Source organism: Bacillus sp. FSL K6-3149 (assembly GCF_038630515.1).
GTDB lineage: Bacteria > Bacillota > Bacilli > Bacillales > Bacillaceae > Bacillus > Bacillus pumilus.
The window spans coordinates 287,710-1,210,455 of record NZ_CP152034.1 but is presented as its reverse complement, the minus strand read 5'-3'; the positions used below and the strand labels follow the sequence as shown (position 1 = coordinate 1,210,455).

General features: G+C 41.9%; 912 protein-coding genes, 28 tRNA genes, 15 rRNA genes, 1 other RNA gene, 8 pseudogenes, 5 riboswitches and 5 other annotated features (2 of these 974 cut by a window edge). Of the genes and pseudogenes, 520 read left to right on the top strand and 444 right to left on the bottom strand.

The window, feature by feature from the left end:
• On the bottom strand, positions 1-1,356 hold the 5' portion of the coding sequence (locus MHB83_RS06390; RefSeq protein WP_342496733.1) for a S8 family serine peptidase. It extends 1,314 nt beyond the left edge of the window; 1,356 of the gene's 2,670 nt are visible here — the first part of the coding sequence; its start codon is at positions 1,354-1,356; its stop codon lies beyond the left edge, outside the window.
• A 179-nt stretch (positions 1,357-1,535) separates the two neighbouring features.
• Between MHB83_RS06390 and MHB83_RS06385 the strand changes: the two genes are divergently transcribed.
• The 6 genes from MHB83_RS06385 to MHB83_RS06360 are packed head-to-tail and all read left to right on the top strand — an operon-like array spanning position 1,536 to position 9,088.
• Complete coding sequence (locus MHB83_RS06385) at positions 1,536-2,057, top strand: PTS sugar transporter subunit IIA (RefSeq protein WP_223251400.1); 522 nt, start codon at positions 1,536-1,538, stop codon at positions 2,055-2,057.
• Positions 2,054-2,383: a fructose PTS transporter subunit IIB gene (locus MHB83_RS06380; RefSeq protein ID WP_099726180.1), complete on the top strand. Its 330-nt coding sequence runs from the start codon at positions 2,054-2,056 to the stop codon at positions 2,381-2,383. The genes MHB83_RS06385 and MHB83_RS06380 overlap by 4 nt, the downstream gene beginning before the upstream one ends.
• 36 nt (positions 2,384-2,419) lie before the next feature.
• Positions 2,420-3,538, top strand: coding sequence for a PTS fructose transporter subunit IIC (locus MHB83_RS06375; RefSeq protein ID WP_003217114.1), 1,119 nt, complete (start codon positions 2,420-2,422; stop codon positions 3,536-3,538).
• Positions 3,539-3,566: 28 nt separating this feature from the next.
• Positions 3,567-6,230 (top strand): mannosylglycerate hydrolase, encoded by a 2,664-nt coding sequence (gene mngB, locus MHB83_RS06370; protein ID WP_342496732.1) that lies wholly within the window; start codon positions 3,567-3,569, stop codon positions 6,228-6,230.
• Positions 6,231-6,287: 57 nt separating this feature from the next.
• Positions 6,288-7,172: an ROK family protein gene (locus tag MHB83_RS06365; RefSeq protein ID WP_284905826.1), complete on the top strand. Its 885-nt coding sequence runs from the start codon at positions 6,288-6,290 to the stop codon at positions 7,170-7,172.
• Positions 7,169-9,088 (top strand): BglG family transcription antiterminator, encoded by a 1,920-nt coding sequence (locus MHB83_RS06360; RefSeq protein ID WP_342496731.1) that lies wholly within the window; start codon positions 7,169-7,171, stop codon positions 9,086-9,088. Before MHB83_RS06365 ends, MHB83_RS06360 begins: the two co-directional genes overlap by 4 nt.
• Positions 9,089-9,146: 58 nt before the next feature.
• Here MHB83_RS06360 and arr read toward each other — a convergent pair whose 3' ends face one another.
• Positions 9,147-9,563 carry an NAD(+)--rifampin ADP-ribosyltransferase gene (arr, locus tag MHB83_RS06355; RefSeq protein ID WP_050943360.1) on the bottom strand — a complete coding sequence of 139 codons (417 nt, stop codon included), beginning with the start codon at positions 9,561-9,563 and terminating at the stop codon, positions 9,147-9,149.
• 432 nt (positions 9,564-9,995) lie between these two features.
• On the opposite strand from arr, the gene MHB83_RS06350 reads away from it, so the two are divergent.
• Entirely contained in the window at positions 9,996-10,316 is a 321-nt protein-coding gene (locus MHB83_RS06350) for a hypothetical protein (protein WP_223251399.1), read from the top strand.
• A 7-nt stretch (positions 10,317-10,323) separates the two neighbouring features.
• On the opposite strand, the gene MHB83_RS06345 is transcribed toward MHB83_RS06350, so the two are convergent.
• The 4 genes from MHB83_RS06345 to MHB83_RS06330 form a co-directional block, all read right to left on the bottom strand.
• Positions 10,324-11,061: a hypothetical protein gene (locus MHB83_RS06345; RefSeq protein WP_342496730.1), complete on the bottom strand. Its 738-nt coding sequence runs from the start codon at positions 11,059-11,061 to the stop codon at positions 10,324-10,326.
• Between the two features lie 592 nt (positions 11,062-11,653).
• A complete protein-coding gene (locus tag MHB83_RS06340) occupies positions 11,654-13,075 on the bottom strand; it encodes a glycoside hydrolase family 1 protein (RefSeq protein WP_212046260.1) in 1,422 nt (473 codons plus the stop codon).
• A 19-nt stretch (positions 13,076-13,094) separates the two neighbouring features.
• Positions 13,095-14,954 carry a beta-glucoside-specific PTS transporter subunit IIABC gene (locus MHB83_RS06335; RefSeq protein ID WP_342496729.1) on the bottom strand — a complete coding sequence of 620 codons (1,860 nt, stop codon included), beginning with the start codon at positions 14,952-14,954 and terminating at the stop codon, positions 13,095-13,097.
• 235 nt (positions 14,955-15,189) lie between these two features.
• The gene (locus MHB83_RS06330) at positions 15,190-16,026 is read right to left on the bottom strand and encodes a PRD domain-containing protein (protein WP_003217030.1); all 837 of its coding nucleotides are present in this window, start codon (positions 16,024-16,026) and stop codon (positions 15,190-15,192) included.
• A gap of 185 nt (positions 16,027-16,211) precedes the next feature.
• On the opposite strand from MHB83_RS06330, the gene MHB83_RS06325 reads away from it, so the two are divergent.
• A complete protein-coding gene (locus MHB83_RS06325) occupies positions 16,212-16,412 on the top strand; it encodes a hypothetical protein (protein ID WP_050943366.1) in 201 nt (66 codons plus the stop codon).
• Positions 16,413-16,446: 34 nt separating this feature from the next.
• On the opposite strand, the gene MHB83_RS06320 is transcribed toward MHB83_RS06325, so the two are convergent.
• On the bottom strand, positions 16,447-18,066 hold the full coding sequence (locus MHB83_RS06320; RefSeq protein ID WP_137055178.1) for an APC family permease: 1,620 nt from the start codon (positions 18,064-18,066) through the stop codon (positions 16,447-16,449).
• 343 nt (positions 18,067-18,409) lie between these two features.
• The gene (locus MHB83_RS06315; protein WP_342496728.1) at positions 18,410-19,378 is read right to left on the bottom strand and encodes a rhodanese-related sulfurtransferase; all 969 of its coding nucleotides are present in this window, start codon (positions 19,376-19,378) and stop codon (positions 18,410-18,412) included.
• Between the two features lie 189 nt (positions 19,379-19,567).
• Between MHB83_RS06315 and MHB83_RS06310 the strand changes: the two genes are divergently transcribed.
• Complete coding sequence (locus MHB83_RS06310; protein ID WP_342496835.1) at positions 19,568-20,641, top strand: iron-containing alcohol dehydrogenase family protein; 1,074 nt, start codon at positions 19,568-19,570, stop codon at positions 20,639-20,641.
• Positions 20,642-20,689: 48 nt separating this feature from the next.
• Here MHB83_RS06310 and MHB83_RS06305 read toward each other — a convergent pair whose 3' ends face one another.
• The 5 genes from MHB83_RS06305 to MHB83_RS06285 form a co-directional block, all read right to left on the bottom strand.
• Complete coding sequence (locus MHB83_RS06305; RefSeq protein ID WP_342496727.1) at positions 20,690-21,517, bottom strand: aldo/keto reductase; 828 nt, start codon at positions 21,515-21,517, stop codon at positions 20,690-20,692.
• Between the two features lie 81 nt (positions 21,518-21,598).
• On the bottom strand, positions 21,599-22,015 hold the full coding sequence (locus MHB83_RS06300; RefSeq protein WP_342496726.1) for a DUF5301 domain-containing protein: 417 nt from the start codon (positions 22,013-22,015) through the stop codon (positions 21,599-21,601).
• A gap of 29 nt (positions 22,016-22,044) precedes the next feature.
• Positions 22,045-22,506 carry a DUF523 domain-containing protein gene (locus MHB83_RS06295; protein WP_342496725.1) on the bottom strand — a complete coding sequence of 154 codons (462 nt, stop codon included), beginning with the start codon at positions 22,504-22,506 and terminating at the stop codon, positions 22,045-22,047.
• Entirely contained in the window at positions 22,503-22,748 is a 246-nt protein-coding gene (locus tag MHB83_RS06290) for a hypothetical protein (RefSeq protein WP_113768627.1), read from the bottom strand. The genes MHB83_RS06295 and MHB83_RS06290 overlap by 4 nt, the downstream gene beginning before the upstream one ends.
• Positions 22,749-22,859: 111 nt before the next feature.
• Positions 22,860-23,318, bottom strand: coding sequence for a MarR family transcriptional regulator (locus MHB83_RS06285; RefSeq protein ID WP_050943378.1), 459 nt, complete (start codon positions 23,316-23,318; stop codon positions 22,860-22,862).
• Between the two features lie 215 nt (positions 23,319-23,533).
• Here MHB83_RS06285 and MHB83_RS06280 point away from each other — a divergent pair, with 215 nt between their 5' ends.
• Complete coding sequence (locus MHB83_RS06280) at positions 23,534-24,301, top strand: GNAT family N-acetyltransferase (RefSeq protein WP_310025822.1); 768 nt, start codon at positions 23,534-23,536, stop codon at positions 24,299-24,301.
• 239 nt (positions 24,302-24,540) lie between these two features.
• On the opposite strand, the gene MHB83_RS06275 is transcribed toward MHB83_RS06280, so the two are convergent.
• The gene (locus MHB83_RS06275) at positions 24,541-25,713 is read right to left on the bottom strand and encodes an MFS transporter (protein WP_003217034.1); all 1,173 of its coding nucleotides are present in this window, start codon (positions 25,711-25,713) and stop codon (positions 24,541-24,543) included.
• A gap of 76 nt (positions 25,714-25,789) precedes the next feature.
• Positions 25,790-25,889, bottom strand: a riboswitch (purine riboswitch).
• A gap of 395 nt (positions 25,890-26,284) precedes the next feature.
• Between MHB83_RS06275 and proS the strand changes: the two genes are divergently transcribed.
• From proS to MHB83_RS06250, 5 genes and pseudogenes are all read left to right on the top strand, one after another.
• Positions 26,285-27,718: a proline--tRNA ligase gene (proS, locus tag MHB83_RS06270; protein WP_342496724.1), complete on the top strand. Its 1,434-nt coding sequence runs from the start codon at positions 26,285-26,287 to the stop codon at positions 27,716-27,718.
• A 139-nt stretch (positions 27,719-27,857) separates the two neighbouring features.
• A pseudogene (locus MHB83_RS06265) lies at positions 27,858-28,385 on the top strand (transposase); the annotation flags it as partial.
• Between the two features lie 152 nt (positions 28,386-28,537).
• The gene (locus tag MHB83_RS06260; RefSeq protein WP_342496723.1) at positions 28,538-29,704 is read left to right on the top strand and encodes a Rap family tetratricopeptide repeat protein; all 1,167 of its coding nucleotides are present in this window, start codon (positions 28,538-28,540) and stop codon (positions 29,702-29,704) included.
• Positions 29,691-29,837 (top strand): hypothetical protein, encoded by a 147-nt coding sequence (locus MHB83_RS06255; protein ID WP_170965961.1) that lies wholly within the window; start codon positions 29,691-29,693, stop codon positions 29,835-29,837. The genes MHB83_RS06260 and MHB83_RS06255 overlap by 14 nt, the downstream gene beginning before the upstream one ends.
• 144 nt (positions 29,838-29,981) lie before the next feature.
• A complete protein-coding gene (locus MHB83_RS06250) occupies positions 29,982-30,248 on the top strand; it encodes a YesK family protein (protein WP_144523908.1) in 267 nt (88 codons plus the stop codon).
• 35 nt (positions 30,249-30,283) lie between these two features.
• Here the strand turns inward: MHB83_RS06250 and MHB83_RS06245 are convergent, their stop codons facing one another.
• The 3 genes from MHB83_RS06245 to MHB83_RS06235 all read right to left on the bottom strand — a co-directional run bounded on the left by MHB83_RS06245 (position 30,284) and on the right by MHB83_RS06235 (position 32,583).
• Positions 30,284-30,532 (bottom strand): DUF2651 family protein, encoded by a 249-nt coding sequence (locus MHB83_RS06245; RefSeq protein WP_232532130.1) that lies wholly within the window; start codon positions 30,530-30,532, stop codon positions 30,284-30,286.
• Positions 30,533-30,577: 45 nt separating this feature from the next.
• Positions 30,578-31,696, bottom strand: coding sequence for a hypothetical protein (locus tag MHB83_RS06240; protein WP_212046264.1), 1,119 nt, complete (start codon positions 31,694-31,696; stop codon positions 30,578-30,580).
• 65 nt (positions 31,697-31,761) lie between these two features.
• Positions 31,762-32,583: a septation ring formation regulator EzrA gene (locus tag MHB83_RS06235; RefSeq protein WP_212046265.1), complete on the bottom strand. Its 822-nt coding sequence runs from the start codon at positions 32,581-32,583 to the stop codon at positions 31,762-31,764.
• Positions 32,584-32,881: 298 nt separating this feature from the next.
• Between MHB83_RS06235 and MHB83_RS06230 the strand changes: the two genes are divergently transcribed.
• The gene (locus tag MHB83_RS06230) at positions 32,882-33,619 is read left to right on the top strand and encodes an AAA family ATPase (RefSeq protein ID WP_136945101.1); all 738 of its coding nucleotides are present in this window, start codon (positions 32,882-32,884) and stop codon (positions 33,617-33,619) included.
• Positions 33,620-33,701: 82 nt separating this feature from the next.
• On the opposite strand, the gene MHB83_RS06225 is transcribed toward MHB83_RS06230, so the two are convergent.
• Positions 33,702-33,992 carry a DUF5839 family protein gene (locus MHB83_RS06225; protein ID WP_034620732.1) on the bottom strand — a complete coding sequence of 97 codons (291 nt, stop codon included), beginning with the start codon at positions 33,990-33,992 and terminating at the stop codon, positions 33,702-33,704.
• 517 nt (positions 33,993-34,509) lie between these two features.
• Positions 34,510-34,849 (bottom strand): annotated as a pseudogene (locus tag MHB83_RS06220) (NucA/NucB deoxyribonuclease domain-containing protein); the annotation flags it as partial.
• 113 nt (positions 34,850-34,962) lie between these two features.
• Here MHB83_RS06220 and MHB83_RS06215 point away from each other — a divergent pair.
• Entirely contained in the window at positions 34,963-35,139 is a 177-nt protein-coding gene (locus tag MHB83_RS06215; RefSeq protein WP_003216908.1) for a hypothetical protein, read from the top strand.
• A 30-nt stretch (positions 35,140-35,169) separates the two neighbouring features.
• Here the strand turns inward: MHB83_RS06215 and MHB83_RS06210 are convergent, their stop codons facing one another.
• The 7 genes from MHB83_RS06210 to MHB83_RS06180 all read right to left on the bottom strand — a co-directional run bounded on the left by MHB83_RS06210 (position 35,170) and on the right by MHB83_RS06180 (position 39,253).
• Positions 35,170-35,946, bottom strand: a complete 777-nt coding sequence (locus tag MHB83_RS06210; protein ID WP_342496722.1) for a sulfite exporter TauE/SafE family protein — start codon at positions 35,944-35,946, stop codon at positions 35,170-35,172.
• Between the two features lie 58 nt (positions 35,947-36,004).
• Positions 36,005-36,235: a sulfurtransferase TusA family protein gene (locus MHB83_RS06205; protein ID WP_044139185.1), complete on the bottom strand. Its 231-nt coding sequence runs from the start codon at positions 36,233-36,235 to the stop codon at positions 36,005-36,007.
• Between the two features lie 33 nt (positions 36,236-36,268).
• On the bottom strand, positions 36,269-37,396 hold the full coding sequence (locus tag MHB83_RS06200; RefSeq protein WP_212046266.1) for an MBL fold metallo-hydrolase: 1,128 nt from the start codon (positions 37,394-37,396) through the stop codon (positions 36,269-36,271).
• A gap of 14 nt (positions 37,397-37,410) precedes the next feature.
• Complete coding sequence (locus MHB83_RS06195; protein ID WP_253621905.1) at positions 37,411-37,971, bottom strand: sulfurtransferase TusA family protein; 561 nt, start codon at positions 37,969-37,971, stop codon at positions 37,411-37,413.
• A 47-nt stretch (positions 37,972-38,018) separates the two neighbouring features.
• The gene (locus MHB83_RS06190; RefSeq protein ID WP_050943388.1) at positions 38,019-38,372 is read right to left on the bottom strand and encodes a rhodanese-like domain-containing protein; all 354 of its coding nucleotides are present in this window, start codon (positions 38,370-38,372) and stop codon (positions 38,019-38,021) included.
• 14 nt (positions 38,373-38,386) lie between these two features.
• A complete protein-coding gene (locus MHB83_RS06185; RefSeq protein WP_012008766.1) occupies positions 38,387-38,869 on the bottom strand; it encodes a DsrE/DsrF/DrsH-like family protein in 483 nt (160 codons plus the stop codon).
• A 123-nt stretch (positions 38,870-38,992) separates the two neighbouring features.
• Positions 38,993-39,253 carry a metal-sensitive transcriptional regulator gene (locus MHB83_RS06180; RefSeq protein ID WP_003217059.1) on the bottom strand — a complete coding sequence of 87 codons (261 nt, stop codon included), beginning with the start codon at positions 39,251-39,253 and terminating at the stop codon, positions 38,993-38,995.
• Positions 39,254-39,444: 191 nt separating this feature from the next.
• Between MHB83_RS06180 and MHB83_RS06175 the strand changes: the two genes are divergently transcribed.
• Positions 39,445-39,951, top strand: coding sequence for a hypothetical protein (locus tag MHB83_RS06175; RefSeq protein WP_253621906.1), 507 nt, complete (start codon positions 39,445-39,447; stop codon positions 39,949-39,951).
• Positions 39,952-40,092: 141 nt separating this feature from the next.
• Here the strand turns inward: MHB83_RS06175 and MHB83_RS06170 are convergent, their stop codons facing one another.
• Positions 40,093-40,302, bottom strand: a complete 210-nt coding sequence (locus tag MHB83_RS06170; protein WP_050943391.1) for a hypothetical protein — start codon at positions 40,300-40,302, stop codon at positions 40,093-40,095.
• A gap of 452 nt (positions 40,303-40,754) precedes the next feature.
• Between MHB83_RS06170 and MHB83_RS06165 the strand changes: the two are divergent.
• The 5 genes and pseudogenes from MHB83_RS06165 to MHB83_RS06145 form a co-directional block, all read left to right on the top strand.
• Positions 40,755-41,198: pseudogene (locus tag MHB83_RS06165) on the top strand (thioredoxin domain-containing protein); the annotation flags it as partial.
• A gap of 132 nt (positions 41,199-41,330) precedes the next feature.
• Positions 41,331-42,818 carry a thioredoxin domain-containing protein gene (locus MHB83_RS06160; RefSeq protein ID WP_342496834.1) on the top strand — a complete coding sequence of 496 codons (1,488 nt, stop codon included), beginning with the start codon at positions 41,331-41,333 and terminating at the stop codon, positions 42,816-42,818.
• 152 nt (positions 42,819-42,970) lie between these two features.
• Positions 42,971-43,741 carry a SurA N-terminal domain-containing protein gene (locus MHB83_RS06155; RefSeq protein ID WP_061406581.1) on the top strand — a complete coding sequence of 257 codons (771 nt, stop codon included), beginning with the start codon at positions 42,971-42,973 and terminating at the stop codon, positions 43,739-43,741.
• A gap of 225 nt (positions 43,742-43,966) precedes the next feature.
• Entirely contained in the window at positions 43,967-45,301 is a 1,335-nt protein-coding gene (gene glpT, locus MHB83_RS06150; protein WP_050943401.1) for a glycerol-3-phosphate transporter, read from the top strand.
• 92 nt (positions 45,302-45,393) lie between these two features.
• The gene (locus MHB83_RS06145; RefSeq protein ID WP_106032883.1) at positions 45,394-46,275 is read left to right on the top strand and encodes a glycerophosphodiester phosphodiesterase; all 882 of its coding nucleotides are present in this window, start codon (positions 45,394-45,396) and stop codon (positions 46,273-46,275) included.
• Positions 46,276-46,314: 39 nt separating this feature from the next.
• Here MHB83_RS06145 and MHB83_RS06140 read toward each other — a convergent pair whose 3' ends face one another.
• From MHB83_RS06140 to MHB83_RS06090, 11 genes are all read right to left on the bottom strand, one after another.
• A complete protein-coding gene (locus MHB83_RS06140) occupies positions 46,315-47,703 on the bottom strand; it encodes an amino acid permease (RefSeq protein WP_050943405.1) in 1,389 nt (462 codons plus the stop codon).
• A gap of 218 nt (positions 47,704-47,921) precedes the next feature.
• Positions 47,922-48,680, bottom strand: coding sequence for a DUF4097 family beta strand repeat-containing protein (locus MHB83_RS06135; RefSeq protein WP_253621907.1), 759 nt, complete (start codon positions 48,678-48,680; stop codon positions 47,922-47,924).
• Between the two features lie 24 nt (positions 48,681-48,704).
• Entirely contained in the window at positions 48,705-49,388 is a 684-nt protein-coding gene (locus MHB83_RS06130) for a bacitracin ABC transporter permease (RefSeq protein WP_342496721.1), read from the bottom strand.
• Positions 49,389-49,438: 50 nt separating this feature from the next.
• Positions 49,439-50,071 (bottom strand): TetR/AcrR family transcriptional regulator, encoded by a 633-nt coding sequence (locus tag MHB83_RS06125; RefSeq protein ID WP_340866657.1) that lies wholly within the window; start codon positions 50,069-50,071, stop codon positions 49,439-49,441.
• A gap of 183 nt (positions 50,072-50,254) precedes the next feature.
• The gene (locus MHB83_RS06120) at positions 50,255-51,202 is read right to left on the bottom strand and encodes an alpha/beta hydrolase (protein WP_342496720.1); all 948 of its coding nucleotides are present in this window, start codon (positions 51,200-51,202) and stop codon (positions 50,255-50,257) included.
• A 55-nt stretch (positions 51,203-51,257) separates the two neighbouring features.
• Positions 51,258-51,557, bottom strand: a complete 300-nt coding sequence (locus MHB83_RS06115) for a hypothetical protein (RefSeq protein ID WP_253621910.1) — start codon at positions 51,555-51,557, stop codon at positions 51,258-51,260.
• Complete coding sequence (locus tag MHB83_RS06110) at positions 51,554-51,769, bottom strand: helix-turn-helix transcriptional regulator (RefSeq protein ID WP_012008754.1); 216 nt, start codon at positions 51,767-51,769, stop codon at positions 51,554-51,556. Before MHB83_RS06110 ends, MHB83_RS06115 begins: the two co-directional genes overlap by 4 nt.
• A gap of 187 nt (positions 51,770-51,956) precedes the next feature.
• Positions 51,957-52,562 carry an ABC-2 transporter permease gene (locus MHB83_RS06105; RefSeq protein WP_050943417.1) on the bottom strand — a complete coding sequence of 202 codons (606 nt, stop codon included), beginning with the start codon at positions 52,560-52,562 and terminating at the stop codon, positions 51,957-51,959.
• Entirely contained in the window at positions 52,546-53,421 is an 876-nt protein-coding gene (locus tag MHB83_RS06100) for an ABC transporter ATP-binding protein (RefSeq protein ID WP_310027002.1), read from the bottom strand. The genes MHB83_RS06105 and MHB83_RS06100 overlap by 17 nt, the downstream gene beginning before the upstream one ends.
• Before the next feature lie 5 nt (positions 53,422-53,426).
• Entirely contained in the window at positions 53,427-53,798 is a 372-nt protein-coding gene (locus tag MHB83_RS06095; protein ID WP_137055149.1) for a GntR family transcriptional regulator, read from the bottom strand.
• 163 nt (positions 53,799-53,961) lie between these two features.
• Positions 53,962-55,089, bottom strand: a complete 1,128-nt coding sequence (locus MHB83_RS06090) for a DUF418 domain-containing protein (protein WP_065097724.1) — start codon at positions 55,087-55,089, stop codon at positions 53,962-53,964.
• A gap of 382 nt (positions 55,090-55,471) precedes the next feature.
• On the opposite strand from MHB83_RS06090, the gene MHB83_RS06085 reads away from it, so the two are divergent.
• The 5 genes from MHB83_RS06085 to MHB83_RS06065 are packed head-to-tail and all read left to right on the top strand — an operon-like array spanning position 55,472 to position 56,375.
• The gene (locus tag MHB83_RS06085) at positions 55,472-55,621 is read left to right on the top strand and encodes an aureocin A53 family class IId bacteriocin (RefSeq protein ID WP_035390638.1); all 150 of its coding nucleotides are present in this window, start codon (positions 55,472-55,474) and stop codon (positions 55,619-55,621) included.
• A 42-nt stretch (positions 55,622-55,663) separates the two neighbouring features.
• The gene (locus MHB83_RS06080; RefSeq protein WP_253621912.1) at positions 55,664-55,822 is read left to right on the top strand and encodes an aureocin A53 family class IId bacteriocin; all 159 of its coding nucleotides are present in this window, start codon (positions 55,664-55,666) and stop codon (positions 55,820-55,822) included.
• Between the two features lie 35 nt (positions 55,823-55,857).
• On the top strand, positions 55,858-56,007 hold the full coding sequence (locus MHB83_RS06075) for an aureocin A53 family class IId bacteriocin (RefSeq protein WP_035390638.1): 150 nt from the start codon (positions 55,858-55,860) through the stop codon (positions 56,005-56,007).
• 43 nt (positions 56,008-56,050) lie between these two features.
• Positions 56,051-56,200 (top strand): aureocin A53 family class IId bacteriocin, encoded by a 150-nt coding sequence (locus MHB83_RS06070; protein WP_253621913.1) that lies wholly within the window; start codon positions 56,051-56,053, stop codon positions 56,198-56,200.
• A 25-nt stretch (positions 56,201-56,225) separates the two neighbouring features.
• Entirely contained in the window at positions 56,226-56,375 is a 150-nt protein-coding gene (locus tag MHB83_RS06065) for an aureocin A53 family class IId bacteriocin (protein ID WP_017358895.1), read from the top strand.
• A 102-nt stretch (positions 56,376-56,477) separates the two neighbouring features.
• Here the strand turns inward: MHB83_RS06065 and MHB83_RS06060 are convergent, their stop codons facing one another.
• Both MHB83_RS06060 and MHB83_RS06055 read right to left on the bottom strand, forming a co-directional pair.
• Positions 56,478-56,771, bottom strand: a complete 294-nt coding sequence (locus tag MHB83_RS06060) for a hypothetical protein (protein ID WP_106071705.1) — start codon at positions 56,769-56,771, stop codon at positions 56,478-56,480.
• The gene (locus MHB83_RS06055) at positions 56,772-57,068 is read right to left on the bottom strand and encodes a DUF2089 family protein (RefSeq protein WP_253621914.1); all 297 of its coding nucleotides are present in this window, start codon (positions 57,066-57,068) and stop codon (positions 56,772-56,774) included.
• Positions 57,069-57,258: 190 nt separating this feature from the next.
• Here MHB83_RS06055 and MHB83_RS06050 point away from each other — a divergent pair, with 190 nt between their 5' ends.
• The 5 genes from MHB83_RS06050 to MHB83_RS06030 all read left to right on the top strand — a co-directional run bounded on the left by MHB83_RS06050 (position 57,259) and on the right by MHB83_RS06030 (position 61,421).
• The gene (locus tag MHB83_RS06050) at positions 57,259-57,687 is read left to right on the top strand and encodes a DUF4064 domain-containing protein (protein WP_253621915.1); all 429 of its coding nucleotides are present in this window, start codon (positions 57,259-57,261) and stop codon (positions 57,685-57,687) included.
• A 13-nt stretch (positions 57,688-57,700) separates the two neighbouring features.
• Positions 57,701-58,390 (top strand): ABC transporter permease subunit, encoded by a 690-nt coding sequence (locus tag MHB83_RS06045; RefSeq protein WP_050826862.1) that lies wholly within the window; start codon positions 57,701-57,703, stop codon positions 58,388-58,390.
• Positions 58,390-59,310, top strand: coding sequence for an ABC transporter ATP-binding protein (locus tag MHB83_RS06040; RefSeq protein WP_106071703.1), 921 nt, complete (start codon positions 58,390-58,392; stop codon positions 59,308-59,310). The genes MHB83_RS06045 and MHB83_RS06040 overlap by 1 nt, the downstream gene beginning before the upstream one ends.
• A 68-nt stretch (positions 59,311-59,378) precedes the next feature.
• A complete protein-coding gene (locus tag MHB83_RS06035; RefSeq protein WP_106071702.1) occupies positions 59,379-59,900 on the top strand; it encodes a PH domain-containing protein in 522 nt (173 codons plus the stop codon).
• Entirely contained in the window at positions 59,901-61,421 is a 1,521-nt protein-coding gene (locus MHB83_RS06030; RefSeq protein ID WP_253621916.1) for a PH domain-containing protein, read from the top strand. It abuts the gene before it with no gap.
• A gap of 65 nt (positions 61,422-61,486) precedes the next feature.
• Here the strand turns inward: MHB83_RS06030 and MHB83_RS06025 are convergent, their stop codons facing one another.
• The 19 genes from MHB83_RS06025 to MHB83_RS05935 all read right to left on the bottom strand — a co-directional run bounded on the left by MHB83_RS06025 (position 61,487) and on the right by MHB83_RS05935 (position 74,122).
• Positions 61,487-61,681, bottom strand: coding sequence for a hypothetical protein (locus MHB83_RS06025; protein WP_253621917.1), 195 nt, complete (start codon positions 61,679-61,681; stop codon positions 61,487-61,489).
• A gap of 71 nt (positions 61,682-61,752) precedes the next feature.
• On the bottom strand, positions 61,753-62,145 hold the full coding sequence (locus MHB83_RS06020) for a RidA family protein (RefSeq protein WP_342496719.1): 393 nt from the start codon (positions 62,143-62,145) through the stop codon (positions 61,753-61,755).
• 115 nt (positions 62,146-62,260) lie between these two features.
• Positions 62,261-63,025 carry an ABC transporter permease subunit gene (locus MHB83_RS06015; RefSeq protein WP_342496718.1) on the bottom strand — a complete coding sequence of 255 codons (765 nt, stop codon included), beginning with the start codon at positions 63,023-63,025 and terminating at the stop codon, positions 62,261-62,263.
• Positions 63,022-63,939 (bottom strand): ABC transporter ATP-binding protein, encoded by a 918-nt coding sequence (locus MHB83_RS06010; protein ID WP_335365068.1) that lies wholly within the window; start codon positions 63,937-63,939, stop codon positions 63,022-63,024. The genes MHB83_RS06015 and MHB83_RS06010 overlap by 4 nt, the downstream gene beginning before the upstream one ends.
• Before the next feature lie 14 nt (positions 63,940-63,953).
• On the bottom strand, positions 63,954-64,145 hold the full coding sequence (locus MHB83_RS06005; RefSeq protein ID WP_003217265.1) for a PLD nuclease N-terminal domain-containing protein: 192 nt from the start codon (positions 64,143-64,145) through the stop codon (positions 63,954-63,956).
• 164 nt (positions 64,146-64,309) lie between these two features.
• Positions 64,310-64,666 carry a DUF2200 domain-containing protein gene (locus MHB83_RS06000; protein WP_268459827.1) on the bottom strand — a complete coding sequence of 119 codons (357 nt, stop codon included), beginning with the start codon at positions 64,664-64,666 and terminating at the stop codon, positions 64,310-64,312.
• Positions 64,653-65,012, bottom strand: a complete 360-nt coding sequence (locus tag MHB83_RS05995) for a hypothetical protein (RefSeq protein ID WP_050943441.1) — start codon at positions 65,010-65,012, stop codon at positions 64,653-64,655. The genes MHB83_RS06000 and MHB83_RS05995 overlap by 14 nt, the downstream gene beginning before the upstream one ends.
• A gap of 63 nt (positions 65,013-65,075) precedes the next feature.
• Entirely contained in the window at positions 65,076-66,878 is a 1,803-nt protein-coding gene (gene glmS, locus MHB83_RS05990; protein ID WP_008360582.1) for a glutamine--fructose-6-phosphate transaminase (isomerizing), read from the bottom strand.
• Between the two features lie 573 nt (positions 66,879-67,451).
• Complete coding sequence (gene glmM, locus MHB83_RS05985; RefSeq protein ID WP_044139154.1) at positions 67,452-68,798, bottom strand: phosphoglucosamine mutase; 1,347 nt, start codon at positions 68,796-68,798, stop codon at positions 67,452-67,454.
• A 25-nt stretch (positions 68,799-68,823) separates the two neighbouring features.
• Positions 68,824-70,233 (bottom strand): YbbR-like domain-containing protein, encoded by a 1,410-nt coding sequence (locus MHB83_RS05980; protein WP_342496717.1) that lies wholly within the window; start codon positions 70,231-70,233, stop codon positions 68,824-68,826.
• A complete protein-coding gene (gene cdaA, locus MHB83_RS05975) occupies positions 70,226-71,047 on the bottom strand; it encodes a diadenylate cyclase CdaA (RefSeq protein ID WP_003217057.1) in 822 nt (273 codons plus the stop codon). Before cdaA ends, MHB83_RS05980 begins: the two co-directional genes overlap by 8 nt.
• A 216-nt stretch (positions 71,048-71,263) precedes the next feature.
• Positions 71,264-71,890, bottom strand: coding sequence for an anti-sigma-W factor RsiW (gene rsiW, locus MHB83_RS05970; protein WP_034664492.1), 627 nt, complete (start codon positions 71,888-71,890; stop codon positions 71,264-71,266).
• A gap of 14 nt (positions 71,891-71,904) precedes the next feature.
• Complete coding sequence (sigW, locus tag MHB83_RS05965; RefSeq protein WP_034664426.1) at positions 71,905-72,468, bottom strand: RNA polymerase sigma factor SigW; 564 nt, start codon at positions 72,466-72,468, stop codon at positions 71,905-71,907.
• A gap of 183 nt (positions 72,469-72,651) precedes the next feature.
• On the bottom strand, positions 72,652-73,563 hold the full coding sequence (rocF, locus tag MHB83_RS05960) for an arginase (RefSeq protein WP_050943445.1): 912 nt from the start codon (positions 73,561-73,563) through the stop codon (positions 72,652-72,654).
• Positions 73,564-73,699: 136 nt separating this feature from the next.
• A tRNA-Gln gene (locus MHB83_RS05955) sits at positions 73,700-73,771 on the bottom strand.
• A 4-nt stretch (positions 73,772-73,775) separates the two neighbouring features.
• A tRNA-Tyr gene (locus MHB83_RS05950) sits at positions 73,776-73,860 on the bottom strand.
• Between the two features lie 28 nt (positions 73,861-73,888).
• A tRNA-Thr gene (locus MHB83_RS05945) sits at positions 73,889-73,961 on the bottom strand.
• A 3-nt stretch (positions 73,962-73,964) separates the two neighbouring features.
• Positions 73,965-74,040, bottom strand: a tRNA-Val gene (locus MHB83_RS05940).
• A gap of 7 nt (positions 74,041-74,047) precedes the next feature.
• A tRNA-Glu gene (locus MHB83_RS05935) sits at positions 74,048-74,122 on the bottom strand.
• A 221-nt stretch (positions 74,123-74,343) separates the two neighbouring features.
• On the opposite strand from MHB83_RS05935, the gene murQ reads away from it, so the two are divergent.
• From murQ to MHB83_RS05905, 6 genes are read left to right on the top strand one after another with little or no spacing between them, the layout of a single operon-like run.
• A complete protein-coding gene (gene murQ / locus MHB83_RS05930) occupies positions 74,344-75,255 on the top strand; it encodes an N-acetylmuramic acid 6-phosphate etherase (protein WP_342496716.1) in 912 nt (303 codons plus the stop codon).
• Positions 75,256-75,269: 14 nt separating this feature from the next.
• Positions 75,270-76,139 (top strand): MurR/RpiR family transcriptional regulator, encoded by an 870-nt coding sequence (locus tag MHB83_RS05925; protein ID WP_050943449.1) that lies wholly within the window; start codon positions 75,270-75,272, stop codon positions 76,137-76,139.
• Positions 76,136-77,509, top strand: a complete 1,374-nt coding sequence (locus MHB83_RS05920; protein ID WP_058015147.1) for a PTS transporter subunit EIIC — start codon at positions 76,136-76,138, stop codon at positions 77,507-77,509. Before MHB83_RS05925 ends, MHB83_RS05920 begins: the two co-directional genes overlap by 4 nt.
• A 19-nt stretch (positions 77,510-77,528) precedes the next feature.
• Positions 77,529-78,884: a penicillin binding protein PBP4B gene (gene pbp4b, locus MHB83_RS05915; RefSeq protein ID WP_342496715.1), complete on the top strand. Its 1,356-nt coding sequence runs from the start codon at positions 77,529-77,531 to the stop codon at positions 78,882-78,884.
• A 13-nt stretch (positions 78,885-78,897) separates the two neighbouring features.
• Positions 78,898-80,817 (top strand): glycoside hydrolase family 3 protein, encoded by a 1,920-nt coding sequence (locus MHB83_RS05910; RefSeq protein ID WP_342496714.1) that lies wholly within the window; start codon positions 78,898-78,900, stop codon positions 80,815-80,817.
• An 11-nt stretch (positions 80,818-80,828) separates the two neighbouring features.
• Positions 80,829-82,076: a DUF1343 domain-containing protein gene (locus MHB83_RS05905; protein WP_342496713.1), complete on the top strand. Its 1,248-nt coding sequence runs from the start codon at positions 80,829-80,831 to the stop codon at positions 82,074-82,076.
• 39 nt (positions 82,077-82,115) lie between these two features.
• Here the strand turns inward: MHB83_RS05905 and MHB83_RS05900 are convergent, their stop codons facing one another.
• From MHB83_RS05900 to MHB83_RS05885, 4 genes are read right to left on the bottom strand one after another with little or no spacing between them, the layout of a single operon-like run.
• Entirely contained in the window at positions 82,116-83,081 is a 966-nt protein-coding gene (locus MHB83_RS05900) for a bile acid:sodium symporter family protein (protein ID WP_050943457.1), read from the bottom strand.
• A 60-nt stretch (positions 83,082-83,141) separates the two neighbouring features.
• Complete coding sequence (locus tag MHB83_RS05895) at positions 83,142-83,333, bottom strand: hypothetical protein (RefSeq protein WP_212046754.1); 192 nt, start codon at positions 83,331-83,333, stop codon at positions 83,142-83,144.
• 37 nt (positions 83,334-83,370) lie between these two features.
• Positions 83,371-84,336, bottom strand: a complete 966-nt coding sequence (gene hag, locus MHB83_RS05890) for a flagellin Hag (protein WP_212046753.1) — start codon at positions 84,334-84,336, stop codon at positions 83,371-83,373.
• Between the two features lie 6 nt (positions 84,337-84,342).
• A complete protein-coding gene (locus tag MHB83_RS05885; RefSeq protein ID WP_212046752.1) occupies positions 84,343-84,510 on the bottom strand; it encodes a hypothetical protein in 168 nt (55 codons plus the stop codon).
• A gap of 212 nt (positions 84,511-84,722) precedes the next feature.
• Between MHB83_RS05885 and MHB83_RS05880 the strand changes: the two genes are divergently transcribed.
• Complete coding sequence (locus tag MHB83_RS05880; RefSeq protein ID WP_267875493.1) at positions 84,723-84,845, top strand: hypothetical protein; 123 nt, start codon at positions 84,723-84,725, stop codon at positions 84,843-84,845.
• A gap of 531 nt (positions 84,846-85,376) precedes the next feature.
• On the opposite strand, the gene MHB83_RS05875 is transcribed toward MHB83_RS05880, so the two are convergent.
• From MHB83_RS05875 to MHB83_RS05855, 5 genes are all read right to left on the bottom strand, one after another.
• Positions 85,377-85,449 (bottom strand) — tRNA-Thr (locus MHB83_RS05875).
• 1 nt (position 85,450) lies between these two features.
• Positions 85,451-85,525 (bottom strand) — tRNA-Asn (locus MHB83_RS05870).
• Positions 85,526-85,567: 42 nt separating this feature from the next.
• Positions 85,568-85,683: ribosomal RNA gene (gene rrf, locus MHB83_RS05865) — 5S ribosomal RNA — on the bottom strand.
• A gap of 61 nt (positions 85,684-85,744) precedes the next feature.
• Positions 85,745-88,675: ribosomal RNA gene (locus MHB83_RS05860) — 23S ribosomal RNA — on the bottom strand.
• 182 nt (positions 88,676-88,857) lie between these two features.
• A 16S ribosomal RNA gene (locus MHB83_RS05855) occupies positions 88,858-90,406 on the bottom strand.
• Together the 16S, 23S and 5S rRNA genes with 2 tRNA genes alongside form the textbook arrangement of a ribosomal RNA operon.
• A gap of 377 nt (positions 90,407-90,783) precedes the next feature.
• On the opposite strand from MHB83_RS05855, the gene pdaB reads away from it, so the two are divergent.
• Positions 90,784-91,548 (top strand): polysaccharide deacetylase family sporulation protein PdaB, encoded by a 765-nt coding sequence (gene pdaB / locus MHB83_RS05850; protein ID WP_050945808.1) that lies wholly within the window; start codon positions 90,784-90,786, stop codon positions 91,546-91,548.
• Here pdaB and kbaA read toward each other — a convergent pair.
• Positions 91,541-92,143: a KinB-signaling pathway activation protein gene (gene kbaA, locus MHB83_RS05845; protein WP_003217204.1), complete on the bottom strand. Its 603-nt coding sequence runs from the start codon at positions 92,141-92,143 to the stop codon at positions 91,541-91,543. The two genes, pdaB and kbaA, sit on opposite strands and share 8 nt — an antisense overlap.
• 90 nt (positions 92,144-92,233) lie before the next feature.
• On the opposite strand from kbaA, the gene gerD reads away from it, so the two are divergent.
• Positions 92,234-92,818 carry a spore germination lipoprotein GerD gene (gene gerD, locus MHB83_RS05840; protein WP_003217144.1) on the top strand — a complete coding sequence of 195 codons (585 nt, stop codon included), beginning with the start codon at positions 92,234-92,236 and terminating at the stop codon, positions 92,816-92,818.
• A gap of 38 nt (positions 92,819-92,856) precedes the next feature.
• Here the strand turns inward: gerD and MHB83_RS05835 are convergent, their stop codons facing one another.
• The 3 genes from MHB83_RS05835 to MHB83_RS05825 form a co-directional block, all read right to left on the bottom strand.
• Positions 92,857-93,915, bottom strand: a complete 1,059-nt coding sequence (locus MHB83_RS05835; protein WP_003217013.1) for an Mrp/NBP35 family ATP-binding protein — start codon at positions 93,913-93,915, stop codon at positions 92,857-92,859.
• Positions 93,916-94,018: 103 nt separating this feature from the next.
• On the bottom strand, positions 94,019-94,732 hold the full coding sequence (gene cwlD, locus MHB83_RS05830) for an N-acetylmuramoyl-L-alanine amidase CwlD (protein WP_017359175.1): 714 nt from the start codon (positions 94,730-94,732) through the stop codon (positions 94,019-94,021).
• Between the two features lie 58 nt (positions 94,733-94,790).
• Positions 94,791-95,234, bottom strand: a complete 444-nt coding sequence (locus tag MHB83_RS05825; RefSeq protein WP_050945810.1) for a YbaK family protein — start codon at positions 95,232-95,234, stop codon at positions 94,791-94,793.
• A 146-nt stretch (positions 95,235-95,380) separates the two neighbouring features.
• On the opposite strand from MHB83_RS05825, the gene MHB83_RS05820 reads away from it, so the two are divergent.
• Positions 95,381-95,950 (top strand): DUF4825 domain-containing protein, encoded by a 570-nt coding sequence (locus MHB83_RS05820; RefSeq protein WP_226804573.1) that lies wholly within the window; start codon positions 95,381-95,383, stop codon positions 95,948-95,950.
• Between the two features lie 40 nt (positions 95,951-95,990).
• Here MHB83_RS05820 and MHB83_RS05815 read toward each other — a convergent pair whose 3' ends face one another.
• The 135 genes and pseudogenes from MHB83_RS05815 to metG all read right to left on the bottom strand — a co-directional run bounded on the left by MHB83_RS05815 (position 95,991) and on the right by metG (position 209,175).
• Positions 95,991-96,989 (bottom strand): serine hydrolase, encoded by a 999-nt coding sequence (locus MHB83_RS05815; protein WP_342496712.1) that lies wholly within the window; start codon positions 96,987-96,989, stop codon positions 95,991-95,993.
• Positions 96,990-97,098: 109 nt separating this feature from the next.
• On the bottom strand, positions 97,099-97,572 hold the full coding sequence (locus MHB83_RS05810; RefSeq protein WP_253621926.1) for a GNAT family N-acetyltransferase: 474 nt from the start codon (positions 97,570-97,572) through the stop codon (positions 97,099-97,101).
• Between the two features lie 20 nt (positions 97,573-97,592).
• Positions 97,593-98,339 (bottom strand): amidohydrolase family protein, encoded by a 747-nt coding sequence (locus tag MHB83_RS05805; RefSeq protein ID WP_253621927.1) that lies wholly within the window; start codon positions 98,337-98,339, stop codon positions 97,593-97,595.
• Between the two features lie 98 nt (positions 98,340-98,437).
• Entirely contained in the window at positions 98,438-98,953 is a 516-nt protein-coding gene (locus MHB83_RS05800; protein WP_253621928.1) for a GNAT family protein, read from the bottom strand.
• Between the two features lie 189 nt (positions 98,954-99,142).
• Positions 99,143-99,535, bottom strand: coding sequence for a 30S ribosomal protein S9 (gene rpsI / locus MHB83_RS05795; protein ID WP_003217273.1), 393 nt, complete (start codon positions 99,533-99,535; stop codon positions 99,143-99,145).
• Positions 99,536-99,555: 20 nt separating this feature from the next.
• Positions 99,556-99,993 (bottom strand): 50S ribosomal protein L13, encoded by a 438-nt coding sequence (gene rplM, locus MHB83_RS05790; RefSeq protein WP_003217042.1) that lies wholly within the window; start codon positions 99,991-99,993, stop codon positions 99,556-99,558.
• 166 nt (positions 99,994-100,159) lie between these two features.
• Complete coding sequence (gene truA, locus MHB83_RS05785; RefSeq protein WP_342496711.1) at positions 100,160-100,903, bottom strand: tRNA pseudouridine(38-40) synthase TruA; 744 nt, start codon at positions 100,901-100,903, stop codon at positions 100,160-100,162.
• 11 nt (positions 100,904-100,914) lie between these two features.
• On the bottom strand, positions 100,915-101,712 hold the full coding sequence (locus MHB83_RS05780) for an energy-coupling factor transporter transmembrane protein EcfT (protein WP_044139647.1): 798 nt from the start codon (positions 101,710-101,712) through the stop codon (positions 100,915-100,917).
• Complete coding sequence (locus tag MHB83_RS05775; protein WP_003216922.1) at positions 101,709-102,578, bottom strand: energy-coupling factor ABC transporter ATP-binding protein; 870 nt, start codon at positions 102,576-102,578, stop codon at positions 101,709-101,711. The genes MHB83_RS05780 and MHB83_RS05775 overlap by 4 nt, the downstream gene beginning before the upstream one ends.
• Complete coding sequence (locus MHB83_RS05770) at positions 102,554-103,396, bottom strand: energy-coupling factor ABC transporter ATP-binding protein (protein ID WP_050945818.1); 843 nt, start codon at positions 103,394-103,396, stop codon at positions 102,554-102,556. Before MHB83_RS05770 ends, MHB83_RS05775 begins: the two co-directional genes overlap by 25 nt.
• 124 nt (positions 103,397-103,520) lie before the next feature.
• Positions 103,521-103,883 carry a 50S ribosomal protein L17 gene (rplQ, locus tag MHB83_RS05765; RefSeq protein ID WP_003216944.1) on the bottom strand — a complete coding sequence of 121 codons (363 nt, stop codon included), beginning with the start codon at positions 103,881-103,883 and terminating at the stop codon, positions 103,521-103,523.
• Positions 103,884-103,959: 76 nt separating this feature from the next.
• Complete coding sequence (locus tag MHB83_RS05760) at positions 103,960-104,904, bottom strand: DNA-directed RNA polymerase subunit alpha (protein ID WP_003217009.1); 945 nt, start codon at positions 104,902-104,904, stop codon at positions 103,960-103,962.
• Positions 104,905-105,079: 175 nt separating this feature from the next.
• On the bottom strand, positions 105,080-105,475 hold the full coding sequence (gene rpsK, locus MHB83_RS05755) for a 30S ribosomal protein S11 (RefSeq protein WP_003217231.1): 396 nt from the start codon (positions 105,473-105,475) through the stop codon (positions 105,080-105,082).
• A 20-nt stretch (positions 105,476-105,495) separates the two neighbouring features.
• Entirely contained in the window at positions 105,496-105,861 is a 366-nt protein-coding gene (rpsM, locus tag MHB83_RS05750; protein WP_003217023.1) for a 30S ribosomal protein S13, read from the bottom strand.
• A gap of 21 nt (positions 105,862-105,882) precedes the next feature.
• Positions 105,883-105,996: a 50S ribosomal protein L36 gene (gene rpmJ, locus MHB83_RS05745; protein WP_003156543.1), complete on the bottom strand. Its 114-nt coding sequence runs from the start codon at positions 105,994-105,996 to the stop codon at positions 105,883-105,885.
• Positions 105,997-106,027: 31 nt separating this feature from the next.
• Positions 106,028-106,246, bottom strand: a complete 219-nt coding sequence (infA, locus tag MHB83_RS05740) for a translation initiation factor IF-1 (RefSeq protein WP_003217190.1) — start codon at positions 106,244-106,246, stop codon at positions 106,028-106,030.
• Positions 106,224-106,531 (bottom strand): annotated as a pseudogene (locus MHB83_RS05735) (RNA-binding protein). The gene infA and the pseudogene MHB83_RS05735 overlap by 23 nt, the downstream one beginning before the upstream one ends.
• 27 nt (positions 106,532-106,558) lie before the next feature.
• Entirely contained in the window at positions 106,559-107,305 is a 747-nt protein-coding gene (gene map / locus MHB83_RS05730; protein ID WP_003217210.1) for a type I methionyl aminopeptidase, read from the bottom strand.
• On the bottom strand, positions 107,302-107,955 hold the full coding sequence (locus MHB83_RS05725) for an adenylate kinase (RefSeq protein WP_253621931.1): 654 nt from the start codon (positions 107,953-107,955) through the stop codon (positions 107,302-107,304). The genes map and MHB83_RS05725 overlap by 4 nt, the downstream gene beginning before the upstream one ends.
• A 55-nt stretch (positions 107,956-108,010) precedes the next feature.
• Positions 108,011-109,303: a preprotein translocase subunit SecY gene (secY, locus tag MHB83_RS05720; protein ID WP_012008710.1), complete on the bottom strand. Its 1,293-nt coding sequence runs from the start codon at positions 109,301-109,303 to the stop codon at positions 108,011-108,013.
• Between the two features lies 1 nt (position 109,304).
• On the bottom strand, positions 109,305-109,745 hold the full coding sequence (gene rplO / locus MHB83_RS05715; protein ID WP_003216888.1) for a 50S ribosomal protein L15: 441 nt from the start codon (positions 109,743-109,745) through the stop codon (positions 109,305-109,307).
• Between the two features lie 30 nt (positions 109,746-109,775).
• The gene (gene rpmD, locus MHB83_RS05710; RefSeq protein WP_003217067.1) at positions 109,776-109,958 is read right to left on the bottom strand and encodes a 50S ribosomal protein L30; all 183 of its coding nucleotides are present in this window, start codon (positions 109,956-109,958) and stop codon (positions 109,776-109,778) included.
• Between the two features lie 13 nt (positions 109,959-109,971).
• Positions 109,972-110,472 (bottom strand): 30S ribosomal protein S5, encoded by a 501-nt coding sequence (gene rpsE, locus MHB83_RS05705; protein WP_003217179.1) that lies wholly within the window; start codon positions 110,470-110,472, stop codon positions 109,972-109,974.
• Positions 110,473-110,496: 24 nt separating this feature from the next.
• Entirely contained in the window at positions 110,497-110,859 is a 363-nt protein-coding gene (rplR, locus tag MHB83_RS05700; protein WP_003216951.1) for a 50S ribosomal protein L18, read from the bottom strand.
• A 32-nt stretch (positions 110,860-110,891) separates the two neighbouring features.
• A complete protein-coding gene (rplF, locus tag MHB83_RS05695) occupies positions 110,892-111,428 on the bottom strand; it encodes a 50S ribosomal protein L6 (protein WP_003217186.1) in 537 nt (178 codons plus the stop codon).
• Between the two features lie 31 nt (positions 111,429-111,459).
• Positions 111,460-111,858 carry a 30S ribosomal protein S8 gene (gene rpsH / locus MHB83_RS05690; RefSeq protein ID WP_003217040.1) on the bottom strand — a complete coding sequence of 133 codons (399 nt, stop codon included), beginning with the start codon at positions 111,856-111,858 and terminating at the stop codon, positions 111,460-111,462.
• A 31-nt stretch (positions 111,859-111,889) separates the two neighbouring features.
• Positions 111,890-112,075: a 30S ribosomal protein S14 gene (gene rpsN / locus MHB83_RS05685; protein ID WP_008356542.1), complete on the bottom strand. Its 186-nt coding sequence runs from the start codon at positions 112,073-112,075 to the stop codon at positions 111,890-111,892.
• 22 nt (positions 112,076-112,097) lie between these two features.
• A complete protein-coding gene (gene rplE / locus MHB83_RS05680) occupies positions 112,098-112,637 on the bottom strand; it encodes a 50S ribosomal protein L5 (RefSeq protein WP_003217159.1) in 540 nt (179 codons plus the stop codon).
• Positions 112,638-112,662: 25 nt separating this feature from the next.
• Positions 112,663-112,974 (bottom strand): 50S ribosomal protein L24, encoded by a 312-nt coding sequence (rplX, locus tag MHB83_RS05675; protein ID WP_003217151.1) that lies wholly within the window; start codon positions 112,972-112,974, stop codon positions 112,663-112,665.
• Positions 112,975-113,009: 35 nt separating this feature from the next.
• On the bottom strand, positions 113,010-113,378 hold the full coding sequence (gene rplN, locus MHB83_RS05670) for a 50S ribosomal protein L14 (protein WP_003216882.1): 369 nt from the start codon (positions 113,376-113,378) through the stop codon (positions 113,010-113,012).
• 39 nt (positions 113,379-113,417) lie between these two features.
• Entirely contained in the window at positions 113,418-113,681 is a 264-nt protein-coding gene (gene rpsQ, locus MHB83_RS05665) for a 30S ribosomal protein S17 (protein WP_003216906.1), read from the bottom strand.
• A gap of 25 nt (positions 113,682-113,706) precedes the next feature.
• Positions 113,707-113,907 carry a 50S ribosomal protein L29 gene (rpmC, locus tag MHB83_RS05660; protein ID WP_003217155.1) on the bottom strand — a complete coding sequence of 67 codons (201 nt, stop codon included), beginning with the start codon at positions 113,905-113,907 and terminating at the stop codon, positions 113,707-113,709.
• Positions 113,897-114,331 carry a 50S ribosomal protein L16 gene (gene rplP / locus MHB83_RS05655; RefSeq protein WP_003217039.1) on the bottom strand — a complete coding sequence of 145 codons (435 nt, stop codon included), beginning with the start codon at positions 114,329-114,331 and terminating at the stop codon, positions 113,897-113,899. Before rplP ends, rpmC begins: the two co-directional genes overlap by 11 nt.
• A 1-nt stretch (position 114,332) precedes the next feature.
• Positions 114,333-114,989: a 30S ribosomal protein S3 gene (gene rpsC, locus MHB83_RS05650; protein ID WP_003217241.1), complete on the bottom strand. Its 657-nt coding sequence runs from the start codon at positions 114,987-114,989 to the stop codon at positions 114,333-114,335.
• Between the two features lie 3 nt (positions 114,990-114,992).
• Positions 114,993-115,334 carry a 50S ribosomal protein L22 gene (rplV, locus tag MHB83_RS05645; RefSeq protein WP_007496316.1) on the bottom strand — a complete coding sequence of 114 codons (342 nt, stop codon included), beginning with the start codon at positions 115,332-115,334 and terminating at the stop codon, positions 114,993-114,995.
• Between the two features lie 17 nt (positions 115,335-115,351).
• Entirely contained in the window at positions 115,352-115,630 is a 279-nt protein-coding gene (rpsS, locus tag MHB83_RS05640; RefSeq protein ID WP_003216920.1) for a 30S ribosomal protein S19, read from the bottom strand.
• 57 nt (positions 115,631-115,687) lie between these two features.
• Entirely contained in the window at positions 115,688-116,521 is an 834-nt protein-coding gene (rplB, locus tag MHB83_RS05635; RefSeq protein ID WP_003217065.1) for a 50S ribosomal protein L2, read from the bottom strand.
• Between the two features lie 28 nt (positions 116,522-116,549).
• Positions 116,550-116,837: a 50S ribosomal protein L23 gene (gene rplW, locus MHB83_RS05630; RefSeq protein ID WP_003217016.1), complete on the bottom strand. Its 288-nt coding sequence runs from the start codon at positions 116,835-116,837 to the stop codon at positions 116,550-116,552.
• Positions 116,837-117,460, bottom strand: coding sequence for a 50S ribosomal protein L4 (rplD, locus tag MHB83_RS05625; RefSeq protein ID WP_003217216.1), 624 nt, complete (start codon positions 117,458-117,460; stop codon positions 116,837-116,839). The genes rplW and rplD overlap by 1 nt, the downstream gene beginning before the upstream one ends.
• A 27-nt stretch (positions 117,461-117,487) precedes the next feature.
• Entirely contained in the window at positions 117,488-118,117 is a 630-nt protein-coding gene (gene rplC / locus MHB83_RS05620; protein ID WP_003217069.1) for a 50S ribosomal protein L3, read from the bottom strand.
• Positions 118,118-118,154: 37 nt separating this feature from the next.
• A complete protein-coding gene (gene rpsJ / locus MHB83_RS05615) occupies positions 118,155-118,463 on the bottom strand; it encodes a 30S ribosomal protein S10 (RefSeq protein WP_003156464.1) in 309 nt (102 codons plus the stop codon).
• A gap of 218 nt (positions 118,464-118,681) precedes the next feature.
• The gene (locus MHB83_RS05610; RefSeq protein WP_253621932.1) at positions 118,682-119,641 is read right to left on the bottom strand and encodes an alpha/beta hydrolase; all 960 of its coding nucleotides are present in this window, start codon (positions 119,639-119,641) and stop codon (positions 118,682-118,684) included.
• Between the two features lie 109 nt (positions 119,642-119,750).
• Entirely contained in the window at positions 119,751-120,941 is a 1,191-nt protein-coding gene (gene tuf / locus MHB83_RS05605) for an elongation factor Tu (protein ID WP_003217109.1), read from the bottom strand.
• Positions 120,942-121,059: 118 nt separating this feature from the next.
• Positions 121,060-123,138 carry an elongation factor G gene (gene fusA / locus MHB83_RS05600; RefSeq protein WP_050945820.1) on the bottom strand — a complete coding sequence of 693 codons (2,079 nt, stop codon included), beginning with the start codon at positions 123,136-123,138 and terminating at the stop codon, positions 121,060-121,062.
• A 54-nt stretch (positions 123,139-123,192) separates the two neighbouring features.
• A complete protein-coding gene (gene rpsG, locus MHB83_RS05595; RefSeq protein WP_003216884.1) occupies positions 123,193-123,663 on the bottom strand; it encodes a 30S ribosomal protein S7 in 471 nt (156 codons plus the stop codon).
• A gap of 120 nt (positions 123,664-123,783) precedes the next feature.
• Entirely contained in the window at positions 123,784-124,203 is a 420-nt protein-coding gene (rpsL, locus tag MHB83_RS05590; protein ID WP_003216962.1) for a 30S ribosomal protein S12, read from the bottom strand.
• 112 nt (positions 124,204-124,315) lie between these two features.
• On the bottom strand, positions 124,316-124,564 hold the full coding sequence (locus tag MHB83_RS05585) for a 50S ribosomal protein L7ae-like protein (RefSeq protein ID WP_003216985.1): 249 nt from the start codon (positions 124,562-124,564) through the stop codon (positions 124,316-124,318).
• A 145-nt stretch (positions 124,565-124,709) separates the two neighbouring features.
• Complete coding sequence (rpoC, locus tag MHB83_RS05580) at positions 124,710-128,309, bottom strand: DNA-directed RNA polymerase subunit beta' (protein WP_050945821.1); 3,600 nt, start codon at positions 128,307-128,309, stop codon at positions 124,710-124,712.
• 61 nt (positions 128,310-128,370) lie between these two features.
• Positions 128,371-131,952, bottom strand: coding sequence for a DNA-directed RNA polymerase subunit beta (gene rpoB, locus MHB83_RS05575; protein ID WP_003217223.1), 3,582 nt, complete (start codon positions 131,950-131,952; stop codon positions 128,371-128,373).
• 255 nt (positions 131,953-132,207) lie between these two features.
• The gene (locus tag MHB83_RS05570) at positions 132,208-132,813 is read right to left on the bottom strand and encodes a class I SAM-dependent methyltransferase (protein ID WP_034620762.1); all 606 of its coding nucleotides are present in this window, start codon (positions 132,811-132,813) and stop codon (positions 132,208-132,210) included.
• Positions 132,814-132,909: 96 nt separating this feature from the next.
• A complete protein-coding gene (gene rplL, locus MHB83_RS05565; protein WP_003216952.1) occupies positions 132,910-133,275 on the bottom strand; it encodes a 50S ribosomal protein L7/L12 in 366 nt (121 codons plus the stop codon).
• Positions 133,276-133,316: 41 nt separating this feature from the next.
• Positions 133,317-133,817: a 50S ribosomal protein L10 gene (gene rplJ / locus MHB83_RS05560; RefSeq protein WP_003217048.1), complete on the bottom strand. Its 501-nt coding sequence runs from the start codon at positions 133,815-133,817 to the stop codon at positions 133,317-133,319.
• Positions 133,818-133,886: 69 nt separating this feature from the next.
• Positions 133,887-134,027, bottom strand: a sequence feature (ribosomal protein L10 leader region).
• A 48-nt stretch (positions 134,028-134,075) separates the two neighbouring features.
• Entirely contained in the window at positions 134,076-134,774 is a 699-nt protein-coding gene (rplA, locus tag MHB83_RS05555; protein ID WP_003217271.1) for a 50S ribosomal protein L1, read from the bottom strand.
• A gap of 99 nt (positions 134,775-134,873) precedes the next feature.
• Positions 134,874-135,299 (bottom strand): 50S ribosomal protein L11, encoded by a 426-nt coding sequence (rplK, locus tag MHB83_RS05550; RefSeq protein ID WP_003216956.1) that lies wholly within the window; start codon positions 135,297-135,299, stop codon positions 134,874-134,876.
• 171 nt (positions 135,300-135,470) lie between these two features.
• On the bottom strand, positions 135,471-136,004 hold the full coding sequence (gene nusG / locus MHB83_RS05545; protein WP_003217197.1) for a transcription termination/antitermination protein NusG: 534 nt from the start codon (positions 136,002-136,004) through the stop codon (positions 135,471-135,473).
• A gap of 170 nt (positions 136,005-136,174) precedes the next feature.
• On the bottom strand, positions 136,175-136,351 hold the full coding sequence (gene secE / locus MHB83_RS05540) for a preprotein translocase subunit SecE (RefSeq protein WP_003216942.1): 177 nt from the start codon (positions 136,349-136,351) through the stop codon (positions 136,175-136,177).
• Between the two features lie 35 nt (positions 136,352-136,386).
• A complete protein-coding gene (gene rpmG, locus MHB83_RS05535) occupies positions 136,387-136,536 on the bottom strand; it encodes a 50S ribosomal protein L33 (protein WP_012008694.1) in 150 nt (49 codons plus the stop codon).
• A 76-nt stretch (positions 136,537-136,612) separates the two neighbouring features.
• Complete coding sequence (sigH, locus tag MHB83_RS05530; RefSeq protein ID WP_003217132.1) at positions 136,613-137,269, bottom strand: RNA polymerase sporulation sigma factor SigH; 657 nt, start codon at positions 137,267-137,269, stop codon at positions 136,613-136,615.
• Between the two features lie 63 nt (positions 137,270-137,332).
• A complete protein-coding gene (gene rae1, locus MHB83_RS05525) occupies positions 137,333-137,845 on the bottom strand; it encodes a ribosome-dependent mRNA decay endonuclease Rae1/YacP (RefSeq protein ID WP_003216949.1) in 513 nt (170 codons plus the stop codon).
• Between the two features lie 2 nt (positions 137,846-137,847).
• Positions 137,848-138,597: a 23S rRNA (guanosine(2251)-2'-O)-methyltransferase RlmB gene (rlmB, locus tag MHB83_RS05520; RefSeq protein WP_003217141.1), complete on the bottom strand. Its 750-nt coding sequence runs from the start codon at positions 138,595-138,597 to the stop codon at positions 137,848-137,850.
• Positions 138,581-139,012, bottom strand: a complete 432-nt coding sequence (locus MHB83_RS05515) for a Mini-ribonuclease 3 (RefSeq protein WP_226804564.1) — start codon at positions 139,010-139,012, stop codon at positions 138,581-138,583. Before MHB83_RS05515 ends, rlmB begins: the two co-directional genes overlap by 17 nt.
• Before the next feature lie 3 nt (positions 139,013-139,015).
• A complete protein-coding gene (gene cysS / locus MHB83_RS05510; protein ID WP_003217177.1) occupies positions 139,016-140,416 on the bottom strand; it encodes a cysteine--tRNA ligase in 1,401 nt (466 codons plus the stop codon).
• Positions 140,413-141,066 carry a serine O-acetyltransferase gene (cysE, locus tag MHB83_RS05505; RefSeq protein ID WP_012008691.1) on the bottom strand — a complete coding sequence of 218 codons (654 nt, stop codon included), beginning with the start codon at positions 141,064-141,066 and terminating at the stop codon, positions 140,413-140,415. The genes cysS and cysE overlap by 4 nt, the downstream gene beginning before the upstream one ends.
• Positions 141,067-141,147: 81 nt before the next feature.
• Positions 141,148-141,379 (bottom strand) — a binding site (T-box leader).
• Positions 141,379-142,830, bottom strand: coding sequence for a glutamate--tRNA ligase (gene gltX / locus MHB83_RS05500; RefSeq protein WP_003217162.1), 1,452 nt, complete (start codon positions 142,828-142,830; stop codon positions 141,379-141,381). Its footprint overlaps the feature before it by 1 nt.
• 94 nt (positions 142,831-142,924) lie before the next feature.
• A complete protein-coding gene (ispF, locus tag MHB83_RS05495) occupies positions 142,925-143,401 on the bottom strand; it encodes a 2-C-methyl-D-erythritol 2,4-cyclodiphosphate synthase (RefSeq protein WP_003216928.1) in 477 nt (158 codons plus the stop codon).
• A 3-nt stretch (positions 143,402-143,404) separates the two neighbouring features.
• The gene (ispD, locus tag MHB83_RS05490; protein WP_003217158.1) at positions 143,405-144,094 is read right to left on the bottom strand and encodes a 2-C-methyl-D-erythritol 4-phosphate cytidylyltransferase; all 690 of its coding nucleotides are present in this window, start codon (positions 144,092-144,094) and stop codon (positions 143,405-143,407) included.
• A 13-nt stretch (positions 144,095-144,107) separates the two neighbouring features.
• Complete coding sequence (locus MHB83_RS05485) at positions 144,108-145,208, bottom strand: PIN/TRAM domain-containing protein (RefSeq protein WP_003217214.1); 1,101 nt, start codon at positions 145,206-145,208, stop codon at positions 144,108-144,110.
• 153 nt (positions 145,209-145,361) lie between these two features.
• Positions 145,362-146,441: a DNA integrity scanning diadenylate cyclase DisA gene (gene disA, locus MHB83_RS05480; RefSeq protein ID WP_284906141.1), complete on the bottom strand. Its 1,080-nt coding sequence runs from the start codon at positions 146,439-146,441 to the stop codon at positions 145,362-145,364.
• Between the two features lie 2 nt (positions 146,442-146,443).
• Positions 146,444-147,823 carry a DNA repair protein RadA gene (radA, locus tag MHB83_RS05475; RefSeq protein ID WP_034620767.1) on the bottom strand — a complete coding sequence of 460 codons (1,380 nt, stop codon included), beginning with the start codon at positions 147,821-147,823 and terminating at the stop codon, positions 146,444-146,446.
• Between the two features lie 92 nt (positions 147,824-147,915).
• Positions 147,916-150,351, bottom strand: coding sequence for an ATP-dependent protease ATP-binding subunit ClpC (gene clpC / locus MHB83_RS05470; RefSeq protein WP_003216969.1), 2,436 nt, complete (start codon positions 150,349-150,351; stop codon positions 147,916-147,918).
• Positions 150,348-151,439: a protein arginine kinase gene (locus MHB83_RS05465; RefSeq protein ID WP_003217181.1), complete on the bottom strand. Its 1,092-nt coding sequence runs from the start codon at positions 151,437-151,439 to the stop codon at positions 150,348-150,350. Before MHB83_RS05465 ends, clpC begins: the two co-directional genes overlap by 4 nt.
• Before the next feature lie 4 nt (positions 151,440-151,443).
• Positions 151,444-152,001, bottom strand: coding sequence for a UvrB/UvrC motif-containing protein (locus MHB83_RS05460; protein WP_342496710.1), 558 nt, complete (start codon positions 151,999-152,001; stop codon positions 151,444-151,446).
• A 14-nt stretch (positions 152,002-152,015) separates the two neighbouring features.
• The gene (locus tag MHB83_RS05455) at positions 152,016-152,480 is read right to left on the bottom strand and encodes a CtsR family transcriptional regulator (RefSeq protein ID WP_003217184.1); all 465 of its coding nucleotides are present in this window, start codon (positions 152,478-152,480) and stop codon (positions 152,016-152,018) included.
• Between the two features lie 177 nt (positions 152,481-152,657).
• Positions 152,658-152,773: ribosomal RNA gene (gene rrf / locus MHB83_RS05450) — 5S ribosomal RNA — on the bottom strand.
• Positions 152,774-152,834: 61 nt separating this feature from the next.
• A 23S ribosomal RNA gene (locus MHB83_RS05445) occupies positions 152,835-155,765 on the bottom strand.
• Positions 155,766-155,947: 182 nt separating this feature from the next.
• Positions 155,948-157,496, bottom strand: a 16S ribosomal RNA gene (locus MHB83_RS05440).
• A gap of 127 nt (positions 157,497-157,623) precedes the next feature.
• Positions 157,624-157,699 (bottom strand) — tRNA-Ala (locus MHB83_RS05435).
• A gap of 8 nt (positions 157,700-157,707) precedes the next feature.
• A tRNA-Pro gene (locus MHB83_RS05430) sits at positions 157,708-157,784 on the bottom strand.
• A 7-nt stretch (positions 157,785-157,791) separates the two neighbouring features.
• Positions 157,792-157,868, bottom strand: a tRNA-Arg gene (locus tag MHB83_RS05425).
• Positions 157,869-157,879: 11 nt separating this feature from the next.
• Positions 157,880-157,965 (bottom strand) — tRNA-Leu (locus MHB83_RS05420).
• A 12-nt stretch (positions 157,966-157,977) separates the two neighbouring features.
• Positions 157,978-158,049 (bottom strand) — tRNA-Gly (locus tag MHB83_RS05415).
• Positions 158,050-158,079: 30 nt separating this feature from the next.
• Positions 158,080-158,162: transfer RNA gene (locus MHB83_RS05410), tRNA-Leu, on the bottom strand.
• Between the two features lie 8 nt (positions 158,163-158,170).
• Positions 158,171-158,246 (bottom strand) — tRNA-Lys (locus MHB83_RS05405).
• A 37-nt stretch (positions 158,247-158,283) separates the two neighbouring features.
• Positions 158,284-158,359: transfer RNA gene (locus tag MHB83_RS05400), tRNA-Thr, on the bottom strand.
• 33 nt (positions 158,360-158,392) lie between these two features.
• Positions 158,393-158,468: transfer RNA gene (locus MHB83_RS05395), tRNA-Val, on the bottom strand.
• Positions 158,469-159,260: 792 nt separating this feature from the next.
• A 5S ribosomal RNA gene (gene rrf / locus MHB83_RS05390) occupies positions 159,261-159,376 on the bottom strand.
• A gap of 61 nt (positions 159,377-159,437) precedes the next feature.
• Positions 159,438-162,368, bottom strand: a 23S ribosomal RNA gene (locus MHB83_RS05385).
• A gap of 182 nt (positions 162,369-162,550) precedes the next feature.
• Positions 162,551-164,099 (bottom strand): 16S ribosomal RNA (locus MHB83_RS05380).
• A gap of 344 nt (positions 164,100-164,443) precedes the next feature.
• On the bottom strand, positions 164,444-165,943 hold the full coding sequence (gene lysS, locus MHB83_RS05375) for a lysine--tRNA ligase (RefSeq protein ID WP_342496709.1): 1,500 nt from the start codon (positions 165,941-165,943) through the stop codon (positions 164,444-164,446).
• Positions 165,944-166,033: 90 nt separating this feature from the next.
• Positions 166,034-167,035, bottom strand: coding sequence for a tRNA dihydrouridine synthase DusB (dusB, locus tag MHB83_RS05370; RefSeq protein WP_003217922.1), 1,002 nt, complete (start codon positions 167,033-167,035; stop codon positions 166,034-166,036).
• The gene (locus tag MHB83_RS05365) at positions 167,028-167,261 is read right to left on the bottom strand and encodes a helix-turn-helix transcriptional regulator (protein ID WP_342468262.1); all 234 of its coding nucleotides are present in this window, start codon (positions 167,259-167,261) and stop codon (positions 167,028-167,030) included. Before MHB83_RS05365 ends, dusB begins: the two co-directional genes overlap by 8 nt.
• Positions 167,213-167,716: a 2-amino-4-hydroxy-6-hydroxymethyldihydropteridine diphosphokinase gene (folK, locus tag MHB83_RS05360; protein WP_342468261.1), complete on the bottom strand. Its 504-nt coding sequence runs from the start codon at positions 167,714-167,716 to the stop codon at positions 167,213-167,215. Before folK ends, MHB83_RS05365 begins: the two co-directional genes overlap by 49 nt.
• On the bottom strand, positions 167,713-168,075 hold the full coding sequence (folB, locus tag MHB83_RS05355) for a dihydroneopterin aldolase (protein ID WP_342496833.1): 363 nt from the start codon (positions 168,073-168,075) through the stop codon (positions 167,713-167,715). Before folB ends, folK begins: the two co-directional genes overlap by 4 nt.
• Entirely contained in the window at positions 168,068-168,925 is an 858-nt protein-coding gene (gene folP / locus MHB83_RS05350) for a dihydropteroate synthase (RefSeq protein WP_050945785.1), read from the bottom strand. Before folP ends, folB begins: the two co-directional genes overlap by 8 nt.
• A gap of 9 nt (positions 168,926-168,934) precedes the next feature.
• On the bottom strand, positions 168,935-169,783 hold the full coding sequence (gene pabC / locus MHB83_RS05345) for an aminodeoxychorismate lyase (RefSeq protein ID WP_251191522.1): 849 nt from the start codon (positions 169,781-169,783) through the stop codon (positions 168,935-168,937).
• The gene (gene pabA / locus MHB83_RS05340) at positions 169,780-170,373 is read right to left on the bottom strand and encodes an aminodeoxychorismate/anthranilate synthase component II (protein ID WP_340988664.1); all 594 of its coding nucleotides are present in this window, start codon (positions 170,371-170,373) and stop codon (positions 169,780-169,782) included. The genes pabC and pabA overlap by 4 nt, the downstream gene beginning before the upstream one ends.
• A 13-nt stretch (positions 170,374-170,386) precedes the next feature.
• Positions 170,387-171,805: an anthranilate synthase component I family protein gene (locus tag MHB83_RS05335; protein ID WP_050945807.1), complete on the bottom strand. Its 1,419-nt coding sequence runs from the start codon at positions 171,803-171,805 to the stop codon at positions 170,387-170,389.
• 124 nt (positions 171,806-171,929) lie between these two features.
• Positions 171,930-172,853, bottom strand: a complete 924-nt coding sequence (gene cysK / locus MHB83_RS05330; RefSeq protein WP_340865339.1) for a cysteine synthase A — start codon at positions 172,851-172,853, stop codon at positions 171,930-171,932.
• Between the two features lie 77 nt (positions 172,854-172,930).
• Positions 172,931-173,833, bottom strand: coding sequence for a peptidyl-prolyl cis-trans isomerase (locus MHB83_RS05325; protein ID WP_223251241.1), 903 nt, complete (start codon positions 173,831-173,833; stop codon positions 172,931-172,933).
• Positions 173,834-173,885: 52 nt separating this feature from the next.
• On the bottom strand, positions 173,886-174,761 hold the full coding sequence (gene hslO / locus MHB83_RS05320; RefSeq protein ID WP_003217983.1) for an Hsp33 family molecular chaperone HslO: 876 nt from the start codon (positions 174,759-174,761) through the stop codon (positions 173,886-173,888).
• Between the two features lie 15 nt (positions 174,762-174,776).
• A complete protein-coding gene (locus MHB83_RS05315) occupies positions 174,777-175,553 on the bottom strand; it encodes a type III pantothenate kinase (RefSeq protein ID WP_050945788.1) in 777 nt (258 codons plus the stop codon).
• Positions 175,554-175,715: 162 nt separating this feature from the next.
• Positions 175,716-177,620: an ATP-dependent zinc metalloprotease FtsH gene (ftsH, locus tag MHB83_RS05310; RefSeq protein WP_034620893.1), complete on the bottom strand. Its 1,905-nt coding sequence runs from the start codon at positions 177,618-177,620 to the stop codon at positions 175,716-175,718.
• 95 nt (positions 177,621-177,715) lie between these two features.
• Positions 177,716-178,255: a hypoxanthine phosphoribosyltransferase gene (gene hpt / locus MHB83_RS05305; RefSeq protein WP_003217950.1), complete on the bottom strand. Its 540-nt coding sequence runs from the start codon at positions 178,253-178,255 to the stop codon at positions 177,716-177,718.
• A gap of 15 nt (positions 178,256-178,270) precedes the next feature.
• The gene (gene tilS / locus MHB83_RS05300) at positions 178,271-179,674 is read right to left on the bottom strand and encodes a tRNA lysidine(34) synthetase TilS (RefSeq protein ID WP_137055651.1); all 1,404 of its coding nucleotides are present in this window, start codon (positions 179,672-179,674) and stop codon (positions 178,271-178,273) included.
• A gap of 96 nt (positions 179,675-179,770) precedes the next feature.
• Positions 179,771-180,775, bottom strand: a complete 1,005-nt coding sequence (locus tag MHB83_RS05295) for a protein kinase family protein (RefSeq protein ID WP_342496708.1) — start codon at positions 180,773-180,775, stop codon at positions 179,771-179,773.
• Entirely contained in the window at positions 180,759-181,493 is a 735-nt protein-coding gene (locus tag MHB83_RS05290; protein ID WP_003217969.1) for a VWA domain-containing protein, read from the bottom strand. Before MHB83_RS05290 ends, MHB83_RS05295 begins: the two co-directional genes overlap by 17 nt.
• 77 nt (positions 181,494-181,570) lie before the next feature.
• Entirely contained in the window at positions 181,571-184,054 is a 2,484-nt protein-coding gene (gene spoIIE, locus MHB83_RS05285; RefSeq protein ID WP_003217965.1) for a stage II sporulation protein E, read from the bottom strand.
• 204 nt (positions 184,055-184,258) lie between these two features.
• Positions 184,259-184,330 (bottom strand) — tRNA-Glu (locus tag MHB83_RS05280).
• Positions 184,331-184,356: 26 nt separating this feature from the next.
• A tRNA-Met gene (locus tag MHB83_RS05275) sits at positions 184,357-184,430 on the bottom strand.
• Positions 184,431-184,607: 177 nt separating this feature from the next.
• Positions 184,608-185,006 carry a S1 domain-containing RNA-binding protein gene (locus MHB83_RS05270; RefSeq protein ID WP_003217901.1) on the bottom strand — a complete coding sequence of 133 codons (399 nt, stop codon included), beginning with the start codon at positions 185,004-185,006 and terminating at the stop codon, positions 184,608-184,610.
• Positions 185,007-185,088: 82 nt separating this feature from the next.
• Positions 185,089-185,463, bottom strand: a complete 375-nt coding sequence (locus MHB83_RS05265) for a septum formation initiator family protein (protein WP_003217952.1) — start codon at positions 185,461-185,463, stop codon at positions 185,089-185,091.
• An 18-nt stretch (positions 185,464-185,481) separates the two neighbouring features.
• Positions 185,482-186,120 (bottom strand): spore cortex biosynthesis protein YabQ, encoded by a 639-nt coding sequence (gene yabQ / locus MHB83_RS05260; protein ID WP_342496707.1) that lies wholly within the window; start codon positions 186,118-186,120, stop codon positions 185,482-185,484.
• Positions 186,117-186,425, bottom strand: a complete 309-nt coding sequence (gene yabP, locus MHB83_RS05255) for a sporulation protein YabP (protein ID WP_003217974.1) — start codon at positions 186,423-186,425, stop codon at positions 186,117-186,119. The genes yabQ and yabP overlap by 4 nt, the downstream gene beginning before the upstream one ends.
• 74 nt (positions 186,426-186,499) lie before the next feature.
• Positions 186,500-186,760 carry an RNA-binding S4 domain-containing protein gene (locus MHB83_RS05250; protein WP_003217975.1) on the bottom strand — a complete coding sequence of 87 codons (261 nt, stop codon included), beginning with the start codon at positions 186,758-186,760 and terminating at the stop codon, positions 186,500-186,502.
• Positions 186,757-188,241, bottom strand: coding sequence for a nucleoside triphosphate pyrophosphohydrolase (mazG, locus tag MHB83_RS05245; protein WP_137055648.1), 1,485 nt, complete (start codon positions 188,239-188,241; stop codon positions 186,757-186,759). The genes MHB83_RS05250 and mazG overlap by 4 nt, the downstream gene beginning before the upstream one ends.
• A complete protein-coding gene (locus MHB83_RS05240; RefSeq protein ID WP_137055647.1) occupies positions 188,231-189,835 on the bottom strand; it encodes a polysaccharide biosynthesis protein in 1,605 nt (534 codons plus the stop codon). The genes mazG and MHB83_RS05240 overlap by 11 nt, the downstream gene beginning before the upstream one ends.
• Before the next feature lie 193 nt (positions 189,836-190,028).
• A complete protein-coding gene (gene spoVT, locus MHB83_RS05235; protein ID WP_003217990.1) occupies positions 190,029-190,565 on the bottom strand; it encodes a stage V sporulation protein T in 537 nt (178 codons plus the stop codon).
• Between the two features lie 139 nt (positions 190,566-190,704).
• Positions 190,705-194,238, bottom strand: a complete 3,534-nt coding sequence (mfd, locus tag MHB83_RS05230; protein ID WP_327840484.1) for a transcription-repair coupling factor — start codon at positions 194,236-194,238, stop codon at positions 190,705-190,707.
• Positions 194,239-194,305: 67 nt separating this feature from the next.
• A complete protein-coding gene (locus MHB83_RS05225) occupies positions 194,306-194,536 on the bottom strand; it encodes an anti-sigma-F factor Fin family protein (RefSeq protein WP_003217967.1) in 231 nt (76 codons plus the stop codon).
• A 55-nt stretch (positions 194,537-194,591) separates the two neighbouring features.
• Positions 194,592-195,158 carry an aminoacyl-tRNA hydrolase gene (gene pth, locus MHB83_RS05220; RefSeq protein ID WP_322000614.1) on the bottom strand — a complete coding sequence of 189 codons (567 nt, stop codon included), beginning with the start codon at positions 195,156-195,158 and terminating at the stop codon, positions 194,592-194,594.
• 139 nt (positions 195,159-195,297) lie between these two features.
• On the bottom strand, positions 195,298-195,924 hold the full coding sequence (locus MHB83_RS05215) for a 50S ribosomal protein L25/general stress protein Ctc (protein ID WP_003217956.1): 627 nt from the start codon (positions 195,922-195,924) through the stop codon (positions 195,298-195,300).
• Positions 195,925-196,061: 137 nt separating this feature from the next.
• Positions 196,062-197,015, bottom strand: coding sequence for a ribose-phosphate diphosphokinase (locus MHB83_RS05210; RefSeq protein ID WP_003217907.1), 954 nt, complete (start codon positions 197,013-197,015; stop codon positions 196,062-196,064).
• 22 nt (positions 197,016-197,037) lie between these two features.
• Positions 197,038-198,408 carry a bifunctional UDP-N-acetylglucosamine diphosphorylase/glucosamine-1-phosphate N-acetyltransferase GlmU gene (gene glmU, locus MHB83_RS05205; protein ID WP_003217924.1) on the bottom strand — a complete coding sequence of 457 codons (1,371 nt, stop codon included), beginning with the start codon at positions 198,406-198,408 and terminating at the stop codon, positions 197,038-197,040.
• Positions 198,409-198,606: 198 nt separating this feature from the next.
• Positions 198,607-198,903 carry a septation regulator SpoVG gene (spoVG, locus tag MHB83_RS05200; protein WP_034324487.1) on the bottom strand — a complete coding sequence of 99 codons (297 nt, stop codon included), beginning with the start codon at positions 198,901-198,903 and terminating at the stop codon, positions 198,607-198,609.
• A gap of 225 nt (positions 198,904-199,128) precedes the next feature.
• A complete protein-coding gene (gene ridA, locus MHB83_RS05195) occupies positions 199,129-199,506 on the bottom strand; it encodes a 2-iminobutanoate/2-iminopropanoate deaminase (RefSeq protein ID WP_003217959.1) in 378 nt (125 codons plus the stop codon).
• Between the two features lie 37 nt (positions 199,507-199,543).
• Positions 199,544-200,377: a pur operon repressor gene (gene purR / locus MHB83_RS05190; protein ID WP_003217919.1), complete on the bottom strand. Its 834-nt coding sequence runs from the start codon at positions 200,375-200,377 to the stop codon at positions 199,544-199,546.
• A 55-nt stretch (positions 200,378-200,432) separates the two neighbouring features.
• Complete coding sequence (gene ispE / locus MHB83_RS05185) at positions 200,433-201,302, bottom strand: 4-(cytidine 5'-diphospho)-2-C-methyl-D-erythritol kinase (protein WP_034620899.1); 870 nt, start codon at positions 201,300-201,302, stop codon at positions 200,433-200,435.
• A gap of 146 nt (positions 201,303-201,448) precedes the next feature.
• Positions 201,449-201,634 (bottom strand): small, acid-soluble spore protein, alpha/beta type, encoded by a 186-nt coding sequence (locus tag MHB83_RS05180; protein ID WP_012008653.1) that lies wholly within the window; start codon positions 201,632-201,634, stop codon positions 201,449-201,451.
• Positions 201,635-201,797: 163 nt separating this feature from the next.
• Complete coding sequence (locus MHB83_RS05175; protein WP_003217979.1) at positions 201,798-202,055, bottom strand: Veg family protein; 258 nt, start codon at positions 202,053-202,055, stop codon at positions 201,798-201,800.
• Positions 202,056-202,268: 213 nt separating this feature from the next.
• Positions 202,269-203,153, bottom strand: a complete 885-nt coding sequence (gene yabG, locus MHB83_RS05170; RefSeq protein WP_034620903.1) for a sporulation peptidase YabG — start codon at positions 203,151-203,153, stop codon at positions 202,269-202,271.
• A 133-nt stretch (positions 203,154-203,286) separates the two neighbouring features.
• Positions 203,287-204,165, bottom strand: coding sequence for a 16S rRNA (adenine(1518)-N(6)/adenine(1519)-N(6))-dimethyltransferase RsmA (gene rsmA, locus MHB83_RS05165; RefSeq protein WP_251191533.1), 879 nt, complete (start codon positions 204,163-204,165; stop codon positions 203,287-203,289).
• On the bottom strand, positions 204,158-204,718 hold the full coding sequence (gene rnmV / locus MHB83_RS05160) for a ribonuclease M5 (RefSeq protein WP_012008650.1): 561 nt from the start codon (positions 204,716-204,718) through the stop codon (positions 204,158-204,160). Before rnmV ends, rsmA begins: the two co-directional genes overlap by 8 nt.
• 160 nt (positions 204,719-204,878) lie before the next feature.
• Positions 204,879-206,081, bottom strand: coding sequence for a G5 and 3D domain-containing protein (locus tag MHB83_RS05155; protein WP_050945796.1), 1,203 nt, complete (start codon positions 206,079-206,081; stop codon positions 204,879-204,881).
• Between the two features lie 244 nt (positions 206,082-206,325).
• Complete coding sequence (locus MHB83_RS05150) at positions 206,326-207,093, bottom strand: TatD family hydrolase (RefSeq protein ID WP_050945797.1); 768 nt, start codon at positions 207,091-207,093, stop codon at positions 206,326-206,328.
• A gap of 81 nt (positions 207,094-207,174) precedes the next feature.
• Positions 207,175-209,175 (bottom strand): methionine--tRNA ligase, encoded by a 2,001-nt coding sequence (gene metG, locus MHB83_RS05145; RefSeq protein WP_340901033.1) that lies wholly within the window; start codon positions 209,173-209,175, stop codon positions 207,175-207,177.
• Positions 209,176-209,693: 518 nt separating this feature from the next.
• Between metG and MHB83_RS05140 the strand changes: the two genes are divergently transcribed.
• Positions 209,694-209,984, top strand: coding sequence for an AbrB/MazE/SpoVT family DNA-binding domain-containing protein (locus MHB83_RS05140; protein ID WP_087975202.1), 291 nt, complete (start codon positions 209,694-209,696; stop codon positions 209,982-209,984).
• A 45-nt stretch (positions 209,985-210,029) separates the two neighbouring features.
• Here the strand turns inward: MHB83_RS05140 and rsmI are convergent, their stop codons facing one another.
• The 25 genes from rsmI to tadA all read right to left on the bottom strand — a co-directional run bounded on the left by rsmI (position 210,030) and on the right by tadA (position 229,021).
• A complete protein-coding gene (gene rsmI / locus MHB83_RS05135) occupies positions 210,030-210,908 on the bottom strand; it encodes a 16S rRNA (cytidine(1402)-2'-O)-methyltransferase (protein WP_003217903.1) in 879 nt (292 codons plus the stop codon).
• The gene (locus tag MHB83_RS05130) at positions 210,886-211,182 is read right to left on the bottom strand and encodes a GIY-YIG nuclease family protein (RefSeq protein WP_003217970.1); all 297 of its coding nucleotides are present in this window, start codon (positions 211,180-211,182) and stop codon (positions 210,886-210,888) included. Before MHB83_RS05130 ends, rsmI begins: the two co-directional genes overlap by 23 nt.
• Positions 211,169-211,912, bottom strand: a complete 744-nt coding sequence (locus MHB83_RS05125) for a tRNA1(Val) (adenine(37)-N6)-methyltransferase (RefSeq protein WP_044140390.1) — start codon at positions 211,910-211,912, stop codon at positions 211,169-211,171. The genes MHB83_RS05130 and MHB83_RS05125 overlap by 14 nt, the downstream gene beginning before the upstream one ends.
• A gap of 55 nt (positions 211,913-211,967) precedes the next feature.
• Positions 211,968-212,321, bottom strand: coding sequence for a DNA replication initiation control protein YabA (yabA, locus tag MHB83_RS05120; protein ID WP_003217957.1), 354 nt, complete (start codon positions 212,319-212,321; stop codon positions 211,968-211,970).
• A 14-nt stretch (positions 212,322-212,335) separates the two neighbouring features.
• Positions 212,336-213,163, bottom strand: a complete 828-nt coding sequence (locus MHB83_RS05115; protein ID WP_003217932.1) for a stage 0 sporulation family protein — start codon at positions 213,161-213,163, stop codon at positions 212,336-212,338.
• 2 nt (positions 213,164-213,165) lie between these two features.
• Positions 213,166-214,155 carry a DNA polymerase III subunit delta' gene (gene holB / locus MHB83_RS05110; protein WP_342496706.1) on the bottom strand — a complete coding sequence of 330 codons (990 nt, stop codon included), beginning with the start codon at positions 214,153-214,155 and terminating at the stop codon, positions 213,166-213,168.
• Between the two features lie 11 nt (positions 214,156-214,166).
• Positions 214,167-214,607 (bottom strand): DUF327 family protein, encoded by a 441-nt coding sequence (locus MHB83_RS05105; protein WP_044140388.1) that lies wholly within the window; start codon positions 214,605-214,607, stop codon positions 214,167-214,169.
• Positions 214,608-214,619: 12 nt separating this feature from the next.
• Positions 214,620-214,949: a cyclic-di-AMP receptor gene (locus MHB83_RS05100; RefSeq protein WP_012008640.1), complete on the bottom strand. Its 330-nt coding sequence runs from the start codon at positions 214,947-214,949 to the stop codon at positions 214,620-214,622.
• Between the two features lie 79 nt (positions 214,950-215,028).
• Positions 215,029-215,667, bottom strand: coding sequence for a dTMP kinase (tmk, locus tag MHB83_RS05095; RefSeq protein WP_342496705.1), 639 nt, complete (start codon positions 215,665-215,667; stop codon positions 215,029-215,031).
• Positions 215,664-217,073 carry an aminotransferase class I/II-fold pyridoxal phosphate-dependent enzyme gene (locus MHB83_RS05090; RefSeq protein WP_342496704.1) on the bottom strand — a complete coding sequence of 470 codons (1,410 nt, stop codon included), beginning with the start codon at positions 217,071-217,073 and terminating at the stop codon, positions 215,664-215,666. Before MHB83_RS05090 ends, tmk begins: the two co-directional genes overlap by 4 nt.
• Before the next feature lie 77 nt (positions 217,074-217,150).
• The gene (locus MHB83_RS05085; RefSeq protein ID WP_226804556.1) at positions 217,151-218,209 is read right to left on the bottom strand and encodes a toxic anion resistance protein; all 1,059 of its coding nucleotides are present in this window, start codon (positions 218,207-218,209) and stop codon (positions 217,151-217,153) included.
• Between the two features lie 19 nt (positions 218,210-218,228).
• Positions 218,229-218,843: a 5-bromo-4-chloroindolyl phosphate hydrolysis family protein gene (locus MHB83_RS05080; protein WP_342496703.1), complete on the bottom strand. Its 615-nt coding sequence runs from the start codon at positions 218,841-218,843 to the stop codon at positions 218,229-218,231.
• Positions 218,844-218,971: 128 nt separating this feature from the next.
• Positions 218,972-219,163, bottom strand: a complete 192-nt coding sequence (locus MHB83_RS05075) for a sigma factor G inhibitor Gin (protein ID WP_003217973.1) — start codon at positions 219,161-219,163, stop codon at positions 218,972-218,974.
• 171 nt (positions 219,164-219,334) lie between these two features.
• Positions 219,335-219,450 (bottom strand): 5S ribosomal RNA (rrf, locus tag MHB83_RS05070).
• Positions 219,451-219,511: 61 nt separating this feature from the next.
• Positions 219,512-222,442 (bottom strand): 23S ribosomal RNA (locus MHB83_RS05065).
• A gap of 98 nt (positions 222,443-222,540) precedes the next feature.
• Positions 222,541-222,616: transfer RNA gene (locus MHB83_RS05060), tRNA-Ala, on the bottom strand.
• Between the two features lie 14 nt (positions 222,617-222,630).
• Positions 222,631-222,707: transfer RNA gene (locus tag MHB83_RS05055), tRNA-Ile, on the bottom strand.
• A gap of 95 nt (positions 222,708-222,802) precedes the next feature.
• Positions 222,803-224,351 (bottom strand): 16S ribosomal RNA (locus MHB83_RS05050).
• 276 nt (positions 224,352-224,627) lie between these two features.
• Positions 224,628-224,891, bottom strand: a complete 264-nt coding sequence (locus MHB83_RS05045) for a pro-sigmaK processing inhibitor BofA family protein (protein WP_003218084.1) — start codon at positions 224,889-224,891, stop codon at positions 224,628-224,630.
• Positions 224,892-224,957: 66 nt separating this feature from the next.
• Complete coding sequence (locus tag MHB83_RS05040) at positions 224,958-225,182, bottom strand: YaaL family protein (RefSeq protein WP_003218088.1); 225 nt, start codon at positions 225,180-225,182, stop codon at positions 224,958-224,960.
• Between the two features lie 18 nt (positions 225,183-225,200).
• Positions 225,201-225,797: a recombination protein RecR gene (gene recR, locus MHB83_RS05035; protein WP_050945828.1), complete on the bottom strand. Its 597-nt coding sequence runs from the start codon at positions 225,795-225,797 to the stop codon at positions 225,201-225,203.
• Between the two features lie 15 nt (positions 225,798-225,812).
• Entirely contained in the window at positions 225,813-226,136 is a 324-nt protein-coding gene (locus MHB83_RS05030; protein ID WP_008342011.1) for a YbaB/EbfC family nucleoid-associated protein, read from the bottom strand.
• A gap of 26 nt (positions 226,137-226,162) precedes the next feature.
• A complete protein-coding gene (gene dnaX / locus MHB83_RS05025) occupies positions 226,163-227,875 on the bottom strand; it encodes a DNA polymerase III subunit gamma/tau (protein ID WP_342496702.1) in 1,713 nt (570 codons plus the stop codon).
• Between the two features lie 328 nt (positions 227,876-228,203).
• Positions 228,204-228,468, bottom strand: an RNA gene (gene ffs, locus MHB83_RS05020) — signal recognition particle sRNA large type.
• A 76-nt stretch (positions 228,469-228,544) separates the two neighbouring features.
• Complete coding sequence (gene tadA, locus MHB83_RS05015; protein ID WP_003218102.1) at positions 228,545-229,021, bottom strand: tRNA adenosine(34) deaminase TadA; 477 nt, start codon at positions 229,019-229,021, stop codon at positions 228,545-228,547.
• A 79-nt stretch (positions 229,022-229,100) separates the two neighbouring features.
• Between tadA and MHB83_RS05010 the strand changes: the two genes are divergently transcribed.
• The 4 genes from MHB83_RS05010 (at position 229,101) to MHB83_RS04995 (ending at position 232,361) form a co-directional block, all read left to right on the top strand.
• Positions 229,101-229,655 carry an isochorismatase family cysteine hydrolase gene (locus MHB83_RS05010; RefSeq protein WP_003218117.1) on the top strand — a complete coding sequence of 185 codons (555 nt, stop codon included), beginning with the start codon at positions 229,101-229,103 and terminating at the stop codon, positions 229,653-229,655.
• Positions 229,656-229,754: 99 nt separating this feature from the next.
• Positions 229,755-231,002 (top strand): glycoside hydrolase family 18 protein, encoded by a 1,248-nt coding sequence (locus MHB83_RS05005; RefSeq protein WP_229200378.1) that lies wholly within the window; start codon positions 229,755-229,757, stop codon positions 231,000-231,002.
• A gap of 79 nt (positions 231,003-231,081) precedes the next feature.
• A complete protein-coding gene (locus MHB83_RS05000) occupies positions 231,082-231,705 on the top strand; it encodes a deoxynucleoside kinase (RefSeq protein WP_003218080.1) in 624 nt (207 codons plus the stop codon).
• Positions 231,702-232,361 (top strand): deoxynucleoside kinase, encoded by a 660-nt coding sequence (locus tag MHB83_RS04995; RefSeq protein ID WP_012009062.1) that lies wholly within the window; start codon positions 231,702-231,704, stop codon positions 232,359-232,361. The genes MHB83_RS05000 and MHB83_RS04995 overlap by 4 nt, the downstream gene beginning before the upstream one ends.
• Positions 232,362-232,450: 89 nt before the next feature.
• On the opposite strand, the gene MHB83_RS04990 is transcribed toward MHB83_RS04995, so the two are convergent.
• From MHB83_RS04990 to pdxS, 5 genes are all read right to left on the bottom strand, one after another.
• Positions 232,451-232,543: transfer RNA gene (locus MHB83_RS04990), tRNA-Ser, on the bottom strand.
• 129 nt (positions 232,544-232,672) lie between these two features.
• On the bottom strand, positions 232,673-233,503 hold the full coding sequence (locus MHB83_RS04985; RefSeq protein ID WP_342496701.1) for a methyl-accepting chemotaxis protein: 831 nt from the start codon (positions 233,501-233,503) through the stop codon (positions 232,673-232,675).
• 102 nt (positions 233,504-233,605) lie between these two features.
• A complete protein-coding gene (gene serS / locus MHB83_RS04980; RefSeq protein ID WP_065097774.1) occupies positions 233,606-234,880 on the bottom strand; it encodes a serine--tRNA ligase in 1,275 nt (424 codons plus the stop codon).
• A 49-nt stretch (positions 234,881-234,929) separates the two neighbouring features.
• Positions 234,930-235,146 (bottom strand) — a binding site (T-box leader).
• Between the two features lie 53 nt (positions 235,147-235,199).
• Positions 235,200-235,790, bottom strand: coding sequence for a pyridoxal 5'-phosphate synthase glutaminase subunit PdxT (pdxT, locus tag MHB83_RS04975; protein WP_335356115.1), 591 nt, complete (start codon positions 235,788-235,790; stop codon positions 235,200-235,202).
• A 20-nt stretch (positions 235,791-235,810) separates the two neighbouring features.
• On the bottom strand, positions 235,811-236,695 hold the full coding sequence (gene pdxS / locus MHB83_RS04970; RefSeq protein WP_003218112.1) for a pyridoxal 5'-phosphate synthase lyase subunit PdxS: 885 nt from the start codon (positions 236,693-236,695) through the stop codon (positions 235,811-235,813).
• 245 nt (positions 236,696-236,940) lie between these two features.
• On the opposite strand from pdxS, the gene MHB83_RS04965 reads away from it, so the two are divergent.
• Positions 236,941-238,419, top strand: coding sequence for a PLP-dependent aminotransferase family protein (locus MHB83_RS04965; protein ID WP_212046733.1), 1,479 nt, complete (start codon positions 236,941-236,943; stop codon positions 238,417-238,419).
• Between the two features lie 41 nt (positions 238,420-238,460).
• Here MHB83_RS04965 and MHB83_RS04960 read toward each other — a convergent pair whose 3' ends face one another.
• Together MHB83_RS04960 and guaB are read right to left on the bottom strand one after the other, a co-directional pair.
• The gene (locus MHB83_RS04960) at positions 238,461-239,786 is read right to left on the bottom strand and encodes a D-alanyl-D-alanine carboxypeptidase family protein (RefSeq protein ID WP_003218098.1); all 1,326 of its coding nucleotides are present in this window, start codon (positions 239,784-239,786) and stop codon (positions 238,461-238,463) included.
• 160 nt (positions 239,787-239,946) lie between these two features.
• The gene (gene guaB, locus MHB83_RS04955) at positions 239,947-241,413 is read right to left on the bottom strand and encodes an IMP dehydrogenase (RefSeq protein WP_003218109.1); all 1,467 of its coding nucleotides are present in this window, start codon (positions 241,411-241,413) and stop codon (positions 239,947-239,949) included.
• A 121-nt stretch (positions 241,414-241,534) separates the two neighbouring features.
• Between guaB and MHB83_RS04950 the strand changes: the two genes are divergently transcribed.
• On the top strand, positions 241,535-242,503 hold the full coding sequence (locus MHB83_RS04950; RefSeq protein ID WP_310027163.1) for a YaaC family protein: 969 nt from the start codon (positions 241,535-241,537) through the stop codon (positions 242,501-242,503).
• A gap of 11 nt (positions 242,504-242,514) precedes the next feature.
• Here the strand turns inward: MHB83_RS04950 and rrf (MHB83_RS04945) are convergent.
• The 12 genes from rrf (MHB83_RS04945) to dnaA all read right to left on the bottom strand — a co-directional run bounded on the left by rrf (MHB83_RS04945) (position 242,515) and on the right by dnaA (position 257,036).
• A 5S ribosomal RNA gene (rrf, locus tag MHB83_RS04945) occupies positions 242,515-242,630 on the bottom strand.
• 61 nt (positions 242,631-242,691) lie between these two features.
• A 23S ribosomal RNA gene (locus MHB83_RS04940) occupies positions 242,692-245,622 on the bottom strand.
• 98 nt (positions 245,623-245,720) lie between these two features.
• A tRNA-Ala gene (locus MHB83_RS04935) sits at positions 245,721-245,796 on the bottom strand.
• A 14-nt stretch (positions 245,797-245,810) separates the two neighbouring features.
• Positions 245,811-245,887, bottom strand: a tRNA-Ile gene (locus tag MHB83_RS04930).
• Positions 245,888-245,982: 95 nt separating this feature from the next.
• A 16S ribosomal RNA gene (locus tag MHB83_RS04925) occupies positions 245,983-247,531 on the bottom strand.
• A gap of 366 nt (positions 247,532-247,897) precedes the next feature.
• Positions 247,898-250,399 (bottom strand): DNA gyrase subunit A, encoded by a 2,502-nt coding sequence (gyrA, locus tag MHB83_RS04920; RefSeq protein WP_003214767.1) that lies wholly within the window; start codon positions 250,397-250,399, stop codon positions 247,898-247,900.
• 232 nt (positions 250,400-250,631) lie between these two features.
• Positions 250,632-252,548, bottom strand: a complete 1,917-nt coding sequence (gene gyrB, locus MHB83_RS04915) for a DNA topoisomerase (ATP-hydrolyzing) subunit B (protein WP_284907719.1) — start codon at positions 252,546-252,548, stop codon at positions 250,632-250,634.
• A gap of 57 nt (positions 252,549-252,605) precedes the next feature.
• A complete protein-coding gene (locus MHB83_RS04910) occupies positions 252,606-252,851 on the bottom strand; it encodes an extracellular matrix/biofilm biosynthesis regulator RemA family protein (RefSeq protein ID WP_003214686.1) in 246 nt (81 codons plus the stop codon).
• A gap of 17 nt (positions 252,852-252,868) precedes the next feature.
• The gene (gene recF / locus MHB83_RS04905) at positions 252,869-253,981 is read right to left on the bottom strand and encodes a DNA replication/repair protein RecF (RefSeq protein WP_003215341.1); all 1,113 of its coding nucleotides are present in this window, start codon (positions 253,979-253,981) and stop codon (positions 252,869-252,871) included.
• A 16-nt stretch (positions 253,982-253,997) separates the two neighbouring features.
• Positions 253,998-254,213, bottom strand: coding sequence for a S4 domain-containing protein YaaA (gene yaaA, locus MHB83_RS04900; protein ID WP_003215257.1), 216 nt, complete (start codon positions 254,211-254,213; stop codon positions 253,998-254,000).
• 149 nt (positions 254,214-254,362) lie between these two features.
• The gene (dnaN, locus tag MHB83_RS04895; RefSeq protein ID WP_106033057.1) at positions 254,363-255,499 is read right to left on the bottom strand and encodes a DNA polymerase III subunit beta; all 1,137 of its coding nucleotides are present in this window, start codon (positions 255,497-255,499) and stop codon (positions 254,363-254,365) included.
• Positions 255,500-255,695: 196 nt separating this feature from the next.
• On the bottom strand, positions 255,696-257,036 hold the full coding sequence (gene dnaA, locus MHB83_RS04890) for a chromosomal replication initiator protein DnaA (RefSeq protein WP_003214781.1): 1,341 nt from the start codon (positions 257,034-257,036) through the stop codon (positions 255,696-255,698).
• A 619-nt stretch (positions 257,037-257,655) separates the two neighbouring features.
• Between dnaA and rpmH the strand changes: the two genes are divergently transcribed.
• The 11 genes from rpmH to MHB83_RS04835 all read left to right on the top strand — a co-directional run bounded on the left by rpmH (position 257,656) and on the right by MHB83_RS04835 (position 267,978).
• Entirely contained in the window at positions 257,656-257,790 is a 135-nt protein-coding gene (gene rpmH, locus MHB83_RS04885) for a 50S ribosomal protein L34 (RefSeq protein WP_008360908.1), read from the top strand.
• Between the two features lie 78 nt (positions 257,791-257,868).
• Positions 257,869-258,228, top strand: coding sequence for a ribonuclease P protein component (gene rnpA / locus MHB83_RS04880; RefSeq protein ID WP_003214983.1), 360 nt, complete (start codon positions 257,869-257,871; stop codon positions 258,226-258,228).
• A gap of 158 nt (positions 258,229-258,386) precedes the next feature.
• The gene (spoIIIJ, locus tag MHB83_RS04875) at positions 258,387-259,169 is read left to right on the top strand and encodes a YidC family membrane integrase SpoIIIJ (protein ID WP_095117972.1); all 783 of its coding nucleotides are present in this window, start codon (positions 258,387-258,389) and stop codon (positions 259,167-259,169) included.
• Positions 259,166-259,789: an RNA-binding cell elongation regulator Jag/EloR gene (gene jag, locus MHB83_RS04870; RefSeq protein WP_003215074.1), complete on the top strand. Its 624-nt coding sequence runs from the start codon at positions 259,166-259,168 to the stop codon at positions 259,787-259,789. Before spoIIIJ ends, jag begins: the two co-directional genes overlap by 4 nt.
• A 403-nt stretch (positions 259,790-260,192) precedes the next feature.
• The gene (gene mnmE, locus MHB83_RS04865; RefSeq protein ID WP_003214852.1) at positions 260,193-261,572 is read left to right on the top strand and encodes a tRNA uridine-5-carboxymethylaminomethyl(34) synthesis GTPase MnmE; all 1,380 of its coding nucleotides are present in this window, start codon (positions 260,193-260,195) and stop codon (positions 261,570-261,572) included.
• A 17-nt stretch (positions 261,573-261,589) separates the two neighbouring features.
• Positions 261,590-263,476, top strand: a complete 1,887-nt coding sequence (gene mnmG, locus MHB83_RS04860) for a tRNA uridine-5-carboxymethylaminomethyl(34) synthesis enzyme MnmG (RefSeq protein ID WP_003215396.1) — start codon at positions 261,590-261,592, stop codon at positions 263,474-263,476.
• A gap of 13 nt (positions 263,477-263,489) precedes the next feature.
• The gene (gene rsmG / locus MHB83_RS04855; RefSeq protein WP_003215161.1) at positions 263,490-264,209 is read left to right on the top strand and encodes a 16S rRNA (guanine(527)-N(7))-methyltransferase RsmG; all 720 of its coding nucleotides are present in this window, start codon (positions 263,490-263,492) and stop codon (positions 264,207-264,209) included.
• Between the two features lie 105 nt (positions 264,210-264,314).
• Positions 264,315-265,190: a nucleoid occlusion protein gene (noc, locus tag MHB83_RS04850; protein WP_003214896.1), complete on the top strand. Its 876-nt coding sequence runs from the start codon at positions 264,315-264,317 to the stop codon at positions 265,188-265,190.
• A 118-nt stretch (positions 265,191-265,308) separates the two neighbouring features.
• Positions 265,309-266,133 (top strand): orthopoxovirus pf05708 family protein, encoded by an 825-nt coding sequence (locus MHB83_RS04845; protein WP_268459991.1) that lies wholly within the window; start codon positions 265,309-265,311, stop codon positions 266,131-266,133.
• A 236-nt stretch (positions 266,134-266,369) separates the two neighbouring features.
• A complete protein-coding gene (gene soj / locus MHB83_RS04840; RefSeq protein ID WP_034620351.1) occupies positions 266,370-267,131 on the top strand; it encodes a sporulation initiation inhibitor protein Soj in 762 nt (253 codons plus the stop codon).
• Entirely contained in the window at positions 267,124-267,978 is an 855-nt protein-coding gene (locus tag MHB83_RS04835) for a ParB/RepB/Spo0J family partition protein (RefSeq protein WP_050944673.1), read from the top strand. The genes soj and MHB83_RS04835 overlap by 8 nt, the downstream gene beginning before the upstream one ends.
• Before the next feature lie 25 nt (positions 267,979-268,003).
• On the opposite strand, the gene yyaC is transcribed toward MHB83_RS04835, so the two are convergent.
• On the bottom strand, positions 268,004-268,630 hold the full coding sequence (gene yyaC, locus MHB83_RS04830; protein WP_003215235.1) for a spore protease YyaC: 627 nt from the start codon (positions 268,628-268,630) through the stop codon (positions 268,004-268,006).
• Positions 268,631-268,702: 72 nt separating this feature from the next.
• Here yyaC and MHB83_RS04825 point away from each other — a divergent pair, with 72 nt between their 5' ends.
• Complete coding sequence (locus MHB83_RS04825; RefSeq protein WP_003214632.1) at positions 268,703-269,758, top strand: hypothetical protein; 1,056 nt, start codon at positions 268,703-268,705, stop codon at positions 269,756-269,758.
• Positions 269,759-269,783: 25 nt separating this feature from the next.
• Here MHB83_RS04825 and MHB83_RS04820 read toward each other — a convergent pair whose 3' ends face one another.
• Both MHB83_RS04820 and MHB83_RS04815 read right to left on the bottom strand, forming a co-directional pair.
• Entirely contained in the window at positions 269,784-270,194 is a 411-nt protein-coding gene (locus MHB83_RS04820) for a hypothetical protein (protein ID WP_003215287.1), read from the bottom strand.
• A gap of 15 nt (positions 270,195-270,209) precedes the next feature.
• On the bottom strand, positions 270,210-271,529 hold the full coding sequence (locus MHB83_RS04815) for a hydrolase (RefSeq protein ID WP_050944672.1): 1,320 nt from the start codon (positions 271,527-271,529) through the stop codon (positions 270,210-270,212).
• 294 nt (positions 271,530-271,823) lie between these two features.
• Here MHB83_RS04815 and MHB83_RS04810 point away from each other — a divergent pair, with 294 nt between their 5' ends.
• From MHB83_RS04810 to wrbA, 10 genes are all read left to right on the top strand, one after another.
• A complete protein-coding gene (locus MHB83_RS04810) occupies positions 271,824-272,030 on the top strand; it encodes a DUF951 domain-containing protein (protein ID WP_012011910.1) in 207 nt (68 codons plus the stop codon).
• A 216-nt stretch (positions 272,031-272,246) separates the two neighbouring features.
• Complete coding sequence (gene ychF, locus MHB83_RS04805; RefSeq protein ID WP_003214682.1) at positions 272,247-273,347, top strand: redox-regulated ATPase YchF; 1,101 nt, start codon at positions 272,247-272,249, stop codon at positions 273,345-273,347.
• Positions 273,348-273,455: 108 nt separating this feature from the next.
• On the top strand, positions 273,456-273,743 hold the full coding sequence (gene rpsF / locus MHB83_RS04800) for a 30S ribosomal protein S6 (RefSeq protein ID WP_003215073.1): 288 nt from the start codon (positions 273,456-273,458) through the stop codon (positions 273,741-273,743).
• 36 nt (positions 273,744-273,779) lie between these two features.
• The gene (ssbA, locus tag MHB83_RS04795) at positions 273,780-274,325 is read left to right on the top strand and encodes a single-stranded DNA-binding protein SsbA (protein WP_003215157.1); all 546 of its coding nucleotides are present in this window, start codon (positions 273,780-273,782) and stop codon (positions 274,323-274,325) included.
• Between the two features lie 40 nt (positions 274,326-274,365).
• Entirely contained in the window at positions 274,366-274,605 is a 240-nt protein-coding gene (gene rpsR, locus MHB83_RS04790; protein ID WP_008347556.1) for a 30S ribosomal protein S18, read from the top strand.
• Between the two features lie 211 nt (positions 274,606-274,816).
• Entirely contained in the window at positions 274,817-275,782 is a 966-nt protein-coding gene (locus MHB83_RS04785; protein WP_342496700.1) for an ABC transporter ATP-binding protein, read from the top strand.
• Positions 275,775-277,292, top strand: coding sequence for an osmoprotectant update ABC transporter permease/substrate-binding subunit OpuFB (gene opuFB, locus MHB83_RS04780; protein ID WP_212046505.1), 1,518 nt, complete (start codon positions 275,775-275,777; stop codon positions 277,290-277,292). The genes MHB83_RS04785 and opuFB overlap by 8 nt, the downstream gene beginning before the upstream one ends.
• 192 nt (positions 277,293-277,484) lie before the next feature.
• Entirely contained in the window at positions 277,485-278,456 is a 972-nt protein-coding gene (locus tag MHB83_RS04775) for a ring-cleaving dioxygenase (protein WP_342496699.1), read from the top strand.
• The gene (locus MHB83_RS04770) at positions 278,453-279,061 is read left to right on the top strand and encodes an alpha/beta hydrolase (protein ID WP_034620304.1); all 609 of its coding nucleotides are present in this window, start codon (positions 278,453-278,455) and stop codon (positions 279,059-279,061) included. Before MHB83_RS04775 ends, MHB83_RS04770 begins: the two co-directional genes overlap by 4 nt.
• Positions 279,062-279,079: 18 nt before the next feature.
• Positions 279,080-279,748, top strand: a complete 669-nt coding sequence (gene wrbA / locus MHB83_RS04765) for an NAD(P)H:quinone oxidoreductase (protein WP_034620302.1) — start codon at positions 279,080-279,082, stop codon at positions 279,746-279,748.
• Positions 279,749-279,796: 48 nt separating this feature from the next.
• Here wrbA and katX read toward each other — a convergent pair whose 3' ends face one another.
• A complete protein-coding gene (gene katX / locus MHB83_RS04760) occupies positions 279,797-281,386 on the bottom strand; it encodes a catalase KatX (RefSeq protein WP_050944668.1) in 1,590 nt (529 codons plus the stop codon).
• Between the two features lie 104 nt (positions 281,387-281,490).
• Here katX and MHB83_RS04755 point away from each other — a divergent pair, with 104 nt between their 5' ends.
• The 3 genes from MHB83_RS04755 (at position 281,491) to MHB83_RS04745 (ending at position 283,648) form a co-directional block, all read left to right on the top strand.
• On the top strand, positions 281,491-282,147 hold the full coding sequence (locus MHB83_RS04755) for a hypothetical protein (protein ID WP_342496698.1): 657 nt from the start codon (positions 281,491-281,493) through the stop codon (positions 282,145-282,147).
• Between the two features lie 148 nt (positions 282,148-282,295).
• Positions 282,296-282,790 carry an RNA polymerase sigma factor gene (locus tag MHB83_RS04750; RefSeq protein ID WP_050944666.1) on the top strand — a complete coding sequence of 165 codons (495 nt, stop codon included), beginning with the start codon at positions 282,296-282,298 and terminating at the stop codon, positions 282,788-282,790.
• The gene (locus MHB83_RS04745; protein ID WP_342496697.1) at positions 282,791-283,648 is read left to right on the top strand and encodes a DUF3298 domain-containing protein; all 858 of its coding nucleotides are present in this window, start codon (positions 282,791-282,793) and stop codon (positions 283,646-283,648) included.
• Between the two features lie 44 nt (positions 283,649-283,692).
• Here MHB83_RS04745 and MHB83_RS04740 read toward each other — a convergent pair whose 3' ends face one another.
• A complete protein-coding gene (locus MHB83_RS04740) occupies positions 283,693-284,622 on the bottom strand; it encodes a manganese-dependent inorganic pyrophosphatase (protein ID WP_335355789.1) in 930 nt (309 codons plus the stop codon).
• Between the two features lie 302 nt (positions 284,623-284,924).
• On the opposite strand from MHB83_RS04740, the gene MHB83_RS04735 reads away from it, so the two are divergent.
• From MHB83_RS04735 to rplI, 3 genes are read left to right on the top strand one after another with little or no spacing between them, the layout of a single operon-like run.
• A complete protein-coding gene (locus tag MHB83_RS04735; protein WP_342496696.1) occupies positions 284,925-285,863 on the top strand; it encodes a YybS family protein in 939 nt (312 codons plus the stop codon).
• 30 nt (positions 285,864-285,893) lie between these two features.
• Complete coding sequence (locus tag MHB83_RS04730) at positions 285,894-287,873, top strand: DHH family phosphoesterase (protein WP_003214961.1); 1,980 nt, start codon at positions 285,894-285,896, stop codon at positions 287,871-287,873.
• Positions 287,870-288,319: a 50S ribosomal protein L9 gene (gene rplI / locus MHB83_RS04725; protein ID WP_251190546.1), complete on the top strand. Its 450-nt coding sequence runs from the start codon at positions 287,870-287,872 to the stop codon at positions 288,317-288,319. The genes MHB83_RS04730 and rplI overlap by 4 nt, the downstream gene beginning before the upstream one ends.
• A gap of 40 nt (positions 288,320-288,359) precedes the next feature.
• Here the strand turns inward: rplI and MHB83_RS04720 are convergent, their stop codons facing one another.
• The 13 genes from MHB83_RS04720 to MHB83_RS04660 all read right to left on the bottom strand — a co-directional run bounded on the left by MHB83_RS04720 (position 288,360) and on the right by MHB83_RS04660 (position 307,730).
• The gene (locus tag MHB83_RS04720; RefSeq protein ID WP_003214688.1) at positions 288,360-289,574 is read right to left on the bottom strand and encodes an MFS transporter; all 1,215 of its coding nucleotides are present in this window, start codon (positions 289,572-289,574) and stop codon (positions 288,360-288,362) included.
• Positions 289,575-289,596: 22 nt separating this feature from the next.
• On the bottom strand, positions 289,597-289,764 hold the full coding sequence (locus MHB83_RS04715) for a YycC family protein (RefSeq protein ID WP_342496695.1): 168 nt from the start codon (positions 289,762-289,764) through the stop codon (positions 289,597-289,599).
• A gap of 50 nt (positions 289,765-289,814) precedes the next feature.
• Complete coding sequence (locus MHB83_RS04710; protein WP_342496694.1) at positions 289,815-290,549, bottom strand: alpha/beta hydrolase-fold protein; 735 nt, start codon at positions 290,547-290,549, stop codon at positions 289,815-289,817.
• Between the two features lie 78 nt (positions 290,550-290,627).
• Entirely contained in the window at positions 290,628-291,593 is a 966-nt protein-coding gene (locus MHB83_RS04705) for an ABC transporter substrate-binding protein (protein WP_003215121.1), read from the bottom strand.
• A gap of 98 nt (positions 291,594-291,691) precedes the next feature.
• Positions 291,692-293,314: a helix-turn-helix domain-containing protein gene (locus MHB83_RS04700; protein ID WP_342496693.1), complete on the bottom strand. Its 1,623-nt coding sequence runs from the start codon at positions 293,312-293,314 to the stop codon at positions 291,692-291,694.
• 124 nt (positions 293,315-293,438) lie between these two features.
• A complete protein-coding gene (locus tag MHB83_RS04695) occupies positions 293,439-293,666 on the bottom strand; it encodes an MbtH family protein (protein ID WP_003215360.1) in 228 nt (75 codons plus the stop codon).
• Between the two features lie 20 nt (positions 293,667-293,686).
• Positions 293,687-300,835 (bottom strand): amino acid adenylation domain-containing protein, encoded by a 7,149-nt coding sequence (locus tag MHB83_RS04690; RefSeq protein ID WP_342496692.1) that lies wholly within the window; start codon positions 300,833-300,835, stop codon positions 293,687-293,689.
• A gap of 15 nt (positions 300,836-300,850) precedes the next feature.
• The gene (locus MHB83_RS04685) at positions 300,851-301,759 is read right to left on the bottom strand and encodes an isochorismatase family protein (protein ID WP_342496691.1); all 909 of its coding nucleotides are present in this window, start codon (positions 301,757-301,759) and stop codon (positions 300,851-300,853) included.
• 19 nt (positions 301,760-301,778) lie between these two features.
• Positions 301,779-303,398 (bottom strand): (2,3-dihydroxybenzoyl)adenylate synthase, encoded by a 1,620-nt coding sequence (locus MHB83_RS04680; protein ID WP_342496690.1) that lies wholly within the window; start codon positions 303,396-303,398, stop codon positions 301,779-301,781.
• Between the two features lie 24 nt (positions 303,399-303,422).
• A complete protein-coding gene (gene dhbC, locus MHB83_RS04675; protein WP_322000082.1) occupies positions 303,423-304,604 on the bottom strand; it encodes an isochorismate synthase DhbC in 1,182 nt (393 codons plus the stop codon).
• Positions 304,605-304,630: 26 nt separating this feature from the next.
• Positions 304,631-305,416, bottom strand: a complete 786-nt coding sequence (locus MHB83_RS04670; protein WP_212046517.1) for a 2,3-dihydro-2,3-dihydroxybenzoate dehydrogenase — start codon at positions 305,414-305,416, stop codon at positions 304,631-304,633.
• A 7-nt stretch (positions 305,417-305,423) separates the two neighbouring features.
• A complete protein-coding gene (locus MHB83_RS04665; RefSeq protein WP_342496689.1) occupies positions 305,424-306,305 on the bottom strand; it encodes an alpha/beta hydrolase-fold protein in 882 nt (293 codons plus the stop codon).
• A 567-nt stretch (positions 306,306-306,872) separates the two neighbouring features.
• Positions 306,873-307,730 carry a hypothetical protein gene (locus MHB83_RS04660; RefSeq protein WP_251190555.1) on the bottom strand — a complete coding sequence of 286 codons (858 nt, stop codon included), beginning with the start codon at positions 307,728-307,730 and terminating at the stop codon, positions 306,873-306,875.
• Positions 307,731-307,839: 109 nt separating this feature from the next.
• Here MHB83_RS04660 and MHB83_RS04655 point away from each other — a divergent pair, with 109 nt between their 5' ends.
• From MHB83_RS04655 to MHB83_RS04645, 3 genes are all read left to right on the top strand, one after another.
• Positions 307,840-308,796 carry a DUF4885 family protein gene (locus MHB83_RS04655; RefSeq protein ID WP_050944654.1) on the top strand — a complete coding sequence of 319 codons (957 nt, stop codon included), beginning with the start codon at positions 307,840-307,842 and terminating at the stop codon, positions 308,794-308,796.
• Positions 308,797-309,016: 220 nt separating this feature from the next.
• Complete coding sequence (dnaB, locus tag MHB83_RS04650; RefSeq protein WP_003214779.1) at positions 309,017-310,381, top strand: replicative DNA helicase; 1,365 nt, start codon at positions 309,017-309,019, stop codon at positions 310,379-310,381.
• 129 nt (positions 310,382-310,510) lie between these two features.
• Positions 310,511-310,924, top strand: coding sequence for a VOC family protein (locus MHB83_RS04645; protein ID WP_003214623.1), 414 nt, complete (start codon positions 310,511-310,513; stop codon positions 310,922-310,924).
• A 32-nt stretch (positions 310,925-310,956) separates the two neighbouring features.
• Here the strand turns inward: MHB83_RS04645 and MHB83_RS04640 are convergent, their stop codons facing one another.
• Entirely contained in the window at positions 310,957-312,162 is a 1,206-nt protein-coding gene (locus MHB83_RS04640) for a cytochrome P450 (RefSeq protein WP_342496688.1), read from the bottom strand.
• 106 nt (positions 312,163-312,268) lie between these two features.
• Here MHB83_RS04640 and MHB83_RS04635 point away from each other — a divergent pair, with 106 nt between their 5' ends.
• The 4 genes from MHB83_RS04635 (at position 312,269) to MHB83_RS04620 (ending at position 315,881) form a co-directional block, all read left to right on the top strand.
• Complete coding sequence (locus MHB83_RS04635) at positions 312,269-312,880, top strand: TetR/AcrR family transcriptional regulator (RefSeq protein ID WP_226804532.1); 612 nt, start codon at positions 312,269-312,271, stop codon at positions 312,878-312,880.
• Positions 312,881-313,096: 216 nt separating this feature from the next.
• The gene (locus MHB83_RS04630) at positions 313,097-314,386 is read left to right on the top strand and encodes an adenylosuccinate synthase (protein WP_050944651.1); all 1,290 of its coding nucleotides are present in this window, start codon (positions 313,097-313,099) and stop codon (positions 314,384-314,386) included.
• A 136-nt stretch (positions 314,387-314,522) separates the two neighbouring features.
• A complete protein-coding gene (locus tag MHB83_RS04625; RefSeq protein WP_342496687.1) occupies positions 314,523-315,656 on the top strand; it encodes a DUF418 domain-containing protein in 1,134 nt (377 codons plus the stop codon).
• A gap of 15 nt (positions 315,657-315,671) precedes the next feature.
• Entirely contained in the window at positions 315,672-315,881 is a 210-nt protein-coding gene (locus tag MHB83_RS04620) for a hypothetical protein (protein ID WP_050944649.1), read from the top strand.
• A gap of 29 nt (positions 315,882-315,910) precedes the next feature.
• On the opposite strand, the gene MHB83_RS04615 is transcribed toward MHB83_RS04620, so the two are convergent.
• Entirely contained in the window at positions 315,911-316,435 is a 525-nt protein-coding gene (locus MHB83_RS04615; RefSeq protein WP_012011881.1) for a peroxiredoxin family protein, read from the bottom strand.
• Positions 316,436-316,778: 343 nt separating this feature from the next.
• On the opposite strand from MHB83_RS04615, the gene MHB83_RS04610 reads away from it, so the two are divergent.
• The 11 genes from MHB83_RS04610 to MHB83_RS04560 all read left to right on the top strand — a co-directional run bounded on the left by MHB83_RS04610 (position 316,779) and on the right by MHB83_RS04560 (position 324,917).
• Positions 316,779-316,854, top strand: a tRNA-Lys gene (locus MHB83_RS04610).
• Positions 316,855-316,860: 6 nt separating this feature from the next.
• A tRNA-Glu gene (locus tag MHB83_RS04605) sits at positions 316,861-316,932 on the top strand.
• 81 nt (positions 316,933-317,013) lie between these two features.
• Positions 317,014-317,090 (top strand) — tRNA-Asp (locus tag MHB83_RS04600).
• Positions 317,091-317,117: 27 nt separating this feature from the next.
• Positions 317,118-317,190 (top strand) — tRNA-Phe (locus MHB83_RS04595).
• A gap of 348 nt (positions 317,191-317,538) precedes the next feature.
• Positions 317,539-318,246 (top strand): response regulator YycF, encoded by a 708-nt coding sequence (yycF, locus tag MHB83_RS04590; RefSeq protein ID WP_003215017.1) that lies wholly within the window; start codon positions 317,539-317,541, stop codon positions 318,244-318,246.
• A 7-nt stretch (positions 318,247-318,253) separates the two neighbouring features.
• A complete protein-coding gene (gene walK / locus MHB83_RS04585; RefSeq protein WP_137054106.1) occupies positions 318,254-320,092 on the top strand; it encodes a cell wall metabolism sensor histidine kinase WalK in 1,839 nt (612 codons plus the stop codon).
• Entirely contained in the window at positions 320,082-321,461 is a 1,380-nt protein-coding gene (gene yycH / locus MHB83_RS04580; protein ID WP_284907576.1) for a two-component system activity regulator YycH, read from the top strand. Before walK ends, yycH begins: the two co-directional genes overlap by 11 nt.
• Complete coding sequence (gene yycI, locus MHB83_RS04575; RefSeq protein WP_137054108.1) at positions 321,448-322,311, top strand: two-component system regulatory protein YycI; 864 nt, start codon at positions 321,448-321,450, stop codon at positions 322,309-322,311. The genes yycH and yycI overlap by 14 nt, the downstream gene beginning before the upstream one ends.
• A gap of 6 nt (positions 322,312-322,317) precedes the next feature.
• The gene (locus MHB83_RS04570; RefSeq protein WP_342496686.1) at positions 322,318-323,112 is read left to right on the top strand and encodes an MBL fold metallo-hydrolase; all 795 of its coding nucleotides are present in this window, start codon (positions 322,318-322,320) and stop codon (positions 323,110-323,112) included.
• An 81-nt stretch (positions 323,113-323,193) separates the two neighbouring features.
• Entirely contained in the window at positions 323,194-324,381 is a 1,188-nt protein-coding gene (locus MHB83_RS04565) for a S1C family serine protease (RefSeq protein WP_309217771.1), read from the top strand.
• A 68-nt stretch (positions 324,382-324,449) separates the two neighbouring features.
• Complete coding sequence (locus MHB83_RS04560) at positions 324,450-324,917, top strand: GNAT family N-acetyltransferase (protein WP_226804528.1); 468 nt, start codon at positions 324,450-324,452, stop codon at positions 324,915-324,917.
• A 36-nt stretch (positions 324,918-324,953) separates the two neighbouring features.
• On the opposite strand, the gene MHB83_RS04555 is transcribed toward MHB83_RS04560, so the two are convergent.
• Complete coding sequence (locus MHB83_RS04555) at positions 324,954-325,835, bottom strand: ABC transporter ATP-binding protein (protein WP_342496685.1); 882 nt, start codon at positions 325,833-325,835, stop codon at positions 324,954-324,956.
• A complete protein-coding gene (locus tag MHB83_RS04550; protein WP_003215033.1) occupies positions 325,836-326,522 on the bottom strand; it encodes an ABC transporter permease subunit in 687 nt (228 codons plus the stop codon). It abuts the gene before it with no gap.
• 192 nt (positions 326,523-326,714) lie between these two features.
• Positions 326,715-326,985 (top strand) — a binding site (T-box leader).
• 110 nt (positions 326,986-327,095) lie between these two features.
• Here MHB83_RS04550 and MHB83_RS04545 point away from each other — a divergent pair.
• The 10 genes from MHB83_RS04545 (at position 327,096) to MHB83_RS04500 (ending at position 336,118) form a co-directional block, all read left to right on the top strand.
• Positions 327,096-327,956: an S-adenosyl-l-methionine hydroxide adenosyltransferase family protein gene (locus tag MHB83_RS04545; protein WP_137054112.1), complete on the top strand. Its 861-nt coding sequence runs from the start codon at positions 327,096-327,098 to the stop codon at positions 327,954-327,956.
• Between the two features lie 14 nt (positions 327,957-327,970).
• Complete coding sequence (locus MHB83_RS04540; RefSeq protein WP_041508071.1) at positions 327,971-328,528, top strand: ECF-type riboflavin transporter substrate-binding protein; 558 nt, start codon at positions 327,971-327,973, stop codon at positions 328,526-328,528.
• A 19-nt stretch (positions 328,529-328,547) separates the two neighbouring features.
• Positions 328,548-330,263, top strand: coding sequence for an ABC transporter ATP-binding protein (locus MHB83_RS04535; RefSeq protein WP_310026471.1), 1,716 nt, complete (start codon positions 328,548-328,550; stop codon positions 330,261-330,263).
• Entirely contained in the window at positions 330,254-331,084 is an 831-nt protein-coding gene (locus MHB83_RS04530) for an energy-coupling factor transporter transmembrane component T (protein WP_310026468.1), read from the top strand. Before MHB83_RS04535 ends, MHB83_RS04530 begins: the two co-directional genes overlap by 10 nt.
• A gap of 161 nt (positions 331,085-331,245) precedes the next feature.
• Positions 331,246-331,416: a CxxH/CxxC protein gene (locus MHB83_RS04525; RefSeq protein ID WP_008360116.1), complete on the top strand. Its 171-nt coding sequence runs from the start codon at positions 331,246-331,248 to the stop codon at positions 331,414-331,416.
• A gap of 80 nt (positions 331,417-331,496) precedes the next feature.
• Positions 331,497-331,976 carry a 23S rRNA (pseudouridine(1915)-N(3))-methyltransferase RlmH gene (rlmH, locus tag MHB83_RS04520; RefSeq protein ID WP_342496684.1) on the top strand — a complete coding sequence of 160 codons (480 nt, stop codon included), beginning with the start codon at positions 331,497-331,499 and terminating at the stop codon, positions 331,974-331,976.
• Positions 331,977-332,111: 135 nt separating this feature from the next.
• The gene (locus MHB83_RS04515; protein ID WP_342496683.1) at positions 332,112-333,314 is read left to right on the top strand and encodes an FRG domain-containing protein; all 1,203 of its coding nucleotides are present in this window, start codon (positions 332,112-332,114) and stop codon (positions 333,312-333,314) included.
• Between the two features lie 13 nt (positions 333,315-333,327).
• On the top strand, positions 333,328-334,500 hold the full coding sequence (locus MHB83_RS04510; protein ID WP_342496682.1) for a DUF262 domain-containing protein: 1,173 nt from the start codon (positions 333,328-333,330) through the stop codon (positions 334,498-334,500).
• A 338-nt stretch (positions 334,501-334,838) separates the two neighbouring features.
• Positions 334,839-335,303 carry a hypothetical protein gene (locus MHB83_RS04505; protein WP_342496681.1) on the top strand — a complete coding sequence of 155 codons (465 nt, stop codon included), beginning with the start codon at positions 334,839-334,841 and terminating at the stop codon, positions 335,301-335,303.
• Positions 335,304-335,443: 140 nt separating this feature from the next.
• Positions 335,444-336,118 (top strand): 3'-5' exonuclease, encoded by a 675-nt coding sequence (locus tag MHB83_RS04500; RefSeq protein ID WP_342496680.1) that lies wholly within the window; start codon positions 335,444-335,446, stop codon positions 336,116-336,118.
• A gap of 108 nt (positions 336,119-336,226) precedes the next feature.
• Here the strand turns inward: MHB83_RS04500 and MHB83_RS04495 are convergent, their stop codons facing one another.
• Both MHB83_RS04495 and MHB83_RS04490 read right to left on the bottom strand, forming a co-directional pair.
• On the bottom strand, positions 336,227-336,385 hold the full coding sequence (locus tag MHB83_RS04495) for a hypothetical protein (protein ID WP_034620347.1): 159 nt from the start codon (positions 336,383-336,385) through the stop codon (positions 336,227-336,229).
• 51 nt (positions 336,386-336,436) lie between these two features.
• Positions 336,437-336,982 (bottom strand): Pathogenicity island protein, encoded by a 546-nt coding sequence (locus MHB83_RS04490; protein WP_342496679.1) that lies wholly within the window; start codon positions 336,980-336,982, stop codon positions 336,437-336,439.
• 547 nt (positions 336,983-337,529) lie between these two features.
• Between MHB83_RS04490 and MHB83_RS04485 the strand changes: the two genes are divergently transcribed.
• Both MHB83_RS04485 and MHB83_RS04480 read left to right on the top strand, forming a co-directional pair.
• Positions 337,530-339,359 carry a hypothetical protein gene (locus MHB83_RS04485; RefSeq protein WP_342496678.1) on the top strand — a complete coding sequence of 610 codons (1,830 nt, stop codon included), beginning with the start codon at positions 337,530-337,532 and terminating at the stop codon, positions 339,357-339,359.
• A 59-nt stretch (positions 339,360-339,418) separates the two neighbouring features.
• Positions 339,419-340,267 (top strand): MBL fold metallo-hydrolase, encoded by an 849-nt coding sequence (locus MHB83_RS04480; protein WP_310026455.1) that lies wholly within the window; start codon positions 339,419-339,421, stop codon positions 340,265-340,267.
• Between the two features lie 63 nt (positions 340,268-340,330).
• Here the strand turns inward: MHB83_RS04480 and MHB83_RS04475 are convergent, their stop codons facing one another.
• A complete protein-coding gene (locus MHB83_RS04475; protein ID WP_335356268.1) occupies positions 340,331-340,573 on the bottom strand; it encodes a hypothetical protein in 243 nt (80 codons plus the stop codon).
• A gap of 14 nt (positions 340,574-340,587) precedes the next feature.
• A complete protein-coding gene (locus MHB83_RS04470; RefSeq protein ID WP_170965958.1) occupies positions 340,588-340,764 on the bottom strand; it encodes a hypothetical protein in 177 nt (58 codons plus the stop codon).
• A 149-nt stretch (positions 340,765-340,913) separates the two neighbouring features.
• Here MHB83_RS04470 and MHB83_RS04465 point away from each other — a divergent pair, with 149 nt between their 5' ends.
• The gene (locus MHB83_RS04465) at positions 340,914-341,420 is read left to right on the top strand and encodes an LURP-one-related family protein (protein WP_335356269.1); all 507 of its coding nucleotides are present in this window, start codon (positions 340,914-340,916) and stop codon (positions 341,418-341,420) included.
• Between the two features lie 88 nt (positions 341,421-341,508).
• Here the strand turns inward: MHB83_RS04465 and MHB83_RS04460 are convergent, their stop codons facing one another.
• Together MHB83_RS04460 and MHB83_RS04455 are read right to left on the bottom strand one after the other, a co-directional pair.
• A complete protein-coding gene (locus MHB83_RS04460) occupies positions 341,509-341,814 on the bottom strand; it encodes a nucleotide pyrophosphohydrolase (RefSeq protein WP_335356270.1) in 306 nt (101 codons plus the stop codon).
• On the bottom strand, positions 341,807-343,453 hold the full coding sequence (locus tag MHB83_RS04455) for a DUF2075 domain-containing protein (protein WP_335356271.1): 1,647 nt from the start codon (positions 343,451-343,453) through the stop codon (positions 341,807-341,809). The genes MHB83_RS04460 and MHB83_RS04455 overlap by 8 nt, the downstream gene beginning before the upstream one ends.
• Positions 343,454-343,594: 141 nt before the next feature.
• Between MHB83_RS04455 and MHB83_RS04450 the strand changes: the two genes are divergently transcribed.
• Positions 343,595-344,467, top strand: coding sequence for a LysR family transcriptional regulator (locus MHB83_RS04450; protein WP_335356272.1), 873 nt, complete (start codon positions 343,595-343,597; stop codon positions 344,465-344,467).
• A 40-nt stretch (positions 344,468-344,507) separates the two neighbouring features.
• On the opposite strand, the gene MHB83_RS04445 is transcribed toward MHB83_RS04450, so the two are convergent.
• Positions 344,508-345,404, bottom strand: a complete 897-nt coding sequence (locus MHB83_RS04445) for a PhzF family phenazine biosynthesis protein (protein WP_342496677.1) — start codon at positions 345,402-345,404, stop codon at positions 344,508-344,510.
• A gap of 200 nt (positions 345,405-345,604) precedes the next feature.
• Between MHB83_RS04445 and MHB83_RS04440 the strand changes: the two genes are divergently transcribed.
• On the top strand, positions 345,605-346,168 hold the full coding sequence (locus MHB83_RS04440) for an Imm64 family immunity protein (RefSeq protein ID WP_342496676.1): 564 nt from the start codon (positions 345,605-345,607) through the stop codon (positions 346,166-346,168).
• Positions 346,169-346,214: 46 nt separating this feature from the next.
• Here the strand turns inward: MHB83_RS04440 and MHB83_RS04435 are convergent, their stop codons facing one another.
• Entirely contained in the window at positions 346,215-346,925 is a 711-nt protein-coding gene (locus tag MHB83_RS04435; RefSeq protein ID WP_050944627.1) for a GntR family transcriptional regulator, read from the bottom strand.
• Between the two features lie 154 nt (positions 346,926-347,079).
• On the opposite strand from MHB83_RS04435, the gene MHB83_RS04430 reads away from it, so the two are divergent.
• The 3 genes from MHB83_RS04430 (at position 347,080) to MHB83_RS04420 (ending at position 351,559) form a co-directional block, all read left to right on the top strand.
• Positions 347,080-348,978, top strand: a complete 1,899-nt coding sequence (locus MHB83_RS04430; protein WP_342496675.1) for a beta-glucoside-specific PTS transporter subunit IIABC — start codon at positions 347,080-347,082, stop codon at positions 348,976-348,978.
• A 9-nt stretch (positions 348,979-348,987) separates the two neighbouring features.
• Positions 348,988-350,427: a 6-phospho-beta-glucosidase BglA gene (gene bglA, locus MHB83_RS04425; RefSeq protein ID WP_342496832.1), complete on the top strand. Its 1,440-nt coding sequence runs from the start codon at positions 348,988-348,990 to the stop codon at positions 350,425-350,427.
• 151 nt (positions 350,428-350,578) lie between these two features.
• A complete protein-coding gene (locus MHB83_RS04420; RefSeq protein ID WP_340990493.1) occupies positions 350,579-351,559 on the top strand; it encodes a restriction endonuclease in 981 nt (326 codons plus the stop codon).
• A gap of 4 nt (positions 351,560-351,563) precedes the next feature.
• Here MHB83_RS04420 and MHB83_RS04415 read toward each other — a convergent pair whose 3' ends face one another.
• A complete protein-coding gene (locus tag MHB83_RS04415) occupies positions 351,564-351,725 on the bottom strand; it encodes a hypothetical protein (protein ID WP_342496674.1) in 162 nt (53 codons plus the stop codon).
• Positions 351,726-351,866: 141 nt separating this feature from the next.
• Here MHB83_RS04415 and MHB83_RS04410 point away from each other — a divergent pair, with 141 nt between their 5' ends.
• The 6 genes from MHB83_RS04410 to MHB83_RS04385 all read left to right on the top strand — a co-directional run bounded on the left by MHB83_RS04410 (position 351,867) and on the right by MHB83_RS04385 (position 357,889).
• The gene (locus MHB83_RS04410; RefSeq protein ID WP_212046698.1) at positions 351,867-353,102 is read left to right on the top strand and encodes a TerD family protein; all 1,236 of its coding nucleotides are present in this window, start codon (positions 351,867-351,869) and stop codon (positions 353,100-353,102) included.
• Between the two features lie 204 nt (positions 353,103-353,306).
• On the top strand, positions 353,307-354,989 hold the full coding sequence (locus MHB83_RS04405; protein WP_342496673.1) for a T7SS effector LXG polymorphic toxin: 1,683 nt from the start codon (positions 353,307-353,309) through the stop codon (positions 354,987-354,989).
• Positions 354,990-355,008: 19 nt separating this feature from the next.
• Positions 355,009-355,335: a hypothetical protein gene (locus MHB83_RS04400; protein ID WP_003215251.1), complete on the top strand. Its 327-nt coding sequence runs from the start codon at positions 355,009-355,011 to the stop codon at positions 355,333-355,335.
• A gap of 123 nt (positions 355,336-355,458) precedes the next feature.
• Positions 355,459-355,752, top strand: a complete 294-nt coding sequence (locus tag MHB83_RS04395; protein ID WP_342496672.1) for a tRNA-Val4 — start codon at positions 355,459-355,461, stop codon at positions 355,750-355,752.
• A gap of 201 nt (positions 355,753-355,953) precedes the next feature.
• Positions 355,954-356,367 (top strand): hypothetical protein, encoded by a 414-nt coding sequence (locus MHB83_RS04390; protein ID WP_342496671.1) that lies wholly within the window; start codon positions 355,954-355,956, stop codon positions 356,365-356,367.
• A 328-nt stretch (positions 356,368-356,695) separates the two neighbouring features.
• On the top strand, positions 356,696-357,889 hold the full coding sequence (locus tag MHB83_RS04385) for an MFS transporter (protein WP_137054129.1): 1,194 nt from the start codon (positions 356,696-356,698) through the stop codon (positions 357,887-357,889).
• A 210-nt stretch (positions 357,890-358,099) separates the two neighbouring features.
• On the opposite strand, the gene MHB83_RS04380 is transcribed toward MHB83_RS04385, so the two are convergent.
• The 3 genes from MHB83_RS04380 to MHB83_RS04370 all read right to left on the bottom strand — a co-directional run bounded on the left by MHB83_RS04380 (position 358,100) and on the right by MHB83_RS04370 (position 361,661).
• A complete protein-coding gene (locus MHB83_RS04380; RefSeq protein WP_284907552.1) occupies positions 358,100-359,002 on the bottom strand; it encodes a quinate/shikimate dehydrogenase in 903 nt (300 codons plus the stop codon).
• An 18-nt stretch (positions 359,003-359,020) separates the two neighbouring features.
• Positions 359,021-360,202 carry an MFS transporter gene (locus MHB83_RS04375; protein WP_044139103.1) on the bottom strand — a complete coding sequence of 394 codons (1,182 nt, stop codon included), beginning with the start codon at positions 360,200-360,202 and terminating at the stop codon, positions 359,021-359,023.
• Between the two features lie 439 nt (positions 360,203-360,641).
• A complete protein-coding gene (locus tag MHB83_RS04370) occupies positions 360,642-361,661 on the bottom strand; it encodes a LacI family DNA-binding transcriptional regulator (RefSeq protein ID WP_342496670.1) in 1,020 nt (339 codons plus the stop codon).
• 264 nt (positions 361,662-361,925) lie between these two features.
• Positions 361,926-362,005, top strand: a riboswitch (glycine riboswitch).
• A 162-nt stretch (positions 362,006-362,167) separates the two neighbouring features.
• Here MHB83_RS04370 and MHB83_RS04365 point away from each other — a divergent pair.
• Complete coding sequence (locus MHB83_RS04365; RefSeq protein ID WP_050944619.1) at positions 362,168-363,514, top strand: amino acid permease; 1,347 nt, start codon at positions 362,168-362,170, stop codon at positions 363,512-363,514.
• Positions 363,515-363,560: 46 nt separating this feature from the next.
• Here the strand turns inward: MHB83_RS04365 and MHB83_RS04360 are convergent, their stop codons facing one another.
• Positions 363,561-364,241: a DUF3169 family protein gene (locus MHB83_RS04360; protein WP_342496669.1), complete on the bottom strand. Its 681-nt coding sequence runs from the start codon at positions 364,239-364,241 to the stop codon at positions 363,561-363,563.
• Complete coding sequence (locus MHB83_RS04355) at positions 364,238-364,444, bottom strand: helix-turn-helix transcriptional regulator (RefSeq protein ID WP_342496668.1); 207 nt, start codon at positions 364,442-364,444, stop codon at positions 364,238-364,240. The genes MHB83_RS04360 and MHB83_RS04355 overlap by 4 nt, the downstream gene beginning before the upstream one ends.
• A 171-nt stretch (positions 364,445-364,615) precedes the next feature.
• Between MHB83_RS04355 and MHB83_RS04350 the strand changes: the two genes are divergently transcribed.
• Positions 364,616-365,239 carry a CoA pyrophosphatase gene (locus tag MHB83_RS04350; protein WP_342496667.1) on the top strand — a complete coding sequence of 208 codons (624 nt, stop codon included), beginning with the start codon at positions 364,616-364,618 and terminating at the stop codon, positions 365,237-365,239.
• An 11-nt stretch (positions 365,240-365,250) separates the two neighbouring features.
• Here the strand turns inward: MHB83_RS04350 and MHB83_RS04345 are convergent, their stop codons facing one another.
• The gene (locus tag MHB83_RS04345) at positions 365,251-365,733 is read right to left on the bottom strand and encodes a DUF4188 domain-containing protein (RefSeq protein WP_003215117.1); all 483 of its coding nucleotides are present in this window, start codon (positions 365,731-365,733) and stop codon (positions 365,251-365,253) included.
• A gap of 4 nt (positions 365,734-365,737) precedes the next feature.
• Positions 365,738-366,289, bottom strand: coding sequence for a PadR family transcriptional regulator (locus MHB83_RS04340; protein WP_342496666.1), 552 nt, complete (start codon positions 366,287-366,289; stop codon positions 365,738-365,740).
• 175 nt (positions 366,290-366,464) lie between these two features.
• On the opposite strand from MHB83_RS04340, the gene MHB83_RS04335 reads away from it, so the two are divergent.
• The 4 genes from MHB83_RS04335 (at position 366,465) to MHB83_RS04320 (ending at position 371,897) form a co-directional block, all read left to right on the top strand.
• Positions 366,465-367,343 carry a hypothetical protein gene (locus MHB83_RS04335; RefSeq protein WP_050944616.1) on the top strand — a complete coding sequence of 293 codons (879 nt, stop codon included), beginning with the start codon at positions 366,465-366,467 and terminating at the stop codon, positions 367,341-367,343.
• A 344-nt stretch (positions 367,344-367,687) separates the two neighbouring features.
• Entirely contained in the window at positions 367,688-369,547 is a 1,860-nt protein-coding gene (locus MHB83_RS04330) for a beta-glucoside-specific PTS transporter subunit IIABC (protein ID WP_212045754.1), read from the top strand.
• Positions 369,548-369,551: 4 nt separating this feature from the next.
• Positions 369,552-371,018 (top strand): glycoside hydrolase family 1 protein, encoded by a 1,467-nt coding sequence (locus MHB83_RS04325; protein WP_342496665.1) that lies wholly within the window; start codon positions 369,552-369,554, stop codon positions 371,016-371,018.
• 30 nt (positions 371,019-371,048) lie between these two features.
• Positions 371,049-371,897, top strand: a complete 849-nt coding sequence (locus MHB83_RS04320; RefSeq protein WP_003215356.1) for a PRD domain-containing protein — start codon at positions 371,049-371,051, stop codon at positions 371,895-371,897.
• Positions 371,898-371,998: 101 nt separating this feature from the next.
• Here the strand turns inward: MHB83_RS04320 and MHB83_RS04315 are convergent, their stop codons facing one another.
• The 5 genes from MHB83_RS04315 to MHB83_RS04295 all read right to left on the bottom strand — a co-directional run bounded on the left by MHB83_RS04315 (position 371,999) and on the right by MHB83_RS04295 (position 378,894).
• Positions 371,999-373,177: a Rap family tetratricopeptide repeat protein gene (locus MHB83_RS04315; protein WP_226804505.1), complete on the bottom strand. Its 1,179-nt coding sequence runs from the start codon at positions 373,175-373,177 to the stop codon at positions 371,999-372,001.
• A gap of 641 nt (positions 373,178-373,818) precedes the next feature.
• Positions 373,819-374,583, bottom strand: a complete 765-nt coding sequence (locus tag MHB83_RS04310) for an ABC transporter ATP-binding protein (protein WP_342496664.1) — start codon at positions 374,581-374,583, stop codon at positions 373,819-373,821.
• Between the two features lie 13 nt (positions 374,584-374,596).
• Positions 374,597-376,924 carry an ABC transporter permease gene (locus tag MHB83_RS04305; protein ID WP_309216108.1) on the bottom strand — a complete coding sequence of 776 codons (2,328 nt, stop codon included), beginning with the start codon at positions 376,922-376,924 and terminating at the stop codon, positions 374,597-374,599.
• Positions 376,921-378,174: an MFS transporter gene (locus MHB83_RS04300; RefSeq protein ID WP_342496663.1), complete on the bottom strand. Its 1,254-nt coding sequence runs from the start codon at positions 378,172-378,174 to the stop codon at positions 376,921-376,923. Before MHB83_RS04300 ends, MHB83_RS04305 begins: the two co-directional genes overlap by 4 nt.
• Positions 378,175-378,243: 69 nt before the next feature.
• The gene (locus MHB83_RS04295; RefSeq protein WP_050944607.1) at positions 378,244-378,894 is read right to left on the bottom strand and encodes a TetR/AcrR family transcriptional regulator; all 651 of its coding nucleotides are present in this window, start codon (positions 378,892-378,894) and stop codon (positions 378,244-378,246) included.
• Between the two features lie 161 nt (positions 378,895-379,055).
• On the opposite strand from MHB83_RS04295, the gene MHB83_RS04290 reads away from it, so the two are divergent.
• The 7 genes from MHB83_RS04290 (at position 379,056) to MHB83_RS04260 (ending at position 385,814) form a co-directional block, all read left to right on the top strand.
• Positions 379,056-380,168 carry a sugar diacid recognition domain-containing protein gene (locus tag MHB83_RS04290; protein ID WP_342496662.1) on the top strand — a complete coding sequence of 371 codons (1,113 nt, stop codon included), beginning with the start codon at positions 379,056-379,058 and terminating at the stop codon, positions 380,166-380,168.
• A gap of 117 nt (positions 380,169-380,285) precedes the next feature.
• Positions 380,286-381,557: a GntP family permease gene (locus MHB83_RS04285; RefSeq protein ID WP_106032022.1), complete on the top strand. Its 1,272-nt coding sequence runs from the start codon at positions 380,286-380,288 to the stop codon at positions 381,555-381,557.
• Positions 381,558-381,588: 31 nt separating this feature from the next.
• The gene (locus MHB83_RS04280) at positions 381,589-382,728 is read left to right on the top strand and encodes a glycerate kinase (protein ID WP_106035762.1); all 1,140 of its coding nucleotides are present in this window, start codon (positions 381,589-381,591) and stop codon (positions 382,726-382,728) included.
• Positions 382,729-382,820: 92 nt separating this feature from the next.
• Positions 382,821-383,159 carry a zinc ribbon domain-containing protein YjdM gene (locus tag MHB83_RS04275; RefSeq protein ID WP_003215145.1) on the top strand — a complete coding sequence of 113 codons (339 nt, stop codon included), beginning with the start codon at positions 382,821-382,823 and terminating at the stop codon, positions 383,157-383,159.
• 325 nt (positions 383,160-383,484) lie between these two features.
• The gene (locus MHB83_RS04270) at positions 383,485-384,414 is read left to right on the top strand and encodes an ABC transporter ATP-binding protein (protein ID WP_080984767.1); all 930 of its coding nucleotides are present in this window, start codon (positions 383,485-383,487) and stop codon (positions 384,412-384,414) included.
• A complete protein-coding gene (locus MHB83_RS04265; RefSeq protein WP_253621992.1) occupies positions 384,411-385,361 on the top strand; it encodes an ABC transporter permease subunit in 951 nt (316 codons plus the stop codon). The genes MHB83_RS04270 and MHB83_RS04265 overlap by 4 nt, the downstream gene beginning before the upstream one ends.
• Positions 385,362-385,385: 24 nt before the next feature.
• A complete protein-coding gene (locus tag MHB83_RS04260; protein ID WP_253621993.1) occupies positions 385,386-385,814 on the top strand; it encodes a DUF4064 domain-containing protein in 429 nt (142 codons plus the stop codon).
• A 40-nt stretch (positions 385,815-385,854) separates the two neighbouring features.
• Here the strand turns inward: MHB83_RS04260 and MHB83_RS04255 are convergent, their stop codons facing one another.
• The 7 genes from MHB83_RS04255 to MHB83_RS04225 form a co-directional block, all read right to left on the bottom strand.
• Positions 385,855-387,183, bottom strand: a complete 1,329-nt coding sequence (locus MHB83_RS04255) for a citrate:proton symporter (RefSeq protein ID WP_058013273.1) — start codon at positions 387,181-387,183, stop codon at positions 385,855-385,857.
• 296 nt (positions 387,184-387,479) lie between these two features.
• Complete coding sequence (locus MHB83_RS04250) at positions 387,480-389,546, bottom strand: beta-galactosidase (RefSeq protein ID WP_342496661.1); 2,067 nt, start codon at positions 389,544-389,546, stop codon at positions 387,480-387,482.
• Positions 389,547-389,569: 23 nt separating this feature from the next.
• Entirely contained in the window at positions 389,570-390,778 is a 1,209-nt protein-coding gene (locus MHB83_RS04245; protein ID WP_137054148.1) for a glycosyl hydrolase 53 family protein, read from the bottom strand.
• An 11-nt stretch (positions 390,779-390,789) separates the two neighbouring features.
• The gene (locus MHB83_RS04240; protein ID WP_003215217.1) at positions 390,790-391,632 is read right to left on the bottom strand and encodes an ABC transporter permease subunit; all 843 of its coding nucleotides are present in this window, start codon (positions 391,630-391,632) and stop codon (positions 390,790-390,792) included.
• A gap of 1 nt (position 391,633) precedes the next feature.
• Positions 391,634-392,905, bottom strand: a complete 1,272-nt coding sequence (locus MHB83_RS04235; protein ID WP_050944718.1) for a sugar ABC transporter permease — start codon at positions 392,903-392,905, stop codon at positions 391,634-391,636.
• 105 nt (positions 392,906-393,010) lie between these two features.
• Positions 393,011-394,276, bottom strand: a complete 1,266-nt coding sequence (locus MHB83_RS04230) for an extracellular solute-binding protein (RefSeq protein WP_327839451.1) — start codon at positions 394,274-394,276, stop codon at positions 393,011-393,013.
• A 172-nt stretch (positions 394,277-394,448) separates the two neighbouring features.
• A complete protein-coding gene (locus MHB83_RS04225; protein WP_309216102.1) occupies positions 394,449-395,444 on the bottom strand; it encodes a LacI family DNA-binding transcriptional regulator in 996 nt (331 codons plus the stop codon).
• 172 nt (positions 395,445-395,616) lie between these two features.
• Between MHB83_RS04225 and MHB83_RS04220 the strand changes: the two genes are divergently transcribed.
• On the top strand, positions 395,617-396,516 hold the full coding sequence (locus MHB83_RS04220; protein ID WP_003214942.1) for a LysR family transcriptional regulator: 900 nt from the start codon (positions 395,617-395,619) through the stop codon (positions 396,514-396,516).
• A 222-nt stretch (positions 396,517-396,738) separates the two neighbouring features.
• Here MHB83_RS04220 and MHB83_RS04215 read toward each other — a convergent pair whose 3' ends face one another.
• The 3 genes from MHB83_RS04215 to MHB83_RS04205 all read right to left on the bottom strand — a co-directional run bounded on the left by MHB83_RS04215 (position 396,739) and on the right by MHB83_RS04205 (position 400,405).
• On the bottom strand, positions 396,739-398,415 hold the full coding sequence (locus MHB83_RS04215) for a hypothetical protein (RefSeq protein ID WP_342496660.1): 1,677 nt from the start codon (positions 398,413-398,415) through the stop codon (positions 396,739-396,741).
• Between the two features lie 82 nt (positions 398,416-398,497).
• Positions 398,498-398,908, bottom strand: coding sequence for a hypothetical protein (locus MHB83_RS04210; protein ID WP_327839452.1), 411 nt, complete (start codon positions 398,906-398,908; stop codon positions 398,498-398,500).
• A 12-nt stretch (positions 398,909-398,920) separates the two neighbouring features.
• Positions 398,921-400,405: a lipase gene (locus MHB83_RS04205; protein WP_342496659.1), complete on the bottom strand. Its 1,485-nt coding sequence runs from the start codon at positions 400,403-400,405 to the stop codon at positions 398,921-398,923.
• Positions 400,406-400,534: 129 nt separating this feature from the next.
• Between MHB83_RS04205 and MHB83_RS04200 the strand changes: the two genes are divergently transcribed.
• From MHB83_RS04200 to MHB83_RS04170, 7 genes are all read left to right on the top strand, one after another.
• Complete coding sequence (locus MHB83_RS04200) at positions 400,535-401,041, top strand: DUF1433 domain-containing protein (protein WP_137054154.1); 507 nt, start codon at positions 400,535-400,537, stop codon at positions 401,039-401,041.
• A 58-nt stretch (positions 401,042-401,099) separates the two neighbouring features.
• Positions 401,100-401,585: a DUF1433 domain-containing protein gene (locus tag MHB83_RS04195; protein ID WP_137054155.1), complete on the top strand. Its 486-nt coding sequence runs from the start codon at positions 401,100-401,102 to the stop codon at positions 401,583-401,585.
• A 98-nt stretch (positions 401,586-401,683) separates the two neighbouring features.
• Positions 401,684-402,619: a nucleoside hydrolase gene (locus MHB83_RS04190; protein ID WP_342496658.1), complete on the top strand. Its 936-nt coding sequence runs from the start codon at positions 401,684-401,686 to the stop codon at positions 402,617-402,619.
• A 92-nt stretch (positions 402,620-402,711) separates the two neighbouring features.
• Complete coding sequence (locus tag MHB83_RS04185) at positions 402,712-403,569, top strand: MurR/RpiR family transcriptional regulator (RefSeq protein ID WP_044140358.1); 858 nt, start codon at positions 402,712-402,714, stop codon at positions 403,567-403,569.
• Between the two features lie 185 nt (positions 403,570-403,754).
• A complete protein-coding gene (gntK, locus tag MHB83_RS04180; RefSeq protein ID WP_342496657.1) occupies positions 403,755-405,299 on the top strand; it encodes a gluconokinase in 1,545 nt (514 codons plus the stop codon).
• A 24-nt stretch (positions 405,300-405,323) separates the two neighbouring features.
• On the top strand, positions 405,324-406,652 hold the full coding sequence (locus tag MHB83_RS04175; protein ID WP_050944591.1) for a GntP family permease: 1,329 nt from the start codon (positions 405,324-405,326) through the stop codon (positions 406,650-406,652).
• Between the two features lie 80 nt (positions 406,653-406,732).
• Positions 406,733-407,839, top strand: a complete 1,107-nt coding sequence (locus tag MHB83_RS04170; protein ID WP_342496656.1) for a DNA alkylation repair protein — start codon at positions 406,733-406,735, stop codon at positions 407,837-407,839.
• A gap of 31 nt (positions 407,840-407,870) precedes the next feature.
• On the opposite strand, the gene MHB83_RS04165 is transcribed toward MHB83_RS04170, so the two are convergent.
• A complete protein-coding gene (locus MHB83_RS04165; protein ID WP_050944589.1) occupies positions 407,871-409,208 on the bottom strand; it encodes an amino acid permease in 1,338 nt (445 codons plus the stop codon).
• Positions 409,209-409,527: 319 nt separating this feature from the next.
• On the opposite strand from MHB83_RS04165, the gene MHB83_RS04160 reads away from it, so the two are divergent.
• A complete protein-coding gene (locus MHB83_RS04160; protein ID WP_137054160.1) occupies positions 409,528-411,042 on the top strand; it encodes a PAS domain-containing protein in 1,515 nt (504 codons plus the stop codon).
• 42 nt (positions 411,043-411,084) lie between these two features.
• Here the strand turns inward: MHB83_RS04160 and MHB83_RS04155 are convergent, their stop codons facing one another.
• Complete coding sequence (locus MHB83_RS04155; protein ID WP_268459358.1) at positions 411,085-412,068, bottom strand: Gfo/Idh/MocA family oxidoreductase; 984 nt, start codon at positions 412,066-412,068, stop codon at positions 411,085-411,087.
• Between the two features lie 144 nt (positions 412,069-412,212).
• Positions 412,213-412,572 carry a MerR family transcriptional regulator gene (locus MHB83_RS04150; RefSeq protein WP_003215283.1) on the bottom strand — a complete coding sequence of 120 codons (360 nt, stop codon included), beginning with the start codon at positions 412,570-412,572 and terminating at the stop codon, positions 412,213-412,215.
• A gap of 308 nt (positions 412,573-412,880) precedes the next feature.
• Here MHB83_RS04150 and yidA point away from each other — a divergent pair, with 308 nt between their 5' ends.
• Positions 412,881-413,693: a sugar-phosphatase gene (yidA, locus tag MHB83_RS04145; RefSeq protein ID WP_251190609.1), complete on the top strand. Its 813-nt coding sequence runs from the start codon at positions 412,881-412,883 to the stop codon at positions 413,691-413,693.
• A 36-nt stretch (positions 413,694-413,729) separates the two neighbouring features.
• On the opposite strand, the gene MHB83_RS04140 is transcribed toward yidA, so the two are convergent.
• Positions 413,730-414,737, bottom strand: a complete 1,008-nt coding sequence (locus tag MHB83_RS04140; RefSeq protein WP_106029426.1) for a helix-turn-helix transcriptional regulator — start codon at positions 414,735-414,737, stop codon at positions 413,730-413,732.
• 129 nt (positions 414,738-414,866) lie between these two features.
• Here MHB83_RS04140 and MHB83_RS04135 point away from each other — a divergent pair, with 129 nt between their 5' ends.
• The gene (locus tag MHB83_RS04135) at positions 414,867-415,574 is read left to right on the top strand and encodes a class I SAM-dependent methyltransferase (protein WP_226804474.1); all 708 of its coding nucleotides are present in this window, start codon (positions 414,867-414,869) and stop codon (positions 415,572-415,574) included.
• Positions 415,571-416,668, top strand: coding sequence for a saccharopine dehydrogenase NADP-binding domain-containing protein (locus tag MHB83_RS04130; protein ID WP_226804472.1), 1,098 nt, complete (start codon positions 415,571-415,573; stop codon positions 416,666-416,668). Before MHB83_RS04135 ends, MHB83_RS04130 begins: the two co-directional genes overlap by 4 nt.
• A 29-nt stretch (positions 416,669-416,697) precedes the next feature.
• On the opposite strand, the gene MHB83_RS04125 is transcribed toward MHB83_RS04130, so the two are convergent.
• On the bottom strand, positions 416,698-418,518 hold the full coding sequence (locus tag MHB83_RS04125; protein ID WP_226804470.1) for an acyltransferase family protein: 1,821 nt from the start codon (positions 418,516-418,518) through the stop codon (positions 416,698-416,700).
• 223 nt (positions 418,519-418,741) lie between these two features.
• Here MHB83_RS04125 and MHB83_RS04120 point away from each other — a divergent pair, with 223 nt between their 5' ends.
• The 14 genes from MHB83_RS04120 to MHB83_RS04055 all read left to right on the top strand — a co-directional run bounded on the left by MHB83_RS04120 (position 418,742) and on the right by MHB83_RS04055 (position 431,375).
• On the top strand, positions 418,742-419,605 hold the full coding sequence (locus MHB83_RS04120; RefSeq protein ID WP_342496655.1) for a S8 family peptidase: 864 nt from the start codon (positions 418,742-418,744) through the stop codon (positions 419,603-419,605).
• 56 nt (positions 419,606-419,661) lie between these two features.
• A complete protein-coding gene (locus tag MHB83_RS04115; RefSeq protein ID WP_342496654.1) occupies positions 419,662-420,453 on the top strand; it encodes an SAR2788 family putative toxin in 792 nt (263 codons plus the stop codon).
• Between the two features lie 25 nt (positions 420,454-420,478).
• The gene (locus MHB83_RS04110; RefSeq protein ID WP_282059745.1) at positions 420,479-420,940 is read left to right on the top strand and encodes a stage III sporulation protein AH; all 462 of its coding nucleotides are present in this window, start codon (positions 420,479-420,481) and stop codon (positions 420,938-420,940) included.
• A gap of 117 nt (positions 420,941-421,057) precedes the next feature.
• A complete protein-coding gene (locus MHB83_RS04105) occupies positions 421,058-421,933 on the top strand; it encodes an aldose 1-epimerase family protein (protein WP_342496653.1) in 876 nt (291 codons plus the stop codon).
• Positions 421,934-421,993: 60 nt separating this feature from the next.
• Positions 421,994-422,938: a sugar-binding transcriptional regulator gene (locus MHB83_RS04100; protein ID WP_003214694.1), complete on the top strand. Its 945-nt coding sequence runs from the start codon at positions 421,994-421,996 to the stop codon at positions 422,936-422,938.
• An 83-nt stretch (positions 422,939-423,021) separates the two neighbouring features.
• Positions 423,022-423,693, top strand: a complete 672-nt coding sequence (deoC, locus tag MHB83_RS04095) for a deoxyribose-phosphate aldolase (protein WP_003215179.1) — start codon at positions 423,022-423,024, stop codon at positions 423,691-423,693.
• 166 nt (positions 423,694-423,859) lie between these two features.
• Positions 423,860-425,041, top strand: coding sequence for a NupC/NupG family nucleoside CNT transporter (locus tag MHB83_RS04090; protein ID WP_106032035.1), 1,182 nt, complete (start codon positions 423,860-423,862; stop codon positions 425,039-425,041).
• A 25-nt stretch (positions 425,042-425,066) separates the two neighbouring features.
• On the top strand, positions 425,067-426,368 hold the full coding sequence (locus MHB83_RS04085; RefSeq protein ID WP_106035751.1) for a pyrimidine-nucleoside phosphorylase: 1,302 nt from the start codon (positions 425,067-425,069) through the stop codon (positions 426,366-426,368).
• 181 nt (positions 426,369-426,549) lie between these two features.
• Positions 426,550-426,993, top strand: a complete 444-nt coding sequence (locus tag MHB83_RS04080; RefSeq protein WP_003215380.1) for a MarR family transcriptional regulator — start codon at positions 426,550-426,552, stop codon at positions 426,991-426,993.
• 14 nt (positions 426,994-427,007) lie between these two features.
• On the top strand, positions 427,008-427,646 hold the full coding sequence (locus tag MHB83_RS04075) for a nitroreductase family protein (protein WP_003214802.1): 639 nt from the start codon (positions 427,008-427,010) through the stop codon (positions 427,644-427,646).
• A 25-nt stretch (positions 427,647-427,671) separates the two neighbouring features.
• Positions 427,672-427,965, top strand: coding sequence for a putative quinol monooxygenase (locus tag MHB83_RS04070; protein ID WP_003214755.1), 294 nt, complete (start codon positions 427,672-427,674; stop codon positions 427,963-427,965).
• Between the two features lie 189 nt (positions 427,966-428,154).
• Positions 428,155-430,536 carry an immune inhibitor A domain-containing protein gene (locus MHB83_RS04065; RefSeq protein ID WP_268459088.1) on the top strand — a complete coding sequence of 794 codons (2,382 nt, stop codon included), beginning with the start codon at positions 428,155-428,157 and terminating at the stop codon, positions 430,534-430,536.
• 207 nt (positions 430,537-430,743) lie between these two features.
• Complete coding sequence (locus MHB83_RS04060) at positions 430,744-430,998, top strand: ORF6C domain-containing protein (protein ID WP_012011773.1); 255 nt, start codon at positions 430,744-430,746, stop codon at positions 430,996-430,998.
• Between the two features lie 5 nt (positions 430,999-431,003).
• On the top strand, positions 431,004-431,375 hold the full coding sequence (locus MHB83_RS04055; protein ID WP_050944576.1) for a DUF1304 domain-containing protein: 372 nt from the start codon (positions 431,004-431,006) through the stop codon (positions 431,373-431,375).
• Between the two features lie 34 nt (positions 431,376-431,409).
• Here the strand turns inward: MHB83_RS04055 and MHB83_RS04050 are convergent, their stop codons facing one another.
• Positions 431,410-431,574, bottom strand: coding sequence for a hypothetical protein (locus tag MHB83_RS04050; RefSeq protein WP_003214630.1), 165 nt, complete (start codon positions 431,572-431,574; stop codon positions 431,410-431,412).
• Positions 431,575-431,827: 253 nt separating this feature from the next.
• Between MHB83_RS04050 and MHB83_RS04045 the strand changes: the two genes are divergently transcribed.
• The 11 genes from MHB83_RS04045 (at position 431,828) to MHB83_RS03995 (ending at position 444,240) form a co-directional block, all read left to right on the top strand.
• Positions 431,828-432,484 (top strand): type 1 glutamine amidotransferase domain-containing protein, encoded by a 657-nt coding sequence (locus MHB83_RS04045; protein ID WP_003215149.1) that lies wholly within the window; start codon positions 431,828-431,830, stop codon positions 432,482-432,484.
• A 141-nt stretch (positions 432,485-432,625) separates the two neighbouring features.
• Complete coding sequence (locus MHB83_RS04040; RefSeq protein ID WP_253622008.1) at positions 432,626-433,753, top strand: hypothetical protein; 1,128 nt, start codon at positions 432,626-432,628, stop codon at positions 433,751-433,753.
• A 56-nt stretch (positions 433,754-433,809) separates the two neighbouring features.
• A riboswitch (TPP riboswitch) is annotated at positions 433,810-433,913 on the top strand.
• 87 nt (positions 433,914-434,000) lie between these two features.
• Positions 434,001-434,687 (top strand): thiaminase II, encoded by a 687-nt coding sequence (gene tenA, locus MHB83_RS04035; RefSeq protein ID WP_212045725.1) that lies wholly within the window; start codon positions 434,001-434,003, stop codon positions 434,685-434,687.
• The gene (locus tag MHB83_RS04030; RefSeq protein ID WP_050944573.1) at positions 434,684-435,283 is read left to right on the top strand and encodes an ECF transporter S component; all 600 of its coding nucleotides are present in this window, start codon (positions 434,684-434,686) and stop codon (positions 435,281-435,283) included. The genes tenA and MHB83_RS04030 overlap by 4 nt, the downstream gene beginning before the upstream one ends.
• Positions 435,258-436,856 (top strand): energy-coupling factor transporter ATPase, encoded by a 1,599-nt coding sequence (locus MHB83_RS04025; protein ID WP_342496652.1) that lies wholly within the window; start codon positions 435,258-435,260, stop codon positions 436,854-436,856. The genes MHB83_RS04030 and MHB83_RS04025 overlap by 26 nt, the downstream gene beginning before the upstream one ends.
• Positions 436,846-437,580, top strand: coding sequence for an energy-coupling factor transporter transmembrane component T (locus MHB83_RS04020; protein ID WP_253622011.1), 735 nt, complete (start codon positions 436,846-436,848; stop codon positions 437,578-437,580). Before MHB83_RS04025 ends, MHB83_RS04020 begins: the two co-directional genes overlap by 11 nt.
• 149 nt (positions 437,581-437,729) lie before the next feature.
• The gene (locus MHB83_RS04015) at positions 437,730-438,569 is read left to right on the top strand and encodes a methyl-accepting chemotaxis protein (RefSeq protein ID WP_106032041.1); all 840 of its coding nucleotides are present in this window, start codon (positions 437,730-437,732) and stop codon (positions 438,567-438,569) included.
• A gap of 172 nt (positions 438,570-438,741) precedes the next feature.
• Complete coding sequence (locus MHB83_RS04010; RefSeq protein ID WP_003215325.1) at positions 438,742-439,557, top strand: YwqG family protein; 816 nt, start codon at positions 438,742-438,744, stop codon at positions 439,555-439,557.
• A 224-nt stretch (positions 439,558-439,781) separates the two neighbouring features.
• Positions 439,782-440,615: a PRD domain-containing protein gene (locus MHB83_RS04005; RefSeq protein WP_058013317.1), complete on the top strand. Its 834-nt coding sequence runs from the start codon at positions 439,782-439,784 to the stop codon at positions 440,613-440,615.
• Between the two features lie 327 nt (positions 440,616-440,942).
• Entirely contained in the window at positions 440,943-442,850 is a 1,908-nt protein-coding gene (locus MHB83_RS04000) for a beta-glucoside-specific PTS transporter subunit IIABC (protein ID WP_106029439.1), read from the top strand.
• Positions 442,822-444,240, top strand: coding sequence for a glycoside hydrolase family 1 protein (locus MHB83_RS03995; protein WP_342496651.1), 1,419 nt, complete (start codon positions 442,822-442,824; stop codon positions 444,238-444,240). The genes MHB83_RS04000 and MHB83_RS03995 overlap by 29 nt, the downstream gene beginning before the upstream one ends.
• Before the next feature lie 54 nt (positions 444,241-444,294).
• Here the strand turns inward: MHB83_RS03995 and MHB83_RS03990 are convergent, their stop codons facing one another.
• The 5 genes from MHB83_RS03990 to MHB83_RS03970 form a co-directional block, all read right to left on the bottom strand.
• Positions 444,295-445,419, bottom strand: a complete 1,125-nt coding sequence (locus MHB83_RS03990; protein ID WP_253622014.1) for a 5-methyltetrahydropteroyltriglutamate--homocysteine S-methyltransferase — start codon at positions 445,417-445,419, stop codon at positions 444,295-444,297.
• A gap of 87 nt (positions 445,420-445,506) precedes the next feature.
• Positions 445,507-445,619: riboswitch (SAM riboswitch) on the bottom strand.
• Positions 445,620-445,700: 81 nt separating this feature from the next.
• The gene (locus MHB83_RS03985; RefSeq protein ID WP_144532035.1) at positions 445,701-447,020 is read right to left on the bottom strand and encodes a gluconate:H+ symporter; all 1,320 of its coding nucleotides are present in this window, start codon (positions 447,018-447,020) and stop codon (positions 445,701-445,703) included.
• A 51-nt stretch (positions 447,021-447,071) separates the two neighbouring features.
• Positions 447,072-448,493, bottom strand: coding sequence for a four-carbon acid sugar kinase family protein (locus MHB83_RS03980; protein WP_340901087.1), 1,422 nt, complete (start codon positions 448,491-448,493; stop codon positions 447,072-447,074).
• A gap of 7 nt (positions 448,494-448,500) precedes the next feature.
• A complete protein-coding gene (gene garR, locus MHB83_RS03975) occupies positions 448,501-449,394 on the bottom strand; it encodes a 2-hydroxy-3-oxopropionate reductase (protein WP_340901088.1) in 894 nt (297 codons plus the stop codon).
• 198 nt (positions 449,395-449,592) lie between these two features.
• Entirely contained in the window at positions 449,593-450,450 is an 858-nt protein-coding gene (locus MHB83_RS03970; protein WP_170965960.1) for a MurR/RpiR family transcriptional regulator, read from the bottom strand.
• Positions 450,451-450,611: 161 nt separating this feature from the next.
• Here MHB83_RS03970 and MHB83_RS03965 point away from each other — a divergent pair, with 161 nt between their 5' ends.
• The gene (locus MHB83_RS03965; RefSeq protein WP_050944564.1) at positions 450,612-451,289 is read left to right on the top strand and encodes a DUF3298 and DUF4163 domain-containing protein; all 678 of its coding nucleotides are present in this window, start codon (positions 450,612-450,614) and stop codon (positions 451,287-451,289) included.
• A gap of 80 nt (positions 451,290-451,369) precedes the next feature.
• Here the strand turns inward: MHB83_RS03965 and MHB83_RS03960 are convergent, their stop codons facing one another.
• Together MHB83_RS03960 and pepT are read right to left on the bottom strand one after the other, a co-directional pair.
• Entirely contained in the window at positions 451,370-451,549 is a 180-nt protein-coding gene (locus MHB83_RS03960; protein ID WP_003215411.1) for a hypothetical protein, read from the bottom strand.
• A gap of 288 nt (positions 451,550-451,837) precedes the next feature.
• Complete coding sequence (pepT, locus tag MHB83_RS03955; protein WP_050944563.1) at positions 451,838-453,070, bottom strand: peptidase T; 1,233 nt, start codon at positions 453,068-453,070, stop codon at positions 451,838-451,840.
• A gap of 226 nt (positions 453,071-453,296) precedes the next feature.
• On the opposite strand from pepT, the gene MHB83_RS03950 reads away from it, so the two are divergent.
• The 5 genes from MHB83_RS03950 (at position 453,297) to MHB83_RS03930 (ending at position 456,707) form a co-directional block, all read left to right on the top strand.
• On the top strand, positions 453,297-453,620 hold the full coding sequence (locus tag MHB83_RS03950) for a WXG100 family type VII secretion target (protein WP_034321782.1): 324 nt from the start codon (positions 453,297-453,299) through the stop codon (positions 453,618-453,620).
• Positions 453,621-453,624: 4 nt separating this feature from the next.
• Positions 453,625-454,821 (top strand): glycine zipper domain-containing protein, encoded by a 1,197-nt coding sequence (locus MHB83_RS03945; protein ID WP_050944562.1) that lies wholly within the window; start codon positions 453,625-453,627, stop codon positions 454,819-454,821.
• Between the two features lie 12 nt (positions 454,822-454,833).
• Complete coding sequence (locus MHB83_RS03940) at positions 454,834-455,592, top strand: hypothetical protein (protein ID WP_003215103.1); 759 nt, start codon at positions 454,834-454,836, stop codon at positions 455,590-455,592.
• Positions 455,593-455,613: 21 nt separating this feature from the next.
• Positions 455,614-456,141, top strand: a complete 528-nt coding sequence (locus tag MHB83_RS03935; RefSeq protein WP_050944560.1) for a YfjD family protein — start codon at positions 455,614-455,616, stop codon at positions 456,139-456,141.
• Positions 456,142-456,239: 98 nt separating this feature from the next.
• A complete protein-coding gene (locus MHB83_RS03930) occupies positions 456,240-456,707 on the top strand; it encodes a helix-turn-helix transcriptional regulator (protein WP_003214797.1) in 468 nt (155 codons plus the stop codon).
• A gap of 57 nt (positions 456,708-456,764) precedes the next feature.
• Here MHB83_RS03930 and MHB83_RS03925 read toward each other — a convergent pair whose 3' ends face one another.
• A complete protein-coding gene (locus MHB83_RS03925) occupies positions 456,765-457,112 on the bottom strand; it encodes a helix-turn-helix transcriptional regulator (RefSeq protein WP_003214932.1) in 348 nt (115 codons plus the stop codon).
• Between the two features lie 207 nt (positions 457,113-457,319).
• On the opposite strand from MHB83_RS03925, the gene MHB83_RS03920 reads away from it, so the two are divergent.
• The 6 genes from MHB83_RS03920 (at position 457,320) to MHB83_RS03895 (ending at position 463,045) form a co-directional block, all read left to right on the top strand.
• The gene (locus MHB83_RS03920; protein WP_003215391.1) at positions 457,320-458,309 is read left to right on the top strand and encodes an asparaginase; all 990 of its coding nucleotides are present in this window, start codon (positions 457,320-457,322) and stop codon (positions 458,307-458,309) included.
• A gap of 28 nt (positions 458,310-458,337) precedes the next feature.
• Complete coding sequence (gene aspA, locus MHB83_RS03915) at positions 458,338-459,759, top strand: aspartate ammonia-lyase (protein ID WP_050944559.1); 1,422 nt, start codon at positions 458,338-458,340, stop codon at positions 459,757-459,759.
• Between the two features lie 143 nt (positions 459,760-459,902).
• Positions 459,903-461,309: a Na+/H+ antiporter NhaC gene (gene nhaC, locus MHB83_RS03910; protein ID WP_044140314.1), complete on the top strand. Its 1,407-nt coding sequence runs from the start codon at positions 459,903-459,905 to the stop codon at positions 461,307-461,309.
• Positions 461,310-461,606: 297 nt separating this feature from the next.
• Positions 461,607-462,032 (top strand): DUF5082 family protein, encoded by a 426-nt coding sequence (locus MHB83_RS03905; protein WP_050944558.1) that lies wholly within the window; start codon positions 461,607-461,609, stop codon positions 462,030-462,032.
• Positions 462,033-462,074: 42 nt separating this feature from the next.
• Positions 462,075-462,338, top strand: coding sequence for a YwqI/YxiC family protein (locus MHB83_RS03900; protein WP_050944557.1), 264 nt, complete (start codon positions 462,075-462,077; stop codon positions 462,336-462,338).
• Between the two features lie 281 nt (positions 462,339-462,619).
• Positions 462,620-463,045, top strand: a complete 426-nt coding sequence (locus MHB83_RS03895; RefSeq protein WP_050944556.1) for a DUF5082 family protein — start codon at positions 462,620-462,622, stop codon at positions 463,043-463,045.
• A gap of 45 nt (positions 463,046-463,090) precedes the next feature.
• On the opposite strand, the gene MHB83_RS03890 is transcribed toward MHB83_RS03895, so the two are convergent.
• Positions 463,091-463,303: a hypothetical protein gene (locus tag MHB83_RS03890; protein WP_223251185.1), complete on the bottom strand. Its 213-nt coding sequence runs from the start codon at positions 463,301-463,303 to the stop codon at positions 463,091-463,093.
• Between the two features lie 136 nt (positions 463,304-463,439).
• On the opposite strand from MHB83_RS03890, the gene MHB83_RS03885 reads away from it, so the two are divergent.
• The 7 genes from MHB83_RS03885 (at position 463,440) to MHB83_RS03855 (ending at position 470,720) form a co-directional block, all read left to right on the top strand.
• Positions 463,440-465,398, top strand: a complete 1,959-nt coding sequence (locus tag MHB83_RS03885; RefSeq protein ID WP_342496650.1) for a BglG family transcription antiterminator — start codon at positions 463,440-463,442, stop codon at positions 465,396-465,398.
• Positions 465,399-465,487: 89 nt separating this feature from the next.
• Positions 465,488-466,798, top strand: a complete 1,311-nt coding sequence (locus tag MHB83_RS03880; RefSeq protein ID WP_050944554.1) for a PTS transporter subunit EIIC — start codon at positions 465,488-465,490, stop codon at positions 466,796-466,798.
• Between the two features lie 175 nt (positions 466,799-466,973).
• Positions 466,974-468,407: a glycoside hydrolase family 1 protein gene (locus MHB83_RS03875; RefSeq protein ID WP_342496649.1), complete on the top strand. Its 1,434-nt coding sequence runs from the start codon at positions 466,974-466,976 to the stop codon at positions 468,405-468,407.
• A 12-nt stretch (positions 468,408-468,419) separates the two neighbouring features.
• Positions 468,420-468,743 (top strand): PTS sugar transporter subunit IIB, encoded by a 324-nt coding sequence (locus tag MHB83_RS03870; RefSeq protein ID WP_050944552.1) that lies wholly within the window; start codon positions 468,420-468,422, stop codon positions 468,741-468,743.
• 19 nt (positions 468,744-468,762) lie between these two features.
• On the top strand, positions 468,763-469,092 hold the full coding sequence (locus tag MHB83_RS03865) for a PTS lactose/cellobiose transporter subunit IIA (RefSeq protein ID WP_024423898.1): 330 nt from the start codon (positions 468,763-468,765) through the stop codon (positions 469,090-469,092).
• Between the two features lie 65 nt (positions 469,093-469,157).
• Positions 469,158-470,012 carry a polysaccharide deacetylase family protein gene (locus MHB83_RS03860; RefSeq protein WP_342496648.1) on the top strand — a complete coding sequence of 285 codons (855 nt, stop codon included), beginning with the start codon at positions 469,158-469,160 and terminating at the stop codon, positions 470,010-470,012.
• 339 nt (positions 470,013-470,351) lie between these two features.
• Positions 470,352-470,720 carry a glyoxalase gene (locus MHB83_RS03855; RefSeq protein WP_137054507.1) on the top strand — a complete coding sequence of 123 codons (369 nt, stop codon included), beginning with the start codon at positions 470,352-470,354 and terminating at the stop codon, positions 470,718-470,720.
• Positions 470,721-470,783: 63 nt separating this feature from the next.
• Here MHB83_RS03855 and ribD read toward each other — a convergent pair whose 3' ends face one another.
• Genes ribD through MHB83_RS03840 form a run of 3 tightly spaced genes read right to left on the bottom strand, consistent with a single transcriptional unit; the run spans position 470,784 to position 473,494 of the window.
• The gene (gene ribD, locus MHB83_RS03850) at positions 470,784-471,875 is read right to left on the bottom strand and encodes a bifunctional diaminohydroxyphosphoribosylaminopyrimidine deaminase/5-amino-6-(5-phosphoribosylamino)uracil reductase RibD (RefSeq protein ID WP_268459120.1); all 1,092 of its coding nucleotides are present in this window, start codon (positions 471,873-471,875) and stop codon (positions 470,784-470,786) included.
• Positions 471,862-472,623 carry a GTP cyclohydrolase II gene (locus tag MHB83_RS03845; protein WP_321999980.1) on the bottom strand — a complete coding sequence of 254 codons (762 nt, stop codon included), beginning with the start codon at positions 472,621-472,623 and terminating at the stop codon, positions 471,862-471,864. Before MHB83_RS03845 ends, ribD begins: the two co-directional genes overlap by 14 nt.
• Complete coding sequence (locus MHB83_RS03840) at positions 472,601-473,494, bottom strand: VOC family protein (protein ID WP_137054188.1); 894 nt, start codon at positions 473,492-473,494, stop codon at positions 472,601-472,603. The genes MHB83_RS03845 and MHB83_RS03840 overlap by 23 nt, the downstream gene beginning before the upstream one ends.
• A gap of 178 nt (positions 473,495-473,672) precedes the next feature.
• Between MHB83_RS03840 and MHB83_RS03835 the strand changes: the two genes are divergently transcribed.
• The 15 genes from MHB83_RS03835 to cydC all read left to right on the top strand — a co-directional run bounded on the left by MHB83_RS03835 (position 473,673) and on the right by cydC (position 490,162).
• The gene (locus MHB83_RS03835; protein ID WP_050944548.1) at positions 473,673-474,005 is read left to right on the top strand and encodes a helix-turn-helix domain-containing protein; all 333 of its coding nucleotides are present in this window, start codon (positions 473,673-473,675) and stop codon (positions 474,003-474,005) included.
• A gap of 370 nt (positions 474,006-474,375) precedes the next feature.
• Positions 474,376-474,834 (top strand): NEAT domain-containing protein, encoded by a 459-nt coding sequence (locus tag MHB83_RS03830; RefSeq protein ID WP_034620280.1) that lies wholly within the window; start codon positions 474,376-474,378, stop codon positions 474,832-474,834.
• A 20-nt stretch (positions 474,835-474,854) separates the two neighbouring features.
• On the top strand, positions 474,855-475,508 hold the full coding sequence (gene isdC, locus MHB83_RS03825) for a heme uptake protein IsdC (RefSeq protein WP_034620342.1): 654 nt from the start codon (positions 474,855-474,857) through the stop codon (positions 475,506-475,508).
• An 18-nt stretch (positions 475,509-475,526) separates the two neighbouring features.
• Entirely contained in the window at positions 475,527-477,344 is a 1,818-nt protein-coding gene (locus MHB83_RS03820; protein ID WP_050944546.1) for an NEAT domain-containing protein, read from the top strand.
• A gap of 75 nt (positions 477,345-477,419) precedes the next feature.
• A complete protein-coding gene (gene isdE, locus MHB83_RS03815; protein WP_003214804.1) occupies positions 477,420-478,307 on the top strand; it encodes a heme ABC transporter substrate-binding protein IsdE in 888 nt (295 codons plus the stop codon).
• Between the two features lie 33 nt (positions 478,308-478,340).
• Positions 478,341-479,327, top strand: coding sequence for an iron ABC transporter permease (locus MHB83_RS03810; protein ID WP_044140297.1), 987 nt, complete (start codon positions 478,341-478,343; stop codon positions 479,325-479,327).
• Positions 479,314-480,084 carry an ABC transporter ATP-binding protein gene (locus MHB83_RS03805; RefSeq protein ID WP_226804437.1) on the top strand — a complete coding sequence of 257 codons (771 nt, stop codon included), beginning with the start codon at positions 479,314-479,316 and terminating at the stop codon, positions 480,082-480,084. Before MHB83_RS03810 ends, MHB83_RS03805 begins: the two co-directional genes overlap by 14 nt.
• 26 nt (positions 480,085-480,110) lie before the next feature.
• Entirely contained in the window at positions 480,111-480,863 is a 753-nt protein-coding gene (gene srtB, locus MHB83_RS03800) for a class B sortase (RefSeq protein ID WP_226804436.1), read from the top strand.
• 18 nt (positions 480,864-480,881) lie between these two features.
• Entirely contained in the window at positions 480,882-481,820 is a 939-nt protein-coding gene (locus tag MHB83_RS03795; protein WP_310026279.1) for an ABC transporter substrate-binding protein, read from the top strand.
• Positions 481,817-482,830 (top strand): iron ABC transporter permease, encoded by a 1,014-nt coding sequence (locus MHB83_RS03790; protein WP_050944543.1) that lies wholly within the window; start codon positions 481,817-481,819, stop codon positions 482,828-482,830. The genes MHB83_RS03795 and MHB83_RS03790 overlap by 4 nt, the downstream gene beginning before the upstream one ends.
• A gap of 1 nt (position 482,831) precedes the next feature.
• Entirely contained in the window at positions 482,832-483,953 is a 1,122-nt protein-coding gene (isdG, locus tag MHB83_RS03785; protein ID WP_212045709.1) for a heme oxygenase, read from the top strand.
• A 331-nt stretch (positions 483,954-484,284) separates the two neighbouring features.
• Positions 484,285-485,700, top strand: a complete 1,416-nt coding sequence (locus MHB83_RS03780) for a cytochrome ubiquinol oxidase subunit I (protein ID WP_003214979.1) — start codon at positions 484,285-484,287, stop codon at positions 485,698-485,700.
• Positions 485,687-486,703: a cytochrome d ubiquinol oxidase subunit II gene (gene cydB, locus MHB83_RS03775; protein ID WP_044140290.1), complete on the top strand. Its 1,017-nt coding sequence runs from the start codon at positions 485,687-485,689 to the stop codon at positions 486,701-486,703. The genes MHB83_RS03780 and cydB overlap by 14 nt, the downstream gene beginning before the upstream one ends.
• Entirely contained in the window at positions 486,703-488,439 is a 1,737-nt protein-coding gene (gene cydD / locus MHB83_RS03770) for a thiol reductant ABC exporter subunit CydD (protein ID WP_342496647.1), read from the top strand. The genes cydB and cydD overlap by 1 nt, the downstream gene beginning before the upstream one ends.
• The gene (cydC, locus tag MHB83_RS03765) at positions 488,429-490,162 is read left to right on the top strand and encodes a thiol reductant ABC exporter subunit CydC (protein ID WP_342496646.1); all 1,734 of its coding nucleotides are present in this window, start codon (positions 488,429-488,431) and stop codon (positions 490,160-490,162) included. Before cydD ends, cydC begins: the two co-directional genes overlap by 11 nt.
• Before the next feature lie 57 nt (positions 490,163-490,219).
• Here the strand turns inward: cydC and MHB83_RS03760 are convergent, their stop codons facing one another.
• On the bottom strand, positions 490,220-491,257 hold the full coding sequence (locus tag MHB83_RS03760) for a pectate lyase (RefSeq protein ID WP_226804433.1): 1,038 nt from the start codon (positions 491,255-491,257) through the stop codon (positions 490,220-490,222).
• Between the two features lie 474 nt (positions 491,258-491,731).
• Here MHB83_RS03760 and sigY point away from each other — a divergent pair, with 474 nt between their 5' ends.
• The 13 genes from sigY (at position 491,732) to MHB83_RS03695 (ending at position 503,025) form a co-directional block, all read left to right on the top strand.
• A complete protein-coding gene (gene sigY, locus MHB83_RS03755) occupies positions 491,732-492,265 on the top strand; it encodes an RNA polymerase sigma factor SigY (protein ID WP_003214662.1) in 534 nt (177 codons plus the stop codon).
• Positions 492,262-492,573, top strand: a complete 312-nt coding sequence (locus tag MHB83_RS03750; protein WP_106029460.1) for a YxlC family protein — start codon at positions 492,262-492,264, stop codon at positions 492,571-492,573. Before sigY ends, MHB83_RS03750 begins: the two co-directional genes overlap by 4 nt.
• On the top strand, positions 492,570-492,782 hold the full coding sequence (locus tag MHB83_RS03745; RefSeq protein WP_268459130.1) for a transcriptional regulator: 213 nt from the start codon (positions 492,570-492,572) through the stop codon (positions 492,780-492,782). Before MHB83_RS03750 ends, MHB83_RS03745 begins: the two co-directional genes overlap by 4 nt.
• A gap of 312 nt (positions 492,783-493,094) precedes the next feature.
• Entirely contained in the window at positions 493,095-494,465 is a 1,371-nt protein-coding gene (gdhA, locus tag MHB83_RS03740) for an NADP-specific glutamate dehydrogenase (RefSeq protein ID WP_284907497.1), read from the top strand.
• 83 nt (positions 494,466-494,548) lie between these two features.
• The gene (locus MHB83_RS03735; protein WP_003214702.1) at positions 494,549-494,662 is read left to right on the top strand and encodes a hypothetical protein; all 114 of its coding nucleotides are present in this window, start codon (positions 494,549-494,551) and stop codon (positions 494,660-494,662) included.
• Between the two features lie 125 nt (positions 494,663-494,787).
• Entirely contained in the window at positions 494,788-496,170 is a 1,383-nt protein-coding gene (locus MHB83_RS03730; protein ID WP_284907496.1) for a copper amine oxidase, read from the top strand.
• Positions 496,171-496,243: 73 nt separating this feature from the next.
• Positions 496,244-496,858, top strand: coding sequence for a sortase (locus MHB83_RS03725; protein ID WP_335355900.1), 615 nt, complete (start codon positions 496,244-496,246; stop codon positions 496,856-496,858).
• A 236-nt stretch (positions 496,859-497,094) separates the two neighbouring features.
• Entirely contained in the window at positions 497,095-499,038 is a 1,944-nt protein-coding gene (locus MHB83_RS03720) for a BglG family transcription antiterminator (protein WP_335355899.1), read from the top strand.
• A gap of 122 nt (positions 499,039-499,160) precedes the next feature.
• Entirely contained in the window at positions 499,161-499,466 is a 306-nt protein-coding gene (locus MHB83_RS03715) for a PTS sugar transporter subunit IIB (protein WP_003214824.1), read from the top strand.
• Positions 499,467-499,480: 14 nt separating this feature from the next.
• Positions 499,481-500,830 (top strand): PTS cellobiose transporter subunit IIC, encoded by a 1,350-nt coding sequence (gene celB, locus MHB83_RS03710; RefSeq protein WP_003214998.1) that lies wholly within the window; start codon positions 499,481-499,483, stop codon positions 500,828-500,830.
• A gap of 26 nt (positions 500,831-500,856) precedes the next feature.
• Positions 500,857-501,183 (top strand): PTS lactose/cellobiose transporter subunit IIA, encoded by a 327-nt coding sequence (locus tag MHB83_RS03705; protein WP_003215078.1) that lies wholly within the window; start codon positions 500,857-500,859, stop codon positions 501,181-501,183.
• Entirely contained in the window at positions 501,180-502,508 is a 1,329-nt protein-coding gene (locus MHB83_RS03700) for a 6-phospho-beta-glucosidase (protein WP_342496645.1), read from the top strand. Before MHB83_RS03705 ends, MHB83_RS03700 begins: the two co-directional genes overlap by 4 nt.
• 118 nt (positions 502,509-502,626) lie before the next feature.
• Complete coding sequence (locus MHB83_RS03695; protein ID WP_050944532.1) at positions 502,627-503,025, top strand: hypothetical protein; 399 nt, start codon at positions 502,627-502,629, stop codon at positions 503,023-503,025.
• A 314-nt stretch (positions 503,026-503,339) separates the two neighbouring features.
• On the opposite strand, the gene MHB83_RS03690 is transcribed toward MHB83_RS03695, so the two are convergent.
• Entirely contained in the window at positions 503,340-504,431 is a 1,092-nt protein-coding gene (locus MHB83_RS03690) for a branched-chain amino acid aminotransferase (RefSeq protein ID WP_003215056.1), read from the bottom strand.
• A gap of 368 nt (positions 504,432-504,799) precedes the next feature.
• On the opposite strand from MHB83_RS03690, the gene MHB83_RS03685 reads away from it, so the two are divergent.
• The 5 genes from MHB83_RS03685 (at position 504,800) to MHB83_RS03665 (ending at position 511,043) form a co-directional block, all read left to right on the top strand.
• Positions 504,800-506,227 (top strand): right-handed parallel beta-helix repeat-containing protein, encoded by a 1,428-nt coding sequence (locus tag MHB83_RS03685; RefSeq protein WP_268459135.1) that lies wholly within the window; start codon positions 504,800-504,802, stop codon positions 506,225-506,227.
• A gap of 116 nt (positions 506,228-506,343) precedes the next feature.
• Positions 506,344-506,453: riboswitch (SAM riboswitch) on the top strand.
• Between the two features lie 168 nt (positions 506,454-506,621).
• Positions 506,622-507,740 carry a sugar ABC transporter substrate-binding protein gene (locus tag MHB83_RS03680; RefSeq protein WP_226804420.1) on the top strand — a complete coding sequence of 373 codons (1,119 nt, stop codon included), beginning with the start codon at positions 506,622-506,624 and terminating at the stop codon, positions 507,738-507,740.
• Between the two features lie 69 nt (positions 507,741-507,809).
• Entirely contained in the window at positions 507,810-509,306 is a 1,497-nt protein-coding gene (locus MHB83_RS03675; protein WP_342496644.1) for a sugar ABC transporter ATP-binding protein, read from the top strand.
• Positions 509,303-510,316 carry an ABC transporter permease gene (locus MHB83_RS03670; RefSeq protein ID WP_342496643.1) on the top strand — a complete coding sequence of 338 codons (1,014 nt, stop codon included), beginning with the start codon at positions 509,303-509,305 and terminating at the stop codon, positions 510,314-510,316. Before MHB83_RS03675 ends, MHB83_RS03670 begins: the two co-directional genes overlap by 4 nt.
• Positions 510,317-510,410: 94 nt before the next feature.
• Positions 510,411-511,043 (top strand): GTP pyrophosphokinase family protein, encoded by a 633-nt coding sequence (locus MHB83_RS03665; protein ID WP_268484048.1) that lies wholly within the window; start codon positions 510,411-510,413, stop codon positions 511,041-511,043.
• Between the two features lie 48 nt (positions 511,044-511,091).
• Here MHB83_RS03665 and MHB83_RS03660 read toward each other — a convergent pair whose 3' ends face one another.
• Positions 511,092-511,232 (bottom strand): hypothetical protein, encoded by a 141-nt coding sequence (locus MHB83_RS03660; RefSeq protein WP_169901775.1) that lies wholly within the window; start codon positions 511,230-511,232, stop codon positions 511,092-511,094.
• A 19-nt stretch (positions 511,233-511,251) separates the two neighbouring features.
• The gene (locus MHB83_RS03655) at positions 511,252-512,337 is read right to left on the bottom strand and encodes a Rap family tetratricopeptide repeat protein (protein ID WP_106032064.1); all 1,086 of its coding nucleotides are present in this window, start codon (positions 512,335-512,337) and stop codon (positions 511,252-511,254) included.
• Between the two features lie 525 nt (positions 512,338-512,862).
• Here MHB83_RS03655 and MHB83_RS03650 point away from each other — a divergent pair.
• From MHB83_RS03650 to MHB83_RS03640, 3 genes are all read left to right on the top strand, one after another.
• Entirely contained in the window at positions 512,863-513,627 is a 765-nt protein-coding gene (locus MHB83_RS03650; protein ID WP_034620276.1) for a transporter substrate-binding domain-containing protein, read from the top strand.
• 69 nt (positions 513,628-513,696) lie between these two features.
• Positions 513,697-514,341, top strand: a complete 645-nt coding sequence (locus MHB83_RS03645) for an amino acid ABC transporter permease (protein WP_003215015.1) — start codon at positions 513,697-513,699, stop codon at positions 514,339-514,341.
• Positions 514,338-515,066: an amino acid ABC transporter ATP-binding protein gene (locus MHB83_RS03640; RefSeq protein WP_342496642.1), complete on the top strand. Its 729-nt coding sequence runs from the start codon at positions 514,338-514,340 to the stop codon at positions 515,064-515,066. The genes MHB83_RS03645 and MHB83_RS03640 overlap by 4 nt, the downstream gene beginning before the upstream one ends.
• Before the next feature lie 83 nt (positions 515,067-515,149).
• On the opposite strand, the gene MHB83_RS03635 is transcribed toward MHB83_RS03640, so the two are convergent.
• Entirely contained in the window at positions 515,150-515,533 is a 384-nt protein-coding gene (locus tag MHB83_RS03635; protein ID WP_003214664.1) for a VOC family protein, read from the bottom strand.
• A gap of 118 nt (positions 515,534-515,651) precedes the next feature.
• Here MHB83_RS03635 and MHB83_RS03630 point away from each other — a divergent pair, with 118 nt between their 5' ends.
• On the top strand, positions 515,652-516,833 hold the full coding sequence (locus MHB83_RS03630; protein ID WP_342496641.1) for a class I SAM-dependent rRNA methyltransferase: 1,182 nt from the start codon (positions 515,652-515,654) through the stop codon (positions 516,831-516,833).
• Between the two features lie 37 nt (positions 516,834-516,870).
• On the opposite strand, the gene MHB83_RS03625 is transcribed toward MHB83_RS03630, so the two are convergent.
• Together MHB83_RS03625 and MHB83_RS03620 are read right to left on the bottom strand one after the other, a co-directional pair.
• Positions 516,871-517,551, bottom strand: a complete 681-nt coding sequence (locus MHB83_RS03625) for a CidB/LrgB family autolysis modulator (protein ID WP_050944523.1) — start codon at positions 517,549-517,551, stop codon at positions 516,871-516,873.
• Positions 517,545-517,886 carry a CidA/LrgA family holin-like protein gene (locus MHB83_RS03620; RefSeq protein WP_034620340.1) on the bottom strand — a complete coding sequence of 114 codons (342 nt, stop codon included), beginning with the start codon at positions 517,884-517,886 and terminating at the stop codon, positions 517,545-517,547. The genes MHB83_RS03625 and MHB83_RS03620 overlap by 7 nt, the downstream gene beginning before the upstream one ends.
• A 207-nt stretch (positions 517,887-518,093) precedes the next feature.
• Between MHB83_RS03620 and MHB83_RS03615 the strand changes: the two genes are divergently transcribed.
• From MHB83_RS03615 to MHB83_RS03600, 4 genes are all read left to right on the top strand, one after another.
• On the top strand, positions 518,094-518,981 hold the full coding sequence (locus MHB83_RS03615) for a LysR family transcriptional regulator (protein WP_003214744.1): 888 nt from the start codon (positions 518,094-518,096) through the stop codon (positions 518,979-518,981).
• Positions 518,982-518,998: 17 nt separating this feature from the next.
• The gene (gene thiM, locus MHB83_RS03610; RefSeq protein WP_342496640.1) at positions 518,999-519,823 is read left to right on the top strand and encodes a hydroxyethylthiazole kinase; all 825 of its coding nucleotides are present in this window, start codon (positions 518,999-519,001) and stop codon (positions 519,821-519,823) included.
• On the top strand, positions 519,810-520,478 hold the full coding sequence (gene thiE / locus MHB83_RS03605; protein ID WP_212045693.1) for a thiamine phosphate synthase: 669 nt from the start codon (positions 519,810-519,812) through the stop codon (positions 520,476-520,478). Before thiM ends, thiE begins: the two co-directional genes overlap by 14 nt.
• A gap of 134 nt (positions 520,479-520,612) precedes the next feature.
• A complete protein-coding gene (locus tag MHB83_RS03600) occupies positions 520,613-520,987 on the top strand; it encodes a nuclear transport factor 2 family protein (RefSeq protein WP_060597556.1) in 375 nt (124 codons plus the stop codon).
• A gap of 29 nt (positions 520,988-521,016) precedes the next feature.
• Here MHB83_RS03600 and MHB83_RS03595 read toward each other — a convergent pair whose 3' ends face one another.
• The 6 genes from MHB83_RS03595 to MHB83_RS03570 form a co-directional block, all read right to left on the bottom strand.
• Positions 521,017-521,355, bottom strand: a complete 339-nt coding sequence (locus MHB83_RS03595) for a DUF4288 domain-containing protein (protein WP_251190642.1) — start codon at positions 521,353-521,355, stop codon at positions 521,017-521,019.
• 346 nt (positions 521,356-521,701) lie between these two features.
• The gene (locus tag MHB83_RS03590) at positions 521,702-523,243 is read right to left on the bottom strand and encodes a cation acetate symporter (RefSeq protein ID WP_003214799.1); all 1,542 of its coding nucleotides are present in this window, start codon (positions 523,241-523,243) and stop codon (positions 521,702-521,704) included.
• The gene (locus MHB83_RS03585) at positions 523,240-523,554 is read right to left on the bottom strand and encodes a DUF485 domain-containing protein (protein ID WP_003215154.1); all 315 of its coding nucleotides are present in this window, start codon (positions 523,552-523,554) and stop codon (positions 523,240-523,242) included. Before MHB83_RS03585 ends, MHB83_RS03590 begins: the two co-directional genes overlap by 4 nt.
• Before the next feature lie 107 nt (positions 523,555-523,661).
• On the bottom strand, positions 523,662-524,330 hold the full coding sequence (locus tag MHB83_RS03580; RefSeq protein WP_106029470.1) for a glycosyltransferase family protein: 669 nt from the start codon (positions 524,328-524,330) through the stop codon (positions 523,662-523,664).
• Positions 524,323-525,012: a class I SAM-dependent methyltransferase gene (locus MHB83_RS03575; protein ID WP_050944517.1), complete on the bottom strand. Its 690-nt coding sequence runs from the start codon at positions 525,010-525,012 to the stop codon at positions 524,323-524,325. The genes MHB83_RS03580 and MHB83_RS03575 overlap by 8 nt, the downstream gene beginning before the upstream one ends.
• 298 nt (positions 525,013-525,310) lie before the next feature.
• Entirely contained in the window at positions 525,311-525,451 is a 141-nt protein-coding gene (locus MHB83_RS03570) for an anti-repressor SinI family protein (RefSeq protein WP_003215413.1), read from the bottom strand.
• A 455-nt stretch (positions 525,452-525,906) separates the two neighbouring features.
• Here MHB83_RS03570 and MHB83_RS03565 point away from each other — a divergent pair, with 455 nt between their 5' ends.
• Positions 525,907-526,290, top strand: coding sequence for a GtrA family protein (locus MHB83_RS03565; RefSeq protein ID WP_034620336.1), 384 nt, complete (start codon positions 525,907-525,909; stop codon positions 526,288-526,290).
• Positions 526,291-526,317: 27 nt separating this feature from the next.
• A complete protein-coding gene (locus tag MHB83_RS03560) occupies positions 526,318-526,575 on the top strand; it encodes a hypothetical protein (RefSeq protein ID WP_003215318.1) in 258 nt (85 codons plus the stop codon).
• A gap of 35 nt (positions 526,576-526,610) precedes the next feature.
• Here the strand turns inward: MHB83_RS03560 and MHB83_RS03555 are convergent, their stop codons facing one another.
• Positions 526,611-527,456: an AraC family transcriptional regulator gene (locus MHB83_RS03555; RefSeq protein WP_003214606.1), complete on the bottom strand. Its 846-nt coding sequence runs from the start codon at positions 527,454-527,456 to the stop codon at positions 526,611-526,613.
• Positions 527,457-527,632: 176 nt separating this feature from the next.
• Between MHB83_RS03555 and MHB83_RS03550 the strand changes: the two genes are divergently transcribed.
• The 8 genes from MHB83_RS03550 to qoxD all read left to right on the top strand — a co-directional run bounded on the left by MHB83_RS03550 (position 527,633) and on the right by qoxD (position 536,909).
• Positions 527,633-528,817 carry a galactokinase gene (locus MHB83_RS03550; protein ID WP_137054213.1) on the top strand — a complete coding sequence of 395 codons (1,185 nt, stop codon included), beginning with the start codon at positions 527,633-527,635 and terminating at the stop codon, positions 528,815-528,817.
• On the top strand, positions 528,817-529,809 hold the full coding sequence (gene galE / locus MHB83_RS03545) for a UDP-glucose 4-epimerase GalE (RefSeq protein WP_106032070.1): 993 nt from the start codon (positions 528,817-528,819) through the stop codon (positions 529,807-529,809). Before MHB83_RS03550 ends, galE begins: the two co-directional genes overlap by 1 nt.
• A 34-nt stretch (positions 529,810-529,843) precedes the next feature.
• Positions 529,844-531,364 (top strand): UDP-glucose--hexose-1-phosphate uridylyltransferase, encoded by a 1,521-nt coding sequence (gene galT, locus MHB83_RS03540; protein WP_050944515.1) that lies wholly within the window; start codon positions 529,844-529,846, stop codon positions 531,362-531,364.
• A gap of 4 nt (positions 531,365-531,368) precedes the next feature.
• Entirely contained in the window at positions 531,369-532,451 is a 1,083-nt protein-coding gene (locus MHB83_RS03535) for an aminopeptidase P family N-terminal domain-containing protein (RefSeq protein ID WP_050944514.1), read from the top strand.
• A gap of 516 nt (positions 532,452-532,967) precedes the next feature.
• Entirely contained in the window at positions 532,968-533,924 is a 957-nt protein-coding gene (qoxA, locus tag MHB83_RS03530) for a cytochrome aa3 quinol oxidase subunit II (RefSeq protein ID WP_095117964.1), read from the top strand.
• 27 nt (positions 533,925-533,951) lie between these two features.
• Positions 533,952-535,910, top strand: a complete 1,959-nt coding sequence (gene qoxB, locus MHB83_RS03525) for a cytochrome aa3 quinol oxidase subunit I (protein ID WP_003215069.1) — start codon at positions 533,952-533,954, stop codon at positions 535,908-535,910.
• Positions 535,910-536,527, top strand: a complete 618-nt coding sequence (gene qoxC, locus MHB83_RS03520; protein WP_003214975.1) for a cytochrome aa3 quinol oxidase subunit III — start codon at positions 535,910-535,912, stop codon at positions 536,525-536,527. Before qoxB ends, qoxC begins: the two co-directional genes overlap by 1 nt.
• 1 nt (position 536,528) lies before the next feature.
• Positions 536,529-536,909 (top strand): cytochrome aa3 quinol oxidase subunit IV, encoded by a 381-nt coding sequence (qoxD, locus tag MHB83_RS03515; RefSeq protein ID WP_003215204.1) that lies wholly within the window; start codon positions 536,529-536,531, stop codon positions 536,907-536,909.
• A 77-nt stretch (positions 536,910-536,986) separates the two neighbouring features.
• On the opposite strand, the gene MHB83_RS03510 is transcribed toward qoxD, so the two are convergent.
• Positions 536,987-537,253: a spore morphogenesis/germination protein YwcE gene (locus MHB83_RS03510; protein WP_003215279.1), complete on the bottom strand. Its 267-nt coding sequence runs from the start codon at positions 537,251-537,253 to the stop codon at positions 536,987-536,989.
• A gap of 476 nt (positions 537,254-537,729) precedes the next feature.
• Between MHB83_RS03510 and MHB83_RS03505 the strand changes: the two genes are divergently transcribed.
• The 3 genes from MHB83_RS03505 to MHB83_RS03495 all read left to right on the top strand — a co-directional run bounded on the left by MHB83_RS03505 (position 537,730) and on the right by MHB83_RS03495 (position 540,859).
• Positions 537,730-538,941: an FtsW/RodA/SpoVE family cell cycle protein gene (locus MHB83_RS03505; protein ID WP_003214578.1), complete on the top strand. Its 1,212-nt coding sequence runs from the start codon at positions 537,730-537,732 to the stop codon at positions 538,939-538,941.
• A 110-nt stretch (positions 538,942-539,051) separates the two neighbouring features.
• Positions 539,052-539,801 (top strand): oxygen-insensitive NADPH nitroreductase, encoded by a 750-nt coding sequence (gene nfsA, locus MHB83_RS03500; protein ID WP_226804398.1) that lies wholly within the window; start codon positions 539,052-539,054, stop codon positions 539,799-539,801.
• Positions 539,802-539,857: 56 nt separating this feature from the next.
• Positions 539,858-540,859, top strand: coding sequence for an LLM class flavin-dependent oxidoreductase (locus MHB83_RS03495; protein ID WP_342496639.1), 1,002 nt, complete (start codon positions 539,858-539,860; stop codon positions 540,857-540,859).
• 323 nt (positions 540,860-541,182) lie between these two features.
• Here the strand turns inward: MHB83_RS03495 and MHB83_RS03490 are convergent, their stop codons facing one another.
• The gene (locus MHB83_RS03490; protein ID WP_342496638.1) at positions 541,183-543,609 is read right to left on the bottom strand and encodes a S8 family serine peptidase; all 2,427 of its coding nucleotides are present in this window, start codon (positions 543,607-543,609) and stop codon (positions 541,183-541,185) included.
• A gap of 500 nt (positions 543,610-544,109) precedes the next feature.
• On the opposite strand from MHB83_RS03490, the gene MHB83_RS03485 reads away from it, so the two are divergent.
• The 4 genes from MHB83_RS03485 to MHB83_RS03470 all read left to right on the top strand — a co-directional run bounded on the left by MHB83_RS03485 (position 544,110) and on the right by MHB83_RS03470 (position 548,393).
• On the top strand, positions 544,110-544,388 hold the full coding sequence (locus MHB83_RS03485) for a hypothetical protein (RefSeq protein WP_310026249.1): 279 nt from the start codon (positions 544,110-544,112) through the stop codon (positions 544,386-544,388).
• A 52-nt stretch (positions 544,389-544,440) separates the two neighbouring features.
• The gene (locus tag MHB83_RS03480; protein ID WP_050944508.1) at positions 544,441-545,274 is read left to right on the top strand and encodes a PRD domain-containing protein; all 834 of its coding nucleotides are present in this window, start codon (positions 544,441-544,443) and stop codon (positions 545,272-545,274) included.
• Positions 545,275-545,527: 253 nt separating this feature from the next.
• Positions 545,528-546,916: a sucrose-specific PTS transporter subunit IIBC gene (locus tag MHB83_RS03475; RefSeq protein WP_212045684.1), complete on the top strand. Its 1,389-nt coding sequence runs from the start codon at positions 545,528-545,530 to the stop codon at positions 546,914-546,916.
• Positions 546,917-546,935: 19 nt separating this feature from the next.
• Positions 546,936-548,393: a sucrose-6-phosphate hydrolase gene (locus MHB83_RS03470; protein WP_342496637.1), complete on the top strand. Its 1,458-nt coding sequence runs from the start codon at positions 546,936-546,938 to the stop codon at positions 548,391-548,393.
• A 552-nt stretch (positions 548,394-548,945) separates the two neighbouring features.
• On the opposite strand, the gene MHB83_RS03465 is transcribed toward MHB83_RS03470, so the two are convergent.
• Positions 548,946-549,482: a helix-turn-helix domain-containing protein gene (locus MHB83_RS03465; protein WP_251190654.1), complete on the bottom strand. Its 537-nt coding sequence runs from the start codon at positions 549,480-549,482 to the stop codon at positions 548,946-548,948.
• 124 nt (positions 549,483-549,606) lie between these two features.
• On the opposite strand from MHB83_RS03465, the gene MHB83_RS03460 reads away from it, so the two are divergent.
• The 3 genes from MHB83_RS03460 to MHB83_RS03450 all read left to right on the top strand — a co-directional run bounded on the left by MHB83_RS03460 (position 549,607) and on the right by MHB83_RS03450 (position 550,980).
• On the top strand, positions 549,607-550,140 hold the full coding sequence (locus tag MHB83_RS03460) for a dihydrofolate reductase family protein (protein ID WP_212045682.1): 534 nt from the start codon (positions 549,607-549,609) through the stop codon (positions 550,138-550,140).
• Between the two features lie 205 nt (positions 550,141-550,345).
• Entirely contained in the window at positions 550,346-550,630 is a 285-nt protein-coding gene (locus tag MHB83_RS03455; protein WP_249118181.1) for a hypothetical protein, read from the top strand.
• 131 nt (positions 550,631-550,761) lie between these two features.
• Positions 550,762-550,980, top strand: coding sequence for a hypothetical protein (locus tag MHB83_RS03450; RefSeq protein WP_249118180.1), 219 nt, complete (start codon positions 550,762-550,764; stop codon positions 550,978-550,980).
• 691 nt (positions 550,981-551,671) lie between these two features.
• Here MHB83_RS03450 and MHB83_RS03445 read toward each other — a convergent pair.
• The 3 genes and pseudogenes from MHB83_RS03445 to MHB83_RS03435 form a co-directional block, all read right to left on the bottom strand.
• Positions 551,672-552,304: a type 1 glutamine amidotransferase family protein gene (locus MHB83_RS03445; protein ID WP_212045681.1), complete on the bottom strand. Its 633-nt coding sequence runs from the start codon at positions 552,302-552,304 to the stop codon at positions 551,672-551,674.
• Between the two features lie 74 nt (positions 552,305-552,378).
• Entirely contained in the window at positions 552,379-553,341 is a 963-nt protein-coding gene (locus MHB83_RS03440; protein ID WP_212045680.1) for a WYL domain-containing protein, read from the bottom strand.
• Between the two features lie 64 nt (positions 553,342-553,405).
• Positions 553,406-553,519, bottom strand: a pseudogene (locus MHB83_RS03435) (helix-turn-helix domain-containing protein); the annotation flags it as partial.
• A 383-nt stretch (positions 553,520-553,902) separates the two neighbouring features.
• Between MHB83_RS03435 and MHB83_RS03430 the strand changes: the two are divergent.
• Positions 553,903-554,157 (top strand): hypothetical protein, encoded by a 255-nt coding sequence (locus MHB83_RS03430; protein WP_008359596.1) that lies wholly within the window; start codon positions 553,903-553,905, stop codon positions 554,155-554,157.
• Between the two features lie 154 nt (positions 554,158-554,311).
• Positions 554,312-555,385 carry a chitobiase/beta-hexosaminidase C-terminal domain-containing protein gene (locus MHB83_RS03425; RefSeq protein ID WP_342496636.1) on the top strand — a complete coding sequence of 358 codons (1,074 nt, stop codon included), beginning with the start codon at positions 554,312-554,314 and terminating at the stop codon, positions 555,383-555,385.
• A gap of 48 nt (positions 555,386-555,433) precedes the next feature.
• Here MHB83_RS03425 and MHB83_RS03420 read toward each other — a convergent pair whose 3' ends face one another.
• Complete coding sequence (locus MHB83_RS03420; protein WP_044140232.1) at positions 555,434-556,243, bottom strand: bifunctional hydroxymethylpyrimidine kinase/phosphomethylpyrimidine kinase; 810 nt, start codon at positions 556,241-556,243, stop codon at positions 555,434-555,436.
• Positions 556,244-556,368: 125 nt separating this feature from the next.
• Positions 556,369-556,674 carry a general stress protein gene (locus MHB83_RS03415; protein WP_342496635.1) on the bottom strand — a complete coding sequence of 102 codons (306 nt, stop codon included), beginning with the start codon at positions 556,672-556,674 and terminating at the stop codon, positions 556,369-556,371.
• A 128-nt stretch (positions 556,675-556,802) separates the two neighbouring features.
• Between MHB83_RS03415 and MHB83_RS03410 the strand changes: the two genes are divergently transcribed.
• The gene (locus MHB83_RS03410; protein ID WP_003214726.1) at positions 556,803-557,630 is read left to right on the top strand and encodes a glycosyltransferase family 2 protein; all 828 of its coding nucleotides are present in this window, start codon (positions 556,803-556,805) and stop codon (positions 557,628-557,630) included.
• The gene (locus MHB83_RS03405) at positions 557,627-558,307 is read left to right on the top strand and encodes a uracil-DNA glycosylase (RefSeq protein WP_050944499.1); all 681 of its coding nucleotides are present in this window, start codon (positions 557,627-557,629) and stop codon (positions 558,305-558,307) included. Before MHB83_RS03410 ends, MHB83_RS03405 begins: the two co-directional genes overlap by 4 nt.
• Positions 558,308-558,340: 33 nt before the next feature.
• Here the strand turns inward: MHB83_RS03405 and MHB83_RS03400 are convergent, their stop codons facing one another.
• Positions 558,341-559,699, bottom strand: a complete 1,359-nt coding sequence (locus tag MHB83_RS03400) for an aldehyde dehydrogenase (RefSeq protein WP_226804380.1) — start codon at positions 559,697-559,699, stop codon at positions 558,341-558,343.
• 170 nt (positions 559,700-559,869) lie between these two features.
• Here MHB83_RS03400 and MHB83_RS03395 point away from each other — a divergent pair, with 170 nt between their 5' ends.
• The 3 genes from MHB83_RS03395 (at position 559,870) to MHB83_RS03385 (ending at position 561,985) form a co-directional block, all read left to right on the top strand.
• Positions 559,870-560,202, top strand: a complete 333-nt coding sequence (locus tag MHB83_RS03395) for a YwdI family protein (RefSeq protein WP_137054229.1) — start codon at positions 559,870-559,872, stop codon at positions 560,200-560,202.
• A gap of 33 nt (positions 560,203-560,235) precedes the next feature.
• A complete protein-coding gene (locus MHB83_RS03390; RefSeq protein WP_003214905.1) occupies positions 560,236-561,543 on the top strand; it encodes a purine/pyrimidine permease in 1,308 nt (435 codons plus the stop codon).
• A 70-nt stretch (positions 561,544-561,613) separates the two neighbouring features.
• Positions 561,614-561,985, top strand: coding sequence for a DUF423 domain-containing protein (locus MHB83_RS03385; protein WP_003215282.1), 372 nt, complete (start codon positions 561,614-561,616; stop codon positions 561,983-561,985).
• A 41-nt stretch (positions 561,986-562,026) separates the two neighbouring features.
• On the opposite strand, the gene MHB83_RS03380 is transcribed toward MHB83_RS03385, so the two are convergent.
• The 3 genes from MHB83_RS03380 to MHB83_RS03370 form a co-directional block, all read right to left on the bottom strand.
• The gene (locus tag MHB83_RS03380; protein ID WP_137054230.1) at positions 562,027-562,644 is read right to left on the bottom strand and encodes a cupin domain-containing protein; all 618 of its coding nucleotides are present in this window, start codon (positions 562,642-562,644) and stop codon (positions 562,027-562,029) included.
• A 132-nt stretch (positions 562,645-562,776) separates the two neighbouring features.
• Positions 562,777-563,319 carry a spore coat protein GerQ gene (gene gerQ / locus MHB83_RS03375; protein WP_003215192.1) on the bottom strand — a complete coding sequence of 181 codons (543 nt, stop codon included), beginning with the start codon at positions 563,317-563,319 and terminating at the stop codon, positions 562,777-562,779.
• 185 nt (positions 563,320-563,504) lie between these two features.
• Positions 563,505-564,170 carry a YIP1 family protein gene (locus tag MHB83_RS03370; RefSeq protein ID WP_223251281.1) on the bottom strand — a complete coding sequence of 222 codons (666 nt, stop codon included), beginning with the start codon at positions 564,168-564,170 and terminating at the stop codon, positions 563,505-563,507.
• Positions 564,171-564,354: 184 nt separating this feature from the next.
• Here MHB83_RS03370 and MHB83_RS03365 point away from each other — a divergent pair, with 184 nt between their 5' ends.
• The 12 genes from MHB83_RS03365 to MHB83_RS03310 all read left to right on the top strand — a co-directional run bounded on the left by MHB83_RS03365 (position 564,355) and on the right by MHB83_RS03310 (position 575,402).
• Positions 564,355-565,125: a glycosyltransferase family 2 protein gene (locus tag MHB83_RS03365; RefSeq protein WP_050944711.1), complete on the top strand. Its 771-nt coding sequence runs from the start codon at positions 564,355-564,357 to the stop codon at positions 565,123-565,125.
• A gap of 6 nt (positions 565,126-565,131) precedes the next feature.
• A complete protein-coding gene (locus MHB83_RS03360) occupies positions 565,132-566,544 on the top strand; it encodes a spore coat protein (protein ID WP_003214910.1) in 1,413 nt (470 codons plus the stop codon).
• A 21-nt stretch (positions 566,545-566,565) separates the two neighbouring features.
• Positions 566,566-567,744: a DegT/DnrJ/EryC1/StrS family aminotransferase gene (locus tag MHB83_RS03355; RefSeq protein ID WP_113387471.1), complete on the top strand. Its 1,179-nt coding sequence runs from the start codon at positions 566,566-566,568 to the stop codon at positions 567,742-567,744.
• Positions 567,741-568,616, top strand: coding sequence for a GNAT family N-acetyltransferase (locus MHB83_RS03350; RefSeq protein WP_226804377.1), 876 nt, complete (start codon positions 567,741-567,743; stop codon positions 568,614-568,616). The genes MHB83_RS03355 and MHB83_RS03350 overlap by 4 nt, the downstream gene beginning before the upstream one ends.
• Before the next feature lies 1 nt (position 568,617).
• Positions 568,618-569,742 (top strand): N-acetylneuraminate synthase family protein, encoded by a 1,125-nt coding sequence (locus tag MHB83_RS03345; RefSeq protein WP_106029493.1) that lies wholly within the window; start codon positions 568,618-568,620, stop codon positions 569,740-569,742.
• Positions 569,732-570,472, top strand: coding sequence for a glycosyltransferase family protein (locus tag MHB83_RS03340; protein ID WP_226804375.1), 741 nt, complete (start codon positions 569,732-569,734; stop codon positions 570,470-570,472). Before MHB83_RS03345 ends, MHB83_RS03340 begins: the two co-directional genes overlap by 11 nt.
• The gene (locus MHB83_RS03335; protein WP_226804368.1) at positions 570,469-571,497 is read left to right on the top strand and encodes a glycosyltransferase; all 1,029 of its coding nucleotides are present in this window, start codon (positions 570,469-570,471) and stop codon (positions 571,495-571,497) included. The genes MHB83_RS03340 and MHB83_RS03335 overlap by 4 nt, the downstream gene beginning before the upstream one ends.
• 2 nt (positions 571,498-571,499) lie before the next feature.
• Positions 571,500-572,240, top strand: a complete 741-nt coding sequence (locus MHB83_RS03330; protein WP_050944489.1) for a sugar phosphate nucleotidyltransferase — start codon at positions 571,500-571,502, stop codon at positions 572,238-572,240.
• On the top strand, positions 572,237-573,202 hold the full coding sequence (rfbB, locus tag MHB83_RS03325) for a dTDP-glucose 4,6-dehydratase (protein ID WP_106032080.1): 966 nt from the start codon (positions 572,237-572,239) through the stop codon (positions 573,200-573,202). The genes MHB83_RS03330 and rfbB overlap by 4 nt, the downstream gene beginning before the upstream one ends.
• Before the next feature lie 3 nt (positions 573,203-573,205).
• Positions 573,206-574,060, top strand: coding sequence for a dTDP-4-dehydrorhamnose reductase (gene rfbD, locus MHB83_RS03320; protein WP_003214612.1), 855 nt, complete (start codon positions 573,206-573,208; stop codon positions 574,058-574,060).
• The gene (locus MHB83_RS03315) at positions 574,053-574,508 is read left to right on the top strand and encodes a dTDP-4-dehydrorhamnose 3,5-epimerase family protein (RefSeq protein WP_003215275.1); all 456 of its coding nucleotides are present in this window, start codon (positions 574,053-574,055) and stop codon (positions 574,506-574,508) included. Before rfbD ends, MHB83_RS03315 begins: the two co-directional genes overlap by 8 nt.
• A 102-nt stretch (positions 574,509-574,610) precedes the next feature.
• The gene (locus tag MHB83_RS03310) at positions 574,611-575,402 is read left to right on the top strand and encodes an SDR family oxidoreductase (RefSeq protein ID WP_324617522.1); all 792 of its coding nucleotides are present in this window, start codon (positions 574,611-574,613) and stop codon (positions 575,400-575,402) included.
• A gap of 14 nt (positions 575,403-575,416) precedes the next feature.
• Here MHB83_RS03310 and MHB83_RS03305 read toward each other — a convergent pair whose 3' ends face one another.
• From MHB83_RS03305 to MHB83_RS03280, 6 genes are all read right to left on the bottom strand, one after another.
• Positions 575,417-576,610, bottom strand: a complete 1,194-nt coding sequence (locus tag MHB83_RS03305) for an aminotransferase class I/II-fold pyridoxal phosphate-dependent enzyme (RefSeq protein ID WP_226804364.1) — start codon at positions 576,608-576,610, stop codon at positions 575,417-575,419.
• 18 nt (positions 576,611-576,628) lie between these two features.
• Entirely contained in the window at positions 576,629-578,050 is a 1,422-nt protein-coding gene (locus MHB83_RS03300) for an ATP-grasp domain-containing protein (RefSeq protein WP_226804362.1), read from the bottom strand.
• 15 nt (positions 578,051-578,065) lie between these two features.
• Positions 578,066-578,827 carry a glucose 1-dehydrogenase gene (locus tag MHB83_RS03295; RefSeq protein ID WP_226804360.1) on the bottom strand — a complete coding sequence of 254 codons (762 nt, stop codon included), beginning with the start codon at positions 578,825-578,827 and terminating at the stop codon, positions 578,066-578,068.
• Positions 578,824-579,531, bottom strand: coding sequence for a cupin domain-containing protein (locus MHB83_RS03290; protein ID WP_226804358.1), 708 nt, complete (start codon positions 579,529-579,531; stop codon positions 578,824-578,826). The genes MHB83_RS03295 and MHB83_RS03290 overlap by 4 nt, the downstream gene beginning before the upstream one ends.
• A gap of 1 nt (position 579,532) precedes the next feature.
• A complete protein-coding gene (locus MHB83_RS03285) occupies positions 579,533-580,135 on the bottom strand; it encodes a hypothetical protein (protein WP_003215386.1) in 603 nt (200 codons plus the stop codon).
• A 149-nt stretch (positions 580,136-580,284) separates the two neighbouring features.
• Positions 580,285-581,517, bottom strand: coding sequence for an MFS transporter (locus MHB83_RS03280; RefSeq protein WP_050944482.1), 1,233 nt, complete (start codon positions 581,515-581,517; stop codon positions 580,285-580,287).
• Positions 581,518-581,662: 145 nt separating this feature from the next.
• Here MHB83_RS03280 and MHB83_RS03275 point away from each other — a divergent pair, with 145 nt between their 5' ends.
• The 8 genes from MHB83_RS03275 (at position 581,663) to MHB83_RS03240 (ending at position 588,898) form a co-directional block, all read left to right on the top strand.
• Positions 581,663-582,142, top strand: a complete 480-nt coding sequence (locus MHB83_RS03275) for an Lrp/AsnC family transcriptional regulator (protein ID WP_226804356.1) — start codon at positions 581,663-581,665, stop codon at positions 582,140-582,142.
• A 752-nt stretch (positions 582,143-582,894) separates the two neighbouring features.
• A complete protein-coding gene (locus tag MHB83_RS03270) occupies positions 582,895-583,863 on the top strand; it encodes an alpha/beta hydrolase family protein (RefSeq protein ID WP_226804352.1) in 969 nt (322 codons plus the stop codon).
• Between the two features lie 4 nt (positions 583,864-583,867).
• Positions 583,868-585,229, top strand: coding sequence for a HAMP domain-containing sensor histidine kinase (locus MHB83_RS03265; RefSeq protein WP_268453518.1), 1,362 nt, complete (start codon positions 583,868-583,870; stop codon positions 585,227-585,229).
• Between the two features lie 13 nt (positions 585,230-585,242).
• Positions 585,243-585,800 carry a response regulator transcription factor gene (locus MHB83_RS03260; protein ID WP_229200331.1) on the top strand — a complete coding sequence of 186 codons (558 nt, stop codon included), beginning with the start codon at positions 585,243-585,245 and terminating at the stop codon, positions 585,798-585,800.
• A gap of 653 nt (positions 585,801-586,453) precedes the next feature.
• Positions 586,454-586,594, top strand: a complete 141-nt coding sequence (locus MHB83_RS03255; protein WP_229200327.1) for a helix-turn-helix transcriptional regulator — start codon at positions 586,454-586,456, stop codon at positions 586,592-586,594.
• A 38-nt stretch (positions 586,595-586,632) separates the two neighbouring features.
• Entirely contained in the window at positions 586,633-586,911 is a 279-nt protein-coding gene (locus tag MHB83_RS03250; protein ID WP_226804342.1) for a hypothetical protein, read from the top strand.
• Positions 586,912-587,318: 407 nt separating this feature from the next.
• A complete protein-coding gene (locus MHB83_RS03245) occupies positions 587,319-587,525 on the top strand; it encodes a hypothetical protein (RefSeq protein WP_226804340.1) in 207 nt (68 codons plus the stop codon).
• Between the two features lie 725 nt (positions 587,526-588,250).
• A complete protein-coding gene (locus MHB83_RS03240; RefSeq protein ID WP_321999887.1) occupies positions 588,251-588,898 on the top strand; it encodes a restriction endonuclease in 648 nt (215 codons plus the stop codon).
• Positions 588,899-588,987: 89 nt separating this feature from the next.
• Here the strand turns inward: MHB83_RS03240 and MHB83_RS03235 are convergent.
• Positions 588,988-589,161: pseudogene (locus tag MHB83_RS03235) on the bottom strand (MFS transporter); the annotation flags it as partial.
• A gap of 66 nt (positions 589,162-589,227) precedes the next feature.
• On the bottom strand, positions 589,228-589,998 hold the full coding sequence (hemQ, locus tag MHB83_RS03230) for a hydrogen peroxide-dependent heme synthase (RefSeq protein WP_003215092.1): 771 nt from the start codon (positions 589,996-589,998) through the stop codon (positions 589,228-589,230).
• A 240-nt stretch (positions 589,999-590,238) separates the two neighbouring features.
• Between hemQ and pta the strand changes: the two genes are divergently transcribed.
• The 18 genes and pseudogenes from pta to MHB83_RS03140 all read left to right on the top strand — a co-directional run bounded on the left by pta (position 590,239) and on the right by MHB83_RS03140 (position 604,899).
• Complete coding sequence (gene pta / locus MHB83_RS03225) at positions 590,239-591,210, top strand: phosphate acetyltransferase (protein WP_003215086.1); 972 nt, start codon at positions 590,239-590,241, stop codon at positions 591,208-591,210.
• Between the two features lie 133 nt (positions 591,211-591,343).
• On the top strand, positions 591,344-592,195 hold the full coding sequence (locus tag MHB83_RS03220; RefSeq protein ID WP_113767832.1) for a MurR/RpiR family transcriptional regulator: 852 nt from the start codon (positions 591,344-591,346) through the stop codon (positions 592,193-592,195).
• A 143-nt stretch (positions 592,196-592,338) separates the two neighbouring features.
• Entirely contained in the window at positions 592,339-593,010 is a 672-nt protein-coding gene (locus MHB83_RS03215) for an RraA family protein (RefSeq protein ID WP_342496634.1), read from the top strand.
• Between the two features lie 11 nt (positions 593,011-593,021).
• Positions 593,022-593,897: a prephenate dehydrogenase/arogenate dehydrogenase family protein gene (locus MHB83_RS03210; RefSeq protein ID WP_050944478.1), complete on the top strand. Its 876-nt coding sequence runs from the start codon at positions 593,022-593,024 to the stop codon at positions 593,895-593,897.
• Positions 593,898-593,942: 45 nt separating this feature from the next.
• Positions 593,943-595,277 carry a TRAP transporter large permease subunit gene (locus MHB83_RS03205; protein WP_003214816.1) on the top strand — a complete coding sequence of 445 codons (1,335 nt, stop codon included), beginning with the start codon at positions 593,943-593,945 and terminating at the stop codon, positions 595,275-595,277.
• Positions 595,278-595,290: 13 nt separating this feature from the next.
• Entirely contained in the window at positions 595,291-595,557 is a 267-nt protein-coding gene (locus tag MHB83_RS03200; RefSeq protein WP_003215032.1) for a hypothetical protein, read from the top strand.
• Positions 595,558-595,732: 175 nt separating this feature from the next.
• The gene (locus MHB83_RS03195; protein WP_058013432.1) at positions 595,733-596,143 is read left to right on the top strand and encodes a DUF5082 family protein; all 411 of its coding nucleotides are present in this window, start codon (positions 595,733-595,735) and stop codon (positions 596,141-596,143) included.
• Positions 596,136-596,414, top strand: a complete 279-nt coding sequence (locus MHB83_RS03190) for a YwqI/YxiC family protein (protein ID WP_342496633.1) — start codon at positions 596,136-596,138, stop codon at positions 596,412-596,414. Before MHB83_RS03195 ends, MHB83_RS03190 begins: the two co-directional genes overlap by 8 nt.
• An 11-nt stretch (positions 596,415-596,425) precedes the next feature.
• Complete coding sequence (locus MHB83_RS03185; RefSeq protein ID WP_342496632.1) at positions 596,426-597,949, top strand: T7SS effector LXG polymorphic toxin; 1,524 nt, start codon at positions 596,426-596,428, stop codon at positions 597,947-597,949.
• A 15-nt stretch (positions 597,950-597,964) separates the two neighbouring features.
• Positions 597,965-598,291: a hypothetical protein gene (locus MHB83_RS03180; protein WP_342496631.1), complete on the top strand. Its 327-nt coding sequence runs from the start codon at positions 597,965-597,967 to the stop codon at positions 598,289-598,291.
• A gap of 244 nt (positions 598,292-598,535) precedes the next feature.
• On the top strand, positions 598,536-598,931 hold the full coding sequence (locus MHB83_RS03175; RefSeq protein ID WP_342496630.1) for a hypothetical protein: 396 nt from the start codon (positions 598,536-598,538) through the stop codon (positions 598,929-598,931).
• A 117-nt stretch (positions 598,932-599,048) separates the two neighbouring features.
• Positions 599,049-599,741, top strand: a pseudogene (locus MHB83_RS03170) (pre-toxin TG domain-containing protein); the annotation flags it as partial.
• A complete protein-coding gene (locus MHB83_RS03165) occupies positions 599,741-600,184 on the top strand; it encodes an SMI1/KNR4 family protein (RefSeq protein WP_050944474.1) in 444 nt (147 codons plus the stop codon). The pseudogene MHB83_RS03170 and the gene MHB83_RS03165, both read left to right, overlap by 1 nt.
• Before the next feature lie 162 nt (positions 600,185-600,346).
• Positions 600,347-600,739, top strand: a complete 393-nt coding sequence (locus MHB83_RS03160) for an SMI1/KNR4 family protein (protein WP_309216055.1) — start codon at positions 600,347-600,349, stop codon at positions 600,737-600,739.
• A gap of 167 nt (positions 600,740-600,906) precedes the next feature.
• Positions 600,907-601,752, top strand: a complete 846-nt coding sequence (locus MHB83_RS03155; protein ID WP_251190676.1) for a lipoate--protein ligase family protein — start codon at positions 600,907-600,909, stop codon at positions 601,750-601,752.
• 28 nt (positions 601,753-601,780) lie between these two features.
• Entirely contained in the window at positions 601,781-602,266 is a 486-nt protein-coding gene (locus tag MHB83_RS03150) for a tetratricopeptide repeat protein (protein ID WP_342496629.1), read from the top strand.
• A gap of 126 nt (positions 602,267-602,392) precedes the next feature.
• Positions 602,393-604,669, top strand: a complete 2,277-nt coding sequence (locus tag MHB83_RS03145; protein WP_268492351.1) for a glycosyltransferase — start codon at positions 602,393-602,395, stop codon at positions 604,667-604,669.
• A complete protein-coding gene (locus MHB83_RS03140; protein ID WP_284907448.1) occupies positions 604,666-604,899 on the top strand; it encodes a DUF5970 family protein in 234 nt (77 codons plus the stop codon). The genes MHB83_RS03145 and MHB83_RS03140 overlap by 4 nt, the downstream gene beginning before the upstream one ends.
• A gap of 34 nt (positions 604,900-604,933) precedes the next feature.
• Here the strand turns inward: MHB83_RS03140 and MHB83_RS03135 are convergent, their stop codons facing one another.
• Positions 604,934-605,734, bottom strand: a complete 801-nt coding sequence (locus MHB83_RS03135; RefSeq protein WP_106032093.1) for an RsfA family transcriptional regulator — start codon at positions 605,732-605,734, stop codon at positions 604,934-604,936.
• A 238-nt stretch (positions 605,735-605,972) separates the two neighbouring features.
• Here MHB83_RS03135 and MHB83_RS03130 point away from each other — a divergent pair, with 238 nt between their 5' ends.
• From MHB83_RS03130 to MHB83_RS03120, 3 genes are all read left to right on the top strand, one after another.
• Positions 605,973-606,194, top strand: a complete 222-nt coding sequence (locus tag MHB83_RS03130; protein WP_003215259.1) for a DUF1450 domain-containing protein — start codon at positions 605,973-605,975, stop codon at positions 606,192-606,194.
• A gap of 170 nt (positions 606,195-606,364) precedes the next feature.
• Positions 606,365-607,666: an HD domain-containing protein gene (locus MHB83_RS03125; protein WP_007497716.1), complete on the top strand. Its 1,302-nt coding sequence runs from the start codon at positions 606,365-606,367 to the stop codon at positions 607,664-607,666.
• Between the two features lie 30 nt (positions 607,667-607,696).
• Positions 607,697-608,197 carry a YwgA family protein gene (locus tag MHB83_RS03120; RefSeq protein WP_050944468.1) on the top strand — a complete coding sequence of 167 codons (501 nt, stop codon included), beginning with the start codon at positions 607,697-607,699 and terminating at the stop codon, positions 608,195-608,197.
• Between the two features lie 92 nt (positions 608,198-608,289).
• Here MHB83_RS03120 and MHB83_RS03115 read toward each other — a convergent pair whose 3' ends face one another.
• Genes MHB83_RS03115 through ssuE form a run of 8 tightly spaced genes read right to left on the bottom strand, consistent with a single transcriptional unit; the run spans position 608,290 to position 613,796 of the window.
• The gene (locus MHB83_RS03115; protein WP_003215167.1) at positions 608,290-609,033 is read right to left on the bottom strand and encodes an amino acid ABC transporter ATP-binding protein; all 744 of its coding nucleotides are present in this window, start codon (positions 609,031-609,033) and stop codon (positions 608,290-608,292) included.
• A complete protein-coding gene (locus MHB83_RS03110; RefSeq protein WP_342496628.1) occupies positions 609,030-609,740 on the bottom strand; it encodes an ABC transporter permease subunit in 711 nt (236 codons plus the stop codon). The genes MHB83_RS03115 and MHB83_RS03110 overlap by 4 nt, the downstream gene beginning before the upstream one ends.
• 16 nt (positions 609,741-609,756) lie before the next feature.
• The gene (locus MHB83_RS03105; protein WP_003215163.1) at positions 609,757-610,599 is read right to left on the bottom strand and encodes a transporter substrate-binding domain-containing protein; all 843 of its coding nucleotides are present in this window, start codon (positions 610,597-610,599) and stop codon (positions 609,757-609,759) included.
• A 17-nt stretch (positions 610,600-610,616) separates the two neighbouring features.
• Positions 610,617-611,378 carry an amino acid ABC transporter permease gene (locus MHB83_RS03100; protein ID WP_003215084.1) on the bottom strand — a complete coding sequence of 254 codons (762 nt, stop codon included), beginning with the start codon at positions 611,376-611,378 and terminating at the stop codon, positions 610,617-610,619.
• A gap of 13 nt (positions 611,379-611,391) precedes the next feature.
• Positions 611,392-611,955: a GNAT family N-acetyltransferase gene (locus MHB83_RS03095; protein ID WP_268459162.1), complete on the bottom strand. Its 564-nt coding sequence runs from the start codon at positions 611,953-611,955 to the stop codon at positions 611,392-611,394.
• 26 nt (positions 611,956-611,981) lie between these two features.
• Positions 611,982-612,236: a glutaredoxin family protein gene (locus MHB83_RS03090; protein ID WP_003215313.1), complete on the bottom strand. Its 255-nt coding sequence runs from the start codon at positions 612,234-612,236 to the stop codon at positions 611,982-611,984.
• On the bottom strand, positions 612,236-613,261 hold the full coding sequence (locus MHB83_RS03085) for an LLM class flavin-dependent oxidoreductase (RefSeq protein ID WP_003215315.1): 1,026 nt from the start codon (positions 613,259-613,261) through the stop codon (positions 612,236-612,238). Before MHB83_RS03085 ends, MHB83_RS03090 begins: the two co-directional genes overlap by 1 nt.
• Positions 613,245-613,796: an NADPH-dependent FMN reductase gene (gene ssuE, locus MHB83_RS03080; protein ID WP_310025708.1), complete on the bottom strand. Its 552-nt coding sequence runs from the start codon at positions 613,794-613,796 to the stop codon at positions 613,245-613,247. The genes MHB83_RS03085 and ssuE overlap by 17 nt, the downstream gene beginning before the upstream one ends.
• Positions 613,797-613,946: 150 nt before the next feature.
• On the opposite strand from ssuE, the gene MHB83_RS03075 reads away from it, so the two are divergent.
• Positions 613,947-614,831, top strand: a complete 885-nt coding sequence (locus MHB83_RS03075; RefSeq protein ID WP_268459164.1) for a LysR family transcriptional regulator — start codon at positions 613,947-613,949, stop codon at positions 614,829-614,831.
• Between the two features lie 38 nt (positions 614,832-614,869).
• Here the strand turns inward: MHB83_RS03075 and MHB83_RS03070 are convergent, their stop codons facing one another.
• Positions 614,870-616,198, bottom strand: a complete 1,329-nt coding sequence (locus MHB83_RS03070; RefSeq protein ID WP_050944465.1) for an LLM class flavin-dependent oxidoreductase — start codon at positions 616,196-616,198, stop codon at positions 614,870-614,872.
• 373 nt (positions 616,199-616,571) lie between these two features.
• Here MHB83_RS03070 and MHB83_RS03065 point away from each other — a divergent pair, with 373 nt between their 5' ends.
• Positions 616,572-617,390, top strand: a complete 819-nt coding sequence (locus tag MHB83_RS03065) for a zinc-dependent metalloprotease (RefSeq protein ID WP_342496627.1) — start codon at positions 616,572-616,574, stop codon at positions 617,388-617,390.
• 49 nt (positions 617,391-617,439) lie between these two features.
• On the opposite strand, the gene MHB83_RS03060 is transcribed toward MHB83_RS03065, so the two are convergent.
• Entirely contained in the window at positions 617,440-617,625 is a 186-nt protein-coding gene (locus tag MHB83_RS03060; RefSeq protein ID WP_050944463.1) for a 2-hydroxymuconate tautomerase, read from the bottom strand.
• Positions 617,626-617,738: 113 nt separating this feature from the next.
• Between MHB83_RS03060 and MHB83_RS03055 the strand changes: the two genes are divergently transcribed.
• Positions 617,739-618,395: a site-2 protease family protein gene (locus MHB83_RS03055; RefSeq protein WP_223251196.1), complete on the top strand. Its 657-nt coding sequence runs from the start codon at positions 617,739-617,741 to the stop codon at positions 618,393-618,395.
• Between the two features lie 12 nt (positions 618,396-618,407).
• Positions 618,408-618,926, top strand: a complete 519-nt coding sequence (locus tag MHB83_RS03050) for a YwhD family protein (protein WP_050944462.1) — start codon at positions 618,408-618,410, stop codon at positions 618,924-618,926.
• Positions 618,927-619,051: 125 nt separating this feature from the next.
• On the opposite strand, the gene MHB83_RS03045 is transcribed toward MHB83_RS03050, so the two are convergent.
• The gene (locus MHB83_RS03045; RefSeq protein WP_137054258.1) at positions 619,052-621,121 is read right to left on the bottom strand and encodes a transglycosylase domain-containing protein; all 2,070 of its coding nucleotides are present in this window, start codon (positions 621,119-621,121) and stop codon (positions 619,052-619,054) included.
• A gap of 224 nt (positions 621,122-621,345) precedes the next feature.
• Here MHB83_RS03045 and speE point away from each other — a divergent pair, with 224 nt between their 5' ends.
• The 5 genes from speE to argS all read left to right on the top strand — a co-directional run bounded on the left by speE (position 621,346) and on the right by argS (position 625,760).
• A complete protein-coding gene (gene speE, locus MHB83_RS03040; protein WP_003214614.1) occupies positions 621,346-622,176 on the top strand; it encodes a spermidine synthase in 831 nt (276 codons plus the stop codon).
• Between the two features lie 69 nt (positions 622,177-622,245).
• Positions 622,246-623,118 carry an agmatinase gene (speB, locus tag MHB83_RS03035; protein WP_003214818.1) on the top strand — a complete coding sequence of 291 codons (873 nt, stop codon included), beginning with the start codon at positions 622,246-622,248 and terminating at the stop codon, positions 623,116-623,118.
• Positions 623,119-623,147: 29 nt separating this feature from the next.
• Positions 623,148-623,543 (top strand): hypothetical protein, encoded by a 396-nt coding sequence (locus MHB83_RS03030; protein WP_342496626.1) that lies wholly within the window; start codon positions 623,148-623,150, stop codon positions 623,541-623,543.
• Positions 623,544-623,667: 124 nt separating this feature from the next.
• Positions 623,668-624,090 (top strand): DUF1934 family protein, encoded by a 423-nt coding sequence (locus MHB83_RS03025; RefSeq protein ID WP_003215400.1) that lies wholly within the window; start codon positions 623,668-623,670, stop codon positions 624,088-624,090.
• Complete coding sequence (gene argS / locus MHB83_RS03020; protein WP_050944459.1) at positions 624,087-625,760, top strand: arginine--tRNA ligase; 1,674 nt, start codon at positions 624,087-624,089, stop codon at positions 625,758-625,760. Before MHB83_RS03025 ends, argS begins: the two co-directional genes overlap by 4 nt.
• A 413-nt stretch (positions 625,761-626,173) precedes the next feature.
• On the opposite strand, the gene MHB83_RS03015 is transcribed toward argS, so the two are convergent.
• Positions 626,174-627,145 carry a S66 peptidase family protein gene (locus tag MHB83_RS03015; RefSeq protein ID WP_342496625.1) on the bottom strand — a complete coding sequence of 324 codons (972 nt, stop codon included), beginning with the start codon at positions 627,143-627,145 and terminating at the stop codon, positions 626,174-626,176.
• A gap of 152 nt (positions 627,146-627,297) precedes the next feature.
• Between MHB83_RS03015 and cls (MHB83_RS03010) the strand changes: the two genes are divergently transcribed.
• From cls (MHB83_RS03010) to MHB83_RS03000, 3 genes are all read left to right on the top strand, one after another.
• Positions 627,298-628,800, top strand: coding sequence for a cardiolipin synthase (gene cls / locus MHB83_RS03010; RefSeq protein WP_050944457.1), 1,503 nt, complete (start codon positions 627,298-627,300; stop codon positions 628,798-628,800).
• Positions 628,801-628,905: 105 nt separating this feature from the next.
• On the top strand, positions 628,906-630,621 hold the full coding sequence (locus tag MHB83_RS03005; protein ID WP_050944708.1) for an ABC transporter ATP-binding protein: 1,716 nt from the start codon (positions 628,906-628,908) through the stop codon (positions 630,619-630,621).
• A 78-nt stretch (positions 630,622-630,699) separates the two neighbouring features.
• Positions 630,700-631,698 (top strand): S66 peptidase family protein, encoded by a 999-nt coding sequence (locus MHB83_RS03000; RefSeq protein ID WP_342496624.1) that lies wholly within the window; start codon positions 630,700-630,702, stop codon positions 631,696-631,698.
• 29 nt (positions 631,699-631,727) lie between these two features.
• Here the strand turns inward: MHB83_RS03000 and MHB83_RS02995 are convergent, their stop codons facing one another.
• The 3 genes from MHB83_RS02995 to cls (MHB83_RS02985) form a co-directional block, all read right to left on the bottom strand.
• Positions 631,728-631,982, bottom strand: coding sequence for a hypothetical protein (locus MHB83_RS02995; RefSeq protein WP_003215306.1), 255 nt, complete (start codon positions 631,980-631,982; stop codon positions 631,728-631,730).
• A 73-nt stretch (positions 631,983-632,055) separates the two neighbouring features.
• A complete protein-coding gene (gene uvsE, locus MHB83_RS02990) occupies positions 632,056-633,018 on the bottom strand; it encodes a UV DNA damage repair endonuclease UvsE (protein ID WP_137054265.1) in 963 nt (320 codons plus the stop codon).
• A gap of 12 nt (positions 633,019-633,030) precedes the next feature.
• On the bottom strand, positions 633,031-634,227 hold the full coding sequence (gene cls / locus MHB83_RS02985; RefSeq protein WP_342496623.1) for a cardiolipin synthase: 1,197 nt from the start codon (positions 634,225-634,227) through the stop codon (positions 633,031-633,033).
• Positions 634,228-634,370: 143 nt separating this feature from the next.
• Between cls (MHB83_RS02985) and MHB83_RS02980 the strand changes: the two genes are divergently transcribed.
• From MHB83_RS02980 to pyrG, 8 genes are all read left to right on the top strand, one after another.
• Positions 634,371-636,482 (top strand): heterodisulfide reductase-related iron-sulfur binding cluster, encoded by a 2,112-nt coding sequence (locus tag MHB83_RS02980; protein WP_268459168.1) that lies wholly within the window; start codon positions 634,371-634,373, stop codon positions 636,480-636,482.
• A 102-nt stretch (positions 636,483-636,584) separates the two neighbouring features.
• The gene (locus MHB83_RS02975; protein ID WP_342496622.1) at positions 636,585-637,760 is read left to right on the top strand and encodes an acetyl-CoA C-acetyltransferase; all 1,176 of its coding nucleotides are present in this window, start codon (positions 636,585-636,587) and stop codon (positions 637,758-637,760) included.
• Between the two features lie 19 nt (positions 637,761-637,779).
• Positions 637,780-638,643, top strand: a complete 864-nt coding sequence (locus MHB83_RS02970) for a 3-hydroxybutyryl-CoA dehydrogenase (RefSeq protein ID WP_342496621.1) — start codon at positions 637,780-637,782, stop codon at positions 638,641-638,643.
• A gap of 11 nt (positions 638,644-638,654) precedes the next feature.
• On the top strand, positions 638,655-639,767 hold the full coding sequence (locus tag MHB83_RS02965; protein WP_137054270.1) for an acyl-CoA dehydrogenase family protein: 1,113 nt from the start codon (positions 638,655-638,657) through the stop codon (positions 639,765-639,767).
• Positions 639,768-639,783: 16 nt separating this feature from the next.
• Entirely contained in the window at positions 639,784-640,926 is a 1,143-nt protein-coding gene (locus MHB83_RS02960) for an acyl-CoA dehydrogenase (RefSeq protein ID WP_342496620.1), read from the top strand.
• Between the two features lie 145 nt (positions 640,927-641,071).
• A complete protein-coding gene (locus MHB83_RS02955) occupies positions 641,072-641,269 on the top strand; it encodes a hypothetical protein (RefSeq protein ID WP_050944448.1) in 198 nt (65 codons plus the stop codon).
• A gap of 237 nt (positions 641,270-641,506) precedes the next feature.
• The gene (rpoE, locus tag MHB83_RS02950; RefSeq protein ID WP_003214586.1) at positions 641,507-642,046 is read left to right on the top strand and encodes a DNA-directed RNA polymerase subunit delta; all 540 of its coding nucleotides are present in this window, start codon (positions 641,507-641,509) and stop codon (positions 642,044-642,046) included.
• 238 nt (positions 642,047-642,284) lie between these two features.
• On the top strand, positions 642,285-643,892 hold the full coding sequence (gene pyrG, locus MHB83_RS02945) for a CTP synthase (glutamine hydrolyzing) (RefSeq protein WP_003215143.1): 1,608 nt from the start codon (positions 642,285-642,287) through the stop codon (positions 643,890-643,892).
• Between the two features lie 42 nt (positions 643,893-643,934).
• Here the strand turns inward: pyrG and MHB83_RS02940 are convergent, their stop codons facing one another.
• The gene (locus MHB83_RS02940; RefSeq protein WP_342496619.1) at positions 643,935-644,465 is read right to left on the bottom strand and encodes a DUF2529 domain-containing protein; all 531 of its coding nucleotides are present in this window, start codon (positions 644,463-644,465) and stop codon (positions 643,935-643,937) included.
• Between the two features lie 180 nt (positions 644,466-644,645).
• Between MHB83_RS02940 and MHB83_RS02935 the strand changes: the two genes are divergently transcribed.
• The 10 genes from MHB83_RS02935 (at position 644,646) to MHB83_RS02890 (ending at position 655,036) form a co-directional block, all read left to right on the top strand.
• Complete coding sequence (locus MHB83_RS02935; RefSeq protein ID WP_003214681.1) at positions 644,646-645,020, top strand: response regulator; 375 nt, start codon at positions 644,646-644,648, stop codon at positions 645,018-645,020.
• Between the two features lie 178 nt (positions 645,021-645,198).
• Positions 645,199-646,056, top strand: a complete 858-nt coding sequence (locus MHB83_RS02930) for a class II fructose-bisphosphate aldolase (protein WP_003214879.1) — start codon at positions 645,199-645,201, stop codon at positions 646,054-646,056.
• Positions 646,057-646,168: 112 nt separating this feature from the next.
• Entirely contained in the window at positions 646,169-646,807 is a 639-nt protein-coding gene (gene fsa, locus MHB83_RS02925; protein WP_003215343.1) for a fructose-6-phosphate aldolase, read from the top strand.
• Between the two features lie 247 nt (positions 646,808-647,054).
• Complete coding sequence (locus tag MHB83_RS02920) at positions 647,055-648,344, top strand: UDP-N-acetylglucosamine 1-carboxyvinyltransferase (RefSeq protein WP_003214820.1); 1,290 nt, start codon at positions 647,055-647,057, stop codon at positions 648,342-648,344.
• Between the two features lie 32 nt (positions 648,345-648,376).
• On the top strand, positions 648,377-649,342 hold the full coding sequence (gene glpX / locus MHB83_RS02915; RefSeq protein WP_003214904.1) for a class II fructose-bisphosphatase: 966 nt from the start codon (positions 648,377-648,379) through the stop codon (positions 649,340-649,342).
• 364 nt (positions 649,343-649,706) lie between these two features.
• Positions 649,707-650,990 carry a transcription termination factor Rho gene (gene rho / locus MHB83_RS02910; protein WP_003215202.1) on the top strand — a complete coding sequence of 428 codons (1,284 nt, stop codon included), beginning with the start codon at positions 649,707-649,709 and terminating at the stop codon, positions 650,988-650,990.
• Between the two features lie 130 nt (positions 650,991-651,120).
• The gene (gene rpmE / locus MHB83_RS02905) at positions 651,121-651,321 is read left to right on the top strand and encodes a 50S ribosomal protein L31 (protein ID WP_003215407.1); all 201 of its coding nucleotides are present in this window, start codon (positions 651,121-651,123) and stop codon (positions 651,319-651,321) included.
• Positions 651,322-651,408: 87 nt separating this feature from the next.
• Complete coding sequence (locus MHB83_RS02900; RefSeq protein ID WP_003214626.1) at positions 651,409-652,011, top strand: thymidine kinase; 603 nt, start codon at positions 651,409-651,411, stop codon at positions 652,009-652,011.
• Positions 652,012-652,290: 279 nt separating this feature from the next.
• Positions 652,291-653,991, top strand: coding sequence for an oxaloacetate-decarboxylating malate dehydrogenase (gene malS, locus MHB83_RS02895; RefSeq protein WP_003215037.1), 1,701 nt, complete (start codon positions 652,291-652,293; stop codon positions 653,989-653,991).
• 88 nt (positions 653,992-654,079) lie between these two features.
• Positions 654,080-655,036 (top strand): AEC family transporter, encoded by a 957-nt coding sequence (locus tag MHB83_RS02890; RefSeq protein WP_003214757.1) that lies wholly within the window; start codon positions 654,080-654,082, stop codon positions 655,034-655,036.
• 35 nt (positions 655,037-655,071) lie between these two features.
• Here MHB83_RS02890 and racA read toward each other — a convergent pair whose 3' ends face one another.
• Entirely contained in the window at positions 655,072-655,620 is a 549-nt protein-coding gene (racA, locus tag MHB83_RS02885; RefSeq protein ID WP_342496618.1) for a chromosome-anchoring protein RacA, read from the bottom strand.
• Between the two features lie 210 nt (positions 655,621-655,830).
• Between racA and prfA the strand changes: the two genes are divergently transcribed.
• The 21 genes from prfA to MHB83_RS02780 all read left to right on the top strand — a co-directional run bounded on the left by prfA (position 655,831) and on the right by MHB83_RS02780 (position 672,785).
• A complete protein-coding gene (gene prfA, locus MHB83_RS02880) occupies positions 655,831-656,898 on the top strand; it encodes a peptide chain release factor 1 (protein ID WP_050944445.1) in 1,068 nt (355 codons plus the stop codon).
• Complete coding sequence (prmC, locus tag MHB83_RS02875; protein ID WP_342496617.1) at positions 656,888-657,772, top strand: peptide chain release factor N(5)-glutamine methyltransferase; 885 nt, start codon at positions 656,888-656,890, stop codon at positions 657,770-657,772. The genes prfA and prmC overlap by 11 nt, the downstream gene beginning before the upstream one ends.
• A 142-nt stretch (positions 657,773-657,914) precedes the next feature.
• The gene (locus tag MHB83_RS02870; protein WP_003214608.1) at positions 657,915-658,394 is read left to right on the top strand and encodes a hypothetical protein; all 480 of its coding nucleotides are present in this window, start codon (positions 657,915-657,917) and stop codon (positions 658,392-658,394) included.
• A 118-nt stretch (positions 658,395-658,512) separates the two neighbouring features.
• Positions 658,513-659,169, top strand: coding sequence for a stage II sporulation protein R (gene spoIIR / locus MHB83_RS02865; RefSeq protein WP_342496616.1), 657 nt, complete (start codon positions 658,513-658,515; stop codon positions 659,167-659,169).
• A gap of 63 nt (positions 659,170-659,232) precedes the next feature.
• Positions 659,233-659,676 (top strand): hypothetical protein, encoded by a 444-nt coding sequence (locus MHB83_RS02860; protein WP_003215151.1) that lies wholly within the window; start codon positions 659,233-659,235, stop codon positions 659,674-659,676.
• 161 nt (positions 659,677-659,837) lie between these two features.
• Complete coding sequence (locus tag MHB83_RS02855; protein WP_342496615.1) at positions 659,838-660,890, top strand: L-threonylcarbamoyladenylate synthase; 1,053 nt, start codon at positions 659,838-659,840, stop codon at positions 660,888-660,890.
• A 60-nt stretch (positions 660,891-660,950) separates the two neighbouring features.
• Positions 660,951-661,505, top strand: a complete 555-nt coding sequence (locus tag MHB83_RS02850; RefSeq protein ID WP_137054279.1) for a manganese efflux pump MntP family protein — start codon at positions 660,951-660,953, stop codon at positions 661,503-661,505.
• Between the two features lie 63 nt (positions 661,506-661,568).
• On the top strand, positions 661,569-662,027 hold the full coding sequence (locus MHB83_RS02845) for a low molecular weight protein arginine phosphatase (protein ID WP_284907427.1): 459 nt from the start codon (positions 661,569-661,571) through the stop codon (positions 662,025-662,027).
• A gap of 140 nt (positions 662,028-662,167) precedes the next feature.
• On the top strand, positions 662,168-662,617 hold the full coding sequence (gene rpiB, locus MHB83_RS02840) for a ribose 5-phosphate isomerase B (protein WP_003214714.1): 450 nt from the start codon (positions 662,168-662,170) through the stop codon (positions 662,615-662,617).
• A gap of 12 nt (positions 662,618-662,629) precedes the next feature.
• Complete coding sequence (locus tag MHB83_RS02835) at positions 662,630-663,169, top strand: TIGR01440 family protein (RefSeq protein WP_310025654.1); 540 nt, start codon at positions 662,630-662,632, stop codon at positions 663,167-663,169.
• A 177-nt stretch (positions 663,170-663,346) separates the two neighbouring features.
• Positions 663,347-664,594, top strand: a complete 1,248-nt coding sequence (gene glyA, locus MHB83_RS02830; protein ID WP_050944707.1) for a serine hydroxymethyltransferase — start codon at positions 663,347-663,349, stop codon at positions 664,592-664,594.
• Positions 664,595-664,742: 148 nt separating this feature from the next.
• Positions 664,743-665,372 carry a uracil phosphoribosyltransferase gene (gene upp, locus MHB83_RS02825; protein ID WP_003214553.1) on the top strand — a complete coding sequence of 210 codons (630 nt, stop codon included), beginning with the start codon at positions 664,743-664,745 and terminating at the stop codon, positions 665,370-665,372.
• Between the two features lie 496 nt (positions 665,373-665,868).
• Positions 665,869-666,252: an ATP synthase subunit I gene (locus MHB83_RS02820; protein ID WP_003215321.1), complete on the top strand. Its 384-nt coding sequence runs from the start codon at positions 665,869-665,871 to the stop codon at positions 666,250-666,252.
• A 7-nt stretch (positions 666,253-666,259) separates the two neighbouring features.
• Entirely contained in the window at positions 666,260-666,994 is a 735-nt protein-coding gene (atpB, locus tag MHB83_RS02815; protein ID WP_003215198.1) for a F0F1 ATP synthase subunit A, read from the top strand.
• A gap of 48 nt (positions 666,995-667,042) precedes the next feature.
• Positions 667,043-667,255 (top strand): F0F1 ATP synthase subunit C, encoded by a 213-nt coding sequence (gene atpE, locus MHB83_RS02810; RefSeq protein ID WP_003214968.1) that lies wholly within the window; start codon positions 667,043-667,045, stop codon positions 667,253-667,255.
• Between the two features lie 120 nt (positions 667,256-667,375).
• The gene (atpF, locus tag MHB83_RS02805; protein ID WP_003214532.1) at positions 667,376-667,897 is read left to right on the top strand and encodes a F0F1 ATP synthase subunit B; all 522 of its coding nucleotides are present in this window, start codon (positions 667,376-667,378) and stop codon (positions 667,895-667,897) included.
• Positions 667,894-668,439, top strand: coding sequence for a F0F1 ATP synthase subunit delta (locus tag MHB83_RS02800; protein ID WP_012011549.1), 546 nt, complete (start codon positions 667,894-667,896; stop codon positions 668,437-668,439). The genes atpF and MHB83_RS02800 overlap by 4 nt, the downstream gene beginning before the upstream one ends.
• A gap of 16 nt (positions 668,440-668,455) precedes the next feature.
• Positions 668,456-669,964, top strand: a complete 1,509-nt coding sequence (atpA, locus tag MHB83_RS02795) for a F0F1 ATP synthase subunit alpha (protein WP_003214775.1) — start codon at positions 668,456-668,458, stop codon at positions 669,962-669,964.
• 88 nt (positions 669,965-670,052) lie between these two features.
• Entirely contained in the window at positions 670,053-670,919 is an 867-nt protein-coding gene (locus MHB83_RS02790) for a F0F1 ATP synthase subunit gamma (RefSeq protein WP_342496614.1), read from the top strand.
• A 24-nt stretch (positions 670,920-670,943) separates the two neighbouring features.
• Positions 670,944-672,365, top strand: coding sequence for a F0F1 ATP synthase subunit beta (gene atpD / locus MHB83_RS02785; protein ID WP_034660283.1), 1,422 nt, complete (start codon positions 670,944-670,946; stop codon positions 672,363-672,365).
• A 24-nt stretch (positions 672,366-672,389) separates the two neighbouring features.
• On the top strand, positions 672,390-672,785 hold the full coding sequence (locus tag MHB83_RS02780; RefSeq protein ID WP_050944437.1) for a F0F1 ATP synthase subunit epsilon: 396 nt from the start codon (positions 672,390-672,392) through the stop codon (positions 672,783-672,785).
• Positions 672,786-672,827: 42 nt separating this feature from the next.
• On the opposite strand, the gene MHB83_RS02775 is transcribed toward MHB83_RS02780, so the two are convergent.
• A complete protein-coding gene (locus MHB83_RS02775) occupies positions 672,828-673,301 on the bottom strand; it encodes a hypothetical protein (protein ID WP_212045630.1) in 474 nt (157 codons plus the stop codon).
• Positions 673,302-673,471: 170 nt separating this feature from the next.
• Here MHB83_RS02775 and MHB83_RS02770 point away from each other — a divergent pair, with 170 nt between their 5' ends.
• The 6 genes from MHB83_RS02770 (at position 673,472) to MHB83_RS02745 (ending at position 678,971) form a co-directional block, all read left to right on the top strand.
• Positions 673,472-673,702 carry a DUF1146 family protein gene (locus MHB83_RS02770; RefSeq protein WP_335365245.1) on the top strand — a complete coding sequence of 77 codons (231 nt, stop codon included), beginning with the start codon at positions 673,472-673,474 and terminating at the stop codon, positions 673,700-673,702.
• 128 nt (positions 673,703-673,830) lie between these two features.
• Complete coding sequence (locus tag MHB83_RS02765) at positions 673,831-674,565, top strand: YwmB family TATA-box binding protein (protein ID WP_212045629.1); 735 nt, start codon at positions 673,831-673,833, stop codon at positions 674,563-674,565.
• A 32-nt stretch (positions 674,566-674,597) separates the two neighbouring features.
• On the top strand, positions 674,598-675,905 hold the full coding sequence (gene murA, locus MHB83_RS02760; protein WP_003214862.1) for a UDP-N-acetylglucosamine 1-carboxyvinyltransferase: 1,308 nt from the start codon (positions 674,598-674,600) through the stop codon (positions 675,903-675,905).
• A 255-nt stretch (positions 675,906-676,160) separates the two neighbouring features.
• On the top strand, positions 676,161-677,186 hold the full coding sequence (spoIID, locus tag MHB83_RS02755; protein WP_212045628.1) for a stage II sporulation protein D: 1,026 nt from the start codon (positions 676,161-676,163) through the stop codon (positions 677,184-677,186).
• A 326-nt stretch (positions 677,187-677,512) separates the two neighbouring features.
• Positions 677,513-678,211 (top strand): VWA domain-containing protein, encoded by a 699-nt coding sequence (locus tag MHB83_RS02750; RefSeq protein WP_080984771.1) that lies wholly within the window; start codon positions 677,513-677,515, stop codon positions 678,209-678,211.
• An 82-nt stretch (positions 678,212-678,293) separates the two neighbouring features.
• On the top strand, positions 678,294-678,971 hold the full coding sequence (locus MHB83_RS02745; RefSeq protein WP_106029541.1) for a VWA domain-containing protein: 678 nt from the start codon (positions 678,294-678,296) through the stop codon (positions 678,969-678,971).
• Positions 678,972-679,023: 52 nt separating this feature from the next.
• On the opposite strand, the gene MHB83_RS02740 is transcribed toward MHB83_RS02745, so the two are convergent.
• The gene (locus MHB83_RS02740) at positions 679,024-681,372 is read right to left on the bottom strand and encodes an FdhF/YdeP family oxidoreductase (RefSeq protein WP_050944434.1); all 2,349 of its coding nucleotides are present in this window, start codon (positions 681,370-681,372) and stop codon (positions 679,024-679,026) included.
• A gap of 82 nt (positions 681,373-681,454) precedes the next feature.
• The gene (locus MHB83_RS02735) at positions 681,455-682,720 is read right to left on the bottom strand and encodes an OFA family MFS transporter (RefSeq protein WP_342496613.1); all 1,266 of its coding nucleotides are present in this window, start codon (positions 682,718-682,720) and stop codon (positions 681,455-681,457) included.
• A 134-nt stretch (positions 682,721-682,854) separates the two neighbouring features.
• Here MHB83_RS02735 and fdhD point away from each other — a divergent pair, with 134 nt between their 5' ends.
• Together fdhD and moaA are read left to right on the top strand one after the other, a co-directional pair.
• Positions 682,855-683,643, top strand: a complete 789-nt coding sequence (gene fdhD / locus MHB83_RS02730) for a formate dehydrogenase accessory sulfurtransferase FdhD (RefSeq protein ID WP_137054285.1) — start codon at positions 682,855-682,857, stop codon at positions 683,641-683,643.
• A 10-nt stretch (positions 683,644-683,653) separates the two neighbouring features.
• Positions 683,654-684,661 carry a GTP 3',8-cyclase MoaA gene (gene moaA, locus MHB83_RS02725; RefSeq protein WP_268492421.1) on the top strand — a complete coding sequence of 336 codons (1,008 nt, stop codon included), beginning with the start codon at positions 683,654-683,656 and terminating at the stop codon, positions 684,659-684,661.
• A gap of 253 nt (positions 684,662-684,914) precedes the next feature.
• On the opposite strand, the gene rpsN (MHB83_RS02720) is transcribed toward moaA, so the two are convergent.
• The 4 genes from rpsN (MHB83_RS02720) to MHB83_RS02705 all read right to left on the bottom strand — a co-directional run bounded on the left by rpsN (MHB83_RS02720) (position 684,915) and on the right by MHB83_RS02705 (position 687,195).
• On the bottom strand, positions 684,915-685,184 hold the full coding sequence (rpsN, locus tag MHB83_RS02720; protein ID WP_003215208.1) for a 30S ribosomal protein S14: 270 nt from the start codon (positions 685,182-685,184) through the stop codon (positions 684,915-684,917).
• 22 nt (positions 685,185-685,206) lie between these two features.
• Entirely contained in the window at positions 685,207-686,397 is a 1,191-nt protein-coding gene (locus MHB83_RS02715) for a GTP-binding protein (protein WP_335355945.1), read from the bottom strand.
• 81 nt (positions 686,398-686,478) lie between these two features.
• Positions 686,479-686,628, bottom strand: coding sequence for a 50S ribosomal protein L33 (gene rpmG, locus MHB83_RS02710; protein WP_003214771.1), 150 nt, complete (start codon positions 686,626-686,628; stop codon positions 686,479-686,481).
• A 144-nt stretch (positions 686,629-686,772) separates the two neighbouring features.
• A complete protein-coding gene (locus MHB83_RS02705; RefSeq protein ID WP_050944429.1) occupies positions 686,773-687,195 on the bottom strand; it encodes a DUF5362 family protein in 423 nt (140 codons plus the stop codon).
• Between the two features lie 299 nt (positions 687,196-687,494).
• On the opposite strand from MHB83_RS02705, the gene MHB83_RS02700 reads away from it, so the two are divergent.
• Together MHB83_RS02700 and MHB83_RS02695 are read left to right on the top strand one after the other, a co-directional pair.
• Entirely contained in the window at positions 687,495-687,689 is a 195-nt protein-coding gene (locus MHB83_RS02700; protein WP_003215165.1) for a hypothetical protein, read from the top strand.
• 33 nt (positions 687,690-687,722) lie between these two features.
• The gene (locus tag MHB83_RS02695) at positions 687,723-688,127 is read left to right on the top strand and encodes a hypothetical protein (protein WP_137054288.1); all 405 of its coding nucleotides are present in this window, start codon (positions 687,723-687,725) and stop codon (positions 688,125-688,127) included.
• Between the two features lie 45 nt (positions 688,128-688,172).
• On the opposite strand, the gene MHB83_RS02690 is transcribed toward MHB83_RS02695, so the two are convergent.
• A complete protein-coding gene (locus MHB83_RS02690; protein WP_137054289.1) occupies positions 688,173-688,682 on the bottom strand; it encodes a hypothetical protein in 510 nt (169 codons plus the stop codon).
• 98 nt (positions 688,683-688,780) lie between these two features.
• Between MHB83_RS02690 and MHB83_RS02685 the strand changes: the two genes are divergently transcribed.
• The 3 genes from MHB83_RS02685 to MHB83_RS02675 are packed head-to-tail and all read left to right on the top strand — an operon-like array spanning position 688,781 to position 691,666.
• Positions 688,781-690,580: an ABC transporter ATP-binding protein gene (locus tag MHB83_RS02685; RefSeq protein ID WP_106032123.1), complete on the top strand. Its 1,800-nt coding sequence runs from the start codon at positions 688,781-688,783 to the stop codon at positions 690,578-690,580.
• 1 nt (position 690,581) lies between these two features.
• Positions 690,582-691,139, top strand: coding sequence for a MauE/DoxX family redox-associated membrane protein (locus tag MHB83_RS02680; RefSeq protein WP_050944425.1), 558 nt, complete (start codon positions 690,582-690,584; stop codon positions 691,137-691,139).
• On the top strand, positions 691,136-691,666 hold the full coding sequence (locus tag MHB83_RS02675) for a thioredoxin fold domain-containing protein (protein WP_106029548.1): 531 nt from the start codon (positions 691,136-691,138) through the stop codon (positions 691,664-691,666). The genes MHB83_RS02680 and MHB83_RS02675 overlap by 4 nt, the downstream gene beginning before the upstream one ends.
• A gap of 234 nt (positions 691,667-691,900) precedes the next feature.
• Here MHB83_RS02675 and MHB83_RS02670 read toward each other — a convergent pair whose 3' ends face one another.
• Positions 691,901-692,410 carry a GNAT family N-acetyltransferase gene (locus MHB83_RS02670; protein ID WP_034620260.1) on the bottom strand — a complete coding sequence of 170 codons (510 nt, stop codon included), beginning with the start codon at positions 692,408-692,410 and terminating at the stop codon, positions 691,901-691,903.
• Positions 692,411-692,526: 116 nt separating this feature from the next.
• On the opposite strand from MHB83_RS02670, the gene MHB83_RS02665 reads away from it, so the two are divergent.
• Positions 692,527-693,423, top strand: a complete 897-nt coding sequence (locus tag MHB83_RS02665) for a peptidoglycan DD-metalloendopeptidase family protein (protein ID WP_003214850.1) — start codon at positions 692,527-692,529, stop codon at positions 693,421-693,423.
• An 80-nt stretch (positions 693,424-693,503) separates the two neighbouring features.
• On the opposite strand, the gene MHB83_RS02660 is transcribed toward MHB83_RS02665, so the two are convergent.
• The 5 genes from MHB83_RS02660 to MHB83_RS02640 all read right to left on the bottom strand — a co-directional run bounded on the left by MHB83_RS02660 (position 693,504) and on the right by MHB83_RS02640 (position 697,628).
• Positions 693,504-693,851 carry a P-II family nitrogen regulator gene (locus MHB83_RS02660; RefSeq protein WP_003214763.1) on the bottom strand — a complete coding sequence of 116 codons (348 nt, stop codon included), beginning with the start codon at positions 693,849-693,851 and terminating at the stop codon, positions 693,504-693,506.
• A gap of 18 nt (positions 693,852-693,869) precedes the next feature.
• Positions 693,870-695,078 (bottom strand): ammonium transporter, encoded by a 1,209-nt coding sequence (locus MHB83_RS02655; RefSeq protein WP_003215412.1) that lies wholly within the window; start codon positions 695,076-695,078, stop codon positions 693,870-693,872.
• A 193-nt stretch (positions 695,079-695,271) separates the two neighbouring features.
• On the bottom strand, positions 695,272-696,012 hold the full coding sequence (locus MHB83_RS02650; protein WP_342496612.1) for an amino acid ABC transporter ATP-binding protein: 741 nt from the start codon (positions 696,010-696,012) through the stop codon (positions 695,272-695,274).
• 10 nt (positions 696,013-696,022) lie between these two features.
• Complete coding sequence (locus MHB83_RS02645; RefSeq protein WP_078061638.1) at positions 696,023-696,700, bottom strand: amino acid ABC transporter permease; 678 nt, start codon at positions 696,698-696,700, stop codon at positions 696,023-696,025.
• A gap of 40 nt (positions 696,701-696,740) precedes the next feature.
• Positions 696,741-697,628 carry a transporter substrate-binding domain-containing protein gene (locus MHB83_RS02640; protein WP_284907413.1) on the bottom strand — a complete coding sequence of 296 codons (888 nt, stop codon included), beginning with the start codon at positions 697,626-697,628 and terminating at the stop codon, positions 696,741-696,743.
• Between the two features lie 168 nt (positions 697,629-697,796).
• On the opposite strand from MHB83_RS02640, the gene MHB83_RS02635 reads away from it, so the two are divergent.
• Positions 697,797-699,185, top strand: coding sequence for an MFS transporter (locus MHB83_RS02635; protein WP_342496611.1), 1,389 nt, complete (start codon positions 697,797-697,799; stop codon positions 699,183-699,185).
• A gap of 37 nt (positions 699,186-699,222) precedes the next feature.
• On the opposite strand, the gene MHB83_RS02630 is transcribed toward MHB83_RS02635, so the two are convergent.
• The 3 genes from MHB83_RS02630 to MHB83_RS02620 form a co-directional block, all read right to left on the bottom strand.
• The gene (locus tag MHB83_RS02630; protein WP_309216024.1) at positions 699,223-699,822 is read right to left on the bottom strand and encodes an undecaprenyl-diphosphatase; all 600 of its coding nucleotides are present in this window, start codon (positions 699,820-699,822) and stop codon (positions 699,223-699,225) included.
• A 104-nt stretch (positions 699,823-699,926) separates the two neighbouring features.
• Positions 699,927-701,114, bottom strand: a complete 1,188-nt coding sequence (locus MHB83_RS02625; protein ID WP_253622083.1) for an MFS transporter — start codon at positions 701,112-701,114, stop codon at positions 699,927-699,929.
• A 15-nt stretch (positions 701,115-701,129) separates the two neighbouring features.
• Positions 701,130-701,543, bottom strand: coding sequence for a MarR family transcriptional regulator (locus MHB83_RS02620; protein ID WP_003214738.1), 414 nt, complete (start codon positions 701,541-701,543; stop codon positions 701,130-701,132).
• Between the two features lie 338 nt (positions 701,544-701,881).
• Here MHB83_RS02620 and spoIIID point away from each other — a divergent pair, with 338 nt between their 5' ends.
• The 4 genes from spoIIID (at position 701,882) to MHB83_RS02600 (ending at position 705,159) form a co-directional block, all read left to right on the top strand.
• Positions 701,882-702,160 carry a sporulation transcriptional regulator SpoIIID gene (gene spoIIID, locus MHB83_RS02615; RefSeq protein ID WP_008343327.1) on the top strand — a complete coding sequence of 93 codons (279 nt, stop codon included), beginning with the start codon at positions 701,882-701,884 and terminating at the stop codon, positions 702,158-702,160.
• A gap of 184 nt (positions 702,161-702,344) precedes the next feature.
• Entirely contained in the window at positions 702,345-703,346 is a 1,002-nt protein-coding gene (gene mbl / locus MHB83_RS02610) for a cell shape-determining protein Mbl (RefSeq protein ID WP_012011515.1), read from the top strand.
• Positions 703,347-703,470: 124 nt separating this feature from the next.
• Complete coding sequence (locus MHB83_RS02605; protein ID WP_339160596.1) at positions 703,471-704,310, top strand: flagellar hook-basal body protein; 840 nt, start codon at positions 703,471-703,473, stop codon at positions 704,308-704,310.
• 30 nt (positions 704,311-704,340) lie between these two features.
• Positions 704,341-705,159 carry a flagellar hook-basal body protein gene (locus tag MHB83_RS02600; RefSeq protein WP_003215031.1) on the top strand — a complete coding sequence of 273 codons (819 nt, stop codon included), beginning with the start codon at positions 704,341-704,343 and terminating at the stop codon, positions 705,157-705,159.
• Positions 705,160-705,173: 14 nt separating this feature from the next.
• Here the strand turns inward: MHB83_RS02600 and MHB83_RS02595 are convergent, their stop codons facing one another.
• Positions 705,174-706,229, bottom strand: a complete 1,056-nt coding sequence (locus MHB83_RS02595) for a tetratricopeptide repeat protein (protein WP_050944418.1) — start codon at positions 706,227-706,229, stop codon at positions 705,174-705,176.
• 218 nt (positions 706,230-706,447) lie between these two features.
• Here MHB83_RS02595 and fabZ point away from each other — a divergent pair, with 218 nt between their 5' ends.
• Both fabZ and mscL read left to right on the top strand, forming a co-directional pair.
• Positions 706,448-706,882: a 3-hydroxyacyl-ACP dehydratase FabZ gene (fabZ, locus tag MHB83_RS02590; protein WP_034620258.1), complete on the top strand. Its 435-nt coding sequence runs from the start codon at positions 706,448-706,450 to the stop codon at positions 706,880-706,882.
• Between the two features lie 125 nt (positions 706,883-707,007).
• Positions 707,008-707,403, top strand: coding sequence for a large conductance mechanosensitive channel protein MscL (gene mscL / locus MHB83_RS02585; RefSeq protein ID WP_342496610.1), 396 nt, complete (start codon positions 707,008-707,010; stop codon positions 707,401-707,403).
• A gap of 189 nt (positions 707,404-707,592) precedes the next feature.
• Here the strand turns inward: mscL and MHB83_RS02580 are convergent, their stop codons facing one another.
• A complete protein-coding gene (locus MHB83_RS02580; protein WP_003215215.1) occupies positions 707,593-708,003 on the bottom strand; it encodes a YwpF-like family protein in 411 nt (136 codons plus the stop codon).
• Between the two features lie 117 nt (positions 708,004-708,120).
• Here MHB83_RS02580 and MHB83_RS02575 point away from each other — a divergent pair, with 117 nt between their 5' ends.
• The 3 genes from MHB83_RS02575 to MHB83_RS02565 all read left to right on the top strand — a co-directional run bounded on the left by MHB83_RS02575 (position 708,121) and on the right by MHB83_RS02565 (position 710,651).
• Entirely contained in the window at positions 708,121-708,477 is a 357-nt protein-coding gene (locus MHB83_RS02575; RefSeq protein ID WP_050944417.1) for a hypothetical protein, read from the top strand.
• A gap of 371 nt (positions 708,478-708,848) precedes the next feature.
• On the top strand, positions 708,849-709,709 hold the full coding sequence (locus tag MHB83_RS02570; RefSeq protein WP_212045774.1) for a Cof-type HAD-IIB family hydrolase: 861 nt from the start codon (positions 708,849-708,851) through the stop codon (positions 709,707-709,709).
• A 153-nt stretch (positions 709,710-709,862) separates the two neighbouring features.
• Positions 709,863-710,651 (top strand): STAS domain-containing protein, encoded by a 789-nt coding sequence (locus tag MHB83_RS02565; protein ID WP_003214597.1) that lies wholly within the window; start codon positions 709,863-709,865, stop codon positions 710,649-710,651.
• Positions 710,652-710,721: 70 nt separating this feature from the next.
• Here the strand turns inward: MHB83_RS02565 and MHB83_RS02560 are convergent, their stop codons facing one another.
• Together MHB83_RS02560 and MHB83_RS02555 are read right to left on the bottom strand one after the other, a co-directional pair.
• On the bottom strand, positions 710,722-713,499 hold the full coding sequence (locus MHB83_RS02560) for a DEAD/DEAH box helicase (protein ID WP_253622084.1): 2,778 nt from the start codon (positions 713,497-713,499) through the stop codon (positions 710,722-710,724).
• Positions 713,486-715,093 carry an SWIM zinc finger family protein gene (locus MHB83_RS02555; protein WP_226804244.1) on the bottom strand — a complete coding sequence of 536 codons (1,608 nt, stop codon included), beginning with the start codon at positions 715,091-715,093 and terminating at the stop codon, positions 713,486-713,488. Before MHB83_RS02555 ends, MHB83_RS02560 begins: the two co-directional genes overlap by 14 nt.
• 186 nt (positions 715,094-715,279) lie before the next feature.
• On the opposite strand from MHB83_RS02555, the gene MHB83_RS02550 reads away from it, so the two are divergent.
• Both MHB83_RS02550 and MHB83_RS02545 read left to right on the top strand, forming a co-directional pair.
• A complete protein-coding gene (locus MHB83_RS02550) occupies positions 715,280-715,423 on the top strand; it encodes a hypothetical protein (RefSeq protein ID WP_003214884.1) in 144 nt (47 codons plus the stop codon).
• A gap of 116 nt (positions 715,424-715,539) precedes the next feature.
• Entirely contained in the window at positions 715,540-716,859 is a 1,320-nt protein-coding gene (locus tag MHB83_RS02545; protein ID WP_342496609.1) for a UDP-glucose/GDP-mannose dehydrogenase family protein, read from the top strand.
• 239 nt (positions 716,860-717,098) lie between these two features.
• Here the strand turns inward: MHB83_RS02545 and MHB83_RS02540 are convergent, their stop codons facing one another.
• From MHB83_RS02540 to alsS, 5 genes are all read right to left on the bottom strand, one after another.
• Complete coding sequence (locus tag MHB83_RS02540; protein ID WP_034620321.1) at positions 717,099-717,632, bottom strand: chromate transporter; 534 nt, start codon at positions 717,630-717,632, stop codon at positions 717,099-717,101.
• Positions 717,632-718,222, bottom strand: a complete 591-nt coding sequence (locus MHB83_RS02535; protein WP_034620255.1) for a chromate transporter — start codon at positions 718,220-718,222, stop codon at positions 717,632-717,634. The genes MHB83_RS02540 and MHB83_RS02535 overlap by 1 nt, the downstream gene beginning before the upstream one ends.
• Positions 718,223-718,229: 7 nt before the next feature.
• Positions 718,230-718,706, bottom strand: a complete 477-nt coding sequence (locus MHB83_RS02530) for an Lrp/AsnC family transcriptional regulator (protein ID WP_003214832.1) — start codon at positions 718,704-718,706, stop codon at positions 718,230-718,232.
• Between the two features lie 153 nt (positions 718,707-718,859).
• Positions 718,860-719,630, bottom strand: a complete 771-nt coding sequence (budA, locus tag MHB83_RS02525) for an acetolactate decarboxylase (RefSeq protein ID WP_106030112.1) — start codon at positions 719,628-719,630, stop codon at positions 718,860-718,862.
• A gap of 38 nt (positions 719,631-719,668) precedes the next feature.
• Positions 719,669-721,366, bottom strand: coding sequence for an acetolactate synthase AlsS (alsS, locus tag MHB83_RS02520; protein ID WP_342496608.1), 1,698 nt, complete (start codon positions 721,364-721,366; stop codon positions 719,669-719,671).
• Positions 721,367-721,516: 150 nt separating this feature from the next.
• Between alsS and alsR the strand changes: the two genes are divergently transcribed.
• Together alsR and MHB83_RS02510 are read left to right on the top strand one after the other, a co-directional pair.
• Positions 721,517-722,413, top strand: a complete 897-nt coding sequence (gene alsR / locus MHB83_RS02515; RefSeq protein ID WP_065097893.1) for an acetoin biosynthesis transcriptional regulator AlsR — start codon at positions 721,517-721,519, stop codon at positions 722,411-722,413.
• Positions 722,414-722,463: 50 nt separating this feature from the next.
• Positions 722,464-723,081 carry a flavin reductase family protein gene (locus tag MHB83_RS02510; RefSeq protein WP_342496831.1) on the top strand — a complete coding sequence of 206 codons (618 nt, stop codon included), beginning with the start codon at positions 722,464-722,466 and terminating at the stop codon, positions 723,079-723,081.
• Between the two features lie 37 nt (positions 723,082-723,118).
• Here the strand turns inward: MHB83_RS02510 and rbsB are convergent, their stop codons facing one another.
• The 9 genes from rbsB to MHB83_RS02465 form a co-directional block, all read right to left on the bottom strand.
• A complete protein-coding gene (gene rbsB / locus MHB83_RS02505; protein ID WP_217016045.1) occupies positions 723,119-724,036 on the bottom strand; it encodes a ribose ABC transporter substrate-binding protein RbsB in 918 nt (305 codons plus the stop codon).
• A 13-nt stretch (positions 724,037-724,049) separates the two neighbouring features.
• Positions 724,050-725,003: a ribose ABC transporter permease RbsC gene (gene rbsC / locus MHB83_RS02500; protein ID WP_003215300.1), complete on the bottom strand. Its 954-nt coding sequence runs from the start codon at positions 725,001-725,003 to the stop codon at positions 724,050-724,052.
• A 1-nt stretch (position 725,004) separates the two neighbouring features.
• The gene (locus MHB83_RS02495) at positions 725,005-726,486 is read right to left on the bottom strand and encodes a sugar ABC transporter ATP-binding protein (RefSeq protein ID WP_050944406.1); all 1,482 of its coding nucleotides are present in this window, start codon (positions 726,484-726,486) and stop codon (positions 725,005-725,007) included.
• A gap of 15 nt (positions 726,487-726,501) precedes the next feature.
• Positions 726,502-726,894: a D-ribose pyranase gene (gene rbsD, locus MHB83_RS02490; protein WP_251190719.1), complete on the bottom strand. Its 393-nt coding sequence runs from the start codon at positions 726,892-726,894 to the stop codon at positions 726,502-726,504.
• On the bottom strand, positions 726,891-727,769 hold the full coding sequence (rbsK, locus tag MHB83_RS02485) for a ribokinase (protein WP_050944404.1): 879 nt from the start codon (positions 727,767-727,769) through the stop codon (positions 726,891-726,893). Before rbsK ends, rbsD begins: the two co-directional genes overlap by 4 nt.
• Complete coding sequence (locus MHB83_RS02480) at positions 727,766-728,752, bottom strand: LacI family DNA-binding transcriptional regulator (RefSeq protein WP_003215185.1); 987 nt, start codon at positions 728,750-728,752, stop codon at positions 727,766-727,768. Before MHB83_RS02480 ends, rbsK begins: the two co-directional genes overlap by 4 nt.
• 117 nt (positions 728,753-728,869) lie before the next feature.
• Positions 728,870-730,012, bottom strand: coding sequence for a Ger(x)C family spore germination protein (locus tag MHB83_RS02475; RefSeq protein WP_050944402.1), 1,143 nt, complete (start codon positions 730,010-730,012; stop codon positions 728,870-728,872).
• Positions 730,002-731,099: a GerAB/ArcD/ProY family transporter gene (locus tag MHB83_RS02470; protein ID WP_050944400.1), complete on the bottom strand. Its 1,098-nt coding sequence runs from the start codon at positions 731,097-731,099 to the stop codon at positions 730,002-730,004. The genes MHB83_RS02475 and MHB83_RS02470 overlap by 11 nt, the downstream gene beginning before the upstream one ends.
• On the bottom strand, positions 731,089-732,570 hold the full coding sequence (locus tag MHB83_RS02465) for a spore germination protein (protein WP_050944398.1): 1,482 nt from the start codon (positions 732,568-732,570) through the stop codon (positions 731,089-731,091). Before MHB83_RS02465 ends, MHB83_RS02470 begins: the two co-directional genes overlap by 11 nt.
• A 746-nt stretch (positions 732,571-733,316) precedes the next feature.
• Here MHB83_RS02465 and pgsB point away from each other — a divergent pair.
• The 5 genes from pgsB (at position 733,317) to MHB83_RS02440 (ending at position 737,645) form a co-directional block, all read left to right on the top strand.
• On the top strand, positions 733,317-734,498 hold the full coding sequence (gene pgsB, locus MHB83_RS02460; RefSeq protein WP_012011489.1) for a poly-gamma-glutamate synthase PgsB: 1,182 nt from the start codon (positions 733,317-733,319) through the stop codon (positions 734,496-734,498).
• Between the two features lie 15 nt (positions 734,499-734,513).
• Entirely contained in the window at positions 734,514-734,963 is a 450-nt protein-coding gene (gene pgsC / locus MHB83_RS02455; RefSeq protein ID WP_003213696.1) for a poly-gamma-glutamate biosynthesis protein PgsC, read from the top strand.
• Between the two features lie 18 nt (positions 734,964-734,981).
• Positions 734,982-736,148, top strand: coding sequence for a CapA family protein (locus MHB83_RS02450; RefSeq protein ID WP_342496607.1), 1,167 nt, complete (start codon positions 734,982-734,984; stop codon positions 736,146-736,148).
• Positions 736,145-736,315 (top strand): hypothetical protein, encoded by a 171-nt coding sequence (locus MHB83_RS02445; RefSeq protein ID WP_003213661.1) that lies wholly within the window; start codon positions 736,145-736,147, stop codon positions 736,313-736,315. Before MHB83_RS02450 ends, MHB83_RS02445 begins: the two co-directional genes overlap by 4 nt.
• A gap of 106 nt (positions 736,316-736,421) precedes the next feature.
• Positions 736,422-737,645: an NlpC/P60 family protein gene (locus MHB83_RS02440; protein ID WP_342496606.1), complete on the top strand. Its 1,224-nt coding sequence runs from the start codon at positions 736,422-736,424 to the stop codon at positions 737,643-737,645.
• A 56-nt stretch (positions 737,646-737,701) separates the two neighbouring features.
• On the opposite strand, the gene MHB83_RS02435 is transcribed toward MHB83_RS02440, so the two are convergent.
• On the bottom strand, positions 737,702-738,583 hold the full coding sequence (locus MHB83_RS02435; protein WP_342496605.1) for a Cof-type HAD-IIB family hydrolase: 882 nt from the start codon (positions 738,581-738,583) through the stop codon (positions 737,702-737,704).
• Positions 738,584-738,781: 198 nt separating this feature from the next.
• The gene (locus MHB83_RS02430; RefSeq protein WP_003212964.1) at positions 738,782-739,747 is read right to left on the bottom strand and encodes an LCP family protein; all 966 of its coding nucleotides are present in this window, start codon (positions 739,745-739,747) and stop codon (positions 738,782-738,784) included.
• Positions 739,748-740,019: 272 nt separating this feature from the next.
• On the opposite strand from MHB83_RS02430, the gene MHB83_RS02425 reads away from it, so the two are divergent.
• Together MHB83_RS02425 and MHB83_RS02420 are read left to right on the top strand one after the other, a co-directional pair.
• Positions 740,020-741,384: a sugar porter family MFS transporter gene (locus MHB83_RS02425; protein ID WP_342496604.1), complete on the top strand. Its 1,365-nt coding sequence runs from the start codon at positions 740,020-740,022 to the stop codon at positions 741,382-741,384.
• 137 nt (positions 741,385-741,521) lie between these two features.
• The gene (locus MHB83_RS02420) at positions 741,522-742,919 is read left to right on the top strand and encodes a bifunctional glycosyltransferase family 2 protein/class I SAM-dependent methyltransferase (RefSeq protein ID WP_050944392.1); all 1,398 of its coding nucleotides are present in this window, start codon (positions 741,522-741,524) and stop codon (positions 742,917-742,919) included.
• A gap of 13 nt (positions 742,920-742,932) precedes the next feature.
• Here MHB83_RS02420 and MHB83_RS02415 read toward each other — a convergent pair whose 3' ends face one another.
• The 5 genes from MHB83_RS02415 to kduI form a co-directional block, all read right to left on the bottom strand.
• Entirely contained in the window at positions 742,933-744,078 is a 1,146-nt protein-coding gene (locus MHB83_RS02415) for a Ger(x)C family spore germination protein (RefSeq protein ID WP_310025576.1), read from the bottom strand.
• Entirely contained in the window at positions 744,075-745,175 is a 1,101-nt protein-coding gene (locus MHB83_RS02410; protein ID WP_050944387.1) for a GerAB/ArcD/ProY family transporter, read from the bottom strand. The genes MHB83_RS02415 and MHB83_RS02410 overlap by 4 nt, the downstream gene beginning before the upstream one ends.
• 3 nt (positions 745,176-745,178) lie before the next feature.
• Positions 745,179-746,645 carry a spore germination protein gene (locus tag MHB83_RS02405; protein WP_212045609.1) on the bottom strand — a complete coding sequence of 489 codons (1,467 nt, stop codon included), beginning with the start codon at positions 746,643-746,645 and terminating at the stop codon, positions 745,179-745,181.
• A 105-nt stretch (positions 746,646-746,750) separates the two neighbouring features.
• Entirely contained in the window at positions 746,751-747,524 is a 774-nt protein-coding gene (gene kduD, locus MHB83_RS02400; protein ID WP_342496603.1) for a 2-dehydro-3-deoxy-D-gluconate 5-dehydrogenase KduD, read from the bottom strand.
• Positions 747,525-747,528: 4 nt separating this feature from the next.
• Positions 747,529-748,356 (bottom strand): 5-dehydro-4-deoxy-D-glucuronate isomerase, encoded by an 828-nt coding sequence (gene kduI, locus MHB83_RS02395; protein WP_342496602.1) that lies wholly within the window; start codon positions 748,354-748,356, stop codon positions 747,529-747,531.
• 262 nt (positions 748,357-748,618) lie between these two features.
• Here kduI and MHB83_RS02390 point away from each other — a divergent pair, with 262 nt between their 5' ends.
• The 12 genes from MHB83_RS02390 (at position 748,619) to MHB83_RS02335 (ending at position 762,859) form a co-directional block, all read left to right on the top strand.
• A complete protein-coding gene (locus tag MHB83_RS02390) occupies positions 748,619-749,629 on the top strand; it encodes a LacI family DNA-binding transcriptional regulator (protein WP_342496601.1) in 1,011 nt (336 codons plus the stop codon).
• Positions 749,630-749,748: 119 nt separating this feature from the next.
• Complete coding sequence (locus MHB83_RS02385) at positions 749,749-750,729, top strand: sugar kinase (protein ID WP_342496830.1); 981 nt, start codon at positions 749,749-749,751, stop codon at positions 750,727-750,729.
• Entirely contained in the window at positions 750,701-751,300 is a 600-nt protein-coding gene (locus tag MHB83_RS02380) for a bifunctional 4-hydroxy-2-oxoglutarate aldolase/2-dehydro-3-deoxy-phosphogluconate aldolase (RefSeq protein WP_342496600.1), read from the top strand. The genes MHB83_RS02385 and MHB83_RS02380 overlap by 29 nt, the downstream gene beginning before the upstream one ends.
• 118 nt (positions 751,301-751,418) lie before the next feature.
• The gene (locus tag MHB83_RS02375; protein WP_050944379.1) at positions 751,419-751,874 is read left to right on the top strand and encodes a GNAT family N-acetyltransferase; all 456 of its coding nucleotides are present in this window, start codon (positions 751,419-751,421) and stop codon (positions 751,872-751,874) included.
• Positions 751,875-751,941: 67 nt separating this feature from the next.
• Positions 751,942-752,943 (top strand): sugar-binding protein, encoded by a 1,002-nt coding sequence (locus MHB83_RS02370; protein WP_342496599.1) that lies wholly within the window; start codon positions 751,942-751,944, stop codon positions 752,941-752,943.
• Positions 752,940-754,382: a histidine kinase gene (locus MHB83_RS02365; protein WP_342496598.1), complete on the top strand. Its 1,443-nt coding sequence runs from the start codon at positions 752,940-752,942 to the stop codon at positions 754,380-754,382. The genes MHB83_RS02370 and MHB83_RS02365 overlap by 4 nt, the downstream gene beginning before the upstream one ends.
• Positions 754,376-755,794, top strand: a complete 1,419-nt coding sequence (locus tag MHB83_RS02360; protein WP_212045603.1) for a response regulator — start codon at positions 754,376-754,378, stop codon at positions 755,792-755,794. The genes MHB83_RS02365 and MHB83_RS02360 overlap by 7 nt, the downstream gene beginning before the upstream one ends.
• A gap of 102 nt (positions 755,795-755,896) precedes the next feature.
• Positions 755,897-757,162: an ABC transporter substrate-binding protein gene (locus MHB83_RS02355; protein WP_137054322.1), complete on the top strand. Its 1,266-nt coding sequence runs from the start codon at positions 755,897-755,899 to the stop codon at positions 757,160-757,162.
• A gap of 55 nt (positions 757,163-757,217) precedes the next feature.
• Positions 757,218-758,189 carry a sugar ABC transporter permease gene (locus MHB83_RS02350; RefSeq protein WP_342496597.1) on the top strand — a complete coding sequence of 324 codons (972 nt, stop codon included), beginning with the start codon at positions 757,218-757,220 and terminating at the stop codon, positions 758,187-758,189.
• A complete protein-coding gene (locus tag MHB83_RS02345; RefSeq protein ID WP_050944374.1) occupies positions 758,186-759,007 on the top strand; it encodes a carbohydrate ABC transporter permease in 822 nt (273 codons plus the stop codon). Before MHB83_RS02350 ends, MHB83_RS02345 begins: the two co-directional genes overlap by 4 nt.
• 146 nt (positions 759,008-759,153) lie before the next feature.
• Entirely contained in the window at positions 759,154-760,104 is a 951-nt protein-coding gene (manA, locus tag MHB83_RS02340) for a mannose-6-phosphate isomerase, class I (protein WP_003212875.1), read from the top strand.
• A 124-nt stretch (positions 760,105-760,228) separates the two neighbouring features.
• Positions 760,229-762,859 carry a glucosaminidase domain-containing protein gene (locus MHB83_RS02335; protein WP_342496596.1) on the top strand — a complete coding sequence of 877 codons (2,631 nt, stop codon included), beginning with the start codon at positions 760,229-760,231 and terminating at the stop codon, positions 762,857-762,859.
• 17 nt (positions 762,860-762,876) lie between these two features.
• Here the strand turns inward: MHB83_RS02335 and MHB83_RS02330 are convergent, their stop codons facing one another.
• Both MHB83_RS02330 and MHB83_RS02325 read right to left on the bottom strand, forming a co-directional pair.
• Positions 762,877-764,064: a CDP-glycerol glycerophosphotransferase family protein gene (locus MHB83_RS02330; protein WP_342496595.1), complete on the bottom strand. Its 1,188-nt coding sequence runs from the start codon at positions 764,062-764,064 to the stop codon at positions 762,877-762,879.
• 11 nt (positions 764,065-764,075) lie between these two features.
• On the bottom strand, positions 764,076-764,846 hold the full coding sequence (locus tag MHB83_RS02325; RefSeq protein WP_044140062.1) for a WecB/TagA/CpsF family glycosyltransferase: 771 nt from the start codon (positions 764,844-764,846) through the stop codon (positions 764,076-764,078).
• 371 nt (positions 764,847-765,217) lie between these two features.
• On the opposite strand from MHB83_RS02325, the gene tagD reads away from it, so the two are divergent.
• The 6 genes from tagD (at position 765,218) to tagH (ending at position 774,652) form a co-directional block, all read left to right on the top strand.
• Positions 765,218-765,607, top strand: a complete 390-nt coding sequence (gene tagD, locus MHB83_RS02320) for a glycerol-3-phosphate cytidylyltransferase (RefSeq protein WP_008343212.1) — start codon at positions 765,218-765,220, stop codon at positions 765,605-765,607.
• Positions 765,608-765,703: 96 nt separating this feature from the next.
• The gene (locus MHB83_RS02315) at positions 765,704-767,170 is read left to right on the top strand and encodes an alpha-glucosyltransferase N-terminal domain-containing protein (RefSeq protein WP_335365223.1); all 1,467 of its coding nucleotides are present in this window, start codon (positions 765,704-765,706) and stop codon (positions 767,168-767,170) included.
• 48 nt (positions 767,171-767,218) lie between these two features.
• A complete protein-coding gene (locus MHB83_RS02310; protein ID WP_342496594.1) occupies positions 767,219-769,480 on the top strand; it encodes a CDP-glycerol glycerophosphotransferase family protein in 2,262 nt (753 codons plus the stop codon).
• 181 nt (positions 769,481-769,661) lie between these two features.
• Positions 769,662-772,028 carry a CDP-glycerol glycerophosphotransferase family protein gene (locus MHB83_RS02305; RefSeq protein ID WP_212045595.1) on the top strand — a complete coding sequence of 789 codons (2,367 nt, stop codon included), beginning with the start codon at positions 769,662-769,664 and terminating at the stop codon, positions 772,026-772,028.
• Positions 772,029-772,200: 172 nt separating this feature from the next.
• Positions 772,201-773,028 (top strand): ABC transporter permease, encoded by an 828-nt coding sequence (locus tag MHB83_RS02300; RefSeq protein ID WP_003213689.1) that lies wholly within the window; start codon positions 772,201-772,203, stop codon positions 773,026-773,028.
• Between the two features lie 19 nt (positions 773,029-773,047).
• Positions 773,048-774,652: a teichoic acids export ABC transporter ATP-binding subunit TagH gene (gene tagH, locus MHB83_RS02295; RefSeq protein WP_342496593.1), complete on the top strand. Its 1,605-nt coding sequence runs from the start codon at positions 773,048-773,050 to the stop codon at positions 774,650-774,652.
• 26 nt (positions 774,653-774,678) lie between these two features.
• On the opposite strand, the gene galU is transcribed toward tagH, so the two are convergent.
• Positions 774,679-775,560, bottom strand: a complete 882-nt coding sequence (galU, locus tag MHB83_RS02290) for a UTP--glucose-1-phosphate uridylyltransferase GalU (protein ID WP_034318540.1) — start codon at positions 775,558-775,560, stop codon at positions 774,679-774,681.
• A gap of 269 nt (positions 775,561-775,829) precedes the next feature.
• On the opposite strand from galU, the gene wecB reads away from it, so the two are divergent.
• On the top strand, positions 775,830-776,969 hold the full coding sequence (gene wecB, locus MHB83_RS02285) for a UDP-N-acetylglucosamine 2-epimerase (non-hydrolyzing) (protein ID WP_342496592.1): 1,140 nt from the start codon (positions 775,830-775,832) through the stop codon (positions 776,967-776,969).
• Positions 776,970-777,053: 84 nt separating this feature from the next.
• Here the strand turns inward: wecB and MHB83_RS02280 are convergent, their stop codons facing one another.
• Entirely contained in the window at positions 777,054-777,974 is a 921-nt protein-coding gene (locus MHB83_RS02280; RefSeq protein ID WP_050944362.1) for a LytR family transcriptional regulator, read from the bottom strand.
• 182 nt (positions 777,975-778,156) lie between these two features.
• Between MHB83_RS02280 and MHB83_RS02275 the strand changes: the two genes are divergently transcribed.
• From MHB83_RS02275 to MHB83_RS02210, 14 genes are all read left to right on the top strand, one after another.
• Entirely contained in the window at positions 778,157-778,480 is a 324-nt protein-coding gene (locus MHB83_RS02275; protein ID WP_003212891.1) for a hypothetical protein, read from the top strand.
• Positions 778,481-778,504: 24 nt separating this feature from the next.
• On the top strand, positions 778,505-780,613 hold the full coding sequence (locus MHB83_RS02270) for a SpoIID/LytB domain-containing protein (RefSeq protein ID WP_050944361.1): 2,109 nt from the start codon (positions 778,505-778,507) through the stop codon (positions 780,611-780,613).
• A 23-nt stretch (positions 780,614-780,636) separates the two neighbouring features.
• On the top strand, positions 780,637-782,127 hold the full coding sequence (locus tag MHB83_RS02265; RefSeq protein ID WP_044140362.1) for an N-acetylmuramoyl-L-alanine amidase: 1,491 nt from the start codon (positions 780,637-780,639) through the stop codon (positions 782,125-782,127).
• A 231-nt stretch (positions 782,128-782,358) separates the two neighbouring features.
• The gene (locus tag MHB83_RS02260; protein ID WP_170965966.1) at positions 782,359-782,937 is read left to right on the top strand and encodes a hypothetical protein; all 579 of its coding nucleotides are present in this window, start codon (positions 782,359-782,361) and stop codon (positions 782,935-782,937) included.
• 198 nt (positions 782,938-783,135) lie between these two features.
• Entirely contained in the window at positions 783,136-783,795 is a 660-nt protein-coding gene (locus tag MHB83_RS02255; RefSeq protein ID WP_044140051.1) for an exopolysaccharide biosynthesis polyprenyl glycosylphosphotransferase, read from the top strand.
• Between the two features lie 18 nt (positions 783,796-783,813).
• The gene (locus tag MHB83_RS02250) at positions 783,814-785,265 is read left to right on the top strand and encodes an MOP flippase family protein (RefSeq protein WP_137054330.1); all 1,452 of its coding nucleotides are present in this window, start codon (positions 783,814-783,816) and stop codon (positions 785,263-785,265) included.
• Positions 785,262-786,446, top strand: coding sequence for a glycosyltransferase (locus MHB83_RS02245; RefSeq protein WP_342496591.1), 1,185 nt, complete (start codon positions 785,262-785,264; stop codon positions 786,444-786,446). Before MHB83_RS02250 ends, MHB83_RS02245 begins: the two co-directional genes overlap by 4 nt.
• 79 nt (positions 786,447-786,525) lie before the next feature.
• On the top strand, positions 786,526-787,863 hold the full coding sequence (locus MHB83_RS02240; RefSeq protein ID WP_342496590.1) for a UDP-glucose/GDP-mannose dehydrogenase family protein: 1,338 nt from the start codon (positions 786,526-786,528) through the stop codon (positions 787,861-787,863).
• 14 nt (positions 787,864-787,877) lie between these two features.
• On the top strand, positions 787,878-788,807 hold the full coding sequence (locus MHB83_RS02235; RefSeq protein WP_106035662.1) for an NAD-dependent epimerase/dehydratase family protein: 930 nt from the start codon (positions 787,878-787,880) through the stop codon (positions 788,805-788,807).
• 39 nt (positions 788,808-788,846) lie between these two features.
• A complete protein-coding gene (locus MHB83_RS02230; RefSeq protein WP_342496589.1) occupies positions 788,847-790,304 on the top strand; it encodes an O-antigen ligase family protein in 1,458 nt (485 codons plus the stop codon).
• A 72-nt stretch (positions 790,305-790,376) separates the two neighbouring features.
• On the top strand, positions 790,377-791,054 hold the full coding sequence (locus MHB83_RS02225; protein WP_342496588.1) for a hypothetical protein: 678 nt from the start codon (positions 790,377-790,379) through the stop codon (positions 791,052-791,054).
• 24 nt (positions 791,055-791,078) lie between these two features.
• Positions 791,079-791,834: a glycosyltransferase family 2 protein gene (locus tag MHB83_RS02220; RefSeq protein WP_050944347.1), complete on the top strand. Its 756-nt coding sequence runs from the start codon at positions 791,079-791,081 to the stop codon at positions 791,832-791,834.
• 25 nt (positions 791,835-791,859) lie between these two features.
• Positions 791,860-793,050: a glycosyltransferase gene (locus MHB83_RS02215; RefSeq protein ID WP_226805380.1), complete on the top strand. Its 1,191-nt coding sequence runs from the start codon at positions 791,860-791,862 to the stop codon at positions 793,048-793,050.
• A gap of 134 nt (positions 793,051-793,184) precedes the next feature.
• Entirely contained in the window at positions 793,185-794,252 is a 1,068-nt protein-coding gene (locus MHB83_RS02210; RefSeq protein ID WP_003212692.1) for an MraY family glycosyltransferase, read from the top strand.
• Between the two features lie 34 nt (positions 794,253-794,286).
• Here the strand turns inward: MHB83_RS02210 and MHB83_RS02205 are convergent, their stop codons facing one another.
• Both MHB83_RS02205 and MHB83_RS02200 read right to left on the bottom strand, forming a co-directional pair.
• The gene (locus MHB83_RS02205) at positions 794,287-795,339 is read right to left on the bottom strand and encodes an LCP family protein (RefSeq protein ID WP_339160560.1); all 1,053 of its coding nucleotides are present in this window, start codon (positions 795,337-795,339) and stop codon (positions 794,287-794,289) included.
• Complete coding sequence (locus MHB83_RS02200) at positions 795,324-795,992, bottom strand: YigZ family protein (protein ID WP_003212936.1); 669 nt, start codon at positions 795,990-795,992, stop codon at positions 795,324-795,326. The genes MHB83_RS02205 and MHB83_RS02200 overlap by 16 nt, the downstream gene beginning before the upstream one ends.
• Positions 795,993-796,213: 221 nt before the next feature.
• Between MHB83_RS02200 and MHB83_RS02195 the strand changes: the two genes are divergently transcribed.
• From MHB83_RS02195 to MHB83_RS02080, 24 genes are all read left to right on the top strand, one after another.
• Entirely contained in the window at positions 796,214-797,389 is a 1,176-nt protein-coding gene (locus MHB83_RS02195; protein ID WP_003213166.1) for a sensor histidine kinase, read from the top strand.
• A 64-nt stretch (positions 797,390-797,453) separates the two neighbouring features.
• Positions 797,454-798,143: a two-component system response regulator DegU gene (degU, locus tag MHB83_RS02190; RefSeq protein WP_008348273.1), complete on the top strand. Its 690-nt coding sequence runs from the start codon at positions 797,454-797,456 to the stop codon at positions 798,141-798,143.
• A 217-nt stretch (positions 798,144-798,360) separates the two neighbouring features.
• Positions 798,361-799,203: a DegV family protein gene (locus MHB83_RS02185; protein ID WP_226804196.1), complete on the top strand. Its 843-nt coding sequence runs from the start codon at positions 798,361-798,363 to the stop codon at positions 799,201-799,203.
• 371 nt (positions 799,204-799,574) lie between these two features.
• Positions 799,575-800,702, top strand: a complete 1,128-nt coding sequence (locus tag MHB83_RS02180; protein WP_277551598.1) for a DEAD/DEAH box helicase — start codon at positions 799,575-799,577, stop codon at positions 800,700-800,702.
• A gap of 66 nt (positions 800,703-800,768) precedes the next feature.
• The gene (locus MHB83_RS02175) at positions 800,769-801,062 is read left to right on the top strand and encodes a late competence development ComFB family protein (RefSeq protein ID WP_106066158.1); all 294 of its coding nucleotides are present in this window, start codon (positions 800,769-800,771) and stop codon (positions 801,060-801,062) included.
• Positions 801,063-801,238: 176 nt separating this feature from the next.
• Entirely contained in the window at positions 801,239-801,745 is a 507-nt protein-coding gene (locus tag MHB83_RS02170; protein WP_050782676.1) for a phosphoribosyltransferase family protein, read from the top strand.
• Between the two features lie 56 nt (positions 801,746-801,801).
• Positions 801,802-802,221, top strand: coding sequence for a TIGR03826 family flagellar region protein (locus MHB83_RS02165; RefSeq protein WP_003212865.1), 420 nt, complete (start codon positions 801,802-801,804; stop codon positions 802,219-802,221).
• 79 nt (positions 802,222-802,300) lie between these two features.
• Positions 802,301-802,564 (top strand): flagellar biosynthesis anti-sigma factor FlgM, encoded by a 264-nt coding sequence (gene flgM, locus MHB83_RS02160; RefSeq protein ID WP_003213252.1) that lies wholly within the window; start codon positions 802,301-802,303, stop codon positions 802,562-802,564.
• Positions 802,565-802,582: 18 nt separating this feature from the next.
• Positions 802,583-803,065: a flagellar protein FlgN gene (locus tag MHB83_RS02155; protein ID WP_050944342.1), complete on the top strand. Its 483-nt coding sequence runs from the start codon at positions 802,583-802,585 to the stop codon at positions 803,063-803,065.
• A gap of 15 nt (positions 803,066-803,080) precedes the next feature.
• Complete coding sequence (gene flgK / locus MHB83_RS02150; RefSeq protein WP_253622115.1) at positions 803,081-804,601, top strand: flagellar hook-associated protein FlgK; 1,521 nt, start codon at positions 803,081-803,083, stop codon at positions 804,599-804,601.
• Positions 804,602-804,610: 9 nt separating this feature from the next.
• Entirely contained in the window at positions 804,611-805,522 is a 912-nt protein-coding gene (flgL, locus tag MHB83_RS02145) for a flagellar hook-associated protein FlgL (RefSeq protein ID WP_137054345.1), read from the top strand.
• Between the two features lie 48 nt (positions 805,523-805,570).
• Positions 805,571-806,149 (top strand): DUF6470 family protein, encoded by a 579-nt coding sequence (locus MHB83_RS02140; RefSeq protein ID WP_003213106.1) that lies wholly within the window; start codon positions 805,571-805,573, stop codon positions 806,147-806,149.
• A 28-nt stretch (positions 806,150-806,177) separates the two neighbouring features.
• Positions 806,178-806,612 carry a flagellar assembly protein FliW gene (fliW, locus tag MHB83_RS02135; protein ID WP_044139341.1) on the top strand — a complete coding sequence of 145 codons (435 nt, stop codon included), beginning with the start codon at positions 806,178-806,180 and terminating at the stop codon, positions 806,610-806,612.
• Positions 806,606-806,830, top strand: coding sequence for a carbon storage regulator CsrA (gene csrA, locus MHB83_RS02130; protein ID WP_003212955.1), 225 nt, complete (start codon positions 806,606-806,608; stop codon positions 806,828-806,830). The genes fliW and csrA overlap by 7 nt, the downstream gene beginning before the upstream one ends.
• A gap of 153 nt (positions 806,831-806,983) precedes the next feature.
• Positions 806,984-807,325: a flagellar protein FlaG gene (gene flaG, locus MHB83_RS02125; protein ID WP_342496587.1), complete on the top strand. Its 342-nt coding sequence runs from the start codon at positions 806,984-806,986 to the stop codon at positions 807,323-807,325.
• A gap of 20 nt (positions 807,326-807,345) precedes the next feature.
• Entirely contained in the window at positions 807,346-808,860 is a 1,515-nt protein-coding gene (locus tag MHB83_RS02120) for a flagellar hook-associated protein 2 (protein WP_342496586.1), read from the top strand.
• Positions 808,861-808,877: 17 nt separating this feature from the next.
• Complete coding sequence (gene fliS / locus MHB83_RS02115) at positions 808,878-809,282, top strand: flagellar export chaperone FliS (RefSeq protein WP_003212886.1); 405 nt, start codon at positions 808,878-808,880, stop codon at positions 809,280-809,282.
• On the top strand, positions 809,279-809,620 hold the full coding sequence (fliT, locus tag MHB83_RS02110) for a flagella biosynthesis regulatory protein FliT (RefSeq protein WP_003212921.1): 342 nt from the start codon (positions 809,279-809,281) through the stop codon (positions 809,618-809,620). The genes fliS and fliT overlap by 4 nt, the downstream gene beginning before the upstream one ends.
• 13 nt (positions 809,621-809,633) lie before the next feature.
• Positions 809,634-810,014, top strand: coding sequence for a hypothetical protein (locus tag MHB83_RS02105; protein WP_003213093.1), 381 nt, complete (start codon positions 809,634-809,636; stop codon positions 810,012-810,014).
• A gap of 32 nt (positions 810,015-810,046) precedes the next feature.
• On the top strand, positions 810,047-811,732 hold the full coding sequence (locus MHB83_RS02100; protein ID WP_253622117.1) for a methyl-accepting chemotaxis protein: 1,686 nt from the start codon (positions 810,047-810,049) through the stop codon (positions 811,730-811,732).
• 189 nt (positions 811,733-811,921) lie between these two features.
• The gene (gene raiA, locus MHB83_RS02095; RefSeq protein ID WP_003213481.1) at positions 811,922-812,485 is read left to right on the top strand and encodes a ribosome-associated translation inhibitor RaiA; all 564 of its coding nucleotides are present in this window, start codon (positions 811,922-811,924) and stop codon (positions 812,483-812,485) included.
• A 186-nt stretch (positions 812,486-812,671) separates the two neighbouring features.
• A complete protein-coding gene (gene secA, locus MHB83_RS02090) occupies positions 812,672-815,197 on the top strand; it encodes a preprotein translocase subunit SecA (RefSeq protein WP_012011417.1) in 2,526 nt (841 codons plus the stop codon).
• Between the two features lie 64 nt (positions 815,198-815,261).
• A protein-coding gene (gene prfB / locus MHB83_RS02085; protein ID WP_106030063.1) for a peptide chain release factor 2 occupies positions 815,262-816,363 on the top strand; the annotation gives its coding sequence in 2 pieces (ribosomal slippage) (positions 815,262-815,333 and positions 815,335-816,363; 1,101 coding nt in all).
• A gap of 124 nt (positions 816,364-816,487) precedes the next feature.
• Positions 816,488-818,281 (top strand): M3 family oligoendopeptidase, encoded by a 1,794-nt coding sequence (locus MHB83_RS02080; RefSeq protein ID WP_050944333.1) that lies wholly within the window; start codon positions 816,488-816,490, stop codon positions 818,279-818,281.
• 58 nt (positions 818,282-818,339) lie between these two features.
• Here the strand turns inward: MHB83_RS02080 and MHB83_RS02075 are convergent, their stop codons facing one another.
• On the bottom strand, positions 818,340-819,095 hold the full coding sequence (locus tag MHB83_RS02075) for an alpha/beta family hydrolase (protein ID WP_050944330.1): 756 nt from the start codon (positions 819,093-819,095) through the stop codon (positions 818,340-818,342).
• A gap of 189 nt (positions 819,096-819,284) precedes the next feature.
• Here MHB83_RS02075 and MHB83_RS02070 point away from each other — a divergent pair, with 189 nt between their 5' ends.
• The 5 genes from MHB83_RS02070 (at position 819,285) to MHB83_RS02050 (ending at position 823,845) form a co-directional block, all read left to right on the top strand.
• Positions 819,285-820,133, top strand: coding sequence for a YitT family protein (locus MHB83_RS02070; protein ID WP_003212797.1), 849 nt, complete (start codon positions 819,285-819,287; stop codon positions 820,131-820,133).
• 48 nt (positions 820,134-820,181) lie between these two features.
• On the top strand, positions 820,182-820,517 hold the full coding sequence (cccB, locus tag MHB83_RS02065; protein ID WP_003212771.1) for a cytochrome c551: 336 nt from the start codon (positions 820,182-820,184) through the stop codon (positions 820,515-820,517).
• Between the two features lie 381 nt (positions 820,518-820,898).
• A complete protein-coding gene (gene ftsE / locus MHB83_RS02060; protein ID WP_003213646.1) occupies positions 820,899-821,585 on the top strand; it encodes a cell division ATP-binding protein FtsE in 687 nt (228 codons plus the stop codon).
• A complete protein-coding gene (gene ftsX, locus MHB83_RS02055; RefSeq protein ID WP_034620145.1) occupies positions 821,578-822,468 on the top strand; it encodes a permease-like cell division protein FtsX in 891 nt (296 codons plus the stop codon). Before ftsE ends, ftsX begins: the two co-directional genes overlap by 8 nt.
• A 111-nt stretch (positions 822,469-822,579) precedes the next feature.
• On the top strand, positions 822,580-823,845 hold the full coding sequence (locus MHB83_RS02050) for a M23 family metallopeptidase (protein ID WP_050944327.1): 1,266 nt from the start codon (positions 822,580-822,582) through the stop codon (positions 823,843-823,845).
• 50 nt (positions 823,846-823,895) lie between these two features.
• On the opposite strand, the gene MHB83_RS02045 is transcribed toward MHB83_RS02050, so the two are convergent.
• Positions 823,896-824,636: a sulfite exporter TauE/SafE family protein gene (locus tag MHB83_RS02045; RefSeq protein WP_003213751.1), complete on the bottom strand. Its 741-nt coding sequence runs from the start codon at positions 824,634-824,636 to the stop codon at positions 823,896-823,898.
• A 153-nt stretch (positions 824,637-824,789) separates the two neighbouring features.
• Between MHB83_RS02045 and MHB83_RS02040 the strand changes: the two genes are divergently transcribed.
• The 3 genes from MHB83_RS02040 (at position 824,790) to MHB83_RS02030 (ending at position 828,192) form a co-directional block, all read left to right on the top strand.
• Positions 824,790-826,238, top strand: a complete 1,449-nt coding sequence (locus MHB83_RS02040; protein ID WP_050944323.1) for a S41 family peptidase — start codon at positions 824,790-824,792, stop codon at positions 826,236-826,238.
• A 344-nt stretch (positions 826,239-826,582) separates the two neighbouring features.
• On the top strand, positions 826,583-826,936 hold the full coding sequence (locus tag MHB83_RS02035) for a swarming motility protein SwrAA (RefSeq protein WP_007500014.1): 354 nt from the start codon (positions 826,583-826,585) through the stop codon (positions 826,934-826,936).
• 68 nt (positions 826,937-827,004) lie between these two features.
• On the top strand, positions 827,005-828,192 hold the full coding sequence (locus tag MHB83_RS02030) for a PDZ domain-containing protein (protein WP_050944320.1): 1,188 nt from the start codon (positions 827,005-827,007) through the stop codon (positions 828,190-828,192).
• A gap of 10 nt (positions 828,193-828,202) precedes the next feature.
• Here MHB83_RS02030 and MHB83_RS02025 read toward each other — a convergent pair whose 3' ends face one another.
• On the bottom strand, positions 828,203-828,568 hold the full coding sequence (locus MHB83_RS02025) for a winged helix-turn-helix transcriptional regulator (protein ID WP_050944318.1): 366 nt from the start codon (positions 828,566-828,568) through the stop codon (positions 828,203-828,205).
• A 229-nt stretch (positions 828,569-828,797) separates the two neighbouring features.
• Here MHB83_RS02025 and MHB83_RS02020 point away from each other — a divergent pair, with 229 nt between their 5' ends.
• On the top strand, positions 828,798-829,472 hold the full coding sequence (locus tag MHB83_RS02020) for an NAD(P)H-dependent oxidoreductase (RefSeq protein WP_340901185.1): 675 nt from the start codon (positions 828,798-828,800) through the stop codon (positions 829,470-829,472).
• Between the two features lie 90 nt (positions 829,473-829,562).
• Positions 829,563-829,787: a binding site (T-box leader), on the top strand.
• A 75-nt stretch (positions 829,788-829,862) separates the two neighbouring features.
• Positions 829,863-831,212, top strand: a complete 1,350-nt coding sequence (locus MHB83_RS02015) for an amino acid permease (protein WP_050944314.1) — start codon at positions 829,863-829,865, stop codon at positions 831,210-831,212.
• A gap of 211 nt (positions 831,213-831,423) precedes the next feature.
• On the opposite strand, the gene MHB83_RS02010 is transcribed toward MHB83_RS02015, so the two are convergent.
• From MHB83_RS02010 to MHB83_RS01985, 6 genes are all read right to left on the bottom strand, one after another.
• Entirely contained in the window at positions 831,424-832,839 is a 1,416-nt protein-coding gene (locus tag MHB83_RS02010) for an ATP-binding protein (RefSeq protein ID WP_050944312.1), read from the bottom strand.
• On the bottom strand, positions 832,836-833,522 hold the full coding sequence (locus MHB83_RS02005) for a response regulator transcription factor (protein WP_342496585.1): 687 nt from the start codon (positions 833,520-833,522) through the stop codon (positions 832,836-832,838). The genes MHB83_RS02010 and MHB83_RS02005 overlap by 4 nt, the downstream gene beginning before the upstream one ends.
• On the bottom strand, positions 833,519-834,502 hold the full coding sequence (locus tag MHB83_RS02000) for a hypothetical protein (protein ID WP_050944309.1): 984 nt from the start codon (positions 834,500-834,502) through the stop codon (positions 833,519-833,521). Before MHB83_RS02000 ends, MHB83_RS02005 begins: the two co-directional genes overlap by 4 nt.
• A 276-nt stretch (positions 834,503-834,778) precedes the next feature.
• Positions 834,779-836,113 carry an MFS transporter gene (locus tag MHB83_RS01995; RefSeq protein ID WP_050944306.1) on the bottom strand — a complete coding sequence of 445 codons (1,335 nt, stop codon included), beginning with the start codon at positions 836,111-836,113 and terminating at the stop codon, positions 834,779-834,781.
• A gap of 40 nt (positions 836,114-836,153) precedes the next feature.
• Complete coding sequence (locus MHB83_RS01990) at positions 836,154-836,726, bottom strand: TetR/AcrR family transcriptional regulator (protein WP_050944304.1); 573 nt, start codon at positions 836,724-836,726, stop codon at positions 836,154-836,156.
• Between the two features lie 90 nt (positions 836,727-836,816).
• Entirely contained in the window at positions 836,817-839,348 is a 2,532-nt protein-coding gene (locus tag MHB83_RS01985) for a PEP/pyruvate-binding domain-containing protein (protein ID WP_137054354.1), read from the bottom strand.
• Between the two features lie 284 nt (positions 839,349-839,632).
• Between MHB83_RS01985 and MHB83_RS01980 the strand changes: the two genes are divergently transcribed.
• The 3 genes from MHB83_RS01980 to uvrA all read left to right on the top strand — a co-directional run bounded on the left by MHB83_RS01980 (position 839,633) and on the right by uvrA (position 845,042).
• Complete coding sequence (locus MHB83_RS01980) at positions 839,633-839,878, top strand: CsbA family protein (protein WP_003212837.1); 246 nt, start codon at positions 839,633-839,635, stop codon at positions 839,876-839,878.
• 294 nt (positions 839,879-840,172) lie between these two features.
• A complete protein-coding gene (gene uvrB / locus MHB83_RS01975; protein WP_050944300.1) occupies positions 840,173-842,158 on the top strand; it encodes an excinuclease ABC subunit UvrB in 1,986 nt (661 codons plus the stop codon).
• A gap of 7 nt (positions 842,159-842,165) precedes the next feature.
• Positions 842,166-845,042, top strand: a complete 2,877-nt coding sequence (gene uvrA, locus MHB83_RS01970) for an excinuclease ABC subunit UvrA (protein WP_050944298.1) — start codon at positions 842,166-842,168, stop codon at positions 845,040-845,042.
• Between the two features lie 29 nt (positions 845,043-845,071).
• Here uvrA and MHB83_RS01965 read toward each other — a convergent pair whose 3' ends face one another.
• On the bottom strand, positions 845,072-845,302 hold the full coding sequence (locus tag MHB83_RS01965; RefSeq protein WP_003213489.1) for a hypothetical protein: 231 nt from the start codon (positions 845,300-845,302) through the stop codon (positions 845,072-845,074).
• A 197-nt stretch (positions 845,303-845,499) separates the two neighbouring features.
• Between MHB83_RS01965 and MHB83_RS01960 the strand changes: the two genes are divergently transcribed.
• From MHB83_RS01960 to MHB83_RS01940, 5 genes are all read left to right on the top strand, one after another.
• Positions 845,500-845,835 carry a hypothetical protein gene (locus MHB83_RS01960; protein WP_012011387.1) on the top strand — a complete coding sequence of 112 codons (336 nt, stop codon included), beginning with the start codon at positions 845,500-845,502 and terminating at the stop codon, positions 845,833-845,835.
• 12 nt (positions 845,836-845,847) lie between these two features.
• Positions 845,848-846,939 (top strand): DUF4097 domain-containing protein, encoded by a 1,092-nt coding sequence (locus MHB83_RS01955; protein ID WP_340901190.1) that lies wholly within the window; start codon positions 845,848-845,850, stop codon positions 846,937-846,939.
• Positions 846,940-846,945: 6 nt separating this feature from the next.
• The gene (locus MHB83_RS01950; RefSeq protein ID WP_003213763.1) at positions 846,946-847,140 is read left to right on the top strand and encodes a PspC domain-containing protein; all 195 of its coding nucleotides are present in this window, start codon (positions 846,946-846,948) and stop codon (positions 847,138-847,140) included.
• Complete coding sequence (locus MHB83_RS01945) at positions 847,141-847,527, top strand: phage holin family protein (protein ID WP_003213568.1); 387 nt, start codon at positions 847,141-847,143, stop codon at positions 847,525-847,527. It begins immediately after the preceding gene.
• Positions 847,528-847,622: 95 nt separating this feature from the next.
• On the top strand, positions 847,623-851,480 hold the full coding sequence (locus tag MHB83_RS01940; RefSeq protein WP_050944295.1) for a metallophosphoesterase: 3,858 nt from the start codon (positions 847,623-847,625) through the stop codon (positions 851,478-851,480).
• Between the two features lie 29 nt (positions 851,481-851,509).
• Here MHB83_RS01940 and MHB83_RS01935 read toward each other — a convergent pair whose 3' ends face one another.
• Genes MHB83_RS01935 through nagA form a run of 3 tightly spaced genes read right to left on the bottom strand, consistent with a single transcriptional unit; the run spans position 851,510 to position 854,175 of the window.
• Complete coding sequence (locus tag MHB83_RS01935; RefSeq protein ID WP_050944292.1) at positions 851,510-852,235, bottom strand: GntR family transcriptional regulator; 726 nt, start codon at positions 852,233-852,235, stop codon at positions 851,510-851,512.
• 24 nt (positions 852,236-852,259) lie between these two features.
• On the bottom strand, positions 852,260-852,985 hold the full coding sequence (nagB, locus tag MHB83_RS01930; RefSeq protein ID WP_310025454.1) for a glucosamine-6-phosphate deaminase: 726 nt from the start codon (positions 852,983-852,985) through the stop codon (positions 852,260-852,262).
• Positions 852,985-854,175 (bottom strand): N-acetylglucosamine-6-phosphate deacetylase, encoded by a 1,191-nt coding sequence (nagA, locus tag MHB83_RS01925; RefSeq protein ID WP_050944289.1) that lies wholly within the window; start codon positions 854,173-854,175, stop codon positions 852,985-852,987. Before nagA ends, nagB begins: the two co-directional genes overlap by 1 nt.
• A 177-nt stretch (positions 854,176-854,352) precedes the next feature.
• Between nagA and hprK the strand changes: the two genes are divergently transcribed.
• From hprK to MHB83_RS01890, 7 genes are all read left to right on the top strand, one after another.
• Positions 854,353-855,285, top strand: coding sequence for an HPr(Ser) kinase/phosphatase (hprK, locus tag MHB83_RS01920; RefSeq protein WP_003212943.1), 933 nt, complete (start codon positions 854,353-854,355; stop codon positions 855,283-855,285).
• Between the two features lie 11 nt (positions 855,286-855,296).
• A complete protein-coding gene (lgt, locus tag MHB83_RS01915) occupies positions 855,297-856,121 on the top strand; it encodes a prolipoprotein diacylglyceryl transferase (protein WP_003213250.1) in 825 nt (274 codons plus the stop codon).
• Between the two features lie 19 nt (positions 856,122-856,140).
• Entirely contained in the window at positions 856,141-857,085 is a 945-nt protein-coding gene (locus tag MHB83_RS01910; RefSeq protein WP_003213258.1) for a nucleoside recognition domain-containing protein, read from the top strand.
• Complete coding sequence (gene ppaX, locus MHB83_RS01905) at positions 857,082-857,732, top strand: pyrophosphatase PpaX (protein WP_050944282.1); 651 nt, start codon at positions 857,082-857,084, stop codon at positions 857,730-857,732. The genes MHB83_RS01910 and ppaX overlap by 4 nt, the downstream gene beginning before the upstream one ends.
• Position 857,733: 1 nt before the next feature.
• The gene (locus MHB83_RS01900; RefSeq protein ID WP_003213425.1) at positions 857,734-858,252 is read left to right on the top strand and encodes an acyltransferase; all 519 of its coding nucleotides are present in this window, start codon (positions 857,734-857,736) and stop codon (positions 858,250-858,252) included.
• Between the two features lie 69 nt (positions 858,253-858,321).
• On the top strand, positions 858,322-858,750 hold the full coding sequence (locus MHB83_RS01895) for an Rrf2 family transcriptional regulator (protein ID WP_003213266.1): 429 nt from the start codon (positions 858,322-858,324) through the stop codon (positions 858,748-858,750).
• Between the two features lie 86 nt (positions 858,751-858,836).
• The gene (locus MHB83_RS01890) at positions 858,837-859,478 is read left to right on the top strand and encodes an NAD(P)-dependent oxidoreductase (RefSeq protein WP_342496584.1); all 642 of its coding nucleotides are present in this window, start codon (positions 858,837-858,839) and stop codon (positions 859,476-859,478) included.
• Between the two features lie 215 nt (positions 859,479-859,693).
• Here the strand turns inward: MHB83_RS01890 and MHB83_RS01885 are convergent, their stop codons facing one another.
• On the bottom strand, positions 859,694-860,488 hold the full coding sequence (locus MHB83_RS01885; protein ID WP_137054360.1) for a C39 family peptidase: 795 nt from the start codon (positions 860,486-860,488) through the stop codon (positions 859,694-859,696).
• Positions 860,489-860,721: 233 nt separating this feature from the next.
• On the opposite strand from MHB83_RS01885, the gene MHB83_RS01880 reads away from it, so the two are divergent.
• From MHB83_RS01880 to MHB83_RS01800, 17 genes are all read left to right on the top strand, one after another.
• Positions 860,722-861,897: an ATP phosphoribosyltransferase regulatory subunit gene (locus MHB83_RS01880; RefSeq protein ID WP_340901198.1), complete on the top strand. Its 1,176-nt coding sequence runs from the start codon at positions 860,722-860,724 to the stop codon at positions 861,895-861,897.
• Entirely contained in the window at positions 861,890-862,531 is a 642-nt protein-coding gene (gene hisG, locus MHB83_RS01875) for an ATP phosphoribosyltransferase (protein ID WP_003213329.1), read from the top strand. The genes MHB83_RS01880 and hisG overlap by 8 nt, the downstream gene beginning before the upstream one ends.
• Positions 862,528-863,817 carry a histidinol dehydrogenase gene (hisD, locus tag MHB83_RS01870; RefSeq protein ID WP_340901200.1) on the top strand — a complete coding sequence of 430 codons (1,290 nt, stop codon included), beginning with the start codon at positions 862,528-862,530 and terminating at the stop codon, positions 863,815-863,817. Before hisG ends, hisD begins: the two co-directional genes overlap by 4 nt.
• Positions 863,814-864,398, top strand: coding sequence for an imidazoleglycerol-phosphate dehydratase HisB (hisB, locus tag MHB83_RS01865; RefSeq protein ID WP_113387401.1), 585 nt, complete (start codon positions 863,814-863,816; stop codon positions 864,396-864,398). The genes hisD and hisB overlap by 4 nt, the downstream gene beginning before the upstream one ends.
• A complete protein-coding gene (gene hisH, locus MHB83_RS01860; protein ID WP_342496583.1) occupies positions 864,398-865,036 on the top strand; it encodes an imidazole glycerol phosphate synthase subunit HisH in 639 nt (212 codons plus the stop codon). The genes hisB and hisH overlap by 1 nt, the downstream gene beginning before the upstream one ends.
• Entirely contained in the window at positions 865,033-865,770 is a 738-nt protein-coding gene (gene hisA, locus MHB83_RS01855; protein ID WP_050944269.1) for a 1-(5-phosphoribosyl)-5-[(5-phosphoribosylamino)methylideneamino]imidazole-4-carboxamide isomerase, read from the top strand. The genes hisH and hisA overlap by 4 nt, the downstream gene beginning before the upstream one ends.
• Positions 865,767-866,525, top strand: coding sequence for an imidazole glycerol phosphate synthase subunit HisF (gene hisF, locus MHB83_RS01850; RefSeq protein ID WP_050944267.1), 759 nt, complete (start codon positions 865,767-865,769; stop codon positions 866,523-866,525). The genes hisA and hisF overlap by 4 nt, the downstream gene beginning before the upstream one ends.
• Positions 866,522-867,151, top strand: a complete 630-nt coding sequence (hisIE, locus tag MHB83_RS01845; RefSeq protein WP_137054364.1) for a bifunctional phosphoribosyl-AMP cyclohydrolase/phosphoribosyl-ATP diphosphatase HisIE — start codon at positions 866,522-866,524, stop codon at positions 867,149-867,151. The genes hisF and hisIE overlap by 4 nt, the downstream gene beginning before the upstream one ends.
• Before the next feature lie 131 nt (positions 867,152-867,282).
• Positions 867,283-868,740: a tetratricopeptide repeat protein gene (locus MHB83_RS01840; protein ID WP_050944263.1), complete on the top strand. Its 1,458-nt coding sequence runs from the start codon at positions 867,283-867,285 to the stop codon at positions 868,738-868,740.
• A 363-nt stretch (positions 868,741-869,103) separates the two neighbouring features.
• Positions 869,104-870,492: a C40 family peptidase gene (locus MHB83_RS01835; RefSeq protein WP_106029364.1), complete on the top strand. Its 1,389-nt coding sequence runs from the start codon at positions 869,104-869,106 to the stop codon at positions 870,490-870,492.
• A 233-nt stretch (positions 870,493-870,725) separates the two neighbouring features.
• Positions 870,726-871,676, top strand: a complete 951-nt coding sequence (trxB, locus tag MHB83_RS01830; protein ID WP_251190784.1) for a thioredoxin-disulfide reductase — start codon at positions 870,726-870,728, stop codon at positions 871,674-871,676.
• A 357-nt stretch (positions 871,677-872,033) separates the two neighbouring features.
• The gene (locus MHB83_RS01825; RefSeq protein ID WP_003213484.1) at positions 872,034-872,498 is read left to right on the top strand and encodes an 8-oxo-dGTP diphosphatase; all 465 of its coding nucleotides are present in this window, start codon (positions 872,034-872,036) and stop codon (positions 872,496-872,498) included.
• A gap of 39 nt (positions 872,499-872,537) precedes the next feature.
• Entirely contained in the window at positions 872,538-873,425 is an 888-nt protein-coding gene (gene rapZ, locus MHB83_RS01820) for an RNase adapter RapZ (protein ID WP_050944694.1), read from the top strand.
• Entirely contained in the window at positions 873,426-874,385 is a 960-nt protein-coding gene (locus tag MHB83_RS01815; RefSeq protein WP_342496582.1) for a YvcK family protein, read from the top strand.
• A 17-nt stretch (positions 874,386-874,402) separates the two neighbouring features.
• Positions 874,403-875,353, top strand: a complete 951-nt coding sequence (whiA, locus tag MHB83_RS01810; protein WP_003213321.1) for a DNA-binding protein WhiA — start codon at positions 874,403-874,405, stop codon at positions 875,351-875,353.
• A gap of 26 nt (positions 875,354-875,379) precedes the next feature.
• Entirely contained in the window at positions 875,380-875,637 is a 258-nt protein-coding gene (locus tag MHB83_RS01805; RefSeq protein WP_003212821.1) for an HPr family phosphocarrier protein, read from the top strand.
• 39 nt (positions 875,638-875,676) lie between these two features.
• Positions 875,677-876,420: an arylamine N-acetyltransferase gene (locus tag MHB83_RS01800; protein ID WP_342496581.1), complete on the top strand. Its 744-nt coding sequence runs from the start codon at positions 875,677-875,679 to the stop codon at positions 876,418-876,420.
• Positions 876,421-876,470: 50 nt separating this feature from the next.
• Here the strand turns inward: MHB83_RS01800 and MHB83_RS01795 are convergent.
• Both MHB83_RS01795 and MHB83_RS01790 read right to left on the bottom strand, forming a co-directional pair.
• A pseudogene (locus MHB83_RS01795) lies at positions 876,471-876,809 on the bottom strand (ribonuclease); the annotation flags it as partial.
• A 334-nt stretch (positions 876,810-877,143) separates the two neighbouring features.
• Positions 877,144-878,121 carry a D-glycerate dehydrogenase gene (locus MHB83_RS01790; RefSeq protein WP_342496580.1) on the bottom strand — a complete coding sequence of 326 codons (978 nt, stop codon included), beginning with the start codon at positions 878,119-878,121 and terminating at the stop codon, positions 877,144-877,146.
• A gap of 553 nt (positions 878,122-878,674) precedes the next feature.
• On the opposite strand from MHB83_RS01790, the gene MHB83_RS01785 reads away from it, so the two are divergent.
• Positions 878,675-879,256: a carbonic anhydrase gene (locus MHB83_RS01785; protein ID WP_003213318.1), complete on the top strand. Its 582-nt coding sequence runs from the start codon at positions 878,675-878,677 to the stop codon at positions 879,254-879,256.
• 37 nt (positions 879,257-879,293) lie between these two features.
• Positions 879,294-880,916, top strand: coding sequence for a SulP family inorganic anion transporter (locus tag MHB83_RS01780; RefSeq protein WP_310025426.1), 1,623 nt, complete (start codon positions 879,294-879,296; stop codon positions 880,914-880,916).
• A 28-nt stretch (positions 880,917-880,944) separates the two neighbouring features.
• On the opposite strand, the gene MHB83_RS01775 is transcribed toward MHB83_RS01780, so the two are convergent.
• Complete coding sequence (locus MHB83_RS01775) at positions 880,945-881,274, bottom strand: MazG-like family protein (RefSeq protein WP_342496579.1); 330 nt, start codon at positions 881,272-881,274, stop codon at positions 880,945-880,947.
• 136 nt (positions 881,275-881,410) lie between these two features.
• Between MHB83_RS01775 and MHB83_RS01770 the strand changes: the two genes are divergently transcribed.
• Positions 881,411-881,989 (top strand): TIGR00730 family Rossman fold protein, encoded by a 579-nt coding sequence (locus MHB83_RS01770; RefSeq protein WP_034620142.1) that lies wholly within the window; start codon positions 881,411-881,413, stop codon positions 881,987-881,989.
• A gap of 59 nt (positions 881,990-882,048) precedes the next feature.
• Here the strand turns inward: MHB83_RS01770 and clpP are convergent, their stop codons facing one another.
• A complete protein-coding gene (gene clpP, locus MHB83_RS01765; protein ID WP_024719872.1) occupies positions 882,049-882,645 on the bottom strand; it encodes an ATP-dependent Clp endopeptidase proteolytic subunit ClpP in 597 nt (198 codons plus the stop codon).
• 228 nt (positions 882,646-882,873) lie between these two features.
• Between clpP and MHB83_RS01760 the strand changes: the two genes are divergently transcribed.
• The 5 genes from MHB83_RS01760 to abc-f all read left to right on the top strand — a co-directional run bounded on the left by MHB83_RS01760 (position 882,874) and on the right by abc-f (position 887,639).
• The gene (locus MHB83_RS01760) at positions 882,874-883,179 is read left to right on the top strand and encodes a TM2 domain-containing protein (RefSeq protein WP_050944247.1); all 306 of its coding nucleotides are present in this window, start codon (positions 882,874-882,876) and stop codon (positions 883,177-883,179) included.
• 118 nt (positions 883,180-883,297) lie between these two features.
• Positions 883,298-883,373: transfer RNA gene (locus tag MHB83_RS01755), tRNA-Arg, on the top strand.
• Between the two features lie 316 nt (positions 883,374-883,689).
• Positions 883,690-884,154, top strand: coding sequence for a DinB family protein (locus MHB83_RS01750; RefSeq protein WP_137054370.1), 465 nt, complete (start codon positions 883,690-883,692; stop codon positions 884,152-884,154).
• 264 nt (positions 884,155-884,418) lie between these two features.
• Positions 884,419-885,588 (top strand): macrolide family glycosyltransferase, encoded by a 1,170-nt coding sequence (locus MHB83_RS01745; RefSeq protein ID WP_212045564.1) that lies wholly within the window; start codon positions 884,419-884,421, stop codon positions 885,586-885,588.
• A gap of 491 nt (positions 885,589-886,079) precedes the next feature.
• A complete protein-coding gene (abc-f, locus tag MHB83_RS01740) occupies positions 886,080-887,639 on the top strand; it encodes an ABC-F type ribosomal protection protein (RefSeq protein ID WP_342496829.1) in 1,560 nt (519 codons plus the stop codon).
• Between the two features lie 15 nt (positions 887,640-887,654).
• Here abc-f and MHB83_RS01735 read toward each other — a convergent pair whose 3' ends face one another.
• The gene (locus tag MHB83_RS01735) at positions 887,655-889,064 is read right to left on the bottom strand and encodes a polysaccharide deacetylase family protein (protein WP_342496578.1); all 1,410 of its coding nucleotides are present in this window, start codon (positions 889,062-889,064) and stop codon (positions 887,655-887,657) included.
• 321 nt (positions 889,065-889,385) lie between these two features.
• Here MHB83_RS01735 and MHB83_RS01730 point away from each other — a divergent pair, with 321 nt between their 5' ends.
• From MHB83_RS01730 to MHB83_RS01715, 4 genes are all read left to right on the top strand, one after another.
• Positions 889,386-890,414 (top strand): iron ABC transporter permease, encoded by a 1,029-nt coding sequence (locus tag MHB83_RS01730; RefSeq protein WP_170965969.1) that lies wholly within the window; start codon positions 889,386-889,388, stop codon positions 890,412-890,414.
• Positions 890,411-891,412: an iron ABC transporter permease gene (locus MHB83_RS01725; RefSeq protein ID WP_342496577.1), complete on the top strand. Its 1,002-nt coding sequence runs from the start codon at positions 890,411-890,413 to the stop codon at positions 891,410-891,412. Before MHB83_RS01730 ends, MHB83_RS01725 begins: the two co-directional genes overlap by 4 nt.
• 17 nt (positions 891,413-891,429) lie before the next feature.
• On the top strand, positions 891,430-892,335 hold the full coding sequence (locus MHB83_RS01720) for an iron-hydroxamate ABC transporter substrate-binding protein (protein ID WP_342496828.1): 906 nt from the start codon (positions 891,430-891,432) through the stop codon (positions 892,333-892,335).
• 139 nt (positions 892,336-892,474) lie between these two features.
• Positions 892,475-892,699, top strand: a complete 225-nt coding sequence (locus MHB83_RS01715; RefSeq protein WP_003212682.1) for a phage holin — start codon at positions 892,475-892,477, stop codon at positions 892,697-892,699.
• An 88-nt stretch (positions 892,700-892,787) separates the two neighbouring features.
• On the opposite strand, the gene MHB83_RS01710 is transcribed toward MHB83_RS01715, so the two are convergent.
• Positions 892,788-893,258: a helix-turn-helix domain-containing protein gene (locus tag MHB83_RS01710; RefSeq protein WP_050944236.1), complete on the bottom strand. Its 471-nt coding sequence runs from the start codon at positions 893,256-893,258 to the stop codon at positions 892,788-892,790.
• 251 nt (positions 893,259-893,509) lie between these two features.
• Between MHB83_RS01710 and MHB83_RS01705 the strand changes: the two genes are divergently transcribed.
• From MHB83_RS01705 to MHB83_RS01615, 19 genes are all read left to right on the top strand, one after another.
• Positions 893,510-894,241 (top strand): Wzz/FepE/Etk N-terminal domain-containing protein, encoded by a 732-nt coding sequence (locus tag MHB83_RS01705; RefSeq protein WP_003213148.1) that lies wholly within the window; start codon positions 893,510-893,512, stop codon positions 894,239-894,241.
• A complete protein-coding gene (locus MHB83_RS01700) occupies positions 894,231-894,914 on the top strand; it encodes a CpsD/CapB family tyrosine-protein kinase (protein ID WP_342496576.1) in 684 nt (227 codons plus the stop codon). Before MHB83_RS01705 ends, MHB83_RS01700 begins: the two co-directional genes overlap by 11 nt.
• A 165-nt stretch (positions 894,915-895,079) precedes the next feature.
• On the top strand, positions 895,080-896,954 hold the full coding sequence (locus tag MHB83_RS01695) for a nucleoside-diphosphate sugar epimerase/dehydratase (RefSeq protein WP_050944234.1): 1,875 nt from the start codon (positions 895,080-895,082) through the stop codon (positions 896,952-896,954).
• The gene (locus MHB83_RS01690) at positions 896,920-898,059 is read left to right on the top strand and encodes a glycosyltransferase family 4 protein (RefSeq protein ID WP_253622227.1); all 1,140 of its coding nucleotides are present in this window, start codon (positions 896,920-896,922) and stop codon (positions 898,057-898,059) included. The genes MHB83_RS01695 and MHB83_RS01690 overlap by 35 nt, the downstream gene beginning before the upstream one ends.
• A 2-nt stretch (positions 898,060-898,061) precedes the next feature.
• On the top strand, positions 898,062-898,901 hold the full coding sequence (locus MHB83_RS01685) for a glycosyltransferase (protein WP_342496575.1): 840 nt from the start codon (positions 898,062-898,064) through the stop codon (positions 898,899-898,901).
• Positions 898,894-900,024, top strand: a complete 1,131-nt coding sequence (locus MHB83_RS01680; RefSeq protein WP_310425655.1) for a glycosyltransferase family 1 protein — start codon at positions 898,894-898,896, stop codon at positions 900,022-900,024. Before MHB83_RS01685 ends, MHB83_RS01680 begins: the two co-directional genes overlap by 8 nt.
• Positions 900,025-900,038: 14 nt before the next feature.
• Positions 900,039-901,142, top strand: coding sequence for an EpsG family protein (locus MHB83_RS01675; protein WP_003213102.1), 1,104 nt, complete (start codon positions 900,039-900,041; stop codon positions 901,140-901,142).
• Positions 901,143-901,169: 27 nt separating this feature from the next.
• Positions 901,170-902,192 carry a glycosyltransferase family 2 protein gene (locus MHB83_RS01670; protein ID WP_342496574.1) on the top strand — a complete coding sequence of 341 codons (1,023 nt, stop codon included), beginning with the start codon at positions 901,170-901,172 and terminating at the stop codon, positions 902,190-902,192.
• 5 nt (positions 902,193-902,197) lie between these two features.
• Complete coding sequence (locus MHB83_RS01665; protein WP_340901221.1) at positions 902,198-903,226, top strand: polysaccharide pyruvyl transferase family protein; 1,029 nt, start codon at positions 902,198-902,200, stop codon at positions 903,224-903,226.
• A 28-nt stretch (positions 903,227-903,254) separates the two neighbouring features.
• Complete coding sequence (locus tag MHB83_RS01660; protein WP_342496573.1) at positions 903,255-904,769, top strand: MATE family efflux transporter; 1,515 nt, start codon at positions 903,255-903,257, stop codon at positions 904,767-904,769.
• Positions 904,770-904,789: 20 nt separating this feature from the next.
• Complete coding sequence (locus MHB83_RS01655) at positions 904,790-905,383, top strand: sugar transferase (RefSeq protein WP_277551681.1); 594 nt, start codon at positions 904,790-904,792, stop codon at positions 905,381-905,383.
• The gene (locus tag MHB83_RS01650) at positions 905,346-906,032 is read left to right on the top strand and encodes an acetyltransferase (protein ID WP_340866535.1); all 687 of its coding nucleotides are present in this window, start codon (positions 905,346-905,348) and stop codon (positions 906,030-906,032) included. Before MHB83_RS01655 ends, MHB83_RS01650 begins: the two co-directional genes overlap by 38 nt.
• A complete protein-coding gene (locus tag MHB83_RS01645; protein ID WP_137054513.1) occupies positions 906,032-907,210 on the top strand; it encodes an aminotransferase class I/II-fold pyridoxal phosphate-dependent enzyme in 1,179 nt (392 codons plus the stop codon). Before MHB83_RS01650 ends, MHB83_RS01645 begins: the two co-directional genes overlap by 1 nt.
• 149 nt (positions 907,211-907,359) lie before the next feature.
• Positions 907,360-908,982: a nickel ABC transporter substrate-binding protein gene (gene nikA, locus MHB83_RS01640; RefSeq protein ID WP_050944217.1), complete on the top strand. Its 1,623-nt coding sequence runs from the start codon at positions 907,360-907,362 to the stop codon at positions 908,980-908,982.
• Positions 908,983-909,000: 18 nt separating this feature from the next.
• Positions 909,001-909,945 (top strand): nickel ABC transporter permease subunit NikB, encoded by a 945-nt coding sequence (gene nikB / locus MHB83_RS01635; protein WP_342496572.1) that lies wholly within the window; start codon positions 909,001-909,003, stop codon positions 909,943-909,945.
• Positions 909,942-910,775 (top strand): nickel ABC transporter permease subunit NikC, encoded by an 834-nt coding sequence (gene nikC, locus MHB83_RS01630; protein WP_003213255.1) that lies wholly within the window; start codon positions 909,942-909,944, stop codon positions 910,773-910,775. Before nikB ends, nikC begins: the two co-directional genes overlap by 4 nt.
• A gap of 4 nt (positions 910,776-910,779) precedes the next feature.
• The gene (locus MHB83_RS01625) at positions 910,780-911,595 is read left to right on the top strand and encodes an ABC transporter ATP-binding protein (protein ID WP_199852785.1); all 816 of its coding nucleotides are present in this window, start codon (positions 910,780-910,782) and stop codon (positions 911,593-911,595) included.
• A gap of 13 nt (positions 911,596-911,608) precedes the next feature.
• Positions 911,609-912,424, top strand: a complete 816-nt coding sequence (locus tag MHB83_RS01620) for an ATP-binding cassette domain-containing protein (RefSeq protein ID WP_327839796.1) — start codon at positions 911,609-911,611, stop codon at positions 912,422-912,424.
• A gap of 61 nt (positions 912,425-912,485) precedes the next feature.
• Complete coding sequence (locus MHB83_RS01615) at positions 912,486-913,811, top strand: MATE family efflux transporter (protein WP_251190803.1); 1,326 nt, start codon at positions 912,486-912,488, stop codon at positions 913,809-913,811.
• 20 nt (positions 913,812-913,831) lie between these two features.
• Here the strand turns inward: MHB83_RS01615 and yvfG are convergent, their stop codons facing one another.
• Positions 913,832-914,047: a protein YvfG gene (gene yvfG, locus MHB83_RS01610; RefSeq protein WP_003213121.1), complete on the bottom strand. Its 216-nt coding sequence runs from the start codon at positions 914,045-914,047 to the stop codon at positions 913,832-913,834.
• 70 nt (positions 914,048-914,117) lie between these two features.
• Here yvfG and rpoN point away from each other — a divergent pair, with 70 nt between their 5' ends.
• Positions 914,118-915,416 (top strand): RNA polymerase factor sigma-54, encoded by a 1,299-nt coding sequence (gene rpoN / locus MHB83_RS01605; protein WP_342496571.1) that lies wholly within the window; start codon positions 914,118-914,120, stop codon positions 915,414-915,416.
• Positions 915,417-915,586: 170 nt separating this feature from the next.
• The gene (locus tag MHB83_RS01600) at positions 915,587-916,324 is read left to right on the top strand and encodes a FadR/GntR family transcriptional regulator (protein WP_342496570.1); all 738 of its coding nucleotides are present in this window, start codon (positions 915,587-915,589) and stop codon (positions 916,322-916,324) included.
• 27 nt (positions 916,325-916,351) lie between these two features.
• Here the strand turns inward: MHB83_RS01600 and MHB83_RS01595 are convergent, their stop codons facing one another.
• Positions 916,352-917,794, bottom strand: coding sequence for a sigma 54-interacting transcriptional regulator (locus MHB83_RS01595; RefSeq protein ID WP_342496569.1), 1,443 nt, complete (start codon positions 917,792-917,794; stop codon positions 916,352-916,354).
• A 208-nt stretch (positions 917,795-918,002) separates the two neighbouring features.
• On the opposite strand from MHB83_RS01595, the gene MHB83_RS01590 reads away from it, so the two are divergent.
• The 4 genes from MHB83_RS01590 to gap all read left to right on the top strand — a co-directional run.
• Positions 918,003-919,199, top strand: a complete 1,197-nt coding sequence (locus MHB83_RS01590) for an ornithine--oxo-acid transaminase (RefSeq protein WP_137054387.1) — start codon at positions 918,003-918,005, stop codon at positions 919,197-919,199.
• Positions 919,200-919,305: 106 nt separating this feature from the next.
• Entirely contained in the window at positions 919,306-920,721 is a 1,416-nt protein-coding gene (locus MHB83_RS01585) for an amino acid permease (RefSeq protein ID WP_342496568.1), read from the top strand.
• A gap of 314 nt (positions 920,722-921,035) precedes the next feature.
• Positions 921,036-922,073: a sugar-binding transcriptional regulator gene (locus tag MHB83_RS01580; protein WP_003212739.1), complete on the top strand. Its 1,038-nt coding sequence runs from the start codon at positions 921,036-921,038 to the stop codon at positions 922,071-922,073.
• 31 nt (positions 922,074-922,104) lie between these two features.
• Positions 922,105-922,746 carry the 5' portion of a type I glyceraldehyde-3-phosphate dehydrogenase gene (gene gap / locus MHB83_RS01575; RefSeq protein ID WP_003212811.1) on the top strand. Its footprint extends 366 nt past the window's final position, so only the first 642 of its 1,008 coding nucleotides appear in the window; it begins with the start codon at positions 922,105-922,107; its stop codon lies off the right edge, out of view.

Sequence of the window (922,746 nt, the reverse complement as noted above, 5' to 3'; positions counted from 1 at the left end):
AATTAATGTTTGCTTCATTTTGCTTGTGCCAATCAGTGTATTCATTTGTTCAAATTTGACGTCAGCGCCTTTTTTCCCGCTGTTTTGCGCACTGTTTTTCAGCGGCCACTGGTAACCATACTGCGCGTCGCTGCTTAGCGCGCGATAGGTTTGAACAGGCTCTGCAAATTCAACATTCGGCATGCTGGAAAGCTTTCTTGCCGTGCTTTTGATGACCGCTTTGCCTGCTTTTAGTGTCTTTCCAGCTGATTCTTGCCCTGCTGGCACATCATAGACATACATTCCTTTAAATAAAGGACTGACTGACTGTGATGTCACACGGTTTTCTTGGATGCCATAGCTTTTCATCTTCTTTTTCGCAGATTGAAGTGTTTGGCCATCCTTTAATTTAAAAATGATCTTATTCGTTTTAACCTTCTCTTCTTTTACAAGCTTTTGTTTCTCTAATACATAACCGATCGATTTTCCTTCAAGCTGATCGATTCCAATGTTTTGACTCACTGCTTCTAATTCCTTATTTAAATAGGCAGGACTTGCTTCTTTGAGCATATTAAAAAGGGAACGGATCGCCTGTTGTTCTTTCTCTGTCACAATATGACCGCTAAATGCACCATTTTTCTCTACGTCATTTAGCAGTGACTTTAATGTCAGCAGATGATTGTATACCTTTTGCTGCTCATTTTTTTGTTTGATGAGCTTCGATTTGAGAAATGGCTTTGTTTTTTGGAGCACACGGCTCAGCTTCTGACCATTTGGTGTTTCATTAAAACGTTTATCTTCGATTGTACGAATCGATTGGAGAATTTCTCGCCCGTACTTTTTCTCAATAATAATGATGACAGGCTCATCGTCTTCAGGGAAAACGGGTTCAGAGGGCGGAAGGTTAGCTCCTTTATACCCGATTGTATAAGCCGCATCCTCTTCCTCATCACGGCTGTCTTCCTCCGACCCTAAATAGAGCACTTTGACAAAGTAAGGACCTGACCATGCATGAGGGAAGTCGATCTCTGTCTCTCCACTTGCAGTGTCCACACGATATCTCGAATAAGTGTCATCCTTCATCGCTCTGTCTTTACTTGGATAGACCGATACGGATAATACTTGTTTACTTTTCACAGAAATTTTCATATGTGTATGTTTTGCCACCTCTTGTGCTGATGGCGTGATTTGGTACCATGACTCTTCCATTTCATTCTGTAATGTCCCTGAGATGACTTCACCATTTTTTAACCCAATGGCTTCATTGACATTTGTTCCTTTACTGGCAGCTGCTGCCTCGTATCCAGGTAATGCCGCCATACAGAGAATGATGGCCATGAGTACGATCACACATGATTTGACCTGCTTTTTGAACATGAAAAGACCCCCTTATCTTTTGTAATACCTTGGAAGAATATCACAGAAATGCATTTAGTAGAATCTGTTTTTTACATAATTAAACTCGTTTTAAGCTAGGATTTGAGATATACAGACAGCAAGACGAATAGCTTCATAAACTTTTTGCCATTTCAAACGGAAAATGATGCTATTTAACCATGTCGAAAAGTACATTACAATCAACTTGTAAGCGCTTAACAAACAAGAGAGAAGGGATCAGCTTGTTCCAAAAAGATCATGTTTTCACACAAGTAGACGGACGATCAAAGAATGAGATTTTACAATACATTGCCGAGAAAGCTGAAGACCTTCAGATTACAAACGATCAGGCGGGGTTATTATCAGATTTGTTGACTCGCGAAGACGAAGTCTCAACAGGACTTCAGCAAGGCTTCGCCATTCCTCATACAAAAAGCTCCGCTGTTCAAACGGCTTCACTTCTTTTTTTAGAGCTAGAACAACCGATTGAATGGGGCAGCTTTGACGATTTGCCCACAAGCTATTTATTTACACTGCTCGTTCCATTAGAAGAAGCAAATATCACACACCTGAAATTACTGTCAGGCATTGCGACAAGCCTCATGGAGCCGGCTTTCATCGAAAAGATACAACCAGGTCAAACCGCTGACTATTATTACGAAGTCATTGAACAACAATTGAAAGAGGGGATTACACAATGAAAATTGTCGGTGTCACTTCATGTCCAGCAGGGTTAGCTCATACACCAATGGCAGCAAAGGCGTTAGAGAATGCGGGTAAACAGCTCGGTCACGAGATCAAAATCGAGCAGCAAGGAATTATGGGACAGGTAAATGGCATTACCGCAGAGGAAGCAAGACAGGCAGACCTTTGTATCATTGCCTCCAATCAGCATATCAACGATGCGGAACGTTTTTCAGGCATTCCCACAGTACGTGTCGAGATCGGACGCGCCTTAAAAAATGCCGAGCAAATCATCACAAAAGCTGTAGCACTTGTTGAAAAGAAAAAATCTGAATCTCAATAAACGTGAGCAATGCCATATAGAAAGGAGCAAAGCAAAATGAAAGCAAAATTAAAAGTCATTGAAGGCCATCTCATGACCGGTATTTCTTATATTCTTCCTGTAATCATCGGTGCCTCCCTTATCGTTGGTTTAGCAAAACTAGTCGGATTAGGATTTGGTGTTTCAGATTTAAACGCCTATAAGGATGCTGGTGGCATACTGCACGGCGCCTATTTAATGGAGCAGGTTGGTTGGACAGGGATTGGCTTAATGAACGTCCTGCTCGCTGGATTTATCGCCTATTCGATTGCGGATAAATCAGGGCTTTCGGCCGGTTTCATCGGTGGTGCCCTTGCCAGCTCAACGAATGCTGGATTTATCGGTGCCGTTATTGCAGGCTTCTTCGCAGGATATGTCGCTCTTTTTGTGAAACGAAAAATTCAAATTAAAGGCTCCGCAGCCGGACTTGTTCCTCTGCTCATCTTACCGCTCATTACCGTTGGCTTAACTGGACTTCTCATGTCCGTTCTGCTGGGCGGGCCATTAGGTGCTTTGAACACAGCATTAATTGAATGGATCAAAGGCATGGTCGCTGACGGGACAAGCACACTCGCACTCGCTCTCATTCTAGGTGCGATGATTGGCTTTGACCTTGGCGGACCAGTGAATAAATCTGCTTGGATGGCAGGTAACGCGCTCTTCCTATCAGGCGTCTACCTCCCTGCCATTCTCGTCAATATTGCGATTGTCATTCCGCCGCTTGGATACGGGCTTGCGACATTGATTCGAAAACGCAATTTCTCTCCAACCTTTAGAGAAGCAGGACGTGGCGGCCTTGTCATGGGCATTATCGGTATTACGGAAGGGGCGATCCCTTTTACCCTCGTCAATCCATTGAAATTGATTCCGCTCAATGTTGTCGCATGTGCTGCTGGAAGCGGGGTTGCTGCATTATTAGGTGTCCATGACATCATGCCGCCAATTGGCGGGCTATACGGCTTCTTCTCAGTCGGAAACTGGTGGGCTTATTTAATTGGAGCTCTCACTGGCGCACTCGTCATCGGTATTGGCGCCAACCTGCTTGTCAATTTCTCTGAGAAAAAAGAACCAAAAACGCCGGAACATGATCAGAAGCAGAAAGAAGAAGACGATTTTGACCTTGTGCTAGAAGGATAATTTGAACAAAGAAAGGTGTCGTTACTCAATGACTGTTAATGTACATGTGATTCCACATACTCACTGGGACCGGGAATGGTATTTCACCACCTCCCGCTCCCGTATCTACTTAATGAAAAGCGTAATGGACATTTTAGACACTCTTGAAACAGATGAAAGGTTCCATTACTTCATGCTCGATGCCCAAGCATCCTTACTGGATGATTACCTCAAATGGCGTCCAGAGGATGAGAATCGAATCAAAAAGCTCGTCACAGCCAAACGTCTCATCATCGGCCCGTGGTATACCCAAACCGACCAGCTCGTCATTTCAGGTGAATCCATTGTACGGAACCTGCAATATGGAATTGAACGCTGTCAGCAGTTCGGTCATGTGATGAAAGTCGGTTATGTCCCTGATTCCTTTGGTCAATCCGCACAAATGCCTCAAATTTACCGCGGCTTCGGCATTGTGGATACAGCTTTTTGGCGCGGCGTTTCAGACCATATGACGAATCACACTGAATTCAATTGGCAAGGGGCTGACGGCAGTGAAGTCTTTGCGGTGAACCTGCCATTTGGCTACTACTACGGTGGAAATATTCCCGAAAAAGATGAGGACTTACAAGCCTTTTTATCTGAAAAAATCGGTGCGCTGCAAGCAAAGGCAACCACAAAGAATGTCTATTTCCCAAATGGATTTGACCAGGCACCGATCCGCAAAAACCTGCCTGACTTATTAGAAAAAGCCAATGAACTGGACGAGCACCACTATCAAATCAGCAGTTTAGAAGATTACATTGCAGCAGTGAAAAAAGAGCGGACGTCTTTTGAAACTTTAAAAGGAGAGCTCATTCATGCGAAGCATATGCGGATTCACAAATCTATTTTTTCAACACGAGCTGATTTAAAAATCTTAAACAATCAAATTGAAAACTATCTCGTCAATGTGATGGAGCCTATCCTCACGATTAGCTATTCACTCGGACACGACTATCCGCATGATACGGTTCGTGATATTTGGTACCTCATGTTTGAAAATGCAGCACATGACAGCATTGGCGGCTGTAATAGTGATACGACGAATCAAGATGTCTTCTTCCGCTACAAGCAGGCAAAGGAAATTGCTGAGAACCTTGTGGACTTACACATGCGCCTCATCGCCATTCGACTGCAAACAGAGCAAGAAATCACGTTTACTTTATTTAATACACTGCCTTCAAAGCGTTCTGAAGTTATTGAAGTTGAAACCTTTATCACAGAACGTCCTTTTACACTAAAAGATGCCAATGGAAAAACGCTTCACTACACAGTAAAAAGCAAAACTGATGTCACAGATTATGTGCTGGCACAGCAAATTTCTCTTAACCCAAGTAAAGATGTGTACATGCCAAAACAAGTATGGAAAGCCGTTTTACTGATCGAAGCCACCAGCTTACCATCCGTTGGTTATACACAAGTCAGCATGGTTTTCGATGAATCAAGCGAATCTGCATGGGAACAAACAGAAGGACACGCGATTGAAAATACGTATTACCGCATTGCGGCAAATGACAACGGATCGCTGGACATCACAGATAAACAAACAGGCCGGACATTCTCTGAGCAAATGATCTTTGAAGACAACGGAGACGATGGGGATTCCTACAACTATTCACCGCCGCGTGAGGATCTGTATGTGTCATCCAAGGATCTTTCTTCGGCAGACATCACAGTATCTAAAAGCGGCTTGCAAGAAGAGCTCACCGTCCAGCTTACTCTTACTGTCCCTTATGACTTAGAAGAGCGCTCTCAGCAATCAGTCACGACTTCACTCCCGATTACAGCGAAGGTAGCATTAAATAAAGATGAGCCTGTCATCCGTTTTCATGTCGATGTCGATAATCATGCGTTAGACCATCGTCTGCGTGTCCTCTTTGATACAGGCATCGCATCAAAGGTATCACTGAGCGATCAGCAGTTTGGAACCATCGAACGCCCGACAGAGCTCACGCAAGAGCTTGAATGGTGGAGCAATGAGCATTGGGAAGAAAAACCGATCACCATTGAACCGATGCAATCCTTTACTGCACTTCGTGATGAAGCATATGGTGTCGCTCTATTGACGGACTGCGTGAGAGAATACCAGATCACAGGAGAAGGCTACACAACGATTGCGTATACGCTTTTCCGCTGTTTCGGAAAAATGGGGAAAGAAAATCTTCTTTACCGTCCTGGACGCGCATCTGGTGAAAAAATTGTTGAGACACCTGACGCTCAGCTACAAGGTGCACTGTCGTTCTCATTTGGCATGCACTATAGCAAGGATGCTGTCAGCGAGGGGCACTTAGCGCAGCTTGCCAAGCGGTATACAACCCCAGTTCAATGCTACGAACGGGCAGACTTTTTAAACGGTCGTTTAATTTTCTCTTTCCGAGATGAAAAAGAAGACTTACAATCTACTTATAGCCTGCTTGACATTGAGACAGACGGAGCCATTCTAAGCGCTCTGAAAAAAGAAGAGCATGGAACAGGCATTGTCATCCGTCTCTTCAATCCATTTTTAACGCGTCAAACAGCCGCTTCAATCAATAGTTCATCTCTACAGCACGGAGAAACAGCGAATTTAGGCGAAACACCTGAAGGACATATACTCAAAGCACAACATGGATCATTACACATTGAACCGCTCACACCTTGTCAGGTACAAACCTACATTGTAAAGAAAAAATGAACATGTAGGGGCGGGGTCCATTTGGATTCCGCCCCTCTTTAATGGAGGGCATTGATCATGCGAATTGGAGGCATTGAAGCAGGCGGAACAAAATTTGTCTGCGGCTACGGAACAACAGATGGAACGATTGAACACACGACTTCCTTTGCAACAGGTAATCCAGATGAAACATGCCGGCAAGTAATCGATTACTTTACAAAGCATCCTGTCGATGCCATTGGCATTGGGGCATTCGGGCCTGTCGATGTAAAAGAACAAAGCCCAAGCTATGGGACGATTTTAGAGACACCCAAAACAGCCTGGCGTCAATTCCCTTTCCTTTCTACTTTAAAACAAGCCCTTGGACTCCCGATGAAGCTTGATACAGATGTGAACTGTGCAGCACTCGGGGAAGCCCGCTTTTCGGTTGAAGCAGAAAAGCCTGCTTCTTTGGTCTATATCACTGTTGGAACCGGAATAGGCGGCGGTGCCTATATTGAACACCGCCTCATTCACGGGTTGCTGCATCCAGAAATGGGTCATATCACAGTGCAGCGGCACCCTCATGATTCCTACGGTGGCTGCTGCCCTATACACCATGACTGTTTAGAGGGACTGGCATCAGGACCTGCCATAGAAGGGCGCTATCATACACTGGCACAAATACTGCCAGAGGATCATCCTGCCTGGTCACTTCATGCCTACTATCTCGGACAGATGACCGCCAATTTATTACTCACCCTTTCGCCAGAGCGCATCATTCTCGGTGGAGGTGTGATGAAACAGCCCGCTATGCTGCCGCTCATTCTTGATGAAACAGAAAAGCGGCTTCATGGGTATTTACAACTGCCAAAGCCTTTAAATGAAATTATCACAAAGCCATCCTTTGATGGATTATCTGGTTTAATGGGCGCCATCGCTCTTGGTACTGATGCCTTACAGGCGCAAGGAGCCGCGCAATGATGATGACGGCAGATCCTCGAACCTATCAGCTGATTCAGCAGCTATTTGAAACGAAGGGGTTCGTGAAGCTGGAGGAGCTCACTGCCTCTTTTCGCTTATCTGACCGCTCCATCCGTCATTTAATCAAAGAAGCAAATGAGCAATTAAAGGAAGCTGGAGCCAAGATTAAAACGATCCGCGGAAAGGGATACACCCTATTAACGAGTGACCAAGATGCCTTCCTGCTTTGGCTTCATCAACAAAAGCTTCCTGCCCGCTCTCTCGTCCCCGTCATGCCAGAAGAGCGTGTACGATTTATCATGAGGAAGCTATTGCTTCAACAGGATTACTTAAAAATTGACCAGCTGGCTGAAGAACTGTTCATCAGCCGCATGACGGTCAGCAGTGATTTGAAAAAAGGACGAGAGCTGTTAGCCCGTTACGGTATGACCCTTGTGTCAAAGCCTGGATTTGGCTTAAAAATTGAGGGAGACGAATTGCAAAAAAGAACATGCTATGCAGACTTACTCCTTGAAGAAGAGCCTGCACTTTCTCATATCACCGAGCGGGAGCAGCTCCATTTTCCCGATATTTCTCTTGAAACCATTCGATCTATTGTCCTGACGAACCTGCATCAAGAGTCATTGCTCATTAAAGACATTGCCTTAAAAAACTTAGTCATTCACTTAGCAATTGCGATTCAGCAAACACGAAAAAACCAGCGGATACCCGCCAGTACCACTCGTACACAACGATCACCCGTCTTGATGAGAATTGCCCAAAAGATCATACAGCAGGTGAGTGACACCTTTCATGTCACCTTATCAGAGGATGAAACAGATTACTTAGTCATGCATCTATTGGCAAATCAAACGTGGAAAGAAGCCGCCCAGCATCAGACGACAGTGGAAGTTCAGCAGGCGGTTGCGGTCTTTCTACAGCACATTGAGAAAATGAGCGGTCACCACTTTGCAGATGACAACATCCTGCAGCAAGACTTGATGCTTCATATGAAGCCATTATTAAATCGAATCCAATATGGCGTATCCTTACAAAATCCGCTGTTGCATGAAATCAAAGCGTCCTATCCATACCCGTTTGATTTAGCTGTCAGCGGACTGAATGCCTTACAGCTGGTGCGGACGCCAAATGAAGACGAGGCGGCATATGTTGCCCTGCATATCGCTGCTTCATTTGAAAGAAGTCAGCTCGATACCTCGCAAAAAAAGAAAGTCATTATCGTGTGCGGGTCTGGACTAGGGACGGCAAGACTGCTTGAAATTAAATTGAAGGCAGCCTTTCAGCACGAACTGGACATCGTCGAGCTTTATTCCTATCAGGATTATCTCATGAGCACCACCCTTCCCTGTGACGTCATCATTACAACCGTCCCGCTCGCATCAAAGGGAAAACCAGTGATACAGGTTAGCGCCTTTTTTGAACAACATGATGTACAGCGGGTGAATGAGGTCATTCATTTATTAAATGGACACGGGACTCCCTCGCAAGAACTGATGGCGTTTTTTCAAGAACGATTAACCTTATTGAACGCTGACCTATCCAGTAAGGACGAGGTATTAGACACACTATGCAGCCATTTAGAAACGTATCAGCTAGTATCGTCATCTTTTCGGTCCTCGGTGCTTGAACGGGAGCAAATGTCGTCTACCTACCTTGGAAAAGGGATTGCCATGCCGCACCCGCTCATCACAAATGAAGGCACATCCTGCGTAGCCATCGCACACTTAAAACAGCCGATTGACTGGCAGGGAAACCAAGTATCACTTGTCTTTTTATTAGCCATTCATAAAGATGACGCAGCTTGCATGAATCAATTCTTTGAACAAGCCGTTGATTTACTGGATAATCCAAACCGCATTCACGCTCTGAATCAATCAAAAACATTCGATGAGCTGATGAATGCGTTGTTTCAATAAGATCAAACAAAAGGCCGCCCAGCTGTTGATGAGGCGGCCTTCGTGTGATTGAGAATCATCAATCGTATATGACATTTTTCCCTTCTTCACTTAATTTCTTTAAAGAGCTCAGCATATGATCGATTTCTTCATCGGAATGTCTTTCCCATGAACCTAATTCTGCGACGATTTTCAAAGGGGATTTCGACCGATAAGAACGTGTTGGGTTACCCGGAAATTTTTTGTCAGTCAAATTCGGATCATTTTCAAACTCGCCTAACGGTTCTACAACATAAATTCTCTCTTTCGCATCAGATCTTGCTAACTCAGCACCCCACTTGGCTGCGTTTAATGTTCCGGTGAAATAGATATGGTTTGATTTTTGATCCTGATAATTCGATAAATACTGCGGTTCAAGCAGATCTCCAATCTTCAATTCCGCTTTCGTCCCATGAAAAAATGGACCAGGGTCTAAAACCTGCTCATTGTCATTCATACAGCCACGCCCCTTATCGTTTTTGACTTGCGTATAACAGTATACGGCCTGATCTGGGTAGAAAACAGTCTATAAATGAGATGACATTCGGGGTATAATGATAGTAGAGAGTAAGATGGGATTTGTAACCTCCAGAAAGTTAAAAAACAGCAAGAATACATACAAAGCAGTCTTATTAAAAGAGATAAAAAGCTATTAGAAGCCATAAGAGAAACAAGAAACTAAAAAATTAATTGCGACAACGGAGCAGAAGGAAAAAAGGGCAAAAAAATGTTGGTGACAGTTTTGGAAATAGCGTATTGATGCCTAGGAAGAATCTCTGAGCAGGATTGAAGAAGATGAGGATAAAGTAGCCAATGAGACGTTTGATGTTATAGCTGGTTGGCGTGTTGGCACATAATCAATTAAATTTTTCAGGAAGGGTGTAATGAGATGATGAAAGATAGAGATAAGATTTGTCATATATATGCTCAAAAAAGTTGGCATATGGATTCTTATATTATTGGTAATCGTGAGGGTTTAATAGAATTAAAGAGTGCTATTGACCAAGCATTGAAAAGTAATGTTGGTCAAGCTGAATTGTTTCCATCAGATTTAGAGGATTATACAACTTACGTTGCTTTAGTTGATGATAAAGAAGAGTTGGATTCACTTATTATGCCTTACATTGATGAGGATAATGATGATGAAAACTTGATACATCCAGTTGATATAGTTACAAGTCTTGAAGAGAAAAAAACCCCTGAAAATTAGGGGTTTTTTAGTGTAATATTGTTTCTCCTGGACTTGCTTTGTATTTCTTTGGTACTGATGCTCTGAGCGCATGGTGTATTTTATCTTTTGGAGCTACATGGAAATGCCAATACCAAGTTGAGGTTTTTGGTATTAAAGGGATTTTTCCATTGTCTACAGCAAATACTCTTGTTGTTTTTTTCTTTCCTTTGTGTAGGACGACAACTAAACTTCTAAGTTGTCCTTTATCATTTCTTACATCCCATTTAATTTTGTAATTTTTACCGAATCCTTTTATTCGATTTTTTAGATATTTAAGTGCAGTTCTTGCGCCTTTTGATCTGATAGCCATTAAAGCAACTCTTCCTACGGTCATTGCGATAGGTATGAAGAATATTGGTAGTGCTTGTGTTGTGATTTCACTCTGATTACTTTTGGAGTCAAGTTGTTTCATTCGGTTTTCTATAGCTAAAAATTCTTCATTGTTGAAATATTGATCGATCACTTTATTTTGTTCTGTCTCTGACATGTTTTCGAATTCTTTTTCTGTAAATGGAAGGTTTTCTATGTATTCCCCCATTTTCATTTCAAGTTCGTCTAATTCTTTGGTAGTTTGTTCATTTTGTAGAACTGTTGGTGTTACTAACGCTTCTAATTCTTGTGAATTGATAGAGTGTGTTTTTGCTGATGCTTCTGATGAAAATGGAGACCATATTGATATGACAAGAGCTAGGGTAATTAGGATTAAGAGTGTTTTTTTGAACATTTTGTTTATATTCCTCCTTTTGTATTAAATTCCAAAATTAAGGTTATCAAATCAAAATGAGTCTATCAATGTATTTAAGATAGATTTAAGAAAATTACTTTTTTGGTTGCGGTGTCCGCAATCATTTTTTTATTTTTTAGAACTTCGTTTTAATGAAAATTTCTGTGGTAGACAAATGACACAAGCCGAAATGCATATGTTCCTAAACAATGGTGCACGATATTCCCACCACAATCTAAAGAAGCCCAAACTAAAAATATCGTCACTACAATAGCAAAAAAACTTGCTGTTCAGGCTCTTCACAAGTCAGGCACATATTTAGAAAAACCCTTTATTGAAAGTAATAGACAAGAAATATGCAAAGAAAGCTAAATCAGGTTTTTACAAAGTAGCGCAATTTTTATACAGGCAGGCCTTCCACCTGATGTAGCATTCGAAACAGCAAAATTTCTTTGGATTATAAAAGAAAGTAGTTTATTAGGCTGTTAAAATCAGGCTATCTTTTTAAAACAATTCGAACAATATAATCTTGCCAATAGAGTGAACGAAAAAAAGCCAACCACCCGCATAAGGTGATTGGCTTTTTTATTTGTTACTCCCCGATCTTCTCTCCATTTTGCTGAATTAATGTTTCATACCAGTAAGAGCTCTTTTTACGAATTCTCTTCAGGTCTTTTAGGTCAAATTCATCGCGGTTCACGTAGATGAATCCGTAGCGCTTGGAGCATCCTTGGTGTGTGCTGATTAAATCGATTGCAGACCACGGGCAGTATCCGAAGACCTCGACGCCGTCTGTGATCGCCCATTTGATTTGTTCGATATGTTTTTCTAAATAATCAATTCGATAATCATCTTGAATCGATCCATCTTCTTCTAACTTGTCGAAAGCACCCAATCCGTTTTCCGTGATAATAAGAGGCAGCTGATAACGGTCGTAAATCTCACGCATCGTTGATCGGAAGCCGACAGGGTCAATCTCCCAGCCAAACGCATTTTTACTTAGGAACGGGTTGTTGCCGCCTTTGTATACGCCATCTTCACCAGATTTCAAATGCTGGTCTCCGCCGCGCGCAAATTCATCCTTGCCATCTCCTTTACTCGCTTCAACCGTTTGAGATGTGTAGTAGTTAAAGGCAATGAAGTCCGGCTTCGCACTTTTCAAAATATCCATATCTCCCTCTTCAATCACAGGAAGAATGTCTTTTTCTTTCATATACGCCCAAGCAAGGTTGTTATAACGGCCGAAGACTGCCATATCAAGATACAGCCAGTTGCGGATCGCATTGTAATTCGCCGCAGCAAGCACATCCTCAGGCTTTGGAGATGCCGGATAAATGAGCGCAATGTTTGGCGCTGGTCCAATTTTCGCTTCAGGCAACATTTGATGACAAAGCGTCATGGCTTTCGCCTGAGCGACGAGCATATGATGGTTCTGCTGATACAGTTCTTTTTTCGGATTTTCTAAATTTGGATCAAGTGTACCGAGCGCTGATCCATGTAAGATCATCATGTTTTGTTCATTAATGGTCAGCCAATAGTTTACCTTCTCACCATACTCCTGAAATAGAACCTCTGCATACCGTTCAAACGCATCTACTGTCGCACGATTTGACCAACCGCCTTTTACTTGAAGTGCATGAGGCAGATCAAAATGATACATCGTCACGATTGGTTCAATATCATAGCGGCGCAATTCATCGATGAGAGAATGATAGAATTCAATCCCCTTTTGATTGATCTCCCCATCTCCATTTGGAATGATCCGTGTCCATGCAATAGAGAAACGATAAGCCTTCAAACCCATTTCTGCAAACATCTTCACATCCTCTTTATAGCGGTGATAGTGATCGCTTGCGACTTTAAAATCTGTTGTTCCTTCAGGGTAACTTGCTCTCATATCAATGACAGATGGCCCTTTGCCATCCTCGTTCCACGCACCTTCTACTTGATAGGCGGATGTAGATCCGCCCCAGAAAAAGTCCTTTGGAAATGGTGCTAGTGTTGAATATCTCATAGTTTCTTCCTCCTCTTGATTAAACGAGATGTAAAAATGATTGTCCTGGTGTGATTTGTTTTTCTTCTGTTTCTATGATATCGCTAAACTCACCTGAATTGGTAATAATCACTGGTGTTGTGACGGACAGGCCGGAAGCTTGGATGGCTTCAATATCAAACTCCGCAAGCAATTCGCCCTCAGTGATGGTTTGCCCCTGTACGACCTTCGGGGTAAAATGCTGACCGCCTAATTGTACGGTATCCAGTCCAATGTGAATGAGCACTTCTGCTCCGCTTTCAGAAGTAAGACCGTACGCATGACCTGTTGGGAACACCGTTGTCACGACTCCTGATACTGGTGCAAACAGCTTGCCTTCTGATGGAATGATGGCTGCGCCCTTTCCTAGTGCACCAGATGAGAATGCCTTATCATGTACTTCCTCCAGCTTGATTACCTCACCCTTTAAAGGACTTTTCACATGAGCTGCTTTGACCCCATGTTCGTTTTCCATTGTTGGTGCGGCAACCGGTGCTGGGGTTTCATCTTCATCTACTGGATCCTTAAATCCAATCAAATAAGTCAAGACGATGGATAGAACAAATGAGACCGAGATTCCGATGATGAACCCTGTAAACCCTTGTCCGTAGAAAATCGGAAGTGTCAGTAAACTTGGAAGCCCTGACGCAATCGCAATACTTTGTGAATAACCAATGATCGCACCGCCGACTCCAGCAGAGATAACGGCTGCAATAAATGGTTTTTTCAAACGAAGCGTGACCCCGTATACAGCTGGCTCTGTGATCCCAAACACGGCAGAAACCGCTGTCGATCCAGCCAATGATTTCAGCTTTTTATTCTTTGTTTTCAGCATAACACCGATGGAAGCACCGGCTTGTGAAAATACAGCTGGCGCAGTCGCCGGCTTGATATGATCTTTTCCGTGGACGGCAATATTATTTAAAATGACTGGCACTAGACCCCAGTGGATACCGAAGATCACAAGAACCTGCCATGCCATCGCAATTAAAGCACCTGCAAGTGTAGGACTAAAGGAGAATACTTTCAGCAAGACAGCGGCAATGCCGTTCCCTGCATACACACCAAATGGTCCGAATACAATGAGTGTCAGCGGAACAACCGTGACAAGTAAAATCAGTGGAGTAATAAAGTTTTTGACACTTTCATGAATGACTTTGTTAAAGAAACGTTCGATATATCCCATGACAAACACTGCCAAAATGATTGGAATAACCGTTGATGTATAAGACATTAAGACGACTGGAATACCGAAGAAGGTCACATCTCCGCCGCCTTTTGACAATTCTTGAATGGTTGGGTAAATGAGTGCACCAGCAATCGTCACAGCGACAAATGGATTTGCTTTAAACTTCCTCGCCGAAGTGAATGCGAGCAGTAATGGCAGGAAGTAGAACAAGCTGTCCGACGCAGCAAATAAAATTTGATACGACGTATCTTCAGGTGATAACCATTTTGCATTGATACAGATACCTAATAGACCTTTTAAAATACCAGCACCTGCCATGACACCGAGAAGTGGTGTAAAAATACCAGAGACAATGTCGACAAATTTTCCGAAAAGGCTCGTGCTCTCTCCACCTGATTTTTCAGATGAAGAAGTGGAATCCTCTAATAGATTTGTAAACTCCCCAATCTCTCGATAAACCTCTGGTACAGTATTTCCAATGACTACTTGAAATTGGCCGCCGCTTTCCATAACGGTCACAACGCCATTTAATTTTTCAATGGCTGCTTTGTCTGCTTTTGATCGGTCATTTAATGTGAAGCGAAGTCTTGTAGCGCAATGGACCAGTGAATGAACGTTTTTCTCTGTGCCAATGTGTTTGATAATGTCTTCTGCTAATTGACGATAACTCATACAAAAACCCCCTTTTTTTCAAAAAAATACGTTTTTGGGCAAAATAAAAACCTAAACGGGCACCAAAAATAGTCGCAACTTGCTATTGCGCTTTTTCAGTGAACGTTTAGGTTTTGCCTGCCGAACAGTCACAATCCTCTAAGACGATCATTGTGAAACCGTATTCTTTTATGTTTATGAGCAAATAGTACCACTCAGCTTTTCTCATGTCAACGCTTTCTTTTGAAAACTACCTTTATTTTTCTCGTTTGATCAATCGATTCAAATGAATGGATAGATACAGCATCTCCTCTGATGTGAGATCTCGGTGATAGGTTTGATAGACGTATTCTGCGATTTTCTTTGCACATTCGTATGCCTTCGGATATTTTACCTTGATCAGCTGATACAAATCCTGATCTTCGCTGACAAGCATTGTTTCGTTTATCAGACGCTGGACGAAAAAGCGTAAATGTGTGAGAAAACGATAAAAGTTGAGTGAGTCTTCATCAAATTCCATATTGAGATGATATTTCACAATGGTGAGGATGGCGTTTACTTCTTTTGTAATATTGACCGTTGTATTCATGTCCTCATTGAGCTCTGCATTAATGATATGCATGGCAATAAAGCCTGCTTCATCCTCAGGCAGTTCAATATGAAGACGCTCTCTAATCATCTCAAGACAGTCCTTTGCCACAAGAAATTCATCTTTGTATAAGCGTTTAATCTCCCAAATGAGCGAATTTTCAATGAGATGATTTTTCTTCAGTCGTTCGATGGCGTAATGAATATGGTCTGCGAGCGATACATGCAGACTTTCGTTTAATCTTCGGTTCAGCTTTGTATGTGCATATTGAATCATTTCTTCGGTTACCTTGACCACATCATACGGAACCTCCAGAAGCAGCATTTTCATTCGCTCATGAACGGAATGATCCTCTAGGCGGAAAACTTTATCGATTAACGATTCGTCTACCGGATCCCCGGGCCGCCGCTGGAAGGCGATACCTCTTCCCATGACGACGATTTCTTTTCCTTGTTCATCTATCACACTAATGACATTATTGTTTAGAACTTTTTGTATCTGCAACCCCAAACACCTCCGTCTATGAACCACAATCTTCACTCAAAATATGCTCTCATCTTAACACAACTGTCAAATCACTTGGTGTTTTTATCTGACTTTTGCAATAGATTTCACCATAATTCTACCCCGTCATAGCTGGTCTGATCCTTCAATTGCCTGCATACAATACTCCAAGGAGGTGACCTTCAGTGAAGGCTTTTTTCTGGTCTGCATCATTTTTATTCGTGCTTCTATTCACACTCGTCTTTCTAGGAATCGTGTTTTTGCTTAGTGGACAAGGTATGAATCTGCTTTGGAAGTATGTGCTCATCTCATTTGTCACAGCAGCCGTTTTGCGCGGTGTCACCACTTGGCTGAGGCAGCACGTGATGCATCATTTATCAAAATAAAACGGCTGCCCATGATATTCAGGCAGCCGTTCCTTTATTCTTTGGATGATGCGGCTTCTTGCGAAGAAGTACGCAGCTCATCATTGATTTTTTTCGCATCCTCTAGAAATTCTGTTTCAAATCCACTTTTGAGTGCCCACATATAAAATAGCAGAGCAACCACTGTAATAAGAGCCATGTCCCAGCCATAATGAATGACGTTATAGCCGCCGAATTTGTCACTGCCCAGACAGGAAATCGTCATCATCACAAGCAAGTACACGACCATCCAAGCACCCGCCTTGAAGTTGCGGCTGAAGCCTTTCCATTTCGCTTTTGCTTGATAGTAAAAATAGATCGGAAGACCGATGAGAATAATGAACAGCACCTGACCTGTTAACGGCCATCTCGCCCAATACAGCGTCAATGACGCAAAGACAAAGCCGAGAGGAGCAATGATGCTGAGTCCTTTTATTCGCAGCGGACGATATAAATCTGTCCCTGTCTTTCTCAGTGTCATGACAGTTACTGGGCCTGTCAGATAAGAAATAAGTGTCGCAACAGAAATGATTTCCGCAAGTACACCCCAGCCTCTAAATAAAAACAGAAAGATAAACGATACGGCTAAGTTAAAAAACATCGCTGGACGAGGCACGCCATAAATAGGGTGCAGACGACCAAGTACACTTGGCATGTATTTGTTTTTTTCCATTCCATAAATCATACGGGATGTCGTCGCCGTATACGTAATCCCTGTACCAGAAGGTGATACAAACGCATCTGCATATAAAATCAGAACCAGCCAGTTAATCCCAAGCGCAATGGCAAGGTCGGCAAATGGCGAATTAAAATTCAAATGACCCCATCCATTCACAATCATGGACGGATCGACAGCACCGATAAAGGCGATTTGTAAAAGCACATAAATCACAGTCGCAATCAAAATAGATCCAACAATAGCAATCGGAATGGATCTGCCTGGATTTTTCGCCTCACCCGCCATATTAATCGGGCTTTGGAAGCCATTGAAGGCAAACACAATTCCTGATGTCGCAACAGCTGTCAGCACACTCGCCCAGCCGTTAGGAGCAATACTTGTTCCAGAAGTAAAATTCTCACTATGAAAACCTACGAATAAGAGCGCACCAATTGTTAATCCTGGAATGACAATTTTAAACACGGTAATGAATGTATTCGCTTTTGAAAATAACCCAACGGTCCAATAATTGAGCAGAAAGTAAATCACAAGAAGCACACTGGCGACCATGAGCCCTTCTGTCGTCAACACCCCTTTTGTGACCAAATGGGTTGTCCACTTTGCCCATTCCCAAGGCCATGAGCTCATATACTGGACAGAAGCCACCGCCTCAACCGGAATGACGGAGACAATGGCGATCCAGTTTGCCCAAGCGGCAATAAACCCGATAAAAGAGCCGTGTGAATATTGCGTATATTTCACCATTCCGCCTGCCTCTGGAAACATTGATCCGAGTTCACTATAAGACAAAGCGATAAATAAAATCACGACCATCCCAATCAACCAGGATAAAATAGCAGCAGGGCCGGCAATTTGAGCGGCACGCCAAGCACCGAATAGCCAACCTGAACCAATGATTGAGCCAAGACCTACCATCATTAAAGCGAAAGTTCCCATTCTACGATGTAAATGATTCATGTTCATAACACCTTTCGATTAAATTACAAAGCATGTGCCTAAGTAAGCACCTTTCTTTCATTGCAGCTCACTTTTCATTCAATTAACAAATATTTCTTCAACTAAATCTTTACCCTTGTTCATTTTTTCGCCTGTTTTATTATCTCTCAATTCTCCATTTTCTGAAATAGTCGAACATGCTTATTTCTTAAGAAAGCGCTTTTTCAATGATTCAATCTATTAGACTGAATAACTACCTTTACCCTTATTTTGAAAAAAACAAAACAAAAAAGAAAGAGGAAATGAATCCCTCTTCCTTCTGAGCCCTATCATGAATAAAAAAAAGGATAAAGGGGGGTTCCCTCTATCCTTGTGAGATCGCTTGTTCTTGTTCAATCACAGCTAGTCTTTCTTGCACTTCTTCTTCAGACAGATTGTGCTGTTTCACATAAAGGTTACGTTCACTTGTACGACATTCATGGCTGCAGCTGCGCATATATTTATGCTCGCTTTCTTCTGTTGCAATCATTTTGCGGTTACATGCAGGATTTGCACAGTTCACATAACGCTCGCAAGGCTCACCAGTGAAGAAATCTTTTCCGACAACCACATGCTCTGTTTGATTCACAGGCACTGTTAAGCGAGTATCAAACACATAGCATTGACCATCCCAAAGCTTCCCTTGAACTTCTGGATCTTTTCCATACGAGACTATTCCGCCGTCAAGCTGAGAGACATCTTCAAAGCCTTCACGCTTTAACCAGCCTGAGAATTTCTCACAGCGTACGCCGCCTGTGCAATACGTCAGGATTTTTTTCCCTTCAAGAATCTCTTTATTGTCACGAATCCACTCCGGTAATTCGCGGAATGTCTCAATATCAGGACGAACTGCCCCTCTAAAGTGGCCGACATCAAACTCGTAATCATTACGTGCATCTATCACAACGGTATCAGGTGATTGCATTTGCTCGTAAAATTCAACCGGGCTAAGATGCTTACCTGTTAATTCTAACGGGTTCACATCATCTTCAAGGCTCAGATTCACTAGTTCATTTCGATGGCGGACGTGCATTTTTTTAAAAGCATGACCGTCTGCTTCGTCAATTTTGATCGGCATAGACGCAAAGCGCGGATCTTCCTTTAATGCTTGCATGTACTTGTCCGTTTGCTCAATGGTACCAGAAACCGTTCCGTTTATGCCTTCTGCTGAGATAAGGATACGACCTAACAAACCAAGCTCCTTACAGAATGCTAGATGCTCTGCTGTAAACGTCTCTGGGTCCTCGATGGGGACATATTGATAGTAAAGTAAGACACGATATTGTTTTTCCATATATATAAACACCTCTTAAATTTAATCAAAACATACCGTTCTTTATCATACAGGAAATACATACCTAAAGGCAATGACAGCGGCTCAATTCCATAAAACGGAAGGGTCTTTATTCTCATATTTGACAGAACTTTCTGTAAAATGAGATGATTTATCAAATATGATGTTGTAAAGGAGCAGAACGCAATGATACAGCCAGAAGATATCGTCAGAAGCGGTCCAAACCAATTTATTTCTCAAAAAGGCATTTATCATGAACTCGATTCACTTGTTTCTCCATCCTTCCGGTCACCCGCTGTCGTGACGGGATATGATTCATTTCATGCTTTTTCACAGTACACAAAGCTTCCGTCTCATTGGCCTGTTGTCCAGCACAAAGGATACAGTTCACCCAATGCAATTACCCGAATTGCAGAAGAACTGCACGGGGCAGATGTGATCATTGGGATCGGAGGCGGCACGATTTTAGACACCGCCAAGTCAGTAGCAGAGGCTCTTCAAATTGAAGTGATCATGGTTCCAACCATCCCGGGGACATGTGCTGCATCTACACCGCTTAGCGTCATTTATGATGACAAGGGGAATTTCATGAGAGTCGATTACCATAAACGGTCCAGCTACCTCACGCTCATTGATCATACATTTTTGCTCTCTTCTCCTCTTTCCTACCTTCAAAGTGGGATTGGAGATACGCTGGCCAAATGGTATGAAGCGGAAGCCATTATTCGAAATGCAAAGGATTCCTTGCCGCTCATGGTGCATGCAGCACTAAAACAGGCGGTATACGTGAGGGATATTCTTGTTTCCCATAGCGAAGAAGCTGTCCACAGTTTGCAAACGGGTCAACTTTCGCAATCATTTGCAGATGTAACGGATACCATTATTACATTAGCTGGCACGGTCGGCGGCTACGGAGGACGCTACGGAAGAATGGCAGGAGCCCACGCCATCCATAACGGATTGACGTTTATTGAGGAAACGCACCATATGTTACATGGTCAAAAAGTGGCATACGGCATTCTTGTTCAGCTTGCTACAGAAAATCGAATGGGCGAAGTAGAAGAATTACTTGAGCTTTATGAAACACTCGGATTACCTAGAAATATGCGTGAGCTTGGCATCACAGCTCAGCTAGAAGAAGCCGCAAAAACAGTGGCAAGCCATGCTGCACGTATAGATGAAACTTTTTGCTTGATTGGAGACTATTCCAAAGAGCAAATGGTCGACGCCATTCAAGTCATTGAAACCGTATCAGCCTCGTAAAATCGTTCAATAAAAAGCACAGGCATGCCACCTGTGCTTTTCTTTCGATTAAAAATCAAAGTTATCTGGATCTGGACCTGTGCGCTCATCTTCATTAAGCTGATCGATGACACCCATCTCATGTGCGGACAGCTCGAAATCGAAGACTTGTGTGTTTTCGATGATTCGGCTCTTCGTCACAGATTTTGGAATGGTGATAATGCCATGCTGCAAGTCCCAGCGAAGAATGACTTGAGCCACGGATTTGTCATGTTTTTTCGCAATATCCTGAAGAACAGGATGGTTCAGCAGCTTCCCGCTGCCTAATGGTGACCACGCTTCTACATGAATCCCTTTCTCCTTGCAGTAGTCTCGTAAAGGCTCCTGCGTCAGCTTTGGATGCAGCTCGATTTGATTGACCATTGGCACAACTTCTGCTTCTTCTAATAGATCATCTAGATGGTGCTGATGGAAGTTACACACACCGATGGCTCGAACGCGTCCATCCTTATACAGCTTCTCTAGTGCTTTCCAAGTTTCTTTATATTTGCCTTCAACTGGCCAATGAATTAAATAAAGGTCTAATACATCTAGCCCTAGCTTGTTCATACTTGTTTCAAAGGCTTCAAGTGTTGATTCATAGCCTTGATCACGATTCCACACCTTTGTCGTAATAAACAGATCATCGCGAGAGATGCCTGATTGCTGAATGGCTTTGCCTACCCCTTCTTCATTTTGATAGGCTGCTGCTGTATCGATGCTGCTGTAGCCCGCTTCAAGAGCGTCTGTGACTGCATTTACAGCCTCATCCCCATCTTTTACTTGCCATACACCGAAGCCTAGCTTCGGCATTTTTACTCCGTTTGCTAATGTGACTGTATCTGTTAATCCACTCATCAAACAAACCTCCGCTTCATTTTTGCTTACCAAGCACTATACCCGAATTTTCTATTGATCATGCATGAATTTTCGCTTGTGTTATTTGATATATTGTCCTATATCGACTTGATTGGCGTCAACGATTTGGTATTCGCTTGTTTGATCTTTCTTTTTAGAAAAATCATATGTCTCTAAAAAGCTTTGGTCATAAAAAGTCAGACCATAAGTTTCCTGTTCATTCTCGTACACTCTGATCCAATAAGATTCTTTTGAAGCTTTTTTAGCTTCGTTCATTTTCTTTAATTTCACATCTGAAAGTTCCTTCAACAGCTTTTGAATGTCTTCTTTTTTCTTCAAAACAGCACGTTCATTATCATGCTCAATTTGTATGGATGTCACTTTGTTTCGATCAATCGAGACCACATCATCAAAAGAGTATGTTTTGGCATTGATCATAAAATAAATACCCATTCCGATTAAAATAACGACAACTACACCAATGATCCACTTTTTCAACCTAACTCCTCCTTCTATTCACGCCACGCCTATTGAAACACCGAAGTCCAATCATCCTCCTCAGAGAACACTTGAATCCCGTGCTGTTTTAGCAAAGCGGACGTCACACCATCTCCCGCTTTTGTCTTACCGTTAAACTCTCCCTGGTAAATCATCCGGCTCCCGCAAGAAGGGCTGTACTCTTTTAGCACAACCGCTGTTGCTTTCAGTGACTGAACCTGTTCCAGTGTCGCTTTCGCACCTTTTACATACATCTCTGTGACATCAGTTCCATGAACATCGACAACAGAAGCCTGCCCTCGTAATACATCATGTCCATCTCCGCCAATGATTTCTGCCGGAGGTCTTGGCGTAGAAAAGCCGCCAAGCAGTTCAGGACAAACTGTCACAGCCTTTCCTTCCTGCACAAGCTCTTCGATTCGCTGATCTAATCGATGGCTACCATTATACCGGACCTTCAACCCAGCAAGACAAGCGCTGACCACAATCACGTCTGTTCCTCATTTTTATGGATTGAACGTTTTTTACTGACTTTAAAATAAATACATACAGGCAGATAGAAGATCGTGTACCCTAAAAAGGGCAGAGCACAATACAAAGCAGCAGCCCAAATCGACCCTTCAACTCCTGTGATACCAAAAAAGTAAACAAATAATAGCAAGCTGACAAACAATCCCACGAACGGCATGATGGTTGCGGACTTTTTAAAATTTTCCATCATTTCTTTCCCCAAAGAAGCTCCCTCCCTTTTAACATGATCACGAATAACGTCAATATATGTTAATTTTACCATATAAAAAACCGAAATCATCTCATTTTCTACGATGGTTTCGGTTTTTTTAATCTATATTTTTTCTTTCCATGCCTTCAAAAAGCGCTCAATCACTTGTAATTCATCTTCATGAAACTGCTGGAGAAATTCTAAGTAGGACGCGACAGCTTTCTCATGTAATTCATCATGCAGTGCCGCCAATTGCGTGCCTTTCTCTGTCAATGAATAGTAGACAGATTTTTTATCCCCTTGCCGGTGGCAATAGCCCACCATGCCTTTATCAATTAGTTTTTTCACAGCCTTTGTAATAGCGGGCTTTGATAGTTTCAGTTGTTGAGAAAGAAATGTATTATTTGATTCGTTTGGATTGGCTTGAATCATCGATAAAATGTGAAGCTGTGTGAGTGTCCAATCTTGCTTGAGTGTATCAGTCGTGGTAATCAGTGGATCTGTTGGATCATTCCTTCTCTTTTCTCTATGAATAATCAGATCTTGAATCGCTTTTAATACAATCTGCTCTTTAGTCTCCATCTGAACCTCCACTCTTAACTGGTTAATAAAATGGTACTAATAATTAAGATAGGAGTCAAAAGAAATGTCAGTGTGATAAAAATAATAGGCCATCAGACCTGAAAATGGTATATGTACTTTTCTACTAGATGATCTATGATGTCACAGCTCCTCTTTCTTTTATTTGCTATAATTCATAGGGATGACATCCAATTTTTGATGAAAAAGGTGAGCTAATGAAAACCGAACAACACATCGCCATTCGCCAATTAGAAGAAAAGATCCACCTGTTTTCTTCAGCTGTGGACGGAACCTTCCTCGCAACGGACGATTTCGTACTATCCAATACTCACATATCGACAGACACATTCAATTTGCTATTACCGACATCAGCGCAAATTAAAGATCCGCAAAAAGTGAAAGCAACCATCGAATACTTGCAGTCACAGAAACTATTATTTAGCACATGGGTGGATCACCGCTTGCTTCATCCTGATTGGACTGATTTACTAAAGGAATATCAGCTTGAAGAGGTTGAACGCAATACCATCATGATGCTTGAACAGACAGAAGGCATTGACCCAGCTACATCTTCACCACTTACAATCAAAGAAGTACTTGATGACCAGACACTGCTTGATTACAAAAATATCTTTATCGAGCTATTCAAAGAGTCACCGGAGGCTATCGCCTTAGAGAACTATTTCCAGCGTTTTTCGCTTGAAGCTATACAATCACGCGCTCGCATGTTCGTCGGATATGCAGACCACAAACCGGTCACAACAGGCTTATTACTCGAAGCAACCGATAGCTACGGTATTTATGATGTCATCACAAGGGCAGATCACCGCGGAAAGGGACTTGGCAGTGACATGTTTCATTACCTTCTGACCCAGACAGACAACAAACAGAAGCGCGTCCTGTTACAAGCATCGGCGGACGGCAAAAATATTTACCAACGTGCCGGCTTTCAACCAATTGGCGAAATGGTTGTTTTTGAATAGAGTAAAATAGAACATAAAAAAAGCTGCCTATCATAGGCAGCTACAGATTGTTGACAAAGGGCTAAAATGATTTTTATTTTAGCCCTTTGTCTTCTTTTCAGCGTGATAGAAAACCTTTGAAGTCTAGGAAGGACGAGTACTGGCGCGGAGCGAATTTGACATTCGTGAGCACCAGCACGCAGGACTGACAACGAATGCGAGGGTTTGTCTACACGCTGAAGCTGCCTATCATTAGGCAGCTATTCAGCACGATGCTGACGATCCATATAAAGTGGTGGTCTCTTCAACGAAATCACCGCACAGCTAAAGGCAATCAGTACAAACACTGCACCGAACTTCGCCAGATCAACAGATGAACCGGTCATCGTAAATAGGACACCGCCAACCGCTGATCCAATTGAGATACCAATTTGCAAGGCCGATGTATTTAAGCTTTGCTGAATATCAGACGTCACAGGATCTGTTTGAATCAAATAGCTCTGCAAGGCAGGCGTTAATGCCCAGCTAAGAGCTCCCCATAGGACAACCATGATCATAAAGAGGACAAACACACCCGCTGTATAAGGAATGATAAACAACACAACCGCAAACGCAATTGTCACCAGCAAAATGGCTTTCCCTGAACCCAGCTTGTCACTAAGCCAACCGCCTAACCCATTCCCGCCAATAGATGCAAGCCCGAAGACCAAATAACAAATACTAATCCAGAACGGGGTCATATGCAGAACTTCCATTAGAAACGGAGTGAAATAAGAATAAAGCATATAATGACCTGCAAGCATAAACAAACTGATCAAGTGTGCACTAAAAATTTTCGGATGCCCTAAAGCACGAATTTGCTCTCTAAGAGGTGTCACTTTTTCAACAGGCATTTTCTCTAATAGGAAATAAATTAGCACCATCGATATCGCTGATAAAATACTGATTCCTAAAAACATCACTCTCCAGCCAAAGCTCTCTGTAATAAAAATACCGATCGGTACACCGAGAACAAGTGAAGAACTAATCCCAATAAAAATCAGACCTAATGCCTTCGCACGATGCGCTGGCTCCACCAACTTAGCAGTGATCGTCAATGACAACACCACCACTAGCGCTGTACTCATTGCGATCAATACCCTAGAGATCATGACAAGAGCAAAGGTCGAACTAAAATATGTGAATACATTCCCTATTGTAAACACCAATAACGCGATTAAATAAAGACGCTTTCGTTCAATTTTAGCTGTGGCAGTCAGCAGCACAGGTGCTGAAATGGCATACACAATGGCAAATACGGTGATAAGCTGCCCAGCTGTCGCAAGCGATACATTCAAATCCTCTGCAAGGCTTGGCAAAATGCCTCCGACCACAAGCTCAACTAATCCAACCGCAAAAGTAGAAACGGCTAATAAATATACTCTCCAGTTCATGTCTAACATCCCTTCTCTATATCATCGCTTTCACTTTTGATACAGGGTGAAGACAAACAAAAAACCCTGATTACAAAAAAGGAAAGCACACTTTTGTAATCAGGATTTATCGGATCCTGGTAGAAACCCTCAAACCATATTATTGAGGTTATACAAGTCTATTTTTTCTTCAAATATAGTAGCATATGCTTACATAACTGGCAAGCTATAAAAATAGGAAATGACTGCAAATTCACGATCAAACAAAGCACTCAGAACAGCATGAAAAGAAACCCCAGTACAACTTGCTTTCTCCTGCATTTACAGGTAAACTGATGAAAAATCAACGAACATTGATCAACGTAGATCTGGAATAGTAGCTTGAATTGACCTTTAACAGAGAGGGAACGGTGCTGAGAAGTTCCTACTGACATCTTCAAGTGAACCTGCCGATTTAGTTCTGTTTCATACAGCGGTTCATACCGTTATCATGATCGAGTGTAAAGCTGTGCTTTAAATTAGGGTGGTACCACCAGGAATGGTCCCTAACTTAAAGCACAGCTTTTTTGCATTTTAAAAGGAGGAATATGCAATGTCAAAGAAACAATTTGTTGAAAAAATCACAAGCATGGAAGACGACTTTGCCCAGTGGTATACAGATGTTGTCACAAAGGCACGCCTCGTCGATTATTCAAGCGTCAGAGGCAGTATGATCATTCAGCCATACGGCTTTAAAATCTGGGAGAATATTCGCGACGAACTTGACCGCCAAATCAAAGAAACAGGGCATGAGAATGTGTATATGCCGCTCTTTATCCCAGAAAGTCTGCTGCAGCAGGAAAAAGACCATATCGAAGGCTTCGCTCCTGAAGTGGCGTGGGTCACACATGGCGGTGAATCCGAATTACAGGAAAGGCTCTGCGTCAGACCGACCTCTGAAGTACTGTTCGCTGAGCATTACAAAAACATCATTCATTCCTACCGTGATTTACCGAAGCTTTATAACCAATGGGCGAATGTCGTCCGCTGGGAAAAGACCACACGTCCATTCCTTAGAACGCTTGAATTCCTATGGCAGGAAGGACACACATGCCATGAGACGGAGCAAGAAGCGATTGAGGAGACAGAAAGAATGCTTCACATCTACGCTTCTCTTTGCGAAGAGCTCCTTGCCATTCCTGTCATTAAAGGGAGAAAAACAGAGAAGGAAAAATTCGCTGGTGCCCGCTTCACCTATACAGTTGAAAGCCTGATGCATGATGGAAAAGCGCTGCAAACGGCCACTTCTCACTTCTTCGGAAACGGATTTGCCAAAGCATTTGGCATTGAATTCTTAAACCGCGAAGGAAAGCTAGAGCATGTCCAGCAAACCTCTTGGGGCTTCACCACAAGAATCATCGGTGCCATGATCATGGTGCACGGCGATGACAGAGGACTCGTCCTTCCGCCAAACATTGCGCCAACCCAAGTGCGGATCGTGCCAATCGCCTCTCATAAAGAAGGTGTACTCGATCATGCCTACGAGTTGAAAGAACGACTCACCCGCATCGCACGTGCTGACATTGATGCAAGCGATAAACAGCCAGGCTGGAAATTCAACGAATGTGAAATGCAGGGCATTCCTCTACGTGTCGAAGTGGGACCAAAGGACATCGAAAAAGGACAGGTGATGCTCGCAAGACGAGACACTGGTGAAAAGCAAGCTGTCACATTAGATGCACTTGAACAAACCATCACATCCACGCTTGAAGATATTCAACGGACGATGTACGAAAAGGCGAAAGAACGATTACATGAAAAAACATCAAAAGCTCACACCATCGAAGACATTGAGTACATTCTTTCAGAAGAAAACCGATTGATTAAAGCCATGTGGTGCGGTGACGAAGCCTGTGAGAACGACATTAAAGAAAGAACAGGGGCGACCTCACGCTGTATCCCATTTGAACAGGAATCTGTCTCTGATACATGTGTCTGCTGCGGAAAGCCAGCATCTGATATGGTTTTCTGGGCAAAAGCTTATTGAGAATAGAAACGAAAGAGAAGCATCCCTCACGATGCTCAGGCTGTCGAGAAAATCTCGACAGCTTTATTTTTTCCCTTAAAGTTTCCATTCCCCCGTTTTATAATAGAGAAAAGCATACTAAAGGAAGGTGTTTTTTCTCATGTTCCACACTAGAAATTCTTCTCAGCACGAAGCCGAATTTGTATTGCTAGATCAACTGGTCGAAGAGGATCACCTGCTTCGTAAAATTGATCAGTACATTGATTTTTCATTTATCGTAGATAAAGTAAAACCGTATTATAGCGAGAATAAAGGTCGTCCTTCTCTTGATCCACTTATTTTGTTCAAAATGATGTTTATCGGATACCTGTACGGTATCCGTTCTGAAAGACAACTTGAAAAAGAAATTTACTATAACATGGCGTATAGATGGTTTTTAGGTTTAAACATCAATGACCCCGTTCCACATCACTCGACCATTAGTTGGAATCGTCGTACTCGATTTAAAGATACAACGATTTTTCAAGATATTTTTGACGAGATTGTGCTTCAAGCCATCAATCACGATATGATTGGAGGGCGCGTCCTTTTTACTGATTCAACCCATCTTAAAGCGAATGCAAATAAACATAAATATACAAGAAAAACGATCGAACAAGATACTCAGAACTATATGAAAGAATTAGATGTTGAATCACTCATTTTCCTCTTAAAGTAGGCTTGATTTTGCGGTATACCGAAAATTTACATATAGAGCGCATATGTTCGATTTTAGAATAGTTAGACATGTTAAAATATTGTATATAAATGGTTTTATAGGAATTTGAAGGGGGAATATATATGGGTGCTTCTATCACTTATGACGAAGTGGCGATCAAACTGAATGAATGGTATTCAACCATCAAAAAAGATCAAATAACTGATGCAGAATTTTTAAAAGCAGATGTTCAACGACTCTTTGACAGTATGGAAGAAAATCAAACCGTATTATTATATTTTAGTCTGCTGGATTTTCGACATGACTTAATGCTAAGTTACCTCAAACCTAAGTTATCTAGCCGAGAATTAGATGAATATATGGTTCAGATCAATGAGCAGAAACATAAGATTGATCAATCACTTCATGAAGACAAAGATCAAATTGAAAAGATGTTAGATTTTTATTTTTGGTTTTTTAAAGGAATGCACGAATTTAGGAAAAAGCAATTTGACGAGGCGATCAGTTCTTATAAATCTGCTGAAAAAGTTCTCCTGGATATTGAAGACCCTACTGAAAAGGCTGAATTTTACTACAAATTATCAGAAGTGTACTACCACATAGATCAGTATCAAATTTCTGTCATGTATGCACATAAAGCATTGAGTCTATTTACAGAGCAACCATTAATGCAAGAAAAAATAGCCTGGTGTTATTCAGTCATCGCTGGAAATTATCTGTCTAAACTAGAATACGCTGATGCACTTACTTACTTTGAAAAATCCCATTCTTTTGCACAGCAGACGAAAAACGAATACCTTATATCCTCTACGATCTTTAACTTAGGCAAGTGTTATTTCCACTTAGAAAAATATACAGATGCCCTGTCCCACTTTGATACTTCTTGTGAACTTTTTGAAAAGAATGAAACATCACATGTTCCAAAAGCCTATTTTAACAAGCTATACACCCTCTTGAAATTAGGACAGGTTGTTCCAGCAGCCGAAACATATGAGAAAGGAGTCTCGGCAGCCCAACAACTGAATGACAAAATTTATGAAGAAGAAATGAAATTTTTATATTGCCTTTATTTTCAATCTAAGACACCAAATGCGATCACAGAGTTAAAACGTTGTCTTGACAATATACAAAGCAAAAATCTTTACGAAGATGTGTACCAACTAGCTTTTGAAGCTGCGCAATACTATAATAAAAGTAGGCAGTTGGAAATTGCTGTCGTTTTTTATGAAAGAGCACTTGAAGCAAAGTCGTTAATTCAAGGAGGGGAATTGTTAAATGTTGAAGAGTAGAATTTTTGTTCCCATCATGCTTGTAACTGTAGCATTAGCGTTACCAATTTTTCATTCTGCTGCTGTCTCACATGAAGTGGCTGACAAAGTGATTACATCGAGTGTAGGGAAAGAAGCTGGAAATACAATATAAGATCAAAGAAACGGTTCTGTGACATCCATTGTCATAGAACCGTTTTTTTAACTAACTGCTTTTGTAAACAACTTAAATCAGTGGTACGATACTGAAAAACATATAATTATTCATTAGGGTTCTTCTTTCAAGGGGGCAAGACAAATGTCTTTCTGGCTACTCACAACCATCCTTACAGTTATTATACTAGGTGTTTCTTTAATCTTTAAAAAAAAGAAGTCATCTTTCCAGTATGGATTTCCATCAGTTTTAATGCTGGTAAGTATCATCTTATTGCTCATAAGCTTTTTTGTGGGAGGATGGGAAGGTTTAGGGTTAGGAGCGATCAGCGTTTCTTTGCTGATTGCGTCAGTTATCGCTTTAATTATTACAAGCATTTTGAGTTATTTTAGTGGTATGAAACAAAAATAAAGCTCATGTTCGGGAACACAAGCTTTGACTGGTTATTATGCTCTTTTATAGCGATAATACATATATCGAATGATTTTTGTGATGACAGTGGTACACATGCATAAAAAGGTCATAGCCACTACCCAATACATATTCGACAGGTCGAATCCAGTATAGGCAAATATGAAGATGGTTGAAGTTATAAATGTGATAATTAGCACCACATGAATCTTCTTAAAGATTAAATACCCAATAATCCCCCAAACTAAATACAACAACGGCAATGTGAATAACACAAGACCCATGGGTTGAAGATAATGTAAGTTAATTTACTCCACTCTCCTCTACAGTTATCTTATAACTTCCATGCTGGTCATTTCCCAGTCTCTATCAGATTTTAGGGATATCTCCTTAGAGTCTTTGCTTTCAATATTATATTCAATAATTCTGCCAATAACTCCATCCTTATCTCTATCAAACATTCTTACCAATGCATAAATCTTGCCGTCTAAAATCTTGACCTCTTCTAAACGTTCGTCATCTGATTTAAAATTAAGTGGAATTTTTTCAGAAGATATCTCTTTGAGCTCTCTGTTGAAAGTCTTGACTTCTCCTTCATAGGAGACTATCGTGACTCTATCATTGTCTATATTTGTCTTGTAGATAGTGAATCTATCATCCATGACAATCTTTCTTTTCGTATCGAGAGTTTTCTTGTCGAGTACAACCAACATAGAATTTTTCTTACTATCAACATTATCGTTTACAGCAACCAACAATTCCTTATCGCTCAATGACTTCAAAGAATCATTGTTGTCAGGGAAGAAAACTGAGTCCATGTCTATCTCTTTTCGTTTTTCTTTATGATTTTTGGGGTCTATCGAGGAGGCTATAACGCTATCATTATTATTATTAATAATGGCATAAATTCTCCCATCTTCAAATACTGCCGAGGTCAACGACCCTTCAAGTTCAACCTGCTTCTTATTGTTGTCATCTTCATTCCAGTATACTAATTCTCCTACTAAGCCATCCTCTGTAAAGCCAACGTTAATGTCGTGTAGAACATACCCATTAGAGTAGTTAATAAAGAATGCACCCTCGTCTTCTGTAGATTTTGAAAGTGATTTTGTTTGTATATGTTTTACCTTTCCATTATTCTTATCTATCGATACATGATAATTAGACCTATTAGATGAGAAGTACATATTATTATCACTCTGAGTAGACGAAGTGAATCCCACGCAGTCTTTTAATGACACGCTTGATAGCTTACTCCCTGTATCGTTATAGTTTACTATCTCGCATCCCCTATCCATCGTCTTTGAATGAATTACAGCAAATTTACTATCTTTCATATTGCTCAGCTCTCCCTTAGAAGAGTCTCCCACAGCCTCTTCTTTCTTTGAACATGCTGTACATATTAATGCTATGGCACAAGCTGATAAAAAAAACTTAAAGTATTTCATTCAATCATCTCCTTTTAATCTTAAACAAGCAAAGCAATCGAGGGAATTCCCCGACTGCTTTCAACTTACTTTTTTTTATGATAAAAAATCTTCGTGTTGTTAGAGTTTACTAATTCCATTGGGGACACGACTAAATCGTTTTTATAATGGTCAATATCGTGACCTTGATTTTTCCAAGCTCTCCAAGCTAATTGAGAGCAATAGAATTTTTTTGTAGTTTTCTTGTCAAGCCAGTTCAAATTGTATGGCTTCTTTTGATTAGCTTGTTTTTCTGCATACTTAGCTGCATTTACATATTTGGTATTATTAGACTTCTTCACCCACAGCCCATATACCTTTTTTCTATTTCCCCAAGTATTATTATAGAATCTAACTCCATGCTGTTTAATAGGACTCCAAGCTTTGTGCCAAGATTCTACGGTATTTGTCTTAGTTCTCGACACAACAGCCGCATGTCCAAAGCCAATCGCCGAACTACCTGAGTCCAAGTCGTAGCTAACCAACACATCTCCTTTAGTTCCTAATGCCTTGGACTTTTTTGCATTGACGTTCATCTTATCTTTCTCTTCATTGTACTTAGGTAGATACTCGTCGATCACTCCATCTTTGATGTATTGATCGATATCTTTCTGCGACTCTTCGAATATAGCTTCTGCTTTTGCTTCCGTAGATACAGAGTCATACTCCTTTTTGCTCATCTCATAAAGCTCATTAATCTGTTCAGAGGTCATTCCCTCTGCTTTCATTTCTTCTATTTCTTGCTTGGCTCTTTCATTGTTCATAGAAGGGTATACCTCTTTCGCTTGCGCATTTCCCTCCAATCCAAACCCAGTGAATAATACAGATGCTGACAACAAGGATGTGACAATAACGTTTCGTTTTTTCATATTATTACCTCCAATTCCTTTTTTAGCGTGGTCCACATTTACCATAATAATGGTTAATATGGATCATGTAAACATTACTAGAATTTTAAGGATATTTTAATATCTGATCAATTGACATGTTAAATTTGAGTGAATTTTTACATTAAAAAAGAGACTACTCGTAATAGTCTCCCTTTGAACATAAAGGACGCTTTTTCTTGTCTTGATACCGAAATGTATGAGAAATTAAACATATATCCATTAATCACTGTGATTTCATTGACGATTACATAATTTGAAAAGTAAGAGGTGAATAATTATAACTTTACAAAAAATAACTTTTCTTAAAGATAAAGTGGCGTCCTATAATGAATATCCTTTTTGTGTTCCGGTAATAAAAAATTTAGATGAAATCAAAATCACAAACAATGTAACATTTTTTGTTGGTGAAAACGGATCAGGAAAGTCAACTTTACTAGAGTCTATTGCAGATAGTTGTGGTTTTAATATAAATGGTGGTGGCAGAAATAATTTGTATACTAATAATATAGATGAGACTACACTAGGTTCCTATTTGCGTTTATCTTGGCAACCTAAATTAACAAACGGTTTCTTTTTAAGAGCTGAATCTTTCTATAACTTCGCTGCATATTTAGATACTTTAAATCAAGAAAGCGGTGAAGATGTTTATGCTCCTTACGGAGGTACACCACTGCATAAGCAGTCTCATGGAGAATCCTTTTTATCTTTGTTTAATAATCGTTTTAACGGAAAAAGTGCTCTTTATTTACTTGATGAACCAGAATCTCCACTTTCTCCAGCAAGGCAGTTAGGATTATTGAAGATTATTCATGACCTTTCTACAAAGAGTAACTCTCAATTTATAATAGCTACCCACTCTCCAATTTTGTTAGGATATCCGGAAGCAACCATTTTAAATTTTGATGGAAAGAAAATAGAGGAAATACGCTATGAAATGACTGAGCATTATCAAATTACCAAATATTTTTTAGAAAACCGTACAGCTATGTTAGACCATTTGTTAAATGAAGATTGAATTTTTCAATTATTGCTTTAATTATTACCAGCCTTTTAAGAAATAAACCCCATTCTTAAAATGAGAATGGGGTTTATTTCTATTATACTCGCACTGATGTTGCAGGCTGTTCATCCCTTTTATCTACTCGATCCAGCATCTTGATGACTCGCTTGTAATAGCGCCCCGTTTCCTCTAGCTCTTCCCTTGAAACGTCAATTACTAGGACAGGTTTCTTTTTGTCTTGAGATTCAACCAAGACAATGTCACCTTGTTGTATCTGTCCTCTTAGTCTTTTGGGAATATGCCACTTGAAAGGCCTTGGTTTAACCTTCAATTCACCGTTCCTTCTCCAACAATGGAACGCTGTAATTGTATTTTTTTCATTGGTCATGTACACACACTCCCTCTGCGCTTTTACACTAAGGATAATAGAAATTCACACGCGAAACAAACAAGAATTACGCAAGTAGTTATAAATTTCAATTAATGTTACTATGTTGCAAATGTTAGTCGACATTAAATGATTGCCCAATTGGCTTTAGGAGGGATTTGTTATTTGTGGGCATTGAGATTCTCATTGTGATCTGTATTTCAAGTTCCACGATCGAAAAGAGATTACAAAACATTGAGAAACATAACGACATCATCATAGAACTTTTAAAAGCAAATGAGCAATAGAAAATATTCAAAATAAAAAAGCAGGCTAGCTCTCCCTGCTTCTTTTTCGTTCCTCATTTGCTTTAATTAACATTAAAGCGGATACCCCTAGAATGAGTAATCCTATTTCTTACAGATTGATTACTACCTCTACAAACAAATGATTCACCTCATTTCTTTTTTTTTGTGTTACCTATTGTTGCAAAGTCATATTCTACATACGCTTTGGCTTGATTCAAAGTTTCATAACCCTAATCAACAACAAACAATACGGCCGTTCCATCTTCGTATTCACTTAGTTGATGAGATACCCAAGATCCCGCACCTCGATTATCTGCTGGAGATATGTATTCTATATCGGCTCCTGCGCCGCCTTCTTCACACATTGCCATAGGGAACTCGTCTCGGTCATATCCTCTTTTTGTTGGTATGTTTTTCAGTGATTCTTCTCTATTTTCATCGGCACCTTCTCTATCAATCGTGCAGACATCTGAAGCTCCCTTCTTTATAGCATTTTTTTATGTGTCGTGCTGTTTCTGGATACTTATCAGCCGGAAACTTCAATTTCACATCATACTGAGCATCCTTCACGGTGCTTCTTTTTTGTTAAAAAGACCCAAACACCCATTGACCTCACCAGCACGATCCCCTATAATTCATATTAATATAATAGGTTTTTAAGACTTTAACTGGAGTGGTGATATATGAAGCGCTGGCCCTCACTGTTTGCCGAACGCTGCCCTAAATGTAAAACAGCATTAGAAGTCTCTAAGTCCAATGCCCTGCAAGGCAAAGTCGTGAAAACATGCCCCAACCTTCATTATCAAAAAGAGTTTCACCCAGCCCTTGAAACATATATCGAGCACGATGATGTCAAATAAAAAAGACCAACACGTTTGCTGGTCATTTCTTTATAATAAATCCAGCCAAATTTTGACCGCTGTCGCTGTAATCATCACAGCAAGTACCCATTGCAAGTAGACGGCATTGATTTTCTGACCGACCTTAGCACCAATCGGAGCGGCTATTAAACTTGCCAGCATCAGCACAACCGCAGGAAGAAGCATGACTTGACCCGTCAATATCTTTCCAGTCGATGCGCCTATCGCAGATAGAAACGTAATCGCAAGTGAGGACGCAATCGTCATCCGGACAGGAATTTTTAAAATAGACAGCATCACCGGTACCAATATAAATGCTCCACCCGCGCCTAGCACCCCGGAAACACTGCCAATCACAAAGGCTATACCTGCCGCAAGTCCTTTATGAAAAGTGACTTCTCCCTCTGCATCTGCACGCTGTCCCTTTTTTGGAATAAGCATGAGGACCACAGCCACAATTGCAAGCAATCCATAGACGAGATTCATCCCATTCTCTGGCATAAAGTGAGAGACATAACTGCCTAATAAGCTGCCCGCCAATATACTGCTCCCCATATATAAAATCAAAGTCCGATGTAAAAATCCGCTTTTACGATAGGCCAATACCCCACCTAGCGTCGAAAAAAGCACTTGGATGGCGCCAATCCCTGATACCTCGTGTGCCGATAGTGCCATCACACCGACCAGTGGCGGGATATATAGCAGCATAGGATAGTTGATCACAGATCCCCCGACCCCCACCATTCCTGATAAGAAGGAACCAATACATCCGATGATAAAAAGTGTAATCAAAAATGCAAAATCCACGCTGGTCTCCTCCTTTGCAAAAGGAAAAGGGGATCTTCAGCAGATACCCCTACATCCTTTAGGACCCTTTTCTCACCCAGAACTTCAGCACATGTCCTTCTTCCGTCTGCGTGATCAATTCATGTCCGCTTGACTTCGCCCATGCTGCTAAGTCAGCTTTAGCCCCTTTATCTGTTGCATGTATTTCTAACACTTGACCCTCCGTCAAGTCATTCATTTTTTTCTTCGTCCGAATAATCGGCATTGGGCATGCAAGCCCTGTGACGTCTAATATTTGATCTGATGTCATTTGATTGTTCCTCTCTTCTTATTTTATTGGACATTACCGAATCGCACAACGGTTTGGACCAATTTCCATTTCACGCTGCGCTTCATCATCTGGACTCAGCTTCCCCATATTGGTTTGACGAATGTCTTGATAGGCGTTTGGCTGTGCAGGCAGATTCTTCGTGACCATTTGTCTAAATACGTCATCATCTTCAATATTCAGTCCATGATTTTCTTCAAATAGAACGCCTAGCTCCTTCCAAACGCTTCCGTCTTCATTGACTTCATCCATGATCATAAAATGCGCTGGTAGCACAATCAATTCTTTCGAAAGTGCTCCATATCGGTCATAAAGTGTTTCTCTCAAATCACCTACCCAGTCCTCCGCCATTCCAGCGAGGTCAGGTCTTCCAATCGAATCAACGAACAAAATATCACCTGAAAGAAGATATTGATGATCCACGATAAAGGATGTTGACCCAATCGTATGCCCCGGTGAGTAAAGGGGATGAATGTCAATGGTAGCCGCTCCAATCGTTATGCGCTGCCCTTCTTCAAGTCGGTGATACTCAAAGATCACTTCTTCTGCATCTTTTGGCGGCAGCCAGTAGCTAGCACCAGTCTGTTCAGCCAGTTTCTTCCCGCCAGAAATATGATCTGCATGAAGATGAGTATCCAACACTTGGGTTATAGAGACATGATGTTTTTTAGCAAAACGGGTATAGACATCCGTCATTCTAGCTGCATCTACAATTGCGGCTTCTCCATTCGACATGATCATATAAGACAAACATCCCTTGCCCATTCGCACAAATTGATACAGCTCTCCACCGCCGCTTAAATCACCGATCTTCACTGGCTCTAGATGCTCACTCCACGCCTTCATACCGCCTTCTAAATAATGGACCGTTCTGCCCGCCTCTGACAGCATCTCCGCGATCATAATAGAGGAGCCTTCCTTGGCACAAACCACCAACACTTCACGATCATGAGGAATGTCATGCAAAATGCCCTCTACTCCTTCAAGGAGATCAAAATAAGGCACATTCATATGAACGATTGCTTCCCCTTCGATCTTCCAATCCTGAACATCCGCTTGATTTCGCACATCTAGCAAAAAGAGCGGTTCCTTGCTCACGATCTTTTTTGTTAACTGCTCTGCGTTCATCGCTGTTACCGTCATGTTTCATTCAGCTCCTATTTTTCAATCGCTCCTGTCCAGCTATTCATGCCTGGCACGATATTCATCAATTGATGAAATCCTTGTTCTTTTAACTTTTGCGCAGCTAATTCACTTCTTCTGCCTGAATGACAGATCAGGTAAATGTCCGTCTCCCGGCTCAATTCCTCCGCACGTTGTTCAACCTCACCAAGAGGAATATGAACAGCTCCTGGAATATGCCCCGCCTCGTATTCATCCAGCTCTCGCACATCTAAAATAAACAAAGATGGATCTTCTTTTACCTTCTGTTGAAACATATTCAAAGACATTTCCGAAATCATGGACTTCCCTTCTTTCTCTTGTTCTCCGCCCTTACGAATCAAATGATGAAGCACCTGACCTTCTACTTTTGTTCCTAAAAATTCGTGACCGGCACTTTTTGACCATGCCGCTAGATCCGCTGATGATCCTTTATCAGTAGCCTGCACTTCAAGTACGTCTCCTGGTAAGAGCTCATTCATTTGTTTTTTTGTTTTCACAATCGGCATCGGGCATGCCAGTCCTTTTGCATCTAAAATGACAGTTGGTTGCTGCATGTCATGTCCTCCTTCATATAGGGGTGGGGGTATATTTTGTTGCGCATTTAATACCAAGCATTCATGCCACCCTTGATGTTTGTAATCTGAGTAAATCCTTGCTTCTTCAATATTTTCGCTGCCTGCATACTTCTCATCCCGCTTTGACATATCACATAAACCTCTTCATTTTTCTCAAGCTGAGAAGCTCGATTCTTCAAATGAGGCAACGGAATGTTTTGAAAGCCTTTGATATGATTTGTTTGAAATTCACTAGGAGAGCGCACATCAATGAGCTGTTGACCTCTGCTTTTCAGCTTCTTTTTCATATGAGCTGCATCCATTTGCTTCACACCTCGAACCGGCAGAAAGCGGCTCACGAGTAATCCAATTACGATGATGAGTAAAATCGTCTGCACCATCCTGCTTCACCTCACTAGATAAATAAATTCACACGTCCAATTTCAGCCTCTGCTAAATATGCCGCTACACCAGCATATTGAATGTCATCTAATAATTCTTTCTCCTGTAATCCTAAAAGATCCATCGTCATTGTACATGCCACGAGGTTAATATCCTGCTCCTTCGCCATCTCAATGAGCTGCGGCAAGGTCATGGCATTGTGCTTTTTGATCACATGCTTAATCATTTTCGGTCCCATTCCCGCAAAATTCATCTTGGAAATCCCCATGCGATCAGCCCCGCGCGGCATCATCTTGCCGAACATTTTTTCTAAAAATCCTTTTTTCATCGGTACCATCTCATCCTTACGCAAGGCATTCAGTCCCCAAAACGTATGGAAAATGGTCACCTCATGATCATAAGCTGCTGCACCATTGGCAATAATGTAAGCTGCCATCGCTTTATCATAATCTCCACTGAATAACACAATCGTCGTGCGTTTTTTCTGTTCTTCCATTCTGCTCCTCCTTCAACAATTACCTATGGGGGTATATAAAAATAAAAAATATATACATATACCAGTAAGGGTATATTACATCAAGTAAAAAAATCCGTCAACCTCCAAAGGCTGAGGAATTTCTTACCGGCTTTTCACCAATAGCTCAACTGCCTCTTTCACAAGACCTTCCGTATCTTTGCCTTGTTCAAGACTTTCACGAACACATTGCTCAAGGTTTGTACTCACAATCACACCCATTGCCCGATCAATGGCATTACGTGATGCAGACAGCTGCGTGACCACCTCGCGGCAATCCTTGCCTTGCTCCATCATCGCAAGAACCCCTTTAATCTGCCCTTCAATCCGGCGAAGACGATTCTTCATCTGCTGATTATACTCCATGAATAAGGACTCCTTTCTATTCTTTCTATGACAGATAGTATACCCTAAGAGGTATTTAGTCAAACGACTTGCCCTTCTTTTTATAGGGAAAGGATAGATCGTATGTGAAAAGAATTGCACATTCCCCCAATTATTGATAAAAAGAAGTAATCATTGAACGAGAAATTAGTTGAAGAAAAGAGGATACACATATGACTTTACATCACTATATTGGTGCTCATAAAGAGCTGCCGCTCGGTACCTTTGGTCAAAAGTCTACCTATAAACGACTCTCTGAACTCAATATCAGGACGTTTGATAAAAAACAAATAAAGCCAAAAACTTATCAAAAAGAAGATCCTTTGATAGAAGTATTCGAAACAGAAGAGGATTTCGAAGGCATTCACATTGATTATTTAGATCCTGTCTATGAAATGGTAAGAAACAAATTCACGCATCCTTTTGTTTATGAATTGGACATCATTCATTCTCTTCGTGCACTTTTTCAATTCATTGAAAAAGAGCTGTCAACAGGAGAAACCATCGAAATCTATTCTTGTCTAAATGAACTCGAAACGAAAGAAAAGGATGATCAATTGGATGTAGAAATTGACCTAAGCAAAAAACGGTTTGGAAAACACATCAATTTTAAAGGGATCGATGAACTGATTGATATGTTTGAATTAGAAAACCTACAATATGTACTGGTGAAGAAGTAGAGGAGAATTGACAAGTTACATCAAAATGCTGTGTTATTAGAGATTGTAGAAGCGTAACCTTGGTTAAGCAAAGATCATTTGAAGTTATTAATAGAAAAGCGAATATAATTGTAACAGGTAGTTGAAGGAACCAAAATCCCCTCAATTACCTCTTTGCAGATCATCGTAAACTTTTTCAAAAATCTCTATTGGTATTGAATACTTCGTTGTTTTATCATTACGGTAATTAACCACTATATCAATGTGATGTTGCTTTTTTTCAAATTCAATAATTGAATTCTCCCATCTATCTCGAACGGATATGACACAATTACCGTTTTTCTTTTCCTTTTTCTGATAAACATAGTCCATTTTATCTCTCCATTCTTATTATTTAGTATTAGATAGGTGAATTGACGTCACGTTTTAAATCAGTGATACCCAAGAAACATGAAGATAAAGAAGCTAAATGTGGTGAGTAAGTTTAAAAACGTATAAAGATAATTTCTACTATAAATACTTAATATAATACCAACTGGACCTAATAGATAATTCAATAACCATAATCCACTTCCATATCCAAATATCAAATTTGGGCTCCATAGTAGAACACCTATTACAAAGCATAGAAGTGATAACCGTCTCATTATTTTTTTAGACATTAGAACTCCTTCGAATTTTAAAATTGTAGGATGTTTATTCAGTTTCCAAATATAAAAATAACCTATATTTTAACAAAATGATACACTTAAATAATGACTTAGTCTCTACTCCTTAAGAAATTTAAGATGAAATTAAACTAATGATGAAAAAGCAGGTGACCCATGCCAAACAACCAAGCACCCAACCCACTCATCACTGAAAAATCACCATACCTCCTTCAGCACGCCCACAACCCAGTTCACTGGTACCCGTGGGGGCAAGAAGCATTCAACAAAGCCAAGCGTGAAAATAAACCAGTGCTTGTCAGCATCGGTTATGCCACTTGTCACTGGTGCCATGTCATGGCACACGAAAGCTTCGAAGATCAGCAAGTTGCTGACATCTTAAATGAGCATTTCATTTCAATCAAAGTCGATCGTGAGGAGCGTCCAGATATCGACTCGATGTATATGTCTGTTTGTCAGATGATGACGGGGCAAGGCGGCTGGCCGCTCAACGTGTTTGTCACGCCTGATCAAAAGCCTTTTTATGCGGGGACGTACTTTCCAAAGAGAAGTGCTTACGGGCGTCCTGGCTTCATCGAGGCACTGACACAATTGCTGGATGCGTACCATAACGATCGCGATCATATCGAATCATTGGCAGAGAAGGCGACAAATAATCTGCGGATCAAAGCAGCAGGGCAGACGGAAAATACGCTCACCCAAGAGGCGATCCACAAAGCCTATTATCAGCTCATGAGCAGCTTTGATACGCTGCACGGCGGATTCGGCTCTGCGCCAAAATTTCCTGCACCTCATATGCTTTCATTCTTGATGCGCTATTATGAATGGACTGGGCAGGAGAATGCGCTATATGCAGTCACGAAAACGTTAGATGGAATGGCAAATGGCGGTATATACGACCATGTCGGTTCAGGCTTTTCTCGTTATTCAACAGACGAAAAATGGCTTGTGCCTCATTTTGAAAAAATGCTGTATGATAACGCCTTGCTGATGGAAGCCTACACAGAAGCGTATCAGCTCACTCAACAACCTGAATATAAAAAGCTTGTCCACCGCCTGATCCACTTTATCAAGCGAGATATGATGAATCCGGGCGGCTCCTTTTATTCAGCGATAGATGCAGATTCTGAGGGGAAAGAAGGACAATATTACGTTTGGTCAAAAGATGAGATCATGACTCATTTAGGCGAGGATCTCGGCGCATTATTCTGCGCTGTCTATCACATCACAGAAGAGGGGAACTTTGAAGGGGCGAACATCCCTCATACCATTTCAACCTCTTTTGATGACATTAAAGCCTCTTTTTCGATTGATGACCATACGCTACAGTCTAAGCTGCAAGAAGCCCGGCACATTTTACAATCTGTCAGACAGCAGCGACCTGCACCGCTTGTCGATGACAAGGTGCTCACATCATGGAATGCACTGATGGCCTCTGCGCTCGCCAAAGCAGGAAGGGTATTTGGTGCAGAGGAAGCGATCGGTATGGCGAAACAGGCGATGTCTTTTCTAGAAACACACCTCGTCCAACATGAGCGGCTCATGGTCCGCTATAGAGAAGGAGACGTAAAGCATCTCGGCTTTATCGAGGATTATGCGCATATGCTAAAAGCGTATATGTCTTTATACGAAGCGACCTTTGAATTAGAATGGCTGGAAAAAGCGACAGCCATTGCCGAGAACATGTTTGAGCTGTTTTGGGATAAGGAAAAAGGGGGCTTTTTCTTCTCAGGATCAGATGCGGAAGCGCTCATCGTTCGAGAAAAAGAAGTATACGACGGCGCCATGCCTTCTGGCAACAGCACCGCACTCAAGCAGCTTCTCATGCTAAGCAGACTGACCGGACGTCAGGACTGGCTGGACACATTAGAGCAAATGTTCAAAGCCTTTTATGTCGATGTCTCTTCCTATCCAAGCGGGCACACAGCGTTTCTGCAAGGGCTCCTCGGTCAATATGCAACGAAAAGAGAAATCATCATTCTCGGGAAAAACGGCGACCCTCAAAAAGAACAGCTTTTACAGGCGCTTCAAAAACGATTCATGCCCTTTGATATCATATTGACTGCCGAAACAGGGGAGGAATTAGCAAAACTCGCGCCCTTTACAAAAGATTACAAAACGATCGATGGCAAAACCACCGTGTATATTTGTGAAAACTACAGCTGCCGCCAGCCAATCACCAATATCGACGAAGCGATGGAACAATTATTCCGCGATTGAGTCTGTCATAAGATGACTATGAGAAGACAAAATGAGGACAAACAGATAAAAAACATGTCAATCCGCTAACAAATTGTCTGTACGGTTTTATTTTTCCTAAAAAACGGTTAGAATGCGCACTAGATGTTCTCATACCGAAGGGAGAGAAAATGATGAAAAAGGTATCATACACACTCATCGCTTGTTTGTTATCTGTTGGGCTTGCAGCCTGCTCGTCAAACGATGCCAAACAAGATAAGCAAAACGACTCAGCTAAAAACAAGGAAACAACACAGGCTGACCAAAAAGAACAGCAAAAGCAAATGGAAGAGATGCAAAAGAAATTAGACGCACAAAAAATCGATGATCAAAAGGTCGTTGCGACCGTCAACCAAGACAAAATCACAGGTAATGAATATAATAGCGCTCTATCAACCATTCAAGGACAGCTTCAGCAATCTGGGCAAGACCCAACATCTAAAGAAGGCGCAAAAGCAGTTAAGAAACAAACCATTGATGCGCTCGTAGGTCAAGAGCTTATCCTGCAAGATGCTGAGAAGAAAGGCATCAAAGCCTCTGACAAGCAGGTAGATAAACAGCTAAAAGAAGAAAAGAAACAATTCAAAGACAACGCTCAATTTGAAGAAGCCCTTAAGAAAAGCGGACTCACAATGGATCAGCTGAAAAGTGACATTGCCGACAGCATCAAATACAGCCAGTATGTCGACAAAGAAATCAAATCAGCCTCCGTCTCTGAAAAGGATGTTAAAGCGTACTATGATCAATACGCAGATGAAATGAAAAAACAAAAGCAAAAAGCACCAGAGTACAAAGAGGTTAAATCACAAATTAAAAAACAGCTAGAATCCCAAGAAAAGCAGAAAGAAGTACAAAAAGAAATTGAAAAACTAAAGAAATCTGCGAAAATTAATGTGTCTCTGTAACAGCTAAGAAAAATCCGCCATTGTGCGGATTTTTTTTCGTTACTTGATGAACTATTTTTCCAAAATAATGACAAAAGCCTCATCATAAACGTCTCTTCCATCCGATATGATGGGAGTACAAAAGAAAGCGTTATCAATTCTTTTGTCTCTTAAAAAGTACAAGATCAAACGCTGATCTCGTACTTTTGCTTCAGTCAATCGGACAACGACAAGAGGAGGATCTTTATGTTCAAATGGTTTAAACCCGCTCCGCATATCGACAGGCTCGATGATGCCAAGACAGATGAGACGTATAAGCGGCTGCGGCTGCAAGTCTTTTTAGGCATCTTTATCGGGTATGCGGGCTACTATTTGCTACGAAAAAATTTCGCTTTTGCTATTCCTTATCTACAGGAAGAAGGGTTCACGAAAAGTGAATTAGGCTTTGTACTCGCAGCTGTCTCTATCGCCTATGGCTTTAGTAAATTCATCATGGGGATGATCTCAGACCGCTGTAACCCAAGATACTTTTTAGCCACCGGACTCTTTCTATCAGCCCTTATCAATATCCTATTTGTCTCATTTCCATGGGTGACGTCAAGTGTATGGATCATGTTCTTATTCATGTTTTTAAACGGCTGGTTCCAGGGCATGGGATGGCCGCCATGCGGACGGACGATGGCGCATTGGTTTTCGGTTAGTGAACGTGGAACGAAAATGTCCATTTGGAACGTCGCTCACAATATTGGCGGGGGAATTCTTGCACCGCTCATCACCTTAGGGATCGTGCTGTTTGCGACGTGGAAAAGTATCTTTTTCTTCCCTGCCATCATTGCTATTATCGTCTCCTTCGTGATCATTCTTCTCGTCCGGGATACCCCGCAATCCGCTGGTCTTCCGCCAATTGAGGAATATCGCAATGACTATCCGGCACAGCAGTATGAAGATCAAGAAAAAGAATTAACAGTGAAAGAGATTTTATTTAAGTATGTACTCAACAATAAATTCCTTTGGTATATCGCCATTGCCAACGTCTTTGTGTACTTCGTCCGTTACGGTGTCGTGGACTGGGCGCCGACCTACTTAACAGAAGCAAAGGGCTTTTCACCAGAGCATTCGCGCTGGTCATATTTTCTTTATGAATATGCAGGCATTCCTGGCACATTATTGTGCGGCTGGATCAGTGACCGCTTCTTTAGAAGTCGCCGTGCACCAGCAGGCGTCCTCTTTATGGCTGGGGTGTTAATTGCGGTGCTTGTTTACTGGTTAAACCCTGCTGGCAATCCAATGGTCGATAACATCGCCCTCATCAGCATCGGCTTTTTAATTTACGGACCTGTCATGCTCATTGGACTTCAAGCCATTGACCTCGCTCCGAAAAAAGCGGCTGGCACTGCGGCTGGACTCACAGGCTTCTTCGGCTATATTGGCGGCTCTGCCTTCGCCAATGCGATGATGGGCGTCGTCGTGGATCATTACGACTGGACAGGAGGCTTCATTTTATTGGTTGGTTCTTGTGTGCTTGCGATTGTCTTCCTAGCGATGACATGGAATACAGGGAAGCGCGTAGAGCAAGCTTAATGAAAATCATATAAAAGATTCATATCCACCCAACATGCCCTTTACATCTATTTCTTATGATGAAGACAGTTACCGTTAAAGGAGGATAAAATATGAAGAAAAGTAGATTACTTGCTTTCGTGTTGCTCTCTTTTGCTTTACTGTCTATTGCGTGGGTGCCGGCCACCGTATCGGCACATGAACATCTTTTATCTCCAGATCGTATTCTAACCGTTGCACATCGCGGAGCATCAGGGTATGCACCAGAGCATACCCTGGCTTCTTACAAACTCGCCACAAAGATGAATGCGGATTACCTCGAACTCGACCTTCAAATGACAAAGGATGGACATCTCATCGTCATGCACGATGAAACCGTTGACCGCACCACAAACGGAACAGGCTGGGTCAAAGACCTCACACTTGCCGAAATCAAACAGCTTGATGCCGGTACTTGGTTTAATGAAGTCAATCCCGACAGACAAAATGCCAACTATATCGGACAGCGAGTCCTCACATTAGATGAAGTGCTGCGCTATTTCGGCAAACGAGAAAATTATTATATTGAAACAAAAAAACCAGACATCTATCCGCAAATGGAAGAAAAGCTATTAGCGACCCTAAAAAAACATCACCTCCTCGGGAAACACACAAGAAAAGGGCAGGTCATTATCCAATCCTTTAGTCAAGACAGCCTGCTAAAGCTACAGACATTAGCTCCACGCCTTCCAAAAGTACAGCTTTTAGACAGAACCCAAATGACGTCCATCACAGATGATCAGCTCGATTTCATCAAATCTTATGCAGTGGGTGTCGGACCGAATTTCAGAGCATTGACACTTGAAAACGTACAACAGGTCAGAAGCCACGGACTCCTCCTCCACCCATATACGGTCAACAATGAAGCCGACATGACCCGTTTACTGCAATACGGCGTCACCGGTCTTTTCACCAACTTTCCAGATGTCTTTAACCGTGTAAAAGCTTCACTCTAAACAAAAAAAGCCTTGCGGTCCATCCCGCAAGGCCTTTGATTATTTTACCGTTTGATCAGAAGAAGCTGTTTCGATCGGCTTCCGTTTCCCGATCCCAAAGACATAAAAGCTAAGCGCTACTACAATTAAGAACCCAATTGCCACAATCAGAGAAATACGCGTATCCTGATTAATGAGCATAAATACAAGCACCATTAGTAAGAAACCGATTGTAAGATAATTAGAAAACGGCGCTAGCGGCATTTTGAATGGATGCTGATCAAGCGCAGATCCTTTCGCCTTTCTAAAGCCGATATGACTAATCAAAATCACAAACCATGGCACCATACCAGGAAGTACACTCGCACTATACACATAGACGAAAATGTTTGGTGGCGCAACATAATTGAGGACAACTCCTACCGCTAGACCAATCAGCACAGCGAATGTCCCAAAATACGGCACACCATTCTTCGAAATTTTGGTGAAGAAAGCAGGCGCCTGCCCATTCACACCTAATGTATAAAGCATACGTCCCGCACTGAAAATCCCACTATTACAGCCGGACATCGCTGCTGTAATGACGACAAAGTTAATAATACCAGCGGCTGCTGTAATCCCAACTTTCGCAAACGTCGCCACAAATGGACTGCCAAGGGTATTCAGCTGATCCCAAGGATACACTGTCACAATGACAAAGATCGCACCGATATAGAAAATCAAAATACGCCAGATGATACTTTTGATGGCATTGGTCAGCGTCTTTTCTGGATTTTGTGCTTCACCTGCTGTAATCCCAATCAGCTCTACACCCTGATAGGCAGCAATGACGAGCGACAACGCAAACAAGAATCCGGTAAATCCACCTGTAAAGAACCCGCCGTGCGCCCACAGATTAGACAAGCCAATAGGCGTCCCGCCATTTCCAAATCCAAAGAAAATAATGCCTAGACCTGCAATGATCATTAAAATAATCGTCACAATCTTGATCATTGCAAACCAAAATTCGAACTCACCGAACGATTTAACCGAAATCAAGTTGGCCGCTCCCAAAATAATCATCGCAATTAATCCTGGAATCCACGCTGGAAGGTCTGGAAACCAATATTTCATATAAGCGCCTACGGCAATAATTTCCGACATCCCAACAATGACCCACTGGAACCAGTTACTCCAAGCTGTCATATACCCCGCAAGCGGATGAATATATTGATGACCAAATGTAGCAAATGAACCTGTACTCGGTTCAACGTACAACATTTCTCCCATCGCACGCATAATAAAAAAGATAAAGATACCACATACTGCGTACGCGAGAAGAACCGATGGACCTGTCCATTGAATGGCCTTGGCTGACCCCATAAATAAGCCAACACCGATCGTGCCGCCAAGTGCGATCATTTGAATATGGCGGGCACTTAACCCTCTCTTTAATTCCTTTTGAGCCACTTTTCTTCCCCCTCATCAACAAACAACATAAAAAATAAAAATCAGAATGTTCATTCTGATTGAGAAACATCAATCTTTCGATGTATATTATCATAATAAATCTACCCTTAAAAAACAATTGTTTTTTTGAGAGAAACACTATTATCAAAATATTCCGACATAAAGAGATGCTCAAATTGTTTTATATTGATATATTGAATCAAGGGATGAAAGTCATTTCAAAGCTGATGACGTAATAAAAACTGACCGCCTCTTATATCAACCTCAAAGGATCGCAGTCCATTTTTATGCACCATTTTGTCCTTCTCTCGATGACAAGAAAAGTCATTCCGGAAAGCACCGGATCTTTTCTTTACATAACAAGTAAACCCATCATTTTCCGGTATCGTCACTTTAACATTTGCTCCAGTTGATGTAGATTTAAGTGAATTTAGCATGTTTGTAGAATGAATCTGCATCCTTCTACCTGTTACATGCAGATCAACGTCAGAAAAGGCACCCAACAACTCAACTTTTGACGATGTTGCGTGCAGTAATAATCTTTTTGCGGTCAGTTGCCGACTAGAAATAAGCCCACCTACTGTCTCTAAATGGAGATGCTTGATTTCACCTGATAGCATTGCTTTTCCAGACGTTAAATGACAAGAGGCATTTTCCACCTTCAATCTCTCTGCCTGAAGATTTGCTCCTTTACAACGAATGGAAATGGACTGTAATTGTTGTTTAGGGAGAAAAATAGCGACATCAGTTTTATAAAGTTGAAGCCCAAAGCTGAGTATTTTTTTTCTTCTATCTTGAATGAACAGTCGTCCATCTTTTACCTGATGATGCATCAAATAACGCTTTGGAAACACTTGATTGGTCGTTTGACGAATGATGAGATAAGGATGATCATGGTGTTGAATACACACCTCTCCGAGCAGCCAATCCAATGATAATTCTACGACCGATTCTTCAATTTGAATCGTATGCTCCATATGTCTCCCTCCTTGTATACTCGCTTATCTCGCTTGAAACCGGGTCATGCGGCCCCATAACTCCAAGATCACAATGAGGACCGCTATCATCATGACTCCTGACAAAATGACATTCATTTGATCATTTCCATAAACAGCGATTAATACGTTTCCTAAAACAGCACATAGAACAATCGCAGTCAGTATGGTCATGAAAGTAGACCTTTTCATTACCCCCACTCTCATCGCAATCATGCCAATACCATTGATACAGCAAGTAAACACTAGGTACGTTTTGATCACAGTGAGCATCACATCCGCTGTCAGCGCATCTTGAACAATAGGGAAGAATGTTTCAGTGACACTAAACACAACAAATGACGGAATGATACTACACAGCATGACAATTGTAGAAAAGCAAAGCATCCAAACCATTCTCGAAAGGAGGGATGACTTCATACTTAATGAATGAGATTCATGTTCTTTCAATGCAGTCACTATTACTCGACAATACATCATGGCTGTGACGATCGAAAAAAAGATCATCCATACTATACTGGTCAACAAATAAATATTCGGATATTGCTGAAAACCTATTTCCTGTTCAACCTGTGCAACAAACGCGACAAAATAAATAAACACCAGCAGTACAATACTGATAATCATACTAGCTTGAATATAATGTTTCATATGACTTTTTCTTAGCTCAAGTTTTACGAAGTGAAGCATAAGGGATCCTCCTATGAAATGAATTTTGCTTTTGACTCTTTTCTGGCCATTTAGGTTCCAGGCTGATCATATCCACCAATCCCAGCATAATGCGCTGTGACCTTTTGAATAAATAGATCACTCACCACATCCACTCCGAGACCTTTCATCATCTGTTGTAAAAACAGTAAACGCTGACTAGTTTCCTGCTCATCACGAGCAAATAACGTTGGGTTCAGCCATATATTCACGAGAAGCATAAACACTTCTGCCACTTCACCAGGAAATGCAGTTGTCATCGAACCATCATCAATTCCTTCAAGAATCAGCTGTTTGATTTTAAGCGCATCCTGATTGACTCCTGCCTTCATCCCTTCAACCACAAATTGCGGGTTTTTGATCTGGTCAACCAAGATCCCATCAATCGAATGAGATTTTGGATCTGCCACTAGCTGCTCTAAAATACGCTGCAGCTTCTCTTTTGCATGCGCTGCTTCTGTATGCTTAATCAGATCTTCAAGCTTCTCAGTCGCATGACGAAATTGCCTCTCCATCACGGCACGTAATATTTCTTCCTTCGATTTGAAATGATGATAAATAGCCCCTTTAGACATGTTCAATTCATGAATAATATCCTGCAAACTCGTCTTTTCGAATCCTTTTTCCTGAAACAGCTTCGTCGACACATCTAAAATTTGCTGGATTGTCTTTTCTGGATATTTATTTCTGGCCAAATAAAACGCCTCCTTTTACATACCGACCGTTGGTATGTATTTTAATCTACTTCATGATAAACTGTCAATATAGGTTCTTTATATAAAAAAAGACCGCTCACACGGTCTCTTTTTTTAACTTGGGTCACTAGATGATGCCGGGATGGTATATTACTAACGATGACTCTCGTTGTTAGATAGAAACTCTCTAAAATCAGCTGCAATTTCCTTTGATTTCGTATGATGCAAATAATGGCCGCCTTTGAAAGTAACTACTTTTCCGTGATCTATATTTTTCAGTAGATCTTCATGCATTGGTTTCCAGCTTGGTGTTTCTTTCTCCGTTTGATCCGCTAGATAGAAAACAACGGGGAGATTCTTAGGGAAATGTAATCGTTGAGCATTTTTAAAATTGTTTCTAAAGTTATCTGCCTCACTAGCTTGGCTTTCATCCATGAAATTTCGGAAGGTCAGCATTTTAATTTGAGCTTTCGTTTGATCATCTACTTTAGGCATCACCAATTGATCTGGATTCATTTTCACTATCAATCTGTAAAAGCCGGATTGATGAAGCAGCTGTAAGCTGGAGACTGGCAATTCATCTGCATCCTCCTGCTTAGGAAAACTACTATCAATTCCAACAAAAGCTTGGACTTCTTTCTCATATTGATTCACATATTCTAATCCATAAATGCCAGAGATCGAATGACCCATCAACGTATATTTATTAATGTGGAGCTTTTGCAAACATTCATGAATCTCATCCACAATGTTTTGACTTGTCCGTACTTTATCTGTATCGTCACTTAAACCATATCCAAATGGTTCAATCACTACGACTCTATAATAAGGTGATAATTCATCTACTAGCGGCTTAAAATCTAGCACTGGCGAAGCAGTTCCATAGCCTGGCAGAAGTACAATCGTTTCTTTCCCATCGCCTTGAATGAGCACATTCATTTGCTTCCCATCCACCATGACCTTTTGACCATAAGCTTCTATTTTCCCCTTCTCCCGTTCATTACTAATGAGGTTTACAAAATAAACAGTAGCTAGAAAAACAACCACGACCGTGATAATGGTGACTATGGAGATCAGCATGATTCTCAATATTTTTTTCATTGGTTTTCTCTTCCCTTCATGATGAAGAACTCTAGCTTACATCCATCGATGAAAATTAATATTTTCTTTCACAATAGATGATGCCGATTGTATTTGCGCAAACACTTGATACATACATAAAAGTAATCGCTATATAAAACCACTCTGTTGGAGATGAGAATTGATGGACCAAAGATTGAACGACAGCAACCAATATATATGCTAAAGCCACACCTATAATGGAAAAACTTCCTGCTTTCGCTAAAATAAATTGACCTCGTTCATCATGTTTATATTCACGGTTTTTCTTAAATTGAAAGACCGTGCTTAAAATAGAAAGGATAATCAAAGAATAAAGAATGATCGTCGTTATCATTGTTGTTCCTCCTTGTCGACCTCTTGAAATACGTCATACAAATCAACTTCAAATGTCCTAGCAATTTGAAAGGCTAATTTTAAAGACAAAGAATATTTACCATTTTCAATCGCTGCCACAGTTTGACGAGTCACACCTAACTTCTCTGCCAAATCCTTTTGTGTCCAGTCTCTTTCTGCCCGTAATACCTTAATTCTATTTTTAATTTCCATTTCAAATTCCTTTCTTAAAGGATGATTTATTTAACAATATGTTAAAAATAATTAACATTATGTTAATTAACAATAACCTCTTTTCTTCTGTATGTCAATTTCACCGGATGCAAAAAAAAAGAATCATCCATTTTGAAAGGCCTACCTCAAAATGAATGATTCTCTATAAATGATGTGATCATCTGATTTAAAACACTTTCCTCTGGTAAATCGCAGTAGAAAGCCCCCAAGACAGCAAGTAGATGAGCATAATCAGCACAGTTGACCCCGTATATACAATCGGGATCGATAAATTCATGATAAAATCAGTGATCCCACTGAATTGCTCTGCTAAATAGAGAAAAACAGGCGGTCCCATAGTAGATAATAGGATAAAGCCAATGAGCACTACCGTTGTGATATAACCAGGCTTTAAGATATAAAATAATGGAAACGTACACGCCGCAAACAATAAAAACAACCCGCTGCCAAGAGCAATATCCGTTATCGAAAACAGCTTCCCAAAACTAAAGAAAGCAGCACTTGTCAGCCCGATCGCAATGACCATATAAAAAACGGCACCAAGATAACGGGCTGCAATAATTTCATTCCGTGTATAAGGCAAAGAATTTAAGAGAATATTCGTTTCTGCCATTTCATCATAAGCATATGTGTTAAATGGAATGAAGACACTAGCGACTAGAAACGTTAATACTGGATGGACATCCATGAAAATAAAAAACAAGATAAACGGAATAAAAATAAGTAACTGCTTCTTTTGCAAAATCACATCACGCTTAATTAAATGAAACATGCGCAACCCCGCCTTTCAAATAAAACATGATATCCTCAAGCGACGCCGGTTCAATCACAACAGCATCCCCAAAAATAAGTTTCACCTCATCAATCCGATCTGTTAATGCTTCAAATCCGGCTGCCGTACGCTGCATATGGATAAACGCCTTTTCTGTGTCTCGATCCAACAAATCCAGGCTCCCCTTCACAAGCGCATAATTCTCCGCTACCTCATGAATCGACTGTTGAAAGACCAATCTTCCATTTTGTATAAACGCTATATAATCCGCGATGCGATCTAAATCAGTCGTCATATGCGTCGAGAAAAAAATCGTTCGATTTCCATCAATCAGCAATTCTTGTAACGTGCCGAGCAGCTCTCTTCTAAAGACCGGATCCAACCCAGCAGTTGGTTCATCCATGATAATCAGCTCTGCATGATGCGACAGCGCAATCGCAAGTGACGCCTTCATTTGCATCCCTTTTGAAAATGTTTTGATCGCTTTATTCAGCGGTAGACCAAACTGTTCAATATATTGATAAAAAAGCTGGTCATCCCAGCGTTTATAGGCAGGTGCCACAATTCGTTTAATGTCTTTTAAATTCAATCCTGGGAAAAAAACGTTAGCATCGTAAACAAAGCCGATTCGTTCCTTAATCTCTTTTTCATGGGTGCGATAATCTAAACCGAAAATTTTAACCTCACCCGAATCTGGTTTTAACAAATTCATAATCATTTTAATCGTCGTCGACTTACCAGCGCCATTTTCTCCAATAAACCCAGTAACAAAGCCTTTTTTGACCTGTAAATCAAGATTCTGAACAGAAAAGTCCTTGAATCGTTTTGATACTCCTTTAAATTCAATCACATGCTCCACTCATCTCACTCCTCATACAAGAACTTTAATAACTGCTGCAATTCATCAAAAGATAAGCCTAATTCCTTGCCGTTTGTGACAACCGCTCCAAGCTGTTCCTCAATCACCTTCAATTTTTTCTCTCTCATGACCTCTAGGTTTTGCTCCGCAACAAATGATCCCTTACCGACAATCGAATAAATAAATCCTGCCTTCTCTAACTCTTCATATGCTCGCTTTGTTGTAATGACGCTGATTTGTAAATCCTTCGCCAGCTTTCGAATAGACGGCAGCGCCGCGCCTTCCGCCAACTCACTCGTTAAAATCATCGATTTGATTTGATTCGTAATTTGCTCATAGATGGGCTCCTTAGAGTGGTTTGAAATCGTAATTTGCATATAAAAACCTCTTTTTTTCTGTACTGGTGTTTGGAATGAAATATTGTATATACACTATATATACATTATATACACACTAGGAGAATAATCAACCATTTTTTGATTGCAATTCAACTAAAAAAACCGCACAGCTCTTCAGCTATGCGGCCTTCCCCCAAAACATTTATCTCCAATACACCCATTTTCCCATCATCCACTCCACCGGACCTCTTCTCCATTTTTTCAAATAGAGATAGCTGATGAACAGCTGTGCTGTATAAAGTCCGACAGCCAGCAGCAGTCCAAACATTGACCCCATCTGTCCAAATAGACCAAGTCCATAAGAATAGAAAATCGTTGTACAAATGATAGACTGCGCCAAATAATTTGATAGGGACAAACGGCCAAGCCCTGCAAGCAAACGTTTGAGGCCTTCGGCTGCCTTCGAATAGTAAAAAACAATAAACGCTTGAATATACCCGATCGCCAGCACATATCCACCGAGAACCATAACGAATTCACTCCAAGGCGCATCAATGAACGTCGCACATTTTAGTGCAAGGCCGACGACAATGACCCAGACCCAGCCTTTGCGATAAGCCATCCCTCGATCTTCTTCCGTGAGATGTCCTCGTTTACCAATCACCATACCTAGCAATGCAAACGGCCCCACTGTCATCGTACCGAAAAGAAACCCTAGTATCGGCATAAGCGTAATGCTCACGATCGCCAAAATAATGGTCACAATCATCATATCGTCTTCAACCGTAATCCGGCTGAGCAAAATATCAGCATAATCACCCTTCGCATACACATCGGTTAATAATTCATCAGTCCCATGAACAAGTTTCATCATGTATGGCGAAACGACTAATGACAATGCACCTAACACACCCGACCAAATCAGCATTGTTTTGATCCGGCTGCTCATAAACATCATCAAGAAAAGCATACAAGCTCCATAATAAAGAAGAATGTCACCATTCCAAATAAAGATGTAATGCAGCATTCCAAGCACAATCAGACCAAAACCACGGCGGACGACAATGGCATTCGTATTTAGTCCCTTAGCTTTCGTAGATTCAATCAGCTTGATAAAAGAATACCCAAACAAAAAGGAGAAAATCGGATAAAACGACCCCTGGAACAAAATTTCCGTTACATAAACGCCAAATTCCTGCCCCCAAAAGCTCGAATCAAACATTTTCTCAAAATCATAATCATATTGAAAATTAAGCATATTCACGATCAAAATACCTAATAAACTAAAACCACGTAAACTATCAATCAACTCAACCCTAGATCCCTTCAACACGACAGCTCCTTCGGACAAGATAAATACAACCATACAATATAATAACTCATATATGTAAAAAAAGTTATATAATCCTCAAAAGTTATAAACTACCTAAAGTTATCCTTAACATTAATTATTCACTGGAGATAAGTTAGACTAGTGAAATAAACATACTCTTAAAAGTTAACTTAATTTATACATCATTTAACCAATATACTTCCCTTTCACAAAACAAAGACTTATTTACTATATGGAGATGTGATTCAATAAAAAACCAAAAAAATATAGTTCATTATCTTCAATTTAATGTAAAATATGAAAAAATATGAAAATATTGTTGTATTTAGTCTTATTTTGATTTAATATTTAATACATAAATTAGCAGGAGGTGAAAAGAATGGTAGCTTTCTTAAGACTTGTTGCTCAGCTTGGTACTAAAGCAGCTAAATGGGCTTGGGACAACAAATCAACTGTTATCAACTGGATCAAGAACGGTGCAACGTTCCAATGGATCAGTGATAAAATTGACAGCATCATCAACGGCTAATTCTGAGATTATCTTTTAAAGTAGTTTGGTGGAGGTGAAATAATGATAGGTTTTTTACAACTTGTTGCTGAACTTACTGGTAAAAAAGCTCTTTGGGCTTGGGCTAATAAAGGAATGGTAATTGAATGGATGAATCAAGGTTTTTCTTTCAAATGGATTGAAAGACAAATTGCCCTAGCAATAGCAGGAAAATTAAAATGAATTTGTGCTTCTAATCGAATTTGGGGGGTGAAATAATGGTAGCTTTCTTAAGACTTGTTGCTCAGCTTGGTACTAAAGCTGCTAAATGGGCTTGGGACAACAAATCAACTGTTATCAACTGGATCAAGAACGGTGCAACGTTCCAATGGATCAGTGATAAAATTGACAGCATCATCAACGGCTAATTCTGAGATTATCTTTCAAAGTAGTTTGGTGGAGGTGAAAAGAATGGCAACTTTCTTACAACTTGTTTCTAAACTTACAGCTAAACAGGCGATTTGGGCTTGGGCTAACAAAAAAAAGGTACTTGAATGGATAGGACAAGGCTTTTCTTTTAAATGGATTTCAAACCAAATTATCCGAGCTTTAGCAGGCTAAACGAATTCAGGAGGTGAAATAAATAATGGTAGCTTTCTTAAGACTTGTTGCTCAACTTGGTACTAAAGCTGCTAAATGGGCTTGGGCTAACAAATCAACTGTTATCAACTGGATCAAGAACGGTGCAACGTTCCAATGGATCAGCGATAAAATTGACAGCATCATCAATGGCTAGTTGTTCGTTAGCCCAATAGGGATAGTGTAAACACTCTATCCCTATTGTTTTATTATAGCCAAAAATCAAACATTTAAAACCTAAAAATCATAATTTTTGTGATTATTTTTTTATAGTGATGTCTTGTGTTTTCATCTTTTCAATTTCTTTGACCCTTTTTTTGTGGAGCATTCTACGACCGCGGTTCCACTCTTCAATTAAAAGAGCTAATCCAACTAGCGCGATAATAAGAAAACCTATGTTATTACTTACTTTATTTTCGAAATAAAACCATGACATTCCAGCGATAAAGACGATCGGGATTAAAGCTCCCCAAATAAGGTTGTTTCTTGTTGAAAGGAAATACTGAACTGCAAAAACGACAACTACTAAAATAAAATACATTAATTCATTCATTTAATCTCCATCCCTTTCTGCTTTATATTTTTCAATAATGTTTTTGGCAACTTCTAAACTAATTTTTTCCTCAATCGCGAGTTTCTTTACATATTTAACTAGAGTTTCTTGCTCTAGAGTTTCATTTAATCTAATCAATTGAATGATTCTGTCTAATCGGGTTCTAACTGTTGGATAAGAAACATCATAATCTTTTGCCATTTGTTTTAATGAACCTGAACTAAGTATAAATTTTCTTATAAATTCTCTGTCCTCAGAATCTACAGATAAAATCCATGTTGGAATATCTTGCTCCATATATCAGCCACCCCGCTTTTTTATTATTATAACACAGAAAGAATAAATGTAACCAAAAAATGAATAAAAAAATGAATAATGTTTATTTTTTCTAAACTTTTTTAAAATTTATGTGGAAAAACCTATCCAAAATATGTTATTGTAAGTTTAGGTTATTTAACCAATAAATTGTATTTTGTGGAGGTTAAGCATGAAACGTACTTTAGAAAAGACTTTTACTATTATAGGTGTTATTTTATTCACAGCCTTACTTTTTGGGAGCTTTATGTTTTATGAAGGAACAAAAAATAACAATGATACTAACAAACTAATCCAAGACTTTATCGATGAAGAAAACGTACAAGATATCACACCGGAACAAGTAATTAACATCCTTGCCAATGGTTCTTTATATATGATCGCAATAACGATATTGAGCATACTAGCAGGAATTTTTTCATTAATATTATTAAAAAACAGAGCACGCTCTGCCGGTATTCTATTAATAACTACCTCTATTTTAGGCTCCTTATTAACAATCTTTTTAGGCATACTTGGCGGCATTGCGTATCTAATTGCTGGAATTACTATAATTGTGAAAGATAAAAAAGCAAGAAACGGGACAGATCAGTCATTCTAAAAGAGGTGAAACTATGTTTGCAATTGGTTTGAATGAATTCAAAGCACTGTTTAAAAGTATACGCTCTATCCTAATTATTATTGTCCTAATTGGAATTACAACCGGTACGGCAAAAATCCTTAGCCAATTTAGTGACCAATTAAAATCTTTAGGTCTAGGTGATAATGCATATGTGGGTGGATTAATGGTATTACTTTTCATTGCTGCCCCACTATTTGTCACCAGTCTAGCCCATAATGTAATCAATAAAGAGGTATACTCTCGTACTGTTCGATTTTTAGTGACGAAAACATCTAGAAATAACATATTATTAGGAAAGTTTTTAGGTAATCTTCTTTTTTGGATTGTATGTTTAACTATTTCCTTAATATTAATTATCCCGTTTTCAAACACTTTTTATTTTCTAGAATTAATACAATGTATTGTGTTTATTTCTTACTTCTTAGGGTTAACTCTATTACTATCCACTATCATTTCAAACCCTTCTATTACAATGTTTCTAGGTATTACATTGTCGATTATTTTACCTGTTATCGGTATGATTAGCATTGGATCAAATAATATTATCATTAAAATGATTAGTTATATCACACCCTATTATTATTTCACTCAAGAGCAGACTGCTTTTACATATATAGTCATCCTTTTCCCAATTTTATTTTTAATCGTAAGTTTAATGCTTTTTAGAAAGAGGGATTTATAGTGTATGCACTCAAAACGACCAATCTAACAAAGAGATATGGAAATAAAATTGTTGTTGATAAAATGAACTTATCAATCGATAAAGGCACAATATTTGGTTTTCTAGGGAAGAACGGTGCCGGCAAATCAACATTTATAAATATGATTACAGGTATAATTGAACCAACTGAAGGACTTTATGAAGTATTGGGCTATAAAAAGAATCAACAAAAATCAATCTGGGGTAAAATAGGGGTTCTCCCTGACTATTCTACATTCTATGAAAACATGACCGCACTAGATCATTTGAAATACTTTAGTCAAATATTGAAATTAGATTTAAAACAAGAAGATTTAATTGAACTTCTAGATAAAGTTGAGTTAAAAGATGCAGCTAAGTTAAAGACTAAAAATTTTTCATTTGGAATGAAAAAAAAACTAGGGATCGCCCAAGCATTATTAAATAAACCTGATTTAATTTTTTTAGATGAACCGACTTCAGGGGTTGATGCAAATTCAGTATTAAATATCCATTCTATTATTAAAGAAATCGCCACAAACGGTACTACCGTATTTCTAACCTCACACAATTTAGATGAAGTTGAGAAATTATGTGATGAAGTTGCTATTATGAACAAAGGTGTCATTCAAATTAAAGGAAGTATGAAAGAGTTAAGAACAGCATACAAAAAGAATATGACCGTTTATATAAAGCATAGTGTTGCTTCAATTGCACAGATTGAGTCATTAACAGTAGACCTTAAGAGTATTTCTATAAAAAGTGAAATCAGTGAACTATCATCCCAAATAACCATTGAAGATGAATCATCTATACCATTAATCAACAAGCTTTTTATTTCTAAAAACATTGATGTATTTAGAATAGAAGTCGATGAGCCATCATTAGAAGAAATATTTCTTAATATTGGAGATAATAATTAAGAATCCTATAAAAAGTAGATTTAGTATCCAAGTGGTACTAAATCTACAAAGGATAAGGAGGATTATATTTGTATCAATTGAAGGAGCCCTCAAAAAAAATTTCTAAAGATGCGATTAAGGTTTGGCGGATAGTTGACTTTATAAATTTTATTATATCAATTAGCGTTTTAGCTGTCCTTTTAGTTCTACACAACTATTATAGTTGGTCAGAATGGATTGTTTGGCTTATTTATAGCCTCATGGGTATTTTAATTATATCAGCCATTGTAGAACTCATGTTAGTCCCTATTTACAAACAAAAAACTTGGCGTTATGAAATAGATATAAATATGATTCAATTAAAGCATGGAGGAATTTTCAGAAGGAAACACCTAATAATTCCTATGAATAAAGTATATTTTGTAGATACTTATCAGGGTCCCTTATTAAAAAAATATGAATTATCTTCTATTAAGATTGGTACGATTGGCTATGTACATGAAATACCTTGCATTCCAGAAAAAGAAGCTTCAGATATTCGTGATTATATAGCGCATATTACTGATAATCAAACCAAAAAGAATGAGATTAGAAAGGAAAGCTCTCTATAAATGGAAACTAATAGTCGCCTAAAAAGATTACATCCATTATGGATGCTATTTGAATTATTAAAATCGATTAAAGGTTTCATCTTCTTCTGTATTTTTTTATCAGTATTATTCGGTTTTTCTTCCATATCAATATTCTCTAAATTAGGTTTTTTAATTATTGTTATTTTTGTAATTTACAAGGTCATTACTATATTATTAGAGTGGAAACATTTTGGTTATGACCTAAGCGAAGAGGAGTTATATTTAGAAAAGGGTAGGTTCATTACTGTAAAAAGACATTTTCCAATTAACAGTATTCAAGGTGTGAATCAAACATCTACTTTTTTCCATCGTTTTTTTGACCTTACCTCTTTGTTAATTGATGTAGGATCAAGCAATAATGACCACGTAGTAAAATTACATATGATTACAACTTCAGAAGCTTTGAGCATAAAAAAGCACCTTACGGAAAAAGGCAGTATCAATGCTAATGTAGAAAGTGAATTTGAAGAACCTATACAACAAAGTGCTCAGAAACTTCATTATGAAATCCAAATGAAGGAGATATTTATTGCTTCCCTTACATCTTTAAGATTACTTTTCTTTCTACTTCTTCTCTATTCTGCTTACTCAGAAATCAATCAATTTTTGTCTTTAGAAAAGTATATAGATAGTTTGATTTCATTTGTAAAATCCTCTCCAATGACAATTATTCTGAGTGTTTTTTTACTTATTATGTTGTCTATTCTATATGGAATTTTAAAGACATACTTGCAATATGGAGGATTTAAATTATCTTCGGACAAAACTAGACTGTACATCGAAAAAGGTAAATTGAATATTACTGACTTCTCTATCCCAAAAGAAAAGATTGAAGCGTTATACTTCACTAGCAGTTTTATACAAAAATTACTTTCTATTGTGAAAGTAAAAATCATCAGTTCGACTGAAGTTAATGACGAAAATGTAAAATCACCAAATATATTATTTCCTTTTATAAATAAAAATTTGGCAAATAAATTAATTTCAGATATCTTTCCTAGCATTAGACTAGAGACCAATATGAAGAGAATACCATTGTATTCTATCATACCTAAATTATTTAGATCAGTCATATTTTGGTGTTTAACGCCAGCTCTTCTTTTATTTTTCAGAAATGACTTATGGTATATTTCAATATTCATAAGTGTTGTATTTTTACTCATTCAATTGTTTAGCAGTTTGTACAGCTCCTACAGTTGTAATGATCATTATTTGCAAATAAAAAAAGGCGGCCTTACAGATAGACTTCTCATAACACACAAATATAATATAGAAAGATTAATAATCTCAGAGACACTTATCCAAAGGAAATTAGGGTTGGCTTCAATTAAAATAGTTAACAGAGCAAAACCAACAAAAACAACTATCATGCATGATTTACCAAAAGAAATAGCCGAAAATTATTATGATTGGTATTCAAAAGGAATAGCAGAACAAACTTCTATCAACATACCTAATGATCATTCATTGGATCTATTTACTGTTCAGAAACCAACATAATTTAAATCTAATTCAGGCACTGACTTAAGTTGAAACTTTGATTACGTAAAAAAGGGCTAAACATTTTAGCCCTTACCTTTTTCTTCCTTCCATAGCACACGCTTCACATAAAACAAAATCCCCAATCCAAACAAAATCAATGGCAACTCCCAGTCGGCAGAAATTGGCAGCCATTTCAGCATCATGAGAATTAGCAAAACAGCTCCAACACCTGCATAAAAGACCACACTTTTTTTCAATTTTTGATTTGATTGAAACAAAAAACCACCTCTTTTTTAAAACTCTATTATACAATTTTTAGCATATTCAATCGATATAAACAATCCTTTCATCAATCCATATCACAGCACGCCCACGCATCCACCTCTACCTTTAAAGCTGGGGATGCCAAAGCCACTACATAAATCATCGTCATACAAGGCAAATGATCCCCTAAAAACTGACCCATGATTCGTTTTCTACTCTCGGCATCAAATTCGCCTACTAAATAAAACACAAGCTTCGTTATATCTTCTACTTTCATATCTGCCGCTTCTACATTTCGTTTTACATTCTCTAACGCTAGTTCGAGCTGTTCCAATGGGCTCTCTGGAATTGTTCCATCCACCTCCATCCCTACTTGACCTGATAGGGTTAACCACCGCTGTGGTCCTGTTGTTTCTATTTGATGAGTATATGGTGCAACTGGCGGGTGAATGGTCTCAGGATTACGTGATGTTCTCATTGATAAAAACCCCTTTTCTGAAAATACAGTAAATTTTTATCATCATATCAAACTTTCAACGGTATTCAGATTTTTATGCTCATAGTAAACCTGAAGAAACAATCGCAACCGCCTGCTATAATTCTTGTTTTCTAAAAAGAAACCATCCGATGAGAAAAAAGAAACCAATCAATACCGATACACCTAGAAAACTTGTAAGTGCCTGATCCGAATAAGTCCCTCTATGAATCATCTCCTCGGCCGCACTTGTCACGCCTTTAGGCGCAAACTTCCCTAATGTATCCTCATAAAATGAAGGAACGGTAAATAGAATAAGGTTGATCAAAAGCGATACACCGCCAGCTGTGACGGAACGCGTAAAGAATGCCGAAGCACAAATGGTCGACACGACAATCAGCAATAAATTGGGATAATAAAGAAGTGTTCCTTTTACGACATTGACCCAATCCAGATGCCCAAATTGGATGTCCACATAATAAACGGAAGCAAGCACTGCCACTACCAAACTAAACAAAGTTAAACAAGCATAGGCACATATTTTTGAGACATAATAACTCATTCGACTGATCGGTTTCACCATAATCATCGCCGTCACCCCAGAGGCACGCTCTCCAGCAATCGTCCCCATCACGATCATAATGAGAATAAAAACGCCAAGCGAATCAAATTTACTCAATGCACTGGCTAAAGCCTCACCAGCGCTAGGCTCTGGTATATAAAATGTGGATCCTTCAGGTAGATTCGCTGATTTCGACAAAAGATCCGGCAGCATTTTGAGCGTAATAGGCTGTGTAATCATTAAAATCGTAAAAATGATCGGTACAAATAAGATTTTATAACTAGTGAATAACTCCCTAAATTCCTTTTTCAACATCATCATGCCGTCACAACCTTCATGAAAATATCTTCAAGCGTCAGCTTAGATAGTCGATATTGGAGAAGAACACCGCCAGTTTCAGTGATGAGCCCCGGCAGCTCCTTCAATGCTGTTTGCTGATCTTTGACTCGCACCTGATAAGCGTTTCCTATCTCCATGCATTCCTCCACCCAATCCCGTTCTTTTAACAAAGCCACTAGTTTCGTATTCTGTTGTTCTAATTGAAATTCAATCACTGGCTGAATATAGTCTTCTTTGATTTGTTTCATCGAAGAGGACATCTCAATTTCGCCGCTGTTGATCATGATAATATGATCCGCCACACGTTCAATATCATCTAAAATATGGGTCGACATAAAGATCAGCATCTCTTGTTTCAGACGCTCAATCAAAGTCAGGACATCTTTCCTTCCCATTGGATCAAGTGCAGACACAGGCTCATCTAGAATAAGAACCTTCGGGCTGTTGATGAGCGCTTGTGCAATGGCGAGCCTTTGCTTCATCCCTCCGCTATAGCTGCCAATGGCACGATCCTTCGCCTCATATATGCGGCAAAGCTTCAACAGCTCCTCTGTTTTGGAGCGAATGATGTTTTTCTCTAATTGAAATAACCCGCCAACCCAATGCATCCACTCCTGCCCCGTCATATCCTGATAAAATGCAGGCTGTTGCGGACAATAGCCAATCACATGACTAATGTCATCCATGTCCTTTGTCACATCCATACCCGCCACCTTCACAACTCCAGACGTAGGACGAGCAAGCCCCGTCAAAATCCGAATCGTCGTTGTCTTCCCCGCTCCATTGGCTCCTAAAAAGCCGACACATCCAACCTCCCCAACAGAAAACGAAACATTTTTTAAAACTTCATTCGGGCCATACGATTTCGTCAGCCCATGACACTCCAGCATATTCAACCGAATTCCCCCTTTTAAGATTGTTTACGGCCAAAAATGAAATACGCAATAGGACCGGCACTCGCCACAAACACAATCACCAAAGCCCAAACCCACTTCACTTCTCCCCTGATTCTCGATGGATCTCTTTTCAGCAAATCAAACAAACCAATCACCATTAAAATCGCTTGCAGCAAAATGAGAGGTAAAATCATCTTCATGTCCATCACGCCACTCCCTTTTCAAACGCCAATTTGTTTTGATATCACTTCTTATGACGACATCAAGAGGGAATTCGTTCAAATGGATTTTATTTTTATTGGTCGAATGGTCTATAAATATAAAAAAGCCCAGTGAAGGCACCTTCACTGGGCTTACGTGTTATAGATGTTTATGATGAACCTCGCAAAATCTTTTCCATCTTCTTTCCTTTCGCTAATTCATCAATTAGCTTATCCAGATAACGAATGTTTTTCATGGTTTCTTCCTCAATATCCTCCACCCGAACACCACAGATGACCCCTTTGATTAAACTGCGGGAATGATGCAGCTCAGGAGCCTCAGAAAAAAAGGTTTCAACGTCTATCTGTTTGTTCAACTGTTCCTGTAACTCTTCTGGACTGTACCCTGTTAACCAACAAATAATCGTATCGACTTCAGCCTTCGTTTTTCCCTTTCTTTCCACCTTTGCGATATAGAGAGGATAGACTTTTGCGAAGCTCATTGTATAGATTTTAGGTTTGTTCATGTGTTTTTCTCTCTTTCTTTGTTAAATATTCAACCTGTATTGCCTTCTCTACGTGCCGCTCTCTTAGTATGCCTATTCCCTTTTTATTACCCGCATCTTTTTTGAAAGACCTATATTTATGAAATTGAACGAAACAGAATCCTAGAAATACACAAATCGGTCCTTCGACGGTAGCAGGACCACCAATCAACAAATAAGAGCTAATAAACAATGCGATATAAACGATGAAGAAAAAAGCAATTCCCCATTTTTCCTTTTTTAAATATTTACTCATAATGACTCCGCTCCCTTGAAGATGTACGATCTTATCGAATCTATCTTTCATTTTAATTAGTTCTTTAGACACAAAAATACCCCTTTAGACAATTATATCTAAAGGGGTATCAAAAATCCGAGATTTTATTTAAACCTACTCCACCGTCACACTCTTCGCAAGGTTACGTGGTTTATCCACATCACACCCGCGGTGAAGTGCTGCGTAGTAAGCGATTAGCTGTAATGGAACAACAGATGCAAGTGGTGCAAGTGCTGGGTGTACAGCTGGAAGGACGAAACGGTCGCCTTCGTCTTCTAAGCCTTTTAGTGAGATGACACATGGGTTTGCGCCGCGTGCAACGACTTCTTTGACGTTACCGCGAATGCTGAGGTTCACGTGCTCTTGCGTTGCAAGGGCAATGACTGGTGTGCCTTCTTCAATTAAAGCAATTGTGCCGTGTTTGAGTTCTCCGCCAGCAAAGCCTTCTGCTTGGATGTAAGAGATCTCTTTTAGTTTGAGTGAACCTTCAAGGCACACATAGTAATCAAGTCCTCTTCCGATAAAGAATGCGTTACGTGTCACTGTGAAGAAGTCACGAGCGATTTGTTCCATTTCATCCTTTTGATCGACAAGGGCTTCCATTGCGTTTGCTACAATCCCAAGCTCTTTCACAAGATCAAAGTCAAGAGATTGACCATTTAATTCAGCTGCAACAGATGCAAGGATCGCAAGAACAGCGATTTGCGCTGTGTAAGCTTTTGTTGAAGCCACTGCGATTTCTGGTCCTGCATGAAGAAGCAATGTGAAATCCGCTTCACGAGAAAGCGTAGATCCTGGTACGTTTGTGATTGTTAATGCTTTATGACCAAGCTCTTTGACTTGAACAAGTACAGCACGGCTGTCCGCAGTCTCCCCAGATTGAGAAAGGAAGATGAACAACGGTTTTTTCGATAGAAGCGGCATGTTGTAAGAGAATTCACTTGCTACATGGACTTCTACAGGTACTTTTGCCCAGTCTTCAATATATTGTTTACCAACAAGTCCTGCATGGTAGCTCGTTCCACAAGCCACAATGTAAATGCGGTCTGCTTCTGCTACTGCGCTTGCGATATCGCCAGCGACTGACAGCTTACCGTTTTCGTCTTGATATTCTTGGATGATTTTGCGCATGACAAGCGGCTGCTCATCCGTTTCTTTTAACATGTAGTGAGGATATGTGCCTTTCTCGATGTCGCTTGCATCTAGCTCAGCGATATAAGAAGGACGTGTCATGATATCACCGTCAAGGTTTTTGATGATCACCTCGTCTTTTGTGACAATGACCATTTCTTTATCCATTAATTCCGCATATTCGTTTGTTACTTGAAGCATCGCCATTGCGTCAGAAGCGACAACGTTGAAATCTTCTCCGAAACCAACCAATAATGGGCTTTTGTTTTTCGCCACATAGATTGTTTCTTTGTTTTCGTTATCGAAAAGGGCAATTGCGTAAGAGCCTTTTAGTTGAAGAAGCGTTTGACGGAAAGCTTCCTCTGTATCAAGACCTCTGTTCACAAATTGTTCGATGACTTGAACAACAACCTCTGTATCTGTGTCGCTTTTTAGTGTGACGTCTTGTAAATATTCACGTGTCAATTGTACATAGTTCTCGATGACACCGTTATGAACAAGCGTAAAACGGCCAGAAGCACTTTGATGCGGATGCGCGTTTAGATGGCTTGGTACACCGTGTGTTGCCCAGCGTGTATGTCCGATTCCAGCTGAAGATGCTACGTTTGCATCAACAACTTCACGAAGCTCAGCGATACGTCCTTTTTCTTTGAACACATGCACGCCTTCTTCGTTTGCCACAGCGATACCTGCAGAGTCATACCCACGGTACTCAAGCTTCTCTAAACCTTTTAATAAGATTTCCTTCGCATCATTCTGACCAATATAACCTACGATTCCACACATAAATATTCTTCCTCCCGTTAATGTGAAAGGGACAAAGAAAGCCTACTACAATAGAAGGGACATTTCTTCGTCCCTCTCTACATGTTTAATTTGGGAGATCATGTGTATTCCCTTTGTACAAAGAGTCACCTCTTTGCTTTAAAGAAACACTTACGGCTGTGATCTCTTTTTTGATCAGCCGGGAGGCATCCGCCGAAAATTCGATAACCTCCATCCTCGTCAACTAAGCATCTTTCGTCCGATCGCTTAGTTCGGGCGCTATAATTATAAGAGAGTTTCTGAACATCTACCCTGCCTTTCCTGATAGAATAAAAATCCAGTAACACAAGGATGATTGTACTATAAGGTCTGACCTCCGTCAATCACAATTTAGCGGGTGATCCCTTTCAAGAAAGTAAGACCTCCATACACTATATGCGATGAGGCTTGTCACGTTCTACCTTTGATGTGCTCTCCTATGTATGAAGACAACAGTTAATTGCCCTCGCGTATAAGATTCGTACAAATCCATCCATTTATGACGTTTATTCGAAAAAAAAGCAAACCGCTGCTAGCGATTTGCTTTGATATCTATTACTCAATACCCATTTCTTCCTTCACAACAGCCGTAATTCGAGTCACATATTCATCACATAGCTCTTTTGTTTTCGCCTCTGCCATGACACGTACAAGCGGCTCTGTTCCAGATGGACGAACAAGAATACGGCCGTCACCGTTCATCTCTTTTTCAACCTCTTGAATCACTGCTTTTACCTTTTCATTTTCTTCTACTTTATATTTATCAGACACTTTCACATTCACTAGTAGCTGCGGGAATTTCTCCATTTCAGCCGCAAGCTCTGACAATGTTTTTCCTGTTGCTTTGAGTGTGTTGACAAGCATGATTGCAGAAAGCATGCCATCACCTGTCGTATTGTAATCAAGGAAAATCAAGTGGCCTGATTGCTCACCGCCGACATTATACCCATCCTTTTTCATCGCTTCAACCACATAGCGGTCACCAACAGCGGTTTGGATGCTCTTAATGCCTTGTTTCTCAAGCGCTTTATAGAAACCTAGGTTACTCATGACCGTAGACACGACCGTGTCATCCTTTAATCGACCTTCGCCCTTCAAATAACGTGCACATATGTACATAATTTGATCGCCGTCTACAATATCACCTTTTTCATCGACAGCAATCAGACGGTCACCGTCACCATCAAACGCAAGACCAATATCTGCACCCTTCTCCTTCATAAAAGCAGAAAGCGCCTCTGGATGAGTTGAGCCTACACCATCATTGATATTCAATCCGTTTGGTGATGTTCCCATTGTGGACACATCCGCATCTAAATCCGCAAATAAATGTGTCGCTAGAGAAGAGGTTGCACCATGTGCACAGTCAAGCGCCACGTGAATACCTGTGAAATCCTCGTCTGCTGTCTGCTTCAAGAATTGCAAGTATTTCTGACCGCCTTCAAAGTAGTCATTTACTGTTCCAAGATCCGCTCCAACTGGGCGTGGCAATTGATCGACCGGCTGATCCATCAGCTGCTCAATTTCATTCTCCTGTTCATCAGACAGCTTAAAGCCGTCACCGCCAAAGAATTTAATTCCGTTATCTTGAACTGGGTTGTGAGAAGCAGAAATCATGACACCCGCTTCTGCGTCCATTGCTTTCGTTAAATAAGACACTCCAGGTGTTGAGATCACACCCAGACGCATTACTTCAGCCCCAATTGAAAGTAAGCCTGCAACGAGCGCTCCTTCTAACATATGACCGGATACACGTGTGTCTCGCCCAACGAGTACCTTTGGACGTTCTTTATCCTTCGTGAGCACATAGCCGCCAAATCTCCCAATTTTAAATGCGAGCTCTGGCGTTAATTCGCTATTCGCCACACCCCTTACACCATCAGTTCCAAAGTACTTGCCCATGTTTCAATCGCTCCTTTTTTACCATTCAAGAGGACGCTTCGTCCTCTTTTTTATCTTCTTTGATCCGCTGTCTTTGACTTGATTCTTTCTTTGCTTTATCTTGCGTGGATTCTTCTTTGCTTTTCTCTTCCTGATCATCGTCATCAGAAGATGGCTTCTTCTGATCATTTGTAGACGCTGGCTGATCTTCTGTCTCAGTAGAAGTCAATTTCACTTTGACCTTTGATCTCGATAATGTCCACGTCACATTTTGAGGACCGTTCACTTGAATTGTGACCTCATGTGTTCCTTCGTTCAAGTCCCCGACATTGATATAGGCTTCAACATCTGAAGCCTTTAGTTTATCAATCGCACTCTTTGATCCCTTTGCTGTTAACGTAAGCCGTCCAGAAGATGGGCTCACAAAATCAGAGGTGAGATCCTTGCTCAGACCTACGACAGAAATTGGTACATTATCGATCTTTTTTTCTTGAGCTGTAGCAACCTTCACTTTGATCTTCACCGTTTCGGGTGATACCTTTTTCACACCATCTGGCAGGGGAATATCGACATCAATCTCCGTATCATCTTTGATCTTGCTTAGGTCCAGCTTGACGCCATCAATAAAATCAAGCGAATCCAGCACTTTTTGAGAGCCGTACACTGTGACCTCACTCGGGCTTGTCTCAATACTTGAGATACTGATCCCATCCGGCAAACTGCCAGTCCGCTCTATTTTAAACGGAACCTTTTTGCTTGGACTTGAGATGGGAACTGTAATATTCACAACAGACGGACTCAATTCGACTGGCAGCTCATTCCCACTGCTATCATACACAGTGAGCTTCGCTTCCTTTTCAATTTGCTGATCGACATCCTCTAGGTTCACAAATGCTTTAATGACAGAAATTTTGTCGATCACGTCTTTTGAACCTGTGACTGTGACTTTTTTCGGATTCACAATAGGCTGTTCAGGTGAATAGCCGTCTTTGATTTTATTTTGATTATAAAATTCGGTTTCAACAGGAAATTCTGCTGTTGTTTTTTCTTGTATCGTCACCGTCGTCACAGATGGGTTGATCGATAGCGTGAGTCCCTTTGATACATCTCTTGCCTTCAGCTCCACTTTATGAGTACCTGTGGATAAATTCTGCATATCTGCATATATTTCAAAGTTCTTTGTTTGTCTTGCTGTTTTCACAGCACTCGTTGACCCTTTAATCGTCACATTGACTGTTTGCGGCACACCAGTGACGACGTACTTCTCGTCATCATAATACGCTTTAACAGGAATATCGGTTAAGGTCGCTTCATCTGTCGTCGATGTTGGGAAAAAGGATTCACCGATTTTTTTCGGCGTGGGCGCTTGCGCTGAATTGACTGCACCATACAGCAATAAAGCGAAGACCAATGCAAAAAGCTTTACGGCCCAGCGATTATTCAAAATCTTATCCATTTTTCTTGCCCCTCCAATACCATTTGGTCGAGGAAGCATCTTTGCTGTTCTTACTAAATTCAGCAATCAGCATTTCTTCAAGCGCTTCTTCTGTCAATTCTCGGTGGAGATCACCATTTCTCGCGACAGAAATGCCGCCTGTCTCCTCAGAAACGATGACGGTCAAGCTGTCTGTCACTTCGCTAATTCCGACTGCCGCCCGGTGACGCGTCCCTAGTTCCTTAGAGATAAAAGGACTTTCTGACAGCGGTAAATAACAAGCCGCAGCTGCAATCTCATCACGCTTCATAATGACAGCACCGTCATGAAGCGGTGTATTTGGAATGAAAATATTAATGAGCAGCTCTGAACTCACCTTTGCATTCAAAGGAATTCCAGTCTCTATGTAATCATTCATCCCAGTATCACGCTCAATTGTCAGCAGCGCGCCGATTCTGCGTTTTGCCATATAGTTAATTGCTTTTGTAATTGCCTCGATCGTTTTCTGCTGCTGTTCCTCTACAGGTGTCCCGCTTCTTGAGAAGAAACGGCCGCGCCCAAGCTGCTCAAGCGCTCTCCTTAGCTCTGGCTGAAAAATAATAATGATCGCAAGGAATCCCCACGTAATCGCTTGATCCATCAGCCATTGAAGTGTGTTAAGACCGAGATACGCACTTCCCATCCTGACGAGAACAATGACCACAATTCCCTTTAAAAGCTGAACCGCTTTTGTTCCGCGGATGACCATCATTAATTTATATATCACATACCAAACAACGAGAATATCAACAGCATTACCGAGGTACTGCAAAATAGGAATATCCCCTAAAGCCATTTCCTCGTCCTCCAGAATTTTCAGTTATTCTTCGTTTGATGCATTTTTGATAAAAAAAGAGCCTATGTGTAAATACATAGCGTGGCTATTATATCACATTTTGTTTCAGCAAGGAAAACAGTTGCCATATATGGCTGGCCTGCTAGCTCGCATACATTCTGACCTATAATATAGAAAAAGAGCAGCTCCTAAAGAGACTGCTCTCGACCCGTATAATTACTTTTGCTCCTCTGGTCCAATGACCCGCATCACATTTTGTGCTGTAGATTTCATTTTGTACCAAATCCAATCAAACACTTCATTAATTTCATTAATTTGACCAGTGACTTGTCCGGCAGAAGCAGTCAGCTGTTCCCCATTGACGACGGTGACATTTCCATCAACCTTGCCTTCTACAATCAACTTGCCATTTTTGACAGTGACATCACCTTTTACGGTTTCCCCTTTAGGTACGGTCACTGTATCATTTACAACGACGAGATTCGGCTGCTTCGACACACTGAAATTATGATCCGTATTCCAGCTTGTAAACAGACTGCCTCCCATCAAAATGAGAAAGAGGGCAGCGGCCACCATCAGCGGATGAGCTTTGATCCATCTTTGAACCGACACACGCTTTTTTTCCTTTGGAAGACCTGCCATCACCTTTGCAGTGAAATCAGTCGGTGCTTCTATATGAGATGTACTCTGCACAAGCGCGATGGATTTCTCAATTTGTTGAAAATGAGTACGGCACTCCTCACACGATTGCAGATGGCTTTTTAATTCTTTTTCGTCTTGGGGCTCAATGTCCCCGTCTAAATACTGATGCATAAGCAGGACGATTTTTTCCTGACAGCTCATCAAAATCACCTCACTCAAAGGTCTCTCAACTGTTTCCGGAGAGCCTCTCTACCCCTGTGTATTCTCGTTTTCACCGTACCAACAGGTATATTTAGAATCTCACTAATTTCTTTTAACGAGAGTTCATCAATATACTTTAATACGATGACCGAACGATATTTATCGGGTAATCTTAGAATTTTTTGCTGAATGGTACTCGATAATTCAAGAGACACCACCTCTTCCTCTGGCAAAATGCCATCAGCAGCAATTTGAGAATACATATTCAATCCTTCTGTTCCTGCCACCTCTGCATCTAAATAATAATCCGGCTTTTTTTTGCGAATACGATCGATGGTCAGGTTGGTTGCAATGCGGTACAGCCACGTAGAAAACTTACGATTCACATCAAAGCTTTCAATATTCACATAGGCACGAATAAACGCCTCCTGTGCAATATCCTCTGCTTCGTGTGCATTCCCAAGCATACGGTAGCACAGCTGATAAATTTTGTCTTTATACAGGTCTACGATGTCTGCAAATGCGTTCTGGTCGCCTTTTTTCACTTGCTTAATTCTCTTTTTAATCATTGTGTCCATAGTATATTCAACCTCTGCCTTCACCGGTCTTTATGTATACGAACCTCTTTCCAAAAGGTTTCATTCTCCTCTAAAAAATAGTGTAACAAATTTTTGACAGCGTGTTACGCATATCCACTGGTAAAAACCTTAATATATCCTTAAATTTTCCGAAAATAAAAAAGAACGGGAACAAATCCCGCTCTACAATAGTTTTTCGCCCATTAACGATCCAATTAATGCAACAGCTGCTTCGGCTGTTTTATTTTTTTCATCCAAAACCGGGTTCACCTCAACAAATTCAGCTGAAGTCAAAATACCGGCTTCTTCTAAAAGCTCCATAGCAAGATGACTCTCCCGGTAGCTAATGCCGCCTGCCACAGGAGTTCCTACACCAGGACACTCGGCTGGATCTAATCCATCTAAATCAAGAGACAGGTGGACACCATCTGTTCTTTCCTTTAAATATGCAATCGCTTCCTCCATCACCCTTGTCATCCCTAAACGATCTATTTCATGCATCGTATACACTTTAATGCCTTTATCTCTAATCAACGCCCGCTCTCCTTCATCTAAGGATCGAGCACCAATTAAAACAACATTCTCAGGCTTCAATTTTGGAGAATAGCCGCCAATATTCGTTAAATCCGCATGGCCAAGGCCAAGACTGACTGCAAGCGGCATACCATGTATATTTCCAGAAGGAGAGGTTTCCTCTGTATTTAAATCACCGTGTGCATCATACCAAATGACACCTAAGTTTTCATAGTGCTTCGATACCCCCGCAAGTGTGCCAATGGCAATGCTGTGATCACCGCCTAAAATGAGCGGGAATGAGCCTGATTGCACAATACTGTCAACCTTCTCAGCCAGCAGCTGATTCGCACCAGCATTCTCCGTTAAATTCTTTAGCTTTTCACTTGTATATAAACCTTTTTCATCATCTCTTTGTTCAACCGGGATATCCCCGAGATCCTCCACATCAAATGAAAGCGATTCCAATTTTTCTTTTACGCCTGCACACCGAATCGCACTTGGTCCCATATCGACACCCCTTCTCATTTGACCCAAATCCATCGGAACCCCGACAAGCGTGACCTTCTTTTGATCTCCCATATGTACATCCCCTTTCCGTTCATGCTTATATTTTACTTTCTCGGTGCCTTCTGACTCAACTCAACAATATTTTGAATAGTTATACATTCCGCCTGCCAACATAAAAAAAGACACCTTTTTGAAAAAGGTGTCTTAACTGGGCTAGCTGGATTCGAACCAACGCATGACGGAGTCAAAGTCCGTTGCCTTACCGCTTGGCTATAGCCCAAGAATGGTGGAGGGGGGCGGATTCGAACCGCCGAACCCGGAGGGAGCGGATTTACAGTCCGCCGCGTTTAGCCACTTCGCTACCCCTCCACATATGAAATTGATAAAGAAAAAACAGTGCCGGCAAGAGGACTTGAACCCCCAACCTACTGATTACAAGTCAGTTGCTCTACCAGTTGAGCTACACCGGCATATGGTGGAGGATGACGGGCTCGAACCGCCGACCCTCTGCTTGTAAGGCAGATGCTCTCCCAGCTGAGCTAATCCTCCACATCAATGGTGACCCGTACGGGATTCGAACCCGTGTTACCGCCGTGAAAGGGCGGTGTCTTAACCGCTTGACCAACGGGCCAATTTGTCAAGTTTGACTGTTTCCGTGAAGCTGACAAAAGTTATTATATACAGGTTGTCCCCCTTTTGTAAAGGGGATTTTTATTTTTTTTATTTTCTAACTATTTACCTTTGATTAGCACCACTTTTTCACTGAAATATAATTTCAGTATTTAAATATAATGTTGAAATTTCATATCATACTGAATATACTGAAAATGAAGAAATAAGGAGGAATGTCGCATGCAGCTATCTCAATTGCGTTCTTTGACAACAGAATCAAGAAATCCTAACACAATGGGAATATCACAAGCAGATCCACTCGAAATGCTCCAGATGATTAATGAAGAAGATATGAAGGTCGCTCAAGCAGTGAACCGTGTCCTACCACATGTCAAAACAGCAAGTGACTTCGCCTATGAATCCATCTCAAATGGGGGCAGACTCGTTTATTTAGGAGCCGGGACAAGCGGCAGACTTGGCGTGATGGATGCTGTCGAATGTCCCCCTACCTATAGCGTCTCACCTGATGTGATTGTCGGCATCATGGCAGGCGGAGACTCTGCTTTTTCACATGCTGCCGAAGATGTGGAAGACAGTGAAGAAGCCGGCAAACAGGATTTAGTACACATTCGCCTGACATCAAAAGATACAGTCGTCGGTATCGCCGCCAGCGGTAGGACACCCTACATCATCGGCGCTTTAAACTACGCTAAATCCATCGGCGCAAAAACAGTAGCCCTCAGCTGTAATGAACAAGCAAAAATTAGCGAACTGGCAGACTGCGCCATTGAAGTCATTGTAGGACCTGAAGCCATCACCGGGTCAACACGAATGAAAGCCGCATCCGCTCATAAAATGATTTTAAATATGCTTTCCACCTCTGTCATGATCAGACAAGGAAAAGTATATGAAAACCTGATGGTTGATGTAAAAGTCAGCAATCATAAATTAAAAGAACGCGCCATCACCATCATTCAACATGTGACAAACGCTCCCTACGAACAAGCCGTGAAAACGCTTGAAGCGGCAGACTTAGAAGTCAAAACTGCCATCGTCATGCTCCAAACAAACACAGATAAGAAAACAGCCAAGGATTTGCTCAACAAAACGAATGGTCATATCGACAAAGCCATCTCACACCATCAATCCTAAAGGAGGCAGAGCTCATGTCAGCAGGTGGACTCACCCTACTACACACAATGAAAGCAAAGCTCCCCCAATCTGAAAAAATCATTGCAGACTATATCCTTGCCCATCCTGACAAAGTCATTAAAAGCACAGTACATGAGATCAGTCAGGCAGCCGGTGCAAGCAGCTCTGCAGTCATCCGCCTTTGTAAATCTCTCGGTCTAGATGGCTATCACGATTTAAAAATGCGAATCGCTGGAGACTTGATGCATAACGATAAACAAGGCTACCGTGATATCGAACAAGATGAACCAATTCAGTCCATTATTCAAAAAACAGCAGGAAACTCGATTCAATCGATTAAGGATACTGCTTCTATTTTAAATGCAGATGCGTTAGAAAAGGCTGTTCAATTACTGCTGCATGCAAACCAAATCCATTTTATCGGCGTCGGTGCATCTGGCATCGTCGCAGCGGATGCCCAACAGAAATTTCTCAGAATCAATTATGCAGCGACTGCCTTCACTGACATGCACATCGCATCAACGGTTATCGCAAATGCAGGAAAGAATGACATCGTGTTCGGTATATCCTTTTCAGGAGAAACGTTAGACATCATTCAAGCCCTTCAGCTCGCAAAAGACAATCAAGTCAAAACCATTGCCTTGACGCATCCAGGTCAAACAAGCGTTTCTGCCTTATGTGACGTTCACCTATCGACGTCCGGTTCCAATGAAGCACCTTTTCGCAGTGCAGCCACTTCCTCTAGAATGGCACAGCTCTACTTAATTGATGTCTTGTTCCTCAGCTTAGCTTCCCGTCAATATGAAGAGACAGCGCAATATATTGATAAAACAAGACATGCCATCCGCTCCATGAAACGAAAAACAAAGGGGGATTCAACATGAGTCATCAAACGAAATATCAGCAGTTGGCGAAAGACATTCTTTCTCTCTGTGGTGGTTCTGAAAACATTTCTTCCCATACACATTGTATGACGCGTCTCCGAATTACACCGATTGACAATGAACAAGTTCAGATCAATGCAATCAAAGAACTCGATGGCGTCATTGGAGTCGTCGAGGCAGAAACGCTGCAAATTATCTTAGGTACTGGTGTCGTCAACCAAGTATCAAGTGCATTTGAACAACTGCTAAATGCCTCTGGCTCCTATGATTTAAACAACGAAGCACAAAAAAACAAGCAAGCCATTTCACAAAAGAACCGCACACCGTTCAAGCTGTTCTTGCGACGAATTGCCAGCATTTTCATTCCTATCATTCCAGCACTCGTTGCATCAGGTCTTATTACAGGGATTACAAAAGCAATCGTGCAAGCGGGCTGGCTTGATGAAAAATCTCAAGCGGCGATCATTTTAACCGTTATTGGTTCAGGCTTGTTCGCATATCTCGGTATATTAGTCGGAACAAATGCCGCAAAGGAGTTTGGGGGCTCTCCTGCATTAGGCGCATTAGCTGGAATCCTCATTATTAACCCAGCCTCCGCAGACATTATGCTATTTGGCACAAATATTCTACCGGGCAGAGGCGGACTTATCGGTGTTCTTCTAGCCGCCATCTTTATGGCACTTGTGGAAACAAGAATCAGACGCTTCGTCCCGCAATCACTTGATATCATCGTCACACCAACCATCACACTACTTATTACAGGCATTTTTACGTACGTTGTCTTCATGCCAGTCGGCGGATTTATATCGGATGCCATTACCTCAGGATTAACTTATCTATTAAATATGGGCGGAATCTTCGCTGGATTTGTTCTTGGTGCGACCTTCCTTCCACTTGTTGTAACAGGACTTCACCAAGGACTGACACCGATTCATATGGAACTCATCAATTCCATAGGAGATGACCCGCTTTTGCCGATTCTTGCTATGGGCGGTGCAGGACAGGTAGGTGCCGCATTCGCCATTTATATGAAAACAAAAAAGAAAAAACTCAAAAGAGCTATCGCCGGTGGACTTCCTTCAGGGATGCTCGGCATTGGTGAACCACTCATTTTCGGTGTCACACTCCCACTAGGACGACCATTTCTCACCGCTTGTCTTGGCGCTGGAATCGGCGGAGCATTTCAAGCCTACTTCCAAATTGCAACGAAGGCGATTGGTGTATCAGGTCTCCCATTAACCTTTATTGTTCACACACATCAAATGCTTCTTTACTTAATCGGACTCTTCATTGCATATGTCGCTGGATTTATTTTCACCTACTTATTTGGTTTTCATGATGATATGGCTGTTGAATTTGAGGAAAAATAAGCAATAGGAGGTCTAACTCTTGAAGAAATACTTTCTCTTTATGACAAGTCTGCTCATGCTCCTTGGATTACCAGCACAAACATTTGCAACTAGCTCCCATCCTGTATCGTCTTTGTCTAAAACAGCACCTGAAGAATACCCCGTCTTAAAAAAGGCAAAACGACCGGAACAAGTTGGTTTTTCTTCTAGGCAGCTTAGGAAGGTTGATCACATGATTCAAAACGATATCAAAGCAGGATTTCCAGGAGCCGCACTCATCATTATCAAAGACGGAAAAATCGTCCACCAAAAAGCCTATGGCTACAGGCAAAAATACGAAGGCACAACGGAACTCAAATCCTATAAGAAAATGAAAAAGAATACTCTGTTCGACTTAGCATCCAATACCAAAATGTATGCGACCAACTATGCCCTGCAAAAGCTTGTCTACGAGAAAAAACTGAATGTGAATGAAAAAATACAAGCCATCCTGCCAGATTTTAAAGATGAACCAGATGCAAAGGTAACCGGCAAAGATCAGCTCCGTGTAAAAGATCTTCTGACCCATTCTGCCGGACTCCCTTCCAGTGTTTTATTTTATAGCAAAGAAGCAGCCGGCACCTTTTTCTCTCAAGATAGAAAGACAACGATGAAATGGCTGCCGAAGGTGCCTCTGCAATACAAACCAGGCACCCAGCACATTTATAGTGACATTGATTACATGCTGTTAGGCATGATCATTGAGAAAAAAACAGGCATGCCTCTTGATCAATATGTAGAGTCAACAATCTATCGGCCGCTAGGTCTCAAGCACACAATGTTCAATCCACTGCAAAAAGGATTCAAACCGAAGCATTTTGCAGCAACCGAACGTTTAGGTAATTCGCGAGATGGTGTCATTGATTTTGAAAACATTCGCAGATACACCCTGCTAGGCGAAGTCCATGATGAAAAAGCATTCTACTCAATGGCAGGTATCTCTGGTCATGCTGGACTTTTCTCTAACATATCAGACATGGCCGTGCTGCTCCAGCTCATGCTGAACAAAGGAGGCTATGGAAAAACAACCATCTTTGATCAAGCTTCTATCAATCTCTTTACAGCCTCTTCTGATACAAACCCAACATACGGGCTAGGCTGGCGAAAAAACGGTCATACTGACATGGAATGGATGTTTGGAAAATATGCAAGTAACGAAGCCTATGGACATACTGGCTGGACCGGAACGATGACATTGATTGATCCAAAACATAATCTAGGTATCGTCTTGCTGACAAATAAGAAACATTCGCCTGTCGTTTCACCTGAAACCAACCCAAATCAATTTGAAGGTGACCTTTTCCCAACTGGCACTTATGGAAGCATCATGACCGCCATCTACGAATCTTTTAAGTAAAAGGAGGAATTCGATGTTAAAAGCACTTTTCCCCGCTGCTTTGGTTTTAGCTCTGCTAACCTCTTCCATTCCAACGGAAAAGGTTAGCTCTGCCCCTCTTTCAACCGCAAAACAAATGGTACAAAACATGTCTTTGGATGAAAAGATAGGTCAAATGCTTATGCCAGACTTTCGTAATTGGCAAACAAAAGATGAATCCGCACCTACAGGCTTAACAAAGATGAATAAAGAAGTATCCCATCTTGTAGAAAAATATCATCTAGGCGGTGTCATCTTATTTGCGGAGAATGTCGTTGATACGAAACAAACCGTCAAACTCACCCATGAATTTCAAAAAGCATCACCAAAGATTCCATTACTCATTTCAATTGATCAAGAAGGTGGAATCGTCACAAGATTACAAAAGGGAACACATTTCCCAGGAAATATGTCGATTGGTGCCTCTAGAAGCACGAAAAATGCATACGACACAGGGAAAATCATCGGTAAGGAATTAAACGCACTAGGGATCAATACAAACTTCTCTCCTGTGCTAGATGTGAATAATAACCCAAACAACCCCGTCATTGGTGTCCGTTCCTTTAGCTCTGACCCTGCCCTTGTCACAAGGCTTGGCCTTCAAACCATGAGGGGACTTCAAAAGGAGAAGACGATTTCGACACTCAAGCATTTCCCGGGACATGGTGATACAGCCGTCGATAGTCACTACGGCTTGCCGCTCGTAGAACATGATCTAGATCGTTTAAAAAAAGTTGAACTCTATCCATTTCAACAAGCCATCAACGCTGGTGCGGATATGGTCATGACCGCTCATGTTCAATTTCCCGCCATTGATGATACAACATATAAAAGCAAAAAAGATGGCGAGGACATTATGGTTCCAGCAACCTTATCGAAAAAAGTCATCACACACTTATTAAAAGAAGAGATGGGCTTTCAAGGTGTTGTCGTAACAGACGCCCTAAATATGAAAGCGATTGCAGATAACTTCGGACAGGAAGAAGCCGTAGTGATGGCCATTAAGGCTGGCGTCGACATCGCCCTCATGCCAGCACCAGTCACCTCTCTTAAAACTGAGAAAAACCTTGAGAATGTGTTCAATGCTGTAAAACAGGCAATTGTAAAGAAAGAAATTCCGATGTCTCAAATCAACGAATCTGTTGAAAAAATTCTTCAATTGAAGATCAAACGAGGCATCATTTCTTCCAAAAAACCTATCACCCTTGAGAAAAAAATCAAAAAAGCCACTCAAGTCGTTGGGAAAAAATCGCACCGGAAAGCAGAACAAAAAATGGCGCGTGAAGGGATCACCCTGCTTAAAAACAACGATAAGACCCTACCCTTCAAGCCTAAAAAGAATGATAAAATCTTGGTCATGGCACCTTACGAAGATCAAACAAAAGCCATGTCTGTCACAATTGACTCTCTGATCAAACAAAAAAAGATCAAACCTGTACGTATCCAATCATATGCTTTTGCGGATAAGACCTTCAACAAAGAAACAGCCAGACTCATACAAGATGCTGACTATGTGATTACCGGCTCATACGTTGTCCAAAATGATCCAGCTGTGAATGATGGTGTGATTGATGACAATGTACAGGACCCGAAAAAATGGGCTACTGCTTTCCCGCGTGCTGTCATGAAAGAAGCTGCAGCACAAAACAAAAAAATGGTCATCATGAGCCTAAGAAACCCTTACGATGCTGCAAATTTTGAGGAGGCGGATGCCTTACTAGCTGTTTACGGTTTTAAAGGCTACTCAAACGGACAATTCAACCAGCCAAATATTCCTGCTGGGTTAGAAGTCATATTTGGCACTGCATCACCTAAAGGCAAACTACCTGTAGATATCCCATCTGTCACTCATCCAAATCAAACCCTATATCCATTCGGCTATGGACTCAACTTGAAAGGGAAACAGATCAAATAGGAGGGATTCTCTTGAAAAAAACAGCAAGCTTCATACTCGCAAGCATTCTCATTATGAGCACATTGACCGCCGCCTCCCCCGCAAGCCAAGAACGAACAGATACAAAAGGAAAAAAGGCAGCAGTCAAAACAGGGATTGAAACACTACTCTCAGGCAACCTTTCATGGTTAAAAGGGAAAAGGGTCGGCCTCATTACGAACCCAACTGGTATTGATGCAAATATGAAAAGCAGTGTCGATCTCCTATTTGAGCATCCAAATATTAAGCTTACTGCTCTATATGGACCTGAACATGGTGTGCGCGGCGATGCACAAGCAGGAGAAGGCGTCGAATCCTATACCGATGAAAAAACAGGTCTTCCTGTTTACTCACTCTATGGAAAAACAAGAAAACCAACGCCTGACATGCTCAAAAATGTAGATGTCTTGCTGTTTGATATCCAAGATGTTGGCACTCGTTATTACACCTATATTTACACGATGGCCTATGCGATGGAGGCCGCTAAAGAAAACAACATTCCCTTTGTTGTCCTAGACCGTCCAAACCCTATTGGCGGACTAAAAGTAGAAGGCCCTGTATTAGAACCTGAGCACGCTTCATTTGTAGGGCTCTATCCAATACCATTAAGACATGGGATGACCACTGGTGAACTAGCAACATTCTTTAACAAAGAGTTTCATATCAATGCTGATGTCACAGTCATCAAAATGAAAAATTGGAAGCGTTCCATGACGTTTGATGACACGAAGCTGCCGTTCGTCCTTCCTTCACCTAACATGCCGACAGTGGATAGTACCTTTGTATATCCCGCCACAGGATTAATTGAAGGCACAAATGTCTCTGAAGGCAGAGGAACAACAAAACCGTTCGAGCTCATTGGCGCTCCGTATATCAATAGCAATGAGCTAGCAGATCATCTAAATCAATTAAAACTAAAGGGTGTGAAATTTAGACCCGTATCATTCACCCCCACTTTTTCTAAACATGCAGGGAAGCTATCACACGGTGTGCAGCTATACGTCACAGACCGCTCTTCATTCGAAGCGGTAAAAACAGGGTTATCCATCATCAAAGCCATACATGATTTATATCCAAAAGACTTTGAGTTCCTTCAAACAGGCAGCTTTGATAAACTCATCGGGAATGGTTGGATCAAAGAAGAAATCAATCAAGGTACTTCTGTCAAACACATCATGAAGCGCTATCATCACGACCTCAAATCGTTCGAAAAGAAACGGAAGAAATATCTCATCTATTAATTCGCAAAAAGACCTCCATCTCATAGGATGGAGGTCTTTTCATGATAAAGATTTAGTCACAGCAGGTGCCTTCAGCTCAAATCGATTGAGTAAAAAACCAAACAAGGCAGCAAGTACTTGCTGAAACAGCATGCCAATCACAACAGGGACAGCAACAGCAGGCGGGAAAAAGCTAATAGCAAGCACAGCCCCAGCACTAATATTTCTCATGCCGCCTGTATACACAATGGCCACAATTTCCCCTTGAGTACATTTCATCACCTTTCCAATCAACCACGCAAAAGCATACCCACTCATCGCAATGAAAAAGACAGTCGCTGCTTTGCTAAAAAATGCAGCATCCAGTTCACGCAAATATGGGGCGACAACAGAACTGTTAATCGATACGACAACAAACAAGCCTAATTTTGAAAAAGGAGCCAGGGTCTGACTCATTGTTTTCGTCACCGATGGCTTTGCATACTGACGAACGAGCATCCCTAAAATAGAGGGCAGCACCACCATACCGAACAGCCCTTTCATGATCGCCACCATGTCCATATGGACCTGTGTACCGACGAAAAGTGACAAGCTTACTGGCACAATCAATGGCGAAAGCAATGTATCAATTAAAATGATAGATAGCGTTAACCCGACATTCCCTTTATACATCGCCGCCCATATTAAACTAGACACACCTGTTGGAATCACCATCGCAAGAGTCAAACCGGTGATCGTCATAGAATCGCCCGCAAATATCAAATGCCCCGCTGACCAAGCATAAAGAGGCATCAGCACATGCAAAATCATAAACGATAAAATCAAAGGCAATGGGTGCATTACCGTATGCTTTAAAGCCGAAAAAGTAGAAGACAAACTCCCTGCAAAGGTCATAACAGCAAATACCCATGGCACCAAAAACGTAAAATCCTTTAAATAGGCCGCCAATAAAACACCGAATAACACACTAATAGGCGTAATAAGCGGCATCATCCGGCCGAGCACTTGGTTCAAACGCACAAGCATGCCGGCCACCTCCATCCTTCACTTTCTACCCTTTCTATTGTAACAAACAGAAAGAACTTATTAAGAACTATTCACCTGTTTCACAAGATTTCGACTTTGTATATCCATTCCAACTACGTCTACTTGTACGCCAGCTGCTTGAAACTTTTCCTTTACACGTTCTATCGCTGGAGATCTTTCCCTGATGAACACTTGGATGAAGCGTCTTTTAGAACGATCAATAAAATGAAACATCGAACTGAATAAAGACAAACAAAAAAAACCCCTATATAAAGGGGCTTTTGGTTTATTAACGTAATAATTGAAGTACGTTTTGTGGCTGTTGATTCGCTTGTGCAAGCATAGCTTGAGAAGCTTGAGAAAGAATGTTGTTCTTAGTGAATTCACTCATTTCTTTAGCCATGTCAACGTCACGAATACGAGACTCAGCAGCCGTTAAGTTTTCAGCAGATGCACCCAAGTTGTTAATAGTGTGCTCTAGACGGTTTTGTACTGCACCAAGTTTTCCACGTTGAGCAGATACTTGGTTAATAGCTGCATCAACAATACTTAGTTGAGTATCAAAACCAACATCAGTAGCATCTGCTGCATTATCAGCAAACTTTCTTACATCGATGTCTTTAATAGCTTGATTCGCTACAATCCCATTAGCATCTTTAACTCCCAATGCATCTGTACTCATTTTATCAATATGAACTGAAATTTGTTGAGTTGCGTTAGCACCGATTTGGAACACTAAAGCATTACCACTTGCTGGGACTGCAGGTGTACCGTTATCATCTGGATCATCTGGATCTCCCGGAATTGCCGGTGTTCCTGGGGTTCCTTTAAACGTACCATCTAATAATTTTTTACCATTGAACTCTGTACGATTTGAGATACCATCTACTTCTTCTTGTAAAGCTTCAATTTCATCTTGGATAGATTGAAGGTCAGACTCTTTATCCTGCGTACCAGTGTTTCCAGCTTGAACCACTAGTTCACGTACACGTTGAAGGATCGAGTGAGTTTCAGTCAATGCACCCTCAGCTGTTTGGATAAGAGAGATACCGTCCTGTGCGTTTTTAGATGCCATTTCTAATCCGCGGATTTGTCCACGCATTTTCTCAGAGATTGCAAGACCAGCTGCGTCATCTCCTGCTCGGTTGATTTTGAGACCAGAAGAAAGCTTCTCCATGTTCTTTTGGCTCGCACCGTTGTTTGCAGACAAACGGTTTAATGTGTTAAGTGCTGCGATATTGTGGTTAATTCTCATTTCTTATTACCTCCATGTAATTTTTTTCGAGAGCTTATCTGTTAAGTCCATTTGGATGAGAAGCTCTTCCTTAGAATTTCCGATTTCTAAGGCATGTGTATAGTAGTAACGCAGAGCACCTTTTGGCTCTCTAACTTTACTACCATATGTAACACCAGTTATGGCAATAATCATGAAATCTCCTTCTTTTAATGCTCACCATAACAATGAGTATTGTGTTACCTACTATAGACAGACCTACCATATATTTTAGTTTGTGGAAATTGTTAATTTCACAAATTCGACACATTTAACAAGCATATAAGGATGATAAAATTTAACCAACTGCGTTTTATGGCATATTAAGTAAAATGAAAATAATATATTACGAAAACAGGAGGAGAAACATGATTAGTGTAAAACCGTGTGGAAACAACACTTTTTCGTATACACTAGAATCACTCGATAAAGTAACAGAGAAAAGAAAAAGGATTTTAAGAGAAGGATTCACTTCAAAAGAAGAACAATGAAAGTTGCGAAAGCAAAAGAATTGCAGCTCCACGGATTTTCAAACGATGAAAAATAAACATCAAAAAAGCCCCTATTCTCTATGGTCAGGGGCTTTACTTTTTTCATTTTTTCAATGCTTTTTGAAGAGCTGCTTTTGTTTTCGATCCGTTCCATCTCTTATGTGGCACAACGTTGGCCAATGAAATGCCTTGCTCTGTCATCAGCTGGACGAATTAGCATTGTGCGTTCTCTCAACTACCTTTTCAAATTTAAATACATGGTGGGAGCGATTCGTAAAAAGGCACAATATAAGAAAATTCATTTGCATGATATGCATCATACTCATGCTAATATGCTATTAAATCAAATCGGCAAAATGCCTGGGTTTAATATCAAATCTGTCTCTCAGCGTTTAGGTCATGCGGAAGCTATAACAAACTTATTGCAAATTCGATAATTGGCCCCTAATTTGTCCTCAAGCAATTAAAAAAGGACATAAAAAAAAGCCTTCTCATCATCGAGAAACCTTGTCAGATCAACATTTAGAGGAAAGCTTCCAAGCGGGCTCGAACCGCTGACCTCTTCCTTACCATGGAAGTGCTCTACCTACTGAGCTATGGAAGCATGGCTCCGCAGGTAGGACTCGAACCTACGACCGATCGGTTAACAGCCGATAGCTCTACCACTGAGCTACTGCGGAATGATAAAGTAACTTCTTCCATTGGAAGGATATAAACAAAAAGCTTGGCGGCGTCCTACTCTCACAGGGGGAGACCCCCAACTACCATCGGCGCTGAAGAGCTTAACTTCCGTGTTCGGTATGGGAACGGGTGTGACCTCTTCGCTATCGCCACCAAACCTGATGGAGAGAATGTTCTCTCAAAACTAGATAACAATGTTCAAACTTCACATTAGAATATAGGTTAAGTCCTCGATCTATTAGTATCTGTCAGCTCCACGTGTCACCACGCTTCCACCTCAGACCTATCAACCTGATCATCTTTCAGGGATCTTACTTCCTTGCGGAATGGGAAATCTCATCTTGAGGGGGGCTTCATGCTTAGATGCTTTCAGCACTTATCCCGTCCGCACATAGCTACCCAGCGATGCCCTTGGCAGAACAACTGGTACACCAGCGGTGCGTCCATCCCGGTCCTCTCGTACTAAGGACAGCTCCTCTCAAATTTCCTGCGCCCGCGACGGATAGGGACCGAACTGTCTCACGACGTTCTGAACCCAGCTCGCGTACCGCTTTAATGGGCGAACAGCCCAACCCTTGGGACCGACTACAGCCCCAGGATGCGATGAGCCGACATCGAGGTGCCAAACCTCCCCGTCGATGTGGACTCTTGGGGGAGATAAGCCTGTTATCCCCGGGGTAGCTTTTATCCGTTGAGCGATGGCCCTTCCATGCGGAACCACCGGATCACTAAGCCCGACTTTCGTCCCTGCTCGACTTGTAGGTCTCGCAGTCAAGCTCCCTTGTGCCTTTACACTCTGCGAATGATTTCCAACCATTCTGAGGGAACCTTTGGGCGCCTCCGTTACATTTTAGGAGGCGACCGCCCCAGTCAAACTGCCCACCTGACACTGTCTCCCTGCCCGATAAGGGCAGCGGGTTAGAAGGTCAATACAGCCAGGGTAGTATCCCACCGATGCCTCCACCGAAGCTAGCGCTCCGGTTTCCAAGGCTCCTACCTATCCTGTACAAGCTGTACCAACATTCAATATCAGGCTGCAGTAAAGCTCCACGGGGTCTTTCCGTCCTGTCGCGGGTAACCTGCATCTTCACAGGTACTATAATTTCACCGAGTCTCTCGTTGAGACAGTGCCCAGATCGTTGCGCCTTTCGTGCGGGTCGGAACTTACCCGACAAGGAATTTCGCTACCTTAGGACCGTTATAGTTACGGCCGCCGTTTACTGGGGCTTCAATTCGCACCTTCGCTTACGCTAAGCGCTCCTCTTAACCTTCCAGCACCGGGCAGGCGTCAGCCCCTATACTTCGCCTTACGGCTTCGCAGAGACCTGTGTTTTTGCTAAACAGTCGCCTGGGCCTATTCACTGCGGCTTCTCGGGGCTTTAACACCCTAAGAAGCACCCCTTCTCCCGAAGTTACGGGGTCATTTTGCCGAGTTCCTTAACGAGAGTTCTCTCGATCACCTTAGGATTCTCTCCTCGCCTACCTGTGTCGGTTTGCGGTACGGGCACCTCTCACCTCGCTAGAGGCTTTTCTTGGCAGTGTGGAATCAGGAACTTCGCTACTAAATTTCGCTCGCCATCACAGCTCAGCCTTCACGGGAAACGGATTTGCCTATTTCCCAGCCTAACTGCTTGGACGCGGATATCCAATACCGCGCTTACCCTATCCTCCTGCGTCCCCCCATTGCTCAAATGGTGAGGAGGTGGTACAGGAATATCAACCTGTTGTCCATCGCCTACGCCTTTCGGCCTCGGCTTAGGTCCCGACTAACCCTGAGCGGACGAGCCTTCCTCAGGAAACCTTAGGCATTCGGTGGACGGGATTCTCACCCGTCTTTCGCTACTCATACCGGCATTCTCACTTCTAAGCGCTCCACCAGTCCTTCCGGTCTGACTTCACAGCACTTAGAACGCTCTCCTACCACTGTTCGTAAGAACAGTCCGCAGCTTCGGTGATACGTTTAGCCCCGGTACATTTTCGGCGCAGAGTCACTCGACCAGTGAGCTATTACGCACTCTTTAAATGGTGGCTGCTTCTAAGCCAACATCCTGGTTGTCTAAGCAACTCCACATCCTTTTCCACTTAACGTATACTTTGGGACCTTAGCTGGCGGTCTGGGCTGTTTCCCTTTCGACTACGGATCTTATCACTCGCAGTCTGACTCCCAAGGATAAGTCATCGGCATTCGGAGTTTGACTGAATTCGGTAACCCGGTAGGGGCCCCTAGTCCAATCAGTGCTCTACCTCCGAGACTCTTACCTTGAGGCTAGCCCTAAAGCTATTTCGGAGAGAACCAGCTATCTCCAGGTTCGATTGGCATTTCACCCCTACCCACACCTCATCCCCGCACTTTTCAACGTGCGTGGGTTCGGGCCTCCATTCAGTGTTACCTGAACTTCACCCTGGACATGGGTAGATCACCTGGTTTCGGGTCTACGACCACGTACTCATGCGCCCTATTCAGACTCGCTTTCGCTGCGGCTCCGCATCTTCTGCTTAACCTTGCACGGGATCGTAACTCGCCGGTTCATTCTACAAAAGGCACGCCATCACCCTTTAACGGGCTCTGACTACTTGTAGGCACACGGTTTCAGGATCTATTTCACTCCCCTTCCGGGGTGCTTTTCACCTTTCCCTCACGGTACTGGTTCACTATCGGTCACTAGGGAGTATTTAGCCTTGGGAGATGGTCCTCCCGGATTCCGACGGAATTTCACGTGTTCCGCCGTACTCAGGATCCACTCTGGAGAGAACAACATTTCAGTTACAGGGCTGTTACCTTCTTTGGCGGGCCTTTCCAGACCTCTTCGCTTATATCGTTCCTTTGTAACTCCGTATAGAGTGTCCTACAACCCCAAGAGGCAAGCCTCTTGGTTTGGGCTGTTCCCGTTTCGCTCGCCGCTACTCAGGGAATCGCATTTGCTTTCTCTTCCTCCGGGTACTTAGATGTTTCAGTTCCCCGGGTATGCCTTCTCATACTCTATGTATTCAAGTATGGATACTACTCCATTACGAGCAGTGGGTTTCCCCATTCGGAAATCTCCGGATCAAAGCTTGCTTACAGCTCCCCGAAGCATATCGGTGTTCGTCCCGTCCTTCATCGGCTCCTAGTGCCAAGGCATCCACCGTGCGCCCTTTCTAACTTAACCATTTCTTACTTTAGAAAGAATCACTATGTGTGATGAACTTTGCATTGCATTCAATGTGAATGTATTACTTATTGTTATCTAGTTTTCAAAGAACAATCCTGTCTCGCTAGAGACATGTCTTGAAGGAATGATCCTTCAAAACTAAACAAGACGAAAACGCACGCTGCTCCATATATCCTTAGAAAGGAGGTGATCCAGCCGCACCTTCCGATACGGCTACCTTGTTACGACTTCACCCCAATCATCTGCCCCACCTTCGGCGGCTGGCTCCATAAAGGTTACCTCACCGACTTCGGGTGTTGCAAACTCTCGTGGTGTGACGGGCGGTGTGTACAAGGCCCGGGAACGTATTCACCGCGGCATGCTGATCCGCGATTACTAGCGATTCCAGCTTCACGCAGTCGAGTTGCAGACTGCGATCCGAACTGAGAACAGATTTATGGGATTGGCTAAACCTTGCGGTCTCGCAGCCCTTTGTTCTGTCCATTGTAGCACGTGTGTAGCCCAGGTCATAAGGGGCATGATGATTTGACGTCATCCCCACCTTCCTCCGGTTTGTCACCGGCAGTCACCTTAGAGTGCCCAACTAAATGCTGGCAACTAAGATCAAGGGTTGCGCTCGTTGCGGGACTTAACCCAACATCTCACGACACGAGCTGACGACAACCATGCACCACCTGTCACTCTGTCCCCGAAGGGAAAGCCCTATCTCTAGGGTTGTCAGAGGATGTCAAGACCTGGTAAGGTTCTTCGCGTTGCTTCGAATTAAACCACATGCTCCACCGCTTGTGCGGGCCCCCGTCAATTCCTTTGAGTTTCAGTCTTGCGACCGTACTCCCCAGGCGGAGTGCTTAATGCGTTAGCTGCAGCACTAAGGGGCGGAAACCCCCTAACACTTAGCACTCATCGTTTACGGCGTGGACTACCAGGGTATCTAATCCTGTTCGCTCCCCACGCTTTCGCTCCTCAGCGTCAGTTACAGACCAGAGAGTCGCCTTCGCCACTGGTGTTCCTCCACATCTCTACGCATTTCACCGCTACACGTGGAATTCCACTCTCCTCTTCTGCACTCAAGTTTCCCAGTTTCCAATGACCCTCCCCGGTTGAGCCGGGGGCTTTCACATCAGACTTAAGAAACCGCCTGCGAGCCCTTTACGCCCAATAATTCCGGACAACGCTTGCCACCTACGTATTACCGCGGCTGCTGGCACGTAGTTAGCCGTGGCTTTCTGGTTAGGTACCGTCAAGGTGCGAGCAGTTACTCTCGCACTTGTTCTTCCCTAACAACAGAGCTTTACGATCCGAAAACCTTCATCACTCACGCGGCGTTGCTCCGTCAGACTTTCGTCCATTGCGGAAGATTCCCTACTGCTGCCTCCCGTAGGAGTCTGGGCCGTGTCTCAGTCCCAGTGTGGCCGATCACCCTCTCAGGTCGGCTACGCATCGTCGCCTTGGTGAGCCATTACCCCACCAACTAGCTAATGCGCCGCGGGTCCATCTGTAAGTGACAGCCGAAACCGTCTTTCATCCTTGAACCATGCGGTTCAAGGAACTATCCGGTATTAGCTCCGGTTTCCCGGAGTTATCCCAGTCTTACAGGCAGGTTACCCACGTGTTACTCACCCGTCCGCCGCTAACATCCGGGAGCAAGCTCCCTTCTGTCCGCTCGACTTGCATGTATTAGGCACGCCGCCAGCGTTCGTCCTGAGCCAGGATCAAACTCTCCGAAAAAGTACAAAACCGAAGTTTTGTTTTTCGTCAGCGTTTGACTGACTACCTATGATATAACATAGGATTTTTTATAAAAACTCGAATTAACAGGTACGTTTTGTCTTGTTTAGTTTTCAAAGATCATCTTCGCCGTTCTTAGCGGCTTTAATAATATAACATTTCGCTTCATCTTATGTCAACAACTTTTTTCAAGTTTATTTCCCGAAGCGTTTTGTGTTTGTCACAGTGTGTCAGCGACGAATAATAATATATCACGAAAACTTTCTATTGGTCAACGCCTTTTCAAAACTTTTTTTGAAATAGTTTTATCGTGCATCTCAAACCCTTGTCCTGCATACAATCAAGTAACAATCTCGGACAAGGCAGGAGTGTTTGAATTGAGTCGATTATATGTGTTGCCTATTAAACGGCTGAAGCAAATTGTCATTATTCTTGTAGCAGCCCTTGCAGCTGCAACCTTTTTTTATGTACAAAAGGCACCGCCGCTGTCGGTATTTAAAACAGAACACGGACCCCGAGCCATTTATAAAGGCGAGACTTCCTCAAAACATGTCTCCCTTACTTTTAATATCGGCTGGGGAGATGAGAAGGCAGTTCCTATTTTAAATGTCCTTCGAGAGTACGATATAAAGAACGCTACTTTCTTTCTGTCTGCTTCTTGGGCTGAGCGTCATCCTGATATCGTCAAACAAATTAGAGAGGACGGTCACCAAATCGGCAGCCTTGGCTATGCTTATAAAAATTATAGCCAGCTTGAAGATAGTGAAATCAAGCAAGATCTTGTCCGGGCACAAAATTCATTTCAAAAGCTTGGACTAGATGACATTCAACTATTAAGACCGCCAACTGGGCAATTTAACGAAAAAGCTTTAAAAATTGCCACACAGTACGGTTATACCGTTGTCCATTACAGCGTCAATTCACAGGATTGGCTGAATCCAGGCGTCGATCAGATTGTTCAGAATGTAAATGATCGAATGAAAAGCGGAGACATTGTTCTCCTCCATGCCTCAGATTCAGCAACCCAAACCGCTCAAGCCTTACCAGCTATTTTGAAACAAATCAAAGAAAAGAATTTAAAGAATGTGACGGTTGGCGAACTGATCTCCAATACCAAAACAAGGTCATCGGAAGTTAAGTAGCTTTTGCCTTTGAAAACCGCGGCATAGCTAATAACTGAAACGCATTACAGCCTAATAGCGGGAATAGCATTAAATACAGCCAGTCCTCTTCATTGACTCTGAGCGCTGGGAACCATTCTAGCGACGTGATGACGACCATGAGAAACATTGCGGAAACAAATGTTTTCTTAGAGGACTGCTGCTGTTTAAAGTACGCCACGATCAATGCGAACACACCGATAAAGACAGGCAGCCATAGGTATGGAAGAAATGATTCATTCTCCCCGAAAAACAAAAATCGCAAGTAAGCTAAATCAAACAGCACAAAGATCACCAGAAACAGCTGAATGGTATTCCATAAAGAATGTGACCGGAATATCTCTAGCGCAAACCGGTGCACCGTCAAAAAGACAACAAACCCCATCTGACTAATGACACTAAAAATCATCCCCACACCAATGAACCAAAATAACACAGATGCGATTTCTAGTATTTCAAACGATATAAAAAGCTTCTGATATTTCCCCCACTCCAGCGCAAAGCCTACCACGCTTGTAATGACCGCTCCAACAGCTAGCACAGAGAAGAAAAAACGAACTAAATCCCGACTTTTCATTGAATTGACCCAACCCCTATTTTTGTTATGTATAAATTCACGTGAAACATTCATATTAAAAGTAAGACATGTAACGAAAGGAGCCACAGTATGTCAAAAGGCATCTTGCGTATAATGAGCTGTTTTCTCCTTTTATCTCTAACAGCTTGTGCTCCCAAAACCCAATCCTCATCTAATATGGACTATGACGAAACAAAGAAAATGGTCGTCGATATATTGAAGACAGATGACGGTAAAAAGGCCATTCAACAGTTATTAAATGACGAGGCAATGAATGAAGCTTTGGTAATGGATGAACAAACTGTGAAAAAAACGATAGAGAAAACACTGACTTCTGATAAAGGCAAAGAGTTCTGGAAGAAGGTCTTTGAGGATTCTAAATTTGCCGAGACTTTCGCAAAATCCATGCAGCAACAGCATGAAAAGATGTTAAAACAGTTAATGAAGGACCCTGACTATCAGCAATTGATGATGGATATTCTCAAGGATCCTGAAATGGAAAAGAAATACGGTGAACTGGTGAAAAGCAAAGAGTTCAGAAAGCACTTAGAAAAAGTTATTACGGAAACATTAAGCAGTCCTCTTTATAAGAAGAAATTCGAAGATGAGCTTAAAAAAGCAGCATCTGAAAGCAGTGATTCCGGATCAAAAGGCAGCGAAGAAAGCGGCAGTTAAACATCACCCGAGTGGACATACATCCACTCGGGCTTTCATTATGCTTTTACTGCTAATTGTTCAATGACTTTATTCGCAATGTGTTGATACACTTCTCCTGTCGGATGACTCGCATCATAGACGGATGGAGCAAAATCCTCTTCATTCCAATCAGGCTGTCTTAAAGGAATTTGGCCAAGGACCGATACACGCAGTTCTTCTGCCAGCTTGTCCCCGCCCCCTTTTCCAAAGACATGTTCTTTCTCACCTGTTTTTTTGCTTTCATAATAGCTCATATTCTCAACGACCCCTAGCACTTCGTGATCTGTTTGCAGTGCCATTGCGCCTGCTCTAGCAGCAACGAAGGCAGCTGTAGGATGCGGTGTTGTGACAATGATTTCTTTACAGCTTGGAAGCATTGTATGAATATCAAGCGCCACATCTCCCGTTCCAGGCGGAAGGTCTAATAGTAAGTAATCTAATTCTCCCCACTCGACTTCGTGGAAGAAGTTATTTAGCATTTTACCAAGCATCGGTCCTCTCCATATGACCGGTGCATTTTCTTCAACAAAAAAGCCCATTGAAATCACTTTGACACCAAAGCGTTCCACAGGAATAATTTTTTCCCCTTTAACCGTTGGTCTGACGGTGATTCCCATCATATCCGGTACACTAAAGCCATAAATATCTGCATCAATCAGTCCGACTTTTTTCCCTAGACGAGCCAGCGCTACAGCAAGGTTAACAGACACGGTGGATTTCCCAACGCCGCCCTTTCCGCTCGCTATCGCTAAGAACTCAGGCGGATTTTTAGAATTGAGCAGGTTTTCTTCCTCATCTTGTGAAGGCATAAACCTTTCAAGTGTTTCCTGAGGCAGTTCTTCAAAACGAAGTCCTACTGTGTTAGCACCCTCTGCTTTCAAGGCTTGTACGATGTCTTGCTGCAGCTTCATCTGCTCAGCAGTACCCGTTTTGGCAATGGCCACCTTTAAGCTCACATGTTCTTTTTCAGGCTTTAGGCTGATTTCCTTGATGGCATCCAGCTCACCAAGCGGTATATGAAGGAAAGGTTCGTCCATCTTCCCAACTAGTTTTCTCACATCATCTTGTCCGATCATAGCAGAACCTCACCCTTTATTGAATTCGTTTACAATCCAAGTATATCATACATATCCTTACAATGTCTGTCCTGTTTGCCTGCGTTCAAAAGGAAAAAGCCCCTTATTCAGGCGGCTCTTTTTGCTCTGTTAAATATCTTAAAATGCCTTTATAAATGGAGGCGGCTATTTGATCTTGATATTTAGGTGTTGCCAGCTGACCGGCCTCTTTCGGATTGGAGAGAAACCCAATCTCCACAAGAGCTCCTGGCTTTGTCACATTTTGCATTAAATAAATGCCATTGATCCGCTTCGCCTTTCGATCTGTGTTTTCAAGATTATTGCGTAATTCATCTTGTATGAACTTCGCTGCCTTTTCATTCTCTTCATACTTTCCGTAAAAAAACGTCTGCGCGCCGCTCCATTTGTTCGATGGGATCGCATTTAAATGAATACTTAAATAGAGATCCGCTTCAGACTCATTGATGACTTTTACGCGGTTTCTTAAATCTTCCGCTTTCTTCCGGGCATATCCCTTTGTGTTCTTTGATGATAAATCAGAATCATCCTCGCGGGTCATGAGAACAAGCGCTCCCTGCTCCTGCAAATAGTCACGTATCTTCATGGATACATCCAGTGCAATCTCTTTTTCAAGCAGCTCTCCTCCTACAGCCCCGCCATCTGGACCGCCATGACCCGGATCTAAATAGATGATCTTGCCGCTCAGAGGCAAGTTCCACGATTTCCACGAATCATCATTTAGAAATTGAAACCTGAATAAGAATAAGAGGACAATAAACCCGATTAAAAACCCTGTCCATTTCAGCTTTCTTTTCATCCCTGTCCCTCCCATACACCATTATTTTATAGATATGGGACAAGGACTGGAAATATGCTTAATGCAGCCGAAGCTTATGCCTTTTTTCTGATTCCCGAAAGCCTTCCTGCCACCACATGCTTAAAAAATCCTTCGCAAATGGATACAGACACGACATCTTCCGCTCCATTCGGAACATATTTCCCCACGATTGCAAACACCCCGCTAGCTCCTCAACCAGCTCATCTTCTTCATGAACTGACCGCTTCTTTATATCATCGAACGATTCACCGTACTTGCTCGACTCACCGTATCTCCCACCTGCTAAAAAAGCTTCAATGGCGAAATCGATGCAGCCATCACTCATAATCCCAGCTGGATCATCTGCAAATGGGAACAGCTTCTTCGTGAATTTCTCGGAAGCGACCGTCACCTGTTGAAGAGACAATGTACGCAACAGCTTCTTTTCAAGCGTGACATCTCGTTTTGTTTTCAATTGATAAAATGAAAGAACCTCTGCCATGGACTGAACTCCTTTTTTCTTTGTATTGTTCGTTGGTTTGAACAAAACATGCAGTTCAGTAAATGGAAATCAATGAGCTAATGGATTGGAAAATTGTGATAAGATGAACACTTATATATAGAAAGAATGGAAAAGGGGCAAAATTCATGAAGAAGTGGATGTATATCCTACTGCTACTAACAGTCGTCTTATCTGGATGCAGCAGTCACGCGACCGAGCAGAAGAGCGATATAAAAGGAATAGAAGACATATCATTAAAACAGCTTTCTAAGCACAAAAATTCTTATATTGGAGACAACGGAGCAATTGGCGCTATTTTATCAGATCTTCCAGGTAACGTGATTCGTGAGTATGAAATCGTAGATGAAAAAGAGCTAAAAGTGACATATGGCGTGAAAGAAAATGCCAATGATACAGAAGAACAATTTGATACATTTTGGTTTGACAAGAAGGATACCATTGAAAAAAACTACTTATATAACGCATTGGCACTTTTTATTCTTATCGATAATGCTGAGCAAGTGACACTCAAGATGAACTCTAACGACAAACAATCCGTCACGTTTAAAAGACAAGAGCTAGAAAAAAAGCTGCCTCACTCATTTAAAGAGTATCAAGACGATGTAGCGCTTTGGCAGAAGGAACTGGTTGTTGGAGTTGTGAAGTCAAAAGAGAAACGCCAAGATGTATACAAAACGTTTCCCATGAAGAAATAATAAAAACAGAGGAGTGTTACCCTCTGTTTTTTTTTAATAATTATGTAGTCAAAGCCTGCACCAATCGTTGTCGGAAGTTTTGATCCACTGCTGCAGTAAGCATAAATTCATTGAATACTTCCTCAATCCAGTGAGAATTGTTCGCTTTCGGATCATTGATAAAAAGAGAGATGGATATAGAGGATGTATCTGTTCTTCGATATAAAGCAGCTGTGAAAACAAACAATGTTGCTCCGCTTTTATACCAAAGATATTGATCTGTTTCCGCCTTGAATGTTTCTCCCAGCACAATTTGGCTAAAAAGACGCTTTTCTTCTGTTGTTAACAGCTCATCCTGTAGACGTTTCATAAAATGTGCATATTGATTAGTTGTAGACCTTGTCATTTTTTGCGTCAGTAATGATTGAATACGCAAGCTTAACAAGTCTTTTTTCATCAATTTTTCTTCTAACGCCTTTTTATGCTCTAGGTCATTTTTCATGATATTAAAAATCTCAATCATCAGAGATTTGTATTGTCCATCAGTTACATCGCTCATTTGCTTGAATGCATCCCGCTCATGATCAGATATATAGGCTTGCCACAACAGCTTGGGTGTCAGTGGCATGACTTCACCATGTTCTGTAAGGTCCGCTTGTTTCATTCGATCATTGATCTTATCTAAGCCGAGGCGGTCAATCAAATAATCAGTACAAGCATTCGAACTGACTTGCATCATCCCTTTGGCAACATCTAATAAAGTTGCATGCTCAGAAAAATCGTTGATCTCCAGCCAGTATGTATGAGCACCACCGTCTGTTCTATCAATATAAAACCGCTCTATATCAGACAATGCCACTTTTTCATCTAGCTTGATGTCACCGCCAGAGACGGTTTTAACAAAATGAAACAAAACCATTAATTTCATCGTACTTGCAAGTGGTGTTTTTTGATCACCATTCCAATCTAATACCACATCTTCATTTTCAATAATTGTCACTGATACGTCCTTTTTGTTTTTCGTGACAAATGTCAAAAGATCTTCCTTTGTTTTATTCAAATGTTTCTCCTTTCCCAACCACTATAGATTCTCATCTTCAATATAACAAATATTTGAAATAAAGGCACAAAAAACAAAGGATTGTGAATACCTTTGCTTCTCTGTGTGTTTATTGACGATGAACTTGCAGCTTCATCCCATCATGCGTAGCTTCAAAGCCCAACTTTTCGTAAAAACGGCGTGCATCTGGTCTCTGTTTGTCTGTTGTTAGCTGAACGATATGACACCCGCGGTCGATGGCGCGTTGAATCGCCCATTTTATGAGCAGCGTGCCAATTCCTTTCCCTCTATGAGACGAGGCCGTACGAACTCCTTCTATTGAAGCTCTCCATCCTCCTTGATGTGTAAGAAATGGCGTCATGGTCAATTGGAGAACACCTACAGCTTCTTCCTGATCACACGCAACAATGAGTTCAATATTTGGATCAGCATCTATTGAATGAAAGGCTTCGATATAGCTTTCTAACAATGGTTGCGTGTAACGCTCTCTTTTTTGACCTAACATATCATCCGCGAGCATGAAGACGATTTTATCGAGATCATCCAGCTTGGCTTCTCTGAACGTCAGTTGACTTAACCCCATTGAACACACCTCCTATGAAATTATTGACCAAAATACCATTGATGTGCGTTCTTATATAAGATATGATCAGCTGCTTTTTCATCAAAGAGCTGCTGAATCAACCCAACATCACCGTATTCAAATGGACGCTTCGCCCTTGTGGATGGAAGGTCTGTACCAAACATCAGTGCATCAGGATTCGTTTGATAAATGGATGTCAATGCATGTTCAACGTTTAAATCGACTCGTCCAAAACCAGTTGCTTTTACCCGAACTCCTTTATCAACCAGCTTGAGCAAATGCGGCAAGCCTTCTTCTGATAAGCCTAAATGATCAATCGAAACGGCCGGCAGCTGTTCAAGCGTAGATGAGATGTCAGGGAGATGCTTAGCGTCTATGTAGAGCTCACTATGCCAGCCCGCCAGCTCATACACCCTTCTCGCAAAATAATCGAGATTCGAAATATCCTCCGAACCGCCCCGCTTCACATTAAAACGTAATGCCTTTACCCCATGTTGATCCAAATGAACAATTTCATCATCAGTTGCTGTAGAAGGTAATTGAGTCACACCGCAAAAAGCTGAGCCCAGTTCATCCAGCGCTTTCAACAAATAGCCTTGATCAAAGCCTTGAAATGACCCTGAGACGATGGCTCCACCTACAATCCCCAGATCAGCCGTCTCTCTCCTATAATCATTCACCACATAACTAGAGGGTGTATACCCTTGGTTTTCTTGAATGGGAAAATCAAAATCAATGATATGAAAATGTGCATCAAAGATCCTCATGCTTGGCGCCCCTCTTCTGCTTATTTGATCTGATTATATCAATAGCGAAAGCCAAGGGATATTTGGAATGACGAATTACTTCATATCATGAAAACTTATCAAGTTTTCCATTCCTCACTTAAGATGGCATAGTAAAACTCATCCCACCACTCATTTCCTTGTGGGATACATTTTTCAAAATATCCTTCTCTTCTCATCCCTATTTTCTCCATCACTCTCCACGATGGCACATTTTCAGGCTGACAAGTGGCAATGATCCGATGTAAATTCATTGTGTGAAAGCCATGATGCAGTACAGCATAGGCTACTTCAGATGCATAGCTTTTGTTTTGATATACAGGATTGAAGACCCAGCCAATTTCATACGTGTGATCACCAAAGTAAGGATGAAATGCGATATGCCCGATGCATGTATGATCTTCTTTTAATAGGACAGCGACATACTTAGCATCTTCATGACGATTATTTTTGACAAATTCCTTCGCATCTTCTTTAGAAAATACATCTTCCGGAATATACTTCATCACTACCGGATCAGATGTATATGCATAGACATCCTGCCAATCATCATCAGCAAATGGACGAATGAGACATCTTTCTGTCGTTAGATTCATAGGACAACCTCCATCTTTTTTAACAAAAAACTTCTATACTCATATTTTATACGTATTCAAGAGGAAGAGACCAGTCATGATCTATCACATAAAAAGCACAAAAAAAAGCACCAGCACGAAGCTGATGCTTTTTTTATAAGGTTTGTTTGTAACAAACCTTTGTAAAACGTCCATACAATATAAAATTGATTAACGTTTTGAGAACTGAGGTGCGCGACGTGCGCCTTTAAGACCGTATTTCTTACGCTCTTTCATACGAGGGTCACGAGTAAGAAGTCCAGCACGTTTAAGTGATGTACGGTACTCAGGATCTACTTCTAGAAGAGCACGAGAGATACCGTGACGAATTGCTCCAGCTTGACCAGAGAATCCACCACCGTGAACAGTTACAAGAACATCGTAGCTGTTAGCTGTTTCTGTGATGTTCAAAGGCTGTTTCACGTCTTCGATTAAAGCAGCGAATGGAATGTATTCAGTGATTTCACGATTATTAACGACGATACGGCCTTCACCTGGAACTAAGCGAACGCGCGCTACAGAACTTTTACGACGACCTGTACCGTAATATTGAACCTGTGCCAAATTGTTAACCTCCCTTATAATTAACCGCGAAGTTCGTAAACTTCAGGTTGTTGTGCTTGATGTGGATGCTCAGAACCACGGTACACATTTAATTTTTTGAACATTTGACGGCCTAATGGACCCTTTGGAAGCATACCTTTGATAGCAAGCTCCAACATTTTTTCAGGGTAGTTTGTACGCATCTCAAGAGCAGTTCTTTGTTTCAAACCACCTGGGTGCATTGTGTGACGGTAGTAAATTTTGTCCGTCAATTTCTTACCTGTTAGTTCGATTTTCTCAGCATTGATGATGATGACGTGATCACCTGTATCAACGTGTGGTGTATAAGTTGGTTTGTGCTTACCGCGCAAAAGTGATGCTACTTCAGTAGAAAGACGACCTAGAGTCTTGCCTGCCGCATCAACAACTAGCCATTTGCGCTCAATTGTGCTTGCGTTCGCCATTGGTGTTGTACGCATGAGTTTCCCTCCTAAATAAATCAATGATTTTTCCTTGAATCAAATGCTACGTTCTATTTCAAAACACAAGATAAGTCTTCCGGGGCTTATTTGTGGGGTTGAAATACATACCATATGATATCTTATAACTTTCTGCTTCCTGTGTCAAGAACATGTTACACCTGGTTTAGTTGTCATAGAAAACTTCCCATAAATACAGTCCGTGACTAGGCGCAGTCTTGCCTGCCGCTTCGCGATTTCGGGCGGCAAGCATGGTTTTTATCTCATCAGGGTGGAATTTACCAGATCCGATTTCAAGTAACGTTCCAGCGATAATTCGCACCATGTTGTATAAAAAGCCATTTCCTCTCACACGCATTTCAAGCCCGTCTGAGACGTTTTTCCACTCAAGGGTGTAAATCTCCCTCACCTTGTCCTGAACCTCTGTATTGGCCGCACAAAAGCTTGTGAAATCGTGTGTGCCAATGAGGCGCCCAGCGGCTTCTCTCATTTTGTCTGCATCCAGCCGGTAAGGAAAGTGGCAGGCATACTGTCTCGTGAACACATTTTGGTGCGTTTCCGTTGAGACCTTATAACGGTACTCCTTCGAAACGACACTAAAACGTGCATGAAACGACTCATCCACTTCCTCAGCCTTTAGAACCCGGATGTCATCCGGCAAGAGACTGTTGAGGGCAAAAGGCCATCTTTCCATCGGAATCGAGAGCGGCGTGTCGAAATGGATGACCTGCCCCTTCGCATGGACGCCACTGTCCGTCCGGCCAGAAGCCACAATCGGAATCAGTTCATCCTGTTTATGCATTCTTGCAAGAGCCGACTCGATCTCCGTCTGAACAGTTCGCTGCCCAGGCTGCACCTGATAGCCTTTAAAATGTGTTCCATCGTAGGATACGGTACATTTGACCTTCATCTAGGAATCACCTAATTTCTCAGAAGCACAAGGAGTGCTGTTAACAGGATGAATAGGAGCAGTGTGAACGTGTCTTTCATGCCCCAGACAAGCTGACGGTATTTCGTCCGCCCTTCTCCTCCGCGGTAGCCTCTCGCTTCCATAGCGGTCGCCAGTTCCTCTGCACGCTTAAACGCACTGACAAAAAGCGGGACAAGTAAAGGAACGATGGCTTTCATGCGATCTTTAAGAGGTCCGCTTGTAAAATCAACACCTCTTGCCATTTGTGCCTTCATGATTTTGTCTGTCTCTTCTAGTAAAGTTGGAATGAACCGAAGAGAGATGGACATCATGAGAGCAAGCTCATGAACGGGCAGTTTGATTTTACGGAATGGGTGAAGCAGCTTTTCCATACCGTCTGTCACTTCTATAGGCGTTGTGGTTAACGTCAGAAGTGTCGTCATCATGATGAGATAGACAAAACGGAGAGAAATGAAAATCCCCTGCTTTAGACCTTCTTCATAAATATTTAAAAAACCAAAGTGAAATAGCAAGGCGCCATCCTTTGTCATGAAGATATGCAGTATGAAGGTAAACAGGACAATCCATAGGATCGGCTTCATTCCTTTGAGAATAAAGTATAGCGGCACCTGAGAAACCATCACCACAAGGAGGGTAAAGACACCTAAAAGCCCGTAAGTGATGTAATTATTAGCAAAAAAGACAATAAAGACAAAAAAGAAAATTGATAACAGCTTTGTCCTTGGATCAAGACGATGGACAAAGGATGAACCTGGCACATATTTGCCGATAATCATACTATCCATCATGATGTCGTGTCCTCCTGATAAAGAGCTGTTAAGGCTTCTGCCATTTCATCCATGGTCAGAAGCGGCCTTGGAAACGTAATGCCCAGCTTTTTTTCTACAGTCTGCTGGAATTTAATCGTTTCTGGGAGGTCGAGACCAAACGAAGACATGTCTGTACGATTGGCAAACAATTCTCTCGGCGTACCTGTCGCCTTCACCGTTCCTTTATGCATCACAATCATTTGATCCGCATAATGAGCGGCGTCCTCCATACTGTGTGTAACCAGAATCGTGGTGAGGTTTGCCTTTTGATGAAGCTCATAGAACATGTCCATGATTTCCTTCCGTCCGCGTGGATCTAACCCTGCAGTCGGCTCATCCAGCACAAGCACTTCTGGCTCCATCGCTAGAACACCTGCAATCGCCACACGTCTCATTTGACCGCCGCTTAGTTCAAAGGGAGATCGAGATAATAGCGATTCAGGAAGACCAACTAGCTTCAGCATTTCCTTCGCCTTTGCTTCTGCCTTTTCCTGAGGAACACCGAAATTCATCGGACCAAAGCAGATATCCTTAAGGATCGTTTCTTCAAAGAGCTGATGCTCAGGAAACTGAAACACGATGCCTACTTTTTTCCGAAGTGACTTTAAATCTTTCTGCTTTTTATTGGCTTGTAAGATGGTATCCCCAAGCGCAATGCTCCCCTTCGTTGGTTTGAGCAAGCCATTTAAATGCTGCAGCAACGTGGACTTGCCAGAGCCCGTATGACCAATGACAGCGACATAGCTGCCCTCTTGGATGGAAGCATTGACATCATACAAAGCGAGACGCTCAAACGGCGTTTTCATTTGATAACGATGCTCTAATTCTTTGATCGTAATGTCCATAGCTCTTTCACCAATCCTTCTTGTGTCAAATGGGCATTTGCAAGCGGTACACCTTGCTGCTTCAATTGTTTGCTCAACCGATAGGAGAATGGCAGATCAAGTCCAATTTGAACTAGCTCTTCGTCTAGTTCAAATACTTCCTCTGGGGTTCCCTCGGCAAATTTTTTCCCGCCATTCATGACAATGACCCGGTCTGCCTTGGCGGCCTCGTCTAAATCATGTGTGATGGAAATGACTGTGACCGTTCCTTGTTCCTTCAATAGTCTAACAGTCTCTAACACTTCTTCACGGCCAATCGGATCAAGCATCGATGTTGCTTCATCCAAGATCATGATGTCAGGGCTTGCGGCAAGTACACCTGCAATGGCGACTCTCTGCTTTTGCCCGCCTGATAGATGGTGCGGCTCTTGATCAAGAAACTCCTGCATATTGACCTGTTTGACAGCCCAATCTACACGTTCTATCATCAATTCCCGCTCAACCCCGTTATTTTCTAAACCAAAAGCCACATCATCACGAACCGTTGAGCCAACGAATTGGTTATCTGGGTTTTGAAAGACCATTCCGACCTTTTTGCGAATATCCCAGACACTCTCTTCTTTCAGCTCAATCTCTCCAACCTTGACCGTTCCAGCATCCGGTAAAATGAGCCCATTCAGTACACGGGCAAGAGTGGATTTACCTGAACCGTTATGACCAACAATGGCGAGCCATTCATTTTGATTCACATGCAATGACACTTGATCTAAAGCGGGCTTGTCCGCATCCTTGTGATAACGAAATACAATGTCCTTTACGTCAATTAATGTCTTCCCCATCTCTACCGGACCTCCTCTCAGCTCAACCTCTTCTTTGCTTCTTGCTAAAAAGCCGTAGTATCTAAAAAAGGGCATAGATCCAGTTATGAACTGTCCCGCCCTTTCTTAGATACACGCTATGTGATTAAACTAATTCAATGACAGCCATTGGTGCGCCATCGCCGCGACGAGGTCCAAGCTTCATGATACGAGTGTATCCACCTTGGCGATCTTCGTAGCGAGTTGCAACGTCAGCGAATAATTTTTGAAGTGCATCTTGGTTTGTTTCAGCGTTAGCTACTTCATTACGAATGTAAGCTGCAGCTTGACGGCGAGCATGAAGATCTCCGCGTTTGCCAAGAGTGATCATTTTTTCAACTACAGAGCGAAGTTCTTTCGCACGTGTTTCAGTTGTTTCGATGCGTTCGTTGATGATCAAATCAGTCGTTAGGTCACGAAGCATTGCTTTACGTTGTGCACTAGTGCGTCCTAGCTTTCTGTATGCCATGTGATGTCCCCTCCTTAGTTAGAGAATGCTGTATGAATAAAAAACACACGAAAATCCTAGTTCACAATGAAACTAGTCAATCGTCTTTACGAAGACCCAGTCCAAGTTCTTCTAGTTTCGCTTTCACTTCTTCAAGAGATTTACGTCCAAGGTTACGAACTTTCATCATATCCTCTTCTGTCTTGTTAGCAAGCTCTTGAACAGTATTAATACCCGCACGCTTCAAACAGTTGTAAGAACGAACAGAAAGATCAAGCTCTTCAATTGTCATTTCAAGCACTTTTTCTTTTTGGTCTTCTTCTTTCTCAACCATAATCTCAGCATGCTGAGCTTCGTCAGTTAACCCAACGAAAATATTCAGGTGTTCAGTTAAAATCTTAGAACCTAGAGCGATCGCTTCTTTCGGTCCTGTGCTTCCATCAGTCCATACATCTAGTGTTAATTTATCATAGTTTGTGATTTGCCCAACACGGGTGTTCTCCACTTGATAAGTCACACGAGAGACAGGTGTATAGATTGAGTCGATCGGAATCACACCGATTGGCTGATCGTCTCTTTTGTTTGCATCAGCAGGATTATACCCGCGACCTCTTTGTGCAGTTAAGCGAACACGGAAGCTCGCATTCTTGCCAAGAGTTGCGATGTGGAGATCTGGATTTAAGATTTCAATATCGCTGTCGTGTGTAATATCAGCAGCTGTTACAGTACCTTCATCTTGTACATCAATTTCAAGCGTCTTCTCTTCTTCAGAGTAGATTTTGAGTGCAAGCTTTTTAATGTTTAAGATAATCGTTGTAACATCTTCAACCACGCCTTCGATCGTTGAGAATTCGTGTAAGACACCATCTATCTGGATCGATGTTACAGCTGCACCAGGAAGTGAGGATAAAAGGATACGACGAAGGGAGTTCCCTAAAGTGGTACCATATCCACGCTCAAGTGGCTCTACGACAAACTTGCCATACTTGGCATCGTCGCTGATTTCAACCGTTTCGATTTTTGGTTTTTCAATTTCGATCATCTAATAAAACCCTCCTTCAAAACGTCGAAACCTCGAATAGAATCATATGAGATTCCATCCGAAATTCCTCATTGTTTAGTCCCGTATGTGCTCAGGCAACGAGTCGTGTATTCGTCTCATAAATAACTGTATCATAACCCATTATTGACAGGGACACAAAATCTATACAAACAAATTACACGCGGCGACGTTTTGGTGGACGGCATCCGTTATGAGGAACTGGAGTTACGTCTCTGATTGCAGTAACTTCAAGACCTGCAGCTTGAAGTGCACGAATTGCAGCTTCACGACCAGAACCAGGACCTTTAACAGTTACTTCAAGTGTTTTAAGACCATGTTCGATAGAACCTTTAGCAGCAGTTTCAGCAGCCATTTGTGCAGCGAAAGGAGTAGATTTACGAGAACCTCTGAATCCTAATGCACCAGCACTTGACCAAGAAATTGCGTTTCCATGAACATCAGTAATCGTTACAATCGTGTTGTTGAAAGTGGAACGAATATGAGCGATTCCAGCTTCAATATTCTTTTTCACGCGACGTTTACGCGTATTTTGTTTACGAGCAGCAGCCATTCTTTAACTACCTCCTTTACTTATTTTTTCTTGTTAGCTACAGTACGACGCGGACCTTTACGAGTACGCGCGTTGTTTTTTGTGTTTTGTCCACGAACAGGAAGTCCTCTACGATGACGGATTCCGCGGTAGCTTCCGATTTCAATTAGACGCTTAATGTTAAGTGAAACTTCACGACGAAGGTCACCTTCTACTTTAAGTTTGTCAATGATATCACGGATTTTACCAAGTTCGTCTTCAGTTAGATCGCGAACGCGAGTGTCTTCAGAAACACCTGCTTCTTTAAGGACTTGTTGCGCAGTCGTACGACCAATTCCAAAAACATATGTTAAAGAAATGACAACACGTTTATCACGTGGAATATCTACACCAGCAATACGAGCCATGATTTGGGCACCTCCTTGTTATTAGCCTTGTTTTTGTTTATGTTTTGGGTTTTCACAGATCACCATTACTTTTCCTTTTCTGCGAATAACTTTACATTTTTCACAGATAGGTTTAACAGATGGTCTCACTTTCATGTGTTTCCAACCTCCTTCTTCCGGAGTTGCTTTATTTGTAACGGTACGTAATTCTACCACGAGTTAAGTCATATGGAGATAATTCTACCGTAACTTTGTCTCCAGGTAAAATGCGAATGAAGTGCATACGGATTTTTCCTGATACATGAGCCAAAACTGTATGACCATTCTCTAGTTCAACTTTGAACATTGCATTTGGCAAAGTTTCTGCTACAGTACCTTCCACTTCAATTACATCGTCTTTCGCCATTCAAGTGTTCTCCCTTCTTCAAATCAGTAACTTGCTCTCTGACAAATGTCCAAATGAGTTTATCTCAATTGTCCATCTATCACCCGACCTGTTTTGAATATACTGTTCTGAACTTCCGGAGATACGCAACCATAAAAGGTTATATGATTGATATTTTTTCTTAGGAGAATGAAATTTACGCTTTTCTCCGTCTGCGATTAGTACATGGCAGCCACCGAACATGCCGATGACACCTGTATACTGATCTTGTTCTTTCCTTTGGACTATACAGACAACCTGCCCGATTTGGGCCTGAAAGGCTTCAGTGAAGACCTAAATCTTAGTCAGTATATCAAAACCTGTATCTGTAATCGCAATCGTATGCTCAAAGTGAGCACACTTTTTCCCATCAACCGTTACAACCGTCCAGTTATCAGCCAATGTTTTCACATATCGGCTGCCTGCGTTCACCATCGGTTCGATGGCCAACACCATTCCAGGTTTTAGCCGCGGGCCTTTGTTGGGCGGACCATAATGAGGAATTTGAGGGTCCTCATGAAGATCCTGTCCGACCCCATGTCCAACATATTCTCTAACAACTGAGAAATTCTCGTTTTCTACATACGTTTGTATGGCATGGGAAATGTTCGACAGACGTTCACCTGGCTTTGCTTCCTGTAAGCCTTTATATAGAGATTCCTCTGTGACTTCCAGTAGTTTGCGGTCTTCATCACTGATTACCCCAACTGGATAAGTCCAAGCAGAGTCACCATGATAGCCATTTAACTTTGCGCCAATATCGATACTAATGATGTCACCATCACGTAAAACCCGTTTACCAGGAATACCGTGAACGAGTTCTTCATTCACCGAAACGCAAATGCTCCCGCGAAAACCATTATACCCTTTAAAAGATGGGATTGCACCCTGCTTTGTAATAAAACGTTCGGCAATTTGATCCAATTCTTTTGTCGAAATACCTGGTTTTATGTGTTTCTTCAGCTCTTCATGAGTCAGTGCGACAATGCGTCCAGCTTCTCTCATAATCTCAAGCTCGCGAGGAGTTTTACAGATAATCATTTATTTAATCCCCCAAGCAGGCCCTTGATATCTGCATATACATCATTAATGTGTTTTGCACCATCAATGTTTGCAAGATATCCTTTTTCTGAATAGAAGTTCAGTAAAGGTTCAGTCTGCTTTAAGTTTACTTCAAGTCTAGTCGAAACGGTTTCTGCATTATCATCTGCACGTTGATAAAGCTCGCCTCCACACTTATCGCAAACATTTTCTTTCGCAGGTGGATTGAATACTAAATGATAGGTTGCTCCGCAATTTTTGCAAATTCTTCGGCCAGTCAGACGCTCCATCAATGCATCTTTATCGACTTTAATATTAATGACATAATCAATCGTTCTGCCAAGGTCCTTTAGAATGTCTTCTAAAGCTTCAGCCTGAGCGACTGTTCGCGGAAATCCGTCCAGAAGAAAACCTTGTTCACAATCATTTTTGCCAAGTCTTTCTCTAACAATACCGATTGTGACCTCATCAGGAACAAGCTCTCCTTTATCGATAAAGGATTTTGCTTCGAGCCCAAGTTGTGTCTCCTCTTTCATAGCAGCGCGGAACATATCTCCTGTTGAGATATGAGGGATCCCATAATCATCAACAATTCGTTCTGCCTGAGTGCCTTTACCAGCACCCGGAAGCCCCATTAAGACTAAGTTCATTTCGGATTTCCCCTTCCTTACTTAGAGAGGTTGGGCAGGAGCCCAGCCCTCTGTTTTATTTCATAAATCCACGGTAGTTTCGTTTCACTAATTGGCTTTCAAGCTGTTTCATTGTTTCAAGTGCAACACCTACAACAATGAGAAGACTTGTGCCGCCAATTTGTGCAGCGGAAGGTAATCCAGCGAATTGAATGAAAAAGATAGGAAGTATTGAAATCACGGCTAAGAAAATGGCGCCCACAAACGTGAGTCGGTACAAAATGCTCGTAATTCTATCTTGAGTCATTTTCCCTGGACGAACTCCCGGGATATAGCCACCCTGCTTTTGCAGATTTTCAGCCATTTGTTCAGGATTCACTTGGACAAAGGCATAAAAATATGTGAAAGCAACAATCAGTGCTACATAAATCGTCATACCGATTGGCTTAGTATAGTCAAAGTTGTTGGTTATCCAAGTTGTCACATTATTGGTTCCGAAGAACGATGCGACCGTCTGCGGAGTAATAATGAAAGAAACGGCAAAGATGACTGGAATCACCCCTGCTGGATTCACTTTCAATGGAAGATGCGTTGCTTGACTAGCAGACATTTGTGCACGGCCAGTTCCTTTTGAATATTGAATCGCAATCTTTCTCACTGCCATTTGAATGTAAATAACACCAATAACAATGACAAGAATAGCAATGACAATAAGGGCAATTTTCAGGATTTGCATGAACAACTGTCCATCTCCACCTACAAACTGCTGAGCGTACACTTGTTTTAATGTTTGAGGGATACCTGCGATGATACCGGCAAAGATAATAATCGAAATACCGTTACCAACACCGTGAGCAGTAATCTGCTCTCCCAGCCACATTAAAAATGCTGTTCCCGCAGTGAGTACGACCGCAATTAAGAGGTACGTTGAAACACCTGGGTTTTCAATCAGCATGCCTCCTGCCATATTGTTGAATCCATATGACATTCCTAACGCCTGGATAAAACCTAGAACAATTGTAAAATACCTTGTGAATTGTGCTAATTTTCGGCGGCCAACCTCTCCTTGCTTTGACCACTCAGTGAACTTCGGAACAACATCCATCTGCAAGAGCTGAATGATGATCGAAGCGGTGATATACGGCATAATCCCCATTGCAAGAATGGAGAATTGGAAAAGTGCCCCGCCCCCAAACGTGTTGAGGATCCCGAAAACACTCATTTGATCCTGTGCCTGGAGAACTTCGGCGTTCACATTAGGCACAGGGATGAAAGCACCTATACGAAAGACGATTAACATTAAAAGAGTGAATATAATCTTATTCCGTATATCTTTCACGCGCATAAAATTGGAGATTGTCTTAAACAAGTTAGATCACCTCGGCTGTACCGCCAGCAGCTTCAATAGCTTCTTTCGCAGAAGCAGAGAATTTATTGGCTTTTACAGTTAATTTTTTTTCTAATTTACCGTTGCCAAGAATTTTTACTCCTGCTTTTAACTTGCTTATTGCACCAGTCTCTAGAAGAAGTTCAGGAGTTACTTCCGTTCCTTCGTCAAAACTGTTTAATCTGTCTAAGTTGATTACCGCGTAATCTTTACGGTTGATGTTTGTAAAACCACGTTTTGGAAGACGTTGGAATAAAGGCATCTGACCACCTTCGAAACCAGGGCGTACACCGCCGCCAGAACGAGCGTTTTGACCTTTATGACCTTTACCAGAAGTTTTACCGTTACCTGATCCAATACCACGACCAACACGGTTGCGTACTTTACGTGAACCTTCTGAAGGCTTCAATTCATGAAGTTTCATTTGGGCACCTCCTTATCGATTAAAAATGTTTTATTGTTCTTTAACAGAAACTAAATGAGACACCTTGTTAATCATGCCGCGGATCGCTGCATTGTCTTCATGTACGACTGTTTGGTTTGTTTTCTTAAGACCAAGAGTACGAACAGTGACACGCTGATCTTCTGGGCGACCGATTACACTGCGTTTGAGGGTAATTTCTAATTTATTTGCCATTAATGTTCCCTCCTTATCCTAACAGGTCTTCTACAGATTTTCCACGAAGCTTCGCAACGTCTTCAGCACGTTTAAGTTCACTTAAACCCTGAAGTGTTGCGCGGATCATGTTGATCGGTGTATTAGAACCTAGAGATTTAGAAAGGATATCAGCTAGACCAGCAAGCTCAAGAACCGCACGCACTGGGCCTCCAGCGATAACTCCTGTACCTTCTGAAGCAGGCTTCAATAGAACGTTTCCTGCACCGAATCGACCGATGATTTCATGTGGAATTGTAGTTCCAACCATTGGTACTTCAATTAAATTCTTTTTCGCATCTTCAACAGCTTTGCGGATCGCTTCTGGTACTTCTTGTGCTTTACCAGTACCGAAACCTACATGACCGTTTTTGTCACCGACAACAACTAAAGCTGCAAAACGGAAACGACGTCCACCTTTAACAACTTTCGCTACGCGGTTAACCGTAACTAAGCGTTCTTCTAACTCTAATTTGCTTTGGTCAATACGACTCATTCGGATGTGTCCCTCCTTCTTTTATTAAAATTTAAGTCCAGCCTCACGAGCAGCTTCAGCTAGAGCTTTTACACGTCCATGATATAAGTATCCTCCGCGGTCAAATACCACGTTAGAGATTCCTTTTTCAACAGCACGTTTTGCAACAAGTTCGCCAACTTTAGTAGCAGCTGCAGCGTCAGAACTATTCTCGATCTTTAACTCTTTATCAAGAGTAGAAGCACTTACAAGTGTTACACCGTTAACATCATCAATTACTTGAGCGTAGATGTTCTTGTTAGAACGGAAAACGTTAAGGCGAGGTCTTTCAGCAGTACCTGAAAGTTTCGCACGAACACGAGCGTGTCTTTTAAGACGAGTAGCGTTTTTGCTAGTTTTCGTAATCATCCGAGTCACTCCTTTCTTCACATTAAGCGATCTTACTTACCAGTTTTTCCTTCTTTACGGCGAACGAATTCACCTTCGTAACGAATTCCTTTACCTTTGTAAGGCTCTGGAGAACGGACAGCGCGGATGTTAGAAGCTAGAGCTCCCACACGCTCTTTATCGATACCTTTAATGACTACTTTCGTTTGAGATGGAACTTCGACTTCAACTCCAGCCTCAGGAACGATTTCAACTGGATGAGAGTATCCAACGTTAAGAACAAGTTTGTTTCCAGATTTAGCTGCACGGTAACCGACACCGATAAGTTCTAAACCTCTTTCGAAACCTTTAGATACACCTTCAACCATGTTTGCAATTAAGCTACGTGTTGTACCATGTAATGCACGGTGTTCTTTATGATCAGACGGACGGCTTACAGTTAAGACGCTGTCCTCAATTTTAATTTCCATATCAGGGTGAAATGTACGAGTTAGTTCACCTTTTGGTCCCTTTACTGTCACTGTGTTATCGTTGTTTGTCACAGTAACTCCTGAAGGGATCTCGATTAGTTTTTTACCTATACGAGACATACCAAGCACCTCCATTCATCTTAAACTTTTTTTACCATACGTAAGCAAGTACTTCTCCACCAGCTTGTTTAGCACGGGCTTCTTTGTCCGATAAAACACCTTGTGATGTAGAAATAATTGCGATTCCAAGTCCGTTAAGTACACGTGGTACTTCATTTGATTTCGCATATACACGTAAACCAGGTTTACTGATTCTTTTAAGACCAGTGATAACACGTTCGTTGTTTTGGCCATATTTAAGGAACATACGGATAATTCCTTGTTTGCTGTCTTCTACATATTCAACGTCACGGATAAAACCTTCACGCTTTAAGATTTCAGCAATTTCTCTTTTGATTTTTGAAGCCGGTACTTCTAGCTTCTCATGACGTACCATGTTCGCATTGCGAATACGAGTCAGCAAATCTGCAATCGGATCTGTCATAACCATTATTTAATAACCTCCTTCCCATTTATGGGGATTACCAGCTGGCTTTTTTAACGCCAGGAATTTGTCCTTTATATGCAAGTTCGCGGAAACAAATACGGCAAAGTTTAAACTTGCGAATTACTGAATGTGGACGTCCACAACGTTCGCAGCGCGTATACTCTTGAACTTTAAACTTTTGTTTGCGTTGTTGTTTCGCAATCATAGACTTTTTAGCCACGATTTCGCCTCCCTTTCATTGATTATTTCTGGAACGGCATACCTACTTGAGTTAATAACTCACGTGCTTCTTCGTCCGTATTGGCAGTCGTAACGATAACGATATCCATACCGCGGACTTTTGTTACTTTATCGTAATCAATTTCTGGGAAGATTAACTGTTCTTTAATACCAAGCGTGTAGTTTCCACGACCGTCGAAAGATTTCTTAGAAATCCCGCGGAAGTCACGTACACGTGGTAAAGATACAGAAATAAGTTTATCAAGGAAATCGTACATGCGCTCTCCGCGAAGTGTTACTTTCGCACCGATTGGCATTCCTTCACGTAGACGGAATCCAGCAATAGATTTCTTCGCACGAGTAACGACAGGTTTTTGACCAGCGATAAACGTTAATTCTTCAACAGCAGTATCGATTGCTTTAGCGTTTTGAACGGCGTCACCAACACCCATGTTGATCACGATTTTTTCGATTTTTGGCACTTGCATTACTGATTTGTATTCAAACTTAGAAACTAATGCAGGTGTAATTTCTTTTACATACTTTTCTTTAAGGCGGTTCATGAGAAAGACCTCCCTTCCTTATTTACTATTTATCTAGAACTTGCCCAGATTTTTTCGCTACACGGACTTTCTTTCCGTCCTCAACTTTATACCCAACACGTGTCACTTCACCCGTTTTAGGATCAAGCGGCATTACGTTTGATACGTGGATCGGCGCTTCTTGTTCAGAAATTCCGCCCTGAGGGTTAGCTTGGGTTGGTTTAGAGTGTTTTTTCACAAGGTTAATACCTTCTACTAAAACACGGTCATTCTTAGGGAAAGCAGCAAGGATGACTCCTTGTTTACCTTTATCTTTACCAGAGATAACCACTACTTTATCGCCCTTTTTAACATGCATTTAATCGCACCTCCTTGAGTCGCGGATTGTATTCATTAAAGTACTTCTGGTGCTAGAGAAACAATTTTCATATAGTTGTTTTCACGAAGTTCACGTGCTACTGGTCCGAAGATACGAGTTCCACGTGGGCTCTTGTCGTCACGGATAATGACACATGCATTTTCATCGAAGCTGATGTAAGATCCATCGTTTCTGCGAGCTCCGCTCTTTGTACGAACGATAACTGCTTTCACAACTTCACCTTTTTTGACAACGCCTCCTGGTGTTGCTTGTTTAACCGTACAAACAATGACATCACCGATGTTAGCCGTCTTACGTCCAGAGCCACCAAGAACTTTAATCGTTAGTACTTCGCGTGCGCCAGAGTTGTCAGCTACTTTTAAACGAGTCTCCTGTTGAATCATTAATGTTACCTCCTTTCGGAAAAAGAAATCCGAACTTTATTAGATAATAACGGCTTCTTCGACAACTTCAACTAGACGAAAGCGTTTAGTCGCAGATAAAGGACGAGTTTCCATGACCTTTACGATGTCTCCGATTTTTGCTTGGTTGTTTTCATCATGTGCTTTGAACTTTTTAGAGTATCTTACACGTTTGCCATAAAGTGAATGCTTTTTGTATGTTTCAACTACAACAGTGATGGTTTTATCCATTTTGTCAGAAACAACACGACCTTGATACACTTTACGTTGGTTACGTTCGCTCATGTTTGCGGGGCCTCCCCTCTAATTATTATTTATTAGCAGCGATTTCTCTTTGACGAATCACAGTTTTCATGCGTGCGATTGATTTACGCACTTCACGAATGCGAGCAGTGTTTTCAAGCTGCCCAGTCGCTAATTGGAAACGAAGATTGAAAAGTTCTTCTTTAAGAGACTTTACTTTTTGTTCAATTTCAGCAGTGGTAAGGTCACGAATTTCATTAGCTTTCATTTGATTCACCACCAATTTCTTCACGTTTTACGAACTTCGTTTTAATTGGCAATTTGTGAGATGCAAGACGAAGAGCTTCACGAGCAACTTCTTCAGACACACCAGAAATTTCAAATAAAACTTTGCCTGGTTTTACTACAGCCACCCATCCTTCTGGAGCACCTTTACCGGAACCCATGCGGACCTCTAGAGGTTTAGCTGTGTATGGCTTAGAAGGGAAAATTTTAATCCAAACTTTACCGCCACGTTTCATGTAACGAGTCATAGCAATACGAGCAGCTTCGATTTGACGGTTCGTGATCCAAGAAGCTTCTTGAGCTTGGATACCGTACTCACCGAAATGTACTTCAGTACCACCTTTTGCACGTCCACGCATTTTTCCACGATGTTCTCTGCGATACTTCACGCGTTTTGGCAATAACATATTATTTTCCTCCTTCCGCAGTATTCTTCTTAGTTGGAAGGACTTCTCCACGATAGATCCATACTTTTACGCCAAGCTTACCATAAGTAGTGTCAGCTTCAGCAGTAGCATAGTCGATGTCAGCACGAAGTGTGTGCAACGGAACAGTACCTTCACTGTAATATTCAGAACGAGCAATATCTGCACCGCCAAGACGACCAGAAACCATTGTTTTGATTCCTTGTGCTCCAGCACGCATTGTGCGTTGGATTGTTTGTTTTTGTGCACGACGGAATGAAATACGATTTTCAAGTTGACGAGCGATGTTTTCAGCAACTAGCTGAGCATCAAGATCTGCTCTTTTGATTTCAAGGATGTTGATGTGTACACGTTTGCCAGTTAGGCTGTTAAGAGCTTTACGAAGTGCTTCAACTTCAGATCCGCCTTTACCAATTACCATACCTGGTTTAGCCGTGTGGATTGTGATATTTACGCGGTTTGCAGCACGTTCGATTTCTACTTTAGAAACAGACGCGTCAGACAAACGCTTGCTGATGAATTCACGGATTTTCAAGTCTTCATGTAAGAAGTCAGCGTAATCTTTTCCTGCGAACCATTTAGATTCCCAATCACGAATGACGCCAATACGAAGACCTACTGGATTTACCTTTTGACCCACGGATTATCCCTCCTTCTTTTCTGATACAACGATTGTAATGTGGCTAGTACGTTTGTTAATTGCGCTCGCACGACCCATAGCACGTGGACGGAATCTCTTAAGTGTTGGACCTTCGTCAACGAATGCTTGAGTAATCACTAGGCTGTTAGCGTCCAACTCGTAGTTGTGCTCAGCGTTTGCGATAGCAGATTTTAATACTTTTTCAATAATTGGTGAAGCAGCCTTAGGTGTAAGGTTTAAGATAGAAACTGCTTCTCCTACTTGCTTACCTCGGATCAGGTCCATTACTAGACGTGCTTTACGAGGAGCAATACGGACTGTTCTTGCGACAGCTTTAGCTTGCATTTAAAAGCCTCCTCTCATTAGCGTCTTGTTTTTTTATCGTCACTAGCATGACCTTTGTAAGTACGGCTTGGTGCGAATTCGCCCAATTTGTGACCTACCATATCTTCAGAAATGAAAACAGGTACATGTTTGCGTCCGTCATAGACAGCGATTGTGTGACCGATGAATTGTGGGAAAATTGTAGAACGACGAGACCAAGTTTTTACGACTTGCTTTTTGTCAGTTTCATTCAATTTCTCGACTTTAGCCATCAAATGATCATCAACAAATGGTCCTTTTTTTAAGCTGCGAGCCATTGTGGAACCTCCCTTCGTGATTGAACTACGGTCCTAAATGAACCGTAGACAACCCCGTTACTTGTTTTTACGACGACGTACAATGAATTTATCAGACTTGTTGGTTTTCTTACGAGTCTTGAATCCAAGAGTCGGTTTGCCCCATGGAGACATTGGTGATTTACGTCCGATTGGAGCACGTCCTTCACCACCACCGTGTGGGTGATCGTTAGGGTTCATTACAGAACCACGAACTGTTGGGCGTACGCCTTTCCAGCGTGAACGTCCAGCTTTACCGATGTTAATTAATTCGTGTTGCTCGTTTCCAACTTGACCGATAGTCGCACGGCAAGCAGAAAGAATCATACGAACTTCTCCTGAGTTCAAACGTACAAGAACGTATTTACCTTCTTTACCAAGAACTTGAGCAGAAGTACCAGCAGAACGAACTAATTGTCCACCTTTACCTGGTTTTAATTCAATGTTATGCACAACTGTACCAACTGGGATGTTGATAAGTGGAAGAGCATTACCTGGTTTGATGTCAGATTCTGGTCCAGAAGTAACTTCAGTACCAACTTGGATTCCTTTCGGAGCAAGAATGTAACGTTTCTCACCATCTGCATAGTTTACAAGAGCGATGTTCGCTGAACGGTTTGGATCATACTCGATTGTAGCAACGCGTCCAGGTATACCGTCTTTATCACGTTTAAAGTCGATGATACGGTATTGACGTTTATGACCGCCACCTTGATGACGAACAGTCATTCTACCTTGGTTGTTACGTCCGCCTTTTCTGTGAAGCGGCGCAAGCAACGATTTTTCTGGTTTGTCAGTCGTGATTTCAGCAAAATCTGAAGTAGTCATGCCACGACGACCATTACTGGTTGGTTTATACTTTTTAATCGCCATTTTGAATTTCCCTCCTTCTTTTTAAGATTTACGCTTCAAAAATTTCGATTTCTTTGCTGTCAGCTGTTAATTTCACGATCGCTTTTCTGCGACGGCTAGTCATACCAGTGTAGCGTCCAACGCGTTTAGATTTCCCTTTGTAATTTTGAACGTTGACTTTCTCAACTTTCACTCCAAAGATTTCTTCAACAGCGTCTTTCACTTCTGTTTTGTTAGCTCTGACATCAACTTCGAACGTGTACTTCTTCTCTGTCATTAGATCAGCAGAACGTTCAGTAATGATAGGGCGCTTTAGAACATCACGAGGATCTTTCATTATGCAAGTCCCTCCTCTACTTTTTCAACCGCTGCTTTAGTGATCAGAAGTTTCTCGTGGTTGACAACGTCAAGAACGTTGATACCGTTAGCTTCAACAACTGTTACTCCAGGGATGTTACGAGCAGATAAAGCAACTGTTTCGTTTGCATCCGCAGTGACGATCAACGCTTTCTTCTCGACAGATAATCCTTTAAGGATGCCTGCGAATTCTTTCGTTTTCACTGCATCAAGAGTCAGATCTTCAAGAACGATGATGTTGTTGTCGATTACTTTAGAAGACAATACTGACTTGATAGCCAAGCGGCGAACTTTTTTAGGTAATTTATAAGAATAGCTGCGTGGTGTTGGACCGAATACGATACCGCCTCCGCGCCATTGTGGTGAACGGATAGAACCTTGACGAGCACGACCAGTACCCTTCTGTCTCCAAGGCTTACGACCTCCGCCACGTACTTCAGAACGAGTTTTTACTTTGTGAGTTCCTTGACGTAAGGAAGCTCTTTGCATAAGAATAGCATCGAATACTACGCTTTCGTTTGGCTCGATTCCAAACACAGAAGCGTTTAATTCGATTTCACCGTTAGTAGAACCGTTTTGGTTAAATAATGCTACTTTTGGCATGACTTGTTTCCTCCTTTCCTAAGAGAGTTATTTAGATTTAACTGCACTCTTTACAGTTACTAGAGATTTTTTAGCTCCTGGTACATTTCCTTTGATCAATAGAAGATTGCGTTCTGCATCAACTTTAACGATCTCAAGGTTTTGGACAGTGATTTGCTCTCCGCCCATACGACCTGGAAGAAGTTTACCTTTGAATACTCGGTTTGGATCAACAGGTCCCATTGAACCAGGACGACGGTGGTAACGTGAACCGTGAGTCATTGGTCCGCGTGATTGTCCGTGGCGCTTGATAGCCCCTTGGAATCCTTTACCTTTTGATGTTCCTGTTACATCTACGATATCTCCATTTGCGAAAATATCAACTTTGACTTCCTGACCAACTTCATACGCATCTAACTCCGCACCGCGTAATTCTTTTACGAAGCGCTTAGGAGCAGTTTCCGCTTTAGCAACGTGGCCCTTCTCTGGTTTGTTAGAAAGCTTTTCACGTTTGTCGTCAAAACCGATTTGGATTGCTTCATAGCCATCCGTGTCAGCAGTCTTCTTTTGAAGAACAACGTTAGCAGCAGCCTCAACAACAGTTACAGGGATAAGATCACCGTTTTCTGCGAATACTTGCGTCATACCAATTTTTCTACCTAAGATTCCTTTGGTCATTAGTCACACCTCCTATAATATGTGTTTTCTATTTGAATTAAAGTTTGATTTCGATATCTACACCAGATGGTAAATCTAAACGCATAAGTGCATCAACTGTTTGTGGAGTTGGATTCACGATGTCGATTAGACGTTTGTGAGTACGCATCTCAAATTGCTCACGAGAATCTTTGTACTTATGCACCGCACGAAGGATTGTGTAAACTGATTTTTCAGTTGGAAGCGGAATTGGACCAGATACACTAGCACCAGAACGCTTAGCCGTTTCAACAATCTTCTCAGCAGATTGATCAAGAATTCTATGATCATATGCTTTTAAACGAATACGAATTTTTTGTTTTGCCATTATTTTCCCTCCTTTTCGCCTACTTACGTTAGACAGTTCTCCGTGAGAAAAACCTGATCACCTTGCCATGGCAAAGCGGCCGGGTGTGTCAGCAACCTCTCACTTCATCGCAGTCAAAGACCAACATGCACTATTGTACCAAATTGGCCTGCGTGTTGCAATAATAAATCGGATAAATTTATGATTTGCACACTTTTCATATTATACAGGGGTTCAGCCTATAAATCAAGCTTTCCCTGAAGATGATGTACAGCCGTCTTTTTTATGGTACGAATAAATTCTTCTGGCTCTTCTAGATGCGGGGAATGTGCAGATTCTTTAAAGGTGAACCATTCTTTGACTGGTGCTGTTAATTGCTCAACATAAGGTTTTGATACAGCAGCTGGTGTAATCATGTCATATTCACCAATGATAAAGTAACAAGGTATTAATATAGTAGAAACTCGGTATTCAATGCTCTCATTCATCAATTCATCCCATAGCATGTCCTGACTAAGCTTCTGTCCTTTAAGGAAATTCCACTTATCTTTGAGCTGATATTCCTTACTAAAAAGAAACCCGCGTAGCATTTGAATCAGCGGCTTCCACCTATGTGTGAGACCTACGCTTCCGAGCTCTTTATATAGAGAGAACAGAGCATGAGCTGATATTTGTTTCCACGGAGGAGGCGTCAGTAATCGCAGGCACCAAGTAAACAACCGATTTCGTTCGCATTTCTCCAAAAGAAGCTTGTATGACACAATATCTTCTTTTATTACATCTACTACCTGACTAATTCCATAATAAGCGTGATATAGATCTGGGCGCTTATGTACTGCTTGTATGGCGATTAATGACCCCCATGAATATCCGGCGATGTACAATTTTGATTGACCTAGATATGAAAGGACTTTCTCTGTCAGTTCAATCGTATCTTCAATAAATTGCTGAATGGTCATGGAAGTATTGGGGAGGTTCTTTTGATAGGAAAGTCCCGCACCTCGCTGATCCCAATGAACCACTGTAAAATCTTGATTAAGTTCCTCATGAAATGAGTCGATATAGCTGATTTGAGCGGAGCCGGGCCCACCGTGTAAAAATAATAGAACAGGCTTCGCTTCACTTGTGTGATCTTCTTTGATCATAATCCATTGGTCAACCCCGCCGATTAACCATTTCTTCAAATATGTCTTCGCCATTCCAGTGATCCTCTCGGTTCCATTTAGATTCTATAGCTTATAGTAGCCGTTCTGATCTGGAAAAGCAAAAAAAGAGACCCTTTTGCAAGGAGTCTCTTTTAAATGTTTATTACTTAATGATATTTGAAACGACGCCAGAACCTACAGTACGTCCACCCTCACGGATAGAGAAACGAGTTCCTTCTTCGATAGCGATAGTAGAGATAAGTTCAACTTCCATCTCAGTGTTATCGCCAGGCATAACCATTTCAGTACCTTCTGGAAGATGTACGATACCAGTTACGTCAGTTGTACGGAAGTAGAACTGCGGACGGTAGTTAGCGAAGAATGGAGTATGACGTCCACCCTCTTCTTTAGAAAGTACATAAACTTCAGCTTTGAAACGGCTATGTGGAGTGATTGTACCTGGTTTAGCAAGTACTTGACCACGTTGGATATCTTCACGAGATACACCACGAAGTAGTGCACCGATGTTGTCACCAGCTTCAGCATAGTCAAGAAGTTTACGGAACATTTCAACACCTGTAACAGTTGTTTTACCATTGTCTTCTTGAAGACCGATGATTTCAACTTCGTCACCGACTTTAACTTGTCCACGCTCAACACGACCAGTAGCAACAGTTCCACGACCAGTGATTGAGAATACATCCTCAACTGGCATCATGAATGGCTTCTCAATGTCACGTTCTGGAGTTGGGATGTACTCATCAACCGCATCCATAAGTTCAAAGATTTTTGCTTCGTAATCAGCATCTCCTTCAAGAGCTTTAAGAGCAGAACCTTTGATAACTGGAACATCATCACCAGGGAAGTCATAGTCAGAAAGAAGGTCACGAACTTCCATTTCAACAAGTTCAAGTAACTCTTCATCGTCAACCATGTCACATTTGTTAAGGAATACTACGATGTATGGTACACCTACGTTACGAGAAAGTAGGATGTGCTCACGTGTTTGTGGCATTGGACCATCAGCAGCAGATACTACTAAGATCGCGCCGTCCATTTGAGCAGCACCAGTGATCATGTTTTTAACGTAGTCAGCGTGTCCTGGGCAGTCTACGTGTGCATAGTGACGAGTGTCTGTTTCATACTCGACGTGTGAAGTTGAGATTGTGATTCCACGCTCGCGCTCTTCTGGAGCACCATCGATTTGGTCATATCCCATAGCTGATCCTTTACCAGACTTCTTATGAAGAACTGTTGAGATAGCAGCAGTTAGAGTTGTTTTACCATGGTCAACGTGTCCAATTGTACCAATGTTAGCATGCGATTTGGAACGGTCGAATTTTTCTTTAGCCATTCTAAAAATCCTCCTTAAAGGTTCATTGTATTTGGTATAGAGTGATAGAAAGTGAAGAGTTACCTCTCACTTTCTGATCTTCAATAGTAGTTATACTTTAGTTTAAAGGCAAAATCAATTATTCACCTTTATTTTTTTTGATGATTTCTTCACTGATGCTCTTAGGCACTTCTTCGTAGTGATCCATGTGCATAGTGAAAGTACCGCGTCCTTGTGTGTTAGAACGGAGTGAAGTTGCATATCCGAACATTTCAGAAAGTGGAACCATTGCGCGAACAACTTGAGCGTTACCGCGAGCTTCCATACCTTCTACACGTCCACGACGAGATGTGATATCACCCATGATGTCTCCCATGTATTCTTCAGGGATAACGACTTCCACTTTCATCATTGGCTCAAGTAGAACTGGGTTACATTTGCTGACAGCATTTTTCAACGCCATAGATGCAGCAATTTTAAACGCCATTTCGTTCGAGTCAACATCGTGGTATGATCCATCAAATAATTTAGCTTTGATGTCGATTAATGGGAATCCAGCTAATACACCATTTTCAAGTGAATCTTCAAGACCTGCTTGAATAGCTGGAATGTATTCACGAGGAACAACCCCACCGACGATTGCATTTTGGAATTCGAAGCCTGCGCCTTCTTCGTTTGGTTCGAATTCGATCCAAACGTGTCCGAACTGACCACGTCCACCAGACTGACGTACGAATTTACCTTCAACTTTTGCACCAGAACGGAATGTTTCACGGTACGCAACTTGAGGAGCACCTACGTTAGCTTCAACCTTGAACTCACGCTTCATACGGTCAACAATGATATCAAGGTGAAGCTCACCCATACCAGAGATGATCGTTTGACCAGTTTCAGGGTTTGTTTGTGTACGGAATGTTGGATCCTCTTCAGCTAGTTTAGCTAAAGCGATACCCATTTTATCTTGATCAGCTTTTGATTTAGGCTCGATTGCTACATCGATAACTGGCTCTGGGAATTCCATAGACTCAAGGATAACAGTATCTTTCTCGTCACAAAGAGTGTCACCAGTAGATGTATCTTTAAGACCAACAGCTGCTGCGATATCCCCTGCATATACAGTAGAGATTTCTTCACGGCTGTTTGCGTGCATTTGAAGGATACGTCCAACACGCTCACGCTTGTTCTTAGAAGAGTTCTTCACGTATGAACCTGAAGCAAGTGTTCCAGAGTATACGCGGAAGAAAGTAAGTTTCCCAACATAAGGGTCAGTCATAACTTTAAATGCAAGAGCTGCGAATGGTGCGTCATCAGTAGACTCACGAACAACCTCTTCATTTGAATCTGGCAGGATACCTTTGATTGCAGCAACATCAGTTGGTGCAGGAAGGTAATCAAGCACAGCATCAAGTACAAGCTGAACACCTTTGTTTTTGAAAGCAGATCCAACAAGAACTGGGTAGAATTCAACATTCAACGTTCCTTTACGGATTGCAGCTTTCAATTCAGGAATTGTAATTTCTTCACCCTCAAGGTATTTTTCCATAAGCTCTTCATCAAGCTCAGCGACAGCTTCAATAAGGCTGTTGCGAAGCTCTTCAGCTTTGTCTTTATACTCAGCAGGGATTTCTTGTGCATCAGAGCGAGTTCCAAGGTCATCTTCGTAGAAGTATGCTACGTTATCTACAAGGTCGATGATTCCTTCGAATTGATCTTCAGCGCCGATCGGCAATTGAATTGCATGAGCGTTCGCTTGAAGACGATCTCTTAATGTGCCTACAGAGTAAAGGAAGTCCGCACCGGTTTTATCCATTTTGTTAACGAATACGATACGAGGTACTCCGTAAGTTGTTGCTTGGCGCCAAACTGTTTCAGTTTGTGGCTCTACACCTGATTGTGCATCAAGAACTGCTACCGCACCATCAAGTACACGTAAAGAACGTTCAACTTCAACAGTGAAGTCTACGTGTCCTGGTGTATCGATGATGTTTACACGGTAACCTTTCCATTGTGCTGTAGTAGCAGCAGAAGTGATTGTAATACCACGTTCTTGCTCCTGCTCCATCCAGTCCATTTGGGAAGCTCCTTCGTGAGTTTCACCAATTTTATGGATACGACCAGTGTAGTATAAGATACGCTCAGTCGTTGTCGTTTTACCAGCATCGATGTGAGCCATGATACCAATATTACGAGTTTTGTCTAAGGAGAACTCTCTTGCCATTGGGTAATTTCTCCTTCCTTATTAGGGAATAGTTTTTTTAGTTTGGTATAAATCCTACCAGCGGTAGTGAGCGAATGCTTTGTTCGCTTCTGCCATTTTGTGTGTATCTTCACGTTTCTTAACAGCAGCACCAGTGTTGTTAGCTGCGTCAAGGATTTCGTTAGCAAGACGCTCTTCCATCGTTTTTTCTCCACGAAGACGAGCGTAGTTTACTAACCAGCGAAGACCTAAAGTAGTACGACGGTCTGGGCGAACTTCTACAGGAACTTGGTAGTTAGCTCCACCTACACGACGTGCTTTAACTTCAAGAACTGGCATGATGTTTTTCAAGGCTTGTTCGAAAACCTCCATCGCTTCATTACCAGTACGTTCTTTGATGATATCAAATGACTTGTAGAGAATTGTTTGTGACTTTCCTCTTTTACCGTCGATCATCATTTTGTTGATCAAACGAGATACAAGTTTAGAATTGTAAATTGGATCTGGCAATACGTCTCTTTTTGCTACAGGACCTTTACGTGGCATCTGATAGCCTCCCTTCTCATTTAAAAGGATTTCTATCTGTCTCTCATCTCAATATCATTGTCAGTTGCCTGACTCCACTGATCTGATATCAACTTCTAAAAACCCTTATGTTTGTTTGTATTATTTACTTTGTTTAGGGCGTTTTGTTCCGTATTTAGAACGTCCTTGCATACGACCGTCAACTCCGGCAGTATCAAGCGCACCACGAACGATGTGGTAACGTACACCCGGTAAGTCTTTTACACGTCCGCCACGGATAAGTACTACACTGTGCTCTTGTAGATTATGACCGATACCAGGAATGTAAGCTGTTACCTCAATCAGGTTAGACAAACGTACACGAGCATATTTACGTAGTGCTGAGTTTGGTTTTTTCGGTGTCATTGTGCCGACACGAGTACAAACCCCGCGCTTCTGTGGAGATGTTACGTTAGTGTGCTCTTTTTTGAAACTGTTGTATCCTTTGTTAAGTGCAGGAGACTTTGAGTTTTCAACTTTACTCACGCGTCCTTTGCGTATTAGCTGATTAATTGTAGGCATGTTGTTATTCCTCCCTTCGTTGCTTTTTTTATAACCCACATACCCAGGTGGTTCATTAAAAGGCAAAAAACAATGCTTTTGCATTTACACATGCAAAAACAAAACAAGTACGCTATAACATAATGGCAACAGCTGCTGCCCCAACTTCAATTCCGCAGGCTTTGCCGAGCTTTTTCATGGAATCTACCACTAAAATGTCTACACCCTTCTCTTGCGCTAGTTTTGTTACACTAGCTGTTAAAGCAGGATCAGCATCTTTCGCTACGACGATTTCCTTTACTGAATCTCGTTTCAGAGCTTTTACTGTTTGCTTCGTACCAATAATAATGGATTGAGCCTGTGATACTTTATCATAAGACATCGAATATCCTCCAAAGTAACAGGTTTTATTTTGAGCACCTTGGTTATATTATCATCATGGCAGAAGGATGTCAATATCATATGACAGATTATCTTGACATCCTTCACCATTTTTTGATGATTTTATAGGAATCTCACGAGAAAGATTACTCTACAGGCACCATATCGTCAGACGGTTGCACTTGTGAAACCGGCTTAACTTTACGGTAGTTTGGCATTCCTGTTCCAGCTGGAACAAGTTTACCGATGATAACATTCTCTTTCAAGCCAAGCAGTTCATCACGTTTTCCTTTGATCGCCGCATCTGTTAGGACACGAGTCGTTTCTTGGAAGGATGCTGCAGACAAGAATGAGTCTGTTTCAAGCGATGCTTTTGTAATACCAAGAAGAACTGGGCGGCCTGTTGCAGGGCGCTTGCCTTCGAATAGTACTTTTTTGTTCGCTTCAGTGAATTGATGTACATCAAGAAGTGTGCCTGGTAATACATCTGTATCCCCTGCATCAGCGACACGCACTTTACGAAGCATTTGGCGAACCATTACCTCAACGTGCTTATCTCCGATTTCTACCCCTTGCATACGGTATACTTTTTGTACTTCATGAAGCAGATATTCTTGAACAGCTGTCATGTCAGTCACTTTAAGAAGTTCTTTCGGATCGATCGAACCTTCTGTCAGTACTTGACCACGAGTAACTTTGTCACCTTCAACAACTTTCAGACGTGCATTGTAAGGAGCTGTGTAAGAGCGAGTTTCAACGTCGCCTTGAACCACAATTTCCTGCTGCTTGTCACGAACATCGTTAATTTCAGCAACGACACCATCAATTTCAGAAATCGTCGCTTGCCCTTTCGGATTACGCGCTTCAAATAGCTCTTGGATACGAGGTAAACCTTGTGTGATATCGTCTCCTGCTACCCCACCGGTGTGGAACGTACGCATTGTAAGCTGTGTTCCTGGCTCACCGATTGATTGAGCAGCGATGATTCCAACTGCTTCACCGACTTCAACGTCAGTACCAGTTGCAAGGTTACGGCCGTAGCATCGTTTACATACACCATGAGGCGTGTTACATGTAAATGCAGAACGGATCCATACTTCCTCAATTCCTGCTTCAACTACTTCAAGTGCTTTATCTTCATCAATTAGTTCGTTTTCGCCAACAATGACTTCGCCCGTTTCAGGATGAACAATTGGTTTTCTTGCAAAACGTCCAATTAGACGTTCTTCAAGTTTCTCAATAATTTCATTTCCTTCTCTAATGGACTTTGCCAAGATACCACGGTCTGTACCGCAATCTGTTTCACGGATGATAACATCCTGTGCAACGTCGACGAGACGACGCGTGAGGTAACCTGAGTCAGCTGTTTTAAGGGCTGTATCGGCAAGACCTTTACGCGCTCCGTGAGTGGAAATAAAGTATTCCAATACGGTTAAACCTTCACGGAAACTAGATTTGATCGGAAGTTCAATGATACGTCCAGCCGGGTTGGCCATCAGACCACGCATACCAGCCAGCTGAGTGAAGTTAGATGCGTTACCACGCGCCCCAGAGTCACTCATCATGTAGATTGGGTTGACTTCATCAAGGGACTTCATCAGTTTACCTTGGATGACATCTTTAGAAGAACTCCAGATCGAAATGACTCTCTCGTAACGCTCTTCTTCAGTAATCAAACCACGTCTGAATTGCTTCATGACGTTATCTACTTTTGCTTGCGCTTCTTCGAGGATCTTCTGTTTATCATCTAATACGACGATATCAGACACCCCAACCGTAATACCCGCTTTAGTAGAGTATTTGAAACCAAGATTTTTCATGCGGTCAAGCATTTTAGATGTCTCAGTGATATGGAATCTCTTAAAGATTTCCGCAATGATTTTACCTAAAATACCTTTTTTGAACGGCGCATTGATTTCTTGTTTCTCAATCGCAGCTTTGACATCTTCACCTTTTTCAAGGAAGAAGCGGTCAGGCGTTTTTTCTTCAATATTGCTCTTTGTCGGCTCATTCATGTAAGGGAATGATTCCGGTAAGATTTCGTTAAAGATTAGTTTTCCAACTGTTGTAATCAACAATTTAGAACGCTGTTCATCAGTGAATGTCACATTCTTCAACGAGTTAGCTGCAACAGCTACACGTGTATGAAGATGCACATACCCATTTTGATAAGCTAGAAGGGCTTCGTTCGTATCTTTGAAGATCATACCTTCTCCGATAGCACCTTTACGCTCAAGTGTAAGGTAGTAGTTACCAAGCACCATATCCTGAGATGGCGTAACAACAGGTTTTCCATCTTTCGGGTTCAAAATGTTTTGAGCAGCAAGCATTAAGATACGAGCTTCAGCTTGAGCCTCAGCAGATAATGGTACGTGAACCGCCATTTGGTCACCGTCAAAGTCAGCGTTGTAGGCTGTACATACAAGTGGATGCAGACGAATTGCGCGTCCTTCCACAAGTGTAGGTTCAAACGCTTGAATACCAAGTCTGTGAAGAGTCGGTGCACGGTTTAGTAAGACTGGGTGCTCACGAATCACTGATTCTAAAACATCCCATACTTCCGGCTGCACGCGCTCAATTTTACGCTTCGCACTCTTGATGTTGTGAGCTAAACCTTTTTCAACAAGCTCCTTCATCACGAATGGTTTGAATAATTCAAGAGCCATTTCTTTCGGAAGTCCACACTGATACATTTTCAAATGTGGTCCTACGACGATAACGGAACGTCCAGAATAGTCAACACGTTTACCAAGCAAGTTTTGACGGAAACGTCCTTGTTTCCCTTTCAGCATATGAGAAAGAGATTTCAATGGTCTGTTTCCTGGTCCTGTTACTGGTCGGCCTCTACGTCCATTATCAATCAAGGCATCGACAGCTTCTTGAAGCATACGCTTCTCGTTCTGAACGATGATGCTTGGCGCGCCAAGATCTAATAAACGTTTCAGACGATTGTTACGGTTGATGACACGACGATAAAGGTCGTTTAAGTCAGAAGTAGCAAAACGTCCACCATCAAGCTGAACCATTGGACGTAATTCTGGTGGAATAACCGGAAGTACATCAAGAATCATCCATGATGGTTTGTTTCCTGAGTTACGGAAGGCTTCTAGCACTTCAAGGCGTTTAATCGCACGAGTACGACGCTGTCCTTGAGCAGTTTTCAGCTCTTCTTTCAGTGCATCTACTTCTTTTACAAGATCGATATCTTGAAGAAGTTTATTGATTGCTTCTGCACCCATAGCTGCTTGGAATGTATTACCGTATTTATCTAAATAAGCACGGAATTCCTTCTCAGAAAGAAGTTGTTTCTTCTCAAGCGGTGTGTTGCCAGGATCTGTCACGACGTATGAAGCGAAGTAAATCACTTCTTCTAACGCACGTGGTGACATATCAAGAACAAGACCCATACGGCTTGGGATACCTTTGAAATACCAAATGTGGGAAACTGGGGCAGCCAGTTCGATATGCCCCATTCTCTCACGACGGACTTTTGCCCGTGTTACTTCTACACCACAACGGTCACATACAACACCCTTATAACGAACGCGTTTATACTTTCCACAATGACATTCCCAGTCTTTTTGCGGTCCGAAGATACGTTCACAAAAGAGACCATCTTTTTCAGGTTTCAGTGTACGATAGTTAATCGTTTCAGGCTTTTTCACTTCACCAAAAGACCAAGAACGGATTTTATCAGGTGATGCGAGACCGATGTTCATATACTCAAAATTGTTCACATCTAGCAAGGGGCCTACCTCCCTTTTAATCTTCGGGTTATACCCTAGTCACTTGCTCTAATCGTTTCTGCTATTCTTTTGTGACTGCGTCACGTTCAAGATCGACAGGTGCGAGGTCTGCAGCATCTTCGTCATTAGATAACGCTAATCCGTCTGCTTTCTTCGTTTCCTCATCGTCTTCTAAATCTCTCATTTCTATCTCTTCTTCATCGCCAGATAGGATTTTGACATCCATACCTAAACTTTGAAGTTCTTTAATTAACACTTTGAATGATTCAGGGACACCTGGTTCAGGGACGTTATCCCCTTTGACGATGGCTTCGTATGTTTTCACACGACCCACAACGTCATCCGATTTAACTGTTAAGATCTCTTGAAGTGTGTATGCTGCACCGTAAGCTTCAAGTGCCCATACTTCCATCTCTCCGAAACGCTGACCACCAAACTGTGCTTTACCGCCAAGTGGCTGCTGCGTAACAAGTGAGTATGGTCCAGTTGAACGAGCGTGAAGTTTGTCGTCAACCATGTGAGCCAGTTTGATCATGTACATGATTCCGACTGATACACGGTTATCGAATGGTTCACCAGTTCGACCGTCATAAAGGACTGTTTTCGCATCACGGGACATACCTGCTTCTTCAAGCGTTTCCCAAACATCTTCCTCACGCGCACCATCAAATACTGGTGACGCAATGTGGATGCCAAGGTAACGTGCAGCCATACCCATATGAAGCTCAAGTACCTGACCGATGTTCATACGAGATGGTACCCCTAGAGGGTTTAACATGATATCAATCGGTGTTCCATCTGGAAGATACGGCATATCTTCTTCTGGAAGGATTTTAGAGATAACCCCTTTGTTACCATGTCGTCCAGCCATTTTGTCACCTTCAGAAATTTTACGCTTCTGAACGATGTATACGCGGACTAATTGGTTAACACCTGGAGGTAATTCATCTCCATCTTCACGGTTAAAGACTTTGACATCGTGGATAATTCCGCCGCCGCCGTGTGGAACACGTAGAGATGTATCACGTACTTCACGAGCCTTTTCACCGAAGATTGCATGTAATAGACGTTCTTCAGCTGTTAGTTCTGTTACACCTTTAGGCGTTACTTTCCCTACAAGAAGGTCTCCGTCTTTTACTTCTGCACCGATACGGATGATTCCACGCTCGTCAAGGTTGCGTAAAGCATCTTCCCCAACGTTTGGAATATCACGAGTGATTTCTTCCGGTCCAAGCTTTGTATCACGAGCTTCTGATTCATATTCTTCAATATGAATAGACGTGTAGACGTCATCTTTTACAAGGCGCTCACTCATGATGATCGCATCCTCGTAGTTATAACCGTCCCAAGTCATGAAGCCGACCATGACGTTACGTCCTAGAGCCAATTCACCTTTTTCCATTGAAGGACCGTCTGCAAGGATTTCTCCTTTTACGACTTCATCTCCAACACTTACGATTGGACGCTGGTTGTAGCAAGTCCCTTGGTTAGAGCGGACAAATTTCAGCAAGCTGTATTTGTCTAGGTTTCCTTTGACTTGTTGTCCGTCGACATCTTCATAGCGGCGAACCCAAATATTTTTTGCTTCAACACGTTCTACAACACCTGGGTAACGGCAGATGACAGCAGCACCAGAGTCTTTACCCGATACATACTCCATACCTGTACCAACAATCGGTGATTCCGGCTGCATCAAAGGCACAGCCTGACGTTGCATGTTTGCTCCCATTAGAGCACGGTTAGAGTCATCGTTTTCTAGGAATGGGATACATGCTGTCGCTGCAGAAACAACCTGCTTTGGCGAAACGTCCATGTAGTCAACGCGATTTCGAGGAACAACGGTGTTTTCTCCTCTGAAACGAGCAATGATATTATCATCGATAAACGAACCATCTTCACCTAATATAGCGTTCGCTTGTGCTACTACGTAGTTATCCTCTTCATCCGCAGTTAAGTAATCGATTCTTGGTGTCACTTTACCTGTTTCAGGATCAACCCGGCGGTAAGGTGTTTCAATAAAGCCGAAACGATTCACTTTTGCAAATGAAGATAGAGAGTTGATCAAACCAATGTTTGGACCCTCTGGTGTTTCAATCGGACACATACGACCATAGTGAGAGTAGTGAACGTCACGAACTTCCATTCCTGCACGCTCACGTGTCAAACCACCAGGCCCAAGCGCTGACAGACGACGTTTGTGCGTCAATTCAGCAAGCGGGTTTGTTTGATCCATGAACTGAGAAAGCTGAGAGCTACCAAAGAACTCTTTGATAGAAGCGATCACAGGACGGATGTTGATCAGTTGCTGAGGTGTGATCGTGTTTGTGTCTTGGATCGACATTCTTTCACGAACAACACGCTCCATTCTGCTTAAACCAATACGGAATTGGTTTTGCAGAAGCTCACCTACAGAACGCAGGCGACGGTTACCAAGGTGATCGATATCATCTGTGTCACCTACACCATGAAGAAGGTTGAAGAAGTAACTGATCGATGCAATGATGTCAGAAGGCGTGATGTTTTTCACAGCTTCCTCTACGTATGCATTCCCGATCACGTTGATCACTTGCTCGCCTTCTTGATCAGACGGTGCATAAATCTTAATAGATTGAAGTTCTACTTCATCTTCTACTACGCCACCATTTGGATAAAGCTTTCTAAATCCGATGCCGTTTTCTAAGTATGGAAGAACTTTATCAAGAACTCTTCTGTCTAAAATTTGACCTTTTTCTGCTAGAATTTCACCTGTTTCAGGGTCAACTAACGTTTCAGCCAATTTTTGATTGAACAGTCTATTTTTAATATGAAGCTTTTTATTAATCTTGTAGCGTCCAACATTTGCTAGGTCATATCTCTTCGGATCGAAGAAGCGAGAGTCTAGCAGGCTTTTCGCATTTTCAACAGTTGGCGGCTCTCCAGGACGGAGGCGCTCGTAGATTTCGAGAAGTGCTTTATCCGCATTCTCTGTATTGTCTTTTTCCAGCGTGTTGCGTAAGTATTCATTCTCGCCAATGAGGTCAAGAATCTCTTGATCAGAGCTGAAGCCGAGAGCACGCAAAAGAACCGTAACCGGCAACTTACGTGTGCGATCGATGCGTACATAGACTACATCCTTCGCATCAGTTTCGTATTCTAACCATGCGCCACGGTTTGGAATGACAGTCGCAGTAAAACCTTTTTTACCGTTTTTGTCTACTTTACCACTGAAATATACACTTGGAGAACGTACTAACTGAGAAACGATTACACGTTCCGCACCGTTAATGATAAAAGTACCTGTGTCTGTCATGATTGGGAAATCACCCATGAACACATCTTGGTCTTTTACTTCTCCAGTTTCTTTGTTAATTAAACGAACTTTTACTCTTAGTGGAGCAGAGTAAGTTACATCACGTTCTTTTGATTCTGCTACAGGATACTTAGGATCCCCTAGGCTGTAATCAATGAATTCAAGAGAAAGGTTACCAGTAAAATCCTCAATTGGGGATATATCTTGAAACATCTCTCTAAGACCCTCATCAAGAAACCACTGATAAGAAGAGGTTTGAATTTCAATGAGATTTGGTAATTCTAACACTTCGCTTATGCGTGCGTAGCTTCTGCGCTGGCGGTGTCGTCCATACTGAACTAGTTGACCTGTCAACTGATTCACCCCTCAAATCATGCGTATTATATGTGTAAAAAGTATTTCAGCCTTTCAAATGTCAGTAAAGAAATACTTTTACAAGACAAAAGAAAAAAGGGTTTCTAAAATAAGAAAACCACATCCAAAAACAAATACCGATTTTATTAGTTTTCCCAAATATGCATAATTTATACAAAACAGTTGTTTTTTAAGCCTATTAAGCAAAATATACACATTGGCATTTTATAATGTTAACACAGCTAGGAAACTGCGTCAAACTTTTTTAGCTTTGATAATATAGTAGCCCTTTTTTTTCAATACAACTTCGACTTCTCCAAAGAGCTGTTCTAATTTCTCAATCGCAGATGGTCCGCCCTGCTTTTTCTGAATAACCACCCACAACTCACCTTCCGGCAATAAATGATCAGCACTTTTTTCAAAGATCGCATGTACAACTTTCTTCCCTGCCCGTATTGGGGGATTGGTCAGTATAGAGGCAAAAGCAGCTGATGAATGAACATTCGAGAACAAATCACTTTGATAGATGCGGACATTATCAACGCGATTATGTTTAGCGTTTTCCTTTGAAAGTTCGACTGCTCTTTCGTTCACATCAATCATATGAATGGTGCGGCTCGTCATTTCGTTTGCTAACGATAAGCCAATCGGTCCATAACCGCAACCGACATCTAAGATATCGCCATCCACATCAGGTTCTTCAAAAGCTTCAATTAAAAGCCTTGAACCAAAGTCGACTTCTTTCTTAGAAAACACTCCACTGTCACTTGTAAAAGTAAAGGTACGGTTTCTCAAGGTGAAGTCCCATGTCTGTTTATTGCTTTTCACTGATGGCTTTTCCGTATAATAGTGGTCACTCATGGTGAATGGACCTCCTCTGGATTCAATCATTTCAGGAGAATAGAAAAGAAAAAGCCCGCCAGTAAAAGCGAGCTTTCCCAAAAGATTAGGCGAAGATTACTTAACTTCTACAGAAGCGCCAACTTCTTCAAGCTTAGCTTTAAGTTCTTCAGCTTCTTCTTTAGCAATACCTTCTTTAAGTGGTTTTGGAGTGTTGTCAACAAGTTCTTTAGCTTCTTTCAAGCCAAGACCAGTGATTTCACGAACCACTTTGATAACTTTGATTTTTTGGTCTCCAGCACCAGCAAGTACTAGATCAAAATCAGTTTTCTCTTCAGCAGCGGCACCACCAGCTGCAGCTACAGCTACAGGAGCAGCAGCAGTTACGCCAAATTCTTCTTCGATTGCTTTTACTAAGTCGTTTAACTCAAGTACAGTTGCTTCTTTAACTGAAGCAATGATTTCTTCGATATTTAAAGCCATTTGTAATTCCTCCATTTTAAGTTTTTTACGTTAAGTACGCATTAAGCGCCTTGTTCTTCTTTTTGATCTGCAACTGCTTTAGTAGCAAGAGCAAGGTTACGAACTGGAGCTTGAAGAACGCTAAGCAACATAGATAGTAAGCCTTCGCGAGACGGAAGTTCCGCAAGAGCCTTCACTTCTTCTACAGTCGCTACGTTTCCTTCGATGACACCAGCTTTGATTTCTAAAGCTTCGTGGCTTTTCGCAAATTCGTTGATGATTTTCGCAGGTGCGATAACATCTTCGTTACTGAATGCGATAGCGTTTGGACCTGTTAAGAAATCGTTTAAACCTGTTAGTTCAACTTGTTCAACTGCACGGCGAGTCAAAGTGTTTTTGTAAACTTTGAATTCTACGCCAGCGTCACGAAGCTGTTTACGAAGTTCAGTCACTTCAGAAACTGAAAGACCGCGGTAATCTACAATTACAGTAGACATACTGTCTTTAAATTTAGAAGTAATTTCATCAACGACAACTTTTTTTGTATCGATTGCATTGCTCATGGTTACACCTCCTGTACATTGTTTGTGTAACACTTATACCGATCAGGCCATCACGTTCCTAACGAACGGTTCTCCATATAAAAAGCCTCCATTAAGACATGGAGGCTGTATATACAAGCATACGTTAACGTAAGACTGTGACATATACACCTCGGCGGGTTAATTAAGCCATAAGGCCCCTGCTGTCTACGGTATAAATGGACATATTCTATTTTACAACATTTTGATATTATCAAAATGATTGTGATAAGTCAAGATTTATTTTGCAGAGAAAGAAGATGGATCCACTTTCACGCCAGGGCCCATAGTAGATGTAACAGAAACGTTTTTCACGTATACACCTTTAGCCGCTGCAGGTTTTGCTTTAAGGATTGTGTCATAGATTGTTGCAAAGTTCTCAACAAGCTTTTCGTCCTCGAAAGAAACCTTTCCGATTGGCGCGTGGATGTTACCAGCTTTATCAACGCGGTATTCTACTTTACCAGCTTTGATTTCATTGATTGCTTTTTCTACTTCAAATGTAACAGTTCCTGTTTTAGGGTTTGGCATAAGACCTTTTGGTCCAAGTACACGACCGATCTTACCAACTTCACCCATCATGTCAGGTGTTGCAACGATTACATCGAAATCGAACCAGCCTTGTTGGATTTTAGTGATGTAATCAGAATCTCCAACGTAGTCTGCTCCAGCAGCTTCTGCTTCTTTTGCTTTTTCGCCTTTAGCGAACACAAGAACGCGTTGAGTTTTACCAGTTCCGTTAGGAAGTACAACTGCACCGCGGATTTGTTGGTCGTTTTTACGAGGGTCTACGCCCAAACGAAAAGCAACTTCTACAGTCGCATCAAATTTCGCTGTATTTGCTTTTTTTGTAAGAGAAACAGCTTCAGCTACATCATACGCTTTAGTACGTTCGATTAGCTTAGCAGCTTCTACATACTTTTTACCTTTTTTAGCCATTATAAAAATCCTCCTTATGTGGTTTTAGCGGAATAACCTCCCACGAATAAGGGTTGCGAACTTGTCAAAACCAAACTCGCAACCCAACAAGACAATAAATTAATCTTCGATGACAATACCCATACTGCGTGCAGTACCTTCAACCATGCGCATAGCTGATTCAACGCTAGCAGCGTTTAAGTCAGGCATTTTTGTTTCCGCGATTTCGCGTACTTTATCACGCTTAACAGTTGCCACTTTATTACGGTTAGGTTCACCAGAACCAGACTCAATACCAGCTGCTTTTTTAAGTAAAACTGCAGCAGGTGGAGTTTTAGTAATAAATGTAAATGAACGGTCTTCAAAAACCGAAATTTCAACAGGAATGATAAGACCAGCTTGGTCAGCTGTACGAGCATTAAACTCCTTACAGAATCCCATGATATTAACACCGGCTTGACCTAGTGCAGGTCCAACTGGTGGAGCTGGGTTAGCTTTTCCAGCAGGAATTTGCAATTTAACAACTTTAACTACTTTTTTAGCCACGAGACACACCTCCTTAAAGTCCGTGATGTGGTAATAGGGGAATCCCCCTCCCACTCAACAACTTCATTCTTTATATGAATGACGAAATAACTAGCTAGCGATCTTGAGCGAACTCAAGACGTACCTTTGCTATATTACCACTTCTATACACTCATTTCAAGCTCTTTTGAATTACAATTTATCGATCTGCGTGAACTCAAGTTCCACGGGTGTTTCTCTACCAAACATATTAACGAATACTTTGACTTTGCTTTTATCGTAATCAATCTCTTCGATAGAGCCTGTGAAGTTCGCAAATGGTCCGTCGATGACCTTGACCGTTTCTTTCAATTCAAAGTCGATTTCTGTTTTGCGTTCTTCAAGACCCATTCTCTTCAGAATGGTTTCAGCTTCGCCTGGCAAAAGCGCTGTCGGCTTTGAGCCTGATCCAGCTGATCCAACGAATCCTGTGACACCTGGTGTATTACGAACAACATACCAAGAGTCGTCAGTCATCACGATTTCCACTAGGACATAGCCAGGGAATACTTTCTTTTTGACAACTTTTTTCTTACCATTTTTAATATCTGTTTCTTCTTCTTCTGGTACAACAACGCGGAAGATCTTATCTTGCATGCCCATTGATTCAACACGCTTTTCCAAGTTCGCTTTTACTTTGTTTTCATAGCCAGAGTACGTATGCACAACATACCAATTCTTTTCCATTTCGTTCAGGACTATTTAGTCCTTCCCTCCCCACATTTCGTAATGTCTATTTGACGAATCTCGAGTACCGGTAAATATTTTCAAGCAATTGAAAAAACCCGTAAAACGGGTTTTTTGGCAAGTCATATTATGATCTATTATAGCACGTTCAGCAGACCATTATTCAAGTATTAATGAATTAATTCGATTAATTGTGAGATTCCTATATCAAGAAAAGAGAAAAAGATTGCAAAGAATACGACTGTTAAAATAACAGTGATTGTGTAACGAATCATTTCGTTTTTCTTTGGCCAGCTGACCTTCTTCATTTCTTTCCCGACACTTTTTAAGAAACTGATAATACGCATTGTAAAAGACCTCCACAGATTAAAGAACGCAAATCTTACTTCGTTTCTAAATGTGTTTTATGTGAATTACAAGTCTTGCAATATTTCTTAACTTCTAATCTTTCAGCTGCTGAAGCATCACTTTTCATTGTCGTATAATTGCGGCTTCCGCAGTCTTTACAGGCTAGAGTAATCTTTTTCCTCATATTTACACCTATTTTCTCGACATCATTTCCTTAGTACCTTATCACAGTGTCGAAAAAGCTGTCAATATAGGTTTGATTAGAGACTAATCTCGCGAAGCTCTAAATATTTCTCTAATTTTCTCTTTACTCTTTGGAGTGCGTTATCAATTGATTTCACATGACGGTTTAAATCTTCAGAAATCTCTTGATAGGATCTGCCATCAAGGTAAAGCACAAGAACCTTTCTTTCCAGCTCGCTTAGTAGTTCACCCATCTTCATTTCGATATCATCAAATTCTTCTTTGCTAATGATTAAATCTTCTGGGTTAAGCGCTTTAGCACCGGAAATGACGTCCAATAATGTTCTGTCTGATTCTTCATCATATATTGGCTTATCTAATGATACATAGGAATTTAACGGGATATGTTTTTGGCGAGTAGCTGTTTTAATTGCGGTGATAATTTGGCGGGTAATACATAATTCTGCAAAAGCCTTAAATGAAGTAAGCTTGTCCTCTCTGAAATCGCGGATAGACTTATAAAGTCCGATCATCCCCTCTTGAACAATGTCCTCTCGATCCGCTCCAATCAAGAAATAAGATCTTGCTTTTGCACGTACAAAATTGCGGTATTTCGTTATTAAGTAATCTAGCGCATCACTATCTCCGACATGAACCCTTTCAATGACTTGTTCATCTTCCAACTGGCAAAATTGCTCTCTGATGGATTTATCCTTGCTGTTGTTTAGATTCACTTCGATCCCCCCGACCGCACCTAGATAGAAATATTATACATTAATGGTTGAAATATCGTCAAGCTATTCTAGATTCCCACGCCGCCATTTTTCAAACGTTTTCAATACATCTTCTGACAATTCAATCTTGGATGCTGGTTTATCAGAAGTAATCTTTTTGACTCTCGTTTCAATCTTTCGTTCGATCACTTCAATCTCTCTTAAAAGCTCTCGAGCCGACTTTCGAAGAGCTCCTTGTCCAAAGATTGCCCATTGTTCTGTAAAGTCTGAGGTCGCCACATGAATCTGCGTCCGAATATTATTCAAATCCTGGGCAAGCTTTTCAATCCGCTCATCAGCTGTTTCATTCTCTCTCGTAAAGATGACCTCTACTCGGTGATTGATCCGCTTTTTTTCGATTCCTTTGACCATATGGGCATCGAATACGACAATGACTCGATACCCTGTGTATGCTTGATATTCTGCTAAATTTTGAATCAGTATGTCTCTGGCTTCTTCAAAGCTGTTTTCCTTTAAGTGCTGCAGCCGTGGCCAAGCACCTATCATGTTGTATCCATCGACTAAGAGGATGTCCATCTCTATTCTCCTAACGGATAACGTTTTCGATACACTTCATACATCAATAGACTAGCGGCAACTGACGCGTTTAACGAAGTGACCTTTCCGGCCATAGGCAACTTAATCAGAAAATCACACTTTTCTTTGATCAATCGGCCAATCCCTTTTCCTTCACTGCCAATCACGAGAGCAAGCGGCATCGTGCCATCAAATTGTCTGTAATCCTGTTTGGCAGACGCATCTGTTCCCGCAACCCAGATTCCCCTTTCTTTCATCTCATCAAGAGCTCTTGAAAGATTGGTGACTTTGGCAACAGGAATATGTTCAATTGCCCCAGTGGATGCTTTGGCAACGGTTGTCGTTAAGCCGACCGCTCTCCTTTTCGGAATCACAATCCCGTGTGCACCTACAGCATCTGCTGTACGCATAATGGAACCTAAATTATGCGGGTCTTCAATTTCATCTAAGATAAGAAAAAATGGCTGTTCATTCCGCTGTTCAGCGATTTGATATAGATCGTCCAATTCTGCATATTCATATGCTGCTACTTGTGCAACGATTCCCTGGTGCTGACCTGTTACCATTTGATCAAGCTTTTTCCTCGGAACATACTGAATGGTGATATTTTGTTTTTTTGCGAGTTCAATGACCTGCTGGGCTTGTCCTTTTACAGTGTTTTCTGCCATCCAGAGCTTGTATAACTCCCGATCTGACTTCAGTGTTTCAATCACTGCATTTTTCCCAATCACATAATCATGTTGCTGACTCATTTGGCTTCCTCCCTGACGTTCCGATTTCAATCGCCTGACTAATCAGCTCTTCTAAGCGTTCGTCCTGCTTTTCAATAAATAAATAACCCATGAGCGCTTCAAACGCCGTACTATAACGATACGTTTGAACGTCTGTGTTTTTAGGCACTGTGCCTGATTTTGCATTTCTTCCTCTTTTCAGCACCGCTTCTTCTGCTTCAGTGAAAAAGCCTTGCTGCTGAAGCGTAAATAAAATAGCTGCCTGAGATTTAGCTGAAACAATTTTGCTTGCTCGTTTGTGCAGCTCATTTGGTTTTGTCGCCCCCGTTTGGAGGAGGTGATGCCTCACATAGACTTCAAAAATGGCATCACCCATATAAGCAAGCGCAAGTCCGTTCAACTGTTTACCGTCTTTCAGCTTTTCAAAATTCAACATGACCTATTCTCCTCTTTTCCAGCGAGTACCTTGAGGAGTGTCCTCCAATACAATATTCATGCTCTTTAACTGGTCACGAATTTGATCAGATAGCGCAAAATCACGATTTCTTCTAGCCTCATTGCGTTTTTCAATTAACGCTTCTACTTCTTCATCGAGCGTATGCTTTTCTTCTAATGAAAAGCCAAGAACAGACGTGATTTCTTGGAACAAGCCGATAAATGCCTTGATCACTTCCTCCGAAGTATGATCATTTTCCATATAATAATTCGCCTGTTTTGCAAGTTCGAATAAAACAGAGATCGCATTTGCCGTATTGAAGTCATCATTCATTTCAGAAATAAATGTCGCTCGCTGCTCTTCAACCTTCGCCAGCCATTCAGCATTGTCTTCTGTGATATTCGTGCTGCTCTCGAGGCGATGATGTAAATTAGCATACGACGTTTTAAGCCGGTTAAACGCACTCTTTGTACTCTCTAGCAAATCCATTGAATAGTTAATTGGATGACGGTAGTGAACCGACAACATAAAGAAGCGAAGCACGTCAGGATCTTGTTCTTTCACAATGTCATGCACAAGCACAAAGTTGCCTAGTGATTTTGACATTTTTTCATTCTCAATATTAATATATCCGTTATGCATCCAATACTTTGCAAAAGGTTTGCCTGTCAAAGCCTCAGATTGAGCGATTTCATTTTCATGGTGAGGGAAGGTTAAATCCTGTCCGCCAGCATGAATATCGATCGTATCACCTAAATATTTTTTAACCATGGCCGAGCATTCGATGTGCCAGCCTGGTCGTCCTTCGCCCCACGGGCTATCCCATGAGATTTCTTGATCCTTTGCAGCCTTCCATAAAGCAAAGTCCAGCGCATCTCGTTTCTTCTCACCTACACGAATACGGGCACCTGTCTTCAGTTCATCAATCGACTGGTGAGAAAGCTTTCCGTAGCCTTCAAATGAGCGTGTGCTGTAATACACGTCGCCATCCGCTTCATAGGCGTAGCCCTTTTCAATCAATGTCGCAATAAATGCAATGATATCATCCATATTTTCCGTCACTCGCGGGTGAAGGTCAGCTTTTTTGCAACCTAGTGCACTGACGTCTTCAAAGTAGGCTTGAATAAAGCGGTCAGCAATCGTCGGGACATCTTCCCCGAGTTCATTGGCTGCTTTGATGAGCTTATCATCCACATCTGTAAAGTTTGAGACAAAGTTCACATCATAGCCGCTGTATTCTAAATACTTACGTACAGTGTCATAAACAATAGCAGGCCTTGCATTCCCGATATGAATGTAGTTATAAACGGTTGGTCCGCACACATACATCTTGACCTTTCCTGGCTCAAGCGGGACGAATTCTTCCTTCTTACGTGTCAATGTATTATAAATATTGATTGTCATGATTGTTCTTCCTTTCTGCTCAATGAAGCCAGCTCACCTTTTAGCTTTTCCATTTCTCGTTCCAATTCTTTGAAACGATCGGAAATTGGATCTGGCAAATCTTGATGATTGAGATCACGATTGATTTTCTTACCATTTTGAACGACGACTCGCCCAGGTATACCGACAACAGTAGAATGGTCGGGTACGTCCTTTAACACGACCGACCCCGCTCCAATCTTGGCTCCTTTTCCGACTGTAATGGAACCAAGCACCTTTGCACCTGTCGCAATGAGCGCATCGTCTAAAATGGTCGGGTGCCGCTTTCCCTTTTCTTTCCCTGTTCCCCCTAATGTCACGCCTTGGAAAACAGTGACGTTGTCTCCAATTTCACATGTTTCCCCAATCACCACTCCCATACCGTGGTCAATGAAGAAGCGCCTGCCAATGGTTGCCGCAGGGTGAATTTCAACCCCTGTGAAAAACCGGCTGACCTGAGAAATGATCCGCGCAAGAAAGTACAGCTTCCGCTTATAAAATGCATGCGCGATACGATGAGCCCAAATCGCATGAAGCCCTGAATAGGTTAGCACTACTTCAATATAGCTTCTAGCAGCAGGATCTTGATCAAACACAGTATCAATATCTTCTTTCAGCATTTTGAAAAACACATGCTCCCCCCGTTCTTCCCCATCAATCTCTCTTCGGACTTGCTCTCTTTTTTGGACAAATAAAAAACGCCTCTGCCATATGACAGAGACGTTTTGAAAACGCGGTTCCACTCTGTTTAGAAAGCCCTCATTTCGCAGCCTTCTCAACTTAATCCCATAACGGAGGGTACCGCCCTTGCATACTAACGTACTCGTGTTCCTCAAGGGTCTTGAGGGTGCATTTCCAACGTCTGCCCATAAGTCTCTTTCAGCCGGTGAAGACTCTTTCTGTGATGGACGAAAACATTGTACTTCTCCCTCGCAACGATTTCCTTATATTTGTTTAATGCGGTTTAATACCGTTTCTTTACCTAGTAGTTCAATACTTTGCGGAAGTTCTGGGCCATGCGTTTGTCCTGTGACAGCCACACGAATTGGCATGAATAGTTTCTTGCCTTTATGCCCTGTTTCTTTTTGTACCGCTTTAATAGCAGCCTTGATTTCATCAGGTGTGAAAGATTCAAGTCGTTCAAGCTGACCAGCAAAAGATGCCATGACTTCTGGTACTTGCTCCTCTGCTAGAACTTCCTTTGCCTCTTGATTATACTCAATTTGCTCCTTAAAGAACAACTCTGTTAACTCAACAATTTCTGCTCCATAGCTTAATTGTTCGTGATACAGAGCAATCAGCTTGCGTACCCACGTGTTTTCTTCGTCTGACAGCTGCTCGCTTACCTTGCCTGCCTTTTGAAGATGCGGAAGCGTTAACGCAACAACCTGATCAAGATCAAGTGCCTTCACGTATTGGTTATTCACCCATTTTAGTTTATGCATATCGAATAGAGCTGGTGACTTAGAAAGTCGGTTTACATCGAAAATGTCGATGAATTGCTCTTTTGTAAACAGTTCTTCTTCGCCCACTGGAGACCATCCAAGTAGTGCAATGAAGTTGAATAGGGCTTCTGGTAAATAGCCCAAGTTTTTATATTGCTCGATGAATTGAATAATGGATTCATCACGCTTGCTTAATTTCTTGCGGTTCTCGTTCACAATCAGCGTCATATGTCCGAATAGCGGAACATCCCAGCCGAATGCATTGAAGATCATGATTTGTTTAGGCGTATTCGAAATGTGATCCTCTCCGCGGAGAATGTGAGTCATTTTCATCAAATAATCATCCACTGCTACAGCGAAGTTATAAGTTGGCGTACCATCTTTCTTCACAATGACAAAGTCACCGATGCCGTCTGTCTCAAATGAAATATCGCCTTTGACCATGTCGTCAAATTTGATAATTTCTCCTTTTGGCACTCGGAAGCGGATGCTTGGCTCTCTTCCTTCAGCAATCAGCTTGTCCTCTTCTTCTTTTGATAAATGACTGCATTTACCAGAATATCGAGGCATTTCACTGCGGGCGATTTGTGCTTCACGCTCTTCCTCTAGCTCTTCAGCCGTACAATAGCACTTATACGCCAAGTCCTTCTCTAGCAGCTCATCATAATACTTTTTATAAATATCATTACGCTCTGATTGTCTGTAAGGGCCGTAGCCGCCATCTTTATCAATGCTCTCATCCCAATCAATACCGAGCCATTGCAGGTGGCGAAGCTGGCTTTCTTCTCCGCCCTCTACATTGCGCTTTTGATCCGTATCTTCGATTCGAATAATAAATTTGCCGCCTTGACTGCGTGCGAACAAATAGTTGAAAAGAGCCGTTCTAGCATTCCCAATATGTAAATGACCAGTTGGACTCGGTGCATAACGAACACGCACTTCATTTCCCATGAGTTTAACTTCCTTTCATCTGCATCATGTTGTCTGACACCAATTTTTTATAAACGTATTTTATCATCAAATCCCATTCTCATCAAAATGAGTTTTACTTTTTCTGAAGAAGAACAGTTGCCTGAGAGGCAATTCCTTCGCCTCTTCCTGTAAATCCGAGTTTCTCTGTCGTTGTTGCTTTCACATTCACCTGTGTGACATCTGCCTCAAGCGCTTCTGCAATCTTCTCACACATCGGTTGAATGTAAGGTGCCATTTTGGGCTTTTGCGCCATGATGGTGCAATCAATATTCACAAGTGTGTAGCCTTTTTCCTTTACTAGTGCCCACACATGTTGCAGTAATTTAAAAGAATCCGCATCCTTAAACTCAGGATCTGTGTCTGGGAAATGTCTGCCGATATCTCCTTCAGCAATCGCACCTAGGCAGGCATCTGCCACTGTGTGAAGCAGTACATCAGCGTCTGAATGCCCAAGCAGCCCCTTTTCATAAGGGATGGTGACCCCGCCAATAATCAAAGGTCTTCCCTCTGTTAATTGATGTACATCAAAGCCTTGTCCTATTCTCAACATGATCTAGTACCCTCTTTCCGCATCCATAATTGCCTTGGCAACCAATAAATCATCCGGTGTCGTCAGCTTAATATTGGTGTAATCTCCTTGGACAATATACACGTTTTCACCATGTAATTGTTCCACAAGACTGGCGTCGTCTGTTCCAAGGAAACCGGTCCGCTCTGCATATTCATGCGCCTCTTTTAAAATAGAATGACGAAAAGCTTGTGGGGTCTGGACTGCCCACAAGCTCTGACGTTCAATGGTTTGTTCCACTTTGCCTTCTTGAACGCGTTTGATTGTGTCTTTCACTGGTACCGCTACAACTGCGGAGCCTTTTTCAATCGCTGCTTTAACGAGCAAGTCAATCTGTGTATGCTTAATAAAAGGCCTTGCCCCATCATGAACAAGCACGATGTCCGCATCTTTCACAGCCTTTAATCCTTCGTATACACTTTGCTGACGTTCTTCGCCGCCAGTGACAAGTGAAACAGGCGTTTGAAAAGCGTGTACCTTGAGTAGCCTTTCAAAGTCTTGACGCTCCTCTTCATTGATCGCTAGGATCATGCGTTTGCATTGAGCATGAGCGTCAAACACCTTTAGTGTATGAATAATAACCGGCATTCTTTTCAGCTCAATAAAAAGCTTATTGCGGCCGGCCTTCATTCGTTTCCCCTGCCCCGCAGCCGGAATAACTACTTCATAATACATGTTCGTTCTCCCTTTAGAGCGCCTTCTCCAGAAGTTTTGGCTTCGCAAAAATCATTCTTCCAGCAGCAGTCTGCAGCACACTTGTGACGAGCACATCGATGTCTTTTCCAATGTAATTGCGTCCTTCTTCGACCACAATCATCGTACCGTCATCTAAGTACGCAACACCTTGGTTATGCTCTTTCCCATCTTTAATGACCTGTACCTTCATTTCTTCCCCAGGCAGCACAACCGGTTTCACCGCATTGGCTAGATCATTGATGTTTAACACTGCTACTTTTTGAAGTTCGCATACTTTATTTAAATTAAAATCATTTGTCACAACAACACCTGAAGTTAATTTAGCGAGCTTCACAAGCTTGCTATCAACCTCTTGAATGTCTTCAAAGTCACCTTCGTAAATTTCAACTTTGATATCTAATTCTTTTTGAATACGATTTAAAATATCAAGACCTCTTCGGCCTCTATTTCTCTTTAATACATCAGAAGAGTCTGCAATATGCTGTAATTCCTCGAGCACAAATTGAGGAATGACCATGACGCCTTCTAAGAATCCAGTTTGACAAATATCTGCGATTCTTCCATCAATGATAACACTTGTGTCTAAAATTTTCAGCTTTTTATCTTCTATTTCAGGTTCATCATCGGCTGCTCCTTTTTTCTTGGTGACCTTTGCAGATCGGGAGAACAGCCCCATCATTTCATCCTTCTTCTTAAAGCCTACCTGAAATCCAAGGTATCCTAAAAAGAAAGCCAGGAAAATCGGAATAATGGTACCAAAAATATGATATGGGATATTGTTTAGCGGGATCACGTTTACAATAAGATATGCTAGAATAAGTCCAAATACTAATCCGAAACTTCCAGAAATAAGATCAGGAAGAGGCGCCTTTAATAGAGAATCCTCGATCCATTTCACCCAATTAACCACATAGCCTGTGCACCATTTGCCGATGATAAAGAACACAGCGGCTCCTATTAGTGCTGAAGAGTAAGCATTTGTTATGAAAGGTATGTCCTTTACATTTAACAGCAGAAATAACTCTGGAATGATAAAAATCCCTACAACTGCACCAAAAATGATAAAAAACGCCTGAACGATTCTTTTTAACATACCTTCACCTCCTTTATTTTTCATCTGTCAATCCACCCTCACCTGACATTGATATATGTTTAAGTTTCCTATCATAATCAATAGAAAACAAAAGCATCATTAATATACCCATATTCATCCATTTTTAACCGTATTTAAGAAAAATTTCTCTTCTTACAGCTGCCGGTCGATATAATGTTTTTCTTGCAGCCTTTTTAATCCTTTTTTTATCTTTTTCGCTCTTACTTCTCCAATTCCTTCTACTTCATCCAAATCTTGTACATCCGCTTCCATAATTCGATCTAACACACCGAACGCTTCAACCACGTTTTCGACGATTGGCATAGGCAGTCTAGGGATTTTGTGAAGCAGTCTGTAGCCTCTTGTGTACACATATTCGTCAATATTTGTAGAAGCTGGATAGCCAAGTAACTTGTACAGAATGGAGTCATCTAAAAGCTCAAAGCTCGACATATCTTGGAGCTGTTTAAGCAGAACATATGGATCTTTAATCTTTTCTTTCACATAATCTTTAATAAATAAAGCCGCTTCCTGCTCCATATCTGTAATCAATTCATTGACTTGCAGACGGATCAAATGCCCTTCTGTTCCGAGCTCTTTGATATACATATTGATTTCATTTTTGATTCTGAGCACCATCTCGTAACGATGGAGCACGGATAATACATCACCAAAGGTCACAAGCTCTTCAAATTCTAGGGCGCTTAGCGTAGAAATGGCGTGATCTAAAATGGTTTTATATTTCTCAAGTGTTTGTATCGCTTGGTTGGCCTTCGTTAAAATAAAGCCAATATCTTTCAGCGTATAACGACGATTCCCTTGGTATAAGGTAATGACGTTCCTCCGTTCAGATATCGCAATGATTAAGCAGCCTGTCTGCTTCGCTACACGTTCAGCTGTACGGTGCCTCATGCCTGTTTCCGATGAATGGATCGTTGCATCTGGCATGAGCTGTGTATTCGCATACAAGATTTTTTGACCAGAATCGCTTAAAATAATGGCCCCGTCCATCTTAGCCAATTCATATAAATGTGCTGGAGAGAAGGCAGAGTTAATATGAAACCCTCCATCTACAACACTCTTTACTTTGTCGTTATAACCAACAACAATAAGCCCGCCAGTATTTGCCCTCAGGACATTTTCAATCCCAGCCCGAAGAGGTGTCCCTGGTGCCACAAACTGTACGATATCTAAGAGATCGAGTTCTTTCGCTCCTTTTTTCTCTTTTTCCATTTCTATGATCCCCCTAGTGAAATTCGAAGTGCCTCCGCTACATTTTCTACACCGACTAACTCAATCCCTCTCGGCTTTTTCCATCCATCTATATTCGCCTGAGGAATAAACATTCGCTTAAATCCAAGTTTCGCAGCTTCCTGCACACGCTGTTCAATTCTTGATACTCTTCTGACTTCTCCCGTCAGACCGACCTCTCCTATAAAACAATCCGCTTGATGCGGCGCTGCGTCTTTAAAGCTTGATGCAATACTGACCGCAATGGCCAAGTCAATCGCCGGTTCGTCAAGCTTCACACCGCCTGCGACCTTTAAATACGCATCCTGGTTTTGCAGCAGCAGTCCGACACGTTTTTCTAAAACCGCCATGAGCAGTGACACTCGATTATGATCAAGACCAGTGGCCATTCTGCGCGGATTCCCAAAGCTTGTCGGTGAAATTAATGCTTGTATCTCGACAAGAACAGGTCTTGTTCCTTCCATTGAGGCAACAACACACGAACCAGATACACCTGCCGAACGTTCTTCTAAGAAAATTTCGGATGGGTTTAATACTTCCGTGAGCCCTTCCTCTCTCATTTCAAAAATCCCTAGTTCATTCGTTGAACCAAATCGATTTTTCACCGCACGCAAGATACGAAACGTATGATGACGCTCGCCTTCAAAATAAAGAACCGTGTCCACCATATGCTCTAAAAGGCGTGGACCTGCGATCGAGCCTTCTTTGGTCACGTGACCAACGATAAATATTGGAATCCCATTTGTCTTGGCAATTTTCATCAGCTGTGCTGTACATTCTCTCACTTGAGATACAGACCCAGGAGCTGACGTAATATCACTTTGATAAACGGTTTGAATCGAATCCACCACGACAAAAGCGGGTTTCATCTCTTGTATAGCAGACGTTATATACTCCATATCGGTTTCAGCCAAAACATGTAAAGAGGTGCTTTTTATGCCAAGGCGGTCCGCTCTTAGCTTCGTTTGTTTAATGGACTCCTCACCAGATATGTATAATACATTCTGATTTTTGTCTGAGAGCTGTGCTGATACTTGTAATAATAATGTGGACTTCCCAATCCCAGGATCTCCGCCAATGAGAACAAGAGAGCCTTTGACAATTCCACTTCCTAATACTCGGTTAAATTCTTCTAAATTCGTTTTGATTCGGGGTTCATCAGATGTTTCAATTGCAGATATAGGTGAAGGTTTTTGAATGGTTTGAACAGAATGATTAAAAGCACTTCGACGGTTTGCCGGCTCTTTGCGAACGACCTCTTCTGTCATACTGTTCCACGTGCCGCAGCCTGGACATTTCCCCATCCATTTGGCTGACTCATAACCGCACGATTGGCATATAAATTTTGATTTTGTCTTAGCCATAGATTGAAGAATACAACTCCTTATACTGGTCAGAAATAAGTAAAGGGAGGCATACACCTGACTGGTATGCCTCACACTTTTTTCTTACTATATTAGTTCGTAGCAGCCGTCGTTTTTACGACAATTTCTCCATCTTCCACATCTAATACGATTTGTTGACCTTTTTCAATATTACCCTTCAGAAGCTCCTCAGAAAGTCGATCTTCCACATGCTTTTGAATCGCTCTTCTTAACGGACGCGCACCGTACTCAAGGTCTACACCTTCGTCGGCAATCTTCGCTTTTGCTGCTTCTGTCAATTCGATTGAAAGGTCTTGTTCTTTTAATCGTTTCGTCAATTGATCAGACATGAGAGACACGATCTCTTTTAGATGTTTCTTTTCAAGAGAATGGAAGACAATGATTTCATCAATACGGTTGATGAATTCTGGTCTAAACGCACGTTTCAACTCGCCCATCACTTTGCCTTTCATATCCTTGTAATTTTGACCTTCATCCTGCACATTAAAGCCAACATATTTATTTCGCTTCAGTTCACTAGCTCCAACGTTGGATGTCATGATTAAAATCGTGTTTCTAAAGTCAACAGTACGCCCTTTAGAATCAGTCAGACGACCATCCTCTAACACTTGCAGTAAGATGTTGAATACATCTGGATGCGCCTTTTCAATCTCATCTAAAAGCACAACAGAATAAGGTTTTCTTCTCACTTTTTCAGTCAGTTGTCCGCCTTCTTCATAGCCAACATAGCCTGGAGGTGACCCAACAAGTCTAGATGTAGAGTGTTTTTCCATGTATTCAGACATATCGATACGAATCATCGCTTCTTCATCACCGAAAATAGACTCTGCGAGTGCTCTTGCAAGCTCCGTTTTACCAACTCCTGTTGGGCCTAAGAAGATAAATGAGCCGATTGGACGTTTTGGATCTTTTAAGCCAGCACGCGCACGTCTCACAGCTTTTGCTACAGCGACAACCGCTTCATCCTGCCCAATTACACGAGAATGGAGTAATTGTTCCATATTTAGAAGCTTATCTGTTTCGGTTTGGGCAATTTTTGAAACAGGCACTCCCGTCCAGCTAGAGACAACCATTGCGATATCATCCACTGATACCTCTGAATTCTCCTGACCTTGCTTTTCTTTCCAAGATTTCTTTGTGACTTCTACTTTTTCACGCAAACGCTGCTCTGTATCGCGAAGAGAAGCTGCTTTTTCAAATTCCTGACTTTGAACAGCCGCATCCTTTTCCTTGCGTACTTCATCTAGCTTTTGCTCTAGTTCTTTTAGGTTAGGCGGTGTTGTGAAAGAACGTAAGCGGACTTTCGACCCTGCCTCATCAATTAAATCAATCGCCTTATCTGGAAGGAAACGATCAGATATATAACGGTCAGATAACTTCACCGCCGCCTCAATCGCTTCATCTGTAATGGACACACGGTGATGTGCCTCATAACGATCTCGAAGTCCTCTTAAAATTTGAATACTTTCATCAACAGATGGCTGATCTACTTGAATTGGCTGGAAACGTCGTTCAAGCGCAGCATCCTTTTCAATATATTTACGGTACTCATCTAACGTTGTCGCCCCAATACATTGAAGCTCTCCACGTGCTAAGGATGGTTTGAGAATATTAGATGCGTCAATCGCACCCTCTGCTCCACCAGCACCAATCAATGTATGAAGCTCATCAATGAAGAGAATGATATTTCCTGCCTGACGAATTTCGTCCATGACTTTTTTCAAGCGATCCTCAAATTCACCACGATATTTCGTTCCCGCTACAACAGTTCCCATATCAAGCGTCATCACTCGTTTATCGCGCAGGATTTCAGGCACTTCATTATGAATAATTTGCTGTGCCAGACCTTCAGCAATGGCTGTTTTACCAACACCAGGCTCACCAATCAGCACAGGGTTATTCTTTGTTCTTCTGCTTAAAACCTCGATGACACGCTGAATTTCTTTGCTTCGTCCAATGACAGGGTCCAAGCTATCTTCTTTCGCAATCGCTGTTAAATCTCTTGCCAAGCTATCTAATGTTGGTGTATTTGCATTGCTGTTAGAGCCAGCGGCAGATGCACCTGTTTCATTGCTGCCAAGCAGCTGCAGGACTTGCTGACGTGCTTTATTTAAGCTCACTCCGAGGTTATTTAACACGCGGGCAGCTACACCCTCTCCCTCGCGAATAAGACCTAATAGAATATGTTCTGTCCCTACATAGGAATGACCTAGCTTTCTTGCTTCATCCATTGAAAGCTCAGTGACCTTCTTCGCTCTAGGCGTATAATGAGGAATAGCTTGAGACACCTCTTGCCCTCTTCCAATCAAGCTTTCGACTTCTTTTTGGATTTTATCTGAAACAAGGCCCAGTGCTTCTAACGCTTTTGCGGCGATGCCCTCACCCTCACGAACTAGACCAAGTAAAATGTGTTCAGTACCAATGTTCTTATGGCCTAGGCGAATGGCTTCTTCTTGTGCAAGTGCTAATACCTTTTGAGCTCTTTCAGTGAATCTTCCAAACATCATATCGTTTCATCCTCCTGTCCATTCCTATGCATTTCTAAACGCAGCCTTTCTCTAATAATCGCTGCTCGTTTTATATCTCGTTCATTTGGCTCCAGAGCTCCTCCTGAATATTGTTGAAGAAAGCCAGGCTGTGTCAAAATCATGAGTTCATTCAGTATATTACTTGAAAGCCCCTTAATGATACCTAAATCAATTCCAAGGCGCACATCTGACAAACACTTTGCTGTTTCCTTTGATTCAATCATACGACAATTGGACAAAATCCCTAACGAACGATACACTCTGTCCTCAAGTTCAATTTTAGATGTTTGATATAACGCTTTTCGTGCAGATCGCTCTTGTTCAATGAGCTGAGCGGTCACACTATTTAAATCATCTACAATGTCTTCTTCTGATTGACCAAGTGTCATTTGATTTGAAATTTGAAAGATGTTCCCTATTGCTTCGCTGCCTTCACCATAAATTCCTCTGACTACAAGACCTAATTGATTAATCGCCGGAATAATCCGATTCATTTGTCTTGTGAGGGCTAAAGCTGGTAAATGCATCATGACCGAAGCCCTAATACCTGTACCTACATTGGTTGGACAGCTAGTTAAGTATCCTCGCTTTTCAGAAAACGCATAATCCACTTGCTCTTCAATCCAGTCATCTATCTGGTTAGCCGCTTTCAGTGCATTGGCTAGTTGGAATCCTGGGAATAAGCATTGGATCCGAATATGGTCTTCTTCATTCAGCATCACACTGATTTCTTCATTTTCAGAAAGCAAACAACCGCCAAATCTTGATTCTGCTAAGTTTGGGCTAATCAAATGCTTTTCAACAAGTACCCTCTTTGCTAAAGGCTGTGTTTCATTCATTCGAATTAGAACAAAGTTTCCGATGTCCTTCACTTCCTGGCTAGCAAACTTTTGCTCGAATTGCTGGAGAACAGCTTCAGCCTCTTCCTGAGAAAACTGAGTTGGGAAACGAACATGCTCTAGATTGCGCGCTAGCCTGATTCGACTGCTTAGAACAATGTCACTTTCTGGTCCTTTTTGTTTCATCCATTGACTTAAAGCGTCTTGAATAAAATGCTGGAGCGACATGTTGTTAATCTCCCTCCCTCTGCTGAGATTGCTCATGCTCTAAAGCACGAATTTGATCTCGAACTTCCGCTGCTTTTTCAAACTCTTCTTGTTCAATTAACTGCTTTAGCTCTTGCTGCATCAACTCAAGTTTCCGGCGCACATGAAGACTGCCGGCAATCCGTTTAGGCACTTTTCCATGATGGACTGTATTTCCACTATGGACTTTCCGTAAAACAGGGTTTAGATACTGATCAAATGAACGATAGCATTCTGCACAGCCAAAACGGCCTGTTTTTCTGAATTGTTGAAAGGTTAAGCCACATTTAGGACATTGATCCACTTCTCTCGCTTCTTGAAAAATGGATGATCCCTTATTCGTACTTGTGGTAAAGCTAGGATCAATATTCAGTAAGCCTGATAATAGGTTGTGAATCGAGAAACCTTGGTTTCCACTCATAGCATATGAATCACTGTTTTCTTTTGCACATTGTTCACATATGTGCATTTCCTGTTTTTCTCCATTTATAACTTTCGTAAAGTGAAAAGTGGCTGGTCTCTCATTGCATTCTTGACAAATCAATCTTTTCACCCGCTTTACTTTAATTTCAAAGCATTTAACATCGCTTTCATCATCCGAGCCCGTAATTCATCCCGTTCAGGTAAATCAATGTGCAAAACAGAACGGTCCATGACACTGATCATCATCTTTGCTTCTCTTTCAGATAAAATGTTATTTTCGACAAGACGCATGATGATATGATCAGAGGCAGCCTGTGATAAACGATGATATATTTGGGAAATAATATTGTTCAATAAGTCGACTTCATCATTCATTTTGACTTTAATGATGCGGATATAGCCACCGCCGCCACGCTTACTTTCAACGATATAGCCTCTCTCGCTCGTAAAGCGTGTATTGATAACATAGTTAATTTGTGAAGGTACGCATTGAAACTTATCTGCAATTTCATTGCGCTTAATTTCTAATATTTCTCGACCATTCTGATCCAAGACTTCTTTCAAATACTGCTCGATGATATCAGAAATATTTTGTGCCACTCCGCCTCCTCCTCCATTGACTTTGACTATATTTGACTTTAATCTTACTATAAATTTTTTCGGTCGATTTTTCAAGATAATCGCTCAACTAAGAATATTATTTCCACATTTATATGGTGTCAAACCTCTCAAAAACACAAAAAAGACCAGTTCCGTATGGAACTGATCCTTATACAAGCTTGGCGACGTCCTACTCTCACAGGGGGAGACCCCCAACTACCATCGGCGCTGAAGAGCTTAACTTCCGTGTTCGGTATGGGAACGGGTGTGACCTCTTCGCTATCGCCACCAAACCTGATGGAGAGAATGTTCTCTCAAAACTAGATAACAATGTTCAAACTTCACATTAGAATATAGGTTAAGTCCTCGATCTATTAGTATCTGTCAGCTCCACGTGTCACCACGCTTCCACCTCAGACCTATCAACCTGATCATCTTTCAGGGATCTTACTTCCTTGCGGAATGGGAAATCTCATCTTGAGGGGGGCTTCATGCTTAGATGCTTTCAGCACTTATCCCGTCCGCACATAGCTACCCAGCGATGCCCTTGGCAGAACAACTGGTACACCAGCGGTGCGTCCATCCCGGTCCTCTCGTACTAAGGACAGCTCCTCTCAAATTTCCTGCGCCCGCGACGGATAGGGACCGAACTGTCTCACGACGTTCTGAACCCAGCTCGCGTACCGCTTTAATGGGCGAACAGCCCAACCCTTGGGACCGACTACAGCCCCAGGATGCGATGAGCCGACATCGAGGTGCCAAACCTCCCCGTCGATGTGGACTCTTGGGGGAGATAAGCCTGTTATCCCCGGGGTAGCTTTTATCCGTTGAGCGATGGCCCTTCCATGCGGAACCACCGGATCACTAAGCCCGACTTTCGTCCCTGCTCGACTTGTAGGTCTCGCAGTCAAGCTCCCTTGTGCCTTTACACTCTGCGAATGATTTCCAACCATTCTGAGGGAACCTTTGGGCGCCTCCGTTACATTTTAGGAGGCGACCGCCCCAGTCAAACTGCCCACCTGACACTGTCTCCCTGCCCGATAAGGGCAGCGGGTTAGAAGGTCAATACAGCCAGGGTAGTATCCCACCGATGCCTCCACCGAAGCTAGCGCTCCGGTTTCCAAGGCTCCTACCTATCCTGTACAAGCTGTACCAACATTCAATATCAGGCTGCAGTAAAGCTCCACGGGGTCTTTCCGTCCTGTCGCGGGTAACCTGCATCTTCACAGGTACTATAATTTCACCGAGTCTCTCGTTGAGACAGTGCCCAGATCGTTGCGCCTTTCGTGCGGGTCGGAACTTACCCGACAAGGAATTTCGCTACCTTAGGACCGTTATAGTTACGGCCGCCGTTTACTGGGGCTTCAATTCGCACCTTCGCTTACGCTAAGCGCTCCTCTTAACCTTCCAGCACCGGGCAGGCGTCAGCCCCTATACTTCGCCTTACGGCTTCGCAGAGACCTGTGTTTTTGCTAAACAGTCGCCTGGGCCTATTCACTGCGGCTTCTCGGGGCTTTAACACCCTAAGAAGCACCCCTTCTCCCGAAGTTACGGGGTCATTTTGCCGAGTTCCTTAACGAGAGTTCTCTCGATCACCTTAGGATTCTCTCCTCGCCTACCTGTGTCGGTTTGCGGTACGGGCACCTCTCACCTCGCTAGAGGCTTTTCTTGGCAGTGTGGAATCAGGAACTTCGCTACTAAATTTCGCTCGCCATCACAGCTCAGCCTTCACGGGAAACGGATTTGCCTATTTCCCAGCCTAACTGCTTGGACGCGGATATCCAATACCGCGCTTACCCTATCCTCCTGCGTCCCCCCATTGCTCAAATGGTGAGGAGGTGGTACAGGAATATCAACCTGTTGTCCATCGCCTACGCCTTTCGGCCTCGGCTTAGGTCCCGACTAACCCTGAGCGGACGAGCCTTCCTCAGGAAACCTTAGGCATTCGGTGGACGGGATTCTCACCCGTCTTTCGCTACTCATACCGGCATTCTCACTTCTAAGCGCTCCACCAGTCCTTCCGGTCTGACTTCACAGCACTTAGAACGCTCTCCTACCACTGTTCGTAAGAACAGTCCGCAGCTTCGGTGATACGTTTAGCCCCGGTACATTTTCGGCGCAGAGTCACTCGACCAGTGAGCTATTACGCACTCTTTAAATGGTGGCTGCTTCTAAGCCAACATCCTGGTTGTCTAAGCAACTCCACATCCTTTTCCACTTAACGTATACTTTGGGACCTTAGCTGGCGGTCTGGGCTGTTTCCCTTTCGACTACGGATCTTATCACTCGCAGTCTGACTCCCAAGGATAAGTCATCGGCATTCGGAGTTTGACTGAATTCGGTAACCCGGTAGGGGCCCCTAGTCCAATCAGTGCTCTACCTCCGAGACTCTTACCTTGAGGCTAGCCCTAAAGCTATTTCGGAGAGAACCAGCTATCTCCAGGTTCGATTGGCATTTCACCCCTACCCACACCTCATCCCCGCACTTTTCAACGTGCGTGGGTTCGGGCCTCCATTCAGTGTTACCTGAACTTCACCCTGGACATGGGTAGATCACCTGGTTTCGGGTCTACGACCACGTACTCATGCGCCCTATTCAGACTCGCTTTCGCTGCGGCTCCGCATCTTCTGCTTAACCTTGCACGGGATCGTAACTCGCCGGTTCATTCTACAAAAGGCACGCCATCACCCTTTAACGGGCTCTGACTACTTGTAGGCACACGGTTTCAGGATCTATTTCACTCCCCTTCCGGGGTGCTTTTCACCTTTCCCTCACGGTACTGGTTCACTATCGGTCACTAGGGAGTATTTAGCCTTGGGAGATGGTCCTCCCGGATTCCGACGGAATTTCACGTGTTCCGCCGTACTCAGGATCCACTCTGGAGAGAACAACATTTCAGTTACAGGGCTGTTACCTTCTTTGGCGGGCCTTTCCAGACCTCTTCGCTTATATCGTTCCTTTGTAACTCCGTATAGAGTGTCCTACAACCCCAAGAGGCAAGCCTCTTGGTTTGGGCTGTTCCCGTTTCGCTCGCCGCTACTCAGGGAATCGCATTTGCTTTCTCTTCCTCCGGGTACTTAGATGTTTCAGTTCCCCGGGTATGCCTTCTCATACTCTATGTATTCAAGTATGGATACTACTCCATTACGAGCAGTGGGTTTCCCCATTCGGAAATCTCCGGATCAAAGCTTGCTTACAGCTCCCCGAAGCATATCGGTGTTCGTCCCGTCCTTCATCGGCTCCTAGTGCCAAGGCATCCACCGTGCGCCCTTTCTAACTTAACCATTTCTTACTTTAGAAAGAATCACTATGTGTGATGAACTTTGCATTGCATTCAATGTGAATGTATTACTTATTGTTATCTAGTTTTCAAAGAACAATCCTGTCTCGCTAGAGACATGTCTTGAAGGAATGATCCTTCAAAACTAAACAAGACGAAAACGCACGCTGCTCCATATATCCTTAGAAAGGAGGTGATCCAGCCGCACCTTCCGATACGGCTACCTTGTTACGACTTCACCCCAATCATCTGCCCCACCTTCGGCGGCTGGCTCCATAAAGGTTACCTCACCGACTTCGGGTGTTGCAAACTCTCGTGGTGTGACGGGCGGTGTGTACAAGGCCCGGGAACGTATTCACCGCGGCATGCTGATCCGCGATTACTAGCGATTCCAGCTTCACGCAGTCGAGTTGCAGACTGCGATCCGAACTGAGAACAGATTTATGGGATTGGCTAAACCTTGCGGTCTCGCAGCCCTTTGTTCTGTCCATTGTAGCACGTGTGTAGCCCAGGTCATAAGGGGCATGATGATTTGACGTCATCCCCACCTTCCTCCGGTTTGTCACCGGCAGTCACCTTAGAGTGCCCAACTAAATGCTGGCAACTAAGATCAAGGGTTGCGCTCGTTGCGGGACTTAACCCAACATCTCACGACACGAGCTGACGACAACCATGCACCACCTGTCACTCTGTCCCCGAAGGGAAAGCCCTATCTCTAGGGTTGTCAGAGGATGTCAAGACCTGGTAAGGTTCTTCGCGTTGCTTCGAATTAAACCACATGCTCCACCGCTTGTGCGGGCCCCCGTCAATTCCTTTGAGTTTCAGTCTTGCGACCGTACTCCCCAGGCGGAGTGCTTAATGCGTTAGCTGCAGCACTAAGGGGCGGAAACCCCCTAACACTTAGCACTCATCGTTTACGGCGTGGACTACCAGGGTATCTAATCCTGTTCGCTCCCCACGCTTTCGCTCCTCAGCGTCAGTTACAGACCAGAGAGTCGCCTTCGCCACTGGTGTTCCTCCACATCTCTACGCATTTCACCGCTACACGTGGAATTCCACTCTCCTCTTCTGCACTCAAGTTTCCCAGTTTCCAATGACCCTCCCCGGTTGAGCCGGGGGCTTTCACATCAGACTTAAGAAACCGCCTGCGAGCCCTTTACGCCCAATAATTCCGGACAACGCTTGCCACCTACGTATTACCGCGGCTGCTGGCACGTAGTTAGCCGTGGCTTTCTGGTTAGGTACCGTCAAGGTGCGAGCAGTTACTCTCGCACTTGTTCTTCCCTAACAACAGAGCTTTACGATCCGAAAACCTTCATCACTCACGCGGCGTTGCTCCGTCAGACTTTCGTCCATTGCGGAAGATTCCCTACTGCTGCCTCCCGTAGGAGTCTGGGCCGTGTCTCAGTCCCAGTGTGGCCGATCACCCTCTCAGGTCGGCTACGCATCGTCGCCTTGGTGAGCCATTACCCCACCAACTAGCTAATGCGCCGCGGGTCCATCTGTAAGTGACAGCCGAAACCGTCTTTCATCCTTGAACCATGCGGTTCAAGGAACTATCCGGTATTAGCTCCGGTTTCCCGGAGTTATCCCAGTCTTACAGGCAGGTTACCCACGTGTTACTCACCCGTCCGCCGCTAACATCTGGGAGCAAGCTCCCTTCTGTTCGCTCGACTTGCATGTATTAGGCACGCCGCCAGCGTTCGTCCTGAGCCAGGATCAAACTCTCCGAAAAAGTACAAAACCGAAGTTTTGTTTTTCGTCAGCGTTTGACTGACTACCTATGATATAACATAGGATTTTTTTATAAAAACTCGAATTAACAGGTACGTTTTGTCTTGTTTAGTTTTCAAAGATCATATTGGTGGAGCCTAGCGGGATCGAACCGCTGACCTCCTGCGTGCAAGGCAGGCGCTCTCCCAGCTGAGCTAAGGCCCCATAAAAGATGGTCGGGAAGACAGGATTCGAACCTGCGACCCCTTGGTCCCAAACCAAGTGCTCTACCAAGCTGAGCTACTTCCCGATCTTAATGGCGCGCCCGAGAGGAGTCGAACCCCTAACCTTTTGATCCGTAGTCAAACGCTCTATCCAATTGAGCTACGGGCGCTTATTGTATAATGCCGAGGGCCGGACTTGAACCGGCACGGTAGTCACCTACCGCAGGATTTTAAGTCCTGTGTGTCTGCCAATTCCACCACCCCGGCGTGGATGGTATAAGCGGAAGACGGGATTCGAACCCGCGACCCCCACCTTGGCAAGGTGGTGTTCTACCACTGAACTACTTCCGCATTACAGGATTTCTTTATTTTATTTGGCAATGCGGGTGAAGGGACTTGAACCCCCACGTCATAAAGACACTAGATCCTAAGTCTAGCGCGTCTGCCAATTCCGCCACACCCGCATGAAACATGGTGAGCCATGAAGGACTCGAACCTTCGACCCTCTGATTAAAAGTCAGATGCTCTACCAACTGAGCTAATGGCTCGCTTTAAAAGCGACTTGTCTATCTTACCATATGAAACTGGTGCCGGCAAGAGGACTTGAACCCCCAACCTACTGATTACAAGTCAGTTGCTCTACCAGTTGAGCTACACCGGCTTTATCTATCCTAACATTATGTAAGAATAAATATGGTGGAGGATGACGGGCTCGAACCGCCGACCCTCTGCTTGTAAGGCAGATGCTCTCCCAGCTGAGCTAATCCTCCATATTGTGTTGTCATTTCGAATGTCTCTCGATCCGACAAGTAGTATTATATAACGATAAGATATTGTTTGTAAAGACTTTTTTAAAATAATTTTTGAATTTATTTTAACGTTGTTTTTTTCATCTTTTCGTTAAGGCACCTAAAGAAGTTTACCACTTGTCTCATCATTTTAAAAGTCTTTTTTTCATTTTTTTATGTTTTTTTGTTAAAAAGCGCTATAATAAAGCTTTATTGGTGTGAAATGACCCTTTTCATGCTTTTTATATGCTTGTTTTCTTCAATATATCTTCTCATACAAATCATCTAGAGAAGGGATTCTTTTATTATTTTATTTTTCTGAGAAATCATTTTCATGCAAAAATATCCGTAAATGATGCTGTTCTTTACCATCTTCAATATTAAAGTGTTACTTGGTTAACAAGTTAGTTATTGATTCTTTCTTGTCCTTACTTAGAGCGGGCGAAAAAATTGACTGAAGGTGCTATATGTTCTTTGGCAATACTCAGTTATCTAGTGTGTCTCTAAACAGCCCTCTGTATCTGGTTGCCAAAGAAAATTCTTATTGGCTGCTTTCTATGCTTTTGATCTTCATCCTAAACAAATTGAACGACCGATCCACACAACAGCTGCGTTGTTCAATGAGAATACATGAAAGTGAGACGAACAGAAAAATTAATTGATCGATGAGGCTTACTACATCATCACTTCTCACTTTACAAAGTGATTTAATAGAAGTAATTTTTTCAAAAACACAAAAAAGACCAGTTCCGTATGGAACTGATCCTTATACAAGCTTGGCGGCGTCCTACTCTCACAGGGGGAGACCCCCAACTACCATCGGCGCTGAAGAGCTTAACTTCCGTGTTCGGTATGGGAACGGGTGTGACCTCTTCGCTATCGCCACCAAACCTGATGGAGAGAATGTTCTCTCAAAACTAGATAACAATGTTCAAACTTCACATTAGAATATAGGTTAAGTCCTCGATCTATTAGTATCTGTCAGCTCCACGTGTCACCACGCTTCCACCTCAGACCTATCAACCTGATCATCTTTCAGGGATCTTACTTCCTTGCGGAATGGGAAATCTCATCTTGAGGGGGGCTTCATGCTTAGATGCTTTCAGCACTTATCCCGTCCGCACATAGCTACCCAGCGATGCCCTTGGCAGAACAACTGGTACACCAGCGGTGCGTCCATCCCGGTCCTCTCGTACTAAGGACAGCTCCTCTCAAATTTCCTGCGCCCGCGACGGATAGGGACCGAACTGTCTCACGACGTTCTGAACCCAGCTCGCGTACCGCTTTAATGGGCGAACAGCCCAACCCTTGGGACCGACTACAGCCCCAGGATGCGATGAGCCGACATCGAGGTGCCAAACCTCCCCGTCGATGTGGACTCTTGGGGGAGATAAGCCTGTTATCCCCGGGGTAGCTTTTATCCGTTGAGCGATGGCCCTTCCATGCGGAACCACCGGATCACTAAGCCCGACTTTCGTCCCTGCTCGACTTGTAGGTCTCGCAGTCAAGCTCCCTTGTGCCTTTACACTCTGCGAATGATTTCCAACCATTCTGAGGGAACCTTTGGGCGCCTCCGTTACATTTTAGGAGGCGACCGCCCCAGTCAAACTGCCCACCTGACACTGTCTCCCTGCCCGATAAGGGCAGCGGGTTAGAAGGTCAATACAGCCAGGGTAGTATCCCACCGATGCCTCCACCGAAGCTAGCGCTCCGGTTTCCAAGGCTCCTACCTATCCTGTACAAGCTGTACCAACATTCAATATCAGGCTGCAGTAAAGCTCCACGGGGTCTTTCCGTCCTGTCGCGGGTAACCTGCATCTTCACAGGTACTATAATTTCACCGAGTCTCTCGTTGAGACAGTGCCCAGATCGTTGCGCCTTTCGTGCGGGTCGGAACTTACCCGACAAGGAATTTCGCTACCTTAGGACCGTTATAGTTACGGCCGCCGTTTACTGGGGCTTCAATTCGCACCTTCGCTTACGCTAAGCGCTCCTCTTAACCTTCCAGCACCGGGCAGGCGTCAGCCCCTATACTTCGCCTTACGGCTTCGCAGAGACCTGTGTTTTTGCTAAACAGTCGCCTGGGCCTATTCACTGCGGCTTCTCGGGGCTTTAACACCCTAAGAAGCACCCCTTCTCCCGAAGTTACGGGGTCATTTTGCCGAGTTCCTTAACGAGAGTTCTCTCGATCACCTTAGGATTCTCTCCTCGCCTACCTGTGTCGGTTTGCGGTACGGGCACCTCTCACCTCGCTAGAGGCTTTTCTTGGCAGTGTGGAATCAGGAACTTCGCTACTAAATTTCGCTCGCCATCACAGCTCAGCCTTTATGGGAAACGGATTTGCCTATTTCCCAGCCTAACTGCTTGGACGCGGATATCCAATACCGCGCTTACCCTATCCTCCTGCGTCCCCCCATTGCTCAAATGGTGAGGAGGTGGTACAGGAATATCAACCTGTTGTCCATCGCCTACGCCTTTCGGCCTCGGCTTAGGTCCCGACTAACCCTGAGCGGACGAGCCTTCCTCAGGAAACCTTAGGCATTCGGTGGACGGGATTCTCACCCGTCTTTCGCTACTCATACCGGCATTCTCACTTCTAAGCGCTCCACCAGTCCTTCCGGTCTGACTTCACAGCACTTAGAACGCTCTCCTACCACTGTTCGTAAGAACAGTCCGCAGCTTCGGTGATACGTTTAGCCCCGGTACATTTTCGGCGCAGAGTCACTCGACCAGTGAGCTATTACGCACTCTTTAAATGGTGGCTGCTTCTAAGCCAACATCCTGGTTGTCTAAGCAACTCCACATCCTTTTCCACTTAACGTATACTTTGGGACCTTAGCTGGCGGTCTGGGCTGTTTCCCTTTCGACTACGGATCTTATCACTCGCAGTCTGACTCCCAAGGATAAGTCATCGGCATTCGGAGTTTGACTGAATTCGGTAACCCGGTAGGGGCCCCTAGTCCAATCAGTGCTCTACCTCCGAGACTCTTACCTTGAGGCTAGCCCTAAAGCTATTTCGGAGAGAACCAGCTATCTCCAGGTTCGATTGGCATTTCACCCCTACCCACACCTCATCCCCGCACTTTTCAACGTGCGTGGGTTCGGGCCTCCATTCAGTGTTACCTGAACTTCACCCTGGACATGGGTAGATCACCTGGTTTCGGGTCTACGACCACGTACTCATGCGCCCTATTCAGACTCGCTTTCGCTGCGGCTCCGCATCTTCTGCTTAACCTTGCACGGGATCGTAACTCGCCGGTTCATTCTACAAAAGGCACGCCATCACCCTTTAACGGGCTCTGACTACTTGTAGGCACACGGTTTCAGGATCTATTTCACTCCCCTTCCGGGGTGCTTTTCACCTTTCCCTCACGGTACTGGTTCACTATCGGTCACTAGGGAGTATTTAGCCTTGGGAGATGGTCCTCCCGGATTCCGACGGAATTTCACGTGTTCCGCCGTACTCAGGATCCACTCTGGAGAGAACAACATTTCAGTTACAGGGCTGTTACCTTCTTTGGCGGGCCTTTCCAGACCTCTTCGCTTATATCGTTCCTTTGTAACTCCGTATAGAGTGTCCTACAACCCCAAGAGGCAAGCCTCTTGGTTTGGGCTGTTCCCGTTTCGCTCGCCGCTACTCAGGGAATCGCATTTGCTTTCTCTTCCTCCGGGTACTTAGATGTTTCAGTTCCCCGGGTATGCCTTCTCATACTCTATGTATTCAAGTATGGATACTACTCCATTACGAGCAGTGGGTTTCCCCATTCGGAAATCTCCGGATCAAAGCTTGCTTACAGCTCCCCGAAGCATATCGGTGTTCGTCCCGTCCTTCATCGGCTCCTAGTGCCAAGGCATCCACCGTGCGCCCTTTCTAACTTAACCATTTCTTACTTTAGAAAGAATCACTATGTGTGATGAACTTTGCATTGCATTCAATGTGAATGTATTACTTATTGTTATCTAGTTTTCAAAGAACAATCCTGTCTCGCTAGAGACATGTCTTGAAGGAATGATCCTTCAAAACTAAACAAGACGAAAACGCACGCTGCTCCATATATCCTTAGAAAGGAGGTGATCCAGCCGCACCTTCCGATACGGCTACCTTGTTACGACTTCACCCCAATCATCTGCCCCACCTTCGGCGGCTGGCTCCATAAAGGTTACCTCACCGACTTCGGGTGTTGCAAACTCTCGTGGTGTGACGGGCGGTGTGTACAAGGCCCGGGAACGTATTCACCGCGGCATGCTGATCCGCGATTACTAGCGATTCCAGCTTCACGCAGTCGAGTTGCAGACTGCGATCCGAACTGAGAACAGATTTATGGGATTGGCTAAACCTTGCGGTCTCGCAGCCCTTTGTTCTGTCCATTGTAGCACGTGTGTAGCCCAGGTCATAAGGGGCATGATGATTTGACGTCATCCCCACCTTCCTCCGGTTTGTCACCGGCAGTCACCTTAGAGTGCCCAACTAAATGCTGGCAACTAAGATCAAGGGTTGCGCTCGTTGCGGGACTTAACCCAACATCTCACGACACGAGCTGACGACAACCATGCACCACCTGTCACTCTGTCCCCGAAGGGAAAGCCCTATCTCTAGGGTTGTCAGAGGATGTCAAGACCTGGTAAGGTTCTTCGCGTTGCTTCGAATTAAACCACATGCTCCACCGCTTGTGCGGGCCCCCGTCAATTCCTTTGAGTTTCAGTCTTGCGACCGTACTCCCCAGGCGGAGTGCTTAATGCGTTAGCTGCAGCACTAAGGGGCGGAAACCCCCTAACACTTAGCACTCATCGTTTACGGCGTGGACTACCAGGGTATCTAATCCTGTTCGCTCCCCACGCTTTCGCTCCTCAGCGTCAGTTACAGACCAGAGAGTCGCCTTCGCCACTGGTGTTCCTCCACATCTCTACGCATTTCACCGCTACACGTGGAATTCCACTCTCCTCTTCTGCACTCAAGTTTCCCAGTTTCCAATGACCCTCCCCGGTTGAGCCGGGGGCTTTCACATCAGACTTAAGAAACCGCCTGCGAGCCCTTTACGCCCAATAATTCCGGACAACGCTTGCCACCTACGTATTACCGCGGCTGCTGGCACGTAGTTAGCCGTGGCTTTCTGGTTAGGTACCGTCAAGGTGCGAGCAGTTACTCTCGCACTTGTTCTTCCCTAACAACAGAGCTTTACGATCCGAAAACCTTCATCACTCACGCGGCGTTGCTCCGTCAGACTTTCGTCCATTGCGGAAGATTCCCTACTGCTGCCTCCCGTAGGAGTCTGGGCCGTGTCTCAGTCCCAGTGTGGCCGATCACCCTCTCAGGTCGGCTACGCATCGTCGCCTTGGTGAGCCATTACCCCACCAACTAGCTAATGCGCCGCGGGTCCATCTGTAAGTGACAGCCGAAACCGTCTTTCATCCTTGAACCATGCGGTTCAAGGAACTATCCGGTATTAGCTCCGGTTTCCCGGAGTTATCCCAGTCTTACAGGCAGGTTACCCACGTGTTACTCACCCGTCCGCCGCTAACATCTGGGAGCAAGCTCCCTTCTGTCCGCTCGACTTGCATGTATTAGGCACGCCGCCAGCGTTCGTCCTGAGCCAGGATCAAACTCTCCGAAAAAGTACAAAACCGAAGTTTTGTTTTTCGTCAGTGTTTGACTGACTACCTATGATATAACATAGGATTTTTTTATAAAAACTCGAATTAACAGGTACGTTTTGTCTTGTTTAGTTTTCAAAGATCATATTCGTTATCGCTCGTAAGCGACTTTAATATCTTATCATTTCGTATTGGTTAAAGTCAAGAAGTTTTTTCAATTTCTTTTTTTAACCTCGTTGCTGTTTTGCGGCAACGAATAATAATATACCACCTTGATTCTTTCCTTGCAATAGTTTTTTTAAAAAAAGTTTCATTTTATGAAAAATAAAAAGCGCCATAGTTAAAATGGCGCTTTAATTGATGTATTAGCGGTTTCTCATTTGTGGGAAAAGCAGTACATCTCTGATTGATGGAGAATTTGTTAATAGCATGATTAACCGGTCGATACCGATTCCTAGTCCGCCTGTTGGAGGCATACCATATTCTAATGCTTCAACAAAATCGTCATCCATTAGATGCGCTTCGTCATTTCCTTCTTCACGTTCTTTTAATTGAGCTTCGAATCGTTCTCTTTGATCGATTGGATCGTTTAGCTCTGTGAATGCATTAGCATGTTCACGGCGTACGATAAATAGCTCAAAGCGATCAGTGAAGCGAGGATCTTCAGGATTTTTCTTAGCTAATGGAGAAATCTCCACTGGGTGTCCGTAAATAAAGGTAGGCTGCACCAATGTTTCCTCAACTTTTTGCTCGAAGAACTCATTGATGATATGACCTACTGTCATGTTTTTCGTAATTTCAATTCCGTGATCAGCTGCATGCTGTTTCGCTTCTTCTATAGACATCTCCTGCCAGAAGTCTACACCAGTTGCTTCTTTGACCGCTTCAACCATATGGAGTCTTTTCCATTCAGGCTTGAGATCAATTTCATCTTCTCCATATTGAATCGTGGTTGTCCCTAGTACCTCTTCGGCAATATGAGCAATCAGGTTTTCAGTTAGGTTCATGATGTCTTTGTAATCTGCGTAAGCTTCGTACAGCTCGATCATAGTGAATTCTGGGTTATGACGAGTTGATACACCTTCGTTACGGAATACACGGCCAATCTCGTATACTTTCTCTAGGCCACCGACAATGAGGCGTTTTAAGTGCAATTCAATCGCAATACGCATATAGAGCGGCATATCCAGTGCATTATGATGAGTAATGAAAGGACGTGCTGATGCACCACCAGGGATGCTGTGCATAGTTGGTGTTTCAACTTCTAGGTATCCTTTAGAATCTAAGTATCTTCTCATAGATTGAATGATCTTGCTTCGCATGATGAACGTCTGCTTACTTTCTGGATTTACAATCAGGTCAAGGTAACGCTGACGATAACGTTGTTCAACATCTTTAAGTCCATGATATTTATCAGGAAGTGGGCGAAGTGCTTTTGTGAGAACCTCAAAGCTAGTCGCTTTAATAGAAAGTTCTCCTACATTCGTTTTAAATACCACTCCTGTTACACCGATAATATCACCTAGGTCTGAGCTTTTGAATAATTCGTAAGCTTCTTCTCCTACACTATCTTTACGAACGTAGATTTGAATTTGTCCTTCTAAGTCTTGTATATGCGCAAAGCCAGCTTTCCCTTTTCCACGCTTTGTCATCATACGTCCAGCGATTGTCACTGGGGCAGACTTTTCTTCTAAGTCTTCTTTAGAAAACTCATCGTATTCTGCAATAATTTGTGCAGATTGATGAGAACGGTCATATCGTTCACCGAATGGATCGATACCCTCTTCTCTCATTTTATTCATTTTGTCACGTCTGACCTGGAATTGGTCATTTAATTCTTCGTTATTAAGCCCTTCATTACTCATTTATATCACTCCAATAATGTATTTTGCAGAGAAAAGCAGAAAAACTGCCAGTACATGCACTAGCAGTGAGCTACAAAAAGAAAGATAGTCTTATCCTACTTTTATACTTTGAAGCTCTTTTGCCTCGGCTTCGATCGTAAAGTCATCAAGAACTTGTACAAGCTCCGCTCTCGTTTCACTTTGATTGATTTGATTTCTCACGTCCGCATTGCCTCGGACACCTTTTAAGTACCATGCTGCGTGCTTTCTCATTTCTCTGACAGCCACATGCTCGCCTTTTAGATCAATGAGTCTGTCTAAGTGAAGCTTGCACACTGACATCTTCTCACGTACATTTGGCTCTTCTTTCAGTTCACCCGTTTCTAAATAATGAACCGTTCGATAGATCATCCACGGGTTTCCTAGTGCGGCTCTTCCGATCATGACAGCATCTACACCCGTTTCATCAAGCATACGTTTTGCATCTTGAGGGGTTTTAACATCTCCATTGCCGATGACAGGAATGGAAACAGATTGTTTGACCTCTTTTATAATATCCCAATTCGCTGTTCCTTCGTACATCTGCACACGTGTCCGCCCGTGAAGCGCAACCGCTTGTCCACCTGCTCGTTCAACAGCACGGGCATTGTCGATAGCGAAGATATGATCTTCGTCCCAGCCCATTCTCATTTTCACCGTAACAGGTTTATCTACAGCATCTACAACAGCAGAGACCATTTCATAAATCTTGTTTGGATCAAGCAGCCATTTCGCTCCTGCATCACATTTCGTAATCTTCGGTACAGGACAGCCCATGTTGATATCAATAATGTCCGCTGTGGTATTCTGGTCTACAAACTTTGCTGCTTCAACGAGAGTGTCTTTTTCACCTCCAAATATCTGAAGGCTCAAAGGCTTTTCCCGTTCATCAATGTATAGCATACCCATTGTTCTTGCATTGTTGATCAGGATCGCCTTGTCACTGATCATTTCAGCGCAGACTAAACCTGCTCCAAACTCTTTCACTGTCAGTCTGAAGGCAGAGTTGCACACACCAGCCATAGGTGCGAGCACCACTTTGTTTTTAATGTCGATATCTCCGATTTTAAACATCACTTCCCCTCCTTCCTTCTTCAAGAATTGGTGAAAGTTCTTCCACCGTTATATTTAAAGCATCTGCTATTTGATCAACCAATTGGTTTGTTGGTAATCGATTGCCTCGCTCAATTTCTCCTAAGACAGAGACAGAGATGCCCAGTCTTTTCGCGAACCCTTCCTGAGTATACCCTTTTAGCTTTCGGTATGCACGAATTCTTCTACCCCACATATCTTTTTCCATATGCTTACACCTTCTTGGTCTGTTACGGCATTTATTTGTACTTTGCCGATTTCTGGGCAAATCTCACTCATCGGAACGAGAACGAATAAACGTTCGTACATTCTAGGATGTGGCACTACAAGCTGTTCTGTTTCAATATTTTCACGATTATAAAGTAAAATGTCAAGGTCAGCCGTTCGCGGTCCCCATCTCACTTCTCTTGTTCTGCCTAACTCTTGCTCGATTTTCTGAGTAAGTGTCAGTAGTTCATGCGGACGAAGCGAGGTGGAAATTTTCACAGCCATATTTAAAAAGTCATCTTGGTTTTCGTAACCTACAGGTGTTGTTTCATATATAGATGAGATTGATTCTACTTGAACCTCTGGATGTTCGTGCAGTTTTTTGACGGCTTCTTTTAAATAGGTTTCCTTTTTCCCTATGTTCGAACCTAAAGCGATGTATGCGGTATTGTTCATGCGCGCGATCTCGTCATTTCAATGGCAACGGACTGATAGTGTCCTGGAATTGGCGGATCTGGTTTGATCACCTTCACTGTACATTCCTGAACTGTCGGGAAGACCTTTAACACTTGGCTCGCAATTCTTTCTGTCAGTGTTTCAACGAGGTTGACTGATTCACCCTCTACAATGCTTTTGCAGATATGGTAAAGCTCTGCATAATTGATCGTCTCATTGAGGTCATCCGTTTGTCCGGCTTTACTTAAATCAAGTGAAGCTGTTAAATCCACACGGAACCGCTGTCCTAATTTATTTTCTTCTGCAAATACGCCATGGTAGCCGTAAAATTCCATTCCATTTACATATACTTTATCGATGATAAGCGCCTCCTTTATTCAACATGGCATCCATCATTTTTGCCATTCTTGCGATTTCTTTTACATCATGTACACGAACCATCGCACTGCCTTTTTGAATCCCAAGGCAGACCGTAGCCCCCGTTCCTTCAGTACGTTCTTCCGGTGGCAGGTCTAAGACAGCTCCGATGAATCGCTTTCGAGATGTAGCTAAGAGCAGTGGATACCCAAGGTGACAAAAATGTTCGAGCTCATTCATCACTATCAGGTTGTCCTCTTTATTTTTCGCAAACCCTACACCTGGGTCTAATATGATCATGTCATCACGGACACCTGCTTGTTTCGCAATTTGAACACTTTCTTTCAAATCTGCGATCATATCTGAAATTAGATGTGTATAGTTTCGCTCTGGCCGATTGTGCATTAAAATAATCGGCACATTGTGCTTCGCTGCCACATGCGCCATTTGAGGATCTGCCTTCGCTCCCCATACATCATTGATGATGGAAGCTCCGGCTTTCACTGCTTCATCTGCCACATGGGCTTTATACGTATCAATGGAAATCGGTACATCCAATTCTTTTGTGATCTTTTCAATGACGGGAATGACTCTTGAAAGCTCCTCTTGTTCTGAGACAAACGCCGCTCCAGGACGAGTCGATTCTCCGCCTATATCAATGATATGTGCCCCGTCCTCTATCAGCTGCGCTGCATGAGCCAGCGCTTTATCCACTTGATTAAACTTTCCTCCATCTGAAAAAGAGTCAGGTGTGACATTTAAAATGCCCATGACCAATGTCTTTTCTTCATAACTAAGGGTGTGGTGCTTGGCTTGTATGATTTTAGGCTGTTTTATCACTTGTTGTGTCATTGTGTCCACCTACTCTTTATGTTCTAGACGTTCTTTAGTATATTGTGTTCTCAATTTCGTTGAGATGATCCGGCTGTTTTGGTGCAAGGAGATTTCCCCTATACTTCCGAAAGGCACAATCCCTTGAACAGAATTGGTCATCCATGCCTCATCAGCTGATAGCAAATGGGAGACCGGGTATCGCCCTACTTTTAGCGACGCCTCCATCGCTTGGAGTGTTTCGATACAATATCGACGAGTGACCCCATTTAAAATGCCTGTATCAAGTGACGGTGTATAAATCACATCGCCTTTTCGCCAAAATACATTGGAGGTAATGCCTTCTGCCACATCATTTTCTTTTGTTAAAAAGATGCCTTCTAACGACGGATCATTCCCCACTTCTCTTTTAGCCAGCAGGTTGTTCATATAATGATGAGACTTGAGGCGCCTTGAACCTTCCGGCGTATTTCTTCTCGTTTGAAGAATGACTCCCTGCTTCTCATCTAAAATAGATTCGGGCCGGAATGGAGAGATCATGACAAACACGACAGGCTCTTCATAAGGATCTGCAGAAAATCCATTGCCTCTGCCTGCAGAAACATTGAAGCGAATTCTCGCATGACCACCGGCTATTTCGTTTTTATTTAGTAAGGTATGAATGATGTCGAGTACAAATGGTTTCTCTATTGTGGATTCGATGCAAAGGTCACGCAATGATTGATTGAGCCTTTCAAGGTGCCAATCTAACAGAAAGACTTGTCCTGCCAGGCTGGTAAATGTTTCGAATACACCGATGCCATATAGAAAACCATGATCAAAAGGAGAAAGAGTCGCGTCTTTCTCCTCTATATACTGACCGTTCAGATAAATGATCATGCGTTTACTTCATGCCCCTTTTTACGATAGGTTTCAATGAAATTTTTCAGCATTTCTTTTCCGAAGGACGTCATAATCGATTCAGGATGAAACTGTACACTTTCAATTGGTAGCTCTTTATGGCGAATGGCCATGAGCTCGCCTTCCTTTGTACTGGCTGTTGCGTCAAAGCACTCCGGCAGCGTCTCGTTTTTGACAATTAACGAATGATATCTCGTTGCGACGAGCGGATTTTGGAGTCCAGTGAAGACACCTTTTCCGTCATGTTCAATCTCTGACGTTTTACCATGCATTAAGCGCTCAGCACGAACGACATCCCCTCCAAAGACTTGCGCAATGGATTGATGCCCCAGGCACACACCGAAGATCGGAATACTTCCCGCAAAGTGCTTGATTGCCTCCATACTAATTCCCGCTTCATCAGGACTGCATGGCCCTGGAGAAATCATGAGAAAATCTGGCTGAAGCTTTTCAATTTCTTGAATGGTTACTTGATCATTCCGTTTCACAATCAATTCTTCTCCAAGCTCACCTAAATACTGGACCAGGTTGTACGTAAATGAATCATAATTATCAATCATTAATATCATGCTCTGCTCACCTCTAACTCAAAATAGTCTCTTCTTTGCTCAACTGTAATGCTTTTTTTACTGCATAGGCTTTTTTAATCGATTCTTTGTATTCGTGCTTTGGTACAGAATCGATGACGATCCCAGCACCCGATTGCATAAAGGCTTTGCCTTCAGTGCAGTACGCCGTACGAATGACGATGTTAAAGTGCATATCTTGATTGAATCCAAACCAGCCTATAGATCCAGTATAAAGCCCACGCCTTGTCGGCTCAAGCTCTTCTATGATTTCCATTGTTCTCACCTTTGGAGCACCTGTAATTGTGCCGCCTGGGAATACAGCTCTCATGACATCTACTGCATCACAATCATCACGCAATTCCCCTTGTACGTTGGATACAATGTGCATCACGTGTGAATATTTCTCAATCGCCATAAATTCGTTCACTCTTACTGAGCCATAAGTGGACACGCGTCCAAGGTCATTCCGCTCAAGATCCACGAGCATCACATGCTCCGCGCGTTCTTTTTCATTTTCAATGAGCTCTTTTGCCAGCGCTTGATCCTCAGCATCGTCTTTGCCTCTTGATCTTGTACCCGCAATCGGTCTTGTTTCTAATTGAGTCCCCTTTTTCTTAATCAGCAGCTCTGGAGATCCACAAACAATTTGGAAATCAGGCGTGTGCAGATAAGACATATAAGGAGATGGATTGACTTGACGTAACGTTTTGTATAAATCATAAGGGTGGGTGTGGAGCTGTTCATCTTGTCTGATGGATAAATTCACTTGGAACACATCACCGCTTGCGATATATTGCTTAATCTTCTCTACTGCTTCTCCAAAGGTTTCTTCGGTAAAAGGTGCTGCTGGTACAAATTCTGCAGAAGGTTCATAAACAGGTGATTGCGCTGATTCTTTTGCAGAGCTTGTCCACTTTTGCTTCAAATCTTCAAGTCTTTGATGAGTGACACTCACAGATTCCGCTCCCTCTGTGTGAGTGATCAGCCACAGCACGTTTTCTTCATGATCAAAGACCGCAACATCATTAAACACGAGAAAATAAAGGTCAGGTGTTTTCAGGTCATCAATGGACAGCATCTTAAAATGCTCGATATATCTAGCATAATCATAGCTTAAAAATCCAATCGCCCCACCTTGAAAATCAGGGTATTCCTCATTCGTTTCGGTTCGAAGGGTTTGGAACCAATCCGTAAACGCTCTAAATGGATCGCCTTCTTTGAACAGCACCTCATCTTGATAATGGATGGTTGTCATCCCGTCTTTTCCCTTCGCTTTAGCGATTGGGTGAATGCCAGCAATGCTGTATGAACCACCACGAGCACTTTCAAGAAGAACATGGTGTGTTTCGCCAGCAGTTAATTGTTCGTATCTTTTCAAGAATGCATCTTTCGTAAAAGGAATTTTGATGCCCATCGGCCTGCGTTGTGTCATGTTATCATCCTTTTTCATTTTCATTAATCTTATTGTAATGCAATCCAATTTATTTAGAAAATAGTATTTGCTTTCCATCTACAGATTTCATAAAAAAACCCCAGCAAATGCTGGGGTAATTGGTTTAATCGAATTGATAAAGAGGTGTGCTGAGGTAACGCTCCCCATTACTTGGGATAATTGCGAGAACCTTTTTCCCTTTACCAAGCTTCTTCGCTGTTTGAAGTGCTGCGTAAATAGCTGCTCCTGAAGAAATACCGCCAAGGATTCCTTCCTCTTTCGCTGCTTTTCTTGCAAGCTCAAATGCATCTTCGTTTTTCACTTGGATAATGCCATCATATACTTCCGTGTTCAAGATGGAAGGGATAAAACCTGCCCCAATCCCTTGGATTTTATGTGGGCCTGGCTTTCCTCCTGATAGTACAGGAGAATCTGTCGGCTCTACCGCATAAAGCTGAATCGACGGGATGGCTTCTTTGAGGACTTCACCAGCACCCGTAATTGTGCCGCCCGTACCAACACCTGCAATAAATGCATCAAGCTCGCCGTCAAACTGTTCAAGAATTTCTTTTCCTGTAGTACGACGGTGAATCTCCGCATTGGCTTCGTTGTTAAATTGCTGAGGCATGAAGTAACCGTGCTCTTCTGCCAATTCTTCTGCCTTTTTGATGGCACCTTTCATTCCTTCTGCACCTGGTGTTAATACAAGCTCTGCACCATAAGCGCGTAAAAGGTTGCGGCGCTCCTGACTCATTGTGTCTGGCATCACTAGAATTGCGTTAATTCCTTTAGCTGCCGCTACCATTGCAAGACCGATCCCTGTGTTTCCGCTTGTTGGTTCGATGAGCGTGTCGCCGGCTTTTAAAGTACCTTTCGCTTCAGCATCTTCGATCATCGCTAACGCAATACGATCTTTTACACTGCTGCCCGGGTTCATATATTCAAGTTTCAAGTAGACTTCCGCACTGTCTTCATCTACTAAACGGTTTAATTTAACGACTGGTGTATTTCCTATTAGTTCAAAAACTGAATTTGCAATACGAGCCATCACTAACACCTCTATCTCCGAGTAATTTTATTGTATTAATATTAAATTATCAATTTCGAAAAATTTTGTCAATGCTTTTAGTCCTGCTCGCCATCGTAAAACCATGTGACTTTTGCTTCTTTCCACAGGGTTTTGACATTCGCCTTTTCACCTAGATCTTCCATGGCAATCTGCCTTTTGATCTGATTTTTGACTTCTTCATACGAGAAGGAGCGGCCATCTAATTTTTCTTTCAGTTGAATAATGGCATACCCGTTTTTGGTCTCGATCGGTTCTTTTGTCCATTGATCTGGCTGAAGCTTTTGAGCTTCCTGTATGTATAGGGCTGGGATACTTTCTTGTTCTTCTGTGACAAACCCAAGATCTCCGCCATATGGAGAGGTGTAGCGGTCAATGGAGCGTTCAGCTGCCACCGCTTCGAAGCTAGATCCGCCTTTTAGATCCTTCAATACATTTTCAGCTTCGCCCTTTGTCTTCACGACGATATGACGAATACGGTATGAATCATCATATTGATATAAGTCCTTGTTTTTTTCATAAAAGGATTTCGCTTCTTTTTCGGAAACGACAGCATCTCTCGTTAAAAGCTGCTCTAATAATATTTGATAACGAATCTGTTCTGTCCAGTCCTTTTCACTCGTATGTCCATCTTCGTAGAAATTATTTGATACCGCTTTAAGCATCAACAATTCACGATTGATTTCTTTTGAGGACACCTCAAGCTTGTTTTCTTTCGCAAGCTGATCGACCACCTTCTGATTAATCATTTGCTCAAGTGTTGCCTTTCCATAGCGGTCTTCCATCTTCTTTAACCATTCTTGACGTGTCACCTTCTCTTTTCCAATCGACGCAATTTCTTCACCGCTCTTCCCGTTTGAAGAAGCCTGTGACATTTGCGACTTTGTTAATACATATGCAATGACAACGGCATTGATCATAAGCAACACGAGAATAAATGTCCATACCACTCTTGCTTTCAGTCTCATCTTTCGTCTCCTTTCCATTCTAAAAAGAAAACCCGCTGCTTAGAGCTTAGCGGGTTATTTCTTCACGTAGCTCTTCTAGCTCTTCTTTTGTAAATACATACGTTTCGTTACAAAAATGGCATTGAGCTTCTGCTTGTCCGTCTTGTTCAATCATGTCTTCAATTTCGGCTTTTCCTAGGCTGATAATGCCATTAGAAAAACGTTCTTTTGAGCAGTTACAAGAGAATTCGACAGGTACAGTTTCTAAAATTTGAGGTTTTTCTCCGAGTACTTCTTCTAAGATTTCTTCTGGTGTCATCCCTTTTTCAATGAGTTTAGAAATGGGTTCAATGGTTGAGAGCCGCTTTTCTAATCTTTCAATGACAGCATCTTCTGTTCCAGGCAGCAATTGAATGATGAAACCGCCTGCTGCAAGGATCGAGTTATCTGGATTGACCAAAACCCCTACACCAACAGAGGAAGGCACTTGCTCAGAAGAGACAAGGTAATAAGTGAAGTCATCTCCAATTTCACCTGAAACGATCTCCGTTTGTCCTGTAAAGTGATCTTTCAGCCCGATATCTTTAACAACACTTAACGTTCCAGATGTCCCGACTGCACGTCTAACATCCAGCTTGCCATGTTCATTTAAGTCAAAATGGACTTGTGGGTTTGAGACATATCCGCGCACCTGGCCCTTTGCGTTTCCATCAGCAATGATGGCACCGATTGGTCCACCGCCTTCAATTTTGACCGTTAACTTATTTTCACCTTTCAGCATAGCACCCATCATGACTGTAGCTGTCATTGTTCTGCCAATCGCTGCTGATGCTGTTGGCCATGTATGGTGTCTTCTTTGTGCTTCGTTGATTGTATCTGTTGTGTTTGCAGCATATGCTCGGACTTTTCCGTCATATGCTAACGCTTTAACTAAGTAGTCCATTCGATTTTAAACCTCCTATAGTACACCGACACGATTACGTTCATAAATGAGTTGAAGTCCTTTTAATGTTAAGAACGGATCAACAATATCAATGCAGTCTGATTCATTTCCAATCAATGTGGACAAACCACCTGTTGCAATGACTTTCGGTGTTTGTTTCGCTTGCTGCTTCATCCGTTTCACTATTCCCTCGACTTGCCCAACATATCCATAAAGGATGCCGGATTGCATCGCACTGATGGTGTTTTTTCCAACAATGTGATCTGGACGGACAATTTCAATTCTCGGCAGCTTCGCCGCTCTTGTATATAAAGCCTCTGTTGAGATGGTAATACCAGGTGCTATTGCCCCACCCATGTATTGTTTTTGTTCATTGATAAAGCAGTAGGTTGTCGCTGTGCCAAAGTCTACGACAATGAGAGGTGCTCCATATAGATGAATCGCCGCTACTGCATTCACAATTCGATCAGCCCCGACTTCCTTTGGATTGTCACACATAATGTTTAATCCAGTCTTCATTCCAGGCCCTACAATTTGGGGAGTTATGTGAAAGTACTTCTCGCACATTCTTTCTAATGCAAACATCATTGGCGGGACAACAGACGAGATGATAATTCCTTCTATTTGGTCAAACATCAGCCCGACATAATCAAATAAAGACCTGATGGCCATACCAAATTCATCTTCTGTTTTATGACGGCTTGTTTCAATTCGCCAATGGTAGTTTAGATCGCCATTATGATAAACACCTAAAACGGTATTTGTGTTCCCTACATCTATCACGAGTAACAACTTCATCACCACTTTGAATAGTTTCTCAAAAAGAGCATTTTTCGACTTTCTATCATACCATACACGAATTGAGTTCCATTTGTAAACAATTCGAAACCGATCCATTCAGGAATCGAAATAAAAAAAGCTGCCGATGATCCCGGCAGCTTTCACAGAAGGAGATTAGATCTCCTCATCTTCTTCTTTTTTCTTGATGTTCACTTTCACATCATCGTTTTTCTCTTCGTCATCTGCGTATACACGCTCTGGAAGCTTTCCAGTTTCGTAAAGAGATTTAATTTGCTCAGCATCTAATGTTTCAACTTCTAGAAGAGCTTGTGCGATGATTTCTAGCTTATCTTTATTCTCAGTGAGAATTTGTTTCGCACGTTCGTAGCTGTCCTTGATGAAACGCTGAATTTCTTGGTCAATTTCGTAAGCGATCGCTTCACTATAATTAGGCTCGTTGTTAAAGTCACGGCCAAGGAATACTTGACCTCCTTGTGCTTGACCGAATTGAAGTGGACCAAGTTTATCAGACATACCGAACTCTGTAACCATTTTTCTTGCAATGCCAGTTGCACGCTGGAAGTCGTTGTGAGCACCTGTACTTACTTCACCAAACGTAATTTCCTCTGCAACACGACCGCCGAGCAAGCCGACAATTTTATCAAGAAGCTCTGGCTTCGTTTGGAAATAACGGTCTTCTCTTGGAAGCATGACCGCATATCCGCCTGCCTGACCACGAGGAACGATCGTTACTTTATGCACCATGTCCGCTTCGTCTAGGATAAGACCAATGACGGTATGACCTGCTTCATGGTAAGCCACGATATTACGTTCTTTCTTTGAAATGACACGGCTTTTCTTCGCCGGCCCAGCGATGACACGGTCAGTCGCTTCGTCGATATCACGCATATCAATTTTCTTTTTGTTATGACGGGCAGCAACAAGTGCTGCTTCGTTTAGTAAGTTCTCAAGATCTGCTCCAGAGAACCCAGGTGTTCTGCTTGCAATGGCTTTCAAATTCACTGTATCATCAAGCGGTTTGTTTTTCGCATGAACCTTCAGCACTTCTTCACGGCCAATGACATCTGGGCGGTCAACCGTAATTTGACGGTCAAAACGTCCCGGACGCAGCAATGCAGGATCTAGGATATCTGCACGGTTCGTTGCAGCGATGATAATAATACCTTCGTTCGCACTAAAACCATCCATTTCAACAAGAAGCTGGTTAAGCGTTTGTTCACGCTCGTCATGACCACCGCCAAGACCGGCTCCACGCTGACGACCCACTGCATCAATCTCATCAATAAAGATTAAGCATGGTGCATTCTTTTTCGCATTTTCGAATAAATCACGTACACGTGATGCACCGACACCGACGAACATCTCGACGAAGTCAGAACCACTGATGCTGAAGAAAGGAACGCCTGCTTCTCCTGCAGATGCTCTCGCAAGCAATGTTTTACCTGTACCTGGAGGTCCTACTAGTAAAACCCCTTTAGGAATTCTTGCGCCAAGCTCTGCGAATTTACGTGGGTCCTTCAGGAATTCTACCACTTCTACAAGCTCTTGCTTTTCTTCATCTGCACCGGCAACATCTTTAAATTTCACACGTTTCTTCTCTTCTGTGTAAAGCTTCGCCTTACTCTTACCAAAGTTCATAACACGGCTTCCACCGCCCTGAGCTTGGTTCAGTAAGAAGAAGAACAGGATAAAGATGATGATGAACGGAATGATGGTTGTCAGAACTTGCAGCCATCCATTTGTTTCAGGTGCTGGTTCTACTTTTACATCTGTATTCTTTAGTGCACTGTAAATCTGGTCAACACCTTGACCATCTGGAACATGGGTAATGAAGTATTCATCTTTCTTCGCGCCATCTAATTGACCACGAATTTCATAAACCCCTCTTACAGGCTGAATGGAGATACTCTCCACTTTTCCCGCACTTAGATTTTGCGAAAATTTGCTGTAAGACATGTTCTCAGGCTTTTGATTAGGGGATCCTAACCAACTGACTACCCCTATCACAAGTAATAAAATAAGTATATAAAAAATCGTATTACGAAAAACCCGATTCATTCCTTACCTCCTCCCACAGTAAGCACAACTATGTTCAATAGTATCATAGAAAATCATTCCAATACAACCAATAACCTCATGTATACGTATGCTGATTAGCCTTCGTAAACAGATGGTTTTAACACTCCAATATACGGGAGGTTTCGGTAACGTTCAGCGAAATCCAATCCATAGCCGACAACAAATGCATCTGGCACTTCAAATCCAACATAATCTGCTTTGATGTCTGCTTTACGACCGCTTGGTTTATCAAGCAATGTCACAATTTTTATGGAGTTTGCTTTACGGTATCGGAAAAGCTCTACCAGATAGCTCAAAGTTAACCCACTGTCGATGATATCTTCCATAATTAAAATATCTCTTCCTTCAACAGAAGTATCTAGATCTTTTATGATCTTTACTTCTCCTGAAGATACGGTAGATTTTCCGTAGCTAGATACATCCATAAAATCAAGTTCTAAATATGTATCAATGTGTTTGATCAGGTCTGCCATAAATGGAAGAGCCCCTTTCAAAACACCAATAGCCAGGGGAAATTTACCATCATAATCGCTGGTTAATGTTGCACCCAGTTCCTTCACTTTTTGCTGGATCTCTTCTTCTGAGATCAAAACCTTTTCAATATCTTGTTTCATGCTTTTGCTTGCCCCCTACAAATTTTCATGCTGTCTATATTGTAATACAATGAGATCGCTGTTTGTCATATCAATTTCTTCAAAAACGGATTTTTTCAGACCTGGGATCCAGATGATTTGATGATCCGAGTCAGTGACGATCGGCCAGCTGTCTCTTTCTGCAAGAGGCACTTTTTTATCAATAAATATATCCTTCACCTTTTTTGATCCATTCATCCCTTTAAGTTTCATTCGATCACCATTTTTTCGTGAGCGAATGATCAAAGGGAAACGAACTTGATCTTTTTGAAGCAAGAAAAAATGGTTTCCGTTCCGTGCATCCTTCGGAACATGATTTGATACCACGATAGACTGCCCATTTGGAAGGAAAAGCTTCTCTCCAAGCTCACCCTTTAAGTGAAGAGCATAAGACTGGTCTAGTACAAGCGATCGTTCAAAGGTAAACATACAGTAATCATAAGACTTGACAGCTTGTAAACCTTTTGGCAAATCTAATGATCCAGACGGTTGTTCGGTATGAGATAACCAGTCCAAAGTCCCTAGAATATGCTGGTTTGAAAACGCTGATTGAGTGTTTTCATAAAGATAGTTTAATATTAGTTGAATGCCTCTTCTTTGTAAAGGCAAAGGCAGGTCAAGCAAAGGCTTCGTTTTGATCTTAATTTGCTTAGGCGATTGATTCGTTATCACTTGGTTCATTTGTTCCTTTGTTAATGCCTGCAAATATTGCTCATCTTCAGTCAGCATGTCACTTACAAACTGAAAGCTTTCATGTACATGAGGTGCCTCTTCTTTTAACACGGGAAGAATGTGTCTTCTTATCCGGTTTCTCAAGTAGTCATCTGTGTGATTGCTTTGATCAATGACATAGGGAATATGTTCTTTTTCACAAGCGGTCAGCACGTCAGCCTTGGAATATCCAATGAGCGGCCGAATCAGCCATCCATCTTGATAAGGACGTTTTGCTTGGATACCTGCGAGTCCTATTCCAACAGTCCCTCTCACAAGCCTCATCATCATTGTTTCTACTTGGTCGTCTCCATGATGTGCAAGCGCTAAAAATTGAGCGTTGTATTGCTCCATCAATTGACGAAAGAAAGCATATCTGCACTCTCTTGCAGCTGCCTGTTTGTTTAAGTGGTTTTCTTTTGCATATTGGGCAACTTGTATGCGGGCCGATTTAAAAGGAATTCCTTGCTCCTTGCAGTATGCCTCAACAAATGCCAAATCAGCAAAGGATTCTTCTCCTCTGAACATGTGATCTACATGGGCTGCAATCAGCTGAAAGGAACCTTTTCGACGTTTGTTTAGTTCGTGCAGTAAAAGCATGGAATCTGGTCCGCCAGAAACCCCGACAATGACTGTCGTATTTTCAAGGTAAACATCATGTTTTTTCAAAAATGATTCAATTCTATTCACAACTTCCTCCTCACAAAGAGCAGGTAATTTAAAGATATACATATCCTATCACTTTCAGTAGCTCCAAGCAAAGATGAAGCCTGCTTTTTTACAGGTCTATAGCAGGAACAAAACTACATATGCACAGTAAAGAGCAAGTACACTGCACACGATAAGAACAGTTTCAAAAAGCCCGCCTGATTTTTTGCGTACTGGTGTTCTTTTTGCTGCTGCAACTCTCGATCGTGAAGTCACCTGTTGATTTTGTTGAACAGCGGGCTTTTGCCCGTTTTTTTGCTGCTTCTTTTGACTCGCTTTTCTTGAAGCGATCAGCTGTCCTTCTTTCAGCATTGCACTCTTCATAGCCGCCGCTGATTGATATTTACCTTGTAGAGCAGCCTTTAACACCCGCTCATAACGCTTTAATAAAGGATGTCCTTCAATGGCTCTGTAAAGCTGCTTTTCCGGTTCTACTCCTTTTTTGAATTCTTTCTTATACGCACAGTTCACCATCACCATACTTAAGGCAAACAGATCATAAGATGGCTCTGCCTTTCTTGTGCCGAATCCCCAATAGCCTCGATCAAAAAACTCGGTATACTCCTTGATTGCCCTGCCTGCTTTTGTCGTTCCCCCTACATCAATGCACCGGATCGCGGCCGGGGGACCTGACACGATGAGATTATCTGGCTTCAAGTCACCAAAAATCCAGCCTTCTTGATGTAAATGAGCCAGGTTAGATAAAAGTTGAACCATTAAAACAACGATCCACTCATCACCTTTTTGTTTTACAAATTCAAGTAGTAATGGGCCTCTGACATACTCCATCACATAAAAGGAACGCTTTTGAAGCATGCCGGGATAAATCGCATCATCCATATCATAAAAAGAAGGCCCCATGGTTTTCACAGGAGCCTTAGAAAAGGATTTTAACACATTGACTTCAGATGCAATGAGCATACTGTCATCACTCACTTTAAGGGCTACTTGACCATTTGGCGATTCGGCTAGATAGACAATACCGTTCGCCCCTTTTCCTAGCTCTTTTACTATGCGGTAATGATGGTGATGCCATTTCCCATGAATCACCGTGCCTAACGGAATGTTAGAAGCCGAATTCATCATGCTCTTCCTTTGCTTCAAGCAGCCCTTTACGTGAACGAACTGATTTGAAATGCTGGAGTGCTTCTCGAAGCGCTGGTCCAGTTGGAGTAATTCCTCCCGTGGTCAGTTTCGGGAAAATAGATGACAGTGAATCGAATCGAGGCGTCCAATTCAACACAATTTCAGCATCTGAGTTTTTCCCGGGAAATATACACATTCCAAACTGATTTTCACCAATTCTTGAATTTAAACTAATGGAGAGGTCAATGAGTGCTTCTTTAACGGTCGGCAGCTTCGGTTTCATACTTGCACTTGTATCAACAAGCACAAGTACTTGAAGGTGAACCGTCTCTCCTAACTCATCGACTACTTCCATCACTTCCCCGCGCTTATCAGGCGGAAGCTCTTCAATTTCAGTGTCCTTACCAAGGATTTGCTGCAATTCTTTATTCACAACACCTTGCAAGGTTTGTGTCATCGCTTTTTTTGTAACCATTTGTACCGTTTGAGATAACTGCTGGACGTAGACAACTTGATGAATGCCTCCGCCTGCTAGAGCAATCCCCTCAACTTCTTTCATTGCTTCATGATCGTGTCTGTTTTCCTCCATAATGCCAATGACATTGACTGTAATCCCTTGTTCCTTTGCCAATGAGGCAATCGCAAGTGGATCTTCCCCGTGATTTGAGCAGCCATCTGTAATCAATAAGATTTGGTTTACGTGACCTTTTCGCATCTTCATTCCTCCTGGGATCGTAACTGAATGCTTTATATCCCCATCATCGCCAGAAGAAATTCATATTATACGATATTTCAAGAAATCTCTTGTTTCTCAAGATAGAATGTACCAGTCGGAATGGATGCCCATTTAGGCGTATTGTGATCAAGCCTGATGACAACAACCGTCATATCGTCATCAATTTGACCCGATCTTGTTCGAATGACCTCTTCCATTAATAAATCAGCAATCTCTTGCGGATCTTCTGTTTTAAAGCTTTTCATTTTGCGTTTCACCCAGAGATCATGATTTTCAATATGCTTTGGTCCTTCGAAAATGCCATCACTCATCATAATCAGCAGATCTCCTGCCTTCATCTGTTCACTCACAACCTCCACTTCAAATTCATCAATAATCCCGATCGGTAAGTTGCTCGCTTGTACTTTCATCACCTGATCACCCCGTTTAATAAAGCTGGGTGTTGAACCGATCTTAAGGAATTTACAGCTCGCATCCTGTAAATCAATAATGGACAAATCTAACGTTGAATAGATTTCATCTGTCGTTCGTAAAGATAAAATACTATTAATGGTTTTGATCGCCACTTTTTCATTGATACCTGATGCTAATATTTTTTCTAACAGCTTAATCGTTTCATTGCTTTCAAAATGAGCCCTTGCTCCATTGCCCATTCCATCACTAATAGCCGCGGCATATTTGCCCGCACCCAGCTCCATCATGCTGTAGCTGTCTCCAGACACTAATCCTCCGCCTTTTGCTGCATGCGCTACGCCTGTAGCCACTCGATATGATTTTGCAGAGCCAAATACAACGTGGCAATAGCCTGTTGGGTGCTCTGCACACTGCTCTGCTTTGACTAAAATCTGTTCTTCTAAAATATCTGAGAGCATAGGGGCGATGATTTTTTCACATTCACCATGGCCCTGGCAATATGGGATTCTCATTTCAATATCGACATTCCCCTGCTCCAAGCTATAAATTTCTACTTGCTGAATTTCAATTCCAAAGTGCTGAAGTGCTTCTATCATCTGCTCTTCTTGAATAAAATGCTGTTCTCTTTCCCGTTTTATTTCCCGGGAAAAATCCTCCATCACTTGTGAGACACCCATCAGCTGTTCAGCTACCAGTCGTCTGCTGTCTTGGACTTTTTTCTTCAGAGTCTGGTTGGCTTTATAGTAAGCGATCTCCTCTTCAATCAATTCCTCGACATGTTTTGATTTTGAGCAGTGCTGGCTAAATTTCTTCTTCAATTTCCGGTTTTGCTCGTAGGTTTTTTCATCAGATTCATGCATAACTTGTTTCATCAGTTCATAGGTTGTATCAAAGTTCTGCACCCAGCATTTATTTTTCTTATAGCACGTTTGACAGGATCGTTCTGTGATCGTACTTAAAAAAAGATCTACATCCTCTTCCTGTTTCTTTTCTTCAGGAATGGAATCGTAAAATGTCGCAAAACTCTCAGACAGCGCATGAAATACGTTAGAAAATTGGTCTACCTTTTTTGCTGTCACATCTCGTACTTTCCGGGCGTATTGCTGCTGTTCCTGTACATGCTCTACCGTACCAGGAATATATTTCGCTACCTTAGAGGTCACTGATTGTGGCGTGAGCAAGAAGAGCGCAACCGCAATCAATGATTCATATAGCGTGGTTATGAGTCCTGCTGATCCTTCTCCGTACAAGGAAATAAGTAAGGAACCTACAATTAAGCCAATGGCTGCGCCTGCTTTCTTCCCCTCTTTCAGCAATCCCCCTAATAAACCTGAAAAGGCAAGAAGACTCATCTGATAAAGGTTTCCGATGTTAGCGAGACCGAGAATTAACCCAGTCACGACACCCACTGTACAACCAATACTCGCTCCTCCAATAAAGGCAAAGCTCAGCACTACATATCGTGACAAAATATGCTCTGCCTGCATTCCTTGAAATGTGATGCCTGCCAGACCTGTTAAAACTGAGGCAATCAAAATCATAAAGCAAATAATTTCTTCAACCTTTAAGGAGTGTTTGATTTTCCTGACTGTAAAAATCGGCAGGCTTTGAAGGAAAATCAGTGTCAAAATGAAGGCAAGTCCTGCTTCGACACCCGCCATGACGTAATCGTAGCTTTGCACAGCACCTTGCTCTAGGTAAACAAACGCTCCTCTGGTGATCAGCATTGACAGCACAATGACAACCGGCAATGTTTTCACTGGGTCTTTGATGATGAAAGAAACCACCTTGGACATAAGAAGGAATACGATCAGCGACGCAAACACAAACAATGCATTTTGAGGTGATATCGTCATGGCTCCAGCAAGTAAAGCGAGACAAGCAAGCATGGACTTATCTCTTTTGATAAGTAGCATCGAGCCAAAGAAAGGCAGAGCAAACGGCATAATTTCAGATAATATAAAGGCTCGTCCTAATAAAAAACCAAGAACGACATAAATAAACCCTTTATAGAAAAAAAGAGAATGCGTATGATGAAGAAACAGGTTTTTCATCTTTTTTAACCCTGCACTGATTCTTTCAAACCCCGCTCCTGTTAAATCAGTTCTTCTTTCTAGTTTTTCCATCTTTTCATCCCCCACCTGATATTCGTTGCTTGTCATTATAGCGAAGGTGAAAAAGAAATTTTGTCAAAAGAAGTTGTCGTTTCCATAAAACGTTCGACGCTTTATTCGTCAAAAAGGCATACTTTCATGAAAGTCGATGTCTTTCATCAGAATTTTACGAAGACACAAAAAAACAGCTTTCCTAAAGAAAGCTGTTTTCGAAGATGACCCGTACGGGATTCGAACCCGTGTTACCGCCGTGAAAGGGCGGTGTCTTAACCGCTTGACCAACGGGCCTTGCTTTTATGTTCTAATAAAAAGGATAGCGGCGGAGGGGATCGAACCCCCGACCTCACGGGTATGAACCGTACGCTCTAGCCAGCTGAGCTACACCGCCATAATAAAAATGCGCTAAGAAGCACAAGATCTATAATACAAAGGAATCGCTTGTCCGTCAATAGGAAGTTTTAAATTAAATGACGAAATCTCAAAAAATGTCGTATGGATCAAGAAAAAAAGCACCTGCGGACAGCAGGTGCTTTGTTGTGAAAGATATATAGAAAGCAGCAACAAGTTAACCTCTTCTTGCTCCGCGTCCCCCACGTTTTGATTCCGTGTTACGTTTTAAAGATGTTAAGCGGTCTTCACTATCTTTTAAGAATTTGTTCATTTTTTGCTCAAACGATTCCTTCGGACGGAAATCATTTCTGCTCGGTCTTGATTGTTGTTGTTGAGGACGATCTTTTGCTTTTTTAATGGACAAGCCGATTTTACCGTCTTTTTCAACGTTAATCACTTTCACTTCAACTTGTTCACCGACTTTTAAATGCTCATTAATATCTTTTACATAGTTATCGGCTACCTCACTGATATGAACGAGACCAGTTGAACCGCCTGGCAACTCCACAAAAGCTCCAAAATTTGTAATGCCCGTAACTTTCCCTTGTAACTTGCTGCCAACTTCAATCGACATAAAAAAAGTGCTCCTCCTTAGACTTATAAAAAAATCTCATTTGTTCAATTATACATAAACTGAATTTTAAGTGTCAACAAGGCTAATCGCTCTTATTGCCCACATCAAAGATTTTTTCGCCTTTTTTGGACATATAATAGTCTCGTCGTGCCAGTTCGAGTACGTATTCCTTGCTTTTCAGCTTTTTAATTTCATCAGAAATATCTTCCTGCTTTGTTTGTAATTGCTTTAATTCTTTTTCGAGCGCAACCTTCTTCTCTTCTTTTTCCTTTAATGAGGACGATTGCGACCAGAGGGCACTTGTCACCAAGACAGCAAACATGAGCACGATCACACCAAACACGGTAAGCCTTCTAAGGAGTCCACGGCGTTTGCGTTTTAAGCGTTGTGCTTGCTGTTCCATTTGTTTTTGGTAATCATTTTGAATTTGTGCGATATTTCTTTTTCTCTTGTTCAAGGTTGAAGGCCTCCTCTCTTACTTTGTCCAGAATTGTTTCCATTTCGTTTTGATGGTACCAGATAATTTCTTGGTCCCTTGTAAAATTCCTGCTCCTTTAGAGAAAAACAATCTCATTGATGTTCGCCATTTTTCGGGAATCCGATGAATAATGGTCACATTAAGTAACCAGATGAGCGGATAACAAACAATGGACAGCACCTTCCACACGAGCCGAAACGTAAAACGAACAAGACGTAAGAGCGAGTGGAACAAGAACAGTATAACACTTATGACCATTGTGACAATCCAACGGATCGGCTGGAAGACGATCGACATGACCAGCCTTTTAAGGATGAGAACGGTTTGATAAATACACATCGTGATAAAGTTGAGAATGTTCATATACAGCTGTTTCATCAATGCCTGATACATCGAGAAACCTAGTGCAACGGCTAGAAAGATATAAAGCCTGAATTCTCCCTCATTTGTCAGCAGCAGAACATAAAAGAATAAGAGACCCTGTACCAGCCAAAAAAGGAGATCGTGTATAATCAAAAGCCATTTTGCTGTCTTTTCCCGATTCACAAACAGCTTGTACGTATCAAGCGATGCGCCCAGCCAGATGCCCATCGCTACCATCGAAAGCATCGTATAAAACTGGACTGTCAGCGTCATTTAAACAGCTTGCTAAAAAATCCTTTAGCTTTCTCCCCGTGCTGCTCATCTACATAAATTAAGTCAAAGACACGTCCTTTAATCGACACAACGCCTTTTTCGACGTCTAGGTTTTTCATTTGCAGATTTTCTCCACGGATAGCGAGAATCCCCATGACCGTCTCAAGCAGAAATTCTTCATTATCAAAGCTTTCCACCTGTTTGACGCCGGTAATATCTAAATGCTTTCTGTTTCGCATTGTGATATTGTGTTCCGCTTCTGATGACAGCTTCGTGCCTTGAGGTTGATTATAATATTGATTCATTTATACATCCCCCATATCTCATACTTGCATTGTTACTGCATTGTATGTGACAGGAGGATCATTTAGAACAAGCCCTATTCTGCTGTTTTTTCTTCTTTTAGCACAGTATACATGCCAGCGGCTTCTTCTTTTTTCGTTGTGTCCTTTAACTCGTTGACTTGAACCGTCACTAGTTTTTGACCAAAACGGATTTTAAGCTCGTCTCCTTCTTTCACATCAGAGCTGGCTTTCGCCTGTGTGCCGTTAATCGAAATTCTGCCTTGATCAGCGACTTCTTTTGCCAATGTTCTTCTTTTGATTAAACGGGACACTTTTAAAAATTTATCTAGTCTCATGTATGCTCACCTCTTTCTATACGTTTGGCATCGTTCCATAGATCGTCCATTTCCTCTAGCGTTAAGTCCTCTAATGAACGTCCCATGTCCTTTGCTTTTTGTTCGATATGCTGAAAGCGACGCATGAATTTTGTGTTGGCGGAAGCGAGCGCCGTTTCAGGCTCTAGCTGATAGAACCTTCCAATGTTGACGAGAACAAACAAAAGATCTCCAAATTCATCTTTCATCTGCTTCGTTGCACTTTCGTCCGGCTTCTCTGCCACTTCAACGAGAAATTCCTGCTTTTCTTCTTCGTATTTGTTCCAAATATCTTTCACATCTGTCCAATCAAAGCCTACTTTGGCGGCTTTCTTTTGGAGCTTATATGCCTTTGTTAGTGCTGGAAGCGTCGCCGGGATGGATTGCAACATAGAGGCTGCCCGCTCCGGCTTCTCCTGCTGCTTGATTTTTTCCCAGTTGACGACCACTTCTTCTGCTTCAGAAACATTTGTGTCGCCAAACACATGGGGATGTCTACGAATCATTTTTTCTGTGACATGCTGGATGACGTCATCAATTGAGAAAAAGCCGTCATCTTCACCAATTTGAGCATGAAGTAACACCTGCAGCATCACATCTCCGAGCTCTTCCACCATATGGTCTGGATCATCTTCATCTATCGCTTCAAGCAGTTCATAGCATTCTTCAATTAAATAGGGTTTAAGTGACTCATTGGTTTGTTGTTGATCCCATGGACAGCCGCCCGGACCTCTTAATGTACGGATGACGTCACGGAAGGTGTCAAATTGTTGGTAAAGCAGCTTTTCATCTTGAATCGGAGGCACATAAACACTCGTTAAGTTATTTATCGACACATCTCGATCAAGTTCAAATAAAGGAACGGCAGTAATCTGTTCCAGGCTGCTTCCAGCCGCAGTCACAATATAGACTTCATAATCGTCTGGAAGCTTTTCCATCAGCGTGAGTTTCACATTCGAAGCGGTGAGCTGATCATATACCTGACAAATGAGGACATGCTGGGTCAATTTCAGATCGTCCGCTCTCATATCTCCTGCATCAACGAATTGGAATCCCTCGATGGGGTCGATCTGCAGGGAGTTAAACATCGCATCCAAAAAGCTTTGTCCACCAGCAACGGACACCTCAATCCCGCGCTCTTGCTGCTGAGAAACTAATAGCTGGACGGTCTTTTCAGCGACAAATGGGTGACCTGGTACTGCGTACACAATCTCCTTTTCCGCAGCCTCTGTAAATAAAATTTCCGTGATTTCCTGATAGACCGAATCAAACTGATCGTGCTTTTCATAAATCTCATCAAAAAAGGTCAGCGATGGAACCTCCTGCATCAACTCTGCGGTAAGCGGGTGGTCCTGCGTTCTCATAAATACTTCTTTCGCCTGCTTCAGCTGCTTGTATACACCGAGCGTCAGCTGATCCATGTCGCCTGCCCCAAGACCGACGACGGTAATCTTACCTGCCATTTTGATTCCCTCTCATCTGTTTAAAATATAAAATCTTTTCTCCTAATGGAATGAGTCTCCATTCCTCGTCCGTAAATACTTCTAGCTTAAGAATACTATATAAAAAGGCGAAACCACCAATAAAAACTGACGTCAGGCTCTTTAAAACGGAAAAAGGACGTTTTTCAAAGGGAATGACCCAAGAAAACAGTGCCTGATACCCTATTAAGACAATGGCCATGAAAGCGGCCGATAAAAGAATTTTCACTGGAAACAGCTCTCTCAACGAAATCCATCCTTTATGCCTCAAATAAACGGCATTGAGCAGAGCGGCAGCGAGAAAACCGCACACGGTTGACCATGCGGCACCGTAGATGCCAAATAGCGGCACAAGTGCAAGCGTGAGTATCCATTTCACTAGCACACTGAGAAGCACCACAACAGCCGGATACACAGTATGCCCAAGCCCTTGAAGTAAAGCTGCTTGCGTAATCGCAATCGATGTAAATGCGATGGAAATACAGAATATTTGCAGCGCATTGGTACCTAAATCATTACGAAAAAGCATGGTATTGACTGGCGAAAGAATACAAATCAGCCCAACTGCGGAACCAATCCCTAAAATTGACGTGGTTTTAAACGATGTACGTACTTTTTGCCTGATCGCTTCATGCTCTCCATTCCTCCTGGCAGCAGATAAAAATGGCACAAGAGAGGTCCCGATGCTAATGGCAAACACTGTCCCTAGCTGTAAAAACGGCTGCCCTCGGTCATACACACCTTTTGCCGCCTTTGCCGCGGCTTCACTCAGTCCCTCACTGCGCAGCAACGCATACAGATGAAAGGCATCAATCATTTGCATCCATAAAATGAGCAATCCGCTGACACAAATCGTGAATGTATACAGCACCAAACTCTTCAAAACATCCTTTTTCCGAAGTGTCGCCCGCTTGACTGTCATAGGTGCAGAAGACTGTTTTCGGTAAGTCAGCCAAAGGAAAAGAAGCAGTATAAGCGAGGCCGCGCTTCCCGCTATGGAGGAGAAGACTGCACCCGCCCCTGTTTCATAAAGCGAATAGCCGTGCCTGACGAAATAGAAGGATAAAACAAGCAGGACGCCTACCCTGATGAGCTGCTCAACCAATTGAGAAACAGCCGTTGGAAGCATCATACCGTCACTCTGAAAAACGCCTCTCAGCATCACGGTAAGCGGCAGAAATAAAAACACGAAAGCACTCATTTGGATGAGCAGGATTAATTGACTGTCCGCCATAAGGCTCGCAATACTGCCTGCTCCTATGTAAAGACAAAGAAATAAGACCAGGCTCAGTAAAGTGATATAGACCAAGGATACCCTTGTAATAATTCGTCGATTCTCTTCCCCATGCTCACTCAAAAGCTTGGACACCATGACAGGAAACCCTGTGGTGCCGAGCATGATCGCAATACCGAGGAAGGGGTACACTTGCTGATAAATATAAAACCCTGTGTCTCCTACGATGTTCTGGAACGGAACACGATAAACGGCACTTAGTACCTTTGATAACAAGCCTGCGATGGTCAAAATCACCGCACCCTGGAAAAGCCAATGCGGCTGATTCACAGCATTTTTCATGGATGACTCCTTTAAAAATAGATCTACAGTTAAACGCACTCATTATATCATACGTGAATGAAAAGCCGTTTCTTTCTAAGGAGTAGACGGCACATTTCTCGTTTTGTTTCATTCCATATAAAAAACGCCGACAAAATCAAATGATTTCATCGGCATTCTTTCGTTTCATCAAAATGATATAGAATTATTAGACCTAGTGTTCCATTTGACGGGCTAGGAAGCCAGCTGCTGTTTCTGCGGCTTTATGTTCCACTTCCCCCATTGAACGCTCTTTAGAAAATAAGACGACGGCGCCAATCGGATCTCCGTTTGCAACAATAGGTGCAATGGTATAAGCAGATACGTCATCATCAATACCATCGACAAGTTGAATTTCTTTTTTGCTTTCTTCTAATACAGAATTGCGCTGGTCCATTGTTCGTTCAAGTAAATCACTGATGGATTTGTTTAAGTACTCTTTTTTCGAACTGCCGGATACAGCAATATACGTATCTCGATCACAAATCAGGATGGAATGACCCAAACTGTCGAATAATGCATCAGCATATTCCTTCGCAAAGTCTCCTAGCTCACTAATCGGCGAATACTTCTTCAAAATGACTTCTCCATCGCGGTCGACGAAAATCTCAAGCGGATCTCCTTCCCGGATGCGCAATGTTCTGCGAATCTCCTTCGGAATAACCACTCTACCTAGATCATCGATGCGGCGTACAATTCCAGTTGCTTTCATTCACTGCTGCCTCTCTTTCGTTTGATGATGTGTTGGGTGAATGGAGCAAAAGCGTCCACTTTATGCAACATTCACCACTTGACCCTGAGATTAGTATCCGTCACATCAACCGTAATATACACGAGAGACAAACAAATTTTTATGAAGATGGAATGGTTTCTTTTTTCACATCTTGAAGACCCCGAAGCATATTCAGAACGATTTCAAGCCATTCCCCTGTCTTCTTGCCTTTCGTTTGGACAGAAATAATTAGCTTGCTGCCTTCCATTCCTAAGCCAATATCACGGCCATATTTACTGCCGAGGGCAAATAATTTTTGACCGTCGATTTCACTGCTTGCTTGCTCTTCAAGGGTGAGCCTGACAATGCCTTTCTCCATCTTGATCAGTTCGACACGTTCCTGCACTGCGTATACTTTCATCGTCGCAATCGTGAACAAGTCCGCCACTTCTTGCGGATATTCACCGAATCGGTCGATCATCTCATCTTGAAGCTCTTTTCGCTCTTCAATTGATCCAATCGCTCTGAACTGTTTATACATCTCGATCTTTTGCTTCCCATCCGAAATGTAAGTGTCCGGGATGTAAGCATCGATTTGCAGATCGATTTCCGGTTCGAATTTATCTTGAGCCGTTGTATCGCCTCTTCTTTCCTCAATGGCTTCTTTCAGCATTTGAGAATAGAGGTCGAATCCAACAGAATCAATGAATCCATGCTGCTGTGCACCAAGTAAATTTCCTGCTCCTCGAATCGTTAAATCACGCATCGCAATTTTAAATCCTGATCCGAGCTCTGTGAATTCTTTAATAGCTTGAAGTCTCTTCTCTGCTACTTCAGAAAGAACTTTATCTTTTCGATACGTGAAATAAGCATATGCGACCCGATTCGAGCGTCCTACTCGTCCTCTTAGCTGGTACAGCTGAGAAAGCCCCATTTTATCCGCATCGTGGACGATGAGCGTGTTCACATTTGGAATGTCGACTCCCGTTTCAATGATGGTGGTACTGACCAATACATCTGATTCACCTTCAAGGAAATTGATCATCACTGATTCCAGCTCGTTCTCACTCATTTTCCCATGTGCATAGCTGACTTTCGCATCTGGAACTAACATAGAGATTTCATCTGCTTTTCGTTCAATATCCTCGACACGGTTGTACAAGAAGTACACTTGACCACCGCGTGCTAGTTCTCGCTCAATCGCTTCTCTGACTAAAGCGCCATTGTACTCGACCACATAGGTTTGAACAGGGAAACGGTTTTCAGGCGGTGTTTCAATAACCGATAAATCCCGTACGCCAAGCATAGACATATGCAGCGTACGCGGAATTGGCGTAGCCGTTAATGTCAGTACATCGATATTGGCTTTCATCTGTTTAATTTTCTCTTTATGGGTCACACCAAAACGCTGCTCTTCATCAATAATCAACAAACCTAAGTCTTTATAGACAATATCTTTAGAAAGCAAACGGTGTGTACCAATAACCATATCAATCGTTCCATTTTTCAAACCTTTTAACGTTTCGGTTGTTTCTTTTCTTGTACGGAAACGGCTCAGCTGAGCAATTTTGACCGGATAGTCTTGGAATCGGTCCATAATCGTGTCAAAATGCTGCTGCGCTAAGATGGTTGTCGGCACGAGTAGAGCAACTTGCTTCCCGTCAGCAATCGCTTTGAAGGCGGCTCGAATCGCCACTTCTGTTTTTCCGTATCCCACATCTCCACAAAGCAGGCGGTCCATTGGACGCTCCCGCTCCATGTCTTGTTTGATTTCATGAATCGAACGGATTTGATCATCTGTTTCCTGGTAAGGGAACGCTGATTCAAACTGGTGCTGCATCTCATGATCAGGCGAGAAGGCATACCCTTTGCTTGCCTCACGCTCTGCGTACAGCTTAATGAGATCATCTGCGATGTCCTGTACAGAGGACTCTACTTTTTTCTTCACACGTTTCCAATCGCTGCCGCCTAGTTTGTACAGCTTTGGTTCTTTACCTTCTGATCCAACATATTTCTGTACCTGATCAATTTGTTCAACCGGTACATAAAGCTTGTCGCTTCCTTGATAATGAATATTTAAATAATCTTTATGAATGCCGCCGATTTCAAGCGTTTCAATTCCTAAATACTTACCGATCCCGTGGTTAATGTGCACCACGTAATCGCCGACTTGAAGCTCTGAATAGCTCTTAATTCGCTCTGCATTGGTCAGCTTTTGCTTACGCGCCTGCTTCTTCACACGTTTCTTGAAGAGCTCGCCTTCTGTGATCACGGCAATTTTCGATAACGGCAGTTCAAAGCCTGTTTGCAGCTCACCTTGTAAAATATACACCTGCCCGCTTACAAGCTCTGCGTCCGGCTTGGCAAGAGCGGCTTCAATGTCATAATCATGTAAGACAGAAGACAGTTTGTCTGTCCGCTCTTCATCCGCACCTAAGAAGACAACTGTATATTGTTGTTTTTTGTAGCGTTCAATTTCACTTGCAAGCACATTCATCTGACCGTGGAAATTCTGCATTTGCTTACTAGATACATTGACGATATTTTGCGGATTTGTCTGCTGGACATGTCTCAGGAACAAGGAGTAGTACAGAATCGACCGCGATTGCTGATTGATCAGTTGTTGGAACGGGAAAGAAAGGGATAAATCATGAAGAATATTGCCTTCTTCAAGCAGGCTAATTGTCCAATCGGCTTCTTCCTGCTCAAGCTGTTCTTCCATCTCCTGAATCCTGCTAATTTCATCTAAAATAATAATCGTATCCTGTGAAGTGTAATCTAGCAAACTAGCAGGTTTTTCATAGAAATAGGACAGGTACTTCGTCATTTCCTGTGTCACGATACCTTCTAGCAGCTTCTCTCGATCAGCAGAAATATGTTGATGCAACAATTCTTTTTGCTGGTCCGAGTTGAATTTCTTTAAGCTCTTCGCAAGTCCTTGATCAAGCTGTTCAATGGCTCTCACTCGTTCAGGCCCTCTCACAATCAGCTCTTTTGCGGGACCGATTTTAATTTCTTGAAGTGTTTCTAATGAACGCTGTGTATCCGAGTGGAATGTTCGAATTGAGTCTACTTCTGTATCAAACAGCTCAATACGAATTGGATGATCTTCCGTTAACGAATAAATATCTATGATTCCTCCGCGCACACTAAAATCTCCGGGCGCAGCAACCATTGACGTCCGGTCATAACCGATTTGTACAAGCTGTTTTGAAAACGCCTCCAAATCAATTTCTTCACCAAGCTTTAAATGGATCTGACTCTCCTTCCAGAGCTCAACTGGCGGAAGCATTCGACGCACCGCAGCAGCCGGGGTGACGATAATGGGGTTTTCTCCATTCGCCAGCCGGTTCAGAACATCTAGACGCTGTGCTCTGAGCTCAGGGCTTGCAACGGCAATTTCTGAAGCAATGAGTTCATTCACAGGATAAAGAAGGACCGAGCGATCTGACATCACACTGGCAAGATCATCTGTTACCTTCTGCGCTTGATACAAGTTGTGAGTCACAATAAACATTGGCCGCTTAAGTTCGTCTGATATAGCGGCTGTAAATAAAGATCTGACGGAGCCTGATAGTCCGGCGAGCAGCTGTTCTTTTAACCCTTCCTTTAGCCCATTAAAAATGGACTGAAAATCATCACTTTGTTTGATAAATGATTGTATATTTTTCATTTGGCTCCTCCTCCCTGCTTGTTTAAAACAGAAAAACGCTTTGGTCTATTATCTACACCAAAGCTTTTTATTGAATAAAGGTATGATACTGATGGTAATCAGGATTTCTTTCGAGCGCCTCTTGGCAATCCTCACAAATGGTTTGTACATGTAAATCACCATTTTCCCTATAAGAAATCATATCGTTTCTTTCCTCATTTGTTAAGTGATGAAATCCAAGTGCTTCACTTTGAACAGCGGATTCATCTAGACTGCCAACCTTTACACCACAGTGCCGGCAGTAATAATGCAAAGCCATACGTGATCCTCCCATGCTGAGATTTTATGATCAGTATGTGCTTTGCTTATCATTCTTATACCTTTTTGTTAAAATCATTCATCACTTCTAAAAATGGCTTAGTTAAAGCCGCCTCACAAGCTTCAACAGACGCCTGAATGGCTGATGCAATGTCAGGCTGCTCCTCTTCTGAAAAGCGTCCTAGCACGTAATCGACGACCTTCATGCCATTTTGAGGGCGTCCAATGCCAATACGGAATCGATCAAACTCAGGTGACCCTAAATGCTGAATCAACGATTTGATTCCATTATGCCCGCCAGCACTTCCTTTTGTACGCAAACGAATCCGGCCAGTTGGCAAATCAAGATCATCATAGATGACTTTCAAATGTTCAAGAGGAATATCATAGTAATCCATTAGCGGACGCACGCATTCTCCTGATAAGTTCATATATGTAAGCGGCTTTACAAGTAGAACCTTTTGCCCTGAAACAAACCCTGTTCCAAACAGTCCATTGAATTTTGATTGATTTAAAGGGATGTCCCATTTTTCCGATAATTCATCTATTGTCATAAACCCGACATTATGTCTTGTTTTTTCATATTCTTTTCCTGGATTACCCAATCCAATGAATGCAAGCATGAAACCAATAACCTCCTTTGTCACAAAGCACACGCCTAAAAAATGAGCCAATAGGATTGCCTCATGTAAAACGTATGAATTCCTTTCATTCTAGCACAAAAGACGCAACCGCGGGAGGGTTACGTCTCTAAATGACCAGTTATTCTCCATCGTTATCCTTTTCTTTAATGGCCTCAGGTTCTTTTGGTTCCTCTGCGCTATCTGGTTCAGGAACCTCTGATTGCTGAGGCGGTAAAATGGATGCCACGACTTCTTCTGGATCGTTATTCACTTGATATGATGACTGAACAGACAAATCAGCGACTGTTAGGACATCATTCACTTCTAAGTTTGTAATATCTGCTTCTATATGCTGAGGGATATCTTTTGGTTTCGCTGTAATGGATAGTTCAAATAGTGGCTGCTGAAGCACACCGCCATCTTTAACTCCTTTAGATTCGCCAATCAGTTGAACAGGTACATCCGCTTCAATTTCACGCTGTAAATCGACCACTTGGAAATCTGCATGGACAAGCTCATTTTTCAGCGGGTCTGTTTGTAATTCTGTGACCATCACAGATTTTGTTTCACCATTCACGTCTAGTGTGATGATTGTATTCTTCCCTTCATCACGTAAGGTCTTTAATAAATCGATGCTGTCTAGTGAAACAGCCAGGTTGTCTGTATTTTTTCCGTATATGACACCAGGAACGTGTCCTGAATGACGGATTTTTTGCAGTGTGGAACGTTTGAAATCAGTTCTTTTATTTGCTTTTAAAGTTGCCATATTCAGCACCATCCTATTTCATTTTTGTCACTACTCTCATAATTACCCATAACCGAATCATTTTAAACCTATTTGCTGTGAATGATGATAGCAAAAAGACCCTAAGCGGGTGCCTAGGGCCTTTTTTAATCAGAAAATTAGCTGAAAAGGTAGCTCACAGATTCTTCTTCATGTACACGGATGATGGCTTCTGCAAGCAAAGGCCCAACTGAAAGTGGAATGAATTTTCCAACTTTCTTGTCATCTGTTAAGTGAATACTGTTTGTCACAACTAATTCTTTAATTTTAGAATTTGTGATACGTTCTACTGCTGGTCCAGACAATACTGGGTGAGTACAGCAAGCATAGACTTCAGCCGCTCCATTTTCCACAAGTGCATTTGCAGCAAGTGTAATGGTACCAGCTGTATCAATGATATCATCGATGAGAATCGCCGTTTTGCCTTCAATGTTACCAATGATGTTCATCACTTCAGCAACGTTTGGCTTTGGACGACGTTTGTCGATAATTGCGATTGGTGCTTTCAGGCGATCTGCCATTTTACGCGCACGTGTTACACCACCGTGGTCAGGAGATACAACGACGATATCATTCAAGTTTTTCTGTTCGAAATAGTTTGTTAAGATTGGCACAGCCATTAAGTTATCGATTGGAATATCAAAGAAACCTTGGATTTGCGGCGCATGAAGATCAAGTGCAATGACACGTGTAGCACCCGCTGTTTCAAGTAAGTTCGCAAATAGCTTCGCAGTGATTGGCTCACGAGGTTTTGCCTTACGATCTTGACGTGCATATCCGTAATAAGGGATCACAATATTGACCGTTTTCGCAGAAGCGCGTTTTAGTGCATCTACCATAATGAGCAGCTCCATAATGTGCTCATTCACTGGCGCACTAGTGGATTGAATGACATAACAATCACAGCCGCGGATACTTTCTTCAATATTGATTTGGACTTCACCGTCACTAAAGCGTTTAACAGAGCTCTTTCCTACATCAACTCCGATACGATCGGCAATTTCTTTCGCAAGTTCAGGGTTTGAATTCAAAGAGAATATCTTTAAATTCGCATCAGCATAACGATTAGACATGGTAAACCTCCGGGTATTTGGATTATTTTTTATGAATATTTTTCACATAATCTTCTTTATTGACTTGTCTTGCTCTAGCAATAGACAATGCATCCTGCGGTACATCTTCTGTAACCGTTGAACCAGCTGCAACATATGCCCCTTTTCCGACAGTGACTGGTGCCACGAGATTAGAATTACAGCCAATAAAAGCGCCATCTTCAATCTTCGTTAAGAATTTGTTCTTCCCATCATAGTTGACTGTAATAGATCCACAGCCAAGGTTTACATCAGTTCCGACCTCTGCATCTCCAATATAGCTTAGATGAGATGCTTTGCTGCGGTCACCGAAAACCGTTTTCTTGATTTCGACAAAATTCCCGATTTTCACTTCATCGCCAATTTTCGACAACGGGCGAATATGAGCAAACGGCCCAATTGTCACATCGACTCCAACCTCACTATCGCAGACGACAGATTGCTTAATCACTGTGCGGTCTCCGATGATGCTGTCAACAATTTCAGTGTTTGGCCCAATAGTGGCGTCTGCACCGATTTTCACATTCCCTTTGATGACCGTCCCAGGATAAATCATTGTATCTTCACCGATCACTGCATCAGGTGAAATATACGTGTTCTCAGGATCAATCAAGGTCACACCATTCTTCATATGCTGATGATTAATACGTCGCTTCATGAATTGCTCTGCTTGTGATAGAGCGATACGATCATTGACTCCAAGTGTTTCTTCAAAATGCGGTGTTTGATATGCTGCAACCGTTTGTCCTTCATTCTTTAAAATTTCAATGACATCTGGCAAATAGTATTCGCCCTGTGCATTTTCATTCGACACTTGCTCAATCACACGGAAGAGATCTTCATTTGAAAAACAATAAGTCCCTGTATTAATTTCATTCACTTGACGTTCCGCATCATTCGCATCTTTATGCTCCACAATTTTCACGACAGCACCGGTTTCGTCACGAATAATACGACCATAACCTGTCGGGTCATCCGCATGTGCTGTTAAAATAGTGACTTTCGCTTGATGTTTTTGATGCTCGCTCAACATAGCTTCCATTGTTTCCGCTGTCAATAATGGCGTATCACCACAAATGACAATGGTTGTTCCCTTTTCCTGCGCAAGGAACGACTTTGCTTGCTTGACGGCATGTGCTGTTCCCAGCTGTTCTTCTTGAAGTGCATACTCACTTCTGTCTCCAAGCTGCTCTTTGACGTTCTCTGCTCCATGACCGACAATCGTCACTAGCTTGGCTAAAGAAAGCTTTAACGCTTCATCTGCCACATGCTCGACCATTGGCTTTCCGCAAACTGGATGAAGTACTTTGTATAGCTTTGACTTCATTCTCGTTCCTTTTCCCGCTGCTAAAATCACTGCGAACCGCTTATCCATTGATTGGCCTCCAATATCCCTATTATCCATAGAAAAATATATCCTAAATAAGGACTGATTTCAAGGATACATGAGGAAGTACAATATTTTTCTAACGGATGAAACATATAAGACACATGAGGAAAAACGCAAAAAAGACAGCATTTAAAAGAAAACATCCATTTTCTCTTAAAGCTGCCTTTTTAGGTTAACGTATCATTAAGAAGCTCCAGCTTCTTCATATTCAATTGTCTCTTCCTCTTCGCCTAAGCGATGATATTCATTTAATACAGCATCTTGGATTTTTCCCCGAGTACCTGAATTAATTGGATGTGCAATGTCGCGAAACTCTCCATCAGGCGTGCGTTTGCTAGGCATTGCAACAAACAAGCCATTGTTTCCATCAATCACACGAATATCATGAACAACAAATTCGTGGTCCAGCGTGATGGATGCAATCGCCCTCATGCGACCATCGGTATTCACGCGGCGTAATCTTACGTCAGTAACTTCCACAGTAGTTCACCACCTTTTCCCAATATAAAAGCATTACTTAGGTATTCAACGATTGTGGTGATTCTCCTGCTCTTTTTTTAAACTTTTTTTGAAATATCGGGATATTTATACATTTTTTGTCATATTCGTGACGACGCTTACATTCTCTGCGCGAAAAAAAGACATCATGATGATGTCTTTTCCTGCATATGATGAAACCAAACGGCTTTCGTTACGATTGCCTGTTTACTTTACTAATGCAATCACTTCAATTTCTACGAGTGCATCCTTAGGAAGTCTTGCCACTTCCACACAAGAACGAGCTGGCTTATGTGTATGGAAATACTCACCATACACTTCATTTACTTCTGCGAATTGTTCCATATCCTTGATAAAAACTGTTGCTTTCACGACTGTTTCAAAGGAAGCACCTGCTGCTTCAAGTACGGCCTTAAGATTACGGAACACTTGATGAGTTTGTTCTTTAATATCTCCATTTACAAAGTCTCCAGCTGCCGTTAATGGAATCTGCCCGGAGCTGTAAAACATGTTATTGACAATAATCCCTTGAGAGTAAGGTCCAATGGCTGCTGGTGCATGTTTGGTTTGAACAACTTTTGTCATATCAATCTCTCCCATTCAACTACATGTTTATCAATGCTTAAGCTTTCGAATGAAAAAACTCGTGGAAATTGCCTTCATTGATCTCAATGATCTTCTGCTTCATATCAATGGTTGAAAGCTTTAAAAGCGATACATACTCATCAACGAGACGTTCATCTACGCCTTCATCTTCTAAAAGAACACCGATCCCTGCAACATTTGCATTAAATTCCTCAAGCAAATTCACCATGCCGTTAATGGTTCCGCCAGCTTTCATAAAGTCATCAATGATCAGGACATTGGATCCTTTATCTAAGCTCCGCTTTGCAAGTGACATGGTTTGAATTCGATTAGACGAACCTGACGCGTAGTTAATACTTACAGTTGATCCCTCAGTTACTTTATTATCTTTTCTAACGATCACAACCGGCACATTTAAATAACCCGCAACAGAATAGGCAATAGGAATACCCTTTGTCGCAACAGTCATGACGACATCAATCGCACGATCTGCAAAGATGGTCGCAAATAGCTTACCGATTTTCGCAAGGATTGAAGGATTCCCTAAAACATCGGTTAAATATAAATAACCGCCAGGAAGTACACGTTCAGGAGTCGATAGAGCTTCTCCGATATCGTTTACCACGTCGTCTGCTTCTTTTAGGTGAATCTTTGGAATATATTTCACTCCGCCAGCAGCACCAGGTACAGTAAGCAATGTGCCTATTCCCTGCTGTTCGAAGGTCTGTTTGATAATCGTTAAGTCTTCACTAATGGAGGACTTCGCAGATTGATATCTTTCTGCAAAAAAAGTTAACGGTACTAGTACGTGCGGGTGGGCTAACAAATAATTTGTTAAGTCCACCAATCTGCCGCTTCGACGAAACTTCATGAACTTACCCCCAGAACCCGAATAATTTATGATAAATATAACTTAATATACGGATTTAATCAAGGGCATTTTGTTCGCCGATCATGCGGACAGCGTATACTTGATCACAAAATCCTCTCAGTCCGTTATATATTCTTTGTACCTTCGATTCATATTGAATCAAGCCAAATACTGTAGGGCCGCTTCCACTCATTAAAACAGCGTCAGCACCGAAACGCTTCATCTGTCTTTTGATCATATCTACTTCTGGATACATCTTTAATGTCACAGACTCTAGAACATTTCCGAGTGAGCCGCACATCTCTTTATAATCTTTCGCTTCAATCGCTTCAATCATACGCTTTACATTCGGGTGTTCTACTTTGCTTGCGTCATATTGTCTATAGACTTCAGCTGTAGATACCCCAATCACCGGCTTCGCTAAAATCACCCAGCAATGCGGCGGTGTCGCAATATGCTGCAGCTTTTCTCCACGTCCTGTCGCTAGTGCTGTTCCTCCGTGTACACAAAAGGACACATCTGAGCCGATCTCCGCTCCAAGCTCAGCTAGTTCATCTAACGTGAGGTTCAGCTTCCACAAACGATTTAAGCCGCGAAGTGCTGCTGCTGCATCACTGCTGCCTCCAGCTAACCCTGCTGCGACTGGAATTGTTTTTGTGATGACAATGGATACACCTTTTTGAATACCGAACCTTGTTTTAAGTAATTTAGCCGCCTGATAAGCCAAATTACGCTGGTCATCTGGCACGAATCGATTATGAGATGATACACGGATTTCATCCTTGTCCAGCTCCGTCAGCTCAAGTCGATCTGCAAGGTCTATTGTTGTCATCACCATCTCCACTTCGTGATATCCATCCGGTCTTTTTCCATGAACATCAAGTGAGAGATTAATTTTCGCCGGTGCTTTTTCTAAAATACGCAAACATTTCACCTACTTCTCCATCTAAACATAAGTATCAATATTGTATCACATTTGATGGATCTGATGAATATAGGCTTTTACGCTGAGCACACTGACTTTTTCATCAAAAAAAGCCAGAGACACCCGAGGTATCCCTGACCGTTTTTCTATCGTTGATTCTCATCCTGAGCCATGTGCTGTTGAGCTAATTCAATGGCACGTTTGACCATATTACCTGCGTCACGCGCACGAATCTCTCCCCAGCCTCCATTTTTGACGGTATCATAAAATCCAAGATCCTTCGCCAGCTCGTATTTGAACTCATCTGACATAATGCCTCGGCGTCTACCCAAACGAAACAGCCCCTTTAGTCGAGAATTCGAATCAGTGCCACCGCTTGTGTGGCTTTCTTATTTTGTATCGAATCCTTTCTTTTACCCCTTTCAAAAAATGGACAGACTCCCATTCAGAAAAAAAGGCAAAACAAAAAGCAGTAAACAAAAAGTTCACTGCCCATTAATAGGCGACTGAGCTAGCGGTATCATCGAACGTTAATTCGACCGTCTCAGTCAGTATATCTGCATAACTATAAGAAACTCTTTCAAACGAATTCTCATCTTGATCTAATTGAATCACAAATACAGAAGGGTACGTTTCAGCTAAAATGCCCGAACGCTCAATTGTTTTACGGCGGCCCCCGTTAGCCTTTAACGTCAAACGTTTACCTAAGTTACCATCAAGCGATCTTTTGATGTCGGACAAAGTCTTCGCCATTGCATCCACCTCACTGAGATAATTATACAACAACGGCCCGTTTTTGTCAAATAAAAATTAAATTATATCAACGAACACGAGCCATTGTCAACAAAATAATTTTGACAAACTTCTACCTTTTCTCCTCCCTATTTTTCTCAATTTCCGGTGAATTATGTATCCTTTTGCAATTTCTTTTTGAACATAAAAAAAACCAGACTGAAATCAGTCGGGTTATGTCGATTCATGATCTCTTTTATATGGCATACCTACCCTTAGAACACCCTTCGTCTCGATGCCTCCGAGCCCTTTTTCTCTTGTTAATGTATTTCGGAGCACATCCCACACGTTGATTCGATCTACAAATGGAGTGAAGCTGATCTTCGCAACGATATAGACGGGGTCGAGCGCATGGATATTCACACGCGAAGGCGAGCTCGCAAAATTGGCACCTGCTTGGATCAATGATTCGAAATGAGATTGACAGGCACCAGCAAAGATCACAAGCTGATCTAAATGAGGGATTTTCCGTCTGGCTTTTTGAACCGTTTCAACGAAATGCCGAGAATGACGATATGCACTGATATCATGTACGCCGCCCTTTTGCTTGGAATACGCATCATGTCCTGTGATAACCAATATATCTGGCCGATATTGATCAATTAACGAGTCAATCATGCTTGGCATTTTCTTCTCATGGCAATGCACCCCATACACAGGTACACCAATTCGTTCATATACATCTAAGCATTTCTTTAAGTATGAAGCATCTCCATCTAAATGAAGGACCTTTCCAGGCATGTGAAAATACTGCTCCTGATGCTGATATTGTCCAGAAGTATAATACTCTTGTTTTTCCCGCAGCAGCTGATAATCCTGTCTTAGTAAATCGAGCGATTCATTGATTTTTCTTTCGTCATTTTTCTCTCTAGTCAGCTGTTCCTCTTTTTGAACCTTGACGAGATCTGACAACTTGGCATCAGCAATCAGCCTCACTTCATTCCCATGCAATATGGCGGTGGCTTCGTGCTGATCGGTCTCATCAATTCGAATAATTCGAAACAAAATATCCATTTGATAGGATGCCCTTGTCACCATATCTCCTATTTGAAATTGCATGCTTTTCACTCCACAATCAGGCTCATATCCTGTTGGTATCGTCTTGCGCTAAATATGTTCGTCTTTCATGGTGCTGTTCTTTCTAGCCTATGCCCGAACAAACGAAGTGGTGAAAAACAAAAGAAAAAAGCCCTTAAGACAGGGCTTTTTGTAAAACATTCGCCAAACGGGCAAATTCCTCAATGGATAATGACTCGCCGCGGCGCTTTCCATCAATGTCTGCTGTTTGAAGTGCTTCTTCAATGATCGCTTTATGTTGCTTTCCATCAGGTAAGTTGTTCATGAGATTATTCATCAATGTTTTTCGGCGCTGACCAAAGCTCGCACGGATCAATTGAAAGAAAAACTCATCATTTTCTACTGAGACAGCAGGCGTTTCACGAACGGTCAGCTTGATCACAGCCGAATCGACATTTGGCTGTGGAACGAAAACCGTTTTAGGCACAACCATCACCGTTTTCGCTTCCGTATAGTATTGAACTGCGATAGACAGCGAATTGTATTCCTTTGATGAAGGGACAGCGGCCATACGATCTGCTACTTCTTTTTGCAGCATGACTACAATCCCTTTCAATGGAAGGTTTTCTTCAAGCAGCTTCATAATAATCGGTGTCGTCACGTAATATGGAAGGTTGGCGACAACCATCACTTCTTTACAGTCAGCAAAATTTTCCTCGATGACCTTTCCCACATCTGCCTTTAATACGTCTTGATGAATGATCGTAACATTATCATATGGAGAAAGTGTATCGTTTAAAATGGGCAATAACCGCTGATCGATTTCAAACGCGGTGACTTTCTTTGCACGCTTAGCGAGCTGCTCGGTCAATGCACCGATACCAGGCCCAATCTCAATCACGCCGGTCTCATCCGTCACCTCTGCGTGATCGACAATACGATCGAGTATATTTGTATCAATTAAAAAGTTCTGCCCTAAGCTCTTTTTAAAAGAGAAACCGTATTTCTTCAGTATTTCCTTCGTTCTGATGGGTGTCGCTATATCTTTATTCATCGGCTTCCTCCTGCATGACGGTCTTTAAGGCCGCAATAAAATCATGTTTGGTTATTTGGAACATGTGAAGGCGCTTATGCAGCTGCTTCGCATTGGTATATCCTATATTTAATAGCACACCTAGTCGTTCTCGGCGGCGTTTCGATGATTCGCCTCCGATTAGGCCTGCGTCAAATAAGTCATCTAATGTAATGTCACTTTCCGTTACTTCCATTTCCTCATGGACATGGGCAAGGCATTCCCGAATACTGTCCAAGGAAGCATGCTCGACACCAATTCCTTTGTCCCGCTTCGCCTTCGCAAGATGTTTTGGCAAAAATGCGTGCTTACAGCCAGGAACCGCTTCTGCGATGGTTTTCCGGATCTTCTCCCCAGGGAAATCAGGATCAGTTAAAATAATGACCCCTCTCGTCTCCTGAGCAAGACGCACTTGTTGAATAACTGTATCGCCAATGGCTGATCCGTTTGTTTCGATCGTATCTGCATCAACTGCCATCTTCACTCTCGCAGTGTCGTCACGACCTTCCACCACAATGATTTCTTTGATTTTCATGTATTCCTCCGCTTGCAAAAACAATAAACAATTTTTGGTTAAAAAATGAAACCTTTCTTGCTGTTTTTGCGTCTAATTAATTAGAAAACAGTGCTTCTATTATAACCAAAAAAACAGAGGGTGCGCAAAGCCCTCTGTTCATATAAATGATTTGATGTGTTTATTTGAGTACTCTAATTTTCACTCGTTTATTTCCCCATTGATAAGCTGCCGACTTATTTGGGACGAACACATCAATTTTATTCCCTTTTATAGCAGATCCAGTGTCTGATGCAACGGCATATCCATAGCCTTCCACATACACTTTAGAGCCTAGCGGAATGACACTCGGATCAACTGCTATGACCTTTGCACCTGGATTTGATTTTAAATTATAGCCAGTTGACGTTCTGCCCGTACATCCAGCACAGCTCGCTGTATAGGCTGTCGACGTCACATAAAATTCTTTTCCTGACGATTCATTGCTTCTTGAAACGGCAGGTGTCGCTTTAGGCTCTTTTTGGGACTCTTGTGTACCAATGGCCACTAAACGATCCTTGCTATCTTTTTCAGTCACTTCTTTAATCAATTCTTTAGACACCACTTTGCCGTTTTCTTTCACAATGGCATAGTGCTTCTTCAATTTACCTTCTTCACCTTTTTTAAGCACCTTCTCTTTTCCTTTTTCAAGAGAACGATCCTTTTTATGTTTGGTATCAAAAGCAATTTTCTCTTCCACTACATCGGTGACTTTTTCCACCCGAGTGATCTGGATATCTGCGCTTTTATTAGAAATGTGACTATGTAACGCAGGTTTGATCTTATCGTGCTTCTTGAGCTTCAGCTCTTGTTGCTTTAAAAAGTCAGCGACCGTAGTCGAAGTGGTCCACACTTTTTTCTCTTTTCCTCCATCATTTACGCTGACCTGGAAGGCCTGCTGAACCACAAGATCCATATCCTTTTTAATCTTGTTATTCTTTCCTGGAGTTACTTGATCGTGCTTCCCAATATCTATCTTCTCATTCTTCAATAATGCTCCAACCGTCTGATCTGTTGTCCATATCGTTTTCTCTTTCCCATCTAGGGTCAGATGAACCGGTATAGCCGCATCATACACAATGTTCATGTTGTCTTCAATCTTTGTATTTAGACTTGGAGAGATATGATCCTCCGCCTTGGTCTTTATTCCAAGGTCTGAAAACAGCTGTGCTACTGTCTCTTCATGTGTACGAATTGTCTTCTCTTTACCATTGATTGAAATGGTAATAGACTGCTTAGTGAGCTCATGCGCACCGTAAGCCGTCCCAGTTCCAGCTAAAAGCAAGCAAACAACTAGTAATAAAACCTTGCCTTTTCCTAGCTTAACAGAAAACAGATTTTTCATTTTTTGTACGATGAAAAACGCCTCCTTCTCCTCGGAGAGATTATATAGAGTATCTCAAAACCTGTCAACCCTTCCACCCACTGTACAAAAATGCTCGATTGTAACCCTATTATGGGAGATTAATGGAAGGAAGGGAAGAAAGACTTATCGACAACTTATCCTATGAAGACGCGTAAACGTGTAGAACATTTTCGTTATGTTTCACAAATGGACAAGCTTAAACAAGGATTGACATCATATACTGTCAGTTTATACCGAAAACTTTTTTCGCATTTTTTGTGGTCAATTCAGCAAGCTCTTCAAAGCTTATTTCTCGTAACTCCGCAATTTGTTCTGCGATATATTTCACATAACTTGGCTCGTTGCGTTTTCCTCTAAATGGCGCTGGCGTTAAGTATGGGCAGTCTGTTTCAATTAAAAGTCGGTCACTTGGTATGTCTTTGACAACTTCCTTCGGTTTTTTGGCATTTTTAAATGTCACGGGTCCACCGAATGAAATATAAAAGTTCATATCCATACACGCTTTTGCGATTTCTAGGCTGCCAGTAAAGCAATGCATAATCCCTCCAACTTCAGCCGCTCCCTCTTCCTTTAAGATCGTCACGACATCTTCCGTTGCGTCACGATTATGAATAATGATCGGAAGATTCACTTCCTTCGCAAGAGCAATTTGACGTCTAAAGACTTCTTTTTGCACATCTTTTGGCGACTTGTCCCAATAGTAATCGAGACCCATTTCTCCAATTGCAACGACTTTTTCATGTTGAGATAATTCTTTGATCCACAGCAAATCTTCATCTGTCATATCGATGGCGTCGACTGGGTGCCAGCCAATGGCTGCATAGATGAAATCATACTCTTCAATTAATTCCATTGCTCTCGTAATTGTCGGGCGGTCAAACCCTACCACTACGATTTTTTCGACTTTTTCACTCTTCGCTCTTTCGATCACCTGCTCTAAGTCTTCATTATATTGTTCCGCATTTAAGTGGGCATGTGTATCAAATAACATCGTTGATTGCTCCTTTCGACAATTCTTCTAAAAAACAAAAGGTGTTCGACGAAATGTTACACGTGGAACACCTTTGTTGATTTATAAAATTTTTGTTCCATTTGCTAGAGATTGATCCACTTCAAGAACCTGCAATTTCCCGCTAGTTTCTCCAGTTAAAATCATTCCCTGGGAAATTTCCCCTCTGAGTTTAACTGGTGTGAGATTTGCTACACAGACGAGCTTCTTCCCTACTAATTCCTCAGGTTGATAATGCTTGGCTATCCCCGAAACAATTTGTCTCTTTTCAAATCCAAAATCAAGCTGCAGCTTTAAGAGACGATCTGCTTTTTTCACTGGGGCTGCTTCCAGTACCTGTGCGACTCGAAGATCAACTTTTGAGAAATCATCAAAAGCAATTTCTGCTCCTAGCTCAGGTAATTCTGTTTCTTCTATTTCTACTTTCTTTTCTTCTACCTTTGGTGCACTTCCCTGCATTTTCTCTTTAATATATGCTACTTCTTCTTCAACCTCTAAACGCGGGAACAAAGGTTCGCCTTTTTGTACCGTCGCTTGTTGAATCGCACCGAAAGATAGAATGCTATCCCAGCTTTTAAGCTTCTCTTCTTCAATGCCAAGCTGGAAGAAAATTTTCTCAGGTGTTTTCGTTAGGAAAGGCGTTAAGAGCACTGCTGTGATGCGGAGTGATTCTGCTAAATGATACATGACAGAATGCAGCTCTTTTCGTTTTGTTTCATCCTTTGCCAGCACCCAAGGAGCTGTCTGGTCAATATATTTATTGGTTCTGCTGATTAATGTCCAAACATTTGAAAGAGCCACAGAGAATTCAAGGTTTTCCATCGCTTCTTCATAGGCTTTGACTGTTTGCTCAGCTACTGCTTTAAGCTCCTCATCAAACTCATTAACTGGACCCTTATAGCTGCTTAATGTACCGTCAAAATATTTTTGAACCATCGCAACTGTACGGTTAAGCAAGTTACCTAAGTCATTGGCAAGGTCATAGTTTACACGTTCCACGAATCCTTCTGGTGTAAACACACCATCCGCACCAAATGGTACTTCACGAAGGAGGTAATAACGAAGGGCATCAAGACCGTAGCGATCTATTAATGTGACCGGATCTACTACGTTCCCTTTTGATTTAGACATCTTACCATCTTTCATCAACAGCCAGCCGTGTGCGAAAATTTGTTTCGGCAGCGGCAGATCGAGTGCCATCAGCATAATTGGCCAATAAATCGTATGAAAACGAACAATTTCTTTCCCTACGAGGTGCACGTTGGCAGGCCAATATTTTTTATATTTTTCATCCTGATCAGTACCGTAACCAATCGCAGTTAAATAGTTGAACAACGCATCAATCCATACATAGATGACGTGCTTTGGATTGTTTGGAACTTTAATTCCCCAGTCAAAGGTTGTTCTTGATACAGCTAGATCCTCTAAACCTGGTTTGATGAAGTTATTGATCATTTCATTCTTTCTTGATTCAGGCTGAATGAACGTTGGATTCTTTTCGTAATAGTCTAGTAAACGATCCGCATACTTACTCATACGGAAGAAATATGATTCCTCTTTAATTAATTCGACAGGATGTCCGCTGTCAGGGCTTTTCCCGCCAGTGACTTCTCCTTTTTCATTCCGCTCAACATCCACAAGCTGTGTTTCCGTATAGAATGTCTCATCAGGAATACTGTACCAGCCTTCATATTGGTCTAAATAAATATCGCCTTGATCAAGCAGCTTTTGAAATACTTGCTCAATGATTTTCGTATGTCTTTTTTCTGTTGTACGGATGAAATCATCATTGGAAATGTCGAGTTTCTTCCATAGTGATTGAATGTCTGCTACGACAGGATCTAAATACTCGATCGGTGTGATGTTTTGTTCTTCAGCTTTTTGCTGAATTTTTTGTCCGTGCTCATCTGTACCCGTTAAATACATCACATCATAGCCTTGAAGACGTTTATAACGAGCCATAGCATCCCCTGCTACTGTCGTATAAGCATGTCCAATATGTAATTTTCCGCTCGGATAGTAAATAGGTGTTGTCAGATAGAACGTTTTTTTCTTTTCCGGCATGTTGGAACCTCCTGCGTGTATAAATGTCAAAAACTCCCGCCCAATGGACGAGAGCGGTTATCATCATTACATGAAAATGTGTTAGATCCATTTATTAAATTTTGCACTTGTGCTTTCTCTATGATACCATCTTAGCCTTTAAGATCAAGCATATATACATAGAACAAGATGAAATGATCGAAAAAGATGAGTTTTTCGAAAAAAACGACAAACCTGTCGACATTTTGTCGAATATTGTCGTATGAAATCTATCTCCAGATTTACAATTGTCTAATTTAGGGCAAAAGTCTTGTTAATCTGAACTCGTCATTTCTCATATTTTCATAGAAAAAAGCCGCAAAATCCTTATAAATCAGTAGTTTCAAGGTCTTTTGACTTTAAGAGTCATATTTTACAAACAATAGTAAACAAAATGATTGACGATTTATGGAAACCTTGTTATGCTATGAATGTAAGGAATTTGTCGAATAATGACGAAGATAATATTATATTAAGAATAAGAACTCTTTGGGAGGAGAATGAAGATGAAATCTACAGGTATTGTACGTAAAGTTGACGAATTAGGGCGCGTGGTGATTCCAATCGAACTTCGCCGTACTCTAGGAATCGCTGAAAAAGACGCTTTGGAAATTTATGTTGATGATGAAAAAATTATCCTAAAAAAATATAAACCAAACATGACTTGCCAAGTTACAGGTGAAGTATCAGACGATAACCTTAAACTTGCTAATGGTAAATTAGTTCTTAGCCGTGAAGGTGCAGAGCAAATCATTAACGAAATCCAAAACCAACTTCAATCACAAAAATAAGTTTGATATAAAAAAGGTTCTTGCACCGTTTGCAAGAACCTTTCTTTATTGTTCAATATGATAGGCATCGTATATGGTGCGCTTTGGTACACCGCGTTCGACGGCTGTACGTTTAATCGCTTCCTTCGACGTTAATCCTTCCTCTATGTAATGGATTACGTGTTCCTTTTCAGATAAGGACTTCCACCAGGCTTCTTCATTTAGCTCTTCTTCATCTTGATCGTTACCTTGTACGACTAGACAGAATTCACCTCGGATTTGATTCTCTACCGCCCATGTCAGCACAGACTCTAAATCTCCACGAATAAACTCTTCAAATTTTTTCGTTAGTTCTCTCGTAATGGCGATATTCCGGTTGCCCCACACTTCCTTCATCAAAGTCAGCGTTTCTTTTAACCGATGAGGCGCTTCATAGAAAATGATTGTTTCTTGACGCTTCTTCAAAGCTTCGAGCTGTTTTTTCTTTTCCTTTTTTTGTCGGTCAAGAAATCCATAAAAGAAAAATGGCTGTGGCGTGATCCCTGAGGCAATGAGTGCTGTAAGTGCAGCATTTGCTCCAGGTAACGGAACGACATAACCGCCGATATTCGTAAAGTCACGGACCACTTCAGCACCTGGATCAGAGATCGTCGGTAAACCAGCATCGCTCACGAGTGCGATGTTTTTTCCTTCTTTTAACCATTCGATCAACTTGTGGCCGCTACTGTCTTTGTTATGCTCATGATAACTCGTTAATGGCGTATCAATTTCATAGACATGACAAAGTTTTTTCGTTTGTCTTGTATCCTCTGCGGCAATATAGTCTACATCTTTTAATGTTTGTATGGCTCGAAACGTCATATCTTCTAAATTGCCAATTGGGGTTGGGACGAGATATAGAATGCCCATATCTGATTGACCATCAAAGCTTTTCTGTGTTTTCATGTGCCGCCTCCTTTTCAATACGCATTTCTTCTATATAAAGATCTTTCTTTTTCCGTGTCCACGTTTTGAAACGATATTCTTGCTGCATGGCTTCTCTTTTGGTTGCAAAACATTCATGATAATACAGCTCAACTGGCCGTCTTGCTCTTGTATACTTTGCTCCCTTTCCACTATTGTGAGTCGTCAGTCTTTTTTGTAAATCATTTGTATAACCTGCATATAGGCTGCCGTCTGCACATTTCAATACATAGAAATAATGATTATGCTTCTCCATACAGTATCGTCCTGATTTCCTCAGTATACTCTTGATCATCTCCATAAACAAAAAGAGGCGGGAGAATTTTCAGATCTGGTTTTCCATCTTTTATCCCCTCTACTAAGATGGTATTGGCTTCTTTCCCCTGTTTGGGATAAACAAATTGAATTCGTTTTGGCTCAATTCGGTACTTCTTCATCAATTCCACAATCTCAAGCAGCCGTCCCGGCCGATGAACCATCGCCAGTTTCCCTCCTTGCTTCAGCAGCGTGGAAGAAACGCGAATGACATCTTCTAATGTACAATGAATTTCATGCCGAGCAATGGCCAAGTATTCATTCTCATTGATTTCTTCTTTAGAAGGTGTCTTAAAATATGGTGGATTACATGTGATGACATCTACTTTGTGATTGCCGTAGCGTGCTGGCATATCATTCAGATCGCCATGAATCAGTTCTATCTGCTTTTCAAGTTGATTATACGCCACACTTCTTTTTGCCATATCAAACAGCCGCTCTTGAATTTCGACCCCAGTAATGGAAGCCTTAGATCGAGTCGAAAGCAGCAATGGCACAATGCCATTTCCCGTGCAAAGATCAATGATCTCTCCTTTTTGGATGGGCACATACGCAAATTTTGCTAATAACACTGCGTCCAATGAAAAGGCGAAAACCGTTTTACTTTGAATAATTTTCATATCTTCGGCGAGCAAATAATCTAATCGTTCATCTTCTCTTAACGAAACCATGATGTATCCTTTCTTTTCCTGTGAAAAAGGCTTCCGATTCAGCGGAAGCCTTTTCTCATTTTTTATTTAAAAATGACAGACAGAACAAACAGTCTCCCTCTTTACGTATGCTTCCATAATGTACATTGCAAATATGGAAGCCCTCCTGATATAACCGAGCCAGATTATCATGACCTTCTCCTATATCAGAATGACCTGGTTTCTGAGCAGAATCATTCTCTGTCTCAGACGATTTGTCCCGATCGGACTGATCCAGACGTTCACGCAAGTGCTGATTCTCCATCTGCAGCTGATGATTTTCTTCAATCACTTCACCGATATGATTTTTCAAATCACCTAACTGGCGATAAAGAGAACCAATTTGTTCTTCTAAATTGATCACCGTATCAAATAGTTCCTTTTTATCCAAGGTGGCACACCTCGTTACTCAGTTGTTTGTGCAGATACAACGCCTTCTTGTAATAATTCTTCCCAAGTATATTCTACCACTTTTTCTTGCCCGGTTAATTCAACTTGCAAAATTCGTTCTAAAATGTTGAGCCCTACTACCTTTGCAGAGCCACTAGATGTTTGAATCGTTTCACCGATATCCGGCAATTGTTCTTTCGCTGTTTCATACTCATCATTCTCATATTTCAAGCAACACATCAAACGACCGCAAAGCCCTGAAATTTTTGTGGGATTTAGCGACAGGTTTTGATCTTTTGCCATCTTAATGGATACTGGTTCAAAGTCTCCTAAGAATGTCGAACAGCAAAGCATTCGCCCGCAAGGTCCTATGCCACCCAGCATTTTTGCCTCGTCTCTTACACCAATCTGGCGAAGTTCAATTCTCGTTTTGAAGATCGATGCAAGATCCTTCACTAGCTCACGGAAATCTACTCTGCCATCCGCTGTGAAGTAGAAAATGACCTTGTTTCGGTCAAATGTAAATTCAACATCAACCAGCTTCATTTCAAGACCGTGTTCACTTACCTTCTGAAGACATGTATCAAAGGCTGTCATCGCTGCTTCTTTGTTTTCCTCAACGATGAGTCGGTCTCGTTCGTCTGCTACACGAATCACCTTACGCAGAGGAAGAACGACATCGTGTTCATCTACTTTTTTATTAGCGATGACCACTTGTCCGTACTCAACTCCTCTGACCGTCTCTACAATGACACAACTATCATTTTCTATATGAAATCCATTAGGATCGAAATAATAGATTTTGCCCGCTTTTTTAAAGCGAACACCAATTACGTTGTACAAGCTTATCCCTCCTGCAACATCAACACCAATTGCTCCATCAGCCCTTGGGCATTCACGTTGGATTGAAGTCTCTTTTTCGCTTCTAATACAGCAAGGATCTGGTTCGTCACCATCTGCTGTGTGGAATGCAGCGCGTGCTGCTTCATTGTCTGGAATAAGTCTTGATAAATGACTTTATCTTCATTTCCTATTTGAATCGACAATACATCACGATATATAAATAAAAGCATATCCAGACCTGTTTCTTGAAGGTCTTTCTCTTTGAAAAAAGGCATCCATTGATCCTGTATATAAAAAAATGCATGTTCTTTTCGCTGGTGTAAGACTTCATACAATTTTATCACTTTCGCTCTAGACTCTGCAAACTGATCATTTCGACTTAATTCGAGTGCTTCTGCTAAATTGTTGGTTAAATTCGACAAAAGCCTTGCAAGATGCTGAGATACGCCTTCTTGTAATAGCTGCTGCTCCAAGGATTGTGGCTGCAGCGGCTGAAAGCTGAGCATCTGACATCTTGAAATAATCGTATCCAACATTTTATGCGATTGCTCAGTGATTAAAATTGCCATCGTTTCCCGGTTAGGCTCCTCTAGGAACTTTAATAAACTGTTCGCGGCATTAACCGTCATTTTGTCCGCATGAAGAATGATATACATTTTTCGGTGAGATTCCACACCTGCTTTTGTAAATTCCTCTTGCAATGCCTGTACTTGCGCTTTCTTAATTGATTGACCATCAGGCTGCACGAGATGTAAATCGGGATGGTTACCTGACTCAATCCTCTTGCAGTTTTGACAGGATTCACACGGTTTCACTCCTGATTCCAAGCAAAAAAAGCTCTTTGCCAAAAGCATTGCAGCATCCTGCTTACCGGTCCCCTTTTTTCCTTCAAATAAGTAAGCATGCGCAAGTCGGTCTTTATCAATACTATTAAAAATCAGCCGCATGACGCGCGGCTGCAACTCATTCATGTCATCCCAGCTAATTGCCATGTTATCACTCTCTATGTGTAAAGGTTAATCAATAAACCTTTTATTTCTCCAATACGTTCAAGCAAATCAATAGATGGCTTCTCTTGGTCCATCATATCCTCTGTTAATTCAATCAGCTTTTCATCTAATGCTTTGACTAAAGCGAGTGTACGCGTGTTGCCATAAATGTCAAAGCTTCTTGATGTTTCTATATTTAACCCATTATCGACTGTCTCTTTCACAAAGCGCTTCACAAGACCTTTAAACCTAGCCAAGTCCTTTAAGTTTCGTGACTTTGTCAGCTTTTTACCGAACACTTCGATATCACTCAGCATAACCGTCAGCTGCTCTAAGCGCATTTTTCCGCTTTGCGTCTCCATCGATGCTTTAAAAGAGGCAGATGTCTGGCTTCCTTTCATGCCTTGGAGTTCACGCTTTTCTAAAAGCAGCCGCATATCTTGATTAATTTTCACAGCAACCCATCCTTAGAATTGATGAAATTGTTCAACTGGCAGAATAAAGACAGTAGCTCCACCAACTTCAACCTCAACAGGGTATGGTACATATGAATCTGCGTTACCACCCATTGGAGATACAGGTGCAATCATTTGATCACGTTTACGGCAATTTTCTTTTATAAGCTGTAACGCTTTATCCACTCGGACATCATCACAACCAATGATAAAAGTCGTATTCCCAGACTTTAAAAACCCACCAGTTGAAGCTAATTTTGTCACGCCGAATTGATGTTCAGTCAATATTTTCAACAACTTGCTGCTATCTTGGTCCTGTACAACGGCAACAATTAATTTCATTTGATTGGCCTCCTTTGTTTTAGGCACAGGTGACATGCCGATGTCTTCCTCTATATTATAACAACGATTGGGAATGAGGTCATTTTTGATTTTTCTTTAATGTGTCCTGAATCACTCGAAGTACTTCTTCATAGACATCTTGCATCGGCTGAGAAGCATCCACTACATGGAATCGTTCTGGTGATTGCGCAATAAGTAGTTCATAGCCTTCTCTGACCAACTGGTGGAACTTCAGCGTCTCCATGTCTAATCGATTCTTTTCTCTTCCTTGATTGGCGTGAATTCGCTTTAGCCCTTCCTCAGGTGTAATGGAAAAGTAAATCGTCATTTGCGGCATCGTGCCATCAATAGCAAAGTCGTTAATTGATCTGACTTGGTCAATTCCAAGCCCTCTCGCATAGCCTTGATAAGCAAGAGAGCTATCAACAAAACGATCACACAAGACTGTCTCTCCACGCTGCAATGCCGGTTCTACCTTTTCAGCCAAATGCTGCCTTCTTGCTGCTGCATACAGCAATGCCTCTGTTTTCGCATCCATTTTTGTATTTTTTTCATTTAAAATGACTTCACGGATCTGCTCAGCAATGTCAATCCCACCCGGCTCGCGTGTCGCCATCACTGCATATCCTTGACGTTCCATTTCTTCGTACACTTTTCGTATCACTGTCGTTTTTCCGGCACCCTCTGGCCCTTCAAACGTAATAAACATACCACTCATAGTGTCTCCTCTTCTATATAAACATATAATTTTCTCTGATGAATGACCTGACTTGCTTGAATATGAACCTCGTGACCAAGCAAACGGCTTAACGCCTCAATTTGTTCTTTTTCAATACGCTCTCCCTTAATCATCAAAGGAATTCCAGGTGGATAGGGAATAATGGATTCTGCACTCATCCGGCCTGCTGCATGTTCAAATGGGACAGCCTCTATGTCTTGATTTTGTACATCAGTCTCAATAGATATCGTCTCATTTTGGATATGTTTTTTTCCTTTGAGCAATGAATCACTTTGCTTAAGAGCCTGCTCGATCCGCTTGAAAGGAACGTTCTGCCTCTGTTCTAAGCTAAGTACAAGTAAAACCTGATGTTCGTCCGCAAGCTCTGGATGAACATCCACTGATTCAAGCACCTGCTTTAGTTCGTAACCAGTCAGTCCTTTTGTTGATCGAATGACGCATTTTAAAGGATCGGAATGTAGCGAGTCAGGTTCAACCACTTCAAGATGGGTCAGACGGTTGAACTGATCTTTCAGCTCTGTCAGTTCTTTCATGATTACATCCAATGTCCCTTTTCCTTTGATCTCCTCGACATAAGCTCTTGCTACATCTAATGAGGCCATAATTGGATAAGAAGGCGAACTACTTTGAAGCATCGTGAGCAAGGTTTTCAAACGCTTCGCATCGATTCGGTCCCCTTGAAGATGAAGATAGGAACCCATCGTCATTGCCGGAAGGGTTTTATGTGCTGATTGTACCACCACGTCCGCTCCATAGGAAAGAGCAGATGGAGGAAAGGCACCGCCTAATACAAAATGCGCACCATGTGCCTCATCAACCAAAACAACCATACCTGCTTCATGACACATGTGAATCAGCTTTGATAAATCAGCTGCGTGTCCGTAGTAGTTCGGATAAGTCAAAACGATTGCCCGGCAATGAGGATGTTTTGCTATGGCTTTTCTCACTGTATCATCCGTCACATGTGTTGGAACGTGCAAGTGTGCGTCTATCTCAGCGTCTATCAAAATAGGCGTTGCCCCTGCAAGCTCGATCGCATGAAAGACAGACTTATGGCAATTACGCTGGACAAAAATCTCGTCTCCCGTGCGGCATGCTGTCATCACCATCGCCAAATTTCCGACTGTTGTGCCATTCACAAGGAAGAAGCTTTGACCTGAACCATATAGCTTAGTCAATAAATGTTCTGCCTCTTGGATGACCCCAGTCGGGTGATGAAGATCATCTAGGCCTTCAAGCTCCGTCACATCCAATTGAAGGATTGAAGCATAGTGAGACCGTGCCTCATCAAAAAAGACATCTCCATTGTGATGTCCTGGAACGTGAAAAGAATAAGGCTTCTTTTCCGCATGCTGTGCTAATGCTGTATATAAAGGTGTTCTCAAACAAATCGACCCTTTTCACTTTAACGATATCTTAAGTCTATTATAACGTTCAAACAAGTGAACCGAAAGATGGTTTCTCATTCCTTTATTGGATTCGCCAACTGCTGCTCTGCCTCATACATTCTGCTTTTCAATTGAGCTCGCTCTTGGCTTCCATGCTCTTTCACCTGTAATGTTTCCTGTAATGTTTCAGCTAATTGACGTTGAACCTTTTTCAACGTATCTATAGGGGCTAAAGATGCCTCTTCAAGAATCTGCCCCTGCTGTTTCGATACATTTTCATATGTTTTTTGGATTCGGTTCTCAAGAGCTGAATTGGCCCGCTGCTGAATATGTGTTAATGCAATCGACATTTGGTTGATCCATAGAGGAATAGATGCTGAAACAGTTGATTGAATGTGATTGGCCAATGTATGATTCGTATGCTGGATCATCCGAATTTGAGCATTACATTGCAATGCAATTTGCCGGCTTAACAGCAAATCATACTTTCGTTCCTTTAGTCTCTCCACATACTCTTCTTCATTGACTTCTTGACTCATCAATTGCTCCTCTAACGTCCGTTCAACAGAAAGTTGCGTTTCTGAAAGAGGCTGCTGCTCTAACGTTGTCATTTTCGCTTCAACTGCGGCAACCTGCATCGTCATCTCTTGAAAATATGTTTGATTTTCTTCAAATAAACGCTCTAATAATATATGATCCGAGATTAATACACCTCTTGCATAACGAAGCCTTGCGGACAATCTCTCGATCTGTGATTTTGCATGTTGAAATCGTGATATGATCTCCTGAATAGATCGCTTATCCCGTTGAAACCATTTCAAAAAAAAGCCCTCTTTCTTTGGCACTAAATCCTCAGGCTCCACTACTTGCAGCTGCTGCAAAAAGGCTTCAAGCACGTCTCCTATTTGATCGATATCTTTTTTCTCAACATATTTCATCATCTGTTGTGATTGTTCCAATAGTCGTTCCTGCACACGTGTACCATAGAAAAGGAGCTTTTGCGGATTTTCAGGGATCTGCTGAGCTCGCTGCACAGCTTCTTTTTTCTCTTCATCAGATAAGGTATCAAACACCCGAAACTGAAGATCTATATTGGAGGCAGGTGATGTTGTGGCGCGATCTTCCGGTTTCATCGCGTTTGACTCCTTTCATCTATTTCTTCATCATTTTATCAGCTACTTCAAGCTCAATATGAAGAGCCTCTATATCTCTTCCTAACACTTGCTGCAAATCATTCGTCAATTGCTTTTGCAGCTCTGTCAATGTCACTCGGGTTTGGCTCAATGTCATTTCCAGATCATGACTACGATTAGGCTGATTATACAAGAGTGCATATTTCTCAGTTAGTTCAACGACAGAATCCAAGCTTTCAAAATAAAAACGCTGTGCATCATAAAATCGATTAGGCTCTTTTTTTGTTATTGTATAGATTCGTCGTGCAAGCCGAAAAACTTCATAATTATGTTTGATCGTTTGTACGTTTTTCACAGCAAATAAAGCTTTTTTTAAACGCACAAGCTTTTGTCCTGCTTCTTTTAAATGCTGTTTGATATATACATAATCACTACGAGACAGTCCATGTTTCTTTAAAAACAATTGGAAAGCAGTCCATCTGCTCCCCACAAACATCACGCCCCACCCAATCATCGCATACAGTATCGATAATCCAACATGATGATGGAAAACCCCTATACTGACGGTTAAAATCACAAGCGAAAAAAAAGTAGAGAGGATGGCCCATATAAATGTATAAAAGATTGATTTCATGTTCATCGACTCCTATGAATAATCAGGCTCTCTGTTTATCTTATTATGAATTACGGATGATGTCCAAACTAAGTTCCAAAAAACAAGCCCAATCCTTCATAGCTCATAAAAAAAGACCATCTAGTGGTCTATGAATACAAAGGCGGCGTATGAAGATTTTTAAGCTTTCTCACATAATCGGAATAGCTAGGATCCGAGGTCGATGTAGAAATTAACTTTCGCTCACAGTCGCGGCACAAAAACTGATGATATAAATAAATTCCCTTTGTCTTTTTCTCTTCACAAATCAAACAAATCGCTTCTCGCTCTTTTTTGCTCATTGTGACACCTCCACTTATAGCTTCAGTATGCCCTAGCGCTTTCAATTGTATACAAAATTAAGAATGTTTCAGATGGTAGTTTAGTATATGTATCCATGTCAGATCGGGTGTTTGTTCCTTTTCTTAAAAAACAAAAAAGACCAGTTCCGTATGGAACTGATCCTTATACAAGCTTGGCGGCGTCCTACTCTCACAGGGGGAGACCCCCAACTACCATCGGCGCTGAAGAGCTTAACTTCCGTGTTCGGTATGGGAACGGGTGTGACCTCTTCGCTATCGCCACCAAACCTGATGGAGAGAATGTTCTCTCAAAACTAGATAACAATGTTCAAACTTCACATTAGAATATAGGTTAAGTCCTCGATCTATTAGTATCTGTCAGCTCCACGTGTCACCACGCTTCCACCTCAGACCTATCAACCTGATCATCTTTCAGGGATCTTACTTCCTTGCGGAATGGGAAATCTCATCTTGAGGGGGGCTTCATGCTTAGATGCTTTCAGCACTTATCCCGTCCGCACATAGCTACCCAGCGATGCCCTTGGCAGAACAACTGGTACACCAGCGGTGCGTCCATCCCGGTCCTCTCGTACTAAGGACAGCTCCTCTCAAATTTCCTGCGCCCGCGACGGATAGGGACCGAACTGTCTCACGACGTTCTGAACCCAGCTCGCGTACCGCTTTAATGGGCGAACAGCCCAACCCTTGGGACCGACTACAGCCCCAGGATGCGATGAGCCGACATCGAGGTGCCAAACCTCCCCGTCGATGTGGACTCTTGGGGGAGATAAGCCTGTTATCCCCGGGGTAGCTTTTATCCGTTGAGCGATGGCCCTTCCATGCGGAACCACCGGATCACTAAGCCCGACTTTCGTCCCTGCTCGACTTGTAGGTCTCGCAGTCAAGCTCCCTTGTGCCTTTACACTCTGCGAATGATTTCCAACCATTCTGAGGGAACCTTTGGGCGCCTCCGTTACATTTTAGGAGGCGACCGCCCCAGTCAAACTGCCCACCTGACACTGTCTCCCTGCCCGATAAGGGCAGCGGGTTAGAAGGTCAATACAGCCAGGGTAGTATCCCACCGATGCCTCCACCGAAGCTAGCGCTCCGGTTTCCAAGGCTCCTACCTATCCTGTACAAGCTGTACCAACATTCAATATCAGGCTGCAGTAAAGCTCCACGGGGTCTTTCCGTCCTGTCGCGGGTAACCTGCATCTTCACAGGTACTATAATTTCACCGAGTCTCTCGTTGAGACAGTGCCCAGATCGTTGCGCCTTTCGTGCGGGTCGGAACTTACCCGACAAGGAATTTCGCTACCTTAGGACCGTTATAGTTACGGCCGCCGTTTACTGGGGCTTCAATTCGCACCTTCGCTTACGCTAAGCGCTCCTCTTAACCTTCCAGCACCGGGCAGGCGTCAGCCCCTATACTTCGCCTTACGGCTTCGCAGAGACCTGTGTTTTTGCTAAACAGTCGCCTGGGCCTATTCACTGCGGCTTCTCGGGGCTTTAACACCCTAAGAAGCACCCCTTCTCCCGAAGTTACGGGGTCATTTTGCCGAGTTCCTTAACGAGAGTTCTCTCGATCACCTTAGGATTCTCTCCTCGCCTACCTGTGTCGGTTTGCGGTACGGGCACCTCTCACCTCGCTAGAGGCTTTTCTTGGCAGTGTGGAATCAGGAACTTCGCTACTAAATTTCGCTCGCCATCACAGCTCAGCCTTTACGGGAAACGGATTTGCCTATTTCCCAGCCTAACTGCTTGGACGCGGATATCCAATACCGCGCTTACCCTATCCTCCTGCGTCCCCCCATTGCTCAAATGGTGAGGAGGTGGTACAGGAATATCAACCTGTTGTCCATCGCCTACGCCTTTCGGCCTCGGCTTAGGTCCCGACTAACCCTGAGCGGACGAGCCTTCCTCAGGAAACCTTAGGCATTCGGTGGACGGGATTCTCACCCGTCTTTCGCTACTCATACCGGCATTCTCACTTCTAAGCGCTCCACCAGTCCTTCCGGTCTGACTTCACAGCACTTAGAACGCTCTCCTACCACTGTTCGTAAGAACAGTCCGCAGCTTCGGTGATACGTTTAGCCCCGGTACATTTTCGGCGCAGAGTCACTCGACCAGTGAGCTATTACGCACTCTTTAAATGGTGGCTGCTTCTAAGCCAACATCCTGGTTGTCTAAGCAACTCCACATCCTTTTCCACTTAACGTATACTTTGGGACCTTAGCTGGCGGTCTGGGCTGTTTCCCTTTCGACTACGGATCTTATCACTCGCAGTCTGACTCCCAAGGATAAGTCATCGGCATTCGGAGTTTGACTGAATTCGGTAACCCGGTAGGGGCCCCTAGTCCAATCAGTGCTCTACCTCCGAGACTCTTACCTTGAGGCTAGCCCTAAAGCTATTTCGGAGAGAACCAGCTATCTCCAGGTTCGATTGGCATTTCACCCCTACCCACACCTCATCCCCGCACTTTTCAACGTGCGTGGGTTCGGGCCTCCATTCAGTGTTACCTGAACTTCACCCTGGACATGGGTAGATCACCTGGTTTCGGGTCTACGACCACGTACTCATGCGCCCTATTCAGACTCGCTTTCGCTGCGGCTCCGCATCTTCTGCTTAACCTTGCACGGGATCGTAACTCGCCGGTTCATTCTACAAAAGGCACGCCATCACCCTTTAACGGGCTCTGACTACTTGTAGGCACACGGTTTCAGGATCTATTTCACTCCCCTTCCGGGGTGCTTTTCACCTTTCCCTCACGGTACTGGTTCACTATCGGTCACTAGGGAGTATTTAGCCTTGGGAGATGGTCCTCCCGGATTCCGACGGAATTTCACGTGTTCCGCCGTACTCAGGATCCACTCTGGAGAGAACAACATTTCAGTTACAGGGCTGTTACCTTCTTTGGCGGGCCTTTCCAGACCTCTTCGCTTATATCGTTCCTTTGTAACTCCGTATAGAGTGTCCTACAACCCCAAGAGGCAAGCCTCTTGGTTTGGGCTGTTCCCGTTTCGCTCGCCGCTACTCAGGGAATCGCATTTGCTTTCTCTTCCTCCGGGTACTTAGATGTTTCAGTTCCCCGGGTATGCCTTCTCATACTCTATGTATTCAAGTATGGATACTACTCCATTACGAGCAGTGGGTTTCCCCATTCGGAAATCTCCGGATCAAAGCTTGCTTACAGCTCCCCGAAGCATATCGGTGTTCGTCCCGTCCTTCATCGGCTCCTAGTGCCAAGGCATCCACCGTGCGCCCTTTCTAACTTAACCATTTCTTACTTTAGAAAGAATCACTATGTGTGATGAACTTTGCATTGCATTCAATGTGAATGTATTACTTATTGTTATCTAGTTTTCAAAGAACACGTTGGTGGAGCCTAGCGGGATCGAACCGCTGACCTCCTGCGTGCAAGGCAGGCGCTCTCCCAGCTGAGCTAAGGCCCCGATTTAATAGAAGATGGTGGGCCTGAGTGGACTCGAACCACCGACCTCACGCTTATCAGGCGTGCGCTCTAACCAGCTGAGCTACAGGCCCATCTTTCATATCGAAGATATGATGTTGTAGGATCTTTTGCAAGTTCCTTCAAAACTAAACAAGACGAAAACGCACACTGCTCCATATATCCTTAGAAAGGAGGTGATCCAGCCGCACCTTCCGATACGGCTACCTTGTTACGACTTCACCCCAATCATCTGCCCCACCTTCGGCGGCTGGCTCCATAAAGGTTACCTCACCGACTTCGGGTGTTGCAAACTCTCGTGGTGTGACGGGCGGTGTGTACAAGGCCCGGGAACGTATTCACCGCGGCATGCTGATCCGCGATTACTAGCGATTCCAGCTTCACGCAGTCGAGTTGCAGACTGCGATCCGAACTGAGAACAGATTTATGGGATTGGCTAAACCTTGCGGTCTCGCAGCCCTTTGTTCTGTCCATTGTAGCACGTGTGTAGCCCAGGTCATAAGGGGCATGATGATTTGACGTCATCCCCACCTTCCTCCGGTTTGTCACCGGCAGTCACCTTAGAGTGCCCAACTAAATGCTGGCAACTAAGATCAAGGGTTGCGCTCGTTGCGGGACTTAACCCAACATCTCACGACACGAGCTGACGACAACCATGCACCACCTGTCACTCTGTCCCCGAAGGGAAAGCCCTATCTCTAGGGTTGTCAGAGGATGTCAAGACCTGGTAAGGTTCTTCGCGTTGCTTCGAATTAAACCACATGCTCCACCGCTTGTGCGGGCCCCCGTCAATTCCTTTGAGTTTCAGTCTTGCGACCGTACTCCCCAGGCGGAGTGCTTAATGCGTTAGCTGCAGCACTAAGGGGCGGAAACCCCCTAACACTTAGCACTCATCGTTTACGGCGTGGACTACCAGGGTATCTAATCCTGTTCGCTCCCCACGCTTTCGCTCCTCAGCGTCAGTTACAGACCAGAGAGTCGCCTTCGCCACTGGTGTTCCTCCACATCTCTACGCATTTCACCGCTACACGTGGAATTCCACTCTCCTCTTCTGCACTCAAGTTTCCCAGTTTCCAATGACCCTCCCCGGTTGAGCCGGGGGCTTTCACATCAGACTTAAGAAACCGCCTGCGAGCCCTTTACGCCCAATAATTCCGGACAACGCTTGCCACCTACGTATTACCGCGGCTGCTGGCACGTAGTTAGCCGTGGCTTTCTGGTTAGGTACCGTCAAGGTGCGAGCAGTTACTCTCGCACTTGTTCTTCCCTAACAACAGAGCTTTACGATCCGAAAACCTTCATCACTCACGCGGCGTTGCTCCGTCAGACTTTCGTCCATTGCGGAAGATTCCCTACTGCTGCCTCCCGTAGGAGTCTGGGCCGTGTCTCAGTCCCAGTGTGGCCGATCACCCTCTCAGGTCGGCTACGCATCGTCGCCTTGGTGAGCCATTACCCCACCAACTAGCTAATGCGCCGCGGGTCCATCTGTAAGTGACAGCCGAAACCGTCTTTCATCCTTGAACCATGCGGTTCAAGGAACTATCCGGTATTAGCTCCGGTTTCCCGGAGTTATCCCAGTCTTACAGGCAGGTTACCCACGTGTTACTCACCCGTCCGCCGCTAACATCTGGGAGCAAGCTCCCTTCTGTTCGCTCGACTTGCATGTATTAGGCACGCCGCCAGCGTTCGTCCTGAGCCAGGATCAAACTCTCCGAAAAAGTACAAAACCGAAGTTTTGTTTTTCGTCAGCGTTTGACTGACTACCTATGATATAACATAGGATTTTTTTATAAAAACTCGAATTAACAGGTACGTTTTGTCTTGTTTAGTTTTCAAAGAACTTGTTTACCGCTTCAGAAGCGACTAGAACATCATACCATATTTAAATTGTTGATGTCAACAACTTTTTTGTTATCATGTTATTTCGTTTCTTCGTCATCAGCGACGTATATTAATTTACCACCATAAGGGATCAAAGTCAACAATATTTCTCATTAAATAATAAATTTTTCAATTACGACTAAAGCTGCTACGCCTGGGATGCCCAATAGACCACTGATTCCACTTGTTACAGGGTTAATAGAGACATGTAATCCTAGACTCTCACCAAATAGATTGAGGCAAAATAAAAAAAGAGCACCTGCCACAAACTTTATTCCGATCAGCCCTAACCATTTGATGGGGTTCGCTTGAACACCTGACATAAACAACAATAATACAGCAAGCAAAATTGACCCGATCACAATAACAGGTTCCATAATCCTCTCATCTCCTCTTCATATGAATAGTACAAGCATATGAGAGGACTATGTAAAATAGACCTGCTATCTCCAGTTGTTTAAACGTAAATTCCTCTTTTTCGCTTCTCTTAGATAGAAAAAGTACTTCGCTTGAGCAAGCTTTAATTCGAATAGAATGTCCGGTGAAGGCTCAACGCTATTTGCGACAAGCTTTTTTTGTCTGTTCCATTCTTCCTTTTGCTTAAAAAGCTGTTGAATTAATTTCTCATCGAATTCTTTTCGAATTGATTTTCTGCGAAGAAAACCCATGTACCGTACTTCTCCTTCCTACATCTCACGTCTGCCCTCTAGAGCTTTAGACAGTGTGACTTCATCCGCATACTCTAAGTCTCCACCTACTGGTAGTCCGTGAGCAATACGAGAGAGTTTAATTCCTGATGGTTTCAACAATCTAGAGATATACATGGCTGTAGCCTCTCCTTCAATGTTTGGATTCGTTGCAAGGATTACCTCTGTCACTTGATCGTCTTGCAATCTTTTTAACAGGTCAGGAATTTTAATGTCCTCTGGGCCAATGCCATCCATTGGCGAAATGGCACCATGAAGCACATGATATAAGCCGTTGTATTCTTTCATCTTTTCCATTGCGATCACATCTTTTGGATCTTGTACTACACAGATAACAGATTGATCTCTTCTTGTATCTTCACAAATATAGCAAGGATCTTGATCTGTGATATGGCCGCATACCGAGCAATTAGTTAAATTACGCTTTGCGTTAACAAGCGCCTTCGCGAAATCTAGTACGACATCTTCCTGCATACTAAGAACAAAAAAAGCCAGACGGACCGCGGTTTTCGGTCCGATTCCTGGCAATTTCATAAAGCTGTCTATCAGCTTTGATATTGGTTCAGGATATTGCATCTTCAGTTATTCCTCCTAGAATAAACCTGGCATGTTCATTCCTTTTGTGAATTGACCCATTGTTTCATTTGTTAACTCATCAACTTTTTTCAATGCATCGTTTGTCGCTGCAAGTACAAGATCTTGAAGCATATCGATATCTTCTGGATCAACAACTTCTTCATTGATTGCTACATCAACAACTTCTTTTTGTCCATTTACTTTTACAGTGACCATACCGCCACCTGCTGTACCTTCAAGGACTTTTTCTGCAAGCTCTTCTTGAGCCTTAGCCATATCCTTTTGCATTTTTTGCATTTGTTTCATCATTTTTTGCATATTTCCCATTCCACCGCGCATATGAACACCACTCTCTTTCATTTTTATTAATCTTTAATTTCTATTAAATCGGTTCCTACTAACTTCTTTGCTTCTGCAATCAATGGATCCTCTTCAGCAGAAGTCCCCTGACCATCTGCCTGTTCATCCGGCTGATGATCTCTTAAAAATTCTTCTCTTATTTTACCCCATTGAGCGTCAGGAACGCCAACTAATTCCACTCTTTTCCCTAACATAGACTCTAATAGCTGCTCAAGGTTGGTTCGAACACCACTTTTATCTTCAGCAACCATTTTACAGTGTATTTCAAACTTGAATTTTAAAACAAAGGCATGAGTAGCAGCAGCAACTGGTTCACTATCCGTTAATAGTGCAGCGTGAGACACCTTATTCTGCTGTTTCAAGTGGGCAAGGAGTTCTCCCCACTTACCTTTAATTTTTTCTAACTCTGGACGTTTTGCCTCTTTTAGAATTTCGTGAATTCGACCGACAGGTGCACGGTATCCATTTTTGTTACTTGTTTGTGGTCGAGGTGCTTCCTTTTTTTCTTGAGGATGATGAGAATGAGACATTGGCACACCCTCAGCTCTTATCCTAGATAGCTCCTGTTCCAACCTGTCTATTTTATCCGTTAGCGTCGTTAAATCAGCGTTAGCATGAGCTTGTGGTATTCCAGCCGTTGACTGACATAGCTTGACAACAGCTACCTCAAAGAAAATCCTTGGATGATTCGTCCATTTCATTTCTTGGTGACTTTTATTCAGCACTTCAATTGTTTCATATAGAAATTGAGGTGTCACACGATCCGAAAGCGTCACGAAATTTTCATCGACCTTTACCTTTTCAAGGACCCCTTCCAGATCTGGTGCTGTTTTATAAAGCAGCATATCTCTAAAGTAAAAAATCATGTCCTCTATTAATTTAGCAGCATCTTTCCCCTGCTGAAGTAATTCATTTAAGGTATCTAACGCCACGGCAATATTTTGATCAAAAATTGATTCGGCTAGCTGACTAATGAATTGCTGAGAAACAGCTCCTGTAATGAGCAGCGCATCATCAATTGTCAGTTGCTCACCACTAAATGAAATTGCTTGATCTAAGAGGCTTAGTGCATCACGCATACCACCATCAGCTGCACTAGCGATAATCTCGAGCGAGCCCTCTTGGACATTTAGGCTTTCTGCATCTACAATTTTCTGCATTCTTCCAACAATATCTTTTGTCGTGATTCGTTTAAAATCAAATCTCTGACAACGAGATATGATGGTAAGAGGAATCTTATGAGGCTCTGTGGTAGCCAAAATAAAGATACAATGAGCGGGCGGCTCCTCTAACGTTTTAAGGAGGGCATTAAACGCCCCGATAGAGAGCATATGTACTTCATCTATAATATAAACCTTATATGTAACCGCCGAAGGAGCAAATTTCACTTTATCACGTATATCACGGATTTCATCTACTCCGTTGTTTGAGGCAGCATCTATTTCGATCACATCTGAAATCGAGCCGTTTGTAATCCCTTTACAGGCATCACATTCATTACAAGGTTCACTCACAGGTGACTTTTCACAGTTCACTGCCTTCGCAAAGATTTTAGCAGCGCTTGTTTTACCTGTTCCTCTAGGACCTGAAAATAAGTAAGCATGAGAAAACTTCTTCTGCAAAAGGGCATTTTGCAACGTTTTTGTGATGTCTTCTTGTCCAACAACATCCTCAAAAACTTGAGGTCTGAACACTCGATACAAAGCTTGATAACTCACAAATACGCCCTCCTCCATTTATCATCTTTTTTATTATACATGATGCACCGATCAATTCAAAAGCACACCTTTATTTTCTAATAAACGAAAATGATGATTTCAACTATAGTTTTTCTACTTCTATGAACCCAAAACCTGTTTTCTAGATTTTCGAATTGATCTGCCACACCACGAGGAACACTAGTTCCCGCTGCGATTAATAAAAAACAAAAAAACTCTAAAAAGATTTTTTGGCTATTTGTATAAACAAAGCAGCTGAACTATTCTTTAAACAGCAACAAAAAACTCACCTAGATTAACTAGATGAGTTACATTTAATATTGATTTACCGTGCACCTTCTGTCGATTCGCTACCCCAAGCGTTACTTAAACAGTTAGCTCGGCCCAGGCAACCCTGCGGCACATGAGAGGTTTCACTTAATGCTGCTTCCTTCCGGACCTGACATGGTTCATGAATTCCCATTGCGCAGGACCCAGACGTCAACACCACTTATTTAAGGCAGACCTTGAAGTAAACGAACCTTGAGAAGGGATTCGGCCTCGCTAGAGCGGATTGCGAGTACAGGGCACCGCTACCTCCCCGCTTAGCACGGCAAAATGAATATTAAATTGTTAGTGACGCAGACATAAGTATACCTTCTTATAGCCGAAATTGCAAACGACATCCATTCATTTACTTTTGGCTTGTTTCTTTCGCTGACGGAGATTTCGGAAGAACTGACTTAACAGCTCACCACACTCATTTTCAAGTACACCACCAATGACTTCAGACTGATGATTGAACCGTTCATCATCCAGTAAATTCATTAAAGTACCTGCACATCCACCTTTTGGATCGTATGCACCAAAAACGACCTTTTTCACTCTAGAAAGGACAATCGCTCCCGCACACATAGGACATGGTTCAAGCGTCACATAAAGTACAGCATCCTCTAAACGCCAGCTTCCAGTCGTTTTACACGCTTCATCAATGGCAAGTAATTCTGCATGTGCAATTGAACGCTGCTCTGTTTCCCTTAAATTATGAGCTCGGCTCACAATTTGGTCATCAACAACGATGATGGCGCCGATTGGTACTTCTCCTATTTGTTCTGCTTTTAAGGCTTCAGAAATAGCTTCTTGCATAAACTGTTCATCTCTCGTCATAGCACGGCTCTCTTTTCATGTTTTTTAAAAGGATATTGAGGTTAACATATTAGCACAATCTTTTAAAGGGGGTCTTACTTTGTCAAAGCACCAAAAGGCACTGCTTATTATCGACATGATTAATAATTTTGATTTTGAAATGGGACATGTGCTCGCTGATAAAACAGAGCAAATGACCAATAAGATTTTAGCTCTTAAAGATCATGCTTTCAAGGAAAATTGGCCGATCATCTATATCAACGACCACTATGGTCTCTGGAAGGCTGATATTCAAGCTGTGATGGAAACATGCAAAAATGAAAGAAGCGCCCCTATTTTAGAGAAAATGGCACCATCTAAAGATGATTACTTCTTAATTAAACCGAAGCATTCTGCCTTCTATGGAACTGCATTAGAGACACTCTTAAATGAATTAGGTGTACAAGACATCATTTTGACCGGAATTGCAGGAAACATTTGCGTTCTGTTCACTGCAAATGACGCATACATGCGAGAATACAACTTAATTGTACCTGAAGATTGTATCGCATCAAATGACGACAGAGACAACGAATATGCTTTAACGATGATGGAGAACGTTCTACTAGCAAAAATCACCACTGCTAAAGAGATCACGAATGAAAATCAAACATGATTTATCCATAACCCTCATAAATTGTTAGCAATAACAAAGGGGGCGTTGACTATTCAGATTTATGTTGTCAAAAGAGGAGATACTTTAAACGAAATTGCCATGCGTTTTAAAACAACAGTCAATGAAATCATCCGTACCAACGATATTGAAACACCAAATCAACTCGTCATTGGACAAACAATTGTCATTCCAATTAGAGGTCAATTTTATGAGGTCAAACAAAATGACACACTTTATCAAATTGGAAGACGATTTCGAATTTCAGTGGAAGAGTTGGCACGTGTGAATAGAATACGGCCTGAAGCGATACTTCCTATTCGCTTCTTGCTCTATATTCCTCAAAGACCGAAAAGGAACATTAACTCGAATGCTTACATTGAACCACGGGGAAATCAAGTCAGTGAAAACTTAAAACAAGCAGCTAGAGAGGCCTCTCCATATTTAACGCATTTAGGCGCCTTTAGTTTTCAAGCGCAAAGAGATGGAACACTGAAAGAACCACCGATAGATCAGCTACCTCAAATAGCCGCTCAGAGCAGAACCGTTTTATCCATGGTGGTGACTAACCTAGAGAATGATAAATTCAGTGATGAACTTGGGCAAATTCTTTTGAATAACCAATCTGTCAAAGCCACATTTTTAAATGAAATCGTTCGTGTTGCAAAAAAGTATCAATTAAAAGAAATCCATTTTGATTTTGAATATTTACGTCCCGCTGATAAAGATGCCTACATTCAATTTTTAAGAGAGGCAACAACCCGCTTCCATCAAGAAGGATGGACAATATCTGTTGCACTTGCCCCTAAAACAAGTAGTCAGCAAAAGGGAAAATGGTATGAAGCTCATGACTATGAAGCCATTGGGAAGATCGTCGATCATGTTGTATTAATGACCTACGAATGGGGATACAGCGGCGGCCCTGCGCAAGCAGTCTCTCCCATTGGACCTGTCCGCCAAGTCATTGAATATGCACTGACCGTTATTCCAGCAAATAAAATTGTTATGGGCCAGAACTTATACGGCTATGATTGGACGCTTCCTTACGTTCAAGGCGGCCCTATTGCTAAAGCTGTCAGTCCCCAACAAGCGATTGCAATTGCTAGAAATAATAATGCCTCCATTCTATATGACGAAACAGCACAAGCACCTTATTTTCGTTATACAGATGCCAATAATAAAGAGCATGAGGTATGGTTCGAAGACGCTAGATCAATTCAAGCAAAGTTCAACCTCATCAAAGAGTTAAACTTGAACGGAATTGCTTATTGGAAATTAGGTCTATCCTTCCCTCAAAATTGGCTCTTATTATCAGATCAATTCAATATTGAAAAAAGAACGACATCGTAATCCGTTCGCTCTATCTCTCGGCAGGGGTATGGTACAATATACATTGGTTTGACAACTTTATAGATAGAGGAGAACGCCTATGTATCCTGCCCCTTTTATTGCAGTGGAAGGCCCAATTGGAGCCGGAAAAACAACTTTGGCTACAATGCTTGCGAAGGAATTTCAATTTCCTTTAGTAAAAGAGATTGTAGAAGAAAATCCATTCTTAGATAAATTTTATGAAGATATGGAACAATGGAGCTTTCAGCTTGAGATGTTCTTTTTATGCAATCGGTTCAAACAATTAGAATCTATTCAAGAAAACTATGTGAATCAACAGCAGCCGATTGTCACTGATTATCATGTCTATAAAAATATGATATTTGCAGAAAGAACATTATCAAAAAAGCACATGGACAAATATAGAAAGATCTATCACCTACTAACAGATGATCTTCCTAAACCAAATGCCATCATCTATATAAAAGCCAGCCTTCCTACCTTACTTGAAAGAATACAGATGAGAGGACGCTCTTTTGAAGAAGACATTGAACCGGCTTATTTAAAAACACTCATTGAAGATTATGAGCTGGCCATTGAACATTTAAAACAGACTGACCCAGGGCTTCCTATCATTACAATTGAAGGAGATCATACAGACTTCGTTTCCTCACAGCAAGATTACCAGCAAATTGTACAGAACATAAAGGAGCAAGTGCTATGAACAATATCGAAATACCAAAGGATGCAGTGATCACAATCGCCGGGACTGTTGGTGTCGGAAAATCAACTATGACTAAAACAATAGCGGACAAGCTAGGCTTTCAAACCTCTCTTGAAAAAGTAGATGATAACCCATATTTAGAGCCCTTTTATTCAGATTTCCAAAGATGGAGCTTCCATTTACAGGTCTATTTCCTAGCTGAGCGTTTTAAGGAGCAAAAGCGGATTTTTGAATCTGGTGGAGGGTATGTGCAAGATCGTTCAATTTATGAGGACACTGGCATTTTCGCAAAAATGCATGCGGACAAAGGTACGATGTCTGAAGTAGATTATGAAACGTATACAAGTCTATTCGAGGCGATGGTGATGACACCTTACTTCCCTCACCCTGATGTTCTCATCTATTTGCACGGGGATTTAAATCACATTTTACATCGTATTGAGGAACGCGGCAGAGAGATGGAAACTCAAACGGATCGAGCCTATTGGGAAGAAATGTATACTCGATACACGGAATGGATTGAACAATTCGATTTATGCCCAGTGATTAAAATTAACATTGAAGATTACGACTTACTTCATGATGAAAGCTCACTTGATCCCATTCTTCATGAAATTGCTTCTGTTATTCAAAAAAATCGCTCTAAAACAAAATAAAAAAAACCGCTGCATTTCGCGAATGCAGCGGTTTGACAATTCCAATTTTTATGCTTGCGTTTCAATTCAACTAAGGTAAAAAATCAATATGGCGGAGGAAGAGGGATTCGAACCCCCGCGGGCTTTGACACCCCTGTCGGTTTTCAAGACCGATCCCTTCAGCCGGACTTGGGTATTCCTCCGTATCGACAAGAATTAATATACCATATCGTTTTATTTCAAGTCAACATCTTTCCGAAAAAAATTTCAATAAGTTATTTTGGTATGAGAATCTGCCCATAAAAAAGCAGCCATCGACGGCTGCTCTTGATCTATTTTGTATCCTGTCTAATCTCTTCAATAAAATGATTCATCTCTTCTTTAAACTCATTTAATGATTCAATAATTTTCGTAAAGTCTGTCACTTGTTTTGCTTGTTCATTTGTTGAACTGCTGATTTGTGAGATGTTTTCAGACAAAGTGCCAATGCTGCCTTGGATCTCTTTTAAGAAGGTATTAATGGTTTCAGCCGCTTCCTTTGAGCCATCTGATAATTTACGAACTTCATCAGCTACGACAGCAAACCCTTTTCCATTCTCTCCTGCTCTTGCTGCTTCAATTGCAGCATTTAGGCCTAGCAAGTTTGTTTGTCTAGCAATCCCGCCAATGGTTTTGACGACTTCTTCAATATTTGCAGATTTCTCTTCCGCTCTTCCTGCCTGTTCGCTTATTTCTAAACTTGTGGCAGCCAGCTCTTGTGAATGCGCAGCAATTTGCTCAATTCCACTTTGAAGTTCTTTCGCTACATCATTGATATGCTCCATGTAACCACTTAATTTCTTTTCACGATGATGTGAAAATGCCACTAAAAAAGAGCCAATTACTTTTCTATTTTCATCAAAAATCGGGTAACCTTTTACTGCAATTTCATAACCATATAAAGACTCTGGTAAATGACCGTCATATTCTTGTCCTCTTAATGTCGTCGCCACGTTTTGGTCTTCTGGGTTCAATGGGTCCCCAACCTTCATGCCAAAATCTATTGTTTTAGACGGATAGTAACAAAGCACCTTCTCTGTATCAGTGATGCCGAAAAGGATACTTTCATCTAGAACTTTTCTAATTAATTGAGCCATTTCAACATAATAGTCAAGCCTATTCAAGGTTATTCCTTCTTTCCTAGAAGCTTTTAGTATTTCTATCGGCTAAATTTAGGAAAACTGTAGGACTTTTGGGAAAAAGAAATAAGATGCCATAACGGCATCTTATTTCATGACTTCTTTATTTCCCATATAAGGACGCAGTACTTCAGGAATAATCACAGTACCGTCCTCTTGTTGATAGTTTTCTAAAATGGCCGCCACGGTTCTTCCTACTGCTAAACCAGATCCATTTAATGTGTGCACATGCTCTGGCTTGGCTTTAGGCTCTGGACGGAATCGAATGTTTGCACGTCTTGCTTGGAATGCTTCAAAGTTACTGCAAGAAGAAATTTCACGATACGTATCTTGGCTCGGAATCCATACTTCGATGTCGTATTTCTTCGCAGCCGTGAATCCTAAATCTCCCGTACACATGCTCATGACACGGTATGGCAGGTTTAATAACTGAAGGACTTTTTCTGCTTGATTTGTTAGTTTCTCTAATTCTTCATAAGAATCTTCAGGTCTTACAAATTTCACAAGCTCTACCTTATTAAATTGATGCTGACGGATGAGTCCGCGTGTATCTCTGCCGGCAGATCCAGCCTCTGATCTAAAGCAAGCACTGAACGCTGCATAATTGATTGGCAGCTGTTCCCCTTCAATTATTTCATCACGGTGCATGTTAGTAATAGGTACTTCAGCTGTTGGAATGAGGAAATAATCTTCTTCACGGATTTTAAAAGCATCCTCTTCGAATTTTGGAAGCTGCCCAGTTCCTGTCATGCTCGCTCTATTGACCATGTAAGGTGGAAGCACTTCAGTAAAACCAAACTCATCTACGTGCAAATCGAGCATAAAGTTATATAGTGCGCGCTCTAAGCGTGCGCCAAGCCCTTTATAAAAAACGAAACGGCTTCCTGTGACTTTTCCTGCACGTTCAAAATCGAGAATGTTTAGTTCATCCGCTACGTCCCAATGTGGCTTTGGCTCAAATGAGAATGCCGGCTGTTCGCCCCATTTTCTCACTTCCACGTTGTCATCTTCTGTTTCCCCAACTGGTACAGTGTCATGAGGGATATTCGGAATAGAGAATAGGATGTGCTGCAAGCTTTCTTCTACTGTTCGTAGCTCATCATCCAGCTTCTTAATCTCATCTCCTACCTCACGCATTTCTTGAATAATGTGATCGGCGTCTTTCTTTTCTCTTTTTAGAACAGCCACTTGCTGTGATACTTCATTTCTTCGGCTCTTTAATTCTTCTGTTTTTCCGATTAGTTCTCTTCTTTTTTGATCCAGCTCACCAAACTTATCAAAATCCGCTAAATCTTCGCCTCGGTGTGCTAATTTTTCTTTAATTTGATCAAAGTCCGTGCGCAGTTGTTTAATATCCAGCATGTATAACACTCCTTTTTTTATCGAAAAATAAAAAGAGCCCTCATCCCATGAAAGGGACGAGAGCTCTCGCGTTGCCACCCTGATTGAAAACATGCAGAAGCATGCTTTCCTCTTTCCTCTGTAACGGTATCACCGTAAATGCTTACTTCACGTGTTTCAGCATTTCGCTCAAGGATGGATTCAGACTGCATCTTTCACCGATTCGCACCAACCATCGGCTCTCTGAGAAAGAGGGGCTTCTTACTATTTCCCGTCAACGCTTTTTCGATCTTTGATTGTGATTTTAATGTACTATAAGTTTTATCTCTTTTCAACCGTTTTATACAGCGAGCTTCGTTTTATAGGACTTCACCATTTCAACAAACAGCTGTGTTAACCGGTGGTCGTCTGTCAGCTCTGGATGAAAAGAACAGCCTAAGATATTGTTTTCCTTCGCCATCACAATCCTGCCATCATATTCAGCCACGATGTCTACGCTCTCATCTGCGCTGATGATATGAGGCGCACGGATGAACACTCCTGTAAACGGCGCATCCAGTCCTTTTACTTCTAAATCTGCTTCAAAGCTGTCTACCTGTCTGCCAAATGAATTCCGTGCAACAGATACATTTAACAGTCCAAGATGAGCATCGTCTCGATCTTCTATATGCTTTGCCAGCATAATCAAACCGGCACATGTTCCGAAAATCGGTTTCCCTTCTGCAGCGAACGCTTTGATCGGTTCAATGAATTGGTACGTATCCATGAGTCTTCTCATCGTCGTGCTTTCTCCACCAGGGATAATAAGACCGTCCACAGATGCTAGCTCTTCTGCTCGTTTGATGATCTTCCCTTCTGCAGCGCAAGCTTCAATCGATTGAATATGCTCTCTCACGGCTCCTTGAAGCCCTAGTACACCAATTGTTAGCATGTTCGTTTGCGCTCCCTTAATTACCAGCCACGCTCTTGCATACGCTCTTCTGGCAGTAGATTTGAGATTTCAATTCCTTTCATGGCTGTTCCAAGCTCTTTTGAAAGCTCTGCAATGAGACGGTAATCTGTGAAGTGAGTCGTTGCTTCAACAATTGCTTTTGCAAATTTCGCTGGATTGTCTGATTTAAAAATACCCGATCCAACAAATACACCGTCTGCTCCAAGCTGCATCATTAACGCAGCATCTGCTGGTGTCGCAACGCCTCCCGCTGCAAAGTTAACAACAGGGAGCTTGCCATCTTTTTTGATTTGAAGCAATAATTCATACGGTGCTCCTAGGTTCTTCGCTTCTGTCATCAGTTCATCTTCATTCATTGATGCTACTTTACGAATCTGAGCATTGACCTTTCTCATATGACGGACAGCTTCTACAATGTTGCCTGTTCCAGGCTCCCCTTTTGTACGAAGCATAGAAGCGCCTTCTGCGATACGACGGGTTGCTTCACCTAAATCACGGCAACCACAGACAAAAGGTACTGTGTATTCATTTTTATTTAAATGGAATTCCTCATCTGCGGGCGTCAGCACTTCACTCTCATCGATATAATCAACACCAAGTGCTTCAAGAACACGAGCCTCGACGATATGGCCGATACGTGCTTTTGCCATGACTGGAATCGTTACTGCATTTTGTACTTCTTCTACGATTCTTGGGTCTGCCATACGGGCAACACCGCCGGCTGCACGGATATCAGCTGGTACTCGTTCTAGTGCCATAACTGCCACCGCACCTGCTTCTTCTGCGATCTTCGCCTGTTCAGCATTGACGACATCCATAATGACGCCACCCTTTTGCATTTCTGCCATTCCACGTTTCACTCGTTCAGTTCCCTTATTGCTCACAATAGTTTCCTCCCATTTGTCAATTCGATTGATTTACCCCTTTATCATACAAGCGAGACAGTATAACAATAAAGAGAATAGTATAACAATTCAATCAGCCGAAAAAATAGCTTAAACCCTTGTATATAAACGATTACCTGCTAAAAATATGTCATTCTTTCTTTGAAGTGTCATTTACATGCTATAATGCAACTATAACAATTCAAATTCATGTATAACAATTTTGCACTCAATGGAGGTTTCTCATGCATATTGATATCCATCGACATTCTGATACATCGCTTTCAAATCAGATTTACTTTTCAATCATTGATCATATCCAATCGGGTTTGCTTCAACAGGGAGATAAGCTGCCAACTGTACGTGATTTGGCAAAGCAGTTGAATGTGAGTCTTGTCACGGCAGCAAAGGCATACACTCGGCTGAAGGACGACGGATATTTAACGACTGTGCAAGGAAAAGGAACGTTTGTGGATGAGCTTCAAAAGCAGTCAGAGATTCCGATTCCGTCATCTACCTCTTTTGATTGGCAGTTATCCATTCCGGATTATTTACCACGATCTCAATTTGCTCAGTATCACTATGTCGAAGAAGCGATCAACCTTTCTTCCTCTATGATCGATCCAGGGCTTTTGCCGAACCGTTATTTAGAAAAAGAAATGCAGCATGTCCTAGCCAGACATCCTCAAATCATGTCAAAGTATGGGGAAATTCAAGGGGATCTTCAGCTGCGGCAGGTCATTCAGTCTTTTTTAGAAAAGCTGGATGTGCCTTCAACTCCTGAGAATATCCTAGTAACTAGTGGTTCTCAGCAAGGGCTTGATCTGGTCGCACGTGCGTTTATCGGTCCTGATGATGTAGTTGTCATGGAAGCACCGACCTATCCAGGCGCCATTGATGTCTTTATGGGGAGAGGGGCAAGAATTATTACAGTCCCGGTTGATCATGAAGGAATGAACATGAAGCAGCTTCAAAGCATTTGTGATAAATATAAACCAAAGCTCATCTACACGATTCCTACTTTTCACAGTCCAACAGGCGCCAGTATGTCAATGAAACGCAGAAAACAACTTCTCTTACTGGCTCAAAGTATTGATTGTCTGATTGTAGAGGATGATCCTTATCGTGAGCTATATTTCGAAAAGAAGCCGCCTGCACCTATCAAAAGTCTGGATCATGATGGACACGTCATTTATTTACGAGGTTTAAGTAAAACACTTGCTCCAGGATGCAGAATTGGGATTATCACTGCTTCAGGCTCGATATTTAATCGTTTATTAGCTGCAAAGGCCAATAATGATTTAGGCAGCCCTCTTCTCACACAAAAAGCCATTCTGCCATTTCTGACTTCAAAGAAAATGATTGATCATACGAAAAAGCTGAGAACCGCCTTGAAGGTGAGACGTGATTTAATGATAGATGTGTTAACGAAGCACGCACCAAAAGATGTGACGTGGCAAATTCCTCAGGGTGGGCTCAATTTGTGGCTTAGCTTTCCTTCCTGGGTTGATACACGTGCACTGCTGCATGAGGCACGTAAACAGCAAATCACCTTTCTGCCTGGCTCTGTGTGCTATCCTGGAGAGCCGAAACAAAACTATATCCGCCTCAGCTTTTCTTATGTGAATGAAAAGGCACTGACCGAGGGAGTGGAAAAGTTATGTGGTATTTTTCAGCAAGCCTTGTCCACTCCTCAAAATCACAAACAATCGCTTTTCTTTTAACGATAAAAAAACTGCTCTCATGCATAGAGAGCAGTTTTTTATTAGAACCAACCTTTTACTGTGTCAACGATTCCGCCCCAAATGCCAGCGAAGAATCCACCTACACCACGCATTGCAAGGATGAACCAGTTTGCTTTTTCATCGCCTGTTTTCGTTATAAGCTCAACACCTGATTGATCTTTATTCAAATAGCCGTAATCCTTCTCATCACCAGAATAAGAAGTCGTCAGCATGCCTACCTTCGTTCCTTTTTTAATAGGAGCTTCGAGTTTTGTTTTCTCGATATTTACTTTTGCTTTAAAGCTCTTTTCGTCGCCATTTTTGACCGGCACAGAGAAAGCTTCTTTCGTAACGACAGGTACTTCTTTGTCTTTGCCTTTGTCGACTTCGATGTTTTCATGTCCTTTGATCTGTTGACCTTTTTTGTACATTTCTTTCATCGTGAAGTTTTTAAACGCATAATCGAACAGTTTTTTCGCCACGTCAAAACGTGCTGTATGAAGATTACCTTTTGCATTCAAGATCACTGCGATGACACGCATGTCACCTTGTTTAGCGGTACCTGTGAAGCTAGAACCAGCTGAATCTGTAGAACCTGTTTTCAGACCGTCTACACCTTTATATTCCTTCACAAGTCCTTTAAGCATGAAGTTCCAGTTAGGCATGTCCATTTCATCGTCTGTGCCTTCTCTGAACTTTGTTTTCGCAATACTTGATGTTTCAAGAATTTCTGGGTGGTCTTTGATGAGATGCTGTGCAAGCAATGCCATATCTTTCGCAGATACTTCACTTTCTTCATCAGGACCTGTACCTTTTGGCTGTTTGCCATGTAAGTCTTTATTTTCTAGTCCAGTTGCATTCACGAATTTGTAGTTTGTTAAACCTAATTCTTTTGCTTTTGCGTTCATTTTTTCAACGAACTTCGATTCTGATCCAGCAATCACTTCTGCTAAGCCAATTGCTGCTGCATTTGCCGAATAAATAGCCGTTGCTTGATAAAGTTCTTTCACTGTATACGAGCCATCTTTTCTCAAAGGAACGTTTGATAAACTGCGGTCCTGAGAAATTTCGTATACATAATCATCTGGCGTATACGTTTGATCCCATTTCACTTTGCCTTCAGCAATCGCTTCTAGTAAAAGATACTCTGTCATCATCTTTGCCATACTTGCAATAGGTAATCTTTGCTCTGCGTTTTTACTATAAAGGATCTTACCTGTAGAAGCTTCAATTAGGATCGCTGCTTTCGCATTCACATTGAATGGATCTTCAGCTGCTTTTGCTTTGGACATTGGTGTAAATGCTGTCACAATCAATGCCAGTGCAAGGATAGAGACCATAAGCTGTTTCAATATCTTGCTGTTCAATCGTCATACCTCCGTTATCATCTTTTTTCGACATATTTCATATATATTTAATCCACAAGGGCTTATTTCAACACAACAGTATAAATTTTATCACAATAAAGACAAAAAAAATAGACAGAGTCATAGACCCTGTCAAATGTAATTTAACTGTCACAATTTATCAAGAAATTGTGTAGTTTGGTGATTCTTTTGTAATTTGTACATCATGTGGATGACTCTCACGAAGTCCTGCACCAGTCATGCGAATGAACTGTGCATCTTCTCTAAGAGAGCGTAAGTCCTGTGTTCCACAATAGCCCATACCAGAACGGATACCGCCAACGAGTTGATACACTGTATCAACGACTGGTCCTTTGTATGGTGTACGGCCTTCAATACCTTCTGGAACGAATTTTTTATTATCTTCTTGGAAGTAACGATCTTTACTTCCTTTTTCCATTGCAGCGACTGAACCCATACCGCGATAAACTTTGAAGCGTCTACCTTGGAAAATTTCTGTGTCTCCTGGGCTTTCAGATGTACCAGCTAGAAGGCTTCCAAGCATTACAGCATGTCCACCAGATGCTAGAGCTTTTACGATATCACCTGAATATTTAATTCCACCATCTGCAATAATAGCTTTACCATGTTTTCTTGCTTCTGTTGCACAGTCATAGATCGCTGTGATTTGTGGTACACCAACGCCTGCAACAACACGTGTTGTACAAATAGATCCTGGTCCGATACCGACTTTCACAATATCGGCTCCTGCTTCAAACAATGCTTTTGTTGCTTCGGCTGTTGCCACATTACCAGCAATGATATTAAGAGAAGGATACGTTTCACGGATTTTCGATACAGTGTTTAGAACACCTTGTGAATGACCATGTGCCGTATCAATGACAACGACATCCACATTGGCTTCGACTAATTTTCTCACACGAGTCATTGTATCGCCAGTGACACCAACAGCGGCACCAACAATTAAACGACCATGTGCATCTTTAGAGGAGTTAGGGAATTCGATCACTTTTTCAATATCTTTGATGGTGATGAGACCTTTTAACGTTCCTTCGTCATCTAAAAGAGGTAATTTTTCAATTTTGTATTGCTGTAGGATTTTTTCAGCTTCTTCTAACGTCGTACCGACAGAAGCTGTCACAAGTTCCTCTTTTGTCATCACATCGCTAATCTTCATTGAATAATCCGAAATAAATCGAAGGTCACGGTTCGTAATAATACCGACAAGCTTTTGATCTTCTATGTTATTTACAATCGGTACACCTGAAATACGGTATTTACCCATTAAGTGCTCTGCATCAAAGACTTGATGCTCAGGTGTTAAGAAGAATGGATTTGTAATAACGCCGCGCTCTGAACGTTTTACTTTATCCACTTGCTCTGCTTGTTGCTCAATAGACATGTTCTTATGAATGATACCAAGACCACCTTGACGTGCCATTGCAATCGCCATTTGTGATTCAGTCACCGTGTCCATTCCTGCACTGATAATTGGAATGTTTAGTTTTAATGTGCTTGTTAACTCAACTGATAGATCGACATCTCGCGGAAGTACTTCAGACTTAGCTGGAACAAGCAAAACATCGTCAAACGTCAAACCTTCTTTTGAAAATTTACTTTCCCACATTAGTAAATCCCCCTCTTTTCGGCAAAATATTATATGTAGATTATCAACTAGCAAACAGCATGTCAAGGAAGCAACAAACAGTTGCAATTTTTAGAAAATATAAAGAGAGTTGAGGAAGAAGATGAAAAGTTCAGGATGGAAGGATTTAAAACGTTTTTACTCACTCGAAACTTCCCAAAAGTTTCTATATCAACAATATGAGAAACGGAACATTCAAGATGCAAACCAGCAAGCCTATAAAAACTGTGAACGGTTTATTTATTTTTTAAAGCATGGCCATACGTTCTATGAACAGGCAGCTAACGCTCCACTCGAACTGAAGCCCATTTTATTGTTTTATGGAATGGCTCAGTTACTAAAGGCCTGTTTACTGACAGTTGATCCTCACTATCCTTCTCAAACCTCTGTTTTGGCCCATGGTGTAACATCGAGAAAGAGAAAGAAGCAGCACTACCGTTTTAGTGAAGATGAGGTGAAAATTCAACGAAATGGACTATGCATGCATGTGTTAAAGCATCTATTTCATTTAAATGGACTTGAAGATGAGCGATTTACGATGATTCATCTCCTCTCAAAGATACCGGAAATGAGTCATATTCTAGATTTTCAAAAGCAGCCCTCAGCATTAGTGAAAGTGGAAAAGGCCAATGGGATGATGATTCAAGATCATATTCCATTGCTTTATAACATGTCTGCTGAACGCTTTATTGAATACTTTGAGTTTCATACAAGTTGGAAACTCAGACAGAGAGAAGCGAAAAAGCTGACGTTTGATGTATCTCTAGAAGAAAACCCAGCGCTCGCTACTCATCTTCATTATGATTTAGAAATGGATCAATGGTATATTCCGTCAACGCGTGATTCCTTTTTAGGGATTCCTGAGATCATCAGTCATTACTTATTAATGTATAACCTCAGTATGATTGCCCGCTACGAAACTGAATGGTGGTACGAGCTGCTGTCTCAATACATTAGTGATGATTACGTCATGATTGAACGCTACATGGAGATTGCCGAAGAGAAGTTCCCAGCTTATATCATGATGCTATTAGAAGAAAAAACAAAAAAGACCAGTTCCGTATGGAACTGATCCTTATACAAGCTTGGCGGCGTCCTACTCTCACAGGGGGAGACCCCCAACTACCATCGGCGCTGAAGAGCTTAACTTCCGTGTTCGGTATGGGAACGGGTGTGACCTCTTCGCTATCGCCACCAAACCTGATGGAGAGAATGTTCTCTCAAAACTAGATAACAATGTTCAAGCTTCACATTAGAATATAGGTTAAGTCCTCGATCTATTAGTATCTGTCAGCTCCACGTGTCACCACGCTTCCACCTCAGACCTATCAACCTGATCATCTTTCAGGGATCTTACTTCCTTGCGGAATGGGAAATCTCATCTTGAGGGGGGCTTCATGCTTAGATGCTTTCAGCACTTATCCCGTCCGCACATAGCTACCCAGCGATGCCCTTGGCAGAACAACTGGTACACCAGCGGTGCGTCCATCCCGGTCCTCTCGTACTAAGGACAGCTCCTCTCAAATTTCCTGCGCCCGCGACGGATAGGGACCGAACTGTCTCACGACGTTCTGAACCCAGCTCGCGTACCGCTTTAATGGGCGAACAGCCCAACCCTTGGGACCGACTACAGCCCCAGGATGCGATGAGCCGACATCGAGGTGCCAAACCTCCCCGTCGATGTGGACTCTTGGGGGAGATAAGCCTGTTATCCCCGGGGTAGCTTTTATCCGTTGAGCGATGGCCCTTCCATGCGGAACCACCGGATCACTAAGCCCGACTTTCGTCCCTGCTCGACTTGTAGGTCTCGCAGTCAAGCTCCCTTGTGCCTTTACACTCTGCGAATGATTTCCAACCATTCTGAGGGAACCTTTGGGCGCCTCCGTTACATTTTAGGAGGCGACCGCCCCAGTCAAACTGCCCACCTGACACTGTCTCCCTGCCCGATAAGGGCAGCGGGTTAGAAGGTCAATACAGCCAGGGTAGTATCCCACCGATGCCTCCACCGAAGCTAGCGCTCCGGTTTCCAAGGCTCCTACCTATCCTGTACAAGCTGTACCAACATTCAATATCAGGCTGCAGTAAAGCTCCACGGGGTCTTTCCGTCCTGTCGCGGGTAACCTGCATCTTCACAGGTACTATAATTTCACCGAGTCTCTCGTTGAGACAGTGCCCAGATCGTTGCGCCTTTCGTGCGGGTCGGAACTTACCCGACAAGGAATTTCGCTACCTTAGGACCGTTATAGTTACGGCCGCCGTTTACTGGGGCTTCAATTCGCACCTTCGCTTACGCTAAGCGCTCCTCTTAACCTTCCAGCACCGGGCAGGCGTCAGCCCCTATACTTCGCCTTACGGCTTCGCAGAGACCTGTGTTTTTGCTAAACAGTCGCCTGGGCCTATTCACTGCGGCTTCTCGGGGCTTTAACACCCTAAGAAGCACCCCTTCTCCCGAAGTTACGGGGTCATTTTGCCGAGTTCCTTAACGAGAGTTCTCTCGATCACCTTAGGATTCTCTCCTCGCCTACCTGTGTCGGTTTGCGGTACGGGCACCTCTCACCTCGCTAGAGGCTTTTCTTGGCAGTGTGGAATCAGGAACTTCGCTACTAAATTTCGCTCGCCATCACAGCTCAGCCTTTACGGGAAACGGATTTGCCTATTTCCCAGCCTAACTGCTTGGACGCGGATATCCAATACCGCGCTTACCCTATCCTCCTGCGTCCCCCCATTGCTCAAATGGTGAGGAGGTGGTACAGGAATATCAACCTGTTGTCCATCGCCTACGCCTTTCGGCCTCGGCTTAGGTCCCGACTAACCCTGAGCGGACGAGCCTTCCTCAGGAAACCTTAGGCATTCGGTGGACGGGATTCTCACCCGTCTTTCGCTACTCATACCGGCATTCTCACTTCTAAGCGCTCCACCAGTCCTTCCGGTCTGACTTCACAGCACTTAGAACGCTCTCCTACCACTGTTCGTAAGAACAGTCCGCAGCTTCGGTGATACGTTTAGCCCCGGTACATTTTCGGCGCAGAGTCACTCGACCAGTGAGCTATTACGCACTCTTTAAATGGTGGCTGCTTCTAAGCCAACATCCTGGTTGTCTAAGCAACTCCACATCCTTTTCCACTTAACGTATACTTTGGGACCTTAGCTGGCGGTCTGGGCTGTTTCCCTTTCGACTACGGATCTTATCACTCGCAGTCTGACTCCCAAGGATAAGTCATCGGCATTCGGAGTTTGACTGAATTCGGTAACCCGGTAGGGGCCCCTAGTCCAATCAGTGCTCTACCTCCGAGACTCTTACCTTGAGGCTAGCCCTAAAGCTATTTCGGAGAGAACCAGCTATCTCCAGGTTCGATTGGCATTTCACCCCTACCCACACCTCATCCCCGCACTTTTCAACGTGCGTGGGTTCGGGCCTCCATTCAGTGTTACCTGAACTTCACCCTGGACATGGGTAGATCACCTGGTTTCGGGTCTACGACCACGTACTCATGCGCCCTATTCAGACTCGCTTTCGCTGCGGCTCCGCATCTTCTGCTTAACCTTGCACGGGATCGTAACTCGCCGGTTCATTCTACAAAAGGCACGCCATCACCCTTTAACGGGCTCTGACTACTTGTAGGCACACGGTTTCAGGATCTATTTCACTCCCCTTCCGGGGTGCTTTTCACCTTTCCCTCACGGTACTGGTTCACTATCGGTCACTAGGGAGTATTTAGCCTTGGGAGATGGTCCTCCCGGATTCCGACGGAATTTCACGTGTTCCGCCGTACTCAGGATCCACTCTGGAGAGAACAACATTTCAGTTACAGGGCTGTTACCTTCTTTGGCGGGCCTTTCCAGACCTCTTCGCTTATATCGTTCCTTTGTAACTCCGTATAGAGTGTCCTACAACCCCAAGAGGCAAGCCTCTTGGTTTGGGCTGTTCCCGTTTCGCTCGCCGCTACTCAGGGAATCGCATTTGCTTTCTCTTCCTCCGGGTACTTAGATGTTTCAGTTCCCCGGGTATGCCTTCTCATACTCTATGTATTCAAGTATGGATACTACTCCATTACGAGCAGTGGGTTTCCCCATTCGGAAATCTCCGGATCAAAGCTTGCTTACAGCTCCCCGAAGCATATCGGTGTTCGTCCCGTCCTTCATCGGCTCCTAGTGCCAAGGCATCCACCGTGCGCCCTTTCTAACTTAACCATTTCTTACTTTAGAAAGAATCACTATGTGTGATGAACTTTGCATTGCATTCAATGTGAATGTATTACTTATTGTTATCTAGTTTTCAAAGAACACGTTGGTGGAGCCTAGCGGGATCGAACCGCTGACCTCCTGCGTGCAAGGCAGGCGCTCTCCCAGCTGAGCTAAGGCCCCGATTTAATAGAAGATGGTGGGCCTGAGTGGACTCGAACCACCGACCTCACGCTTATCAGGCGTGCGCTCTAACCAGCTGAGCTACAGGCCCATCTTTCATATCGAAGATATGATGTTGTAGGATCTTTTGCAAGTTCCTTCAAAACTAAACAAGACGAAAACGCACACTGCTCCATATATCCTTAGAAAGGAGGTGATCCAGCCGCACCTTCCGATACGGCTACCTTGTTACGACTTCACCCCAATCATCTGCCCCACCTTCGGCGGCTGGCTCCATAAAGGTTACCTCACCGACTTCGGGTGTTGCAAACTCTCGTGGTGTGACGGGCGGTGTGTACAAGGCCCGGGAACGTATTCACCGCGGCATGCTGATCCGCGATTACTAGCGATTCCAGCTTCACGCAGTCGAGTTGCAGACTGCGATCCGAACTGAGAACAGATTTATGGGATTGGCTAAACCTTGCGGTCTCGCAGCCCTTTGTTCTGTCCATTGTAGCACGTGTGTAGCCCAGGTCATAAGGGGCATGATGATTTGACGTCATCCCCACCTTCCTCCGGTTTGTCACCGGCAGTCACCTTAGAGTGCCCAACTAAATGCTGGCAACTAAGATCAAGGGTTGCGCTCGTTGCGGGACTTAACCCAACATCTCACGACACGAGCTGACGACAACCATGCACCACCTGTCACTCTGTCCCCGAAGGGAAAGCCCTATCTCTAGGGTTGTCAGAGGATGTCAAGACCTGGTAAGGTTCTTCGCGTTGCTTCGAATTAAACCACATGCTCCACCGCTTGTGCGGGCCCCCGTCAATTCCTTTGAGTTTCAGTCTTGCGACCGTACTCCCCAGGCGGAGTGCTTAATGCGTTAGCTGCAGCACTAAGGGGCGGAAACCCCCTAACACTTAGCACTCATCGTTTACGGCGTGGACTACCAGGGTATCTAATCCTGTTCGCTCCCCACGCTTTCGCTCCTCAGCGTCAGTTACAGACCAGAGAGTCGCCTTCGCCACTGGTGTTCCTCCACATCTCTACGCATTTCACCGCTACACGTGGAATTCCACTCTCCTCTTCTGCACTCAAGTTTCCCAGTTTCCAATGACCCTCCCCGGTTGAGCCGGGGGCTTTCACATCAGACTTAAGAAACCGCCTGCGAGCCCTTTACGCCCAATAATTCCGGACAACGCTTGCCACCTACGTATTACCGCGGCTGCTGGCACGTAGTTAGCCGTGGCTTTCTGGTTAGGTACCGTCAAGGTGCGAGCAGTTACTCTCGCACTTGTTCTTCCCTAACAACAGAGCTTTACGATCCGAAAACCTTCATCACTCACGCGGCGTTGCTCCGTCAGACTTTCGTCCATTGCGGAAGATTCCCTACTGCTGCCTCCCGTAGGAGTCTGGGCCGTGTCTCAGTCCCAGTGTGGCCGATCACCCTCTCAGGTCGGCTACGCATCGTCGCCTTGGTGAGCCATTACCCCACCAACTAGCTAATGCGCCGCGGGTCCATCTGTAAGTGACAGCCGAAACCGTCTTTCATCCTTGAACCATGCGGTTCAAGGAACTATCCGGTATTAGCTCCGGTTTCCCGGAGTTATCCCAGTCTTACAGGCAGGTTACCCACGTGTTACTCACCCGTCCGCCGCTAACATCTGGGAGCAAGCTCCCTTCTGTTCGCTCGACTTGCATGTATTAGGCACGCCGCCAGCGTTCGTCCTGAGCCAGGATCAAACTCTCCGAAAAAGTACAAAACCGAAGTTTTGTTTTTCGTCAGCGTTTGACTGACTACCTATGATATAACATAGGATTTTTTTATAAAAACTCGAATTAACAGGTACGTTTTGTCTTGTTTAGTTTTCAAAGAACTTGTGTGTCACTCTCTTAAAGCGACCACTTAAATATATCATATATCTCTATCAACAGTCAACATTTTTCTTAAAAAACATTTTGTTTTTCTAAGAAGTTTTTACTGGGGAATGAGATAAAAAATAGAGCCTCTTTTTGCTCCTTTGAAAGATTAACACATATCTATGAAAAAAGCATTATAAATTTCAAAAAAAGTGATGTTTTTTCAAAAAAAATAAAGCCGGTGAAAAACCGGCTTTATTTTTACTCAGATTGCTCTTGATCTGACTCTATATTCTCTACGTTCTCTTCATTATCTTCATCGTCTTCTTGTGATTGTTCAACTAATGCCACTGTTGCGACATGTTCCTCATCACCAAGACGGATTAGGCGGACACCTTGAGTGACACGGCCTGTTGTCGAAATGTCTGAAACGGCCATACGAATGATGACACCGCTCCCTGTAATAATCATCAAGTCTTCTTCAGCTTCAGCATTGGTCGCCTTCACTGTGACAAGCGGACCATTGTTGTCAGTGATCTTACATGTTTTAAGACCTTTACCGCCTCGAGTTTGAACACGGTATTCTTTTTCAGGCGTTAATTTACCATAACCTCTTTCGGTTACGATCAATACGTTTGCATCTGGCTCAAGGATTTCCATTCCAACGACGATGTCATCCTCAGAAAGTGTAATCCCTTTGACCCCAGCTGCCGTACGTCCCATTTCACGAACATCTGTCTCGGCGAAACGAATCAGCATCCCCTTTTTCGTTCCAATGATGATTTGTTTTTCTCCATTGGTTAAACGAACAGCCATCAGTTCATCTTCGTCACGAAGGCTAAGTGCAATAAGACCGTTGTTTCGAATGTTAGCGAACTGAGACAATGTCGTCCGTTTTGATACACCGTGTCTTGTTGTAAAGAAGAGGTACGAATTTTCATCAAATTCGCTTACTGGAATAATGGCGTTAATCCATTCTCCCTTTTCTACTTCAAGAAGGTTAATGATCGGAATCCCTTTCGCTGTCCGTCCGAATTCAGGAATCTCATACCCTTTCGCACGATAAACCTTCCCTTTATTAGAGAAGAAAAGAATCGTATCGTGGGTCGATGTTGAAATCAACTGTTCAACGAAATCATCTTCGTTGGTTCCCATTCCTTGGACACCTTTACCGCCTCTTTTTTGACTGCGGTATGTTGATGCAGGGAGACGCTTGATATAACCATTATGCGTCAGCGTAATCACGATGTTCTCAACAGGAATCAAATCTTCGTCTTCAATTGTTTCAATACCCGCTGTCACAATTTCAGTACGGCGCGTATCATTGAAGCGTTCTTTAATTTCTATTAATTCTTCTCTAATGATTTCAAGTACTTTCTCATTGTCTGCTAAAATGGCTTTTAATTCAGCAATCAAATCAACAAGTCCTTTATATTCATCTTCTATCTTTTCTCGTTCTAGACCAGTCAAACGCTGAAGTCGCATATCAAGAATGGCCTGTGCCTGTTTTTCAGACAAGCTATAGTTCTCCATCAAACCATTTCTCGCAATTTCTGCAGTTTGAGAGCCTCTAATTAAAGCAATGACTTCATCTAAGTGATCAAGTGCAATTCTCAGACCTTCTAAAATGTGTGCTCTTGCTTCTGCTTTACGTAGCTCATACGCTGTTCTTCTGCGAATGATCACTTTTTGATGCTCTAGATAGTACTCTAGACATTGTTTGAGGGACAAGACTTTCGGCTGTCCATCAACAAGTGCTAATAAGTTGATACCAAAAGACGTTTGAAGTGTCGTTTGTTTATAAAGATTGTTTAATAGAACATGAACGTTTGCATCTCTACGCAGTTCAATGACAATACGCATACCATTACGATCTGATTCATCGCGCAAATCTGTAATGCCATCAATCTTTTTATCACGCACAAGATCAGCAATTTTTTCAATTAAACGGGCTTTGTTGACTTGGTAAGGAATCTCATTGATAACAATGCGCTGTTTACCACTAGATGTTTCCTCAATATCCGATTTTGCTCTTAATGTAATAGAGCCGCGCCCTGTCTCATACGCCTTCCGAATACCACTTCGGCCAATGATTTGACCTGCTGTTGGGAAATCTGGACCTGGGATGATATCCATAAGTTCCTGTGTGGTCATTTCAGGGTTTTGACTGATAGCCAATACCCCATCAATCACTTCACCTAATTGGTGTGGCGGAATATTGGTCGCCATTCCTACAGCAATTCCTGTCGCTCCGTTGACCAATAAGTTCGGGAATCTTGCAGGCATCACCATTGGCTCTCTTTCACTGCCGTCATAGTTATCCTGATAATCAATGGTATCCTTAGTGATATCACGGAGGATTTCCATAGAAATCTTCGATAGACGTGCCTCGGTGTAACGCATCGCCGCTGCTCCGTCTCCATCGACTGAACCAAAGTTTCCATGACCATCTACTAACATATAACGATAGTTGAAGTCTTGCGCCATACGAACCATCGCTTCGTATACAGCACTGTCACCATGAGGGTGATACTTACCGATAACTTCCCCGACGATACGTGCAGATTTCTTAAATGGTTTATCACTTGTCATACCTAGGTCATTCATCGCATACAAAATTCTTCGATGCACGGGCTTTAATCCGTCACGCACATCTGGTAATGCACGCGACACAATCACACTCATTGCATAATCTAAAAAAGACGTACGCATTTCCTGACTAATATTCACTTCGCGTACATTTGGTGTATGTTGTTCACTCACTATAAGAACCTCCCTTTACGTATCACATGAAATAAATTATGTGGGAGTAAAATATGTATTTATCTTCACAAGACTATTCTCCATTATATCAATAATCTCGTCTTTATACACATTTATTTACTAGAAAATCAGCGAAAACACGGAAAAACAGGACATTGGTTACACGCCCCTATTTCTTGAAAAACAACCTTATTCCAAACAAGAAATAAGGTTGTTCTCAGTAGGGATCTATCTAAATATCGAGGTTTTTCACGTATTGCGCATTTTCTTCGATAAAGTTTCTTCTCGGCTCTACTTTATCTCCCATGAGCATTTCAAATGTCTCATCAGCATCGATCGCATCCTCAAGTGTGACTTGAAGAAGTGTTCTCGCATCAGGGTCCATTGTTGTTTCCCAAAGCTGAGTTGCGTTCATTTCTCCAAGACCTTTATAGCGCTGAAGTCCAGGTTTTGGTGTTTGAGGCAATGTCTTTAGCAGATCATCTAGCTGTTTATCGTTATACACATACTCAACACGTTTACCTTGCTGCACTTTAAATAAAGGTGGCTGCGCAATATACACATAACCGTTTTCAATGATTTCACGCATGTAGCGATAGAAGAATGTTAAAAGCAGCGTTCGAATGTGCGCTCCATCGACATCCGCATCTGTCATGATCACAACTTTGTGATAGCGAGCTTTCTCTAAATTAAAGTCTTCTCCGATTCCAGTCCCTAACGCTGTAATCATTGACCGAACCTCGTTGTTCGATAGAATTTTATCTAGTCGCGCTTTTTCTACGTTTAGGATCTTCCCTCTTAACGGTAAGATTGCTTGGAAGTGACGATCACGACCTTGCTTAGCAGATCCACCCGCAGAATCTCCCTCTACGATATAAAGTTCAGAGATGGAAGGGTCTTTAGAAGAACAATCCGCCAGTTTCCCCGGTAAGCTGGAGACTTCCAGTGCACTTTTACGTCTTGTCAGCTCACGTGCCTTTTTGGCAGCCATTCTTGCACGAGCTGCCATCACGCCTTTCTCCACAATTTTCTTTGCAGCATCAGGGTTCTCTAAGAGGAATTTCTCAAGTGCTTCAGAGAAAAGGGAGTCGGTAATGGTTCTTGCTTCTGAGTTACCGAGCTTTGTCTTCGTTTGTCCTTCGAATTGAGGATCTGGATGTTTGATGGAGATAATGGCTGTTAAGCCTTCTCGCACATCTTCACCGCTCAAATTCGAGTCTCCATCTTTGAATACGCCATTTTTACGAGCATAATCATTGATGACACGTGTCAGACCTGTTTTAAAGCCTGCTTCGTGTGTTCCGCCTTCATACGTGTTGATATTGTTGGCGAAGGAATAGATGTTGCTTGTATAGGAATCGTTATATTGTAATGCCACTTCAACCGTGATTCCATCTTTTTCACCTTCGATGTAAACGGGTTCTTCATGAACGACTTCTTTTGAGCGATTTAAATGTTCTACATAGCTCTTAATACCGCCTTCATAGCAGTATTCATTTCGTCGTTCTTTCCCCTCGCGTAAATCTTCAATAACGATGTTGACACCTTTTGTTAAGAAAGCTAACTCACGTACCCGGTTGGCAAGTGTGTCGTAATCAAATTCAATGGTTTCAGTAAAAATTTCTGTATCTGGCACAAAATGAGTGGTTGTCCCTGTAACATCTGTTTCACCAATGATCTCTAAATCTCCAACTGGAACACCACGTTTGAATTGTTGATAATGAATTTTCCCATCACGATATACGGTCACGTCTAAGGTCGTAGATAACGCATTAACAACAGATGCCCCTACGCCATGCAGACCGCCAGATACTTTATAACCGCTGCCGTCAAATTTACCGCCAGCGTGAAGAACAGTCATAATAACCTCTACAGCAGGACGTCCCATTTTCTCATGAATCCCAACAGGAATTCCGCGGCCATTATCTTTCACTGTAATGCTATTATCCTTTTCAATTTGCACCGTAATATCTGTGCAATATCCAGCTAAAGCCTCATCAATACTGTTGTCGACAATTTCCCATACAAGATGGTGAAGTCCTTTTGCACTGGTTGACCCAATGTACATTCCTGGACGTTTTCTAACAGCTTCTAGTCCTTCAAGCACCTGTATCTGATTTTCATCATAACTATTATGTTGCTGTTCCATTGCCACGTACATTCACCTACACTTTTCTTAAACGATATATTTATATGAATTGAGCTTTTAGACTTCAATTTCAATCACAAATGAAGCACGTTTTTTGAGCGTGCTTGAGGAAAGAGGAGAGTAATAAACAGATTTAGTTGTGACGACGATGGATTTGGGTGTCCCTTGTGATAACGAAATGATTTGTCCTTCTTGTTTTAGGAGAAACTCTTCCACAACAGAAGACGACCTCATTTTGTAATCAACAATTGCGACAATCTCTCGTGTAGAAACAACACAATCATCACCTAAATGAATATACAAGACCCACACCTCATTTATCAGTCAATTACTTTTCCACTGGCTACTCTGAAAATTTCCGCTTCTTTCAAGGTGGCGTGATCGATGCCTTCAACACTTGTTGTGGTGACGAAGGTCTGTACACGTCCCTGAATGGTATGGAGCAAATGAGACTGTCTGTAATCATCAAGTTCAGATAAAACATCATCGAGTAGAAGAATGGGATATTCTCCGATCTCTTCGTGTATCAAGTCGATTTCTGCCAGCTTTAGTGAAAGAGCTGTTGTTCTTTGCTGCCCTTGAGAGCCATATGTCTGAACATCCCGACCATTCACAAAGAAAAGAAGGTCATCTCTGTGAGGTCCCCACAGCGTCACTCCTCGGTCTATTTCTCTGTCTCTTAGTTTCTGAAACGATTCTTCATAGCTATTCTTTATTTTCGACAAGTCTGACGCTTCTGATACCTCTATCGCCGTGTGGTATTGGAGCGTGAGTGTTTCTAGCTCTCTAGAAATGCCAAAATGCAACGGCTGCGCCCATTTCTCGAGCTGTTTCGTAAAAGTCAGTCGTCTTTTGACAACTTTCGCTGCCGCATCAATCAACTGCTCTGTTAAAACCTCCAGCATCGCTTGATCCTTTTGCTTTCTTGTCTGCAATTGTTTCAAGTAATGATTCCGCTGAGAGAGAATTTTTTGATAGAGCGATAAATCATGCAAGTAGACAGCAGAAACTTGTCCAATCTCCATATCGAGAAATCTTCTGCGGATTTGCGGGCTGCCCTTCACAAGACTTAAGTCCTCTGGTGCAAACATGATGGTGTTTAACGCACCAACATAATGACTGAGCTTCTGTTGTTCAATGTGATTGACCTTGCCCTTTTTCCCTTTTTTTGAGATCACGAGCTGCATTGGGAGTGGACCATTTTTTTTGATGACTCTACCTTCTATTTTAGCATAGTCTTGGTCCCATCGGATAAGTTCTTTATCATTTGACGTACGATGCGACTTTGCCATCGACAATACATAGATCGCTTCCATCAAGTTCGTTTTACCTTGGGCATTCTCACCGATCATGACATTCACCTTGTTGTCGAATTGAAGCTCGGTGTGTTCATAGTTTCGGTATGAAGTTAACGCCAGACTTTGAATGTACATGTATTGTCACCCGTTTCTAATTCACAACTTGAAATGTGCCATAACCTTCTATCTCGACAACATCTCCTGGGTATAGTTTGCGTCCCCGTCTATTATCTGGCTCTTGATTAATGAACACCTCATGTTCACTTAAAAACCATTTCGCCATTCCGCCAGATTGGATGACTTCGGCTAATTTCAAAAACTGCCCTAATGTAATCATTTCTTTCTCAATGGTTATAAGATTAGGCATTGTATCGACCTCTTTCAATATCACTAATATCTAATTGTACTAAAAAACAAGACAAGAAGGAAAGGGGGAAAGCGAACTGGGATGAAAGAAAGCATGGTAAACGAGAAGAAAAGCTGCTGTGCACTCTCACAGCAGCTATTTTAGTTGAATTAATATGTTCTGACTGGAAGAATCAACTGCAAGATTGAATCATCATTTGGCGTGCGCAACAGGAAAGGTCTCATGGCACCAGTGAAGCTTACATGAATTTCAGTTCCCTCTAATACTTTTAACGCATCCAGCATATATTTTGGACTGAAGGAGATTTTAAGGTCCTCCCCTTTAATGTCATCTGCTTGAACCGTTTCGACTACTTTACCGATCTCAGGTGAATTAGAAGAAATCTCAAGGCTTTGTTCAGGATCAGCTGACAGCTTTACGACGTTATTGCGTCCTTCTCTTGCCAAAAGTGATGCACGATCAATGGCTTGAAGGAATTCCTTCGTGTTGACCACGACATCCGTTTTACTTTCCTGCGGGATCAGGCGAGCTGTATCTGGATAATTACCATCCAGCAATCTTGAGAAGAACAACACGTTTTGTGCTTTAAAGAGAACTTGAGTTTCTGTAATTACGATGCTCACAAGATCTTGTCCATCATCAAGGATTCTACTTAGCTCTGTTAAACTTTTCCCTGGAATCACGACATTGTATGAGCTTTCCTCGTCAATATCCAACTTCGCTTTTCTTAAAGCAAGACGGTGGCTATCCGTCGCTGTGCATATTAATTCACCTTTTTCTACCCTCCAGTTTACACCTGTCAAGATAGGTCGTGTTTCTGAGGTGGACACTGCAAAAACAGTTTGACGAATTAAGTTTTTAAGCAGGTCTGTCGGAATTTGAAATGCATGATGCTCTTCGATTTGCGGAAGATGCGGATATTCCTCAGCATCTAAGCCGTTTAAGTTAAATTCCGCTGAACCAGAACGGATGATGGTGAGGTGATTTTGTTCTACTTCAATTTCGACAGTAGTCATTGGCAGTTTCTTCACAATTTCACTAAAGAAGCGGGCCTGAAGCACAATACTCCCTGGACGATCAATCGTGATCACTTCTAAATCTCCATCTCTTTGAGAAATAAAGGATTCAATTGAGATATCAGAGTCGCTTCCTGTGAGAGAAACCCCCTCATCAGATGCAACAATTTTTATCCCTGTCAAAATAGGTATCGTTGTTCTAGAGGATACGGCCTTTAATACATCTTGGACACTTTCGACAAGACGATCTTTTTGAATCGTGAATTTCATAGTGGTCCTCCTAAATTTTCTTAATGACATGTATATATATTTTATTAATAAAAATCGTAGAAGTAATAGTAGGGCTTGTGAATATGTGGATAAGTCGGTAATAAGAAAGGAAAGACAGCCTATCCACATGTGGACAGACTGTGTATGACTATGCTCTAGTTATTCACATTTTCCCGTACTTATTATATCAGCTAGGTTATTTTAATTGTTCTTTGATTTCTTTCACATGCTGCTGAAGCTGTTCATCTTCAACGATTAATTTCGAAATCTTCTCATGAGCATGAATGACAGTCGTATGATCACGACCTCCAAATTCTTCTCCTATTTTAGGCAGAGAGGAATCGGTCATTTCTCTAGAGAGATACATGGCAATTTGTCTTGGATAAGCAACTGACTTCGTACGTTTCTTCGCTTTGAAATCCTCTAAGCGAATATTAAATTGCTGCCCTACAATTCTTTGAATATCTTTAATTGTAATGATCCTTGGCTTCGATGAAGGAATGATGTCCTTTAGCGCCTCAGCTGCTAGATCCGCATTGATATCTTTATTAATTAAAGAAGAATAAGCAACGACACGAATCAAAGCACCTTCCAGTTCACGAATGTTGCTGTCGATTTGATTGGCAATATAAAGCATGACTTCATTCGGAATGTCTAATCCCTCTGCTTTTGCCTTTTTTCGTAAAATCGCAATACGCGTTTCTAAATCTGGCGGGGTAATGTCTGTGATTAAGCCCCATTCGAATCGAGAGCGTAATCTGTCTTCAAGTGTCGGAATTTCTTTCGGCGGCCGATCACTAGAAATGACGATTTGCTTACTTTCTTCGTGAAGTGTGTTGAATGTATGGAAAAATTCTTCTTGTGTTTGTTCTTTTCCTGCTAAAAATTGAATATCATCTATCAAAAGCACATCGACATTCCGATAGCGATTACGGAAATCGACAGCTTTGTTGTCTCGGATTGAGTTGATAAATTCATTTGTAAATTTTTCAGATGATAGATAGACCACTTTGGCTGATGGATTATGGTCGATGACATAATGACCAATCGCATGCATCAAGTGAGTCTTTCCTAAACCAACGCCCCCATAAATAAAGAGCGGATTATATGCTTTTGCTGGTGCTTCCGCAACTGCAAGTGAAGCGGCATGCGCAAATCGGTTGCCTGAACCAATAACAAAAGTATCAAATGTATATTTTGGATTCAGCATATTTTGTGGAATATCGACGGGATCTTCTTTAGACATTTTTTTAATTGGAGACTTTGGCATAGCTTCCACTTCATCCTGATTTTGAGGAATAATAAATTTAATACTGAGCTCTTCACCTGTCAGTTCGTAGATGGTATCAGCAATTAAGTGAAGATATCTTGATTCCAGCCAGTCTCTAGCAAATTCATTTGGTGCAGTAATTGTAAGCGTATCGCCTTGAAGAGAATGGGCTTTTGTCGATTTCATCCATGTCTCAAAACTGGGCTTGCTCAACTTTGTCTCTATTTTTTGAAGTGCTTTATTCCACAGATCCAAAATATTTTCCATAAGGCTTCTCCCCCCTCCTTTTCTTTTTAAAATGACCAGTATCAAACTGTTATAGAACACGAAAAAGAGCAAATGGTCATCACCATTCGTGCACATACATTGTTGAAAACAAATAATATAGTAGAAAAACGTCTTTTCGACAAATTACACAGCCTGTGGATAAACAATTCAACAACCTGTGTAATATCTTTCCACAGCTTATCCACAGATTGTGGATAACGCAAATAGGTCAGATAAGTAATTAAGAGTTAAAACACAAATATAATATCAAAATAAACGAGATGGTGCAATGGGTGTCACAAACTTATCCACACACTTTACATCCTGTTGAAAAATAATTATCCACATCGGTTATTTGTGTGAAAAAAATGTCGATAATGGATGTGGATAGTCTAAATATGCCGGAAAAATATCCACACCCTTGTTTTGGAGGCTTTTTAGGAGGAAAAAAGAATAAAATGTTGGAAACTGAAAAAGAAGGTTTCTTCGTTTGATAAATTATGTTATGCTTATAAGGTTGATAATAAGAGTTTTATCATTGATATTGACAATCGATGGGTTACACAAATATAATGAGTTAGACTGTCTTAAACAGCTATTCCTCAGGGAGGTGTCATAAATGAAAAGAACGTTTCAACCAAATAACCGTAAGCGTAGTAAAGTTCATGGCTTCCGCAGCCGTATGAGTTCTAAAAACGGACGTCTAGTTTTAAAGCGACGCCGCAGCAAAGGTAGAAAAAAATTATCAGCTTAGGCCACTGAATAATGTCAGTGGTCTTTTTTACATAAAATCGTAATTGAACTGTCAGTTTTTATCGGAGTGGAAGAAAACATGAAGAAGCGAAACAGGCTAAAAAAAAATGAAGAGTTTCAAAAGGTGTTCAAAAAAGGTCAATCAATGGCGAACCGCCAATTCGTTATTTACCAGCTGGATCAACCAAATCAAGATGAACTGCGTTTAGGATTGTCTGTCAGTAAGAAGATTGGTAATGCAGTGATGAGAAATCGTATTAAACGACTGATCCGCCAGGTGTTTTTAGAGGAAGGTCATAAGTTAAAGCAAGAAAAAGACTACATTGTCATTGCAAGAAAACCAGCAAGTGAATTGACCTTTGAAGAAACAAAAAAGTCTCTCCAACATTTATTTAGAAAATCCGCTGTTTATCAACAACAACCGAAAAAGTCTTCGTAATAGAAACTTTCGTTGAATCAATTTTTAAAAGCGCTTCCTTCATCTAGTGAATTAAAATGAAACCACCACTTTGTAATGAAAAAATGTTACCATACTGATTAGGTGAGTCACTTTCGTAATCAATTCCAACTTAAATAAAGTTTGAAGTAATGGGAGGAATCTTGTTGAAAAGGCGATTATTACTAATATTTAGCTTGATTGGCGCATTGGTTCTATTGGCAGGATGTACACAGATTAATGAACCAATCACATCAGATAGTAAGGGATTCTGGAACTCATATATTGTTTACCCGCTATCTCAATTAATCACGTACATGGCAAATTTGACTGGTGAAAACTACGGGGTTGCGATCATTATTGTGACACTGTTAATCCGTTTGCTCATTTTACCATTAATGATTAAGCAGTTAAGAAGTACAAAAGCAATGCAAGCATTGCAGCCTGAATTGAAAAAACTTCGTGAAAAATATAGCTCTAAAGATCAAAAAACTCAGCAGCAGCTTCAGCAGGAAACAATGGCCCTTTTCCAAAAGAATGGCGTCAATCCATTGGCTGGCTGTTTCCCAATTTTAATTCAGATGCCAATCCTAATCGGTTTTTATCATGCGATTATGAGAACAGCAGAAATTAAAAAGCATACATTCTTATGGTTTGACTTAGGCAGTCCAGATCCATTGTTCCTATTACCGATCATTGCGGGGGTAGCTACTTTCATTCAGCAAAAACTGATGATGGCTGGAAATCCTTCGGACAACCCTCAAATGGCGATCATGCTGTGGGTTATGCCGATTATGATCATTGTATTTGCTATTAGTTTCCCAGCAGCACTTTCATTGTACTGGGTTGTAGGTAACATTTTCATGATCATCCAAACATTAGTGATTAAAACTCCTCAAGTAAAATTAGATACAAAAGAAAAAGCTGGCGGGAATAAAAAATGAAGGAAATAACTGCTGTCGGTCGCACAATCGAAGAAGCAGTAGATTCCGGACTTAAACAAATGCAGCTTCTAAAAGAAGAAGTAGATATCACAATAGTTGATGAAGGAAATAAAGGGTTCTTAGGATTATTTGGCAAAAGACAAGCTGTAGTCAAATTGATAGAAAAGAGAAATGCTCTTAAATTAGCTACACAGTATTTAGATAATATTGTTAAATCAATTGATCCTAAAGCGAAGATTGTTTCCAAACAGGAACCGAAAAAGATTTCTTTCCACATTGATGGAGATAAAACGTCATTAATGATTGGAAAAAGAGGTCAAACTTTGTACTCTTTAGAAACCTTGGTACAGTTAGTGTTTAATCGCTATTCTGATCAGTATCATCATATTACCATTGATATTGGAGATTATAGGAAGAAGCGACAAGAAGCACTTGAACAATATGCCGTCAAGACAGCAAACAAAGTTTTAAAAACGAAGAGAAAGGTTCATTTAGAACCAATGCCTTCGAACGAACGAAAAGTAATTCATGATACGATCGCTGCTTTTTCTAAAGAACTAGCAACGGCATCGGAAGATACAGGCAGCAAGCGTCATGTTGTGGTGCTGTATAAAAAATAACAGAAAGGCTAGAATTCAGCAAAGCTGGATTTTAGTCTTTTTTTATTGAAAAATTGTGTTTCTATAGAAGAATCATCCTTTATTTCTAAAAAGTTAGGGTGTAATTTGAGTGGAAAATGCTATTTTCACAAGTAAACAAAGGCATCGGGGCGTTTAAATTTATTGGGTTTCGGTGTAAGATGTGAAGATGAGTTGAGAACGTCGTTATTCACATGTGGATAAGTTAAGTGTTAAAATAGATAGGATGCCAAGCTGTGGATAATTAGATGGAGGATACTTTCACTTCGCTTTCATTTATGGTATCTTTAAATTTTGGATTAAGCGTTTTTGATATAGAGATGGATAACGTCCATTTAATAGATAAAAGACTGTCTATTAAAGTAGAGAAAGAGGTGATTGAGCGATGGATACAATTGCAGCCATTTCGACACCGATGGGTGAAGGAGCAATTGCGATTATTCGTTTAAGTGGGCCTGAGGCGGTACAGATCGCTGATCGGATGTATAAAGGGCCTAAGGAGAAAAAACTTGTATCAGTGGATTCTCATACCATTCATTATGGTCATATCGTGGATGCAAGGACTGATCAAGTAATAGAAGAGGTCATGGTGTCAGTACTTCGAGCGCCAAAAACATTTACGAGAGAAGACGTTATTGAGATTAACTGCCATGGTGGAATTGTAACGGTCAATAAAGTATTGCAGCTTGCTTTAAGAGAAGGAGCAAGATTAGCGGAGCCAGGTGAGTTCACAAAGCGTGCTTTCTTAAATGGAAGAATAGATCTATCGCAAGCAGAGGCTGTCATGGATTTGATTCGGGCAAAGACAGATCGTGCGATGAATGTAGCAATTACTCAAATGGAGGGACGTCTCTCCGGTTTGGTTCAGCGACTGCGCGGCGAGATCCTAGAAACACTGGCGCATATTGAAGTCAATATTGACTACCCAGAGTATGACGATGTTGAAGAAATGACACATCGCGTTTTAGTGGAAAAAGCGACATCGGTCAAAAAAGAAATTGAGTCGCTGCTCTCGACTTCTCAACAGGGGAAAATCCTTCGAGAGGGCTTATCCACTGTAATTATAGGAAGGCCGAATGTTGGTAAGTCTTCCTTGCTGAATAGTCTTGTACAGGAAACAAAGGCGATTGTCACAGATATTCCTGGAACTACGAGAGATGTCATTGAGGAATATGTGAATGTAAGAGGTGTACCTCTCCGTCTAGTCGATACTGCGGGTATACGTGAGACTGAGGACATTGTTGAGCGTATAGGGGTTGAACGATCTAGACAGGTCTTAAAAGAAGCTGACCTGATTTTACTTGTGCTCAATTATAGCGAAGAATTATCAGAAGAAGATATTAAGCTTTTTGAGGCTGTCTCAGGTATGGATATCATCGTAATTGTGAATAAGACAGACCTTGAGCCTAAGCTTGATGTAGAAAAGGTCAAGCAGTTAGCGAAGGATCGTCCGGTGGTCACTACATCATTATTACAAGAAAAGGGCATTGATGAGCTAGAAATGGCGATTCAATCACTGTTCTTCACTGGATCAATTGAAAGTGGAGATTTAACGTATGTAAGTAATACAAGGCATATTGCCTTACTTCAGGCAGCAAAACAGTCAATTGAGGATGCTCTTGAAGGAATTGCAATGGACGTACCGATCGACATTGTTCAAATAGATTTAACACGCTGCTGGGAGCAGCTCGGTGAAATTATAGGAGATGCTGTTCATGAAAGCTTGATTGATCAGTTATTCTCTCAATTCTGTTTAGGAAAGTAAAGGGAGGAACATAAGAAATGGGTTATGAAGCTGGCAATTATGACGTCATCGTCGTGGGTGCCGGTCATGCTGGGGTTGAGGCTGCTCTTGCTTCTGCAAGACAGGGCGCCAAAACACTTGTATTGACTATCAACCTCGATATGGTTGCTTTTATGCCATGTAATCCGTCCGTAGGCGGTCCTGCAAAAGGGATTGTCGTTAGAGAAATTGATGCACTGGGCGGAGAAATGGCACGAAATATAGATAAGACGCATATCCAAATGCGCATGCTGAATACGGGGAAAGGACCTGCTGTCCGTGCGTTAAGAGCGCAAGCAGATAAGTTCCAATATCAGCATGAAATGAAAAAAACAATGGAAAATGAACCGAACCTGACAATGCTTCAAGGGATGGTGGATCATTTAATTGTAGAAGATGATGAATGTAAAGGTGTCGTTACCCAAACAGGAGCAAACTATCGTGCGAAGTCTGTTGTATTAACGACTGGGACTTTCTTAAAAGGCCGCATTATTTTAGGGGATCTATCTTATTCAAGTGGTCCAAATAACCAGCAGCCATCCATCAAATTATCGGATCACCTAGCAGAGTTAGGATTCGATTTGGTTCGCTTTAAAACAGGAACACCTCCTCGAGTGAATAGTCACTCGATTGACTATAGTAAAACAGAAATTCAACCAGGTGATGACGTTCCGCGGGCGTTTTCCTATGAAACGGTTGAATATATTACAGATCAACTGCCATGCTGGTTAACTTATACGAGTTTAGAAACACATCAAATTATTGATGAGAATCTTCACCGTTCTCCAATGTATTCAGGTATGATTAAAGGAACTGGTCCTAGATACTGCCCTTCCATTGAAGATAAAGTGGTTCGTTTCAATGACAAACCAAGACATCAAATTTTCTTAGAGCCAGAAGGTCGTAATACGCAGGAAGTGTATGTTCAAGGATTATCTACAAGTCTTCCAGAGGATGTACAGCAGCGCATGCTTTCCACCATCCCAGGGCTCGAAAATGTACAAATGATGAGAGCGGGTTATGCCATTGAGTATGATGCAATTGTGCCTACTCAGTTGTGGCCTACACTTGAGACGAAGAAAATTTCTGGATTATATACAGCCGGCCAAATTAATGGTACGTCAGGCTATGAGGAAGCAGCAGGTCAAGGGATTATGGCAGGTATTAATGCAGGAAGAAAAGCATTGGGTAAAGAAGAAGTCATTTTAAGCCGATCTGATGCATATATCGGTGTTCTCATTGATGACCTTGTCACAAAGGGAACAAATGAACCTTACCGTCTTTTGACATCCCGTGCAGAGTATCGTTTGCTTCTTCGTCATGACAATGCGGATTTAAGATTAACTGAACTTGGCTATCATATTGGATTAATTTCTCAAGAAAGATTCCAGGCATACCAGCAGAAAAAAGAAGCCATTGAAGCAGAGAAAAAACGTTTATATTCTGTCATCATTAAACCCACAGCAGAGACACAAGAATTTATTCGTTCACTTGGTGGAAGTGAGCTGAAGGACGGTATTCGTGCAAGTGATTTGATGAAGCGTCCAGAAATGAACTATGAATCTGTTGTGACGTTAGCTCCTGCTGAAACACAGCTTCCTTCTGATGTGTGTGAGCAGGTAGAGATTCAAATTAAATACGAAGGTTATATTGAAAAGTCACTCCAACAAGTTGAAAAGCTGAAAAAGATGGAGAACAAAAAGATTCCTGATCGTATTGATTATGATGCCATCAAAGGGATTGCAACTGAAGCGAAACAAAAGCTGAAAGAAGTCCGACCGCTTTCTGTTGCACAGGCTTCTCGTATTTCAGGCGTTAACCCTGCTGATATTTCTATCCTTTTAGTATATTTAGAGCAGGGACGTATTGCGAAGATAGCAGAATAGAAAGGATGTCGGCATGAACATTGAACAATTTACAGCAGCACTAGAGGAGAAAGGGATGACCCTTTCTCCTGTGCAGCTTGAACAATTTGAAACTTACTTCCGCATGCTTGTAGAATGGAACGAGAAAATGAATTTGACGTCCATTACTGAAAAGGAAGAAGTGTATTTAAAGCATTTTTATGATTCAATTTCCGCATCATTTTTCATTGATTTTCACAAAGTAACGACGATTTGCGATATAGGAGCTGGTGCTGGTTTCCCAAGCATTCCTCTTAAAATTTGCTTCCCTCATCTACATGTGACCATTGTTGATTCTCTTCAGAAACGAATTACGTTTCTCAATGAGTTAGCAAAAGGGTTAAACTTACAAGATACTACTTTTTATCATGATCGTGCGGAGACGTTTGGACAACGTAAGGAAAAGCGTGAAAGCTATGATCTTGTCACTGCTAGAGCGGTTGCGCGTTTATCCGTCTTGAGCGAACTATGTCTGCCCCTTGTAAAAAAGGAAGGATTGTTTGTGGCATTAAAAGCATCTGCTGCTGATGAAGAAATGCAAGCAGGGAAGAAAGCCGTTACTGTCCTCGGAGGAGAGGTTGTTGAAAAGCATTCCTTTGTTCTTCCTTTAGAAGAAAGCGAACGGAACATCATTGTCATTGAAAAGAAAAAGCAAACACCAAAAAAATATCCTAGAAAACCAGGAACACCTAATAAATCACCAATAGAAGGTTGATCATGTAAAAGGTCGGTTTTTCTTCAATATTTAAGATTTTACAGAAGGAAAAAACATGAGAAAATAGAATTATAAAAAGGTAGTTTTTAAAGGTGGTGTAGGTTCATGAAGCATTCACTCTCACGCTTCTTCGGGCTTGGTGACAAAGAACATCCTGAGCGTGAAACCGAAATAGAGGCAGAGATTGCTGAGCATGATACATTAAAGGAAGAGATACAGGAGCTCCCGGTCGACACAATTATGCCAAACCGTTTTCAGCCACGCACCATTTTTTCAGAAGAAAAGATACATGAGCTGGCCACGACGATTCATACCCATGGCATTATCCAACCTATTGTTGTCAGACCGACAGAAGAAGAAGGAAAATATGAACTGATCGCCGGCGAAAGACGTTGGAGAGCGGTACAGACTCTTCACTGGGAGAAAATCCCCGCTATTATAAAAGATTTTACTGATACGGAAACGGCGTCTGTGGCATTGATTGAAAATTTGCAAAGAGAAGAGCTGTCTGCTATTGAAGAGGCTCATGCCTATGCACGTCTTTTAGAGCTTCATGATTTAACACAGGAAGCGCTTGCTCAGCGTCTAGGTAAGGGACAATCAACTGTTGCAAACAAATTAAGACTTTTAAAGTTGCCTGAAGAGGTACAACAGGCCATCCTAGAGAAAAAAATCTCTGAAAGGCATGCACGTTCACTTGTACCCCTAAAGCTTCCAGAATTACAAATCGCGCTATTGCAGGAAATCATCGAAAAACAGCTGAATGTAAAACAGACTGAAGAGCGTGTAGTGAAAATGCTTGAACAAAAAACAGATCGTAAACCGAAGCCAAAACGTAAGGCGTTTAGTCGTGATACACGAATTGCGATGAATACCATTCGTCAGTCTCTCCATATGGTAGAAGACAGCGGGCTTAAAATAAATACCGAGGAAGAAGAATTTGAGGAATATATCCAATTAACAATTCGGATTCCTAAATAGAAAAAAGCTGATGAGAGCCACTCGTCAGCTTTTTTTATTGGTTCTACTTTATATTTACTTATTATTCACAAATTGGTAAAATATGATTTTCATAGAGGAAAGGAGGTGACATGACTCGATGAAAATGAAAAAGACGAATTTTGTTATTATTTGTTATTTACTATTTTCTTTTTCTCTTTTTACAAATGAAACAACCACATTTGCTGTGAATTCGCCAACGGTTCCTGCAGAAGAAAGTCCGCTGACCAAAAAAGAACTGAACGTCCTGAAGAAACAAGGTGTTGTTTCGAAGGAGATCACTTTAGATCAATTAAATCATGAGCATGAGTCTCAGGACGACACAATTGACCTGATTTCAGCTGGCGATCATTTGAAGGCTTATGGCTTACAACAAAACAAGCAGGATGAGTTTGTGACGGATGAAAAGCCGCACACCATCAAGCGCCTTTTAGGAAAGCCGTATCCTGGTACCGATATTTTGCCTAAAAAAGGGGATATATTGGTGACAAACACTGATGCTTTGAAGGGCATCGTTGGACATGCAGGTATCGTCATTAATGAGAAGAGCTTTGCTTCTATTCCAGGGTTTCGACAGCATCCTCAGCTTGATTCCATTCTTAACTGGTTTCGCTATAATGCCAATACAAAGGTCATTCGTATTAATCAAGAGAAAACAGCAGACCTAGCTGGGGAATGGGCGCGCGATTATGTGAAAGCTCATCCAAAGGCTCGATACTCCATCACCATGTCTATTCAATCACTGGACCCGACTTATTGTTCAAAGATTGTGTGGCAGGCCTATGCCAAAACAGGCGATGCTGTAGGACATGCGACATTTACCATTAAGACCCCCTATGGATTCTTAAAAAAGAGAAGCTATAAAACGGTGACCCCTAAGATTATTGTGAACGAAGGCCGTACAATTGGTGGATTACATTTTTGACAAGTGCCCCTCACTTATGATGGAAGTGAGGGTTTTTTATGCATATCTTTTTCTTCAAAAAGATATATTGATATATTTTTTACTACGTTTAAGTTCGTCTTTTTATGTACGAAAATAGACATTTGCTGACGAATATATAATGGAGAAACAAAAAAAGCAAACGTTTCATACTTTTTTTGATAGAATAGGAAGTATGAATGAATGAGAAACTTGTTAAGTTGAAAGTGGGTGACATCGTGGGAAAAATCATAGCGATTACCAACCAGAAGGGCGGCGTTGGGAAGACGACAACTTCTGTTAATTTGAGTGCGTGTTTAGCATACATAGGTAAACGAGTGTTGTTAGTTGATATTGATCCGCAGGGCAATGCCACGAGTGGTATTGGGATTGAGAAGGCCGACGTAGAGAAGTGCGTGTACGATATTTTAGTTGATGATGCAGATGTTCTTGATGTGATTAAGACGACAGAGGTCGAAAATCTTGATGTCATTCCTGCGACAATACAGCTTGCAGGGGCTGAAATAGAGCTTGTGCCTACGATTTCACGTGAAGTGAGATTGAAGAGAGCACTTGAATCTGTTAAGCAAAATTATGATTATATGATTATTGACTGCCCGCCATCACTCGGATTACTGACGATTAATGCGTTAACAGCATCCGATTCCGTTTTAATCCCGGTACAGTGCGAATATTATGCGCTTGAAGGATTGAGCCAGTTGTTAAACACCGTTCGTCTCGTGCAGAAACATTTAAATACGGATCTCGCCATTGAAGGTGTCCTGCTGACAATGCTTGATGCACGAACAAATCTTGGGATTCAAGTCATCGAAGAAGTGAAGAAATACTTCAGAGATAAAGTCTATCAGACCGTGATTCCGCGAAATGTAAGACTGAGTGAAGCGCCTAGTCATGGGAAACCGATTATCTTGTATGATCCACGTTCAAGAGGTGCAGATGTCTATTTAGACTTAGCAAAGGAAGTGGATGCGAATGGCTAAAGGTCTTGGAAAGGGTATTAATGCACTATTTAACACTGTAGACTCAAATGAAGAAACGGTTGAAGAAATCAAAATAAAGGATTTGCGTCCAAACCCGTATCAGCCAAGGAAAACGTTTGATGAAGATGCATTGTCTGATCTCAAAGAATCCATTCAGCAGCACGGTGTTTTACAGCCAATCATTGTCCGTAAATCGATTAAAGGATATGACATTGTAGCAGGTGAACGTCGTTTCCGTGCAGCACAACAAGCTGGTCTGACAACGATTCCTGCGATCGTCAGAGAATTTTCAGAAACGCTGATGAGAGAGATTGCCCTTTTAGAAAATCTGCAACGCGAGGATTTAACTCCATTAGAAGAAGCGGAAGCCTATGCTTCCTTACTAGATCACTTAAGTGTGACGCAAGAGGAATTAGCGAAGCGATTAGGGAAGAGCAGACCGCATATTGCGAACCATCTCCGTCTTTTGACTTTACCGGATGAAGTACAAAAGCTGATTGCAGATGGAAAGTTATCGATGGGTCATGGAAGAACATTGCTTAGCTTGAAAAACAAAAATAAGCTGGCGCCATTGGTAAAGAAAATTGTGGACGAGGGGTTAAACGTCCGTCAGGTTGAGAAACTTGTTCAGCAATTAAACGAAAATGTTCCACGTGAAACAAAGAAAAAAGAAGCACCAAAGGATCGAGTTTTGAAAGAAAGAGAGTCTTTCTTACAAAACTACTTTGGCACTTCAGTGTCGATCAAGAAACAGAAGAAAAAAGGAAAAATAGAGATTGAATTTCTCTCCAACGAAGATTTAGAAAGAATTCTCGAATTGCTTTCTACGAGAGAATCATCAGAGTGACCATCTTGATACGAGATGGTCTTTTTTATATTCTCCCAGTGATATTTTGAATAGGAGCGAAGAGAGAACGGCTTTTTTCTCTTGTCCAATCCATTTGATCAATATGAGATAGACTTTCAGAAAGTGTATTGGCCATAGACATGACAAGATGAAGGCGTGTGTTTTGGAGAACGAAGTATTCCATAAAGCCGCTCACATTGACGATCCCATTAATATGAATATCTCCTACCTCTGGCAGTTCCTTTTGTACACCTGCTCCAGGCTTTAACGGTCCATCTCCAATTTGGAAGGAGCCTACACTTTTCACTCTTCCTAAACAGGCATCAATCGCTACAATAAACGGATGTTTATGAGCTTGTTCAATTTCGGCGAGCTTTTCTTTTAAATTGACCGCATGAACTGGGTCAGAGAGCGTGCCATATACATGAAGCTTTTTCAAATCAAGACCTGAAAGCTTTGTACCAACAAGTGGACCTAGAGAGTCGCCAGTTGAGCGGTCTGTTCCAATACAAACGATGGCAACGGGTCTTTTTCCTGCTTTCTGAAGATGCGAGAATAAAATACTTTTAAGCTGTTGAATGGCGTTTGTATCCGTATGGGACACGTATTCTTTCACCCTATTTCTAAAAAAAAGACCGTTCTTGCTATTCATAGGTCTCACTTCCTTGTCATAGTAGTTAGTAACAGTATACGGAAACAAGCTTAATTCTATACCTATGAGGTGATGATTGTGTGGAAGGCTGGTTCAAGGTGGACGCTTTTAATTTTAGGAAGCTTAATAGGAGCGGGGTATGCTTCCGGCCAAGAAATTTGGCAGTTTTTTGGCATTGATAGTGGACTAGCCATTCTACTGTTTACATTGATGTTTATGCTGTCTACCTATGTGGTGTTGAAAATCAGTTATGAGGTACGTGCCGATCACTTTGTGCCAGTGCTAGAGCGGCTTGTCGGTCCATGGCTGGCTAAAGTGTATGATGTTTTAATTGTCCTTTATTTATTCACGACAACGACAGTCATGATTGCCGGTGGCGGGGTGACACTCGAGATGTATCATGTGCCATTTTGGATTGGCATCGGTGCATTTTGTCTGTTTTCATTTATGATTTTTTTCTGGGATGTGAAAGGGCTTTTATCTGTGAATGCTTTCATTATACCAATTTTGGTGGCGGGGCTCATCTATGCATTTGTTTTTTATTATATGAACCATGATCATATGTGGCGGATTGATTTTGGGCAGCAGTACAATTGGCCTGCCAGCATTGTCTTTGCTTCTTTGAATATATTATCTGTAGTCGCAGTGCTGTCTTCGGTTGGAAAAGAAATGAAGGGGCTTGGCGAGGCAAAAGTGGCGAGTATATTAAGCGGCCTGATTTTTGGGGTCATCTCGTACGTGTATAACGAAATACTGGTTGATATTTCTGGGAGCCTATCAGCAGAAGGCATTCCTTTGTTTACAGTATTAGAAGGAGCGCCGACATCATTGTTTGTGTTTATGACGGTTGTCCTTTGTCTAGCTATTTATACGACGACAGCGGCAGGTTTATTTGGTTTATCCAGCCGAATGCTCTCTTTTGTACCATTGCCTCGCTGGCTGGTTGTGCTCGTGATGCTTCTGTTGATGGCGCCTTTAACATCTCTTGGGTTTGCCGATTTAATTGCTTTCTTGTATCCGATATACAGCTTGCTGAATCTTTATTTGCTTGTCTGTTTAATGCTATATCCGATTTTAAGTAAAAAGATATTTTCTCGCCCTAAAAATTATATTGATAAAATAAAATAAGCACCTCTCTTTGTCAGAGCTGTGCTTATTTTATCCGAATAGAGTCAATGGCGTCTTTGATATCATCATAGACTGGCATTTGCTTGAGACGCTGAAGGCGTTCCTCTAATTCTGAAATGGCTTGTCCCTTTAAATGCTGGGAGATGTGTTGCTTGACAATGGTCGTCTGGTTGATCATGTCTTCGGTTTTAGACAATTGATACTCCAAGTGCACGCGAGTGTTTGCTAATTCGTCATGCAGTCGCATTTTGAGCAGCCGTTTTAGATCTTTTCGCTGTCCTTCTCTTCGTAGGGCCTGAATTGCGGCTATTTCTTCTGGGGACTGCGTTTGCGTTTGTGGTGCCGATTGATTTTCAAATACAGACATGGATCGGCGGGTACTCACATTTTGCAAGAAACGCTGGGCGTCACTAGGAGGTTTATTTTGATTGATCATGCGGCGACTCCTTTCTTAATGAATACCCATTTGCATCGCAAGGCGCCTATCTGCCTTGGCGTAATCATCACCCATTGTGTACATATGTCTTGAAAGGGAAGAAAGTTCTTGTTCGTAATCTCTCAAGGTGTACAGGGCATTCAGTTGTTTTTCGTGTGAATAAAAGGAGGAATGATGTTGTTCCATCCTCACTTCTTCTACCAGTGCTTCCACATCACTTGAACTTAATAAATCATAGTGGCCAAAGCCGACGAGTCCTTTGAGCTCTTGTTTTACATGTTGGACGGCGTCTTTTACACTTTCATCGATCCCATCGATTTTATCAAATATAGTGTGTACTTCATGTTCAATCACACTTTGGAGATCGTAGGATGAATTTTTCAGTAAATGGGATTTTATGATAATTTCTAGACCACTTTGTGCATATGCACGTCCAGAATGGATTTCTTGCAACAGCAAGGCTGTAAAACTTGTATTATGATCAAGCTGTTCATCTAAAATCCGGGCAGATCCATCTTTGTGGAATGAATACCCATTTCCTTTTAAACTCCCAGAAATAAGAGCTAAAAAGGCATTTGTATCAAAGGATTCGTTCCATTCTATATTCATAGACGCAAAAGCTGATTTTAAAAAGGTGTCAATTTCTCTTTGTTTATATTTAACGGATTCTTGGGCGTCGCCTTGCTGCCTTGGCGGTACGGTGTACTTCACTTGACCAACTCCATGATCATGGCGATTGAGTAAACCTACATAATGACTAGGTTGAATATATTCAGTCAAGATCCGTTTATATTGACCTTGCTGCGCTTTCTGCTGAATCGAAGGCGCCAAACTGCTCCATATATTTGGGCTATCAAAGGTGACGGCTTTTTTGACAGCGGGCTGTTCTGTCGCAACATAAGCACAAACAGCACCGGCAAGGGCTTGTCCAGTGAGATAGATACCTGCATTGGGATGCTTCTGGCTGACTTGCTCTATGTATTCCTTCCCTTTAAAAAAGACATGATCTTGATTGCTATCAAGGGACTTCCTTTCAATGGGATAGGCATAATCCGTTTTGAGCAATGACTGTGCCGCGGTGTGTACATCTTGTGGCGAGGTCACCGGCATTTGCTTTGGCATCGGACAGTGAAAAGCGACGATGAACTCGTCTGATTGTTCAGGCTGCATCGTTAAACCATATAATTGATGATCGACCTTGAGAAAATCATGGACAGTGAGCGTTTGCTGACCTATTTCTATCGTATGGTGCTGCTGGTAATTGTCTATGTTTCCAGCATGATCGGATATGATTTTATATTCTTTATCAGTTAATCTATCCTTTCGATTGACCATCGTACCTGCTCCCTCACATAACATTTATGCAGATATCATAAATCAAAAAATATGGAAAAACCACAGCGTTCTACCAATAAAAACCTTTTGACCTACGGTGTTTGTGACAATATTGAAAAAAAGCGGAGTTTAAGTAACTATTGGTCACAAATAAAATGATCTAAAAGAAGGGTTTTTTCTATAAAAAAGAATAGGATGAACGATTGAAAGAGGGTCTTTGCTTTGTGCATTGCTCTTCATCGCCGTTTTTTTGTACAATAGATTCAATGAAGTGAGCAAGAGAGGTGAAAGCTGATGGCAGACAAAGCGTTTGGGTTACATGACGTCGTTGAAATGAAAAAGCCCCATCCATGTGGTGTCAATCGGTGGAAAGTGATTCGGTTGGGCATGGATATTCGCATTAAATGTGAAGGCTGCGGGCATAGCGTCATGATCCCAAGAAGAGACTTTGAAAGAAAAATGAAGAAAATTCTCGTCAAGCATGAGGAGCCAACTGCTTAAGTAGGCCTCATGCTTTTTTAATGAAATTCTTCTTTTGTATAGAAGAATTAGATGCAAATTCCTGTTTTGAAGGATTGATTTATTCTTTTTGGCAATGTTTCTTCTATTGATAATGCATAACGGTTAACTTGTCTTTTCATGTAAACCTACTTATAATTGCTCTAGGTTCATATTACGCAGTATAACGAGCACGTTTGATATAGAGGAGATGAAAGAATGGCTTTAACAGCTGGTATTGTTGGCTTACCTAACGTCGGGAAGTCAACGCTATTTAATGCAATTACACAGGCTGGAGCGGAGTCTGCTAACTATCCGTTTTGTACCATTGATCCAAACGTCGGAATTGTAGAAGTTCCAGACGAACGTTTGCAAAAACTAACAGAATTGGTGCAGCCGAAAAAGACAGTTCCGACTGCTTTTGAATTCACTGATATTGCTGGTATTGTCAAAGGGGCTTCAAAAGGTGAAGGTTTAGGGAATAAATTCCTTTCTCACATTCGTCAAGTAGATGCGATCTGTCACGTGGTGAGAGCTTTTGCAGATGATAACATCACACACGTATCAGGTAAGGTTGACCCTGTGTCAGATATCGAAACCATTAATTTAGAGTTGATTTTGGCTGATTTAGAAACAGTTGAAAAACGTTTGGCTCGTGTGAGTAAGCTTGCAAAACAAAAGGATAAGGAAGCGGTAGCTGAATTTGATATTTTGTCGAAGCTAATGAACGCATTTGAAGCTGGGAAATCGGCAAGATCTGTAGAATTTACAGATGAGCAGCAAAAGCTTGTGAAACAGCTTCATTTACTCACATCTAAACCAGTTCTTTATGTAGCAAATGTGAGTGAGGATGAAGTAGCAGATCATGACGGCAACGAATATGTGCAGCAAATCCGTGAGTTTGCTTCTAGTGAAAATGCTGAAGTCATCGTCGTATGTGCGAAGATCGAGTCTGAAATTGCAGAGCTTGAAGGAGAAGAGAAGCAGATGTTCCTTGAAGAGCTTGGCATCAAAGAGTCAGGTCTAGATCAGCTGATTCAAGCATCTTATTCACTTCTTGGTTTAGCTACTTATTTCACAGCAGGTGAGCAGGAAGTACGCGCTTGGACGTTTAAAAAGGGAATGAAGGCACCGGAATGTGCTGGAATCATTCATACGGACTTTGAACGTGGGTTTATTCGTGCTGAAACGGTTGCATATGAAGATTTACTTGCTGGTGGAAGCATGTCTGCTGCAAAAGAGGCTGGAAAAGTCCGTCTAGAAGGTAAAGAATATGTAGTGAAAGATGGAGACGTCATTCATTTCCGTTTTAATGTATAGGTTCTTGTCATAGGCCAAGTAATTTGTTATAATATACAATTGTGAGTAATATAATTTATTGCTCCTTGCCCGTATAGGGCCGCTTAGACCAAAAGGAGGTGCAATCAGATGAGAAAGTACGAAGTTATGTACATCATCCGCCCAACAGTTGACGATGAGGCTAAAAAAGCAGTTATCGAGCGTTTCAATAACGTGTTAACTTCAAACGGTGCGGAGATCACTGGAACAAAGGATTGGGGTAAACGTCGTCTTGCATACGAAATCAACGATTTCCGTGAAGGCTTCTACCAAATCGTAAACGTTCAATCTGACGCTGCAGCAGTTCAAGAATTTGACCGCTTAGCTAAGATCAGTGACGATATCATTCGCCACATTGTTGTTAAAGAAGAAGTATAAATCATTGAAATATATATTTAAAGGTGGTCTTTCAATATGCTAAACCGTGTTGTATTGGTCGGAAGACTAACAAAAGACCCTGAGCTTCGCTACACGCCTAATGGTGCGGCTGTAGCCACGTTTACTCTAGCTGTGAATCGTACGTTTACGAATCAATCTGGAGAGCGTGAAGCCGATTTCATTAACTGTGTTACTTGGAGAAGACAAGCCGAGAACGTGGCTAATTTCTTGAAAAAAGGAAGTCTTGCCGGTGTAGACGGTCGTTTGCAGACAAGAAACTATGAAAATCAGCAAGGACAGCGTGTCTTCGTGACAGAAGTTCAAGCTGAAAGTGTTCAATTTCTTGAGCCTAAGAGCGGCGGTGCTGGTTCAGGTGGATACAGCGGCGGTGGCAATAGCGGAGGCCAGTATTATGGCGGTAGCCAAAACGATCAGAATCCATTTGGAAATGAACCAAGTCAAAATCCATATGGCAATCAAAGCAACCAACAAAATCGTAATCAGGGAAATAGCTTCAATGATGACCCATTTGCGAATGATGGTAAACCGATTGACATCTCCGATGATGATTTGCCATTCTAATTGATCTGAAAAATTGACTAAAGGAAAGGTGTGAAAACAAATGGCAGGTGGACGCAGAGGCGGTCGTGCGAAACGTCGTAAGGTATGTTTCTTTACTTCTAACGGTATCACGCACATCGATTACAAAGATGTTGATCTTCTTAGAAAGTTTGTTTCTGAGCGTGGTAAAATTTTACCTCGTCGTGTAACAGGAACTAGCGCTAAGTATCAACGTAAATTGACATTAGCGATTAAAAAATCACGTCAAATGGCATTACTTCCATACGTTACTGGTGAGTAAGTCGTTGACTTAAAAGCGGAGAGCCTCGAGCTCTTCGCTTTTTTTATTGTCTCACGAAGAATCTCATCCGAACTGACTAGAGCTGTTTTTGGCGGGCATCTTAGGGGAAGTATGTAAAAGAGAGTAAAAGTGACAGTTTGTTCTATACAAATATGGGGTCGATCTGTCATATTGGTAGTCTAGAAAATAATTGCAGTCAGGGCGTGGGAAGATGATTGAATTTAGGAAGGTATCGATGCAATTTTCAGATGAGCGTTATGCCGTTGAATCCGTTGATTTAGAGATTCAAAAGGGTGAGTTTTTTGTATTCATTGGACCTAGTGGAAGCGGGAAAACGACGACATTGAAAATGATCAATCGTCTCATTTCTTCTACAGAAGGTGAGATTTACATAAAGGGTCAAAAAATAAATGATTATGATCTGTATGAGCTGCGCTGGGATATTGGGTATGTTCTGCAGCAAATTGCTCTTTTTCCTCATATGACCATTGAAGAAAATATCGCTGTAGTACCAGAGCTCAAACAATGGAGCCGGTATGAGATCAATAAGCGAGTGGATGAATTGATGCAGATGGTTAGGCTTGATCCAGCTATGTATCGACATCGGAAGCCGTCAGAGCTATCTGGTGGACAGCAGCAGCGTGTCGGTGTGGCACGCGCACTTGCAGCTGATCCTGAGATTGTCCTAATGGATGAACCCTTTAGTGCGTTAGATCCATTAACAAGGGAGAAATTGCAGGATGATCTGCTTGATTTGCAGCGCCGTATTCAAAAGACCATTGTTTTCGTGACGCATGATATGCAGGAGGCGATGAGGCTTGGTGATCGAATTTGTATCATGAAGGAAGGGAAAGTGGTGCAGATTGGTCGTCCAGAGGAATTGGTTCAACACTCAGTCAATGCTTTTGTTCGGGAGTTTGTCTCAGGTGCTGCTCGCCATGTAGGACAACAAGCGTTTGAGCTAGAGGCCATGGCTAGACCAATGCCTCATGAGTCTCTTTTAGGCTATGAAGCGATCACAGCACATGCCACGCTGGATGAGGTCTTATCCCAATTGGCAAAGCATGAGGAATTGGCTGTGGAAAAGGATGGGGAGCGAATTGGACTAGTGAATCGTCAAGCGGTGATTCAGTTTTTAGCTGATTCTCCTAGAGAGAGGGGCGAGTCACATGAATGATTGGATCAGTGTGTTATTGGATCGAAAAGAACAATTGGGACACGCCTTGCTTGAGCATATTCAAATTTCGTTTATTGCTTTATTTTTAGCCATTTTGATTGCCATTCCCTTAGGTATCTATTTAACGAGGGTGCCAAAGCTTGCAGAATGGGTGATTGGGGTGACGGCGGTCTTGCAAACAATCCCGTCGCTTGCGCTGCTTGGCTTGCTGATTCCTCTCGTTGGGATTGGGCAAGTGCCTGCGATTATTGCGCTTGTCGTTTATGCCCTACTCCCTATTTTAAGAAATACATATACAGGTATTCAGGAGGTCGATCCTTCCCTGAGGGAAGCGGCGCTTGCCATGGGAATGAATCATCGTAAACGGTTATTAAAGGTGGAACTGCCTCTGGCCATGCCAGTTATCATGGCAGGTATCCGAACCGGGATGGTTCTCATTGTGGGAACTGCCACTCTTGCCGCACTGATCGGAGCTGGGGGATTAGGAAGTCTTATTTTGCTGGGGATTGACCGAAATGATATGTCACTCATTGTCATTGGCGCTATACCAGCAGCCTTACTCGCACTCTTATTTGATGTGGTGCTGCGTACGTTTGAGAAAATTTCTTTTAAAAAGACTGTGATTTCTGTGACGGTTTTTGCTGTGATTGCAGGAGCTATTGTCGCGGGCCCAGCACTTTTTCAACAAGAAAAAAAAGAAATCACCATCGGTGGAAAGCTAGGATCAGAGCCTGAAATTCTGATCTCGATGTATAAGCTTTTAATTGAACAGGATACGGATATTCAAGTCAATCTTAAGCCTGGTCTTGGCAAGACGTCTTTTGTTTTTCAAGCTTTACGTTCTGGTGATATTGACATTTATCCTGAGTTTACGGGTACTGCAATTTCTGAGTTCCTTAAACAAACAGCGAAAAGCACAGATAAAGAAAAAGTGTATGAGCAAGCGCGGCGCGGTTTGGAATCATCCTTTCAGCTCCGCCTTCTTGAGCCGATGGCTTACAACAATACGTATGCTTTAGCCGTGCCTCAGTCGCTAGCTGATCAATATGATGTATCCAATATTTCTGATCTAGCTAAAATCAAGAATCGCATAAAGGCTGGATTCACCTTAGAATTTTCTGATCGACAGGACGGGTATCGAGGTATTCAAAAGACCTATCAATTTTCCTTTGATGATGTAGTGACGATGGAACCGAAGCTTCGGTATCGAGCGATTCAAAAAGGAGATATCAATTTAGTCGATGCCTATTCGACAGACAGTGAATTGAGGCAATACAAATTAAAGGTGCTTGATGATGATCAGCATGTTTTCCCGCCATATCAAGGAGCACCGCTGTTAAGGCAGGAGACATTAACGGAGTACCCTGAGATTGAGGCTTCTCTCAATAAGCTTGGTGGTCAAATCACAGACGATGAGATGAGAGAAATGAATTATGAAGTGAATGTGAAAGGTAAGGATGCATTTCAGGTAGCGAAAGCCTATTTAAAAAAGAAAAAATTACTGCGATAATCATGGAAGAGCAGGTCTGTTATGTAAAAGCAGACCTGCTTTTTTAAAAGGAAAAACAAAAATCGTTGACTTTTATTTAAAAACATCATATCCTTAATTCGAGATAAATATATTTTTTTGGTTTAATATCTCGAATTCGAGATAATATAAAGACGTCAGTAAAGACATAATGAAATAGAGGCTTGTTACTTCATGATTAGGAGGTCATTAGAAGTGAAGAAAACAGAAGGAATTCACCATATCACAGCAATTGTAGGACATCCTCAGGAGAACGTTGATTTTTATGCAGGTGTTTTAGGACTTCGTCTCGTGAAGAAGACCGTGAATTTTGATGATCCAGGTACTTACCATTTATATTTTGGAAATGAAGGAGGATCTCCGGGAACGATTATCACGTTTTTCCCTTGGCCAGGTGCTCAAAAGGGACAAATTGGCGCAGGTCAAGTGGGCGTGACGACATATGTCGTACCGCCAGGCGCTTTCTCTTTCTGGAAGGAACGTCTTGAGCAATTTGATATTTCTTATGAAATGGTTGAACGCTTTGGTGAAGCCTTTCTCTCACTTGAAGATCCACACGGCTTGTTGATTGAGCTTGTAGAGCGTGCGGAAGGGAAACAAAATGAGTGGACATTTAACGGAGTCACACCAGATGTCGCGATCAAAGGATTTGGCGGAGCTGTTTTGTTAACATCACAGCCTGAGCAAACGATGCAGCTACTAGAACAAACAATGGGTTTTGAACGAGTTGGAGCAGAAGAGGACTATGTGAGATTCCGTTCGTTTGGTGAGATAGGCAATGTCATTGATGTGAACAAGACACCTGTTGCACGCGGACGTATGGGTGTTGGAGTGGTGCATCATATTGCATGGAGAGCGACAGATGATCAGGATCAATTAGATTGGCAAAGACATATTGCACAAAGCGGGTATCAAGTGACACCTGTGCAAGATCGAAATTACTTCAATGCCATTTATTTTAGAGAGCTTGGCGGCATATTATTTGAAATTGCGACTGATCCTCCAGGGTTTGCACACGACGAATCAGTGGAAACAATGGGTGAAGCATTGAAACTGCCACCGCAATATGAGGCGCAGCGCAGTCAGATTGAACAAATTGTACTGCCTATTGAGGTAAGAGAAATCAAAGGGAAAGGAGATTTATGATGAAACATCTTTTTCGAAAAGGAAAGAATGAACAAAGACCTGTTTTGTTATTACTGCATGGTACTGGCGGGACGGAAGAAGATTTATTGCCGCTTGCCGATTTAGTAGATGCTGACGCATCCGTTCTTAGTGTGAGAGGGAATGTGTTGGAAAACGGTATGCCGCGCTTTTTCAGACGTTTAGCAGAGGGTGTTTTCGATGAGCAGGATTTAATTGAGCGGACAGAGGAACTTTATACATTTATCGGAGAAGCAGCAGATGAATATGGGTTCGATCGTCACAATGTCGTCGCTCTTGGATATTCCAATGGGGCGAACATTGCAGGAAGTCTTTTATTCCATTACGAGGATGCGTTAAAAGGAGCGATCCTGCATCATCCAATGGTTCCAAGACGCGGAGTTTCATTGCCTTCATTGGCGGGGAAACAAGTCTTTATCGCAGCTGGTGAAAATGACCCAATGTGCCGTCCAGAGGAATCACAGGAGCTTGAGCAATTGCTGCAAGGCGCAGGCGCTTCGGTCACACTACATTGGGAAAATCGCGGACATCAGCTAACGAGAGAAGAAGTCGATGCTGCGGCATTATGGTATCGTCGTCAATTTTAATGAAGGTAGGGAATATAGATGGGATTTTTACAGAAGCTTTTTGGGCAAACCAAACAAAAGGAGATGGAACAAATGGAAAACGTAAAATTAGCAATTATTTATTATAGTTCAACAGGTACAAACTATCAGATGGCAAAATGGGCAGAGGCTGGAGCGAAAGAAGCTGGCGCTGAAGTGAAAGTATTAAAGGTTGCTGAATTGGCACCAGAAGCAGTTGTAGCATCAAATCCAGCATGGAAAGCACATTTAGACGAAACAAAGGATGTCCCAGAGGTTCAATTAAGTGATTTAGAGTGGGCAGATGCCATCATCTTTAGCATGCCAACACGTTTTGGTAACCTACCGGCTCAAATGAAGCAATTCTTAGACACAACTGGTGGCTTATGGTTCCAAGGGAAATTGGCAAACAAAGCAGTGAGTGCGATGACCTCTGCACAAAACCCAAATGGCGGGCAGGAGCAGACCATTCTCAGTCTTTACACAACGATGTTCCACTGGGGAGCGATTATTGCCGCTCCTGGATACACAGATGACTCATTATACGGTGCAGGGGGCAACCCTTACGGCGTGAGTGTCACTGTTGACCAAAATGGAAAGATCCAAGAGGACGCAGAAGCTGCTGCAAAACATCAAGCAAAACGTACAGTCAATGTAGCAGAATGGATCAAAAAAGGTCAAAACGCTTAATCAATGAATACAAAAAGAATGCAGCCCAGGCGCTGCATTCTTTTTTATTTAATAAGGATCTGATGGTGTGCTGTTGTTGATCGCTTCGTCTACAGCTTGTGCGGCGCCTGTAGATCCTATAGGTCCGCTTGGTTGCTCTTGTTTAAAAGCTTTTAATCCGTCAGCAACACGCTTTCCGTAATCAGGGTCAGCCTTTGTAAAGTTTTCGATCATTTGCTCTTGAATGTCTGTTTGACAGGTCGCAAGGGTGTTGACTAAGTTCTTAATCAATTCTTCACGTTCCCAATCATTGAAGCGGCGATACGTTTCTCCGGCTTGTCCGAAGTTGTTCGGGCGGTCAATGGCTTCCCGTTTGACGTCACCCTCTACAAAAGGCGTATGATCCTCTCCAGCCTGCTTTGCTTCTTTTAATCCGCCGAGGATCGATGGTTCATAATTCACATGAGGATTTTGTCCTTTGCCTTGATCGACCTGGTATTCCATTTGCCCATCTCTTTGATTCGTGGCGACATGCTTTTTCGGTGCATTGATCGGCAGCTGTAAATAGTTCGGTCCCACACGATATCGCTGCGTATCAGAGTAAGAGAAGGTGCGCCCTTGAAGCAACTTATCATCTGAGAAATCCAAACCGTCTACGAGAACGCCAGTCCCAAAGGCAACCTGCTCAACTTCTGCGAAATAATTTTCTGGATTTTTATTTAATACCATCCGTCCGATCGGTTTCCATGGATAGTCATCCTTGTACCAAAGCTTTGTCGGATCAAGCGGATCAAAATCGAGGTGAGGGTGGGCATCATCTTCCATGATCTGCGCATAGACCTCCCATTCAGGATGATCTCCTTGCTCAATGGCTTCATATAAATCCTGTGTGGCATGATTAAAGTTTTCACCTTGTATCGCTTGAGCCTGTTCTTGCGTCAGGTTGCGAATCCCTTGCTTCGGTTCAAAGTGATATTTGACCAGCACTGCTTTTCCTTCATGGTTCACCCATTTGTACGCATGGACACCTGAGCCTTGCATGTGGCGATAGGTTGCTGGGATGCCCCAAGGTGAGAAGAGAAATGTCACCATATGCGTCGCTTCAGGAGATTGCGAAACGAAATCAAAAATACGCTCGCCGTCCTGCCGATTGGTGACAGGATCAGGCTTAAAGGCATGAACCAAATCTGGAAACTTCAAAGCATCTCGGATAAAGAAAATTTTCAGGTTGTTTCCAACGAGGTCCCAGTTGCCTTCTTCTGTATAAAATTTAATCGCAAACCCTCTCGGATCGCGCAACGTTTCTGGCGAATGACCGCCGTGAATGACAGAAGAAAAACGGACGAAAACAGGTGTCTTTTTCCCTTTTTCCTGAAATAACTTTGCTCTTGTATAAGTAGAAATAGGTTCATCACCGAATGTGCCATAGGCTTCAAAATAACCGTGAGCTCCGGCCCCGCGCGCATGGACGACACGTTCAGGAATACGTTCGCGATCAAAATGACTGATTTTCTCTAGGAAATCGTAGTTTTCAAGCGTAGTGGGTCCTCTATTCCCAACGGTTCTCATATTTTGATTGTCTGTTACGGGATGACCTTGACGATTTGTTAAAGTGTCTTCTGACTCTGAAGATGGTTTAGGGTGTTGATCTTCTTTCAATTAAATCCCTCCTTCAATATCTCCCTAACAATATGGTCATCTTTCTCCCTATTTCATACAAGGATTGATATAATGATTGAAAACTTTCACGAGGAGCGAACCTGATGATTCGATTACACTGCCTTCATGCCCATCCGTCTAATCAGTCCTATATAGAAGAGGTGTTTGGTGATACCGATGTTGAGCTGCATCACACGGTCGATTCATCATTTATAGAACGTGCTACACAAGATCCCGATTTTAATCCTCACAAGCAGCAAACCTATGCCATCAACAAATTGATGAAAGAAGATGAAGCCGACATCATTCTGCTCACGTGTACACAATACATTGCCGCCTTGGGTGATCAGCAGTATCTCTTTAAGCAACCGATTGTTCCGATTGATGAACCGTTATTTGAACTGATTTGTCAGAGAAAAGGGCCTCTTCAACTTGTGTTTTCAAACCCGGATACAGTGGATGGGACAATGGAGCGGCTTGAATCATATGCAAAAGAGCACGGCAAACAGATTGATGCAGGGGTTATGGTGATGGAGGATATCTTTCACCTTTGCCTAAACGGTGACATGCATGCTTATGAGGAGCAAATTAAAAAACAGCTCAGAAGATGTATGAAAAAAAGTGGAGACATTTGCGTGATGCAGCTATCGATGGTTTATGCGGCACAGCAGATGGAAAAGGAGACAGGCATTCCGATCATTCATCCGCTTTCCCCACTTAAACAGTTTGTCCATCAAACAATATCCGCTTTGAAGGAGTGAACCTGTCTGGTTCGCTCTTTTTGTATAGAAACGGAAATGGGATGACATGTTAAAAAATAATCGAGCGCAAACTATTTTCAAAAGGTGCGCGTCTATCCATTGTAAGAAATAACCGATGCGCATTTAAGATAAAGGAGCTCTTTGTAAAATGAAGAAACGAAAAATAGAGGATCAATTTGCTGATTACGTAATGGAGCATAAACACAGTTTTTATCGATTGTCCTATAGTTATGTCAAAAACCCAGAAGATGCGATGGATGTCGTTCAAGAGGCGATTCATAAAGCACTCAAATCTGTTCACCGATTAGAGGATGCGACCAAGATGCATAGCTGGTTTTATAAAATCGTGGTGAATGCTGCCCTTGACTTTTTACGAAAGAAGAAGCGGGTGCAGGTGACAGACGATGACACGCTTGAATTCTTATCACAGGGTGAATCAGATGTATATGAAGATCAAGATGTCAGACGAGCCATAGAGGATTTGCCCGACATGTACCGGGTCATCATTATCTTGAGATTCTTTGAAGATTTAAAACTAGAGGACATCGCCCACATTCTCGAAGAAAACGAAAACACCATCAAAACAAGATTATATAAGGCGTTGCGGCTTTTAAAAGTAGAATTATCGCAGGAGGAAATATAAATGGATAAGCATTTGGAACAGTTAAAAGAGGAATATTTAGAAATCCCTATTCCGCCGGAATATGATGCTATGGTTGAACGGACATTAAAACGAAAAAACAAAAAACCTCATTTTCAGCAATGGACGATCGGACTTGTTGCTGCGGCTGCTCTATTTGTCACGACTGTGAATGTCAGTCCACAGGCGGCAAGAGCGATTTCGGAAATACCTGTCATTGGCGAGCTGGTGAAAGTCGTGACATTCACAGAATTTAAAAAGAGCGATCAAGGAACGAATATTGACCTTAAAACACCACACGTTTCAGGGCTTGGGGACGGAAAATTACAAGACAGCCTGAATCAAAAATATTTAGCTGAAAATAAAAAGCTGTATCAAGATTTTGAGAAGGAAACAAAGGGTTATAAAAATGGTCATTTAAGTGTAGAGAGCGGATATGAAGTGAGAACAAACAATGATCAAATTCTTTCACTAGGTCGATACAAGGTGACGACTCAAGCATCTGCGGCAGAGGAAATGACGTATGATACGGTGGATAAGAAAAATCGTGTACTCATTACATTACCAAGCTTGTTTAAAGATGACCGTTATATTGATGTGATTAGTGAAAATATTAAAGACCAAATGAAGAAACAGATGAAAGAGGATTCAAATAAGATTTATTGGATTACCAAGCAAGATACGGTTGATCCGTTTAAGAAGATTCAGCCAGATCAAAGCTTCTATATCAATTCAAAAGGCAAACTGGTGATTTCTTTTAATGAATATGATGTGGCGCCTGGTTACATGGGTGTAGTGGAATTTACGATTCCAACAAGTGTGTTAAAGGATGTCCTTGTAAGTGATATGTACATTCATTAAAAGAAGAAACAAGACTGCTGAACATGTCAGCAGTCTTGTTGTGTTTATGAAGAAAGTGCGTCTGTCAGTGCAGGTACGACTTGTTTCTTTCTTGATACAACACCTTTTAGTAAAGCGGTGTTGTTTTCAAGTGTGACGTTAAATGCTTTTTCTACTTTTGCAGCTTCGGCACCGAGTGCAAGTGCAAGAGAGTCATTTTCTAGGATGTCTGTGATCACTAGAACGAATAGATCAAGATCTTTCGCTGCGATGACTTCATTGATTTTCGCTTCAATATCAGCCTGTCTTGCTGTAACTTCTGCGATATCTACTGTATTGACTTGCGCAATTTCCACTTTGCTATTGCCTAGTGCGAATTCTTTTGCATCAATTGTAATTAGTTCTTGAACCGTTTTTTGGCTTAGGTCAGCGCCAGCTTTTAGCATGTCTAGGCCGTAAACTTCTGGATCTACCCCTGCAATTTCAGCTAGCTCATGCGCAGCATCAATGTCTTGTTGTGTGCATGTTGGTGATTTGAATAGCAAGGAATCAGAAATGATTGCAGATAAAAGCAAACCAGCGATTTCTTTTTCAATCTTCACGTGGTTCTCTTTGTACATTTTGTTTAAGATTGTTGCTGTACAGCCAACAGGCTCAGCACGATAGTATAGAGGTTCACTTGTTTCAAAGTTGGCAATACGGTGATGGTCAATGACCTCAGTCACTTGTACTTGATCAATATCGCTTACACTTTGTTGGAATTCGTTATGATCGACAAGAATGACTTGCTTTGTTTCGTTTGCAGCCGTTTCAATGAAACGAGGTGCTTCTTGTTTAAAGAAATCTAATGCGTATTGTGTTTCTCCATTGATTTCTCCAAGTCTGACCGCTTCTGCTTCGACGCCGATTTTGTTTTTTAGATCAGCGTAAGCGATAGCAGAGCAAATCGTGTCTGTGTCAGGGTTTTTGTGTCCGAATACGAGTGTTTTTCCCATGTGAATTCTCCTTCTTACATTTATTGATGATGCTTCTATTCTAACAGCTTTTGACCTTGAATTCAGGGTTTATAGCTAAGAATAATCTAAAAAATTGTAACATGCTGTTTGAAAAGTTGCATGTACGAATCGATATCAGTGTTCCACGTGAAACGCTCCTAAGATAGCCTGCATTTTACTTGAGATTTACCGCTATGGTAAAATAAAGGTTGGGGTAAGACATGGTTTAGCTTACATCGTACGTATACATAGAAGGACACATTGAGCAAGATATAGTAAAAGGATTGGATAGAGGTGAAGGTGTGAAACAAACAAAAGCGTTAGTAGAGGGCGCTATCATGATCAGTATTTTCTCTGTCATGACGCTGTTTTATTTGTATGTGCCGCTATTATCCATTATTTTCTTTCTAGCTGCTCCGATTCCGATCATCCTCTATACAATCAGGCACGGCTTGAAAAAAGGAATTGCTGCTGGCGCTATTGGGATAGTGATCAGCTTTTTAATTGGATCTATTAATGGACTCATGACGGCGCCAATTCTGATTGCTGTCGGATTAGGCATGGGTGTTTTCTACAGCAGACGGCAGCCTGGGAATGCCATCATTACAGGTGCGCTGATCTATTTATTTAGTTTTCTTATCTCCTTTGTTGTCAGTGTTCAGCTTTTTCAAGTCGATATCATGGGTATCGCGAAAGAGTCGATTGAGCAAATGATTCCGATGTTAGAGAGTGTCTTAAAGCAATCCGGCGCTTCTGAGCAGGACATTGCGAAGCAGCTGAAGCAGTTCAGAGAGATGCAGGATGCTGCATTGAGTGCTTTACCTGTCGCGCTGTTGATGTTAGTTACGCTGACGGCGTTCGTGAACCACTGGTTTGTGAAGCCTCTGATCAAACGGTTTGTCAAAGACATGCCAGCCTTGAAGAAATTTAAGGATATGCGGCTGCCAAAAAGCATGGTATGGTATTATTTACTCACACTGCTTTTGATGCTGATTCAGACGGAAAAAGGCAGCTTTTTATCGCTCGTTCAAACGAGTGCGTTTCAAATTTTATTTATACTGGTGCTTATTCAGGGATTTTCTTTTATCTTCTATTATTGCCACGAAAAAAGCATCTCAAAAGCGGTGCCCATTTTCGCTATCGTGTTAGGGGTTCTCTATCCGCCAGTCAGTGTGATTGTGCGTATTATAGGGATTGCTGACATAGGCTTTGATTTAAGAGAAAAAGTAAAAAACAAATAATTCACTCTGAATGTTGAGGAGTTGATATCAGTGCCAAGCTTCTATAGAAAACCTGTCATCAAGTATCCGATCATCGCTTTGATTTTCCTTGCGGTGGTCACAGTCCTCCTCAACCTTTATTATAATTGGATCATAGGAGCGGTTGGTCTTTTAGTCCTTGCAGGTGTGCTCTACTTCTTAAAGTGGGCAGATACGCAAGTGCAAAAAGAGATTGATTCATATATTTCAACATTATCCTATCGAGTCAAAAAGGTTGGAGAAGAAGCATTAATGGAAATGCCAATTGGTATTATGCTGTTTAATGACCAGTATTATATCGAATGGACAAATCCATTTCTCGCTTCGTGTTTTCATGAAAGCACGCTTGTCGGCAGATCCTTGTATGATACATTCGAGTCCATTGTGCCTCTTATTAAACAAGAGGTCGAGACAGAAAATGTGACGCTGAATGACCGGAAATTCAAAGTCATTATTAAACGGTCAGAGCGCCTTTTATATTTCTTTGATGTCACAGAACAGGTACAAATTGAAAGACAGTACGAAAATGAACGAACGGTGTTATCTTATATCTTTTTAGACAATTACGATGATGTCACGCAGGGCCTTGACGATCAGGTGCGAAGCACCATTAATAGTGAAGTGACGTCTCTGTTAAACAATTGGGCACAGGAATATGGCATTTTCCTGAAGCGAATTTCGTCCGAACGATTTATGGCGGTTCTAAATGAGAGCATTTTAGCAGAGCTGGAAGCGTCGAAATTCTCTATTCTAGACGAGGTCCGTGAGAAAACAGGAGCGCATAGTGCGACGCTTACCTTGAGTATCGGGATCGGTGCATCCGTACCTTCTTTAAAAGAGCTTGGGGCACTTGCGCAGTCGAGTCTTGATCTTGCCCTCGGACGAGGCGGGGATCAGGTAGCCATTAAGCAGCCGAATGGAAAAGTAAAATTCTACGGCGGAAAAACGAATCCAATGGAGAAACGGACACGTGTACGCGCACGAGTCATTTCTCATGCTTTAAAAGAAATTGTTTCTGAAAGCGGAAATGTCATGATCATGGGGCATAAGTTCCCAGACATGGACTCAATCGGTGCATCCATTGGGATTTTAAAGGTCGCCCAGGCTAATGGGAAAGAAGGCTATATTGTCATTGATGCCAACCAGATTGGGGACAGTGTTCAACGTTTGATTAGTGAAATTAAGAATTATGAAGATCTTTGGTCACGTTTTATCACCCCAGAGGAAGCCATGGAGCTTGCGAAGGATGACACGCTGCTTGTGGTCGTGGATACACATAAACCGTCTCTCGTCATGGAAGAACGACTACTCAATAAAATTGAAAATATCGTGGTCATTGACCATCATAGACGCGGCGAGGAGTTTATCCGTGACCCATTACTTGTCTATATGGAGCCGTATGCTTCATCCACAGCAGAGCTTGTGACAGAGCTTTTAGAGTATCAGCCGAAGAAATTGCGCATTAACATGATTGAAGCTACTGCGCTTCTCGCAGGGATCATCGTTGATACGAAGAGTTTCTCGCTGAGAACGGGATCAAGAACGTTTGATGCAGCATCTTATCTTCGTGCGAAGGGGGCAGATCCTGTCCTTGTGCAAAAATTCCTAAAAGAGACCGTCGATCATTACATCAAACGGGCAAAGCTCATTCAGCATACAGATCTGTATCAAAATCAGGTGGCGATTGCTTCATTACCGTCAGACAGCTCGGAGTATTATGATCAAATCACGATTGCCCAGACGGCAGATTCCCTGTTGTCAATGAGTGAGGTAGAAGCGTCATTTGCTGTCGCTAGACGAGATGACAACACGGTGTGTATTAGTGCGAGATCATTAGGAGATATCAACGTCCAAATTATCATGGAAGCGTTAGATGGCGGCGGTCATTTAACTAACGCTGCCACCCAAATGTATGGTATAACCATTGAAGAAGCGGTAGAGCAGTTAAAAGCTGCCATTGATGAATATTTCGAAGGAGGGGTTCAAAGATGAAAGTCATCTTTCTAAAAGACGTAAAAGGCAAAGGGAAAAAAGGCGAAGTCAAGAATGTAGCTGACGGATACGCTCACAACTTTCTCATCAAACAAGGGTTAGCAGTTGAAGCAAACCCAACGAACCTAAGCGCATTGGAAGGGCAGAAGAACAAAGAGAAAAAGAATGCCATCCAAGAGCTTGAACAAGCGAAACAATTAAAAGAAACACTTGAGACGCTAACAGTGGAACTAACAGCAAAATCAGGTGAAGGCGGCCGTCTGTTTGGATCTATTACAAGCAAACAAATCGCTGATAAATTGCAAAAAGATCATCAAATCAAAGTCGATAAGCGCAAAATCGAGCTGAATGACGCCATCCGTGCATTAGGTTACACAAATGTACCGGTGAAGCTTCATCCAGAGGTACAAGCAACATTAAAGGTACACGTGACAGAACAAGCATAAACCGAAAAGAACCCGTCTCATGAGGAGGCGGGTTCTTTTTTTATGATGGATCTGAAATATAGACGCTTCGTCCGGCTCGCATACCGGAGATAAACATGAAAAATAGGATGATGATAAAGATGATAATGGATGGCGTCCATGTATGTGTGAGATCAAAAAGGATACCGATCATGAAAGGACCAACGGCGGCTAATAAATAACCGAGAGACTGCGCCATTCCGGAAAGGGCAGCGGCTTGCTCCATATTGGTCGTCCGTAATCCGATAAAAGTGAGCGCCAGACTGATGCTGGCACCTTGTCCAATGCCGATCAATAAAACAGAGATCACAAGAATAGGCGTCGATCCTCCGAGAAGAAGCCCAATCATGCCAAGTAAATACACAAGGACAAGGCCCAAGACAAGCGGTCTTTGTGTTTTTAATTTTTCCGCGAAAACAGGCGTTAAAAAGGTGGATGGCAGCCCAGCAAACTGCATAATGGACAGCATCCAGCCGGCTGTCGACAGGTTCATTCCATGTGATGTTAAAATATCAGGAAACCAGGCGATGCTGCTATAAAAAAGGAATGACTGCAAGCCCATAAAAAAGGTCACCTGCCATGCGACACGCGAACGCCATATCGGCTGCTCTGTGAGCGAAATGCTTTTGACGGCCGCTGTGTTCTGATGAAGAAGCTGCGGCGCCCAGACCATCATCGCGAGAAGTGCAAGGCCAGCCCATACGAGGAATGAAGTATTCCAGCCACCAGGCATTGCATGGCTGAGCGGAACACTGACACCTGATGCAAGTGCCGCAAAGACGGACATCGAAGTCGTATACACGCTCGTCATCAAACCAGCATGTGCAGGAAATTTATGCTTCACAAGCCCCGGTAAAAGCACATTACATATCGCAATCCCGACACCGACAAGCGCGGTTCCCACCATTAAGAAGGTGATCGAGCCAAACGAGCGAATCACAATCCCAAATAGAAGGACAGCAAGCCCAAGCCAAAGGGTTCGTTCATTGCCAAGACGCTTTCCGATTTTAGGTGCAATTGGAGAAAGCAATGCGAATGAGAGCAGTGGTAAAGTGGTGAGAAAACCCGCAAGTCCATTTGAAAGCTGCAAATCGGAACGAATGGCGCCGATGAGAGGGCCGACGGACGTAATGGCAGGCCGCAGGTTAAATGCAATGAGTAAAATCCCAGCAATCAGCAGGATGGTTTGTCCCTTGCTGCGGGGATGTAATGTTGATTGTTCTAGTTGTTGTTCCATGAATGTAAACTCCTTTATTTCTTTAAGAAGAACGATCTTTCTTCTGTTCAAGTTCTGCTAGTTTAGCGATTAAGATATGCTGCGGCATATGCATGATTTGTTCAATGGTACATTGAGTGATGCCGCAAGTTTTTGTGCTGTATCGGCTGAGATTTGTAAAGGTCTCATACGCAAATCCCTCCTCTTTCAATCTATAGGTTCCAATATATCATATCGGCTTTGTGCCTTGCAGATAAAAAATTAGAGTTCTCTTTGATAAAACCACTTTAGGGCTGATAAGAAATTTTTTTGAAATTGTTTCAGATGATGGCCCTCCCCTTGTTCGATGTGATAGTGCAGCTGCCATTCCTGCATCCCTTTCTGTAATAAAAGATCATGTAGTTGTTTATTGAATAAAGGCATATGCTGTTGAGCAGATGTTTTGCCTTTACCTTCTTCACTGCTCACAGACAAATAAATAAGGTGATCCACATACTGAATGCTTTGTTGTTTAGCAAACGGCAGAAAATCTTGATACCAAAATGACCCAGAGATAGATGCGATGTTTTTAAAAAGAGCAGGGTACATCAATAAAGTATAAATTGCAAATAGCCCACCTAATGAAGCACCTATGTGACTATGTTCATGACAGGTCTGTTTGACTGGATATTTTCTTTTGATATATGGGAGCAAGTCATTCGCTAAAAATGACATATACGTCTGTGCCTCGCCTTTAAAGTCAGGAAACCCAGAGTGCAGTGATGACGCCTTCCATGGTGTATACTCGTCAAGTCGATTGAAGGGGTGTATGCCGACAATGATGATTGGAGAGATGGTTTTGGCTTCGATCAGTCTTTCGATCTCTAGCAGGTGTGTTCTAAACAAAGAAGAGCCATCTTGTACAAAGACAGCTGGAACATTAATAGAGGTGTCCTGTGGAACGTAAATATCAAGCTGACGCCCGTTAAACTCGTCATATAGAAACGTTCCGTTCATATGTATTCACTCCTCAAGATTCTCAAATAAGCTGAAAAGAAGACATAGGGCTAAACATTAACCCTTTGTCTTCTTTTTTTAGTTGTTTTTCTCTAACCATTTGACGGCCTTATCAAGGAAGGTTGTTTTGCTTAGTGCAGTTCCTCCTTGAAGCATAGGATCAACGACATTTTCATTGATGTGCCCATTTTTCACAGCTTTTAGGCTTGTCCAAATTTTATTTTCCTCTAAGTCCTTTAATGCGTTAGGTTTCGATGAGTTTTCCTCTTTAGAGAACTGAACGAAAATATAGTCAGGATTGAGTTCGCCTAGGCGCTCCAATGAAATCAATGCTTGTGCTTTGGCTTTTTTGATATCACTTGGTGCTGTAAATCCTAAGTCCCCATATAAGGTAGAGTTGAAGTATACGTCTTCAGGGTACACGTACAGGTCGCCTTGTCTAATGCGTAAAATGACAGCTGTTTTGTTGCTGCTTTTGTCTTTCAGGGTTTCTTTCGCTTGTTTGAGGTCTTTCTGATAATCAGAAATGATGTTTTTCGCTTCTTCACTTTTTCCAGTAAGTGTACCGAGCAATAAAAGATTGCTTTCCCAGTCAGAAGAGACATGGGATACTGGGATCGTTGTTTGGACTTTATCCAATTTTTTAATTGTTGCAGGTGGAAACTTTGTTGATCCGAGTATCACGTCTGGTTTTAGTTTTAAGATTTTTTCTAGATTCGGTTCCGTTTTTTCACCGATGCCTTCTGTTTTCGCTGTGATGTCTTTAAATAATTCAGGGAATGTGCCGCCTACTGTAGAAGCACCAATAGGCTCGATATTAAGTAATTTGGCATCTTCCATTGATTCTAGGCTTCCAGCAATGACAATTCGTTTCACTGGCGTTTTGAGTTTGTACGTTTGATCTAAGTAATTGATGTTTGTTTCTGCTATTTCAGCTGACTTGCTTTTGGTTGTGTTTGAAGCAGGTTTATTTTCTGCAGCACCACAGGCAGCTGTAGTGATCGTCATGATACAAAGGATAAGCAATGCTAACCATTTTTTCATTTGTTTTCTCCTTTAACTGATAATTGTTCTCAATTAAAGATTGTATTAGGCTTTTGTCCTTTTATCCATAGACAATTCTCTTTCAAATGATGGACTTTTTACGGAAAAAAAGATAAAAGGTCCTGAATGACTCGTTTATGACTGGCTGCTGTGTATTCACGCCAAGGGTCAGATGCTAGTGGATAGACTGCTTGTTGCGTCACAGCTTTGAGATTTTGCCAATCTTCCTGTTGCTTTAATTTTTGATAAAAAGCAAGGGTTTTTGGCTCCTTATGCAAGTAGAGGAAGATGGCGTCTGGATCTAGCTGTTGTATGGAGCGAATGGTGATTTTCTTTTCTATTAGCTGTCCATCATTCTGAAAAGCTGGCAGAAGACCAATATCATGAAAAATCACTTCTGACATGGTGCGATTTACAGACAAGTAGAGTTGATCTTGAAAGATACGAAGAGGCAGGACGGTTTTTGGTGGATGATCAAAAAGGCATGTCTTTTTCGCCTGAATGACGAGCTCCTCATAATGAATCAACCATTCTTCTGCTTCCTTCGCTTCGTTTAGGAACATAGCTGTTTGTCTGAATTGAGTGCGCCAATCCAAATGGGTGAATGGAACAAAGTGAACAGGACAGATGGTTTTCAACACTTGTTTTTCTTCCTCTGTCACATGATCATTGGCAATGATCAGCTCAGGTTTTGTTTCCTTTAATTGCTGTAAATTGGCTTCAGCGTGCTCATTGATCCGATGTGCACTCAGATGAATCGGGATTTCTTCTGCATGATGCTCAAAATCATGTGCTGTCCATTTAGGGTGAAGAGGGGCAGCATACGGGATGATATGAATGGGTGTGAGCTGACCGAGTATGGAATGGCCATAGGCTGCAATTTTCCGCTGACGGCTTTTCATATAAGTAGAAGGGGTCATGCCCGTTTTTTTCTTAAAGATGCGGCTAAAGTAATAGGGATCTTGATAGCCGATTTCCAGTGCAATGTCTTTGAGCTTTGCGTTGCCTTTTGCCATTAGCTGTTTGGCTCTAGCCATCCTTTTCTTGGTGATATAATCAGTGACACTCACATTAAAATGCTTTTTAAATAGCTCACTGTAATGATTGGCGCTGATACCAGCCATTTGAGATAGACTTGTAAGGCTGAGGGGTTCTTCGGAATGTTGATCAATATATTGTTTTGTTTTGAAAAGGGCATGTGTCGTGTCACAAATATCTTCATTATGCAGTGTGAAAAGCTGCAGGATGAGCTGTTGAAAAAGGGATTGGCTTCTAAAAAAGCTAACGGATTCATGTCTTTTCCATTCCTCTGTCATTTCGGACAGTAAAGAATGAATTTGTTCAATTGAGCTAATATCGATAAATTGCCATACATTCAGTAAAGACCGGGCATGTTCAGTTGATACTTCTTCTATGTGTTGACCTTGCGGCGTGTACATTTGAAAGCGAAGCAGATAGAGCTCGTGTTTTTGATAAGGCTTTGTTTTTAACATAAATGTCTCATCAGACAGAATTGTATAGAGCGTTAGATTTTTCAATCGCCATTTTTGATCGTTCAGCGTGAGTAAGCCGCTGCTGCTTATGCTAACGAGGAGGCAAAATGTATCTGATAATTGCTGCTCCTTATGCGGAAGCTCTGCATTCTTTATTTTTTCAGCAAATGTCAATCGATAGATGAATTGTTCGGCATTTGCCATTGTACGTAATTGATTGTTTCCCATAAAACCACCTGATCTCTTATTTGTTGATAAACATTCTCAATTAAATTGTAGCAGAAAGAGCTGGAAAGATGGTGATGTTTATTCTGTCAAAAAAGCACCCTGATTCAGATCAGGGCGCGATGATTTAGTCTGTTTTTCCATGTGCTAGCGCAGGTTCTTTTGTTAAGCTTAATGGTCGTAAGTCCTGCCAGTGTGTCTGGATATAATCGATGCAGGCATTTCTAGTGTCTTCACCAAAGACCTTTTCCCACCCATCTGGCACTGGTGCAAATGATGGCCAAAGTGAATGCTGTCCTTGTTCATTGACAAGCACAAGAAATACACCGTCTTCACGATCAAAGGGATTTGTCATTTGTCATCTCTCCTTTATTCTTAGTGCTTTTGTTTGACCCGATGCAGAGCGTTGTCTAAGATGACACCAATTTCTGCTAGGGGTTTAGGCTGGCACATGTCTTTGTGCCGGCAATGAATGTCGTGCTGTTCAATGGTTCCGTTGATATAAGGTGCCCATGCTTCGGGATCAATTGGTGTAAACCAATCTGGGATAATGGTAGATCTAAAGAATAAAATGTCCCCATGATAAGTTTTTGGCTGATATTCTCCGAGCAATCGAACTGAATTGACATAGGTTTCCTTTAGATTTCTAATGGCATCTTCACTTAAGCTTGCTAGTGCACTGCCGTCTTTCTTCAAGATGTCGACAGCACTTTTCATCGTGAGCGGTTCACCTGTTAAGGTATCTGGATCATAACCCCCGAGTGCAAGAAGAGCGATTAGTGCTTCTTCTTCATCGGGTGCTTCTTTAAGCGGTAAGAAATGGTTTGGATAGGCATCTAGCATCGCAACGAGAGCAATTTCTTCACCTTGCTGCTGGAGTTGTGTAGCCATTGCCTGTACAACGTTTCCGCCTAGTGACCAGCCAAGAAGATGATAAGGGCCTTTTGGCTGAATCGTTTGGATGTGCTTGATGTAATCCGCAGCCATATCATCTAGTGTGTGCGGGTAGTCATCTTTTCTTGCGATTCCTCTTGCCTGTAATCCATAAATAGGAATGTCTTTCTCTAATGTATTCAAGAGACCTGCATAGCACCAGCTAAGACCACCAGCTGGGTGAACACAGAAGAGAGGATATCTTTCTCCATTTGTTCGTAGCGGCAGCAGGATTTCTAGTGCGTTTTCATCGCTTCCTGTTTCTAGTTTCTCTGCCAAACTTGCAACATTTGGTGCTTCAAACAACGTTCCGATGCTTAGTTTGACACCAAGTGCATCACGAATGCGGCTGATTAAACGAACCGCAAGTAATGAGTGCCCGCCCATATCAAAAAAGCGATCGTCAATGCTGATTTTTGGCAAATCAAGCACCTCTTCAAAGAGGTGGCATAGAACTTCCTCTTTCGGGTTTCTTGGGCCGCGGCCATCCGTTTGCTGTATATGCAATTGAGGTGCCGGTAGTGATTTTTGATCAAGCTTCCCGTTTGCTGTAAGTGGCATCGTATCAATCTGTACATAAGCCGCAGGCACCATGTAATCAGGAAGACTGGCTGCCGCAAAATGGCGAAGGGTCTCTGTATCGAAACGGTCTTCTTCAGTTGTGACGATGTATGCGACTAAGCGTTTGTCACCAGGCTGATCCTCTCGCATAATGACTGCAACTTGTGCAACTGCATCGTGGCGTGATAGAACGGCTTCGATTTCTCCAAGTTCAATTCTAAACCCGCGTATTTTAATTTGATGATCAGCTCTGCCAATGTAATCAAGTGCCCCTTCTTCTGTCCAGCGAGCGAGGTCGCCAGTTCGATACATCCTTGTGCCAGGTGCTCCATAAGGATCGGCAGGGAATCGATCTGATGTCAGGTCAGGCCTGCCTAGATAACCTCTAGCCAAACCAGCTCCAGCTACATACATTTCACCTGTCGTCCCAGGTGGAACAGGCTGTAGGTATTCATCAAGTACGTACACGTGTAAATCAGGAATCGGTTTGCCTATTAAGCTGCTGGATTTCTTTGCGATCATGTCTCGATTGAGTACATTGTACGTAACGTGTACGGTGGTTTCTGTAATGCCGTACATGTTAATTAGCTTTGGCTTGCAGTCTGAGTGACGGCTGTACCAATCTTCTAATCTGCTAAGCTCTAATGCTTCACCGCCAAAGATGACATAGCGGAGTGATAATGCTTGACCAAGTGTTTGTTGTTCCTTGTCTATCTGAATGAGCTGATAGAAGGCAGAAGGTGTTTGATTAAGCACAGTCACACCTTCATCGACTAGAAGCTGCAGCATCTCTTCTGGAGAACGAGAGATGGTATGAGGAACAATGACAAGCCGACCGCCATATAAAAGGGGACCCCATATTTCCCAAACTGAAAAGTCAAAGGCATACGAATGGAACATTGTCCAAACATCCTCTTCATCGAAATGGAACCAATGTTCAGTAGATGTCAGAAGACGGATGACATTTTGGTGTGGGATGACCACTCCTTTTGGTTTCCCTGTAGATCCGGATGTATAAATAATATAGGCCGGATGCAGAGGAGATAGCGGCTCAATTCTGTCTATATCAGCCGGATTGTGATTTGGCGTAATCTGTAATTGATCATTTGTTTCTTTTTCGTCTAACAAAATCAAATCGCAATCAGCAGGGAGATGCAATGCAGCTGCTTTTGTTGTGATGCTGCAAACTGGTTTGGCATCTTGTATCATGTATGCCAGCCTGTCTGCTGGATAATCAGGATCAAGCGGAACATAGGCTGCGCCTGCTTTATGAACGGCTAATAGGCTGACGAGCATATCGATTGATCTAGGCAGGGCAAGTGCAACGAACTGTTCTGGTCCAACGCCTCTTTCTATTAATAAATGAGCAAGACGATTGGCTTTGTTGTTTAACTCTTCATAAGTAAGCTGCCACTTGCCATCCGTTACTGCCACTCGATCAGGATATTGCTGCACCGTTTTTTCAAATAAGGTCGGGAGACGAAGTGCTTGGTCTAACTGAGCGAATGTCTTTTTGTCAGGTAGAAATGTTTGCCGCTCTTTATCTGATAAAATGTTCACTTGACCAATCGGCAGATGTGGGCGCTCAGCTATCTCTGTTAAAAAGCGCTTCATTCTGGCAGCGATTGCTTGAATGGTACTTTGTTTAAATACATCTGTGCTGAATTCAAACAATCCTGTTAATCCTGCTGCTGACCCAGTTTCAGTTCTTTGTTCTGTTAATTCGATGGTCAGATCAAATTTAGCTGATCCTACTGGTTTCACGTAGAGGTCTGAGTCAAGTTGTGTCAGCTTCATTTCCGCCTTCGGTGTATTTTGGAAGGCAAGCATGACCTGGAACAATGGATTGCGTGATCTGGAGCGGTTTGGATTTAGAATTTCCACTAGCCGTTCAAATGGCAGATCCTGATGCTCATAGGCTGCTAAGTCAACGTCTCGCACTCGCTTCAATAGCTCACTAAAGGTTGGATTACCAGCTGTATTTGTACGTAATACTAGTGTATTCACAAACAATCCCACAATGTCGTCAAGTGCATCGTCATTCCGCCCAGCAATTGGACTGCCAATAGGGATATCTGTTCCCGCTCCAAGACGTGTCAGTAATGCTGCAAGTGATGCTTGAAGCACCATGAACAAGCTCACCTGATGCTGCTTTGCAAGTTCAAGGAGCAGCTGGTGTAAAGCGGGCTCAATCGTAAAGTCGATCGTAGCACCGTTGAAGCTTCCTTCCTGTGGACGCGGGTAGTCATAGGGAAGCTCCAGTTCTTCAGGCAGGTCATGTAAGGCACCTGTCCAATAGGTAAGCTGCTTGGCAAATAGACTATCCGTCTCTTTTTCACTGCCCAACAGCTTCTGCTGCCAAATAGCATAGTCAGCATATTGAACAGGTTCGGCTGGCAAGGAGATTGATTTTCCTTGTATACGGGCTTCGTAAGCAGCAGCTAAGTCTCGTGTCAATGGTGCAAGTGACCAGCCGTCACCAGCGATATGATGCAGCAATAGAAGCAGCACGGATCGATTTGCATCAAGTATGAATAATTCAGCTCGAAGTGCAGGTTCTTCTTCAATCTTAAAGCTATAGCGAATGGCTTCGTTTAACTGATTATCAATTTGTTGATCACTTGAAGCTGTGACGTGGAGTTCAGGCTGAACACTTTTCGGGTGTAAAATAACCTGTCTTGGCATGCCGTTCTTATTTGGAAAGATGGTTCTAATGGTTTCATGTTTTTCAGTGATATCTGCTAAAGCACCACTGAGAGCTTTTTGATCTAATGTACCTGTCAGCTGAATGACAAGTGGAATATTATAAGTTGGACTTGGACCTTCAAGGCAATGAAGGAACCAGAGCCGTTTTTGGGCAAAGGATAATGGAATTTCATCTGGCTTTTTTTCTACCTGAAGCGGCGGCCGAATGTCCTTTGCTTTGTCTAAGTGCTGTGCAAGTTCAGCGACTCGAGGTGATTCAAAAATGGTGCTCATGCTTAGGTCTGCACCGAATGTATCGCGTATACGTCTAAGCAGACGAGCGGCAAGTAAAGAATGTCCGCCTAAATCAAAGAAACTATCATCTATGCCAATTTGAGATACGCCAAGGGTTTCTGCAAATAAACTACATAACATGTCTTCTTGGGGTGTTCTAGGTGTACGCTCAGAACTAACTAAAGACATATTTGGCACTGGCAATGCTTTGCGGTCGATTTTGCCGTTTGGTGTAAGTGGAAGTTCCGGCAAAAAGACAACAGCAGAAGGCACCATGTAGTCTGGAAGTAACGCAGCCACAAACTGCCTAAGCTCTGAAGGGTGAAGAGAAGAGTCGTCTGTCAGCACAACATACGCACAAAGCAGCTGTTGTCCAGGTTGATCCTCCCGAACGATAACGGATGTATGCTTTATGGCTGGGTGCTGCATAATAACTGTTTCAATTTCACCTAGTTCAATACGGAAGCCGCGAATTTTAATTTGATGATCAGCACGGCTAATATAATCAATCGAGCCATTCTCACGCCACCTGGCTAAATCACCCGTGCGATACATTCTCGTGCCTTTTGTGCCGAATGGATCAGCGACAAATCGTTCAGCCGTTAAGTCATATCGTCCAAGATATCCTCTGGATACTCCTTCACCTGCAATATAAAGTTCACCGATTGATCCTGCTGGGACTGGGTTTAGTCCTTCATCTAAAATGTAAATGCTCGTATTCCAAATGGGTTTGCCAATCGCCGGTCCACTATTCTCTCGATGTGCTGTGACATTTTCCATGGTAGACCAAATCGTCGTTTCTGTAGGTCCGTACAAATTGGTAATGTCGCATTGAAGAGATTGTAATGTGTGCAAAAGGGAGGCAGGGAGTGCTTCTCCTCCAACAAGAACACGCATACCTGTTATCACGTCAGGGTAATCATCTGCTAACGCATGCCACAACGTTGGTGTTGCCTGCATGATTGTGACATGATGAGAACGAATCATGTCTGAAAGCTTTGCTGGTTCTTGTATCGTTTCTTTTTTTGCCAATAATATAGCGGCACCATGTAAAAGCGGGAGGAACATTTCTAGCCCGGAAATATCAAAGGCAATGGTCGTTACCGCTAAAAGCTGGTCCCCTTGATCTAATAAAAATGAATCTTGCATGGACAATATAAAGTTGATCACATTTCGTTTTGTTACAACAACACCCTTTGGTTTGCCTGTCGATCCTGACGTGTAGAGGATGTAAGCCGGGTGATGCGGGGAGCCTTCGCTCCAAGTCGGATTGAGATGCGGGCTGCCTGCTATCTCCTGATGAACAATTGAATCATCCAGTTGAACGATGTGCGGATGCTCCAAACCGTCTGCTGTCTCTTTGACTGTGAGCAAGCACGCCGGTTTGGCATCTTCTAGCATATAGTCGACACGATCGTTAGGGTAATCAGGGTCTAGTGGCAGATATGCGGCTCCTGTCTTGATAACGGCTAATAGACTTACGACCATATCGATGGAACGAGGCAGAGCAATTGCGACAAATTGTTCTGGTCCAATGCCGCGCTTTTTCAAATAATGAGCCAATTGATTTGCCCGCTGATTCAACTCTTCGTAGGTCAAAGTGATTTCTTCAAACTGTAATGCTTTTGCTTGTGGTGTTTTGCTGACTTGTTTTTCAAATAGTTCCCGTAAAGATTCTTTTGGTAATTCTCGTTTTGTATCATTCCAGTGCTTGAGAATGTTCTCTTTTTCTTCAGACAAAAGAAGGTTGAATTGACTGATCGTCTGATCTTGCTCTAGTCCGGTTATTTCCTCCAGCAATTGAAGAAAACGCTGCTGATGAGCGTCAACTGTTTGCTCTTTGTAAACGGCAGGGTTTGCATCAAAGTCGATTTGAAATCCGTTCCCATCTGCGCGGTCGTATATGTTGATCGATATATCATCTACGGGTCCTGCTGAAAGATTATGTGCTTGACCAATGCTCTGATCGAACTTGAGATCATAATCAAATGGCATGATATTGATCTGCGGGCCGAATAATCGTTGATTTCTTCCGATGAGTTTAAAGTCTCTCCGCATGTCTTCATGACGATATCTTTGATGAGGACGAATGGCTTTCAGTTCATCAGATACTTGGCGAACAAGTGCTGAGAGCGTCATTTCTGGTTTGCATGTTAAACGAAGCGGTACCAGGTTCATGACCATTCCGGGTGTTTGCAAGGCGCACGATCCAAGGCGCATCATAACAGGTAATCCTAAAACAATATCATGTGCACCAGTCATACGATGCATATATAGAGCGGATGCCGCAAGAATCATTTCATGCCACGTACCACCGAAAAATTGAGCATTTTTTTTCATTTTGCTTACCTTTTCGGCATCGAAGCTAGCCGTTTTGCGGATAAAATGATCCGACGTTCTTGGGGCAAGCTCAGCAAGGCTGACAATTTCAGGTTGATCAGCAAAGCGATTTTTCCAAAAAACTCGATCATCTTCATACCGATTGGACTGTTGATAGGTGATCTCCTCTTGGACTACGTCAAGTAAGGCTCCAAATGTTTGAGGAGGCACAGGTGTCCCTTTCGATAGGGCTGAATAGACCTCAGCAACACGACGTGCAATGAGCGAAAAGGCGAATCCATCAATGGCAATGTGATGAATGCGCTGATACCAGATAAAACGGTCGTCAGCAAGTTGAAAAAGTACTTCACGGAATAATACATCTTTCTCTAAAGAGACTGGTGTTGCAAGGTCTGTCTTCATCCATGCTATAGCCGCATCAAGCGGCTGTTTTTCATTTTGTAAATTGATAGATTGAAATGGAATCTCTTTCTTAGATATCAACCATTGCTTTGGACCGTCAGTATCCTCAACGAAGCGCATATACAAGGAATCTGCTTCTAAGACAGTCTTTCTAATGGCTGCTTCAAAGTGTACGGGATCAATAGGACCTTTAATATCTATATACTCAGCTGTATTGAAAATAGGGTTAGATGGATCAAGCTGCTGCGCATACCAAATGCCTGATTGGGCACCGGTTAGTGGGAATGAATCGACTGACTGGATCGACAAGGGTCTATACCTCCTTTACAAGTAATCGATATTTGGGATAGATGGCTGTTTTTCTGGGAAGAGAAGAGTCCGCCAAGACGTGAGCGTTGGATTAGCTGCAAGCTCAACGAAATTGACTGTCGCTCCTTGCTGTCTCCATTTTTCCGCTAGACTCATCATTCTAATAGAATCAAGTCCAAGATAGACGAGATTCTCGTCAAACGGTATTTCATTCGGCTCGATTTGGATATACTCAGCTACTTGGTGAACGATAGCATCAAAGGATAGATCATCACCGTCTGCTTCCTGTCCTGTTAAACGACGAATGATTTGGCTTGTCGTTGTGGTTACCGCACAGCGTTCAGCTGCATAGGTCATTGCCATTTTGTGATGCTTAAGTGAAAAGTCAGCGACGGCATCGGCGACAAAAAAGGTTTCAATATCAAGCATGAATGCTTCTGCGGCTGTCAGCATACAGCCAATATGTGCATATACGCCAGTAATGATCAGTTGATCACGCCCGCCTTCGTGAAGAATATCTAAAAAATTGGATTTTTTGAATGCGCTATAACGCCATTTTGTCAGCATTGTATCTGCTTCAGATGGAGCAAGCTGATCAATGATTTTTGTCAATGCTTCATCATCACCAAGTCCAGGCCCCCAAAAATCTGTTAATAAGGCACGATCCTTCGGGTCTTGGTCACCAGGTTGAGCTGTATAGACGACAGGAATGCCAAGTTCTTTGCATGTATCACGTAATTGTTCAATATGCTGCACTAACTCTGTGATCGGTGAAGTATCTTGTTGAAATGCATTTAAAAAATATTGCTGCATGTCATGTATTAGCAGGACAGCGCGTTTCGGATCAGGGATCCAGTTCACTTTATTTTCGGGTAAATCTTGTATGCTTGGCATTGGATACGCAGGAATAGTAGGGATTGCCATGGTTTTCACTCCTCTTTTTTTATACGTTGGCAGTATGGATTGAAGCTAATTCTCTTAATGCTTTTTTACTGACTTTGCCTACACCTGTTTGTGGGAACGCCTCGATCCATTCAATGCGGTCGGGAATTTTATAGGCAGCGAGCCCGCGTTCTCTTAGAAATGACTTTAAGGCGTGTGGTGCTGGCTTGTTGTTTCCTTTCGCAATAACAAAGGCACATGAGCGTTCGCCAAGAAACGGATCTGGCATGGACACCATGGCGGCATCATGAATGTCAGGATGCGCAAGTAAATGATTTTCAACTTCTTCAGCGGCAACCTTTTCGCCGCCACGATTGATTTGATCCTTGTCTCTGCCTTCTACTACCACATTTCCTTCTTTTGTTAATCGCACGATGTCACCTGTTCTGTAAAAGCCATCGGCTGTAAATGCTTTCTTGTTTTGTTCATCGGCTTTATAGTAGCCGCGAATCGTATAAGGTCCTCTTGTTAAAAGGTGTCCAGCCACTTCATTCGGGACGGGCTTGTCCTCATCATCTACCACTAGTACCTCATCATATTCAGACATCGGGCGTCCTTGTGTGTGAATAATGACATGTTCAGGATCATTCAATCTGGTATAGTTGACCAGACCTTCTGCCATGCCAAAAACTTGCTGTAACTTACACCCAAGGGCAGGCATCACTCGTTTTGCTGCCTCGGCGCTTAATTTAGCACCACCGACTTGTAAAACCTCAAGACTCGATAAGTCATCTGATCGATGTGGAGCGGCTTCTAGCCAGATCAATGCAATAGGCGGAACGACTGCGGTAATTGTTGCCCGTTCTTTTTCAATGAGTGGAAAGACGACATCAGGACTTGATCCCGGTGCAAGAACGACTCTTCCACTTGCGTATAACGTCCCAAGGACTCCAGGCGAGCTTAATGGATAGTTGTGCGCAACTGGAAGTGTAGCTAAATACACACTATCTTTTGTGAGCTCGCACACCTCATTGCTTTTCCAAAGACTATACATATAGTCATCATGTGTACGAGGTATGAGCTTAGAAAGGCCTGTGCTGCCTCCTGATAACTGAAGAAATGCAATATCACTTGCCTCTACATGAATTTGAGGATCAAGTGCTGGGTCCTTGCGCAGATCATCCAAGTCAAGGAATTCCTCAGCCTTCCCTGCAACAATGACATGAGGTAATGAGGGAAGCTTTTCTTTCACTTGACGTGCGAGTGATCGATAATCAAAGCCATCATGGATATCTGGTATGACATATGCATCTGCTTCGGCAAACTCAATAAAATAAGTGATTTCGCTGCTTCTATGAGATGGCAGTGAGAAGACGGGTAAAGCACCGATTCGAAATAAAGCGAAAATGACTTCAAAAAAAGCAGGAATGTTAGGAAGCTGCACGACAACTCGACTGCCCTTTTGAATTCCAAGCTGGTGGAAACCGGCGGCAAGACTGCTGACGCGCTCATCAAGTTCTTGGTAGCTCATGTGCGTATCAGCGTATGTAATCGCAGTTTTATTCCTTAACGATACGGCGCGTTCACGAAGCATACCGCCAAAGGTTTCTCCACGCCAACAGCCGTTTTCACGGTAGCGTTTTGCAAATTCTTCTGGCCATGTAGGTGGTTGAACAAACATGTTTTTGTCATCTCCTATGTATTTTTATAGCTGGTGGATGCCCATCGCACGAAGCATCGTGTTAAATTTTGCAGATGTTTCGGCTAGCTCTTCTTCTGCCTTAGATCCTTTGACCACTCCTGCACCAGCAAAGAGGCGAAGGGATTGATCCTCAGCTTCTGCACAACGAATGGTGACAATCCAATCACCATCACCATTTGCATCTGCCCAGCCGATCATTCCTGTGAAAAATCCTCGATCGAAGGGTTCAATTGCTTGGATTGCTTCACGTGCATCTGCTGTAGGTGTTCCGCATACTGCGGGTGTTGGATGAAGGCTCAGCGCTAAATCAATTGAGGATACACTGGAATCTGCTAATTCACCTTTTACGACAGTAGATAAATGCCACATCGTTTCTGTTTGTATGACGGATGGTGATACAGGCACATCTAACTTACGACAGTAAGGAGCAAGCGCTTTAGTGACAGCGTCGACAACCACTGCATGCTCGTGTAAATCCTTCGCTGAAGTAAGGAGTTCATCGTGACGGCGCTGGTCTTCTACTGGATCTGAACTACGCGGCCGAGAACCAGCGAGCGGATTGGAAATCACAGATGAACCCGTTTTTGAAAGAAGCAGCTCAGGACTTGCCCCAAGAAGTGTGCGCTTTTGGGGAGATTTCGGATCAGCTACATTTGCAGCAAACGTATAGCCAGTCGTATTGTGACGAGCCAGCCGTTCGAGTATTGCTTTCGTATGAATGTCTTGATTTGATTTGAGATGGAGAGATCGAGAAATGACGATTTTGCTAAGCTCTCCTTTTTCAATTTTAGCTAACCCTTCGTTCACACCATTCATGTAGACTTCAGGAGAAGGGACAGGTGTCACCTCATAGGATGGCGATGTCACTTCCGATTCCTCATCACCTTGATGAAATTCGAGTGGATCACTAAACTGTACATGGATTGGCACATTTAAACGAACGGGTTGCGCCGGATCAAACGGAACAGCACCAGCAATAATTGGTGATTGAATACCAGCTTGTTTGGCAGTGTCAAATACGTGCGCTACCCTTGTGGAGAGTTCATTGAGCTGATTGGTTTCAATATGCTGGAAAATCCCTTCTGCAAGTATTGTACGTTTAGGGGAAGCAAGGAAAAAAGCGCCTGGCTGATAGTCTTGAATCAACTGTACTTTTTCTTCTGACGGGAATAATGAATGTTTCATGAAAAGGCCTCCTTTTTGATGAAATGCTAGATTCCGAGTGTTGCGCCACCATCAATCGTGAGATTCTGCATCGTAATATGACTGGATTGTTCAGATGCAAAGAAGATGACTGCATCAGCGATGTTTTGAGGATCAGCGATTTTTTGTAAAGGAATACCGGTTTTATACGTCTCTAATGACCCTTTGATCACATGGTCTGCGCCTTGTTCATCAGACCATAAAGCCCATTGCATAGGTGTTGCGGTAGAGCCAGGAGAGACAACATTGCATCTGATTCCATAGTCTGCCAGCTCTAATCCAAGCGTTTTTGTAAAGGAAGTAGCTGCTGCCTTTGAAGCGGCATAGGCAGCCATATTCATTCTAGGAATGGCACCTGCGTTAGAGCTGACGGTCACAATGACCCCTGCTGATCTTTTCATCATGTATTTGGAGACAGCTTGTGATACATAAAAGACACCATGTGTGTTGACTGCGAAGGTTTGTTGCCAGTCATCTGCACTAAGCTGGTCAATAGAACTGATTCGAAGAATGCCTGCTACATTGACTAGTAAATAAATGGGTCCAAGCTGTTTTTCAATTTGATTGATCATGTGCTGAACAGATGCTTGATCGGTAATGTCACCTGGATAGGCAAAGGCACGTAAGCCTTCATCATTCATTTGATGGACGGTGCTTTGAAGCTGATCCTCATTTGCGTCAACTGCTGCAATGATCGCACCTTCGTCGGCTAGTCTTTTTGCGACTGCTTGTCCGATACCTTGCCCTGCGCCTGTGACAAGGGCAATCTTTTGAGATAGACCACTATGTTTCATACGTTCACTACCTTTCTTTCATGTCTGTGGTTGTTAAAAGATCATCATGATAGAGCGCAAAACGAAAAGCGTAATTCATCAGCACCGGTAAAACGGACGTATGTCCTTCTTCAGGGAACTCGTGATAGGCCGTATGTAAGCCATATGAGGATAAAGGCAGCATACGATTTGCTAGTGACTTTGCATGAGCATTCATTTGACATGGATGATGTTTTTCTAACTCACCTACACCTACAAGCAGCCTGACATTCATAGGCACCTGACGTATGCGGTTGGTGAATTGGTGTTCTTTTTCTAGAAATAAATTTTTGTTCCAGTGGATAGAAGGACTGCCTGCAATATATGTCTGATAAGCATCAGGGTGCTCAAATAGTGTGTGTAATACAAAAAGACCGCCAAGAGAATGCCCAAACAGTGTTTGACGACTTAAATTGATCGGAAAGCGTTGCTCGATATAAGGCTTCACAGTCTTTTCTAAAAAAGAAAAGAAAGCAGAGGCCCCACCATATGTATGGATGGAGAAGTCTTTTCTTTTGCCCCCGATGGAAGCGTCAGGGCTGGTAAGAGTGAGATCATAATGCCTGAGCGGATGATAGGGCACTTCTGTCTGATAGCCAATTCCAACAATGATGGCAGGTACAACACCTGTTTTTTCAGGTCTTCTTGACTGTAAACGAATGGCTTCGACCATTGTGCCAAAAAGTGAATTCCCATCAAGCACGTACATGACTGGAAAACCAGCCGCTGGAGGAGTAGTATTCGGTTTAAATATAAAAAGTCTGTATGGGTGTGCTGTGATATCTAGTTGCTCCGTCCCGGGTATAAAAAAAGGACGGCTTTCTCCGAAAAAAGAATCCTCAGTACCCATTCCTTCAGGGCGTTTGGACATATGTGACAAATCTCCTTCCTCAAATTCGACTCTCATACGATGATAAAAGCAGGCTTGTAGCTATTGGATGAGTGTAGTACTTGAAGAATGGCTTCTCCAAATGAAAATGATTCTCAACTATCCACAAGCAAAACAAATGATAATGGTTATCAATTATGAAGTCAAATGTTCATCAAGTTGTGTACTTGATTTTTTTATTATAATATTCAGAAAATAAAGGACTAACTCACTAACAAATGATTTGAAATAGGGAATATCGGACCTTGTCATTTAAAAATAGGAGAAATGTCAAAAGACCTTGACTGCCTCGGAATTTTTACCATTTTCTTCTGTTTGATACAGGAATAAATATGGGCTTTTCTTCTTGAAATGATTTTGAGGAAAAATAAGTCTATAGACTCATTTGTATTTTTAGGGACATTGAGGAGGATTTTGCGAAAAGTAGGTGATCTCATATCTCAAAACTGATTCAATAGTATGCACAGCTTTTTTAAGAGTGGCGAATGATAACAATTAAAAAAAGTAAGGGATGTACCCTTACTTTTTAATTCTGTAAACACCATTCAATTAGAATCCATCTGTGACATCATATTCGTAACGGATATCGGCTTTGACATTGCTCATAGTAGATCTCGCTGTAGCCTTTGCGTTGTACTTAAAGCTCCATTTTTGCGCGACTTTTAATTGATCTTCAAGAGAAATACGGTAAGAACCACTTGTTGCAGATGAAAAAATGGATTCGTTCCAAATCTTGTTTTCATCAGCCATCAGCTTGTGAGTAACATTTCCTTGGTTAGGTGATTGTGTACTTGTTGTTGAAATCGATTTAACGATTGCATTTATAGGGATAGAAGAATTGCTCGTTAAATCCATTGTAATGATAGAAGAATCAACTCCTAAAAAATTCAAAGAAGTGTTCCCCATGTTGGTAGCGGCTCCCGTAAAATTGAATGTTCCATTTCCAGATTTGATGCGATCTTGAATGGAGACAGTAAAATACATATTCCCCGTATATGTACCACGGGTCACTTTCACAAAATAAGTTTCTGAAGTAGAAGTAACGTCACCAGTATTTGCGAATATAAAGGGTGTTACTGAATCGGGATTAATTACTCTTGATCCTGGCTTAGAACTCTTCGAATTATACACCTCGATTTTCATCCCTGTATATTGCTTATCATATGAACTTCGCACATAAACCCTTTCACCCTTATTGATCGTGAACTGATAATACGCTTCATTTTCACCTTCAGGTAAGATTGTCGTATCTGGACGACTATATTTCCAATATCCCATTGAGCTTGCTGTGTTAGGACTGTTATTCCCCGTAATTGCTGCTTCTGCTGAATTAGGTGCAAAAAAACTAGTAACAAGCACTAATACCAATGCAGGTAATAAAAAACGTTTGAAGATAGTATTTGTCATATTTTAACCCTCCTTGTAATAATTACTATATCGGATCAAAACTAACAAAATTTAACTGAATTGCCGATATATTTAATAATCACTAATTTTTTTAAAAAGGAGAATCAAAATGAATATTAATACGTCATACATGGCAGGTGCTTCAAACAATCAGAACCGAATAGACTATAAGGGTCAATCAGCTATCAAAAGTACAAATGATGTAATGACCGAAGCTGATAGACGAATGAAAATATTAGATGAAAAATACGAAAAAATAAATGAACAAAATAAACGTTTCGAAAATCCCCATGGCCATATACACGATAAGTATCGAAATCCACGCTCTCCTTATTTCAGGAGTGATCTAACTAAAGTAGAAAGAGAAGCTGCATATACGATGGAGATTGGCTGGGCTAATTCTGGAAAAGGAGGTCAATATGACTTTAATGACGCTATCTTCCGTAACGAAAAACGGTACGATCCCACCCAAGAAAGCGTAGAAAAGAAAATATTCAATCGACAAAAGGTCAACGAACAATTGCAAGATTTATTCTCTAAAAACGGTATAACCATTCCTAAAAACACAAATTTAACTTTTACCATTGACCCAAATCATTTCAAATTAGTGGTGAGTGGATCAACAGATGAATCGCTGACCAAACAAATAGAAGACCTATTAAATACAAGCAACAATACAAGAGAATTGTTTTTCCATATTATGAAAAGTAGAAATGATGATTCTACTCAATTCACGCCTGATTCTCTTGCAAAGTTCCATCTTGTGAATCAAATCAAAACGGTCACAGGCTACAATTTAAAGGATTTAAGCATTGTAAATGGTCAATTTGTAACGGATAAAGGGACGAATATTTTTGATATATACAAAGAAGATCTCCTGAAAAACCCATACACAGCAGAACATGCACGAATTGCCGCTTCACATTACGGAGCACAGCTGTTTGATCTAGCGAAAAACGGGTTTGATTCTATTCCCGATTTGGTGTTATCAATTGGTTATCAAAACGGGTCTTTACATGACATTGGGCAAAAAGAAAATTATGGAGTGAAGAAAACGATCGATTAACAACATGTGAACGGTAACAGATACAAATTCCATTAGCGGCAATGAAGGACTCTATAACAATTGATGTTACAGGGTCTTTTCTATTGAGATGCGTTGGTTGGCTGTTCAACGAAACATCCTCATGGTAATTTTGACTATAGTCGATGTTTTTCACTTTTTTATTGATGAAAATGTTAAAATGATGAGTAGCGTATTTTTTTATGAAAGGACGGTGCTTGGCATGACGGAACTTCTCGATGACCGGCTGCCGCCGCAAAATATAGAAGCCGAGCAGGCCGTATTAGGTGCTGTTTTTTTAGAACCATCTGCGCTCACGCTCGCTTCTGAGGTATTAATTCCAGAGGATTTCTATAGAATGTCGCATCAAAAGATTTACAATGCGATGCTTGTACTTGGTGATAGAGGGGAACCGGTCGATCTTGTTACGGTGACTTCTGAACTGGCCAATACAGATTTACTAGAAGAGGTAGGCGGGATTTCGTATTTAACCGATATTGCGAATTCTGTCCCAACTGCCGCAAACATTGAATACTATGCAAAAATTGTAGAAGAGAAATCAATTTTAAGACGTCTGATCCGCACGGCGACAACCATTGCACAGGATGGGTACACGCGTGAGGATGAAGTAGAGGATCTGTTGAGTGATGCTGAAAAGACCATTATGGAAGTGGCGCAGCGTAAAAACTCAGGAGCCTTCCAAAACATTAAGGACGTGCTTGTTCAGACATATGATAATATTGAACAGCTTCATAACCGAAAAGGCGATATCACAGGGATTCCAACAGGTTTCTCCGAGCTTGACCGGATGACAGCTGGATTCCAGCGAAATGACTTAATTATTGTAGCGGCTCGTCCATCAGTAGGGAAAACAGCCTTCGCATTGAACATCGCACAAAATGTTGCGACCAAAACGGACGAAAGTGTCGCCATCTTTAGTTTAGAGATGGGGGCTGAGCAGCTCGTCATGCGTATGCTTTGTGCAGAGGGGAATATCAATGCACAGAACCTAAGAACCGGTAATCTGACAGAAGAGGACTGGGGCAAGCTGACAATGGCGATGGGCTCGCTATCAAATAGTGGGATTTTCATAGATGATACGCCTGGAATCAGAGTAAGTGAAATTCGTTCGAAATGCCGCCGCTTGAAGCAAGAAAACGGTCTTGGCATGATCCTGATTGACTACTTACAGCTCATTCAAGGGAGCGGACGATCAAGCGATAACCGTCAGCAAGAGGTTTCTGAAATCTCTAGGGCATTAAAATCACTGGCAAGGGAGCTTGAAGTTCCAGTTATTGCTTTGTCTCAGCTTTCACGTGGAGTAGAGCAGCGTCAGGACAAACGTCCGATGATGTCTGATATTCGTGAATCAGGAAGTATTGAGCAGGATGCCGATATCGTGGCATTCCTTTATCGTGATGATTACTACGACAAAGAATCAGAGAATAAGAACATTATTGAAATCATTATTGCCAAACAACGTAACGGTCCAGTTGGTACAGTATCACTGGCGTTCGTCAAAGAATATAACAAATTCGTCAACCTGGAAAGAAGATTTGACGATGCGGGTGTTCCGCCCGGTGCTTAAAGCCCAGCTCAAGAAGCTGGGCTTTTTTTGATGGATCTACATCGAAAGAATGATTGAAAAACGGTCGAAATGAGGAGGAGAGAAAGACAGAGAAATCGTATACTAAAAGGAGAAAAGGAGTGATGACTGATGAAATTTCAACAGTTCGAAGCCGCTCAATTACGCATCGCACGCCCAACCGTCAACATGGAAGAGGTTGTGTCCTTTTATGAAGAAGGCTTAGGGCTCAAACGAATAGGCTCGTTTGATCAGCATGAAGGATATGACGGCGTCATGCTGGGACTTCCTCATCAGCATGTTCATTTAGAAATCACGAAGCATGAAGAAGAAGAAAGTCTGCCCTCCCCGCATCCAGAACAGCTTCTTGTGTTCTATATTCCAAATGCTGAGGAATTTCAGCAAATGAAAGAGAGGTTGATCTCATTTGGCGGACGGCAAGTCACCTCTACAAATCCATATTGGGAACGGGGAGGAGCAACCATTGAAGACCCAGATGGGTATCGCATTGTGCTCATGAACACAGATGGAATCACCCCCGTTTAAAAAAAGACTCCCATGCCCGGGAGTCTTTTCTGTTATGAACGAGGCGTGACGCGCAGTTTCAGCTCTTTCAGTCCATACATGCTGCTGCTTGTCATCGGAACGTAAGAAAGGAGCTCTAACGCCTCATATCGTTCGATTAAAGTCTTTATAGCTGTACATGCTTCAAGACGTGCTAGTGGTGCGCCAAGACAGAAATGGATGCCGTGCCCGAAACCAATATGAGGATTAGGGTGGCGGTGTATATCGTATTCGTGTGCGTTTGAAAATTGACGCTCATCTCGGTTGGCGGAAGCAAGAAACACAATCACATTGTCTCCCTTTTTCAACACTTCTCCTCCAAGCTCTGTATCTTTTGTGACATAACGGACGATCGTAGGAGCCGGTGCACGAAAACGGACGGCCTCCTCCACCGCGCGTGGGATGAGTTCAGGTGATTGGGCGAGCGCTTCATAGGCACCCGGCTGTTCTAACAAGCTGAAAATCATATTGGAGATCAAGTTGGTGGTTGTTTCGTTGCCGGCTAAAAGGAGAAGATTACAGAATGGTATTAGTTCATCCGCTGACAGTTTTTCTCCATTCTCCTCCGCTTGAATGATGAGGGAAATCAAATCATCACCGAGATTGTGACGTTTCTTTTCAATGGTGTCTGCAAAAAACGCCATCATGTCAGCTTCTCCTTTGTCACGTGTTTTCTGCCATTCAGCTACATCCTCCTCATTTTCACTTTTAGGCATGCTGACGAGAATATCTGACCATTCTTTAAAAGATTGTTTATGCTCTGATGGCACACCTAAAAGCTCTGCAATGACAATGACAGGAAGCGGATAAGAAATGTCTTGCACTAGGTCAATCTCTTTTTTTTCTTCAAGTTGTGCCATGAGTTCATCCATTAATTCATGAATACGAGGCTCCCACAATTTCATGACTCGAGGGGTAAAGGCTTTGCTGACAATGGAGCGGATACGAGTGTGATTGGGAGGGTCCATCATCACCATTGTTTTCATCAGTGAATGCTTCCGCTGGTTTTTAGGAGGCTGACTCGAAAAGCTATCTTTATCGATTGTCACACGCTTTGCTTCCTCGTAGGTGAATACACTCCACGTTCGGCTGGCTTCGTCAAAATGAACAGGTGATGTCTGGCGCATGTTGGCATACCAATCAAATGGGTGATACGGGTCCTGCTTGTTCTTTCCTCTTAATAACGTTTTTTGCACGGCACTTGGGGTTGTTGTTTCCATGATCATCACTCCTTATAGGTTGTCAGATGCTTCCTTTTTTTCAATGTGTTAGATTAAAGTTAATTCATCAGCCTGGAGGATTCAACCAACAGAAAAGCGAAATCTGTTGAAGAAAATAGGAAGGGGAGAGCGGCTTGTGGCGGACTGCTACAGAGGGGATAAGCGCGCAACGGAATCAAAGCAGCAATTAAGAAAAGCATTATTTCAGTTATTAAGCGAGAAAGAATGGGGGAAGATTTCTGTACAGGATTTGACGAAAGTGGCGGGCATCCACCGCACGACCTTTTATCAGCATTATGAGGATAAATTTGATCTTGCCCAGCAGGTGATGGATGAGATGTTTGATGTGATGAAATGTGCCATTTTTGGGCCTGTACAAGAAGGTAATTTGGAAAAAGAGCATGCGGCATATGTGTATATTTTTCGATTTTATCAGCATTTGCAAGAACACGAAGAGGAGTATCAAATTCTCTTGAAGCGAGGACGAGAGCTCAATATTCATGGAACGGTTCGTGCTTTTTTTGAAGAAAGCTTTTCTTTGGGGGTAAAGGGGGTTGCGGGCTCAAAGCCTGATCCGCATCTCGTTCCTATCGACATGCAGAAGCAATTCGTCATTTCGGCTTACGTTGGAACAGCTGAATGGTGGCTGAGGACAGGGAGACCGTACTCACCTGATTTTATGGCAAGCTCTATGATTCATTTAATTGAAAATCAATAGAAAGTAAGAATAATCAAAATTGTTGTTTTTACTCAAAATCTCCCTTTTTAAGCGCTGAAGAAGTGATTAAAGCGCTTTTTCTCATATTTAAAACGAACAAAATTTGATTTCGAGATATTAATGTTCGGATTTCGCGTTGACTTTTTCGTTTTGCATTGATAAAATAAATGTGTTTGAAAGAGATAACGTTTTGAAAGGTTAACGGAGGTGCACGATATGTCTTCAGTAGTCGTAGTAGGTACGCAGTGGGGTGACGAAGGGAAAGGGAAAATTACCGATTTCCTTTCAGAAAATGCAGAGGTGATTGCCCGTTATCAAGGGGGAAACAATGCAGGTCACACGATCAAATTTGATGGAGTGACTTACAAGCTACACCTCATTCCGTCCGGTATTTTTTATAAAGAAAAAACTTGTGTCATCGGTAATGGAATGGTGGTTGATCCTAAAGCGTTGGTCACTGAGCTTGCGTATCTTCACGAACGGAATGTGAGTACAGATAACCTCAGAATCAGCAATAGAGCCCATGTGATTTTGCCTTACCATTTAAAATTGGACGAGGTAGAAGAAGAGCGGAAAGGGGCTAACAAGATCGGTACGACGAAAAAAGGAATCGGACCAGCTTATATGGACAAAGCAGCTCGTATCGGTATCCGTGTCGCAGATCTATTAGATCGTGAAGTATTTGAAGAGAAGCTTGCACGTAATCTAGAAGAGAAAAATCGTCTTTTAGAGAAAATGTACGACGCAGAAGGCTTCAAGATTGAAGATATTTTAGACGAGTATTATGACTATGGTCAGCAAGTGAAAAAATATGTCGTGGACACATCTGTTGTCTTGAATGACGCACTAGATGAAGGCCGCCGCGTGCTATTTGAAGGAGCACAAGGTGTGATGCTTGATATCGATCAAGGGACATATCCATTTGTTACGTCATCTAATCCAGTGGCTGGAGGAGTGACGATTGGTTCTGGTGTAGGACCAACGAAAATTCAACATGTGGTCGGCGTGTCAAAAGCGTACACAACACGTGTTGGAGATGGCCCATTCCCGACAGAACTCCATGATGACATTGGCGATCAAATCCGTGAGGTTGGCCGTGAATACGGTACAACAACTGGACGCCCGCGCCGTGTTGGCTGGTTTGACAGTGTGGTTGTCCGACATGCTCGCCGTGTGAGCGGGATTACAGATCTATCTCTTAACTCAATTGATGTATTGACAGGGATTGAAACATTGAAAATCTGTGTCGCTTATAAATTGAACGGAGAAATCACAGAAGAATTCCCAGCAAGTCTAAAAGAATTAGCGAAATGTGAGCCTGTCTACGAAGAAATGCCAGGATGGACAGAGGATATTACAGGCGTGAAGAATTTAAGCGAACTGCCTGAAAATGCCCGTCATTATTTAGAGCGTATTTCACAATTAACAGGTATTCCACTTTCCATTTTCTCAGTCGGACCAGATCGTTCACAAACGAACGTTGTCCGCAGCGTGTACCGTCCATAATCATAGACTGATCAGACACCAGTAAAATTGCACATTTTACTGGTGTCTTTTTGTTTAAAAATTTCTTAATTTCAGTAGAACAAGCTTCCGATCATTACCAAAATATGATAACTGTATAGGGGGAAGGAGCGTTCTAGTGAAAGAAAGAATAAGATTATTAGATATTTTAAGAGGTTTCGCCATATTAGGCACATTGGGAACGAACGTCTGGTTTTTTGCCTATGCAGGGGATATCTTTGCGACAGATCAGATTGCAGATGAATATGAGAATGGTAGTTTTCTAGAAAGCCTTGTTTCCATGTTCGTCTATGGGAAAATGCTCTCGCTGCTTACTATCATGTTCGGTGTAGGGCTAGAACTCAAATACCAGCAGGCCAAAAGAAAAAACACGCCTTGGCCGGGTACATATTTATGGATTCTTTTATTTTTATTTATCGAAGGCTTTGTCCATTTTGCACTTGTGATGGAATATGATGTGCTCATGAGTTACGCTGTCACCGGTTTGCTTGTGGCATTTATTGTGCGAGGAGGGAGCAAGCGTATCAAAAGAGGCATGCTCTTCTCTGGAGTCATTCATCTGCTTGTTCTGTCCTGTCTGATGGTGTTCGCCCTCTCTGAAATGGAAACAGCATCGTATGATCAAAGCAGTGAACCGGCGCTGGAAGAGCAGCTACCAGAGACATGGATCTCACAGGTTCAAGAACGATTACAACACTTTTTCATGTACCGGGGGGAAGCGATCTTTATCATTCCAATGAACACATTTCTGTTTTTATTAGGTGTGCGGATGATGAGAGCCGGTGTTTTTTATGCAAACGAACGCGGGCAATCTCTACGGAAAAGATTATTCCGAATCGGTCTGTGGGTGGGTTTGCCGCTGAATGCACTTGTCTTCGTTCCGAACGAACTAGTGGAATTCGTTGTGCGCTATGCGTTTTCGCCATTCCTCTCTCTTTTCTATATCGCTGTCATTGCGAAGCTCCTAGCTCACACGGAGTCATGGTTCATGTGGAATTGGTTTGAATATGTAGGGAAAATGGCACTCAGCTGTTACATCCTGCAAAATGTCATCTGCTCGGTTCTTTTTTATAGCTGGGGATTGGGTCTTGGCGGGCAAATCAACGCCCCTCTTATCGTATTGGCATGGCTGCTCATTTCTCTTCTGCAAATCGCCATATCAGCATGTTGTCTAAAGGTTTGGAGAATTGGTCCAATGGAATATATTCGTTCGCAGGCACTTCGCCGGGTGATGAAGAAGAAAGCAGCATAAAGGGGAATTATTATAATGTTTTTCAAAAAAAGTACGAAAAAAGAACAAGCGAATGCACATAAAGCAGCAGGGCCGGCATTTATCTTTTATCTTCTCGCATTAGGAGGACATTCGCTGTACTCTTATTTCCAGGGTGATAAACCACCCGTCACTTTTGTGATTCTCATGTCGGGTCTTCTTGTGTTTTTCGTCGCAGACTGGATATATCATAAAAGGAATTCATAAAAGAAGCCCTCGTCATGAGGGCTTCTTTCTTATTTCACGCTTTTATATTGGCCTTTTAAGTTTTTGCGGATGTACTGAATGATTTTGCGCAGTTCGTTGGCATGCGGTCTGCCAAACGGACTTGTTTGTCTTTGCTGATAGAGGACTTGGCCCTTTTCGTTTAATAAGAAATAGGCAGGTTCCCCGTGCACTCCGTGATCTTCATAAGGAGCATCTTCTCCGTGATAGTGGACTTCATATGCTTTTAATGAAGTGAGGTCCTTGTCAGACATGATTGGGAAGGATAGTCCTTCTTTATCGGCAAATTCCTTCAAGTCATCAGAATGATCCGTTGAAATCGCCATTAAGTGGATATCCTTGTCTTGAAAGTATGACTGCTGCTGTTCGAGCTCTTTCAATTCTTCTACACATACTGGGCACCATGAGCCTCTAAAGAAGACGATGAGGTGCCAGCTTTGATGCTCCTCTAAATGTTTGTGAAAATCAATATGTTCGCCCTGAATGGTTGGAAGTGAAAAATTGGGCATTTTATCTCCTAATTTGAATGAACTCATACTGCTTCCTCCTTTTTCAATCACAATGTCACTTGTTTCATGTATAACCAATTCCAGGAGGTCTAAAACGTTTCTATGTGCTTGAATAGGTAGTGATCATGAAAAGAGGCAGCAAAAATGAAGGCGGTTGCAAGTAGAAGGGATTTGGCAGGAGATTTCAAATCCGACACTTTTTTTAAAAAAAATGTCGAAAAACGTATTGCCATATGTAATTACTCTATGATATTATAAATCTCGTTGTTGCAAAGGTCTCTGAAACTTGTTAGGATGCGATGTTCCAGCTTTTTTAAAGCGATTGGTTTGACGCAATACAACTTCTTCAGAATTACTTTTCACAAACCGAGAGCCATTAGCTCAGTTGGTAGAGCATCTGACTTTTAATCAGAGGGTCGAAGGTTCGAGTCCTTCATGGCTCACCATGTATTGGCCCGTTGGTCAAGCGGTTAAGACACCGCCCTTTCACGGCGGTAACACGGGTTCGAATCCCGTACGGGTCATTGATTTACTTTAGCGTTAAGCTAATTTTTCCTCACTTGCTTGGAAGAGCACCACGATTGCTTTTTCGGGCAAGTTACTGAGGTCCGGTAGTTCAGTTGGTTAGAATGCCTGCCTGTCACGCAGGAGGTCGCGGGTTCGAGTCCCGTCCGGACCGCCATTTATACTTATTCATCTTTTTGATGATGGCTCGGTAGCTCAGTTGGTAGAGCAACGGACTGAAAATCCGTGTGTCGGCGGTTCGATTCCGTCCCGAGCCACTTCCAAACGCATCTGCAATCGCAGGTGCGTTTTTCTTATGAAAAGAAGGCATAAAAAGGGAGAAGCCGGACCTAGGTAGGGCCCGGCTCCATAAGAAGAAGACGTTACATCTATATAGACGATCAGTGACTGGAAAAGTTTCAATAAAAAAGGAAAAAAACCATCATTTTTTTGAGTATCGTCTTCCTATCCAACGATTGCTAGAAAAGAAAGCCGTTATTATTTTTATCTTTGCCACGTAAAACGTTATAATAGACAGTGAACCTTTTTTGCTCAAATGAAAAAGGTCTGATGAGACATGCAAAAATGGAATGACATAGATGCTAAAAATGCAGGAGGAAATCACAATGGAAAAAAAGATTCTTGTCGTAGATGATGAAAAACCGATTGCTGATATATTGGAGTTTAACTTAAGAAAAGAGGGCTATGAGGTTCATTGTGCATATGACGGCAATGAAGCCCTTGAAATGGTAGAAGAAATCAAACCGGACATTATTCTGCTCGACATTATGCTACCGAACAAAGATGGCGTTGAGGTATGCCGTGAAGTGAGAAAGAAATATGACATGCCGATTATCATGCTGACAGCAAAAGACTCTGAAATTGATAAAGTCATCGGTCTTGAGCTTGGCGCAGATGATTATGTGACGAAGCCATTTAGCACGCGAGAACTGCTTGCCCGTGTGAAAGCGAATTTGAGAAGACAAATTGCTACGCCGCAGACAGAGGAAGAATCTGAATCAAATGATATTGAAATTGGATCACTTGTCATTTATCCAGATGCGTATGTGGTGTCTAAGCGCGAGGAAACGATTGAATTGACGCACCGTGAGTTCGAATTGCTTCATTACTTAGCGAAACATATCGGACAGGTTATGACACGTGAGCACTTGCTGCAAACCGTATGGGGCTACGATTACTTCGGGGATGTCCGTACAGTAGACGTCACCGTCCGCCGTCTTCGTGAGAAAATTGAAGACAACCCTAGCCACCCGAGCTGGATCGTGACAAGACGAGGCGTCGGCTACTATTTAAGAAACCCAGAGCAGGACTAAGATTCTTATGAATAAAGTAGGTTTTTTTCGCTCGATTCACTTTAAATTGACCTTAATTTACGTGCTGCTGATCATTGTCGCCATGCAGATCATTGGCGTGTACTTTGTGAAGCAGCTAGAGCAGTCCTTAATTAATTCATATGATAATTCCTTGAATCAGCGAATCTACTCGTTATCGTATTACCTAGAACAAGATTCATCGAAAAGCAAGGCAGAATTAAAAGAGGATGCTCAAAAGATATTAAACGACTTTAACAACAAAGATGAGTCTAATGAAATTTCTGAAGTCAGCTATATCGACGAAAGCAGAGAGGTGATTGCCTCTGTGAATAACGGCAGTCAGGAGATTGCCGGCAAGAAAATCACAGATCAAATCATTAGCCGGATTTTCGCAGTAGGCAAAGACTATGAAAAGAAATTCTATGACCCAGAATCCAATAAACGGGTGCGTATTTCTGCGACAGCCGTGAAAAATGAAAACCAAGAAACTGTCGGTGTGATTTATGTTGTGTCTTCGATGGAGAGCGTGTTTAACCAAATGCGAACCATTAACACCATTTTGGCAACTGGCACACTAATCGCACTTGGGACGACCGCACTACTTGGGATCTTCATCTTTAGAACAATCACTCATCCTATTTCGGATATGAGGAAGCAAGCGATCGAGCTCGCCAAAGGGAACTTTTCCAGAAAGGTTCGAAAGTATGGACATGATGAGATTGGCCAGCTTGCGACGACCTTTAACCATCTGACGAGAGAGCTGGAGGAAGCGCAGCTGATGACGGAGGGTGAGCGGAAAAAGCTTTCTTCGGTCATTGCCTATATGACGGATGGCGTCATCGCAACGAATCAAAACGGTGCGATTATTCTATTAAACAGCCCAGCATTAGAGCTGTTAAATGTTTCACGTGAAACAGCTCTAGAGATGCCGATTACGTCCTTACTGGGCCTCGAGGACACGCATACCTTTGAAGATTTAGTCGAAAATCAAGATTCCATGCTGATAGAAATCGAACGCGAAGATCAGCTGTCTGTTTTGCGTGTAAATTTCTCAGTGATTCAGAAAGAGCACGGGAAGATTGATGGTTTAATTGCGGTCATTTACGACGTCACAGAGCAGGAGAAAATTGATGCAGAACGCCGTGAATTCGTCGCAAACGTATCACATGAACTGCGCACACCGCTGACGACGATGCGAAGCTATCTTGAGGCACTGGCTGAAGGCGCAATTGGTGATAAAGAGCTTGCGCCAAGGTTCCTCAGTGTCACGCAAAATGAAACAGAGCGTATGATCCGTCTTGTTAATGACCTGCTGCAGCTGTCTAAGTTCGATAGCAAGGATTATCAATTCAACCGTGAGTGGACGAATTTTATCAGGTTTATCTCATTGGTCATTGATCGTTTTGAAATGACGAAAGAGCAGCATGTCGATTTTATCCGCAATCTTCCGCAGCGTGAAATATATGTGGAAATCGATCAAGATAAAATCACACAGGTGCTCGATAATATCATTTCCAATGCCATGAAATACTCGCCAGAGGGTGGACATATCATGTTTACCGTTGATTTGGATGAGGAGAATGGTCTTGTATTATTCAGTGTCAAAGATGAAGGGATTGGTATTCCGAAGAAGGATATGGATAAAATCTTTGAACGTTTTTATCGAGTGGATAAGGCGAGAACAAGAAAACTTGGCGGAACCGGCCTAGGCCTTGCGATTGCAAAAGAAATGGTTCAGGCTCATGGCGGAGATATTTGGGCTGACAGCATTGAAGGAAAAGGAACAACGGTGACCTTTACCCTTCCGTACAATGAAGAACAAGAGGATGATTGGGATGAAGCGTGAGACCTTTAAAACCATAATATTGACAATCCTAATTGCGATCAGTCTTGTGTTTACGTGGAATATTTGGATGTTCCAGCCCGTCATGCAGGACCAGGCAGATGCCGGCACTCAGGTCGTGGAAACGAAGAAGATATCAAGCGATGAGCCTAGAAGCCTCATTGATGTCGTGAAGCCGCGCGAGATGTTCATCCATTCAAATGGGGAGCATTTGAAAGTGGATCAAAAGGAACTCTTTCAAAACTTCTGGAATGATGTGAGCCTTTGGGATGTGAAAGAGATTTCGGATGTGTCAGATCAATATTCGGAGCAGAAATTTAAGAATTTCTTCTATGGAAGCGGAGGACAGGGGAAGACATTGGATCTTGTGTTCAATGACCCAATTCCGATTGATATTTTCCAAGCGTTGTTTAAATGGCCGAACAAGTCCATTGAATACAACTCGTTTGACCGGATGATTGTGCCGTTCTCGCAGCAGGACAAGGCCAATAAGAAAGTTTATTTGGTTTCATACAGCAAGGAAACGGTGCTTGAGCTGACAATAGAGTCCGCTAACTATCGAAATCTCATGGACAGTATCGCAGCTGCTCAAAATGAGATGCCGCACTATGATCTCTATACATTCTCAGCGAATTCGAAACGAGATTTCCTCCTTCCGAGAAAGCAAAAGCAGCTTGAAGCGAAAATGTTCTTTATCGAAACGATTAAGACAAGTAAATTCAAGGACGCTTTGTTTACGGATCCAAGTCTAGTCGGCGAGGAGTCTAATTTAAACCGGACGGTGTACACAGATGGCACAAGTCGTCTTGAAGCCAATCAAAAAGACCACCGCATCCAATATCAGCATCGCAATATCAACAGCAGCACCGTTTTCCAAACGGGAGATTTGATCAAGCGAAGTGTGAAGTATTTCAATGATACGGGGAGCTTTACCGATGACTATCAATACTTTGGCATCAATAGCAACCAACAGCTTTCCTTTAATATGTTTATGGATGGCCTGCCGATCGTCAACAGTACAAAGCATCCATTTGGGATGACCTCTCTTGAAGTACAGTGGGCGAATGACGACATCTTGAATTACAAGCGTCCAAACTATATTCTAGGCAACAAAGCGAGTCAGAGTGAACAAGTCAAGCTGATGAACGGGACAGAGCTGAAGGACTTAATCGTCAAGCAGACGAAATATGATGATCTGGAGAAAATTGAGCAAATTTTCCCGGCCTATCAAGCTGCTTCCACCGCATCAGATCAAGATCAAGCGATGTTTGTCTGGCTGGAGCCAGTATGGTGCATGAAATACAACGGCAAAACCGTGATTCTATCGCATGATTTGTTGACAGAGGGGAGCGAGAATCATGGAGTGGAATAAGACCAAAACGATCTTTATCCTAGCCTTTCTCGTTCTCGATATCTTTCTAGGTTTTCAATACTTTGAAAAACGATCAACCGATCATTTTGCGATTATCGAAAAAACGGATACGCTGGAAGAAATGAAGGCAGACGGGATCAAATATGGCAATCTATCAGATGAAGCGAAGATTGGCTACCGCATTACAGCTGAAAAGAAGCAATATACGAAAAAGGATGTCGACGAATTAGCTGATCAAAAGGCGAAAAGCACATTCCCGAAAACAGACAAAGATGATCCGGTCACGCTGCTTGAAATGACCTTCACTAAACCAGTGGCCTTGCCGAAAAAAGATATGAAAACAGCGGCGGCAAACCTTGTGAACCAGCGTTTGCTGGATGGGAAGAACTATAAGCTGTGGAGTATTGATGAAGAGACAGGGAAGATCGTCTTTTTCCAAACGTATAAAGGGAAATACATCTTCCAAGAGGGCCTTGATGACTCCGAAACCATCGGAAAAATCACCCTAGATCTAAATGATAAAAACGAGGTCGTATCGTATCAGCAGTCGATGGTGACATCGATTAATGAAGTGAGAAAAGAAACCCTTGTGCCAGCGCTTGAAACCGTGAAGGACTTATATACGCAAAACATGCTGAGCCAAAACACGACCGTGAAAAAGGTAGAGCTGGGCTACTATACGCAATACCCAGGTGCAAGCACGCAGGTCATGGTGCCTGTATGGCGAGTCGAGCTTGAAGGCGTATCAACTGGTTCAAAGAAAAAGACAGAGGAAGAATATTTGATCAATGCCATTGATGGCTCAACACTTGATCATATAGAGAAAGATGACAAATCTTCAATGGAGTGAGAGAACATGAGCTTGCAGTTCAGTGTACTAGCGAGCGGCAGTACGGGGAACGCTTTTTATTTAGAAACAGACGAGCATGCCTTTTTAGTGGATGCTGGGTTAAGCGGCAAACAGATGGTCGAGCTGCTTGGTCAAATCGATCGCAAGCCTGAAGACTTGGACGGCATTTTTGTGACACACGAGCACTCAGATCATATTAAAGGGCTCGGTGTCATGGCAAGAAAGTACAAGCTCCCTGTCTATGCAAATGCGAAAACATGGAAGGCGATGGAGACTCATATTGGGAAGATTGACGCAGAGCAAAAATTCCATTTTGATATGGAAACCGTCCAATCCTTTGGCGGTCTCGATGTTGAGTCCTTTGGCGTCTCACATGATGCGGCCGAGCCCATGTTTTACGTGTTCCATTATGGCGGGCGCAAACTTGCTCTAATGACGGATACAGGCTATGTCAGTGATCGTATGAAAGGCATCATTCAGTCAGCTAATACATTTGTATTTGAGAGCAATCATGATGTTGGTATGCTGCAAATGGGCCGATACCCGTGGAGCATTAAGCGTAGAATTCTGAGCGATGTCGGACATGTTTCAAATGAAGATGCGGCTCTTGCGATGACAGATGTCATTGGAGATGCCACCTCACGCATTTACTTGGCTCATTTGAGTCAGGACAACAACATGAAGGATTTAGCCCGTATGGCGGTCCAGCAGACGCTTGAAATGAAAGGCTTTGTTGTCGGGGATGGCTTTGATTTATATGATACGGACCCGAAAAAAGCAACCCCGCTTTGCGCCGTATGATTTTTACAATCGTATGATTAAGATAAGAGCTTCTTACCAACACTATATACATCATCTATTCACTGAAAGGAAGGAAACATAGTGGATTATCGCGATGTAGAGTGGAAGCCGAGACGAAGCAGAAAAGGATATTTCCTATCTGGTCTGATCGGTGTATTGGTAGGAGCTTTTTTAATGGGATTCTTTTTCCCCTATGTAACAGGACAGAGCGGCAGTCCCTTTGGGTGGCAGCAGAACGGAGATGGGCAAGCAGCACAGGGCCCTTTAAAGACCGTCAATGTGAACGTCAATGATGCCGTCACAAAAGTCGTATCTCATATGTCGGATACGGTTGTAGGCGTCATTAATATCCAAAAGTCGAGCTTTTGGGAAGAAGGCGGAGAGGCAGGCAGCGGGTCAGGTGTGATTTATAAGAAAAAGGGTGACACCTTTTATATTGTGACCAACCATCACGTCATCAAAGGTGCCAACCAGCTTGAAGTGAGTCTTCAGGATGGGACAAGAATTGGCGCCAATCTTGTCGGAAGCGATCAGCTCATGGATTTAGCAGTTCTCACCGTCAAAAGTGATAAGATCAAGCAAACCGCAGCCTTTGGCAATTCAGATCATGTGAAACCCGGTGAGCCAGTTATCGCCATTGGAAATCCATTAGGGCTTGAATTCGCAGGCTCTGTCACACAAGGTGTCATTTCGGGAACGGAACGTGCGATTCCTGTGGACTCGAATGGAGACGGACAGGCAGATTGGAATGCGGAGGTACTGCAAACAGATGCCGCCATCAATCCAGGTAACAGCGGTGGAGCCTTGATCAATATGGACGGAAAAGTGATCGGCATCAACTCAATGAAGATTGCAGAATCAGAGGTAGAAGGCATCGGGCTTTCTATCCCGGCGAATCTCGTCATCCCTGTCATAGAGGATTTAGAACGTTACGGAGAAGTGAAGCGTCCGTATCTAGGTGTTGGCATGAAATCTTTAGCAGATATTGCGAGCTATCACTGGGAGGAAACGTTGAAGCTGCCATCTAACGTCACATCAGGAGTTGTCGTGATGAGTGTCGAGTCTTTGTCTCCAGCAGGAAAAGCGGGGCTCAAAGAGCTGGATGTTGTCACCTCCTTTGATGGCAAGAGTGTACAGAATATCGTAGACCTTCGTAAGTATTTATATCAAAAGAAAGTCGGCGACAAAGTAAAGGTGCAGTTTTACCGAAGTGGAAAGAAAAAATCAGTAGAAATCAAACTTTCTCAAACCGACCGATTCGGCGGATAACCAGTTCCTTGATGGGACTGGTTTTTTTTGCATGCTCATCATATGATGGAGGAAAGGGGGCGGTATGATTGGTTACACTACAACCAATGACACAAGCGGATTACGATGCATTGATGGAGAAGTCCATTCAGCGGTACGCAGAAGAAAAGGTACTCGCAGGGACATGGGAAAAGGAAGAATCACTTGCGAACGCCGAAGAACAATTTGGTCGGCTCCTTCCTGAAGGTCTACAGACAGAGCATCATGAGCTATGGAATCTCTTGAATGGGGAAGAAGCGATTGGCTGGGTTTGGCTTTGTTATGACCCCAATCACCCGCAGAAGGAAGGATTCATTTATAACTTTTTCTTATTCGAAGCTTTTCGAGGGAAAGGCTTTGCAAAGCAGGCCATTGCTGCATTAGAGGAGCAGGCAAAGTCATTAGGCGTGCAGAAACTCTCGCTTCATGTCTTTGCTCATAATCAAATTGCCCGTTCACTGTATGAGAAGACGGGATTTGAAGAAACCGGAATCTATATGAGTAAACCTTTATCATAAAGAAGAAGCACCGTGCGGATCGCATGCGGTGCTTTTTTATGAGGAACTCATGGCATCCTGAGCCGTAACTCTGTATAAATCAACTTTGCATTTCACGAAAGCGCGGATGATCGATGGGACTTGGGCTTCTGAACGAATCAACAATGAGGTCTCGTCATCACTGATCACAAGATCTGTTCCAACAGTTTGTAAGTACTGCGTGAGAACAGGCTTCACCTCATCATCAATCCACGCATGCTTGAAGGTTGCACGTATGTTTGAGGATGTGATGGTTTTCTCTTGAGGATGTGTATGGGGGGACACTAATTTTCCTTCAGAAATAAAAGCAGTTTTTGTACAAATACTATTTGTGAACCTTGGGTGGTCAGCCGTTAATAAGACGGTTTTCCCTTCATGTTTTAACGTGTCAATGACCTGCTGGATGTGCAAGATTGAATCTGCGTCAATATCAGCAAAAGGCTCGTCGAGTAAAATAAATTCGGGGCGATGGGCGATAGCCTGCGCCATGCCGAGCCGTTTCTTCATACCAGGTGTGAACGAACCGACCTTTTCCTGATGATAGCGATCTAAGCCGACAAATTCGAGCAGTTCTTCATAATCACTCGTTTTCTGGCGCGTCCCGGTGATTTTTGATAAGTAGGCAATATGTTCAAGTGCCGTAAGCCCTTCATATAAATCCGTATATTCAGGCAGAACACCGATATGCTGCCTCACCTTTTTTAATGAAGGCATATCCATCATCGTGAACGTCCCAGAGGTTTGCCGGGAAATTCCCGTAATGATATTGAAAAACGTCGTCTTACCAGAACCCTTCTGTCCAATGAGTCCGAAAATATCACCTTGATTGACATCAAGGGTAATGTGATCTATCGCGACTTTTGTCCGATATTTTTTTGTGAGTTCTTTTGTATGTAGCATTTAGACATCCCTCCTTTGAAATAGGAGTGCTGTTCCAATGAGTAAGATAACGGTCAATGCTGTATTCAAGAGTATATAGGTCAGCGGCTCACTCAAGCGCACATAATAATAAGGCGTCATATATTGGAACCAATGAATCAATCGTTCTGAAGAAAGAACAGATATCATACTGACGATTGGGAAAAGAAAGGAAAACAACATCCCAACAAACATTGATTTCTGTGGGGTTGGAAAGAGCATGGACAAAAATAAAGCACATGAGATACCGACACTGATAAAGGTTAAGATTTTTAACGCATCAGAGAACAGGAAACGATGTGAAATCACCATATTCAGTACGTATGTCGTCATGATACAGCTAAGCCAAAACAGCATCAGTCCAAGATATTTCCCGATAATAATGTTCAAACGAGTGGTTTTACTGACGAGAAAACGAATGGTTTTCAAATGAATTTCTCGGCTTAAAATATCGTGAGACAATAAGAAAATAAGGAAGAAACCAAATAACGACATCACCAGTTCATTCCCAATGGAATAAGGATCCTTTGCCTCCCATTTGTCCTGATGAGCAGCAATAAACGGTAGAGTTGAAACAAAAGTAGATAAAATGAAAATAATAACAATTGTTAAAATGGATTTTGTGCTTTTGAAGAGCTGCTTAAACTCATTCATACAGATGGTCCACACACGCTGTACCTCCCTTCATCTTTATTATACCGCTAGAAAGGAAAGACACCATATCTTGCTCTTTAACATTTGTTTAAATTTTATAAAAAGAAGACTCTTTCAACACCAGTTGACTCATTTTTGAAAATGTTCAGAAAAATATCTTGATTTATCAAAAAACATCATGTATGATAGCTTTAATTCAAGATAGTTAAACAGGCAATGACGAGAGAAAGTACAATCATCAATTTTTCCACAGAGAGCTTCGGCAGCTGAAAAGAAGCAAAAATAATGATTCGAAAAATGGTCTCTGAGCCTCGTGCTGAACATATCTATGATATTAGTAGGACACGACGAGAGTTGGTACTCGTTATCAAAACCACAGTATATGAGCCAGATTGGAGCTTTGTACTTGTAGAGGCTGTTTAGCGCGAGCAAACAGTAAATAAAGGTGGTACCACGAGACAAATACCTCGTCCTTATGATTCAAAGATAAGGATGGGGTATTTTTTATTGTCCACTTTTTTCATACAAATGTTCAAATGTTCCACGTGAAACACCACATCCATTTTTTCAAATGAAAGGGAGATTGACATGAGTGAACATGCATTGGTTTTACAATCAGATTTCGGTATTGATGATGGAGCAGTCAGCGCTATGTACGGAGTGGCAAATACGGTCAGCAGCAGCATCCGCCTTTTTGATCTAACACACAATATTCCGCAGTATGACATTTGGGAGGCATCTTACCGCCTGCTCCAAACCGTCACATACTGGCCGGAAGAGACGGTATTCGTATCCGTCGTTGACCCAGGCGTAGGGTCAGAAAGAAAGAGTCTTGTCGTCAAAACCACAAGCTCGCACTACATCATTACCCCAGATAACGGGACACTCACGCACGTCGCGCAGGATATTGGCATAGCGGAAGCCCGTTATTTAGATGAAACCATTAACCGGCTGCCGAAGTCGGGAAAATCACATACATTCCACGGGAGAGATATTTACGCGTATACAGGGGCGAGAATCGCTTCAGGTGTGATTTCTTTTGAAGAGGTTGGGCCAAAGGCGGATATTGATGATATTATTCACCTTCCAGTCGTACAGGCTTATGCGAAAGAAGAGGTCATCACAGGAACGATTGATATTTTAGATGTGAGGTTCGGAAACCTTTGGACAAACATTCATCATACGCTATTTGAGCAGCTTTCAATCAATTATGGGGATGCAATAGAAGTTACCATTGCCAACGGGCCAAAAAATGTGTATAAAAATATCATGACCTATGGACGATCTTTTGCCGATTTAAAGGTAGGCGAACCACTCGTATATGTCAATTCACTCGATCATTTAGGCGTGGCGATCAATCAAGGGTCATTTGCAAAGGCTTATAACATCGGAACAGGCACAGGCTGGCGCCTTTCGATTCGCAAAGCTCCGCGCATTATATACGAATAAGAGGAGGATACATCATGGCAGGTAAACAACTTTCAACGAAAACTGTCGTTGCCATCGGAATTGGCGCAGCCGTCTTTGTGATTTTAGGACGCTTCGTCTCCATTCCAACTGGGATTCCGAATACACAAATTGAGACATCGTATGCATTCCTTGCATTAATGGCCGTGCTATTTGGTCCTGTTGCAGGCGCACTGATTGGGTTTATTGGTCATCTTATTAAAGATGCCACCACATTTGGCCCTTGGTGGAGCTGGATTATCGTTTCAGGTGTTGTTGGGTTATTGATTGGCTTGATTTCGAACCGTTTAAAAGTAGAAGAGGGCGACTTTGGCTGGAAAAAAATCACGCTCTTCAATGCCGTACAAGCAGGCGCACAGGCATTGGGCTGGTTTGTCATTGCCCCGGTACTCGACATTGTGATCTATGCAGAACCTGCGAACAAAGTATTTGTTCAAGGCATCGTGGCGGGAATCTCAAACATCATCACAGTCGGTGTACTAGGAACCATCATCATTGCAGCTTATGCAAAAACGAGAAGCAAAAGCGGCAGTCTATCGAAAGAAACATCATGAAGCAAGGTGGAACACATAAATGAAGAAACCGATGATTCAATTCGAACATTTCGGATTCCAATATCGCAGTCAGGCAGAGCCGACATTGAAAGATATCAACCTGACCATCTATGAAGGCGAAAAAGTCCTCATCGCAGGCCCGTCTGGATCGGGAAAAAGCACACTAGCCCATTGCATCAATGGGCTAGTTCCTGCGTCTTATAAAGGTTCTATGGAAGGAAGTCTTCACATCGGCGGGAAAAATGCAGAAAAAGAAAACATTTTCTCTCTTTCACAGCTCGTCGGAACGGTGCTGCAGGACCCTGATGGACAATTTATCGGGCTGACCGTTGGAGAAGATATCGCGTTTACACTTGAAAATGATCAAGTCACACGCGAAGAAATGAAAACACGTGTCGAGGAAGCAGCAAGATTAACAGAGGTAGACGGCAAGCTGGCATCGTCCGTGCATGAGCTCTCAGGCGGTCAAAAACAACGTGTCGCCATCGCAGGCGTACTTGTCAACGATGTCGACATTTTGCTGTTTGACGAACCACTTGCAAGCCTTGACCCCGCAACAGGTAAAGAAGTGATCGATCTCATTGATCGACTACAAAAACAAACGAAAAAAACCGTCGTGATGGTCGAGCACCGATTAGAGGACGTCCTCTTCCGCCATGTGGACCGCATCATCGTCGTCAATGACGGCACGATAGCAGCGGATATGACACCAGATGAATTGCTTGCCTCAAATGTATTAGAAGCGGCGTATTTACGTGAGCCTTTATATGTAAAAGCTATGAAATATGCAGGCATTCCGGTTGCACCGGGAGATCAGATCGCTGATTTACAGCGTCTCACCTTAGACGACGAGGCAAAAGAGAAAATCGAGCAATGGATGGAAGCATCTGAGCCGTCAGTAGAGCAGATTGCAGCACAGGATTTACTAGAAGTGCGCGAGCTGAGCTTTGACTATCCAACAAGACCAAATACGCTGAGCAACATCTCTTTTACCGTCAAAAAAGGAGAAATGATCAGCATCGCAGGAGCCAATGGCGCAGGCAAGACGACATTATCTAAGGTGCTCTGTGCATTTGAAAAGCCAACGAAAGGGTCAATTCTTTTAAATGGCGATGACATCACAGGAGATACGATCAAACAGCGCTCCGAACGAATCGGCGTCGTCATGCAAAACCCAAATCAAATGATTTCAAAACAAATGATCTTTGATGAGGTGGCACTCGGTCTCGTTTTAAGAGGGGTAAAGGAAGACGAGATCAAGGAACGGGTGGAGCGGGTCCTGAAAGTGTGCGGACTGTATCCATTTCGGAATTGGCCGGTCTCAGCCCTCAGCTTTGGACAGAAAAAACGTGTCACCATCGCGTCTATTCTTGTTTTAGAGCCAGAAATCCTTATCCTAGACGAACCAACCGCAGGACAGGACTTTAAACATTACACAGAGATGATGACGTTTTTAGAGCAATTAAATCAGCAGGGCGTCACGATTTTGATGATCACCCATGATATGCATTTGATGCTTGAATATACGACAAGAACTATTGTCATTTCTGATGGAGAAAAAATCGCAGATGATACACCTGCTAAAGTGCTGACAGATCAGCTGCTTGTCCAAAAGGCGAGCTTAAAGGAAACGTCGCTGTATGAACTGGCACTGAAAGCAGACTGGCCAAATCCAAATGAGCTCGTGGATCGCTTCATTGAGGTGGACAGAAAGGAGCGAATGACATGGCTGTAGACATGCTGTCCTATATCGACCGCCCGTCGCCGATTCATCGGCTGACAGGGGCAACCAAACTCATTTGCTTTATCCTCTGGTCATCCGCAGCGATGCTCACGTATGATACAGGTGTATTAGTGTTTATGCTAGTTGCCAGTATCGTGTTCTTTCAGCTATCAAACGTGCGATTTCGTGATATCTCCTTCGTGGTGATTGTCCTGGCGATTTTCCTTGTCATCAACAACATCGCCATTTATATCTTTGCGCCGCAGCAAGGTGTCGCCATCTACGGAGCAAAGCACGAGCTATTTCACATTGCAGGCTGGTACAACGTCACACTTGAACAGCTTTTCTATCAGTTGAACATTACACTGAAATACGTGACCGTAATGCCAGCAGCGCTTTTGTTTATCGTGACAACAAATCCAAGTGAATTCGCCTCATCGCTCAGCCGAATCGGGGTTAGCTACCGAATTTCTTATGCTGTAGCGATTGCTCTGCGCTATATTCCAGATATTCAGCGTGATTTTCGAACGATTGCAATTTCTCAGCAAGCAAGAGGCATTGATTTATCGAAGAATGAAAAACTGGGAAAACGGATTAAAAATGCGCTGTCGATTGTGATGCCGCTGATATTTTCTAGCCTAGAGCGAATTGAAACGATCAGCAATGCGATGGAGCTGCGTGGGTTTGGAAAGCATAAAAAACGCACATGGTTTACGGCGAAAGATTTTCAAAAAGCAGATTATGTGGCGTTATTGTTTGTTGGCGTGGTGCTTCTCGTGTCGCTTGTGATTACATTTGTTAGAGGAACGAGATTTTATAATCCATTTTTATAGGAAGAAGCCTTCACAGGAGTGGAGGCTTTTTTATTTGGTTTGTGGATAAAAGGTGTGGAAAATGGTAAAAGACTATTAACATGTGAATAAATCGGTTATATTGAACAATGAACGAAACACTTGTGAATAACGAGACAACATATTGGAGGAATTAGAAACTTATGAACAAATCACTTTATGCTTGTGCAGAACATATAGAAACCGTACTAGACATGTACATAGATGATCACGAAACGCCGCCAGAATTCAGAAAAATCGAACATACACACAGTTTATCCACAACCTGTGAATTGTGCGATGAACCTGCAATATATATAGTGGGGAACGAATGATCGGACACAAAATACACAAATTTTATCCACAATTGTTGATAACTTATATGAATAACTTGTTCTTAAGGTGGGGATGACCTGTGAATATATCAATTATCACAGTAGGAAAATTAAAAGAGAAATATTTAAAGCAAGGCATAGCCGAATACACAAAACGATTACAGGCCTATGCGAAACTCGAGATCATTGAGCTCGCAGACGAAAAAGCACCCGAACACCTCAGCGAGCAAGACATGAAAATCATCAAAGACAAAGAAGGCGAACGCATCCTAAGCAAAATCAACCCAGACGCCCACGTCATCGCCCTCGCCATCGAAGGAAAAATGAAAACTTCCGAAGAATTAGCCGATACAATAGATAAGCTGGCAACATACGGAAAAAGCAAAGTATGTTTCGTCATAGGCGGATCCCTTGGCCTAAGCGACGCCGTCATACAGCGCGCAAATGAGAAACTGTCGTTTTCGAAAATGACGTTCCCGCATCAGTTGATGAGGTTGGTGTTGGTGGAGCAGGTTTATCGGGCGTTTCGGATTGTTCGGGGGGAGCCTTATCATAAGTAGGTGGGGTTTTTCAGTTTCTAAGTAAACAAAAGATAAGTCTGTTTACTTTTTTTTATATTAAATAGATAATGAATATATTGGTAAAACATTACTAAAAGGTATTATAGAGTCCGTAATTGAATAGGGGGAATCAATATGATTCTTAAAGAAATAATAGAAGAAGTTAATAAGGATATTGATATTCAGGATATAGACTTAGAAAAGACAGAATTTAAACAGTTCAAAGACATGTTTATTAGAGAAAAAATAAAATATAAAGAAATCTCTAATATAAGCGATCAGGAAATAGAGGATTTTCTAAAAGAAGAATTTCCCCATCCAGATAACCATAGTAAATGGTTCGATGTGATTAAGTTAATCAAATTAGATTTTTCTGTAGACATTATTGACCATAGTAATGAAAAAGAGCAAATTGTACAAGATGAATTAAAAATAAAGAAAGTATTCTCTAAATTGATTGAGCCTGATTCAATTACATTTCAGGATAGGAAGGTTATTATCGAATATGTATATGAAGGTGATAGCAAACTAAAGAATGAAATGGAAAAAATTGAATTATGGGAAAAGGAACACGTTATAGAAACTGTATCAAAAAAAAATAATATTCCACCAGAGAACTGTGTATTAATTAACAGTGTTTCTTCATACATAGATTTCATTACATCTTTCGAAAATTTAAATTACGTCTCGAGAGGACAAAAAGATTGTAGCTATACTTTATTACCCTCATTGCATAGAATGCATAAAGATAGTTTCAAAAGTCATTCTTCAAAGTATGAATCTTTTTTTAAACAAAAAGTTGCATTTTATGATAATACAATTGAAAAAAAAGATGAAGAAGAGATTCGGGCTTATGCACAACATTTTGGGTTACCTACCAATTACCTAGATTTCACAGAGGCACATCTCATTTCTTTATTATTTGCGGTAGAAGAGTTTGATTACTTAGAAAACCATTCAATAGTATATTTCATTGATGCACTTTCCTATAATAGAGAAGTAATTAAAGATGATATTAAATTGGTTGATTTCTCAGATAAAGAATTAAAGTCTACTAAAGAGAGAACATACTCAGATAAGTCTTATTTTATAAGGGTGGGGAACTCTAATGAAAGAATACATTTTCAAAAAGGGTGCTTTTTGAAGGTGGAGCCTAATGATTCATTAGATTCCATGTTAAACAACTATACTAAAGTTGCAATAATAGATAAAGAATCTAAGCAAAAGATATTATCTGAATTATTTAATTTAGGTATTACTTTTGAGAATATCTATCCTGATAAGGATAATATGGTAAAGACTATTAAGTTTATAAAACTTTTAAATGATGAAGATTAGGTAGGTGTATTTTATGAAAATTAATTCAAGAATTGAGTATCAAAGACCCTTAATCTCTGTTCAAGATTTAGTTAATTTTATAGATAAAGGTGAAAAATATATAAAAAACGGTTTTGATAATCTAACAGATGAGGAACAAATGGAAGTATTGCATGGAATAGTTTTAAGTCCTGATTATCAAAGAGAATATAGATCTTCTCCGACTGAAGAGGCTTCAATAATTGAATCTATAATATTAGGAATACCAATTCCTGAAATATTTTTAGTGAGAACTAGTAATAGAGGAATACAACTAAGGCATGTAATGGATGGCCAACATCGACTTACTGCTATTTATAGGTATGTTAAAGACAAATTCCCATTGAAGCACTTAGAAATACTAGGAGATAAAGAGGATTTTACCAACTGTAGGTTTTCCGAACTTTCTAGGGAAAACAAGATAAAAATCTTAGGTAGTCACTTATCAATATTGGAATTCTACCCTTTTGAAGATGACAAAATAGAAATTGAATTATTTAAGAGATATAACAGAAATACTAAACCACTAGAAAAACATGAAATTGCTATGGCAACATATTATTCAAGTACAAGTCAGTTTATTACTAACTTTTTGAATAAACATATGGATAACAAAGAGAAAGATATTTCAAGTGATAGAATAATCAAAATATATAATGTTACAAAAGATAGAAAAGATAAGCAAAAAAACCACCAAGAACTTTGTATCTTGTTGAGTATATTAACAGATGGACCAGACTTGTCTGCTAAAGATGGGGTTGAAATTGCAACTAACTTTTTACAAGGTAAAGCAGCCCAGTTTAAAAATAATGAAAATGAGAATCTAGAGGTATTAAAACAGAAATTTGAGGAATTTAATTTGTTGATGCTTAAAATCTCAGAAAAAGTAGAATATCCATTCTCGAGCAGTATATATAAACTTACTGAAAAGCGTATGTCTAAATACCATGTAGGTATATCAATGGTCCTAGCTACAATATCTTACTATTTTGATATTAATATTGAAAGTCCAGTATTAATAGACGAAATACAACAAATAATTAAAGCAAGCCCGTTAGGTGATGTGGAGTACAATGCCTCTAGTACAAATACAAAAAATTTGGTCAATTATTTATTTGAAAAGAATGATATAAGAAAATGGGATTTTGAATCCTTGAAGCTAAAATGAAATGAAAACCTCATATAGATCTATCTCGTTGAGCCTTATCATAAGTAGGTAGATTTTTTTGACATATAAAAGTAAAAGGGTAGGTAATAGCAAATTAATGCTATTACCTACCCTTTTTTTATTCTAATTGTTTTTAACTTTTTAACATTTAATTCATATAAACAGCAAATTTATTATGAAAAAACTACAAAAACATCTTCGTATAATACATTTGGATTATGAATTTTAAGCTTATTTTAATATAAATATAGACATATAGCGCCGATATAATGCGGGTGAATGAAATCTAGTGTTTATTTTATGGAGGTATTTGGATTTAAAAAGGAAATTTTATTATTTTGGCCCCGTTTTCAGAGGCAAAAGAAACATTCAATATTGAAGGACAAAAAGATTTCCAAGTAATGAGTTTTGAAAATTTGGGGTCACAAGACAATATAGAAAGAGATGAAAACGATAACGATGAAATTGTTGAGGATTTAACCGAAGAAGAAATTATTAATGAAATGGCAGAACAGCTTAAATTTTTATATACAAAAGCTGCTACTGTAAATAAACAAGGTGAAATAATAAAAGTGGATATTGACAAAGTAGAAGCAGAATACGGTTCACCTGAGCCAAATAATCAAGAAGCAATGATAGCTAGTGATTTTCTGACATCCGATCATAAAAAAACACTAAATTTAAATAATATACAAATATTAAATTTTCATCACTGGATTAAAAAAGATCATGGTATTTCAGAACTTGAAATAGATGATTACATTGAAAAAATAGAAAATGATGCTTTAACTCCTGTAAAGTAAGATGCCATTTTAATTGATGAAGGGCAGGACTTTGAAGGGAGCTGGCTGCATCTCATCAGCTTATGCTTAGATCAAGAGATGCAATCTTTACTTTTAGTAGAAGATAGAGCGCAAGATATTATCGGAAAAGTAGAAGCTATGTGAAAGATACGGGCCTTGATTTTAGAGGTAGATCTAGAATCTTAAATATAAATTATCGTAATACGTCACAAATTGTGGATTTTGGATGGAAATTTTACGATAGCCATAGAGCTTTAGATCTTAAATTAAAACAAGAACAGGCAGAGACAATCGAAATCATCCCTCCAAAAAAGACGAAACGTAAAGGGCCAGAGGTAGAGCTTTTAAGATGTAATACCTTTAAAGAAGAAATAGAGGAGATTACTAAACAAATAGTGGATCAACATAATGAAAAGAACATACCTTACTCTGAAATGGCTATTTTATATCGTATAAAGGGATATAATAACCATTATATATCAGCGATTCAATCTGAATTTCAAACAAAGAATATTCCTTACAATTGGATAACTGAAAATGGTGCAACCAAACATAAGTTCAATCCAGAGGAAGAGACAGTCAAAATTTGTTCTCTCGATAGTAGTAAAGGTCTTGACTTCCACTCAGTTTTTATTGTGAAAGCTGATCTAATGCCATTAAAGTATGAAGAGGATCAAGAAAAAGAAGTGTCTTTAATGTATATAGGAATGACTCGTGCTAAAGAGTATTTATCAATATCTTATTCAGGTGTTTCATCGTTTACTAAGTATTTTGAAGATGTAAAGGATAAAGAGCCGATATTAGACTATAAATAAAATTCGAAGCTTATTAAGAGATTTTTGTTTATTGAAGTGGTGTGTCTAGGAGTTTTTAAATATGAGGAGATGAATTTATTCATCTCCTCTAGCACATCCCATAAGTTCCTATTGTTTCTCTTTTACCAGCTTAATAATAAGAAAGAAAAGAATGAATAAGATAAAATAATTCATTGGATTTTTAAATATGCTCATCTCTAGTGAAATCTGTAATAGAATCCAGAGAAAAAAAATGATTAGTATAGATGGAATGATGATTTTATACACCATGATCACCTTCCCTTTAGGATAAAAAGAGAGTACCCTTTTTGCAATTCATTAAAAACAAGATGCAGCAGCTCCTGTCATTGCTCCGCCTACAGTACCAGTGATTGCACCAACTGCACCAGCGCCTACAGTTCCGATACCAGGTATCGTGACAGTTCCTACAGCAGCGCCAGCAAGACCAAGTGTACCACCTCCGGTTACTGCCCCACCACTAGTACCTAGAATACATTTTCCAACAGATTGAGTACTGATTTTTCCGCTCGTTTTTTCACTCACAACTTTAATTAAAATTCCATTTTTAATTTTTTCATAATGCAAATTAACAGGATGATCGTTTTTATCGGTCGATGTTTTAGGAAGAACTTGTTTTTCATCCGTTATTTGATCTTCCAATATCGCATTTCCTTTAGAATCGATATGAACATCAGCATGATCGAACGTCATCTTTAATTCACTATCATTAAGGTTTTCCACTTTATATGTGGCTTGTGACTTTGTGGCATTTGCATCTTTAGGTGAAACTGGTAGAGCCACGGCACTCAACATAAATAGAGAGGCTACCAATTTGATTAACGTGCTTTTTAATTTAATATTCATCACTTATCATCCTCCTTTGGATGCCATACTAACATAGCTATACACGCTGTTAAATGATGAAAAGATAAAATAAGTAAATAATAATGTTTTAAATGAAATTTAATGATGACTTTTTTCTTATTTTTTAAGTTGTATCTGTATTTTTATATTTAGAGGTTTCGATCTGATAAATCAGTTGTGATTACTTTTATCGTAGCACAAATAGTAAGCGCTGCTTTGGCATTTAAAGATGTCGCCAGTAAAAACTTAAAATAAAAATATTAACCTATTCAGGGTTCAAAAATCTTTAAATAGATATTTAAGCGATTCTTGAATTGATAATTGATTGGTAGTATGTCAATGAGTTATATCATAAATTAAAAGCTTATTTTTATTCAGAATAATAACTAGGAAAGGTAAGGGAAATTTATTTTTTATAAGTTTATTATTTAAAGATTTTCTTTATTAAATATCGTATTATATAAAATGAAAGCAAATATTAAAAACATAGTAATAATAACATTCACTGATCATAATCTTAGCCATAAATTACTTTAAGGAGAATTCCATGAGTTTTAAAGCTGACTTTAAACATGAAATACGTAACGTAATAAAAGATGTAGAAAAAGAAATAAATAAAACATGGAAAATTGAATATAAAGGGCATTCTATAGAAATTACAAACCAAATAAAAGAAGAGCAACTAATCATTGATGGTGTGACAGTTGATAAAAAACAACGAAAAAGTTTATTGACTCATATGATCCCTTATTCAAAATTGTCAGGGATATTGGAGCTTCAAGATGGTACAAAACACAAAGTGTCCGTTAAACTTGGTGGGTATGTACGATTTCGTTGTATGGTGAAGGTAGATCATGAAACGGTTTTAGATGAATCAATGAAGATAGACTTTCTCCCATGGGATCATAAAGAGAAAATCGTTCCCTTTATTCAACGACAAATTCAAGCACATCATAAAATAGTAGATGATCGTTTACCTGATGAAGATTATTTATTTGACGAAAATGAACCACGATTGGCTCCCGGTTTATCTGATTATTATGTAGATGAACGACCTGCTCCTTTTTATGTGAAGAAATTATTGAAGCTTTTTGAAAAACAACTAAATCATCCTACAAACGAAACTAGAAAGAAAACATATGAAAAAATCATTTCTAACAATATGGCGAGCCGCAGCAGTGAGTTAATTGAACGATTTCAGCAAACACAATGGGATGAGTCTCTTGTACAGCAAGAAGCGTTATGGCTTCTTGAACATGCAGCGCATCGGGAGGTTGTCAAATTTGCAGTCATGATACTGGGATGTACGAACTGCGAAAAATACAAAGAGCTTTTATTCACAATAGGTATGCATGAAGAATTTACTTCTTATGTCGCATTTGCATTGAAGAATGGCACAATTCAAGGAAACGAACATGTTTGGCGTCTTGCAAAGTCCGTCGATGGATGGGGGAAGATTTCGGCTGTTGAGCAATTGGAAGCCTCGACGCCAGAAATAAAACGATGGCTACTAACAAAGGGCTGCGAAAATACAATCATGAATGAATACTTAGGCTATACTTGTGCTCTTAATGGTGATCTGGAATCAGCTTTATCCGAAGATGAAATTTCCAAAGAATTATATGATGGAGCGAGTCTCATCATTCAAGCATTATTAGAAGATGAGGTTTCTATCTACGGAATCGATGAGTATCCAAATGCAAGCTCAGTTCTCTGCCGTTTTATTCACCATGCTCATAAGCACTGCCAAACAATTGAGGACTTTTATCCAATTTTGAAAATAAATGAGTTTTTAAATGATGATCAAGAGATTTGGGAAGACCGATTGAATGATTCATGGAAACAGGAAGAATATGAGGCTATCCAGGAAGCGGTTCAACCGTTTATCAATGACAGTAGATGGCCAAAGCTTGCAATTGATACGTTACAACAGTGTTTTAGCCCTCAAGCACTTAAAATCGCTCTCTTTTATCGTTTAGATGTGATTGAACATCTATTTGCTTTACTTGAGAAAGATCCGGCAAATAGTGAAATATACTTTGCTGTGATGGACACAAATCATCACCAGCATATTAGAGAGCTTTGCACATTTGCAGAAACACATTTATCGTTATTAAACCTCTCCGATGATGAAGTGGCTTGTCTACAATATATTGTGCAAGATTTATATGAACACGAAGGTGTAGGATTGTCATTGATTCAAGCTGCACTTAGATCAGATGATGGAAATTTACAGTATCATGCTTTAAGTGTATTAAAAGAATGGTCTCCTTCGTATTCTCAGCAAGCGGCCACAAGAGAATTGATTGAACATATTGCTGTGAAGACAAAGGATAAAGAAGATCGAAAGTTAGCCAAATACTTATTAAAGAAATAGGATTCGGTTTACCTTCGCACTACGAGAATAAAATCTGAATATTAGAAAGCAGGCACACCATGCACACAATCAAAAAAATAGGCCAAACCTTCTCCTACATCACACCAATATCACGAACCGACCGTCCCATCCTAGGCATGGTCGAAGGCAATAACAAAACATTAATGATCGATGCTGGTAACTCAAAAGATCATGCGAACTATTTCATCCAAAGAAATTTAAAGCATGAGAACGCCACGCCTGATATGGTTGTCCTCACGCATTGGCATTGGGATCATATTTTTGGACTGCCTGCGCTGCCTGATACGGTTTCAATTGCTTCTGCAAAAACCAGAAAGGAAATGGAGAAGCTTCTTCCGTTTTCTTGGTCAGATGAGGCGATTGATGAGCGGGTGAGGGAAGGAACGGAGATTGAGTTTTGCGCGAAGGCGATAAAAGAAGAATATAAGAATCATCGAGAAATTCAGGTGGTTTTACCGGAAGTCACGTTTGACCGTCGGATGGAAATTGATCTTGGCGGGGTCACGTGTATCGTGCAACATGTTGGGGGCGATCATGCCGCAGATTCAGTGATCGTGTATGTGAAAGAAGAGAAAATCCTGTTTCTTGCTGATTGCATTTATCCGAAAATGTATGCCGAAAAAGTACATTATACGATGAAGGAAACATTGCGTCTTTTAGATGAGTTAGAAGCTTTTGATGCAGATACGTATATTCCATCGCATCAAAGACCGTGGACAAAAGAGGAGTTTCGTCAGGAAGCGGACAAGCTTCGGATGATTGCGAAATACACTGATCTTTATGGTGGAGATCGGCAGAGAATCGTGAGTGAATATCAAGCACATTTGAACAGAGAACTGACAGAAGATGAAGTAGAAACCATTGCTTACTTTGTAAATGGTTATTAAATACTAACTAAATAAAAAAGTCTCATTTGAGTGATTTCCCTCAAACGAGACTTTTTTTAATTTCTACGGCAAACCTACAACATCTTCTGCATCACAAACTGTGACAGACATGTTTTTTGCATTAATCATAATGACACAATCCCAAGTCGGCTTCATTTGCAGTTCATTATTCTCATCAATACGGATAATTCCTTTAAATTCAACGGTCTGTTCTAGAAAAACCATTTTCTTTTCTGTATCATCTTTGACTGCTGTTAAATGTTCAGGGTAGTGAACTTTCCAGTCAAAAAAAGTAGTTTTTTTCATAAATCCTCCTGTTTTTACTCGTATAAATCTCCGAACACTTCTTCTGTTTGCCGGATTGTTAGAGTTTTGTTGGTTGGATCAATTGTAATGACACAATCCCAAGTAGGTTTGATTTGTAGCTCGTTGTTTTCATCTATCCAGATCACAGCGTTTAATTCAATGGTCCAATCAAAAAACGTGATTTTTTTCATGAGTTCCCCTCTCAATTTTGTTTATATTTCCATTATAACTTGCATGAGTTCTGACATGTTATTTGATCATTCTATTTTTTGGTATAATTAGATGTAATTAAAGAATGGATAAAAGACTGATAAATGTTTAAATTTAATCGGAGGTACGTATGAAGCAACTATATATGAAGCAGAAAGTATTTAGTCTGAGCGGCAGGTTTACGGTAAAGGATCAGCAGGAGAACGATGTGTATGTAGTCGAGGGCAGCTTTATGAAGGTGCCGAAGACGTTCACCATTCTGAATACAGAACGAGAAGAAATTGCTGTGATTACGAAGAAAATGTTTAGCTTTTTACCGAAGTTTTTAGTAGAAGTTGGTGGTCAAGAGGTATTGACGATCAAAAAAGAGTTTACGTTCTTTAAAGCAAAATATTCAATTGATGCTGCGGGTGCAGAAGTGCAGGGTAACTGGTGGGATATGAATTTCCAAGTGCTGCAAAACGGCGAAGTGATCGGCCAGGTGAAGAAGGAATGGTTTACATGGGGAGATAGTTATAAGGTCGATATTTTGAAAGAAGAGATGGAGCCTGTGATGATTGCACTCGTTGTTGCGATTGATTGTGTGAAGGCTGATGAAGCAGCGTCTAGGTCTTCGTCGTCGACAACGACAAATTAGATAAATATGTTCTTAAAGCATAATGAAATGAAGAAGAGTGGTAGGACATTACTCTTCTTCATTAATCAGTAGAACAAATCATGTTTCTTTACTTTTCAATGGGGTACTTCTCTGCATTTTTTATTAATTTTTCTTCAATTATTTCTTTCACATTTAGATGAAGATCTGAACAAAGCATAAGAGAATATATTAAGATATCTGCTATTTCCTCTTTGATATTTTTTTCGTTCGCCTCAAGAGCTTCTTCATTACTTTTCCATTGGAAGTCTTCGAGCAGTTCAGCTGCTTCTATCGAAATTGAGATGGCCAAGTCTTTTGGATTATGATATTGTCTCCAGTTTCGATCATCTCTAAATTGGTTAATCGAATGTATTAAATCTTTGATTTCAGTCATATTTGCCTCCCTCATTTATTTCTTGTAATTTCCTTCTCAATTTTTCATCTATTGCATAAATGTAAAGACCATGGATGCCTCTTTTCATCAGAACGTTAATTGAGTTTAGTATAATCTTTTCTTTTGCCTGTTTGATTTCCTCTGCTGACATGTCACTTCTTGATGTGAATGCACCTGTATCTTTATAATTTGACGTGTCAATAAGAAGTTCATCCTTTTCTTCATCATAGCTGATAGAAGGGCCAAGTATGACGCCGACATAATTTAAATCAAATCCTTGAACCGTATAGATTGAGCCCACTTCTCTAACTGAATCTGCATGTTCAGCCCATGTCCATTTATCATTTGTAAAATTCCAGGGCATATTGATACCGTCTTCATCTACGATATAGGCAGCTCCATCTTTTTTATGTAAAAAGTCAAAGGTAGATACAATGCGGGATAGGCCTACTTCATTATCTTTTTCTTGAATGGCAGTTTTAAATTGATGAGGATTCTCAAAAATTTTGAGTTCGAAAGATTCCTGTTTTTTAGGCAGAGTTAATAATCGTTTTGAGACAAACTGGTCAATCCATTTCAACGTATCAGTATCAGCATGCATACGCATCTGTTCTGTAAGTTTCACAGTCTTGGCATGGTATCTGTTTGTTATTTCCTCGAGTAATTTTTCATTCCAGTAGCTTTTAATTTTGAGTACCTGCTTTGGATCAAAAATGACAATGGTGATTTTACTTCGTTTGATAATCTCCTCTAGTTGGTTTTGGTAATGGAAGTTATTGTATTTATCATCTTTTGTTAATAAAAGGTGGGCTTCATCAATTAACACGATATCAGCCATATCACCTGACTTTGTCATCTGATTGATAAACGAGGTTGGTCTCATGATTTGTTTCTTCTTCAGATTTGGCAGACTCTTGGCGATGTTTTGATATGTTTTAAGCATCTCTGCATGATTTACAAGTAAATAATTGTTCTTTTTGTTTAAGACAGATTCCATATCATTTGATAAATCTTGAATTGTATTAAAGAGGGAACTCAGTAAAACACTTTTCCCAGTTCCTGCATCACCTTCTATCGAAATAACATGATGCCCTGACTGTTTGATATGCTCTTTACAAAAAGACAAAATTTCATTCTTAATTTCTACTTGTTGGGATGACAATTCCTTATAAGGAGAAAGCTTATAAATGTCTCTATTTCTTAATGTTTCAATTGAGTTAGTGACGATTTTTTCTTGTTGAAGCTGCTTCCACACCTCTTCAAAGACATCTTCATTGTAAAAGTCTTTCTGATAATAATGGTGCATCTCCCTCGATCGTGTTTGGCTAACATTTTTTAATTGAAAACGATTTTCTGCAATAAAGTAGTTTATGAGATTTGTCTCAATATTATAAGAGGCAGATTGATGAAAGCGTTCATGTCCGATCAGAATGGTTTTGGTTAGTTTATTCTTGTTCTGGTCTTTCAAATGATCTTTCAAACGTCTGCTAGCTTGAACTGACTGACCAATATAAGCAGATGGTTTCTTCTTTTCATCATAAAGAATATAGACAATAGGTTGATTATGAAATACGGTTGTTCGTAAAGAAAGAATTTGATCTGTCATAAAATCGCGTTTTTCAATAATAAGTTCACTCATTTAGCAAGCCCCTGTAGTCTTTTTGCCTATTATCGTATCATAAATTTAGCAAAATATCTCAGTGGTTATAGGTAAATATTGAATCTTGAGATAAATTAGACATGTTGAGTTATTTTTCGATTTACAATATGAAGATACGAGGTGACCAAACTGATCACATTCCAATACAAAGTATTTCTAACAGTCGTTGAATGCGGTAGTTTTACAAAAGCCGGGGAGAAGCTTGGACTAACGCAGTCTGGAGTCAGTCATAATATTGCGAAGCTTGAGTCAGAGTTAGGGGTTGTGCTGCTTCGGCGGAATCGAAACGGGCTGGCGTTAACGGACGCAGGTGAGCGGGTGATGCCGCATATTCGGCAAATCATTCATCATGCGTCATTGCTTGAACAGGAGGCGGCGTTGATTCAAGGGATGGAAGTGGGGAGTATCAAGATCGGAACGTTCTCTAGTTTTTCTTCAAAAATGCTTCCGCAGCTGATTCACCGTTTTACCAAAGTGTATCCCAATATCCAAGTAGAGTTATATGAAGGTGGTTATGAGGAGATTGAGGATAGGATTGCGTCTGGTACGGTTGATGTTGGTTTTTTAACGCAGCCATCGAGAGAATTCGAAACCGTTCCGCTTTTTCAAGATGAATTGGTGGTGCTCATGCAAGAGGAGCATCGCTTCAATACGAAGAAAGTGATAGAAGTTGACTCGTTACATGATGAATCATTCATTATGCCAAAAGCGGGCTGTGATCTGCTCATTAAGAAATTATTAAAAGAAAGAGGCGTGAAGCCTCAAGTTTTGTTTGAAATTGGAGACAACAATACGCTCATTTCTATGGTTCAAGAAGGGCTCGGAGTGACCATCATTCCGACATTAATTTTGCCGCCGCAGATGTCTCATACGAAAGTGATTCCACTTGAGACAAGCGTCTATCGTGAGATCAACTTGGCGTTCAAATCATTCAAAGCAGCATCCCCATCGGCCAAAAGATGGATCGAAGTGGTCAAAGATCATTTCAAGTAAAATCAGCTTGAACGAAATGCCTCCCATTCAAGCTGATGGTTTATAAGGTCAACACACCGCGAATAGTGATAACCGCCGCGCCTGCCACTTTGATCTCAGGCTTTGATTCATTCGGAATGACCGTGATACGAAGGATGCCAGGCCTGCCGATGGCATCCCCTTGGGCAATGTTCAGATGAGTGATTTCTTGCTGAGAAATGATACCCTCTAAATAAAGATAGCCAGCCAATGCTCCATTTGCTGCCCCTGTCACCGGATCTTCGGGTATACCGATCCCAGGTGCAAAATCCCTCGTGTAAAGATCAACTTCTTTTGTGGTATGAAATGTATAAAGGTGAGTCGTCGTGATATTCTGTTCTTTATTCATTTTCCCTAATGCCGCTAAGTTCGGTGCCGCTTGATCAATGTCTTGCTGGTGCTTCATCGGAACGAGAAGATGCCAGTTTCCGGTGTTTGCTAATTTGATAGGATAAGATGGATCAATGCGGTCACTGCTGACACCAAGCATGTCACTAAGCTCTTCTAAATCAATCATAAAATCTCGCGTTTTCGGCGTCACCTGCGTCATTTCCACATCGATGACTTTGCCATTTTCTTCGTGCCATACAACAGGAACATTGCCAATCTTCGTTTCTAACACGACCCCTGTTTTCTCTTTTGCCAGCCCAAGCTCCGTCGCCAAAAGCCAAGTCAATCCAACAGTCGCATGCCCGCAGAAATTAACCTCTTCCGTCGGTGTAAAGTATTTGACGCGATAATCGGCTTCCTTATCATGGGCAGGCAGCAAGAAGACAGATTCCGGTAAATTCAACTCCTTGGCGATATTCTGCATCTCATCCTCCGTTAAAAGATCACCATCCAACACGACCCCAGCAGCATTTCCTCCAAATTTCTCAGTTGTAAATGCATCGACGTGGTACACTCTAATGTCTCTCATATAATGAATCCTCCTGTACATTCTTGTTACGTTTATCATAAGTTTGTTCAATGCATTCGTAAAATGAATCTTTTTGATACTTTAAATCGGAGGTGTTCATGTAAGGGGATGAGTTTTCTCAGAATACAGGTTTGAGTAAAGTATAATGAAAGAAAAAATAAAGCGAGGGATGCATGATAGCTATGGGTGGATACATCAATATGGGAATCGTTTTTTATGAGGCCATTCATTTACCAAATACTTTTCGCCAATTGTCTGATTATCTAGCTCAAAAAGAAATGTCTATTACCAAAGTAAAGTTTAGTCAGGATCCTGATGGCGAAATGTGGATTGAACACAGAATAAAAGAAAATACCATCAAAGACGATGTCTTTGATGGTTATTATATGGAGTTTGTATTGTCGGGATCGAAGCTAAATGATATGACCATCAACATACAAAAAGAAACAGGTTATGTAGGGTTTGTTATCTCTTTAAAGTGGACAGAGGTTGTTTCTCATGATTTCATTCATCTTCAGCAGGAGATCATACGCTGTCTTGTGGACCTTTATCATACGCTGACGTTTGAATATGCTTTCATTGGACATGAAATTGAAGTAGAGATTCATCCAGATGAGTTCGAAAAGTGCCTGCAAGAACAGCATGCTTTTCCGGTTGCTCTAATTGGCAAAAGAGATCATATAGACATTTATTATGGTGATGTGGCGATTGACGGCATTTCTTCTCAAGAAAGAAGGAGGGAATGTGTAAAGATTGAAAGGTAAATCGTAAGAAAGCCTCCTGATTGTCTCAGGAGGCTTTTTCCATCCATCACCCATAATAATTATTCGCCTGAATAAAAAATTGGGATTGCATGTAGTTATATGTGATTTTCGAGAAATCGAAAGGCTGGCCGTTTGTGAGATGAAAGACGGTTTCGACGCGGAGAGCGGGATCGTCTTGTTTGAGGCCGAGGTGTTTTGCTTCGGTTTCATTCAGTTTGCCCACTTGTAAGTACATATCGGAAAAGCCGACTTTGAGCCCAAGGCCTTCACTGATGAATTTAAAAACAGAATCGGCGGCAATTTCTGTGTTGAGATAGGGAATGATGGTTTTTCTGTAATAGGATTCTTCTAGACATAAGGTTTGTCCATTGATGTAACGGATGCGTTTGAGGTAAAAAACATCCTCATCTTGTTCAATATTCAAATTAAGCGCTGCTTCTTCAGGCGGTTTGATGGTGTCTAGCATTAAAACCTCTGAAGTCAGTTGAAATTCCTCTAAATCTTTTTTAAACCCTTGATTGGATAAAAGGCTGATGTAGCCCTTGCGTCTGTGTCTTCGAACAAAGATGCCGCTGCCCCTCACTTGATAGATAATTCCTTTTCTTTCGAGTAGGTCTAATGATTTGATAATGGTGCTTTTGCTCACAGCAAATTGGCTCATGAGGGTTTCAAGTACAGGAAGCTTGTCCCCTTGCTGCAGCTCATGGGTGACAATATATTTTTCAATATCGCTCGCAATTTGTTGATACTTTAACATAGCCATTCCTCTTTGTTTTCACGATTTATTGTCTTTGATTATAGCACATACCGATTTTTCTTTGATATGTTAATTGAAATGATATATGTATTGATAAATTGTACCGGTATAATTATAATGTACATATACTAGTGGTGATAAAGGGGGGGTTTATATGTCAAAAGTGAGGGATTATCAAAAGCTTGCAGAAGACATCTTAGAGGCAGTTGGCGGAGAAGAAAATGTGGTGAGTGCCGCAAGATGCGCCACGCGGCTGCGTTTGGTACTAAAACGTTCAAATCCTAAGGCCAAGGAAGCTGTCAACGCGATGCCCGGCGTTATTACCGTGGTGGAAAACGGCGGTCAATTTCAGGTCGTCATCGGCCAGCATGTTGGTGAGGTATACGAGCATTTTGCAAGCCTCGTTCAGCTTGAAACGTCGAGTGATGACCAGCCTAATGAAAACAAAGGAACGATACTGAACCGTGTCATCGCGACCATGTCAGCTGTGTTTGCGCCTTTTGTGTATATTTTGGCCGCAGCTGGTATTTTGCAAGGTGCCCTTATCCTCATTAATCTGTTATTTCCAAGCTTTTCGAAAACGGGAACGTATGAAGTCTTTAGCTTTATTTCCTGGGCGCCGTTTACGTTTTTGCCAATCTTTATTGCCATCACAGCAGCCAAGCATTTTAAAACGAATATGTATATCGCCGTAGCGTGTACAGCAGCGCTTGTTAGTCCGGCTTGGACAGAAATTGCTGGACGTGTAGCTTCAGGTGAAGGCGTTACCTTTTTAGGGATTGCGTTATCTGAAACTGTTTATACGTCATCCGTTTTGCCTCCGCTGTTCTTAGTGTGGATTCTTTCATATGTAGAGAGATTTTTAAACAAACGGATTCACGAGGTTGTCAAACCGTTATTTGTGCCATTTCTCTGTATGGTCGTCATGGTTCCGTTAACCATTCTAATAATTGGTCCACTGTCAACAGCAGGTGCAAATGGGATTGCAAACGGATACAATATCTTGGCAGAAAATGTACCAGCTTTAGCAGGCGCCATTATCGGTGGATTCTGGCAAGTGCTTGTCATTTTCGGCGTTCACTGGGGCATCACGCCAATGGTGCTCGCCAACTTTGAACAGTACGGAAGGGATTCCTTCCAGGCATATCAAACCATCGCTGTTATCGCTCAGGTCGGCGCAGTGTTAGGGGTTATTTTAAAAGCAAGAAACCGCGAAACTCGGAAAGTCGGAGTGTCAGCTGGAATCACGGGACTCTTCGGAATCACCGAGCCAGCGATTTACGGTGTTACCTTACGTTTTAAAAAGCCGTTTATTTTCGGATGTATTTCTGGAGCAGCCGGTGCCATCGTTGCCAGCTTCTTCACACCTTATTACTTTGCGTATGCAGGTTTGCCTGGTCCACTGACAATTGTGAACGGAATTAGTGCAGATTATCCAACATCGATCATCGGTATCTTAATTGGTGTTGCAATTGCGCTGATTTTACCAGTTGTGCTCATTCAAATGTTTGGTTATGGGGAAGATACAGTAGAACAGACGGCTGGTGCAACACCTGTCAAAGATCAAGATGAAGAAAATAAGAATGCTTCGTTGAACAATGAAGAAACAATCACTGCACCACTTGCTGGAAAAGTACTCGCATTATCTGAAGTACCGGATGCCGTATTTAGCTCTGGGGCGATGGGCAAAGGGTTTGCGATTGAACCGACAGATAATAAGCTGTATGCACCGTTTGACGGCAGCGTCGTCATGCTTGCACCAACAAAGCATGCCATTGGACTTCGTTCAGAATTTGGTGTGGAGTTACTTGTTCACGTAGGAATTGATACTGTTTCTCTAGATGGCTCAGCGTTTACACTCAAGATCAAAGAAGGTGACAAGGTGAAGAAGGGTGACTTGTTGATGACATTTGATCAAGAAGCCATTGAAAGCAAAGGATTAAAAACAGTCACACCGGTCATCATCACCAATACACAAGCGTACGAAGATGTGATCGTAGAAGAACTATCGACATGTCAGCCAACGGACGTCATGATCACAATTGTGAAATAGGAGGAATATATAATGACATTACCAAAAGATTTTCTATGGGGCGGAGCATTAGCTGCACATCAATTCGAAGGTGGATGGAATGAAGCAGGAAAAGGCCCAAGTGTTGTGGATGTAATGACAGCTGGTGCCCACGGAGTACCGAGACAAATTACGGAGTCGATAGAAGACAGCAAATTTTATCCGAATCATGAAGCAATCGATTTCTACCATCGTTACAAGGAAGATATCGCGATGTTTGCCGAAATGGGGTTAAAATGCTTGCGTACATCGATCGGCTGGAGCCGAATTTTCCCAAAGGGAGATGAAGCGGAACCGAATGAAGCTGGTTTACAATTCTATGATGATGTATTTGATGAACTGCTCAAGCATGGCATCGAGCCTGTGATTACACTGTCTCACTTTGAGATGCCGCTTCATTTGGCAAGAGAATACGGCGGATTCAGAAGCCGAAAAGTCGCTGAATACTTCGCGAAATTCGCTGAAGTGTGCTTCAATCGTTACAAGGACAAAGTCACATACTGGATGACATTTAATGAAATCAATAACAAAATGGATGTCAACAACCCGCTGTTCCTATGGACAAACTCAGGGGTATCAGTCAAAGAAGGCGAAAATGCCAAAGAAATCATGTATCAAGCAGGACATCATGAGTTACTAGCAAGTGCATGGGCAGTAGCAAAAGGCAAAGAAATCAATCCTGCTTTTCAAATTGGTGCAATGGTATCTCACGTACCAATCTATCCGTATTCCTCAAATCCAGAGGATGTCATGCTTGCTGAAGAATATATGAGACAACGCTATTTCTTCCCAGATGTACAAGTTCGGGGCTACTATCCGAGCTATGCACTGAAAGAATTCGAACGCGAAGGCTATCATATTCCGTTTGAAGAAGGCGATGAAGAAAGCTTAAGAAAAGGAAAAGTAGATTATCTTGGTTTTAGCTACTACATGTCGACAACAGTTAAAAGTGATGCAGTGTCTGATAACGACGGAGACATTGTCAACGGAGCCCTTCCACATGGTGTAGACAATCCTTATATCACATCAAGTGACTGGGGCTGGTCCATTGACCCGACTGGCTTAAGATATACGTTGAATCGTTTTTACGATCGTTATCAAATCCCGCTCTTCATCGTTGAAAATGGGTTTGGTGCTATAGATCAAGTGGAGGAAGACGGTTCCATTCATGACCCAGAACGAATTCAATATCTCGCTTCTCATATTGAAGCACTGAAAAAAGCCATCGAATACGACGGTGTTGACCTGATTGGCTACACACCGTGGGGTATCATTGACATCGTGTCATTCACAACAGGTGAAATGAAAAAACGCTACGGCATGATCTACGTTGACCGCGACAACGAAGGCAACGGCTCAATGAAGCGCCTTAAAAAAGATTCGTTTACTTGGTACCAAAACGTCATTGCCACGAATGGTGAAGAAGTATAATAAAGGAAAAAATAGAAGCCCGGGTGAGCGTGGTATATGCTTGTTCGGGTTTTTGCACTCTTTCGGAAAAATTGGTGTGTATATCCTTTTGTTCACTAGATATAAGTCTTATAATTTAGTAAGAAAGAAGAGTGAAATGGGGAGATTGTAAATGACGAAATGGTGGATGGTTCGTGCAGGTGACCAGAATGATTTAATTCCGATGTGGGAAGAGAAAGGGTTAGCATCAATCGGTTGGCCGAAATTAGGTAATCCAAAACAATATCAAACAAAGCAAGAGATGAATGCCCGAGCTGATGTCATCTTCGCCGAGAGCAAACCTTTTACAAGAAGAAGCTGGGTTAGTCAGGTATGGAGGTTTAGTAGAGAAATTCAAAATGGAGATCGAATTATTACATACATAAAAGAAAGCCGTGAATATCGAGTTGGTACGGTGACTGCTCCACATTTTTTTGATGAAGCAGCAGGGGATAAAATGTATCCAAATCATATTCAAGTCAACTGGGAACCAATCGCAGTGAAACGAGATTCTCTCAGTCAATCAGCTAAAAACAGCCTCGGTTCTATATCAACTGTTTTTCGTGTAGATGATTGGGGGAAAGAAATTGAACACCTACTTAAAAACCCTACTTCTATACCAACATCCGAAGATGAAACCGAAGAAGATGAAATTATTGAAGATTTAGTCAGCAAAGCAACTGTGATGATTGCAGATAAGGTGGATAAATTGGATCCGTGGAAGATGCAAGACTTAGTCGGGGGCTTACTGCAAGCTATGTCATACAATGTTCGTGTGAGTCCAAAAGGTCCTGACGGCGGTGTAGATGTATTAGCTTATAAAGATGCATTTGGATTTGAAAAGCCTATTATTAAAGTACAAGTCAAGCATCGAAAAAATTCAGCCAGTGCACCAGAAGTGCAGCAATTATTAGGAGCCAACCCCATGAATGCAAATAGTTTATTTGTTTCTACTGGCGGATTTACCTCTCATGCAAAAGCTATTGCGAAGCATAATGAAGTTCATCTATTGGACTTAGAAGAACTCGTCAATCTTATTGTACATTGGTATGAGGATATGCCAACAGAGACAAGATCTTTATTACCTTTGAAAAAAATGTATGTGCCTGAGTGATTTTTTATTGTTTAAGTTTTATTAATGCCTGAATACAAAGAAAAAAGAGGGTTATGGCGATAAAATAGTTCATTGAGTTGTGAAAGATCTTAATGTTCAAGGATATTTGAAGAAGGATCCAAAGGCCGAACATCACCATAATAGCAGGAATGATTCTTTTATACACATTGTTTCGAGAGTGGTTTGTTTTTAGGTATCGCAGCAGAGGTTGAAAAGAGATAAAGATATGAATAGGTTTCATTACATGATTTGGTATAATTGATCTATAAAAACGTTAAATGGTAGATGAAGAATAGGAGTTGTTGTAATGAATCATACTTTGCAAATGGGAGCCAATACCGTACTAAACTCTCCAAAGGGACAGGTATCCATCAGCTATGAAGTGTCATCTGAAATTGATATTTCTTTAACGGCGTTTCTTTTAACAGATTCGGATCAGGTTGAAGGAGATCATGGCATTATTTTCTACAATCAACCAGAGAGTGCTTCGGGTGCAGCGGCACTTTTACCAGCAGAGGTATCAGGTCAATTGAAAAGGCATCAATTGAATTTTGATATGAGCAAAGTGCCTGCTGGAATCACAAAGATGGCTATTACATTAACAGAAGATCAAGGAACGGGCTTTTCTCAAGTGAAGCATTTGCAAGCAGAAATTCGAACAGGTGACGAGGTGTTTTATCTAACACCAGTAAACTTTACAAATGAAAAGGGCATTGTCGTGGTAGAGCTGTATATAAGAAATGGTGATACGAAAGCACGATCAATCTGGCGAGGTTTCGATTCTGGACTGGAAGGGCTATGCAAGCTTTATGGTGTGGAGGTTGAACCTGATGAACAGGATATTTCTACACCTCAATTGGCTCCTGAAAAACAATCAATTGATGGCCCTGCTCAAACGAAGACAATGACTAAAGAGAAAGTTGTTGCACCTATCAGTTTAGAAAAAGTTCAAGGTAAAATTAGTCTAGACAAAGGTCATAAACCGATCATAATAGAGAAAACGCCTGAGATCACAGCGACAGTATCTTGGGAGTCCGGCACCGATTATGATATTTATGCATTGGTCTACACAAAGTCAGGAAAGCAAGTAGATGTGGCTATGTTTGGGGCGAAAGGAATTTCTGCTCTCAAAAGTTACGGCAACGGAGCTGTTGAGCATATGGGAGATGTCGGTAGAGACCATGAATCAATGAAAACAGAAGTTATTAAACTACGGTTAAATGATGATATCCTTGCTGTCGTTCCGGTTGTTTATTCTGCTCAATCAAACGGGACAGGTTCTTTTTATAGATATAGAGTATCTATGAGTATCGATAATCATCAAGGAACGTCTGTGACGATTCATTCCAAACATGCCAATGACAATGATCGTATTTATTCTTGTGTGCCAGGTATGCTTCAAAATACAAATGATGGTGTGATCATCCGCCCACTTGAGCTTTATAGCAAACCAAACTCTGAGCGGAGACCTAAATTAAAAATGAAGTCTTCTAATGAAATTGAGGTATTGATGGATAAAGGACCTGTCAATGATTATAAATAAAACGGATGTATGGCTAGACAGAGCAAAGTGCTTTGTTTAGCTTATTTTATTTAGCCCTTTAAATAGAGAGTCTATTCCGTTTTTTATGTCAATTAACCTATTTTTCCGTTTTGGTGGACACGGTAAAATAGACTTTATGATCAATAATGGAGGGAGTGACTTCTTCTGGGCAAGATACTTGATGCAAAAGCACTAACAAGTGCCATGGATGCAAGGGCAAAACACTACCAGGAACTCCGTGAACAAATGGTAGATTTAAAAAAGGCACTTCAAGGCGTGGCTAACCTCGGTGATGATTTCACTGGAAAAGGTGCCGATAACATTAAAAGCTTTTATAAAGAACTGGCTGGAAATGTAGATATGTTTATCAGCTTCATTGATAAGCAAAAAGCCTTTCATGAAGGTGTTTCTGGGACACTTGATGATACGAGTTTTGGCGGCGAAACCTTCGTAGAAGAACACTTTTTAGACAACGCTGTACATATGGGCATCAAAAATGCCAAAAGCATTGTGAAGGATCAAAAAAAGGCGCTTAAAACGATTTTTCAAGACATCGACGACCTCATTTCTCTAGAAGTATTTGATAGTCAAACCTTTGATGAAAAAATTGCAGATGCGGAAGACGAGCGAAAAAAGACGATCAAAGACCTAAGAGAGCTTGATCAAAATTTAAAAGATGAATATGCTTTGTCAGAAACGGAGCAGCAAGCTACAATGGCATTGTATACGGAAATGATGAATGCCACAAATGACGGAAAAGCCATTTCGCCTATGAATTTTGACAAGAAAGCGTATCAAAATAGTGAAATCTACAAGGCAAAAAGCGATATTGAGAAGCAAACTTCTGAATATCTGAAAATCAAAAAAGAACAAGAAGAGGCCCGTGAGATTGCAAAGGAACAGGAAGCACTCGCCAACCGCCCTTGGTATGAAAAAGCACTCGATTATGGCGGAAATATCGTCAATGAATTGACAGGTGTGAACGATGCAAAACGTGCCGCAACAGGTGTTGACCCGATCACAGGTGAAGAGCTCACCGCAGGACAGCGCGTCGCCGCAGGCGGCATGGCAGCAGCAGGTTATATCCCAATCGTCGGATGGGCAGGTCGTATTTTCAAAGGTGGAAAAGCCGTCTATAAAACAACTCAAGCCACATCAGCCGCAGTCAGAGCAGTCGACATTTACAAGACATCGCAAAAATCCTTTGACGCCTTAAAAACATCTCAAAAAGGCTTATTTGGTCTTACCGCCACAAATGGCTTCAGCGAAGCGATTACAGGGCGTGATATGTTTGGGAATAAGATCTCGAAAGAACAGCAGGAAGCAAGTATGAACGCGGCTCTTGGAATCCTTTTGCCGTTTAGTAAAAAGAGCATCAATGGTAGTCTGAGGATCGGAGAACAAAAAGTTGCTGAGAAAATAATAGCAGAAAGAACCAAAGGATTAGATTTAAGGAAGCACCCTATACAAAGAAAGCAGTTAAGCACTAAGAAGATGAAAGAGCTGAAAGACAAATTTGAGAATAGGACGATTACGAAATTAGAATATGAAAATTATAAATGGAATAAAAAGTTTGCCAAACATAGAAACACTGGTGTGAATGAGTTTTGGTATCAGGAACGTCAAAGAATTTTGAATAAAGAGGATCCAACCAGAAACTGGGATAAGCAGCAATTAAATGATATTCTAAATGGTAAGAAGCCTAAAGTAGATGGAAAAACTGTGCAAGGTCACCATTCTTACAGTGCATCACAATATCCACATTTAGCGAACAAAGGCGAAATTATATATCCAGCTACACCAAATGAACATTTTAATGGTTGGCATGGAGGTAATTGGAAGAATAGTCTACCTGGAGAAAGAATTAAACCTATTGACGATTTCTAATCTATGGAGGAGAAACTAAATGCCTAAAATGAAAATGCGAATAGAGAAAGATGATGATCAAATCAAATATATCTCGATTCTAAGAAAACATACAGATAAAAGTATTTCTGAAATAAAAGAAGCAATAAATAAAAATGATTTTATTTTATCTTATAATTTATTAGATATTGATGAATTGAAAGAGATGAAAAACATTATAAGTTTACTAGAAAAAGCTGGAGCTAAAATGCATATTTATGAAGATAGCCGAGAGGTTAGTGTTGAATTTTTAGATAATCTTATTGAATCTTATTTAGATACAGAAAGGTATCTAGAAGAAGTGGATGAGCAAATAAATGAAGATTAATTTTTGTGGCTTTGAAACAGATGACAAGTTGGACTGTATAAATTAGTCACTATAAACCCTTCATATGAATTTAAGGAAGATCAATTTGGTGACTGACATATGAATTTAAGGAAGATCAATTTGGTGACTGACTTAGCAATAATACTCCCAGAAGAAATAAGTATTTTCTCAGATTTTATCCAAGATATTTCAACAGAAGAAGTGGATGAGTATATAGAATATATTCAAAATGTTATAGATGGAGTTTATGAAAACTTTGAAATTACATTGAATGCTACCAGTGCAAGTATCAAAAGAGAAGAGACAATCGTTGAACATCATTATAGAATTGAAGAACCTCATGAAAATAAAATTGAAACAAAAGAATTCATAAGGCTGTTGTTAATTTGGAAAGAGAAAATACCAGAAATATCCTAAGATTAAATATCATATTGCCGATTAGAATAATGATTCAGGCACTTGATTAGTCCTTTAGGCTACAAGTGCTTTTGTTTAATTAGAGATCTTAAGATGTTTGAATACAAAAAGTAAGGTAACCCTAAAATGGTGATATCTATGAATAACAACAGAAACTCAAAAATCGAAACCTTAAAAAGAAAAAGCAGAAGAAAGCACTTAATGAACGAATTAAGCTATATGACACTTCCAGAAAACGCATTTTTAGATATCGAAGAAAATCAATTGTTTTGTCAAAAGGTTTTTACTTTCCTTCAATCAAGAGAAGAGAAAGTTCAAATACATGGAAACCACTACCGAGAGCATATTGAGAATTCTGAACAAATGTTAAAGGAAATGGTTAAAAAGGTAAAAATAACACCTACACAAGGCAGAATACTATTTTTTCGAGATCATGAAATTGAAGCCCTTTTAGTGAATGTGGGTGAAGTGTTTAGTCATTTAAACCAGCTTCTTGAGCAGACCAAATTTTCAACTGGATATGGTGATTTTCTTTTAGTCGCAGAGGATTTTCGTTTTGGTTTATGCATAGAGCGAACGGAATATTATTATGAGCTAAGTATTTGGGGGGTATAATAATTAACGATGAATAGAATTGACACATCTTTTAGGGAGTGGAATGAGCCACTCTTTTTTTCTAACGATGGAGTCATACGCTTGATCGATGATTTTCTCTCAAATTTAAGCAATTCACTATCATTACCTTTCACATTCATATAAAATAAGAGCAGTGAAAAATTGAAGAAATGCTTGATACATGAAGGGCATGTAAGCGGTGAGCTGCATGACATGATGAGATGTATGAACGTGAAGGCTGCAAAGCTGTTCTTCCTCACATATGAGTTCTTATAAGCGTAACCATTATTTATCACTTCATTGCGATGGTGTTGAGGGGTGTGTCAGGATGAGGAATCCGTATGTGAGAACGGCTTCTAGTCTTTATATCAATTATTTTTTATTAGGGATGGTCAATATTATATTGGCTTCCAATATGCCATTTTTAATCAAACAGTTAAATACCAATAGTGCAGGAATTAGTTATATGATTTCGGCGCTTGGCATTGGCAGGGTACTCACGTATGGTTTATCGGGCGTGCTGTCAGATCGTTTTGGGCGAAAGCCGGTCATTTTGGTTTCGGGTGTGCTGATGGCGGTGTTCCTCATCGGAATTCCGTTGTCTCCAAATTACCAAATCGCGTTTGCGTTTGCGATTTTGGCAGGGGTCGCGAATTCAGCGATGGATGCAGGGACGTATCCTGCATTAATGGAGGCTTTTCCGCAAAACTCGGGATCTGCGAATGTGATGGTGAAGGCCTTTATATCCATTGGGGCAACCATCTTGCCATTGGCGATTTTCTTTTTAGCAGAGCATGATTTGTTTTATGGAATAGCATTTTTTGTTCCTGCTCTGATCTATCTTGTGAATGTCTTGATGCTGTGGACCTTGCCATTTCCGAATCATCGCAAGGTGGAGCAAGTCCAGGTAACGGAGCATGACGGACTTCCGCGCTTCTCGACAGAGCCTACATTTTGGAGAGAAGGGATCGCACTCATTGTGATCAGCTTTACGTCAAATGGGCTATATGCGTTGCCGCAAATTTGGCTTCCCACTTACGGTGAGGCCATATTGGGGATGACATCGGGCAGTGCTGTGAAACTGCTCAGTTACTATAGCATGGGCGGGCTGCTGTCTGTCGTGATGCTCGCATTTCTGTTGCGCCGTTTTGTCCGTCCGGTCACTGTGCTGCTGATCTATCCAATCATTACGCTTGTTTCCATTTGTGTGCTCTTGGTCGTGAAATCCCCAGTCATCGGAACCGTCAATGCTTTTGTATTAGGATTTTCAACAGCAGGAGTTTTTCAGCTGACGTTAACTGTGATGGCTGAATTCTTCTGGAAAAACAAAGGGACGATGACAGGAATTATCTCCACAGCGGGCGGTGTGTCGGCTATCGTCATTCCGGTCGTAACAGGTTTAATTCAGAGTCACTTGTCCATTTTACAAATCTTTATGTTCGATGCAGTGGTGGCTGTTGGGGCCATTATCGGCGCACTGTATATCCTGTATCGATACCGCCAAATCATGGTACATGATTAAAAAAAAGACGACCTCCGCTGGAAGTCGTCTCAGCGTGTAGACAAACCCTCGCATTCTTTGTCAGGGCTGTGCTCCTGTGCTCGCCCTTCCTAGACTGCAAAGGTTTTCTATCACGCTGAAAAGAAGACAAAGGGCTAAAATGAAGATCATTTTAGCCCTTTGTCAATAATTTAAGACGACCTCCGCTTAGGAAGTCGTCTTTCTTTTGTATTAGAAACGGTCGTTTTCAAAAAGAATCTGTTTCACTTGATCAACTGGCATATCTTCACCAGTAAAGAGTTTGTAAGCAAGTGCACCTTGCCATAGCATCATGCCAAGACCGTTAATGGTTTTGGCGCCAGCTTCCTGTGCTTGAGCAAGGAGCTTTGTTTTTTGCGGATTGTATACGACATCTGTCACGATTAAATCTTCACGCAGAACATCAAGCGTATCATCGATGATGCTGAGCTGATCTAGTGGTTTCATGCCAAGGCTTGTCCCGTTTGCTAAGATTGCACTTTCTGCTACTTCACGGCGGAACGCGTCTTTGTCTTCAAGTGGGAAAATGTTCGCTTTGACACCAAATGATTTCATTTCTTTGTTGATGTACGTCACATTTTCTTCAGCTTGAACAAAATATTGATCATTACGAGCAAAAATACTAATTTCACGAATACCAGATTGTGCAAGCTGAATCGCAATCGGAGTAGCGGCACCGCCTGAGCCAACGAGTGTGACCTTTTGTCCAGCTAATTCAACGCCATGCTCAATCAAGTTTCTCACGTAGCCAAGACCATCTGTGTTGTAGCCAATCAGCTTGCCATCCTTGTTCACAACGGTGTTGCTTGCACGTGTGTATCTTGCAGAATCGTCTAGTTCATCTAAGTAATCCAATACTTTCATTTTGTTCGGCATAGAGACGTTAAATCCAGCAGCACCCATTGCTTTCATACCGTATACGGCTGCTTCTAGTTCATCATTCCCTACTTCAAATGCGAGGTAAGCATAGTTGATCCCTGTTAGTGTATAGCCAAGGTTATGCATCCGTGGTGAAAGGCTGTGCCCGATTGGTGTAGCAAGAAGACCGACTAATTTTGTTTTCCCATCAATATTTCGTTCATGTATGTTTGTCATGATTGACATCTCCTTTAATTATCTAAATAATTTTTTCATGCGTCCAAGAACAAAGACCGCTAGCAATACGCTCATAACCGCAATGATCATATCGAAAAATAACGTCATTTTAATATCGTACGTGCTGACCAACCCACTTGTAATGAGCGGCACGAGAATAAACGCGGAGCTTGCCGCAATGTTGACGTAGGATGAAGCCGTTGCTTTGTTTGTCGGGAATAGTTTCATCATGATACTCATCGCCAGCTGGAAGATTCCCGCTGTAAATAGCCCTAAGAAAAAGGTGCTGACAATCACAATGCTGTATGTTTCGATTTGAAATAATGAAAGCATCGCAAGGAATGCTCCAATTGGATAAATAATTGCAACCATAATAGGTGAAATGAATTTATCTAAGACGATCGACAGCAAGAGAACAGACACCAGTGCACCGATACTAAAATAAGATAGAAGCTGTGTGGCTTGTTCTGTGCCAAGTCCGATTAATTTTAACCCGAGCTGCGGAAGCCATGTCTGCCATACGACAAACAATGCAGTCGACGTGAACCCCATGAGCACAACAGCTAAGCCTTCACCAAGCATTTTAGGTTCTTCCTTCATTTGTTCCTGTACTGGAAGGTCATCCTGTGAAGAGACTTGCTTATGGTTCGGGAACGGCATAAAGATTAAGTAAATCCCAACAAGTAAATAAAGAAGCCCTAGTCCAAAGAACGCCCAGCCCCAGAAGATGTCATGTGCAATAAGGAATGCCAGGATAAATGGAAGAACAGTCGCTCCAATTGAAACGGACGCCTTCACTAAAACAGAAGCTGAACTTGCCTTTTTAGGAAACGATTCTGTCAAAGCAGGATATGTTCCCGAATCAAGTAACGAGTTTGCAATCCCAGCAGAAATCGCAAAGATAAATGCTAGTGTATAACTCGTTGTCGTTGGAATACCGATTAAGAATAATAAGTAAAGAAAGTTTCCTGTAATAATGACAGGCTTACGTCCCCAGCGGTCGGCTAACCGGCCTGAGAAAAAGAGAGCAACCAGTTTACCAATTCCGATCGCCGATACAAGCAAGCTGATTTTCGGAATATCCACATGGTAGCGTTCAGATAAGCTGTCCATGTTGGAAGCTACAATAATATTGATCATGCCGAGCATGAAGTAGTTTAAATACATGCCAACAGACGATTTAATATAAGGATTTTTCATGTTCCCACTCCTATATTTGAAACCCTTTAGGGTCAAATTCTTTGTACACCCTTTGTTATTTCCTTAAAAGTAAATAATATGATGCCCATCACAACACCCCTTGTGTAGTTGATGAAAAAAATAATGAATATTCATCTGTTTTTCAATTAAGTACATCGTTCTACTGAAATATAAAAAATAATGACAGTCTTAATAAGAAAGTGGATCTTCATGATTTGATCAGAATCAGAAATGATCAATTTAACTGTTGTTGAATGAAAAATAACGAGCTGACGAGATAGGTATAACGATATACTAAAAGAAGCAACGAGATAAATATACTCCTGCGTTTTAAATGTGTCAAGTTTATGACTTTGTGATTTAAAAAAAGAAAAATGAAATAAAGAAATGGTTGACTTGATCAATAAAAAAAGAGAATTGCTGCACGCAATTCTCCCTTTCATGATGATGAGGTTTCTCTAATATGAAGTTGAGGTTTTAAGATCACTCGCTGCAGCTCTTCATCCTGCTCGTTCATTTTTTGATATAAAAGGTTCGCTGCTTTTACCCCGATGGATCGTGGGAATGAGGAGACAGTGGTGAGCGGCGGGTGATATAGCTCCGCTTCAGGGATGTTATCGAATCCAACCACATCGATATCTTCACCAGGCTTAATGTCCCGTGCTGCCAGTTCCTGAATGACCCCAAATGCGACTAAGTCACTAAAGCAAAAAATAGCAGTAGGAGGCTCGGGCTGGTTGATGACTTGGGTAAGGGCTTCCTTCCCGCCTTCACGAGTAGGTACCATATCGATAATAAGAGATTCATCAATTGTCAGGTTTGCCTCATCATGTGCTCTTTTGAAACCTTTCATGCGTTCAATCCAAGTCGATGAGGACTTGATGCCGCCTAAAAAGGCAATACGTCGATGTCCTTTTTGAAGAAGGTGATGTACCGCCATCCAAGTGCCTTGTTCATAATCAGCGCCGACATAGTCACAATGCACATCCGCTAATTCACGGTTTGCCAGTACTTTTGGGGTGCGAATTTGATTTAACTGTTTGACCGTCCGAGTAGAGCTTTTCGAAGCTAGGTTTAAAATAATCCCACCAACTCGATGCTCTACCATTGTGGAAATGAGCCGCTCCTGTTTATCGACACTGTCAAAGGTCGTACCAAGTAAAACAGTATAGCCCAGTGATTCAAGCGTGGTTTGCACGCCAATTAAAAACTCAGAAATAAAGGTGTTAGAAATATCCGTGACAATCACACCAACGATATTTGAGCTTTTTGACCGCATGTTGGCAGCAACGCGGTCGTATACGTATCCTAAGTCCTCCATGGATTGCAGTACTTTTTTTCGAGTGGCTTCAGAGATTCTAGGATTATTTCGAACAACAAGTGATGCCGTTGAAGTCGAAACACCGGCATGCTTGGCGACTTCCTGTAATGTGACACGCTGTTTGTTCATTTTTTTCATTTGTTTTCACCAACTTCCATGGATTTCCTAACTTTGTTCTTGATCAAGAGGGATTTCTCCAGCAAACGAGCCGAACATCTTTTGATTTATTATACATGAATCAAGAGGGATTGATGAAGTGAAGTTATATGGCTACCACCGTCAATCATAAAAGATTTCCATTGACAGCTTTCTTTTAGAGGCGTAAAATATGAAATTATTCAGAAATAGCAACATTTTAATTAAATAACGAAGGCTATGAATGCTGTGGGTCACACTATGGCAGGAGCAGCTTCTGGAGAGACCGCATGAATGTGCGGCGCCGAAGGGTTCACAATCTCAGGCAAAAGGACAGAAGAGTACGAAATATTGTATTTGTAATGCATGGATGACGCCGTGTATTGCTTTTCGCTATTTTGCTATTCTTTTATGACCGAGAGATTGGAGCGCATCCAATCTCTTTTTTTATGGACTTTTTGAGAGTTCATTATTTCAGTATAAGATCGTGTCGTAGGAGGGCGTTAGCATTGGAACAACAAGAATTGAAACGAGATTTATCAAACCGCCATGTTCAGTTGATTGCAATTGGCGGAACCATTGGAACTGGGCTATTTTTAGGCTCTGGAAAGGCCATTCAATTGGCAGGTCCATCGATCATTTTTGCTTATTTAATTGTCGGGATGGCGATCTTTTTTGTCATGAGGGCACTTGGTGAATTGCTCTTATCGAAGACAGGCTATCAGTCATTAACCGATATTGCAGAGGACTACCTTGGTCCGTGGGCATCCTTTGTGACAGGGTGGACGTATTGGTTTTGCTGGATTATGACCGCGATGGCGGATGTTATTGCTGTCGGAGTGTATGTGCAGTATTGGTTTGATATCCCGCAATGGATTCCTGCCATCATTTGTTTGTTAATTTTACTAGGATTTAATTTATTAACGGTGAAGCTTTTCGGAGAAATGGAATTTTGGTTCGCACTCATTAAAGTGATTACGATTCTATTATTGATCGGCGTTGGAATTGTCCTTTTAATCATTGGTTTTCAAACAGATACAGGGCCTGTGACGGTAACAAATCTTTGGTCACACGGCGGATTATTCCCTCATGGTGTCACAGGCTTCTTACTGTCATTCCAAATGGTCATCTTTGCGTATGTGGGAGTGGAACTGGTCGGTGTGTCCGCAGCAGAAACAGCCAATCCGCAAAAAAACATCCCGTCTGCGATTAATAAAATTCCATTAAGAATTCTATTTTTCTATGTGGGCGCCATTTTTGTCTTACTATGTATCAACCCATGGACTGAGCTCAGTGCATCAGAAAGTCCTTTTGTAAAAACCTTTGGGCTGATTGGAATTCCAGTAGCAGCGGGACTCATTAATTTTGTTGTCTTGACGTCTGCGGCTTCGGCTTGTAATAGCGGTATGTTCTCGACGAGCCGAATTTTGTATAATCTCAGTCATCAAAAACAGGGCCCATCTTCCTTTGGACGTCTGAATAAGCACGCTGTTCCAAGTAATGCACTATTCGTTTCAACAATTGTGGTATCGGTCGGTGCTCTCTTAAGCAAGCTAATTCCGGAACAAGCCTTTGGTATTGTCACAACCATCAGTGCCATTTGTTTCATTTGGGTATGGAGTATTATTTTAATTTGCCATTTGAAATATAAAAAAACAAAGCCTGAACTGCATGCAGCATCTACCTTTAAAGCACCGTTCACACCTTTTGTAAACATTTGTGTTCTTGTCCTTTTTGCTGCCATTCTTGTGATCATGCTGTTTGCGGATGCAACACGCCCGGCGCTCTTGTTAACACCGGTTTGGTTTGGTTTCTTATTATTGATTTATGCACGAAAGAAACGCCGTGCGTCATAATGGACGGAAAAGCACAGCCTTTGCATTGGGCTGCGCTTTTGTTCATTTAACGATTTCTAATCCTGAACATATAATTTGCATTCAAAATGATTAAAACAAGTCCAATCACGATGATTGAGAAGAGTTGAGAGTGATTGGCTCCAAGGGAATACACAATCAGAATAAACATGGCACTGGTCAATAAGATGTTCATCATTTGATACGTGTGAAACAGTCCGCCAAGCATCACATGCTTTTCACCTTCGTCAGAAATAGCGAGCAGCTTTTTACTATAATCTTTGTCAGACGGGCTTGGGAGATTGCGATTAGGGTAGACAAGTTGTAGAACGGATATCGCTACATAAGAACTGATAATGGTGACGATAAATAAAGCAACATTGACGAGAATCAGCCAAATAGGCTGTTCGGTAACGATAGCCATACCGGTGGCAATTATGGACAAAATGGTACTCACCGTATTGGATAAAGTCGAATCAGTAAAGGTGCGATACTGTTTTGCTTCGAGTTCATCCTCTTCATCTCCAGATACCGAAAGAGATACTCTTTTCTTCATACGTGAAATCCCTGAAAAACAATAAACAATCAATACAATCGTCAATCCACTGATGACAAGTGTCGCTTCGAATGCAATATCAAGAAGTGTCATTTCAAATTCGGCAGCCAGCAGACAGTAAGCGCTGAGAAAGCCAAGGAGAGCACCTGAGAGAAGTTTGTATACAGTTTTCATGATAGTTCATCCTCCTCGAATAGAAAAATACGTTCAATGGGTTCCTGAAAAATTCGTGAAAGCTTAACAGCGAGCAAGAGAGACGGCATTAATTCATCGCGTTCCATTAAGCTGATGGTCTGACGAGAAACCTTTGCACGCTTGGCAAGCTCAGTTTGGTTCAAATCATCACGTGCACGAAGCTCTTTTAGCCGATTTTTCATTCTGTCACCTCAATTTTGATCTGAATCTTTCTTTGATTGTAAAACATGTTATTCAAATTGACAAGTAAAGTTGTCAATTTGATAAAAATAATTGTCAGATAAGATCATCTTTCTTCAAAAGGTAAACCATGATACGCTAAAAGAAAGAGAAACAGAAAATAGGTGATGCCCGTGTTCATTGACCAATTAAAAAATGACTTACATCAATCTCAACCGTTATTTATTGGAGAAGAAACAGCGTTCAAAGCTGCAGTCCTTGTCCCTTTGGTGCAAGTAAACGGAGAATGGCATATTTTATTTGAGGTGCGATCGCTCATCATGAGAAAACAGCCGGGAGATATTAGCTTCCCAGGTGGCAAACTCGACGGCAGCGAAACAGCACAGGAAGCTGCATTGCGAGAAACACATGAAGAGCTGGGCATTCCGCCAGAATCGGTGGAGATTCTTGGACAGCTTAGTCCTTACATTGCGTCTCCATCCTTCGTGGTCTACCCATATGTCGGGATCATTGATGAACAAAAAGTGAAACACTCCTTCAATCAAGAAGAAGTAGAAGAGACTTTTACTGTGCCTCTATCATGGCTAAGTCAATATGAGCCGTACCTACATCATGTATCCGTTCAGCCAACACCTGCTGAGGATTTCCCTTATGAAAAAATCATGAATGGTGAGAAGTACCGCTGGGGAAGCCGTTCGGTAGAGGAATGGTTTTATGATTATGAAAACTACACCATTTGGGGATTAACAGCCCGCATATTAAAGCATTTTGTGACCGTTGCAAAAAGAAATTCCTAGAGATTCGCTCTCTAGGAATTTGTTGTTTTCAACCGTTCTTTCGCTGTTTGTTTTCCTTTACCAATTGGAATAGGCGCTCTCGCTTGGCTCAGTCCATAGGAAGGCATATTCACATAGACAGATTCATACGAGCCGGCTTGAATTTGATAGGTTTCATGATAAATACCCACTGCGTCATTGTTCTGAGCCCTCTGATGGAAGTTCTTCCAAGCCGCCAAATGTTTTTCCATCTTCGCATAAGCCAGAAGGTCATCTGTTGATTTCCAATATTGGATCATCGCTGTCGTACGTAAGCCAAAGTAATTCTCTGTCCCGAGGAAACCAAGCTCATCTTGATGGGTATACAGCTCTTTGATCATGCCAGGCATCGCCATGAACACAGGCATCCATTGATGAACCGCCCAGCGTTTGTTGATCCGCATGCCGATAATAAACACAACAATCGAGTCAGAATTCTCTGTTGTAAATCTGCCAGCACGTATGTCTTTTTTCATTCATTTACCCTTCCTTCTTCATCAAGTGGGATGTTTCCGCGCACCAATCAATTCCTGCTTGAGCCACTCTTTTTCCGTAATCTAAAGTAAACAGCCAATACTTCGCATCTGCTTCATCTGGATAAAGCTCTTGAATGTTTTCTTCAATCGAAACATAGGTCTCATAACGGATACGAAGCTGCCTTTCATAATCCTGTAGCAGTACCAGCTTTTTCTCAATCGAAAGATATTGACCGAAGAATAACTTTAATAACACTTCATTTCGTTCCGTTGGTAACTGATCGAGAGGCTTTGCCAGCCACTCTCTTAACGTCTCCAGCCCTTTTTCAGTCAAATGATATTCCCGCTTGTCGGAGCGACCTGACGTAGAAGCAGGTGAAACCTCAGCAAGGCCTTCCTCGACTATTAACTTTAAAGCTGGATAAATTTGTCCATAACTAATTTTCCAAAAATGATGCAAGCTCTTATCAATTAATTGCTTCACTTCATACCCAGACTTACAATCTGTCGTTAAAATACCTAAAATCGCATACGTCGTATCATTGTATTTTTTCATATCAGCACACCTATCTAAAAGATATATCATTTAGATATATAATAATTGATATTCAGTGGAAAATACAAGCAGGTTTTAAAATTTTCTAAAGGAGGTGAAGAGATAACAGATTTTGTTCATTGTGTTTTGACATGATAATGGAGAAAAAATACACATGTTAACAGAGGAGGTACGTATGAGCAAATTGAAAATGTGGATCGTGTCTATCCTAACAGTGCTAGTCATTGGTGGAGGCAGCTGGACAGCATATCAAGCAATTGCACAAAAAAACTCATTGAACCATTCCTATGCATTTGCGTATAAAACGAAAGATAGAATGAGCTGGTTTAAGGTATCTGAGAGTAAAGGGAAAGTAACGGGGCATTTGAATGAAAAGTATGTAGAAGAAGTGAGATGGGATCCGCATATCTATAAAAAACAATTTGTCTTATCCGGCAGTTCAAAAGAAAACGGGTATGAATTCAAAGTCACACAAGGTAAAGAAACGATCGTATACGAAGTTCATTTTTCAGGAAAAGACCTTTCAGTGAAAAAACAAGGCGAAAAGAAAAGCACGATTTATAAGGCAATCAATCAAAAAAAGCTAGATAAATATCATAAAGATATTCAAAAACGATATGATTATCTATTCGATACCGCGGAAAATAGGTTTTATGATAGTATGAGAAACTTCAAGGAGAAAGTGGCGAAGATCTATGGTTTTCTCTATACGGCAAAGGACAAACAACTATTTTTACAGGTGAAAACGATGCATATTGAGCTTGGATGGACCGGCTCCCTTCTAATAACAACTGTTCCTGAAAAAGAGTGTAAGCCTTATAAAGAAATGAGATTAGAAGTTTCGGGTGAGACGGATGGAAGAAATTTTTTTATGGGCTATGAGCCCTCAATTGAAGATGGAATCATTCAAGGTTCCACTGATCGAGATGTAAAATCAATCAAACTTCCATTTAAAATGACAGGCGGTACCGTAGAGTTAAAAGCGGTCACGAAAAAGGAATATCAAAAACAAGCGAATGCTTTCAAAAAGCAGGCGGAAGAAAGAAAAAAATAGATGGTGGAAACCAGATGAGTAAACTTATCTGGTTTTTTATCATGGAGATAGTTCTTATTGATGATAAAAGGATATCGATGTATAAACAAGCGAGAAAGGTTGTTTTAATTAAATTAAAGAAAATCAATTTAGGTATATAGACCTTAATAAATTTTAAAAAAATAAATGTTGACGCTTTCATATAATCGATATATACTAAAAACAAATCCAATATAAATAAATTAGACATGTGACTGGTCATGCAGGCAGGATCTAAAAACGATGAGTTTCTTTAATTTGTCGTTTTAGGTCCTTTTTTTATTGCCAAAATATAGGTCTCATGTATGAGAAAAGGGGGAGAAACAATGGATTACACACAGGTTGCCAAAGATGTTTTAAAGCATGTTGGTGGTAAAGAAAACATTGCGCATCTTGAGCACTGTTCCACAAGACTTCGCTTCACACTAATTGATCAGAAAAAAGCAGATGTACCAGCACTAGAAAAAACACCAGGTGTCATAGCTGTCAGAATGTCAGGACAATGCCAAGTGGTGATTGGGAATGACGTGATTGAAGTGTATCAAGAGGTAACAAGACTAATGGGCAGCAGCTCATCGGGGCAAGTCGTGCCATCTAATCAGCCAAAAGAAAAAAGAAAAATAGGCACAGTTCTGTTAGATTTCATTGTCGGTGTCTTCCAGCCGCTTGTTCCAGCTATCGCAGGCGGAGGGATTTTAAAATCATTTCTTCTCCTTTTCTCTCTATTAGGCTGGATGGATGCAAAGGGTCAAACCTATCAAATATTGAACATGGTAGGGGACGCACCTCTTTACTTCCTGCCTTTACTAGTCGCTGTAACGACGGCGAATAAACTAAAGGTAAACCCATTGGTCGCATTATCAGCAGTCGGTGCGCTTCTTCTTCCGAACATGACGGCTATGCTTACTGAAGGTGCGCAATTGCTGTCATTCGACGTAAAAAATATAGCTTATGCGTATCAAGTGTTCCCAGCAATCCTTTCTGTATTGCTGTACGCTCAAATGGAAAAATTCTTTACACGATTTTCACCAAAACCAATTCGGATTTTCTTTGTTCCAATGATGTCATTAGTCATTACTGTACCAGTTACATTACTTCTATTAGGACCGATTGGTTTTACAGCAGGACAAGGTTTTTCATCCATCATTCTTGCAATGTTTAATACAGTAGGATGGGTAGCTGTCGCGATTTTAGCAGCAGTCCTTCCATTCATGGTCGCATCAGGTATGCACAAAGCGATGGTCCCTTATGCAGTCACAACGATGGGTACCCTTGGGAAAGAAGCACTTTATTTGCCAGCATCACTTGCGCATAATATTGCGGAAAGTGGAGCGTGTTTCGCTGTAGCACTACGCACAAAAGACAAGGTACTCAGATCAACAGCCATTTCGGCAGGGATTTCAGCATTTTTTGGTATCACAGAGCCTGCTTTGTATGGTGTGACACTTCAAAATAAGCGAGTCCTTGGAAGTGTCATGATTGGTTCGTTTGTTGGCGGGATCTTCATTGGATTAGTTGGTATACAAGCCTTTGTACTTGTTGGCCCTGGATTAGCAAGTATGTCGATGTTTATATCAGATGAGCTCCCACGAAATCTAATGTTTGCAGTCATTGGAGCAGTCATTTCCTTTATTGTCGCCTTTATCGCTGCTTTTGTATTAGGTAAGGATAAAACAGTAGAAGAAAAGACAAATGATCAAGCGGCATTTGCTGAACAAATTGGAGCAGGTGAAACATTCAAAAGTCCTGTGATTGGTCAAATGATCTCTCTATCTGAAGTAAAAGATGATATTTTCTCTTCAAAGGTCATGGGAGACGGAATTGCCATTGTCCCTTCAGAAGGAGCGCTTTACGCACCAGTAGATGGTGAGGTGACCATGCTGTTCGAAACAAATCATGCACTTGGTATGAAAACGGACCAAGGGGTTGAAGTACTATTCCACATTGGCATTGATACCGTTCAACTGCAAGGACAGTATTTTCATCCAAAAGTGCAGGCAGGAGAACGTGTTCAAGCAGGAGATTTACTGATTGAATTTGATGTAGAAAAAATCATAGCTGCAGGTTATGATCCAGTTACACTTGCTGTCATCACAAATACAGATCAATATGATATAAAGGTACAGCCATTACAAGAGGTCAATCGTCAAGATACATTGATGGTTGTCACACAATTAGGAGGCTAAACATATGACAACAATTAAAGGTTTTCCAAAAGGGTTTTTATGGGGCGGCGCAATTGCCGCCAACCAGGCAGAAGGCGCTTGGAATATAGATGGAAAGGGACCATCAGTTGCAGATATTGCAATGTATCGTTCCAATTTAAGTGTAGAAGATTATGAAGGACATCTTGCTGTGACTTCTGAAAATATAGATCGTGCAATAAAAGACCCAGACGATAAAAAGTACCCTAAACGAAGAGGGGTTGATTTCTATCACCACTATAAAGAGGATTTGGCTCTATTTGCTGAAATGGGCTTTAAAACACTTCGCATTTCTATTGCGTGGAGTCGGATCTTCCCTACTGGAGAAGAAGCTGAACCAAATGAAAAAGGGCTGCAATTCTATGATCGTGTATTTGCCGAAATGAAAAAACTCAATATAGAACCGATTGTGACACTCTCTCATTATGAAATTCCTTTAGCCCTTAGTGTGAAATATAACGGCTGGGTGGAAAGAAAAGTGGTCGATCTCTTTGTGAAGTTCGCCAATGTTTGTTTCGAACGTTATCAACATGATGTGAAATATTGGCTCACCTTTAATGAAATTGATAGTATTCACCGCCACTCATTTATTACAGCAGGAATTATTCCTGATCGTTGCCCAGAAGGTAAAGTAGAAGAGACGGTGTATCAAGCGCTCCATCATCAATTTGTTGCATCTGCTCTTGTAACAGCTGATTGCCATCGTATTATCCCAGGCAGTCAGGTTGGATGTATGCTGACAAAATTGACAACGTATCCGCATACGTGTCACCCGAATGATGTGGAACAAGCCTTAAAACAAAACTTAGAAAACTATTTCTATGCAGATGTTCAGGTGTTTGGCGAATATCCGGCACTGATTACACGGATGCTTGAGAGAAAAAATATTCATATTCAAATGGAAGCAGATGATCTCAACATTCTAAAAGAAAACACAGTCGATTTCATCTCATTTAGCTACTATATGTCTTTAACTGAATCAGCTCAAGAAGGGTTAGAACAGACAGAAGGAAATACGATTCGAGGAGTCAAAAACCCTTATCTGCCTTCAACTGACTGGGGCTGGCAAATTGATCCGGTTGGTCTGAAAATTTCTTTAATCGAACTGTATGATCGCTATCAAAAACCTCTTATCATTGTCGAAAATGGAATGGGTGCAAAGGATAAAGTTGAAAGTGATGGCTCTATCCATGACGACTATCGGATTAACTATTTTAAAGAGCATTTCCGTCAGATGAGAGAAGCGATTGAAGAGGGCGTCGATCTCTTTGGATATACGAGTTGGGGCTCCATTGATATTATTAGTGCAGGTACATCACAAATGTCAAAACGCTATGGCTTTATTCACGTAGATCAAGATGATGATGGGAACGGAACATTAAAACGATCTCGAAAAGACTCATTTTATTGGTACCAAAAAGTCATTGAGACAAATGGTGAAGCGCTTGATTGAACACCACAATCATGAAAATAGGTGATGACGATGTTTAAAATCAAAAAAGTTTTAAACTCGAGTGTGGTCCTGGCTGAAGATCAGAACCAACAGGAGATGGTTTTGTTTGGCCGTGGGATTGGCTATGGACAGAAACCGGGTCAAATGATAGAAGAGAAAAAAGCGGACCAAGTCTTTATGTCAGTCGATAACATGAGAGCAAAAGAATTTCTTCAATTGTTAGATTCTATGCCTCAAGAGTTTATCGATTTAACTCAGCGCATCGTCCAATATGCAGAAAAACGGTTAAATTCAAATCTAAATTCAGGCGTTTATTTTACCTTAATGGATCATTTGAATTTTGCTGTTGAACGACATAAAAAGAATATTAATATTACGAATCGCGTGTACTGGGAAATCAAAAATTACTATACTGAAGAATTTGAAGTAGGGAAGTACGCTCTTGAGTTAGTAAATGATACATTGGGCATACAATTACCAAAAGAAGAAGCTGCCAATATCGCCTTTCACCTAATCAATGCATTAGGTGAAGAATCCGATTCAAAAGATAGCATGAAATATGCCAAAATGATCGGGAGCATTGTCAATCTTGTGCGCTATACATTGAATATGAAAATGGACCAAGATAATATTCATTACAGTCGGTTCATTACACATGTGAAATTCTTTGTAGAGAGGTTTTATGCAAATAAATTACTGTCGGATCAAGAAAATGAGTTGTTTGAACAAATTGCACACTTGTATCCTCAGGCGATGGATGTTGCTTTTAAAATCAAAGATTATATTAAACAGGTGCATAGTATCGTCATTCCTAATGATGAGCTTACTTATCTTGCGGTACATATACACCGCCTCATATCTTATCAGCAATTAAAATAATGGTGGAACCACTTGCCTTGTGATCAGGCAAGTGGTTCTTTGCTGTGATCAATTTTTAATATTAAGTTCCGATAGGTCGTTCTGTTGTGCCAGGATTCGTCTCATTTAACGAATTGAAAGACACTGTTTGTCCGAAAACAACGATGGTTAAAGCAAGGATCAATAAACTCATTTTTTTCATTAGAATTCCTCCATTCAAATATAGGATGGTTCATGTGATAGGCTTCCTTCAAAAAGAGATAGGCTTGATGAATGGCACCTAAATCTTCAAAGTGTTTTGCAGCTAGTGCACTTAATTCACAGGCACCTTCAGCATCCTTTAATTCTTTTAGAATGCTGATTTCCTCGAAACAGGCTTGAGCTTTTTGAGACATATCCTCAGTAAAATATAGATGGTAAAGCAAATTCATTTTTGCTGTATAGATGGGGCATTTCTCTGATTCGTGTTTTTGGTTGACCAATTCGAAGTAATAGAGAGCTTGTGTTCTTTCATCAATAGAGAGCAGCTCTTTGACTAACATAAACATGGTGTGATGGAAATAGCACGATGAGAGGTAGTTTTCATCACTTAGAGCCTTTTCTAGAGCATCGATACATTTTTTCGATTCTCCAGCTTCGGCATACAGAATACTGATATTATGAAAAAGCTGTGAAGTTAGAAAATGATCATTTAGATTGTCAGCGATGTGTAATGCTTTTTTGTAGTAGTTTTCTGCTCTTGTGAAGTCGCCAATATCCATATAGTTAGCAGCGGCGATGACAATGGCTGTCGCTAATCTTCTTTCATATCCTTCATGACTTTTGAAAATATCTATAGCATTCTGAATATAGTGAAGAGAAATTAGGCTTTGACGAAGTAGCATATATAAGTTTGCGATTTTCGTATGGAATTCAGCTACTTCTATTTCATCCGGAATGTTTTGCAGTTTTTTCTCGGCAATTTTAAACAGTCCAATGGCTGATGCATAGTCTCTGTTATATGAAGCGTAAAGGGCTTTGTATAGGTAAAAATAGTATTCAATTAAGTCGTTTGTTTTAGAGGGGCAATCTAACTCTGTCTGTTCATTCAGTTTTTTACCTCTTCGTTCATATATCATGAGTTTATACTTGCCTTCTAGCAATGAATAATAAGTCAATACCTCCTGATTCTCTTCCATTTCTTGAAGCAATTGCTTTAATTCTGTGTACATTGCGTTAGCACTTTGTACATCATGTTTGCGAATCGCAATTCGCCAATCATTTAAACGGTTCCCCACCTGTTCAGCAGAAATGATAGCCATGAAATTTCACCTCTTTAAGATCCTTTCACCTGTTTCACTAAAAAACGATATCACAATTTTTGGAAGAATATAATCATTTCTGTGAGGTGATTGCCAAGAGGTAATAAAAAGGACCTATGGTCATGTGATGTACGAAATTGTAATGGTGATTGAATGTTTATACAAATGATTAAAATCTTTTTTTAATCGTCTAAAAAAGAAATATATACAATGGATTTTATGATTATGATCAAAAATATCACTGGTATATTACAAATAAAGAGATTTTAGTTAATCGCTGGGTAAGTTGGAAGGTCGATCTATTAAAGAAAATCAGTTATGATGATGCTAGATCAAATTTGGAATAGAAACGGATAGAAGCAGACAAAAATTAGTCTGTTGGAAAGGATGTTGATATGAAAAAAAGATTTAAAAACTTAAATTGGCAAATCACAGTGATTATGGCGACGCTGTTACTTGTTTTAGTGACTCTGTATATGTCAAAGAGATACTTTTATAGCAAAGAAATCGAATTGCTGACAGAATCTTGTCAACAAGTAGGCGGCAAAATCATACTAGAGACTAATAGTTTGTCTATGGATTATTCATTTGAGTGCCAGGAAAAGTAAAACAGGCAGAAAGGCTGCCTGTTTTATTCCAACTTAAAACCCTAAATCTTGAAGCCATTGATTTAATCTGGTCTCCCGTTTCTCGGCAGTTGACTCATCATCATATCTCCCTAAATGTAAGCTAGCCGTTATTTCTCCGTCATTCATAAACATGATTCTTTCAGAACGAAGAGCAACCTTTGGGTCATGTGTGACAAGCAGTAGTGTCGCTCCTTCAGAATGGATTTTAGAAAATATATTCATCACTTCCTTCGTTGCATGGGAGTTAAGAGCACCTGTTGGTTCATCAGCGAAAAGAATGTCTGGTTCATTCATAAGTGCTCGACAGATAGAGGCTCTTTGAAGCTGACCTCCTGATACTTCTGACAAATATCTATCTGCTAAATGATCAATATTAAGTTTCTCCATTAAATATCTAGCTCGCTCATTCACTTCTTTTCTTGGCTTTTTCTTTGTTAAGTAAGCTGCAGCAATGATGTTATCAAATAGAGTAAGATTTTTTAGTAAGTGGCTGTGTTGAAAGACAAATCCCATATCTGTTAAACGCAGAGCAGTTAACTGTTTATCTGTCATTTCTGATAATAAACTGCCTTTATATTTGATCTCTCCTGTTGAGGCTGATTCTATCCCGCTAAGCTGATAAAGCAAGGAGGTTTTCCCGCATCCGGAAGGTCCCATAATGGTCACAAATTCCCCAGGATTTATCGATAAATAGATATCTTTAAGAATGATTTGTTTCTGTCCTTTTAAAGAATCAATTTGCAAAGACAATCGCTTTGTTTCAATCAAGTGTTCCATGTGAAACATCTCCTTATGAAAGTGTATGACGTGTAGTTTGACTAGTAAAAAACGTCTTCAATAACGAAGCAGTTAAAGCTAAGCTGACAATCAATAGTGTGATTGGGTACACAACTGACACCCATTGTGGTGCCAGCCACTGGAGGCTTGATGCCCCTAAGGATGCGCCACCTACACTCATTAAAGCTGGTCCAATCGTGTGGACAGCGATCGTGCCAATAAATGTGCCCAAAAAGATAACGACGATAAAACTTGTGATATATTGTACTGTTACATCTTTTTTAGAAAATCCAATCGTTCGTAATAAATGGTTTCGGCTTGAATCTTTTGCTTTTAACATGTGCAGAAACATGAATAACATCAAACTGGCGGTTCCAAAAGCAGCTAATGTAGAAAAAAATGCAACGACTTTTACTAAAGATGCTGTGCTGCCGATTGTTTGATGAACGTATTCTTTCATATCTGTCACTTTTGCAGGAGATATCTCTTTTTCAAATACTGTCTTTTTCTTCGCAATTTCTACTCCTTGGTTTAGTTGGATTTGAATAGTTTTCCAAAGAGTTGTTTGAGGAAATGGTTGTGATATTGCTTTTGCTGTTTTCCCGCCGTTGGTGACATCCTGATAAATGCCAGTCACAGTTTTTTGAATTTCCTGCCCGTTTGTTACGAGAGTAATTTTTTCTCCAACCTTTTTCTGAAGTGAATCTGAGCTGAGCACTGATAAGGCAATTTCTTTATTCTTTAAAGGCTGTCGCCCTTGTAAATAGGTGAGAGGAAATGCTGAGAGATTACCTGTTTCTAAATAGAGTGTTTCTAATGAATTCTCCTTTGATTTTGCCTGAAGAGAAGTTGTTTCATATATGGCTAATGCATGAATATCTCGATCTTCACGGATCATTGATTCTATTTTATTAGTATTTTCCTCTAGATGATTTCCTTGTCGTATATCAATTCGAAGGTCACTTTGACCAGAGCCAAGATATGTGATGAAATCCGGCGATTGTAAGGTGTACCATAGCTGAATAGGCAGCAGCATCAAAAATGTACAAAGGGCCATAATACAAGTAATCGTTGTGTACAACTTCTTTCGTGATAACAGATCTTTTAAACCAAGCCAAATATTGACTGATATGAACCTGTTTTTCTTGAGATGCAAGGGTATTTGTTTTTTATCATTCGTTGAAATGACGCTACCTTGAAGTGCTTGAGCGGCTGATACTCGACCAAACTTTCTTAGGACAGTATAGCTGCAAGAAATGATGATCATTGCCATCACAATAGAAACACAAAGCGGGATGAACCAATAAGTAAAAGAAGGCTGATTCCCCATGTATCGCTGAATATTGGCTGTAAACATATCACCAAATATAAGAGTTAACCCATATCCTGCTATACACCCTATACCAGCAAGGAAGGCATACTTTCCAACGTATAATTGCTTGATTTTTGTTAAAGGAATCCCAAGCACCTTCAATATTCCAATTTCACGTTCGTCCTCTTCTATAGAAGCCGTCATAGCAAGATGAAGAGAGAGAAGAGCTATACCGATGAGCAGCATGCAAACAAGTAGGAGAATGGCAATCACCATTCCATCTGTCAATGCGTTCAGCATACGCAGCAAAGGTAATGTGACAGCTGGACCTTGTTGTGGAAGCTGTGATGACTGGTAGATTGCTTGAAAGGCATCTGCCTGCGCGGCATCATGCAGTAAAAATTCAATTAAATATTCCTTTTTATGAAACACTTGATTCATTGCGTCCCAATCCTTGTGATGAAGAAGGAATCTTTTCGAACTAACAAGACTGGGGTTCATTTGTGCATCTCGCAAGAATGCTTTAATACGGAAAGAGAATTGATTAGACCCTTTCCCAATCAGTAACGTTTCTCCTATTTTGAGATGATATCTTTGCTGAAAATAGATAGGGACAGCCACTTCACCTTTACTGACAGTGAGCTTTTCATTTTGTTCATTTAAAAGAAAATCAAAATAACGATTTTGTTTCACAAATAAATGATCCATCACACCTGCTTTGGCGGGTTCGTTTCCGAATTTGATATTTGCATGTTCAATTGGAATCATTGGGACGATTTGATGTGCTTTTACCATGGACTGCTTGCTTGAAAATGCCTCAATATCTTTTTCCTTTAGGCTGCCGTCATGCATTTGGACAAAGTCTGGTGCCTTGGCTGAATGGAGCAGATTAGAAATGGAACCATTCAGTTGTACTGTCATTTGAGCGGCACTTGTTGCTAGAAATGATGTCATCATAATGCATATGGTTAAACCGATGGAAATGAGACGGTGGCGGGTTAAGTCCTTCTTTATAAACGTCAGTCTCATGAGGCTGATTCTCCTTCATGTTGCAGCATATTTTTTGTTAAATAGGCAAGGGCAAACATGAAAGTACTGACTATTAGTACTGTCACATACATGTTTGCTGAAAACGTATTGAACAAGAATCCATACATCAATTGACCAAGCGGAGCAGCACATTGAGAAACCATTGTCAGATTGGCCATCACTTTTCCTAATTGACTATTTGGCGTTTTCTTTTGAACATGTGAAATCACAACGATTGAAATCATTGTAAGAAGCATAGCAATCGGAAGACATCCTGCTAGAAAGAGAAAATAAGCTGGATAAGTGCCAAATTGAAGAGCTGTGTTGGATGTAGAGAATGCGACAGGTAGCAAGATGATCGCGATGACGATCAGCCAGCGATATAAAGTAGGGATGCGCCAATGCTTTGCTACAAGTCCAACTAGCAGAGCTCCTGCGATGACAGCGAACTCAATCAAGCCCATGCCTACACCATACATGGTGTCACTGCTTTTCATTGTGACCCTTAAAATGATTGGACCACCTACGATAAAAAAGGGCGTGAGGATGAAATTTAACATTGCAGCAAGCAACATGGCTCTTTTTAAAAATGGCTGACTGCCAATATAGGAAAATCCCTGTTTCATATCTTTTACAAGCACTTTGCCCATAGTTTCCGTTAGGGGGCTAGGTGAGAAGGATATGTTTAACCGTAAAAGCATGCATGCTGATAGAAAAAACACGATGGCACTGGCACCTATAATGGATTGACTTCCAATCAGTCCGTACAGAACCCCGCCGATAATAGGAGCGAGAACACCTGAAAGTGCCTGCACGCCATTGACGATCCCGTTTGCTTGTTCTAATTGTTCCTGTTTTACTAACTGTGGAATGCTCGACATCACAGCGGGAGCATAGAACGTACTCATCACACCAAGAAGCACCATGACCGCTCCGATCATAAAGAGTGAATCATTGCCTGAGAATAACCAAAAATAAAAAGCCAGAATCATGATGCCGGTGAGAACATCAAATAAAATCATCAAGTTCCTTCTGTTAAACCGGTCAGCGATTGCGCCTGCTAAGGGGGAAAGAAGGAGCGGGACATTGGATAAAGCGAACAGTAAGGCATATAAGTCAACACGCTGAGTCATATCCAGCACGTGTAAAGATAGAACAAACCGAATTAAGGAAGACCCAAAAACGGAAATAATCTGTCCAAGCACGAGGTAAATAAAGTGGGATGAACCTCTTTTAGATAATAAAGCCATGGGTATCACTCTCCTTCTAGACCGACCGTCAGTCTATAGTGTATGCAGGATTGGTATTGAAGTGACCAATCACTGATTATGTTCATCAAGTTCTCCAGATAAACGTTTCAGAAGAAAGGAGAAGCTCCCCTTTTCTGCATGTAATGAGGATTCGAGGATATCGATAAAAGCTAGCGCGCGCTGCATACTCTCTTCGGCTGTCCATTGAAAAAGGCCCTCATCAAATATGACCTGTGCAGAAGCAAGAAGGAATTCCACCGTTTCTTGCGGGTACTTTGTTTTGAATGTCCCTTCTTCCACCCCTTGCTGAATGACATCAGCTAAAACGGGTGATAGTTCTTTAATCGCTTTGATTAAGCTTTTTTGGTGCATCTCTGCATTAGAAGGCTGATGGAATTGTTCAATCATGCCCTGTTTATTGCTTCCTTGCTGAGGCGATTGCGCCATGATAATGCGAAATAGTTTGTCGACGACTGGAAGGTCTGGCTCAGCCGCAATACGCTTCGCCACGATGATATCTGCTTTGATAATCCTGTCAATAATGGCATCCATCACTTCTTCTTTGGATGAAAAGTAATAATAAAAAGTGCCTTTTGCAATGCCAACAGCTTTCAGAATGTCGATAATCGTTGTTTGCTGATAGCCTTTGGTAGAAAAAAGCTCTTCGGCTGCGTTTAAGATGTCATTTTTACGTTCTTCAGGATGTTTAACTGTTCTCATAAAGCCATCCTTTCTTTTGACTAGACTGTCGGTCGGTCTCTTGATTTGATTAAACCCTTTTCAATGTATCTTTGTCAATGCCTCATTTTTAAACACTTTGCATTTATTGTGCAATGACACTATGATACATTGAATGAAAATACCTTCAGGAGAGATGCCTCATGAAATTTTTAACCACTGAATTGGCACAAGAAATGGTTGAGCGTACGATGCGTATTTTAGATAAAAATATCAATGTGATGAATGCGGATGGTGTCATCATTGGTTCTGGTGAACGAAACAGGATTGGTCAGAAACATGATGGTGCACGACTTGTTCTGACAAGCGGGGACAGTGTGGAAATTGACCACGAGGCGTCCTTACACTTAGAAGGAGTGAGACCAGGAATCAATTTGCCTATTTGCTTTCGTGAACAAGTAGTTGGTGTGATTGGCATTACTGGTGAGCCAGAGGACATTCGGCATCATGCCGAGCTGGTGAAAATGGCGGCTGAGCTGGTGTTAGAGCAGTCTTTTCTGCTTGAACGAGTTCAGTGGCGGCAGCGAATAGAGAGTGAAATTGTCAATCAGTTAATTTCTGATTCGGACGTTGGTGATCATCAGCTAAAGAACCGAGCTGCATGGCTGGGAATGGATTTAGATAAACGCCGAATGGCCATCATTTTTCAGCCAGTTCCATCCTCAGAAGACGCTGTGCATAAAATGATTCATGCGATTCAATACAATAAGAATGTGGATGATTTGCTTGGCATGACCTTTCGTCATGAATTGGTTCTTTTAAGGCAGCCGATTTCTGATCATTTTTTAAAGCATGTGGTTGGGCAGCTGCAAAGAACAATGGAAAAAGCAGTAGGAGGCCAGGTGCTGGTGGGGATAGGGACTGTCGCCGCCGACATAAGCCAGCTGTCATTGTCCTTTGAGCACGCAAGAGATTCCTTGAGGTTGGGGAAGGCTCTTGATCCGAAGGAAAGTATTTATTTTTTTGAATCTTATCAGCTGGAAAGGCTATTGATTACTGCAGGAGCTGTTGAAGAAAACAGTAGTTGGGTTGACTTTTACAAGCCAATAATACAAGAAGCGGAGCTTGCCCACACATTAAGAATTTACATTAAAGAAGGCGGTGATTTACAAAGAATTGTTGATCGTTTATTTATTCACAGGAATACATTGCGATATCGTTTAGATAAAATACAAGCTTTGACTGGAAAAGATCCCCGTCATGTGAAACAGTTGATGGAGCTTTATATGGCGCAGTTGATGAGTCAACTATCTTAATTGTGCATATGCACAATTGAATAAAGGAATAAATGAAAAAATTTCATCTAGATTCACAACCCGATCCCAGTTAGTAAACGCTTACAATTAAAGAAAGACATTTTGGGGGGATCAAAAATGAGTGGAGATGTGACAGTAAGTACACTAGGAGCCATGACGGCACTTGTGGTTGCGATTGTTCTTATTCTAAAAAAAGTATCACCTGCATATGGCATGCTGGCAGGTGCTTTCATAGGCGGCTTGGTAGGCGGTGTAGATATTGTTCAGACCGTCAACGTCATGATGGAAGGCGCTAAGGATATGATTCCAGCTGTCCTCAGAATTATGGCGGCAGGTGTCTTGGCTGGCGTTTTAATTGAGTCGGGTGCAGCTTTATCTATCGCCGAGGCGATTGTGAAGAAGCTTGGAGAGGCGAGGGCGTTATTAGCACTTGCACTGGCAACCATGATTTTAACAACAGTGGGTGTTTTTGTAGATGTAGCTGTTATCACGGTAGCGCCTATCGCACTTGCCATTGCCAAACGGGCAAAGCTGTCAAAAACGGGGATTTTACTCGCCATGATTGGAGGCGGGAAGGCAGGGAATATCATGTCACCGAATCCAAATGCCATTGCCGCTTCTGATGCTTTTGGTGTACCGCTTACTTCAATGATGGCTGCGGGTGTCATTCCGGCTGTGTTTGGATTGGCTGTTACATATGTGTTAGCTAAAAAGCTTGCAAAAAAAGGGACACCTGTTCTTGAAGAGGAAACCGCGTTAAGCAAAGTTGAAGTGCCAGCTTTTTTTCAAGCACTTGCGGGTCCGCTTGTCACCATTTTATTGTTGGCTTTAAGACCGCTTTTTCAAATCAATATAGACCCAATGATCGCCTTACCGATCGGAGGCATTATAGGCGCTCTTTTCATGAAAAAAGGGAAGTTTCTCAATGATTATGCGATGTCGGGGCTTCATAAAATGTCGGGTGTAGCGATTATGTTATTAGGGACAGGCACACTAGCAGGAATTGTATCAAATTCTTCCTTAAAAGATGTGTTTATTCAAGCACTCGATGCTTCGGGATTACCACCGTATTTACTTGCACCAGCTTCAGGGATATTTATGTCAGCCGCCACTGCTTCGACAACAGCAGGAACGGCGGTAGCGAGTGGCGTATTTAGCGGTACACTCATTGGGCTTGGTGTATCGGCTCTTTCAGGAGCAGCCATGATTCATGCTGGTGCAACTGTGCTTGATCATATGCCGCATGGGAGCTTTTTTCATGCAACAGCAGGAAGTGTTCAAATGGACATCAAAGAGCGGTTGAAACTCATGCCTTTTGAATCGTTAATTGGTTTGACATTAACTGTCGTATCGACCATTATTTTCGGCGTTTTTCAGTTGTTTGGCTGATGACATTTGATAAGAAACGAGGGGCTTTAGGATGAAAATTGTGATTGCACCAGATTCATTTAAAGAAAGTTTATCTGCATATGAGGTAGCATGTGCCATCGAACGAGGATTTCATGCGATTTTGCCAGACGCTGAATATATTAAACTTCCCATGGCAGATGGAGGAGAGGGAACTGTTCAATCACTAGTTGATGCGACCGGCGGGTACATGATCAATCAAGTAGTCACAGGCCCGCTTGGTGACCCTGTCGATGCCTTTTTTGGCATGTTAGGAGACGGTGAGACGGCCGTTATAGAGATGGCCGCAGCCTCTGGGTTACACCTTGTTCCGCAAGAAAAACGCAATCCGTTATTTACGACATCGAAAGGAACTGGGGAATTAATGATTGCGGCACTAGATCAAGGAGCAAAGCATGTCATCATTGGGCTTGGCGGAAGTGCAACAAATGATGGCGGCGTTGGGATGATGCAAGGATTAGGTGCGGCTTTTCTTGATCAAGCAGGACAGGAGCTATCGCCAGGCGGTGGAGCCCTTCATCAACTAGCTTCTATTGATCTATCTGGACTTGACCCAAGACTGCAATCCGTTCGGCTGGAGGCAGCCTGTGATGTGGATAATCCTTTAACAGGTAAGAGAGGAGCGTCTGTCGTATTTGGTCCTCAAAAAGGTGCAGATGAAGAAATGGTTCAAGTGTTAGACAAGAATTTAGCTCATTTTGCTCACATAGCAGAAAAGCAGTTTACTGTATCCTTTGAAGATGCAGCGGGGGCAGGAGCGGCAGGAGGGCTTGGTGCGAGTTTATTAGGCTTTTTACACGCCGATTTGCAAAGAGGAATTGACATTGTGCTGAAGGCTGTTCAGTTTGATGATGTCATCAAGGAGGCAGACCTAGTCATTACTGGGGAAGGCCGAATTGACCAGCAGACCATTTATGGAAAAACCCCAATCGGTGTAGCCAAAGCAGCAAAGCAGTATCACCTGCCTGTGATTGGTATCGCGGGCTCCCTCTCAAAAGACAGTGCTGTCGTACATGAGCATGGCATTGATGCACTTTTTAGTATCGTTCCAGGTGTAACTTCTCTTTCTGAGGCAATGAGAGATGGGGCTATTCATGTAGAAAGAACCGCTCGAAATATTGCGGCTGCTATATCAATTGGAAGAAATAAGTAAACGATGAAAAATGTTTCCTTTTCTATCACATTATTTCTATAGAAATGTGGTAAAATTGTATGAAATGCTATAGAAAGTTGGAGGAAACACAAATGTCTAATCTACCAAATTGTCCTTCATGCAGTTCAACGTATACTTATGAGGATGGCAGTCTGCTGGTTTGTCCTGAATGTGCGCATGAATGGTCACTTGAACAAGAACAAGCGGCAGAGGAGCAGCTTGTGGTCAAAGATGCGAATGGAAATCTATTAAGTGATGGGGATACGGTCACTGTCATTAAAGATTTAAAAGTAAAAGGCTCTTCTTCCGTTTTAAAAATAGGAACGAAGGTCAAAGGCATTCGTTTAGTGGAAGGCGATCATAACATTGATTGTAAAATTCCTAGCTTTGGGGCAATGAAGTTAAAATCAGAGTTTGTGAAAAAGGTATAATAACGAAAGGAGGCTGTCAGTAGAGGCCTCTTTTTCATTTCTTTATTTATAGGTGAAAGGAATAATCTTAAAAAAAATTCCATACATATATACCTGTTGAAAAAGGTTCATTTTAAAAAAATCAAGCCTCTTTTCACATAAAAGATTGTTGTTTTCTTAACCCTACCTTAAAAAAGGCAGAGGATTCTCTAAATTTTGCCTAATCCCCTTCACAACTTTTGGGCATTGCTGTACCATATGGAAGTGTTCTTCTATTTTTAACGGATCATGGTGTTTATCAGGAAATAGATGATAGATGATACTTAGACAAAGAAGGAGAGGTAACGTGACGAACGTTTTAGAACTGCATAATGTATCTAGGCATATTCACGGGAAAAAGATCGTTCAAGACTTGAGCTTTTCTGTCCAAGCGGGCGAAGTCTTTGGCTTCTTAGGACCAAACGGCGCAGGGAAAACAACAACCATTCGTATGATGGTCGGTCTTTCTCCAATTACATCTGGTGACATTCTGATTAATGGCCATAGTATTCAATCCTCATATCAGCATGCCATCCAAGATGTTGGTGCCATTATTGAAAACCCAGAAATGTATAATCATTTAACAGCCAGACAAAATCTTGTTCACTTTGCCAGAATGAATGGGAAAGTGGATGAAGGGCGAATTGATGAGCTGCTAGAGCTGGTCAGCTTACAGCACGTGAAACATAAGCGTGTCCGAACGTTTTCATTAGGCATGAAGCAGCGTTTAGGCATTGCGCAAGCACTTATACATAGACCAAAACTACTGATATTAGATGAGCCGACCAATGGACTTGATCCAGAGGGAATTCGCATGATACGAGATTACTTGAGAAGGCTTGCAAAGGAAGAAGGGCTAGCTGTCATTGTTTCAAGTCACCTCATGTCAGAAATGGAACTGATGTGTGATCGTTTTGCGATTATCCAAAAAGGAAAGCTGATTGCGATTGAGGATCAGCGTGCAGAGACGAATCAAGACGATTTGGTCAATTACCGAATGAAGGTCGCATCTGGTGAGCTGGCAGAAGCGCAGAAGCTCATCGGCGCATTTGAGGAAGGCACGACTGTAAGAGAAGAGGAGCAGTATTTATTCTTCTCCTTGCCAGAAGAGAAAATGCCGGAATTGATTCGTCATTTGAGCGGCGCGTCCATTCATTTGTACGAAATCAAAATAGAAAAACAAACCTTAGAAGATAAGTTCTTAAGCTTAACAGGTAAAAAGGAGGCAGACGTATGATACGCCTCATTCAAAACGAGTGGATGAAGATCAGTTATCGTGTTGGAACTTGGATTATGGTTGGACTTCTTGTTTTAGGTATGATTGCCACACTGATCTTTGCAGTGAAAACAAATGACAAAGATCAAGCTTCGGGTGATTGGAAAACCGAGCTGAGAATGGACAATAAAGAAAAGAAACAAAAATTGAAAGAGAATGATTTAGGATTTTATAAGAGATCCCTAGAAAAGGATATAGCAATTAATGAGTATCGCATCAAACATGATTTGCCTCCTGCGGATCAATTTGGTAAAAATGCATGGGCTTATGTGAAGATCAATGCTGATTTGCTTCAGCTGGTCGGTGTATTCGTGATTATCATTGCAGCCACGATTGTCTCGGCTGAATATAAGCATGGTACAATTAAATTATTGTTAATTCGTCCACCATCAAGAATGAAGATTCTCTTATCTAAATACTTTACCGTTCAACTTTACTCACTATTTCTTATCGCGGTTCTATTTGTCCTATCATTTATCTTAGGTGCGATATTCTTTGGATTAAATCATGATTATGTGTATTTGTCCTATCAAAATGGTGAAGTCATTGAACGATCTCAGCTTGCAAATATGGTTTCGTATTATTTGGCACATTGTGCTATGTTTGTTGTACTAGGGACACTTTCTTTTGCCATCTCAACGGTATTTAGAAGTGAGGCCATTTCTATTGCGATCAGTGTGTTAGCCTATATTGTTGGAGCATCCATCACAAGTATTTTGATGTTCTTCTTTGATTGGGCGAAATACTTATTGTTTGCAAACGATCCTGCACAATATTTTGCAGACACACCTACTTTTATCGAAGACATGTCTCTAGGATTCTCATTAACAGTCCTAGTGATCTATTGGGCTATTTTCTTAGCCATTGCCTTAATTGTCTTCCAAAAACGAGAAGTAAAAACAGGTTAATTTAAATTTTTAGGAGGTTTACACATGATTAGTCGTAAAGGTGAAAAAATTATGGGGATTATTAGTATTGTCCTCAATGCCATTGGTGTTGGATTTGGAGCATTAATCCTCTCGGTAGGTCCATCATTTTATAATGAAATTAATGAAGTGTTACAAGAGGAAGGCGAAACATTACCGATTGAAACGCTTCAAGCTTCAGTTAATGCATTTGGTACGCAGTTTATGGTCGTTTCTGGAATTGCAGCAGTGCTATCGATTGTCGCTGTGATTCTTTTGAAAACAGACCGCCGTGCCGTGATTTCAGGTGTTCTTTTCTTGGTGTCTGCTGTGACTCTTTTAATTGGAACAATCGGTCTTGCATTCGCTCCAATGGTTCTATTGTTTATCATTGGATTAATGTCTCTTATTAGAAAGCCGAATACAGACATTCACACGAGTGAATATCCTTCATAAAGAAAAAGACATGCGTCGCTGTGCGCATGTCTTTTTTTATTTAAATAATGCCTATCAGTTTGGCAACGATCAGTAGAACAATACTGAATCCCCACATCCAAAAGAATGAGTAGCGAATATGTTTTCCCATATCGACTCCTGCAAGACCGATCGCAAGCCAAACGGCTGGAGCGAGTGGACTGACAAAGGTTCCTATGATGTTTCCGATCATCATGGCATACGCCGCGGAAGTGCCCGTCACACCAACCTCAGATGTGATGGATTCGACAATTGGCAGAAGTGCATAATAATAAGCGTCTGTACTTGTCAGCATATCCAGTGGTACCCCAAACATCCCGACAATGATATGTAAAAATGGAAGTAGGAAAGCAGGTAGAATTTGAATGCTGTCCACAGCGATAGCTTTTAGCATTCCCGTTCCTTCGAGAATGCCTAGAAACGAACCTGCGGAGAAAATAACAGCGGCCATCATGAGTGCACTAGGTGCATGCGCCTTGATTCTCTCCATTTGTACATCCACTTTCGGATAGTTAATTAATAGTGCGAGAGAAAGACCAATCATAAACATATAACTAGCCGGAATCACGTTGAGCACAAGAAGGACAACTACGGCTATAAACAGAATGAAATTCACCCAAATCAAGTGATAACGTTTTAAAGCGGCATCACCTGTCTCGCTAATGGATTGAATAGCCCGGTCCCAATCTGCGCCTTCTAATTGAACAGCAGCGATTTCATTTGCGGCGATTTTGACGCGAATGCGTTTTTCTTCTCTTTTTCCTAAAATAAATGCCATCCCTAATACGAGAACGACCCCAATGAGCTGAATGGGGATGAGCGGCACCCAAAGTTCGGATGGGTCCATGTTCAACACACTTGCTGCCCGTCCTGTGGGGCCAGCCCACGGCACCATATTCGTTAAGCCGGCACTCGTCCCGATCAGTAGCAGCAATAAGTACGGACTCATATGTAATTTTTTATAAAGTGGAAGCAGTGCAGGTACAGTTAATAAAAATGTAGTCGCTCCTGCTCCGTCTAAATGAGCGATGACTCCTATTAGAGCTGTCCCCATCGCAACCGTGACTACATTTCCCCTAGTCAGTTTAATCAGCGTTTTTATTACAGGTTCAAAGAACCCTGTATCTTGTAAAATGCCAAAAAATAAAATGGCGAAAATGAACATGGTCGCCACTGGCAGTACTTTGATAATCCCTTCTTCAAAAAATGTTTGAATGTCATTAATCCCAAATCCTGCGATGAATGCCCCGATTAAAGGCACCATGACCATGGCAACAATTGGACTTGCTTTCCCCCAAATCAGCAATACAACAATCGTTAAAATAATCAACAATCCAACAAACGTTAACATAAGTCCCTCCCCCTACAATAAACCGTTTACATTTTCTTGCTCTTTTTATGACAATGCAGTCCCATATCTGCATTGAAAAAAAGGGTATCAAAAATATGAGTATTAGGCAACCGCTTTCATACCTATAAAATGGTGAAAAAGGATGGTCGAACCAGTATTGGCGCAGGATGAAACATGTCAAAAAATTTAGATAAAATATAAAGATTCAAGTTTATATATAAAATACATAAATTTATATAGGTATTTAGATTTATTAAAATGAAAGAAGCGTCCAATGAGTAGACGCCTCTTTCAATCTATTTTTTCAAAATAATGTACTCGTAAGGATCAAGGTGAAGCTCTTGAGGCACATGTTGCCCTGTCAGCATATTTTGATAGCTCTCTTTTGAATCTAGTGAAAGGAGCTGCTGCTTTTCCGTAAAATTCATCATAAACACATAGTCCTGCGACCCATCTGTTCGTTTTTGTACACTGACTCCCTCTGGAATCACCGCTGATAGGACGGGTTGTATCTTCATTTCTGCGATGAGTTCCCCGTAAAACTCATCATAAAAAATCTCCTCATTTTCGGAAGCCATATAGTATGCTTTTCCATCTCCAAAAGGATGGACAGTCAGGGCTGGCTGTCCTTCGTAGCAGCCGTTCTCAAAATGTCCTAACACAGAGGCCGTTTCAGGATGAATGGATTCGCAATATTGCCCGACATGGTAGGTGCGTCCATTTCCTGTGGTCATTAATACATGTTCATCTGGCATCAATGTGTTGATTTCCTCAGCCCAAATGCCAAGTACATGGCGGAGAGGACCGGGGAAACCGCCGAGGAAACAGAGGTCGTTTTCATCGACCATGCCGCTCCAGTACGTTGCCACAAAAATGCCGCCCTCTTTGACAAATGCTTCGATCTTTTCTGCCACGCCTGGTTTGATCATGTAGAGCATTGGACCAACGAGCACACGATAGGATGAGAAATCCTTTTCCATGCCGACAATGTCAACAGGAATGCCTTTTTTCCAAAAGCTTCGATAGTGAGTTTGACAAGCCTCTACATAGCGTTTGTTTGTATTATTTAAGCCTTGTGCATCATCAATGGCCCAGTGGTTTTCCCAATCGTATATGATGGCGACTTCTGGTTGAACGGATGTCCCCGCGATGGGTTGCAGCTGCTCCAGCTGTTTCCCTAGATCAGCGACCTCTTGAAACACTCGCGTATGTTCATGTCCGGAATGATCGACTACCGCGCCATGGAATTTCTCAGAGGCACCTCGACCCTGTCTCCACTGGAAATAAAGCACTGAGTCTGATCCGTGGGCAATCGCCTGCATAGCAGACAGATGAGCCATTCCTTGATGTTTGACTTTATTCACATCATGCCAATTCACGAGGCTAGGCGTGCTTTCCATCACGAGAAATGGCTGACCGTCCTTTAATGAACGATATAAGTCGTGAACGAAGGCAACGTTTGACGCTAATTCAGCGGTTGTTTCCCTGCCGCTATGCCATGCTGGATAGCTATCCCATGAAATTACGTCGACCTCTTTTGCAAATTGATGATAATCCAGTCCAAGAAATGGGCGCATATGCGGGTAGTCGCCCATAAAGTTGGTGGTCACTGGAATATGGGGCGTCAATTCCCGAAGCGGTTCAATTTCATTTTGATAAAAATTGATCGTTTGCGCTGTGACAAAGCGTTTCCAGTCTAGGTTCATCCCGTGAATCATGTGCTCCCCGTGCGGTGCAGGTGACTCGATTTGTGACCAATCACTATACGTGTGGCTCCAAAACCCCGTCCACCATGCTTGGTTTAAAGCTTCAAGGTCATGATTGTACTTGTCTTTCAAAAAGTCTCGAAATGCTTCCTGGCAGAGATCACAATGACATTCGCCGCCGTACTCATTCGAAATGTGCCACATGATCAGTGCTGGGTGATCCTTGTAGCGTTCAGCGAGCAAACGATTGAGTGTATTCGTTTTTTCTCGATAAACCGGTGAGGTGAAGCAATGATTATGGCGAAGTCCATGTAAGTTACGCTGACGGTTCGCTTCGACGCGCAATACCTCTGGATATGCTTGCGAGAGCCATGCAGGTCGTGCCCCGCTTGGCGTTGCAAGAATGGCGTGTGCCCCCTGTGCTGCCAAGCGGTCCATGATGTCATCCAGCCATGTAAAATCATATTGACCTTCTTTTGGCTCTAGCTTACTCCATGCGAAAATGTTGATGGAGAATGTTTGACAGTGTGCAAGCTTCATTAATCGAAAATCTTCGTCAATGATCTCCGGCATATGAAGCCATTGATCTGGATTATAATCGCCACCATGCAAAAAGCCTTTCACATTGGGGTGAACGAGTGGGTAACGCTTTCCCATTTTGTCACGTCCTATCCTTTTAATTACGGTGTCATTTGTTTAAATACGTCTAGAGAAGGCAGTGCTTTTCCGTTGAAATCAAACATCGCTTGATTTTCCCAAGCATTTCCGGCCGTACCTGTTGTTTGGATATAAGCCAGCCCATATTGACTTGACCACGGAGCACCTTTCGCTGGAATCCAAAGCGGCTCCCAATAAAAGAAACCTTTCCCGCGATTGTTTTTCACTTGTGAAATTTTTTCTGATAGATCTCGTATAAAAGATGCCTGGCCTTGAGGTGAAGCTGGGTAGCCGGCAGTATTGACTGAATCTTGGTTAAATGAGTTTTCTAGGTTGTCGCCATTTGCTGTTGTAAAACCGTAGGCGGTTTCTACCACGATGACGTCTTTGTTATAGCGGACGCTAATATCATTCATATTGTTAGTAAGACCGCTAAATCCGCCGTCCCAATACGGGTAATAAGATAGACCGATCGTATCGAATGAGACGCCTCGTTTGTTGATTTCATCAAACCACCAGCGGGAGGCGCCATTGTCCCCACCATGGGCAAGGTGAAGCATAATTTTGATATTTGAATCGACAGAGCGGACTGCATTTGTGCCAGCCTTTAGCAAAGCGGCGAGCCGGTCAAATTCACCGCCGCCTTCACCCCAGCTTTTGCCGTTCGGCCACAGCATGCCTGAGTTCAATTCGTTTCCGACCTGTACCATGTTCGGCAGTGCATTTTGGGCTCTCATCGCTTTGAGTACATCCCCTGTGTAAGTGCCAACCGCTTTTACTAAATCGTTTTGTGAAAGAGATGCCCATGCTTTCGGTTTGAACTGTTTACCAGGATCAGTCCAGAAATCACTGTAGTGAAAATCAAGCAGCACTTTCATATTTTGTGCTTTTGCGCGTTTCGATAAAGCGATGGCTGTATTGAGATCATTTGTCCCGCCATTATAGGCACGGCCTTGATTGTCGTATGGGTGGTTCCACAGTCTAATACGCACATAGTTGACGCCTTTTTCCTTTAATAGCTTGAGCGGGTCCACCTGTTTTCCATTTTGGTCGAAGTATCTGCCGCCGCTTCTCTCCACTTCCGCAAGCATGGAGATATCGGCTCCTTTAATGAAATCACCTTGCAGTCCATTGATCGGCTGAACGGAAATTGCATCCGCTTTTGCTTCAGGTAAAATCCCTAATCCCATCAAAAAGAAAACGACAACCGTGACGAGCATCCATTTCTTCATCAAATCTCCCCTTATCCTTTTGTCCCGCCTTGTGTGAGGCCGGACACAAATTGTTTTTGTAACACAAGAAACAATAAAGCGACTGGAATCGCAATGAGTAAAGCCCCGGCTGCAAAGGTCGTGTAGCTGGCCCCCATTTTGTCTGACACAAGATTGTACAGACCGATCGGGAGTGTATACATTTCGGGTGAGCGGACAATGACACTGGAGATGATGAAATCACCCAGTGGTCCTGTAAATGAGTTGATGGCGACAACCGCCAAAATAGGTTTAGCAAGCGGCATAATAATTTGGATGAAAATTCGAAAATGCCCTGCGCCGTCCATTCTGGCTGATTCATCAAGATCCTTCGGAATCGCATCAAGATAGCCTTTCATTAAATACGTATTCATCGGAATTTGTCCGCCTGCATAAATCAAAATCAGTGCAAGATGGCTGTTAATCAGCCCAAGCATTTGAGCCAAAACGAAAATCGCAATCAGCGCTGAAAATTGAGGAATCATTTGCAGCAGTAAAAAGAGCATCAGCCCATTTTTCCGTCCTTTGAAACGGAATCTAGAGAAGGCATAGCCTGTAAAGCTAACAAGAATCAGCGTTAACAGCATTGTGGCAATACTGATCTTCATGGAGTTCCAATACCATTTTGCATAAAGTGCTCCCGGGCCAAAGAAGAGCTCGGTAAAGTGACTGAACGTTGGATTCTTCGGAAACATACTTGTGCTCATAAGGCTGTTTCCAGGATTAAAGGAAGCACCGATCGTCCAAAGCAGTGGATATAGAATACAAATGGAGGCAATGAAAAGGATAAAATAAGTAATGCTCAGGCGAATGAGCTTGTTTTGTTTTGATCCCATATCACATCATGTCCTCCTCTTTGAATGAATTCGTTCTCTTAAACTGCCAGAGTGCAATGGCGATGACAAAGATTGAAAGTAAAATCGTGACAGCCGCAGCGAGTGCATATTGAGAGGACTGCATCGTGAGTTTATAAATCCAAGACACCAAGATGTCCGTTCCCCCAGCGGTTGACCCCGCAACAGGCGGTCCCCCGCCATTAAATAAGTAGATGATATTAAAGTTGTTAAAATTAAACGTATATTGTGTGATGAGGATGGGTGCAATGGAATAGAGAACAAGCGGTAACGTGATGGACCGGAATTTCTGAAAAAAATTGGCTCCATCAATGGTCGCAGCCTCATATAAATCCTCGGGAATCGCCTGCAAAACGCCTGTTGTCATAATGAAAACGAAAGGAAATCCAAGCCAAGTCTGCATCGCAATGAGGGCAATTTTGCTCCAAAATGGATCTGTTAGCCATGGTTTTGGATCAATCCCTATCGATGCAAAAAGTGTATTGTTAATGGCCCCAAATGTATCATTGAACAGTCCAGCAAACACCAAAATGGTCACAAAGCCCGGAACAGCCCAAGGGAGAATCAAAATGGTTCTAAAAAACCGTTTTCCCTTTAAATCCTTCTGATTGAGCAGAACCGCTAAAAAGATGCCGAGGGCACATTGAAGGGTCGACGCGGCCAAAGTCCATACGACGGTCCAGCCAAGTACATCAATGAAGGTGTCTCTCCAAATATCAATGGAAAAGATATTTTGAAAGTTCTTGATTCCTACCCAGTCGATCAGATTGGCAGGAGGCGAGTGATATAAATCATAGTTCGTAAAGGCAAGCGCAAAGCTGAACATAATAGGAAAGACAACAGAAAATAGAAGTAAAAAGAAAGCAGGAGTGCTCATTAAGTAAGGGAAGCCTTGATCGATGAGCTGATGATATTGAGCACGGATGGAATGAAGTGGTACCCCTTGATCCCGTTTCTTTCCATTCATAAAAGCATCACGCATCATGAGTACATAAAAGCCGATACCAAAACCAGCTGTTAACAGCGCAATAATCCCCTTTGCTAAAAGAAAAACAGAGTTGTCACGAGGCAGCATTGTCCCAAGAGTGAACAGTCCCCAGAAGCCAATATTGAATAAATCATAAAATACAATCAAAAAAGCGGCGCCGAACAGGAAAAAGAGTGCCCCTTTGCCGTACTGTTTGTTGTATATCTGCCCCATCCCGGGTATAAAGGAGAACATTAGCGCCCGTCTCCGGTGTGTCTTTGATTCCATTATGTGTGTGCGGTCTAGTTCAAGGTTACCCGTCACGTCTAACACCTACTTCATATAAAATTAGATCAACTACGGGCAGTTTGATAGACTACCCGCATTTGATGGTTATTTGGAGTGATTTGCTTTAATTTGAGAGTCGATTTGATTGACCGCATCATCAAGTGCCTTTTTCACATCTGTACGACCAGTTGCAATGAGACCTAATGCACTATCAATCGGCTTCCACACCTCTTCCATTTCAGGATTGTTCGGTGTCAGTGTGGCGTATTTCGTTTGTTTAGAAACAGCATCCGCATTTGCGTTTTCCGTAATGATTGGATCTTTCATCAGTTTTTTCACTGGTGGAATTTCCTCTGTTAATTCAAAGCGCTTCTTTGAATTTTTTTCGTTCGTGATAAATTCAACAAATTTCTCAGCAAGTTCTTTATTTTTAGAATAAGAGGAGACGTTGTAGCTTTTTACACCTAAAAATGAGCTCATATGTTTTCCGTTAGGGAGTGTTGGCAGCTCGGCCACACCATAGTCAATACCCGCCTCTTTATATGGACCAAATGACCAAGGACCAGAAATGACGGCTGCTGCTTTTTTCTCTGTAAATAAGGAGTTGAGGACATTGATTCCTTGTTCACCAATGATGCCTTTCGGGAAAAGTCCTTCGCTAAAGAATTTTTGAATGTATTCTCCGCCTTGGATGGCGCCATCGTTGTTCAAACCAATGTCATTGACATCATAAGAGCCATCATTTTTCTGCTTGAAAATATAGCCTCCAGATCCGCCTAAAACACTTTGTGCATAGTAAATTTCATCCCATTTCGCAACAAAACCGTACTTTCCGTCTTTTGTCAGCTTTTTCGAAAGATCATACCAGCCATCAAGTGTCGTTGGTGCCTTTTTGACAAGATCTTTGTTATAAAAAAGGACAGTGGTTTCAACGGATTTTGGCAGACCATACAGTTTTCCATCTACCGTTTGTGATTGAATCGATTCGTCTGTGAAGGAGTTGATCACTTTTTGATCTGGCTTGATTTCTTGTAATAGCCCCTCAGTGACAGCTGATCCAATTTGATTGTGAGGCATCGTGATGACGTCTGGACCTGTCCCAGCTGCTCCATCTAGACGGAGAGCTTCGATTTGGTCGGCATAAGCTTTTTCGACCACTTTGATTTTCACATCATGTTGTTTTTCGAATTCTTTTACAGCGTCTTGAATCCCCTCAGTTTTTTTGACATCCTCCCACACTAGTAAGGTCTTTGTACCTGTAGATGCTGGCTGTGTTCCGCTTGAATTGTCATCTCCCGGTCCGCAAGCTGAAAGCAGAAGCACAGCAGTCCCAACGACTGCTGATAATGTCGCCCATTTTCCCTTTTTCATTAGTAATCCCCTCTCGTTCTTTTTTCACAGATGATAAGAAAACGCTTTCTTAATGTGAGAATATCAACTTGAGTAAAAAAAGTAAACATATTTTATTAAATTTATTAAGTAAAATTTTTTACTGATATAGAGAGAAAAGAAGCCCTCCACATTGGATGGGGCTTCCAGTTGTTTAGATTGTACTTTTTCGAAAGACAGGTTCTGAGGCAATCAGCACAGTTTTCGGTAATGTTCTGCCGTCTACAAGTCTTTCTAACAGTAAATCAACTGCTGTTTCACAAAGTAAAGACGTGTGGATATGATACGTGGTGAGCGGTGGTGACACATATTGAGACACATGAATATCGTTGATACTAAAGACGCTCACGCGGTTCGGCAGAGAAAATCCGCGCTCGTTTAATGCTTGTAAGCAGCCGATGGCAAGAGGATCACTAGCGACACAAAAAGCGGAAGGCAGGTCATCACCAAGCTCATCAATCGCCTTCATCATCAGCGCATAACCTTCATCTACTGAGAAATGGTGACCGACATAGACAAATCGTTCATCAAGGACATTGTGAGCCATCATATATTCACGGAAAGTCGTTTCTCGAATATCTGGAATATGCATATTCGTATTCAGATCTAGGTCTGTGCCGCCAATGAATCCAATGGATGTGTGTTCTTTTTCAATAAAAGAATCGATGATCTTTTCAACAATTCGTTTCAGGTTTGGCTTTACAGAATCAATACGGTCTTCATCTGGTGACGTATCAATAAAAACGATATGCTGGGTGATCTCATATAATTGGTCAAGCTCTGACGTTTTAAATCGGCCGATGGCAATGATCCCTTCTGTAGAAGGATCAATGGAGTGAAGCCCATCAGATGGATTGTAAGCGGTGACATTTAAACTCCGAGTATTCGTAAGTTCCTCGATGCCCAGACGGATGGATTTAAAATAAATATCTTCAAGCTCTTCCTTTTCGGTCATCCAATAGAGAAAGGCGATTTTTTTTAATGAATGTTTGAATGTTTTCTTTTGATAGGACAAAGCTTCAGCGGCGGCGTATACTTTCTCGCGTGTTTGATCCGTGACAGATAGGTTGGGATCTTGGTTCAATACGCGAGATACAGTCGCAATGGATAATCCAGCTTTTTCAGCAATGTCCTTTATTTTAGCTGCCAAATCAGCACCTCCTATAGAAAATATCTCCTTCTAGTATAGAGTCTTTAAAAAAATTAGTAAATATTTTTATTAAATTGTTTTCAGTTAAGCGCTTCTTTACGCACTGGGAAGGAATTAGTAAGATATATATATGAAAGGTTTTGGATTAAGATTTCTGATAGGAGAGGGACCGATGTATTACGATGCACTGAAGACATTTGTGACAGTTGTGGAAGAGAAAAACTTTACAAAGGCAGCCCAAAAGCTGCGGATTTCTCAACCAAGTGTCAGTCTTCATATTAAGAACTTGGAGCAGGAATTCCAGACCGTTCTGCTGAATCGTTCGCCAAAGCAATTAACTGTTACACCAACTGGGGATATGCTGTACCATCGATCAAAACAAATCATTCGTTTATATGAACAGGCGAAGCAGGATATTTATGAGCATCATCATCTGGCAAGAGGTAAGCTGACAATCGGGGCGAGTTTTACCATTGGAGAGTACGTGCTGCCGCAAATATTGGCAGAGTTTCATCAGCTCTATCCGCATGTGGACATTGAGGTGGTCATTGATAACACAGAGGCGATCGCCAGTCATGTCCGCTTATTCCATGTCGACATCGGTTTGATCGAAGGACAGACGAATGACAAAGAACTGACAGTAGAAACCTTTCTAGAAGACGAGCTCTATATCGTCGCGCCATTAGATCACCCCTTTGCTAAGAAAAAGGATGTCACGATTGATCAATTGCAAAACGAAACATGGATCACGAGAGAAGAGGGATCAGGTACCGGAGAATACTTACAGCACGTCCTGAAATCAAATGGACTGAAAGCACGGACATTTGTGACGTTTAGCAGCAATCAAGCGATTAAAGAGGCTGTGATTCATGGAATGGGGCTTTCTGTTTTATCTAAATATGTCCTCCAACGAGGCAGCATTGGCGGTGAATTGGCTGTCATTTCTGTGAGGGGAATGGATTTCAAACGTAAATTCTCCTATGTCGAGTCACCCATGACAGGGGGAAATAAAAATAAGGAATTGCTTGTTGAATTGTTAAGGAAAGAGAGAAAAGACGCTTCTCCTCAGTAGGAGAAGCATCTCAGCGTGTAGACAAACCCTCGCATTCGGTGTCAGGTCTTCGCTCCGGTGCTCACGAATGTCCAATTCGCTCCGCTCCGGTACTCGCCCTTCCTAGACTGCAAAGGTTTTCTATCACGCTGAAAAGAAGACAAAGGGCTAAAATCAAGATCATTTTAGCCCTTTGTCAATAATCTGAAAAGACGCTTCTCCTCAGTAGGAGAAGCATCTTTTTTATAACCCTTTAATGTTGATCTCATCAACTGGAAGGAAGATTTCACCCGTATCTGTGTATTTCATGGTGACCTGATCGCCTTCTTTTAAATAAATGACGAGAGGTTCTTTTTCAGATGACATGGTGTAGCTTTTCCCATCGTCTAGCAGGAAGGTAACGGTTGTATAATCACCGGTCTTTTCTTTGTAGACTCGTTTGACTTTCCCTGTCGTTTCTTTCTTTTCCTGCTTAGAGGAACTGTTAACGGTACCGCCGCCTTTTTGCAGAGCTGTCTTATAGGCTCTCAGTGCTTCGTTTGGTGTAGAAGCGTATGCAGCGATTTCAGGATTGGCTGCAGACACGATAAAGTAGTTTTGCAGGAATCCATTTGAATCGAGAACCGGCGTGAGCCAGCTGGCTTCTCCATAGAAATTATACAGAATCGGCATGCGACCTTTCCATTTCTTCTCGATGAAACGTTTCTCGATAATTTGCAGAGCGCCTTGAGAATCCATGTAGGACGCTTCAAGATTTCCGGTATAATAAGTCGCTTTTCCTGTTCGGGCATTTGTCAGGGCATATCCAAGCATCGAATCAACGCCCTCTTTCGGACTTGTGAAATCTGTGAAGTAGTACATATCTCCTTTTGAATCAAACACTGGACTCACATTGGCTTCTGTTCCTTCATCTGAAGGCAGCTTCACATCTGATTTTCCAAACATACTGTTCCAGAACCCGTGAATATAGTTTCCGAAATAACTGTTTTGCAGACTGACCGCTTCTGGTGAAACAGCACCATCAATAAAAGCAGGTACTTGATCTAGAGCATATTTCTTCGTTGCACCTGTTTTGGCATCAACAACGACCACACCGGAAGCTTTAAAGCCGTTACGGGCAGAGATAAAATCGCCATACGTGCGAATGTAATAAGGCTTTCCGTCATCATTGATTTCCAGCTGTGTGTCGCCGTAGAAAATCAAATCAGGGTATTGAAGGCGAATATGCCGCTCAATTTCTTTGTTGAAATAAGAGGAAGGTGTGTAAACCATCTCTGTTTTCACAAACTTTGGATTGGCAGATGAGTCGGTCGCACTTAATGTAAAGTAACCCGGCGTACTCCCTGAACGAATCCATTTAAAGAAATCCGAGAATTCCACTGGGGCGATGTACACATACTCACCGTTGACCTTCTGGATTTGCAGGCTGCCAAGCTCATAGTAACTTGTGTTTGGAACCTGTCCGAACGATTTCTTCATTTTGTTCCGAGCAAATTGAGGCGGTACACTTGCAGGTGTTTCCGTCTCATCAAACGCTTTGATTTCCACTTTTTGTTCCATTTTGGAGACATCAAATTTCTCATTCGCATTGAATAGAAAAGCTGTCGCCATATAAACGCCGAGCAGTAATAAAATAAGAAACAGCACGCCTTTGATCTTACGCTCCAGCCCAACTGATAAAAAGGCGCCTGCTGCTGTCACAACAAGTCCAATCAACCATAGGGATGAAGGGTTACGATCCAAATTGGTCATATAATAGAAAACAAAAATACCGACCATGAACAGTAAAGCAAGGCCTGCAATCCACATAAGCGGAACCTGCTGTTCTGTTCCTTTCTTTCTAACGATCAACTTGAGTGGTGTGAGCAAGAGGGTCAAGACAAGACCGATCACAACCGAAAATAACAAAATATATCCCACAAACAGATCTCCTTTCAAATCAATCACTCTTTTAGTATATACGAGTGAGATGGGGAAAAGATTCATAAGACGGAAGGTTCATCTAAATGCCAATCGAGTCGATGGCGGATTGCACATCTTCTTTCAGTTCGTAAAACTTGAGTCTTTGCTCGATTTTCTCTGTTAAGGCGTCAATGGCTTGTCCTGACATATGCGTATGGATGCGCTTTTGATGTTTATACACTTTGTTCTGAAGTTCAACAATTAGATCTAAAATTTTTCCCGCTTCTTGGCGGTCTTCTGCAAATTCATGTTGAAGCTGATGCCGGATGGCTCTGATTAGCGCTGTTTTCTGTTCTTCTTTGATCTTTGCTTTCAAAGCAGCCAGCTCTGCTGGTGTCATGTCTTCAGTGTGAAAGTTTGTTTGAGAAAAGACGGAGCTTGATGTATGCGTATCTGTCATTCGTTGCAAAAAACGGTCTGCATCTGTTGGTTGTTTCTTTGAAAATTCCATTCCTCGTTCTCCTTAAGAAATGCCCATATTCTTTGCCAGGGCTGTATCTGCATCATGGTATTCTTTTCCTAGCTGGCTCATATCATCTGATATTGAGTCCAGCCACCTTTTTATATTCATCGCGCTATCAATCGCTGTATCATACTCTTTGACGGAATAGAACTCATTCTCAAGTCCCTCTGTTTTTAAGTGGCGAATTACAGCATCCACATCTGATGCCGTCAGCTGGTCATAGGAACCAAAGCCAACAATCTGTTTGTATCTCGAGCGTACCCGTTCCACAGATTGATCCACTTTGTCATCGAGTTTCTCGATTTTGCGAATGATTTGCTGCATATGGTGCTCGGCATATGTCGAGAATTTACGACCTGTGTTCATGAGAACATGGGACTTGATTAAAATCGCCACCACACTTTGCGGGTGAACATTCGACTGACTCAATTGATGTAACATGGCGGCAGTGAGAGAAGGGTTTTTTCTCAACATATCATCAATGGTTTCAACGGAGCCATCTGATGAAAAGGCATACCGATCTAAGCCATGGCTGCCGGCGAGGGCTTCAAGGAATAAATTCGCATCCAGTGAAGGATTCACACTCATTGCCCGATTGAGGAGATCTTTCATGAATTGGACGGCTTTGGAGGAATCCTCGGAGTAATCGACGCCTTCAGGTAAAGCGGCATCATACATCACTTTCACACGACCGATTTCTGTCGTATGTCGATTTAAAAGAGAAAGCCCGTCATTGAGATTGATATATTCTGTTAATCTACTGCGGTAATCACCTTTTAATGCTTTGGCTTGGAGGCCATCCGATAGATTGGGGTAAATATTCGGATTCTCAAAGGTGACCCCGCCTTTAATAAAATCATTTTTAACAAGAACATAGGACGCATTCGATCCGCCAAGTGAATGCCCTGTCACATACATCTTGGCATTTGGCATTTTCTTATGTATTTCTTTCGCATAACGATCCGCTTGAACCATTTGATTCTCTGCACCATGTTCAAAGGGAATATTCTTAATCAAATACTTTGTATCTGATATCAGCCAATCTTGCACAATCTCATTTGTATAGGTCGTTGTCCCTGTCGCCACCTTCGTCGTGACTTCCTTTGACGTCTGTGACTGACGAAAAGGAGGCAGCTTCGTCAAAATGGTAGAAAGAAGATCATCTGACTCTTTTTTTCCATGTTTTTTAATGGTATCTTTATATTGGCCAGCGCCAATCGGTTCTGACCCGCGGTAGGCGATGACTGCGTTTTTGATTTTGGTGAGGTCTTTGCCTTTACCGGATCGAATAAAGTCATCTTTTGATACCAGAGTTAGTGAGTTAAGCCCTTTTCCTGTTTCTTTATAGTCAACGACATACATTTTTCTACCATTGCTAATTTCTATCTCTTTATAGTTCTTATAATTTTTAATAGCATAAGATTTTGATGATATTTCTTTATAGTCTTCGTCAGTAAGCTTAAATCCAGTTGACTTTGTGGTCAATATTAACACTCCTGTAATATTTATCTTTGGTAATTATATTATAGAGTGGTATAAATAGCTATTATAAATCCATAGCTTATTATACAAAAAACAGCTGTATTATATCAATAAAAGGTGGATATTGTATAAATGAAAAATGTAATTAGAATTATATGTATTCTAGTTCTCATCATAGTTATCTCTGTGATTTTAATTATTGTACAATTTGATAAAAGAAAAGGATCAAACGAAGTGGGGGGTGAAAATAGCGTGGAAGAAAGAGTAAAGAGTGATCAAGAATTAGCAGAAGAGTTTGCAGAGAAGATGAAACCCAAGATTGAAGAACACTTACAGAAAAGAGATGTTCATCATTTTATCAAAACCATAACATTTGAAAAAGATGTGACCATCAACCCTATGGGAGATATTACGATTGATGGATATGTAAATGATGAACCGGAGAAGTACGGATTCTCAGCTTCTTTACAATATAGAGCTAAAAAAATAGGCTCAATGAGTTTTGACTCTGATTTATCCGACCGCTTCATAGATTGGGAAGAATATAAAGATGAGCCGGAAATAAAAGAAAATTACCTTAAAAGTTTCACCAAGAAGGAACGTGAACAGTATCTGAAAGACATTGGAGAAAAAGAGTAAAACAGGTATTTACGTGCCTTTTTTATGTTTCATTCATAAAAAGGTGGAAGTGCTAGATATGAAAAATACAATAAAACTTGTATCTGTATTGATTGTGATCATCTTTTTCTCAGTAACTTCATTAATCGTTGAGCATAATAAGCTAAGTCAATCGAATGATGCGGTGCAAGAGAAAAGCGATCAAGAAAAAGCAGAAGAGTATGCAGAGAAGATGAAATCCAAAATAGAAGAACGATTACAAAATAAAGATATCCATCATTTTATAGAGAAAATAACATTCAAAAAAAAGGTAGTCATAAGTCCAATGGGATATGTAACAGTTGATGGTTATATAAATGATGAGCCTGAAAAATTTTATTTCTCAGCATCATTAATGCATAAATCTAAGGAAATTGGTTCAATGAGCTATTCTCCAGAGTTGTCTTATCGATTTAAAGACTGGGATAAATATAAAGATGAGCCTGAAATAAAGGAAAACTATCTTAAGAGGCTCTCTGAAAAAGAACGCGAACAGTATCTCAAAGACATCGGAAAAAAAGAGTAATTACAAGTGTTCAACTTCTGATTATCTTCAAATCGTTGAAAAAGGTATATGCTATCATTCCCCTAACAACACTTTCAAATAAGGGAGAGATTTCAATCATGGCAAATAAAAAGAAATTGATCTTGGACGTAGATACTGGAATTGATGATGCGATTGGGATTTTGCTGGCAGTGAAAAGTCAGCAGTTTGATATCTTGGGGATTACGACGGTGTGTGGGAATGTGTCTGTCGATGCGGCTACATTGAATACGTGTAAAGTGCTTGAGCTGGTTGAGGCAGATGATATTCCTGTCATCAAAGGTGCAGCAACCCCTCTTTTAAGAGCGCCCCATTATGAACATCGGGTTCACGGAGAGGATGGGATTGGCGGTGCTTTAAAGGATGCTCAGCCTAAGAAGAAAGCAGATGCTGGTTTTGCGCCTGATTTTATCATCGACCGGGTGATGCAGTATTCGAAGCAGGTTACGCTTGTGTTGACAGGACCTTTAACGAATTTAGCTCTTGCAGTGAAAAAGTGCCCTGAGCTGATTCATCACGTGAAAGAAGTCATTTTTATGGGTGGTGTCGTGCAGGGACAGGGGAACGTCACTCCGGTAGCGGAATTTAATACATATGCAGACCCAGAAGCGGCAAAGTTAGTGCTGGATGCAGGGTTCCCTTCATTGACTCAAGTGGGTTTAGATGTCACGAGACAGGTCTTGCTTACGGATGAAAGAATTGATGCGATTCAGAATGAAACGTTGGCCCATTATATTAGAGAGAGTACAAGCATTTACCGTCAGCGCTATTTTGAGCGCAATGGTGTGTGGGCGTGTGCCATGCATGATCCGCTTGCTGTCAGTCTTGCCATTGACAAGCAGCTCGTGAGCACACAGGCTTTTCATGTGGACGTCGAGACGAAGAGTGAGTTTTGTGATGGACAGATGATCTGTGATTTTCAGCATCAATGGGAGAAAGAGCGCAACGTTCAAGTGTGTACGGATGTAAATGCTGACGCTTTCTTTGATTTATTGATCAAAACAATGAACGCTTAAAAAAGAAGTCTGTGCAAACAGGCTTCTTTTTTATAAGATGGGAACATGAGGAAATGTATGCGTTCACATGAATAAGGGAGGAGTGAAGTCAATTGGCTTCTGTTAGTTTAAGTAGTATTGAAAAAATACGAGCAGCAAGCAGGGGATTGCCGCCAAAGCTGAAAGCAATTGCAGAGCATATTACGAGTGAGCCCCGCGACATCATCCATTTATCTATTGTCGAGCTTGCGAAAAAAACTGCAAGCTCAGAGGCAACGATTTTTCGTCTTTGTAAAAGGCTTGGATTTGAGGGCTTTCAAGATTTGAAGATTGCTATTGCCCAGGAAATAGACCAAACAAAGCCTAATTATGTAGATGAAGAAATGAGTCTTGATGATGATATGGCTATTTTTATGCAAAAGGTTTTTCAGACGAATATATCCGCTTTAAAGGATAGCTTTCAATTGTTGAATCCAGAGGATGTAGAAAAAGCCATACAAATCATTCATGAAGCAAAACGCTTAGAGTTTTATGGAAGTGGTGGATCTGGGCTCATTGCGACAGACGCTTTTCATAAATTTATGAGGACAGGCATCAACTGTATTGTTCACACAGATTCTCACTTTCAAGCGATGTCTGCTGGTCTTCTTGATCAGCACAGTACAGTGATCGGTATATCTCATTCTGGACGAAATAAAGATTTGCTCGATGCGATGAAAACAGCAAAGAGTAAAGGAGCTAAAACCATCGGTATTACAAGCTATCAGCGCTCACCATTGAGTCAGCTTGCAGATGTCACGTTGTATACTGCGACACAAGAAACGGCTTTTCGAACAGAAGCGATGTCCGCAAGACTTGCGCAGCTGACGGTCATTGACGTTCTATATTTTGCACTTGCTCACTTAAGGCAGCAGGAAACAATAACAAATTTAAAGCAAATGCGAGAAACCATTTCACAAAAAAGGGTGTAATGATTCCAAAAATAAATTTTTCTGATAATGAAAAATGCTGATGTGGTAACGATTGTGAGCTTTTTATTGAAAATAATTTTCTTTTCGGTCGTTGAATGTCGAAAAAATTATTTTTATAATGGGATCTAACAGGCAATTCAAAAACTACATATGTGACTTCAAATCAATGATTGGGCGTGATACAGATGAAGGGGAACCAGGCGGTAATTGGTTTGGATATTGGAACAACAAGTACAAAGGCGGTTCTGTTTGGACCTCAGGGGAAGGTATTAGCGAAGCATTCAGTTCCTTATGAGCTCATTCAGCCCCAGCCAGCATGGGTTGAGCAGGACCCTGAGAAGATATTAGAAGCCGTCATTGCGAGTGTAAGAGGTGCATTGACGGAAGCAGCATTTGATGAAGAAAATCTTATAGGCATCGGGATCAGTACAGCGATGCATTCCTTAATTGTGATGGATCAGGATGGAAAGACGCTAACGAACAGTATCATTTGGGCAGATAACAGAAGTGCAGAACAAGCGAAACGAATTAAATCAGATATGGATGGATTCCACATTTATAAAAGGACAGGTACTCCGATCCATCCAATGTCACCGCTTTCAAAAATACGTTGGATGAAAGAAATGGCACCGAATGTCTTCAAGAAGGCAGCAAAATTTATTTCGATCAAAGAATATATTCTTTATCATTTTTTCGGTCAGTATGTCGTTGATTATTCAATCGCTTCAGCAACGGGACTGTTCCAATTGGAAACGCTTCGATGGGATGAGAAGGCGCTTCGTATTGCTGGAATTGAAGCCTGTCAACTATCTGAACTTGTCCCAACGACATATCAACTGAAAGGACTTCAGCCAGAGATTGCACTGCGCATGGGCATTAAAGAAGATACACCATTTGTCATTGGTGCGAATGATGGCGTTCTAGCGAATTTAGGTGTGGGCGCGATTGGCAAAGGAGAGGTGGCTGTTACGATTGGGACAAGCGGTGCTGTCCGTACGGTTGTAGACAAACCAATTACAGATGAGCAATCAAGAACGTTCTGCTATGCCCTGACAGATAAGCATTGGGTTGTAGGAGGACCGACCAATAATGGCGGGATCATGCTGAGATGGCTGAAGGATGAATTCGGGTCATCAGAGGTGGAGGTAGCAAAGCGTCTAGGTGTGGACCCTTACGATCTGATGATGGACATCGCGGAAAAGGTTCCAGCTGGTTCTGAGGGTCTGCTGTTTCTGCCATTTTTATCAGGTGAGCGGGCACCTTATTGGAATCCAAATGCGAGAGGCACCTTCTTTGGAATCGGTCTTCAGCATAAGCGGGAGCATTTTATTAGAGCTGTGTTAGAAGGCGTCATTATGAGTGTTTTCTCGATCGGTGTTGCCTTAAGAGATTTAACCGGTTCAGCAAAGGATGTCAGAGCTTCGGGCGGATTTGCACGATCTCCGCTGTGGCGGCAAATTTTAGCGGATACGATGGGTAGAGAAGTGCTTGTTCCAGAAAGCTACGAGGCGTCAGCACTGGGGGCGGCTGTCCTTGCACTTTATAGTTTAGGTCATATGGAAGAGATAGAAGAGGTTCAAGAGTGGATTCGAATCTCTGCTCGTCATGAACCTAATATGAAGAACAATGAAACTTACATAGAGCTGTTTTATTTATATGAGCGCCTCTACGACAAACTGAAGGATGAATTTGATGTCATTAGTGCGCTGCAATTAAAACAAAATCGTTAAACATCAGGGAAAAGGTGGGAGAACATGCTTTTATTCATCGTGATTGCGGCGATTGTCCTTTTACTCATTCTCATTACAGTCGTTAAGTTGAATCCATTTGTGAGCTTAATTATTACTTCGATGCTAGTGGGCTTTGCGACGGGGATGGATTTGCAGGAAATCATTCAATCGATTAAAACGGGATTAGGCAATACGTTATCATTGCTGGCCATTGTTCTAGCGCTTGGTACCATGCTTGGGAAAATGATGGCTGAATCAGGGGGAGCAGAGCGAATAGCTCAAACTTTAATCGGTCGGTTTGGGACGAAGAATGTGCATTGGGCAATGATGTTTGTTGCTTTTATCGTGGGGATACCTGTCTTTTTCCAGGTCGGTTTCGTTCTTCTCATTCCTTTACTTTTTACAATTGCCATTGAAACAGGCATCTCGCTCGTGACCATTGGGATCTCGTTAATCGCTGGCTTGTCTGTCGTGCATGGGCTAGTCCCGCCTCATCCAGCGGCAATGGCAGCCGTTGGCATCTATCATGCCAACGTGGGGAAAACCATTTTCTTCTCTATTATTGTGGGATTGCCGACAGCGATTATTGCTGGCCCGCTGTACGGTAAGTGGATTGGAAAACGGATACATAAACCCGTTCCGGAGATGCTGAGAAAGCAATTCACTGAACGAAATGAAGATCGAAGGCTCCCCGGCTTTGCGAATACGATGTTTACCATATTGGTGCCAGTGATTCTGATGCTTCTTGCCACATTGGCGGACATTATCTTACCAGAGGACAATATGTGGTTCCAGATATTCAAGTACATCGGAGATCCAATAACAGCACTGCTGATTGCAACAGTTTATTCATTTTTCAGTCTTGGCTTTATGCAAGGAATGAGCCGTGACCGGGTGCTTTCCTTTAGTAATGAGTGCTTAGGTCCGATCGCTTCCATCTTGCTTGTCATTGGAGCAGGAGGAGCTTTCAATAATGTGCTCATTGATTCAGGTGTCGGTGATTATATTGCAGATTTAGCCAAACACTCGCCGATTTCACCGATTTTGCTTAGCTGGCTGATTGCTGCAGTGATTCGTGTGGCAACAGGATCTGCGACGGTATCCATGATGACGGCAGCAGGTATTGTAGCACCAATTGCTGCAACTATGCCTGATGTGAGCAGGGAGCTGCTTGTGTTAGCAACAGGAGCAGGTTCATTAATTTTATCTCACGTCAATGACTCTGGTTTTTGGCTGATCAAGGAGTATTTTGGTATGACCATTAAAGAGACGTTTTTGACATGGACGGCTATGGAGACGATCATTTCCGTTAGTGCCATTGCATTTATTATGATCATTAATATGTTTATATAGCGAACAACAGCCTAGTTCTTTGGAATTGGGCTCTTTTTAATACCACTTTCTTCAGATTGGGGTAAAATAATGATATTGAAATGTGGGAGGTGGACACGATCGAACCATTAAAACATGTGTACAATGAATTATTTATCCAAGAATTAGCGGAGAAACTTACGCAGGCTTCAACTGTATTTGATGCTGAGCCATTCCAGCGGCTCGTATTTCAAGAGGATTGGCAGCAGCTTGAGTTAAAAGGACGGATGAGACGAGTCACTGAATCGATGCATGCCTGTCTACCAGAGGATTATGAGGAGGCAATTGAGGTACTGCGTCAGGCAGCCCCGCATTTTTCAGGACTTAGTGCGCTCGTATTTCCAGACTACGTCGAGACGTACGGCCTTGCACACTGGGACCTCTCGATCAAGGCGCTCGAATTCTTCACACCCTTTTCCACTTCTGAATTTGCCGTTCGGCCATTTCTGATTCAAGATCAGGACAAAATGCTGGCGCAAATGCTCGTATGGTCTCAGGATCAAGAAGAGCATTTACGGAGGCTGGCTAGTGAAGGCTGCAGACCGCGTCTGCCATGGGGCTTATCTGTCCCTTCGCTTAAAAAGAATCTTTCGGTCACGCTGCCCATTTTGGAAAACTTGAAGGAAGACCCGTCGCGGTATGTGCAAAAAAGTGTAGCGAATCATTTAAATGATATCTCTGCAATTCAGCCAGATCTGATGAAACAGACAGTTCAAAACTGGTATGGAACCAACAAACATACGAACTGGATTGTTAAACATGCATCCCGTACTTTACTCAAAAAAGGAGATCCAGATATTATGGCGTTGTTTGGCTATGGGGACGATCCATCCGTTCAGGTAACGGATTTGAAGATCATACAAAACCCTATTCGGATCGGTGAGAAAATGACATTTCATTTTACCCTACAAGCCGATAAGCCGCTAAAGCTGCGTGTAGAGTATGCCATAGACTACGTCAAAGCTCGGGGGACTCGCAATCAAAAGGTATTTAAAATCACAGAGTTTGAAACAGACGCAACGTTACATAGAGAATTCGTCAGGTCACAGTCTTTTCAAAATATGACGACAAGAAAACATTATGAGGGGACTCATACTTTATCGATTATCATTAACGGTATCCCAAAAGCGTCGGTTGATTTTGAAGTGAAAGAAGACAGTAGTTCATGAAAAAACCCGCCTCATTGGCGGGTTTTAGCGTTTAAGCCTTCTTTTTCATTAAGAATGAAGCGATGATGGCTGCGACTAAGAAACCGATGCTGATAATCGAGCTAGGCAAGTTTTCTTGTCTGAATAGAAACATCACAAAACTCACACTTAGTACAAGACCTGCAAATAAAGTCAAATACGGAAACAGCCACACCTTAAAATAAGGCTCCTGTGGATATTTCGGGCGAAGTTTCAGATGTGCCATGCAAATGCTAATCCAAATGAGTGAAACAGCAAAACCAGGAATAGCTAGCATATAACTGAAAATTTGCTCTGGGTATAAGTAAGCAAAGAATGTCCCGATGAGAAGAAACAGAACGGTCACCCATAAACTCAAAATGGGTACGCCTCTTTTGTTGACCTGTGCCAGTTTTTTCGGACCGCCATCTGATTTAGAGAGAGAATGCATCATTCTCGTCGTGCCATAAATGCCAGAATTGGCCGCCGATAGAACGGCTGTAATCAATACGAAATTAATGAAGTGAGAGGCGCCTTGCATACCGGCTGCTGAAAAGACTTGAACAAATGGGCTGTTATTTGGATCAATTTGATTCCAAGGAATGAGTCCACAGATGATCAAAATCGGCAAAGTGTAAAATAAGATAATACGCCACATCATACTTTTAACAACACCAGGCAAGACCTTTTCGGCATCCTTTGTTTCTGTAATAGTCAGCCCGATCAATTCAGAGCCCCCGTAAGAGAAAATAACAACTAATAAAGAGGCAAAGATCGCACCCCATCCGTTCGGGACGAAGTTTTGATAGTTGGTGAGTGCAGATGTGCTTTGTTCGTTCGGAATGATCCCAAATAATAGGGCTGCACCAAGAATAATAAACACAATAATAACGAAAATCTTCATTCCAGCGAACCAAAACTCAATTTCACCAAAGTATTTTACATTATTTAAGTTAATTCCGATGACTAAGAGAGAGCAGAGTAAACATAGTGACCATAGCGGCACGTTCGGTAACCAGTATTGAAGCAGGCTGCCTGCCGCAATAATCTCGATGACACACACAGTGAGCCACATGAAACAGTAAACCCAGCCGACGACAAATGAAAAACGTTGACCAAGCGCAATCTGTATCAGGTCGCGAAGGTTATTTCCTGGATAGACAATCGCCATTTCAGCTAAGGCTGCCATCACGATGAGCAATAATAATCCGGCAAATACATAGGAAAAGATGACCCCAGGACCTGCTAAACCGATTGTATCGGCACTTCCTTTAAAGATTCCTGTACCAATGACCCCGCCCAATGCAATCATGCGAATGTGACGCGGTGATAAAAGCTTTTTTAATTCTTGTTGTTCCTGATTCGCGCTCATGACGTTCTCCTTTTTTAAAAATGCTTATGTTCCATTTTCTTTTTTCGGGACGTCAGTGTCAATATAAAAAAAGAGATTTTTCAGACAAAAAAGTCGGTTGATTCTATCAAATGAGCCGTTTTCTTCCATAAGTCCTTTCTATGACCCATCCCCAAAATCTGAAACTTCGTGAAAAAATGAACATTTGCCTTCATTCTGACATAAACAATTTTCAGTTTTTGTCGATATATCAACTGTATTACTAAAGTCCTAATAAAGAATTGTTTATAACTGTAAAATATTTCAAAAAAGTATGAAGAAATGAAAGGAGTTATGAAAGATGTTTATGAGAAAAGCAAATGATTCATCGTCGGGAACCCTTTTAAATGAGAGCAGTCGATTAGTAGAACGAATTGAGAAGGGAGACCTTTCAGCAAGAATAGATACTGCTGCATTCTCTTCAAGTCAAACGATTGAAGCAGTAGCCCAAATAAATGAAGCTTTGCAAAAGATGCAGGAAGTTAATGAAGATATTCAAATGCGGATGAATCTAGTGACAAAAGCCATTCAAGTTGGTTTATGGGATATGGTCGTGATCGCTGGAGATCCGGTCAATCCAAAAAATGAATTCACATGGACGGATGATTTCCGCAAAATGATCGGCTTTCAAAACGAGCACGATTTTCCGAACGTTTTAGACAGCTGGGCATCTCGAATTCATCCGGATGAACAAGAATATACCTTAAATGCATTCTCTTCGCATTTATCGGATCATTCGGGACGTACACCATATGATATCGAATATCGCTTGAAGTTGAAAAACGGAGATTATCGCTGGTTCAAAGCAACTGGCACGACCATTCGTGATCGAAATGGTGTCCCTCTTCGTGTGGCGGGAGCTCTTTTTGATATTCATGATCAGAAATTAAAAGAAGAAGAACTGCAAGCATTCGTGACGAGATATGATTTGATCAACCGTGCGCTTGTGGAAGCTCCTTGGGACATGGTCGTAGAGGCCGGCGATCCAGTCAATCCATACAATGAGTTCTGGTGGTCCCCGCAGTTCAGAAAAACGCTTGGTTTTACAGACGAAAAGGATTTCCCGAACGTATTAAGCAGCTGGAGCGACCGCCTGCATCCTGAGGATCAAGAAAAAGCTCTACAAGCTTTTGCAGATCATTTAAATGATCACTCTGGACGCACACCATTTGATATTGATTACAGATTGCAGAGTAAAAATGGCGAGTATCGCTGGTATCATGCTGGTGGTGAAACCATTCGGGATGAAAAAGGTGTACCTCTTCGTGTGGCAGGAACCATTCGTGACATCACGTTAGAAAAAAACAAAGAGAAAACAGCCGATGAAATGGCTTCACAAGTAGAACAGCTTTCAAGTTCAATCAGCGAAATGGTATCAGGCATTAGCTCTGTGACAAATCAAGCGCAGGAGCTGGCTGTTGCACAAGAACAGTCAACATCTGCTGCCCATCTAGCAAAAAATAGTGCAGATGAGACGAAAAATATTTCTGACTTGATTAAAGAAGTAGCGAACCAAACGAACCTGCTTGGTCTAAATGCTGCGATTGAAGCGGCCAGAGCTGGTGAGCAGGGACGAGGATTCTCGGTCGTTGCAGATGAAGTGCGTAAGCTGGCGCTTCATAGTGCCAATGCAACGGAGAATATCGAATCTAGCTTGACGGAAATGAAAACGCAAATTGATGAAATTCTTGAAAATATCTCGAATATGACAGCTCTTACGCAAACACAGGCTGCTTTAACAGAGCAAGTAAATGCTGCAGTCGATGAAGTGAATCACATGTCTCAGCGTCTTGTGGCGTATTCAAAGAGTATTTAATTGTCAGAAACCGCCCTCTCGTGTAGAAGGCGGTTTTTATCATTAAAATTGATCTGCTGGGAAAACAATACCTGCATCATTTCTTGCAGCATCAAGGACCTTCATCACAGAAAGACTCTCATCAAGCCATGCATAGCACTGTTCATGATTATTTGTTTCAATGATGTGCTGAAAAGCCTCTGCTTCATAAAACAGGCGGTTTGAATTTGTTTGTGCATTAAGTGAGATCACCTGGTCATTCACATGAAGCAGCACTTCCTCACAGCCATTCGCCCCATTTTTCACATGAATGAAGCCCTTTTCTCCTTGAATCAATGCAAAATTCATGCTGCTTGTATCCTTACTGCCGACACTTGTCGCAATGAAATCATTGTAGGTGAAAGTCAAAACACCAGATGTATCGATGCCATTGGGATGACGGTTTGCCTGGTAGCGGACCTGCTCCGGTGATCCGAAGAGATTCATGATGAAATGGACATTATAGATATTAATATCCATCAACGCTCCTCCTGAGAATTCAGGGTTAAAGACATTTGGCGTTTCGCCGGCTAGCAGCTGATTGTATTTGCTTGAATATTGACTATAGTTGCATTGAACCAGTTTGATTTTACCTAATTGATGAAGGTGTTTTTTGATTAAATGATAGTTTGGCATATGAACGGTCGTAATGGCTTCAAATAGGAGAAGCTGCTTTTCCTTTGCTAGTGCGATTAAGGCTTCCAGCTCTTTGACATTAGAGGTGAAAGGCTTTTCGCAAATCACATGTTTTCCGTTTCTTAATGCAGCCGTGGCATGCTCGCTATGTAATCGATTCGGTGACGCAATATAAACAGCGTCAATGTTTGGATCTTCTAGCATAGCCGTTAAATCCGTATAAGTCGTTTTTACACCAAATTGGTCTGCGAGCTTCTTTGCCGTTGCTTCCTTTCTTGAATAGACGGCGTGACAAGAAGCGCCATCAAGCTGTTCAATCGCTTGCAAGAAGCTTTCCACAATCACACCTGTTCCAATGGTTGCAATGTTCATTCTATTCAAAACCCCTTCCACTCGTTTGATATCAAGTAAAGCTGTCTCTAGTATAACTGATGTTTGAATCGTACGCGCACTTGAGACCTGGGCGTAGAGGGGCGCCAGTGGCAAACACTGGCACATCTTTGGCAACCCTTACAATTAGCTGATGTTCGCTAATGTTTGTTTTGTTAATAATTGAATGGCAGCTTTCCTCTTCTTTAACTCTTGAATGGAGTGTTGAATATCCTCAACTTTTTGTTCGAGCAGCTGTTCAGCTTCTGTCTTTGATTGTTTTTCAAATAGCGATTTAATAATTTCACGAATTTCTTTGAGTGAGAAATCTAGCTTTCTTGCTTCTGTGATAAAGGATAGCATGAGTACATATTTTTTATCATATAAACGATAGCCGTTATGTGCTCTCTTTGGTTCGGGGAGCACACCCTCATTTTCATAAAAACGAATGGTTTCAATATGCACACCAGACATTTTTGACAATTTACCTCTAGTAAACGTAAGCATTCCCTGCACCTCCTTTCTTTGCTATCCATCATACAATTAGATTTGTTAGTTTCAAAATGTTCAGTGGTGAACATTTGTTTTATTTTCCTCATTTGAAAAGGGCAGAAACTCTATTTAAAGCAGGATGAATAGAATGCGATATAATAGAGAAGACATATGACAATTTTGTTAAAGTGAGAACAAGTAGACAGCGTGATGAAAAAACGATAGGCTAAAATAGGTAAATAGTAATGATATAACCTGTCATCATATAGATGATGGCTCAAAATAGTGCAGCACGTTTTTTGCTGAGAAAAGGGGACCAGTGAATGTATAAATTAGTTGCAATTGATATGGATGGTACGTTATTAAATGATCAACATATGGTGCCGGATGAGGTGTTTGAAGCCATTCAACGGGCGAAAGCAGAGGGCGTTAAAATTGTGTTATGTACAGGACGGCCTATTGGCGGAGTGAATCGCTATTTAGATGATCTTCAGCTCAATCAAGAGGGAGATTATGTGATTGCCTATAATGGGGCGCTCGTCCAAAACAGTCACACAAATGAAGTGGTGTCAGAACTGACGTTATCCTATGAGGATTTAACTTCTTTATATAAGCTGAGCCGTGAGCTCGATACACCGATGCATTATTTCGATTCCGCTCATTTGTACACACCGAATCGTGATATTAGTGAGTACACAGTACTTGAATCTTATTTAACAAAGCTGCCGCTTAAATATTTACCTGTTGAAGAGGCAGATCCTTCAATGAGACTTCCGAAGATGATGTATATTGATCAGCCAGAACGGTTGGAAAAGACGATACAAGCCATTCCATCTGAAGTAAAAGACAAGTACATGATGGTGAAAAGTACAGATTTCTTCCTTGAAATCCTGCATCCTGAAGTCAGCAAAGGGAATGCCGTGAAGCTCCTAGCGAAAGAGCTGGGGATTGCTCGTGAAGAGGTCATGGCCATTGGTGACAATGGGAACGACGTATCGATGCTGGAATTTGCGGGCTGTGGTGTTGCCATGGGAAATGCCATTGATGATGTCAAAGCAGTAGCGGATGTTGTGACAAAGTCCAATAATGAAGCCGGTGTTGCACATGTCCTGCATGAGTTAGTTTTAGGGAAATAAACGAAAAAGCGGTCTACCAGTGAGGTAGCCGCTTTTTTATATGTGAGAGAAAAAGTAAACAAGCATCCGCCTGCTGCTCAAATTTGTCTTTTGCAGCATCGCCTTCACATGATCATGGACGGTATGGGTTGAAATAAATAAAGTGCTGGCAATTTCCTTTGTAGACTGTCCTTTTAATAAGCAGTCGAGGACGTTCATCTCTCTTTCTGTCAGCTTGTACGTTTTTGCCGCATAAGGAAGAATATCATTGGTTTGGGCTCTCTTGATGTGAATCATGACAGCCTCTTCCTGACCGGCTGCCTGCGCTAATCGAAATGCTTGAAGCGAGAGGAACAGCCCCGTAGGCAATCTCGTCATGCTTGCCGCTGTTTGGTCGATGCCACCGTATAAAAGTTTTGCCCCTAATGCTCTAAACGGGCGCGGCATAACCGCCCTGTCATGGATTTGTTCAAAGACTTGAAACGTCTGAAGCCAATGAAGACCCGTCTCATTTCCATAAAGAAGGTTGTAATCGTGCGAGAGAATGAGGAAGCCCTGCTGCTCCGCCGCCGCGTCCTCTTCGGTATCTCTTTTCCTGAAAAGTTCATCTCTCAGCTTGGCTGCGAGTCTAGGCGTTTGTTCGATGACCGCTCGAATATCTTGTTCTTGAAAAGGTTCCTTGTTCTTTAGACGATAGAGGCTGGCAATGCCCCAGCATTCTCCTTGAATCACAAGAGCTGCCCGCAATTCATCAGACCATCCTTTAGGTAACAAAATGTCTTGGTAGCGCTCACTGCTAAGGTATTCTCCGCTTTGGACTAGGCTCGCAGCATGAACGGGACCTTTGGCTAGAGACTCATGCTGATGTACGTCCTTTTTTAAGAACTCATTTTGAAACAGCTGGTCATGAATGTCTTCAATCGGTTCATCTGTGAAGGAACCTGTCGAGAGGAGAGTGGCTGGATCAATGGTCGTGATACAGGCGGCATCAAAATCAAGGACGGTAGCAAGCTCGTCCCGAATGTGTTGTCTCAGCTGCTGAAAATGAGTGGCTGGATTGGTCACATGATCTCCTCCTCAAAAATCCCCACTTTTAGGGATCGTGTTTTCTGGTGTCTCTTTTTACAATAAAGAGGTCATACCGTTAGTGTACAGGAAACGATGTAAAGCGGAAAGGAACTGGAGGAGAAGGACATGAAAGGAAACCAGCATTGGCACGATCCCGTTGCTGAGTCATATGCAGCGACGATTGCTCATAAAGTACCCGGCTATCAGCTATTGCATGAGTTGACAATAGACGTATTAGAAACTGAATTAAAGGGAGCGGCTCCCCGCATCCTGACTGTTGGAGCGGGTGGGGGCGAAGAGATCATCAATATGCTTCAAAGAAAAGAAGGCTGGCTCATCACAGGGGTCGATCCGTCACCTTCTATGCTGGACATGGCGAAACAGCGAGTTGCACAGCTTGAGATGGAGGCGCGTGTCACATGGCATGAGGCCTCATTAGATAAGGTTTCAGCTGAACCTGTTTACGATGCAGCGGTGAGCTTGCTTGTCATTCATTTTATAGAAAAGCGCCAGCTCTTTTTAGAAGAGATTGCCCGCAGGCTTCAACCAGATGCGCCGTTTATGTTGGCATTTATACAGGGAGAGATGAAGTCCCAAGCATTTCAACAGGAGCTTCACATGCTTTCTCTTTTCATGCAGCGGCAAGGTCTAGAAAAAGAAGTGTTTACGTCCTTTAAAGACAGGCTGGGAAGCGCGACACACCCTGTTCCCGAGGAAGAGATAAAAGAGCATTTAATCAAAGCAGGATTTGAAGACATCAGACCTTATTTTCAGGCAGGAATGATTAAGGGGCTTGTTTGCAAGCGAGGTCGTAGAGAGGCGGATAAGAAATGAGATCACAGGTGATGGTGATAGGCGGCTATGGACATGTTGGACAGCAAATATGTCTTGAGCTAAGCGAAGTGTATCCCGGACAAATTGTAGCGGCAGGCAGAAGCTATGAGAAAGCTGAGAAATTTTCACGCCAGACAAAAGGGAAAGTTCTTCCCTATCAACTAGATGTCAGTGAGCCGTTATTTTCGGACTGGGTGGATCAAACAAAACTGGTGATCATGTGCCTTGATCAAGAAGACCCGTCATTTGCTGAAACAGTTCTGCGGTCAGGCATTGATTATATAGATATTTCTGCGAAAGGGGCGTACATGGAACAGATGGCAAAGCTGGATCACCAGCACACCAGTGCAACGGCTTTACTCAGCGTCGGGCTTGCGCCTGGCCTTACGAATTTATTGGCAGCGAAAGCAGCATCTATGCTCTCATCAGTGAATCAAATAGATATAGGGATTATGCTTGGATTGGGTGATCAGCATGGAAAAGCCGCCATTGAATGGACGCTTGACAATGTCCATACTGACTATGTGGTTACTGAGCATCATCAGCGTAAAAGAGTCAAAAGCTTTACTGGAGGCAAGCGTATAGATTTTGGTGTGAAACTTGGAAAGCGGCAAGCCTATCAGTTCCCCTTCTCTGATCAGCAGACATTGCCTTTGACGCTCAGCGTGCCTTCTGTGACAACAAGGCTATGTTTTGATTCTCGCGCGGCAACGCGGGCATTTGCTGTCACAAGGAGCCTTGGAATGACGTCCCTTCTCACTGTGCCGAAAATCAAGGAACGAGCCATTTCTATGATTCAATCTGCTCAAATGGGAACAGATCAATATGCAGTGAAAGTGGAGGCGACAGGAATGGAGAGGAACAAGATTCATCACGTAGCACTTGGAATAAAAGGGCATGATGAGTCTCAAGCAACAGCTCAAGTCGCCTCTGCTGCGGCACTGCATTTATTGGGCAGGCGGTTTCAGACAGGTGTGTTTCATATCGAACAATTATTTTCATTAGCGTATGAGAATGGTGATTTTGCGTTGGTGGATCAAAAAACGAAGGAAAAGCGTGTGTTAGCGCTGAAAGCCAGCCTTTTAACGGCATAAAAAGAAGACTAGCAGGATGCTAGTCTTTTTTATGACGATGACACATCTCCTTTTTTCTTGATGCTAGCTGTAATGAGCTGTGTCAATGTATCAGAGCCTTTTGTTGAAAGGTGAACACCATCAGGCTGAAAATAAGAAGGCTGTCCAGTAGCGGCTGAATGCCAATCGACCAGGGTCACATTGGAATGTTGATCGGCCACTCGCTGAATGACTGCATTCACATCGCTTTCCCAAGACCTTGGGACTCTCGTGTTCACAAGGAAAATGTGCGCCTTTGAAAATTGCTGAATGAATGCTGTCAATGTGCCCTCAGTAAAATAGCCATTTGTGCCAAGCTCAATGATAACAGCGGCATCAGATTGATTAAATGAAGCATACTGAGGAGCGATGCTGACGGCTTCGTTCATTTGTCTGCCAACCTTTGCATCGATGGTGATTTGTGCATATGTCTTTTCAAGATTCGGCGCTATGTCCAGCATGACGGAATCACCAATAGCAAGAATTTGGTGAAACTGCTTCTGATCTGCTGCTTTCTTCTCGTGTTTTTCTTTCTTTTTTTTCGTTTTCGATTCCGTAGAGTCTCCTGCTTTTTTCGGTGCCGTCTTAATTTGTGTCACTTCCTTGGCATGTGGAGACGTATGGGACGAACTGGACATGCCAATGGTAAATAAGATTAAAAGAGCTGCAGTGATTCCAAGGAACACTTTATGAGACGTAGACCATTGTTTGAATCCCTTTTTCCAAATAGACCAAGAGGCAAAATATTGTGTGAAGCCAAGCCGGCGAATCGGCTGTTCGATGAAGCGGTAAGAGGCCTCTGCGATAAGTAAAATGGCAATGATCTGCAATGCGACACGCCCCATAGAAGGCTGTCCAATTTCAATGACAGGGGTGGTCAGCACGATGATGGGATAATGCCACAGGTAAATACCATAAGAACGCTTTCCAATCCAGACGAGCGGCTGATAGGAGAGCCATTTTCCCAATAGGCTTGCAGGGTGGCAGATGCACGCAATTAAAATCGCTGCATTAAGACAGAATAAAAGCATGCCGCCTTGATAGAGAAAGCCGTCAAATTCGTCCACTGCATAAACACATAGAAGAAAAACCGCAAACGAACCAAAACCAGCGATATGTAAAATACGTCTGCCAACAGGAAGGAGCTTTTTGCTGGACAGTCTTTGCATGGGCCATACAAATGCTAGGCTGCACCCAATCAGAAGCGCAAATGCACGAGTATCTGTTCCATAATAAACCCTGCTTGGGTCCGTATCGGGTGAATAAAGGATTGCCATCCATAAGGCGGAGACAAGTGCAAGGCCAAAGGTGATCATTGGCAGATGGGATCTATTTTTCACCCATTTTAGCCCAGCAATCAATAGTACCGGCCAAATGATATAAAATTGCTCTTCTATCGCCAAAGACCACAAATTTTTCAGTGGAGATACAGCGTTGAAGCTATCAAAATAAGACAGCTGATGGAAAATGTACCACCAGTTACTGACATAAAAAAAGGACGATAAGGCATCGCCACGAATGGACAATAGTGCATTCGAACCCGCAATTGCACACCAGCTGACGGTTAAGAAAATCATCACGTAAGCAGCTGGAAGGAGCCTTCTGATTCGGCCCATCCAAAATGGTAAAAGCTCTTGATAACCCAAATCCTGCTTATGTAACAAGATCGTTGTAATCAAGTAACCAGAAATCACAAAAAACAAATCAACGCCAAGAAACCCGCCGCTCGCAGGCCCAATATGTAAGTGATAAGCAATGACCGCCAATACAGCAACGGCTCTTAGCCCATCTAGTCCTAATATATAACGTAAACGATTCTCCTTGCTGCTCATGAAAATGAATCCCCCATCAATTGTAAAAAAACCTGTATTTAATAAAGTTTACTCATATATTGTATATATAATAGACGTCAACGCATAATATTTAGTTTGAATTTATTCAATAAATTTTTATTGTAAACCAAAATATTAATATATAACATATTTGGTTTTATATTGACTCAAAACCATAATATAGAATAATATATGAAAAAAGGAGTGGTGATGAATCAATAGTTTGATAAAGAGATTTTTGGTAATATTAATAGTTCTTTTAATTTATTTTAAGTGCTTTGAATTGCACTCAAAAAATTTAAACTACACTAATAATATTCATCAACAGATTCCATGGAGCATAAAGTTAACAAAAAAATATGTGGAAAATAATAGAGGAGGAGAAAGTGTAAGAATAGCAATAATTGATAGTGGGATAGATGGGACACACCCTGATTTGGTAGATAAAGTTAAAAAAGGACTTAACACAATTGGTACAGGAGGAGAACAAGAGGACAGTTTAGGACACGGAACTGCTGTAGCTGGAATAATCACAGCTAATGATAATGAAATTGGACTTGTGGGTATAACGCAGAATGTAGAGTTATATCCTGTTAAAATTCTAGATTCAAAAGGCAAGGGTTCAATAAAAAATTTTGTCAAAGCTGTTCAATGGTGTATTGATAATAAAATTGATGTTATCAATGCTAGTTTTGGATTAATGAAAGATGATCCATCTGTTAAGAAGATTATAGACAAAGCAATACAAAGAAACATAATTATAGTAGCTGCTGTTGGTAATAAGTATGGAAGGAAAATGGATTACCCAGCTGCTTATGAGAATGTTTTTTCTGTAACCGCTGTGGATAAGCATAAGAAGGTAGCTGAATTTTCATCTAAAGGAAATTACAATTTTGCTGCTCCTGGTGTAGATATACCAGTTCTAAGGCCTCATAACAACTATGCGATTGAAAGTGGCACCTCTTTAGCGAGTGCTCATATTACAGGTGTAGTAAGCTTAATTTTACAGTACCGGGAACGTTTTAATATTAATTCTGAAGAAAGTTTAAACCAACAAATATATAAAATCTTAAAAAAATGGTATTGATGATTATTTGAATAAAATTGTTTTTTAAAACAAGAAACTCGGAGGTTTAGTTTAGGATGAATAAAATAAGTAAGTTATTCTCAATTGTTATATGTCTATCGCTGGTTATAACTTTGTTTTTCCAATTTCCGAATAAAACAGAGGCTGTTACCACAAAAGATTTTCATGTTTTAGAAGATAGTAATGAAAAATATATAATTTCACAGGAGCAAGACGGAGTAACTGGTATTCTAACTCTAAATAAAGAAACAACAGAAATCAGTTATCAAACTGAAGAAATTAGTAGTGAAGGTGAAAAGGTTTCAAAGGATTATGAAGTTGACTTGCAAACACTTTTAAATGATAATTTAGATGTTACGTTTAAAGATACAAAAGATGATAAGAAATATGAAGTGAATTCTGAAGATATTCAAGCATCTTTTGCATTTGTTATTCCTATTGGTATTGTTATTGGGGCAGTTCTACTAGAACATTTAATAGCTTTGGGACTTGCAGTAACAGTATTAGGTGTTACCTATATTGCTTATTCTGAATTTATAAAAAGGAAAGACAATAAACATAATCACTTTATTGCTTATCGAGACAAAGATAAACCTCATTTATTTATTGGAAAAGGTATAAGTCGTGCAAACGCTGTAAAAAGATTAGCTCAGAAAAAAGATACTTGGTCTACTTCCAAAAACAATGCACAATCTATTGCTAAAGCAGCCAGTCCGATTGGAAAAGTAATAGGTGCAGAAATTGACAAAAAAGGTAAAAATAAACATTATCACTATCATCCAGTTTATAAATTTAAAGGTAAATATGTAAGAACTGGAGCACATGCTTTTTTTGGTGCCCCTAGATAAGAAATCTTGATAGAGGAGGTTTTCGATGATTGTTCTTAATCGTCAACCAAGAAAGAAGGAATATAATGAGCTCATCGATTTATGTTGTAAAGTATGTGATGAGTTCCAATTAGTTTTTAGAAAAGATTTTGCTGATTTTGATGATTATCGTGAAATTCTAGATAAACTTTCACCATCTCTTAAAGAAATGAAGGAAGAGTCTGAATGGGCTACCACGATTCTAGGAGATGGTCAAACAGCATATGTTTATTATTATTATGCCAATGAACACACAAAAAATTTGTTAAAAGAACTTTCGAACTCTCTATACGGGTGGGTTCACCCTAATTTACTGGAGGATTTATCATTCTTCAAAAATGGGAAAGAGTGGATGGTTTCAAGCTCACATGAAGAGGAGAGCTATATTTTCCCTGAAAACGAAGAAGAAATTGAGAGTTTAAAACAAATCAAAGGTCTTAAATGGACTATACAAGAAGATGATGAATAAGTAATTTTAACGGCTTTTCCCTAGAAGGGAGAAGTCTTTTTTATTCTAAATAACTCTTTTATACTCAAAACCAAAATCCCTGTCATAATAAAAGAAGATGGAAAGGGGATGTGTGAAATGAGAACAATTGAAAATGATCAGTTATTGATTCAGATCAATGAGAGGGGTGCCGAGGTCAGAGAGGTGCTTCATAAGGAAAGTGGACGTCAATATATGTGGTCTGGCGATCCTGCATACTGGGGCAGGGTGTCGCCTGTCTTATTCCCGATTGTTGGACGATTAAAGAATGACCAATACAAGATAGATGATCAAACCTATGAGCTCACGCAGCATGGATTCTTGCGTGATGTTGATTTTGATTTACATGAAGAAACGAAACATACAGTGACCTTTCAATATGAATCAAAAGGCCGCCACATCGAGCAGTATCCCTATGAATTTACCGCCCGTATTCGATACGAGCTGTCGGAAAATGGTCTGATGATTTCCTGGGAAATTGATAATGTCGGAGATGACACGATGTATTTCTCCATCGGAGGTCACCCCGCATTTCAAGTTCCGCTAATTGAAGGAGAGCGCACAGCAGATTATTCCCTGACATTGACGCCTTCTACTGAGCATCTTCCTGTCCAATATGAACTAAAAAATTCACTTGTCAGGGAGAAAGAAAAAAGCATTCAGCTTAAACCAATTCAGCTTCGACCAGAGCTTTTTCAGCATGATGCGATGATCTTTAGTCATATCAATCGAGTGTCATTGGTGTCTCAGGCAGGTCACGGGGTTGAGGTTGATCTCACTGGTTTTCCGTTCGTTGGTATTTGGTCACCTTATAATCAAGAAACGAGCACAATGGCTCCTTTTGTTTGTATTGAGCCTTGGTACGGTATTGCCGATGTTGAAGGGACGAATGGGCAGTACAAGGAAAAGTTCGGTATTCAAACTTTAGAGAAGAATGAGACCTTCCAAGCCGCCTATACGATTTTTTTCAAATGAACATTTGTGCATGATAAGTTGAACAATTTGTTATGATAGAAGAAAAAAGGAGGCGTACGAATGGATCGGGAGAAACAACAACTGAGTATTGAAGCGGCAAGGCTGTATTATTTATCGGATTACAGCCAGCAGGAAATTGCCAAACAGCTCGACCTGTCGAGACCAACTGTATCTCGGCTGCTTCAATATGCGAAGGAGAAGGGGTACGTCCAGATAACGGTAATGGACCCGTTTGAAGACTTGAATGAGCTGTCTTCATTGCTCAAGGAAAAATATGACCTGCTCGAAGCTCATGTGGTGTTTTCGCCCAAAGATGATTATCCAACGATCACTGAATACTTGAGCCAATTTGGTGCTGAGTACTTGCAAAACACAGTAAAAGACGGTGATATCGTTGGTGTGAGCTGGGGAACCACCATGTATCAAATTGCTCAAAAGATGCAACCTAAACAGGTCAAAGGTGTAGAGGTTGTCCAGCTGAAGGGTGGGATTAGCCACTCCCATGTGAATACATATTCTGCGGAAACCATCCAGCTGTTTGCCGAGGCCTTTCAAACAGCACCGCGCTATTTACCGCTTCCTGTTGTATTTGATAGTGCTGCCGTCAAGGAGATGGTTGAACAGGACAGACATATTCAGCGTATCATTGAAATGGGCAAACAGGCGAATATTGCTGTGTTCACTGTTGGAACGGTAAGAGATGAAGCCCTTTTGTTTAGACTTGGTTACTTCCGCGAAGAAGAAAAAGCACTGCTCAAAGCATCCAGTGTTGGGGACATCTGTTCGCGCTTTTATGATCAAGAAGGACGCATTTGCAGTGAAGCGATTAACAACCGTACGATTGGCGTGGAGCTTGATGATTTAAGAACAAAAGAACGCTCTATTCTTGTTGCTGGTGGACATCGCAAGGTTGCTTCTATCCACGGTGCACTAAGAGGAAAATATGCGAACGTATTGATGATTGATCAGCATACAGCAAAGGCTCTTTTAAATGTCACAAAATAGATGAACAAAATTTCATAACTATGTTTACAAATGTTCATCGGTCATATATGATGAAAGTATCATAATTAAAAGGAAGTGTAAGCATGACGATAGCAAATCTTATTGATCATACAGCACTAAAACCAGATACATCGAAAGCTGCAATCATGCAGTTACTTGAAGAAGCAAAGACTCATCAGTTCGCATCTGTTTGTGTGAATCCAACATGGGTGTCTCTTGCGGCGAAAGAACTAGCAGGAACAGGCGTTGATATTTGTACAGTCATCGGTTTCCCGCTAGGTGCAAACACAACAGCAGTAAAAGCATTCGAAACAAAGGATGCAATTGAGAACGGTGCAACCGAAGTGGACATGGTCATCAATATCGCGGCATTGAAAGACGGCGAATATGATGCAGTTGAGCAAGATATTCGTGCAGTTGTAGACGCAGCAAAAGGGAAGGCACTTGTGAAAGTCATTATTGAAGCGTGCTTACTCACAGATGAAGAGAAAGTCAAAGCTTGTGAGCTTTCAGTGAAAGCTGGCGCTGATTTTGTGAAAACATCGACTGGATTTAGTACAGGCGGTGCAACTGCTGAGGACATCGCATTAATGCGTAAAACAGTAGGACCTGACATCGGTGTGAAAGCATCAGGCGGCGTGAGAACAAAAGAAGATGTTGAGGCAATGCTAGCTGCAGGCGCTACCCGAATTGGTGCGAGTGCAGGCGTTTCTATTATCAAAGGGGATCAATCAGCTCCTTCGAAAGACTATTAATTCATACGATCCTATGGTAGGATAACATTCGTGACTCATAAATGATGAAAAAGTCATATGCGGAAGGATCTCACTTCTGGGAATTTCTTCCGCACTTTGTTTGCGAAATAGGGTTTGTTCCATACAAGCGCATTAATGTAAACGAATTCATTCGAGGAGGAAAAACATGAAATACGTGATTGGTATCATCGGTTTGCTGGTGATTCTCGCCATTGCATGGCTGGCTAGTAACGGCAAAAAACGAGTAAAATTCCGTCCAGTAATTGTCATGATTGTACTGCAATTTATTTTAGGTTATATTCTGCTCAATACAGGTGTTGGAAACTTTCTAGTCGGGGGCTTTGCAAGGGGATTCCAAATGCTTCTAGGCTATGCCGGTGAAGGAATCAACTTCGTATTTGGCGGATTAATGAATGATAAGGCGTCAACTTTCTTCATCAATGTCTTACTGCCGATCGTCTTTATTTCGGCATTGATCGGTATCCTGCAGCATTGGCGTATCCTCCCGCTTATCGTACGCGGAATCGGGTATTTGCTTAGTAAAGTAAATGGAATGGGGAAACTAGAATCCTACAACGCAGTAGCGTCTGCGATTTTAGGTCAATCAGAAGTCTTTATTTCCATTAAGAAACAGCTCGGATTATTACCTCAACAACGTCTTTATACATTGTGTGCATCTGCGATGTCAACTGTATCGATGTCCATTGTCGGTGCATACATGCAAATGATTAAACCAGAGTATGTTGTAACAGCACTCGTGCTGAACCTATTTGGTGGGTTTATTATTGCGTCTATCATCAATCCTTATGAAGTGGCTAAGGACGAAGACATGATTGAAATTGTAGAAGAAGAAAAGCAATCCTTCTTTGAAATGCTTGGCGAATATATTATGGATGGTTTCAAAGTAGCGATTGTTGTCGCCGCGATGTTGATTGGATTCGTTGCATTAATTGCGATGATTAATGGAATCTTTACAGCTGTCATCGGTGTTTCTTTCCAAGATGTACTTGGTTATGTATTTGCCCCATTTGCTTTTATTGTTGGTGTACCTTGGAGCGAAGCAGTACAAGCAGGAAGCATTATGGCAACGAAAATGGTTTCCAACGAATTTGTGGCAATGCAAATCCTGTCCGGTGATGCTTTCCATTTCACTGCTCGTACAGAAGCGATCATTTCTGTATTCCTTGTATCATTTGCGAACTTCTCTTCTATCGGTATCATTGCTGGAGCAGTCAAAGGCTTAAACGAAAAACAAGGGAACGTTGTCGCACGCTTTGGATTAAAGCTTCTATTTGGTGCAACACTTGTCAGCTTCTTAACAGCAGGCGTTGTCGGTTTGATTTACTAATTTAAGAAAAGGAATGGTGAAAACAATGAGAATGGTAGATATCATTGCGAAAAAACGTGACGGAAAAGAATTATCTTCAGAGGAAATTTCTTTCTTTGTCAAAGAGTATACGGACGGAACAATTCCTGACTACCAAGCAAGTGCCTTGGCTATGGCGATTTTCTTCCAAGATATGACGGATCAAGAACGTGCTGACTTAACGCTCGCTATGGCGAACTCGGGGGACACGATTGACCTCTCTGCCATTGAAGGTATTAAAGTAGACAAGCACTCAACAGGCGGTGTAGGCGATACAACAACGCTTGTACTTGCTCCTCTTGTGGCTGCACTTGATGTACCTGTTGCGAAAATGTCTGGCCGCGGCCTTGGACATACAGGCGGTACAGTGGACAAGCTTGAAGCGGTAAAAGGCTTCCATGTAGAAATTACAAAAGACGAATTCATCGAGCTTGTGAACCGTCATAAAGTAGCGGTCATTGGTCAATCAGGCAACCTGACACCAGCGGATAAAAAGCTTTATGCCCTTCGTGATGTGACAGGAACCGTTAACTCCATCCCGCTCATTGCAAGCTCTATTATGAGTAAGAAAATTGCTGCTGGCGCAGATGCGATCGTACTAGATGTGAAAACAGGTGCAGGTGCTTTCATGAAAACACCTGAAGACTCTGAGAAGCTTGCAAAAGCCATGGTCCGCATCGGAAACAACGTTGGCAGACAAACGATGGCTGTCATCTCTGATATGTCTCAGCCGCTAGGATTAGCGATTGGAAATTCCCTTGAAGTGAAAGAAGCGATTGATACGCTTAAAGGCGAAGGCCCTGAAGACTTAAACGAGCTTGTGCTCACTTTAGGAAGTCAAATGGTCGTTCTTGCGAAAAAAGCAGAAACGCTTGATGAAGCAAGAGAAAAGCTAATTGAAGTCATGAAAAACGGCAAAGCACTTGAGAAATTCAAGGAATTCTTAGAAAATCAAGGTGGGGACGGCTCGATTGTAGATCAGCCGGAAAAACTGCCGCAAGCCCCTTACCAAATCGACGTTCCTGCAAAGGAATCAGGTGTGGTTGCTGAAATCGTCGCAGACGAGATCGGTGTTGCAGCGATGATTCTTGGAGCAGGACGTGCGACAAAAGAGGACGAGATCGACCTATCTGTCGGCATCATGCTGAACAAAAAAGTCGGCGATCGTGTTGAAAAAGGAGATTCACTCGTGACACTTCATGCAAATCGTGAAGATGTTGCGAATGTCGTGGAGAAAATTTATGACAACATCCGCATCGCAGATCATGCTGATGCACCAACTCTCATTCACACTGTGATCACAGAATAAAGAAAAAAGGACAAAAGTGCTTCGCCGCTTTTGTCCTTTTTTTGTTCATTTCTTTTTCTATTGAGATAAAAAATTTCACTTTATGAAACAAACCTCTTGCATTCATTAAATAATGGGTGTATATTAATTGACGAGTCAATGATTGATATATCAACTAATTGATCTGAATAGAAAAGAGGGGATGGCATTGACTGCATTTTGCTCTGAAGAAGCAGAGGTATTATACCGTTTGCAGTGTGTGAACCGTATGATGGGCGTGAAGTTCGAAGCATGCACGGGCATCAGCCAATCAAGACTAGAGTTGCTATCACTGTTATTCCAAGCAGACGAAATCAGCCAGTCAGATTTGCAGAAAAAAGTAAATATTGATAGTGCGGCTGTGACGCGTCACTTAAAACAGTTAGAAGCAAAAGGAATGGTCACGCGCAGAAGAAAGCCAGAAGATAATCGAGTCACACTTGTTCGTCTGACAGAAGAAGGCAGAACAAGAATCGAAGCTTCTAAAAAAGAAAAAGAACGATTTATCTCAGAAATGCTTGAAAACGTAAGTGACGAAGAACGAAAGCTTCTCACTGATGTGCTCAGCCGAATACAACAAAACATCGAAAAGATTCAAACAACCTAAAGGAGTGTTTCAACATGGCTACAACATTAAAAACTAACGATTTTATGGAAATTTTGAAAGGACGCCGTTCTATTCGTAACTATGACCCAGCTGTGAAAATCAGCAAAGAAGAAATGGCAGAGATTCTAGAAGAAGCAACAACTGCACCATCATCAGTGAATGCACAGCCTTGGCGCTTCATGGTCATTGACAGCCCAGAAGGAAAAGAAAAGCTTGCACCACTTGCAAAATTCAACCAAACTCAAGTGTCAACATCAGCAGCTGTCATTGCAGTATTTGCAGATATGAAAAGCAATGAATACTTAGATGAAATTTATTCAAAAGCAGTAGAGCATGGCTACATGCCGCAAGAAGTGAAAGAAAGACAAATTGCTGCACTAACTGCACACTTTGAGGTACTTCCAGAGCAAGTGAATCGCGAAACAATCTTAATTGACGGTGGAATTGTGTCTATGCAGCTTATGCTTGCAGCACGTGCACACGGCTATGATACAAATCCAATTGGCGGATTTGATAAAGAAGTCATCGCTGAAACATTTGGCTGGGATAAAGAACGTTATGTACCAGTGATGCTGTTATCAATTGGGAAAGCTGCTGACGAAGGTTATGCTTCTTACCGCTTACCGATTGAACGCATTACAGAGTGGAAATAATATCTTTTAAAAAGGAGACGATTAGATGATTATTATTCATGCAGGGATGACCATTCATCCAGAAAAAGAAAACGTATTTCTAGAAGAAATCAATGCATTAATGAAAGCTTCACAAGCCGAAGAAGGCAATGTATCCTACAAGCTGTTCAAGGATACAGATAAGGAACATACCTTCTTAATGGTAGAAGTGTGGAAAGATGACGCTGCGGTTCAGAGCCATAATGCGAGTGCACATTTCCAAGCTTTCGTAGCGAAGGCAAAAGAATTCTTAGCCGCTCCACTTGACGTTGTTGCCTTTCAAGGCCAGCAACTTTCATAGTAAAACAACAAACACCCTAGGCGTTTATCGTCTAGGGTTCTTTTATTTTCGACACCTTGTTCCACCCATTTCATTCCCGTATTGTGCATTTTCCACAAAGTTTCTGAAAATAAAATGTTTTTCGACTTAAGTATATTGGAATATGCTAGAATGAGATATTATTTATTACCAAATTAGGGAGGAACCAAAATGAAAAAAGGGAAATGGACTAGCATAGCACTAACGGCTGTCCTCGGTTTAGGCACATTGACAGCTTTCAGCACCCCACTATCTGCCCACACTACAGAAAAGTCAACATCCTCAGACGGCGGTCATTATTCAGGTATTCCATTCGATGCAAGTGTTGTGAATGAAGACCGTCTCATCAAAGCCTTGAAAAAACAAGGAAAGATCAAAAAGAATGCCAATGAAGCAGAAACCCAAAAAGCATTAAAGAAATATCTAAAGAAAAAAGAAGAATCTGCTATGAAACAAGGTGCAAGCACCTTAACAGAAGAGCCTGAATTTCTGAAAGAATACAAACAAAAGGTACATAACAAATTAGCCAAAAAGAAAAAGTTAAAGAAGCATAATGGAAAAGAAAGCAATCATGTAAAACCGGTCAAAAAGGAAAAGTATAAAGGCGAAGTTCGCAATGATAAGGTATTGGTTTTATTAGTAGATTTTAAAGATTATAAGCATAATAGTATTAAAAAAGAAGAGACTGATATGTACTATGACAAGTACGATCAGCAGCACTATCAAGACATGCTTTTCGGAAAAAATGGCTACATCGGTCCAGATGGGAAACGAAAAGTATCCATGAAGCAATATTATGAGAAACAGTCTGGCGGCAGTTACACGATCAGTGGAACGGTGGCTGGCTGGTATACAGCGAAGCATGAAGCAGCCTATTATGGCGGGAACGTACCTGATGAATCAGGCAGTGACGGCAGACCGCGTGAATTGGTGAAAGAAGCACTCGAAGCAGCAGCAAAGGACCCGAACATTGATCTCGGTGAATATGATCAATGGGACCGCTATGATATGGATGGCGACGGCGTTTATAACGAACCAGACGGCATCATTGACCATCTGATGGTCGTTCATGCTGGCGTAGGTGAAGAAGCTGGCGGCGGACAGCTTGGCTCTGATGCGATTTGGTCGCACCGCTGGTCACTTGGTGATGTATTTGAAATTCCAAACACTGAATCTGAAGTTGGACAAGGTGGGAAATTAGGCGCGTTAGATTACACCATTGAGCCTGAAGATGGCGCGGCAGGCGTATTCACACATGAATTCGGACATGATCTTGGTCTTCCTGATGAGTACGATACACAGTACACAGGAGGAGGCGAGCCCGTTTCCTACTGGTCGATCATGTCAAGCGGAAGCTGGGCAGGTAAAGTCCCTGGAACGGAACCAACAGGCTTTAGTCCATATGCGAAAGAAATGCTTCAAAACTTGCATGGCGGTAACTGGCTTACTGGACAAACCATCGATGGTAAAACATTAAAGAAAAGCAAAACAGTGCTGATTGATGAAGCAGCAACAAAAGGAACGAACCATGATGCGGTTCGGGTAGATTTACCAGATAAAGAGATTGTTGTCACAAAACCTGCTCAAGGACAAAATTCGTACTTCAGCGGAACGGGTGACAATTTAAATGCGACCATGACGACAACAGGTATCGATTTGTCGAAAGGGAGCAAAGCAGAGCTGACATTTAAAGCATGGTACGATATCGAAGAAGATTATGATTATGCGTATGTAGAAGTTCGTGAAACAGGAACTGATCAGTGGAAGACCATTGCTGGTAACATCACGAACGATCGAAATGAAGCTGGAGCGAACGAAGGCAATGGAATTGACGGAAAATCAGACGGATGGGTAGATGCAGCATTTGATCTTTCTGCTTATGCAGGGAAGAAAATTGACCTGCAATTCCGCTATACAACCGATGCAGGCTATTCACTGCCAGGCTTATTTGTAGATGATTTAAACATCACTGCAGATGGGACGAAAGTGTGGTCAGATGATGCCGAGGGCACATCTACTTTCACCTTTAACGGATTCTCGAAATCGAATGGAAAACAATATGCAGCTCAATACTATTTACTAGAGTGGCGCTCATATGCTGACGTCGATAAAGGGTTAAAGCATATCAAACGAGGGGCAAGCCTCATGAGCTATAATAACGGTTTGGTCGTGTGGTATGTCGATCAATCCTACAGTGATAACTGGGTAGGAAAACACCCAGGGAACGGTTTCCTTGGGGTAGTAGATGCAGATCAGCAAGTATTGAAGTGGAGTGACGGCTCCATTGCAGCCACAGGTTTCCAAGTACATGATGCAGCATTTTCTTTGAATCCAAGTACGAAGCTCAATATTGATTATACAGCGACAACTGGCTTAACATTGGTAGATCGCTATATTCGCCCGACTCGTACATTTAGTGATAAAAAGAATTATGTGAATCCAAATAATCCAGATGCAGGGCGTGACGTCCCAACATACGGTCTATCCTTTAAAGTTGTTGGACAAAGTAAGGATCGTTCTGTTGGAAAGGTATTAATTTCTAAAAGTAACTAAATAGAAAGCCGGATTCTACCATTGAATCCGGCTTTTTGATATGATAATAAACTGTTTTTGATGAAAAAGGCGGCTTTTTGGTCGAATGTCTGTTCTTTTTTATTTTGATATCCGAATGAAATCATTATATAATAGAGACTGGAAGGTTTTTCTTTCATACATGGTTCTTTTTAGCTGTTAAAACAAAGGAAAGGATGAGCGTTACCAATGAGTTGTGTCACTGCTAAGCAATTAAAGGTGATTAGAGGGACGATGCAGACTTTTTGCAGCCATTTGGAGTATGATGGTCACGGTAAGCTTCATATCAATACCATCATGGCTTTTATTAAAAAGGAGTTTGGTGTGAGGAAAATGAAAGACATTCCACAAAGCCGCTTTACTGAAGCGCTTGAATTAATACAAGACTTTGATTTATACACGGATAAAATAGAGATTCGTGATCGTCTATCAGAAAGGAATTAACTAAATTGAATATTTTGGCAATAATACTAGTAGGAATTGTCGCATTAGAACACCTTGTCATTATGTTATTAGAAATGTTTTTTATGGAATCAAAGATGGCAAAGAGATCCTTTAAGCTGCCAGAACACTTGCAAAAGGATCCAAATGTCAAAGTGATGTTTGCCAATCAGGGGCTTTATAACGGGTTTTTAGCTGCAGGACTGATTTGGGGGCTCATTCTCGGATCGAATACTGTTGGATATATGATTCAGCTATTTTTCATTATTTGTGTGATCATCGCTGCGGTATTTGGCGGTGTGACCTCTAATAAATCAATCATCGTCAAGCAAGGAGTACCAGCGCTTCTTGCATTAATTGCGCTTATCCTGGCAATTTAACCATAAATAAAGTCGCCCGAGTAAAGGGCGGCTTTTATCTTTTTCGAAGACCCATTAGACGAATAATGGATGTCAGACATAGCGCAACGGCAACAGCCAAAATAATTTTTCCATACATGACCCCTGTTAAGTTCATCAAAAAGACGGCCAATATGATACAGAGCGTGATGATGATCATCACAATCGAATAGGTTTTCATCTCTTTTCCACTCCTTTAAAAGTCCCCTCACATCCGTGAGGTCTATCCATCTTACCTCATATGATATCACTCAATGACAATTTTACATGAAATTCCCTACCAATAGAATGTGACATATTGATTAGATTAATGACATGCCATATTTTTCAGAAAATCGGGTATACCATAAAGAGTTGCACCGAAGTTCGATTGCTTGATATTTAATTGTGCAAAATGTAAAATGAAAACATGATAAATCGAAAGGATGATCAAGATGAGTAAGAAAGTGTTATTAGTATCGACAAGCAGTTCAGAAATGAACGGACATCCAACAGGCTTATGGCTAGAAGAGTTGGCAGAGCCATTTCATATTTTTAAAGAAAATGAACTAGACGTTCAAATTGTCTCTATTCAAGGTGGAACTGTCCCTATTGATAAAAATTCAATTCCAGAAGGTGTTCCAGCGCAATATGAAGATGTATATGAATTACTTCAAGACACAAAGGCGCTTACAGATGTGAACCCAGCTGATTATGATGGCATCTTCTTTGCGGGAGGACACGGCCCAATGATCGATTTTGCGTCTAATCAACTGGTAGCCGATGCAATCTTAGCTATTTCAAACAAAAATGGTGCAGTCGGAGCTGTTTGTCACGGCGTTTCAGCATTCATTGACGTGAAGGATCAAGATGGCAAATCATTTATCGAAGGTAAAAAAATCACAGGCTTCACAAACGAAGAAGAGGAAGCTGTTCAGCTGACATCAAAAGTTCCATTTTTATTGGAAACAAAACTTCGTGAGCAAGGGGCAGCGTTTGAAAAAGGAGATGCCTTTGCACCATACGCTGTAGTTGACGGACAAATCATTACTGGACAAAATCCAGGTTCTAGTGCAGAAACAGCACGCCTGTTTGTTAAAACCATTTCATAAAGTGATCAAAAAACCAGTCGTAGCAAATACGGCTGGTTTTTTGTCATAAAGATTTCCTAAAAAAGACCATAACAATGAATGAAATAATGGTAAAATATTCACAGGGCAAAAAACCCAATTGAGGAAAAAGGGGATGTTCCTGTGAGAGCATTATATGGAAAAATCACTGCAGCTTTATTATCCATTCTACTCGTCACAACAGGTTTATTTTCACCAGTATTAAAAGCAGAAGAAGCACCGAAATCAGATGGGAAATTGTCACCACTGACGGAAAAAGCCATTCAGCAAGTGCAAGACTCGTTTTTGAAACAGGATGAAGGAACCGCTATCCAAAAGAAGCAGCTAAAAAAATCTTTTAAAGTAGATAAGAAAAATGGAATCAGTATCAAACGAAAAGCCGCTAAAGATGGTAAGATGCGTACATCTTCCGTTCGCTCCATTGATGGACTAGCCATCAACCAATCGGTTGTCTTATCAGAGGATGACCCAGTCGATTTATGGTTGTTAAGTACGACTTCACCTCAGGCACTCATCAGCCGAATTACCTCTTCAAATCCCGATTATTTCGTACAATTATTTGTTGTTGATTATGAAACTGGACAAGCCTATCCGACGGACCTGATTCAGCCGGCAGGCAGTCTCCTTGGTTTGACCAATTTACCAGCAGGTGATTACGCATTCGGTATCACAAGCGGCGGAGATTTCGGAGACTCTTACACGTTACAAGTGAATGCAAAAAACCCACCCAATTTCACAGGGGCTGTTTCCCTCTCTTCCACCCTGCAATACTTTGTAGCTGAGTATGCGAATGGGGATGTTTTCGCTAATGGTACAAAGGTGTATAACAAACAATCTAAGACCGCCGATTATAAATGGGAGCGTGTATTTTATTTTTCATATGACGGAAAATATGATCAGAGAACCCATTCTGTTGAAAGTGTGAAAGTGAAAAGTATTTCTGCACCAGTATCGTACTCTGCTCCTTATGCGAGTTCATCTGAGGCTATTCTCGTCTACTTAGATGTGGAGACGTTATTTATGTATCATGAATCATCGTTTGCTAGCGGGCAATACTACCATAGTAGCTTTGTTGATACACTTGGAAAGACAACGCCAAGGCGTTTAGATATTGATGATATGACAAATTACGGCGATCATATTTTAGCTGTTGATTTGAAAACGGGAAAACCAATTGATTTCTTCAGTGTCCTTAATTTTTACTATGCTGCAGGGATCGAAAAGCTGCCTACGATCAGAACGTTGAATTAAGAAAGGCGGTTGACAGCAAATCTCTACATGTGTAGAGTAAAGATAATTAAATGACAAAAGTCCACTAGGGGAGTCATGTATGACTGAGACAAGAGAAAATCTTGGACCCTTTGAACCTGATCTAGTTTGTACTAGCGGAGGGAAGTGGAGCTGGACCTCGTCTTATTCATGATTGAATCGATAAGAAGGCCGCTCCATTTGGGGTGGCTTTTTCATTTATTCAACTGAAGAAGAGGAGGCTTTTTTTATGACGTTTTCAGCGCAATTAAGAGAAGAAACAGAACCATTATTTGAAGCCATTTATCAGCATCCGTTTGTCAGAGGGCTGGCAGCAGGAAAGCTGGAAAAGGAACAGATCATTCATTACGTCAAACAAGATGCAGAATATTTACATGCTTTTATTAAAATTTATGCAGCGGCTCTTAGCAGATGTACAGACAAAGGAGATATTGCCTTTTTCCATCAGCAGATTGCGTTTGTACTAGATAGTGAGACACACCCTCATCAAAATCTTTGCCGAGTGGCAGGTGTATCATATGATGAGCTCCAAGGTGCCCCGCTTGCTCCGAGTGCTCATCACTATATTCATCATATGCTGCAAGTTGCCAAGGAAGGCACGCTTGGAGAAATCATCGCTGTCCTGCTTCCATGCCCTTGGACATATTGGGAAATCGGCAAACGAATGCTCGCAGATGTGCAGCCTGACCCTTCACATCCGTTTTATGAGTGGATCACGTTTTATGGAGGGTTAACCGACTCTATTACAGTAGAGCTTTGCAAGCGGGTCGATCAGCTGGCGGAAGCAGCAAGTGAGAAGGAAAAGGAAAAAATGAAACAGCACTTTATCCTAAGCTGTCAGCTTGAGTACAAGTTTTGGGATATGGCGTTTACGGTGGAAGATTGGCCAGTTCCATTGGAGGTGCATTCATCATGACATGGAAGATGAAAGAAGTTGTCCTTGCTGTCATTTTATCCGTTGCATGTGGTGTCATCTATTTAGGGTGGTCCACACTTTACTTACCCATTACAGCACTTGTTGGCCCAGCAGGAGGCAACATCATGTTTGGCATTTGGGTGATTGCCAGTCCAATCGTCGCGTATATCATCCAAAAGCCGGGAGCTGCCCTGATTGCAGAAACAGCCGCTGCCGCAGTGGAATTACTAACAGGCAGCCACTTCGGTCTTGCAGCCCTGCTGATTGGTGTATGCCAAGGGCTTGGGGCAGAAATCGCCTTTGCTCTTTTTGGTTATAAACGATATCGCATGTGGACACTGATGCTGTCAGGTGCCTTTGCAGCTGTTGGAGCAATGGCTTACAGCCTCGTTGCGAATGGCTTTGGTTATTACACGCCTCAAGTTTTACTCATCACACTGATGACTCAAATCATCAGCGGAATGATACTGGGCGGATGTTTAGCAAAAGTAGTGGTGGACGCATTATCTAAAACTGGTGTATTGAATCAATATGCCATCATGAAAGAAAAACGAAACAAAGGTGAACAGCATGGATTCATTTCTCGCGTGCAATAATCTCACTGTCCGTTTTTATGAACAGCCTCAGCCCGTGTTGCATCAAATCTCTCTTTCCATTCAAAAAGGAGAAAAGGTGCTTATTTTAGGACCAAGCGGCAGCGGTAAATCCACGCTCATCTCCGTTCTGGCTGGCATCATTCCAGAACATTTAGAAGCGGACATGCAGGGCGAAGTGATATTGCAAAGACATACAGGCGTCATGTTTCAGGACCCTGATTCCCAGTTTTGTATGCATCGCGTCAATGAAGAAATTGCCTTTAGCTTAGAGAACCGTTCTGTCCCTCGTGACGAGATGGATGGCATCATTCAGCAGCTCATGCAAAAAGTCCAACTTGATGTCGATCCGAATACAGACATCCACACATTATCTGGCGGCATGAAGCAGCGATTGGCGCTTGCTTGTTTACTAGCGTTAGAGCCAGATGTGCTGTTCTTTGATGAACCGACCGCACAGCTTGATCCAGCAGGAAGAATGGAGATATTTCAGCTTCTACAGCAGCTTGCAGCTGATCAGCGACAAACCATGATTTTTGTAGAGCATGTGCTAGATGGTGTCATTGAATGGATGGACCGGGTGATTTTATTAGACGATCAAGGCAGCATCTTAGCAGATGGGTCTCCAAAAGATGTATTGACGACATATGAAAAAGAAATGAAAGAGGCAGGAATTTGGAGACCGAAATTATTTCCCGAGAAATGGTCTACGATCCTTCAAGATCCATTTCATCCAATGAGTCACAAGCTTATGCAAACCTTTGAAGCAAGAAAGAAGCAGAATGAAAAAGTGCTGTCGACTAAGCGGGAGACCATCATTCGTTCAGAAGATCTTCAATTAAGCTACGGGAAAAAGAGGATTATGAGTGATCTTCAGCTTGATATCAAAGCAGGGGATTGGGTGGCGATCATTGGGGAAAATGGAAGCGGGAAAAGCACATGTCTTAAACATTTGGTTCGTTTAGAGCCAACGAAAAAAGGCCATATTTTTTTAAAAGAGACACTCCTTAAAAAGTGGTCAGACCGAGAACTATATGAAAAGGCAGGCTTTGTGTTTCAAAATCCGGAGCTTCAATTCATACAAGATACAGTGTTCGATGAAATTGCATTTGGTGGAAGGCAGCGTAATTGGCAAGAATCCGTTGTGCAAGAAAAAACAGTTCAGCTATTGAAAGAGTTCGGTTTAGAAAAGCATGCAAAAGCTCATCCTTTCACTTTAAGCCTAGGTCAAAAAAGAAGATTGAGTGTGGCTACAATGCTCCTTTTTGATCAGGATGTCCTATTGTTAGACGAGCCGACTTTCGGGCAGGATGAAAGAACAGCGAAGGAATTAATCAGGCGCTTGAAAGATCGTCAACGCCAAGGCACCACTATTTTAATGGTCACACATGATATGGACCTTGTCGATGAGTGTGCCAATCAAGTGCTTCTTTTTCATCAAGGAAAGCATGTGTATGATGGCACGCCTTATGATTTGTTTTCAAATCAGGAACTTGTCAATGCTTATCAGCTGAGAGCCCCGCTGCATTATCGCTATGTGGCTGAAAGAAAGGACGTGCTGACGATTGCAAAGTAATCATTCCTTTCTTTCCACTGTGAATCCAGTCATCAAACTACTCGCTCATCTACTTGCGATGTGTTGTCTCATGGCGATATCTGACCCTAAAACAACCTTCATCATCTGGCTGTTTGCACTTTGTGTTGGACTTGTCTTAGGCGGATGGAATTTGAAGTATCTTTTCACAAGACTTGTCCCTTATCTGCTCTTTTTTATTCTCGTGTTCTGGATGATGGCGGCCTTTGGCAAGGGGGATCATACTGTTTGGAAATGGGCATGGTTTCATATGACAGAGGAGAGTTTAAGAAATGGACTCACCATCGCTCTCAGAATGCTTGGCTTTGTGACATTCGGTCTCCTGTTTACGTCCACAACAGATTTGACAGCATTTATGATGAGCCTCATTCATCAGTGCAAAATGTCGCCAAAATGGGCGTATGGAATGCTTGCTGGCTTCCGGTTTATTCCGTTATTTCAAAGTGAATTAAAGCAAATGAAGGCGGCACATAAAATCAGAGGCTATAAGCAAAAAAACAGCTGGAAAGCCTTTATGCGTTATGCACTTCCACTTTTTACACAGGGCGTACGAAAATCAGAACGTTTGGCCATTGCGATGGAAGCAAGAGGCTTCACAGGTGAGAGGGAGCGGACGTATTATCATGTCATCAGCACTTCATGGATCGACTATATGTATCTTTTGCTCATCGTTATCAGTGTCTTGATATGCATGTCCTTTTTTTAAAAACCCCCACATTCTCTTGATAGAATGTGGGCTTTTTATATGTCTTAGGTCATTTGATTGATATTAGTACACATTACAGGCTGTAATAGATCTTATAACGAACCGATAAAGAGGATGTACTGAGAAAAAGAGAGGATGAACGTGAGCGAATGTCACAGAAAATTGATAACATAATAGACGCTTTACCAATCATTGGACTAGCTATGAGAGAGCAACTAACCTTTTCTGTTTTAGGGAAAGAGAAGGTTCTTTATTATCAGCAACATGGAAACATTGACCTAGGGTTTAAAGCTGGAGATATCGTAGCTCCAGGATTCGAAAACTTTTCTATGTTGAAAAATGGGAGAGAGCCATCGTTTATCCAAATTCCGAAAGAAGTATACGGGATTCCAATGGATATTGTAGCCGTTCCAATTAAAGATGAAGCGGGTCAAGTAGTCGCTGCTTTCTGCGTGGCCTATGATCAGACCAATCAACAACGATTAGATGACATCATGACAGAGAGCAACCAAGCTTCCGAAAAACTAGTCGCAATGGTACAGCAAGTTGCTGCACATTCAGAGGAACTACAAGCGACAAGTGAACAAATTCTACAAAACACGAAAACCACTGTAGAAAATTCCTCTAAAATCAATCAAGTGTCCAATCTTATCAAAGGTATCTCTGATCAAACGAACTTACTTGGACTCAACGCATCAATTGAAGCTGCAAGAGTAGGTGAAGCAGGAGCAGGCTTCGGAGTGGTCGCAACGGAAGTGAGAAAGCTGTCAACTCACGCCAAACAAGCGACGACTGATATTGAAACAGCGCTAAAAGATGTACAGGGATCGATTAAAGGAATGGAAGAAGAAATAGCACAAATTGTCGCTTCTTCTGAGCATCAAGCAGAGCTTGTAGGCACGTTCACAAAAATTATTGAAGGTCTTCATGAAACAAATGAAACGATGAAATCACTCGCAGAAGACTTAGTGAATTATCAAGTGAAATAAAAAATAGATCGACCACAACCTCCAGATCAATCGGAGGTTTTTTTCGTTTTAAGGTAAGGAACTTGTTAGGATATTGACCGATTGATCGCTGACAGGCAGTGTACACTTCTGTATGATAGAAAAAGAGATACTACCCTGGTCAGTAGACCTATTCATAAGGAGGAAGACCATCGTGACACAATCAGCGAAGCTGCAAGAAATCATAGCACCTTACCGTAAAATGTTAGATCAAACGGAACAGCCAACGATTCAACTAAAGATGAAACAAGGAAAAACAGGACCATACGACAGCAAAATTGCAGGTGATCCTTACTTCCCTAAAAACGATGAATATCCAGTTGATGGTGAAGGACACCCTATGAAGCTTTTGGCACAAATTAATTTTGGCCAGCTGCCGAAGCTGAAGGATTATCCAGAAACAGGACTTCTGCAAATTTTTATTTCTGTGCATGATGATCTTTATGGGATGAATATTGACCAAAAAACAGAGCAAAAAGATTTTCGGATCAAATTTATTGAGGAACCTTTCTTGGCAGAAGAAGAGTTGTTGACTGATTTTTCTTTTGTGAAAATTCCTGATGATTTTTATTTTCCTGTAACGAAGGAAGGCGCCATTACAGGTGAACGATCAAGTGAAACGATTAGTGTAGAAGATTTCCGCTTTGAGAAAATCACAGGTAAGCGAAGCTGGGACCTATTCGAAGATATAGAAGGTATTGATGGAGATGAAGCAGATGCCTTGTTAGATGAATTTTATGAGACAGAGAGTGGCTTTGGTCACAAATTGGGTGGATATCCAGGCTTTACACAAGAGGACCCGCGTACCTACGAAGACCAGGAACATACCGTTCTGTTATTACAAATCGACTCAGATGATGAAGTGGACATGTTGTGGGGAGATTGCGGAATCGCCAACTTTTTTATCAAACCAGAAGACCTCAAACGAAAAAATTTCGAGAATGTCGTCTATAATTGGGATTGCTCCTAATTTTGTAAAAAACACTCTTTATAGAGTGTTTTTGTGTATGTTTTTAGACTTTTTTGCCCCTATTTCGTCATTTTTGAGAGGTAATATGTCATTCTTTCTAGTTGACCGTATCAAAAAAAAATGTAAAATCATCTTAAAGTCCTCTTTTTTGAAAATAATAATAACATGACATATCAATCAACAATGAGATGCTCGAAAAAGCGGAATGTACTGGGGGGTATCAATTGATCATTTCGAAAGTAATCAATAATAATGTGGTCAGTGCGTATGATGACGAGCAGCATGAGCTGGTCATTATGGGCAGAGGGATCGCTTTTCAAAAGAAAAGTGGAGACCCGATTGACGAAGAACGTATTGAGAAAGTATTTTCCATTCAAAATAAAGATATATCAGAAAAATTCAAAACCCTGCTTTATGATATTCCAATCGAGTATATGCAAGTGTGTGAGGCGATTATTGATCATGCGAGAACAACCCTTAATAAAAATTTGAATGACAGCATCTATGTGACACTGACAGATCATATCACCTTTGCTATTGAACGTCATCAAAAAGGAATGGACATCAAAAATGCCCTGCTCTGGGAAATTAAGCGGTTGTATAAAGATGAGTTTATGTGTGGTGTAGAAGCGATTCGGATTATTCAGGACAAGCTCAACATTCATCTTCCTGAGGATGAAGCCGGTTTTATTGCGATGCACATTGTCAATGCAGAGCTCAATGAAGAAATGCCGAACGTGATTCAAATTACCAAACTCATTCAAGATATTTTAAATATCGTCAAGTATCACTTTCAAATTGATTTAGACGAGGAATCATTAAACTATTTCCGTTTTGTCACGCATTTGAAGTTTTTTGGACAGCGTCTGTTTAACGAAACACAAATGGAAAATCAAAATGAATTCCTGTATGAGGTCGTAAAAGAGAAAAACACTGCAGCTTTCCAATGTGCTGAGAAAATTAACGATTATGTTCAAAAAGAACACAACCGAAGTCTCATAGAAGATGAGATGCTATATTTAACTTTGCATATCGACAGAGTGATAAAAAGAAAATAAATTTAAAAAGAAAGCGTTGACATCATAAAATTAACATGATACTTTATAACTATAAACAACATAACCCACAATCTTTTAGGATTGTTACTGGTCAAGCAGGCAAAACCTAAATCATTGTCCCTATCTTTGATAAGGCGTGATTTAGGTTTTTTTATATCCAAAGACTTATAAAAATTAAATAACGATCAATCGCTATGAAGGATTGTTACTGGTTAAGCAGGCAAAACCTAAATATCGATTAATGTCTGAATCGCTATTTTTCGGACATTAATGGATGTTTAGGTTTTTTCTATATCATGATTTAATCAACGATTGGAGGGTAATACAATGAACCACAAACAAACAGCAAAAGAGGTTCTAGAGCTTGTCGGCGGTGAAAAGAATGTTAAGCAAGTCACGCATTGTATGACAAGACTTCGCTTCAACTTATACGATGAAGGCAAAGCGGATAAGGAGAAGCTGCAATCAACAGACGGCGTCATGGGTGTGAATCAAAGCGGAGGTCAATATCATGTTATTATTGGCAATGATGTTTCAAATGTCTATCAAGCGATGATTGCTGACTCAGGCCTGTCAACAGATGTAAAGTCAGGCGGTACAGAAGAAGCATCAAAACAAAATGTGATATCTAAGCTTTTCGATTTTATCTCTGGTGTCTTCACACCGATTCTTCCAGCCATTGCTGGTGCCGGTATGATCAAAGGGATCTTGGCACTCATGCTTACGTTCCAGTGGATATCGGATAAAAGCAGCACATATGCAATTTTAACAGCTATCGGCGACGGAGCCTTTTACTTCTTACCGATTCTGCTTGCTGTAAGCGTAGCCAAAAAAATTGGCACAAATCAGTATATCGCCGCTGCCATTGCAGCCGCCGCACTGCACCCGCAGTTAACGGCTTTACTAGGCGCAGGAAATACAGAATTTCTAGGGCTACCAGTGGTTGCCGTTGTGTACTCTTCATCGGTCATTCCGATTCTACTCACCATCTGGCTCGGCTCATATGTTGAAAGATTCGCGGAAAAATATAGCCCAAAATCATTAAAGATCATCCTTGTTCCAACGGTCACACTTCTTGTTGTAGTACCAATTATGCTTATTGCAGTAGGACCGCTTGGTGGGATTATCGGAAATGGCCTTTCAGGTGGAATTGATTTATTGTTCAAACATGCAGGTATTTTGGCCGGACTCTTGATCGGCGGCTTCATGTCACCATTGATCATTACGGGCATGCACTATGCACTACTTCCAATTATGATCAACAACATTACGTTAAACGGTTTTGACTTCATTCTTCCAATGATGTTTGTAGCAAATATGGCACAAGCAGGCGCAGCATTCGGTGTCTTCTTAAGATCAAAAAACAAAACATTCAAATCATTGGCGATGTCTACAAGTATCACTGCATTAATGGGTATTACTGAACCTGCTATGTATGGTGTGAACATGCGATTGAAAAAACCGTTCCTTGCAGCCCTCATTGGTGCAGCAGCAGGCGGCGTGTTCATGTCAATCTTTAAAGTAAAATCATATGTGATATCTGGATCAGCAGGTCTCCCGGGTCTCCCGACATTCATTGGCCCAACATTTGTCTACTCTATCATCGGCTTAGTAATCGCCTTTGTCGCAGCAACGATCATGACACTTGTTCTAGGATTCAAAGATGTACCAGTGAAAGATGATACAAAAGCAGACAAACCAGAAGAAAAGAAAGACACAGCAGCACTTCAAAATGAAGTGGTACAAAGCCCGCTTGAAGGTCAATTAAAGCCGCTAAATCAAGTAAATGATGCAACATTCTCTAATGAAATCATGGGTAAAGGTACAGCTATTGTCCCAGCAGTTGGACGTGTAGTAGCACCATTCAACGGCAAGGTTGAAACCATTTTTCAAACGAAACATGCCATTGGCTTAAAGAGTGACCAAGGCACTGAGCTTCTCATTCATGTTGGAATTGATACGGTGAAGCTCGGCGGAAAACATTTCACAAGTCATGTAGAGTCAGGCGATCTTGTTCAAGCAGGAGATGTGCTCGTTGAATTTGATATCGAGGGCATTCAGCAAGAAGGCTATGATGTCACCACACCAATTATTGTGACTAACACAAACGATTTTGCACAAGTTGATGCGAAAACAGAAGGCACGATTTCAGTACAAGAGACACTGCTCACAGTCAGTGTAGAAGAAAATGAGGAGGGCATTCAACATGAACAAGTTAGAAAAAACATTTCCTAAAGGTTTCTTATGGGGCGGCGCTGTTGCGGGCAACCAAATTGAAGGTGCTTATAATAAAGATGGAAAAGGCTTATCGACAGCTGATGTATCACCGCACGGTATTATGCATCCATTCGATGAATCAATGAAAGACTTGAACTTATATCATGATGCGATTGACTTCTACCATCGCTATAAAGAAGATATTGCACTCTTTGCAGAAATGGGATTCAAATGCTTCAGACTATCCATTTCTTGGCCACGTATTTTCCCAAATGGCGACGATGCTGAACCAAATGAAGCAGGCCTTGCTTTTTATGACAGAGTATTTGATGAACTGCATAAGCATGGAATTGAACCAGTTGTCACGATTTCTCATTATGAAATGCCGCTTGCACTTGTGAAAAACTACGGCGGTTGGAGAAACCGTAAGCTTGTCGATCTTTATGAAACATACGCGAAAACGTTGTTTACTCGCTATAAAGACAAAGTGAAATATTGGATGACCTTTAATGAAATCAACGTCGTGTTACATGCGCCTTTCACTGGTGGCGGACTTGTATTTGAAGAGGGCGAAGACGAGAAAAGCATTCAATATCAAGCAGCGCATCACCAATTTGTTGCAAGTGCTTTAGCTGTCAAAGCAGGACACGAAATCATTCCTGATGCGAAAATCGGCTGTATGATCGCAGCGATGACAACTTATCCGTACAGCTCAAGACCAGAAGATATGTTTGCAGCGATTGATCAAGATCGTAAAACATTGTTCTTCTCAGATGTACAGGCAAGAGGCTACTACCCAGGTTACATGAAACGATACTTCCGCGAAAATGGAATTCATATTGAGATCCAAGATGGTGATGAAGACATCCTAAGAAACCATACAGTGGACTATATTGGCTTCAGCTATTATATGAGCTTTGTGACAAGTACAGATCCAGAGGTTCTTGGACAAGTGACTGGTGGTAACCTATTTGAAGGCGTGAAAAACCCTTATCTAGAAGCAAGTGATTGGGGCTGGCAAATTGATCCAAAAGGACTTCGTACAACACTAAACCAACTATATGACCGTTACCAAAAACCATTGTTTATCGTAGAAAATGGATTGGGAGCTGTCGATCAAGTAGAAGAAGACGGTTCCATTAAAGACGATTACCGAATTGATTACCTCAGAAGCCATTTGCTAGAGGCGAGAGAAGCCATTGCAGACGGAGTAGACTTGATGGGTTATACAAGCTGGGGCCCAATTGACCTTGTCAGCGCATCAACAGCTGAAATGAAAAAACGCTACGGCTTCATTTATGTCGACCGTGATAACGAAGGAAAAGGTACATTAGATAGAAAGAAAAAGAAAAGCTTCGATTGGTATAAACAAGTGATTGCGACAAATGGTAATCATTTAGATGCATAAAAGAAAAAAGACAAACCGTTCATACTGCGGTTTGTCTTTTTTTTGTCAAGGGGACTATGAAGTCCACACTTGATCTGCAATCTCAATCACATGACGAAGCTTTTCCCATTGCTGCTCTTCTGTTAACAAATTGCCTTCCTCCGTTGAGGCGAACCCGCATTGCGGACTCAAGCAAATCTGGTTAATGTCAACGTATTGAGCTGCTTCCTTGATTCGTTTTTTAATCTGTTCAGCAGGCTCAAGCTCACCATATTTTGAAGTGACAAGCCCTAGTACGATTTGGAGGTTTGGGTTCTTCACATAGCGAAGGGGTTCAAAACCGCCAGAACGATCGTCGTCGAATTCTAAAAAGAGACCATCCAGATCTAAGCCGTCAAAAATCGTTTCTGCCGCTGCTTCATAACCGCCTTCAGCTGCCCATGTCGATTTAAAGTTACCACGGCAAATGTGCATAGTGATCACCAAATCCTCTGGACGATCGGCAACTGCTTCATTGATTGTTTTCGCAAATGACTCACGCAGTTCATCTTCTTCTCGGCCAAAGGCTTTGATTTGTTCATGCCCTTTTTCAGAAAAGAACACGGCCCATGCTGTATCATCCAGCTGCAAGTAGCGGCAGCCTGCATCATAAAAAGCACGGATGGCTTTCTTATACGCCTGTGCCACATCATGGTGGAATGCCTCTAGGCTGTCGTATACTCCTTCTTCAAGCTTTCCACGGAAAAAGAGCATATTCGGACTTGGAATCGTCATTTTAGCCGTATGATCCCCAGCGATGCTGTGAAGGAATCGATAATCCTCCAGCATTGGATGATCTGTAAAATCAATCTTGCCCGTTACCTTGATGCCCCGTGCTTTTGTCGTCGTATTGTGGAATTGAATACCTTGATCTGCTTCAAATCCTTCGACCCCATCGAGCCCCTCAAGAAAGTCAAAATGCCACCAAGCACGTCTGAATTCGCCATCTGTGACAACCTCTAATCCAATTTCCTTTTGCTTCTCAACAATACGAGTGATTTCTTCATTTTCAATTTGTCGGAGCTGCTCTGCTGTCAGTGTGCCGTCTGCTTTTTGCTTGCGTGCTTCCTTGATACGTTCTGAACGAAGTAAACTGCCTACTTGATCTGCGCGAAATGGCGGTTTCGTTGTTTTCTTTCCAATGCTTTGTACTTGTGTCATGCTGAATCCCTTCTTTCTACAGGTTAAAAATCAAATAAAAAAGCTCTTCCTTGGATAAGGAAGAGCATCATATACTGAGAGAACTCTGCCTTATCTTCAAACAAGCATCTGCTTGCTTAAGGAATTAGCACCATTCTGTTCCGAGGAACAGCGGTTGCCGGGTTTCACAGGGCCAGTCCCTCCACCACTCTTAATAAGGTTACCTTTTGATTCAATTTTCTTAATAAACATAATTATTCAACTTTTCCGAGTGAAAGTCAATGGTTTTTACAGTTAATTTTCTACATGAACAAATCAGCGACGAGAACACCCGCTAGTCCGACAAGTGAAAGAACGGTCACCATCAATGTCCATGTTTTAAAGGTTTGGGCCATGGACAGGTTAAAGTATTCTTTGTAAATCCAGAAACCCGCATCATTCACGTGAGAGAACGTAATACTGCCAGCACCTGTTGCGATCACCATTAATTCTGGGCTCACACCTGTCAATCCAATCAAAGGAGCAGAAATGCCAGCCGCTGTGAGACCGGCGACGGTGGCTGATCCTAAAGATATACGAAGGACCGCAGCAATCAACCAAGTGAGAAGCAGTGGAGAAAGCGTGCTTCCTTGCATGATTCCTGCAATGTATTGATCAACCCCGCTATCAATGAGCACCTGTTTAAAGGCGCCGCCACCTGCAATAATTAATAAAATCATGGCAATAGAACCGATAGAATCTGTGATCGACTTCATCACATCCTGCATGCTCTTGCCTCTGCCAAGTCCAAACGTGTAGATAGCAAGAAGCACGGAGATTAACAGTGCAATCGCCGGTTCACCTAAAAACTCAGCGGTTGGCAGTAATGGGGAGGACGGGAAGAAAATTTCTAAAACTGCTCTGAATGTCATGAGCAATACAGGCAAAACAGCGGTGAAAATGCTAATGCCGAAGCTTGGCATTTCTTCTTCTGTAAATTCCTTTGGATTAAATAAGTTCTTTGGAATATGTGCGTGCAACTGATCTTTTTTAAATAGTTTCGTAAAGAGAAGTCCACCTACTAAAACAGCAGGAATCGCTAAAATAATCCCAACTAATAAGGTTTGTCCCATGTTTGCTTGAAAGACATTTGCAATGGCAGTCGGCCCTGGGTGAGGAGGGAGGAAGCCATGTGTGGTGATGAGTGCAGCGACGAGCGGCATACCCACATAAAGCACAGGTAGTCTTGCAGCTTGTGCGATCGTAAAGACTAGTGGAATTAAGATAATGAATCCGGTTTCATAAAATAGAGCAATTCCGATCACAAATCCAGTCAGCATCGTTGCCCATTGAATTTTTCCAATACCGAATCGGTCAATGAGTGTCATCGCAATACGCTGAGCTCCGCCAGAATCAGCCATCAATTTACCAAGCATCGCCCCAAAACCGAGAACAAGTGCGAGGTGACCGAGCGTACTGCCGAGTCCTTTTTCGACGGAAGCAATCGCTTCAAGTGGTGACATTCCTTCTAAAACAGCAACAATTAAAGAAACAATAATCAAAGATATGAAAGCGTTTAACTTAAAGACAACCATGAGTAAAAGCAATAATAAAACGCCAAGTCCGATAAACACTAACGACATGATCTTTCCTCCTTTGTGGTGCATAAGGGGGCGCGAAAACACCCCCTATGCTTATCCTTCTAGTATGTCTACAGCTTCTTTTAACGTATCCCTTGAACCAACATTTCCCGGGAAAATCACATAAGACATGAAAGGGAATTTACTATCTTCGCCTGTTTGCCAAACGGGAATGCCTGGTCTGATCTGCCCTGCCACAGTTGCGCGTTTCACGTGAAGTCCTCTAGTTCCAATATCGCTGGAGGTAATGCCACCTTTGGCAATGAGATACTTAGGGCGAATTGTGAGACGCTGGACAATGCTTGTCACAGCATCACTAATTTTTACAGAGAGCTTTAATTCTTCCTCCTGACGATCATCCCCAAGATCAAGCCGTTCTCTTCTTGTATAAACCGCCACAGATTGACCAGATGCTAATAATGCCTCGGTTTGCTGAATCACGCGGTCAATTTCTTGATGAAATAGTTCAGGCTCCAGCACGAGATGTGTATTAAACTCAATAAAAGCTACCTCTTTATTCTGTTGAAGCGCTTTTAATTGATCTGTTGTCTTCTTCACATGAGAACCAATCATAATGAGACCACCGTGCGGGCTTTGTTCTTGTATCAAGTCATGTCTTGTTAATAAGGCACGATCCCCTATACCGCCAAGAACTTTTGTAAGTGCCGCCGCACTTCTGAACATGAGTTGCTTTCCTGCTTGAATGGCCTCAATGAGAGCAGTGACAAACACTTTGACATCGTCATAGTCCACAGCGTTTACAACCACCTTTTTAAAATCGGTCACACTCATGAGCTGTTTTTTTATTTGATCAATTCGTAAAGCCCGTAGATCATCTAACGAAATGTAGGTGGTGTTCTCTTTTGTGAACGAACCGTCTGACTTTTCTTCAATCCATTCTCCGAGATGAGATGACTGAAAGCCGAATGTGCGATCTCGTGCAAATTCTGTTTCACCAGCAGGAATTAATTCGTGTCCTTCTTGGACGTAATGAATATTGTTGATCGTCAAGCGTCCACCTTCTTGGAAAAAAGGAAGAAGGATTTCTCCATCGAATTGGCGTGAGCTTTGTTGTTCAATTGTGGTTTTGAGTACTTCAGTTTCCAGCGGAAAGTGTCCACGAAGAGTGGAATCTCCTCGGCTGACAATGATGAAATTCTGATCAACCCGTTCCGCTACCTTCACAATTGTTGAAGCGATTGTTTCGTGCACAGCAGTCGTTTTCTTCTCTGTCATGCTGCGAGAATTGGTCAAAATAAAGAACATGCGGCTGTCTTCAAGAAAACCGGCTTCGATGCTTTCTTCTGACCAATCGGTGAAAACAGAGACGCCATGTACGGTTTGAATCCCTGTTGGATCATCATCTAATACAATGACTTTATGATGAAAGCTGTTCAGTGCTTGTTCGTATGCTGATTGAATGATCTTTGCATCCGCTTTCGGAATGGCATTCAGTATGTCAGTGCTTTTCTTCATGACCATCTCATCCTTTCTTCACTTCGACATGAGCCATTTTTTCGTAATATTGAACGATGCCGCCATGGTCAAGCCCAGATTTTCCGTCCGCTTTGAGGGCGTGGAAGATTTCAAGCAGCTGGCTAGAAAGCGGGAGAGGAACGCCGATATCATGAGCAGTTTCCATCACATTGGTTAAATCCTTTAAGTTGATGTCGATACGTCCGCCTGGTTCAAAGTTTCGTTCTAAGATGAGAGGGACCTTTGCATCGAGAACGGCACTTCCTGCCAGCCCGCCGCGAATGGCTTCATACATTTTGTCAATGGCAATGCCCGATTTAGCGGCAAGAACGAGCGCCTCGGACATAGCGGCAATATTTAAGTTGACGATGATTTGATTGGCGAGCTTCGCTGTTGTTCCGCTTCCATTTGTGCCAACTAATACGACCTCTGTGCCCATCGCAAGCAGGACATCCTTCACTTGCTCAAAGATGACTTCTTCGCCGCCAGCCATGATGGCAAGTGTTCCGTCTATTGCCTTCGGTTCTCCGCCGCTGACAGGTGCGTCGATAAATTCCACCTGATGCTGTTTTGTAAGAGCAGCTAAAGCTCTAGAAGTAACAGGGGAAATTGAGCTCATATCTACGACAACAGTGCCAGGTTTAGCTGTAGTTAAAATGCCATGATCACCTGCAACAACTGCCTCTACATGCTCTCCTTTAGGAAGCATTGTGATGATGATATCGCTTTCAGAAGCGGCATCAGCTGCTGAAACAGCACCTTTTGCTCCGGCTTCTTGTAACGCTCGAATCGCTTCCTCATTTAGATCGAAAACAGTCACAGTATGACCGGCTTTTAATAGGTTGAGTGCCATAGGCTTTCCCATAATACCTAATCCAATGAATCCAATTTTCTTTGTCACATTGAACGCCTCCTATATAGAAAACCCTTATAAAAAGCGCTTTCTTTTTCTTTTGTTAGTATATATACTATCTTTTTGTTTTAATAGTAGGAAATAAACTATTGTTCATTTAATGTACATGACGTGATAGGAACGTGTCAACGGAAAATATGAGAAAAGTCACAAAAAAAGACCGGAATCAGCTCCGGCCTTTTGCGTTCATGTTTTATTTTTAGCTACGGCTAATCGAGATTGTTTCACGTTTTCAATGGCATCTGATCCTAGTGCTAAAACAGCGGCGACGTATAGTACATCAATGATTACAAGCTGGTTAATACGGGAGATCATAGAGTCAGATCGATAGGTTGTCTCCCTGGAAGAACTGAGCAGATGAAAGTCAGATCGCTTTGCGAGCTCTGATTTCGGATAGCTGGTGATAGAGGCAACCTTTGCTCCCTTTTCTTTAGCAAATTGCACGGCATCAAGAATTTCTCTACTCTCTCCTGAATGGGAGATCGCAACGATAAAATCGTGTTCCGTGGCGTGAGTAGCAATCATGTTCATCATATGCGGATCACTGCATAGACTCACTTCAAAACCAAGCTGGAGGAACTTATGATAAGCATCCCCAGCAATAAAGCTGGATGCACCGGCTCCAAAGAAGACGGTTTTATGTGCCTGCTTCATTTGTTCAATGAATTGTGTGACGGCTTGGTCTTCTAATATATGCTTCATATCTTGAATAGAGTTTGTTGTTAACTCTATGACCTTATGTTTAATGTCAGCTACACTATCGGATGCCTCGATCTCACCGTATATGGATTGAGGCGTATTGGTTGCAATATCCTGTGCGACATGGACACGAAACACTTGGTACGATTCATAGCCAATTTTTCGTAGAAACCGAAAGATCGTCGTTTCACTAGTATTGCATTCAGCAGCGAGTGCACTAATGGAATGAAGCACAACTTTCTGAGGATTTTCTAAAATGTAATTGGCAATCTTTTTTTGGGTCGGAGACAAACTATGAAACGTCGTCCGAATGTGACTAAAAATATTCTCTTCTATGATAAACACCACACTTCATCTAGCATTCTACATTAAGCATACAGGAACTTATGAAAACGGTAAACAAACCCGAAGTGGGAAAAGAAAGAATAAAATGTAAATACTGCTTTTTTTGGTTCTTTTGTCATGGTATACTCAATTGGTAATAGACAAAAATGGGGGTTTTTACTATGACAATGAAAAAAGGCCTAACGATCAGTCTGATCATTTTTTCACTGATTGTTTCGTTGTTTGCGCCAGTTGGATCTGCGGATGCCAAACAAGCAAAAAAAGCAAAAGTAAGCACACACTATTATAAAAAGAAAAAAACATTCAAATATGCACAGGTGAAAAACCTAAGCAAGGCGCATATGAAAACCATCAATCGTGATTTAAAAGAAGACATCGCGTTCTCTTATTCTACGTACTTGTTCTTAAAGGACGAAGCGAAAAAGGAAGGCTTTGGGAAGATCACTTACGAGAGATCGTTTAAAACGAAATTTAACAATGGGAAGAAGCTCAGTATCTTAAACTATGATTACATGAATGATGGTGGAATGCATGGGGATACGATGGTTTCCAGCATGAACTATGTGTTGACAAAGAAAAAGACAAAGCAGCTGTTCTTGACAGACGTTGTGAAAACGAAGAAAAAGCGTACGAAAGTGAGAGATTATGTCTATAACTATACAAAGAAACATAAAAGTAAATTCTATGCGAACCTGAAAAAAAGAGACATTGAAATCAACTACAACACGCAGTATTACTTCACGAAAAAGGGAATTGCTGTTGTCTTCCAGCCATATGAAATTTCACCTTACTATGTAGGAATTCCTGTGATTCAAGTTCCTGCGAAGGTGTATAAATAAAAGGAAAAACGACCAATGAATCTGGTCGTTTTTTTTATGTACTCACACAAAAGAGCCCCATATGAGGCTCTTTTTCAGATTTATACTTGTTTAGGTGCATCGTTTAGTGGGTGACGGCGTTTTCCGTTGTAGTGGCGGCGCATACGAAAGATTTCAAACTCCGAAAGCTCTGCGCTTTTTCGTTTTGGTGTGCGGTTATCTTTTTTGAAAGAGAATAGTAAGTAGCAGCAAAGTGAAGCGATAATCAATAAAATCATCATATGACATTCCTCCAATTCATCCTATTCTTTAAGTGTAGACAGGGTGAGTGATGTTTATAACTGAAAATATGCAGCAGAATCGGTTTAGTTCTTAAGGTTTAGGCGATCTGCTAATTTAGGTCTAAAATACTGGTTGTTTTTAACTATTATATTTCCAGTTATTGCACTCGTCAAGAAGAATTTTTCTGGGGTTGTCTCTATTAGTACGAATAAATGTCATAAAAGTTTCAGAAAATTGTAAACTTTTATTAAAAAACCGTTCCCGAACAGGAACGGTTGTAAACATATTTATGCTTTTTCTTCAAATAGACGGGCGATTTCAACGATGACTTCTGTTGCTTTCACCATGTTCTCGACAGAAATAAATTCATATTTACCGTGGAAGTTTTCCCCGCCAGTAAAGATGTTTGGCGTTGGAAGACCTTTATATGAAAGCTGGGAGCCATCTGTACCGCCGCGGATCGGTTCGATTACAGGTGTCACTGAGCGGTTTTCCATTGCTTCATGGGCAATATCCACAATATGTTTCACCGGCTCAATTTTTTCTCTCATATTATAATATTGATCTTGAATTTTGAGATTGATGCTGTTTTCTCCGTAAATGGCTTTTAAGTCATTTGCTATTTTTTCAAATAGTGCTTTGCGTTCGTTAAATTTGTCTTTATCAAAATCACGAATAATATATTGCAGCTCTGCTTCTTCGACTTCTCCTACAAACTTCGTGAGATGGAAAAATCCCTCGTAGCCTTCTGTGTATTCCGGAGATTCATCAGAAGGAAGCTTGTTATGGAAGAGCATCCCAATCTTCGCAGCGCTGACCATTTTGTCTTTTGCTGTCCCAGGGTGGACGTTGTTTCCTTTAATGGATACTTTCGCACCTGCTGCGTTGAAGCTTTCATATTGCAGCTCCCCGAGCGGTCCTCCGTCAATTGTATACGCATAGGAAGCGCCAAAGGCATCAACATCAAATTTGTGCGGCCCTCTGCCAATCTCTTCATCGGGTGTAAAGGCGACGCGAATTTTTCCATGCTTGATTTCTGGATTTTCAATTAAGTAATGCATGGCGGTCATAATTTCTGCGATACCAGCTTTGTTATCTGCACCAAGCAAGGTTGTGCCATCTGTTGTGATCAGCGTATGTCCTTGATACTTTTGTAAATTTGGAAACTGTGATGGTGATAAAACGATATGTAGTTCTTCATTTAAGGTGATGTCGCCGCCTTGATAGTTTTCATGAAGCTGCGGTTTCACATTCTTGCCGGTGAAGTCAGTAGCTGTGTCGATGTGAGCCAGGAAGCCAATGGTCGGCACGTCTTTGTCTGTGTTAGATGGGATCGTTCCCATGACATAGCCGTTTTCATCCATTGTCACTTCTTGAATCCCGATGGATTTCATTTCTTCAACTAGTTGTCTCGCTAAGTTCAACTGTCCTTCAGTCGATGGGCAACTTTCCTTATCTGCATCCGACTGCGTATCTACCTTCACATAACTTGTGAAACGCTGAATCATTTCCTCTTTCATGTATACGTCACTCCTTTTGTAGAATACGTTCATTTTATCATGTCTTGAATGCGCTTCATAACAAGAAAGGCTTTCTCTGGCAATTAGAGAGGAAAAAGACCTACTTTCATTTGGTGATGTGTTGAATGGTTCTTTAGGGTGATTTTTTTGGGTGTCTTTTTATTTATAATGAGGACATATAAAATCATCCATTTGTACGTTAAATTGGGAGAAAGGGGTGCGAAAGTTGGATTCTAGTCAAACGCTGGCACTCGCTCAAAAGTTTCAGGAAGCAGCTGATGAGATTCGGCAGTCAAAGCAGCTGCTGGAGAATCGGCTCAAGGCAGTAGGATCAGGCTGGCAGGGAGAAGCAAGGAATAAATTTGATCAAAGCTTTGAGGAAACAACGGCACGCTATGATCAATTCGAAAAGGACTTGCTTGAAACAAGTCAGGAACTGCGCGATGCAGCGGTCAAAATCGAGGAACGGAAAGCTGAAATAGCCAGAATGGAAGAGCTTGAGCGAAAGAGACGAGAAGAACGGAGAGAAAGAAACCGAGAAGGGAGATGATGTGATGGCACGTGACATAGTGGTTGATCCAGATCAGCTGACAGGGCTTGCGAATGATGTTGTAGGCGAACTTTCTGCCATTGAAACGAAGCACCGCGATTTACATAGTGAACTGGATGGTCTCATTTTAGGCTGTGATCCTCGGTATAGTAGCTGTTTTTCAGGCGTCGGGGATGCATGGGGAGCAGGACAAGCATTGATCAGTAAATTGAGCAGTGATGATATTACGATTCGTCATGCAAAAGATAAAATGGTCGAAGCAGATGATATTTTACGGAAATTGTACAGTATCTATGATCAATATGGTACACTCACGAGCTTAGCTGGTATTGTGATGATGCAGGCGAAATACTACGGGCTTGGGATGACGACTTTCATTAAAGACAATGGCCGTTATGCAGCGCAGCATTCAAAGCTGCTGCTTGATCTGACCAGCCGGGTAGAAGGAACGAGATTTGACCGGCTAGCAAGGATTTGGCTGAGTAATAAAGAATTATTAAAACGATCAAACTGGTCGATGGCTGATTTGGTCCATAAGAAATTCACAAAATTTTATCCTGACGATACAGTTGCATTCACGAATAGTGTCCGTGACTTTACAAAAGGAAGTATCAATTGGAAGGACACGGCTGCGATCAAGTCTGTTTTGAAAAATGGATCAAGATTCGCGAAAGGAAATGCCATCATTGCAACGGTTGTCACTGGCGCAACGGAAACGGTCGGCTGTGGTTTGAAAATTGCTGAGAACTATGCAGAATTCGGTGATCAGCCAGAAGTCCTGAAGCGTGAAAATGCGAAGGCTGTTGGAAATGCAGTGAACAATACGGTCTTTATCGCTGGCGGGTCTGTCGCAGGTGCCGTTGTCGGAGGAGCTCTTGGAAGCTTTGCAGGACCGATTGGAACTGTCGTTGGAGGAGCCATTGGTTCCGCAGTCGGTGGATTTATAGGAGAAAAAGTTGCCAAGCTGACATCAGGCTTTGCTGAGCAGGTTGCAGTGAAATTAAAGGACCCAATTCATGCAGTCGTGGATAAAGGGAAACAAGCATTCGAGCTGGCGGGTAAAGGTGTGAAAGCAGTCAATGACACCATTGATCAGGCAAATCAGGTGATACATAAAGGGATAGAAAAAACAAAAGAAACCGCAGATTCGCTCATAAAAGGTGCAGGCGATTTCTTTAAGGGTGCATTTTCTTTTGGATAAGGAGAGATCAAGTTGGATCAGCTAAGTCTAAGTATTGAGGAACTCATCTTTAGTTTTTACAGTGAAGGCTATTTTGAACAGGGCATGTCCTTAAAGGAAGCCTATTATCCTGATGTAGAGGACGAGCGCCTAGGGTTTTTATTTGAAATTGCATGCCGCTCTTTGCTCGCAAAAGGTGTACTTGAATTTCGAAACAGACAATATCGTTATAAAGCGGAATACCGTCATTTCATCCAGGCGATGAATGATGCATCTCACACCGTCAAGGCATCTCGATTTGGGGATGAAGATGAAGAAGTCAGTACCTCCTTTCACACGACACAGATGGGCGTATATGCACACCATACACTTTATGATCAACAAGTCCATCAGATTCAAAAACTGAAAGATGACCAGCAGGCAGAGGAGCAAGTGACTGCCTTTTTCAATATACAGATGAGTGATCACCCTGCACCTGTCGTCACCCTGCAAGCAGAGGAATTTGAAAAGCTATTAGAGCAAGCAAGTGAGGCGAAGAATGAGTGGCCCTCCTTCCTTCATCGAGCAGAGAACGAAGAACTCGTGCAGGCATTTGTTTCTGATGTACAGAAGAGAAAAGGAAAGATGGACTCCCTCATGAAGGTCGTCTACGACAAAAATAATACGCCTGATGTGGAATCCATGTTATTTGTCATTCCAGGTGAGAAACAGTCGTGGCTTGTGTCGGGAATAAAAGAAAGTGAATTTCGCGTGGAGACGGCTCATAGAGACGGATTACGTTCTATATTCTAATGGAGAAAAGGAGAATGACGCTTGAATCCAAGTGAAGTAATAGAAGTGAGAAGCAGGGCCTTTTTAAGGGTATGGGCATTCTTAGCAACGGGCGGCTTCGGTATCATTGGTATTTGGTTGTTTTCAGAAGCTCTTACATTTGAATCGAATTATACATTGTTTTTATTTTTAGGCGGACTATTAGGCATTGTCTATGGCTTGATCTCTTTTTTGATGATTCTGCCGGCTTTTACGAAGAGGGGAAATGTGATTTTTCGCATTCAGCGCGGAAAAAATGGTGCTGTACTGTATCGAGAGCGGACGATCCCTTTTCATGACATTCAATCCATTGATATGCGCAGGCATCGGTACAGTGTAAGGGGATTTCTCTTCATGGATGTGCTCATTCGGAAAATGGATGGGAAATTGATCAAGATTCCAGCGTACAGTATTTTAGATGAAGAAGTATTCGAGCAAACCGTCAAACAAGAGATCTATCCATATTTAAATCAGGCAGCCCAAGAGAATTGGAGACAGCAGCATGGTCAGGTCGAAGAGCAGATCAATTAGATAGTATTTGCCAATATTCTAAAGGATGAGGCGCCACTTTTTCGAAGAAATCGTGTATGATGTCAGTAAAGACTGAACACTCGGAGAGGTGATGAGAGATGGATAAAGAGATGGTAATCGACCTCGTCACAGAACAAATGACACGGATTCGAAAAGAAAAGAATTATACGCAGGACCGCATGGCTGAGGTACTTGGTTTATCGAAACGGCATTTGCATCAGGTTGAAAAAAATAGGCTGCGCCTCAACTGGACGCAAACGGCGGCCGTATGTGCATTATTCAGAGATAGTGACATTTTAAAAGGGACACTAGGGGATGATCCGCTTGAGATTCTGGAAGTCGTGGCACATGATGAATTGCATCTATCGGTGGAACGGACAATCGGCGGAAAGGTTTGGTGGCGGACTTCTATCAAAAAAGGTACATTTCGTCTTCAGCAAAATGTGCTCAGTCAGCATTACCGCATCTTAGATGATGAGAATTATCGCTATTATAGTTCATTTAATAAAGAAGAAGCGAAGCGGCGGTTAGAGGAATTAAGTCAGCTGTCTTCTCCTTATTCTTAAGCAGCTGAAAAAGGAAAGAGAGGCACCCGATTAATAGGGGCCTCTCTTTTCTGTTTTTTATACTTTTAGGGTGTTTTTCGCCCGAATAAAGGCAACAAGCTGTTTGATTTCTTCATCATTTAGGGGAACGCCGTCTACAAGAATGGTTCCTTCTTTTGCTTCCGTCAGTTCAATTTTGATGTCAGAGATTTTACGTTGTATCTCTGGCTCGTCCGTTCTACCAAGTAAAAAATCAATGGACGTATCATACAAATCAGCCAGGCGCTTCACTGCTTCAAGCGAAGGTCGTCGGTACCCAGATTCGTAACCGGCATAGGTGCTTTTGGCGATACCTAGGCGATCTGCCGTATGCTGGAGAGACCATTTTTTCTTTTTTCTAAGAGTGGTTAAACGATCGAGTATCATTACATGAACGCTCCTTTATATACAACAACAGTATATCATATTTTGTGATAGAATGTACGCGTTATGCGTAATAATTTCTTGATTAATTCGCGTTATGTGACTATAATGGCAATGAAGGTACGCGTAAAGCGTATATTATAGAATAGCACAAGCTAGCTTATAATATGTGTGACAAACGAAGTAATTTTACTGAAAGAGGTGGACCTGTTGAAGAAATTATTGCTTTTAACCACTGGTGGGACGATTGCATCTGTAGAGAGTGAAAATGGTTTGGCTCCAGGTGTTAAAGCTGAGGACCTTTTAAGCTATTTAAACGAAATTAATGCAGAGTACACAATGGACACAAAGTCCCTAATGAGTATAGATAGTACAAATATGCAGCCTGAATACTGGGTGGATATCGCAACAGCCATTTATGAAAATTATGATCAATATGACGGCTTTGTCGTCACGCATGGAACCGATACAATGGCCTATACATCAGCAGCACTATCTTATATGCTGCAAAATCCGGATAAGCCAATTGTCATTACAGGCTCACAAATCCCGATTACGTTCAAGAAAACAGATGCGAAGAAAAACATCACCGATGCGATTCGCTTTGCATGTGACGGCGTAGGCGGCGTGTATGTTGTCTTTGATGGCAGAGTCATTCAAGGGACACGCGCAATCAAACTAAGAACGAAAAGCTATGATGCATTTGAAAGTATTAACTATCCATATATTGCATCGATTGAAAACCATCAAATTGAATACAATAGCAAAGTAAAAAGATCGTCAATGAAACCGCTTAAATTAGATGCATCCTTAAACACTGACGTTTGTCTCTTGAAATTGCACCCAGGTCTAAAGCCTGAGTTCTTAGATGCAATCAAAGGTGTATACAAAGGAGTCGTCATCGAAAGCTACGGCAGTGGCGGAATTCCTTTCGAAGGAAGAAACCTTTTAGAGAAAATCAACGAATTGCTCGAAGAAGGCATTTCTGTTGTCATCACAACTCAGTGTCTTGAAGAAGGAGAAGACATGAGCGTGTACGAAGTAGGACGTAAAATCAATCAAGAACTAGTGGCACGTTCACGAAACATGAACACAGAGGCCATCGTGCCGAAACTCATGTGGGCACTAGGTAAAACAACAGACCCAAGAGAAGTGAAAAAGATTATGGAAACGCCAATCGCAGAAGATTTAGTGATTTAACTATTCTATAGAAAGCAGGTCATATCAGATGGTTCAAGCAACTTATCGCTATGAGAAGGATTTTCTTGGAGAAAAAGAAATTCCGGCAGACGTGTATTATGGGGTTCAAACCCTTCGTGCAAAAGAAAACTTCCCGATAACTGGATATCGTATGCACGAGGAACTGATTAGAGCCTTTGCCATCGTGAAAAAAGCAGCTGCTCAAGCCAATATGGAAGTTGGACGTTTATATGAAGGAATTGGAAATGCCATCGTACAAGCCTCTGATGAAGTCATTGAAGGCAAGCTGCATGAGTACTTTATTGTAGACCCAATTCAAGGCGGCGCAGGAACGTCGATGAATATGAATGCCAATGAAGTGATTGGAAACAGAGCGCTAGAAATCATGGGACATCAAAAGGGTGAATACATCCATTTAAGCCCAAACACACATGTAAACATGTCACAATCAACGAATGACTCGTTTCCAACATCTATCCATATTGCTGTATTGAAGCAGTTAGACATTCTGCTTGAGACAATGCAAACGATGCAGGACGTATTCAAAAAGAAAGCGAAAGAATTTGATCATGTGATCAAAATGGGACGTACGCACCTACAGGATGCTGTTCCAATTCGTTTAGGACAGGAATTTGAGGCTTACAGCCGCGTGCTCAGCCGTGATATTAAGCGGATCAACCAATCAAAGCAGCATTTATATGAAGTCAATATGGGTGCAACAGCTGTTGGGACAGGCCTAAATGCAGATCCTCGTTATATTGAGATCGTCGTGAAGAAGCTAGCCGATATTTCTGGTCTTCCGCTTGTAGGCGCAGAGCATCTTGTGGATGCAACGCAAAATACAGATGCTTACACAGAAGTGTCTGCTGCATTAAAAGTATGCATGATGAACATGTCTAAGATTGCCAATGACCTTCGCCTAATGGCTTCTGGTCCGCGTGCAGGTCTTGCTGAAATTGCATTGCCAGCTCGTCAGCCAGGATCATCCATTATGCCTGGGAAAGTCAATCCAGTCATGGCAGAGCTCATTAACCAAATCGCATTCCAGGTCATTGGGAATGACCACACCATCTGTCTTGCCTCTGAAGCAGGTCAGCTTGAGTTAAATGTGATGGAGCCTGTTTTGGTCTTTAACTTGCTTCAATCTATTAGTATAATGAATAACGGATTCCGTTCATTCACAGATCATTGCTTAGTGGACATTGAAGCAAATGAAATACGTTTGAAAGAATATGTCGAAAAAAGTGCAGGCGTGATCACTGCTGTGAACCCTCACTTAGGCTATGAAGCCGCGGCTAGAATCGCTAGGGAAGCCATTTTAACAGGACAATCGATCAGAGATCTTTGCTTGCAAAATGATGTGTTAACAGAAGAAGAACTTGATATTATTTTGAATCCATTCGAGATGACAAAGCCTGGCATTGCGGGTGCAGAGCTCCTAGAGCGATAATAATATCAAAAATTTTATTTTATTAATATGTAGAATTGCCTGTGAAATAGAGAAAAACAGGCAATTCACTTTCTTTCGAATTGACACACTTTTTTCACAATATTTTGAAAACGCTTAACGCACGCACAAAGGGAGGAAACACAATGAAATCACCACGTCTGCCGTCTATTTTAGAAGTCGTGTTTGTACTTGGCTTGTTTTTAGCAATTGTTTTATCTTTTACTCTTTATTTCAAATTGGATATTCAACTGGCATTGTTTATCTCATGGTTTATGGTCATTGCTTTAGGTATTCGATTAGGACATTCATACAAAGACCTTCAAAACGCCATTACAAAAGGGATATCGAATGGTTTAGAGGCTGTTTTGATTTTAATTGCAGTAGGTGCACTTGTTGGAACATGGATTGCCGGCGGAGTGGTACCAACATTAATTTATTACGGACTGGAATTTATTCATCCTAATATTTTCTTACTAGCTACGCTGATCATCTGTTCCATTATGTCTGTTGCTACAGGTACATCATGGGGGACAGTTGGAACTGCAGGTATTGCCATGATTGCAATTGGTGAAGGATTGGGAATTCCATTACCTATCGTGGCTGGAGCCGTTTTATCTGGAGCCTATTTTGGTGATAAGTTATCTCCTTTATCTGATAGTACGGTGCTCGCTTCCTCACTTTCAAAAGTGGACGTGCTCGCACATGTTAGAGCGATGATGGTCTTATCCATTCCTGCCTTTGTTATTACAGCCATTATGTTTACAATCACCGGATTTATGTATGGCGGAAAAAATATTGATCAAGGCAAAGTAGAGTTTTTGAAACAAGCACTGCAGGACACATTCACCATTAATATTTGGATGATTATTCCGGCGTTGATTGTTGTACTATTACTTGTCTTGAAAAAACCTTCAATGCCTGTTATTGCTATTGGTGCACTTCTTGGCGCTGTCTGGGCAATGGCATTCCAGGGAATGAATCCAGCCGATGCACTTGGTACAGCTTATAATGGTTTCTCTATTAATTCAGATGTTGATTTCTTAAATACGCTGTTAAATCGTGGCGGTATTGTCAATATGTTAGGATCTCTAGTGGTGATTATTCTCGGACTTGGTTTCGGTGGAGTACTTGAATACTTGGGCGTATTAAAAGTCATCGTCGCTACATTCGAGAAGAAATTGCATAATGCAGGTAATGTGACTCTATCAACACTTGTTGTTGCATTCTTCGCCAATATCTTTGGCTGTGCGATGTATGTATCATTAATTCTTACACCGAAAATTATGGAAAAGAGCTATGATAAATTAAAGTTAGACAGACGAGTTTTATCCAGAAACTCAGAGGTCGGTGGTACGCTGACGTCAGGAATGGTTCCTTGGTCAGATAACGGGATTTACATGGCGGGAATTCTAGGCGTATCGACATTCTCTTATTTACCATTTATGTGGTTGAGCTTTGTTGCCATTGCTCTTGCTATTATTTACGGATACACAGGGAAATTCATCTGGTACGTTAAGAATCCACAAGAATCAGAAGAATCAGCTTCATAAGCCGTTTACAAAAGCCGCTCCTCAACCGGGCGGCTTTTGTTTGTCCTAGGTCTGTATAACTATATGTGACATATAGCCAAGAATCAGGAATTAAGACCCCTTATAAAAGAGGTCTTAAGGGGTAATGTGAAGCAGAATGAAAGCATATTTATCCCATAAAAAAGGCACAAATACCTATTCAAACATGAGTCTTTGAACCTTATAATAACAATATTGGAAAAAGTGCTATTCACCTTACGCTCGTTTAGAGGATCTCTAAGCAGCGTTTTTATTTTTTGTCAGGAGGAGGAACCCATAATGAGCTTATCGGATATGCTGTCTGCCCTAAACGGTGGCATTACAAGTAAAAAAGCAGAAATCGAAGAGAAAATCGCTCGACTGAAAAAGGCGAAAAGTAAGGTCGAACGTGAACAAGATGCGGCAGAGACAGACCTGAAGCAAATCAAGCAGCCAAAGCTTGGGACCTCTTGGAAAGGTGAGCGAAGCCAGGATTTCAAATCAGAGCGGAATGAAGCACATGATGCGCTGCAAACGATTGTGAACGACAAGTATCCACGCTACGTGAGCCGCATCGAATTCAAAATCAGTACGTTAGAAGCCGAACAAGCTGCGTTATCCTTTGCCAGTTCCTTAGCAGGAGACGCCGCACGTCTTGCTGAAAAAGGAGAAGACGCAGTAGAGGACGCCAAACGCTTGATCTCAAAAGCATGGAGCAGCTTATAAGCTACCTTACCTTCATGCTGAACAAATCTGGAGGATATCACGATGGGACAAATTAAGTTAAACTACCAAACAGTTATGGATCAACTAGATGAAGTCTCCCAAGCAGTCGAAGCATTAACGATCAAAAAAGCAGCAGATAAAGCAGGTGAAAACAGCCTTGAATTTGTGACCAAGTGGACGGCGCGCGAAGCAGAGGTGAACGAAATGGTTTCAAGTTTTAAAGAAGCCTTAATCAAAAATGTTCAGGACACGCGCTCTAATGTGAAAACCTTAAAAGAACAGGACGAAGCGATTGCGGCAAAATAATGGCAATCATTTTTCTAATGGGTTTCATGGGATGATACGAAATATAGTTCTAAGGGACCATATATAATTCGGGAAGTACGACCTTGTGTTATTCCGATTTTCTTCCAAACACGTCACTAAAAGGACACCTTTTCCCTATTTAAGACTGAGGCTTTTCACCTTATACTATACTTAATGAAAGCAAAACGATAGAAATGTCAGGTTTGGAAAAATCAAGTGAGTCGATCGTTTCCAAGGCTCTGATCTGTGCTTTCGTATGAGGTCCGATAGAGGTGGATGACATGAGTTTATCCGAGATGCTACACCATCTGCATATGGGAATTGAAAACAGACGTGCAGAATTTGATGACATGATCTCTCGGTTAAAGACAGCCAAAAGCAATATTCGAACAGAACAAGATCTTGCGCAGTCAGACATAAAGGAAATTAAGAAACCTGCTCTAGATTCGTCATGGAAAGGTGAGAGAGGAACCGACTTTCATCGCCATCGAAAAGATGCCTATCATGTCATGCATGACATCGTGAACAATGAGTATGAAAAATATATCGCCGAGATTGATCAAAAAATATTGCACTTTGAATTAAAAAAAATGGAGCTGGCTGTTGCCAGTAACTTTGCCGGAAGAGCCCAGGACGTGATGGAAAAGGGTGAGGAGTTTGCACTCGATGTTAAACATCTGATTGAACGGGGCTGGAAGGCTCTTTAAAATAATAAAAACAGCCATCTCATCAGCGAGCGGCTGTTTTTCTGTTTAGTCACATCCACCACCACTATCCCCGGAATCTCCCCCGCAGGAGGCATCAGAAGCGTGATGAGTATAAGAATCAGTATAGGTACTTGTTGTTGAACTGTGATGTGAAGAACGCTTCGCAGACGTACGTTGATCCTTTGATGTGAATAAATGGGCGATGATTGCTCCTAAAGAAGCCAATATCATAATAACAACAAACATAAAAGAACCCATGATGCATCCCTCCTCTTGTTTCCTATTCATACGAATGAGCCATATCGTGGTTCCCGATTTGAAAGAAAAACTGGGCAAAGAGTTCTACTTTCGTTTATGATGATAGGCAAAAGTAAATGCCAAGGGAGGAGAGCCTATGCTATCTCTACGTCAGGAGGAGCTGCTGAAACGACTGATGCAAGCGGAACAGGAACTGACTAGTGAAGAAATTGCCCGCATGATTGGCGTCACATCAAGAACGATCCGAACAGATATGAAAGCGCTTAAATCTATTTTGGATGAACATGGAGCCGTACTTCATATCAAACGCGGGGCAGGGTATACATTGACCGTAGAGGATTATGGGTCTTTTCGTACATTTTTGAAAAAGTCGTTGGGAGAAAGAAACGAAAAAAAGGAGCAGACCATTCCCAATCAGCCTGAGGACCGTGTAGCCTATCTATTGAAAAGGCTGCTTCTGTCAGAAGACTATATTAAGTTAGACGCGCTCGCAGACGAATTATTTGTGAGTGAATCGACAGTGAAAAATGATTTGAAAGCGGTCAGACATTTGTTTTCATTACATGGCCTTTCTGTGTCACATCGTCCTAAATATGGGCTGCGGCTGACAGGGGATGAAATGAAATTAAGATATTGTATGGCTGAGCATGTGTTTCAGCAAGCGCATGCGAACCCTGCGCTGTTACCTGAAGAAACGTATCAATTGATTCAGGATATCGTGCGTTCACGTACAAAAGTAAGCGGACTTCATCTGTCAGAAATCGGTTTAAGTAATTTAGTCACCCACATCGCCATTGCATGCAAACGAATTGAAGAGAAAAAACTGGTCATGATGCCAGAAACGGAATTAAAAGAGATTCAAGTGCAGCCTGTTTTCCAAGTAGCTCAACAAATGGCAGAGGATATTCGGCATGTCCTAGCGATTGATTTTCCATTATCTGAAATGGCGTATATTGCGATTCACTTGATGGGAGCGAAAATGATGGCATACGGAGATACCGGTCATACGCTATGTCATCTTCTAGACGAAGATCACTTTCGCTTCATCCACCAACTGCTTGCTTATGTAGAGGAGCACATGTCACTTGATATTCAATTTGATAAAGAGTTAATCGTTGGATTAAGTCTTCATTTACGTTCCGCTATTCATCGTTTTAGGTACGGTATGAACATTCGTAACCCTTATTTAACGGACATTAAAAGGTATTATCCCATTGCATTTGAAGCTGGCGTCTATATGGGTAGGTGGCTGAGAGAAAAAGAGGGAATTGAGATTCATGAGGATGAGATTGGGTATTTGGCGCTTCATATCGGTGCTGCAATCGAGCGGACAAAATCACAGCATGTGAGAAAGAGATGCCTGATTGTATGTGCGACGGGTGTCGCCAGCAGTCAGCTCCTTCTTCATAAACTGACAGCGGCTTTTAGCGGAGGGCTAGAGATCGCTGGCACTGCAAGTGTTGGAGAAATTCCTTCGTTTGATTTGAGAAGCATTGATTTTATTATTAGTACCATTCCGCTTCAGAACACGTTGCCGGTACCAGTGATTGATGTACATACCATTCTAAGTGACGATGATATTGTGCGGCTGAAACGGTTTGTTCAGGGCGCGCAGGATACAGGGGTTTTGCGGTATGTGAGTCCGGCGCTGACATTTTTTCAGCAAGACCTTCAATCAAGGGAAGAGGTACTGCAATTTTTCGTAAACGTGCTCAAGGAACAGGATCGCATCCCGGAAGAGTTTGAACAATTATTGCTGGAAAGAGAGCAAGTGTCACCGACATCGTTCGGTCATTTGGTTGCGATTCCTCATCCGATGAAGCCGGCAACAGATGACACGTTTTGTGCGATCTGTACGTTGAAAAAACCGGTGCTGTGGGGTGAAAATCGGGTACAAGTCGTTTGTTTGTTAAGTATCCAGAAGACGTATCAAAAAGAATTGCAATCACTTTATCAATTTCTTGTACGGCTGACAGAGTGCAAGGAAGTGGTGGAGCAACTCATCAAGGCCGCTTCATTTGAGGAACTGACGGCGGCGCTTCAAGTATTGGAGCATCCGAATGAAAAAACGGGACACCCATTTCCGCATCTGTGAGGAAAAAGATTAGATGTTAATGAAAGCGCTTTTAAAATAACATCAAAAAGGAGGATGATCACGAGTTTTTGCAAAGGGGGAGACAGATCATGAGCTTCAAGGAGAAAGCGGCAGACGTCATGGGGAATGTGGCTTATCGCATCACGAATCAGAAGTATATTATGGCGATTAAACAGGCATTTGTCACACTGATGCCAATCATCATTACAGGGGCTTTTGCTGTATTGGTGGCAAATATGATCATGAGCCCGGAAACAGGGCTTGCTCATTTTGAGATGTTCAGATTTTTAGCGGAGCTTCAGCCAATTATGAAGGCAATCAATTATGCCACGCTGAACTTTTTAACGATTGGGGCTGTGTTCCTCATCGGGATAGAGCTTGGGAAAATCAACGGGCACAAGTCCCTGTTCCCAGGGCTGATGGCATTGATTTCATTTATATCTGTTATTCCAACGACACTTCTACTTGAAGTGGATGGATCGATGCGTGAGGTTGTAGATGTACTGGCAAGGCAATTTTCCGATCCAAAAAGCTTATTTTTAGGGATGATCATTGCGATCGTATCTGTGGAAATTTTTTGTAAGCTGACCAAGGTGAAATGGCTGCAAATCAAGATGCCAGATTCTGTTCCATCGAATGTGGCAACATCTTTTTCATCACTTTTTCCTTCGATCATTACGATTACGATCATTAGTTCCTTCGGCTTTGCATTTCACCGTTTGACAGGCATTTATTTGCATGAAGCAGTGTATAACGTGGTGCAACGCCCGCTAGAAAGTGTTGTACAGGGTCTACCGGGGATTTTAACGTTGATGTTTGTGGCGCAATTCTTCTGGGTGATCGGCATCCATGGCAACCAGATGATCAAACCGATCCGGGAGCCGCTCTTATTAGGATCAATTGCAGTGAATATGACAGCATTTCAAGAAGGAAAAGAGATTCCGAATATCATCACGATGCCATTTTGGGATGTGTATATGAGCATCGGTGGTTCAGGTGTGACCATTGGGCTTTTGATTGCGATTTTTATTGCTGGAAGAAGGGAAGAGATGCGAAGTATTGCCAAGCTCTCATCTGGTCCGGGTCTCTTCAACATCAATGAACCCGTTATTTTTGGCTTACCTGTCATGTTAAACCCTGTGATGGCAATTCCATTTATCGTCACACCACTTGTGACAGGAACGATTGGTTACATTGCGACAGCTACAGGGTTTGCTGGAAAAGCCGTCGTGATGGTGCCGTGGACGACACCACCGATTGTGAATGCATGGCTGTCCACCGCTGGCAGCATGGGGGCTGTCATCACACAGCTCATCTGTATTGTGGTCGCAGTCTTCATCTATTTGCCATTTGTCCTCTTGTCTAACCGCAAACCAGAAGCGGCACCAGATTCAGAATAAAAGGGGAGGCATGAATGAATATGCAATGTAGGTGGTTATGATCCCATTTCACTTGACCGTAAATATACGAAAAAAGGGCAGGAAGTCTCGATATGGGGGCGATTGTGAAGGCTATGTATTTGCAAGGAATTTGGGAAGGACTTCACGTTCAAACGAGGAAAGGGAAGGTGGCGACATGAACAGAATCGAGATTCCAAGAGATTTTATCCTAGGTGCTGCGGCCTCTGCTTGGCAAACGGAGGGGTGGAAGGGAAAGCAAGCGCATCAGGACTCGTACATCGACTTATGGTATAAGAACGGGTATCACGTGTGGCACGAAGGATATGGCCCGGCTGGTGCGACGAACTTTTACGAGCGCTATCCAGAAGATGTAGCCCTTATGAAAGAAATCGGTCTGACTCATTATAGGACATCGATCAATTGGTCGAGGTTTCTCATCGATTACGAGAAGGGGATTGTGGATGAAGCATATGCCCGTTACATTGATGATTTGATCAATGAATTAATCGCAGCAGGTGTAGAGCCGATGTTTTGCTTAGAGCATTATGAGCTTCCAGCCGTGCTGCTTGAAAAGTACGACGGATGGTCATCAAAGCATGTCGTCGAGCTGTTTGTTCTCTATGCGGAAAAGGTGTTTGAGCGATATGGAGACAGGGTCAAGCATTGGTTTAGCTTTAATGAACCGATTGTTGTCCAAACACGCGTGTACCTAGATGCTATACGTTATCCCTTTGAGCAAAATACGAAGAAATGGATGCAGTGGAACTATCATAAAGCGCTGGCAACAGCAAAAGTAGTGAAGCTGTTTCGGGAGATGGGATTGAAGGAATCAACAGGTGCAAAAATTGGGGTGATTCTCAATCCAGAAGTGACGTATGCAAGATCCTCTGCTCCGCATGATCAAGAAGCGGCACGGATATATGATTTGTTTTTCAATCGAATGTTCTTAGATCCCTCCATCAAAGGAGAGTATCCAGAAGAACTGCTTGATGTGTTAAAAAAGCATGAGATTCTTTTCGATGCGACAGAGGAAGAGCTTCAGGTCATCAAGAATCATACGGTTGAAGTCGTTGGGCTCAACTTATACTATCCGCATCGTGTCAAAGCACCGAGTAAGGCGTGGAATGAGATGACACCATTTCACCCGTCTTATTATTACGATATGTTTGAGCTTCCAGGAAGAAAAATGAATCCATTCAGAGGATGGGAAATTTACCCGGACATTGTCTATGATATGGGCATGAGAATTAAAGAAGAATACGGAAATATTGAGTGGTTTGTGGCCGAAAACGGCATGGGCGTAGAAAAGGAAGAACGGTTTAAAAAAGAAGACGGTATCATTGATGACCAGTATCGCATTTCATTTATCAGCCAGCATTTGAAACGGGCACTTCAAGCGAAAGCAGAAGGCTCAAATTGCACGGGATATATGCTGTGGGCTTTTACGGATAATGTATCGCCGATGAATGCCTTTAAAAATCGCTACGGATTAGTCGAAATCCAGCTGGAAAATGAACGGAATCGTCAGTTGAAGGCATCAGCGTATTGGTACCAGACATTAATTAAAACAAGGGAACTGAAGATCCAAACAGAAGTCAACTATCGATAGGAGTGTTGGGATATGAAACGAATCATTCTCGCTTGTGCCGCAGGAATGTCGACATCCATTGTAGTGTCCAAAATGAAGGCAGCCGCAGAAGCGAAGGGGCTGGATTATGAGATATACGCCATACCTGAAGGGGCTATTGCGGATGAATTAGAAGAGCATGGAGAAGATGTGCAGGTGATTTTACTTGGACCGCAAGTAAGCTTTATGAAAAAGGCAGCAGAAAAAACAGCGGCACCTTACCAAATACCTGTTGATGTCATCAATGTGAGATTATACGGAACAGCGAACGGAGAAAAAATACTAGAGCATGCTCTGAAACTAGCAAATGAATCTTAAGTAATTGGAGGAGAAGCAGATGACGGTATTAGAGGAAATGCAGGGAGCAGCCTTTCAAATCATTGCTCATGCAGGCGAGGCAAGAAGTCATTATGTTGAAGCGATTCGTCTAGCAAGAGCTGATGATTTTGAAAAAGCACAGCAGTTGATTGAAAAAGGGGAGGAAGCGTTTCGAAGCATCCACAACCTGCACTTGTCGCTGATCCAAAAAGAGGCGGCAGGTGAGCAGCTTCCCTTTTCTTTACTGCTGATACATGCAGAAGATCAAATGCTCACAACAGAGACCATTCATCTGCTTGCCATCGAAATGATTGAAATGTGTAAAAAAATGAACACCCTGTCAAAATAGATATCAGGTAGTAACCAATTTCTGTTATAATCATTCGATAGATAGAGAGAAAGCAGGATTGGTGAATGAAAAAAACATGTATGTTGATTGCGGTTGGTCTTGTGGCGCTGCTCATTTCGGGTTGTATGGGAACGAAGGAGCAAACGGAAGGAAACCAGCAAGTAGTCAAAGAGGAAAAGGGTCAATTACAAGCAAAAGAAACAAAACAGATTCAGCAGAAAAAAGAGGCAGAGATAGATACACAAAACTGGATTAAGCAAAAGGAACCAGTAGAGCTTCCGATTTTGATGTATCACAGCATCTCCAGCGGTAACTCGCTTCGTGTACCAAAGAGCGAGTTTGCGGCTCATATGAAATGGCTGAAGGACAACGACTATGTCACGCTGTCGCCAGAAGAAGCGTACCGCGTCTTCACAACAAATACGAAGCCAAGTGAAAAGTGTGTCCTTATTACATTCGATGATGGATATACCGATAACTATACAAAGGCATTTCCGATTTTAAAGCAGTATGGAATGAAGGCAACGATTTTCATGATTGAGCAATCCATTGGCCGTCCGAACCACTTAACGGATGAACAAATGGATGAAATGATAGCAAATGGGCTATCAATTGAGAGTCATACCATTCATCATTTAGAGCTCAATCGTTTATCAAAGAAGCAGCAGAAAGAGGAATTAAAAGGGTCAAAGGCTTTCTTTGATCAACGTTTTTCTCAGCGTACGAGAATGGTCAGCTATCCTGTCGGGCGCTATAACGAAGACACGCTAAAGCTGGCGAAGCAAGCCGGTTATCAAATGGCTGTCACCACTGAACCAGGACATGCGAAGAAGGAACAGGGGATGATGTCCTTGCACCGTGTTCGCGTGTCACCGGGACTTTCACCCGAAAGCTTTGGCAGGCTGGTAGAAGGGAATTAACGATAAATGTTTCACATGAAACAATTTACGACAAGTTTCACCAAAATGAATCACTACACATGATATGTCTTGGTTTCAAATGTCATTACAAGAGACACTTAGATGGACAGAACTTTCATTACAATGGGAGTTCTGTTTTTGAAAAAAATTTTGCACTGTCATTTAGATGAAATCAATCAAACTCTACATCGTATGAAACACCTCACGGAAAGACTCCAAGTATCAAGCCCACCAATGAAGCAAAGAACAAAAATACCCAAGCAAATTTGCTCAGTATCACAAAAACTTAAGAAACACTTCATAGAAAAACCAATTGAGAAAAGAAAGGAAGAGAGGATTATGTCAAATTTTGTTGGAATCGATCATGTTCAATTAGCTGCCCCAAAAGGTAGTGAAGAGAAAGCACGTTTGTTTTTTGGCGGAATTTTAGGAATGGAGGAAATACCCAAGCCTAGTAATCTAGCTAAACGTGGAGGTGTCTGGTTTCAATGCGGTCATCATCAGCTTCACATTGGAATACAGGATCATTTCCAAGCTGCAAAGAAAGCCCATCCAGCTTTTCTTGTAAAGTGTCTATCGGAATTAAAAAAGGCATTATTGAATCACCACATTAGCATCAGAGAAGATGAGCCATTGGAAGGAGCCATCCGGTTCTATGTAGAAGATCCCTTTGGGAATCGAATTGAATTTTTAGAGAGAACAGACTAAAAAAACTAGATTTTTAAAAACAAGGCGGCTGTTGAGGAGATCTAAACAGCCGCCTTGTTTTTGTTATTGATAAACGGGATAGCCCGTTATTTTAATATCTTTCCCAAGTGTTTCTACTGAGAGCTGATCCAGTTCAATGGCATCACTCATGAGACGTATGCCTTCCCCTCCGAAAAAGGAAGGAGACAGCCTTCCGCCAATGAGTTTAGGTGCCATATAAATGACCAATTTATCTACAAGCTGCTGTTCTAAAAATGAAGCATTGATCTGGCCGCCGCCTTCAATCATGAGGGAGGAGACATTTCTTTCTCCCAGCATTTGAAGTACTTCTTGCAGGGGCACCCGCGTCTCGCTGTCTGTTACAAAGACGCTGACGCCGGCTGCTTCTAAAGCGGCTCGTTTTTCCTCATCGGCTTGCTTTGTTGTAAAGATCCATGTTGGTGCCATCTGATCAGTGACGATCTTTGCTGTCAACGGTGTTGATAGCTTAGAGTCTAAAACAATTCGAACCGGATGATGCCCATTTGGAATCCGTGCAGTTAGTGAAGGATCGTCATGAATAACAGTTTGAGCACCGACCAAAATCGCATCATTGATGCTGCGGATATGATGAGCATCATAACGGGATGTCTCAGATGTAATCCATTTGCTGTCAGACGTAGCAGACGCAATTTTTCCGTCTAAGGTAATACCTGCCTTGAGCGTCACGAAAGGTGTTTTTTTCGTAATAAAATGATTAAACACTTCATTCATGAGAATGGATTCCTGCTCAAGTACGCCTGTAATCACTTGGATGCCAGCATCTTGTAAAATGGCGATTCCGCGGCCAGCGACAAGCGGGTTCGGGTCAAGTGCTGCCACGACAACGGTTTCGACGCCTGCTTTCACAAGTGCCTCCGCACAAGGACCTGTACGGCCATGGTGGGAACAAGGCTCGAGGGTCACATAAATAGTGGCTCCTTTTGCCTTGTCTCCAGCCATTTTAAGTGCATGAATTTCAGCATGTGGTTCACCGGCTTTCATATGAGCACCGACTCCAACAATTTCATTATCGCGCACAATCACAGCCCCGACGAGCGGGTTCGGTGATGTCTGGCCTTTCATTGCCCGTGCATTTTCTAGGGCTAGATTCATATATCGCTCATGATGTGGCAATCGTACGCACCTCTTGCTCCGCCTTCATGTGACCTGAGCGGTTGATTTTTGTCTGCAAGTATTTTTCATTAAACTCTGAGACATCACCCCAAAGCGGAATACGTCCAGAAAGAGATAAACCTGCATGGCTGATGGCATCTGTCTTTTTCGGATTATTGGTAATGAGTCTGACTGGCTTTGTACGAAGTGTTTGAAGAACCGCGATGGCTTCTTCATATTGACGCGTGTCATCTTCAAAGCCGAGTGCTTCGTTCGCTTCTACTGTATCGTAGCCGTTTTCTTGAAGGATATAAGCCATGGCTTTCGTGAAAAGTCCAATACCTCGGCCTTCATGGTTGGCTAAATAAAACAGGGCACCTGCACCATTGTCCTCAATCATTCGCATGGACTGCTTCAATTGGAATCCGCAGTCGCAGCGCTTGCTTCCGAAAATATCACCAGTGTGACAAATGGAATGCATGCGGATAAGAGCTTCGTCAGCGTGCTCGAAATCTCCATACACTAGCACGCTTGACTGCTGATGATCGGCAAGCTGGCGGGACGAGAGGCTTTCAATTAAAGCTTCATCTGACAATGGCTCTAACCCGTCGTCTTTTAACCATGAATACCAGTTGAACATCACCGTTCTGCCGTCTAAATTCACTGGCAATTTAATGGGTCCAGTGATATATATATACCCGTCTTCTTGCTGTACTCGTTTGATTTTATCTTTGAAAATGGCTGTTTTAAGATCTGTGTGTTTGTCCATATTCTGCACCTTCTTTTTTGTCTGTTTCTTCAATCTGTAAACGAACGAGAACGCCAAATGGATCAACAAATTCGTTACTTTTCCCTATTGTTTTCACTTGAGTGCCTGCTTTTGTTAGGCGCTCAACGACGGACTGTCTGTCTGCTTCTTGTGGGAATACGAGTGTATAGCTTCTAATTCCTGAAAAACGTGGATCAATGGCTCCTTTTCGTCCGCGTCCCCATGCATTAAAGGCAAGGTGATGGTGGTACACACCAGCGGCGATAAATACGCTTGCTGGTGGAGCCATTCGGATATGAAAACCGAGCGTATTGACATAAAAGGAATCAGCTTCTTCTGGGTTCAGATGGAAATGTAAGTGTCCCATTACTGTGCCAGCCGGAAGTCCTTTCCACGTCGTATCAGCGGCTTCTTGCAGGAGACCATCTCCATCAAGAGGTGCATTTCCGCCACCTTTCAGTTCTCCATGCTCACCTACCCAAACGTCCTCAGGGCGATCAGCATATATTTCTACGCCAATGCCGTCAGGGTCACTTAAATAAATGGCTTCACTGAAAAAGTGATCGCTTGCTCCAATTAAAGGATAGCCTTTTTTGATCACATGTGCCAGCCATGTGCCCAGGTTTTTTCTGGTAGGTAATAAAACAGCAAAATGATAAAGTCCTGGCTCATGATCAGGTTTCTCCTTGAGCTGTGCATCTTCTTTTAACAAAAGGATTGGTTCCTTTGCATTGCTTCCAAGAGTGACGGTGGATTCCGTCTGTTCTAATAAAGTAAAACCTAAAATGTCTGTATAAAAAGGCAAAGAACGCTCAAAGCTGGACACATGTAATTCTGTTACACCTAATCTTACCTGCTCTATTGTATTCAAAGCTCGGTCATCTCCTTCATGTTATATGCATCTGCATGTTCAATGGTTTATTGAAAATCTATAAAAATGAATACCTTGTTACTTAAAGTAACTAAACTATATAATAGTTAGTAACTTATTTCAAGTAATTAATTATGTTATAATGAAAAAAAGAGAGAAAAGCGGGAGGGAGTAAGGTATGGCTCAAGTAGATGGCTGCCCAATCACAGATGCCATGGAGATTCTAGGCAAGAAGTGGGTCATTCTCATCATCAATCAGCTTCTGACAGGCCCTAAGCGTTTCTGTCAGCTTGAAAATGAAATGAACATCAGCGGCAGATTATTATCTGAAAGGCTGAAGGATTTAGAGGCTGAAGGACTCGTTGAGAAGAACGTATACCCTGACATTCCAGTACGGATTGAATACGAATTAACAGCGCAAGGGAAGAAAATAGAGCCGATTATTCGTGAAATGTATGCTTGGTCTTTAGAACGTAAAAATAGCAAAAAAGGGGAACATGTTCCTTCCTAATCGATTTCGATCAGTCTGTCTGATCGAAATTTTTTTGTGCGATTTTCCAGAAATCTAAGTCAATAGTATGAAAAATGATGTTGACAATAAATTCACTCATCATATAAGATCAAGAAGAAGAGGGTTCTTTTCCCTGTAATGGAATGGAGGTCATGCCATGGTATCATGAATGGGACAGATTGCCTAAAACACGTGTCAAACCATCATTTAGAAACAGACATCTTTGGCTTTTAGGAAGCAAAGATTTATTTTTTCAACTCAATTGATAATGATTATCATAATCATCTATAAGTGTGATCAAGCGCTTATGAAGGTTATTTTTTTTATTATCCGTTGAGAATAATTATCAATATCATTTAGGAGGGTTCACATGAAAGCCATTCGTTCAACATCACACGTATTATTGTTCTTTAGCTTTGTTCTATTATTTGCTCTAGCCCCGATTAGCTCAGCCTCAGCAGCAGGCTTAGCAGATGGTCAACATTCAGCACAATATGTGGTATGGAAGGCAGATAGCGATTCGACTTCAACAGCGAATACGTATTTTGAAAAACCAGCCAAGCTTGTCGTGAAGGATGGAAAAATCAAAGCACAAGTCACGTTAACGAATAGTTCTTGGATCACTAGCTTTAAAACACTTGAACAAGGTGTCTACAAAGATGCGAAGGTGATCAGTACAAACACAGCTGCGAATAAGAGAACAGTAGAATTCAACGTGAACAGCCTGACAGAAGTCGTACCAGCAAAAGTGAGCGTGACTGTACCGGTCATCGGATATACAGGTAATTACGACATCCGTATCAAGTTTGATGCAGCATCTGTTCAGTAAAAAGGGAGGAAATTCGCTTGATGAAAAAAATGATGAGGCTATCAGTCTTCATGACCGCTTTATTATTGGCACTCATGCTGCCTTTTTCAAACGCACAGGCTGCCACGTTAAAGGATGGTACATACTCCGTCAACTATACTGTGCTCAAGGCTGAAGGAAATGCGGTCTCTATGGCAAATGACTACTGGCTGAAGCCAGCAAAAGTGATTGCAAAAAATGGGAAGCTGACAGTACAAATGACCATTAAAAATAGCAGCTGGGTGACGGAATTTAAAGTTCCGGGAAATGGCGGCTATGTTGATACAACGGTTCTCTCAACCAATAAAAAAGCCAACACAAGGATTGTTCAGTTCCAAGCTCAGAGCTTGTCTAAACCAATCAAATCAAAAATTCATGTCACTGTAAAATCTGCTGATTATGATCATGATTATACCATTCAGCTGAAATTTGATGAGAGCAGCATGAAATCACTTTCGTCTAACAGCACAAACAAATCAGCGGGTGAAGCAGAAAAGCAGCAGCCATCAAAAGAATCAACGAAAACATCTGATTCATCCACGACAAAACAAGAAGAGAATCCTCAAACTGGTGATACAAACCAGACAGGGTGGCTCCTTGTGCTTGCTCTATGCTCAGGCGGATTTTTAGCAAGAAAGTGGATCATTAAGCATTAAGGAAGGAAGTGTCACCATTTGAAACGTCTTTTTCATCTAAAGGCAGCCATTCTGCTCGTTTTATTCAGTTTATTGACTGCATTTCAGATTCCTCAAGGAACGGCTCAAGCTGCATCATTTGTTGATGGTGAATACACGGTCGGATTCACTGTTTTAAAAAATGGCAGCACAGAAGCGTCCATGATGGATACGTATACAGAAAAGCCAGCTAAGCTGATTGTGGAAAATGGTAAGACGACTGCCTATGTCACACTGAAGCAAAGCAAAGAGATTACAGATTTCAAGGTCGAACAAAATGGCGCTCTTGTCACCACTGAAACCGTCAGTGAGGATGCAACTGCCAATACACGTGTGATCAAGTTTGATGTTGCCGACTTATCAGCCAAATTAAACGGCTGGGTGAAAATTTATTGGGATTTAGGCGGCTTTATTTATGACGAAGCATATGACGTACAGCTTGCATTCGATCAAAGCAGCCTAACGCTCGTTACACCTGCAAAGCCAGACGATAACGAAACAAAACCAGATGACCAAAATGGCACAAAGCCAGACGATAACGAAACAAAGCCGGATGACCAAAATGGCACAAAGCCAGACGATAACGAAACAAAGCCGGATGATCAAAATGGCACAAAGCCAGACGATCAGCAGACAACACCAGACAATAACAATGGTACAAAGCCAGTAGATTCTGCGCAAAATCAACTGAAAGATGGCGAGTACCGCATCAATTACAGTGTGCTCAAAGGGGATGAGGACGAGGCATCTCGGATGAACCAATACTTCTCACATCCTGCATCCTTATCCGTCAAAAACGGAAAGCAAACCATTTCCTTTACGGTGAAGGACAATACGTCTGTTGCTTCTTTGAAAATAGAGAAAAACGGCTCTTATCAAGAAGTGAAGACCGTCAGCACAGATCAAGCAAAGAACACAAGAGTGGTGTCATTTGATGTCGCTGATTTGAAAAAAGCGGTCAAAGGAAAAGTTCACATTGTAGTAGCGGCCGCCCACTATGACCAAACTTACGATATTCGTTTTCAATTCGATGCAAAGAGTATCGCGCCACTTAAAGGCGGACAGGTAGAGGAAGAAACACCTGCTGCACCAGAAACACCAAAACCAAACACACCATCACCAGAAACAAATAACGGCGGAGCTCCTCAAGAGACGGCTCAGCTTAAAGATGGTGTATACAAGCTTCCTTTCTCAATGAAGAAAGCAGACAAGGATGAGCTTTCTCGTATGAACGATTACGTCGTGAGCCCTGCGACATTGGTTGTGAAAAATGGCCGCCATTTCGTTTCATATACAGTGAAGAATAGCTCAGCTATCACGTCCTTCCAAGTAGGAACAGGTGGCAAGTTTGAAGAGACGCTTGTTGCAAAAACAGATCAAAAATCAGATACACGAGTGATTCAATACGAAGCCAAAAGCTTAAGCACGGCTCAGGCAGCACGCGTGAAAATTGATATTCCAGCTGCGAATTATCATGAGCAGTACGATGTCAAACTTATCTATGACACAAAAGGAATTGCTCTTGGTGAAGGAAGCGGGATTCGATCGATCATCGGAGACGATGAGAGTATCGGCTTTGTCAAAAATCCAAATGATCGCGATTCTCAATCAAATCAACCAAATCAACTTGAGAATTTAGCGCCAGAGGAAACAGGTGCAGAGCAGCTGACATTTACTCCATCAGATGACCAAACCAAGTCTGAGACTGGACAGCTGAATCCAAAAACAGGAGATACCTCTCTTCTTTGGGTGTATATTCTTTTATTCGGCGGGTCATTATTCGTACTCGTCAGAAAGTATCAAACAAGAACAAGATAGATGGTTTAGTTGAAGTGAGATGCGCCGAGATCATCGACGCATCCACTCTCTTTTTTCGAAAGGGGGCTTCTGTTTTTGAAGCATCGAATGTTATGTACCTTGATCGCTGCCCTTAGTGTGTGCGTGATCTTATCGGGCTGCTCGCAGTCAGCTGAAAGCTCAGCAAAAGGCAAAAAAAACGCAGATTCAAATGCGCGCATTGTGGCAACGACTGTAGCTGCTGTGGAGATCATGGATGCCTTAGAGATCGATCTTGTTGGGGTGCCAACAAGCCAAAAATCCTTGCCAGCTCGTTATAAAGGACTGCCAGAAGTCGGCAATCCAATGAGCCCAGATATGGAAATCATCCAATCACTTCAACCGACAGATGTCCTGTCCGTTACAACCCTTCAATATGATTTAGAGACACCCTTTCAACAAGCAGGTGTCCCTGCCACATACTTAAATCTCGAGAGCATGGCTAACATGGAGAAGGCGATTACGAAGCTTGGAGCTCAGTATGACAGAAAGAAACAAGCCGAGCGCATTGTGTCTGACTTTGAGCAAAAAAAGAAAGACATACAAGAGAAGACGAAGGGAAAACGAAAGCCATCCGTTCTGATTTTGCTTGGTGTACCAGGCAGTTATTTGGTGGCGACAGAGCATTCATATATTGGTGATCTTGTGCGTATCGCAGGCGGAGAGAACATTGTCAAAGGCGAGAAGATGGAGTATTTGGCTTCCAATACGGAGTATTTACAAAAAGCCAATCCAGATATCATCCTCCGGGCCGCACATGGGATGCCAGATGAAGTCGTCCGCATGTTTGATCAAGAATTTAAAACAAATGACATTTGGAAGCATTTTCATGCAGTCAAGCAAGACCGGGTGTATGACCTCGAAGAAAGCTTATTCGGGACAACGGGCAATTTAAAGGCAGCAGAAGCACTAGATGAACTAACGCGTATGCTGTATCCGTCATAAGCGGCGAATTTGAATGATAAAAGGACGTTTAAGATGAAAAAAACAGGGATTTTATTTCTGACAGTCAGTGTCTTACTGGTGTGCGTGTTTATTTATTCCGCCATTACGGGGAGCATTCATGTCACCCCGATTGAATTATTGGAAGGGCTCATCACCGGTCAACATGCACAGGTAGAAATCATTAAAGATCTCAGAATTCCTCGCATGCTCATTGCAATGTTTACAGGGGCTGCTTTATCTGTCTCCGGTGTACTGCTGCAGTCGGTCATGAGGAATCCATTAGCTGATGCCGGCGTCATTGGGATTTCATCAGGAGCCAGCTTCTTTTCTTTAATGGCCATAACAGCACTTCCTCAATTTTATTTCTACTCTCCTTTATTTTCGGTGTTAGGTGGAGCCATTGCGTGTTTCCTCGTGTATGTTCTGTCTTGGAAGGGTGGATTAAGCCCCATCCGCATGATTTTGGTTGGGATCGCCATCAATGCCATGTTTACTGGAATGGCTGAAGCATTTGTGACCATTTGCAGTTATTTCAATATCACGATCAATCAGTCAGGACAGTCGAATCTCACGATGAAAACGTGGGGGGATGTCCGTTTAATCGGAGTCTATGGCGTCGTCGGCCTTGTCGTAGCCCTTTTCTTTAGCAGATGGTGTAACCTCTTGGCTCTTCAGGACAAGACAGCGAAAAATTTAGGATTGCGTGTGACCAGAATGCGCCTTTTGATTTCCATCACAGCTGTATTGCTTGCGGCGGTGACAGCAGCGGTAGCGGGCGTGATTGCCTTTGTCGGTTTGCTTATCCCGCACATTTCAAGAAGACTTGTCGGGTCTGATCACCGGGTACTCATTCCATTTTCTGCGTTAAGCGGGGCTTTGCTGATTCTGACGGCTGATACGCTCGGCAGGACGCTTGTCGCGCCAAATGAAATTCCTGCTTCTACGATCATGGCCGTGATTGGCGGGCCATTTCTGATCTTTTTACTAAGAAGGGGGGACCGTCTCCATGGACATTCGTGAGGTGTCATTCTCATATGACCAGCAGAAGGACATCGTTCAATCGGTCACAACACGCATTGAAAAGGGGAAAATCACAACCATTATCGGTCCGAATGGCTCAGGGAAATCTACACTGCTTTCATTGATGGCGAATAACCATGCGCCAAACAAAGGGCAAATTCACTTAGACGGCCAAGCACTGAATGCATTTAAGCCAAAGGAGCTGGCAAAAAAGCTGGCTGTCGTCCATCAGCAAAATGAAGCGCCGCTTGATTTAACGATCGAGAGGGTCGTGGCATTCGGCAGAACGCCGTACCAGACGATGCGCGGAGGAGACAAGGAAGAGGATGAGAGAGCGATAGAGTGGGCGCTTTCCAGTACAAAGCTAACGGAAAAACGAAAGGTGCCGCTCGCCTCACTGTCAGGCGGTGAGCGGCAGCGAGTATGGATTGCGATGGCACTTGCGCAAAAAACGTCGATCCTTTTCTTAGATGAACCGACAACCTATTTGGATATCTATTATCAATTTGACATTCTTGAGCTTATCCGTGAGCTCAATGTCGTACATGGACTAACAATCGTTATGGTGCTACACGACATGAATCAGGCTGTCCGCTACAGCGATGTCATCATTGCGATGAAGAATGGCCGGATTATGAGTGAAGGACAGCCAAATGATGTGTTAACAGAAGAAAATGTGCGGCACATTTATGATGTGTCCGTCACGATTAAACAGGATGCAGAAACAGGGATGTATATCGTGCCTGTTGGTATATAAGCTGTGCAAAAAGCAGGTGAGACAGTGTGAAAAGAGGAAAACGGGTCTGGCAGCGGATGCTGACGATCGTCTGTTTAGGTGTATTCATTTATAGCGGGTCGGCCATTGGCTTAGAGCTGTTCGGCTATTATCAAAATCGTCAGGTGCTTGCAAAGGCTCAGACGATGTATGGACATGAGCAAGGAATGAATGAAAGCCGGGAGCCGGGAACCATTCGTACGTCATTTGATGAACTGCGGAAGGTAAACGATGACATTGTCGGCTGGATCAATATGAAGGACACGATGATTCAGTACCCAATTGTCCAATCTCGCGATAATGCGTTCTACTTAACCCGTAATTACTTAAAAAACGACACCCGGGCAGGCAGTATTTTTATGGATTATCGCAATGACGTCTTGCATGAAAGCCCGAATACTGTGGTGTACGGACATCGGATGAGGGATGGGTCCATGTTCGCTGGACTCACAAACTATTTAAAAAAGGATTTCTTCGATGAGCATCGGACATTTCAGTACGATACGCTGTATCAAAGCTATGAGGCGGAGATTTTTGCCGTGTATGAAACAACGGTGGACTTTGATTATATACAAACCGATTTTCAAGATCTTGGCGAATATGCGCACTACTTGCAATCTGTGCGAAAAAAATCAATCTACCAAACGAAGATAGACGTGTCCACAGATGACCTCATTCTCACTCTATCGACCTGTGATCATGTACTTGCACCGAAAAACGGGCGTCTCGTGGTACAGGCAAAGCTAAAGAAAGTTTACTAGAAAAGGAGAGACAGACGGTTGAAATTTTCACATGTGATCTTCGTGGGACTTGTCTTGATGCTTCTCCTCAGCGGATGCAGTCAGGCAGCACCTGTAGAGAAAGGGAGCGGTCAAGGTGCGCTGAAGATAAAGGACTTTGCCGGCAGAACGCTGTCGTTTGAGGACTCCCCTCAGCGTATTGTCTCATTATCGACTGGAGACATGAGCATCCTATATGCCTTAGGCGGTGAGGTGGTCGGTCGTCCGGCCGCCGAATTACCAGAGAGCTTACAACAGGCTACATCAGTCCAAACAATTGGTACCACACATCAATTTGATGTAGAGCTCATCACAAGCTTAAAGCCCGATGTTGTACTTGGGAATGAACAATTAAACAGCAAGGACATCTCTACAATAGAAGGAATTGGTTCACAGCTTCTTTTGACAAGTGCCAATTCAGTAAAGGACATCCAGCGACAAATTACGTTATTCGGAGATTTGCTAGGGAAGCAGCAAAAGGCAAAAGAGCTTAACAAGCAAATCGATCAGCGGAAAAAGCAGGTCAAACAGCCTCAGAAAAAAGTGAAGACACTCGTTGTATACGGGGCACCTGGCACATATATGGCGGCACTTCCTCAATCCTTAAGCGGAGATTTACTGCACATCGCTGGAGGGACGAACATTGCTGAGAATGAACCAGCACTCGAGAAATTCCCTCAATACGCTCAAATCAATGCAGAAAAGGTCATCGAAGCTGATCCTGATCTTATCCTGCTTATGACCCACAGCAATCCTGAAGATGTGAAAGCGGGCTTTATGAGTGAAATGAAACAGAATGCCGCATGGCACGATGTATCAGCCGTCAAACATGGACACGTCGAGATTCTGCCTAGTGATCTATTTGGGACGAATCCAGGCGCAGACGTGATGAGAGCGATTGATGAGCTAGAGAAAAGATTGAAGCGATTGTCATCATGAAAATGAATGCAGAATTAGATTTTCAAAAAAGACAGTCGAGGCGAAGATGGCTGATACCCGGACTATTCATCTCGTTAGTTGTAGGCGCATGCCTAGGGCTTGCATTAGGTTCTGTTCAATTATCACTGCAAGATTTACTCGCTGCTTTGACGGGATCAGGTCAGCCTGTCCATGAGAAAATTGTGATGGATTTACGCCTACCGCGCGTTCTCATCGGTTTCATCGTTGGGGCCTGTCTTGCAGCATCAGGGGCGATTTTACAAGGAGTCGTCCGAAATCCACTCGCTGACCCTGGCATCATCGGTGTGACGGCTGGCGGCGGATTGGCTGCTGTGCTTAGCATGATTGTGTTTCCGCAATTCACGTATTTGCTGCCAGCGGCTGCTTTCCTTGGCGCTTTATTAGCGGCACTTGTGGTGTATATGCTCTCATTTGATCAAGGGGTTTCACCGCTGAAGCTGATTTTGGCGGGAGTGGCAGTCAATGCCCTGCTTGGGGCGGTGATGAATGGGTTTATGGTGCTTTATAGTGAGCGTGTGCAGGCTGTTCTGCCCTTTTTATCAGGAGGATTAAATGGACGGAGCTGGCATCATCTAACCTTCGTGTCGCCATATGCGCTTGCTGGGTTGTGCCTTTGTTTTTTTGCCATCAAGCCGGCAAATCTTCTTTTGCTTGGCGATGAATCGGCTCAGCTGCTCGGTCTCAGAGTAGAGCGCACCCGGTTTTTCTTAATTGCACTGGCGGCACTTTTAGCTGGTGCAGCAGTAAGTGTGAGCGGCTTAATTGGATTTGTCGGACTAGTCGTTCCTCATTTTATCCGTCTTTTAATTGGAGATGACTACCGGTATCTGCTGCCAATCTCGATGCTGGGCGGAGGCGTGCTTGTGGTTTTTGCAGATACAGCCGCAAGGGTATGGTTTACGCCAGTTGAACTGCCTGTCGGTATCCTGCTTGCCTGCATCGGTGCACCTTTCTTCCTCTATTTATTAAAAAAGAAAGGGAGGGGTTAAGTTGGATGTGATCGCTATGGATGACGTGAGTCTCAGTCAAGGAGGCTTTCAGCTGTCATCAATTTCAGCAGCTGTTCCTAAAGGAAGCGTGACAGGAATTATTGGACCGAATGGATCAGGGAAGTCGACTTTTATTAAAGCAGCCGCACGTCTTACGTCAATCGAAAGCGGCACGATATACATTCACGATATACCGCAAAAAGAGATGACGGCTCAGGAGATTGCAAAGGAAATCGCCGTTCTCATGCAGACGAGAACAGCCATTCCATCTATGACCGTACGGGAGCTGGTCGCACTTGGACGCAGTCCGCATCGTTCGATCTGGAAAAAAAGCTCGAAGACAGATCAAGAAGCGATTGAGTGGGCGCTTGATGTGACCAATAGCCGGATCAATGAAAATAGAATGCTGCATACATTGTCTGGTGGAGAAAGGCAAAAAGCGTATATTGCGATGGCGCTCGCTCAGAAGACAGAGACGATTATTCTGGATGAGCCGACAACTTACTTAGATATTGCGCATCAGCTTGATTTACTAGAGCTGCTCAAACAGCTGAATAAGACGCATGGAATCACCATTTTAATGGTTCTTCACGACCTGCAGCAGGCAGCAAAATATTGTGACCGCCTTATTGCGATGAAACGTGGTCAGATTTATCAAATAGGGACACCAAAAGAAGTATTAACAGAAAGCTTTTTCAAAGAGGTCTTTGGGATTCAGGCTGAAGTTCACTTAGACGGTGAGCACCCGCTTATTATTCCAATCGCTTCGATCCAACAACAAAAGGGAGATGAACAAAACATGATCATTGTCAACAACCAGGTAAGAGTAGAAAAAGGCAGTGCCGACCACCTCGTCAAGCGTTTTAACAAGCAGGGACAAGTAGAATTCATGGAAGGATTTTTAGGCATGGAAGTATGGGTCACACAGCAGACAACCGATTACGATGAAGTGACCATTCATACACGCTGGAATCGAAAAGAAGACTTTGTGAATTGGACAAAATCTCAGGCATTTGGTGATGCGCATGCTCATGGAAAAGCGAAACCTGAAGGTCTATTAAAAAACAAAATTACGTACTATGAAGTGCAAGTCACTAGACCAGCTTTACAGAAAAAAGCCTAAAAAAGAAACACAGCGCTGCAACTCACGTGCAGCGCTATTTTTTTACGTTTTTTTACTTTCTGTCACATATCTTTGACAAAGTATTCAAACAACTGACACAATACCTCCCAATTTTTAGGTAAAATTTACTTTATTTTTGAAGCGTATGGGTGTAAAGTACAGGTATAAATAACTAACCGAATGAAAAGCAAGAGTAAAATTTCACCGAGTAAACCATTTCAAACAGGCTATTGTTTGTGAACCATTGAACAAATAGTGAACATTTTGTGAAATGGTGAGCATAGACATTTCGAATCATTCGGCATGTGAAAGTAAGGGAGGATGTAAGGCTGTGAGTGAGCTGTTTTTAGCAAGATTTCAATTTGCTTCAACGACATTATTTCATTTTATTTTTGTTCCTATGTCAATAGGTTTGGTGTTTATCGTTGCATTGATGCAGACCCTTTATGTCGTCAAGAAAAAAGAGATTTATAAAAAGATGGCGAAGTTTTGGGGTCATCTATTCTTACTCAATTTTGCAGTAGGTGTGGTGACAGGGATTCTCCAGGAATTCCAGTTTGGGATGAACTGGTCAGATTATTCAAGGTTTGTCGGTGATGTATTTGGTGCACCGCTTGCCATTGAAGCACTGCTCGCCTTTTTCCTTGAATCTACATTTATTGGACTTTGGATATTCGGCTGGGATCGTCTGCCGAAGAAGATTCATTTATTGTGTATTTGGCTTGTTTCCCTTGGTACGATCTTTTCGGCGTTTTGGATTTTACTCGCCAACTCATTTATGCAAGAGCCAGTTGGATTTGTCATTAAAAATGGCCGTGCAGAAATGAATGACTTTGGCGCTCTTGTAACGAACCCGCAGCTTTGGGTTGAATTCCCGCACGTTCTGTTTGGTGCGCTGGCTACAGGTGCATTCTTTATTGCAGGAGTTAGTGCCTATAAAATGATCAAAAAACAAGAAATCGCCTTTTTCAAAAAATCATTCCAGATTGCCATGGTTCTCGCTTTAATTTCTGGTTTAGGTGTGGCATTCTCTGGACATGATCAAGCGAAGCACTTAATGGAATCACAGCCAATGAAGATGGCAGCAAGTGAAGCCCTTTGGAAGGATAGTGGAGATCCAGCGGCTTGGACACTATTTGCCAATATTGATACAGATAAAAAAGAAAACTCTGCGGAGATCAATATTCCGTTTGCTTTAAGTTACTTGGCTTATTCGAAGTTTAGTGGAGATGTGCCAGGCATGCTGACCCTTCAAAAAGAATATGAAGCAAAGTTTGGTCCTGGAGACTACATTCCGCCAGTAAAAACAACCTTCTGGAGTTTTAGAATCATGGTTGGTGCCGGCATGCTGATGATTTTTGCCAGTATGATTGGCTTGTACTTGAGCTTTAGAAAGAAACTCGAAACGAACAAATGGTTTTTACGCTTCATGGTAGGGATGATTGCATTCCCGTTTATTGCGAACTCAGCTGGCTGGATCATGACTGAAATTGGGCGTCAGCCGTGGACGGTCTTTGGTATGATGACGACGGCTCAATCGATTTCGCCAAACGTATCGTATGGCATGCTGTTATTCTCAGTCATTAGCTTTACGACGATGTATCTGATTCTTGCCATCTTGCTTGCCTACCTATTCATTCGAGAAATTAAAAAGGGTGCACATTCGGAAGAGGATACAGATCAAAAGGATGAAACGGACCTGTCTACAGATCCATTTGATGGAGGCGCATATCATGGCATATCTTAACGAGATTTGGTTTATTCTTGTCGCAGTATTGTTTGTTGGATTTTTCTTCTTAGAAGGATTTGATTTTGGTGTTGGGATGTCCATGCAGCTGCTTGGAAAGGATGCGCACGAACGCCGCATTTTAATTAACACGATTGGTCCTTTCTGGGATGCGAATGAGGTCTGGCTGATTACAGCTGGGGGCGCTATTTTCGCTGCTTTCCCTAACTGGTATGCCACGATGTTCAGTGGATACTATATACCGTTTGCGGTTCTCCTCTTAGCACTCATCGGGCGCGGAGTCGCCTTTGAATTCCGAGGAAAGGTTGAGAAAGCCTCTTGGATCAAAGCATGGGACTGGGTCATCTTCTTTGGCAGTCTGCTGCCGCCGTTTTTACTTGGTGTGCTATTCACAAGTATTTTACGCGGGATGCCAATTGATCAAGACATGAACATGTACGCTGGTTTTACGGATTTTGTGAATCTTTATTCAGTGATTGGCGGGTTAGCTGTGACGGTTCTTTGCCTTCTGCACGGATTGATTTTCGTCACACTTCGTACAGAGGGTGATTTAAGAGATCGTGCGAGAAAGCTTGGCAAGCGTGTCCTGCTGATTGCTCTGCCAGTTCTTGTCCTATTTGTTGGTGTATCTATCATGGAAACAGACATTTATACGGTACGCCCGATCATCACCATTCCGTTAACTGTCCTCATTGTGGTTTGTTACGTAGCGGCGCTATTCTTTATGAAAAAAGAACGTGATGGCTGGACATTCCTATTCACAGGTGCGGGCATCATGGTGACAGTGACGATGCTGTTCACTGCATTGTTCCCGCGCGTCATGATTAGCTCAATCAACCATACGTTTGATCTGACCATTCAAAACGCTGCATCTGGATCTTATTCACTGACGGTGATGACGATTGTTGCCATTTCTTTGCTGCCCTTTGTGCTTGGGTATCAAATTTGGAGCTATTACGTCTTCCGTAAACGTGTAAGCGGTAAGGAGCCAATGACCTACTAATGGATAAACGTTTGCTTCAATTAAAAGGAATGAGAGGGCTTCTTGCCCTCTTAGGTATTGTGTCACTCATCCAAGGAGCAAGTATTATTTTCCAAGCACAGTGGCTGGCACATGCCATTACTACGCTGTTTGACGGGAAAAGCCTTTCGCAGGCAACGCCTTATGTCCTGCTGTTTCTTGCTGCCTTTCTGGTGCGGCACGGTCTCACCTTGATTCGGGAGAAGGTCATGTTTACCTACTCTTCCCGAATTGGAGCAGACGTCAGAAAACAGCTGTTAGACCAACTCTTTCGTTTAGGTCCAGCTTTCACAAAGAAAAAGGGTACAGGAAAGCTTGTCACATTAGCGATGGAGGGGATTGCTCAATATCGTCAGTATTTACAGCTATTTTTACCGAAGATGGTGAACATGGCTGTGATACCGGCAATGGTCCTCATCTATGTTTGGACATTAGACGAAACATCTGCCGTCATTTTAATCGTGACGCTGCCGATTTTAATTATCTTTATGATTTTGCTAGGTCTTGTCGCTCAGCGTAAAGCGGCCAAACAATGGAGATCGTATGAGAAATTATCCAATCATTTTACTGATTCTCTCCGCGGCCTTGAAACGCTTCGTTATTTAGGCATTAGCAAAAAACATTCCCGCAATATCGGGGAAGTGTCAAAGCGATATCGAAAGGCGACCATGAGCACGCTGAAGGTCGCATTTCTTTCATCATTTGCGCTTGATTTCTTTTCCATGCTGTCGATTGCAACCGTCGCTGTCTTTCTTGGCTTGCGATTAATTGAAGGAGAGCTTCTGTTATTGCCGGCTTTGACGGCGCTCATGCTGGCACCGGAATATTTCCTGCCAGTACGTGAAGTGGGCAATGATTATCATGCCACGCTAAATGGAAAAGAAGCGAATGAGGCGATGCAGGTTATTTTAGAAGAAAAGGGCTTCCGCGCGCAGGAAACACAATCAGTGCAGTTGAACGAGTGGAATGAACAGTCTGCGCTCACCCTGCAAGATGTGAATGTCCAGCATGACGAACATGCCCCTTATTCGATTCAGGATGTAGATCTCACTGTGAAAGGGAAGAAAAAAATCGGAATCATTGGTGCCAGTGGTTCAGGGAAATCGACATTAACCGATGTGCTCGGCGGCTTTGTTGAACCGACCTCAGGTCAAATCACACTAAACGGCCAGCCGCTTGTTCATTTACAGATGAAGGAATGGCAAAAAGAAGTCGTCTATATGCCGCAGCACCCTTATTTATTTCACATGACATTAAGAGAAAACATTCGTTTTTATGAACCGCATACAACAGATGAAGAAGTGGAAAGAGCTGCCAGTGAAGCTGGCTTATCTCAGCTCGTGGCGCAGCTGCCAAATGGTCTTGATGAGGTCATTGGAGAACAGGGAAGAGGGCTAAGCGGCGGACAGGCACAAAGAATTGCGCTTGCGCGAACGGTGCTGGGCAAGCGGTCCATTATGCTGTTAGATGAACCAACGGCACATCTCGATATTGAGACAGAGTATGAATTGAAGAAAACAATGCTTCCGCTGTTTGAAGATAAACTTGTGTTCTTAGCGACACATAGGCTTCATTGGATGCCAGACATGGATGAGATCATTGTCATGGATCAAGGAACGATTGCGGAAATGGGTACACATGAATCATTGATGCAAAGAAAAGGCGTGTATTATCAATTGGTACAGGAGCAAATGGGGGCGGTCACACATGGTAAGTAAAGGCTGGTTTATACCTTATATCAAGGAGAATCAAAAGCTGTTTGCGCTAGTTTTATTTCTAGGGGCAATTGCAGTATTCTCTGCTTCTATGCTGATGTATACGTCAGGATTTCTCATTTCAAAAGCTGCCACAAGACCTGAGAATATACTTATGGTCTACGTCCCAATTGTAGCTGTCCGTACCTTTGGTATTTCACGCTCAGCTGCCCGCTATGCAGAAAGATTGGCGAGCCACCAGCTCATTTTGACCATGATTGAAAAAATGCGTGTCCGCCTATATGACATGGCTGAACGAAGTGCGAAACAGACAAAGCTGGGTACAGGTGAAATGCTGGGGCTCTTGTCAGATGATGTTGAGAGACTGCAGGATGCCTATTTAAAAACCATCTTTCCATCTATCGGTGCGCTGCTTTTATATGCCGCATCGATTGGGGCACTTGGCCTATTCTCGTGGCCTTTTGCTGGCTTGATGCTGCTTTATATGGCACTTCTCGTATTTGTTTTCCCATACGTCACAGTGCTAGTGAACCGGGCGAGACAAATTCAAATGAAAAAAGGCAGAAATGAACTGTACAGCCATTTAACAGATGCCGTCATGGGCGTGAGTGACTGGTTGTTTAGCGGTAGGCAGAAAGATTTTGTTGATGAATATGAACAGAAAGAAGCGCAGCTGTTAGCGCTTGAAGCAGCTAAGCATCGATTTATCCGTCTGCGCCAGTTTTTTGCACAGCTTATCATTGGAGGAGCTGTTGTGCTTGTCGTGTATTGGAGTGGTTCCGTTGTTCAGTCAGGCTCGATGTCACACACCCTGATTGCAGCCTTCGTGCTTGTGCTATTTCCGTTAACAGAAGCCTTTCTTCCACTCTCAGATGCAGCTGGTGATATTCCAGTCTATCAGCATGCTGTCAGCAGATTACATCATTATGAAAAGCTTTCGTATGAAGGAGAATCTGATCGCAAGATAGTGGATCAGTCAGCTGTTTCTCAAGATGAAGCTGTTTCTTTTGATCAAGTGTCCTTTGGGTATGATTTGCACCAACACGTGCTAAAGCATCTGTCATTTTCATTGAAGCAAGGAGAATCGCTTGCTCTCTTGGGAAAAAGTGGTGCAGGAAAATCGACTATTTTGAAATTGTTAGAAGGAGCTGTCGTGCCAAATCAAGGAGCTGTCAGTATCCAGGGGAAACCGGTCGAAAGCATTCGAGAGAACGTGTCCACCTATGTGTCAGTACTCAATCAACAGCCGTATTTATTCGATACCTCTGTTTTAAACAATATTCGCTTAGGCTCTCCTAATGCGACAGAGGAGCAAGTAAAAGAAGCAGCGAGACAAGTGCAGCTGCACGATACCATCGAATCTTTGCCAGAGGGCTATCACACCGGTGTGCAGGAGACAGGAATTCGTTTCTCAGGTGGAGAAAGACAACGGATGGCGTTAGCCCGGATTTTGCTGCAAAACACCCCGATTGTTGTATTAGATGAGCCCACCGTCGGACTTGACCCACGCACAGAGCGTGAGCTGCTTGAAACCATTTTCCATGTGTTAAAAGGGAAAACGGTCATTTGGATTACCCATCATCTCACTGGCTGTGAGGCATGTGACCGCATTATGTTTATTGAAGATGGACAAATTGAGATGCAGGGGGAGCATCAGAATTTACTGAAAGAAAACCTGCGCTATCAAAAATTGTATGAGATGGATCGTCCGTTTTCTACAATATAAATAGATGAAATGACAAGAACGTTCGGACAGAGATTTCTGCCCGAACGTTTTGTGGTTTTAAGGATTTACCTTTCCAACACCAGCATTTGATACAACTTCTGATTTGACATTGTTCACGTTAAGCAAGGAGTAGTTATAAGGAGGGTTGTACGTACCTGTAGAAGACGTTGGCAGACTGCCTGTGCTGTTAATAAATGAGTTGTTGATGACATGCCATGTACCGACTTGACGGCTGTCCCAGCTGCCGATCGCATTTTTTGTATTTTCAAATACGTTGTGCTCAATTCTCATTTTTGCGCCCATACGAGAGTTAATTGCAGTTGTCAGGATGCCTTTGTAATAGTTGTTATAGACATGTCCTTCCCCAAAGCGCATAGATGGTACACGAGAATTCAGGTTTTCGAAACGGTTGTTGTGGAATGTGATTTTTCGGTTGTAGTTGTCGTTATCAGAGCTGCCCATGAGCATCGTTTTCCAGCTATCATGAACATAGTTCCAAGAGAAGGTAATATAGTCGGAGTCATTTTTCACATCAAATAACCCATCATAATCATCTTTACCAGAGTTTAATGTATTGTACAGTTCATTATGATCGACCCATACGTTTTTAGAAGCGCCTTCGATTCCGATGGCATCCTTGTCACCGATTTTGCTGTGATGGATTTTCAGGTTGCGGATGATGATGTTATTGGCACGCCATACTTTAATGCCAATTCCATTAAATTCACCTTTTGTGCCTTTGCCGACGATTGAGACATTGTTTGTATCTTTCACATCGATTTTATTGGCAGATGTATTAGAAGGGGTAATCGTCCCGTCGACAACAATTTTTAATTTTTCGTTTGTTCCTTTACTTTTGAGGGCAGCCAATAGTTCATTTCCAGTTTTGACTGTGACGGTTTTACCGCCTTCACCGCCTGTTGTACCGCCATTTAATGTGGAGAATCCTTGTTGATTAAAATTGGCCATAATAGAAGGGCTTTCGGGATACTTTACTGCCGCCTTTGCCTCCCCATTAGGTGCAAATAATGAAGTCACGAGACCAACCGCTAACACACCAGCTAACATTGGAACTTTTTTCTTCAAAGTCAACATCTCCATTCATTTTTGTTTTAATGTAAACGTTTCCAAAAATAAGCTGCAATTCAACTGATCCTCCTTTCTTCGCCAGTATCGCCTTTTTCGGAATGTAGGAAGAGCATAGCATGCAAAAAGGTATCATCGGCTAAGAATTGGCGCTGTGTATTCCATGATTTTCTAGAAAACTAAGGCCATGATTATTTTATTTTCGTCTAAATGAGACAAGGATCATTGACAATAGGTATTGGGATGACCTAGTGATTATGGGGGAGAGCATCTCCGCTTGATAGAAAATCAGAACGCATCATTTTGTTAGAGTCGAAAGAATGTCATAATCATTACATAAGAAAAAACTGGATATTTAACGCTTCAATTACTGGATCAACAGGGAGAAAAGCAGACAAGCTAAAAAAATAAAATCTATTTTGAACGATATCGTCATACGTGTCGTCTCATGAATAAGAGAAGAAAAAGGAAGGAGGGGTGTGTTTGGAGCAGACAGAAGAGACATTATTGATTCAGCGGGCAAAGCAGGGGGATGATGCTGCATTTACAGCTCTTTATCGCCATCATTATTCCTTTCTTTACCGTTATATAATGAAGCTCACCCTTCAACAAGAGCTTGCAGAAGAAATCATGCAAGAAACGATGCTGAAAGCGTACATGAAACTCTCTTCTTTTAGAGGAGATTCCTTATTTTCAACATGGCTCATATCCATTGCATCTAGACAATTTTTGGATCATCAGAAGAAAAGAAAACGTGAACAATTGAGGGAAGGAAAGGCGAATCAAGAGACGATACGCCGTTTTAAATGGGAGATTCAGCAAAAGGGACATACATGGCATGAGATGTGGGATGCTCTTAACGAATTGAAGGCTCAGGAGAGAGCACCGATTATTTTGCACTATTATTATGGCTTTACTTATCCAGAGATTGCTTCAATGCTCGGGATGAGAGAAGGTACTGTGAAGTCGAGGGTTCATCATGGATTAAAGAAAATTCGAAAGGAGTGGTCTCAATGAAGGAAGATCAGTTCACCGAACGTTTAAAGGAAGAGTTACAGCAACTAGATGATCAAATCGAAGTGAAAGAGCCAAGTGAACAGGCTGTCATGATGATGCTGAAGCAGGCGAAGGAACAAGAGAAAAGGCGTTTTAAACAAGAAGTACTGGCGTACGTTCTCATCAGTCTGACCATTCTCACACTATTTGTCGCTGCCATCACCCATTTGCCTATCATCTTCATTCTTCTTCAAGTAGTGAGTGTGCCGCTCTGCGTCATTGTCGGCATCAAGGAATATCAACATAGTAAAGGAGGGTCTTCCTTATGAGTCAGTCGGAGATGATCATCTTATTGTGCGCATTGCCGTTACTATTTGCGCAGGGCCTTCTTTTATTTATGGATGCCAAAAAAAGAGGACGTTATAAGTGGTTTTGGGGCATTGTCGGTTTAATTAACTTCCCATCGTCTTCTATTTTATATTGGTTTTGTGTCGTGTACCCTGATCGAAAAAAAGAGAAGGAGATCCGAAAAGATTGAGCAGAGGTCTATAAAACTTTAGGCCTTTTTTCTTGTTGAAGATCAACTAGAAATCATTCATGGTTCATCTAATTGTCAAAGAGTGCGGGATATATAACGTCTAAATCATGATTTCTAGCTCAATAGTCATTCTGTAAGGGATACTTTCTAAAAACGATTGCGGCGGCTGCTTGATCCATCTCAAATCGGCATCATTTTCATCTGTTATCAGTATTGATCAGTTTTTACAAATGGTGTTAAATTAATCTCAATATGCGTTAGAAAATCTAACAGGATAAATGTGTGAAGATATACAAAGGAGGCAGATGAGACATGTTGACCTTAGATCGAGCAGCACAAACAGCACAAAGCTACATCGACCGTGTGTTAGAAGAGGTGGAAAAACGAAATCCTGGTGAGGAGGAATTTCAGCAAGCCGTAAGAGAAATTCTCGAATCACTCGTTCCCGTTTTTGCAAAGCATCCAGAGTATGAAAAACAAGGCATTTTAGAACGACTCATCGAGCCTGAACGGCTTGTGGTATTTCGCGTACCATGGGTAGATGATGAGGGGAAAGTACAAGTTAATCGGGGATTTAGGGTTCAATTCAACAGTGCCATCGGTCCTTATAAAGGAGGCATTCGTTTCCACCCATCTGTCAATGCAAGCATTATTAAGTTTTTAGGATTTGAACAAATCTTTAAAAACGCACTGACTGGTATGCCGATCGGTGGAGGAAAAGGTGGATCAGATTTTGATCCTAAAGGGAAATCGGATGGAGAAATCATGCGTTTCGTTCAAAGCTTTATGAGTGAGCTCAGCCGATATATTGGACCTGATCAAGATGTGCCAGCAGGTGATATTGGCGTAGGGGCACGCGAAATTGGCTATATGTTTGGGCAGTACAAGAAAATGCGTGGTGCTTATGAAGCAGGTGTGCTCACAGGGAAAAGCCCTGGATTTGGAGGCAGCTTAGCGAGAAAAGAAGCGACAGGCTATGGATTGGTGTACTTTATGGAAGAAATGTTAAAAGCACATGGACTTCAATTTGAAGGACGTTCAGTTGTCGTGTCCGGCTCAGGGAATGTGTCTATTTATGCGATGGAAAAGGTCATAGAGCTAGGTGGTAAGGTCGTTGCGTGCAGTGATTCAAGCGGAGCGATTTATGATCCACAAGGCATTTCACTTGAAACAGTGAAGCAGCTGAAGGAAATAAGCAATCAACGGATTGGGGCATACATAGACATTCACCCGCATGCTGAATTGATTGAAGATTGCGAACAAATTTGGTCTGTTCCTTGTGACATTGCGCTTCCATGTGCAACGCAAAATGAAATATCTGAGATGCAGGCACAGCAGCTCGTGGAAAATGGTGTCATTGCGGTAGGAGAAGGAGCGAATATGCCTTCTACTCTAAAGGCAGTCAAAGTTTTTGAACAGAATGATATTCTATTCGCGCCGGCAAAAGCGGCGAATGCAGGCGGGGTAGGTGTCTCAGCGCTGGAAATGGCGCAAAATAGTGCAAGAATGTCTTGGACATTTGAGGAAGTAGATGATCAGCTGAAACAAATGATGCAGACGATTTATCGTCAGTGTACAGAGACAGCGGACGAATATGGACACTCTGGAAACTTAATAGTAGGAGCAAATATTGCAGGATTTCGCAAAGTGGCAGATGCGATGATCGCACAAGGCGTGATTTAACTCCTGCTCTCCCGCACCTGTTTATTTCATGACAAGATGGGGAATCTTCCTTGTAAGAATGACAATAAGGAGGCGCGGGAGAAATGAAAAAATGGTTGAAACAAATTTTTAAATGGGCACCTGTGATTTATCCAGTGGTGAGAAAAATATATAAAGAGCGGAAAGCATCTAAACGTCGTAACGTATCAGCCGGATAATCCGGCTTTTTTTATGCAAGCATGACCGATTGTGCGCTAAACAAAAAAAGATGATAGATTTGAATGATCCATTTCATGCTTCTTTCCGTTAAGTACATAACAAACGGAAAGAGGAGGAAAAACAGATGAACATGAAAAAAGCGATTTTAACCATTCCGCTTAGCGCAGCATTACTATTTCCGGCAGCCCATAGCGCAAGTGCACACGAAGGACATATGCATGGAGAGGCAAAGAAGACATCTTCGTCACAAGAGGTGTCAAACAAAGCAACCGATCTTCGAGCAGCACTAGACCAGTTATTTTCGGAGCATGCCTACTTAGCAGTCATCACAATGCAAAAGGGAATTGACGGCAGCAAAGATTTTAAACAAGCAGCGGCAGCGCTAAATGACAACACAAATGACTTATCGGAAGCCATCGCTTCTGTGTACGGAAAAAAAGCAGGGAAACAATTCAAAGACATTTGGTCAAGCCATATCGGCTACTTTGTGGATTATGTACAAGCAACCGCAAAGAAAGATGAGGCAGGTAAAAAGAAAGCTGTCAAGCAGCTTGATCAATATCGAGTCAAACAAGCCGACATGCTCGATCAAGCAACAGGCGGGAGATTGAAAGCAAGTGAGCTTGAAGAAGGCTTGAAGATGCATGTGAACGAATTATTAAAAGCGTTTGACAGCTACACAGAAAAGGATTTTGATACGACCTATGAGACTGTTAGAAAATCCATTCATCATATGTTTGAAGTAGGCAAAGGCGTATCGTGGGCGATCACAGATCAATTTCCTGGGAAATTTGATCATAAATCTGTCGATACACCAGCCGCAGATCTTCGTGAAGATTTAAACTACTTGTTCTCAGAGCATTTGGCACTTGCGGTCGTTGCCATGCAAAAAGGAAATGATGGTAGCAAGGACTTTGATCAAGCAGCAGCAGCTTTGAACGAGAATACAAATGATTTATCTAATGCGATTGCATCTGTTTATGGTAAGGATGCAGGAAAACAATTCAAATCCATTTGGTCAAGCCATATTGGTTACTTAGTTGATTATGTCAAAGCGGATGCGTCAGGAGACAAAGAAGCGAAAGAAAAAGCTGTGAAAAACTTGGATGCATATCGGATGAAGCAAGCGAAATTTCTAGATCAAGCGACAGATGGCCGTTTAAAGGCGGCGGATTTAGAAGCTGGCTTAAAAATGCATATTGATGAGCTGATCAAAACATATACGTCTTACCATAATGGCGAATATGATCAGCTTTATCCAACAGTGAGAGAAGCATACGGTCATATGTTCATGGTCGGTCAAGATGTCGCAGCAGCGATTGTTGATCAGCATCCTGAACTGTTCAAATCTAACATGCCTAACGAAATGCCGAAAACAGGTATGGGAGGCACAGCCGGTCCTTTAGGTATGTCATATGAAGCATTTGCGGGATTAATCGCAAGCTTGATCCTAGCAGGCGGTGCAATGGGTGCGTTCTTCCTAATTCGTCGTAAGACATCAAATTAAGCTTATATCAAAACAAAAGGGGGGGAACGTGCACAATCGTGCCGTTCCTTTCTTTCAAAGGAGGCAGACTGACTTGAAAAGATGGCTGTTTGGTCTTCTGATGCTTCTTGTCATCACGGGCTGTGCATCAAAATCGATGGATGATTCGTCATCCGCTAAAACAACCTCATCTCCTGAAAAAATGACAACAAACCAAGCCACAAAACAGTCTCATTCAAAAGCCATGTTAAAAGACGAACCGTCCGGTATTGTCCCGGCTGAAATTGCGATTCCGGCGATTGATGTCAAAGCAAAAATAGAGAAAACCACTTTATCAAAGGATGGCAGTATGGGGGTTCCAAAAAATACGGACAACACAGCTTGGTTTAAGGATGGTCCAAAGCCAGGAGATAAAGGAAATGCCGTTATGAATGGTCATGTTGATCATAAGTGGGGACCTTCTGTTTTTTATCGATTGAAGGAGCTGAAAAAGGGAAACAAGGTAATCGTGACATCCATATCAGGTAAAAAGCGAACCTTTGAAGTCGTCAAAGTGCAAAGCTATCCGCGTGAAGAAAAACCAAATGCGTTTTTCGGGTATGCTTTTACACGGAATCTCAATTTAATCACGTGTACAGGGACATTTGATCATGCAGCAGGGACTCATGAAAAAAGATTGGTTGTCTTTACGCAGCTGATTTCTTCATAAAAGGCGATGATACGGAGGTGTATCGCCTTTTTTTCATGGTTTCCCCAACGGTCCTGCCAAAAGATTCATAGGTCATTGGATAGGGTTTGTTGTATAAATAGGGGCGTTTGTCATATAAATGAGATGGCAATTTTTATTTCTTTTCAGTAGAATATGAGTAATGAAGAGAACTGCAAGCGTATACACCTTGTCCAGACAAGGCAGATTCTCCACCCTTACATAAGGAGGCCGATCTGATGCTGAGTAAAAGACTGGCGCACATCTTAAGTCAGCTCATGGCAGCGGAGACCCCGCTCACAAGCGCTGCGCTTTCTGTCAGTTTACAAGTAACAAGCCGCACCATTCGTACAGACATCAAGGAACTGAACGACTGTCTTGCTCCTTATCAAGCGGCTGTAACAGCTGTTCGAGGAGCTGGTTATGAGCTGTTGATCAACGATGAGAATGCCTTTCGCCGTTTTATGAAAGAGGAGGTCGAACAGGAAGAGCCGCTGGCTGTTCTGCCAGAGGAGCGCGTTCGGTTTATTTTAAAAAAGCTGCTTCTCGCAGAATCTTATGTGAAACTGGAAGACTTACAGCAGCTGCTGTTTATTAGTAAATCGACGATGAGTAACGATATGAAATGGGTTAAACGCAAGCTTGAGCCCTTTGATCTGAAGCTGGAAGCGAAGCCGAATAAAGGCTGCCGGATCAAAGGATCGGAGATGAAAATTCGTTATTGTATGTCAGAATATTTATTCAGTGAACGCCGATCCTGCCAAACGATGCTGAACACGGCAGTCACCATTTTGCCAAAACATGAACTGGAATTGATTCAGAAAACAATCATTGATTATATCAATGAAGAACGAATGAATCTATCAGACATTTGCATGAATAATTTAATCGTTCATGTCGCGATTGCCTGCAAACGAATTAGACACGGAAACTATGTATCTGTTTTGCCAGAGGAAATCAATGAGATTCCACGGGCAAAGGAATACGAGGTGGCTAAAAAAATGGTGGAATGCCTTGAAGGACTGCTGGAAGTCTCTTTTCCACAAGAAGAGATCGTCTATATCGCCATTCATTTATTAGGAACAGCCAAAATGGTGCAGTCCTTTTCATCGAGCGCTCAAAAACAAATTGTGGATGATGACACGAGCCGTCTTGTCCAGCTGATGCTCCAAGCCATTGATCAAAAGCTGCAGCTTGATTTAGCCGGTGATGCGGAATTAATGATTGGGCTGAGTCTGCACTTAAAGCCAGCCATGACCCGGTGTAAATATGGGATGAACTTAAGAAATCCAATGCTTGATGAAATAAAGGCGGGGTATCCACTTGCCTTTGAAGCAGGAATTATCGCCAGCAGGGTCCTTGAAGAAGAGGAGGGGCTGAGTATTCATGAGAATGAAATCGGATATATGGCGCTTCATTTTGGTGCGGCTTTAGAACGGAGAAAGATGGAGATTCCACCGAAGCGATGTCTCATCGTCTGTGCGTCTGGTGCAGGAAGTGCAAGACTGCTTCAAGATCGTCTGCGGTCACAATTTGGGTCGAAGCTGACCATTTTAGGAACAGCAGAGCTTTATTCGCTTCCGCATGTCTCTTTACATGCCATGGATTTGATTATTACAACGGTCCCGATTCAGATGGATTTACCGATTCCAGTCATACAAGTGAACACCATTTTGGGAGGCGGCGACTTTTTAAAAATTGAAGAAGCCCTGACGAGTGAAACAAGGGTGACATTGGCCTCTCAATATATGAAAAAGGAATTGGTCTTTACAAAACGCGCCTTTCAAACAAAGGAAGAGGTCATCACTTTTCTCACGAAACAAGTTATCGATATGGGATTAGCACCAGCAGAACTTACACCTTCTGTGATGGAAAGAGAAGAGGCTGCACCGACATCCTTCGGGCATTATACAGCCATTCCGCACCCTATGACGCCGCTGACAGAAGAGACATTTTGGGCGATCTGTTCATTAGAAAAACCGATCATATGGGGAGAGAAAAAAGTTCAATTTGTTTGCTTGCTTTGTGTCGAAAAAGAGAATGCCAAAGATTTAAAAGGGATGTATCGTCTGCTGGGCGAGCTTGTGCACAATGTGAAATTCATTCAGCATCTCATCGCCTGTGATACATTTGAAGACATGCTCGATATCATGTATAAAAAGGCCCCTTCGTACAAGAGCTAACAATGTGATCTTAACTTTTTCCGCTTCCTAAAGGAAAAAGTATAGGTGTTTATGAAAGCGTTTTCATAATATGATGAATGTGTAAAGAAAAGCTACACACTTTCAAAAGGGGGCGTTTACACATGAACATCTTATTGGTTTGTGCAGCAGGTATGTCAACAAGCTTACTAGTCACAAAAATGGAGAAAAGCGCACAAGAACAAGGAAAAGACTATCGTATTTGGGCAGTATCTGGAGATTCAGCAAAAAATCATATTGATCAAGCCGATGTGCTTTTATTAGGACCACAGGTTCGATATTTATTACCACAAATGAAAAAGCTCGGAGAAGAAAAAGGGATTCCAGTCGACGTCATCAATACCGTGCATTACGGCGTATGTAATGGGGCTGAGGTTTTAAAATCTGCTGAACAGTTAGTGAACGGATAAAGGGGGCGGAAGGGATGAATGGATTCAACCGATTTCTAGAAGAGAAGGTCATGCCGTTTGCAGGGAAGATTGCCGCTCAAAGACATTTACAAGCATTGCGTGACGGAATTGTTTTAACCATGCCTCTCATTATTGTCGGTTCACTGTTTCTCATTTTAGCCAACCTTCCGATCCCAGGATACAGCGATTTTATGGCAAGTATCTTCGGAGCAGAATGGGCCACGAAACTATCCTATCCTGTTAATGCGACCTTTGACATTATGGCACTTGTTGCAACCTTCGGGATTGCCTACAGGCTTGCTGAAAAGTATGCAGTGGATGCCCTATCATCTGGTGCGATCGCTGTTGCAGCTTTCCTTTTGGCAACACCATATCAAGTTCCTTTCACACCTGAAGGCTCAACAGAAGCCATCTTAGTAGGTGGGGGAATTCCAGTTACATTGATGGGCAGTAAAGGGTTATTCGTTGCCATGATTATTGCCATGCTTTCAACTGAAATTTACCGATTCATTGTCCAGCGGAATATCGTCATTAGGATGCCTGATGGTGTACCGCCAGCAGTGAGTAAATCGTTTATCGCACTTATTCCAGGTTTTGTGGTCATCACGCTGATCTGGGTCGCTAGACTTTTGATTGAGATGACACCATTTGAGAGTATTCATAATATCATCACGGTCTTAATTGGCACACCGCTTTCCATTCTTGGTGGAAGCTTAGGCGGAAGTATTGTCGCCATTGGTGTGCAAATGCTCCTCTGGGCATGTGGTATTCACGGAGCAACCATTGTCGGCGGCGTCATGGGCCCAATTTGGCTCGGTGCGATGGATGAGAACCGTCTCGCATTCCAAGCAGGAGAAGTGCTGCCAAATATCTTCACAGCGCAGTTCTTTGAAATCTTCATCAATGTCGGCGGTAGCGGTGCAACGCTTGCCTTGGTGCTGACGATGATCTTACGTGCCAGAAGTAAACAAATGAAACAGCTTGGCCGACTTGCCATTGGGCCAGCCATCTTTAACATCAACGAACCGATCATCTTTGGAATGCCGATTGTTATGAATCCAATGCTTCTGATTCCGTTTATCCTTACGCCTATCATGATGATCATCACGACATATATCGGAATGAGCACAGGGCTTGTCGCAAAACCGGCGGGGATTGCGGTCCCATGGACGATGCCGCCTATCATTTCAGGCTATCTCGCCACAGGAGGCAAAATCTCAGGTGCTGTCATGCAGCTGATTAACCTAGCGTTGTCATTCGCTTTATACTACCCATTCTTTAGAATGTGGGATAAGCAGAAATTAAAAGAAGAAAGTGAACTAGAAACAAATGCAACAACTGATGAAAATGTCGTCAGCATGTAATAGAGGAAACAAGGGGGATGCGGCCGATGGAAATGGAACAAATTGTGTTTCAACTCATCTTACACGGCGGGAATGGCAGAAGCTCTGCGATGGAGGCCATTACATGTGCAAAGCAAGGGAATTTTGATGAGGCGAAGCAAAAATTGCAGGAAGCACAAGACGCGTTAAATGAGGCGCATCACGCACAGACAGAGCTGATCCAAGGAGAAATTAGAGGAGAAAAGACCGATATTAGCCTCTTAATGATCCATGCACAGGATCATCTCATGAACGCAATGACCGTCAAGGAACTTGCGGCGGAAATCATCGAGCTCCATGAAAAAATGAAGCAACTCGGAGGTGTCAATTCATGAAAGATAGAATCAAAATTGTCACAATAGGCGGAGGATCAAGCTATACGCCTGAGCTTGTCGAAGGATTTATCAAACGATATCATGAATTGCCTATAAAGGAATTATGGCTCGTGGATATTGAAGCGGGTCAGGAAAAGTTAAACATCGTGGGTGCTCTCGCGAAACGCATGGTCGAAAAAGCCGGTCTGCCGATTGAGGTACACCTGACGCTTGACCGCCGGGAAGCCCTGAAGGACGCAGATTTCGTGACAACACAATTTCGTGTAGGACTGCTGGAAGCACGGGCTAAGGATGAGAGAATCCCACTTAAATATGGCGTCATCGGTCAGGAAACGAACGGACCAGGCGGCTTATTTAAAGGCCTTCGAACCATCCCAGTCATTCTAGATATCGTGAAGGATATGGAAGAGCTTTGTCCAGATGCATGGCTTGTGAACTTTACAAATCCGGCGGGCATGGTCACAGAAGCTGTGCTACGCTACACAAATCTAAAAAAAGTAGTCGGTCTATGTAATGTCCCAATTGGGATAAAAATGGGGATTGCCAAGGCGCTTGATGTGGAAGTTGAACGGATCGAGGTACAGTTTGCCGGTCTCAATCACATGGTCTATGGATTAGACGTGTATTTAGACGGGGTCAGCATTATGGATCAAGTACTCGATGAATTAGGAAACCCGAATAGTCAGTGGTCTATGAAGAACATTGAAGCGAAAAACTGGGAACCTTCTTTTGTAAAAGGATTAGGAGTGATCCCATGTCCGTATCATCGCTATTACTATAAAACAAAAGATATGCTGGAAGAAGAGCAAAAAGCGGCCCAAGAAAAAGGAACAAGAGCAGAGGTAGTCCAGCAGGTCGAGCACGAATTATTTGAGCTCTATAAAGATCCTGATTTATCGATTAAACCACCACAGCTCGAAAAAAGAGGCGGGGCATATTACAGTGATGCGGCATGTAACTTAATCAGCTCCATCTATAATGATAAGCATGACATCCAACCAGTCAATACAGTGAACAGAGGGGCGATTGCCAGCATTCCGGCTGATTCAGCGGTTGAAGTGAACTGTATCATTACGAAGGACGGACCAAAACCAATCGCGACGGGTGATCTGCCTGTAGCTGTGAGAGGGCTCGTTCAACAAATCAAATCATTCGAGCGTGTGGCAGCAGAAGCGGCAGTCACAGGAGATTACGAGACGGCTCTTGTGGCAATGACGATCAATCCGCTTGTCCCTTCTGACGAAATTGCAAAGCAGATTTTAGATGAAATGCTCGAAGCACATCGTGAATATTTACCGCAATTCTTCAAATCAGTCAAAGCGTAAAACAAAATGGCCCCTTTATGGGGTCGTTTTTTTATCATGGCCCCATATGGAAATTCAAGAAAGAAGTGTATGATATAAAAAACAGCATGTATGGCTTCAAAGAAAGGACGGTTTGAGTATGGTTGCAATTGGTTTAATGCTTTACGGCTTTATCGTTCAACCTCTGTTGAGTTATGGCACAGTGGTCTTGTTTTTGTATGGCATCATCGCTTCTTTTATTGGTCTTATTCGTCATAGACAGTATGTATGGATTTATGTTCTTCGCCTACTCGTTTGTTTTACCATTCCAGCAACCAACCTGTTGATGTATTTCGCAACAATTGGTGGAGATGAAAGAGACTTTGATTTTCAGCCGATGCCGTTTGTTTATTATCTTGTCTTTATCATAGAAATCATCATCGTTTTTTTACCAGAGATCTTTCTACTAATCGAAAGAAAGCGGAGCATCAAAGGGAAACAGTGGATATATATAGGGGCGATTGTGGGTGTATCGGTCTTGTTTTGGTGCACGATTTGATGGGAAGGCTGACTGGACATCTAAGTCTATTTCCCCTTCTTGTTGCGTAACCTTTTTCGTCTAACCTTTACAAAAGTAATAGAAAGAGCAAGGATAGAAATTCCGAGAAACTTAAATAGAAACCGGGTGTGGAACGGTGAATCGTCGAAGCCTGTAGCGATGATGATCGATCCGATGCAAATACCAAAGAACGCTAGTAGATAAGTAAAAAACATACCATCACTCCTCAATGTGTTATTACCATTATAAGGTATATCAGAGAGGTAAATAAACAAAAAAAGAACCCTTCATGATTGAAAGGTTCTTTTACATGCTTAAGCTTGTTTGACGACCGAATCGACTTCTACTGTCCAGCCGAAGATATCTGGTTGTGTTCCTTTTTGAATACCCGTAATGGCTTCATACAATTTCTTCGATACTTCACCTGTTTGACCATCTTGAATCACATATGGCTGATCGTGATAAATTAATTCCCCGACAGGAGAGATGACGGCCGCTGTTCCAGTTCCAAAGATTTCTTCAAGCTCGCCTGATTGATGTGCTTCAATTAACTCATCAATCGAAATTTTACGCTCTGTCACTGGAATTCCCCAGTGTTTTAATAGCTCAAGTACAGAGTTACGTGTGATTCCTTCTAAAATGCTGCCGTTCAATTCAGGCGTCACGATTTCTCCATTGATTTTAAAGAAGATATTCATACTCCCGACTTCTTCAATGTACTTTTTCTCGACCCCATCAAGCCAAAGAACTTGTGAAAAACCTTTCGTTTCAGCAACTTGCTGTGCCTTGAGGCTTGAGGCGTAGTTTCCAGCTGTTTTGGCATTTCCTGTTCCGCCTTTAACGGCACGGACAAATTCGTTTTCAACGGCAATTTTGACAGGATGGATGCCTTCTTTATAGTAAGACCCCACTGGAGATAGGATAATGAGCAGCTTATATGTGCTTGACGGCGCAACGCCTAAATACGGCTCAGTGGAAATAATGAATGGACGGATATACAAGGAAGTGCCCTCTGCATCAGGTACCCAATCCTTATCAATGCGAATGAGTTCATTTAAGCCCTCTAAAACCGTTTCTGTATCAATTTGTGGGATGCACAGGCGGTCATTGGATCTGTTTAAGCGTTCCATGTTCTTTTCCGGACGGAATAAGAGAATTTTCTGATCCTCAGAAACATAAGCCTTCAAGCCTTCAAAAACAGATTGCCCATAATGGTAGACCATCGAAGCTGGGTCCATTGGAATGGCCTGATAAGGGATAATTCTTGGATCATACCAGCCTTGATCAATGGAATAATCCATCACAAACATGTGATCTGTGAAGATTTTTCCGAATTCAAGTTGATCAGATTGAGGTTTTGGTTTTTTTGTTGAACTAAGTTCAACGCGGATGGGTTGTTTTGGCATCGTAAATCTCCTTGCTGTTTGATTATTTGAAAATTCTAATAATATGAAATAATTATGATTCTATTCTATACCTTCACAAAATATTAGCAATAGGTTTTCTGGAATTCAGACAAGAAAAATCTGTTAAAGCGCTTTCCTTCTCTCTGCCGTCAGTCTGCCTCATGTCACCCCTTTTTAATAAAGAAATAAAATCCAAATACATTATTAACTGATTAATCTGACAATTTAAAAGCGGATAAATTACCTGTAAGATATTCTTTCAACCATACACCTTTTGACTAGTACATTGCAAGGGGCATTGTCATATTTTAATCCTCTTTTTTTTAACCGATAAAGAAAGAAGGGAAGTGAAAGGAGCAAACAACAAGATGAAACGAGCGATACCAAGCATTTTACTCATTTTATTCATGACCGTGATCAGCTTCGGCTGTCAAGCGATGACAGAGGAGGCTGGCGCCAAGCAGGGAACTGCCTATTACGTGGCGACAAACGGGAACGACAAAAGCCCAGGAACGAAGCAAAAACCTTTTCGCACGCTGAAAAAAGCGGCAAGTATGGCGAGAGCTGGTGCAATCATTTACGTGAGAGGCGGCACATACAAAGAGAAATTGATTGTCCGCCATTCAGGGACAAAGAAAGCACCTGTTATCTTTCAAGCTTACGGAAAAGAAAAACCTGTCATTAGCGGGGCCTCACTCAAAGGAAATCAAGCAGATGGCGGTCTTGTCTCGATCGATGAAAAAAGTTACATTACCCTCAAAGGTCTGACGGTGGGACATCTCAAGACGAATAAGGAAGATCTGACCCCAGTCGGTATTTTCATCAAAGGAAGCGGGAAAGGCGTCAAACTTCTCAACAACCGAGTGTATGACATTCAGACGACACACAAAAATGGGAATGCGCACGGTATTGCGGTCTATGGAACAAAAGCTCCTGCAGCCATTGAAGACATTGAAATCAAAGGAAACACTGTTGAAAAATTAAAACTGGGCTTCAGTGAAGCGCTTGTGCTCAATGGGAACGTCAAAAAGTTCCGTGTGACACATAACACCGTCCGCCACACTGATAATATAGGCATTGATTTAATTGGTTTTGAGAACGTAGCACCTTCTAAAAAGTACGATCAAGTCAGAAATGGTGTCGTATCTAGAAACAAAGTGTATGAGATTACGAGTGTAGGAAATCCAGCCTATGGCAAAGACATCTCCGCTGGCGGAATTTATGTGGATGGCGGGAAGGACATTGTGATTGATCATAACATCACACATCACAATGACCTAGGGATTGAAGTCACAAGTGAACATAAAGGAAAAATGGCAGATCGCATTCGCATCGAACACAATCAAGTGTATTTGAACCGTTATACAGGCATTTCAATTGGCGGCTATGATAAGAAGCGAGGCGGAACAACAAATACGACGATCTCACATAATATTTTATACAAAAATGACACAGCCGGCTTAGAAGGCGGTCAATTGTTGATGCAATATCAAGCTGTGAACAATCGAATCACGAGCAATATCATGACAGCGAGTGCCTCGCATTACTTAGTCGTGAATCTTTATGGAGTAAATCAAAAGAATATCTTCCAGAAGAACGTATATGACGACCGCAAAGGTGCAAAAGCATCACAGTGGGTATGGCGCGGGAAATGGATGGAAGGCTACAAAACGTATCTCTCTAAAAGCGGTCAAGATAAAGGATCAGCACATCTCAATCCACAATTTATGAATGAGAAAAAATATGATTTTCGCCTGAAGAAGTCATCACCTGCTAAGAAAATCATCGGAAATTAAGCAAGTTTGAATCGCAAACTCATTGTTTTAAATTTTCAAAAAAATCATTGACATTGATGTGACATCACATTAAAGTAAAGAAGACATTTCAACGAAAACAAAATTTCATAACGGATCTCTTATCAAGAGAGGCAGAGGGACTGGCCCTATGACGCCCGGCAACCGTTTCTACTATAGAAATTGGTGCTAATTCCTGCAAAGCTGTTACAGCTTTGACAGATAAGAGAGGAAGAATCCCGATACATGTTTCATGCAACGGTGATCAAGCCTCTCTTTCCAAGAGAGGCTTTTTTTCGTCTCTTTTTCAAATGAAAGAACAGTTTACTGGCGTTTTCCCACATTTTTACCTAGTTTTCCGATGTGAAAAATAAAAACAACTTGAGGAGGAACAGCAATGAAGCGTAAGTATTTTACATCTTGTCTTATATTTTTAACGGTATTGACCGTCCTATTAACAGGCTGCGGCACTGGATCAAGTGCAGGCTCAAAGACAAATGCGAACGAAAAGGTCTCCTTTGACAATGTACCGAAGCGATTTGCAAAGGGACAGGGAGCAAAAATTAAAGTCATTCGTAAAATTGGAGGAGATGATCATACAGCGCAGTTTTTAGCTGGGACGAAGGCAGAAGGTGAAGCGCTTGGCTTTACGGTAGATGTCTACACCGCAAATGGAGATACAGCGAAGTTCCATGACGCGATCTCTCAGGCGCTGGAAGAAAATTATGATGGCTTTATCATCTCTCATGGGGACGACGAGGCGACCGTCGCTGACGTGAAAAAGATCACAGCGAAGGGTATTCCAGTCGTAGCGTTCGATTCAAATCCTAAGCTGAAGGACATCAAAGGAGTCACAGTGACGTCTCAAGATGACGAACAATTAGCGAAAAAATCACTAGACGCACTCGTGTCTGACTTTAAAGGAACAGCAAATATTGCGTACCTCTGGGTAGATGGATTCCCGCCAATGGTGAGACGGAACAAGGTCTATCAAGAAACGCTCAAACAACATGCAGGGATCAAGGAACTTGACCGCTTTGGTATTGCCTCCTCTGATACGTCTGTTCAAACACAAAATGCAGTGGCAGCGATGCTGAATAAATATCCAAAGGGCAAACTTGACGCTATTTTTGCTACGTGGGATGCCTTTGCCATTGGCGCAGCAAGAGCGCTAAAGGAAGCAGGAAGAACAGAAGTGAAGATTTATGGGATTGATGTGTCAAATGCGGATCTTCAAGAAATGACAGCAAAAGACAGTCCATGGAAGTACACAGCAGCGGTTGATCCGAAGCTCATTGGCGCAGTTGACGTGAGAATTCTTGCGAAGAAAATAGCGGGTGAGAAAACCCCGTCTTCCTATGATCTTGAGGCCTCTCTCATCTCACAAAAACAGCTTCAACAATCAGGAAAGGCCATCAATATGGTCAATCTTGCAGACGAAGTGAAGGGGTTCGGTTCATCGACTGCTTTTGAAGAAGATTGGATGAAGACCTTGAAGAAGCATTATACAAAATAAACGCCGTGCACTCTCTTCTATAGAGGGTGTTTCGTTTTTCAGATGATGATCATGAGAAGGAGGACATCTATGACTTCGCCGCTAGTTTGTATGAAACATATTTCGATTGAATTCCCAGGAGTAAAAGCGTTAGATCAAGTGAATTTCACATTAAAAAAAGGGACAGTTCATGCACTGATTGGAGCGAATGGTGCTGGGAAGTCCACGTTAATGAAAGTTCTTTCTGGCGCTCATTCGCACTATGAAGGAAGCATCCAAATCAATGGTCAGGCGGCATCGATTCAAACCCCAAAGGATGCGGCCTCATATGGTGTGCAGACGGTTCATCAAGAAGTGGATACAGCTCTCGTTCCCTACTTAAGTGTTGGTGAGAATATGATGATGCATCAGATTGAGAAAAAAACATTTGTCGACTGGAAAGAGCTGCACCGTAAGGCAGCTCAACGATTAAAAGAACTGGACATCGACATCTCCACAAAACGCCTTGTAAGTGATCTGACCCTTGCGGAAAAACAGATGGTGCTCATCGCCAAAGCCGTTTCAATCAAATGTAGCATTTTAATTTTAGATGAACCAACAGCCCCGCTAAGTCATACAGAAACAAACAAATTATTTTCAATGATTGACCGGCTGAAACAGAATGGAACGGGTATTGTGTTTATCTCTCATCGCATGCCTGAAATTTTCACCATTTGTGATGAACTGACAGTGATGCGAAATGGAACCGATGTCGCAGCTCACCTTGTTCAAAATACAAATCCGCAGCAGATCATTGAAGAAATGCTAGGTGCGCCATTAGAGGAGCAATTCCCGCTCCGTACACCGTTGAAGGATGCACCTATTGCCCTTGAAGTGAAGCAGCTAAACGACCAGCATAAATTACGCAATATTCATCTTCATGTGAAAAAGGGTGAAATTCTCGGAATTGCGGGACTTGTCGGTGCTGGAAAAACGGAATTGTGTAAAGCCCTTTTCGGCGCCTCAGAAAAAACGACAGGGACTGTGAAGCTTCATGGTCAAACCGTTCGCATCACATCGCCTCATCAAGCGGTGAGAGCTGGAATGGCCCTTGTGCCAGAAGAACGGAGAAAGGAAGGGATTCTGACAGAAGAGAGCGTGGGGTGGAACTTAACGGCCGCAAGTCTTCGTTCATTCTCAAGCGTGTTCAGTTTTTTACATCGTTCGAAGGAAAAGCGGAAAGCAGACGAAATCGTCAAACGACTAGGTGTCAAAACGCCATCTCTTGAAGCGAAGGTGAAGCATCTATCCGGTGGAAATCAACAGAAGATTGCCATCGGAAAATGGCTGCTGGCTGAAGCGGATGTCTATCTCTTTGATGAACCAACTAAAGGTGTTGACGTTGGAGCGAAAAAAGATATTTTCACGCTGATTGCAGAGCTTGCCGCCCGCGGGAAATCTGTGATTTATGCGTTAAGTGAGCTGTCGGAGATTGCAGGGATCGCTGACCGAGTCTATGTGCTGTATGATGGCAGCATTGCCCGGGAAATGACTGCCCCAACGACTGAGGAAGAGCTTTTATATCATTCAACAGGAGGACAATCATGAGTGAACAACAAATTCCAGCCCCTGTGCAGCAAACGAAAAAACAGCGGCCATCCTTTCATTTATTTGATTTCTTTTATCGATATGGCACGATCTTAACCATTGCTGTATTGATTGTGGTATTTGCGGCAGCGAATCCAGCGTTTTTGCAATCAGGGAATATTATCAATATTTTACGGTCTATCTCCATTGTGACCATTATTGCGGTGGGCCTTACCATCTCCTTGGCAGTCAACGGCTTTGATTTATCGGTCGGATCAGTCGCAACGTTATCGAATGCAATTGTGATTTCTATGTTTGTGTGGTTTTCGCAAAACCCGCTGTTTGCGATCCTCTCTGCGCTAGCGGCTGCCATTATTGTTGGTTTACTCAATGCCTTGATGATTGTCAAAATGAAAATTCCAGATATGCTCATGACATTAGCCATGATGTTTATTATTCAAGGGCTGGCTCAGACGTATACGAAAGGGGCGACCATTTCTGAAAACATGGTGCTGCCTGATGGTACATTCTCAACGGGTACAATCCCTGCCTTTTTCAGCAAAATCGGACAGGTGCCATATATCATTCTCTTAATGGCAGTGATTGTGCTATTTGCACATGTTTTCATGACCTACACAAAGCACGGACGATATATGTACATCATTGGAGGGAATAAGGAAGCGGCTCGATTGTCCGGTATTCATGTGAATAAATATAAAATCGCGGCATATCTGCTTTCGGCTTTATTTGCAGCAATCGGCGGTATTGTGCTGGCATCAAGGGTAATGACAGCGGAAATAAATGCGGGCACACCATATTTAATGGATGGCGTAGCGGCAGCTTTTATCGGTTTTTCCGTCATGGGAGCAGGAAAACCAAATGCATTTGGTACTTTTATTGGGGCTGTGCTCATCGGTATTTTGCAAAATGGACTTGTGATGATGTCTGTCCCTTATTACGCGATGGATATTGTGAAAGGCTCTGTACTCGCGCTTGTGCTGGCGTTGACGTATTACAAACAGCGAGGCTGACGACGTATTTTTTAAAACCTTTCGAGTCCCGTCTCCGTCTAGTAAACGGAAAGCGGTGCTGCCGCCGTTTCCCAAAAGGAGATGACAAAAAGAAATGAATATGTCAGCAACTCATGTAGAAGATTTGAAAAACGTCATGGAAGACTGGAAAAATGAATTATTAGTATATAAATTTGCATTAGATGAAATGGATACGAAGTTTTCAATCATAAGCCAAGAATATAATTTAATCCATGGCCACAATCCAATAGAGCATACAAAATCACGGATCAAATCCTTTGAAAGCATTGTAAATAAATTAGCAAGAAAAGGATGCGACATCACAACACAATGTGCCAAGGAGTATATTCATGATATCGCAGGTGTCCGTATCATCTGCTCCTTTATTCAAGATATCTATAATATTATGGATGTATTGAGGCAAAGAGAGGATCTAAAAATCCTTGAAGTGAAGGATTACATTCAATATCCAAAACCAAATGGCTACAGAAGTCTGCATTTAATTGTGGAAATCCCTGTGTACTTAACGAATCGTGTGGAGCATGTGAAGGTTGAGATTCAGGTGCGGACCATAGCGATGGATTTTTGGGCGAGCCTTGAACATAAAATCTATTATAAACTGCAAAACGATGTCCCTCATCAGCTAACCGATGAATTAAAGGAAGCGGCAGATATCGCCCATTACTTAGATGAAAAAATGCAAAATATTAAACGAGAAATCGATTAACGTATAAAAAAGAGTAGCTGTGATATTCACAGCTACTCTTTTTCTTGTTTAAGGATTGGTGCCGCGGTCTCTCTTTTGAATGATATCTTGAGATTGTGCAGATTGGCTCTCTTTTTGGATAGAAGCGCCAATAGAAACACCTGTTATCAAGAGTGTCAAAATCGCAGTTGTGATAAGCCATTTTTTCATCATATATCACTCCATATTCTTAACAAGTTTTTAAGGACAACGCCTTGTTCCAGAAATAAGTGGATTCTTCATGAAGTCCAATATCTGTTAAGTAAGCAGCTGCATCCTGACAGATGGCTTCAAGATCGACAAGAAAATTCATAGATTCTAATTGATCACAATAAGACTTGATTTGCTCTATCATGTTGTCTTGCTGAAGCATAAGTGTTTCTAAAATAGATAATTTAAGAGAAATGTTTCGTTGTTTTAAATTTTCTGCTTTTTGAAGTGAAAGCTGCACATAATAGTGGAACAAACCAGGCTTTTTCAGCTTGAATAGTGCTTTTGTGTAGGCATACATGGCAAGTAAGTAGCCGCCTGGAGAAGACGTTTCAAATGTCTCGATCAATAAAGCCTTTTCTAGGAGCGGCACAGCTTCACTGTATTCGTTTCTAAGACTTTTAATAAAAGCTGCATTGCAATACGCGTGACCAAGTAAATCTGGGTCTTCCATTTGTTCTAGTGAATGAATCACTTCTTCAAATAATGACTCTGCCTCATCATATTTTGATTGATCAGCATAATTCAAAGCGAGCATCATTTGACAGCTGATTGATTTTTTCACATAACATGGATCTGCGTCATAAATAGATGAAGCCATTTTCAAGTGGTGTATGGAGAGGAGCGTGGATCTTATATTATAGTAAAGACACCCTGTTTTATAATGAAATTCTGCTTTTTCAATGTCATCGTGGACGAGATCTAATTTATCCTCTGCCAATTTTAAAAGGTGAAATGCCGTATCCTGATTGCCTCTGCGCATTTCATACATCCCTTTAAAGAAATAGAAATAGTAGCTGAGCATGTCATCTGTACGGATTGCATTTTCATCAACAAAAAGACTGTGATCCAGCGAAGCTGTATCTTCAATGAGATCCTTAAAACGGTACTCTAGCAATTGATAGTAAAGTAGGACATCTTGATTCTCTTCCATGCGATCAAACGCTTGAAGAATCTCTTCTTTTAGCTGGATCGCACCTTGTATTTCTCTTTTTTTCATCATGACATACCAGTCATTTAACATATTCGCTACATCAACGGACGACAAAACACCTGTTTCTGCCAATTTATATCCTCCTTTCTTCATCTATCCATCTCGTTCGATTCCCGCTCATCTGAATTCACTTTCCATATTCAGTATCTTCTTATATTTTAAGCGCTCTCTCGCAATTTGTAAAACATGTTTTTTGATGTAAATTCAACCAGTTGTGAAAGAAATAGGGATCATGTGCCTTTTGTATACGCTTACATATTTTTAGGTAAAAAGAGGGTTTTAGAGAAGATATATTACGATATCAATAGAGAGAAGAAGATCATTCAAGTGTCTGTTTTTGTATGTTAGAAAAAACGGCGGTTTTCAAGGTGTTATCTCGTTTTTTGTGAGATTATCTCACATTATGATTGTGAATCGCTCTTCTTTTAGAATAAAATGAGTTATTCGCAAAAAAGTAAAATTTAAAGAGACTATTGATCTAGAATTGTATGGATCTTTGGTATTGATAAAAAACATCACACACTATAGCTTTAGCGTGGTATAGTATTATTGGTATTGCGAATATTTAGATAAAACTGACAATAGGGGGCGTGTTTTATGAAAAAATCGATGTTACTGATCATGGGACTCATAGTTGTGCTCGTCATGGCAGCCTGTGGATCAAAATCGGACAGCGGTTCGGGAGAAGGCAAAGGCACATATAAAATTGGGATAGATGTAACATATCCGCCATTTGAATTTGAAAAGGGTGGTAAAACTGAAGGAATCGACGTTGATCTGATTAACGCCATCGCGAAAGACCAAGACTTCAAAGTGAAACTTGAAGCGATGGACTTCTCAGGCATTATCCCGGCAATGCAGGCAGGTCAGCTTGATGTAGGGATGGGCGGAATGAGCATTACAGATGAGCGTAAGAAGAAGGTAGATTTCTCAGATCCGTACTTCGACGCTGGATTGACAGTTGTTGTGAAAAAGGACAGTAGCATCAAATCAATTGATGATTTAAAGGGGAAAAAGCTAGCTGTTAAAAATGGGACGACGGGTGCAAAATTTGCATCAGATAACGCAGATAAATATGGGTATGAAGTGGTTCAATTTAATGACAGCCCATCGATGTTCCAAGAAGTTTCAAACGGAAATGCAGATGCCTTAATTGAGGATTATCCTGTCATTACGTATGCAATCGCACAACAAGATTTAAAATTGAAAACAGTTGGAGACCGATTGAATGGAGACCAGTATGGTATCTCTGTGATGAAGGGGAAAAACCAAGACCTATTGAAAAAGATCAATAAAGGTCTAGAGAACCTAAAGAAAAACGGTGAATATGACAAAATTATTGATAAATATTTGAAGTCATAATACAAGCGAGGCGCGCTCCGAGCGCGCTTTCTTTATGATGCGTCGTATGTGAATTAGGGAGGGAGAAACATGGACACGATTATTAATGCATTTCCGTATTTAATGGATGGTTTGCAAACCACTTTATATATCTTTGTTGTTGCCATCATTTTAGGATTTATCATCGGTTTAATAGTGGCATTATTCCGTCTGTCACCTTTTAAAATCTTAAATTTCATCGCACTTGTCTTTGTCAATGCCATCCGAGGCACACCATTTATCGTACAGCTATTCTTCATTTACTTTGGTTTGAATACACTTGAATTCATATCGCTTGATCGAGTGCCGGCAGGGATTATTACAGTAGCGATTAATGCAGGAGCTTATTTCTCAGAAATTATTCGTGCTGGGATTCAGTCCATTGATAAAGGACAAACAGAAGCTGCGCGTTCCTTAGGTTTTACAGGGGGACAAAACATGCGCTTTATCGTCCTTCCACAGGCATTTCGCCGCATGCTTCCAGCAATTACAAACCAAGCCATCATCAGCTTGAAGGACACGTCTCTCTTATCAATTATCGGAATTGCCGATATTATGCAGCGGGGACAAGTACAGGCATCGGCAACATTTGATCCTTTGAATGTCTGGCTCATTGTCGGTATCATTTATTTCGTGATCATTTATTTACTTTCTCTACTGGCTAGCTACGCAGAAAGGAGATTTGATATCAAATGAGTATGATTACGGTGAAGAATTTAAAGAAATCCTTTGGCGATCACGAAGTGTTAAAGGATATTAATGCAGTCATCGAAGAAAAGGAAGTAGTGTGTGTGATTGGTCCTTCTGGATCAGGCAAAAGCACGTTTCTAAGATGTCTCAATAAATTAGAAGGTATTACGGCTGGTGAAGTCGTTGTCCACGGACATACGATTACAGATCCAAAAGTGAATATCAATAAAGTACGACAAGAAGTGGGGATGGTGTTTCAGCACTTTAATTTATTTCCTCATAAAACCGTTTTAGAAAACATCACGATCGCACCGATGAAGGTAAAAGGTACCGACAAGAAGGCGGCAGTCGATAAAGCGATGGACCTGCTTGAAAAGGTCGGCTTAAAAGACAAAGCCAAAAGCTACCCTAACCAATTATCTGGTGGACAAAAACAGCGTGTCGCCATCGCAAGAGCCTTGGCAATGGACCCGAAAGTGTTATTATTCGATGAACCGACATCTGCTCTTGACCCTGAAGTCGTCGGGGATGTATTAGCAGTTATGAAACAATTAGCCGTCGAAGGCATGACAATGATTGTGGTCACACATGAAATGGGCTTTGCGAGAGAGGTAGGAGACCGCGTGATCTTTATGGATGGCGGATATATTGTCGAAGAAGACAAACCGGAGGCTCTCTTTGGAAATCCGCAGCATGAGCGTACAAAATCATTTCTTAGTAAGGTGTTATAAAAAAAGAGTAAGGGCATATGGATGCTCTTACTCTTTTTCTTTTACGGAGCCTAAAGGGAACTGGTCCCATTTCCTAGGAAATATTAGCGCTGGAAGAATTCGATCCATTCTTGGTCTGGCCCTCTGAAAAAGAAGTAGCAGTATCCATTTGGTAGCGTCGTAATTTCTTCATCAATTAATTCGATTTGCAGCTTTTGAATACGATTGAATTCAGCATGAATATTGTCAGTTGTAAAGGCAAGATGGTGAACCTTTCCTTCAGATGGCAGATCGCTGCTGTACCCTTGGATGAGCTCAATTTCCGTTTCTGCCTCATCTTTAAAGCCGAGAAATGCAAGCTCAATGATTCCGTTTGTATGAGTGATGCGATCCTTTAATTTCATGCCCACGACTTTTTCATAAAAATCAATGGACGTATCAATATTTGAAACCATAATACCTGTATGATCTAATCGTAATGTCGTCAAAAAAAGAACCTCCTCTATGGTGTGTTGATATTTTTCTCCTCATCTTATCATAATAGAAGTAACGTATACATTCATATGATAGGATAGAGAGAGTCAATTTAGGATAAGGATGACACGAATGAAAAAAATCTCATTAAAACAAACATTTGCAGAACAAGTGAAAAAGGGATACCCGCTCATTTCTAAAGATGCTGTATCGCATGTAAACGGTATGAAAGAAGGCGAGCTGATTGAATGGGTGGATGAGCGAGGCACCTTTTTAGGAAAAGGATATTATGGTGTGCAAAATAAAGGGATCGGCTGGGTACTCACCTTTGATGCCAACGAAAAAATAGACCATGCCTTTTTTGTCTCCAAGCTTGAGCAGGCAGCAAAAAGCAGAACGCATTTATTTCATGATGCACTGACGACTGCTTTTCGTGTGTTCAACGGAGAGGGAGATGGCATTGGTGGGTTCACGATTGATCATTATGACGGCTTCTATCTCATCCAGTGGTATAGCGAAGGAGTTTATACATTCAAGGCGGAAGTATTGGCTGCACTTGAGCATGTATATCCAGACTATAAAGGCATTTATGAAAAGAAACGATTTGATACGTCGGGACAGTATATAGAAGATGATGATTTTGTAAAAGGGGAGAAAGGTCAATTTCCTCTCATCGTGAAAGAAAATGGCATGAACGTAGCGGTTTACTTAAATGATGGTGCGATGACAGGCATTTTTCTTGATCAACGTCATGTGAGAAAAGCAATTCGAGATCGCTATGCAAAAGGAAAGACCGTGCTTAATACATTTTCTTACACAGGTGCTTTCTCCGTGGCAGCAGCGCTTGGCGGAGCGAGCCGGACGACAAGTGTAGATGTCGCAAACCGCAGTTTGAAAAAAACATCTGAACAGTTTGAAGTCAACGATATAGTTATGGACGGGCAGGATATTAAAGTCATGGACGTCTTTAAGTACTTTCCGTTTGCTGCGAAAAAAGGATGGACCTATGATCTTGTCATCTTAGATCCGCCATCCTTTGCACGCACGAAAAAGCACACATTCAGTGCGGCGAAGGATTATAAGAAGCTATTAAAAGAAGCTATCCAAATCACAGCTGAGAACGGCGTCATTGTGGCATCAACGAATAGCAGTGCATTTGGTATGAAGAAATTCAAAGGATTTATTGCGCAGGCCTTTAAAGAATCAGGACAAACCTATCGTATCCTTGAAGAATATACACTTCCTGAGGATTTCCGTACGACGAAGAATTATCCAGAAGGAAATTATTTAAAGGTTGTCTTCATACAAGCATAAGAAAAAAGCCATTTTCCGATAAAGGAAATGGCTTTTTTTATAAGGCAAACGACATGAGGAGAGGTGCTGCACATAATGTAATGATGGCTGAAAGAATCATCGACACACTTGAGATCGTCCCTGAGACGGAGCTCATTTCAAATGCCTTCGATGTTCCTGCCCCGTGTGCACCAGTACCAAGCAGGACGCCCATGGCAATGTCATTATCAATACGGAAATAACGAATGATCATTGGACCGATGATTGACCCAAACAGTGCGGTTAAAATGACGAATACTGCCGTAACGGACGGCATCCCGCCAATCATTTCTGACACACTCATCGCCACTGGTGTTGTGACCGACCTTGGAACAAGACTTTCAATAAGGCCTGTATCCAAATGAAACAACTTCGCGATAAATGCCGTAGATAGAATCGCAATGACAGAACCGCAAGCCACATTCAAAATAATTTCCACTGCATGCTTCTTCAGAATGTGAAAATACTTATATAAAGGAATGGCAAAAGCAACAGTCGCAGGCTGAAGCATATTCGTGAGCCATTTCCCGCCTTGATTGTATGCATCGTAAGGAATGTTGACGATTAACAGAAAGACGACAAGGACAAGCGGTGTCACAAGTAATGGTGAGACATAGACCTTCGGATGCCGTTTATACACCGCTTTTGATCCGAGATATAAAAGAACCGTTAAGATCAGAAATAGTGCGCCAACTAACATAGCTTTTTCCGCTCCTTTCTTTTCGCAATCATTTGCGTCATGATACCAGTCGAGAGCATGACGACAAAGGTACTCAGTAAGACGACAAGGACAATACTTGTACCAGATTGAGAAATCAATGTTCCATAATCAATGACACCAACGGCTGATGGGATAAAGAATAGCAGCAGTTCTCCGAGCAGCCATACGGCACCAAGTTCAATCCATTTTAATTGAATGATTTTAAAATGAAGTAATAAGAAAATGACCAGAATGCCTAAAATCGTACCCGGTATTCTTAAATGCAAAAAGGCCGCGAGCACATTCATCAATTTCGCAAAAACAAACAAAGCCATAATCTGAAGGACAGCAATCAGCGGCGTTTTGAGCAATTTCACTTTCTGTTCACTCCTTTTTCTATATAAATTGTTCACTGTTTCACAAAAACATGACAACGTTCCAATTGATTAGCTTACTTTAAAGTGTACAGCACGTTCAGTTATAGGTAAAATACATATATCGAATAATTAGTATTCCTTTTGTCTATAGGAAGGGTGAGTCATGTGGACATTAGACATTTAACATATTTCTTAGAAGTGGCGAGGTTAAAAAGCTTCACAAAAGCATCACAATCTCTTTATGTGTCGCAGCCTACCATTTCCAAGATGGTCAAAAATCTCGAGGATGAGCTGGGGGTGCAGTTGTTTTATCGGAATGGCCGGCAGGTTGAAATGACAGATGCTGGACAAACGATGTATACCCAGGCGAGTGAAATCACACAATCATTTCAAAATTTAACGAGCGAGCTAAATGATCTAATGAATGTCAAAAAAGGGCATATTCGCATCGGGCTGCCACCGATGATTGGATCGAGTTTTTTCCCGAATGTCATGGGAGAATTTCGTCAGCAGTATCCTGATGTCACATTTCAACTTGTGGAGCACGGCTCTATTAAAGTAGAGGAAGGGGTCGAAGATGGTTCGTTAGATATTGGTGTCATTGTTCTGCCTGCAAATGATAAAATCTTTCATACGTACACCATTATTAAAGAGGACATGAAGCTCGTGACGCATCCATCACATCCGATGGCAGGTCGAGATAAGGTTGATTTAGCTGATTTAAAGGAAGAGTCCTTTATTTTCTTTCGAGAAGACTTTGTTCTGCATAGCCGGATATTGAATGAATGTATGAATGCGGGCTTCCGGCCCAATGTCATTTATGAAACGTCTCAATGGGATTTCATTAGTGAGATGGTAGCCGAGAACTTGGGAATTGGCCTTCTGCCTGAGCGGATCTGCCGTGATCTTGATCCTGAAAAGGTGAAAGTCATTTCCTTAAATACGTCGATCCCATGGCATTTAGGAGTCATTTGGCGAAAGGATCGCTATTTGTCGTTTGCGGCAAGAGAATGGTTAAAGCATACGAAATCCTATGTATGGGGAGCAGAGTAAAAGGGAGGACGATACAGATGAAAACAAGCATCGCATCTCATTTATTGGAAAAGGTTCGAGCGGAAAATCCACTTGTTCATAATATCACCAATCAAGTCGTGACGAACTTTACAGCAAATGGTCTGCTTGCTTTAGGCGCTTCGCCAGTCATGGCAAATGCCAAAGAAGAAGTGGCTGAAATGGCGCAATTAGCCGATGCGCTTGTGCTGAACATTGGCACACTGACCAAGGAGACGGTGGAGGCCATGATTATGGCTGGACAATCTGCCAATAAAAAGGGGATACCTGTTCTATTAGATCCTGTCGGCGTTGGTGCGACGGCGTTTCGAATGAAAGCGGCAAAACAGCTGTTAGAGCAAGTGAACATGACCGTTGTCAGAGGGAACGCTGCAGAAATTGCTCATTTACTTGAAGTGGATGGCTGGGAGTCAAAAGGCGTGGATGCGAAAGCAGCGAACGGAGATGTATCGGCACTAGTCAAACAAGCAGCGAGGACACTTCAGACAGTTGTGGTGATCACAGGGGAAGTCGATGTAGTTTCAAATGGAGAGGACGTGTTGTCTATTCATAATGGACATGAATGGCTCACCAAGGTGACGGGAACCGGCTGTTTACTGACGTCTGTCATCGGGGCATTTTGTGCAGTAGGTGAAAGGCCGCTTCACGCGTCGGCAACTGCTCTATTATTTTATGGTGTCGCAGCTGAAAAGGCAGCTCAGTACACCCAGAATAAAGGGCCAGGTACGTTTCAAATGGAATTGCTCAATGCACTCTCACACACAACTGGCGATGATGTGTTGTCGATAGGGAAAATAGGGGGAATGTCACATGACAAAGGCTGATCAACAGCAAATCAAACAGCAATTATCGGTTTATTTTATTATGGGAACAGTGAATACAAGCCGGCAACCGCATGATGTTTTGAAAGAGGCGATTCAAGGCGGAATCACCATGTTTCAATTTCGAGAAAAGGGCGAGGGAGCCTTGCAAGGAGAAGAGAAGAAACAATTGGCTCGCCAACTTCAAGTACTTTGCCAAGAAGCGAATGTTCCTTTTATTGTAAATGATGATGTGCAGCTAGCGATAGATCTTGATGCAGATGGCGTACATGTTGGCCAGGAAGACACAAACGCAAAAGATGTCAGACAAAGGATTGGGAATAAAATATTAGGCGTGTCAACGCATAACCTAGATGAAGTGAAACAAGCCATGAAGGACGGCGCAGATTATGTCGGCATGGGTCCAGTTTATCCAACAGAAACGAAAAAGGATACACGCAGTGTCCAGGGAGTATCATTGATCACTGAAGTGCGTCATCATGGTCTTCATATTCCGATTGTTGGCATCGGGGGTATCACATATGGCAATGCAGCACCAGTCATACAAGCAGGGGCAGATGGTATTAGCATCATCAGCGCCATTAGCCAGAGCGCTGATCCTAAAAAAGCAGCAGAAGAATTGAAAGCACTTGTTGCATCAGAAAAAGTATCACTTTAATCTGGAGGAGACATGGATTGACTCAATTCATGTCTTTTCTGATTTCGGGGAAAATAGACAGGTGAGAAACAATTGTGTACAATCAAATTGTTCGATTATTGTCGAAATGACAGGTAAATAAAGGAGAATGAACAATGGAAGTGCTCGATACGTATTTTCGCCGCTACGATGAAGCTGGAAAAGGGCAGGAGCAAATGGATGAATTGCTCGCATTGTTTTCTGACGATGTCATGATTGTCTTAAATGGTGCAGAGAAGCCTGGGATCCAAGCGTTTACACAGTTTTTAAACACATTTTTCCACGTGCATGAAGACATCAAGCATATGTGGGATGGATGGAAAAAAAGAGAAGACGGAAAGTATGAAACCAACTGGGCCGTTTGTGGAAAACTTTCGGATGGCCGTGTTTATACAGCAGAAGGAATTGATATTGCAGAACTGGACGACAAAGGAAAAATCGTTTATTTAGAAAACGTTCCGAAAAATCCAGAGTTATTTCAGCGCTATTAAATAAAAAGCCGGCTCATCAGCTGGCTTTTTTATTTGTCTAAAGAATATGCCTCAATGGCTTCTTTCGCCGATGTTTCTTTATCAAAAATAAGGTGGCGGCTGTACACCTCACTTAAATGCAGTGGTTCTTGATCTAAGTCATCTACAAGCTCAAAGACATCTAATATGGCTGCTAATTTTATGGTCGTTTGTCCGCCTTCAGCATTATCAAAGGTTTCTTCTGGAAAGCTTTTTTGGATGATATCCTTTACTTTACAATGGTTTTTTGCTCGCACCAAAATGATTCGTTCTTCAAATATTTTATCGGGCATACTGCTTGGTGATGAGATGGATTCGAATAATAACTTGGCAGCATATATTTGACGCATAAGTAATGTCACTTCTTTCTTGCAGTTTTTTTTGTTCAAATGAGAGTTTCTCAACATGTGAAATGATTTCCAGTATGTGTATAAAATGATAACATATGAATGATGTTGTGTAGGAGGATGTTTGAACACACATAAAAAGGAGGTGATAGGGATGAAAAGTGTGATTGATAATAGAGGGGAAGAGCATGAAATTTTGTTGATCCTCGTCACATGCTGCTCTTTGATCACACGTAGAAGGTTTGCCAGATTAGAGAAGTATAAAAATAAGTTAAAAGGTCAATTTATACCTTACTGAAACTTGTTTTTGAGAAGAACACAAAAAGCCGGCTCATCAGCCGGCTCTTCCTTATGAATCAGTATCCATATGCATCCCTGTATGTGCCTTTACTTGTATTTCCGTAAAGGTGTCTTCATCTGCTTTTTCAGAGGAGAAGATCGTGCCTAAGTAAGCGGCAAGGAATCCAAGCGGGATCGAGATAATTCCAGGGTTCGACAGCGGGATGAGTGGGTCTCCTGTAAAGATGGCTGCTCCCGATGGGTCCCAGACGCTTGGGCTGAGCGAGACGATAATCAGTGCGCTCAGCAGTCCTACTAAGCTCCCTGCAATGGCACCCGTAGAATTAAATCGTTTCCAAAAAACAGTGAAGATAATCAATGGTAAATTTGCACTTGCTGCCACTGCGAAGGCAAGTGACACAAGGAAAGCAACGTTTAACGATTGGGCAAATAATGCGAGAATGATAGAAAGAATGGCCACACCGATGGAAGCAAAGCGTGCCGCTTTTACCTGTTCCCGTTCACTCGCTTTCCCTTTGCGGATGATCTGACTATAAAAGTCATGCGCAAAGGCAGACGCGGCGGATAGGACGAGACCAGTTACGACCGCCAAAATGGTCGCAAAGGCAATAGCGGAAACAAAGGCAAATAGCAAATCTCCTCCAAGGGCTTGGGCGAGCAGTGGAGCGGCCATATTTCCTGCTGCATCTGCTGCTGTGATCGCTTCTGTTCCAACAAAGGCAGCAGCACCGAAGCCAAGGAAAACTGTCATTAAATAAAAAATACCGATGATCCACGTAGCGGATAGAACAGATTTACGCGCAGAAATGGCATCCTTCACCGTATAAAACCGGATCAAAATGTGCGGCAAACCTGCTGTCCCAAGCACTAGAGCAAGGTTCAAAGACAGGGTCTCTAAAGGCACATCATATTTATTTCCCGGGTGAAGAAATGCCCCACCGAGCGGGGTCGCTGTTTTCATCTCCTCAAACATCTTCAGCAGGCTAAAATCAAACTTTGCAAATACAAGCAGTGAAATAATCAGTGTCCCAAGCATGAGAAGTACAGCCTTTGTAATCTGTACCCAGCTGGTTGCGATCATGCCACCAAACACGACATAAATGGTCATCAAGACACCGACGATCAGTACCGCAATCCAGTAATCAATGCCAAGAAGCAGCTTGATTAATGCACCTGCCCCAACAAGCTGTGCAATCATATAAAAAGTAGAGACTGTGATTGTGTTAAACGCAGCAACTCCTCGAATGGCAGGACGCTTAAATCGTGCAGCAATCATATCGGCCATCGTATATTTTCCTAGATTTCGAAGCGGTTCGGCCACAACGTAAAGAACGACAAGATACGCCACTAGAAAGCCAATGCTATAGAAAAAGCCGTCAAATCCATTTAAAGCGATCATTCCAGCGATCCCTAAAAATGAAGCGGCAGACATATAGTCCCCGGCGATGGCAAGGCCGTTCTGAAACCCAGTCAGACCTCCGCCTGCTGTGTAAAAATCGCTCGCATTGCTCGTTTTTTTCGCAGCAAAATACGTGATGACCAATGTGAGCCCTACGATCGCTATGAATAAAATAAAAGCGGTCATGCTCATTCGTCATCACCTCTTGATTCAATTTTTAAAGCGCTTACATATTTGTCGAACTGAGCTGCTTTCCTCGCATAAAGTCCACATAATACCCAGGTCATCACAAATTGTGTGAGGGCGAATAACCACGCCCATGAGATCGCGCCAATTGCCGGCGTGTTCAAAAAGGTGAAGTAGGATGTAGCAACCGGAAGTGAAAAGTAAAAGAGAAAAAAGAAAATCGTCATCGGTACGATAAATCTGCGTTTTTCCTCGAGAAGTTTTCGAAAATCCTCTGAAGCGGCAACCTTCTTATAATGAACTTTTTTGTCTGCCATTGTTTCCTCCTTTGTACGAATTAGGGACAAGGTACTCCAATGCATATGAGACGATCTGGCTGTTTATGACAGTATATCATAAAAAAGGCACCCGAAAAGGGTGCTTTCTATCGATAATTTGCAAGAAATGTTTGTCTCGCTTTTTCATATGCTTCCGCATCAAAATGATCTCCGCATTTGTGGATGCACCAAGGCTCTTCTTGTTTCGCAATGCCAACCTCATAGCCCTGTTGCATGAATTCAAAGGATTGCGAAACATCATAAAAATGAAAGCCATCAAAGAGGTCCTCACGCCACTTCACATCATATTGCGTCGCCATGAAAAGACCATCAATCGCCGAAGCGTTCATATAATCTTGCGTTTCTGCCTGTTGACGACCACTTTCAAACGAAAGCAGCTGATAGGTGTCGTGACGATATTCAATGACTTTCCCCCTGCAATCAGAACTTTCCCACCAGATCCCATTGTCAGGCACGCTTTCTGCACCTATGACCCCAATCATCCCAAGTGATGGATGCTGTAAAAAAAGCGGGATCAACTCAAGCAGCATATGCTGTTTGACAATCAAGGTATCTTGATGAAGATAAATTTTAAACTGAGCTGGATGAGTGATGGCTTCATTATAAGCAGAGGTCATACTAGATGCATGTCTAATCGGCAAAACCTCCACATGATATCCATGGGGAGCAGGAAGTGAAGCGAGCTGCCGAAAGCAAGCCTGAAACATAGACTCATCATTTACACATAAAACAAACAGGATGGTGGGGTTACTCATGAAGCTGAACCGCCTCAACCACATACTGATAGGCGGTAGCGGCCTCATGAAAATCTGAACGAATGCCATGCTTCATGAGTAATTCATGTAAATCACTCATTACGCTCGCGTAGGTAGGATGCTGTACGCGAATGGTTTCGAGTTCGCGAATACGAAAGCCTGCTGAATGAAACAGTGCATGAATTTCATGAAGAGTGAAGAAACGTAAATGAGTTTGATCCATTAATCCTGCATCTGTATAAGTGAATCTGCCGGCTAATAATTCTAAAACGGTTGATATGTGACCGATATTTGGAATGGATGACAGGATGGCTCCTTCTTTTTTAAGGAAAGGTTTGACCTTCTTTAAAACGGCCCACGGGTCCAATAAATGTTCAAGGACATCTCCAAATATAATGCAGTCAAATTGTTCCTGTTCGTAAGGGAGCGTCATCTGTTCAATATTTCCGCATAGCACATGATCTAGCTCTTGCTCAGCCTCTTTTGCTGCATTCTCAAACGATTCAATTCCATAAATGGTCCGGCCCTTTTGTTTCAGGACTTTTCCAAGCTTGCCTGTGCCGCATCCGATATCCAATAAAGACGTCCATTCCTCACGAATACGGCTGACAATGACCGGGTTCACGCCATGATAATACTGATCCTTTTTTTGGTGATAATAGGAAAGGGAATCTGAACTCACGCTCTACCCACCTTTCTGCTTTCTCATTGTTTTCATGCTTAATATATGGGTGGGGAGCTTGGTTTTATAACGAGAGAAGAACAATTTTTATGAATGGTGGCTAAAAAGGGATCATATAAAGAACGGGAAACGGACTGTCCTCCTAATATAGAAAGACAGAACCCCATGAGTGGAAGGGATTGGTATGAAGGGGTGTTCTACTGTAGCGTATCGTCATGAAAGGATTTTTAAAAGGTCAATTGACAAGTCAGAACTTTTAGCCAAAGCAGTCTGAAAGACAAAGGATAACGGCGTTGATTTACGGTTTGTTTATCATCTTCTGATCACCGTTGGATGTTAAAAAAGCTTGTATTTCTTCGATGGCTAGTCCAATTTTTTTCGCTTCCTGAATCAAATAAACCCACTCTTCGTCAACTCTTCTTTTCACTTGCGTATCCATAATATCCTCCAGTTCAATAAGACATATTCATCTGCAACCAATGACTTGAACAAACCGTCTAGTAACTGTACGGGTGGATGAAAACAGCGCAAAATAGATTTTGTCGAAAAATGATGACATTTAACCTATTTTGTAAAATCTATCACCTACCACGTTCCTAAAAAAATGACTAAAAAACCCATAAATATTGATTTCTTACTTCTAATAATAAACAATTGTAAAGTCAGTTAAAAGATTATAAATTAAAATAATGAAAAAGACCTAAAACATTTGGCTTATATAAACCAATTAGGTGACATATGCCATCGAGTAGAACAAATTTCATCTGTGCAGGACGTACATATTGTTCGTTTGGGAAGTTCTTCTCAAGATGGTATTCTAAAAGAAACAGAAACCACCAAGAAGGAATGAAGAAAGACATGTATAGCCTTTTTCAAAAGTATCAAGAAGTTGTCATGTATCTTGTGATGGGTGTGTGTACAACCATCGTCAACATTGTCAGCTTCTACTTATTCGTTGAGATGTTTTCCATGGATTATAAAACAGCTACAGTTGTTTCATGGGTATTTGCTGTTCTCTTTGCTTATATCACCAATAAGAAGTATGTCTTCAAGCAAAAAGCCCGTGATACGAAAAGCCTTATGCGTGAGCTTTCTTCATTTTTTAGTGTTCGTCTCATGTCTCTAGGTGTAGATCTAGGGCTGATGATTTTATTTGTGACCCAAATGGCGCTCAATGAAACTGTCGCAAAAATTCTTGTCAACTTTGTGATTGTGGTCGTGAATTATGTCGCCAGTAAATGGTTCGTCTTCAAGAAAACAAAAGAAGATGCGATTTAACACATGAAAAAAGATAGGTGATATGAAATGAGCAGCAGGCCAGACGAATTATATGATGTCATATATCAGCAAACAGAAAAGCAGCATGAACAAGTGCTGAGGCTAGTCAAAGAAATGACCGCACATCCAGAAGCGTTTTCGGAACAAGAAAAGGAAAAGATCAACCGAATGGACATTGCGCTTCAAACAGCAACGGACATTTTGGAAAACTTAATGACACCTGACACGCAAATGACCATTGTTTTAAGACAAGGGAGAATTCATGTTGACCTGACGAAAGCGTAAAAGAAGCAGCCAATTGTGAAAGCGGCTGCTTTTTATTATGCATCGCTTGTTTCCCGCAGTTGCTTTGGAGACATGCCGATTTTCTTTCGAAAGACTTTATTCAAGTAATTCGCATTTCTGTAGCCGCACTGTATGGCGATTTCTTCAATCGAGTATTTTGTTGTTTTCAGTAACGTTTCCGCCTTTTCTAACCGAATATTGGTTAGATAGTGAATAGGTGTGAAGCCAGTGGCCTTTTTGAATTCCCTCGTAAAATGACTTTTGGATAAACGTGCCGCAGCTGCCATATCGTCCGGGCCAATTTCCTCGTGAAAATGATGGCTGGCAAACAATGCCGCTTGAACGATAGGCTCGGGCCATTTCTCCATTTGTCCCTCAAGCTTTGGCAAATATGAATACAGTTCCATGACAAATTGATAAGCAAGGCTAGACCCCTCAAATGGATTGGTAATCCGTCTTTCACTGGCTTCATCATAAATGGTCTTGAGCAGGCGGATCGGTCTGGAATTCGGATGAAAACGCATGACCTGCTTTCCTTGGTCAATAAATTGGTCAAAGCAAAGATCGCAGGCTTCCCCGTAAAGCGTTAAATAAAGAAATTCCCAATGCTCACTGTCTTCTGGAAAATAATATTGGTAGGCACTTGGGCTTTTCACGAGAAAGGCCTGACCCGGCAATACTTTGAAACGTTTCTCTCCGATTTCAATCATGCCATGTCCAGACAGTGTGAGCTGAAAGATGCACTTGCCCTGATCCTTCCGCTCCACGCCATTCCAGCTATATAACGAAGAAGATTGAACTTCCCAGCCAACAGACCAGATTTGTGCTGGCAATGTCACATCAGAATGGTGAAAACGAAATGCAAATGCTTCTTTCTTCAAATTGGAAACCCTCCTTCACAGCAAAAAACAACCTTTTTCTATTTAGAATCATGTTACACCTCATATCACATCGTACCATTCACAGCAAAAAAAGGGTATTTTTTAACGATTTTTTTACCATTGAACTGATGCTGCTGGGACAACTAAAATAAAAAGTATCAGAAGAGAAAAGGGGAATGGATATGATCGATACGTTACGCGCGGCATTTCACCAGCAATTTGGAGATAGAGAAGAACTTCGCTACTTTTTTGCCCCAGGAAGAGTGAACTTGATTGGTGAACATACAGATTACAATGGAGGACATGTATTTCCATGCGCGCTTACTCTAGGGACATATGCTGCTTGTGCGAAGCGGTCAGATGGCCGCGTGAGAATGTATTCCTTGAACTTTGATCGCGATGGTGTGAAAGAATTCAATCTTTTTGAAATCGCTTACGTAGAATCGGACGGCTGGGCAAATTATCCGAAGGGTGTGTTCAAACAGTTTATAGAAGCAGGAATGAAGATAGAAGAAGGCTTTGACATTGTGTACAGTGGCAATATTCCAAATGGTGCAGGCCTGTCTTCCTCTGCCTCCATTGAGCTTGTTACCGCTGTTCTCATCAATGAATGGCATTCATTCAGCGTTTCAAATGTCCAACTTGCCCTCCTTTCACAGCGTGCAGAGAATGAATTTATTGGTGTCAATTGCGGGATCATGGATCAGTTTTCGATTGCCCTTGGAAAAGAAGATCACGCCATTTTGCTCAATTGTGACACCCTTGCCTTTGAATATAGTCCGTTTCGGCAAGAGGGACTTGCGCTTGTCATCGCCAATACAAACAAAAAACGGACACTGGCTGATTCCAAATACAATGAGCGCCGGGCAGAGTGTCAATCCGCTTTAAATGATCTTCAGAAAGAAAACGACATTGCCCACTTATGTGAGCTCACTGCGGATGAATTTGCGAGGGTTGCCCACTTGATTGAAGATGACGTCTGCCGCAAACGAGCAAGACATGTCGTGACGGAAAACGAGCGGACGATGAAAGCAGTAAATTTTCTGAAAGATGATAAAATGGAAGAACTAGGTGGGCTCATGAAGGCTTCTCATCTTTCTTTAAAGAATGATTATGAAGTAACAGGACTTGAACTAGATGCACTGGCTGAAGCAGCTTGGCGGCACCCGGGGACGATTGGCTCCCGTATGACAGGTGCAGGCTTTGGCGGATGTACGATCAGCATCGTGAAAGAAGAGCTGCTAGATTCATTTATAGAAGAAACTGGTGCGATATATCAAGAGAAAACAGGGATTCAAGCCTCTTTTTACACAGCTGGAATTGGAGGCGGCGCAAGAGAACTCACAAAGGGGGAAGTGTGATGACAATTTTAGTTTGTGGAGGAGCAGGGTACATAGGCAGTCATGCGGTGGCGGCTCTTTTAGCGAAAGGCGAACGAGTAGTGGTAGTGGATAATTTGCAGACAGGCCACAAAGAAGCTGTTTTGGAAGGAGCTGTCTTAGAGGAGGGTGATTTACGAGATCACGCCTTTTTAAGACAGGTGTTCAAAAGGCATCAAATAGAAGCGGTCATGCACTTTGCGGCAGATTCACTTGTTGGGGAGAGTGTAACAGACCCGCTTAAGTACTATAACAACAACGTCGGCGGAGCAACTGCTTTACTACAAGTCATGAATGAATTTGATGTGAAACACATCGTCTTTTCTTCCACTGCTGCTGCATACGGTGAACCGAAGCGGGTGCCGATCGATGAAACGGATGAAACGAACCCAACAAATCCATATGGAGAAACGAAACTAGCCATTGAAAAAATGCTGAAGTGGTCTGAGCAAGCGTATGGAATAGAATACGTGGTACTTCGCTACTTTAATGTAGCTGGTGCCCATACAGAAGGACTTGTCGGAGAGGATCATCAGCCTGAGACGCATCTCATTCCAATTATTCTGCAAGTTGCTTTAGGAAAACGGGATCAAATCATGATTTACGGTGATGATTATGAGACAGAGGATGGCACGTGTATTAGAGATTACATTCATGTGATGGATTTAGTAGAGGCACACATCTTAGCTGTTGACCGGCTGCGTGCTGGAAAAGGCAGTGCGACCTACAATTTAGGGAATGGAACAGGGTTCTCTGTGAAGCAGGTCGTAGAAGCCGTCAGAAAAGTCACCGGGCATGCCATCCCTGCACAAGTGGCAAAAAGGCGCGCGGGAGATCCAGCAAAGCTGATTGCTTCTTCTGAAAAAGCACTGCAAGAATTGGGATGGACACCTCAATATGCTGACCTTCACACGATCATTCAGAGTGCGTGGGATTGGTTTCAGAAGCATCCAGATGGCTACCAAAGTGAATAAAACGTAAAGGCAGGCAAGAGAGGGGACAGAGGGAATGGCGATTGATATTTTTGAAAAGCTGGAACAGCTGATTCAATACGGGATGAATAAAGAGCTGATAACATCACTAGATATCGAATATACGAGAAATCGACTGCTTGAGGTGCTCAGACTCGATGAAGCGGAAGCAAGAACAGTCTCAGGAGAAGAAGACCTTGAAGACATCTTAATGCCGATGCTCGATTGGGCAGTAGAAACAGAACTTATTCCTGAGGGGACGGATACGTATCGTGATTTACTAGATGCGAAAATCATGGGCTGCTTGGTGGCACCTCCAAGTGTCATCTATGCGAAGTTTGAGGAAAAACGTCAGCAGGGAGGACCGAAGGCAGCTACGAGCTGGTTCTATGAGATGCAGCAGCATGCACACTACATTCATACAGGCAGGATCGCCAAAAATGTACAGTGGTTTACACGAACAGAAGATGGTGTGCTAGAGATCACCATTAATCTATCGAAGCCGGAAAAGGACCCCAAAGCCATCGCTGAAGCCAAGAAGCTCAGCCAAAAGCAATATCCTCTTTGTCTCCTTTGTAAAGAAAACGTTGGGTTCGAGGGACGGATTAACCATCCAGCGAGACAGAATCATCGGATTATTCCTGTGTCACTCTCAGGTGAATCGTGGTTTCTGCAATTTTCACCTTATGTGTATTACAACGAGCACTGTATAGTGTTCAAAGGCAAACATGAGCCAATGAGCATCACCAAAAAGACCTTTGAACGACTGCTTTCCTTCATATCTATATACCCGCACTATTTCATCGGGTCGAACGCCGACCTTCCGATTGTCGGAGGCAGTATATTAAGTCATGACCATTTTCAGGGCGGTGCACATGAATTTCCGATGGCAAAAGCAGAGATGGAAGAGGTCTTTTCTCTCAATGCCTTTCCAGGTGTGCGAGCTGGTATTGTGAAATGGCCGATGTCTGTGATCCGCCTTCGAAGCAGTGAGCGGCAGTCGCTCGCAGACGCAGCAGACTTTATCTTACATGAGTGGAAACTGTATTCAGATGAAGAGGTGGGGGTCATCGCTCATACAGGAGAGACACCTCACAACACCATTACACCTATTGCGAGGCGCCACGGGGATGACTATGAATTAGATTTAGTGCTTCGTAATAACCGTACAAACAAGCAGCACCCGGACGGCATTTTCCATCCGCACGAAGAAGTCCACCATATTAAAAAAGAGAATATCGGATTAATTGAAGTCATGGGCCTTGCTGTGCTTCCTGGTAGATTAGCAGAGGAAATAAGCCAATTAAAAGAGGCTTTGCTATCCGAAAATCCACTTGAAGAAATCAAAGCCCGTCCTGCTATCATGAAGCACGAGGCTTGGGCGAAGCGGCTGCTTGAAGAGAATTCTTTTACAGAGAACAATACCGAAACCATTTTACAAAAAGAAATTGGCTTTATTTTTTCTCGAATTCTCTCGCAGGCAGGTGTGTTTAAAAGAACTGAGCAAGGGAAAATAGCTTTTAACCGTTTCATTCAAACACTTCAAACAGGCAGGTGATTAGATGATTGAACAAGTAAGAGAACTAATGGAAGAAAAGCAGCTTGAGGGTGTTTTGATTCAAAAGCGAAATAACTTCTCCTGGCTGACAGGCGGAAGAAGGAATCATATTGTGTTAAATACGCCAGAGGGCGTGTGCCAGCTGCTCGTCTTAAAAGACGACCTCGTTCTCATTGTGAATCAAATGGAAGAAAAGCGGATCATTGAAGAGGAAATGGCGTACGTCGATCATCCGTTTCAAGTGGTCACAATGGATTGGTATGAGGATGAGACCCCATACATTCAAGAACTCACAAAAGGTAAACGAATTGGGACGGACATTCAAATGGATGGATTCGAATGGATCGAACCGGATTTGTCGAATATTCGCTCGATCCTAACTGCCTCACAGCTCAGACAATATGAAACGCTCTGTCATGAAACAGCGGTCATTGTAGAAAGTGTCTGTCAAGAAATCGTTCCAGGGCAGACCGAGCACGAGATTGCTTCGCTTGTTGCTCAAAGAGCCATTGCGCAAGGGATGACGATAGAAGTCCTGCTTGTGGCCACGGATGACCGGATCCATCAATACCGTCACCCGATTCCAACAGATAAAGCTCTTCAAAAGCACGCGCTTGTTGTTCTCTGCGCGGAGCGGCACGGGCTCGTTGCAAATGTTACAAGGTCTGTTTACTTTGGTCAGCTTCCGAAGGAGCTTGAAGAGAACAAAGAGCGGCTAGCACGAATTGACACGGTCATGAATGCCGCCACACGTCCTGGGGAAACATTAGGAGATGTTCTGAAAGCAGGTATTGCTCAGTACGAAAAAGAGGGCTTCCCTGATAGCTGGAAAAAGCTTCATCAAGGGGGGAAGACGGGATTTGTATCTAGGGAAATCATTGCTGTTCCCTCATCGAAGGAAGAAATTAAGCTTCATCAAGTGTTTACATGGAACCCTTCATTGCCTGGACTGAAATCAGAGGATACGATTGTTGTAGAAAAAGAGGGCAACCGCTTTTTAACGTATACAGGCAAGTGGACGTACATGGACATTGAACATGAAGGGAAGATCTATAGACGACCTGACATCTTAGTGAGAGATGAATAAATGCAGAGTACCGGCGCTGAGCCGGTTTTTTGTTGGAAGTCTTTAGCGAGATTCCACTAATTCAGCATCATTACCAATTCTTACAGCGTATACACAGAGGATCGATACTTTCTTTTCTTGTGAACTTGCGTTAAAATGAGTAAGGTTTTTGTTAAATGTGGGGATACCTATTTTGAAATTGTTTACCTAGATAAAATTTCATTAAGTTAAATTGAAATTTGACCAAACTTTTTTATTGTGGTAAACCTAAATTTGACAAAGTTCTTGATTGTTTGTCCTTTGCCTTCAACTCTCAACTTTTCAAAATCCTAGAAATTTATTGTGTGTGCAATAATATAAATTTATGTCGAATTTATGACATTTTAATAGAAATCTGTTGAAAAATAAATGAACTTTTGAAAAAAGGGAAGCTAACTCTAACAGATTTTGATAGCATTACAAAGGGAAGAAAAGTTTTCGAAGGCAGATGGCTTTTCACAATTATTCAGCAATATATACATTATCTAAGGAAGGATGGTGATCTTCTTGTTCAGAGCCATTAAACCTATGCTTTTATTAGCGATGCTCGTGAGTGTTTTTTTATTAGGAGGTTGCAGCAATATCGCTGTTTTAGATCCTAAAGGACCTGTCGCAGCACAACAAAAAGACTTAATCCTTTTATCCATCGGATTCATGCTCTTTATCGTTGGTGCGGTATTTGTACTGTTTACCATCATTTTGGTAAAATACCGTGAGCGTAAGGACGTTGGAAACGCCTCTTATAATCCAGAACTACACGGGAATACGCTTCTAGAAGTTATCTGGACAGTGATCCCAATATTAATCGTTGCTGCCCTTTCAGTTCCAACTGTAAAAACAATTTACTCTTTGGAAGAGGCACCTCAAGCAACAAGCCATAAAGATCCTCTTGTCGTTTATGCTACAGCTGTTGATTGGAAATGGATCTTTAGCTATCCAGAGGAAAATATTGAGACAGTGAACTACTTAAACATTCCAAAAGATCAGCCGGTTTTATTCAAAATCACTTCTGCTGATACAATGGCATCACTATGGATTCCTCAGCTAGGCGGGGAGAAGTATGCGATGGCTGGAATGGAGATGGAACAATATCTTCAAGCTGATCAAGTTGGCACATATGAAGGAAGAAACGCCAACTTCACAGGCGAGGGCTTTGCTCAGCAAAAATTCAAAGTCAATGCGATGAAGCAGTCTGACTATGATAAATGGGTAAGCAAAACGAAAAAAGAAGCACCAAAGTTAACGAAGAAAACGTATGACTACTTGATGCTTCCTGATGCTGCAGATGTGCAGACATTCTCATCAACACATTTATCCTTTGCGAAGCATGGAGAGGATTCTGAATACGCACTCCAAGCACGCAAACGTTTAGGTTACCAATCAGTTTCTCCGCATTCCAAAACAGATCCTTTCGAGAATGTGAAGAACTATAAAAGAAAACTAGATAATGAATAAACTGACTAAGGAAAGGAGGAGGCCGTTATGCATTTGAAATGGGATGAGTTTTTTGTAACTGGAGACCCATTAATTCTTGGTGCGCAAATTTCTATCGCTCTTACTTCCATTGCTATCGTGTTTGTTTTAACCTACTTTAAAAAGTGGAAATGGCTCTGGAAAGAATGGCTAACATCAGTTGATCATAAAAAGCTTGGGATCATGTATATCCTTGCTGCTGTGATTATGTTCTTCCGCGGTGGGGTAGACGGACTGATGATGCGCGCACAGCTGGCGCTTCCTAATAATACTTTTTTAGATTCCAACCACTATAATGAAATTTTCACAACGCATGGTACGATCATGATTCTATTCATGGCGATGCCATTTTTAATTGGTTTAATCAACGTCGTTGTACCTCTTCAAATTGGTGCACGTGACGTTGCATTCCCTTATTTGAACAACCTGAGCTTCTGGACATTTATGGTCGGAGCGATGCTGTTCAACATTTCCTTCGTCATTGGAGGATCACCAAGTGCAGGCTGGACGAGTTACATGCCGCTCGCCGGAAATGATTTCTCACCAGGACCTGGACAGAACTATTACTTGCTCGGGCTCCAAATTGCAGGTATTGGTACACTTATGACTGGTATTAACTTCATGGTGACCATTTTAAAAATGCGTACAAAAGGTATGACGCTTATGCGTATGCCAATGTTTACATGGACAACATTGATCACGTCTGTCATCATCGTATTCGCATTCCCTGTACTAACAGTTGCTTTAGCACTTATGACATTTGATCGTTTATTCGGTTCTGCATTCTTTACACTCGAAGCAGGCGGTATGCCAATGCTTTGGGCGAACCTTTTCTGGATTTGGGGACATCCTGAGGTATATATCGTGATCCTGCCGGCTTTCGGTATTTTCTCAGAAATCTTTGCGACGTTCTCAAGAAAACAGTTGTTTGGTTACAAAGCGATGGTTGTATCGATTGTGGCAATCTCTGTTCTTAGTTTCCTTGTGTGGGTTCACCACTTCTTTACAATGGGGAACAGTGCAGCGGTTAACTCATTCTTCTCGATTACAACAATGGCAATTTCTGTACCAACAGGTGTGAAAATCTTTAACTGGCTCTTTACGATGTATCGAGGCCGTATCAGCTTTACATCACCAATGCTTTGGGCACTTGGTTTCATCCCGAACTTCGTTATCGGTGGTGTCACTGGGGTTATGCTTGCGATGGCAGCTGCGGATTACCAGTACCATAACACGTACTTCCTTGTATCCCACTTCCACTATGTATTAATCGCAGGTACTGTGTTTGCTTGTTTTGCTGGTCTTGTTTTCTGGTATCCAAAAATGTTTGGTTACAAGTTAAACGAAAGAATCGGCAAATGGTTCTTCTGGGTATTCATGATCGGATTTAACATCTGTTTCTTCCCGCAGTACTTCTTAGGACTGCAAGGAATGCCAAGACGTATTTATACGTATGGACCAGAAGATGGCTGGACTGCACTAAACTTTATCTCAACAATTGGTGCATTTATGATGGGTGTCGGATTCATCATCCTTTGCTACAACATTTACTACAGCTGGAGACACGCGAAGCGTGAAGTGTCTGGAGACAGCTGGGGAGAAGGACGTACTCTTGACTGGGCGACATCTTCTGCAATTCCGCCGCATTATAACTTTGCAGCACTTCCAGAAGTGACAACACCAGATGCATTCCATCACTGGAAGCAAAACAATGTAGACGTTCATCCTGAAAAAGAATTCAAGAAAATTCACATGCCGCACAATTCAGGCAGACCACTTATCATGTCTGCATTCTTCGGACTTGGTGCATTCGGTCTTGTATTTGAATGGTACTGGATTGGCGTTATTGGCTTAATCGGTGTATTTGCAACGATGATTTTACGTTCATTCGAATACGACGATGGCTACTATATTCCTGTTGAAGAAGTGATTGAAACAGAGAAAAAGAATAAGGAGGCGCAGAAGTAATGGGACATAATGATAGCAGCTATGCAAATGCACCGCTTGAATATCAGTCTGAAACAGGACGTTTAAACATCCTTGGTTTCTGGATATTCCTTGGCGCGGAAATCGTGTTATTCTCAACACTTTTTGCGACCTACTTTGTTCTTCATGGCAGAACAGCTGGCGGCGTTTTACCAGCTGAGCTGTTTGATATGAAGCTTGTATTGATCATGACATTCCTGCTATTGGTTAGTTCATTTACATGTGGGATTGCCGTTCATGAAATGCGCCGTGGAAGTACAAAAGGGGTTGTCATTTGGACGATTCTGACACTGCTTCTAGGTGCAGGCTTCGTTGGCTTTGAGATTTTCGAGTTCTTCCATTATGTACATGAGGGCGCGAGCATTCATACAAGTGCGTATTGGTCTGCATTCTTTGTACTCTTAGGAACTCACGGACTACACGTATCCATCGGTATCTTCTGGATTACCGGGGTCTTGTTCCAAATTAAAAAACGTGGATTAACTCCACAAACAGCATCGAAGATTTTTATCTCAAGTCTATACTGGCATTTCCTTGATGTAGTATGGATTTTCATCTTCACAGCTGTTTACTTGATCGGATTAGGGGGGCTTTTGTGATATGGCTGGAAAAACAAATTCCTCAGCAGAGCACGAACACTTCCCTTGGAAACACGTAGTTGGCTTCATCCTATCCATCGTGCTAACCATCTTAGCATTCTGGATTGCCATTGGAGCTGAAATTGGCAGTTCTGCAAAACTTTGGATTATCTTTGGTTTTGCCTTCATTCAAGCGTTCTTGCAGCTATTCATGTTTATGCACATGACAGAAAGCGAGAACGGAACTGTTCAAGTCGGAAATACATTGTTTGGTCTGTTTTGTGCGATTATCTTCGTTATCGGATCTGTTTGGATCTTTGCGGCTCACTACAGCCACGGAGAGAACAGCAAAGACGGTTATTCACCTTCTGCGCCAAAGCAATCGGAGCATTCAGAGAAATAATAAAAAACCACTCATCTCTCAAAGGTGAGTGGTTTTTATCATGATGTTGATAACGTCTCCAATAAGTGGTGCGTTATTTATCGTGTGCTACTGAATCTTTTGCGAATGAATGGAAGTCCATAAATGAGGAACGCTGCAATATGTGCCAAAATGACGTTAATGGCAAAGAATGCGATCATGAAGGTATGTCCTGCTGGAGATAAACTGCTTGTCATGTAAAGACCGAAGAAAATCCACATAATCATAATGGGTGGAATTGAAGCTAGCGCAATTTTTCTGTTTTCAAGCCATAAAAACAGGGGTGTAGCCGTTGCAATACATAGGTACGCAAAGAACATATCCATCGTATCCAACTCCTTTGTAAGTTGATGTTCAATTCAAATGAGAGGTCAGGATGCAATTGTGTCTGTTTTTAGGAGATATTGTGAACATTTTGTTACAAGTATTATACCACAATTGACTTTGAAGTAAACTCAATAATTGGAAAATGGGCCTTATTCCGTAGAAAGTAGCTTTTTCCTTTTCTCTCCATAAAACTTATGCTGACTTGATAATTGCTTGTCATATCGCCACATAGGTCATTGAATTTTCCCCTTAATATCTGTAAAATAATCTTTTTAAAGGACTCGTGATCGGTTGAATGGAAAGAGTATAGAGGAATTTTTTCCTATTATTAGGATGAAAAGTATTTCATTTTTTGAAAAATGATTGGAACCTTTCGGATGTATCTTCCGTCATATTTAAGGTGAGTTGCTTTTGTGAAAATTTCAATCTAATATAAATAAGGGCTTTTATGTTTTGTAATAAGGGTGGTTAGTTCATGAACAAGCAGAATACATCTCCGTACTATCAAGGGGATTTAATTTTTATATTTTTAGCCTTCTTTGCCATCAGTGTCATTGCGATTTATGCTGCGGGTCAATTTGGGCAGTATGGATCTAATGCATGGACCAGACAGATTATTTATTACATGGTCGGAGTTATATGTATCGTAGCCATAAATTACTTTGATTTGGAGCAATTAGAGAAGCTAAGTCTCTATATTTTTATAGGCGGCATCCTGTTGTTACTCTTTCTGAAAGTCGCTCCTGCACAAATCGGAGGTCATGATTTTGCTCCAATTAAAAATGGTGCAAAAAGCTGGTTTGTGATACCGGGGGTTGGAACACTTCAGCCCTCAGAGTTCATGAAAATTGGTTTGATTATGATGCTCGCATCTGTTATTGGCAAGTCAAGCCCTAGAGGAAAACGGACATTAGAAGATGATATCTTCCTTCTATTAAAAATTGCCGGGGTGGCAGCTGTTCCAGTTGGACTGATTTTCTTACAGGATGCAGGTACGGCAGCTGTCTGTATGTTTATTGTCGTTGTGATGGTGTTTTTATCAGGGGTCAATTGGAAGCTGATTTCTCTCATCGGTTCCGTTGTTGTGCTTTTAGTTGCCGCTGTGTTAGCCGTGATCATCCTTTTCCCTGATGTTGCGAAAACAATTGGTATTCAGCAGTATCAGATTAACCGGATTACCGCTTGGCTACCTGATAGTTCAACGTCAACCAACCAAGCGCAGACTCAGGATGCCTCGGGGTCTGATAAATATCAAGTAGACCAGGCTATCATGGCTATTGGTGCTGGACAGATTTTTGGGAATGGGGTTAAAAACTTAAAGGTCTATGTCCCAGAAGCACAAACAGATATGATTTTCTCCATTATAGGAGAAGCCTTTGGCTTTATCGGCTGTGCGTTTGTTGTGATCATGTTCTTCTTCTTGATCTACCGGCTTGTCGTGCTGATTGACCGTATCCATCCTTATAGCCGATTCGCGTCATTCTTCTGTGTGGGATATACAGCACTTATTGTGATCCATACGTTCCAGAACATTGGGATGAACATAGGCGTGATGCCTGTAACAGGAATTCCGCTCCTATTTATCAGCTTCGGAGGAAGCTCTGTTTTATCTGTTCTCATTGGATTCGGGATTGCTTATAATGCAAGTGTTCAATTAACGAAATACCAAAGTTATTTATTTAAATAAAACGGGTAAGGGCAGTCTAAGCATAGACTGTCTTTTTTCATTCGAGTTTTAATTTTTGAAAAGCCATATGGCTTTGCCTTATGATAGTAGAAGTGAAGGAGGTCTTCGAATTGAACAAAACGATAGAAACGATATTAAATCATCGGTCCATCCGTTCGTTTACAGACGAGCGTTTGTCCGAAGAAGAGGTGCTGACACTTATTAAAAGTGCACAGGCTGCTTCGACATCAAGCTATGTACAGGCGTATAGTATTATTGGGGTGACAGATCAGGAGAAGAAGGCCAAGCTTGCTGAACTGGCTGGGAATCAGCCATACGTTGAGAAGAATGGGCATTTCTTTGTCTTCTGTGCAGACTTGAAACGCCATGATGATATTGCAAAAAAAGCAGGTAAGAATCATCAGGAGGCGCTTGAGAATACAGAAGCCTTTCTCATTAGCGTCATTGATACAGCGCTCGCTGCGCAAAATATGAGTATAGCCGCAGAATCAATGGGACTTGGGATCTGCTATATAGGCGGTCTGCGTAATCAACTGAGAGAAGTCTCTGATTTGCTTGAAACGCCATCATATGTGCTGCCGTTATTTGGTCTGGTTGTCGGACATCCAGCGAATCAATCGTCACAAAAGGAACGACTGCCAGTTGAACTCATTTATCATGAAAATTCATATCAGCAAGATGAAGCGCATGTGGATCGTTATTTAAAAGAATACGATGATCGTATTTCATCATATTATGAAGAACGGACAAACGGAGAGAGAACCGATACTTGGTCTAAGCAGATGCTTCGCGGCTTTAGTCAGCCAAAGCGTGCCTTCCTTGGGGAATTTGTGAAAGAGAAGGGCTTTAATCGAAAATAAATAAGAAATCCCCCTTTCGATTGAGAGAGGGGGATTTCTGTAAGAGGTGCAGTAAGATGAAATTAAGTATACTGGATCAATCTCCTTTGATTGGAGATGCAACACCTGCTGAAGCCTTAAAGCAAACGGTTGAATTGGCAAAGCAGGCAGAGAAGTGGGGCTATCACCGTTTTTGGGTATCAGAGCATCACTTTTCAAACCGGCTTGCAGGATCGAGCCCAGAGGTGCTTCTCGGTCATCTATCAGCCGTTACGTCACATATACGTATTGGCTCAGGCGGTGTGATGCTGCCCCACTACAGTGCCTATAAAGTAGCAGAGAACTTCAGGGTTCTTGAAGCACTCGCTCCTGGCAGAATTGATCTTGGGATTGGACGTGCTCCTGGTGGTATGCCCATTTCCTCCATAGCTCTTCATCATGGTGAACGAAAACGTCTAGGTGATCAATATCCTGAGCAGGTAGAAGAGCTGAAGGTCTATTTACACGACCTAGCAGATGAATTTTATCCACTGCCTCATTTAACCGCTTCTCCGAAGGTAGAGACTGCACCAGAGGTATGGATGCTTGGTTCCTCTGGAGGAAGTGCAAAACTTGCGGCGAAAGCAGGTGCAGGCTATACGTTTGCTCTATTTATCAATGGCGAAGGCGGAGAAGATTCTGTGGAGCAATATATCAACCGGTTCGAACCTTCAGCATTCGGTGATGAGCCGCGCGTTAGTCTGGCGGTCTTCGTTTTATGTGCTGAAACAGAGGAACAGGCAGAAAAACTGGCAGTCAGCTTAGATTTATCCTTACTTGCCAATGAACAGGGGCAAAACCTCGGGGGCTTTCCTTCATATGAAGAGGCACAGACTTATTCCTATAGTCCGTATGAACAAAAACGAGTGGCTGCCAATCGTCAAAGGATGGTGGTTGGGACGCCATCTTCTGTGAAAAAGCAGCTGACGGCACTAACGAAGGCTTATCGTACAAATGAAGTGATCGCCGTGACCATCACTCACCGCATGCAAGACCGGCTCACATCTTATCGTTTATTAAAGGAAGCCTTTGATGCATAACGTATGTATGTCTGTTTACCGTCCACGCAGCCGGTAGATAGGGAAGAGGAGCATCATGATGAAAATAAACGAGGCTGTCACCAGCAAACTAAGCGGGTAAATGAAGGACACATAGACCGTCAGCTCGCATGCTTGATGAAAAGGACGAGGATGGTTCGCATATTAAAGGGTGAAAAAATACACCAAGGTGATCGTTAGAAAAAAAGCAATAAAAAAAGAAACGATCCATAGCAATATCAACATCAATCTCTCTTTCCTCCATATATGATCGAAAAGCCTTGATGAGCGATCCACTCATACAAGGCTTTTCTTGTGATTCACATTTATTCAGGATAAATATCGAAAGGTTCCTTCGTTTGAACCGTGTCGGATTTCCCTTTCAAACTTGCATACGCAAGCATTGTATACTCACCAGATTCGAGCTTTTGACCTTGATTAATTGTGCCATTCCATTTTACGCGGTGTTCTCCTTTATCAACATGTTGATAAACACCTGCTTCACCTAAATATTCTCCATCTGTCGAGTAGACGAGGAATGCAAGGTTTTCAGCTCCGCCAGGCAGATAGCTGCTAATGACATAGCTTCCAGCACGGTTATCCGGCTCTACAGAAACCGAAGTGACGCGAGGATAATCAGGCTCTTTTACAATCAATAAAGTCGGAATTTCTGTGACCTTTCTGCCATTTTCGCGAAGGGTAATGCTACCTTGGTACGTTCCTTTTTTCGTTTTACCGTATTTCACTTGTACCGCGGAAGTAAAGGACCCAGTGGAATTCCCTTTGACAGTGATTTTTTTCGTTCCGTTTGTGCTGATGCCGCTGCCATCGAATTTGTAATCAATGGTATACGTTTTCGGTGCTTTTGAAAGGTTTTCTACCTTGAATTTCTTTGTTTTGATTTGAACGCCTTTTTCTTTCAAGAAAGTGCCGTAAGAATAACTCGCATCAGAAACGATAGATGACGCTTGGAGTGATTCAATGATTCGAACACTGCCTGTCCCTTGTGTGTTGTGAGGGAATGGGCTGCCGTTTGCGTCAAATAGTTTTTCTGCTGTATTCATGAGTAATGCTTTGATTTGTTCTGTTGAGTAAGATGGTTTTGCTTGCTTCATGATCGCTGCAACCCCTGCCACATGCGGTGAAGCCATGCTTGTCCCTTGCTTTGAGCCATATCCATAAGGCTGAGAAGGATCATGCGTTGGGATTGTACTCACAATGCTGACGCCTGGCGCTGATAAATCAGGTTTAATCATCCACGTATCCACAACTGGTCCACGAGAGGAGAAGTCAGCGACTTGCTCACTAAGTTCTTTGACAAATTGAATGGAGAAAGTCGTTGTATTGTTTCCAGCCTCAATGGCTTTGACAAGCGCCGTTCCTTCAGCTTTTGAAAGCTTAATCGTAGGAAGAGCAAGACCTGGTACATCGACTGGAATTTCTCCATCGGTGTTGTTATACATCACAACGCCGATTGCACCAGCAGCTTTTGCATTGTCGACTTTATCAACAAAGGCAATGGCTCCTCGTTCGATCACGGCAACCTTTCCTTTCACATCGATGTCTTCAAATGCTTTTTCGTCACCGATACCTGCATGGACGAGTGTGACTTGTTTTTGGTCAAGTGCTTTTAAATCACTCTCTTGGTAGTAGCCCATCACTTTTGCAGTAGAATAGTTCGGGAATTTCACATTGTAAAGGCTGTACGGAAGCTGAGTTGCTCCGACAGATATTGCATCTCTTGACGTGCCGGGAGATCCGACTGTCCAGCTGTTCGGACCGCTGTTTCCATTTGATGTGACAGCGACAACGCCTTCAGACATGGCCCAATCGAGTGCGATGCTTGTAGCATAATCAGGATTATTCACACTATTTCCGAGAGAGAGGTTCATGACATCTGCTCCATCAGTAACAGCACGGTCGATGCCTGCAAGGACGTTTTCAGTCGTCCCAGAACCGCCTGGTCCAAGTACACGGTACGCAAGAAGTGAGGCATCCTTTGCGACACCTTTAATTTGTCCATTGGCAGCAATTGTTCCTGCGACGTGTGTGCCATGGTCTGTCGATTCACCTCTAGGGTCTCCTTTAGGTGTCTCTTGCGGAGAATAATCATTATCAACAAAATCATAGCCTTTGTATAAACCGAAGTTTCCTTTTAAATCAGGGTGGGTATAGTCTACACCAGTATCAATAACAGCGACTTTTACCCCTTTTCCAGAATAGCCGGCATCCCAAGCTTTTGTTGCACCGATAAATGGAGCGCTTTTATCCATAAGAGGGGAAACATCTTCATTTGGAAGCTGGATGCTTTCTTTTTTCACTTCATCTGTTTGATATGTAACATCCGGATAAACGGCTTTTACTCCGTCAACTGCGAGCAGCTTCGGAATTTCGTTTGCAGGAAGTTTCATCGAGAAACCAGAGAAGACTTTTTCGTATTCTTGACGAACACTCGCTTTATCAATTTCTTTGAGTGCTTCATTTTTTACTTTTGTTCGAGATTTTTTGAGGGAGGCCTTTGTTTGAGCTTTGCCTTCTTGCTTTGCTTCAACTAAGGATTTTTCCTTTAATTCAACAATGACAGTGGTGTGTTTTCTAGAATTGACATTGATTTCACCGAAGATTTCTGCTTTTTCTAGTTCCACCTGTTTGTTTGATGGAGCGGCACTAGCCTGTTGACCTGTAAAGAATGTGGATAAAATAAAAATAGTGGAGAACAATAGAGCAGAAGAACGAGAGATGACCTTTTTCATTAATTTTCCCCTTTCTAGCTGTGTTTTTAGGGAGATAGCCTTTCTTTTTGTGGATAAATAGGAAAGATTCACTGCCCGTTATTAAGTATTCAATACGATGAAAACAATTCCTTTACTAAAATGGTCTTATTTTACATAGTTATAAAGAACTATTTTGTTTATAAAGTCTCACTTATACACAAACTCCTGTTGATAACTCAATTATTTAGATATATATATGGAAAACAAAAAAATCTCATACACAAAATCTAGTAATGGGGTGTTGATATGTGGATAAACCCTGTTGATAAGGTGTGCTTATCTTTTGGATATAGTGTGTATAAAATTTTTATTCAAACATCCTCGTACATGATGATCTTCTGCACTTTTCAACAAAACTTCTGAAAACTAGTTTGTTTTTTCACCCAGATTGTGACAAACCTCTCTTTTTTCTCGGGATATGATAGGAGCAGTTGTTTTGCTAGAACTGCTAGATTCTAAGAAAAGCGGAGGGATGTTCGGTGAGGAAATTCAGAAACTGGTTGAGTGTATGGTTTGGTTTCATGATGAATGTGCTTGTGAATCCTGGTGTGATGATGAAGCAGCAACGTTTTCAGGCGGCTGCGGTGGATGATCGTTTCTTTCAAGTCGTGGACGAGAGAGAGCTAGAGAAGCTGGCAGAAGAAAAGAACAAGAAGCGCAGGTCAGAGAAACCGTTTAAGCAAAGTCTGATGATGCTTGATGAGAAGACGACGAGAGAGGCGCGTGCTGGTCCACTCTTACCTTTACATGGGAGATGAAACAGGGTAAAATCCCACATAAGAAACGTTATCTAGTGGGAGAGGATACCCCTTGAAGATATATAAGATATTGAATAACAATGCGGTGATTGTAAAGGAGGGTGATCAGGAGAAAATTGTGATGGGGCCCGGAATTGCTTTTCAGAAGGGGAAAAATGACGTCATTCCCGTTCAAAAAATAGAGAAAATCTTTGTTGTGCGTGAAGAAAATGAGAAATTCAAACAAATTCTTGCGACATTGCCCGAAGCGCATATTGAGGTGGCAGAGCATATCATCAGTTATGCAGAGGGTGAACTGATGATGCCGCTTAGTGATCATATCCACATATCACTGACTGACCATTTATCCTTTGCCATTGAGCGCATTCAAAAGGGCATTGTGCTATATAATAAATTGCTTGGTGAGATCAAAGTCTTATATAAGCAGGAATATGAAATTGGAAAGTATGCCATTCGTTATGTAAAGGATCGGCTTGGGGTTGAACTGCCGGACGATGAGGCAGGGTATGTGGCACTCCATATTCATACGGCCAAAATGAATACGGAGTCTATGAAAAAAACCGTGAAATATACAACGATGATCAAAGAAATGATCGAGCATATAGAAAGCTATTTTCAGCATTCAATTGATGAGGATAGTATTTCCTATCAGCGACTTGTGACACATTTGAGGTATGCATTAGGCAGGTTGGAATCAAATGAGGCATTTCAAATCATGGACGATGACATGCTGAGTTTTATCCAAACAAAGTATGATTTGGCTTACCAGTGTGCACGTGGACTCGCTGAATTGTTAAAAAATGAATATGAACTTCATCTCCCTGAATCGGAGATCGGCTACATCACGCTGCATGTCCAGCGTCTGCAGGATGCCGAATTGGTTTAGTGGTTGTGCCTGCATGCAGGCTTTTTTTTATGCACACTACTTTAAATAGTGTATATGGGTCAATAGATTCGAAAAAAGAGGTTGACGCACGTGACGCTCTTATACTATGATGAAAGCGTAATCAAAACTTGATATCGCGGGATTGTGACTGTCAGGCAGGCAAGACCTAAAATTTGCGTAACGAGGGGACGTGTATGTCCTTTTATCGTTAGTGAATTTTAGGTCTTTTTTGTTTTAAAAAGGAGGAGACAACATGGATTATCAAAAAACAGCCAAAGAATTAACAGAACTATTAGGCGGCAAGAAAAATGTCATCAGTGCCACGCATTGTGCAACAAGACTCAGATTGGTGATGAAAGATGAGGAACTGATTGACAAAGATGCCATTGAGGAACTTGAAGGGGTAAAGGGGGCTTTCTCAAGCTCGGGGCAATTCCAAATCATTTTTGGAACGGGAGCGGTCAACAAAGTATATGAACCATTTGCTCGTGAGACCGGCCTTGAGACAGACGACGAGAAAGAAAAACCTGTCAGCCATGATGAAGCAGTGAAACAAAAAATGAATCCACTTGCACGTTTTGCAAAGACGTTGTCAAATATTTTTGTACCGATCATTCCAGCCATTGTTGCAAGCGGTTTATTAATGGGGCTTTTAGGCATGATGAAAGCCTTCAAATGGGCTGACCCAAGCTCCGCGATCTTCCAAATGCTTGATATGTTCTCAAGTGCAGCCTTTATCATTTTACCGATTTTAATTGGTGTCAGTGCAGCGAAAGAGTTTGGTGGAAATCCGTATTTAGGAGCCGTTATTGGGGGGATTATGATTCACCCGAACCTGCTCAACCCGTGGGGACTGACGGATGCGAAACCAGAGTATATGCATTTATTCAATTTTGATATTGCTCTTCTTGGTTACCAAGGAACAGTCATTCCAGTGTTATTGACTGTGTACATCATGTGCCTTGTTGAAAAGTATTTAAGAAAAGTGGTTCCGAACAGTATTGATTTACTTGTGACCCCATTTGTGACGGTGATTGTGACTGGATTTGTGACGTTTATTGCTGTTGGACCGCTTGGAAGAATGCTCGGTACAGGAATTTCGAATGCACTGACATTTATTTATGATCACGCAGGGTTCTTAGCAGGACTTATTTTCGGAGGAGCCTACTCTCTCATTGTGCTCACAGGGGTTCATCATAGCTTCCATGCGATTGAAGCAGGACTGCTGAATGATATTGGGCGGAACTATTTGCTGCCAATTTGGGCGATGTCCAACGTAGCGCAAGGCGGGGCAGGCTTGGCAGTCTTTTTCTTAGCGAAACGCGCGAAAACAAAAGAAATTGCACTTCCTGCAGCCTTCTCAGCTTTCCTAGGGATTACCGAGCCTGTTATATTCGGTGTCAACCTCCGCTATCGTAAACCGTTTATTGCCGCGATGATCGGAGGCGCATTAGGCGGGGCATTTGTTGTCTTCACAAAGGTAGCCGCCAACGCCTATGGTTTAACGGGGATTCCGATGATTGCAATTGCAGCGCCATTCGGTGTGCAAAATGTGGTGAATTATGTGATTGGTATGTTAATCGCTGTTGCTGTTTCATTTACTCTCACCATCATCTTTAAAGTAAAAGAAGTCGAAAAATAATCAAGGAGTGGTCACAGTCATGACAACAACTGACGCAGTACTTCGTCAAAAGGTAGCAGAACGTATTCGAAACTACGAGCATTTGGTGAAAAAAGATGTGTACCGCCAGCATTTTCATTTAATGCCGCCAGTAGGTCTTTTAAATGACCCGAATGGGTTGATTCAGTGGAAAGGCGTTTACCACGTTTTTTATCAGTGGCAGCCATTCGAAACGGGTCACGGCGCAAAATTTTGGGGCCATTACACATCGACAGATCTAGTAAATTGGCAGCACGAGGAAGCCGCCCTTGCGCCAAGTGATTGGTTTGATCAAAACGGCTGTTATTCTGGCAGTGCAGTCATTGACGATGGACATATGTATGTGATGTACACTGGCAACGTTCGCGATGAACAAGGGAACCGCGAGACGTATCAATGTTTAGCTGTTTCAGAGGATGGCATTCATTTTCAGAAAAAAGGAGTCGTGGCGACGCTGCCAGATGGATTCACCGCCCATTTTCGTGATCCGAAAGTATGGAAGCGAAATGGCCAGTGGTACATGGTTCTAGGTGCACAAAGCCTGAACCTGAAAGGGAATCTCGTCTTGTTTACCTCTGATACTTTAGATAATTGGACGTTTCAAGGCATCATTGCAGGCAGTGGGAAAAATGGATTAGAGGATTTCGGCTATATGTGGGAATGTCCAGATCTATTTGAATTAGATGGCCGGGATGTATTGATTGTGTCGCCGCAGGGGCTCAAGCCGGATGGCTTAAAATATCATAATACACATCAATCAGGCTATTTTGTTGGGAGATTGGATGACCATACTTATCAATATACGCACGGAGCATTTGAGGAGCTGGACCGAGGCTTTGACTTCTATGCGCAGCAAACCTTTCTAGACGAATCAGGCAGACGCCTTCTAATCGGATGGATGGGAGTGCCTGATCAAGGAGAAGAGCATCACCCAACGATTTCGTATCAATGGATACACTGCCTCACCATTCCGAGAGAGCTGCGTTTAGATGATGACGGACATCTGATTCAAAAGCCAGTCACTGAGCTTCAGGCGATGAGAACCAACGAACAAGAGCATATTTTCCATATCAAACGCTCCGTTCAATCGATTCCTGTAGATGATATTACGAGCACAGAGTTATTCATTGATCAAATTGATACACAAAAAGGGTTTGAATGCTGTATTCGAGCGGCAGCCCGTATCATTTATGATAAAGATGAGGGCAAACTGACACTAGAGCGAGATCGATTTGAAGATCGATCAAAAGAAGTTCGAGAAGTAGCAATAGAGGAATTACACGATCTTCACATCTTTATCGATGCATCGTCGATTGAGATTTTTGTAAACGGAGGCCGGGAAGTATTGACTGCTCGTTACTTTCCTTCCCCGGGAAATAAATCAATCTCGATCAGTGGTAGAAATGAAACAAATCTTAAACTAAAAACATGGCATTTACAAAGAGAAGCAGGTCGTTGATCTGCTCAACAAGTAGGGAAACGTCTACGTCTTCTACAACGATGATCAGTATGATGTGAAATTGAATTTTCCAGTTGATAAGTACCAAGAAACAGCGCAATGCTATAAATAAGGGAACTCTTCAGCCGCCTTCACGATTGATAGAAAAGGTGCCGATCAAGGATAAGGAATGTCAAACAAGAAAAAAGAGATGAATCATGAGTTTGTATAGGTAGAAATCTACCTGTATGAAATATCACTACTAAAGCTAAAGAAGAGCGAAAAAGAAGCAGGAAGGGATAGCCTGCTTCTTTTTGTTTTGAGAAGAGACAAAGTAATTATTAAGAATCTCAATCTATAGGCAACATTTGAATCAATTTGAACCACGATAGATGATAGTTGAATACAATTGTTCTTAGTTTGGACTAAGTATCCCCGAACTGTCCCCTAAAAAAGACTGATAACACATATCAGTCTTTTTTTCGCTTTTTATTATGATTTCTTTTTCAACTAAACATCTTTTGGTTTCCGAAAACACATTTTGATTCTTTCAGGTCTAAAATGTTACGTATTTTACTGAAATAAATCTTTTAAGATTAACTTGTGATATAAGGAATCTAGTTCTTTGGGCGTTAATCTCTTAGTTAGTGATTTATTCCAGTTGTCTAAAAAATTGATATTAGACAGAATATATTTACTAAGAAAAGAAGGTTCAAAACTAGTAGGGAGCATTTCTTCGAAATAATACTCCATTTCTATTACAAGTAATTTTGATAGATATTCAGTTAAAAAAAGGTTGAACGGTTCATCATTTACATGATTACTGATCAGCTTTCTTGCTTTAGAAAATTTATAAAAAGCGTCAGCTGTTTGAAAAGGTTGATGTATTCTATCATGAATATTAATTTCAGTAAATTTGCTCCATAAAATGGAAGCTCCAAATTCTAATAGATTGTATTTATCATGAAAAAGTCTATAGAAAGTTGAACGATGAATCCCTGATTGTTCGCATATTGTATTTATAGGAATTTTAGAAAATGTCCATTCTTCATTTGTAAGGAGTGAATAAAATTGTTCCCATATATATTTCTTTTGATTAACTGCTTTCATCATAATCTCCCAAGAGTCATAATTAAAAAAGTTCTATTTTGAGACAAAATCTATTTTTGTATCTTTTTCTTCTTCACTTAACAGTATAATATAAAATTATGCTTAATAAAAGGAGGAGAATAAAATGACGAGAAAAGTAATACTTTACATTGCTACAAGTATTGATGGATATATCGCAGATTCTGCTGGAGGAATTGAATGGTTATCATTAGATGAAACTTCGGGATTAGAAAAAGATGAAACCTATAATAAATTTTACAAGGAGATAGATACTGTTATCATGGGAAGAACAACTTATGATCAAGTAGTAAATGAACTATCTCCAAACTTTTATCCATACGAGAATAAAGTTAATTACGTGTTAACTAATAGAGATGGTGACGATAGAGCGAACGTAAATTTCTCAAGTGAGAATGTAGTTGATCTTGTAGAGAGAGCGAAAAATGAAAATGGAAAAGCTATCTGGATTGTTGGCGGAAATAGTGTAATAATGCCGTTAGTTGAAAAGAATTTGATTGATGAATATCGTATTGCTACAGTTCCTGTTATACTTGGGAAAGGAATTCCATTATTTAATACATTTAATAAATCAATTTTTTTAAAACTGAAAGAGTCATATAGTATTAATAGTATTTGTTATCACACATTTACAAAGTAGAGAAAACTTAGCAGATGATTCAAGTAAAGGAACGCTGATTGAACTGTCTGGTTTGGCGAAAAACTAAATTCAGAAATTAAACTAAACCATACAAAAAGAATCCGTGTCGGTGGCGAAGCCAAACCGATGCGGATTCCTTTTTTAGTATGTGTTAACCCCATGTTCTAACAGGGGGCTAACAAGTAACAGGAAACTGTCTCAACTATTGACAGATCAACGTTCTTATTGTCACATTCCAGTAGGAAATGGTCAACATAAGAAATTGACAAAATCATTTGATAAAAAAAGTGAAGCAAAGCGTTGGGCTTTAGAAAATGAATTAGAAAAAGGAAATGGGAAACAATTAGCTGAGCGTTCTACCACTTTTGCTGTGTACTTTGAAAATTGGATTTATATTATCAAAAAAAATGATGTCAAAGAAACTACTTTTCAAATTACCAACGTACTTCGTCAAGTATTGTTAAACGACTTTTTGGTGACATTCAGTTAAAAGATTTGAATGACATCGTAGTTCAACGTAAAATCGACGAGTATGCTAAAACACATTCCCGTAAGACAGCACATGAAGTTCTCTTAAAAATCAAAACGGCTCTACGTGATGCGTATGCTAGAGGTTACCTAGTGAGTGATTTTGCTAGTTTGGTAAAAACTCGTGATGAGGAATTACCTAAGCGTAATAAAGCCCTATCAATTACCGATTTTAAAACATTACGCAGATACATTCTAGAAAATACCGATGACGAGTTTAATGTGTTGGTATTGCTTGCTTTAGAAACTGGATTGCGGCGTTGTGAACTTTTAGGTATTCGGCCAGAAGATGTATATGAGTACGGCATATAGGTTAGACGTTCCATATGTCCAACTTCTGATGACACTTCTTTAAAAATTAAAAATTCTAAACGTGATGTGCCCATCAATAAAGAAGTCTATCAAATACTCAAAAAACTCCCCATTAAAGCAGGTGGCTTTTATTTTGATTCTGACGGATTCCATCAATCAGCTAAATTACTCAAAAAGTTAGATATTCTCAAAACGACGTTTCATGGATTACGTGATACCCATGCATCATTTCTATTCTCTCAAGATAGCGATATTGCCTATGTATCAAAACGCTAAAGTCATATCAATATTCAGACAACGCAGAACTATTATCTTGAATTGATGCCAGAAAAAAGCACCAGCAAGATGCTGATGCTTTAAACCTTTTAAATTTTTTGTCAAATTGATATTTTGAACCAACTTGAACCAAAAAACTCTTGTAAACGTTGATACAACAAGGAGTTGATTAACGTTTTGCGCAGTGAGTAAACCTCTATTTTCCTGAAAAGCGCAGAGGAAGTGCTTGTACATGACCAATGAAAGAAATACAATTACAGCGTTCCATTGTTGGGCTGCTAAGACCCCTTTATCAAGGAACGATCTCCTCTAATTTCAATAGAGTGAATAGCTTGTTAAAGTAGGATGTTAGAGCATGTGATGTTTCATTCTTTTTATTTGAATTAACATAAACCTGCTAAGTTGATTTTTTAGCTCAGCTATTTATTGAATTCATTAACTTGAAGAAGTATTCAGGTTGATGAGTCTTATTTAGGTTATACCATGAATGTAATGTATCTGGTGCAAATACATCTAATTTTTTCAATACTTCCATCGCAAATTCCAGAGGGGCTATTCCTGAGGCAGTAACTAAATTCGCATCAGATATTGCAGATCCCGCCTCATAGAACTTTTCCCCTTTATAGTTAGGACATACCATTTTAGTGTATTCTAAATTATTACTTGTATGCTTTCTAGTATCTAAGTATCCCATGTTCGCAAGAGCCTCAGTGGCACCACAAATTGCAGCAACAATAGTGTCATTCTTTAAAGCCTTGCCAACTAATTCTAAGGTGGGTTGATGAATTTCTTCATTCCAAGTAGTCCCTCCTGGTAAAATTAAAAGATCTTTACTCTCAAGAATACATTCATCGAGGGAAATATCTGGTTTTATGCTCAGTCCTCCCATAGTAGTAATCATTTCTTTATTAGCTCCTACTGTCATTACTTTTAAAGGTGCTAAACCTTTTTTGAAATATCTTCCTGAGTTTAGTTCAGCAATTAAATATCCATATTCCCAGTCCGACATTGTGTTAAATACATATAGAAATACTTTTTTTGTTTGCATCCAATAACACTCCAATCACAAGTGATATAGCTATTATAAAATAACTTCCCTGACAGTTAACGTCAGGGAAGTTATCATACTTGGTGAAATTTTATTAATTCCGACAGAACTTCAATAAGTCTTTTTTTAAGACTTATTGGCTCAATAACTTTAATAGATTTATTGTACGGTAAAAGTAAATAAGGTACATATGTATGTATCATGTCTTTTTCAAGAAGAAAAACTGCTTGATTTGAAGTCCGTTCTTGTAAATAATGTCCTAAAAACCAATGTTGGCAAATATCAGCCAATACACTTTTATCCCCATTAATAACCAATGAAATAATTTCTTCCTTATCTTCTATAGTTGGAAGGAGGTTTTTTATAAAAAAGTCACGTGCTGAAAAATTTTCTGGTCTGTTAAAATGATTTTCAGTTAGCATAAGACTTTCAATTCGATCTACTCTAAAACTGCGGATATCATTTCTTAGATGACAAAATCCAATCACATACCACTTATTATTCCAATAGATAATTCTGTACGGATCAATCAATCTATAATTTAATTGCTTTTCTCCAATTTTCTGGTAAAGAATTTTTACTGAATGCCTGTGCGCTAAGGCCTGCTCCAACTCTTTCAAAGAAGATTCCATAGAGAAAGAACTTACTCGACTTATTACTTCAAGACTAGTTACATGTTGGTTTATCTTTGATTCCTGCTCTTGATTTGAGTATTTACTTAGTTTTGAAATGGCCCTATTTAAGGCTTCACCTCCGTAATATCCGGCTTCTTCTGCAAAAACAGCAGCGTGAAATAGTGAAGTTTGTTCCTCAGAATCAAAAAAAAGAGGAGCCTCAATGAAATTGTTCATTAAAGTGTATCCACCGTTATGTCCTGGTTCTGAAATTATAGGTACGCCACTTGTTGAAATTGTATCAATATAACGATACACAGTCCTTATATTAATTTCTAACTTTTCTGAAATTTGTTTCGCAGTAATTTTCTCACCTGAATGAAGCATCCATAGAATTGCTAACATATTGTCAATTTTAGGCATGTGATTTCACCTCTATATGAAATTTATTTTCTGTTATACATTTCTGATTTTTTAGTATAACTCATCAACTGTTCCTTTCCGATAGCTTTCTATACAATGATGCCCTAGACATTGTGATTTCACAAATTTGATTTACAGTGTGATCTCACTCTTTATAAAGCTTTACTGCTTAATCCATTCTTACATCATATTTCTCCTTAGGATGGGAGCATATCACTAGGAGAATACCTAATTCTAAAAAATGGTTGCGTTCGATTCTCTAAGACCATTAAACCTTTCTTAACGTTGTTAAAACTGTGGAGTTAATTATACTTTTTCTTATAGTTGATTGTAGAAAAACATGGGTGTCTCTACAATCTGAGCTGATCATTGATCTGCTTTTTCTAGTTAAATCAACCTGTATCTTATAGCCTATAACGTGTATATACAAGGTTGGCTGGAAGCGGTTTGATGACGTTTTACATATAGGATATCAAGTGGCATTATGGTATCATTTTAAAATATATACAGCTGAGGCTGACGTTTATCCAAATGCGGTAGGACAAAAAAGGGGTTGTTTATTTGAATTCAAAACAGCAGCCGACGACTAGAAAACGCTTGGAGACAATGGCAGATCATGTTGAAGATAAACGTGAAGAATATAAAGAATTGCTCATTCAAGTCCAATCTATTCTCGGTGAACCTTCTCTAGAGCAGGAAGAATTAAAAGAGAAGCTGTCAGATACGTATAAACAAATGAAAGAATATGCCTTATTTGTTGAATCCATTGAAGCCTTTATTCGAAAAATGGCGAAAGAATCTGATCAGCAAAAGTAGGTATTCATTTATGGATAAAAGAGTGTACTTGCGTGCGAGTGCACTCTTTTATTTCGGTCAGATGATTCAGAAATTAAAATGAAAGCGTTGACATTTCTATTGTCATGATAAATAATAAATAAAAATTCATCTGAGCATGTACAGGAGGAACGATATGAACCATACAACCAAGAAATGCCTGATCACCTTTATCATTGTCCTATTTTCTATGAGTTTTCTTTTTCCTTCCGTTTCTTCTGCCCGAAATCATACGTCGTATTTTGCATCAACTGCTTCAGTCCCATCTGGTCAATATTATCGTTCACAAGAGGTAGCTCTGCATTCTCACGTTCAAAAAGCTTCTCTTTATTACACAACAGATGGCAGCCAGCCGACAACCCAAAGTCAGTTATACAAAAAGCCCATTCATATAGAAACTGATACGACTTTAAAAGTAAGCGCTTACAAGAGAAACCACCGCCTTTCCACGTCTACGTACAATTATCGCTTTGTCACACGAGAGGACATTGCATCATCTTTTTTATCTTTCGAATACCAAGGAATGCCTTATCGGCTGTATATTCCAAAAAACCGTAAGAGGGGTAAAGCCTATCCTCTAGTCCTGTTCTTACATGGAGGCGGGGAGAGGGGAACAGACAATCAAAAGCAGTTACTTGCGAATGATGGTGCAGTTTTATGGGCTTCCCCTGAACTCCAAAAGAAACATCCTTCGTACGTACTAGCACCTCAGGCGCGAAATGCTGTCGATGGAGGATTTGCATTAACAAGAAATTTGCAAAATGAAATCGATCTGACAAACGTGTTTCAATTTTCACCAGATTTACACAAAGCTTATGATGTCCTTCAGCATGTGTTAACTTCTTATCAGATTGATCAGAAAAGAATTTATGCGACGGGTTTATCACAAGGTGGATTTGGGACGTACCAGTTGAACATCACATATCCTCGTTTGTTTGCAGCGATGATTCCTATTGCGGGGGGTGCAGATCCAAGCAAGGCAGGAATTTTAGCGCACAAGCCGATATGGGCATTTCATGCAGAAGATGATTCCATTATCCCTATCAGCTATGCGAGAAATACAATTCAAGCTATTCAAAAAGCTGGTGGCCAGCCGCTTTATACGGAGTACGCAAGCAAGTATGGATATGACCATGCATCATGGACGCCTGCTTATGAGACACCAGGCTTAACAGATTGGCTGTTTGCACAGAGACGCAGCTTTCGATAAACAAAACCCGATTCACCTTCTAACAAGGCGAATCGGGTTTTTTCTGTTTTATTTGTCAAAACGATGAGCAGAATGCTTTGTTGGTCCGATGTATTCATTTAGCTGGAAAGAGCCTTTGATGGCAGCTGTGATGAATTCTTTTGCTGCATAAATGGCTTCTTTCACGTCTGAGCCGTTTGCCAGTTCAGCTGTGACTGCTGCTGAGAATGTGCAGCCTGCACCGTGTGTGTATTCTGTGTCGATCTTCTCTGTTTCAAGTCGTTCGAAGGTTTGTCCATCATAAAGCAAATCGATCGCTTTATCTGGGCTTAGCTTACCGCCTCCAGTGATGACCACATACTTGGCACCAAGTTCGTGAATGCGTTTTGCTGCTTCTTCCATTTGTTCGATCGTTTTGATCTCGCCGATTCCGCTTAATTGACCTGCTTCGAAAAGGTTAGGCGTGATGACTGTTGCCAGTGGCGTAAGCTTTTCGCGCAGTGCTTCCGCGTGCTCTGGATAAAGGACTTCGTTCGCACCCTTACAAACCATAACAGGATCAATGACGACATTTTTTAGGTCGTATGTTTTGATGGTGTCAGCCGCAAGTTCGATCACGTCGACTGTTGGGAGCATACCCGTTTTCAGCGCATCTACCCCAATACCTTCTACAATGGTAGAGAGCTGCGCACGAATCGTCGCCGTATCAATTGGAAACACCTGATGATCCCAATGGTTATGAGGGTCCATTGCAACGACAACGGTTAAAGCTGTCATCCCGTAGACGTTTTTTTCTTGAAACGTTTTTAAATCTGCTTGGATACCTGCACCGCCGCTTGAATCCGAGCCTGCGATGGTGAGTGCTTTATTCATAGACATAGTTGCTGAACCTCCAATGTGATGTGTAACAGTTACTGTTCTATCCTTATTATAATCAGCTTTTCCATTTATCACAATGAAACGACATAAAAAAGCGTTCTACCCTAGGAAGAACGCCTTACCCCTTACCTTTTAAAAATCACTAATTTCCCCTTTTTCAGTTCGTCTAAAAGAGTTAAAGCCAATTCCTGATCGGCGCCAACTGACATCATTTTGGCCATGAGCTCGTCATCCCGAGTGCGGATGACATTGGCAATTTGATCTAAAATCCCTTGATCGACCGCTGTCATGCTTTTGGCATTCGTATGCTCTGTGACGGTATCAGAGCGTTCTGGATCGTATGCAAAAACAAAAATATCATCCTTTGCTGAGCGTATTTGTTCAATGGTCTGCTTCGCTTCTTTGCTATTTTCTACTATGAAATATTCCATCGTGATCACTCCTTTCCATCGAAAATTCCCATTTTCCCGTCACATCAAACCGCCTTTTATATCATGAGAAGAACGTCATTTTATGTTTTAATGGAAAAAGACGAATCTATTAAAGGAGTTAGCTGAATATGAAGATTTCCTTATTAATTGTGACACATAACCGGCTCAGCGCACTGTGTGAGCTGCTTGAATCTATTACGAGACAAACCGTACAGCCTTTTGAAATTGTGGTTGTGAATGATGCAGGAGAGCGCGTCGAGATCATTCAGGAACTCTACCCCGAACTTCCGATCCGCTTGATCCATTTAGATGAGAACGTCCAGCATGTGAATGCTAGAAACGTGGGGGTGCGGGAGCTGACTGGCGATGTGATCATGCTGAGTGACGACGATGATTACTTTACACCTTGTCATATTGAACGTATGAGTAAGGCGCTGGAGGACGCCGATTTTGTCTTTTCTGATGCAGAAATTGTGTCATTTGAAGAAAAAGGCGCGACCCGCTTCCCGGTGTCAAGACGTTTGTTTGCGTATACAGCTGCTATTGAGGATATGCGTGTCTTTTCTACATATGTTCCTTCCGGCAGTATGTATAAACGCTGTATACACGATGAGATTGGCTATTTTGATCCAGCGATGCATCATTATTGGGACTGGGACTTCTTTTTGCGTGTATCACAGCATGCCCGGATCAAACGAGTGCCAGCTGCCAGCGTGATCTATGCGTTTTTTGACGGCGGAGGGAATCAGTCTAGTGATCTTGGTGAGACAAGGAAGAACTACTTAGATGATCTAAGTGAAAAGCATGGGCTGGGTGACCTTCCGACAGCGAACTTTGCTGTCTTATTAGAAGAACCAGCAATGAAAAAACGAGAATCAGAGAGTGAGATTGTGTGGGATGGAAAACCGATGATCTCCAGACTAACGCAGCAGACACAAGGAGGAGAACCCCAATGAAGCCATTTTTAAATGATAGCTGGTGGGCTGTGATGAAAAGTGAATTTGAACAGCCATATTATCAAGAATTACGTGAATGGATGAAGGAAGAATATCGCACGCAGACCGTTTTTCCGAAACCAGATGACGTTTATCGTGCCCTTCATTTGACGTCATATGAAGAGGTCAAAGTGGTGATTTTGGGACAAGACCCTTATCATGGTCCAGGTCAGGCACATGGATTAAGCTTTTCTGTTCAGCCTGGTGTGAAGCATCCGCCATCATTGAGAAATATTTTTCAGGAGCTAAAGGATGATCTTGGCTGTCCTGTTCCAAATCACGGCTCACTTGTGAGCTGGGCAGAGCAAGGTGTGCTGCTCTTAAACACTGTGCTAACCGTGAGAAAGGGCGAGGCGAACTCGCATAAAGGCAAGGGCTGGGAACGTGTGACAGACCGCGTGATTGATGTGCTGAATGAACGTGATCAGCCCGTCGTTTTTGTGCTGTGGGGAAGACATGCTCAAAATAAGAAAGAACGCATTGATCAAAACAAGCATTACATCATTGAGTCACCTCATCCAAGTCCTTTTTCTGCAAGAAACGGCTTTTTTGGCAGTCGTCCGTTTTCAAAGGTAAACGCGTATTTAAAGCAAATGGGGATTGAAGAAATCAACTGGTGTATCCAAGATATTGAGTAAAAAGAGGACGAGGGGAGAGACCCTTCGTCCTGTTTATTTTAAAAATTTACGAACCAAGTCGAGTCCGTTTTTCGCATTTGGATAACGGAAGGAAAAATCGAAGCGATTGGTTTGGCGCAGGACGCTTTTTTCATGCGTAAACGTAAAGAAGCTTTCTTTCCCGTGATATCGTCCCATGCCGCTTTCACCCACGCCTCCGAATGGCAGGTAAGGAGTAGCGACATGCATGAGCGTGTCATTGATACATCCTCCGCCAAATGAGAGATGGTCTAGAATATAGGCTTCTGTTTCTTTACTTGTTGTAAATAAGTAAAGCGCAAGCGGCTTCGGTCTTGTTTTGATCATATGAGCTGCCTCGTGCAGAGAATCGAAGGTCATGACAGGCAGAATCGGTCCGAAAATTTCCTCCTGCATGACAGGATCTTCCCATGTGATGTGGTCTAATATGGTTGGTGCAATTTTGAGCTCGTCTTCGTTGCGCTGTCCACCTGTAACGATCGTTCCATTTGAGAGAAATTGTGAGAGCCTGTCAAAATGACGCTGGCTGACATTTTTCCCAAAGTGCGGATGTGTTTCCGGTTGTTCGCCATAAAAGTCACGGATACAGGCTGTCATTTCCCGCAAAAGATCGTCTTTAATGGATTCATGAACAAGCAAATAGTCTGGTGCAATACACGTTTGGCCAGCATTGGTAAATTTGCCGAACGTGATTCGCTTTGCCGCTAATTTGATATCTGCATCAGGCGTGACGATGCAAGGGCTTTTTCCGCCAAGCTCAAGTGTGACAGGGGTCAAATGCTTTGCGGCGGCTTCCATGACGACTTTGCCAACTGCCACACTTCCTGTAAAGAAGATATAATCAAAGGGCAATTTCAACAGCTCAGTACTCACATCTACACCGCCTTCTACGACAGCTGCATGGTCTTCTTGAAATACAGGTTCGACCATTGCACTGATTACTTCTGAAACTTGCGGCGTCAGCTCAGACGGTTTTAAAATAACGGCATTACCCGCAGCAATGGCACCAACTAATGGAGAAAGGGCCAATTGGAAAGGATAGTTCCAAGGGGCAATGATGAGCACACTGCCATAAGGTTCCTTCATAATCATGCTTTTCGACCCGATATGAGTGAGAGGCGTTCGCACGCGTGTTGGCTTTGCCCATTTGTGGAGGTGCTTGATGGTATGATTGATTTCCTCATACACCATCCCGATCTCTGTTGTGTAGGCCTCCTGTTCGGATTTATGTAAATCATGGGCCAAGGCTTGTAAAATATCCTTCTCATGCTGTTTGATGGCTGCTTTTAAGTCTTTAAGAAGACGGATGCGTTCTTCCACCGGCGGCTTTTGAAAGACTTTTTGTTTCTGAAAAAGAGTAGTGAGTTTGTCCATTATTCAATCCTTTCATAAACGATGTTGTTTCCTTTATTATGTGTGAAGGGCTATGTCGGGTCAAATAAGAGAGGCGGGAGCAGACTGCTTTGAAAAAATGAACCCATTTCGTTTGTTCATTTGGTAAAATAATGTTGAAAAGAGACTTTTTTAGATTGGAGGGTCTACCCTTGAATATTCATATATCAAGCCTGCTTCAAAAAATGGAGGAAGCGGTTCAAAAGGCGAAACAAAGTGAAAATGATGAAGAGGTGAAACGCCAAGTGGCGGCGATTTCTTCACTATGTGATGTCATTCTCGATGCACCATCACAGGTGCAAATGCCGCAAACGCCGGTTATCTCGCCACCTTCTTCGATACAGACACCGCCCGCGCCGCCCGTATCCTCAGATCAAGCCATGCTTGAGAAACTGATGGGTGCGAGTGGTGCGAAGAAATTTCAGCATCAAGAAGAGGGGCAAAAAGAGAAGGATGGGAACGGCGACTCTATCTTTGATTTTTAATGGTCTTGTCACGACAAAGGGAAGGTGATCGGTTTGAAACTATTTTTGGGCGCCATTCAGTGGATGGCATTTTTTATCGCAGCTTCTATTGCTGTACCAATTGCGATTGCACAAGCATTTGAATTGAACCAAGTGCAGTCAGCGGAGCTGATTCAAAGTACTTTCTTTTCACTTGGTCTTGTGGCGATGGTGCAATGTTTATGCGGCCATATGCTGCCGATCAATGAAAGTCCAGCGGGGCTTTGGTGGGGTGTGTATACCCTTTATGCAGGTATGACAGGAACCATCTTTGCGACGTATCCTGAAACTCTGCAAGCACTACAAGGGGCTTTAATTTTTAGTGCCGCTTTCTTTTTTATTTTTAGTTTATTTAAAATCATTAATTGGCTCGCGTCTTTATTTACGCCAGTCGTCACAGGCATTTACTTGCTATTATTAGTTGTCCAGTTAAGTCAGCCGATCATGAAAGGGCTGATGGGCATCGGCTATCGGGGAAATCAGGTGGATGGGCTTGTCTTTTGCTTATCAATCTTCATTATTATCCTGACCTTCATGATCAGCCGCTCAAAATGGCATTACTTAAGACAGTTTTCTGTGTTGTTTGCCCTTGCAGGAGGCTGGTTGTTATTCGCTCTACTCGGGTTGGCAAAGCCGGTTCGAATTCCAGAAAAAATCATCGAGTTTCCGAAGCTTTTCCCATTCGGCATGCCAGTCTTTGACAGTGGATTGCTTGTCACGTCCTTTTTCATTACGATATTACTCATTGTGAACATGCTGGCAAGTATTCGAATTGTGGAAAGTTCAGTGAAGGCATTTGGTGAACTGCGTGAGCGGAAGAGAGCTCGTCCGGCTGGTTTTGTCGCAGCATTTGGTCACTTACTGAGCGGATTGATCGGAGCGATTGCGCCTGTACCTATTTCCGGGGCAGCAGGATTTATCCAGACAACGAAAATTCCATCGAGAAAGCCATTTTTCATAGGAAGTCTGCTCATTGTACTCATTAGTTTATTCCCGCTGCTCATGAGCTTTTTCTCCGCATTGCCATCACCTGTGGGGCTTGCTGTAAACTTTGTGGTGTTCTCCTCGATGATTGGAATTGCGATGTCTGAGTTTGATCAGTATGAGAAAGAAGAAATTCCGCGGATTCGCTTTGTCCTAGGGATTGCCGTTTTAGCAGGTGTAGGGGCGATGTTTGTACCGCAGGAAGCCTTGAAAGGCATGCATCCTGTGCTCATTTCATTATTAAGCAATGGACTTGTTCTAGGTACACTCATTGCGATCGCGGTCGATCAAGTTCTGTTACGAAAGAAAAAGAAATCCGACAATCTCGTGTCAACGTAAAGGGAAAGTTGAATATCGTCTGTCACCCGCGCTATGATAAATATAATTGACGAGATAAGGAGAATGACGAATGAAACTATTTTTCATTTTAGGTGCGATTAATGCGATGCTAGCTGTTGGACTCGGAGCCTTCGGCGCGCACGGTCTTGAAGGGAAAATCCCGGAAAAGTATATAGAGATTTGGAACAAAGGGGTTCAATATCAGATGTTCCATGCGATTGGACTATTTATTGTCGCCTTTCTTGCAGATAAGCTGTCAGGTGTTTCTCTAGTCCCAACCGCTGGCTGGGTGATGCTTGCAGGTATCCTTTTCTTCTCAGGAAGCCTTTATGTCCTAGCATTGACTCAGGTGAAGATTCTAGGTGCCATTACCCCAATTGGCGGAGTGGCGTTTATTGCTTCTTGGATCATGCTTGTCATTGCAGCAGCAAAAAATTTATAAGCTAAAAAACCGATGCTCTGAGAGGGGCATCGGTTTTTTTCTTAATTCCAGTAAGGGGCGTAGTTTGGCGGTGCTTGATAATAAGGGATGTAGTGAGACGGAGGGACAGGGTTCGTTTGTGCTTCCTCTTCTCTGTGGCAAAATGGTCCGATAAACGCACTTGGCTTCACAGGCTGAGTCGCCTGTTTCCACTGTGTTTCGTTCATACAATACGTATGTGCCATGATGTGAGCAGGGGTGAGGGTGAGAAGGTCTGAGCCTAGGATCACTTCTGGCGTAGATGCGTTAAAAATGGCTAACAAATGAGTTCTGTCTTGAAGGGCAACTTCGTAGTGCCACCAGCCTTGAGGTACGTTTGCCACCTGTCCTGGGGCGATGGTATAGGTGTGCAGTTTTTTTGTAAAAGGATTCAGCATCGAGACGGCAGCAGAACCGGCTATACAATAAACAAGCTCTGCGGCATTTTGATGATAATGAGGCTCTACGACTTTGCTTTTACTCAAATATATATCCAGCAGAGATACTTGATCCAACGAATTTAATTGTTTTTTTCCTAAAACGTTAATCAGGTTATGCTGATCGTATTTCACAAGGGGGCTTTGATTCAGATCGTATGAATATTTAACATTTGGTGATGTATAATCCAGCTCAACAGTCATTGATGTCACCTCTAGGCGTTTGATAAAAACTACTAGGCATCTTATGACGAGCGCCCTAGAGGTGTGACAAAAACCTAATCAAAAGAAAAAAGCAAGGGCGCCTGCTCCTTGCTTTTGCGATATGTGCGTTATCTACCTCGGAGAATACGTGGACATGGAGTATGGATAGTCGTATTGAATTTCCCCATCAAACGTAATGTAATCAAGATAGATCGTTAATAGTAAGTATCGTGTTCCTGTCTTGTTGTCACTAATGATAATGTGGTCACGTCCTGCAGCTTCAATGACGCCTCTGAAAATCTTCGAGTTCCATTCCTTACTTGCCTCAAACGTCATATAAATCGTGGCTACCTTGCCGCGGTTCAATCGTAAAATATTTTCAATATAGGACTGCTCGATTGGCAGCTGACCAGTGACATTCTGCTGATAAATCGGTCCAGAAGGAATTTGATAAGGCTGCCCGCCGCTCTGCGTGCCCTGCCCCCCTGGTGAAGAACCAGTAGACGGCATTGGTGAAAATCCCTGCTGCATTTGTCCTTGCATTTGACCCTGCGTTTGGGGAGGGACTGAATAACCCATCTGCTGCGCAGGATACGGATTTGCTCCATATTGTTGCTGGCGAAAATCTTGACCTTCGAAACCCGAACCTTGCCCAAATTGATTTTTCAATTTCATAACGTTCCTCCTCTTTCCTCATGGTGTTCTAAACAGAAGGCGCTTGAGCACCTGTTGTTTCCATAGCATTCTTTCTCTCTTTCACACTATGAGACAGGAGGGGAGAATATGTACATTGAACGAAAAAAAGGAACTGTGGTGCAGTTCCTTAGGCGCGGGCAAACCCTCGCATTCTTTGTCAGGCCTTACATCATCCAATTTACAGCGCGCTGGACACCAAATAAAAGAGTAATGATAAGAAAACATGCCGCAAGCGGTGTGATCACGATGAGGAAGGCTTGCCATAATTTCAGCTTCATCACAGCGACAATGCCTAAAACAGTCATTCCAAATATCCACGTCTTTGCATAAGCATCAATCAGTGTCAAAAGATCGAGATAATACCATACCTCAAAATGCTGATCTAAATAGGGTGAGATTTTGACAAACGTATACGGACCAAGCATTCCAATCGTGCAAATCCAACTGAGTGCAAATAAAGCGGAAGGGAAAAAGGTCGTCAGCGTGAAGGCTTTGAGTACATCTCGATATGCCGTTTGACTGCCGAAAAAAAGACGCCCTAACCACTTTAGGATGAGTACACCGAAAAATAGACCGAGATTGCCTGCGAGAATACCATATCCCGCACCTTGTAACAAAATAAAAGGAAATGGAATATGATTGCCCATATACTCGCTAAAATACCCTTCGTAGACCCAGCCTGTACCAGCGATACTTGCAAGGAGCATCATCAGCCAAATGGGAATATAGGAATGTTGATATGAGCGAATAATCGTTTTTGTTGCGACAAAAATTTTGAAAAATCGAAAAAAACCTTTTACTTCCTCTTGTTGGGAGTGATCATTCTTCATAGCTTCCAATGTTCTTTACTCCTTTAATACACATAAATGATTACTTATATTACCAAAAAGTTCGCGTTTTTCAAAGATAGATCATTAAAAAAATACAATTTTATAAAAAATAGGTCACTCTACAGTCTCTTTAAGAGGAGACACATATGATAAACATAGTTTGAAAGAGACCGAGGTGAAAACTTTGACAAAAGTAACTGTCATTATGACGAGCTACAACAAGGCGGCTTACGTCGGCAGATCGATTGAAGCGGTTTTGCAGCAGACGCTGTCAGACTTTGAACTATTTATCATGGACGATGGTTCAAATGAAAAAACCCTTGACGCGATTGAGCCCTTTCGCAAAGATCCCCGTGTTCATTTTATCCAAAGCGGTGTCAAATCGCTGGAGGAGAGAACAGCGAAAACCCGATACGCCGTCCTCATTAATCAAGCTTTAGAACTAGCAAAGGGCGAGTATATTTCCTATGCCACAGATGACAATGTCTATGCCCCGGACCGTTTAGAAAAGCTCACACATTATCTAGATGCTCGACCAGGTGAAGATATTGTCTATTCTGCATCGAAAGTAATCTATTTAAATAGCAATAAAGAGCCAGTAAAGGAAACGATTCGACCTGCGCAAACGGTGCAATGGAATGCACCTTGTGCCATAGATCATTGCTCGGTCGTTCATCGTGCTTCTATTTTAACAAAAATTCATGCTGAATTTGGGTCTTACTGGGACGAGAGTCCGCATTTTTATCGAATAGGGGATGCCCGGTTCTTTTTTCGATTAAATCATTTTTATCCGTTCTATCCCTATGATGAAGTGTTAGATACAAATTACATCACAGAACAGTCGATTCACTATCAATTGGCGGAAGAAGAGAAAAGTGCCTTTATTCAAGCACTTCCTGAGCAGTCTACCTGCTGGGAGCTCCGCCATATATTAAAACAAAGACATGGGAGGTGACCTAAAGTGTCGCACTATATTCATCATTATTGGCAGGTGTATTTTGAGTATGTAAATCTCATGAAGGATTTGTCCTATCAACAAATTCCTCTTGGGTTGATCAGTAATTTCTATCAATATATCAGTCCTGAAGTGAGGGAACGTATGGAGGATGAAGCATTCGGCCATGAATTGACAACCGATTGTCCATTGCCGGAAGAGATTCAGCCATTTTTTGATCAACATAAGCAGCAGATCAAGCGTATTGCTTATCGTCCGGCGAATGGAAAGGTCTTGCTTCACTTTGAACATCTGCGTTTTACTGAACAAAATTACACGCGGTTCCATCCGAGTCAAACGGTGGTGCTTGCTCGCTGGAAGAAGGCAGACTATTTTGGTTTACCGGTCATCAGCAAGCCGGAATTAGCGGGAGAGGTTAATAAAGAAGCCCATGCTGAATATATTGAGAAAGCAAATGCTCTCCTTAAACCTTACGCAAAGCACCCCGTCTTTGGCAATGTCTTTTTTAGAGAAAAGCTTCGGAAGGACATTGTGCAATTTATTGATGTGATTGACCAGACAGAAGTGCTATTTCAGATGGAGCCAATTGCAGCCATTATTGTGGGGACAACGGAGGATGCTTACAGCCGCGTACTTGCACTGCAAACTGTGAAACGCCAGCTCACGAGTATCTGTCTTCAGCACGGCGCACTGATGGGAGACGAAGCCTTTTTGCCGATTTTCACGACGTGTCACGGGGTGTTTGGAAAGTATGAAAAAGACTGGTATGTACACAAAGGCTGTCAGCCGGAACAGGTGGAGATCACAGGTCATCCGAGGTTTGACTTGGTGAAGGATCGAACGCCGCTTCAACAGGAAATGGTCTTTCGAAAATTGAACTTTAATCCTGCCAAAAAGACCGTGCTTGTGGCAACGCAGCCGTTTTCAGAAGCCTTCTATGGTGATGTGCTTAAAACGATTGCAAAACGGAAAGACATTCAGTTGATCATGAAGCCGCATCCGTGGGAAATTGCCCGAAACCGATTAAATGAGTATGTGTCCATTGAACGAGCAGGAAATCATGTGAGATTGATTAAAAAAGAAATCGACTTGTATGACCTATTGCCTTATATGGATATGGTCATTACGCTCACATCAACCGTCGGCCTTGAAGCGATGCTGTTTGAAAAGAGTGTGCTGATCGGGAAAATGACAGAAGGCAGAAGATACCCTTATTACGAGTCGCTTGGCAGCTATCATATGGAAAACCCTGTTGAACTGGCTGAGAAAGCCATTCGTATTTTGTCGGATGATCAAGAAATGAAGCTGGCAAAGAGGCAAGGAGCTGAGTTCATTAAACAACATTATCCGCATGCGCGATCGACCGATGTTCTGCTTTCTCTGCTTCAAACAAAAACAGGTGTGGATTTTCAGAGATGAGGATAGGGGTGTGCAAGCGATATGGAAAAAAAGAGAGAACAATTTCTTCCTTATGCCCTGCCGTTGATTGAGCAGGAAGAAATTGACGAAGTCATTGGAACATTAAAATCCGGCTGGCTGTCAACCGGACCAAAAGTCAGACAGTTTGAAGAAGAGTTCCGGCAGCTGACCGGTGCAAAACATGCGATCGCTGTCAATTCATGTACAGCTGCTTTATTTTTAGCCTTAAAAGCAAGAGGGATTGGGAATGGGGATGAGGTGATTACAACGCCTCTGACATTCTGCGCAACAGCCAATACGATCATTCATACAGGGGCAGCTCCTGTATTTGTCGATATTGACCCTGCGACACTCAACCTCGATGCAGAGAAACTAGAAGCGGCGATTACACCACACACAAAAGCGATTGTCCCTGTTCATTTTGCTGGTCAATCGTGCGATATGGAACGGATTTTAGCCATTGCCAAAAAGTACGATTTATTTGTGCTTGAGGATGCCGCTCATGCTCTTTACACAACGTACCACGGTCAGCCCGTTGGTTCGATTGGTGATGCGACTGCCTTTAGTTTTTATGCGACGAAAAATATAGCGACCGGAGAAGGCGGCATGCTGACGACGAATGATGATGCACTTGCCGCTCGGATCAGAAGACTAGCACTCCATGGGATGAGCAAGGGAGCATGGAATCGTTATGGAGAAAAAGGAACGTGGTACTACGAGGTCGAGGAACCTGGCTATAAAATGAACATGTTTGATGTGCAGGCATCGTTAGGGCTTGTTCAGCTAAGCCGTTTAGATGATATGCAGGCACGGAGAGAACAAATTGCGAAAGCATACAATCAAGCATTTCAAAAGGAAGCAGGGCTGATCCTGCCGCCAGTCCATCATGAGGGAAGACATGCATGGCATTTATATGTACTGCAAGTGGACCCGAAAGAAGCATTCATCACACGCAATGAGCTGATTGATCAGCTGCAAAAGGACTATAAAATCGGCACGAGTGTTCACTTTATCCCTGTTCATTTGCATCCATACTATCAACAAACCTATCACTATTCACCAGAGGATTTCCCTGAGTCACTCGCGTACTACAAGCGGACTCTCTCACTGCCTCTTTATCCAAGTATGACAGATGAAGATGTGCAGGATGTCATCACTGCGGTGCTGTCTATTTTAAAAGAACAGAAGGCATCTTCATGAAGGCCGTTCATGCAATAGACGATCAGGTGCTGTCCGCTTGGATTGAGAAATACGGTCAACAAATTGAACAAATGAAAGGCTTCAAACAGTTTGGTCTTGTCAGTGGCGCCCAGCTGAAAGCAGTGCTGTTATACGACTGGTCAAAATGGGAAAGCGGCATATTTGATCAGCATATTTTTCATGTGAAGTTTGCGGAAGCTGAGTCAGCATCTGCTTTTCAGGAATTGATGGAGCGCTTCATCAATTGGATGAGAACAGAAAAATGCGATTTTTTCTTTTTACGTCTTGAAGCGGCGGATGTTGAAAAAACCCGCATCGTCCAAAGGCTGTCACATGTGTACTATGTGGGCGGTCTCACTCGTCTTGAAGCGCCACCTGTTCACATGGAAATGCCATCAACAGGTGAAGATGTGGTCATCAGTCTGCCGGATGAAAAGGAATACGATGAGGCGGTGTCACTCGCTTATCAGGCATTTGTCAAAAGCCGGTATGCCCTCGATCCATTTTTAGACCAGAATGTCGTCCAGCATTTCTATCAAGAGTGGATGAGAAATAATGTGCTCGGACGTGCAGATATCAATATCGTAGCAAAGGTGAACGATGAAGTCGTGGGCTTGATACAAGGGATGACCAAGGGCGATGAGCTGGCGCTTGAGCTGTTTGCGATTAGACCGGATGTACAAGGAAAAGGGATCGGGAAAAAGCTGTTTATTGAGATGATGAAGGTCTCTTATGAGAGAGGGCATCGTTTTATTTCTGCCGGAACACAGCTGCATAACACAACCGCCATTCAGCTGTATGAAAAGATGGGATTTAGAACAACAAATGCCTTCTTGTATTACCATGTATGGCCGAAAAAAGGAGAGAGATAAGATGGCGCATTTCTACATTGGAGATCGCAAAGTGGGGGATGGCGCGCCTGTCTTTATCATTGCAGAGGCAGGCATTAACCATGATGGAAAGCTGGATCAGGCGCTTGCTTTAATTGATGTGGCAAAAGAAGCAGGTGCCGATGCAGTGAAGTTTCAAATGTTCCAAGCTGATCGGATGTATCAAAAGGAACCGGGTTTATACGAAACAGCCAAGGGAGAAGAGGTGTCCATTTTTTCCTTAGTCGAACAAATGGAGCTGCCGCCAGAATGGCTGCCGGTGTTATTAACCCGCTGTGAGGAAAAAGGACTAATATTTTTAAGCACAGTGTGTGACGAAGAATCTGCGGATTTATTAAATCAAACCGATCCACCAGCTTTCAAACTGGCATCCTATGAAATCAATCATTTGCCTCTTTTGCGTCACACAGCTTCTTTTCAAAAGCCCATCATTTTCTCAACAGCCGGGGCCACTATTGCAGATGTTCATGAAGCATATGAGGCGGTTACAAGCGTGCAAAACGATCAGGTCGCCATCATGCATTGCGTCGCAAAGTATCCAGCACCTAGAGCTTACACGAATCTTCGTGTGCTCCAAACCTTAGCCGCCGCTTTTCCTGAGGCAGTCATCGGCTTTTCCGATCATAGTGAGCATCCTACTGAAGCCCCTGTTGCTGCTGTGAAGCTTGGGGCAGCCATGATTGAAAAGCATTTTACGATAGATAAGACGCTGCCTGGCGCCGATCATTCCTTTGCACTCGATCCCGGAGAATTAAAGGAAATGGTCCAGCATATTCGAGCGGCAGAAAAGGACCGAAATCAATCAGAAACAGACGCTCATTCTGTGTCAGAGGAGCTCCTTGGCAGTTCTTTTAAAACGACAACAGCCATTGAAGGGCAGATTCGTGAATTTGCGTATCGAGGGATTTTTACGACAAAAGGGATTGCAAAGGGCGAGACTTTGACTGAAGAAAATCTAGCCGTATTACGTCCAGGACAAAAAAGCCAAGGTCTGCATCCGCGGTACATGGAGATTTTACTTGGCGTCAAGGCTGTCAGAGACATTCCAGCCCATACAGGGGTTTCGTGGAAAGATGTGCTCATGCAGGAGTCTACAAATGATCAATGATGTGCTCTTTGTCATACAGGCTAGAATGGGCTCAACAAGACTGCCAAAAAAGGTGATGAAGCCGATCGGAGATATGGCATTGATCGATTTCATCGTTGAACGGGTAAAGCAATCAGATCATTACAATCACAAAACGCAGAACCTCATGATCGCCACAACAGTCGAAGCAGAAGATGATCTATTGGCTCATTATTGTTTATCAAAGGGCTATAAGGTATTTCGTGGCAGTGAGATGGATGTATTGCAGCGATTCGCAAAGATAGCTCAACATTTTGAACCACAAACCATTGTACGTTTAACGGGAGATAATCCATTTATAGATCCGGCGCTTTTGTCGAAAATGCTTGAAGAACATAGACGGAAGAAGGCTGATTATACGTATACGACTGGAACGCCACTCGGTATTTCCGGGGAAATGATCAACGCAACTATTTTATGTGAAATCGACAATTTTCCCCTTACGCAGCCGGAGCGTGAGCATGTCACGCTGTATATCCGAAAGCACCCTGAGCAATTTCAACTGCAATTATTCACACCGCCCAAAGAACTCGCATATCCTGCTTATCGATTCACGATTGATACAGAAGAAGATTATGTATTTGCTACCCGTTTACTTGAGAAAGCCGGTGGATCTATTACTGTGCCTACGGCTGAGCTTATCGTCATTTGTGAACAAGACCCTAATATTGTTCGGTTGAATCAATTTGTGAGACAGAAGGATGCTGAATGAATAAAAAAATCATGATTGTTGTGTACGGTGGTTTTTTAAGAGGAATGGGGCATGTCGTTAGAATGAAACGGCTGGCAAAGGAACTGATTCAAGAAGGAAACGACTTATATTTCTATACAAATGACCAGATTTGTGTAGAAATGCTCTCGCATCCAGCATGGCACGTTCATTTGGTGCAGGAATCAAACGTATTCCTTCAAATGGAGCAGGACATAAAAGAGCTAAATCCTAATCTTCTGCTAATCGATGTCCTTGATTGTGACCTTCAGTTCCTTCGATCGATCAAAGCGTCCTCCAGAAATGCAAAACTGGTCTTATTTGAAGAAGAAAGAACAGAAGCTTGCCAGCTTGCTGATGCTGTCGTAAACGGCATTTATGGTGGACTGGATGAAAAGCATCTGCAAGTAAATGGAACGGACTATTTTTATGGAACACCATATTTATTGTTAGATCACGAGATCAGCAAATTAAAAGACACATATGAGGTTCGCAAAGAATGTAAGAAGGTGGTGATCAGCCTTGGAGGCAGTGATCCAAGCGGATTATTAACAAAGGCTGTATCAGCACTTCTCGAAGCCTGCCATTTACACATTCTAGCGGTTACAGGAAAAGCCTCTCGCATCGAAGAAGAAATCGAGGCTGCACATATTCAATTCATTCGTCATACGGATCAATTACCTGCCCGTCTTGCAGAAGCCGATCTAGCGATTGTTGCTGGCGGGATGACGTTATATGAGGCCGTTTGTATCGGAGTGCCCAGCATTGTCCTTTCGCAAGTAGACCACCAAGCAGTAACAGCCACTCGTTTTGCACAAAAGGGAGCCTGTCACCATCTTGGATTAGGTAGCCTTGTGGACGAAAAGGATATATGGCGTGCTACTCGCAGACTATCCGGCAGCTACTTTCTCCGCAGGAGCATCCATCTCAATGGACGGTCACTCATTGATGGAAAAGGAACCGAACGAGTGAAAAACATTCTTATACACCTCATGAATCATCACCAAAAAGAACATAAGGATGTGTAGATGTGAAGGGAGTTATTTTAGCAGGAGGAAAGGGATCACGACTGGCACCTTTAACAAAGATTTTCAATAAGCATTTATTGCCGGTTGGCCCATATCCGATGATTTATTGGTCATTGTTCAAATTGAAAGAAGCGGGAATATTGGATGTAATGGTCATATCACAAGCAGAACAAATCCCGCTGTTTCAAAAGCTACTTGAAGGCGATCAGGAACTAGGGATGAACATTGTGTATCAGGTCCAGCCTGAAGCTTCTGGAATTTCGGACGGCTTATCCTACGCAAAGCCCTTTGTAGAAGGGGAAAAGTTTGTGCTAATGCTTGGTGATAATGTATTTGAGGATTCGCTAACCCCTTTTGTTGAAGCTTTTCAGCAGCAAGAAAGCGGAGCGAAGGTTCTGTTGAAAGAAGTGGCAGATCCAAAGCGGTTTGGTATTGCAGAAATTGATGCCACCCACCACCGAATTTTATCAATTGAGGAAAAACCGGAGCATCCGCGTTCATCCTACTGCGTCACGGGTATCTATTTTTATGATCAAGAAGTCTTTCAATATATTGAGAAAATCTCGCCGTCAGATCGAGGCGAATTAGAGATTACAGATGTAAACAATCTCTATATCTCAAATAGCCAGCTGACCTATGATATGTTAAAAGGGTGGTGGATTGATGCAGGAACACATGAATCTCTCCACCAAGCATCGACGAAAATGTTTGAAACGATGAAGAAAAAAGAGGGATACGAATGACGAAGTCTTATTTAATTACAGGCGGAGCTGGATTTATTGGACTGAATTTTGTGAAGCTGTTGCTTCAGGAAACAGATGTCCGGCTCACTGTTTTTGACAAGTTAACATATGCCAGTCATCCAGAGGAGATGGAGGAATTATTAAAGCTGTCTCATTTTCGTTTTATTCAAGGGGATATCGCTCTTCAACATGAGCTAGATCAAGCGTTTGATGAAGTCTATGATGCCATCATTCATTTTGCAGCGGAATCCCATGTTGATCGCAGTATTGAATCGGCAGAGCCTTTTATTCAAACAAATGTCCTCGGTACCTATCGTATGCTTGAAGCGGTCTTAAAAGGAAAGGCGAAAAAACTTATTCATATTTCAACAGACGAAGTATATGGAGATTTAGAGCCAGATGATCCTGCTTTCACAGAACAAACACCACTTTCACCGAATAATCCTTATTCAGCAAGCAAGGCAAGCTCAGACCTGCTTGTAAAATCTTATATCCACACTCACCAATTACCCGCAATGATCACAAGATGTAGCAACAACTATGGACCGCATCAGCATGAAGAGAAATTAATACCGACGATTATTAGAAAAGCAATCAATGGAGAAAAGATCCCGATTTATGGGGACGGCCAGCAGATTCGCGATTGGCTGTATGTAGAGGATCATGCGAGAGCTGTAAAGCAGGTCCTTGAAAACGGAACAGCTGGGCAAGTGTACAATATTGGCGGCGGCAACGAGAAAACGAATCTCGATTTGACCAAAACCATTCTGACGCAGCTCGGGATCAGTCATGACCGTATTGCGTTTGTTGAAGACCGTAAAGGACATGACAGACGGTATGCGATTGACGCCAGTAAGCTAAAACGGGAGCTTGGCTGGACGCAGGAGACATCATTTGAAGCAGGTATTGAAAAAACGATCAATTGGTATCATGCCAAATATGATCAGAGCGAAGAAGGGTGACGGATGAAAGTTTTAATCACCGGTGCAGGCGGGCAACTAGGGAAAGAATTGAGCAGACAGCTCAAGGAGAAAGACATCACCGTCATTGCCTTAACGAGGAGCATGCTCAATATCGCAGACCAGCAAGCAGTCAGACACGCGATGAGACACTTTCGCCCTAATATTGTTGTCAGTGCAGCAGCATATACCTCTGTAGATCAGTGTGAAACAGAAACGGAAAAGGCGTATCTTGTTAATGGCATTGGCGCCTACTATACAGCGCTGGAGGCTAAGAACATAGGGGCTGATGTGCTACATGTCAGTACAGATTATGTGTTTGACGGGCAAGCAGACACGCCTTACCAAGTCGATGCACAGCCAGATCCTCACACCATTTATGGAAAAAGTAAAAAGCTTGGTGAGGAATTGCTTCATCTAGTATCAGACGAAGTGAAAATTATCCGTACATCGTGGCTATACGGACATGAGGGACATAATTTTGTGAATACCATCCTTCGGCTCGCAGAAACAAAGGATCATTTGCGCATCGTGAATGACCAAATAGGCTCACCTACTTATACAAAAGATGTCGCAGAGGCCATCATTCATTTATTTGATCAACAGGCAGGAATTTATCATGTCAGTAACCGAGAAAGCTGTTCCTGGTTTGACTTTGCGTCAGAAATTGTGACAAAAAGCGGCCTGTCTACGACCATTGAGCCAATTTCCACAGAAGAGTACGGCTTCCAAACACCTCGTCCAGCCTATTCTGTGTTAGACCTTCAAGCGATTGAAGCCACAGGCTGGAAGCCGAGACATTGGAAGGATGCGCTTCACGAATTTTTGCAGAAAGAAGGGAGATGGCATCAGCATGATTGATGGTGTACAAACGAAAAAACTCATGAAACATTGTGATGATCGCGGCTTTTTTGCAGAGCTCATTCGAGATGATGAGCCCATGCTGCAACGTTTTGGGCAGGCATCGTGGTCGAAAAGCTTTCCAGGTGTGATCAAAGCCTTTCATTATCATGAAAAGCAAGATGACGTTTGGTTTTTCCCAGCAGGTCATGCTCAGGTCGTTTTATACGATTTGCGTGAGGACTCTCCTACAAAGGGTCAAACCGATGTGTATTATATGGGGGAAGACAATCCAATGCTCCTCCTCATCCCAAAGGGTGTCGCACATGGCTACCGGGTACTAGGCGAGACGCCGCTGCAAATTGTCTATTTCACGACAGAATCCTATGACCCGAAAAACCCAGATGAAAAGAGAATCGCTTGGAATGACGAGACAATCGGATTTGATTGGGAAACGACATTTAAATAAAGAACAAAGGCCTTTCGCAGGAGAAAGGTCTTTTTTTGTTGAAATACATTCTATAAGTGTCATTTTATGTATTTTTCTAAGTTAAGCAGAAAAGGGATGTGGATGAGTTTGTCTAAAAGAATTGCATTTGTAACAGGGGCAAGTACAGGGATTGGAAAGGCAATCGCCATAAAGCTTGCCGCCCAGGACCATGTAAAGGTCATCATCAATTCTAGAAATCAATCCTTACTAGAAGATGCGCGGCAGCATATTGAGCGTATGGCAGAAACAAAGGAGCCAGTGTCTCTTTTCTGTGGTGATATGTCGCATGAAGGAGTGCGAGCTGAGGCCTTTTCGGCAATAGATCAAGAGTTTGGCAGACTGGATGTGTTGATTAATAACATTCCAGGAGGGAAGCCAGATACTTTTAATTCATGTGAAAGTGAGCAGATGCTGGCAGCATTTTCTCAGAAAGCCCTAGCGTACATTGATATGATGAAACGTGCGGCAGCGATGATGAAAAGACATGAATATGGCCGGATCATTCAAATTGTCGGGAACCTTTGGAAGGAACCTGGTGATCAAATGTTTACGAACAGTATGATGAATGCAGCGATTATCAATGCTAGTAAAAATGCAGCCACACAGCTTGCGCCTTCAGGGATCACAGTGAATTGTTTAAACCCAGGATTTATTGCTACAGATCGATATGAACAGTTTATCGAAAACATGATGCGTGAGCAGTCATTATCACGCGAAGAAGCTGTACAGGCTGTTGCGTCAGGAATCCCGATGCAAAGAGTAGGTTCAGCGAGTGAAATGGCTTCATTGGCGGCATTTATTGCTTCAGAGGAAGCCTCGTATCTCACCGGACAGCAAATATCTGTCGATGGTGGTTCGATGAAAAGTATATAAATATGAAAAACCCGCTATATGCGGGTTTTTTGTTGAAAACGAATCGGCAGTATATGCAGCCGATCGATAAAAAGGGCAAGCTGTTCAATTGGCACCACCATTGAGATGCGGACATGATGTCTTCCATGTGTTCCAAACACACCCCCAGGCGTCACGACGACATTTGCATGCTCGAGTAAATAGTCGGCAAATGCATGAGAATCCTCGAAATCATCAGGAATCGGTGCCCACAAATAAAAGGCGCCGGCTGGACGTTCAATGGTCCAGCCAAGCTGCTTCTCCGCTTGACGGATGAAGAAAGCCATTCGTTCAATGTAGACTTCTTTCAATGATTGAATATGACAGTCATCACTTTGTAAAGCGACGGTGGCGGCATGTTGAAATCCACCATACATACTGACAAACACATGATCCTGGAAGGCGTTAATGGCATGAATGATGTCCTCATTGCCTACAGCAAAAGCGACTCTCCATCCTGCCATATTGAATGTTTTGGATAAAGAATATAATTCCACTCCTACGTTTTTCCCAAGAGGAGCCTTTAGAAAGCTCACTGGTTTTTGCTCATAATGAAAGGAACCATAAGCAAAATCATGAATCACATGCAGATCGTGAGCGGACGCAAATTCTGCAGCCTCTTCAAAAAAAGCTTCATTCGCCACAGCACCAGTTGGGTTATTCGGATAATTTAAGAAAAGCACCTTTGCCTTTTTTAACACGTCTGGATCAATTGAAGAGAAATTCGGCAAATAGCCATTTTTCTTTTCAAGCTGGATGCAATGTGGCTTTGCGTCCGCCATCAAGATACCTGAATGATATTCTGGGTATCCCGGATCGGGGACGAGGGCAATATTCCCTGGATCAAGCAGGCACTGACTCATCACATAAAGCCCTGTTTTTCCTCCATTGAAAAGGGCAATTTCCTTCTTCGGGTCAACCTCAATGCCGAATTCCTTTCTGTAGAAATCTGCAATGGCTTGCTTGAAAAAGTCAAAGCCTCTAAAAGGTGCATATTGCTGAAATTGCAAAGAGCCTGCTGCCTCTTGAAGGGCATTCACAATGTGTGCCGGAGTAGGAAGATCAGGATTTCCCTGACCAAGGTTCACAATGTTCGCTCCGTGTTGTGTTTTATGCGCAATTTTCTCAAATACGGTTCCAAATTTTTGTTCTGGCAGCCGTTCAATCATGTTAGATGGTAAGATCTTCACCACGACATCCTCTCTTTCTTATCCCTTCACTAATTCATCCATTAACTGAATGGCTGCCTGCTTTTGAATGTTACGGATGGAGGCGGCAACATCCTGAGAAGACGACCCTTTTAATTCAAGAGACACGATGCCATTAAATGCTTCAAATAAAGATAGATCTACAAAGGTTCCTTTAGGTGGGACAGATTCGCTGATGATGACAGTATCTCCAACTAAAGTGTCCTGCGGAATATGCACATGATCAATGGTGATGTGTGTGGCCTCAGGCGGAATGTGTCCGCTCTCTTTGAAATGCTGAGGGTATAAATGACAGTCTGCTACATAATGCGTATGTCCAGAAAGTAGTTCTTTTGGCAAATTAGCTTTTTTTCCATCGACTAATACATCAATCAGCAACTTAGCCATATCCACCCCAAAGACCTTTTTGATATTCGGAATCATATTCCAGCCAGCAAATCTAGCTGCTGATTCGATCAGTCCGGTTTCTCGATGTTTCATAAGCTTGATTTCTGTATGAGTGGCACAGTTTTCAAGACCTAATCCTTCATTTGCTTTCTTCGCTGCCTCAATGATGATTTGCTGTGCTTCATTGTCTAGGATCGACGGAGTGATATGAGCCGTTTCTGTAAAGCCGATTTGAGGGGTCTTATCATGAATGACATAAGGGATATATTCACCCTCAACAACTAATCCTTCTACACTGACATAATCAGAATAGCCGTCGTCTTGATACCAATCCTCGTAAGCGCCCTCTAAGTACGTTTCAGCGACAAACGGTGCTTCATACGTCACAGCGTTTGGAACGGGAATGGTTTGCAAATAGGATTGTACGTTTAAAAAGAGATCATCACTGCCGGATCGGTCATGAAAAAGGGTCACGCCAATGGAGCTTGCTAAATATGTAGGCTTTAAAATAAGCGGTGTACCAATATGTTCAATGGCTTGCTGAAAATCAGCTAAAGTCGTGACAGGCTGAGTTTTTACTGCTTTGACCCCAGCTGCGTTGAATGCAGCCCTCATTTGGCTTTTATCACGCGCTAATTCAGCTGCCTTTACCCCAGCGCCGCGCAGCCCAAGTCGCTCTGCGGCTTTTGCCATTGGTGCAATAAATAATTCATTATTGGTGGTGATCGCATCCGCTTTGAAAAAGGAAGCGACGCGAACTAGGTCGTCCACCACCTCTTCCTCGGATTTTAGATAATCATCATGTGCCCAGTAAATCGAATCTGGGTGTTCAAAAGAAGGGTTTTTGTCAAAATAATCTCGATCTTTGATGACCGCAATAGAGTATTTTTCGATTAGCTCAGCGTGTCCCTTTGTAATGGCAAATGGTCTCGGGATATAAGAAACGATATGATACGATGCAGCCACGCTTTCGTAAAACATATGGGGCGGGCATCCTCCTAGATCAGCAATAACAAGTACGGTTTTTTTACTCAATGAAAGCACTCCTTTTTATCTAGCGGTGTAACCGCCATCTGCTGTGACAACACTTCCAGTCATATAGCTGGATAGATCAGAGGCGAGAAACAGCATGACGCTCGCAATTTCTTCGGGTTTTCCGAGACGAAGTAATGGGTTCACCTTTGCTTTTTCCTTTTTAACAACCTCAAGGCTTTCTGAATGATTGTCTGAAAAGGATTTTTCATTTAATGGTGTATCAATAATGCCTGGGGCGATACAGTTCACTCTGATTTGATGGGCGGCATAGTCGACCGCCATCGATTTGGTGAGCTGGATGACACCGCCCTTTGTTGCGTTATAGGCAGGGATGTCAGGCCAGCCGACAAGACCCCCGACAGATCCGGTATTGATAATACTTCCGCTTTTCTTTTCAAGCATATGCGGCAAAGCATGCTTACTCATGAGAAATACACCCGTCAGGTTGACCTGTACAATGTGATTCCAATCCTCCAGCGTCATCTCGTGAACGGGAGAGACAATTTCAATGCCTGCATTGTTAATCAGCACATCGATTGTCTCAAACTGGGTCAGCACAGACTGAACGGTTTTTTGACAGTCAGACTCATTCGTAATATCTGTTTTGAAAAACGCAACATGCTCGTGCGCCAATGATTCGACGAGCTGTTTGCCGCTTTTTTCATTGATGTCAGCCACTGCGACTTTTGCTCCGTGCTCAAGGAAAAGCTTGACTGCGGCAAGCCCAATTCCCGATGCACCTCCTGTAATCAGGACGACTTTTCCGTCGAGGTTCATTTCTTCACCTTAGACGCTTTTGGCTTCAACCGATTATAGCGGGGAGGGAAGAAGAGGTTAATAGACTTTGAGGCTTCCGGCTTTGGATTTATCGCCCCGTGGTCTTCCCTAGGGTCACAAAAGTAGGTAGTACCAAATTCCATTCTCTCTGTAAAGCCTTCAATCGTCATATCATAACCTCCGCTAATGCAAATGCCGATTTGTTCATTCCGGTGTTTGTGAAAAGGCATTTCTCCGCCATTACCAGGAATGTTGGCTATCATGAGCTCCATCCAATCCTCAACAAAAAAGGTCACTTCCATGCCAGGAAGTAAATCCCGTGTTTTGAAAATGTCTAAGAAATAAGTAGGAGGCGCCGTATATTCCTCGCCATCTTTTAATCTCTTAATATCAATAGCAATCACTTCTTCATCTGTCAGGTTAGAAGCGCCGTGAGGGACAAAAGGTGGTGCGATATACGCTGATTCTAAAGGGGTAAGCAATTGGGTCGATGGGCCGACTGTCATTTGAAGCTCGCCTTTTAATACGATGCCGATTTGTGCTTCGGGATGCTCGTGAGGTTTAATGATCGTGTGAGGAGGAATGTATGAGATGAGCACTTCCGTATCACCTCTGACCGTGGAATATTGTGTGACACCATTCTCCCATTCTATTTTTTTGGCTTGTGGAAAATATCGTTCTTGCGTTTTTTGTTCAGTTTGCATATTATATCTCTCCTTTTCCGAATATGGACCAGCTCATAGGAATGCTTTTAAACGTTCGAACGAAGGTGAGGCCATATGTGGCTCTGGCTACCTCATTGGTTAAAGCGAAATCAAATTCGCCGTCTCTTACTTTTTGTGCGGCAGTACTTGTCGAATTGACTAGCTCAAATTCAGCATTTTGGTGAATGAAATATTGAATCAAATTGACAGGTGCAGGGTGAGAGACAATTTTTAAATGGTGGAGCATTTGTTCTTGAAATGGAAAATCTGGTCTGACAGCCAAGCCATACATGGGTGTGTCACATCTGAAAATTTGTAAGAGCTGCAGGTCAGGTCTCATGTAGAAGTGTTTGATTCCTTCGTATGCGTGTGGAACGAGAGTGTATTGGAGTGCGTGAGAGAGAGTATGTTCAATGCAAGTTTCGAATGTGTCATAAAGGGATAGTTTCGTATGAGTGCCGAGAGTAGTGGTGGAATGAGAGATGAAGTGTTTTGCTGCGTATTCACTGCTTGTCCCCTTAGGGCCTAGTGTATTGACTGTAAACATCTTAGGTGAAACGATGGGCTCTTCTTTGAAATGAAAAACATCATTCTTTAAGATCATGTTTACCATCCAATCTTTTTCAAATTTTTACTAGATTATAAAAAATAAAATTGGCAATTGTCAACAAAATTTATAAAAAATGTATTTTATGATGATATTAAAAATTGATCTAAAAAACTGCACATACCTAGATGTGCAGTGAATTGAACTTACGTTTCAAATGTGTTTTTATGTTTCTGCTGTAAGGTTCGTTCACGTTTATAGCTGACGAAGCTAATAAGAAAACCAACAAGCGTAACGAGAGCACATACAAGTCCTACCGTATGATAGCCGAAATGGACATAGACAGGTCCCATAAGAGCGGAACCAAGCATAACGGCAAGATTGGACGCAAGGCTGTAAAAAGCCATCACTTTGCCTCGGTGGGTTTGGGAGCAGTCACTTAGAACAGTGCTCAAAAGCGTGACAGATAAACTTTGCATGGCACCCCAAATAAATAGGGCAAAAATCAGCAATGTCCATGAGAAAGGAGCATAAGGAAGTAAGGCGAGAACGAGCGTAATGCCGCCCAGCACAAAGAAAAGAGAACGAGTTTTGCCAAACCAGTCTGCTAATTTCCCTGTAAATACACTCATGGAAAAACCGACACCGTAAGCCATGATCAGAAGTCCTGCCGTCGATTGCCCTCCAGAAAACAAACTTTGTAGATACGCTCCTAAAAACGAGTACATGCCATAAAATCCAAGCATATTACAAAATGTCACGGTCAAATAGGCGGGGACACGATCAATTTTCAAAGCTCCCCATAAAGAGCCAGCTTTCTCCCTAGCTTGAGGTGTTCCTGTATTCGCTGTGGCGGTTTGTTTACGAGATTCAAGGATGACGAGCAGCAGGACAATGAGACTCATGATGGCGAAAATCCAAAAGGTCCATCGCCAGTTTAAACTTTGCCCGATGAAGGCGCCAATTGGTACACCAAGGACAAGAGAAAGAGACCAACTCGACACAATGAGCCCCATCACTTTGCCTCGATATTCATAAGGAACCCGGTCACCCACGAGCGCATAGGCTGTTGGCACAAATACACCGGTCGCCAGCCCAGAAATAGCACGGCCTGCAAAAAATACGGCCAGATTCGGGGCAGCCGCACACATTACGGTGCCAATCAAAAAGAAAGAAAGTCCGATAATCAGGCATAGCTCCCTTGAATACCGGTCCCCTAAAGGAACAAGCAGCGGGGCTCCAACCAGCACAGCTAACCCATAAATGCTGATGGAAAGGGCGAGAATATCAAGAGAGTGCTGAAAAGAGTTTGATAAATCAGGCAGCAGTGGTGAAATCACCAGTTCTTCCGATCCCGCCGCAAAGACGCCAAGTGTGAGCGCAATGGCAAGTGTGATGGGAAATGTTTTAGAAGCCTGGCTGTCTAAAGATTCTTTCATCAGGTGATCCCTCCAAACTTGCTTTTTCATTCAATTCCGTTAAAATAAATTCTACCATTATTTAGTTTTATTTTACATTTCGCATCATAAGTATTATCATAAAATACTTTTCAAATGGAACGATTTTTGGATAGGAGAGGTACGAATGAAAATCACCGATGTTGATGTGCATATTTTAAATGAATTGAAAGAAGATGCCCGCTTATCTATGAGGGAATTGTCCAAGCGGGTCAATTTATCCGCACCTGCGGTAGCAGAAAGAGTGCGTAAATTAGAAGATGCAGGGATTATCGAAGGGTATTCGGTTCAGGTTAACTATAAAAAATTAGGGCTTATGATTGACTGCCTGCTGGAAGTCACAGTGCTAAACGGGGAGTATCAACGTTTTGTGGCTTTTATGAATCAGCACCCACGCGCTTTTTTTGCTTATCGAGTGGCAGGGCAGTCATGCTTTTTCATTAAGCTGTCAGTCGTTTCCCTTGAAGAAATTGAAGCCTTTATTCAGGCAGTGTCTGGGTTTACAAAAACAGTATCTCATATCGTCTTATCAGAGCACTCTTTTTCTCATCCCATTCAGGAACGTGTGAAACCAATAGAAGAGCCAGAAATGACCGTGGTGAAATAAAAAGTTTCAGATTGTTGACACAGGGCTAAAATGATCTTTATTTTAGCCCTGTGTCTTCTTTTCAGCTCAGCGTGATAGAAAACCTTTGAAGTCTAGGAAGGGCGAGCGCCGGAGCGGAGCGAATTTGACATTCGTGAGCATTGGAGCGCAGGACTGACAACGAATGCGAGGGTTTGTCTACACGCTGAAAGGACCTGTCTCAGGTCCTTTTTATTCGTTTATCTGACTGATAGCTCATAATTGTAATGATAAGACCAATAAATGTCACAGCTGCAGCAAATAACGAAACAAGCTGTAAATGTGTTTTCGATAGCAAGACCGCCAAGCGCTGCACCGCCGGCATTCCCTATATTAAAGGCAGAATGGCTGAGGGCATATATAGAAAATAAAATTCTGTATTTCAAGATATCTTAAACAGACTAAATGTATTTATAAAAATGTGAATTGTTAATAAGGTATTATGGCTGATGTGAGTTTGTTGATGTGGATTTATATTAATCTTTAAAGTCTCTCAACCTATTGATATATATGCATCGACAAGGTCTTTTATGATTTCCCTTATATTTTTTGTCTTTTTATTGTGTATTTTTATATTAATGGTTACTTTAATCTATCTTGTTAATTACACATTATTGGCTTACTAATAAGCTTTCATTTATCAATTTATTTATTTAATTTGTTTCCAAAAAAATAACCTTTTTATGCTAAAATATTCGTATAGTAATAATTTGGGTTTAAAGGAGTTAATTCTTTTGAAGCTTTTAAAAGTAATAGATTACGCAGCATTAATGGATATGCACAGAACAAGAAGCAAAGAAAGTCACTATAATAACCTGCCTATTGACGTAGGTAATAGGGGTCGTTTTTTTAGTACTCAGCCAATTGATTTAGAATTTCACATCGATAACCATACAACAAACTTAAAAAGTGGAATATTTTCTTTTAATTCAAGCATCAAATCTGGTGTAGATAAGAATGACAAGGTTTCTGGGGAAGTGTTTTTACGAAAAGAGTCAAAATACAAGCCCAATGTAATCTTCGTACATGGATGGCGTATGGATTCATACGACAGAATCAAGAAGATTTATCACGATAAGATCGTTAAAAGTTATGATTGGAATATGTATTACTACACGTTGCCTTATCATTTCGATAGGGAACCGCAAAATTCAACATATTCTGGTGAACACATGATTAGCGCCAATATAAGTCGAACAGTGCAATCCTCCCAGCAAGCTATTGTTGAACTTAGAGGGCTGATTAAATGGATCAAGGAAAATGAAGGTGGGGAAATAATCGTAGTTGGTATTAGTTTAGGAGGGTGGCTAACAAACTTATTAGCAACAGTCGAGAAAGACGTGAATATTGTTGTATCAGCTTTTTATGCGAATAATATTGCGCATTCCATCTGGAACACTCTTCCTGGGAAGTATATACGAAGAGATCTGGAGGAACATGGGACAACGTATGAAGAACTCGACAAAGCTTGGGATATTATCAACCCTAGTAAAGCAAAACTTCTCGTAGACAAAGAAAATGTACTCTTAATATCAGGAAAATATGACATGTATATCGACATAAACGATGCTGATACTCTGTGGAATAGCTGGAATCAACCTAAAAGGCACGTATACAGTTGTGGGCATGCTGGAATTGTTCTATCTAGAAATAGAATAGCAGCTGACACACTTCAATTTATTGAAAGTAGGCTAAGGAAATAAAATGATGTTCATCCTAACTGCATTGTTGTGGGCCATGAGTTTAGTTTTGTTTCTTACTTATCCTGAAAATGAAAAAACAAGATGGGGTAGCTTTATTGGATTTTTTGGTGGTTTTGGTGGTTTAAGTGTAATTTTGTCGTATTACTTGGATGGTTCATCTAGCCATCTACAGCTAATCCATTACATTACATCATCTATTGGACACTATGGAACAGCATATGCAATCATGATTTTCGGCCTTGTGTTTTCAGAAATAATCAAAAGTAAAAAGCAAAGTTTCATTTGGAAAATAATTTTGTTCATACCCGTAATCATTATGCAAATTTACTTTACGGAATTCCCTCTATGGCAAACACATCATGTAGTTCTTTCATTATGGGTCGTACCATACGTCTTTATTTCTTTAGGATTGATGGTTTATGCAGCATATACAGATAAGAGTATAACAAGCAAAAGACAAAAAATTTATACTTGTCTAGTTATTGTACCAACACTCTTATTCGCGGTATTCACCAATATAATTTTAGAAGCCTTTGGAATATTTGGTGTGTGGATGCTAAACCCTTGGGTAATAGCTATTGCTTTTGTATTATTTGTTTATTTTATAATCAAATATGGCTTCCTGGGAGTACAAATAAAGTTTGAAAAACAAAGAAGAGACTTAACCATGAAGGCAGTAACATCTGGTACTGCCTTATTAAATCATTCAATAAAAAATGAAGTAGCAAAAATAGATCTTCTTGCAAATGACCTCAAAGAGTCAAAATTTGGGGAAAACCAGGAATCAGTTGATATGATTCTTAAATCAGCCACTCACTTGTTTGAGTTGTCGAGCCGTATTCAAAGTAAACTAGATATTATGGAATTAAAGGAAACAGAATTTAATATTATAGACCTTGTTAATTCAAGTGTTGAACTACTTCAGCCACAGATCAGCACTGTACAATTAAAGAAATTATTTGAAGTGGATGCGAATATCTATGCAGATCCTATTCACTTGCAAGAAACGTTATTAAATTTAATGGAAAACGCGATGGAAGCAATGAAGGATAATAAACAGATAAAGATCAGAGTCTACCAGGTGCGTCGTAAATTACATATTGATGTCGCTGATAATGGAAAGGGCGTTAATAAAGAAATGCAGGCCAAAATGTTAGACCCGTTTTTCTCTACAAAAAAGAAGGTTGGAAATTTTGGTCTTGGCTTAACATATTGTTATAACGTCATGACAAAACATAACGGCAGCATAAAAGTAAATAGCCAACTAGGAGAGGGAACAACTATAACCTTAACTATTCCTAGAAACAGAGTTAGCAACTTAAAATCAAGTTCGAAAAAAGAAATTGTTGGTGAAAGCTATGGATAATAGGATCAAGGTAATGATTGTTGAGGATGATCCAGTGTGGATGAAGGGTATTAGCGACTTAATTTCGAAAGAAAAAGATATGGTTGTTGTAAAAAAAGCTTTCACAAAAAGTGAAGCCTTGCAGCTGGAGAATCATGAAATTGATATTATACTTATGGATTTAACTTTATCTGAAGATGAGGAATTAGGCGGTTTAGATTTATCAAAAGAGTTGGTTGAAAGAGGTTTCCAGAAGATCATCATGCTTACTTCCTGGGAAGAGCCTGCAATCATTCTAGAGTCATTTGATCAAGGGGCCATGAATTACATTAACAAGTCATCGTACAAAGATATCCCAAAATTTATTAGAGAAGCTTTTATAGATAAGGTTACATTAAATGCTGATGTTTCAAGCCTGTTGATTAATGAACTGCGTATGGAGAGAAAAGCTAGCATATTAACTCCGGCCGAAAGAGAGGTTTATAAATTAAAAGAAAAAGGGTTAACAAGAGTGCAGATCGCGGAACATTTGTTTAAATCGGTCGAAACAATAAAAAAACAGTTGAAGACGATAAAGGAGAAACTTAAATAAAGGGGGGGTATAAAATTAACCCTCCCTTTTTGTTTTATCATCTTGTAAAGTAATATTCGTAATCGAATTTAAAAATGCCCTCAATAAGTCACGTTCCTTATCACTTAATTCGTTGAAGGATTGTATGAGGGGGCAATATTGTTCATATGTGAAAGAACAGTAGTTGATAAAAATGATTGAATAAACTCTATTTCGCCACCTGACATTTATTAAGTACATGCATAAGCTTTTCATTAATCTGAGCACTATCATCAATTTCAGGGAAGAGAGATTTAGGCAGAACTTCATAAAATATTTAAAGCATTGCAAATTTTAATCAGTGTCTCGATGTTTGGGTGAGGAAGTCCCCATTTCAATTTTACTTATAGAGGATTGGGAGACTCCTGAAAGGCGAGAGAATTCAGTAGATGATATCTTTAATGCTTGCCTGCGTTTGAGAATTCTTCTTCCTATTTCATTTTGTAATTCGTTCATAAGATCCACGCACCAATGTTTGTTATTAATTTAATAATAGCAGAAAAAGGTGAGATATTTTAATTTCTGATGAATATTCCTGAAGGAATAAAAGTTTTGAAAAATACCTTAAGGAGTTGAAAACAATAAAGAACATCGTTAAAGAAAAGAGAAAAGAAAAAGGGTGGACCCAGTTTCAGTTGGCAGCAGTATCCGGGGTTTCACAAGCAACCATCTCTAAGATTGAGAATGGTGACTATAATAAATCCTCTCTTGCTGTGATGATGAAAATCGCGCAAACATTAGGAATAAAGACAGAGGATTTAACAGAAAATTTATAAACGGTGGTGCAACATTACATATGAGACAGGTGCAAAAAATGTCAGAAGAAAAAATGGTAAGATTTGAATTTGTTGATCTTGCTAATACAGTGACGATTAAGACCTTTAATAAAGAGATTTATGTTCTGAAATCAAGTTTATTTGTTCAAAATGTCCATAATAATCAAGTCTTAAGATTGCATGAAATTTATTATGATATAAGAACAGTAAGAACAATAGAAGGCAAAGTTCTTGCTAAACGCAAGAATAGAAATAGTGAACTGGTTAAGGTTGGTAGGTCAAGATCAGTTAGTTATAGAGAGCAAGTTAAACTGTAATTGTTATTAAAATGTTCTTTTTAAAAAAATTATGCGTGGTGCTTGGTCGAAGATCACCAACCAAGTTAACTATACGACTAATCTAGTTAGTGGGGAGAAGCTTAAAATCCACTTGTGATCCAATTCGTGACTGAGGTTTTCTATTTATGATAGGAAATCCAAGGTTGTTGGTACATGCCAAAAACCAACATTATAAAAAGAGATAATACGAATAAATATGGAAGTTACATTTCTTGTACCATATAATGTATTTTAAGTTGGTTTCCATATTTAATTGTAGCATCTACAGTCTTTTATTACGGCATTCATTCTAACTTGACGTGCCATGAGATGAACTAAATAAATAGCAAGAAAAAAGAGTATTTCTTAAAAAGGAATACTCTTTTTTTATTAAAAAGGGTGAGGATATGTATAAGAAATTATTATTAAGGCGTTTATTGATTGTTTTAAGTTTAATTGTTATAGCTTCTTTAATGCTTTCCACAAATGATAACCCAACCACTAATTATACAGCCAAGGGGATAGAAACATTTGGGATTAATAATGAGGGCTGTTTAGAAATGGATGGGAAAGAAAAATTGATTAATCATGTTGAAAAAAATTTTAAGAATTAGTTTTTGAAGAACAGATTGAAAGTAATGAATTTGAACTGTCATTTTTATTCAATCTTTTCAAGAAAAATACGGCGTATGCAGCTGCACCAAAAATTGAATATAAAGGGGCTATTAGATGATGAAGAGAAGAAAACATGGAAACGTGCTGAAGGAATCGGTACGGTGGCAACGCGCGATTCTATCATTGAGCTACTAATCAAACGTGGTTACATTGAACGTAAAGACAACAAGTTAATTTCAACGTAGCTGGGAAGAACATAAATTCAAATGATGCCGGATGATTATCTTCTTACTAAAATGCATGCAACAGTATATCTAGAGTTATTGCTGTTGGAAGTTGAAGCATGCAAAATGACGAAATAAGACTTTTACATGGAATTGAGGCTTTTTATCAATAAAACTTGTACTGACATTAAGAACAACATTAAGACAATAAATTTGAACGAGAAGTAATAGCAACTGGTAAACAGTGCGGGAAACCTATTCTTGAAAATTCTAAGGCTTATAGTTTTTGTTTAAGAAAAATTTGGAGAAATTGGGGGAGAAAAAAGCCACGCCAAAGGAAACGACCAAATTACTAAATGGATACTGTAAAAATGAAACTAAAGTCAAGCTTTGAAAATAAAAGAGTGGAATTTTCTGAGCAAAGACAGCCTCCTATTTAGGAGGTTTTTTTTCTTTCTTTACAATAGGAGGAGTCAATTTTGGTGAGGAGAAATATCTTATTGAAACTACCTAACACCTGGAATGTCTTGTTTATTGTATTTGCCGTAATCGTAATGATAGGTTTTTGTTATCTTGTTGCAAGCTTTCTTTCAAAAAACAAAAACAAGAGCAAATTCGTAAAGTCTAGCATTAAGGATATTGACTATATGGATGGTTTTCAGTTTGAGCAATACCTAGCATATATGTTTAGGACCAATGATTATAAGGTTCAGGTGACACCTGAAAGAAAGGATTTTGGGGCTGATCTCATCATAAAAAAATCAGGCGCAAAGATCGTAGTGCAAGCAAAGCGTCAAAAAGCTAAGGTCGGTATAAAAGCAATTCAGGAAATAGAGACCGCCAAAAATCACTATAAGGCTGAAGAGTCTTGGGTGATCACGAACAACTTTTATACAAAAGATGCGCGAGAACTGGCTGAAAGCAATGATGTTAAGCTTTTGGATAGATACAAACTCATTGAACTAATGACAGCACTCAATTTATCAGTAAGCCTGACAGCTGGTGAATTCAAACAGAAAGTAAAGGCAAAGCCGATCAAGTGTGTTTGTGGAGCTCAAATGGTCCGTAAAAAAAATAGACATTCTGGCCGTTCGTTTTATGGTTGCACAACGTATCCCAAATGCTCACATACAAAGCCAATCCTGTGAATTTTCTTTCTGACTTCATGAGTATCTATGTCTGTTGCTATTCAAATGAAAACCCCCATCTCTACGAGAAGGGGGGATTAACCAATGTGGCCGCCAACTGCCACACCAAGTGCATATCCAGTAATCAGCTGCCCTGAAGCAGAGATAGATACATGAAGGTCGTTTGCGACGTTTGGCAAAAGTCCCATAATGACAAATTCAGTCATACCAATCGAAAACGCACCGAGCGTTAAAGTAAAAATAGCGATGGGGAAGTATTTCATGATGTGATCACCTTTCTAAAAAATACATAAAAAGGCTTCGGAAAGATCCGAAGCCTTAAGAGTTTATCATACATGAAAATAAGACGCCAGCTGCTCGTTTGCTAAGCGGTTTCCGACAAAGAAGGAACCAAATTCGCCGTAGCGTGCACTGACTTCATCAAAGCGCATTTCATAAACCAATTTTTTGAATTGAAGCACATCGTCAGAGAAAAGAGTGACGCCCCACTCATAATCATCAAAACCGACGGAGCCTGTAATGATCTGCTTTACTTTACCAGCATAGCTGCGGCCGATTAAGCCATGGCTTCTCATGAGTGATTTACGCTCATCCATAGAGAGCATGTACCAGTTGTCGTTGCCGGAACGTCTTTTATCCATTGGATAGAAGCACACGTATTGAGAAGAAGGGAGCTCTGGGTATAGACGTGCACGTACATGCGGGTTCTCGTAAGGGTCTCCGCCATCTCCGCCTCCTGCTAAGTAGTTGCTAAGTTCAACAACTGAAACGTATGAATAAGCTGGGATCGTAAACTCTGCTAGTCGTGTCTTGTTGAATTCAAGTTCAATTTCACCCAGTTCTTCCATGGTTGGACGCAAAATCATGAGCATAATATCTGCTTTTTGGCCGACAATACTATAGATTGTTTGGCTTCCAGCCTTATCGTGCTCAGCTGTTTTCCATTTTTCTAATAGACCTGTGAACTCATGAAGAATCGCTTGGCGCTCATCACTTGTCAGCAGCTTCCAAGCTGTCCAGTCAAAGGTTCTAAAATCATGCAGTGCATACCAGCCGTCTAGTGTTTGAGCTGCTTCATTGGTTGTATGTTGTTCGCTCATTTATTTCACTCCTATTTACAGTTTTCCATCTGTTCCAACTATAACATAGTTTGTCCAAATGGAGATGTGATCAAAACTTGAACGACGAAGTCAGCTTTTATGGAAATTGATTAAATTAGTTTGAAAAATAAGAATTTAATTTGTAAGCGCTATAATGTAAGTTGGTAGTTTGAATTTATGTAGAAGAAGAGTATGCTTGAAAGAGAACGCTTTTTTTGTAAAATCAAGGAGGGTATATAAGTGGCAGATATTTTTTCAACAGTTCAGGAAAAGGTTGCAGGTAAAGGAGTAAAGATCGTTTTTCCTGAGGGAATGGACGAACGCATTCTAACAGCCGTTCAAAAACTAGCAGATGGCAAAGTCTTGCAGCCAATTGTTGTAGGTAAAACACAAGAAGTTGAAGCAAAAGCAAAAGAATTAGGTCTTACACTTGATGGTGTTGACGTGTATGATCCTCATACATATGAAGGTTTTGAAGAGCTTGTACAAGCTTTCGTAGAAAGACGTAAAGGCAAAGCAACAGAAGAGCAAGCAAGAAAAGCATTACTAGATGAAAACTACTTCGGTACGATGCTTGTGTACAAAGGTCTTGCAGACGGACTTGTGAGCGGTGCAGCACACTCAACTGCTGACACAGTACGCCCAGCACTTCAAATCATTAAAACAAAAGAAGGCGTAAAGAAAACATCTGGCGTCTTCATCATGGCTCGTGGTGAAGAGCAATATGTGTTTGCTGATTGTGCAATCAACATTGCACCAGATAGCCAAGATCTAGCTGAAATTGCGATCGAAAGTGCAAACACAGCCAAAATGTTCGACATCGAACCACGTGTGGCAATGCTTAGCTTCTCTACTAAAGGCTCAGCAAAATCAGACGAAACAGAAAAAGTTTCTGAAGCAGTTCGCATTGCAAAAGAAAAGGCACCTGAGCTTGTACTTGATGGAGAATTCCAATTCGATGCAGCTTTCGTTCCTTCAGTAGCAGCGAAAAAAGCACCAGATTCCGTCATTAAAGGCGATGCTAGCGTATTTGTTTTCCCTAGCCTAGAAGCTGGAAACATCGGCTACAAAATTGCACAGCGCTTAGGTAACTTTGAAGCTGTAGGTCCAATCTTGCAAGGCTTAAACCAACCAGTAAATGACCTTTCAAGAGGCTGTAATGCTGAAGACGTTTACAACCTTGCGCTTATCACAGCAGCTCAAGCACTATAAAATAGCATCTCGGCTAAAGCAGTCAGCGCGATAGATTCGTGCTGGCTGTTTTTTTATTTTGGACAAATGTGTACAATATAGAAAGAAAACAATCTGATCGTAGATAAAGCCGATAGGATGGGCAGGTGCTAAAATGGAGGATTTAATACATAAGCTTCAGCATAAGGTCGCTTTTTTAACCGATGCACAAAGGAGAATTGCAGATTATATCGTACAACATCCAATGGAGGTCGCTTTTTTAACTGTCGATAAATTGGCGTCAAAAGTCGGGACGAGTACAGCAACCATCATGCGCTTCTCTGCTGCTGTGGGGTATTCTGGTTTTTCTGAGTTTCAAAAAGAGCTTCAATCAGCGATGAAGCATAAAGCCGACCCTCAAACAAGACTTGAGGCGAATCTCAAGCATTCAAATAAGAGTAAGCTCCTGCATAACCATGTAGAATTGCAATTTCAAAATATCCAGTACGCATTGGACAATATCACGGAAGAAACCTTTCAGCAAATTGTTGGGAAAATAGCCAATGCGCGCCACGTTTTGTGTACAAGTGTCCGAAGTGGAAGACCTGTTGGCGAATACATGTCGTTAGGAATCAATCGGCTATTGGGGAATTGCCAGTATATTGATGCAGATCAAAGTGACTGGGTGGATGATTTGGTTCATTTCAACTCGAGTGATTTCATTATAGCGGTCAGCTATCCGCGTTATGCAAAGCGTATGAAGGATTTGATGGAAGCAGCAAAGTCTTATGGGGTGGAAGTCCTTTTAATTACAGACAGCTACAGCTCTCCACTAACTAAATATGCACAATATGTATTACCGTGTTCCTCAGCAAGTGTAGGCTCTCATAACTCTGTCGTATCTGCTATCTTTATCGTCGATTTCATCTTAAGTGCATTAGCGATGAATGATCCAGAAAGAACAAAACCACGTTTAGATCAAATCAATCATATGTTAACGAAAATGAGTTATCACACAACACAATAGTCGTGTGGGGACTCATTTTTTATTTTTTTGAAAGCGCTTTACTAATTAAAAATGAGATGGTATGATCATATCACGAAAGTAATATATATTACTTTAAATTAATTGAATGTAATGAATATAACTCGAAGGGGATGATGAAAACAATGAGTACTGTTCATTTCGTGTCAAATGATCTTATAGCTAGGGCAAGAAAGCTTAACTCAACCTTGTTGTCAGACGTGATGGGATGCACCGGCGCGATGGATCATCAAATCAAACCAGTTGCGAGAGGCATGAATGTAGTCGGCACAGCTTTTACCGTGAGCTTACGGCCAGGAGATAATCTGTTTCTTCACCAAGCGATTTATTCTGCACAAGTAGGCAATGTACTCATCGTTGATGGGAAAGATCATAGGGGTCACGCATATTTAGGAGAATTGATGGCCGGTTCAGCAAAAGCTGTTGGAATAGAAGGAATCGTGATCGACGGTCTTGTCCGCGATAAAGTCGCTTTAGAGGAATTAGCTTTTCCAATCTATAGTAAGGGATTCACGCCGAATGGACCTTTTAAGGATGGGCCTGGTGAATTGAATGGAATCATCTCGTGTGGAGGGGTCAAAGTATCACCAGGTGACTTGGTCGTTGCAGATGATGATGGAGTGGTGATTGTTCCGAAGGAGAAAGCAGAAGAGATGCTGTCGTTGGCTGAAGAGAAACAAGCATATGAACATCAAAGATTAAAAACCATTCAACATTATATGAGCGAAGGAAAGCAGGATATCAGTCTCTTAGCGCCTGCATGGCTAGAGGGCAGAATGAAAAAATTCCAGAGATAGGGGAATCTGTGATGAAGATAGGCTTTATCGGTTATGGAGAAGCTGCATATGAGCTGTCAACGGGATTGAAAACAGAAGGATTAGATCATTTTTATGCGTATGATGTACTATTACAGAATGAGAAACTTGCTGGACCAATGAAAGAAAAAGCAGCCCGCACAGGCGTCGAATTAACAAGTAATGTGAGTGAAGTCATTGCAAAATCTGACATTGTCATTGCGGCTGTGCCAGCGAATAAAACCCTAGAAGTGGCTCAATCCGTATTAGGAAGTTTGAAAAAAAATCAAGTATATGTGGATGTGTCGGCATCAACTCCAGATATTAAAAAACAAGTGGCAGACGAAATTAAAAAGCAAGAAGCTCTATTTGTAGATGCCGCCATGCTAGGATCTCTTCCGGTTAACAAACACAAGGTTCCAATCACTGCTAGCGGAAGTGGAACAGATCGATTCATTGAATTAACGAAAGAATACGGTATGAATATTACAAAAATCAGTGATCAGCCTGGAGATGCTTCAGCCTTAAAGCTAATAAGAAGCATTTATATGAAAGGGATCGTCGGTTTACTTGTTGAATTTTTGGAAATTTCTAAAAAATATAATGTCGAAGATCAAGTGATTTCTTCACTAAGCGAAACGCTGGACAGCAAAAGTTTTGAAGAGACGATGAATCGTCTTGTGACAGGTAGTGCATTACATGCAAAAAGACGAGCGGTCGAATTACTTGGCTCTATTGAAATGCTGGATTCAGCTCATATTGATGCGAGCATGTCCAGGGCAGCACAACAGAAGCTAGAGAGATTAGCAGACTTTCAATTCGTTGAACGGTTTAATGGGAAAAAGCCGGTCAGCTGGAAAGAGGTCATTGACGTGATGCAGCAAGGGTGATTTTTGTAAGCGTTTTATTTAAGAAAGGGGAGGCGAAGAAACGACATGGGTTTTATTGCATTAATTGTATTCATAGCCGTCATCATTATATGGAATGTCGTCGTGAAACGAAATATGGGAGAAGCCATGCTGTTAGGCTTTATTGCAACCACTTTGTTTGGCGGAATGGATGCGCTTAGACTGTTCTGGGATGGTTTAAAATTTGCATCCACATATGAGGTGCTTTATGCAGCCGTTGCGTTTGTGTTCATGGCCTATTTAATCGAAAAGCTGGAATTAATTCACGCACTCTTGCGCATCCTGAATTCGGTTGTCGGCAAGCTTCCTGGGGGAGCGGCTTATATGAGTACGTTAGGTTCAGCAGTCTTAGGTGCTCTTTCAGGTTCAAATTCTGCAAACACAGCTGCCACTGGCTCTATTACGGCTTCTTGGATGATTAAATCAGGATGGAGCCGAACCCATACGGCCACGATTCTAGCCGGGAATGGCGGACTTGGAGCCGCGCTGCCACCAAACTCTTCCATGTTTATCATGCTGGGCTTTGCACCAGTTGCAGCCCTTGTCTCTGAAGGTGATTTATATATTGCTCTTTTAATAGGAGGACTGTATCAAGTCGTATACCGGTTTATTTTGGTGTATATTCTGGTGAAAAAGAATAAAATCCAAGCGATGCCGCCAGATGATATTGTTCCCTTTAGAGAAGCTGTGAAACAGGGATGGAAATCGATTTTTATTTTTTTCGGTGCCTTGATCCCTATCATCATCACAATTGGTCCGCTAGCAAACTACTTAAAAAGTAATCCAAACATTGGACCAGAGGCAATGGATCAAATTTCTTTAATTACGTGGATTCCGATTCTCATGATGCTGATTAGCTTAACAATTGGAAGAAAAAAAGCGTCTGCGTTAGATTGGTCTCAGTTTTTCAAGTCGGCCATTCCTAAGTTTACAACGATCGGTGCCTTGATGCTGTTTGCTGTTGCTGCTAGTCAGGTGCTTGCTGAATTAGGACTCGCAGAAGATTTGACGCAAATCACGTCAGTACTTGCCATTCCGAAGTGGCTCATGGTGCTCATTGTTGGTGTTCTTGTCACGCTGGTGGCTGGACCATTATCTTCAACTGCCACATTAACAGCTGTTGGGCTTGTCTCATTTTCAGCTTTAATCTCAGTCGGAGTAGATCCTGTTGTCGCTGTTGTCGCCATTCTTGCTTTTTCATCAACAGAAGGCGCTTCCCCGCCGGCATCTGGGTCAATTTTCATCGCTTCTGGTCTTGCAGGAGCCCGGCCGGAGAAAACATTTATACCGCTCATTCTTTACTATATGCTGCCGATTGTAGGAATTGGCTGGCTCATCGGAATGGGCATACTTCCAGTATAGAAAGGAGAAACACATGAGAGCATTGATGGAATTTTTATTTAAAGTGCTGCTTGTCCTTTTCTTAACGTCAGGTACCCTGTTGGTATTCGGTCAAATACTAGGGATTCTCTTGCAGAATGGAGATTTGATCATAGCAAGTACGAACCTATTCAAAAATCCCACACTAGTGTTAAGCGCTTTTTTTAGTCTTGTTGGTTTCTCTCTTCATTATATTTCTGAAAAGAAAGACACGTCATTTAGCGATCAACCATCAGCATCAGCTGGTGATTCGATCAAATAAGCGTCAAAAGCTGGATTCAGTTGGTGAATTCAGCTTTTTTTGCGCGTGAGAAATAGGTATAAAAACCCAATACGTACGATTCATTTTTCGTTGAATTCGTTTTCAATCATATGCCTCTTGTGCTAGGAAATGGTAACATAACGGAGGACTATTTAAGGAATAGAGGTGTTTGACGATGTCTGGAGCCATCATCGGTTATACAACAGCCTTGTACTCGTTAAAGGCAGACATATCCATAAAAAAAGAACAAATCATAGAACTCAAGATGTGTCGAAAAGAAATAAAAGAAGCAAAGTCGGCTCTGGCAGATGCTAACAAGAAAATGACTTATCCAGATCTGACATCACATACATGGTTTGGCCATCTTGCAGATACGTTTGATGACATTCGAGACGAGATGGCATCCGCCAGTCAAGAGATTAAAGGTGTACAGCTGACCAATCTAGTGAATCGAATTGATGAGAAAATCAGTGACCTAAAATCGGAAATCCATTCGTTAGAACATGAGATCCATTCCGTTGAAAGAAAAATAGAGAAAGAAAAGCAGAAACAATTGGAAGAAAAAAGAGGGAAGTCACATGAGTAGAGAAATCAATATAGATACCAGTGAAATCAAACAAGTTTTACAACATACCAAACAATCAGGCGCTCAAATGAATACAAAACTTCCAACAACCATCAAAGGGAGAAACCAGCTCCTAGCAGCAGATACATTAGAAAGAATCAATCAACAGTTGAACGAATTAAGTACATCCTACATAGGCATTCTTCAGAAACAGCTTGTACAAACAGAACAAGCGGTGAACACCATGATTGAAACGGACAAGGCGCTTGCCTCCAGCAATAAAAGAAAATAAAGGAGAACGCAATGAAAACCCTTGACGCCTTTGCGCTAATAAACGGAATTGACCAAACGCTGAATACATTAAAGCAGCAATCACAACAAATCAGCTCCATAGAAAAACAAATCCATCACATCATTTCACTTGATGGCGCACTAAAGGGAGAGGCGGGACAAGCCATCCGCTCCTTTTATACAGAATGTCATATTCCCTTCCTGCAATTCTTTCAGGTCGTCATTGAGGAATACAGCACTGCGCTGAAAAGCACAAAACAGGCGCTTCATGCACTTGAATCAAATCAGCACGGCTTGATCTCACAATCATTTATTGAACACGAACTAGATCAAGGACTAAAAAAAGCGGAGCGCACGATATCTGAGATTGTAACGGATGTAAACCATGCCATCGGCAGAATTGGTCATATTGTTCATTTGCCAAATGTAGACGAATCAGCTTTTCAGCAAAACTATCAAAAAGCATGGCTCGAGACCTCAAGAACCGTTGGTCTGCTTCATGCATTTGACAGAGAGCAAACAAGCGCTTTACAAGAAACAAAAAGCTCCCTTCAAACAATGAAGCAATACATCAACACGTTAAGCACCATGTTCACCGGCCCAAAAATCGACATCACGAGCTATCAAAAAGGGTCTATTTTCAAAAATGAAAAAGAAGAAAAAATAAGCAGCACCATCAGTGGATTGAATGACAAAATAGACAACCCGAAAGACAACCCGATGATGATCATGCTGAAGAAGCTGAGAGAAAAAGAACGGACGAATGTGGAGACGGTTGTTCGGGAAACGCCGTCTAGTAAAATCAATCAAACAACCGTGACCTTAAATGGAGAAGTATATGATATCAATGAGTACAAAAAGATCAACTTCGAACATGCCAAAACGGTTGAGGTCATGCGAGACGGAATGCTGTATCGGTTACGAATATCAGAAAAAAACAAAGTAACGATTGAGAACGTTAAACCGATTTCTGATGTAAAAACAGGCGATCAACCCCAAAATATCTTAAATACAGCGGTTGAATTTACAGGAATAAACGACGCGATTCGGGTTATTACAGGAAGAGATCCGATAACAGGTGATAAAGTCGCGGATATGGATCGTTTGGTAGCAGGGGTGTACATGGTTCCAAGCACCAACATTGTTAAAGTGGGGAAATATGTTTTTAAGATTATTAAAGGGGAGAAAGTAGCTAAGAGGGTTGAGAAGAGTGCTAAAAGTGCGAGGAATGGGGCTAAAGATTTTGAAAAGTCGTTAGTGAAATTGCCTCCAGCAGAGCGCGTAGCAGCTGTAAAAATAAAAGTACAAGAAGTTGCTAAAAGTAATGGCTTAATAAAAGATTCAAAATTAAGTAAGATTAATAGTAGGGATGTATATAAAGACCCTAAAACTGGAGATTTATATTCAGTAGATACGCAGCATGGTCGTTTTGAAAAAACAAATAACAAGGGGAAGCATCAAGGGGAAGTTGATTTTGATTTCAAACAAACTAAACCGGCTGATGCATCTGGTGGTCATAATTTAAAAATTAAGTAGAGAGGATGTAATAGAATGATTAAGAATGATTGGATATCTGTTAAGGAAATTGAAGACGATACTCAAATTTGGGCTGGAACCATAGTCAGGGTTTTTAAGGGGGAAATAAATAAGGGCAACCTAGAAAGTAATTTCTATGATTACATCGTTTCTTTTATTTATGATAACACTGAATATTTACAATTAACCTGCCTAACTCAAGGGGAGGGTGGAAATATTGTTTGTATATTGCAAACAGAACCAAATTCTAATTATTCATTAGGTAAGGAATTGAAAAGAATGATGGATGATGGTACAAACTCTGTTTTTGTGAAATTTTCACCTGAATGTATCGTTAAATAAATCTCTAATAGGAGTTGGAAAGACCAGAGTTTACAGAGATGTCGTTCATCTTTTTTCTATCCAAGTTAGATGTATGATGGGATATCTCAATCACCGAAAACATCAGTAGCAACAGACTATTCTCTTTGCATAGCTTCTATTATCCCACTTAAGAAAATAGGGAAGGATGGGAATAAAAAGATTATTTTTTATGATTATGAAATGAATTTAATATATTTCCTTTTGATAAATAAGGAGATTTTAGATGAGTTTACTAGATGAGTGTATTGAGGCACTAGGTGAGGGTGCACGTGTTTTATATGATAATGATAGAGCACAAATATTAAGTAATTTGGAAAATCACTTTCCATTTTATTGTTATGGTCAGATTGAATGGGAGAAAGTATCTGCTTATGCTGAAGTGGATACATTCAATGAGATACGGTCCTTTTTATATCAAAAAATGGATGAATACAGTGATATTGTTTATGTAATTTGGGATGAAGGGACGTTACCAATTATTCAATTTACTTTAGATAAAGTATTTGAAGCTATAGATGATGTTACAGCTGTCAGTTTTGATACGTGGATTTTTTCACCATCTTCTGGATATGTTATTGAAATTTTTCATGATGGTGAAGTGAAAGTAGGAATAAAATAGAATAGATGAACCCTCAAAAAGAATTAATTTGAGTCTCTTTGAGGGTTTTTAAATATTTTTGCTAACCAATACTGCGTATAACCAATCATCGTAATTCGACTTAACTACAGCCATAGTAATGCTAAACGCATATTAGACGGTGAAGTCGTCTCAACAGCCGAAAACATCATCCTAGAATACAGCGGCATCTACGACGGATATCGAGCCGTTACTGGCAAAGACCCAGAAACTAGCCAAAACATCAGCAGAACAGACCAAGTTCTGTCCGTAGCTTCAATTATCCCAATCGCTAAAATAGTGAAGGTAGGGAAATATGTTTTTAAGATGGATCAAGGGAAGAATGCGGTGAAAAGGGTTACTATTAGTACAGGGAGCAAGATAGATTCTAACACAATAAGAAAATATGTTAGGGATATAGAAGGACGAACAGGAAGAGAGCTACCTAAAAACCAAATAGATAATTTGAAAGCAGCATTAAGAAATAAAGAGTATAACAAAATGTCACCCATAGAAACGGCTAAGCATCGGGCGAAATTTGACAGTTTGAAAAATAAAGTAATCAAAGATTGGGAAAGAAATACTGGACAAAAGTGGCCAGTGTATAATGAAAATATTATTTCGGAAAAAACCGGTAAAGTAATTAGAAAAAAAGGAGATAAGTATGATGCTCACCATATAATTGAAAATACTTTTGGAGGGGAGCATGAATGGTGGAATATGCATCCTGCAAAATTTCCAAATGAGCATCAAGCTGGTATACATGGTGCAGGTTCACCAGCAAATACATTATTTAAAGGAGTTAAAAAATAATGAGATATGAGTTTATTAAGAAAAACGAAGAAAATAGTTTTTTTTTAGTAACTGAAAAAGAAATAATAGATGTTGAAAAGGAACTTGATTTAAAGTTTCCCAAGGAGTTAATTAATTTTTATATAGAGGTAGGTTACGGTTTTATTAATGGGTCTGAGTTTAACATTAATCGTATTATGGACCCTTATTCTGTAAGAGACTTTCGATTAAGGGCTAATGATTTTGAATTCTATCCAGACATTGAAATTTATGATGAATTTGAGAATAACAAATTAATATTTTTTGAAGCAAATGAGACAGCTTTAATGTCAATTGAATTGAATGAAAAGGATAGAAGCGCAATATACTATTATGATATCCAAATCGCTAATTCTTTAGAGGAGTTTTTAACCAATATCCAAGAGGATGATAAATATTATCTAGATTTACTAGTAGACTATTAAAAGCCTTTCAAGATTTACTTTGCCATTGATCAATTCATATATGAGAATTGGACAAGGGGAAATTCATAAATTGGAATATAATTGTGGATTGAGTGACCTGTTAAGTAAATCTAAAGATAAAGCAAAACTTCATAAACATAGCACTTATCTAGGAGGATCCAAATGGTCGATTTATCCCAAATCCCAGGCCTAATCATCAACAATCCAGAAACTGATATAAACATCAAAAAGGCAGAATCCCAACTAAACATGGTGCTACCCGATGCTTATAAAAACTTGCTGAAACAGACAAATGGATGTTCCATTGGTGGCGATGTCCTACTATACGGCACTGAGGACATTACGGAACGAAATGCAACATGGGAGGTTCAGCAATATGCAAGCGGCTATGTGGCGATTGGCGACGATGGCGGCGGGCGAGTATTTCTCATGCGTCAGGCCGAAGAGGAGAAAAAGGTGTGGATTGTGGATGCTGGTGTAATGGACCCTCAGCATGCAGAGTTGGTGACTGAAAACTTGCTGGAGTGGGTGAGTAGGGGATGTATCATTGAATGATCACAGCCTTCAAATACATGAATCACTGAAAAGTAAAACTGAATCATCCAACTGAACGCTCTGTGACGTCAAATGTCATGGAGCTTTTTTGACGATCTCTCTAATTCTCCCTCCATTCATCCCATGTTATAATAAACACAGTTTATGAACGAGAGGATATGCAGGACATGAAAAATGAACCTATTGAGTTACTGACACAGCCGAAATGGCGAATCATAGATCAATCGAGCCTAGGTCTCTATGTGGACCCGAAGCAATCCTTTGCGATGGATGATACGCTTTGTGCGTCAGTCGGGAAAGGACTCTCACCAGCGACTGCGCGTTCTTGGGTGCATCACAATACAATTGTGCTTGGGATTCAGGATACAAGACTTCCATTTCTCCAAGATGGTGTGAAACTGCTTGAGGAAGAGGGGTATCGCGTCATTGTACGTAACTCAGGCGGTCTTGCTGTGGTGCTGGATGAAGGTGTCTTAAATGTGTCGTTAATCTTTGCGGAACAAAAGAAGGGCATTGATATTGACCGCGGGTATGATGCGATGGTGGAATTGGTCCGCCGGATGCTGTCTAAGTATGAGGTGGACATTGAAGCTTATGAGATTGTCGGCTCTTATTGTCCGGGCAGTTATGATCTAAGCATCAATGGAAAGAAATTTGCAGGCATTTCTCAGCGTAGATTACGCGGTGGAGTTGCTGTGCAAATTTATTTGTGTGCAGATGGAAGCGGGCGGGAACGTGCCGACTTGATCCGCCGTTTTTATGACGCCGCTTTAAAGGACAAACGAGAAGAAGTGAAGGCTGTGTTTCCTGATATACAGCCAGATACGATGGCTTCTTTATCAGAATTAACTGGAGAACCAATTGATTGTGCGCTTCTTATGCGCTTTTTACTAGAAGAGCTTCAAACGTTAAGTGATCAGCTGACAGCCTCAGGACTGAACGCAGAAGAACAGCTTGAATTTGAAAAAAACATGACGCGGATGATTGAGCGGAATGAAAAGGTGTTCTCTTAAAAATCTTGAAAAGCATAGAGGTGAAGTGATGGAAACGAAGCTTGAGAAAGCCATTGAACTTCGAAAAAGTGGACACCTTCAAGAATCAAATAAAATGCTCTCTTATCTTGTAGAGAAGTATCCAGACGATGCCTCTATTCATTATCAATGTGCCTGGAGTTATGACTTGTTAGGAGAGGAAAGGCAAGCTGTCTTTTTTTATGAAAGAGCCATTGAGTTAGGATTGTGTTCAGAAGAACTAGAAGACGCTTTACTAGGGTTAGGAAGTACATACAGAACTTTGGGAGAATATGAAAAGTCAAAACAGATATTCCTAAAAGGGATGGAAACTTATCCCGACAACAAAGCCATTCAAACGTTCTATGCCATGACTTTGTATAATTTAAAGGAACATAGCAAAGCGATGGAAATATTACTGAACTGTTTAACTGAAACGACAAAGGATCCTGCTATTTTAAGTTATCGAAAGGCGATTGATTTTTATTCAAATCAGTTAGATAGGTTATGGAAATAATAGTTGATTTGGCTACTTGAATAGAATTGGAGGGGCAATGTGGCAATGTTATGAAAAAACCCCCTCCTTTGTTATGAAATTTTATATGTAATAGTCATTTATGGCATAAGAAAGAAGGAAAATGTATTGTCATTATTCACCACGTATTACCCGCTGTTTATGCTTTGTGTTTTATCTGTGCTGTATGTAATGTATCGTATTCAGCCGGTGGCCACTACTGTTAAAAAAATCATCATTGTGCTCTGTGTGTTAACAAATGCCGCCTATATTTGCTGGCGTCTTTTCTTTACACTGCCGCATGAAGGTATTTTTAATATTGTGATGGGTATTTTGCTTGTTGCCTGTGAATGCATTGGGTTTTTACAGCTGCTTGTGTTTTATACACTTGTTTGGAAGCCTTCCAATCGGAAACAAGTCATGATCAGTGATCTTGACAGGCTGCCAACAGTTGATATTTTCATAGCTACATATAATGAACCAATTGAAGTGCTGAAACGCACTGTTGCAGGTTGTGTGAATCTCTCTTATCCAAAGGACAAAGTCCACATTTATTTATGTGATGATGGCAAGCGGGCGTCTGTAGAGCAGCTTGCTTCTGAGTTTAGTGTTCATTATCTGACAAGAACAGATAACAAGTATGCGAAGGCGGGTAACTTAAACCATGCGATGTCTCAAACGAATGGGGAGCTGATTCTCACACTTGATGCGGATATGGTCCCCCTTCCTTCGTTTTTAGAAAAAACAGTGCCTTACTTTCATGATGGAGCGACGGCGTTTGTTCAAGTTCCACAGGCGTTTTATAACGAAGATCCTTTCCAATATAATATGTTCTCGAAGGATCGAATTCCAAATGAGCAGGACTTCTTCATGCAAACCCTCCAAGCTGGGAAGGATCGGTTTAATGCTGTGATGTATGTCGGTAGTAATACTGTCTTTAGAAGAATCGCCTTAGATGAAATTGGCGGATTTGCTACTGGGGTGATTACAGAAGACATGGCGACAGGAATGCTACTCCAAGGAAAGTTCAAATCTGTGTCTGTCGGAGAAGTATTAGCCGTCGGTCTGGCACCTGAAAGCTGGCTGGATCTGTTAAAGCAGAGAGATCGGTGGTCGAGAGGGAACATTCAGTGTGCCCGTAAGTTTAATCCTTTGAAGGTTCGTGGCTTAACGCTGATGCAGCGAGTTCTTTATTTAGATGGTATTGTGTATTGGTTTAACGGTTTGTTTAAAATGATTTACATTCTCACGCCGATTTTGTTTTTATTGTTTGGTATTCAAAGTTTCTGGGCAGATTTCCAGTCCATTTTCATGTTCTGGTTACCGGCGTTCTTTAGTTCCTATTTAGCATTTAAACTAGTGTCGAATCAAAAAAGAAGCATGTTTTGGAGTCATATTTATGAAAGCTCTATGGCATTCCACCTGGCTGGTGTGGCTTTAAGTGAGCTGTTTTTCAAAAAGAGAGTGGAATTTCTTGTCACACCAAAGGGAATTCAAACGGACAAAAGACACTTTCATTTGAAAACGATGATTCCCCATTTGATCTTTTTGCTGCTCTCATTGCTTGTCCTAGTGAAAATAGGATACGATGTGAAGGTAAATGGGACGATGAATGCTGATCTCATGTTGATTAATATATTTTGGGTGATGTATAACGGTGCAGGTCTATTCATGGCACTGCTTGTGGCGTTTGACCGTCCGCGTTATCGAAAATCAGAGCGGTTTGTCATTGAAAAAGAGGGGCAGCTTCATTCTGATCATCAAGATGAGTCGATTGCTTGTTTTCTACTAGATATGAGTGATTCAGGTGCGCGTCTATCCATTCCATTGGATCAAGCTTCTTCTCTTTATCAAGGACAAACGCAATTGTTCTTTTCAGAGGATGAAAGTGTGGCGTGTGATGTGGTTTGGAGCCATCCAGAGGGAGACAAGCTGATGGTTGGTGTTGCTTTTACTGACACACAAAAATCAGAGTATCTATCACTGATCCGCTTCCTATTCACACGAGAGCATGTATCGATAACGGATCGTGAGAAAAAATCCTATGCTGTTCGGACATTTCTCCGCTTTGTAAGAGAAACGAAGAAGGTACCAAAGGCCTTGCAGCGCAAATGGATGAGAAGGCCTTTGCAAGGTGTGGCAGGCACGCTGTCCTATGAGGGCCGGTTAGAAGAGAAGGTGCCGGTGAACATACATGATATTAGTTTATCTGGATGCAAAATCGAGTCTGAAGCTTCAATTGAATTAAATGAGAAAGTGCTGATCACCATTGACGCAGAATCTCTGACAGATCAGCCGGCAATTGCCGTTTGGACTTCAAAAAGGCGCGGCCGCACAATTGTCGGACTCAAGTTTATTCAACCTGAAATCAAGCAGATAGAAGAAAGAGAGGGAGTGGTTTCTTGAAATCCAAAAACGGCGGTTACCTCTATTTACTATGGCTTCCTGTCCTCATGGGAGCCGGCTACGGCATTTCGCTTTTAGTGCCGTTTCTTCAGCCTGTACTGACACTTGGCATCGCAGGTCTTTATCTTTTTATGTTTGGTGATTTTCAGGTGAGACAAGTCAGGTATATTTTTATGTTCGTGTTTTTGATTAATGTTCTTTTTAGTGTGATGCTATTTTTAGGCATTTAAAAAAGTGCTTCCCGCAGATGGGGAGCACTTTTTGTTATTCTGCCATTTTTTCGAGGTTGCCGTTTCGGTCCATTTTAAAGGTTGGAGCGGCAGTGTCGTCCTCTTCAAACAAAACTAGTTTTCTTGCACGGTTCATGATTTTGACGAGTGTTTCATAATCTTCTTGAATCGTGAGCTGATCCTTTTCAAGCTTTTTCACTTCTGCTTCTAGCTGTGTGACTTTATGTGAAAGTTCGTTATTTTCTCGTTTTAACCGGCTGTTTTCCATACGTAAGGCAGAGGATTGCTGTCCATCGCCTTCATAGCGGCGCAAGAAATCAATGACATCTTCGATGGTTAACTCCTGTTGCTGCCTAAAAGGATTGGCTTCTGGCTTTTTCTCTGCGACATGAGAAGCCTGTGACAATAAATGTGATAAACTAGCTAACTCTTCATTGTAGCTTTGGTCTACAAACTGGAGCTGCTCGGCTGTTTCAGATGCTGGTGCAAACGTTTCTTCCTGCGCTGGTTCCAGCTCCTGTGAGAATTCCTCTTGCATGACCGTTTCTTCTACTTGCGGCTGATAGAGTAATCGTTTCTTTGCAGGCTGACCATTGCCGAGTGCGCGCATCCGTTGTTTCCGCTGCTTTTTGGCAAGGGCTAAAGCTTTTTCATATTGATGCCTCACAACAGCATTCCATCTAAAACCGCATGCCGCTGAGGTGCGATTTAGCTTGTCTCCTACTTCTTCAAACGCATTCAGCTGTGTGCTGCCCTCTCTGACGTGACGTAAGACGGTTTCTGCCAAAAGGAGATCGTCTTCCTCTGACCAAGCATCTTGTCTTTGTTTTGACATGTTTAAACCCCCATATGATTTGATGGTATTAGATTAGCCAAGTTCAAGAAGGTTTATACAAGTTTGCTAAAAGGATAGTGGAAAATACTAGCTTTTTAATGAGCGCGTCTCAGCGTTTACAATGCGTCTTGCAAGTCCAGCCGCTTCGATGTACAATGTTGGGTGGTATATTATGACTCTTGGTTGTCCAACTGTTTCATATAAAATGAAGTTCATCATTGAAAGGAAGCGTAAGACCATGGCTAATGAGTTTCGCGTATGTGACGATTGCGATGCGACGAACCTAAAGACGTTGCTGCCTCGACTCAAATCGGTTGACCCTGATGCAAAAATTGAAATTGGCTGTCAATCCTATTGTGGTCCAGGACGAAAAAAGGCTTTTGCGTTTGTGAACAATCGCCCATTATCCGCACCAACAGAAGATGAGTTACTCGAAAAGGTTCAAAAAAAAGTCAAATAAATGTCACTGAATGTGTTCAGTCGACCTAAAAAGAGGTCCGTCCCTGTCAGGTCGGGCTTTTTACGTCCATGCAATCGTTGAGAACACATTCACGAGCAAATTCAAGGATGTTTTCGGGAAAAGTTACCCGATATAATAGAAACACGTCTTAAAAAAAGAGGGACGAAACGATGGCGTATCCAAAAGGGAAATTATCTGAGGAAAAGGTATTTAAAGATCCTGTGCACCGTTATGTTCATGTACGGGACGCATTAATATGGGACTTAATAGGAACAAGAGAATTTCAGCGCCTGCGCCGAATTAAACAGCTAGGAACCACTTATTTGACGTTTCATGGTGCAGAACACAGCCGTTTCAATCATTCACTCGGTGTATATGAGATTGTGAGACGGATTGTGGATGATGTATTCAAAGGACGGCCGGAATGGGATGAGGGAGAACGCGAGCTTGTCCTGAGTGCGGCCTTGCTTCATGACCTCGGACATGGACCATTTTCTCATTCCTTTGAAAAGGTCTTCCACTTAGATCATGAATCGTTTACAAGAGATATTATTTTAGGGCAAACCGAAGTCAATGAAGTGCTTCGCCGGGTGAGTGATGATTTCCCGAAGCATGTGGCTGAAGTCATTGCCAAAACGTATCAAAACAAACAGGTGGTCAGTTTGATCTCAAGTCAAATTGATGCCGACCGTATGGACTATTTGCAGCGTGATGCCTACTATACAGGCGTCAGCTATGGCCATTTTGATATGGAGCGTATTTTGCGCGTGATGCGTCCGAGAGAAGATCAGATTGTGATGAAGCAGAGCGGGATGCATGCGGTCGAGGATTATATTATGAGCCGCTATCAAATGTATTGGCAAGTCTATTTCCACCCGGTGACACGCAGTGCAGAAGTCATCTTAACGAAAATTCTCCATCGTGCAAAAGAGCTGCATGAAACGGGCTATATTTTCACACATGCCCCTGTTCATTTTTATTCGATTTTTGAAGGGAATGTCACCACAGAGGACTATATTAAACTGGATGAATCCATTGTCTTATTTTATTTTCAGGCGTGGGAAGATGAAGAAGATCACGTGCTGGCTGATTTGTGCCGCCGTTTTATGAACCGCCGATTGTTCCAATATACAGAGTTTAATCCGAATGAAGAAATGACAAAATATTTCAAGCTGACCGCCTTGTTCAAGGAGGCAGGCATTGATCCTGACTATTATTTAGTCGTCGACTCTTCCTCTGACTTGCCATACGACTTCTACAGACCAGGGGAGGAAGAAGAGAGACTGCCGATCCACCTTTTGACGCAAAGCGGTCATATTAAAGAGCTGTCGAGACAGTCAGATATTGTTGATGCCATTTCCGGTAAACGAAGAACCGATCATAAACTTTATTTCCCGATGGACTTAATTGTAGATATGTCGGAAAAAGCTGAAGAAAAGAAGGCGATCATGAAGCTGCTTGGATTGGGATAAGGAAGTACTGAAAAAGGAGATGTCGGGAATTTGTTGAAAGAGCATGCAAAGTTGATGAAGGTATTCTCTGAATCCGGGGAAATCGTTGGACGGAAGAAGCTGCAAAAGATGATTTACATAGCAAAAAAGCTAGATTTGCCTTTTTACGAGAAATACGATTTTCACTTTTATGGCCCCTATTCAGAGGAGTTGACGCTCAGAATTGAAGAGCTGTGCAACCTTGGATTCTTGGATGAAATGAAGGAAAAAAAAGGCGGATACTATCAATATCGCTATTCGCTGACGGACAATGGGAAAGAGTTTCTCGATCAGTGTGAAGTGGACATGCCTGACCTCAAAGTGCTGACGCAGCAGATGAACGAGCAGTCGTCTCGTTTCCTAGAGCTCGTCTCTACGATTTTATACTTTGATGATCTGCCACAAGATGAGGTAAAGGAAAAGGTCTTCACCATTAAAAGCAAGCAGCGCTATACGGACGAAGAATTTGAGGATGCTCTTGCTTATATTGATCAGTTGAAGGAATTGAACTAACGAGAAGAACCAGTGTGTGATGGCTAATGGCTAGAACAGACTGGTTTTTATTTTGCGCAGAAACAAGTCGACCGCATGGATCGACTTGTATTTTATGAATGGTGATAAGAGAATCTCGCTAAAAATTGTTTTGTACGTTCTTCTTTCGTCTGTTCAAAGACTTCTTCCGGCGTACCTGATTCGACGATGACCCCATCTTCCATGAAAATCACCTTGTCGGCAATATCATAGGCAAAGCTCATCTCGTGCGTGACGATGATCATGGTGACCCCGGTTTGCGCTACCTGTTTAATGACATCAAGCGTTTCTCCTACAAGCTCAGGATCTAATGCAGAGGTCGGTTCGTCGAACAAAATGACTTCTGGATTTAAAGCCAGTGCCCGTGCAATGCCAACTCGCTGCTGCTGTCCGCCAGATAATTGATGCGGATAAGCATCCTTTTTCTCTAGCAATCCAACCTTTGTAAGCAATTGAAGAGCTGTGTCATAGGCTTGATCTTTCGGATGTTTACGGGCAATGACTAAACCTTCCATGACGTTTTCAAGTGCTGTTTTATGAAGAAATAGATCGTATTGCTGAAAGACCATGGCGGTTTTTCTTCGAAGTGCGAGAATGGCTTTAGGCTTGGCTTGATTGAACTTGACAGTCGTGTCATCAATGCTAATTTCTCCTTGATCCGCACGCTCAAGAAAATTCAAGCAACGCAGAAAGGTTGATTTCCCAGAACCGCTCGGACCTAATATGACAACCACTTCGCCTTTTTCCACTGATAAATCAATTCCTTTTAGAATCTCGTTCTTGCCGAACGCTTTATGCACCTGTTTTATGTTAATCATGCCAATCGTCTCCTTTTGTTTTTGTGTCCATATTTCTCATATCCGGCTGTGGTGGCTTCAATAGAGGCGCACAGTGCCCAGTAAATCAGGGCAACGGCGATGTATGCTTCAAGATAACGATAGTTCACATTGGCTTTGATTAAAGCGCCGTTTAAAATATCGACCACAGACACCATAGAGACGAGAGAAGAGGCTTTGATTAAACTGATCAGCATGCTGTTCAGAAGAGGAAGGGAGATGGGAAAGACTTGTGGAATGATGACCCTTCTTAAGACCTGCTTGCTGGTGAAACCAACGGATAATGCTGCATCGAATTGACCCTTTGGAATAGATGCAAGAGAGCTTCGAAATATTTCGGATAACCCGCTTACGGCATATAAAGTAAGGGCGAAAATGGCAATCCATCGTCTGTCCAAATCACTGAAACGAATCTGAAGAGAAAGAGATGCAGCCAAATGATCCAGCGAGTCTGAAAAAAGAAGATAAGATACGAGCAAAATTAGAACAACAGGAATAGCTTTAAAAATAGCCACAAACCATTTGAACAATTGAGATAATACAGGCACCTGATAAAAACGGATAAGGGCAATACCAAATCCAAAGACAGAGCCAAATATTAGCGGTAGAAAGCCTAACAGCAGAGTTGTTGGCAAATAATGAAGTGCAGCTAGAAAGGCCTGCAGCATAAAGGCAACATCAAAATCCACTCAGATCGCTCCTTTCTTATGATGTAGTAAAGTCTCCGCCCAATATTTTTTTAGACAATTCAGCGAGCTTGCCGTTATCGATCAGCTTTTGTAATGCTTGATCAATGTCTTTTTGAAGTTTTGTATTGTTTTTTTGATAAAGATAGTACGTTTTAGATACATTTACAGGCTTTCCAGATGTCACAAGATTGGCATTGAACTGTTTGTTTAGCTTATTGACGTCATACTTTGTGAGCAAGGCTGCATCGACTGTGCCATTCTGAAGGTTTTTGACTAGAATTTCGTTCCCGCCATCTCCGTAGACAATGTCAATTTTCCGATCGTGCTTTTCGTTATATTGTTCTAGCAGATAAGCGAAATTACTCCCTGTAGAAGTATGTACCTTGTGTCCTGCCAAATCGTCCAGGCTTTGAAAATCATGACCGGATGCTTTATCAACAACCACATAGCTTGTATAGTCTGTGTAGCCAACTTTTCCAAATAGATATTTCTTCTGGCGCTCATCATTGATTTCATATTGATGGGCAGCGAGATCTACTTTACCAGCATCTAAAGCGGGCAGAATATTTTTAAATTCAAAGGATTCATATTTAAACTGATATTGTGGAAGCAGCTGATCGACTTCGTCTAATACAGCCTTCTCATAGCCTGTTAATTTGCCGTTTTCATCTAAGTAAACGAAAGGCTGGTAAGCGTTCCCTGTGCCAACGATGATTTCTTTCGCATCTGGATCATTATTCGTTGCTTCTGCTTTGACTTCATTCGATTGTTCCGTATTTCCGCAGGCAGCAAGCAGCAATGAGCCAAGTGTAAGCAGACCGATGATGGAATGTTTTTTGAATTGTTTGTTATTTTTCATGTGAAATCCTCCTCGTTTTACTTCGCACGCTTTTCGACTGTAAAGGCCGTTTCCGCTCTTTTTAAGGAAACGAACGTTGCTTGACGCTGTTTTCTTGTTTTCGGTGTATTGATCCACTTTTCCAATAGGTCAAACGCTTTTTCTAGCAGCAGACTTAACATTATAAAAATGACGGCAGCAATAAAGTATCCTTCTAATACGCGGTAGTATAATGCCCCTAATGTTTGAACCTTTCCGATAATATCCATTACGCCCAGTGTAAAGGCGAGAGAGGTATTTTGTAATAAGTTGACGATGGCCACACCAATATTCGGTAGTGCGATTTTTCCTGCTTGAGGAATGAGTGTCCTTCTATAAATCTGCCATTTTGTCAGCCCAATCGAGGCAGCCGCTTCATATTGAGATGCTGGGACACTTGATAAGGCTGATCGGAATATTTCTGAAAAGTAGGCAGCAGTATTGAGTCCATATGTAATATAAAGAAAGATCAATTTGTTCCACATGGAGATATCAAGGCCAATTGTTGCGAGCACACCTGGCAGGCCATAAAAGACAATAAACATTTGAACAAGGATAGGTGTTCCGCGAATAAATGAGACATAGATTGCACTGAGCTGATGCAGGACAGGAATGCGCTCAATTCGGAAATAAGCAAGGATGAATCCAAGAAAGCTGCCAATCAAAGTGGCAAATAAAACGATCAGCAAGGTGGTCGGAAGGGCTGATAATACTTTAGGGAAGAGTGTGACCACATACTCCCATTTGAAAAACTCACCCATGTTGAATCACCTCCTATGTAGAAGTCGTTTCGACTTTTTCTTCTGCGGGTGGCGCGCCTAATATGGCAGCATCGAACCGTTCTGGGATAAGTACTTTATACATCAAGATACCTAAGTCACCATTTTCGGCTTCACGTTCAATATATTTTGTGTATCCTTTTCGTTCGTACATGTCTAAAAGCCAAGGGTGTTTCCGGCCAGAAGTGCCCAGTGTATACGCAGACGCTTTATATGTTTGCCGGAGCAAGGTGTTTTCCACATAATCGAGCAGCTTGTTTCCAATCCCTTGCCCTGCTAAATCAGGAGCTGTCGCAAACCACCAAACAAATGGATATCCTGAGACCGGTTGCGTACTCTCCCAAGGAAAACGGATGGTGATGGTTGATATGAGCCGCCCGTCTCGTTCTAAAACAACGGCAGCGGACTGTGTAATGTTTTCTATGACCATTTCAAGTGTGGCGTTCGTGGATGGCCAATCAATGCCCATTTCCCCAAGTGGTTTAAATGCACTGGACAGCAATTCTAAAAAGGCTGGCGCATCTTCTTCGGTAGCGATACGAAAAATATCTCGACTCATGACAAACCTCCATTCAAAATGTAATGTCAGATTATTGCTTTTCTTAAAGTCTCGATATCTGGATTCAACAATGCTTGATACACGTGGGGGTCATGACTGATCTCAACTACAGGCACATAGCGGACGCCGTATTTTTCCTCTAAAATGTTTCTGTAATCATCATGTTCAGTGACATCAATCGTTGAATAAGGGATCTGCTGTTCGTTGAAATAGGATTGAATGTCCTTGCAATAACTGCATCCATTTTTGCTCCATAAAATGATTTTTTGACTGTTTGACATTAGACGTTCACCTCGTGATTTATTTTTTTAGCTGCTGTTTGTTCATGGTTAAACGCTTCTTTTAACAATGTGACAGACGCAATTCTTGCCTCAATGTCTACGATCGGAGTTAGTACGATGAATTCATTGATATCGTATGTCTCGGCCAGCTCAGTCAGCCGGTGATGAACAGTTTCTTTTGTGCCAGCGGTATAGCCGGTTTTTTGTACGTGAATGCTGTAGTGTTCTTTTTTCGTTCCTTTCACTAGCTTTTCTGCATCCTCTATTGATGTGACATTGAGCTTTCTTCCATCGGAAAAGGAGACCTTTACTGTTTCCTTTTGTTTGATGTGCAAGAGTGCTTGTTCATGATCTTCGGCTGCGGAAACGGTGATGGCGAGAAGGAACTGCTGGCGAGTGCCCGCTTTTTGATATGTTTGGAAGGTCTCCCTTGCTTCTTTTAATAATGATTCATCTCCATTAATAAAGAAGGCAAATACAAAGGAGATTCCGAGTTTTGCTGCGAATTTAGCGCTCTCCGTACTTCCCCCTAAAAGGAAGATGTCGGGTGACAAACGTGGGATGGGCTGAGCATTCAATTCATTTGATTGTTCCGTAAGGTAGGTTTTGAGATCTACTAATTTTTGAGAAAAATCTTTCCGTGACGCTTGATAATCCTCCTGAAGTGCTTGTGTCGAGAGGTTCAGCCCTCCTGGTGCTTTCCCAACGCCTAAATCGACTCTGCCAGGCGCTAGTGATGCCAGTACATGAAATGTTTCAGCTACTTTAAATGGGCTATAATGCTGTAGCATGACACCTCCAGAACCAATTCGTAAATTGCTCGTTTTTGCTAATAGATAGCCGGCAAGGGCTTCAGGGGATGAACCTGCTACTTGAGGGTTATTGTGATGTTCAGACACCCAAAACCTGTGATAGCCAAGCTGATCCGCTGCTTCAGCTAATCTGACAGTATGCTGAATGCCCGCCTCTGCGTTCTCGTTTTCACCGACAAGGCTTTGATCAAGAATACTAAGGGTGATCGACATTGGCTGTTCCTCCTATCAGACTTTGATATTGAGATAATGCGAGGTTTAACCTGTTTATGGCATCTGAATCAATTAAATAATTATCTGAACCCTGCTTTTTGACTTGTTGATCCACGACATACACACCAGATTGAACAACTGTTGCACCAAGTTGGTGAATAATTGGTTTAAGAGCATATTCAATGACGAGCAGATGACCATAGGTTCCTCCTAAAACGAACGGAAGGACGGGTTTTCCTTGTAATGCTTTTTGGGGAAGTAAATCTAAAAACGTTTTTAAAATACCGGAAAATGACGCTTTGTAGACAGGCGTTAACACAATGACACCGTCACTCTCATTCACGAGTTCAATGGCCTTGATAATCTCTTCGTTTGAAAAGTCTGCTCCTATTAGTGCGCTGCTAGGCAGCTGGTGAACTTGAATGGTATGTACATCTATTCCATTGAATGTTAACTGCTGCTGAATATGCTGCAGGACACCCGTTAATCGAGATTGGACGGAATGACCTCCTGCTATAATCGTTACTTTCGTCAATTCGTCTCCTCCATTTCTTATAATTCCGTCTAAACAACTTGGAATAGTTGATAATATAAATTATAATAAGGCAAACCAATAGAAAAGTATAATTAGTAATCATAAATACACGATTCAGATATTTAAAATACAGGGAGAAGAGGGGTTTTCATGGAGATTCGAGCGATACGCACTTTTGCCACCATCGTGAAATACGGAAATTTTTTAAAAGCAGCAGCAGCGCTGAATTATTCTCAGCCAACCATTACTTTGCACATCAAACATTTAGAAGAGGAAATTGGAGAGAAGCTTCTAGAAAGAGGGAAGACCTTAAAGTTAACAGCATCAGGACAGCTTTTTTATGAAAGAGCCAATTCTTTACTCAATGAATATGAGAAACTGACGAAAACGCTCCAAGATTTAGAGGTAGGCATTGCGGGGTTCATTCGCATCGGTGTTTCTGAGCCCACAGCCAGCTTAGAGTTCCCATTGCTTCTTGCAGAATTCAAGGAAAGGTTTCCGAATGTAGAATTTTCTGTGCAAGTAGCAGATGCAAATACACTGAGTTCCTTGCTTTCCCATGATGAGATTGATTTTGCGATTTGCGGCGCACCAGAAGCTTCGATGGAAAATAGCTATAAGCCGCTTTTTCAAGATGATATTGTTTTGTTGGTTCCGTCTTCCCATCGATTGGCGGAAAAAGATGCAGCGGAGGTAACAGATTTAGAAAATGAAACCATATTATTCACACCTCACAATTGCCCCATCCGCATCCAAATTGAACAACAAATCGTTAACGTCATTGGGAGCAATTACAATAAGTTAGAGATTACGAGCAGCATGTCCCATAAACACTATGTTCAGGCTGGATTAGGAGTGTCTCTTTTTACTCGAACCGCCCATTCTTTTACACTCCCCGGTACAAAGGTATTAGAAATAAAGGGCATTCAAGTGTCCCCGCCAGTTGGTCTATTGAGGAAAACAAATGATGCGCCTGGAAGAGCCGTACTCCAGTTTATTGATCTCATTGAAAATCGATTGCATCGAACAACATGAAAAAGGGGTTAGCCTTTGTGCTGACCCCTCTTTCATGTTTATTTTACGGTTTGTTTAAGAAACTGATTCTTCTTAATAGGCAGACCCAAATTTTCGCGAAGGGTATGAGCTTGATAATTTGGATCATAATATCCTCTTTCTATCAAAATCGGGATCACATGCTCTGTCCATTCGGATAAACCACTAGCTAAAATCGGAGCGCCAAAAATAAATCCATCTGCGGCATCTTCTTCGATCCATTGAATCAATTTGTCAGCCACTTGTTCGTAAGTGCCGAAAAAGGCACTTTTTGGAGTGGTCACTTGTAAAGCGACTTCTCTTAAGGTCAAATTTTGTTCTTTGGCCATTTTTTTAATGGATTCTGTTGTAGATTGAAAGCTGTTTGAACCAGCGTCACCTATATCAGGAAAAGGTTCATCAAGCGGGAATTGACTAAAGTCCAAATGATCAAAGAATCTGCCGAGGTAATGCAGGGCTTCTTCAATAGAGACTAGATGTTTAATGGCTTCATATTTTTCTTCTGCTTCTTCGACTGTTTTCCCTGTAATCGGGTGGATGCCAGGGAATATTTTGATATCGGATGGTTTTCGACCAAGCGCTTCGGCTCTATTTTTCACGTCACGGTAATAGGCTTTTGCCTTTTCAAGTGAATCGGCATTTGTAAATACAGCGTCTGCTTCTTTTGCGGCTAGATCTTTTCCTGCCTCTGAAGCACCTGCTTGGAAAATCACGGGCTGCCCTTGTTCAGATCGTTCAATATTTAAAGGACCTTTGACAGAAAAGTGTTTCCCATGATGGTTTAATGTGTGTAGTTTATCTCGATCGAAGAAGACACCTGTTGAACGATCTCTTATAAAAGCATCTTCTTCCCATGAACTCCAAAGCCCATTCACTACATGTAAATACTCTTCTGCAATTTCGTATCGAAGGGAGTGGCTAGGATGAGAACGGATGATGTGATTTTCAGCAGAACCTTCTAACGGTGAAGTCACAACATTCCATCCTGCCCGGCCTCTGCTTAACTTATCCAAGGAGGCAAATTGTCTGGCAATGGTAAAGGGCTCACTGTAGGAAGTGGATACGGTCCCCACAAGTCCAATTTGTTTGGTGACTGCAGCAAGAGCGGATAAGATGGTTAATGGTTCAAATCGGTTCAAGAAATGAGGAATCGAATGTTCATGAATATATAAGCCATCTGCGACAAAGACAAAACGGAAACCCGCTGATTCTGCCTTTTTGGTCATCGTTTGATAATAATCAATGTTAACACTTGCATCTGCTGGAACTGATTCATCCTTCCACGCATTCATGTGACCTCCCGGACCATGTAACATTAATCCAAATTGTATGTGCTTTTTTTCAGACATGCGGATCGTCCCTTCTGTTTTGAAATAGCCATGTTTTATGTTTTTCATCATAAGGTAGAATCGTAAAGAAGTATAATTGGTATCAGTAAAGTATGACTTTATCTTTTCTAATATCATTTTTTGTTTCTTTCAGATGTGTCATTGAGTCCATGACATCATTTCTTAAAACCATGGGAGTTTATTAAGTAAATGACCCAGACCAAAAGCGCTATTTTTCGATGAAATCTGTGTCGGAATATCCGAAAAATTAGTGAATATGACGTATTTCGACTTTCTTCCTGTGTATCTAATTCCCTGTTTTTGACTGAATAGAAGGAAAGTGGTGAATTTTCAGTGAATATATAACTTTGTGAAAATCAAAGGAGGGATAGGAATGAAAAAGCGTTCAGTCTTTTTGTCATTTTTATTGGTAGGTAGTTTGTTACCGGGAGTAAGTTCAGCTTCAGCACCAGTCGCGAGTGCTGGTCATGGGCATGATCATGATCATGGTCATGCGCCGTTCGAAACACATATTAGTGAGGGGTTGCCAAAGGCAAACGATTTTAAAGATTTGACGAAAGCACCTCCAATTGAACGAGATGTGACAACAAAGGTATTAGATGAGTCTGGTAAGCAGGTGGGCTCTAGAACCTTTAAGGCGAATACAGGAGATTCTATTTCAACAAAGGCAAGTACAGGCAGTCAGAAGGTCACTGTCTATGCGGTTGCTGATGCGCAGTATCGTGCGAAATATAGTGACTGGCAAACACGGATTGTCAGCATCATCGAGCAAGCAGATGTCACGTTTAACCGTGATCATGATGTCGACTTTGTCGTACAAGCAGTAGGATCTTGGACGTCTTCGGGATCAAATGCAGAGCAAATTTTGTCTAACCTTGCGCGCAGCTTTGATGGCAGAGGATACGATTTTGTCACTGGATTTACAGCAAATCCAAACTTTGATGCTGGCGGAATCGCTTATGTCTACAATAGTGCACCAAGCGGAAGTGCATTCGCCGTTAACCTTGACCAAGGAACAGCGAATACAGCAAAAGCGGCTACGCATGAATACGGCCATAACTTTGGCTTACCGCACGACCCTCAAGGAAGCGGCATTGTCTGCTTAATGAATTATGATTATTCCTACACAGTCGATTTCTTTGATGCGGCTCATAAAAATCAAGTGAACCGTAACAAAGCGTGGTACAGATAAAATAAGAGAAAAAAGGACAAACATCTATGTGCTTGTCCTTTTTTTATGCTTACAGGTCGCTGATGCGTTTTCCTGCTACGGCATAGTGTTCTTTTTTCATTTCTTCAATAATGACAGAGACTTTTTCTACACCTGCGCCTGTTGTTTCAACAACAGCATCAGTGACTTTCTCCACAAGCGCTCGTTTCTGCTCGTCTGTTCTTCCTTCAAGCATTTGTACGGTGACAATCGGCAATGCGAAAACCTCCTTTTTCCTTTCATGCTACGCTTCCCTTTAGTTTAAGGGACTTCTTATAGTATACTGAATGAAGTAAATCATTGTATAGAAAGAAAGAGGGATTCATGCCTTTGAACCAATTTCTTGTGTATCCATTAGAACTGATTCCATATGTCGCCATTACGCTTGTTGTTGCATTTACGATGCACGAGCTGGCGCATGCATATGTTGCGTATCGTTTCGGCGACCCGACAGCTAAAAACCAAGGGAGACTCACATTAAATCCACTGAAGCATCTCGATGTATTTGGGACGATTTTGATCTTTGTCGCCGGGTTTGGCTGGGCGAGACCTGTACCGGTCAATCGTTACCATTTTAAAAACCCGCGCTTAGCAGGAATCTGCGTCTCGATTGCTGGCCCTTTAAGTAACTTAGTGTTGGCGTTTCTAGGCTTTTTCGTGTACGTGCTTCTTCAGAAGTTTGGCGGGGAGTCGCTCATGCGCTTTGAGCCGGGAGTTGATCATTTCTTCCGGATATTTATTAACTTGAACGTCATTTTGTTCCTATTTAACTTATTGCCACTTCCGCCGCTGGATGGGTATCGTATTATTGAGGACGTCGTCAGCCCCCGTATCCGGGCGAAAATGACGCAATTCGAACAATATGGGATCATTATTTTTCTCATATTCGTGATCACGCCGCTAGGACAGTTTGTTTTTGGTCCATTGATCGGAATGCGGGATCAAATCATTCAATGGTTTAATCTTATTTTGAAGCCGCTGCTTTAGGAGGTTTAATGAATGGAAGGTAAAAAGAAGAAACCAATTGGTTTTAACATCATTAAAAAAACAGATGCAACCGACGGACACGGAGGCTTTGGAGCTGGTGCGCTCAGCCTAGATAACATTTCGCCGGTGATCATTGACGTAGAGGAAAAGGAAGCTGTCATTGATATTGGTGCGATGCATGCAAGAAGTGCCGTGGAAAAAGGAATTAAATTTTTGAAAAGCAAAGAAGAGGTACCGAACGGAAAGCCGTATTGGCTCGTATGGGTGACCATTGACCGCAGAGAAGAAGGTCCTTATTATGCGGGTGTGACGGCTTGCGAAATGACCGTCGACCGTTCAATCCGCCGCGGGTATAAGTCGCTTCCAGAGCATGTGAATTTCATGGATAAATCAATGAAGCGAAATATCGTCGTCAGTCATATGGATGATGTATCGAAAAAGGTGCTGGCTGATTTCTTGAAGAGTCATAATGAAGCACTATGGGAAGCATCCACAGATGAATTAAAAGAAGGATTGTCTGTCTCAGTATAATTGTGAATTTTTTGTGAAGAATGGCGGATCATTACCAATTCCAGCTGGTTTTTGAGTAAACTGGTGTTAAAGCTAGGACATGGAGAATCCCGAGATGTAAATCTCGGGGTTTTTCATGTCTTTTTTTAACGTTTCAGCCACTTTTCCCACCATTTCTTTGGCTTTTGATCTTGAACTGGATCTTGCTCAGATGATTTATCCTCAGCACCGTAGCACACACCTGTCGGCTCCGTTCCTTCTATAAAATAGGTGAATACCTTTGATTCACATCCTGGGCCTGCGAGATCGCCGGTTTTTGGATTGATATACACACCTTTTACGCCGTCTGGCGGCATGAAGGAGGAGGCTGGCTGTTTGGAGAGGGCTGATTCCATAAAAGATGCCCATATCTTTTTTGCATAGGCTGTTTCTTCGACCGAGTCAATGGTACGCCCTTTATCATAGCCTGTCCACACACCTGTGACGAGCTGGGGAGAGAAGCCGATCATCCAGCTGTCGGCTCCTGTCGTTCCCGATTTTCCTCCGTATGTTCGCGTGAGATCCTTCATAATGGTGCGGCCTGTGACACTCGTATAGCCGTTTAACTGATCATTGAACATTCCTGACATCATGTCGGTGGTGACAAAGGCTGCCTTTTCATCTAGGACTTGCTCTCGTTTTTGTTTTTCTTCAAAAAGCACGTTGCCTTTAGCATCCGTTACTTTTGTAATAAAGGTGGGTTTGACTCGTTTTCCGCCATTGACAAGCATTGCGTAAGCATTGGTCATTTCAATTGGTTTGACAGGAGACGTGCCTAGGGCAAGTGATGGCACCTGATCTAGTTTTTCGTTGATGCCAAATGTTTTGCCCGCACGTACAAGCTGTTCCATTCCTAAAAATAGATGGGTTTTCACGGCATAAATATTATCAGACAGCGCCAAGGCTTGAAGCATCGTAATGCCATCATTTGCGTAATAGCCATGGTAATTGCTTGGTGAATAAGCAGCACCGCTTCCTTGATCATCGAGCTCAAAAACCGTTTCTTCACTGCGCATGACGGTTGCTGGTGTAAACCCATTTTGCAAGGCAATGTAATAAAGAAGAGGCTTCATTGTTGAACCGGGCTGTCTTTTCGCTTGTGTCACTCGGTTGAATGGACTTTTCTCATAATCTCTTCCCCCGATGAGGGCGAGTACATGACCTGTTTGGGGATGGATAGCAGTAAAGCCGATTTGGATATCTGATTTCGAATAGATTGTGCTTTTCAACGTCTTCTCAGCCATTTTCTGTAATTCTGGATTTAAAGTCGTTTGGATATGAAGGCCATAGGTTTCGATCTGCTCCTCAGTTAACCCCAAGCTTTGTTTCAACTCACGAATCACATCATCATAAAAATACGGAGCTTGCTTTGCTTGCAGCTGCTTCTTTTGCAAAGGGCGATAGGACAGTTTTTCTTTCGCGGCTTCAGCGGCTGCCTTTTTCGTAATCATGCCGTCCTCTTGCATGTGCCTCAGAATCATATTCTTTCTTGCGCCGGCTTTCTCTTCATTCACATAAGGGGAGTAGAGAGAAGGGCCCTTTGGGATACCGGCAAGTAAGGCAGATTCAGCGAGGGTTAAATTCTTCGCTTTTTTCCCGAAATACAGACGGGACGCCGCTTCTACGCCATAAGCTCCATGACCATAATAAATGGTGTTCAAGTATCCTTCTAAAATCTCATCTTTTGTATAGTTTTGCTCTAAGCGAATCGTGTAAAAGGCTTCATTCCATTTTCGCTTCCACGTTTTATCATGATCTAAATACAGATTTCGTGCATATTGCTGGGTGATCGTGCTTGCGCCTTGTACCTTAGCCATGGCACGAATATCAGCCACTGCAGCACCCGCCATCCGTTTCACATCAAAGCCATGATGCTCATAAAAGGTTTTATCCTCAACAGCTACAGCTGCCTGCCTGATATGAGGGGACATGTCCTTTAAGGGCACCCAATATCTCTTTTCTCCAAAGCTGGATTCTCCAAGCTTTGAACCATCGGCTGCATAAATCGTCGTAGATTGGGGAACTTGAACAGAAGGGGCGCCTTGCCATTTGGCTATTAAAAGAATCGTCAAAAAGACAGTGCCTGCAAATAGAAAAGCGAGCAAGCCAATAAAAAAACAGGCTCGAATCGTTTTCACGGTCATGCGGATTTTTTTATTACTCATGATTGTGTCCATGCAAAGCCCCCATTTTGACGGTTTTTTATCAGTATGGAACAAAGAAAACCGTTTTAAACAAATGATTGCAAGAGCGTGCATTAAAATTGAAGAGAACTCATGCGGTTCTTTACAATTTGATATGAATCCACTATACTTTTTTCTTGGACAATCGATATAGTCATAGCCGTTAAAGGCGCTAACAATAGATGTTTGTTTATTATTGGATGAGAGGAAGATGGACAATGAGCGAACTTTGGTATACAGAGAAGCAAACGAAGAATTTTGGTATTACTTTGAAGGTGAACAAAACCCTTCACACAGAACAAACAGATTTTCAGCATTTAGAAATGGTGGAAACAGAAGAGTTTGGCAATATGCTGTTTTTAGACGGTATGGTGATGACGTCTGAGAAAGATGAGTTTGTATACCACGAAATGGTGGCACATGTTCCTCTTTTCACTCATCCAAACCCAGAAAATGTTCTTGTCGTAGGTGGAGGAGACGGCGGTGTCATTCGTGAAATCCTGAAGCATCCAAGTGTGAAAAAAGCGACACTTGTTGATATTGACGGCAAAGTCATCGAATACTCGAAAAAATTCCTTCCTTCGATTGCTGGGAAACTAGACGATCCTCGTGTAGATGTCAAAGTTGGGGACGGCTTTATGCATATTGCTGAAGCTGACAATGAGTACGATGTTATCATGGTGGACTCAACTGAACCAGTTGGACCAGCTGTGAACCTGTTCTCTAAAGGATTTTACGCAGGAATTTCAAAAGCACTCAAAGAAGACGGTATTTTCGTGGCACAAACGGACAACCCTTGGTTCACACCTGAGCTGATTACAAATGTACAGCGTGATGTGAAAGAGATTTTCCCAATCACGAAGCTTTACACAGCAAATATTCCAACGTATCCAAGTGGTCTTTGGACATTTACCATCGGTTCAAAAAAATATGATCCACTTGCTGTAGAAGATAGCCGTTTCTTTGATATTGACACTAAATATTACACAAAAGAATTGCACAAAGCAGCATTCGTTCTGCCGAAATTTGTGAGCGACTTAATCAAATAAATGAAGCGAAGAGGAAATGCGCAAATAACAGTTTGCGCATTTTTTGAAGCGTAAAAGGAGGAATCTTGCATGAGATTCGACGAGGCTTATTCAGGAAAAGTGTTTATTGGAAGTCATCCGACATGGGAAGATGCAAAAGTCATTTTATACGGTATGCCGATGGATTGGACCGTCAGTTATAGACCAGGCTCACGTTTTGGTCCAAACCGTATTCGTGAAGTTTCGATTGGATTAGAAGAATACAGTCCTTATTTAGATCGTGAGCTGCACGAAGTACCATTCTTTGATGCCGGTGACATTCCGCTTCCTTTTGGAAATGCTCAGAAAAGCTTGGACTTAATTGAAGAGTATGTCGACAGCATTTTAGAAAAAGGGAAGTTTCCATTAGGAATGGGCGGCGAGCATCTTGTGTCTTGGCCGGTTTTCCGCGCGATGCATAAGAAATATCCTGATTTGGCGATTATCCATATGGACGCACATACGGATCTTCGTGAGGAATACGAGGGTGAGCCTCTGTCTCATTCTACCCCGATTCGTAAAGTAGCAGGACTCATTGGACCTGAGAATGTGTTCTCTTTTGGGATTCGTTCTGGGATGAAGGAAGAATTTGAATGGGCAAAAGAAGCGGGCATGCACATTTCTAAATTTGAAGTGCTGGAGCCGTTGAAGCAAGTATTGCCAAAGCTGAAGGGGCGTCCAGTTTATGTGACGATCGACATTGATGTACTCGACCCAGCTCATGCACCTGGTACAGGCACGGTGGATGCTGGCGGTATTACATCAAAAGAGCTGCTTGCATCCATTCATGCCATTGCAGGATCTGAGGTTCAAGTAGTCGGTGCAGACCTTGTAGAGGTAGCACCTGTATACGATCATTCCGACCAAACAGCGAATACAGCGAGCAAGCTTTTACGCGAAATGCTGCTTGGATTTGTGAAATAACACCTTGATAGAGGAGCTTGTCATCTCATGTGGACAAGCTCTTTTTTTACATGGATCAAAAAATAAAGGAGGCAGTTCATGTTTTCTTCTATATTGATGGTGCTTCTCGTCTTTTGTGTGTTAGCGGCGGGTTTTCTCACGCTGAAACGAGAGCTCGCAGCTGCGCCGCCCGTTTTTGCTTCGAAAAAAGAAGCAAAGGAAGAGATGTTGGGGTTGTTTCAAGATCGAGGCTTTTTTATCTGACGGCCATTGCGTTATTCATGCAGGTGGTATTTAAGCGAGCACAGATCGTGCCATTTGATTTTTTTCAGGCATTTTTGGCAAGTTCAGGCGTACAAGCTCTTTTTTATTTAATCAAAAGAAAAGACATGGGCGTAAAGGCTGGATTGGCGGTATTAGTGAGTTTCCTGTTTCTTTTTTTCTAAAGGGATGGTGTAGGATCAAAAACGAAGTTTAATCGCAGTGAAGAAGAGAAATGATGGTATGATAGGCGATCATGAATATGGTATACTATTTTAGTTAAACGGGTCTTAGCAAAGGAAGTGCAAAATGACACAAAACCAAATTTCAATTCATGTAAAGTCAGTGATGAAACCAGAGACGGAGCCGGCTGAAACGATCGAATTCCGCACGACTGGAACGTATCAAGAAAAGAATGACAAAACGTATCTCACTTACCATGAAGAACATGAAATGGGTCAAGTAAAAACCGTTGTGAAAATGAGTGAAAAAGAAATTTTTGTCATGAGATCAGGGGCCATTCAAATGAAGCAGCGCTTTCTCATTGGAGAAACGACCGTCACACATTACACGATGCCATTCGGTACACTACAGCTTGATGTACACACACATGGCATTGATCTCGATGTGGACAAGGGACTGCTGCACATTACGTACGATATGCTGACAGGGGAAGATCAAAAGCATTTACATACATTATCGATTTCGTATAAGGAGGATTTACGTTCATGAATATCGCAGAACAGGTCAAAGATGCGTTAAAGGAAGAAATTATTGCGGCAGTCGTCAAAGCAGGACTTGCTGATGAAAGCCAGGTACCAGATGTCCTTTTAGAAGTGCCGAAAGATAAAACTCACGGTGATTACTCCACCAACATGGCGATGCAGCTTGCCCGCATTGCAAAAAAAGCACCTCGTCAAATCGCAGAGGACATTGTCAAAGCGTTTGATAAAGGGAAAGCTTCTATTGAAAAACTGGATATCGCAGGTCCAGGGTTCATTAATATTTATATGAACAATCAGTATTTAACAAAGCTGATCCCAGCTGTCCTTGAAGCAAAAGAGGCATATGGTGAAACGAATACAGGCGGCGGCCAAAAGGTGCAAGTTGAATTCGTCTCAGCCAACCCAACAGGTGACCTTCACCTTGGACATGCCCGCGGAGCAGCTGTAGGTGATTCTCTTTGCAACATCCTTGATAAAGCAGGGTTCGAGGTGAGCCGTGAATACTATATCAACGATGCAGGCAATCAGATCAATAACCTCGCTTTATCTGTAGAGGTACGTTACTTTGAGGCGCTCGGTCTTGAAAAAGAGATGCCTGAAGACGGTTATAGAGGAGAAGACATCAAAGGCATCGGGCAAAAGCTGGCAGATGAATTTGGTGACCGTTTCGTGCATGAGCCAGAAGAAGAGCGTATGATGTTCTTCCGTGAATACGGCTTAAAATATGAGTTAGAGAAATTACGTGTAGACCTTGAGAATTTCCGTGTCCCATTTGATGTATGGTATTCAGAAACCTCTTTATATGAAAACGGTAAAATCGAACCAGCGCTGGAAACACTTCGCGCTAAAGGCTATGTCTTTGAAGAAGACGGCGCAACGTGGCTGCGTTCAACTGATTTTGGCGATGACAAGGACCGCGTGCTTATTAAAAAAGACGGCAGCTTCACTTACTTGCTTCCAGATATCGCATATCATAAAGACAAATTAGACAGAGGCTTTGATCAGCTCATTAACATTTGGGGAGCGGACCATCACGGCTATATCCCTCGAATGAAAGCGGCGATTCAAGCACTTGGATATCCTGCTGGCAAGCTTGAAGTAGAAATCATTCAGCTCGTTCACCTATACAAAAACGGTGAAAAGATGAAGATGAGTAAACGTACAGGAAAAGCCGTCACCATGCGTGATCTGATTGAAGAAGTAGGCCTAGATGCCACTCGTTATTTCTTCGCGATGAGAAGTGCGGCGACACATATGGACTTTGACCTAGACTTAGCGATTTCTACGTCTAACGAAAACCCTGTGTACTACGCACAATATGCCCATGCGAGAATTTGCAGCATGCTGCGTCAAGGGGAAGAAAAAGGCTACGAGCCAAACCTTGAAAAAGCAGATTTCTCTCACATTCAATCGGAAAAAGAATACGATCTTCTCAAAATCATTGGCAGCTTCCCAGAAGTTGTAGCAGAAGCAGCTGAAAAGCGTATTCCGCACCGTGTGACAAACTATATTTATGACCTTGCATCAGCCCTTCACAGCTTCTACAATGCCGAGAAGGTCATTGATGTAGAAAACGAAACAAAAACAACAGCACGTCTTTCACTCATGAAAGCAACACAAATTACGCTTGCGAATGCATTAAAACTCATTGGCGTATCGGCTCCGGAAAAGATGTAATACAAATAAGCCCCGCTCTACTATAGGAGTGGGGCTTTTTAATATGAAAAAACACCCGCTATCTTCTAAGGACAGCGGATGTTGAACATTACCCAAGCGTATTAATAATGTTAGAAATAGAATCAAATAATTGGCTAAGTACATCAGAAAACATAGAGTGCATCCTCCCTTCGGTAAGCATGTAGTATGTGTGCGTTAATTAGAATTATCCAAGTGTATTAATAATGTTAGAGATAGAATCGAATAATTGGCTAAGTACATCAGAAAACATGTTTTTGCCTCCTCTCTTTTCTTTTTACATCTACTTAACGAAGGGGATGGAGGGTTGGATCACTTTTTCTAAAAAATTTTTAAAAAAGTTGGTGGCATAGAAAAAAGCACCACATATTCGGGTGCTTTTTGGCTTTTATTAGTTATGAATGAATACGCAGTTTCACGTCTCCATTTTCACACGCTAGCTGAACGTTTCCGCCAATCGGTAAGGTGAAGACCGGCTGAGTATGTCCGATATCGACATCGTAGATCACTGGAATGTGTTTGAGCATTGGGTGCTTATCTAGGATAAATCTCAAATGTTCCTCTGTCATCTTTGATTTCTTCTGAAAGCGTCCGATGATCAGCCCTTTAATGGATTCTGCATGCTGTAAGAGGGATGTGAGGTCTCTGGCGAACATTTCAGGGAAAACCAAATCATCATCCTCCACAAATAAGATGGCATCCTTAATATGAGGCATAAACGACGTCCCTTGCAGTAAGTTCAGTGTACAAAGGTTCCCGCCATACAAGGTACCTTCGGCTGTTCCTTCCTGATATATTCCCCATTTCGTCGGATGAAACTGCCTGTTCGCTTGATCAAGATACCACGCATCATCACTCCACTTTGTCGAAGGATTCACATTAAAAGACTCACCGTCATTCATCAAGCAGGCTTGAAACATAGCGGTCTGCTCCTCTTGTCCCTGTTCCATTTGAAAGCTGGAGAAATGGGGTCCAGAGTATGTCACCATCTCACATTTGGCAGTAATAGCACTTGCAAGTGCGGTAATATCACTGTAGCCGCAAAGGACTTTAGGGTGCTGACGAATCAAGTCGTAATCAATATAAGGTAAGAGCTCATTGCAATTGAAGCCTCCGATTGCTGTCAAAATACCGTCAACTTCATCATCCATGAACGCCTCATGCAGATCAGACAAGCGGTGCTCAATAGATGAAGAGGAGTGAAGGTCACATTCAAACGTGTGCTGTCCAAAGGAAACAGTGAAACCTAACATCTCTAAACGCTTTTTTGCCTGAGCGATTCCTTCTTTTGATAAAATGCTGGCACTTCGGCTTGGGGCAATGACACGAAGATGACTGCCTTTTTTTAAAGGAGGTGGTGTATGCATAAACAAATCTTCCTTTCCATCACATATTTATCCATTATATCGGATCAAATGGTCCAAGTCTGTAAAAGCTAGAAGAAAGAAGTGGACCGTGCGTTTCATACAAGCTGTGCAAAGGGTATGGAAAAGAAAAAGACAGAATGAGGGCGAAGAATGTGAAAAAGAGGAGACTGGAATTTTTATTTTTATATTTTATGATATTCGGGGCATATGTGGTGTATTGGTGGCCGGTGCCGGCGTGGAGTGTCCAGTTGTACGCAGCAGTTTATATCGCCATTATTTTATTTAGTATCATCTCGCTCATGCTAGAGAACCGTACATCACAGCACACACTCTTATGGATGTATGTGCTAATCTTTTTCCCAATCATTGGCTATATGTTTTATTTGTTCTCGGGACAGCTCTATGTGAAAGGTCATTTATTCAAATCAAAAAGAATGTACAACCGTGAAAAACTACGCAGAATATCTGAGCTTGAGAGCAAGCCGGATGAATCAAGTCTAACCGAAAATCAGCGGACTTTTTTTCATTACACAGAAAAAGCAACAGGCATGCATGTGAACACAAATAGTGATATGGACATTTTAAAAAATGGGGAGGAGACGTTTCCCCGTATTTTTGAAGAATTAAAAAAGGCAAAATCGTTCATCCATATAGAATACTACATGTTCAAATCAGATTTCCTCGGGCACCGGATGATGGAGATTTTGATAGAAAAAGTGAAAGAAGGGGTAGAGGTTCGCTTCATCTATGATGCGGCTGGCAGCATTCGCTTCTCCCGAAAAGATATTAAACGCTTGAAGCAGGCAGGAGTCAAGGTCGCTCCATTTCTGCCTTTAAAATATGGTTTCTTTAATCAAAAAATCAATTTCCGCAATCACCGAAAAATCGTGATCATTGATGGGAAGACAGGATTTGTTGGCGGGTTAAATGTCGGAAAAGAATATGTCGGACGTGATGAAAATATCGGTTTTTGGCGTGATACGCATACGATGTTAAAGGGTGAGGCTGTCCAAACCCTTCACTCTGTGTTTATGCTCGACTGGGAGTATGTTTCAGATGAAGTATTAATTGATGATCCGAAATATCATACGCCGCATCCTGTGACGGGAGAGGATGTCATTCAGGTTGTACCAACTGGACCCGATATGAAAGAAAGTATGAGTGATTTATATGATGCACTCATCTCAAATGCGAAACAATTTGTCTGGATTGCGACACCTTATTTTGTCCCAAATGAATCCCTTCGTACGGCATTGAAAATTGCTGCGACAAGAGGGGTGGATGTCCGGGTGATGGTTCCGGAGATCAATGATGGCTTTCTCACACAATACGCCACACGGTCCTATTTTTCTGAGCTCCTAAAAGAGGGCATCAAGGTGTATCACTACCAAAAGGGCTTCATGCATCAAAAAGTGATGATTGCAGATGGAGAACTTGCCTCTGTCGGTACCGCAAATGTGGATATGAGAAGCTTTCAGCTCAATTTTGAGGTCAACGTCTTTACGGCCGCGAAAAAGCCTATTGAGCAGCTGATGGCACATTATGAAGAAGATATGAAAGAATGTGAGCAAATGGGACCTGTTCATTTTTATAAAAGAGGCTTAAAAGAGCGATTAAAGGAATCATTTGCTCGGTTGTTTTCTGGCGTTCTATGAGGATTTCTAGTCAAAGAAATCATTTCCTAATCTAGTATTTTGAAGAGGATTCCTCTATAATTGAAAATGATTATCAATTATAGAGGAAATGAGGTTCTTTTACATATGTTAAAACGCTTTTTCGCCTATTACAGGCCCTATCGAGGTCTGTTCTTTTTAGATTTCTTTTGCGCTGTCGCCGTTGGATTGATGGAACTGGGTTTCCCGCTTATCGTGAACTACTTCATTGATACATTGTTGCCAACAGGGAACTGGACAGTCATTGTCTGGACGGCACTTGCGCTGTTTGTCATTTATGCCCTCAGCTCGGTTATGCAATTTATTGTGTCGTATTGGGGGCATATGCTTGGCATCAATATTGAAACAGATATGAGGAAAAAGCTGTTTGATCACTTTCAGCGACTATCCTTTAAATTCTTTGACAACAACAAAACGGGGAAGCTCATGTCACGGATGACAAACGACCTCATGTACATTGGAGAAGTGGCGCATCACGGTCCTGAAGATTTGTTTATAGCGATTATGACGATTCTTGGTGCCTTTGCAGTCATGCTGATGATTAACTGGCAGCTGGCCATTTTAACCTTCCTCATCATGCCTGTCATTATTTGGCTCGCCCTACATTTTAATAAAAAGATGACGAAGGCGATTACACAGCTCAACAATGACATTGGAGACTTTCATGCGAGGGTTGAAAACAATATCGGGGGCATTCGTCTTGTTCAAGCCTTTGCCAATGAACATTTCGAGAAAAAGCGTTTTGCGGAAAACAACAACCGTTTTCGTAAGGCGAAGCTTCTTTCTTATAAAATTATGTCGGTCAATGGATCGATTAGCTATATTCTCACACGTCTTGTGACACTGTTTGTCCTTCTCGCAGGTACATGGTTTGTCCTGCAAGGTCAATTAACGGCAGGTGGCTTTATCGCATTTGTTCTGATCACAAATGTTTTATTTAGACCGATTGATAAAATCAACACGGTCATTGAAATGTATCCGAAAGGCATTGCGGGCTTTAAAAGCTATGTCGATTTGCTAGACACAGAGCCGGATGTGAAGGATACAGAGGGAGCACGTGATGTACACGGATTGAAAGGTGAAATTGAATATCGAAACGTAACATTTGGCTACGATGAACACAGTCATGTGTTAAAGAATATCGATTTAAAGATCAAACAAGGAGAGACGGTTGCGTTTGTCGGCCCTTCAGGAGCGGGGAAATCAACAATTTGCAGTCTGCTGCCTCGTTTTTATGATGTGGATGAAGGGGAGATCACGATTGATGGTATAAGCACAAAGTCGATGACATTGTCTTCTTTAAGGCAGCAGATCGGTATTGTGCAGCAGGATGTCTTTTTATTCTCAGGCACCATTCGTGAAAACATTGCGTACGGGAACTTAGAAGCCAGCGATGCAGAGATTTGGGAGGCTGTAAGAAGTGCGCATTTAGAGGAACTCGTTCAGCGTTTCCCAGAAGGGTTAAATACCGTGATAGGTGAGCGCGGCGTCAAACTGTCAGGCGGTCAAAAGCAGCGTCTATCAATTGCACGGATGTTCCTGAAAAACCCGTCCATTCTCATTCTAGATGAAGCCACATCAGCACTTGATACAGAAACAGAAAAAGCCATACAGGATGCACTGAGCGAACTAGCTGTCGGCAGGACGACACTCGTCATTGCCCACCGCCTTGCAACAATTAAACACGCCGATCGTATCATTGTCGTGACAGAGGAAGGTATTGAAGAACAAGGCCGCCACCAAGATTTAATTCAAATGGGCGGCGTATATAGCAGACTGCACGAAGCGCAGTTTGGTCATTAAAAAGAAAGATAAAGCCCTTTTGATAAGGGTCTTTTTTTGTTAGGATAGAAAAAACTCGTGTAGGAAGGATCTGATGGAATGAAGGGGCTTCGGCAATTACAAAAAGGCGATAAGATCGGTATTTTTTCACCTTCAAGTCCTGCATCAGCGACCTCGCCACTTAGGTATGAGCGGGCGAAGGAGTGGCTTGAGCAAAAAGGATTCATTGTGGTACCAGGATCATTAACAGGGAAAGAGGACCACTACCGTTCAGGTACAATTCAAGAACGAGCCAATGAGTTGAATGAGCTAATGGCTCGAGAGGACTTGGCGTGCGTCATGTCAATGATTGGCGGGACAAATTCAAATAGTATGCTGCCTTATCTTGATTTTGAGCTGCTGAAACAACATCCGAAAATCATGATCGGTTATTCAGATGCGACAGCGATTCTTTTAGCCGCTTACGAAAAAACGGGATTGCCTGTATTCTACGGACCGGCGCTTGTTCCATCTTTTGGGGAGTTTGAACCGTTCGTTGCTTATACATATCAGTCGTTCGAAGACATCCTGATGCAGCCTCAATCCATTCCTTATCAGATCAAAAAACCACCCTTTTGGACGGATGAACGAATCAATTGGGAAGAAAAGACACGTGATAAAGGGCAGCGTCCGAACGATTGGCTGTGCGTCATAGAAGGACAGGTAGAAGGCAGGTTGATCGGCGGAAACCTGAATGCAATGTACGGCATATGGGGCAGTGAATTCATGCCAGCGATCCAAACAGGAGACATTCTCCTCATTGAAGATTGCATGAAAACCGCTTCAGTTGTAGAAAAAAACTTCTCTTTATTGAAAGTAAATGGAGTGTTTGAGCGGGTATCAGGGATTCTTTTGGGGAAACATGAGCTGTTTGATGATGAGGGAACGGGCAAAGAACCTTATGAGATTTTACTTGAGGTGCTTGGAGAGACAAAGAAACCGCTCATCGCAGATTTTGACTGTGCCCATACACACCCGATGCTTACGATGCCAATTGGGGCACAAGTGAAAATGGATGCAGCTTCAAAACAAGTGTGGTTAATGAAAGAGTGGATATAACAAAAGAGCGGCCTGATGGCTGCTCTTTTTTATGAAACTTTCTCTTTTTCAAATGGCTGCAAGAGATCTTGCGCTTTTTTTCCCTCTACGACAATTAAGTAGTCAGATTCTAAATGAGTGAGCCTGAAGGTTTCAAGCTCTACGATGTTCTTGATGTTACACATTGTTTTTTTAGAATACACATATAGACGATGTTGAGCCTGGTGGCATTTTTCATAAAGAGAAATAAGCTTATGTAAATTCAATGCTTTCGCAGCGATTTGGATTGAATAGATCTGAGACATCTTCATATCCTCCTGTTGATTACTTTCTCACAATAGCTTTGTTACCCCTGTTTGCACAGAGATAAACCTTTCTCTATGATTTCCACTCAATGGTTCCTCCGCCGGTTCGCTTGTTGCCTCTTATCGCAGACAGTTCTTCGACGAGTCTAAGAAGGGCCTGATCCTTTGACTTCGCCTCAATCATAAAATCTACATCACGCCCATACGGTTTTAATGCATGAAAAAGCGGTAAGACAAAGGACATATCTACACCATCTGCATGACTGCGTATGGCTTTTTCTGATTTCGGTGAGGATAAATGAATTTTAGGCGGAATACCAGTGCTCGTCCAAGTGCCGAACATTCTTGGCAGGATGTCTTCAAGCGCGGCATCGTCATCTTTATTGGCCACGTGATGATGGTAATCAAAAACAAAGGGAATACCGTGCTTTTCACATACACCAAGCGTTTCTAACGACGTATACGTTTTGTCATCATTCTCAAGCGTCATCCTCGCCTTGATATGCGCTGGTAGCTGTTTGATATTTTCATCAAAACGTTGAAGCGCCGAATCTTTATCACCGTACGCACCGCCCACATGAATGTTCATATACCCTTCCTTTTCAAGCTTCATCGCCTCAAGCATTTGATAATGGTACGCCATGTCGATCACGGCATTTTCTGTGATTGAAGGCTTGGGGCTAGTAAACAAAGTGAACTGATTGGGGTGAAAGCTCACACGAAGCCCATGCCGTTTCACCAACTCGCCAATTCCAAGAAACTCCTTTTGAAAAGGTGTCACAAAGTCCCATCGTACCTCGGGATGGGTCGCAAGCGGGACGATCGAACTCGAAAAACGGTAAAGCGGGATATCATGAGCAATGGCGAAATAAAGCGTTCTTAATGTATTCACGAGATTGGCCTTTGTTGTTCGTAATAACGCCTCTTTTCCTTCTTCCTTTGAGAGCTTGCTGTATCTTGCAAAGGTCAGCGACTTGGCAGGAGAAGCCTCCCACAAGGTGACGGCATTGGATACATAACCGAATCGATAACGCATAGGTCATCTCCTTTATAAAAAATAAGAGAACATGGCGGCAACCCATTCCAGCGGACGTGACAGAAGCGGACGCTGTGCCAATTTCTCTTCTGTCATAAGCTCAGACACTTCTATGTGCTCGCGAATCTTTTCCTCTACGTGGGCAGTAAAATCGGTATCATCAATGGCGACGTCTACTTCCTCGTTTAAAAACAAGCTGCGTTTATCAAAATTTGCCGTACTGATCATACAGCGTCTCTGGTCAATTAGAATGGCTTTCGCATGATAAAATCCTTTATAAAAACGATAAACAAGGCAGCCGGAGGCAATGAGGTCCTTCAAATAATGAAATCCAGCCTCTTTGACGAGTGGATGATCTGCTTTCATTGGGATGATGATTTCAACCGTAACGCCTCGCTTGCGTGCATCAAGCAGTGCACTCAGAAGAGGAGCAGATGGAATAAAGTAAGGCGTACAGATGATGATCTGTTTCCTCGCCTGCTGAATATCTTTGAGGAACAAAGCTTCTAAAGAAAAACCAGCAGTCGCGCGTGTTGTGCATTGTAGTGTTCCCGGTTCCAAAGCAGGAAAAACCTCATATTGCAGCTGATGAATGCCAGATGTCCGGTATAAATCATTCAAAAACACATGCTGGAGATCTGCGACAACTTGCCCCGTCATGCGCAAATGATAATCCTTCCAAATGCCAAACCGACCCTTTTTCCCAACATATTCATCGCCAATATTAAACCCGCCAATATAGCCAATCTTTCCATCAATCACCGTGATTTTACGATGATTTCTCATGTTTAACCGATAAATCAAAAAAGGGAAACGAGGCTTATTTAAAAAGTAAAATTGGATGCCACTTTTCTCTAGCATGTCGATGGACTTTTGATCAAACGGATAGGACCCTAGTCGATCGGTCAGCAAAAAGACTGAAACCCCTTGTTCCGCTTTTGTTTTCAAAGCTTGTAACACCCTTTGACCAATCTTGTCGTTCTTTACAATAAAGAACATCATATGAATAGAAGAAGAGGCGTGCTGAATATCGGTGAGCAGCTGATCAAAGAGTGGTTCGCCATCATGATAAAAGGCGGCATCACCGCTTGTTTGATCAAAAGATCGTTCAAAAGCGCGGGTAGAAAAATATTTTTTTCCCATATAAAGGTCTAACAATATGAGGCAAACGATGACAATGAGTACGAGTAGGATGATCAATGCGATCATGTTGCTTCCTCCTTTTTTGCATATTTCAATAGTGTACCCAAACGTGTAAAAAATATTGACTGAATACTCATTCATTATTTATGATAGAGGTACAACATAGAAACGGAACAAAGTGGGTTTTGGGGAATGAAAGGGGGAGCAAGATGAATAGCCTTTTAATCATGAACATGATCGCATTTGCGGCGGTGACCGCTTACGCTGTGTATTTGTTTATTTATCTCATTCGAACACGAGCAGCGTACATTCGTCTTGGCAAAAAAGAAGAGTTCCAACAAGACATGAAAAAACGCTTAGAGCGTGTTTGGGTCAATGTATTTGGGCAAAAGAAGCTGTTAAAGGACAAGAAGAGCGGCATCATTCATGTGCTGTTTTTCTACGGATTTATCCTTGTACAGTTCGGAGCCCTTGATTTTATTATGAAGGGACTCGTTCCAGATAGCGGACTCCCTTTAGGTCCGCTTTACGGTGTCTTTACCTTTTTCCAAGAGGTAGTCACACTTCTCATTTTAGTAGCTGTTGTTTGGGCGTTCCATAGAAGGTATGTGGAGAAGCTTGTCCGTTTAAAGCGTGGCTTTAAATCCGGTCTAGTGCTTTTATTTATTGGCGGCTTGATGCTGACCGTTTTACTTGGGAACGGGATGAATATCATCTGGCATGGACACTCTTTATCACCAACTGAGCCAATCGCATCCAGTGTTGCTTTCTTGCTGGGCGGTATTTCACCTCTTGCGGCAACGGTCGTTTTTTATGTCGCATGGTGGGTGCATCTCCTGATTTTGCTGACATTCTTAGTGTATGTCCCGCAGTCAAAGCATGCTCACCTCATTGCAGGACCGGTGAACGTATTTGCCAGCAGATTAGACCCGCCAGGCAAGCTGCAAAAAATTGATTTTGAAGATGAGACACAAGAGACCTTCGGTGTGGGAAAAATTGAAGACTTCCGTCAGTCACAGCTGATCGACCTTTACGCCTGTGTGGAATGCGGGCGCTGCACAAATATGTGCCCAGCAACAGGTACAGGGAAAATGCTGTCTCCTATGGATTTGATTTTAAGGCTAAGAGATCATTTAACCAATAAAGGGGCCGCCATTACATCGAAGACGCCTTGGGTTCCGCAGCTTGCCTTCAGGCAGACAACAGGAAATCAGCTGGCGCTTCAGGCGAGAGGAGCAGGTGCAGAGGAATCGGCTGCCAGCTCGATGTATCATCCTTCTCTTATTGGTGAAGTCATTACAGAGGAAGAAATTTGGGCATGTACGACGTGCCGAAACTGTGAAGACCAATGCCCTGTCATGAATGAACACGTCGACAAGATTATTGATATGCGCAGATATCTTGTGCTGACCGAAGGGAAAATGGATGCAGATGCACAGCGTGCCATGACAAGTATAGAGCGCCAAGGGAACCCGTGGGGATTGAACCGGAAAGAAAGAGAAAATTGGCGTGAACTGAGAGAAGATGTGCACGTGCCGACAGTAAAAGAGCTGAAAAAAGCAGATCAAACCTTCGATTATTTATTCTGGGTTGGTTCAATGGGAGCATATGACAATCGAAGCCAAAAGATTGCGCTTGCCTTTGCAAAGCTTCTCAACGAAGCAGGAGTCTCCTTTGCCATTCTAGGAAATAAGGAGAAAAACTCTGGCGATACACCAAGAAGGCTTGGAAACGAATTTTTATTCCAAGAGCTTGCTGCGAAAAACATTGAAGAATTCCAGAAAAACGGTGTCACAAAGATCGTTACGGTTGATCCGCACGCCTATAATTTATTTAAAAATGAGTATCCAGACTTCGGACTTGAGGCAGAAGTGTACCATCATACAGAATTACTGGCAGAGCTAGTGAAAGAAGGGAAGCTAACGCCTGTACATGAAGTGAATGAGGTCATCACCTTCCACGACTCTTGCTACCTAGGCAGATATAACGAAGTGTATGATCCGCCGAGAGACATTTTAAAAGCCATCCCTGGTGTGACGCTGAGAGAAATGGAACGTCATCGTGAAACTGGTATGTGCTGCGGTGCAGGAGGGGGCTTAATGTGGATGGAAGAAGAGACAGGTACCCGAATTAACACTGCCCGAACGGAGCAGGCGTTACAGGTGCAGCCGTCCATCATTAGCTCAGGGTGTCCTTATTGCTTAACGATGCTGGGAGATGGCACGAAGGCAAAGGAAGTAGAGGATCAGGTAGGTACATTTGATGTCGCAGAGCTTCTTGAAAAATCAGTGTTTGGCGAGGCTGGAAAGCAGGTTTCGTAAACAAAACAGGCCGATGAATAGAATGTTCATCGGCTTATACATGGCGCTGTACATCTGCTGTTTAGACAATATGTAAGCGGTAACAAACTGGAGGGGACATACATGAGTAAGACGGTCATTGTATCTGGAACAAGAACACCATTTGGAAAACTAGGCGGTGCTTTCAGTGGGTTGAGTGCCGCAGAACTAGGCGGAATGGCAATCAAGGCTGCGCTGGAAAGAGTGCAGGGATCACATCATGTGGATGAGGTCATCATGGGAAGTGTTTTGCAGGGAGGACAAGGTCAGATTCCTTCAAGGCAAGCAGCAAGATATGCTGATCTTCCGTGGTCCGTTCCGACGCAAACCATCAATAAAGTCTGTGCATCAGGAATGCGCAGTGTGAGCACAGCAGATCAAATCATCCGAGCTGGAGATGCGGAGGTCATTGTAGCGGGCGGTATGGAATCCATGTCAGACGCCCCTTATTTGCTAAAAAAAGCGCGATGGGGCTACAAAATGGGAGATGGTGCGGTACAAGATGCGATGATTTTAGATGGATTAACCTGTTCTTTTACAGGCGTTCATATGGGTGAGTATGGGAGCATGGCTGCGAAGGAGCTCGGTATCACGCGGGAAGAGCAAGATCTTTGGGCATTAAGAAGTCATGAACGGGCGATCGAAGCGCAGAGAAACGGCTTTTTCCAGCATGAAATCACCCCCGTCACCGTCAAGACGAAAACGGGAGAGCGGCTGATCACAGAAGATGAATCCCCGCGGCGTGATACGTCATATGAACGGCTGTCAAAGCTCATGCCTGTTTTTGATCAAACGGGTACCATTACCGCTGGAAATGCACCAGGTGTCAATGATGGAGCAAGTGCGCTTCTTTTAATGAAAGACACATATGCAAAGCAGCATGACCTCAAGCCATTGGCAGTCGTGCTTGGTCATACGCAGGTAGCTGTAGAGGCAAAGGATTTTCCGAAAACACCAGCCTTTGCTATCGAGAAAATTTTACAGAAAACAGGCAAGCGTCTAGAGGATATTGATCTATTTGAAATCAATGAGGCCTTCTCAGCTGTGGCGCTGGCATGTGAAAAAATAATCGGGCTGGACCGGCGGAAAATGAATATCAACGGTGGTGCAGTTGCGCTTGGTCATCCCATTGGAGCAAGCGGAACACGGATCATATTGACCTTGATTCATGCATTAAAACAAAGAGGCGGCGGTATTGGCATTGCGGCGATTTGCAGTGGAGGCGGTCAAGGAGATGCCATCATGATAAAGGTAGATTAAAAGGGAGGCGTTCATCGTCATGAGTACAGAAGAAACCGTCATGGTCGTTGGAGCTGGTCAAATGGGATCAGGCATTGCCCAAGTTTTTGCTCAGTCTGGCTACACAGTCCTGCTGCATGATGCATCTGAAAAGCAAATTCATCGAGCCATTTCCTCCATGACCAAACAACTGACGAAACGAGCAGAAAAAGGAAAGCTAGCCCATCAGGCAGTCCGAGATATTACGCAGCGGCTTGCCGTATCTACAGATTTAAAGGACGTGCAGCAGGCACGTTTAGTGATTGAAGCTGCATCTGAACAAATGAGTGTGAAAAAACAAATCTTTGAGATACTTGATCAATTTGCAGAGGCGAAGACGATATTTGCAACAAACACATCCTCCTTGTCGATCACAGAATTAGCAGCTGTTACGAGTAGACCGGAGCAAGTGATTGGCATGCACTTTATGAATCCGGTGCCTGTCATGAAACTCGTTGAGGTCATTCGAGCGCTGCAAACGAGTGACGACACGTATCAACTCGTTTGTGAAACAGCAAAGACATTAAACAAAACCCCAATTGAAGTGGAAGACTTCCCAGGGTTTGTATCAAACCGCATATTGATGCCAATGATCAATGAAGCCATTTACACCCTTTATGAAGGCGTGGCAGATGCAGAAAGCATTGACGGTGTCATGACGCTTGGAATGAATCACCCAATGGGGCCACTTCGTCTCGCTGATTTCATCGGACTAGATACATGTTTATTTATTATGAATACCCTTCATGAGGGACTTGGAGATAGCAAATATCGACCTTGTCCTCTTTTGAAAAAATACGTGAATGCAGGCTGGCTGGGCAAAAAGACAAAGAGAGGTTTTTACACATACCACGACCACTCATAGGGGGAGTCAAAATGGATGTTTTGCTTACGGATCAACAGCGACTCTGGAGAGAACAGGCAGCAGAATTTGCAAGACAGCGTATATTCCCTGAAGTGGAGGCCATGGAACAAGGTCAGTTCCCAAGAACACTTTTAGCAGAAATGGGACGACAAGGCTTTCTGGGGATTCCAATACCAGCTTCGTATCAAGGCTTAGGAGCAGATTTTACAACGTATATCATCGCCATTCATGAATTATCCAAAGTGAGTGCGACCATCGGTGTCATTGTGTCCGTTCATACATCTGTTGTGACGATGCCTATTTTGGCTTTTGGAACGAATGAGCAAAAAGAATCCTATGTTCCGCTGCTTGCATCTGGGCAGAAACTGGGAGCATTTTGCCTGACTGAACCGAAGGCAGGCTCAGATGCCTCCAGTATTCAGTTAAGAGCAGAGCGGGCGGGCGACCATTATGTGTTAAATGGTACAAAAATGTTTATCACAAGCGGCGGGGAAGCAGAACTGTATCTTGTCTTTGCCGTGACAGATCCTGCTTCTGCGAAAAAAAATATATCGGCATTCATTGTTGAGAAAGATACACCAGGATTTACGATCGGAAAAGATGAGAAAAAGATGGGACTGCACGGGTCAAAAACCGTTACGCTTCATTTTGATGCTGTGCGGATTCCAAAACAGCAGCTGCTCGGTGCAGAAGGAGAGGGCTTTCACATAGCCATGTCTAGTTTAAATGCGGGGAGAATCGGTATCGCGGCTCAAAGCCTCGGCATTGCAGAAGCCGCATTAACTGAGGCAGTGACTTATTTAAAGCAGCACCCGGCAGGTCTAGAAACGACCATTCGGCTGGGTGATTTGGCAGCGAAGCTTGAAGCAGCCAAACTATTAGTCTATCAAGCGGCTTCTTATAAAGAGGCGAATCGTCCGGTCACAAAGGAAGCATCCATGGCAAAGCTATTTGCCTCAAGAACAGCAGTTGAGATCAGTACAGAAGTGATCCATTTGCTCGGCATGGATGGTTATACGAATCGCTATCAAGCACAACGTTACTTTCGTGATGCGAAAGTTTGTGAAATCTATGAAGGAACAAGTGAAATTCAAAGGCTGGTCATTTGTAAACAGCTAATATGAAACGAGGTGGCTCATGATGCAGTTTCAATTAAGTGATGAACATGAAATGATTCAAAAAATGGTGAGGGATTTTGCGAAAAATGAAGTAGAGCCAACAGCAGCAGAGCGGGACGAGGCAGAAACGTATGATCCAGCTATTTTTCGCCAAATGGCGGAGCTCGGTTTAACGGGGATCCCTTGGCCGGAAGAGGTAGGCGGGATCGGTAGTGATTATTTAGCCTACGTCATCGCAGTGGAGGAGCTTTCAAGAGTGTGCGCCTCTACAGGCGTCACCCTCTCCGCCCACACCTCTCTCGCCTCGTGGCCTATCTATACTTTTGGAACAGATGAACAAAAAGAGATCTATTTAAAGCCGCTTGCAGAAGGACAGAAGGTAGGGGCATATGCACTCACTGAGAGCGGTTCGGGTTCAGATGCCGGCGGAATGAAGACAACGGCAGTAAAGGCAGGCAATGAATACGTCCTGAACGGTGCGAAAATCTTTATTACAAATGGAGGCATTGCGGATTATTATATTGTGTTTGCTGTGACAGACCAAGAAGCTACATCTCGAAATACGACCGCCTTTATTGTAGAAAAAGAGACACCGGGTTTCTCGGTCGGCAAAAAGGAAAGCAAACTGGGCATTCGCTCATCGCCAACGACTGAAATTCGATTTGAAGATTGCCGGATTCATGAAAGAAACCGGCTCGGACAAGAAGGAGAAGGCTTTAAAATAGCGATGATGACCCTCGATGGCGGAAGAAACGGTATTGCTGCACAGGCAGTTGGGATTGCACAAGGCGCTCTTGATGCGGCAGTCGATTATGCGAAGGAGCGCAAGCAATTCGGCAAACCAATCATTCAGCAGCAAGGAATTGCTTTTAAGCTAGCAGATATGGCAACCGCAATTGAAGCCTCCAGGCTGCTCACTTATCAGGCAGCATGGCTCGAAACGAAAGGGCTCCCGTATGGAAAGGAATCAGCTATGTCCAAGCTCTTTGCTGGAGATACAGCCATGAAGGTAACAACAGAAGCCGTCCAAATCTTCGGCGGCTACGGCTATACAAAGGATTACCCAGTCGAAAGATACATGCGTGATGCGAAAATCACCCAAATTTATGAAGGCACACAGGAAATCCAGCGCCTAGTCATCTCGCGCAAACTGCTAGATATGTAGAAACAAAGCAAAGACCACCTGGTGTGAGGTGGTCTGTTTTGGTGCGAAAATTAGTCCTCAAATGTTAAATCATTTCCAAAATTGTCCCATGCCTCCTTATCATTATGATAAAATTGGCAAAAGAATCAATATGGAGGTTTTCATGATGAACACAACATTTATGGGTATTTTAGGATTAGTCACGATGATCATTTGGATTATGGTCTCCACAGAGCTTTCAAAGTCTCCAAAAAAGAAGGAAGAAAAAGAAAACAGCCGCAGAAAACTATTTGTCCTCATGCCTGCGGGAATGGTATGTACGATTGCTATCGTGATCTTATTCATTCAGAGAATCCCGTTTTAAAATAGAGATGAACAAACTAAAAGACAAAAAGCATACCATACACAAAAGCCAGACCCATTTCATGCAGATGATGAGCCCCTTGAGAAAAAATCAAAAATTAACATGATTAAAGGTGGCATAAACTCCCCTAATTTGTTTATAATGAGAGGTATGGTTTGTCGTAAAAATAAGGGATAAACACTTATTATTTCACTGATAAATGGATACATACATGTAATAGAAAGGGAGTGTCTGACCTTGAGTTTGAAAGAATACTCACAGGAACAGCTCAAGCACATGTCTTTAGTTGAACTTGCTTATGAAATTTTCAGAGACAGCAAAACACCGATTACGTTTTCCGAGTTAATAGATGAAATGGTCCGTTTACAAGGAATACAAAAATCTGATCTTGATGATCGCCTTGCTCAATTTTATACAGACTTAAATATAGATGGCCGCTTTATTTCGTTAGGTGATCAGAGATGGGGACTTCGCAGCTGGTATCCAGTTGATCAAATCGAAGAAGAAGTTCAGCCAGCTGTGAAAACAAAAGCGAAAAAGAAAAAGACAAAAGCAGCTGTCGTTGAAGAAGACTTCGATGAAATTGAAGAGGAAGAGGAAATCGAAGAGCTTGAAGAAGACCTTGATCTTGTTGAAGACGACGATGATCTCGACCTAGATGATGATGAGGAAATTGAGGAAGATATAGAAGAATTCGACGAAGATGATGACGAAGATGATGACGGCTTAACAGAAATTGACGAAGACGATTTAGACGATAAAGAGGAAGAGAAATAACCCTCATAAACCGGTCCTCAAAACAGGACAAAACCGTCTTGACTTTCGAGAGCGAACTATGTAGTATGTATTTTGGGCTCTCTAAAAAGAGTACGTAAAGATACGTTCATTTACGCTCCCTTTCATTTATTTGAAAGGGAGCTTTCTTATTTTTCAAGAGATTTAGGGATACACTCTAAAAAGGATGAAGCTGTGCATGTCTAGTCATGCAAGGGTAAAAAAGAGAGGAGCATACGAAATGACAAAGTATATTTTTGTAACAGGAGGAGTTGTTTCCTCACTTGGAAAAGGGATCACGGCTGCCTCGTTAGGCCGCCTTCTGAAAAATAGAGGGATGGATGTCACCATTCAAAAATTCGATCCATATATCAACGTAGACCCAGGGACGATGAGTCCATATCAGCACGGTGAGGTTTTCGTCACAGATGACGGTGCTGAAACAGACCTTGATTTAGGTCACTATGAGCGCTTCATTGATATTAACTTAAATAAGTACAGTAACGTCACAACAGGTAAAATCTACTCTACTGTTCTGAAGAAAGAGCGCCGCGGCGACTATTTAGGCGGAACTGTACAGGTTATTCCCCATATTACAAATGAAATTAAAGACCGCGTGTACCGTGCCGGAAAAGAAACAGGTGCAGATGTGGTCATCACAGAAATCGGCGGAACAGTAGGAGACATCGAATCTCTTCCATTCCTAGAAGCGATTCGTCAAATGAAGAGTGACATTGGCCGTGAAAACGTCATGTACATTCATTGTACCCTTGTTCCTTACATTCGGGCAGCAGGTGAACTGAAAACAAAACCGACACAGCATAGTGTAAAAGAACTTCGCAGCCTTGGTATTCAGCCAAACGTTATTGTGGTCAGAACTGAAATGCCAATGACCCAGGACATGAAGGACAAAATTGCGTTATTCTGTGATATTGATACAAAAGCTGTTATCGAATGTCAGGATGCAGACACGCTGTACTCTATTCCGCTTGATTTACAAAAACAAGGACTAGACAAGCTTGTATGTGAACATATGAAACTTGATTGCCAAGATGCAGACATGACGGAGTGGACAGCGCTAGTCGATAAAGTGCAAAACCTCTCAAAACAAGTCACAATTGGTCTAGTAGGAAAATATGTTGAATTGCAAGATGCATACATTTCTGTCGTTGAATCACTTCGCCATGCTGGTTATGCATTTGATGCAGACGTTCAAATCAAATGGATCAATGCAGAAGAAGTGACAGCAGAAAATATGGCTGATTTCGCGCAAGATGTCGATGGCATCATCGTTCCTGGAGGCTTCGGAGACCGCGGAGTGGAAGGGAAAATTATTGCTACACAATATGCCCGTGAAAACAAAGTGCCATTCTTCGGAATTTGCTTAGGAATGCAAGTTGCGTCAATCGAATATGCACGAAACGTACTAGGCCTTGAAGGAGCTCATTCAGCGGAAATTGATCCTGAAACAGCATTCCCAATTATTGACCTTCTTCCAGAACAGAAGGATGTAGATGATTTAGGCGGAACACTTCGTCTTGGTCTGTATCCATGTAAATTAAATGAAGACTCCAAAGCATTTGCTGCATACAACGATGAAGTGGTCTACGAACGCCACCGCCATCGCTATGAGTTTAATAATGAATTCAGACAGCAAATGGAAGCTGCAGGATTTGTCTTCTCTGGTACAAGCCCAGACGGACGTCTTGTTGAAATTATCGAGCTGAAGGATCATCCTTGGTTCCTTGCTTCTCAATTCCACCCAGAATTCGTCTCAAGACCGACAAGACCTCAGCCATTATTTAGAGATTTCGTTGGTGCTTCACTGCAAGCATCTGAATCAAAATAAAACAAAAAAACTGCCGAGAATATCATCTTCTCGGCAGTTTTTTTATTCATATTCCTCAACGATTTCTTTCACAGTAAACGATAGAGCGTGGTAGACGTATAAGCATGTCATTAAAGCAGGATAACCGAACCTTGTTCCGTCATCAGCGGGCACAAGCGGTTTCTTGAGCTGAAAATCAATATGGACATCACAAAGCTCTTCAATCATGGACGGCTCCTTTTGTGCCGGCCCGACACCAATAACGGGCGTCCCTTGCGCGTGCAGTTCTTTTACAAGAGATTGAATCTCCTCGTCTTCTGGGTCTGAATAAAATAGCAGCACTCTATCGCTTGGATGAAGCAAGCTGCGCTCCATTTGATCAAGCGGCAGCACTTTCGCACCTGGAAATGGCTCCTTGCTTTCAGTTGCCTCTAGGGCTACAGCAGCCAGTTCATTCTTCCCGTGAAAATAAACAGCATGTCCACTGACAATGGCTTGTGCAAGAAGGCGTGCACCATCCTCGATCGCTTCAGCCTGCTTTTCTCCAATACGTGAAAAAATACCTGATAACTGGGTCGTGAAAATTTTTAACAAGACTGATTTCCTCCTTCGGTCAGATCATTTTATAATAGAATATAAAGAGAATATTAGGAAAAATGCTCAGAAAATGTCGTAAAGTAAACTATTATAAATAAAGGAAATGTGAAAATCAAACAGAATTATTTAACAACAGCTCTTTTTATGGCGAAAAATGAAAGCAATGGGGTGTAACAGATGAATGAGAAAATTTTAATTGTCGATGATCAATATGGTATTAGAATATTATTGAATGAAGTGTTTCATAAAGAAGGCTATCAAACCTTCCAAGCAGCGAATGGACTTCAGGCGTTAGATATTGTGAAAAATCATAGACCAAACCTTGTGCTACTTGATATGAAGATTCCCGGAATGGATGGAATTGAAATTTTAAAACGCATGAAATTAATTGATGAAGACATCCGTGTCATCATTATGACAGCCTATGGCGAATTAGACATGATCCAAGAATCCAAAGAACTCGGTGCTTTGACGCACTTTGCGAAACCTTTTGATATTGATGAGATCCGAGATGCTGTCAAAGAATACTTACCGCTCGAAACAAACGGTTAGATGGAAATGATTGAATCGAGTCATTCTGTTGCCGATTTGTCGAATAATTGGTATCCTAGATAAGAAGAAGAAAGCGATCTGACTTTGAAAGTTTACATATGGCGAGAAATTCTGGTCATGCTAGGGTGGAGAGCTTTTTTTAGTAAGCAAATTAGCTACATAGGGAGGATTTTTCATCATGCCTTTAGTTTCAATGACAGAAATGTTGAAAGACGCAAAGGAAAAAGGTTACGCTGTTGGACAGTTTAACTTAAATAATTTAGAATTCACGCAAGCGATTTTACAAGCTGCTGAAGAAGAGAAATCTCCAGTTATCTTAGGAGTATCTGAAGGAGCAGGACGCTACATGGGCGGCTTCAAAACAGTTGTCGCAATGGTTAAAGCGTTAATCGAAGAATATAATGTAACAGTTCCTGTTGCGATTCATTTAGATCACGGTTCAAGCTTTGAATCTTGTGCAAAAGCAATCCATGCAGGATTTACTTCTGTCATGATCGACGCTTCTCACCATCCATTCGATGAGAACGTAGCAACAACTGCGAAAGTAGTTGAGCTTGCTCATTTCCACGGTGTATCTGTAGAAGCTGAGCTTGGAACTGTTGGCGGACAAGAAGACGACGTCATCGCTGAGGGCGTTATTTATGCTGATCCAAAAGAGTGCCAAGAGCTTGTAGAACGCACTGGCATTGACTGCCTTGCACCTGCGCTAGGTTCAGTACATGGTCCATACAAAGGTGAACCAAACCTTGGTTTCACTGAAATGGAAGAAATTGGTAAAATGACAGGTCTTCCACTTGTTCTTCATGGCGGAACAGGTATCCCAACTGCTGACATCAAGCGCTCAATTTCACTTGGTACAGCTAAAATCAATGTAAACACTGAAAACCAAATTGCTTCTGCGAAAGCAGTACGCGAAACACTTGCTGCAAAAACAGAAGAGTATGATCCACGTAAATATCTTGGACCAGCTCGTGACGCAATTAAAGCGACTGTTATCGGCAAAATGCGTGAATTTGGTTCTTCTAACCAAGCATAATTTGATGAGAACCGAAAGCCGCCTGAGTCACAGGCGGTTTTCTCCATATCTTGAGAAAGCGCAATCAAAATTTACATTTCAGACAATTTATTGATAGGAGAGTGGCACGGTTATGTTATTTTTCGTAGATACAGCGAATATCGCAGACATCAAAGAGGCGCACGAGCTTGGCATTTTAGCAGGCGTCACAACAAACCCTAGTTTAGTAGCGAAAGAAAAGGACGTATCATTCCACGACCGTCTTCGCGAAATCACTGACGTGGTATCAGGTTCTGTCAGTGCGGAAGTCATTTCCCTCAAAGCAGAAGAAATGATTGAAGAAGGAAAAGAGCTTGCTGCCATTGCACCAAATATCACGGTTAAAATCCCAATGACAACAGATGGTCTTAAAGCTGTCAAAGCGTTAACAGACCTTGGAATTAAAACAAACGTTACTTTGATTTTTAGTGCAAACCAGGCACTTCTTGCAGCTAGAGCTGGTGCGACGTATGTCTCTCCATTCCTCGGCCGCTTAGATGACATTGGCCAAAATGGTCTCGATCTCATCAGCGAAGTGAAAACCATTTTTGATGTTCATGGCTTAGATACACAAATCATTGCTGCATCCATTCGTCATCCGCAGCACGTGACAGAAGCTGCACTTAGAGGTGCTCATATCGGCACAATGCCGCTGAAAGTCATCAAGCAGCTGACGAAACACCCATTAACGGATGCGGGCATTGAGCAATTTTTAGCAGATTGGAATAAATAAGTGATTGTGGCAGGCGGGATTGTCTCCTGTTTGCCGCAGTTTTCCTTAAAAACGCTAAGAAATGTTTTGTGCAAAGAAGAGAACATCACAGCCTCGCAAAGCTTCGATTATTTTTCTTCCGACAAATTTCGTTTAACCTGTATTCTTTCTCTTGATATTGGCTAAATTTTGGACAAGACCTTTTAAAGCGCGACATCCACAAACAGTATAACTCCAACAGTGATCTTCTTTAAGAAGGGAGACAAATATGGAAAAGTTAAACATTGCCGGCGGTGACCCCTTACGCGGGACCGTACATATTAGTGGTGCGAAAAATAGTGCAGTGGCACTGATTCCTGCCACGATTCTCGCTGATTCTCCAGTAACGATTGAGGGCCTTCCGCATATTTCAGATATTGACACATTACGAGATCTGTTAGAAGAGATTGGCGGAAAGGTCACGTTTGAAAAAGGTGAAATGGTTGTCAATCCTGCTTCCATGATCAGTATGCCTCTTCCTAATGGGAAAGTGAAGAAACTGCGTGCGTCTTATTATTTAATGGGCGCTATGCTGGGAAGATTCAAGCAGGCTGTCATTGGGCTGCCAGGAGGGTGCCACTTAGGACCTAGGCCGATCGATCAGCATATCAAAGGCTTTGAAGCACTCGGAGCCGAGGTGACAAACGAGCAGGGTGCCATTTATTTGCGCGCTGAAAAATTAGTCGGAGCCCGTATTTACCTTGATGTGGTCAGTGTAGGTGCGACCATCAATATCATGCTGGCAGCCGTACTGGCTGAAGGAAAAACGGTCATTGAAAATGCCGCAAAAGAACCCGAAATTATTGATGTAGCGACACTGCTTGCAAGCATGGGAGCCAAAATCAAAGGTGCGGGTACTGATGTGATTCGAATCGAAGGTGTAGAATCTCTTCATGGCTGTAAGCATTCCATCATCCCTGACCGTATAGAAGCAGGCACATTTTTAATTGCTGGTGCTGCGATGGGAGATGAAGTTGTACTTGATAATGTGATCCCAACTCATTTAGAATCAATTACGGCGAAACTTAGAGAGATGGGGTTCACCATTGAAACGAGCAACGATCAAATGCTGATCGTTGGCAGAAATGAAGGACTCAAGCCTGTCGATATCAAAACCCTTGTGTATCCGGGCTTTCCGACGGACCTTCAGCAGCCGATGACGGCGCTGTTAACAAAGGCGAAAGGCACGAGTGTGGTCACAGATACGATCTACTCAGCCCGCTTTAAGCACATTGACGAATTGCGTCGAATGGGTGCAAACATGAAGGTCGAAGGAAGATCTGCCATTATCACTGGACAAACGCAGCTTCAAGGAGCAAAGGTGAAAGCAAGTGACCTGCGTGCAGGTGCTTGTCTCGTCGTTGCAGGGCTAATGGCAGACGGTGTGACCGAAATCACAGGGCTTGAACATATAGACAGAGGATATAGTTTGCTTGAGAAGAAGCTTGAAGGCTTGGGTGCAACCATCTGGCGTGAAAAGCTGAGTGACCAAGAAATAGAAGAACTTCAAAATTCATAAGGCTTTGACTGTGAGAGGAGATTTGGACAAAAATGGAAAGAAGTTTATCGATGGAACTAGTACGGGTGACAGAAGCAGCCGCATTAAAATCTGCTCGTTGGATGGGAAGAGGATTAAAAGACGAAGCGGATGATGCTGCAACAAGTGCAATGCGTGATGTATTTGATACCATTCCGATGAAAGGAACAGTGGTCATTGGCGAGGGGGAAATGGACGAAGCACCAATGCTTTATATTGGGGAAAAGCTTGGGAACGGATACGGACCTCGCGTGGATGTAGCTGTTGATCCATTAGAAGGAACAAATATTGTGGCAAGTGGCGGCTGGAATGCCTTAGCTGTTATTGCAGTTGCAGATCATGGCAACTTGCTGAATGCACCTGATATGTACATGGATAAGATCGCAGTAGGTCCAGAAGCGGTAGGCTGCATCGACATTGAAGCGCCTGTCATTGACAATCTTCGCGCTGTAGCAAAAGCAAAAAACAAAGATATTGAAGATGTGGTTGCAACGATTTTAAACAGAGATCGACATGAGAAAATCATTGCTGAACTGAGAGAAGCAGGAGCAAGAATCAAACTGATCGATGATGGTGACGTTGCAGGAGCCATTAATACAGCATTTGATCATACAGGTGTTGATATTCTATTTGGTTCAGGCGGAGCGCCCGAAGGTGTCCTTTCTGCTGTTGCGTTAAAGGCACTTGGTGGTGAAATCCACGGAAGGCTTCTTCCTCAAAGTGAAGAAGAATTAAGACGCTGTGAGAAAATGGGGCTAGATGTTGGCAAAGTCCTAAGAATGGAAGACCTCGTGAAAGGCGACGACGCCATTTTTGCAGCGACTGGTGTAACAGACGGTGAGCTATTAAAAGGTGTTCAATTCAAAGGCTCTGTTGGAACAACACATAGCGTTGTTATGCGTGCGAAATCAGGTACAGTTCGTTTCGTAGACGGCAGACATAGCTTAAAGAAAAAACCGAATCTTGTCATTCGTCCGTAATCTGAAAGCGGGTATTCATTACCCGCTTTTCATATAGGTGTCAAATGTATATCATTTTCTTTTTAAAGTTGAATATTCTCTGCAAATGAGGTAAAACTAAAGAGTGCTGCGAAATTTTCTGCGAATTTACTTCTTTTAAGCTTCAACAAGTTTAAATACTGCCGCATCATGACGATATACTCATTATCCTTCTCTATGTTGACAAAGCTCGAGTTCACATTGTTCCTATCTTTACGATAAAACGAGTGGGAGCGTTACCATGAGAGCGAGGTCATTCCAACAAAAACGGAATTAAAAGCTAATCAAATACAATGGTCATGCATTTGTAATGAAATACATTGACTAGAAAAGTGTGGTGTCCATATTGAAAGATGTTTCGATTTCATCTTTGGAAAATATGAAATTAAAAGAGCTGTATGAGCTAGCAAAAAAGTACAAAATCTCTTATTACAGCAAACTAACAAAAAAAGAATTAATCTTTGCCATTTTAAAGGCGAACGCTGAGCAAGAGGATCTTTTATTTATGGAAGGGGTTCTTGAAATTATTCAGTCTGAGGGATTTGGTTTCTTAAGACCAATTAACTACTCCCCAAGTTCTGAAGACATTTATATTTCAGCTTCACAAATCAGACGCTTTGATTTACGAAACGGAGATAAGGTGTCTGGAAAGGTACGACCTCCAAAAGAGAATGAACGCTACTATGGCCTCCTTCATGTCGAAGCGGTAAATGGGGACGACCCAGAATCAGCTAAGGAACGTGTTCACTTTCCTGCACTCACGCCGCTATTCCCTGATCGTCAAATGATTCTTGAAACACAGCCTAATCACCTGTCTACTAGAATTATGGATATGATGGCGCCAGTTGGGTTTGGGCAGCGTGGTTTAATTGTTGCACCGCCTAAGGCTGGGAAAACCATTTTGCTCAAAGAAATTGCCAACAGCATTTCTGAAAATCACCCAGAGTCAGAGCTGATTGTCCTTTTAATTGACGAACGCCCAGAGGAAGTAACAGATATCGAACGTTCTGTTGCAGGGGATGTTGTTAGTTCAACCTTTGACGAAGTACCGGAAAACCACATTAAAGTAGCAGAGCTTGTATTAGAGCGTGCCATGCGTCTTGTCGAACATAAGAAAGATGTTATCATCTTAATGGACAGCATCACAAGGCTTGCTCGTGCGTACAACCTTGTCATCCCGCCAAGCGGCCGAACGCTTTCCGGCGGTATTGATCCAGCGGCTTTCCACCGTCCAAAACGCTTCTTTGGTGCTGCGCGTAACATTGAAGAAGGCGGAAGCTTGACGATTTTAGCCACTGCGCTCGTTGATACGGGATCACGTATGGATGATGTGATTTATGAGGAATTTAAGGGAACGGGGAACATGGAGCTTCATTTGGACCGCTCTCTTGCAGAAAGAAGAATTTTCCCAGCAATCGACATTCGTCGTTCTGGTACGAGAAAAGAAGAACTGCTTGTACCAAAAGAGCATCTTGATCGTTTATGGGCGATGAGAAAATCGATGTCAGATACACCTGACTTTGCTGAGAAGTTCATGCGCAAAATGAGAAAAACAAAGACAAACCAAGAATTTTTCGATATTTTAACGCAAGAATGGAAACAAGCGAACATGTCTGCATCAAGAAGATAGCTTGTTGAAAAAATACATTTGCAATCATAGACTCACACTGTTATAATTTCATCATGTGCGTTTCAGAATTTATTCTGAGATATTAACTCTGTTTCCGAATTGGATTCAGGGCGGAAGGAGATGACAGTAGATGAAAACAGGAATTCATCCTAACTACAAAAAAGCTACAGTCAAATGCGCTTGTGGAAATGAGTTTGAAACTGGATCAGTAAAAGAAGAGGTACGCATCGAGATTTGCTCTGAGTGCCATCCTTTCTATACAGGCCGTCAAAAATTCGCTTCTGCTGATGGACGTGTTGACCGCTTTAACAAAAAATACGGTCTTAAGTAATAATAGATACAATAAACAGGCAGGAATCCGTTCTTGCCTGTTTTTTTACGTGGATTGATGGAACTTTAAAACGGGGGAGAAGACCTTATGTATGTGATGAAACAAAGCGGTTGGCTTGAAGTCATCTGCGGAAGTATGTTTTCTGGAAAGTCGGAAGAATTGATTCGGAGAGCCAAAAGGGCCACCTTTGCCAAACAAGAAGTAAAAATATTCAAACCAGCGATTGATAACCGATATAGTACAAGCTCAGTTGTTTCACATAACGGTTCATCGGTCGATGGGATTGCAGTAGCCTCACCAAAAGACATAATAACGCACATATCAGAAAGAACCGATGTCATTGGCATAGATGAGGTGCAATTTTTTGATGAGACAATCATTGACATTGTCACTCAATTGGCTGATAAAGGTTACCGAGTCATTGTTGCAGGCCTTGATCAAGACTTCAGAGGAGAGCCATTTGGTGTTGTTCCGCATTTAATGGCATGTGCAGAGCTTGTAACAAAACTTCAAGCAGTTTGTTCGGTATGCGGCTCCCCAGCGAGTAGAACACAACGCTTGATCGACGGTAAACCCGCATCCTATGATGATCCCATTATTTTAGTAGGTGCGCAGGAATCATACGAAGCACGATGCAGACATCACCATGAAGTACCAAGACTTGACGTTGGTACAACACTTGACAATTAAAAAAATAGCAAATGCCGCTGTGTTTCGTTTTTTGAGATTTTGGCTGAACACCCATCATTTGTACTTAAATAAATTAAATAACGCTACGAAAAAATTATCTAATTTTCAACGCTTGCGTTTTAGTATAAGCAGGCATAAAATGACTAACTGTAGTGTAAAGCATTTTAACGAAAAGTTCGATTTCTTGTCATAATTTTTTTGATTAAGGATTATTCTCCTTAATCGTTCTTTAAATTAATAGTTCACTTTATTTATATTTTAGAAAGAGGGTAGTTTTTGATGAACAACGTGAAGAAAACAAAAGAAGGGTACCTCGAAACCACATTGACAGGTAAAGATGTATTATCGATTCCAACGTTGAACAAAGGCGTTGCTTTTTCTGAAGAAGAAAGACAAGAGCTTGGACTAGAAGGCTTACTTCCTCCAACTGTTCTCACTTTAGAACAACAAGCGGAGAGAGCGTACAAGCAATTCCTAGCACAGCCAGATCGTCTTCGTCAAAACGTATACTTAAGTGATTTGCAAAACCGTAACGAAGTATTGTTCTATAAGCTTATATCAGACAAGCTTCGTGAAATGCTTCCTGTTGTGTACACACCAACTGTTGGTGAAGCGATTCAAGAATACAGCCATGAATACAGAAGACCTCATGGTGTCTATCTTTCAATCGAGAACATTGACGGCATTGAGAAAGCATTTGAAAACTTACATGCAACAGCAGGAGATATCGACCTGATCGTAGCAACTGACTCTGAGAGCATTCTTGGAATTGGTGACTGGGGTGTTGGTGGTATCAACATCGCAATTGGTAAATTAGCTGTTTACACGGCTGCTGCAGGTATTGATCCAAGCCGCGTGATTCCAGTCGTATTAGATGTTGGAACAAACAATGAAAAATTATTGAATGATCCATTATACATCGGAAACCATCACAAACGTGTACAAGGTGAAAAATACGAAGAATTCATTGATGCATATGTAAAAGCAGCGCTTAAATTCTTCCCGAAAGCATTGCTTCACTGGGAAGACCTTGGAAACAAAAATGCGCGTAACATCATGAAAAAATACAATGATAACATCTTAACATTCAATGATGATATTCAAGGTACTGGTGCCATTACTTTAGCGGGTGTTCTTGCAGCTGTCAAGAAAACTGGTACTCAATTGAAAGATCACCGTGTGATGATCTTCGGAGCTGGATCAGCTGGAATCGGAATCGCAGATCAAATGCGTGACACAATGGTTCTTGAAGGTCTAAGTGAAGAAGAAGCAAACAATGCTTTCTGGACTTTAGACTACAGAGGATTACTGACAGATCAATTCGAAGATGAAGTGTTTGATTTCCAAAAACCTTACCTTCGTTCTTCTGATGAAGTAGAAGGCTGGGCACGTGATGAAAAAGGGCAAATCTCATTTGCTGAAACTGTTCGCAGGGTGAAGCCAACGATTCTAATTGGTACATCAGGTCAAGGCGGTGCATTCACTGAAGAAATCATTAAAGAAATCGCAGCACATACAGAGCGTCCAGTGATCATGCCAATGTCTAACCCAACACCACTTGCGGAAGCTGTTCCAGAAGATCTATTCAAATGGACAGACGGCCGTGCACTTGTTGCAACAGGAAGCCCGTTCGAAAACGTTGAGTATAACGGAATTGAACATGAAATTGGACAATCAAACAATGCGTTCGTTTTCCCTGGACTTGGTCTTGGCTCAATCGTAACGGAATCAAAAATCATCACAAAAGGCATGTTCGTTGCTTCTGCAGATGCGATTGCTGAAATGGTTGATCATGATAAACCAGGTGCTGGTCTTCTTCCAAGCATTGATAAATTGCAAGAAGTTTCTATCAAAGTGGCCATTGAAGTGGCAAAAGCAGCAATTAAAGATGGTGTCGCAAGAAGAACGCCTGACGACATCGAACAAGCTGTGAAAGATGCAATGTGGATTCCTGAATATAAAAAAATTGTAAGAGCATAATAAATTGTGTAACGCGGCATTGTTTAGGGTAATTTAAACAATGCCGCAATAAATAGAAACTTGTAAGGATTTAAGGAGGAAGAGTAAGGTGGACTTTTTAAATATTTTGATCCTCCTAGCACCGATTTTTTTCGTTATCGCGCTGGGTTGGTTCGCAGGACACTTCGGTAGCTATGACGCTAAATCTGCAAAAGGTGTAAGTACACTTGTGACAAAGTATGCTTTGCCAGCGCACTTTATCGCCAGCATTCTGTCAACACCAAAAGATAAATTCTATAGTCAAATTCCATTTTTCGTTGCATTGATTTTAGGAATCGTAGGTTTTTATATCATTATCCTTCTTGTTACGAAATTTGCTTTTAAATACGATTTAACAAATTCATCTATTTTCTCGTTAAACTCAGCTCAACCGACCTTTGCATTTATGGGGATTCCAGTCCTAGGCAGTTTATTTGGGGCTCAAGAAGTTGCAATTCCGATTGCAATTACCGGAATAGTTGTAAATGCAATGCTTGATCCAATTGCGATTATTGTGTCAACTGTCGGTGAAAAAACAAAAGGAAAAGCCAAAGACGGCGAAAGTTTCCTTAAAATGACGACGAAAGCTATTTTGCACGGTTTATCAGAGCCGCTTGCACTTGCACCACTAGCAAGTATCATTCTTGTTCTTTTAGGATTTAAACTGCCTGAAATTGGACATGAAATGCTAGAGGAAATTGGAAGTGTTACGTCAGGGGTTGCGCTATTTGCAGTCGGTGTCACTGTTGGTATCCGTAAAATTAAATTAAGCCTACCAGCATTCAGTATCGCATTGCTAAAAGTAGCTGTACAACCATTGCTTATGTATTTTATCGCCATTTTCATGGGTCTTTCGGCTGATGAAATTACAAAAGCTGTATTACTTGTTGCCTTCCCAGGTTCAGCTGTTGCAGCCATGATCGCAACCCGATTTGAAAAACAAGAAGCAGAAACTGCATCCGCATTTGTGATCAGTGCAATCATGTCATTAATTTCATTACCGATCATTATTGCACTTACCTCATAATAAAGTAGAAAGGCTGCCTCATGAGGCAGCCTTTCTTAGCGAAATGAATGAAACAGAGGGAAGAGCGCACGCTTTTTTTTGATGTCAATGTGCGTGATTTCCTTTTTTTCTTCTATTTGAGAGGGTTGTTTCAAGCTCGCAGCAAGACGCTCAAGTTTAGTGGTGAGATCTTCAATTTCTCTACGGTGCTGGAGCAGCTGATAGGATACACCTTCATCTGCTTTTTTAGCCAGTTTCCGTTCGAGTTCTTGCAGTCGTTTTTCTACATCAGTGCTGTGCAATTGCTGCTGAATGAGCTGATTCACCTGCTTTTCCAATGCTTCGATCCGCTTTGTGGAGGCAGCAGTTTCTGCAGCAGGCGACAACTGTTGAACGGTTTCCGTGTGGATTGGCAGTCGAATGTCTTGAAGGATCACACCTTCACTCATTTGGTGTTTGACTTCTTTGAGAAGCTGTACAATATCTTCATGAAATTCATAATGTCCAAGTTCATTCCGGGCGACAGGGATGTTGAGCTGTTTAACCCAACGCTGAATCGTTTTTGAAGAAACGCCAATTTCTTTTGCAACCTCATTTGTATTCAAACCAAATGCCCTCCCTTTTTTCAATTATAAGTACCATTCTCTTCAAGAAGGAACTGTTCCTTCACGTTAGACAAAACAAGTAACCAATCGCCAAAGATCGTGTTTTCTAGCGGAAAATTGCAGAAAATCAATTGTTTTGGAAATTTTTTTGACTGTCATACCCCGCTATACTATAATTAGACTGTTACGCACAAAACAGAGGTGAAGACCATGTTAGACCGTTTAAAATCAATTGAAGAACGCTATGAAAAGCTAAATGAATATTTAAGTGACCCTGAAGTGGTGAACGACCCTAAGAAGCTTCGTGAATATTCGAAGGAACAATCTGATATTCAAGAAACTGTTGAGGTATATAGACAATATCGTGCGGCATACGACCAGTTGAGCGAAGCGAAAGCAATGCTGGAAGAAAAGCTGGATGCCGAGATGCGCGACATGGTCAAAGAAGAAATTTCAGAGCTCACAGAGGAAACGGAACGTTTAGAAGACGAGCTGAAAATCTTGCTGATCCCGAAAGATCCGAATGACAACAAAAACGTTATTGTGGAGGTTCGTGGTGCAGCAGGAGGAGAAGAGGCCGCGCTTTTTGCTGGAAACCTTTACCGTATGTACAGCCGTTATGCTGAAATGCAGGGCTGGAAAACAGAAGTAATGGAAGCGAATGTGACTGGAACTGGCGGTTATAAAGAGATTATCTTTATGATTAGCGGGAAAGGCGCATATTCCAAACTAAAGTTTGAAAACGGTGCACACCGCGTGCAGCGTGTTCCGGAAACGGAATCAGGCGGACGGATTCATACATCAACAGCGACAGTTGCTGTCTTGCCCGAGGCTGAAGAAGTTGAAATTGATATCCACGAAAAAGACATCCGTGTAGATACTTTCACATCAAGCGGGCCTGGCGGACAAAGTGTTAACACAACCATGTCTGCTGTTCGATTAACTCACCTTCCAACAGGCGTGGTTGTTTCCTGTCAGGATGAGAAATCACAAATCAAAAACAAAGAAAAAGCCATGAAAGTATTACGTGCGAGAATTTATGATAAATTCCAGCGTGAAGCACAGGCTGAATATGATCAAACGCGTAAATCTGCTGTTGGAACAGGGGATCGTTCAGAGCGTATCCGTACGTACAACTTCCCACAAAACCGTGTAACAGACCACCGCATCGGATTAACGATTCAAAAGCTTGATCAAATTTTAGAAGGAAAACTTGACGAGGTCATAGATGCATTAATTATGGAAGACCAAGCAAGAAAGCTTCAAAATGCAAAATAATCAGCGTACCAACTTTGAAGCCCTTAAATGGGCTTCTTCTTTGTTAACGGAAGCCGGTAGAGACCAAAACGCAGCAGAGCTCCTTTTGATGCATGTACTGGACTTAAGCAGAAGTGAACTTCTTGCACGTTTTCATGATCAGCTGCCAGAGGAGCAAGATCGGTTATTCAGCGAGTTTGTCACGCAGCACAAGAAAGGCGTGCCTGTTCAGCATCTAACAGGTATTGAATTTTTTTACGGCCGTCCCTTCGAGGTGAACAAACATGTTCTCATTCCTCGCCCTGAAACGGAAGAGGTCGTTTTGACGGCACTGAATTTGATGAGTGACATCTTCCCGCACGATCAGCCGCTTCAAGCAGTAGACGTTGGCACCGGAAGCGGGGCAATTGCGATTACGCTCGCTCTTGAAAAAGAAACACTATCTGTCACAGCAACGGATATTTCACATGAAGCACTTGCGGTAGCAAAGCGGAATCAGCAAGCGCTAGGTGCAGACGTCCATTTTTTACAAGGGAACTTACTCGAACCTATCAAGGATCAGGGCATCAAAGTGGATCTGTTTATTTCCAATCCACCTTATATTGCGGCAGAAGAAATGGACAGCTTGTCAGAGGTGGTTACGAAGCATGAGCCAGTAAATGCGCTGACAGATGGACGTGATGGTCTGTGGTTTTATAAGCGTCTCATTCGTGATCTTCACCATGTACTTCATAAGCAGGCGGTCGTTGTCTTTGAAATTGGATATACGCAAGGGCAAGATGTAAAAGCACTTCTCTTGCAGTCATTTCCCGCGGCAGATGTCCGCATCGTCAAGGATATTAACGGGAAAGACCGAGCTGTTTGCGCACACATTCAAAACGGAAAGTCCGGCTGAATAAAGTCGGACTATTTTATTATGTAAAGATGAAACTTATGGTAAAAGAGAAACGTATATATAGAAGAATGAACATTCTGATCATGATTTTTTTACATAAATTTGTTTTGAAGGAGCGAATGGTGTGAACAGAAGGTATGCGATGGTGTTGGTCATCGTCAGTGTACTATTGATTGTGAGTGCTTGTGGCAAACCGAGCTTTAAAAAAGAAGCAGCAGCATTTGGAGAAAGCTATAAAAAAGCACAATACACAGTGAATCGAACAGATGACCTAACTGACATGAAGGAGAAGCTGAAGTCTTATTTAACCGAGCATGAATATCAAGAATATACACAAGACAGCATGTTCCCGAGCGTGTTAGAAGCAGCAAAGGATCAAGATTGTCAAATTAAGCTGAAGAAAATTACGTTTACGCCTTCAGATGAAAGCGATGACAGAATTGAATTTAACTATGAAATGATGATTCAATTTATTAATCAGAACGGAAAAGTCAAAAAAGAAATCAAGAAAAAAGGAGCAATGACTGTCATCAAAACAGATGCAGGGTTAAAAATCAGCCGAGATTGGGATGGAAGACTGTACCCTTCCGATTACCAATCCTCACTCCAAAGCCGTTCTTAATGGAACGGTTTTTTTCATTTGACTCATAATCTATTAAAAAAATCATTTTTCCTGTTTATGAGATGGGTTTCCTGGACACAATGTTTGTAGCGAAGAGAAAAAGTGGGGGGAACACATCATGTTTAAAAATAAAATGATGATTTGTCTTTATATGTTTCTATTATTATGCGGTGCTTTTGCAAACCTTGGCAGAGAGGAGACAGCGGCTGCTTCTGCAAATCAGCCTGTTGTGATACCAGATGAAGCCATTCGATTACGCATTTTAGCAAATAGTGATCGTTCAGCAGATCAGGATGTGAAAAGAAGCATTCGAGACGAAGTCAATGCCAATATGACAGAATGGGTCAAAGACCTTACATCCATTGAAGAAGCAAGACGTGTGATTCGGTCCAAGCTGCCAGAAATCAATCGCATTGCCAAAGCGAATTTGAAGGAGCAGCACATTGATCAATCCGTATCAGTCAGTTTTCAAAAAGCCTCATTTCCAACAAAGCTCTATGGAAATTTCGTCTATCCTGCAGGGAAATATGAAGCCATTTTAATTACGCTTGGAGAAGGGGATGGAGCCAATTGGTGGTGTGTGTTATTCCCGCCGCTCTGCTTTATCGATTTTTCAAATGGAGAAGCCATCGCGTCGCCAGAGGGGGATGAGGATAACGAAGTGACAGCACAGCAAACAGATGAGTCTGTGAATGAAGTGGTCAAAGAAGAGAAAGAAGAGACGGGTGAAGTGAAATTCTTTTTATTCGAATGGGTCTCTAGTCTTTTCTCCTAAAAAAGGTATAAATCTGTTTTTGCCTCATAGAGTTGAAGTAAGAGATCAAAAAGAGGTGAAAGCATGTTTTATCAATTAAGAATAGCCACAGAAGAAGATGCCCCAGCGATCAATGCTTTTCTTGAAAAAGGACAAGCGAAAGGCGGCGTCACGCTTGCAGAGCGTACGACATTTGTTGTCATGGAAGATGCAGAAGGTCAGCTGGCAGGGTGTTTAGGTCTTGAACAGCTTAGTGAACAAGAGGGCCTGCTGCGGTCTCTTGTCATATCAGATAAACTAGGTCAGGGACACATCGTATCTTTGTTCCAAAGTGTTCAAACGCTCGGAGGGAAAATAGGTGTGGATACGTTTTATGTCGTCGCCAACCACTCCTCCTCACATGACTTTTTGGCATTGATGGGCTTCACGGCTTTAGAGGATATTCCAGAAAGCATGTGGGTATCTGCACATGCAAAAGAGATCTTAGCGAAAGAACAGGCAGTGGTTCTTCAAAAAAAAGCCAGTTAATCACAATATATTGAACTTATACACATACTTATCCACCGTTAAACAAGCGTTATCCACAAATTGTGGACAACGCTTGTTTTATTGATCATCATCTTTTATACTTTCAAAAGGATAATTGAGATATATCAACAGTTTTATCTTTTTTAAAAGGAGTTTGTATGATGTTAAATACAAGAAGGTGGTCTGTGGATTTAGAAAAGAATTTATCCACATACTATCCACAAATTGAACAGGCAGCGTTGTTATTGCAGCAAAACGAAGTGGTCGCTTTTCCGACAGAGACGGTGTATGGACTAGGGGCTAATGCGAAAGAGACAGAAGCTGTCATGAAAATATATGAAGCGAAAGGGCGTCCAAGTGACAATCCATTGATTGTCCACATTGCGGCAATTGAGCAGCTTCATGAATTTGCGCAAATAGAAAGCGAAAAAGCAAAGGCATTGATGGATGCCTTTTGGCCGGGTGCATTAACCATTGTTCTTCCGTGTAAGCCGGGCACTTTATCAAAGCAGGTCACGGCAGGTTTATCCACGGTCGGTGTGAGAATGCCTGACCATCCGATTGCGCTTGAGCTCATCCGAACGGCTGGCCTGCCGATTGCCGCACCAAGTGCCAACCGTTCAGGCAAACCATCACCAACACAAGCTGACCATGTAGCGAGTGATCTCGATGGAAGAATCGCTGGAATTGTCGATGGTGGTTCAACTGGTATTGGCGTTGAGTCAACGGTTGTATCCTGTGTCGACGAGATTCCAGTCATCCTAAGGCCGGGCGGGATTACAAAAGAAGCTTTAGAAGAGGTAGTAGGAACGGTTAGTATTGACCCAGGGCTGACAAAAAAGGACGAAGCGCCTGTATCGCCAGGGATGAAATACACACACTACGCCCCTGAAGCTAAGATGTATCTCTTTTTTGGAAGTGATGAAGAGATGCAGCGTCACATTCAAACATACCAGGCGGAAGGTTTCAAAGTTGGCGTGCTGACAACAGAAGAAAAGAAATCGTTGTTTGCGGCAGATGTTGTTTTCAGCTGTGGGTGGAGAGAAAAACCTGAAACGATAGCGGCAAACTTATATCGTGTACTAAGACAATTTGATGAGACAGATGTAGATGTCATTATTTCAGAATCCTTTTCAGAGCAGGGGGTTGGTTCAGCAATTATGAACCGTCTGCAAAAAGCGGCAGGAGGGCGCACTCTCTCTTCATTCAAATAGTTCTAACCCTTCTTGGACAAACATAGGTTAAAGGAGAATGCGTGTCCAAGGGGGATTTACATGTACGAACTAGCTGGCGAATTGCTGACGCTCAGCATCATGGCTTTTGCACTGGGGATGGATGCTTTTTCGGTTGGACTTGGCATGGGAATGATTCAGCTGAGGTTTTGCCAGATCATTTATATTGGACTTGTCATTGGGATATTTCATATGTTTATGCCGCTTTTTGGCATGCTAACAGGTCAGCTCCTATCAGGCTGGCTCGGTCTCCTTGCCACCTATATCGGCGGGGCGCTGCTTTTGGTGCTCGGGCTGCAAATGATCATTGCGTCTATTCGCAAAGAAGATAAACCATTTATCGCACCTGTTGGCGCTGGTCTTGTTCTTTTTGCAACAAGTGTCAGCTTAGATAGTTTTTCCGTTGGTTTAAGTCTCGGAATTTACGGTTCTCGCGTATGGATGACCATTTTATTGTTTGGTTTTTTTAGTATGATCCTCACATGGCTTGGATTATTACTCGGTAAACAGGTCCGTTCATGGGTGGGATCATATAGCGGAGCGCTTGGCGGAATCATTTTACTAGCCTTTGGTATCAAATTATTATTTCCGCTCTAGTCAGTCTCCTTACATAACATGTAGAATGAAATGCTATATAATAGAAGAAAAGGAGGGCGAAAGATGAAAATCTTATTTGTTTGTACGGGAAATACATGCAGAAGTCCGATGGCTCAAGCCCTTTTTGCTTCAATTGCACAAGAGAAAGGTTTAGAGGTCACTGTTAAATCAGCGGGCATTTTTGCCTCAGATGCTGGGAAGGCTTCTCCTCAAGCGGTCGAAGCACTATTTGAGAAAAGCATTCCACTGAATCACTCTTCAGCAAAACTGACAGAGGATCTTCTGCGAGCAGCTGATTACGTCTTCACCATGACCATGCAGCATAAACAGTTGATTGTGGAGCAATATGCACATGCAAAAGACAAGATTTTCACTCTAAAGGAATTCGCGACAGGGACAGAAGGCGATGTATCCGATCCATTTGGAGGAAGCCTGTCTGTTTATCAGGAAACACGTGATGAACTTGAAGCATTGCTCCAGCAGCTGGCTGAGAAATTGAAAAAGGATCAGACGTCCTCATAATGGACAACCTGTAAAACCGTTGCATCAACGGTTTTTCTGCTTTTGTTTGCAAATGACTAAGCAGAGGTTAAAATATAACTGTAAATAAAGAATAAATGTAAGGCATAACAGATCAACTCACCCTTAGGAGGAATTGCCCGATGAAAGTAGCTATTGCATCCGATCACGGCGGAACGAATATTCGTGAAGAAATCAAACAACTGATGGATGAATTGAAGATTGAATACATTGATATGGGTTGTGAATGTGGATCAGGTTCTGTAGACTACCCAGATTATGCTTTTCCTGTAGCTAACATGGTGGCAAACGGAGAAGTGGACCGCGGCATTTTAATTTGCGGGACAGGCATCGGTATGAGTATCTCAGCAAACAAAGTAAAAGGAATTCGCTGCGCGCTGGCACATGATACATTTAGTGCGAAAGCGACTAGAGAACATAATGATACAAACGTCCTTGCAATGGGAGAACGAGTCATTGGACCTGGATTAGCACGTGAGATTGCACACATTTGGCTGACAACAGAATTTACGGCAGGACGACATGCTGTACGGATTGGTAAGATCGCTGATTACGAAGAAAAGCACCTATAAGGAGCGCTTAACATGAACATTGGTCAAGATTGGCTTGAAATGTTAAAAGAGTTTCATCAAATGGTCGAACTGCGTGCTGGGCAAATCTTAGTGATCGGCTGCAGTACATCAGAAGTGGCTGGTGAGCATATTGGGACATCAGGAAGTGAGCAAATAGCTGCGTCCATTTATCAAGAATTGGATCAGCTAAGACGAGAGACCGGCATTGAGGTCGCTTTCCAGTGCTGTGAGCATTTGAATCGTGCTCTTGTTGTGGAGGAAGAAGTGGCTTTCCGGCTTAATCTAGAGATTGTGGCGGCAGTACCTGTCCGAAAGGCGGGTGGTTCGATGGCGGCTCATGCGTATCAGCACATGGAACATCCTGTGTTAGTTGAATCCATCGAGGCGCATGCTGGAATCGATATCGGTGATACATTCATTGGGATGCACCTAAAGAGAGTCGCTGTACCTGTTCGCCTTAGTCGTCATCAATTAGGACATGCACATGTGACGTTTGCGAAAACGCGTCCGAAGCTGATTGGCGGAGAACGAGCGGTTTATACAAAATCTTAGCTAAGATATATTTCTAATATAATGTTGAATGATGAAGGCGCTTCACCACTTGAATATTCGGTTTTTCGCAAAAAAAGAAGTCAATTTTCCAAAAAAACTTTTACATTTCACTCAAAAACCGTGTACAATGAGATGGTGAAAACATCGAATGGAAATAGATTGGAGAGGATTTCGCTGATGAAACATTTACCTGAGCAAGACGCACAAGTATTCAAGGCAATTCAACTAGAGCGGAAACGCCAGCAAGACAAAATTGAATTAATTGCATCAGAAAACTTTGTAAGCGAAGCAGTCATGGAAGCGCAGGGCTCTGTATTAACAAACAAATATGCAGAGGGCTACCCTGGTAAACGCTACTATGGCGGTTGTGAACATGTAGACGTTGTAGAAGATATCGCACGTGACCGCGCAAAAGAAATTTTTGGCGCTGAGTATGTGAACGTACAGCCTCACTCAGGTGCTCAAGCGAACATGGCCGTATACTTTACCATTCTTGAGCATGGCGATACAGTGCTAGGTATGAACTTATCACATGGCGGGCATTTAACGCACGGAAGCCCTGTTAACTTTAGTGGTGTACAGTACAACTTTGTAGAATATGGTGTTGATAAAGAAACGCAGCATATCGACTATCAAGATGTACTTGAAAAAGCACGTGAACATAAGCCAAAGCTAATTGTTGCGGGTGCAAGTGCATACCCACGTCAAATTGATTTCAAAAAGTTCCGTGAGATTGCGGATGAAGTCGGTGCTTACTTTATGGTCGACATGGCTCACATTGCAGGTCTTGTTGCAGTAGGTCTTCATCCAAATCCAGTTCCTTATGCAGATTTTGTGACAACGACGACTCACAAAACATTACGTGGACCTCGCGGCGGAATGATTCTATGCCGTGAAGAGTTTGGTAAAAAGATCGACAAATCGATCTTCCCTGGTATTCAAGGTGGACCACTGATGCATGTCATCTCTGCAAAAGCTGTTTCTTTCGGTGAAATATTGAACGGAGATTTCAAAACATATGCACAAAACGTCATTGACAATGCAAAGCAGCTAGCTGAAACCCTTTTATCTGAAGATATTCAGCTTGTGTCCGGTGGAACGGATAACCATCTTGTTCTCATCGATTTGCGTTCTCTTGGTATCACAGGAAAAATTGCAGAAAATGTTCTTGATGAAATCGGCATTACAGTGAACAAAAATGCGATTCCTTATGATCCAGAAAAACCTTTTGTCACAAGTGGTGTACGTGTTGGTACAGCAGCAGTGACAAGCCGCGGTTTCGATCAAGAGGCAATGAAAGAAGTCGGTTCCATTATTGCGCTTGCTCTAAAACATCATGAAGATGAAGCGAAATTAGAAGAAGCGAAAAAGCGTGTATCTGATCTGACTGCCCGCTTCCCTTTATATAACGAATTAGATTATTAAAAAGCAGACCCATTTGCCTATTTTTGGCATGTGGGTTTTTTTTTGTAGGATTTGCGAATCATATTGAAAGATGATGTCTTTTTATGTAGAATTGTAGGAAGTGTGCAAAGTTCACCGGAAGATGACAGAAAAGGAGTTGTAGCAAGCAATGGCAAAGGTTTATGTATTTGATCACCCGCTTATTCAACACAAACTTACATATATTCGTGACGTTCATACAGGAACAAAAGAATTTAGAGAGCTAGTGGATGAAGTCGCAACATTAATGGCATTTGAAATCACAAGAGACTTACCGCTTGAAGAGGTAGATGTAGAAACACCTGTACAAGTAGCGAAATCAAACGTGATCTCAGGGAAGAAACTCGGTGTTGTGCCAATTTTAAGAGCAGGTCTTGGTATGGTGGACGGGATTTTGAAACTCATTCCAGCTGCTAAAGTGGGACATGTCGGTTTATACCGTGATCCGAAAACATTAAAGCCTGTTGAATATTATGTGAAGCTTCCATCTGATGTGGAAGAGCGTGAATTTATCGTAGTAGATCCAATGCTTGCAACTGGCGGTTCAGCAGTCGAAGCATTGAACAGCTTGAAAAAACGCGGAGCGAAAAACATTCGCTTCATGTGTCTGATTGCTGCTCCTGAAGGTGTAGAAGAAATGCAAAAGCACCATCCTGACGTTGATATCTACATTGCAGCATTAGATGAGAAATTGAACGAAAAAGGCTACATTATCCCAGGTCTTGGTGATGCTGGTGACCGTATGTATGGAACGAAATAACATGTTTTAATAAAAGCCCACATGCAAACGTGCATGTGGGCTTTTTGAAATATATGACAAACGGTTGATATCGTTCTTAGAAAAATCAATGTATACTGAACATTAGCTGTTTTTTTCAATGAATGTCACGTGTCTCCTAAAGTTTGATGAAATTGTGAACATTTTGTGTGCTCTATCATTATAGAAAAGTTTTTTAACTTTCAACGGATTGACACATCATAGACGCTATTGTATGCTAAACGAGGGTATTATGGTAAGGTTTTCATAGCCTATAGCACTCTACTAATCCTCATTGTGAACCCTTTAATTATCAGGGTTTGTATCAGCGAATGAAGCAACATCCCATAGATCTTTAGATTTCAAGTCTGATTGTGCAATTAGACCGATGGGTGATTGATTTTTTTCGAACAGGACTGCTTATCATAAGCGTCTTCTACGCAGTTTTCATCACCATTTATTACCTTTTTTACAATATTTTTCATCGGGAGTCAGATGAATGAACGATCCAAACGCGATTTTCCGCAGACAGAGTAAATACATGTTCTATCTATTGGCAATTTTTGTGTTTGGCTATGCCATGCCTGGTTTTAAACCACTGTTTCTTGGTTTGATTATCGGCACAATTTTTGCTTTCTTTAATTTATTCCTACTTATACGGAGAATGCACGCTTTTGATCGAGCGGTTAAAAAAGGAAAATCCATTCGTTCAATGGGAAGTACAGCCAGGTGGGCCAACGCAATTCTCGCAGTAGCGATTGCTTGGCGTTACCCTAATGAAGTTCATCTGGCAGGTGTTGTTATAGGATTAATGACAATATATCCTGTCATTATGATAGATTCCTTCATTCAACTTAAACGTTCTACTATGGAAGAGAGGTGAATACTCTTTGGGTCACAGTTCAAAAACGACAGAATTTTTAGGGTTAACGTTCAACTTATCCAATGTTCTCATGATTACGATTGCTAGTATCATCGTTCTTCTCATAGCGGTGCTGACTACTCGTGTTCTGTCTATTCGTCCGACAAAGGCGCAGAACTTCATGGAATGGATTGTTGATTTTGTTCGAAATATCATAGGTAGTTCGATGGACATGAAAACAGGAGCCCCATTTCTAGCGCTTGGCGTTACATTACTCATGTACATATTTGTTTCAAACATGCTTGGACTGCCATTTTCGATTACGGTCGATCACAACTTGTGGTGGAAATCACCAACAGCAGACCCTGCAATTACAATGACACTAGCGATTATGGTCATGGGATTGACACATTACTACGGTGTCAAGGCAAAAGGAGTCAAGGAATATACGAAAGACTACTTTAGACCAATTCCGCTTTTAGTACCATTGAAACTTATTGAAGAATTTGCAAACACGCTAACACTTGGTTTGCGTCTTTATGGAAACATTTTTGCTGGAGAGATTCTTCTTGGTTTGCTTGCAGGACTTGCGACCAATTTCTACACGCAAAACATTGCGCTTGGTATCGTTGGTACATTAGGTGCCATCGTGCCGATGATTGTATGGCAGGCATTTAGTTTGTTTGTCGGAACAATCCAAGCATTTATCTTCACCATGCTGACAATGGTGTACATTTCTCATAAAGTCAGCGACGAACACTAAAAAATTGAGAGTCCAAAAAGGACGTTATTTTAAAGGAGGAGCTTTTTAATGAATTTAATAGCAGCAGCAATTGCAATCGGTTTGGGAGCACTAGGAGCAGGTATTGGTAACGGTCTAATCGTATCTAAAACAGTTGAAGGAATCGCTCGTCAGCCAGAAGCTGGTAGAGAACTAAGAACTCTTATGTTCATCGGGGTAGCTTTAGTTGAGGCACTTCCAATTATCGCTGTCGTTATCGCATTCTTGGCATTCTTTGGTTAATATGTGAGAAGCGTTCTAATATGAATTTTAATGGCGAAGATCAGATTAGTTCGAAACTTCGCCATTCCTTTATGTTTTGTTTCTTAACATATTATTTAAAGAAGGGAGTTGCCGTACTAAATGTCTCAGTTACCAGTGGTTTTAGGGGCAGGTGGCTTAAGTTTCAACGCCGGGGATATGATATTCCAGCTGATCGCTATGCTCATCTTGCTTGCACTTTTAAAGAAATTTGCGCTTAAGCCTTTATTAGGGATTATGAAACAGCGTGAAGATTATATAGGAAATGAAATTTCAAGTGCTGAACAAAAGCACGTTCAAGCTGAAAAGCTTCTTGAAGAACAACGTGTCTTATTGAAAGAAGCACGCGAAGAATCACATACACTCATCGAAAATGCGAAAAAGATTGGTGAGAAACAAAAAGAAGAGATCATTCAAGCAGCACGTCAAGAGTCAGAGCGCTTGAAAGAGTCTGCTAGAACTGAAATCGTGAAAGAAAAAGAACAAGCTGTGGCTGCACTGCGCGAGCAGGTTGCATCACTATCTGTACTTATTGCATCTAAAGTGATTGAAAGAGAACTTGATGAGCAAGCACAAGAGAAATTGATTCAAGAGTATCTTAAAGAGGCAGGCGAAAGCCGATGAGCGTGACTATTGTCTCTAAGCGTTACGCTTCTGCTCTTTTTGACATCGTTCTTGCTTCTTCGGCAGTAGACGAAACTGAAAAAGAGCTGAATGAGATCAAAAAAGTTCTAAAGGCTGACCAAGAATTGAATGACTTTCTTGTTCATCCAAAGATTACGGCAGACAAAAAGAAACATTTGATTGCAGAAGCTTTCAAAGGTGTTTCGACACATGTATTGCACACAATGTATTTATTGATTGACCGCGGACGCACAAATATTTTCTCTGAAATGACGTCTGAGTTTGTGAAACTGGCAAACCGCACGAAACAAATAGACGATGCGATCGTGTATTCAGTGAAACCGCTGAGCGGTGCTGAAATTCAATCTTTATCTGAAGTATTTGCCAAAAAAGCCGGAGTCACATCACTGCGTGTTGAAAATGTGATTGACAAGGATCTAATAGGCGGAGTGAAAATCCGTATCGGAAACCGCATTTATGACGGCAGTGTCAGCGGAAAGCTTTCCCGCATTGAACGTCAGCTTGCAGGCGAAAATCGTTAGAAGGGGTGAAACCTTAGTGAGTATCAAAGCTGAAGAGATTAGCGCGCTGATAAAGCAGCAAATCCAAAACTATCAATCTGAAATTGAAGTAAAAGATGTCGGTACAGTCATCCAAGTAGGGGACGGTATCGCGCGTGTACATGGCCTTGACAACATTATGGCAGGAGAGCTGGTTGAGTTCTCTAACGGTGTAATGGGTATGGCTCAAAACCTTGAGGAGTCTAACGTAGGTATCGTTATTTTAGGACCTTACAAAGATATCCGCGAAGGTGACGATGTAAAACGTACAGGTCGTATCATGGAGGTTCCAGTTGGTGAAGAGTTAATCGGACGTATTGTGAACCCACTTGGTCAGCCTGTTGATGGACTAGGTCCAATTTTAACAAGCAAAACTCGTCCAATCGAAAGTGAAGCACCAGGCGTTATGGATCGTAAATCTGTTCATGAGCCGCTTCAAACAGGGATTAAAGCAATTGATGCCTTGATTCCAATCGGACGCGGACAGCGTGAATTGATCATTGGTGACCGTCAAACAGGTAAAACATCTGTTGCAATTGATACGATCCTAAACCAAAAAGATCAAGACATGATCTGTATTTATGTAGCAATCGGACAAAAGGAATCAACGGTTCGTGGTGTTGTTGAAACACTTCGTAAGCATGGTGCGCTTGATTACACAATTGTAGTCACAGCTTCTGCATCACAGCCAGCCCCACTTCTTTACCTTGCTCCTTATGCAGGTGTAACGATGGGTGAGGAATTCATGTATAACGGCAAGCACGTACTTGTTGTATATGATGACCTTTCTAAACAAGCGGCAGCTTACCGTGAGCTTTCATTATTGCTTCGTCGTCCTCCAGGTCGTGAGGCATTCCCTGGTGATGTTTTCTATCTTCACTCTCGTTTATTAGAGCGTGCAGCGAAGCTTAGTGACGAAAAGGGTGGCGGTTCTATCACAGCATTGCCTTTCGTAGAAACGCAAGCTGGCGATATCTCTGCATATATCCCAACAAACGTTATTTCAATCACAGATGGACAGATTTTCTTACAATCTGACCTCTTCTTCTCAGGCGTACGTCCAGCAGTAAACGCAGGATTGTCTGTATCCCGTGTAGGTGGTTCTGCACAAATCAAAGCGATGAAAAAGGTAGCAGGTACACTTCGTCTGGATCTTGCTTCTTATCGTGAGCTTGAAGCATTCGCTCAATTTGGATCTGATCTAGACCAAGCGACTCAAGCAAAATTAAACCGTGGTGCTAGAACAGTTGAAGTCTTAAAACAAGACTTGAACAAACCGCTTAAAGTTGAAAAACAAGTAGCGATTCTTTATGCACTTACAAGAGGATATTTAGACGATGTCGCGATTGCTGATGTCAAACGTTTCGAAGCTGAGTTATTCATGTACATTGAAGAAAACCATAAAGGCTTGTTTGACACGATCTCTCAAACAGGAAACATGCCTGCTGATGAAGAGTGGAATACAGCAATCGAAGGCTTTAAACGTACGTTTGCACCAAGCAACTAATTAGTAATCTTTCCGAGAGAAAAAGATTCTCTTTTTCTCTCTTTTCACGTAAATGAACACGGATTCCTGAAAAAAGGTGGTGAAATCTTTGGCCTCATTACGCGATATAAAGTCAAGGATCACGTCAACGAAAAAATCGAGTCAGATCACAAAAGCGATGCAAATGGTATCAGCTGCGAAACTGAATCGTGCTGAAAACAATGCGAAGTCTTTTGTTCCTTACATGGAAAAAATCCAGGAAGTCGTTGCTGCAATCGCAACTGGAACAAGTGCTAAGCACCCAATGCTTCTTTCAAGACCTGTCAAGAAAACAGGGTATCTCGTCATTACATCTGATCGAGGACTTGCAGGACCTTTTAACAGCTCGATTTTGCGTGCCGCTTACCAAACCATTCATTCTCGTCATCAATCTGCTGATGAATATGCGGTGATTGTGATTGGTAAAATTGGACGCGACTTCTTCAAAAAGCGCGGTATTCCAGTTATTTCTGAAGTCACAGGGCTTGGAGACGAAGTAGCGTTTGCTGATATTAAAGAATTAGCAAGCAGTACAGTTCAAATGTTCTCTGATGAAGCGTTTGACGAACTTTACATGTTCTACAACCACTTTGTCAGTGCCATTTCACAAGAAGTAACAGAGAAGAAATTATTGCCGCTAACGGACATTTCGGCCGCAGCGACACCCAATAAACGTTCCGCATCTTATGAGTTTGAGCCTTCTGAAGAAGAAATTCTTGAAGTTCTCCTTCCTCAATATGCAGAGAGTTTGATTTTCGGTGCGCTTCTTGACAGCAAAGCAAGTGAACATGCTGCAAGGATGACAGCAATGAAGAGTGCAACAGACAACGCAAAGGAATTGATCGACGGCCTGACACTCTCTTACAACCGTGCTCGTCAAGCAGCGATTACACAAGAGATTACAGAAATTGTCGGCGGAGCAGCTGCCTTAGAATAGAAATAATTGTCAGGAGGGAATGCAATGAAAACAGGACGCATCAGTCAGATCATGGGACCAGTCGTAGACGTTCATTTTGAAGACGGTCACTTGCCTGAGATTTATAATGCGATCAGAGTTTCGCATAAAGCGGAAAGTGAAAGTGAAGTTACGATCGACTTAACTTTAGAAGTAGCACTACATTTAGGTGATAATACAGTCAGAACCATCGCAATGGCATCAACAGATGGTGTGAAGCGCGGTATGGAAGCTGTAGACCTTGGAAAACCAATTTCAGTACCAGTTGGTAACGTAACACTTGGACGCGTATTCAACGTACTGGGAGATAATATTGACTTAGATGAGCCACTTGGTGTGGAAGCTCAAAGAGATCCAATCCACAGACAAGCGCCTTCTTTTGATCAACTTTCTACAGAAGTTGAAATTCTTGAAACGGGTATTAAAGTTGTTGACCTTCTTGCTCCTTACATCAAGGGCGGAAAGATCGGTCTATTCGGTGGAGCCGGTGTAGGTAAAACCGTTCTGATTCAAGAATTGATCAACAACATCGCACAAGAACACGGCGGTATTTCTGTATTCGCTGGTGTTGGAGAGCGTACACGTGAAGGAAACGACCTTTACTACGAAATGAAAGATTCTGGCGTTATCGAAAAAACAGCCATGGTCTTCGGTCAAATGAACGAGCCACCAGGTGCACGTATGCGTGTTGCCCTAACTGGTTTGACAATGGCAGAGCATTTCCGTGATGAACTAGGTCAAGACGTATTGTTCTTCATCGATAACATCTATCGCTTTACACAAGCAGGTTCTGAAGTATCAGCCCTTCTTGGACGTATGCCTTCAGCGGTAGGTTATCAGCCGACACTTGCAACAGAAATGGGTCAGCTGCAAGAGCGTATCACGTCTACAAACGTAGGATCGGTTACATCGATTCAAGCGATCTATGTACCTGCGGATGACTACACGGATCCAGCTCCAGCAACAACGTTCGCTCACCTTGATGCAACGACAAACCTTGAGCGTAAGCTGACTGAAATGGGTATTTACCCAGCGGTTGATCCTCTTGCTTCAACATCTCGTGCACTTGCACCTGAGATCGTTGGCGAAGAGCACTATGCCATTGCGCGTGAAGTGCAGCAAACATTGCAGCGTTATAAAGAACTACAAGATATCATTGCCATTTTAGGTATGGATGAATTATCAGAGGACGATAAGCTTGTGGTACACAGAGCGCGTCGTGTTCAATTCTTCCTATCTCAAAACTTCCACGTAGCAGAGCAGTTCACTGGCCAAAAAGGTTCTTACGTGCCATTGAAAGAAACTGTTAAAGGCTTCAAGGAAATCTTATCTGGTAAATACGATCACCTTCCAGAAGATGCATTCCGCTTAGTTGGACGCATTGAAGAAGTGGTTGAAAAAGCCAAAGAGATGGGTGTAGAGGCCTAATCTGGTCCTTAGGAGGGTAAAAGCATGAAGACCGTTCAAGTCAATATCGTTACTCCCGACGGCCCAGTGTATCAAGCGGATGTGGAAATGGTCAGTGTCAGAGCAGAAAGCGGTGAGCTTGGTATTTTAGCTGGCCACGTTCCAATGGTTGCTCCGCTAAAAATCGGTGCAGTTCGCTTAAAACATAGTGGATCAACTGAATTGGTTGCAGTCAGTGGCGGATTTGTTGAAGTCCGCCCTGAACAAGTAACCATTCTTGCTCAGGCCGCTGAAACATCAGAAAAAGTTGATGTCGATCGTGCGAAATCAGCGAAACAGCGTGCTGAAGAGCATTTGAACCACCCGAATGAAAGTGATGTACGCCGGGCGGAACTCGCATTAAAACGGGCATTAAACCGTTTAAATGTAGCAGGGAAATAAAACAGAAAATCCTTCTTATCACAATGATAAGAAGGATTTTTTTTAGAATGACATGAGGGATTGGTACATTGACACATACGGGTGAGAATCCTGTTTTTCAAAATATAAGTGCTCGCAAAACTGGGTACTATGCCACGTTTTATTGTGCCGGCGCAAACCCAGCGTATATTGATGCGGAGAGTCCATATAAGGACGTACCACCCAGTCAGCATCAGAATGATGACGGAGGACAACCTCTCCCATATATACACTCATCATCGCTTCTAATGCATCTATTGGCATTTTCCACTCAGCAAACAACTGCTTGGTAAATGCATCAAAGTAAAGTGTTTCTAACTGATACAGGCTCTCCTCAGAATAATCCAAAGAAATGTTATGAAAATGACACAATTGCGCTAATTCTTCTAGCTGTGTCTGTCTATAATCAAAGTAGAAAGCAATGGCCTCCCATTCATGATCAAATGAGGGAACCAGTTCTCCGTACAAATCAACAAAGTCAGGAAAAGAATCTTTCAATATGTTCAGCTCCTTCCACACGCAGTATATCATCTCCTTGGCACCAGGATAAGAGGGGATTTACTCTAAATGTAGCTCTTTTTTCCAAATGATTCATCTTTCCGATTTTCGAGGATATAATGAAAGGGAGTTTTCCTTTACAGAAATAAATATAAGGAGGATTCAACTGTATGGAAGACGTAGGACAACAAGCAATTGTTAGTATTGTGATCCACCTGTTTTTTATTGCGATTACATGGTGGGCATTGCTTGCCGTTAATATTGACCCACTGATTAAAAAAGGGAAAATCGTTCAGGCAAGATTGCTGATGATGCTCATTACCATTGCTATTGCATCTGCAGTCAGCAATTTCTTCCTTGATTACTTAAATTTCTCCAAACAAATACCTTATATGTTCTAACATAAAAGGTTTGGTCACTGCCTTATGCGGGAACGTAAAAAGAAGTGTCAAAAGTATGGCCTTTGATGACTTTTCCACGTATGCATAGACCTCCTTGCGGCAACACTTGTAGCAAGGGGGAATGACAAGTGAGAAAGTATGTAAAAGGTTGGCCATTATTTGCGTTTATTCTTTTTTTTGTTCTGATGATTCAAGGTGTTCGTGCGGAAGAATCTTCTCCGCTCGTCCAAATAGCAGAAGGTTTGAAAAGCCAGCAAATTGAAGTAGATGGATGGACTCTTCACGCCAAAACAAATGTAGACATTTCATCCGAACAATTTTCAAAAAAAGTGAAACGTTTGAGAGACGAACTACGACAGTATGAGTGGACCGAAAAAGAAGAAGAACATGTCACCAAAGTCACAGGAATTTACAAAGATGAAAAAAATGATACATTATCGAAAATTTTACTCGTGAAGACCGACACAAAATCCAATCAAAAGTCGTATTTATTATATGAGCAAAAAGGTGCTCGCCCACTGAATACCTGGAAGCATACATATGATCAGTTCGTACGTCATGCAAAAAGCATATTACAAGAGAAATTTGTAATTTTTACTTGTCTCGATGGTCATGTAAATGGTATGATGGATGTTGTTTTGCAAAAAAAGGCTGAAATGTTAGCAAATGAATTTCAAGCAAAACCAGTTGAGTATCTCGTTGAGTCTAATTTTGTGTCGCTTTCCGCTTACACAGATAAGTGGGAACAGTTCATTATGACTTCAAATGATAAAATGAATGTTCAAATTGCCATCAGAAGTTCGGAAATGAACGAAAATCATACGATTACGGTTGGCACACCAATCGTAACGACTGAATATTAATATAGAGAATTTGGGACGCGGAGGGGAAGACCTTGGAAAAAATCATCGTCCGCGGCGGTCAAAAGTTAAACGGCACAGTTAAAGTAGAAGGAGCAAAAAATGCCGTTTTACCAGTTATCGCTGCATCTTTGTTAGCAAGTACAGAAAAAAGCGTAATTTGTGATGTACCTACGCTCTCCGATGTATATACAATCAATGAAGTGTTACGTCATTTAGGAGCAGAAGTACATTTTGAAAATAACGAAGTATCAGTGGATGCATCTCATGCACTAGAAACTGAGGCTCCGTTTGAGTATGTCCGTAAAATGCGAGCGTCTGTGCTCGTCATGGGACCACTTTTAGCAAGAACAGGTCATGCAAGAGTTGCATTACCTGGAGGCTGTGCGATTGGTTCAAGACCAATTGACCAGCATTTAAAAGGCTTTGAAGCAATGGGAGCTAAAATTCAAGTAGGAAATGGTTTCATCGAGGCTGAAGTTCAAGGCCGTTTAAAAGGTGCGAAAATCTATTTGGATTTCCCAAGTGTTGGCGCAACTGAAAACATCATTATGGCAGCAGCATTAGCTGAAGGAACAACGATTTTAGAAAACGTAGCAAAAGAACCTGAAATTGTTGATTTGGCAAACTACATCAATGCCATGGGTGGTAAGGTTCGCGGAGCTGGTACTGGTACAATCAAAATCGAAGGTGTGGAAACACTTCACGGTGCAAAACACAACATCATCCCTGACAGAATTGAAGCAGGTACTTTCATGGTGGCAGCAGCCATTACAGAAGGAAATGTTCTTGTGAAAGGCGCAGTGCCGGAGCACATGACATCACTTGTAGCAAAAATGGAAGAAATGGGTATTCAGATCATTGAAGAAGAAGAAGGTTTAAGAGTCATTGGACCATCTGAGCTCAAGCCAATCGATCTAAAAACAATGCCACATCCTGGTTTCCCAACGGATATGCAATCTCAGATGATGGCGCTATTGCTTCGTGCGAACGGAACAAGCATGATCACAGAAACGGTATTTGAAAACCGCTTTATGCATGCAGAAGAATTCCGCCGTATGAATGGTGATATTAAAATTGAGGGTCGCTCTGTCATTATCAACGGGCCGGTTCAACTTCAAGGTGCTGAAGTGTCAGCGACTGATTTAAGAGCAGGAGCAGCACTTGTACTTGCTGGATTAGTAGCAGAAGGTCATACACGTGTCACTGAGTTGAAGCATATCGATCGTGGTTATGTGAACTTCCACCAGAAGCTTGCAGCAATCGGTGCAGATATTGAAAGAGTAAATGATGAAACAGCAGATGTGACACAAGAACAAGTTGTATCAGATCTGAACGCGTAATCATAAAGAAATCAGTGTGTCCATTGGGGCATGCTGATTTTTTTTAGAATCATAGAATGCTTTATTTTAAAAGCTTATCACTAGTGTATCCAACCATCTTAAATTTTATTCATAAAGACGAACAGTAAAATCAGTTGATAAAGAGCCTCTTATCTTCATCAAAAGACTTGTCCACTGAATGAAAGAAGCTGTCATATTAGCTTGTCCCCGCCCATAGGATAAAAGAGATTCAATGACAAATGGGGGCAGCCAAATATGAAACCAATGATATGGACAATCGCAGGAATATGCATCGTTATTTTAATGATTCCAACTTTACTTGTGTTGCCGACGTTTCAAGGGAAACCGGAGGCAAGCCAGCATGTATCAGCGGAGCCATCAGTTAAAAAAGAAGTGAAGGGTACAGTCAAATTGAAGCAATCACCCGTCGCTATCCCCGTCTATCGTTCAGCTCATCAGCAGGTAGAAAACATCCCCTTAGAAGAGTATGTGATTGGTGTCGTAGCATCTGAAATGCCAGCTGATTTTGAAATGGAAGCACTCAAGGCACAGGCACTCGCCGCAAGAACGTATATCGTCAGACAAATGATCATCGATAAGACCGTCAAATCACCAAAGGGCTCTCTTGTAGATGATACCCAAATGTTCCAAGTGTATAAAAACAAGCAGGAACTCAAGAAAATTTGGGGAAAAGCGTACAATTGGAAGTTAAAAAAAGTCACAGAAGCTGTCGCCAGCACACAAGGAAAAGTGCTTACTTATGACGAGAAACCAATTGATGCCTCATTCTTTTCAACAAGTAACGGGAAAACAGAAAATGCTGAAGCTTATTGGAAAAACGAAATCCCATATTTGAAAAGTGTCTCAAGTAAATGGGACGAAAAATCGCCGAAATTTCAAAACAAGAAAACCATCCCAGTTAGTGAATTTCAGCAAAAATTAGGTGTGACGCTCACTCAACAGGCTCAGGTAGGACAGATAGTAGAGCGGACACCAGGAAATCAAGTAGCAAAAGCCGTAATAAACGGTAAAACACTGACAGGCAGAGACATTCGAGAGTCATTAGGACTTCATTCAGCAGACTTTACATGGGAACGACAGGGCCAGCAAATTATCATTACGACAAAAGGGTATGGCCATGGTGTTGGAATGAGTCAGTACGGTGCGCATTATATGGCACAGTCAGGCAAAAAAGTAGATGCTATCGTGAAACATTATTATAAAGGAATTCAAATTGAATCAGCAGATCGTTTTCTTAACACGTATATGGCTAAAAAATAAAGCAAAGGTGCCTCCAGAATAGGGGCATCTTTTTTGTGTGTTCCAAGAGTTTTGAACAGAATGTGTCAATTTGCGACTTAAGACGCACCTCAGGAAATCTTAAACATTTACGTCCCGACAAGAACCGATGGCCGATACAAAGCCCCTCGAAAGAAGGAGAAAACAAGAGAAAAAATGATGTGTTGGGTGAATGTATCTAGACAACTGACAGATTTTTAGTGATTTTGATGAAAGAGAAAAAGGGACCGAGTCCTATACCATTCCAAGACAGAATATTTTACGATTAAGATGTTTCAATTTAATACATAGGGAGGAAGGAAAAAATGATGTTGAAAAAAGTATTTACACTCGTAACCTTAGCTGTATTGACATTATCTATGTCGATCTCTTCACCTGTATTTGCAAAAGCATCTACAGTCAAAAAACATAACAAAGATGTAAGAGTCACCATCTTACTTGATGCAAGTGGAAGCATGGCAAGAAAAGTAGAGGGAGAACGCAAATTTGACCTCGCAAAACAAGAGGTATTTAAATTTGCTCAGTCACTTCCAAAAGACGCTAAAATTCGTATGAGCTTGTTTGGCTCTGAAGGAAACAACAAAAATTCAGGTAAAGCTCAATCATGTGAAGTCATTAGAGGCGTTTATGGCGTACAGCCTTACGAAAAAGAAAGCTTTGAAAACTCTTTAAACGGACTTGGACCAAATGGCTGGACACCGATTGCTCGTGCTCTTGAACATGCAAAGCAAGCGGATGAGCAGCTTAATAATGGAACAAAACATATTGTGTACCTCATCACTGATGGCGAAGAAACTTGTGGAGGAGATCCAGTAAAAGTAGCAAAAGAATTGCATAACTCAAAAGGTTCGACTGTTGTTAATGTCATTGGATTAGACTTTAATGATGGCTATGAAGGTCAATTAAAGCAAGTAGCCAAAGCTGGTAAAGGCCATTACTACCAAGCAAGCACTGGTAAAGAAATGGGTTCTATCCTGTCAGCAGAATCATTAAAACTACACGAATAACTTGCTGAACAAAAGGGAAACGATTGATGTATGCTTTCGTTTCTCTTTTTCTGTACAAATGTAAAAAGGGAGGTTTTTATGAATGAAACGCAATATCGTATTAACCATTTTGGCTAGTCTTGTCCTGTTTCTTTCTTCACCAGCTCATGCTGTGACAAAAAAACAGGAGCCGGCTCATGTGGTGATATTACTCGATCTAAGCGGCAGCATGGCGCAATCAGTTGAAGGCGAAAAGAAAATCGATATCGCCAAACGTTCTATTCAAAGCTTCGCAAGTATTTTATCAGATGATACACAAGTTCTTCTTCGTGTGTTTGGTCATGAAGGAACCAATAAAAATGCTGGAAAAGCAATTTCTTGTGAAAGCTCTGAAGCCGTTTTTGGATTTGGATCATATGAGTCATCAACATTTCAGCAAGCGCTGAATGTGTATAAGCCAACCGGATGGACACCACTTGCAAAAGCATTAACAGATACGAAGCAAGATTTTGAAGATCACCAGGCTGAAGGGAAAAATATTGTTTACGTCGTCAGCGATGGTCAAGAAACTTGTGGAGGAAGCCCTTCACAAGCAGCAAAGGAATTACATGAAGGAGGAATTGACACCATTGTTAATATCATTGGCTTTGACGTGAATGAAAAAGAAGCCAAAAGTCTAAAGTCTGTTGCAAAAGCAGGCGGTGGACAATATCAACCGGCTGCAAATGCCGAAGAATTGAATTACATTCTACAAAATGCAGCGAGCACTTTTAGTCAGTAGGATATGAATGGGAGCTGGGGATTGTTTTCCCCAGCTGTTTTTTAGTTGAAGATCAATTCAAGGTGGTTTCTAATTCATCAATTCGTTTCTCCACGTAGTGCTGGTCTTTTCTTGCATGAAAGGTTTCGGCTTTTTCTAATATGGCCGCCGTATTATATTCGGGAATCTGTGAGTAGCTCTCATACACACCCTTTGGAATTAAAACGTTCCCTTCAGGCCAGTAAACAGCGATATTGCCACGTTTCAACTCCCCAAATTGAGCGACTCCTTGGTAGGATCCATACTGATTAAACAAAACAACTGGATCACCTTCTTTGACATAAAGCTCTTTAGCATCTTCTTCATTCATCAAGATAGAATGACGCTTCCCACCATTAAAGGCATCCTTTTCACTATAGATCATAGAGTTGAATTGCTTTCCTCTTCTTGTCGTAATATTAAAATGTCCCTCGGTTTTTCGGTATTGAGGCAGCTGGGCAGGAAGAAGATGTCCTTTGCCATCCGGTGTTGGACACTCTCCGTCTTCACATAGCCAGGCACCTCCCCATTGGAAAACGTCTCCTTTATGACGTAAATGCTGGATGCCATCATAGTTTCGATTTGCGATCGCAATCTCACGGCGAATGTCTTCAGCCGTTTCGAAATGAATCAGCTCAGCATCTTGTGGACGTACTCTTTTTGCAAGATCCATATAAATATCCCATTCTGCTCTGGCTTCCTCAATCCGAGGTCCTTCAATTTCTGGACTGAAATATACCATGCGTTCCGTACTAGTGGAAGTACCGCCTCCTGGCTGCTCATATCTTGTCATAGCAGGGAGAATAATTACCGTCTCTTCTGCCTCTACAAGTGTAGAGGTATTCAAAATGATATCTTGATGGACACGAAGTTCAAGCCCAGATAAAGCTTTTTCAATCGCATCTGGATTTGGCATCGTTTCTAAAAAGTTCCCGCCACTCGTAAACAGCATTTTGAGTTTTTGCGGATGTTCTTTAGGGAGAGCCATTTTCTCAAATGATTGCCCAATGGTGTCACCATGCCATTTCGGAATGTCAAACCCCCAAATCTTTTCGATTCTTTCAATATTCTCTTCATCAAAATCACTGCCCGGCAAAACAAACGGGTCAGCACCCATTTCACCAGAACCTTGAACACCGCTATGCCCGCGAATTGGCATGACACCACAATGTTTCCTGCCAATAAACCCACGTAACATAGCAAGGTTGGCAACCTGTGATATATTATCAGTTGCAAAGCGGTGCTGAGTAAGACCCATGCTCCAAATGAAAACGCCTGAATTGGCATTGGCAAGAAGGATCGCAAATTCCTTCATTCTTTCTTTTGATAAGCCTGATGATGCTTCAAGGTCTTCCCATTTCAACTGTGCGACATGCTGCTGTAAATCCTGTATGCCGGTAGTATGGGCTTGAATAAATTCATGATCAAGAGCGGAATGGGGCGCGTGCTGCTCCATGTCAAACCAATGTTTGATGACACCATTCATAAACGCAATATCGCCGCCTATATTGACTTGATAGAAATCATCCGCGATTTTTGTGCCGAATAAAGCACTTTCTGGAATAGAGGGAACCCAGTACTTTTCCATGGCAGGCTCTTTGTACGGATTGATGACAATAATTTTGGTTCCTTTCTTTTTCGCCGCATACATATATTTAGTGGAAACGGGCTGATTGTTTGCTGCGACAGATCCCCAAAAAATTAAGACATCTGTTCCGATCCAATCGTTGTAATTACAACTGGAGGCTCCTATCCCAAGGGATCGCTTAAGAGCGGTTTTGCTCGGTGAATGACAAATGCGAGACGCATTATCAATATGATTTGTCCCGATAAAGCGAGCTGCCTTCGCAGCGGTATAATAGACTTCATTTGTAATTCCTCTAGCTGTTAAATAGAAAGCGAGCTGTCGTTTATCAATTGATTTGATTTTAGCTGCGATTTGATCTAATGCATCATCCCAGGAAATACGTGTAAAGGCATTGTCACCTTTTTTTCGAATCAGTGGATAAGGGATACGGCCAAGTTTGCGGAGAGTAGTGCTGTCCATTTGTTTGAGCTGTTGAATGTCTTCAAACCATTTTGGATCAATAGCTGGCATTGTATTCAGACGAAGTACATTTAGTCTTGTGGTGCATATATGAGGTCCTGCGAGCGTTTGGTCATATAGCCCTGAAACACCAAGGGCACAGCCGTCACACACGCCTTGCGTTAAAATGCGATATGCATAGGGGAGATTATCCTTGTTCTCCCAAGCCACTTTCATCGTATCTCGAATGTGTTTCGGCTTTACTTTTCCAAGTCCCATAGGTGCAAAAGAGGCCCATAGCTTTGGTGAGGGTTTTTTATTAAGCTTAATAGGCCCCTTATGTTTTGTTTTCCCCATGATATCATCACCCTCCTATTACTTTATAAAGCGTTTTCATATCTAAAAATTACCTTTAGATTGTGATTCTGTCAAATTCAAATTAAGGTCGGGATGAGACAGAAGCATCAGCAGTAAGGTTTGTTTCTCTAAGCTGCTGAATATCCTTCCGTATGAGAAGAGATATGATAAAAGCGATGAAAAATAAGCCAGAGAACACCATCAGACTCTGCGTGTAGTTACCTGTTATATCCCGGATAAAGGATGAAAATAAAGGTCCTGCTAAACCAGCAGCTGCCCAGGCTGTCAAAATATAACCGTGTATGGCACCAAGTTGTTTCGTGCCAAATAAATCCCCAATATAGGCTGGAATTGAGGCAAACCCTCCTCCATAGCACGTATAAATGATCGCCATCACGATTGAAAAGACGAACGGTTCTTTTAAGTAGGGAAGTAAAGGAAAGGCAATGAGCTGGATACTAAAGAAGATTGTATACGTATTCGGCCTTCCGATATAATCTGAGAAGGAAGCCCAGCCAATCCGTCCTAAACCATTAAAAGCACCTAAAATGCCAACAAGGGTAGCTGCAGCACCAGCAGTGAATCCAACACTTTCTTGAGCAAGAGGCGATGCTACTGAAATAATGGCAATTCCGCATGTGATATTAATAAAGAGCATGAGCCACAAATAATAAAAACGTCGTGTTTTGATCGCTTCATTTGCTGTAAGCTGTGATAAATCCTGAGGGATTTTTCTTTGATTTGTTTTTAACACATCAAATTGTTTGACGTCATCAGGTGTTGGTGGTGATAAATAAAGAGATGAAATCACCATGATCATAAAATAGGAAATTCCAAGAATGTAAAAGGTATTTGCGATATCTACTTTTTCAATGAGATATTGGATAATTGGGCTGCAAATAAGAGACGCAAATCCAAAACCCATAATAGCTAAGCCGGTTGCAAGTCCTCTTCGGTCCGGAAACCATTTCACTAAAGTTGATACAGGTGCAATGTAGCCTACCCCTAATCCTATCCCAGCGAGTACACCATAAAATAAATAGAGGAGAGGGAGTGAGGACATGTGTACAGCGAATCCTGACCCTGTCATCCCGATACCGAAGAAAATGGCTGAGAAGAGCCCTGATGCCCTTGGGCCATATCTTTCAACGAAATGCCCCATGAAAGCAGCAGATAATCCTAAAAATAAAATAGCAATACTGAAGGTCAGGCTTATTTCTGTCAATGACCACTGAAAGGCCTGATGTAAAGGATTCGTAAAAACACTCCAAGCATAAACAGACCCAATAGATAAATGAATTCCCACAGCACTTGTTGCGATGAGCCAGCGATTTTTCGATTTATTCATTTTGTTCCCCCCATATAAAGCAATCAAAAAGTTTGATAAGATAGAAATATGTTACATTTTTATGACTTTTTAAAATAATATCACAATTCGATTGGTTCATATAACTAAATTTGTGCTGAAAGGAAGATCATACAATGAATCCTTCTGTTAAAAAGAAACGAGTTATACACCAATACCGTGAAGGTCAATTTACTTGCAAAACAGATGAAGTTGTAGAAGAATTTCCTTTAACTGTGATCGTGAATGGAGAGGAATTTGTAACACTTGTTTGTTCACCAGATCATTTGAAAGAATTGGTGATCGGTTTTTTAGCTTCAGAAGGAGTCATTCGATTTGAAAATGAGATTAAAAGGTTTACAATAGATGAAAGTATGGGCTTTGCCTATGTTGATTTAGTTCACTCAAGCGGATTTCAGTCATCAGATTTTACTAAGCGGGTGATTGGTTCTTGCTGCGGGAAAGGGAGACACTTTTATTTTCTCCAAGATGTGAAAACAGCAAAAACAGCCATTGATCGAATCAACATTTCTGCTGAAACTTGTATGCGTCTAATGAAATGTTTACAAGAAGAAAGTCAATTGTTTCAACATACTGGTGGTGTGCATAATGCTGGACTGTGTGACACAGAAAAACTATTCATCACTAGAACTGATATAGGAAGACATAATGCTTTAGATAAAATCTATGGATACTGTTTACTTCATCGAATTCCGCTTAGAGATAAAATCCTTGTGTTTAGCGGCCGGATATCGTCAGAAGTTCTATTGAAGGCAGCAAAACTAGGAGTGTCGATCGTCATCTCAAAATCAGCACCAACTGAGCTGGCGCTTAATATGGCAGAAGAATTAAATATCACGACAGTTGGATTTGTCAGAGGAGAATCTTTTAATATATACACTCACCATCAGCGTATAACAGAATAGGAGGCAAAGTATGGACAGTATATTGGATAAGAGACATCGACCATTGCGCGATTTAAGAATCTCAGTAACAGATCGCTGTAACTTTAGATGTACGTACTGTATGCCTGCTGAAATTTTTGGACCAGATTATCCTTTTTTGAATAAAGAAGAACTGCTTAGTTTCGAAGAAATTGAACAGCTTGCTACCCTTTTTGCAAAGGACCTAGGTGTGGTGAAAATACGCATCACGGGTGGTGAACCCTTAATGCGAAAAGATTTGCCTATCTTAATAGAAAAGCTCTCGAAAATTCCAGGAATCGAAGATATTGCTATGACAACCAATGGAACGCTTTTACCTGTATATGCTGAAAAGTTAAAGAAAGCAGGTCTTCAAAGAGTCACCATTAGTTTGGATTCATTAAACCCTGACCGTTTTAAGCAAATGAACGGAAGGAATATTTCTATCCAAAAAGTGTTTGATGGGATTGAGGCTGCAAAAAAAGCTGGACTTGCTATTAAGATCAATATGGTTGTTCAAAAAGGTGTGAATGATCAGGATGTCTTACCAATGGCAGCTTACTTTAAAAAAGAAGGACATGTTCTCAGATTTATCGAGTTTATGGATGTCGGAAATACGAACAAATGGAATCTAGAGCATGTCATGACAAAGAAAGAGATTATTGGTCTAATTGGTTCAACATTTCCCATCAAACCAGAACCTCCTCAATATCCAGGTGAAGTAGCCAACCGATTCTATTACCAAGATGGTTCAGGAGAGATAGGCATTATTTCTTCTGTTTCAGATGCCTTTTGTGGAACATGTAATAGAGCGAGACTTTCTGCTCGCGGTGAATTGTTTACATGTCTTTTTGCATCATCGGGTTTTGATCTGAAGCGGGTGATTCGCTCAACAAAAGATAATGAAGATATAAAGAACATATTGAAGGAACTATGGTCGAATAGAGATGATCAATATTCAGCTGAGAGAGAGCAGAAGAAAGATCAGAAAAAAGTTGAAATGTCATACATCGGTGGGTAGTGACAACAAAGTATCATGATCATGATTTTTTGAAAAGTAGAGAAAATGTCATAATCATTGTTGAAAATCCTTTTATAGAAATAGGTCTATTCATCTTAGAATCCTGTCATGATCAAAAACCAGCAGAAACTCTGCTGGTTTTTAAAATGTTATTTTGTGGCTCAAAAAGGTTGAGATATGCTTAGAAAATAGATTTTTCAACATTTTTTATTGCTTTACTTTTATGGGAGCTGTGATAAGATCAACTCAATCTTTACCAGCTCGATTTTTTCACTCCTGGAATTTGGCCCTTATAGGCAAGCTCACGAAAAGCAATTCTAGACATTTTAAATTTTCGTAAGTAACCTCTAGGACGACCGGTTAACTCACAGCGGTTTTTTAAGCGAGTAGGGGAAGAGTCTCTAGGTAATTTCCTTAAAGCTTCATATTCACCTTTTTCTTTCAACTCTTTTCTTAATTCTGCATATTTCAATACAAGCTGCTGCCGCTTTTTTTCTTTAGCAATTTTAGATTTCTTTGCCACTTAAAACCCTCCTGGCTTAATGTTAGATTTTCCATTGAAAGGGGTCTTCAAACGTAGTCCATTCTTGATCAAATTCCTCAGGTGTGAGTAAGCATTGATCAAGTGTGCGAATGATATCTGCTTTAGGTAAATCTACGCCAATAAACACAAGTTTTGTATGCCTGTCACCAAATTCTGCGTCCCACTCATCAAGAAGCTCTGGTTCTTGCTTTAATATCTGTGCTTTTTCTTGCTCAGGCAAGGCAGCAATCCAGTAGGCAATTGGTTCAATCGCAACAGATTTTCCAGCCTGTGAAATTAAAATGGTTAAATCATGATGTGTGGCAAGCCATGTAAATCCTTTAGCGCGAACTATTTGCTCTGGCATCTGATCTAACCAATTATTTAACCTGCCAGTATGGAAGGGAAGTCTTCTTTCATAAACAAAGGATGAGATTTGGTATTCTTCTGTTTCTGGCGTATGCTGAGAATGCCCAGCGTTGATTTCTTTAATCCAGCCAGCAGAAGCACTGGACTTTTCAAAATCGAATAAACCAGTATTTAAAATGTCACTTGGCTTTACTTGCCCTTTTGAGGTTCTGATGATAGATGCTTCTGGTTGAAGTGTGGTCAGCACGTGCTCAAGTCGGTCTAATTCTGAGTTTGATACTAGATCACACTTATTGATAATCAACACATCGCAAAATTCAATTTGATCAATCAGTAAATCGGAAATTTCTCGTTCGTCATCATCGGAAACGGCTTGTTTACGGTCTAATAGACTTTCTCCTGACTGGAAGTCGGTCCAGAAACGGTTCGCATCTACAACAGTGACCATCGTGTCTAGCCGGCAAAAGCGCGTCAAATCTATCCCCATTTCTTCATCAATATAAGAGAAAGTTTGCGCGACTGGAATAGGTTCACTAATACCTGTTGACTCAATGACAATATAATCAATATGACCAGTCCTACATAGGCGCTCTACTTCGATTAACAAATCTTCTCTTAATGTGCAGCAAATACAACCATTAGATAATTCAACTAGCTTCTCATCTGATCGAGAGAGCTCACCGCCTTGTTTGATTAGTTCTGCATCAATATTAATTTCGCTCATGTCATTAACAATAACAGCTACTTTTAACCCTTTACGATTTTGTAGTACATGATTTAATATCGTTGTTTTTCCAGCTCCTAAAAAACCACTTAATACTGTAACGGGTATTCGCTTATTCATTTCCTTCTGTCCCTTTGCCAATGCTCATGTTCATTTCCGCCTCTCTTAAAAAGTAATGATTACGATTTGAAACCTAAAAAATTATTTTGTTTCTCTATGAAGGGTATATTTCTTTAACCGAGGAGAATATTTTTTTAACTCCAGTCGGTCCGGATTCGTTCTTTTATTCTTTGTTGTGATATAGTTTCTGTCACCAGTTTCAGTACAGGCTAAGGTAATTTTTACACGCATCGGTAATAGGAACCTCCTTTAATTCGTAATGTTTACGATTTGTATTTTAAAATGATCAAGATAGAATGTCAAGCTTAGAAGGGTAAAACGATGCCAAATATCAAACAAAAGGGGTATCAAATGTTCATTGATACCCCCTCTCCATTAATAAAAGTCACCAAGCTCTTCTTCGTATTCACCTTCGTAGTGCTGAATGTCACTAGGAATTTCTTGAAGAAATGCTAGACCGCCTAATACCAGCATCAGGATAATGGCGATGAATGATAGAATGGCTGCGACAATACTTGATATGGCAAATAGCGTCTGCATTTTCATCATCTTAGCATATTGTTCTAATAACTCTTCATAAGAAGTATCAGGAGCTTGAATTAATTGTTCCGCTGCGTTTACAGATTTTTGTACATGGATTCCCATCATAATGAGGAAGACGCCAAGGGCAGCAGGAAGAACAAGCCAAAAACCAATAAGAATAGCTAAGCCACCTGAAATATAGAGAAATATACTACCAACTTTTCCCCACTTTGTGATCGAATGAAGAGATTGAATGATTTTCTCAGTTTGTTGCAATGGTGTTCACTCCTTTATGTATTCACTCTTTATCATACTTGAGCAGGTAGTACTTTAGGAAGAGTGAATGTAGAACAATTTTTAAAAATTTCTATCTTCACTTTACTATTTATGGATAAATAAATTATCTTCGAATAAGAAAAAAGTAACATTTACTATGAATTTTAACGACAATTTATGTCATAAATAAGATTAGTAGTTAAAAATAATTAGTAAAATTATCAAAATATGTTGTTAGTTGTCTTGTAATTGGTTATTATTGTGTTGTATTACCATAAAAATTGGAAGGTGGAATTCATATGTTAGATCGTTTCTTAAACAAAATGACCAATGTTCAACCTGCAGCTTCAAGATGTATTTTGCAAAAATTAGTCACTTCATGCAAATCAGCGCCAACTTGTTTCCTTCAAGGTGTTGGAACTTTCCGTTACTACGTGGATCGTGATACAGGTGAGATTTGTACTAGCCAAGAACGCATTAGATGTGGCTGCTAAATTCAAGGATTTTATTTAATAGGATGTGAACGCATGAGCATATCTTCAATTTCATTCTTAACAAATGCTATGCAGACGTCAAACAGTCGTCAAGCGAGTCAAACATCCAATTCTTTTTTAAACCAAGCAGCGAAAATTGTTCAAGGCGACCATTCTCCAGAAGAGAGAAAGGCATTATTTCAACAACTGACTCTAGTTCAGCAAGGAAAAGATTTAGAGCTTCATGTGTCTAAATTAAAGGAACTAGAGAAAGAGGTTCAAAAAGAATCGTCTTCTTCGTCCGTTACTGTGAATCAGCATGGTGACCAAGTAGATATTTCAAATGAGGCTCGCAGTGAGTTTGAACAAGCTGAGGAACAAGCCACAGCTTCAAGTGAAGCGAGTGAAATCGCCGCAAGGGAAAAGGATCAGGATGTTCAGGCAGATCCAAACCAATAAAAAAATGAGGCGTGTGTTTGTTATCTTCACATGCCTCATTTATGTTTATTTTGCAGAAAACCTTGAATAAAGACCATCCGGAAAAGGGGCTGCATATGAGATTGTTTCATCTTCTTCTACCATGATGTAATATGGAAACTCTTCAATATGAAAGGCGCCTATCATTTGTTCGTCCACTGAGATAATTCGCATGTTGGTTTGGTTATCACGATATAATTCTTGATCCTCTTCTTTCCCATTCTTTAGCAAAATACTAAAAGAAATGTCTAATTGACGCTGCTTTTTCGTTTCTAGGAATTGTTCCAGTGATGGGATGCAATGCGGACATGCTGTGTCAGTGAATACAAGCAGCTGCTGCTTGTGATTGGTTTGCAGTAGATCATTTATTTGAATAGGTGATGGTTTTTCGAGTAGCGGATGAACAAGTTTTTGTCCAACATGCTGGATCGGTAAGATGATTAATTCCATCTGGTGTTTTAAATAGATAATGATTCCGATCGTCAATAAAAGGCTACAAAGAATAAGAGTTAGCTGTAAAAGTAAGATTGAAGTCATCGTATATCGTCCTCTCAGAATGAAGTTACGCAGAGCTATCATAATATAAATATCAAAAATATGTCAATAATACTAAATGGTGTAAGGTGGAGCGTTTGATGAGTACAGTGAACCATTGTTTATATGCAATCTCCTATACTTGGAAAAGAAGTCGATCATATCTTCTGTTAACTCTATTCATCCAAGTGATCGTTGGCTTTATGCCTTTGGCTAGTGTCTGGATTATTCAAACATTGATTAATGAAATTATTTTATTCATGACTTCTTCAGGAGATATTCAAAAGGTCTTAAGGTTATTTGGGTTGCAAATGGTCATTGTGATTTTAGGATATGGGCTTCAATTCATTCTTCAGCTTAGTCAGCAGAAAGCGACAAATCTGATTGGTTTGCATTTGAAGGGTGAATTGCTTCAAAAAGCGATCAAGCTTCCATATATTACATTTGAACACCCGTCTTTTTATAATGAAAGTCAACGTGTGATGAACAGTCATCAGCATGTTCTGAGTATGGTTAGAAGTATTTTTACAATCATGAGCGCATTGATTACTGTTGTATCACTTCTCATTTATATGATTGGTATCCATTGGGGCTTGGCGGTCATTCTGATCTTATGTACTCTGCCTGTCTTGTGGATTGAGCTTTTCTTTGGAGGCGCACGGTATCAATTAAACCGCATGTTAACGGCAAATGATCGAAGAGAAATGTATGTGTCTGATCTTGTTGCGCAGCGAGATTCATTGAAGGAAATCCGTTTATATGGAATAGGAAATTACCTTCTTCAAAAATGGAAAGGCCATTATGTAAAAAGTGCAGATGAAAAATATAAATTACTAAAACGTCAGGTTCGCTGGGAGATGGCAGGTGGATTGCTTATGACATTTGCCTATGTGTGCTGCGGTCTTTTTATTGTCTTTCTTATCTTTCAAAAGAAATTAGCTGCGGGTACGTTTGTCGCTGTGCTCCAAGCTGTGCAAAATATTCAAAGTGGTTTTCAGGATTTGACGAGGGAATGTTCTAGTTTATATGAAACGAGTCTCTATATTGATGAAATGAGAGCTTTTCAAAAGAGAGAAGAAGAAATTGATGAGCAGACAGAGGAAGCGGCATCGCTTCGGAGGATTGAATGTATTCAGTCCATTACGCTAGAAAATCTCTCTTTTACCTATCCGAATATGAAAACGCCTGCTATTGAACATATACATTTTCATATCGATAAAGGTGAACGCATTGCATTGGTGGGGGATAACGGATCAGGTAAGACGACCTTGATTAAATGCTTGACTGGTTTATATGATCCAGATAAGCCGAATATGCAAAAGGTCAATGGTGAATCGATTTCGACCATTTATAAAAAATCATATCATGCGAGAATGGCCGTCCTTTTTCAAGATTTTATGAAGTACGAATTCACTGTGAAAGAAAACATTGGATTTGGCCGTATTGACGAAATAGATGATAAAGAGCGCATGATCTCAGCTGCACGGCAAGCCGGCATAGAGAAAAGAATTCATCAAATGGAAGAAACATACGATGCGCAGCTTGGCCGGTTTTTTGAAGAAGGTCATGAACTGTCTGGCGGACAATGGCAAAAGCTTGCGATGGCGAGAACCTTTTTTAGAGAAAGTGATTTTATCATTTTAGATGAACCGACTTCTGCTCTCGATCCGCTATCGGAGATTTCACTCATTCGAAAGCTATTCGATCATACGCAGGATCAAGGGGTCTTGTTTATCACACACCGTATGGGAGCGGCCCGCTTAGCAGACCGGATTATCGTGATGAAAGATGGTGCTTTCGTTGAAGAGGGGAACCATGAAGAGCTAATGGCGCTAGATGGAGAGTACAAAAGGCTTTACGAGGCACAATCCCAACTATTTCAACAAAAGGAGATGGCGTAAGGTGAGTGTCTTTTATTTTATAGGTGTCTATTTATTAGGAATCATCTTTGCAGGTGCATGGCTTGATAAAGTGAGAAAACAAACGGCGCATATTCAGCAGATGAATGCTTATCGCCTGCTGCCTCCTGCGCTCACGGCGCCCATGTTTTATTTGTTTTTGACTGTTGAATTGGCTTGTACGGGTTTATTGTTCGTGTGGAACATGTCTTTTGTACCTGCGATTGGTCTTACAGCACTTTTATGTATCTATACTGGAGCGGTCACCTTCAATTTATTGAGAGGACATCGTAACATTTCATGCGGCTGTGGAGGTTTGCTTGAAAATGACCATCTTCACTGGGGAATTGTGATTCGTAATGTGTCGATGCTGGCTCTTGTGATTGGGTTGTTTTATGTCCATCCCTATGTAGAAACAATTCCGTGGCCACTTCATATTATTTGTTTTCTGATTGCAGTGGCTGTCTGTCTGATTATAGCGGTTGGGAAAACAATCATGATGTTCAAAAGAAAATGGATGAATCAATTTGAATCGTTTATAGAAGGAGACCAAGTGAAATGACTGATATTCTACTAATTATTGTGTTATTCATTGTCATAGCTCAGCTGGCGGTCGTGTTTTTGCTTGCCCGCTTTATCGGAAAATTTATGAGTAAAATTAAATCCCTTGATGGGATTGAATTAAAGGAAGCGGATGTTGGTGATGGTGCGCCGTTATTTCGAAGCTATACACATTTAGGAGATAAGGTTATTTTAAAGGAGTATTTACAAAACGGAAGAGCCGTGATGCTGTTATTTGTAAATACCACTTGTATGACATGCAAAAGCATTTTGTCTGATATGCGTCAGCACATTTCTAGCGATGATACTCAATTCATGTTCATCAATGGAGATGAACAAGGAGATGATGCATTGCTCCTTCAATTGCTGCCTGATCAAGCTGTGTATATGCGCTCTTCGCAAATCATGGAGCTGTATGGGGTAACTGTTGTTCCGCAAGCGATTCTGATAGATGAACATGGCATCATCCTCCAAAGAAAATCTGTTCAAAATGCGAAACAGTTTGAACAGCTGTTACACGCATCATAAAAAAGCGTCTCTTTGTTGGAGAGACGCTCCAGCATGTAGACAAACCCTCGCATTCGTTGTCAGTCCTGCGTGCTGGTGCTCACGAATGTCAAATTCGCTCCGCTCCAGTACTCGTCCTTCCTTGACTGCAAAGGTTTTCTATCACGCTGAAAAGAAGACAAAGGGCTAAAATCAAGATCATTTTAGCCCTTTGTCAACAATCTGAAGCGTCTCTTTGTTGGAGAGACGCTCATTTTATAATTCTTTTCCTAGAATGTCTAAATCGTACCTGCTGCCGTCCATTTCTGCGATGCGTGGCAGGTGACCCCATGTTTCAAAGCCGTGCTTTTTAAATAATCGAATGCTGGCTTCGTTGTGCCCGAAAATAAAGGCGAGTAATGTTCGAATGCCTAGTGAAGGTGCCAACTCAATGGCCTCTTGTAAAAAAAGTGACCCTAAGCCTTTCCCTCGATCGTCTTGGTTTAAGTAAATACTCATTTCAACGGTCCCGTTGTATGCAGGTCTTCCATAAAACGTTTCAAAGCTGAGCCAGCCGTAAATATGTCCATCCTCATCTGTTTTCACATAGAGAGGTCTTTTCTCTGAATGATTCAAAAACCATTGCCGGCGGTCTTCAACTGAAACTGGTTCTGTATCGGCGGTTACTTCTCTTGAAGCTATAGTCGAATTGTAAATATCAACGATTGCTTTGAGGTCATCTTCTGTTGCTATACGGTTGAAAGTTTTCACATTAAAGTCCCCCATCTTTTTTTCATTCATCATACATATTATTGATGCGATTGCGCAAAATAAAAAGAAAAATGATTTCGTGTGTATATATTTTTTGAAAAGTGTTCAGAATGTTGCTGAGGTGATGAAAAATGAGAGAGGAAGAAAAGAAACGTACTTCCAAAATCACAAAAGTTCAGCAATTTTTCCGTAAGCGCTGGGTATTCCCTGCAATTTACTTGGTCAGCGCAGCGGTCGTGTTAACAGCCGTTCTTTGGTATCAAGCTGTATCAAAAGATGTGAAAGACCAACTATCTGATGGAAATCAAACAGGGCAAGAACAGCGTGATGATGCCGTTGAAGTTGGAAAGCCAATTGAAAATGTTGCCATGCCAGTCCAGAATTCTGATAATGTTTCTGTCGTGAAAAAGTTCTATGAAGCAGATGCTGATCAAAAAGAAAAAGAAGCAGCACTTGTAAACTATAATAACACCTATACCTTGAGCAAAGGTATTGATCTTGCAGATAAAGATGGCAAAGTGTTTGATGTCACAGCTGCTCTTAGTGGAACAGTGGTTCAAGCGAAAAAAGATCCAGTTCTCGGTCATGTCGTTGAAATTGAACATGAAGATGGATTATCGACTGTTTATCAATCGTTGTCACAAGTGAGTGTTAAAGAAGGCGATGAAGTGAAGCAGAATGATGTCATCGGTGCTTCTGGTAAAAATCTTTATGGTGCTGAAAGCGGCAACCATGTGCATTTTGAAATTCGTATGGAAGGTTTAGCGCTTAATCCACTTAGCTTCATTGACAAGCCTGTTTCAACTATTGAAAAGGCCGCGCAAGAAGTGACGGAAGAAGCAAAAGAACCTGCTCAGCCAAAAGCTGATGAAAAAACGAAGGAACCTGCTGCTGAAGATAAGGCCAAAGAGCCTGCTGGAGAAAAATCTGAAGAAAAGTCTGATGAGAAGGGCAAATCCTCTGATCAAGAAAAGTCTTCTGATTCCTCTAAAGACAGCAGTCAATCTGAAGAAACAAAACAATCTTAAGTCTTGAAACCTCTGTATCTGAATCATGCAGAGGTTTTTTTCTGTCTTTAAAAAATCCCCCGCACTCGGCGGAGGATGGTTTAAAGAGCGGCAGGTCCTTCTTCACCTGTCCGAATGTTGATTGTATTTTCTATCTCATATATAAAAATTTTCCCATCCCCTGGTTCGCCTGTACGAAGTACCTTTTGAGCTGTTTCAACGACCTGTTCGACAGGTACTTCGCTTAGGACGATTTCAATCTTTAATCGTTCGTACACATTACTTTCCTTTTTGACGCCACGGTATAGCTCTGTATGTCCCTTTTGTAAACCACAGCCGTGTACATTCGAAAAGGTAATGGAAGTGACGCCAATCTTTCCAAGCTCCACCTTTAATGTTTCAAAATTGGCTGGACGTGTGACAATCTCCACTTTATACATTTTGCTCATAGAGACACCCCTTTTTCTTTAATCTTGATAAGCTTTTTCCCCATGCATGGTTAAATCAAGACCCACTGATTCTTCTTCTTCGGTTGCGCGAATCTTAAAGAAGAGATTGACCACTTTGATGATTACGTATGTCACAACAGCTACAAAGGCATAAGTGGCCACAATAGCGACGACTTGCTTCCAAAGTAAGCTGGGATCTCCGTAGAATAATCCATTGGCTCCACCGTCATTGACAGAGGTTGTTGCGAAAAGCCCGGTTGCAATTCCTCCCCAAGTCCCGCCAATTCCGTGAAGACCGAATGCATCTAGTGCATCATCATAGCCAAATTTGGCTTTGAGTGAGAAGACTCCCCAGAAACACACAATCCCGCCAATAATTCCGATGATGATAGAAGCAAAAGGTGTGACAAAACCGGCGGCAGGTGTAATTGCCACAAGACCTGCGATGGCTCCAGAAATCGCGCCGAGCATGGTCGGTTTTTTGTTGATCATCCACTCGACTAACAGCCAGCCGATGATTCCCGCAGCAGCAGCTGTATTGGTGTTAATAAAGGCATACATTGCGACACTGTCTAAGGTAAGGGCACTTCCAACGTTAAAGCCAAACCATCCAAACCAAATGACAGCTCCGCCAAGAAGAGTATAAATCAAATTGTGAGGAGAAGAGCTTGCTGCTTCTTTACGCTTCCCGAGCACAATCGCTACGACTAGACCTGCAACACCTGATGAAATGTGAACCACGTTTCCTCCAGCGAAGTCGAGCGCACCCATTTCGCCAATCCAACCGCCGCCCCATACCCAGTGTGCGACTGGCGCGTATACAAATGTGACCCAAAGGAGTGTAAACACAACGACCGCTGAGTAGCGAATTCGTTCAGCAAAGGCACCTGAGATGATGGCTGTTGTTAAGACGGCAAAGGTCATTTGGAACATCATGAACAATGAATGTGGGATGGTCTCACTGTAGGGACCGGGTTCAAAGCCAACGCCTTTTAGTCCAATCCAGTCTAAGCCTCCAATCCATGCATTGCCTGGCGCAAAAGCCAAGGAATAGCCAAACATGATCCATACGATAGAGACTATCGCTAGTGAAGTTAAGCTGTGCATGGTTGTACTTAAGACGTTTTTACTTCTCACGAGTCCTCCGTAGAATAAGGCTAAACCCGGTGTCATTAACCACACGAGTAGTGCGCAGAAGAACATAAATACTGTATCACCCATTTGCATGCTGCATTCCCCCTGAATCATTCAGAATTAATTGATTTCTTAATTCTTCATTATAGAGAGAAAAGTCATATATGACATATTCATGTAAGGTAATCTTACATGGTTTTTGGTTATATTCAATATAAATGGATGAAAAGTTCGTGAAATATGAGAAAAAACGTGCATTGAGCACGAAAAATAAAGGTCGTTTGACCTATAAAATGGAGCTGAGAAACAGCTTGGTTCGTTCCTCTTGAGGGGAATCGAACAATTTTGATGGCGTGCCTTCTTCGACGATACGGCCTTCGTGCATATAGACGACACGATCGGCGACTTCTTTCGCAAAGCCCATTTCATGTGTGACGATGACCATCGTCATGCCTTCTTTTGCGAGACTTTTCATTGTTTGTAGTACCTCGCCTACAAGCTCTGGATCGAGGGCAGACGTAGGTTCGTCAAATAACATGACATCTGGTTTCATGGCGAGAGCTCTTGCAATAGCCACACGCTGCTTTTGACCGCCTGATAGCTTAGAAGGATATACGTTGGCTTTATCCGCAAGTCCGACCTTTTCTAACAGGACATTGGCTTCTGATACAGCTTGAGCCTTTTTTGTTTTTTTCACCATAACAGGCGCTTCGATGATGTTTTCAAGCACAGTTTTATGCGGAAAGAGGTTAAAATGCTGAAACACCATGCCTATTTTTTGCCGCATCTCGTTTAATTGATCGCATTTTGGGTGAACAGGGTTGCCATCAATGACGATTTCTCCATCATTTTTGATTTCTAAAAAGTTCATACAGCGGAGCAAGGTGCTTTTTCCAGAGCCACTGGCTCCAATTAAGACGACCACATCATTTTCATAAACAGTGAGGTCGATATCCTTTAAAACATGCAGTTCTCCGAAGTGTTTATTGAGTTTTTCAACACGAATGAGTTCCTTTGATTCTGTCATGTTTCTCCTCCTAATGGTCACTGACTGATAGTTTCTTCTCAAAGGTTTGGACAGCGAATGTTAACAGCAGGACAAGAACTAAGTAATAGACGGCTACAACAAGTAAATAGGTCATATTGTCAAAGCTGTTTGAGCCTTGGGTGGTGGCGACGTTAAATAGTTCATTGACGCTAATAAAGGCGGCGAGAGATGAATCTTTTAAGCCAATAATGAACTGGTTGCCAAGAGGGGGGAGGGCACGCCGCATCGCTTGCGGGAGAATAATACGTCTCATTGTTAGAAAACGCCCCATGCCAAGAGAGCGTCCAGCCTCTTTTTGCCCTTGATCGATTGATTGGATGGCACCTCTGAATATTTCTGCTATATACGCTCCATTATGAAAGGCGAGCGCAATGGAAGCGGCCCAGAAGTCGGGGATATTTAATTCTGTCAGTCCAAAATATAGGATGAAAATTTGAACAATCAGTGGTGTGCCGCGTACAAGGAAGATATAGGCGTTGGCGATATAACCGAAGACAGCCACGCGTGATATTTTCAATAAAGCAAAGAAAAGCCCGATGAACATGCCGATGAAGATGCTGATCACAGTGAGCTGTAAGGTGAGCAGCATTCCTTCTAAAAAAATACCTCTTGAATCAATCAGCGTCTGAAAAAAATGTGATAGGGTAGGCAAAACAATCATCTCCATTTGAAGAAAGTGCGCCTAAAAAAGGCGCACAATCGTGGTTTTAATTTTGTTTGACTGTGATGTCTTCATCAAAGTATTTCTCGCTAATTTGTTTTAATGTTCCGTCCTTTTTTAATGCGTCAATCGCATCGTTAATCTCTTTTATGAGCTGTTCATTTTCTTTAGATACAGCAATTGCCTGCTCACTTTGTCCGAGTCTTTCCTGCGCTTCGATCTTTAATTTTTTCTTCATGGCTTCTGCACCTGTCGCGAAATCCGTCACGACTGCATCGTGTTTTCCGTTGGCTAGTGCTTCTAAAGCGACGACATCACTGTCGTAATATTTTGGTTCCTGCCCGCTATGTTCCTTTGCAATATCAGCGTAGGACGAGCCTTTTGATACAGCAATTTCTTTGCCTTTTAAATCATCAGCATGTTGAATGTCTGCTCCAGGTCTTGTGAAAATTTGCGGACCAGAGTAGTAGTAGGGCTTAGAAAGAAGGACGTGTTTTTTTCGTTCCTCATTGATGGTATGACTTGCAACTGCCGCATCAAATTTTCCTGATTTCACACCTTCAACGATGCCTGCGAATTTATATTTCTTCTGTATAGGCTCAAGGCCTAGTTTGTCACTAATCGCATTGCCTACATCGATATCAAAGCCTGACATCTGATTTCCATCCATGTAACTGAACGGGTGAAATTCACCTGATGCTGCAAATATAAATTTTCCATCCTCCAAAATTGGCGACCCTTTCGCTGTAGAATTACGTTTATCTCCGTTCCCATTTGTTTCATTTGAACCACACGAAGACAGAAGTAATACTGCAACCGAGAAAAGGGCTGGGACCCAAAACCGTCTTTTCTTAATAATAAGCTTCTCCTCCTTTTCAGCCTTTCTCCATATAAGGAGAAAGTAGGCTTTTAAATATGTGTAGCATCTTACCATTTGTACCTCATATTCTCAATTTTATATGTGTTTTTCCAACACTCGCCCTTTTTAAAATGTATGTCTTGCTTTTCCAAGAGAGAACTTGAATTGATCAGGGTAAAAAAGGGAAATGAATCTCATAATAACGGAAGGAAACATGTCAGAACACAAAGAGGGGGTCGGTGTATGAAGAAGTGGAGGGACAACCGAAAAGTCTTTTTAACTGCGATTGCCTTTGGGACGATGTTAAATCCGTTGAATTCCTCAATGATTTCTTTGGCCTTGCATCAAATCCAGCATGAATTCGGTTTGTCATTTACGACTGTATCTTGGCTTATTTCGTCTTTTTATTTAGCTAGTGCGGTGACGCAGCCGGTGAGCGGCCGGATTGGGGATCATGTGATGAGCCGGAGAACATTATTTTTATTCGGACTGGGTCTTGTCGCGGTCTCAGCCATCTGTGCGCCGTTTGCCCCGACGTTTGCGGTGCTGATTGTGATCCGGCTATTGCAGGCAATTGGGAGCAGTGCCATTTATCCTTCTGGTGTCGGACTCATTCGGGATCATATTCAGGAAAAGCAGGCATCGGCGTTAGCGGTATTGTCCATTTTTGCTTCTGCGATGACGGCGCTTGGACCTACACTTGGCGGCTTTTTGATGACAATCGGCGGCTGGCCGGCTATCTTTTTAGTGAATCTGCCTTTTATTTTAATCAGCTTCTTTCTTGGACTATCTTTGTTTCCAAAGGAGCAGAAAAAGAGAAAGCTGCGTATAGGTGAAACGGTACGGAAGCTCGATCTGCCAGGGATGCTGCTTTTTACAGTTTGTATTGTCCTTCTGCTTTCGTTTTTATTATCACTAGGTCATCGCATTCAATATGTACAGGGGATTCTTTGTCTCTTGAGTGCAGGCGCTTTTATTTGGTGGGAGTATCAGGTGGATGAACCGTTTATTCAAATTCGGATGTTCAGGCAGGAGCAGCGACTTTCACTCGTGTATGTGCAATTTGTCATTTTAAATATCTTTTTCTATTGTCTTTTCTTTGGTTTGCCGAGCTATTTCCAAGATGAATTAGGCTGGCGTGTGGAAATGACGGGTCTTTTTATGCTTTGCATGTCTGGGGTGAGCATCATTGTCTCTCCGCTGACGGGTAAGTGGGTGGACCGCGGGGATGAACGCCATCCGGTATTAGCCAGTGCGGTATTGATGCTGGCTGGGGCGTCTGCGATGACCTTCTTTTTTATTCCGGCACCATTATGGGGAAAAGGGCTTGTTCTAGCGCTGCTTGGACTTAGTTACGGGATTGGAAATGTTGCGCTGCAAGCTGCGATGCTCAAGGCAAGCCCTCAGCATATGATTGGCACGTCCTCTGGGCTTTTTCAAACATGTCGCTACCTTGGTTCCATTCTGTCATCTGCTGTTCTCGGTATGCTGTTTGGAGATGAAATTGCTGGTCCTCATTTTGAGCAGTTAGGCTGGACGCTGATCATGATTTCCCTTATCGGCATCGGTGTCAGTCTTTATTTTTCGAACAAGGTCAGAGGAGGACAGTCAATAAAAAAAGCGGCGCGATAAGTGGAAGAAGAATCTTCATCACGTTATCGCAAGCCGCTTAAGAGTTAGACAGGTCAGAGCCCTGATCCTTTTGCTTCCTTCTAAATATTTTCCCTACAATTGTCTCATAGAAAGTAACGATGCGATCAATTGGAGAGTCAAAGAATTTCCATAATTTATTCATGATAAAGACGACCACAATCGATACGACCAAGCTGCCTAAAACATCTAATGGATAATGGTGACCGACCCAGATGCGGGAGAATCCTGTAAGTAATCCAAAGACGAGCAAGATGTTGCCAAGCCTTTTATTACGAGATCGAATGGCAAGTGAAAGAGCCAGTGCACCTGTTGTATGGTCACTTGGGAAGGAAGCATCTGCTGAGTGCGGAATGAGTGTGTCGACTTTATGCGCCACAAACGGCCGCTCCTCATAATGAACCAGTGTAATCGCAAAATTGACGATAAGTGCCGCGATGCCCGTTACACCGGAAAAGAAGACATGCTTCTTAAATTTGTGATTACCTAAAAACCAGCAAATCAATAAGACAAGGGCGTACACAAGAATGGCCTTTTTCGTAATGAAAATCATGGCCTGATCTAAAAACTCAGAATGATGAGCCATCCCGTGTATCACTTTAAACAATTCGTAATTCAAAACATCACCTATACCTTCGCTTAATGCCAACTATTTTTCAAATAATCGTCTATTTGAAACATCCTATATTTTAGCATGTTTCCGTTGAAGTTTAAAATAGAATCCTATTCTGATAGGGAGACCTTCTGTGCTTTTGCTTCTTGGGGCTTTCGTTCACTCCAATAAAAAACAAACATACTGAGCAAGACAACAATACCTGCAATGAGATATACGTTTGAAAAGTCTGTGAAGCTGACAAGAAGACCAAATACAAATGAGCCAGCAGCAATACCCGTATCATATAAAGTGAAGAAAGTAGCCGTCGCATAGCCTGTACGGTGAGCTGGTGAGTGCTGAATGGCAAGTGTTTGTAAACATGGTACTAGCGATCCATAGCCAAGTCCAATGACACCACCTGATAGAAGAAGCATTGTAGCTGAATGTGTAGCTGTCAGCATCCATAAACCAATCGCAAAAAGAGCAATCGAAGGATAGATCACAATGTGAGGTCCTACTCGGTCAAAAAGTCTGCCTGTAAATGGACGTGATCCAAGCATCGCTGCCGCAAACACAATAAAGAAATAACTGCTTGCCCCCATCAAGTCAAGGGAATTGGCATAGACTGAAATAAATGAAATGATCGGCGAATAACAGAAGGAAATAATGATGCCGACTGCCGCTGTTTTTAATGCACCTTTTTCGAACAGATGAGAAAAAGTAAATCGGAAGACGACACTACCCCCATCTTCAAGCTCTGGCTGTCTGATCAGCATGGTAAAAGCGGCACCAATGGTAACGATAATGGAAAAAAGAAGGAATAAGGAATGGAATCCTACTTTTCCTACTTGATTCAGTGCGATAAATGGACCGATAACCACAGCGAGGTTCATGGACATGACAAAGTAGCCGAGTCCTTCCCCGCGTTTATGTTTTGGAATCATATCTGCCGCAATGGCACTGGTTACTGTCGTCAAAATGCTAAAAAAGATGCCCTGCACGAAACGCAGCATGAGAAGCGTTTGGAATTGATCAATTGGGATGTATAAGTAAGTGAGTAAGGCAAAAGCCGTTGATGAGAAAATCGCCATCTGTTTTTTACCGAATTTCTCAATAATCGCTCCTGAAAACGGTCTTGTCACAATGGCAGACAATAAGAAGACCGTCACAAGGAGACCGCCCTGTGATTCTGTTCCATTTAGTTCATCCATTGTGTAAATGGGCAGTAATGTCAAAAGGGCATAAAAAGAGGTGAACGTAAATAAATTCACCAGGACAATCATGATAAAGTCTCTCGTCCAAATGCGTTCGTTCATGATGTATGTCACTTCCTATTCAGTTGATAATTTGTGTAAAAGTGTATGGAGGAGTTGTTTTTCTTCGTGGGTGAAATTTGAAAGACATTCTTCTTCAAATTGTTCCATCGTACGTTTGATTTCTTCAAATCGGGCCTTAGCATCATCTGTCATCACGATCAGATTTTCACGTTTGTCTTTTCCTTGTACACGTTTCACCCAGCCATTTGCTTCTAGACGGGTTACGGTTCGGGTAATGGTTGGGGCTTCGACGTTCAAATATGTCCAAATGTCTTTTTGGGTTTTCGGACCGAATGTATCCAAACAAAAAAGTACAGTCCATTGGGACATGTACAAGTCATAAGCAGCAAGCGCTTCGTTCGCCTTTTTAGACAGCAACCTGGCGCTTTGGTGTATTTGATGTAAACACTCTCTATTTAACGTATCCATATGATCACCTTTATTCAATATTTAGCTAGGTAAATAAAATCACCTTTTCTATTTTACGTGCTCGACCCATTCTTGTAAAGTGAAAATTTTCGCCACTCGAAATGATTGCATTTTCTGATAAATCCCTTGTCCCATCTTCATTTTTAGCATATTCCCTATGCAATGCTAATACACTGTTACAAACCTGACAAAGAGAGTGTTTGAGGTGAGGGATCGTGTTTGGCATTTACTACCTAATGGATGAGGAATTAAGACGAACAAGCGCCGCTGAAAATGGACAATATTGATACGGATCTCATTTCACACTTCTCACATCCATTTTAGGGAGGTCGAGTGGTGTGCACGATTACATCAAAGAGCGAACAATCAAGATAGGAAAGTATATCGTGGAGACAAAGAAAACCGTTCGTGTAATTGCGAAAGAATTTGGAGTCTCTAAAAGTACTGTACACAAGGATTTAACAGAAAGACTGCCAGAAATTAATCCAGATCTGGCTAATGAAGTGAAGGAGATACTGGATTATCATAAATCAATCCGCCACTTGCGAGGGGGAGAAGCCACTAAATTAAAGTATAAAAAAGAAGAAATTTTAGAAGGCGAGCCTGTGAAACAATAAGATTAGTTCTTTGTTCTTAAACATGATATATATATCTTCCTCATATCGGTAGTTTCTAACCACAAATTTTGTAAAGACTTTTGTAAAGAAATATCTTTTTTTCTGCAAATTATGATAGAATATATAATTAGGGCAGAATGTGGTATTTGCTATGGAAACAGATTTTCAAGGAGGATATATATAGATGTTTGCTAGGGATATTGGAATTGATCTTGGTACTGCCAATGTACTGATTCATGTCAAAGGAAAAGGAATTGTGTTAAATGAACCATCTGTTGTAGCTCTTGACAAAAACAGCGGGAAAGTTTTGGCTGTTGGAGAAGAGGCTAGACGTATGGTTGGACGTACGCCTGGGAATATTGTTGCGATTCGTCCATTAAAAGATGGCGTAATTGCTGATTTTGAAGTAACTGAAGCGATGCTCAAGCATTTTATTAACTCATTAAATGTGAAAGGGCTATTCTCTAAGCCGCGTATGCTCATCTGCTGCCCAACAAACATTACATCTGTTGAGCAGAAGGCGATCAAAGAAGCTGCTGAAAAAAGCGGCGGTAAGCATGTATTTCTTGAAGAAGAGCCAAAAGTAGCAGCTATTGGTGCTGGTATGGATATTTTTCAGCCAAGTGGAAACATGGTCGTAGATATTGGAGGCGGAACGACAGATATTGCTGTCATCTCAATGGGTGACATTGTAACCGCCTCTTCTATTAAAATGGCTGGAGATAAATTTGATCTGGAAATTCTCAACTACATTAAAAAAGAGTACAAGCTGTTGATCGGTGAACGCACGGCTGAGGATATTAAGATCCAAGTTGCAACGGTATTCCCAGACGCACGTCATGAAGAGATTTCAATTCGTGGACGAGACATGGTGACAGGATTACCAAGAACGATTACCGTCACAAGCAAAGAAGTAGAAGAAGCATTGCGTGAATCTGTATCTGCGATTGTTCAGGCTGCGAAGCAAGTTCTTGAGAGAACACCGCCTGAATTATCAGCTGATATTATTGATCGCGGCGTCATCATTACAGGTGGCGGAGCTCTTCTAAACGGGCTTGATCAATTGCTTGCAGAAGAGCTGAAAGTACCAGTTTTCGTGGCTGAGAATCCGATGGATTGTGTAGCTGTTGGTACTGGCGTCATGCTTGATAATATGGACAAGCTGCCAAAGCGTAAACTCAGCTAATGATGTCCCTCATTCTTTTTCGAAAGAATGGGGGATTTTTATTAAAGAACCCTGCAAATATGCCGATATATTTCATAGAAGATTGTGTTTAGGTCATGTGAAAGAATTTTAATGAGGTGAGCACGTGTTAAAAGGACTATATACCGCAACATCTGCCATGATCGCTCAAGAGCGGCGGACAGAAATGCTTTCAAATAATATCGCAAATGCGAATACGCCAGGATATAAAGCGGATGAGGGGACCATGCGGGCATTTCCAGAAATGCTGCTAAGCCGAATGGAGTCAGGACGTTTCCAAACTTCCTCAGGCAAAGGTTTTAGTGTTCCACAGCAAACGCCGATTGGCGGCATTAATACGGGGACATATATGCAGGAACTGATTCCTCAATTTACACAAGGAACTTTAAAAACAACAGATCAAACAACGGATGTCGCACTAGTCGAAAATAATGTGCCGATCAACCCGGAGACCAATCAGAAATCAGCGCTTTTTTATGCGGTCAATACACCAGAAGGCGTTCGTTATACGAAAAGCAGCTCAATTACAATGAACGCACAAAATCAGTTGACTATCAATGGACGTGCCCTTCTTTCTGTCACAGGTCAGCCAATTACGGTTCAGAGTGAGAATTTCAAAGTGAATGCAGATGGAACTGTGAGTGAAAATGGACAAAATCTCGGGCAAATTGATGTGCGTGTTGCGATGGATACAAGGAACTTAGCGAGAGAAGGAAATGATTTATACCGTACAACTGATAACCAGCCCCTGCCAAGCGCAGTCAATAACGGTCAAATGTCCTATACGTTAAGTCAAGGTGTATCGGAGCTGTCGAACGTGGATGTGACGAAATCATATACAGAAATGACAACCGCCTATCGAGCATTTGAAACAAACCAAAAAGTGGTTCAGGCGTATGATAAAAGCTTAGAAAAAGCAGTGAATGAAATTGGCAGAGTGTACTAATCAAGAAATGAAAAAGAAAGGAGGATTCTCATGCTTAGAACAATGATCAATGCAGCTGTATCAATGAACGAAGTACAAAAGCAGCTTGATATTATCAGTAATAACATCGCGAACAGTGAAACAACAGGGTACCGTGCGAAAAATACCCGTTTCTCAGAGCTGATCAGACAACAGTTCAACCAGGTGGATGAAAAAAATGCGCAGGTGGCAAACAGTCGTCTGACACCTGATGGGCTAAGGCTTGGTACGGGTACGATGGTGAATGCGTCCATTAACTCGCTGCAAGGCTCGATTAAAGAAACAGGTCGTGATCTTGATGTTGCATTTGGAGCGCCGTCTCAGTATATGCAGGTCAATGTCGGCGGTAATATTCGTTATACAAGAGACGGTTCTCTTTACTTACAGCCAGGCAATAATCGTAATCAAGTGCAGCTTGTCACTAGCGAAGGCCATCCGATTCTTGATGAAAACGGAAATGAAATCGTCTTAAATGCGAATTTCCGTGATATTTCAATTGATAAAAATGGACGTCTAACAGCCATTTCAAGAGATAATCAACCGAATCAGCAAGTGAATCTAGGTGTTGTACAAGTCAATAACTCTTCAGCACTTGTCTCTGAAGGAGATAATTTGTTCTCAGTTGACGGTACTTATCAAGGTGCATTAACAGCACTGAATGGAGCAAACCGCCAAGCGATTCAGCTTCAGCAAGGTGCACTTGAAACGTCGAATGTGGACATGTCTAAAGAATTAACAGATCTCATGACAACACAGCGCTCCTATCAGATGAACTCAAGAACGATTACGATGGGCGATCAGATGCTTGGATTAGTAAATACAATTCGATAATGGGCAGGCTGACATCAGCCTCTCATGATAAAAAAGGCGGCTCGCTCAAAGTCGCCCTTTTTTTTATAAAAATCTGAGACATCGGCAAGCAGATCCTCAAGATCAATCCAAGCCTCTTTTCGTTCAAGGCATGTGACGAGCCTTGCAATCTGCTCATCTGCCTTTGGCGTTTGGCTGTAGAGAAGAAATAAGATTTGGAACTTGATTCTTAATATATCAAATTGTGAAGCAACGGCTTCTTTTAATCCTTTTTGAATATACTTCATACCTTCATCGGTTAAATTTTCTTTATAACAGGAACGCACTGTTTCGTAGAGGCACGATACATAAGAGTGTGCGGACTTTCGGTATGCTGGCAGACGAAGTGCTTTTTTAAAGTATTCCAGCGCTTTCTTGTGACGGTTTTGTCTCGACTGAATAAAGCCAGCGTCATAATAAACGATACCGAGCAGTTCTTGATCATCAATGATTTTCACGTATTCGATGATCTCAATAAAAAGAGCTTCTGCTTCTTCATATTTTTTTTGATCGCTATAATTAAGACCAAGCACAATTTTACAACGATAGAGGCTGTGGTCATCCCCATGCTTTGCAAAGATATCCATGGCTTTTTGAACATGACGAATCGATAGCAACGAATAGCGGTTGTTGTAATAAACACCACTTGTACGGAAATGGAACTCTGCTTCCTCCAGCTCATCGTTAAGGAACGACAGTCGTTCTTCCGCCTTTTCGAGATAGTAGATCGCATCATTTTGATCGCTGTTTAAAGCTTCGTAAAGTCCGAGAAAGAAGTAAAAGTAATAGGCCAGTTCTTCGTTCATATCATCTTTGTGCTGCATCAATTCATGTTTCATTTTTTCTAAGTCCTCTGTCTGATTCATCCAGAGCTGCTGGCGAAAAAGCATCAGCTGATAATGTAAATAGAGTTCCTGTTTTTTTGATATTTTACGTTGATGTTTTAATAGAGTTGTTTTGATTTCTTCAGCCTTCGAAAAATGTCGATGCTTTAGCATTGTATACCACGAATGGAGAAGTTTTTTAATGGATTTATCACTTATAAAATTCATTTTTACCCTCTTATTCAATCAATGATGTAATATATATTACCATATTTGTGAAAAAACAATGAGTGTAGTGTGGATTATATTTGATGACAATAGGTAATAGTAGATTCTATTTTTTACCATATATGTGGAGCGGACGTTGAAAAATACGAGCATTCATAATATACTTCTATAGGAATCAAATGAAGATCATCGATATAGAAAAAAGGAGAGATCAAGATATGCTTGATGCTCAGCAAATTCAAGACATTATTCCACACCGTTATCCATTCTTATTGGTCGACCGTATTTTAGAGGTTGAGGGAGAGAAAAGAGCGGTTGGGATTAAAAATGTCACAGTAAACGAAGAATTTTTTAATGGTCATTTCCCAGGATACCCAGTCATGCCGGGTGTGCTAATTGTAGAAGCACTTGCGCAGGTGTTTGGAGTCATTATGTTAGGCAAAGAAGAAAACAAAGGGAAAATTGGTTTATTTGCAGGAATTGACGGCTGCCGTTTCAAAAGACAGGTGAAGCCTGGCGATCAGCTTCGTTTAGAGGTAGAAGTGACGCGCCTCAAGGGTCCAGTTGCAAAAGGAAAAGCAGTAGCCACAGTAGATGGCGAAGTGGCATGTGAAGCAGAACTTACATTTTCTATCGGTCCTAAAGTATCATGATTTGCCTGGCGGTTCATCAAGGATGAATCGCTTTTTATATGGAAACAACTAGTCTGAACGGATCAGGACTTGCATTTTTGACAAAAAAACGTCATATTAGACAAAAAAGATGAAGGTGATAAAAGATGCTGAAAGAATTTAGAGAATTTGCAGTCAAGGGAAATGTCATTGACTTGGCTGTAGGTGTCATCATTGGGGGAGCATTTGGCAAAATTGTCACTTCTCTTGTGAATGATTTGATCATGCCGCTCGTCGGTATTATTATTGGCGGACATGATTTTAGCGGTCTATCTATTAAGATCGGATCTGCGCAAATTTTATATGGAAGCTTCATACAAACAGTGATTGATTTCTTGATTATCTCGTTTTCCATTTTTATCTTTATTCGTTATTTGAATAAATTAAAACGGAAAAAGGTAGAGGGAGAAGAGGTTGTAGAAACGCCGGATCAAACGGAAGTTTTACTAACTGAAATTAGAGATCTCTTGAAACATCAAAGCCAATCGAAAGATGTGCAATAGAAAAAGAGCGGCTAACCCCGCTCTCAGCGTGTAGGCAAACCCTCGCATTCGTTGTCAGGTCTGTGCTTCGGTGCTCGCCCTTTCTAGACTGCAAAGGTTTTCTATCACGCTGAAAGGAAGACAAAGGGCTAAAATAAGATTCATTTTAGCCCTTTGTCAACTATCTAAGAGCGGCTAATCCCGCTCTTTTTATGTGTTTTGTTTAAATGCATCCAGCAGTTTTTCTCCGGAAAGCCCCTCTTTGACGAGGTCTTTAAGTACTTCTTCGGTTTCTGTTCTGTAACGATTTGTAATCATCTTACCATCGAGCAGCACAGAAATGTTTTCTTCTAAAGCAACAATGTTTTTGACTTGGACAGATAGATGAACAGGGCGGTTGTTTTCTTTTGTGATCGTTACTAGAATCTTCACTTCAGTGTGCTGCTGAAAGAGCACCTCAAACACCTGTCTATGTTTCTTTGGAATGAGTGCCTCGATCATCCAGTGATTTTCACCATCTTCTTTATTAATGATTAAACCGTCACGAAGGGGAATGCTGGACATTTTATCTTGCTTTGGATCAAGTTCGATTTTTAAATCAATCAGCCTAAAGGTTTTCATTTTTTGCACCTCACAAGCGTTCATTATTCGTAAGTAACATTATAGCATACAACATCTGTATAAATGAAACCGCTGCCTGCTTAAAGCGAGCTGCATATGAGTGAAAGGAGATGTTTTATGGAGTCTTATCAATTGCGAAACATACATATTGGCGAGGAGAAGGCAAAGAGCAAAATGCGCGTTTATTCGTGGGGAGACATTCTTTCATTTTGTGATGTGTACATGGAAGAAGGCGAGTCACTCACGTTTCAATACGTCACCGAGGATCAAATGGACTACTTTGAATTTCAATTGTCGATTCATGACGGGCAGCTTTGTTTTTATTGGTTTGCGTGGGACGGATCTGATTATATTCACATGCCTTCTAGTAATTGGATTCATTCAGATGTTTTTTATCAATTTATGAAAAATAAGTTTTTCATCAAACAAAACAAGATGATGTTTTATACTCAAGCGGTAAAAAGCAGAAATTAAAGAGGAAATAGAGAATTTGAGGGGGAATTTTGTCATTTTCATGTTTTGTCATATACAACATTTCTCGGTAGACTAAGGGCAGTTGAAAGGAAAGGAGGTACGGTCTGAATCAAAAGGTAACGTCTAGCATCTGACAGCCCCCTCTAGCTAAAGCTGATAGACGCTGCCTTGAGCATAAGAACACTGCGTAATAGAACCATCGCTTCTTTGTATAGGTCATGTGTCCCCTTAAATCCCCTTGTGTGTATCCGGTCATGTAGCGTGGCCGGGTACCCTTTTATTCAATGATAAACCGATCACCTCTTGATGATGGATTTTATCAGCGGTATGATAGCCAAAATGGAGACAAAAAGGAGAGAACGATGACAAACATTCAATTGATTGCAACGGATTTAGACGGAACGTTATTGAATAGTGAACACAAAGTGAGTCAGGAAAATGAGCAGGCATTAAAGGAAGCAGCGGCGAATGGATTGGAAGTTGTCGTTTCTACAGGAAGAGCGTATTTTGATGTGAGGTCTATTTTTGATGAGCTTGGGATGAATACATGGGTGATTAGTGCCAATGGAGCTGTGATTCATGATCCGGCTGGACAAGTATATCATTCAGTTGCTTTACAAGAAGAAAAGGCCAAACGCATATTGTCGTGGCTTGAAGAACGTGATTATTATTATGAAGTTTTTACAAACGAAGCCATTTTCACACCGAATCGTGGTAGAGAGCTTCTTGCGATTGAAATGGATCGCTTAAAAAGTGCAAATCCAGAAGCGGACCTGAGTGTTTTAAAACAAGCGGCAGAAGTGCAATACAGTCAGTCGGGTTTTTCTTATATTGATACATATAAAGAGTTGTTTCGTGAGGATCGAAAGCTTTCATTCTACAACATCTTAGGTTTCTCTTTCTTTGAAGACAGATTGAAGGCAGGATGGGATATGTTTGGTGATGATTCAGATGTCACAATGGTCAGTTCAGCCGATCACAACTTTGAAATTGGTGCTAAGGACGCATCTAAAGGCCAGGCATTAACAAGGCTGGCAGAACGACTTGGTGTTCCTTTAAGACAGACAGCGGCTGTAGGAGACAGTTTAAATGACGAATCGATGCTTCGAGCAGCTGGTGTTGGGGTTGCGATGGGCAATGCGAGACAGGATATGAAAGAAATCGCTGATCATGTCACGTTAACAAATGATGAACATGGTGTTGCGTATATGATTCGACACCTGTTGAAATAGATGCATCGGATGTCGTTGTATAAATCACATAGGATAAAGCGCATTCTACAAAAGAGTAATTCAGAACTACTTCTATTTACACATGATGTGGAACATCATATAATTTAATTATGAACATAACCCGCTTGTAAGGAAATTAAGGAGAGTAAACGAATGGCGCTGGAATCTTATAAGTCCGAAAATCTGCATTTAATCAAGGAAGCCTTAGACTATACTCAGGTTGGCCTGACGGTGACGGACCCGTCTTTACCTGATAATCCTTTAATATATGTGAACAAGGGCTTTTTAGATATGACAGGCTATCAAGAACCCGAAGTATTGGGGAAGAATTGTCGTTTCCTTCAAGGAAATGAAACAGAGCAAATTGCTCTCCAACAAATTAGAACAGCTATTGAGAACAAAGAGGCTGTCACTGTTCAGCTGAAAAATTATAAAAAATCTGGACAGATGTTTTGGAATGAGTTAAGTGTAGCTCCTCTTTGGATTGACGAAAATGAAGGGAAACGTCTTTATTTCGTTGGTCTGCAAAAAGATGTCACGAAAGAGAAGGAACAGCAGGAGCTTCTTGAGCAATCAATTGATGAAGTGCTGAACATTTCCGTTCCCATTGTTCCTGTGAAAGATGGTATTTCTGTGTTACCGATCATTGGTACGTTAACAGCGCCAAGATTTGATAAGATTATCTCCACAGTCTCCACCTATATATCTCAATCCAAGGACGATTATTTTATTGTCGATCTGTCTGGTTTATTAGAAGTCGATTCATTTGTGGCAGATGCGATCTTTAAGCTGAACGATTTGATTTTAATGACAGGTACGGAACTCATCGTGACAGGAATTAAACCGAATCTTGCGATGAAAATGGGAGAAATGAGAGAAGACTTCCGTGAATTGAATACGTATATGAACGTGAAATCTGCATTGAAAAAACTGCACATTTAACCTATGTTCATATGAAATGAAAAAAGAGGACTTTTCATCATGTTTGAGAAAAGTCCTCTTTTTGCTTGGATTAAGATGATTGAGCGGCGGCACTTAATGTGAATAAATCTTCTAGTTCGTTTGTCGATAGCTCTGTAATCCAGCTTTCACTTTGGATAATTTGATCATTTAACGTTTGCTTTGTTTCGAGCATTTGATCGATTTTTTCTTCAATCGTGCCCGTTGTGATCATCTTATGGACGTGAACAAATCGTTTTTGTCCGATCCGATAAGCACGGTCGGTCGCTTGGTTTTCCACAGCAGGATTCCACCATCTGTCGTAGTGAATGACATGGTTTGCGGCGGTTAGGTTAAGTCCTGTTCCTCCTGCTTTTAAAGAGAGAATTAAGATGTTGAATTCTTTCTTCTGGAAGCGGTCCACCATTTTATCCCGTTCCTGTTTGGACAGACTGCCATTTAAAAATTGAACTGGTTCTCCAAACATTTTTTCCGCCAGTTGCTTGATCATGTTCCCCATTCCAATATACTGCGTAAAAATGAGGCAGCTTTCTCCTTGCTCATGTATTGCTTTTAACAGCTCTGCGAGTTTATCCATTTTTAATGAACGTTTCAGCAGTTTCACATCGGTTCCACTCTCTTTTAAATAGAGAGCCGGGTGATCGCAAATCTGTTTGAGTCTGCCGAGCATACTTAAAATAATGGCTTTCCGCTGCATTCCTGTTAACGAAGCCATGTGTTCGAATGTATCTTTCACGAGCTGTTCATATAAAGAAGCCTGCTCAGCAGATAGCGGGATGAATTCTTTTTCTTCGAGTTTCTCAGGCAGGTTCAGGGCGACCTCTTCATCTTGCTTTGTTCGTCTTAATAGGAAAGGCTTAATCAGCTGCTGCAGCTGTTCAATTCTTTTTTCATCACGATCTTTTTCAATCGGCAGAACGAATTTCTTATGAAAGCTCGTCAGGCTGCCGAGATATCCTTTGTTGACGAAGTCAAAAATGGACCAAAGCTCTGTTAAACGGTTTTCCATAGGTGTCCCGCTAAGGGCAATGTGATGCTGCCCTTTGAGCTGTCTGATCGCTCTCGATTGTTTCGTATGGGCATTCTTAATGTTTTGGGCTTCGTCTAAACAAATCGTATCCCACTTTGCTGACGTTAATTCATCACGATCAGAATGTGAGAGTCCATAAGACGTCAGGACAATATCTGTTGACTCGTATGCCTTTGTAAAGTGTTCCCCTTGAGGGCGTGATGGCCCGTAATGCAAGGCAACATTCAAATGTGGTGCGAAGGTTTCAAGCTCCCGCTGCCAGTTTCCTAAAACAGAGGTCGGCGCAATGATGAGAGATGGAGCGGCATTTTGCTCCTGCTCCTTTAAATATGTGAAATACGCAATCATTTGAATCGTTTTTCCAAGACCCATATCGTCTGCTAAACAAGCCCCAAATCCATGAGATCTTAAGAATAACAGCCAGTTGACACCATGCTGCTGATACGGCCTGAGTGTGCCTTTGAAGGACTCACTCATTTCGTAGGAAGGCAGCTCATGCGTATCATTTAACTGATGAACAAGCCCTCTTAATTGAGACGAAAGTTCAAATTGAATATGTGCAAATGCTGAGCTGTCTAGCAGCTCTGGAATCGATTCAGAGGATGCTTCTTGATCTGCCAGTTCACGTGACAAAATATCAGACATGTGCAGCCCTTCATTTTCGGCACGCTCCATCCATTTTTTCATTTGCTGGATGAAGGTTGGATCGATTTTGATCCATTGTCCACGAATATTGACAAGGCGCCGTTTACTTTGGACAAGCTCGTTGAACTCATCTTCTGTCAGCTCGATGCCATTTGTAGCGAAGCGCCAATTAAAGTCCATCAAGGCATCCATTCCGACATGCGACTCGCCTCTAGGGGTAGAGGAAATCCTTGCTTTTAGCATCATGGTGCTTTCTTTGACAATTTGCCACCACGATGGGAGCAGGATCTCAATGCCCATATTCACAAGTGTTTCACTTGCTTCAGATAGGAAGAGCCATGCTTCGTCTTCTGACATGAGCGTGGTGCCAGATGTGAAAGAAAGCCAAGGGACAATTTGACCGAATCGTTCCAGCTCTCTTGAGATTTTATCTTGATACGGATGCCAAGACCTTTTCAATGAACGGATGCCTTCAAAAAAGTGAAGGTCGCTGTTTTTCTTATCACGCAAAAACAATTCGATTTTCCAATCATCTCCGTCGAAATCCGGTTCATTTAAACGCAAGCCGACAGTGAAAGGTGTGTCGTCATCAATCCAGCCAATCGTTTCCAAGAAATCCTGCTCATCTAAAAAATGTCCTTGGAAGGATGAGAGCGCAGGCGATTGTTCTGTCATCCGGTTCCATTTGTGCTGTAAGGCATCATCATATTGAATATAATCCTGTACGGCAAAGGAGAACCACTCAGCCGTATAGCCATCTAATAGTCCTTCTTTGTCTTTAAAACGAAGCACACCTTTTGTCCATGCCTCGTAATCGGGAATGAAATCTTCATCCTCAATGAATTCATAAATGGTGGAGGCGGTCTTCATCAGTGGTTCCGTTTCATCGGTTAGTGTCACATGACTAAAGGTATTAAACGAATTTTTTCCTAGCAGTTCGACGGTCATCCAAGGGCTTAGCAGGAAGGCAGGTGTGCCAATAAAGCTCACATCTTCTAAAAATGTTCCGTAAAAAGACGATTCGTGCCATTGGAAAAGCTGCCTCTTCATTTCATTAAGCGGAACAGGGTGTCCGTCCTCTGCTTGCGCTGAAATGGTGAAAGAGAAATCTTCTGTTTGTTCTGCATGAATGACAATTTGTTTATGGCGTGTCATCAATTAATTTTCCTTTCTTCATTTCCTCTTGGAACGCACGCAGCCGTTTCGTTGAATCCTGTAGCTGCTTTACATATCTTTCCCAAATCGCAGTTTTTTTCGTTTTATGATAAAGCGTGCGCAGTTTTTTTAGCATTTTCACAGATTCTCGGTAAGCACTTCGATTCTTTTGATCGAGAAGCTGTGAGATTTCACGGTGATATGATGGAATGAGCGCTTCAGGCTCCTCTTTTGCAATTTGTTTGATCAGATCCTTCTCCAGTTCACTGATGGAGAAACCAACAAGGCTGTGAATCTCAATCCATTCTGCATAACGCTGTTGTGCATATAATAGCTGACTATATTCAGTAAACGCATAGGGCATGCAAATCTGGAGGTAGCGTTCATATAAATGATGATCCTTCGTCTGCTTAAAATATGCGTCTAAATAAAAGAAGAAATCACTGACGGCTCCTCGCAGTTCTCTGTAGGAAAGGTCGAGCTGGCAATATTCTTCTAAAATATAGGTGATCTCATGATACCAGAGCTTGAGCCGCTTCCAGTCCTTGCGGTTTGTCAGATCCTTCAGCCAATTGAGCACATTTGGCAGCATATCTGCATTGAGCAGCTTTAATTGCTGAAAGAGGCTATCGTCTTCTTTCATTAAATAATCCATGTGCATCAATCCGATGGTACATTCAACCGTTTGTTCTTGCTGCTGAGCGTTTCTTAGTAATTCTGTTTCTTTTTTAACCCATTTCCCTCTATTTAATATGGTGCCCCAAATCTCCATAAAGACCGCTACTCGTTCATGCTGGAAAGGTCCGTTTATTTGAAGAAGTGTCCGAACGGCAGTTGGTGTGTTTTCAAGAAACGGATCGAGGGAAAAGGAAAGGGCGTATGTCTTCAAGTGATCCACTGAATCGAAAATGGTGTTCATAAGCTGTTCGACATATGGATTCATGGAATAAAAGTCCTTCTCGGCATCAAGCTGGCCAAGGTCGATTAATTCATGAATCCTTAACCACACATCGATTGACGTATGAATCGCATACAAACTCTTGAATTCAGGAGAATGAGGTGCGTGTTTTTTTAGGATCGATAAATAGCCGTAATACAAATGCTGCGGTGTTTGCTGATGCTTTGGTGTCCGTTTCAGCCAGAGGTTAAATTCCTCTTGGAAAAAATTCAGCCAGCTTTGGAGTGATTGTTCGTCTGGGCGCTTCACTTGGAAGTGCTGGCGAATCAATTCTTTGCTGCGCTGTAATTCATCCTTTTCTGACCAATTTTCTGTAAATCCAGTCACACTCTCCACTTGAGCGTATAGCGAAAAGAAGACAGCGAGAATGTGTTTACAAAGTCCATCTGCCGGACATGAGCAGCTGCTTCTCACAGGAAACAGCACATGAAGATGGACTCTTGCTGCCACAACATCATGTACATAAGCTGACCATTCCGTATCAGATTCTTGCTTGAGACGATATACACTGTCCTGTCTATAAGTAATCAATGCTTTTTTGATGAGTTGTTTGTTTTCATCTGTTGCAGGAAGAAGTTCTTTGATCTGTTCGGCTGTTTGTTTGATTTCTTCCTCGTTGATGTTGTGCTGAAGCATTTGATCCGCTCCTAACCAAGTAAAAGATTCCAATTCTTTTATTATAGCTCAATGGTGATTTATAAAAAAGTTTTTCATGAAAATGGTCATAAATTTCAAAAGCTGTCGAATGATGTATTAGAGTATTGCATAAACCAACCTTACAGCATATAATAATGAAATTAGTGGAATCGAAAGGATACAGACATGGATAATAAGGGTTTGAATCAAGAAGAGTTTTTAAAAATTTTGATGTACGCTCATGATATTGGTGAGAATTCAAATGATGTCACCACAAAAGAAATGCTTGAAAATCTGATTGCTCATATTCGAAATGGTCTTGTTTCATAAAAGTGACCCCCTGCTGGTGATGGCAGGGGGTTTTTGTATGCTTTTATGAATGGAACGAAAGCTCCCGGCATACGATGTCATTACAAGCATAAGGCGTATGGGGAGCTGATGGTGTCATGAATATTGCAATTGCAGGCTGTGGATATGTGGGACTGGTCACAGGTGTGTGTTTAGCGGAGGCAGGGCACAATGTGGCGTGTATTGATATTGACCGGAGAAAGGTCATGCAGCTGAAACAGGAACATCCACCTATGTATGAGCCAGGATTAAAAGAACTGCTGAAACGCAATCTTGAGCAAGGACGAATTCAATTTCACATAAATGGAGAGGCAGCCTACTCGCGGGCAGATGTGTTAATGATTGCGGTTGGCACCCCGCAGCAGGCAGATGGCCAAGCTGATTTACAATATGTGTTTCAAGCCGCAAAGGAGATGGGTACAAAAGCGAAATCAGGTGCGGTTCTTGTGGTGAAAAGTACGGTGCCTGTTGGAACGGGTGATCAAATCGAACAGATGATCCATCAAGAATTAGGACGGAATGAGCCATTATCGATTGCATCTAACCCAGAGTTTTTACGAGAAGGCTCTGCCATTTCAGATACATTGAGGGCAGATCGGCTTGTTATTGGGGCTGAAACAAAAGCTGTATTAGACCGGCTCGAGGAGATGTATGCTCATTTCCACCTGCCAGTGGTCAAGACAGACCGAAAAAGTGCAGAAATGATCAAGTATGCATCAAATGCTTTCCTTGCGACCAAAATCAGCTTTATGAATGAGATTGCCTCCATTTGTGAAAAAACAGGTGCTGATGTTGAATGGGTGGCGCAGGGAATGGGGCTCGATCAGCGGATTGGTTCTTCATTTCTCAAGGCTGGGATTGGCTACGGAGGTTCTTGTTTTCCAAAGGATACAAATGCACTTGTCCAAATCGCAGGGCATGTGTCGCATGATTTTGAGCTGCTAAAGGCTGTTATCAAAGTAAACAATGAGCAGCGAGCTGGTTTTATCCGAAGCATTCAGGAGAGACTGGGATCAAATCTTGAAGGAAAGCGAATTGCACTTCTTGGCCTTGCTTTTAAACCGAATACAGACGATATGAGGGAGGCGCCGTCGGTTCCAATTGCTCATGAACTCCATCAATTAGGCGCGGAGCTTGTGGCGTATGATCCTGTTGCCGCACGCCATGCCGCTCGTGAGCTACCTGAAAAAGTCGTGTTTGCTCATACGATTGAAGAAGCGCTAAAGGATGTCCATGCAGCTTGTATATTAACAGAGTGGACAGAAATTCAGACGTTCCCGCTTACGTCCTATAAGGAATGGATGAGACAGCCGCTTATTTTCGATGGGCGAAACTGCCATACGCTTGAAGCGGCAGAACAAGCAGGAGTCGAGTATCATTCGATTGGGCGCAGACCAGTTTCTCCAATATATATGTAAAAGAAAACCGATAACAGGTCATGTTATCGGTTTTAGCGTGTAGACAAACCCTCGCATTCGTTGTCAGACCTGCGCGCTGGTGCTCACGAATGTCAAATTCGCTCTGCTCCAGTGCTCGCTCTTTCTAGACTTCAAAGGTTTTCTATCACGCTGAAAGGAAGACAAATGGCTAAAATAAAATTCATTTTAGCCATTTGTCAACAATTTGTAACTGATAACAGGTCATGTTATCGGTTTTTTTAATGCGGCAGAATGAATCCGCCATATAAAAAGGCAGCCACAATGAGAAAGGCGGGGTGCATTTTGAATTTAGTCATAAAGAAAAAGGAGATCGCAGCAATGGCGAGCGACTGCGTCCAGCCAATGGCTTTCACTGCATCTCCGCCAATTTCCCATGTTAATAAAAGCATCATCATCGCAATGACAGGCTGGACGGATAAGGTCATGCCTTTGACGACAGGGGATTGGCGAAAACGGTCAATCAGCTTGAGCAATAAAATCAATCCAATGGCTGATGGCAGTACAGTTGCAAGCAGTGCCACGATAAAGCCTGGCCAGCCCATGACGTCATAGCCGACATATGCCGCGATTTTCGTCGCAATTGGTCCTGGCAGTGCATTGGCTAAAGCAAGCATATTGGAAAATCCTTCGTTCGTCATCCAATGAAAATGGTTGACGATTTCTTCATAATTCAGCGGGATGGATGCAGGTCCTCCGCCATATCCTAATAGATTGGACAAGAAGAATGCCCAGAATAAAAAGAAAATCAGCATCATGAAGACACTCCTTTCTCTTTATTTGGTCGATTCCAGCGTTGTTTCAGTTTGAAATGAAAAGCGCCATAGCATAAAAAGATGATAACAATGATTCCTGGATGAATGGACAGCACCTGTAGCCCGATAAAGGCAAGAAGGAACAGAGCGATCCCGAAGATCATTCCGAAGCCTTTCAGCGTTTTTTGTCCAAACTCGTATGCCATGATCCCGAGCAGGACGGCAATAACTGGTGTCACGGCGCCAATCATATTTTGAATGATTTGTGAGGAGCTTAAGACGCTGACAAGTGTGACGAGTGCCACCATGGCGAGGCATGTCGGTAAAATATGAGCAGCTGTCGCAACAATTGCGCCAGATACGCCCTTCAATCGATAGCCGAGATATGCCGACATTTTGGTCGCGATCGGACCTGGTAATGCGTTGGCGATGGCGAGTGTTTCTCCAAACTCGTCATCATTGACCCATTGATATTTCACCACCGCTTCATGGCGAATGAGTGGTATGACGGAAGGACCTCCGCCAAAACCGAGAATACCGGTTCGCACCATAGCGATGATGAGTTCGATATATGATTGCAAGTGCTTCAACTCCTGTCTACAATTTCATGCCCATTCGGCTTTTGTATCGTTTAATGAGCATTTGGCAGTCCACACTCACGACGCCTTCTAGCGGGTACAGTTTTTTTGTCAGGAATGTCTCCATTTCCTGTTCATTTTGAAAAATGCCATGCATATGCAGCTTGCTTGGCCCTGTCATGTGATAAAGACTTGTGACAGCTGTTTCCTGCTCAAGCTGAAGGGCGACTGCTTCTAAAAATTTCGGCTCCACTTCTACATTAAAGAAGACAGAAACATGAATGCCGATCTTAGCAGGATTGATGACCGTTGTGAATCGTTCAATGACGCCTGCTTCAATGAGCTGCTGTATACGGGCTTGTACAGCAACACGTGAAAGACCGACTTGTTTCCCGAGATCTGTATAGGACATACGCCCGTCCTCGTGTAATATGGATAAAATTTGTTTATCTCTTTCATCTAATGTTAAGTTCGGAATGCTATAGTCGTTTGACACCGTATGACCACCTTTCTTCTGTTGATATTTTAGCATATTTCATTACGAATAGAATGAGTGAATTTAAATTTACTAACGAAATGAAATGTAATGAAGTGATAAGTATTCTTTTTGCATAAAAAAACACCCCGGAATCACCGGGATGTCTTTATTTTATTGATCTGGACTGCTTTCTGCACTGGCAATTTGTTGTGCGAGGTCAGCTCGATCAATGTCTGCTTGGAAGAATTCCTGCGTATTTGGCAAGTGTAAATTCATATGACGTTTTTGAGAAATTCGGATGGTCACTTGATCAACAGTGTAATCAAAAACGTGTCCGCCGACACTTCGATCGTCATCAATGAAATGAAGATGATATCCACTCACTGCAATACCATGTGCGTACTGCGGTGTACGGAAACCGGCGATCGTTCCTTGAATATCCTCGAAATCGAAGATGGGCTGTGACTTGACTGCTTCCACCATCGGAACGTAAGGTTTTTCCTGTTTTTCGACCGTACGTGTTTGCACCTTTTTGAATGATCCATCAATGCGGATTGCATAAAACACATTCTTACTTGGTAAAATGCGGTCAATTTCTTCTTCTAGCTCTTTGCTCGTCATGGCTGCATCAATTCGATGAACGATATCTGTTTCAAAGAATGCTAAAGAGCAGAAGGGTGAATAGTCTTGATTGGTAACCGGTGTCGCTGTTCCATCCGAGCGCAGTCGGTAGAATGCGCCATCAAAGCCGATCAGCTCTCCATCTAATTGATTGAATGTACCAATACCGAAATCACCGTGCTCAGGAATTTGTGAAAGGGAGAAATCTCCATCATATACGGCTTCCAGCAAAGAGGTCATCGTCGATACTTGATAGACCTCTTGCTGTTTGTCATGTTGTCTTGTGTCGCTGTGTTGATTCATTGGGTGCATCATACCCATATCCGCTCACTCCTTTGGTGTAATGTATGGACATCTTATCAGACGTTCAATGTGTGTTTTTCACGAAAGACTTCTGGCCATTTATGACTGGCTAGGTCTGGGTTGTCTTGATAGTCAATCGGAATATCAATAATAACGGGTCCTTCTATGTTTATACCCTTTTGAAGGACAGTTGAAAGCTCTTCAGGTGAGTTAACCCGTAATCCAGTCGCTCCAAAGCTTTCCGCATACTTCACTAAGTCGATCTGTCCGAATTCAACGCAGGATGTGCGATCATATTTCATTTCCTGCTGAAATGCCACCATGTCGTATGTGCTGTCATTCCAAACAAGGTGAACGAGGTTTGTTTTCATGCGGACGGCTGTTTCTAGCTCCATTGCAGAGAAGAGAAAACCGCCATCACCAGAGACCGAAATGATCTTTTCATCTGGATTCAATATGGAAGCCGCAATGGCCCATGGTAAGGCGACGCCTAATGTTTGCATTCCGTTGCTCACAAGGAATGTGTTCGGCTCATAGACGCGGAAGTGACGCGACATCCAAATCGCGTGAGACCCGATATCACAGGTGACCTTCGTGTTATCAGGAATCAGGCGTCTTAATGTATGAATGACATCCAGCGGGTGAGATTGATGACTTTCTCTTTCTGGTGCTTTTTCAATGTCGCTTAACAGCTCCTGTAATTCAGTGACGAATTCAATTTGTTCTTTGCATAGAGAAAGTGGAACACTGTCATGGGCTAGATGTTTAACGGTTTCAGCTATATTGCCGACAAGCTCAAGCGCTGGCTCATAAAAATGATCAATATCTGCCTGCATGTCATCGACATGGATGATCTGCCGCTGCTTCGGCTGAATATTCCAATGCTTCGGATCATATTCAATTGGATCAAAGCCGATGGTTAAAAGGACATCTGCTTGTTCAATGAGAAGATCCCCCGGCTGATTTCTGAATAAACCGATTCTGCCTATATATTGAGACTCGAGCTCTCTTGAGAGAACGCCGGCTCCTTGGTACGTTTCGACAAATGGAATTCCAAGTGTTTTCAATAATGTTCTTGTAGCCTTTGCAGCAGCTGGACGACTTGCTTTCATTCCCACAATGGCAACAGGTAAGTGTGCATTTTGAATTTTGGCGATAGCCGAGCTGATGAGAGCATCCGGTGCAGGACCTAGTTCTGGAGAAGGGTGAGCAGACACTGGTGTTTGTGTGGTGTGTTCTGTCACGACATCTTGTGGAAAGCTGATAAATGCTGCTCCAGCCTGCCCCTTTTGTGCCGCGCGAAAAGCATTTGTTAAGGCTTCGGGTATATTATGAACGTCTTGTACTTCAACACTGTATTTTGTGACTGGTTTGAATAATGCCGCATTGTCGAGTGATTGATGTGTTCGTTTTAGCCGATCTGCACGAATGACGTTTCCCGCGATTGCGACAACAGGGTCACCTTCTGTATTGGCTGTTAATAGACCTGTTGCTAAATTAGATGCGCCAGGACCTGATGTGACGAGACAAACACCTGGTTTGCCGGTTAAGCGGCCGACAGCAGCTGCCATAAAGGCGGCGTTTTGTTCGTGTCTGCATAGGACAAGCTCTGGACCTCTGTCTTTTAATACATCAAATACGGCGTCAATTTTGGCACCTGGAATTGCAAAAACATGGGTCACACCTTGAGCAATCAGCGTATCAACAATCAATTCTGCTCCTCGTCTTGTTAGGGGTTGTGCTTGAGAATTCATTTACCCCGCACTCCTTTCGGCAAGTAAAATTTTTTATGAAAATATATTTTCATGATATGATTTACTATACATTTCAAAATGGAAAATTTCCAATATCTGTTTAACGTGGTTTTAATATGTTTCACGAATAAGTGTGCGAGGAGTGAAAGGATGGAACTGAGACATTTGCAGTACTTTGTCACAGTAGCGGAGGAGCTGCATTTTGGCAGAGCAGCCGCACGGTTGAATATGACACAGCCGCCACTTAGTCAGCAAATTAAGCAGTTTGAAGAAGAATTGGGGTTTCCTTTGTTTCACCGGTCGAAGCGAGTGGTGGAGCTAACAGCTGCTGGAAAGGTCTTTTTACATGAGGTGCGTGGTGTGCTGCATCAGCTTGATAAAGCCGTTGATCATGCCCGGCATACAGCAAGAGGAGAGCTGGGAAAAATCATCATAGGGTTTGTTGGAACAGCGACGTATGATATTCTGCCGCCAGTTGTACGCGAATTCAGAGAGCTGTATCCCTCTGTCAGTATTGAGCTGGAGCAGCTTTCTGTTCCGCAGCAGCTAGGAGCGCTTTTAAATGGGGAGATTGATATCGGTTTTTTACATCCTACATCTCCTCATGAAGAACTGGTCAGCCGTTTGATGAAGCAAAGTGAATGTATTTTTGCGATTCCGAAAAATCATCCGCTGGCGAAAAAAGAGGCGGTCACGATCGAAGATATTCGTCATGAGCCGATTATTTCTTTATCACAGGAATCATGGCCGTCCCTTTATCAACACTTTGTCCTGCTATGTGAAAAGTACGGGTTTTCTCCGAATATTGTGCAGGAAGCGGCTGAATATCAAATGGTGATTGGCCTTGTCACAGCTGGTATCGGCATTGCGGTCATTCCGAAATCAGCCCGGCGTTTATTTAATCTAGATGTTGTGTATCGGTCCATTGAAGGTGAACAGCTTCTGGCAGAATGGACGATTTCCTATAGACGAGAAAATCATAATCCTGCTTTATTTCATCTTGTCCACCATATCCTGCATCGCACCGAGCCTGAATCAGAGGCATAGAAAAAGAGGTATGGTATGATGTCGATACACCAAAAGGAGGCGTGTCTGAATTGATTACGTTGCAAATGGATCAGCTATCAAGAAAAGAAGCATATAAATTATTATCGGGCTCTATTGTTCCACGACCGATTGCGTTTATTACAAGTCTGTCTAAAGACGATGTTGTCAATGCCGCACCATTTAGTTTCTTTAATGTCATCAGCGGACACCCGCCACTTATTGCGGTTTCTATTGGACGACGAGAAGGTCAGATGAAAGATACAGCGCAGCATATCATCGACAGGGAAGAGTTTGTTGTCCATGTAAGCGATGAAGGCATGATAGAAGATATTAATGAAACAGCTGCTACGTTGCCGCAGGAGGAGAGTGAGCTGGATCGAACCGGTCTTCATCAAGTAAAGAGCCATGTCGTGTCAGTGCCGGGCATTCAGGAAGCACGTATTCGCTTTGAATGTCAGCTTGAAAAGCATCTTACCTTTCAAAATGATGAAGGGGAGATCACGGTCGATCATATCATTGGCCGGGTTGTGTGTGCGCATTTAGATGAGGCTGTGTATGATGCGGAAAAAGGATATGTTTCTACTTCTGAATTGAAGCCAGTCGCACGTTTAGCGGGTAATGATTATGCCCATTTAGGGACGTCATATGTGCTGAAAAGACCAGAATAATAGGAAAAACCCCCGAGAGCTATCGGGGGTTTTGTGTTTATTTTTTCTGTTCTAGTTTCAGTGGAGCTGCGATGTTCTTTTCTACCTTTTTCCCTTTTAAGACGTCGCTTGCAGCACCGACTGCCAGTTTTCCGATCAGCTCTGGCTGCTGGGCGACTGTGGCAGATAGTTTTCCTGCTTTGATCGAGTTGAGTGCATCTTCGTTTCCGTCAAAGCCAACGACGAGAATGTCTTTTCCAGAGCTTTGAATCGCCTCTAGTGCGCCAAGCGCCATTTCATCATTGTGGGCAAAAACGGCTTTGATGTCAGGGTTTCCTTGAAGGAGGTTTTCCATGACGTTCAACCCTTTTGTTCGGTCGAAGTCAGCTGCTTGTTTTGCTGTCACTTTTAGATCTTTATCTGCTATTTGATGGAATCCTTTTCCGCGTTCACGTGTAGCGGAAGCGCCTGGTACACCTTCTAATTCAGCGACTTTAGCGCCTTTTCCAACCTTGTCGATAATAAATTTGGCTGCCATTTCGCCGCCTTTGACGTTATCTGAAGCAACCAGTGCTTCTACTTTACCGCTTTCAGCTGAACGGTCTAATGTGATGACAGGAATATCTGAAGCATTCGCTGATTCAACAGCAGTTGAGATGGCAGACGAGTCCGCTGGGTTGATAAGCAATGCGTCGACCCCTTGCTGAATTAAATCTTCTACGTCACTTGTTTGTTTTGCTGAATCATTTTGAGCATCTGCAATGACGACTTCGATGCCAAGCTTTTTCGCTTCTTTCGTCACCCCGTTTTTAAGAGAAACGAAGAATGGATTGTTTAAGGTCGAGATCGACAGACCGATTTTGATGTCTTTTTTCTTCCCATCTTTTGTTGATTTGGCCCACTCTGGCGGTTCTAGCGAGCAGGCAGAAAGCATGAACAATGAGAGAGTCAGGATGAGAATAAGATATTTTTTCATAGCAGCTGCCTCCTTAAGCAGATTTCTTTCTGTCTAATAGGACTGCAATCAAGATGACAATCCCTTTTACAACAGATTGATAGAATGATGATACACCAAGTAAGTTCATACCGTTGTTCAGGACACCGATGATAAGCACCCCGATCAGTGTGCCGACAATTCGCCCTCTTCCGCCGGAAAGGCTTGTCCCGCCAAGTACAACGGCAGCAATTGCATCAAGCTCATAGGACGTACCAGCTGTTGGCTGGGCTGAGTTTAGACGAGATGTTAAGATCGCACCTGCTAGAGCAGACATGAACCCTGCTAATGAATAGATCATAATTTTTACGCGCGGTACTTTGATTCCTGAAATGAGCGCAGCTTTTTCATTCCCACCGATTGCATATGTTCTTCTGCCGAAAGGCGTTTTATGAAGCAGCACCCAGAGCACGATAAAGGTGAGAAGCATCGTGATCGCTGGAACAGGAATGCCTAAGAAATACCCGCGTCCGAATAACTGAAAGGCATAGTTAGAACCGAGTCCTGTAATCGGGTTTCCGTCTGTATAAACAAGTGTTAATCCTCTGAAAATCGTCATCGTGGCAAGTGTTGCGATAAAAGGAGCCATTTTTCCTTTTGTGATTAAAAGACCGTTGACCATCCCAAGAATAGCGCCGATGATACAGCCAACGATAATAGCTAAAATCGGGTCCATACCAGACACGATAAATCCGGCAGTCAGCGCACTAGAAAGTGCTAAAATGGCACCGACAGACAAATCAATTCCTCCGGTTAAAATAACAAACGTCATTCCAAAGGCAATGAGGGCATTAATGGAGATTTGTCTCAGTAAGTTTAAGATGTTTAATGGCTCTAAAAAGGCCGGGTTTAAAATAGAAACAATGGCGACAAGGATGATGAGTCCTAAGAATGGCCCAAGCTTTTGCATGATGTTGTCAAATCGTCCATTTGAAGTAAGTGGTTTCATGTTACTTCCCTCCTGTAGCTAGTGTCATAATTCGTTCTTGTGTTGCGTCTGCTTTATTTAATTCTCCGCTGATGGTTCCTTCATGAATGACAAGCACTCGATCGCTCATCCCTAGAATTTCTGGGAGCTCAGAGGAGACCATTAAAATGGCAACACCTCGATCAGTCAGTTCATTCATTAACTGGTAGATTTCTCGTTTCGCTCCGACGTCGACACCTCTTGTCGGTTCATCTAAAATCAAGACCTTCGGCTGGATGCCGATCCATTTGGCGATGACGACTTTTTGCTGATTTCCACCAGAGAGACTTCGAGCCGAGATTTCAGAGGAAGCCGTTTTAATCGTCAATCTTTTGATGAGCAGGTCAACAAAATCCTGTTCGTTTTTCTTATCGATCAGTCCCTTTGGAGAGAAGCTTTCTAAGTTTGGCAGACCAATGTTTTCTCGAATGGATGCATCCAGCATGAGTCCTTCATCTTTGCGATCCTCTGTGATAAAGCCGATGCCGAGCTTGACGGCATCACTTGGTTTTTTAATGATAGCCTTTTTCCCATGAACCCAGATTTCCCCTTGATCAAGAGGATCAAGACCAAACAGTGACCGCATCATTTCGGTCCTGCCAGCGCCCATTAAGCCTGCAACACCGACGATTTCTCCAGCTTTAACGGAGAAATTGATATCTTGAAATTGTCCTTTTCTTGTCGCTTGCTTCACCTCAAGGATAGTATCTCCTAAAGAAGGCGTTCTCTCAGGGTATCGATCTGTTAATTCGCGGCCGACCATTTTTTTGACGACCTCATGGAAATTTGTTTCAGGTATGGCTTTCGTATCGACCGTTTTCCCATCGCGCATGATGGTAATCCGGTCACAGATCGCAAAAATTTCCTCCATACGGTGAGAAATATAGACGATGGATACGCCTTCCTTTTTGAGAGATTCAATGACCTGAAAGAGCTTTTCAATCTCACGGTCTGTAAGAGCTGCTGTTGGCTCATCCATGATGATGACCTTCGCTTCCGTCATTAATGCCTTTGCAATCTCAATCATCTGTTTTTGTCCAACAGAGCAGCTGCCTGCCTCTTGATCAAGCGAGAGGTTCACAGACAATCGGTCCAGCTGGCTTTGGGCAAGAACCTTCATTTTCTTTGTGTCTAGCAATCCAAATTTCGTATAGATTTCTTTCCCGATGAATAGGTTTTCCAAGACGGTCATATCTGGCCATATGTTGAGCTCTTGATGAATAAAGGCGATGCCGTGTTGTTCCGCTTCCTTCGGATTTTTGAAAGCGGTTTCTTTCCCGTCGATTTGAATCGTTCCCTGGTCTAATGAATAAAGACCTGTGAGCAGGTTCATTAAAGTTGATTTTCCTGCGCCATTTTCACCCATGAGCGCGTGAACCTCACCTGTGACGAGGTCAAAGGAGACCCCGGAAAGAACGGTGTTTTTTCCAAAGGCCTTATGGATGTTATGCATCTCAATGTTCATATCTGGCTCCTCCTTTTAAAAGATGACACCGGCATGAAGAATGCAGTTTGCGTATGGGGTGGCTTCACCCGTGCGAATGACTGCTTTTGCCTGTTTGGTCATGTCTTTGAACGTCTCGTGGTCTACATCATGTAATGGCTGTGAGAACGCTTTCTTTAAAAATAGATGATCTCGCTCATTGGCTTCTTTGATTTCACTAGCTACAGTAATGTGTTCAACCGCCATTTCTTGAAGAAGGAGGGAGGTGACCTCCTGAAAGGACGGTGTGCCGATTGATAGTGCCAGGTCGATTTTGACTGGACCTTCTGGAATCGGCAGGCCGCAGTCTGCGATGACGATTGTATCTGTATGACCAAGGTCAGCAAGTACCTTGGCGATATGACTGTTTAAGATGCCGTTTTTTTTCATTTTTTTCTCTCCAGTTCTTCTCTTGTTGGCATGCCGCCTTGTGCACCGAACTTGGTGACAGAGATAGATGCGGCTAAGTTGGCAAAGGCAAGTGCGTCGTATAGGGATTTTCCCTCTGCTAGTGCTACAGCTAGAGCACCGTTAAAAGTATCACCAGCGCCTGTAGTGTCAACGGCTTTCACAGGGTAGCCTGGCACCAACACTTCTTTTATTCCGTCAAAGTAACGAACACCATTTTTTCCTTCTGTAATGAGTAATTTGTTTGGATATTGGCGCAAAGCTTCTGCTATGGTGAGTCCATCAAACATAAGAGCTGCTTCGTGTTCGTTTGGAGTAATATAGGCAGCTTGATCTAATATTTGCTGAGAAACTTGACGAGCTGGTGCGGGATTTAAGATGACCGGAATCCCTTTCTCACTGCAAATGGTGCAGACGGCTTCGACTGTTTCTTCAGGAATTTCTTGCTGAATGAGGACCATTCCAATGTCTTCAATAGAAGAAAGAGCATCTGTTACATAGTGAGGTGTCACCTCATTGTTTGCCCCTTTGACCACGACAATGCTGTTATCACCTTCCGCTAAAATGATATGAGCCGTGCCGCTTTCCATTTCGGTAACCGGTTTCATATATGAGGTGCGGACCCCTTGGTCTTGTAGATTGCTGAGAATATCTTGACCATAAGCGTCATCACCGACCCGGCCGATCATGTAAACATCAGCACCGAGTCTGGCACTGGCGACTGCTTGATTGGCGCCTTTTCCGCCTGGGACGGTTTTAAATGATTCGCCTAACACTGTTTCACCGGCATTTGGCCGTTTATCCGAAGTGACGACTAAATCCATTGAACAGCTTCCTACTACGACAATATGACTCATTGTGAATCCACCTTTCTTGTGGTCTCTCGTTCAATAAAAGAGACGGGCATTTGAATAACTGGTTGATCTATAGGTTGTTTCTGAATCGCTTTAATTAACAGCTGCGCCGCTTCTTTTCCCATCTCATAGGCAGGCTGCCTAATTGTCGATAGGGAAGGGAAGAGCAGCTCGCTTTGCGGAATATCGTCAAACCCAATGATTTGAACATCCTCTGGAACAGCTTTTCCGATCCGAAGTGCTTCGTGTATGACCGCTGTTGCGACAATGTCATTACTGGCAATGATGCCATCTGTTTCAGGGTACAGCTGGAAAAGAGCCTTGGCACTCTTACGGGCTTCTTGAAAAGAAAATGAAGCATTAGACATCACATGGAAGTCGACACCCTTTTCGGTCAGTACATCGAGTGCACCCTTGAATCTCTGCCTCGCTGTTTGAAGGTGGGCAGGTCCTTTCAGCAGTGTGATCTGCCGGCTGCCGCGCCTAATTAATTCCATTGCAGCCATTTTCCCGCCAGCTGCAGTATCTGCAGATACAGAAGGTGCATGCGAGACGGTTCGATCTAAGAACACAACCGGCAATTCATCATCATTGTATATATCTGATTCAGGTTCGTTTGTGACAGCGATGACACCGACCACTTGATTTTGTTTAAAGGTTTGTAAATAAGCCAATTCCTTTTCTCGATCTTCATCACTGTTTCCGAATAATAACCGAAAACCTTGCGCATGAATCTCATCCTCTACGCCTCTAGCAAGCTGAGGAAAGAAGGGGTTTGTGATATCAGGCAAGATCAAACCGATTAAGCGGGATTCTCTTTTGAAAAGGGATCTAGCCACTTCATTGGGAAAGTAGTTCAGCTCCTGCATCGCTTGTGTCACGCGGGTTTTCGTATCTGTATGGACATATCCAGTATCGTTAAGCACGCGAGACACAGTGGCAACAGACACTTGTGCAGCTTTTGCAACATCTTTAATGGTAGCCAATGGAGTGCCTCCCTTCGTGAATGTGTAACCGTTTACACAAATAGATTATCATGAAAGCTTTTAAATGACAATCTTAAAAAAATAAAAAAAGAAAAGAAAGATGACATCTTCCTTTTCTTAACTAATAATCCCTGTTTGGGTAATATTCACTTTGACTTTTGGGATGATTTTTACATTTGGATAATCAGTGACCCAATTCATTTTCATATACTCATCATAATGTCTGACTCTATATTTTCTGCCTAGACTTAAGACGTCAGAATTTGCTTCTTGTAACGTAGCAACAATTTTTTCTGCTTCTTTTGTCAAGATGGTTGAAAGTCTTTTGTTCAGCATTTTAATTTTTTTGTCTGTATCAAGATTATCTTTTGGGTATTCAAGGACAGAAGTATTAAATTCAAATTTGAGTGAGTATGTTAAGTTTCGATGATCAGGATTCAGAATCTCGATGTCTCTCTTCACATCAGTGACTTGGATGGTGATGTAATTGTTTTCCTTTGACTTCATGTCACTTCTCACTTTTTTTGTGAAGTTGGCATAGTTGCCCATTTTTCCGTCCATGATGGTGAGCAAGATCGCATCTTGACCGTACAACTCGCCTTTCTTTTTCTCATTATCAAATAGGGCCACACCTTTTACACTGATTAATTTTTTCGATTGATCGAAATGGATTAAGGGCAATGTGAAGTCCTCTCCAGTCTGGAGCATTTTAGATCGAATACTTTGAATGTTTTTAGGTGCTACTTGGGATGAGCGTGATGCGGTTGTGATCAAGTTATTTAAATAGTCACTCACAATGAGCTTTTCCTTCAGCAGCGAGTTAATCACTTCTTCACAGGTCCCCCCTTGAACAACGGCGAGATTTGCGAGGAGGGGGCTTTTCGGATCACGATAAAACATATCTAAGTAGGGAAGAAGACGATTTTGGGCAAATTCATCACCGACCAGCATCACCCGCATTTTCGACATGTCTATTTTTTGATCCACAATCCGGCTGAAGTTGGTTCTTGCTTTCCTTAAAGTAGGTGCTTCCGTTGTGAGAAGAGTGGTTAAAAAGCTGCCTGTATTTCCTTGCTCCATACTTTGAGACTGCTGCACCTTTCGATAAGTAATCGAGTACTTGGCATTGTCATCCTCTCCTTGATCAACAGCAGAGGTTAAAACAAGAGAGATATTCTTTAATAAGTTTTGATCCCAGCAGCCAGGCATGAATATGAGAGACACACACATGAGCAAAGTCAGTATGTACTTATGACGCATGTGATTTCACCTTCCCTTTACGATGTTTGAAAAAGATGATAATTGCCATAAAGATCGGGAGTGTGTAAATAAATGAATATTGCGCAATGGTGGTAAAGTCATTAAAACGTTGAATTCTAAAATTATCGGTTGCAAGATAGCAGCTAGCCGCATAGATCAAAATGGCAAAATAAAAGACGTATTTTTTGTGGTCTTTTTTCTTGAGAATACTTGCTACGCCATTTGCACAAAAGTAAAGATAATTACTGAGTGTGGCAAGAATGATAAATACCCAGAAACTCAGAAAAATCAGATCTGTCCGCTCAATCACACCGAACGAAATGGTTTTTAACAGATAAAGAACAGGATTTGGAATGATTTTAAGCTCAATCGGGCTGAAAAACATAAAACAAATCACTGTGATAAAGAGGTAGTAAAGAGTCGTGCATATATTGGCAATGGTCATGACCTTGTATCGCGCTTTAATGGTGCCTTTCATCAGTGGAGAGATGATCAAAATCATTTCAAATCCATTCATAGATAATACAACATCTTTTAATCCAAGCTGAAATTGAGAGAAGTCCGTTTGGAAAAAGGGCATAAGGTAGTCGATATTGGTTCCTTTTAATGAATACAGCATGATGAGAGACAACAAGAGTAAAAAAGGAGTCAGAATAAAGTTGAATCTGACAATCGCTGTAATTTGTTCCTTGGCGATGTAAAGGATGGATATCATGAGTAGTAGGTTGATCACCCAATTAGGTGTAAGTGGTAAAACCCATATACCCAGAATTCTCGTGAAAATAGATAGAACGACAATACAGACTGAGGCGAAATAAATTGTATAAAGAGCCACTAAGATTCGCCCAATCCATTTTCCAAAAACCTCAATTAACGCCTCGAAAAATGATGTCTCAGGATATTTGTGAATGATATATATAAAAATGGTATTGATGATTTGGATAAAAAAACAAGCCAAAATGATAGCCATCCAGCCATCATGCCCCATATCTTTCATAAGCAAATGAGGCAGGGCTAAAATACCGACACCAATTTGAGATTGAATGATAAAAAAGACAGCTTGAGATGGAGATATTTTATTTTTCATCTTGATTTTTCCATCCTCTCAAATTTTCAATTTGCTCTTTCTTTTTTGGATTTAAGTAAACAGGGCGTTTTTTATACATCCACATCGGTAATCGAATCACAGTGTCTTTTAAGTCCTGCCAGTTAAATGGAGTTACTGGAGATAAATACGGGACACCTAGTGATTCAAGGCGGCATAAATTCATCAGGACGATCGACAGGCCGAATGAAATGCCAATAAACCCAAACATCGATGCCATGAACATGAGCGGAAAACGCAGCATCCTGATGGTAGACGTCATTTCAAACGAAGGAAGAACAAAGGAAGCAACAGCGGTCACGGCGACCACAACGATAAGAACATTCGAAATGAGCCCAGCCTTTACTACCGCATCTCCAATGACCAAACCGCCTACGATCCCAATGGTCTGTCCAATTGGTTTTGGCAGACGCACCCCTGCCTCGCGTATGAGCTCAATCGTAATCTCCATCAGCATAGCTTCTATTAAAGGTGGAAAAGGAACGCCAATAATGGAATTTTTCATCGTAATCGCTAATTCATCCGGGACAACCTCATAATGAAAGCCGATGACCGCAATATAAAAAGAAGGCAAAATCACAGCGATGATACAGGCAACATAACGAAGAATACGAATAAACGTAGCTGGAATCCAGCGACTATTGTAGTCATCTGGTGATTGAAAGAAGCTAAAGAACGTAATAGGCAGAATGATAGCCATTGGACTGCCATCCATCAGCACAACAATTCTCCCCTCAAGAATGGCGGATCTCACTTTGTCAGGTCGTTCTGTATCAATGAGCTGCGGGAAGATGGAATATGAATCATCCTCAATCGCTTCTACAATAGAACCGGGGCTGAGCAGCGTGTCTACTTTAATGGAAGAAATTCGTCTGTTGACCTCATCTATCTTTTCTTGATTGGCAATATCAGAAATATAAACTGTCGCAACCTTTGTTTCAGATTTTGTGCCGATCTTATGATACTGGATCGCAAGTTTTCGATCATTTAAGTGTGACCGCAGTAAATATAAATTGGTATCTAAACTCTCAACAAACCCATCATGTGCGCCTGCAATAATACTTTCAGAAGAAGGTTCAGAAATGGAACGCAGCGGCGGCTGTCCAACGGCAAATATTTTGATCTGTGAGGATTTTTCATCAAGGAAAGCAATGCTTCCTGCAATAATGCTGTCGACAATCAGCGTCAAGTCTCCTGTTTCGAGTGTACTAAGTGATTTTGTATAGTTCTGCTCTCCAGGAGGACCGAGCAAGTTGCCGATAATGAAGTCGTTTAATTTGCTTTCTTCAACTCTTGTTTTAATATAAAACAGCACTGATTTCGTTTCATTCACCATTAATTCCCGGTATTCAAAATCGGCGCTTTGCTGAAATGCTTTCTTCAGGATTCGAATCTTTTCCTCAAAACCGCCTGATAAAAAGTGTAAGCGTGTTTGCTCATTCGTATTTGGCATCTTTAGCCTCCTCTCACAGTTTTTTAACCATAGTGTGAGCGGAGAGGCTGATTTTATTCGTCACCTTAGTTGAAAGCATGACATAAGCTGACAACTTTCAACTAAAATCATATTAAAAATGTTAAGAAATGATGAATCTTGATAAAAAGAAATGAATAATGTTTCATTGTTTAGGTCATAAGGAGCGAAATTCGTAATGAGAAGGCATTTCGAAATGATCAATAGTTTACATCTTATCCCAATTTTTCGTGACCTGAAAATAAGCATATGACTTGATTTTTTTAGAGATGACCTTTGTCATAGGTCAACACATAGCATTCTGAGCGCTGAGGATGACTTTCTAACCTGTTCCTTCAAAAATCGAAAACATTCCAAAACACGCACTATTCATTTAAAGCGTTGATATGACTGATGTTATAGAGTTTAAAGGGCTTTAAAACATTGATTCAAAATACATCTTAACAATTGTCAAAAAATTTAGGGAGAAAAGGACAAAAGATTTTTCGATGCTTGATGGTAACGCTTACTCTTGATTGAAGGCGAAATTCAGGCTGATTTTTGTCCGTCTTTTGGCCTTTTCATTTAAAGAGGAGCTAGGTCAATACACCTTCTGATTAGAGGAATTTGGCATACGAGGAAGTGAAAGATTATGTTACATAATACCGATTGTGATTTTATGCTGAACCTATATACTGTTGATTGAATTTACATATCACACTCATAAAAAAAGGAGATGTAGATAAGCGATGTGGTTAATCGTTATAGCCTGTGTCATCATGTTAGGGATTGGCTTTATTGAAAAGAAGCGTCACCAGAAAAATATCGATGCCCTACCGGTGCGCGTCAATATTAATGGTATTCGCGGAAAGTCTACCGTTACAAGATTGACAACCGGTATCTTAATGGAGGCAGGTTATAAAACTGTCGGCAAAACAACGGGAACAGATGCAAGAATGATTTATTGGGATACGCCAGAGGAGAAACCGATTAAAAGGAAACCGCAAGGACCGAATATCGGTGAGCAGAAGGAAGTTATGAGAGAAACCGTTGAAAGAGGAGCAAATGCCATCGTCAGTGAATGTATGGCGGTAAATCCAGATTACCAAATCATCTTTCAGGAAGAGCTGCTTCAAGCGAATATTGGCGTGATCGTAAACGTTCTTGAAGATCATATGGACGTCATGGGGCCGACACTTGATGAAATAGCAGAAGCCTTTACAGCGACAATTCCTTACAATGGACACTTGGTTATTACGGATAGTGAATATACGGATTTCTTTAAAGAGATTGCGAAAAAACGCAATACAGAAGTCATTGTTGCAGATAATTCCAAGATTTCTGATGAGTATTTGCGGAAATTTGAGTACATGGTCTTCCCAGATAATGCCTCACTTGCACTTGGTGTTGCACAGGCATTGGGAATTGATGAAGATACGGCATTCCGAGGAATGTTAAATGCGCCGCCTGATCCAGGAGCGATGAGAATTCTTCCATTAATGGATGCGAAAACGCCTGGACACTTTGTAAATGGTTTTGCGGCAAATGACGCATCATCTACATTGAACATTTGGAAGCGTGTGAAAGAAATTGGATATCCAACAGATGAACCGATTATTATCATGAACTGCCGTGCGGATCGTGTAGATCGAACGATCCAGTTTGCGGAGGATGTACTTCCTTATATTGAAGCAAGTGATCTCGTCTTAATTGGTGAAACAACAGATCCAATTGTAAAGGCATATGAGGATGGAAAAATTCCGGCTGACCACTTACACAACCTTGAATATCAATCTACAGAAGAAATTATGAACATGCTTGAGAAAAAGCTTCATAATCGAGTGGTTTATGGAGTCGGCAATATTCATGGTGCCGCTGAACCGTTAATCGAAAAAATTCAAGAATACAAAATTAAGCAGCTTGTCAGCTAGGAGGAAATATAGAAAATGTTCGGATCAGATCTTTATATCTCGTTAATTTTAGGTGTTCTACTTAGTTTAATCTTTGCAGAAAAAACAGGAATCGTACCAGCTGGACTTGTTGTCCCAGGTTATCTGGCGCTTGTATTTAACCAGCCAGTCTTCATTTTAGTTGTCTTATCTGTCAGCTTGCTTACGTATGTCATCGTTCGCTTTGGTCTATCGAAATTTATGATTTTATACGGACGCAGAAAGTTTGCTGCGATGCTGATTACAGGGATTGCCTTAAAGCTAGTCTTTGATTTCTTCTACCCAGTGGTCCCATTTGAAATAGCAGAATTCCGCGGAATCGGTATTATCGTTCCTGGATTGATTGCAAATACGATTCAAAAACAAGGTCTTACGATGACCCTTGGAAGCACGTTACTTCTAAGTGGTGCAACATTTGCCATCATGTATGTTTACTATCTATTTTAAGATAAGGTGTGTCCAATGATGAATAAAAAATTGAGCTTTCAGGAAAAGCTGCTGAAAATCACAAAGAACCAAAAGAAAAAAACGAATAAACACGTGCTGATTGCTTTACCGATCGTCATTGCTTGTACATTTCTATTTACGTTTATCGGGCAAGCAAAAGTGCCAACTGTACAAAAGAATCCAGAAAACATCCTGACCGCTTCGTTTGTCGGTGACATTATGTTTGGAAGAAACGTAGAGAAAGTAACAGACCGTTATGGAAAACAGCATCTCTTTCGCTATGCTAAACCATACTTTGATGTGTCAGATTATGTGACTGGTAACTTTGAGCATCCAGTCGCATCAGACCGGGAACAAGCGGCGCAAAAGAATATTCATTTAAAAACAGATGAGGATTCTGTCAAAGCGTTGAAGGATTTGAATTTCTCTGTATTAAACTTTGCGAATAACCATGCGGCAGACTATGGTGAAAAAGGGCTAAACAAAACGATTGATGCCTTTAAACAAGCTGACATGGATTATACAGGCGCAGGCCATAACCTTCAGGATGCGAAGCAGAACATTTCGTATAAAGAAGTAAATGGTGTCAAAATCGCTACACTTGGTTTTACTGATGTGTATGGGAAAGATTTTAAAGCAACGAATCGCCAGGCCGGTATCTTGCCAGCCGACCCATCTATCTTTATTCCGATGATTTCGCAGGCTGCTGAAAAGGCAGATGTCGTCGTTGTTCATGCTCACTGGGGACAGGAGTACAACAATGAGGTAAACGATAGACAAAGAGAATTGGCAAGAGCGATGTCTAAGGCTGGTGCTGATATCATTATCGGTGCTCATCCGCACGTTCTTGAGCCAATGGAAGTCTATAACGGCACGGCGATCTTCTATAGCTTAGGAAACTTTATTTTTGACCAAGGCTGGTCAAGAACACGTGATTCTGCACTTGTTCAGTATCATCTGAATGAAGATGGAAAAGCGACATTTGAAGTGGTCCCAATGTACATCAAAGAAGCAACACCTGCTCCGGTTAAAGCAGGATCATTTGAATCAAAATCCATTATCCGTATGCTGACAAATGGTACGAATGCGGATTGGAAAGAAAAAGACGGACACATTTTCTTTGAAGTAGATCACACTGATAAAGTTAAACACTTAAAAGAAAACGGAGGGAAAGAGAAGAAATGAAATTTCTAAAAGCAAGCTGGCCGTTTGTTGCGTTAATTTTAGTCTTTGTCTTTATGTCTGCTTTTAAATTTAGTGACAGCCTCACAGATCATGAAAAACAAAAGATCTCGGTTGAAATGCAGAAAATCGAACAACAAAAACAGTCAAAAACGGAAGCAAGTAAATAACTCTAACGAGCATAGAGGGCACGCATTGCGTGCTCTTTTTTGTCGAAAAAAGGTGTAAAAGGTTAGGTGTCATGCCGAAACTATAGAAGAAAGGAGGGGAAAGATCATGAAGTGGAAAGGAATAGTGATTGGTGGGTGCGCGCTCGTAGGGCTCATGTTCATGTCTCAATCAGAAGCAGTTGCTCAAACAGCGTCTCCTTTGCAGCAAGCGGAAAAGCTGATTGGAACACCTTATCATAAAGGAGGAACCGATCCAAAAACGGGCTTTGACGCATCAGGGTTTACGCAATATGTGTACAAGACATCAGGCGCTTTTGATTTGCCGCGGAAGGTAATCGATCAGTATCAGATTGGAAAAAAGGTATCATGGGACAAAGCCCAGCCAGGTGACCTTGTATATTTTCGAAGCCTTGAAGAAACAAAGGATATCCCGACACATGTAGGATTTTACGCTGGTAACGATCAGGTCATTCACATCACGCTTAGTCAAGGTGTGGTGAAAACAAACGTCAGCAAAAGCAAATACTGGACGGACCGATTTTATGCAGTCAAACGACTTCCCGGCACACCGGAAATCTCGGATAATCGTCTTGTGAAAGATGCGATGAAATATGTAGGTATTCCTTATGTATTTGGTGCAGCAGACCCTAAAGTTGGCTTTGATTGTTCAGGCTTTTTACAATATGTATTTGAAAAATCACTAGGGATTTATTTGCCTCGAAGTGCTGAACAGCAGTGGATGGTTGGAGAAAAAGTGGCATTAGATGATATACGTCCTGGGGATTTTGTCTTTTTTAGCAACACATATAAGCCAGGCATTTCTCATGTAGGGATGTATATTGGGGGCGACCGTTTTATTCATGCGAGCCGTTCGGAAAGTGTCACGATTTCTTATTTGTCCGAATCGTATTGGCGCGAAAAATGGACAGGTGCGAAACGATTAACGGAGCTGAAATTAGCAAAAGAAGACCCGATTGTCTCAAAAGCCGCTACGTATATTGGTGAAGTTCCTTATGTTAAAGGTGGGACGAATCCAAAGCAAGGCTTTGACACAGCAGGGTTCACACAATATGTGTATCGTGAAGTGCTTGGTATTGAGCTGCCTCGTTATGCGTCAGGTCAAGTCAAGGCAGGTACGCCTGTGAAACGGTCGGAGCTGAAGCCGGGAGATCTCGTTTTCTTTAGAGGCACGTCATTGATGCCGGCGATTTATGCAGGGTCAAATCAAGTCATTCATGTGACCGTCTCAAATGGTGTCATGCTTACGAATATAAAAACAAGTACGTACTGGAAGGATAAGTATGAGACGGCAGTTCGAATTAAAAAATAAAGAAAAAGCCCGATCAATGCTCGCATCGGACTTTTAGACTTCTCTCTAGGCGCTGATCACACAAGCGTCTTTTTTTCATGGAATTGATTTTGTAAAAGCAAATCAATAAAGTAAGCAACACCGTCTTCATGATTGCCTTTTGTCATATAAGTGCTCTTTTCTTTAATGACATCGACTGCATTCCCCATAGCAATGCGGTGGCCTGCTTCCTCAAACATGGATAGATCGTTGGGGCTGTCACCGATCGCATAAATATGTGAGCGGTCTACGCCATAATGAGCTGCGAGTTTTTTGAGAGCATGTCCTTTTCCAGACTCTTTTGGAAGAACCTCAATGATATGTTTTCCAGAAGAGGTCAATGAAAGCTCAGGCATTTCCGCGAGAAGATCTCGAGCTTCCTGTAGTTTGTTCATATCAAACGAGAAGCAGAGTAATTTATAGGTCGCTTCATTCGACCCAAAAATCTGACGAATATCATCCACTGGTTTGATGCCGAATTGTTTGAATTGAGTCATTGCCCCTTCCCATAAATCAGCTATATCTTCATTTGGATTCGCGCTTTTGATCACATCAAATTCTGCTTTCAGCTTCTCTTTTCCATCAAAAGGAGAGAGGAGCGCATCGTCCGTGTAAACCTCAAAGTAAATGTTTCGTTCTACTAAAGCCTGAGCCGCTCGTTTTCCTGCTTCTTGGTCAAGTGTGATACGGCTGAAAAGTTCGTGACCTTCTGTATGAACGGTTCCGCCGTTTGCTGCAATAATAGGAATGTCCAAATCGCCAAGCAGTTCCTTCACGTCAAAAGTCGCCCGCCCTGTACAGATGGTGACAATATATCCCGCTTCCTTCGCACGAATCAATGCTTCCCGGTTTTGAGCAGATATTTCACTTTTTGTATTTAAAAGTGTACCGTCTAAATCAATCGCAATCATTTTTTTCATCGCTGTCAAATCCTCCTTCATGCATGCAATCGCCTCTTCAAAGTATGTACGATTTCGTTCATTCTCATGAGCAATACGATGCTTGTCCTCTCTATCAAGGCTAAACAAAAATGATCGAATGATCAAGGAAATAAGCCAAAGGGGGAAAATCTACATCATCGTCAATAAGAAAAAGCGCCCCTTAGGGACGCTTTCTGTTTATGATAATTCAAGCTGCTTCTTCAATTCAGTCTTCACTTCGTTTAGCTGGTTTTGATCCAATTGGTAATAATAAACTCCGTTTGGCTGGTAATCAGAGCCTTTCAGCTGAATGGTATCAACCGATTTCAATGACGTGAGAAGTGGGAAAAGCCCGACTAGCTCTTTCATTGAAAGGTTGGTCGCGACATTATCACCAAGTGTATCAATGATATTGTCATATGACGGAATAGATGTTAACGATTTTGATTTATCAAAAATGGCTTTTAATACTTCCATTTGACGCTGCCCGCGCATTAAATCACTATCTGCTTTTCTTGTTCTCACATATGCGAGTGCTTGATCACCGTCTAGCGTATGAGTACCTGTTTGAAGCTGTACCTTGCCCTTTGTATCTTTTAGAACCTGTTTGACGACATATTCATCCTTGACGTTAATAGAGACCCCGTTTAGTTCATTGACGATCTCTTTAAATGCTTTGAAATTACTTTGGATCACAAAATCAACCGGAATATCTAGTAAATCTTCGACTGTACTCAAGGTTAAATCTGCACCGCCAAATGCGTGTGCATGTGTAATTTTGTCATAGCCATGCCCTGGAATATTCACATATGAATCCCTTGGAATGCTTAATAATTTTACGGTTTTATTTGTACGATTGACGGTTGCTAAGACCATCGCATCGCTTCGTGCTTGTTTCACTGTTTCGCCCGGTCTGCTGTCAATACCAAGCAGCAAGACAGAAAAGCTGTCTTTCCCAGGATCGAATGCTTCAATCCGTTTGACAGATTGTGCGCCACGATCTAAAGATACTTGTGCTTTTTTTGCAGCGCTTGTCACTTTATAGTAGGCATAGCCTGTGACAGAAGCGGTTGTCAGTAAAAGGATACCGACTATAAATAGAGTGACTTTCACCCATGGTTTTAAACGCTTTTTTCCTTTGCGTTTGCTTCTTGATTGATCCATATATTTTAAACCCTCGCTATGATTTTTATAGTAAAGATGTCCTTCTTTTTGCTTACAAACTAAAACAAATATACCTTAAAACGGGATATAGTGCGACGTTTTTTTCACTAACGCTTAATTGACGTTTCCTTATCGTAAAAAGTTTCAATGATACGCAAATGAAATATATTTGTCATAAAACATCGAAATGTTTGAAGTGACAGAAAGTGAGGAAAATGATTTTCCATAGAGAAACATACAGTACATACAGAAACAAAAGAGGGGTTATGAACATGAAAAATCGGAATGGATGGCTTTATTTTTTCGGCGCACTTGGCGGCGCCTTATATGGCTATGATACAGGTGTCATTTCTGGCGCCATCTTATTTATGAAAGAGGATTTAGGGTTAAACGCAATTACAGAGGGACTTGTTGTCAGCTCGATTTTAATCGGAGCGATGCTCGGTTCCTCTTTATCTGGAAAGCTGACAGATCAATTTGGGCGGAAAAAAGCCATCATCGCCGCAGCGATTTTATTTATTATCGGCGGATTTGGTACAGCCCTTGCTCCGAATACGGAAGTGATGGTCTTATTCCGAATTGTGCTAGGACTTGCTGTCGGGTGCTCGACCACGATTGTTCCATTATATTTATCTGAACTTGCTCCAAAGGAATCGAGAGGTGCACTGTCCTCATTAAACCAGCTCATGATCACATTTGGTATTCTTCTCGCCTATATTGTGAATTACTCTTTAGCGGATGCAGAGGCATGGCGCCTGATGCTTGGAATTGCGGTCGTGCCTTCTGTGCTTTTATTATGTGGGATTATGTTTATGCCAGAAAGCCCCCGCTGGCTGTTTGTCCATGGACAGGCAGACCGTGCGAAAGAGATATTATCTAAACTCAGAAAAAGTAAGCAAGAAGTGGAAGAAGACATTTCAGACATTCAACAGGCGGAAAGTGAAGAAAAAGGCGGTTTTAAGGAATTATTTGAGCCATGGGTACGCCCAGCATTAATCGCTGGTGTCGGTCTTGCCTTTCTGCAGCAGTTTATCGGTACCAATACGATTATTTACTATGCACCAAAAACATTCACAAGCGTTGGTTTTGGTAATTCAGCGGCCATTTTAGGAACCGTCGGAATTGGGGCAGTGAATGTTGTCATGACGTTTGTGGCGATTAAAATCATTGACCGTGTAGGGCGTAAAGCGCTGCTCTTATTTGGGAATGCTGGCATGGTCCTAAGTTTAATAGTCCTGTCAGTGGTCAATCGATTTTTCGAGGGGTCAACAGCTGCGGGATGGACGACTATTATTTGTTTAGGGCTCTTTATCGTCATCTTTGCTGTCAGCTGGGGTCCTGTCGTTTGGGTCATGCTTCCTGAGCTGTTTCCGGTACATGTCCGAGGAATCGGTACAGGCGTCTCTACCTTCCTCCTTCATACAGGGAATTTAATCATCTCGCTTACATTCCCAACTTTACTGAGCGCGATGGGTATTAGTAATCTTTTTCTTATTTACGCGGTCATCGGCGTAGGCGCCTTCTTGTTTGTGAAATATATGGTGACTGAAACGAAAGGGAAAAGTCTTGAAGAAATTGAAGAAGATTTAAAAAAGAGGAACCGTTCTGTCACAGGTGACGAAGGAAAAACGGTGTGAACAATGACCGGCTGCCCGCATGCAGCTGGTTTTTCTTTGTTAAACAAACGTTTAATCAAGAAAGGACAATCTCTCATCTTCTGAACGTGCTGCATATGACATACATATGGAATAGGCGGGCGAAAGGTGGAAATGAGATGAAAGGGAAAACGAGCATTGTCATCCTGACATATAATGAACTGCATTTAACGAAAAAATGTATCGACAGCATCAAGCAGCATACCCGAAGTGACCAATATGAACTCATCATCGTTGATAATGCGTCAACCGACGGGACGAAGGAATATGTGAGAGAGCTGAAAGATGTGATTTTCATAGAAAATGCAGAAAATCGAGGCTTTGCAAAGGGCTGTAATCAAGGAGCAAAAAAAGCGACTGGGGATAGCATTCTCTTTTTAAATAACGACACGATCGTCACGGAAAACTGGCTTTCTCCATTAAAAGAGGCGTTATTTGCATCAGAACGTATCGGGATGGTAGGGCCAGTCTCCAATTATGTGAGCGGTCCTCAAATGGTCGAGCCAACGTATACAGATGTAAAGGAGCTTCCAGCCTTTGCGAAGAATTATACGGCTGCAAAAAAAGGTCAGAGAACTTATGTACATCGGCTTGTGGGATTTTGTCTGCTTGTGAAAAGAGAGCTCATTGAAGAGGTGGGTTTATTTGATGAGAGGTTCGTGTATGGATCTTTTGAGGATGACGACCTTTGTTTGAGATCCTTGCTGAAGGGATATCAGCTTCAAATCGTTCACGATTCATTTGTGCATCATCACGGTCATGCAACCTTTCGAGCGAATCAAGAAACGAACATCTCTACATTGTTTGCAGAGAACAGGCTTCGGTTTTTAGATAAATGGGGCATTGATCTTAATTTGATGACCCCTCATCCGTACTTTGCGGCTCTGCTGCCTGAAGATGCTGTTTGTGTACTGGATGCGGGATGCGGCGCAGGAGCAACAGGGCTTGAACTAATGAATCGGCAGTCTGTTGACATGTACGGAGTAGAGGCTGATCCATTAAAAGCAGCCATCGCAAAGGCATATTACAAAGAAGTCATCGAGGCAAAAGCGGATGAGTACCCATGGTTAGAGAAAGAGGCTTTTTTTGATGCGGTCATTTTTTCGGATGTTTTAGAGCATGTGTCAGATCCTTGGCACATCATTGAACAAGCGCACGCATCTTTAAAGCCAGGCGGCGTGATCATTTGCTGCCTGCCCAACATGATGCATGCGGAGGTGCTTTTTCCGTTAATGACAGGGGATTTTACGTATCAAGATGTAGGAATTTTAGACCGAGGTCACCTGAGGTTCTTCACACCAAATACCATGCGTGCGCTTTTCCCAGATCATTTGTTTGAACGGGTGATTGAGCAGAGGATCAATGTTCCGATTGATCAAAACGTCCAATTGTTTTTTGACGAGGTGGCAAGAGTAGGAGCGTCACTTGGCTTTCAAACAAAAGCGTTGACTGATCAAGTGACCTTGTATCAGCTTCTCATCGTCGTGCGTAAAAAAGGCGGCTCCCCTTCGGGATAACCGCCTTTTTGCTTTACCATTTAAAGCTTTTTGTTGCACCTTCTGCACCAAAGTTCAAGATGCTGACTTTGACATCGTAATCAATAGCTGCTTCTTGGAAGAGCCTATCCCACTCGGTACCATGCTGATCCCAATAGTCAGGATATTTCATACGGAACTGCTGGTTGAAAAATATGGGATCAACGCCCACTTCTTTTTGCACATGATGGACCGCTTTTTGAATGCGTTCTTTAATTTTATGAGCAAAAATCCGCTCAAATCGTTTGATGTACTGCTCATCGAATGAGTTTTCAGGAGGATTTTGATCCTCAGACAATTTTCCATTTGTTTGTATGTTAATTTTAAAGGATACCTTTCCATCTTTCAGATAGGGCTCGACCTTCGTTTTTGCTTTTTTAATTTCATACGTTATCGGATAACCTTTGTAGGTGGCAGGTACAACGCCGCCTGAGATACGGTCCATCACCCAGTTTAAAGATTGGACATCATTTGCTGGGATAAAATCGATCAGCTTACGTGTTTTTCCGTGAATGATGCCTGCTCCATCATAAATAAGTTCACCGTCTATCGCATCTACACTTTGCACAAGGAAGCTAACGCCCATCTGAAAGTAATCAGACGCCCGGCCAATACGTGTTGGCGGTACGATCTTTCCGTTAAAGCTTCGATTTTTAGATGTTTCGAAGATATGCTCAACTGGGACCTTTTGCTGTGATTTCAATTTTTGGTTGACGACTTTTGACGCATCTCCTCGTGTCACGAGGAGATAGCTGCTGCGCCGAACCTCATCATCTCGAATAAAATGATTGAGTGTTCCTTGAATATCGTGATGCTCCGCCTGAGTTTTACCAAACAAAAAGATTTTCAAGTGATCACTATAGATCGGCGGGTCCTTCAAGGCGACATTACTGACAGCCTCCAGCACATTTTTTCCCTTCGAGACAACATTCACATAGCTGGGAGAATCGGCTTCTTGTGTTCCGCCTGTTTTCGGTACAAGGTTTTGGTAGGTCAGCTTAACGCCATCCTCGTCTTCCTCGTCAATACCAACACCGCGTACAAACGATAGTTTTTCAATATCCTTTAAATCCCAGCATCCTGCTGATAGAAGAAAAAGGCAGCAGGAAAAAAAGAATAACAGTACACGCCTTCCTCTCATGCAGAACGACCTCCCCATTTTTTGCGTATCATCAGCAGAACAGCTGTAATAAAAGGAATGGCTAAAACCGCGAACAATGCGTAGCCGAGTAAAGTAGAGTAGTAAAAGACTTCATTGATATTTTTCGGAAATAAAGAGAGGGCAGAGGTAATCAAAAACAGCAGCCAAAGCAGTCTCGTTACATTGGTCGTCTTAAAGACTGTGTGGCATCCTTTAATGGCAAATTGGAAAAAGCCAAGCATGCAAATAAACTGCTGGCACGTCCAGATCGTCAGTAAAAAAATATCAAATCTTTCAATGAAGACCCCTTCAAGTTCTAGTGCTTGAATGAGTGAGACAGTGGGCCAGGTGAGGGATTTTGTTTCTCCCACTGTCATGGAGCCAATCACAATAAAAAGTGTGAGCGAGTACACGAGGGTTGTAATTCCAACTCCAATGGCAGCGGCCCATTTCGCCTTCGACCATTTGTCTTTATAAATGAGTGGTACAACAAACAAAATGACCTCAAAGCCTGTAAATTGAATAAATGTTTGAGAGAACAAATTACTGAAATCTTTAAACCCGTGCGCCATGACAGGACGTAAATAATCAAAATCAAATATTTTCAGACAAAACAGCATGAGCCCAATGTAAATGATCAAGGCGATGGGATAAATGTACGTGACCATTTTGACGACTGGAAAGATACCACTTTTCAAATGATAGATCGCCACGAGAAGAAAAATCATCACAATCACTGCCATGGGAGTCGATTCCAGCAGGAAAAATTGGACAACTTCCCCGAGTACACGCGCTTCAAAACCGACAATGCCTAGTAAATAGGCAATCAGCATTAAATTAAAGAACGTGCCAATGATGGCACCGGCTCCTTTTCTATTTGACTCAAAAATAGTATCCGGCGCATTTTTTTCAGCAATCCATCCTAACAAAAAAGCAACGAAAGCAAAGATGACTCCCTGTATTAATACAATGATCCAGCCATCAGGGAATCCTGAATTGGCAGAACTGCGAGGAATGGTTAAAATTCCAGCGCCTATCATTGTAGAGCTGCACAGAATGGTGACTTGTAACAATGATAGCTTCTCAGCTCTGTACATCGTTTAATCTCCTTGTCTTTTGAGATTTTTTATTTTTGCTGTTTTCGGTCTCGATTTAAATAGCCCAATTGGTAAACGTACGTACGTATCCTTTAAATCTGAAAACGGTGAAGACAAAACAGGTGTGAAATAGTCAAAACCAAAGGTCTTTAATTGCATCAGGTGACAAAGCACAAATAAATAACACATGATTAAGCCATATAACCCAAACATCGCTGAACTGAAAATAGCCATAAACCGCAAGATGCGTAGCGGGAAACTAAAGTCATAGGATGGTGCCGTAAAGTCAGCAAGTGCAGTCAGCGACACAATAATCACCATTAAGGCACTGACAATATTGGCTTGGACAGCCGCCTGACCAATGATGACGCCGCCAATGAGCCCAATTGTCTGCCCGATGGCTCTAGGAAGCCGAAGTCCAGCTTCCCGCAGCAGCTCTATCGTAAAAGACATAAGAATCGCCTCAACAACAGGAGGGAACGGAACATTCTGCCGGCTGCCTGCGATGGTGAGTGCCATCCGTGTGGGTAATAAGCCTGGATGATAAGAGACAAGTGCAATGTAAAGCCCAGGTAAAAAAATCGTGAGCAGCACGGCGATATAACGGAGTAAACGTAAAAGAGTCGCGCTAGTCCATCTCTGATAATAATCTTCAGGTGATTGCATCAAGGCTGTAAAGGTCATCGGTAAAATGAGCGCAAAAGGAGTGCCATCGAGTAAAATTGACACTTTTCCTTCAAGCACAGATGCAATCACTCGGTCAGGACGTTCTGTATTTTGAATCTGCGGAAAAATGGAGATGTGGCTGTCCTCAATTAGCTGTTCAATATAGCCGGTTTCAGGGATGTCATCCATTTTGATTTCGGTCATACGTGATAAAACATCTTCTACTAATTTAGGGTCAACAATATCACGAACGTACACAAGGGCTGCGGACTTCTTATTGCGAGTACCTACATTTACCTTTTGAATGACAAGGTTTGGGTCGTTTGCCCGCTCACGGATCAAAGCCGTGTTTTTTTCAAGATTTTCAATAAAACCGATCCGAGGCCCTCTTACAAGGACTTCCGATTGTGGCTCTTCTACTTCTCTAAATTGAAAAAGGTTCGTTTGGAGCGCAAGTGCTTGAGTCGCGCCATCTACAAATAAAATAGCCCTGCCGTTATATAACTGCTCGATGGCAAGGTTCATATCCTCCAGCACGTCATTTTGGATGCCAAAGAACGTTTTAGACAGGGCTGGAAGCGTACTAGAATCAACCTCGGTGATAGCCAGTTCCTTTTGCATGGGTGAAATGATTTGTTTGGAAATCATCTCAAATTCTGTGAGTCCTTCAACGTACATGAGACATGCAGAGATAGCAGAAGGGCCAAATGAAAATGAGTGGAACACGATATCATCACTTTTCCCAGCAAAGCTTTTGACGCGCTTGATGACGGACGCTATATCTTGTTCAATACGACTTTTCATAATACCTCACCCTCATGTCATGTTTTTTATAGAGTGACTCGGATGGTGGAGAATTATGCAAATAGAAAAAAGAGAATCCCTGCAAATAGGAATTCTCTCGTCTGTTTATCTCGCAAGCCAGCCGCCATCAACCGCTAAAATATGACCGTTCATATAATCGGAGGCTGGTGAGCTAAGGAAAACAGCCGCACCGGCTAGATCCTCAGGCTTTCCCCAGCGCCCGGCAGGGATTCGTTTGAGAATCTCTTCATTTCGATTCTCATCGTCCCGAATGGCTTGCGTGTTATTGGTCGAAATGTAACCAGGAGCGATCGCATTCACTTGTATATGCTGGTTCGCCCATTCGTTTGCAAAAGCCTTCGTCAGCCCTGCGACTGCGTGTTTACTTGCTGTATAAGCGGGGACAAAGACGCCGCCTTGAAACGATAGAAGGGAGGCGATATTGACGATTTTCCCTTGCCCATTTTTCAGCATCTGCCGCCCAACCCTTTGGGTGAGGAAAAAGAGACTATTGATATTCACATCCATGACCGTATGCCAATCTTCCTCTGAATAATGAGCGGCCTGCTCTCTTTTAATGGTGCCAGCATTATTGATTAAAATATCGATCGTATGCTTTTGTAACATGGCATCGACAGCCTGCTTTGCAGTTTGAGGGTCGGAAAAGTCAACCTGAACCGCCTGAAACGAGCGGCCCGCCTGTTCGACTAGCGCTTTCGTTTCCTCAAGCGGTGTGTGGTGGTATGTGCCAATAATATCTGCGCCTGACCTGGCAAGCGCCACAGCAATGCCCTGCCCAATGCCGGTTCCAGGACCTGTCACAAGGGCTGTTTTGCCTTCAAGAGAAAAGAGGGACGCTACATAGGATGCTATCGTCATCACATTACCTCAGCTGGTCCATTGGGATAAAGTCCATATCTTTAAACGTATAGTTCTCGCCCGCCATCGCCCAAATAAATGAATAATTCGCTGTACCCGAGCCTGAATGAATGGACCAGGCAGGAGAAATGACCGCTTCCTCATTGGCCACAACGAGGTGTCTTGTTTCAGATGGCTCCCCCATAAAATGAAAGACACGAGCATCTTCTTCGATATCAAGATATAAGTACACTTCCATACGTCGATCATGAATATGAGCGGGCATCGTATTCCACGTGTTATTGGTTTCCAGCTGAGTGATTCCCATCATGAGCTGACAGCTTTGGATGCCGTTTGCGTGGATGACTTGATACAGGTTTCGTACGTTTGAAGCAGACGCTTCCCCTAAGTGATTCGGTGTTAATTCAGCGATAGCTGCTTTTTGCGTAGGGTACGCTTGATGAGCCGTGGCGGATACAAGATAGAACTTGGCTCCCTCGCCGGATGAACTAGCAAACTGTACATCTTCGTGTCCAAGCCCAATATATAAGAAATCTTTGTGCTCCAGTACAAAGGCTTCACCATCGACAGTGACTGTTCCTTGACCGCCGACATTTACAATGCCGATTTCTCGTCTTTCAAGGAAATATTCTGTACGTAGAAAGTCGCCGGCATCTAATTTGAGCGGCTCTGTAGATGGCATGACTCCGCCAATCACCACGCGGTCCTCATGTGAATAGTAGAGCTTTAATTCACCGCTGACGAATAGTGTAGGAATATGAAAATGACGACGAAGTTCCTCTGTTGTAAAACGTTTGACCTGCTCAGGATGTACAGCATAACGATTTTCCATTTGAAATAAGCCTCCCTTTCCATCTGAAACAAAGTGTGGGTATTTTATTTGGTATCGGTTTCAAGGAAAATTTTAGAGGAAAAAGAGCATGCCGTCAACCGTTATTTTGAAATCGCTTTCTTTTTGTTTATTTAAATGGTTTTTTGTCATCTCCAAGCAAAAAAATCTTCTGGAATTCAAGAAATTATGATATGCTCTTTTTAAGTTATTTGAAATCGGTTTCGAAACAAATGAGAAGACATTGATTGTGGGAGTTTTTTGAATGAAAGAGAAAAAGCAAACGAAAGTGACCATCAACGAAGTGGCCGCTTATGCAGGTGTTTCAAAATCAACTGTATCCAGATATATCAATGGCAGAACAAATGAAATTTCTACTGAAAAGGTCAAAAAAATTAAAAAAGCCATTGAGGAACTGCATTATCGTCCGAGTCAGCTCGCACAAGGTTTGAAAGTAAGAAAAAGCAAGGTCATTGGGTTCATTGTAGCCGACATTACGAACCCATTCTCTGTAGCGACACTTCGCGGAGTCGAAGAAATTTGTGATGAATATGGATACAGCATCATGGTATGCAACACAGATAACCGACCAGAAAAAGAACGAGAAATGCTCCTCAAGCTGAATGCACATTATATTGAAGGGCTCATCATCAATACGACAGGTCAGAACAATGACATTCTGCAGGATTTGAAGGAAAACGGTGTGCCGATTGTCCTTGTTGACCGGAAATTACCTGAACTAAAAGTCGACACAGTGACAACGAATAACCGTGATATCACCATCCAGTTGCTTCAACAAATGTATGAGAAAGGCTATGAGCACATCGCCTTCTTTACTGAACCGGTCGATGGAATCAGTCCTCGTGAAGAACGAAAAGAAGCATATGAACAGACAGCCATGAGTAAATATAAGAAGCCGCTCATTGCAGAAATTGATTTGAAACAAAAGGAACAACTGCGAGAAGAGATTGTCCATTTTGTACAATCAAGCCAGCAAAAAAAAGCGATTTTAGCAGCCAATGGATTACTTATGCTGAAGCTGATCAGTGAGCTTGTAGAACTCGGGTTAAAGATTCCAGAAGATATAGGCATCGCCGGCTTTGATGATACAGAATGGTATAAGCTGATTGGGCCTGGAATCACAACGGTTGCCCAGCCATCTCATGAAATGGGGAAAGCCGCCATGCAAAAAATCAAGACTCGGCTTGAAGGGGATGAAAGTGCGCCCCAAACCATTCAGCTTGATGGAGAAATCATTGTAAGAAAATCCTTATAAACAGCCAGAGAAGAGTATACATACGTGAATGCTCTCTCTTTTTCAACTAATTTGAAACCGGTACCAAGAAAGGGGAGAAATGAGTGAAAGCATTGGATGCGGTCACATTTGGGGAATCAATGGCGATGTTTTACGCAAAAGAAGCCGGAGAGCTTCATCAAGTGCATACATTTCAAAAGGCGCTTGCTGGTGCCGAAAGTAACGTGGCAGTCGGTTTGGCGAGGCTAGGTTTTGATGTGGGATGGATGAGCAAAGTCGGAGCAGATTCACTTGGCACATTTATTTTAGAAGAGCTTCAAAAAGAAGGAGTCGATACAAGTGCAGTGATCCGATCAAATGATGGGGCTCAAACAGGGATATTACTTAAATCCAAAGTGATGGATGGAGATCCTGACGTCACGTATTATCGCAAAGGCTCTGCTGCGAGCACAATGAGTCCTAGCGACTTTCCCGCGAATTATTTCAAACAGGCAGGACATCTCCATATGACAGGTATTCCACCTGCATTATCCAATGAAATGAGAGCGTTTTCTTTTCATGCTCTTCAAAAGATGAAAGAAGCAGGCAAAACCATTTCATTTGATCCAAACCTTCGGCTGCAGCTATGGGAAGAGGAGGAAGATATGATCCATACAGTGAATCAGATCGCTTTTCAAGTAGATTGGTTTTTTCCGGGGCTTGCAGAAGGGCAAAGGCTCACAGGCTATCACGAGCCGGAAGAGATTGCCGATGTTTATTTGCAAAAAGGCGTCAAGCTTGTGGTCATTAAGCTCGGTGCAGAAGGTGCCTTTTATAAAAGTGCAGCCAGTCAGGGGATTGTGAGCGGCTTTTATGTGCCAAATGTCGTGGATACAGTCGGTGCCGGTGATGGGTTTGCCGTGGGGGTTATCAGCGGTTTACTGGACGGTTTATCATATGAAAAATCTGTGACAAGAGCCAATGCTGTAGGGGCTCTTGCGGTGATGTCTCCAGGCGATAAGGACGGCCTGCCTACTCGGGAAGAGCTTCAGGCCTTTATGAAAGACGCCAAACGATATCAGAGACGGGAATATATGAAGGGGGACGAAGGATATGGGAAAGTCAGCAAGTTTGAGCGTTAAAGAACGTCTCGCGGCTTGTAAGCTGATCGCAGTGGTGAGAGCGGGGAGCGAAGCAGAAGGCATTAAGATCATAGAGCGTTTAAAGAAAAAGGGCGTTCGTGCCATTGAAGTGACGTATACCACGCCCAATGCGGAACGCATCATCGCATCCTTTCAGCATGAGCAAGATCTGATTGTAGGAGCGGGCACAATCACCACCCTTCAGCAGGCGCAATCAGCCATTGACGCAGGCTCGCAATTTATTGTCAGTCCAGGATATCTTCCTGTCATTGGAGAGCATCTCTCATTTCACGACACACTCTATGTACCAGGTGTCCTCACCCCAAGTGAAATCATGCAGGCAAAAGCAGCTGGATACTGCTTGCTCAAACTTTTTCCAAGCGGCTCCTGCGGTTTATCCTATATGAAAAACTTACAAGGCCCATTTCCAGACATTGAATTTATTCCAACGGGGGGGATTCATCCAGCTGATGTGCCACAATGGCTGAAAGCAGGCGCAGTGGCTGTAGGTGTCGGAAGTCAGCTGGAGAGCAGTACAGCAGAAGAATTACAAGCGGTTCTTTCTTCATAAATAGGCGCTATCAAATGAACAACTGGCAGATGGATGCCGGTTGTTTGTTCGTTTATCTGACATAACAGCAGGTGAATGCTGACTCTTCACGTACAATGATCGTGAAGGAGTGATAGATGTGTACATTCAACAAGATACACTCACGGATGGACAAATAGAGCAGCTGATTACCGCTCATATAGAAGAAATGAAAGAGCATTCCCCGCCAGAAAGCATTCATGCCCTTCCGTTAGCTGATTTGAAAAAGCAAGATGTCACAGTGTGGAGTGTGCGGGATGGAGAGGAGCTTCTTGGCTGCGGAGCGTTAAAGGAGCTGTCTAGTGATCACGGCGAAATCAAATCCATGAGGACCGCAGCTCACCATATGCGAAAAGGTGTAGCAAGGTATATGCTGAACCATCTTCTCCAAGAGGCAAAAAGGCGCGGCTATTCACGTATCAGCTTAGAGACAGGTGCGATGTCTTTCTTCGAGCCAGCAAGAAAACTATATGAGAGTGTTGGGTTTTATATTTGTCCGCCTTTCGGTTCATATCACGAAGATCCAAACAGTTTATTTATGACAAAGGAATTATAGAGGTTGAGAGAGTATGCTTATAAGCAGCTCTTTTTTTATGCGCAATTTTTGAAAGGGGGAGGATGTGGTGAAAGTATCAAAGTGGATCGGGGTGGGCGCCTTTCTCACTTTTTGTGTCGTATCTGTCATTTTTTTAACATCATTAGGTCAAGATTTATTTAAAATTGAAAACGCTTCCGGAAAAGCGTCAACAACCTATCAATATCACTTTGTCCTTGTACCGGAGGAGCTTGATAACGAATATTGGCAGCTAGTACAAAAGGGAGCTGCTGATGCGGCAGCCGCTCATCGCGTGTATTTAGAATATTTGGGTCCGAAGCAAGCCGATATAGACGACCATTTGAAAACCATTGATATGGCAATCGCAGGGCATGTCGATGGCATTATGACACAGGGACTTGATGCGAAAAAATACAAACCGCTTTTTCAGAAGGCGAGGGAAAAGGGCATTGATGTTGTCACCGTTGATACGGATGCAGAGGGGAGCAAGCGTCAAGTGTATGTAGGCACGGACAATTATTATTCTGGCTTTATCGCAGGACAGGCACTCATCGCAGATACAAAAGGCGAACAGTATGTAGGAATTGTCACAGGCAGGCTTGATGCCGTTCATCAAAAGCAGCGCGTCAAAGGGTTTCGAGATGCCGTCGCCGCTGAAAAACGCATTCATATTGCTGGAATAGAAGAATCAGCCATTACCAAATCAGGGGCCTCCGGTGCCGCGTATAAACTATTAAACGATCATGCGAAGCTCACCGCATTTTACGGCACGAGTGCATTAGATGGTGCAGGGATTATTCAAGCAACAGCGCAATATCAATCGTCCGCAGATATCTATGTACTCGCATTTGATACGTTGCCAGATACGATTCAGGCGCTCGATGATGGAGAGATTGATGCAGTCGTTGTTCAGCACCCTTATGAAATGGGCTATCAAGCAGTGGAATCGCTTGTGCGTTTGCAAAAAGGTGAAAAAGAAGAACCGCTTCAGTACACAGGAACGAGTGTGATTCGGCGCGAGGATCTGCCGCTGCAGCAAACAGACAGAAGGCAGGGGGTGCAGCCGTGAGAAGGATTCGAAGTAAATTGCTACTGGCATTTTTGACCCTTGTGTTCCTTGGCAATGTGGCCGCTTTTTTCGTCTATTGGAGCAGCTCGAATATCACATCAGAATATAGCAGAAGCTTTCGTTCTTTTCTCCTGCTTAATGATATATCGACAGAGGCAAAAACGATGTATGAAAAGGTCAATGCGTATGCGATTGAAAAGGATCAGCAGTTTGCCAAAGAATATCTAGCTTCAAAACAAAAAATGAAATCCTACGACCAGGCATTGCGAAAAGATGCCGGGCTTCATGCGGCCATTCCTTCTATCGAAAAATACCAATATATGATGCGGACGCTCATCAATGAAAGTGATGCGACCATGACACATGTAAAAGAAGGGAAAATCAAAGAATATGCAGCAAGTGTGAAGGAAGTAAGAACCGTCTCCTCCTACATACAAGAGCAAACGATGACCCTGCTTGATGATGAATTGTCTGAGTATCAAGTACTTTATCAATCTCTGCAAAAAAGACACCAAACCTATGCGCTCTTTACCTTATGTTTGTTTACGCTGTCCATTGGGGTCGCCTTATGGATGGCGTATATGATTGCTGGCGGGATATCAAGACCGATCGTCCATCTTTCTCGAAGCGTAAAGGAAGTATCAGAAGGAAACTTTGATGGAGCGAACTTGCATGTCACCTCAAAGGATGAAATTTCTGTATTAAATGAGGCTTTTCAGCGAATGCGACAAGAGATGAAAATGATGATTGAAGAGATGAAACAAAAGGCAGCCTTAGATCAAAAAATCAAAGACATGAAGCTGAAAACGCTGCAAAACCAAATGAACCCACATTTTTTATTTAATACCTTAAACATCGTCTCACGCATGGCTTACTTAGAATCAGCGGATGCCACATCGAGGTTGATCCAATCTGTTTCCACTCTCATGCGTTATTCGCTGTCAGCTCTCAGTGCATCCGTTACGCTCGAACAAGAAGTAAAAGTGGTCAAAGAATATTTTCATATACAAGAAACGAGATTTGCCGATCGTATCACATGCAAAACGATCATAGATGAATCGTGTTTATCTGTACATATCCCAAGTCTCACCTTACAGCCGCTTGTTGAAAATGCCTTTATTCATGGCGTCGAACCAAAGGAGGAAAACGGGCTTGTCGAACTCTCGATCTATCAAGAAGGCGGCTATGTGATGATTCGGATTCGGGACAATGGGATGGGAATCAACGAACAAGAGAAAAGGAGATTGCTATCAGAAAAAGAAGAGGAAGATCCAAACATCTTGAGTAAAGGGCACTCGACAGGGATCGGTCTTCGCAATGTGATGTCAAGGCTGCATTTGTTTTATGGGGTAAAAGATGCCCTGCAAATTGACTCAAAGCCAAACGAAGGCACCACCATTCAATTGGCTATTCCGATAAAGGAGGGACCATCATGCTGAACGTGCTGATTGTGGATGATGAAAAAATAGAACGGCTAGCGATGCGGAAGTTCATGACGGATTGGCTTCCAGAGTGTCATATCGCAGGAGAAGCTGAAAATGGAAAGAAAGCGGTTGAATTCGTGCGAACTGAGCCCGTTCATCTTGTGCTCATGGATATTCAGATGCCGGGAATGGATGGACTCACAGCGATCAAGCAAATCAAAGCGAGCAGCCCTCATACAAAATTTATTATGCTGACAGCCTACGATACGTTTGATTATGCCAAGCAAGCGATGCAGGAAGGGGTGAAGCAATACCTCGTCAAACCGGCTGACAAAGATGAAACCATCGCCGCCATTCGCACGGTTGCGGCAGAGATTCAGCAGGAGTCGTCTGAGCGGCAGGCGATGGCGGCCGGTCAGCAGTCAAATTGGCTCGAAGCTCATGTCATAAACGGTCAATCCTATACCTCAACGGAGTTTCAACAACTGTTTCATGAATTCGAAGCAGGTCTTGTCATCGCTGTACAGCGGACAATCGGGGATCAGCTGTTGATTGATTTACAGACATCTTCCCTTTTTCATACGGTGCCGATTCAGGTGAGTGGTGAGCTGTTTACATGTCTTATTTATCGTCACCAAGCGCCTGGTCAGTTAAAGGCAGATGTCCTGCAGGCGATTCGAACTGCCACAACAAACGATCAGCCTTCACCTGTCGTTGGCATAGGACACCCGGTCTCAAATCCGCTTTATCTTCAGAAAAGTGCAGCAGAGGCGAAGCTTGCCTATTATCAGCGGAAAAAGAGCCCCGGCGTTGTTCGTTATGGTTTTTACCAAACAGAAGAACAGTCTCATCCATTGATCCATCTGCCTGAGCTTGCAGACGATATGATGCAGGCAATGGAAGAAGGGAGAAGAGAGGATGCGCTCGCTTTATTCGATGCCTTTGAGCTAGAGGGGGCGACCCTGTCACAACTAAAAGAGCTGCTGATTTTATTTAAATCACGGCTCCGAACAGACTGGCCAATATTAACGATCAGCACCGCTGCTGAATGCCGTCAGTGCTGTGAATATTTATTTGACGTGTACGAAGCAAGAAACCAGACTGTGAATGATATCGAGCGGGCAAAGCGCTACATCAAAACGCATTTTTGTGAACAGATCACGCTGGAGCAGACTGCCGCCTATGTTGATTTAAGTCCAACCTATTTCACAAAACGGTTTAAAGACGAGACAGGGCTGACATTTAAAGAGTATGTGACGACCTGCCGGCTGGATAAAATCAAAAAGCTTCTCAAAGACAGCTCGCTTAGTTTAAAAGAAATTACCTATCAGGCAGGATATACAGACCCCAATTACGTCAGCCGTGTGTTTAAGAAGATGGTGGGTTGTTCAACGAAGGAATATCGAAAACAGACCGTAAAAAAATGAAGAATTTCATAAAAAAGTGAAGAAGTTTGCCTAAAAAAAAGAAAGGATCTGCCATTATACTTATTATGATAACGCTTACAAAATGAGGATGGGGGATCAATCATGAAGGTTAAATTAGGCTTTACGCTGTTAGTACTCTGTATGCTTATCGTCACTGCCTGTAGTTCATCGACGAGCTCAGATGCGAAAAAAGAGGGCGGAGCAGAGAAGCTCGACATTTTCTCTTGGTGGACTGGAGCAGGTGAGGAGGACGGACTGAAAGCACTCATTCAATTGTTTGAAGAGAAAAATAAAGACATCCCAATTGAAAATGCAGCCGTCGCAGGTGGTGCTGGTACAAATGCAAAGGCTGTTCTGACTAGCCGGATGCAAGGAAATGACCCGCCAGCTACATTCCAAGTACATGGCGGAGCGGAGCTGAATGAGAGCTGGGTCGCAGCAGGCAAAATGGAGCCGCTGGATGATCTATATGAAAAAGAAGGCTGGAAGGACAAATTTCCAGAATCACTCATCGACCTTGTCAGCAAAGATGGGAAAATCTATTCAGTACCAGTGAATATTCACAGGGGCAATGTGCTTTGGTATAACAAGAAGGTATTTGACGATGCAGGCTTAGAGCCACCAACGACCTTTGATGAATTTTTCAAAACAGCAGATGCATTAAAGAAAAAAGGCATTACACCGCTCGCACTTGGGGATAAAGAGCCTTGGGCAGCAACACATTTGTTTGAGAGTGTGCTGCTCGGCGTTTTAGGCGCTGATGGATATCAAAAGCTTTGGGCTGGCGACATGAAAATGGATGACGCAAAAGTGAAGGAAGCGGCAGATATTTTTGGACGTATGCTTGAATACGTCAATGATGATCACAGCTCTCGTAACTGGCAGGATGCCTCGCAGCTCGTAGCAAAAGGGGAAGCTGCAATGAATGTCATGGGCGACTGGGCGAAGGGGTACTTTGTGAATGATCTGGATCTGAAGGTGAATAAAGACTTTGGATACGTGGCGACTCCTGGCACAGAGGGAAGCTTTATGGTGATCACCGATACATTTGGACTGCCGAAGGGCGTGAAACAGCCAGAAAACGTGAAGAAATTCTTATCTGTCTTAGGATCTGTGGAAGGACAGGATGCATTTAATCCGCTGAAGGGATCGATTCCAGCACGTGTGGATGCAGATGTTTCTAAATATGATGAATACGGAAAATCGGCGATGAAGGCATTTAAAGAATCAAAGCTGGCGCCGTCTCTCGCACATGGTTCAGCTGCTGAAGAAGGGTTTGTGACAAAAGCGAATCAAGCCGTCAATATCTTCGTCACACAAAAAGACAGCAGCCAGTTTGTTTCATCTTTAAAAGATTCAATGAAATAAAGACGAGGAGGCGGCGACTAAGCACCGCCTCTTTTTTAAAAAGGAGTGTAGCTTCATGCGTATGGATACATCGCCGATCACAAAAGCAGCAACACCCAAAGTCAAACATGTGCGGAAAAAATGGAGTGGGGATCAGCTGCTTGCGCTTCTATTTTTAGCCCCGTCGGCTGTTTTATTATTCATCTTTGTTTACGGCTTTATTGGCTGGACAGGGTATGTGTCATTATCAAATTGGACCTCGCTTGTTCCTGATTTCTCTTTCGCAGGTCTTCAAAACTATATGATGCTGTTTCAAGATTTCCGCTTTCAGTCAGATCTTCGAAACACGGTCTTTTTCACTCTATTCTTTATTGGAGCCGTTATTGCCTCTGGGCTCGCACTTGCGATTTTACTAGATCAGAAGATCAAGGGTGAATCTCTATTTCGGAATTTATTTTTCTTTCCAATGGCCCTTTCCTTCGTTGTGACAGGGGTCGTCTGGCAATGGATTTTAAACCCGTCCACAGGGGTGAATCTATTTTTAAAGACGCTTGGTATCCAGCCTAAGTGGTACACGGATACGAACATTTTAGCTGGATTTGTCTGGGGGAAAATTGAGTTTGGTGTCCCTGCAGCAATGATTGCAGTCGTGATTGCAGCTGTTTGGCAGATGACTGGATTTTCTCTAGCAATGTATTTGGCGGGTTTGAGAGGCATTCCAGAGGAAGTAAGAGAGGCTGCTAGAATGGATGGCGCAACCGAGTGGCAGATTTACTGGAAGATTATTTTTCCTCTATTAAAACCGATTACTGCAAGTGTCATTATCATCATGGCTCATATTTCATTAAAGATTTTCGATTTGATTTACTCGATGACAGGACCGGGTGCAAACTTTGTCACAGATGTTCCGGGCGTTTACATGTTTGAAATGACCTTTAGAGGAAACCATTATGCAGGCGGTGCCGCCATCGCGATTGTGATGCTGATCTCTGTTGCGGTCTTTATCGTGCCATATCTCCTGTCGAGCCGGAAGGGGGCGTCATCATGACAGCTAGATGGTTTGTCCGTCCAGTCCTTTATGCTTTATTGATTTTGTGCAGTCTGTTTTTTCTGATGCCAGTCTATGTCATGCTCGTCACAAGCTTGAAGCCATTAGGTGAAGTGACCCTTGAGAAAATGTGGGCGCTGCCGTCAACACTCGATTTTTCAAGCTATCAAATCGCATTTGAAAAGCTAGCGCCCAATTTAATGAATTCTCTTTATCTAGTCATTCCGGCTACCTTATTGTCAGCTGTCTTAGGGGCGATGAATGGCTATGTCCTATCAAAATGGCGTTTCAAAGGATCAGAAGTGGTCTTTACGCTGATGCTGTTTGGAATGTTTATTCCATATCAAAGTATCCTCATTCCACTCATTCAATTTTTACGCGAAGTCGGATTGTATAATTCGATTCCAGGTTTGGTGCTTGTCCATGTCGTATATGGACTCCCAATCACAACGCTCATGTTTAGAAACTTCTATGTGAGCATTCCTGATGAAATGATTGAATCGGCAAAAATGGACGGCGCAGGGTTTATCGGGATTTTCAGACATATGATTCTTCCGCTTTCGATCACAGGATTTGTTGTAGTCGCCATTTGGCAGTTCACAAATGTGTGGAATGAGTTCTTATTTGCAGTCACGATGACCACTGCGGAGCATCAGCCAGTGATGGTTGCCTTGCAAAATCTATCGGGCAGTCAAATTGTGCAATGGAACGTCCAAATGGCAGGGGCAATATTGGCCGCATTGCCGACACTCTTGGTCTATATTCTGCTCGGAAAATACTTTGTCAAAGGGCTTCTCGCAGGCTCTGTTAAAGGATGAAACATTTTAGTGTTATCGTTTTCATTTGGTGTACTGAAAGGATTGACTTCTCTTTAGATAGCGTCATAATAAAAGTTGAGACTTGCTAGTTTTCATCAAGCCTTACAAGGATTATCAAAGGGTAGCAAAGGGAGGAGTCATCCTGAATGAAGCAGTCACCAATTTTTTTACTGCCTGAATTGAAGGAGAGAATATGGGGAGGTACAGCCTTAAGAGATCAATTTGGCTATGATATTCCTTCTGATCAAACGGGAGAATGCTGGGCAATTTCTGCTCATCCAAACGGACCAAGTGTCGTGCAAGACGGTCCATATAAAGGGAAAACGCTGATCGAACTATGGGACAATCACAGAGAATTGTTCGGGGGAATAGAAGGCGATCGATTCCCGCTGTTAACCAAAATTTTAGATGCAAACCAGGACTTATCCGTTCAAGTTCATCCAGATGATGATTATGCGGAAAGACATGAAAATGGCGAGCTTGGAAAAACAGAGTGCTGGTATATCATTGACTGCAAAGAAGGAGCAGAAATGATCTATGGGCACAATGCAAGAACAAGAACTGAGCTTGTGACCATGATGAACAGTGGAGATTGGGAAGGTCTTTTACGTCGTGTGAAGATAAAGCCTGGTGATTTTTATTATGTGCCAAGCGGTACCATTCATGCGCTTTGCGAAGGAACGCTTGTCCTCGAAACGCAGCAAAGCTCAGATACCACCTATCGGGTATATGATTATGAACGAAAAGATCAGAATGGCAATGAACGTGAACTTCATTTTGCGCAAGCCATTGATGTCACAACGGTTCCCCATGTAGACGGGTATGCAGATGAATCAGTTGAAACACGCCGTGGGCTGACCATTCGAACGTTTGTTGAAGCAGAGTATTTCTCTGTGTATAAATGGGAAATTGATCAAGCAGTGGAGCTTTCGCAAGATTATTCATTTTTGCTGTGCAGTGTAATTAGCGGGGAAGGGGCTCTAACGCATGATGGACATACATATCCATTGCCTAAAGGAGCTCATTTTATCCTGCCAGCTGAAACAGGAAGCTTCTCAATTGAAGGAACTTGTGAGCTGATTGTATCGCATATATAAAGAAAAAGAGGACTTTGAAGGGGTCCTCTATTTTTCTATTGCATAAATGACTTGAAAGAGTACTTGTTTTTGTCGATAAAGAGATTAGTAGACTATTATGCAAAGTAAGAGAGGGACAGTGAACGTGAAAAAAACCATCAAGATTATGTTACTCGCAGCTGCCTTTGGTATGACAATACAGACGGGCAAAGAAGTGCAAGCAGCCTCCTATGTCGATCAATCCATTTACACGATGAACACCTCAAAGGTATTTACAACAGAATCAGAAGTAAAAAAAGCAGTGGAAACATTGAAGAAGGACAAAAAGTGGACAGCCACTTATCAAACCTCAGGAAACACGTCGACCTATCAGCTCACTGCCTCAGGATATGAGTCACAAGCAGCAGCGAGTGCAAGTGCAGCTGCATTAAAAAAAGAGACGGGTATGAGCGGTACGGTGTCGCCAGTAGGTGACCGCCTTCCATTACAAAAGGTCGTATCTGACCCCGTCAATGATGAAGCTCAGGCGAAAAAGCTCTCACTCGAGCTAACGAAAACATCAGGACTCAATAGCACCTATGAAGTTATCAATCAAAGCAGACCTTCTTATCAGGTCATTTCAGGGACCATTGATTCTGAAACGAAAGTCAAAAATATTCAAACCGAATTACAAAAGCAGGCCGGTGTCACTAGTACATACCAAACTGAAAACAAAGCAGGCACTGTGTATCAGCTGATTTCAGGCGGTATCGTTGGGCAAAGTAAGGCGAATACGATCCTGCAAGGCTTTCAAAAAGAGTCTGGTTTAAAAGCGGTGCTTCAAACGGTGACAGCAGGCAAGCCATATTACATCGTCACATCAGCTGCACAAGCGAACCAGTCAAAAGCACAAACGCTTCTTACCCAGCTTCAAAGAGAAGCAAAGATCAGCGGGAAGATTCAAAAGACAGGCGCTTTAAAAAATGTGTATCGCTTGGAATCAGGCTATTTCAAAGACAACAAACAGGCATCCTCAGCTGCGGCCCAGATTAAGAAACAAACCGGCGCTACAGGGACTGTGCAGCGAGTGGGAAAAACAAAAAATTATATCGTGAAGCTCAATCAACTGAACGATACAGCATACGGAAAAACGGTGGCCTTTTTCAAGAAAAAGAAATGGCGCTACACATCGCAAAAGATCTCTTCTACACAGCCATATCAAGTAGTGACTGGAAACCTATTAGGAGATGATCAAGCGAAAAAAGCAGCAGCTTTCTTCCAAAAGAAAAAGGTATCAGCAACAACGAAAAAAACAGGTAAAGCATCTGACAGCACGTATCGACTTGTCGTCAATCAATCAGCGGAGCAAGCCAAAATAAATAAAGGTGCCGCATATTTAAAAACGCAGAAAGTGACAAGCAGCATTACAACTGGTAAGGGCCAAGCTGTCAGCAAAACGTATAGTCTCAAGACAACACCTGTATATGAGCAAAGTAAAGTCAAGCAGGCTCAAGAGATTATCAAGAAAAATGGCGTTGCCAGCAGTACAAAAACGTTGACAGAAGCGGTTAAACAATACCGGATCACGACAGAGCCGACGGTGAATCAGACTAAACTGAATCAAGCGCTAAGCTATTTAACGAAACAAAAAATGAAAGCAGCTGCTCAAAAAACAGGGACAACTGATTATGGTCAATATCAGATCAAAACAGGTGCCATCTCAACAGCTGCATTGCGCGATCAAGGCATGGCATTTTTCAAAAAACGGAATGAACCAGCTGCCTATCAAACAACAACGAAACCAACCTACAAAATCAACATTACGCAGCAATTCACAGGATTACCAACTGTAAATGCAGCGATTGCTTTTGTGAAAAGTCAATATGGCTGGACAGCTACAGCCGTAAAAATCAAAAATGGCCCAATGGTCATGCAAACGAACTACAACCTCACTGTCAATGAGATGGTGAACAAGCAAATGAAGGTGTCACCACAGACAGATGGTGCAGCCTATGTCTATGCACCATATGTTGACACGGCGACGTCAACTGTGAATACGGACGGCTTAAATGTTCGTTCGACACCTGATTCGAGCTCTGCGAGCAACATCGTGGCGCAGCTGAATAAAGGAGCAAAAGTGAAACAGCTTGGGAAAGAAGGAAACTGGATCAAGATCAGCCTTGGCTGGAGAAATGCAAGCTCAGCAGAGGTGCAAAAATATGTAGACCCAGCCAATATTGCTGAGGGCACTCAATCTTATTTTCAATTTCTGAAACTCTCTGAAGCTGCGAATCTCAATCCGGCAGAAGTCAATTCAAAGATTCTAGCAGGCAAAGGGATTCTAGCAGGTAAAGGACAAGCCTTTATTACGGCAGCGAAAACGTATCATATCAACGAAATTTATCTCATTTCTCACGCGTTGCTTGAAACAGGTAACGGAGGTTCCATTTTAGCGAATGGTACGATGTTTAATGGAAAGAAAGTATATAATATGTATGGCATTGGCGCATACGACAGCAATCCGAATTACCTCGGTGCAAAATATGCGTATGAACAGCAATGGTTCACGCCAGAGGCAGCCATTATTGGCGGGGCAAAATTCATTGGCAACAGCTATATCAATCACGCCACATACAAACAAGATACGATTTATAAAATGCGCTGGTCTAGTTCAGCGACTCATCAATATGCAACAGATATTGGCTGGGCATATAAGCAAGTCACTCGTATGTATAGCTTGTATAACTTACTTGATAACTATACGCTCTATTACGATATCCCGGTTTATAACAAATAAAAAAACGTCCGTGCTTCCTAATGAGAAGCCGGACGTTTTTTGTGTAAGAGCTGCTGTTCAATAAAGAATAAGAGCTGCTCACTGGACCTTCCCTTTGAATATTGATTCCATTCCTCGGCGAAGGTTTTGATTCGTTCTTGGTAATCTGATTCGTTTAGATGAAACAGCTCTTTCAAGAGCATGTCTCGAGTGACACAAGCCTTCCCAGGAATGATGTCCTCATACCGATCGACTAAGCCGCGTTTCTCTCGATAAGTGTCTAAGTCATAAGTGAAGAACAAAACAGGCTTTTCAAGCAGTGCATATTCAAACACAATCGATGAGTAATCTGTGATCAGGACATCGCATGCACAAAGCAATGGATAAAGCGGCTGATCGGACACATCAAATATCCATTCATCGTCTGTTTCCGCCTTCGCTAAATGTTTGACCGCAGGATGAAGCTTGACGAGCAGAATATAATCTCCGTTTAGCTCTGTTTGTAATTGCTCCTTTGAAAAAGGCAGGACAAGACCGTCCATTGCAAAGTCTCGATAGGTCGGTGCATAAAGCAGGATCTTTTTCCCTTTAGGAAAATCATTCGGCTTCAAGGAAGACGGGCGCTGGTCATAGTACACATCCGTCATCGGTACACCTGTTGGTAAAAAACGTTCATCATTCACCCCAAACGAAGACTTAAAAATCTCGCGCATATGATCTGAGCCTGTAACGATATAATCGAAAGACGTATAGACTCGTTTGAACCGTTTGATGTCACGAGGACTTCGTTCCGAATTTGAAGCATCCTCAAGACCGAATTTTTTCAACGCCCCATTAGCATGCCATACTTGAATACAGGTGGTAGAAGGACGTTTTCTGAGTACAGTTGTCATGAGAAAGTAATTATCTGTCACGACAACCTTGCTTTTAAACATCGTATAAATACATTGAATGAGATGGAGAGGATTTTTTTCATGAAAATAGCGAAATGACAGATGAGACTCGTCCTTTTCTATCGCAGAAGCATGCTTCGTATAGAGGACAGTAAGCTTCATCGTCATGTTCGCCTGTTGTTGATAAGTATCAATAAGAGCAGCTGCATTCTCTTGAAATGAAACAAGCAGCGTCACCTGGTTTTCCCGTGGTTTGACGCCGCTCATCAGCCATCCAATGAAAGAAACGAAAGCTGCATAGCATGAAATGATCATTGAGCGTATATTTATCATTGGTCAGTCTCTCACAGCTGCTTCGTCTGATCCTTTACTTGCTCAGGATAGTAACGTTTTTTCCCTTTGTTTTCTTTCAATACGGCAAAAGCGTATTTAGGAATATTCAGCATTCGTTTCCATCTCCATGGATTCACAACAAGTCTGTACAGCCATTCTGTATTTGTTTTAATCATCCAGCGTGGTGCACGCTTCACCGTTCCGCTAAATACATCAAAGCTTCCGCCTAAACCGATGCAAACAGCCTGCGGGAATAAATGACGGTATTCATAAATAAAGTTCTCCTGATTTGGATAACCTAAAGCAACGAACACCATATCTGCTTTCGAGCGAGCGATTTGCTTTGCTACGAAACGTTTATCGGCTTGATAACCGTCACAGCTGCCTGCAATGACCACATTTGGATATTCCGTATCGATTCGCTGTTTAACAGCCTCAAGCACTTCTTTTTTCGCCCCATATAAAAAGATACTTTTAGACTGCTTGTTTGCTAGATCAAGCATAGACATGAAGACATCAAAGCCAGCAATTCTTGACTTCAGCGGACTTTGTGTCAAACGTGACATCAAGACGACGCCTACACCATCCGGCAGCACATAATCCGCAGAAGAGACAACTTGATGATACGCATGATCCTTCATAACAGCATAGCCAATCTCTGGATTGACAGTGGCAATCATGGCGCCTCTTCTTTGAGAAATATGATGGTGATTCATATAGCTAATAAATTCATCTAGGTCGCCGTTTACATAAGAAAGGTTAGAGACCACTTCTGTTTGCATTGTTTAGACCTCCTTTTTCATTTTGTTATCTATGAACGTTCATTGTAAATTCATTCTTCGTCTACTCATCATTTTATCACAGATGCTCCATGAAATATTAACAATAACTTTACAAACCTTTAAATTTCATGACATTTTCATCAATTCATAAGGAGGCTGCTGCGAGAAACATTGATTCTTCGGACTTTCGCTTGTGCGCCCAATAAATTGGAAATAGTTTGTCTTTACATCTGCTTAACGTTTGATGGGCGCTGTGATATAATGAGGTTCCGAAGAGCGAAAAGATACGAACGAAGATCATAGGATTACGGATAAACGTTACTGCATGAAAGCAGTTGAATAAGGAATGAAGAAAGGAGTTCATGTTTGCGATGAAGAAAGTTATTACTTACGGTACATTTGATTTATTACACTGGGGGCATATTAAGCTGCTCGAACGTGCAAAGCAGCTTGGAGATTACTTAGTGGTGGCCATTTCGACAGATGAGTTTAACTTACAAAAATCAAAAAAGGCTTATCATAGCTACGAGCATCGAAAGCTCATTCTTGAAACGATTCGTTATGTAGACGAAGTCATTCCAGAAAACAGCTGGGATCAAAAAGTCCGTGACGTGCAAGAGCACGATATTGATGTGTTTGTCATGGGAGATGACTGGGAAGGTAAATTCGATTTCTTAAAAGAGCATTGCGAAGTCGTGTACTTGAAAAGAACAGAAGGCATCTCGACAACACAAATTAAGGAAGAAATTGCTGGACTTTAATAGATCAAAAAAAGTACTTCTTATCTTTTGGTGAGAAGTGCTTTTTCATGTAAAATACAATGAGCAAGTTATCATTATTTTTAAGGAGAGCTTCCTTTGTTTCAAAATTGGATGAAGAAAAAAGTTGAACACACATTGGATCAACCTGAACAACATGAAACAATGACATCAGTTGACATGCCTGATATGGACTACTACTTTATCATGGGTGATGTACCAAAACAGGATGAGCACTTAACGAAGTCTTTAAAAGCGAGATTAAAGCCATTGGCGGACAAACATAAACGTAATGCCATTTTAACTTTGAATTATGATGCAAATGTGAAAGAACATATTCATAGCTTGGAGGAGACCCTTCTGCACCAAGTTGACATCTTGAATGTATTTGAGCACTATATTCTACCGGAAAGCGGAAGTAAAAGGCGTTACTCGGAATTTATCATCGGTACATCTTTTCAATCGATCAATGAAGCAGTGATGCCAGCAGAAGAATCAACAGTGCAGGTGACGAGATATGAACTGCCATCTTCCCCCGTTTGTTATATTGATCAATATAATGAAGAGCAGCAATTATTGAAGAGAGAAGAATACAACTGGCAGGGCGTTTTATGCAGAGTACAAAGTTTTGTACCTCATACAGGTGCAATATACTTAGAGGAATTGATCAAAGAGGACGGCAGCGTCTATATGGAGATCATCTATCATGGAGATGCAAAAAAGAATCCAGTTCGGCATATTAATTGGTATAAAAAAACAGGAATTCAAACTTTTACAAAGAAGACAGATATAAAGCAACGATGGTTATCTAGTATTCAAACACAAAATGACCGTTTGAAACTGATGATTACAGAAGACCGGGATCAAGACCGTCACCTGTTTAAAATCGATCAGCCCGAAACAACGTATTATGCTGCATTTGTACATGACGCACATTATGAAGAAGATCCGCATCAACTCAATTCTCAATATGAAGAATTATTTAAACAAATAAGAAAACAGCAAGTGGATGCCGTCTTCTTTGGAGATACTAAGCATAAGGTAGATGTTGAGAAGGCATTGGGAGAACAAGCCTATTTTTATCTTGTGCCTTCTGATGAAATGTCTCTTTGGAATACAACGCTACATCATATGCTCGAAAATCGTGAGCGTAAAGATGAACTGAGAAGGATCGTGGACCGCATGAAATGGGTTTTGCGTGATCTAAGCGCTGAACATCATGTTCTTCATCTTCAGCTTGAGCTGAAGGACGAAATGAGTCATGCGGATCATGTGCAAATCGATTTCGCAGGATATGATCGAGTGAATGGAGCTGAAATCATATCTCAAACAATCGATGAAAACCATCAAGTCAGCTTCCCAATTGGGCATTTTCAAACAAAGAAAAACATTGAAACCAATCAAACAAAATACGTTGATTTTTACATTCGTTTTAAAACAGAAGAACTTCAGGAAGTTTTGCAGCGTCTAGAAGTAGAGGAAGAGCTGCTCACCAATAAACCATCGTCAATCGATGGGTGGTCGTATCAAACGAAACAAGGAAACTATTCTTGGAAAGTAAAATAATGTGACAACACAACGGTAAGATTTCTGAACAGAGGAGATTAACGATTAATGATTGAAGAGGGAATTCATAAGAAGAGTGTCGTTGAAGGGTTAAAAAATCATCATGAGAAACTAGAAATGCTTATTCGCATCGACGATGACATGCCATTAACAGATAGAGAATTTTATTTGTTTATGAGGGAAAGGGTATCAAAACAAGAGCTTTTCCTTCCGCTTGTTCATCAAGAAGACAATCTATTTAAATTGGTATTGAGTGAACCATCGCTTCCGCTTGCATTAGAGCAGGGTCAGACATACAACCTGTATGTGACAGACTATCTGAGTGCAAACAAAGAAGAGGATGAGGACGAGCTTGAGGACTCAGCCTATGATTCTGATTCAGAAGAAGAGGAAGAAGAACTAAAAGAAACGGATCATGCCGAAGTAGAAGAGAAGACGCCATACTATAAACGCCGTTTAAAAATGGAAATAGAGAAGCCAGAGCTGACTTATTTAGAAAATAAAGACGCGATACTGTATGTCATCCCGTATCGTACGGATAAAGGAAATGCATCGTTTAAAATCAAGCGTGAGCTAAAGGTTGTGAAATTCAATCATATCGAGCTCAACAAAGAATGTACGTTATCTTTATCTGGTTATGCAGGCGTTCTCAGTGCAGAGCATCCTTATGAGATCAAGGATGTAAAACTTCTAGTGAAGAGAAATGGCGAAGAGCCAATTGAGCATCGCTTTCCGGTAAATATGACCCCAATAAAAGATGAAGTGGTCAAATACCGTGATGATCAACAGGTACCTCAGCTTTATCAATTTCTAGCAGAAGTTCCTTTAGAGGAATTGACCTATTCGTTAAACAAACGTATTGTATATCGCTTCTATTTTGAATTTATTTGCGATGTAGGTGGAGTAGAGGAGACTTTAACGACCACTTCTCTAGTCCTTGGAGATCGCTCAAACAAACTCAAAGGGCTTGTTCAAATTCATAAAAGAAATGATGTACCGATTCGATATGAGGTGTATCGAAAGAAAAAAAGACAAACGCTTGGTATTCGAATTAATGATTATACAATGAAAACACGTGCGAAGTACTATGTCAAAAGCAAGTGGAAGAAGTTCAAAAAGCAAATCGGTAAAATCAAAAAAGTCCGTAACCGTCTTGTAACAAGGACCTTTAAAACGACCTTTCAGCTGGCAAGCAAGCTGTCTGTGAAAAAGAAAACCGTTATGTTTGAAAGCTTTAATGGAAAACAATTTAGCTGTAACCCACGTGGGATCTATGAGTATATGAAAGAAAATCATCCTGAATATACGTTGATCTGGAGCGTGAAAAAAGGGCACGAAGCACCGTTTAAGGAAAAGGATATTTACTATATCAATCGTCTGTCATTGAAATGGATTTTTGCGATGGCAAGAGCTGAGTATTGGGTCGTCAACAGCCGTTTGCCGCTGTGGATTCCAAAACCAGAGCATACAACATACTTGCAGACATGGCACGGTACGCCGTTAAAACGACTGGCGATGGATATGGACGAGGTGCATATGCCTGGAACAAACACGAAAAAATACAAAAAGAATTTCACGAAGGAAGCGTCGAATTGGGACTACCTCATTTCTCCAAATGCTTACTCGACTGAAATCTTCACACGTGCCTTCCAATTTCAAAAGACCATGATTGAGTCAGGATATCCGAGAAATGACTTCCTTCACAATCAAAACAATGAAGAAACGATGAGAGCACTCAAACAAAAAATGAACCTGCCGCTTGATAAAAAATTAATCTTATACGCTCCGACATGGAGAGACGATCAATTTTATAAAAAAGGGCAGTACAAATTTGATTTAGACCTTGATTTGCATGAGCTGAGAGCCGCTATCGGAGACGACTATATCATCATTCTTCGTATGCACTATTTAGTAGCTGAAAACTTTGATTTAGGACCATATGAAGGCTTTGCCTATGACTTTTCTCATTATGAAGACATCAGAGACCTTTATATGATTTCTGATCTGCTCATAACAGATTACTCATCCGTGTTCTTTGATTATGCAAATCTCAAACGTCCGATGCTATTCTATGTGCCAGACATCGAAACATATCGTGACAAGCTGAGAGGCTTCTACTTTGACTTTGAGCAGGAAGCACCTGGACCTCTTGTGAAAGAAACAGCCAGCGTCATTGACTGGGTAAGAGAAACAGAACAGCCAACCTTTACTTTGCCAGCTTCATTCGCACCGTTTTATGAGAAATTCTGTTACTTAGAGAGTGGGGAGTCTTCGAAGCGTGTGGTGGAAGTGGTGTTTTCTGAAAAATAGTTTAAAAAGTACCGTTCTTCACCTTTGAACGGTACTTTTTTGTGTTTTTTATTCCAATGTACACATATTTAAAAGTTATGGTAAAAATAAAAAAACATAGAATTTTAACAGTAAACATGCTAAATTTAGATAAGATTATCCGGTAATGTAAATTTGCTGAAAATAATATAGAGGTGCTTCAATGTACAAACTTTATCATAATTTTTTAGAAATTCTTAATTTAGATGAACACAAGTTAGTTATATATATTGATAACATAGAGAAGTTGTGCACTTTTGAATTTAAAGAGCTAAATGTAAATGAGTCAAAGTGGATTTGTGAAATTGATGTAAAGGATCAGATGATTTTTGAATCCACAATAGACAATTCTAATGAAATGATCTATCTCTATGCAAAGGAGCATAACCTGTATATTGTCAAAGAATGCTCAGACATGATCCAGCCGGATCAAATACTCCCTATTGAAATTAACAATCAATTTGCTGATATTTATGTCAAGCAATTAGGGTTAGATCGCTACGGCTTATACAGCGGCGAAAAGGAATTGTTATTATTTTCAGGGCTGCTGAATGTAGATGAAATCAATTGCAATTATAAAATAGATTTGCCCATCGAAGAGGCAGATAGACGATTTGAGGATATCTCCTTTATTCAATACAGTGCTTTCCATTTTGTGATTACCTATGATTGTCAGAATAAGGAGCTAAATGTAAGGAAAATTTTGTTTGATGTGATGCAGGAACATAAAGATATTGAAGTGATTGTGAATAATCGTAATCAAATCAAAATTTTAAATAAAGTGACGGATCAAAAGAAAATCGTCAACTTTAGACTCGTTCCTAGATATCAGCCGCTAAAAGTTTTTGGTAAAGATACCTTAGACCAGTTCAAAGATGACAATATTCTTAATATCTTGGTGATTAATAAGCAAAGATATTACATCTATGTCAGAACGAATGGCGTATACTTAGTGAGAGGAAACCCATATCTCGTTACTAAACATACATCGAGATTACGCATCTTTAGTTTGTTTAATAGTTTTTATGTTTTTGGAAGATTGACGCATTATGCGTATAATTCAGACCAAAAATATGAATATCTTTACATTAGAAACTCTGAACATCAGCTGGCAAAATTTATAAGACCATTTAGAAAAATTAAATTCTTGAAAAGATATGGTTTCTTTAAAATTTCGTTAAATGATCTTGATTTAGACAGCAGAATCCACAATAACTTGTTCGTAGGAAATGATCACCGAATTATCCATAGTTTAAGGTTGAAAAAGAGGGATAAGAAGGTCAAAACATATATCACGAAAAAGAATGGGGACAAGCTGCAAGTCCTAAGAACCAATCTATTTGGAAATGTGACATCAACCATTATTCCTTATTCACAGGAATATTCTTTATTTAGTAAAGTGAAAATAAAAATAGCGAGTATCCTATCATCATTCTATAAAGACAAAAAGTATCGTGTGAATTTGTTTTTTGAGAAAAAGAGTGATAAAGCAGATGAATCAGCTATTAGAGTGTATGACTATGTACAGGAAAATTGTCAAACAGACTCAAAAAATTACTTTATTCTTAATAAGAAATCAAACGCATATCCAGCATTGAAAGCGAAATATGGAAAGGGTATCATACCGAAATATAGTCTCAGACATTATTTAAGTATATTTAATGCCAGTTATTTTATATCAAGTGAATTATCTAACCATGTTCTGAATGATAGGTTGTATATTGACCATCTCAGAGAGAGAATCATGAGTGTCCCACTCGTCTTTTTACAGCATGGCATTATGTTTGCTAAACCGGTTGATAATCCAATGGCCTTTGGATTCCATAAAGACAAGAATCAATACAATATTTATAAATCAGTCATCAGCTCTGAATTAGAGGCCGGTGAATTTTATAAAATGAACTATGATCGTGAGGATTTGATTTTGACAGGTCTGGCAACCTTTGATCATGCCAAATTAGTAGAAGGTGCAGATAAGATCGCCTTTATGCCAACTTACCGATATTGGGAAGAGGGACTTATTTATACGAATAGAATTGAAGAAACATCTTACTATAGAGTTCTAATTAAAATCATCAAAAGCTTTGAAGAAGCAGGTCTTCTTGATCGTCTGTTAATTGTACCGCATAACAAATTTTCACAGTACGTTTATCAAAATCTGCCTCAGTATAAACATATTATTTCTGATAACCCATCGGAAGCGCTAAAAGTGTCAAAAGTGTTTATTACTGATTATTCATCTGCTATTTATGATGCACAATATAGAGGTGCCTACCCTATTTTTTATTGGGAAGAAAAAGATTACTTGATTAGACAGTATAAGGCGATTCCTCCTGTAAACGATGAAAATGCACCAGGACCGATAGCATATAATACACAAGAGCTGATTCGAATCGTGAAACATGCGATCGATTGTCAGTATGTTGTGGAAGATGAATATAAAGAAAAATACCTGAAAATCAACAGCTTTAACGATAATCAGAATACGAAAAGAATTACGGATTTCTTAAAAGAACACCAAATTATCTAATATGTGAGGACCCTCTGAATCAACGATTGAAAGGATTCAGGGGGTTTTTGTCTTCTAGTTTGACGTGCATGACTTTTGTTATAAGATGAAATGTGTATCGTTATCTGTTACAATTATGAGCGGTGCTTTTTAAAAAAGTAATCCCAAAAACTTATATCTAAGGAAGATTAGAATGAACGCAATGTTGACGATATTAAAGGAGCAAATCAGCTCATTTCCGCTGATTATGCGACTTGCTGTTTATGAAACAAAATCAAAATATCAGATGAATTATTTAGGTGTTTTATGGCAGTTTTTAAATCCATTGATTCAAATGCTGGCTTACTGGTTTGTTTTTGGTCTGGGAATTCGCGGAGGACAGCCAATTGTCATTGGAGGGATGGAAGTTCCGTTTATCATTTGGATGCTGGCTGGATTAATCCCTTGGTTCTTCATTAGTCCGACGATACTTGATGGATCAAACAGTGTGTTTAAACGTATTAATATGGTATCGAAAATGAATTTCCCGATTAGTGCGCTGCCGTCTGTAGTGATTATGTCCAACTTGTTCAGCTACTTTGTCATGATGGGTGTCTATCTGATTGTGCTGATTTCCTATGGCATATATCCTGATGCGCATTGGCTACAATATATATACTATCTTATTTGTATGATCGCGTTTATGTTTTCGTTTAGTTTGTTTAATTCCACGATTAGCGTACTCGTGAGAGACTATCAATTTCTTTTACAATCAGTGACACGTTTACTTTTCTTTTTGCTGCCGATTTTTTGGAATATCTCAGAGAAGCTCACTGGAGACAAAGCATGGATCGGGGATATACTAAAATTGAATCCTCTTTTCTACATTATTGATGGTTTTAGAAATAGCTTGTTAAAGGGAGAATGGTTCTTCCATGATGTGAAATATACGCTTTATTTTTGGCTGATCACGCTACTTCTTTTAACAGTCGGTTCATTGCTTCATATGAAATTTAGGGATAAATTTGTCGATTTTCTTTAAAAAGTAAGGAGATTATACGATGAAACTAAAGGTTTCGTTTCGAAACGTATCCAAGCAATACGTCCTATATAAAAAGCAGTCAGATAAGATTAAAGGGCTGTTTTTTCCTAATAAAAATGAAAAAGGTTTCTTTGCTGTTCGTGATGTGTCCTTTGATGTATATGAAGGCGAGACGATTGGTTTTGTAGGGATCAACGGATCTGGAAAATCAACGATGTCGAATCTTCTTGCGAAAATCATTCCACCGACAAGTGGTGAAGTTGATATGGACGGTCAGCCTTCGTTAATTGCCATTGCGGCAGGGCTAAACAACCAATTAAGCGGGAAAGACAACATTCGCCTCAAGTGCTTGATGATGGGGCTGACGAATAAAGAGATAGACGAACTATATGAAAAAATCGTAGAGTTTGCGGATATTGGTGACTTTATTGATCAGCCTGTGAAAAGCTATTCAAGCGGAATGAAGTCACGTCTTGGCTTCGCCATTTCAGCGCATATCGATCCAGATATCTTGATTATTGATGAAGCGTTGTCTGTTGGTGACCAAACCTTCTATCAAAAATGCGTGGATCGAATCACAGAATTTAAAGAACAAGGGAAGACGATCTTTTTTGTCAGCCATTCCATTAGCCAAATTCAAAAAATCTGTGACCGAGTGGCTTGGATGCATTATGGTGAGCTTCGTATGTTTGATGAGACGAAGAAGGTCGTGAAAGAGTATAAGGAGTTTGTTGAATGGTTTAACAAGCTTTCTAAAAAAGAAAAAAAAGAATATCAATTGAAACACAAAGAAGGTCGCAAAGGTGTACAAAAAAAGACAGAGAAGGTGTCTCGATATGATGAGAACGGAAAACGACGTTCCTTTTTTGGACCAGCCTTTCAAGTGACGATAATAGCTGTTTTAACGATTTTACTTGCCTTATCGATGTTTTCGGATCGTCCACTTCGTACACTGGCGACGTTTGGCGCCATCCCAGCAGATAAGACAGAATCGCCTCAGTCAAAGAACCAGCTAACAAAAGGGGTGCCTGATATGAAAAAGGTGGATCGACAGACGCTTGTCACGGCAGATCCACTCACGGTGTACAAAGATCAAGCCATGAAAAAGAAGGCAGGTGTCACTTTGCCATTCGGGCAAGAGATACAAGCTGTCGCTGAAAATAAACAAACCGTTCAAATCAAAACAGCATCAGAGACGTATTTTGTCAAACCTGAAGGGCTTCAACCTGCAGAGGAATTAAAGTCTTTATCCATTGGACCTGGACAGTTCAACTCGTATGTATCGCCCGCATCTGCTGGCTCGTATGAGTATTTACTTTCTTTCCTTGGAAAAGAGGAATCTGTGCTTAAGCAAAAAATGCAAACGCTGAGCTCGATCAAAAGTGATCAAGGCGGTACGATTGAGCGATTGACCACAGAGAAAACTGACTATGTCATTCAAAATGGTCAAGCAAATGCTATTGTCTTTCATGAGGTGATGCCGATCTCTCCTTCGACACTTGGACTGACAGAACAGAAGGTTTGGATGAATGAGAAACAAACGAAATTCGCAGTAAAGGGCGAAAGCAATCTGTTTGTCATTGATAATGAACAGCATACACTGACGATTTCAGTGATGAAATAAAAAGCTGCCGATTCCGGCAGCTTTTTTTAATTCGCTTCTTCTTTTTCGAGAAGCTGTTTCATAAATGGAATGAGTTTCTTTTTCAGATCCTCATCTTGAAGGGCAAACTCGAGAGTTGTCTCGATGAAGCCTTGCTTCTCACCGACATCGTATCGTTTTCCTTCGAAATCATAGGCGAATACACGCTGGATATCATTCAGCTTTTGGATGGCATCTGTCAGTTGAATTTCCCCGCCTGCACCAATTTCTTGCTGATCAAGGTACATAAAGATCTCTGGCGTGAAAATGTATCGTCCTAAGATGGCTAGATTGGATGGTGCTGTACCTTGCGGTGGCTTTTCCACAAAGTTTTTCACTTGATAGCGGCGTCCTTCTTGTGTAAGAGGGTCGATGATCCCGTAGCGATGCGTATCGCTGTCTGCTACCTGCTGAACACCAATCACAGATGAAAGGGTCTTTTCGTATTCATCCATCAGCTGGCGAAGCCCCGGTGTTTCCGCTTGAACAATATCATCACCTAATAAAACGGCGAATGGCTCATCACCGATAAAATTGCGTGCGCACCAAACAGCGTGTCCAAGTCCTTTAGGTTCCTTTTGACGTATGTAATGAATGTCAGCAATGTTAGAGGATTTTCTCACCTTCTCTAAAAGCTCGCTCTTCCCTTTTTCTTCTAGGTTGCGCTCTAGCTCTGGTGCAAAATCAAAATGATCCTCAATGGCTCTTTTTCCTTTTCCAGTGACGATAATAATGTCTTCAATTCCTGATTCAACAGCTTCTTCAATAATATATTGAATGGTTGGTTTATCAACGATTGGCAGCATTTCTTTAGGCATAGCTTTTGTTGCAGGGAGGAAACGTGTCCCAAGACCTGCAGCTGGTATAATGGCTTTACGTACTTTTTTCAATGAACTTTGCACCTTCCTTACATAGATAACCGATTTAATCACTCAATGTTTGTTCGTGGTCGTCTGTTTAAAGTGTAACTTACAAATCATAGGAAAGACAAATGATTTCACTAAAATGAATTTTAGATAATTCATATTTTATATGTTAAATGTAAAGGAAAGAGAAATTTAACGTTAATTCAATGTAAATTTCTTTTTTTATACCATTAAATTTATCCTCCAAATTGTGTATAATTGAAAGTACTATACTAGGAAAGAGGATTAAACAAGTGAAAAAACTAAATGTAATGACTATTTTCGGTACTAGACCTGAAGCGATCAAAATGGCACCACTTGTCCTTGAATTAAATAAACATCCACTGATAAATTCGATTGTCACTGTGACAGCCCAGCACAGAGAAATGCTTGATCAAGTTCTTGAGGCTTTTTCAATTACGCCAGATCATGATTTAAACATCATGAAGCAGCGCCAGACATTATCTGAAATCACATCAAATGCACTGTTAAAGCTAGACCAATTATTTCAAGAAGAAAAACCTGATATTGTCCTTGTCCATGGGGATACTACAACAACCTTTGCAGGAAGCTTGGCAGCATTTTATCACCAAATTTCAGTTGGGCACGTCGAAGCAGGATTGAGAACACACAATAAGTATTCGCCGTTCCCAGAGGAATTGAATCGTCAAATGACAGGCACTATTGCCGATATTCATTTCTCTCCTACAGAGGAAGCGAAGCAGAATCTTTTAATTGAAAATAAAAAAGAAGAGACCATTTGTGTGACAGGGAATACAGCGATTGATGCCCTGCAAACAACAGTTACTGAGCATTATCAGCACCCTATTTTAGAGAAAATAGGCACGGATAAAATGATTTTGTTAACGGCCCACCGCAGAGAGAATCTCGGCCAGCCGATGAAAAATATGTTTAGAGCCATTAGACGTGTTGTAGAAGAGTTTGAAGATGTTCAGGTCGTTTATCCTGTTCATTTAAACCCTGCCGTACGTGATGCAGCTCAGACAGAATTTAGCGGTCTCGATCGTGTACACTTAATTGAACCGCTTGAAGTCGTTGATTTCCATAACTTTGCTGCCGCTTCGCACTTTATCTTAACGGATTCTGGCGGTGTACAAGAGGAGGCGCCTTCTCTAGGGAAGCCAGTTTTAGTGCTCCGTGATACAACAGAACGTCCAGAAGGCGTGAAAGCAGGCACACTTAAGCTTGCAGGTACGGATGAAGAGACCATTTACAAAATGGCTAAAGAGCTGCTAGTAGATCAGAAGGAGTATAACAGCATGTCGAAGGCGTCTAACCCTTATGGTGACGGACAAGCATCGAGACGAATTGTCGAGGAGCTCCTCCATCGATTTGGATTAAGTGAAGAAAAACCTGCCCCATTTAAATCATAAAAAAAGAAGACAAAGAGCTAAAATAAAAACCATTTTAGCCCTTTGTCAACAATCTGAGACTACATTCATGTAGTCTTCTTTTTTTTACTGCTCCAAACTGTCCTTCAATTCCTTCTTCACTTTAGCCAAACTGCTATCATCAAGCTGATAATAATAGATATTATTGATGCGTGCTCCCGTTCCTTTCAGCTCGTGCTGCTTCACACGCTGTCTTGCGTCACGGTAGTCATTCATCATCGTCCACATATCATCAAATGACATATTAGTCTTCATATTGTTTTCCACGACTTTGAACATATCGCCGAACTTTGTAATAGATGAAATGTTTGCCCCTTTAGCAATGATGCCTTCAATGACTTGACGCTGCCTTTGCTGACGTCCGAAGTCACCCTTTGGATCTTGTTTTCTCATCCTTGTGTAGGCGAGGGCTTGATCGCCATTTAGATTAATTTCTCCTGTACCAAATGAATGACCATCATAGCTGAAAGCAAATGTGCTGTTCACTGTAATGCCGCCAAGTGTATCGACAATATCCTTAAAGCTTTCCATATTGACTTTCACGAAGTAATCAACAGGTACATCAAGCAATTCCTCTACAGTATCAGCTGCCATTTGTGTGCCGCCGAATGCATAGGAGTGGTTGATTTTATCCATTGTGCCTTTTCCGACAATTTTCGTATACGTATCACGCGGGATACTCACCATCTCAGTCGTTTTGGTTTTTGGGTTAACGGTCATGTATATTAATGTATCCGCACGGCCGCGGTCATTTTTTCTTTCATCAACACCCATGACTAAAATAGAAATCGGGTCTTTCTTATTTAAATCGACATCTTTGTCACGCTTATCTGACTTCTTTAAATTCTCCTGAATGCCTGCCACGGTTGATGCTGCTGTATTCCAAAGATGATATGCATATCCGCCAGTTGCTAATACGAATAAGCCAATAATCGATAAAACAATCCAAAGAACCTTTTTCTTCTTTCGTTTTCTTTCAGCTCTCATAATGTCCCTCACCTTTTCTATGATTCTTCCATGATTATAGGTTTACGAATCTTGATAAACAAGTTATTTTTTTACTCTGAACCTAGATATAGACGTTGTAACAAAAAAAAGGTTTCAAAAAACCTTAAATTTACCTTAAAATATTAAGTTATAAGACGATACAAAGACATGAGGTGAAAAAAATGAAGAAAATCGTCGTTTTACCGTTCTTAATACTACTACTTGGTATCGTGCTCACAGCATGTGGAACGGCTGAGCAGTCCTCGGGAGAAAACAACACAAGCAGTTCAACTCCTCAGGTGCTGGAAGAAAAAGCTGAATTTATTGGAATGGCTGATGCACATACAGTCGAAGTGAAAAAAGTGAATACGACCTTAAGCTATGAATTTACGGATAATTTTAAAGATGTGTTAAATGAATTCAAACCAGGAGACAAAGTAGAAATCTCTTACTTTATCAATGACAGTGGTCAAAAGGAAATTCAAAAGATTGAAAAACAGAAGTAAAAAAGATGGGCGGGATGAACAAAATTGAAGAAAACAGGCTTTACACTTATTGTTCTCATGACAATGACTCTACTAATCGCACCCTTTCAGTCTGCCATGGCTAGCTCGACAATTTCAGTGAAATTGTCTAATTATATCGGAAATAAAAAAACGATGGATCTATCCACAGCTGGAGAATACAAGCTGTCAGGATCGAATGTGGCTGTCACGAAAAGATATGATGGCAAAAATCGATACGAAGTTGCCAATAGCATCGCATCTGCCGGCTGGAAGAATCCATCAACAGTTGTCATTGTGAGCCGTGATGCATTTGATCATGCCATTTCTGTATCACCGTTAGCTTACAAACTAGGCGCACCCATTTTGTATACAAACATTGAAAAACTAACAAAAACAACTGAAAACCAGCTGAAGAAAATGAAGCCGGATAACATCCTGATCGTTGGTAACACGAAAAGTATTTCAACAGCTGCTGAGAAATCTATTAAAAAGTATGGGAAAGTCAGACGCATTAGTGGAAAAGACAAGTTTGAAATCTCCCAAAAAATTGCTAAAGAAATGGGTAACTATAAGCAAGCTGTCGTTGTCGGTGGAAACTCATTTATGAATGGGATTGCGATTGCATCCTATGCATCGAGAAAGGGATACCCAATCCTTTTAACAAAAAAAGATTCCATTCCGTCTTACAAGCTGCCAAGCAAAGTCATCATCATCGGTAGTACGAAAAGTACGGGACAAAAAGTAGAGAATCAAATTAAAAAAACGTCACAGGTAACAAGAATCAGTGGTGCCAATCGCTATGAACTCTCTGTGAATATAATGAAGAAATTAAATATCAATGCAGATAAAGTTTATTTGGCAAAAGCCTCTAGCTATATTTATGCTATGCCGCTGTCTCAATTGGCTGCAAAGTCTAATAGTACTGTTGTGTATGTGAAACCGGATTCTGTCACAGCGTCACTAAAAAAACTGCTGAAAGAAAAGGGTACATATGCTTATCACCTTGCTGGTAGCACAAGTGCGATTAAAGATAGCTTGAAGAACTCATTAGCCAAACAAGTCTATCTGAAAAAAAATCAAAACTACCAATTGAATATTTCTAACGGAAAAATTTCATTAAAAGGCATAAAGACGTATAACAATGTAAGAGTTGTTCCTGAGAAATATTCAACGAAAAATATCCTTCAAATTGCAGGGAAGCCTTACCTAGGCAGCGTCAACTTTGCAATTGAATCAGGTTATATCAGGCCGACTCTCGAAAATATTCCATTTGAAGACTATCTAAAAGGCGTGGTACCAAATGAAATGCCTGCAAGCTGGCATGTTGAAGCGCTAAAAGCACAGGCAGTGGCCGCTAGAACGTATTCAGTGAAAAGTATTGGAAAAGTCGTACCTGATACAACTGCCTTCCAAGTATATGGAGGATATAACTGGTACACAAATTCGACAAAAGCTGTCGATGCCACAAAAGGGAAAGTACTGAAATACAACAATCAGCTCATTTCAGCCACCTATTATTCTAGTAATGGCGGATATACAGAGGCAAGTGAAGAAGTGTGGGCAAATGCACTGCCGTACTTAGTGGCCAAAAAGGATACAAAAGATCCGATCAATGCATGGACATTAAAACTCTCTAAAAAACAACTAGGCACAACATTGACTGCTAGTACAGCAGCATCTCAGTGGTCTAAGGCAAAAGAGACAAATGCAACGGATCTTGCTGGTCTCAAATCATGGCTGCTCAAAAACAAAGAAACAGCTGCATCTGATATGAAGATTGCATCCATCTCAAGCCTGACGTTCTCAGGAAAAACAAAAGGACAACGTGCGAAGACGGTATCAATCAAGCTGACATATCATCTGAAAAATAAAACAGGCACATATGCAGTAAACAAAAGTACAACGGCAAGTATGAAGATGACCGAGTTTAGATCCATCATGGGCGCAACAAAGGTGAAGAGCACATTTGCGTCAGTCAAAAACAATACAAATGACTTTACGATTTCAGGAAAAGGATATGGTCACGGCATTGGCATGAGCCAATACGGTGCCAAAGCTAGAGCTGAATCTGGAAACTCATATTCTTCCATACTTTCGTTCTACTATCCAGGTACAAAACTAACAAACTATTAAAGGGTTAAAGGAGGACATAGATGATGCGCTCAATCATGAAAACAGCCATCCTCAGCCTCATCGCCATTTTCGTTATTGTTCCAACAGCTTCAGCAGATAATTCAGTCTCACGAATTGATGGCGGAAGCAGATATGCTGTAGCAGCAAACGTAGCGAAAAAGGGATGGGGAACTGCAAGTACAGTCGTAATAGTAGGGAAAACTGCGTATGCGGATGCAACAGCAGGGATTCCACTTGCACACCAAAAAAATGGACCAGTTCTTTATACAAACAGTAAGAGTCTTTCAGGTGATACGAAAAAAGCCCTAAAGGCTTTAAAAACAAAGACAGTGATCGTTTTAGGCAGTACATCAAGTGTGTCAAATAACGTAATCAATGAAGTGAAGAAGATGGGCATCTCTACACAACGTATTTCAGGAAAAAATCGATATGAGCTATCTGCAAATATCGCGAAGAAAATGAAAAAGCCAGCAGGCGTCGTTGTCGTTGAAGGTTCCTTCTATGCTCATGGGATTGCAATTGCACCGGTAGCAGCACAAAAAGGTTTCCCGATTCTCTACACAGATAAAAAGGGACTTCGTTCTGAAATCGCATCTGTTGCAAAAGCAAGCAATGTCAAACAAACCATTGTAGTCGGCGGAGAAAATTACGTCACAAAAGCAGCTTATAATCAATTGAAATCTCCAACACGAATTAAAGGCTCCACTCGTTATGACGTTGCCGCTAATATTGTGAAAAAGTATAATATGAGCACGAACAATACCTATGTAGGAAGAGGGTTTGGCTACGCCACTTCATCTTCTGCTGCAGGGATCGCAGCGAAGCAAAACAAAGCATTGCTTCTAACGAATGAAAAAACATTACCAAAAGTAACAAGAGCAACCATTAGCAGTAAAAAAATCACCAAATTTACTGTCGTAGGCAGTGCAAATACGGTGACACCAACTGTTGTGAATCAATTGAAAAACCCTGTTGTCGGGAAAAAAGTATTCATTGATCCAGGTCATGGCGCACATGATTCAGGAGCTGTAGGCTACGGGTTATATGAAAAGAACTTGAATTTAGATGTAGCTAAGCGTTTAAATACGAAATTAAACAACGCGGGTGCACTTGTTACCATGTCAAGAACATCAGACACATTTGACAGTCTTCAAACACGAGTGAGCAAAGGTGCGTCAGCAAATGCAGATATCTTCATTAGTGTCCATGCAAACTCAAATGATAACAGCAGTGCAAACGGAACAGAAACGTATTATGACAAAACATATGCGTCTGCAAACAGCTTGAAGCTTGCGCAAAACATTCAGCCGAAAATGGTCAGTGCACTTGGTACAAGAGACCGTGGTGTGAAAACAGCTGGATTCTACGTGATTAAATATTCTAAAATGCCGAGTGTTCTTTTAGAAACTGGTTTTGTGTCAAGTCCAGTTGATTCAAACATCTTGAAATCGGCTACGTATAAAGATCGTTTAGCGTCAGGCATTTCAAGCGGTGTGTCAGGTTACTTTAGATAAGAAAATACAAACATGAGGGGTGCCTCAGATACTCCTCTTAGGCTGCTCGAGAACGTCTCTCGGCAGCCTTTTTTCAAAAGTCTATGAAGTGATCGGGTCGTCAATAATGTGTCAAGTTAAAAATACATTTCATTTCTAGTTATCTTTGTTATAATTGAAACATAAAAGGTGAATGGTTTACGCATGAATCTAAGCGACAGCCAATCGACAAATCATGAAGAGGTGACAATTTTGAAAAAATTAATCACAATGCCGTTTCTAGTATTGCTTCTAGGTGTACTACTCACAGCATGCGGCACAACAAATCAATCAAGCGACAACAATAAGGATGATAGCAAAAAGGAAACAACCGAAGCAGCTGATCAAAAGAAAGAAAATGCTTCAGAGAAAAAGGAAAAAACAGAAGATCAGTCATCAAATGAAAAAGCAGATGATCAAAGCAAAGAAACAGTTGCTCCAAAAGAAGAGCAATCTGGTCAATCTGATGAAGACGCAAAAGACAGCTCAAGTAAAGAAATCACAAAAGAAGAACCTACTAAGGAACAATCAAAAACTGATTCTAAAACAAAGAAAGAATCAACAACAAATAAGAAAAATGAAGTCACCAAGGAAGGCACATATGTCGGCTTGGCTGATGGACATACCATTGCTGTGAACATTGATGGCAAAGAAGTTGCTATTCAATTCGGAAATACGTTTTCTAAACAAGTGAACAGCTTAAAAGAAGAATCAAAAGTGAAAGTCACTTATACAAAAGATGCAAACGGAACCCTTCGATTAAAAACGATCGAATCCGTTAAAGCAAAATAAAAAAAGACCCAGAGACCCGCAGAATTGCGGGTCTTTTTTACGTTGAAAAGGGCATAACTTGATATAAGTGCACATTCTTAACACAGTTTTACAAGACTTAACAGCGCATTTACATTTGCTTAATGTTGCTCTGCTAAACTGACCTTCATAGAACATTTCTTTACACAACAACTACTTTGAATGGTGAGGTGCAGGTCAGTGAGTGCAGAGAAAGCGATGAATCTTTATAGAGAATATGAAGTGAGACGAAACCACTCTTTTGCCTTAACAGAACATATGGTTCGTTATTTATTTGCAAAACGTTTCATAGATTTAATGTTCTCGTTCATCGGATTGATGTTGAGTACGCCAATCATTTTGCTGTTTGCTCTTTTGATTAAGCTGGAAACACCGGGACCAGCCTTTTATATGCAGGAGAGGGTCGGGAAAGACGGTGTTTACTTTAAATTATGGAAGCTCAGATCGATGAGAACCGATGCTGAAAGCGGAGGAGCGAAATGGGCACAAAAAAACGACCCACGTATCACCAAAGTGGGAGCCTTCATTCGTAAAACAAGAATCGATGAACTCCCTCAATTCATCAACGTGTTAAAAGGAGAAATGAGTATCGTAGGTCCGCGTCCGGAAAGACCGATGTTTACCGCAGAATTTAATCGGACGATTCCAGGTTTTACGAAAAGATTAACGGTCAAGCCGGGACTGACAGGTCTTGCACAAGTAAATGGAGGATATGAAATGAGTCCAAGTGAAAAATTAACACATGACTTACAGTATATTCAAAACTTGACATTTTCTCTCGACACGAAGATTATGGTAAAAACGTTAAAAGTCATCATGACGGGTGACGGAGCCAGATAAGTAAAGTAGGGAAGAGAAATGGCAAGTATGAAAAAACACATGCTGGGCGGGGCAAAATGGACAAGCTTGTCCGCATTTATCATTACGATCATCCAAATTGCACAGTTCGCCTTTTTAGGGAACGTGATGTCACTGAAAGAGTTTGGACTCGTTGGCATGATCACAACTGTCACAATATTTACGCAGATTTTACTTGATCTAGGGATCGGGGCAGCGATCATCCAAAAGGAACAAACAACAGAACGTCAATTATCCACATTATATTGGATCAACTTACTCACTGGCATTATCTTATTCTGTTTACTCATTCTAGTAAGCCCAATGATTGCCGCCTTTTATAACCGGCCAGAGCTGGAGGGGTTGCTCAAACTATTATCGATCATGTTTCTGATTGCACCCATTGGCCAGCAATACCAATACATGATGCAAAAGGACTTAGCCTTTAAAACATTAAGTGCCATTGAAGCCATTGCAACTATGATATCGCTGTTTGTTTTACTCGCTTTGGCCTTCTTCATCAATCCGATTGTTGCCTATGTCATTTCTCAAGTGCTGCTGCAATCAGGAAAAGGGCTAATGTATGCCGCGGCTTATTGGAAGAAGTGGCGTCCAGCACCAGTCTTTGCATTAGGGGAAGTAAAAGAATTTTTCTCATTCGGTGCATTCCAGCTCGCATCCAGACTGGTCAATCGAGCAGGATCGAACATTGACATGATTTTAATCGGCCGGTTTCTCGGAGCAGAAGCGTTAGGTATTTATAGCTTGGCGTATCAAATCGTGACGATCCCCGTGCTGAAGATTAACCCAATCGTGACGAGAGTGGCTTTCCCGGTTTTCGCAAAAAGTCAGCGTGATCACTCCATGCTGCGAGAGGGCTTCCTCAGTATGACGAATATGCTCGCATTGATTAGCTTTCCGTTATTAATCGGTCTTGCTGCCGTATCAGATAGCTTTATAGAAGTAGTGTTTGGCGAGAAATGGCTCGTAGCTGTTCCGGTTCTTAATATATTATGCATTGTCGGACTTCTGCGTGTACTGATGAATCCAAACGGGTCAATACTTCTTGCCAAAGGGAGAGCGGACTTAGCCTTTTATTGGGATACGGGGATGCTTCTTGTGTATGGATGCGCCTTATATGTAGGTGTCAGCACAGGCAGTCTGCTCACAGTAGCTTGGGTTTACTCAGGTGTCAGCCTGCTCAACTTCATTGTCGGCAGATGGCTCATGGCGTATGTCATTCAGCTAGATATGAAGGTTTATTTAAAATCACTTGGCAAGCCTGCTGTTATGACGCTATTGATGGCCGCCTGTGCGGTAGCCCTGCATCAAGGCATGAAGCTGACGTCAGCCGACATTTTACTTCAATTAGGATTGACGATTTGTGTCAGCGCAGCATTGTATGGCTTGCTGCTCATCAAAATGTATCCGCAGGTTGCAGGCAAATTATTGAGAAGAGGTCGTTCGTCATGAAGGTGCTATGGCTGACAAGTGTATATCCTAGTGAAAAACATCCAAGTGAAGGTGTGTTCCATGAAACGCAAGTGCAGGAGCTGCTCAAACAAGGAATACAAGTGACCGTCATCTGTCCCAACCCGGTCAATCCACCGGTTTTGCGGATGCTGAAGGCGTCCTATCGGCAGAAAAAGGATCTGCCTGAACAGGAAGTGAGAAACGGAGTGACCGTATACAGGCCGCCCTATACAGCGCTTCCTGGACAGCTGAAATGGGCACAGCCGAGTAAACGAATAGCTTCTACTGTTCTCGGCGCCATGCAGGGTTACCAGCTGTCACCAGATTTTATCCATGCACACTTTGCGATGCCGTCTGGCGGAGCGGCGGCTGTGATTCAGAAAGAAACGCAAATTCCTTATCTTTTGACCTTACATGGCAGTGATGTGAACGTGTATCCGGGCTATAGCAAAGGGGCACATGCAGCCTTTGAAACGGCGGTGAAACAGGCATCTGCTGTTCTGACGGTGAGCGAGGAGCTTGCTAAAAAGACAAATGACATGACAAAGGTAGAAGCGAAATGCCTCCCGCTCGGTATTCCGCTCCAGTCATTTTCTAAAACGGAAGAAGATCAACAATTCATCAGGAAAAAGTTAGGCTTACCCCTTCACGACAAGCTCGTTGTCTTCGTCGGGCGGTTAGTCAAAGAGAAGGGCTTACTTGAATTAGCTGATGCTGTCAGCGGCTTGGATGGTGTGAAAGCAGTTTTTGTTGGAAAAGGCCCCCTTGCAAAGGAGCTCACAGAACGGGCTGGAGCATCTATTCTACTCCCAGGGCAGGTGCCGAATGAGCAGGTGAAAGACTACTTAATCGCAGCCGATTTGTTTGCACTTCCGTCCTATAGTGAAGGAATGCCAACCGTCGTTCTGGAGGCACTCGCTTTAAAAGTACCTGTCATTGCGACAAGAGTCGGTGGTCTCCCAACCTTATTTTCTAGCTATCAACATCTGCTCGTTGATCCGCATTCGACAAATCAGTTAAAAGAGGCCATTCACGCCTACCTTTATGAAAACAGATGGAATGAGCAAGTGAAAAGCGATCTTCATCAAATCGTTCATACAGAATATTCATCAGCAAATAATACGAAGCAGCTCATACAGCAATATGAAAAGGTGCTTCATCAATCAAGATCCATCGTTTAAACAAGATGAAATGTGCAAAGAATGATAGATAGATAAACAGCTTGGAACGGACAATATGCTTTTACTGAGAGGATGAAAAATGTTGAAGAAAATTGCTGTGATTGGAACAGGGTATGTCGGGTTAGTATCAGGTACTTGTTTTGCTGATATCGGAAATCGTGTCATCTGCTGTGACATCGATGAATCAAAAATCAACAGCTTAAAAAGTGGTGTCGTTCCCATTTATGAACCGGGTTTAAAGGAATTGATTGAAAAGAATACGGAAGAAGGAAGACTGTTTTTTACAACCAATATTCCTGCTGCTATCCGGGAATCAGAGATTATCTATATTGCTGTAGGGACACCGATGACAGCACAGGGGGAAGCAGATTTAACGTACGTGAAAGCTGTCGCTCAAACAATTGGTGAACATCTAAATGGCTATAAAATCATCGTCAATAAAAGCACAGTGCCCGTTGGAACAGGCCGGCTCGTTCAAGCCATTGTCGAAAAAGCATCGCGCAGTAAATATCCTTTTGATGTCGTATCCAATCCAGAGTTTCTCAGAGAAGGATCTGCCATCCAAGACACGATGAATATGGAGCGGGCAGTAATCGGCTCGACAAGCACCCATGCGTCGACCATCATCAAAAGATTGCATGATCCGTTTCAAACAGAGGTTGTGGAGACCAATTTAGAAAGTGCTGAAATGATTAAGTATGCTGCAAATGCCATGCTTGCCACAAAAATCTCATTCATCAATGACATTGCAAATATTTGCGAGCGGGTGGGCGCTGATGTTGAAAAAGTTAGCGAAGGCGTTGGATTAGACAGCCGTATCGGGCATAAATTTTTAAAAGCGGGCATTGGATTTGGTGGGTCTTGTTTCCCGAAAGACACGATGGCTCTTCTCAAAATTGCCGAAACAGCCGGCTACCGGTTCAAGCTGATCGAGTCCGTGATTGAAACGAACAATCACCAAAGAGCGCACCTTGTCAGCAAACTGATGAGTGTATTCGGTGATATTAGAGGAAAAACCATCTCTGTTTTAGGTCTCGCATTCAAACCGAATACGAATGATATGCGTTCTGCACCTGCATTAGACATTATCCCAATGCTGAGAGAGCTGGGTGCTTTTGTGAAGGCCTATGATCCGGTTGCTTATGTAGAAGCAGAACGAGAGCTTGGCCCGCAGGCTGTCTTCAGTAATGACCTGTATGAAACAGTAAAAGATACGGATGCTTGCCTCATCCTAACAGAATGGGATGACATACAGAAGATGGATAAAGATCAAATCAAGCAGCTGCTTCGTTCACCGATTGTAATTGATGGAAGGAATTTGTTTGATCCAGCAGAAATGAAAGAGAGAGGATTTATTTACCAGTCTATCGGCCGCCCAGGCGTATGGGAAGCAGAATTGGTATCAAAGGCACAATAACAGGGGGAGCTTGGATGAAGAAAGTATTGGTTACTGGGGGAAGCGGATTTATTGGATCACACACGGTAGAGGCTTTACTAGAAAAAGGTTACGAGCCCATCGTTCTTGATAACTTTTCAACTGGATCTCGGGGAAATATTGCCCACCTTTCCGTTCAATGCATTGAGGCAGATGTCACAAAATCAGAAACGGTCGATTTGATCAAACAAATAAGACCGGATTATATCATTCACCTTGCAGCACAGGTGAGTGTCGCCGTGTCTGTTCAGAATTTCGTTTATGACGAAGAGGTCAATATCAAAGGGTCCCTGCACGTCATGAAAGCAGCGGCTGAAGCAGGGGTGGAGAAGGTGGTATTTGCCTCATCGGCAGCTGTCTATGGAGATCCAGTGTATTTGCCAGTGGATACCGCTCACCGGCTAAAGCCTGGTTCGCCTTATGGTTTATCGAAACTCACAGTAGAGCGATACTTAGAAATGGCAAAATCACTGTATGATGTGGACTATTGTATTCTTCGGTATAGCAATGTTTATGGTCCGCGACAAGATGCACTTGGCGAAGGCGGGGTTGTCTCTATTTTCTCTGATAAGTTTGCAAAGGATGAGGCTCCTTTCATTTTCGGAGACGGGGAACAAACAAGAGATTTCATCTATGTAGGTGATCTAGCAGCAGCGAATGTTGCGGCTTTAACAGCTCAATCAAACGTTTGTTTAAATATCTCATGTGGGGATTCAATCACTGTGAATGAGCTGTTTCAAACGATGAAGCGAGTGACGAGGTCACATCTTGAACCAATTTACAAGCCGCAGCGTGCAGGAGATATTGTGCATAGTACATTGGCAAATGAGGAAACGAAACAAGTCTTAGCATGGGAGCCTGTTGTGAGTTTACAGGAAGGTTTGGCTCGTACCATTTCCTACTATGAACAGGAAGTCAAGGCTTAATCCCTCAAATCGGATGGGTTGCTTAGGAGGAAAATGGGTATGAGTGTGAAGCATACAGCATGGCAAATCATGATTGGATGTATATTGTTTGCAGCAGGGATCGGTCTTGTACAAATGGCAGCCGCGCAGCCCGTCGGGTTAAAGAAGATGGTGGCTGTTCCGGTTATACTTCTGATCCTGTCGGTTGCTCTCGTGTTGATGAAGCTGTACATGAATGGTGAGCAAATCTTCATGTCAGTCATCTATCTTTTGATTACATTGACCTTTCTCAACAACGCTTTCTTTTCTATTAGTGCAGGATTCTTTAGTCTTTTTCTCTACCGTATCATGCTCATCGCCGCCTTTGCTTTATTTATATGGCGGATGAGAGATCAGGGGACGTACATATCGCAGTGGCAGCAGATTCGTGTCAAAGGAATTCTTGGTTTTTTCGCTGTATGGTTTCTTTACGGTCTCATCTCACTGCTTTGGGCTCATTCGGTCACAGACGGCCTGAAATATATGTGCCTTCTGGCAATGGGGATGGGATTTGTCTTTCTAGTCGTCATGTATATTCAGCGAATGGATCAAGTGGTGACCTTTTATAGCATTTGGCTGGTCATGACTGTGTTTGTGATGGGGATTGGGTTCTATAATCACTTTACATTGAACCATTTACCGAATACCTCATTGTATCTAGGGCCAGCGTATAAACAGCACTATCCTACATCTGTCTTTTTTAATCAGAATGACTTTGCAACGTTTTTATCGATTAGTTTCTTCTTATATCTAGCATGCATGCGTCAAATGAAAAACGGTTACATCAAAGCGTTTGGATTATTAGGTGCAATCGCCGCGCTGTATCTCATTTTGTTAACCGAATCCCGCGCTAGTCTGCTTGGGATATTTGCAGGAGTGGCGATCTATGTGTGGCTGCTGCTGCCGCGTTTTCTCAAAAAGTGGTCAATCATTGCAGCAAGCGGACTTGTCGTCATCGGTATCGCTGTTTTTTCAGCTAAGATTTATTCGGTCTTTTATGACTTGTTTCTCGCTTCTCAGGTCGCGCATTCTTTTAGTGAACCACTCCCGTCTAACATCGCGAGAGCGAATTTAATCAAAAATGCTTGGCACTTCTTTACGAATTCATACGGATTCGGAGTTGGAGCGGGGAATGTGTCTTACTACTTAGCTCACTTTTCGATCTTTGACACAGACCAGGTCGTAGAAGTGCACAATTGGCTGCTGGAATTGATGACGAACTTCGGATTTGCAGTCATGCTGGGCTATATCTCTGTATACGCCTATCTCATGTTCACACTGTACAAACAATACCAATGGGCTGACACAAGATCGGCAAAAATGATCATTGAGGGGTTGTTTGCAGCCATGCTGAGCTTTCTCGTTTCAAGTATCAGTCCTAGCTCTGTCTCGAATTTATATTTCCATTGGGTATTTTTAGGACTGGTGATCGCAGCGGTGAATATGTTGAAAAACAAACAACGACTCAAGCTATGGTAAACCGTGTGTGATGCTGCGTTTGTATGGCTACACTAGTGAAAGAGCAAATACGTCAATGTTGGGAGAATGAACATGTCTGGTTTCATATTTAGGATAGGGAAGCGAATCAAAAAGTACATCGTATGGCTCATACTGCTGCCTGTCGTATTAGGTGCCTTTGGTTTCTTTTTTGCTAAAGGAACTACGCAGCAATCTAGTTACACAGCTGCTGTTACCCTCACTCTCGGTAAATATGATGATGGGGTGTATAACAACATGGCAGAAGTGACATCTCTATTAAAAAGCGATGCATTTCTAAATGAAGCACTCAGTGATGTGAAAGAAGAAGAAAGACAGGATGTGAAAACTCGTCTCATCCTTACCAATCAATCAGATACACAATTACAGCTGTCTTTCACGGATGCCGATAAGGATCATGCTTTGGCTGTCGTGAAGCAGGTGTCGGATACATTTCTCAAGCAAGATAAAGCATTATTTACAAAAAGGCAGCAGGTGATTGAAAGTAGATTAGCTGCTCTTGAAGACGAATCGGTCAGCAATGATTCCAAAGTCGATAAAGAACGATTCTTATATGAATTGGAGTCAACAAAGCTTGGAATGAAGCAGGCAAAAATTGTTGATCCTGCACAAGTACTTGATGAAGGCAATAAAGGCATGTCAGCTAAAAAACGGGCACTTCTTGGGCTTGTCATTGGCTTTAGCATCTCGCTTATGTTTGTGGTCTTATCCGAAGTGTTCAAAGAATCTTAATAATGAACTGGAGATGAGTCTTAGGTGAACAATCAACCGTTAGTATCCATCATTACACCTGCGTATAATGCGGAACGTTATTTAACGGATACAGTTCATTCCGTCCTTGCCCAAACCTATTCCAATTGGGAGCTGATCATTGCAGATGATTGTTCTACAGATGGAACTAGAAAGCTATTAGGGGATTTAAGTCAAGCGGACGACAGAATCAACGTCATTTATTTAGAGGAAAATGGGGGAGCTGCCATTGCTAGAAACGCAGCCATCAAACAGGCAAAAGGACGCTTTATCGCTTTTTTAGACAGCGATGATATGTGGAAAGAGACGAAGCTTGAAAAACAGGTAGACTTCATGCTGACAAATGATTATGCCTTTACATTTACGGCATATGACATCATTGCAGAAAACGGAGAACCATTAGAAAAAACCGTCACTGCGCCAGCGAGATTAGACTATAATGAAGCCCTGAAAAACACCATTATCGGCTGTTTAACGGTCATGCTTGATCTTCAAAAGGTAGGACATGTGGAAATGCCGAACATTCGCACAAGGCAGGATTTAGCTACATGGCTGTCTATATTAAAAAGAGGATTTACAGCCTATGGTATGAGTGAACCGCTCAGTGAATATCGCATCGTTGGGAACTCCATCTCTAGTAACAAGTGGAAAGCAGCGAAAAAAACGTGGTTTGTCTACAGAGAAATTGAGCAGCTTCATTTTGTCAAAGCGTCTTGGTGTTTTATGCACTATGCGACAAATGCTGTGAAGAAGCGCTTATAAACAGAAGGGAAAAAAGGTGATAAAGGTGAAAGCAGACTCGATCATACATGTTGTCGTAGCGACGGGAGAATGGGGACAGGACGGACTGAGGTACAGACGGCATCGGCTGGCCGAATTTCTAGCATCTGATCCAGAAACAAAAGAGGTCATCTGGGTATGCCCGTCATCATCTCGTCATACAGCTCCCTTTCAGCCCATAACAGATCGAATGAAGCAATTGACCATTCCTGATGTGCTCAAGAGCAAATTATTTCGCTTTGGTCGATATCAAGACATGTTCTATATTCATAAATTATCCCCTCTCCTTGAACATTTGCGGCATGAGGAGAAGAAGGGGATCGCTGTTTGTTTATGGTATACGTTTCCGGGCTTTCCGCTCTTATCTTCTTTATTTGAATGGAAACATATTGTCTATGATTGCAGTGACCTGTGGGGAGAGCCGATAAGCGGCAACCATAACATCCTTTCTTATATGAGGCAGCGTGTCATTGTCAAAGCAGAAAATCGAATCATTAAATACGCACACAGCATTACATGCTCTTCTCAATATTTACACGATCAAATCAAAAAACGTCTTATGGGAGAACCGAAAGATGTGTTTACGGTGGAAAATGGCGTCGAATACGATGTGTTTGCGAAAAGCAATCTTCCGTGCAAAGAAGATGTGCTGGAAGGAAGAGAAGGGACTGTGCTTGGTTTTATCGGAGGAATCAAGCCAAAGCTCGATTTTGACATGATGGCTGAAGCTGCTCGTATGCGGCCTGATTGGACATTTTTATTTGTCGGTCCGGATGGAACGAATGGAGATCCATCTTTTCAGCATGCACTCAAACTGCCTAATGTGATTTGGACAGGTGCTGTTGCTCCAGAAGAAGTGCCTGCTTATATGAAGCTGATTGATGTAGGTATGATGCCATATAAACAATCCCCTTATAATCAAGCGGTGTTCCCTCTCAAGCTTTATGAATTTTTAGCCGCTGGAATACCGGTTGTCGGTTTAAATCTCCCATCAACGGAAAGGCTAAAAGAGAAGGATGTGTATGAATATTTAGAGGGCGACGATCCTGCGCTCTTCGTAGAAGCCTGCCTGAAAGTGATCAGTAAAAAAGACGACACGAGCTATAGACATCTAAGACAAAGCCGAGCGAAGAAAAAAGATTGGCACGCGCTGTTCACAAACATGGTGGAACTAACGAATATTAAAGAAAACGCATAATTCATTCGGGATTGTGCGTTTTTATTTGTTTCTTCCTCACAGGGGGAGCTTGTGATCATCCTCTATTCAATTGTATAATGGAAAGAGCGGCCAATATACAAAATACAGATTTCAATTTAGAAGGAGACTGACCTATGGATTACGAACGCGCCTTATTAGCGTTTTTTGTCTCTCTGGCTACAGTTTTAATTGTGACACCAATCGTCAAAAAGTTTGCAATTAAGATTGGTGCAGTGGACCAGCCGAATAAACGAAAAGTTCATGATAAAGTAATGCCTCGAATGGGTGGTTTGGCAATTTTTATTGGAGTAGCGGCTGGAGCATTAGCAGGCGGGCTGTTTCTACATAATAAAATTACAGCAATTTCAGTTGGTGCCGTACTCATCGTCATTTTAGGTATATTTGATGATAAATATAATTTAAGTGCAAGATTTAAATTTCTCGTACAAGTCCTAGTTGCTTGTTTGATTGTGAGCACGGGCTTAAAAATGGACTTCTTCTCTGTTCCTTTTTTAACAGATCGAATTGAGTTAGGCTGGATGGCATATCCCCTCACCGTGCTATGGATTGTGGGTATCACAAATGCCATTAATTTAATTGACGGCCTTGATGGACTAGCTGCCGGTATTTCTGTCATCGGTTTATCAACGATTGCAGTGATGGCATTTTCTGCTGATAAGATTCTGATTCTTTCTTTATCTCTTGTCGTCATTGGCAGTACGATCGGCTTTCTCTTTTACAACTTCCATCCAGCGAAGATTTTTATGGGAGATACCGGTTCGCTATTTTTAGGCTATATGATTTCGGTGCTGTCACTTTTAGGGTTATACAAAAGTGTCACTTTGTTTAGTGTTGTTGTTCCTGTGATCATTCTAGGTGTTCCTATATTTGATACGACCTTTGCAATCATTAGACGCATATTAAACAAACAGCCCATTTCATCACCGGACAAATCTCATATTCATCATAGACTAATGGCCTTTGGCTTGTCCCATCGCATGGCTGTCATCGTGATTTACATGATTGGCTTAGTCTTTAGCTTAAGTGCGATTTTGCTGACAAGCGCGACCATTTGGTTATCGCTGATCATTATCTTTTTACTGGTGATGTTTATGCAAGTGATTGCGGAAGTCACGGGTTTGGTCAACGAAGAGTTCAAACCATTTACGAAATTCTATAAACGAATGGTGAAAAGACAATAAAAAACAGCCCGTTCCTAGGAACTGGGCTGTTTTATTATTGTCCTGATGTGCTGGAAGGATTAGTTGTATCACTTGATCCTGTTTCACCAGATTCAGTAGGAAGCTTTAAATGCGTCCGTAATGCATTTTGTACGTTAGCTAGATTGGTTTGATCTGGCTCAAAGTAATACGTTCGATTTGGTCCTAAATAAAGATCCGACCCTTTAATAGAAAGTGTTTCTGTGTCGTCTCCCTTAAACCCGCTGTAGATTTGCTGAAGCGCTAGACCTTCTGTGATACGGAAGTTGGTCGTAATATGATCACTGACTTCTTTAGCGATATTATCCACGTTTGCGATGTTATTTGCCTTCGACATTTGATCAATCATTGCACGTAAAATTTGTTTCTGACGATCATTACGTCCGAAATCACCACGTGGATCTTGTTTTCTCATCCGCGCGTAAGCAAGTGCTTCTTCCCCGTTTAAATGCATATTGCCTTTTTTGAAATAAATCTTTTTCGATTTTTTCACATCACTTTTTTCATTGAAGTCAAATGGAACATCGATATCAATTCCACCGACTTCATCAATGACATCCTTGAATCCGTCAAAATCAACGGTCGCATATTTATCAATCGGAATATTCAAGAATTGTTCGACAGTTTCGATCGTTTCGTCTTTACCGCCTTTAGCATATGCTGCATTGATCTTTTCTTTACTTCCTGTCGTGTCACTTGCAAGCTGTACGCGTGTGTCACGAGGGATACTAACCATTTTCATCGTTTTGTCTTGAGGGTTAATTGTTGCGACAATAAGTGAATCTGAACGGCCATGATCACCATCTGTGGCATAATCCTCAATTCCGACAAAAAGTACAGAGAAGGGTTTCTTTTTAATATCAATGACCGCATCACGAAGCTTCGATTTCTCTCCGCGGTTTAGTTCGTCATATGTTTTGTCAGCGGCTTGAAGTGTATTGACTATTTTATAGACTGCAAATCCGCCCATGCAGATGATAAGAAGCAAAAATAAAACCAGGATACGTTTGAAAATTTTCTTCTTCTTACTCTTTTTCTTTCGTACACGCACTTTTACTCGTTGTGCCATTCATCTGTCTCCTTTATCGGACCAATGTCCTTTTCTAAATAAATCAGTTCGCCTTCTTTTGTAACACTCTTTCCATTTGTCAGCTCAGTCATCCATTCAATGAACTGCTCTGTTTGTGTTTCTTCTACATACGTCTCAAAAATAACATCTTCTGCATAATGAATTTCTTTTAGCTGAAAAGATGAGGCTCTAAGCTCATTCTCTACCTTTCCAAGCCATGTATAATCTATTGTTGTGTGCATCGTACGCATTAAACAGCGCTCTACCATCCCAACATGGTTGATGGCTTCTGATACAGATTTTCCGTAGGCACGAATCAAACCACCGGCGCCTAGCTTAATACCGCCGAAATAACGAGTGACTACTACGACTGTATCTTTCAGCTTCCGTTTTTTTAACACTTCAAGCATTGGCACACCTGCTGTACCACTTGGTTCACCATCATCATTCGCTTTTTGAATCAGGTCATGTTCTCCAATGAGATAGGCAGAACAATTATGTGTGGCATTCCAATGTTGTTTTTTAATGGATTGTATAAATGCTTGTGCTTCTTCTTCTGAGACAGCACGCTGTATATGACAAATAAAACGTGATTTTTCAATGACGATCTCATGCTCGCCACGACTTTTTACTGTAAGATAGCGATGCAGCAAAAGACATACCCTCCTGAAAAGCAAATTGTAAGACTAGAGAAAATTTGCATTGATTTTAGAATTTTACAGCGTATTTTGTTATGATGATAGGGGTAGAAAAAGGGTCGTCATAAAAACTTCATGATTTATACGCATTCTTTCATTATAATTCGACATAAAATGCAGATCAATGACATTTATAATAAAAAAAGATGACATCACTGTTACGGGAGGGAAAAGCCATGACAACACCTAAAATGGATCCGAAATTATTGGATTCAATCATCATGAAAATGCTTAGTACAGTTGATGGCAGCAAGGACGAAGTATTTAGGATAGGCGAACAGTCCCGTCAACAATATGAAAGCCTTGTAGAAGAGCTGAAGCAAATCAAGCAGCAAGTAAACGAAGTAATTGATTTTGGGGATAAACTAGAAGTCCATACGAGACATGCTAGAAATCGCTTATCTGAGGTCAGCAGAAACTTCAACAAATTTAGCGAAGAAGAAATACGGGAGGCCTACGAAAAAGCACATAATCTGCAAGTGGAACTCACTATGATCCAGCAGCGCGAAAAGCAACTGAGAGAAAGAAGAGACGATCTGGAAAGACGATTGTTAAGCCTACAAGACGTCATTGAACGCTCTGAAACGCTTGTGAGTCAGATCACAGTTGTTCTCAACTATCTCAATCAGGACTTACGTCAAGTTGGCGTGTTACTTGAAGATGCTCAAGCAAAACAAGATTTTGGACTTAGAATTATTGAAGCCCAAGAAGAAGAACGTAAAAGGGTATCCCGTGAAATTCACGACGGTCCGGCCCAAATGCTGGCAAACGTAATGATGCGTTCCGAATTAATTGAACGTATTTTCAGAGACCGTGGGACAGAAGAAGGCTTTAAAGAAATTAGAAGTCTCAGACAGAATGTGCGAAATGCTCTGTACGAAGTGAGAAGAATCATTTATGATTTAAGACCAATGGCTTTAGATGATTTGGGTCTCATTCCGACGCTAAGAAAATATTTAAACACAATCGAAGAGTATGATGGAAAAACCAAGATCACGTTCCAATGCCTAGGGGATACAGAAAGCGAAAGAATTGCTTCTCAATTTGAAGTGGCACTGTTTAGACTAGCCCAAGAAGCTGTCACAAATTCACTAAAGCATTCCGAAGCTGAAGAAATCTCTGTAAAAGTAGAAGTGACGAAAGACTTTGTTACGTTAATTATCAAAGACGATGGAAAAGGCTTTGATATGAAAGATGTGAAAACAAACAAAAACAAATCCTTCGGTTTACTTGGCATGAAAGAACGCGTAGACTTACTTGAAGGTAAAATGACCATAGACTCAAAAATAGGTCTAGGGACATTCATCATGATTCGCGTGCCATTAACATTGCAAAATAAAATTGTAAAATAGAGACAAAAGACATATTGACCATAAAGTTCAGGTGTAGAACAATAAACATGGGGAGGCGTAGCTTGTGACTAAAGTAAATATTGTAATTATTGATGATCACCAATTATTCCGTGAAGGTGTCAAACGGATTTTAGATTTTGAACCTACTTTTGAAGTAGTTGCAGAAGGAGACGACGGAGACGAAGCTGCACGTATCGTAGAACACTATCATCCGGATGTTGTCATTATGGACATTAATATGCCGAATGTAAATGGTGTAGAGGCTACAAAGCAGCTAGTTGAGCTTTATCCCGAATCAAAAGTCATTATTCTATCTATTCATGATGATGAAAACTATGTGACACATGCATTGAAAACAGGAGCAAGAGGCTACCTGTTAAAAGAAATGGATGCAGACACGCTCATTGAAGCAGTGAAAGTCGTAGCTGACGGAGGATCTTATTTACATCCGAAAGTTACTCATAACTTAGTAAATGAATTCCGACGCCTAGCGACTAGTGGCGTTTCAGCACATCCACAGCATGAAGTATATCCTGAAATTCGCAGACCACTTCATATCTTAACAAGACGTGAGTGCGAAGTACTTCAAATGTTAGCTGACGGAAAGAGCAATAGAGGAATTGGTGAGTCGCTCTTTATTAGTGAGAAAACAGTCAAAAACCACGTGAGTAACATTTTACAAAAAATGAATGTAAACGACCGTACACAAGCTGTTGTTGTAGCAATTAAGAACGGCTGGGTAGAAATGAGATAATATTCCGGACAAGTACTCCTTTTTCGCCTGTTTTTGATTCTCTCACATGTTAATTTGAGAGAAATGATAGGTAGATAAGGAGTCTTTTTCGGATATAACGGGCTTGCCTATTGATTAGGCAGGCTTTTTTGATTACTATTATAAATCTAATGAATAACAATGATCATTCTTTGAAAATAAAAAAGAGCAACTTAACGGATAAGGAAGGTATTTAAGAATGAAAATAGCCGTTGTAACAGACAGTACTGCTTATATACCACAAGAGCTGCGTGATAAACATCATATTCATATGATCCCTCTGAATGTCATCTTTGGCAATGAATCATACCGTGAAGAAATAGAAATGGATTGGAAGACATATTATGAAGAAGTCAAAAAGCATAAAGACCTTCCAACCACCTCTCAGCCTGCTTTCGGTGAACTAATAGAATTATATGAAAAACTAAGTGAAACATATGATGCCGTGATTAGTATTCACCTTTCTAGCGGAATTAGTGGAACATATAATAGTGCAGCCTCAGCAAATGACCTAGTTGACGGAATTGACATTTATCCGTTTGATACAGAAACTAGCTGTATGGCACAAGGTTTTTATGTGATAGAAGCTGCTGAGAAAATCCAAGCTGGTGCTTCTCCAGAAGAAGTGTTAGCCCATCTCAATTACCTGAAAGAGAATCAGAGAGCTTATTTTATGGTAGACGATTTAACTCATTTACAAAGAGGCGGCAGATTAAATGGTGCTCAGGCTTTTATTGGTAGCCTCTTAAAGGTAAAGCCTATACTGCATTTTGACAACAAGCTAATTGTCCCTTTTGAGAAGATTCGTACACGGAAAAAAGCCATTTCACGTATGTTTGAACTATTTGATGAAGATGCATCGCGTGGTGTCCCGATGAGAGCAACAGTGATACATGGTAATAGAGAAGAAGAAGTAGACGATTTGATTGCGCACTTATCAGATAAATATCCTCATGTTGAATTTTATAAAAGTTATTTTGGTGCTGTAATCGGCACTCATCTAGGCGAAGGCTCTTTAGCTCTTGGCTGGCTGATTAGATAAATCCTAAAAACCTCTTTTCTCTTAGAAAAGGGGTTTTGTTTTTCTTTTTTAGCTGTTGGACGAAAGGTCATGTCTTTGCGCATAATAGGCAAACATCAGTTGAAAGGTGTTTGTTGAAATTGAACATGGACAAAGCAATGGAACTAAGGAAGCACCTGGAGTCACGCCGCCTGCTTACTGCTGAAACAAGATGCTCACAGTCTGATTTGGATTGGCTGGAGGAGAAAGGGTTAGTTATCCGAACACCTGCTATTGAGAGGAAAGCAAATGGTCTTATTTGCTGCAGATGTGGTGTATCAAAAAATCGGTACTTTGCCCACTCTTCGTGTGACAAGTGTCAAAAAGATTGTGTGTATTGTAGATCATGCATCATGATGGGGAAAACAACGGAATGTGGCTTTCTTTATGAATGGACGGGTCCACAAATGGAAGAAGCATGTCACTCGGAATTAACATGGCAGGGAAACCTGTCTAAAGGACAAAAAAGAGCGTCAGAGAAATTGATCGAAGCGATAAAAAACAAATCTGATCTACTCATCTGGGCAGTTTGCGGGGCAGGGAAAACAGAGGTGCTTTTTCACGGAATAGAATATGCCTTACATCAAGGAATGAGTGTCTGCATTGCGACACCTAGAACTGATGTTGTCCTTGAACTAGAGCCGCGGCTTAAAAAAGCTTTTCAAGGAATGAAAATAGCTGTTCTTTATGGAGGAAGTCCTCAAAGGTTCCAAATAGCACCGTTAGTAATCGCTACAACTCACCAGTTGATGAGATATAAACATGCATTTGATGTGCTCATTATAGATGAAGTCGACGCCTTCCCTTATTCAATCGATGAACGTCTCCAATTTGCTGTTTTAAAGGCAATGAGAAAGAAAGGGGTTAGGGTTTATTTAAGTGCGACGCCGTCTAAGAAAATGATAAGAGATGTATCTCGTGGACAACTAGAAGCCATAAAAATTCCTCTGCGCTTTCACCAACAACCTTTACCGGTCCCATCCTTTCAATGGATTGGACATTGGAAGAAGAAATTAAAAAAGAATCAGCTCCCACCTAAAGTAATGAATTGGATGCAGAAACATATTACAAAAAAGAGAAGGGTTTTACTTTTTGTTCCTTCTATTTCTACTATGAAGAAGGTAACGAAGGTTCTTAGAAAGCACCATTTAAATGTAGAAGGGGTGTCTGCTGATGATCCAGATAGGAAACAAAAGGTCCAGCAATTCAGAGATTACAAATACGATGTACTAGTTACAACCACAATTCTAGAAAGAGGTGTAACCATTTCAAATGTGCAAGTGGGGGTACTAGGTGCAGAATCTACTATCTTTACAGAAAGTGCACTTGTTCAGATTTCTGGTAGAGCAGGTAGACATCTCGATTTTTTTAAAGGAGATGTTTTCTTTTTTCATTTTGGTTTAACGAGAAGTATGAAACAAGCAATGAAGCATATTGTAAAAATGAATGATACAGCTGAAAAAGAGTTCTCCGAAAAATAATGTAGGTTCAACTAAATTTCATGGTACATTTATATTCACAATACACAAATGGCAGGAGAGACAAATATGCTACTCAATGCAAAAGAAACACTACTCAAGGAAATCCTCTATCAATATCTCAACCAATTAAACATGATTTGTCACTGTGAAAAGTGTATAGAAGATGTATTAGCGATTTCACTAAATCAAGTGAAGCCTCAGTATATAACAGATATCGATAAAATATCTTACAGTAAATCTGAGATGGTGGACAAACAGAAGAATACGGCCATGCTGGTCATTCTGACAGAAGCCGCTTCAAAGGTCTCCACATTTCCAAGATGCGAAAATCGTCTGCCGATAAATAAGGATAACAATTGATCTGCCTCATTTGTGAGGGACATTTTGTCGCTTCTTTTACATGGAAATCATTACTTCTATTAAATGATGATCGTCTATGTATAGCATGTAAGCATCACCTAGAAAAAATTCAACGCCCGATTTGTCCAGCCTGCGGGAGAGCACAGTCGAACGATCAATTATGTCAAGACTGTTCCATGTGGAAAGAACGCCCTGATTCTACTACAGTACTTGTGAAAAATAGGTCTGTCTATGCTTACAACGATTTGATGAAAGATGTCCTTTCCCGCTTTAAATTTCGAGGTGATACAGCTTTAGCTGAGCTTTTTAAACAAGATGTCCGAGCAGTATTTAAGCGCTCTTTTTCAATGAAAGAACCTGTGCTGATCCCGATTCCTTTAAGTAAAGAAAGACTAAAGGAAAGAGGGTTTAATCAGTCCGTCATACTTGCTTCCTTGATTGGTGAGCCGATCCTTCAGCCACTTGTAAAAATACATCAAAGCAAACAGTCCAAGAAAAAGAAAAATGAACGTTTAGATCAAAAAGGAATGTTTCAAATCACGCAGACAGATGCGATCGTTCAAAGGGAAGTTATCTTAATTGACGACATTTATACAACAGGGGCCACCATTTATGATGCGGCGAGAATTTTAAAAGAAGCAGGTGCCAAAAGTGTTTCCTCTTTTACGTTGATCCGTAGTTAAAATTCAGGATAATTAACCGATAATAAGAAGAGAAAATAACGTAAGGGGTTTTGGTTATGAATCAATTGGCAAACTGCCCGCAATGTAATCAGCTGTTTTTAAAAACGACCATCCAAACGGTTTGTAACAAATGCTTTGAAGAAGAAGAACGTTCTTTTGATATCGTTTATAAATTCTTGCGAAAGCAAAGTAATAGACAATCAACCATTGCTGAAATAGTAGATGCAACAGAAGTTGATGAAGAATTAATCTTGAAATTTATCCGTTTGAAAAGACTTCAAATTAGCCAATTTCCGAATATCAACTATCCTTGTGAAAGATGTGGCCAACCGATCAGAAAAAACAAGCTGTGCAGTCAATGTGAACAGGACATTCAGTCGCAAATGAGTCAAATGAACCAAGAAGAAGAGCGTAAAAGGGAGATTGAATCTAGGAAAAAAGACACCTATTATGCCATTAATCCTAAAAACGATTGATTCCCTAAACTAAGTTGCAGTTTGGTCGATAAAATGGATAGAATCAAGACAGACTGTAACGGAAAGCGAGAGGAATCCCGTGAAAATTAATCGATATGGAACACAACCAGTAAATCCTTACAAGAAAACATATGAGAAACAAACGTTGCAATCAAATCAAGCAAAATCAACTGATAAAGTCGAAATTTCTAAAAAGGCAATCGAAATGCAAAAGGTGCCGAATATCATGAAAGAACGCCAAGATAAAATAGACCAAATTAAAAAAAGCATTGAAGCCGGAACATATCAAGTAGATACAAAGGGCATTGCTGATAAAATGCTGAATTTTTATAAACAACAATAACAAAAGGGAGTAGCGTGAATGTCAGTTAAAATAATCATTGAAGAGCTGCATCGTCTCTATGGATTGCATGAACAGCTTTTGAAGCTGTCGAAAGATAAAACAGAAATGCTGAAAAGTAATGAGATTGATGCTCTTTCAGAGGTTCTGAATTTAGAGCAAAAATATATTCAGGCCATTTCTCAATTAGAAGAAAAAAGAATTGAAGCGACAGTTCAATTTTTACAAAATGATGAACCGCCAACCATCACCGCGTGTATCGAAAAGGCTGAAGGTTCGGATCAAGAAGAGCTCATTTCGTTATATGACAAATTAAAAGACATCATGGTGGAACTGAAAGATGTAAATGAACTGAACAAACAGCTCATTCAGCAGTCGCTTCAATTTATTTCACTGACATTCGATCTCGTTAACCCTAATAAAGAAAATATGAATTACGGACAAAATGGTCTTGAGAGTTCAAAGCCTAAACAGCAGAGGGCTTTGTTTGATTCAAAGGCGTAAACAAGGAGGATACCAATGGGTTCTACATTCATGGGACTAGAAACGGCAAAAAGAGGAATCACAGCCCAGCGTGCAGGGCTTTATGTCACATCAAACAACGTCTCCAATGCAAATACAGATGGCTACTCAAGACAAAGAGTTACCTTTAAAGCAGATAATCCTTATCCAGTCATTTCAGTTTATGATGGCAAGACGTATGGCCAAATGGGGACAGGAGTTCAAGTTGGAACCGTTGAAAGAATTCGAGACAGCTTTTTAGATCTGCAATTCAGAGATCATAACAATAACTTGTCTTACTACTCAACAAAATCTGATGCCCTTTCGCAAATGGAGGGAGTCATGAATGATTTGACGGATGAAGGCTTAAACAGAGCTTTTGATAACCTTTGGAAATCATTGCAGGTCCTATCCGAAACCAAAAATGCCGATACAGCGTCTGCGCGTACAGTTGTTAAAACAAGTGCACAGGCTTTAGTAGATCAATTCCGTCTACTTAATTCTTCTTTAACAACGATACAGAAGAATTTAAAAACAGAACTCGATTCAACAGCCAAAAATGTGAACACGATTTTATCTCAAATAGATGAAGTGAACAAACAAATTGCAGCAGTTGAACCAAACGGGTATCTTCCAAATGATCTATATGATACGCGTGATGCGTTGGTAGATCAATTATCTTCACTCGTTGATATTAAAGTGAGCTACAATCCATCTGGCGGGAATGCACTCAAAATTGCAGAAGGAACTGTCAACATCGACATTATCGGTGCAAATGGACAATCTGCTGGAACGATTTTGAATGGTATTACGAACGAAAAATCTGAAATGCAAATCTCCTATGATAATACAACGGGACTTGTTAACTCACTTCAATTCGGAACAACAACCATTGCAGCAGATCAGCTTCAAGTGAATGGTAAAGTAAAAGCACTTGTTGAGGCTTATGGCTACATGTCAAATGGTGCTGAAAAAGGCATGTATCCAGACATGCTTGCAGAGCTTGATGAAGTAGCACAAGTCTTCATGGATACATTTAATGATGTGCATAAGCAGGGGTACACATTAAATGGCACAAGTGGACAAGACTTTTTTGATATCGAGAATAATAATGATCTGAATAAAGGTTTAGCTGCTCGTATCAAAGTGAGTGATGTTATTTTAGCATCAACAGATAATATTGCAGCATCTCTCAATCAAACAAAAGGTGACGGTTCGAATGCTACGAAATTAGCTGGTATTCAAGACTTAAAGGTACCAATCGGCGGCAATACAACGACGATCCAGGATTACTACCAAAATGTCATTGCTGAGATGGGGATTCAAGGGAAAAAGAACATAACGCTAGAAAGCAGTTCAGCCGCTCTTGTCAATTCAGCCAATGAGCGTAGAATGTCGACGAGTGCTGTTTCCATTGATGAAGAAATGACGAATATGATCCAATTTCAGCATGCATATAATGCAGCTGCGAGAGTTGTGACATTACAAGATGAAATATTGGATAAAGTAATAAACGGCATGGGTGTCGTAGGAAGGTAGGTATAACTGATGCGAGTCACACAAGGTATGATTTCTCAAAACTCACTTCGTAATATTAGTAAAAGTTATGAAAAACTTTCTAAAATAAATGAGCAAGCACAAACAGGGAGACGTTTCACAAAAACGTCTGATGATCCCGTTGCAGCAGTAAAAAGCCTTCAATATAGCACAGCAATGTTTCGAAATGATCAATATCAAAAAAACTTAAATGAAGCACAGAACTGGATTGATACATCTGAAACAAGTGTCACTGAAATCATTGATATTATGTCAAATGTACGAGATAAAGTGCTTGATGCGGCTAATGGAACAAAGCAGCCAGAAGATTTAGCAGCTGTCGGCGTGGAAATTGGTCAGATGAAGAAACAAATCATTGACGCGATGAACACTCAGATGTTAGGTAAGTTCGTATTTAATGGAACAAATACAAATGTCAAACCAGTTGTTGAGAACGCAGATGGTACGTTTACGTTTAACTTTGAAAACTATACAGATGCAAATTCTGTTAAGTCGAACATTTCTGATGGTATCACTTTAAATGTGAACTCAAATCCAATTTCAGCGTTTGGTGGACAGTCTGCCAGCGGTCAAAATGTCATTGAAATGTTGACGGATTTAGAAAACTCATTGAAAAATGGAACGTTCGCAAATTCTGATGATGCGTTAGGAAGTATCGATCAGTTTAAAGAAGTGATGAGTGCTGAGCGCTCGGACTTAGGAGCCCGTTCAAATCGTGTTGACTTAGTAGGCAGTCGCTTGACTTCACAATTCGAAGTACTGAAAAATGCCAAATCAGATAATGAAGATGTAGAAAGTGAAAAAGCAATTATTGATCTTCTTCAACAAGAGGTTGTGAATAGAGCTGCTTTAGCAACGACGGCTAAAGTTATTCAGCCATCCCTTGTCGATTTCTTAAGATAATAAAAAGCATCCGTTGGGTGCTTTTTTGCATCATGGAGGTGTACCTATATGCAAATCCCTAGATTGTTAATGCAACAAACCTATGCAAAGCTGCAAATGTCGACAACTCCTTCTCGGCAAGAAGTAGAGCAGCCCAGAGCAGACCTTGAGATTCAGCAGCCCAGAGCCGTCATGAATATGACAAGGACACCGTCAAAGTTAACAATAGATCAAACCGAAGCATTTGCCGATATGGATATCAAGTCAATTTTTAGGCGTTCTGAAGAATGGGCAGCTGAGGGGAAACGTGCTGTTGGAGAGGGAATGGGCCGAAGAGCGGAAGAAGGCAGTGAACTCATCAAGATCGAGAATGGTGGGAATGCAATTGCCGAGTTTGCCAAAATCAATGGCACTCCTCCAGCCAAACAATTCAATATTGGTGTGATCCCTTCATTCTTTAGTGTGAAAATTCACTATCAGCCATCTGAGCTTCAAATTGAAGTGGAGCCTCAAAAAGCTATTATAGAGGCAACGCCTCATAAACCAATCGTTAACTACCAGCCAGGTAAGGTCAATATTGATATGTTACAATACCCAGATTTAAAAATAGAAGTTGACGAAACGGGCCAAAATGGTGATAAGGTATAGTTAAGAAAAATGAAAAAGGTCGTGAATTATGATCATTCAAACAAAATACCATGGTGAAGTGACAATCAAAGAGGAGCAAATCATCAACTTCTCTAATGGAATACCAGGATTTCTGGATCAAAAACAGTTTGTCATTTTACCTTTATCAGAAGAGTCTCCATTTTTAGTTCTTCAATCATTGAAAAACGCAGAGTTAGGCTTTATTGTCAGCAGTCCGTTTTTATTCTTCAATCAATATGAATTCGATCTAGACGAAACGGTCGTAGATATTCTAGAAGTAGAAGATGCCAATGATGTGGAAGTTATGGTGATTTTAACAATGGAATCTTCTATTGAAAAAACGACAGCCAATTTAAGAGCGCCTATTATTGTGAACCGGAAAAACATGAAAGCCAAGCAGGTGATTTTGCATGATTCAGCCTATCATACAAAACATTTGTTAGAGGTGGCATCCTCATGTTAGTTCTCTCGCGTAAATTAAACCAGTCGATTCAAATTGGCGATGATATTGAAGTCAAGATTATTTCGATTGAAGGCGATCAAGTGAAAATCGGGATTGAAGCTCCTAAGCACATTGATATTCACAGGAAAGAAGTGTACCTGTCTATTCAGGAAGAGAACAGTCGTGCTGCGAGTTTATCCGTAGATCTCCTCTCTCAATTATCCTCACAAAAAAAGTGAGGATTTTTTTATCTGATTCAGCTATCCTTCTCCACGTTTCTGTGTGGATGTTCACCATCTATATGAAACTTTAACAAATCGGTCCATCTATATTTAATTTGAAAATTCAAAGCCGATATAAAAGGTAGATTAAAGCACAGGAGCTGAATAACTATGTCTGTTGGTAAGTTGACATCGCTAGAGCCAATTATCGATGCATTTCAAACCCGTGTTTCTAATAACCAGAATGGCAATGCAAACTCTGATTTACAAGCAAATGGCAAGGTCGTTTCAAAAGAAGAAATTGAAAAAACGCTTCAAGGAGCAAACAAGCTGATTGAACCCACTCAATTTCATCTGCAATTTGAATTACATGAAAAACTCAATGAATATTATGTCAAAGTCGTAGATAACCAAACAGAAGAAGTCATTAGAGAAATTCCTTCCAAGGAATGGCTTGATTTCTATGCGGCAATGACAGAAATTGTCGGTTTATTTGTAGATAAAAGAATGTAAGTGAAGGGAGAACATAAAAAATGGTCAATCGAATTACTGGTTTTTCAAATGTGTTTGATATTGATGAAATCGTATCAAAACTAATGAAAACTGAGCAAGCACCACTTGATAAAATGACACGCCAGAAACAAACACTTGAATGGCAAAGAGACAGCTATCGCGAGGTAAATTCGAAAGTTAAAGAATTAGATGATTTGATCAACAGTTTAAACTTAACGCTTCCAAGTACATATGGTGCAAAAAAGGTGACAAGCTCTAATGAATCTGCTGTCACAGCAACTGGATCAACAAATGCTGCCTCTGGCTCAATCCATGTCACCCAATTAGCGACAGCTTCTGTCTTCAAATCGTCTGGTACTTCTGGTTTTACACCTGCAAATGGCACGTTTACATTCGAGGTGACGACACCAGATTCGACAGAACCGAAAACGGTGACGATCAATACTTCTGATACCGATACAATTGATGACATTGTGAAAAAGCTGAACAACTCGCAATTAGGTGTGACAGCTTACAAAGGACAGATCTTTGACGGATCTAACTACGTCGATACGGTCGCTCTCACTTCACGGACAACAGGTGAAGGTGTCAGCATTAAAGCTGCTGATGGTAATTCAGCTTCATTCTTCACTCAATTAGGCTTCCAAGTAGATGGAGATAACAAATTAGTAGCGACCACTCAAGGACAAAAGGCACAATACGAGATTAATGGCTTGAAGATGGAAAATAACAACAATACCTTTACGCAGGCTGATATTACGTACGAGCTTAAAGGAACAACGGATCAGCCTGTCAGCTTAAACGTTTCAACAGATGTCGATACAATCTTTGATAAAATTAAACAATTTGTTGATAAATACAATGAGCTCGTTGAGCAGGCTAATGGTAAAGTCAATGAAAAAAGAAATAGAGACTATCATCCTTTAACAGCAGAAGAGAAAAAAGGGATGTCTGAAAAAGAAGTGGAGCTATGGGAAACAACCGCGAAGTCTGGCTTACTGAGAAGTGATTCCATTTTACGAGCTGGTGCCTCTAAAATAAGAAGTGATTTTTATGCTGATATTACGACAAGTGATGCGAATAAAATCCAACTCACACAAATCGGTATCACGACATCATCCAAGTATAAAGAAGGCGGAAAGCTTGAAATTAATGAAAAGAAACTGAGAGAAACCCTTGAAAAAGACCCGCAGAAGGTCAGTCAAATGTTTATCTCAGGATCGTTAAATGTGGATTCAAAAGATAAAGACAAAGCACAACAGCAATATCAAGAACAAGGAATCATTTATCGTGTCAAAAATTCCTTAACTGCCTTCACGAAGAGCATTCAAACAAAGGCGGGAAGCACAACGATGGAATTAAAGGAATACGGACTTGGTAAGGACCTTGATTCTTTGACCAAACGAATGGGTACGTTCCAAGACCGTTTGAAGATGGTTGAAGCCCGTTACTACAAAAAGTTTAACGCCATGGATAGCGCGATTCAAAAGCTAAACAACCAATCTGGCTATCTTTCTCAACTGCTTGGACAATAATTGGAGGTTTATAACATATGGCAATTCAGAACCCTTATGCCGCCTATCAGAAAAATTCTATTGAGACTGCAACACCTGCCGAGTTGACGCTTATGCTTTATGAAGGCTGCTTAAAGTTCATTAGACTCGCGAAGTATGCCATTCAAAAAGAGGATGCAGAAACGAGAAATGTGAACCTGAAAAAGGCTCAAAACATCATTCAAGAATTAAATGTCACCTTAAATCGTTCTTATGACGTATCAAATAGTATGGCAAGTATGTATGATTACATTTATCGCAGACTGATTGAAGCCAATCTTCAAAATGACGAAGAGATGTTGAATGAAGTAGAGCAATACGTAACTGATTTTCGTGATGCGTGGAAGGAAGTTATTCAAACTGATCGAAAAGGGCGTCACCACTCTATCGGGGGATCTCTATGAGTATTGTGGACCAGCTGCATGACCAAACATTAAAAATGGCAGCCGAAATAACGGCAAATCCGCAAAGTGACACCTTGGTTGAAGACTTTGATGCCTTTTTAATTGAGAGAGACGAATTAATGAGAGATATTCAGCATGAGCTGACGGATCAAGAAAAAGAAAAAATCAAAGAAATCATCCAAACAGATCAACAGATGGCGAAGCAATTAACTGTGATCCAAAATGGGATCAAAGCAGATATTCAAGCCATTCAAAAAAAGAAAACGAAACAGCTGAATTATCAAAATCCATACCAGCCTATGACGAGTGACGGCGTATATTACGATAAACGGAAATAATTAGGTGAGACCTGTGGCGTATCGTTCAGATGACTATATTTTATTAACCACATATTATGAACTTCTATTTACGATAGAAGAGAGTCTAAAATATTTAGATGAAATTGAGAAGGATTTTGCTAAAACAGAAGGGGATCGGATCTTTAATGATCTGATCCATGCCTTCTTTCATTTAGAGACAACACATCCCCTTCTGCTTTCAATTATAGAAAATGAGCACTTTGCCAAAACGATTCGTTCGTTTGATCAAATTTTTTTAAGTTTTGATATACTAGCTTTCTATACATTCCCTTCAATACACTTCCAATCATTCCTTAAAGCATATTTTATACCTGAATATAGAAAGTGGATGGATGAAATACATGCCTGTATGAGGCCGTATGTCATTCATTAATTTTTGTTCAATTCAGACTTTCGGAGGAAATTATGAGACTAAAAAATCAATTTTTGTTTGGGCTTATTGTCATATGTGTATTGTTTGTCAGTATTTTAGGATTCTCAAGCTTTATCTATTACAAAACAGATCAATCCTATAAGACGCTTCTTAGCAAAGAAGTAAAGCTTTATCAAACCTCACTGGAATTAGAGGCGCTTTTGCAAAAGCAGGAAGCACAAATTAAAACATATGTTGTCGTGCAAGATGCTGAAAATTTACAGAAAATTGAGCAAACATATGAAGAGATTAATAAAAAAACAACGGAAGCTACAAAAATGAGCTCTGTCAAACAAGCAAAAAATCTATTAGATCAAATCTCAGAAAAGAATTATCTCTACTACACCTCAACGAACCGGCTATTTAATTCATTGAATATGCAAAATCAAAAAGAATTTAACACACGCCTCAATCAAGAATTACAACCTATCGAACAAGAAATACATACCTTTACAAAAGAATTTGCTCAAACTCAGTTGAAGCAACGTGACCAAAAAATCAATCAGCTCAACCAAGACAGTAATCAATTACTATTTACTCTCATTCTAGTTAGTGCGGTCATTATTGTTGGCTTTTTGTTGATTGGGACAAGATTCGTTTATCGTATGACAAAGCCGATTGTGTCTGTCACAAATGCTGCGAGAAGGATGGCAGATGGAGACCTTACACTTGAAGAGATTGAAGTGACCTCTAAAAATGAGATTGGTCAACTCGGTACTGCTTTTAATCAAATGACAAAGCATTTGCGTCAGCTCATTTTACAGGTGCAACATGGATCAAGACAATTAGCTGATTCTGCTGCTCAGTTTGAGGAAACGATTCATCAAACCATATCGGCCAGTGAGCAGACATCTAGCTCGATTGAACAGGTCAGTGAAGCTTCACGTGAACAATCAAACGCGGTCGGAAAAGTAGCTTCTGCCATTCAAGAAGTCTCGACTGGTATGCAAAATGCAGCTGAACACACATCCGATGTTTCGGGTCACTCAATTTCAGTGACTGAAAAGGCTGAAGAGGGTGCAGCGCTTATTCAGCAATTCGTAAAACAAATGAGCTCTATCAAAGCGTCTGTGAATGAGCACCATTCCACAATGGCTCATGTACAAGCCCAGTTTACAGGCATTGAAGATTTGTTAGGTCATATCCATGCCATCGCTGATCAAACGAATTTGCTTGCTTTAAATGCTGCTATTGAAGCGGCAAGAGCAGGAGAGCATGGGAGAGGCTTTGCGGTGGTAGCAGATGAAGTGAGGAAACTGGCGGAAGAATCTAGTCAGCTGACAGATCAAATTAGTCAATTGCTCGCGAACGTGAACAAAGATACTGAAAAATCATCACATTCGATGAAAAAGGTTGAGCAGGATGTAGCAGAAGGTGTGAAAGTATCGCAATTGTCAGAACAGAGCTTTCATGAAATCCTGGAATCTATTCGTGATATTTCGATGAAAGCAGAGGAACTTTCAGCTACTGCAGAGGAGATTTCAGCTAGTACAGAGGAAATATCTCAGACGGTTGGAGTCATTGAAGAAGGAGCCAAACGCAATTCAGAAGAGACGGAGTACATGTCTGCGGCTGTTGAAGAATCATTGGCAGCAAATGAAGAAATGAAAGCAGCGGCGGAGGACTTAAAAACCTTATCTCAATCGCTGAAAACATCAATATCATCTTTCACCATTTAAATGTGCGCTGGTCTTTTTCAAGAATGAGCCGAATATATATTCATCACCTATCAAGCAACAGTTGAAGCACCGCAAAATTCGACAAATTTCAATAAATATTCACATTTTTTTTACGTTTGAGCAGGAGAAAAGGAGGGAAAAGTAGAAATAGGTTTACATATCCTTAATTTTAAAGGAGGCGTTCTTTACATGAATTACAATGTCAGAGGAGAAAACATCGATGTAACACCTGCACTAAGAGATCATGTCGAGAAAAAAATTGGAAAGCTGGAGCGTTATTTTGAGACAGACGTAGATGCTTCAGTCAACGTGAACTTGAAGTTTTACAATGATCAAGAATCTAAAGTTGAGGTTACCATTCCAATGACTGATCTAGCACTTCGAGCTGAGGTGCATAATGAAGATATGTACAATGCAGTAGACCTAGCAGCCAGTAAATTAGAACGTCAAATTCGTAAGCACAAAACAAAAGTAAACCGTAAATTCCGCGAGCAAGGTGCCAAAAAGCACTTATTTGCTGGAGGAAATGGGACGGCTGATGTAGCTGTTCAAGATGACGAAGAAATTGATGAAACAGAAATCGTCAGACAAAAACGTTTCAATTTAAAGCCGATGGATAGCGAAGAGGCCATTCTTCAAATGAACATGTTAGGTCATAGTTTCTTCGTCTTCACAAATGCTGAGACAAATTTGACCAATGTGGTCTATCGCCGAAATGATGGAAAATATGGACTCATTGAGCCAAACGCTTAATCTGATCTAAAAATAACCTAAAAAAAGTAAACCCGTTCCCTCCATGAGGGGCGGGTTTTTTGTGTGAAATCATTGCAAATTCTTTGGAAATGAAGGAAGGTATGGTATGATAAATGCAGGTAAATATGGACCTGTCAATCTTTTGGACATGCCGAAAAATTGCATGAAATAGAGGAGCGTTATTATATGCTTGGAATCTTAAACAAAGTGTTTGATCCTACGAAACGTACGATCAGCAAATATGAAAAAAAAGCAAATGAAATTGAAGCTCTCGCTCAAGATTTCGAGAAATTATCTGACGAGGCTTTACGAAATAAAACGATCGAATTTAAAGAAAAACTTGAAAAAGGACAATCCGTGGATGACCTGTTGGTTGAAGCATTTGCAACGGTTCGCGAGGCATCACGCCGCGTGACAGGAATGTTCCCATTTAAGGTGCAGCTCATGGGGGGGATCGCGCTTCATGAAGGCAACATCTCTGAGATGAAAACAGGTGAAGGTAAAACGTTGACTTCAACAATGCCTGTTTATTTAAATGCTCTTTCTGGAAAAGGCGTCCACATTGTGACAGTCAACGAATATTTGGCAAGTCGTGATGCAGAGGAAATGGGCAAGATTTTTGAATTTCTTGGCTTAACGGTTGGCTTAAACTTAAACAGCTTAGACAAAGATGAAAAAAGAGAAGCGTATGCCGCTGATATTACGTATTCCACAAACAACGAACTTGGCTTTGACTATTTACGGGATAACATGGTTCTTTACAAAGAGCAAATGGTTCAAAGACCGCTTCATTATGCCGTGATTGATGAGGTTGACTCCATCTTAATTGATGAAGCGAGAACGCCTCTTATTATTTCTGGACAAGCTGCGAAATCTACAAAGCTTTACGTACAAGCGAATGCATTTGTTCGTACACTAAAAATAGAAGATGATTTCACATACGATATTAAAACAAAAAGTGTTCAGCTGACAGAAAGCGGAATGACGAAAGCAGAAAAAGCATTCGGCATCGAAAACTTATTCGATGTTAAACATGTCGCACTGAACCATCACATCGCCCAGGCGCTAAAGGCACATGTTGCGATGCAAAAAGATGTGGATTATGTCGTTGAAGAAGGTCAAGTCGTTATTGTTGACTCTTTCACAGGACGTCTCATGAAAGGACGCCGTTATAGTGAAGGTCTGCATCAAGCCATTGAGGCAAAAGAAGGTCTCGAAGTGCAGAACGAAAGTATGACCCTTGCAACGATTACGTTCCAGAACTACTTCCGCATGTATGAAAAGCTCTCTGGTATGACCGGTACAGCGAAAACGGAAGAAGAAGAATTCCGTAACATTTACAACATGCAGGTTGTGACAATCCCGACCAATCAACCAGTCGTTCGTGATGACAGACCTGATTTAATTTACCGCACAATGGAAGGTAAGTTTAAAGCAGTGGCTGAAGATGTTGCGCAGCGCTATATGACAGGGCAGCCAGTGCTTGTCGGAACAGTAGCTGTTGAGACGTCTGAGCTTATTTCTAAGCTGCTTAAAAATAAAGGGATTCCTCATCAAGTGTTAAATGCGAAAAACCATGAGCGTGAGGCACAGATTATTGAAGAGGCTGGTCAAAAGGGTGCTGTCACCATTGCGACCAACATGGCAGGACGTGGAACGGACATCAAGCTTGGCGAAGGCGTCAAAGAGCTTGGCGGTCTAGCTGTAATTGGGACAGAGCGTCATGAATCACGACGTATTGATAACCAGCTGCGTGGACGTTCTGGTCGTCAAGGAGACCCAGGGATTACTCAATTCTATCTCTCCATGGAAGATGAATTGATGCGCCGATTTGGTGCAGAGCGTACGATGGCCATGCTTGACCGCTTTGGCATGGATGACACTACGCCTATCCAAAGTAAAATGGTGTCTAAAGCCGTTGAATCATCTCAAAAACGCGTTGAGGGGAACAACTTTGATTCCCGTAAACAGCTTCTGCAATATGACGATGTGCTTCGTCAGCAGCGTGAAGTGATTTACAAGCAGCGCTTTGAAGTCATTGATTCTGATAACTTAAAATCGATTGTGATCAATATGATTCAGTCTTCAATTGAGCGCGCTGTTGGTTCTTATACGCCGAAAGAAGAGCTTCCAGAAGAGTGGAAACTAGATGGTCTTGTTGAATTAATCAACACGAACTATTTAGATGAAGGAGCCATTTCGGTCAAGGATATTTACGGTAAAGAAGCAGATGAAATCACCTCCTTCATTATGGATCGTATTAAAGAAAAATACGATGCAAAAGAAGAAACATATGGCGACGAACAAATGCGAGAATTTGAAAAAGTCATCGTTCTTCGTGCGGTGGATTCAAAGTGGATGGATCATATCGATGCAATGGATCAACTGCGTCAAGGGATTCATTTACGTGCGTATGCACAAACAAATCCGCTTCGTGAGTATCAAATGGAAGGATTTGCGATGTTTGAGCACATGGTCGCTTCAATCGAAGATGATGTGGCCAAATATGTTTTGAAATCAGAAATTCAAAACAACTTAGAACGTGAAGAAGTCGTTCAAGGTCAAACAACAGCTCATCAGCCTCAAGAGGGTGATGAGGAGAAGACAGTGAAAAAGAAGCCGGTACGTAAAGTCGTAGACATTGGTCGAAACTCACCATGTCACTGCGGAAGCGGCAAGAAATATAAAAATTGTCATGGGAAGACAGAGTAAGTAATGGAAAGAGGTGAAAACCTCTTTCTATTCATGTCAGCCCTACATCTATGAGGTGAAGGATATGGAATTAGTAGAAATTAGACAAGAGCTTGAAAATATGGCTAGCAGGCTAGCTGATTTTAGGGGGTCTCTTTGACCTCGAAACAAAAGAAGCCAAAATTGCAGAACTCGAAGCGACCATGTCAGAGGCTGATTTTTGGAATGATCAGCAAAAGGCACAAGGCGTCATCAATGAAGCCAATGCACTAAAGGATAATGTGAATTCATACCATGAGCTCAGTGAATCTCATGAAGAGCTGCAAATGACACATGACCTGTTAAAGGAAGATTATGACGAGGAGCTTCATGTAGAGCTTGAGAAAGAGCTGAAGAACTTAACTAAGCAATTTAACGACTTTGAACTGCAGCTTCTCTTAAGTGAACCATATGATAAAAACAATGCCATCCTTGAGCTTCACCCAGGCGCAGGCGGTACTGAATCACAGGACTGGGGTTCTATGCTTCTGAGAATGTATACTCGCTGGGCAGAGCGCAGAGGCTTTAAGGTTGAAACGCTTGATTACCTTCCTGGTGATGAAGCAGGAATTAAGTCTGTGACATTGCTCATCAAAGGGCATAACGCATATGGATACTTAAAGGCAGAAAAAGGGGTCCATCGTTTGGTTCGTATTTCTCCTTTTGATTCATCTGGTCGTAGACATACTTCTTTCGTTTCCTGTGATGTCATGCCTGAGTTCAATGAAGAAATCGATATTGATATTCGAACAGAAGATATCAAAGTGGATACGTATCGAGCAAGCGGTGCAGGTGGACAGCACGTCAATACGACTGACTCTGCCGTTCGTATCACACACATTCCAACCAATGTCGTGGTGACATGCCAAACAGAAAGATCACAAATCAAAAACAGAGAACGTGCGATGAAAATGCTGAAATCGAAACTTTATCAAAGACGGATCGAAGAACAGCAGGCTGAATTGGATGAAATTAGAGGAGAGCAGAAAGAAATTGGCTGGGGAAGCCAAATTCGCTCTTACGTATTCCATCCGTATTCTCTTGTAAAAGACCATCGAACCAATACGGAGATGGGAAATGTTCAAGCGGTCATGGATGGAGATTTAGATTCATTTATCGATGCTTACTTACGTTCGAAATTATCATAAAAACTCGGCTTCTTGCCGGGTTTTTTTTATTGTGAGAAAATATAATGAATATAAAGGAATACATACGCCATACTGACTCTATATCCTTTGTATGATGAAATTAGCAAATAAAGGGGGAAATATTTTGGGATTAACAACATTACAAGAGACGTGGGATTTAGATGCCTTTTTTAAAGGAGGCAGCGCTTCACCAGAATTTAAAACATACTTGCAACACATTCAGCAGCTATTAGATGAATTACGACAAAAGGTCGATGCCTTTTCAAAAGAAGATACACACATTGAAAGCAAATTAACGTCTGTCCTTGACACGTATGAAACCACATATAAAAAACTGTCTCAAGCAGGTTCATTTGTTTCCTGTCTTCAATCTCAAAATACAAAGGATATGAAGGCTGGCAGTCTTCGAGGTACGATTGCTAAGCTGGAAGCTGATTTAGGTACCATTCTTGCGCTGTTTGATCAGGCGCTTGCTGCCATCTCTCCTGGAAAATGGGAGGATCTCATGAATTCAGAGGCCTTTTCAGATGTTCGCTACATATTAAATGAACGCAGAGAACGCGTGAAGGATCAATTGCCTGTTGAACAAGAAACATTGATTCAAAAGCTAGCCGTAGATGGCTACCATGCGTGGGATGAGCTTTATTCTAGCTTAGTGAATAAGATTACGATTCCGTTTGAACAACATGGTGAAACGCAGATGATCTCTGTCGGCCAAGCGGAAAATGCGATGGATGATTCAGACCGTGAAGTCAGAAAGGCTGTTTATCATAACCTAGAGCATGCATGGACGCAGGACGAACATCTATTTGCAAGCACGCTCAATCATTTGGCAGGTTTTCGTTTGCAAGTATATGAAGCAAGAGGCTGGGATCATATCTTAAAAGAGCCGCTTGAAATTTGCCGGATGAAACAAGAAACCCTTGATGCCATGTGGTCTGTGATTGATGAAAATAAGCAGCCATTCATTGATTATTTACATCGAAAGGCTGACATGCTTGGAGTGGATAAGCTAAGCTGGTTTGATGTTGGGGCTCCTATTGGCAGTGAGACCAAGATTTATCCGTATCAGGAAGCAGCTGCTTTTATTGTGAAGCATTTCGCTGGATTTGGAGAAGAGCTTGCTGCTTTTACAGAAAAGGCCTTTAATGAGCGTTGGGTAGAAGCTGAGGATCGCCCGAACAAACGAGTAGGCGGTTTTTGTACAAATTTCCCTGACAGCGGAGAGTCCCGCATTTTTATGACCTTCTCAGGCAGTCCATCCAATGTGGCGACACTTGCGCATGAGCTTGGTCATTCGTTCCATCAGGAAGTGATGCAGGATGTTCGCATTCTTAATCGCAAATATGCGATGAATGTAGCTGAAACGGCGTCGACATTCGCAGAAATGATTGTGGCTGATGCTTCATTGAAAGAAGCGGCAAATGAAGAGGAGCGCCTCAGCTTGTTAGAGGATAAGCTGCAGCGGAGTGTAGCATTTTTCATGAACATTCAATCTCGGTTCTTATTTGAACAGCGTTTTTATGAAGAGCGTAAACAAGGAGAAGTGCCGGCGGATCGGTTGAATGAGCTGATGGTAGAAGCGCAGAAAGAAGCCTTTGGTGACTCTTTAGATGAATACCATCCGCATTTCTGGGCGTCTAAGTTGCATTTCCATATCACAGGTGTACCGTTTTATAATTTCCCGTACACATTCGGCTACATGTTCTCACTAGGAATTTATGCAAAGGCCTTGCAGGCTGGTACTTCGTTTGAAGAAAAGTACATTGCATTATTAAAGGACACAGCTTCAATGACAGTAGAAGATTTGGCCTTTAAGCACTTAGGTGTCGATCTTACCCAAAAAGACTTTTGGGAGGAAGCCATTAGCCTCGCTGTAGAAGACGCTGAAGAGTTTTTAGAAGCGACGAAAAAGTGAAAATGAAAAGCCCCCATTACGGAAGCTTTAGATTGTTGACAAAGGGTTAAAATGATCTTTATTTTAGCCCTTTGTCTTCTTTATGGAGCTTTTTTGCTGGTTTTAGCCATCCAAGCATCGTCTGAACGATATCCTTTTGCTGTGTGAGGGCTTGAATGTCCGCTGGCTGATCACCTTTTTGTTTACCATACATGCCAAACTGAGCATGGTTCCCGCCTTTTATTTCATGATAAACGGTTTGAGACGGCAAATTTGTTTTCGATTGCTTGATTTTCTCTTGTGTCGCAAGTCCATCCTTTTCACCTGATATAGAGAGGACGTTCAAGGAGGATGATTTCAGCTCATCTGATGCTGGATAAGACGCAAGGAAAAAAAGACCGTCGAGCTGGCGCTGGTTTTTTTCTGCAAACATAGCGGCGGCTGTTCCGCCTAGTGAATGACCGCCAATATACCAGTGTTTGATCGTTTGATGATCTTTTATGATATCTTGTGCTTTATTTGTATTAAAAATCGCAAACGAAAATGGCATGTCAGGGATAAAGACAGAATAGCCTTTTTTCATCAATTCATTCCCAATATAGGCGTACGAAAGTGGTTCTACCTTTGCTCCTGGATAGAGAATGATGCCCGTATCGCTTTTAGTTGATGCAAATGTATATACGTCGTTTTTATGTTCCACTTGCTCGATGTTCACTTGCTTTTTTAAAGCGGCAGATGGTCCGTATGTAAACCGGCTCCATGTATAGAAAGCACCAAAAGCCAAAATGATCAGTGCAAGTAATGTAATGCCTGTGATCTTCAGTATTTTCTTCATCGCATGTCCCTTCTTTCTCATGTACATATTAAATATACCATCATTTGCTCCTATGCCAAACGGCAAGCACGCTGATCCGTTTGTGTGATAAAGTGTTAATCCATTAGCACTGCATTTGGCTGTTATTTACATTCATAATTGGAGGGCTTAAAATAGGTGTGCATTCAGAAGTAACGGAGGAAGACAGACATGAAGCAGGGACATTCACAATTATGGATTGAAGCAAAGAATTACTTGTTCATTTTAATTGGATCAGCCATTGTGGCGATTGGATTTAATACGTTATTATTACCGAATCAGATTGCCGCAGGTGGTGTGAGCGGGATTAGTACGATTATGCAGTCATTCGGCTTTGAGGCGGCATATGTACAGTGGGGGCTCAACATTCCGCTGTTTATCGCTGGCTTTTATTTATTAGGCGGTACATTTGGCGTGAAAACGCTCGTTGGCTCTATTTTCTTACCTTTGATGGTGTTTGTCACAAGGCATATTGCACCTGTGACACATGAAGCACTCTTAGCAGCTATTTTTGGCGGAGTGGTGATTGGGATCGGCATAGGGCTCGTGTTCCTTGGAAATGGGTCAACAGGTGGAACGGCGCTCGCTGCCAAAATCATCAATAAATATACAGGCCTCACGCTTGGTACCTGTTTAGCAATGATGGATGGCCTAATCGTTCTGGCTGCGATGACTGTTTTTGGGATTGAAGAGGGACTGTACGCTGTCATTGGTGTGTTTATTTCAAGTAAAACGATTGATGTCGTACAGGCCGGCTTCAGTCATTCGAAAATGGCGATGATCATTACAGGGCATGAGGATGAAGTCAGACAGGCAGTTTTTGATCAAATTGACCGTGGTGTCACAAAAATCTCAGCAGTTGGAGGATATACCGATCATGACCGTCCAATTCTAATGTGTGTCGTTGGACAGTCACAATTCACAAAGTTGAAACAAGTGGTGAAAGCAATCGATGCATCAGCATTTGTCATCGTAATGGATGCAAAAGAGGTGCTTGGTGAGGGTTTTAAAAGGGCGTAAACAAGGATATAATAGCGTTGACCAAATGATTGTAAGGGAGGGAAATTGATGCAAAAGAGCGGATTAATGATGCTGTTTGCAGCGATGATTCTTGTTCTTGCGGCTTGTGGAGGAAATTCAAGCAGCAGTGACAGTGACAAAGAAGGCAGCAAAAGTGCTTCAACTGTGAGCAGTGGTGAGGAAATTTATCAGCAAAACTGTATTGGCTGTCATGGGAAAGACCTATCTGGCGGAGGCGGACCAAGCCTGAAAGAAGTAGGGAAGAAATATAATGAAAGCCAAATTGCAGATATTGCACAGAATGGTAAAGGCTCTATGCCAAGCGGAATGGTAGATGAGAAGCAAGCAAAAGAAGTAGCAAAATGGCTTGCAGAGAAAAAATAAAACCTTTGTCTAATCGACAAGGTTTTTTTGTTTTTATATGTAGAAAAAGACTTTTGGATAGTATGAAAACGTATTATATTAAGTTTTATTTAAAAAATAAGGGTAAAAAGACATATTTTTCGGTTTTAAATGTTGTTTTTACCTTTTAACGATAAGTTTTGAAATATAAATGTAATACCATTGCGTCGATTCATGACGTATAATTGGAGTTGTTGAAATTTAGACGATTCAATTTTTTCATCTTTTTGGATGAAAAGGACATAAATTGCTTGTACGTATCGAAGGGTATGTGCGTGACCATACATAACGTTTTTTGACGATAAGTGTCAAAACATCATGATAAGCTGATTAGTCAGCAATAAGAAAAGATTAGGTGATTACATGATTGAAATGAAGGAAGTCTACAAGATCTATTCTAACGGTGTAAAGGCGATCAATGGAATCAATGTCTCTATCCACCCAGGAGAGTTTGTGTATGTTGTTGGTCCCAGTGGTGCTGGTAAATCCACTTTCATCAAAATGATGTATCGTGAAGAGAAGCCAACCAAAGGGAAAATCTTAATTAATAGCAAAGATTTAGGCTCGATTAAGGAAAAAGAAATCCCTTACTTAAGAAGAGAAATTGGCGTAGTATTCCAAGATTTCAAACTACTTCCAACCCTCACAGTGTTTGAGAACGTGGCATTTGCTCTTGAAGTCATTGGGGAACAGCCTCATATCATTAAGAAAAAAGTGTTGGATGTACTTGATTTGGTACAGCTCAAGCACAAAGCACGACAATTTCCTGACCAGCTGTCTGGCGGTGAGCAGCAGCGTGTATCTATCGCTCGTTCGATCGTGAATAGTCCTGAGGTAGTCATTGCAGACGAGCCGACAGGAAACCTTGATCCAGACACATCTTGGGAAATCATGAAGACACTCGAAGAGATTAATAACCGAGGAACAACAGTCGTCATGGCGACACATAACAAAGAGATTGTAAACAGCATGAAGAAACGCGTCATCGCAATCGAAGATGGAATGATTGTGCGTGATGAAGCAAGAGGGGAGTACGGCATTTATGATTAAAACTCTCTCGCGGCATTTACGTGAGAGCTTCCGTTCACTTGGAAGAAACACGTGGATGACATTTGCATCAATTAGTGCGGTCACTGTCACATTGATTTTAGTTGGGGTTTTTCTTGTGATTATGCTCAACTTGAACAACATGGCATCGAACGCTGAAAAAGAAGTAGAAGTAAAAGTGTTAATCGAATTAACAGCGAATCAAAAGCAGCAGGATGAATTAAAAGCAGAAATTGATAAGATTCCTGAAATCAGTGATGTCAAGTACTCATCTAAAGATGACGAACTAAAAGCGCTGATTAAAAGCTTTGGTGAAAATGGACAATCCATGGGACTTGTTGATCAAGAAAACCCATTAAACGATGCGTTTATTGTGAAAACATCAGATCCACACGATACACCAAAAGTAGCGAAGAAATTAGAAAACCTAAAAGGTACGTATAAAGTAACCTACGGAAAAGAAGAAGTCAGCCGACTCTTTAATGTGGTTGGAGTGGCGCGGAATGTAGGGATTGCGCTCATTATTGGGCTTTTATTTACAGCCATGTTCTTGATCTCTAATACGATCAAAATTACGATTTTTGCTAGACGTAAAGAAATCGAGATTATGAAGCTCGTAGGTGCAACGAACTGGTTTATCCGCTGGCCATTCTTCATTGAAGGATTACTGCTTGGTGTATTTGGTTCCATTATACCGATTGCTCTACTGCTTGGCACATATCAATATGCAGTGGGCTGGGTGGCACCGAGAGTACAAGGCTCATTTATTTCCATGCTTCCATATAACCCGTTTGTCTATCAAGTTTCACTGGTCCTTCTTTTGATCGGTGCAATCATTGGTGTATGGGGAAGCTTGACGTCCATCCGTAAATTCTTAAAAGTATAAATCTATTTTTGATGGCAGCACTCGAGAGTTTGATAGAAGGTGTGACCGGTTGAACCGATTCATCCGGTCGACTCTTCATGCAGACAGTTGTCATAGGAGGGGAATATCGTTTTGAAAAGAAAGCTGATGATGGCTGGAATGGCAGCGTTTATTGGAACAACGTGGCTGTATATTCCAGGGAACGAGAATCGTGCATTCGCATACGAAGACCTAGATCAAAAACGTCAACAAATCGAAGAGAAAACATCAAAGACTGAATCAACTTTGAAGAAAAAGAAATCAGAGCTGGCTAAGCTTGAAAAGAAAGAATCCAAGCTCAAAAAAGAAATTGAAAAGATTGACCACAAGGTAAGTGCTGCAACTGAAAAAGTCGCAGAAAAAGAAAAAGAAGTCAAACAAACGAAGCAAGAGATCAAGAAACTAAAAAAAGACATTCAAGTCATCAATGATCGAATTGAAAAAAGAAAAGCTATTTTCAAAGATCGAATTCGTTCGATGCAAAAAAGCGGCGGTACGATCAACTATTTAGATGTGCTGCTGGGTGCTCGCAGCTTTAGTGATTTTGTCGGTCGTGTTGGAGCTGTTACAACCATTGTCGAAGCAGACAAAGACATGATTACAGAACATGAAAATGATTTAAAGCTGGTGGAGCAAAAAGAAGCAGAGCTAAATAATCAGCTAAGTGGACTTGAAACATCTCTGAAAGAGCTAGAAGAGTTGAAAAAGGATTTGTCTAAACAGCAAAAAGAAAAAGAAAAAATCTTAGGGAATGTAACAGATAAAAAGAACCATGCCCATGATGAATTAGGCAAACTTGAAAATGAACAAGAAATTTTAGCGAACCAAAAAGCGGCTGTGAAGTCTGAGGAAGCACGCCGCCAAAAGGAAGAAGCAAAGAAAGCAGAACAAGCAGCTGCTGAAAAAAGTGCACCTACACCTCAAAGTGGCGGTTCAGATCAAATATCTGATACACCAGCAAGCAGCTCAGGCTTTATTAAACCAGCTGCTGGCCGATTCTCATCTGGCTTTGGCGGACGTTCTGGCGGAAACCACTTCGGATTAGATATTGCAGCAAAAGGCACAGTATCTGTCGTCGCAGCTGCATCTGGAACAGTCACGAACTCAAGCTACTCATCGAGCTACGGGAATGTGATATTCATTACGCATAATATCAATGGACAGACCTATCAAACGGTATATGCCCACCTATCTACAAGAAGTGTGTCCACAGGGCAGAGAGTCGAGCAAGGACAATTCCTTGGATATATGGGTAATACAGGCCAGTCACATGGTCAGCATCTCCATTTTGAAATTCATAAAGGATTATGGAATGGCGCAAAATCAAATGCAGTCAATCCAGCGCAATATATTCGCTAATCAAAAAGCCGATAACATCATGTTATCGGCTTTTCTTATTCTAAATAAAATTAAAATAACAGCAGTAAACCGGCAATAATAGGTGTTAACAGTACAGCCGATTTCAATAAAAGCTTCGGTGCAAGGCGTGTAAATTTTGCGCCAATATATGCACCTAATACTGTTCCGATTAAAATTTGAATGAGCAAGATAAAATCAACATAGCCCTCTGTAATATATCCAATTCCACCACCGATGGAAATTGGAATAATGACAAGCATCGTCGTACCAACTGCCTGTCGAATGGAAAGCCTCAGTAAAATCAAAAGTCCTACTTGGATAAATGGTGCGGACCCGATACCAAACATACCTGATAGCAATCCGGATACAAGTCCTAAAATAATACCCCTTATGAGCAACTGACGTGAAGAAAGCGGCTGCTGCTCAGCTTCTTCCTTCAGAACAAATAATTTGATCATCATAAACACAGCGGATAAAAAGAGCATGCCAGCTGTTAAATAGTGCAGATTTCCTTCTGGAATAAAAGGAGCAATCTTAGCTCCTGCAAAGGAAGCCACACAAGCCAAAGCTCCGACAATCAAACCAGATTTCAGCTGAATATTCCCTTCCCTGTAGTGGCTGTATGCACCTGATAACGTCGTAAATGCCATTGCGGCTAAAGATGTCCCAAGTGCGGTATGGATAGGGATATCAAAAATTAACGTAAGCAATGCGATGACAAAACCAGCACCGCCTGCTCCTACAAATCCTAATAAAATTCCTAATAATAGCATCGTCAATATAATATACATAGCGAAGACTCCTTCTCGATCATAACAAAATAAAAATTACACCTAATAAAATAATTAGTCAAGCCTTCGCAGCAGAATGTCTTTACATGAAATCCCTTCTTCTGGCATATAATAACTCAGGTCATCAGGAAGAGTTGAAGAAGGAGGCCAAATATGAAAAAACAAATCGCATCTATTATGGCAAGTGTCGTTCTATTAATCAGTGCAGGGGTGATGACGCATAAAGAGGGAACTCATGTGGAGTCACCGCAAGCAGCTGCTGCAATGGCTGGACAAGCTCAATCAAGTGATAAGGCGAAAGAGAATGGGATGGAGAAAATTGAGAAAGCCTATGACCTTATTTCGAATGAATATGTAGAGGAAGTGGATCGCCAAAAGCTGCTTGAAGGCGCCATTCAAGGAATGCTTTCAACTTTAAATGATCCGTATTCAGTATACATGGACAAGCAAACCGCCAAGCAATTTTCTGATTCGCTTGATTCTTCTTTTGAGGGAATTGGGGCAGAGGTGGGGATGGATGAAGGAAAAATCATTATCGTCTCTGCCTTTAAAAAATCCCCTGCAGCAAAAGCAGGTCTAAAGCCGAAAGATGAAATCATCAGCATTGATGGTGAGTCGATGAAAGAAAAAAGCTTAAACGATGCTGTACTGAAAATAAGAGGGAAAAAAGGAACATCCGTCGCTCTGAAAATCAGACGAAATGGGATTGAAAAAGAGTTAACATTCCATATCAAACGAGAAGAAATCCCACTTGAAACCGTGACTTCCTCTGTGAAAGAGGTAAATGGTCATAAAACAGGCTATATCGCGATCTCAAGCTTTTCAGAAGATACTGCGAAGGATTTCACATCAAGCCTGAAACAGCTCGAGAAAAAGGGCATAGAAGGTCTTGTGCTTGATGTGAGAGGAAACCCTGGCGGCTATCTGCAAAGTGTAGAAGACATTTTGAAGCATTTTATTACAAAAGATCAGCCTTATATTCAAATTGCAGAACGGAACGGCGACAGGAAACGCTATTTTTCAAAGCGGAAAGAACAGAAGCCTTACCCAGTTAATGTCTTAATTGATAAAGGCAGTGCATCCGCTTCTGAAATACTCGCTGGTGCTATGAAAGAAGCCGGAAAATATGAAGTCGTCGGTGATGTCTCCTTTGGGAAAGGCACTGTGCAGCAGGCGGTTCCAATGGGTGACGGCAGTAACATTAAATTAACGCTGTATAAATGGCTCACGCCAAAAGGAAATTGGATTCACAAAAAAGGTGTCGTACCGACGATTGCGATTCATCAGCCAGATTACTTTACTGTAGGACCGCTTCAGCTGAAAGAACCACTTCAGCTTGATATGAACAATGAAGAAGTGAGACAAGCACAGACGCTATTAAAGGGCTTGTCATTCGACCCCGGCAGAGTAGACGGCTACTTTGATGAAGAAACGAAAAAAGCGGTATTAGCCTTCCAAAGCACATACAATCTCAACAAATCAGGTGTAATTGATCTGAAGACAGCGAAAATGATGAACAAAATGGTGGATGAAGTGAAATCCTATGAAAAAAATGATCTTCAACTGCAGACTGCACTAAAAGCACTATATCTTAAAAAATAAAGAGGCGAATAAATGCCTCTTTTTTTTGGTTCATAAGTGTCACAAACATGTAATAGTTTATTCTTAAAAATAAATTATATCGAGAAATATATTCATTTATTTTACAAAAAACATAACATTCCTTCGATTTTACCCGATAACATATTTATATAAGAGACTTTCTGTTGATTTAAACATGTCATGAAAATGAAACTTTTGAAAGTTGTATGTTACATAAATAATTCTTACAATATAAAGTAGCACTCATTTTAAATATTTTATTTTTTGCGGATATTCAGCTTGAGCATTAAGCTGTACCGAGGTTTGCGCTTTTCTTAAAAGAACTAGTAAATGGGGGTACACAATTGAAAAGGGCAAGTATTGTGAGAGAGAAAAAATATTACGAGTTGGTAGAGGAGCTTAAGAGTCGTACGAAAGATGTGACGTTTTCCGCTACAAAGGCATTAAGTCTGCTCATGCTGTTAAGCAGGTACTTGGTCAATTACACAACGGTAGAATCAGTCGACGAAATCGATGAAGACTGTGCTGAGATATACTTCAATTATTTAATGGATAATCATAAGAGACTTGGTATAAACTTAACCGACATCAAGAGGTCGATGCAGCTGCTCGGCGGCATACTAGATGTAGATGTCAATCACTACTTAAAAGATTTTTCACTGTCGAATGTCACACTTTGGATGAATCAGGAGAAATAAACCTGGTGTCAAGCATCGATTTATTTGATAGAATAAGAGAAAATGCTTGACTTGGGCGGTGAACGATAATGAGCTCGGAGTGGATGGGAGCTGGATTAAAAGCGGTCGGTCTGTTTTTAATCCACCCTCTTTTTTATTTCATGATATTAATCAGCCTGTTACATGGCTACATCCGCGTAAAGCGGGAGAGAAAAGCGTTTCAAACAAGAATAGAAGATGTATACGATGAACTTAAATTTACATATTCAAAGGGATGGATTCTAGGGATTTGCCTATCCGTCATTTCAGTAGGCTTAGGGATTGCCCTCCCGCCTGGATTCATCGTGCTGATTGCAGCGATGACCATTGTTTGCTCTTTATTCTTTAAGGCGAGTGCGCTTTCGTCTGCATACACACTCGGTTTCAGCTTTATTGCGGCACTTGGACTGATGTATTTCCAAGTGAGCCATTCATGGTTGCCGCAGCTCTCAATGATGAATACATCAGCCGTTGTTATTCTGCTAGGACTTTTATTAATGACCGAGGGGATTCTAGCCTATCGAACGGCGCATTTACGAACATCGCCTGCAATGGTGATGAGTGCGAGAGGACTTTTGATTGGCCAGCAGCGGGCAAATCGTCTGTGGCTTTTACCGCTTGTTTTGCTGATGCCGGCAGGTGAATTTACTTCTTCTCTGCCATGGTGGCCGGTGCTTCAAGTACACGATCAAAGCTTTTCATTTATTTTGATTCCATACATCATCGGTTTCGGGCAGCGGATTCAAGGATCGCTGCCAATTGTCAGCATTCAAATTACGGCACGGCGTATTCTCATGCTTGGACTCGCTGTTGCTTTACTAGGTGCTGCAAGTATTTGGTTTGAGCCGATTGCATGGGGAGCTGTATTGATAGCGATTGCCGGAAGAGCATTCCTCTCATGGAAACAGAGAGTCAACGACAATGCAGCTCCATTCTACTTCTCTAAGCGTAATCAAGGGCTAATGGTGCTGGGAATCATTCCGAATACACCTGCAGCTGATTTAAAGCTTGAGATCGGAGAAGTCATTACAAAGGTGAATGGAATTGAAGTCAAAACCGTTTCGGAATTTTACGAAGCCCTTCAAACCAATCGTGCTCTGACAAAGCTTGAGATCATTGGCTTGAATGGTCAGACAAGGTTTGAGAAACGCGCTTCTTACGAAGGGGAGCATCATCAGCTTGGCATCCTGTTTGTGAAGGATGATCCTCAGCAAGAATCAACGGCGATTTCATCATAAAAAAAAGCTGCTAGAGATGGCAGCTTTTTTCTTTTGGACGCGCTTCTTTTCCATAGGATTCGCCCCATTCACGCATAGCGAAGATGATAGGCTTTAACGTATCTCCTAAAGAAGTGAGTGAATATTCGACACGAGGAGGGACCTCCTCATAGACTTCTCTGTGAACAACGCCGTCTTGTTCTAGCTCGCGCAATTGCAGCGTAAGAACACGCTGAGAAATCCTTGGCAGAAGCCGGCGTAATTCGTTGTATCGTTTTGGACCGCAAGTCAAATGATAAAGGATCACTCCTTTCCATTTTCCTCCTATTACACTCGTTGTGGTGGAAACGGGACAGCCATGATTGACAATACTGACTGGATTGGATGGTGCACTCATCTTTACACTCCTTTCTAAGGCGAAATGGGTGATAAACGAACATGATTGTACCTAACGAACAAAAATGTGCGTACTTGAATCAAAGGAAGTTTTTCTTTTACCATAGAGGTATCACATCACACATTCGGGTTGTTTGTTTTCTTATCATAACAATTTCTATATGGGAATGGAAAGAAATTGGATTGGTGAAACTTCACACCCTAATCGTTCACTAGAAAGGATGAATACCATGCGAGACAAAAAGCAATTAAAAAAAGAAATCATTGAGGCGTATGAATTCCGTCATGCGACAAAAGAGTTTGACCCGGCGAAAAAGATTCCAGAAGATGACTTTGCGTTCATTTTAGAGACAGGAAGACTTTCGCCAAGCTCTGTCGGATTTGAGCCTTGGAAGTTCCTCGTCGTTCAAAATGAAGCATTTAGAGAGAAATTAAAAGAATATACATGGGGTGCGCAAAAGCAGCTTCCAACTGCCAGCCATTTTGTGATCATTTTGGCAAGAACAGACGCCCGGTACGATTCAGCATATGCAGAATACATCAACAAGGAAATCAAAGGAATGACAGACGAAACGTTTGAGATGGTAAAAGAACGCTACAAACAATTCCAAGAGAATGATCTTCATTTGATGGAAACTAACCGCACGCTCTTCGATTGGGCTTCCAAACAAACGTATATTGCCCTTGGAAATATGATGACAGCCGCAGCACAAATCGGCATCGATTCATGCCCTGTTGAGGGATTCAGCTACGATGAAATTCATCGTATGCTTGAGGAAGAAGGATTACTTGAAGATGGTCAGTACGACATCTCTGTCATGGCTGCCTTTGGGTATCGAGTCATTGAGCCAAAGCGCGGCAAAACGCGTCGTCCAATGGATGAAGTAGCCATTTGGATTCGTTAAAAGAAAATGTCTGAAAAAGGCTGTTGACAATTGTGTGGTTAGTCAGTATATTTAAAAAATAAAATCTTTGATAAATAGACAAATTGACTATAAAACGCTTTGACTTGAGAATAGTAAATGAATATCCGTTTTCTAAGAGAGCTGCGGGTTGGTGCAACGCAGTAAAACGAATCATTGAACTCGCTCAAGGAGCGGCAAGACTGAATGAATAGTAAGTCTTTACGTGTGACCTCCGTTATCGGGTTTCAAGTTGGATTCAGCTATGTCTGAGTCAATAAGAGTGGTAACGCGGTTGCAAGGTCAGTCGTCTCTTCAAGGAGATGACTGGCCTTTTTATATGCTTTTATCTTATATTTGTCTGAAGATTCAAATTTAAAGGAGCTATAGAAAATGGAAAAGGAACATGTGCAATTAAAACGAACAATGACGTCAAGGCATATCATGATGCTCGCACTTGGCGGTGCCATCGGTGCTGGTCTGTTTAAAGGAAGCAGTTCTGCCATTGATATCGCGGGTCCTGCTGTCATTTTGGCATATATGATTGGTGGTCTTATTTTATTATTTATTATGCAAGGACTTGCCGAAATGACAGTTGCACGACCTGGCGCTAGAACATTCCGTGATTTAATTGAACCTGTGTTAGGCAAATACCCCGCCTATTTCTTAGACTGGATTTATTGGAAAATGTGGGTGTTGAACATTGCAGCAGAAGCGATCGTGTCTGCAATCTTTATTCAGTACTGGTTCCCACAAGTACCGATTTGGACACTTGTGTTAATCATTTCACTTGTTGTGACATTGATCAATGTTTGTTCAGTCAAAATGTTTGCTGAAACAGAGTACTGGTTAGCTTCTATTAAAATTGCTGTCATTCTTTTATTTATTATCATTGGGTTAACGATGCTGTTTGTCTCATTCGGACAGCATGCAGCACCGGGATTATCCAACTTAACCGAACACGGAGGATTTTTTCCGAATGGAACAGGCGGCTTAATTGCGGCAATGCTGGTGGTCGTGTATTCATATGGCGGAACTGAAATGATTGGGGTTACATTAGCAGAAACGAAAAACCCTGAAAAAGTCATCCCAAAAGCCATTCAAAGTACATTTGTACGAATCATCGGTTTTTATGTACTTCCGTTCTTCATCATCGTCAGCTTAATTCCTTGGAATCAAGTAAACAATGAACAAGTGAGCCCATTCGTCACGGTGTTTGCAACGATTGGTGTGCCATATGCAAGTGATATCATGAACGGGATTATTCTATTAGCAATCTTGTCTTCTATGAACTCTGGTCTGTATGCTTCTTCAAGGGTACTATTTACACAGGCAATGGATGGCCGTATATGGAAGGGCTTTTCGAAGCTGTCGAAACAGCAGGTGCCAGTCAGAGCGATTCTAGTATGTACATCTACTTTGTATGTAGCCGTATTAATCTCTCTTTTTGTAGGAAGTCAAACCTTTAATTATTTAATGGGATCTTTAAGCTACACGGTCTTATTCATCTGGTTTATTATTGCTGTCGGGCATCTAAAGTCTCGAAGCGTAGCAGCACCAGGAGGATATCGCGTCAAGCTGTATCCTTTCACAACATGGTTTTCTGTCATTGCGATCATTGCCATTTTTATCGGTGTTGTATCAACAACTCCGATTGTCCAAACCTTGGTCACAATGGGTATCTATCTCATCATTACGCTTTCTTTCTTCATCAATAGAAAGCGGTTTGAAACAGCTGTTTAATATAAAAGCGTGCAGGACTCTTGAAGAAGGTCTCGCACGCTTTTTTAATGTAGTTTTATTGTTTGAACGAAAGCAATCGACTATCCTTTTGAAAGGAATTGATGCATAAAAGTAGATGATCAAAAAGATGCCGAAAATAGCTGTTCAAATTTAGGCGACTGATGCGTATATTTGGATTAAACGAATGACCTTACCTAAAAAATCTAATTGGCTATATCGTAGGCAGGTTTTCATCGACTGGAGTATTTGGCAGCTGGATGATGGCTGTCGTACCGCATCCTGGCTCAGATTGAATATCGAACGTGCCATGATGTTTTTTCATGATTTGATAGACAATAGCTAGTCCAAGACCTGAGCCGCCATCTTTTCTCGTACGTGCCTTATTTACTCGATAAAATCGCTCAGAAACATGTGGAAGGTCTTCTTTTGGAATGCCGTTGCCCTCATCTGTCACTCTCAATTCAGCTTTATGTTGGTGAACTAGTAATTCAATCGAGACCGATTTTCCAGAGGGAGTGTAATGAATGGCATTGTCCAGTAAATTACGAACCACTTGTTGCAGCCGATCGCTATCGCCATACACAATACAATCCTCATCAAGTGTCCGTTTCAGATAAATGCCCTTTTGATTAGCGATAAATGCCATTTGATCAAGAACGTCATGAATCAGCTGAGCAAAGACGATTGGCTCCATCGTTAGTGGATAAGAATCTCCTTCTAGCTGCGCAAGGTCTAAAAGATCATGCACAAGTCGGCTTAAACGTGCGGCCTCATCCTGGATGATGTGCATTCCTTTTTTTTGATCAATGATCCCTTCTTCAATACCTTCAGCATATCCTTTCATATAACTTAGCGGAGTCCGAAGTTCGTGGGAGACATTCGCAAGAAATTCCCTGCGGTGCTGCTCAACTTTTTCAAGGGTAGAAGACAGTTTGTTAAAAGAGCGGCTCAGCTGGTTTAATTCATCTCCGTTTTTGGTCACAGCCATCCGTTTTGAAAAATCGCCAGATTCCATTTCCATCGCAATTTCTTTCATTTGATTAATTGTCCGAACGACTTTATTGGAGCTCTTATATCCGATAAAGAAAATCAGGAGCAGAATTAATAAAATGGATATGCCAAGTGTCAATCTGATTTGGACAAAGGGTTCATATACATCCGATAAGGGCATGGATAGAAAAATTGTCCCTGATAGCTCATCTTTGCTTGAGAAAACAGGGATGGCGATGCCAAGAATATCTTGATGAAACTGTGAGTGTTCTCTAATCAACACGACGGTTTCCCCCTGAAGGAGCTTTTGGCGTTCCTTGAACGTAATGAGGTTATCATTTGTGTTCGTATCAAAAGGAAGACCACTTGAAAGCTCCATTGGGTCATCTGTAAAAATAATGTTCGCCTGACTCGAGTCGTTAGCCCATTTTACTCTATCGGTAAAATACGTATCTTTCCCGTGTTGATGATAAATTTGTGCCAGCTTTTTACCTTGTAAACTTAAGGAATCAATCTGCTTATCAACATACAAGTGCTGGTATAAGTAATAGGTGAGGGCAAGAGCTGAGGCAGCAACGATTCCGGTCACTACAAGGATTAAGAAGAGCACTTTCTTTTTAATCGATAAAGGCTTCATTCTTCCTCCTCAAACTTATAGCCGACACCCCAAACGGTTTTTATATGCCGTTCCGCTCCCTTTAATTTCAGTCTCAGCGTTTTGATATGTGTATCGACTGTTCGTAAAGAGCCGCTTGTAGAATGTGATTCCCACAATTTTTGATAGAGCTGTTCTCGTGAAAACACTTGGCCTTGATTGAGTAAAAGAAACATGAGCAAATCGAATTCTCTTCTAGTTAAATTAATGGGCTCCCGATGGATATAGACTTGTCTACCATCCTGATCAATCTCCATGTCACCAAACTGTATGCGGCTGCGCTTTAGCGAAAGACCTCTAATTCGTCTCAAAGTTGTTTCAATTCTTGCTGCAAGCTCACGTAGACTGAAAGGCTTCATGATGTAGTCATCCGCACCAATTTCTAGGCCTCTAATTCGATCCTCCTCATAACTTCTAGCTGTTAAGAATAAGATGGGGATTTGAGATGTTTGCCTGATACGCTGGCAGACTTCAAATCCATCCATATCAGGCATCATGATATCTAGTACTACAAGGTCAACGGGTTCCTTTTCAAGCTGACGTAAGGCATCCATTCCATTACTAGCTGTGATGATGTGAAAGCCTTGTCTTTTTAAGAAGGATCCGATTAACTCAAGCATATCGAACTCATCGTCTACAATTAAAATATGCATTTGTTCTTTCATTTCTTTTCCTCCAACACGATAGCATAAGGTCCTGATGGGACATTCAGTCGATTTTTCATCATGAATGTATGTTTATCGATAATTGATACTGAATTGTCATCTAAGTTACTCACATATATTGATGTGGTATCAGCGGTGATATAATTCGGATTTTGACCAGTTTCAACAGAAGCAAGCTGCTTATTCTTCTCTGTATCTACTTTGTATAGCGTATGATCTCCATGACAAAGTACATATAAAGTAGAAGAATTTTTCTCTGAAAAGAATGCAACAGGCATAACGCCTAGTTTTATTTCTCGCTGCTTTTTACCTGTTTGAGGGTCGTAAGCAAAAATGCTCTTATTTAAGGTGCCTGGTTTTCCGTGACCACCGATCCAAATGGACTGTCCATCAAAATGAATACCAGATGGTCGTTCAAGTACAGAGAACGTACGTATATGTTTTTCCTTCTCAATATCTATAACAGAGACAGTATGACTTTCTGCATTTAAAACAAATAAAGTACCTGACGGAGAAAGTGTCATAGAAGAAGGTAACTTTCCGGTCTTCACAGTTGCTTTTATTTTTTTACGCTGCGTATCAATAAAATAAACGACGTTTTTCTGCGAATCTGCTGCAATTAAGGTGTGAGAAGCTGCATCATATGTAAGGGAAGTCAGCCCTTTATTCACATCCATATAATCTGTTGCTGTACCTTTTTTTAAATTAATTTCGATAAGCGATTCTCCTTCTTTACTAGTTGCGATGATGACGTCTTTGTTGATTTGGATAAGATCAGTGAGCGGATGTTTTAAATCAACGGAAGAGATCATTTTATTCTTTTGTAAATCAACTATTGAAAAGGAGGCTTTTTTTAATTGAGAGATGACCGCGATCGATTGAGAGCTGCCAGGTGGAGTAAATTGCTGGTCTTTTCCACAGCCTGACAGGAATAACAATAGAGCTGATAAATAGATCACAACATATTTTACACGTTCCATTCTTCCGCTCCTTTGCGTCCTCTATTTTCAAAAAGCATACCACAAAAATTGTGAAAAAAAATCGAAGTTATCAATGCTGAAAGAGATGAAAAACAGATTTTAGGTAGATGAATGAGGACAATTCGATTTAAAGTTCCTTTTTTGTCTAGTCATGTGGCATTTTTTCATCTTTAAAAAAGGATTTTCAATATTTGATTCCTGTGCCAGCTATAGCTTACAGTGATAAAAATAATGAAAACTCCCCCGCTCTAAATCGCCATAGAGCGCAGGGAGTGATTAGGCAGAATGCCCAGATGATGGAGAGGTAGATTTCGTTTTGACGCGTTGGGATAAAAGGAAGCCAAGGATTCCTGCGCCCATTAATACAATAAATAAAGATTGGAAACCACTCATGATACCTATCAATGTCGACGAAATGATACTGCCAAAATATCGAAAGGTTGAGAAAATACCAGATGCCGAACCAGATAAGCTTTGATCAACAGCTGTTAAAGAAGCCATCTGCATACTGGTCATACCAATCCCTGATGAAATTCCACCTGCGACTAGTGTCACGATAAGCAGTGGTAAGGTTGGGTACTGACTCAGTGTAATTAACATGATGCCTGATAAAGTAAGGCAGAGAAATGAAAAGCGAATCATTTTTTTCGCGCCTTTTTTTGGATGGAGTCTTGCGCCTAATAAACCGCTAAGAGACATACAAAGAGAAAATATCGATAGAATCATACCGCTTTGTGTATGAGAAAGCGCAAGTTGTTGTTCCATAAACAGCGGCATAATGAGAAGGATAGCATACATCACAAAATTACTTAGCATGATCGACAGATTCGCATTTGTAAATGAACTGTTTTTAAATAGGGATAAATCGATAATTGGATTCTTTACTTTCCGTACATGTTTAAAGAATAAAGGAATGACAATCAATGCTAGAATGCCATAAATTAAATATTCATTTAGTAGCTGGCTTTTTGAGCATAAAATGATTGTGGCAATTCCGATGGTTAAATACAATGAACCGATCATATCTACCCTTGCATGTATGCGTGTATGCTTTATGTTTGGAATGAGCAAGACGCCGGTGACTAGTGTAAGAAACAGAAATGGAATATTTACTAAGAATATGGAATGCCAATCAAAACTCTGAATGAGAATCGATCCAATAAATGGCCCAAGTGCGGCACCAATACCAGCACCAAATCCAAAGTAACCCATTGTTTTAGATAGCTTTTCGGGTGACACTGTTGCACGAATCAAAGCAATGCTATTCGGTGTTAAAATAGCCCCGCCAGCTGCTTGAATGGAGCGAAAGATGATGAGAAATGCTAGATTAGGTGCTAAAGCACAGCCAATCGAGCCGATTAAAAAGAGTGTCACTCCGGTTAAATACATGCGGCGGTGTCCATATATATCTCCTAACTTACCAGCGATAGGCTGTGTGACCGCCATGACAATAAGATAAATCGTGACAACCCAAGTAATGTTTGAAATGGATTGATCATAATAAGTTGATATGGATGATAAAGCGACTGCGATCATCGTTGAGTTGACCGGAACTAGTATAGCTCCAAGTAACAAAGAATAGATGATCAAATTCTCTTTTTGCAATTTCAATGTGTATACCACCTTTTGTAAAAAAGAAGAATTCCACCCTTTAAGCGGGAGAAATTCCTCTCATGAAAATGTGTGTGTATGTCTCAATAAAATCATCTTTTTGTGTTAATACGAGCTGGAAGTCTTGCTCAAGCTGCTGAATAAAAAAACCGAAATACGTACTAATGAAAATGTCTGCATAAATGTCTTCTTTTCCTTTTAAGACATGATGCAAAGCACTCATCTTTTTGAAGTATTGTATCAGCATTTCCCTTAGTTCTTGAGGATAAATTTTTTCATGACTGGTCAGATCTTTAAACATAGCCGGTTCTCGCATGCTGATATAAATGAATTCTTTTTTTGAAGTTAAATGTTCAAGGATATAGGAACCGAGAAACTTTAAATCGGTGTATAAATCCCCTTTAAATTCTGCTTCTAAGGTTTTCGTCGGCGTTGATTTCATTTTCATAATGGCAGCAATAACGCCGCGTTTGTTTTTAAAGTTGCGGAAAATTGTTGCTTCACTGACATTCGCTTTTGTGGCTATTTCTTTTGTTGTGGTTTTTTGATAGCCCTTTTCAGTCAATAAATCCATTGTTGCACGAATGATTCGTTGATTTGTAGATTTTAACAAGCATACTCACCTCAGGTTATGAATGTGTTTGCAACAAAGTAAGTATACCGATAAAACCTATGACCGCCAATATGATCCAAAACGATAAAGTTAGACACGTGCATGCTGTTTTAATATCTGAATGCGTCCATTGCTTCCATCTACTGTCACAAGGTCACCTGATTGAAGTGTTTCAGTCGCTATTCGGGTTCCTAGGACAGCTGGCATCATATACTCTCTAGCGATAATAGCTGAATGAGACAAAATGCCTCCAGCATCGGTGATGACTGCTTTTGCATCTCTAAATAAGCTCGTCCATAAAGGTGTGGTTGTTTTGCAAACTAAAATATCATCCTTTTGAAATTGTGAGAATTCCTCAGCACATGTAATGACTTTTACTCTTCCAGAAACAATGCCGCTAGATGCGCCAATTCCATAGATCATATCGCTTGTATTGTTTTCATTTTCTCTTAATGAACCGAGCATTCTTTCTACTTGCTGCAATTCAGCTTCAGTTGGGGTACCCATATAAGCTGGTGGTTGGATGGCTTCATTATCTTTCATGTCAATTTTTCTTTGTGCGATGACCGTATCAAATGATGTAGAGGTTGTGAGCGCTGTGTGTACCTCCTCATCGTAGAGGTACCATAGATCTTCTGGATGAGGGATCGCTCCTTTTTGTACAAGAAGTTCACCAATCTTTAATAGATATACCCTGGCTTTAGCATCTAACATGGCATCAATATAGAAGTGGTGATCGTCACGGATATTAGTGGCCTGTAGGGCGAATTGGTAAAGAGTCTCAAATTTCGTTTTAAACGCTTCATCCTTCACTTGGCTCATAAAATGTTCATACGTCTCTTGTCTTTTGATGACGGCTTGTGCAAATTCTTCATCAAAATCACTTTGGTGTTGAATATTGTTTCTGATGATATCTAGTATAAACTCAGGGTTTTCCACCCATGTCTCTTCCGTAAGGTCATGACTTTTAACAGATCGCCAGCCATAGACTTGAAGAAATTCTTCTAATGTCGAAATGAAGTGTCTGCCTTTTTCCGATTGAGTGAGTGCATCAAGCAGTGCTGGATTCTTTTCATGGTTCATAAATGCTTGATGAAGTTCAGTATCTTGATGGACACTCTTTGCAAAATCAGATAGCTTCTTGTCTGTTTCAAGAGATTTGTTCATCACGCCTATCATCATCTCATGCAGCAGGATCACTTGTGATTGATCACCAGTATACGTCACAAGCATGTCTTCAATCATAGCCGATAAAATGACTTGAGGTATGACAATATCAAAATGATCATCGTATGCTTGTATATAAAAAGTCTTTAATTCTTCGAAGCCGACGATGGCGTCTTCTATGGTCATCGTTTCCTTCATTTTATGATCGAGTTTTTCGTAAAAGGGAAAGAAATTTTTCTCTAAAATCTCATACATACGTTCACTTAAATGCGGAAATAACTCAAATATGCTCTCATCAAAAACTGGTGCAGCTTCTGCACTTGCTTCAGGCAGTGACGGTGATGAATACAGGTGACCTCTATAAAGCTTGATATCTTTAATATTCAGATCAGGCACTTGATATTTTTCACCATTTTTCTTCATACCGCTTTTTAATGCTGGGATGATCAGGCTTGAAAAGAGAGGACTTGTTGGGCCCGGCAGATGATCGTCCATTGAGATCCAGAAATCCTGCAGCTCGTCTGGCTGCATTTGAAAAGAAGCGCCCGCTGTCTCATCTGCTGCTTTTGAGAGGGCTGCGGTAATCGGCCTGGCTTGAAGTAAATAAAATGTGCCATTTGCTATTCCAAATTCGATATCGACGCTATGACCATAAAGTGCTTCTACTTGTTTGGTGATTTGCGTGATTTCTTCTAATTGCTCATCATTCAGGCAAAACTGACCAGCCATTTCTTCCGTTACTGCTTGTTCAATGACACCTTCTTGATAAGGGATAATTTGCAGCTCTTTCGTTCCAAGTGATTTTTCAATAAAAAGTGTCTCTTTGTCTATAACAAATGTGTCAGGCGTCACAAGCCCGGAGACGATTGCTTCTCCTAGTCCGTAGCTTGCTGTGAGCATCATTTCATTTGTTTTTCCTGTTACGGGATTCTCACTAAAGATGACACCGGAGACGTCAGAATGGATCAATCCTTGAACGACAACAGCCATGAGCGGCATCTCTTCCTCGTTTTCATCCATCTCTTCCTTATATTCTGTCACTCTCGCTCCAAAATAAGAAGACCAGCATTCTTTGACAGCCTGTAAGAATTCTTCATTTGTTTTGATATTTAAATAGGTCTCGTACTGTCCTGCAAATGAGGCGCCTTCGAGATCTTCAGCAACAGAAGAGGATCGAACTGCAACTGAGGGATAAGTCTTCCGCAATGATTGAAAGGACGAAAGGAGTTCTGCTTCCATTTGAGAAGGAAACGATGCTTTTTTGATTTTGTCAGCAAGGTTTTGTTCAGTTGGATGCAGGTTGTGATATGAAAGAAAGCTTGAAAAGCTGTTGGTTTTGATAATAAATCCATCTGGGACTGGCAGGCCGTGATTGTTTAATTTGATTAAATTCAGGCCTTTTGCCCCTGCGAGTGCTGCGGATTCTTCAGCCGCATGAAATAGAACTGAATACATGGGAATGCCCCCTTATCCAAATAGCCAATGGTTTGTCTGTCTCTCTATCGTTTCTAAAATGATAGTGCGCACTATCATTTTAATCATAGGATTTATTGGATGTTACTGTCAAAGACGGAAAGACCTATCTTTACAAAGGGGACATTCTCACTAATTTCCTTCTATATCTATAACAAAAGTCTCCGAACAGAAAGAAAAATAGGTGAAATTGAAAACTGTGAATTGTTCAATATGCCAATCTTTACTATAATCAAGGGAGTAGACCAAGAAGAGGGAGGGTTTTTGTGATTACAAAAGCCATATTTGCACTTGTTTTTCCTTTCCTGCTCGTTATTTTATTTTCAAAGGTTACTTATAATCATTATGTGGGCATTGCATTAACAGCAGCGCTTTTATTTGCCTCGTACATGAAGGGCTATACAGAAACCTACTTTATTGTGGGATTAGATATCATTTCTTTAGTAGCTGGGGCATTATATATGGCTAAAAAAGAAATTGAAAAGAGAGAAAAGGCTGAAAAAAATCATTGATATCATCATCAAGAGCGTGTTAGGCAGAAAGATGACGTTTTATAAGCTGTGCTTACGAATTCTAGTGAGTGCAGCTTTCTTTTGTTCTCTTTTTCTGCTCATCGAATATCTCTCACCAAAATGTTCCATACTGAAAGGAAGGTTTTCGCAAGAGGGTTATTTGGTATTGAAGAGAGGGTATGACTGTATTGGAAATAAAAATCAAGTAAGAGCCGAACTTTAGTTCGTATTTTTGTGTTCTTTTATGATAATATATTCATTAGATAGATTTCGTAACGAAACGGAGGCTTTGATGTGAGTGACCGCTTTGAATTAGTTTCTAACTATCAGCCCCAAGGAGATCAGCCGAAGGCAATTGAAAAGCTTGTTGAGGGGATACATCAGGGGAAACAGCATCAAACGCTGTTAGGTGCTACAGGTACGGGAAAGACCTTTACTGTATCCAACCTGATCAAAGAAGTGAACAAACCGACACTTGTCATTGCGCATAACAAGACACTTGCCGGTCAGCTATACAGCGAGTTCAAGGAATTTTTTCCGAATAATGCTGTCGAATATTTTGTGAGTTACTATGATTATTACCAACCAGAGGCGTATGTGCCTCAGACTGATACATTTATTGAAAAGGATGCCAGCATCAATGATGAGATTGATAAGCTGAGACACTCCGCTACGTCCTCGTTATTTGAGCGGAGAGATGTCATCATCATTGCCAGTGTCTCCTGTATTTATGGCTTAGGTTCGCCAGAGGAATACCGAGAGCTTGTGCTGTCTTTACGTACTGAAATGGAGATTGAACGCAATCAGCTTCTTCGTAAGCTGGTGGACATTCAGTATTCTCGTAATGATATAGATTTTCAGCGCGGAACCTTCCGAGTACGAGGAGACGTCGTTGAAATTTTTCCTGCTTCACGTGATGAACATTGTATCAGAGTGGAGTTTTTCGGTGATGAAATTGAACGTATTCGTGAAGTGGATGCACTCACTGGAGAAATACTCGGTGATCGTGAGCATGTGGCTATTTTCCCAGCATCTCACTTCGTCACAAGAGAAGAAAAAATGGAAAAAGCGATTATTAATATTGAACAAGAGCTTGAAGAGCAGCTCGAAAAACTTCGAGATAATGGAAAATTGCTAGAAGCGCAGCGCCTTGAGCAGCGGACAAGATATGACCTTGAGATGATGAGAGAAATGGGCTTTTGTTCAGGAATCGAGAACTACTCAAGGCACCTGACCTTGCGTCCTCCTGGTTCAACACCTTACACATTGCTTGATTATTTCCCGGATGATTTTATGATTGTTGTTGATGAGTCACATGTGACGATCCCGCAAATCCGTGCGATGTACAACGGGGACCAAGCAAGAAAGCAAGTGTTGGTTGATCACGGATTCCGTCTGCCTTCAGCACTTGATAACAGACCGCTCACCTTTGATGAGTTTGAAAAGCATATCAATCATATTGTGCATGTATCTGCCACTCCTGGTCCTTATGAGCTTGAGAAAACACCTGAGGTTGTGGAACAAATTATTCGTCCAACAGGTTTACTTGATCCAATCATTGAAGTGCGTCCGATTGAAGGGCAAATTGATGACTTAATTGGAGAAATTCATGCGCGGGTTGAGAAAAATGAACGTGTGCTTGTGACGACGCTGACGAAGAAAATGTCTGAAGATCTTACAGATTACTTAAAAGAGATCGGAATCAAAGTTAATTATCTGCATTCAGAAATTAAGACCCTTGAGCGGATTGAGATTATTCGCGATTTGCGTCTTGGAAAATATGATGTGCTTGTGGGAATCAACCTTCTTCGTGAAGGACTGGATATTCCAGAGGTCTCGCTCGTGACGATTTTAGATGCAGATAAAGAAGGCTTCTTACGCTCTGAAAGATCCCTCATCCAGACGATAGGCCGTGCCGCGAGAAATTCGGAAGGCCGGGTCATTATGTATGCAGATAAAATGACCAAATCAATGGATATTGCGATTCAAGAAACGAAGCGAAGACGAGAGCAGCAAGAGGCGTATAATGAGAAATATGGAATTACTCCGCAAACCATCCATAAGAAAATTAGAGATGCCATTAAAGCAACAAAGATACATGAAGAATCGGAAGAATATGAAACAAATGCAGCACCAAAGCTGTCAAAAATGAGCAAAAAAGAACGAGAAAAAGTGATCGAAAAGGTCGAGATGGAAATGAAAGATGCAGCAAAAGCGCTTGATTTTGAAAAAGCAGCAGAATTAAGAGATCTATTGCTAGAGCTAAAAGCGGAAGGATGATTGCCTGATGGCTATGGAACGAATAGAGGTGAAAGGTGCTAGAGCCCACAACCTTAAAAATATTGATGTGAATATCCCGCGTGACCAGCTAGTGGTCATCACGGGTTTATCTGGTTCAGGAAAATCGTCTCTTGCCTTTGATACCATTTATGCAGAGGGTCAGCGCAGGTACGTTGAATCTCTTTCAGCGTATGCGCGCCAATTTCTCGGTCAAATGGATAAACCGGATGTAGATGCCATTGAAGGTCTTTCTCCGGCGATTAGTATTGATCAGAAGACGACGAGCCGGAACCCTAGATCAACAGTTGGAACCGTTACTGAAATCTACGATTATTTACGACTCTTGTATGCTCGAGTTGGGAAGCCTATTTGTCCGATACATGGGATTGAAATTACGTCCCAAACGATTGAGCAGATGACAGATCGTATTTTAGAATATCCAGAAAGAACGAAATTGCAAGTGCTTGCGCCGGTCGTATCTGGCCGCAAGGGAACACATGTTAAAGTACTTGATCAAATTCGAAAGCAAGGCTATGTGCGAGTAAGAGTCGATGGAGAGATGGAAGATCTATCAGAAGAGATCGAGCTTGAAAAGAACAAGAAGCATTCCATTGAAGTCGTGATTGACCGAATCGTGGTGAAGGAGGGCGTTGCGGCTCGGCTGTCTGACTCCCTTGAAACGGCGCTGCGACTAGGTGAAGGCCGTGTGATGATTGACGTGATTGGACAAGAAGAGCTGTTATTCAGTGAACATCATGCCTGTCCGCACTGCGGATTTTCTATTGGTGAGCTTGAGCCGAGAATGTTTTCATTTAATAGTCCTTTTGGTGCATGTCCGAGCTGTGATGGGCTTGGCTCTAAACTAGAAGTTGACCCTGAGCTTGTCATTCCTAATAAGGATTTGACATTACGACAGCATGCCATTGCCCCTTGGGAGCCGCAGAGCTCACAATACTATCCTCAGCTTCTTGAGGCAGTATGTACACATTACGGCATCGACATGGACATTCCGGTGAAAGATATACCGTCGCATTTATTCGATAAAATTTTATATGGTAGCGGCTCTGAACGGATTTATTTCAAATATGAAAATGATTTTGGTCAGGTACGTGAAAATGAAATTGAATTTGAAGGTGTTCTTCGTAACATTGAACGACGCTATAAAGAAACCAGCTCTGATTATATTCGTGAGCAAATGGAGAAATATATGGCGAACCAGCCATGTCCGACATGTAAAGGATATCGTCTGAAAAAAGAGACGCTTGCGGTTCTGATCAATGGCAAACATATTGGAGAAATCACTGATTTGTCTGTCTCTGATGCCCTTGATTTATATGGTGAAATCGAGTTGTCTGAGAAAGATTTGCAGATTGCTCAGCTCATTTTACGTGAAATCAAAGAGCGCTTGTCCTTCTTAAATAATGTGGGATTAGATTACCTCACATTGAGCCGGTCGGCTGGCACACTATCCGGAGGAGAGGCGCAGCGGATTCGTCTGGCGACTCAAATCGGGTCAAGGCTGACAGGTGTTCTTTATATATTAGATGAACCATCTATTGGTCTGCATCAGCGTGATAATGACCGATTGATCGGGACATTGAAAAACATGCGTGACATCGGGAATACCCTCATTGTCGTAGAGCATGATGAAGATACGATGTTAGCCGCTGATTATTTGATTGATATTGGACCTGGAGCAGGAGTTCATGGAGGAGAAGTGATTTCAGCTGGAACGCCGGAAGAAGTCATGAAGGACAAGAAATCTTTAACAGGACAATATTTATCTGGAGAGAAATTTATCCCGCTGCCGATCGAAAGAAGAAAGCCTGACGGCCGCTATATTGAGATCAAAGGTGCAAAAGAAAACAACCTGAAAAACGTCAATGCGAAGTTCCCTCTAGGCGTCTTTACAGCTGTGACCGGTGTGTCTGGTTCAGGGAAAAGTACGCTTGTGAATGAAATTCTATTAAAATCACTTGCGCAAAAACTGCACAGAGCGAAGGCGAAGCCAGGACAGCACAAAGAAATCAAAGGAATGGATCATTTAGATAAGGTGATTGATATTGATCAATCTCCAATCGGCCGTACGCCAAGATCCAACCCTGCCACGTATACAGGTGTATTTGACGATGTGCGGGATGTGTTTGCACAAACCAATGAAGCAAAGGTACGAGGGTATAAAAAAGGGAGATTCAGCTTTAACGTCAAAGGTGGACGCTGTGAGGCATGTCGCGGAGATGGCATCATTAAAATCGAAATGCACTTTTTACCTGATGTGTATGTGCCTTGTGAGGTGTGCCACGGGAAACGGTATAACCGCGAGACACTTGAAGTCACATATAAAGGGAAGAACATTGCTGATGTGCTTGAAATGACCGTGGAGGACGCACTCCAATTTTTCGAGAACATCCCGAAAATTAAGCGGAAGCTTCAAACGATTTTTGATGTTGGACTAGGGTACATTACACTTGGACAGCCTGCGACGACATTGTCCGGGGGAGAGGCCCAGCGTGTGAAATTGGCATCTGAGCTTCACCGCCGTTCAAACGGAAGGTCTCTTTATATTTTAGACGAGCCGACAACAGGTCTGCATGTGGATGATATTGCCCGTTTATTAAAAGTGCTTCAGCGTTTGGTCGAAAACGGAGATACGGTGCTAGTGATTGAGCATAACCTTGATATTATCAAGGCTGCTGATTACCTCGTTGATCTCGGACCAGAGGGCGGTGCTGGCGGCGGAACGATCATTGCCTCTGGGACTCCTGAGCAAATTGCAAAAGAAAAAGCTTCTTACACTGGTCGATACTTAAAGCCTATTTTAGAGCGTGACCGTAAACGAATGAAACAGTTGGTCAAAGAAACAGAAAGTGTGACTTCATCATAAAAAAACCCCTCGTTAAGAGGGGTTTTCTTTTATTGCGCATCTTCCTTTGGCATTAAATGACTGAGCTGCGTTAAATCCTTTAAAATATGCGTGCTGCTGCTGTCGAGCAGTACTTTTAAATAACGGATATCACCATACTGTGGATGAGACGGATGAATGGTCTCAAGCTCCCTGATCATATCGCTGTTCATGCTTTTTTGTTTCTGTATAAGGTCTAAAAGCGTTTGAGCCGTGTGGTTAGTATTATGATGATCTGTCAAAATAATTACCCCCTATAATGATAATCACCATCTTTTCAACATATTTTAAAGGGTAATCCGTGAAGAATCTACACTTAGGTGCAAAAAGATGTAATTTGTGTCTAAGGTCATATGTAAATTGAATGATTTTGAAACTTTTGATACGCAATAAACGTATGAGTTAGAAAGGAATTTTCATCATGAAGGAGCGAATATATATGAATAGAGATCAGTCGATCATTGCATCAATTTGTTATTTCAGTGTATTTTTTATGCCGTTTATTGTACCGATCGTGGCATATTTTGTAGTCGACCAAAAGGAACCGAAACGGCACGCGTTGCGGGCATTATGGTCACATGTTTTGCCAGTCGCAGCGTGCGTGTTGCTGGTTTTTGGGTCTATCCCATTTTTATTGTCGACACAGGCAAGTGACTCACTTATGCCAGTGATCACGATGCTCATCTTGTCCTTTTTAGTCGCTATTGGCTTTTTGATCTCTGTCATTTGGAATATCATTCAAGGTATTAAAGTACTTCAATCCATCAAATCGTAGGAGGGGCTTTGTATGAATGAAAAAGAACGCATTTTAAAATTAGTAGAAGACGGGACATTATCTGCAAAAGAAGCGATTACGCTGCTTGAAAAATTGGAGGAAAATCCGTCTGTTTCATTAGAAAAATCAACGGTTGATCACACCTTTCATGAAGAAAAAGCAGGCACGGAGAGCAAAGGAACTGGTACAGAAAATCTTGGTGCAAAGCTGTTTGGCTGGTTAGATTCTGCGGTGAAAAAGGTGAAAGACGTAGATCTTGATTTGAACTTTGGACAGTCGGTCGACGTTGATCACATTTTTCAGTTCAAAGACGCCTCGCTCTCTCATTTAGATATTCAATTGGCGAACGGCAGTCTCAATGTGATGCCTTGGGACGATGGCGATATTCGAGCAGAATGCCATGCGAAAATCTACCGTGCAGAAGACGGAGAGCAGGCAAGACAGCAATTTCTCAATCAATTGGACTGCGGCCTCGAAGGGGATAAATTTTTTATCCGGACCGAAAAGAAGACAATGAAAGTCAATGTCACTTTATATGTGCCACGTATCCAATACGATAAAATCAAGGTTAAGCTGTTTAATGGTCCGATCCGCGGGGAAAAGCTAAAGACAAAAGAACTTACTGCGAAAACCACCAATGGTGTTGTCTCTTTTGCCTCTTTACAGGCGGAAAAGGTTGGAATTGAAACAGCAAACGGACAAATTAAACTGGCGGATCACGAGTGTGGTATGATTGAAGTAGAAACCATTAATGGGCTTATTGACCTGCGCGGGAAAAGTGAGTCAATTGATGCCCAAAGCTTTAACGGAAACATTGCTGTTCAGCTGTCGGATGAGAAGTGCCGTTCCATTTATGCGAAAACGACAACAGGCAGTGTGGACGTCCAGATCCCGCGTGCTTGTGCAGTGACCGCTGAGCTGAAAAGCAATCTTGGGTCTATTTCTCACGATTTGCTTGATGCAGAGATGATTAAAGAGAAAAATGAGACATTACAAAAAGAGAAAATGATCAAAGCCAACCAACAGGCAGTGAACAGTATATCCATTTTTGCAGAAACAAAAACAGGTTCAATACAAGTAAAGCACCAATCAGACAAGGAGTGATTCTACATGAAGAAGCTTTATCGTTCAGCAACAGATAAAAAAATAGCGGGTGTTGTTGGTGGACTTGCCGAATACTTAAGGGTCGATGCATCTCTGCTTCGCATATTAACGGTCATCATCGGATTTATGACAGCATTTATGCCGATTTTCTTGGTCTACTTCATCTGGTATTTTGTTGTTCCGGAAGAAGGCACTAACTAAATGCTTAGATGGATCGTCAGTATTTTAGTCAATGCATTACTTTTAATCGTCATTGCTGGATATTTTGATTCAGGCATTCTGCCAGGGCTTGGGAGCGTATATATTGAAGGGTTTGGCGCAGCCATTGTGGCAAGTATCATTTTATCCTTGCTCAATATTTTAGTGAAGCCGTTTTTGATCATTTTAACGCTTCCAGTAACCGTTCTTACACTAGGATTGTTCTTATTTGTGATTAATGCCATCACACTTATGATGACATCAAGTTTTATGGGCGATAGTTTTAATATTGATGGGTTTGGAACGGCCATTTGGATGGCTGTCATCTTATCCATTTTCCATCTGTTGATACAAAAAGGAATTGTGGAGCCGTTAGCGAAAAAAAGCTAACGGTTTTTTTTGACCCATTTTGTATCGTTTCTCCGTTTCATCTGACATAAAAACTTCCTTCAGGAGACACAATATCCGAAGGGAGGCGGTGCACGATGGTGAACGTGAGCAGACAAATCATGCTTTTATGTTTTTTTATCATTCTTTTTTGTTTCAATCAGCCTGCTTCAGCAGGGCCTTTTATTCAAACACAGGTCAATATACCGGACAAGCCTTTTTCTCCTTTTATCTTTGATCCCTTTCATGTGGATGTCCGTCCAGTTCTAGGGGAAAAAAGCCGTGATCTCCAGTTTCGTGCGTCGATTACGGATCCGGAACAAATTTTGTCTGCGAACTTGTATTATAAACAAAGTGATGAGCTAGGGTACCGTTTGATCCCAATGGAACGGCTGCCAGGTATGAAGCCAGAATTTACAGCGAAAATTCCGCCAGATCAATTATGGAATTCAACCGTTCGTTACTATACAGAGTTTCTTACGCAAAAGTCCGTGATCAAAACGGCAGAACAATCTGTCCACTTAAATGGATTTGAAGAGGATCTTTCGCGCATTCCGGACTTAGTCATCACAGAAATTGTTGTCAATTCAAAAAATCGCAAAGGCAAAGATGCATTTGAATTTATTGAGGTATATAACACAACACATGAGCCTATCTCTCTTAAACATTATCAGCTTCGCTACCGCAATCCTGCACAAGGAACCGAAATGGATGATGTGTATTCCTTTCACACAAATCCAGTCACTCTTTCACCTGGAAAACCGTATGTTTTCTGGCTGAGGAAAAAAGGACAGGAGCATTTAACTGTAGCGGACTTCAATGCCATGTACAAAAGTCAATTAAAAGAGGGAGAGCATGTATCTGTCATCGAAAGCAAAGGGCTGTCCAACTCTAAATCTCGTCTTGTTTCCATTACAACGAATATAGGGGAGGAGATTTCTTCAGCAGCATTTCGCTTAAAGCCATCATGGTTTAGTGAGCATAAATCTTTGCTGTTCAAATATCCAATGGACGGTACTTCGCAAATGAAGCTGATCTCGAAAATTGAAGAAGAGCCTACGCCTGGCAAAGTGCTAAAAGCACAAATTCCATCTGAGAAAAAAGAAATTTCTCAAGATATCCATAAACCTGTGATTGAAGATATGACAGTGAGGAAACCAGTGAAACCAACTGAAAGCATAGAGATTAAAGCAGATGTACAGGATGATCAGGTCGTCAAAACCGTCAAGCTTCGCTATCGAACAAATCGAAAAGATGATTTTAAGGAAATACTGCTTCAAAAAGATCATAATGACCGATTATTTCATCATATTATTTACTCACCTGAGTTGATTGGTAAAGAACAATTGGAATATCAGCTTGAAGCGTCAGACGGTGAAAATACAGCAATGACGATGAAAAAAATGATTGATGTGGAGCAAGTTAGCAAAGCTCATGGCCTTCGATTCAATGTAGAAGAAGGAGATACGGTTTCAGGATTATATCCATTAAAAGCAACGTCTGATCAGAAAAAAAGCATTGAATTATTGATAGATGGAAAGCGGAATCAGCAAGTGTTTTCTGCCCTTGAAGCAGATCCATATATTGCATTTGATGTCAAAGGGACAAATTTATATTTTAAAAATGGTGTGTCCATAGGTAAGCACTTACTTTCAATTTTTGATGATTCGACAAAAGTGTATCGTACCTATACAATGCCAATACCAGAAGCAGAGATGAAAAAAGCAGGTCTCCAATCGATCTCCTTCCATGCAGGAACAAAATCTTCTCCAGTTGATCGGTTGCCTGGTGAGAATCACGATGATTTTGAACTAAAAAACGTCCGGATGATTTTATCGAATGGAACTCAAATTCCTCCAATCAATGCAAAGCCGGAAAAAGAATGGAGAATGGGAGACAGCGGTAACGCCAAAAAGGTCAGAACATTTCAATTTGAAATACCAAAAGAAGCTTATGTTTCAACGTTTATGAAGTGGGATACAAGAAGGTTGAAAGAGGGGCCGCACCTGATTGAGGCCAAAACCTCAGACGAGCATGCATCTGTACATGTGATGGTCGATAATACGGGTCCAAAAATTAAAACCAACGTCCAAACAAAGGATGCATATAAAGGAGCCTTTACGTTAAAAGCAAAGGTAACGGATCGTTGGAGTGACATAGAAGAGATGAAAGCATATGTAGATGGCAAGCCAATTTCCTTGCCATACCAGACGTCCTCTAGCGAATTAAACCCGGGGGAGCACACGTTGACAATTAAAGCAAAGGATGCAGCGGGAAACATGTCAACGTTGAAAAAGGAATTCAAGACGGTACATGAACACCCTGAGCCACCAGAGCGTGTAGCAGATAAGACGAAAATGAAATCGTCAAAGCAAACTGTGCTCACCAAGGATCCAACGAATGATAAGCTGGATTATTCCTTTTACCGTGCGTATCAATATACATCGTTGCATCCATCAATGAACATTTTGAAATATGCAGCGGAGACAGAACCGCCAAAGAGCTTTAACGAAAAAGGAGAAATGATCTTTTCTCATGAAGAAAGGAATCGCATTGCATTTGCTGATGGTAAGTCAGTTGAAACGAAGGATTTACATCGTTTTCCCTATCATCGTTTTCAAATCAAGGTTCATCAAGATGTACGTGAAAAGGATGTCGTCGAAGCGATATGGAAAGGGAGTTCATTGACAGGGAGAAAGGTGACCATGTATGCATGGAATCATCAGCAAGAAAAGTGGGATAAAATTACTCATCATTTTGCTAAGGATCAAAAGGAATTTTACCTGAAAGGACTGCTGTCCGTCAGACAGTACATGAAGAATCATACGTTTGATTTGCTTGTACAGGATGAAATCAGTAAAGCGCAAAAGCCATATAAGATGGTTTGGATGTCTGACACACAATATTATGCAAAGAGCTATCCTCATATCTTTAAACAAATGGTCGAGTGGATCAGAGACCAGAGAGGAAAGTTAAACATTCAATATGTGTTCCATACAGGTGACATTGTGGATGATTCAAAAGATAAACAATGGCAACGAGCCGATACGTTTATGCGCGTGTTAGATGAGCATCAGATTCCTTATGGTGTTTTAGCAGGAAATCATGATGTTCGACATAAGGACGGTTTTTATGCGGAATATGGGAAATATTTCGGTGAGAAACGCTTTGCAAATAAACCGTACTATGGTGAATCCTATCAAAACAATCGAGGTCATTATGATCTCATCTCTGCCGGTGGCAATGATTATATGATGGTATACATGGGCTGGGGGATTAAGCAAGATGAAATTGATTGGTTGAACCGTGTGATTTCTGAGCATCCAGACCGTATCGTCATTTTAAATTTCCATGAGTATTTGTTGGTCAGTGGCAACCGCAGTCCGATTGGCGACCTCATCTTCCACCAGGTAGTGAAACGCCATCCCAATATAGTGGCGGTATTTAGCGGTCACTATCACGGAGCGAGCAGGAAAGTAGATGAGCTTGACGATGACAAGGATGGTAAAGTAGACCGGAAAGTATATCAAATACTCGCCGATTATCAGTCAGGGCCTGAAGGTGGACAAGGGTTTATGCGATTGATAACAGCCGATCAAGAAAAAAACCAGCTTCATTTTACGACATACTCACCTTACATGAATCAAGAGCATTTCTACGATCCTAAAACGTATGGAGATCAGGATGAATTTTCAATCGATGTGGATTTGACGCCGAAAATGAAATCTGTCAAAACCAACTATTTTGAACTCAATGTGTACACAAATGTTTTGTTAGGAGAGGCGCGCGGCGTAAAAAGCGGCAAAAAAGCAAGCTTTGAGTGGAAAGGCTTAAAGCCAAACGAAGACTATTATTGGTACACCGTAGCAAAAGATCGTTTTCAAGGAAAAGCGATTTCACCGATATGGAAAATTCATACAAAAAATGATCGTGAAGAAACATTTCTTAGGAAATAAAAACAGTGCTCCTTTTATAAGGGCACTGTTTATCTTTCCATTGTATGAATGAGCTTGTAACGATCTCCTCTATAAACGGAAAGAACATATTCAAACGGAATATCATTCTGAAAATAAGTCGTTCTTGCGATTGAGAGCACGGGATCGCCTGTTGAAATAGACAGCACATGTGCTTCTTCATTTGAAGCCACATTCGCTTCAAGCTCTTGTTTTGCATGAGCAATTGTAAGGCCTGTTTGAGTCTCTATATATTCATATATAGAGCCAGTTAAATGTTCCCTTGTTAAATCTCCTGCAAATGCTTCAGGGATATAGCTCGTTTCAATCGCCATCGGTTCATCATTTGCGAGGCGTATCCGTTTGAGTTCAAATATAGCATCGCCATTTGACAGTTGTAAGACAGGCAGCAAGTGATCTGGACAGACGGTTTTTGTGAAATCAATCAGCTGGCTTGAAGCTTTAAGACCACGCTGACGCATATCCTCTGTAAAGCTTGTTAAGCCTTGAAGCGGCTGTTCAAATTTTTTTCGACTCACAAAGGTGCCTTTTCCTTTTTGTCGATACAAATATCCTTCGTTCACAAGGTTCGATAAGGCTTGTCTGACAGTCATTCGACTTATACCAAAGCGCTCGGCATATTCTCTTTCAGAAGGAATGAGTGTATCAGGTGCTAATGTTCCATCCTCAATCTGTTTTTTCAAGTTCTCCATAATCTGATGGTACATCGGAATAGGTGACTGCTTATCAATAAACATGTGAAAATCCTCTCGTGTTTAGCTTTAGCGTAGTGAACCAGCTTCTCGATCAATCAAAATCGTCACATCTTCATGAAGTTTCAGAGCAGATGCTGGGAAGTCTGGGTGTATCTCAGTCTGTTCTAAATATTGTATCACTTTCGCTTTTGATTCTCCTGATGCAAGAAGGAGAATCTTTTTACTAGAAAGAATGCTTGCAATGCCCATGGTGATGGCATGTGTAGGCACTTCATCAATAGAAGAAAAGTATCTTGCATTGGCCTGCCGTGTGTTTTCATCTAGTTGCACGACATGAGTCTTTGAGTTAAATGGGGTACCGGGCTCGTTAAAACCAATATGTCCATTTTGACCGATTCCAAGAAGCTGAAGGTCGATGCCGCCTATGTCTTGAATGAGCTGATCATATCTTAAGCATTCCTTTTCTAAATCAGATGTAGCGCCATTTGGAAGGAAATACTGATCCTGTGGAAGATCAATATGATCAAATAAATGACGTTTCATATAGGTCATATAACTATTTTCATGATCTGGATCAAGGCCTGCATATTCATCTAAATTGACTGTTTTTGTTTGTTTGAAAGACAATTGTTGTGATTGATGAAGGTGAATTAACTCTTGATACGTATCAAGAGGTGTACCGCCCGTTGCCAGGCCGAGTACGGCATCTGGTTTAGAAGCGATTGTGCGCGCGATCAGGGCTGCTGCTTCTTTTCCTAATTGTTCTTTATCTTCAAATTCAATGATGTTCATTAGTGGTTGGCCTCCTTTTTCTCAAAGACGATTTGTCCATGGCAGATCGTCATCATTAGTTCACCAGACTCATCCCAGATCACAAGGTCTGCTTGTTTTCCAACTTCAATCGAACCAAGCTGCTGATCAAGTCCTAGCTGAATGGCTGCATTAGTTGAGGTCATCTTTGCGATCTCTGTCCATTCGCAATGTGTGATCTGTTTCATCCGTTTGACGCCATCTTTCATTCGCAGAATCGATCCTGCAAGTGTACCATCTGCCAGTAAAGCTTGTTCGCCGCTCACTGTGACTGTTTGACCCCCAAATTCATACGTGCCATTTCCAAGTCCTTTTGCGCGCATCGAGTCTGTGATCATCATTAAACGATCACTTCCTTTTGCCAAATACGCAAGCTTGATGGAAAGTGGGTGGGAGTGTATCCCATCCGTAATCAGCTCAGTATGGAGATCGTCGTTTGTAAGAGCAGCTCCTACAGCGTTTGGTTCACGATGCTGAAACGAACTCAGTGCATTATAAAGATGCGTGACATGGCGTGCACCATGCTTTGCTGCTAATTCAATCATGTCATGATGGGCATTCGTATGTCCAATAGAAGGAATAATGTTTTTTTCTTGCAACAAGGAAAGAAAAGCAAAATCAGGGTCTTCCTCAGGTGCGAACGTGACAATTCGAATAAGCCGTTCAGAAGCATCCAACCATTTTTCAAAAAGAGGGCGATCGGGCTGCTGTATCCATTGAACAGGCTGTGCCCCTGCTTTATCTTTAGAAATAAAAGGACCTTCAAGATGGATACCTAAACATTGTGCCTGAACGCCTGCTTGTTCTTCATTGTATTGTTTCCACTTGGCGACATTTTTAAGTGCTTGCTCTATCTCATGATGGTTTTGAGTGATGGTTGTGGCTAAAAAACTTGTCGTTCCTTCTGACGGTAAGTTGTCAGCGAGTGTATTCATGGCTTCTGATGTCGCATCCATCATATCTGCTCCATATCCGCCATGGATGTGAATATCAATCATTCCGGGAAGTAGATAAAAGTTTTCCCGGGAAATATATACTTTTTCATAATTTCCTGTCGGTGGTGTTGTTGAAATATAGTCAATCTTGCCGTCGCGTAAACCGACAAAACCGTTTGCAATCATTTCAGTCTTTGTCACAATATGAATATTGGAGAGCAATAAAGAGCTGCTCATGGTTGTGCCCCCTTATTCGTTGTCTTTGAATTTAGTTTACCCTTTTTAAGTATAGTTGTCTATACCAGTAAATGAACTGAAACAGGATCAGGATAAAATACTGTTTTGGGATCATCATTGAAAGTGATAAAATAGAGCTGTATTTCTGAATCGCCTGTGATAAAAGGAGGAAGAAGCGTGCCGAAAGTTCGTACGAAGGACATAATGGAACAATTTCATCTTGAACTGGTAAGTGGGGAAGAAGGGATTAATCGTCCCATTACAATCAGTGATCTTTCCAGACCAGGTATTGAAATGGCTGGTTATTTTACATATTACCCAAAAGAAAGAGTTCAACTTTTAGGGAAAACAGAGCTTTCTTTTTTTGAACAGCTCCCAGAACGCGAACGAAAGCAGAGAATGATGTCTCTTTGTACTGATATTACCCCTGCAATTATTTTGTCACGAGATCGTGAAGTGCCGAAGGAATTAATTGAAGCTTCAAATGAAAATGGTGTACCTGTGTTACGTTCAAGCCTAAAAACGACAAGACTTTCGAGTCGTTTGACCAACTTTTTAGAAAGTAAGCTTGCACCAACGACCGCAATTCATGGTGTGCTCGTAGATGTATATGGTGTAGGAGTATTGTTAATTGGAAAAAGCGGAGTAGGAAAAAGTGAAACAGCCTTAGAATTAGTGAAGAGAGGACACAGGCTGGTCGCAGATGATTGCGTGGAAATCCGTCAAGAGGATCAGGATACGCTAGTCGGAAGCGCACCAGAGCTGATTGAACATCTTTTAGAAATCCGCGGGTTAGGCATCATTAATGTGATGACCTTATTTGGAGCTGGCGCTGTCAGAAGCTATAAGAGAATTACGATTGTCATGAACCTTGAGCTTTGGGAACAAGGCAAACAGTACGATCGTTTAGGACTTGAAGAAGAGAAGATGCGAATCATCGATACAGATGTACCGAAGCTGACCATTCCTGTCCGCCCTGGTCGAAACTTAGCGGTTATCATTGAGGTGGCTGCGATGAACTTCAGGTTAAAACGCATGGGACATAATGCGGCGGAACAATTTACAAGTAAACTAGCCGATGTCATTGAAGACAATGGCCAAGATGAATAGGAGTTGTCTATATGAACGAAGCGATTCAGCCAATTGATCCGATTGCTTTTCAGCTCGGACCTCTTTCGGTTCATTGGTATGGTGTGATCATTGGGGTCGGAGCCTTACTAGGACTCTGGCTCGCACTGAGAGAATGTGAGAAAAGAGGAATCAATAAAGATACGTTTATTGATTTAATCTTATTTGCCATTCCAATAGCGATTATTTGTGCACGAATTTATTATGTATCCTTCGAATGGGATTACTATCAGCAGCACCCAAATGAAATCATTAAGATTTGGCATGGCGGAATTGCCATTCATGGCGGGCTGATAGGTGCTGTGCTGACAGCGATCGTCTTCACAAAAGTGAAAAAGGTGTCCTTCTGGAAAATAGCCGATGTAGCAGCACCTAGTATTTTACTAGCGCAGGCCATTGGACGCTGGGGGAATTTTATTAATCAGGAAGCGCATGGTGAGGCTGTTTCAAGAGCCTTTTTAGAGAATTTGCATTTGCCTGAGTTTATCATTAATCAAATGTATATTGATGGGACGTATTATCACCCAACGTTCTTATACGAATCATTATGGAATCTTGCCGGTGTTGTGATCTTGATTTTATTACGTAGAACATCGATGCGCAGAGGCGAAATCTTCTTGTCTTATTTAATTTGGTATTCAATCGGTCGTTTCTTCATAGAAGGTATGAGAACGGACAGTTTGATGCTGACAGAACATCTTCGAATCGCTCAAATGATTTCAATTGCCATTTTTGTAGTGGCTGTTCTGCTGCTGATCTTTAGAAGAATCAAAGGTCACGCATCGATCCCGTATAAAGAGAACAACTCATCGAATTAAAGCAGGGGGGATCAGAAGGATGCAGGAGACATGGAAAAACGGCTTAAAAGCAGGGCTATCGACAACTTGGACACTTGGAAAAGTCATCTTTCCGGTTACCATTCTCGTCAGTATCTTGCAGCATACGCCTGTTATGGATTGGATCATTCAATTCATACGGCCATTTATGGGATTGTTTGGTCTTTCAGGAGAAGCAGCCATTCCGCTTGTGTTAGGAAATGTGCTGAACTTGTATGCGGGCATAGCGGCCATTTTGACTTTAGATCTTCCTGTGAAGGAAGTGTTTATTTTGGCCGTGATGCTGTCCTTTTGTCACAACCTGATCATCGAATCGACTGTGGCAGCAAAGGTTGGACTGAGAGTGTCTGTCATTTTGCTGGTCAGAATCAGTCTTGCTGTTGTTTCGGCTATTGTCATTCATCTCGTTTGGCAGGGAGGCCAGGAGCCGGCACAATATGGACTGCTGACAGCAGCCCAAACGGCTGATGTGCCTTCCAGCTGGTACATGATCGTCCTTGTCGCTTTACAAAAAGCCGTACTCGGTGTGCTCCAGCTCGCCTGTATCGTCATCCCTCTCATGATCATCATTCAATTCATGAGAGATTTAGGATGGCTCCATACGCTGTCTAAGTGGCTGTCTCCATTTACGAGAATGCTTGGAATGAAAGAAAATACGTCGATGACGATGGTCGCTGGGTTAACCATTGGTCTAGCATACGGAGCTGGCGTGATGATGAAGGCAGTGGAAGAGGACGGCGTGAGTAAAAAGGATTTAACCCTTGCTTTCATTTTCCTTGTTGCCTGCCATGCAGTAGTCGAAGACACGCTGATATTTATTCCACTTGGGATTCCTGTGTGGCCGCTTCTTGTCATCCGTCTGATATCTGCTATTTTATTAACAGCTGCCATTAGCTATATTTGGCGAAAGCGCGAGCTCGCAGTTGTTAGAAAGGAAGCCATATGAACGAATCAACTGTTAACACCGTGCTATTTGATTTAGATGGCACATTAATCAATACGAATGAATTAATTATTGCTTCATTTCAACATACGCTTGATCATTATTACCCTGGTCAGTACAGCCGTGAAGAGATCCTCCATTTCATTGGTCCGTCATTATTTGATACATTCTCTGCGATGGACCCTAATCTAACGGATGACATGATTCAGATGTACCGTACGTTTAATCATGAACAGCATGATCTGCTCGTGACTGAATATGAGACTGTTATAGATACATTGAAAGTCTTGCAGGATCGAGGATTTAAGCTTGGAATTGTCACAACAAAGATACGTGACACAGTGTTAATGGGATTGAAGCTGACCGGTTTAGAGCCATTCTTTGAAGTGATTGTGACGCTCGATGATGTCCAAAATGAGAAGCCGCATCCGGAGCCAGTCCAGCTGGCATTATCCAAGCTTGGCAGTGATCCACATGAAGCGGTGATGGTCGGCGATAATTATCACGATATTTTGTCTGGTCAAGCGGCAGGGACAAAAACAGCAGGTGTTGCTTGGTCAATTAAGGGAGAAGAGGCCCTTTTAAAGCATCGCCCTGATTTTATGCTAAAGAAAATGAGTGATCTTCTGGCGATTGTTGGAGCTGATTGAGTTGAGAAAAACAGATCGATATCCTGTAAAAGGGGTCAATTCGTTACGACAAGTCTATCGGACGGTCCCCTTTTTCAAAGTGGTGAAAAACTTTATTTTCATTCAAATCGCACGGTACACGCCTTTTATGGGAATGAAAAATTGGATATACCGAACCTTTCTTCGTATGAAGGTTGGCGAAGATACAGCGTTTGCCTTAATGGTCATGGTGGATCTCATGTTTCCTGAGAAAATCACGGTCGGTCGAAATTCGGTGATTGGCTATAACACAACCATTTTGACCCATGAGTATTTGATTAAAGAATACAGACTTGGGGAAGTCTATATTGGGGATGAAGTCTTAATTGGAGCCAATTCCACCATTTTACCTGGTGTGACCATTGGGGATGGGGCGATCGTGTCGGCTGGTACACTTGTTCATAAGGATGTTCCAGCAGGCTCATTTGTTGGAGGAAATCCAATGCGCATGATTTATACGAAAGAAGAAATGAATGCACGTCAATCTACGTCTGCTGAGTAGCTCGGCAGACTTTTTTGTTGACAATATGTTATGGTGTAACTATAATGATTACAACAGAGGTGAGAAAACATGAAAATCAGCAGCAGATTTACTGTCGCTGTCCATATTCTGGCCTTGCTATCACTTGAAAAAGGATCATTACAGACATCGGAGGATATCGCGGGAAGTGTAAATACAAACCCAGTGGTCATCCGCCGTATTATGAGTAAATTAAAAAAAGCAGGCCTAATCTCAACGAGTCTTGGCAAAGGCGGTTCTCAGCTGAACCGCAGTGAAGACGATATCACGCTGCTTGATGTGTATAAAGCGGTTGAGGTGGTGGATGAGGGAGAATTGTTTCAAATCCATGAAAGCCCAAATCCTGACTGTCCGATCGGTGCAAATATCCAGGCTGTGCTTGAGTTAATCTTGTGCCGCGCTCAAAGTGCGATGGAACAAGTGCTTGCTGAGATCAAATTAAGTGAACTAACGCAGGTGTTAATCAAAAAAATTGGATGATCTATTCAATTTTTTTTACCTCTGTTGTAACTAAATTGGTTACACCTTTGTTTATTAAATAAAATCATTTTACAGGAGGAATTCATATGAAAATCGGCATTATTGGCGCTACAGGTAAAGCAGGACAGGAAATTGTAAAAGAGGCTCAATCAAGAGGACATGAGGTAACAGCCATCGTTCGAGATGCGAAAAAAGTGACAGATTCATCCGTAGCTGTTATTGAGAAGGATGTGTTTCATTTACAAGCAGAAGACATCAAAGGCCTTGATGTCATCGTCAATGCATTTGGCGCACCTGCTGGACAAGAGCACCTTCACGTAGAGGCAGGGAAAAAGCTGATTGATATTTTGAAAGAGGTACCCGGTACCCGTTTAATCGTTGTGGGCGGAGCGGGCAGTCTATTTGTTGATGAAGCCAAAACAACAAGACTTGTTGACACACCGGAATTTCCAAAGGAGTATGTGCCTACTGCTTCACAGCAAGGTGAAAACCTAAAAGACCTTCAACAAACCGTAGGATTAAAATGGACTTTCCTCAGCCCTGCTGCATTCTTTGATCCAGCTGGCAAACGCACAGGTTCTTATGTGAAAGGGAAAGACCAACTGATTGTCAATTCTAAAGGTGACAGCTATGTGAGCTATGCCGACTACGCCATTGCGCTTGTCGATGAAATTGAGCAGGCTGCCCATGTTGGAGAACGTTTTACCGTTGTATCTGAAGCAGAATAAGCGATTCGTTGCCGCTAAAAACGATGAGTGAGGAGTTTAACGATCAAGAATTATCTCTCATTTTTATTAAAAAAGGTTGAATGCTTCAGTGTAGGCGGAGGAGTAATGACAGCTGAAAAGCTTGAGAACAGTCTGAAGGAAATACTATCATCATGAAAAACCCATCCTCTATTCGGATAGAGGATGGGTTTTCATGTTTTCAAAGAGAAATTGTTCTATGCTTTAATGATAATCGCCTGCCTGCCCATCTGTTCCCAAGAATCTTCAAACTGATCGCGATCGACTTTTTGATTCTTTTCTCCGTATGGGTTATTTAAGTAGACATGCTCCTTGTCATAGCCTGTGATGACCACGCTATGCATATTAAAGCTTACATCTATTTTGCCATTTGGTGTATTCCATGTTTCGATGTTATCTATTTTGTCAAAGGTGGATGTGGTAATCACCCAAACAGGATACCCTTTTTCAAGTGATTGATAGATGGCCTTTTTGACAGGTTTTCCGCTTAAGTCGACGACTTGAGCGCCCGCATATTTTTTCGCAAGCTGATAAATAGGTTCATGGTATACACCAAGACCTGGTCCATTCTCCATATCGCCTACAAACCCGTCATGTGGGTCTCCTTTTAAGCCATTTTCATAATTGAGTGGAACACGTTTAATTTCATTTGCCAATGTGTCTTTCGTCACTTGCTCGTAGCCGCTGTAATGAAGAAGCATCGCTAAGCTTGTAACTTCGCATCCATTATAAAGCTTTGGGGCATCCATTTGATTGTAAAGGATGACGTCCATGGCTTTTTTGCTTCCTTTTAAGGAAGAGTAGGTGGTGTCTGTTTTTTTCGTTGATCGTGTTTCTTCAGCTGCGAGTGCCGTATCGTTTTCTTTTTCTTTGGCTGCTTCGTGTGGTGAAGCTGTTTTCTTGACTTGGTCGATTTGTGTCACGTATATAAAGCCGAAATAAACAAGGCATGCGCACAACAAAGTTAAGATTAATGTCTGAATGAACTTCATTGTAATCTCCTGTGTTAATCAATATTTTTAAGTATTATAGCACGTTCTTTTATCAAACATGTAGAAAAGAGATAGGTGTCACTTGAATGTAATAATTCCACAAATTTTTCATGAAAATAGAGAGAAAATAAAAATGATTGATTTAATTACTTTATTTTGTTAGCATATTATCATATTAGCGAACTAAAGGATTCGGAATTTTTTGTTTTAATGTGTTGGAGGTGCAGAAGAACATGTTTATGTTTGAGAAACCATATGGTATGCGGGATTCATTACCAGGATTGTATGAGACGAAGAAAAAAGTGAGACATTCCTTAACAGAGGTCATGAACGGTTGGGGTTACCGGTTGATGGAGACACCAACGCTTGAATTTTACGATACAGTCGGTGTTCAATCGGCGATTACAGATACACAGCTCTTTAAGCTTTTAGATCAGAACGGGCAAACCCTTGTACTCAGACCTGATATGACGGGACCTATTGCGAGAGTGGCAGCATCAAAGCTTCATGAACAGGCGTATCCGCTTCGCGTTGGGTATGCGGCCAATGTGTTCCGGGCACAGGAAAGAGAAGGCGGAAGGCCATCAGAATTTGAGCAGGTCGGAATTGAGTTAATTGGAGACGGTTCGATTAGTGCAGATGCTGAAGTGATCGCGCTTGTCGTATTCGCATTAAAAAATGCTGGGCTCAAATCCTTCAAAATCGCGATTGGGCATGTCGCTTTAGCAGAGACGTTATTTGTAGATGTACTGGGAAATACAGAGCGTGCAAACGTTCTTCGCCGATTTTTATATGAAAAGAATTATGTAGGGTACCGTCAGCATGTGAAGCAATTGCCACTCTCCTCCATCGATAAAACGAGGCTGTTACAGCTTTTAGAATTAAGAGGCGGCCAGGAAGTCACAGAGCGGGCAGAGGAAATCGTCGTTTCACAAGAAGGAAAAGAGGTGCTTACGCAGTTAAAGTCGCTTTGGGAGACACTTGAAGATTACGGCTGTACAGAATATATCCGTCTAGATTTAAGCATGGTGAGTCATATGAGCTACTACACGGGTATTTTGTTTGAAGTATTTGCAGATCATGTTGGGTCAGTCATCGGAAGTGGCGGCAGATATGACCAATTGCTTGCTCATTTTGATGCACCTGCACCAGCTACAGGATTCGGACTTCGATTAGACCGTCTGCTTGAAGCGCTTGATGCAAAAGAAATCAATGAGCCGCAGGAGGCAGTGATTTTTAGTAAAGAACAACGGCTGGAGGCTTTTGCTTTTGCAGAAAAGGAGCGGTCAAAAGGGAAAAAGGTCGTTTTGCAAGACTTAGCAGGGATTGAAAATATTGACGCGATGACCAAGGCATTTGAGCAGGTGACTTATTTTATCGGCGCTAGAAAGGGAGAACAAAATGGGTAAAGTGTTGACGATGGCGATGCCAAAGGGCCGAATATTTGAAGAAGCCGCAGGGCTGTTAAGGCAGGCAGGATATCAACTGCCAGAGGAATTCGAGGATTCAAGAAAGTTAATCATCGATGTACCGGAAGAAAACCTCCGCTTTATTTTAGCGAAGCCAATGGATGTGACGACTTATGTAGAGCACGGTGTAGCAGATGTTGGCATTGCAGGAAAGGATGTCATGCTCGAAGAAGCTCGTGATGTGTACGAGGTGCTTGATTTAAACATCAGTAAATGCCATTTAGCGGTTGCCGGATTGCCGGGAGCTAGCTGGGGCGGTGTCGCACCGCGTGTGGCAACAAAGTACCCAAATGTTGCATCTTCCTATTTTAGAGAGCAAGGGGAGCAGGTGGAGATCATTAAGCTGAATGGTTCCATTGAATTAGCACCGCTCATCGGACTCGCCGATCGTATTGTAGACATTGTCTCTACAGGTCAAACACTCAAGGAAAACGGACTTGTTGAAACGGAGCATATTTGTGATATTACATCACGGTTTATTGTCAATCCTGTGAGCTATCGGATGAAGGATGCGGTGATCGATGAAATGGCGCAGCGCCTTGCAAGAATCATTGAAGGGGAGGAAACATCATGAACATCACCTATATACAAGAAGGTGAGACAGAGACACTCTCGCTCAAACGGACTTTAGATACAGGCACGGAAGAGCAGCGCCTGGCTGTTCAGCGGATTATACAAGAAGTGAGGCTAAATGGTGATCAAGCGGTACAGTCTTTTACAAAGCAATTTGATGGGGTGCTGCTTGAAGATCCGCTTGTCACAGATGAGGAAATGACAAAAGCCTCCGAACGTTTGGACCCAGCCATGATTCATGTGATCCAAACGGCTATCCATCATATTCGCACATACCATGAGCGTCAGCTGACATCCTCTTGGTTTTATCACCAGCAGGATGGCTCGATGCTCGGACAAAAGGTGACACCACTTGAGGCAGTTGGTGTGTATGTCCCCGGCGGAACAGCTGCTTATCCATCATCTGTTTTAATGAATGTGATTCCGGCGCTTGTCGCTGGTGTTCAGCGAATTGTCCTTGTGACACCCCCAGGGAAAGACGGCTACCTCTCTGACGCTGTACTCGTTGCTGCGAAGGAGCTCGGTATTACAGAGATGTATAAAATGGGCGGTGCACAGGCGATTGCGGCACTTGCCTATGGAACAGAAAGCATCCAGCCTGTTGATAAAATCACAGGTCCAGGCAACATCTATGTCGCACTGGCAAAGCGGGAAGTATTTGGTCAGGTAGACATTGATATGATTGCCGGCCCTAGTGAAATTGCGGTTCTAGCAGATGACACGGCCATAGCACATGAGGTGGCGGCCGATCTACTTTCTCAGGCAGAGCATGATGCGCTAGCATCTAGTATTTTGGTGACCCCGTCTAAGACACTTGCTGAAAATGTGCGAGCTGAGGTGCAAGCGCAGCTGGACACCTTGCCAAGAAAATCAATCGCTGCACAATCCATACAACATCATGGCCGTATATACGTGACAGATTCCATGGATCGTGCAGTAGACGTCGTCAATCAGTTAGCGCCAGAGCATTTAGAGGTGCTGACAGCATATCCAGAATCATTTCTTGGTCAAATCAAGCATGCAGGGGCGATTTTTTTAGGGCGTTATAGCCCTGAGCCGGTGGGCGATTATTTTGCAGGACCGAATCACGTGCTGCCAACCAACGGAACAGCCAGATTTTCTAGCCCGCTTGGTGTGACCGATTTTCAAAAGAAAACAAGCATTATTTCATATAGTCAAGAAGCCTTTGAGACACACAGGGATAGCATTGCGGCTTTTGCTAGGTTAGAGGGGCTCGAAGCACATGCAAGGTCGATTGAATCGAGAAAGCGGGGGGAATCGTCATGAGACAGGCGGAAACAGCGAGACAAACAAATGAAACGAATATTTCGTTATCGTTAGAGATTGATGGGGAAGGAAAAGCGGATATTCAAACAGATGTCCCTTTTATGACACACATGCTCGATCTATTTACGAAGCATGGACACTTTAATTTGACCGTCGATGCGAAAGGAGATACAGATGTTGATGATCACCACACAACAGAAGATATCGGCATCGTGCTTGGGCAAATGTTTAAGGAAGCGTTAGGTGATAAAAAGGGAATCAAGCGATATGGCTCCAGTTTTGTTCCAATGGATGAAACGCTTGCTCAGGTCGTGGTCGATTTAAGCAATCGTCCTCATTTAGAAATGAGAGCGGCCTTTCCAAGTCAAAAGGTCGGTACCTTTGATACAGAGCTCGTACATGAGTTTCTTTGGAAGTTTGCGTTAGAAGCTCGTATAAATCTTCATGTAATTGTTCACTATGGAACCAATACACACCATATAATTGAAGCTATTTTTAAAGCAATGGCACGTGCTTTAGATGAAGCAACAACCATTGATCCACGTGTGAAAGGGATTCCTTCAACAAAGGGGATGCTCTAATGATCGGAGTCATTGATTACGGAATGGGAAATTTGTTCAGCGTATCAAAAGCACTGGAACGAGCAGGTGCCCGTTATATCGTCTCCTCTGATGTGGAGGAGCTCAAAAAGGCAGATGCTTATATTTTGCCTGGGGTCGGTTCGTTTCGAGATGCGATGCAGCTGTTAAAACAGACAGGGCTCGAGGCGTTTATCCACCAAGTAGTGCAGGAAGGAAAACTGCTATTTGGCATTTGTCTTGGGATGCAGCTGTTATTTGAAGAAAGTGAAGAGGCAGGGTGTACGAAAGGTTTGGGGCTGCTAAAAGGTCGTGTCGTTCTTTTAAAGGATCGTGACCAGAATGGGCAAAGGCTGAAGGTGCCTCATATGGGGTGGAATGAGCTCACATTTCATCAGCCCTTCCCATTGTTTGACGGGGTACCGGAAGGATTTGCGTACTTTGTTCACTCTTACTATGTGAGGGATATGAATCCAGAAGAACAATTAGCAAGCGCAGACTATGGCGTTCAAGTACCAGCAGTTGTTGGCAAGGGAAATGTGCTAGGCGCACAGTTTCACCCTGAAAAAAGCAGTACAACGGGCATGGCGCTGCTCAAACAATTTATTCAATTAGCAAACGAACAGAGGGTGAACAAATGAGTGAATTTACATTGTATCCAGCGATTGATATGAGAAATGGCAAATGTGTACGGCTCGTGCAAGGAGATTATGATCAAGAAACCATTTATGGAGATTCGCCGCTCGATATGGCGACGCGATTTGCAAATGAAGGAGCAAAGTGGATTCATCTCGTTGACCTAGATGGTGCGAAAGCGGGGAATCGCGTCAATCATGAGCATGTGCTGGCGATTGCTTCATCCTTAGATGTAAATGTACAAATTGGTGGCGGCATTCGGACAGAAGAAGACGTTGCCTTTTATATAAACAATGGTGTAGCTAGAGTCATCCTTGGCAGCTCGGCTGTTTCTAACCCTGCCTTTGTGAAAAAAATGCTTGCGCAATATGGGGAGAAAATAGCGATTGGCATCGATGCGCGAAATGGCTTTGTATCGACTGAGGGGTGGCTTGAAACGTCGAAAGTGAAGGCAGAGGATCTCGGCAAAGAATTGGCAAAGGAAGGCGCGGAGGTCTTTATTTTCACAGATATTCAAATGGATGGCATGCTGGCTGGGCCCAATGTGGAAAGTACAGTTCGCTTAGCAGAAGCTACTGGCAAACAAGTTATTGCCTCAGGCGGTATCAGTTCGGTAGCCGATCTCCAAAAGCTGTCATCACAAAAACAGTCAGGCGTTTCTGGTGCAATCATTGGAAAGGCACTTTATACGGAGCGGTTTACTTTAGCTGAAGCAATTGAAGGGCTTGACCGCGTATGATGACAAAACGAATCATCCCATGTCTCGATGTGAAGGAAGGTCGTGTGGTCAAAGGGGTGCAATTCCTCGGCTTAAAGGATGCTGGTGATCCGGTAGAATTAGCGCAGATATATGATGAGGAAGGGGCGGATGAACTCGTCTTTCTTGATATTTCTGCCTCTCATGAAGGCCGGAAAACGATGGTGGATGTGGTCAAGCAAGTGGCGTCCACTCTTGCCATCCCTTTTACGGTAGGCGGCGGAATTAATCACCTTGATGACATGAAGCGCATATTAAGAGCGGGTGCAGACAAAGTATCTGTAAATACAGCGGCAGTTTTAAGACCAGAACTCATTTCAGAAGGTGCCGATTTTTTTGGTTCCCAGTGCATCGTCGTCGCAATAGATGCAAAGTACGATGAAGAGAAAAAAGCGTACATGGTTTATACACACGGAGGGCGTCGTCAAACGGATATAGAGGTTAGCGATTGGGCAAAAGAAGCCGTGCTGAGGGGGGCAGGAGAGATTTTGCTGACAAGTATGGATGCCGACGGTGAGAAAAAGGGCTTTGATCATCAATTAACAAAGCTTGTGTCAGAAGCTGTCACCGTACCTGTCATTGCTTCAGGAGGCGCTGGCAATGCTCAGCATATGCTGGAGGCATTTACAAAAGGAGAAGCAGATGCAGCTTTAGCAGCTTCCATTTTTCATTATAAAGAGACTTCAATTCAAGAGGTAAAGACATACTTGAGAGAACACGGGGTGAAGGTCAGATGAAACAGGGAAACGAATTATCCTTTAATGAGGCAGGCCTGATACCTGCGATTGTACAGGATGCTCAAAGTAAGGAAGTATTGACATTGGCGTATATGAATCAAGAATCCTATGAAAAAACACTAGAAACAGGAGAAACATGGTTTTACAGCCGGTCAAGAAACGAGCTTTGGCACAAAGGCGCCACATCTGGACATACTCAGCGAGTCGCATCCATTCGATATGACTGTGACAAGGATGCTCTGCTTGTTCTTGTCACACCAAGTGGACCAGCGTGCCACACTGGCAGCTATAGCTGCTTTTCGGAAGAAGGCGTGAAGCGTCAAACGGAAGAGCAGGATCGTTTTGCTATTTTAAATGAACTTGAACAGGTGATTGCGAAACGTCAGGCAGAAATGCCAGAAGGCGCTTATACAACCTATCTATTTGAAAAAGGGGTCGATAAAATCCTGAAAAAGGTAGGGGAAGAAGCGTCAGAGGTCATCATTGCGGCGAAAAACCGGGATCAAGAAGAATTGAAATGGGAAACAGCTGATCTTCTGTATCACCTGCTTGTGTTATTACGTGAACAGCAATTGCCGCTTGATGATGTATTAAAAGTATTAAAAAAACGTCATCAAAGTGAGTGAAAAGCCGGGGGCACCTCCGGCTTTTTATTTCCCAAGTGAAAAACAAATCCTTCCTTTTCTTTTGTTCTATGTGACGACTCTTGAAGTATGTTATACTACACACGGTACACTGTTCGAAATGGAGGGTATCAGTGAGTAAATACACTTCTCAAAATAATCACACACAAGTCGTCCAGCTATTCCAAGATGGGCATTACTTTTTTCATAAAGGTCTAAAAGCTTATAGAGAAAGAAATCTATCTAAAGCGAGTAAGCTCATACAGCGGGCTATCGTACTTGAGCCTGAAAATGTAGAAATGCTGTCACAGCTTGCTATTATTTATACTGAAATGGGTCATTTCCAACAATCAAATGAACTGCTTGATTTCATCCTTGAACATATTGATGAAAATATGTCTGAGTGTCACTATTTTAAAGCCAATAATTATGCGAATCTAGGACTCTTTCAAGAGGCATATAAGTCAGCGACTGCCTATGCTTCATTAGAAGAGAACGGGGAATTTGCAGATGAAAATGATGACCTTCTCGACCTGCTCGATATGAGTGACGAAGAGGACGAAGATTTTCCTTACGATCAGGATGACCTGATTGTGAAGCAGGATCAAGCAAATCACTTACTGGAAAGCGGCAGGCTTGATGAAGCCATTGAGATGCTGGAACAGATGATTGTTGAGTATCCAGAATTTTGGTCAGCGTATAATAATCTCGCATTGGCCTATTTTTATTCTGGTCAAATCCATCAGGCAAAAGAGATGCTGAACCGGGTTCTACATGAAAATCCGGGTAATCTGCATGCCCTTTGCAACCAGCTAGTCTTCTATCATTATGAAAAAGAAGAAGAGAAGGTCAATACGTTAGCAAAGCAATTAACGCACGTGTATCCAATATTAAGTGAACAGCGTTATAAGCTTGGCGCAACATTTGCCCTAGTTGGAGAATTTGAATGGGCCTTTAAATGGCTTTATTCTTTGTACAAAACAGGCTTTCAAGGAGATAGTACATTTTTATACTGGCTCGCAAGCGCAGCTTATTATACAGGTCACAAAACGCTTGCACAGACGGTTTGGGATAAGATGGTCGAAGAAGATATCGATGCAGATGAAATCAAGCCGTGGCAGGATAAACCTGAGGAGACCGAGCCAATGGTCTCCATTGAGGAGCGGCTGACGGCGTACTATGTAAGCAAACAAAAAGGGGAACGTGACGTTCTTCAATCTGTCCTTGATGCACGCGCAGCGAAAACAGCTTTTGAACAGCAATTCATTGAACTGCTCTTATACGAAGATGAAATGGAAGAACGGTCTTTTTCAGAAGATGCGGTTTTCGCAAAACAGGCGGCATCCAGCTTGGAAGAAGCTGTTCAGCCTGACAGCCATATGCCTTATTTTTGGTTATTCCATATTATTCAGCAGGCACGTGCTTCTGGCGTAGATAAGAAAAATGCGCCTGCATGGGCAGCAGCATCCTATTATTTATGGATGCAGGAGCAAGAAGAATCTATGAGCAAAAAAGAGATTGCAGCCTCTTTTCAAATCAGTGTTCAAACACTGTCTAAATATGAACAAGTCATTTGTACATTAATTGATTAAATAGGTAAATAGATTTAGAAGATTGCAGCATGGCCGAAAAGGTCATGCTTTTTTCTTGGATAAAAAGGTGGGATTTGCAAGGATTTGGCGAAGTATGACAATCACGACATGTTTTTGAAACATAAATGTAATAAAAATATTAGCTCATTTTGTCGATGTCTCATGTATAATGAAAATCGTGGATTAAAACAAAGACATATATTTAGATATTTTACTATACATAATGAAACACCTAGTGATAGAAACAATCTGGTCAACATCTGACTGATCAATCAGGAAGAAAGACATAGATAGCACAGATTGGTCGCAGAGAATTTGCTGCTTTCTCATGTCGCTTGGAAATTGTCAAAGGAGGAACTATTCGTGAAAAAGTTTATTACTTTCGGTTTAGCTTCGGTCATCGGAGCGAGCAGTTTATTTATCCCATTTACTCATGAAGCAAACGCACAGAACTTTGAACAAAAGAAACAAGAGCTGGACAGTAAGCAATCTGAGGTCAACAAAAACCTTCAAAAGAAAAAAGATGAGCTTTCAAAGCTTGAAGCAAAACAAGAGGCACTTGCACTAAAGCTAAAAGAAATTGACGAGAAAGCTTTAAAAACAAGTGATCAAATCGAAGAAAAACAAAAAGAAAATGAACAAACGAAAAAAGAAATCAATGCACTGAAAAAAGACATTGCTGATACTGAAAAACGTATTGAAGATCGAAACAAATTCTTGAAAAAGCGTGTACGTGCGCTTCAAGAAAGCGGCGGTTCTACGAAATACATAGATGTATTACTAGGAGCGAAAAGCTTTAGCGATTTCATCAGCCGTGCAGGTGCAGTATCTACACTCATCAACGCAGACAGCGAAATCATTAAAGAGCAAGAAAAAGACAAAGCTGAGCTCCAAAAGTCTGAAAACGAATTAAACACAAAGCTTGAAGATGTTCAAAAGACACTTACAAAGCTTGAAACACTTCAAACAGACTTGAATAAACAGCTTGATGAAAAAGACAAGCTATTCAAGCAAGTGAAAAAGCAAAAAGGAAGTGCTTCTTCTCAAATTAGCGAGTTAAACAGTGAGGCTAACAGCATTGCATCTGAAAAAGACGCAACAATCACTGCTCAAAAACAAGCTGAAAAGGAAGCAAGAGAAGCAGCTCAAAAAGCAAAAGAAGAAAAAGTACAAAGACAACAGCAGCGTCAAGCTAGTGTTCAAGCAGAAGACAACAGCTCAACGAACGACAGCAGCTCGTCTTCAAATAACAGTAACAGTGGATCTTCAAACAACAACGATAATAACAACAGCAGTTCACCAAGCAAGAAGCCATCTACTGGCGGTGGATCACCTGTCAGCAGTAACGTAGGCGGAATCGAAGGTGCAATCAGCACAGGTTCTTCCATTGTTGGACAATCTCCATATAAATGGGCTGGTGGCAGATCACAAGCTGATATTGACGCACGTCGTTTTGACTGTTCTTCATTCGTTCGCTGGGCATTTGCATCAGCAGGCATCAACCTTGGACCAGTTGGCGGTACAACAACAGATACGCTTGTAGGTAAAGGAAGAGCTGTAAGTGCATCTGACATGAAACGCGGAGACCTTGTGTTCTTTGATACGTATAAAGTAAATGGACACGTTGGTATTTACTTAGGAAACGGTACATTCTTGAACGATAACAGCTCTCGCGGTGTTTCAGTTGACTCTATGAGCAATGTTTACTGGAAAAAAGCATTCAATGGCGTTGTAAGAAGAGTCGTTGAATAAATCATTACTTACTATATAACCGTAAACAGGCTTCCTTAAACAGCAGTTTAAGGAAGCTTTTTCTTTTTTTGAACATATGAGCAAATGATTCGCTTATTATCCGCAGATTTAATAGGATATGGGTAAGGAATAAAAATAAGAGTGGAATGGATGCTTTCTGTCATGAATGGAAGCATCACCCAAGGGCATTCTAATAAGAAATGCTAGCAGCAATTGAAGAGGGAGTGACAGTTGTGTCAGAAGAAAAAATCTACGATACGATCATCATTGGAGCGGGACCTGCCGGAATGACAGCCGCTGTTTATACATCTCGTGGAAATCTTTCAACATTGATGATTGAAAGAGGGATTCCAGGCGGTCAAATGGCTAATACGGAAGATGTCGAGAACTATCCTGGCTTTGAAAGCATTTTAGGGCCAGAACTTTCAAATAAAATGTTTGACCATGCGAAGAAATTCGGTGCTGAGTATGCATATGGCGATATCAAAGAAATCGTAGACGGTGAAGAGTACAAAATCGTCAAAGCCGGTTCAAAAGAATACAAAGGACGCTCTGTCATTATTGCAGCAGGTGCGGAATACAAAAAAATCGGTGCACCAGGTGAAAAAGAACTTGGCGGCCGAGGCGTCTCTTACTGTGCAGTATGTGACGGTGCTTTCTTTAAAAACAAAGAGCTCGTCGTCATTGGTGGAGGAGACTCTGCGGTAGAAGAGGGTGTGTACCTCACACGCTTTGCGTCAAAAGTAACGATCATTCATAGACGCGACAAGCTTCGTGCCCAAAGCATTTTACAAGCACGTGCTTTTGATAATGAAAAAATCGACTTCATGTGGAACAAAACCGTTAAACAAATTAATGAAGAAAACGGTAAAGTCGGCAGTGTGACTTTGATTGATACGGTGACTGGTGAAGAAGAAGACTTTAAAACAGATGGCGCCTTTATCTATATCGGAATGCTGCCACTGTCTAAACCATTTGAAAATCTCGGCATTACAAATAAAGAAGGCTACATCGAAACAAACGAAAGAATGGAAACGAGAGTGGAAGGCATTTTCGCCGCTGGTGACATTCGTGAAAAAACACTCCGTCAAATTGTGACAGCAACTGGTGACGGAAGTATTGCCGCACAAAGCGCACAGCATTATGTAGAAGAGCTTGCTGAAAAACTTAAAGCAACGAAATAAAAGGCTGTCGTAAATCCTTGATATAGCGTCATGGGCTTTTAACTGGAATGTAACACGGGTGAAACAATTTTCCGTTATGATAAAACTAGTAATTGACCCCCTTTTATAAGGAATACATGTTTGGCACGGATGAGAATCCGTGTCCTTTTTTTTGCTTAAAATCAGAAATTCATGAGATGTTCACAAATGACGCATGGAGAACCATTAGTTGCTGTAAAATAAAGAGTAGAGAAATTGCCCGCCACTCCTTTCAGACGAAATTCGGTCTGATTTCGGTGAAGAAGGGGCATGTTCATTGTGGGAGTCAGGATGAACCTGTATAATAAGTTAAAGACATAAAAGAGTAGGTGACAGCTGATGCAACGAGTAACCAATTGTGTGCTGCATCACGAAGATCAAGTTCTCTTGCTGCAAAAGCCAAGACGAGGCTGGTGGGTAGCGCCGGGTGGAAAAATGGAAAGCGGAGAATCGGTCAAGGATTCAGTCGTTCGAGAGTATAGAGAAGAAACAGGAATTTATATTTTAAATCCACAGTTAAAAGGTGTTTTTACCTTTATCATAAAAGAAGGCGATCAAATCGTTCAAGAGTGGATGATGTTCACCTTTATGGCAGATTCATTTACTGGAAAAAACGTGACAGAGTCAGAGGAAGGCATTTTAAAGTGGCATGAAGTAAAGGATGTGCCGCATTTACCGATGGCACCAGGGGATTCCCATATTCTTGATTTCATGCTAAAGGGAAAAGGACTTCTTCACGGTACTTTTACGTATACACCTGATTTTGAATTGATTGCTTATCGGTTAGATCCTCAAGGAGACTAATACATGAACCGTTTTTATAAAGAAGGAGAGGAAGCAGGCATGAATACGCACAAACAAGAAGATATTCAGCTTGTGATTATTACAGGAATGTCAGGTGCGGGGAAAACCGTTGCCATTCAAAGCTTTGAAGATTTAGGTTACTTCTGTGTAGATAACTTGCCGCCATCACTTTTACCAAAGTTCCTAGAACTCATGAAGGAATCGAATTCGAAGATGAGTAAGGTTGCCCTTGTGATGGATTTGCGCGGACGAGAATTCTTTGACAGCTTGATTGCAGCCTTAGATGAAATGAGTGATCTTGGCTGGATCACACCAAGAATATTATTTCTAGATGCAAACGATAAGGTGCTTGTCTCAAGATACAAAGAAACGAGACGTTCGCATCCTCTTGCGACTACAGGTTTGCCGCTCGAAGGAATCGCAATGGAACGCGATCTGTTAGAAGAGTTAAAAGGTCGGGCTCAAATGATTTTTGATACATCGGATTTAAAACCAAAACAGCTTCGAGAAAAAATTGTCGCGCACTTTGCCACGACCCAAGGGCAGGTGTTTACAGTGAATGTGATGTCTTTCGGTTTTAAATACGGTCTGCCGATTGATGCTGATCTTGTATTTGATGTGAGATTTCTGCCGAATCCTTACTATATTGAGAGCATGCGTCCACAGACTGGAAATGATGAAGAAGTGAGTTCCTATGTAATGAAATGGAGCGAGACACAAAAATTCACAGAGAAATTAATTGACCTTCTCAGCTTTATGCTTCCGTCCTATAAACGAGAAGGAAAAAGCCAGCTTGTGATCGCTATTGGCTGTACAGGCGGACAGCACCGATCAGTGACGCTAGCGAACTACTTATCGGAGTATTTTAAAAATGACTACTACACTCATGTCACTCACCGGGACATTGAAAAGAGAAGCAGAAAATAGATGACGACACTTCCAAAGGTGGTCATTCTTGGCGGGGGCACTGGCTTATCTGTTTTGCTCAGAGGGCTAAAAACAAAGCCAGTGGATATTACCGCTATTGTAACGGTTGCTGATGACGGAGGCAGCTCAGGCAGACTGCGGCATGATTTGAATATTCCGCCTCCAGGCGATATTCGAAATGTCCTTGCAGCTCTCTCTGATGTTGAACCACTTGTAGAAGACTTATTTCAGCACCGTTTTAACAAAGGGAATGACTTAACAGGCCACTCTCTTGGCAACCTCATTCTTGCGGCCATGACAAATATAACCGGTGATTTTTTTCATGCCGTCACAGAAATGAGCAAGGTCTTAAATGTGAGAGGAAAAGTCTTGCCAGCAGCGAATTCAAGTGTTGTTCTACATGCTAAATTAGAAAATGGGCAAGTGGTAACAGGAGAATCAAAAATCCCAACCTATGGTGAGCGAATTAAACGAGTGTTCCTCACACCCAATACGATTGAGCCGCTCCCAGAATCGATTCAAGTCATTCGTGAAGCCGATTTGATCGTCATTGGACCTGGCAGCTTGTATACAAGTATCTTGCCAAACTTGCTTGTACCGCATATTGGCGAAGAAGTGATTCGTTCTAAGGCGAAAAAAGTGTATATTTGCAATGTCATGACGCAGCCAGGGGAAACGCTTTCCTACAGTGCAGCTGATCATGTGCAGGCATTAAACGATCATATGGTTCGTCCATTTATTGATACCATTTTTGTGAATAATAAAGAAATTCCAGAAGAGATCAAAGCAAAATATGCAGAAGAACAGGCACAGCCTGTACAGTTCGACACAGATGTACTCAAGGCAATGGGACTGGAAGTCATCCCTGGGGAAATCATTACATACGACCAGCATGTGATTCGTCACGACACGCTGAAAGTAGCCGCGCTGCTTGTCGACCTGCTGCATAAGAAAAAATAGGAATGGGGGTGGCAAGGATGTCATTTGCATCCGAAACAAAAAAAGAGCTGACTAATCTGGACGTGAAGGACTGCTGCACAAAAGCAGAGCTTTCTGCCCTCATCCGTATGAACGGTTCATTATCTTTCTCTAATCGAAAATTAATTCTAGATATACAAACAGAGAACGCAGCCATCGCAAGACGGATTTATACGCTGCTAAAAAAGAAATATGATGTCACAGTCGAGCTGCTCGTTCGTAAGAAAATGAGATTAAAAAAGAATAATGTGTATATTGTCAGACTGGTAGAACGAGCGAAAACCATTTTAGAGGATTTGAAAATATTAGGTGAGCAATTTGTATTTGAGCGTAATATTTCAGAAGAGCTTGTAAAGAAAAGATGCTGTAAGCGCTCCTATATGAGAGGTGCTTTTTTAGCAGGCGGTTCTGTAAATAATCCAGAAACGTCTTCCTATCACCTTGAGATTTTTTCACTATATAAAGAACACAATGATGCCCTTTGTGAGCTGATGAACCAATTTCATCTCAACAGTAAAACACTTGAGCGTAAAAAAGGCTACATCACATATATGAAAGAAGCCGAAAAAATCACCGAATTCTTAAGTGTTGTAGGTGCGCATAATTCACTTCTTCGCTTTGAAGACGTTCGGATCGTCCGTGATATGCGGAATTCCGTGAACCGGCTCGTCAATTGTGAAACAGCAAACTTGAATAAAACGATTGGTGCATCCCTGCGCCAGGTCGAGAACATTCAATTCATTGATGAAAAAATTGGACTTGATGCCCTGCCAGATAAGCTGCGAGAAATTGCAAAGCTGCGAGTCGACTATCAAGAGGTCACGCTAAAGGAATTGGGAGAAATGGTGGAAAGCGGCAAGATCAGCAAATCAGGCATTAATCACCGCTTAAGAAAGCTAGATCAAATTGCAGAACAATTACGAAACGGACAAGCTGTTACACTTAAATAGGAGAATGAAAAAGGGAGGCAGATCATATGGTGGAAAAAACGGTCACCATCCAGTTGAAAACAGGCTTGCAGGCACGTCCCGCTGCTTTGTTCGTACAGGAAGCGAATCGCTTTGGGGCTGAAATTTTTCTAGAGAAGGACGGAAAAAGAGTCAATGCGAAGAGCATTATGGGTCTCATGAGCCTTGCGATCAGCTCTGGGATCACTGTCAAACTGATAGCAGATGGTGCGGATGAACAAGAAGCCATTGATGCGTTAACTGATTTTATCAATCAAGAAAACTGAGTCTCTTCACAGACTCAGTTTTTTTAGAAGGGAATGAACATGATGCAATCAGCATTTTTACAGAAGATCGGATACGAAGGACAGTCCATCACCTTTGATGACCTGCCTGCATTATTAAAAAAGATGGCCTACACCTTTCCATTTGAAAATAGATCTGTGCTGAACAAACAATCCTATGCCTTGAATCAAGAAGGATTGAAGCAGCACCTTCTTGAAGGAGGCAGAGGAGGTCTTTGTTACGATCTCAATCCTCTTTTATATTATGTGTTAAAAGAGGCAGGACTCGCTGTACAGCTCGTTCAAGGGACCGTGTATAACAAGGAAGCGGGCACATGGGCAATTGATGGTACGCACGTAGCCATGACGTTGAATCATCACAACGAACGGTATCTGATTGATGCGGGTTTTGGTGTGAATTTACCTCTCCAGCCTGTACCCTTTACTGAAGAATGGGTGGAAGGAGCGTCTATTCGGTTTCGAGTCAAAGAAGAAGAAACTGAAAAAGGTACGCATCTTCTCCAATTAGATAGAGGAGAAGGCGCTGAAACAGGCTATGCATTTACATTGGAAGAGGTGAGTGAGCCTACATTGGTCCAAATGAGAAAGCAGATTTATGAAAATGAAGCCTCTCCTTTTAACAAAAGACCGCTTGCTTCAAAGCTCACACCAACAGGACGTGTAATCGTCACCGAGGATCATGTCACCATACATGAACATGAAGAAGTGTCGAAAAAACCGCTGCCACTGCCTTTTGAGGAATACGTGAAAACCCTGCTGCCATAAGTAGCATCAAAAAAACAGCCCTGCGTCAAATGGGGCTGTTTTTTGATTGATTATCGAATACGTGTGAATGTAGCGTAATGGTCTGTTGTTTTGTAAATGAGCCAGTCGCTTGAATACAAGAGGCGGTCAGCATTGCGGAAGCCTGAGACGTAGTTGATATCTGCCTCACGCCATGTGCGGCCGCTTGCTGAAGGAAGACGTCCCTCCCGGTTAGAGAAAACATCTCCACCGATGCTTTTGCCTGGGGCAACCTCTGCTAGATTTCCCTTTGATGCCACCCATCCAAGAGCACTTGCTTGTGATTTTGTGATGTAGTTATCAGGCAGTCGTTTGTAGCGAATCAAATAATCGGCTACACCATCAAACGTATTAATGACGGCAAGGGTATGAACATCTGATGTCAGTTGAACAGAAGCTGTTTCATTTGTGGCGGTCGGTGTAAGTGGTGTTTCGGCATAGGCTTGCTGCGGAATAAAACCAGAAAACAGAATAGCAGCGATCAGAGCAAACATAGTAAAAACCGAACTGATTTTTTTCATCTTCATCCTCCTATTAAGGAAATCGGAAGCTGTCCTCTTGATGCTTGTCTACCTCATATTATAGCACCCGAATATGAAGGAAATGTAAAGAAACAGGATCTTTGCTAAAATGAGGCTTTTTTCCTGATATCCTTCTATTGAAATAAATAAAAAGACGCAGCTCTGAATCCTGCGTCTTTTCCGATTAAGATGAAGCAAACTCCTTCACAATATCTACAGGGGCTTTGCCATCAATTCCATGAATCACATTATGAATGGCTCGTTTCAGCATAAGATCCCGTGTTGTTTCAGTAGCGGAACCGATGTGGGGAACAAGGGTGACATTGTTCATTTCTTTGAAAGGATGATTCTCCTGAAGCGGTTCCTGTTCAAACACATCAAGACCTGCGCCTTTGATCCATCCCTCTTGAAGCGCTTGAATGAGGCTTTTTTCGTCCACTGTTTTCCCGCGGGAGATGTTTACAAATAAAGCCGTTTGCTTCATTAACTTCAATTCTCGTTCGCCAATCATATGATACGTTTCATCGGTCAGCGGTGTAATCAACACAATGATATCAGCTTGCTTTAGCAGGTCATCAAGTGTGCAATATAAAGCGCCATATGCTGATTCAGCCTTTTCATTCCGGCTGCGGTTATGATACAGAACATTCATATCAAAACCATGTGCAGCTCGTTTGGCAACTTGCTCTCCGATTCGTCCCATGCCAATAATGCCAAGCGTTTGATGATGGACATCGATGCCAAAGATATCCTCTTCCTGTACAAATTTCGTCCATTTCCCCTCACGGATAAAACGATCAAGCTCGGCAATTCTTCGTGCAGAGGAAAGAATGAGTGAAAATGCAAGGTCAGCCACAGTATGGTCGAGTGTATGAGGCGTGTGCGTACCAATTACGCCTCTTTGTCTCATCAATTCTATATCGAAATTGTCATAGCCGACAGAGTTATTGCTCACTACTTTGAGTTTTGGTGCGTGATCTAATAGCTCTTGATCGATTTTCGTTCCAGACGTTAAAAGACCATCAGCATGCTGCAGTTTTTGAAACAAAATATCTTTTGGAATGGGGTCCTTGGATTGCCACACCTCGTATGTACAATGTTCCTTTAGTATTTCCTCAAATGAAGCAGGTAATGGTTTGGCGACAAAAATGTGTGGTTTCATTGTCAACTCGCTCCTTTCACATGATCATCTTGCTCCTTTTATTATAAAACAACCATTTCGGCTGAACACGTTTGAAGGTTATCTGCTCAATATTTAATATACTAAAATAACGGAAAAGAGAGACATTTTCTTAGTGAAAAAGGGTATTCATATGCCATCTGATGCATTTTTTACTTAGATGAAAATCAGCTAATAGGAGTTGTGACATATGAAAAAGCCGGTTTTTCTGAGAGATTATCTGACAAACTGGAAAATAGATCGAGATTTTTTGATAGAAAAATGATTATATTTGAAACATATTAAACGGGAAGGTCGTTTTCTACTAAACCATTTCATCGTCTTTTGGCGAGTAGAGAACGATAGATTGAAAGGAAGACCGCGTCCCCCTTGCGATGAAGCGTAAATGAGAGAAAATGATCACATTTCTTCTCATCGTTTTCTCATTTTTTTCTTTTTTTTCTATCATTTTTCATCTTTATGCTTGAGAACACACGAAAGAAAAGGAGGACAGGCAGGAGCTTACGTGACTTATAAAAAGATGGGAGATGGCAGGATGGGATCAAAATTAGAACAGATTCTTCAGCACAATTCAAAGTTCGTACAAGAGAGACATTATGAGCCTTACAAAGCGGGGAAATTTCCTGAAAAGAAACTCGTCATATTAACTTGTATGGATACACGTCTTTTGGAATTATTGCCGCAATCTATGGGGCTACGTAACGGTGATGCGAAGATCATTAAAAATGCGGGCGCCATCGTAACACATCCTTTTGGCAGTGTGATGCGGAGTATTCTGCTAGCAATCTATGAGCTAAAGGCAGAAGAGGTATGCATTGTAGGACATCATGAATGCGGAATGGCAGGTCTTGCGGCAGATCCTTTACTTGAAAAGGCGAAGGCGCGTGGCATTGAAGAGAAATGTTTGAGCATTGTGAAAAACTCAGGAGTTGATTTAAAGGGATGGCTGACAGGCTTTGATTCGGTTGAAGAGAGTGTGTCCCAAAGTGTGAAATTGGTCAAAGAGCATCCATTGATGCCAAGTGATGTGGCTGTTCATGGACTTGTCATTCATCCAGCAACGGGAAAGCTGGATGTCGTTGTGAAAGATAATCAGATTGATGCGCAGTATACCTAAATCATCTACACATACTTGAAGGAGGCCAACACATACCATGCGTTTTTATGGAAGATTTGAAGGATATGATTCATCAAAATTTAGACGTGATTTAATCGCTGGGCTTGTCGTGGGCGTTGTGGCAATTCCTTTAGGCATGGCTTTTGCCATTGCATCTGGTGTCGGACCAGAATATGGATTATACACAGTCATCGTTGCCGGCATTTTGATTTCATTGTTTGGTGGTTCAAAGTATCAGATCGGCGGGCCGACTGGGGCGTTTGTTCCGATTTTATTTGGTATCGTCAGCCAATATGGTATCGAAAACTTACTCATTGCCGGTTTTATGGCAGGGTGTATGCTTGTATTATTCGGGATATTCAAACTAGGGAAGCTCATGAAATTTATTCCTCGTCCGGTTATCATCGGCTTTACTGCTGGCATTGCTGTCATTATTTTTTCAGGACAGATTGCCAATTTCCTCGGATTAAAGGGTGTTGAAAAGCATGAAAGCTTTTTCCTCAATATGAGAGAAATTGTGGTCCATCTCGGTACCGCAAACAGTCTTGCCATCATCACAGCTGTTATTGGGCTTATTGTGATTTTGGTGGCACAAAAATACATTCCCAAAATACCTGGTGCTCTATTAGGTCTATTGGCTTCAACGTTTCTAGCTGTTCTCTTTTTCCAAGGACAAGTTGAAACGATCGGCTCGGCATATGGGGAAATTCCTCGTCAGCTGCCAAGCTTTGCTTTTCCTGAATTAACGATTGAAAAAATGATCTACCTCCTCCCTCCAGCGATTGTCATTGCGCTTTTAGGCGGAGTAGAATCGATCTTGTCCGCAATGGTTGCTGATAATATGAAAGGCTCTAAGCATGATAGCAACAAGGAGCTTGTCGGACAAGGGATCGCCAATATGGCGGCACCGCTGTTCGGAGGAATTCCGGCGACTGGGGCGATTGCCCGTACGGCAACAAACATCAAAAATGGCGGAGCAAGCCCGATTTCAGGTGTTGTGCATGGCGTCGTCGTGCTGCTCATCTTAATGCTCTTTGCGCCATATGCGTCGATGATTCCACTTGCTGCGATGGCACCGATTTTAATGTTTGTGGCTTGGAATATGAGTGAGAAAAAAGAGTTTATCAATATTGTAAAAGTGAAAAATGCGGATTCCCTTGTACTTGTTGTGACCTTCCTGCTTACGGTCATCGGTGATTTGATTATTGGCGTCACCGCAGGTCTCATTTTAGCCTTTATTGCTTTCATCAAAAAAATGAGCCAGACGACCAGCATTCATCCAAACGTTGCGGTTCCCCAGATGGAAACAGCAGCTGCTTTAGAAAAACAGACAGACCAGCAAGGCATCAGTATGTACGCCATTGAAGGGCCGCTGTTTTTCGGAACAACAGATTCACTCGAAAATTCGATTCTTGACCATGTTCAGACAAAGCCGAAAACGCTCATTCTGCTCATGAATAAAGTCAACTATATGGACACATCAGCAGAAGCGGTGCTGATGAATATCTCTAATCGGTTAAAGCATCATAATGGTAAGCTGATGATTGTCGGACTTCAATCACAGCCGAAAGAGCTTTTGCACAGAACAGGTCTTTTCCATCATATTGGAAAACAGCATTTCTTTGAACGAACAGATGATATCTCACCACAGCAGCTATAAAGGTGGAAAAAAGCACGTGACGATGTGGTCACGTGCTTTTCAGTTCTGAAAAACGCTTTGTGAGTTTCTGTTGATGAGAGGAGAAAATCTCTTCTACTGTGACATCATAGAGATCGGCTAAAATAAGTAGATTCGCTAACACATCTCCCATTTCTTCAACGAGTTCTTTCTTCAACTCAGATGATTTTTGTTTTTGCTCGTCAGGCCGGTCACGTCCGATCTCGATGGCTCTAACAGCGCGAGCGAGTTCTCCTGTTTCTTCCATCATGAACCCTAACCGGATAAACGGTCCGTATTCTGTCCAATTTCTCTTTTTGTAAAAATCCTTGATCCATTTCTCCATCTCATTTGTTTGCATTCTCTTTATACAGCTCCTTATATGGTGTGTACCTTTTGATTTTACACTATATATAGATGAAGCGGCTGTTTTTTTAAAAACAATTATAGTAGAATGAGTGGGTGAAGAAATCATAGAGAGAGATGGAGCTGTTTTGATGAAAACGATTTGTGTGTTTGCTGGTTCGAATCCAGGCGTGAAGGACGTCTACAAAGAAAAGGCTGTAGAGCTGGGGACTTATATGGCAGAGCATGACATCCGTCTTGTATACGGCGGTTCACGAATTGGATTGATGGGTGCCATTGCAGATGAGGTCTTAAGACATGGCGGGCAAGTCATTGGAGTTATGCCTAAGGGGCTTTTTAGAGGAGAAGTTGTACATCAAGAGCTGACAGAATTAATCGAGGTAACAGGAATGCATGAACGAAAAGCGAAAATGAGTGAGCTGGCTGATGGATTTATTGCGATGCCAGGCGGCTTTGGTACATATGAAGAATTATTTGAGGTGCTATGCTGGGCACAAATCGGCATTCACCAAAAGCCAATCGGCTTGTATCAAGTGAATGACTATTTCAATCCGCTCATTGACATGGTGAAGTTTAGTGTACAGGAAGGTTTCTCGAATGAATCACACCTCCAATTGTTACATGCCTCCAGCGAACCGGAGGAATTAATCACGCAGATGGCTTCTTATCAAACACCATCTCTTCAGCAGAAATGGACGGAGCTGTCTTAAAGCGTATTTCAACCACAAAAAACCGTCTGTTCAAGAAGCAGACGGTTTGTTTTGTCATATTATTTTTGTTCTTCTGAATTACGGGTCAAGACTTTGTCAATGAGTCCGTATTGAAGTGCTTCTTCCGCTGTTTTGAAGTTGTCACGATCTGTATCGCGCTCAATGACTTCGATTGGCTGACCAGTACGTTCAGCAAGTACTTGGTTCAGTTTATCGCGTAAAGAAAGGATTCGTTTTGCCGCAATTTCAATTTCTGTTGCTTGACCTTGGGCACCACCTAGTGGTTGGTGAATCATGACTTCACTGTTTGGAAGAGCATAACGCTTACCTTTTTCACCAGCAGCAAGCAGGAACGCACCCATAGATGCAGCCATACCAATACAAATGGTTGATACCTTTGGTTTAATAAATTGCATCGTATCGTAAATGGCCATACCAGCTGTGATTGAACCGCCAGGGCTGTTAATGTAGATAGAAATATCTTTTTCTGGATCTTCAGCTTCTAAGAAAAGCAGCTGTGACACGATGGAGTTGGCAACATTGTCATCGATCGCAGAACCAAGCATGATAATACGGTCTTTTAAAAGACGAGAATAAATGTCGTAAGCTCTTTCCCCACGATTTGTTTGTTCAATGACTGTAGGTATTAAATTCATAATGTTCCTCCTTCACCTTTTAGGTAAGTATGTAATTCAATGATACATTTTTGGTCAATAAAGGTCAAACAAAACGCAATCAAAAAATTCGACAGCCACATGTTATTTTTCCCAAAATTTATTTTTCTTAAACCATGGAAAAGTTTTAAAAAAATATGGTAAAATTTTCTGTTATGAGGTAATATTACCTATGTTATTATTATATATAGTCGGAAAGAAGGAATAATAGTGGATAATCTTTTGGAGAAAAGTAGTTTGACTGATCAACAGCGTATTGTTGTATCAACTGAACTTCAAGCCAAAAAAAAGTCGAAATTAGTTGTATTTATTTTGTGGTGGTTCCTTGGAGCTATTGCCGTTCATCGTTTTTATCTTGATGAAAAGAAAGGCTATGCAGTGACCATGCTTCTACTAGGATGGTTGACATTGTTCATTTGGCCATTTATTGATGGGATCATTTGTCTTGTCAAAACAGTGGATGAAGTAAATGAAAACATGGAACGAAAAATTATTGCATCTGTTAAAAGTGCATAAGTCGACATGTCTGCATCTTTTCGGTGCAGGCTTCTTCTTTGAAGTCATCAGAATATCATTGCTTTCTTGCAGCAGTTCCCTTATAATTTGATATGCTGACGTTCAAAAAACATATCGTGCGCTCGTAGCTCAGTTGGATAGAGCGGTGGTTTCCGGTACCACGTCTGCCGGGGGTTCGAATCCCTCCGAGCGCGTCTATAGTATCCGATAGGCTTCGTTTTATCATTTATGAAAAAGCTGAAAACCCTTTGAAATAAAGGGTTTTTTGTTTTTTTATGAGTGGTATTGTGTGAGTAAATTGAGAGGAACTTCACTATTTATCATCGTTTAAGTGAAGTAGTTCATTTTGTACCAAAAAGCACGGAGTAAAATTGTTAAAAAGACAAATTTTCTTTATGATAGTGATTAAGTAAAGTTAATCTATAATTGGAGTCTAAAATCATTGAATCAACAATATTCTCAAAGCTTGTTCAACTAAAAGGGCAGAATCCTTTAATAAGGAGGGCACTCATGAATTGTGAAAGTGTTTTACATCAAATTGAAGTAGCTGTTAAAACATTAATAGAAATAGTAAGTCAATTAGAAGAAGGTGATTTACAAAAAAAACCAACACCTCATAAGCAGTCTATCGGAGAGTTGCTGGAACACATTGCGATCATTTGTGAAGCGGACTGGCGTATTGCTAATGAGGCTACCCAAGAAGAGATGGAAAAGTTTTATGCTAATGTATCATATAGAACTTTAAAGTCGATAGTTAATGGCTTAATGACTAACTTTCATTCATTAAAAAATAATTATATGAAATTATCGGACACAGAATTACTGTCTCGTACCACTTCATATTGGGGTGTGACATATACAAGGTATGAATGGTTGTTAGAAATATTAGCACATGTATATCATCATAGGGGACAATTACATGCTATGCTTGTTCACTGTTACAATAAAGACCTCAAAATTTTAATGTTTGAATAATGTTCTTCAACTTCAATCAATGAATTTATCTATGCAGATCCGATCTCAATTGAAAAACAGTCTGCTGCGTTTAAACAAATGCTGCTCAAAAAATAATAGAAAAAGGACAAAGCACTTAACTTGGGGCTTTGTCTTTTTTCTTCTAGTCATCTCTTAAAATACTAGCCATAAGACTCATTTCTTCCCTTTACAGGCGTATTTGTTGAGCCTGCTGGCTGTATATGATTAACATGGAAGAGAATTGACAATGAGGAGGGATTTCTTGTGGCGAAGATTTTATTGATTACATTTCCCGCTGAAGGGCATGTGAATCCTATGTTAGGGATCATCAAAGCTTGGGCGGATCGTGGAGATGAAGTGCATGCGGTCACAACTGTACATTATGAGGAACGAATCAAACGCTTAGGCGCTCACGTACATAAACATCCAGACTATATTCGGACATTACACGTGGATGAAGGAAATCTCGATTCCATGCAGCCATTCTTTCATGCCATGCTGCAAACATCATTTGATATTTTAGAGGTGGTGGAAACACTTTCTCAGCAGCATTCATTTGATTTTGTCTATTTTGATATGTTTGGGGCAGGGGAGCTTGTTCGAGATTATTTACAAATTCCAGGGATCGGTTCAAACCCATCCTTTGTGCTGCAAGAGGCGCATTTTGATACACCGCTATACAGAAAAGATGAGAAAGCCGATCATCTGTTAGAAAGCATACAAGAGCGTTTTGGCGTTCAGCCAACACGTTTGATGCAATTCATGAAAAATCGCGGAGAACTGAATATCGTGTATACAAGTGAGTATTTTCAGCCGTCTGTCGATGCAGTGAACGATTCATTTGTTTTCATTGGACCGAGCTTTCTAAAAAGGGCAGATCAGCATGATTTCCCGCTGGAAGCACTTGAGCAAGATAAAGTCGTCTTTATTTCGATGGGCACCGTTCTTGGGGATACAGAAGCATTTTTTAATATGTGTATTGATGCCTTTGCCGATTTTGATGGAAAAGTGGTGCTCGCAACAGGTGAAAAAGTGGATCGGTCTCTCTTGAAAGAAGCACCTTCTCATTTTCTGATCGAGCCTTATGTGCCGCAGCTTGAAGTGCTTGAGCTGACAGATGTGTTTGTGACGCATGGCGGAATGAACAGTGTCAATGAAGGCATTCATTATCACGTTCCGATGGTTGTCATTCCTGTCGACAAAGATCAGCCGATGGTCGCACAAAGACTGACCGAGCTATCTGCTGCCCGTGCACTTGATAAAGAACAGCTGACAGCAAAGCAGCTAAGAGAAACCGTGGAATCTGTTCTGGGAAGTAACACGTACCGTGCTGGAATCGAAAAAATTGAAGAAAGCTTCCAAACAGCAGGTGGAACAGATAAAGCATTGCGGACGATTGATCAATGGATGCAGACGAAACAGACTCAATCATGAGTCTGTTAGCGTGTAGGTAAACCCACGCATTTGGTGTCTGACGTGCGTGAAAGTGGAATTCGTTCCGCTTCGGTACCAGTCCTTCCAAGACTTCAAAGGTTTTCTATTACGCTGAATTGAATGGACTCACCTGTGCCATTTCAGCTTGACAAAAAATAACCAATCTTTTATTGTAAACGTAACAAACGACGGAAGGGTGACCCAATGCAATGAAGTACTAATCCTATGACCTGTAAGCAAAATGAAAAAACGAAGGCAGTGAGCAAACGATTGGTTTGCCATGTTTGCTGCGTTTTCATTTTTTAGCTTCGGAATAGGATGGTACAGCTTGGGAATCAAAGAATGAGAAGATTGATACGGGGGATGTGTGTGTTCAGATAGGAACGGCACGTCATCTGGAATTGATCCGCTTATTTTTGTACACCATTTTGCCTCCTATTCTGAGAATGGGAGGCTTTTTCATGTCTCCTGATACGAAAGGAGAGGGTTGGATGTTAGTAAAAGCCAATCAGTTAAAGGTTTTTCGAAAAGATCGATTGTTATTTGATATCGAGGAGCTTGCCATCCATCAAAGTGACCGCATTGGACTTGTCGGGGCAAATGGAAGCGGGAAAACGACGTTATTGCATGTGCTCGCGGGGCAAGAGACACCAGACAGTGGCACGTTTGCCGCCACAACGACCTGCACACTGCTTCCTCAGCTAAAACAAGCGGATGGCACACAGAGTGGTGGTGAGATGACCCAGACGTATATTGAAAGCGTGTTAAACCGTCCTTCTGCCCTTTTATTAGCAGATGAACCAACGACTCATTTAGATACAGAGCACATTGAGTGGCTGGAAGAGAAGCTGAACAATTATCAAGGAGCCCTCATTGTCGTTTCACATGATCGTGCTTTTTTAGATGCGGTATGTACGGAGATTTGGGAGCTGGATCATGGACAGCTCAATCAATACAAAGGCAACTACACGCAATTTGCACAGCAAAAAGAGCTGGCGCATCGTCAGCAGGTGGAAGCGTACGAAGCTTATACCCAAAAGAAAAAACAGTTAGAGCATGCGCTAGAAAAGAAAAAGAAAAAAGCCGACAAAGCGACAAAGCCATCCCAAAAGCTGAAATCCTCAGGGCCAAAAATTGCAAAGCCCTACTATGCAAATAAGCAAAAAAAGCTGCAAAAAACAGCCAAATCGATTGAAACAAGGATGGAGAAATTAGAAAAGGTTGAGAAAGTAAAAGACATTCAGCCCATTCAAATGACGCAGCACACAATGAAGGAAGTAGCGAGCCGTACCATTTTGCGAGTGAAAAATGTAGATGGCAAGGCGGGCGATCAATTGCTTTGGAAGCAGGCGAATGTGGAAGTGAGAGGCGGGGACAAGGTCGCCATCATTGGCAAGAATGGGAGCGGGAAAACGACATTTCTCCGAATGCTGGTAAATGGACATCCCGGAGTTTCTCGCTCAGAAGCTGTCAAGCTCGGCTATTTTCGTCAAGATCTTTCAGGATTAAAGGTAGATGAATCGATTTTACAAAATGCGCTGAAAGAGGCAGTTCAAGATGAGACAGTGGTACGAACGGTTTTAGCGAGACTTGGGTTTCGAGGGAATGACGTGTATAAATCTGTCGGGGTGTTAAGCGGAGGAGAAAGGGTGAAGACCATGCTGGCGTCCTTGCTTGTCAGCGATGCCAATGTTCTCATGCTGGATGAACCGACGAACTTTCTAGATCTGGCGGCAGTTGAAGCGCTTGAAGGTCTATTGAAGGATTACCCGGGTACGGTTGTGTTCGTTTCCCATGATCGCAGATTGATTGAGAATGTGGCGACTCGCATTTTCCATGTTCATGAAAAGCGTATTGAAGCTTTTTGTGGAACATATGAAGCGTATAAACAAAAAGGCGACAAACCAGCTGTGACCCAAAGAGAAGAGGAGCTTCTGTTAATTGATTTACAGCTGTCTGAAGTGCTCAGCCGGTTAAGTATTGAGCCGTCTCAGGAGCTGGAGGAGACATTTCAAGCATTATTGAAACAAAAGAAATCTTTGGAGTCATAAAGAAAACCCCTGTGTTTATTGCACAGGGGCTTGTTCATGTCGTTCTTTTTTTAATTGATCAAGCTCGCTGACGGTGACGAGCTGATAGCCTTGTTTGGTGAGTTCATGAATAATCTTCACTGCTGCTTGAGCTGAGCTGTCATAAATATCGTGCATCAACACCGTTCTGCCATCTGCTGCATGTGAGAGAACGTGGTTTGTGATCTGCTGGCTGTTGCGAATTTTCCAATCCTCAGGATCAACATCCCATAAAGAGACCTTCATCCCAACCGCTTGATTGATGTCTTGATTTGTTCCACCATATGGCGGTCTAAAGTGCGTAGGTGTATACCCGCTCGCTTTCTCAATCAGCTTCTGAGTGTCCTTCACTTGTTTTAACGCCTCCTTTAAAGGCAGTCTTGTTAATAAAGGATGACTGTAAGAATGGTTTCCGATTTCATTCCCGCCTTTTAGAATATCGGCAAGCATACTAGGATAATACTGCACCCTGCTGCCTAATACGAAAAAGGTCGCATGTCCTTTATTTTCCTTCAGTGCTTCTAAAATCTTTGAGGTGGTCGCTGGGTTCGGACCATCATCAAATGTGAGGGCGATGGCTTTTTTATTTGGATCAAGCTTTGATTTTTGCGGCAGCTTGACGGCTTTTCTTTTCGGATTTGGTTCTTTCATTTCATTTTGATTTTTGGTTTTATTCATATATTCTGGCTTCATTATATCTTTCAGCAGCGTCTTTTTAATCGCAAGTGTTTGGGGACCAAGATCCTCGCCGGCTACTTGAGATGCTGGGAAATAAAATTCTACATATTTCTCTTTCAAGGCAAATTGACTGAAGTTTTGGGCAGTAGGGGCTGTTCCTTTCTGAAGGAGCGTCTGATCCTTAGATAAGGTTTTGTCCTTTTGAAGCTCTGAATATGTAATGTAGGATAATTTCTTCAAAAAGTTGGTTTTAGGTAGAAATAAATCTTTTGTGTCAAGAAAGGTTTTTTTCTGAAAATCATAGTTGATTGTGAGATGATTGGTGGTCCCATTTTGCTGACCTGTATAGGTATAAGTCGTAAAGCGAATAGCAGCCGACTGCTTCGCATAATGCACCATATCATAATCAATATTCAGTTCAAAGCGTTTGTTTTCATCGACGTCCTTGGCTTCACTAAACGTCTTTTTGAAATGCTCTAAAGCTGAATTTGCGTAGCTTTGAATCTTGTCATCTAGCTCTTTTTGATGAAAAAGAGGATAGTTGACTGCATATCTCATAAATTTCCCGTCATTTACGAGAGTAACGATTTCGACGTTTTTATAGTTCGTATCCTGCTTTACATTTTTCTTCTCGGTCCCACTTGCTTGTTGATTCTGAAAGAAAGCAACGACTCCAATGACGATCGCAAGTGCAAATAGGCCGATACTCCATTTTCCCTTTAATGACACAACGTTCAAATCTCCTCTCAAGACGGGTCATTCTTTATCAGTTTGACATCTGTTTGTAATATTTTTATAACATTTGACTTACTTTTGTCATTTTAGAGGATATTCAGGCGGAATGTCAACTATTTTCCTATTAAACTATGAGAAAAAATGATAGGCCATTTCAAACGAGCAAAGACACTGTATGACACTGTCACCTGCATACCTTCATTAATTAAAAAATGAGGTGTACATTGATTTTTGAGAGGCAGGCAGATATAATTTTGATGATTATGATTCTCATTTTCAAACAGACTTTTAATGAAGAAAAGGATGACACCGATTTTGCAGGATAAGCGAACACCTCAACAAAAACGATCATCATATATTCTGTTCTTTTTGATATTTTTTCTCGCCGTCCTTAGTTTGGCTGTTGCCATGTTTTTGGCTGTGTCATATGGTGCCAAAACATTGTCTCTGCAAACGGTTTGGACAGCTGTATTTGACTATCAGTCAGATGTCACAGAGCAGCAGATCATCCATGAGTTAAGACTTCCTCGTGTTTTAGGAGCAGCTCTTGTTGGAGCGGCATTTGCCGTAGCGGGTGCGCTCATGCAGGGGATTACAAGAAACCCGCTGGCCGATGCGGGAATTTTGGGCATCAATGGCGGTGCGATGTTTGTGGTCGCTCTTTGTTTTGCTTTTTTCCCAGGCATCCCTTATTCGGCACTTATGTTGTCTTCCTTTTTTGGTGCAGTGCTCAGTACGCTGCTGATCTTTGCGATTGGTGCGGCTGGCGGCGTTTTGACACCGCTGCGCTTAACTGTAGCAGGAGCCGTTGTGGCTGCATTGCTTCATGCACTTAGCTCTGGAATCGCGATTTATTTTGACTTAAGCCAGGACCTTGCGTTTTGGTATGCAGGCGGAGTGGCTGGTGTGAAATGGCCGCAGCTGACAATTCTTGCTCCGGTCATTCTCATAGTGATCGTATGGGCGATGCTATTAGGACGGTCACTGTCGCTACTGTCGCTTGGTGAAGATGTAGCGGCAAATTTAGGGGTGAAAACGCGACAAGTGCGAATACTAGGAATGGTAGCTGCTGTATTATTAGCAGGGGTTTCTGTGTCAGCAGTCGGCTCCATTGGGTTTGTCGGTCTTGTCATCCCGCATATCGCACGAAAGCTGGTTGGTGTAAACTATCGTTTCGTCATTCCGATGTCAGCGATATTAGGCGCGGTGCTGCTTGTCTTTGCTGACCTTGCCAGCCGCACCGTTAATCCGCCGCGAGAGCTTGCCATTGGCGTGATGGTGGCACTTGTCGGTGTTCCTTTCTTCTTGTATATTGCCAGAAAAGAAGGGAGGAACCTGTCATGAGAGAGAAACAGCGGGCTCTTCTTGTGACAGTCGTTTTGCTTTGTTTAAGTGTGGCTGTTGTGCTGTATAGCTTAAATACCGGTACGCTAAAACTAAATCCTCTTGTGGTCGTCAAAACGTTATTCGGCTTTGGAGATTTTCAAAGTGAAACGGTGCTGTTTGACTATCGTCTGCCTCGAATCGTGGTAACGATGCTAGCGGGAATTGGTCTTGGTATTGCGGGAGGCATTTTGCAAAGTTTATCTCGTAACCCGCTGGCCGATCCAGGGATTATTGGACTGAATGCAGGCGCCGCATTTGGCTTAATCGTGTTTGTGACGTATTTCCACGCACTAGAAGGCAATCCCTCTCTTCTTATTCCGCTCTTTACATTTGGCGGAGGGCTTCTTGCGGCAGCGGTCATTGTGCTTCTGGCGTATGACCGGCAGGAAGGGCTCGTTCCCATCCGGCTGATTTTAGTAGGAATTGCAGTTGCAGCGGGATTCAGTGCTTTGACATTATTTTTGTCATTGAAGCTAGATGAAGATACTTACACATTTGCTTCAAGATGGCTTGTCGGAAATGTCTGGGGGAGAGACTGGATTCATGTGTTAGCGCTTCTGCCTTGGATTGTATGCCTTGTGCCGCTTACGCTGATGCAGTCAAGCACGCTCAATGCGTTGACATTAGGAGATGCTGTCGCCTCAAGTGTAGGTGTACGTGTTCAGCGTCAGCGTCTCCTTTTGCTGACCTTAGCTGTTGGTTTGGCGAGTGCAAGTGTTTCAATGACAGGCGGTATTGGTTTTATTGGACTTGTCGCCCCGCATTTGGCAAGGCGGCTTGTCGGCTCGCTTCATCAATACTTTTTACCGGTTAGTGCGCTGCTTGGCTTGTTGATTTTGGTCAGTGCCGATACAATTGGACGTTCCATCTTTGCCCCAAATGCCATACCAGCGGGTGTCGTTGTGGCTTTTATCGGCGCTCCTTATTTTCTCTATTTATTAACAAAAACGAAATAAACAAGAAAGAGGAACTCATCATGAAAAAATTACTTGTGCTTGGTTTAACGCTCTGTTTTATTTTGCTTGCCGCTTGTGGTCAACAGGAAACAAAGAATACAACAACTCAAAATGATCATGGAACACCGAAAATTGCTTCCTTGTCTATTCATTTAACGAATGACTTATTAGCTCTCGGTATCAAGCCAGCAGGCTCTGTTGTAGGAGGGGATTTAAAAGATTTTCTTCCACATGCCAAAAAGCAGCTGAGTGGTACGAAGAAGCTGGGCATCGCAGCCGATCCCGATATGGAGTCGCTGCTTGCATTACAACCAGATGTTATTTACGTTGATGAAGAACTAGCTGGACAAGATTTATCGAAATATAAGAAAATCGCCAAAACGGAAGTGTTTGATTTAAATAACGGCACTTGGCGTGATCATTTGAAAAAAATCGGCAAGCTCGTCAATAAAGAGAAAGAAGCCGATCAATATATTCAGGATTACAATCAAGAAGCAAAAGAAGTCAAATCGCTCATCAAACAAAAGATTGGAAACGGAAAAGTAATGGCGATCCGTGTGACGGCAAAGGAGCTTCGAGTATTTAGCATGAAGCGCCCAATGGGTCCAATTTTGTACGAGGATTTAGGCCTCACACCTGTCGATGGGGTGAAGAAACTGGACAGCAAACGGCCATTTGAAGTGATTTCTCAAGAGGTTCTTCCTGACTATGATGCAGATGCTATCTTTGTCGTCGTGAACCGTGACGATAAAGCGCAGCAGGCATTCAAGCAATTAGAAAAGACGCCGATTTGGAAGGGTCTAAAAGCTGTGAAGAACAATAAAGTCTATCCGATTGCCGATCAGCCATGGCTCGATTACTCAGCACTAGGCAATAAAATGGCATTGGATGAAGCGAAAGAGATGTTTTCTACATCAAAATAAGATGAAATCAGGCATCATTCCTTATATAGGCATGATGTCTCTTTTTTTGATCCGGTCTTCTATTCTTTCGGTTTTTGCATACATATGAGAGAGAACGAGCCGTACCGCCCGTGAAGGGGAAGAAAGGGAGGGGTTACAGTTGGAAGTTCAAAAAATTAGTGCAGGTACAATCGCAAGGCTTGTGCTGCTTTTGCTCGCGCTTGTCAACAGTGCGCTAACCGCTGCGGGAAAAAGCCCAATACCTATTGATGAAGAAGGTATTCAGCAATTCATCACGTTAGTCTTTCTTGGAATTACATCTCTCTGGGCCTATTGGAAAAACAATGATATAACGAAAAAAGCACGAACAAAAAAAGCAGAATAAGAGGAAAAAGAGCCTTTTCATGATAAAAGGCTCTTTTTCAGCGAAGCGTCAAACGCCTCTCCCCGCAATTTGACTCTTCCTGAAAGGCTTACGCCCGTCGTTCTCCCATGTTGGCGAGGAATGCTTTTACTTCCTCAATGCTTAAGCCGATAGCTTTCGCCTCACTCATCAGACGCTTCCACTCTGTTATATTCGAATCCGTCAACTTTCTATGAGTGACATGTAACGTCTTTTCTTCCTGCTCCTTTCGGTACGTTTGGAGCAGCTGATAGAGTTCTTCTTTTGGCATGCCGGATTGGACGGCATTGACGATATGCTCCCGCCATTCGTGTTCACCACTCTCAGACTCATGAAACATCAACGTCTCTGCATCAAATAGCTCTTGTAAATCAATCTCTAGCGAAGAGGATACCTTTTTTAAAAACTGGACAGATGGATTTCTGTGGACACCACGCTCTATCTTACTCAAATACGATTTAGAAACATGGGCATCTTCAGCCAGCTGCTGAATAGAGTATCCCTTCCTCTTTCGGTAAATGCGTATCACCTTTCCTATCATTCGATCATCCCTTCTTCCTGGCGAATCGTACTGCGACCTTTTCGTTCATTATAAGAAATAAATTGTTCTTTATAAAATTCAAAAACGTAAGAATTAGGAAGTAAACAAAAGAAAACGAACGATTTCGTTCTTTAAAAAGAACTATAAGACCTATTATGACATTTTTCTTTGCGGGTATTATCTTTTATAATCCAATCATTAACAAAAAGAAACCATATATAACCTTTTTATGATGAAATCGGGAGGTATCTATGAATGAGAATATAGGTTTTAAGCAGCTGTTTTCTGTCATTAAAGAGAAAATGGCCCTTCTGATCCTGATTGTCCTGATCGTAACGGGCATTTCAGCCTACTATCAGTTCTATGTCTCGACTCCTGTATATCAGGCAACCACTCAAATTCTTGTTCATAAACGCAGCAATGACGCACAAGCGAACTTAAACGATATTCAGATGAACCTTCAATATACACGTACCTTTCAAGTTTTATTAAAAAGTCCGATCGTCATTGAAAAAGTAAAAGAAACACTCAATCTCACAGAATCAGCTGAAGGATTAAAACACAAAATTGCCACAAGTACAGAAAATGAGTCTGAGGTCATCAATATTTCTGTGCAAGATGAGGATCGCGCAAAGGCAGTTGCCATCGCGAATACTGCAACAGAGGTGCTGCAAGAAGAAATCAAAAAAACCATGAATATGGATCGCATTAATGTTTTGTCTGAAGCCAAGCTGTCCAATACGATTCTCATGAATTCAAGAAAATTCGTTCATATCGTACTGGCACTAGGCGCCTCTTTATTAGGGGGGGTAACACTCATTTTCTTAATGAACCTACTCGATGATACTGTAAAACGAACACATCAAATAAGAGAAGAGATCGGATTGCCGTCGCTCGGCAGCGTCTATCAGATGCAGGCAGACAGGAGGGCAAAAAAAGACAAGCAGTCCGTCATAACGGGAGGACAGAACATTGATCTTTAAGAGAAAGAAAAGAGAAAAGAGAGATTTATCCTGTATTTCTGTATTAGATCCTCACTCTGTCATAGCAGAACAATTTCGTACGATCCGAACGAACATCGAATTCACATCAATCCAAACAAGGCTGAAATCCATATTGGTGACATCCTCCTTGCCGAAGGAAGGGAAATCATTTACGGCTGCAAATCTAGCAGCTGTTTTTGCACAGCAGAAAAAGCGGGTGCTGCTAATGGATGCTGATTTGCGAAAGCCGGCTGTTCATGAATATTTTGACCTGAGTCATCACACGGGCTTGACCAATGTGCTATTAAATAATTGCAGCTTGGAGGAAGCTATTTTACCCACACCTATTGAACATTTAGAGCTGCTTCCGAGCGGAACCATTCCGCCGAATCCAGCTGAGCTGCTCTCCTCTTCTGTCATGAAGCAGCTGTTTTATGAAATTGAACAGCAATATGACATGGTGATTGTTGATTCTTCGCCGCTTCTGCCAGTAGCCGATGCAAAGATCCTGGCGAACCGGACAGATGGAAGCATTCTTGTTGTCTTAAGCGGCAAAACCAAGATAGCTGCGGTCAAGAAATCAAAAGAAGTGTTAGACGAGACAACAGGTAAACTGCTTGGGGCTATGCTAAATGGCAAGAAAGAGAAAAAGGGAAGGCTGTATATGTATTAACAAGATTGATAGGTGATGTCTCCTAATCTTTAACAATGGAGGCACTCGATCCTGCTGTGGGCATGACCAATGCCTTAGATGCTCGTCATCAATAGTGGGATGTGAGGACGGGTTTGATGCCCATTTTACGTAAGAATAGTGATGTTTTAAAAAGGGGGAGGAGCGTTGACTTACGCCCAAAGATTATCAATCATCGTGGCACTAGATTCATATCTCATCTTAGTGGCTGTCTTTTTTGGTTTTCAATTTGTCCAAGAAGCGGCGTTAACTGTTTATACATTTGAAATGCTCGTCATTTCTTCGCTCAGTCTGCTCATTGGGCACCATTTGTTTTCGTATATTTTTCACGTGTACAAGCAAGTATGGGCTTATACAGGGGTAAGAGAGCTATTTTCTTTAATGAAGACCTTTGTATGTTCTTTTTTATTTTCAATGGCAATACTGTACCTTTTCGTGCAGACATGGCCCTTCCGTTTTTTATTCATCGTGTGGCTTTTTCACGTATTATTCATCGGTGCATCTCGAATGGCGTCCCGGCTATTACATGATGGGGCAAAGCGGCTGCAGGTAGAAAAGGAGCGGGCCTTAATCATTGGCGCCGGATCAGCTGGAACCATCATCGTTCGTCAGCTTCAGCAATCGAGTGATGTACATATTGAGCCAGTCGCCTTCATAGATGATGACAAGACGAAGCATAGGCTTGAAATCATGGGACTGCCTGTTCTAGGTGGAAAAGAACAGATTCAAACAGCTGTTGTGATGATGGATATTCAAAAGATCATCATCGCCATTCCGTCCAAAAGCAGCCATACGTTAAAAGGACTGTATAAGGAATGCGTAGCGACTGGGATCAAGACACAGATCATGCCGGAGATGGAGCAGATTTTAAAAGGAACCCATGCGCTGAATCAATTACGAGATGTACAGCCAGAGGATTTATTAGGTAGAGAACCGATTCAATTAGATTCGAGCCGTCTATCTGTCCATTTAAAGGGGAAAACCATCATGGTCACAGGGGCAGGCGGATCGATTGGGTCAGAAATCTGTCGTCAAATTTGTGTGTTTGCTCCTCAAGCGATTGTGCTTGTGGGACATGGAGAATTTAGCATTCATTCTATTTTACTAGAGCTGAAAGAAATCTATGGGGACACCATCAGTCTCTATCCGCAAATTGCGGATATCCAAGATAAACAGAAAATGAGTGAAATCGTTGGTCAGTTTCAGCCGGATATGATTTATCATGCTGCGGCACATAAGCACGTCCCGCTCATGGAGATCAGTCCAAAAGAAGCAGTGAAAAACAATATTATCGGGACAAAAAATGTCGCAGAAGCTGCACATGAGCATGGCATTGAAACATTCGTCCTCATTTCCTCTGACAAAGCGGTCAATCCTGCCAATGTGATGGGCGCCACAAAGCGATTTGCTGAAATGCTGATCATGCAAATGGGGGCAAGCAGTGACACAAAATTTGTCGCGGTTCGGTTTGGAAATGTACTCGGAAGCAGGGGAAGCGTCATTCCAATTTTTAAGAAACAGATTGAACAAGGCGGGCCGGTCACGGTCACACACCCAGCCATGACAAGATATTTTATGACCATTCCAGAAGCATCGAGACTTGTCATTCAGGCGGGTGCCTTGGCAGAAGGAAGACAGATTTTTGTATTAGATATGGGGGAGCCAGTGAAAATTGTTGACCTCGCAGAAAACCTCATTCACCTCTCAGGCTACACCACAGACCAGATTCCGATTACGTTCACAGGCATTCGCCCTGGGGAGAAAATGTATGAGGAACTACTCAACCAGCATGAAAAAGCACAGGAACAAATTTTCCCGAAAATTCATATCGGCCATGCGCTGGATGGGGATCCATATGTGCTGAACCGCTTTATCCATGAATTTGACATGATGAGTGAAGAGCAAATGAGAGAAGCATTGTTTGCTGCCATCGAATCGCATGATTTGTTGTCTGAACAGATGACAAGAGAGGGGGAAGCACTTGCTGATGAAGAAAAAAATCTTGTTTTGCGCAACGGTTGACTATCATTTTAAGGCATTTCACCTTCCGTATTTCCGGTGGTTTCAAGAACAAGGATGGGAAGTGCATACAGCGGCAAATGGTCAGCTGGAGCTTCCCTATGTGGATCAAGCGCACTCGATTCCGATTCAGCGATCTCCTTTTCATGTGCACAACCGGTTTGCGTATGTGGAGCTGAAGAAGCTGTTAGCGAAAGAGCACTACGACTTTATCCATTGCCACACACCAATGGGAAGTGTGATTGGCAGACTAGCAGCCAAAAGCACGCGCAAAAAAGGGACGAAGGTTCTTTACACAGCACATGGCTTTCACTTTTGGCAAGGAGCACCGCTTCAAAACTGGCTGCTCTATTATCCGATTGAGCGATGGCTCGCCCGCCATACAGACGCTCTGATCACCATTAATGGAGAGGATTTTAAAAGAGCAGATCGTCTATCAAAAGAGTGGGCATCTGTTTATTACGTTCCTGGTATGGGTGTGGATATGAAACGATTTGCACCAGTTAATGCAAAAGAGAAGCAGCGTCTTCGTGCAGTCCATGGCTTTTCTTCAGAAGATTTTATTGTGCTGTGCGCTGGCGAATTAAATGCGAATAAAAACCAAGGGATGCTCATCAAAGCATGTGCCCAGCTATATAGGAAAATACCAAACGTGAAGATCGTGTTTGCCGGTGAAGGGGCAATGAGGCCGATGTATGAAAAGCTGGTTCACGAACTCCATCTTGAAAAGCATGTCCACTTTGCTGGTTTTTGCAAACAAATTGAGGAATGGATGCATTTGAGTGATGTATGTGTGTCGACTAGTTTGAGAGAAGGGCTCGGCATGAATCTGCTTGAAGCGATGTCTGCGGAAAAGCCGGTCATTGCAACAGAGAATAGAGGACACTGTGAGTTGATCAGACATGGCGTGAATGGTTTTTTAGTCAAACCGCATGATGTGAATGACTTGGCTGAATATTTGCACCAGCTTTATCACAGAAGAGATCAGCTGCCCCTCATGGGAAAAGCGGGGCGCTCCTTAGCCCATGCATTTGCACAGGAGCAGACGGTGAGTGCTATGGAAGAAATTTATACAACCTTTATGGATCAAGCAGAGAAGGTGATGTGAGCATGCATAAGCCAAAGGTGTCTATCATCATGGGCGTCTACAATTGCCAAGACACAGTAGAAGAAAGTATTGAATCCATTCTTCATCAAACATATGACAACTGGGAGTTCATCATATGTGATGACGCATCAACAGACGGCACCTATGAAACAGTGCTGTCCTATACAAAACGAGAACCTGAAAGAATTCGCCTTATCCGCAATGAGCATAATCAAAGGCTCGCTGCCAGTCTGAATCGCTGTCTAGCTGAAGCGAGGGGAGACTTGATTGCAAGGCAGGATGGCGACGATATATCAGTACTTGATCGTTTAGAAAAACAGGTGCATTTCCTTGAATCACATCCTGAATATGATGTGGTCGGGACGGCGATGACCGTGTTTGATGAATCGGGTACAAAAGGGGTACGTGCACTGATTTCAGAGCCTGATCGAAAAGTGCTGGCAAGAGGGACGCCTTTTTGTCATGGAACCATTATGATGAGGGCTGCTGCGTACAAGGCTTTAAATGGATATCGCTCTGTGAAAACAACGAGGCGGATGGAAGATATTGATCTGTGGATCCGTTTTTTTGCTACGGGGAGAAAAGGCTTTAATTTACAAGAGCCGTTATACCTTGTGAGAGAGGATGAAGCGGCTTTTCAGCGTCGTAAGTTTCAATATTCGATAGACAATGCTTGGCTCGTTTTGAAAGCATGCTGGTTATTAAAATTGTCGCCGGTTCATTATTTGTTTGCGCTAAAGCCGGTGGTCCGCGCCTGTTTATCACCGAAGATCATGAAATTTTATCACCAGCGGAAGCTGGAGGCGTCTTTGTTGAAAAGGAGGACGATTCGGGATGAGTGAGCCAAAGCGTGTACTTCATATTGTGGGCGGGATGAACCGCGGCGGAGCTGAAACGATGATCATGAACATCTATCGTGCACTTGATAGAAATGTCCTCCAATTTGACTTTATTACCCACCGGAAGGATGTCTGTGATTATGATGAGGAAATTCAGAGGCTCGGAGGACGTATCTTTTACGTCCCGAGTATTGGGGCATCCTCTCCTTTGGCATTTGTCAGAACATTGACAAAGACGATCAAACGAACAGGACCGTATCAAGCAGTGCATGCACATACAGATTTTCAAACAGGCTTCTCTGCCCTTGCTGCGAAATTGGCGGGTGTAAAGGTGCGGATTTGTCATTCGCATAATACAGCTTGGAAACAGTCGCCAAATTGGGTAGACCATATGATGCTCAAAGGGTTTCGCCGGCTGATTTTTGCATTTTCTACAAAGCTTGTTGCATGCGGTGAGGATGCCGGTTCCTTTTTATTTGGGCAGAAGAAAATGAAGAATGGACAGGTTGAGGTGCTGCCGAATGGGATCGATTTATCCCTTTTCTTTCAGCCTGATCCAGAAGAAAAGGTGAAGATCAAAAAGCAGCTTGGTCTTCAGGAAAAGAGTATGGTGATAGGTCATATTGGCCGTTTTCATGAACAAAAAAATCACGTTTTTTTTATGGAATTGGCACAGACCTTAAAGAAGCAGGGGGTCTCATTTCAGCTCGTCCTTGTAGGGGATGGACCGCTGAGGCAGGTGGTTGAATCATATGCGGAAAAGGCCGGTTTGTTAGACAACATTGTCTTTACAGGTGTTGTATCGGACGTTCCAGACTATATGAAAGCATTTGATGTATTTGTGATGCCTTCCTTGTTTGAAGGCCTTCCACTCGTTTTAGTGGAAGCACAGGCATCTGGATTGCCTTGTGTGATTTCAGATCATATTACAGAGGAAGTAGATTTAGGCTGCGGTCTTGTGAAAAGAATGTCGCTTCGGGATTCCGCGCATGAATGGATGAAGGCGGTGCTTGAAGCGTATCATGCAGAGCCTCCTCTTCAAGAGACCATTACGTACCAGCTTGAACAAAGAGGATTTGATGTCAAACAGAACATCACACGTGTGATGAAAGGATATGGACTGTAAGGAAGGAATGGCAGATGGCGGTATATTTGGTGAACATGATCATGGTCTATTTATGGTCGAGCTTTGCCGCATTTTACGGCAGGCGTGATGATACCATTCAAAGCGGATGGCGGCCTAACAAGATTCTCGTGTTATTTCCGTTTTTGTTTCTTTGTATTGTCGCTGGTATTCGGTACAAAGTAGGAACCGATTTTGTCACATATGGACAGATGTATGAGTTCTCCATCAATTATGAAAAGCCTTGGCACATATTCGGATTTGGTGTGGACAAGGCGGCCACTGACCCAGGATTTACGTTTATTTTATGGATGCTCAATCAACTGTCCCATGATCCGCAAATCATGTATATCTCGGTTGGGGCGATCACTTATTTTTTTATCATCAAGACGCTCATTCAATATGGTCGTCCCTTTGAGCTGAGTATGCTGCTTTTTCTCGGCACCTTTCATTATTACGCTTCGTTTAATGGCATGCGTCAGTATATGGTGGCGGCGGTTCTTTTTTATGCCATCCGTCTTGTGATCAATGGTCAGTGGAAATTGTATTTTCCGCTCGTCCTCGTATGTTCATTGTTTCATTCATCGGCTCTCATCATGATTCCTGTATATTTTATCGTGAGAACAAAATCGTGGTCTTGGATGATGCTGGTCTTATGCATGATTTTCTTAGGGTTAACCGCTCTTTATGACCGCTTTATTTCCGTGTTTGTCGTAATGCTGCAAGGCAGTTCATATGGGCATTACGAGGAATGGCTCACAACGAATACAAATGGAATGAATGTGACAAAAATCGGTGTATTGATTTTGCCGCTTTTGCTTGCGTTCTTTTATCGAAAACGGCTTCGTGAGCTGACGCCTGAGAGTGATTACGTTGTGAACTTTTGTTTGCTCGGTTTCTTGTTTGGCATCCTTGCCACCAAGGATGTCATTTATGCAAGATTTCATATTTATTTTGGCTTGTATCAGCTTATTTTACTGCCGTATTTCACACGTATTTTTGATCAGCGGTCTAATGTTTTTATCTATGTAGGGATTGCTGTTTGCTATATTCTGTACAGCATCATGCTGATGCCGTTCGATTCATCTGTGTTACCGTACAGGACGATATTTACAAAGTAGATTTTGAGAAAGGTGGGGCATGTTGTAATGCCAGCTATCAGTCTATTGGTCGCAGTCTACAATACGAGTCAGTATGTGGAGCAATGCCTTCAATCAATTGCAGATCAAAGTTTTTCAGATATAGAGGTTATTCTCGTGAATGATGGATCTACAGATCACAGCGGAGAATATCTTGAAGCATTTGCTGCACAAGATCAGCGGTTTCGGGTCATTCATCAAACCAATCAAGGGTTAGGCGCTGTGAGAAACCGGGGCATCGAAGAAGCAAAGGGCACGTATATTGCCTTTATTGATTCAGATGATATTCTCGCGCCTCATTACTGCGAAGCCTTGTATGAAAAAGCTGAAATGACCGGCGCAGATTTAGTCATCAGTGAGTACTGGATTCAATTTGAACAGTCAAAGCGAACCATACCAACGACGCTGTTAGCCGAGCGGTCGGCGGAAAAAACGATTTTAATTGAAGCGTTATTGCACGGAGACATGACGGGGTTTTCATGGAATAAGCTGTATCGGCGTGCCTTTATCGAAGAACACGACATTCGATTTCCGCTGCGGGGAGAACTTGAGAACATAGAAGATCAATATGTGACGCTGCGCTGTTTTTCTTTATCACGCAGCATTGCCTTTGTTCATGAACCTCTTTATTACTACCGTGTTCATCTATCTTCTATTGTGCAGCGATATCAAAAGCAGTATTTTCATCATGGACTAACCTTTTATCATGCACAGCGCTTGTTTTTGACAGAATATGATGACATCTCTCTGTATGAGAAGGCACTTGATTTTTTTATTGTCAATCACACTCTTCATTGTATGCTCAACGAATGGAAGAGCCAAAATGCACTCTCTCTTCGGGAAAAGCTTGATCATATGCGGGAAATGGTGACACACGAGGCTTTTCAGCATGCCGTCAAACAAGTGGAGCCATCGAAGCTCACCGCGCGAAAGCGAATGATTTTATTCCTTGCGAAGTGCCGGCTGGTCTATCCGCTTTCTGCCGCCGCTTCTAGCTATCAAAAATGGATCGAATATCAAACAAGGAAATAGGGGTGATGAGATTGACATTGCAGCAATTGAAGGCGCACGCCGCAGAGTGGCTGCTCTTAAAGGTTAAATATCCGCTTGAATATCGACTGAGCCGCCAAAGCCTGCCAGAGCGGAGTCATCAGAAGAAAATCATTCTCACGCTGCTGCCAGGACATGATAATTTAGGGGATCATGCGATTGCCTATGCGAGTTATTGTTTTTTAAAAGAGCACTTTCCCGCCTATGACATCATGGAAGTGGACATGAAAGAGATCTATCGCCTCGCCCGTCCGTTAAAGCGTATGCGGCACCCGGAAGACATCGTCTGTATCATCGGTGGGGGCAATATGGGGGACTTATACCGTTATGAAGAATGGACGAGACAATTTATCATGAAAACCTTCAAGTCCTATCCGGTGATTCAACTGCCGGCCACTGCCCATTTTACAGAAACAAAGAGAGGAAAAAGAGAGGAACGCCGCGCTATTCAAACATACAAACACCATCCGAGGCTGCTTCTCATGGCAAGAGATCAAACAACCTACACTTGGATGAAGCAGCACTTCCCTGATCAAGATGTGTGGAAACAGCCTGATATGGTGCTGACATTAGATGAATCAACCAAGGAACAAAAACGTGAAGGGGTTTTACTTTGTTTGCGAGAGGATAAGGAAGCGTACCTCACCGAAAAGGAGCGGCGGCAGCTAAAGCAGCATGTTCAAGAGACGTATGATCAAGTCGGTTTGATCACAACGACAATTGGCAAACGAGTGGATCGAACGACTCGCTTAGATGAATTATCTGCCTTATGGACAGAGTTAAGTAAGGCGCAGGTCGTCGTGACAGACCGGCTTCACGGCATGATTTTTTGTGCGATTACGCAAACACCGTGTGTTGTCCTCAGGTCGTTTGATCATAAGGTGATGGAAGGGTATGAATGGGTGGCTCATCTTCCGTTTTTGACGCTATTGAAAGAACCGAATGGGGCGTCTGTGAAAGAGGCGATTCATCAGCTGATGAAAACGAGCGGACAAAAGGGAGAGGAAGCTGGATGAAGGCTTTTACACGCTGCGTGAAATCAAAATGAATCGAGCGTTTCTTTACAATGCCAGTGCAAACATCATGACGTTTGTCTTGATGATGCTTATGTCTGTTTGTTTAACACCGTACATCGTTCATACACTTGGAGTCGAAGCATTCGGCTTAATCCATCTGACGCAAAATATGATCAACTATTTATCGGTTATTACGGCGTCATTAAGTGCTGTGGTGGTGCGCTTTTTTTCTGTGGCGGCTCATAAAGGGGAAATGGAGAAGGCGCAGCGCTATCTCTCATCTTATTTCGTCAGTTCCATTTTTTTATCGATTAGCCTTTTTCTGTTTTGTCTATTCATGTCCCGCCAGCTGGTAGAGTGGCTTCATGTGCCTATTTATCTCGCAAAAGACACACAGACCGCCTTTATATTAGGGGGTCTTTTATTTATGCTCAATTTTGTCATGTCCGGCATTGGGGCTGCGCCGTTTTATGCGAATAAGTTATATGTATCAAGTATTGGTCAGGCCATTCAAATGTTTTTGAGGGCACTGATGATTGTGCTGCTGTTTACATGGACGGCACCAGCCATCTGGCATATTCCACTTGCGGCTGTGATAGGAAGCTTGGCGGCTATGGGAATGGGTATCTATTATTTTAAAAAGCTTATTCCTTGGTTTTCGTTTAAGTGGCGGCACGTTTCACTATCTTCTAGTCTCACACTTGTTCGATCAGGGGTCTGGCATTCTTTTGAGCAAATGGGGATTTTACTATTTTTACAGATTGATTTATTGATGACCAATCTGCTCATTGGAGCGGAAGCGACGGGACAGTATGCGGCGATATTACAATTTCCATTATTATTACGCACACTCGCAGGGACATTGGCGGTTGTGTTTGCCCCAACGATTACGAAATTTTACTCGAATCAAGATGAAGACGGTCTCATCCAATATGCAGCCAGTGCCATTAAGTGGAGCGGATTATTTGTCGCGTTTCCGGCCGCTCTGCTAGGAGGACTTGCCGGTCCGCTCATGCTTTTATGGCTTGGACCTGCCTTTGAAGAGCTGAAATGGCTTCTCATGATTCATGCTGCTTATTTATGCTTGACCTTGATGTTTTTACCGCTGACATATGTGCCGACCGCTTTTAATCGATTGAAGGTTCCAGCGGTGGTCACGCTCATATTAGGTGTATCCAATGTGCTTTTTGCCTATGGATTGACTCATACGCTTCAGCTTGGTTTATACGGCATTGCATCAGCGGGAGCGATTGTTTTATTGATCAAAAATATCGTGTTTCTGCCATTTTATACGGCCCGCATCACGAATCAGAAACGCACCATCTTTTACAAACATACGATGGTTCCACTTGCAGGAGCGCTCATGGTTTGGGGCGTCTGTGCAGGAATTCAAGCGATTTATGACGTGACGTCCTGGTGGGAGCTGTTTTGTATTGGCGGTCTATGTTTCTTTCTCTATATGGGCTACTTGTATCAATTTGCAGGAACAAAACGAGAGCGGCAGCAGCTGGTGCACAAGGTAAAACAAGCTGTTTCCCGCTAGTGAGATAAGGAGATTTCATGATGAAAAGAATGTTAGATGTGATGGTGGCATTGACGCTGCTCATCGCAGGCAGTCTTCTTTTTCCTCTGCTTTATGGACTGATTCGGTGGAAAATTGGGACGCCTGTGTTGTTTCGGCAGAAGCGGCCTGGTCTGTATGGCCGGCCATTTATGCTATATAAATTTCGGACGATGACCGATGAACGTGACGAGCAAGGGGTGCTCCTGCCAGATCATCTACGATTAACTAAAACGGGCGCATTGATTCGCAAGCTCAGTCTTGATGAATTGCCGCAGCTAGTCAATGTCCTAAAAGGAGAGCTCAGTCTCGTTGGACCAAGGCCGCTTCTGATGGAGTATTTGCCGATGTATACAGAGGAGCAAGCAAGGCGCCATCTTGTCAAGCCTGGCATTACTGGATGGGCACAGGTGAATGGAAGGAACACGATCTCCTGGGAGGAGAAATTCACCTATGACCTCTGGTACGTCGAGCATCAATCATTTTGGCTTGATATGAAAATTTTATGGATGACCTTGCTGAAAGTCATCAAAACAGAGGGGGTGCAGCAGCCGCATCATGCCACAGCTGAAAAATTCAAAGGAACTGATATGTAAAGAGCAACCGATTGGTTTAATTGGGGATGGCGGGCATAGCAAAGTCATTCAAGAAATGATTGCTGCCCATCCCAATTACTCATTATGTGCCGTATTAGATGATCAATTTGAAGAGACGACGACTCAAAGCAGTATCTTGTATGGACCGATCTCCATGAGTCAACAGCTGAGAGAGACAATGCCACATATGAAATGGCTGATTGCGATCGGACAAAATGAGAGCAGACAGTTAGTAAAGGAACGCCTCTCCTTTGAAAACACGGCATTTGCCACACTCATCCATCCACAGGCGGTCGTAAGTCCATCAGCAGTCATTGGAAGAGGAGCTGTCGTTATGGCAAGGGCAGTAGTTCAAGCAGATGCAGCAATCGGTGAACATGCGATTATCAACACAGGATCTATCGTAGAGCATGACTGTATACTGGAATCGTTTGTCCATCTGTCACCGGGAGCAGTGTTAACTGGCTGTGTGTCTGTACGAATGGGTACACATATTGGAGCAGGTGCTGTTGTGATACCCGGGACATCGATCGGAAGCTGGACACTCATTGGCGCAGGAGCCGCAGTAACAAGAGATATACACGATCAGAAAGTCGCTGTAGGCATTCCTGCAATAGAAATCAAAGATCGGCGAGAGGGTGGGAAATGATGCAAGAAAGGAAACGAATTTACTTATCACCACCGCATATGAGCGGAAAAGAGTATTTGAAAATAGAGGAAGCCTTCAAGAGCAACTGGATTGCACCGCTTGGACCTCTTGTGAATGAATTTGAGCAGGCAGTTGCGCGCTATGCAGGAGTGGATGCAGGAGCGGCTTTATCTTCTGGAACAGCAGCAATTCACCTCGCCTTAAAGCTTATTGGCGTTCAAAAAGGGGACATTGTCTTTTGTTCCACCCTCACATTTGTTGCAACTGCAAATCCGATTTTATATGAACAAGCGACACCCGTTTTTATTGATTCTGAAAGGGATACATGGAATATGTGCCCGATTGCTTTAGAAAAGGCATTTGTGGAATCAAAACGACTTGGAAAAAGACCCCGTGCTGTCATTGTCGTGCATTTATATGGACAAAGCGCAAAAATGGACGAGATTCTGGCGTTGTGTGAAGCATATGATGTACCAGTCATTGAGGATGCGGCTGAATCGTTAGGCTCTCTATATAAAGGAAAAAAAAGCGGCTCAATGGGCAGGTTCGGTGTCTATTCGTTTAATGGAAATAAAATCATTACAACATCAGGCGGCGGAATGCTTGTGAGTGATGATGAAGCTGCGATCGAACGCTGCCGCTTTCTCGCTTCACAGGCTAGAGAACGCGCGATGCATTATGAGCATCAAGAGATAGGATACAACTATCGCATGAGCAACCTGCTAGCAGGCGTCGGGATTGCTCAGATGGAAATATTGGACGAGCGTGTTGAACAAAAGCGCCGCATTTTCAGGCGTTATCAGGAGGCGTTATCTAAAGTAGAGGGTCTTTATTTCATGCCTGAATATCAAGACACCAAGTCCAACCGCTGGCTGACGACATTGACTATTGATCGCGATAAAAATACCTCTCCAGTGGACATTATTGCTGCACTAGAAGAAGAACAGATTGAAGCAAGACGTGTATGGAAACCGCTGCACGAGCAGCCGCTCTTTCGTGATTGTCCCTTTTATTCAGCGGCGAAAGGCACTCCCGTATCTGAATTGTTATTTGAAACAGGGCTTTGTCTCCCCTCTGGAACAAGTATGACAGACGCTGAACAGGATCGTATCATTGACACACTTCGTCATGCCCTGCGAGAAAAAAACTTCACCTCTTCACAGGCTGCTCACTTGTAAGCAGCCTGCCTCTCTTTTTATCAAATTCATCAACTAATGGAATAATTAGGATTTTTTGTTGTCATATCGTTTTAAATATGTTATTGACAACGGGGTTGTTCCTCCTTAAAATGAAAATGATTATCAGCATCAATTAGGAGGAACATCTTATGTCTATTTGGAGCCAATTTTTTCCGAAAATTAAAATAAATACTGTGTTTACATTTTTACTTATCTTTTTATTAGTAGGCTGCTCTCAAGCAAACAATGGAGCAGATGGAAACAAGGATCATCCTGACATGATCACGATGGCTTGGCCGAGAGATATTGGCGAAATGAATCCGCACGTATACAACCCATCACAATTGTTCGCGCAATCAATGATTTATGAGCCATTGGTCAGCTATCAAAAGAATGGAAAGCTAAAACCTGAATTAGCGAAATCATGGGATGTGTCAAAGGATGGAAAGGTGTACACGTTCCATTTAAGAGACAAAGTGACATTTTCAGATGGATCTGAGTTTAATGCAAACATTGTGAAAAAGAACTTTGATTCCATCTTAAAAAACAAGGATATACATAGCTGGTTAGGTGTGATAAAAAAAATCAAAAAGACAGAAGCAGTAGACAAGAAAACGTTTAAACTCACATTAACAGAGCCATATTATCCAACTGTTCAAGAATTAGCCGTTGTCCGCCCAGTTCGTTTCTTAGGCGAAGCAGGCTTCCCTAAAAACGGAGATACGTCAAAAGGAATTGAAAAACCAGTGGGGACAGGCCCTTGGGTATTAAAAACATATCAAAAAGATGACTATGCCATTTTCGAACGAAATGATCATTATTGGGGAGAAAAACCAAAGGTCAAAGAAATCAAAGTCAAGGTCATCCCAGATGCGGAAACGAGAGTCATGGCATTTGAAAAAGGTGATGTAGACGTCCTTTACGGAGAAGGAACCATTAGCCTTGATGCCTACAAACAGCTAGAGGCGAGCGGTAAGTACGAAACGAAAATGTCAGAGCCAGTTGCAACGAGACAGCTTGTCATGAACACAAAAGTGGATCAGCTGTCAGATGAGAAAGTGCGCCATGCCCTTCAATATGCTATGAATAAGAAATCAATGGTCGAAGGTGTCACCTCTGGCTTAGAGGATGAAGCAGATCACATATTGCCGACCAACATGCCTTACACTTCTGATATTAAGGTGAAGTCGTTCCAATATGATGTAGACAAAGCGAAAGCATTGCTGGATGAAGCAGGCTGGACACTACCAAAAGGAAAAACCGTTCGTGAAAAAGATGGAAAAACGCTTGAATTTAGTATGATGTATGATTCAGCAGAATCGATTCAAAAAGCGATGGCTGAGACGCTTCAAGCAGAATGGGGTGCCATTGGCGTTGGTGTCAAACTTGAAGGTGTGGAGCTGGCAACACAGGTGCAGCGCTTTAAAGCTAATAAGTTTGATATGAACTTCTTTAGCAACTACGGAGCGCCATATGATCCGCATACATTTATGAACGTCGTCTCATCAGATGGTTTTGGATTCAAAGAAGCCATTTCAGCCTATCCAAATAAGGACAAGCTGATCAAAGAAATGAGCGAAATTCCATCAACAACCAATGAAAACAAACGAAAAGCACTTTATTCGTCTGTCTTATCTTCATTACAGGATCAAGGGGCAATTGTGCCAATCTCTTATTTTAAAAAGACAGCCGTTTATCAAAAAAATGTGAAGGACTTTGAGTTCCCAGCAAATCGCGACGAACATCCATTCACAGGTATTAAGCTGAAGTAATAGAAGGAAGGTTAGGAAATGGGCCGCTATATCGTCAAACGCATGCTATCAATCATCCCTGTATTTTTATTAGCCACTCTTTTCACGACTGGTATGATTCACCTTTCGCCAGTCGACCCGGCTGAGGCATATTTAGCAGCGGCTCATATCCAGCCAACGGATGAAATATTAGCGCAAAAACGAAGTGAATTTGGTTTAGACCAACCGTTTTATATGCAGTATCTTCACACCATTGAAAAAGTCATTCATCTTGATTTTGGCAAGTCATATATGTCCAACCAGCCTGTGCTCAATGAGGTGATCTATAGAATACCAGCGACGATTCAATTGGCGCTGACTAGTCTACTGATTGCAATTTGTGTCAGCATTCCACTCGGTTTTTTCAGCGGCATGAGGAAAAATGGCATCGTTGATCATGTGAGCCGGCTCATTTCTTTCTTAGGAGCATCTATCCCGACATTTGTCTTGGGGTATTTGCTCATCTTCTTTTTTTCGGTGAAGCTCGATCTTCTACCGGTTGAAGGGGTGGGAACATGGGAGCATCTCATTCTGCCGTCGGTCACACTGGCAGTCCCTTTAATTGCAATGTATACAAGGCTATTACGATCAAGTGTGGGTGAGGCGCTTCAAGAGCCGTTTGTTCAATATGCGAGAATCAGAGGATTAAAGGAACGGTCGATCATGTTCAAGCATGTATTGAGAATCGCGATATCGCCAATGCTGACAGGGCTTGGGGTGAATCTTGGCAAGCTGCTGACAGGAACCATTATCGTAGAGGCAGTTTTTTCATGGCCAGGGTTTGGACGCTTCTTTATTGAAGCGATCTTTAACCGGGATCTGCCGGTCATTCAATTCTATGTCCTCATGGCAGCATGTATCTTTATCTTGAGCAGCTTGATTGTGGACTTACTTCAGCTGATCATTGACCCCCGTATTTCCAGAAAGGAAGGCCGCCAGTCATGATGACAAAAGGAAAATATCTCTTCTCTCATCAAAAGCTGATCTCGATCTGCGTGGTGCTCCTTGGTCTATTGCTGATTGTGACAATATGTGCGCCGTGGATCGCTCCACATGATCCGGCGGCTGTCAATCTAGCGATGAAGCTAAAGGGGTCTTCGTGGGAGTATCCTCTTGGGACAGATCAATTAGGCCGATGCAATTTATCTCGAATTTTATATGGTGCACGTGTTTCACTAGGCTGTGCGTTATTAATCTTTCTCTCTTCTTTATTGATTGGGTTAATCGTTGGTTTGTTGTCAGGTTACAAAGGTGGCTGGATCGATCACGTCTTAATGAGAATCTGCGACGGGATCATGGCATTCCCGAACCTGGTGCTGATCCTCGGATTAGTCGGCATCTTCGGTCCTGGACTTTCTCAAGTAGTGCTTGCCTTGATGCTTGTGCAGTGGGTATACTATGCTCGCGTCTTCCGAGGAATGGTGCTGAGTTTAAAAGAACAGAACTTTATTGCCGCTGCGAAAATCAGCGGGACATCCCACTGGAACATCATGAGAAAGCATATGATTCCAAATGTCCTGCCGCCACTCGCGGTCATTGGCACACTTGAAATGGGCTGGGCGATTATGGACATTTCTGCGATGTCCTTTCTCGGATTAGGCGTTCAGCCTCCTATGCCTGAATGGGGAGCGATGATCCATGAAGGGAAATCGTATATTCAAACAAATCCTCAGTTGATGCTGTATCCAGGTCTTGTCATCATGGCTGTCGTCGTCCTCTTTAATTTACTAGGAGAAGCCCTTTCAGAGAAATATGGTATCAAACGCCGTGTGTAAAGGAATGATCAATGTGCAAGAGTCCATTTTACAAATAGAGAACCTGCATGTGCAGACGAAAACGCCTTATGGAACAACCTCTCTTATTCAGGACGTATCGTTTGAAGTAGGGCGAGGTCAAATCGTTGGATTAATAGGTGAGAGCGGCTGCGGGAAAACGGTGACAAGTATGTCGATCTTACATATGCTTGACCGAAAAACAACCGATGTCACTGGTAGCATCACACTTCAAGGACGAGAATTGATCGGTCTGAGTGAAAGGGATATGCGTTCTATTCGGGGCAAGGACATCTCATATATCATGCAAAATCCAATGAACAGCTTTACGCCAGTATGGACGATCGGTCATCAGCTGATTGAAACCATCCGCCGGCATACCGCTGTCAGTAAAAGGCAGGCAAAAGCGAAGGCAGTCGATGCGTTAGCGCAGATGAATCTGCCGCAGCCAGACAAGCTGTTAAACAAGTATCCCTTTGAACTAAGCGGCGGCATGCTGCAGCGTGTCATGATTGCCATGGCTGCCTGTATGCACCCGCCTCTCCTCATAGCAGATGAACCAACAACTGCTTTAGATGTACACACGCAGAAGCTGGTGCTGGAGCATCTGAACCAAATTCGTCATGACTATGGAACTGCCATCTTGCTCATTACTCACGATCTTGGCGTCATTGCAGAAATGGCAGATCAGGTTGTTGTCATGAGACAGGGAGAAATGGTTGAAAAAGCAGAAGTGCTTGAGCTTTTTGAAAACCCCAAGCATGATTATACAAAGAAACTATTAGCAGCTCGTCCATCCATCCCAGCTGTTTGCCCGATTTGAGGTGAGAAGGTCCTTGCATTTATTAGAAGTGAAAGCAGTTAGTCATTCATACAACAGCCGGTCGTTTCTGATGAGAAGAAAAGGCGCAGATCAAGTCTTAAACGGCGTCAATTTAATCATTGAAGAAGGCACGTGCGTCGGATTGCTGGGGCAAAGCGGTGCAGGGAAAAGCACGCTAGGCCGTATCATACTTGGTCTAGAGAAGCCAAAAGCCGGTCAGGTCCTTTTTGAAGGGCAGGATATATATTGTGCAGATCAAAGAACACGCAAACATTATCGCCGGCATGTGCAAGCGGTGTTTCAAGATTCGTACTCGGCGGTAAATCCAAGGTGGACAGTCGAACAAATTTTATCCGAGCCGTTTGAAAACTATGAAACCATGAGCCGAAAAGAACGCAAAAGCGTGCTGATCCATTGGCTGGAAAGAGTCGGGCTCAGTGAAAAGGACTTGTCTAAATATCCGCATCAATTCAGCGGCGGCCAGCTGCAAAGAATCAACATTGCAAGAGCCTTATTGCTGCAGCCAAAGCTCGTCGTACTGGATGAATCCGTCAGCAGCTTAGACATGGTCACACAGGGTGTCATTTTAGATTTATTAGTAGAATTAAAGAAGGAACTAGGTGTCGCTTACTTATTTATTACGCATGATATGACGGCAGCCTATCACTTAAGTGATCAATTGGCGATATTAGATCAAGGTGAACTTGTTGCTCAATTTCGATCAAAGGATGATTTCTTTTCATCAGAAGAGAAAGCGGTGCAAAAGATGAGAGATGCAATGCTCGCAGACCATCCTTTGTCTCGAACAATTGGCAGACCGGTTCGATAAATCTTCATTTCATCAATGCCTCTTTTAGAGAGGCTATTTTTCATGAAAGGCAGGTGGCATCGTGAACCATCGAGCGTATTTAGCTTTAGCCATTCCTTTAACCATCTCAACGATGACCACTCCATTACTTGGAGCTGTTGATACAGCAGTTGTCGGTCAGCTTGCCAATCCCGCTTATATTGGAGGCGTCGCAGTTGGCAGTCTCATTTTCAGTACACTCTATTGGCTCTTTGGTTTTTTGCGGGTGAGTACATCTGCTTTTGCCGCTCAAGCAAACGGGGCGCAAAGTGAAGAGCAGGGTGTACTTGCTTTTCTGAGACCCTTTTTAATCGCCATCATTGTTGGCCTTTGTTTTATTGCCCTGCAATGGCCCATTATTCAATCTGCTTTTCTAGTGATCTCTCCCTCTGCGGATGTTCGGCAATTTGCAGCAGATTATTTTCATATTCGGATTTGGGGTGCGCCGTTTACCTTGATGAATTATGTGATATTAGGCTGGCTGATGGGAATGGCAAAAATGAAAGAAGCCCTCTCTTTACAAATCTTGATCAATGTCATGAATATGGTCCTTGCCCTTCTGCTTGTTCATGTGTTTTCGTTTGCAGTCAAAGGGGTGGCGGCTGCGACATTGATATCTGAATTAACCGCCTTTGTATTAGGCGCATGGATCATCATGAAGCATTCAAAAAACGGGTTCCAAATGCCTTCTATTAAGAAAATCATGGATACACAGGCAGTGCAGAAAATGTTTCATGTGAATAAAGATTTGTTTATTCGGACGATTTGTCTCCTTGTCGTGATTAACATGTTTACAGCAAAAGGTGCTTCTTTTGGAACAGAAATGCTTGCGGCCAATGCCATCTTATTTCAAATTCACTACATCATGGCTTATTTGTTCGATGGTTTTGCCAATGCATCCAGCATCCTTGTGGGCAGATCAGTTGGTGCAAATGACCGCACCCTTTATGAGAGAACCTTAACCCTTTCAAGGCAGTGGGCACTTGTCATGGCATGCGTCATTGCGTCGGTTTATTTCCTCTTAAAAGAGCCGATCTTGGGCTTGTTTACAAATCTTCCCCGGCTTCTTGATGTGACATTAGGCTATGCAGACTGGCTCGTTCTCTATCCGTTTGCCGCTTGTTTCGGTTTGGTCATATACGGCGTATTTACAGGTGCGACAGAAATTGCCCCTGTCAGAAATTCGATGCTGTTTGCGATGATCTTGTTTATCGTTGTTCAAGCAGCAGTTACGCCTATTTGGCACAATCACGGATTATGGTTTGCTTTTATCATCTATACTGTAGGACGTTCTGGCTTTTTGATGATGTACAAATCAAGGCTGGATCGGAAGCTTTTTGCAAATGAAAAACACCCTTTGCCATCGTGACAAAGGGTGTTCTTTTTCGTTCATTCGCTTTCTTTTTTCACCTTTTGATACGCCTCATCAAGGTGCTGAATTCGCTTCAAAACCACAGCATTTTTGGTCAGCTGGTCTTGTACAAGCGTTGACACCACTGAGCGGTAATAGGCATTCATGGCATGAATCTTGTCTTCATTTTGATTCATGGCGATGTGTTGTTTCAAGTTGTCAACAAAGTATGGAACGGAAAAAAGTTCAGACATGGGGATCACTCCTATTTCTTATATACGGTCCGTCAATCTTCATGTAAAATGATGAGAGGGAGGGGAGACAATGAGCCTTAATCTGCAACAAGAACAGGTATTAAAGCAGGTGCTCACACCAGAACTCAGGCAGGCCATTACATTGCTCCAGCTGAATAGCACTGAGCTTGGCGAGTATCTTGACCAGTTAGCGCTTGAGAACCCTCTGATTGAGCGGAAAGACACGGACAGCTATCAACCAGTTTATCATAAAAAATCTCAAGATCGAATGACAGAGCCGTATCGAACGCATCAAAAAGAAAGCCTGCAAATGTATTTAAAGAAGCAAGCCCTTGATTTAAATCTAAGTGAAAAGAATCAAAGGATCTTTCACTTTATGATCGAGTCCATTGATTCCAATGGCTATTTAAATGAACCGGTTGACGAGATGGCAGCTGTCTTAAAGGTGTCAGCTGAAGAAGTAGAAGCCGTCCTTCATCAGCTTCAATCGCTAGAGCCTGCCGGTATTGGCGCAAGATCTTTACAAGAATGCATCCTGCTTCAGCTGAGAAGAAAAAAGGAGCGCTGGTATGAAGCCGAGCTGATCATTGATGAGCACTTCTTTCTCTTTGCAAGAAAGGCTTGGAAGGAAATCGCGGCGAAAACAGGCATTTCCATGAAAACACTTCAAGCGGTACAAGATGAGGTGTCGCAGCTTGAACCAAGACCCGGCATCCATTTCTCATACGAAGAAGACCATGTGTATATAGAGCCGGATGTGACGATTACTGTCGTGCAGGACCACATCACATTTGAGCTGAATCGGCGCGCTTTCCCAGACGTTGAAATGAATGAAGGATACTTCGCCATGATTCAAGACCGAAAGCGGCATGAAGCATATGTGTATCTAAAGGAAAAAGAGCAGCAGTACAATTGGCTTGTCCAAGCGCTGAAGCAAAGAAAACAAACGATGACCCATGTCGTTCGTGAGATTATCTTACACCAGACAGATTTTTTCCTTACAGGGAAACATAAAATGAAACCGCTTACGATGAAGCGGATCGCAGATATATTGCAAGTGCATGAGTCAACAGTCAGTCGAACGGTGAAAGGGAAAATGGTGCAAACCCCTTATGGCCTCATGGAAATGAAGCAATTTTTCCAAGCAAAGCTAGAAGGACCCTCGCTGGAAGAGGCGTCCAGCTATACAGTCAAGACGTACATCGCAGAGCTGATCCAAACAGAAAATAAGAAAAAACCGTATTCAGATCAGCAAATGATGACGCAGCTACAGCAAACCTTTGGCATCCGAGTGTCGCGCAGAACCATTGCGAAATATCGTGAACAAATGAATCTTCCATCATCTACACTGCGGAAGCGCTATGATTAAAAAGAAGTACTTGCCAGAAACATGGCAGGTGCTTTTTTAGTTGAAAGCGAGGCATACAGAAGATTTTTTGAAAATTAAATCGGGGAGACGTGTGAACGGAAATTTTGGGGTAAAGTATAAGATAGGGCATGAGCCGAAAAGGGTAGACAACAGTGATGAGGTGAGACCAATTGAAATATAAACAAATCAAAACCAAAAAAATATATGAAGAAATTGCGGATGCATTAATCGAATCGATTCGCACTGGTGAGCTTCTTCCGGGAGAAAAATTAGATTCGGTTCAATCGCTCTCAGAAAGCTTTCAAGTCAGCCGTTCCGCTGTGAGAGAGGCGCTGTCTGCTCTCAAAGCGATCGGATTAATAGAGATGAAACAAGGAGAAGGCACATATGTGAAGCAGTTCGATCCTGAACAGCTCGCATTTTCTTTATCTCCTGCATTTTTAATGAAGCAGCATGATGTCAGGCAGCTCCTTGAAGTGAGAACCATTATTGAAACAGGTGCTGTCAAAAAGGCGGCGCTGCTTCGGACGGACGATGACCTACATCAGCTGCGTGATGCACTCGAACAAATGAAGCTGGCAGAAGCCCATGAAGAAATTGGTGAAGAGGCAGATCTTATCTTCCATCTCGCCTTAGCCAAAGCCTCGAAGAATGATGTATTAAAGGTGTTAATGAATCAAGTCTCATCCTTGTTAGTAGAAACGATGCGGGAAACGAGAAAAGTCGTGTTATTCTCAACGAAAGCCTCCATTCGGAAGCTTTACGAAGAACATGAACAAATTTACAAAGCCATCGTTGCAAGGCAGCCAGAAGAAGCAGAGAAAGCGATGCTTACGCATTTGAAAAATGTAGAAAATCTGCTCGGTGATGTGCTGCAAAAACCAGCAGAACAGTCAGATACACAATAAGCTGTGCCGGATGATGGCACAGCTCTATTATTGAAGAGAAATATGTAGCTTTTTCATTCGATATTGCAGACTTTGCCTGCTCATGCCCAATAACTTTGCAGTCTGTGAAATATTATCGTCCATTTTTTCTAAGTAATGGACGATGTATTGCTTTTCGAACCGCTCCATTTGGGTTTGGAAATCAGTCGTCTGTTCAGGGCTTGTATACACAAAGGTGTCAGCAGCTGCGGTTTGCTGCAAAGAATTTGTTTGCAATTGCGCCTTAGGACGGGCTTCCCCGTGCTTAAATCTAAAATGATAGGGAAGGTGATGCATGCTTAAGTCGTCTTCATCCATCATCATATTCATCCCCGCCTCAATCACATGCTCAAGTTCTCTTACATTGCCTGGCCAATGATACGCCTTAAAAAGGGCAAGTACCTCTTCATCAGCCGTCTTCACCTTCATTTGAAACAGCTCATTATATTTTTGAATAAAATGATTCACAAACGTAGGAATGTCCTCTTTTCGTTCAGAAAGCGGCGGAATAAATAAGGTGACAATACCGAGACGATAAAATAAATCCTTGCGCATGCGTCCACCTGCGATTGCATCCACAGGGTCCTCATTCATATTGGCAATCACTCTTACATCAACAGCAATTTCCTTTGTGCTTCCTAGCCTTCTCACACGTTTCTCCTGTAAGACGCGCAATAGTTTTGCTTGAAGATGAGGATTTAGTGAGTTGATCTCATCTAAAAGCAAGGTTCCTCCTTGCGCCTGCTCAAATAAGCCAGGCTGATCAGCTGCTCCCGTAAAAGCCCCTTTTTGTGTACCAAAGAGCAGGCTTTCAATCAAATTATCAGGCAGTGCCGCACAATTTTGAGTAATAAAAGGTCCAGATGACCGGCTGCTGCCGTTATGAATGCTTTGAGCAAACAGCTCTTTCCCAGTCCCAGTTTCGCCAACAATGAGCACATAGGAAGAGGTGCGTGTCGCTCGTTTCGCATGCTCAATCACCTCTAAAAAGGCAGGGCTTTGTCCAATAATAGAATCGAAGGTAAAGCGGGTGCTTCCTTTTTTCTTCATATTGTGATGAATCAGCCGTTCCAGCTTGGTCACATCATTCGAAATTTCAACTGCCCCTTGAATGAGACCATCTCGAACGAGTGGGTATGTATGGTTAATCGTTGTGATTTCTTTTCCGTTGTAATTATGATACGTCTGCTTGGCATGTACGGTTTGTTTCCCGGTACGCAGCGCTTGGACAAGTGTACTGTGCATCTCATCTTGAAAGGCGAAGAAATCGAGTACATTTTTATGGAGAACATCTGAGCGTTTTAAAGACTCGATCTCCATCATTTTTTTATTATAAACAACCGTATGTCCATTCTCATCAATAGCATGAACACCGACATCAATTAAATCGAGCATTTGTTTATATAAATCAATCTCATTTTCAAGCTTTGCGGCATGCAGATCTTTTTTCAATTGCGCCACCTCCTGACGTTACCTCTATTTTACATGAAAAATTTTGCGGTTTCCTCTAAAAAATTTGGCGTATGCAAAGAAACTTTGCGTAATTAATGAAGTAGACCCCATGATCAAGCGGTCAGAAAGTTGGCACGATCCTTGCATAACATATGGATGAAGATGAACCCAATTGAAAGAAGCTACCTTACAGAAGGAGGAATAGATGATGACGACACAGACAAATGAATTGATTCAACAAACAGAGCAATATGGAGCGGCAAACTATCATCCGCTGCCAATTGTCATTTCAGAGGCTGAGGGAGTGTGGGTGACAGACCCTGAAGGCAATCGATATATGGATATGCTGAGTGCGTATTCCGCAGTGAACCAAGGACATCGCCATCCCCGCATTATTGAAGCGCTCAAAAAACAGGCAGACCGCGTGACGCTCACCTCGAGAGCCTTTCATAATGATCAGCTTGGTCCTTGGTATGAAAAAATTTGCAAACTGACGAATAAAGACATGGCACTGCCAATGAATACAGGTGCTGAGGCTGTAGAAACCGCTGTAAAAGCAGCGAGACGCTGGGGCTATGATGTGAAAGGAATCGAAGAGAATCGTGCAGAAATCATTGCGTGTGTTGGCAATTTCCATGGGAGGACGATGACGGCTGTATCTCTTTCCTCAGAAGCAGAATACCAAAGAGGTTTCGGCCCAATGCTTCCTGGAATTAAGCTAATTCCTTACGGAGATATTGAAGCGTTACGTGAAGCGATCACACCACAGACAGCGGCTTTCCTCATTGAGCCGATTCAAGGAGAAGCGGGGATTGTCATGCCGCCAGAAGGCTTCTTGAAAGAAGCCAAAACGCTTTGTGAGCAAGAAAATGTGCTGTTCATTGCGGATGAGATTCAAGTGGGGTTAGCACGAACAGGTAAGATGTTTGCGTGTGATTGGGAAGACATTGAGCCAGATATGCTGATTCTTGGGAAAGCTTTAGGCGGCGGAGTATTCCCAATCTCGTGTGTTGTAGCAAACCGCGATATTTTAGGCGTGTTTAACCCTGGTTCTCATGGGTCTACCTTTGGAGGAAATCCTCTTGCGTGTGCAGTGTCGCTTGCTGCACTGGATGTTTTAATCGACGAAAAGCTTGCAGCACGCTCTATGGAGCTTGGTGAATACTTCAAAGACAAATTGGCACACATTCAAAGTCCTGTGATTAAAGAAGTGCGCGGCCGCGGACTATTTATAGGAATGGAGCTGACAGAGGCAGCTAGACCTTATTGTGAAAAGCTGAAGCAAGCAGGTTTGTTATGTAAGGAAACTCATGAAACAGTCATCCGTTTTGCACCACCACTGACCATTTCAAAAGCAGATTTAGACTGGGCGATTGGTCATATTGAAGCACTGTTTCAAGCTTAAATGGCAAAGGGGGAGGAAGCTTCACTTTCTCCCTTTCTTTTTCAACGAACAGCGAATTTTGTCAAAGGATGCTGAATAGAAGAGGGAAAGTGGGGAAGTGGATTTGATGCAAGAACAGCATAATGAACTAGAGCGTTCCATGAAAAGCAGACATCTCTTTATGATTGCCTTAGGCGGCGTCATCGGTACAGGGCTTTTCCTTGGGTCAGGGTTGATTATCCATCAGGCAGGACCGGGGGGAGCCATTCTATCGTTTATCATTGGCGGATTTTTAATGTATTTGGTCATGCTCTGTCTTGGAGAATTAGCAGTGGCGATGCCAACAGCCGGTTCCTTTCAGGAATATGCAACCAAATATATAGGCCCGTCCACAGGCTTTATGATCGGCTGGCTGTATTGGTTTAGCTGGGCGTGTACGATTGGTCTGGAGTTTACATCAGCAGGCATATTGCTCCAAAGGTGGTTTCCAGATATTCCGGTTTGGCTCTGGTGTCTAGCATTTAGCGTGATATTATTTGCCGTGAATGCCATCTCTGCTCGCAGCTTCGCTGAAACGGAGTTTTGGTTTTCAGCCATCAAGGTTGCGGCCATCCTATTGTTTATTATTATCGGAATTGGCGCAATTTTCGGAATGATTGATTTAAAAGGCGGAGAACCAGCCCCTTTATTTCGTCATTTGACGGATCATGGCGGACTATTTCCTAATGGTGTTTTTGCTATTTTATTAACCATGGTCACGGTCAATTTCTCCTTCCAAGGAACAGAACTTGTAGGGATCGCAGCAGGTGAGAGTGAAAGCCCTGAAAAAACATTGCCTCGATCAATACGGAATATTATTTGGAGAACGATGGTCTTTTTCGTTTTATCAATTGCGGTTCTAGCCGCACTTCTTCCATGGCAGACAGCAGGCGCTGTCGACAGTCCGTTTGTGGTCGTGCTGGACAAGGTCGGCATCCCATATGCTGCAGATATCATGAATTTTATTATCATCACAGCTGTCTTGTCTGTAGCAAACTCTGGATTATATGCATCATCACGTATGCTCTGGTCGCTTTCAAAGGACGGGAAAGGACCTGCCTTTACGAAAAAGCTGTCCAAGCGTAAAATCCCGATCAATGCATTATTGGTGACAATGGGTGTATCCGCTCTATCTCTGCTCACAAGTATTGTGGCGCCAAAAACGGTGTATGTGTGGCTTATTTCGATTTCTGGAATGGTTCTTGTTGTGGTGTGGATGTCCATTTGTTTGTCTCAATATTTCTTTAGAAAACAATTCATAAAAGACGGGGGAGATGTAAAGGATCTCGTCTTCCGTACACCGCTCTATCCATTTGTCCCACTAGCAGGCTTCATCGCATTTGGCATCGTGCTCATTAGCTTATTTTTTATCGAGGATCAGCGGATCGGTCTTTATTGCGGAATCCCGTTCATGGCTGCCTGCTACATCATTTATTATCTCAAAATCAAACCGAAGGAAGAGGCAAAGCGTTTCGCCGAAGAGGAAGGAATCCCAAAAACATAAAAGACGACTATATCAAAAAAGTGTGTATGCGGACCTCTTACGCATGCACACTTTCATTGATGAATTCATTCAATATAGAAGAAAATAAAATATTTCGAAAAGAAAAATCATAGCAAGAACCTTGATGACAAGCAGGCTATCGGTGAAAATGTGTCTATTTTTTGTCTAAATGTGTTTGTAATAGTTGAAAATGCAAGATGATCCTGTTAAAATAATTAAAGAAAGCAGGGATTGATTTTTTTTGGCTGTGGCGGGACGTTTTTTGTCACAGTGGGACGTTTTTAGTCCAATGTGAAAAGAAAGGGTCGTTAGCCATGAATCGTTTATTGGAAGCTCAAAAAAAATTATTGCCAGATCTTCTCATCGTTATGCAAAAACGCTACGACATTTTGCAGTACATCAGATTAGCTGAACCAATCGGCCGCAGAAGTCTTGCGACGAGTCTTGGTCTCAGTGAGCGCATCTTAAGAGCTGAAGTTCAGTTTTTAAAAGAACAAAATCTGCTGGATGTCAAAACGAGCGGCATGATGCTGACGAGTGAAGGCCACGCTTTGCTTGAAATGCTTGAAGGAATGATGAAAGACGTTTTAGGTTTAACCTTTTTGGAAAATACATTGAAGAGGAAGTTAGGCCTAGAAGAAGTCGTGATCGTTTCTGGTGACAGTGACGAATCCCCGTGGGTGAAGCAAGAGATGGGAAGAGCTGCTGTCCAATGTATGAAAAAAAGGTTTACTGGAAATAATATCGTCGCCGTCACTGGCGGAACGACGATGGAAGCCGTTGCCGAAATGATGACCCCTGATGCCAAAAACAGAGACATGATGTTTGTCCCTGCGAGAGGCGGTCTTGGGGAGAATGTAAAAAATCAGGCAAACACCATTTGTGCCCACATGGCTGAAAAAGCTTCCGGTACTTACAAACTGCTGTTTGTTCCAGGACAGCTGTCAGAAGGTGCTTACTCTTCCATTATTGAAGAGCCGTCAGTCAAAGAAGTGCTTCAAACGATCAAATCTTCCACGATGCTCATTCATGGAATCGGTGAAGCAAAAACAATGGCGATGAGACGAAACACACCAGCTGAAGATTTAAAAAAGATTGATGAGCATGACGCAGTGACAGAGGCCTTTGGCTATTATTTTAATCGTGATGGTGAGGTCGTCCACAAAGTGCACTCCGTCGGCATGCAGCTAGATGATTTAGAAAGCATTCCACACATCATTGCTGTTGCAGGTGGATCATCAAAGGCAGGGGCCATTGAAGCTTATTTCAAAAAACCCCGCCGAACGGTTCTCGTCACAGACGAAGGAGCCGCAAAAGAGTTATTAAGGGAGTCAATTGATCCCTCAATATAAAACATTGTGACCTATAAAAGGAGGAAACATCATGGCAGTAAAAGTCGGTATTAACGGATTTGGACGTATTGGACGTAACGTATTTCGTGCAGCATTAAACAATCCTGAAGTTGAGGTAGTAGCGGTTAACGATCTAACAGACGCTAACATGCTTGCACACCTTTTACAATATGACTCTGTTCACGGAAAACTAGATGCAGAGGTTTCTGTAGACGGTACGAACTTAGTAGTGAACGGTAAAACAATCGAAGTATCAGCTGAGCGTGACCCTGCGAAATTAAGCTGGGGTAAACAAGGCGTAGAAATCGTTGTTGAATCTACTGGATTCTTCACAAAACGTGCAGACGCTGCAAAACACTTAGAAGCTGGCGCTAAAAAAGTCATCATCTCTGCTCCTGCTAACGAAGAAGATATCACAATCGTTATGGGTGTAAACGAAGACAAATACGATGCAGCTAGCCACGATGTCATCTCTAATGCATCTTGTACAACAAACTGCTTAGCTCCATTTGCAAAAGTACTTAACGATAAATTTGGTATCAAACGCGGTATGATGACAACTGTTCACTCATACACAAATGACCAACAAATTCTTGATCTTCCGCACAAAGACTACCGTCGTGCTCGTGCAGCTGCGGAAAATATCATCCCAACTTCTACAGGTGCTGCGAAA

Excerpts from the sequence above, each read along its gene's own strand:
- MHB83_RS06385 (WP_223251400.1), top strand. The coding sequence starts at position 1,536 with ATGTCGAAAAGTACATTACAATCAACTTGTAAGCGCTTAACAAACAAG.
- MHB83_RS06380 (WP_099726180.1), top strand. The coding sequence starts at position 2,054 with ATGAAAATTGTCGGTGTCACTTCATGTCCAGCAGGGTTAGCTCATACA.
- MHB83_RS06375 (WP_003217114.1), top strand. The coding sequence starts at position 2,420 with ATGAAAGCAAAATTAAAAGTCATTGAAGGCCATCTCATGACCGGTATT.
- mngB (WP_342496732.1), top strand. The coding sequence starts at position 3,567 with ATGACTGTTAATGTACATGTGATTCCACATACTCACTGGGACCGGGAA.
- MHB83_RS06365 (WP_284905826.1), top strand. The coding sequence starts at position 6,288 with ATGCGAATTGGAGGCATTGAAGCAGGCGGAACAAAATTTGTCTGCGGC.
- MHB83_RS06360 (WP_342496731.1), top strand. The coding sequence starts at position 7,169 with ATGATGATGACGGCAGATCCTCGAACCTATCAGCTGATTCAGCAGCTA.
- arr (WP_050943360.1), bottom strand. The coding sequence starts at position 9,563 with ATGAATGACAATGAGCAGGTTTTAGACCCTGGTCCATTTTTTCATGGG.
- MHB83_RS06350 (WP_223251399.1), top strand. The coding sequence starts at position 9,996 with ATGATGAAAGATAGAGATAAGATTTGTCATATATATGCTCAAAAAAGT.
- MHB83_RS06345 (WP_342496730.1), bottom strand. The coding sequence starts at position 11,061 with ATGTTCAAAAAAACACTCTTAATCCTAATTACCCTAGCTCTTGTCATA.
- MHB83_RS06340 (WP_212046260.1), bottom strand. The coding sequence starts at position 13,075 with ATGAGATATTCAACACTAGCACCATTTCCAAAGGACTTTTTCTGGGGC.
- MHB83_RS06335 (WP_342496729.1), bottom strand. The coding sequence starts at position 14,954 with ATGAGTTATCGTCAATTAGCAGAAGACATTATCAAACACATTGGCACA.
- MHB83_RS06320 (WP_137055178.1), bottom strand. The coding sequence starts at position 18,066 with ATGAATCATTTACATCGTAGAATGGGAACTTTCGCTTTAATGATGGTA.
- MHB83_RS06315 (WP_342496728.1), bottom strand. The coding sequence starts at position 19,378 with ATGGAAAAACAATATCGTGTCTTACTTTACTATCAATATGTCCCCATC.
- MHB83_RS06305 (WP_342496727.1), bottom strand. The coding sequence starts at position 21,517 with ATGAGTGGATTAACAGATACAGTCACATTAGCAAACGGAGTAAAAATG.
- MHB83_RS06285 (WP_050943378.1), bottom strand. The coding sequence starts at position 23,318 with ATGGAGACTAAAGAGCAGATTGTATTAAAAGCGATTCAAGATCTGATT.
- MHB83_RS06280 (WP_310025822.1), top strand. The coding sequence starts at position 23,534 with ATGAAAACCGAACAACACATCGCCATTCGCCAATTAGAAGAAAAGATC.
- MHB83_RS06275 (WP_003217034.1), bottom strand. The coding sequence starts at position 25,713 with ATGAACTGGAGAGTATATTTATTAGCCGTTTCTACTTTTGCGGTTGGA.
- proS (WP_342496724.1), top strand. The coding sequence starts at position 26,285 with ATGTCAAAGAAACAATTTGTTGAAAAAATCACAAGCATGGAAGACGAC.
- MHB83_RS06260 (WP_342496723.1), top strand. The coding sequence starts at position 28,538 with ATGGGTGCTTCTATCACTTATGACGAAGTGGCGATCAAACTGAATGAA.
- MHB83_RS06255 (WP_170965961.1), top strand. The coding sequence starts at position 29,691 with ATGTTGAAGAGTAGAATTTTTGTTCCCATCATGCTTGTAACTGTAGCA.
- MHB83_RS06250 (WP_144523908.1), top strand. The coding sequence starts at position 29,982 with ATGTCTTTCTGGCTACTCACAACCATCCTTACAGTTATTATACTAGGT.
- MHB83_RS06245 (WP_232532130.1), bottom strand. The coding sequence starts at position 30,532 with ATGGGTCTTGTGTTATTCACATTGCCGTTGTTGTATTTAGTTTGGGGG.
- MHB83_RS06240 (WP_212046264.1), bottom strand. The coding sequence starts at position 31,696 with ATGAAATACTTTAAGTTTTTTTTATCAGCTTGTGCCATAGCATTAATA.
- MHB83_RS06235 (WP_212046265.1), bottom strand. The coding sequence starts at position 32,583 with ATGAAAAAACGAAACGTTATTGTCACATCCTTGTTGTCAGCATCTGTA.
- MHB83_RS06225 (WP_034620732.1), bottom strand. The coding sequence starts at position 33,992 with ATGACCAATGAAAAAAATACAATTACAGCGTTCCATTGTTGGAGAAGG.
- MHB83_RS06215 (WP_003216908.1), top strand. The coding sequence starts at position 34,963 with ATGAAGCGCTGGCCCTCACTGTTTGCCGAACGCTGCCCTAAATGTAAA.
- MHB83_RS06205 (WP_044139185.1), bottom strand. The coding sequence starts at position 36,235 with ATGACATCAGATCAAATATTAGACGTCACAGGGCTTGCATGCCCAATG.
- MHB83_RS06200 (WP_212046266.1), bottom strand. The coding sequence starts at position 37,396 with ATGACGGTAACAGCGATGAACGCAGAGCAGTTAACAAAAAAGATCGTG.
- MHB83_RS06195 (WP_253621905.1), bottom strand. The coding sequence starts at position 37,971 with ATGCAGCAACCAACTGTCATTTTAGATGCAAAAGGACTGGCATGCCCG.
- MHB83_RS06190 (WP_050943388.1), bottom strand. The coding sequence starts at position 38,372 with ATGGTGCAGACGATTTTACTCATCATCGTAATTGGATTACTCGTGAGC.
- MHB83_RS06185 (WP_012008766.1), bottom strand. The coding sequence starts at position 38,869 with ATGGAAGAACAGAAAAAACGCACGACGATTGTGTTATTCAGTGGAGAT.
- MHB83_RS06180 (WP_003217059.1), bottom strand. The coding sequence starts at position 39,253 with ATGGAGTATAATCAGCAGATGAAGAATCGTCTTCGCCGGATTGAAGGG.
- MHB83_RS06175 (WP_253621906.1), top strand. The coding sequence starts at position 39,445 with ATGACTTTACATCACTATATTGGTGCTCATAAAGAGCTGCCGCTCGGT.
- MHB83_RS06170 (WP_050943391.1), bottom strand. The coding sequence starts at position 40,302 with ATGGACTATGTTTATCAGAAAAAGGAAAAGAAAAACGGTAATTGTGTC.
- MHB83_RS06160 (WP_342496834.1), top strand. The coding sequence starts at position 41,331 with ATGAGCAGCTTTGATACGCTGCACGGCGGATTCGGCTCTGCGCCAAAA.
- MHB83_RS06155 (WP_061406581.1), top strand. The coding sequence starts at position 42,971 with ATGAAAAAGGTATCATACACACTCATCGCTTGTTTGTTATCTGTTGGG.
- glpT (WP_050943401.1), top strand. The coding sequence starts at position 43,967 with ATGTTCAAATGGTTTAAACCCGCTCCGCATATCGACAGGCTCGATGAT.
- MHB83_RS06145 (WP_106032883.1), top strand. The coding sequence starts at position 45,394 with ATGAAGAAAAGTAGATTACTTGCTTTCGTGTTGCTCTCTTTTGCTTTA.
- MHB83_RS06135 (WP_253621907.1), bottom strand. The coding sequence starts at position 48,680 with ATGGAGCATACGATTCAAATTGAAGAATCGGTCGTAGAATTATCATTG.
- MHB83_RS06130 (WP_342496721.1), bottom strand. The coding sequence starts at position 49,388 with ATGCTTCACTTCGTAAAACTTGAGCTAAGAAAAAGTCATATGAAACAT.
- MHB83_RS06120 (WP_342496720.1), bottom strand. The coding sequence starts at position 51,202 with ATGAAAAAAATATTGAGAATCATGCTGATCTCCATAGTCACCATTATC.
- MHB83_RS06115 (WP_253621910.1), bottom strand. The coding sequence starts at position 51,557 with ATGATAACGACGATCATTCTTTATTCTTTGATTATCCTTTCTATTTTA.
- MHB83_RS06110 (WP_012008754.1), bottom strand. The coding sequence starts at position 51,769 with ATGGAAATTAAAAATAGAATTAAGGTATTACGGGCAGAAAGAGACTGG.
- MHB83_RS06105 (WP_050943417.1), bottom strand. The coding sequence starts at position 52,562 with ATGTTTCATTTAATTAAGCGTGATGTGATTTTGCAAAAGAAGCAGTTA.
- MHB83_RS06095 (WP_137055149.1), bottom strand. The coding sequence starts at position 53,798 with ATGCAAATTACGATTTCAAACCACTCTAAGGAGCCCATCTATGAGCAA.
- MHB83_RS06085 (WP_035390638.1), top strand. The coding sequence starts at position 55,472 with ATGGTAGCTTTCTTAAGACTTGTTGCTCAGCTTGGTACTAAAGCAGCT.
- MHB83_RS06080 (WP_253621912.1), top strand. The coding sequence starts at position 55,664 with ATGATAGGTTTTTTACAACTTGTTGCTGAACTTACTGGTAAAAAAGCT.
- MHB83_RS06075 (WP_035390638.1), top strand. The coding sequence starts at position 55,858 with ATGGTAGCTTTCTTAAGACTTGTTGCTCAGCTTGGTACTAAAGCTGCT.
- MHB83_RS06070 (WP_253621913.1), top strand. The coding sequence starts at position 56,051 with ATGGCAACTTTCTTACAACTTGTTTCTAAACTTACAGCTAAACAGGCG.
- MHB83_RS06065 (WP_017358895.1), top strand. The coding sequence starts at position 56,226 with ATGGTAGCTTTCTTAAGACTTGTTGCTCAACTTGGTACTAAAGCTGCT.
- MHB83_RS06060 (WP_106071705.1), bottom strand. The coding sequence starts at position 56,771 with ATGAATGAATTAATGTATTTTATTTTAGTAGTTGTCGTTTTTGCAGTT.
- MHB83_RS06055 (WP_253621914.1), bottom strand. The coding sequence starts at position 57,068 with ATGGAGCAAGATATTCCAACATGGATTTTATCTGTAGATTCTGAGGAC.
- MHB83_RS06050 (WP_253621915.1), top strand. The coding sequence starts at position 57,259 with ATGAAACGTACTTTAGAAAAGACTTTTACTATTATAGGTGTTATTTTA.
- MHB83_RS06045 (WP_050826862.1), top strand. The coding sequence starts at position 57,701 with ATGTTTGCAATTGGTTTGAATGAATTCAAAGCACTGTTTAAAAGTATA.
- MHB83_RS06030 (WP_253621916.1), top strand. The coding sequence starts at position 59,901 with ATGGAAACTAATAGTCGCCTAAAAAGATTACATCCATTATGGATGCTA.
- MHB83_RS06020 (WP_342496719.1), bottom strand. The coding sequence starts at position 62,145 with ATGAGAACATCACGTAATCCTGAGACCATTCACCCGCCAGTTGCACCA.
- MHB83_RS06015 (WP_342496718.1), bottom strand. The coding sequence starts at position 63,025 with ATGATGATGTTGAAAAAGGAATTTAGGGAGTTATTCACTAGTTATAAA.
- MHB83_RS06005 (WP_003217265.1), bottom strand. The coding sequence starts at position 64,145 with ATGGACATGAAGATGATTTTACCTCTCATTTTGCTGCAAGCGATTTTA.
- MHB83_RS06000 (WP_268459827.1), bottom strand. The coding sequence starts at position 64,666 with ATGAACAAACCTAAAATCTATACAATGAGCTTCGCAAAAGTCTATCCT.
- glmS (WP_008360582.1), bottom strand. The coding sequence starts at position 66,878 with ATGTGTGGAATCGTAGGTTATATTGGTCAGAATGATGCGAAGGAAATC.
- glmM (WP_044139154.1), bottom strand. The coding sequence starts at position 68,798 with ATGGGCAAGTACTTTGGAACTGATGGTGTAAGGGGTGTGGCGAATAGC.
- MHB83_RS05980 (WP_342496717.1), bottom strand. The coding sequence starts at position 70,233 with ATGGATAAGATTTTGAATAATCGCTGGGCCGTAAAGCTTTTTGCATTG.
- cdaA (WP_003217057.1), bottom strand. The coding sequence starts at position 71,047 with ATGGCTTTAGGGGATATTCCTATTTTGCAGTACCTCGGTAATGCTGTT.
- rsiW (WP_034664492.1), bottom strand. The coding sequence starts at position 71,890 with ATGAGCTGTCAGGAAAAAATCGTCCTGCTTATGCATCAGTATTTAGAC.
- sigW (WP_034664426.1), bottom strand. The coding sequence starts at position 72,468 with ATGGACACAATGATTAAAAAGAGAATTAAGCAAGTGAAAAAAGGCGAC.
- rocF (WP_050943445.1), bottom strand. The coding sequence starts at position 73,563 with ATGGGAGATCAAAAGAAGGTCACGCTTGTCGGGGTTCCGATGGATTTG.
- murQ (WP_342496716.1), top strand. The coding sequence starts at position 74,344 with ATGCAGCTATCTCAATTGCGTTCTTTGACAACAGAATCAAGAAATCCT.
- MHB83_RS05925 (WP_050943449.1), top strand. The coding sequence starts at position 75,270 with ATGTCAGCAGGTGGACTCACCCTACTACACACAATGAAAGCAAAGCTC.
- MHB83_RS05920 (WP_058015147.1), top strand. The coding sequence starts at position 76,136 with ATGAGTCATCAAACGAAATATCAGCAGTTGGCGAAAGACATTCTTTCT.
- MHB83_RS05910 (WP_342496714.1), top strand. The coding sequence starts at position 78,898 with ATGTTAAAAGCACTTTTCCCCGCTGCTTTGGTTTTAGCTCTGCTAACC.
- MHB83_RS05900 (WP_050943457.1), bottom strand. The coding sequence starts at position 83,081 with ATGCTTGTGCGTTTGAACCAAGTGCTCGGCCGGATGATGCCGCTTATT.
- hag (WP_212046753.1), bottom strand. The coding sequence starts at position 84,336 with ATGAGAATTAACCACAATATCGCAGCACTTAACACATTAAACCGTTTG.
- MHB83_RS05885 (WP_212046752.1), bottom strand. The coding sequence starts at position 84,510 with ATGATTATTGCCATAACTGGTGTTACATATGGTAGTAAAGTTAGAGAG.
- MHB83_RS05880 (WP_267875493.1), top strand. The coding sequence starts at position 84,723 with ATGATTAGTGTAAAACCGTGTGGAAACAACACTTTTTCGTATACACTA.
- kbaA (WP_003217204.1), bottom strand. The coding sequence starts at position 92,143 with ATGAAAAGTCGGGATTTAGTTCGTTTTTTCTTCTCTGTGCTAGCTGTT.
- gerD (WP_003217144.1), top strand. The coding sequence starts at position 92,234 with ATGTCAAAAGGCATCTTGCGTATAATGAGCTGTTTTCTCCTTTTATCT.
- MHB83_RS05835 (WP_003217013.1), bottom strand. The coding sequence starts at position 93,915 with ATGATCGGACAAGATGATGTGAGAAAACTAGTTGGGAAGATGGACGAA.
- cwlD (WP_017359175.1), bottom strand. The coding sequence starts at position 94,732 with ATGAAAAGAAAGCTGAAATGGACAGGGTTTTTAATCGGGTTTATTGTC.
- MHB83_RS05825 (WP_050945810.1), bottom strand. The coding sequence starts at position 95,234 with ATGGCAGAGGTTCTTTCATTTTATCAATTGAAAACAAAACGAGATGTC.
- MHB83_RS05820 (WP_226804573.1), top strand. The coding sequence starts at position 95,381 with ATGAAGAAGTGGATGTATATCCTACTGCTACTAACAGTCGTCTTATCT.
- MHB83_RS05810 (WP_253621926.1), bottom strand. The coding sequence starts at position 97,572 with ATGGGGTTAAGTCAACTGACGTTCAGAGAAGCCAAGCTGGATGATCTC.
- MHB83_RS05805 (WP_253621927.1), bottom strand. The coding sequence starts at position 98,339 with ATGAGGATCTTTGATGCACATTTTCATATCATTGATTTTGATTTTCCC.
- MHB83_RS05800 (WP_253621928.1), bottom strand. The coding sequence starts at position 98,953 with ATGAATCTAACGACAGAAAGATGTCTCATTCGTCCATTTGCTGATGAT.
- rplM (WP_003217042.1), bottom strand. The coding sequence starts at position 99,993 with ATGCGTACAACACCAATGGCGAACGCAAGCACAATTGAGCGCAAATGG.
- truA (WP_342496711.1), bottom strand. The coding sequence starts at position 100,903 with ATGAAGGTCAAATGTACCGTATCCTACGATGGAACACATTTTAAAGGC.
- MHB83_RS05780 (WP_044139647.1), bottom strand. The coding sequence starts at position 101,712 with ATGATGGATAGTATGATTATCGGCAAATATGTGCCAGGTTCATCCTTT.
- MHB83_RS05775 (WP_003216922.1), bottom strand. The coding sequence starts at position 102,578 with ATGGACATTACGATCAAAGAATTAGAGCATCGTTATCAAATGAAAACG.
- MHB83_RS05770 (WP_050945818.1), bottom strand. The coding sequence starts at position 103,396 with ATGGGGAAGACATTAATTGACGTAAAGGACATTGTATTTCGTTATCAC.
- rplQ (WP_003216944.1), bottom strand. The coding sequence starts at position 103,883 with ATGGCATACAGAAAGCTAGGACGCACTAGTGCACAACGTAAAGCAATG.
- MHB83_RS05760 (WP_003217009.1), bottom strand. The coding sequence starts at position 104,904 with ATGATCGAAATTGAAAAACCAAAAATCGAAACGGTTGAAATCAGCGAC.
- rpsK (WP_003217231.1), bottom strand. The coding sequence starts at position 105,475 with ATGGCTGCTGCTCGTAAACAAAATACGCGTAAACGTCGCGTGAAAAAG.
- rpsM (WP_003217023.1), bottom strand. The coding sequence starts at position 105,861 with ATGGCTCGTATTGCTGGTGTAGATATTCCACGTGATAAACGTGTTGTC.
- rpmJ (WP_003156543.1), bottom strand. The coding sequence starts at position 105,996 with ATGAAAGTGAGACCATCTGTTAAACCTATCTGTGAAAAATGTAAAGTT.
- infA (WP_003217190.1), bottom strand. The coding sequence starts at position 106,246 with ATGGCGAAAGACGATGTAATTGAAGTGGAAGGTACTGTAGCAGAAACT.
- map (WP_003217210.1), bottom strand. The coding sequence starts at position 107,305 with ATGATTATCTGTAAAACTCCTCGCGAGCTTGAGATTATGAGAGAAGCT.
- MHB83_RS05725 (WP_253621931.1), bottom strand. The coding sequence starts at position 107,955 with ATGAACTTAGTCTTAATGGGGCTTCCGGGTGCTGGTAAAGGCACTCAG.
- rplO (WP_003216888.1), bottom strand. The coding sequence starts at position 109,745 with ATGAAACTTCATGAATTGAAGCCTTCAGAAGGTTCACGTAAAGTACGC.
- rpmD (WP_003217067.1), bottom strand. The coding sequence starts at position 109,958 with ATGGCAAATAAATTAGAAATTACCCTCAAACGCAGTGTAATCGGTCGC.
- rpsE (WP_003217179.1), bottom strand. The coding sequence starts at position 110,472 with ATGAGTCGTATTGACCAAAGCAAATTAGAGTTAGAAGAACGCTTAGTT.
- rplR (WP_003216951.1), bottom strand. The coding sequence starts at position 110,859 with ATGATTACGAAAACTAGCAAAAACGCTACTCGTCTTAAAAGACACGCT.
- rplF (WP_003217186.1), bottom strand. The coding sequence starts at position 111,428 with ATGTCTCGTATAGGTAAAAAACTAATCGAGATCCCTTCAGGAGTTACT.
- rpsH (WP_003217040.1), bottom strand. The coding sequence starts at position 111,858 with ATGGTTATGACAGATCCGATTGCAGATTTGCTGACTCGTATTCGCAAT.
- rplE (WP_003217159.1), bottom strand. The coding sequence starts at position 112,637 with ATGAACCGCCTTAAAGAAAAGTATGTAAAAGAAATTACACCTGCATTA.
- rplX (WP_003217151.1), bottom strand. The coding sequence starts at position 112,974 with ATGCATGTTAAAAAGGGCGATAAAGTAGTGGTTATCTCTGGTAAAGAT.
- rplN (WP_003216882.1), bottom strand. The coding sequence starts at position 113,378 with ATGATTCAACAGGAGACTCGTTTAAAAGTAGCTGACAACTCTGGCGCA.
- rpsQ (WP_003216906.1), bottom strand. The coding sequence starts at position 113,681 with ATGAGCGAACGTAACCAACGTAAAGTGTATCAAGGTCGTGTTGTTTCT.
- rpmC (WP_003217155.1), bottom strand. The coding sequence starts at position 113,907 with ATGAAAGCTAATGAAATTCGTGACCTTACCACTGCTGAAATTGAACAA.
- rplP (WP_003217039.1), bottom strand. The coding sequence starts at position 114,331 with ATGTTATTGCCAAAACGCGTGAAGTATCGCAGAGAACATCGTGGAAAA.
- rplV (WP_007496316.1), bottom strand. The coding sequence starts at position 115,334 with ATGCAAGCTAAAGCTGTCGCAAGAACAGTCCGTATTGCTCCTCGTAAA.
- rpsS (WP_003216920.1), bottom strand. The coding sequence starts at position 115,630 with ATGGCTCGCAGCTTAAAAAAAGGACCATTTGTTGATGATCATTTGATG.
- rplB (WP_003217065.1), bottom strand. The coding sequence starts at position 116,521 with ATGGCGATTAAAAAGTATAAACCAACCAGTAATGGTCGTCGTGGCATG.
- rplW (WP_003217016.1), bottom strand. The coding sequence starts at position 116,837 with ATGAAAGATCCTCGTGATGTTCTAAAGCGCCCTATCATTACTGAACGT.
- rplD (WP_003217216.1), bottom strand. The coding sequence starts at position 117,460 with ATGCCAAAAGTAGCATTATTTAACCAAAACGGTTCTACTAACGGTGAA.
- rplC (WP_003217069.1), bottom strand. The coding sequence starts at position 118,117 with ATGACCAAAGGAATCTTAGGTAGAAAAATTGGTATGACGCAAGTATTC.
- rpsJ (WP_003156464.1), bottom strand. The coding sequence starts at position 118,463 with ATGGCAAAACAAAAAATTCGTATTCGTTTAAAAGCATATGATCATAGA.
- MHB83_RS05610 (WP_253621932.1), bottom strand. The coding sequence starts at position 119,641 with ATGGCGAAGACATATTTGAAGAAATGGTTAATCGGCGGGGTTGACCAA.
- tuf (WP_003217109.1), bottom strand. The coding sequence starts at position 120,941 with ATGGCTAAAGAAAAATTCGACCGTTCCAAATCGCATGCTAACATTGGT.
- fusA (WP_050945820.1), bottom strand. The coding sequence starts at position 123,138 with ATGGCAAGAGAGTTCTCCTTAGACAAAACTCGTAATATTGGTATCATG.
- rpsG (WP_003216884.1), bottom strand. The coding sequence starts at position 123,663 with ATGCCACGTAAAGGTCCTGTAGCAAAAAGAGACGTATTGCCAGATCCA.
- rpsL (WP_003216962.1), bottom strand. The coding sequence starts at position 124,203 with ATGCCTACAATTAATCAGCTAATACGCAAAGGACGCGTGAGTAAAGTT.
- MHB83_RS05585 (WP_003216985.1), bottom strand. The coding sequence starts at position 124,564 with ATGTCTTATGATAAAGTATCACAGGCTCAATCCATTATTATTGGTACG.
- MHB83_RS05570 (WP_034620762.1), bottom strand. The coding sequence starts at position 132,813 with ATGAGTGACCACTATTATACGGAAAAGCCATCAGTGAAAAGCAATAAA.
- rplL (WP_003216952.1), bottom strand. The coding sequence starts at position 133,275 with ATGGCTTTAAATATCGAAGAAATCATTGCTTCAGTTAAAGAAGCAACT.
- rplJ (WP_003217048.1), bottom strand. The coding sequence starts at position 133,817 with ATGAGCAATGCAATCGATACAAAAAAAGTTGTCGTTGATGAAATTACT.
- rplA (WP_003217271.1), bottom strand. The coding sequence starts at position 134,774 with ATGGCTAAAAAAGGTAAAAAGTATGTAGAAGCTGCTAAGCTAATCGAA.
- nusG (WP_003217197.1), bottom strand. The coding sequence starts at position 136,004 with ATGGAAAAGAATTGGTATGTTGTGCATACGTACTCTGGCTATGAAAAC.
- secE (WP_003216942.1), bottom strand. The coding sequence starts at position 136,351 with ATGCGTATTATCAGTTTCTTAAAAAGTGTCGGGAAAGAAATGAAGAAG.
- rpmG (WP_012008694.1), bottom strand. The coding sequence starts at position 136,536 with ATGAGGAAAAAGATTACTCTAGCCTGTAAAGACTGCGGAAGCCGCAAT.
- rae1 (WP_003216949.1), bottom strand. The coding sequence starts at position 137,845 with ATGGACATCCTCTTAGTCGATGGATACAACATGATAGGTGCTTGGCCA.
- rlmB (WP_003217141.1), bottom strand. The coding sequence starts at position 138,597 with ATGAGTCAGCAACATGATTATGTGATTGGGAAAAATGCAGTGATTGAA.
- MHB83_RS05515 (WP_226804564.1), bottom strand. The coding sequence starts at position 139,012 with ATGTTGAATTTTGAAAAGCTGAAAGACGGTAAACAGTTGAACGGACTT.
- cysS (WP_003217177.1), bottom strand. The coding sequence starts at position 140,416 with ATGACAATCAATATTTATAATACATTGACACGTAAGAAGGAAGAATTC.
- gltX (WP_003217162.1), bottom strand. The coding sequence starts at position 142,830 with ATGGGAAATGAAGTGCGTGTTCGTTATGCACCGAGTCCAACTGGTCAT.
- ispF (WP_003216928.1), bottom strand. The coding sequence starts at position 143,401 with ATGTTGAGAATAGGACAAGGCTTTGATGTACATCAATTAACAGAGGGA.
- ispD (WP_003217158.1), bottom strand. The coding sequence starts at position 144,094 with ATGTATTATGAAGTAGTTATTCCGGCTGCGGGGCAGGGGAAACGAATG.
- MHB83_RS05485 (WP_003217214.1), bottom strand. The coding sequence starts at position 145,208 with ATGTTAAAAAGAATCGTTCAGGCGTTTTTTATCATTTTTGGTGCAGTT.
- disA (WP_284906141.1), bottom strand. The coding sequence starts at position 146,441 with ATGGAAAAAGAGAAAAAAGGAGCGAAAGAACTCGATCTCTTAGATATC.
- radA (WP_034620767.1), bottom strand. The coding sequence starts at position 147,823 with ATGGCTAAGACAAAATCAAAATTTATATGCCAATCGTGCGGTTATGAG.
- clpC (WP_003216969.1), bottom strand. The coding sequence starts at position 150,351 with ATGATGTTTGGAAGATTCACTGAAAGAGCTCAAAAGGTATTAGCACTT.
- MHB83_RS05465 (WP_003217181.1), bottom strand. The coding sequence starts at position 151,439 with ATGTCGCTCCAGCATTTTATTCAAGACGCTTTAAGTCAATGGATGAAA.
- lysS (WP_342496709.1), bottom strand. The coding sequence starts at position 165,943 with ATGAGTAATGAAGGGCTTAATAACGAAGAATTAAATGACCAATTCCAG.
- dusB (WP_003217922.1), bottom strand. The coding sequence starts at position 167,035 with ATGTTTAAAATCGGAGATATCGACATTAAAAACAAAGTGGTGCTCGCA.
- MHB83_RS05365 (WP_342468262.1), bottom strand. The coding sequence starts at position 167,261 with ATGGAAAAAGATATGTGGGGTAGAAGAATTCGTGCATACCGAAAGCTA.
- folK (WP_342468261.1), bottom strand. The coding sequence starts at position 167,716 with ATGAACAATACCGCATACATCGCTTTAGGTTCGAACATAGGGAAAAAG.
- folP (WP_050945785.1), bottom strand. The coding sequence starts at position 168,925 with ATGACACAACAAGTGATAAAACAGCCTAAAATCATACAAGCCAAGCAC.
- pabC (WP_251191522.1), bottom strand. The coding sequence starts at position 169,783 with ATGATCATTTATCTGAACGGTCAGTATATAGAGGAGAAAGACGCGACT.
- pabA (WP_340988664.1), bottom strand. The coding sequence starts at position 170,373 with ATGATATTAATGATTGATAATTATGATTCATTTACGTACAACCTGGTC.
- MHB83_RS05335 (WP_050945807.1), bottom strand. The coding sequence starts at position 171,805 with ATGACACAACGCAGGCCGATGGGCATCAAAATTCCTTTTACGAAAGAT.
- cysK (WP_340865339.1), bottom strand. The coding sequence starts at position 172,853 with ATGGCTCGTATTGCAAATTCAGTTTTTGAACTAATAGGAAATACACCA.
- hslO (WP_003217983.1), bottom strand. The coding sequence starts at position 174,761 with ATGGACTACTTAGTTAAAGCGTTAGCATATGACGGAAAAGTCCGAGCA.
- ftsH (WP_034620893.1), bottom strand. The coding sequence starts at position 177,620 with ATGAATCGGGTTTTTCGTAATACGATTTTTTATATACTTATTTTATTA.
- hpt (WP_003217950.1), bottom strand. The coding sequence starts at position 178,255 with ATGAAACAAGATATTGAAAAGGTTTTGATCTCAGAAGAAGAGATCCAG.
- MHB83_RS05295 (WP_342496708.1), bottom strand. The coding sequence starts at position 180,775 with ATGAATTCGGCTTCTAACATTCCGTTAGGCACGGTGATTCATGGGAAA.
- MHB83_RS05290 (WP_003217969.1), bottom strand. The coding sequence starts at position 181,493 with ATGCGAAAAGGTCACGTAAACCAAATCTTATTGATTACAGATGGCTGC.
- spoIIE (WP_003217965.1), bottom strand. The coding sequence starts at position 184,054 with ATGGAAAAACTAGAAAGAAGAACTGATTTAACAGGAGCGGGGTTTGAA.
- MHB83_RS05270 (WP_003217901.1), bottom strand. The coding sequence starts at position 185,006 with ATGTCGATTGAAGTTGGCAGCAAGTTACAAGGGAAAGTTACGGGCATT.
- yabQ (WP_342496707.1), bottom strand. The coding sequence starts at position 186,120 with ATGACGCTGACAGTCCAGTTTTATACGATGCTTTCGATGGTAGCGATG.
- yabP (WP_003217974.1), bottom strand. The coding sequence starts at position 186,425 with ATGAATCAATATTATAATCAACCTCAAGGCACGAAGCTGTCATCAGAA.
- MHB83_RS05250 (WP_003217975.1), bottom strand. The coding sequence starts at position 186,760 with ATGAGACTAGATAAATTTTTAAAAGTGTCCCGTTTAATCAAAAGAAGA.
- mazG (WP_137055648.1), bottom strand. The coding sequence starts at position 188,241 with ATGGCAGGTAAGATTACCGTCGTCGGTCTTGGGGCAGGCGACATGGAT.
- MHB83_RS05240 (WP_137055647.1), bottom strand. The coding sequence starts at position 189,835 with ATGAAAAATGCTGTGAATCAGCCGCATTGGCTTTTCCAGGGTGCGGTG.
- spoVT (WP_003217990.1), bottom strand. The coding sequence starts at position 190,565 with ATGAAAGCAACTGGAATTGTACGCCGCATCGATGATCTAGGTAGAGTG.
- mfd (WP_327840484.1), bottom strand. The coding sequence starts at position 194,238 with ATGAAAAATATACAATCATTTATCAAACAAAGTGATGATTTTCAGTCC.
- MHB83_RS05225 (WP_003217967.1), bottom strand. The coding sequence starts at position 194,536 with ATGGCTTTGCATTATTACTGCCGGCACTGTGGTGTAAAGGTTGGCAGT.
- pth (WP_322000614.1), bottom strand. The coding sequence starts at position 195,158 with ATGCTTGCATTCATTGGATTGGGTAATCCAGGAAAAGAATATGAAAAA.
- MHB83_RS05215 (WP_003217956.1), bottom strand. The coding sequence starts at position 195,924 with ATGGCAACTTTAAAAGCAAATAAAAGAACTGATTTCAAACGTTCCACA.
- MHB83_RS05210 (WP_003217907.1), bottom strand. The coding sequence starts at position 197,015 with ATGTCTAATCGTTATGCTGATGCGAATTTAAAGATATTCTCTTTGAAT.
- glmU (WP_003217924.1), bottom strand. The coding sequence starts at position 198,408 with ATGGATAAGCGGTTCGCAGTGATTTTAGCAGCGGGAAAAGGAACGAGA.
- ridA (WP_003217959.1), bottom strand. The coding sequence starts at position 199,506 with ATGACAAAAGTTGTTCAAACCAAACATGCACCAGCAGCCATTGGACCT.
- purR (WP_003217919.1), bottom strand. The coding sequence starts at position 200,377 with ATGAAGTTTCGTCGAAGCGGCAGATTGGTGGACTTAACAAATTATTTG.
- MHB83_RS05175 (WP_003217979.1), bottom strand. The coding sequence starts at position 202,055 with ATGGCGAAGACTTTGTCCGACATCAAAAGATCGCTTGATGGTAACTTA.
- yabG (WP_034620903.1), bottom strand. The coding sequence starts at position 203,153 with ATGCAATTTCAAATAGGAGATATGGTGACAAGGGCATCCTATCAAATG.
- rsmA (WP_251191533.1), bottom strand. The coding sequence starts at position 204,165 with ATGAATAAAGATATAGCGACACCCATCAGAACGAAGGAAATACTGAAG.
- rnmV (WP_012008650.1), bottom strand. The coding sequence starts at position 204,718 with ATGAAAATCAAAGAAATCATTGTGGTGGAAGGTCGTGACGACACTGCG.
- MHB83_RS05155 (WP_050945796.1), bottom strand. The coding sequence starts at position 206,081 with ATGAAAAATCTGTTTTCTGTTAAGCTAGGAAAAGGCAAGGTTTTATTA.
- MHB83_RS05150 (WP_050945797.1), bottom strand. The coding sequence starts at position 207,093 with ATGTTATTTGATACACATGCCCACTTAAATGCGGAACAATATAATGAA.
- metG (WP_340901033.1), bottom strand. The coding sequence starts at position 209,175 with ATGCCGGAAAAGAAAAAAACGTTCTATCTGACAACACCTATTTACTAT.
- MHB83_RS05140 (WP_087975202.1), top strand. The coding sequence starts at position 209,694 with ATGAAGATGAAATCTACAGGTATTGTACGTAAAGTTGACGAATTAGGG.
- rsmI (WP_003217903.1), bottom strand. The coding sequence starts at position 210,908 with ATGAAAACACAGAAAAGCTTTGATGGTCAATCAGATATGGGCATTCTA.
- MHB83_RS05130 (WP_003217970.1), bottom strand. The coding sequence starts at position 211,182 with ATGGAGAAGCATAATCATTATTTCTATGTATTGAAATGTGCAGACGGC.
- MHB83_RS05125 (WP_044140390.1), bottom strand. The coding sequence starts at position 211,912 with ATGGTTTCGTTAAGAGAAGATGAACGATTAGATTATTTGCTCGCCGAA.
- holB (WP_342496706.1), bottom strand. The coding sequence starts at position 214,155 with ATGGCAATTAGCTGGGATGACATGAATGAGTTGCAGCCGCGCGTCATG.
- MHB83_RS05100 (WP_012008640.1), bottom strand. The coding sequence starts at position 214,949 with ATGAAATTAATTGTTGCCGTTGTACAGGACCAAGATAGCAGCAAGTTG.
- tmk (WP_342496705.1), bottom strand. The coding sequence starts at position 215,667 with ATGAGTGGTATGTTTATTACGTTTGAAGGGCCAGAGGGTGCCGGAAAA.
- MHB83_RS05085 (WP_226804556.1), bottom strand. The coding sequence starts at position 218,209 with ATGAAACCGGAAGATCGCGCCACAACATCACCTGCCTCCAATATAGAT.
- MHB83_RS05080 (WP_342496703.1), bottom strand. The coding sequence starts at position 218,843 with ATGAAATCAATCTTTTATACATTTATATGGGCCATCCTCTCTACTTTT.
- MHB83_RS05075 (WP_003217973.1), bottom strand. The coding sequence starts at position 219,163 with ATGAGCAAAAAAGAGCGAGAAGCGATTTGTTTGATTTGTGAAGAGAAA.
- MHB83_RS05045 (WP_003218084.1), bottom strand. The coding sequence starts at position 224,891 with ATGGAACCTGTTATTGTGATCGGGTCAATTTTGCTTGCTGTATTATTG.
- MHB83_RS05040 (WP_003218088.1), bottom strand. The coding sequence starts at position 225,182 with ATGGGTTTTCTTCGCAGAAAATCAATTCGAAAAGAATTCGATGAGAAA.
- recR (WP_050945828.1), bottom strand. The coding sequence starts at position 225,797 with ATGCAATATCCTGAACCAATATCAAAGCTGATAGACAGCTTTATGAAA.
- MHB83_RS05030 (WP_008342011.1), bottom strand. The coding sequence starts at position 226,136 with ATGCGCGGTGGAATGGGAAATATGCAAAAAATGATGAAACAAATGCAA.
- tadA (WP_003218102.1), bottom strand. The coding sequence starts at position 229,021 with ATGACGAGAGATGAACAGTTTATGCAAGAAGCTATTTCTGAAGCCTTA.
- MHB83_RS05005 (WP_229200378.1), top strand. The coding sequence starts at position 229,755 with ATGCGTTTTAAAACAACAGTCAATGAAATCATCCGTACCAACGATATT.
- MHB83_RS05000 (WP_003218080.1), top strand. The coding sequence starts at position 231,082 with ATGTATCCTGCCCCTTTTATTGCAGTGGAAGGCCCAATTGGAGCCGGA.
- MHB83_RS04995 (WP_012009062.1), top strand. The coding sequence starts at position 231,702 with ATGAACAATATCGAAATACCAAAGGATGCAGTGATCACAATCGCCGGG.
- serS (WP_065097774.1), bottom strand. The coding sequence starts at position 234,880 with ATGCTGGATATTAAACAACTGCGCACGGACTTTGATCAAATTAAAGAA.
- pdxT (WP_335356115.1), bottom strand. The coding sequence starts at position 235,790 with ATGCTAACAATTGGTGTACTAGGGCTTCAAGGAGCCGTGAGAGAGCAT.
- MHB83_RS04965 (WP_212046733.1), top strand. The coding sequence starts at position 236,941 with ATGCATATTGATATCCATCGACATTCTGATACATCGCTTTCAAATCAG.
- guaB (WP_003218109.1), bottom strand. The coding sequence starts at position 241,413 with ATGTGGGAAAGTAAATTTTCAAAAGAAGGTTTGACGTTTGACGATGTT.
- MHB83_RS04950 (WP_310027163.1), top strand. The coding sequence starts at position 241,535 with ATGAAAAGTTCAGGATGGAAGGATTTAAAACGTTTTTACTCACTCGAA.
- gyrB (WP_284907719.1), bottom strand. The coding sequence starts at position 252,548 with ATGGAACAGCAACATAATAGTTATGATGAAAATCAGATACAGGTGCTT.
- recF (WP_003215341.1), bottom strand. The coding sequence starts at position 253,981 with ATGTACATTCAAAGTCTGGCGTTAACTTCATACCGAAACTATGAACAC.
- yaaA (WP_003215257.1), bottom strand. The coding sequence starts at position 254,213 with ATGCCTAATCTTATAACCATTGAGAAAGAAATGATTACATTAGGGCAG.
- dnaN (WP_106033057.1), bottom strand. The coding sequence starts at position 255,499 with ATGAAATTCACGATTCAAAAAGATCGTCTTGTCGAAAGTGTCCAAGAT.
- dnaA (WP_003214781.1), bottom strand. The coding sequence starts at position 257,036 with ATGGAAAATATTTTGGATCTGTGGAATAAAGCACTTCAAAAAATAGAG.
- rpmH (WP_008360908.1), top strand. The coding sequence starts at position 257,656 with ATGAAAAGAACGTTTCAACCAAATAACCGTAAGCGTAGTAAAGTTCAT.
- rnpA (WP_003214983.1), top strand. The coding sequence starts at position 257,869 with ATGAAGAAGCGAAACAGGCTAAAAAAAAATGAAGAGTTTCAAAAGGTG.
- jag (WP_003215074.1), top strand. The coding sequence starts at position 259,166 with ATGAAGGAAATAACTGCTGTCGGTCGCACAATCGAAGAAGCAGTAGAT.
- mnmE (WP_003214852.1), top strand. The coding sequence starts at position 260,193 with ATGGATACAATTGCAGCCATTTCGACACCGATGGGTGAAGGAGCAATT.
- mnmG (WP_003215396.1), top strand. The coding sequence starts at position 261,590 with ATGGGTTATGAAGCTGGCAATTATGACGTCATCGTCGTGGGTGCCGGT.
- rsmG (WP_003215161.1), top strand. The coding sequence starts at position 263,490 with ATGAACATTGAACAATTTACAGCAGCACTAGAGGAGAAAGGGATGACC.
- noc (WP_003214896.1), top strand. The coding sequence starts at position 264,315 with ATGAAGCATTCACTCTCACGCTTCTTCGGGCTTGGTGACAAAGAACAT.
- MHB83_RS04845 (WP_268459991.1), top strand. The coding sequence starts at position 265,309 with ATGAAAATGAAAAAGACGAATTTTGTTATTATTTGTTATTTACTATTT.
- MHB83_RS04835 (WP_050944673.1), top strand. The coding sequence starts at position 267,124 with ATGGCTAAAGGTCTTGGAAAGGGTATTAATGCACTATTTAACACTGTA.
- yyaC (WP_003215235.1), bottom strand. The coding sequence starts at position 268,630 with ATGAATAGCAAGAACGGTCTTTTTTTTAGAAATAGGGTGAAAGAATAC.
- MHB83_RS04825 (WP_003214632.1), top strand. The coding sequence starts at position 268,703 with ATGATTGTGTGGAAGGCTGGTTCAAGGTGGACGCTTTTAATTTTAGGA.
- MHB83_RS04820 (WP_003215287.1), bottom strand. The coding sequence starts at position 270,194 with ATGATCAATCAAAATAAACCTCCTAGTGACGCCCAGCGTTTCTTGCAA.
- MHB83_RS04815 (WP_050944672.1), bottom strand. The coding sequence starts at position 271,529 with ATGGTCAATCGAAAGGATAGATTAACTGATAAAGAATATAAAATCATA.
- MHB83_RS04810 (WP_012011910.1), top strand. The coding sequence starts at position 271,824 with ATGGCAGACAAAGCGTTTGGGTTACATGACGTCGTTGAAATGAAAAAG.
- ychF (WP_003214682.1), top strand. The coding sequence starts at position 272,247 with ATGGCTTTAACAGCTGGTATTGTTGGCTTACCTAACGTCGGGAAGTCA.
- rpsF (WP_003215073.1), top strand. The coding sequence starts at position 273,456 with ATGAGAAAGTACGAAGTTATGTACATCATCCGCCCAACAGTTGACGAT.
- ssbA (WP_003215157.1), top strand. The coding sequence starts at position 273,780 with ATGCTAAACCGTGTTGTATTGGTCGGAAGACTAACAAAAGACCCTGAG.
- rpsR (WP_008347556.1), top strand. The coding sequence starts at position 274,366 with ATGGCAGGTGGACGCAGAGGCGGTCGTGCGAAACGTCGTAAGGTATGT.
- MHB83_RS04785 (WP_342496700.1), top strand. The coding sequence starts at position 274,817 with ATGATTGAATTTAGGAAGGTATCGATGCAATTTTCAGATGAGCGTTAT.
- opuFB (WP_212046505.1), top strand. The coding sequence starts at position 275,775 with ATGAATGATTGGATCAGTGTGTTATTGGATCGAAAAGAACAATTGGGA.
- MHB83_RS04775 (WP_342496699.1), top strand. The coding sequence starts at position 277,485 with ATGATTAGGAGGTCATTAGAAGTGAAGAAAACAGAAGGAATTCACCAT.
- MHB83_RS04770 (WP_034620304.1), top strand. The coding sequence starts at position 278,453 with ATGATGAAACATCTTTTTCGAAAAGGAAAGAATGAACAAAGACCTGTT.
- wrbA (WP_034620302.1), top strand. The coding sequence starts at position 279,080 with ATGGGATTTTTACAGAAGCTTTTTGGGCAAACCAAACAAAAGGAGATG.
- MHB83_RS04755 (WP_342496698.1), top strand. The coding sequence starts at position 281,491 with ATGATTCGATTACACTGCCTTCATGCCCATCCGTCTAATCAGTCCTAT.
- MHB83_RS04750 (WP_050944666.1), top strand. The coding sequence starts at position 282,296 with ATGAAGAAACGAAAAATAGAGGATCAATTTGCTGATTACGTAATGGAG.
- MHB83_RS04745 (WP_342496697.1), top strand. The coding sequence starts at position 282,791 with ATGGATAAGCATTTGGAACAGTTAAAAGAGGAATATTTAGAAATCCCT.
- MHB83_RS04740 (WP_335355789.1), bottom strand. The coding sequence starts at position 284,622 with ATGGGAAAAACACTCGTATTCGGACACAAAAACCCTGACACAGACACG.
- rplI (WP_251190546.1), top strand. The coding sequence starts at position 287,870 with ATGAAAGTCATCTTTCTAAAAGACGTAAAAGGCAAAGGGAAAAAAGGC.
- MHB83_RS04720 (WP_003214688.1), bottom strand. The coding sequence starts at position 289,574 with ATGGAACAACAACTAGAACAATCAACATTACATCCCCGCAGCAAGGGA.
- MHB83_RS04710 (WP_342496694.1), bottom strand. The coding sequence starts at position 290,549 with ATGAACGGAACGTTTCTATATGACGAGTTTAACGGGCGTCAGCTTGAT.
- MHB83_RS04705 (WP_003215121.1), bottom strand. The coding sequence starts at position 291,593 with ATGAAAAAATGGTTAGCATTGCTTATCCTTTGTATCATGACGATCACT.
- MHB83_RS04700 (WP_342496693.1), bottom strand. The coding sequence starts at position 293,314 with ATGGGAAACAATCAATTACGTACAATGGCAAATGCCGAACAATTCATC.
- MHB83_RS04695 (WP_003215360.1), bottom strand. The coding sequence starts at position 293,666 with ATGACAAATCCCTTTGATCGTGAAGACGGTGTATTTCTTGTGCTTGTC.
- MHB83_RS04685 (WP_342496691.1), bottom strand. The coding sequence starts at position 301,759 with ATGGCAATCCCTACTATTCCTGCGTATCCAATGCCAAGCATACAAGAT.
- MHB83_RS04680 (WP_342496690.1), bottom strand. The coding sequence starts at position 303,398 with ATGTTTGTTCAACCACCTACATGGCCAGAAGAATTTGCAAAACGCTAC.
- dhbC (WP_322000082.1), bottom strand. The coding sequence starts at position 304,604 with ATGAAACATTCATTATTCCCGTCAGAAGAAAAAGTACAGTTGATTCAA.
- MHB83_RS04670 (WP_212046517.1), bottom strand. The coding sequence starts at position 305,416 with ATGAAACATAGTGGTCTATCTCAAAAGATTGCCCTTGTCACAGGCGCA.
- MHB83_RS04665 (WP_342496689.1), bottom strand. The coding sequence starts at position 306,305 with ATGTCCAAACGCCCTGAAGGAATGGGTACTGAGGATTCTTTTTTCGGA.
- MHB83_RS04660 (WP_251190555.1), bottom strand. The coding sequence starts at position 307,730 with ATGACAAATACTATCTTCAAACGTTTTTTATTACCTGCATTGGTATTA.
- MHB83_RS04655 (WP_050944654.1), top strand. The coding sequence starts at position 307,840 with ATGAATATTAATACGTCATACATGGCAGGTGCTTCAAACAATCAGAAC.
- dnaB (WP_003214779.1), top strand. The coding sequence starts at position 309,017 with ATGACGGAACTTCTCGATGACCGGCTGCCGCCGCAAAATATAGAAGCC.
- MHB83_RS04645 (WP_003214623.1), top strand. The coding sequence starts at position 310,511 with ATGAAATTTCAACAGTTCGAAGCCGCTCAATTACGCATCGCACGCCCA.
- MHB83_RS04640 (WP_342496688.1), bottom strand. The coding sequence starts at position 312,162 with ATGGAAACAACAACCCCAAGTGCCGTGCAAAAAACGTTATTAAGAGGA.
- MHB83_RS04630 (WP_050944651.1), top strand. The coding sequence starts at position 313,097 with ATGTCTTCAGTAGTCGTAGTAGGTACGCAGTGGGGTGACGAAGGGAAA.
- MHB83_RS04620 (WP_050944649.1), top strand. The coding sequence starts at position 315,672 with ATGTTTTTCAAAAAAAGTACGAAAAAAGAACAAGCGAATGCACATAAA.
- MHB83_RS04615 (WP_012011881.1), bottom strand. The coding sequence starts at position 316,435 with ATGAGTTCATTCAAATTAGGAGATAAAATGCCCAATTTTTCACTTCCA.
- yycF (WP_003215017.1), top strand. The coding sequence starts at position 317,539 with ATGGAAAAAAAGATTCTTGTCGTAGATGATGAAAAACCGATTGCTGAT.
- walK (WP_137054106.1), top strand. The coding sequence starts at position 318,254 with ATGAATAAAGTAGGTTTTTTTCGCTCGATTCACTTTAAATTGACCTTA.
- yycH (WP_284907576.1), top strand. The coding sequence starts at position 320,082 with ATGAAGCGTGAGACCTTTAAAACCATAATATTGACAATCCTAATTGCG.
- yycI (WP_137054108.1), top strand. The coding sequence starts at position 321,448 with ATGGAGTGGAATAAGACCAAAACGATCTTTATCCTAGCCTTTCTCGTT.
- MHB83_RS04570 (WP_342496686.1), top strand. The coding sequence starts at position 322,318 with ATGAGCTTGCAGTTCAGTGTACTAGCGAGCGGCAGTACGGGGAACGCT.
- MHB83_RS04555 (WP_342496685.1), bottom strand. The coding sequence starts at position 325,835 with ATGCTACATACAAAAGAACTCACAAAAAAATATCGGACAAAAGTCGCG.
- MHB83_RS04545 (WP_137054112.1), top strand. The coding sequence starts at position 327,096 with ATGAGTGAACATGCATTGGTTTTACAATCAGATTTCGGTATTGATGAT.
- MHB83_RS04540 (WP_041508071.1), top strand. The coding sequence starts at position 327,971 with ATGGCAGGTAAACAACTTTCAACGAAAACTGTCGTTGCCATCGGAATT.
- MHB83_RS04535 (WP_310026471.1), top strand. The coding sequence starts at position 328,548 with ATGAAGAAACCGATGATTCAATTCGAACATTTCGGATTCCAATATCGC.
- MHB83_RS04530 (WP_310026468.1), top strand. The coding sequence starts at position 330,254 with ATGGCTGTAGACATGCTGTCCTATATCGACCGCCCGTCGCCGATTCAT.
- MHB83_RS04525 (WP_008360116.1), top strand. The coding sequence starts at position 331,246 with ATGAACAAATCACTTTATGCTTGTGCAGAACATATAGAAACCGTACTA.
- MHB83_RS04515 (WP_342496683.1), top strand. The coding sequence starts at position 332,112 with ATGATTCTTAAAGAAATAATAGAAGAAGTTAATAAGGATATTGATATT.
- MHB83_RS04510 (WP_342496682.1), top strand. The coding sequence starts at position 333,328 with ATGAAAATTAATTCAAGAATTGAGTATCAAAGACCCTTAATCTCTGTT.
- MHB83_RS04490 (WP_342496679.1), bottom strand. The coding sequence starts at position 336,982 with ATGAATATTAAATTAAAAAGCACGTTAATCAAATTGGTAGCCTCTCTA.
- MHB83_RS04485 (WP_342496678.1), top strand. The coding sequence starts at position 337,530 with ATGAGTTTTAAAGCTGACTTTAAACATGAAATACGTAACGTAATAAAA.
- MHB83_RS04480 (WP_310026455.1), top strand. The coding sequence starts at position 339,419 with ATGCACACAATCAAAAAAATAGGCCAAACCTTCTCCTACATCACACCA.
- MHB83_RS04475 (WP_335356268.1), bottom strand. The coding sequence starts at position 340,573 with ATGAAAAAAACTACTTTTTTTGACTGGAAAGTTCACTACCCTGAACAT.
- MHB83_RS04470 (WP_170965958.1), bottom strand. The coding sequence starts at position 340,764 with ATGAAAAAAATCACGTTTTTTGATTGGACCATTGAATTAAACGCTGTG.
- MHB83_RS04465 (WP_335356269.1), top strand. The coding sequence starts at position 340,914 with ATGAAGCAACTATATATGAAGCAGAAAGTATTTAGTCTGAGCGGCAGG.
- MHB83_RS04460 (WP_335356270.1), bottom strand. The coding sequence starts at position 341,814 with ATGACTGAAATCAAAGATTTAATACATTCGATTAACCAATTTAGAGAT.
- MHB83_RS04455 (WP_335356271.1), bottom strand. The coding sequence starts at position 343,453 with ATGAGTGAACTTATTATTGAAAAACGCGATTTTATGACAGATCAAATT.
- MHB83_RS04445 (WP_342496677.1), bottom strand. The coding sequence starts at position 345,404 with ATGAGAGACATTAGAGTGTACCACGTCGATGCATTTACAACTGAGAAA.
- MHB83_RS04440 (WP_342496676.1), top strand. The coding sequence starts at position 345,605 with ATGGGAATCGTTTTTTATGAGGCCATTCATTTACCAAATACTTTTCGC.
- MHB83_RS04435 (WP_050944627.1), bottom strand. The coding sequence starts at position 346,925 with ATGTTAAAGTATCAACAAATTGCGAGCGATATTGAAAAATATATTGTC.
- MHB83_RS04430 (WP_342496675.1), top strand. The coding sequence starts at position 347,080 with ATGTCAAAAGTGAGGGATTATCAAAAGCTTGCAGAAGACATCTTAGAG.
- MHB83_RS04420 (WP_340990493.1), top strand. The coding sequence starts at position 350,579 with ATGACGAAATGGTGGATGGTTCGTGCAGGTGACCAGAATGATTTAATT.
- MHB83_RS04410 (WP_212046698.1), top strand. The coding sequence starts at position 351,867 with ATGAATCATACTTTGCAAATGGGAGCCAATACCGTACTAAACTCTCCA.
- MHB83_RS04405 (WP_342496673.1), top strand. The coding sequence starts at position 353,307 with ATGGATGCAAGGGCAAAACACTACCAGGAACTCCGTGAACAAATGGTA.
- MHB83_RS04400 (WP_003215251.1), top strand. The coding sequence starts at position 355,009 with ATGCCTAAAATGAAAATGCGAATAGAGAAAGATGATGATCAAATCAAA.
- MHB83_RS04390 (WP_342496671.1), top strand. The coding sequence starts at position 355,954 with ATGAACGAATTAAGCTATATGACACTTCCAGAAAACGCATTTTTAGAT.
- MHB83_RS04385 (WP_137054129.1), top strand. The coding sequence starts at position 356,696 with ATGAGGAATCCGTATGTGAGAACGGCTTCTAGTCTTTATATCAATTAT.
- MHB83_RS04380 (WP_284907552.1), bottom strand. The coding sequence starts at position 359,002 with ATGACAAACATACATGAACGAAATATTGATGGGAAAACAAAATTAGTC.
- MHB83_RS04375 (WP_044139103.1), bottom strand. The coding sequence starts at position 360,202 with ATGAAAAATCCTTATATTAAATCGTCTGTTGGCATGTATTTAAACTAC.
- MHB83_RS04370 (WP_342496670.1), bottom strand. The coding sequence starts at position 361,661 with ATGAAAAAAATGAACAAACAGCGTGTCACATTACAGGAAGTCGCCAAG.
- MHB83_RS04360 (WP_342496669.1), bottom strand. The coding sequence starts at position 364,241 with ATGAAAACTGTATACAAACTTCTCTCAGGTGCTCTCCTTGGCTTTCTC.
- MHB83_RS04355 (WP_342496668.1), bottom strand. The coding sequence starts at position 364,444 with ATGAAAAATCGGCTAAAAGAGCTTCGTGCACGTGATGATTTGAACCAA.
- MHB83_RS04345 (WP_003215117.1), bottom strand. The coding sequence starts at position 365,733 with ATGAAAAAAGACATACGTGCTGGCAGATTTACAACAGAGAATTCTGAC.
- MHB83_RS04340 (WP_342496666.1), bottom strand. The coding sequence starts at position 366,289 with ATGAAAAAATACAATGATACGACGTATGCGATTTTAGGTATTTTAACG.
- MHB83_RS04335 (WP_050944616.1), top strand. The coding sequence starts at position 366,465 with ATGAGCAAATTGAAAATGTGGATCGTGTCTATCCTAACAGTGCTAGTC.
- MHB83_RS04330 (WP_212045754.1), top strand. The coding sequence starts at position 367,688 with ATGGATTACACACAGGTTGCCAAAGATGTTTTAAAGCATGTTGGTGGT.
- MHB83_RS04325 (WP_342496665.1), top strand. The coding sequence starts at position 369,552 with ATGACAACAATTAAAGGTTTTCCAAAAGGGTTTTTATGGGGCGGCGCA.
- MHB83_RS04320 (WP_003215356.1), top strand. The coding sequence starts at position 371,049 with ATGTTTAAAATCAAAAAAGTTTTAAACTCGAGTGTGGTCCTGGCTGAA.
- MHB83_RS04315 (WP_226804505.1), bottom strand. The coding sequence starts at position 373,177 with ATGGCTATCATTTCTGCTGAACAGGTGGGGAACCGTTTAAATGATTGG.
- MHB83_RS04310 (WP_342496664.1), bottom strand. The coding sequence starts at position 374,583 with ATGGAACACTTGATTGAAACAAAGCGATTGTCTTTGCAAATTGATTCT.
- MHB83_RS04305 (WP_309216108.1), bottom strand. The coding sequence starts at position 376,924 with ATGAGACTGACGTTTATAAAGAAGGACTTAACCCGCCACCGTCTCATT.
- MHB83_RS04300 (WP_342496663.1), bottom strand. The coding sequence starts at position 378,174 with ATGGCTTTATTATCTAAAAGAGGTTCATCCCACTTTATTTACCTCGTG.
- MHB83_RS04295 (WP_050944607.1), bottom strand. The coding sequence starts at position 378,894 with ATGAGAACAGTTAAACATCCTGAAGAACGTAAAAATGACATCTTAAAC.
- MHB83_RS04290 (WP_342496662.1), top strand. The coding sequence starts at position 379,056 with ATGAAATTTTTAACCACTGAATTGGCACAAGAAATGGTTGAGCGTACG.
- MHB83_RS04285 (WP_106032022.1), top strand. The coding sequence starts at position 380,286 with ATGAGTGGAGATGTGACAGTAAGTACACTAGGAGCCATGACGGCACTT.
- MHB83_RS04280 (WP_106035762.1), top strand. The coding sequence starts at position 381,589 with ATGAAAATTGTGATTGCACCAGATTCATTTAAAGAAAGTTTATCTGCA.
- MHB83_RS04275 (WP_003215145.1), top strand. The coding sequence starts at position 382,821 with ATGTCTAATCTACCAAATTGTCCTTCATGCAGTTCAACGTATACTTAT.
- MHB83_RS04265 (WP_253621992.1), top strand. The coding sequence starts at position 384,411 with ATGATACGCCTCATTCAAAACGAGTGGATGAAGATCAGTTATCGTGTT.
- MHB83_RS04260 (WP_253621993.1), top strand. The coding sequence starts at position 385,386 with ATGATTAGTCGTAAAGGTGAAAAAATTATGGGGATTATTAGTATTGTC.
- MHB83_RS04255 (WP_058013273.1), bottom strand. The coding sequence starts at position 387,183 with ATGTTAACGTTTGTTGGATTGTTGATTATTTTAACGATTGTTGTATTG.
- MHB83_RS04250 (WP_342496661.1), bottom strand. The coding sequence starts at position 389,546 with ATGGGAAAGCGTTACCCACTCGTTCACCCCAATGTGAAAGGCTTTTTG.
- MHB83_RS04245 (WP_137054148.1), bottom strand. The coding sequence starts at position 390,778 with ATGAAGAAATGGATGCTCGTCACGGTTGTCGTTTTCTTTTTGATGGGA.
- MHB83_RS04240 (WP_003215217.1), bottom strand. The coding sequence starts at position 391,632 with ATGGGATCAAAACAAAACAAGCTCATTCGCCTGAGCATTACTTATTTT.
- MHB83_RS04235 (WP_050944718.1), bottom strand. The coding sequence starts at position 392,905 with ATGGAATCAAAGACACACCGGAGACGGGCGCTAATGTTCTCCTTTATA.
- MHB83_RS04230 (WP_327839451.1), bottom strand. The coding sequence starts at position 394,276 with ATGAAAAAGGGAAAATGGGCGACATTATCAGCAGTCGTTGGGACTGCT.
- MHB83_RS04220 (WP_003214942.1), top strand. The coding sequence starts at position 395,617 with ATGTATTACGATGCACTGAAGACATTTGTGACAGTTGTGGAAGAGAAA.
- MHB83_RS04210 (WP_327839452.1), bottom strand. The coding sequence starts at position 398,908 with ATGGAATTTTCAAAGAAACAACCAACAGATGCAGACCGTTTTTTGCAA.
- MHB83_RS04200 (WP_137054154.1), top strand. The coding sequence starts at position 400,535 with ATGAAAAATGTAATTAGAATTATATGTATTCTAGTTCTCATCATAGTT.
- MHB83_RS04195 (WP_137054155.1), top strand. The coding sequence starts at position 401,100 with ATGAAAAATACAATAAAACTTGTATCTGTATTGATTGTGATCATCTTT.
- MHB83_RS04190 (WP_342496658.1), top strand. The coding sequence starts at position 401,684 with ATGGCAAATAAAAAGAAATTGATCTTGGACGTAGATACTGGAATTGAT.
- gntK (WP_342496657.1), top strand. The coding sequence starts at position 403,755 with ATGAAGGGGAACCAGGCGGTAATTGGTTTGGATATTGGAACAACAAGT.
- MHB83_RS04175 (WP_050944591.1), top strand. The coding sequence starts at position 405,324 with ATGCTTTTATTCATCGTGATTGCGGCGATTGTCCTTTTACTCATTCTC.
- MHB83_RS04170 (WP_342496656.1), top strand. The coding sequence starts at position 406,733 with ATGTGGGAGGTGGACACGATCGAACCATTAAAACATGTGTACAATGAA.
- MHB83_RS04165 (WP_050944589.1), bottom strand. The coding sequence starts at position 409,208 with ATGAGCGCGAATCAGGAACAACAAGAATTAAAAAAGCTTTTATCACCG.
- MHB83_RS04160 (WP_137054160.1), top strand. The coding sequence starts at position 409,528 with ATGTTTATGAGAAAAGCAAATGATTCATCGTCGGGAACCCTTTTAAAT.
- MHB83_RS04155 (WP_268459358.1), bottom strand. The coding sequence starts at position 412,068 with ATGAACATTGCAACCATTGGAACAGGTGTGATTGTGGAAAGCTTCTTG.
- MHB83_RS04150 (WP_003215283.1), bottom strand. The coding sequence starts at position 412,572 with ATGCTTACGTTTACTAGAGGTAAATTGTCAAAAATGTCTGGTGTGCAT.
- yidA (WP_251190609.1), top strand. The coding sequence starts at position 412,881 with ATGTATAAATTAGTTGCAATTGATATGGATGGTACGTTATTAAATGAT.
- MHB83_RS04135 (WP_226804474.1), top strand. The coding sequence starts at position 414,867 with ATGAAAGGAAACCAGCATTGGCACGATCCCGTTGCTGAGTCATATGCA.
- MHB83_RS04130 (WP_226804472.1), top strand. The coding sequence starts at position 415,571 with ATGAGATCACAGGTGATGGTGATAGGCGGCTATGGACATGTTGGACAG.
- MHB83_RS04125 (WP_226804470.1), bottom strand. The coding sequence starts at position 418,518 with ATGAGCAGCAAGGAGAATCGTTTACGTTATATATTAGGACTAGATGGG.
- MHB83_RS04115 (WP_342496654.1), top strand. The coding sequence starts at position 419,662 with ATGAATAAAATAAGTAAGTTATTCTCAATTGTTATATGTCTATCGCTG.
- MHB83_RS04110 (WP_282059745.1), top strand. The coding sequence starts at position 420,479 with ATGATTGTTCTTAATCGTCAACCAAGAAAGAAGGAATATAATGAGCTC.
- MHB83_RS04105 (WP_342496653.1), top strand. The coding sequence starts at position 421,058 with ATGAGAACAATTGAAAATGATCAGTTATTGATTCAGATCAATGAGAGG.
- MHB83_RS04100 (WP_003214694.1), top strand. The coding sequence starts at position 421,994 with ATGGATCGGGAGAAACAACAACTGAGTATTGAAGCGGCAAGGCTGTAT.
- deoC (WP_003215179.1), top strand. The coding sequence starts at position 423,022 with ATGACGATAGCAAATCTTATTGATCATACAGCACTAAAACCAGATACA.
- MHB83_RS04090 (WP_106032035.1), top strand. The coding sequence starts at position 423,860 with ATGAAATACGTGATTGGTATCATCGGTTTGCTGGTGATTCTCGCCATT.
- MHB83_RS04085 (WP_106035751.1), top strand. The coding sequence starts at position 425,067 with ATGAGAATGGTAGATATCATTGCGAAAAAACGTGACGGAAAAGAATTA.
- MHB83_RS04080 (WP_003215380.1), top strand. The coding sequence starts at position 426,550 with ATGGCATTGACTGCATTTTGCTCTGAAGAAGCAGAGGTATTATACCGT.
- MHB83_RS04075 (WP_003214802.1), top strand. The coding sequence starts at position 427,008 with ATGGCTACAACATTAAAAACTAACGATTTTATGGAAATTTTGAAAGGA.
- MHB83_RS04070 (WP_003214755.1), top strand. The coding sequence starts at position 427,672 with ATGATTATTATTCATGCAGGGATGACCATTCATCCAGAAAAAGAAAAC.
- MHB83_RS04065 (WP_268459088.1), top strand. The coding sequence starts at position 428,155 with ATGAAAAAAGGGAAATGGACTAGCATAGCACTAACGGCTGTCCTCGGT.
- MHB83_RS04060 (WP_012011773.1), top strand. The coding sequence starts at position 430,744 with ATGAGTTGTGTCACTGCTAAGCAATTAAAGGTGATTAGAGGGACGATG.
- MHB83_RS04050 (WP_003214630.1), bottom strand. The coding sequence starts at position 431,574 with ATGAAAACCTATTCGATTGTGATGATCATCATCACGCTCTGTATCATA.
- MHB83_RS04045 (WP_003215149.1), top strand. The coding sequence starts at position 431,828 with ATGAGTAAGAAAGTGTTATTAGTATCGACAAGCAGTTCAGAAATGAAC.
- tenA (WP_212045725.1), top strand. The coding sequence starts at position 434,001 with ATGACGTTTTCAGCGCAATTAAGAGAAGAAACAGAACCATTATTTGAA.
- MHB83_RS04030 (WP_050944573.1), top strand. The coding sequence starts at position 434,684 with ATGACATGGAAGATGAAAGAAGTTGTCCTTGCTGTCATTTTATCCGTT.
- MHB83_RS04025 (WP_342496652.1), top strand. The coding sequence starts at position 435,258 with ATGGATTCATTTCTCGCGTGCAATAATCTCACTGTCCGTTTTTATGAA.
- MHB83_RS04015 (WP_106032041.1), top strand. The coding sequence starts at position 437,730 with ATGTCACAGAAAATTGATAACATAATAGACGCTTTACCAATCATTGGA.
- MHB83_RS04000 (WP_106029439.1), top strand. The coding sequence starts at position 440,943 with ATGAACCACAAACAAACAGCAAAAGAGGTTCTAGAGCTTGTCGGCGGT.
- MHB83_RS03995 (WP_342496651.1), top strand. The coding sequence starts at position 442,822 with ATGAACAAGTTAGAAAAAACATTTCCTAAAGGTTTCTTATGGGGCGGC.
- MHB83_RS03990 (WP_253622014.1), bottom strand. The coding sequence starts at position 445,419 with ATGACACAAGTACAAAGCATTGGAAAGAAAACAACGAAACCGCCATTT.
- MHB83_RS03985 (WP_144532035.1), bottom strand. The coding sequence starts at position 447,020 with ATGTCGTTAGTGTTTATCGGACTTGGCGTTTTATTATTGCTTTTACTC.
- MHB83_RS03980 (WP_340901087.1), bottom strand. The coding sequence starts at position 448,493 with ATGAAGAAAAGCACTGACATACTGAATGCCATTCCGAAAGCGGATGCA.
- MHB83_RS03965 (WP_050944564.1), top strand. The coding sequence starts at position 450,612 with ATGACAATGAAAAAAGGCCTAACGATCAGTCTGATCATTTTTTCACTG.
- MHB83_RS03960 (WP_003215411.1), bottom strand. The coding sequence starts at position 451,549 with ATGATGATTTTATTGATTATCGCTTCACTTTGCTGCTACTTACTATTC.
- pepT (WP_050944563.1), bottom strand. The coding sequence starts at position 453,070 with ATGAAAGAGGAAATGATTCAGCGTTTCACAAGTTATGTGAAGGTAGAT.
- MHB83_RS03945 (WP_050944562.1), top strand. The coding sequence starts at position 453,625 with ATGGCACGTGACATAGTGGTTGATCCAGATCAGCTGACAGGGCTTGCG.
- MHB83_RS03930 (WP_003214797.1), top strand. The coding sequence starts at position 456,240 with ATGGATAAAGAGATGGTAATCGACCTCGTCACAGAACAAATGACACGG.
- MHB83_RS03925 (WP_003214932.1), bottom strand. The coding sequence starts at position 457,112 with ATGATACTCGATCGTTTAACCACTCTTAGAAAAAAGAAAAAATGGTCT.
- aspA (WP_050944559.1), top strand. The coding sequence starts at position 458,338 with ATGGTTCAAGCAACTTATCGCTATGAGAAGGATTTTCTTGGAGAAAAA.
- nhaC (WP_044140314.1), top strand. The coding sequence starts at position 459,903 with ATGAAATCACCACGTCTGCCGTCTATTTTAGAAGTCGTGTTTGTACTT.
- MHB83_RS03905 (WP_050944558.1), top strand. The coding sequence starts at position 461,607 with ATGAGCTTATCGGATATGCTGTCTGCCCTAAACGGTGGCATTACAAGT.
- MHB83_RS03900 (WP_050944557.1), top strand. The coding sequence starts at position 462,075 with ATGGGACAAATTAAGTTAAACTACCAAACAGTTATGGATCAACTAGAT.
- MHB83_RS03895 (WP_050944556.1), top strand. The coding sequence starts at position 462,620 with ATGAGTTTATCCGAGATGCTACACCATCTGCATATGGGAATTGAAAAC.
- MHB83_RS03890 (WP_223251185.1), bottom strand. The coding sequence starts at position 463,303 with ATGGGTTCTTTTATGTTTGTTGTTATTATGATATTGGCTTCTTTAGGA.
- MHB83_RS03885 (WP_342496650.1), top strand. The coding sequence starts at position 463,440 with ATGCTATCTCTACGTCAGGAGGAGCTGCTGAAACGACTGATGCAAGCG.
- MHB83_RS03880 (WP_050944554.1), top strand. The coding sequence starts at position 465,488 with ATGAGCTTCAAGGAGAAAGCGGCAGACGTCATGGGGAATGTGGCTTAT.
- MHB83_RS03875 (WP_342496649.1), top strand. The coding sequence starts at position 466,974 with ATGAACAGAATCGAGATTCCAAGAGATTTTATCCTAGGTGCTGCGGCC.
- MHB83_RS03870 (WP_050944552.1), top strand. The coding sequence starts at position 468,420 with ATGAAACGAATCATTCTCGCTTGTGCCGCAGGAATGTCGACATCCATT.
- MHB83_RS03865 (WP_024423898.1), top strand. The coding sequence starts at position 468,763 with ATGACGGTATTAGAGGAAATGCAGGGAGCAGCCTTTCAAATCATTGCT.
- MHB83_RS03860 (WP_342496648.1), top strand. The coding sequence starts at position 469,158 with ATGAAAAAAACATGTATGTTGATTGCGGTTGGTCTTGTGGCGCTGCTC.
- MHB83_RS03855 (WP_137054507.1), top strand. The coding sequence starts at position 470,352 with ATGTCAAATTTTGTTGGAATCGATCATGTTCAATTAGCTGCCCCAAAA.
- MHB83_RS03845 (WP_321999980.1), bottom strand. The coding sequence starts at position 472,623 with ATGGACAAACACACAGATCTTAAAACAGCCATTTTCAAAGATAAAATC.
- MHB83_RS03835 (WP_050944548.1), top strand. The coding sequence starts at position 473,673 with ATGGCTCAAGTAGATGGCTGCCCAATCACAGATGCCATGGAGATTCTA.
- MHB83_RS03830 (WP_034620280.1), top strand. The coding sequence starts at position 474,376 with ATGAAAGCCATTCGTTCAACATCACACGTATTATTGTTCTTTAGCTTT.
- isdC (WP_034620342.1), top strand. The coding sequence starts at position 474,855 with ATGAAAAAAATGATGAGGCTATCAGTCTTCATGACCGCTTTATTATTG.
- MHB83_RS03810 (WP_044140297.1), top strand. The coding sequence starts at position 478,341 with ATGAAAAAAACAGGGATTTTATTTCTGACAGTCAGTGTCTTACTGGTG.
- MHB83_RS03805 (WP_226804437.1), top strand. The coding sequence starts at position 479,314 with ATGGACATTCGTGAGGTGTCATTCTCATATGACCAGCAGAAGGACATC.
- MHB83_RS03790 (WP_050944543.1), top strand. The coding sequence starts at position 481,817 with ATGAAAATGAATGCAGAATTAGATTTTCAAAAAAGACAGTCGAGGCGA.
- cydB (WP_044140290.1), top strand. The coding sequence starts at position 485,687 with ATGGCATATCTTAACGAGATTTGGTTTATTCTTGTCGCAGTATTGTTT.
- cydD (WP_342496647.1), top strand. The coding sequence starts at position 486,703 with ATGGATAAACGTTTGCTTCAATTAAAAGGAATGAGAGGGCTTCTTGCC.
- cydC (WP_342496646.1), top strand. The coding sequence starts at position 488,429 with ATGGTAAGTAAAGGCTGGTTTATACCTTATATCAAGGAGAATCAAAAG.
- MHB83_RS03760 (WP_226804433.1), bottom strand. The coding sequence starts at position 491,257 with ATGTTGACTTTGAAGAAAAAAGTTCCAATGTTAGCTGGTGTGTTAGCG.
- MHB83_RS03750 (WP_106029460.1), top strand. The coding sequence starts at position 492,262 with ATGAAGGAAGATCAGTTCACCGAACGTTTAAAGGAAGAGTTACAGCAA.
- MHB83_RS03745 (WP_268459130.1), top strand. The coding sequence starts at position 492,570 with ATGAGTCAGTCGGAGATGATCATCTTATTGTGCGCATTGCCGTTACTA.
- gdhA (WP_284907497.1), top strand. The coding sequence starts at position 493,095 with ATGTTGACCTTAGATCGAGCAGCACAAACAGCACAAAGCTACATCGAC.
- MHB83_RS03735 (WP_003214702.1), top strand. The coding sequence starts at position 494,549 with ATGAAAAAATGGTTGAAACAAATTTTTAAATGGGCACCTGTGATTTAT.
- MHB83_RS03730 (WP_284907496.1), top strand. The coding sequence starts at position 494,788 with ATGAACATGAAAAAAGCGATTTTAACCATTCCGCTTAGCGCAGCATTA.
- MHB83_RS03720 (WP_335355899.1), top strand. The coding sequence starts at position 497,095 with ATGCTGAGTAAAAGACTGGCGCACATCTTAAGTCAGCTCATGGCAGCG.
- MHB83_RS03715 (WP_003214824.1), top strand. The coding sequence starts at position 499,161 with ATGAACATCTTATTGGTTTGTGCAGCAGGTATGTCAACAAGCTTACTA.
- celB (WP_003214998.1), top strand. The coding sequence starts at position 499,481 with ATGAATGGATTCAACCGATTTCTAGAAGAGAAGGTCATGCCGTTTGCA.
- MHB83_RS03705 (WP_003215078.1), top strand. The coding sequence starts at position 500,857 with ATGGAAATGGAACAAATTGTGTTTCAACTCATCTTACACGGCGGGAAT.
- MHB83_RS03700 (WP_342496645.1), top strand. The coding sequence starts at position 501,180 with ATGAAAGATAGAATCAAAATTGTCACAATAGGCGGAGGATCAAGCTAT.
- MHB83_RS03695 (WP_050944532.1), top strand. The coding sequence starts at position 502,627 with ATGGTTGCAATTGGTTTAATGCTTTACGGCTTTATCGTTCAACCTCTG.
- MHB83_RS03690 (WP_003215056.1), bottom strand. The coding sequence starts at position 504,431 with ATGCCAAAACAACCCATCCGCGTTGAACTTAGTTCAACAAAAAAACCA.
- MHB83_RS03685 (WP_268459135.1), top strand. The coding sequence starts at position 504,800 with ATGAAACGAGCGATACCAAGCATTTTACTCATTTTATTCATGACCGTG.
- MHB83_RS03680 (WP_226804420.1), top strand. The coding sequence starts at position 506,622 with ATGAAGCGTAAGTATTTTACATCTTGTCTTATATTTTTAACGGTATTG.
- MHB83_RS03675 (WP_342496644.1), top strand. The coding sequence starts at position 507,810 with ATGACTTCGCCGCTAGTTTGTATGAAACATATTTCGATTGAATTCCCA.
- MHB83_RS03670 (WP_342496643.1), top strand. The coding sequence starts at position 509,303 with ATGAGTGAACAACAAATTCCAGCCCCTGTGCAGCAAACGAAAAAACAG.
- MHB83_RS03665 (WP_268484048.1), top strand. The coding sequence starts at position 510,411 with ATGAATATGTCAGCAACTCATGTAGAAGATTTGAAAAACGTCATGGAA.
- MHB83_RS03660 (WP_169901775.1), bottom strand. The coding sequence starts at position 511,232 with ATGAAAAAATGGCTTATCACAACTGCGATTTTGACACTCTTGATAACA.
- MHB83_RS03650 (WP_034620276.1), top strand. The coding sequence starts at position 512,863 with ATGAAAAAATCGATGTTACTGATCATGGGACTCATAGTTGTGCTCGTC.
- MHB83_RS03645 (WP_003215015.1), top strand. The coding sequence starts at position 513,697 with ATGGACACGATTATTAATGCATTTCCGTATTTAATGGATGGTTTGCAA.
- MHB83_RS03640 (WP_342496642.1), top strand. The coding sequence starts at position 514,338 with ATGAGTATGATTACGGTGAAGAATTTAAAGAAATCCTTTGGCGATCAC.
- MHB83_RS03630 (WP_342496641.1), top strand. The coding sequence starts at position 515,652 with ATGAAAAAAATCTCATTAAAACAAACATTTGCAGAACAAGTGAAAAAG.
- MHB83_RS03625 (WP_050944523.1), bottom strand. The coding sequence starts at position 517,551 with ATGTTAGTTGGCGCACTATTTCTGATCTTAACGGTTCTTTTATATCTC.
- MHB83_RS03620 (WP_034620340.1), bottom strand. The coding sequence starts at position 517,886 with ATGGCTTTGTTTGTTTTTGCGAAATTGATGAATGTGCTCGCGGCCTTT.
- thiM (WP_342496640.1), top strand. The coding sequence starts at position 518,999 with ATGAAAACAAGCATCGCATCTCATTTATTGGAAAAGGTTCGAGCGGAA.
- thiE (WP_212045693.1), top strand. The coding sequence starts at position 519,810 with ATGACAAAGGCTGATCAACAGCAAATCAAACAGCAATTATCGGTTTAT.
- MHB83_RS03600 (WP_060597556.1), top strand. The coding sequence starts at position 520,613 with ATGGAAGTGCTCGATACGTATTTTCGCCGCTACGATGAAGCTGGAAAA.
- MHB83_RS03595 (WP_251190642.1), bottom strand. The coding sequence starts at position 521,355 with ATGCGTCAAATATATGCTGCCAAGTTATTATTCGAATCCATCTCATCA.
- MHB83_RS03590 (WP_003214799.1), bottom strand. The coding sequence starts at position 523,243 with ATGAGCATGACCGCTTTTATTTTATTCATAGCGATCGTAGGGCTCACA.
- MHB83_RS03585 (WP_003215154.1), bottom strand. The coding sequence starts at position 523,554 with ATGGCAGACAAAAAAGTTCATTATAAGAAGGTTGCCGCTTCAGAGGAT.
- MHB83_RS03580 (WP_106029470.1), bottom strand. The coding sequence starts at position 524,330 with ATGAGTAACCCCACCATCCTGTTTGTTTTATGTGTAAATGATGAGTCT.
- MHB83_RS03570 (WP_003215413.1), bottom strand. The coding sequence starts at position 525,451 with ATGGATACGCAAGTGAAAAGAAGAGTTGACGAAGAGTGGGTTTATTTG.
- MHB83_RS03565 (WP_034620336.1), top strand. The coding sequence starts at position 525,907 with ATGTATCTTGTGATGGGTGTGTGTACAACCATCGTCAACATTGTCAGC.
- MHB83_RS03560 (WP_003215318.1), top strand. The coding sequence starts at position 526,318 with ATGAGCAGCAGGCCAGACGAATTATATGATGTCATATATCAGCAAACA.
- MHB83_RS03550 (WP_137054213.1), top strand. The coding sequence starts at position 527,633 with ATGGATATGATCGATACGTTACGCGCGGCATTTCACCAGCAATTTGGA.
- galE (WP_106032070.1), top strand. The coding sequence starts at position 528,817 with ATGACAATTTTAGTTTGTGGAGGAGCAGGGTACATAGGCAGTCATGCG.
- galT (WP_050944515.1), top strand. The coding sequence starts at position 529,844 with ATGGCGATTGATATTTTTGAAAAGCTGGAACAGCTGATTCAATACGGG.
- MHB83_RS03535 (WP_050944514.1), top strand. The coding sequence starts at position 531,369 with ATGATTGAACAAGTAAGAGAACTAATGGAAGAAAAGCAGCTTGAGGGT.
- qoxB (WP_003215069.1), top strand. The coding sequence starts at position 533,952 with ATGCATTTGAAATGGGATGAGTTTTTTGTAACTGGAGACCCATTAATT.
- qoxC (WP_003214975.1), top strand. The coding sequence starts at position 535,910 with ATGGGACATAATGATAGCAGCTATGCAAATGCACCGCTTGAATATCAG.
- qoxD (WP_003215204.1), top strand. The coding sequence starts at position 536,529 with ATGGCTGGAAAAACAAATTCCTCAGCAGAGCACGAACACTTCCCTTGG.
- MHB83_RS03510 (WP_003215279.1), bottom strand. The coding sequence starts at position 537,253 with ATGGATATGTTCTTTGCGTACCTATGTATTGCAACGGCTACACCCCTG.
- MHB83_RS03505 (WP_003214578.1), top strand. The coding sequence starts at position 537,730 with ATGAACAAGCAGAATACATCTCCGTACTATCAAGGGGATTTAATTTTT.
- MHB83_RS03495 (WP_342496639.1), top strand. The coding sequence starts at position 539,858 with ATGAAATTAAGTATACTGGATCAATCTCCTTTGATTGGAGATGCAACA.
- MHB83_RS03490 (WP_342496638.1), bottom strand. The coding sequence starts at position 543,609 with ATGAAAAAGGTCATCTCTCGTTCTTCTGCTCTATTGTTCTCCACTATT.
- MHB83_RS03475 (WP_212045684.1), top strand. The coding sequence starts at position 545,528 with ATGGATTATCAAAAAACAGCCAAAGAATTAACAGAACTATTAGGCGGC.
- MHB83_RS03470 (WP_342496637.1), top strand. The coding sequence starts at position 546,936 with ATGACAACAACTGACGCAGTACTTCGTCAAAAGGTAGCAGAACGTATT.
- MHB83_RS03465 (WP_251190654.1), bottom strand. The coding sequence starts at position 549,482 with ATGAAAGCAGTTAATCAAAAGAAATATATATGGGAACAATTTTATTCA.
- MHB83_RS03460 (WP_212045682.1), top strand. The coding sequence starts at position 549,607 with ATGACGAGAAAAGTAATACTTTACATTGCTACAAGTATTGATGGATAT.
- MHB83_RS03445 (WP_212045681.1), bottom strand. The coding sequence starts at position 552,304 with ATGCAAACAAAAAAAGTATTTCTATATGTATTTAACACAATGTCGGAC.
- MHB83_RS03440 (WP_212045680.1), bottom strand. The coding sequence starts at position 553,341 with ATGCCTAAAATTGACAATATGTTAGCAATTCTATGGATGCTTCATTCA.
- MHB83_RS03425 (WP_342496636.1), top strand. The coding sequence starts at position 554,312 with ATGAACCATACAACCAAGAAATGCCTGATCACCTTTATCATTGTCCTA.
- MHB83_RS03420 (WP_044140232.1), bottom strand. The coding sequence starts at position 556,243 with ATGTCTATGAATAAAGCACTCACCATCGCAGGCTCGGATTCAAGCGGC.
- MHB83_RS03415 (WP_342496635.1), bottom strand. The coding sequence starts at position 556,674 with ATGGAATATTTCATAGTAGAAAATAGCAAAGAAGCGAAGCAGACCATT.
- MHB83_RS03410 (WP_003214726.1), top strand. The coding sequence starts at position 556,803 with ATGAAGATTTCCTTATTAATTGTGACACATAACCGGCTCAGCGCACTG.
- MHB83_RS03405 (WP_050944499.1), top strand. The coding sequence starts at position 557,627 with ATGAAGCCATTTTTAAATGATAGCTGGTGGGCTGTGATGAAAAGTGAA.
- MHB83_RS03400 (WP_226804380.1), bottom strand. The coding sequence starts at position 559,699 with ATGGACAAACTCACTACTCTTTTTCAGAAACAAAAAGTCTTTCAAAAG.
- MHB83_RS03385 (WP_003215282.1), top strand. The coding sequence starts at position 561,614 with ATGAAACTATTTTTCATTTTAGGTGCGATTAATGCGATGCTAGCTGTT.
- MHB83_RS03380 (WP_137054230.1), bottom strand. The coding sequence starts at position 562,644 with ATGACTGTTGAGCTGGATTATACATCACCAAATGTTAAATATTCATAC.
- gerQ (WP_003215192.1), bottom strand. The coding sequence starts at position 563,319 with ATGAAATTGAAAAATCAATTTGGGCAAGGTTCGGGTTTCGAAGGTCAA.
- MHB83_RS03370 (WP_223251281.1), bottom strand. The coding sequence starts at position 564,170 with ATGAAGAATGATCACTCCCAACAAGAGGAAGTAAAAGGTTTTTTTCGA.
- MHB83_RS03355 (WP_113387471.1), top strand. The coding sequence starts at position 566,566 with ATGGAAAAAAAGAGAGAACAATTTCTTCCTTATGCCCTGCCGTTGATT.
- MHB83_RS03350 (WP_226804377.1), top strand. The coding sequence starts at position 567,741 with ATGAAGGCCGTTCATGCAATAGACGATCAGGTGCTGTCCGCTTGGATT.
- MHB83_RS03345 (WP_106029493.1), top strand. The coding sequence starts at position 568,618 with ATGGCGCATTTCTACATTGGAGATCGCAAAGTGGGGGATGGCGCGCCT.
- MHB83_RS03340 (WP_226804375.1), top strand. The coding sequence starts at position 569,732 with ATGATCAATGATGTGCTCTTTGTCATACAGGCTAGAATGGGCTCAACA.
- MHB83_RS03335 (WP_226804368.1), top strand. The coding sequence starts at position 570,469 with ATGAATAAAAAAATCATGATTGTTGTGTACGGTGGTTTTTTAAGAGGA.
- rfbB (WP_106032080.1), top strand. The coding sequence starts at position 572,237 with ATGACGAAGTCTTATTTAATTACAGGCGGAGCTGGATTTATTGGACTG.
- rfbD (WP_003214612.1), top strand. The coding sequence starts at position 573,206 with ATGAAAGTTTTAATCACCGGTGCAGGCGGGCAACTAGGGAAAGAATTG.
- MHB83_RS03315 (WP_003215275.1), top strand. The coding sequence starts at position 574,053 with ATGATTGATGGTGTACAAACGAAAAAACTCATGAAACATTGTGATGAT.
- MHB83_RS03310 (WP_324617522.1), top strand. The coding sequence starts at position 574,611 with ATGAGTTTGTCTAAAAGAATTGCATTTGTAACAGGGGCAAGTACAGGG.
- MHB83_RS03295 (WP_226804360.1), bottom strand. The coding sequence starts at position 578,827 with ATGAACCTCGACGGAAAAGTCGTCCTGATTACAGGAGGTGCATCGGGA.
- MHB83_RS03290 (WP_226804358.1), bottom strand. The coding sequence starts at position 579,531 with ATGCAAACTGAACAAAAAACGCAAGAACGATATTTTCCACAAGCCAAA.
- MHB83_RS03285 (WP_003215386.1), bottom strand. The coding sequence starts at position 580,135 with ATGATCTTAAAGAATGATGTTTTTCATTTCAAAGAAGAGCCCATCGTT.
- MHB83_RS03280 (WP_050944482.1), bottom strand. The coding sequence starts at position 581,517 with ATGAAAGAATCTTTAGACAGCCAGGCTTCTAAAACATTTCCCATCACA.
- MHB83_RS03275 (WP_226804356.1), top strand. The coding sequence starts at position 581,663 with ATGAAAATCACCGATGTTGATGTGCATATTTTAAATGAATTGAAAGAA.
- MHB83_RS03265 (WP_268453518.1), top strand. The coding sequence starts at position 583,868 with ATGTTCATCCTAACTGCATTGTTGTGGGCCATGAGTTTAGTTTTGTTT.
- MHB83_RS03260 (WP_229200331.1), top strand. The coding sequence starts at position 585,243 with ATGATTGTTGAGGATGATCCAGTGTGGATGAAGGGTATTAGCGACTTA.
- MHB83_RS03250 (WP_226804342.1), top strand. The coding sequence starts at position 586,633 with ATGTCAGAAGAAAAAATGGTAAGATTTGAATTTGTTGATCTTGCTAAT.
- MHB83_RS03245 (WP_226804340.1), top strand. The coding sequence starts at position 587,319 with ATGTATAAGAAATTATTATTAAGGCGTTTATTGATTGTTTTAAGTTTA.
- hemQ (WP_003215092.1), bottom strand. The coding sequence starts at position 589,998 with ATGAGCGAACAACATACAACCAATGAAGCAGCTCAAACACTAGACGGC.
- MHB83_RS03220 (WP_113767832.1), top strand. The coding sequence starts at position 591,344 with ATGGAGGATTTAATACATAAGCTTCAGCATAAGGTCGCTTTTTTAACC.
- MHB83_RS03215 (WP_342496634.1), top strand. The coding sequence starts at position 592,339 with ATGAGTACTGTTCATTTCGTGTCAAATGATCTTATAGCTAGGGCAAGA.
- MHB83_RS03210 (WP_050944478.1), top strand. The coding sequence starts at position 593,022 with ATGAAGATAGGCTTTATCGGTTATGGAGAAGCTGCATATGAGCTGTCA.
- MHB83_RS03205 (WP_003214816.1), top strand. The coding sequence starts at position 593,943 with ATGGGTTTTATTGCATTAATTGTATTCATAGCCGTCATCATTATATGG.
- MHB83_RS03200 (WP_003215032.1), top strand. The coding sequence starts at position 595,291 with ATGAGAGCATTGATGGAATTTTTATTTAAAGTGCTGCTTGTCCTTTTC.
- MHB83_RS03195 (WP_058013432.1), top strand. The coding sequence starts at position 595,733 with ATGTCTGGAGCCATCATCGGTTATACAACAGCCTTGTACTCGTTAAAG.
- MHB83_RS03190 (WP_342496633.1), top strand. The coding sequence starts at position 596,136 with ATGAGTAGAGAAATCAATATAGATACCAGTGAAATCAAACAAGTTTTA.
- MHB83_RS03185 (WP_342496632.1), top strand. The coding sequence starts at position 596,426 with ATGAAAACCCTTGACGCCTTTGCGCTAATAAACGGAATTGACCAAACG.
- MHB83_RS03180 (WP_342496631.1), top strand. The coding sequence starts at position 597,965 with ATGATTAAGAATGATTGGATATCTGTTAAGGAAATTGAAGACGATACT.
- MHB83_RS03175 (WP_342496630.1), top strand. The coding sequence starts at position 598,536 with ATGAGTTTACTAGATGAGTGTATTGAGGCACTAGGTGAGGGTGCACGT.
- MHB83_RS03165 (WP_050944474.1), top strand. The coding sequence starts at position 599,741 with ATGAGATATGAGTTTATTAAGAAAAACGAAGAAAATAGTTTTTTTTTA.
- MHB83_RS03160 (WP_309216055.1), top strand. The coding sequence starts at position 600,347 with ATGGTCGATTTATCCCAAATCCCAGGCCTAATCATCAACAATCCAGAA.
- MHB83_RS03155 (WP_251190676.1), top strand. The coding sequence starts at position 600,907 with ATGAAAAATGAACCTATTGAGTTACTGACACAGCCGAAATGGCGAATC.
- MHB83_RS03150 (WP_342496629.1), top strand. The coding sequence starts at position 601,781 with ATGGAAACGAAGCTTGAGAAAGCCATTGAACTTCGAAAAAGTGGACAC.
- MHB83_RS03135 (WP_106032093.1), bottom strand. The coding sequence starts at position 605,734 with ATGTCAAAACAAAGACAAGATGCTTGGTCAGAGGAAGACGATCTCCTT.
- MHB83_RS03130 (WP_003215259.1), top strand. The coding sequence starts at position 605,973 with ATGGCTAATGAGTTTCGCGTATGTGACGATTGCGATGCGACGAACCTA.
- MHB83_RS03125 (WP_007497716.1), top strand. The coding sequence starts at position 606,365 with ATGGCGTATCCAAAAGGGAAATTATCTGAGGAAAAGGTATTTAAAGAT.
- MHB83_RS03115 (WP_003215167.1), bottom strand. The coding sequence starts at position 609,033 with ATGATTAACATAAAACAGGTGCATAAAGCGTTCGGCAAGAACGAGATT.
- MHB83_RS03105 (WP_003215163.1), bottom strand. The coding sequence starts at position 610,599 with ATGAAAAATAACAAACAATTCAAAAAACATTCCATCATCGGTCTGCTT.
- MHB83_RS03100 (WP_003215084.1), bottom strand. The coding sequence starts at position 611,378 with ATGGGTGAGTTTTTCAAATGGGAGTATGTGGTCACACTCTTCCCTAAA.
- MHB83_RS03095 (WP_268459162.1), bottom strand. The coding sequence starts at position 611,955 with ATGAGTCGAGATATTTTTCGTATCGCTACCGAAGAAGATGCGCCAGCC.
- MHB83_RS03090 (WP_003215313.1), bottom strand. The coding sequence starts at position 612,236 with ATGTCAAACAGTCAAAAAATCATTTTATGGAGCAAAAATGGATGCAGT.
- MHB83_RS03085 (WP_003215315.1), bottom strand. The coding sequence starts at position 613,261 with ATGTCGATCACCCTTAGTATTCTTGATCAAAGCCTTGTCGGTGAAAAC.
- MHB83_RS03075 (WP_268459164.1), top strand. The coding sequence starts at position 613,947 with ATGGAGATTCGAGCGATACGCACTTTTGCCACCATCGTGAAATACGGA.
- MHB83_RS03070 (WP_050944465.1), bottom strand. The coding sequence starts at position 616,198 with ATGTCTGAAAAAAAGCACATACAATTTGGATTAATGTTACATGGTCCG.
- MHB83_RS03065 (WP_342496627.1), top strand. The coding sequence starts at position 616,572 with ATGAAAAAGCGTTCAGTCTTTTTGTCATTTTTATTGGTAGGTAGTTTG.
- MHB83_RS03050 (WP_050944462.1), top strand. The coding sequence starts at position 618,408 with ATGGAAGGTAAAAAGAAGAAACCAATTGGTTTTAACATCATTAAAAAA.
- MHB83_RS03045 (WP_137054258.1), bottom strand. The coding sequence starts at position 621,121 with ATGGACACAATCATGAGTAATAAAAAAATCCGCATGACCGTGAAAACG.
- speE (WP_003214614.1), top strand. The coding sequence starts at position 621,346 with ATGAGCGAACTTTGGTATACAGAGAAGCAAACGAAGAATTTTGGTATT.
- speB (WP_003214818.1), top strand. The coding sequence starts at position 622,246 with ATGAGATTCGACGAGGCTTATTCAGGAAAAGTGTTTATTGGAAGTCAT.
- MHB83_RS03025 (WP_003215400.1), top strand. The coding sequence starts at position 623,668 with ATGACACAAAACCAAATTTCAATTCATGTAAAGTCAGTGATGAAACCA.
- argS (WP_050944459.1), top strand. The coding sequence starts at position 624,087 with ATGAATATCGCAGAACAGGTCAAAGATGCGTTAAAGGAAGAAATTATT.
- MHB83_RS03015 (WP_342496625.1), bottom strand. The coding sequence starts at position 627,145 with ATGCATACACCACCTCCTTTAAAAAAAGGCAGTCATCTTCGTGTCATT.
- MHB83_RS03005 (WP_050944708.1), top strand. The coding sequence starts at position 628,906 with ATGTTAAAACGCTTTTTCGCCTATTACAGGCCCTATCGAGGTCTGTTC.
- MHB83_RS03000 (WP_342496624.1), top strand. The coding sequence starts at position 630,700 with ATGAAGGGGCTTCGGCAATTACAAAAAGGCGATAAGATCGGTATTTTT.
- MHB83_RS02995 (WP_003215306.1), bottom strand. The coding sequence starts at position 631,982 with ATGTCTCAGATCTATTCAATCCAAATCGCTGCGAAAGCATTGAATTTA.
- uvsE (WP_137054265.1), bottom strand. The coding sequence starts at position 633,018 with ATGCGTTATCGATTCGGTTATGTATCCAATGCCGTCACCTTGTGGGAG.
- cls (WP_342496623.1), bottom strand. The coding sequence starts at position 634,227 with ATGATCGCATTGATCATCCTACTCGTACTCATTGTCATCGTTTGCCTC.
- MHB83_RS02980 (WP_268459168.1), top strand. The coding sequence starts at position 634,371 with ATGAATAGCCTTTTAATCATGAACATGATCGCATTTGCGGCGGTGACC.
- MHB83_RS02975 (WP_342496622.1), top strand. The coding sequence starts at position 636,585 with ATGAGTAAGACGGTCATTGTATCTGGAACAAGAACACCATTTGGAAAA.
- MHB83_RS02970 (WP_342496621.1), top strand. The coding sequence starts at position 637,780 with ATGAGTACAGAAGAAACCGTCATGGTCGTTGGAGCTGGTCAAATGGGA.
- MHB83_RS02965 (WP_137054270.1), top strand. The coding sequence starts at position 638,655 with ATGGATGTTTTGCTTACGGATCAACAGCGACTCTGGAGAGAACAGGCA.
- MHB83_RS02960 (WP_342496620.1), top strand. The coding sequence starts at position 639,784 with ATGCAGTTTCAATTAAGTGATGAACATGAAATGATTCAAAAAATGGTG.
- MHB83_RS02955 (WP_050944448.1), top strand. The coding sequence starts at position 641,072 with ATGAACACAACATTTATGGGTATTTTAGGATTAGTCACGATGATCATT.
- pyrG (WP_003215143.1), top strand. The coding sequence starts at position 642,285 with ATGACAAAGTATATTTTTGTAACAGGAGGAGTTGTTTCCTCACTTGGA.
- MHB83_RS02935 (WP_003214681.1), top strand. The coding sequence starts at position 644,646 with ATGAATGAGAAAATTTTAATTGTCGATGATCAATATGGTATTAGAATA.
- MHB83_RS02930 (WP_003214879.1), top strand. The coding sequence starts at position 645,199 with ATGCCTTTAGTTTCAATGACAGAAATGTTGAAAGACGCAAAGGAAAAA.
- fsa (WP_003215343.1), top strand. The coding sequence starts at position 646,169 with ATGTTATTTTTCGTAGATACAGCGAATATCGCAGACATCAAAGAGGCG.
- MHB83_RS02920 (WP_003214820.1), top strand. The coding sequence starts at position 647,055 with ATGGAAAAGTTAAACATTGCCGGCGGTGACCCCTTACGCGGGACCGTA.
- glpX (WP_003214904.1), top strand. The coding sequence starts at position 648,377 with ATGGAAAGAAGTTTATCGATGGAACTAGTACGGGTGACAGAAGCAGCC.
- rpmE (WP_003215407.1), top strand. The coding sequence starts at position 651,121 with ATGAAAACAGGAATTCATCCTAACTACAAAAAAGCTACAGTCAAATGC.
- MHB83_RS02900 (WP_003214626.1), top strand. The coding sequence starts at position 651,409 with ATGTATGTGATGAAACAAAGCGGTTGGCTTGAAGTCATCTGCGGAAGT.
- malS (WP_003215037.1), top strand. The coding sequence starts at position 652,291 with ATGAACAACGTGAAGAAAACAAAAGAAGGGTACCTCGAAACCACATTG.
- prfA (WP_050944445.1), top strand. The coding sequence starts at position 655,831 with ATGTTAGACCGTTTAAAATCAATTGAAGAACGCTATGAAAAGCTAAAT.
- prmC (WP_342496617.1), top strand. The coding sequence starts at position 656,888 with ATGCAAAATAATCAGCGTACCAACTTTGAAGCCCTTAAATGGGCTTCT.
- MHB83_RS02870 (WP_003214608.1), top strand. The coding sequence starts at position 657,915 with ATGGTGTTGGTCATCGTCAGTGTACTATTGATTGTGAGTGCTTGTGGC.
- spoIIR (WP_342496616.1), top strand. The coding sequence starts at position 658,513 with ATGTTTAAAAATAAAATGATGATTTGTCTTTATATGTTTCTATTATTA.
- MHB83_RS02860 (WP_003215151.1), top strand. The coding sequence starts at position 659,233 with ATGTTTTATCAATTAAGAATAGCCACAGAAGAAGATGCCCCAGCGATC.
- MHB83_RS02855 (WP_342496615.1), top strand. The coding sequence starts at position 659,838 with ATGTTAAATACAAGAAGGTGGTCTGTGGATTTAGAAAAGAATTTATCC.
- MHB83_RS02850 (WP_137054279.1), top strand. The coding sequence starts at position 660,951 with ATGTACGAACTAGCTGGCGAATTGCTGACGCTCAGCATCATGGCTTTT.
- MHB83_RS02845 (WP_284907427.1), top strand. The coding sequence starts at position 661,569 with ATGAAAATCTTATTTGTTTGTACGGGAAATACATGCAGAAGTCCGATG.
- rpiB (WP_003214714.1), top strand. The coding sequence starts at position 662,168 with ATGAAAGTAGCTATTGCATCCGATCACGGCGGAACGAATATTCGTGAA.
- MHB83_RS02835 (WP_310025654.1), top strand. The coding sequence starts at position 662,630 with ATGAACATTGGTCAAGATTGGCTTGAAATGTTAAAAGAGTTTCATCAA.
- glyA (WP_050944707.1), top strand. The coding sequence starts at position 663,347 with ATGAAACATTTACCTGAGCAAGACGCACAAGTATTCAAGGCAATTCAA.
- upp (WP_003214553.1), top strand. The coding sequence starts at position 664,743 with ATGGCAAAGGTTTATGTATTTGATCACCCGCTTATTCAACACAAACTT.
- MHB83_RS02820 (WP_003215321.1), top strand. The coding sequence starts at position 665,869 with ATGAACGATCCAAACGCGATTTTCCGCAGACAGAGTAAATACATGTTC.
- atpE (WP_003214968.1), top strand. The coding sequence starts at position 667,043 with ATGAATTTAATAGCAGCAGCAATTGCAATCGGTTTGGGAGCACTAGGA.
- atpF (WP_003214532.1), top strand. The coding sequence starts at position 667,376 with ATGTCTCAGTTACCAGTGGTTTTAGGGGCAGGTGGCTTAAGTTTCAAC.
- MHB83_RS02800 (WP_012011549.1), top strand. The coding sequence starts at position 667,894 with ATGAGCGTGACTATTGTCTCTAAGCGTTACGCTTCTGCTCTTTTTGAC.
- atpD (WP_034660283.1), top strand. The coding sequence starts at position 670,944 with ATGAAAACAGGACGCATCAGTCAGATCATGGGACCAGTCGTAGACGTT.
- MHB83_RS02780 (WP_050944437.1), top strand. The coding sequence starts at position 672,390 with ATGAAGACCGTTCAAGTCAATATCGTTACTCCCGACGGCCCAGTGTAT.
- MHB83_RS02770 (WP_335365245.1), top strand. The coding sequence starts at position 673,472 with ATGGAAGACGTAGGACAACAAGCAATTGTTAGTATTGTGATCCACCTG.
- spoIID (WP_212045628.1), top strand. The coding sequence starts at position 676,161 with ATGAAACCAATGATATGGACAATCGCAGGAATATGCATCGTTATTTTA.
- MHB83_RS02750 (WP_080984771.1), top strand. The coding sequence starts at position 677,513 with ATGTTGAAAAAAGTATTTACACTCGTAACCTTAGCTGTATTGACATTA.
- MHB83_RS02745 (WP_106029541.1), top strand. The coding sequence starts at position 678,294 with ATGAAACGCAATATCGTATTAACCATTTTGGCTAGTCTTGTCCTGTTT.
- MHB83_RS02740 (WP_050944434.1), bottom strand. The coding sequence starts at position 681,372 with ATGGGGAAAACAAAACATAAGGGGCCTATTAAGCTTAATAAAAAACCC.
- MHB83_RS02735 (WP_342496613.1), bottom strand. The coding sequence starts at position 682,720 with ATGAATAAATCGAAAAATCGCTGGCTCATCGCAACAAGTGCTGTGGGA.
- fdhD (WP_137054285.1), top strand. The coding sequence starts at position 682,855 with ATGAATCCTTCTGTTAAAAAGAAACGAGTTATACACCAATACCGTGAA.
- moaA (WP_268492421.1), top strand. The coding sequence starts at position 683,654 with ATGGACAGTATATTGGATAAGAGACATCGACCATTGCGCGATTTAAGA.
- MHB83_RS02715 (WP_335355945.1), bottom strand. The coding sequence starts at position 686,397 with ATGAATAAGCGAATACCCGTTACAGTATTAAGTGGTTTTTTAGGAGCT.
- rpmG (WP_003214771.1), bottom strand. The coding sequence starts at position 686,628 with ATGCGTGTAAAAATTACCTTAGCCTGTACTGAAACTGGTGACAGAAAC.
- MHB83_RS02700 (WP_003215165.1), top strand. The coding sequence starts at position 687,495 with ATGTTAGATCGTTTCTTAAACAAAATGACCAATGTTCAACCTGCAGCT.
- MHB83_RS02695 (WP_137054288.1), top strand. The coding sequence starts at position 687,723 with ATGAGCATATCTTCAATTTCATTCTTAACAAATGCTATGCAGACGTCA.
- MHB83_RS02690 (WP_137054289.1), bottom strand. The coding sequence starts at position 688,682 with ATGACTTCAATCTTACTTTTACAGCTAACTCTTATTCTTTGTAGCCTT.
- MHB83_RS02685 (WP_106032123.1), top strand. The coding sequence starts at position 688,781 with ATGAGTACAGTGAACCATTGTTTATATGCAATCTCCTATACTTGGAAA.
- MHB83_RS02675 (WP_106029548.1), top strand. The coding sequence starts at position 691,136 with ATGACTGATATTCTACTAATTATTGTGTTATTCATTGTCATAGCTCAG.
- MHB83_RS02670 (WP_034620260.1), bottom strand. The coding sequence starts at position 692,410 with ATGGGGGACTTTAATGTGAAAACTTTCAACCGTATAGCAACAGAAGAT.
- MHB83_RS02665 (WP_003214850.1), top strand. The coding sequence starts at position 692,527 with ATGAGAGAGGAAGAAAAGAAACGTACTTCCAAAATCACAAAAGTTCAG.
- MHB83_RS02660 (WP_003214763.1), bottom strand. The coding sequence starts at position 693,851 with ATGAGCAAAATGTATAAAGTGGAGATTGTCACACGTCCAGCCAATTTT.
- MHB83_RS02655 (WP_003215412.1), bottom strand. The coding sequence starts at position 695,078 with ATGCAAATGGGTGATACAGTATTTATGTTCTTCTGCGCACTACTCGTG.
- MHB83_RS02650 (WP_342496612.1), bottom strand. The coding sequence starts at position 696,012 with ATGACAGAATCAAAGGAACTCATTCGTGTTGAAAAACTCAATAAACAC.
- MHB83_RS02645 (WP_078061638.1), bottom strand. The coding sequence starts at position 696,700 with ATGGAGATGATTGTTTTGCCTACCCTATCACATTTTTTTCAGACGCTG.
- MHB83_RS02640 (WP_284907413.1), bottom strand. The coding sequence starts at position 697,628 with ATGGTAAGATGCTACACATATTTAAAAGCCTACTTTCTCCTTATATGG.
- MHB83_RS02635 (WP_342496611.1), top strand. The coding sequence starts at position 697,797 with ATGAAGAAGTGGAGGGACAACCGAAAAGTCTTTTTAACTGCGATTGCC.
- MHB83_RS02625 (WP_253622083.1), bottom strand. The coding sequence starts at position 701,114 with ATGAACGAACGCATTTGGACGAGAGACTTTATCATGATTGTCCTGGTG.
- MHB83_RS02620 (WP_003214738.1), bottom strand. The coding sequence starts at position 701,543 with ATGGATACGTTAAATAGAGAGTGTTTACATCAAATACACCAAAGCGCC.
- mbl (WP_012011515.1), top strand. The coding sequence starts at position 702,345 with ATGTTTGCTAGGGATATTGGAATTGATCTTGGTACTGCCAATGTACTG.
- MHB83_RS02600 (WP_003215031.1), top strand. The coding sequence starts at position 704,341 with ATGCTTAGAACAATGATCAATGCAGCTGTATCAATGAACGAAGTACAA.
- MHB83_RS02595 (WP_050944418.1), bottom strand. The coding sequence starts at position 706,229 with ATGAATTTTATAAGTGATAAATCCATTAAAAAACTTCTCCATTCGTGG.
- fabZ (WP_034620258.1), top strand. The coding sequence starts at position 706,448 with ATGCTTGATGCTCAGCAAATTCAAGACATTATTCCACACCGTTATCCA.
- mscL (WP_342496610.1), top strand. The coding sequence starts at position 707,008 with ATGCTGAAAGAATTTAGAGAATTTGCAGTCAAGGGAAATGTCATTGAC.
- MHB83_RS02580 (WP_003215215.1), bottom strand. The coding sequence starts at position 708,003 with ATGAAAACCTTTAGGCTGATTGATTTAAAAATCGAACTTGATCCAAAG.
- MHB83_RS02575 (WP_050944417.1), top strand. The coding sequence starts at position 708,121 with ATGGAGTCTTATCAATTGCGAAACATACATATTGGCGAGGAGAAGGCA.
- MHB83_RS02565 (WP_003214597.1), top strand. The coding sequence starts at position 709,863 with ATGGCGCTGGAATCTTATAAGTCCGAAAATCTGCATTTAATCAAGGAA.
- MHB83_RS02560 (WP_253622084.1), bottom strand. The coding sequence starts at position 713,499 with ATGACACGCCATAAACAAATTGTCATTCATGCAGAACAAACAGAAGAT.
- MHB83_RS02555 (WP_226804244.1), bottom strand. The coding sequence starts at position 715,093 with ATGCTTCAGCACAACATCAACGAGGAAGAAATCAAACAAACAGCCGAA.
- MHB83_RS02550 (WP_003214884.1), top strand. The coding sequence starts at position 715,280 with ATGGATAATAAGGGTTTGAATCAAGAAGAGTTTTTAAAAATTTTGATG.
- MHB83_RS02545 (WP_342496609.1), top strand. The coding sequence starts at position 715,540 with ATGAATATTGCAATTGCAGGCTGTGGATATGTGGGACTGGTCACAGGT.
- MHB83_RS02540 (WP_034620321.1), bottom strand. The coding sequence starts at position 717,632 with ATGCTGATTTTCTTTTTATTCTGGGCATTCTTCTTGTCCAATCTATTA.
- budA (WP_106030112.1), bottom strand. The coding sequence starts at position 719,630 with ATGGGTATGATGCACCCAATGAATCAACACAGCGACACAAGACAACAT.
- alsS (WP_342496608.1), bottom strand. The coding sequence starts at position 721,366 with ATGAATTCTCAAGCACAACCCCTAACAAGACGAGGAGCAGAATTGATT.
- alsR (WP_065097893.1), top strand. The coding sequence starts at position 721,517 with ATGGAACTGAGACATTTGCAGTACTTTGTCACAGTAGCGGAGGAGCTG.
- rbsB (WP_217016045.1), bottom strand. The coding sequence starts at position 724,036 with ATGAAAAAATATCTTATTCTCATCCTGACTCTCTCATTGTTCATGCTT.
- rbsC (WP_003215300.1), bottom strand. The coding sequence starts at position 725,003 with ATGAAACCACTTACTTCAAATGGACGATTTGACAACATCATGCAAAAG.
- MHB83_RS02495 (WP_050944406.1), bottom strand. The coding sequence starts at position 726,486 with ATGAACATTGAGATGCATAACATCCATAAGGCCTTTGGAAAAAACACC.
- rbsD (WP_251190719.1), bottom strand. The coding sequence starts at position 726,894 with ATGAAAAAAAACGGCATCTTAAACAGTCATATCGCCAAGGTACTTGCT.
- rbsK (WP_050944404.1), bottom strand. The coding sequence starts at position 727,769 with ATGAGTCATATTGTCGTAGTAGGAAGCTGTTCAATGGATTTAGTCGTC.
- MHB83_RS02475 (WP_050944402.1), bottom strand. The coding sequence starts at position 730,012 with ATGCGTCATAAGTACATACTGACTTTGCTCATGTGTGTGTCTCTCATA.
- MHB83_RS02470 (WP_050944400.1), bottom strand. The coding sequence starts at position 731,099 with ATGAAAAATAAAATATCTCCATCTCAAGCTGTCTTTTTTATCATTCAA.
- MHB83_RS02465 (WP_050944398.1), bottom strand. The coding sequence starts at position 732,570 with ATGCCAAATACGAATGAGCAAACACGCTTACACTTTTTATCAGGCGGT.
- pgsB (WP_012011489.1), top strand. The coding sequence starts at position 733,317 with ATGTGGTTAATCGTTATAGCCTGTGTCATCATGTTAGGGATTGGCTTT.
- pgsC (WP_003213696.1), top strand. The coding sequence starts at position 734,514 with ATGTTCGGATCAGATCTTTATATCTCGTTAATTTTAGGTGTTCTACTT.
- MHB83_RS02450 (WP_342496607.1), top strand. The coding sequence starts at position 734,982 with ATGAATAAAAAATTGAGCTTTCAGGAAAAGCTGCTGAAAATCACAAAG.
- MHB83_RS02445 (WP_003213661.1), top strand. The coding sequence starts at position 736,145 with ATGAAATTTCTAAAAGCAAGCTGGCCGTTTGTTGCGTTAATTTTAGTC.
- MHB83_RS02440 (WP_342496606.1), top strand. The coding sequence starts at position 736,422 with ATGAAGTGGAAAGGAATAGTGATTGGTGGGTGCGCGCTCGTAGGGCTC.
- MHB83_RS02435 (WP_342496605.1), bottom strand. The coding sequence starts at position 738,583 with ATGAAAAAAATGATTGCGATTGATTTAGACGGTACACTTTTAAATACA.
- MHB83_RS02430 (WP_003212964.1), bottom strand. The coding sequence starts at position 739,747 with ATGGATCAATCAAGAAGCAAACGCAAAGGAAAAAAGCGTTTAAAACCA.
- MHB83_RS02425 (WP_342496604.1), top strand. The coding sequence starts at position 740,020 with ATGAAAAATCGGAATGGATGGCTTTATTTTTTCGGCGCACTTGGCGGC.
- MHB83_RS02420 (WP_050944392.1), top strand. The coding sequence starts at position 741,522 with ATGAAAGGGAAAACGAGCATTGTCATCCTGACATATAATGAACTGCAT.
- MHB83_RS02415 (WP_310025576.1), bottom strand. The coding sequence starts at position 744,078 with ATGAGAGGAAGGCGTGTACTGTTATTCTTTTTTTCCTGCTGCCTTTTT.
- MHB83_RS02410 (WP_050944387.1), bottom strand. The coding sequence starts at position 745,175 with ATGTACAGAGCTGAGAAGCTATCATTGTTACAAGTCACCATTCTGTGC.
- MHB83_RS02405 (WP_212045609.1), bottom strand. The coding sequence starts at position 746,645 with ATGAAAAGTCGTATTGAACAAGATATAGCGTCCGTCATCAAGCGCGTC.
- kduD (WP_342496603.1), bottom strand. The coding sequence starts at position 747,524 with ATGACGATAGCATCCTATGTAGCGTCCCTCTTTTCTCTTGAAGGCAAA.
- kduI (WP_342496602.1), bottom strand. The coding sequence starts at position 748,356 with ATGGAAAATCGTTATGCTGTACATCCTGAGCAGGTCAAACGTTTTACA.
- MHB83_RS02390 (WP_342496601.1), top strand. The coding sequence starts at position 748,619 with ATGAAAGAGAAAAAGCAAACGAAAGTGACCATCAACGAAGTGGCCGCT.
- MHB83_RS02385 (WP_342496830.1), top strand. The coding sequence starts at position 749,749 with ATGGCGATGTTTTACGCAAAAGAAGCCGGAGAGCTTCATCAAGTGCAT.
- MHB83_RS02380 (WP_342496600.1), top strand. The coding sequence starts at position 750,701 with ATGGGAAAGTCAGCAAGTTTGAGCGTTAAAGAACGTCTCGCGGCTTGT.
- MHB83_RS02360 (WP_212045603.1), top strand. The coding sequence starts at position 754,376 with ATGCTGAACGTGCTGATTGTGGATGATGAAAAAATAGAACGGCTAGCG.
- MHB83_RS02355 (WP_137054322.1), top strand. The coding sequence starts at position 755,897 with ATGAAGGTTAAATTAGGCTTTACGCTGTTAGTACTCTGTATGCTTATC.
- MHB83_RS02350 (WP_342496597.1), top strand. The coding sequence starts at position 757,218 with ATGCGTATGGATACATCGCCGATCACAAAAGCAGCAACACCCAAAGTC.
- MHB83_RS02345 (WP_050944374.1), top strand. The coding sequence starts at position 758,186 with ATGACAGCTAGATGGTTTGTCCGTCCAGTCCTTTATGCTTTATTGATT.
- manA (WP_003212875.1), top strand. The coding sequence starts at position 759,154 with ATGAAGCAGTCACCAATTTTTTTACTGCCTGAATTGAAGGAGAGAATA.
- MHB83_RS02330 (WP_342496595.1), bottom strand. The coding sequence starts at position 764,064 with ATGATAAATATACGCTCAATGATCATTTCATGCTATGCAGCTTTCGTT.
- MHB83_RS02325 (WP_044140062.1), bottom strand. The coding sequence starts at position 764,846 with ATGCAAACAGAAGTGGTCTCTAACCTTTCTTATGTAAACGGCGACCTA.
- tagD (WP_008343212.1), top strand. The coding sequence starts at position 765,218 with ATGAAGAAAGTTATTACTTACGGTACATTTGATTTATTACACTGGGGG.
- MHB83_RS02310 (WP_342496594.1), top strand. The coding sequence starts at position 767,219 with ATGATTGAAGAGGGAATTCATAAGAAGAGTGTCGTTGAAGGGTTAAAA.
- MHB83_RS02305 (WP_212045595.1), top strand. The coding sequence starts at position 769,662 with ATGTACAAACTTTATCATAATTTTTTAGAAATTCTTAATTTAGATGAA.
- MHB83_RS02300 (WP_003213689.1), top strand. The coding sequence starts at position 772,201 with ATGAACGCAATGTTGACGATATTAAAGGAGCAAATCAGCTCATTTCCG.
- tagH (WP_342496593.1), top strand. The coding sequence starts at position 773,048 with ATGAAACTAAAGGTTTCGTTTCGAAACGTATCCAAGCAATACGTCCTA.
- MHB83_RS02280 (WP_050944362.1), bottom strand. The coding sequence starts at position 777,974 with ATGAGAGCTGAAAGAAAACGAAAGAAGAAAAAGGTTCTTTGGATTGTT.
- MHB83_RS02275 (WP_003212891.1), top strand. The coding sequence starts at position 778,157 with ATGAAGAAAATCGTCGTTTTACCGTTCTTAATACTACTACTTGGTATC.
- MHB83_RS02265 (WP_044140362.1), top strand. The coding sequence starts at position 780,637 with ATGCGCTCAATCATGAAAACAGCCATCCTCAGCCTCATCGCCATTTTC.
- MHB83_RS02250 (WP_137054330.1), top strand. The coding sequence starts at position 783,814 with ATGGCAAGTATGAAAAAACACATGCTGGGCGGGGCAAAATGGACAAGC.
- MHB83_RS02245 (WP_342496591.1), top strand. The coding sequence starts at position 785,262 with ATGAAGGTGCTATGGCTGACAAGTGTATATCCTAGTGAAAAACATCCA.
- MHB83_RS02240 (WP_342496590.1), top strand. The coding sequence starts at position 786,526 with ATGTTGAAGAAAATTGCTGTGATTGGAACAGGGTATGTCGGGTTAGTA.
- MHB83_RS02235 (WP_106035662.1), top strand. The coding sequence starts at position 787,878 with ATGAAGAAAGTATTGGTTACTGGGGGAAGCGGATTTATTGGATCACAC.
- MHB83_RS02230 (WP_342496589.1), top strand. The coding sequence starts at position 788,847 with ATGAGTGTGAAGCATACAGCATGGCAAATCATGATTGGATGTATATTG.
- MHB83_RS02225 (WP_342496588.1), top strand. The coding sequence starts at position 790,377 with ATGTCTGGTTTCATATTTAGGATAGGGAAGCGAATCAAAAAGTACATC.
- MHB83_RS02210 (WP_003212692.1), top strand. The coding sequence starts at position 793,185 with ATGGATTACGAACGCGCCTTATTAGCGTTTTTTGTCTCTCTGGCTACA.
- MHB83_RS02205 (WP_339160560.1), bottom strand. The coding sequence starts at position 795,339 with ATGGCACAACGAGTAAAAGTGCGTGTACGAAAGAAAAAGAGTAAGAAG.
- MHB83_RS02195 (WP_003213166.1), top strand. The coding sequence starts at position 796,214 with ATGACAACACCTAAAATGGATCCGAAATTATTGGATTCAATCATCATG.
- MHB83_RS02185 (WP_226804196.1), top strand. The coding sequence starts at position 798,361 with ATGAAAATAGCCGTTGTAACAGACAGTACTGCTTATATACCACAAGAG.
- MHB83_RS02180 (WP_277551598.1), top strand. The coding sequence starts at position 799,575 with ATGATGGGGAAAACAACGGAATGTGGCTTTCTTTATGAATGGACGGGT.
- MHB83_RS02175 (WP_106066158.1), top strand. The coding sequence starts at position 800,769 with ATGCTACTCAATGCAAAAGAAACACTACTCAAGGAAATCCTCTATCAA.
- MHB83_RS02170 (WP_050782676.1), top strand. The coding sequence starts at position 801,239 with ATGTGGAAAGAACGCCCTGATTCTACTACAGTACTTGTGAAAAATAGG.
- MHB83_RS02165 (WP_003212865.1), top strand. The coding sequence starts at position 801,802 with ATGAATCAATTGGCAAACTGCCCGCAATGTAATCAGCTGTTTTTAAAA.
- MHB83_RS02155 (WP_050944342.1), top strand. The coding sequence starts at position 802,583 with ATGTCAGTTAAAATAATCATTGAAGAGCTGCATCGTCTCTATGGATTG.
- flgK (WP_253622115.1), top strand. The coding sequence starts at position 803,081 with ATGGGTTCTACATTCATGGGACTAGAAACGGCAAAAAGAGGAATCACA.
- flgL (WP_137054345.1), top strand. The coding sequence starts at position 804,611 with ATGCGAGTCACACAAGGTATGATTTCTCAAAACTCACTTCGTAATATT.
- MHB83_RS02140 (WP_003213106.1), top strand. The coding sequence starts at position 805,571 with ATGCAAATCCCTAGATTGTTAATGCAACAAACCTATGCAAAGCTGCAA.
- fliW (WP_044139341.1), top strand. The coding sequence starts at position 806,178 with ATGATCATTCAAACAAAATACCATGGTGAAGTGACAATCAAAGAGGAG.
- csrA (WP_003212955.1), top strand. The coding sequence starts at position 806,606 with ATGTTAGTTCTCTCGCGTAAATTAAACCAGTCGATTCAAATTGGCGAT.
- flaG (WP_342496587.1), top strand. The coding sequence starts at position 806,984 with ATGTCTGTTGGTAAGTTGACATCGCTAGAGCCAATTATCGATGCATTT.
- MHB83_RS02120 (WP_342496586.1), top strand. The coding sequence starts at position 807,346 with ATGGTCAATCGAATTACTGGTTTTTCAAATGTGTTTGATATTGATGAA.
- fliS (WP_003212886.1), top strand. The coding sequence starts at position 808,878 with ATGGCAATTCAGAACCCTTATGCCGCCTATCAGAAAAATTCTATTGAG.
- fliT (WP_003212921.1), top strand. The coding sequence starts at position 809,279 with ATGAGTATTGTGGACCAGCTGCATGACCAAACATTAAAAATGGCAGCC.
- MHB83_RS02100 (WP_253622117.1), top strand. The coding sequence starts at position 810,047 with ATGAGACTAAAAAATCAATTTTTGTTTGGGCTTATTGTCATATGTGTA.
- raiA (WP_003213481.1), top strand. The coding sequence starts at position 811,922 with ATGAATTACAATGTCAGAGGAGAAAACATCGATGTAACACCTGCACTA.
- secA (WP_012011417.1), top strand. The coding sequence starts at position 812,672 with ATGCTTGGAATCTTAAACAAAGTGTTTGATCCTACGAAACGTACGATC.
- MHB83_RS02075 (WP_050944330.1), bottom strand. The coding sequence starts at position 819,095 with ATGAAGAAAATACTGAAGATCACAGGCATTACATTACTTGCACTGATC.
- MHB83_RS02070 (WP_003212797.1), top strand. The coding sequence starts at position 819,285 with ATGAAGCAGGGACATTCACAATTATGGATTGAAGCAAAGAATTACTTG.
- cccB (WP_003212771.1), top strand. The coding sequence starts at position 820,182 with ATGCAAAAGAGCGGATTAATGATGCTGTTTGCAGCGATGATTCTTGTT.
- ftsE (WP_003213646.1), top strand. The coding sequence starts at position 820,899 with ATGATTGAAATGAAGGAAGTCTACAAGATCTATTCTAACGGTGTAAAG.
- ftsX (WP_034620145.1), top strand. The coding sequence starts at position 821,578 with ATGATTAAAACTCTCTCGCGGCATTTACGTGAGAGCTTCCGTTCACTT.
- MHB83_RS02045 (WP_003213751.1), bottom strand. The coding sequence starts at position 824,636 with ATGTATATTATATTGACGATGCTATTATTAGGAATTTTATTAGGATTT.
- MHB83_RS02040 (WP_050944323.1), top strand. The coding sequence starts at position 824,790 with ATGAAAAAACAAATCGCATCTATTATGGCAAGTGTCGTTCTATTAATC.
- MHB83_RS02030 (WP_050944320.1), top strand. The coding sequence starts at position 827,005 with ATGAGCTCGGAGTGGATGGGAGCTGGATTAAAAGCGGTCGGTCTGTTT.
- MHB83_RS02025 (WP_050944318.1), bottom strand. The coding sequence starts at position 828,568 with ATGAGTGCACCATCCAATCCAGTCAGTATTGTCAATCATGGCTGTCCC.
- MHB83_RS02020 (WP_340901185.1), top strand. The coding sequence starts at position 828,798 with ATGCGAGACAAAAAGCAATTAAAAAAAGAAATCATTGAGGCGTATGAA.
- MHB83_RS02015 (WP_050944314.1), top strand. The coding sequence starts at position 829,863 with ATGGAAAAGGAACATGTGCAATTAAAACGAACAATGACGTCAAGGCAT.
- MHB83_RS02010 (WP_050944312.1), bottom strand. The coding sequence starts at position 832,839 with ATGAAGCCTTTATCGATTAAAAAGAAAGTGCTCTTCTTAATCCTTGTA.
- MHB83_RS02005 (WP_342496585.1), bottom strand. The coding sequence starts at position 833,522 with ATGAAAGAACAAATGCATATTTTAATTGTAGACGATGAGTTCGATATG.
- MHB83_RS02000 (WP_050944309.1), bottom strand. The coding sequence starts at position 834,502 with ATGGAACGTGTAAAATATGTTGTGATCTATTTATCAGCTCTATTGTTA.
- MHB83_RS01985 (WP_137054354.1), bottom strand. The coding sequence starts at position 839,348 with ATGTATTCAGTTCTATTTCATGCGGCTGAAGAATCCGCAGCACTCGCA.
- uvrA (WP_050944298.1), top strand. The coding sequence starts at position 842,166 with ATGGCTATGGAACGAATAGAGGTGAAAGGTGCTAGAGCCCACAACCTT.
- MHB83_RS01960 (WP_012011387.1), top strand. The coding sequence starts at position 845,500 with ATGAATAGAGATCAGTCGATCATTGCATCAATTTGTTATTTCAGTGTA.
- MHB83_RS01955 (WP_340901190.1), top strand. The coding sequence starts at position 845,848 with ATGAATGAAAAAGAACGCATTTTAAAATTAGTAGAAGACGGGACATTA.
- MHB83_RS01950 (WP_003213763.1), top strand. The coding sequence starts at position 846,946 with ATGAAGAAGCTTTATCGTTCAGCAACAGATAAAAAAATAGCGGGTGTT.
- MHB83_RS01945 (WP_003213568.1), top strand. The coding sequence starts at position 847,141 with ATGCTTAGATGGATCGTCAGTATTTTAGTCAATGCATTACTTTTAATC.
- MHB83_RS01940 (WP_050944295.1), top strand. The coding sequence starts at position 847,623 with ATGGTGAACGTGAGCAGACAAATCATGCTTTTATGTTTTTTTATCATT.
- MHB83_RS01935 (WP_050944292.1), bottom strand. The coding sequence starts at position 852,235 with ATGTTTATTGATAAGCAGTCACCTATTCCGATGTACCATCAGATTATG.
- nagB (WP_310025454.1), bottom strand. The coding sequence starts at position 852,985 with ATGAACATCATTGAATTTGAAGATAAAGAACAATTAGGAAAAGAAGCA.
- nagA (WP_050944289.1), bottom strand. The coding sequence starts at position 854,175 with ATGAGCAGCTCTTTATTGCTCTCCAATATTCATATTGTGACAAAGACT.
- lgt (WP_003213250.1), top strand. The coding sequence starts at position 855,297 with ATGAACGAAGCGATTCAGCCAATTGATCCGATTGCTTTTCAGCTCGGA.
- MHB83_RS01910 (WP_003213258.1), top strand. The coding sequence starts at position 856,141 with ATGCAGGAGACATGGAAAAACGGCTTAAAAGCAGGGCTATCGACAACT.
- ppaX (WP_050944282.1), top strand. The coding sequence starts at position 857,082 with ATGAACGAATCAACTGTTAACACCGTGCTATTTGATTTAGATGGCACA.
- MHB83_RS01895 (WP_003213266.1), top strand. The coding sequence starts at position 858,322 with ATGAAAATCAGCAGCAGATTTACTGTCGCTGTCCATATTCTGGCCTTG.
- MHB83_RS01890 (WP_342496584.1), top strand. The coding sequence starts at position 858,837 with ATGAAAATCGGCATTATTGGCGCTACAGGTAAAGCAGGACAGGAAATT.
- MHB83_RS01885 (WP_137054360.1), bottom strand. The coding sequence starts at position 860,488 with ATGAAGTTCATTCAGACATTAATCTTAACTTTGTTGTGCGCATGCCTT.
- MHB83_RS01880 (WP_340901198.1), top strand. The coding sequence starts at position 860,722 with ATGTTTATGTTTGAGAAACCATATGGTATGCGGGATTCATTACCAGGA.
- hisG (WP_003213329.1), top strand. The coding sequence starts at position 861,890 with ATGGGTAAAGTGTTGACGATGGCGATGCCAAAGGGCCGAATATTTGAA.
- hisD (WP_340901200.1), top strand. The coding sequence starts at position 862,528 with ATGAACATCACCTATATACAAGAAGGTGAGACAGAGACACTCTCGCTC.
- hisB (WP_113387401.1), top strand. The coding sequence starts at position 863,814 with ATGAGACAGGCGGAAACAGCGAGACAAACAAATGAAACGAATATTTCG.
- hisH (WP_342496583.1), top strand. The coding sequence starts at position 864,398 with ATGATCGGAGTCATTGATTACGGAATGGGAAATTTGTTCAGCGTATCA.
- hisA (WP_050944269.1), top strand. The coding sequence starts at position 865,033 with ATGAGTGAATTTACATTGTATCCAGCGATTGATATGAGAAATGGCAAA.
- hisF (WP_050944267.1), top strand. The coding sequence starts at position 865,767 with ATGATGACAAAACGAATCATCCCATGTCTCGATGTGAAGGAAGGTCGT.
- hisIE (WP_137054364.1), top strand. The coding sequence starts at position 866,522 with ATGAAACAGGGAAACGAATTATCCTTTAATGAGGCAGGCCTGATACCT.
- MHB83_RS01825 (WP_003213484.1), top strand. The coding sequence starts at position 872,034 with ATGCAACGAGTAACCAATTGTGTGCTGCATCACGAAGATCAAGTTCTC.
- rapZ (WP_050944694.1), top strand. The coding sequence starts at position 872,538 with ATGAATACGCACAAACAAGAAGATATTCAGCTTGTGATTATTACAGGA.
- MHB83_RS01815 (WP_342496582.1), top strand. The coding sequence starts at position 873,426 with ATGACGACACTTCCAAAGGTGGTCATTCTTGGCGGGGGCACTGGCTTA.
- whiA (WP_003213321.1), top strand. The coding sequence starts at position 874,403 with ATGTCATTTGCATCCGAAACAAAAAAAGAGCTGACTAATCTGGACGTG.
- MHB83_RS01805 (WP_003212821.1), top strand. The coding sequence starts at position 875,380 with ATGGTGGAAAAAACGGTCACCATCCAGTTGAAAACAGGCTTGCAGGCA.
- MHB83_RS01800 (WP_342496581.1), top strand. The coding sequence starts at position 875,677 with ATGATGCAATCAGCATTTTTACAGAAGATCGGATACGAAGGACAGTCC.
- MHB83_RS01790 (WP_342496580.1), bottom strand. The coding sequence starts at position 878,121 with ATGAAACCACACATTTTTGTCGCCAAACCATTACCTGCTTCATTTGAG.
- MHB83_RS01785 (WP_003213318.1), top strand. The coding sequence starts at position 878,675 with ATGGGATCAAAATTAGAACAGATTCTTCAGCACAATTCAAAGTTCGTA.
- MHB83_RS01780 (WP_310025426.1), top strand. The coding sequence starts at position 879,294 with ATGCGTTTTTATGGAAGATTTGAAGGATATGATTCATCAAAATTTAGA.
- MHB83_RS01775 (WP_342496579.1), bottom strand. The coding sequence starts at position 881,274 with ATGCAAACAAATGAGATGGAGAAATGGATCAAGGATTTTTACAAAAAG.
- MHB83_RS01770 (WP_034620142.1), top strand. The coding sequence starts at position 881,411 with ATGAAAACGATTTGTGTGTTTGCTGGTTCGAATCCAGGCGTGAAGGAC.
- clpP (WP_024719872.1), bottom strand. The coding sequence starts at position 882,645 with ATGAATTTAATACCTACAGTCATTGAACAAACAAATCGTGGGGAAAGA.
- MHB83_RS01750 (WP_137054370.1), top strand. The coding sequence starts at position 883,690 with ATGAATTGTGAAAGTGTTTTACATCAAATTGAAGTAGCTGTTAAAACA.
- abc-f (WP_342496829.1), top strand. The coding sequence starts at position 886,080 with ATGTTAGTAAAAGCCAATCAGTTAAAGGTTTTTCGAAAAGATCGATTG.
- MHB83_RS01725 (WP_342496577.1), top strand. The coding sequence starts at position 890,411 with ATGAGAGAGAAACAGCGGGCTCTTCTTGTGACAGTCGTTTTGCTTTGT.
- MHB83_RS01710 (WP_050944236.1), bottom strand. The coding sequence starts at position 893,258 with ATGATAGGAAAGGTGATACGCATTTACCGAAAGAGGAAGGGATACTCT.
- MHB83_RS01705 (WP_003213148.1), top strand. The coding sequence starts at position 893,510 with ATGAATGAGAATATAGGTTTTAAGCAGCTGTTTTCTGTCATTAAAGAG.
- MHB83_RS01690 (WP_253622227.1), top strand. The coding sequence starts at position 896,920 with ATGAAGAAAAAAATCTTGTTTTGCGCAACGGTTGACTATCATTTTAAG.
- MHB83_RS01685 (WP_342496575.1), top strand. The coding sequence starts at position 898,062 with ATGCATAAGCCAAAGGTGTCTATCATCATGGGCGTCTACAATTGCCAA.
- MHB83_RS01680 (WP_310425655.1), top strand. The coding sequence starts at position 898,894 with ATGAGTGAGCCAAAGCGTGTACTTCATATTGTGGGCGGGATGAACCGC.
- MHB83_RS01675 (WP_003213102.1), top strand. The coding sequence starts at position 900,039 with ATGGCGGTATATTTGGTGAACATGATCATGGTCTATTTATGGTCGAGC.
- MHB83_RS01670 (WP_342496574.1), top strand. The coding sequence starts at position 901,170 with ATGCCAGCTATCAGTCTATTGGTCGCAGTCTACAATACGAGTCAGTAT.
- MHB83_RS01665 (WP_340901221.1), top strand. The coding sequence starts at position 902,198 with ATGAGATTGACATTGCAGCAATTGAAGGCGCACGCCGCAGAGTGGCTG.
- MHB83_RS01660 (WP_342496573.1), top strand. The coding sequence starts at position 903,255 with ATGAATCGAGCGTTTCTTTACAATGCCAGTGCAAACATCATGACGTTT.
- MHB83_RS01655 (WP_277551681.1), top strand. The coding sequence starts at position 904,790 with ATGAAAAGAATGTTAGATGTGATGGTGGCATTGACGCTGCTCATCGCA.
- MHB83_RS01650 (WP_340866535.1), top strand. The coding sequence starts at position 905,346 with ATGCCACAGCTGAAAAATTCAAAGGAACTGATATGTAAAGAGCAACCG.
- MHB83_RS01645 (WP_137054513.1), top strand. The coding sequence starts at position 906,032 with ATGCAAGAAAGGAAACGAATTTACTTATCACCACCGCATATGAGCGGA.
- nikA (WP_050944217.1), top strand. The coding sequence starts at position 907,360 with ATGTCTATTTGGAGCCAATTTTTTCCGAAAATTAAAATAAATACTGTG.
- nikB (WP_342496572.1), top strand. The coding sequence starts at position 909,001 with ATGGGCCGCTATATCGTCAAACGCATGCTATCAATCATCCCTGTATTT.
- nikC (WP_003213255.1), top strand. The coding sequence starts at position 909,942 with ATGATGACAAAAGGAAAATATCTCTTCTCTCATCAAAAGCTGATCTCG.
- MHB83_RS01625 (WP_199852785.1), top strand. The coding sequence starts at position 910,780 with ATGATCAATGTGCAAGAGTCCATTTTACAAATAGAGAACCTGCATGTG.
- yvfG (WP_003213121.1), bottom strand. The coding sequence starts at position 914,047 with ATGTCTGAACTTTTTTCCGTTCCATACTTTGTTGACAACTTGAAACAA.
- rpoN (WP_342496571.1), top strand. The coding sequence starts at position 914,118 with ATGAGCCTTAATCTGCAACAAGAACAGGTATTAAAGCAGGTGCTCACA.
- MHB83_RS01590 (WP_137054387.1), top strand. The coding sequence starts at position 918,003 with ATGACGACACAGACAAATGAATTGATTCAACAAACAGAGCAATATGGA.
- MHB83_RS01585 (WP_342496568.1), top strand. The coding sequence starts at position 919,306 with ATGCAAGAACAGCATAATGAACTAGAGCGTTCCATGAAAAGCAGACAT.
- MHB83_RS01580 (WP_003212739.1), top strand. The coding sequence starts at position 921,036 with ATGAATCGTTTATTGGAAGCTCAAAAAAAATTATTGCCAGATCTTCTC.